Source organism: Pseudomonas sp. HN11, assembly GCF_021390155.1.
In the GTDB taxonomy this organism is placed as follows: Bacteria; Pseudomonadota; Gammaproteobacteria; order Pseudomonadales; family Pseudomonadaceae; genus Aquipseudomonas.
Genome location: NZ_CP089985.1, coordinates 1558778 through 2481523, shown reverse-complemented (window position 1 = coordinate 2481523; position 922746 = coordinate 1558778). Strand labels below are relative to the sequence as shown.

Annotated in this window: 809 protein-coding genes, 14 tRNA genes, 3 rRNA genes and 29 pseudogenes (1 of these 855 running past the window's edge); 405 read left to right on the top strand and 450 right to left on the bottom strand. The window is 60.0% G+C overall.

Going from position 1 to position 922746, the window contains the following annotated elements; translation table 11 throughout:
- On the bottom strand, positions 1–10292 hold the 5' portion of the coding sequence (locus LVW35_RS11345; protein ID WP_233895548.1) for a non-ribosomal peptide synthetase. Its footprint begins 2569 nt before the window's first position; only the first 10292 of its 12861 coding nucleotides appear in the window; its start codon is at positions 10290–10292; the stop codon falls past the left edge of the window.
- A 235-nt stretch (positions 10293–10527) separates the two neighbouring features.
- On the bottom strand, positions 10528–12153 hold the full coding sequence (gene pvdP / locus LVW35_RS11340; protein ID WP_233895546.1) for a pyoverdine maturation tyrosinase PvdP: 1626 nt from the start codon (positions 12151–12153) through the stop codon (positions 10528–10530).
- A gap of 142 nt (positions 12154–12295) precedes the next feature.
- Between pvdP and pvdM the strand changes: the two genes are divergently transcribed.
- The 3 genes and pseudogenes from pvdM (at position 12296) to LVW35_RS11325 (ending at position 16087) form a co-directional block, all read left to right on the top strand.
- Positions 12296–13645: a pyoverdine-tailoring dipeptidase-like protein PvdM gene (pvdM, locus tag LVW35_RS11335; protein WP_233895544.1), complete on the top strand. Its 1350-nt coding sequence runs from the start codon at positions 12296–12298 to the stop codon at positions 13643–13645.
- A gap of 139 nt (positions 13646–13784) precedes the next feature.
- Positions 13785–14645, top strand: a complete 861-nt coding sequence (gene pvdO, locus LVW35_RS11330; protein WP_233895542.1) for a dihydropyoverdine dehydrogenase — start codon at positions 13785–13787, stop codon at positions 14643–14645.
- Positions 14646–14711: 66 nt separating this feature from the next.
- Positions 14712–16087 (top strand): annotated as a pseudogene (locus LVW35_RS11325) (IS3 family transposase).
- An 82-nt stretch (positions 16088–16169) separates the two neighbouring features.
- Here LVW35_RS11325 and LVW35_RS11320 read toward each other — a convergent pair.
- A complete protein-coding gene (locus LVW35_RS11320) occupies positions 16170–17000 on the bottom strand; it encodes a N(5)-hydroxyornithine transformylase PvdF (RefSeq protein ID WP_233895540.1) in 831 nt (276 codons plus the stop codon).
- 199 nt (positions 17001–17199) lie between these two features.
- On the opposite strand from LVW35_RS11320, the gene LVW35_RS11315 reads away from it, so the two are divergent.
- Entirely contained in the window at positions 17200–18852 is a 1653-nt protein-coding gene (locus LVW35_RS11315) for a cyclic peptide export ABC transporter (protein WP_233895539.1), read from the top strand.
- Positions 18853–18962: 110 nt separating this feature from the next.
- Entirely contained in the window at positions 18963–21404 is a 2442-nt protein-coding gene (locus LVW35_RS11310; RefSeq protein ID WP_233895538.1) for a TonB-dependent siderophore receptor, read from the top strand.
- Positions 21405–21547: 143 nt separating this feature from the next.
- On the opposite strand, the gene LVW35_RS11305 is transcribed toward LVW35_RS11310, so the two are convergent.
- A complete protein-coding gene (locus LVW35_RS11305; RefSeq protein ID WP_233895537.1) occupies positions 21548–33397 on the bottom strand; it encodes a non-ribosomal peptide synthase/polyketide synthase in 11850 nt (3949 codons plus the stop codon).
- A gap of 3 nt (positions 33398–33400) precedes the next feature.
- The gene (locus LVW35_RS11300; protein ID WP_233895536.1) at positions 33401–47437 is read right to left on the bottom strand and encodes a non-ribosomal peptide synthase/polyketide synthase; all 14037 of its coding nucleotides are present in this window, start codon (positions 47435–47437) and stop codon (positions 33401–33403) included.
- A 254-nt stretch (positions 47438–47691) separates the two neighbouring features.
- Here LVW35_RS11300 and LVW35_RS11295 point away from each other — a divergent pair, with 254 nt between their 5' ends.
- On the top strand, positions 47692–47898 hold the full coding sequence (locus LVW35_RS11295) for a type II toxin-antitoxin system HicA family toxin (RefSeq protein ID WP_233895535.1): 207 nt from the start codon (positions 47692–47694) through the stop codon (positions 47896–47898).
- Positions 47895–48260 (top strand): type II toxin-antitoxin system HicB family antitoxin, encoded by a 366-nt coding sequence (locus LVW35_RS11290; RefSeq protein WP_233895534.1) that lies wholly within the window; start codon positions 47895–47897, stop codon positions 48258–48260. The genes LVW35_RS11295 and LVW35_RS11290 overlap by 4 nt, the downstream gene beginning before the upstream one ends.
- Here LVW35_RS11290 and LVW35_RS11285 read toward each other — a convergent pair.
- The gene (locus tag LVW35_RS11285) at positions 48227–49432 is read right to left on the bottom strand and encodes an MFS transporter (protein ID WP_233895533.1); all 1206 of its coding nucleotides are present in this window, start codon (positions 49430–49432) and stop codon (positions 48227–48229) included. The two genes, LVW35_RS11290 and LVW35_RS11285, sit on opposite strands and share 34 nt — an antisense overlap.
- 40 nt (positions 49433–49472) lie before the next feature.
- Positions 49473–50828: an MATE family efflux transporter gene (locus LVW35_RS11280; RefSeq protein ID WP_233895532.1), complete on the bottom strand. Its 1356-nt coding sequence runs from the start codon at positions 50826–50828 to the stop codon at positions 49473–49475.
- A 276-nt stretch (positions 50829–51104) separates the two neighbouring features.
- Between LVW35_RS11280 and LVW35_RS29130 the strand changes: the two are divergent.
- Together LVW35_RS29130 and LVW35_RS29125 are read left to right on the top strand one after the other, a co-directional pair.
- Positions 51105–51620: pseudogene (locus LVW35_RS29130) on the top strand (MCP four helix bundle domain-containing protein); the annotation flags it as partial.
- A 66-nt stretch (positions 51621–51686) separates the two neighbouring features.
- Complete coding sequence (locus LVW35_RS29125; protein ID WP_442799672.1) at positions 51687–52745, top strand: methyl-accepting chemotaxis protein; 1059 nt, start codon at positions 51687–51689, stop codon at positions 52743–52745.
- A gap of 103 nt (positions 52746–52848) precedes the next feature.
- Here LVW35_RS29125 and LVW35_RS11270 read toward each other — a convergent pair whose 3' ends face one another.
- Positions 52849–53679, bottom strand: coding sequence for an IclR family transcriptional regulator (locus tag LVW35_RS11270; protein WP_233895528.1), 831 nt, complete (start codon positions 53677–53679; stop codon positions 52849–52851).
- Positions 53680–53920: 241 nt separating this feature from the next.
- Between LVW35_RS11270 and LVW35_RS11265 the strand changes: the two genes are divergently transcribed.
- The 7 genes from LVW35_RS11265 to LVW35_RS11235 are packed head-to-tail and all read left to right on the top strand — an operon-like array spanning position 53921 to position 60360.
- On the top strand, positions 53921–54949 hold the full coding sequence (locus LVW35_RS11265; RefSeq protein WP_233895526.1) for an ABC transporter ATP-binding protein: 1029 nt from the start codon (positions 53921–53923) through the stop codon (positions 54947–54949).
- Positions 54946–55791, top strand: coding sequence for an ABC transporter permease (locus LVW35_RS11260; protein ID WP_233895524.1), 846 nt, complete (start codon positions 54946–54948; stop codon positions 55789–55791). Before LVW35_RS11265 ends, LVW35_RS11260 begins: the two co-directional genes overlap by 4 nt.
- A 4-nt stretch (positions 55792–55795) precedes the next feature.
- Complete coding sequence (locus LVW35_RS11255; protein WP_016974527.1) at positions 55796–56590, top strand: ABC transporter permease; 795 nt, start codon at positions 55796–55798, stop codon at positions 56588–56590.
- Positions 56590–56880, top strand: coding sequence for a (2Fe-2S)-binding protein (locus LVW35_RS11250; RefSeq protein ID WP_233895522.1), 291 nt, complete (start codon positions 56590–56592; stop codon positions 56878–56880). Before LVW35_RS11255 ends, LVW35_RS11250 begins: the two co-directional genes overlap by 1 nt.
- Positions 56877–58220: an FAD/NAD(P)-dependent oxidoreductase gene (locus tag LVW35_RS11245; RefSeq protein WP_233895520.1), complete on the top strand. Its 1344-nt coding sequence runs from the start codon at positions 56877–56879 to the stop codon at positions 58218–58220. Before LVW35_RS11250 ends, LVW35_RS11245 begins: the two co-directional genes overlap by 4 nt.
- Positions 58217–59314, top strand: coding sequence for an NAD(P)/FAD-dependent oxidoreductase (locus tag LVW35_RS11240; protein WP_233895518.1), 1098 nt, complete (start codon positions 58217–58219; stop codon positions 59312–59314). Before LVW35_RS11245 ends, LVW35_RS11240 begins: the two co-directional genes overlap by 4 nt.
- Positions 59315–59328: 14 nt before the next feature.
- On the top strand, positions 59329–60360 hold the full coding sequence (locus LVW35_RS11235) for an ABC transporter substrate-binding protein (protein ID WP_233895517.1): 1032 nt from the start codon (positions 59329–59331) through the stop codon (positions 60358–60360).
- Here LVW35_RS11235 and nadE read toward each other — a convergent pair whose 3' ends face one another.
- From nadE to LVW35_RS11220, 3 genes are read right to left on the bottom strand one after another with little or no spacing between them, the layout of a single operon-like run.
- On the bottom strand, positions 60361–61170 hold the full coding sequence (gene nadE / locus LVW35_RS11230; protein ID WP_233895516.1) for an ammonia-dependent NAD(+) synthetase: 810 nt from the start codon (positions 61168–61170) through the stop codon (positions 60361–60363). It lies immediately after the preceding gene.
- Between the two features lies 1 nt (position 61171).
- A complete protein-coding gene (pncB, locus tag LVW35_RS11225) occupies positions 61172–62389 on the bottom strand; it encodes a nicotinate phosphoribosyltransferase (RefSeq protein WP_233895515.1) in 1218 nt (405 codons plus the stop codon).
- An 11-nt stretch (positions 62390–62400) separates the two neighbouring features.
- Complete coding sequence (locus LVW35_RS11220; protein ID WP_233895514.1) at positions 62401–63048, bottom strand: nicotinamidase; 648 nt, start codon at positions 63046–63048, stop codon at positions 62401–62403.
- A gap of 147 nt (positions 63049–63195) precedes the next feature.
- On the opposite strand from LVW35_RS11220, the gene LVW35_RS11215 reads away from it, so the two are divergent.
- Positions 63196–63888, top strand: a complete 693-nt coding sequence (locus LVW35_RS11215) for an NUDIX hydrolase (RefSeq protein WP_233895513.1) — start codon at positions 63196–63198, stop codon at positions 63886–63888.
- A 51-nt stretch (positions 63889–63939) separates the two neighbouring features.
- Here the strand turns inward: LVW35_RS11215 and LVW35_RS11210 are convergent, their stop codons facing one another.
- Both LVW35_RS11210 and LVW35_RS11205 read right to left on the bottom strand, forming a co-directional pair.
- A complete protein-coding gene (locus LVW35_RS11210; RefSeq protein WP_233895512.1) occupies positions 63940–64713 on the bottom strand; it encodes an L-iditol 2-dehydrogenase in 774 nt (257 codons plus the stop codon).
- A gap of 18 nt (positions 64714–64731) precedes the next feature.
- The gene (locus tag LVW35_RS11205) at positions 64732–65991 is read right to left on the bottom strand and encodes an ABC transporter substrate-binding protein (RefSeq protein ID WP_442799671.1); all 1260 of its coding nucleotides are present in this window, start codon (positions 65989–65991) and stop codon (positions 64732–64734) included.
- Between the two features lie 262 nt (positions 65992–66253).
- Between LVW35_RS11205 and LVW35_RS11200 the strand changes: the two genes are divergently transcribed.
- The 3 genes from LVW35_RS11200 (at position 66254) to LVW35_RS11190 (ending at position 69335) form a co-directional block, all read left to right on the top strand.
- Positions 66254–67192 carry an AraC family transcriptional regulator gene (locus LVW35_RS11200; protein ID WP_233895509.1) on the top strand — a complete coding sequence of 313 codons (939 nt, stop codon included), beginning with the start codon at positions 66254–66256 and terminating at the stop codon, positions 67190–67192.
- Positions 67193–67347: 155 nt separating this feature from the next.
- A complete protein-coding gene (locus LVW35_RS11195) occupies positions 67348–68295 on the top strand; it encodes a nucleoside-specific channel-forming protein Tsx (protein WP_233895507.1) in 948 nt (315 codons plus the stop codon).
- 14 nt (positions 68296–68309) lie between these two features.
- Positions 68310–69335: a purine-nucleoside phosphorylase gene (locus LVW35_RS11190; protein WP_233895506.1), complete on the top strand. Its 1026-nt coding sequence runs from the start codon at positions 68310–68312 to the stop codon at positions 69333–69335.
- A gap of 9 nt (positions 69336–69344) precedes the next feature.
- On the opposite strand, the gene LVW35_RS11185 is transcribed toward LVW35_RS11190, so the two are convergent.
- From LVW35_RS11185 to LVW35_RS11175, 3 genes are all read right to left on the bottom strand, one after another.
- Entirely contained in the window at positions 69345–70304 is a 960-nt protein-coding gene (locus LVW35_RS11185; protein ID WP_233895505.1) for a quinone oxidoreductase family protein, read from the bottom strand.
- Between the two features lie 29 nt (positions 70305–70333).
- Entirely contained in the window at positions 70334–70507 is a 174-nt protein-coding gene (locus LVW35_RS11180) for a DUF1427 family protein (protein ID WP_233895504.1), read from the bottom strand.
- Positions 70508–70595: 88 nt separating this feature from the next.
- Positions 70596–71360, bottom strand: coding sequence for an AraC family transcriptional regulator (locus tag LVW35_RS11175; protein WP_233895503.1), 765 nt, complete (start codon positions 71358–71360; stop codon positions 70596–70598).
- A gap of 115 nt (positions 71361–71475) precedes the next feature.
- On the opposite strand from LVW35_RS11175, the gene LVW35_RS11170 reads away from it, so the two are divergent.
- Together LVW35_RS11170 and LVW35_RS11165 are read left to right on the top strand one after the other, a co-directional pair.
- A complete protein-coding gene (locus tag LVW35_RS11170; RefSeq protein ID WP_233895502.1) occupies positions 71476–71718 on the top strand; it encodes a DUF6555 family protein in 243 nt (80 codons plus the stop codon).
- Positions 71719–71734: 16 nt separating this feature from the next.
- Positions 71735–72007: a hypothetical protein gene (locus LVW35_RS11165; protein WP_233895501.1), complete on the top strand. Its 273-nt coding sequence runs from the start codon at positions 71735–71737 to the stop codon at positions 72005–72007.
- Between the two features lie 49 nt (positions 72008–72056).
- Here LVW35_RS11165 and LVW35_RS11160 read toward each other — a convergent pair whose 3' ends face one another.
- The 3 genes from LVW35_RS11160 to LVW35_RS11150 all read right to left on the bottom strand — a co-directional run bounded on the left by LVW35_RS11160 (position 72057) and on the right by LVW35_RS11150 (position 73262).
- Positions 72057–72227, bottom strand: a complete 171-nt coding sequence (locus tag LVW35_RS11160; RefSeq protein WP_233895499.1) for a metallothionein — start codon at positions 72225–72227, stop codon at positions 72057–72059.
- Between the two features lie 89 nt (positions 72228–72316).
- Positions 72317–72769 carry a DMT family transporter gene (locus LVW35_RS11155; RefSeq protein ID WP_233895497.1) on the bottom strand — a complete coding sequence of 151 codons (453 nt, stop codon included), beginning with the start codon at positions 72767–72769 and terminating at the stop codon, positions 72317–72319.
- A gap of 4 nt (positions 72770–72773) precedes the next feature.
- On the bottom strand, positions 72774–73262 hold the full coding sequence (locus LVW35_RS11150) for a DMT family transporter (RefSeq protein ID WP_233895495.1): 489 nt from the start codon (positions 73260–73262) through the stop codon (positions 72774–72776).
- Positions 73263–73380: 118 nt separating this feature from the next.
- Here LVW35_RS11150 and LVW35_RS11145 point away from each other — a divergent pair, with 118 nt between their 5' ends.
- Complete coding sequence (locus LVW35_RS11145; RefSeq protein WP_233895493.1) at positions 73381–74313, top strand: LysR family transcriptional regulator; 933 nt, start codon at positions 73381–73383, stop codon at positions 74311–74313.
- A 217-nt stretch (positions 74314–74530) separates the two neighbouring features.
- Positions 74531–74671, top strand: a pseudogene (locus LVW35_RS11140) (type II toxin-antitoxin system VapC family toxin); the annotation flags it as partial.
- Positions 74672–74698: 27 nt separating this feature from the next.
- Here LVW35_RS11140 and LVW35_RS11135 read toward each other — a convergent pair.
- The 4 genes and pseudogenes from LVW35_RS11135 to LVW35_RS11120 all read right to left on the bottom strand — a co-directional run.
- Complete coding sequence (locus LVW35_RS11135) at positions 74699–76018, bottom strand: Nramp family divalent metal transporter (protein WP_233895491.1); 1320 nt, start codon at positions 76016–76018, stop codon at positions 74699–74701.
- Positions 76019–76058: 40 nt separating this feature from the next.
- Positions 76059–77612, bottom strand: coding sequence for a DUF726 domain-containing protein (locus LVW35_RS11130; RefSeq protein ID WP_233895489.1), 1554 nt, complete (start codon positions 77610–77612; stop codon positions 76059–76061).
- A gap of 88 nt (positions 77613–77700) precedes the next feature.
- A pseudogene (locus tag LVW35_RS11125) lies at positions 77701–78005 on the bottom strand (XRE family transcriptional regulator).
- Positions 78006–78018: 13 nt separating this feature from the next.
- Positions 78019–78276, bottom strand: a pseudogene (locus tag LVW35_RS11120) (type II toxin-antitoxin system RelE/ParE family toxin); the annotation flags it as partial.
- Between the two features lie 242 nt (positions 78277–78518).
- Between LVW35_RS11120 and LVW35_RS11115 the strand changes: the two are divergent.
- Positions 78519–80327, top strand: coding sequence for a monovalent cation:proton antiporter-2 (CPA2) family protein (locus tag LVW35_RS11115; RefSeq protein ID WP_233895487.1), 1809 nt, complete (start codon positions 78519–78521; stop codon positions 80325–80327).
- A gap of 72 nt (positions 80328–80399) precedes the next feature.
- Complete coding sequence (locus LVW35_RS11110) at positions 80400–80954, top strand: hypothetical protein (RefSeq protein WP_233895486.1); 555 nt, start codon at positions 80400–80402, stop codon at positions 80952–80954.
- 11 nt (positions 80955–80965) lie between these two features.
- On the opposite strand, the gene LVW35_RS11105 is transcribed toward LVW35_RS11110, so the two are convergent.
- From LVW35_RS11105 to LVW35_RS11090, 4 genes are read right to left on the bottom strand one after another with little or no spacing between them, the layout of a single operon-like run.
- Positions 80966–81685, bottom strand: coding sequence for an alpha/beta hydrolase (locus LVW35_RS11105; protein WP_233895484.1), 720 nt, complete (start codon positions 81683–81685; stop codon positions 80966–80968).
- A gap of 11 nt (positions 81686–81696) precedes the next feature.
- Complete coding sequence (gene cobF / locus LVW35_RS11100) at positions 81697–82452, bottom strand: precorrin-6A synthase (deacetylating) (RefSeq protein ID WP_233895483.1); 756 nt, start codon at positions 82450–82452, stop codon at positions 81697–81699.
- Positions 82453–82461: 9 nt separating this feature from the next.
- Positions 82462–83052: a histidine phosphatase family protein gene (locus LVW35_RS11095; RefSeq protein WP_233895481.1), complete on the bottom strand. Its 591-nt coding sequence runs from the start codon at positions 83050–83052 to the stop codon at positions 82462–82464.
- Between the two features lie 45 nt (positions 83053–83097).
- The gene (locus LVW35_RS11090; protein WP_233895480.1) at positions 83098–83646 is read right to left on the bottom strand and encodes a DUF4865 family protein; all 549 of its coding nucleotides are present in this window, start codon (positions 83644–83646) and stop codon (positions 83098–83100) included.
- 93 nt (positions 83647–83739) lie between these two features.
- Here LVW35_RS11090 and LVW35_RS11085 point away from each other — a divergent pair, with 93 nt between their 5' ends.
- Entirely contained in the window at positions 83740–84606 is an 867-nt protein-coding gene (locus tag LVW35_RS11085) for a LysR family transcriptional regulator (protein ID WP_233895478.1), read from the top strand.
- Here the strand turns inward: LVW35_RS11085 and LVW35_RS11080 are convergent.
- From LVW35_RS11080 to LVW35_RS11030, 11 genes are all read right to left on the bottom strand, one after another.
- Positions 84603–85580 carry a LysR family transcriptional regulator gene (locus LVW35_RS11080; protein WP_233895477.1) on the bottom strand — a complete coding sequence of 326 codons (978 nt, stop codon included), beginning with the start codon at positions 85578–85580 and terminating at the stop codon, positions 84603–84605. The two genes, LVW35_RS11085 and LVW35_RS11080, sit on opposite strands and share 4 nt — an antisense overlap.
- A 51-nt stretch (positions 85581–85631) precedes the next feature.
- The gene (locus tag LVW35_RS11075; protein ID WP_233895475.1) at positions 85632–86573 is read right to left on the bottom strand and encodes a peptidylprolyl isomerase; all 942 of its coding nucleotides are present in this window, start codon (positions 86571–86573) and stop codon (positions 85632–85634) included.
- A complete protein-coding gene (locus LVW35_RS11070; protein ID WP_177409460.1) occupies positions 86570–87022 on the bottom strand; it encodes a YbjN domain-containing protein in 453 nt (150 codons plus the stop codon). The genes LVW35_RS11075 and LVW35_RS11070 overlap by 4 nt, the downstream gene beginning before the upstream one ends.
- Positions 87023–87042: 20 nt before the next feature.
- Positions 87043–87669, bottom strand: coding sequence for a DNA repair protein (locus LVW35_RS11065; RefSeq protein WP_233895473.1), 627 nt, complete (start codon positions 87667–87669; stop codon positions 87043–87045).
- An 18-nt stretch (positions 87670–87687) separates the two neighbouring features.
- Entirely contained in the window at positions 87688–89388 is a 1701-nt protein-coding gene (locus LVW35_RS11060) for a putative porin (protein ID WP_233895472.1), read from the bottom strand.
- Between the two features lie 43 nt (positions 89389–89431).
- The gene (locus tag LVW35_RS11055) at positions 89432–90136 is read right to left on the bottom strand and encodes an energy transducer TonB family protein (protein ID WP_233895470.1); all 705 of its coding nucleotides are present in this window, start codon (positions 90134–90136) and stop codon (positions 89432–89434) included.
- 3 nt (positions 90137–90139) lie between these two features.
- Positions 90140–90565, bottom strand: a complete 426-nt coding sequence (locus LVW35_RS11050) for an ExbD/TolR family protein (protein ID WP_010211136.1) — start codon at positions 90563–90565, stop codon at positions 90140–90142.
- Between the two features lie 11 nt (positions 90566–90576).
- Positions 90577–92376, bottom strand: coding sequence for a DUF2341 domain-containing protein (locus tag LVW35_RS11045; RefSeq protein ID WP_233895469.1), 1800 nt, complete (start codon positions 92374–92376; stop codon positions 90577–90579).
- Between the two features lie 24 nt (positions 92377–92400).
- Positions 92401–93984: a ShlB/FhaC/HecB family hemolysin secretion/activation protein gene (locus LVW35_RS11040; RefSeq protein WP_233895468.1), complete on the bottom strand. Its 1584-nt coding sequence runs from the start codon at positions 93982–93984 to the stop codon at positions 92401–92403.
- 59 nt (positions 93985–94043) lie between these two features.
- The gene (locus LVW35_RS11035; protein WP_233896448.1) at positions 94044–94637 is read right to left on the bottom strand and encodes a transposase; all 594 of its coding nucleotides are present in this window, start codon (positions 94635–94637) and stop codon (positions 94044–94046) included.
- 928 nt (positions 94638–95565) lie between these two features.
- Positions 95566–96030, bottom strand: coding sequence for an Lrp/AsnC family transcriptional regulator (locus LVW35_RS11030; RefSeq protein WP_178955843.1), 465 nt, complete (start codon positions 96028–96030; stop codon positions 95566–95568).
- A 158-nt stretch (positions 96031–96188) separates the two neighbouring features.
- On the opposite strand from LVW35_RS11030, the gene LVW35_RS11025 reads away from it, so the two are divergent.
- The 3 genes from LVW35_RS11025 to LVW35_RS11015 all read left to right on the top strand — a co-directional run bounded on the left by LVW35_RS11025 (position 96189) and on the right by LVW35_RS11015 (position 101360).
- Entirely contained in the window at positions 96189–97976 is a 1788-nt protein-coding gene (locus LVW35_RS11025) for a tyrosinase family protein (RefSeq protein WP_233895467.1), read from the top strand.
- Positions 97973–99706 carry a hypothetical protein gene (locus LVW35_RS11020; protein WP_233895466.1) on the top strand — a complete coding sequence of 578 codons (1734 nt, stop codon included), beginning with the start codon at positions 97973–97975 and terminating at the stop codon, positions 99704–99706. Before LVW35_RS11025 ends, LVW35_RS11020 begins: the two co-directional genes overlap by 4 nt.
- Positions 99707–99773: 67 nt before the next feature.
- Complete coding sequence (locus LVW35_RS11015) at positions 99774–101360, top strand: hypothetical protein (RefSeq protein ID WP_233895465.1); 1587 nt, start codon at positions 99774–99776, stop codon at positions 101358–101360.
- A gap of 69 nt (positions 101361–101429) precedes the next feature.
- Here LVW35_RS11015 and LVW35_RS11010 read toward each other — a convergent pair whose 3' ends face one another.
- From LVW35_RS11010 to gspG, 9 genes are all read right to left on the bottom strand, one after another.
- The gene (locus LVW35_RS11010; protein WP_233895464.1) at positions 101430–114002 is read right to left on the bottom strand and encodes a filamentous haemagglutinin family protein; all 12573 of its coding nucleotides are present in this window, start codon (positions 114000–114002) and stop codon (positions 101430–101432) included.
- A gap of 184 nt (positions 114003–114186) precedes the next feature.
- Complete coding sequence (locus LVW35_RS11005) at positions 114187–115368, bottom strand: substrate-binding domain-containing protein (protein WP_233895463.1); 1182 nt, start codon at positions 115366–115368, stop codon at positions 114187–114189.
- A gap of 313 nt (positions 115369–115681) precedes the next feature.
- Positions 115682–116893, bottom strand: a complete 1212-nt coding sequence (gspF, locus tag LVW35_RS11000) for a type II secretion system inner membrane protein GspF (protein WP_233895462.1) — start codon at positions 116891–116893, stop codon at positions 115682–115684.
- Entirely contained in the window at positions 116893–118311 is a 1419-nt protein-coding gene (gspE, locus tag LVW35_RS10995) for a type II secretion system ATPase GspE (RefSeq protein ID WP_233895461.1), read from the bottom strand. The genes gspF and gspE overlap by 1 nt, the downstream gene beginning before the upstream one ends.
- Positions 118312–119164: 853 nt before the next feature.
- Positions 119165–121465, bottom strand: a complete 2301-nt coding sequence (gene gspD, locus LVW35_RS10990) for a type II secretion system secretin GspD (RefSeq protein ID WP_233895460.1) — start codon at positions 121463–121465, stop codon at positions 119165–119167.
- Positions 121462–121974 carry a type II secretion system protein GspM gene (gene gspM, locus LVW35_RS10985; RefSeq protein ID WP_233895459.1) on the bottom strand — a complete coding sequence of 171 codons (513 nt, stop codon included), beginning with the start codon at positions 121972–121974 and terminating at the stop codon, positions 121462–121464. Before gspM ends, gspD begins: the two co-directional genes overlap by 4 nt.
- Positions 121967–123025 carry a type II secretion system protein GspL gene (gene gspL, locus LVW35_RS10980; protein WP_233895458.1) on the bottom strand — a complete coding sequence of 353 codons (1059 nt, stop codon included), beginning with the start codon at positions 123023–123025 and terminating at the stop codon, positions 121967–121969. Before gspL ends, gspM begins: the two co-directional genes overlap by 8 nt.
- On the bottom strand, positions 123022–123891 hold the full coding sequence (gspK, locus tag LVW35_RS10975) for a type II secretion system minor pseudopilin GspK (protein WP_233895457.1): 870 nt from the start codon (positions 123889–123891) through the stop codon (positions 123022–123024). The genes gspL and gspK overlap by 4 nt, the downstream gene beginning before the upstream one ends.
- Positions 123892–123899: 8 nt before the next feature.
- Complete coding sequence (gene gspG / locus LVW35_RS10970) at positions 123900–124349, bottom strand: type II secretion system major pseudopilin GspG (protein WP_233895456.1); 450 nt, start codon at positions 124347–124349, stop codon at positions 123900–123902.
- A 148-nt stretch (positions 124350–124497) separates the two neighbouring features.
- Between gspG and gspI the strand changes: the two genes are divergently transcribed.
- Positions 124498–124863, top strand: a complete 366-nt coding sequence (gene gspI, locus LVW35_RS10965; RefSeq protein WP_233895455.1) for a type II secretion system minor pseudopilin GspI — start codon at positions 124498–124500, stop codon at positions 124861–124863.
- On the opposite strand, the gene LVW35_RS10960 is transcribed toward gspI, so the two are convergent.
- A complete protein-coding gene (locus tag LVW35_RS10960; RefSeq protein WP_233895454.1) occupies positions 124850–125281 on the bottom strand; it encodes a type II secretion system protein N in 432 nt (143 codons plus the stop codon). The genes gspI and LVW35_RS10960 overlap by 14 nt on opposite strands.
- A gap of 93 nt (positions 125282–125374) precedes the next feature.
- Here LVW35_RS10960 and gspH point away from each other — a divergent pair, with 93 nt between their 5' ends.
- Together gspH and LVW35_RS10950 are read left to right on the top strand one after the other, a co-directional pair.
- A complete protein-coding gene (gene gspH, locus LVW35_RS10955) occupies positions 125375–125827 on the top strand; it encodes a type II secretion system minor pseudopilin GspH (RefSeq protein WP_233895453.1) in 453 nt (150 codons plus the stop codon).
- A complete protein-coding gene (locus tag LVW35_RS10950; RefSeq protein ID WP_233895452.1) occupies positions 125824–126444 on the top strand; it encodes a type II secretion system protein GspJ in 621 nt (206 codons plus the stop codon). Before gspH ends, LVW35_RS10950 begins: the two co-directional genes overlap by 4 nt.
- Here the strand turns inward: LVW35_RS10950 and LVW35_RS10945 are convergent.
- Genes LVW35_RS10945 through LVW35_RS10935 form a run of 3 tightly spaced genes read right to left on the bottom strand, consistent with a single transcriptional unit; the run spans position 126441 to position 128606 of the window.
- Positions 126441–127367, bottom strand: a complete 927-nt coding sequence (locus LVW35_RS10945) for a FecR family protein (protein WP_233895451.1) — start codon at positions 127365–127367, stop codon at positions 126441–126443. The two genes, LVW35_RS10950 and LVW35_RS10945, sit on opposite strands and share 4 nt — an antisense overlap.
- Positions 127368–127404: 37 nt before the next feature.
- On the bottom strand, positions 127405–127950 hold the full coding sequence (locus LVW35_RS10940; RefSeq protein WP_233895450.1) for an RNA polymerase sigma factor: 546 nt from the start codon (positions 127948–127950) through the stop codon (positions 127405–127407).
- A complete protein-coding gene (locus tag LVW35_RS10935) occupies positions 127947–128606 on the bottom strand; it encodes a secretin and TonB N-terminal domain-containing protein (RefSeq protein WP_233895449.1) in 660 nt (219 codons plus the stop codon). The genes LVW35_RS10940 and LVW35_RS10935 overlap by 4 nt, the downstream gene beginning before the upstream one ends.
- 202 nt (positions 128607–128808) lie before the next feature.
- Here LVW35_RS10935 and LVW35_RS10930 point away from each other — a divergent pair, with 202 nt between their 5' ends.
- From LVW35_RS10930 to LVW35_RS10915, 4 genes are all read left to right on the top strand, one after another.
- Positions 128809–129108, top strand: a complete 300-nt coding sequence (locus LVW35_RS10930) for a hypothetical protein (RefSeq protein WP_233895448.1) — start codon at positions 128809–128811, stop codon at positions 129106–129108.
- A 94-nt stretch (positions 129109–129202) separates the two neighbouring features.
- The gene (locus LVW35_RS10925; RefSeq protein ID WP_233895447.1) at positions 129203–130096 is read left to right on the top strand and encodes a glyoxalase; all 894 of its coding nucleotides are present in this window, start codon (positions 129203–129205) and stop codon (positions 130094–130096) included.
- Positions 130093–131484, top strand: a complete 1392-nt coding sequence (locus LVW35_RS10920; protein ID WP_233895446.1) for an alginate export family protein — start codon at positions 130093–130095, stop codon at positions 131482–131484. Before LVW35_RS10925 ends, LVW35_RS10920 begins: the two co-directional genes overlap by 4 nt.
- A 91-nt stretch (positions 131485–131575) precedes the next feature.
- Positions 131576–132394: an alpha/beta fold hydrolase gene (locus LVW35_RS10915; RefSeq protein WP_233895445.1), complete on the top strand. Its 819-nt coding sequence runs from the start codon at positions 131576–131578 to the stop codon at positions 132392–132394.
- A 54-nt stretch (positions 132395–132448) separates the two neighbouring features.
- Here LVW35_RS10915 and LVW35_RS10910 read toward each other — a convergent pair whose 3' ends face one another.
- Both LVW35_RS10910 and LVW35_RS10905 read right to left on the bottom strand, forming a co-directional pair.
- Entirely contained in the window at positions 132449–132835 is a 387-nt protein-coding gene (locus LVW35_RS10910) for a DoxX family protein (RefSeq protein WP_233895444.1), read from the bottom strand.
- 77 nt (positions 132836–132912) lie between these two features.
- The gene (locus LVW35_RS10905) at positions 132913–133788 is read right to left on the bottom strand and encodes a LysR family transcriptional regulator (RefSeq protein WP_233895443.1); all 876 of its coding nucleotides are present in this window, start codon (positions 133786–133788) and stop codon (positions 132913–132915) included.
- A gap of 112 nt (positions 133789–133900) precedes the next feature.
- On the opposite strand from LVW35_RS10905, the gene LVW35_RS10900 reads away from it, so the two are divergent.
- Positions 133901–135133 (top strand): YbfB/YjiJ family MFS transporter, encoded by a 1233-nt coding sequence (locus tag LVW35_RS10900; RefSeq protein ID WP_233895442.1) that lies wholly within the window; start codon positions 133901–133903, stop codon positions 135131–135133.
- Positions 135130–136128 (top strand): NAD(P)H-quinone oxidoreductase, encoded by a 999-nt coding sequence (locus tag LVW35_RS10895; protein WP_233895441.1) that lies wholly within the window; start codon positions 135130–135132, stop codon positions 136126–136128. The genes LVW35_RS10900 and LVW35_RS10895 overlap by 4 nt, the downstream gene beginning before the upstream one ends.
- Before the next feature lie 32 nt (positions 136129–136160).
- Here the strand turns inward: LVW35_RS10895 and LVW35_RS10890 are convergent, their stop codons facing one another.
- Both LVW35_RS10890 and LVW35_RS10885 read right to left on the bottom strand, forming a co-directional pair.
- Positions 136161–137285, bottom strand: a complete 1125-nt coding sequence (locus tag LVW35_RS10890) for an alkene reductase (RefSeq protein ID WP_233895440.1) — start codon at positions 137283–137285, stop codon at positions 136161–136163.
- A gap of 79 nt (positions 137286–137364) precedes the next feature.
- The gene (locus LVW35_RS10885; RefSeq protein WP_233895439.1) at positions 137365–138042 is read right to left on the bottom strand and encodes a type 1 glutamine amidotransferase domain-containing protein; all 678 of its coding nucleotides are present in this window, start codon (positions 138040–138042) and stop codon (positions 137365–137367) included.
- 160 nt (positions 138043–138202) lie between these two features.
- On the opposite strand from LVW35_RS10885, the gene LVW35_RS10880 reads away from it, so the two are divergent.
- Positions 138203–139147: a GlxA family transcriptional regulator gene (locus LVW35_RS10880; RefSeq protein ID WP_233895438.1), complete on the top strand. Its 945-nt coding sequence runs from the start codon at positions 138203–138205 to the stop codon at positions 139145–139147.
- Here LVW35_RS10880 and LVW35_RS10875 read toward each other — a convergent pair.
- Positions 139125–139631, bottom strand: coding sequence for a GNAT family N-acetyltransferase (locus LVW35_RS10875; RefSeq protein ID WP_233895437.1), 507 nt, complete (start codon positions 139629–139631; stop codon positions 139125–139127). The two genes, LVW35_RS10880 and LVW35_RS10875, sit on opposite strands and share 23 nt — an antisense overlap.
- 179 nt (positions 139632–139810) lie before the next feature.
- On the opposite strand from LVW35_RS10875, the gene LVW35_RS10870 reads away from it, so the two are divergent.
- Positions 139811–140683 (top strand): undecaprenyl-diphosphate phosphatase, encoded by an 873-nt coding sequence (locus tag LVW35_RS10870; RefSeq protein ID WP_233895436.1) that lies wholly within the window; start codon positions 139811–139813, stop codon positions 140681–140683.
- Here the strand turns inward: LVW35_RS10870 and LVW35_RS10865 are convergent.
- The 5 genes from LVW35_RS10865 to LVW35_RS10845 are packed head-to-tail and all read right to left on the bottom strand — an operon-like array spanning position 140680 to position 145157.
- Complete coding sequence (locus LVW35_RS10865; protein WP_233895435.1) at positions 140680–141642, bottom strand: Dyp-type peroxidase; 963 nt, start codon at positions 141640–141642, stop codon at positions 140680–140682. The two genes, LVW35_RS10870 and LVW35_RS10865, sit on opposite strands and share 4 nt — an antisense overlap.
- Before the next feature lie 50 nt (positions 141643–141692).
- Positions 141693–142511, bottom strand: coding sequence for a sugar phosphate isomerase/epimerase family protein (locus tag LVW35_RS10860; RefSeq protein ID WP_233895433.1), 819 nt, complete (start codon positions 142509–142511; stop codon positions 141693–141695).
- A 1-nt stretch (position 142512) separates the two neighbouring features.
- Positions 142513–143712, bottom strand: coding sequence for an NAD(P)/FAD-dependent oxidoreductase (locus tag LVW35_RS10855; RefSeq protein WP_233895431.1), 1200 nt, complete (start codon positions 143710–143712; stop codon positions 142513–142515).
- A 2-nt stretch (positions 143713–143714) separates the two neighbouring features.
- On the bottom strand, positions 143715–144035 hold the full coding sequence (locus tag LVW35_RS10850) for a MocE family 2Fe-2S type ferredoxin (RefSeq protein WP_233895429.1): 321 nt from the start codon (positions 144033–144035) through the stop codon (positions 143715–143717).
- A 27-nt stretch (positions 144036–144062) separates the two neighbouring features.
- Positions 144063–145157, bottom strand: a complete 1095-nt coding sequence (locus tag LVW35_RS10845) for a fatty acid desaturase family protein (protein ID WP_233895427.1) — start codon at positions 145155–145157, stop codon at positions 144063–144065.
- A gap of 162 nt (positions 145158–145319) precedes the next feature.
- Between LVW35_RS10845 and LVW35_RS10840 the strand changes: the two genes are divergently transcribed.
- Complete coding sequence (locus tag LVW35_RS10840) at positions 145320–146369, top strand: LacI family DNA-binding transcriptional regulator (protein ID WP_233895425.1); 1050 nt, start codon at positions 145320–145322, stop codon at positions 146367–146369.
- A 10-nt stretch (positions 146370–146379) separates the two neighbouring features.
- Here the strand turns inward: LVW35_RS10840 and LVW35_RS10835 are convergent, their stop codons facing one another.
- Complete coding sequence (locus LVW35_RS10835; protein WP_233895423.1) at positions 146380–148344, bottom strand: sigma-54 interaction domain-containing protein; 1965 nt, start codon at positions 148342–148344, stop codon at positions 146380–146382.
- Positions 148345–148528: 184 nt separating this feature from the next.
- Here LVW35_RS10835 and LVW35_RS10830 point away from each other — a divergent pair, with 184 nt between their 5' ends.
- Genes LVW35_RS10830 through LVW35_RS10820 form a run of 3 tightly spaced genes read left to right on the top strand, consistent with a single transcriptional unit; the run spans position 148529 to position 151254 of the window.
- A complete protein-coding gene (locus LVW35_RS10830; protein WP_233895421.1) occupies positions 148529–149533 on the top strand; it encodes a Gfo/Idh/MocA family oxidoreductase in 1005 nt (334 codons plus the stop codon).
- On the top strand, positions 149530–150309 hold the full coding sequence (locus tag LVW35_RS10825) for a TIM barrel protein (protein WP_233895419.1): 780 nt from the start codon (positions 149530–149532) through the stop codon (positions 150307–150309). Before LVW35_RS10830 ends, LVW35_RS10825 begins: the two co-directional genes overlap by 4 nt.
- 18 nt (positions 150310–150327) lie before the next feature.
- Positions 150328–151254 carry a sugar ABC transporter substrate-binding protein gene (locus LVW35_RS10820; protein WP_233895417.1) on the top strand — a complete coding sequence of 309 codons (927 nt, stop codon included), beginning with the start codon at positions 150328–150330 and terminating at the stop codon, positions 151252–151254.
- Between the two features lie 53 nt (positions 151255–151307).
- On the opposite strand, the gene yghU is transcribed toward LVW35_RS10820, so the two are convergent.
- A complete protein-coding gene (gene yghU / locus LVW35_RS10815) occupies positions 151308–152141 on the bottom strand; it encodes a glutathione-dependent disulfide-bond oxidoreductase (RefSeq protein WP_233895415.1) in 834 nt (277 codons plus the stop codon).
- Positions 152142–152244: 103 nt separating this feature from the next.
- Positions 152245–153468, bottom strand: a complete 1224-nt coding sequence (locus LVW35_RS10810; RefSeq protein ID WP_233895413.1) for an MFS transporter — start codon at positions 153466–153468, stop codon at positions 152245–152247.
- 64 nt (positions 153469–153532) lie between these two features.
- On the opposite strand from LVW35_RS10810, the gene LVW35_RS10805 reads away from it, so the two are divergent.
- Together LVW35_RS10805 and LVW35_RS10800 are read left to right on the top strand one after the other, a co-directional pair.
- On the top strand, positions 153533–154531 hold the full coding sequence (locus LVW35_RS10805; protein WP_233896446.1) for an AraC family transcriptional regulator: 999 nt from the start codon (positions 153533–153535) through the stop codon (positions 154529–154531).
- Positions 154532–154611: 80 nt separating this feature from the next.
- Positions 154612–155208, top strand: a complete 597-nt coding sequence (locus LVW35_RS10800) for a glutathione S-transferase (protein WP_233895411.1) — start codon at positions 154612–154614, stop codon at positions 155206–155208.
- A 6-nt stretch (positions 155209–155214) separates the two neighbouring features.
- On the opposite strand, the gene LVW35_RS10795 is transcribed toward LVW35_RS10800, so the two are convergent.
- A complete protein-coding gene (locus LVW35_RS10795; RefSeq protein ID WP_233895409.1) occupies positions 155215–155982 on the bottom strand; it encodes an SDR family NAD(P)-dependent oxidoreductase in 768 nt (255 codons plus the stop codon).
- Positions 155983–156119: 137 nt separating this feature from the next.
- On the opposite strand from LVW35_RS10795, the gene LVW35_RS10790 reads away from it, so the two are divergent.
- On the top strand, positions 156120–157268 hold the full coding sequence (locus tag LVW35_RS10790) for an aldose epimerase family protein (RefSeq protein WP_233895407.1): 1149 nt from the start codon (positions 156120–156122) through the stop codon (positions 157266–157268).
- 113 nt (positions 157269–157381) lie between these two features.
- On the opposite strand, the gene araH is transcribed toward LVW35_RS10790, so the two are convergent.
- Genes araH through LVW35_RS10755 form a run of 7 tightly spaced genes read right to left on the bottom strand, consistent with a single transcriptional unit; the run spans position 157382 to position 165718 of the window.
- Entirely contained in the window at positions 157382–158350 is a 969-nt protein-coding gene (gene araH / locus LVW35_RS10785; protein ID WP_233895406.1) for an L-arabinose ABC transporter permease AraH, read from the bottom strand.
- A 9-nt stretch (positions 158351–158359) separates the two neighbouring features.
- Positions 158360–159862 carry an L-arabinose ABC transporter ATP-binding protein AraG gene (gene araG, locus LVW35_RS10780; RefSeq protein WP_233895405.1) on the bottom strand — a complete coding sequence of 501 codons (1503 nt, stop codon included), beginning with the start codon at positions 159860–159862 and terminating at the stop codon, positions 158360–158362.
- Complete coding sequence (locus LVW35_RS10775) at positions 159859–160863, bottom strand: substrate-binding domain-containing protein (RefSeq protein WP_233895404.1); 1005 nt, start codon at positions 160861–160863, stop codon at positions 159859–159861. Before LVW35_RS10775 ends, araG begins: the two co-directional genes overlap by 4 nt.
- 35 nt (positions 160864–160898) lie before the next feature.
- On the bottom strand, positions 160899–161762 hold the full coding sequence (locus LVW35_RS10770) for an SMP-30/gluconolactonase/LRE family protein (RefSeq protein WP_233895403.1): 864 nt from the start codon (positions 161760–161762) through the stop codon (positions 160899–160901).
- Between the two features lie 36 nt (positions 161763–161798).
- Positions 161799–163379, bottom strand: a complete 1581-nt coding sequence (locus LVW35_RS10765) for an aldehyde dehydrogenase (NADP(+)) (RefSeq protein ID WP_233895402.1) — start codon at positions 163377–163379, stop codon at positions 161799–161801.
- Between the two features lie 11 nt (positions 163380–163390).
- Positions 163391–164380, bottom strand: a complete 990-nt coding sequence (gene araD1, locus LVW35_RS10760; RefSeq protein ID WP_233895401.1) for an AraD1 family protein — start codon at positions 164378–164380, stop codon at positions 163391–163393.
- A 15-nt stretch (positions 164381–164395) separates the two neighbouring features.
- Entirely contained in the window at positions 164396–165718 is a 1323-nt protein-coding gene (locus tag LVW35_RS10755) for an MFS transporter (RefSeq protein WP_233895400.1), read from the bottom strand.
- Between the two features lie 192 nt (positions 165719–165910).
- On the opposite strand from LVW35_RS10755, the gene LVW35_RS10750 reads away from it, so the two are divergent.
- Together LVW35_RS10750 and LVW35_RS10745 are read left to right on the top strand one after the other, a co-directional pair.
- A complete protein-coding gene (locus tag LVW35_RS10750; protein ID WP_032885424.1) occupies positions 165911–167647 on the top strand; it encodes an IlvD/Edd family dehydratase in 1737 nt (578 codons plus the stop codon).
- Positions 167648–167695: 48 nt separating this feature from the next.
- Positions 167696–168418: a FadR/GntR family transcriptional regulator gene (locus LVW35_RS10745; protein ID WP_233895398.1), complete on the top strand. Its 723-nt coding sequence runs from the start codon at positions 167696–167698 to the stop codon at positions 168416–168418.
- Between the two features lie 110 nt (positions 168419–168528).
- Here the strand turns inward: LVW35_RS10745 and LVW35_RS10740 are convergent, their stop codons facing one another.
- Complete coding sequence (locus LVW35_RS10740) at positions 168529–170652, bottom strand: TonB-dependent siderophore receptor (protein ID WP_233895396.1); 2124 nt, start codon at positions 170650–170652, stop codon at positions 168529–168531.
- A gap of 199 nt (positions 170653–170851) precedes the next feature.
- Positions 170852–171943, bottom strand: a complete 1092-nt coding sequence (locus tag LVW35_RS10735) for an NADH:flavin oxidoreductase/NADH oxidase (protein ID WP_233895394.1) — start codon at positions 171941–171943, stop codon at positions 170852–170854.
- Positions 171944–172035: 92 nt separating this feature from the next.
- Between LVW35_RS10735 and LVW35_RS10730 the strand changes: the two genes are divergently transcribed.
- Positions 172036–172335 (top strand): ArsR/SmtB family transcription factor, encoded by a 300-nt coding sequence (locus tag LVW35_RS10730; RefSeq protein WP_233895392.1) that lies wholly within the window; start codon positions 172036–172038, stop codon positions 172333–172335.
- Here LVW35_RS10730 and LVW35_RS10725 read toward each other — a convergent pair.
- A complete protein-coding gene (locus tag LVW35_RS10725; RefSeq protein ID WP_233895390.1) occupies positions 172310–172537 on the bottom strand; it encodes a hypothetical protein in 228 nt (75 codons plus the stop codon). The genes LVW35_RS10730 and LVW35_RS10725 overlap by 26 nt on opposite strands.
- A gap of 294 nt (positions 172538–172831) precedes the next feature.
- On the opposite strand from LVW35_RS10725, the gene LVW35_RS10720 reads away from it, so the two are divergent.
- The 6 genes and pseudogenes from LVW35_RS10720 (at position 172832) to LVW35_RS10700 (ending at position 180020) form a co-directional block, all read left to right on the top strand.
- Positions 172832–173017, top strand: coding sequence for a hypothetical protein (locus LVW35_RS10720; RefSeq protein WP_233895388.1), 186 nt, complete (start codon positions 172832–172834; stop codon positions 173015–173017).
- A gap of 86 nt (positions 173018–173103) precedes the next feature.
- Entirely contained in the window at positions 173104–173994 is an 891-nt protein-coding gene (locus LVW35_RS10715) for a bestrophin family protein (RefSeq protein WP_233895387.1), read from the top strand.
- A gap of 142 nt (positions 173995–174136) precedes the next feature.
- Positions 174137–175216, top strand: a pseudogene (locus tag LVW35_RS29120) (cache domain-containing protein); the annotation flags it as partial.
- Positions 175217–175537: 321 nt separating this feature from the next.
- Positions 175538–176080 (top strand): annotated as a pseudogene (locus LVW35_RS29115) (methyl-accepting chemotaxis protein); the annotation flags it as partial.
- Between the two features lie 209 nt (positions 176081–176289).
- Positions 176290–178698 (top strand): glucose/quinate/shikimate family membrane-bound PQQ-dependent dehydrogenase, encoded by a 2409-nt coding sequence (locus LVW35_RS10705; RefSeq protein WP_233895383.1) that lies wholly within the window; start codon positions 176290–176292, stop codon positions 178696–178698.
- 56 nt (positions 178699–178754) lie between these two features.
- Complete coding sequence (locus LVW35_RS10700; protein WP_233895381.1) at positions 178755–180020, top strand: carbohydrate porin; 1266 nt, start codon at positions 178755–178757, stop codon at positions 180018–180020.
- A 6-nt stretch (positions 180021–180026) separates the two neighbouring features.
- On the opposite strand, the gene rpiB is transcribed toward LVW35_RS10700, so the two are convergent.
- On the bottom strand, positions 180027–180509 hold the full coding sequence (gene rpiB / locus LVW35_RS10695; RefSeq protein ID WP_233895380.1) for a ribose 5-phosphate isomerase B: 483 nt from the start codon (positions 180507–180509) through the stop codon (positions 180027–180029).
- Positions 180510–180765: 256 nt separating this feature from the next.
- Between rpiB and LVW35_RS10690 the strand changes: the two genes are divergently transcribed.
- The 5 genes from LVW35_RS10690 to dhaL are packed head-to-tail and all read left to right on the top strand — an operon-like array spanning position 180766 to position 185686.
- Positions 180766–182253, top strand: a complete 1488-nt coding sequence (locus LVW35_RS10690) for a sugar ABC transporter ATP-binding protein (RefSeq protein ID WP_233895379.1) — start codon at positions 180766–180768, stop codon at positions 182251–182253.
- Positions 182250–183227, top strand: a complete 978-nt coding sequence (locus tag LVW35_RS10685) for an ABC transporter permease (RefSeq protein ID WP_233895378.1) — start codon at positions 182250–182252, stop codon at positions 183225–183227. The genes LVW35_RS10690 and LVW35_RS10685 overlap by 4 nt, the downstream gene beginning before the upstream one ends.
- Positions 183228–183241: 14 nt before the next feature.
- On the top strand, positions 183242–184000 hold the full coding sequence (locus LVW35_RS10680; protein WP_233895377.1) for an SDR family oxidoreductase: 759 nt from the start codon (positions 183242–183244) through the stop codon (positions 183998–184000).
- Positions 184001–184036: 36 nt separating this feature from the next.
- The gene (locus tag LVW35_RS10675) at positions 184037–185035 is read left to right on the top strand and encodes a dihydroxyacetone kinase subunit DhaK (RefSeq protein WP_233895375.1); all 999 of its coding nucleotides are present in this window, start codon (positions 184037–184039) and stop codon (positions 185033–185035) included.
- Positions 185036–185038: 3 nt separating this feature from the next.
- On the top strand, positions 185039–185686 hold the full coding sequence (dhaL, locus tag LVW35_RS10670) for a dihydroxyacetone kinase subunit DhaL (protein WP_233895373.1): 648 nt from the start codon (positions 185039–185041) through the stop codon (positions 185684–185686).
- 23 nt (positions 185687–185709) lie between these two features.
- On the opposite strand, the gene LVW35_RS10665 is transcribed toward dhaL, so the two are convergent.
- Both LVW35_RS10665 and LVW35_RS10660 read right to left on the bottom strand, forming a co-directional pair.
- On the bottom strand, positions 185710–186687 hold the full coding sequence (locus tag LVW35_RS10665) for a sugar-binding transcriptional regulator (protein WP_033903113.1): 978 nt from the start codon (positions 186685–186687) through the stop codon (positions 185710–185712).
- 88 nt (positions 186688–186775) lie between these two features.
- Positions 186776–187948, bottom strand: a complete 1173-nt coding sequence (locus tag LVW35_RS10660) for a XylR family transcriptional regulator (RefSeq protein WP_233895371.1) — start codon at positions 187946–187948, stop codon at positions 186776–186778.
- Positions 187949–188087: 139 nt separating this feature from the next.
- Here LVW35_RS10660 and xylA point away from each other — a divergent pair, with 139 nt between their 5' ends.
- The 4 genes from xylA (at position 188088) to LVW35_RS10640 (ending at position 193216) form a co-directional block, all read left to right on the top strand.
- The gene (xylA, locus tag LVW35_RS10655; RefSeq protein ID WP_233895369.1) at positions 188088–189404 is read left to right on the top strand and encodes a xylose isomerase; all 1317 of its coding nucleotides are present in this window, start codon (positions 188088–188090) and stop codon (positions 189402–189404) included.
- A gap of 120 nt (positions 189405–189524) precedes the next feature.
- Positions 189525–190526 (top strand): D-xylose ABC transporter substrate-binding protein, encoded by a 1002-nt coding sequence (gene xylF / locus LVW35_RS10650; protein WP_233895367.1) that lies wholly within the window; start codon positions 189525–189527, stop codon positions 190524–190526.
- Between the two features lie 5 nt (positions 190527–190531).
- Positions 190532–192079 (top strand): D-xylose ABC transporter ATP-binding protein, encoded by a 1548-nt coding sequence (gene xylG, locus LVW35_RS10645; RefSeq protein ID WP_233895365.1) that lies wholly within the window; start codon positions 190532–190534, stop codon positions 192077–192079.
- Positions 192080–193216 carry a sugar ABC transporter permease gene (locus LVW35_RS10640; protein ID WP_233895363.1) on the top strand — a complete coding sequence of 379 codons (1137 nt, stop codon included), beginning with the start codon at positions 192080–192082 and terminating at the stop codon, positions 193214–193216.
- 164 nt (positions 193217–193380) lie between these two features.
- Here the strand turns inward: LVW35_RS10640 and LVW35_RS10635 are convergent, their stop codons facing one another.
- Together LVW35_RS10635 and LVW35_RS10630 are read right to left on the bottom strand one after the other, a co-directional pair.
- Positions 193381–193713 carry a hypothetical protein gene (locus LVW35_RS10635; protein ID WP_233895361.1) on the bottom strand — a complete coding sequence of 111 codons (333 nt, stop codon included), beginning with the start codon at positions 193711–193713 and terminating at the stop codon, positions 193381–193383.
- A 52-nt stretch (positions 193714–193765) separates the two neighbouring features.
- Positions 193766–193903 (bottom strand): hypothetical protein, encoded by a 138-nt coding sequence (locus LVW35_RS10630; RefSeq protein ID WP_233895360.1) that lies wholly within the window; start codon positions 193901–193903, stop codon positions 193766–193768.
- A 209-nt stretch (positions 193904–194112) separates the two neighbouring features.
- Here LVW35_RS10630 and LVW35_RS10625 point away from each other — a divergent pair.
- Positions 194113–195488, top strand: a protein-coding gene (locus LVW35_RS10625; RefSeq protein WP_442799565.1) for an IS3 family transposase whose coding sequence is annotated in 2 segments (ribosomal slippage) — positions 194113–194592 and positions 194595–195488 — 1374 coding nt in all. Because the reading frame shifts where the segments join, the coding sequence is not laid out codon by codon here.
- A 116-nt stretch (positions 195489–195604) separates the two neighbouring features.
- Here the strand turns inward: LVW35_RS10625 and LVW35_RS10620 are convergent.
- Positions 195605–197104 (bottom strand): CoA-acylating methylmalonate-semialdehyde dehydrogenase, encoded by a 1500-nt coding sequence (locus LVW35_RS10620; RefSeq protein ID WP_233895359.1) that lies wholly within the window; start codon positions 197102–197104, stop codon positions 195605–195607.
- Between the two features lie 109 nt (positions 197105–197213).
- Between LVW35_RS10620 and LVW35_RS10615 the strand changes: the two genes are divergently transcribed.
- A complete protein-coding gene (locus LVW35_RS10615; RefSeq protein WP_233895358.1) occupies positions 197214–198152 on the top strand; it encodes a LysR family transcriptional regulator in 939 nt (312 codons plus the stop codon).
- A 140-nt stretch (positions 198153–198292) separates the two neighbouring features.
- Positions 198293–199975 (top strand): AMP-binding protein, encoded by a 1683-nt coding sequence (locus LVW35_RS10610; protein ID WP_233895357.1) that lies wholly within the window; start codon positions 198293–198295, stop codon positions 199973–199975.
- A 54-nt stretch (positions 199976–200029) separates the two neighbouring features.
- On the opposite strand, the gene LVW35_RS10605 is transcribed toward LVW35_RS10610, so the two are convergent.
- Together LVW35_RS10605 and LVW35_RS10600 are read right to left on the bottom strand one after the other, a co-directional pair.
- Positions 200030–201304 (bottom strand): glucarate dehydratase family protein, encoded by a 1275-nt coding sequence (locus tag LVW35_RS10605; RefSeq protein WP_233895356.1) that lies wholly within the window; start codon positions 201302–201304, stop codon positions 200030–200032.
- Entirely contained in the window at positions 201301–202662 is a 1362-nt protein-coding gene (locus LVW35_RS10600; RefSeq protein WP_233895355.1) for an MFS transporter, read from the bottom strand. The genes LVW35_RS10605 and LVW35_RS10600 overlap by 4 nt, the downstream gene beginning before the upstream one ends.
- Positions 202663–202768: 106 nt before the next feature.
- Between LVW35_RS10600 and LVW35_RS10595 the strand changes: the two genes are divergently transcribed.
- From LVW35_RS10595 to LVW35_RS10580, 4 genes are all read left to right on the top strand, one after another.
- Positions 202769–203677 (top strand): LysR substrate-binding domain-containing protein, encoded by a 909-nt coding sequence (locus LVW35_RS10595; RefSeq protein WP_233895354.1) that lies wholly within the window; start codon positions 202769–202771, stop codon positions 203675–203677.
- Positions 203678–203824: 147 nt separating this feature from the next.
- Positions 203825–204280, top strand: a complete 456-nt coding sequence (locus LVW35_RS10590; protein WP_233895353.1) for a (2Fe-2S)-binding protein — start codon at positions 203825–203827, stop codon at positions 204278–204280.
- Positions 204280–206499: a xanthine dehydrogenase family protein molybdopterin-binding subunit gene (locus LVW35_RS10585; protein ID WP_233895351.1), complete on the top strand. Its 2220-nt coding sequence runs from the start codon at positions 204280–204282 to the stop codon at positions 206497–206499. The genes LVW35_RS10590 and LVW35_RS10585 overlap by 1 nt, the downstream gene beginning before the upstream one ends.
- Positions 206500–206515: 16 nt before the next feature.
- Complete coding sequence (locus LVW35_RS10580; protein ID WP_233895350.1) at positions 206516–207859, top strand: c-type cytochrome; 1344 nt, start codon at positions 206516–206518, stop codon at positions 207857–207859.
- Positions 207860–207861: 2 nt separating this feature from the next.
- Here the strand turns inward: LVW35_RS10580 and LVW35_RS10575 are convergent, their stop codons facing one another.
- Complete coding sequence (locus LVW35_RS10575; RefSeq protein WP_233895348.1) at positions 207862–208938, bottom strand: GlxA family transcriptional regulator; 1077 nt, start codon at positions 208936–208938, stop codon at positions 207862–207864.
- Positions 208935–210344: a GABA permease gene (gabP, locus tag LVW35_RS10570; protein WP_233895347.1), complete on the bottom strand. Its 1410-nt coding sequence runs from the start codon at positions 210342–210344 to the stop codon at positions 208935–208937. The genes LVW35_RS10575 and gabP overlap by 4 nt, the downstream gene beginning before the upstream one ends.
- A 259-nt stretch (positions 210345–210603) precedes the next feature.
- Here gabP and LVW35_RS10565 point away from each other — a divergent pair, with 259 nt between their 5' ends.
- Complete coding sequence (locus LVW35_RS10565; RefSeq protein WP_233895345.1) at positions 210604–211065, top strand: GNAT family N-acetyltransferase; 462 nt, start codon at positions 210604–210606, stop codon at positions 211063–211065.
- On the opposite strand, the gene LVW35_RS10560 is transcribed toward LVW35_RS10565, so the two are convergent.
- Together LVW35_RS10560 and LVW35_RS10555 are read right to left on the bottom strand one after the other, a co-directional pair.
- Positions 211032–211814 carry a creatininase family protein gene (locus LVW35_RS10560; RefSeq protein ID WP_233895344.1) on the bottom strand — a complete coding sequence of 261 codons (783 nt, stop codon included), beginning with the start codon at positions 211812–211814 and terminating at the stop codon, positions 211032–211034. The two genes, LVW35_RS10565 and LVW35_RS10560, sit on opposite strands and share 34 nt — an antisense overlap.
- 37 nt (positions 211815–211851) lie before the next feature.
- Positions 211852–213165: an MFS transporter gene (locus tag LVW35_RS10555; protein ID WP_233895342.1), complete on the bottom strand. Its 1314-nt coding sequence runs from the start codon at positions 213163–213165 to the stop codon at positions 211852–211854.
- Positions 213166–213301: 136 nt separating this feature from the next.
- Between LVW35_RS10555 and LVW35_RS10550 the strand changes: the two genes are divergently transcribed.
- Both LVW35_RS10550 and LVW35_RS10545 read left to right on the top strand, forming a co-directional pair.
- A complete protein-coding gene (locus LVW35_RS10550) occupies positions 213302–214219 on the top strand; it encodes a LysR family transcriptional regulator (protein WP_233895340.1) in 918 nt (305 codons plus the stop codon).
- 285 nt (positions 214220–214504) lie between these two features.
- Positions 214505–216541 (top strand): NADH:flavin oxidoreductase, encoded by a 2037-nt coding sequence (locus LVW35_RS10545; protein ID WP_233895338.1) that lies wholly within the window; start codon positions 214505–214507, stop codon positions 216539–216541.
- On the opposite strand, the gene LVW35_RS10540 is transcribed toward LVW35_RS10545, so the two are convergent.
- The gene (locus tag LVW35_RS10540) at positions 216538–217209 is read right to left on the bottom strand and encodes a TetR/AcrR family transcriptional regulator (RefSeq protein ID WP_233895336.1); all 672 of its coding nucleotides are present in this window, start codon (positions 217207–217209) and stop codon (positions 216538–216540) included. The two genes, LVW35_RS10545 and LVW35_RS10540, sit on opposite strands and share 4 nt — an antisense overlap.
- A gap of 141 nt (positions 217210–217350) precedes the next feature.
- On the opposite strand from LVW35_RS10540, the gene LVW35_RS10535 reads away from it, so the two are divergent.
- Positions 217351–218127 (top strand): hypothetical protein, encoded by a 777-nt coding sequence (locus tag LVW35_RS10535; protein ID WP_233895334.1) that lies wholly within the window; start codon positions 217351–217353, stop codon positions 218125–218127.
- A 213-nt stretch (positions 218128–218340) separates the two neighbouring features.
- Here LVW35_RS10535 and LVW35_RS10530 read toward each other — a convergent pair whose 3' ends face one another.
- On the bottom strand, positions 218341–219246 hold the full coding sequence (locus LVW35_RS10530; protein WP_233895333.1) for a LysR family transcriptional regulator: 906 nt from the start codon (positions 219244–219246) through the stop codon (positions 218341–218343).
- A gap of 122 nt (positions 219247–219368) precedes the next feature.
- Between LVW35_RS10530 and LVW35_RS10525 the strand changes: the two genes are divergently transcribed.
- Positions 219369–219809, top strand: a complete 441-nt coding sequence (locus LVW35_RS10525) for a GFA family protein (RefSeq protein ID WP_233895332.1) — start codon at positions 219369–219371, stop codon at positions 219807–219809.
- A gap of 59 nt (positions 219810–219868) precedes the next feature.
- On the opposite strand, the gene LVW35_RS10520 is transcribed toward LVW35_RS10525, so the two are convergent.
- The 3 genes from LVW35_RS10520 to LVW35_RS10510 form a co-directional block, all read right to left on the bottom strand.
- Entirely contained in the window at positions 219869–220276 is a 408-nt protein-coding gene (locus LVW35_RS10520; protein ID WP_233895331.1) for a DUF2000 domain-containing protein, read from the bottom strand.
- Positions 220277–220309: 33 nt separating this feature from the next.
- A complete protein-coding gene (locus tag LVW35_RS10515) occupies positions 220310–221065 on the bottom strand; it encodes an SDR family oxidoreductase (RefSeq protein WP_233895330.1) in 756 nt (251 codons plus the stop codon).
- Positions 221066–221128: 63 nt separating this feature from the next.
- Positions 221129–221998 (bottom strand): SDR family oxidoreductase, encoded by an 870-nt coding sequence (locus LVW35_RS10510; protein WP_233895329.1) that lies wholly within the window; start codon positions 221996–221998, stop codon positions 221129–221131.
- 201 nt (positions 221999–222199) lie between these two features.
- On the opposite strand from LVW35_RS10510, the gene LVW35_RS10505 reads away from it, so the two are divergent.
- Positions 222200–223093, top strand: coding sequence for a LysR family transcriptional regulator (locus LVW35_RS10505; RefSeq protein WP_233895328.1), 894 nt, complete (start codon positions 222200–222202; stop codon positions 223091–223093).
- Positions 223094–223425: 332 nt separating this feature from the next.
- On the opposite strand, the gene LVW35_RS10500 is transcribed toward LVW35_RS10505, so the two are convergent.
- Positions 223426–224649, bottom strand: a complete 1224-nt coding sequence (locus tag LVW35_RS10500; RefSeq protein WP_233895327.1) for an MFS transporter — start codon at positions 224647–224649, stop codon at positions 223426–223428.
- Positions 224650–224708: 59 nt separating this feature from the next.
- Positions 224709–225383 (bottom strand): RraA family protein, encoded by a 675-nt coding sequence (locus LVW35_RS10495; protein ID WP_233895325.1) that lies wholly within the window; start codon positions 225381–225383, stop codon positions 224709–224711.
- A 243-nt stretch (positions 225384–225626) separates the two neighbouring features.
- Here LVW35_RS10495 and LVW35_RS10490 point away from each other — a divergent pair, with 243 nt between their 5' ends.
- The 3 genes from LVW35_RS10490 to LVW35_RS10480 all read left to right on the top strand — a co-directional run bounded on the left by LVW35_RS10490 (position 225627) and on the right by LVW35_RS10480 (position 229032).
- Positions 225627–226619, top strand: coding sequence for a hydroxyacid dehydrogenase (locus LVW35_RS10490; protein WP_233895323.1), 993 nt, complete (start codon positions 225627–225629; stop codon positions 226617–226619).
- Between the two features lie 79 nt (positions 226620–226698).
- Positions 226699–228027, top strand: a complete 1329-nt coding sequence (locus LVW35_RS10485) for an MFS transporter (RefSeq protein WP_233895321.1) — start codon at positions 226699–226701, stop codon at positions 228025–228027.
- An 87-nt stretch (positions 228028–228114) separates the two neighbouring features.
- Positions 228115–229032, top strand: coding sequence for an amidohydrolase family protein (locus tag LVW35_RS10480; protein ID WP_233895319.1), 918 nt, complete (start codon positions 228115–228117; stop codon positions 229030–229032).
- On the opposite strand, the gene LVW35_RS10475 is transcribed toward LVW35_RS10480, so the two are convergent.
- Positions 229015–229746: an IclR family transcriptional regulator gene (locus tag LVW35_RS10475; RefSeq protein ID WP_233895318.1), complete on the bottom strand. Its 732-nt coding sequence runs from the start codon at positions 229744–229746 to the stop codon at positions 229015–229017. The two genes, LVW35_RS10480 and LVW35_RS10475, sit on opposite strands and share 18 nt — an antisense overlap.
- Before the next feature lie 601 nt (positions 229747–230347).
- Here LVW35_RS10475 and LVW35_RS10470 point away from each other — a divergent pair.
- From LVW35_RS10470 to LVW35_RS10460, 3 genes are all read left to right on the top strand, one after another.
- A complete protein-coding gene (locus LVW35_RS10470) occupies positions 230348–231268 on the top strand; it encodes an SMP-30/gluconolactonase/LRE family protein (RefSeq protein ID WP_233895316.1) in 921 nt (306 codons plus the stop codon).
- 44 nt (positions 231269–231312) lie between these two features.
- The gene (locus LVW35_RS10465) at positions 231313–232662 is read left to right on the top strand and encodes an MFS transporter (protein ID WP_233895315.1); all 1350 of its coding nucleotides are present in this window, start codon (positions 231313–231315) and stop codon (positions 232660–232662) included.
- A gap of 332 nt (positions 232663–232994) precedes the next feature.
- Positions 232995–233651 (top strand): peroxiredoxin-like family protein, encoded by a 657-nt coding sequence (locus LVW35_RS10460; RefSeq protein WP_233895313.1) that lies wholly within the window; start codon positions 232995–232997, stop codon positions 233649–233651.
- 150 nt (positions 233652–233801) lie between these two features.
- On the opposite strand, the pseudogene LVW35_RS10455 reads toward LVW35_RS10460, so the two are convergent.
- The 3 genes and pseudogenes from LVW35_RS10455 to LVW35_RS10445 all read right to left on the bottom strand — a co-directional run.
- Positions 233802–234020: pseudogene (locus LVW35_RS10455) on the bottom strand (LysR family transcriptional regulator); the annotation flags it as partial.
- 106 nt (positions 234021–234126) lie between these two features.
- Positions 234127–234849: an SDR family oxidoreductase gene (locus LVW35_RS10450; protein WP_233895311.1), complete on the bottom strand. Its 723-nt coding sequence runs from the start codon at positions 234847–234849 to the stop codon at positions 234127–234129.
- A gap of 58 nt (positions 234850–234907) precedes the next feature.
- Positions 234908–235462: a carboxymuconolactone decarboxylase family protein gene (locus tag LVW35_RS10445; RefSeq protein WP_233895309.1), complete on the bottom strand. Its 555-nt coding sequence runs from the start codon at positions 235460–235462 to the stop codon at positions 234908–234910.
- Between the two features lie 133 nt (positions 235463–235595).
- On the opposite strand from LVW35_RS10445, the pseudogene LVW35_RS29110 reads away from it, so the two are divergent.
- Positions 235596–235688, top strand: a pseudogene (locus LVW35_RS29110) (transposase domain-containing protein); the annotation flags it as partial.
- Positions 235689–236065: 377 nt separating this feature from the next.
- Here LVW35_RS29110 and LVW35_RS10435 read toward each other — a convergent pair.
- The 8 genes from LVW35_RS10435 to vasI all read right to left on the bottom strand — a co-directional run bounded on the left by LVW35_RS10435 (position 236066) and on the right by vasI (position 249843).
- A complete protein-coding gene (locus LVW35_RS10435; RefSeq protein ID WP_233895307.1) occupies positions 236066–237388 on the bottom strand; it encodes a hypothetical protein in 1323 nt (440 codons plus the stop codon).
- A 109-nt stretch (positions 237389–237497) separates the two neighbouring features.
- The gene (locus tag LVW35_RS10430; protein WP_233895305.1) at positions 237498–238526 is read right to left on the bottom strand and encodes a hypothetical protein; all 1029 of its coding nucleotides are present in this window, start codon (positions 238524–238526) and stop codon (positions 237498–237500) included.
- A 10-nt stretch (positions 238527–238536) separates the two neighbouring features.
- Positions 238537–242145, bottom strand: a complete 3609-nt coding sequence (gene tssM, locus LVW35_RS10425) for a type VI secretion system membrane subunit TssM (RefSeq protein WP_233895303.1) — start codon at positions 242143–242145, stop codon at positions 238537–238539.
- Positions 242146–242233: 88 nt separating this feature from the next.
- Entirely contained in the window at positions 242234–243466 is a 1233-nt protein-coding gene (locus LVW35_RS10420) for a T6SS immunity protein Tli4 family protein (RefSeq protein ID WP_233895301.1), read from the bottom strand.
- Complete coding sequence (locus LVW35_RS10415; RefSeq protein ID WP_233895299.1) at positions 243454–245250, bottom strand: esterase/lipase family protein; 1797 nt, start codon at positions 245248–245250, stop codon at positions 243454–243456. The genes LVW35_RS10420 and LVW35_RS10415 overlap by 13 nt, the downstream gene beginning before the upstream one ends.
- Positions 245247–247769, bottom strand: coding sequence for a type VI secretion system Vgr family protein (locus LVW35_RS10410; protein ID WP_233895297.1), 2523 nt, complete (start codon positions 247767–247769; stop codon positions 245247–245249). The genes LVW35_RS10415 and LVW35_RS10410 overlap by 4 nt, the downstream gene beginning before the upstream one ends.
- Positions 247770–247774: 5 nt before the next feature.
- Positions 247775–249193, bottom strand: a complete 1419-nt coding sequence (gene tssA, locus LVW35_RS10405) for a type VI secretion system protein TssA (RefSeq protein ID WP_233895295.1) — start codon at positions 249191–249193, stop codon at positions 247775–247777.
- Positions 249181–249843, bottom strand: coding sequence for a type VI secretion system-associated protein VasI (gene vasI / locus LVW35_RS10400; protein ID WP_233895294.1), 663 nt, complete (start codon positions 249841–249843; stop codon positions 249181–249183). The genes tssA and vasI overlap by 13 nt, the downstream gene beginning before the upstream one ends.
- 335 nt (positions 249844–250178) lie before the next feature.
- On the opposite strand from vasI, the gene tssB reads away from it, so the two are divergent.
- The 22 genes and pseudogenes from tssB (at position 250179) to LVW35_RS10290 (ending at position 269455) form a co-directional block, all read left to right on the top strand.
- A complete protein-coding gene (tssB, locus tag LVW35_RS10395; protein WP_233895292.1) occupies positions 250179–250682 on the top strand; it encodes a type VI secretion system contractile sheath small subunit in 504 nt (167 codons plus the stop codon).
- 37 nt (positions 250683–250719) lie between these two features.
- Complete coding sequence (tssC, locus tag LVW35_RS10390) at positions 250720–252192, top strand: type VI secretion system contractile sheath large subunit (RefSeq protein ID WP_233896445.1); 1473 nt, start codon at positions 250720–250722, stop codon at positions 252190–252192.
- On the top strand, positions 252193–252606 hold the full coding sequence (gene tssE / locus LVW35_RS10385) for a type VI secretion system baseplate subunit TssE (protein WP_233895290.1): 414 nt from the start codon (positions 252193–252195) through the stop codon (positions 252604–252606).
- Between the two features lie 7 nt (positions 252607–252613).
- Positions 252614–254380: a type VI secretion system baseplate subunit TssF gene (gene tssF / locus LVW35_RS10380; protein ID WP_233895288.1), complete on the top strand. Its 1767-nt coding sequence runs from the start codon at positions 252614–252616 to the stop codon at positions 254378–254380.
- A complete protein-coding gene (gene tssG / locus LVW35_RS10375; protein WP_233895286.1) occupies positions 254344–255366 on the top strand; it encodes a type VI secretion system baseplate subunit TssG in 1023 nt (340 codons plus the stop codon). Before tssF ends, tssG begins: the two co-directional genes overlap by 37 nt.
- Complete coding sequence (gene tssJ / locus LVW35_RS10370; protein WP_233895284.1) at positions 255363–256712, top strand: type VI secretion system lipoprotein TssJ; 1350 nt, start codon at positions 255363–255365, stop codon at positions 256710–256712. The genes tssG and tssJ overlap by 4 nt, the downstream gene beginning before the upstream one ends.
- A gap of 37 nt (positions 256713–256749) precedes the next feature.
- Positions 256750–258096 carry a type VI secretion system baseplate subunit TssK gene (tssK, locus tag LVW35_RS10365; protein WP_233895282.1) on the top strand — a complete coding sequence of 449 codons (1347 nt, stop codon included), beginning with the start codon at positions 256750–256752 and terminating at the stop codon, positions 258094–258096.
- Positions 258089–258937 carry a type IVB secretion system protein IcmH/DotU gene (gene icmH, locus LVW35_RS10360; protein ID WP_233895280.1) on the top strand — a complete coding sequence of 283 codons (849 nt, stop codon included), beginning with the start codon at positions 258089–258091 and terminating at the stop codon, positions 258935–258937. The genes tssK and icmH (LVW35_RS10360) overlap by 8 nt, the downstream gene beginning before the upstream one ends.
- Positions 258938–259040: 103 nt before the next feature.
- On the top strand, positions 259041–259553 hold the full coding sequence (locus tag LVW35_RS10355) for an Hcp family type VI secretion system effector (RefSeq protein WP_039768332.1): 513 nt from the start codon (positions 259041–259043) through the stop codon (positions 259551–259553).
- A 69-nt stretch (positions 259554–259622) separates the two neighbouring features.
- The gene (locus tag LVW35_RS10350) at positions 259623–259880 is read left to right on the top strand and encodes a PAAR domain-containing protein (protein WP_233895278.1); all 258 of its coding nucleotides are present in this window, start codon (positions 259623–259625) and stop codon (positions 259878–259880) included.
- 25 nt (positions 259881–259905) lie between these two features.
- Positions 259906–261918 (top strand): type VI secretion system Vgr family protein, encoded by a 2013-nt coding sequence (locus LVW35_RS10345; RefSeq protein WP_233895276.1) that lies wholly within the window; start codon positions 259906–259908, stop codon positions 261916–261918.
- Positions 261919–261927: 9 nt separating this feature from the next.
- On the top strand, positions 261928–263277 hold the full coding sequence (locus LVW35_RS10340; protein WP_233895274.1) for a DUF2169 family type VI secretion system accessory protein: 1350 nt from the start codon (positions 261928–261930) through the stop codon (positions 263275–263277).
- Position 263278: 1 nt separating this feature from the next.
- On the top strand, positions 263279–263635 hold the full coding sequence (locus LVW35_RS10335; protein WP_233895272.1) for a DUF4150 domain-containing protein: 357 nt from the start codon (positions 263279–263281) through the stop codon (positions 263633–263635).
- A 3-nt stretch (positions 263636–263638) separates the two neighbouring features.
- Positions 263639–264787 carry a DNA/RNA non-specific endonuclease gene (locus LVW35_RS10330; RefSeq protein ID WP_233895271.1) on the top strand — a complete coding sequence of 383 codons (1149 nt, stop codon included), beginning with the start codon at positions 263639–263641 and terminating at the stop codon, positions 264785–264787.
- 11 nt (positions 264788–264798) lie between these two features.
- Positions 264799–265257: a hypothetical protein gene (locus LVW35_RS10325; protein ID WP_233895270.1), complete on the top strand. Its 459-nt coding sequence runs from the start codon at positions 264799–264801 to the stop codon at positions 265255–265257.
- A gap of 105 nt (positions 265258–265362) precedes the next feature.
- Positions 265363–266041 (top strand): annotated as a pseudogene (gene vgrG, locus LVW35_RS10320) (type VI secretion system tip protein VgrG); the annotation flags it as partial.
- 228 nt (positions 266042–266269) lie between these two features.
- A complete protein-coding gene (locus tag LVW35_RS10315) occupies positions 266270–266461 on the top strand; it encodes a hypothetical protein (RefSeq protein WP_233895269.1) in 192 nt (63 codons plus the stop codon).
- A gap of 235 nt (positions 266462–266696) precedes the next feature.
- Positions 266697–266990 (top strand): hypothetical protein, encoded by a 294-nt coding sequence (locus tag LVW35_RS10310; RefSeq protein ID WP_233895268.1) that lies wholly within the window; start codon positions 266697–266699, stop codon positions 266988–266990.
- 233 nt (positions 266991–267223) lie between these two features.
- Positions 267224–267574: a DUF3085 domain-containing protein gene (locus LVW35_RS10305; RefSeq protein WP_233895267.1), complete on the top strand. Its 351-nt coding sequence runs from the start codon at positions 267224–267226 to the stop codon at positions 267572–267574.
- A gap of 172 nt (positions 267575–267746) precedes the next feature.
- Entirely contained in the window at positions 267747–268181 is a 435-nt protein-coding gene (locus tag LVW35_RS10300; RefSeq protein WP_233895266.1) for a DUF7256 domain-containing protein, read from the top strand.
- Between the two features lie 451 nt (positions 268182–268632).
- A pseudogene (locus LVW35_RS10295) lies at positions 268633–268791 on the top strand (DUF4917 family protein); the annotation flags it as partial.
- A gap of 364 nt (positions 268792–269155) precedes the next feature.
- A complete protein-coding gene (locus tag LVW35_RS10290; protein ID WP_233895264.1) occupies positions 269156–269455 on the top strand; it encodes a hypothetical protein in 300 nt (99 codons plus the stop codon).
- Positions 269456–269517: 62 nt separating this feature from the next.
- Here the strand turns inward: LVW35_RS10290 and LVW35_RS10285 are convergent, their stop codons facing one another.
- A complete protein-coding gene (locus LVW35_RS10285) occupies positions 269518–270012 on the bottom strand; it encodes a DUF2165 family protein (protein WP_233895263.1) in 495 nt (164 codons plus the stop codon).
- A gap of 119 nt (positions 270013–270131) precedes the next feature.
- Here LVW35_RS10285 and LVW35_RS10280 point away from each other — a divergent pair.
- Together LVW35_RS10280 and LVW35_RS10275 are read left to right on the top strand one after the other, a co-directional pair.
- Positions 270132–270380: pseudogene (locus LVW35_RS10280) on the top strand (TraU family protein); the annotation flags it as partial.
- 3 nt (positions 270381–270383) lie between these two features.
- A pseudogene (locus tag LVW35_RS10275) lies at positions 270384–270995 on the top strand (integrating conjugative element protein); the annotation flags it as partial.
- Here LVW35_RS10275 and LVW35_RS10270 read toward each other — a convergent pair.
- The 6 genes and pseudogenes from LVW35_RS10270 to LVW35_RS10245 form a co-directional block, all read right to left on the bottom strand.
- Positions 270989–271577, bottom strand: a pseudogene (locus LVW35_RS10270) (tyrosine-type recombinase/integrase); the annotation flags it as partial. The pseudogenes LVW35_RS10275 and LVW35_RS10270 sit on opposite strands and share 7 nt — an antisense overlap.
- A 229-nt stretch (positions 271578–271806) precedes the next feature.
- A tRNA-Gly gene (locus LVW35_RS10265) sits at positions 271807–271882 on the bottom strand.
- A gap of 62 nt (positions 271883–271944) precedes the next feature.
- On the bottom strand, positions 271945–272505 hold the full coding sequence (gene pgsA, locus LVW35_RS10260) for a CDP-diacylglycerol--glycerol-3-phosphate 3-phosphatidyltransferase (RefSeq protein ID WP_012723427.1): 561 nt from the start codon (positions 272503–272505) through the stop codon (positions 271945–271947).
- Between the two features lie 32 nt (positions 272506–272537).
- Entirely contained in the window at positions 272538–274361 is a 1824-nt protein-coding gene (gene uvrC, locus LVW35_RS10255; RefSeq protein ID WP_233895261.1) for an excinuclease ABC subunit UvrC, read from the bottom strand.
- 1 nt (position 274362) lies between these two features.
- A complete protein-coding gene (gene gacA / locus LVW35_RS10250) occupies positions 274363–275004 on the bottom strand; it encodes a response regulator transcription factor GacA (RefSeq protein WP_032886613.1) in 642 nt (213 codons plus the stop codon).
- 151 nt (positions 275005–275155) lie between these two features.
- The gene (locus LVW35_RS10245; RefSeq protein ID WP_233895259.1) at positions 275156–275521 is read right to left on the bottom strand and encodes a helix-turn-helix domain-containing protein; all 366 of its coding nucleotides are present in this window, start codon (positions 275519–275521) and stop codon (positions 275156–275158) included.
- Between the two features lie 82 nt (positions 275522–275603).
- Here LVW35_RS10245 and LVW35_RS10240 point away from each other — a divergent pair, with 82 nt between their 5' ends.
- Positions 275604–275831 (top strand): DNA-binding protein, encoded by a 228-nt coding sequence (locus LVW35_RS10240; protein ID WP_233895257.1) that lies wholly within the window; start codon positions 275604–275606, stop codon positions 275829–275831.
- A gap of 47 nt (positions 275832–275878) precedes the next feature.
- Here LVW35_RS10240 and LVW35_RS10235 read toward each other — a convergent pair whose 3' ends face one another.
- Both LVW35_RS10235 and LVW35_RS10230 read right to left on the bottom strand, forming a co-directional pair.
- Positions 275879–276310 carry a GNAT family N-acetyltransferase gene (locus LVW35_RS10235; protein ID WP_233895255.1) on the bottom strand — a complete coding sequence of 144 codons (432 nt, stop codon included), beginning with the start codon at positions 276308–276310 and terminating at the stop codon, positions 275879–275881.
- On the bottom strand, positions 276311–277060 hold the full coding sequence (locus tag LVW35_RS10230) for a carbon-nitrogen hydrolase family protein (RefSeq protein WP_233895253.1): 750 nt from the start codon (positions 277058–277060) through the stop codon (positions 276311–276313).
- A gap of 610 nt (positions 277061–277670) precedes the next feature.
- Here LVW35_RS10230 and LVW35_RS10225 point away from each other — a divergent pair.
- On the top strand, positions 277671–278741 hold the full coding sequence (locus LVW35_RS10225) for a 3-deoxy-7-phosphoheptulonate synthase (protein WP_233895251.1): 1071 nt from the start codon (positions 277671–277673) through the stop codon (positions 278739–278741).
- Between the two features lie 15 nt (positions 278742–278756).
- Here the strand turns inward: LVW35_RS10225 and LVW35_RS10220 are convergent, their stop codons facing one another.
- The 11 genes from LVW35_RS10220 to LVW35_RS10170 form a co-directional block, all read right to left on the bottom strand.
- Complete coding sequence (locus LVW35_RS10220) at positions 278757–279455, bottom strand: NAD(P)H-dependent oxidoreductase (protein ID WP_233895250.1); 699 nt, start codon at positions 279453–279455, stop codon at positions 278757–278759.
- A gap of 9 nt (positions 279456–279464) precedes the next feature.
- The gene (locus tag LVW35_RS10215) at positions 279465–281084 is read right to left on the bottom strand and encodes an ABC transporter ATP-binding protein (RefSeq protein WP_233895248.1); all 1620 of its coding nucleotides are present in this window, start codon (positions 281082–281084) and stop codon (positions 279465–279467) included.
- A gap of 2 nt (positions 281085–281086) precedes the next feature.
- Positions 281087–281914 (bottom strand): ABC transporter permease, encoded by an 828-nt coding sequence (locus LVW35_RS10210; RefSeq protein ID WP_233895246.1) that lies wholly within the window; start codon positions 281912–281914, stop codon positions 281087–281089.
- A gap of 2 nt (positions 281915–281916) precedes the next feature.
- On the bottom strand, positions 281917–282876 hold the full coding sequence (locus LVW35_RS10205; protein ID WP_233895244.1) for an ABC transporter permease: 960 nt from the start codon (positions 282874–282876) through the stop codon (positions 281917–281919).
- A gap of 11 nt (positions 282877–282887) precedes the next feature.
- Positions 282888–284474, bottom strand: a complete 1587-nt coding sequence (locus LVW35_RS10200; RefSeq protein ID WP_233895242.1) for an ABC transporter substrate-binding protein — start codon at positions 284472–284474, stop codon at positions 282888–282890.
- Positions 284475–284493: 19 nt separating this feature from the next.
- Positions 284494–286101, bottom strand: coding sequence for a 5-guanidino-2-oxopentanoate decarboxylase (locus LVW35_RS10195; RefSeq protein ID WP_233895240.1), 1608 nt, complete (start codon positions 286099–286101; stop codon positions 284494–284496).
- A complete protein-coding gene (locus LVW35_RS10190) occupies positions 286091–288199 on the bottom strand; it encodes an acetate--CoA ligase family protein (protein ID WP_233895238.1) in 2109 nt (702 codons plus the stop codon). The genes LVW35_RS10195 and LVW35_RS10190 overlap by 11 nt, the downstream gene beginning before the upstream one ends.
- 22 nt (positions 288200–288221) lie before the next feature.
- A complete protein-coding gene (locus LVW35_RS10185; RefSeq protein ID WP_233895236.1) occupies positions 288222–289376 on the bottom strand; it encodes an acyl-CoA dehydrogenase family protein in 1155 nt (384 codons plus the stop codon).
- A 19-nt stretch (positions 289377–289395) separates the two neighbouring features.
- The gene (locus tag LVW35_RS10180) at positions 289396–290187 is read right to left on the bottom strand and encodes an enoyl-CoA hydratase/isomerase family protein (RefSeq protein WP_233895234.1); all 792 of its coding nucleotides are present in this window, start codon (positions 290185–290187) and stop codon (positions 289396–289398) included.
- A 146-nt stretch (positions 290188–290333) separates the two neighbouring features.
- Positions 290334–290972, bottom strand: coding sequence for a TetR family transcriptional regulator C-terminal domain-containing protein (locus tag LVW35_RS10175; protein ID WP_233895232.1), 639 nt, complete (start codon positions 290970–290972; stop codon positions 290334–290336).
- A gap of 41 nt (positions 290973–291013) precedes the next feature.
- On the bottom strand, positions 291014–291772 hold the full coding sequence (locus LVW35_RS10170; protein WP_233895230.1) for a class II aldolase/adducin family protein: 759 nt from the start codon (positions 291770–291772) through the stop codon (positions 291014–291016).
- Between the two features lie 132 nt (positions 291773–291904).
- On the opposite strand from LVW35_RS10170, the gene LVW35_RS10165 reads away from it, so the two are divergent.
- Entirely contained in the window at positions 291905–293860 is a 1956-nt protein-coding gene (locus LVW35_RS10165; RefSeq protein WP_233895229.1) for an oxidoreductase, read from the top strand.
- A complete protein-coding gene (locus LVW35_RS10160; protein ID WP_233895227.1) occupies positions 293848–294426 on the top strand; it encodes a cupin domain-containing protein in 579 nt (192 codons plus the stop codon). The genes LVW35_RS10165 and LVW35_RS10160 overlap by 13 nt, the downstream gene beginning before the upstream one ends.
- A 322-nt stretch (positions 294427–294748) precedes the next feature.
- Here the strand turns inward: LVW35_RS10160 and LVW35_RS10155 are convergent, their stop codons facing one another.
- The gene (locus LVW35_RS10155; protein ID WP_233895225.1) at positions 294749–295300 is read right to left on the bottom strand and encodes a DUF3455 domain-containing protein; all 552 of its coding nucleotides are present in this window, start codon (positions 295298–295300) and stop codon (positions 294749–294751) included.
- A gap of 149 nt (positions 295301–295449) precedes the next feature.
- Positions 295450–296148, bottom strand: a complete 699-nt coding sequence (locus tag LVW35_RS10150) for a hypothetical protein (protein WP_233895223.1) — start codon at positions 296146–296148, stop codon at positions 295450–295452.
- A 274-nt stretch (positions 296149–296422) separates the two neighbouring features.
- Between LVW35_RS10150 and LVW35_RS10145 the strand changes: the two genes are divergently transcribed.
- Genes LVW35_RS10145 through LVW35_RS10130 form a run of 4 tightly spaced genes read left to right on the top strand, consistent with a single transcriptional unit; the run spans position 296423 to position 300406 of the window.
- Positions 296423–297271 (top strand): hypothetical protein, encoded by an 849-nt coding sequence (locus tag LVW35_RS10145; RefSeq protein WP_233895221.1) that lies wholly within the window; start codon positions 296423–296425, stop codon positions 297269–297271.
- 30 nt (positions 297272–297301) lie between these two features.
- On the top strand, positions 297302–298180 hold the full coding sequence (locus tag LVW35_RS10140) for a c-type heme family protein (RefSeq protein ID WP_233895219.1): 879 nt from the start codon (positions 297302–297304) through the stop codon (positions 298178–298180).
- Positions 298181–298190: 10 nt separating this feature from the next.
- Positions 298191–299594 carry a serine/threonine-protein kinase gene (locus LVW35_RS10135; RefSeq protein WP_233895217.1) on the top strand — a complete coding sequence of 468 codons (1404 nt, stop codon included), beginning with the start codon at positions 298191–298193 and terminating at the stop codon, positions 299592–299594.
- Complete coding sequence (locus LVW35_RS10130; protein WP_233895215.1) at positions 299591–300406, top strand: PP2C family protein-serine/threonine phosphatase; 816 nt, start codon at positions 299591–299593, stop codon at positions 300404–300406. The genes LVW35_RS10135 and LVW35_RS10130 overlap by 4 nt, the downstream gene beginning before the upstream one ends.
- Positions 300407–300412: 6 nt before the next feature.
- Here the strand turns inward: LVW35_RS10130 and LVW35_RS10125 are convergent, their stop codons facing one another.
- The gene (locus tag LVW35_RS10125) at positions 300413–300808 is read right to left on the bottom strand and encodes a carboxymuconolactone decarboxylase family protein (protein WP_233895214.1); all 396 of its coding nucleotides are present in this window, start codon (positions 300806–300808) and stop codon (positions 300413–300415) included.
- Between the two features lie 296 nt (positions 300809–301104).
- On the opposite strand from LVW35_RS10125, the gene dkgB reads away from it, so the two are divergent.
- Positions 301105–301923, top strand: a complete 819-nt coding sequence (gene dkgB, locus LVW35_RS10120) for a 2,5-didehydrogluconate reductase DkgB (protein ID WP_233895213.1) — start codon at positions 301105–301107, stop codon at positions 301921–301923.
- Here the strand turns inward: dkgB and LVW35_RS10115 are convergent.
- The 7 genes from LVW35_RS10115 to LVW35_RS10085 all read right to left on the bottom strand — a co-directional run bounded on the left by LVW35_RS10115 (position 301920) and on the right by LVW35_RS10085 (position 311832).
- Complete coding sequence (locus LVW35_RS10115; protein WP_233895212.1) at positions 301920–302342, bottom strand: chemotaxis protein CheY; 423 nt, start codon at positions 302340–302342, stop codon at positions 301920–301922. The two genes, dkgB and LVW35_RS10115, sit on opposite strands and share 4 nt — an antisense overlap.
- A gap of 134 nt (positions 302343–302476) precedes the next feature.
- Positions 302477–306088, bottom strand: coding sequence for a transporter substrate-binding domain-containing protein (locus tag LVW35_RS10110; RefSeq protein WP_233895211.1), 3612 nt, complete (start codon positions 306086–306088; stop codon positions 302477–302479).
- 1 nt (position 306089) lies between these two features.
- Positions 306090–306716: a response regulator transcription factor gene (locus LVW35_RS10105; RefSeq protein ID WP_233895210.1), complete on the bottom strand. Its 627-nt coding sequence runs from the start codon at positions 306714–306716 to the stop codon at positions 306090–306092.
- Between the two features lie 298 nt (positions 306717–307014).
- Entirely contained in the window at positions 307015–307731 is a 717-nt protein-coding gene (locus LVW35_RS10100; RefSeq protein ID WP_233895209.1) for an MgtC/SapB family protein, read from the bottom strand.
- Between the two features lie 16 nt (positions 307732–307747).
- The gene (gene mgtA, locus LVW35_RS10095) at positions 307748–310453 is read right to left on the bottom strand and encodes a magnesium-translocating P-type ATPase (RefSeq protein ID WP_233895207.1); all 2706 of its coding nucleotides are present in this window, start codon (positions 310451–310453) and stop codon (positions 307748–307750) included.
- Positions 310454–310873: 420 nt separating this feature from the next.
- Positions 310874–311476 (bottom strand): GNAT family N-acetyltransferase, encoded by a 603-nt coding sequence (locus LVW35_RS10090; RefSeq protein WP_233895206.1) that lies wholly within the window; start codon positions 311474–311476, stop codon positions 310874–310876.
- 11 nt (positions 311477–311487) lie between these two features.
- Positions 311488–311832 carry an FKBP-type peptidyl-prolyl cis-trans isomerase gene (locus LVW35_RS10085; protein ID WP_233895205.1) on the bottom strand — a complete coding sequence of 115 codons (345 nt, stop codon included), beginning with the start codon at positions 311830–311832 and terminating at the stop codon, positions 311488–311490.
- A gap of 278 nt (positions 311833–312110) precedes the next feature.
- On the opposite strand from LVW35_RS10085, the pseudogene LVW35_RS10080 reads away from it, so the two are divergent.
- From LVW35_RS10080 to LVW35_RS10070, 3 genes and pseudogenes are all read left to right on the top strand, one after another.
- A pseudogene (locus tag LVW35_RS10080) lies at positions 312111–314060 on the top strand (FAD-dependent oxidoreductase).
- 112 nt (positions 314061–314172) lie between these two features.
- Positions 314173–315060 (top strand): nitrilase family protein, encoded by an 888-nt coding sequence (locus LVW35_RS10075; RefSeq protein WP_233895204.1) that lies wholly within the window; start codon positions 314173–314175, stop codon positions 315058–315060.
- Positions 315061–315074: 14 nt separating this feature from the next.
- Entirely contained in the window at positions 315075–316247 is a 1173-nt protein-coding gene (locus tag LVW35_RS10070; protein ID WP_233895203.1) for a hypothetical protein, read from the top strand.
- Between the two features lie 51 nt (positions 316248–316298).
- Here the strand turns inward: LVW35_RS10070 and LVW35_RS10065 are convergent, their stop codons facing one another.
- The gene (locus LVW35_RS10065; RefSeq protein WP_233895202.1) at positions 316299–316919 is read right to left on the bottom strand and encodes a transglycosylase SLT domain-containing protein; all 621 of its coding nucleotides are present in this window, start codon (positions 316917–316919) and stop codon (positions 316299–316301) included.
- 119 nt (positions 316920–317038) lie between these two features.
- Between LVW35_RS10065 and LVW35_RS10060 the strand changes: the two genes are divergently transcribed.
- Positions 317039–318529, top strand: coding sequence for a PAS domain S-box protein (locus LVW35_RS10060; RefSeq protein WP_233895201.1), 1491 nt, complete (start codon positions 317039–317041; stop codon positions 318527–318529).
- Positions 318530–318638: 109 nt separating this feature from the next.
- Positions 318639–318911, top strand: a complete 273-nt coding sequence (locus LVW35_RS10055) for a DUF1652 domain-containing protein (protein ID WP_233895200.1) — start codon at positions 318639–318641, stop codon at positions 318909–318911.
- Here the strand turns inward: LVW35_RS10055 and LVW35_RS10050 are convergent.
- Both LVW35_RS10050 and LVW35_RS10045 read right to left on the bottom strand, forming a co-directional pair.
- On the bottom strand, positions 318874–320067 hold the full coding sequence (locus LVW35_RS10050) for an MFS transporter (RefSeq protein WP_233895199.1): 1194 nt from the start codon (positions 320065–320067) through the stop codon (positions 318874–318876). The two genes, LVW35_RS10055 and LVW35_RS10050, sit on opposite strands and share 38 nt — an antisense overlap.
- 76 nt (positions 320068–320143) lie before the next feature.
- Positions 320144–320452, bottom strand: coding sequence for an RcnB family protein (locus LVW35_RS10045; RefSeq protein WP_233895187.1), 309 nt, complete (start codon positions 320450–320452; stop codon positions 320144–320146).
- Between the two features lie 156 nt (positions 320453–320608).
- Between LVW35_RS10045 and LVW35_RS10040 the strand changes: the two genes are divergently transcribed.
- The 4 genes from LVW35_RS10040 to LVW35_RS10025 all read left to right on the top strand — a co-directional run bounded on the left by LVW35_RS10040 (position 320609) and on the right by LVW35_RS10025 (position 325650).
- Entirely contained in the window at positions 320609–321166 is a 558-nt protein-coding gene (locus LVW35_RS10040; RefSeq protein ID WP_233895186.1) for a helix-turn-helix domain-containing protein, read from the top strand.
- Between the two features lie 11 nt (positions 321167–321177).
- Complete coding sequence (locus LVW35_RS10035) at positions 321178–322524, top strand: glutamine synthetase family protein (RefSeq protein ID WP_233895185.1); 1347 nt, start codon at positions 321178–321180, stop codon at positions 322522–322524.
- A gap of 18 nt (positions 322525–322542) precedes the next feature.
- The gene (locus LVW35_RS10030; RefSeq protein ID WP_233895184.1) at positions 322543–323643 is read left to right on the top strand and encodes a DNA alkylation repair protein; all 1101 of its coding nucleotides are present in this window, start codon (positions 322543–322545) and stop codon (positions 323641–323643) included.
- Between the two features lie 147 nt (positions 323644–323790).
- Positions 323791–325650, top strand: coding sequence for a DUF3857 domain-containing transglutaminase family protein (locus LVW35_RS10025; RefSeq protein WP_233895183.1), 1860 nt, complete (start codon positions 323791–323793; stop codon positions 325648–325650).
- A gap of 24 nt (positions 325651–325674) precedes the next feature.
- On the opposite strand, the gene LVW35_RS10020 is transcribed toward LVW35_RS10025, so the two are convergent.
- Positions 325675–326565: a LysR family transcriptional regulator gene (locus tag LVW35_RS10020; protein WP_233895182.1), complete on the bottom strand. Its 891-nt coding sequence runs from the start codon at positions 326563–326565 to the stop codon at positions 325675–325677.
- Positions 326566–326695: 130 nt separating this feature from the next.
- Here LVW35_RS10020 and LVW35_RS10015 point away from each other — a divergent pair, with 130 nt between their 5' ends.
- The 6 genes from LVW35_RS10015 to LVW35_RS09990 all read left to right on the top strand — a co-directional run bounded on the left by LVW35_RS10015 (position 326696) and on the right by LVW35_RS09990 (position 334323).
- Positions 326696–328342, top strand: a complete 1647-nt coding sequence (locus LVW35_RS10015) for a GMC family oxidoreductase (RefSeq protein ID WP_233895181.1) — start codon at positions 326696–326698, stop codon at positions 328340–328342.
- 65 nt (positions 328343–328407) lie between these two features.
- Entirely contained in the window at positions 328408–330033 is a 1626-nt protein-coding gene (locus LVW35_RS10010; RefSeq protein WP_233895180.1) for an MFS transporter, read from the top strand.
- A 113-nt stretch (positions 330034–330146) separates the two neighbouring features.
- Entirely contained in the window at positions 330147–332096 is a 1950-nt protein-coding gene (locus tag LVW35_RS10005) for a DNA topoisomerase III (RefSeq protein ID WP_233895179.1), read from the top strand.
- Between the two features lie 131 nt (positions 332097–332227).
- Positions 332228–332668 carry a CBS domain-containing protein gene (locus LVW35_RS10000; protein ID WP_233895177.1) on the top strand — a complete coding sequence of 147 codons (441 nt, stop codon included), beginning with the start codon at positions 332228–332230 and terminating at the stop codon, positions 332666–332668.
- 8 nt (positions 332669–332676) lie between these two features.
- On the top strand, positions 332677–333522 hold the full coding sequence (locus LVW35_RS09995; protein ID WP_233895176.1) for an NAD-dependent protein deacetylase: 846 nt from the start codon (positions 332677–332679) through the stop codon (positions 333520–333522).
- Positions 333523–333993: 471 nt separating this feature from the next.
- A complete protein-coding gene (locus LVW35_RS09990; protein WP_233895174.1) occupies positions 333994–334323 on the top strand; it encodes a hypothetical protein in 330 nt (109 codons plus the stop codon).
- A 61-nt stretch (positions 334324–334384) separates the two neighbouring features.
- On the opposite strand, the gene LVW35_RS09985 is transcribed toward LVW35_RS09990, so the two are convergent.
- The gene (locus LVW35_RS09985) at positions 334385–335290 is read right to left on the bottom strand and encodes a LysR family transcriptional regulator (RefSeq protein WP_233895172.1); all 906 of its coding nucleotides are present in this window, start codon (positions 335288–335290) and stop codon (positions 334385–334387) included.
- Between the two features lie 189 nt (positions 335291–335479).
- On the opposite strand from LVW35_RS09985, the gene LVW35_RS09980 reads away from it, so the two are divergent.
- The 3 genes from LVW35_RS09980 to LVW35_RS09970 are packed head-to-tail and all read left to right on the top strand — an operon-like array spanning position 335480 to position 338066.
- The gene (locus LVW35_RS09980; RefSeq protein ID WP_010211319.1) at positions 335480–336178 is read left to right on the top strand and encodes a CoA transferase subunit A; all 699 of its coding nucleotides are present in this window, start codon (positions 335480–335482) and stop codon (positions 336176–336178) included.
- 35 nt (positions 336179–336213) lie between these two features.
- The gene (locus LVW35_RS09975) at positions 336214–336873 is read left to right on the top strand and encodes a CoA transferase subunit B (RefSeq protein WP_233895170.1); all 660 of its coding nucleotides are present in this window, start codon (positions 336214–336216) and stop codon (positions 336871–336873) included.
- A gap of 11 nt (positions 336874–336884) precedes the next feature.
- Positions 336885–338066 carry an acetyl-CoA C-acetyltransferase gene (locus LVW35_RS09970; RefSeq protein ID WP_233895168.1) on the top strand — a complete coding sequence of 394 codons (1182 nt, stop codon included), beginning with the start codon at positions 336885–336887 and terminating at the stop codon, positions 338064–338066.
- A gap of 156 nt (positions 338067–338222) precedes the next feature.
- Here the strand turns inward: LVW35_RS09970 and LVW35_RS09965 are convergent, their stop codons facing one another.
- The 4 genes and pseudogenes from LVW35_RS09965 to LVW35_RS09950 all read right to left on the bottom strand — a co-directional run bounded on the left by LVW35_RS09965 (position 338223) and on the right by LVW35_RS09950 (position 342011).
- Entirely contained in the window at positions 338223–339308 is a 1086-nt protein-coding gene (locus LVW35_RS09965) for a DUF1615 domain-containing protein (protein WP_233895167.1), read from the bottom strand.
- Between the two features lie 67 nt (positions 339309–339375).
- Positions 339376–340350 carry a porphobilinogen synthase gene (gene hemB, locus LVW35_RS09960; RefSeq protein WP_233895165.1) on the bottom strand — a complete coding sequence of 325 codons (975 nt, stop codon included), beginning with the start codon at positions 340348–340350 and terminating at the stop codon, positions 339376–339378.
- A gap of 116 nt (positions 340351–340466) precedes the next feature.
- Positions 340467–341309 (bottom strand): annotated as a pseudogene (locus LVW35_RS09955) (PhzF family phenazine biosynthesis protein).
- A 3-nt stretch (positions 341310–341312) separates the two neighbouring features.
- The gene (locus LVW35_RS09950; protein ID WP_233895163.1) at positions 341313–342011 is read right to left on the bottom strand and encodes a glutathione S-transferase N-terminal domain-containing protein; all 699 of its coding nucleotides are present in this window, start codon (positions 342009–342011) and stop codon (positions 341313–341315) included.
- A 250-nt stretch (positions 342012–342261) separates the two neighbouring features.
- On the opposite strand from LVW35_RS09950, the gene LVW35_RS09945 reads away from it, so the two are divergent.
- Positions 342262–342963: a histidine phosphatase family protein gene (locus LVW35_RS09945; protein WP_233895161.1), complete on the top strand. Its 702-nt coding sequence runs from the start codon at positions 342262–342264 to the stop codon at positions 342961–342963.
- Between the two features lie 44 nt (positions 342964–343007).
- A complete protein-coding gene (locus tag LVW35_RS09940) occupies positions 343008–344063 on the top strand; it encodes a permease (protein WP_233895159.1) in 1056 nt (351 codons plus the stop codon).
- Here LVW35_RS09940 and mnmH read toward each other — a convergent pair.
- The 4 genes from mnmH to LVW35_RS09920 form a co-directional block, all read right to left on the bottom strand.
- Entirely contained in the window at positions 344053–345156 is a 1104-nt protein-coding gene (gene mnmH / locus LVW35_RS09935) for a tRNA 2-selenouridine(34) synthase MnmH (RefSeq protein WP_233895156.1), read from the bottom strand. The genes LVW35_RS09940 and mnmH overlap by 11 nt on opposite strands.
- Positions 345156–346190: a selenide, water dikinase SelD gene (selD, locus tag LVW35_RS09930; RefSeq protein ID WP_233895154.1), complete on the bottom strand. Its 1035-nt coding sequence runs from the start codon at positions 346188–346190 to the stop codon at positions 345156–345158. The genes mnmH and selD overlap by 1 nt, the downstream gene beginning before the upstream one ends.
- Before the next feature lie 94 nt (positions 346191–346284).
- Positions 346285–347034, bottom strand: a complete 750-nt coding sequence (locus LVW35_RS09925) for a TerC family protein (RefSeq protein ID WP_233895152.1) — start codon at positions 347032–347034, stop codon at positions 346285–346287.
- Between the two features lie 28 nt (positions 347035–347062).
- On the bottom strand, positions 347063–347314 hold the full coding sequence (locus tag LVW35_RS09920) for a hypothetical protein (protein ID WP_233895150.1): 252 nt from the start codon (positions 347312–347314) through the stop codon (positions 347063–347065).
- A 134-nt stretch (positions 347315–347448) separates the two neighbouring features.
- Here LVW35_RS09920 and nhaR point away from each other — a divergent pair, with 134 nt between their 5' ends.
- On the top strand, positions 347449–348351 hold the full coding sequence (gene nhaR, locus LVW35_RS09915) for a transcriptional activator NhaR (RefSeq protein WP_233895148.1): 903 nt from the start codon (positions 347449–347451) through the stop codon (positions 348349–348351).
- A gap of 4 nt (positions 348352–348355) precedes the next feature.
- On the opposite strand, the gene LVW35_RS09910 is transcribed toward nhaR, so the two are convergent.
- Complete coding sequence (locus LVW35_RS09910; RefSeq protein ID WP_233895146.1) at positions 348356–349513, bottom strand: MFS transporter; 1158 nt, start codon at positions 349511–349513, stop codon at positions 348356–348358.
- Positions 349514–349741: 228 nt separating this feature from the next.
- On the opposite strand from LVW35_RS09910, the gene sstT reads away from it, so the two are divergent.
- Positions 349742–350962 (top strand): serine/threonine transporter SstT, encoded by a 1221-nt coding sequence (gene sstT / locus LVW35_RS09905; protein WP_233895145.1) that lies wholly within the window; start codon positions 349742–349744, stop codon positions 350960–350962.
- Positions 350963–351028: 66 nt separating this feature from the next.
- On the opposite strand, the gene LVW35_RS09900 is transcribed toward sstT, so the two are convergent.
- On the bottom strand, positions 351029–351538 hold the full coding sequence (locus tag LVW35_RS09900) for a DUF1993 domain-containing protein (RefSeq protein ID WP_233895143.1): 510 nt from the start codon (positions 351536–351538) through the stop codon (positions 351029–351031).
- A 124-nt stretch (positions 351539–351662) separates the two neighbouring features.
- Between LVW35_RS09900 and LVW35_RS09895 the strand changes: the two genes are divergently transcribed.
- Positions 351663–352310 (top strand): YceH family protein, encoded by a 648-nt coding sequence (locus LVW35_RS09895; RefSeq protein WP_233895142.1) that lies wholly within the window; start codon positions 351663–351665, stop codon positions 352308–352310.
- A 52-nt stretch (positions 352311–352362) separates the two neighbouring features.
- Here the strand turns inward: LVW35_RS09895 and LVW35_RS09890 are convergent, their stop codons facing one another.
- Positions 352363–353181, bottom strand: coding sequence for a shikimate 5-dehydrogenase (locus LVW35_RS09890; protein ID WP_233895141.1), 819 nt, complete (start codon positions 353179–353181; stop codon positions 352363–352365).
- Positions 353182–353336: 155 nt separating this feature from the next.
- Here LVW35_RS09890 and LVW35_RS09885 point away from each other — a divergent pair, with 155 nt between their 5' ends.
- The 3 genes from LVW35_RS09885 (at position 353337) to LVW35_RS09875 (ending at position 354393) form a co-directional block, all read left to right on the top strand.
- Complete coding sequence (locus LVW35_RS09885; RefSeq protein WP_016980060.1) at positions 353337–353711, top strand: hypothetical protein; 375 nt, start codon at positions 353337–353339, stop codon at positions 353709–353711.
- A 225-nt stretch (positions 353712–353936) separates the two neighbouring features.
- The gene (locus LVW35_RS09880) at positions 353937–354131 is read left to right on the top strand and encodes a hypothetical protein (protein WP_010211349.1); all 195 of its coding nucleotides are present in this window, start codon (positions 353937–353939) and stop codon (positions 354129–354131) included.
- Between the two features lie 91 nt (positions 354132–354222).
- Complete coding sequence (locus LVW35_RS09875; protein ID WP_233895140.1) at positions 354223–354393, top strand: hypothetical protein; 171 nt, start codon at positions 354223–354225, stop codon at positions 354391–354393.
- Here the strand turns inward: LVW35_RS09875 and LVW35_RS09870 are convergent.
- Positions 354390–355457, bottom strand: a complete 1068-nt coding sequence (locus LVW35_RS09870; protein ID WP_233895139.1) for an AI-2E family transporter — start codon at positions 355455–355457, stop codon at positions 354390–354392. The two genes, LVW35_RS09875 and LVW35_RS09870, sit on opposite strands and share 4 nt — an antisense overlap.
- Positions 355458–355682: 225 nt before the next feature.
- Between LVW35_RS09870 and LVW35_RS09865 the strand changes: the two genes are divergently transcribed.
- The 6 genes from LVW35_RS09865 to LVW35_RS09840 all read left to right on the top strand — a co-directional run bounded on the left by LVW35_RS09865 (position 355683) and on the right by LVW35_RS09840 (position 360982).
- The gene (locus tag LVW35_RS09865) at positions 355683–356462 is read left to right on the top strand and encodes a creatininase family protein (protein ID WP_233895138.1); all 780 of its coding nucleotides are present in this window, start codon (positions 355683–355685) and stop codon (positions 356460–356462) included.
- A 79-nt stretch (positions 356463–356541) separates the two neighbouring features.
- Complete coding sequence (locus LVW35_RS09860; RefSeq protein WP_233895137.1) at positions 356542–356913, top strand: sigma factor; 372 nt, start codon at positions 356542–356544, stop codon at positions 356911–356913.
- 34 nt (positions 356914–356947) lie between these two features.
- Entirely contained in the window at positions 356948–357364 is a 417-nt protein-coding gene (locus tag LVW35_RS09855) for an Ohr family peroxiredoxin (protein WP_233895135.1), read from the top strand.
- 95 nt (positions 357365–357459) lie between these two features.
- A complete protein-coding gene (locus LVW35_RS09850; RefSeq protein WP_233895134.1) occupies positions 357460–358893 on the top strand; it encodes a catalase in 1434 nt (477 codons plus the stop codon).
- A 5-nt stretch (positions 358894–358898) separates the two neighbouring features.
- A complete protein-coding gene (locus tag LVW35_RS09845) occupies positions 358899–359639 on the top strand; it encodes a response regulator (RefSeq protein ID WP_233895132.1) in 741 nt (246 codons plus the stop codon).
- A complete protein-coding gene (locus LVW35_RS09840) occupies positions 359636–360982 on the top strand; it encodes a sensor histidine kinase (protein WP_233895131.1) in 1347 nt (448 codons plus the stop codon). The genes LVW35_RS09845 and LVW35_RS09840 overlap by 4 nt, the downstream gene beginning before the upstream one ends.
- On the opposite strand, the gene LVW35_RS09835 is transcribed toward LVW35_RS09840, so the two are convergent.
- Entirely contained in the window at positions 360953–361768 is an 816-nt protein-coding gene (locus tag LVW35_RS09835) for an AraC family transcriptional regulator (protein WP_233895130.1), read from the bottom strand. The genes LVW35_RS09840 and LVW35_RS09835 overlap by 30 nt on opposite strands.
- Positions 361769–361873: 105 nt before the next feature.
- On the opposite strand from LVW35_RS09835, the gene LVW35_RS09830 reads away from it, so the two are divergent.
- Entirely contained in the window at positions 361874–363088 is a 1215-nt protein-coding gene (locus tag LVW35_RS09830) for an MFS transporter (RefSeq protein ID WP_233895129.1), read from the top strand.
- A 93-nt stretch (positions 363089–363181) separates the two neighbouring features.
- The gene (locus LVW35_RS09825) at positions 363182–366052 is read left to right on the top strand and encodes an ATP-binding protein (RefSeq protein WP_233895128.1); all 2871 of its coding nucleotides are present in this window, start codon (positions 363182–363184) and stop codon (positions 366050–366052) included.
- Between the two features lie 7 nt (positions 366053–366059).
- Here the strand turns inward: LVW35_RS09825 and LVW35_RS09820 are convergent, their stop codons facing one another.
- Positions 366060–367352 (bottom strand): epoxide hydrolase family protein, encoded by a 1293-nt coding sequence (locus tag LVW35_RS09820; RefSeq protein WP_233895127.1) that lies wholly within the window; start codon positions 367350–367352, stop codon positions 366060–366062.
- Between the two features lie 172 nt (positions 367353–367524).
- Here LVW35_RS09820 and LVW35_RS09815 point away from each other — a divergent pair, with 172 nt between their 5' ends.
- Complete coding sequence (locus LVW35_RS09815) at positions 367525–368745, top strand: MFS transporter (protein WP_233895126.1); 1221 nt, start codon at positions 367525–367527, stop codon at positions 368743–368745.
- Here LVW35_RS09815 and LVW35_RS09810 read toward each other — a convergent pair.
- Both LVW35_RS09810 and LVW35_RS09805 read right to left on the bottom strand, forming a co-directional pair.
- Positions 368726–369709, bottom strand: coding sequence for a quinone oxidoreductase family protein (locus LVW35_RS09810; protein WP_233895125.1), 984 nt, complete (start codon positions 369707–369709; stop codon positions 368726–368728). The genes LVW35_RS09815 and LVW35_RS09810 overlap by 20 nt on opposite strands.
- A gap of 139 nt (positions 369710–369848) precedes the next feature.
- Positions 369849–370265 carry an organic hydroperoxide resistance protein gene (locus LVW35_RS09805; RefSeq protein WP_233895123.1) on the bottom strand — a complete coding sequence of 139 codons (417 nt, stop codon included), beginning with the start codon at positions 370263–370265 and terminating at the stop codon, positions 369849–369851.
- 197 nt (positions 370266–370462) lie between these two features.
- Here LVW35_RS09805 and LVW35_RS09800 point away from each other — a divergent pair, with 197 nt between their 5' ends.
- The 3 genes from LVW35_RS09800 to LVW35_RS09790 are packed head-to-tail and all read left to right on the top strand — an operon-like array spanning position 370463 to position 373101.
- On the top strand, positions 370463–372025 hold the full coding sequence (locus tag LVW35_RS09800) for a PAS domain-containing sensor histidine kinase (protein WP_233895121.1): 1563 nt from the start codon (positions 370463–370465) through the stop codon (positions 372023–372025).
- A complete protein-coding gene (locus LVW35_RS09795) occupies positions 372025–372396 on the top strand; it encodes a response regulator transcription factor (protein ID WP_233895119.1) in 372 nt (123 codons plus the stop codon). The genes LVW35_RS09800 and LVW35_RS09795 overlap by 1 nt, the downstream gene beginning before the upstream one ends.
- 39 nt (positions 372397–372435) lie before the next feature.
- On the top strand, positions 372436–373101 hold the full coding sequence (locus LVW35_RS09790) for a response regulator transcription factor (RefSeq protein WP_233895117.1): 666 nt from the start codon (positions 372436–372438) through the stop codon (positions 373099–373101).
- Between the two features lies 1 nt (position 373102).
- Here LVW35_RS09790 and LVW35_RS09785 read toward each other — a convergent pair whose 3' ends face one another.
- Genes LVW35_RS09785 through LVW35_RS09775 form a run of 3 tightly spaced genes read right to left on the bottom strand, consistent with a single transcriptional unit; the run spans position 373103 to position 374861 of the window.
- A complete protein-coding gene (locus LVW35_RS09785) occupies positions 373103–374311 on the bottom strand; it encodes a cytochrome c biogenesis protein DipZ (RefSeq protein ID WP_233895115.1) in 1209 nt (402 codons plus the stop codon).
- 31 nt (positions 374312–374342) lie between these two features.
- On the bottom strand, positions 374343–374555 hold the full coding sequence (locus tag LVW35_RS09780) for a hypothetical protein (protein WP_233895113.1): 213 nt from the start codon (positions 374553–374555) through the stop codon (positions 374343–374345).
- A gap of 42 nt (positions 374556–374597) precedes the next feature.
- On the bottom strand, positions 374598–374861 hold the full coding sequence (locus LVW35_RS09775) for a DUF2790 domain-containing protein (RefSeq protein WP_233895112.1): 264 nt from the start codon (positions 374859–374861) through the stop codon (positions 374598–374600).
- A gap of 226 nt (positions 374862–375087) precedes the next feature.
- On the opposite strand from LVW35_RS09775, the gene trhP reads away from it, so the two are divergent.
- The gene (gene trhP / locus LVW35_RS09770) at positions 375088–376401 is read left to right on the top strand and encodes a prephenate-dependent tRNA uridine(34) hydroxylase TrhP (protein ID WP_233895110.1); all 1314 of its coding nucleotides are present in this window, start codon (positions 375088–375090) and stop codon (positions 376399–376401) included.
- On the opposite strand, the gene LVW35_RS29105 is transcribed toward trhP, so the two are convergent.
- The 3 genes and pseudogenes from LVW35_RS29105 to LVW35_RS09760 all read right to left on the bottom strand — a co-directional run bounded on the left by LVW35_RS29105 (position 376398) and on the right by LVW35_RS09760 (position 379471).
- Positions 376398–377153 (bottom strand): methyl-accepting chemotaxis protein, encoded by a 756-nt coding sequence (locus tag LVW35_RS29105; RefSeq protein ID WP_442799670.1) that lies wholly within the window; start codon positions 377151–377153, stop codon positions 376398–376400. The two genes, trhP and LVW35_RS29105, sit on opposite strands and share 4 nt — an antisense overlap.
- A 102-nt stretch (positions 377154–377255) precedes the next feature.
- Positions 377256–378077 (bottom strand): annotated as a pseudogene (locus LVW35_RS29100) (cache domain-containing protein); the annotation flags it as partial.
- Positions 378078–378151: 74 nt separating this feature from the next.
- Positions 378152–379471 carry a Na+/H+ antiporter family protein gene (locus LVW35_RS09760; protein ID WP_233896441.1) on the bottom strand — a complete coding sequence of 440 codons (1320 nt, stop codon included), beginning with the start codon at positions 379469–379471 and terminating at the stop codon, positions 378152–378154.
- A gap of 261 nt (positions 379472–379732) precedes the next feature.
- On the opposite strand from LVW35_RS09760, the pseudogene LVW35_RS29095 reads away from it, so the two are divergent.
- Positions 379733–381022 (top strand): annotated as a pseudogene (locus tag LVW35_RS29095) (HAMP domain-containing protein); the annotation flags it as partial.
- Positions 381023–381370: 348 nt separating this feature from the next.
- A pseudogene (locus LVW35_RS29090) lies at positions 381371–381880 on the top strand (methyl-accepting chemotaxis protein); the annotation flags it as partial.
- A 24-nt stretch (positions 381881–381904) separates the two neighbouring features.
- Here the strand turns inward: LVW35_RS29090 and LVW35_RS09750 are convergent.
- Genes LVW35_RS09750 through LVW35_RS09735 form a run of 4 tightly spaced genes read right to left on the bottom strand, consistent with a single transcriptional unit; the run spans position 381905 to position 384502 of the window.
- Positions 381905–383224, bottom strand: coding sequence for a sensor histidine kinase (locus LVW35_RS09750; protein WP_233895104.1), 1320 nt, complete (start codon positions 383222–383224; stop codon positions 381905–381907).
- Positions 383221–383889, bottom strand: a complete 669-nt coding sequence (locus LVW35_RS09745; RefSeq protein ID WP_233895102.1) for a response regulator transcription factor — start codon at positions 383887–383889, stop codon at positions 383221–383223. The genes LVW35_RS09750 and LVW35_RS09745 overlap by 4 nt, the downstream gene beginning before the upstream one ends.
- Positions 383889–384200 (bottom strand): PepSY domain-containing protein, encoded by a 312-nt coding sequence (locus tag LVW35_RS09740; RefSeq protein WP_233895101.1) that lies wholly within the window; start codon positions 384198–384200, stop codon positions 383889–383891. Before LVW35_RS09740 ends, LVW35_RS09745 begins: the two co-directional genes overlap by 1 nt.
- Entirely contained in the window at positions 384200–384502 is a 303-nt protein-coding gene (locus LVW35_RS09735; protein WP_233895100.1) for a PepSY domain-containing protein, read from the bottom strand. The genes LVW35_RS09740 and LVW35_RS09735 overlap by 1 nt, the downstream gene beginning before the upstream one ends.
- A gap of 157 nt (positions 384503–384659) precedes the next feature.
- On the opposite strand from LVW35_RS09735, the gene LVW35_RS09730 reads away from it, so the two are divergent.
- Complete coding sequence (locus LVW35_RS09730; RefSeq protein WP_233895099.1) at positions 384660–385739, top strand: patatin-like phospholipase family protein; 1080 nt, start codon at positions 384660–384662, stop codon at positions 385737–385739.
- A gap of 58 nt (positions 385740–385797) precedes the next feature.
- Here the strand turns inward: LVW35_RS09730 and LVW35_RS09725 are convergent, their stop codons facing one another.
- Positions 385798–386259: an anti-virulence regulator CigR family protein gene (locus LVW35_RS09725; protein WP_233895098.1), complete on the bottom strand. Its 462-nt coding sequence runs from the start codon at positions 386257–386259 to the stop codon at positions 385798–385800.
- Between the two features lie 307 nt (positions 386260–386566).
- On the opposite strand from LVW35_RS09725, the gene queD reads away from it, so the two are divergent.
- The 7 genes and pseudogenes from queD to codA all read left to right on the top strand — a co-directional run bounded on the left by queD (position 386567) and on the right by codA (position 391366).
- Positions 386567–386923 (top strand): 6-carboxytetrahydropterin synthase QueD, encoded by a 357-nt coding sequence (queD, locus tag LVW35_RS09720; protein ID WP_233895097.1) that lies wholly within the window; start codon positions 386567–386569, stop codon positions 386921–386923.
- A gap of 128 nt (positions 386924–387051) precedes the next feature.
- Complete coding sequence (locus tag LVW35_RS09715) at positions 387052–387426, top strand: hypothetical protein (protein WP_233895096.1); 375 nt, start codon at positions 387052–387054, stop codon at positions 387424–387426.
- Positions 387423–387620, top strand: a complete 198-nt coding sequence (locus LVW35_RS09710; RefSeq protein WP_016980040.1) for a helix-turn-helix transcriptional regulator — start codon at positions 387423–387425, stop codon at positions 387618–387620. Before LVW35_RS09715 ends, LVW35_RS09710 begins: the two co-directional genes overlap by 4 nt.
- A 128-nt stretch (positions 387621–387748) precedes the next feature.
- Positions 387749–388372: an NUDIX hydrolase gene (locus LVW35_RS09705; RefSeq protein WP_233895095.1), complete on the top strand. Its 624-nt coding sequence runs from the start codon at positions 387749–387751 to the stop codon at positions 388370–388372.
- 186 nt (positions 388373–388558) lie between these two features.
- A complete protein-coding gene (gene codB / locus LVW35_RS09700; protein ID WP_233895094.1) occupies positions 388559–389827 on the top strand; it encodes a cytosine permease in 1269 nt (422 codons plus the stop codon).
- Positions 389828–389851: 24 nt separating this feature from the next.
- A pseudogene (locus LVW35_RS09695) lies at positions 389852–390103 on the top strand (PucR family transcriptional regulator); the annotation flags it as partial.
- A gap of 27 nt (positions 390104–390130) precedes the next feature.
- Complete coding sequence (gene codA, locus LVW35_RS09690) at positions 390131–391366, top strand: cytosine deaminase (protein ID WP_233895090.1); 1236 nt, start codon at positions 390131–390133, stop codon at positions 391364–391366.
- 9 nt (positions 391367–391375) lie between these two features.
- On the opposite strand, the gene LVW35_RS09685 is transcribed toward codA, so the two are convergent.
- The 5 genes from LVW35_RS09685 to LVW35_RS09665 form a co-directional block, all read right to left on the bottom strand.
- Positions 391376–393526, bottom strand: a complete 2151-nt coding sequence (locus LVW35_RS09685) for a lipase family protein (RefSeq protein WP_233895089.1) — start codon at positions 393524–393526, stop codon at positions 391376–391378.
- 14 nt (positions 393527–393540) lie between these two features.
- On the bottom strand, positions 393541–394305 hold the full coding sequence (locus LVW35_RS09680) for a hypothetical protein (protein ID WP_233895088.1): 765 nt from the start codon (positions 394303–394305) through the stop codon (positions 393541–393543).
- Complete coding sequence (locus LVW35_RS09675; RefSeq protein ID WP_233895087.1) at positions 394298–395134, bottom strand: DUF4123 domain-containing protein; 837 nt, start codon at positions 395132–395134, stop codon at positions 394298–394300. Before LVW35_RS09675 ends, LVW35_RS09680 begins: the two co-directional genes overlap by 8 nt.
- Positions 395134–397149 carry a type VI secretion system Vgr family protein gene (locus LVW35_RS09670; protein WP_233895086.1) on the bottom strand — a complete coding sequence of 672 codons (2016 nt, stop codon included), beginning with the start codon at positions 397147–397149 and terminating at the stop codon, positions 395134–395136. The genes LVW35_RS09675 and LVW35_RS09670 overlap by 1 nt, the downstream gene beginning before the upstream one ends.
- 303 nt (positions 397150–397452) lie before the next feature.
- Positions 397453–398439, bottom strand: coding sequence for a diaminopimelate epimerase (locus LVW35_RS09665; RefSeq protein WP_233895085.1), 987 nt, complete (start codon positions 398437–398439; stop codon positions 397453–397455).
- A 357-nt stretch (positions 398440–398796) separates the two neighbouring features.
- Between LVW35_RS09665 and LVW35_RS09660 the strand changes: the two genes are divergently transcribed.
- On the top strand, positions 398797–399948 hold the full coding sequence (locus tag LVW35_RS09660; protein ID WP_233895084.1) for an MFS transporter: 1152 nt from the start codon (positions 398797–398799) through the stop codon (positions 399946–399948).
- Positions 399949–399951: 3 nt separating this feature from the next.
- Here the strand turns inward: LVW35_RS09660 and LVW35_RS09655 are convergent, their stop codons facing one another.
- The 15 genes from LVW35_RS09655 to LVW35_RS09585 form a co-directional block, all read right to left on the bottom strand.
- Positions 399952–400665 carry a type III secretion effector protein gene (locus LVW35_RS09655; RefSeq protein ID WP_233895083.1) on the bottom strand — a complete coding sequence of 238 codons (714 nt, stop codon included), beginning with the start codon at positions 400663–400665 and terminating at the stop codon, positions 399952–399954.
- Positions 400666–401046: 381 nt separating this feature from the next.
- Positions 401047–401364 (bottom strand): type III secretion protein, encoded by a 318-nt coding sequence (locus LVW35_RS09650; protein ID WP_233895082.1) that lies wholly within the window; start codon positions 401362–401364, stop codon positions 401047–401049.
- A 142-nt stretch (positions 401365–401506) separates the two neighbouring features.
- Positions 401507–402469 carry a type III secretion effector protein gene (locus LVW35_RS09645; RefSeq protein WP_233895080.1) on the bottom strand — a complete coding sequence of 321 codons (963 nt, stop codon included), beginning with the start codon at positions 402467–402469 and terminating at the stop codon, positions 401507–401509.
- A gap of 180 nt (positions 402470–402649) precedes the next feature.
- Complete coding sequence (locus LVW35_RS09640; RefSeq protein ID WP_233895078.1) at positions 402650–405055, bottom strand: TonB-dependent siderophore receptor; 2406 nt, start codon at positions 405053–405055, stop codon at positions 402650–402652.
- 97 nt (positions 405056–405152) lie between these two features.
- Positions 405153–406106 (bottom strand): FecR family protein, encoded by a 954-nt coding sequence (locus tag LVW35_RS09635; RefSeq protein WP_233895076.1) that lies wholly within the window; start codon positions 406104–406106, stop codon positions 405153–405155.
- Between the two features lie 26 nt (positions 406107–406132).
- Positions 406133–406633, bottom strand: a complete 501-nt coding sequence (locus LVW35_RS09630; protein ID WP_233895074.1) for a sigma-70 family RNA polymerase sigma factor — start codon at positions 406631–406633, stop codon at positions 406133–406135.
- A gap of 84 nt (positions 406634–406717) precedes the next feature.
- On the bottom strand, positions 406718–407362 hold the full coding sequence (locus LVW35_RS09625; RefSeq protein WP_233895072.1) for a CGNR zinc finger domain-containing protein: 645 nt from the start codon (positions 407360–407362) through the stop codon (positions 406718–406720).
- A 96-nt stretch (positions 407363–407458) separates the two neighbouring features.
- Positions 407459–408073 carry an adenylyl-sulfate kinase gene (cysC, locus tag LVW35_RS09620; RefSeq protein WP_233895070.1) on the bottom strand — a complete coding sequence of 205 codons (615 nt, stop codon included), beginning with the start codon at positions 408071–408073 and terminating at the stop codon, positions 407459–407461.
- Positions 408070–409299, bottom strand: a complete 1230-nt coding sequence (locus tag LVW35_RS09615) for an MFS transporter (RefSeq protein ID WP_233895068.1) — start codon at positions 409297–409299, stop codon at positions 408070–408072. The genes cysC and LVW35_RS09615 overlap by 4 nt, the downstream gene beginning before the upstream one ends.
- A 10-nt stretch (positions 409300–409309) precedes the next feature.
- Positions 409310–410080, bottom strand: a complete 771-nt coding sequence (locus LVW35_RS09610) for a class I SAM-dependent methyltransferase (protein WP_233895066.1) — start codon at positions 410078–410080, stop codon at positions 409310–409312.
- 7 nt (positions 410081–410087) lie between these two features.
- A complete protein-coding gene (locus LVW35_RS09605) occupies positions 410088–411224 on the bottom strand; it encodes a hypothetical protein (protein ID WP_233895064.1) in 1137 nt (378 codons plus the stop codon).
- Complete coding sequence (locus LVW35_RS09600) at positions 411221–411946, bottom strand: SDR family NAD(P)-dependent oxidoreductase (RefSeq protein ID WP_233895063.1); 726 nt, start codon at positions 411944–411946, stop codon at positions 411221–411223. Before LVW35_RS09600 ends, LVW35_RS09605 begins: the two co-directional genes overlap by 4 nt.
- Positions 411947–411956: 10 nt before the next feature.
- Complete coding sequence (locus LVW35_RS09595) at positions 411957–412685, bottom strand: sulfotransferase family protein (protein ID WP_233895061.1); 729 nt, start codon at positions 412683–412685, stop codon at positions 411957–411959.
- Positions 412682–413905 (bottom strand): transaldolase family protein, encoded by a 1224-nt coding sequence (locus LVW35_RS09590; protein WP_233895059.1) that lies wholly within the window; start codon positions 413903–413905, stop codon positions 412682–412684. Before LVW35_RS09590 ends, LVW35_RS09595 begins: the two co-directional genes overlap by 4 nt.
- A gap of 17 nt (positions 413906–413922) precedes the next feature.
- Positions 413923–414627 carry an HAD family hydrolase gene (locus LVW35_RS09585; RefSeq protein WP_233895058.1) on the bottom strand — a complete coding sequence of 235 codons (705 nt, stop codon included), beginning with the start codon at positions 414625–414627 and terminating at the stop codon, positions 413923–413925.
- A gap of 253 nt (positions 414628–414880) precedes the next feature.
- On the opposite strand from LVW35_RS09585, the gene LVW35_RS09580 reads away from it, so the two are divergent.
- The 5 genes from LVW35_RS09580 (at position 414881) to LVW35_RS09560 (ending at position 419577) form a co-directional block, all read left to right on the top strand.
- Positions 414881–415681, top strand: a complete 801-nt coding sequence (locus LVW35_RS09580; protein ID WP_233895056.1) for an SDR family oxidoreductase — start codon at positions 414881–414883, stop codon at positions 415679–415681.
- Positions 415674–417500, top strand: a complete 1827-nt coding sequence (locus LVW35_RS09575; protein ID WP_233895054.1) for a glycoside hydrolase family 15 protein — start codon at positions 415674–415676, stop codon at positions 417498–417500. The genes LVW35_RS09580 and LVW35_RS09575 overlap by 8 nt, the downstream gene beginning before the upstream one ends.
- A gap of 48 nt (positions 417501–417548) precedes the next feature.
- The gene (locus LVW35_RS09570) at positions 417549–418022 is read left to right on the top strand and encodes a cysteine hydrolase family protein (protein WP_233895052.1); all 474 of its coding nucleotides are present in this window, start codon (positions 417549–417551) and stop codon (positions 418020–418022) included.
- Positions 418019–418570, top strand: coding sequence for a GNAT family N-acetyltransferase (locus tag LVW35_RS09565; protein ID WP_233895050.1), 552 nt, complete (start codon positions 418019–418021; stop codon positions 418568–418570). Before LVW35_RS09570 ends, LVW35_RS09565 begins: the two co-directional genes overlap by 4 nt.
- A gap of 92 nt (positions 418571–418662) precedes the next feature.
- Positions 418663–419577 carry an alpha/beta fold hydrolase gene (locus LVW35_RS09560; protein WP_233895048.1) on the top strand — a complete coding sequence of 305 codons (915 nt, stop codon included), beginning with the start codon at positions 418663–418665 and terminating at the stop codon, positions 419575–419577.
- Here the strand turns inward: LVW35_RS09560 and LVW35_RS09555 are convergent.
- Positions 419511–420515 carry a GlxA family transcriptional regulator gene (locus LVW35_RS09555; RefSeq protein ID WP_233895046.1) on the bottom strand — a complete coding sequence of 335 codons (1005 nt, stop codon included), beginning with the start codon at positions 420513–420515 and terminating at the stop codon, positions 419511–419513. The genes LVW35_RS09560 and LVW35_RS09555 overlap by 67 nt on opposite strands.
- Positions 420516–420605: 90 nt before the next feature.
- On the opposite strand from LVW35_RS09555, the gene inhA reads away from it, so the two are divergent.
- Positions 420606–421286: an isonitrile hydratase gene (gene inhA, locus LVW35_RS09550; protein ID WP_233895044.1), complete on the top strand. Its 681-nt coding sequence runs from the start codon at positions 420606–420608 to the stop codon at positions 421284–421286.
- 127 nt (positions 421287–421413) lie between these two features.
- On the opposite strand, the gene LVW35_RS09545 is transcribed toward inhA, so the two are convergent.
- The gene (locus LVW35_RS09545; RefSeq protein WP_233891656.1) at positions 421414–422673 is read right to left on the bottom strand and encodes an IS256 family transposase; all 1260 of its coding nucleotides are present in this window, start codon (positions 422671–422673) and stop codon (positions 421414–421416) included.
- A 97-nt stretch (positions 422674–422770) separates the two neighbouring features.
- A complete protein-coding gene (locus tag LVW35_RS09540; RefSeq protein WP_233895042.1) occupies positions 422771–423400 on the bottom strand; it encodes a LysE family translocator in 630 nt (209 codons plus the stop codon).
- A gap of 160 nt (positions 423401–423560) precedes the next feature.
- On the opposite strand from LVW35_RS09540, the gene LVW35_RS09535 reads away from it, so the two are divergent.
- From LVW35_RS09535 to LVW35_RS09465, 15 genes are all read left to right on the top strand, one after another.
- Complete coding sequence (locus LVW35_RS09535; protein WP_028619534.1) at positions 423561–424076, top strand: sigma-70 family RNA polymerase sigma factor; 516 nt, start codon at positions 423561–423563, stop codon at positions 424074–424076.
- Positions 424063–425013, top strand: coding sequence for a FecR domain-containing protein (locus LVW35_RS09530; protein ID WP_233895040.1), 951 nt, complete (start codon positions 424063–424065; stop codon positions 425011–425013). The genes LVW35_RS09535 and LVW35_RS09530 overlap by 14 nt, the downstream gene beginning before the upstream one ends.
- A gap of 105 nt (positions 425014–425118) precedes the next feature.
- Positions 425119–427602 carry a TonB-dependent siderophore receptor gene (locus tag LVW35_RS09525; protein WP_233895038.1) on the top strand — a complete coding sequence of 828 codons (2484 nt, stop codon included), beginning with the start codon at positions 425119–425121 and terminating at the stop codon, positions 427600–427602.
- Positions 427603–428035: 433 nt separating this feature from the next.
- Entirely contained in the window at positions 428036–429475 is a 1440-nt protein-coding gene (locus LVW35_RS09520) for an undecaprenyl-phosphate glucose phosphotransferase (RefSeq protein WP_233895036.1), read from the top strand.
- A complete protein-coding gene (locus LVW35_RS09515) occupies positions 429475–430935 on the top strand; it encodes a mannose-1-phosphate guanylyltransferase/mannose-6-phosphate isomerase (protein WP_233895034.1) in 1461 nt (486 codons plus the stop codon). Before LVW35_RS09520 ends, LVW35_RS09515 begins: the two co-directional genes overlap by 1 nt.
- Position 430936: 1 nt before the next feature.
- Entirely contained in the window at positions 430937–431848 is a 912-nt protein-coding gene (locus LVW35_RS09510; protein WP_233895032.1) for a glycosyltransferase family 2 protein, read from the top strand.
- A gap of 29 nt (positions 431849–431877) precedes the next feature.
- Entirely contained in the window at positions 431878–432654 is a 777-nt protein-coding gene (locus LVW35_RS09505; protein ID WP_233895030.1) for a polysaccharide biosynthesis/export family protein, read from the top strand.
- Positions 432655–432667: 13 nt separating this feature from the next.
- Positions 432668–434659, top strand: coding sequence for a GumC family protein (locus LVW35_RS09500; protein WP_233895028.1), 1992 nt, complete (start codon positions 432668–432670; stop codon positions 434657–434659).
- Positions 434659–435849, top strand: coding sequence for a glycosyltransferase (locus LVW35_RS09495; RefSeq protein ID WP_233895027.1), 1191 nt, complete (start codon positions 434659–434661; stop codon positions 435847–435849). Before LVW35_RS09500 ends, LVW35_RS09495 begins: the two co-directional genes overlap by 1 nt.
- Positions 435839–437167: a GH39 family glycosyl hydrolase gene (locus LVW35_RS09490; RefSeq protein WP_233895026.1), complete on the top strand. Its 1329-nt coding sequence runs from the start codon at positions 435839–435841 to the stop codon at positions 437165–437167. Before LVW35_RS09495 ends, LVW35_RS09490 begins: the two co-directional genes overlap by 11 nt.
- A gap of 8 nt (positions 437168–437175) precedes the next feature.
- Positions 437176–438393: a glycosyltransferase family 4 protein gene (locus tag LVW35_RS09485; protein ID WP_233895025.1), complete on the top strand. Its 1218-nt coding sequence runs from the start codon at positions 437176–437178 to the stop codon at positions 438391–438393.
- A complete protein-coding gene (locus LVW35_RS09480; protein WP_233895024.1) occupies positions 438384–439487 on the top strand; it encodes a glycosyltransferase family 4 protein in 1104 nt (367 codons plus the stop codon). Before LVW35_RS09485 ends, LVW35_RS09480 begins: the two co-directional genes overlap by 10 nt.
- 2 nt (positions 439488–439489) lie before the next feature.
- Positions 439490–440917 carry an O-antigen ligase family protein gene (locus tag LVW35_RS09475; RefSeq protein WP_233895023.1) on the top strand — a complete coding sequence of 476 codons (1428 nt, stop codon included), beginning with the start codon at positions 439490–439492 and terminating at the stop codon, positions 440915–440917.
- Positions 440917–442326 carry a murein biosynthesis integral membrane protein MurJ gene (gene murJ, locus LVW35_RS09470; RefSeq protein ID WP_233895022.1) on the top strand — a complete coding sequence of 470 codons (1410 nt, stop codon included), beginning with the start codon at positions 440917–440919 and terminating at the stop codon, positions 442324–442326. The genes LVW35_RS09475 and murJ overlap by 1 nt, the downstream gene beginning before the upstream one ends.
- A gap of 22 nt (positions 442327–442348) precedes the next feature.
- Positions 442349–443404, top strand: a complete 1056-nt coding sequence (locus LVW35_RS09465) for an acyltransferase family protein (RefSeq protein ID WP_233895020.1) — start codon at positions 442349–442351, stop codon at positions 443402–443404.
- 60 nt (positions 443405–443464) lie between these two features.
- On the opposite strand, the gene LVW35_RS09460 is transcribed toward LVW35_RS09465, so the two are convergent.
- The 7 genes from LVW35_RS09460 to LVW35_RS09430 all read right to left on the bottom strand — a co-directional run bounded on the left by LVW35_RS09460 (position 443465) and on the right by LVW35_RS09430 (position 452005).
- Complete coding sequence (locus LVW35_RS09460; protein ID WP_233895018.1) at positions 443465–444040, bottom strand: DUF4174 domain-containing protein; 576 nt, start codon at positions 444038–444040, stop codon at positions 443465–443467.
- A gap of 164 nt (positions 444041–444204) precedes the next feature.
- The gene (locus tag LVW35_RS09455) at positions 444205–444837 is read right to left on the bottom strand and encodes a glutathione S-transferase N-terminal domain-containing protein (RefSeq protein WP_233895016.1); all 633 of its coding nucleotides are present in this window, start codon (positions 444835–444837) and stop codon (positions 444205–444207) included.
- A gap of 12 nt (positions 444838–444849) precedes the next feature.
- Positions 444850–445428, bottom strand: coding sequence for a GNAT family N-acetyltransferase (locus LVW35_RS09450; RefSeq protein WP_233895014.1), 579 nt, complete (start codon positions 445426–445428; stop codon positions 444850–444852).
- 70 nt (positions 445429–445498) lie between these two features.
- Complete coding sequence (locus tag LVW35_RS09445) at positions 445499–447856, bottom strand: DNA polymerase II (protein ID WP_233895012.1); 2358 nt, start codon at positions 447854–447856, stop codon at positions 445499–445501.
- Between the two features lie 72 nt (positions 447857–447928).
- Positions 447929–448387: an SRPBCC family protein gene (locus LVW35_RS09440; protein ID WP_233895010.1), complete on the bottom strand. Its 459-nt coding sequence runs from the start codon at positions 448385–448387 to the stop codon at positions 447929–447931.
- 162 nt (positions 448388–448549) lie between these two features.
- Positions 448550–450442, bottom strand: coding sequence for a penicillin-binding protein 2 (mrdA, locus tag LVW35_RS09435; RefSeq protein ID WP_233895009.1), 1893 nt, complete (start codon positions 450440–450442; stop codon positions 448550–448552).
- Positions 450443–450589: 147 nt separating this feature from the next.
- Positions 450590–452005: an aldehyde dehydrogenase family protein gene (locus LVW35_RS09430; RefSeq protein ID WP_233895008.1), complete on the bottom strand. Its 1416-nt coding sequence runs from the start codon at positions 452003–452005 to the stop codon at positions 450590–450592.
- A 102-nt stretch (positions 452006–452107) separates the two neighbouring features.
- On the opposite strand from LVW35_RS09430, the gene LVW35_RS09425 reads away from it, so the two are divergent.
- A complete protein-coding gene (locus tag LVW35_RS09425; protein WP_233895007.1) occupies positions 452108–452998 on the top strand; it encodes a LysR family transcriptional regulator in 891 nt (296 codons plus the stop codon).
- Positions 452999–453086: 88 nt separating this feature from the next.
- Here LVW35_RS09425 and rrf read toward each other — a convergent pair.
- The 5 genes from rrf to LVW35_RS09400 form a co-directional block, all read right to left on the bottom strand.
- Positions 453087–453202: ribosomal RNA gene (gene rrf / locus LVW35_RS09420) — 5S ribosomal RNA — on the bottom strand.
- Positions 453203–453359: 157 nt separating this feature from the next.
- Positions 453360–456251: ribosomal RNA gene (locus LVW35_RS09415) — 23S ribosomal RNA — on the bottom strand.
- A gap of 243 nt (positions 456252–456494) precedes the next feature.
- Positions 456495–456570: transfer RNA gene (locus LVW35_RS09410), tRNA-Ala, on the bottom strand.
- 10 nt (positions 456571–456580) lie between these two features.
- Positions 456581–456657: transfer RNA gene (locus tag LVW35_RS09405), tRNA-Ile, on the bottom strand.
- A gap of 123 nt (positions 456658–456780) precedes the next feature.
- Positions 456781–458317, bottom strand: a 16S ribosomal RNA gene (locus LVW35_RS09400).
- Together the 16S, 23S and 5S rRNA genes with 2 tRNA genes alongside form the textbook arrangement of a ribosomal RNA operon.
- A gap of 640 nt (positions 458318–458957) precedes the next feature.
- Between LVW35_RS09400 and rhtA the strand changes: the two genes are divergently transcribed.
- The 4 genes from rhtA (at position 458958) to LVW35_RS09380 (ending at position 461761) form a co-directional block, all read left to right on the top strand.
- The gene (gene rhtA, locus LVW35_RS09395) at positions 458958–459845 is read left to right on the top strand and encodes a threonine/homoserine exporter RhtA (protein WP_233895006.1); all 888 of its coding nucleotides are present in this window, start codon (positions 458958–458960) and stop codon (positions 459843–459845) included.
- A gap of 164 nt (positions 459846–460009) precedes the next feature.
- Positions 460010–460291 carry a hypothetical protein gene (locus LVW35_RS09390; protein WP_233895005.1) on the top strand — a complete coding sequence of 94 codons (282 nt, stop codon included), beginning with the start codon at positions 460010–460012 and terminating at the stop codon, positions 460289–460291.
- A 111-nt stretch (positions 460292–460402) separates the two neighbouring features.
- A complete protein-coding gene (locus LVW35_RS09385; RefSeq protein ID WP_233895004.1) occupies positions 460403–461134 on the top strand; it encodes an SDR family oxidoreductase in 732 nt (243 codons plus the stop codon).
- Positions 461135–461170: 36 nt separating this feature from the next.
- Positions 461171–461761 (top strand): 2-hydroxychromene-2-carboxylate isomerase, encoded by a 591-nt coding sequence (locus LVW35_RS09380; protein ID WP_233895003.1) that lies wholly within the window; start codon positions 461171–461173, stop codon positions 461759–461761.
- Between the two features lie 48 nt (positions 461762–461809).
- Here LVW35_RS09380 and LVW35_RS09375 read toward each other — a convergent pair whose 3' ends face one another.
- From LVW35_RS09375 to LVW35_RS09365, 3 genes are all read right to left on the bottom strand, one after another.
- Positions 461810–463618 (bottom strand): aminopeptidase P family protein, encoded by a 1809-nt coding sequence (locus tag LVW35_RS09375; RefSeq protein ID WP_233895001.1) that lies wholly within the window; start codon positions 463616–463618, stop codon positions 461810–461812.
- A gap of 49 nt (positions 463619–463667) precedes the next feature.
- Positions 463668–464828: a cysteine desulfurase family protein gene (locus LVW35_RS09370; protein ID WP_233895000.1), complete on the bottom strand. Its 1161-nt coding sequence runs from the start codon at positions 464826–464828 to the stop codon at positions 463668–463670.
- A gap of 233 nt (positions 464829–465061) precedes the next feature.
- On the bottom strand, positions 465062–465331 hold the full coding sequence (locus LVW35_RS09365; protein ID WP_233894998.1) for a hypothetical protein: 270 nt from the start codon (positions 465329–465331) through the stop codon (positions 465062–465064).
- Positions 465332–465731: 400 nt separating this feature from the next.
- Here LVW35_RS09365 and msuE point away from each other — a divergent pair, with 400 nt between their 5' ends.
- Genes msuE through LVW35_RS09345 form a run of 4 tightly spaced genes read left to right on the top strand, consistent with a single transcriptional unit; the run spans position 465732 to position 469802 of the window.
- Positions 465732–466295: an FMN reductase gene (msuE, locus tag LVW35_RS09360; RefSeq protein ID WP_233894996.1), complete on the top strand. Its 564-nt coding sequence runs from the start codon at positions 465732–465734 to the stop codon at positions 466293–466295.
- Positions 466296–466304: 9 nt separating this feature from the next.
- Entirely contained in the window at positions 466305–467444 is a 1140-nt protein-coding gene (gene ssuD, locus LVW35_RS09355) for an FMNH2-dependent alkanesulfonate monooxygenase (protein WP_233894995.1), read from the top strand.
- Between the two features lie 55 nt (positions 467445–467499).
- Positions 467500–468687, top strand: a complete 1188-nt coding sequence (locus LVW35_RS09350) for an acyl-CoA dehydrogenase family protein (protein ID WP_233894993.1) — start codon at positions 467500–467502, stop codon at positions 468685–468687.
- 11 nt (positions 468688–468698) lie between these two features.
- Positions 468699–469802, top strand: a complete 1104-nt coding sequence (locus LVW35_RS09345; RefSeq protein WP_233894992.1) for a sigma-54 interaction domain-containing protein — start codon at positions 468699–468701, stop codon at positions 469800–469802.
- Here LVW35_RS09345 and LVW35_RS09340 read toward each other — a convergent pair.
- On the bottom strand, positions 469791–470156 hold the full coding sequence (locus tag LVW35_RS09340; protein WP_233894991.1) for an antibiotic biosynthesis monooxygenase: 366 nt from the start codon (positions 470154–470156) through the stop codon (positions 469791–469793). The genes LVW35_RS09345 and LVW35_RS09340 overlap by 12 nt on opposite strands.
- A gap of 100 nt (positions 470157–470256) precedes the next feature.
- Between LVW35_RS09340 and soxR the strand changes: the two genes are divergently transcribed.
- The 4 genes from soxR (at position 470257) to LVW35_RS09320 (ending at position 473362) form a co-directional block, all read left to right on the top strand.
- On the top strand, positions 470257–470706 hold the full coding sequence (gene soxR / locus LVW35_RS09335) for a redox-sensitive transcriptional activator SoxR (protein WP_233894990.1): 450 nt from the start codon (positions 470257–470259) through the stop codon (positions 470704–470706).
- Between the two features lie 99 nt (positions 470707–470805).
- Positions 470806–471264, top strand: a complete 459-nt coding sequence (locus LVW35_RS09330; protein WP_233894989.1) for a VOC family protein — start codon at positions 470806–470808, stop codon at positions 471262–471264.
- Between the two features lie 253 nt (positions 471265–471517).
- Entirely contained in the window at positions 471518–472393 is an 876-nt protein-coding gene (locus tag LVW35_RS09325) for an alpha/beta fold hydrolase (RefSeq protein WP_233894988.1), read from the top strand.
- A 54-nt stretch (positions 472394–472447) separates the two neighbouring features.
- On the top strand, positions 472448–473362 hold the full coding sequence (locus tag LVW35_RS09320; RefSeq protein WP_233894987.1) for a LysR substrate-binding domain-containing protein: 915 nt from the start codon (positions 472448–472450) through the stop codon (positions 473360–473362).
- On the opposite strand, the gene leuD is transcribed toward LVW35_RS09320, so the two are convergent.
- Together leuD and leuC are read right to left on the bottom strand one after the other, a co-directional pair.
- The gene (gene leuD / locus LVW35_RS09315; protein ID WP_233894986.1) at positions 473359–473973 is read right to left on the bottom strand and encodes a 3-isopropylmalate dehydratase small subunit; all 615 of its coding nucleotides are present in this window, start codon (positions 473971–473973) and stop codon (positions 473359–473361) included. The two genes, LVW35_RS09320 and leuD, sit on opposite strands and share 4 nt — an antisense overlap.
- Positions 473970–475388 (bottom strand): 3-isopropylmalate dehydratase large subunit, encoded by a 1419-nt coding sequence (gene leuC, locus LVW35_RS09310; protein ID WP_233894984.1) that lies wholly within the window; start codon positions 475386–475388, stop codon positions 473970–473972. The genes leuD and leuC overlap by 4 nt, the downstream gene beginning before the upstream one ends.
- A gap of 270 nt (positions 475389–475658) precedes the next feature.
- On the opposite strand from leuC, the gene LVW35_RS09305 reads away from it, so the two are divergent.
- The 8 genes from LVW35_RS09305 to LVW35_RS09270 are packed head-to-tail and all read left to right on the top strand — an operon-like array spanning position 475659 to position 481770.
- On the top strand, positions 475659–476861 hold the full coding sequence (locus LVW35_RS09305) for a PepSY-associated TM helix domain-containing protein (RefSeq protein ID WP_233894983.1): 1203 nt from the start codon (positions 475659–475661) through the stop codon (positions 476859–476861).
- Positions 476858–477394, top strand: a complete 537-nt coding sequence (locus LVW35_RS09300; RefSeq protein ID WP_233894981.1) for a thiamine pyrophosphate-binding protein — start codon at positions 476858–476860, stop codon at positions 477392–477394. Before LVW35_RS09305 ends, LVW35_RS09300 begins: the two co-directional genes overlap by 4 nt.
- Positions 477391–477720 carry a hypothetical protein gene (locus LVW35_RS09295; protein WP_442799631.1) on the top strand — a complete coding sequence of 110 codons (330 nt, stop codon included), beginning with the start codon at positions 477391–477393 and terminating at the stop codon, positions 477718–477720. The genes LVW35_RS09300 and LVW35_RS09295 overlap by 4 nt, the downstream gene beginning before the upstream one ends.
- On the top strand, positions 477717–478277 hold the full coding sequence (locus LVW35_RS09290) for a DUF6162 family protein (protein ID WP_233894979.1): 561 nt from the start codon (positions 477717–477719) through the stop codon (positions 478275–478277). The genes LVW35_RS09295 and LVW35_RS09290 overlap by 4 nt, the downstream gene beginning before the upstream one ends.
- 19 nt (positions 478278–478296) lie before the next feature.
- Positions 478297–479217 carry a metal ABC transporter substrate-binding protein gene (locus tag LVW35_RS09285; protein ID WP_233894977.1) on the top strand — a complete coding sequence of 307 codons (921 nt, stop codon included), beginning with the start codon at positions 478297–478299 and terminating at the stop codon, positions 479215–479217.
- A complete protein-coding gene (locus LVW35_RS09280; protein ID WP_233894975.1) occupies positions 479214–479960 on the top strand; it encodes a metal ABC transporter ATP-binding protein in 747 nt (248 codons plus the stop codon). Before LVW35_RS09285 ends, LVW35_RS09280 begins: the two co-directional genes overlap by 4 nt.
- On the top strand, positions 479957–480856 hold the full coding sequence (locus LVW35_RS09275; protein WP_010211603.1) for a metal ABC transporter permease: 900 nt from the start codon (positions 479957–479959) through the stop codon (positions 480854–480856). Before LVW35_RS09280 ends, LVW35_RS09275 begins: the two co-directional genes overlap by 4 nt.
- On the top strand, positions 480856–481770 hold the full coding sequence (locus LVW35_RS09270; RefSeq protein WP_233894973.1) for a metal ABC transporter solute-binding protein, Zn/Mn family: 915 nt from the start codon (positions 480856–480858) through the stop codon (positions 481768–481770). Before LVW35_RS09275 ends, LVW35_RS09270 begins: the two co-directional genes overlap by 1 nt.
- Here the strand turns inward: LVW35_RS09270 and LVW35_RS09265 are convergent.
- Positions 481751–482476 (bottom strand): UTRA domain-containing protein, encoded by a 726-nt coding sequence (locus tag LVW35_RS09265; protein WP_233894971.1) that lies wholly within the window; start codon positions 482474–482476, stop codon positions 481751–481753. The two genes, LVW35_RS09270 and LVW35_RS09265, sit on opposite strands and share 20 nt — an antisense overlap.
- Before the next feature lie 346 nt (positions 482477–482822).
- Between LVW35_RS09265 and LVW35_RS09260 the strand changes: the two genes are divergently transcribed.
- The 6 genes from LVW35_RS09260 (at position 482823) to LVW35_RS09235 (ending at position 488184) form a co-directional block, all read left to right on the top strand.
- A complete protein-coding gene (locus LVW35_RS09260) occupies positions 482823–483899 on the top strand; it encodes an ABC transporter substrate-binding protein (RefSeq protein ID WP_233894969.1) in 1077 nt (358 codons plus the stop codon).
- Positions 483900–484088: 189 nt separating this feature from the next.
- Positions 484089–484895, top strand: a complete 807-nt coding sequence (locus LVW35_RS09255) for an alkaline phosphatase family protein (RefSeq protein WP_233894967.1) — start codon at positions 484089–484091, stop codon at positions 484893–484895.
- Positions 484892–485728 (top strand): ABC transporter permease, encoded by an 837-nt coding sequence (locus tag LVW35_RS09250; protein ID WP_442799630.1) that lies wholly within the window; start codon positions 484892–484894, stop codon positions 485726–485728. The genes LVW35_RS09255 and LVW35_RS09250 overlap by 4 nt, the downstream gene beginning before the upstream one ends.
- Positions 485715–486515: an ABC transporter permease gene (locus tag LVW35_RS09245; RefSeq protein WP_010211611.1), complete on the top strand. Its 801-nt coding sequence runs from the start codon at positions 485715–485717 to the stop codon at positions 486513–486515. Before LVW35_RS09250 ends, LVW35_RS09245 begins: the two co-directional genes overlap by 14 nt.
- Positions 486512–487501 (top strand): ABC transporter ATP-binding protein, encoded by a 990-nt coding sequence (locus LVW35_RS09240; protein WP_233894966.1) that lies wholly within the window; start codon positions 486512–486514, stop codon positions 487499–487501. Before LVW35_RS09245 ends, LVW35_RS09240 begins: the two co-directional genes overlap by 4 nt.
- A gap of 29 nt (positions 487502–487530) precedes the next feature.
- Positions 487531–488184: an HAD family hydrolase gene (locus LVW35_RS09235; protein WP_233894965.1), complete on the top strand. Its 654-nt coding sequence runs from the start codon at positions 487531–487533 to the stop codon at positions 488182–488184.
- Between the two features lie 67 nt (positions 488185–488251).
- Here LVW35_RS09235 and LVW35_RS09230 read toward each other — a convergent pair whose 3' ends face one another.
- Positions 488252–489214 carry a zinc-binding dehydrogenase gene (locus tag LVW35_RS09230; RefSeq protein ID WP_233894964.1) on the bottom strand — a complete coding sequence of 321 codons (963 nt, stop codon included), beginning with the start codon at positions 489212–489214 and terminating at the stop codon, positions 488252–488254.
- Positions 489215–489352: 138 nt separating this feature from the next.
- Here LVW35_RS09230 and LVW35_RS09225 point away from each other — a divergent pair, with 138 nt between their 5' ends.
- A complete protein-coding gene (locus LVW35_RS09225; RefSeq protein ID WP_233894963.1) occupies positions 489353–491434 on the top strand; it encodes a carboxy terminal-processing peptidase in 2082 nt (693 codons plus the stop codon).
- Positions 491435–491552: 118 nt separating this feature from the next.
- Complete coding sequence (locus LVW35_RS09220) at positions 491553–493322, top strand: bifunctional diguanylate cyclase/phosphodiesterase (protein WP_233894962.1); 1770 nt, start codon at positions 491553–491555, stop codon at positions 493320–493322.
- Here the strand turns inward: LVW35_RS09220 and LVW35_RS09215 are convergent.
- The 4 genes from LVW35_RS09215 to LVW35_RS09200 form a co-directional block, all read right to left on the bottom strand.
- Positions 493319–493690 (bottom strand): hypothetical protein, encoded by a 372-nt coding sequence (locus LVW35_RS09215; protein WP_233894961.1) that lies wholly within the window; start codon positions 493688–493690, stop codon positions 493319–493321. The genes LVW35_RS09220 and LVW35_RS09215 overlap by 4 nt on opposite strands.
- Entirely contained in the window at positions 493687–494025 is a 339-nt protein-coding gene (locus LVW35_RS09210; protein WP_233894959.1) for a helix-turn-helix domain-containing protein, read from the bottom strand. The genes LVW35_RS09215 and LVW35_RS09210 overlap by 4 nt, the downstream gene beginning before the upstream one ends.
- Before the next feature lie 93 nt (positions 494026–494118).
- Entirely contained in the window at positions 494119–494577 is a 459-nt protein-coding gene (locus LVW35_RS09205) for a YkvA family protein (protein ID WP_233894957.1), read from the bottom strand.
- 313 nt (positions 494578–494890) lie between these two features.
- Positions 494891–495622, bottom strand: a complete 732-nt coding sequence (locus LVW35_RS09200) for an FKBP-type peptidyl-prolyl cis-trans isomerase (protein ID WP_010211620.1) — start codon at positions 495620–495622, stop codon at positions 494891–494893.
- A gap of 257 nt (positions 495623–495879) precedes the next feature.
- Between LVW35_RS09200 and LVW35_RS09195 the strand changes: the two genes are divergently transcribed.
- Entirely contained in the window at positions 495880–497688 is a 1809-nt protein-coding gene (locus LVW35_RS09195; protein ID WP_233894956.1) for a di-heme-cytochrome C peroxidase, read from the top strand.
- Positions 497685–498851, top strand: coding sequence for a catalase family protein (locus tag LVW35_RS09190; RefSeq protein ID WP_233894954.1), 1167 nt, complete (start codon positions 497685–497687; stop codon positions 498849–498851). Before LVW35_RS09195 ends, LVW35_RS09190 begins: the two co-directional genes overlap by 4 nt.
- Positions 498852–498895: 44 nt before the next feature.
- Here the strand turns inward: LVW35_RS09190 and LVW35_RS09185 are convergent, their stop codons facing one another.
- From LVW35_RS09185 to LVW35_RS09155, 7 genes are all read right to left on the bottom strand, one after another.
- Positions 498896–499831, bottom strand: a complete 936-nt coding sequence (locus LVW35_RS09185) for a LysR substrate-binding domain-containing protein (protein ID WP_233894952.1) — start codon at positions 499829–499831, stop codon at positions 498896–498898.
- Between the two features lie 83 nt (positions 499832–499914).
- The gene (locus LVW35_RS09180; protein WP_233894950.1) at positions 499915–501924 is read right to left on the bottom strand and encodes a CocE/NonD family hydrolase; all 2010 of its coding nucleotides are present in this window, start codon (positions 501922–501924) and stop codon (positions 499915–499917) included.
- A 27-nt stretch (positions 501925–501951) separates the two neighbouring features.
- Positions 501952–503535 carry a BCCT family transporter gene (locus LVW35_RS09175; RefSeq protein ID WP_233894948.1) on the bottom strand — a complete coding sequence of 528 codons (1584 nt, stop codon included), beginning with the start codon at positions 503533–503535 and terminating at the stop codon, positions 501952–501954.
- 304 nt (positions 503536–503839) lie between these two features.
- A tRNA-Asp gene (locus LVW35_RS09170) sits at positions 503840–503916 on the bottom strand.
- Positions 503917–503935: 19 nt separating this feature from the next.
- Positions 503936–504011: transfer RNA gene (locus LVW35_RS09165), tRNA-Val, on the bottom strand.
- A 176-nt stretch (positions 504012–504187) separates the two neighbouring features.
- Positions 504188–504264 (bottom strand) — tRNA-Asp (locus tag LVW35_RS09160).
- 19 nt (positions 504265–504283) lie between these two features.
- A tRNA-Val gene (locus LVW35_RS09155) sits at positions 504284–504359 on the bottom strand.
- 159 nt (positions 504360–504518) lie between these two features.
- On the opposite strand from LVW35_RS09155, the gene rdgC reads away from it, so the two are divergent.
- From rdgC to sugE, 3 genes are all read left to right on the top strand, one after another.
- Positions 504519–505439 (top strand): recombination-associated protein RdgC, encoded by a 921-nt coding sequence (gene rdgC, locus LVW35_RS09150; protein WP_233894946.1) that lies wholly within the window; start codon positions 504519–504521, stop codon positions 505437–505439.
- Between the two features lie 94 nt (positions 505440–505533).
- A complete protein-coding gene (locus LVW35_RS09145) occupies positions 505534–506499 on the top strand; it encodes a bile acid:sodium symporter family protein (RefSeq protein WP_233894944.1) in 966 nt (321 codons plus the stop codon).
- Between the two features lie 109 nt (positions 506500–506608).
- Positions 506609–506923, top strand: coding sequence for a quaternary ammonium compound efflux SMR transporter SugE (gene sugE, locus LVW35_RS09140; protein WP_116666484.1), 315 nt, complete (start codon positions 506609–506611; stop codon positions 506921–506923).
- Between the two features lie 88 nt (positions 506924–507011).
- Here the strand turns inward: sugE and LVW35_RS09135 are convergent, their stop codons facing one another.
- From LVW35_RS09135 to LVW35_RS09110, 6 genes are all read right to left on the bottom strand, one after another.
- The gene (locus LVW35_RS09135) at positions 507012–508490 is read right to left on the bottom strand and encodes a type III secretion system effector protein (protein WP_233896437.1); all 1479 of its coding nucleotides are present in this window, start codon (positions 508488–508490) and stop codon (positions 507012–507014) included.
- 149 nt (positions 508491–508639) lie between these two features.
- Positions 508640–510358 carry a M91 family zinc metallopeptidase gene (locus tag LVW35_RS09130; RefSeq protein WP_233894942.1) on the bottom strand — a complete coding sequence of 573 codons (1719 nt, stop codon included), beginning with the start codon at positions 510356–510358 and terminating at the stop codon, positions 508640–508642.
- A 171-nt stretch (positions 510359–510529) separates the two neighbouring features.
- Positions 510530–512404: an MFS transporter gene (locus tag LVW35_RS09125; RefSeq protein WP_233894940.1), complete on the bottom strand. Its 1875-nt coding sequence runs from the start codon at positions 512402–512404 to the stop codon at positions 510530–510532.
- A gap of 66 nt (positions 512405–512470) precedes the next feature.
- Positions 512471–513619, bottom strand: coding sequence for a TDT family transporter (locus LVW35_RS09120; protein ID WP_233894938.1), 1149 nt, complete (start codon positions 513617–513619; stop codon positions 512471–512473).
- Between the two features lie 107 nt (positions 513620–513726).
- Positions 513727–514038 carry a cupin domain-containing protein gene (locus LVW35_RS09115; RefSeq protein WP_233894936.1) on the bottom strand — a complete coding sequence of 104 codons (312 nt, stop codon included), beginning with the start codon at positions 514036–514038 and terminating at the stop codon, positions 513727–513729.
- Positions 514039–514083: 45 nt separating this feature from the next.
- On the bottom strand, positions 514084–515277 hold the full coding sequence (locus LVW35_RS09110; protein WP_233894935.1) for an MFS transporter: 1194 nt from the start codon (positions 515275–515277) through the stop codon (positions 514084–514086).
- A 91-nt stretch (positions 515278–515368) separates the two neighbouring features.
- On the opposite strand from LVW35_RS09110, the gene LVW35_RS09105 reads away from it, so the two are divergent.
- Positions 515369–515914: a TetR/AcrR family transcriptional regulator gene (locus LVW35_RS09105; protein WP_233894934.1), complete on the top strand. Its 546-nt coding sequence runs from the start codon at positions 515369–515371 to the stop codon at positions 515912–515914.
- Positions 515915–516047: 133 nt separating this feature from the next.
- Here LVW35_RS09105 and LVW35_RS09100 read toward each other — a convergent pair whose 3' ends face one another.
- From LVW35_RS09100 to LVW35_RS09085, 4 genes are all read right to left on the bottom strand, one after another.
- Complete coding sequence (locus tag LVW35_RS09100; RefSeq protein WP_010211648.1) at positions 516048–516827, bottom strand: ABC transporter permease; 780 nt, start codon at positions 516825–516827, stop codon at positions 516048–516050.
- Positions 516824–517756: an ABC transporter ATP-binding protein gene (locus tag LVW35_RS09095; protein ID WP_010211649.1), complete on the bottom strand. Its 933-nt coding sequence runs from the start codon at positions 517754–517756 to the stop codon at positions 516824–516826. The genes LVW35_RS09100 and LVW35_RS09095 overlap by 4 nt, the downstream gene beginning before the upstream one ends.
- 134 nt (positions 517757–517890) lie before the next feature.
- Positions 517891–518508 carry a glutathione S-transferase family protein gene (locus LVW35_RS09090; protein ID WP_233894933.1) on the bottom strand — a complete coding sequence of 206 codons (618 nt, stop codon included), beginning with the start codon at positions 518506–518508 and terminating at the stop codon, positions 517891–517893.
- Between the two features lie 57 nt (positions 518509–518565).
- The gene (locus LVW35_RS09085) at positions 518566–519225 is read right to left on the bottom strand and encodes a transglutaminase-like domain-containing protein (RefSeq protein WP_233894932.1); all 660 of its coding nucleotides are present in this window, start codon (positions 519223–519225) and stop codon (positions 518566–518568) included.
- Positions 519226–519383: 158 nt separating this feature from the next.
- On the opposite strand from LVW35_RS09085, the gene LVW35_RS09080 reads away from it, so the two are divergent.
- Both LVW35_RS09080 and LVW35_RS09075 read left to right on the top strand, forming a co-directional pair.
- Entirely contained in the window at positions 519384–521831 is a 2448-nt protein-coding gene (locus LVW35_RS09080) for an acyl-CoA dehydrogenase (RefSeq protein WP_233894931.1), read from the top strand.
- Positions 521832–521906: 75 nt separating this feature from the next.
- Entirely contained in the window at positions 521907–522314 is a 408-nt protein-coding gene (locus LVW35_RS09075) for a PA2817 family protein (protein WP_233894930.1), read from the top strand.
- A gap of 37 nt (positions 522315–522351) precedes the next feature.
- Here the strand turns inward: LVW35_RS09075 and LVW35_RS09070 are convergent, their stop codons facing one another.
- The gene (locus tag LVW35_RS09070) at positions 522352–523284 is read right to left on the bottom strand and encodes a LysR family transcriptional regulator (protein ID WP_233894929.1); all 933 of its coding nucleotides are present in this window, start codon (positions 523282–523284) and stop codon (positions 522352–522354) included.
- Between the two features lie 89 nt (positions 523285–523373).
- On the opposite strand from LVW35_RS09070, the gene LVW35_RS09065 reads away from it, so the two are divergent.
- The gene (locus tag LVW35_RS09065) at positions 523374–524000 is read left to right on the top strand and encodes an alanyl-tRNA editing protein (protein ID WP_233894927.1); all 627 of its coding nucleotides are present in this window, start codon (positions 523374–523376) and stop codon (positions 523998–524000) included.
- Here LVW35_RS09065 and LVW35_RS09060 read toward each other — a convergent pair.
- A complete protein-coding gene (locus tag LVW35_RS09060; RefSeq protein WP_233894925.1) occupies positions 523997–525571 on the bottom strand; it encodes an alkaline phosphatase D family protein in 1575 nt (524 codons plus the stop codon). The two genes, LVW35_RS09065 and LVW35_RS09060, sit on opposite strands and share 4 nt — an antisense overlap.
- Positions 525568–526122, bottom strand: a complete 555-nt coding sequence (locus LVW35_RS09055) for a GNAT family N-acetyltransferase (protein ID WP_233894923.1) — start codon at positions 526120–526122, stop codon at positions 525568–525570. Before LVW35_RS09055 ends, LVW35_RS09060 begins: the two co-directional genes overlap by 4 nt.
- Positions 526123–526312: 190 nt before the next feature.
- Between LVW35_RS09055 and LVW35_RS09050 the strand changes: the two genes are divergently transcribed.
- The 7 genes from LVW35_RS09050 to LVW35_RS09020 all read left to right on the top strand — a co-directional run bounded on the left by LVW35_RS09050 (position 526313) and on the right by LVW35_RS09020 (position 534175).
- A complete protein-coding gene (locus tag LVW35_RS09050; RefSeq protein ID WP_061435935.1) occupies positions 526313–526720 on the top strand; it encodes an ExbD/TolR family protein in 408 nt (135 codons plus the stop codon).
- Positions 526721–526722: 2 nt separating this feature from the next.
- The gene (locus LVW35_RS09045; RefSeq protein WP_233894921.1) at positions 526723–527442 is read left to right on the top strand and encodes an energy transducer TonB family protein; all 720 of its coding nucleotides are present in this window, start codon (positions 526723–526725) and stop codon (positions 527440–527442) included.
- A 24-nt stretch (positions 527443–527466) separates the two neighbouring features.
- Positions 527467–529749: a TonB-dependent receptor gene (locus tag LVW35_RS09040; RefSeq protein WP_233894919.1), complete on the top strand. Its 2283-nt coding sequence runs from the start codon at positions 527467–527469 to the stop codon at positions 529747–529749.
- Positions 529750–529766: 17 nt separating this feature from the next.
- Positions 529767–530414 carry a MotA/TolQ/ExbB proton channel family protein gene (locus LVW35_RS09035; RefSeq protein ID WP_233894917.1) on the top strand — a complete coding sequence of 216 codons (648 nt, stop codon included), beginning with the start codon at positions 529767–529769 and terminating at the stop codon, positions 530412–530414.
- 52 nt (positions 530415–530466) lie between these two features.
- On the top strand, positions 530467–531684 hold the full coding sequence (locus tag LVW35_RS09030; RefSeq protein WP_233894915.1) for a phospholipase D-like domain-containing protein: 1218 nt from the start codon (positions 530467–530469) through the stop codon (positions 531682–531684).
- 115 nt (positions 531685–531799) lie between these two features.
- Positions 531800–532267 carry a hypothetical protein gene (locus LVW35_RS09025; protein ID WP_233894913.1) on the top strand — a complete coding sequence of 156 codons (468 nt, stop codon included), beginning with the start codon at positions 531800–531802 and terminating at the stop codon, positions 532265–532267.
- Positions 532268–532435: 168 nt separating this feature from the next.
- Positions 532436–534175, top strand: coding sequence for a dipeptidase (locus LVW35_RS09020; RefSeq protein ID WP_233894911.1), 1740 nt, complete (start codon positions 532436–532438; stop codon positions 534173–534175).
- A 31-nt stretch (positions 534176–534206) separates the two neighbouring features.
- Here LVW35_RS09020 and LVW35_RS09015 read toward each other — a convergent pair whose 3' ends face one another.
- Positions 534207–535868 (bottom strand): M24 family metallopeptidase, encoded by a 1662-nt coding sequence (locus LVW35_RS09015; RefSeq protein WP_233894910.1) that lies wholly within the window; start codon positions 535866–535868, stop codon positions 534207–534209.
- Positions 535869–535945: 77 nt separating this feature from the next.
- On the opposite strand from LVW35_RS09015, the gene pdxR reads away from it, so the two are divergent.
- Positions 535946–537451 (top strand): MocR-like pyridoxine biosynthesis transcription factor PdxR, encoded by a 1506-nt coding sequence (pdxR, locus tag LVW35_RS09010; protein WP_233894908.1) that lies wholly within the window; start codon positions 535946–535948, stop codon positions 537449–537451.
- Between the two features lie 194 nt (positions 537452–537645).
- Here the strand turns inward: pdxR and LVW35_RS09005 are convergent.
- Positions 537646–538115: pseudogene (locus tag LVW35_RS09005) on the bottom strand (extracellular solute-binding protein); the annotation flags it as partial.
- Positions 538116–538127: 12 nt separating this feature from the next.
- Here LVW35_RS09005 and LVW35_RS09000 point away from each other — a divergent pair.
- The 6 genes and pseudogenes from LVW35_RS09000 to LVW35_RS08975 all read left to right on the top strand — a co-directional run.
- A pseudogene (locus LVW35_RS09000) lies at positions 538128–538627 on the top strand (response regulator transcription factor); the annotation flags it as partial.
- A gap of 469 nt (positions 538628–539096) precedes the next feature.
- Positions 539097–539777, top strand: a complete 681-nt coding sequence (gene icmH / locus LVW35_RS08995; RefSeq protein WP_233894906.1) for a type IVB secretion system protein IcmH/DotU — start codon at positions 539097–539099, stop codon at positions 539775–539777.
- A pseudogene (locus tag LVW35_RS08990) lies at positions 539660–541549 on the top strand (type VI secretion system Vgr family protein); the annotation flags it as partial. The gene icmH (LVW35_RS08995) and the pseudogene LVW35_RS08990, both read left to right, overlap by 118 nt.
- Positions 541549–542427: a VRR-NUC domain-containing protein gene (locus LVW35_RS08985; RefSeq protein WP_233894904.1), complete on the top strand. Its 879-nt coding sequence runs from the start codon at positions 541549–541551 to the stop codon at positions 542425–542427. The pseudogene LVW35_RS08990 and the gene LVW35_RS08985, both read left to right, overlap by 1 nt.
- Before the next feature lie 2 nt (positions 542428–542429).
- Complete coding sequence (locus tag LVW35_RS08980; protein WP_233894902.1) at positions 542430–543995, top strand: type VI immunity family protein; 1566 nt, start codon at positions 542430–542432, stop codon at positions 543993–543995.
- Between the two features lie 590 nt (positions 543996–544585).
- Positions 544586–545449, top strand: coding sequence for a phage integrase N-terminal domain-containing protein (locus LVW35_RS08975; protein ID WP_233894900.1), 864 nt, complete (start codon positions 544586–544588; stop codon positions 545447–545449).
- A 145-nt stretch (positions 545450–545594) separates the two neighbouring features.
- Here LVW35_RS08975 and LVW35_RS08970 read toward each other — a convergent pair.
- From LVW35_RS08970 to LVW35_RS08940, 7 genes and pseudogenes are all read right to left on the bottom strand, one after another.
- A pseudogene (locus LVW35_RS08970) lies at positions 545595–546823 on the bottom strand (tyrosine-type recombinase/integrase); the annotation flags it as partial.
- A 223-nt stretch (positions 546824–547046) separates the two neighbouring features.
- Positions 547047–547122 (bottom strand) — tRNA-Gly (locus LVW35_RS08965).
- A gap of 3 nt (positions 547123–547125) precedes the next feature.
- A tRNA-Glu gene (locus tag LVW35_RS08960) sits at positions 547126–547201 on the bottom strand.
- A 103-nt stretch (positions 547202–547304) separates the two neighbouring features.
- Positions 547305–547380: transfer RNA gene (locus tag LVW35_RS08955), tRNA-Gly, on the bottom strand.
- A gap of 3 nt (positions 547381–547383) precedes the next feature.
- Positions 547384–547459: transfer RNA gene (locus LVW35_RS08950), tRNA-Glu, on the bottom strand.
- Between the two features lie 104 nt (positions 547460–547563).
- Positions 547564–547639: transfer RNA gene (locus tag LVW35_RS08945), tRNA-Gly, on the bottom strand.
- A gap of 4 nt (positions 547640–547643) precedes the next feature.
- A tRNA-Glu gene (locus LVW35_RS08940) sits at positions 547644–547719 on the bottom strand.
- 360 nt (positions 547720–548079) lie between these two features.
- Here LVW35_RS08940 and LVW35_RS08935 point away from each other — a divergent pair.
- Entirely contained in the window at positions 548080–548850 is a 771-nt protein-coding gene (locus LVW35_RS08935) for a hypothetical protein (protein WP_442799629.1), read from the top strand.
- 117 nt (positions 548851–548967) lie between these two features.
- Entirely contained in the window at positions 548968–549780 is an 813-nt protein-coding gene (locus tag LVW35_RS08930; RefSeq protein ID WP_233894896.1) for an alpha/beta fold hydrolase, read from the top strand.
- A 36-nt stretch (positions 549781–549816) separates the two neighbouring features.
- On the opposite strand, the gene LVW35_RS29085 is transcribed toward LVW35_RS08930, so the two are convergent.
- The 4 genes and pseudogenes from LVW35_RS29085 to LVW35_RS08915 form a co-directional block, all read right to left on the bottom strand.
- Positions 549817–550659, bottom strand: coding sequence for a methyl-accepting chemotaxis protein (locus LVW35_RS29085; RefSeq protein ID WP_442799669.1), 843 nt, complete (start codon positions 550657–550659; stop codon positions 549817–549819).
- A 15-nt stretch (positions 550660–550674) separates the two neighbouring features.
- Positions 550675–550830: pseudogene (locus LVW35_RS29080) on the bottom strand (HAMP domain-containing protein); the annotation flags it as partial.
- 1067 nt (positions 550831–551897) lie between these two features.
- On the bottom strand, positions 551898–553310 hold the full coding sequence (locus LVW35_RS08920) for an aminotransferase-like domain-containing protein (RefSeq protein WP_233894892.1): 1413 nt from the start codon (positions 553308–553310) through the stop codon (positions 551898–551900).
- Positions 553311–553514: 204 nt separating this feature from the next.
- Entirely contained in the window at positions 553515–554276 is a 762-nt protein-coding gene (locus LVW35_RS08915) for an SDR family oxidoreductase (RefSeq protein WP_233894890.1), read from the bottom strand.
- Between the two features lie 229 nt (positions 554277–554505).
- Here LVW35_RS08915 and LVW35_RS08910 point away from each other — a divergent pair, with 229 nt between their 5' ends.
- Both LVW35_RS08910 and LVW35_RS08905 read left to right on the top strand, forming a co-directional pair.
- Entirely contained in the window at positions 554506–555513 is a 1008-nt protein-coding gene (locus tag LVW35_RS08910) for an NADP-dependent oxidoreductase (RefSeq protein ID WP_233896436.1), read from the top strand.
- A 308-nt stretch (positions 555514–555821) separates the two neighbouring features.
- Positions 555822–556748 carry an IS110 family transposase gene (locus LVW35_RS08905; RefSeq protein WP_233891738.1) on the top strand — a complete coding sequence of 309 codons (927 nt, stop codon included), beginning with the start codon at positions 555822–555824 and terminating at the stop codon, positions 556746–556748.
- Between the two features lie 131 nt (positions 556749–556879).
- Here the strand turns inward: LVW35_RS08905 and pyrF are convergent, their stop codons facing one another.
- Entirely contained in the window at positions 556880–557578 is a 699-nt protein-coding gene (gene pyrF, locus LVW35_RS08900) for an orotidine-5'-phosphate decarboxylase (RefSeq protein WP_233894888.1), read from the bottom strand.
- 259 nt (positions 557579–557837) lie between these two features.
- On the opposite strand from pyrF, the gene LVW35_RS08895 reads away from it, so the two are divergent.
- Together LVW35_RS08895 and LVW35_RS08890 are read left to right on the top strand one after the other, a co-directional pair.
- Positions 557838–558602: a response regulator gene (locus LVW35_RS08895; RefSeq protein ID WP_233894887.1), complete on the top strand. Its 765-nt coding sequence runs from the start codon at positions 557838–557840 to the stop codon at positions 558600–558602.
- The gene (locus LVW35_RS08890) at positions 558602–559636 is read left to right on the top strand and encodes a sensor histidine kinase (protein ID WP_233894885.1); all 1035 of its coding nucleotides are present in this window, start codon (positions 558602–558604) and stop codon (positions 559634–559636) included. The genes LVW35_RS08895 and LVW35_RS08890 overlap by 1 nt, the downstream gene beginning before the upstream one ends.
- On the opposite strand, the gene LVW35_RS08885 is transcribed toward LVW35_RS08890, so the two are convergent.
- From LVW35_RS08885 to LVW35_RS08845, 9 genes and pseudogenes are all read right to left on the bottom strand, one after another.
- Positions 559633–560694 carry an AI-2E family transporter gene (locus tag LVW35_RS08885; protein WP_233894883.1) on the bottom strand — a complete coding sequence of 354 codons (1062 nt, stop codon included), beginning with the start codon at positions 560692–560694 and terminating at the stop codon, positions 559633–559635. The genes LVW35_RS08890 and LVW35_RS08885 overlap by 4 nt on opposite strands.
- Before the next feature lie 72 nt (positions 560695–560766).
- A complete protein-coding gene (locus LVW35_RS08880) occupies positions 560767–561585 on the bottom strand; it encodes a DUF4892 domain-containing protein (protein ID WP_233894881.1) in 819 nt (272 codons plus the stop codon).
- 102 nt (positions 561586–561687) lie between these two features.
- On the bottom strand, positions 561688–562542 hold the full coding sequence (locus LVW35_RS08875) for an alpha/beta hydrolase (RefSeq protein WP_233894879.1): 855 nt from the start codon (positions 562540–562542) through the stop codon (positions 561688–561690).
- Complete coding sequence (locus LVW35_RS08870; RefSeq protein WP_233894877.1) at positions 562539–563342, bottom strand: alpha/beta fold hydrolase; 804 nt, start codon at positions 563340–563342, stop codon at positions 562539–562541. Before LVW35_RS08870 ends, LVW35_RS08875 begins: the two co-directional genes overlap by 4 nt.
- Positions 563343–563439: 97 nt before the next feature.
- Entirely contained in the window at positions 563440–563883 is a 444-nt protein-coding gene (locus LVW35_RS08865; RefSeq protein ID WP_233894875.1) for a hotdog fold thioesterase, read from the bottom strand.
- 31 nt (positions 563884–563914) lie between these two features.
- A pseudogene (locus LVW35_RS08860) lies at positions 563915–564397 on the bottom strand (AMP-binding protein); the annotation flags it as partial.
- Positions 564398–564415: 18 nt separating this feature from the next.
- A complete protein-coding gene (gene sixA / locus LVW35_RS08855; protein ID WP_233894873.1) occupies positions 564416–564865 on the bottom strand; it encodes a phosphohistidine phosphatase SixA in 450 nt (149 codons plus the stop codon).
- Positions 564862–565209 carry a DUF4389 domain-containing protein gene (locus tag LVW35_RS08850; RefSeq protein ID WP_010211694.1) on the bottom strand — a complete coding sequence of 116 codons (348 nt, stop codon included), beginning with the start codon at positions 565207–565209 and terminating at the stop codon, positions 564862–564864. Before LVW35_RS08850 ends, sixA begins: the two co-directional genes overlap by 4 nt.
- A 10-nt stretch (positions 565210–565219) precedes the next feature.
- Entirely contained in the window at positions 565220–566245 is a 1026-nt protein-coding gene (locus tag LVW35_RS08845; RefSeq protein ID WP_233894871.1) for an NAD(P)H-dependent glycerol-3-phosphate dehydrogenase, read from the bottom strand.
- Positions 566246–566440: 195 nt separating this feature from the next.
- Here LVW35_RS08845 and LVW35_RS08840 point away from each other — a divergent pair, with 195 nt between their 5' ends.
- The 6 genes from LVW35_RS08840 (at position 566441) to LVW35_RS08815 (ending at position 574841) form a co-directional block, all read left to right on the top strand.
- Positions 566441–568561, top strand: coding sequence for a TonB-dependent receptor plug domain-containing protein (locus LVW35_RS08840; protein WP_233894869.1), 2121 nt, complete (start codon positions 566441–566443; stop codon positions 568559–568561).
- A 1-nt stretch (position 568562) separates the two neighbouring features.
- The gene (locus tag LVW35_RS08835) at positions 568563–569492 is read left to right on the top strand and encodes an ABC transporter substrate-binding protein (protein ID WP_233894867.1); all 930 of its coding nucleotides are present in this window, start codon (positions 568563–568565) and stop codon (positions 569490–569492) included.
- Positions 569489–571390 (top strand): ATP-binding protein, encoded by a 1902-nt coding sequence (locus LVW35_RS08830; protein WP_233894865.1) that lies wholly within the window; start codon positions 569489–569491, stop codon positions 571388–571390. The genes LVW35_RS08835 and LVW35_RS08830 overlap by 4 nt, the downstream gene beginning before the upstream one ends.
- 249 nt (positions 571391–571639) lie before the next feature.
- A complete protein-coding gene (gene fabA, locus LVW35_RS08825; protein ID WP_010211704.1) occupies positions 571640–572155 on the top strand; it encodes a 3-hydroxyacyl-[acyl-carrier-protein] dehydratase FabA in 516 nt (171 codons plus the stop codon).
- Positions 572156–572166: 11 nt separating this feature from the next.
- Complete coding sequence (gene fabB / locus LVW35_RS08820; protein ID WP_010211706.1) at positions 572167–573387, top strand: beta-ketoacyl-ACP synthase I; 1221 nt, start codon at positions 572167–572169, stop codon at positions 573385–573387.
- Between the two features lie 122 nt (positions 573388–573509).
- On the top strand, positions 573510–574841 hold the full coding sequence (locus LVW35_RS08815; protein ID WP_233893811.1) for an IS4 family transposase: 1332 nt from the start codon (positions 573510–573512) through the stop codon (positions 574839–574841).
- Positions 574842–574965: 124 nt separating this feature from the next.
- Here LVW35_RS08815 and LVW35_RS08810 read toward each other — a convergent pair whose 3' ends face one another.
- Complete coding sequence (locus tag LVW35_RS08810; protein WP_233894864.1) at positions 574966–576591, bottom strand: methyl-accepting chemotaxis protein; 1626 nt, start codon at positions 576589–576591, stop codon at positions 574966–574968.
- 95 nt (positions 576592–576686) lie between these two features.
- The gene (locus LVW35_RS08805; protein WP_233894862.1) at positions 576687–577709 is read right to left on the bottom strand and encodes an amidohydrolase family protein; all 1023 of its coding nucleotides are present in this window, start codon (positions 577707–577709) and stop codon (positions 576687–576689) included.
- 140 nt (positions 577710–577849) lie between these two features.
- Between LVW35_RS08805 and LVW35_RS08800 the strand changes: the two genes are divergently transcribed.
- Positions 577850–578266 carry an OsmC family protein gene (locus LVW35_RS08800; protein ID WP_233894860.1) on the top strand — a complete coding sequence of 139 codons (417 nt, stop codon included), beginning with the start codon at positions 577850–577852 and terminating at the stop codon, positions 578264–578266.
- A gap of 64 nt (positions 578267–578330) precedes the next feature.
- The gene (locus LVW35_RS08795) at positions 578331–579197 is read left to right on the top strand and encodes a pirin family protein (RefSeq protein ID WP_233894859.1); all 867 of its coding nucleotides are present in this window, start codon (positions 578331–578333) and stop codon (positions 579195–579197) included.
- A 99-nt stretch (positions 579198–579296) separates the two neighbouring features.
- Here LVW35_RS08795 and LVW35_RS08790 read toward each other — a convergent pair whose 3' ends face one another.
- The 4 genes from LVW35_RS08790 to LVW35_RS08775 all read right to left on the bottom strand — a co-directional run bounded on the left by LVW35_RS08790 (position 579297) and on the right by LVW35_RS08775 (position 583011).
- Entirely contained in the window at positions 579297–580025 is a 729-nt protein-coding gene (locus LVW35_RS08790) for a dienelactone hydrolase family protein (RefSeq protein WP_233894858.1), read from the bottom strand.
- Positions 580026–580091: 66 nt separating this feature from the next.
- A complete protein-coding gene (htpG, locus tag LVW35_RS08785; protein ID WP_233894857.1) occupies positions 580092–581996 on the bottom strand; it encodes a molecular chaperone HtpG in 1905 nt (634 codons plus the stop codon).
- An 89-nt stretch (positions 581997–582085) separates the two neighbouring features.
- Entirely contained in the window at positions 582086–582538 is a 453-nt protein-coding gene (locus LVW35_RS08780) for a PaaI family thioesterase (RefSeq protein ID WP_233894856.1), read from the bottom strand.
- Positions 582535–583011, bottom strand: a complete 477-nt coding sequence (locus LVW35_RS08775; protein ID WP_233894855.1) for a PaaI family thioesterase — start codon at positions 583009–583011, stop codon at positions 582535–582537. The genes LVW35_RS08780 and LVW35_RS08775 overlap by 4 nt, the downstream gene beginning before the upstream one ends.
- A 157-nt stretch (positions 583012–583168) precedes the next feature.
- On the opposite strand from LVW35_RS08775, the gene LVW35_RS08770 reads away from it, so the two are divergent.
- Positions 583169–583420, top strand: coding sequence for a hypothetical protein (locus tag LVW35_RS08770; RefSeq protein ID WP_010211724.1), 252 nt, complete (start codon positions 583169–583171; stop codon positions 583418–583420).
- An 89-nt stretch (positions 583421–583509) separates the two neighbouring features.
- Here LVW35_RS08770 and LVW35_RS08765 read toward each other — a convergent pair whose 3' ends face one another.
- The 11 genes from LVW35_RS08765 to sdhC all read right to left on the bottom strand — a co-directional run bounded on the left by LVW35_RS08765 (position 583510) and on the right by sdhC (position 597473).
- Positions 583510–584247: a DUF599 domain-containing protein gene (locus tag LVW35_RS08765; protein WP_233894854.1), complete on the bottom strand. Its 738-nt coding sequence runs from the start codon at positions 584245–584247 to the stop codon at positions 583510–583512.
- Positions 584248–584388: 141 nt separating this feature from the next.
- Complete coding sequence (brnQ, locus tag LVW35_RS08760) at positions 584389–585702, bottom strand: branched-chain amino acid transport system II carrier protein (protein ID WP_233894853.1); 1314 nt, start codon at positions 585700–585702, stop codon at positions 584389–584391.
- A gap of 370 nt (positions 585703–586072) precedes the next feature.
- Positions 586073–586954 (bottom strand): succinate--CoA ligase subunit alpha, encoded by an 882-nt coding sequence (gene sucD, locus LVW35_RS08755; protein WP_003233233.1) that lies wholly within the window; start codon positions 586952–586954, stop codon positions 586073–586075.
- On the bottom strand, positions 586954–588120 hold the full coding sequence (gene sucC / locus LVW35_RS08750; RefSeq protein WP_016979559.1) for an ADP-forming succinate--CoA ligase subunit beta: 1167 nt from the start codon (positions 588118–588120) through the stop codon (positions 586954–586956). The genes sucD and sucC overlap by 1 nt, the downstream gene beginning before the upstream one ends.
- A 205-nt stretch (positions 588121–588325) precedes the next feature.
- On the bottom strand, positions 588326–589762 hold the full coding sequence (gene lpdA / locus LVW35_RS08745) for a dihydrolipoyl dehydrogenase (protein WP_233894851.1): 1437 nt from the start codon (positions 589760–589762) through the stop codon (positions 588326–588328).
- A gap of 108 nt (positions 589763–589870) precedes the next feature.
- Positions 589871–591094, bottom strand: coding sequence for a 2-oxoglutarate dehydrogenase complex dihydrolipoyllysine-residue succinyltransferase (gene odhB, locus LVW35_RS08740; RefSeq protein WP_233894850.1), 1224 nt, complete (start codon positions 591092–591094; stop codon positions 589871–589873).
- 44 nt (positions 591095–591138) lie between these two features.
- Complete coding sequence (locus LVW35_RS08735; protein ID WP_233894848.1) at positions 591139–593970, bottom strand: 2-oxoglutarate dehydrogenase E1 component; 2832 nt, start codon at positions 593968–593970, stop codon at positions 591139–591141.
- A gap of 262 nt (positions 593971–594232) precedes the next feature.
- Positions 594233–594937 carry a succinate dehydrogenase iron-sulfur subunit gene (locus LVW35_RS08730; protein ID WP_003172807.1) on the bottom strand — a complete coding sequence of 235 codons (705 nt, stop codon included), beginning with the start codon at positions 594935–594937 and terminating at the stop codon, positions 594233–594235.
- A gap of 11 nt (positions 594938–594948) precedes the next feature.
- Positions 594949–596721, bottom strand: coding sequence for a succinate dehydrogenase flavoprotein subunit (gene sdhA, locus LVW35_RS08725; RefSeq protein ID WP_010211741.1), 1773 nt, complete (start codon positions 596719–596721; stop codon positions 594949–594951).
- Positions 596722–596724: 3 nt separating this feature from the next.
- Positions 596725–597093, bottom strand: coding sequence for a succinate dehydrogenase, hydrophobic membrane anchor protein (sdhD, locus tag LVW35_RS08720; protein ID WP_003172805.1), 369 nt, complete (start codon positions 597091–597093; stop codon positions 596725–596727).
- Entirely contained in the window at positions 597087–597473 is a 387-nt protein-coding gene (gene sdhC, locus LVW35_RS08715; RefSeq protein WP_233894847.1) for a succinate dehydrogenase, cytochrome b556 subunit, read from the bottom strand. Before sdhC ends, sdhD begins: the two co-directional genes overlap by 7 nt.
- 351 nt (positions 597474–597824) lie before the next feature.
- Between sdhC and gltA the strand changes: the two genes are divergently transcribed.
- Positions 597825–599114 (top strand): citrate synthase, encoded by a 1290-nt coding sequence (gene gltA, locus LVW35_RS08710; RefSeq protein WP_233894845.1) that lies wholly within the window; start codon positions 597825–597827, stop codon positions 599112–599114.
- Positions 599115–599293: 179 nt separating this feature from the next.
- Here the strand turns inward: gltA and LVW35_RS08705 are convergent, their stop codons facing one another.
- The 3 genes from LVW35_RS08705 to LVW35_RS08695 all read right to left on the bottom strand — a co-directional run bounded on the left by LVW35_RS08705 (position 599294) and on the right by LVW35_RS08695 (position 602395).
- A complete protein-coding gene (locus tag LVW35_RS08705) occupies positions 599294–600952 on the bottom strand; it encodes a cation acetate symporter (protein ID WP_233894844.1) in 1659 nt (552 codons plus the stop codon).
- Entirely contained in the window at positions 600949–601260 is a 312-nt protein-coding gene (locus LVW35_RS08700; RefSeq protein WP_016972153.1) for a DUF485 domain-containing protein, read from the bottom strand. The genes LVW35_RS08705 and LVW35_RS08700 overlap by 4 nt, the downstream gene beginning before the upstream one ends.
- Before the next feature lie 283 nt (positions 601261–601543).
- Positions 601544–602395 (bottom strand): glycine betaine ABC transporter substrate-binding protein, encoded by an 852-nt coding sequence (locus tag LVW35_RS08695; RefSeq protein ID WP_233894842.1) that lies wholly within the window; start codon positions 602393–602395, stop codon positions 601544–601546.
- Positions 602396–602726: 331 nt separating this feature from the next.
- Between LVW35_RS08695 and LVW35_RS08690 the strand changes: the two genes are divergently transcribed.
- Entirely contained in the window at positions 602727–604280 is a 1554-nt protein-coding gene (locus LVW35_RS08690; RefSeq protein WP_233894840.1) for a glycoside hydrolase family 17 protein, read from the top strand.
- Positions 604281–604367: 87 nt separating this feature from the next.
- Here the strand turns inward: LVW35_RS08690 and LVW35_RS08685 are convergent, their stop codons facing one another.
- Positions 604368–604736 (bottom strand): hypothetical protein, encoded by a 369-nt coding sequence (locus LVW35_RS08685; protein ID WP_233894838.1) that lies wholly within the window; start codon positions 604734–604736, stop codon positions 604368–604370.
- Between the two features lie 236 nt (positions 604737–604972).
- Here LVW35_RS08685 and LVW35_RS08680 point away from each other — a divergent pair, with 236 nt between their 5' ends.
- The 3 genes from LVW35_RS08680 (at position 604973) to LVW35_RS08670 (ending at position 607846) form a co-directional block, all read left to right on the top strand.
- Positions 604973–606271, top strand: coding sequence for a serine/threonine protein kinase (locus tag LVW35_RS08680; RefSeq protein ID WP_233894836.1), 1299 nt, complete (start codon positions 604973–604975; stop codon positions 606269–606271).
- Positions 606264–607052, top strand: a complete 789-nt coding sequence (locus tag LVW35_RS08675) for an MlaA family lipoprotein (RefSeq protein ID WP_233894834.1) — start codon at positions 606264–606266, stop codon at positions 607050–607052. The genes LVW35_RS08680 and LVW35_RS08675 overlap by 8 nt, the downstream gene beginning before the upstream one ends.
- Positions 607053–607354: 302 nt before the next feature.
- The gene (locus tag LVW35_RS08670) at positions 607355–607846 is read left to right on the top strand and encodes a hypothetical protein (protein ID WP_233894832.1); all 492 of its coding nucleotides are present in this window, start codon (positions 607355–607357) and stop codon (positions 607844–607846) included.
- Between the two features lie 138 nt (positions 607847–607984).
- Here the strand turns inward: LVW35_RS08670 and LVW35_RS08665 are convergent, their stop codons facing one another.
- Positions 607985–608902, bottom strand: a complete 918-nt coding sequence (locus tag LVW35_RS08665; protein ID WP_233894830.1) for a DUF808 domain-containing protein — start codon at positions 608900–608902, stop codon at positions 607985–607987.
- Between the two features lie 134 nt (positions 608903–609036).
- On the opposite strand from LVW35_RS08665, the gene LVW35_RS08660 reads away from it, so the two are divergent.
- Together LVW35_RS08660 and LVW35_RS08655 are read left to right on the top strand one after the other, a co-directional pair.
- Complete coding sequence (locus LVW35_RS08660) at positions 609037–609642, top strand: TetR/AcrR family transcriptional regulator (protein ID WP_233894828.1); 606 nt, start codon at positions 609037–609039, stop codon at positions 609640–609642.
- Between the two features lie 91 nt (positions 609643–609733).
- A pseudogene (locus LVW35_RS08655) lies at positions 609734–610191 on the top strand (REP-associated tyrosine transposase).
- A gap of 127 nt (positions 610192–610318) precedes the next feature.
- Here LVW35_RS08655 and LVW35_RS08650 read toward each other — a convergent pair.
- Positions 610319–610759, bottom strand: a complete 441-nt coding sequence (locus LVW35_RS08650; RefSeq protein WP_078047618.1) for a GlcG/HbpS family heme-binding protein — start codon at positions 610757–610759, stop codon at positions 610319–610321.
- 256 nt (positions 610760–611015) lie between these two features.
- Between LVW35_RS08650 and gcl the strand changes: the two genes are divergently transcribed.
- The 8 genes from gcl (at position 611016) to LVW35_RS08610 (ending at position 620264) form a co-directional block, all read left to right on the top strand.
- Positions 611016–612791 carry a glyoxylate carboligase gene (gene gcl / locus LVW35_RS08645; protein WP_233894826.1) on the top strand — a complete coding sequence of 592 codons (1776 nt, stop codon included), beginning with the start codon at positions 611016–611018 and terminating at the stop codon, positions 612789–612791.
- 10 nt (positions 612792–612801) lie between these two features.
- Entirely contained in the window at positions 612802–613584 is a 783-nt protein-coding gene (gene hyi / locus LVW35_RS08640; RefSeq protein ID WP_233894824.1) for a hydroxypyruvate isomerase, read from the top strand.
- Positions 613585–613596: 12 nt separating this feature from the next.
- Positions 613597–614487: a 2-hydroxy-3-oxopropionate reductase gene (locus tag LVW35_RS08635; RefSeq protein ID WP_233894823.1), complete on the top strand. Its 891-nt coding sequence runs from the start codon at positions 613597–613599 to the stop codon at positions 614485–614487.
- A gap of 130 nt (positions 614488–614617) precedes the next feature.
- Positions 614618–615898: a glycerate kinase type-2 family protein gene (locus tag LVW35_RS08630; RefSeq protein ID WP_233894822.1), complete on the top strand. Its 1281-nt coding sequence runs from the start codon at positions 614618–614620 to the stop codon at positions 615896–615898.
- Positions 615888–617303 (top strand): pyruvate kinase, encoded by a 1416-nt coding sequence (gene pyk / locus LVW35_RS08625; RefSeq protein ID WP_233894820.1) that lies wholly within the window; start codon positions 615888–615890, stop codon positions 617301–617303. The genes LVW35_RS08630 and pyk overlap by 11 nt, the downstream gene beginning before the upstream one ends.
- Before the next feature lie 119 nt (positions 617304–617422).
- Positions 617423–618298, top strand: coding sequence for an urea transporter (locus tag LVW35_RS08620; protein ID WP_233894819.1), 876 nt, complete (start codon positions 617423–617425; stop codon positions 618296–618298).
- A gap of 31 nt (positions 618299–618329) precedes the next feature.
- The gene (locus LVW35_RS08615; protein WP_233894817.1) at positions 618330–619154 is read left to right on the top strand and encodes an ion transporter; all 825 of its coding nucleotides are present in this window, start codon (positions 618330–618332) and stop codon (positions 619152–619154) included.
- 105 nt (positions 619155–619259) lie between these two features.
- Positions 619260–620264 (top strand): sulfate ABC transporter substrate-binding protein, encoded by a 1005-nt coding sequence (locus tag LVW35_RS08610; protein ID WP_233894816.1) that lies wholly within the window; start codon positions 619260–619262, stop codon positions 620262–620264.
- 37 nt (positions 620265–620301) lie between these two features.
- On the opposite strand, the gene LVW35_RS08605 is transcribed toward LVW35_RS08610, so the two are convergent.
- Together LVW35_RS08605 and LVW35_RS08600 are read right to left on the bottom strand one after the other, a co-directional pair.
- Positions 620302–621654 carry a hypothetical protein gene (locus LVW35_RS08605; protein WP_233894815.1) on the bottom strand — a complete coding sequence of 451 codons (1353 nt, stop codon included), beginning with the start codon at positions 621652–621654 and terminating at the stop codon, positions 620302–620304.
- 172 nt (positions 621655–621826) lie between these two features.
- Entirely contained in the window at positions 621827–622441 is a 615-nt protein-coding gene (locus tag LVW35_RS08600) for a DUF5666 domain-containing protein (protein WP_233894814.1), read from the bottom strand.
- Positions 622442–622612: 171 nt separating this feature from the next.
- Here LVW35_RS08600 and LVW35_RS08595 point away from each other — a divergent pair, with 171 nt between their 5' ends.
- Positions 622613–623809: an MFS transporter gene (locus LVW35_RS08595; protein ID WP_233894813.1), complete on the top strand. Its 1197-nt coding sequence runs from the start codon at positions 622613–622615 to the stop codon at positions 623807–623809.
- A 25-nt stretch (positions 623810–623834) separates the two neighbouring features.
- Here LVW35_RS08595 and LVW35_RS08590 read toward each other — a convergent pair whose 3' ends face one another.
- From LVW35_RS08590 to LVW35_RS08580, 3 genes are all read right to left on the bottom strand, one after another.
- Positions 623835–625355: a M10 family metallopeptidase C-terminal domain-containing protein gene (locus LVW35_RS08590; RefSeq protein WP_233894812.1), complete on the bottom strand. Its 1521-nt coding sequence runs from the start codon at positions 625353–625355 to the stop codon at positions 623835–623837.
- A 305-nt stretch (positions 625356–625660) separates the two neighbouring features.
- Positions 625661–626065 (bottom strand): type II toxin-antitoxin system HicB family antitoxin, encoded by a 405-nt coding sequence (locus LVW35_RS08585; protein ID WP_233894811.1) that lies wholly within the window; start codon positions 626063–626065, stop codon positions 625661–625663.
- An 11-nt stretch (positions 626066–626076) separates the two neighbouring features.
- Positions 626077–626265 (bottom strand): type II toxin-antitoxin system HicA family toxin, encoded by a 189-nt coding sequence (locus tag LVW35_RS08580; RefSeq protein ID WP_065901605.1) that lies wholly within the window; start codon positions 626263–626265, stop codon positions 626077–626079.
- A 191-nt stretch (positions 626266–626456) separates the two neighbouring features.
- On the opposite strand from LVW35_RS08580, the gene LVW35_RS08575 reads away from it, so the two are divergent.
- The gene (locus LVW35_RS08575) at positions 626457–627338 is read left to right on the top strand and encodes a LysR family transcriptional regulator (protein ID WP_233894810.1); all 882 of its coding nucleotides are present in this window, start codon (positions 626457–626459) and stop codon (positions 627336–627338) included.
- On the opposite strand, the gene phnP is transcribed toward LVW35_RS08575, so the two are convergent.
- The 12 genes from phnP to ccmA form a co-directional block, all read right to left on the bottom strand.
- A complete protein-coding gene (gene phnP, locus LVW35_RS08570) occupies positions 627335–628084 on the bottom strand; it encodes a phosphonate metabolism protein PhnP (RefSeq protein WP_233894809.1) in 750 nt (249 codons plus the stop codon). The two genes, LVW35_RS08575 and phnP, sit on opposite strands and share 4 nt — an antisense overlap.
- Complete coding sequence (gene phnN / locus LVW35_RS08565; RefSeq protein WP_233894807.1) at positions 628075–628647, bottom strand: phosphonate metabolism protein/1,5-bisphosphokinase (PRPP-forming) PhnN; 573 nt, start codon at positions 628645–628647, stop codon at positions 628075–628077. The genes phnP and phnN overlap by 10 nt, the downstream gene beginning before the upstream one ends.
- 192 nt (positions 628648–628839) lie before the next feature.
- The gene (locus LVW35_RS08560; RefSeq protein WP_126571034.1) at positions 628840–629235 is read right to left on the bottom strand and encodes a hypothetical protein; all 396 of its coding nucleotides are present in this window, start codon (positions 629233–629235) and stop codon (positions 628840–628842) included.
- 15 nt (positions 629236–629250) lie between these two features.
- Positions 629251–630435, bottom strand: coding sequence for a c-type cytochrome biogenesis protein CcmI (ccmI, locus tag LVW35_RS08555; protein ID WP_233894806.1), 1185 nt, complete (start codon positions 630433–630435; stop codon positions 629251–629253).
- On the bottom strand, positions 630428–630901 hold the full coding sequence (locus LVW35_RS08550) for a cytochrome c-type biogenesis protein (RefSeq protein ID WP_233894805.1): 474 nt from the start codon (positions 630899–630901) through the stop codon (positions 630428–630430). Before LVW35_RS08550 ends, ccmI begins: the two co-directional genes overlap by 8 nt.
- Positions 630898–631434 carry a DsbE family thiol:disulfide interchange protein gene (locus tag LVW35_RS08545; protein WP_233894804.1) on the bottom strand — a complete coding sequence of 179 codons (537 nt, stop codon included), beginning with the start codon at positions 631432–631434 and terminating at the stop codon, positions 630898–630900. The genes LVW35_RS08550 and LVW35_RS08545 overlap by 4 nt, the downstream gene beginning before the upstream one ends.
- A complete protein-coding gene (locus tag LVW35_RS08540; protein ID WP_233894803.1) occupies positions 631431–633419 on the bottom strand; it encodes a heme lyase CcmF/NrfE family subunit in 1989 nt (662 codons plus the stop codon). Before LVW35_RS08540 ends, LVW35_RS08545 begins: the two co-directional genes overlap by 4 nt.
- 3 nt (positions 633420–633422) lie before the next feature.
- Complete coding sequence (gene ccmE / locus LVW35_RS08535) at positions 633423–633878, bottom strand: cytochrome c maturation protein CcmE (RefSeq protein WP_233894802.1); 456 nt, start codon at positions 633876–633878, stop codon at positions 633423–633425.
- Positions 633875–634051: a heme exporter protein CcmD gene (gene ccmD / locus LVW35_RS08530; RefSeq protein WP_003172771.1), complete on the bottom strand. Its 177-nt coding sequence runs from the start codon at positions 634049–634051 to the stop codon at positions 633875–633877. Before ccmD ends, ccmE begins: the two co-directional genes overlap by 4 nt.
- The gene (locus LVW35_RS08525) at positions 634048–634803 is read right to left on the bottom strand and encodes a heme ABC transporter permease (protein WP_233894801.1); all 756 of its coding nucleotides are present in this window, start codon (positions 634801–634803) and stop codon (positions 634048–634050) included. The genes ccmD and LVW35_RS08525 overlap by 4 nt, the downstream gene beginning before the upstream one ends.
- Before the next feature lie 83 nt (positions 634804–634886).
- Positions 634887–635555 (bottom strand): heme exporter protein CcmB, encoded by a 669-nt coding sequence (gene ccmB, locus LVW35_RS08520; protein WP_003189951.1) that lies wholly within the window; start codon positions 635553–635555, stop codon positions 634887–634889.
- Positions 635552–636187: a cytochrome c biogenesis heme-transporting ATPase CcmA gene (ccmA, locus tag LVW35_RS08515; protein WP_233894799.1), complete on the bottom strand. Its 636-nt coding sequence runs from the start codon at positions 636185–636187 to the stop codon at positions 635552–635554. The genes ccmB and ccmA overlap by 4 nt, the downstream gene beginning before the upstream one ends.
- Positions 636188–636387: 200 nt before the next feature.
- Here ccmA and fliK point away from each other — a divergent pair, with 200 nt between their 5' ends.
- Together fliK and LVW35_RS08505 are read left to right on the top strand one after the other, a co-directional pair.
- Entirely contained in the window at positions 636388–637965 is a 1578-nt protein-coding gene (gene fliK / locus LVW35_RS08510) for a flagellar hook-length control protein FliK (RefSeq protein WP_233894798.1), read from the top strand.
- Positions 637962–638291, top strand: coding sequence for an EscU/YscU/HrcU family type III secretion system export apparatus switch protein (locus tag LVW35_RS08505; RefSeq protein WP_233894797.1), 330 nt, complete (start codon positions 637962–637964; stop codon positions 638289–638291). Before fliK ends, LVW35_RS08505 begins: the two co-directional genes overlap by 4 nt.
- Before the next feature lie 107 nt (positions 638292–638398).
- On the opposite strand, the gene LVW35_RS08500 is transcribed toward LVW35_RS08505, so the two are convergent.
- Complete coding sequence (locus LVW35_RS08500; RefSeq protein ID WP_233894796.1) at positions 638399–639625, bottom strand: molybdopterin molybdotransferase MoeA; 1227 nt, start codon at positions 639623–639625, stop codon at positions 638399–638401.
- Positions 639609–640148, bottom strand: coding sequence for a molybdenum cofactor biosynthesis protein B (moaB, locus tag LVW35_RS08495; RefSeq protein WP_233894795.1), 540 nt, complete (start codon positions 640146–640148; stop codon positions 639609–639611). Before moaB ends, LVW35_RS08500 begins: the two co-directional genes overlap by 17 nt.
- A gap of 76 nt (positions 640149–640224) precedes the next feature.
- Here moaB and mobA point away from each other — a divergent pair, with 76 nt between their 5' ends.
- Together mobA and LVW35_RS08485 are read left to right on the top strand one after the other, a co-directional pair.
- On the top strand, positions 640225–640827 hold the full coding sequence (mobA, locus tag LVW35_RS08490) for a molybdenum cofactor guanylyltransferase MobA (RefSeq protein ID WP_233894794.1): 603 nt from the start codon (positions 640225–640227) through the stop codon (positions 640825–640827).
- Positions 640828–640906: 79 nt separating this feature from the next.
- A complete protein-coding gene (locus LVW35_RS08485; RefSeq protein ID WP_010211805.1) occupies positions 640907–641128 on the top strand; it encodes a YgdI/YgdR family lipoprotein in 222 nt (73 codons plus the stop codon).
- A gap of 55 nt (positions 641129–641183) precedes the next feature.
- Here LVW35_RS08485 and LVW35_RS08480 read toward each other — a convergent pair whose 3' ends face one another.
- From LVW35_RS08480 to LVW35_RS08470, 3 genes are all read right to left on the bottom strand, one after another.
- Positions 641184–642074, bottom strand: a complete 891-nt coding sequence (locus LVW35_RS08480; protein ID WP_233894793.1) for a pseudouridine synthase — start codon at positions 642072–642074, stop codon at positions 641184–641186.
- Positions 642075–642146: 72 nt separating this feature from the next.
- Entirely contained in the window at positions 642147–642482 is a 336-nt protein-coding gene (locus LVW35_RS08475; RefSeq protein WP_090407222.1) for a transcriptional regulator, read from the bottom strand.
- A gap of 74 nt (positions 642483–642556) precedes the next feature.
- On the bottom strand, positions 642557–642793 hold the full coding sequence (locus tag LVW35_RS08470; protein WP_233894791.1) for a glutaredoxin family protein: 237 nt from the start codon (positions 642791–642793) through the stop codon (positions 642557–642559).
- A gap of 120 nt (positions 642794–642913) precedes the next feature.
- Between LVW35_RS08470 and LVW35_RS08465 the strand changes: the two genes are divergently transcribed.
- On the top strand, positions 642914–643054 hold the full coding sequence (locus tag LVW35_RS08465) for a hypothetical protein (RefSeq protein WP_233896568.1): 141 nt from the start codon (positions 642914–642916) through the stop codon (positions 643052–643054).
- Here LVW35_RS08465 and LVW35_RS08460 read toward each other — a convergent pair.
- Positions 643041–644249: an ammonium transporter gene (locus LVW35_RS08460; protein WP_233894790.1), complete on the bottom strand. Its 1209-nt coding sequence runs from the start codon at positions 644247–644249 to the stop codon at positions 643041–643043. The genes LVW35_RS08465 and LVW35_RS08460 overlap by 14 nt on opposite strands.
- 341 nt (positions 644250–644590) lie before the next feature.
- Between LVW35_RS08460 and LVW35_RS08455 the strand changes: the two genes are divergently transcribed.
- From LVW35_RS08455 to LVW35_RS08420, 8 genes are all read left to right on the top strand, one after another.
- Complete coding sequence (locus LVW35_RS08455; protein WP_233894789.1) at positions 644591–644905, top strand: DUF883 family protein; 315 nt, start codon at positions 644591–644593, stop codon at positions 644903–644905.
- Between the two features lie 2 nt (positions 644906–644907).
- Positions 644908–645291, top strand: coding sequence for a phage holin family protein (locus tag LVW35_RS08450; protein WP_033901397.1), 384 nt, complete (start codon positions 644908–644910; stop codon positions 645289–645291).
- A complete protein-coding gene (locus tag LVW35_RS08445) occupies positions 645288–645629 on the top strand; it encodes a hypothetical protein (protein ID WP_233894788.1) in 342 nt (113 codons plus the stop codon). Before LVW35_RS08450 ends, LVW35_RS08445 begins: the two co-directional genes overlap by 4 nt.
- 91 nt (positions 645630–645720) lie before the next feature.
- Positions 645721–646884, top strand: a complete 1164-nt coding sequence (locus LVW35_RS08440; protein WP_233894787.1) for an EAL domain-containing protein — start codon at positions 645721–645723, stop codon at positions 646882–646884.
- 71 nt (positions 646885–646955) lie between these two features.
- Positions 646956–648287 (top strand): deoxyguanosinetriphosphate triphosphohydrolase, encoded by a 1332-nt coding sequence (locus LVW35_RS08435; RefSeq protein WP_099492409.1) that lies wholly within the window; start codon positions 646956–646958, stop codon positions 648285–648287.
- Positions 648288–648458: 171 nt separating this feature from the next.
- The gene (locus LVW35_RS08430; protein ID WP_233894786.1) at positions 648459–648860 is read left to right on the top strand and encodes a response regulator; all 402 of its coding nucleotides are present in this window, start codon (positions 648459–648461) and stop codon (positions 648858–648860) included.
- Positions 648861–649109: 249 nt separating this feature from the next.
- Positions 649110–649736 (top strand): response regulator transcription factor, encoded by a 627-nt coding sequence (locus tag LVW35_RS08425; protein WP_233894785.1) that lies wholly within the window; start codon positions 649110–649112, stop codon positions 649734–649736.
- Between the two features lie 8 nt (positions 649737–649744).
- Positions 649745–653380: a transporter substrate-binding domain-containing protein gene (locus tag LVW35_RS08420; protein WP_233894784.1), complete on the top strand. Its 3636-nt coding sequence runs from the start codon at positions 649745–649747 to the stop codon at positions 653378–653380.
- A 25-nt stretch (positions 653381–653405) separates the two neighbouring features.
- Here LVW35_RS08420 and LVW35_RS08415 read toward each other — a convergent pair whose 3' ends face one another.
- Together LVW35_RS08415 and LVW35_RS08410 are read right to left on the bottom strand one after the other, a co-directional pair.
- A complete protein-coding gene (locus LVW35_RS08415; RefSeq protein WP_233894783.1) occupies positions 653406–653888 on the bottom strand; it encodes a GAF domain-containing protein in 483 nt (160 codons plus the stop codon).
- The gene (locus LVW35_RS08410) at positions 653885–654775 is read right to left on the bottom strand and encodes an ATP-binding protein (RefSeq protein WP_233894782.1); all 891 of its coding nucleotides are present in this window, start codon (positions 654773–654775) and stop codon (positions 653885–653887) included. Before LVW35_RS08410 ends, LVW35_RS08415 begins: the two co-directional genes overlap by 4 nt.
- A gap of 164 nt (positions 654776–654939) precedes the next feature.
- On the opposite strand from LVW35_RS08410, the gene LVW35_RS08405 reads away from it, so the two are divergent.
- Complete coding sequence (locus LVW35_RS08405) at positions 654940–657249, top strand: hybrid sensor histidine kinase/response regulator (protein ID WP_233894780.1); 2310 nt, start codon at positions 654940–654942, stop codon at positions 657247–657249.
- On the opposite strand, the gene LVW35_RS08400 is transcribed toward LVW35_RS08405, so the two are convergent.
- The 3 genes from LVW35_RS08400 to msrB all read right to left on the bottom strand — a co-directional run bounded on the left by LVW35_RS08400 (position 657203) and on the right by msrB (position 658685).
- Complete coding sequence (locus LVW35_RS08400) at positions 657203–657682, bottom strand: MarR family winged helix-turn-helix transcriptional regulator (RefSeq protein ID WP_233894778.1); 480 nt, start codon at positions 657680–657682, stop codon at positions 657203–657205. The two genes, LVW35_RS08405 and LVW35_RS08400, sit on opposite strands and share 47 nt — an antisense overlap.
- Positions 657679–658164 carry a glutathione peroxidase gene (locus tag LVW35_RS08395; RefSeq protein ID WP_038841948.1) on the bottom strand — a complete coding sequence of 162 codons (486 nt, stop codon included), beginning with the start codon at positions 658162–658164 and terminating at the stop codon, positions 657679–657681. Before LVW35_RS08395 ends, LVW35_RS08400 begins: the two co-directional genes overlap by 4 nt.
- 128 nt (positions 658165–658292) lie before the next feature.
- A complete protein-coding gene (gene msrB, locus LVW35_RS08390) occupies positions 658293–658685 on the bottom strand; it encodes a peptide-methionine (R)-S-oxide reductase MsrB (protein ID WP_233894776.1) in 393 nt (130 codons plus the stop codon).
- Positions 658686–658887: 202 nt separating this feature from the next.
- On the opposite strand from msrB, the gene LVW35_RS08385 reads away from it, so the two are divergent.
- Both LVW35_RS08385 and htpX read left to right on the top strand, forming a co-directional pair.
- Positions 658888–660099, top strand: coding sequence for a pyridoxal phosphate-dependent aminotransferase (locus LVW35_RS08385; RefSeq protein WP_016978462.1), 1212 nt, complete (start codon positions 658888–658890; stop codon positions 660097–660099).
- Positions 660100–660402: 303 nt separating this feature from the next.
- Positions 660403–661290, top strand: coding sequence for a protease HtpX (htpX, locus tag LVW35_RS08380; protein WP_233894774.1), 888 nt, complete (start codon positions 660403–660405; stop codon positions 661288–661290).
- A gap of 52 nt (positions 661291–661342) precedes the next feature.
- Here the strand turns inward: htpX and LVW35_RS08375 are convergent, their stop codons facing one another.
- Positions 661343–661999 carry a thiopurine S-methyltransferase gene (locus LVW35_RS08375; protein WP_233894772.1) on the bottom strand — a complete coding sequence of 219 codons (657 nt, stop codon included), beginning with the start codon at positions 661997–661999 and terminating at the stop codon, positions 661343–661345.
- Positions 662000–662101: 102 nt separating this feature from the next.
- On the opposite strand from LVW35_RS08375, the gene LVW35_RS08370 reads away from it, so the two are divergent.
- On the top strand, positions 662102–662869 hold the full coding sequence (locus tag LVW35_RS08370; protein WP_233894770.1) for a DODA-type extradiol aromatic ring-opening family dioxygenase: 768 nt from the start codon (positions 662102–662104) through the stop codon (positions 662867–662869).
- Positions 662870–662953: 84 nt separating this feature from the next.
- Here LVW35_RS08370 and LVW35_RS08365 read toward each other — a convergent pair whose 3' ends face one another.
- The gene (locus tag LVW35_RS08365; RefSeq protein ID WP_233894768.1) at positions 662954–664627 is read right to left on the bottom strand and encodes a DEAD/DEAH box helicase; all 1674 of its coding nucleotides are present in this window, start codon (positions 664625–664627) and stop codon (positions 662954–662956) included.
- A 422-nt stretch (positions 664628–665049) separates the two neighbouring features.
- On the opposite strand from LVW35_RS08365, the gene LVW35_RS08360 reads away from it, so the two are divergent.
- Positions 665050–665841 (top strand): crotonase/enoyl-CoA hydratase family protein, encoded by a 792-nt coding sequence (locus LVW35_RS08360; protein ID WP_233894766.1) that lies wholly within the window; start codon positions 665050–665052, stop codon positions 665839–665841.
- 118 nt (positions 665842–665959) lie between these two features.
- Here the strand turns inward: LVW35_RS08360 and LVW35_RS08355 are convergent, their stop codons facing one another.
- Complete coding sequence (locus LVW35_RS08355) at positions 665960–666715, bottom strand: spermidine synthase (RefSeq protein ID WP_233894764.1); 756 nt, start codon at positions 666713–666715, stop codon at positions 665960–665962.
- Between the two features lie 124 nt (positions 666716–666839).
- On the opposite strand from LVW35_RS08355, the gene LVW35_RS08350 reads away from it, so the two are divergent.
- Complete coding sequence (locus tag LVW35_RS08350) at positions 666840–668186, top strand: class II 3-deoxy-7-phosphoheptulonate synthase (RefSeq protein ID WP_233894762.1); 1347 nt, start codon at positions 666840–666842, stop codon at positions 668184–668186.
- On the opposite strand, the gene LVW35_RS08345 is transcribed toward LVW35_RS08350, so the two are convergent.
- Entirely contained in the window at positions 668176–669396 is a 1221-nt protein-coding gene (locus tag LVW35_RS08345) for a winged helix-turn-helix domain-containing protein (protein WP_233894760.1), read from the bottom strand. The genes LVW35_RS08350 and LVW35_RS08345 overlap by 11 nt on opposite strands.
- A gap of 45 nt (positions 669397–669441) precedes the next feature.
- Positions 669442–669648, bottom strand: coding sequence for a DUF1127 domain-containing protein (locus LVW35_RS08340; protein ID WP_233894758.1), 207 nt, complete (start codon positions 669646–669648; stop codon positions 669442–669444).
- Between the two features lie 96 nt (positions 669649–669744).
- On the opposite strand from LVW35_RS08340, the gene LVW35_RS08335 reads away from it, so the two are divergent.
- On the top strand, positions 669745–670599 hold the full coding sequence (locus LVW35_RS08335) for a LysR family transcriptional regulator (protein WP_233894756.1): 855 nt from the start codon (positions 669745–669747) through the stop codon (positions 670597–670599).
- On the opposite strand, the gene LVW35_RS08330 is transcribed toward LVW35_RS08335, so the two are convergent.
- On the bottom strand, positions 670589–671338 hold the full coding sequence (locus tag LVW35_RS08330; RefSeq protein ID WP_233894755.1) for a sulfite exporter TauE/SafE family protein: 750 nt from the start codon (positions 671336–671338) through the stop codon (positions 670589–670591). The two genes, LVW35_RS08335 and LVW35_RS08330, sit on opposite strands and share 11 nt — an antisense overlap.
- Before the next feature lie 109 nt (positions 671339–671447).
- Here LVW35_RS08330 and LVW35_RS08325 point away from each other — a divergent pair, with 109 nt between their 5' ends.
- The 4 genes from LVW35_RS08325 (at position 671448) to LVW35_RS08310 (ending at position 674633) form a co-directional block, all read left to right on the top strand.
- Entirely contained in the window at positions 671448–672398 is a 951-nt protein-coding gene (locus LVW35_RS08325) for a LysR family transcriptional regulator (RefSeq protein ID WP_233894753.1), read from the top strand.
- An 80-nt stretch (positions 672399–672478) separates the two neighbouring features.
- A complete protein-coding gene (locus LVW35_RS08320; protein WP_233894751.1) occupies positions 672479–672931 on the top strand; it encodes a MarR family winged helix-turn-helix transcriptional regulator in 453 nt (150 codons plus the stop codon).
- Positions 672932–673168: 237 nt separating this feature from the next.
- Positions 673169–673588 carry an organic hydroperoxide resistance protein gene (locus tag LVW35_RS08315; RefSeq protein ID WP_010211852.1) on the top strand — a complete coding sequence of 140 codons (420 nt, stop codon included), beginning with the start codon at positions 673169–673171 and terminating at the stop codon, positions 673586–673588.
- 28 nt (positions 673589–673616) lie between these two features.
- Entirely contained in the window at positions 673617–674633 is a 1017-nt protein-coding gene (locus tag LVW35_RS08310) for an alpha/beta hydrolase (protein WP_233894749.1), read from the top strand.
- Positions 674634–674697: 64 nt separating this feature from the next.
- Here the strand turns inward: LVW35_RS08310 and LVW35_RS08305 are convergent, their stop codons facing one another.
- Both LVW35_RS08305 and earP read right to left on the bottom strand, forming a co-directional pair.
- Positions 674698–675270: an elongation factor P gene (locus LVW35_RS08305; RefSeq protein WP_029298017.1), complete on the bottom strand. Its 573-nt coding sequence runs from the start codon at positions 675268–675270 to the stop codon at positions 674698–674700.
- A 49-nt stretch (positions 675271–675319) separates the two neighbouring features.
- On the bottom strand, positions 675320–676453 hold the full coding sequence (earP, locus tag LVW35_RS08300) for an elongation factor P maturation arginine rhamnosyltransferase EarP (RefSeq protein WP_233894747.1): 1134 nt from the start codon (positions 676451–676453) through the stop codon (positions 675320–675322).
- 132 nt (positions 676454–676585) lie between these two features.
- Between earP and LVW35_RS08295 the strand changes: the two genes are divergently transcribed.
- Together LVW35_RS08295 and LVW35_RS08290 are read left to right on the top strand one after the other, a co-directional pair.
- Positions 676586–676954, top strand: a complete 369-nt coding sequence (locus LVW35_RS08295) for a hypothetical protein (RefSeq protein WP_233894746.1) — start codon at positions 676586–676588, stop codon at positions 676952–676954.
- Between the two features lie 5 nt (positions 676955–676959).
- Complete coding sequence (locus tag LVW35_RS08290) at positions 676960–677442, top strand: GreA/GreB family elongation factor (protein WP_233894744.1); 483 nt, start codon at positions 676960–676962, stop codon at positions 677440–677442.
- Between the two features lie 5 nt (positions 677443–677447).
- Here the strand turns inward: LVW35_RS08290 and cysB are convergent, their stop codons facing one another.
- The 5 genes from cysB to LVW35_RS08265 form a co-directional block, all read right to left on the bottom strand.
- Positions 677448–678422 (bottom strand): HTH-type transcriptional regulator CysB, encoded by a 975-nt coding sequence (gene cysB / locus LVW35_RS08285; protein WP_010211864.1) that lies wholly within the window; start codon positions 678420–678422, stop codon positions 677448–677450.
- 103 nt (positions 678423–678525) lie between these two features.
- Positions 678526–679026, bottom strand: a complete 501-nt coding sequence (locus tag LVW35_RS08280) for a universal stress protein (protein ID WP_233894742.1) — start codon at positions 679024–679026, stop codon at positions 678526–678528.
- A gap of 71 nt (positions 679027–679097) precedes the next feature.
- Positions 679098–680003, bottom strand: a complete 906-nt coding sequence (locus LVW35_RS08275; RefSeq protein WP_233894741.1) for a 5'-nucleotidase — start codon at positions 680001–680003, stop codon at positions 679098–679100.
- A gap of 15 nt (positions 680004–680018) precedes the next feature.
- The gene (locus LVW35_RS08270; protein ID WP_233894739.1) at positions 680019–680972 is read right to left on the bottom strand and encodes a putative 2-dehydropantoate 2-reductase; all 954 of its coding nucleotides are present in this window, start codon (positions 680970–680972) and stop codon (positions 680019–680021) included.
- The gene (locus tag LVW35_RS08265) at positions 680969–681355 is read right to left on the bottom strand and encodes a thioredoxin (protein WP_233894738.1); all 387 of its coding nucleotides are present in this window, start codon (positions 681353–681355) and stop codon (positions 680969–680971) included. Before LVW35_RS08265 ends, LVW35_RS08270 begins: the two co-directional genes overlap by 4 nt.
- Here LVW35_RS08265 and LVW35_RS08260 point away from each other — a divergent pair.
- Together LVW35_RS08260 and LVW35_RS08255 are read left to right on the top strand one after the other, a co-directional pair.
- A complete protein-coding gene (locus tag LVW35_RS08260; RefSeq protein WP_233894736.1) occupies positions 681354–681788 on the top strand; it encodes a PilZ domain-containing protein in 435 nt (144 codons plus the stop codon). The genes LVW35_RS08265 and LVW35_RS08260 overlap by 2 nt on opposite strands.
- A 131-nt stretch (positions 681789–681919) precedes the next feature.
- On the top strand, positions 681920–682996 hold the full coding sequence (locus LVW35_RS08255) for a 3-deoxy-7-phosphoheptulonate synthase (protein WP_233894734.1): 1077 nt from the start codon (positions 681920–681922) through the stop codon (positions 682994–682996).
- 66 nt (positions 682997–683062) lie between these two features.
- On the opposite strand, the gene LVW35_RS08250 is transcribed toward LVW35_RS08255, so the two are convergent.
- Positions 683063–683344: a GNAT family N-acetyltransferase gene (locus LVW35_RS08250; protein ID WP_003189869.1), complete on the bottom strand. Its 282-nt coding sequence runs from the start codon at positions 683342–683344 to the stop codon at positions 683063–683065.
- Positions 683345–683958: 614 nt separating this feature from the next.
- Here LVW35_RS08250 and oprI point away from each other — a divergent pair.
- Complete coding sequence (gene oprI, locus LVW35_RS08245; RefSeq protein ID WP_003172710.1) at positions 683959–684210, top strand: outer membrane lipoprotei OprI; 252 nt, start codon at positions 683959–683961, stop codon at positions 684208–684210.
- A 122-nt stretch (positions 684211–684332) separates the two neighbouring features.
- Here the strand turns inward: oprI and LVW35_RS08240 are convergent, their stop codons facing one another.
- The 3 genes from LVW35_RS08240 to LVW35_RS08230 form a co-directional block, all read right to left on the bottom strand.
- Positions 684333–685301 (bottom strand): L,D-transpeptidase family protein, encoded by a 969-nt coding sequence (locus tag LVW35_RS08240; protein WP_078047546.1) that lies wholly within the window; start codon positions 685299–685301, stop codon positions 684333–684335.
- Between the two features lie 104 nt (positions 685302–685405).
- Positions 685406–685699 (bottom strand): hypothetical protein, encoded by a 294-nt coding sequence (locus LVW35_RS08235; protein WP_010211879.1) that lies wholly within the window; start codon positions 685697–685699, stop codon positions 685406–685408.
- A 58-nt stretch (positions 685700–685757) separates the two neighbouring features.
- Positions 685758–686363 carry an arylesterase gene (locus LVW35_RS08230; RefSeq protein WP_233894732.1) on the bottom strand — a complete coding sequence of 202 codons (606 nt, stop codon included), beginning with the start codon at positions 686361–686363 and terminating at the stop codon, positions 685758–685760.
- Between the two features lie 10 nt (positions 686364–686373).
- Between LVW35_RS08230 and LVW35_RS08225 the strand changes: the two genes are divergently transcribed.
- A complete protein-coding gene (locus LVW35_RS08225) occupies positions 686374–687057 on the top strand; it encodes an ABC transporter ATP-binding protein (RefSeq protein WP_005786391.1) in 684 nt (227 codons plus the stop codon).
- Entirely contained in the window at positions 687057–689567 is a 2511-nt protein-coding gene (locus tag LVW35_RS08220) for an ABC transporter permease (RefSeq protein WP_233894731.1), read from the top strand. The genes LVW35_RS08225 and LVW35_RS08220 overlap by 1 nt, the downstream gene beginning before the upstream one ends.
- 45 nt (positions 689568–689612) lie before the next feature.
- Here LVW35_RS08220 and greB read toward each other — a convergent pair whose 3' ends face one another.
- Both greB and LVW35_RS08210 read right to left on the bottom strand, forming a co-directional pair.
- Complete coding sequence (gene greB, locus LVW35_RS08215) at positions 689613–690086, bottom strand: transcription elongation factor GreB (protein ID WP_233896433.1); 474 nt, start codon at positions 690084–690086, stop codon at positions 689613–689615.
- Positions 690087–690197: 111 nt separating this feature from the next.
- On the bottom strand, positions 690198–691136 hold the full coding sequence (locus LVW35_RS08210) for a hypothetical protein (protein WP_233894729.1): 939 nt from the start codon (positions 691134–691136) through the stop codon (positions 690198–690200).
- 204 nt (positions 691137–691340) lie between these two features.
- On the opposite strand from LVW35_RS08210, the gene LVW35_RS08205 reads away from it, so the two are divergent.
- From LVW35_RS08205 to LVW35_RS08195, 3 genes are read left to right on the top strand one after another with little or no spacing between them, the layout of a single operon-like run.
- Complete coding sequence (locus tag LVW35_RS08205; protein ID WP_233894727.1) at positions 691341–692267, top strand: ABC transporter ATP-binding protein; 927 nt, start codon at positions 691341–691343, stop codon at positions 692265–692267.
- Positions 692264–692989 carry an ABC transporter permease gene (locus LVW35_RS08200; RefSeq protein WP_233894725.1) on the top strand — a complete coding sequence of 242 codons (726 nt, stop codon included), beginning with the start codon at positions 692264–692266 and terminating at the stop codon, positions 692987–692989. Before LVW35_RS08205 ends, LVW35_RS08200 begins: the two co-directional genes overlap by 4 nt.
- Positions 692990–693005: 16 nt before the next feature.
- Positions 693006–694736, top strand: a complete 1731-nt coding sequence (locus LVW35_RS08195; RefSeq protein WP_233894723.1) for a Gldg family protein — start codon at positions 693006–693008, stop codon at positions 694734–694736.
- A gap of 4 nt (positions 694737–694740) precedes the next feature.
- Here the strand turns inward: LVW35_RS08195 and LVW35_RS08190 are convergent, their stop codons facing one another.
- From LVW35_RS08190 to LVW35_RS08180, 3 genes are all read right to left on the bottom strand, one after another.
- The gene (locus LVW35_RS08190) at positions 694741–695049 is read right to left on the bottom strand and encodes a class I SAM-dependent methyltransferase (protein WP_233894721.1); all 309 of its coding nucleotides are present in this window, start codon (positions 695047–695049) and stop codon (positions 694741–694743) included.
- Positions 695050–695298: 249 nt separating this feature from the next.
- Positions 695299–695733, bottom strand: coding sequence for a DoxX family protein (locus LVW35_RS08185; RefSeq protein ID WP_233894719.1), 435 nt, complete (start codon positions 695731–695733; stop codon positions 695299–695301).
- Positions 695734–695836: 103 nt separating this feature from the next.
- Entirely contained in the window at positions 695837–697258 is a 1422-nt protein-coding gene (locus tag LVW35_RS08180; protein WP_233894717.1) for a transglycosylase SLT domain-containing protein, read from the bottom strand.
- 236 nt (positions 697259–697494) lie between these two features.
- Between LVW35_RS08180 and LVW35_RS08175 the strand changes: the two genes are divergently transcribed.
- The 6 genes from LVW35_RS08175 (at position 697495) to LVW35_RS08135 (ending at position 706120) form a co-directional block, all read left to right on the top strand.
- The gene (locus LVW35_RS08175; RefSeq protein WP_233894715.1) at positions 697495–698301 is read left to right on the top strand and encodes a TatD family hydrolase; all 807 of its coding nucleotides are present in this window, start codon (positions 697495–697497) and stop codon (positions 698299–698301) included.
- Positions 698302–698397: 96 nt separating this feature from the next.
- Positions 698398–699879, top strand: a complete 1482-nt coding sequence (locus LVW35_RS08170; protein ID WP_233894713.1) for a methyl-accepting chemotaxis protein — start codon at positions 698398–698400, stop codon at positions 699877–699879.
- Between the two features lie 198 nt (positions 699880–700077).
- Complete coding sequence (locus tag LVW35_RS29075) at positions 700078–704790, top strand: RHS repeat-associated core domain-containing protein (protein WP_442799625.1); 4713 nt, start codon at positions 700078–700080, stop codon at positions 704788–704790.
- A 2-nt stretch (positions 704791–704792) separates the two neighbouring features.
- On the top strand, positions 704793–705197 hold the full coding sequence (locus LVW35_RS08145; RefSeq protein WP_233894711.1) for an Imm50 family immunity protein: 405 nt from the start codon (positions 704793–704795) through the stop codon (positions 705195–705197).
- A 54-nt stretch (positions 705198–705251) separates the two neighbouring features.
- Positions 705252–705641 (top strand): hypothetical protein, encoded by a 390-nt coding sequence (locus LVW35_RS08140; protein WP_233894709.1) that lies wholly within the window; start codon positions 705252–705254, stop codon positions 705639–705641.
- A gap of 116 nt (positions 705642–705757) precedes the next feature.
- On the top strand, positions 705758–706120 hold the full coding sequence (locus LVW35_RS08135; protein ID WP_233894707.1) for an Mpo1-like protein: 363 nt from the start codon (positions 705758–705760) through the stop codon (positions 706118–706120).
- A gap of 2 nt (positions 706121–706122) precedes the next feature.
- On the opposite strand, the gene LVW35_RS08130 is transcribed toward LVW35_RS08135, so the two are convergent.
- The 3 genes from LVW35_RS08130 to LVW35_RS08120 all read right to left on the bottom strand — a co-directional run bounded on the left by LVW35_RS08130 (position 706123) and on the right by LVW35_RS08120 (position 708095).
- Complete coding sequence (locus LVW35_RS08130) at positions 706123–706920, bottom strand: acyl-CoA thioesterase (RefSeq protein WP_233894706.1); 798 nt, start codon at positions 706918–706920, stop codon at positions 706123–706125.
- Between the two features lie 90 nt (positions 706921–707010).
- A complete protein-coding gene (locus tag LVW35_RS08125; RefSeq protein WP_233894704.1) occupies positions 707011–707772 on the bottom strand; it encodes a CHAD domain-containing protein in 762 nt (253 codons plus the stop codon).
- A gap of 44 nt (positions 707773–707816) precedes the next feature.
- The gene (locus tag LVW35_RS08120; protein ID WP_003172685.1) at positions 707817–708095 is read right to left on the bottom strand and encodes a hypothetical protein; all 279 of its coding nucleotides are present in this window, start codon (positions 708093–708095) and stop codon (positions 707817–707819) included.
- A gap of 216 nt (positions 708096–708311) precedes the next feature.
- Here LVW35_RS08120 and LVW35_RS08115 point away from each other — a divergent pair, with 216 nt between their 5' ends.
- On the top strand, positions 708312–709349 hold the full coding sequence (locus tag LVW35_RS08115; RefSeq protein WP_038844524.1) for a patatin-like phospholipase family protein: 1038 nt from the start codon (positions 708312–708314) through the stop codon (positions 709347–709349).
- Between the two features lie 69 nt (positions 709350–709418).
- Here LVW35_RS08115 and LVW35_RS08110 read toward each other — a convergent pair whose 3' ends face one another.
- The 6 genes from LVW35_RS08110 to kdpF all read right to left on the bottom strand — a co-directional run bounded on the left by LVW35_RS08110 (position 709419) and on the right by kdpF (position 717304).
- On the bottom strand, positions 709419–710108 hold the full coding sequence (locus tag LVW35_RS08110) for a response regulator (protein ID WP_233894702.1): 690 nt from the start codon (positions 710106–710108) through the stop codon (positions 709419–709421).
- A 37-nt stretch (positions 710109–710145) separates the two neighbouring features.
- Positions 710146–712797 (bottom strand): sensor histidine kinase, encoded by a 2652-nt coding sequence (locus LVW35_RS08105; protein WP_233894700.1) that lies wholly within the window; start codon positions 712795–712797, stop codon positions 710146–710148.
- Between the two features lie 30 nt (positions 712798–712827).
- Entirely contained in the window at positions 712828–713373 is a 546-nt protein-coding gene (gene kdpC / locus LVW35_RS08100) for a potassium-transporting ATPase subunit KdpC (protein ID WP_233894699.1), read from the bottom strand.
- A 64-nt stretch (positions 713374–713437) separates the two neighbouring features.
- On the bottom strand, positions 713438–715495 hold the full coding sequence (gene kdpB / locus LVW35_RS08095; RefSeq protein ID WP_442799624.1) for a potassium-transporting ATPase subunit KdpB: 2058 nt from the start codon (positions 715493–715495) through the stop codon (positions 713438–713440).
- A gap of 15 nt (positions 715496–715510) precedes the next feature.
- Complete coding sequence (gene kdpA, locus LVW35_RS08090) at positions 715511–717205, bottom strand: potassium-transporting ATPase subunit KdpA (RefSeq protein WP_233894695.1); 1695 nt, start codon at positions 717203–717205, stop codon at positions 715511–715513.
- Between the two features lie 9 nt (positions 717206–717214).
- Positions 717215–717304: a K(+)-transporting ATPase subunit F gene (kdpF, locus tag LVW35_RS08085; protein WP_003218754.1), complete on the bottom strand. Its 90-nt coding sequence runs from the start codon at positions 717302–717304 to the stop codon at positions 717215–717217.
- A gap of 310 nt (positions 717305–717614) precedes the next feature.
- Between kdpF and eat the strand changes: the two genes are divergently transcribed.
- Both eat and LVW35_RS08075 read left to right on the top strand, forming a co-directional pair.
- The gene (eat, locus tag LVW35_RS08080) at positions 717615–718979 is read left to right on the top strand and encodes an ethanolamine permease (RefSeq protein WP_233894692.1); all 1365 of its coding nucleotides are present in this window, start codon (positions 717615–717617) and stop codon (positions 718977–718979) included.
- A gap of 112 nt (positions 718980–719091) precedes the next feature.
- Complete coding sequence (locus tag LVW35_RS08075) at positions 719092–719259, top strand: DUF2897 family protein (RefSeq protein ID WP_003172675.1); 168 nt, start codon at positions 719092–719094, stop codon at positions 719257–719259.
- Between the two features lie 8 nt (positions 719260–719267).
- Here the strand turns inward: LVW35_RS08075 and LVW35_RS08070 are convergent, their stop codons facing one another.
- Positions 719268–720116: an urea carboxylase-associated family protein gene (locus LVW35_RS08070; protein WP_233894690.1), complete on the bottom strand. Its 849-nt coding sequence runs from the start codon at positions 720114–720116 to the stop codon at positions 719268–719270.
- 15 nt (positions 720117–720131) lie between these two features.
- A complete protein-coding gene (locus tag LVW35_RS08065; RefSeq protein WP_233896430.1) occupies positions 720132–720776 on the bottom strand; it encodes a GntR family transcriptional regulator in 645 nt (214 codons plus the stop codon).
- A gap of 121 nt (positions 720777–720897) precedes the next feature.
- Between LVW35_RS08065 and LVW35_RS08060 the strand changes: the two genes are divergently transcribed.
- Positions 720898–721476: a TetR/AcrR family transcriptional regulator gene (locus LVW35_RS08060; RefSeq protein ID WP_233894688.1), complete on the top strand. Its 579-nt coding sequence runs from the start codon at positions 720898–720900 to the stop codon at positions 721474–721476.
- An 18-nt stretch (positions 721477–721494) separates the two neighbouring features.
- Here LVW35_RS08060 and LVW35_RS08055 read toward each other — a convergent pair whose 3' ends face one another.
- The 5 genes from LVW35_RS08055 to LVW35_RS08035 form a co-directional block, all read right to left on the bottom strand.
- Positions 721495–721827, bottom strand: coding sequence for a ComEA family DNA-binding protein (locus LVW35_RS08055; RefSeq protein WP_233894686.1), 333 nt, complete (start codon positions 721825–721827; stop codon positions 721495–721497).
- Positions 721828–721937: 110 nt separating this feature from the next.
- The gene (locus LVW35_RS08050) at positions 721938–723932 is read right to left on the bottom strand and encodes a polysaccharide biosynthesis protein (RefSeq protein ID WP_442799667.1); all 1995 of its coding nucleotides are present in this window, start codon (positions 723930–723932) and stop codon (positions 721938–721940) included.
- Positions 723933–724008: 76 nt separating this feature from the next.
- A complete protein-coding gene (locus LVW35_RS08045) occupies positions 724009–725049 on the bottom strand; it encodes an MraY family glycosyltransferase (RefSeq protein WP_233894684.1) in 1041 nt (346 codons plus the stop codon).
- Positions 725050–725481: 432 nt separating this feature from the next.
- Positions 725482–726660 (bottom strand): DegT/DnrJ/EryC1/StrS family aminotransferase, encoded by a 1179-nt coding sequence (locus LVW35_RS08040; protein WP_233894682.1) that lies wholly within the window; start codon positions 726658–726660, stop codon positions 725482–725484.
- Positions 726661–726843: 183 nt separating this feature from the next.
- A complete protein-coding gene (locus tag LVW35_RS08035) occupies positions 726844–727440 on the bottom strand; it encodes a sugar transferase (protein ID WP_233894680.1) in 597 nt (198 codons plus the stop codon).
- Between the two features lie 669 nt (positions 727441–728109).
- Between LVW35_RS08035 and LVW35_RS08030 the strand changes: the two genes are divergently transcribed.
- From LVW35_RS08030 to LVW35_RS08005, 6 genes are read left to right on the top strand one after another with little or no spacing between them, the layout of a single operon-like run.
- A complete protein-coding gene (locus LVW35_RS08030; protein ID WP_233894678.1) occupies positions 728110–729525 on the top strand; it encodes an oligosaccharide flippase family protein in 1416 nt (471 codons plus the stop codon).
- 2 nt (positions 729526–729527) lie between these two features.
- Positions 729528–730757: an O-antigen ligase family protein gene (locus LVW35_RS08025; protein ID WP_233894676.1), complete on the top strand. Its 1230-nt coding sequence runs from the start codon at positions 729528–729530 to the stop codon at positions 730755–730757.
- Between the two features lie 18 nt (positions 730758–730775).
- The gene (gene asnB, locus LVW35_RS08020) at positions 730776–732722 is read left to right on the top strand and encodes an asparagine synthase (glutamine-hydrolyzing) (protein WP_233894674.1); all 1947 of its coding nucleotides are present in this window, start codon (positions 730776–730778) and stop codon (positions 732720–732722) included.
- 30 nt (positions 732723–732752) lie between these two features.
- Positions 732753–734036, top strand: a complete 1284-nt coding sequence (locus tag LVW35_RS08015) for a nucleotide sugar dehydrogenase (RefSeq protein ID WP_233894672.1) — start codon at positions 732753–732755, stop codon at positions 734034–734036.
- An 11-nt stretch (positions 734037–734047) separates the two neighbouring features.
- The gene (locus tag LVW35_RS08010) at positions 734048–735088 is read left to right on the top strand and encodes an NAD-dependent epimerase/dehydratase family protein (RefSeq protein ID WP_233894670.1); all 1041 of its coding nucleotides are present in this window, start codon (positions 734048–734050) and stop codon (positions 735086–735088) included.
- Entirely contained in the window at positions 735081–736205 is a 1125-nt protein-coding gene (locus tag LVW35_RS08005) for a glycosyltransferase family 4 protein (RefSeq protein ID WP_233894668.1), read from the top strand. The genes LVW35_RS08010 and LVW35_RS08005 overlap by 8 nt, the downstream gene beginning before the upstream one ends.
- A gap of 40 nt (positions 736206–736245) precedes the next feature.
- Here the strand turns inward: LVW35_RS08005 and LVW35_RS08000 are convergent, their stop codons facing one another.
- The 12 genes from LVW35_RS08000 to mtnA form a co-directional block, all read right to left on the bottom strand.
- Positions 736246–736494 (bottom strand): lipopolysaccharide assembly protein LapA domain-containing protein, encoded by a 249-nt coding sequence (locus LVW35_RS08000; protein ID WP_233894666.1) that lies wholly within the window; start codon positions 736492–736494, stop codon positions 736246–736248.
- A gap of 9 nt (positions 736495–736503) precedes the next feature.
- Entirely contained in the window at positions 736504–736797 is a 294-nt protein-coding gene (gene ihfB, locus LVW35_RS07995; RefSeq protein ID WP_115486009.1) for an integration host factor subunit beta, read from the bottom strand.
- A 148-nt stretch (positions 736798–736945) separates the two neighbouring features.
- The gene (locus LVW35_RS07990; protein ID WP_233894665.1) at positions 736946–737608 is read right to left on the bottom strand and encodes an acetyltransferase; all 663 of its coding nucleotides are present in this window, start codon (positions 737606–737608) and stop codon (positions 736946–736948) included.
- 128 nt (positions 737609–737736) lie between these two features.
- Positions 737737–738018, bottom strand: a complete 282-nt coding sequence (locus LVW35_RS07985; RefSeq protein WP_233894664.1) for a hypothetical protein — start codon at positions 738016–738018, stop codon at positions 737737–737739.
- A 152-nt stretch (positions 738019–738170) separates the two neighbouring features.
- On the bottom strand, positions 738171–739856 hold the full coding sequence (gene rpsA / locus LVW35_RS07980) for a 30S ribosomal protein S1 (protein ID WP_233894663.1): 1686 nt from the start codon (positions 739854–739856) through the stop codon (positions 738171–738173).
- A 120-nt stretch (positions 739857–739976) separates the two neighbouring features.
- The gene (cmk, locus tag LVW35_RS07975) at positions 739977–740666 is read right to left on the bottom strand and encodes a (d)CMP kinase (RefSeq protein ID WP_233894662.1); all 690 of its coding nucleotides are present in this window, start codon (positions 740664–740666) and stop codon (positions 739977–739979) included.
- On the bottom strand, positions 740663–742873 hold the full coding sequence (locus LVW35_RS07970; protein ID WP_233896428.1) for a bifunctional prephenate dehydrogenase/3-phosphoshikimate 1-carboxyvinyltransferase: 2211 nt from the start codon (positions 742871–742873) through the stop codon (positions 740663–740665). Before LVW35_RS07970 ends, cmk begins: the two co-directional genes overlap by 4 nt.
- 28 nt (positions 742874–742901) lie before the next feature.
- Positions 742902–744014 carry a histidinol-phosphate transaminase gene (gene hisC / locus LVW35_RS07965; RefSeq protein ID WP_233894661.1) on the bottom strand — a complete coding sequence of 371 codons (1113 nt, stop codon included), beginning with the start codon at positions 744012–744014 and terminating at the stop codon, positions 742902–742904.
- Between the two features lie 9 nt (positions 744015–744023).
- Positions 744024–745118: a prephenate dehydratase gene (gene pheA, locus LVW35_RS07960; protein WP_003172650.1), complete on the bottom strand. Its 1095-nt coding sequence runs from the start codon at positions 745116–745118 to the stop codon at positions 744024–744026.
- Positions 745118–746203: a 3-phosphoserine/phosphohydroxythreonine transaminase gene (gene serC / locus LVW35_RS07955; RefSeq protein ID WP_233894659.1), complete on the bottom strand. Its 1086-nt coding sequence runs from the start codon at positions 746201–746203 to the stop codon at positions 745118–745120. The genes pheA and serC overlap by 1 nt, the downstream gene beginning before the upstream one ends.
- Positions 746204–746314: 111 nt before the next feature.
- Positions 746315–748969, bottom strand: coding sequence for a DNA gyrase subunit A (gyrA, locus tag LVW35_RS07950; RefSeq protein ID WP_028619469.1), 2655 nt, complete (start codon positions 748967–748969; stop codon positions 746315–746317).
- Between the two features lie 303 nt (positions 748970–749272).
- Positions 749273–750349 carry an S-methyl-5-thioribose-1-phosphate isomerase gene (gene mtnA, locus LVW35_RS07945; protein ID WP_233894657.1) on the bottom strand — a complete coding sequence of 359 codons (1077 nt, stop codon included), beginning with the start codon at positions 750347–750349 and terminating at the stop codon, positions 749273–749275.
- 109 nt (positions 750350–750458) lie between these two features.
- Here mtnA and LVW35_RS07940 point away from each other — a divergent pair, with 109 nt between their 5' ends.
- The 4 genes from LVW35_RS07940 (at position 750459) to LVW35_RS07925 (ending at position 754061) form a co-directional block, all read left to right on the top strand.
- A complete protein-coding gene (locus tag LVW35_RS07940) occupies positions 750459–751790 on the top strand; it encodes a TRZ/ATZ family hydrolase (RefSeq protein ID WP_233894655.1) in 1332 nt (443 codons plus the stop codon).
- Positions 751791–751854: 64 nt separating this feature from the next.
- A complete protein-coding gene (ubiG, locus tag LVW35_RS07935; protein WP_003189760.1) occupies positions 751855–752553 on the top strand; it encodes a bifunctional 2-polyprenyl-6-hydroxyphenol methylase/3-demethylubiquinol 3-O-methyltransferase UbiG in 699 nt (232 codons plus the stop codon).
- A 4-nt stretch (positions 752554–752557) separates the two neighbouring features.
- Positions 752558–753229 carry an N-acetylmuramic acid 6-phosphate phosphatase MupP gene (gene mupP, locus LVW35_RS07930; RefSeq protein ID WP_233894653.1) on the top strand — a complete coding sequence of 224 codons (672 nt, stop codon included), beginning with the start codon at positions 752558–752560 and terminating at the stop codon, positions 753227–753229.
- A gap of 91 nt (positions 753230–753320) precedes the next feature.
- On the top strand, positions 753321–754061 hold the full coding sequence (locus LVW35_RS07925) for a YciK family oxidoreductase (RefSeq protein ID WP_233894652.1): 741 nt from the start codon (positions 753321–753323) through the stop codon (positions 754059–754061).
- Positions 754062–754133: 72 nt separating this feature from the next.
- On the opposite strand, the gene LVW35_RS07920 is transcribed toward LVW35_RS07925, so the two are convergent.
- From LVW35_RS07920 to LVW35_RS07895, 6 genes are read right to left on the bottom strand one after another with little or no spacing between them, the layout of a single operon-like run.
- Positions 754134–755648, bottom strand: coding sequence for an ABC transporter substrate-binding protein (locus tag LVW35_RS07920; protein ID WP_233894651.1), 1515 nt, complete (start codon positions 755646–755648; stop codon positions 754134–754136).
- Positions 755649–755683: 35 nt separating this feature from the next.
- Positions 755684–756655 (bottom strand): ABC transporter ATP-binding protein, encoded by a 972-nt coding sequence (locus tag LVW35_RS07915; RefSeq protein ID WP_233894650.1) that lies wholly within the window; start codon positions 756653–756655, stop codon positions 755684–755686.
- The gene (locus LVW35_RS07910) at positions 756652–757608 is read right to left on the bottom strand and encodes an ABC transporter ATP-binding protein (RefSeq protein ID WP_233894649.1); all 957 of its coding nucleotides are present in this window, start codon (positions 757606–757608) and stop codon (positions 756652–756654) included. Before LVW35_RS07910 ends, LVW35_RS07915 begins: the two co-directional genes overlap by 4 nt.
- On the bottom strand, positions 757605–758462 hold the full coding sequence (locus LVW35_RS07905) for an ABC transporter permease (protein ID WP_233894648.1): 858 nt from the start codon (positions 758460–758462) through the stop codon (positions 757605–757607). The genes LVW35_RS07910 and LVW35_RS07905 overlap by 4 nt, the downstream gene beginning before the upstream one ends.
- Positions 758459–759406 carry an ABC transporter permease gene (locus LVW35_RS07900; protein WP_233894647.1) on the bottom strand — a complete coding sequence of 316 codons (948 nt, stop codon included), beginning with the start codon at positions 759404–759406 and terminating at the stop codon, positions 758459–758461. Before LVW35_RS07900 ends, LVW35_RS07905 begins: the two co-directional genes overlap by 4 nt.
- Positions 759407–759409: 3 nt before the next feature.
- Positions 759410–760297 carry a proline iminopeptidase-family hydrolase gene (locus LVW35_RS07895; protein ID WP_233894645.1) on the bottom strand — a complete coding sequence of 296 codons (888 nt, stop codon included), beginning with the start codon at positions 760295–760297 and terminating at the stop codon, positions 759410–759412.
- Between the two features lie 183 nt (positions 760298–760480).
- On the opposite strand from LVW35_RS07895, the gene LVW35_RS07890 reads away from it, so the two are divergent.
- Positions 760481–761245 (top strand): LuxR family transcriptional regulator, encoded by a 765-nt coding sequence (locus LVW35_RS07890; RefSeq protein WP_233896427.1) that lies wholly within the window; start codon positions 760481–760483, stop codon positions 761243–761245.
- 93 nt (positions 761246–761338) lie between these two features.
- Complete coding sequence (locus tag LVW35_RS07885; RefSeq protein WP_233894644.1) at positions 761339–762271, top strand: proline iminopeptidase-family hydrolase; 933 nt, start codon at positions 761339–761341, stop codon at positions 762269–762271.
- A 35-nt stretch (positions 762272–762306) separates the two neighbouring features.
- Here the strand turns inward: LVW35_RS07885 and LVW35_RS07880 are convergent, their stop codons facing one another.
- Positions 762307–763809, bottom strand: coding sequence for a nucleobase:cation symporter-2 family protein (locus LVW35_RS07880; RefSeq protein WP_233894643.1), 1503 nt, complete (start codon positions 763807–763809; stop codon positions 762307–762309).
- Positions 763810–763967: 158 nt separating this feature from the next.
- Here LVW35_RS07880 and LVW35_RS07875 point away from each other — a divergent pair, with 158 nt between their 5' ends.
- Entirely contained in the window at positions 763968–764801 is an 834-nt protein-coding gene (locus tag LVW35_RS07875) for a nucleoside-binding protein (RefSeq protein WP_233894642.1), read from the top strand.
- Here LVW35_RS07875 and punC read toward each other — a convergent pair.
- Positions 764798–765982: a purine nucleoside transporter PunC gene (gene punC / locus LVW35_RS07870; RefSeq protein WP_233894641.1), complete on the bottom strand. Its 1185-nt coding sequence runs from the start codon at positions 765980–765982 to the stop codon at positions 764798–764800. The two genes, LVW35_RS07875 and punC, sit on opposite strands and share 4 nt — an antisense overlap.
- A gap of 122 nt (positions 765983–766104) precedes the next feature.
- Between punC and punR the strand changes: the two genes are divergently transcribed.
- Positions 766105–767028, top strand: a complete 924-nt coding sequence (punR, locus tag LVW35_RS07865; protein WP_233894640.1) for a DNA-binding transcriptional activator PunR — start codon at positions 766105–766107, stop codon at positions 767026–767028.
- Here punR and LVW35_RS07860 read toward each other — a convergent pair.
- Positions 767009–768178: an aspartate aminotransferase family protein gene (locus LVW35_RS07860; RefSeq protein WP_233894639.1), complete on the bottom strand. Its 1170-nt coding sequence runs from the start codon at positions 768176–768178 to the stop codon at positions 767009–767011. The two genes, punR and LVW35_RS07860, sit on opposite strands and share 20 nt — an antisense overlap.
- 101 nt (positions 768179–768279) lie before the next feature.
- Between LVW35_RS07860 and LVW35_RS07855 the strand changes: the two genes are divergently transcribed.
- Entirely contained in the window at positions 768280–769185 is a 906-nt protein-coding gene (locus LVW35_RS07855; RefSeq protein WP_233894638.1) for a LysR family transcriptional regulator, read from the top strand.
- Here the strand turns inward: LVW35_RS07855 and LVW35_RS07850 are convergent.
- Both LVW35_RS07850 and fabV read right to left on the bottom strand, forming a co-directional pair.
- Complete coding sequence (locus tag LVW35_RS07850; protein ID WP_233894637.1) at positions 769182–769805, bottom strand: HAD family hydrolase; 624 nt, start codon at positions 769803–769805, stop codon at positions 769182–769184. The genes LVW35_RS07855 and LVW35_RS07850 overlap by 4 nt on opposite strands.
- 156 nt (positions 769806–769961) lie before the next feature.
- Positions 769962–771155 (bottom strand): enoyl-ACP reductase FabV, encoded by a 1194-nt coding sequence (gene fabV / locus LVW35_RS07845; RefSeq protein WP_233894635.1) that lies wholly within the window; start codon positions 771153–771155, stop codon positions 769962–769964.
- A gap of 311 nt (positions 771156–771466) precedes the next feature.
- Between fabV and LVW35_RS07840 the strand changes: the two genes are divergently transcribed.
- Complete coding sequence (locus LVW35_RS07840) at positions 771467–772291, top strand: aspartyl/asparaginyl beta-hydroxylase domain-containing protein (protein WP_233894634.1); 825 nt, start codon at positions 771467–771469, stop codon at positions 772289–772291.
- A 149-nt stretch (positions 772292–772440) separates the two neighbouring features.
- Positions 772441–773814, top strand: coding sequence for a nucleotide 5'-monophosphate nucleosidase PpnN (gene ppnN, locus LVW35_RS07835; protein WP_233894632.1), 1374 nt, complete (start codon positions 772441–772443; stop codon positions 773812–773814).
- Position 773815: 1 nt separating this feature from the next.
- Here the strand turns inward: ppnN and LVW35_RS07830 are convergent, their stop codons facing one another.
- Positions 773816–774208: a RidA family protein gene (locus LVW35_RS07830; protein ID WP_233894631.1), complete on the bottom strand. Its 393-nt coding sequence runs from the start codon at positions 774206–774208 to the stop codon at positions 773816–773818.
- A 145-nt stretch (positions 774209–774353) separates the two neighbouring features.
- Between LVW35_RS07830 and LVW35_RS07825 the strand changes: the two genes are divergently transcribed.
- From LVW35_RS07825 to LVW35_RS07815, 3 genes are all read left to right on the top strand, one after another.
- Positions 774354–774611 (top strand): AbrB/MazE/SpoVT family DNA-binding domain-containing protein, encoded by a 258-nt coding sequence (locus tag LVW35_RS07825; RefSeq protein WP_233894630.1) that lies wholly within the window; start codon positions 774354–774356, stop codon positions 774609–774611.
- Positions 774608–775003 carry a PIN domain-containing protein gene (locus LVW35_RS07820; protein ID WP_233894629.1) on the top strand — a complete coding sequence of 132 codons (396 nt, stop codon included), beginning with the start codon at positions 774608–774610 and terminating at the stop codon, positions 775001–775003. The genes LVW35_RS07825 and LVW35_RS07820 overlap by 4 nt, the downstream gene beginning before the upstream one ends.
- 100 nt (positions 775004–775103) lie before the next feature.
- On the top strand, positions 775104–775448 hold the full coding sequence (locus tag LVW35_RS07815) for a hypothetical protein (protein WP_233896426.1): 345 nt from the start codon (positions 775104–775106) through the stop codon (positions 775446–775448).
- Positions 775449–775455: 7 nt separating this feature from the next.
- Here LVW35_RS07815 and LVW35_RS07810 read toward each other — a convergent pair whose 3' ends face one another.
- On the bottom strand, positions 775456–775785 hold the full coding sequence (locus LVW35_RS07810) for a hypothetical protein (protein WP_233894628.1): 330 nt from the start codon (positions 775783–775785) through the stop codon (positions 775456–775458).
- Positions 775786–775915: 130 nt separating this feature from the next.
- Positions 775916–776815, bottom strand: a complete 900-nt coding sequence (locus LVW35_RS07805) for a DMT family transporter (RefSeq protein WP_233894627.1) — start codon at positions 776813–776815, stop codon at positions 775916–775918.
- Positions 776816–776913: 98 nt separating this feature from the next.
- On the opposite strand from LVW35_RS07805, the gene LVW35_RS07800 reads away from it, so the two are divergent.
- On the top strand, positions 776914–777750 hold the full coding sequence (locus LVW35_RS07800; RefSeq protein ID WP_233894625.1) for a LysR family transcriptional regulator: 837 nt from the start codon (positions 776914–776916) through the stop codon (positions 777748–777750).
- Positions 777751–777821: 71 nt separating this feature from the next.
- Here LVW35_RS07800 and mqo read toward each other — a convergent pair whose 3' ends face one another.
- Positions 777822–779468 (bottom strand): malate dehydrogenase (quinone), encoded by a 1647-nt coding sequence (gene mqo / locus LVW35_RS07795; protein WP_233894624.1) that lies wholly within the window; start codon positions 779466–779468, stop codon positions 777822–777824.
- 424 nt (positions 779469–779892) lie between these two features.
- Between mqo and LVW35_RS07790 the strand changes: the two genes are divergently transcribed.
- On the top strand, positions 779893–781080 hold the full coding sequence (locus LVW35_RS07790) for an MFS transporter (protein ID WP_233894623.1): 1188 nt from the start codon (positions 779893–779895) through the stop codon (positions 781078–781080).
- Between the two features lie 82 nt (positions 781081–781162).
- On the opposite strand, the gene LVW35_RS07785 is transcribed toward LVW35_RS07790, so the two are convergent.
- Complete coding sequence (locus LVW35_RS07785) at positions 781163–781381, bottom strand: hypothetical protein (RefSeq protein ID WP_233894622.1); 219 nt, start codon at positions 781379–781381, stop codon at positions 781163–781165.
- A gap of 149 nt (positions 781382–781530) precedes the next feature.
- On the bottom strand, positions 781531–781896 hold the full coding sequence (locus tag LVW35_RS07780; protein WP_233894621.1) for a DUF6124 family protein: 366 nt from the start codon (positions 781894–781896) through the stop codon (positions 781531–781533).
- Positions 781897–782088: 192 nt separating this feature from the next.
- Between LVW35_RS07780 and LVW35_RS07775 the strand changes: the two genes are divergently transcribed.
- The 6 genes from LVW35_RS07775 (at position 782089) to tal (ending at position 786884) form a co-directional block, all read left to right on the top strand.
- On the top strand, positions 782089–782754 hold the full coding sequence (locus LVW35_RS07775; RefSeq protein WP_233894620.1) for a hypothetical protein: 666 nt from the start codon (positions 782089–782091) through the stop codon (positions 782752–782754).
- Positions 782755–782843: 89 nt separating this feature from the next.
- On the top strand, positions 782844–783929 hold the full coding sequence (locus tag LVW35_RS07770) for a hypothetical protein (RefSeq protein ID WP_233894619.1): 1086 nt from the start codon (positions 782844–782846) through the stop codon (positions 783927–783929).
- Positions 783930–784112: 183 nt separating this feature from the next.
- On the top strand, positions 784113–784355 hold the full coding sequence (locus LVW35_RS07765; RefSeq protein ID WP_233894617.1) for a CopG family ribbon-helix-helix protein: 243 nt from the start codon (positions 784113–784115) through the stop codon (positions 784353–784355).
- Entirely contained in the window at positions 784345–784629 is a 285-nt protein-coding gene (locus LVW35_RS07760; protein ID WP_043047475.1) for a type II toxin-antitoxin system RelE/ParE family toxin, read from the top strand. The genes LVW35_RS07765 and LVW35_RS07760 overlap by 11 nt, the downstream gene beginning before the upstream one ends.
- Before the next feature lie 82 nt (positions 784630–784711).
- Positions 784712–785698, top strand: coding sequence for a tRNA dihydrouridine(20/20a) synthase DusA (gene dusA / locus LVW35_RS07755; protein WP_233894616.1), 987 nt, complete (start codon positions 784712–784714; stop codon positions 785696–785698).
- A gap of 259 nt (positions 785699–785957) precedes the next feature.
- Entirely contained in the window at positions 785958–786884 is a 927-nt protein-coding gene (gene tal / locus LVW35_RS07750) for a transaldolase (protein WP_233894615.1), read from the top strand.
- Positions 786885–787073: 189 nt separating this feature from the next.
- Here the strand turns inward: tal and rssC are convergent, their stop codons facing one another.
- Together rssC and rssB are read right to left on the bottom strand one after the other, a co-directional pair.
- Positions 787074–787556: an anti-sigma factor antagonist RssC gene (gene rssC, locus LVW35_RS07745; RefSeq protein ID WP_003172602.1), complete on the bottom strand. Its 483-nt coding sequence runs from the start codon at positions 787554–787556 to the stop codon at positions 787074–787076.
- Positions 787556–788737, bottom strand: a complete 1182-nt coding sequence (rssB, locus tag LVW35_RS07740; protein ID WP_233894614.1) for a two-component system response regulator RssB — start codon at positions 788735–788737, stop codon at positions 787556–787558. Before rssB ends, rssC begins: the two co-directional genes overlap by 1 nt.
- Positions 788738–789012: 275 nt before the next feature.
- On the opposite strand from rssB, the gene LVW35_RS07735 reads away from it, so the two are divergent.
- Entirely contained in the window at positions 789013–789309 is a 297-nt protein-coding gene (locus LVW35_RS07735) for a PilZ domain-containing protein (protein WP_233894613.1), read from the top strand.
- A gap of 65 nt (positions 789310–789374) precedes the next feature.
- Here the strand turns inward: LVW35_RS07735 and LVW35_RS07730 are convergent, their stop codons facing one another.
- The gene (locus LVW35_RS07730; RefSeq protein ID WP_233894612.1) at positions 789375–790064 is read right to left on the bottom strand and encodes an MlaA family lipoprotein; all 690 of its coding nucleotides are present in this window, start codon (positions 790062–790064) and stop codon (positions 789375–789377) included.
- Positions 790065–790259: 195 nt separating this feature from the next.
- On the opposite strand from LVW35_RS07730, the gene LVW35_RS07725 reads away from it, so the two are divergent.
- The 3 genes from LVW35_RS07725 to LVW35_RS07715 all read left to right on the top strand — a co-directional run bounded on the left by LVW35_RS07725 (position 790260) and on the right by LVW35_RS07715 (position 791704).
- Complete coding sequence (locus LVW35_RS07725; RefSeq protein ID WP_233894611.1) at positions 790260–790868, top strand: HAD family phosphatase; 609 nt, start codon at positions 790260–790262, stop codon at positions 790866–790868.
- Between the two features lie 110 nt (positions 790869–790978).
- Entirely contained in the window at positions 790979–791245 is a 267-nt protein-coding gene (locus LVW35_RS07720; RefSeq protein ID WP_233894610.1) for a DUF4404 family protein, read from the top strand.
- Positions 791246–791494: 249 nt separating this feature from the next.
- The gene (locus tag LVW35_RS07715; protein WP_233894608.1) at positions 791495–791704 is read left to right on the top strand and encodes a hypothetical protein; all 210 of its coding nucleotides are present in this window, start codon (positions 791495–791497) and stop codon (positions 791702–791704) included.
- Between the two features lie 99 nt (positions 791705–791803).
- Here LVW35_RS07715 and queF read toward each other — a convergent pair whose 3' ends face one another.
- Positions 791804–792634 carry an NADPH-dependent 7-cyano-7-deazaguanine reductase QueF gene (gene queF / locus LVW35_RS07710; protein ID WP_233894606.1) on the bottom strand — a complete coding sequence of 277 codons (831 nt, stop codon included), beginning with the start codon at positions 792632–792634 and terminating at the stop codon, positions 791804–791806.
- A 69-nt stretch (positions 792635–792703) separates the two neighbouring features.
- A complete protein-coding gene (copI, locus tag LVW35_RS07705) occupies positions 792704–793216 on the bottom strand; it encodes a copper-resistant cuproprotein CopI (RefSeq protein WP_233894604.1) in 513 nt (170 codons plus the stop codon).
- A 155-nt stretch (positions 793217–793371) separates the two neighbouring features.
- Between copI and LVW35_RS07700 the strand changes: the two genes are divergently transcribed.
- Together LVW35_RS07700 and LVW35_RS07695 are read left to right on the top strand one after the other, a co-directional pair.
- Entirely contained in the window at positions 793372–794052 is a 681-nt protein-coding gene (locus LVW35_RS07700; RefSeq protein WP_233894603.1) for a heavy metal response regulator transcription factor, read from the top strand.
- Positions 794049–795395 carry a heavy metal sensor histidine kinase gene (locus LVW35_RS07695; protein ID WP_233894602.1) on the top strand — a complete coding sequence of 449 codons (1347 nt, stop codon included), beginning with the start codon at positions 794049–794051 and terminating at the stop codon, positions 795393–795395. The genes LVW35_RS07700 and LVW35_RS07695 overlap by 4 nt, the downstream gene beginning before the upstream one ends.
- Positions 795396–795500: 105 nt before the next feature.
- Here the strand turns inward: LVW35_RS07695 and LVW35_RS07690 are convergent, their stop codons facing one another.
- From LVW35_RS07690 to LVW35_RS07680, 3 genes are all read right to left on the bottom strand, one after another.
- The gene (locus tag LVW35_RS07690) at positions 795501–796745 is read right to left on the bottom strand and encodes a lipoprotein-releasing ABC transporter permease subunit (protein WP_233894601.1); all 1245 of its coding nucleotides are present in this window, start codon (positions 796743–796745) and stop codon (positions 795501–795503) included.
- 62 nt (positions 796746–796807) lie between these two features.
- Positions 796808–797491, bottom strand: a complete 684-nt coding sequence (gene lolD / locus LVW35_RS07685; protein WP_233894600.1) for a lipoprotein-releasing ABC transporter ATP-binding protein LolD — start codon at positions 797489–797491, stop codon at positions 796808–796810.
- A 7-nt stretch (positions 797492–797498) separates the two neighbouring features.
- Entirely contained in the window at positions 797499–798749 is a 1251-nt protein-coding gene (locus tag LVW35_RS07680) for a lipoprotein-releasing ABC transporter permease subunit (protein WP_233894599.1), read from the bottom strand.
- Positions 798750–798843: 94 nt separating this feature from the next.
- On the opposite strand from LVW35_RS07680, the gene LVW35_RS07675 reads away from it, so the two are divergent.
- Positions 798844–799422: a PilZ domain-containing protein gene (locus LVW35_RS07675; RefSeq protein ID WP_233894598.1), complete on the top strand. Its 579-nt coding sequence runs from the start codon at positions 798844–798846 to the stop codon at positions 799420–799422.
- A 44-nt stretch (positions 799423–799466) separates the two neighbouring features.
- Positions 799467–800189 (top strand): glycerophosphodiester phosphodiesterase, encoded by a 723-nt coding sequence (locus LVW35_RS07670; protein ID WP_233894596.1) that lies wholly within the window; start codon positions 799467–799469, stop codon positions 800187–800189.
- Between the two features lie 42 nt (positions 800190–800231).
- Here the strand turns inward: LVW35_RS07670 and sthA are convergent, their stop codons facing one another.
- Positions 800232–801626, bottom strand: a complete 1395-nt coding sequence (sthA, locus tag LVW35_RS07665) for a Si-specific NAD(P)(+) transhydrogenase (RefSeq protein WP_233894594.1) — start codon at positions 801624–801626, stop codon at positions 800232–800234.
- A gap of 234 nt (positions 801627–801860) precedes the next feature.
- Between sthA and LVW35_RS07660 the strand changes: the two genes are divergently transcribed.
- Entirely contained in the window at positions 801861–802394 is a 534-nt protein-coding gene (locus tag LVW35_RS07660; RefSeq protein WP_233894592.1) for a chalcone isomerase family protein, read from the top strand.
- Positions 802395–802566: 172 nt separating this feature from the next.
- Here LVW35_RS07660 and LVW35_RS07655 read toward each other — a convergent pair whose 3' ends face one another.
- On the bottom strand, positions 802567–804030 hold the full coding sequence (locus tag LVW35_RS07655; protein ID WP_233894590.1) for a glyceraldehyde-3-phosphate dehydrogenase: 1464 nt from the start codon (positions 804028–804030) through the stop codon (positions 802567–802569).
- Between the two features lie 340 nt (positions 804031–804370).
- On the opposite strand from LVW35_RS07655, the gene mfd reads away from it, so the two are divergent.
- Genes mfd through LVW35_RS07640 form a run of 3 tightly spaced genes read left to right on the top strand, consistent with a single transcriptional unit; the run spans position 804371 to position 811098 of the window.
- Complete coding sequence (gene mfd / locus LVW35_RS07650; RefSeq protein ID WP_233894588.1) at positions 804371–807820, top strand: transcription-repair coupling factor; 3450 nt, start codon at positions 804371–804373, stop codon at positions 807818–807820.
- Positions 807821–807831: 11 nt separating this feature from the next.
- Positions 807832–808398, top strand: a complete 567-nt coding sequence (locus LVW35_RS07645; RefSeq protein WP_233894586.1) for a CsiV family protein — start codon at positions 807832–807834, stop codon at positions 808396–808398.
- Positions 808399–808407: 9 nt separating this feature from the next.
- The gene (locus LVW35_RS07640; protein ID WP_233894584.1) at positions 808408–811098 is read left to right on the top strand and encodes a DEAD/DEAH box helicase; all 2691 of its coding nucleotides are present in this window, start codon (positions 808408–808410) and stop codon (positions 811096–811098) included.
- A 49-nt stretch (positions 811099–811147) separates the two neighbouring features.
- On the opposite strand, the gene nagZ is transcribed toward LVW35_RS07640, so the two are convergent.
- A complete protein-coding gene (gene nagZ / locus LVW35_RS07635; protein ID WP_233894582.1) occupies positions 811148–812158 on the bottom strand; it encodes a beta-N-acetylhexosaminidase in 1011 nt (336 codons plus the stop codon).
- 136 nt (positions 812159–812294) lie between these two features.
- Positions 812295–813002, bottom strand: coding sequence for a TetR/AcrR family transcriptional regulator (locus LVW35_RS07630; RefSeq protein WP_233894580.1), 708 nt, complete (start codon positions 813000–813002; stop codon positions 812295–812297).
- Positions 813003–813264: 262 nt separating this feature from the next.
- Here LVW35_RS07630 and lexA point away from each other — a divergent pair, with 262 nt between their 5' ends.
- Both lexA and sulA read left to right on the top strand, forming a co-directional pair.
- Complete coding sequence (lexA, locus tag LVW35_RS07625; RefSeq protein ID WP_003172575.1) at positions 813265–813873, top strand: transcriptional repressor LexA; 609 nt, start codon at positions 813265–813267, stop codon at positions 813871–813873.
- A gap of 10 nt (positions 813874–813883) precedes the next feature.
- Complete coding sequence (gene sulA / locus LVW35_RS07620) at positions 813884–814357, top strand: SOS-induced cell division inhibitor SulA (protein WP_233894578.1); 474 nt, start codon at positions 813884–813886, stop codon at positions 814355–814357.
- Positions 814358–814552: 195 nt separating this feature from the next.
- Here sulA and LVW35_RS07615 read toward each other — a convergent pair whose 3' ends face one another.
- The 8 genes from LVW35_RS07615 to LVW35_RS07580 form a co-directional block, all read right to left on the bottom strand.
- The gene (locus tag LVW35_RS07615; RefSeq protein ID WP_233891656.1) at positions 814553–815812 is read right to left on the bottom strand and encodes an IS256 family transposase; all 1260 of its coding nucleotides are present in this window, start codon (positions 815810–815812) and stop codon (positions 814553–814555) included.
- Between the two features lie 148 nt (positions 815813–815960).
- Positions 815961–816194 carry a hypothetical protein gene (locus tag LVW35_RS07610; RefSeq protein ID WP_014717511.1) on the bottom strand — a complete coding sequence of 78 codons (234 nt, stop codon included), beginning with the start codon at positions 816192–816194 and terminating at the stop codon, positions 815961–815963.
- A gap of 110 nt (positions 816195–816304) precedes the next feature.
- On the bottom strand, positions 816305–816826 hold the full coding sequence (locus LVW35_RS07605; protein ID WP_233894576.1) for a DUF6586 family protein: 522 nt from the start codon (positions 816824–816826) through the stop codon (positions 816305–816307).
- A gap of 126 nt (positions 816827–816952) precedes the next feature.
- Positions 816953–819574: a type I DNA topoisomerase gene (topA, locus tag LVW35_RS07600; RefSeq protein ID WP_233894574.1), complete on the bottom strand. Its 2622-nt coding sequence runs from the start codon at positions 819572–819574 to the stop codon at positions 816953–816955.
- Between the two features lie 114 nt (positions 819575–819688).
- A complete protein-coding gene (locus LVW35_RS07595) occupies positions 819689–819925 on the bottom strand; it encodes a DUF1653 domain-containing protein (RefSeq protein ID WP_233894572.1) in 237 nt (78 codons plus the stop codon).
- 96 nt (positions 819926–820021) lie between these two features.
- Positions 820022–821197: an acetyl-CoA C-acyltransferase FadA gene (fadA, locus tag LVW35_RS07590; RefSeq protein WP_016975260.1), complete on the bottom strand. Its 1176-nt coding sequence runs from the start codon at positions 821195–821197 to the stop codon at positions 820022–820024.
- Between the two features lie 29 nt (positions 821198–821226).
- Complete coding sequence (gene fadB, locus LVW35_RS07585) at positions 821227–823374, bottom strand: fatty acid oxidation complex subunit alpha FadB (protein WP_233894570.1); 2148 nt, start codon at positions 823372–823374, stop codon at positions 821227–821229.
- 481 nt (positions 823375–823855) lie between these two features.
- Positions 823856–824293: a hypothetical protein gene (locus LVW35_RS07580; RefSeq protein ID WP_233894568.1), complete on the bottom strand. Its 438-nt coding sequence runs from the start codon at positions 824291–824293 to the stop codon at positions 823856–823858.
- A 106-nt stretch (positions 824294–824399) separates the two neighbouring features.
- On the opposite strand from LVW35_RS07580, the gene LVW35_RS07575 reads away from it, so the two are divergent.
- The gene (locus LVW35_RS07575; protein ID WP_233894566.1) at positions 824400–824840 is read left to right on the top strand and encodes a universal stress protein; all 441 of its coding nucleotides are present in this window, start codon (positions 824400–824402) and stop codon (positions 824838–824840) included.
- A 121-nt stretch (positions 824841–824961) separates the two neighbouring features.
- Here the strand turns inward: LVW35_RS07575 and LVW35_RS07570 are convergent, their stop codons facing one another.
- Entirely contained in the window at positions 824962–826881 is a 1920-nt protein-coding gene (locus LVW35_RS07570; protein ID WP_233894564.1) for an ATP-binding cassette domain-containing protein, read from the bottom strand.
- Positions 826882–827094: 213 nt separating this feature from the next.
- Between LVW35_RS07570 and LVW35_RS07565 the strand changes: the two genes are divergently transcribed.
- The gene (locus tag LVW35_RS07565) at positions 827095–829023 is read left to right on the top strand and encodes a transglycosylase SLT domain-containing protein (protein ID WP_233894562.1); all 1929 of its coding nucleotides are present in this window, start codon (positions 827095–827097) and stop codon (positions 829021–829023) included.
- An 81-nt stretch (positions 829024–829104) separates the two neighbouring features.
- Here LVW35_RS07565 and LVW35_RS07560 read toward each other — a convergent pair.
- Both LVW35_RS07560 and LVW35_RS07555 read right to left on the bottom strand, forming a co-directional pair.
- A pseudogene (locus LVW35_RS07560) lies at positions 829105–829872 on the bottom strand (Fic family protein); the annotation flags it as partial.
- Positions 829873–829935: 63 nt separating this feature from the next.
- Positions 829936–831711, bottom strand: a complete 1776-nt coding sequence (locus LVW35_RS07555) for an ABC transporter transmembrane domain-containing protein (RefSeq protein ID WP_233894559.1) — start codon at positions 831709–831711, stop codon at positions 829936–829938.
- A 248-nt stretch (positions 831712–831959) separates the two neighbouring features.
- On the opposite strand from LVW35_RS07555, the gene LVW35_RS07550 reads away from it, so the two are divergent.
- Complete coding sequence (locus LVW35_RS07550) at positions 831960–832133, top strand: PA1571 family protein (protein ID WP_014717504.1); 174 nt, start codon at positions 831960–831962, stop codon at positions 832131–832133.
- Positions 832134–832185: 52 nt separating this feature from the next.
- Here LVW35_RS07550 and pdxB read toward each other — a convergent pair whose 3' ends face one another.
- Entirely contained in the window at positions 832186–833328 is a 1143-nt protein-coding gene (pdxB, locus tag LVW35_RS07545; protein ID WP_233894558.1) for a 4-phosphoerythronate dehydrogenase PdxB, read from the bottom strand.
- 140 nt (positions 833329–833468) lie between these two features.
- On the opposite strand from pdxB, the gene LVW35_RS07540 reads away from it, so the two are divergent.
- Positions 833469–834863 carry an MATE family efflux transporter gene (locus LVW35_RS07540; protein WP_233894557.1) on the top strand — a complete coding sequence of 465 codons (1395 nt, stop codon included), beginning with the start codon at positions 833469–833471 and terminating at the stop codon, positions 834861–834863.
- Here LVW35_RS07540 and tusA read toward each other — a convergent pair.
- Both tusA and rlmM read right to left on the bottom strand, forming a co-directional pair.
- Entirely contained in the window at positions 834860–835111 is a 252-nt protein-coding gene (gene tusA, locus LVW35_RS07535) for a sulfurtransferase TusA (protein ID WP_071483636.1), read from the bottom strand. The genes LVW35_RS07540 and tusA overlap by 4 nt on opposite strands.
- Positions 835112–835138: 27 nt before the next feature.
- Positions 835139–836215, bottom strand: coding sequence for a 23S rRNA (cytidine(2498)-2'-O)-methyltransferase RlmM (gene rlmM / locus LVW35_RS07530; protein WP_078047417.1), 1077 nt, complete (start codon positions 836213–836215; stop codon positions 835139–835141).
- A 191-nt stretch (positions 836216–836406) separates the two neighbouring features.
- Here rlmM and acnA point away from each other — a divergent pair, with 191 nt between their 5' ends.
- Positions 836407–839148, top strand: coding sequence for an aconitate hydratase AcnA (gene acnA / locus LVW35_RS07525; RefSeq protein WP_233894556.1), 2742 nt, complete (start codon positions 836407–836409; stop codon positions 839146–839148).
- Between the two features lie 63 nt (positions 839149–839211).
- On the opposite strand, the gene LVW35_RS07520 is transcribed toward acnA, so the two are convergent.
- Together LVW35_RS07520 and cysK are read right to left on the bottom strand one after the other, a co-directional pair.
- On the bottom strand, positions 839212–840147 hold the full coding sequence (locus tag LVW35_RS07520; RefSeq protein ID WP_233894555.1) for an aspartyl/asparaginyl beta-hydroxylase domain-containing protein: 936 nt from the start codon (positions 840145–840147) through the stop codon (positions 839212–839214).
- Between the two features lie 109 nt (positions 840148–840256).
- The gene (cysK, locus tag LVW35_RS07515) at positions 840257–841231 is read right to left on the bottom strand and encodes a cysteine synthase A (protein WP_233894554.1); all 975 of its coding nucleotides are present in this window, start codon (positions 841229–841231) and stop codon (positions 840257–840259) included.
- A 126-nt stretch (positions 841232–841357) separates the two neighbouring features.
- Here cysK and LVW35_RS07510 point away from each other — a divergent pair, with 126 nt between their 5' ends.
- The 3 genes from LVW35_RS07510 to LVW35_RS07500 all read left to right on the top strand — a co-directional run bounded on the left by LVW35_RS07510 (position 841358) and on the right by LVW35_RS07500 (position 844557).
- The gene (locus LVW35_RS07510) at positions 841358–842434 is read left to right on the top strand and encodes a DUF748 domain-containing protein (RefSeq protein WP_233894553.1); all 1077 of its coding nucleotides are present in this window, start codon (positions 841358–841360) and stop codon (positions 842432–842434) included.
- 99 nt (positions 842435–842533) lie between these two features.
- Entirely contained in the window at positions 842534–843379 is an 846-nt protein-coding gene (locus tag LVW35_RS07505; protein ID WP_233894552.1) for an AAA family ATPase, read from the top strand.
- The gene (locus LVW35_RS07500) at positions 843379–844557 is read left to right on the top strand and encodes a vWA domain-containing protein (protein WP_233894550.1); all 1179 of its coding nucleotides are present in this window, start codon (positions 843379–843381) and stop codon (positions 844555–844557) included. Before LVW35_RS07505 ends, LVW35_RS07500 begins: the two co-directional genes overlap by 1 nt.
- A gap of 23 nt (positions 844558–844580) precedes the next feature.
- On the opposite strand, the gene LVW35_RS07495 is transcribed toward LVW35_RS07500, so the two are convergent.
- The 3 genes from LVW35_RS07495 to LVW35_RS07485 are packed head-to-tail and all read right to left on the bottom strand — an operon-like array spanning position 844581 to position 846927.
- Positions 844581–845489 (bottom strand): biotin-dependent carboxyltransferase family protein, encoded by a 909-nt coding sequence (locus LVW35_RS07495; RefSeq protein ID WP_233894548.1) that lies wholly within the window; start codon positions 845487–845489, stop codon positions 844581–844583.
- A complete protein-coding gene (locus tag LVW35_RS07490) occupies positions 845486–846190 on the bottom strand; it encodes a 5-oxoprolinase subunit B family protein (protein WP_233894546.1) in 705 nt (234 codons plus the stop codon). Before LVW35_RS07490 ends, LVW35_RS07495 begins: the two co-directional genes overlap by 4 nt.
- A complete protein-coding gene (locus tag LVW35_RS07485; protein ID WP_233894544.1) occupies positions 846187–846927 on the bottom strand; it encodes a 5-oxoprolinase subunit PxpA in 741 nt (246 codons plus the stop codon). The genes LVW35_RS07490 and LVW35_RS07485 overlap by 4 nt, the downstream gene beginning before the upstream one ends.
- Before the next feature lie 175 nt (positions 846928–847102).
- On the opposite strand from LVW35_RS07485, the gene LVW35_RS07480 reads away from it, so the two are divergent.
- Positions 847103–848014: a LysR family transcriptional regulator gene (locus tag LVW35_RS07480; protein WP_233894542.1), complete on the top strand. Its 912-nt coding sequence runs from the start codon at positions 847103–847105 to the stop codon at positions 848012–848014.
- 120 nt (positions 848015–848134) lie between these two features.
- Here the strand turns inward: LVW35_RS07480 and LVW35_RS07475 are convergent, their stop codons facing one another.
- The 3 genes from LVW35_RS07475 to LVW35_RS07465 are packed head-to-tail and all read right to left on the bottom strand — an operon-like array spanning position 848135 to position 850032.
- Positions 848135–848677, bottom strand: coding sequence for a DUF2937 family protein (locus tag LVW35_RS07475; protein WP_032888750.1), 543 nt, complete (start codon positions 848675–848677; stop codon positions 848135–848137).
- An 11-nt stretch (positions 848678–848688) separates the two neighbouring features.
- On the bottom strand, positions 848689–849465 hold the full coding sequence (locus LVW35_RS07470; RefSeq protein WP_233894541.1) for a class II glutamine amidotransferase: 777 nt from the start codon (positions 849463–849465) through the stop codon (positions 848689–848691).
- Between the two features lie 30 nt (positions 849466–849495).
- Positions 849496–850032, bottom strand: coding sequence for an MFS transporter (locus tag LVW35_RS07465; RefSeq protein WP_233896425.1), 537 nt, complete (start codon positions 850030–850032; stop codon positions 849496–849498).
- Positions 850033–850057: 25 nt separating this feature from the next.
- Between LVW35_RS07465 and LVW35_RS07460 the strand changes: the two genes are divergently transcribed.
- Together LVW35_RS07460 and LVW35_RS07455 are read left to right on the top strand one after the other, a co-directional pair.
- Complete coding sequence (locus LVW35_RS07460; protein WP_233894540.1) at positions 850058–852100, top strand: S9 family peptidase; 2043 nt, start codon at positions 850058–850060, stop codon at positions 852098–852100.
- A 68-nt stretch (positions 852101–852168) separates the two neighbouring features.
- Positions 852169–852642, top strand: a complete 474-nt coding sequence (locus tag LVW35_RS07455; RefSeq protein ID WP_233894539.1) for a cyclic nucleotide-binding domain-containing protein — start codon at positions 852169–852171, stop codon at positions 852640–852642.
- On the opposite strand, the gene LVW35_RS07450 is transcribed toward LVW35_RS07455, so the two are convergent.
- Positions 852639–852917 (bottom strand): hypothetical protein, encoded by a 279-nt coding sequence (locus LVW35_RS07450; RefSeq protein WP_233894538.1) that lies wholly within the window; start codon positions 852915–852917, stop codon positions 852639–852641. The two genes, LVW35_RS07455 and LVW35_RS07450, sit on opposite strands and share 4 nt — an antisense overlap.
- A gap of 78 nt (positions 852918–852995) precedes the next feature.
- On the opposite strand from LVW35_RS07450, the gene LVW35_RS07445 reads away from it, so the two are divergent.
- Complete coding sequence (locus tag LVW35_RS07445; RefSeq protein WP_233894537.1) at positions 852996–853676, top strand: spermidine synthase; 681 nt, start codon at positions 852996–852998, stop codon at positions 853674–853676.
- A gap of 4 nt (positions 853677–853680) precedes the next feature.
- Here LVW35_RS07445 and LVW35_RS07440 read toward each other — a convergent pair whose 3' ends face one another.
- Complete coding sequence (locus LVW35_RS07440; protein ID WP_233894536.1) at positions 853681–854601, bottom strand: ParB/Srx family N-terminal domain-containing protein; 921 nt, start codon at positions 854599–854601, stop codon at positions 853681–853683.
- 98 nt (positions 854602–854699) lie between these two features.
- Between LVW35_RS07440 and LVW35_RS07435 the strand changes: the two genes are divergently transcribed.
- The 3 genes from LVW35_RS07435 (at position 854700) to LVW35_RS07425 (ending at position 856056) form a co-directional block, all read left to right on the top strand.
- Positions 854700–855074, top strand: coding sequence for a YajD family HNH nuclease (locus LVW35_RS07435; RefSeq protein WP_078732012.1), 375 nt, complete (start codon positions 854700–854702; stop codon positions 855072–855074).
- Between the two features lie 95 nt (positions 855075–855169).
- Entirely contained in the window at positions 855170–855637 is a 468-nt protein-coding gene (locus tag LVW35_RS07430) for an RNA methyltransferase (RefSeq protein ID WP_233894535.1), read from the top strand.
- Positions 855638–855705: 68 nt separating this feature from the next.
- Entirely contained in the window at positions 855706–856056 is a 351-nt protein-coding gene (locus tag LVW35_RS07425; RefSeq protein ID WP_233894534.1) for a YgaP family membrane protein, read from the top strand.
- Here LVW35_RS07425 and LVW35_RS07420 read toward each other — a convergent pair.
- Complete coding sequence (locus LVW35_RS07420) at positions 856053–857273, bottom strand: hypothetical protein (protein ID WP_233894532.1); 1221 nt, start codon at positions 857271–857273, stop codon at positions 856053–856055. The genes LVW35_RS07425 and LVW35_RS07420 overlap by 4 nt on opposite strands.
- Before the next feature lie 12 nt (positions 857274–857285).
- Positions 857286–857735 (bottom strand): YcgN family cysteine cluster protein, encoded by a 450-nt coding sequence (locus LVW35_RS07415; protein ID WP_233894531.1) that lies wholly within the window; start codon positions 857733–857735, stop codon positions 857286–857288.
- A gap of 154 nt (positions 857736–857889) precedes the next feature.
- Between LVW35_RS07415 and LVW35_RS07410 the strand changes: the two genes are divergently transcribed.
- Entirely contained in the window at positions 857890–858474 is a 585-nt protein-coding gene (locus tag LVW35_RS07410; RefSeq protein WP_233894529.1) for a nitroreductase family protein, read from the top strand.
- Between the two features lie 217 nt (positions 858475–858691).
- Here the strand turns inward: LVW35_RS07410 and LVW35_RS07405 are convergent, their stop codons facing one another.
- The 6 genes from LVW35_RS07405 to LVW35_RS07380 form a co-directional block, all read right to left on the bottom strand.
- Positions 858692–862147, bottom strand: a complete 3456-nt coding sequence (locus tag LVW35_RS07405) for an OspG family effector kinase (RefSeq protein ID WP_233894527.1) — start codon at positions 862145–862147, stop codon at positions 858692–858694.
- A gap of 111 nt (positions 862148–862258) precedes the next feature.
- On the bottom strand, positions 862259–863191 hold the full coding sequence (locus LVW35_RS07400) for a D-2-hydroxyacid dehydrogenase (RefSeq protein ID WP_233894525.1): 933 nt from the start codon (positions 863189–863191) through the stop codon (positions 862259–862261).
- Between the two features lie 107 nt (positions 863192–863298).
- Positions 863299–863592, bottom strand: coding sequence for a YcgL domain-containing protein (locus LVW35_RS07395; protein WP_233894523.1), 294 nt, complete (start codon positions 863590–863592; stop codon positions 863299–863301).
- Positions 863589–864722 (bottom strand): ribonuclease D, encoded by a 1134-nt coding sequence (gene rnd / locus LVW35_RS07390; protein WP_233894522.1) that lies wholly within the window; start codon positions 864720–864722, stop codon positions 863589–863591. Before rnd ends, LVW35_RS07395 begins: the two co-directional genes overlap by 4 nt.
- Before the next feature lie 122 nt (positions 864723–864844).
- Positions 864845–865444, bottom strand: a complete 600-nt coding sequence (locus LVW35_RS07385; RefSeq protein WP_233894520.1) for a class I SAM-dependent methyltransferase — start codon at positions 865442–865444, stop codon at positions 864845–864847.
- Positions 865445–865545: 101 nt separating this feature from the next.
- Positions 865546–866916, bottom strand: coding sequence for a glutamine synthetase family protein (locus LVW35_RS07380; protein ID WP_233894518.1), 1371 nt, complete (start codon positions 866914–866916; stop codon positions 865546–865548).
- Positions 866917–867258: 342 nt separating this feature from the next.
- On the opposite strand from LVW35_RS07380, the gene LVW35_RS07375 reads away from it, so the two are divergent.
- Positions 867259–868032 carry a transporter substrate-binding domain-containing protein gene (locus tag LVW35_RS07375; protein ID WP_233894517.1) on the top strand — a complete coding sequence of 258 codons (774 nt, stop codon included), beginning with the start codon at positions 867259–867261 and terminating at the stop codon, positions 868030–868032.
- 51 nt (positions 868033–868083) lie between these two features.
- Positions 868084–868920: a cache domain-containing protein gene (locus LVW35_RS07370; protein WP_233894515.1), complete on the top strand. Its 837-nt coding sequence runs from the start codon at positions 868084–868086 to the stop codon at positions 868918–868920.
- A gap of 35 nt (positions 868921–868955) precedes the next feature.
- Here the strand turns inward: LVW35_RS07370 and LVW35_RS07365 are convergent, their stop codons facing one another.
- Together LVW35_RS07365 and pobA are read right to left on the bottom strand one after the other, a co-directional pair.
- Positions 868956–870473 (bottom strand): MDR family MFS transporter, encoded by a 1518-nt coding sequence (locus LVW35_RS07365; protein WP_233896424.1) that lies wholly within the window; start codon positions 870471–870473, stop codon positions 868956–868958.
- A gap of 66 nt (positions 870474–870539) precedes the next feature.
- Positions 870540–871733, bottom strand: coding sequence for a 4-hydroxybenzoate 3-monooxygenase (pobA, locus tag LVW35_RS07360; RefSeq protein ID WP_233894513.1), 1194 nt, complete (start codon positions 871731–871733; stop codon positions 870540–870542).
- A gap of 180 nt (positions 871734–871913) precedes the next feature.
- Here pobA and LVW35_RS07355 point away from each other — a divergent pair, with 180 nt between their 5' ends.
- Entirely contained in the window at positions 871914–872792 is an 879-nt protein-coding gene (locus tag LVW35_RS07355) for a helix-turn-helix domain-containing protein (RefSeq protein ID WP_233894512.1), read from the top strand.
- A gap of 53 nt (positions 872793–872845) precedes the next feature.
- On the opposite strand, the gene LVW35_RS07350 is transcribed toward LVW35_RS07355, so the two are convergent.
- Entirely contained in the window at positions 872846–873022 is a 177-nt protein-coding gene (locus LVW35_RS07350; protein ID WP_012722801.1) for a hypothetical protein, read from the bottom strand.
- A gap of 65 nt (positions 873023–873087) precedes the next feature.
- Complete coding sequence (locus LVW35_RS07345; RefSeq protein WP_233894510.1) at positions 873088–874026, bottom strand: LysR family transcriptional regulator; 939 nt, start codon at positions 874024–874026, stop codon at positions 873088–873090.
- A gap of 104 nt (positions 874027–874130) precedes the next feature.
- Here LVW35_RS07345 and LVW35_RS07340 point away from each other — a divergent pair, with 104 nt between their 5' ends.
- Both LVW35_RS07340 and LVW35_RS07335 read left to right on the top strand, forming a co-directional pair.
- Positions 874131–874997: an MBL fold metallo-hydrolase gene (locus LVW35_RS07340; protein ID WP_233894508.1), complete on the top strand. Its 867-nt coding sequence runs from the start codon at positions 874131–874133 to the stop codon at positions 874995–874997.
- 26 nt (positions 874998–875023) lie between these two features.
- Complete coding sequence (locus tag LVW35_RS07335; RefSeq protein ID WP_233894506.1) at positions 875024–875638, top strand: NAD(P)-dependent oxidoreductase; 615 nt, start codon at positions 875024–875026, stop codon at positions 875636–875638.
- Positions 875639–875684: 46 nt separating this feature from the next.
- On the opposite strand, the gene LVW35_RS07330 is transcribed toward LVW35_RS07335, so the two are convergent.
- Positions 875685–876560 (bottom strand): LysR substrate-binding domain-containing protein, encoded by an 876-nt coding sequence (locus tag LVW35_RS07330; RefSeq protein ID WP_233894505.1) that lies wholly within the window; start codon positions 876558–876560, stop codon positions 875685–875687.
- A 111-nt stretch (positions 876561–876671) separates the two neighbouring features.
- Here LVW35_RS07330 and LVW35_RS07325 point away from each other — a divergent pair, with 111 nt between their 5' ends.
- The 4 genes from LVW35_RS07325 to LVW35_RS07310 all read left to right on the top strand — a co-directional run bounded on the left by LVW35_RS07325 (position 876672) and on the right by LVW35_RS07310 (position 882129).
- Positions 876672–878297, top strand: a complete 1626-nt coding sequence (locus LVW35_RS07325; protein WP_233894504.1) for a 5-guanidino-2-oxopentanoate decarboxylase — start codon at positions 876672–876674, stop codon at positions 878295–878297.
- Complete coding sequence (locus tag LVW35_RS07320; RefSeq protein ID WP_233894503.1) at positions 878294–879736, top strand: aldehyde dehydrogenase family protein; 1443 nt, start codon at positions 878294–878296, stop codon at positions 879734–879736. The genes LVW35_RS07325 and LVW35_RS07320 overlap by 4 nt, the downstream gene beginning before the upstream one ends.
- Positions 879737–879862: 126 nt before the next feature.
- The gene (locus tag LVW35_RS07315; RefSeq protein ID WP_233894502.1) at positions 879863–881050 is read left to right on the top strand and encodes a cyanate transporter; all 1188 of its coding nucleotides are present in this window, start codon (positions 879863–879865) and stop codon (positions 881048–881050) included.
- Between the two features lie 137 nt (positions 881051–881187).
- Positions 881188–882129 (top strand): LysR family transcriptional regulator, encoded by a 942-nt coding sequence (locus LVW35_RS07310; protein ID WP_233894501.1) that lies wholly within the window; start codon positions 881188–881190, stop codon positions 882127–882129.
- 23 nt (positions 882130–882152) lie between these two features.
- On the opposite strand, the gene LVW35_RS07305 is transcribed toward LVW35_RS07310, so the two are convergent.
- The 9 genes from LVW35_RS07305 to LVW35_RS07265 form a co-directional block, all read right to left on the bottom strand.
- Positions 882153–882539 carry a 5-carboxymethyl-2-hydroxymuconate Delta-isomerase gene (locus LVW35_RS07305; RefSeq protein ID WP_233894500.1) on the bottom strand — a complete coding sequence of 129 codons (387 nt, stop codon included), beginning with the start codon at positions 882537–882539 and terminating at the stop codon, positions 882153–882155.
- A 55-nt stretch (positions 882540–882594) separates the two neighbouring features.
- The gene (locus LVW35_RS07300) at positions 882595–883518 is read right to left on the bottom strand and encodes a LysR substrate-binding domain-containing protein (protein WP_233894498.1); all 924 of its coding nucleotides are present in this window, start codon (positions 883516–883518) and stop codon (positions 882595–882597) included.
- A gap of 58 nt (positions 883519–883576) precedes the next feature.
- The gene (locus LVW35_RS07295; RefSeq protein ID WP_233894496.1) at positions 883577–884893 is read right to left on the bottom strand and encodes an MFS transporter; all 1317 of its coding nucleotides are present in this window, start codon (positions 884891–884893) and stop codon (positions 883577–883579) included.
- A 55-nt stretch (positions 884894–884948) separates the two neighbouring features.
- Entirely contained in the window at positions 884949–886271 is a 1323-nt protein-coding gene (locus LVW35_RS07290) for an MFS transporter (RefSeq protein ID WP_233894494.1), read from the bottom strand.
- A 73-nt stretch (positions 886272–886344) separates the two neighbouring features.
- The gene (locus LVW35_RS07285) at positions 886345–887223 is read right to left on the bottom strand and encodes an SMP-30/gluconolactonase/LRE family protein (protein WP_233894492.1); all 879 of its coding nucleotides are present in this window, start codon (positions 887221–887223) and stop codon (positions 886345–886347) included.
- A gap of 63 nt (positions 887224–887286) precedes the next feature.
- Complete coding sequence (locus LVW35_RS07280) at positions 887287–888219, bottom strand: 3-keto-5-aminohexanoate cleavage protein (protein ID WP_016975200.1); 933 nt, start codon at positions 888217–888219, stop codon at positions 887287–887289.
- A gap of 67 nt (positions 888220–888286) precedes the next feature.
- Positions 888287–889075: an SDR family oxidoreductase gene (locus LVW35_RS07275; RefSeq protein ID WP_233894491.1), complete on the bottom strand. Its 789-nt coding sequence runs from the start codon at positions 889073–889075 to the stop codon at positions 888287–888289.
- Positions 889072–889794 carry a GntR family transcriptional regulator gene (locus LVW35_RS07270; protein WP_233894490.1) on the bottom strand — a complete coding sequence of 241 codons (723 nt, stop codon included), beginning with the start codon at positions 889792–889794 and terminating at the stop codon, positions 889072–889074. The genes LVW35_RS07275 and LVW35_RS07270 overlap by 4 nt, the downstream gene beginning before the upstream one ends.
- Positions 889795–889943: 149 nt before the next feature.
- Positions 889944–890144, bottom strand: coding sequence for a hypothetical protein (locus LVW35_RS07265; protein WP_233896567.1), 201 nt, complete (start codon positions 890142–890144; stop codon positions 889944–889946).
- A gap of 140 nt (positions 890145–890284) precedes the next feature.
- Here LVW35_RS07265 and LVW35_RS07260 point away from each other — a divergent pair, with 140 nt between their 5' ends.
- Complete coding sequence (locus tag LVW35_RS07260; RefSeq protein WP_233894489.1) at positions 890285–891592, top strand: MFS transporter; 1308 nt, start codon at positions 890285–890287, stop codon at positions 891590–891592.
- Positions 891589–892347, top strand: coding sequence for a substrate-binding domain-containing protein (locus LVW35_RS07255; RefSeq protein WP_233894488.1), 759 nt, complete (start codon positions 891589–891591; stop codon positions 892345–892347). The genes LVW35_RS07260 and LVW35_RS07255 overlap by 4 nt, the downstream gene beginning before the upstream one ends.
- Here the strand turns inward: LVW35_RS07255 and LVW35_RS07250 are convergent.
- On the bottom strand, positions 892339–893241 hold the full coding sequence (locus LVW35_RS07250; RefSeq protein ID WP_233896423.1) for a LysR family transcriptional regulator: 903 nt from the start codon (positions 893239–893241) through the stop codon (positions 892339–892341). The genes LVW35_RS07255 and LVW35_RS07250 overlap by 9 nt on opposite strands.
- Before the next feature lie 172 nt (positions 893242–893413).
- Between LVW35_RS07250 and LVW35_RS28915 the strand changes: the two genes are divergently transcribed.
- The 7 genes from LVW35_RS28915 (at position 893414) to LVW35_RS07220 (ending at position 899071) form a co-directional block, all read left to right on the top strand.
- Positions 893414–893548: a hypothetical protein gene (locus LVW35_RS28915; RefSeq protein ID WP_267924883.1), complete on the top strand. Its 135-nt coding sequence runs from the start codon at positions 893414–893416 to the stop codon at positions 893546–893548.
- 136 nt (positions 893549–893684) lie between these two features.
- Positions 893685–894536, top strand: coding sequence for an STAS domain-containing protein (locus LVW35_RS07245; RefSeq protein ID WP_233894487.1), 852 nt, complete (start codon positions 893685–893687; stop codon positions 894534–894536).
- Between the two features lie 2 nt (positions 894537–894538).
- A complete protein-coding gene (locus LVW35_RS07240; RefSeq protein WP_233894486.1) occupies positions 894539–894901 on the top strand; it encodes an STAS domain-containing protein in 363 nt (120 codons plus the stop codon).
- Positions 894898–895302, top strand: a complete 405-nt coding sequence (locus LVW35_RS07235) for an ATP-binding protein (RefSeq protein WP_233894485.1) — start codon at positions 894898–894900, stop codon at positions 895300–895302. Before LVW35_RS07240 ends, LVW35_RS07235 begins: the two co-directional genes overlap by 4 nt.
- The gene (locus LVW35_RS07230) at positions 895293–896300 is read left to right on the top strand and encodes an ATP-binding protein (RefSeq protein WP_233894484.1); all 1008 of its coding nucleotides are present in this window, start codon (positions 895293–895295) and stop codon (positions 896298–896300) included. The genes LVW35_RS07235 and LVW35_RS07230 overlap by 10 nt, the downstream gene beginning before the upstream one ends.
- Positions 896293–897156: a sensor histidine kinase gene (locus tag LVW35_RS07225; protein WP_233894482.1), complete on the top strand. Its 864-nt coding sequence runs from the start codon at positions 896293–896295 to the stop codon at positions 897154–897156. Before LVW35_RS07230 ends, LVW35_RS07225 begins: the two co-directional genes overlap by 8 nt.
- Positions 897146–899071, top strand: coding sequence for a response regulator (locus tag LVW35_RS07220; RefSeq protein ID WP_233894480.1), 1926 nt, complete (start codon positions 897146–897148; stop codon positions 899069–899071). Before LVW35_RS07225 ends, LVW35_RS07220 begins: the two co-directional genes overlap by 11 nt.
- A 167-nt stretch (positions 899072–899238) precedes the next feature.
- Here LVW35_RS07220 and LVW35_RS07215 read toward each other — a convergent pair whose 3' ends face one another.
- The 3 genes from LVW35_RS07215 to LVW35_RS07205 are packed head-to-tail and all read right to left on the bottom strand — an operon-like array spanning position 899239 to position 902841.
- Positions 899239–900267, bottom strand: coding sequence for a histone deacetylase family protein (locus LVW35_RS07215; RefSeq protein WP_233894478.1), 1029 nt, complete (start codon positions 900265–900267; stop codon positions 899239–899241).
- An 11-nt stretch (positions 900268–900278) separates the two neighbouring features.
- Complete coding sequence (locus LVW35_RS07210; RefSeq protein ID WP_233894477.1) at positions 900279–901508, bottom strand: Zn-dependent hydrolase; 1230 nt, start codon at positions 901506–901508, stop codon at positions 900279–900281.
- Between the two features lie 13 nt (positions 901509–901521).
- Positions 901522–902841, bottom strand: coding sequence for an MFS transporter (locus LVW35_RS07205; RefSeq protein WP_233894475.1), 1320 nt, complete (start codon positions 902839–902841; stop codon positions 901522–901524).
- Between the two features lie 158 nt (positions 902842–902999).
- Here LVW35_RS07205 and LVW35_RS07200 point away from each other — a divergent pair, with 158 nt between their 5' ends.
- Positions 903000–903962 carry a LysR family transcriptional regulator gene (locus tag LVW35_RS07200; RefSeq protein WP_233894474.1) on the top strand — a complete coding sequence of 321 codons (963 nt, stop codon included), beginning with the start codon at positions 903000–903002 and terminating at the stop codon, positions 903960–903962.
- A 53-nt stretch (positions 903963–904015) separates the two neighbouring features.
- Here LVW35_RS07200 and LVW35_RS07195 read toward each other — a convergent pair whose 3' ends face one another.
- Positions 904016–904270: a hypothetical protein gene (locus LVW35_RS07195; RefSeq protein ID WP_233894472.1), complete on the bottom strand. Its 255-nt coding sequence runs from the start codon at positions 904268–904270 to the stop codon at positions 904016–904018.
- Between the two features lie 282 nt (positions 904271–904552).
- On the opposite strand from LVW35_RS07195, the gene LVW35_RS07190 reads away from it, so the two are divergent.
- Positions 904553–905779 (top strand): MFS transporter, encoded by a 1227-nt coding sequence (locus LVW35_RS07190; RefSeq protein ID WP_233894471.1) that lies wholly within the window; start codon positions 904553–904555, stop codon positions 905777–905779.
- Positions 905780–905836: 57 nt separating this feature from the next.
- Here the strand turns inward: LVW35_RS07190 and LVW35_RS07185 are convergent.
- Both LVW35_RS07185 and mntA read right to left on the bottom strand, forming a co-directional pair.
- Positions 905837–906016: pseudogene (locus LVW35_RS07185) on the bottom strand (DUF86 domain-containing protein); the annotation flags it as partial.
- The gene (gene mntA / locus LVW35_RS07180; protein ID WP_233894470.1) at positions 906010–906405 is read right to left on the bottom strand and encodes a type VII toxin-antitoxin system MntA family adenylyltransferase antitoxin; all 396 of its coding nucleotides are present in this window, start codon (positions 906403–906405) and stop codon (positions 906010–906012) included. The pseudogene LVW35_RS07185 and the gene mntA, both read right to left, overlap by 7 nt.
- Positions 906406–906658: 253 nt before the next feature.
- Between mntA and LVW35_RS07175 the strand changes: the two genes are divergently transcribed.
- The 5 genes from LVW35_RS07175 (at position 906659) to LVW35_RS07155 (ending at position 912466) form a co-directional block, all read left to right on the top strand.
- Positions 906659–908191, top strand: a complete 1533-nt coding sequence (locus LVW35_RS07175; protein WP_233894469.1) for a tyrosine-type recombinase/integrase — start codon at positions 906659–906661, stop codon at positions 908189–908191.
- A 1670-nt stretch (positions 908192–909861) separates the two neighbouring features.
- Positions 909862–910032 carry a hypothetical protein gene (locus LVW35_RS07170; protein ID WP_233894468.1) on the top strand — a complete coding sequence of 57 codons (171 nt, stop codon included), beginning with the start codon at positions 909862–909864 and terminating at the stop codon, positions 910030–910032.
- A 166-nt stretch (positions 910033–910198) separates the two neighbouring features.
- A complete protein-coding gene (locus tag LVW35_RS07165) occupies positions 910199–911446 on the top strand; it encodes a primase-helicase family protein (protein ID WP_233894467.1) in 1248 nt (415 codons plus the stop codon).
- A 322-nt stretch (positions 911447–911768) separates the two neighbouring features.
- A complete protein-coding gene (locus LVW35_RS07160) occupies positions 911769–912245 on the top strand; it encodes a hypothetical protein (protein WP_233894466.1) in 477 nt (158 codons plus the stop codon).
- Positions 912245–912466: a hypothetical protein gene (locus LVW35_RS07155; protein WP_060549881.1), complete on the top strand. Its 222-nt coding sequence runs from the start codon at positions 912245–912247 to the stop codon at positions 912464–912466. Before LVW35_RS07160 ends, LVW35_RS07155 begins: the two co-directional genes overlap by 1 nt.
- Before the next feature lie 789 nt (positions 912467–913255).
- Here LVW35_RS07155 and LVW35_RS07150 read toward each other — a convergent pair.
- Both LVW35_RS07150 and LVW35_RS07145 read right to left on the bottom strand, forming a co-directional pair.
- The gene (locus tag LVW35_RS07150) at positions 913256–913873 is read right to left on the bottom strand and encodes an SPOR domain-containing protein (RefSeq protein WP_233894464.1); all 618 of its coding nucleotides are present in this window, start codon (positions 913871–913873) and stop codon (positions 913256–913258) included.
- A 49-nt stretch (positions 913874–913922) separates the two neighbouring features.
- A complete protein-coding gene (locus tag LVW35_RS07145) occupies positions 913923–914309 on the bottom strand; it encodes a hypothetical protein (protein WP_233894462.1) in 387 nt (128 codons plus the stop codon).
- 82 nt (positions 914310–914391) lie between these two features.
- On the opposite strand from LVW35_RS07145, the gene LVW35_RS07140 reads away from it, so the two are divergent.
- Positions 914392–915195, top strand: coding sequence for a hypothetical protein (locus LVW35_RS07140; RefSeq protein WP_233894461.1), 804 nt, complete (start codon positions 914392–914394; stop codon positions 915193–915195).
- A gap of 176 nt (positions 915196–915371) precedes the next feature.
- On the top strand, positions 915372–915938 hold the full coding sequence (locus tag LVW35_RS07135; protein ID WP_057978389.1) for a recombinase family protein: 567 nt from the start codon (positions 915372–915374) through the stop codon (positions 915936–915938).
- Between the two features lie 312 nt (positions 915939–916250).
- Here the strand turns inward: LVW35_RS07135 and LVW35_RS07130 are convergent, their stop codons facing one another.
- The 6 genes from LVW35_RS07130 to dapA all read right to left on the bottom strand — a co-directional run bounded on the left by LVW35_RS07130 (position 916251) and on the right by dapA (position 920285).
- Complete coding sequence (locus LVW35_RS07130; protein ID WP_233894460.1) at positions 916251–916436, bottom strand: YegP family protein; 186 nt, start codon at positions 916434–916436, stop codon at positions 916251–916253.
- Between the two features lie 160 nt (positions 916437–916596).
- A tRNA-Ser gene (locus tag LVW35_RS07125) sits at positions 916597–916686 on the bottom strand.
- Positions 916687–916769: 83 nt separating this feature from the next.
- Positions 916770–917483, bottom strand: coding sequence for a phosphoribosylaminoimidazolesuccinocarboxamide synthase (gene purC / locus LVW35_RS07120; protein ID WP_010212191.1), 714 nt, complete (start codon positions 917481–917483; stop codon positions 916770–916772).
- A gap of 27 nt (positions 917484–917510) precedes the next feature.
- Entirely contained in the window at positions 917511–918269 is a 759-nt protein-coding gene (locus LVW35_RS07115; protein WP_233894459.1) for an MBL fold metallo-hydrolase, read from the bottom strand.
- A gap of 4 nt (positions 918270–918273) precedes the next feature.
- The gene (bamC, locus tag LVW35_RS07110; RefSeq protein ID WP_233894458.1) at positions 918274–919389 is read right to left on the bottom strand and encodes an outer membrane protein assembly factor BamC; all 1116 of its coding nucleotides are present in this window, start codon (positions 919387–919389) and stop codon (positions 918274–918276) included.
- A gap of 17 nt (positions 919390–919406) precedes the next feature.
- On the bottom strand, positions 919407–920285 hold the full coding sequence (dapA, locus tag LVW35_RS07105; protein ID WP_233894457.1) for a 4-hydroxy-tetrahydrodipicolinate synthase: 879 nt from the start codon (positions 920283–920285) through the stop codon (positions 919407–919409).
- Between the two features lie 273 nt (positions 920286–920558).
- Between dapA and LVW35_RS07100 the strand changes: the two genes are divergently transcribed.
- The gene (locus LVW35_RS07100; RefSeq protein WP_003172487.1) at positions 920559–921119 is read left to right on the top strand and encodes a glycine cleavage system protein R; all 561 of its coding nucleotides are present in this window, start codon (positions 920559–920561) and stop codon (positions 921117–921119) included.
- Between the two features lie 10 nt (positions 921120–921129).
- Entirely contained in the window at positions 921130–921603 is a 474-nt protein-coding gene (locus LVW35_RS07095; RefSeq protein ID WP_071488941.1) for a peroxiredoxin, read from the top strand.
- Between the two features lie 47 nt (positions 921604–921650).
- Here the strand turns inward: LVW35_RS07095 and LVW35_RS07090 are convergent, their stop codons facing one another.
- Positions 921651–922721, bottom strand: coding sequence for an AI-2E family transporter (locus LVW35_RS07090; RefSeq protein WP_233894455.1), 1071 nt, complete (start codon positions 922719–922721; stop codon positions 921651–921653).
- Positions 922722–922746 lie beyond the last annotated feature (25 nt).

The window sequence follows — 922746 nt, the reverse complement described above, 5'->3', positions numbered from 1 at the left end:
CGGTACGGCATCGGCGCCGCAGCCGGGGCCGCATGGCCCAGCAGGTAGCCCTGCATTTCGCGCAGCACGACGTCGAACGCGGTGTGGTCGAGGACGATATGGTGATAGAGCAACACCACCACCACGCGTGCGTTGGCCGGGTCCTTCGCGTAGGCCAGGCGGATCAGCGGCGCCTGGCTGATATCGAGACGAAAGCGCCGCGCATCGAAGCGTTCATGCAGCCCGGCCAGGACATCGCCGTGTACATGCAGCTCATCCATCGACAGCTCGGCCTTGCGCTGCACCACCTGCAACGGTTGTGCGAGACCTTCCCAGACGATGCCGGTGCGCAGGATGTCATGGCGGTTGATGACCTGTTGCAGGGCCTCGGCAAACGCGTGCAGGCGCTCGACACTGTCAAACGCCAGGTGCGACTGCAGCAGGTACGGATCGCCCTGCTCGGCGGTGATGTAGTGATAGAGAATGCCTTCCTGCAACGGTGCCAGCGGATAAATGTCTTGCACATTGGCGGCGCCGCCGGGCACGCGGGCGACCACTAGATCGAGCGTCGATTGGTCGAGCGTCACCAGGGACAGCAAGTCCGGGGTAATACGTTGGCAAGCGGCGGGAATGCGATTGGCCGGCACCTGCACTTCGCGCCCACTGCCCACGGCAGCCGCCAGCGCAGCCAGGGTCGGCTGGCTGAACAGCACGCGCACATCGGCACTCATGCCGACCTGACGCATGCGCTCGATCAAGCTGACAGCCAGCAACGAATGGCCGCCCAGTTCGAAGAAGTGGTCATGGCGGCCAACCTGCTCCACCTGCAGCACTTCGGCCCAGATCCGCGCCAGGGTGGTTTCGACTTCGCCTTGGGGGGCTTCATATTCGCGAGTCAGCAACGCCGCCTGATCCGGTTGCGGCAGCGCCTTGCGGTCCAGCTTGCCGTTGGCGGTCAGGGGCAATGCATGCAGCTTCACATAGGCGACCGGCACCAGGGCATCCGGCAACTGGGCGTGCAGTTGCGCGCGCAGGGTGTCGATATCCACCGGTTGCCGTTCGGTAAACCAGGCAATCAAACGCCCTTCGCGCACCAGCACCACCGCCTCAACGACGCCATCCAGTGCGGCCAGGCGGCTTTCGATTTCACCCAGTTCAACCCGCACGCCACGCACTTTGACCTGATCATCGTTACGTCCCAGGTACTCGATATTGCCATCGGGCAACCAACGGGCCAGGTCGCCGGTGCGGTACATGCGGCCCTTGTTGAACGGGTCTTGCAGGAAGCGCTCGGCACTCAGGTCCGGGCGGTTCAAGTAGCCACGCGCCACGCCGCTGCCGCCCACATACAGCTCCCCCGCTACGCCCACCGGCACCGGACGCAAGTGCGCATCCAGCAGGTAAACGCTGGCATTGGCGATGGGCCGGCCGATATGCAACGCCTGCCCGGCGCGCACGCGGCCGGAGGTGGCAACCACCGTGGCTTCGGTGGGGCCGTAGTTGTTGATCACCGCAAAGCGTCGCTCCTGGGTGAACTGGCGCAGGCGGTCACCGCCGACCAGCAGGATGCGCAAGCTGGGGTGTTGCAGGTTCTGGCTGAAGGCGTATTCGGCCACGGGCGTGGGCAGGAAGCTGACGTCCAGCGGTTGCGCCAGCCACCAGGCGAGCAATTCATCAATGTTTTCATTGCCGACATGGGCTGGCGGCAGGTGCAGGGTGGCGCCCACGCACAGCGCCGGCCAGACCTCCCAGGCCATCGCATCAAAACCGAAACCGGCGACGCTACTGGTGTGGCCCGTCGCATCCAGGCCAAAGGCCTCGCAGTGCCAATGCACCAGGTTTTCCACGGTGCGGTGTTCCACCATCACGCCCTTGGGCTGGCCGGTAGAGCCGGAGGTGTAGATCACGTAGGCCAGGTGGGCCGGGTTCAACGCGTTGAGTTGCGGGTTGCTGGCGGCGAACTGCTGCAGGCGCGGATCGTGCAAGTCGAGGCTGGCAACCGCGCCGAGTAGATCGCGGGTACTGGCCTCAGCCAACACCGCCACGGGGGCGCTGTCTTGCAGCAGATAGGCAATACGCTCGGCGGGATAAGCCGGGTCAATCGGCACATAGCCGGCGCCGGTCTTGAGAATGCCCAGCAAGCCCACCAGCATCTGGGGGCCGCGACGGCAGCAGAGGGCAATGCGATCGTCGGGCTGTACGCCCTGTTGCAGTAGATGGTGGGCCAATTGGTTAGCGCGGGTGTTGAGTTGCTGGTAAGTCAGCGATTCGCCGTCTTGCACCACGGCGATGGCGTGAGGCTGGCGCTCGGCCTGGACCTCGAACGCCCCATGAACCGTGTGGCCCCTGGGGAAATCGCTGGCGGTGACATTGAACTCACGCAGTAAGGTTTCGCGCTCCGCCGTTGGTAGAATCGGTAGCTGGTTGAGCGCAGTCTTCGGTGCGTTTTCCAGCGTCTCGACCAACTGGTCGACGGCGTTATGCATGTAGGTGCACATCCGCTGGGCACCGATCTGCGGCAGCGCCAAGACGGTCAGGCCGAAGCCTTCACCCAGGTCATCCACACTCAAGGTCAGCGGATAGTTGCTGCGTTCCTCACCACCGAGCAACTGCACACCTTCCCAGATACCCTGCCCGTCGCGGGCCATTTCGCCGGGAGTACTGTGACGGTAGTTGAGCAAGGCACTGAACAGCGGCGAAGCATTCGCCACACCACTGCAACGCTGGGCCAGCGCCAGGGATGCATGTTCGTGACCGAGCAAGGCGCTCAAGCGCCCATGGGTCGCCTTGACCGCGAGCGCAGCTGGCGCCGCCACATCGACGCGCAGCGGCAAGGTGTTGATGAACATGCCCAGCGCGCGGTCTGCGCCGTCACCAGCTTGCATGCGGCCCATCAATACGGTGCCGAACACCACGTCGTCACGCCCGGACACCAGCCCCAGCACCTGCGCCCAGGCCAGATGCATCAGGCTCGCCGCGCTCACGCCGAGCTGCCGCGCCTGTTCGCGCACCCGATGGGCCAGCGCTGCCTCCACCGGCAGTTCGGCTTCTTCGATATCACGCCCATCACCCTGCACGTCCTGCACGCCGAACGGCAAAGTCGGCTCATCCACGTCGGCGAGCATGTCGCGGAAGAACGCTTCGTGCTCCTCCACGCTGACACCCAGGCGCGCCTGGGCCACGTAGTTGCGGAACGGCGCCGCTTCGGGCAAGTCCTGCGCCTGGTTGAACAGGAATGCACGCATCTCCTGGCCCACCACTTCCATGGCGGTGTGGTCCAGCGCCAGATGGTGGAACAGCAGGATCGCCGCGACGCGGTTGTGTTGCGGATCCTGAGCGAAAACCATGCGCAGCAGCGGCGCCTGGGTGATGTCCAGGCGGTAATGGCGGGCGTCGAAGCGTGCATGCAGTTGTTCGATGACGCCGCCGTCCGCCGGGTCCAAGGCAACCTCCTGGACAACCAGCTGCGCCTCGCGCCACACCACTTGCACCGGGCTGTCCAGCCCTTCCCAGACCACACCGGTACGCAGTATGTCATGGCGGGCCACCACCTGTTGCAGCGCATCCATGAACGCATGCAGGCGCTGGATACTGTCGAACGCCATGCGCGATTGCAGCAGGTACGGATCGCCCTGCTCGGCACTGATGTGGTGGTAAAGAATGCCTTCCTGCAACGGCGCCAACGGGTAGATATCCTGCACGTTCGCAGCACCGCCAGGCACGCCCGCGACGATTCGCTCGATGGCCGTTTGGTCGAGCTGCACCAGGGTCAGCATCGACGGCATGATCTGCGTGCAATCCGTTGGAATGCCATTGGCCGGCACTACAATTTCCCGGCCACTGCCCACCGCAGCGGCCAGCGCCGCAAGGCTTGGCTGGTTGAACAATACCCGCACGTCACAGCTCAGGCCGACCTGGCGCATGCGCTCGATCAGGCTGACCGCAAGCAATGAATGCCCGCCCAATTCAAAGAAGTGATCGTGACGGCCAACGCGTTCCAGCTTGAGCACGTCCTGCCAGATCTGCGCCAGCTGGGTTTCCACTTCGCCTTCCGGCGCTTCGAAACCACGACTGAGCAGCGCGCTCTGGTCCGGCACCGGCAGACCTTTGCGGTCAAGTTTGCCGTTGGCGGTCAATGGCAACAGCTCCAGCCATACATAAGCCGAGGGCACCATGTAGTCCGGCAACAGGCCTTGCAGGTGGGCACGCAGCGCTTCGATCTCCAGCGGCTCACTGGCGGTGTAGTAGGCCACCAGACGCTTGTCGCCGGGCTCATCTTCGCGGGCCAGCACCACGGCGTCCTTTACGCCAGGCAAGCCGGCCAGGCAGGTTTCGATCTCACCGGGCTCGATACGGAACCCCCGGATCTTCACCTGCAGGTCATTGCGTCCCTGGTACAGCAAGGTGCCGTCGGCCTGCCAGCAGGCCAGGTCACCGGTGCGGTACAGCACCCCTTCACCAAACGGGTTCGGGATAAATTTTTCGGCGGTCAGTTGTGGCTGGTTCAAATAGCCCTTGGCCACACCCGCGCCGCCGATGTACAGCTCGCCCACCACGCCCAGCGGCACGGGTTGCTGGCGTGGGTCCAGTACGTAGGCCTGGGCATTGGCAATCGGCCGGCCGATGGGAATGCCACCCTCGCCCACCGAGGTGATCTCGAAGGTGGTGGAAAACGTGGTGGCTTCGGTAGGCCCGTAGCCGTTGAGCAGGTGCTGGGGTTTGCCCTGTTCAAGCACCCGGCCGATCACCTGCGGGTCAAGCACGTCGCCACCGACGATCAAGTAGCGTAACTGGCGGAGCACCGGCATCAGCGCGTCGGCGTACTGGTGGAACAGCCCGGCGGTCATCCATAGCACGCTGACGGATTGCTCCTGCAACAACGACGCAAAGGCCGCCTGGGACAACAGTACCTCGTGCTCGACCACCACCACACAGCCGCCATTGAGCAACGGCGCCCACACGTCGAGGGTGCTGGCATCGAAGGCCGGGTTGGAGGCGAACGCCACGCGGTCGTGTTCGTTGAAGTCGGCATAACCGTTGTTGAGCACCAGGCGCGAGATGGCGCGGTGCGGCACTTGCACCCCTTTGGGCGCCCCGGTGGAACCAGAGGTGTAGAGGATGTAGGCGACGCTTTCGGCGGACTGCGGCAGTTCAGGATTACGTGGCGACTGGTCATTCAGGTTCAGGTCGGCCAGGTTATTGAGCACCCGGTGCGCGCCACTGTCCTGCACGATAAACGCCTGGCGCTCGACGGGCGCATTGACGTCCAGCGGCACATACACCGCGCCGCACTTGAGGATCGCCAGCTGGCAGATCAGCAAATCAAGGGAGCGCGGCAGCGCAATCGCCAAGCTTTCGCCCGGCTGCACACCCTGGTTGAGCAAGTGGTGGGCCAGGCGGTTGGCGCGACGGTTGAGGTCGCGATAACTCAACGAAAGCTGGCCATGCACGGCCGCGACTGCTTCTGGACGAGCCAGCGCCTGGGCTTCGAACAACTGGTGCACGGTGAGTTGCGACGGGTAGTCTCGGGCAGTGGCGTTGAACTCCACCAGCAGTTGATGCCGTTCGGCCGCCGGCAGGATCGACACGGCCTGCAACGGCGTGGTGGGCGCCTGCTGCAACGCGGTCACCAGGTGGCGCAATGCGGTGAGCATGTAGTCGCCCACGCGTTGCACCTCCAGGGTCGCCACGCCTTGCACGGTGAGCGCAAAGCCTGTGCCCAGGTCATCGACGTTGAGCACCAGCGGGTAGTTGCTGCGCTCTTCGGAACTGAGAATCTGAATACCGCAGGCTGCGAACGGGCTGTCCCCCGGTGATTCCCCCGGTGCACTGTGGCGATAGTTGAGCAAGGTACTGAACAGCGGCAACGAACCCGGCACGCCGCTGCAACGCTGGGCCAGGGACAGCGAGGCGTGCTCATGCCCGAGCAATTGCGCCAGGCGTGCATGGGTGGCGCGCACGCCGGCTTGTACACCGACGGTGCCGAGGCTGACCCGCAGCGGCAAGGTGTTGATGAACATGCCCAACGCGCGGTCGGCGCCCTCACCGCCCTGCATGCGCCCCAGCAACACGGTGCCGAACACTACCTCCTGCTGGCCGGAGACCTGCCCCAGCACCTGGGCCCAGGCCAAATGCACCAGGCTTGCAGTGCTCACCCCCAGTTGCCGCGCCTGTTCGCGCAGGCCCAGGCTCAGTGAAGGTTCCAGCGGCAGATGGGCTTCGAGGATGCCACTGCCGTCGCCATTCACATCCTGCAGGCCGAAGGCCAAGGTCGGCTCATCGATATCGCTGAGCATCTCGCTGAAGAACGCTTCGTGCTGGGCCTGGCTGACCCCAAGTCGCGCCTGGGCCACGTAGTTGCGGTACTGCACGGCATCGGGCAATTGCGCACTGTTGCCGGACAGGCTGGCACTCATTTCATCCACCAGCACCTGCAAAGCAGTGTGATCCAGCAGGATGTGGTGCAACAGCAGAATGCCGACAAAACGGCCTTGATCTTCTGAGTAGGCAAAGCGCATCAGTGAAGCGCGACTCAGGTCGAGGCGAAAGTGACGAGGGTCGAAGCGTTGTTGCAGTTGGGCAAGTGTCTCCTCGCTGCGCTCGACGGCCAGCACTGCCTGGCGCAAGACCACCTGCACCGGCTCGTTGAGGCCTTCCCAGAGAATCGCGGTGCGCAGGATATCGTTGCGCTCGATCACGCTGTGCAGCGCGCGGACAAATGCATCCACCGCCGTTTGGTCGTTGAAGCTGAACTGCACCTGCAACACGTAGGGGTCGCCCTCGGTGGTTGCCAGGTGGTGATAAAGAATGCCGGCCTGCAATGGCGCCAGGCCGTAGATGTCCTGCACGTTGTTGATGCCCCCGGGCATGCTCTGGATGATGTGGTCGAGGGCCGCCTGGTCCAATTCCACCAACGGCACCATGTCCGGGGTAATCTGCTGGATGCCGTCGGTAATCAGGTTGGCCGGGACCTGCACCTCCTGTTGCCCGCCCACCGCAGCGGCCAGTGCCGCCAGGGTCGGTTGGCCGAACAGTACGCGTACGTCGGCGCTGAGGTCGACCTGACGCATGCGTTCAATCAGCTTGACCGCCAACAAGGAATGCCCGCCCAGCTCGAAGAAGTTGTCGTCGCGGCCCACCTGATCGAGCTTGAGCAGGTCTTGCCAGATCGAGGCAATGGCGGTTTCCACCGCGCCTTGCGGGGCTTCGTAACCGCGACGGGCCAGCGCGTCTGCGTCCGGCGCGGGCAGTGCCTTGCGGTCGAGCTTGCCGTTGGTGGTCAGCGGGAATTTATCCAGCAACACAAAGGCGCTGGGCACCATGTGTTCGGCCAGGCTCAGCAGCAGATAATCACGCAGGTCGGCGGCACGCAATTGCCCTTCGGCAATCACGTAAGCCACCAGGCGCCTGTCACCCGGTTCGTCTTCACGAGCGATGACCACTGCGTCACGCACCCCGGAAGCAGTGGCCAGGCGCGCTTCGATCTCGCCCAGTTCGATGCGGAAACCGCGGATCTTCACCTGGTCATCGTTGCGCCCCAGGTATTCGACGCTACCGTCAGCCAGCAGGCGGCCAAGGTCGCCCGTCTTGTACATGCGCTGGCCGGTGATTGGGTCGGCCAGGAAACGTTCGGCGGTCAGCACATCACGGTTGAGGTAACCACGGGCCACACCGGCACCGCCGACGTACAACTCGCCAACCACCCCAAACGGCAGTGGCTCACGGCGCGCATCCAGCACATACAGCTGCAGGTCAGGAATGCGCACACCAATCGGACTGACGCCGACCAACTGTGCATCCGCCGCTTCCAGGGCGCGATAAGTCACGTGCACGGTGGTTTCGGTGATGCCGTACATGTTCACCAGTTGCGTCCCCGCGTTGATCGCACGGGCGTACCACGGCTTGAGCATGCCCGGCTCCAGCGCCTCGCCGCCGAAAATCACCTGGCGCAAGGAATGGGATTGCGGGTTCTGGCTTTGTGCGGCAATCAACTGGCGAAAAGCGCTCGGCGTCTGATTGAGGATGCTCACGCCGGCTTCGCAGAGCAGCGAATAACACTCATCCGGTGAGCGGCTGACCAGTTGCGGCACGATCAGCAACTGGCCGCCATGCATCAGCGCGCCCCAGATTTCCCATACCGAAAAGTCGAAGGCGAAGGAGTGGAACAACGCCCACACGTCGTTGCGGTTGAAGCCGAACCAGTGCTCGGTGGCGGTGAACAAGCGTGCCACCTGGCGGTGTTCGATCATCACGCCTTTGGGCTGGCCGGTGGAGCCTGAGGTGTAGATCACGTAGGCCAGGTTGGCCGGACTGACAGTGACCCGTGGATTGACGATGGATTCGCCGCGCACGTCATTGAGGTCGATCGCCGGCAGGTCGCCGACCAAGTGACGGGTATTGGCTTGCACCAGGACGGCCAAAGGCGTGCTGTCCGCCAGGGTGTGGGCGATCCGCTCCAGCGGGTAGGCCGGATCGATCGGCACATAGCCGGCGCCGGCCTTGAGGATGCCGAGCAGGCCGATGATCATCTCAGGGCCACGTTCTACGCAGATCGCCACCCGGTCATCAGGGCGGATGCCTTGGGCCAGCAGGCGATGAGCGACCTGGTTGGCACGCTCGTTGAGTTGGCGGTAGCTCACGCGTTGGTTGTCAAAGCGCAAGGCTATGGCTTCGGGCTGCGCGGCGGCGTGGGTTTCGACGTGTTGATGGATCAGGGCGGTGTCGGCGTAGTGCGCGGGGGTTTCATTGAGGTGGTGCAACAGGGTGTGGCGTTCGGCGTCGGGCAGGATGTTCAGGCCGCTGAGCGGCATATCCGGTCGCTGTTCCAGGGCATCGGCCAGGCTTGCCAGGGCGGTGTGCAGGTAAGTGGCGACACGTGCGGCACCAATCGACGCGTCGACCATCACGGTCAGGGCGAAATCTTCACCCAGGTCATCGACATTGACCGTCAGCGGGTAGTTGGTGCGCTCCTCAGCGCTGAGCACGCGGATGCCCTCGGCCACCTCGATCACCTCGGCCATGTCCGTGGCGGCGCTGTGGCGGTAGTTGAGCATAGCGCTGAACAGCGGCGTCGGTGCGGCGACACCACTGCAACGCTGGGCCAGCGCCAGGGACGCATGTTCGTGGTTGAGCAAGGTGGTCAGGCGTTCGTGGGTGGCCTTGACCCCGGCATGCACGCCCTGCCCGCCCACGTCCACGCGCAAGGGCAAGGTGTTGATGAACATGCCCAAGGCCCGTTCACCCCCCTCGCCCGCCCCCATGCGCCCAAGCATCACGGTGCCGAACACCACGGCGTCACGGCCGGAAACCACGCCCAGTACGCGGGCCAGCGCCAGGTGCATCATGCTTGCCACACTCACGCCAAGGGGGCGCGCCAGGATGCGCAAACGACGGCTTAGCGCGCTGTCGACCGGGATGCGCGCTTCGTCGATGCCGAGACCATTGCCTTGTACGTCCTGCAAACCGAAGGGTAGCGTCGGCTCGTCAATATCCGCCAGCATCTCGCGGAAAAAGGCCTCATGGGCCTGCTCGCTGACGCCATGGCGCACCTGGGCGATATAGCTGCGAAACGACACGGGCTCTCCCGCCTGAGCCTGCTCGCCCGCCAGGTACAATTGGATTTCATGGCGAACCACATCAAGCGCGGTGTGATCAAGGATGGTGTGGTGAAACAGCAGCGTTGCCGCCACGCGGCCGTTGGACGGGTCTTCGGCAAACACCAGCCGCAGCAGCGGCGCCTGGCCCAGGTCCATGCGGTAGTTGCGGGTATCGACATCCGCGGCCTCGCACACCAGGCTCGCCTTGCGCCACACCACCTGCAACGGCTCGTCGAGACGCTCCCAGACCATGGAGGTGCGCAGGATATCGTGGCGATCGATCACCCATTGCAACGCTTCGGCAAACGCATGCAAACGCGCGCGGCTGTCGAACTCGAACTGTGCATGCAGCACGTAAGGGTCGCCCTGCTCCGCCGACAGATGGTGGTAAAGCATGCCTTCCTGCAGCGGCGCCAGCGGGTAGACATCCTGCACATTCGCCGCGCCCCCAGGGATGGCGGCGACGATACGGTCAATGGCCGACTGGTCGAGACTGACCAGGGGCAGCATGTCCGGGGTGATGCGGTAGGCCGGGCTCAGCCAGTCGCCGCCATGTTCGGCTACCAGTTCGAGCAGCCGGGGCTTGTGCGCGATCAATTGATCCCACAGCGCATCGTCCAGTGCTTCGTCGTCACCGAGGATGATCAGGTCGCCTTCTTCCAGTTGCAGACGGATCGCATGGGTGGAAATCGCTGCCAATAATTCGCTGAACTGCATGGGTAACCTGCCTGATAAGTCACGGTGGAGAAGAAAGTCCGTTTTCAGCTGCCGCTTGAATCGGGTGCTGTGCGCCCCGCATCCAAAAAAAGCGGGCGCAGCCGGAGACCTGGAGAGGCTTCCGACAGGCTTGGAAAATTAAGGGATTTGGCTGGCGGGGGGTGACATGGGAAGCGGGGACAAGCGTGAACCGAGTTGGTTCAATCGGTGGCGGGAGCGCTCACCGCAGCGCCTTTCAAGGGGTTTTCAGCTTCAGGTGACGTGCATACCACGGCCGCTTCGGCACCCGTTTGAACAAGTCCTGCAACACACCCTCGTCTTCGCCAAAGGTAATGCGCAGCGCCAGTTTCATGGTCTCCGGGTCCATCTCCATCGACCGACCCATCTGCAACCCCGGCGTGGTGCTGCAGCCATGGGTGTCCGGACCCAGCCACGGGTCGCCGACTTCAACCCAGCGGCCCGGCGCGAACCAGGCTACGCCGTTGACCTCCATGCGGCTCACTTCCCCTGGGTTGAAGCGCTCATGGGCGCGAAACCAGTCTTCGATACGGTCATCGATCCAGCCGTGGAAGTGCCAGAACACGGGGTTCACATGCGAGGAAAACGGATCGCCGAGGAAGTCGTTTTCCGCCGCGTACCAGCGTGGGGCGAAATCCGAGGGGTCGCGGGCGAAAGGCACTGGCGCACCATTGGACGGGTCACGCGGCACCGAGGCCCAGCGCATGTGCAGCCAATCGTGAAGCCCCAGCTCCATCTCGGAACCCAACTGCCCCAGGGTGAATTGGGCCAGGTAACGTGGGTCGCGGTATTGAGATTCCCACACCTGGAAATTGCTGTGATACGTTTCGGCCGCCTTGATGTCGCTGACCCATTGGGTGTAGTCGCTGTCGTCCGGGGCCGACCACGTGGGCGGCAGAGCGAAACCATCGTGGTTATCGAAGTAGCGCAGGAAGCCCAGGCGATCACGTTCCAATGCCGGCTGAGGCTCAGGAAATTGCCGCCACGAAGCAATCGCCTGCATGGAACGCGCGGTTCCCAGCATATGCCGGTGCATAAAGAAAAAGTCGATGCCCGAGCCGTTGCGGTCCTTGCGCTTGCCCCGGGCGTCACGCTCCTGGCCACGCGGGCCGGGTTGCCAGCCAATGCCGCGCAGGGCGTCGCGTTTTTCTTCGGAGAGTTTGTGCCACTGGTCACGGGTGGCGTGCCACAGTTGATGAAACAGGCGGTGCTCGGGTGAAATCAGCCAGGCCAGCAGGGTTGGATTCAGGCCGATGCGTTCGCGGGCTTCGGGAAACCACTGCTTATGGGCGATAAAGCGATTATCGCGCTCAACAGACGCCAGCGGCCGGTCGAGGTCAAAGATCTGCCCGCTCAGGGTGCTGCTGCCGGCGTTGGCAAAATCCGCCCAGACCTGATCGAGGGTCATCTTGAATTCGTAGGCCGGCGTGCCATCGACCGAGTCGCGATCGATCAGCCGCCAGTAGAGCACGGCGCTCTCCCCTGTCAGTAGATCGCCCAGCACGCGGTATCGCGGTTCACCTTCGGCGCGCAGGTTGGCGGCGGTGTCCAGGTAGCCGCGTAGACCACGCCCGCGAGGGGCGATGTCGAGCAGCAGTTCTAAACCTTGCAGCGGCAGGCCCTTGAGGCCGGCGTCGCGGCCCTCCAGGCGCAGGTTCCAGACCCCGCGCAGGGTGTTCGCCAGGTGCTGGCCGGCGGTGTCGGCCAGGTCCACCGTGGCTTCGCCTGGGGTGATGGGGAATTCTTCTTCGCGCGTCAACTCGCGATGGGCATAGAAAGCTGCCGGCACCGCGGCACCTGTCAGTGCCAGGCCTGCGATGAACCCACGTCGAGAGATGGTCATTGTCTACCTTAGGAAACGGCTTTATCAGAGCTAGAACGTTTGCACGCCGAGGAAATTTACCGACGCGCCCTCGCCGCCTAAATTTTCCCACCCATCACTCGTTCTTCCCTGATAGCGAAGGCCTCAACTGACTGAGACGGCAATGACAAAACCACGTTCGAAAAAGGCGCTGTACATCGGCTTGCCGCTGGCACTGGCCATCGGTGCCGGAGCCGGCTTCCTGGTCTGGGATCACTGGTTCAAGGGCAATGCCGGCTACCCGCTGGAAGTGATCAAGCAGGCCAATGAAATGCAGGATCGGCTGCTGTCTTTCGACAGCCACATCACCGTGCCGGTGGATTTCGGCACCGCCGATAACGAGGCGGACAAGGACGGTGAAGGCCAGTTCGACCTGGCCAAGGCAGCACGTGGGCGACTGTCCGGTGCGGCCCTGACGATTTTTGGCTGGCCGGAAATCTGGAACGGCCCCAACGCGCCGCACAAACCCACCGACGGCTTTGTCGAAGCGGCCCGCCATGAACAGGAAGTGCGCTACAAGATCATCAGCGCGATGGTGCGCGACTACCCCAATCAGGTCGCCATCGCCTATACCCCGGATGATTTCCGGCGTTTGCATGGCGAGGGCAAGTTCGCGATCTTTATCAGCATGCTCAACGCCTACCCGCTGGGCAACGATTTGAACCAGTTGGACCTGTGGGCGGCGCGCGGCATGCGCATGTTCGGTTTCAGCTATGTGGGCAACAATGCCTGGTCGGACTCGTCTCGGCCGCTGCCGTTTTTCAATGACTCCACCGATGCCCTCGACGGTTTGTCGGACATCGGCAAGCAAGCGGTGCACCGCCTCAACGACCTGGGGGTGATCATCGACGTATCACAAATGTCGACCAAGGCCCTGGAGCAAGTGGCCCAATTGAGCCGCACGCCGATGGTGGCGTCCCACTCTGCGCCGCGTGCGTCGGTGGATATCCCGCGCAACCTGAGCGACAAAGAACTGCAACTGATCAAAAACAGCGGCGGCGTGGTGCAGATCGTGGGCTTCTCCGCCTACCTTCGCCCACTGAGCCAACCGACCCAGGACAAGCTCAACACCCTGCGCGCACGCTTCGACCTGCCGCCCCTTCCCAACTTGGCGGTGGCCTTGATGCCGGGCGATGCGATCATTGCCGCCTGGCCTGAACAGAAGTTCGGCGAGTACGCCAGCGCGCTGTACGCCATCCTTGATGAAGAACCCAAGGCCACCCTCAAGGACTTGGGGGACGCCATCGACTACACCGTGCGCAAGATCGGCATCGACCATGTCGGCCTCGCTTCGGACTTCAACGATGGCGGCGGCGTCCAGGGCTGGAACAACGTCGGCGAAATACGCAACGTCACCGCCGAACTGATCCAGCGCGGCTATTCCGAAGCGGACATCGCCAAGCTGTGGGGCGGCAACTTCCTACGGGTGTGGGACCAGGTACAAAAAGCCGCCAACCCCTTGGCCAACCGCTAATCATCCAGAAGCCAGTCCATGACCGACCGCCGTACCTTCTCCGGCCTGCTTAATTCCTCCGATGAGATCCAGCGCCTCATGACTTTGCTGAACCCACGGGTGTGAAGCCCACTTTTTCCCCCTTGAATGAGAGGCCCACATGAACAACCCCCTCACGGCCCTGGCACTCACCGCCCTGTGCAGTGCCTTGCTGCCCAACCTGGCCCAGGCTGCCGCGCCGCAACCCGGCAAAGTGTTCAAGGACTGCAAGGACTGCCCGGAAATGGTGGTGTTGCCCGCCGGCACCTTCACCATGGGCACGCCGGACGACGAGGTCGGCCGCGAGCCGGACGAAGGCCCGATGCACGACGTGACCTTCGCCAAGCCGTTCGCCATGAGCCGCTTTCATATCACCGCCGGTGAATGGGACAGTTATGTGCGCCAGACCGGCGTGAAGATCGCCGACGGCGACACCCGCCCCGGCCGTGAATGCATCGCCAGCAAACCGCGCTACCCCCAGGGCCCGCGCCAACCGGCGGTGTGCATGGACATGGACGACATCAAAAACTATGTGGCCTGGCTGTCGAAAAAGACCGGCCAGCAGTACCACATGGTCAGCGAAGCCCAGCGCGAGTACGCCGCGCGCGCCGGCTCCACCGGGCCATTCCCCTTCCCGTTCGATGAGGGCAAGGACTACAGCATTGCCAGGCACGCCAACACCTATGGCCCTGCCGACGGGTACAGTTACTCGTCACCGGTCGGCAGTTACCCGGCAAATGCCTTTGGCATGTACGACATGCATGGCAACGTCTACGAGCGGGTCGCCGACTGCGAGCACCCCAACTACATTGGCGCGCCTACCGACGGCAGCGCCTGGATGGAGCCTAACTGCGAGGGCTACATGATCCGGGGCAATGACTGGGGTGAAGCACCGGTGTTTTCGCGCTCGGGCAACCGCAATAACATCTACCCGCAGACGCGGGGGGATTGGATTGGGTTCAGGGTAGTGCGCGACCTGTAGTAGCGCAGGAGATTGAAGTGCGCCCCAGAAGTTGGACACCCATCCAATTCTTGGGGCGTATTTTTCATGAGTAAGTACACGACGCAGTTCAAGCTATCCGCTATTACCACTTTCCTTGAGAAAGGCCGAGGCTTTCGCCGTATCGCCGCTCAATTTCAAATGGACCCTACATTGCTTCGTCGCTGGGTCGAGGCGTATCGATTGCACGGTGAGGCCAGTTTGAGCACCACCGGCCAACGTTACTCCGCCTTGTTCAAGTTCTCCGTCCTACAACGCATGTGGCGTGACTCCCTTTCCTTACGCCGCGCAGCGGCGCTTTTCAATTTGGGTAACTCCACTCAGGTGGGCAGATGGCAGCAGCAGTATTACAGTGGCGGCATTGAAGCCCTGGAGTCAGGGAAAAAAGGACTGTGTACCGTTATGTCTAAGCCACCCATTAAACCACGTAAATCTTCTGCCCCAATCACTGCCCCTGAGCCCGAACACAAGACGTTGCTCGATGAGCTCAAGTATCTGCGCATGGAGAACGCCTACCTAAAAAAGCTTGGGGAGTTAGGCGAGGCAGTGATGAGGCGGGAGAAAGAACAGAAGAAAAAGCCCGATTAGTCAGTGAGCTTAAGCAAGAGTTTTCCTTGAGTGAGTTGCTCAAGCTGGTGAGCCTTGCGCGAAGCACGTACTACTACCAACTCAAAGCGATGGGCGTTGCAGACCGGTTTGCCTCGGTCAAAGCAGCTATCCAGAACCTCCAGAATGAGCATATGGGCTGTCTTGGTTATCGTCGTATGACTTTAGAGCTTCGTAAAGAACGACCACAGATCAACGGGAAAACGGTACGTCGGCTGATGGGGGAGCTGGGTCTGAAATGCACCGTGCGACCAAAGAAATACCGGTCGTATAACGGACCGATGGGAGATGTATCGCCCAATACACTGGCTCGTCAATTCGAGGCTGAGAAACCGAATCAGAAATGGGTAACTGATGTCACCGAGTTCAAAGTGGCTGGCAAGAAGATGTACTTATCTCCAGTTTTAGATTTGTACAACGGCGAGATTGTGGCCTATCAGATGGCCATGCGCCCCCAATATGCTTTGGTGGGCGAGATGTTGGAAAAAGCTCTTCAACGCTTACCTGAGGGGGCTAAGCCTATGCTGCACTCGGATCAGGGCTGGCATTACCGACACTCAAAATACCGAGAGCGACTGGAAAAGGCGGGGCTGGAGCAAAGCATGTCACGCAGAGGAAACTGTTATGACAACGCCACAATGGAGAGTTTTTTCGGCACACTGAAGTCAGAATTTTACTACCGAAAAAACTTCGACAACGTGGAACAGTTGCAAGCTGGGTTGGATGAGTACATCCATTACTACAACTATAAACGAATCAAAGTGAAGCTTGGCGGACTGAGCCCTGTAGCCTATAGGGTCAAGTCCGCTGTAGCCTAACCAACAACTGTCCAACTTTTGGGGCGCACTTCAGATCCCGTGTGGGAGCGGGCCTGCTCCCACATTTTTAACCGTGGCTGCTTTAGATTCCCTTTTGTGCCAATAACGCCAACCCTTCATGCAGCGCCGGGAACAGGCTGTTGTTGAAGTTGTTCCAGCGCAACTCGAGGATGGTGTCCTCAGGCGAGATCTCGGTCTTGAGCACGTCGTGGAACACTTCGCCCGAATCGATGCCGTTGTCCACGTAGTGGAAAGACGCGCCAGTGAGGTACAGCGGCTCCGACGGCGTCGTGGCCTTGGTCGCCCAGTCCGTGATCGTCAGCCCACGCGCGCCGTACAAGGCGCTCCAGGTCGCGTAGGCGCCACGGCGCTCGTAGGGCGATTCGATACGGGTAATGCCTGGGTGAATGTTCATGATGCGACGGGCAAATGGCGCGCCCGGACGCACCAGTTCATCCAGGATCACCAGCAAGCCGTCGAGCACCACGATGTCGGCCTTCAACTCCACCAGCGTGTCGTGCAGTCGGCGTTCGAAATCCTGCTTGCCGGCGATGTGTTCCGCGCTGCCCCGCGGCAGCCGCCGATAGGTCGACGGCACGCTCAGCAGCAGATCATTGACAAGGCGACCCTGCACCCGCAGGTCGGCCGGATACAACCATTGACGGCCAGGTTTGTAGGCAAAGCCGTAGTCGCTGACCAGTTGCTGGTCCCGCGGATTCTGCTCATCGTCGTCATACACCACGCCCACCAGGTTGTAGGCCTCGCCCAGCGGCGTGTCGTTGAGTGCCCCCGCCAAAGATTCCAGCACCGACATCATGTAACGCTCGTGGTCCTTGTAGGCCACCGGCTGCCCGGCCTTATCGGCCGCAGCATTGCGCAGGGACCACACGTACACCAGATTCTTTTTCGTCATTGTTTCGCTCTCGCTGGATAGATCAGGCACGCGCCGATACGCGTGCGCCTACACCACAAGAACGAACCAGCCACCGCGCAATTTATCCGCCACCAACACCGTCGGGCACGTCGAGCTAAATAGTCGCGCCAATCCTTCGTTTGTCATGGGTAAGGGTCTGTGTGCCCAGCCCCTCTTTTTCACTTTCCGGGAAGTATTTATGACCGACCCCAAGCGCGGCGCCTTCAACGGTCTGCTCGCATTGCTCAGGCCCTTTCGCACCATCGTGACCGTCTCCGTCGCCCTGGGCATGGCCGGCGGCCTGGCCATCACATTGCTGTTGGCGACGATCAATAACGCCCTGCATTCGCCCCAAGGCATGACCCAGGGTGTAATCCTGACGTTTGCAGCCTTGTGCGTGCTGGCGCTGGTCAGCTCGATCATTTCCGACATCGGCACCAATTACGTCGGCCAACGGATCATCGCGGCGCTGCGCAAAGACCTGGGCGAAAAAGTGCTGTCGGCGCCGATCGGCCAAATCGAACGTTACCGCTCCCACCGCCTCATCCCGGTGCTGACCCATGACGTCGACACCATCAGCGACTTCTCTTTCGCGTTCACGCCATTGGCCATTGCCGCCACGGTGACGCTGGGCTGCCTCGGCTACCTGGCCTACCTGTCAGTGCCGATGTTCCTGATGATGGTGGTGGCCATCGTGATCGGCAGCGCCGTGCAGTTTATCGCCGGCGGCAAAGGCATCCAGGGTTTCGACCTGGCACGCAGCCATGAAGATGAGTTGCAGCGTTACTACAATGCCATCGCTTCCGGGGCCAAGGAGCTGCGCATGCACCGGCCGCGACGCTTTCGCATGAACACCCACCGCATCCAGGAAACGGCCGACCGCATCAGTGATATTCAGGTGCGCTCCGTGAACATCTACATCCTCGCCAAGACCTTTGGTTCGATGCTGTTCTTCGTGGTCATCGGCCTGGCCCTGGCGATGCAGGCGTACAACCCGAACCCCGACCCGACGGTGATCACCGGCTTCGTGCTGGTGCTGCTGTACATGAAAGGCCCGTTGGAACATCTGCTGGGTTACCTGCCGGTGGTGGGCAAGGCGAAAATTGCCTTTGGCCGTATCAGCGAGTTGTCGGAGCGTTTCTCCTCCCCTGAGCCGCACCTGCTGATGGATGACAGCGAGGCGCCCACCCCGATCGTCAACAGCCTGGAATTGCGCAACGTCAGCTACAGCCCAGCGGCGGTAGAAGGCAGCGAGCCATTCCATCTCGGACCGATCAACCTGAACATCGCCCAGGGCGACATCGTGTTCATCGTCGGTGAAAACGGCAGCGGCAAGACCACCTTGATCAAGCTGTTGCTGGGCCTGTACCCGCCGCAGTCCGGTGAGATCCTGCTCAATGGCAAGGCGGTGACGGACCCCGAGCGCGATGACTATCGCCAGCTGTTCACGACGGTGTTTGCCGATTACTACCTGTTCGACGATCTGGTCCAGGGCAGCGCCACCCAGTCATTGGACAGTGCCACCAAATACCTGGAACGCCTGGAGATCGCGCACAAGGTCAGCGTCAAGGACGGCGTGTTCAGCACCACCGACCTGTCCACCGGCCAACGCAAGCGCCTGGCACTGGTCAACGCATGGCTGGAGGAACGCCCGGTGCTGGTGTTCGACGAATGGGCCGCCGATCAGGACCCGGCCTTCCGCCGGATTTTCTATACCGAGCTGCTGCCGGACCTCAAGCGCCTGGGCAAGACCATCATCGTAATCAGCCATGACGACCGTTATTTCGACATCGCCGATCAGCGGGTACGCCTGCGCGCGGGCCAGGTGGTGCACGAAATGGAACCCGCATGAAACTTTCTTTTCCGGTTTTCCAAAGTAGGAACGTCTCACTAGTGGTAATGAGAACTAACCTCAATAAACACTAAAAATTGCCCACTTAAAATATAGAAGAGAAAACATCCATGTCAGCACGACTCGGTCTCAGCCCACTGAGCAAAGCGCTAACCATGCGTCGGGCCCTGAACATCAACCTCCTTCCGAGCGCGCTTGCCCTTGCGGTATCGCTTCCGGTCGCCGGCTATGTGCAGGCGCAGGAGATCGAGTTGGATATTCCAGCACAGGCACTGGGGAGTGCACTGCAGGAATTCGGCCGTCAGGCCAATATGCAAGTGCTGTACAGCCCGACCGACGTGGCAGGTAAGAACAGCAAGGCGGTCAAAGGCAAACTGGATCCACAGCAGGCCATCAACACGCTGCTGGCAGGCACGTCAACCACCCACAGCCTCAGCGGTAACGCCCTGACCGTCACCGCCGCCGGTGCTACCGCCGGCCTGGAACTGAGCCCGACCCAAGTGACCGGCAACGTGCTGGGCAATATCACCGAGGGCTCCGGCTCCTACACGCCGGGCACCATCGCCACGGCCACGCGGCTGACCCTGACACCGCGGGAAACCCCGCAGTCGATCACGGTGATTACCCGTCAACACATCGAGGACTTCGGCCTCAACAGCGTTGATGACGTAATGCGCCACACACCTGGCATCACCGTCTCGGCCTATGACACTGACCGTACCAACTACTATTCCCGTGGTTTCTCGGTCAACAGTTTCCAATACGATGGTATTCCGTCCACCGTGCGCAACGTCGGCTATTCGGCCGGTAATACCCTGAGCGACATGGCGATCTATGACCGCGTCGAAGTGCTCAAAGGCGCCACCGGTCTGCTCAACGGCGCAGGCTCACTGGGCGCGACGATCAACCTGATCCGCAAGAAGCCGACGTCGGAGTTCAAGGGCCACGTGCAGTTGGGCGCCGGTTCCTGGGACAACTATCGCAGCGAAGTGGATGTGAGCGGCCCGCTGACCGAAAGCGGCAATGTCCGGGGCCGTGCGGTAGCGGCGTACCAGGACAAGAACTCGTTCATGGACCACTACTCGCGCAAAACCGAAACCTACTACGGAATTACCGAATTCGACCTGTCGCCCGACACCATGCTGACGGTCGGCTTCGACTACCAGGACAACACGCCCAAAGGCTCCAGCTGGTCCGGTTCCTTCCCGTTGGTGAACTCCAACGGCAGCATCAACAAGATGTCCCGCTCCTACAACAACGGCACTACCTGGAGTTCCTGGCAGCAAAACACCCGTACCGCCTTTGCCATGCTCGAACATGACCTGGGTGACGGTTGGGTGACCAAGTTCCAGCTTGACCACAAGATCAACAGCTACCATGCCGACCTCGGCTCGATTCAGTTCGTTGAGCCGCAGGCCGATGGCAGTGCGGTGATCAACGGACAGAAATACACCGGCGACACCAAAAGCACTTCTGCAGACCTCTACGCCACCGGGCCCTTCAGCCTGTTCGGCCGCGAGCATGAACTGGTCATCGGTGGCTCGATCGGTACTTCGCACTGGAAAGGCAAGGGTTACTGGTCGCCAACCTGGCCACAGGGCAACACCGTCGACTTCTACAACTGGAACGGCAAGATCGACCGGCCGATCTATGGCCCTGCGCAGCAACACACCGACGACACCATCCGTCAGTCCGGCACCTACATGACCGCGCGCTTCAACGTGATGGATGACCTGAACGTGATCCTCGGTGGTCGTATCGCCAACTACCACGTCACTGGCCTGAACCCGTCCTACAAGGAAACCGGGCGGTTCGTGCCGTATGCCGGTGTGATCTACGACCTGAACGAGAATTTCTCGGTGTACACCAGCTACACCGACATCTTCCAGCCCCAGGAAAGCACCTACAAGGACCGCAACCAGACGTTGCTGGAACCGGACGAGGGGCAGAACTACGAGATCGGCCTGAAGGGCGAATTCTTCGACGGCCGTTTGAACAGCAGCCTTGCCTACTTCGAGGTGCATGAAGACAACCGCGCCATCCCGGACGATGCCTACAATAACCAGACTCCTTCCCCGCAGAACTATGCGTTCAAGAGCTCCAAGGCGGTCACCAAGGGTTACGAGGCTGAAATTTCCGGCGAATTGGCCCCGGGCTGGCAGCTGCAGGGTGGTTACACCCACAAGATCGTGCGGGACGCAGATGACAAGAAGATCTCCACCTTCGAACCAGAGCATCAGGTCAACCTGAACACCACCTACAAGCTCAAGGGCGACCTCGACAAGTTCACCATCGGCGGCGGCCTGCGCTGGCAGAGCAAGGGTTGGTACGAAATCTACAACTCCCCGCTCAACCGCAACCAGGACATCACTCAGGAAGCCTACTGGCTGGTTGATCTGATGACCCGCTACCAGATCACCAAGAGCCTGTCGGCGACCGTCAACGTCAATAACATCTTCGACAAGTCTTACTACACCAACGTGGGTTTCTATAACTCGGCGGCCTATGGTGAGCCGCGCAACGTGATGTTCAGCACCCGTTGGGACTTCTGATGTAACCCCTGATCTCCCCAGGCCGATCAATCAGACGCCCGATGAAAGTCACGCTTCATCGGGCTTTTTCATGCCTTGCTCCCACCGAAACCAGGCGCAAAAAAACCGGATCCATGATCCGGTTTTTTTCGTTAACTGGCGCGTTATGCCATGGCGGCCACCAGGCTACTGATGAACTCGGCGCTGTCGATGATCCCGTCATGATCGGTCCCGATCATCACTGAACGCTCGATGCGCCCCTGGACAAGGATGTCTGCCATGCTCTGCTCGATCAGGTCCTTGAACTGCCCGGCGCGACTCATCGAGGCCCACCAGCAACTGACGGGGGCTTTGATCGGTTTGAAGTCCGCCGCAGACAGACGCTCACTGAGCGCGCGGTCGATTTCCCAGGAGATCTGCGCCTCGTTACCACGCAGCAACTCCTCCTTGATACCGATAAAGGCATCGCCCAAGGTCCGCTCGGCCCAGCCGACGAAGCCTTGCCACTGCCCGGCCTCATCGTCGCCATCCCGCTGGCACTGCTGCCAGGCGGCCTGAATCTGCTCAGCGAATGCCGGGAACATCACCCCCAGCAAAGCTGCACGCCGCTCATTGGCCGAGACCTCACGGTCTTCCTCGATAACGACTGCCTCCCAATAAGGTTTGAGCCATTGCGGCGGCGCGGAGTCGATCCAGCCGACAAACTCGACGTCGCGCCCCGCTTGCTCCAGCACGTAGGCAACTTCCATCGCCAGGTTGCCACCCAGTGACCAGCCTGCCAGGCGGAAGGCACCTTGAGGTTGAGCCGACAGCAGTTGCCCGGCGTAATCCTCGACCATGGCTTGCCATTCGGGCACCTCTACCCCCTCCTCTGCCAATGCACGACAGATCACCCCGAACACCGGACGCTGCTCCCGGAGTGCGAGGGCAATCGCGGTGTAGCAGTGCACCGAGCCGAAGCTTGGGTGGAACATGAATAACGGCGTACCTTCGGTCTGGCTATTGAGCTTGACGATCGACGAGCTGCGCGCTTCGCCCTGCAGGCAATTGACCTGCCCGCGTATCGTTGGGTTAAGCATCAACTGGCTGACGGACAAACCGACACCGCTGACTTTACGGATTCGCTCCTTGAGCATCAGCACCCGCAAGGAGTGACCGCCCAATTCGAAGAAGTTGTCGTTCAGTCCTATGCGCTCAACACCCAGGACGTCACTCCAGATCGCCGCCACCTGCTGCTCGATTACACTTTGCGGGGGCTGATACGCCTCTGAAACCTGCGCCTCAGGCTTGGGCAACGCCTTGCGATCGAGCTTGCCGTTGGGGCTCAGCGGCATTTGCGTCAATACCACCCATTGGGCCGGCACCATGTAGTCAGGCAACTGCGCCGCCAGGTGCGAGGCCACTTGCGCTTTCCAATCGTCGCTCGCCGCCTGCAGGACCAGGTACCCCACCAGGTGCGTGCCGTCCACCGCGAGCACTGCTGCTTCACGCACGCATTCGTGCTCCAGCAAGCGCGCTTCGATTTCACCCAACTCGATGCGCAAGCCACGCAGCTTGACCTGGTGGTCGATGCGCCCGGCGTACTCGATGACCCCATCGTCGCGATAGCGCGCCAAGTCTCCCGTGCGATACAGACGGCCGCCACTGCCGAATGGGTCGGTCACGAAACGTTCGGCGGTCAGCGCTGGCCGACGGTGGTAGCCCCGCGCCAGACCGACGCCGCCCAGATACAGTTCGCCCAACACACCCACCGGTGCCGGCTCGAGGTTGCTGTCCAACACGTAGCAGGCCAGGTTGGCGATTGGCTTGCCTATCGGCACCGCATCCGCACCTTCCTCGATACAGGTCCAGTGGGTCACGTCGATCGCGGCCTCGGTTGGCCCATACAAGTTATACAGGCCCGCCTGTGGCAACTTGGCAAACACCTGTTGCTGCGCATCCACGGGCAATGCCTCACCGCTGCACACAATCCGTTGCAGGCTGTGACATGACCCAACAGTGGCCTCCTGCAAGAAGGCCTGGAGCATGGCTGGCACAAAGTGCAACGTCGTGACCTGCTCGGCCTCTATCAGGCTCACGAGCCTGGCCGGGTCACGATGGTCGCCCGGCGCGGCCACCACCAGGCGCGCCCCGGTCATCAGCGGCCAGAAGAATTCCCACACCGACACGTCAAAACTGAACGGCGTCTTCTGCAAAACGGTATCCGTGCCATCCAGGCCATACGCCTGCTGCATCCAGCACAGACGGTTGGTAAGGGCCGAGTGACGGTTGCCCGCCCCTTTGGGTTGGCCGGTGGAACCCGAGGTGTAGATCACATAGGCGAGGTTTTCACTGTCGACGACGACCTGCGGGTTCTGCCCGGAGTAGGCCTGCAACCAGCCATCGCCCTCCTCCAGTACGAGGCTGTGCACGCCCTGCGGGGTCGGCAGTTGCTCCAGCAGGTGCGCCTGGGTCAACAGCAACTTCACGTCACTGTCTTGCAGCATGTACGCCAACCGATCCCGAGGGTATTCCGGATCCAGCGGCACATACGCGCCCCCCGCCTTGAGCACTGCCAGCAGACCGACGACCATTTCGATGGAACGCTCAACGGCAAGCCCGACGAGCACGTCCGGCCCGACCCCGGCGGCCATCAGACGATGCGCCAAACGGTTGGCCCGATGGTTCAGTTCGGTGTAGCTCAGTACCTGCCCGGCAAATACCAGCGCCGGTGCGTGCGGTGTGCGCAACACTTGGGCCTCGATCATCTGATGCACGGCGAGGTGCACAGGGTAGTCTTCAGCCGTGGCGTTCCAGGTGTGCAATACCGTTTCGCGCTCGGCAGTGCCCAGCGAAGGCAGGGTTGCCAGGCGCTGGGTGCCATCCACCGCCATTGCCTGCAACAACTGCTGGAAGTGCTCGGCCAGTTGTTCGATATGCGCCGCGCTGAACGCCTGTCGGTCGTAATTGAACTCCAGGCCCAGGGTTTCACCGATACCCAGCAAGACGGTCAATGGGTAATGGGTCTGCTCCAGGCTGTGAACGGCGCCAAACGTCAGCCCCGATGGTGCACTTTGCTCCAGCGCTTCGGAAACCGGGTAGTTCTCGAACACCAGGATGCTGTCGAACAGTGCCTCGCCCCCCTGCCCGGCCCAGCGCTGGATCTCGAACAGCGGCGTATGCTCCTGCTCTCGCAAGCGTACGTTCTGCGCCTGGATCTGCTGCAGCCATTGGCTGACCGACATTTGAGCATCCGGCGTGGCAACCACGGGCAAGGTGTTGATGAACAGGCCCACCTGTTGTTCGATGCCGCGCAACTGCGCCGGGCGGCCTGCCACGGTGGCACCAAATGCCACGGTCGCCTGCCCGGTGTGGTGCTGCAGCAGCAGCAACCAGGCACTTTGCACCAGCGTATTGAGGGTGACTTTGTTGCGTTGGGCGAAAGCCTTGAGCTGAGTGGTCCGGTCTGCGTTCAGGCTTAAACGGTGCTCGCCGTTGATCGCAAGCGCCTCGATTGGCTGGGTCTGGAGGCCACGGGCCAAACGTGTCGGCTCCTGCAGGTTCACCAGTTGCGCTTTCCAGAAGGCTTCGCTGACCGATTTATCCTGCGCCTGCAGCCAGGCAATGTAATCGCGGTAACGACCAATGGGCGCGCGCAGCGGCTCGCCGGCGTAATGCTGCAAGACCTCGCCAAACAACTGCGAGCCACTCCATCCGTCCATCAGGATGTGGTGGTTGGTGTAGATCAGGTGATAACTGGACGACCCTGTACGCACCACCGTCAAGCTCATCAACGGCGCTTGCTCCAACTCGAAGCCTTGGGCCCGTGCCGACTCGGCCAGGCAGCCGAGTGCCGTGCTGCTGTCGGTATGGCCTTGCCAATCCAGCTCGGTAAACGGCATGCGCATCTGCTTGTAGACCACCTGCAAGGGCTGCTCAAGCTCGGTCTGCCAGAGAAAGCCGCTGCGCAGGATCTCGTGGCTGTCGACCGCCGCCTGCCAGGCCTGGCGGAAGCGCGGCACATCCAAGCCTTCGACATCAATGCGCATTTGGTTGATGTAGTCACCCGAGCCCTCGCCATACAGCGACTGGAAGAGCATGCCTTGCTGCATGGGCGACAACGGGTACAGGTCTTCGACGTCGGCCACCGCCACCGGCAAGGTGTCCAGTTGCGCCTGGGACAAGCGTGCCAGGGGGAAGTCCGACGGCGTCACCCCGTGGTTGTCACAGCAGTGCTCGATCAACGCCCTGAGCTGCGCCGCGTAATCATCGGCCAGACGTTGCACGGTTGCTTCATCGAACATCTGCTGGCTGAAGCTCCAGTTCAACTTCAATTCGCCACCGTAGACCTGACCGTTGATTTCCAGCCAGTTGCCCAACGGCGCTTCGGCGCTTTGCTCGGCACCACTGCCGTCGCCGGAGGGTGTAAACAACCCTGCTTGCTCGGCACCGTCAAAACTGCCGTCGAACTGGCCCAGGTAATTGAAGGTGATACGTGGGCGCGGCAACTCGCTCAAGGCCTGTTGAGCCTCGGCAGTGCCCAGGTAACGCAAGGCGCCAAAACCCAGGCCCTTGTCGGGAATTGCCCGCAGTTGCTCCTTGATCTGCTTGAGGGAGCCGGCCAGTGAGTCGGTCGGTACCAACTTCAGGGGATAGAGGCTGGTGAACCAACCGACGGTACGGGTCAGGTCGATTTCGTCGAACAGGTCTTCGCGGCCATGACCTTCCAGACGGATCAACATCGACTCTTCACCGGTCCAGCGCACAATGACGCGAGCCAGTGCCGTCAGCAGCAGGTCGTTGATCTGGGTGCGGTAGGCGCTGGGGGCGTCCTGCAGCAGGCGCCGGGTGAATGCCTGGTCCAGATGGGTGGTCACGCTCAACGCATGCCGGTTGCTCAAGCTGGCCTGCGGATCGGCTCCCGGCAGGCCGGTGGGGCTGCCTTGCAACTGCGTCTGCCACCAGGTCAGTTCCTGTTCCAGTGCAGCGCTGCGGGCATAGGTTTGCAAACGCTCGGCCCAGGCGCGAGTCGCACTGGTCTTGGCGGGCAGCGCCAACGGAGCGCCTTGGGCAATCTGGCGATAAGCTGTTTGCAGGTCTTCCAGCAGAATGCGCCAGGAGACGCCATCCACTACCAGGTGATGAATCACCAGCAGCAAGCGCTGGGAACCATCGGCCAGGTCCACGAGCACCGCCCGCAGCAGCGGCCCTTCGCTCAGGTCGAGACTGCGCTGGGCTTCCTCGCCCAAGGCGTCCAGCTCTTGGACGGTATTCAACGTGGTCTGCCACAGAACCTGTTCAGCCTGATGCTGCTGCGGCCCGCGATACGCCGCGCTCCAGCCCGAAGCGTCCTGTACGAAACCGATACGCAATGCATCGTGATGCACGATCAACGCCTGTAGCGCAGCGACCAGCAACGGTGCCTGCAACGCCTGATGCGGCTGGAGCACCACGGACTGGTTCCAGTGATGGCGCTGGGGGATGTCATCGGCAAAAAACGCTTGCTGAATAGGCAGCAGCAACAATTCGCCCGACAGCGGCGATTGATCCAGCACGACCGCGCCCTCACCTTCACGGGCCACGGCCGCGAGGCTCTGGACCGTCTGGTGCTGGAACAAGTCCTTGGGCGTGAAACGCAGACCAGCCTGGCGGGCACGGCTGACCACTTGGATCGAGATGATCGAATCCCCGCCCAATTCGAAGAAGTTATCGTGCAAGCCGACTTGGGGCACGCGCAATACGTCAGACCAGATGGCGGCGATTTTCTGCTCCAGCTCGCTCTGCGGCGCCACGTATACTTGCTGCATCTGGCTGACATCAGGGCGCGGCAGGCCCTTGCGATCAAGCTTGCCATTCGGCGTCAGCGGCATGCGTTCAAGGAACATCAGGTGCGTGGGCACCATGTAGTCCGGCAGGCGGGTTTTCAAAGCACGGCGCAGGGCTTCGCGATAGGTTGACTGCGCCACGGCGTCCTTGATCAGCATCGGGTCCAGCGGCACCACATAGGCGACAAGCTGCTTGCCGCTCGGCCCTTCCTGGGCCACCACCACGGTCTCGCCGACGCTGTCCTGCTCGCGCAGCCGCGCTTCGATCTCGCCCAATTCGATACGGAAACCACGGATCTTCACCTGATGGTCGACGCGACCCAGGTAATCCACCACGCCATCCGGGCGGCCACGGGTCAGGTCGCCGCTGCGGTACACACGGCTGCCGGGTTTGCCGAACGGGTCCGGTACGAAACGCTCGGCGGTGAGTGCCGGACGCTCCAGATAACCCCGCGCAACGCCCTCGCCGCCCAGGTACAACTCACCGGCCACGCCGATGGGTTGCAGGTTGAGTTGCGCGTCCAGCACGTAACCGCTGCGATTGCCCAACAGGGTGCCAATGGGTGCATAAACGGCACCGCAGGGATCACCACGACGGGCCTTCCATAGCAGTGGTGTGACCACGGTTTCGGTCGGGCCGTAGCCGTTGAACAGGTAGGTTGGCTTCAGCGCACGCCAGGCCAGGTCGTAGCTGGCTTGCGCCACCGCATCACCGCCGAAACAGTACACCCGCACAGCCGGCGGGTTGCCGTCACGCTCGGCATGCTCGGCCAATTGCTGCAAGTAAACCGGCGGGAACACCGCCATGGTCACGTTATGGCGATGCATCTGCGCGTAGGTGTATTCCGGCAACCACAGGCTGTCATCGCGAATCAGCACGCTGGCGCCATTGATCAGCGGGTGCATCCAGCCTTCGTGGGAGCCGTCGAAGGCGAACGACATGAAGTGCAGTTCGCAATCGGCTGGCGAGGTTTCATAACGCTCGCCGGTGGCGATGATATGCGCCACCAAGGGGCCGTGGGACACCGCCACGCCTTTGGGCAAACCGGTGGAGCCAGAGGTGTAGATCACGTACGCGAGGTTGTCGCCGTCCAGTGTCACGTTGGGTGCAGCGTCGCTGTAACCCATCCAGTCATCGACACGATCCATCGCCAGGCTATCCAGGCCGTCGGGAATCGGCAGTTGCTGTAACGCACTGCTGTGGGTCAGCAGCAGTCGGGCGCGACTGTTTTGCATCATGTACAGCAGGCGATCACGCGGGTATTCGATATCCAGCGGCACGTAGACGCCCCCGGCCTTCATCACCGCCAGGAACGCCACCATGATCTCGGCACTGCGCGGCATGGCAATCGCCACACGCACTTCCGGGCCGACGCCACGAGCGATCAGCGCATGGGCCAGGCGGTTGGCCTGGCTGTCCAGCTCACCGTATGTCAGGTGTTGCTCGCCAAATTTCACCGCCACCGCGTCCGGGTTTCCCCTCGCGCGGTCGCCCACTAATTCATGCACCAGGCGCTGGGCCGGGAAGCCTGAATCGGTGCGGTCCCAGAGCTGGAGAATCTGTTGCCGTTCGACATCATCCAGCAGGTTCAACTGGCTGAGGGGCTGCCGTGGGTCGGTCACCATGCCCTGCAACAGGTTCTGCCAATGGCGCGCCATGCGTTGCACGGTGCTGGCGTCAAACAGATCCTGGGCATAGCCGAGGGTGGCCCAGATCCCTTCAGTGGACTCCTGAATATCCAGGTCCAGGTCGAAATGCGCGGTCTTGCTGTCCCACGCCAGCCCTTGCACCGAAAGCTTCGGCAACTGATGCTGGACCTGCGCCTGGCCGACGTCGGTCTGGTGGTTGAACATTACTTGGAATAACGGGTTGTGGCTCAGGCTCCGCTCGGGCTGCAACGCCTCCACCAGTTGCTCGAAGGGCAGGTCCTGATGGGCCTGGGCCTCGAGTGCGCGTTGGCGGGTCTGCTGCAACAGGTGTTCGACGCTCATCTGGCCATGGATATCCGCCTTGAGCACCTGGGTATTGACGAAGAAGCCGATCAGGCGTTCGGTCTCACTGCGATTGCGGTTGGCGACCGGCACTCCGACCCGGATCTCTTCCTGGCCGCTGTAGCGATGCAACAACGTCTGGAACGAGGCCAGCAGCAGCATGAACAGGGTCACTTCCTGCTGCTTGGCCAGGGCCTTGAGGCCTTGAGTCAACGCGCTGGGCAACTCGAATGCCAGGCGTGCGCCCCGGTGGCTTTGTACCGCCGGGCGTTGACGGTCGAATGGCAACTCCAACACGCTTTGTTCGCCACCCAGCATGCCGCGCCAGTAGGCCAGTTGGCGCTCTTTCTCGCCCGCATCCATCCACGTGCGCTGCCACACCGCGTAGTCGGCGTACTGAATCGGCAACGCCGGTAGTTGCAGGGCCTGACCCTGGCTGTAAGCGGCATAGAGCTGCACCAGCTCTTCGACCATCAATTGCATCGACCAGCCATCGGAGACGATGTGATGCTGCACCAGCACCAGCACATGCTCATCAACGGCCACGCGCAGCAACGAAACCCGCAGTAAAGGTCCTGATTCCAGATTGAAAGGCTGGGCGATCTCGCCTTCTACCCGTGCCTTGAGCTCGGTTTCATTCACATCAGCACGCACAATCTGTAACGACACGTGCGGCTCGATGACTTGAACCGTGCGGTCGTGGTCCTGGTGCAAATGGGTGCGCAGGCTTTCATGCCGGGCCAGCAGCGCATCGAAGCTGTGTTGCAGCGCATCCAGGTCAAGCTGTCCTTTCAAACGCAAGGCGCTGGGGATGTGGTACGCGGCACTTTGCGGCTCCAGTTGCCACAAGAACCATTGGCGTTCCTGGGCGTACGACAGCGGCAAGGGCTGGTCGCGCCCGACCGGCACCAGGGCTGGCGCCTTCGGTGCCGCGATATCCTGGACGGTCAATGCAGCGACAAACCCATCCAGGCGGGGTTGCTCGAAAAGCAACTTGAGCGGCACTTCGAGGTGCAGCGCCTGGCGAATGCGCGAAACCACTTGCATGGCCAGCAGGGAATGCCCGCCCAGTTCAAAGAAGTGATGCGTCAGGCCCACGCGTTCGACACCGAGGATATCGGCCCAGATCGCCGCCACCTGCTGTTGCAGCGCCGTCACCGGTGCCTGCCACGCCTGTTGCACTGAGCTGGCATCGGGTTTGGGCAGCGCCTGGCGGTCGAGCTTGCCGTTGGGGTTCAGCGGCATGCGGTCGAGGAAGATCAGGTGCGCGGGCACCATGTAATCGGGCAACTGGTCGCGCAAGGTGGCCTTGAGCGTTTCAGCGGCGCCAGCGTGTTCCTCTGGGGACAACGGTTGCGCCAGTACCAGATAAGCCACCAGTTGGTTGTCGGTTGCCAGCAGGAAGGCTTCGCGAACCGTTTCCTGGCCCGACAGCAATGCCTCGATCTCGCCCAACTCAATACGGAAACCACGGATTTTCACTTGGTGGTCGACGCGACCGGCGTATTCGATCACCCCGTCCGCGCGATAACGCGCCAGGTCGCCGGTGCGATAAAGACGCTCGCCTGCGCTGCTGAACGGGTCAGCGACAAAACGTTCGGCGGTCAGGCTCGGACGTTGCAGGTAGACACGGGCCAAACCACTGGCGCTGGCAATGTACAGCTCGCCCACAGCACCGACCGGCAACAGGTTGAGGTCACCGTCCAACACATACAGGGCCCGGCCTGGCAACGCATGACCAATCGGGCTGGCCGCCGCGCCGATCACGGTGTTGTCATCGCTGCAATCGAGCACGCTGGACACCACGGTCGCCTCGGTCGGCCCGTAGGTGTTGAGCAGGCGAACATGCCCCAGGCCGGCGCGACGCCACTGCTCGGGGCCGTCCAGTGGCATGGCTTCGCCGCCGATATGAATTTGACGCAACGCGCCATATGACCGTGGTCCCGCCGCCAGGCAATCCTGCAGGAACAGCTTCCAATACGCGGTCGGCAAGTCGGCCAGGGTGATGCCTTGGCCGATGATCTGCCGGTACAGACCAGCGCCATCCCACAAATGCGGGCCGCGCAGCACCACCGTGGCACCGAGGGTAAGGGCCGGGTACAACTGCTCGACAAAACCGTCGAAATTCAAGGTTGCGAACTGCAACACGCGGTCGTTCGCCACCAGACGCGAATACTTGGCCGCGATGCCGGCAAATTCACTCAGCGCTGCATGGCTGATGGCGACGCCTTTTGGCTTGCCGGTGGAGCCGGAGGTGTAGATGACATACGCCAGGCTGCGCGGTTCGAATGCTGTGCGAGGGTCGTCTTCGGCACACTGCGCCAACTGCGCGTCGGCCTGGTCAATATCGAGCACCGCCAGATGTGCCGGCAATGGCAAGCGATCACGCAAGTGGGATTGGGTCAACACCAGACGCACGCCGCTGTCGTCAAGCATATGCACCAGGCGTTCGCGAGGGTATTGAGGGTCAAGCGGAACGTAGGCGCCACCCGCCTTGAGCACCGCCAGCAAGCTGACCACCATGGCCAAGGAGCGCTCGACCGCAATCCCCACCAGTACTTCCGGGCCGACGCCCTCGGCGATCAGGTAGTGCGCCAGTCGATTGGCCTGCCGGTTCAGTTCACTGTAGCTGAGCGCCTGGTCATCCAGGACCAGTGCCTGGCGTGTCGGATGGTTGCGCGCTTGGGCCTCGAACAACCGGTGCACCGCTTGGGCGGGCGCGACAGTGGCAGGCGCATTCCACTCATTGAGCATCCGCCATTGTTCTGGCGCCGCGAGCATCGACAGCTCACAAAGGCGACTGCGCGATGCACTGACCACAGCCTGAAGCAGGTTCTGCCAATGTTGCGCGAAACGCTCGATGGTGGCGGTGTCGAACAGGTCGGTGGCATAGGTCAATGCCGCCCAGATACCTTCGACAGACTCATGGGTGTCCAGGCTCAGGTCGAAATGCGTGGTTCGGCTCTCCCAGTCCAACTCCGCTACCCGCAGGCCGGGCAATTGCTGGCCGCCGCGCCCGCCCTGAGCGTCGGTCTGGTGATTGAACATCACTTGGAACAGCGGGTTATGGCTCAAGCTGCGTTCGGGTTGCAACGCCACCACCAGCTGTTCAAACGGCAGGTCTTGATGCGCCTGGGCTTCCAGGGAGCGACGTTTGGCCTGTTGCAGCAGGTCGGCAAAAGTCATCTGCCCATCAAGATCGGCCTTGAGCACCTGGGTGTTGACGAAAAAGCCGATCAGTCGCTCGGTTTCCACGCGGTTGCGGTTGGCGTTCGGCACGCCGATGCGGATATCCGACTGGCCGCTGTAGCGAAACAGCAGGGTCTGGAACGAGGCCAGCAACAGCATGAACAGGGTCACGCCCTCTTGTTGGGCCAGGCGTTTGATACCGGCCACCAGCTCCGCCGGCAAATGCACCTGCAGGCTGGCACCGCGATGGCTTTGCTGCGCCGGACGTGGATGGTCGATGGGCAATTCCAGTACCGGCTGTTCACCGCCCAGCAGGTCCTGCCAGTAGGCCAATTGACGGGCCCTCTCCCCGGCCTCCATCCAGCTGCGCTGCCATAAGGCGTAGTCGGCATACTGAATCGGCAAGCCCGGCAGTTGCACAGCCTGGCCCTGACTGTGCGCGGCATAGAACTGCACCAACTCCTCGACCATGACCTGCATCGACCAGCCATCAGAGACGATATGGTGTTGCACCATCACCAATACATGTTCATCTTCGGCCAGTTGCAGCAAGGTCACGCGCAACAACGGCCCCGCCTGCAAATCGAAAGGCCGTGCGACTTCGGCTTCGACGTGCGCCATCAATTGCTGTTCGTCGACACCGGCTTGGTGTATTTCGATACGCGCCTCGGGCACTACGTTTTGCAGCAGACGCTCGCCGTCCTGTACCAGGCAGGTGCGCAGGCTTTCGTGGCGAGCCAGAAGGCTGTCAAAACTGCGTTGCAGCGCCGCCAAGTCGAGGCGGCCGTGTAAACGCAGGGCACCGGGGATATGGTAAGTGGCACTGTCCGGGTCCAACTGCCAGAGGAACCACTGGCGCTCCTGGGCGTAGGACAACGGCAGGTGCTGGCCGTCCTCGCGGATTGAGGCAATCGGCAGTTGGGCGAAGCTCATGCCGCGGCTCTGCAGGCGTTGGTAAAACTGCTGGCGCTGTTCCAGAGGCAAGCGAAGAAAGCGCGAAACCAGATCGATGTTAGGGTTGGAAAGCATGGGTCAAATCGCCTCTAGTTCGCTCAAAAAGTCACGAAGGTCATCAAAATCTTCCGCGCTGCCGGCGCAGAAAGTGGCAGCGGCCTGCACATAAGCACGCAGCGTTTCGGTCTGGAACACTTCCAGCAACGGCACTTCCAGGCCCAGTTCGGCCTGCACCCGCGAGGTGATCTGGATCGCCAGCAGAGAATGCCCGCCCACCTCGAAGAAGTTGTCGTTCATGCCCACTTGCGGCAGGCGCAGCACGTCGGCCCAGATGGCGGCGATCTGCTGTTCCAGCTCGGTTTCAGGGGCCACATAGGCCTGTTGCAGCAGGCTCGCATCCGGCTCGGGCAGGCCCTTGCGGTCGAGCTTGCCGTTGGGGGTCAATGGCATCTGCGCCAGGAACATGAAGTGCGTCGGCACCATGTAGTCCGGCAGCCCGGCTTTCAGGGCACGGCGCAGGTTGTCGCGGAACACGGCCTGGTCGGCCAGGTTGGCATCTGCCGGAACCACATAGGCCACCAACTGTTTGCCCGTCGGTCCGTCCTGGGCGACCACGACGGTTTCGCCCACATTGCTGTGTTCGCGCAGGCGCGCTTCGATCTCGCCCAATTCGATACGGAAACCACGGATCTTCACCTGATGGTCGACGCGACCCAGGTAATCCACCACGCCATCCGGGCGGCCACGGGTCAGGTCGCCGCTGCGGTACACACGGCTGCCGGGTTTGCCGAACGGGTCCGGTACGAAACGCTCGGCGGTGAGTGCCGGACGCTCCAGATAACCCCGCGCAACGCCCTCGCCGCCCAGGTACAACTCACCGGCCACGCCGATGGGTTGCAGGTTGAGTTGCGCGTCCAGCACGTAGCCGCTGCGATTGCCCAACAGGGTGCCAATGGGGGCATAGACGGCACCGCAAGGATCACCACGACGGGCCTTCCACAGCAATGGCGTGACCACGGTTTCGGTCGGGCCGTAGCCGTTGAACAGGTAGGTTGGCTTCAGCGCACGCCAGGCCAGGTCGTAGCTGGCTTGCGCCACCGCGTCACCACCAAAGCAGTACACACGCACAGCCGGCGGGTTGCCGTCACGCTCGGCATGCTCGGCCAATTGCTGCAAGTAAACCGGCGGGAACACCGCCATGGTCACGTTATGACGATGCATCTGCGCGTAGGTGTATTCCGGCAACCACAGGCTGTCATCGCGAATCAGCACGCTGGCGCCGTTGATCAGCGGGTGCATCCAGCCTTCGTGGGAGCCGTCGAAGGCGAACGACATGAAGTGCAGTTCGCAATCGGCTGGTGAGGTTTCATAACGCTCGCCGGTGGCGATGATATGCGCCACCAAGGGGCCGTGGGACACCGCCACGCCTTTGGGCAAACCGGTGGAGCCAGAGGTGTAGATCACGTACGCGAGGTTGTCGCCGTCCAGTGTCACGTTGGGTGCAGCGTCGCTGTAACCCATCCAGTCCTCGACACGATCCATCGCCAGGCTATCCAGGCCGTCGGGAATCGGCAGTTGCTGTAACGCACTGCTGTGGGTCAGCAGCAGTCGGGCGCGACTGTCTTGCATCATGTACAGCAGGCGATCACGCGGGTATTCGATATCCAGCGGCACGTAGACGCCACCGGCCTTCATCACCGCCAGGAACGCCACCATGATTTCGGCGCTGCGCGGCATGGCAATCGCCACACGCACTTCGGGGCCGACGCCACGGGCGATCAGCGCATGGGCCAGGCGGTTGGCCTGGCTGTCCAGTTCGCCGTAGGTCAGCGTCTGCGCATCGAATTTCACGGCCACCGCCGTCGGGGTTTCCCGGGCGCGATCGGCCACCAACTCGTGCACCAGGCGCGTAGCAGAGAAACCGGCGTCGCGCTGATTCCACAGCTGCAGGATGTGTTGTTGCTCATCCTGGCCCAACAGGTTCAGTTGGCTAATGGGTTGCTGTTGGTCGGCAACCATCGCCTGCAACAGGTTTTGCCAGTGGCCGGCCATGCGTTCGATAGTCGCCGGGGCAAACAGGTCGGTGGCGTAACTCAGGGACGCACGCAGCGTCGCCTGGCTTTCCTCCACGTCCAGTGCCAGGTCGAACTGGGCCACGCCTTCATCCCAGCTCAACACCTCAACGTCCAGTTCGGTGAGGCGCTGCAAGTGGTTGTCGGCCGAGGTCATGCGGTGGTTGAACAGCACCTGGAACAGCGGGCTCAGGCTCATGCTGCGCTCCGGTTGCAGGGCCTCGACCAGTTGCTCGAACGGCAGGTCCTGGTGAGCCTGGGCCTCAAGGGAACGTTGGCGAGCCTGTTGCAACAGTTGCACCACGCTCATCTGCCCATGGATATCGGCCTTGAGTACCTGAGTGTTGACGAAGAAGCCGATCAGCCCCTCGGTTTCCAGGCGATTGCGGTTGGCAACCGGCACGCCGACGCGCACGTCTTCCTGCCCGCTGTAACGGTGCAGCAATGCCTGGTAGGACGCCAGCAGCACCATCGGCAACGTGACCCCAACGTTCTGCGCGAGCCTGCGTAAACCGGCCAGGAGCTGCGGTTGCAGCTCGATGCCCAGCCGTGCGCCGCGATGGCTTTGCACGGCCGGACGCAGGTAGTCGAAGGGCAACTCCAACACCGGCTGCACCCCACCCAACTGGGCCTGCCAATAGGCCAGTTGACGGGCTTTTTCACCGGCCTCCATCCAGTTCCGTTGCCACAGGGCGTAGTCGGCGTACTGGAGCGTCAATGTCGGCAGTTCTGGCACCTGGCCTTGGCTGAACGCCGCGTAAAGCTGCACCAGCTCTTCGACCATCAATTGCATCGACCAGCCATCCGAGACGATGTGGTGCTGAACCAGCACCAGCACATGATCATTGGCGTCCATGCGCAGCAGTTTCACTCGTAGCAGCGGCCCGCGCAGCAGGTCGAACGGCTGCGCAACCACTTCAGCGACCCGGGCCTTGAGGTCGGTTTCATCGGTGTCGAGCAGGTCGACCTCAATCAGGCCCGAGTCTTCAATGACCTGTACCGCACCCGCAGCCTCTTGGCGTAAATGGGTGCGCAGACTTTCATGGCGCGCCAGCAATGTGTCGAAACTGCGTTGCAGCGCAGCCAGGTCCAGTGGCCCCTGCAAACGTAATGCGTTGGGGATATGGTACGCAGTGCTTTGCGGGTCCAGCTGCCAAAGGAACCATTGGCGCTCCTGGGCATAAGACAGCGGCAGCGGTTGGCTGCGGTCGGCCTTGAGCATCACCGGGGCAACGACGCCCTCCTCGCCCAAAGCCTGCACGAAGTCACCCAGCAGCGGGTGCTCGAACAAGGTCTTGAGCGCCACTTCCAACGCCAGCACCTGGCGAACCCGCGACACCACCCGCGTAGCCAACAACGAATGCCCGCCCAGTTCGAAGAAATGGTCGTCGAGGCCGACTTGCGGCAGGTCCAGCACTGCGGCCCAGATGGCCGCGACCTGCTGCTCACGCAGGGTCACTGGCGCCACATGACCCTTGCGCCAAAGCGAAGCATCCAACGCCGGCAACGCCTTGCGATCGAGCTTGCCGTTGGGGGTCAGGGGCAGGCTGTCGAGGAACATCAGATGCGCTGGCACCATGTAGTCCGGCAGGCGCTGGCGCAGGGCGGCCTTATAGACGTCCGGCGCGTCGGGCGCGGTGCTGACCAGGTAGGCGATCAGGCGATCGTTGTCGGCCAGGACTACGGCTTCGCGTACGCCGGCATGTTCGCGCAGGCAGGCTTCGATTTCACCCAGCTCGATTCGGAACCCACGCACCTTCACCTGATGATCGACCCGGCCGATGTACTCCACCACACCGTCAGCACGGTAACGAGCCAGGTCACCGGTGCGGTACAGGCGCTCACCGGGCGCGCCAAAGGGGTTGGGTACAAAGCGCTCGGCAGTCAGCGCAGGGCACTCGTGGTAACCGCGCGCCAGGCCGACACCGCCGATCAGCAGCTCACCGGCAGCGCCCACCGGGGTGGGTGCCAGCCCGGCATTGAGGATGAACAACGCAGTGTTGGCGACGGGCCGTCCAACAAAAGGCTGTGCTTCGTACAGGCGATGGGCCGTCGACCAGATGGTGGTTTCCGTAGGACCATAGAGGTTCCACAGCGGGCCTTGCAGGTCGAGCATACGTTGCGCCAGGTCGACCGGCAGCGCTTCGCCGCCGCAGAGGCTCTTGATACCGTGCAGCAGGCGGGCACGCGGGCTTTCCAACAGCATGCGCCAGGTCGACGGCGTGGCTTGCAGCACAGTGGCGCACTGGCTGTGCACCAGGTCGATGATGGCTTCCGGGTCGAGGGCCAGTGCCTGACCACTCAGCAATACGGTGGCGCCGACCGTCAATGGCACGTACAGCTCCAGGGCGAAAATGTCGAACGAGAAAGTCGTCAGCGACAGCATCCGCGCGTCCGCGCCGATGTCCAGGGTGGCGGCCATGCCACAGGTAAAACTGTTAAGTGCCTGGTGGCGCACCATCACACCTTTGGGTCTGCCGGTGGAGCCGGAGGTGTAAATCACGTAGGCCAGGTGTTCCGGTGTGACGTTGACGTGCGGATTGTGCTCGGCAGCGTCGGCATCACAGACCATCAACACCCGCACATCTTGTGGTTGCGCCAGGCGGTCCACCAGATGCGGTTGGGTCAGCAGCACCCGGGCGCGGCTGTCTTCGAGCATGAAGGCCAGGCGGTCCGCCGGAAATTGAGGGTCGAGCGGCACATAGGCGCCACCCGCCTTGAGGGTCGCCAGCAGGCCGACCACCATGTCCAGTGAACGCTCGACATGCAGTGCCACCAGCACGTCCGGCCCCACACCCGCCGCGATCAGGCGGTGGGCCATGCGGTTGGCGCGACGGTTGAGTTCAGCGTAGCTCAGGGCTTGACCACAGAAGTGCAGCGCCAGTGCGTCCGGCTGTGCCAGGGCCTGGGCCTCGAACAGTTGGTGCACGCACTGCTCACGCGGATAGTCGAACGCGGTGGCATTCCAGGCTTGGACCATCTGGTGCGATTGCGGCGCACTGAGCATCGCCAGTTCATCCACGGCCTGGGACGCGTCGCGTACCACGGCATGCAACAGGTTTTGCCAGTGTTCCGCCAGACGCTCCAGGGTGGCCGCGTCGAACAGGTCGGTGGCGTAGGTCAAGGACGCCCACAGGCCTTCAGCGGATTCTTCGGTCTCCAGGTTAAGATCGAATTGGGTGCTGTGCCCTGTCCAATCCACCGGTTGCAGGTCCAGGCCAGGCAATTGCACCGGGGCTGCGCGCAGGTTGTCCTGATGGTTGAACATCACCTGGAACAGCGGGTTATGACTGAGGCTGCGCTCCGGCTGCAAGGCTTCCACCAATTGCTCGAACGGCAAGTCCTGGTGAGCCTGGGCTTCCTGCGTGCGCTGCTTGACCTGGGCGAGTAATTGGTCGAACGCCATCTGCCCGTGGACGTCGGCCTGCAGCACTTGGGTGTTGACGAAGAAGCCGACCAGACGCTCGGTTTCCAGGCGGTTGCGGTTGGCGATCGGCACGCCGACACGGATCTTGGACTGCCCACTGTAGCGATGCAGCAAGGTCTGGAACGACGCCAGCAACAACACGAACAAGGTCACCTCCTGGCGCTGGGCCAGGGCCTTGAGCTGGGTCACCAGCGCGTTGTCCAACTGGATCTGATTGCGCGCACCGCGACGGCTTTGTTCCGCCGGGCGCGGATGGTCCAGAGGCAATTCGAGCACCGGATGCTCGGCACCCAGCCGTGTGCGCCAGTAATCGAGTTGACGCTGTTTTTCACCCGCCGCCATCCAATCGCGTTGCCACAGGGCATAGTCGACGTACTGGATCGGCAGCGCGGGTAATTGGGCCTGGCCCAGATACAGCGCGATCAGTTCGTCGACCATCACCTGCATCGACCAACCGTCGGAGATGATGTGGTGCTGGGTGATCACCAGCACATGGTGCTCGGCCTCGACCTCCAGCAACTTGACGCGCATCAGCGGGCCATTGACCAGGTCGAACGGGCGCCGGATTTCCTGCGCCACCGCGTGCTCGATCGACGAGGCGTCCACCCGCTGCTGTTCGATCGGCATCGCCAGGCTTGGGTGAATCACCTGCCAGGTGTGCTCACCCTCTTCCACAAAGGTGGTGCGCAGCGGCTCATGGCGTTGCACCAGGGCCTGGAATGCCTGCTCCAGCGCCGCGATGTCCAATCGGCCGCGCAGGTGCAACGCACTGGGCACATGGTAGGCGGCGCTGGTGGGGTCCAGTTGCCAGAGGAACCACTGGCGCTCCTGGGCGAAAGACAGTGCCAGTGGCTGATCACGCGTCACCGCCACCAAGGGCAGCGCGGTGACGGATTGCACCCCTGTGCAAGCGGCCGCGAACGCCTCCAGCGTTGGCTGTTCGAACAGGGCCCGCAACGGCACTTCCAGCCTGAGATCATGGCGTACGCGGGAGATCACCTGAGTCGCCAGCAACGAATGGCCACCACGCTCGAAGAAGTGATCATTGAGCCCCACCTGCTCTACCTGCAACACTGCTTGCCAGATAGCGGCCAGTCGCGCCTGCAGAAGATTTTGCGGCGCCAGGTAGGCCTGGCGCGCCAGGTTCAGGTCCGGTGCCGGCAGTGCGCGGCGGTCGAGCTTGCCGTTGTTGGTCAACGGCAAGGCATCGAGGATGACCCAGTGCCCCGGCACCATGTAGTCCGGCAGGGATTGGCGCAATGTGGCCGCCAATGCTTGCGAGTCCAAAGTTTGCCCGGTAACGGGCACCACATAGGCCACCAATTGCGTACCTATCGCGCTCGACTGCGCGACGACGGCGACTTCACGCAGCTGCGGCAAAGCTTGCAGGCTGGCTTCGATCTCGCCCATTTCCACGCGGAAACCGCGGATTTTCACTTGATGGTCGATACGCCCGACGTACTCCAGCGCCCCCGCTTCGTTGTAACGGGCCAAGTCGCCACTGCGGTAGAGACGCGCACCCGGCACGGCAGAGAACGGGTCCGGCAGGAAGCGTTCGGCAGTCAGTGCCGGGCGGTCGAAATAGCGTTGAGCCAGGCCTTGCTGGGCGCCGATGCACAACTCACCGACGCCATCGGTAGCAAGCAGCTCGAAACCGCTGTCCAGCACATACAATGAACGACCTTCGGTCGCCCGGCCAATCGGCACACCGAGCGCATCACTGGCATCCGCCAACTGGCAGTCATGCACGCTGGACACCACGGTCGCCTCGGTAGGCCCGTAAGTGTTGACCAGGCGCACATCGCCCAGACCAGCGGCGTGCCAGGCGCGCAAGCCTTCCACCGACATCGCCTCGCCGCCCACATGCACCTGGCGCAGGTTGCCCAGGGTGCGCTGGTCGACGGCACACTCTTTGGCCAGCAAATACCAGTAAGCGGCCGGCAAGTCCGCGAGGGTCACGCCCTGCTCGACGATTTCCCGCGCCAGTTGCCCGGCGTCCCACAACTCATCGCCACGCATGATCAATGCGGCGCCCACACACAGGGGTGGGTAGCATTGCTCGACGAAGCCGTCGAAGCTGAAGGTGGCGAATTGCAGCACACGGTCCGTCGCGCTCAGGCGGCTGTAAGCCTCGGCGCTGTCGCAGAACTGCCCAAGGGCCGCATGATCGATGGCCACACCCTTGGGCAGCCCGGTGGAGCCGGAGGTGTAGATCACATAGGCAAGGTCAGCGGCCGCTGCAGGGTTGGGTGGATTGGTTGACGGGTAGCCTGCCAGCTCCGTGCCGGAGGCTGTGAAGTCCAGGCGCTCCAACCCCTGAGGCAACGTCAGGAGGGCCAGCAGCCCGGTTTCGCTGAGCAGCAGATCCAGGCGGCTGTCCGTCAGCATGTAGGCCAGGCGTTCGTCGGGATAGTTCGGGTCCAGCGGCACATAGGCGGCGCCGCTTTTGAGCACCGCCAGCAGGCTGACGATCAACTGCGGACCACGTCGCGCCGCCAGGCCCACACGCTGGCCCGGCCCAACGCCAAGTTCCAGCAGGCGATGGGCAAGACGGTTGGCGCGCGCATTGAGCTGGGCGTAGCTCAAGCGCTCGTCGCCTGCCTGCACCGCCAGCGCGTCTGGCGTGGCGGCGGCCTGGGCCGCGATGCGTTCGTGCACGCGCAGGTCGCGCTGGGCGGCGCTCGGTGACTGGCTGAGGGCAAGCACATCACCTTGATCGGCCTGGTCGAGCAGGCGCAGATTGCCCAGGGGCGCCTGGGCATCCGCAAGCATCTGCACCAGCAGCTGTTGCAGGTTGCCACTGAGTCGAGCGACCTGTTGTGCGCTGAAACGCGCACGGTCGTAACCGAACGCCAGGCGCAGGCTGGTGCCCAACTCAATGCCCAGGGTCAGTGGGTAGTGGGTTTGCTCATGATTATGCATCCGGCCAAACGTCAACCCGGCGGGCGCGCCTTGCTTCAAAGCTTCGGCCACCGGGAAGTTTTCGAACACCAGCAAGGTGTCGAACAGCGCCGCCCCCTGCTGCCCCGCCCAACCCTGGATCTCATAGAGCGGCACATGCTCGTGGTCACGCAGGCTCAGGTTGAGGGCCTGCAGCTCACCCAGCCAGTCGGCAACCGACAGGGCTGGCGAGGCGCAGCTGACGATGGGCAGCGTATTGATGAACAGCCCCAGTTGCTGTTCGATCCCCGGCAACGGTGCCGAGCGCCCCGCGACCGTGGCACCAAAGGCCACGCAGTCCTGGCCGGTATAGCGTTGCAGCAACAGGCTCCAGGCACCTTGAAGCACGGTATTGAGGGTGACTTTCTGGCGACCGGCAAACTCACCGAGGGCACGCGTGAAGTCGCCCTCAAGCACCGTCTGATGGTCAGCCATGCCTTGCCCTTCGGCGGGTACACGCAGCGCCTGCGCCAGCAAAGTAGGCGCCTGCAACGGTGTCAGGGTGGCTTTCCAGAACGCCTCGCCTGACGCTTGCTGCTGCAACCAGCCCAGGTAATCGCGGAACTGCCCCAGCGGCGCAGGCACGACGTGCCCGGCATAGTGAGCGATGACTTCGCCCAGCAACTGGGCATTACTCCAGCCGTCCATAAGGATGTGGTGGCTGGTGAAAATCAAGTGCCAGGCCGTGCCCGCACCGCGCACCAGCATCAGGCGGAACAGCGGCGCCGCATTCAGCGCGAAACCTTGCTCGCGCTCAGCGGTAGCGAGCGCATCGAAATCGGCGTCGATATCTTCGATCACGTGCAACTGCACATCGACCTGACGCTGGATCACCTGATGCGCGCTATCCAGGCCGAGCCAATGAAAGCTGCTGCGCAGGATGTCATGGCGGTCCAGCGCGGCTTGCCAGGCACGGCCGAACAGCAGCAAATCCAGGCCTTCGATATCCAGGCGCATCTGGTTGATATAGGCCTCGGCCTCAGGCTCGTACAGGGTGTGGAACAACATGCCCTGCTGCATCGGGGACAGCGGGTAGAGATCGGCAATGGCCGGCCCCGCGATGGGCAACGCGTCCAGTTGCTGCTGGGTCAGGCGGGCCAGTGGGAAGTCCGAAGGGGTGATTTGCCCGGCTGGGGTGGCGCAACAATGTTCGATCAGAGCCGTGAGTTCCGCCGCGTAGTCATCCGCCAGGCGCTGGACCGTCGACACCTCGAACATGTCGCGGCTAAAGCCCCACTGCAAAGCCAATTCACCGCCGTATACCTGCCCTTCCACCGTCAGCCAGTTGGCCAGCGGCGCTTCGGGGTCCTGGGCCTGGCCGCTGCCCTGGGTCGACGGAATGAACAACGCCGACTCGTCGAACTGGCGGTCGAACTGACCCAGGTAGTTGAAGGTGATGCGCGGCGCGGCCAGGTTCGACAGGATTTCGCGGGCCTCAGGCGTGCCGAGGTAGCGCAGCAGACCATAGCCGATACCTTTTTGCGGCACGGCGCGCAGTTGCTCTTTCACCGATTTGATTGCACTCGACAGTTCGCCACCGGCTTGCAGGCGCACCGGGAACAGGCTGGTGAACCAGCCGACGGTGCGGCTCAGGTCCACCGTGTCGAACAGGTCTTCGCGCCCATGGCCTTCCAGCTGGATCAGCGCGGCAGGCTGCTCGCTCCAGCGGCTGATGACCCGCGCCAACGCGGTCAGCAGCAAGTCGTTGACCTGGGTGCGATAGGCTGCCGGGGCGTCTTGCAACAGTTGGCGGGTGAGCTCGGCGCTGAGGCGAATCTCGAGCTTGCTGCCCAGGCGGTTTTGCAGGCCGCCCTGGGGGTTGTCGCACGGCAGGTCGACGCTCACCGCCTGCGCCTGCCAATACGGCAGTTGATCATTCAGCATCTGCGCATGGGCGTGCAAGTGCTCTGCCCACAGCTGGTAGGCGCTGGTCTTGGCCGGCAACGCGGCGTTACGGTAGGCCTGTTGCAGGTCTTCGAGCAGGATGCGCCACGACACGCCGTCCACCGCCAGGTGATGCACCACCAGCAACAGGCGCTGACTGCCATCGGCCAGGGTTGCCAGCGCAGCGCGCAGCAGGGGGCCCTGTTCAAGGTTGAGGCTACGCTGGGCCTCATCGCACAGCGCGGCCAACGCCGCATCGTCACAGATGTGGGACTGCCACAGCGAAGCGGTTGCCACCGGCTCGGCGTGAGCCTGCTGCCAACCGCTGGCCTGCTGCACAAAACGCAGTCGCAGCGCGTCATGGTGGTTGATCAACCGAGTCAAGGCTGCTTCAAGGCGCGCTGGTTCCAGAGCTTCGCGCGGGGTCAGCAGCAACGATTGGTTCCAATGCTGCCGCGCCGGGATCGACTGCTCAAAAAAGCTGTGCTGCACAGGTGTGAGGATAACCTCTCCGGTGATCGGCTCCTGATCAATAACCGTCGCTTGTTCAAAGGTCGCTGCCCGCGCCAGGCTGCGAACGCTCTGGTACTGGAACAAGTCGCGAGGGCTGAGGCGAATGCCCACCTGGCGCGCACGGCTGACCACCTGGATCGAGATGATCGAGTCGCCGCCCAGCTCGAAAAAGTTGTCTTCCAGGCCGACTTGCTTCACTCCAAGCACATCGCTCCAGATCGTAGCCAGGGCTTTTTGCAGTTCGTTTTCCGGTGCCACATACACCTGCTGTGGTGCGGCGTCCGGCAACGGCAGTGCCTTGCGATCGAGCTTGCCATTGGCAGTCACCGGCAGCTTGGCCAGTTGCACCATATGGGTCGGGACCATGTATTCCGGCAGGCTGTTGAGCAGCCAGGCCTTGAGGTCTCCTGGCGCGTGGTTTTCCAGCACCAGGTAAGCCACCAGTTGCTTGCCTCCCTGCACCAGCACCACGGCTTCACGCACCGAGGGGTGCTGCATCAGGCGCGTCTCGATTTCACCCAACTCGATACGCAGACCGCGCAGCTTGACCTGATGATCGAGACGCCCCAGGTATTCGATCACCCCATCCGCCCGCTGGCGCACACGGTCGCCAGTACGGTACAGACGCGCGCCGTCACCAAAGGGGCTGGGCACAAAACGCTCGGCGGTCAGGGCCGGGCGCCGGTGGTAGCTGCGGGCCAGGCCGGCACCGCCCAGGTACAGCTCGCCGCTGACACCTGCCGGCACCGGGTTGAGCTGGGCATCGAGCACGTAGGTGCCAAGGTTGGCGATGGGCCGGCCGATGGGCACACTGTCGGCGCCTTCGTCGACGCAAGTCCAGTGGGTGACGTCGATGGCCGCTTCGGTCGGGCCGTAGAGGTTGAACAGGCCGGCTTTTGGCAACTTGGCGAACACCTGCCACTGCGCATCCAGCGGCAAGGCTTCGCCGCTGCAGACGATGCGCAGCAGACTGCTGCAGGCCTGCACACCCGGCTCATGGATAAACGCCTGGAGCATCGACGGCACGAAGTGCAAGGTGGTGATGCCGTGCTGCCCAATGGTCTCGATCAAACGTGCCGGTTCACGGTGCTCACCTGGCGCTGCGATCACCAGGCGAGCACCGGTCATCAACGGCCAGAAGAACTCCCATACCGAAACGTCGAAGCTGAACGGAGTTTTCTGCAGGACCGCATCGCTGGCGTCAAGACCATAGGCCTGTTGCATCCAGCACAAGCGGTTGACCAGCGCGCGATGGCTGTTGCCGGCCCCCTTGGGCTTACCAGTGGAGCCGGAGGTGTAGATCACATAAGCCAGGTTCAGCGCATGCAGGGTGACGCTTGGCGACTCAGTAGGGTAGCCATCGAGCCAGTCAGTCGGCTGATCCAGGGCAATCACCTGGATGCCATCGGTGGGCAGCAACGGCAACAGGCTACGCTGGCTGAGCAACAACTGGATGCCGCTGTCCTCGATCATGTAGGCCAGGCGTTCCTGGGGGTATTCCGGGTCCAGTGGGACATAGGCACCACCCGCCTTGAGAATCGCCAGCAAGCCGACCACCATGTCGATAGAGCGTTCGACGCAGATCCCCACCAAGGCGTCAGGGCCAACGCCCTTCTCGCGCAACGCATGGGCCAGTTGGTTGGCGCGGGCATCGAGTTGGGCGTAGGTCAGTGTGACAGTGCCGAACACCAGCGCCGGCGCATCGGGCGTGGCCCGTACCTGGTCCTCGATCAGATGATGAATGCCGCGCTCGGTCGGATATGCCTCAGCGGTCTGGTTCCACGTTTGAACCAACACCTGCTGTTCATCCGCAGCCAGCATCGGCAACTCACCGATACGCTGCTCACCGTCGGCGACCATGGCCTGCAACAGTCGGATCCAGTGCCCGGCCATGCGTTTGATGGACGGCGCGTCGAACAGGTCATTGGCGTAAGTCAGCGCGGCATGCAGGGTGCCGGATTTTTCATAGGTATCAAGGGTCAAGTCGAACTGGGTGGTGCGGCCTTGCCACTCCACAAGTGCCAGCTCCAGGCCGGAAGCGGTGCTGACGCTGGCAATATCGGCCACGACCGGCTGGTGGTTGTACATGACCTGGAACAGCGGCGTGTGACTGAGGCTGCGCTCGACCTTGAGGGCTTCCACCAAACGCTCGAATGGCAACTCCTGATGGGCCTGGGCTCCCAGCGCGTGCTCCTTGATGCCTTGCAGCAGCTCAATGATTCGGGTCTGCCCGGTCAGTTCGGTACGCAGAACCTGGGTGTTGACGAAAAAACCGATCAGGCCTTCGACTTCAGCGCGGTTGCGGTTGGCAATCGGCACGCCGATACGAATATCGCCCTGCCCCGTATAGCGATGCAGCAGCACGTTGAACGCGCCGAGCAACAGCATGAACAGGGTGACGTTGTGCTTTTGCGCGCAGGTGCGCAACTGTGCGGCCAACGCCGGCTCGATCGCGAAGTTGTGGCGCGCGCCCTGATAGCTCGGCATGGCCGGGCGTGGGCGGTCCGTCGGCAGTTCCAGTACCGGGTGCTCGTCGCCCAGACGGGCTTTCCAATAGTCCAACTGGCGGGCCTGCTCCCCTGCCTCCAGCCAACGGCGCTGCCACAGGGCGTAGTCGCTGTACTGGATTGGCAACGCCGGCAACTGCGGGGCTTGCTTGCGCTCATGGGCGTCGTAGCAGCGGATGAACTCGTCGATCAGCACATTCATCGACCAACCATCGGAGACGATGTGGTGCAGGGTCAGCAGCAGCACGTGCTCCTGGGGGTCAAGCTTGAGCAGTTGCACACGCAGCAGCGGGCCGCTTTCCAGGTCAAATGGCAGCAGCGATTGATGGGTCGCGGCTTCGTTGACGGCCTGTTCACGCTCAGCAGGGGCCAGATGGCTCAGGTCGAGTTGCTCGACGGTCAGCGACGCTTCGGTCGCGACCTGCACCAGGCGCTCATCGGCCTGGCGCTGGAACACCGTGCGCAGGGTTTCGTGGCGCGCAACCAGGCTGGCAAACGCCCGTTCCAGCGCGTCGAGGCTCAACGTCCCCTTGAGCCGCACCGCACCGGGCAAGTTGTAGGCGCCACTGGCCGGGTCCAGTTGCCAAAGAAACCACATGCGTTGCTGCGCATAGGACAGCGTCTGGCGATCCTCCGCCTCCACCCCTGCCGGAATCGGAAACCGGGAAAAATCCACACCTTCTTTCTGCAAGGCCTGCAGGAACAATTGGCGTTTTTCCAGGGGCAACCCGATAAACCGGCGAGCAAGTTTCAAGGAGTCTTCAGCATTCATTTCTTGGAGTCCGGAGCAATAGGCGGGAAGCACAAAGGCACGTCGTCCCTATAAAACGAACCGGAGAGGGAAAAATTAGCGGGGAGTGGGAGGCGTGGAGAGAGGTGTCATCAAGGGTTACATCAATTTCAGCAGAGGCACCCGAACCCGAGCTAGCATTGACGAACACCACTTTTTGCAACTACATTTAGTTACACGCAGGGATCGCCGCGTCCAAAAATGAAAAGCTGCTCGCCAAACGGCTCAATGAGCACATGGCATTTACCTGGCCTGAGCTCGTAACGCTGCTGCGTCGGCTGGGCTACACAGAGATTGAAGGGGCTGGAAGCCGGGTCAAGTTCGACATCGGTGACCCCAGTACAATGATCACCTTGCACAAGCCTCACCCTGGCCATGAACTGAAACACTACATTCGGCACCAGATCACCGAGCAATTGAAATCAGGAGAACTGATTCAGTGAACAACCAACTGAAACACAAAGGCTACATCGGCTCCATCGAAGCCAGCCTCGAGGACAACTGCCTGTTCGGCAAGATCCTGTTCATCAAGGCACTGGTGAGCTACGAAGGCAAAACCGTCGCTGAGCTGGACGCTGCGTTCCGTGAGGCGGTGGATGACTACCTCGCCACTTGCCAGACCCTCGGGCATCACCCGGAGAAACCCTGTAAAGGCTCCTTCAATGTCCGGGTTGGCCATGACCTGCACTTGGCGGCAGCCCTGGCGGCGACCCGCAAAAAAGTGACGCTCAATGACCTGACGCGCCAGGCCTTGAATGAGTTTTTACAACATCATGGCGATGACGCGTGTCCTGCGGTGATCTGATTACCCAACCGCCGATAACCCAATACTGCCGCACCCGACACCACCGCCCCCGCCGCCAAGGCCACGTAGAACCCGCTGGTGGCGCCAAAGTGGTCGATCATCCAACCCGAGCTGGCGGCGCCGATGGCCACGCCGATGCTCAGGCCGGTGATCAGCCAGGTCATGCCTTCGGTCAGGCGACTGGCAGGCACGATCTGTTCCACCAGGGCCATGGACACGATGAGCGTTGGGGCGAAGAACAGCCCGGAGATAAAGACCGCCACCGCCAGCCCCGGAATGTTGGTCACCAGCAGCAACGGCAAGGTGGTCAACGCCGTGGCCACGCCGCAGAACAGGAATTGCCGGGGCAGCGGCGCCTTGAGTTTCAGGGTGCCGAACGCCAGCCCCGCCAGGCAGGAGCCGATGGCGTACACCGACAGCACGATGCTCGCCGCCGCCGGCTGGCCCTGATGCTGGGCGAAGGCGACGCTGACCACATCCACCACGCCGACGATTACGCCCATGGCCAGCAGCAGGATCATCAGGATCAACACCGAGGGTGATGCAATCAGCCAGCGGCCGTGATGGTCCTGATGCTCATGCACAGGGGGTTCGGTCTCGCGTTGCAATACAAACGTGGTGACGCCCACCGCCAGCAGCAGCGCCGCGACCAAGGGCCCGGCTTCCGGGAACAGCACCACGCTCAACCCCACCGAAATCGGCGGCCCGATGATGAAACACACTTCATCCAGCACTGATTCCAGGGCAAACGCGGTTTGCAACCTGGACTGTCCCCGGTACAACTCGGTCCAGCGCGCCCGCACCATGGCCGACATATTGGGCATGCAGCCCGCCAATGCGGCGAACACGAACAGCAGCCAGCTTGGCGCCTGCAAACGGGTACTCAGCAACAGCATCAACAACGCCCCGCCGCCGATCAATGCGGCAATCGGCAGCACCTTGCCCTGGCCGCAGCGATCCACCAGCCGCGACACCTGTGGCGCGCAGAACGCCGTGGCCAAGGCAAACACCGCCGCCACCGAGCCCGCTAGGCCGTAGCCGCCGTGCACCTGGGAGAGCATGGTGATCAGACCGATACCCGTCATCGATACCGGCATGCGCGCCAGCATGCCAGCCAGCACAAAAGCACGGGCGCCGGGAACTTCGAACAACGCGGCGTAAGGGTTTGCCATGACTCAGATGTCTTCTGTCCTTAAGGTGCGCAACCTTTTATCACACCAACCGTTTGATCTGCCTGTGCCGCCACACCAACCGGTAATACGCGGTCTGCAGGGCAAGCATTGCCAGGTAGGTCACCGGAAACGCCATCCACACGCCTTCCAGGCCAAAGTGCGCGTTGAACAGGTAAGCCATCGGCAATTCAACACAGAGCACACAGAAGATCGAGATCACCACCGGCATCAGCACCACGCCGCTGGCACGCATGATCCCGCCGATCACGGCCTGGAAGCCGAACACCAGGATGCTCCACAGCATGATGTGCAGCAGGTGCTCAGCGTTGACCCGTGCGGCGTCGTCGGTAATGAACAGCCCCAGCAACCAGTGAGACAACACATAACCCAGCACAATCAGGCCACCGGTGAGGCAGGTGTTAATCATCAACCCGGTGCGCAGAATTGGCCCAATGCGCTCCAGGCGCCCGGCGCCAATGGCCTGAGCACCGAGGATCGATGCGGTGATGGCAATCGACAGCGCCGGGAACTGCACGTAATTGACGATCTGTGTCACCGCACCATACGCCGCCGTGGCTTGAGAGCCGTGGCTGTTGACCAGGGCAAGGATGACCAATTCCGACAGCGACAACACCACCATCTGCAGGCCGGTGGGCAAACCTATACGCAGGACTTTTGCGAGAATGGCACGGTCCAGGCGCAAGGCCCTGAGCAGTTCGCGATCGGGCGCCATCACATGGTTTTTGTGGCGCAGGCGCAAGATCAAAAACAGCATCGCCAAGGCATTACCCACCAACCCGGCATATACCGCGCTCTGGATGCCCATGGGCGGCAGGCCGATCCAGCCGCGAATCAGTGCCGGAGTCAGCAGCAGCCCGACCAGGGTCGAGACCATCAGTGCCAGCAACGGTGAGATCGTGTCGCTGACGCCGCGCAGCAACTGGGTGTAGAGGATGAACACCAGCAACAACGGCATGATCACCATCATCTTCTGGGCATAAGCGACCGCATCGTCCAGTACATCGACGGGTGTGCCCAACGCCTGTAAGGCCGCACGCGCAAACAGACTGCCGAGCACCGCCGCAATCACACCCACCAGCGCGCCCAGGGTCAGGGTCGCACCGGTGATCACCTTGACCATCCCCGTTTCCTGGGCCCCCCAGGCCTGGCCGATCAACACGGAAGCGCCCGCCCCCAGGCCAATCACCAGGGCAATAAAGAAAAACACGATGGGGAACATCCCCGACACCGCCGCCAACGCCTGGGTGCCGAGCATTTGCCCAACGTAGATACCATTGAGGGTGCCGGAAAAACTTTGCAGGAAGTTGGACAGCACCATCGGTGCCAGAAAGATCAGGTAGATCTGCCACAGCGGGCGTTGCAAAGGGCTTTGCATTAAAAACGGTGCCTCGGATCACAAAAACGTCCGAAGGTTATACCGCAAGTGGATCCCATCTACCTGTGCTTTCGGGTTCCACCACCAAGTCCGTGCCCGACGCCGGTGAAACAGGACAGACATCGGGTGACGTTTGTCCCAAGGTTTTATTCCATCAATTTGCTCGATGTCAGGTTCAGTGTTTACTGATTGGACGCTCGACAGAAGGGACGTTAGATTTCACGGCATAGATAGCTTTTAGCCATCACCCCTAACCCCTTGAATATCGAGCTTTCCATGAAAAAACCTGTCTCGCTGGCGATGCGCATCGGACTGGGCTTTGCGTCTACCCTGTCGTTACTGGTGCTGATCACCGCCGTCGGTATTCAACGCGTGGGTTTTATCGACAACACCCTCAAGGACGTGGCCGAAAAAGCCGCCGTGGTCCAGCGCTACGCGATCAACTTCCGCGGCAGCGTGCACAACCGTGCCATCGCCATTCGCGACGCGGTGCTGGTCAAGGATGAACCGGCGCTCAACCGCCACCTGGCCGAGATCGACCAACTCAAGCGCGACTACCAGGATTCCGCCGTGATGATGGATCGCCTGTTCGCCAGCAACGCCGCCAGCGCAGAAGAAACCCGCCTGCTGGCTGATATCAAGGCTATCGAAACCCAGGCCCTTGCCTCCACCGAACGAGTGATCACACTGCGTCGCAGCAATGACATTACCGGCGCCCAGGACCTGCTGCTCGCCCAGGCATCGCCGCACTACACTGAATGGCTCAAACGCGTGAATGCCCTGATCGACTTAGAGGAAGCCCAGATCAAGCAACGCCTGGACACGGTGCAATCCGCAGCCAGCAACTTTGCGGTGCTTATGCTGCTGGCCAGTGCCGCCGCAATCATCTTGAGTGTGCTGGTGTCGCTGTTGATCATCCGCAAGGTCAAGGCCACCCTGGGTGCCGAGCCGGAAGAAGTCGCCGAGGCGATCCGCCGCCTGGCCAATGGCGAGTTGGACCAGTCCATCGAAACCCGCTACCCCGACAGCGTGATGGGCATTCTGAAAAACGCCCTGGCACGCCTGGGCGACACCATCACAGAGGTACGCTCGGCGGCCCAGGCCTTGCGTCACGCCTCGGTCACCCTGCTGGCGGTGGCCAGCGACAATCGTCAGCAGATCACCTTGCAGACCAGCGAGGCCCAGCACGTGGCGGCCGCTATCACGCAAATGGCCGCCTCGGTCAGCGAGGTCTCGGGTTACGCTTCTGCTGCGTCCAAGGCAACCATCCTGGCAGACGCGGAAGTCGACAGCGGCCACCGTCTGGTAGGTGAAGTGAGCGTGGCGATCGAAGAGCTGGCAACCATCCTCGACCAGGCCACCAACCGAGTGAACCAGGTGTCCAGCGACAGTGAAAGCATCGAAACCGTGATTGAAGTAATCAACGCCATCGCCGCCCAAACCAACCTGCTGGCCCTCAACGCCGCGATTGAAGCGGCGCGGGCCGGTGAACACGGACGTGGTTTTGCGGTGGTGGCCGATGAAGTGCGTTCGCTGGCGACGCGTACCCAGGAATCCACCCAGGAAATCCGCGACATGATCGGCAAGCTGCAAAGCGGCACCCAGGACGCCGCCGATATCATGCAGCGCAGCCGCAGCCTGGCCCAGGTCACCGTGGCGCAGACCCGCGACTCCCAGGTGGCACTGGGCAAGATCAGCCAGGAGGTCGGCGCGATCAATGCAATGAACGCGCAGATTGCCAGTGCTTCGGTGCAACAAAGCGCCGCCGCTGAGGAAGTCGCGCAAAACGTCACACGCATCCACAGCTCCACTGTGCAATCGGCGGCCGGGTCCGAGCAGGTGGAGAACGCCAATCAAGAACTGGCGGAATTGGCGGACCGCTTGAGCACCAAAGTGGCGTTTTTCAACGTAACCTAAACCTTGAGGCTGGCGACCCATTCGGCCGACAACTGCACGGGGCGCACCTGCTGGTCCACCACGTCGATCAGTTCATCCGGGGGCTTGCGGGCTTTGATAGAGATTATCCACCAAACGTCTGCGAGGGTCGGCGCAGCGTCGGATCAAACGGATTGAGCCTTGGCCCAATCGCCGCCGCTTCCCGTTTGAGCAACTCCACCACCATCGGCAACCGGCTCGGCCCCAGCCGGTCGCTGATGGTCGCCACACTCAACGCCGCCACCGCATGCCCATCCCGATTAAGGATTGGTACCGCCAACCCGGCCATGCCTTCCAGCACCCCGGTATTGCGCGCCGCATACCCCAGGTTGCGCACGTTCTCAACTTCCGAGCGCAGCAGCACTTCGTCGTACAGGTGGAAGTCCTTGAGCCGTGGCAGGTTATAGCGGATTACCGTCTCGCGCTCTTCCTCTGGCAAGAATGCCAGGATTGCCAGACTGCCCTGCCCCACGCCCAACGCCACGCGCCCGCCAATATCGCCGGTGAAGGTGCGGATCGGGTACGGACCTTCGCTGCGGTCCAGGCAGATCGCGTCGAAACCGGAGCGCGCGAGCAGGAACAGCGAATCTCCCAATGACGCACTCAGGCGCAACATGCTCGGCCGCACCAGGTCACGCAGGTTGGCGGTCTTGCCCGCGTTCGCCGCCAGGGCGAAGAACTCCAGGCTCAGGCGATAGCGCTTGCTGCGCGCGTCCTGCTCGACCATGCCTTCGTCCATCAGGCTGCGCAGCAGGCGGTGAGTGGTCGGTTGGGACAAGCCCACCTGTTGCGCGAGTTGGGTCACGCGTTCGCCGCCTTCCGGCACTTCACCCAGCGTTCGCAGCAAGGCGAACAGTCGAGACACTGCACCCGCGCCGACTTCTTTATCATCTTCATTTCGACCAATGGAATTCATAGCAATAAATCCCTGAAAAAATTCCGGTGAGTGAATAAATTTGAAAATAGTAGTCCGTTCAATGAAATTTCATCTTCCGCCCATCCTAGTCTTCGTCCTAATCTGCGTCCACAGGGGCGAAATGAACAACTAACGGCAGCCGACTCAAGATCAAGCGCCAACGCACCGGCACCCTCTCATTCGCATCTGCCCAAAACAAAAAAGCGCGTTTCGACGCGACTCAAAAAGGTGGAACGCAGACATGGCATTTCTCCAACTCAACGCCTTGAGCAAACGCTACGGCGCCGTCGATGCGGTGGTCGCCACCGACCTTGCGGTGGAAAAAGGCGAGTTCGTTTCCCTGCTCGGCCCTTCGGGCTGCGGCAAGACCACTACTCTGCAAATGATCGCCGGCTTCGTTGATGTAAGCGGTGGGCAGATCCTGCTCGACGGTCGCGACATCACCCACGCCAAGCCCGCCAGCCGTGGCCTGGGCGTGGTGTTCCAGAGCTACGCACTGTTCCCGCACATGAGCGTGCGCGACAACGTCGCCTTCGGCCTGAAGATGCGCAAAGTGCCGGCCGCCGAGATCGCCAGCAAGGTCAAGACCGTATTGGAACTGGTACGCCTGGCGCCCCACGCTGACCGCTACCCACGTGAACTGTCCGGCGGCCAACGCCAGCGCGTGGCCCTGGCCCGTGCCCTGGTGATCGAACCACCGGTGTTGCTGTTGGATGAGCCGCTGTCCAACCTCGACGCCAACCTGCGCGAAGAAATGCAGTTCGAAATCCGCCGCATCCAGTGCGCCGTGGGCATCACCACCTTGATGGTCACCCACGACCAGGCCGAGGCGCTGTCCATCAGCGACCGCGTGGTGGTAATGCAGGCCGGGCGCGTGACCCAGATCGACGCGCCGTACAAGCTTTACGAACACCCGCGCACCCGCTTCATCTCGGACTTCGTCGGCAAGGCCAACCTGTTGCCGGGCGACTATGACCCGCTTGGGAGCCCGCAAGTGCGTCACGAAAGCGGTGACGGCGAGCTGACTCTGAGCCTGCGTCCGGAAAAGATCCAGCTGGTGGACGCCGGCAGCGGCCGACTGCAAGGCACGGTCCTCGACAGCTACTTTTTCGGCAGCCAATGGCTGTATCGCATCCACACCCAGCTGGGCGAAATCACCGTGGTGCGCAGCAATGATGGCAGCGCGCCGCTCGGTTGCGGTGCGGCGGTGGGCCTGGACTGGCAAGCCAGCCTGCTACGAGTGTTGGCCGCGGATGAGGTGCGCGCATGAGCCGGGGCTATCTATTGTCATTGCCCGCCTTGGTGCTGTTTATGGGGCTGCTGATTCTGCCGTTGGGCCTGACACTGGTGTTATCGTTCAACGTGTTCGATTACCAGGTGGGCGTGAAGGCGGATGAGTGGACCTTCGCGCATTACCTGTCGTTGTTCAGCGATTCGTACTTTTATGAAATCTTCTGGCGCACCTTCTGGATCAGCGCCTTGGTCACCTTGCTGTGCGTGGTGATCGGCGTGCCCGAGGCCTACATCCTCAGCCGCATGGGCACTCCATGGCGCTCGATTTTCCTGATCCTGATCCTCACGCCGCTGCTGATTTCAGTGGTGGTGCGCGCCTTTGGCTGGAGCCTGCTGCTCGGCGCGGACGGGTTGGTGAACCAAGTCATCCAATGCCTCGGTGGGCGCCCGGCAAAGCTTTTGTATACGCCCTTCGCGGTGGTTATCGCCCTGGTGCACGTGATGCTGCCGTTCATGATCATTCCGGTGTGGACCTCCCTGCAAAAGCTCGACCCATCGGCTGAGCAAGCGGCGCTATCGCTGGGTGCCAGCCAGGCCACGGTGATGCGCAAGATCGTCTTGCCGCAGGTCATGCCGGGCGTGCTGTCCGGCACGTTGATCGTGTTCGGCCTGGCCGCCAGTTCCTTTGCGATTCCCGGCCTGCTCGGCGGACGCCGCCTGAAAATGGTCGCCACCGTGGTGTACGACCAATACCTTTCGGAACTCAACTGGCCCATGGGCGCGACCATCGCGGTGGTGCTGCTGTCTGTCAATCTGCTGATCATGCTGAGCTGGAACCGCATGGTCGAAGGCCGCTACAAAAAGTCCCTGGGGGTTTAAGCGCATGTCCAGAAACGGTCCTTTGGCCCTAGGTTTCCACGGTTTGGTGGTGTTGTTCATGATGGCGCCGTTGGTGGTGGTGTGCCTGGTGGCGTTCACCCCGGAAAACACCTTGAGCCTGCCCACGTCGGGCTTCTCCCTGCGCTGGTTCCGTGCAGTGTTCGAGCGCGCGGATTTCATCCAGGCGTTCTACAACAGCCTGATCCTGGCCTTTACCGCCGCGAGCCTGGCCACGTTGATTGCGGTGCCAGCCGCCTTGGCGATCAGTCGTTATCAGTTTCCGGGGCGCAATTTTTTCAGTGCGTTGTTCCTGTCACCGATCATCATTCCCCACCTGGTGCTGGGCGTGGCGATGTTGCGCCTGTTCGCACTGATGGGCGTGAATGGCAGCTTCACCTGGCTGATGCTGGCCCACGTCGTGATCATCACCCCGTATGTGCTACGCCTGGTGTTGGCCGCCGCGATCGGCATCGATCGCAGCGCCGAGCAGGCCGCCGAGTCCCTGGGCGCCAGCCGCTTTACGCTGTTTCGCCAGATCACCCTGCCGATGATCCTGCCCGGTGTGGCGGGCGGATGGTTGCTGGCCTTCATCAACAGTTTCGATGAGGTGACGTTGTCGATCTTCGTCAGTTCGCCGGCGACCCAGACCCTGCCGGTACGCATGTATGTGTATGCCACCGAGTCCATCGATCCGATGATGGCGGCGGTGTCGGCGCTGGTGATTGCGTTGACAGCGGCCACCATGATCCTGCTGGACCGGGTCTACGGTCTGGACCGCGTGCTGGTGGGGAAACATTAATGCCACTGTTCAAACGTTTGGCCGAGACCCAGCGCCCGGCCCTGGCCTTCACCCTGGACGGTCAACCGGCCAGCGGTTTGCTCGGTGACACCCTGCTGACCGCCGTGCTCACCTGCGCCGAACACCTGCGCGGCAGTGACTTCAGTGCTGAACGACGAGCGGGCTTCTGCCTGATGGGGGCGTGCCAGGATTGCTGGGTGCGGCTTGAGGACGGGCGACGCGTGCGCGCCTGTTCGACGCTATTGGAAGAAGGCCAGGCCATCCGCCGCGATCCGGGGCGCCAGCCATGAAGCCCGTGGTGATTGTGGGCGCAGGCCCGGCCGGGATCAGCGCGGCGCGCACCCTGTTCGAGCATGGCATCAAAGCCTGTTTGCTGGATGAAAGCCTGCGCGGTGGCGGGCAGATTTATCGGCGTCAGCCATTGGGCTTTCAACGCACCGCCAGGCAGCTTTACGGATTTGAAGCACGCAAGGCTGAAGCCGTGCACCGCACAATGGATGAGCTCGCCCCCTTGATCGACTACCGCCCGCAAACCCTGGTGTGGAATGCAGAGGACGGGCGCCTGGATATGCTCAACAACGGTCGCGCCGAAAGCATCGAGTACGCGCAACTCATCGTCGCCACCGGCGCAACCGACCGCATCCTGCCCGTGCCAGGCTGGACCTTGCCGGGCGTGTACAGCCTGGGCGCGGCGCAGATCGCCTTGAAGTACCAAGGCTGCGCCATCGGTGAGCGCGTGGCGTTTTGTGGCAGCGGGCCGTTGCTCTACTTGGTCGCCTATCAATACGCCAAAGCTGGGGCCAAGGTGGTGGCGGTACTTGACAGCGCACCGTTCAGTGCCCAATGCCGTGCATTGCCAGCGCTGCTCGGGCAACCGGCGACCCTGGCCAAAGGCTTGTATTACCGCGCCTGGCTGAAGGTCCATGGAATTCCCGTGCATCAGGGTGCCATGCTTAAAAAAATCGACGGAGAGCAACGGGTCAGTGGCATTCAATGGGGTGACCAGACCTTGGCGTGCGACGCCGTGGCCTTCGCCCATGCGCTGCGCAGCGAGACGCAACTGGCGGATTTGCTTGGCTGTGAGTTCGCCTGGAATGCCTTGAACCGTGCGTGGTTGCCACAGCGCGACAACGCCGGACGCAGCAGTGTCAGGGGCGTGTACCTGGCCGGCGACGGCGCCGGGATCATGGGCGCGGACGCCGCGCAAATGGCCGGTGAACGTGCAGCGCTGGCTGCGCTGGAGGATTCGGGCGCTGCCATCGATCACCGCCGCGCCGCGGTGCTTGAGCAGCAATTGGCGAGCATCCAATGCTTTCGCCATGGCCTGGAAACCGCGTTCCCGTTTCCGCAGAAATGGGCAGCCAAAGCCCCCGATGAGTTGATCCTCTGTCGCTGCGAAGAAGTCAGCGTCGGCGATGTGCGCGCGGTGGTGGATGAAGGTCACTGGGAGATCAATCGCGTCAAGGCCCACTGCCGCGTTGGCATGGGCCGTTGCCAGGGCCGGATGTGCGGGTTGGCGGCGGCAGAGATTGTGGCCGAGCGCAGTGGCATGGGCATTGAAAACGTGGGGCGGTTGCGTGGCCAGGCACCGATCAAGCCGCTGCCGTTTGGCGTGGAGGTGCAGCCGTGATCGACGTCATCGTACTGGGCGGAGGGATTGTTGGCGCATCGGCGGCGTTGATACTGGCGCAGAAAGGCCAGCGCGTGGCGCTGGTGGAGCGGGACTTCTGCGGGTCTCACTCCAGTGGCGTCAACTATGGCGGCGTGCGGCGCCAGGGTCGGCCATTGCACCAGTTGCCACTGTCGCAACGTGCCCACCAGCTGTGGGCGGACTTGCCGGGGTTGATCGGCATTGACGGTGAATACGTACGCTCCGGGCATTTGAAGCTGGCGCGCAGTCATGCCGATTTCGCTGCGTTGCAGGCGTATGCCGAGCAGACACGGGGATTTGACCTGGGTCTGCAGCTGCTGGATTACGCCGAGCTGCGGGCGCGATTCCCCTGGGTCGGCGACATCGCCGTCGGTGCCTCGTTGTGTCCGGAAGACGGTCATGCCAATCCGCGCTTGGTGTCCCCCGCCTTTGCCCGCGCGGCGAAACAACGCGGCGCGCATATTTATGAACAGTCGCCTGTCACGCGGATTGAACATGACGGCCAGCACTTCCAGGTGCACTGCGCCAACGGCCTGCAGCTGCACGCGCCGTGGTTGCTCAATTGCGCCGGGGCGTGGGCAGGTACAGTCGCCGAACAGTTTGGCGAAGCGGTGCCTATGACCCCGGCACACCCGGCGATGCTGGTCACTGAGCCCTTGCCGCTGGTGATGGACGTGAGCACGGGCGTCGAAGGTGGTGGGATCTATGCACGGCAGGTTGCCCGCGGCAATTGCATCCTCGGCGGCGGTCGCGGCTTTGCCATCGGCCCGCAACAGGCGCGACCGGGGCAAGCTGCGGTGCTGGAGATCCTGCGCAATGCGGGCGAGCTATATCCGTTTCTCAAGGGTGCCCAGGCGATACGCACCTGGAGCGGCACCGAAGGTTATCTACCCGATCACGAACCGGTGATCGGCCCCAGCAGCACCCAACCTGGCCTGCTCCACGGTTTCGGCTTTGCCGGCGCCGGGTTCCAGCTCGGTCCCGCGGTCGGTGAAGCCCTGGCAGAGATTGTCTGCACCGGGGCCAGCCGCCAACCCATCGAAGCGTTTTCCATCCGTCGTTTCCAAGCCTGAGAGGAAAAACATCCATGAACCCACGTATCGCGCTGTCCTGCTTGTCCCTCACTCTGCTTGCCTCCACTGCCCATGCGGCGCCGACGCTGTACCTGGGCATGAACGGCGGCACCATGGAACGGGTGTACGCCGACAAGGTGCTGCCCGCGTTCGAAAAGGCTAATAACGTCAAGGTGGTGATCGTGCCTGGCACGTCGTCGGACATTCTCGCCAAGGTCCAGGCCAACAAAGACAACCCGCAGATGCACGTGATGTTCCTCGACGACGGCATCATGTACCGCGCGATTTCCATGGGCCTGTGTGACAAGTTGGCGCCCAGCCCGACCTTGGAGCAAATCCCCGCCAAGGCGAAGATCAAGGAAGAAGCCGTGGCCGTGACCCTCGGCGTCACCGGCCTGGGCTACAACGCCAAGATGTTCAAGGAAAAAGGCTGGGCCGCGCCCACCTCGTGGATGGACCTGGCCGACCCGCGCTTCAAGGACAAAGTGGTGTTTCAGTCCCTGGCCTCCTCCACCTTCGGCCTGCATGGCTTCCTGATGTTCAACCGTATGCAGGGCGGCGACGAGACCAACGTCGACCCCGGCTTCAAGGCCTGGCCAAAAACTGTCGGCCCCAATGTACTGGAATACATCGCCAGCTCGGCGAAGATCTCCGAAATGGTCCAGACCGACGAAGCCGCGATCTTCCCGCTCACCCCGACCCAGGTCGCCACCCAGAAACTGCTCGGCGTGCCCATGGAATATGCCCAACCCAAGGAAGGCGCGGTGGTGCTGAACGTGGCTGAGTGTGTGATTGCCCGTAACGACCAGCCGGAACTGGCGCAGAAACTGGCGGCCTTCCTGCTCACCGCCCAAGCCCAGGCCCCGGCGTTGGAAGAAGGCGACCAGATCCCGTCGAACCCGACCACACCGACCACCGACAAGACCCGTGCGCGGGTAGAAGCGATGCAGGGTTACTTGCAGACGGCGATTTCAATTGATTGGGACCAGGTCAACCAGGCGCGTCCGGAGTGGAATGCGCGGTGGAGTCGGTCGATCGAGCGTTGATCAAAGGGGAGCAATGGGCAGCGCGCGTTTGTGCGCTGTCTTGCTGTACGCACGCTCGACAATCGCACTCACCCGCTCGCTCACCGGTTCGCCCATCAGGTACGCATCGATCTCTGCATAAGTGCAACCGTAGGCATGTTCATCCGGCTTGCCCGGAACCAGCTCTTCCAGGTCGGCGGTGGGGTGTTTGTGCACCAGGTTGTCGGGGGCACCGAGGGCCGTGGCGATCAAGCGCACCTGGGTTTTGGTCAGGCCGGACAGTGGCGCAAGATCGCAGGCGCCGTCGCCGAACTTGGTGAAAAAACCCATCAGCGCTTCAGCGCCGTGATCGGTGCCGACCACCAGCCCATTGTGCAGATTGGCCACGGCGTACTGGGCGATCATCCGCGTGCGTGCCTTGACGTTGCCCTTGATGAAATCCACATGGGCGGCGCTGGCTTCAGTGGCGTTCAGGTTGCCCATGAGGCCGTCGACGCTGGCGGCGATGTTCAGGGTGTCGGTGTGGTCCGGCGTGATGAAATCCAGGGAGGCCTGGGCGTCGTGCTCGTCGGCCTGGGTCTTGTAGGGCAGGCGCATGGCGATGAAGCGCGCGGCGTAGTTTTCGCTGCGCAGTTGCTCAACGGCCAACTGGCACAAACGGCCGGCCGTGAGGGAGTCAACACCACCGCTGATGCCCAGTACCAAGGCCTTGCAGCCGGCGCCGCGCAAGGTGGTCTTGATGAAGTCGATACGCCGCTGGATCTCCTTGGCCTCACAGCCCTTGACCAGTTGCCGATTGATGTTCAGTTCCTGCGCGATACGTTCTTGCATGTCACACCTCCACGCTGCCGACATTGAACACTTGTGCCGCGTACTGCAAAAACGAGGCGTCTTCGCAGACATTCTTGATCGGGTCATCCGAGAACTTCACCACCGGCTCGCCGTGCACCCGCACCAGTTTCATGACGATGCTCAGCGGTTCGACGCCTTCCACATCGCAGGCCAGGCTGGTGCCCATGCCGAACCCGAACCTGGCCTTGCCGCGTACGTGGCGCAGGATCGGCAGGCATTTTTCGAAGTTCAGGCCGTCGGAGAACATCAGGTCCTTGGTCATCGGGTCGATGCCCAGTTGCTTGTAGCGGGCCAGGACTTTGTCGGCCCAGGCGATGGGGTCACCCGAGTCCTGGCGCAGGCCGTCATACAGCTTGGCGAAGTAAAGGTCGAAATCCTTGAGGAAAAAGTCGGTGCTGATACAGTCGGTCAGGGCGATACCGAGACGGCCACGGTATTCGCGCACCCAGTTTTCCAGGGCGGCGTTCTGGCTTTCGCGCAGGCGGCCCAGTTGCTGGTGCACCATCAGCCATTGGTGCGCCATGGTACCGATCAGCGGCAGGTCGAATTCGTAGGCCAGGTGCGCGTTGCTGGTGCCGACGAACTGGCCGGGGAAGTCGCGGCGCATGATGTCGACCACTTCGCGCTGGGCTTTGAACGACAGGCGCCGGCGGGTGGAAAAGTCGGAAACGCGCAGGTCGGCCAATTCTTCGCGGCTGAGGTTTTTCTTCAGCCAGTCGAACTTCTGGTAGAGCTTGCGGGTGACGTCTTCCAGGGTCACGTCGGGGTATTTGTCGCGGTTGCGCAGTTCGCTGACCAGGGCCAGGACCGGCTGTTCGAACATGATGCAGTGCAGCATCGGGCCGACCACGCGGATGTTGAGTTGACCGTCGATTTCGCTGACGTGGATGTAGCGCAGGTTGAAGCGAAACAGGCCGAGGAAACGCTCGTAGTCCGGAGTGAGGTATTCGCGAAAGCGCGGGTTGAACAGAAAGCGCAGTTCACCTTCGCGCATGTGCAGGCCGGCCATTTTTTCCAGCTCGGCGCGCAGTTCGGGAATCAGGTGGCCGAGTTTTTCCTTCGAACGGACGATGAAGTTGTACTCGACGTCGACATTCGGGTGCTGGTGCAACACAGCCTGCATCATGGTGAAGGTGTAGTAGTCGGTGTCGAGCAAACCCTGGATAACGGGCGTTTCGTAGTCGTAGGCACTTTCCATGGTGTGTCTCCTTAACGCGTGGCCTGTGCTGCCAGTTCTTCGCGGGTGCTGCTGATGACGGCACCGGCCTTGAGCAATTCGTTGACCGCCTGTAAACCGCCCGCCTCTGTAATGCCTCGGCACGCCGGCAGATGCAGGATCACTTCCAGGCCGGCCTTGAGTAGTTGCAATGCGGTGGTCTTGACACAGTAGTCCAGCGCCAGGCCGCCGACGATCACGCGGGTCACGCCTTGGGCCTTCAGGAACTCGATCACGCCGGTGGACAGTTTGTCGTGCAGGTCGTGGTAGCAGGCGCCGTAAGGGTGCAGGTCGGGTTCGACACCTTTCCAGATGAAGTAATCGTAGTCATAAGGTGTAGGCAACTCATCGAGCAAAGTGAAACCCTCGGTGCCCGGTACGCAATGGCTCACCCAGGTCACATCGGCATGGGCCAGGCCGGTGGGCTGCAGCATTTCGCTGTGCTGCGAGACCACCCAAGGGGCGTGCGGGGTGTGGGCGTCTTTGCTGCCAACGCGATGGCCGGCGAGGCTGGCCATGTAGTTGAGCTCGGCACCGATCTGGTCACCGCCGGCCACAGGCAATTCATGGGGGCACAGTGGCGTGAAGCTCTTTTGTGCATCGACGTCGAATGAAGCGATGGCGGATTTCGAGAGGGTCATGGTGGTTCTCCTGTGGCCTGGAAACAAAAGTACACGTCATGTACTTTCATTGCAAGAAACATTTGGTTATCTATCCTGAAGCAAGTCCATGACATATCTGCTCGATTGGTTAGACTGTGCGCCATCGCTGTTTAGAAGGACGTCAACATGCCCCTGAGCCCCTACCTCCACACCGTCGACCTGTGCGTATTATTTTATTGCCGCGCCTCCGGGGAACTGAAATTGCTGCTGAACAAACGCGACGCCGAGCCCTTCGCCGGGCACTGGGCGCTACCGGGGATGGTGGTGAATGGCGGAGTGCAAGATCTGAGCCTCAAGGATGCGGTGGAGCGCTTGCGCGCGAGTGACAAGGTGGGTGTTGAGCTGGTCTGGTGCGAACAAGTGGGCACAGTGGGGGATGCGTTTCGTGATCCGCGTTGCTGGTCGTCGTCCACGTACTACCTGGCGATCGTGGCGGATGAGGTAGAGCTGGGTGAGCATCAAGCCTGGTTTTCACTGGCGGGGGTCGCGGATGGCAGCATCAAGCTGCCGTTCGATCACAACAGCATCGTGGCCGCCGTGCAGGAACGCTTGTTCTCCAAGTCGCTGTACAGCAGCTTGCCGCTGATGTTCCTGGGCGATGAGTTCAGCGCGCCGGAGGCAACCACGATCTTTTCCCTGGTGCTGGCGCGGCCGGTGTTGAAGACCAGTATCCGTCAGCGCTTGCTGAAGCTGACGGAGGCGGGGTATTTGCGTGAAACGGGGCGCAAGAAGAATGGTGAGGGTGGCAGGCCCCAGGCGACGGTGGCGGTTCTCAGACCTGGAGAAATCTACTTCTTCGACCGCAGTTTTGCCGAGTAACGCGATTTGAAGAGCGCCGAAGCTCACACATTTTGTGATTGATGTAGGGCTCTAGTTCATCCAGTTGCCGCCATCGACGTTGTAGGTCTGGGCCACCACATAATCGGCGTCCTTTGAGGCGAGGAATATAGCCATCCCGGTCAAATCCTCCGCCGTACCCATTCGCCCAAACGGCACCTCGTCCCCTACCCGCTTTTTCTTCTCGCCAGGCGCCAATCCTTCATGTTTGGCAAACAACGCATCCACCCCATCCCAATGCTCGCCATCCACCACACCCGGTGCGATGGCGTTGACGTTGATCCCTTGCTTGATCAGGTTCAACCCAGCCGATTGCGTCAGGCTGATCACCGCCGCCTTGGTCGCGCAGTAGATCGCCACCAACGGCTCGCCACGGCGCCCGGCCTGGCTGGCCATGTTGATGATCTTGCCGCCGTGGCCCTGGCTGATCATCTGCCGCGCGGCGGCCTGCAGGGTGAACAGCGTGCCGGCGACGTTGATCGAGAACAGCCGTTCATAGCTGTCGCGGGTGATATCGACGATGGGTGCCAGATCGAACAGCGCGGCATTGTTGATGAGGATATCCAGCTTGCCCGCCTGGGCCACTACGGCGGCAATCGCGCCGTCGATGGAGGCCTGGTCGGTGACATCCATGGCGACGGCATAGGCCTGTGGGCCCAGTTCAGCGGCCGTGACCTGGGCGCGTTGCAGGTTGATGTCGGCGATGGCCACGGTGGCGCCTTCGGCAATGTAGGCCTGGGCAAAGGCGCGGCCGATGCCACGCGCCGATCCGGTGATCAGCGCGCTCTTGCCTTCAAGTCGTTTCATGAAAAGGTCCTGTCGAAGTTATTTCGGGTAGCCGGCGCGTTTCATTTCGCGCTCGGTGGTGGACTGGGCTTGCAGCAAGGCCTGGTCAACCGACATGCCACCGGTCAGCGCCGCCGAAAACAGCTTGCCAACCGAGGTGCCAATGGCCTGGAACTCGGGAATGGTCACGTACTGGATCCCCACGTATGGCACTGGCTTGGCTGAAGGGTGCGCGGGGTCGGCGTGCTTCATCATTTCCAGGGTCACCTGGGCGAACGGGGCAGCCTTCAAGTACGCCTCGCTGTAGGTAGATTGTCGGGTTCCCGGCGGTACGTTGGTGATGCCTTCTTTATCAGCGACCAACTGGATGTACTCCTTGGACGTCGCCCAACTAATGAAGGCCTTGGCAGCGTCCTTGTGCTTGGACGTAGCCGGGATCGCCAGGGACCAGGCATACAGCCACGAAGAACCTTTATCGGTGACTTCGGTAGGCGCGGCGGCGAAACCAACGCTGTCGGCGACCTTGCTCTGGCTCTTGTCGGTGGTGAAGGAGCCGGCGACGCTGGCATCGACCCAGATCGCGCATTTGCCACTGTTGAACAGCGCCAGGGTCTCGTTGAAGCCGTTGCTGGACACACCCGGCGGGCCGTATTGCTTGAGGGTGTTGACGTAGAAGTTGGCGGCCGCCGTCCACTCGGGGCTGGTCAGTTCAGGTTTCCACTGTTCGTCGAACCAGCGTGCACCAAAGGCGTTGGCCATGGTGCTCAGCAAGGCGATGTTCTCGCCCCAACCGGCCTTGCCGCGCAGGCACATGCCGTATTGGCCCTTATCCTTGTCGGTGAGCTTGGCGGCGAACTCGCCGAGTTGGCTCCAGGTAGGATGGGCGGGCATGCTCAACCCGGCCTGCTTGAACAAGTCAGTGCGATAGTAGGTGACGGTGCTTTCGCCGTAGAACGGCAAAGCATACAGGGTGTTGTTGACCGACAGGCCCTGGCGCACCGAAGGGAAGATATCGTCGGCGTCATAATCGGCCGACAGCTGGGTCAAGGGTTCCAGCCAGTGCTTGGCGCCCCAGAGTGGGGTTTCATAGGTGCCGATGGTCAGCACATCGAACTGCCCGCCCTGAGTGGCGATATCGGTGGTGAGGCGCTGGCGCAGCACGTTTTCTTCCAGCACCACCCAGTTGAGCTTGATGTCCGGGTGCTGCTCTTCGAATACCTTGGACAGGCGTTGCATGCGGATCATGTCGCTGTTGTTGACCGTGGCGATGGTCACGATGTCGGCGGCGTGGCTGGGCATGGCCAGCGCCAGGCCGGAAAGCAGGAACAACGCTTGCGGGAGCTTGGACATAGCGGTTTCTACCTGTTGTTTTTTTTGTTGAGGGCCGATTACAGCAGCTTGGCAAAGCCCCCACAAACGCATGGAGGATGGGGGACTGGTACTTTTTTAACCTTGGAGTGAACGTTAAAAAAGTACCAGTGCCAGGCGAAACCAGGGGTAGCGCGCCCATGACCGGGGCGCGTATTTTGGAGCGATTCCAAGCATTATAAGACTCCCCGCCATGCCCATCAGCCGCGCCAAGCTGTTCGAGCACCGCCCCGCCGAACTCGAAGTGATCCTGCCCGAGCCGGACCACTGCTTCCGCTGGTTCGAACACGACTACCCCTACGACCTGGCCCGCTGGAACTACCATCCCGAATTTGAAATCCACCTGATCCGCCAAGGCAGCGGCAAACTGGTGGCGGGCGACTACATCGGTGCGTTCAGTGCCGGGCATGTGGCCCTCATCGGCCCCGACTTGCCCCACGACTGGATCGGCGAGCTGGCGCCCGGCGACTACCTGACCGGCCGCGACGTGGTACTGCAATTCGACGGTGCCGCCCTTCTCGCCCTGCGCAAGACCCTGCCGGAACTCGGCGACCTGCAACCGCTGTTCGAACATGCCCGGCGCGGGTTGGAATTCACCGGCGACATCGCGTTTCAGGCTGCGCGCTTGATGGAGGCCATCGGCACCGCCCACGGCTTGCAACGCCTTATCCTGTTCCTGCAACTGCTCGACACCCTGAAAAACGCCCCGACGCAACAGGTCAAGGCCCTGGCCAGCCCCTGCTATGCGCCGACGCTGGACGCACGCAGCGCCGAACGCATCAACAAGGCGTTCGACTATCTGATGCGCGAGCTGACTGGCGATGTGCGCCTGTCGGTAATCGCGCAGCAATTGGAGATGAGCGAACCGGGCTTCTCGCGTTTCTTCAAGCGCAACACCGGCCATGGTTTTATCGACCTGGTACGCAAGTTCCGCGTGCAGCGCGCCTGCCGGCTATTGTTGCAAAGCGAGATGTCAGTGGCGGACATCTGTTTTGAAGTGGGCTACGCCAACCTGTCCAATTTCAATCGACACTTTCGTATCGAAATGCACCAGACGCCAAGTGACTATCGGCGGGAAACTGCAATGAATCTGTTCCAACGCATTGAAAAAATGACACCCAGTCAATTCTGACCAAAAGGTCGACTAAATCCAGTTTTTCTCAAATTGATCAACCTATTGAGCAAACTTGGTACAGCCTGTGCAAACGTTTGCGGTATGAACTTGGCAACCCAGTTCACCTCTACCCGAAGAATCGGGTCCAAACCGCGTACGAATAGGGATTTTCAATGCACCCCACCTCAAGGCGTCCAGCCTCCTTTGGTGTTTCCTTGCTACTGGCCGCCGTTACGGGAGTACTCAGCGCCCCCATTTTGGCGCAGGAAAAACCACTCGATGACTCAGCACAGGGCGAAACCCTCAGCCCGGAAGCCAGCCCGGCAAAAAAAGGCGCGTACCTGTCGGAATGGTTCAACCAGGACCTGACATTGATCGGCAGCAAAGACATCAGCTTCGGCCCCAAGCCACAGGATGATGTCTACCTGGAATACGAGTACTTCGGGCGCAAGGGGCCTTTTGAGTTATACGGCTACATTGACGTGCCGAAGATCCTCACCATCGGTAACAGTAATGACAAAGGCGTTTGGGACCATGGCTCGCCGGTGTTCATGGAACATGAGCCACGTATCTCCATCGACTACCTGGCGGGCCGCAGCCTGGCCATCGGGCCGTTCAAGGAATGGTACGTGGCGTTCGACTGGATCTACGACCATGGCAGCCGCAAGGAAAACCGCGCCAACACCCTGTACAGCGGTCTCGGCACCGACATCGACACCCATTCGCGGGTGAACCTGTCGGCCAATTTCTACGGGCGCTACCAATGGGAAAACTACGGCGCCAGCAATGAATACTCATGGGACGGCTACCGCGCGCAAATGAAGTACATCGTGCCCATCGGCAAGTTTGATAACGGCGCCTCACTGACCTACATCGGCTTTACCAACTACGATTTCGGCTCCGACCTGCACAAGGACAACCCGGCGCGTACTGCCAACTCCCTGGTCGCAACCAATGTGCTGTTGTATTCGTTTACCCATCTGCGCTTCACCCTGGTCGGTCGTTACTTCCATAACGGCGGCAACTGGGAGGACGGCAGCGAGTTGAACTTCGGCGAAGGCAACTTCCGTGCCCGCTCCGACGGCTGGGGTTACTACGCCGGCGTGGGTTACCAATTCTGATAGAGGAGCTTTAGATGAATGCATTTACCCGTCTCTCCATGGCTGTCAGCCTGGCGCTGTTGCCCCACACGGTGCTGGCTGATACCGCACCGATCAAACCCAAAGTGATGCTGATCACCATGTTTGCCCCCGAGGCGCAAACCTGGGTCGATCGCCTGCAGCTCAAGCAGGAAGTGCGCGTACCGGGGCTGTCCGCCGAATACCCGGTGATCCGCTGCAACACCCAGGACGTGTGCCTGTTGGTCACCGGCATGGGCCAGACCAACGCTGCCGCATCCACCCTCGCCTTGGCATTGTCGCCCAAATTCGACTTGCGTCAGAGCTACTTCCTGATCGCCGGCATCGCGGGTATCAGCCCCAAACACGGCACTATCGGCACCGCCGCCTGGGCGCACTATCTGGTGGAATTCGGCACCCAGTGGGAGCTGGACTCGCGGGACGCCCCCAAGGATTGGCCGACGGGTTATATCGGCATCAACACCAAGGGTCCCAACGAAAAACCTCCGCTGGACTACAAAACAGAGGTGTTTGAGCTGAACCCCAAGTTACAGGCCAAGGCGTTTGCCTTGTCGCAGAAAGTGGAGCTGACAGAAAGCAAGGAATCCGCGGCCTGGCGTAAACACTACCCCGCCGCCCCGGCCAATCAACCGCCGCGAGTCACCCGCTGCGACACCTTGGCGGGCAACACCTGGTTCTCCGGCACACGCCTGAGCGAACGCGCCGAGGTCTGGACCAAATTGCTCACCGATAACAAAGGTGAATACTGCACCACCCAGCAGGAAGACAACTCCACCTACGAAGCGTTGCTGCGCGCCAGCCGCGAAGGTCTCGTGGATATCCAGCGCTTGGCGGTAGTGCGTGCAGGCTCGGACTTCGACCGTCCGTACCCTGGCTACAGCGAAGTGGACAACCTGTTGAAATACGCCGATCAAGGCGGCTTCGTGCCGGCACTGGAAAACCTGTACCGCACGGGCAACCCGCTGGTACAGGCGATTCTCAAGAACTGGTCGGCCTGGGAGAAAGGTGTTCCAGAAGCCTGACCGCCGGGATCAAGGCAGGAAGACGATTTTGTCTGCGCTGCCTTGATTCACCTCTTCATAGCACTGCACCCCATCGACCAGCGCTACTTCACGCAGGCCGGTGGGCAACGGCAGCAAGCCTTCATCAAAGAAACGTCCGAACTGCTCCAGCATCGCCGCGCACTGCTCGCAGTTATAGAGCAACGAATTGATCCCCACCACCGAGCCGCCCTTGCGGTATAAAGCCAGGGCCGGTAGCTGCACATGGCCGTCTACCGGTGCCGCAATGATCGCGATACGACCGAATGGCGCCAGACCCGCGACAGCAGCTGGTAGCCAAAAGCCGGTGGTGTCGAAGATCACATCCGCACCGCCCTTGAACACCGCATTCACCTGCACACCGAGTTCTTCCGACTTGCCCAAGGCAATCGCCTCGAAACCTTGCTTCTGCAATACGTCGACCTGCTCCGGGCGACGTACGGCGGCCAGCACCTGGGCGCCACGGATTTTCGCCAGGGCCAAGGCCGCGCTGCCCACGGCGCCGTTGGCACCCACCACCACCAAGCGCGTGCCTTTGGTCACGCCGCTGCGCTCTAGGGCATCCCAGGCGGTGGTATACGGCACTCCGAGGCTGGCGGCCTGGGCAAAGTCCAGATAGCAGGGCTTACGCGCTACGCCCTTGGCGGACACGGTGAGGTACTGGGCGTGGGCGCCATCGGCAAAAAAGCCCAGGTCGCGGCCAGTACCCCAGACGTCCTGGCCCACCAGTTCCGGTGGGCCTTCCACCACCACCCCGGCAAAATCACGGCCGGGGATGCGGGGCAAGGTGGTGTAGGGGAAACGACCAAGCACGTTTTTGACATCGCTGGGGTTAAGACCGGCCGCCTTGATCCGTACCAGTACTTCACCGGTGGCCGGCACTGGGGCGGCAACGTCAACAATGCTAAGGGCGGCAAGGTCGCCGGTGGCGGAAAATTGCAGTGCTTTCATGGCCAATATCCATCAAGTTGAAAAAGAGATCAGGAGAACCAGGCAATCACCAGTTGCCGCCCCATGGGCCAGAGCTTTTCGCCCAGCAGCATGCCCATCAGGCCTATCAGCGCAATCGCCGGCGGCGCGGGCGAGCGGAAGTCCAAGGCACCATAGATCACACCGACAAACAGGCCGATAGCGAGGGAAATCAGGTAGTTCATAGGGCGGCGCCTTGTGGGTGGATGCGCTCAGTGTAGGGAGTGCACTCCTGAAGCATCGGCCAAGTGCTTCAGGATTTCGGCCAAACACTCAACCGATGTAGTGCGAAGGCGCCACGCCGAGTTCGCGGCGGAACATGTCGCTGAAACTGCTCGGGGAGTAGCCGAGCGAACGCGCGATGCTGCTGACCGACTGCCCCTGAATCAACTCCGCCACCGCTGTAGCCAACTGCACCTGCCGCCGCCATTGGGCGAAGCCCATGCCCAGGTTGTTCTGGAACAGCCGCGACAAGGTGCGCACACTGGCACCGGCTGTTTCGGCATGGTGCTCGAAAGAGATCTCCAGCGATGGCGCAGCCATGACCGCCTGGCATGCGCTGATCAGCCGACGGTCCGCCTCCACCGGCATGGCGATGCGAATCTGCGAGCGACGTGCCCTTTGCAGCTCCAGCAAGGCCAGGTTGACGACCGCGTCGTAGTACGCCGCCTCACCACTATCGCCTTCCTCCACCAACGTGACGATCAGCTCACGCAGCAAACCACCGACTTCGATGACCTGCACTTGGCTGTCCAGCGTGGCCGCCAGCGCCGGGCGCAAGTAGATGTTGCGCATCTGCAAATCCGACACCACGCGAATCCCATGCTCCACTCCCGGCGGCAGCCACACCGCACGCTGAGGCGGCACCACCAGGGCTTCGCGCGGGGTCTCGACCCACATCACGCCGCTCATGGCATAGAGCAGCTGGCCCCACTCGTGGCTATGAGGCTCAACGTACAGTCCGCGCGGATAGGTGCGCGCCAGGGGTTGCACGGGGACGGCGTGATTACTGAGGTCGGGGGGCGCGGCCAGGGCCATGGGCACACATCAATCAAGGGTGAGCCGCCATGGTAATGACCACCGCTCGACAATCCGAGTGAATTTTTACCGCCAGGGAGGATCACTTGCTTATACAGGGAGGTTTAATGGGCCAATGAATAACGCAAAACTGTTTGTGATCGACTACATCCTGCACGGTGAACCCAAGTCGTTCATCATCCGCCTGGAAAAACTCGACACCGTTGAGGCCTGGCACTGGGCGAGCTGTGACGCAGGCATCGGTCGCATTGGCCGTTTCTCACGCGAGCAGGTGAAGAAGACCAGCCAGGCGCAAGCCGAAAAGTCCGGTCTCACCAACGTGCAATGGCGCCGCTCGGATGCACGCGCCCAGGCTTGATCGAGGAGAGATGAGCATGGACTTACCCGAATCGGTCAATGGCAGGGCACGCATTGACTACACCCAGGACACTCTGTTCGGACCGCTGGCCAAGCATGTCGAGTGCAACGTGAGCTTGCAACAACAACCCGGCTGGATGGTACTGAAGGTGTTTCAGCCACTACCGGACGACCTGCATGAGGCGCAAACAGTGGTGTTTGCACTCGAGGGGCGGCGCACCAGCGCGGTTGTAAAAGACAGCCAACGTCTGTCCGACCACAGCCTGCGGCTCGAACTGGAAACCCAGTAGGCCATACCCATGGGAACTGGCTTGCCAGTTCCCATATTTTTGCACACGTTCAGCCGTTGGCCGACTTGGCGCACTCGCACCCCGTGGCCGCCGCGCACGGCTCACCATGCGCGTGGTGCTCGGCGCAGCCCTGACAGCAATAGCCCTTGCCGTCCTTCATTACCGCATCAGCTCCCAGCACACACTTGCAGTGTGGGCAGGCACAGGTTTTATCTGGCATGGTCAGACTCCTTTTTCATGGTCGTCCCGGTGCGGCGGGCGCCGGCACCTTAAGCAGTGACTGCGGCCCGCCAGCAATGGTTCAAACGATCAGTCGGTGCAGGTATTGCTGCGGTACATGAACACCAGGGCCAGTGCCAGGCAGGCCATCGCCACGATTCGGGCACCCGACAGTTCGATGGCCGGGTTGCCCAGCCAGCCGAAGTTGTCGATCAGCATGCCCATGCCCAATTGGCCGACGATGACTGCGACGGTCGCGACGGCTGTGCCGACCACTGGCACCGCGCCGACCATCACCATCATGTACACCACACCGAACAACGCGCCGGTGAGCTGCCATTTCGGCACGTCCAGCAAGCTCACGGACTGGGCGGGCTCAAAGAACAAGATCAACAACGCGGTGACAATCGCGCCCACCACAAAAGTCACCAGGCTGCCGCGCAGCACACCCACGGCCTGGCCCAAGCGACCATTGATCGCCGCCTGCACACTCAACACCGCTCCCGCGGCCACCACCACTACCAGTAACAGAATCAGATTCATCGTCTTACCCTCGTGCAATCAGAACCAGTGCCACCACAATCAATGCCAAGGCAATCCAGCGCTCGCCATTGATCCGCTTACGCTGCGCGCCGAACCAACCAAAATGGTCGATCAGCACACTCTTGCCAACCTGCCCGGACAAAATCGCGATCATGGTCATGGCAATACCGATATGCGGCGTGGCGAGGGTCAGCACCACCACATAAATCGGCCCCAGGAAACCGCCAATCAACTGCCAGCGCGGCAACTCGGACAGCGCGGGGCCCTTTTGCGGGCCGCTGAATAACAGCAGCAGATACAGAATGGCCGAGCCCACGCCAAAGATGCTCAACGTTGCCCACAAGTGCCCCACTTGCACGCCCAGCGGCCCGAGCAACCCGGCCTCTACCGACAGGCCCATGCCGGCCAGGATCACCAGCGGCAACAACAGCAGCCGCAGGCCGTTTTTTTTCGGCTTGGCCCGCGCCACGCCCTCAACAGAGCTTGCTTGCATACATCACCTGCACATCAATAAAGGATTGGATGACGCGCATTATCCGGTGGCCGTCCTGTGCGATAAATGGGAGCATGCCAACAACACCTTTGCGCAAATCGCACAGAAGGAAAACCTAATGCAAGGCTTGAACGAATTGAGTTTCAAGGCGTTACGCCTGTTCGTCGCAGTGCTGGACCTCGGCAGCTTTTCTGAAGTGGCGCGACGTGAGGGCCTGGCGCCCTCCTCTATTTCCCGGCAGATTCAGCTCATGGAACAGTCTCTTGGCCAGCAGTTGCTCTACCGTCACACCCGTGCGGTCAGCCCCACCGAGGCCGGGCGCCTGCTCGGACGGCATGCGCGCTTGATGCTCGAGCAGCTGGAAGCCGCCGGCCAAGCCCTGCAGGAGCAGGAAAGCGAGCCCAGCGGCCTGGTGCGCATCAATGCACCCATGGTGTTTGGCCAGCGCCATCTTTCCCCGTGGCTTGGCGAGTTGTGCCGGCGTTATCCGAAGTTGCAACTGGATATCCAGCAAACCGACACCTACGTCGACCCCCTGCAAGATGGCACCGACCTGCTCTTTCGCATCGGCGTGCTAAACGACTCCAGCATGCAGGCACGCATCTTCGCGCCCCAACGTTTTCGCATCGCCGCCAGCCCCGCGTACCTGGCGCGGCATGGCACGCCACAACACCCTGACCAACTGATCAGCCACCAGTGCCTGGCCTACAAGGGCATCACCGGCCAGCAGCGCTGGTTTTTCCGCAAGGGCAAGGGCGACTGGACACCTTATAGCGTCAAGGGTCCGATCACCGGCAACCATGCCGACACCCTCACTTACGCCGCCGAACAAGGCCTTGGGCTGGTGGTGTTTCCTTCCTGGTTGATCGGGGAAAGCTTACGTGCAGGCACCTTGCAGGCAGTGCTGACGGAGTACGAAGTGGCGACCACCCTGGAGCCGCAACAAATTGCCGCGCTATGGCCGGGGAGCCGGCGGTTGTCGCTGAAGGTGCGAACGGTGATTGATTATTTTGTGGAGTGTTTTGGCGTGGTGCCTTATTGGGATCGCTGAGTGAGGGGAGTCATTGAGGATATTTCCTACTTCAAGAAGTAGTTCCATTCTGAATTTCCTGGCCAGTATTTCAAAGCCTCATGCCCTGGAGCAGACTCTGTCAAAACCTATTTGGGAGGGATTTCATGGACCTCGTCTACTACAAACCGTCACGCGATGAGCGAACCGCTGCCGCCAGCCGTCGGGCCGTCTTGGATAGCGCTTCGACTTTTGGCTAATTGCGGTAAAAGACCTTGAGCCCCTTCATAAAGACTCGTTTGATCGACTCATCGTGGCAACCGCCATGAGCGAGCCGATGCGGCTATTAACCGCCGACCCACAGGTTGCCCAATACACATCCTTGGCGATCCAGGTGTGAAGCCCACCAGACAAATGCGCCCTCACATCAGAACACCCACTGCCCAATCAGCCACGCATTCGCCCCACTGATCACCGCAAACAGGAACCACGCCAGCAAGCGAGTCGGCAGCCGATTCACAAACGGCCCCATCAACTGTTTATCACCGGTCATGCGTATCAGCGGGTACAGCGCAAATGGCAACTGCAGGCTGAGCACCACCTGACTGAGGATCAGCAGTTTGCCGATGGCATCGTCGCCCATCAGCCAAACCCCCAGGAACGCCGGGATCAGTGCCAGCCCGCGAGTGATCAGGCGCCGCTGCCAGCAGGGAATGCGCAGGTTGAGGTAGCCTTCCATGATCACCTGCCCGGCGATGGTGCCGGTGAACGTTGAGCTTTGCCCGGAGGCCAGCAACGCAATGCCGAACAGGATGCTGGCGAAGGCACCACCGACCAGTGGGTCAAGCAGGTGGTAGGCGTCCTGGATCTCGACGACGTCGGTATGGCCCGTCTTGTGGAAGGCCGCGGCGGCGAGCACCAGGATTGCAGCGTTGACCAACAGGGCCAGGGCCAGTGAGCCGATGGTGTCAATGCGCGCCAACTTGACCGCGTCCTGTTTGCTGGCGAGGTCCTTGCCGATCAGTCGGGTTTGCACGATGGAACTGTGCAGGTAGAGGTTATGGGGCATCACCGTAGCACCGAGGATACCGATGGCCAGGTACAGCGGCGCAGCATCGCTGATGGCCGACAGTGACGGAGTGAAACCGCTGAACACGTCCGGCCAGTAAGGCTTGATCAATACCAGTTCGATGAAGAAGCACACGCCGATAGTCGCCACCAGCGCCAGCATGATCGCTTCCAACCGGCGGAAACCCCGGTTTTGCAGGGCCAGGATCAGCAATGTATCAAAAGCGGTGATCACGATACCGGTGGTCAGCGACACCCCCAGCAGCAAGTGAAATGCCAGGGCACAGCCCAGCACTTCGGCAAGGTCGGTGGCGATGATGGAGATTTCCGCCAACGCCCACTGGGTGCGTGAGGAACGCTTGCTGTAGCGTTCACGGCACAGTTGCGCCAGGTCCTTGCCAGTAGCGATGCCCAGCCGCGAGCACAGGCACTGCACCGCCATCCCCGCCAAGCTGGCCAACAGCACCACGAACAATAGGCTGTAACCGTAGCGCGAACCGGCCTCGATGGCCGTGGCCCAGTTGCCCGGGTCCATGTAGCCGATGGAGATCAGCAGGCCGGGCCCCGCAAACATGAGGATGCGTTTGAAGAAAGAAGCCTTGGGGTCAACGGCGACAGAGCCGGCCACCTCCGGCGGGCAAAACGGGGCAGTAGCGATTTTTGGCAGGCTGAATTTCACGCGGTATCCCAGGCAACACACTCGATGGAGGCACAGCTTATCAGTCGGACGCAACCGTGCGCATCACCGTCTCCCGCGGCAGGTCGAACGCTTCCACCACCTGCACCACCAGGGCCATCTCCTGGTTCAGCGCTTCACGCTCCGAGCGCTGGCGAATCACACCGATCACCAACACTGCCAGCGTCGTGATCGAGTATGCCGGGCCGGAAAACGCGCGCACACCGCTCACTAAAAGCATTACCGCCGCCAACGCCTGGCCCATCATCGGGATTGCGGTCGCCGCGCCCCGACGCAGGATAAACCCCGTCAGCCCGGCCAACGCCGTGCCGCTCAACGCGGTGGTGGCCGACCGGCCAACATCGAAACGGCTGAACAACCCCTGTTCCTTTTGTGCAGCCGCCTTGAGTTGTGCATCGAACACTTGTCGATCCGCATGGCTGAGTTTGTCTTTGTACTGCTCGATGAGCTTTTCTGCGACCTGGGTTTCGAGCGCTGCCAACTCGACCTTATCCAGAGGCTCGTCGAACTTGATCCCCAATCGCTGCACCACATCTTCGGCGATCTGGCGGTAACTCACACCGTGGCCACGGGCCAGATTCATAAAGGTATCGCCCCCCATGCGCTGCAACTCGATGGCCAGCCTGAGCGGCTCGCGCACGCTGGCATCTATGGATGCACTGCGCTTTTTCGCCATCAATTCGGCGAGGAACTTCAACTCTTCAGGCCGCGCCTGCACCAACGCAGGGAACAGCTCCACATCTTCTTCGGCAAAACGCACTTCAGCGCTGCGCAGATCCGAGCGGATCATGCCGCGTCGCTCGTGCAACAGGTCGGTGTACTGGACCACCGTCTGCAATTGCGGCCAATAAGCCGCGTGATCGAAGGTCGCCAAGTGCACGTTGGTGACCTTGCCCTTGAGTGCCGGCGTCACGGGGATCGCGTAACGGCCGATACAACGCTCGGTGTCCGGCTTCATGGCCAGGGCCCAGTCCTTGCTGGAATGGCAATTGATCACACGCCCCCTGAGCGGCGCCGAGACCTCATTCCACGGGCTCGACGTGCAAATCGCCCCCCCCATCAGCAGCAGGTTGTCCAAAGGCAGCTCGCTGGCGGTTGCCGGGTTGGCCAACACGCTCTTGACCAGGATGCGCGCCCCCAGGGAGTGGCCGATCAGGTTGATACGCCGTACTTCAAGGGATTCTCCCTGCAGGAAACTGGCGAGTTCCGGCAGTAGGCTCCGTGCGACTTCGTCCACCCGCGCCTCGACGCTTTTGTAGTGGTCGAGAAAATAGGCAATCGCCTTGCCCACGCCCACGGTGGCCGCGCCAAGGCTGCCGCCACCGAGCATCGCGCCGATCACGTCCTTGAACGGCGCAAACAGGTTTTCCAGGAAATGCCCCGCCGGCCAGAACAGCATCAGGTTGGTCGAGCCTTCGATGCCCGCCAGTTGCGCCTTGAAGTTGCCCAGTTGTTGCCGGTTGAAGAACGCCGAATAACCGTGGACATAGAGATTAAGCACATCGCCCTGGGGCTCACCGCACATCAGGAACGTGGGCTTGCGAGTGCGGTGCATTTCATCCCACTGGTGCTGCATGGGGCGGTAACTCCTGATGACGAGGGACGGCGATGGTAAATAGCCCGATAGAACAAAGCCCGACACGCGCCAGGCTTCTGCAAGGTTTTCAATAAGCGAAATTGTCGATCTTGACCTGGCCATCGGGGAAGGTCGCGATGATTTCTAGCTCCCCCCCATCGCACGGATGTAGTCACGCAGCGTGCTGATGTACATGTCTGTACGGCGTTCCATCTTGGAGACGGCCGCCTGGTTGATGTTCAGTGCTTTCGCCAGGCTCGCCTGGCTTAACTGCTGAGCTTTGCGCAGCTCGTGCAGCGGCATTTCCTGCAGGTGTTGCTGGAACAACAGCTTGGCTTCGGCACGGGATTCCAGCGTCATGCGCGCTTGTAGTTCATCGAATTTCTTAGCCATGGTTACTGCCTTGTCCCCCAATCAGCAACACCGCGCATCGTCGTGGATCAAAGGCATACACCACTCGAAATGGCCGCCCTGCGTGCTGTATGCGCAGCTCTCGCAAGTTGCCATGCCGGGAGCCCTTGATATCGCTGCTATGGGGAAAGCCCAGGCCGGGCCCGAAAAGCCCAAGCAAATCAACGCTGGCGGAAACGGAAATTTGTTCCTTTGTTCCCAGGTCATCCCACCAGTCTCCGAATTCATCCGTGTATTCAACTTCCCAGCTCATGAAACATGCCATCCAAGGAATATAAACTCAAGAGCCTGAAGCTAGGAGATGAAGTGGGCAGGCTTGCACTTGATGGCGCTGGGAATTGTTTGTACATCCTTCCAATAGGATGCCAGGACATTCAGTACCTGATTAATACGGCGCCTTATCGCACTCATATGCAGCAAAAACACAATTTTCGAAATGTAAAAAGCGCTCTAATACACCCTTGTTGATTGGTTTTAGAGATCCTGGAGTTCGTAATGCCCCATGAAGGCAACCTGTTACAAGCAGCCGTGGTGTTCCTGCTCGCCGCTGTGCTGACGGTACCCCTGGCCAAGCGCCTGCAACTGGGCGCGGTGCTGGGCTATCTGTTCGCCGGTGTGATCATCGGCCCCTCGGTATTGGGTTTGGTGGGCAACCCGCAAAGCGTCGCGCAATTTTCCGAACTGGGCGTGGTGTTGCTGTTGTTCATCATCGGCCTGGAATTGTCGCCCAAGCGGTTATGGGTGATGCGCAAGGCCGTATTCGGCGTCGGTCTGGCGCAGGTCCTGCTCACGGGCCTGGTGATGGGCGTGGTGGCGTTGTGGCTGTTTGGCCAGTCGTGGAACAGTGCGATCGTGCTCGGTCTGGGCCTGGCGCTGTCGTCCACCGCGTTTGGCCTGCAAAGCCTGGCCGAGCGCAAGGAGCTGAACCAGCCCCACGGCCGCCTGGCCTTTGCGATTCTGCTGTTCCAAGACATCGCCGCGATCCCGCTGATCGCCATGGTGCCGCTGCTGGCCGGCAGCGATCACCCGACCACCGAAGCACAGGGCCTGCAGCATGTGTTGCAGATTCTCGGCAGCATTGCGGTGGTGATCATCGGCGGACGCTACCTGTTGCGGCCGGTGTTTCGCATCGTCGCCAAGACCGGCCTGCGCGAAGTGTCCACCGCCACCGCGCTGTTGGTGGTGATTGGCACGGCCTGGTTGATGGAACTGGTGGGCGTGTCCATGGCCCTCGGCGCGTTCCTCGCCGGCCTGCTGCTGGCGGACTCGGAATACCGCCACGAACTGGAATCCCAGATCGAACCGTTCAAGGGCCTGCTGCTGGGCCTGTTCTTTATCAGCGTGGGCATGGGTGCCAACCTCAGCCTGTTGCTCAGCTCGCCGCTGGTGGTGATCGGCTTGACGCTGCTGCTGATCGGCCTGAAACTCCCCCTGCTGTACGCCGTGGGCCGTATGGTCGGTGATCTCAATCGCGAAAGCGCCCTGCGTCTGGGTGTGGTGCTGGCGGCCGGTGGTGAGTTCGCCTTCGTGGTGTTCAAGATCGGTCGCGATCAGGGCCTGTTCGAGCCGCATCTGTACGACATCCTGGTACTGACCATCACCCTCTCCATGGCTGTTACGCCGCTGCTGTTGCTGGTGTGCCCAAAGCTGTTCAAGCCCAAGGTCAAGCCGATGGAAGTGCCCGAGGAATACCGCACCATCGAAAGCGACGCGCCCCGCGTGGTCATCGCCGGCATGGGCCGTATGGGCCAGATCGTCGCGCGGATCCTGCGCGCGCAAAACATCTCGTTCATTGCCCTGGACACCTCAGTGGAAACCATCGAGCTGACCCGCAGCTTCGGCGGCATGCCGGTGTTCTACGGCGACCCGCAACGCCCCGAGATCCTGCACGCAGCCAAAGTCGACCAGGCGGAGTTCTTCGTGATCGCCATGGACGACCCGGAAATCAACATCAAGACCGCCGAACTGGTGCGCAACCTCTACCCACACATGAAGATCATCGCCCGCGCACGTAACCGCCAACACGTGCACCGCCTGGTGGACCTGGACGCGTCACCGATTCGCGAGACCTTCTACTCCAGCCTGGAAATGAGCCGCCGCACGTTGGTCGGCCTCGGTTTGAGCCAGGCCCAGGCCGATGCGCGCATCACCCGCTTCAAGAACCACGACCTGCAGGTGCTGGCCGCGCAACACGCGGTGTACGACGACGCCGCCAAAGTGATGCAAACCGCCCAGGAAGCCCGGGCAGAACTGGCGCGGCTGTTTGAGATGGACCGACTTGAGGAAGAGTCCGACAAGGTGTGAGGCTACGGATGAACGATTTTGCGAAAATTCTGACAGAATACGGCGCAATTTCGTTCACCCCCGGAGCGCTTCATGGCCACTTTCACCAAGACCGCCGTCATTCTAACCCTCGCGTTGGCCGCTGGTAGTGCATTTGCCGCGTCCAAGCCGACCACGCAAACCATCTCCACCTTGGGTGGCAAGTTCACCTTCAACCTGCCCAAAGCCTACGCCGCCGACACCCTGCCAGATGGCAAGGCCGAGGATGGCACCGCTGACACCCAGGGTACGATGTATGCCAACCAGACCACGAAAAGTGTAGTGATCGTCGCCGAAACCGTACGTAACGACGGAGTAACCATCGGCGACAACGACGCGCAATTCCTGGACGGCGCCGTGGCCGGGTTCGTCAAGGACCAGAACGCCGCACTGCCTGACTTCAAGAAACAGAGCGAGAAGAAACTGACGTTCAAAGGCCTCGGCCTGCGCCAGGTGGACAGCACCGCCACCCAAGGCGGCGGCAAAACGCTGAACTCCACGTTCCTCGGTGGTTCGGGTAATCACCTGCTGGTGATCCAGGCGATTTCGCGGGCGGATGATGCCAAGGGGCATGCGGCGTTGGTGAAGCAGATTACCGGCGGCAAATAACCCTACGGCGGTCAGTTCAGGCTCTTTTCCAACCAGGCTTTCAGGTCCTGCACTTCCGCCTCGCTGATGGTATGCGGCATGCCGGGATACCCATGAAACTCCGGCTTCAACCCCAACCCCGTCAACACTTCATTCGCCCGCGTCCCCGACACATAGGGCAGCGCCTGGTCCAAGGTGCCATGGCCGATAAAAATCGCCAATTTGCCCAATGACGCATCCGGCTTCAGTTCAGCCTTGAGCACCGGCAGCACGCTGCCGCTCAACGCCGCAATGCCGCGCAGCAGTTCCGGCCGGCGCAGGCCCACCTCGTAGGACATGATCGCCCCCTGGCTGAAACCCACCAGGAACACCCGATCCGGCTGGGTGTGGTACTTGGCGGTGGCTTTGCCGACAAAGTCTTCGATCAACTGGGAGCTGCGTTGCAGATCCGCCGTCTCACCATCGTAATCGCCGTTGCCGGGAATCTTGGTAAACCAGCGATAGCCGTGGGAGTCCACTGGCATCGGCGCACGGGCCGACAAGTAAGTCCAAGTGGAGGGCAGCGCATCCTTGATGCCGAACAGATCTTCCTCGTTGCTGCCAAACCCGTGCAGGAAAATCACCAGCGGCTGGTTGCGCGCATCGCCCTGGGTTTGTTCCAGGTACGACAACGGCAAATCGGTGTGCAGCGTATCGTCGGCATGAGCAGTGCCGACGACAAGCGTCAGTGCCAGGGCAAACAGTTTGAACATGGGACGTGGCCTCAAGGTTTGCGTAACAGATAAGTGTCCATGATCCAGCCATTTTCCAGGCGCGCCGCCTTGCGCACCCGTTCGATTTCTTCTGCGACTTCACCGACCTTGCCGCTGATCAGGATCTCATCCGGCGTGCCCAGGTAGGCGCCCCAATAGATATCCATGTCCTGATCGGCCAGGGTGCGGTAGGAGTCTTCGGCGTCGAGCATCACGACCAAAGTGTCGGCATCACTCGCCTGCCCCGCCGCCAAGCGGCGCCCGGTAGTGATCTCAACAGACTTGCCAATGCGGTTCAACGCCACTTTGTGCTGGGCTGCCAGGGCCTGCACACTGGTGATGCCGGGGATCACTTCAAATTCAAATACACTGCGACCACTGGCCAGGATCGCCTGCAAGATACGAATGGTGCTGTCGTACAACGCAGGGTCACCCCAGGCGAGGAAAGCGCCGACTTCACCGTCAGCCATTTCTTCGTTGATCATGCGTTCGAAGGTCTGCTGCTTGTCGCGGTTGAGGTCCTGCACGGCGGTGGTGTAGTCGATATCGCCACGCACCCGCTCGGGGCAACTGGCCTCGACGAAACGGTAGCCGGGCTCGGTGATGTAGGTCTCGCAGATCTCGCGGCGCAGGTCGATCAACTTGTCTTTGCTCTGGCCCTTGTCCATCAGGAAAAACACGTCGGTGCGGTTGAGCGCCTTCACAGCCTGCATCGTGATGTAGTCAGGGTTGCCGGCGCCAATGCCGATGATCAGGATGCGTTTCATGGGTTGCTCTCATTGCGGGGCGTGGATTTTGCCATGTTCAGGTGGCCAGGCGTGAGTTTCCAGGCGCAGGCGCCAGACGTTGTTGAAACGCAGCTCGGTGGCGGACAAGGGGTCGACATCGACCCGGTAAAAAATCGACAGCGGAAACTGCATGACGTGCCACATAGCGGCACGGATCACAAAAGGATGGGTGACGGCCACGACATGACCGGGCTGGGATTCTAGGGTTTTCATCCACCCACCCACCCGCAGGCAGATCTGCTCCACCGATTCGCCACCATGGGGCGCGCACGTGGTGTCGGTGAGCCAAGTGTCCAGCTCGCCACTCGCCAGCTGGCTGATGTCCTGGCCCGTCCACTGCCCAAAATCAGCATCGCGCAGCGCGGGGTCGACCGCCCCGTCATCGCCGAACAATCCCGCCGTCTGCCGTGCCCTGGCCTCAGGCCCACATAACAGTCGCCGGGTTTTCTTGTAGCGATCAGCCAGTGACAACGCCTTGCCTTGCCAATCCATCGCCACCGCCTCGTCATCGGGAAAACGCCCCTGCTTTTGCAGAGGCGTGACGGCGTGGCAGATGAGCGTCAAACGAGTGGTGCGCATGGATGATTGCTTGAGACCAAAAATAAGGCCTCAAGACTGGCGCAGTTATCGCTGGGGTGCAACGCCTTGTGCCAGATACAGCACCTGATAACCCGTGCCTTGATGCCCCGCGTCCAACGCTGCGGCCGACAACGTAAACCGAACCAACCGCCAGGCCTGTACATCCAGCACCAGGAACACTGCAAACGTGTCACTGCGACCCGCCACCTGCTGATTGCGCCGTTTCTCCTCGGCCAATATTGCGATGCGGTCCGCCCCGGGCTCCAGTGCCCACTCCTCGCGATACAAGCTTAGCGCGTCCCGCGCCGGGCCACGCTGTACATCCAACGGCAACCAGCTCTCGATATGCGGCCGTCCAAAGCTGTCGAGCACCTTCTGAAAGCGCTCACCCAGCAGGAAATCAGCAGCCTGCGGCGGGTCGGTCCACAGGTACACCGACGAATACACATTGCCGCCATGCTCCTGGGCGATAAACGCCTTGAACAGCAAGCCCTCGGTGTTATCCCACAACGGCCCCAATTGCGCGGCACGCCGGCGGATCACGCCCATGTCGTAATCGGCAGGCAAGCGATGTGAGTATTGTTTGGCAAACATGGACGAACTCCTGTGCAAGTTGAACGTTCAGCTTGCGCAGCGGCGATGATTTCAACAAGATATCAGCCGATATATGTGCGATAAGGATCCAATATGACTGACGCACCCAAACCGCTGGATATCGACACCGTCCAAGCCTTTGTGCTGGTGGCCGACTTCACCAGTTTCACCCGCGCCGCCGAGGCCCTCGACACATCCCAGGCAGCGATCAGCCTCAAGCTCAAACGCCTGGAAGAACGCCTCGGTTATCGCCTGCTCGAACGCACGCCGCGTCATGTGCGGCTGTCCCCCCACGGCGAGCAATTCATCGTTGCCGCCCGCGCCCTCCTCAATGCCCATGAACGCGCCTTGGGCGACATGAGCAGCCACACGCTGCGACGCCTGGTAATCGGCATCAGCGACCACGTGGCCGGCCCCGACTTGCCGACCTGGCTCAGCCGCCTGGCCGCTTACGACCCACTGGTGATCCTCGAAGTGCGCATCGCTTCTTCCCGCGACTTGGTCGCCGCCTTCGACCGCAATGAGCTGGACGCCGTGATCGTGCGCAACGAGGGCGACCGCCAGGACGGCGAAGTGCTGGCGGTGGAACGCTTTGGCTGGTTCGCCGCCCCCACCTGGCAACACAGCCCCGGCACGCCCCTGCGCATGGCGACGATGGCCGCCCCCTGCGGCGTTCGACACTTGGCCACACGCGCACTGGATGAGGCACGTATCGACTGGACCGAAGTGTTCGTCGGCGGTGGCGTCATGGCCGTGGGTGCCGCCGTCAGCGCCGGGCTCGGCGTGGCGGCCCTCGCCCACCGCGTGGCACCGGCGGGTGCGGTGGAAGTGAGCGAGCAATACGGATTGCCCGCCTTGCCCGTGAGTGAGGTGGTACTTCACAGCCGCATCGCCGATGTGCGCTCACGGGAAACACTGCGTGCCTTGAGCGCGACTTTTCGCGGCGTGCTGCAACGCTAATCAAACCACTCGCGTCGGCCTTCAAAGGTGCCGATGATCAACTCCACCATCATCCGCACCGCCTCCACATCTCCCACCTGCGCATTCACCGCCAGCCACACCTGCCGCTGCATGCTCTCGGTCAACAACCCCGGCAACGCCACCAAGCCCCGGTCAAAACTGCTCATGTAATGCGGCAGCAAGCCAATGCATGCGCCACAACGAATCATCTCCAGCATCAACGAATACGCATGCACCTGCACCACCGCCGCCAGGCGCTGTTGCACCACCTGGTTCCAGGCCTGCAGCGCACCTACCTGCGCGTCGGGCTGCCATTGCACCAGCATATAGTCGTCGAGGTCTTCCACACTGTCCGGCCGTGTCGTCAACCGCGAATAACGCTTGGCGATATGCGGCAAATACTGCAAGCGCGCCAAGGCCCGCGGCGGCTCGGTAGCAAAGCTCGGTCCGGGCACAGGCCCCTCGGTATCCGACAACCACAGCACCACATCCACATCCACCGCCTGCAGCGACAACTGGCTGTCGATGGAGATGATCTCCAGGCGCACGCTGGCATTGCGCCGCAACAAAGCGATCAGGTCGCGACCAAGGATGTCGTGCAGGATCGGTTCGGCCACTGCCAGACGAATCAACGGCTGCTCCGTGACCGGCAAGCGCCGTTCATGGGCCAGGGCAATCAATTGGGCCTGCAACTGCTGGCCATCGCGACTGAGCACCAGGCCATTGCTCTGGTAGGTGAACAGCGAATGCCGTAAATGTTCTTCCAACTGCGCCAGGCGCTTGCGCAACAGCGTCGCCTTGATATTCAGGCTGCGCGCCGCCTGCATGAAGCAGCCGCAGCGCGCGCTCACCAGAAAGTAGCGCGCCACCTCCGGGTCGATCTCATGGGCCAGGGCCAGCCAGTTGCTGCGCCCTTCGCCTGTAGCGCGATAAGAGGACGGCCCCTGGGGGGCAGACGGTTCTAGAAATGCCATGGGAGACTCCCTGTCTTGTCGGTCTGTGCATCCAATGCGGGTTGACGCGGGTTACTCCAGCGCCTTGTTCAGCTCGGCGCCGTCGATACTCAGGGTGGCGGTGTTGAGCATGCCTTCGAGGTAGGCCTTGGCGATCTGCTCCTGACGCTGGACACGCAGGGCCTGGGTCAAGCGCTCGCGCAGTTCGTCGAGGGTCGCGGTACGCGCCGGTTGCTGGCCGGTGAGCTTGAGCACATGAAACCCGGCCGCGCTCTGCACCACGTCCGACACCGCGCCGACCTTGAGGCGCGACACGGCATTGCGCACTTCCGGCACCAGCTGTTGCAAGGGTTGCATGCCCGAGTCACCGCCGCGCGCGGCGGAGTCGGTGTCCTGGGAAAACTGCGTGGCCAGGGCGGCGAAATCACCCGGTGCAGCCTGGGCACGACGGCTCAGTTCCTGGGCCTGGCGGCGCACGCTGTCGACGGTTTGCGGGTCATTTGCCGCGAGGAAGATCTGGCTCACCCGATACAGCGGCGGCGTCACCCATTGCGCCTTGCCACTGTCATAGGCCTGCTGCAACTCCGCCGCGCTGGGGTAATCGGCCGGCACCTGGCTGACCGAGAGCATGTAGTCGCGAAACACGATCTGCTCGGCGGCGGCGCGGGTCTGCTGCTCCACGTCCGGGCGCTGGCGCCAGCCCTGGGCGTCGGCCTGTTCGAGCACGGCCTTTTGCGCCAGACGTGAACGGATCCAGGTTTCCAACGCACCACGGTTGCCGCGCAATTGCTCGCGGGACTCGGCAGGCAGGCTGGCCAGCACGGTTTTCAGCTCCGTCAGGTCGATCTGCTGATTGCCCAGGCGGGCCACCGCCGGCCCAGCCGATACAGGGTTGATCACCGGTGCCGGTTGCTGCGCCGCCACCGGGTCGCTGCCCGGTCGCAGGCTCAAGCCCACCGCCACCACCAGCAAAGCCAGCGCACCCGCGCCGACCATCAGGGTTGGTTTCTTCACAATACCGGGGCCTCGGTTTCAGCCTGCAACTGCGCGGCCTGCTGGCTGTATTCACGCAGGTAAACGATGAATTCCTGCAACAGACGGTCCCACAATTCCAATTGGCTGCGCAGGTGTGTGGCACCGACACCGGCCACCACCACGTCCATTTCCATCAACAGGAATTCGCCCTGCACCGACAACCGCGCAAAACGTCGGGATGCGTTCCACACCTGGGCCAGACCTTCGGGCAATTCACCCTGGACCCGCAGCGCGCAACTGTAAGTGAAATCCACATAGTTGCCCTGCTCCGCTGCCGGGTTGCCGAAGCGCACGGCAAAGCCGATGCCCTGGCTGGCGCTGAGCAATTGCACGATGCCATTTTGTTCAGTCTGGTTGACCCGGTAGCCGGCTTCCTGCAGCAGTTCGGTGAGGCTCTGGGTGGTGACGCTGGTGATCAATTCGCTCATGGTGATTTCTTCCCTGTCGATCAATGATTGGCGGTTGCCTGGGGCGCATCGAAACGGCTCTTGTACAGATCGTCGCCAAAGCCCTGGGCCAGTTCCTCGAACTTGACCCGCGCGCTGCTGGCGAAGGGCTGGCGAATGCTCATCACCTCGGCCACATCGATTTTTTCGTAGGCCGCGAGCAACTGCTGGGCCACGCCGTACATCTGTTGATTCTTGACTGAACATTGCTGCACTTGTGTGTCACGTTCGCTCAGTTGTGCCTGCAAGCGCGCCCGCTCGGCCTCTTTGCCTTTGGCCAGCACCAGCAATTCGTCATAGGCCTTCTTGAACTTGCCAATCTGCTCGTTGCTGGCCGCCACCTGGGCCTGTGCCTGGCTGTGCAGGCTTTGTTGCTGGCCAGCCAGTTGTTCGGCCACGCCACGCGCCTGGGCGAGTTCGGTCGTCAGCTGCTTGATTTGCGCCTGGGCCTGCTTGGTCTGGTTTTCAGCGGCAATCCGCGCCGCACTGGCCTGGGCCTGCTCGCTTTGCAGGGCCTGCAATTGCTGGGTAGTGCTGCGCAGTTGCGTACGCAGGCGTTCCTCCATGCCTTCGGCCGACGCGCCGGTGGTGGCCAGCAGCAGCAACAGCCCGCAGATTCGCGTGTTCATGTGGCATCTCCGTGCGCATCAAAAGCGCGTGTTGAGTTCCAGTTGCATCACATCGACTTCGAACGGCGCGCCATACACTTCGGACGCGCTCAACCAACGCGCACTCGCGTAGATGTTCTTTTCGATGCCGTAGTTGGCGCCAATGAAATACCCCTTGGCGTTAGTGCCGCCCAGGTGGAACGACGAATCGTTGAAGCCGTCGGGCAAGGCATCGGGCTGGATGTACTTGTAGCCGGCCAGCACGTTCCAATCGCCGCGCTTGCGCATTTCCAGCGCGCTGCCGAGGGTGAACGAGACCATCAACGCATTGCCGCCGCTTTCAAACTGGCCGTTGCTGTTGATGTTGTTGACGATCTGGCCTTCGCTGCGCTTGAGCATCTCGCCCTTGTCGTAAGCCAGGTTGTGGATGAAGTTGCCCTGGGTGCGCAGCTTGAAGTCGCTGGGCAGTTCGGCATCCCAGGCCAGGTTCAGGTCGAGCACGTCGAACTTGGACGCCAGGCCGACGAACTGCGGCTGCGGGGTCAGGCCAGGCGTGGCCGGGTTGGGCGTGATGTCGCGTAGCAGGAACACGCTGTTGCCCTTTTGCATGAAGGCCAGGCGCGAGCCGTCACTGTCACACGCCGGCTGGCCGGACCACGGCTGGCAGGCGCCGGAGCGTTTACCTTCGATATCGTCAAAGTGGTAGTAGGCCAATGCGCCCTTGAGGCTGTTTTCGCGGTTGATCTTCCAGTTGGCGCCGATCTGCCCACCAAACAGCCACTTGGTATCGCTGTCTTCCTTGTCGAAACCGTTGCTGCTGGCCGAGTCGGAGGTGTACTCCACCGGGAACGCGCCCAGGGTGCCGAACAGGCCCCACTGGCTGTTCAGGGCATGGTTGAAATTGGCGGCGATACCGTCGAAGTTCAGGTCGCCCGAATACATCATGTCGGTGGAATAGAACGGGTTGGCGAAGCGCCCGGCGGTGAGGGTCACATCCGGGGTGGCCTTCCAGCTCAGGTAGCCCTGATCGAGCCAGATGTCTTTCTTGCCAAAGCCACCGCCCAGGGTCTGGGTGGTGGACACCGGATTGTTGTCTGAGCCGGTGCCGACGCGAATACCGGCGCTCCAGTCCGGCGACAACACCGCTTTCATGCCCAGGCGGGCACGCAGGCGGAACAGGTTTTCGCGATCCTTGGTGGTGTTGAGCAGCGGCGGCAGCTTGGTGTTGGTGTCCTTGTTGGTGTCGTACGGGCCACTTTCATTGAGCTTGGCGTAGTCGACGATCTCGTTGCTGTTGTTGTCCGAGAAGTAACGCGACTCGTCGCGCAGGCGGATATCGCCATCAAAGGTGATGCGCGAGACCCAGTCCGGGAAAGTGTTGGGCTGGGCCCAGTTTTCCTGCTTGGCGGTGGCCATGACCTCAGCCTTGACCTGGTCACGAATCTGATCCTTCACCGCCTGCGGCACGTACTGCACACGCACATCACCCGGCTTGGCGACCGGCCCTGCAGCCACCACTGGCGCAGCATTCGCCTGGCGTGCCTGCTGGGCTTCTTTCTCGGCCTGGGCGATCAGCCCGTTGGCGGTGTCCTGGGTCAGCACGCCTTGCTGCACCAACAGGCGTATCAGGTTGATGGTGACGTTTTCCGAGGGCGCGACCGGGGCTGCAGCCGCTTGGCCGACCAGGGTCGCGATGACCATGCCGACCGCCAGGGTCAGGCGATTCACGGGGGAAATCATGTGTACGCAACTCCTGTAAAAAACCGTAGATAAGAGGTTTCGATCAATCCGGGCGCCGGCCCTTGAGGGACAGGCGCATAGGCAGCGTCAACGACGCTGGCGGCTTCTGGGTGGCACGCGGTGCCTGTATCAAGGCGAGCATCTGCGCATCGGTCTCGGCATCGCCGCTGGACTTGGCTACCAGCGCCTTGGTGACTTGGCCATCAGCGCCCAACCACAGGTCTATCTGTATCGAGAAGGCCTTCTTGCGCAACTCAGGGTCTTCGCGCATCAGCCGTTGATAAGTGCCGGCCAGGTACTGCTTGTAAGTGCCAGTCCCCAGTCCGCCGCCGCCACTGCCGGCCATGCCGCCGCCTTTACCGGCGCCGATGTTGAAGCCGTCATTGCCAGACTGGGCGTCGCCGTCGATCTGCATCGGGTTGGCCAGGTCTTCGTTAGGCGAAGGCGGCGCTTCCTCGGTTGGCTTGACCTCCTCGGGTTCGGGGCTAGGCACCGGTTCCGGGATTTTTTCTTCGACCTGGGGCTCAGGCTCCTTGGGCTTTTCCGGCGGTGGTGGCGGTGGCGGCGGCAGCGGGATAATGGTCGGCACCTTCGGTGCTTCGCGGCGCACGCCACTCATGTCATTGGCCCACTGCCACAAAAACCAGGCCGCCACAGCGCCCAGCAACAGGCCAGCGCCCCATTTCAATGGGCGCAGCGGCGGCTTGTTTTTCATGGGCAAGGGCGTGATCGGGATCTGTGCAGTCATGGTTCAGCCCTGGCTCGGCTTGCCGGTGACCAACCCGACTTGGGACAGCTCCAGCCGACGCAGCAGGTCGAGCACTTCGATCACCTTCTGGTACTGCACCATCGCATCGCCACGCACGATCACCGGGAAATCCGGGTTCAATGCTTTCTCGATACGCAGGCGTTCTTCCAACTCACCGAGGGTCACCGGGTAGGCATCGAGGAACACCTGGCCACCGTCGTTCACGGAGATGGCCTTGGTCTTGGCCTCCGACAACGACACCGAGGCGCTGGCCTTGGGCAGGTGAATCTGGATGCCCGAGACCTGGGCGGTGGCAGTGAGGATAAACATCACCAGCACCACCATCAGCACGTCCACCAGGGGCGTGATGTTGATGCTGTCGACGGCTGCGTCATCGTCATCGTCGTGGGAGGCATTTACGGAAGCCATGGCGATTCTCCTCAGGCCGGAACAGGCGCGTGATGGTCACGACGGTGCGCCGCTTCGCTGGATTGGCTCTCGCCGTGCATCTCCGCCAGGCGGGTAATGAACTCATCGACAAACACGCGCATGTCCGCACTGACTTCCTTGTTGCGCGTGATCAGGCGGTTGTAGCCAAACAACGCCGGAATCGCGACAAACAGGCCCATGGCCGTGGCCAGCAACGCCGCCGCCATACCAGGGGCAATCGCATTGATGTTCACGTCACCGGCCATGGCCGTGCCGAGGAACACCACCATGATCCCCAGCACCGTGCCGAGCAGGCCGATATACGGGCCGCCGGCGATGGCGTTGGACAGGGTCGAAAGCTTGGAACTGAGCGCCTGGTTTTCGCGGGTGCGCACGCCGTCCATCGAGCAGCGGATAGCCTCGATGGTGGCGGCCGAGACCGATGAAGTGTCCGCGCCCTGGGCACGGCGGGTGCGGATTTCCTTGACCGCCACCTGGTACAGGCGCCACAGCGAAGAATGGGCCAAACGTTCACCCAGCTGGGCATCGTCGGCATACATCTCCAGGCGGGTGCCGATCTGCGAGAAATGTTCGCGGAACACCTCGTTGGCGCTGCTGAGGCGACTGACCTGACGGTTCTTGCGCAGCATGATCACCCACGACTGGAACATCATCGCCACCAGCACCAGGATGATCACCCAGGCGTCCACCGGTACAGCGTTGAGCAGGAAACCCAAGCTGCCGAAACCAAAGCCGGACTGTTCTTCATCCACGCCATAGGCCACCAGTTTCGATTCGGCGCCCTGGGCACTGGCATCGGCCAGTAACAGTGCAGCCGGACGCGCCACTTTGGATAGGCGCAACTCATCGATGGCCCCGGCGAATGGCTGGAGCGTGCTGCCCGCCTCCGGCAGATCAGCACCGATAGCGTATTGAGAATTGAAGGCTGGTAAGGCGACTGCAAGGGCGGCGGCTTCGCGGCCATTCACATACAGCGTGACCTTGTCGCCCTCGGCGGTGAACGCCAGGTGCTGCCATTGGCCGGGGTTCAGCGGTTGGCTCGACACAGCGCGTTGGCCGTCGATGTCCACGAACGGCATGCCCTGGTTCAGACCCAACAAGAGGCTATGGGGGCCATCACGTCGGGCCAGCACGACTTGCGCGCCGCTGGCCTGATCCAGACGCAGCCAGACGCTGAAAGTGAACGCGCCACCTGCGGCGTGTTGCAGCGAGGGGCTGGCCGGCAACATCAAGGCTTGGCCGCTGAACTGCAAAGCGCGACCGATCACACCATCGATGCTCGCACCGGTGGCGTTCAACGCGGTGTTGGCGTAGGCCGTGGTGTCCCGGGCCGGCGTACCATTGGCACCGTCAAAGTGGTAAAGCGCGGTGTAGTTCGGGTCGAACGTCAGCTGGCCGTTGGCGGTGGCCGGGGCCTTTTGGTTGCCGTAGTACATCCACAGATCCTGGCGCTGGCCGCCTTCGACCTTGGGCACATCGACCCAGATCAGTGCCATGCCCATCAGCGGGTCGAAGCTTTCGATCTGGTGGTTGAACACGGTCTTGTCATCGGCACTCACAAAGCGCAGATCGGCGCCGTCATCCTTGACCCCATCAAAGGTGAAATTGCCGGTGTGCAGGCGCACCAGCAGCGCGGTGCGGCCCAGGGACTGATTGATCGCGGCGCCTTGGGCGGTGGTGTCTACCGAGATCTGTTTGCGGTAGTGCCAGTCGTCCTGCCACCAGGCATGGGCGGTGGCCGGGAGCGTGAAGCCCAGGCAGATCAACAGGCTCAGGAATAGGCGTTGCATGGGTGAAGTCTCCGGAAGAAAAAGTCAGAAAGTCGCCTGCACACTGAAGTGCAGTCGCGAGTCCTGTTTCTGGGTGTTCGGTCCATCAAGCAGCGGGTAGCCCCAATCCAGACTGCCGGACAACCATTTGCTCAAACTGGCGCGGGTGCCCAGGCCGACACTGGCCAGGCTGTATTCGTCTTCTTGCTCGGGCAGTGGATCGTGCAGGCGCATGCGCGCGCCTTCGGCGAACGCGTAGAAGCGCCATTCCTGCACATAACTGCCGAGAAACTTGGCCAGCGATGGCGTGCGCAGTTCCTGGGAGAGCAAGTACCCTTCATCCCCGGTGCGCTCCGCCGCCAGGTAGCCGCGCACCGACGTGGCACCGCCGGCGGAATACTGCTCGTTGGATACCAGCGGCCCCGACGCCAGCTGGAAGCCGCCCTTGGTCGCCGACTGCCAATCGTTGGCGAAGGTGTAGGTGTAATTCAGGTCGCCCTTGAGCACGGCAAAACTGGCGCTGGCCTTGTAGCGTTTGTATTCGAATTCTTCGGCGTCGCTGCCGTAGCCGAAAAACGCGCGAGTGCCGACCACTAGATTCAGGCCCAGGCCCAATTGCGATTGTTCGGTGTAGCGAAAGCCGTTGTAGCCGAAGGTGAACGGCGCGTATTTGAGGGGCACCTGGTCGCTGCTTGCACCGAACTTCATCTGTTCGTCGAAGTCTTTGAAGTCCACGCCGAACGAGAATGAATTGGCCCAGTTACCCGCGGCCGGCAGGTTGTAGATGGCCGACACGCCGTAGGAATGCCCCTTGCCCAACACGTTGCTGCCGCCGATGGTGGCGATGTTGCTGTCGGACTGGTAACCGGAGAACTGCAGGGTCCAGCGCTCGGTGAGCGGGGCGCTGTAGGAGCCCGACCAGACCTTGGCATTCTCGGTGTCCTGGGGCGCAGTGAAGTAGGTCAGGGAAATGCTATGGCCCAATTGCCAGAGGTTGTCGTAGCCCAAAGTGGCGACCGAGCGGAGTTTCTCGGTGTCGGCGCTGTAATCGTTGTTCAGGCCGAGGCTGGCGTGCCAGGGGTTCTGGTCCTCCACCTGCAAATCCACATCCATGGTGCCGGGGCGTTGGCCCTCGCGTACCAGCGGTGTGACCTGACGCCCAGCACCACGATTGAGGCCGGCCAACTGGGTTTGCACCGTGGCGAAATCCGGCACCGCGCCCTCCTCCAGGGCCGGCACCTGTTCGCGGATTTCCACTGGCGAATAGTGCTTGGCACCGACCACGCGCACCCGGCCGACCTTGGTCTCGCTGACCTGCAGATAGACGATACCGTCATCGACCTTCTGCTCCGGCAACTCGACAAACACCGACTGGTAGCCACGCGACTGGTAGATCTTCTGCAACGCATCGCGCGCGCCTTCGATATCGCCCAAGGTCTTCTGCGGCCCCAGGAACGGATACACCGCCTCCTCGATCGTCGCCGCATCGAGCACCGTATTGCCGCGCACGAAGTACTCGTTGACGTCGACCTTGCGCGCGCCCTCTTCCTCCTCGGCCAACACCGGTTGCGCCAGGCTGCCCAGCGTTACGCAACACAGCGCCAACGTTAATTTGAACAGATGCTCCACACCGCCCCCTGACTGTCTGATTTTGTGCGCCATCGCCGGATACCCGGCGTGCGGCTGGCTCAATTGCTGGTGATCGAGGTGCTGTCGTGGCGTGCCAGCCAGGTGTGCAACAGGGCGAAGTTCAACGAGAACTCCGGCATGTGCAGCAAGGCGCCACAAAACACGTCACCAATGATTTTCTGGATGAGTTGCACCGCTCGCGGGTTGTTCAGGAGCGTGGCGATGTCGCGAGTGAGCAGGTGAATGCTCCAGACCTTTTGGTTGAGGTCCAGACCGACGAACCAGCGGAACAGCAGGTTGTAGTTCAGCTGTTCATGCAGCTGCTGTTCGCTGGGCACCGAATACAGCAGTTGCAGCAGGAGGATCTGCAGCACGGTATGCGGGGCGATCGACATGGGGACTTGCGCCACGAGCCAGTCGCGATGCTGGTCGAGCACTTCGTCGATCTGTGGCCGCAGCAGCACCAGGGAATGGCCTGCGGGGATGTAGCTGGACACTTCTTTGCGCGCGCCTTGCCAGTCTTCCTGAGAGACGATCCAGACCCAGGGTGCGCCGTAGCGATAGACCGACACCGGCTTCTTGCGCGCAGCTTCGACGATCTTTGACAGGCGCTGGTCGAGCTCCTGCATGCCCACTTTCGAGTAACGTTCCATAGTTCCCATCGCCCCACTCCTGGCATCCTGCTTGCGGCTGAAAAGCCCAACGTTCTGGTGGGCTCAAGCGCGTTACACAGAGGAGACGGGAGTGGCCGGGGACTACCGAACTTTTGTCATGAAAGCTTCATTTTGGATTGGGTGGGGGGCAATTTTCTGAGCGGGTACATATCCGTTATTTAGGTAACGGCTACTTACGGTTCCGCTCTTACAGCGGCTCACTTTTGAAGAGCGCAAAAGTAAGCAAAACGCTCTTGCCCCAACACTCGGTACCTCGCCTAGGCTCGGTATGCCCGTAATCCGACAGTGATTTGGGGGGCCGCCGCCACGCGCCATCCATGGCGCGGGGCGGCTAAACCGGCATCCCTGCCGGTTTACCCCCCAAATCCCTGCCGAATTCCGGCCAGCGTGTTTGACGGGGCGCCTAAGATCAAAATCAAAAGCAAAAGCACAGCGGCCTGACAGCCGGCTTGAGTGGTGTGAAGCAAAGGCAAAATCAAACGCGGTCCTGTAGGAGCCGGCTTGCCGGCGATGGTCTTCAACGATGACGGAAGTACATCTGGATAAACGCGGCGGTCTCACGTTTTTCGCCGGCAAGCCGGCTCCTACAAGACCGCGTATCCACGATGCGAAGCGAGTCGCTCTTGATCTTGATTTTGATCTGAGGCGCCCCGTCAAACACGCTGGCCGAACGCAGGTTTGAATCCGTGGGTAACCCGGCAGGACGCCGGGTTAGCCGCGCTGGGCCAAGGATGGCCCATCGCGGCGGCCCACGGATTCAAGCCTGCGTTCGGGCACACCGAGCCTAGGCGAGGTGCCGAGTGTTGGGGCGAGGACCTTTTGGTTACTTTTGGGTCCTTCCAAAAGTGACCCGCTGTAAGAGCGGAACCGTAAGTAGCCGTTACCTAAAGAACGGATATGTACTCAATCAAAACCCCACCCCCTGCAACGGCAACTCATAAGACTTCTTAACCGTGCGAACCACCAACGTAGAAGAATAAGTCCGAATCGGAATATCCCGATAAGTCTCCAAAAACCGATAGATATACTCGGTATATTCAGCAGCATCCCGAAACTTCGCCACCATCACAAAATCAAACTCCCCCGTCATCAAATAACAATCCTGAATCTCCGGATGACTAGCGAGTATGTGCTGCATCCTGCGATCAATATCATTGCTGTCCCTATCCAGCTTGATCAGGAAAAACGCCGTCACCTGAATCCCCAGCTTGCGCTCGTCCAAGACCGCCACTTTCGCCTTGATAATCCCTACGCTCTCCATCCGGCGAATCCGCCGGTAACAACTGGTGGACGACAGCCCCACGCTGTCGCTCAACAACTCCAGGCTCTGGTCGCAATCCTTTTGCAACTTGCCCAGGATTTTCAAATCCATGGCGTCTGTCATCGGTTCCACATCGTCCTTGAAAATTGCAATGAATCCGTCGCAATGACGGGCCAATTTGCACAAATCCTGCACAGTGGCTAGTTAACATCGATTCAGCTTAGCAGCCCGGCCAACAACTGGCCTCAAGGCGGCATGAGAGGGATCTTATGATAGTCGCGAAACCGACATGGACCGCTGATATCCAAGGACTTTTCAGCGCACCCTACTGGATACCCGCCAGCCAGCGTGCCGCCGTCGCGGCCACTTGGATCGGCTGCATGAATGCCTACGATGTGTTCCTGGAAGACCCGGCCTCGGTCAAGACCTGGTCGCAAACCATCTATCAGCACCTCGCCTCGCGCAACATGCCGCTGACCACCGACCAGCAGCAATTCTGGCCCATCGATGCCCTGGAAACCTTCCGCCTATGGGTCAACCAGGGTTGGCGGCTGGACAGCATCTCGCCCTTCGACCTGGCCGAACGCATCCCGCCACCGGCGCTACCGCACCCGGTCAAACGCGTGCGCCAGGACATCCGCTCGCTGAGCACCGACGAACTGAACCTGTACCGCGCCAAGCTGGATGACGTGATGCACATCGGCGACCCCGACAGCGGCTCGCCCTGGCAGCGTTACGCCTACATCCATACCAACTGGTGCCTGCATTACCAGGAAGCCTTCGCCCTGTGGCATCGCGCCTATCTGCTGTACCTGGAAGCGTTGATAGACTGCGCGATCCCTTACTGGGACTGGATGGCCGTCGACGCCAGCATCGATGGCAGCCCCCAGGCTGGCCTGCCCCAGGCATTTCTCGATGAAACCTACGTCCACCCGCACACCGGCGAGGTGCGAAGTAACCCGCTGCGTTATGCGGCGGCCAAGGATGGCTGTTCCAAGGTCTGCGCCACCGCGCCGGTCGGGGACGTGGATTGCCTGTATGTGCAGCGCAACCCGCTGTTTTACACCCAGGGCGAGACGTTTCTCTTTGAGCGCACCCAACTGTATGGCATGAGTCGGATCTTCCAGCAGCAGGTGGTCGATGCGCTCGCGTTCACCACCTTCAGCCAGCCACAGGGCGTACCGGGTTATCCATGGGCCAACATCACCCGTTTTGACCCGCCGCAACCGAACAACCTGTACCCCAACCGCGCGCTGAATTTCGACGGGCTCTATGAGCAACCCCACGACAACTATCACGGCTGGATCGGCGGTGACATGGCCGACAACGCCTACACCGCGTTCGACCCGGTGTTCTGCTCCTATCACGCCAATATCGACCGCATGCTGGAAGTCTGGATCCGCGCCAACCCGGCGGCGCAGTACACCACTCAGTGCCTGCTGCAACCCTTCGCCGGGCACCAGGCCGACGACGTGACCTTCACCAGCGCCGATGCCTGGCGCTACACCACCCTTGGCGATATGGCCCAGGACAGCCGGCATATCGGCTACGACTACGGCACCCCGGTGGCCCCGCAATTCGGCGCGACCAAGGCTGCGTGCTGCCATCAGCAACAGTCAGCCATTACCGGCCCCTGGGTGGTATTCGACCACGTGCGCTGCACCCACGACACCTACCTGATCGACGTCTTCCTCAACCAGCCCGACGCGACGGCGCAACACGCAAGTGCCGATAACCCGCACTACGTGGGGCGTTTCAGCCGCATCGGCATGGGCCTGGTGGACGACAAGGGCCGCTGCATCACCCAGGGCGTCTCACGCGCATTGAATGCCACACGCAACGCCCAGGCGCTGAACCTTACACCGACCGCTGCAACGCAGTTATCGCTGATCGTGACCCATCCCGATACTGGCCAGGTGTTGACGCCCGATGCGTACGCGCCCCTGCCTGGCTTTATCGCGCAACTGGTGTGGGACGACCCACGCCAAACCCCCGCCGGCCCCGCTCCGGGCGCCGGTTGCTGCTCCACCAACACCAATGCTGGAGAACCAACATGAGCACGCCCTTCACCCAATTCACCTCCCCTGCCGAACAAGCCCCCAAGGACTACAACAAGCTAGGCCTGGAGAACGAGCTGACCACCTTCGAAACCAACTGGAACAACAACGTCACCGGCTGGACCCAGATGTCGGTGATCGGCAACCCCTGGTCCAACCTCAACGACGCACCGCGTTCGGGTTACTACAACCCACTGGAAAGCGGCTACGGCACGCAGACGCCAGTGACCATCACCTGGCAGCCCTTCCCCAATCGGCTGTGGACCTTTTTCTACAACGATGGTGCCGCCGTGGTCCCACAATTGGGCGGCAAGGCCATGACCCTGGACCAGGTGATGCAGTTGACCGACCACGGTCAGATCACCCTCAACAACACCCTGTATTCGCTGTACCCGGACCCGAAGGCGACCCAGCTGCAGATTCCCAAGGTGCTGTGCAAGTCCATCAACTGGAACGGGCCCTACGCCGACTTTTCACCCTCGGGCCCACGGGGCTGGCTGGATGAATATTGCGAGTGGTCGATCACTCGCGATCCCGACGGCAACATGCGCAGCATCATGTTTACCAGCGAGAACCCGGCCTATTTCCTGACCATGTGGAACATCGACCCGCAGGCCGTGCTCGGGCTGTACAAAGCCTATGTCGACCCGCAAGTGAAGATCGAAGACCTGTACCTGCGCTACACCGCCAACGGCCCGACCGGCAAGGCCGGCGACCCGGTGCTTGACCCGACCACCGGCCAGCCCGCCTACGACACCGTGAACAAATGGAACAGCGGCACCGTGCGCATACCCGGCGTGTCAGGCGGCGCGATGCACCTGACTTCCGGCCCCAACACCCTGAGTGCCGAGATCTACCTGGCGGCGGCGGCCACCATCCTGCGGCCGATCAAAAGCAGCGGCAACCAACAGAACCTGATCTGCTGCGCGCAATACGGGCAGAACTATCGCAACTCCGATCCGCATATCGGTTTCTCCGCCAACCAGGAAGCCGTCAAAGCCCTGATTTCACTGACCAACCCCATCGGCCTGTACCTGCAACAGCCCAAGTCCTTCAGCACCTGGAAAGGCCCGCAGGGCCAGGATGTGAGCAGCTACTGGCGCATCACCCGCGGCACTGCCGGCACCGGGCCGAACAACTCCGACCAGATCCTGCAGGCCGTCTTCGAGGTGCCAGAAAGCGCGGGGTTCTCGATCAATGACATCACCATCGATGGCACGCCGATCGACTACGTGTGGGTGATCGCCAATGAGCTGAGTGTGGCCCTGAGCGTCACCCCGGCACCGCTCACCGCCACGCCCCAGGAATGTGATTGCGTGGCGGCGAACAACACTGATGCGCAGCCCTGGCCGGTGCAATTGCTGCCGATCGACCTGTTCTACGGCCAATCCCCCAGCGACTTGCCCGCCAGTTTTGCGCCCGGCAGCTCAGGCCAGTTCGTGTTGGTGGTGCAAGGCGCTGACTTGAACACCACGGCGGCGGATGCACGGGTGCAGTTTTCCAATCCAGGGATCACGGCCCAGGTCACGAAATTCCTGCCGGATGCCTCGGCGATTCCAGGGCAGACCGACAGCGGCGGCACCCAGGGCTACATCATGACCGTCACCGTCAGCAGCGACGCGGCGCCAGGGCTGGTCAGCGTGCGCGCGCTGAACCCCAGCGAAGCCGCCAACCCCAGCGCCACCCAGCACCCGTGGGAAAGCGGCCTGGCGCTGGTGCCTGTCGCCTGAGTACCGCTTGGCCGCCCATGCCTGGCGTGGGCGGCCACCTCCTGAATCTTGAGCAAGGAATGCGACCATGAACGGATGGCTTCGCCCGCTGCGTCGGGCACGCTTGAGTGTGTTGTGCTGGATGACCTGCGCCCTTCTCCCCTTGGTACCCACACCGGCCAGTGCGGCGTCAGATGCCCAGAGCTGTGTCAGTCAACTGGTGTTCGACCCCACCAGCGGCGGCTTCCTGCCGGTGAACAACTTCGGCACCGAGCAGGACTTTCTCAATTGTTTCGGCTGGCAGTTGTTCATCGCCATGAACTGGCCAGTCAACCCCGGCTGGCCAGCCAACCCGAGCCTGGCCGGTGAGCCGGACACGCAAAGCACGGTCGCTCAGTTCGGCGTGCCACCCACGTCTGGCCAACCGATGAGCGTCGCCCCTGTGTGGGCGAGCTACAAGGATGCCAGCGAGATTTTCCTGCCCGGCGCGCCCAAGCCCTCCGGTTGGGGCGTGGAAACCCTGGTGCCGTCCAATTGCACCGCCACCGGCAACCTCAAGGCGTTTTCCACGGGCGCGCGTAAATTCATTACGGCTACCTCAGAAAGCGCGATCAACCGCAAGCACCGCTTCCACCTGTCCAGCGGCACCCAGGTGACGCTGCCGGATTCGATCATGGAAGCCTCCGGTGGCTGGCTCACGGACCAGTCGGGCAACCTGGTGTTTTTCGAGCGCAAGGTGGGCAAGGCCGAGTTTGACTACATCGTCGATAACGGGCTGTACGACGCCGCCAACCAACTGATCGTGGCGCAGAACAGCGACAACCGGCACCCGGCCGGCCTGTCGTTGCCCGCAGGCAAGCTGGTACGCGAGCTGCCCACCAAGCCGCTGCCCCAGGAGGAACTCGGCGCCCTGGAACTCAAGGCAGCCTGGCGCGTGCTCACCAACAAACCCCAGCTGTACGGGCGTTACCTGACCACCATCGCCTGGCTGCAGCGCCCGGACACGCTGCAGTGCACCCAGGAAGTGGTGGGCCTGGTGGGCCTGCACATCATCAACAAGACCCAGACCCAGCCGAACTTTATCTGGACCACCTTCGAGCAGGTCGACAACGTGCCGGACAACGGCACAGCATCGCCCCAGGGCTACAGTTTCAACAACCCGGCCTGCACCGGTGATGCCTGCACGCCCAATGTCGCACGGGTGCAGTGCGATGCCACCCACACGCCGCCCAACTGCACGCCCCTGGATCAGCCGGTGCAGGCCACGCGGCTCAATGCCACGCCCCAGGACCTGCTGGGGCTGAACACGGTGGTGCAACAGACCTTCGCCCAGAAAACACAGGGCCAATCCGTATTCCAGTACTACAAACTGGTGAATGTGCTGTGGTCCAAGACGCCCAACTCGCCCAACGATCCGGGCCCTGGACCCAACGTGAAGGTGCCGCTGTCCTATGGGCCGTTTGTCAGCGACCAGAGTGTCGTTGTCGCTAACACTACCCTTGAAACCTACGTGCAGAACAAAAACTGCAACGACTGCCACCAGTACGCGGCGATTGCCGGCACGTCCAACCTGGCGTCGGACTTCTCCTTTCTGTTTGGCAATGCCGACTCGGCGAAGAACACGCGCCTGATCAAACGCGTCGAAGCGTTCAAGACCCTCAAGGACAATCCGTAGCCGAAGCAAAAAAAAAGGGGCGATCAGTGATCGCCCCGAACAGTACAACGAGAGGTCCTTGGCAACGCCTTATAGGCTGATCTGCTTGCGCTCCTCATCCGTCAGCCGCGCCCGCGCCTGTTCACTCAGCGGCCCCGCGCCCAGTACCTGCACCGGGCTGTCGGGGTTGTAGCCGGAGGTTTTCTGCGCCGGTGCAGGTTCCTGCGGCAAGGGCTCACTGCCCAGGCTCAACACTTCAACCGTCATGATCGACGGCCGGCCCTGCTTGGCCGCCGCCTGCTGGCTGCGCGCCGCGTCTTCCGCGGCCTGGGACGCCGCCGCCCCGGCCGCGCTGGCCGACGTCATGGCGTTGGTGTTGACCGCGGCAGACACCGGCACCCCGGACGACTTGCCTTGGCTCTGGATATTCGCCGCGTTCACTACATGCAAGGCGGCAATGTTGACGTTGCCCGACACACGTATGCCCGCCTCGCCCGCATCGATGGTGCCCAACGGCGCGATCAGGTCGATGTCCCCGGCCGGCACTTCCGGGATCGGGTTGAGCGTGGCGATCCCCGCACCGGTACTCGGCACCGACGGCGACAGGCCCACATTGCCCCAGTTGTCATAGACACGCTTGGGCGGCGTGTACACCACGGTGGTCTTGGAGCCACGCCCGGCGTTGATGTCGCCCTCGCTGGTCCAGCCCAGGATCGAACCGCCGAAGGTGGTCATGATGCGACTCTGACCCAGCAGGATACTGCCCATGGAATACAGCTGGATATCTCCCGCACCTTGAGTGATCACACCCGCCGTCGACGGTGGCGCCTCGCCTTCGATACCGAAGGTCTGGCTGCCGCCTGGGGTAAGCATCTGGATCGAGCCACCGAAGTTGGTGTGCACGCCCGAGCCGCCGAACAGTGTGATGTCGCCTTTGTAGATGATCGGGTTGCCGGCCACGTCCTTGTCCGGGAACAACGCCGCAATGGCGGCACGGCCACGCAGGTAGCTGCCCTGGCGCACGCTGCCGTCGGTGTTGTACTCGCGGCCTGCGGCCTTGAGTTCGGCGAAGTACAGGTCGCGGGCAAATACCCGTTGCTGCTCGGCGGGCAGCGCCGCGTAGTAGGCGCGTGCCTGCTCGGTGTTGCCGACAAAACCGAAGCGTTCGGCGAGCCAGGTGACCAGCTCGTTTTCGTACGTCTTGGCAACCTTACTGCCTTGAATCGACTCGCCAGGTTGCGCCAGGTTGACAGGGTTCAGGTACGCCTCGACAAAGCGCAGGTAATCCGGCCCATGGGGGCCGACGCCCGCCTGCATGACGATGCTCGCCCCAGGACGGTTGTCCCCGGCCAACAGGGGCCCGAGGCTGGTCACGCTGGATTCGCCCAACGCCCCGGAACCGGTCAGGAGGATATTGCGCCCCGCCGACAGCTCCAGCAGGCCGGGGCCGGCGACCTGGAAGTTGCTGTAGAGAATGTCGCGTCCGGCTGACACCACGGAGATGTCGTTGGGGTTGTTGTGAATGATCAAGTTGTCCTGGGTGCGAATGTCCGCGACAGCCGTCGATTCCTGACCGAAGCGCCGACCGCTGCTGACGATATCCCGTCCCGCCATCATCCATACCGGTCCATTGCCCTCATACCAGGTCTGGCCTTCATGCAAGCTGCCCGCCGCTGTACTGAAGACAACCGTGCGGCCACTGCTGACGCCGACCAGATCCCCGTCTATTGCGTAAAAACGCGCGGGTTCAGTATTGCCATCGGGTGACAGCCCAGCCGTACCCGGCCCGAACACAAACAACGGCTGACTGCCCGAGTTGCCGTTGACCGACAGGTTGCTGGCCTTCACCGCATTACCGATGCGGCCCTGGTACGCCGGATGCCAAGGGGTCGCCATGGTGCTTTGGGCCGTTCCGGATTGGCTGACGGTCATGCCACCGGCGTAGATCGAATCCTGGGCCAGGAACTGCAACTGGCCATTTTCGCCGGGCGCCAACAGCAGTGGGTAAGTGTAGTTGTCGTCGCCATTGGCCTGCGTCTCTGCCGCCTTACCGTAATAAAGACTGCCGCCGGCTGCCGTGGCCCTGACGATCGATGGATAGACCACCGCCAGGTCAGCCGTCGCATCGGATCGGCTGAAGGGCGTGAGGTTGCCGCCCAAGGAAAACAGGTCGATCGACGTGCCCTTGGTCCACAGTGTGAACCAACTGGTACCGGTGCCCTGCTCCCCCCCCTGAACGAAGGGTGACAGATGGGAAAGCACGACCCGTCCAGGGTCTTCGACGTTCTGCACCACCAGGTCACCCAGGGTCTGCAGATTGAACGTAGCATCACCCGGCACCAGGGTCATTCCGCCGCGAGCCGCGCCACGGGTCGCGACCAGTGGATCGTAGGCACGGGTTTCGCCGGGGCTCTGGAACCTGGCGATACTGCCATACATCATGTCGACACTGCCCACGGTGGCGCTGCGAAATTGCACGTCCCCTCGTAGGTTGACCAGTACACCATCACGATGGTCAGCGGTGTCGGCAACGCTGGCCGGGTTCAGCGCCCCATCGATGCGCACGCGCAGATCGCCGCCACCGGTCAACTGCAGGCTGCCATCGCTGGCGACCCGGCCCGTACTGCCCACGGCCAGTACCAGGCCCTGGCTATGCGGGTTCGCCTCGACATGGCTGGTGCTGTAGCCCAGCGTGTTCAATACACCGGCATCGCCGCCGACGTTGACATCCACGTTGCCGCCGCCAAGGGCACCGAAGCCGGTAAAGCCGAGCATCTTGTCCGCCGCCGTCGTCGCGGTGTAGCTGCCGAAATTGATCCACCAGGCCGTCGGCTGAGATTGCCCGCCCGTCGCCACGTCGCTGCTGCCCTGGCGCCACAGCCAATTGCCGACGGCAGCGGAGTCCACCCCGGCATCCTTGGGGTTGGGTCGCGCGGGGCTCAACGCGGTGAGGCTGGTGATATGACCGCTCAGGTCCCCTCCGACATTCAGCGTCAGGTTGCCCCCTGCCTCCGGGTACCAGGCCCGATACAGGCTGGTGGGCGAGCCATTGACGAACTTTTCAAAGAAGCTGCCTGTATCGCTCAGCACCGTTTTACTGGAGGGGTCAGCGCCTGTCGGCGTCGCCTTGGGCAGGTTGTAAGGGTCGCCGGCAAAGGTGCCGGTCGACGAGGTGCCGGCCGTGTAGACGCCGTACAACGAATCCATGCTCAGGTTGCCCGCACTCAACAATTCCAGGTCGCCGGTGCCGGTGCGGATGACGCTGAATCGCGTGCTGGAAGGTGTGGCAGCGTATTCCTTATCCGCCTTCAGCAGGCAATAGTCCGGAGCAGTAGCACACACCTCATCCACCGAGGGGTAACCGATACTCTGGAAAAAAGCATCGGTCATTTCAGTGCCGACTACGACATTGATCCCACTGTTCGCCAGATCATCCGCCGCATATTGAGTAAATACATACGTCACCTTGGGCTTGCAGTACTCCGGCGTTGCGGCACAGAAGTCCTCGATTGAACCCAGCCCGAAGCCATCGAGGACCGCCTGATCAATCGGATCGCCTTCCTTGACGACCACACCGGCAAAGCCCATATCAATCACTGCCTGGGCGGTCCAGGTTTGCACGCCTTTGGCCGGTATTTCCTTGGCAAACATGCCGTAGTGGTTATCCGCCAAGTGAATGTCACCACTGCGCGGGTGGGCTTGCAGGATACGGCTGTCAGCCGCCTCGGTGTCGGCGCCCGCCACCAGGCGCAACGACCACGATTGAGTGCCTTCGGCCAGCATCGGCGAGATCGCCCACACCTGGCCGGCGGCGCCGGACACCCCGACGCGCAACTGCACCGACGTGGCCCCGTTGGGCAGTTTCACATCGGTGCCGGCGGGGATCAGTCCGCCCTTCGGCAAGGCCTTGGTGCCGCTGAGCAAGACGATGTTATTGCTCAGCGTTGCGCCGTGCACGGTGGGCAGCGGCACGCCTTTGGGCCAGATCATGGCTTGCAGGCGCGTGCCCTCGGTCAACAACGTGCCAGCGCCCAGTTGCGTGCCCGCCACCAGGGATTGCGCCTGGCTGAGCAAGGTGCCGGCGGCAAACAGCAGGTTACCGCCCGCATCGCGCACATCCGCCGCCAACACGCTGCCGGCGGGCAGCACCAGGTCCTGGTCCAAGGTCGCGGCTACCGGCAAGCGCGTGCCGGCAGCCACCGTCAAGCCTTTGATCGGCAAGTCGTAGTTAAGCGTGGCGCCCGCCGGGAAGGCAGTACCGTCGGCCAAGGTCACGCCATTACCCGGCACCACGATATTCCCACCACTGAAATCGACACCCGGCAACAGCACCCAGCCTTTGTCATCCTCGGACACCGGCGGCTTGGCGAAACCGTCGTTGATGCTGCCGTAGATATTCAGGTCGCCGCCGGCGCGCAGGGTCAGGCTGCCGGACTCGCCGCTGCCATACACCGCGTTGTTCTTCTGGCTGTTGGGGTTGAGGCTGGCGTAGCGATAGCCGGACAGGTCCAGATCGCCTTGCACCACCAGGTCGCCGTCCGGGGTCTTGCTGACGATTTCCACGCCTGGGCGCAGGTGGAAGGCATCGGCATACGTGGCGTTGTTCAAGCCGGCGAGTTTGTTTTGCAATAAATCGTTATTGAGCAGCGCGGCATTGATAAAGGCCTCGCTCAAGGCGTGCTTGCCATCCAGGTAGCCCTGGGTGATCTCCTGATACGGCCTGCCGCTGGCGGTCGTGTCGGTTTTTTCCGGGGCATCGTCGTAGGTGGCCATGCCGTTGAGGGTAATCGAGCGCGCGCCCTGGATCGTCAGGCGCCCGCTGGCGTCGATATTGATGTCATTGCTGCTGCCGTCCGGGTTGAACAACCGTGGCGCATTCAGCTCCAGGGTGCCGCGATTGCGCCCATCGTTGCCGGCCGCGCCGTCGGTGCCATGACGCAGGTCGATGCGCACGCCATCGGCCAAGGTCAGTTGGCCGGTGCCCGACCCCAATACCACCATGGCGCGGTTCGGCGCGTCGATGATCTTACCGTAGCTGTCCACGCGCAGCTTGCTGCCATGGGCGTCGAGTACCGCCGCGCTATCCAGGGTCAGACCATTTTTGCCGGCCAGGTTGATGCTGCCGACTCGCTCGCCGCTGGCATCCACCAGGCCATTGACGCGCAGGCTGCCATTGTCCACCGACACACTGATGGTGCCGGCCTTGAGCCCGTTGCCGATGGTCAGGTTACCCTGTTTGAGCTGGAAGCTGCGCGCGCCGAACACTTCGCCCTGGTTAAGGCGCTGGTTGAGGTCGGCGAACTGTTGGTCGAGGACGCCGCTGCTGCCCAGGCGTTGCGCCTGGATTTCCACGGTGCCGGCCTGGTACGGCATTGAGGTGCCGCCGGCCAGGTAGTGGCCGCTGCTGCTGCCGAGGATCTTGCCTTGCAGGTCGACGATGCCCCCGGCCGCGTCCGTTGCCACGGCGCGCAGCCTGCCGGCCTGGTTGTTCTTCGCGGACAGGTCAATGGTCGAACCCGCCGCCTGCAGGATATTACCGCTGCGGCTGTCCAGCCGCACATCGCCGCCCCAACCGTATTGGGTCACGTCGTTGAAGGGGATGGAGCGACCGGCCACGTCGATCGATGCGTCATCGGTCAACACCACATCGCCACGGGCGCTGAGGCTGACTTTGCCGCTGGGCAACACCACCGCAGTGGCCAGCCGAATGCTGTCGCCTTGCAGGGACAGTTCGGCACCCTGGCCACTGGCCGCGCCACGCGGGCCGGCGGACGCGCCGATGTCGATCGCACCCCCCGCCTTGATCACGTTCACCGAGCCGGCTTCACCGGTCATCAGTGGCGTGCGGATAGTCAGGTTGCCGCCGCTGTACTGAAAGCCGCTGACCGGGTCATAGGTGCCCTGGCTCTGGTACACCGACAGGCTGCCCTTATGGTTGGCCGTGATGCGCTCGCTGGCGTTCAGATTGACGTTGGTAAAGCCCAGGGCGAGGCGGTCGAAACTTTTCACGTTGCTTGGCTGGCCAAAGGCGCCATAACCGAACTCGATTCGCTCGGCGTTGATATCCAGGCGCCCGCTGCCGGTGCCCGCGCCACCTGCCACCACCGCGCCCGGCGCCGTGATCGCGCCCAGCCAGATCAGGTTGGCAGTGTGGATCGCCGCCACGTCGTTGGCACCACCGGCGCCGTACAGGGCCGGGGTGGAGAGCATCAGGTTACTCAGCAGCGATTTGCCGGTGAGCGGGTCATAGGTGTCCAGCAGCGCATTGCCGTAGAAGTTGAACCCGTCGCGGGCCGAAAGCTGCAGGGTTTCAAGGGCCGGTGCGCCGAACTGCGTATCGCCGCGCAGCAATCGATCAAGCAGCGCCTGGCTGAGCGTCAGCCCGGCCGGCAAGCGATTCGTCGCGGCCGCTGCGGCCAAGGCGTCGGCGCTGCCCAGGTTGATGGTGCTCACGCCCAGGTTCAGGTGACGGGTGCCGTAACGCACCTGGTCGCCGAGCTGGAAGGTGCTGTCGGTCAGGGCCACGATGCTGCCGTTGGAGTACAGCCCGGTCTGGCCACTGCACGCACCACTGCTGCAGGCTCCGATGTTGATTCCCTGGCTGATCACGCCGCCCACCTTGGGCGCACTGATCACATTGAGCAGCCCATTGGACACCGCCAGCATGTTGGCCACTTGGTAGATATAGCCGTCGCGGGCATCGTAGCTGGCATTACCGCGCCCCAGGGTATTGATCGAAGCACCCTGCTCCACGACGATCGAGCCGGTATCACTGACCAGGAACACTTCCGGCGCGGCAAGGGTTGCGCCATTGCGCAAGGTCACGTTGCTTTGGGCGCGATTGACCCCGCCCGCCAGGTAAATGAAGTTCCCGGACTGGCCGTACTCCACCGCCGTCATCCCACCCACCATCAGCCGTGAGGCACCCAATGCATTCAGGCTATCGGCGTTGAAGGTGATGCCGGCGAACCCGGCTGTCGCCGCCTGCCCTGCGCCAACCACTTCGATCCCTTGCTGACTGCGGTCGATGACTGCAACCGTGCCACCATATCCTCCCGTTGCAGCGCCAAAGCGCCCGATACCCTGGAACGAGAAGGCCTCGGCGCCGTCTCCCGGACGCAGCGCCAGCTTCAAGGTTTTCGCGTCGGCCTCCAGCATCGGCCGTGGCACGCCCAACCTGGCCGCATCAGCCCTGGCGAACTGGGCGTAACGGGTTTCGTTGTACTGGGAATAGCGCCGCAAGGTGTCGGCAGAGGTCAGGATCAATTGGCTGGCCACGCTGTTGCTGATCCCGGTATGGGCAATCGACAGGTGCCCGGAAGTGGCCCACGAACCGTTGCGCATCAAGGTGGTCGCGGTACCGCTGCCCAGCCCGGCCAGGCCGTTGATTTCGACACGGAAGGCGCCCGGCAGCAACGCGTAGGTCGACGGCATCAGCGTGTAGGTACCCGCCGGCAATCCCGGTACACCGGCGCCGAGGGTGACCTGCTGGCCGACCAACGGCGTCACGGCCCCTCCCTCTGCCGCGACCGGCGCGGCGCCCGGCTGTATCCCCGGCACAATGGCATAGATCGGGTTGGTGGAGAGTCCCGGCAGGACAAACCCGCCATTGGCGCCAAATTGCACCAACGGGTTGTAGCGCGCATCCGTGGAACCACCGCGCCCCGAAACAAAGCCGGCGCCCAGCAAATCGCCTCCGCCGGACAGGTCCAACGTAGCATCCGGCAGCACGCGGATGGTCTGGCCGCCCAGCACGACGCCGACATTCAGGTCAACTTCACGGGAGGGCACCCCTCCCTGACCGATAAATTTCACCGTTTTACCGTTGTACTTGTAGACCTGGCCATCCAGCGTCCCGCCATAAGGCAGCATCAACCCCTTGCCGCTCACCGACGTCAGGCTGCCGGGCAGCAGTTGCACCACGCTGCTGCCCATACTGCCGATATCGATCAACCCCAGGGGGGCGCGTACCACGCCCCCTTGGCGCACCGTGGCAGCGCCCAGTTGCAGGCGGCCAAACGCCGAATACGGGATAGGCGCATCGGCACTGCCCACGCGGCCGATGGTCAGCGTACGCAAGGGATCGAAATCCAGGTCAAGGGACGTGGTGGTCGACTGCCCACGGTAACCGGCGATGACGCGGGCACTGACTTCAGTGGCCGGGTACAGCTGCGCGGCGCGCAAGGTCATATCGCCTTGGGTCAGCAACTGCGTGCTGACACCGGTAATGATGTCGTTTTCGGCTGCACCGGCGAGAAAGCGCAGGTCGCCCTGGCTGGTCAGGTTGACCTGATCGAATCCTCGACGCTCAAGGCTCGCCTGGCTGTTGTCCGCCCGCAACAGGTGGCTACGGTTGCCGAAGATGACATTGCCCCGCACGTCGATCAGGCTGCCCGAGGCGTTGAATTGCGCCTCGGTTGCCCGCTGGGACGGGGCCGGCAGCACCGGCACCGGTCGCACATACAAGTCCTTGCCCGTCTCTTCAGGCGCGAGGAAACCCGCCAACAGAAGATGCGGCGCCGACAGGTTGATGCGCGAGTTGCCTGCCGCGTTGTCGCTGAGGCCGTAGCCACGGCTATACAGGCGCAGGCTCTGGCCCATGTTCAAGGTCACGTCGCCATCAAAACTCAACAGGCCGTTGCTCAACAGCGCCAGGTTATCGAAACCGCCCGCGCCGACTTTGTCCACACCCAACCGACCATGGCCGTACTCCAGGCTGGCGGCGGCGTCTTCGGCGGTGCCGGCCAGCGTCGTCGGCTGACGTGTCTGACCCAGCACCAGTTCACGCGCGTTGAGGACGCGGTCGGTGACGGACGCCTTCTGGTAATACGGGGTGTCTAACGCCACATTGAGGCCGCCGCCCGCCGCCCCGGCGCCACCGGCCCTGGCAACAAAACTGCCGTCCAGGTACAGCCCATTATTCGACGCCAGCGTGATACTGCCGCCATTGCTGGCCGCTTGCACGGCGCCCTGCCCCGCCACGTTTATCAGGGCCTGGGTGCCGGACGCCTCCAGGCGCGCGCCGTTACGCACCACTACAAACAAGTCACTGGCCTTGGCCAGGCCGGTGTTCAGGTCGAACGTACCGCCAATGTTGATGCTGCCGCCGTCGCGCACCAGGCCATAGCTGCGTCCACGGTTGTCCACCGCCGTCGCCGCCCGTGCCGCGACGTCGATCACCGCCTGTTCGCCGATCCAGATCGAACGGCCATGGCCGATGGCGTTCACCGCTTCTGAAGCGCCCGTATTCAAGCCACCCAGGCTGACACTGCCGCCCCAGGCATTGAGCGTGCCGTCCAGCGTCAATTGGCCGACGCTGCGCAGGTTGATCGCCTGGCCAGGGTCCACATTGATGACCGCGCCTTGGCCGACGGTGAGCGCCGTGGTCGCCAGTTGCGCGGCGGTGAAATTGACATGGCCGGCGGTAAGGCTCAAGCCGGCGCCGCGGTGTTGGGTCAGCACACCTTTGGCGGCGTCTTCCTGATACAGCGGCGGTGTCCAGCGCTCCAGTGCGGCGGCTGGATCGCTACCGGTTGGCATACCTGAAGCTTGAGCACCTAACCGGTAGACCGGCAGGCTGACATCGACCTGAGTACCGTCCGTGACGATCAGTCCTTCATTGCCGGTGATGTCGTAGGCCGAGAAGCCCTTGTTGAAGAAGTCACCGGCCAGTTTCAGGGTGTCGCTGCCCACCGCAGTGGCACTGTCGCCGATCTGCACTTTATGCGCCTGCAACGCCAGGGTGCCGCCGCCGTTGACGCCGTAGCCGCGCACGTCACCCTCCAGAACCAAGGCACCGAGGGCGCCCAGGGTCACATTGCCGCCCTTGCCGCCGATGAGCTTGCCATCCACGCCAAGGGTGGCCCCGGAAGACGCATCCACCACACTGCCGGCGGCCAGGTTCACGTTGCTGGCGCTGCGCAGGGAAACCTTGCCACCGTTCACATAGGCCACTCCCGCGCTGGCGGCCGGGTCCAGCGCCAGGTTGTTCCAGCGGCCACTGGCGTCCAGCTTGACGCCAGCAGCGACGTTCACACTCGAACCACCAGCCAGGATCGAATCCGCCACCGCACCGGCCTTGAGCGGATCGACCTGGCTGAGAATGTTGCCGGCGTTGATACTGCCGCCGTGAGCGGTGAGGTTGGCATTGATCTGCACACCCGGCCCGAACAAGGTGATATCGCCACCGTCCGCCACACTGAGCGCGCCATTGACGGTCACCTGCTGCTTGGCAGCGACCTTGACCGCGCCCAGTTGGTAGCCATTGAGCTGATCGCTGTCGAGCAGGATCTTGCCCTGGCGATCGAGCGGCAGCACGGTGTTGAGGTCCAGGCCACTGGCGATTTTCCGGGTGTTGCTGTCGATCAGCACCTGGTCGGAGCTACCACTGAGGGCGTAGCGTAGCGTGCCGGTGGTTTTGTTATAGATCGGAATGTATTGGCCAATGATCAGTTGCGCTCGCTGGGCCCTGGCTTTCTGGGATTGCTGGTAGCCGTCGAGGTTGATGTTGGGTGCCTGGGTCTGGCGGTCACCCTGGAACACGTCACTGATCACCTGGCCTTCCAGCACTGCGCTGGCGGAGGCGACGACCAGCTTGCCGGCATCGCGGCCCACGGTGTAACCGGCTTCGTAGCGACGCTGGGGAGCGATCAGCGGGTTGTAGTAATACTCGGTCTGGCCCCAGCGCGCGCTATTGTCTTCATAGCCCTTGTAGAAACCGGAATAGAGAATGTCCCCCGGCGCTTTCGACAACTCATACAAGCGGCCATCCGGGCCCTTGAGCCAGGTCTGCTGGATGTAACCGGCCTGCACATCCACGGTGCCGCCCGACAGGTTGATCTGCGCGCCCTTTTGGGTCACCACCTCCTTGCCGGTAAAGGTCACGGTGCCGCCCTGGGCCATCCACTCGCCCACCGAGTGGCCCTGGGTGCCGAGGTAGCCGCCCACTTCCAGCAAGCCGCCGGCGGTGTACCAGCGGTCGGTGGCGTAGCCGTTGGTGCCGGCCGGAACAAACACCAGCTCGCGCAGGTCGACCCACACGTCATTGTTGATCAGTTGCCCGCCGTCACGGTTGACCGGCGCATCGCGCTGCTCGTTGCCCTGCACGTTGATCTTGATGTTGTTGGCTTGCATCGCCACCTTGACGCCGATGGCACCCGACACATCGATCATCGCGCCATCACGCACCAGGCTGCGCTGGCCGGCGCTGACCGCTACCTGGCCGCCGGTGGCCAACGTGATCGAGCCCTTTTGGAAGTCCACGGTGCCGCCGCTGACAATCTCGATGCGCGACTGGTCGGTACGGTCAACCACCGCACTGAGGTTGTTGAACTGCCCGGTGATCAGGTTGGCGGGCGTGCCGTCAAGCTTGATCAGACCGTTGTCTTTCTGGCTGTTGAGGGCCGTGCTGCCGCTGGCATCGAGCAGGATCGCGGTGGTGCTGCCCTCACCCAGGGTCACGCTACCGCTGGTGTCGCTGGCGGCATTGAGCAAGTGAATCGTGCCGCGCGTGTCCACCGAAGTGCTGGCCAGGGCCACGCCGTTTTGTTGCACCTGGTGACCGGTCAGGGTGATGTCGCCAGTGGAGGCCATGATCAGGCCGCTGTTGGTGACTTTACCGGCGGTGCTGCCAGCCTTGAGGCGGGTCGCCACTTCATTGCCACGGGTGGTGGAGCGGTCGTTGCCCGCCGTGCCGACCCCTTTGCGAATGTAAAAGCTGTCGCCGGCCGCCAGGGTGGTCTGACCCTTGGCGGTGATGAGGGTCCCGGCGTTTTCCACCTCGCTGCCCAGCAGCAAGGCATAGCCGCCTGAGTCCGTGGAGGTGGCGGCAGTGTGTGTCTGGATCAGCGCGCCGCGCTGTACTTCCACCTTGCCCGCCGCATCGGTGAACGTGGGTTGGGTGCCATTGGTGTCGACATACAGGCCGCGCTGGGTGAACTGGTCATCGGTCATGGTCGCGGCCGCCGCCACCAGGTTACGCACGTTGACCTGGCTGGTGCCGCTGAAGACCACACCGTTACGGTTCATGATCATCACCGTGCCCGCGCCGTTTATCTGGCCCTGAATTTCGCTGGGGCGGGCATTGGGGTCATTGACGCGGTTGAGCACGGCCCAAGTGGACTGCTGCTGGAAGTCGACAGTGGTATTGCGCCCGACGTTGAAGGTTTCCCAGTTGAGGATCGCCTTGTCGGCGGTCTGCTCGATGGTCACCGTGGTCTTGCCGCCGGATTGGCTCTGGGTTGGGCCTTTGGCGTTGGTCCAGCCCTGGGTCAGGCTGTTATCGACCTGCAGGCCGCCCTTGCCCAAGCCATCGGGGATGTTCGAGACCTGGCCGAACGCCGCCTGCCGCCCCGCCGCTTGCGCCGCCTGCTGGGCCGCAATCGCCGCGACGCTGGTGTTCAATGTGCTGATGGAACGCGCCAACTGCTGCTTGACCTGTGCCTGCTGGTTCAGCGAAGGAATACCGGGAACCTGGCCGGCACCGGTGCGCGCTGCCGTGCTCGCCTGGGAAGCACCCTTGTCGGCAAACCAGCCAGAACTGAACGCCGTGGCCGCCTGGGCATTACCGGCCACCATCAACAAGGCAATGGCCTGGGCCAAGGGCTTGAGGCGCAGGACTGTCACTGGGGCTTTGAGGTTAACCGGTGATTTGCAGCGAACCATCTGGAATCTTCCTTCTTTGTTATCGCGCTGGGGCCGAGACAGGCTCACGTATGAGGGTTAGGCGGTTGCCGAGGCGCGGGACTGAACTTCTGTCACGCAAAGTTCATGCAGGGCTGTTAACGCAAAAAAATCAGCAACGGCACAGGCCGTTGCTGATCGGTGTTGCAGGTCGTTGAAGCGTGGGTTACAGCGGACGACCGATGGCGTTGCAGACGCTGGTGTTGCCGATACCTTGAGCGTTGGAAGCGGTGGCGAAGGTGTCACGCACGGCTTTTTTCCAGTTGGCTGGCAGCGGTACGAAGCGGTTGTTGCTGATGGCGGTGTCGTTGTTACCGAAAGCACCGTAGTGACGGGCGAAGAACGCACGCACTTGGGTGGTCTGGGTAGCGTCGGCGTAGCACTGGCTGAAGATCAGGTTAGTGAAGCCCAGGATCGGGTAGCCGCTGGATGGGTAAGCGAAGGTGGCTGGGCCGCTTGCGGTAGCAGCGAATACCGGTACCCAGTTGTCCGGGTTGGTAGCGTCGATGAACGAGCCATCCGCACGGGCTTCGGTTGGCGCTGGAACCAGGCCGATCGCAGCCGACACGTTGGCAGGCGCAGGGGAAACGCCGCCGACCTTGGCCACTTTGGTAGCGTCATCCAGACCGGCCAGGGTGGTCGCCGCGTAATCCGGGCTCATGTAGGTGATACGGCCTTCTACCGCGTTCAGTGCATCCATCACGCCCTGGCTGCCAGTGGCGGCCACAGCCGTCGATGGCAGACCACCGCCGTAGCTGGAAGAGAAAGTGGTGGTCACTGCGAAAGGCTGGGCTTCGGTGCATTTGGCGTTCAGGAAGCGCGTGAACAGCTCAGTGGTGCCGCTGGACTCGCTGCGATACACCAGAGCGATCGGGCCAGTGCGGCCGGAGTTGGTGATCTGGTTCCAGTTAGTCAAACGACCGGAGAACACGCCGCACAGTTGGTTAACGCTCAGGTCAACGGCGTTGGTGCCGGCCTTGTTGAACGGAATGGCAACCGAAGTGGCTACCGAAGGCACCTGGATCAGCTTGCCCCAGGCCGGTTGCTTGGCGGAAGCATAGGTCGACAGCTCAGTGGCGGTCAGCTTGGAATCGCTACCGGCCCAGTGCACGTTCTTGTTAGTCACGCCAGCCACGAACTTGGTGTAGTCGTTATTCAGGAAAGCCGACTTGCCGTTGCCGCTGCCCACGCCGATGTACGGCGCGAAGCCAGTGGTGAGTACGCCAGCGGTTTGATACAGCGGCTGTGGCAGGGTCGCGCCGCCGCCGTTGATGTCTGCCATTGCAGCCTGGGCCGAGCACAGTGCGGCGAGGGTCACGGATACCGCGAGAACGTTGCGCTTAAACATGAAGAATCTCCTTTCGTCGTGTTTGTACGTTTGGGTAGAGGGCTCTTGCATGACGCCATGGCTTCGGTCCCAAGCCCTTTTGCGGGGGCGGCCAGGGGTTAAACCATGGGAGAGAAAGTCGCAGTTTCCGATGACGGTTATGGGAAAAAACCTCGGGAGGAACGCCTTGATTTTTAAAAAGATTCTCGGGTGTTTTGGTCACGGTTCCGAGCGGTTTCGGCGTAGGTGACAGCGAGGTTTCAGCAGGCGTGGCTGGAGGCCACGCGGGTGCGCAAATGTGACGCAATGAGGAACCCGAGGTCGGTCGGGTGAGCTAAGTGACCAGTTGATTTATTTCAATGATCGGCAACAGCACCGCCATGACGATTACCAGCACCACGGCGCCCATCACCACGATCATCAGCGGCTCCAGCAGCGCGGTCATGCCCATGGCGCGGCGTTCGATATCCCGCGACAGGGTCTGCGCCGCGCGCTCCAGCATCGGCGGCAACGAGCCGGTTTTCTCGCCGCTGGCGATCAGGTGGATTAGCACCGGCGGGAAGACCTTTTCCACCGCCAGCGCCGGGGCCAGGTTGACGCCTTCGCGCACCTTGGCGGTGGCGTCGTTGACGCACTGGCTCAGACGGTCATTGGACAGGGTCTGCCGCGCCGCTTCCAGGGCGCGCAACAGCGGCACCCCGGCACCGCCGAGAATCGCCAGGGTCGAGGCAAATCGCGCGGTGTTCAGGCCCAGCACAAAACGCCCGATCAGCGGCAGGCGCAACACCCGGCTATGCCAATTCAGACGCGCCACCGGGTTACGCAAATACAGGCGCCAGCCCCAGAAACCACCGACGATTGCGGCAAAACACAGCCAACCCCAGGCACGGATGAAGTCGCTGGCGTTCAGCATCGCCAGAGTCAGCCCCGGCAGGTCCTGGCGCGCCTGGGAAAACGCACTGACTACCTGCGGCACCACGTAGCTCAGCAGGAAAATCACAATGCCGATGGACACCAGCCCCACCACGCCGGGGTAGATAAACGCAGTGAGGATCTTGCCACGCAGGTTGTTGCGTTCCTCGATGTAGTCGGCCAGACGCTCCATCACCTGGGCCAGGTCGCCGGACTCCTCTCCCGCCGCAATCAACGCGCGGTAGATCGACGGAAAGTCCCTTGGCCGCGCTGCCAGCGCATCCGCCAGGCGCATGCCACCACGCACGTCGGCGCGCACCGCGCTCAAGGTCTGGGCGATGTGTTTTTTCTCGGCCTGCTCCACCGTGGCACTCAACGCGGCTTCCAACGGCAGGCTCGCGCCCAGCAGGCTCGCCAGTTGCCGCGTGGCCCAGGCGAGGTCGTTGTCCGACAGCTTGGCACTGAAAAGGCTGCTGCCAGCCGCTGCCTGCTGATTGCTCTCGTTCTGCACCAGCAACGCGGTCAAACCCCGGCCACGCAGGCTGGCAAATGCCGCGCTCTGGCTGTCGGCGTCCACATGCCCGGCCTCGATTTTGCCGTTGGCATCGGCGGCCTCATAGCGATAGCGATTCATCAGGCGTCCCGCGTCACACGCAGGATTTCTTCCGGCGCGGTGGCGCCGCTGCGCACCCAGCGCTCGCCGTCTTCACGCATGCTGAACATCCCGGCACGGCGCGCGGCCAGGCGCAAGTCCTGCTCGTTGGCGCCCTGGTGAATCAGGCTGCGCACATCGTCATCGACGCAAAACAACTCATGGATACCGGTTCGGCCGCTGTAACCGATCTGGTTGCACTGCGCGCAGCCCACCGGCCGCCAGGTGCCAGGCGCGGCCGGGTCTTCCTGCTTGCAGTGCGGGCACAGGCGACGCACCAGGCGTTGGGCCAGCACCCCGAGTAACGATGAGGCCAGCAGGAACGGTTCGACGCCCATATCGATCAGCCGATTGACCGCCGACACCGCGTCGTTGGTGTGCAAGGTCGCCAATACCAAGTGACCGGTGAGCGATGCCTGCACGGCGATTTGTGCGGTTTCCAGGTCACGGATTTCACCGATCATGATGATATCCGGGTCCTGGCGCAGGATCGCACGCAGGGCCAGGCCGAAGGTCATGTCGATCTTGGCGTTGACCTGGATCTGGCTGATGCCCGGCAGGTCGTATTCCACCGGGTCTTCCACGGTGAGGATATTGCTGGTGCTCGCATCCAGCCGCGCCAAGGCCGCGTACAGGCTGGTGGTCTTGCCGCTGCCGGTGGGGCCGGTGACCAGCACGATGCCGTGGGGTTGGCGGATCAACGTATCCAGGCGTGCCAGCAGCTGCGGCTCCATACCCAGGGTTTCCAGTTGCAGGCGCCCGGCCTGTTTGTCCAGCAGGCGCATGACGACTCTTTCGCCATGCCCGGTAGGCACCGTAGACACACGAATGTCGATGGGCCGCCCGGCTACGCGCAGGGCAATACGACCGTCTTGGGGCAGGCGTTTTTCAGCGATATCGAGTTGGGCCATGATCTTGATGCGCGACACCAGTGCGCCATGCAGTGCCTTGCGTGGCGTGACCACGTCACGCAGGGTGCCGTCAACGCGGTAGCGCACCACGGAATGGGTTTCGTAGGGTTCGATGTGGATGTCGCTGGCTTCGTCGCGGGCGGCCTGGGTGAGCAAGGCGTTGATCATGCGGATCACCGGCGCGCCGTCCTGGGTGTCGAGCAGGTCGGTGATTTCGGGCATGTCTTGCATGAGGCGGTCGAGGTCGACCTCGTTTTCGGCGGCGCCCACTACGGCCGCGGCGCTGCCGGTGTCGGCGTAGGCGCTGGCGAGCAGTCCGTCGAGTTCGTCGTCACGGACGTGTTCGAGGTGGGTCTGGCCGAATTGGCGGTGGACTTCGCTGATGGACCAGCCGGGGGTGGAGGGGCACACGGTTAGTAGCATGCCTTCGGCGCTGGGGCGCAGGAGGATGCGTTGGGATTTGGCCCAGGCGTACGGCAATAGGCTCATTGGGTTTGCCCTTTGGAGGGGTGTACATATCCGTTGCTGCGGTAACGGCGGCTTATGGTTCCGCTCTTACAGCGGCTCACTTTTGAAGAGCGCAAAAGTAAGCAAAACGCTCTTGCCCCAACACTCGGCACCTCGCTCACGCTCGGTGTGCCCGGAATCCGACAGGCATTTGGGGGGCCGCCGCCACGCGCCATCCATGGCGCGGGGCGGCTAAACCGGCATCCCTGCCGGTTTACCCCCCAAATCCCTGTCGAATTCCGGCCAGCGTGTTTGACGGGGCGCCTAAGATCAAAATCAAGATCAAGATCAAGATCAAAAGCAAAAGCAAAAGCACAGCGGCCTGACAGCCGGCTTGAGTGGTGTGGAGCAAAGGCATACGCGGTCTTGTAGGATCTGGCTTGTCGGATTGCCGCATCGCTGCGATGCAGGCACCTCGGTGAGTCAGCTACACCCAGGTGATACTTTCGCAGGCAAGCCAGCTCCCACATTTGACCGAGTTCGACAGTCAGATACCGGTCGGCTCTAAGGCCGCCGCGCTCTGCTTTTGCTTTGGCTCTGGCTTTTGCTTTTGATCTTAGGCGCCCCGTAAAACCACGCTGGCCGAACGCAGGCTTTGGAGCGTCGGTAACCCGGCAGGACGCCGGGTTAGCCGCGCTGGGCCAAGGATGGCCCATCGCGGCGGCCCACGCTCCAAAGCCGGAGTGAGGGCACACCGAGCCTAGGCGAGGTGCCGAGTGGTGGGGCGAAGACCTTTTGGTTACTTTTGGGGCGTTTGCCAAAAGTGACCCGCTGTAAGAGCGGAACCCTAAGTGGCCGTTACCGCAGCAACGGATATGTACTCGGTGAAAGATACTCATCGCGCGGGCACCGCCCTGATCACCGCCCGCGGCCCCTGCTGCCCAGGAATCGCCTTCTCCACCGAAGGCAACTGCGGCGCCTGCACATCCGGCATCGCCCAACTATGCTCCGGCTGCAACCCCCCCTGCGCACGGCGCATAAACTCATACCGATTCAACGTAATACTGCGCCCCGCCCCACTGTCCCGAATAATGTAAGGCCGCAAAAACACCATCAGATTGGTCTTGTTCACACTGCGCTTTTCATTCCTGAACAACGCCCCCAACCCCGGAATATCCGACAACCACGGCACCGCATCATTACTCTGGCTATACCCATCCTGCAGCAACCCGCCGAGCACCATGATCTGCCCGTCATCCAGCAAAATACTGGTATCGATCGCCCGCTTGTTGGTCACCGTCCCCGCCTCCACCGACGCCCGCGTATCCACCGTACTGACCTCCTGGTAGATATCCAGCTTCACCGTGCCTCCCTCGGAAATCTGCGGCCGCACATTCAGCTTCAACCCCACCTCCTCACGCTGCACCGTCTGGAACGGGTTGTTGCTGGTGCCCCCGCCGCCAGTCACATAACTGCCGGTGACAAACGGAATCGTCTGCCCCACAAAAATACTCGCCGCTTCGTTGTCCAGCGTCAGCAGGTTCGGCGTCGACAGCACGTTGGTGCCGCCTTTGCTTTTCAACGCCCGAGCCAACACCTTGAGGTCGAGCACCTTGCCGATACCGGGAATATCCACCGTACCGTTGACCAAGCCCACGTTCAGCCCCTTGGGCAACACGTCGATACTGGTCTTGCTGGTGGGCGCACTGTTCACACCGCTACCGCCCAAGTTGACCCCACCAAACCCACCCTTGCCACCGAGATTACCGGCCTGCCACTGCACGCCGAATTCAGTGGCATCGTCTTCGCCGACTTCTACGATCAGGCTTTCGATCACCACCTGGGCGCGGCGCTGGTCGAGCATGTCGATGACTTCGCGCAGGTTGCGGTACAGCGGGTCCGGCGCGGAGATCAGCAAGGTGTTGGTGGTGGCGTCGGCCTGGATGGTCACGCCCCCGGCGCTGAACGCGGTTTCTTGATCTTTGGAGGTACCACTGGAGATGTCGGTTGAACCCGTGGATTGACCGTAACCGGATTGCACACCACTGCCGGTGGGGGTACCGCTGCTGTTTTGCGCGTTGCTCGCGCCTTGGGTGTTCTTGCCATTGCCGCCCATGACGCTGAGCTTGCTACGGGCATCGTCGCTGACGCCGGAGTCACTCTCGCCAGTGAGCAACCCACGCAGCGACTGGGCCAGTTTGCCCGCCTGGGCGTTGCGAAGGTACACCACATGCATGTTGCTGGGATTGCTCTGGGCATTGTCGAGTTTGTAGATCAGGTTGCGCGCCAGCTCGGTGCGTTCCGGGCTGCCGGAACGGATGATGATCGAGTTGGAACGTGGGTCGCCGATCACGTTGATCTTCTGGGTCTGGTCGGCGCCCTGGGTTTCCAGCAGTTCGGAGACCATGGCCGCGATGTCCACAGCGATGCCGTTCTGCACCATCACCACATCGGTGTCGATGGCGCTGGGGGTGTCGATGCCGTTGATGATCTGCGCCACCCGCGCCAGGTTTTCCGCGTAGTCAGTGATGACGATGCTGTTGTTGCCGGGGTAGGCGTTGATCGGGTTGTTCGGCGACACGATGGGACGCAGCACCGGGATAAGGTTCACCGCGTTTTCATACTGCAGGCGGAAGGTACGCGTCTGCATGCCGCTGCTGCCGGCGCTGTAGATCGGCCCGCCGAGCAATTTGGCATCGGCTTCGGGCACCACCTGGGCCACGCCGCCCACGTCGACCACGCTGAAGCCATGCATGCGCAGCGCCGCCAGCAGCATGTCGTAGGCCTGGTGCGCCGGCACCTGGCCCTCGCTGACCAGGGTAAGGTTGCCCTTCACACGCGGGTCCACCAGGAATTGCTGGCCGGTGGCGCGGGACAATGCGCGCACCACCGCCTGGATATCGGCGTCGACGAAATTAAGCTGCACTGGCTGGTCGCCCAACGGGTTGCGTGCCTTGATCGGTGCCGGAGCGTGTCCGCGGGCGCTGCTGGTCACTCGGTGTTGCACGGGCGGTTTGGGGGCCGGTTCGCGAAGACGATCCTGCAAGCCCTCGCCGCTGCCACGCGTGTCGGCAAGCGGCTGGCCGAGTTCGCTGTCCACCAGCAACGGCTTGGCAGCCTCCTGGCTGCTGCATGCGCCGAGGGCCAGCACCAGCAACGGCGCGACCAGACGAAACGGGGGAACTGACCACTTCATGAAGCTTCCTTAGCGCCAAGCGCCTGATCCATGCGAACGGTCCCGGACACAGTGCCGGCCGAGTTGTCGACGGTGTCGAGGGCGCGCTGCAATCGCGCCTCGGACACCTCCAGGGAAAACGAACGGGCAGTGCCCAGCAGCCACCCCACCACGACATCGGCCGGGGCGTTGTCGAAGGTCAGCCACCAACCCGTGGGCTCCAGCGCCCGCAACTGGTAATGGCCTTGCAGTCCTGCGCCATCCAAGGCCTGGCGCAGCGTGATTTCATCGCCTTGACGGGGTGCGGCGACATCCTGCAACAACACCTGCAAGGCTTCTGCCTGGGCGCGCAGCTTGGGGGTTTCGGCCTGCCAGTAATCAATCTTCTTCAACGCGGGCTGCACCAGCATCAACCAGGTCAGCAGGCTCACCAGCACCAGTCCGGCACCGCCGAGCAGGCGTTTTTCGCGCAGGGCAAGGCCGTTCCAGAACACCTGGGCCTGGCTGCGCAGTCGCGGCACTTTATTCATCGCCGGCTCCAGGCTTTTCTGCAGCCTGTGCAGGGGCAATTGTCCAGGCATGCTCATCGCGGCTGGCGGTAATTCCGGCCTGGGCCAACGCCGTCTGCCACTCACCCTCGGCGGTCGGGTTACGGCTGTCGGCGAGCAATTCCACGTGCAGACGCCCCTGTTCAAAAGTCAGGCTGTCGACGCTGCCGACCATGAACGGCAGGTTGCTGCCGGCCAATTGCAGCAGGCTGGTAAAGCGTTGGCTGGGGGCGGCGGCGGCGCCGGTCTGGCGTGCGGCCAATTGCTGACGGGCTTGCTGCAAGGGGTTGAGCACCACCGGCAACTCGGGAAACGCCTGTCGCACCTGTTGGTTCATCAACGCTTTAAGGCGTTGGCCTTCCTCCACCTGACGTGCGGCGTACAGGTTGAGGCCGAGGGTCCAGATGGCGATGGCGAGCGCGACGCAAGCCAGCGCCCTGCCCCATCCTACAGTCGAAGGTTGGCTGAGACGGCCGTGCAAGCCCCAAGTGGGTACAACTCCACTCCAACGCTGCGACGCTTCAACCAGTGGCATATCCAGCGCCTGCAAGCCTAGCGGGTGCACCGCGCCTTGTTGCAGGCTTTCACGTGTTAGCAGATAGCCGTCATCCAACGCCGCAGCGCCCACCGGCAAGGCGAAGGGTGCCGGGTACAGGCCGTGCAGCTTGAGTGGCAACTGGGCAATCCGCTCCAACCCGGCCTTGGGCACCCAAGCGACTTGCACACGCCCATCGCTTTCGCGCGGGCCGTGGGCCACCTGCACTTGTTCCACCGGGCCGAGGATCAGTGCCTGCGCGGCACAGGCTACGGCCGCCGCCGTTTTTGCGGCGGGCAGCGGTGGCAGCTCCAGGCTGGTGAGCAGGCTGTCGCGCGGGTGCAGGAAACAGTCCACGGCCTGGCGGGACTTGCCCAGCTGCGCCAGGCTTGAATAACCCTCTTCAACGACCACGCCACGCTCCAGCCAGGCAAACGTGACCTGGCTTTCAGCGGTCAACTGATCCAGCGGCGGCAAGCGGATGCGCAAGCGCTTCATACGCCCACCCGCGACCAGATCACGCGCGGCTGGCGGTCTTCGGGACGATGCAACAGCGCATCGATCACCACTCGCCGCTGTTCACGGCGCGCCTGGCCCTTCACGCGGAACCACTCACTGGTAATGCCCACCTGTACCGTGTCCACAGCCACTTGGGGCAGGCGCAGACGGTTGACGAAATCCCCACGGTTGATGAACCACTGCCCACTGTCACGCTCGGCCACCAGCCCATGGGCCTGGGACAGGCTGAGCTGTGGCACCACCGCGCTGAGCACTTCGGCGCTGGCAGTGTTGCCATTGACCCAGGTAGGGCTGGGCAACACGCTGATGTAGGCCTGCATGCGTTGCAGCACGACGGGGTCGAGACCTTTGATGCCGCTCAGGTCATCCAGGCTGCGCAGCATCGGGTATTTGGCGGGCGGTTCATAAGAAGCGATCACTCGCTGGCTGATACGCCGGCTCACCGCCGGGTCGACTCCGATCAATCGGCACAGCCGCTCAAAGCTCTGCAACTGCTCGGTATCCACCTGTTGGCGATTGACCAGGTTGCGCAGGTTGAACTTGCCCTGCTCGTCCTCGATGCGCCCCTCAAAATCACCCCGTTGGGCACGGGCCCAGGGTTGATCGAGGCGGGTCAACACGTCCTTCTGGCGCGCGTCCCAGAGCATCTGCCGACTGCGTTCAAGGCCACCCTGCAACAGCCATTGGCCCTGGATGCGCAGTTGCTCGGCTTCCAGGCTGCGGGTGAACACGGTCTGGCGCGTGAGCATGGCGCCGGCCAGGACCGCCACCACCGCCGCGATCAGCAAAGCGCTGATAATCGCCATGCCACGCTGCTTCGCCGCTGGGGGCGAATACTGTTTCATGATGGGCCTTACAGCTGCCAGGAGCCGATATCGGCATTCACACCCTCGCCATCCGGCTGGCCATCGGCGCCGAGCGAAAACACATCCACTTCCCCGTTGGCACCTGGGTTGAGGTAGTGATAAGGGTTGCCCCACGGATCATTGGGCAAACGCTCCAGGTAGGCGCGCCAGTTGCTGTTCTTCGCATCCGCCGGGCGCTCCACCAGCACTTTCAACCCCTGGTTCATGCTTGGGTAGGCGCCGTGGTCGAGGCGATAGAGCTTCAGCGCTTGCATCAACCCGCCGATGTCCTGCTTGGCCGCCGTGGCCCGTGCCTGGTCCGGCCGATCCAGCACCTTGGGCACCACCATGGCGGCCAGGATCCCGAGGATGACCACCACCACCATGATCTCGATCAAGGTGAAGCCACGCTGGCCGCGAGAGCCTGGCAATGGGGACGTTAGGCGCGCGATATCCATCTCGACATTCCTTGGCTTGAGTGCAATTCGTGGCGCAGTGTTGCAAGAACACATGTCAGTCGTATTGAAAATCCTCGGGAGTTTCAGTCGCCAATCGGTCAACTGCCGGCGCTAGTCTGCGGGCCTGTTTCCCGGCTTTGAGAGCGCCATGTACGGCCGTCGCAAGGAGCAAGGTTTTACCCTGATCGAGGTGCTGGTGGCGCTGGCGATCATTGCCGTGGCCATGGCTGCCGCCGTGCGCGTGGCCGGGTTGATGACCCAGAGCAACGGCTTGCTGCGCGACAAATCCATCGCGTTGCTGGCGGCGCAGAGTCGCCTGGCGGAACTGCGCCTGGAGGGCCACTTGCGCACCGGCAAGCGAACCTTCGAATGCGATCAAGGCCGCCTGAAACTGCGTTGCGAGCAGACCATCAATGCCGATGGCCGCCTGTTTCAGGTCAACCTGCAGGTGCTCGACGCCAGCCGCGAAGCGCCACCCCTGGCGCGACTGGAGACCCAGGTCATGGCCGAGTGAGCAGCGGCAGCGCAGGGCCATCCGGCAACTTGTCGAGGTTGACGCGCAGCTTCTCGCCCCCGCGCTCGATCTCTACCCCATCACCCTGGATGGCCGTCAGCCGCACGCCGGGGCTGAGCCGTTCGCCCAATAGAAAGCTGCGCGGCGGGCCGTCGTTGAGACTGAGGATCGCCACCGCGCCACGGGCGCCCGCCAGCACGCCCGTCACCTTGACGTGCAACGCCATCGGTACAGTGGAAAACCATTGCAGCGCCGGGTTATCGCTGCGCGCCGCCAGTGCCTGGGCCGTGGCTTGGGGCGTGTGGGATTCGGCGCGGGTGAGCAGCAGCGGTGTCCATACCGCTACGCCAGCCAGTGCAGCCAGCATGCCCAGCGCCTGCACGCCGTGGGCCAGGGTGAAACGATGGGCAAATGCCATGGGAGGGACCTCCTGTTTGTCCGTCGCATCAGCCTACAGGTCAATTCGCACGCTTTTATTTCACAGACTCCCCAGTTCTTCAGGAAGCCCGCGATGAGACAGCAAGGTTTCACCCTGATCGAACTGATGGTGGTGCTGGTGATCATCGGCATCGCCAGCGCCGCCATCAGCCTCACGATCAAACCCGACCCGCTGCACCTGCTGCGCAAGGACGCCGAGCGCCTGAGCCAACTGCTGCAAGTCGCCCAGGCGGAAGCCCACGCCGACGGCCGCCCCATCACCTGGCGTGCGGATGCCAAGGGTTTCCGCTTCATCCGCCGTAATGATGATGGGACAGGCGTCGAAGCGTTCAAGAATGACGACGCGCTACGCCCGCGCTTCTGGGAAAGCACGCCCATGCAGATCAACATCGAACCCCGGCAAACCCTGATATTGAATGCCGAATGGATCAACCCGCCACTGCGGGTGGTGCTGTCCGATGGACAACACAGCCTCAGCCTGCAACGCGACGCCGCCGGCTTGATGCGCGTAGTGAGTCAACCATGAACACATCCCAGCAAGGTTTCACACTGATCGAAGTGATGGTGGCGATCATGCTCATGGCGGTGGTCAGCCTGATCGCCTGGCGTGGGCTGGACAGCGTCACCCGCGCCGATCAGCACTTGCAGGCGAGCAGCGAGCAGACTGAAGTGTTGCTGCGAGCACTGAACCAGATGCAGCGCGACATCAGCTTGCGGGCGAGTGTTGAACTGGTTGCAACCGAAGTTGCGCAAGATGAAGCACCCAACACCGAAGGGCTAGCCGCCGTGACGGTGCGCAGTTCCGACAGCAAAGGTTTTCGTCTGGACGTGATCCGTAGCGCCCCGGTTGCCGGAGACGGGCTGCAACGGGTGCGCTGGTGGCTCAAGGGTGACTCACTGTATCGGGCTGCCGCGCCAGCTCGGGACCGGTACCCGCTGCCAGCGGCGAAGGATGGCGTGGTGGTGTTGACGGGCGTCAGTGATTTTCAGGTGCGGGTCTGGGAGACGGATAAGGGCTGGCGTCAACTGAGCGGCAATCGCCGGGAGGATCCGCCAGGGCTGGAAATCAGTCTGGTGCGGCAGACGCCTCAGGGCGTGGAAAAGTATCGGCAAGTGGTAGGGCCGTTGGGGTCGTTGAATTAACTCAACAACACCACCCCACCCGGCAACTCCGTGCACTTGGCCCCATACGCATCGCGAATCAGCAGCGCCACCCGCGCCAACTGCCGCAAATTGAATCGCGCCTGCACGCGGCGCTGGCCCAGTTGTTTGTTGAGCAGCACCAGCATGCCCGGCCGATAGCGGTTGATCTCATCCACCACCGTCGCCAGCGTGGCGTTGTTGAACACCAGCACCTGTTCACGCCAGGCCACGACTGCCTGGGTGTCGACGGTCGTCACCTCACTGAAACCGGCAGTGCTGTAGGTCAATTGCCGGCCACTGCCCAGGCTCATGCTATTGCCCGCAGCGTCCACCGACAGCGAGCCTTCGATACAGGTGACACACACGGTGTGATCGGTATGCCGCACATTGAACCGCGCCTGCGCCGCGCTCACCCAGCCGTCACCGGCCTGCACCTTGAGCGGTTGGGCAACGTGGGCGACCACTTCGACTTCGCCTTCGAGCAGCTCAATGCCCTGCCCCACCCGACTGATGCGGGTCTGGGTATTGAGTTCCAGGCTGATGCCTTCGCTCAACAGCACCTGGCGTTGCTCGCCGACTTCGGTGCGATAGTCCGCGGTGAGCCCGGCAAAGCCGCCCGGCACGCCGACGCGCACCATCACCACGGCGGCCGAGGCCGCAATCGCACCGCCCAGAAACGCCCGCCGACCAAAGCTGCGCGGTTGCGCCACTTGATCGAGCGCCGGGACCAGTTGCTGCCAGAGCCCCTTGGCCTGCTCGAATGCCTGGGCATGTTCCGGGCTCTGCGCGCACCAGGCTTTGAGCGCCTTGGCATCGGCCACGGTGGCGCGGCCCGAGGTCAGCAGGAGCAGCCAGTCGCGGGCTTCATCGTGCAGGGGGCTGGCGGCGGATGACCGAGCGGTGGAGAGGCTAAAAATATTCAAGCGCGCACGTACTCACGGATTTATCAGGGACTCGACACTAAGACGGTTTTCCGGCGCCGGGACCGAACCGCTGAATCACTTTTCTTTCCAGGCGCTTGGCGCAGTAGCCCAGGGCGGCCTTGATTTCTTTTTCGACCATGCGCGTGGAAATGCCGAAACGCTGGGAGATCTCCAAGTGTGGAGCCTCTTCCAGACGGGCGGCGATAAGGATTTTGCGCCGGCGTGCCGGCAGTTCGTAAAGCGCCTTGACCAGGGATTGGATTTCTTTCTGGCCGCCCACCACCCGTGACGGGTCCTGGGCTTCGTCGGCGCTTTGCAGCAGCTCTTCCACTTCGCTGCCGGTGAGCAGGCGCGCGTCGGCCTGGCGGCGGTCGGCGGCGATGTTCAGAGCCATGCGGTACAAGTAGGCGTTGGGCTGTTGCAGGTTGGGCGGCACGTCCATGCGGTCGACCCGCAGGTAGGTTTCGTGCAGCACGTCGTTGGCCAGGTCTTCCGAGCCCAGGCGCTTGCGCAAACGCACCTTGAAGTCTTCGTAGGAGGCCAGGAACAGGCTGACCATCGTACTGTGCCCGGTATTTTTCATCCGCCCCAGGCTCCTTTCGCTGCTGTGCATTCCATGCGTGTTCCTGTTGTGTCAGGCATCAAAAGTAAAGTCACCGGTTGGCGCAGTGAACTTGGCGCCGGGCGTTGGACCCGGGCCGCGCTCAGGCTGCGCACCAGTGCTTCATCGCGTTGTTCATCGCCGGTGGAGCTGACCAGCCGGCTGTGCTCTATCACCCCTTCCGGGTTGACCCACACCTGCACCAAGGCCCGAAAACTGCCGGGCCGGGTCAGCGGCGAACGGCACAGGCTGGTCTCGATGGCTTGCTGTAACGCCGTCGCGTAACTGTTGTTGATCCGCGTGGCGGGGCGTGCTGCCGCACCACGAATAGCAGGCGGCTGACTGACCTGCGGGGTCTGCAAGGTAAACGCATCGCTGCGTGCATAACGTGCCATCAGGCCACTCCCTGTCAGCAACATCGCCAGTGCTTCTTGTGCCGTAAAGCGCCCGCGTACCCCAATGGAACGCCGGCCCCGCGTCAACTCGCGGTCCACCAGCACCGCCATCCCGGTGGCGCGGCTATAGGCTTGCAGTGCGTGTTCCAGGTCTTGCGCCGGCAAATTCAGCGACAGCAGCGGTGACTCTGCCTGCGCCGTGCGACCGCCGGCCAGCAGCAATAGCAAGACCAGGGCGCACATGACGCGCCTCCAGACTCGCTGCTCACCCCCTGCTCTGCATCGCTGCACGGCCGACGCGCCCTAGAAAACCGTCATCCTGAGGCCAGTTTATGAACCTGATGTTACGGTGATAGCAAAAAAAACATCACGGTGATGAGACGCACGCTGCACTAGACTTGCACGCCATGACGGGCCGCTCCAGGGCCCCGCCAGGAGGCCACTGATGAAACGTTTACCGACCCTCACCGCGTTGTTGCTCAGTGCTACCTTGCCCTGGCTGGCCCACGCCAGCGGCTGCCCCGAAGTCACGGTGGATGGCTACAAGGCACCCGACTATGGCTGCCTGAGCCAACAGATGGGCAATGACACGAACGCGGCCAAGGCGGCGAAGAAGAACCGTGAGGCGCAGAACATTTCCATCGAGAAAAGGCTGCCCAATACCCTGGGTCTGTCGACGCCCGCGGCGACCGGCGTGCGCATGGGCAATACCTTCGGTACATCGGTAAAACCGCAGCGACCTTGAAACGCTCAACCAAGCACGTGCATACAATCGGCCCCACGGCCCTGCCCCTAAGATCGTGACTTTCGATCACGCTTAAAAGTGCTGGAGAGTGGGCATGTGTAAACGAGTGAAGGTTTCCCTGGCACTGACATTGCTGGCCGCGCAGATAATGGGCAGTGCCTTTGCGGCAACACCTGCGGTGGCCGTGGCGCCACAGTACGACACCAGCCACGTGTATGTGGCACCGGCAGATGTCGACCGGTTTGCCCAGAGTTTCCTGGCTACCTTCGGCGGCAAAAGCACAGACCAAGTGGTGGTGAATGTACTGCCGGTGCCAAGCAGCACCACCTCGCAATTGCTGCAGACTCCGGCGGGCACGGTGTCATTGTTTGGTTTCACCACGCCGATCCCGTACCCCTTCGGCCTGGAGCGCAACGGCTACCTGGTCAAGGACATGGACGCCGCCCTCAAGGCCGCCCGCGAAAACGGCGCGGCGGTGATCGTCAGCGACTTTCCCGACCCGATCGGACGTGACGCGGTGGTGCAATGGCCAGGCGGCGTGAACATGCAGCTCTACTGGCACACCAAGACCCCGGAGTACGCAGCGTTCCAGACCGTACCGGAAAACCGCGTGTACCTCAGCCCCGACCGGGCCGAGGCTTTCATCAAAGCGTTCCTCGGTTTCTCCCACGGCAAAGTCCTGGTCGATGACAAACAGGCCCATGGTGTAGATATCGGTCAACCCAACGGTCACTATCGTCGTGTCGAAATCGAGTCGCCGTTCGGACGCATGGCGGTGTTGGTCACCAACGGCCAACTGCCCTACCCGTTCGGCCATGAGACCACCGGCTATCAAGTGGAGGACCTGAAGGCCACTCTGGGCAAGGCCACCGGCTCTGGCGCCACAGTGCTGGTGCCCGCGTTCGACAGCAAAGGCCGTCGCAGTGCGTTGGTCGAATTCCCAGGCGGCTACGTCGCGGAGATCCATCAACTCATCGCAGTAAAATGACCCGTCGCACAGGCTGGGGCCTGGCCGTGCTGTGGCCGCTGCTCGCCGGCAGCGTCCACGCCGACGAGCAAGCAACGCGTCCGGCCATCAAGGCCAACCGCTGGCAGGAAGATTGGTCGGTGCTGCAGGACCCGGCGCTGCGCACGCAGCCGCTGGACAGCTTGAAGTACATCCCGTTGTCGAGTGCCGACCCGTTGACCTATCTGTCCCTGGGCGCAACGCTGCGCGAACGTTTCGAAATGAACGACGCCAGCGGCTTCGGTGTACGCAACGTGAAACGTGACCGCTACCTGATCCAGCGCTTTCAGGTGCATGCCGACCTGCACCTGAACGAAAACTGGCGGGTATTCACCCAACTCGAAGATGTGCGTGCCTACGATAAAACCACGATTGGCGGCGCCGACCAGAACCGCGTTGACCTGCGACTGGCCTTTGCCGAATACGTGAATACCTTCAGCAGCGGTACACTCAAGACCCGTGTCGGACGTCAGGATTTCGCCTTCGACCTGCAACGCTTCATCTCATCGCGGGACGGGCCGAATGTGCGGCAATCCTTCGATGCGCTGTGGGCCGACTGGGAGACATCCAACTGGCGTTTCATCGGGATTGCCAGCCAGCCGGTGCAGTATCAGGACGGTCGGCACTTCGACGACAAATCCAACAGCGACGCGCGTTTCCATATGGTCCGCGTGGAGCGGCTGGTGGGCGGCAAAAACGAGTTGTCGGCCTACTACGGCGTGTATGAGCGCAGCGCGGCGCATTACCTGGACGCGGACGGCGACGAAACCCGACACTTGTTCGACGCACGCCTGGGCGGCGCGGCCATGGGCTTTGACTGGGACATCGAAGCGATGCTGCAAAGCGGTTCGGTCGGCAGCAAGGACATCCGCGCCTGGGCCGGGGGCAGCCGCACCGGCTACACCTTCGACAGCCTGGCCTGGAAACCGCGCGTGGGCCTGCAACTGGACATCGCCTCCGGCGACCGTAAAACCGGGGATGGTACCGTCGGTACGTTCAACCCGCTGTTCCCCAACGGGTACTACTTTTCCCTGGCGGGCTATACCGGCTACAGCAACCTGATTCACGTCAAGCCGTCAATCACAGTCAAACCGATCGACAAGCTCAGCGTGCAAACCGCCATCGGCCTGCTCTGGCGTCAAACCACCAGTGACGCGGTGTACACCCAGCCTAATCTGCCGGTCGCCGGCACCGCCGGCAGGGGTGATCGCTGGACCGGCGCCTATGCGCAACTGCGCACCGATTATGTGTTCAGCCCCAACCTCACCGGCGCCGTCGAAGCTGTCCATTACGATGTAGGTCAGACCCTGCGTGATGCTGGCGGCGATGACAGTAACTACCTGGGCGTCGAGCTTAAATTCAGCTGGTAGAGCGAACCCAGCACACCCGTACAAGCCCGGCGTACGCCTTACACCAAATAGTGAAGGTACGCCTTTTTTCACCTGACCCAAGGAGTTTTCCATGAGCACATTCGTTGCCAAAGACGGTACCCAGATCTACTTCAAGGACTGGGGCAGCGGTAAACCTGTGTTGTTCAGCCATGGCTGGCCGCTGGATGCCGACATGTGGGAATACCAGATGGAATACCTGAGCAGCCGTGGCTTTCGCACCATCGCGTTCGACCGCCGTGGCTTCGGACGTTCGGACCAGCCGTGGACAGGCAACGACTACGACACCTTCGCCGATGATATCGCCCAGTTGATCGAGCACCTGGACCTCAAGGACGTGACCCTGGTGGGCTTTTCCATGGGCGGCGGCGACGTCGCGCGCTACATCGCACGCCATGGCAGCGCGCGCGTGGCCGGCCTGGTGTTGCTGGGCGCGGTGACGCCGCTGTTCGGCCAGAAACCGGACTACCCGCAAGGTGTGCCCACCGAAGTTTTCGATGGCATCAAGGCAGGCCTGCTGAAAGACCGCGCGCAATTCATCAGCGATTTCAACGCCCCGTTCTACGGCACCAACAAAGGCCAGGTAGTCTCCGAAGGCGTGCTGACCCAGACCTTGCAAGTGGCGCTGCTGGCCTCGCTCAAGTCGACAGTGGATTGCGTCACTGTGTTCTCCGAAACCGACTTCCGCCCAGACATGACCAAGATCGATGTGCCGACCCTGGTCATCCATGGTGACGGCGACCAGATCGTTCCGTTCGAGACCACCGGCAAAGTGGCCGCCGCCTCGATCAAGGGTGCCGAGTTGAAAGTCTACAAGGACGCCCCCCACGGGTTTGCCGTGACCCATGCGCAGCAGTTGAATGAAGACCTGCTGGCGTTCCTGAACCGCTGAAACACCTGAACCACCCTCTCCTTATTTGGCCGGGCTTGCCCGGCCTTTTTTTGCTCAAGGAAAACGCTGGCTCAGGACCAGTCGCCCCGGCCCGGCGATCAACACGCTGGTGAAAATAATCAGCAGTAACCAGCCGAACTGCCCTTCGAGCAGCGTCCATTCCGGGTGCACCACCAGCATCGCGATCAACAGTACCGCCAGGATCGGCAAGCACGCCAAGCGCACGAACACCCCGGTGATGATCAGCAGCGGGCACAGCACTTCGGCGAAGATTGCCAGCAGCAGCGTGATCGACGCGCCCAGATGGAAGGGGTCTTCGATCAGCTTCAATTGTTCGCTGTAGTTGAGCAATTTGGGCAAGCCATGTACCCACAGCAGGAACAATGCCCCACTGACCCGCAGAAACAACAGTCCCAGGTCCTGACGTTTTGATTCGTTCATACGTGCTCTCGGTTGGTTGACACAAAGGCCCATTGTGTCGATCAAGGCACACCCACGCTTGCAAGCCTGTGCTGAACTCAGTCCCCAGTGCCGGCAAAGGCCGCGACGATCTCATCGATCACCACCCGCACCCGTGCGGTATGGCGCAGGTCGGCGTGGGTCACCAGCCACACGTCGTACGGCAGCGGCCGGGTGCGCTCGGGCCAGAGGCGCACCAGGCCGTCACGTTCGCCGGTGTACACCGGAATCTCGCCGATGCCGATGCCGGCGGCAATGGAGCGACGCACCAGCAGGCTGGAACTCAAGGCCGCGACAATGCGCCCGCGTCCCAGGGGTTCAGAAACCAGGGTCAGGTCTTTCTGGGTTTGCAGGTAGGGCTGGTACACCACCAGGTCGTGGCCTTCGAACAGGCTACCCGGCGCAGGCAAGCCGTGGCGGTCGATGTAGCCTTGCGATGCGAACAGCCCGACCGGCCAACGGGCAATGCGCCGGGCGATCAGGTCGGGGTTGTCGGGGCGGGTATTGCGCACGGCAATGTCAGCCTCGCGCTTGGCCAGGCTGAGGATCTGGGTGGAGGCATCCAGTTGCACGCGTACGTCGGCGTGTTTGCGATGTAGGCAAGCGATGGCCGGGATCAAAAAGTCGATGGCCAGAGAGTCGGTGGTACTGACGCGCACGGTGCCGGTCAGGCGGGCATCCAGGCCCTGGATCTGACGCTCCAGGTCGAGGGCCGAACGCTCCATTTTTTCCACCGAAAGCAAGGCAGCCTCGCCCACTGCCGTCAGCGCATAGCCCTCGGACGTGCGCAGGAACAAGGTGGCGCTCAAGGACTTCTCCAGGGCGTTGATCCGTCGACCCACCGTGGCCTGATCCACACCCAGTATCCGTGCGGCGCCGCGCAGCGTTGATTCGCGGCAGACTGCCAGAAAGACCCGGGCATCATCCCAATTCATGCCTGCCCCCATTGCTGCATATATGCATCAGTGCGCCGTGTAATCGCAGCATTATTGCATCAATAAACCTGGATATGCTGGGCGCCAGAGAAAAATACCCAGGACTGCCATCATGCTCGACACTCACGCATCACTGCGCCGCTCAATCTGGCTTCCCATCTTCGCCGGCCTGTGCGCCAGCCTGGTCAGCATCGGCCTGGCACGCTTCGCCTATACACCGCTGATTCCAACGCTGATCCAGGCTCAGTGGTTTTCGGCGAATGACGTGGTCTACCTCGGTGCCGCGAACCTGGTGGGCTACCTGATCGGTGCGCTGATCGGCCGACCCATCGCCCAGCGCACCTCCAACAAAACCGCCCTGCGCATCATGATGGTGGCGGTGACACTGGCGTTCTTTGCCTGCGGGTTCCCGCTGTCGGTGGTGTGGTTCTTCGCCTGGCGCCTGCTGTCCGGAATTGCCGGTGGCGCAATCATGGTGCTGGTGGCCGCCACCGTACTGCCGCATGTTCCGGCGGCACGACGCGGCCTGGCCAGTGGTGCAATATTCCTGGGGATTGGCCTGGGCATTGCCGGCTCCGGCACGCTCGTACCCCCGCTGTTGAGCCTGGGTCTGCAACAGACCTGGTTTGGCCTCGGCCTGTTGGCGCTGGTCCTGACGGCGGCCAGTTGGTTCGCCTGGCCCGCTGGCACGCAGCATGAAGCATTGGCACCCTCGGACACCTCGGCACGGATGCCTTCCGGCGTTTACCTGTTGTTCGCTCAATACGCCTTCATGGCCGCGGGCCTGGTGCCGGCGATGGTGTTCCTGGTGGATTACGTGGCCCGCGGGCTGGGCGACGGTGCGCATATCGGTGCAATGATCTGGGTGATGTACGGCCTGGGGGCGATTGTGGGCCCGGTCACCTATGGTTTCCTCGCCGACAAACTCGGAGCACGCTGGAGCATCCGCGTGGTGCTGGCGGTGCAGGCGCTTGCAATCGGCCTGTTGCCGTTTTCCGGTTCATTTACCGCCCTGGCGGTGCTTGCCGTGATCCTCGGCTCCTTCCCACCGGGCATCGTGCCGCTGGCACTGGCGCGGGTGCATGAACTGCTGCCCAACCATCATCAGCAACAGGTGGCATGGAGCCGCGCCACCGTGTCCTTTGCGACGTTCCAGGCACTGTCCGGATTTGCCTACTCGGCGCTGTTCAACAGCAGCGGCGGCCAGCACGCGCTGCTGTTCATGATCGCCGCAGGCGCCATCGTGGTCGCACTGGCCCTGGAACTGGGCATGATTATGCTGAACCGTCGACCGCTCGACACGGTCCCAACCCATACGCTCATCGCTGCAGGTAATCTGAAATGACGCTTCCTCAAGAAATGACCCTGATCGAAATCACCACCCCAGGCGGGCCTGAAGTGCTGCAACCACGCCGGGCCGATGTGCCGGTCGCAGGTCCCGGCGAGATCCTGATCCGCGTGCATGCCGCCGGGGTCAACCGCCCTGACGCCCTGCAGCGCGCCGGCAAGTACCCGATGAAACCCGGCATGAGCCCGATTCCAGGATTGGAAGTGGCCGGTGAAGTCGTCGCCCTGGGCGATGGCGTGAGCGAGTACGCGGTCGGCGACAAGGTCTGCGCGCTGACCAATGGCGGCGGCTACGCGCAATTTTGCGCCGTACCGGCCACCCAGGCCCTGCCGGTCCCGGAGGGCATGGACTGGATTCAAGCGGCGGCCGTGCCAGAGACTTTCTTTACCGTGTGGGCCAACCTGTTCGGCCTCGGTGGCGCGCACAAAGGTCAGCGCGTGCTGATCCACGGCGGCACCAGTGGCATCGGCACCACCGCCTTGATGCTATGTCGCGAGTTCGGCATCCAGGCTTTCGCCACCGCCGGCAGCGCCTACAAATGTGCTGCGATTGCCAAGCTGGGCGCCGAGCCGATCAATTATCGCGAGCAGGACTTTGCCGAGGTCATTGCCAAGAGGACCGGTGATGAAGGCATGAACGTGATCCTCGACATCATGGGCGCCTCCTACCTGAACCACAACATCAAGTCCCTGGCCATGGACGGTCACTTGGTGATGCTGGGCTTCCTCGGGGGCGGCAAGGCGAACGATGTCGATCTGCTGAGCATCCTTGCTAAACGCGCGGTGGTCACCGGCTCACTGTTGCGCGCACGCACCAAGGATGAAAAGGCCGCGATTGCCGAACAGCTACGCGAATACGTGTGGCCGGTGCTGGCCGCCGGGCGGTGCCTGCCGATGATCGACAAAGTGTACGAATACACCGACGCCGCCCAGGCCCATGCGCGGATGGAGGGTGGTGATCATATTGGCAAGATCGTATTGCGAGTCGAATAGACAGGCCCGCCGGCGCCTACAGGCGGTGGGGCTCAGTCTGAGTAGGCGGGGTAGTCGATATAGCCCGCTGCACCACCGCCGTACATCCCGTCCACCCGCAACGGATTCAACGGCCAGCCATTGAAAATGCGCTGCGGCAGGTCCGGGTTGGCAATGAACGGCCGCCCGAACGCAATCAAATCCGCCAGTCCCGCGTTGACCAGAGCAGCACCGCGCTCAGCGGTGTAGCGGCCCGCATAGATGATCCGTCCACTGAAGGTGTCGCGCGCCGCGCGACGGAATGATTCGGGCAACACCGGGGCGTTGTCCCAGTCGGCTTCGGCGATGGAGACGTAGGCGATGCCCGACGCTTCCAGCACCTTGATCGCTTCGAGGTAGGTGTGGTGCGGGTCGTCTTCCACCAGGCCGATGTACACGCGGTCCTGATCGGTGCCGCTGAACAACGGCGAGAAGCGCACCCCCAGGCGTTCCGGCCCGACCACGGCACTCACCGCCTCAACAATCTCGCGCAGGAAACGCAAGCGGTTTTCCAACGAGCCACCGTATTCATCGTCGCGCTGATTGGCATGCGCCGAGATGAACTGGTTCACCAGGTAGCCATTGGCCGAATGGATTTCCACCCCATCAAACCCCGCATCCAGCGCATTGCGTGCCGCTTGGGCGTATCGCCCGACCAATTCCTTGACCTCCTGCGTGGCCAACGCACGTGGCACCGGCGGCTGCTTCAACTCACCCTCCCCCGGCGCCGTTTCGATGAAGGCTTTGGCTTGCAGAGCCGGCAGCGCAGACGGTGCAACCGGTGCCGCGCCGTCGGGCTGCAATGCGTTATGGGACACCCGGCCCACATGCCACAACTGGGCGAAGATCACCCCACCCTCGGCATGCACCGCGTCGGTGACCTTGCGCCAGCCATCGATCTGCGCCGGGGTGTAAATACCCGGCGTCCAGGCATAGCCCTGGCCACGCGGCTCAATCTGCGTGCCCTCGCTGACCATGAAACCGGCACTGGCACGCTGGCGGTAATACTCGGCCATCAACTCGGTCGCGATATCACCCGGTTGGGCGCTGCGCTGACGCGTCAACGGCGGCAAGACAATACGGTTGTTCAGTGTATGGTGGCCCAGCTTTACGGGGGTACTTAAAACATCGTGAGTCATTTAAAGATTTCCAAATTCTGGACACGCTAAAGCATTGGCGACTTCTACAAGTCGCCAATGCACGAAGCGGTTTATTGAATTAAGCGGTGAGTTTCAGCAAGGCTTTAGCGACGTCACTGGAACTGCCAGGGTTTTGCCCGGTGATCAACAGGCCATCTGTGATGACAAAGGATTGCCAGTCAGCGCCTTTCTCATAAAGACCGCCCAACTTCTTGAATTCATCTTCCACCAGGAACGGCACCACATCAGTCAACTCCACCGCCGCCTCTTCCGAGTTGGAGAACCCGGTGACGCGACGACCCTTGACCAACGGGTCGCCATTGACCGCCTTGACATGACGCAAGGCGCCCGGTGCGTGGCAGACAAACCCGATCGGCTTGCCAGCTCGCTCAAAGGACTCGATCAGGGCAATCGACACCGGCGACTCCGCCAGGTCCCACAGCGGGCCGTGGCCGCCCGGGTAGAACACGGTATCGAAATCGTCGGCGTTGACCGAGTCCAGTTTCAGCGTGGTGGCCAGGGCCAGCTGGGCAGCCGGGTCGGCAGCGAAGCGATGGGTCTGCTCGGTCTGGAAGTCCGGCTGGTCGCTCACCGGGTCCAGCGGCGGCTGGCCACCGGCCGGTGAAGCCAGCACGATCTCGGCGCCGGCGTCCTTGAACGCGTAATAGGGTGCGGCAAACTCTTCGAGCCAGAAGCCGGTCTTGCGGCCGGTGTTGCCCAACTGATCGTGAGAGGTCAATACCATCAAAACTTTCATTGTCGAGTGCCTCGGGATGACTGTGGGTTGAAGCTTAGAAGCCTGGACCTCGCCTCACAACGTCATATCCGCAAGGATTTCGGACATGACCCGATGGCAGTTGCCGTTTCCCCACCAGCCGCCGACAATCCCCGCTCCCCTGCCACCCTGGAGAAACACGATGCACAGCGTTGCGCTACTGGTTTACCCGAATTTCGAATGCCTGAGCCTCAGCGTGGGCTCGGTGTTTGAATGTGCGAACCTGTTGCGGGGCGAGCCGGCCTATGAATTTCACCTGGTGTCGGAAAGCGGCGGCGCAGTGATGGCCTCGCAAGGGTTCTCGGTGAACACCACCCCTATTCGGGCCGAAGGCTACGACACGCTAATCGTCAGCGGCTATATGGAATTCCGCCTGCCGGAGGCCAACCTGCTGGAACGGGTCAAGGCCGCCTCCGCTCAGTCGCGGCGCGTCGCCTCGTTGTGCATGGGCATCTTTGTGCTGGCCGAAGCGGGTTTGCTGGAGGGCAAGCGCACCACCACCCACTGGATTCACGCGCCCGCCTTTCGCAAGCGCTACCCGGCTATCCGCCTGGAAGAAGACAAGCTGTTCGTGGTGGACGGCCAGGTGTGGACCGGCGCCGGCATGAGTGCCGGGGTGGACCTGGCACTGGCAATGGTTGAAAACGACCTGGGCAGCGATCTGGCCCGGCGCATTGCACGCAAGCTGGTGATTGCCCAGCGCCGGGGCAGTGAGCAATCACAGCTGTCGGCGCTGTTGGAGCTGGACCCGAAATCGGACCGCGTGCAACTGGCCCTGGCCTACGCCCGCGAGAACCTGACCCACGACTTGTCGGTGGAAGCCCTGGCCGATGTCGCCCGGCTGAGCCCGCGCCAGTTCAGTCGGGTGTTCCGTGAGGAAACCGGCCAGACGCCGGCCAAGGCCGTCGAGTCCCTGCGGGTAGAAGCCGCCCGGGCGCTGATGGAAACCAGTCGCCATCCGGTCGAAGTGGTCGCCCGCGAAACCGGGTTTGGTGATCGCGAGCGCATGCGCCAGGCGTTTTTAAGGGCGTTCGGGCAGCCGCCGCAGGTGATGCAGCAGGCGTTCAATGCAGCGCCGCCCGCGTAATCAGGTAACTCACCAACTGCGGGTCATCGTCGAGCTCAATCGTCTGCACCGGGCGCGGCAGGTTATCCAGCACCGTGCGCCAGAACGCCTGGGACACTTCGTCCTGATCGTAGAAGCGCACCAGCCAATCCGCCTCGCCGCTGCACAGTACCTGGCTGGCGATGGCGCGCCCGATACCTTTGCGGCGGTAACGCTTGAGGACAAATAAATCGGCCAGCTCCAGGGCGTCGATGCCCGGTAGCTCGCTGCCTTCGATCAACAGGAAACCCGCGATATAGCCATCGACCAACAGCAGGTTGGCGCTCCATTGCGGGTCCTGCCAGTAACGGGTCAAGTGTTCGTCATGGATATAGAAACGGCCATCAGCCTCGACATCTTCCTGTTCCCAGTCCGATGATTCATAGGCGTAGTACTGGTAAAGATTGCGGATCAGCTCGGCGTGCTCCGGGCCGGTCTGGATCAATTCGACGGTGACTTCGGGCATGAGACTCTCGGTGAAAAAAAACAGGGCGCCATTGTTCACAAAACCGGTGGACAGGCCAAGAGTGCGGCCAACCTTTCTACTTGCTGAACCGATTGCAAATAGGTGTTGCCTCTGCCGAAACCCTGAAACATTTCGAATAAACTCCGCGAAATTGCCGCTCTCTTTCAAGGACACGTATTTTGACAAACGCCTGTACCGCCGGCCTGGACGTGGGTTTTGCCTCCCTGGATTACCTGCAGATTTTCATCCTGGGCGTGATCCAGGGCATTACCGAGCTGCTACCGGTGTCGTCCACCGCCCATATGCGCGTGGTGCCCGCCCTGCTCGGCTGGCAGGACCCCGGCTCGGCGTTTTCCGCGGCCATGCAATTGGCGGCGCTGGCGGCGGTGGTCAGTTACTTCTGGCGGGATGTGCGCCAGGTGACGACCGGCAGCATCGGTGCGGTGCGCCGGGGTGACTACAACGATCGCTGGTTCAAGCTGGCGGTGGCGATTGTGCTGGCGACCCTCCCCATCGGCATCGCCGGCCTGGCGCTGTCTTCAACCCTGAACGCTTGCAACTCGCCGTTGCGTGGGCTGATGGTGATTGGCATATCCTGCGTGGTCATGGCCGTGCTGCTGGCGGTGGCCGAACTGCGCGCACGCCACACCCGCGAGATGAGTGAGATGCGCCTGCGGGATGCGTTGATCGTGGGTATTGCGCAGATTGGCGCGCTGATTCCGGGGGTTTCGCGTTCCGGCTCCACCCTCACCGCCGCGCTGTTCCTCAACTTCAAGCGTGAGGAAGCCGCGCGATTCTCCTTCCTGCTCGGCTTGCCCGCCATCGCCCTCGCCGGCCTGAAGGAACTGTGGGTACTGCTGCACGCCGATATGCCCGCGCATGCCTGGCCGCATTTGCTGTTCGGCCTGGTGGTCGCGAGCATCTCGGCGTTTTTTGCGATCTGGGGCCTGATGAAGTTTTTGGAGCGGTTCTCCACCTGGCCATTTGTGATCTATCGCGCGTTGCTGGGAATCTTCCTGATTGTGGCGGTCAGCGGCGGGTTGCTGGCTTAAGCCTGTGGCTCACGCTCGGCCAGCTCTTCCAGCAGGTCGGCCGAAGGCACGAAAAACAGGCCACCGGTGACCGCTGTGCTGAAATCGAGCAGGCGGTCATAGTTACCGACCGGACGGCCGACGAACATGTTTTCCAGCATCAACTCCAGAGGCTCCGGCGAGCGCGCATAGCCGATGAAGTAAGTGCCGAACTCGCCGGCACCGGGGCGGCCGAAAGGCATGTTGTCGCGCAGGATCTTCACTTCTTCGCCGTTCCTGTCGGTGATAACCGTCAGCGCACTGTGGGAATTGCTCGGTTTGGTCGCTTCGTCCAATTCGATATCCGACAGCTTGGTACGTCCGATCACCTTTTCCTGGGCCTCCACCGTCAGGCCGTTCCAGGCCGTCATGTTGTGCAGGTACTTTTGCACCAGCACATAGCTTCCACCGCGAAATTCGTTGTCTTCATCACCGACAATGGTGAACCCTTCGGCCTTGCGCCCCACCGGGTTCTCGGTGCCGTCGACAAAGCCGATGATGCTGCGCATGTCGAAATAGCGGAAACCCTGGACCTCATCCACCACCTTCACGCTGTCGCCCAGGGCCGCCATCACGTGGGTGGCCAGTTCGAAGCACAGGTCCATCTGTTCGGCGCGGATATGCAACAGGATATCCCCCGGTGTCGACACGGCCATGCGCCCTTCCACGCCGAATTCGCGAAACGGATGCAGCGCCGCCGGGCGCGGTGCGCCGAACAGCCGGTCCCACGCGTCCGAGCCAAACCCGCAGACGCAGGTCAGATTGCCCGCCGGCACGCGCTTGCCCACCGAACGCACCAGGCCGGCGATGTCCGCGCACCAGCCACGCACCGTGTCTTCACTGCCGGGGGCGACCGTGGCAACCATGAAAATCGCGCTGCGGGTGATGGGATGGCAGACGGACTGCGGCTCAAGAGGTGGCTGAACGGAGGATGGGGTCATGGTGAAAGTCCAGGCTAAAGGGCGAGATTGAACCCGCGCAGATTAGCAGATCATGTTTGACAGCTCTGCCACACCTCACGAATCAGCGCCTGCATCTTCAGCGCTTCGACCCAGCGGTCACTGATCTCACGCCCGTCCGCGCCAGTAATCGCATAGGGCGGCGGGCCCAGTTCGCAGGTGAACGACAGGCTTTGTGGCGTATCTGGCCGGGCCAGCCAGTCTTCGATACCGTAGCGCCACCACTGGGTAAAACGCTCGACCCAGGCTTGATGTTGGGGAAAGTCCAGGGAAACCTGCACCTGTTCACTACTGGCGACGCGGCCGTGCAAGCCCCAGCTGTGACGCAGGATAGTGCGAATCTGTTCGTCATCTTCAGCGGTACCGGGCTCAGGCAGTTCTCGCCCGACGACGTAGTGGGACAGGTCGGCCAACAGTTTCAGATCGGGCATCTGTGCCAGCAGGTCGAGGGTGAACAGCAGGTCGTTGGTAAGCCGATAACGATGAGTTTCCAGCAACACCGGAAAGTCCACTTGCTCGGCCAGGCGTTGCCAACCTTCGACCAATCGACCCGCTTCGCCTTGAGTACGCGGACGCATGTCGGCTTGCAGGGTGAGGTGGTGGCAGCCATAGCGGCTGATCACATCCAGCGCAGCGGCCAGGTCATCCACGGTTTGCGGAAACAACTGGCCCTCGATCTGTAAGCCTCGGGCGGTAGCGGCGGCATGCAGGCGCTCGACGGCGACGGGTTTGAAATAATGATCGGTAATGCCATCAAAACCGGCGGCCTTGATGCGGTCGAGTTGGGCTTCCAGAGGGCCGGGTTCGGTTTGCATCGCCCACAGTGATTGGAACACTAGAAATTGGCGCATATCAGCCTCGCAGCAGGTGTTTGAGAGACAGCTCGGGGTCGGCCAGGCTGGCGGTGTCGAGGGGTATTCGTGCGCTGATCAGACGCTCGCAGAGCTTCATGTCCTTGGCCACGCTGTTGCCCGGCGCCCAACCGCAGGCGCCTTGCAAACGCTGCTCGGCATCGAGGTAGAACAGCAGCAGGCCATCGCCCGGTAATGTACGGCGAGTCACTAAAGGCGTGATTACGCCAACAGTCTGCAAGCCCCAATCGAACTGATCGGACCAGAAACCGGGAAGCGCTTCGAACGCCACTTCACGCCCCAGCAGGTTCAATGCTGCATGCCGCCCCTGGGCCTCGGCATTGCGCCAGGTCTCTTGACGCTGATAGAGACCGTCGAGGCGAAACTCACACACATCACCAGCGGCATAAATGTTCGGCGTGCTGGTGCGCAGGTACGCATCGACACGAACGCCCTGCCCTACCTCCAGCCCTGCTGCCGCCGCCAGTTCGATATTGGGTTGCATACCGATGCCGACCACGATCAGGTCGCAGGACAGTCGCTGCCCATCCAACAACAGCACGGTGTCGGCCTGGATGGATTCCAAGGCAACATTCAAACGAACGTCGACCCCGTTGCGGTGATGCAAATCCAGCAACGCCTGAGAGATAACCGCCGGTAGCACACGGCCCGCCAGGCGCGGCCCGGCTTCCAGCACCGTCACCGCACAGCCCAGGCCGCGCGCAGTCGCCGCTACCTCCAGGCCGATAAAACCACCGCCAACCACCACCAGCCGTGTGCCGGGACGTAAAGCACTGCGCAACGCCAGCGCTTCGTCATGGGTACGCAGGTAAAGCACATTGGGGTGCTCCTGGGGCAATCGCCGCGCCCTGCCACCAGTGGCCAACAGCAGACCGGCGTAGGGCAACCATTGGCCGTCGGCAAGTTGCAGGCGATGTTGCCGCGGCTCCAACCGAGTCACCGGGTTGCCCGCAATGTGCTCAATGCCCAGTTCGACCAGCCTCGCGTTGTCACACAAGCTGTATCCGGCCAAATCCACCGCGCCCTGCAACAGGCCTTTGGACAGGGGCGGCCGTTCGTAGGGCAAGTGCGGTTCGTCGCCGATCAGAATCAGCCGGCCGGTATAACCTTCTTCGCGCAAGGTCAGCGCCGCCCGGCCACCGGCATGACCGGCGCCGACGATAATCAACGGAGCGTTCATCATCAGGCCGTGACGGCGAGCAACACCCGCCCCGCTTCGACCCGCACCGGATAGGTCTTGAGGTTGACGCACACCGGTGCGCCGAGGGCCTTGCCGGTGCGGTAATCGAAGCGCCCGTTGTGCTTGGGGCACTCGATCACGTGGTCCATCACCAGGCCGTCGGCCAGGTGGATTTTCTCGTGGGTGCACAGGCCGGCGGTGGCGAAGAATTCATTCTCGGCCGAGCGGTACAGCGCGTAGGTGTGCGGGCCGTGGTCGAAGCGCAGCACGTCTTCTTCGTCGATGTCGCCCACGGCGCAGACGTCGATCCATTGATCGCTCATGGTGTTTTCTCTTGTTCTAGGGGGAATTCAGCCAGCAGCCGTTTCTGCATGCACCGGGGCATGGGGAGCCGGTTCGGCTTTAGTGTGGATCGGGCGCTGGATGAAGTAGGTCGGATCGCTGCGCTGCCTCCAGATCGTCGGCAGGATTTCCTTGTACGCCTCAAAGAGGTTGGCGTACGGCGGCGGGCAGTCGCTGCGGATTTCTTCGTGCAATTGCGCAAGGGCGTGATACGGCACCATCGGGTACATGTGGTGTTCGAGGTGGTAGTTCATGTCCATGTAGATAAAGCGCAGCACGCGGTTCATGTAAATGGTACGGCAGTTGCTGCGATGGTCCAGCACGTCTTCGGCCAGGCCCACATGCTGGGTGAGGCCAAAGAGGTAGCCGAGCCATGCACCGTAGATGCTCGGCAGGCCCACCAACATCAGCGGCAACCAGCTGTGCAGGTACAACGCGGTGCCAATCACCACGGCATAAATGCCGACCCAGATGCGCGCCGCGCGGAACACCTTGGGCCATTCGGATTCGGGAATGAAATCCGCCTCCTGGGCGCTCATCTTGCCGATGGCATGCCGCGCCACGCCGCTGAAGGTTTTCCAGGCCAGGGGCAGGTTGAACAGGCTCAGGAACATCATCAGAAAGCTCGGCGGGCGCGGTTCGACGATCTCCGGATCGCGCCCCACCACAATGGTGTCGGTGTGGTGACGGGCATGGCTCCAGCGCCACACGTGGGGTTCGAAGATGCACATGAAGCTCGCGACCTGATACAGCCCGTCGTTCATCCAGCGGGTCTTGAACGCGGTGCCGTGGCCGGTTTCGTGCCAGCGCGGGTTGGACGCGGTGCCGTAAAGCACACCGTAGGCGAGGAAAAACGGCACACAGGCCCAGGTGCCCCAGAACCAGTAGCCACCAAAACCGGTGGCAAACAGCGCGCTCACCCAGAGGGCGGTGTCGAGCAGGGCTGGGCCGTCGCGGCGCTGCATCAGTTCTTTCATGCGTTTACGCGAGATGGGCGACTGGTACCAACTTGCCGAGACCAGGCCTTTTTCTGCGGCGCGGGCGGCTTCGGGGCCGGTGAGGCTGTAGTCGCGGCGGGTGAGATTAGCGGTGTGTTCAGGCATTGTTATTGTTCTCCGCAAGCAGGTCGTTTCAGGTGCTCTGTGAAACCCACGATAGAGAACGCCTAAATCACCCTCAAGGCCTTGAATCCATTCCCTATCAAGCTATCATCCAGGCCCAGCGGGGCTTGATAGTTTTCTATCAAGACGCTCAAGGGGGCAGTCATGAACAACCATAAACGCCCAACCATTGCCACCGTTGCCGCCCAGGCGGGGCTGAGTGTGGCCACCGTCGACCGGGTATTGAATGCGCGGGCGCCGGTCAATCCCGAGACCGCGGAGCAAGTGTTCCAGGCCGCCGAAGCCGTGGGTTATTTTGCGGCGCGCCTGATCGGCCAGCGCATTCGCGAACGCCGACCGACGTATCGCTTCGGCATCCTGTTGCTGGCCACCGCCCAGGCGTTCTATGCCAGCCTGGCGCAGGCCATCAGCGTCGCCGCCGAGCAACATGCCGGTGCCAACCTGACGTGCCAGTTCGACTACATTGTCGATCGCACGCCCAGCGCCATCGTCGCGCAGATCGAGCAACTGGCCGTGCAATGCGATGGTCTCGCGGTGGTCAGCTTTGCCCATCCGCTGATCAACGCCTGCCTCAAGCAGATCCGCGAAGCCGGCGTGCCGGTGGTCGCCCTGCTTTCGGACATCCACGAACAGGCCGAAGAACCCTACGTCGGCCAGGATAACCACGTGGTCGGCCGCACGATGGGCTGGCTGCTCGCCCGCACCTGCGGCGCACGCAAAGGCAGCGTGGGGATCCTGCTCGGCGGCCACCGTTTCCTCGGGCACCAGGCACGGGTCGAAGGCCTGCACAGCTACCTCACCGAACACGCGCCAGGGCTCAAACCGCTGGAGCCGCTGATCAACCTGGACAACTGCGACATCACCGAAGAAGCCACCCTCGACCTGATCAGCCGCCACAGCGACCTGCGCGGCCTGTGTGTGGTGGGCGGCGGCGGCGACGGCATCATCAGTGCCTTGGCGCAGCTGCCCGAGCGGCCGTCGCTGTGTTGCATCCTGCAGGAGTCGACCGAGCTTTCACGCCAGGCGCTGGGCCAGGGCTTGATCGATGTGGTGATGGACTCGCAGCCGGGGCAGACGGCGACGGCGTTGGTGCGGCTGATGGTGGAGTTGCAGGCTGCAGAGGGGCTCGATCCGGTGCGGCATCGGGTGTATATACCGCCACAGATTGTGACGTCGGAAAATAGGGGTAACTGAGACCCGGTATCTACAAAGGCCTTCGAAAATCCCCGGCAGTCAGCCCAAACCGACTCATCTTGTTGTACAGCCCACCCCGCGACACGTTGAGTTGCCGTGCAGCCAGGCGGATGTTGCCACCGGTACTGTTGAGCGCGGCGATGATGGCGTGCATTTCGTGGCTGCTCAGGTCCTGCGCAAGCGGCGCTTCGTGGGTGCGCAGAGGCGCGCGCTGCCGGCTTTCCAAAGGCAGGTCCACCGGTTCGATCAGTTCTCCCATTGCCAGGTTGGTCGCGCGTTCGATGCTGTTTTCCAACTCGCGCACATTGCCCGGCCAGCCGTAAGCCGTGAGTAGCGCCATCGCCTCCGGCGAAAAGCCCTGTATCGATTTACGCAACGAGTGCGCGCAGCGGGCCAGGAAGTGCCGTGCCAGTAGCGGAATGTCTTCACGGCGCATGCGCAGTGGCGGCACGGTGAGGTTCAGCACGTTGAGGCGGTAGTAGAGGTCTTCGCGAAACGCACCCTCCGCCACCGCTTGGCTGAGGTTGCGGTGGGTGGCGGCGATGATGCGTACGTTCACTTGCCGCGAGTTCTTCGCGCCTACCCGAGTGATTTCGCCTTCCTGCAACACCCGCAGCAGACTGACCTGAGCATCGAAGGACATGTCGCCAATCTCATCGAGAAAGATGGTGCCGCCATCCGCCAGTTCGAATTTGCCCGCCGAGCCGCCACGGGTGGCGCCTGTGAACGCGCCTTCGACGTGGCCGAACAGCTCGCTTTGCACCAGGTCCCGTGGAATCGCGCCGCAGTTGACCGCCACAAACGGGCCGCTACAGCGGTCGCTGCCGTTGTGGATCGCCTGGGCGAACAGCTCCTTGCCGGTGCCGCTCTCGCCAAGAATCAGGGTGGTGGAATCACTGCGACTGGCGATGCGCCCCAGGTGCAGTGCGTCTTGGATCGCCCGCGAATTGCCCTGGATGGTGTCGAAGGTGTAGCTGGCCTGGGTGCCGATGATGCGCCGGGTGATTTCGCGAATGCGCCGGTTCTCCCGCAGTGACACGATCACCCCGCCCTGCTCCAGCGGGCACACCGAGACCAGGCAGGCGAGCTGACTGCGGTCGTGCAGGTGGAAGGTGCAGTCGAGGTCGCGCACGGGTTCGCCAAGGGCGTCACTCAATTCGCTACGACCCAACTGCTGGAACGGCTTCCCGATCAGCTCCAGCCCGACACCAAACAACTGCCGGGCGTAGCGGTTGAGCGCCTTGATGCAGCCGCGTTCGTCCAGCACCACCAGGCCTTCGTTGAGCACTTCGAGGACGGTCTGCTGTTCTTCCAACAGCCCTTGCAGAGCCATCTGCCGCGATACGGCGTCGGCCGCAGCCTGCACCGTGCCGAGAGTATGGAAGTGAAACCAGCCAGGTTCGGCGGTAAGCGTCAGCATGGCCACCGTCTGGCCCTGGGCATTCTTGATCGGCGCGGCGGCGCAGTGCATGCGGCGCTGGCGCAGGCCGATGCCGAAGTTCTCCTCGGCCAGCACGTACACCAGGTGATCCTCGGCCAGCGCCAGGCCGGTGCAGTTGGTGCCTTGCACCGACTCCAGCAGGCGACTGCCCACGGGGGTGATGTCCAGCCCGCAAAAATACAGGGTGGTGCCGTCGGCATCGGTGAGGTTGATATGACCGCGCGGGTTGTAGGCCAGCAAGCCATGCATGACTTGCGCGGCCGCCTCGATCAGTACGCGGTGGGTGGCCTGGGTGGCGGCGAGCGTATCAGCGGCAACGAAGCGGTACGCGTTGTCGGCCGGGTCGATACCGGCCTCGACGCTGCGCCGCCACGAATCCCAGATCACTTGGCGCACGCCTTCCGGGCGTTCGACCTGGCCGGCCAGGCAGTCGCGCCATGCCTGCTCCAGTGTGGCAACCGGGCCCTCATTCAACGCGGCAGGTCCCAGGGCCGTCAGGTAGTCGAGGTCTTGCACGCTGAATGCCATGTTCATTGGGAGTATCCATGTTCATATTTTTGACATGTCAGTATAGGCATGTCATCAGAATGAACACTTTTCGTTTATCAATATTTTTTAAACCTTGTTTATCAATAGCTTATGAGTTGGCACAGCCCTTGCTCCTGTCCCGTTGCCCGCCAGGTCCGTCCTGGGGCCAATAACAACAAGGGGTCATTTCATGAGTACACAGAACATCCGCCTGGGTTTGATCGGTGCTGGTCGCATGGGCAGCTTTCACGGCGTGAGCGCCGCACGGCATATCCCCGGCGCCAGCCTGGCCGCGATTGCCGACCCGACACCAGGCCAGGCCGCTCGCCTCGCCGCTGAGTTGGGCGTGAGCAAGGTCTATACCGACCCGCAGCAATTGCTCGACGACCCGGATATCGACGGCGTACTCATCGCCGCCCCCGCCCGCAGCCACGCCGAGCTGGTGATCAGCGCCGCCCGCGCCGGCAAAGGCATCTTCTGCGAAAAACCCATGGCCATCACCCTCGATGAAGCCGACCGCGCCATCGCTGCTGCGGCCGATGCACGGGTGCCGCTGCAGGTCGGTTTCAACCGGCGGTTCGCCAAGAGCTTTCGCACCGCGCACCTTGACGTTGCCGCAGGCCACATCGGCACCCTGCAGTTGCTGCGCTCGCTGACCCGAGACCCGGCGCTTAACCACCCGGCCAATTCGCCACAATGGGTCATCTTCCTGGAAACCCTGATCCACGACTTCGACACCCTGCGCTATCTCAACCCCGGTGCCGAGGCCGTGCAGGTCCATGTGATGGCTGACGCTTTGATCGCTCCGGAATACAAAAGCAAAGGTTTCCTCGACACCGCCGTGGCCACCATCCGCTTCGACAACGGCGCCATCGCCACCGCCGAGGCCAATTTCCAGGCCGTGTATGGCTACGACGTGCGCGGCGAAGTGTTCGGCAGCGCCGGCATGCTGAGCATGGGCAGCCTCAACGATTCCGATCTGGTGCGCTACCTGGCCCAGGGCATTCAGGCGGACACCCAGCGCATGGACACCGACCTGTTGCGCGACGCCTACATCGCCGAGCTCAACCATTTTGTCGACTGCCTGCGCAGCGGCGCCAAGCCCCTGGCCAGTGGCGAAGATGCACGTGCGGCGCTGGCGATTGCGCGCGCCTGTATCGAGTCGTTCGAAACCGGCAAGGTGGTGGCCGTATGAGCCCGTTCAAGCTGGCCATCAGCGCAGAGATGGTATTTCTCGAACTACCCTTCATCGAGCGCGTGAAGCGTATTCACGCGCTGGGGTTCAGCGCCGAAATCTGGAACTGGACAGACAAGGACATCGCTGCGCTGACCGCCACCGGCGCCGACTTCACCTCCATGACCGGCTACATCAGCGGCACCCTCACCGACCCCGACGGCATCCGTCAGTTACTCGACAGCGCCCGCGAATCCTTGGGGGTAGCCGAACAACTGAATTGCCCCAGCCTCAACTTGCACGGCACCGGCCTGGGTGAAGGCGGCCTGCCCGTGCACCCCGTGAGCCAGACCACCGGCCGCATGTGGCTGAGCGCGTGCAAGACCCTGGAAAAAATCGCCCGTTTGGGTGAAGACGCCGGCCGTGTGTTCCTGCTGGAAAACCTCAATACGGACGTTGATCATCCCGGTACGCCGTTCGCCCGCGCCGACGACACCCTGGCGCTGATCGAGGCCGTGGGCAGCCCGCACCTGAAGATGAATCTGGACCTGTACCACGCGCAGATCGGTGAAGGGAATTTGATCGAACTGATCCAGCGCGCCGGCAGCGCCATCGGTGAGATCCAAGTGGCCGATGTGCCAGGTCGCAAGGAGCCCGGCACCGGTGAAATCCACTACCCGGCCATCGCCAGGGCCTTGCACGCCATGGGCTACAGCGGCGTGGTCGGTCTGGAAGGCTGGGCCAGCGGCGACAGCGAGCTGGCCCTGGAGCGTTTCCGCCAGGCATTCACCCTATAACAATAAAAGGATCCCCTTATGAATCGCTACTCAGTGGTTGCTGCCACGGTGTTGCTGTTGTTCAGCCAATGGACCTTCGCCGCCTATCGCATCGGCGTGAGCATTGCCCGGGTCGACGATAACTTCATGACCTACGTACGCACCGGCCTGGAAGCCGCCGCCAAACAGCAGGACGTGCAGATCCAGTTCGAAGACGCCCAAGGCGACGTGGTGCGCCAACTCAATCAGGTCGAAGGCTTTCTCAACCAGAAAGTCGACGCGGTGATCGTGCTGCCGGTGGACACCGCCGCCACCGCCAACATGACCCGCGCCGCAGTGGCAGCCAAGACACCACTGGTCTACGTCAACCGTCACCCGGACGAACGCACTCTGCCCAAGGGCGTGGTCACCGTGGCCTCCAACGACATCGAAGCCGGGCAATTGCAGATGCGCTACCTGGCGGAAAAACTCGGGGGCAAGGGCAATGTGGCGATCATCATGGGCGACCTCGCGCAGAACGCCACCCATGACCGCACCGAAGGCGTCAAACAGGTGCTCAAGGACTTTCCCGGTATCAAAGTCGTCGAGCAGCAAAGCGCCGAATGGCAACGCAGCAAAGGCATGGACCTGACCAGCAACTGGCTGCTGGCGGGCACGCAGTTCGATGCCATCGTGGCCAATAACGATGAAATGGCGATAGGTGCTGCTATGGCGTTGCAGCAAGCGGGTAAAGCCAAAGGCGATGTGGCAATTGTGGGTATCGATGGCTTGCCCGATGGGTTGGCGGCGATCAAACGGGGGTTGCTGACGGCGTCAGTGTTCCAGGACCCGAAGGCCCAGGCGACCCAGGCGATGCAGGCGGCGGTGCGGATGATCAAGGGTGAGGCGATTGAACCGGAGGTGTGGGTGCCGTTTGAAATGATCAAGCCGGAACAGGTGGCGGTGTTCGAGCAGCGCTACAAATAAACTGGGTGCACAAATCCAAAAATGTGGGCGCGGGCTTGCTCGCGCCCACACCTTTAGTCCAGGTCGCTGGCGCTATGCCGCTCGGCCAACTGCTCATGGGGCTCACCGGACACCCGGTTCACCCGCCGCCCCCGTTGCACCGCCGGCCGCGCTTCAATCGCCTCAGCCCAACGCAACACGTGCTTGTACTCATGCACCGACAAGAACTCCGCCGCGCCATACAAACGGCCTTTGACCAACCCGCCATACCACGGCCAGATGGCGATATCGGCGATGGTGTATTCATCACCCGCAATGTACTCGCTCACCGCCAAGCGCTGGTCGAGAACGTCGAGCTGTCGCTTGGTCTCCATGGCAAAGCGGTTGATCGCGTACTCCATCTTGTTCGGCGCATAGGCATAAAAATGCCCGAAACCACCGCCCAGGTACGGCGCGCTGCCCATCTGCCAGAACAGCCACGACAGGCACTCCGCGCGGGCCGCAGGCTCAGTGGGAAAGAACGCACCGAACTTCTCGGCCAGGTACTGCAGAATCGCCCCCGACTCGAACACTCGAATCGGCGTGGCGCCGCTGCGGTCCAGCAGAGCCGGGATCTTCGAGTTGGGGTTGACCCCAACAAACCCGCTGCCGAACTGGTCGCCGTCACCGATCTTGATCAGCCAGGCGTCGTATTCCGCACCGCGGTGCCCCAGGGCCAGCAGCTCTTCGAGCAGGATGGTGACCTTCTGACCGTTAGGCGTGGCCAGGGAATACAGCTGCAGCGGGTGATTGCCCACCGGCAACTCTTTTTCGTGGGTCGCGCCGGCAATCGGTCGGTTGATGCTAGCGAAGGTGCCGCCATTTTCAGTGTCCCAGGTCCACACTTTCGGGGGTACGTAATCGGTCATGCTGACTGCTCCAGAGGCGTTTGCGATCTGCGAAGCGCTCCAGACTAAACCAAAGGTTGGTGGCCCGTCACACAGTGAATGCCGGCCACTATCCAACGCCGGTTCAAAGATGCAGCGGTATGCCAACGGCGCCATTGCGCGGCACATGTACCCGCAGCGCAATCAACAGCGCCGCCAGCAACATCAACACACCCGCGCCTATAAACACTCCGCCGATGCCACTGAGACTGAACATCGCGCCCCCACCGGCCGCCCCCGCCGCAATGGCCGATTGCACGGACGCCACCACCATGCCACCGGCACTTTCAGCTTGATCCGGCACGGCGCGGGCCACCCAGTTCGACCACGCCACGGGTACCCCGCCAAACGCCATGCCCCATAGCGCCAACAGCAAAGCCTGGCCTGGCAGCGAGGCCGGCAGCAACACCAGGGCCAGTGCCGCGACGCCCACCAATACCGGCATCAGCACCAAGGTGCCGCGCGGATAACGCACCAGCATCCAACCGGCCAGCAGCGTGCCGACGAAGTTGGCTGCACCGAACCCCAGCAGCATCAAGGCCAGCCCTTCGGTACCCACGCCCGTGGTGCTTTCCAGAAAAGGCCGGATGTAGGTGAACAGCGCGAAGTGCCCGGTGTGGACCAGCACACAGCCAAACATACCGATCGCGATGCCAGGGCGCAGCAGCACATCCAATATCGTGCGCAAGCGTGCGGTGCCCGTAGGGGCCAGGCGAGGCAGCGTGAACAGCTGGAACGCCAGCGTGACCCCACCGACAGCGGCAGCAGCCACAAACGCACTACGCCAGCCGTACATACCGCCGAGGTAGCTGCCCAGCGGCACGGCAACCACCGTGCCCACCGCAATGCCACTGAAAATGATCGACAGCGCACGGGGCAGCAGCGCCGCTGGCACCAGGCGCATCGCCACCGCCGCCGCCATGCTCCAGAAACCACCCAGGGCGACCCCCAGCAGGATGCGCATCAACAGCAGCACCGCCAGGCTGGAAGAAAACGCCACCAACAGGTTGGACGCAATCATCAGCAGGGAGAATCCCAGCAACACCACGCGCCGGTCGACTCCACGCGTCAGGCCAGGCACCAGCAGCCCGGCGAACAGCGCCACCACTGCCGTGACGGTCACGGCCTGACCTGCCAAGGCCTCGGACACCCCCAGGTCCATCGCCATTGGCGTCAACAAGCTGGCCGGCAGGTACTCCGCCGTCAACAACCCGAACACCCCCATGGCCAGGGAGAACACCGCCATCCAGGCGGGCGCATCGGGCTCCACTTGGGCAGGGTGAGCGGCTTGGGCTACACAATCATTCATCACACGACATCCTCGGTAATTAACGCGACGGTCAGTCTAGGTTCGCCAATCCGGATGATCTATGATGCAAACCCTTGAGTTTTTGACCGAAACCCCGAACATGATCGCAGCCGCCCCGCTCAACCTGTCCTCCGACCTCATCGACGAGCTGCTGCGTGGCATGCGCCTGCGCGGGGTGCAGTACCGGCGCATCCAGGCCGGACCGAGCTTCGGCATGGGCTTTGATGCCAAACCCGGGCATGCCTACTTTCACTTCCTCGCCGCCGGGACGGCCACCTTGCGTACCGACGACGGCAGCCTGTTCGCGTTGTCGGCGGGCAATGCCGTATTCATCTCCCACGGCGGCGCCCATGCGCTGTCATCCACTGCGGACAGGCCCGTGCAGGACATCAACGGCTTTGATGCCACCCCGCTGGGCGACACCGTATGCGCCGTGGATGCCTCGCCCGACACGCCGCCCAGAACCTTGTTGTTCAGCGCCTGTATGGCGTTCGAACTTGGCAGTATCCAGGGGCTCGGCAGCCTGATGCCGGCCTTGATGCTGATCGATGCCCAGGGCCAGCGTTACCCCGGCCTGATGCCGATCCTGGCGGTGATGGAACGCGAAGTCAGCGCCGCTCGCGTCGGCTACTCCGGCATCCTCGCGCGCCTGGCCGATGTGGTGGCCGCCATGATCGTGCGGGGCTGGGTGGAATGCGCCTGCGGCAACGCGTCGGGGTTGGTGGCGGCGTTGCGCGACGCACGGCTGGCCGGTGCCCTGCTCGCCCTGCACCAGCAACCTGGACGCAATTGGAGCGTGGCCGAATTGGCCGCGCACTGCCATACCTCCCGCTCGGTGTTCGCCGAACGCTTCCAGGCCACCCTGGGCATCCCGCCACTGCGCTACGTGACCGAACTGCGCATGCGCCTGGCCAGCCAATGGCTGACCCTGGAGCGGTTGCCCATTGAAGAAGTCGCGCTGCGCCTGGGCTATACCTCCCAGGCGGCATTCAGCCGCGCGTTCAAGCGCATTACCGGCCAGCCACCTGGCGCCAGCCGGCATGGCAACCGAAGCCCGGCATAAACTATGCGACAGGCCATTGCACACGCCGATCCTGTGCCCTTACTCTCTTGAGCCATCACCTTGAAAGCAATGGAGGCTTCATGAAACTGATCGGCATGCTGGACTCGCCTTACGTACGCCGCGTGGCGATTTGCCTGGACCTGTACGAGGTGAATTTTGTGCATGAACCCCTGTCGGTATTCCGCACCTTCAACGAGTTCGCCCAGATCAACCCCGTGGTCAAGGCCCCGACCCTGGTGCTGGATGATGGCACCGTGCTGATGGACTCCAGCCTTATCCTGGACTACCTGGAAACCCTGGCCCCGGCTGATAAAAAGTTGCTCGCGCAGCAACCCGCTGCAAGGGCCCAAGACCTGCACATCCTTGGCCTGGCCTTGGCAGCCTGCGAGAAAAGTGTGCAGATTGTCTACGAACACAACCTACGCCCGGCCGAAAAGCTGCATGCACCCTGGCTGGATCGCGTCAGCGGTCAATTGCTCGCAGCCTACTCGCTGCTGGAGAAGCAACTGCCTGAGAGTGAGGTGCTGACCCAGGCGTCGATTACGGCAGCGGTGGCCTGGTCGTTCAGCCAATTCACCGTGGCGTCAGTGGTCAAGGCGGATGCGTTTCCCAACCTGAGACGCCACGCCGAGCGGCTGGAACAGCATCCTGCCTTCAAGAAATACCCGATCGAGTAAGCGGACCTACACCCAGCCGCCATCCACAATAAAGTTCTGTGCCGAACACATCGCCGATGCATCGGAAGCGAGAAACAACGCCATATTGGCGATGTGTTCCGGCAGCACACTGCCTGGCAGGCACTGGCTGCGGCTGATCAGCTCCTTGGCCGCATCGTCGACCCACATTGTCAGTTGTTTTTCCGTCATCACCCAGCCCGGCACCAGCGTATTCACACGGATCTGGCTCGGCCCCAACTCCCGTGCCAGGGCGCGGGTCATGCCGTGGGCGGCGGCTTTGCTGGCGGCGTACACCGGGTAGCCGGCGGACGCCATCATCCAGCCGACGGACCCGAGGTTGATAATCGCCCCGCCGCCCGCGCTTTTCATCATCGGTACCACCGCCTTGGCGGCGAAGAAGGCGTGCTTGAGGTTGACGGAAATGAGCCGATCGAACATTGCCGAGTCGACCTCTTCCAAGCTGTGGCGCACGTCATTGGCGGCATTGTTCACCAGCACAGTGATCGGCCCCAGTGAGTGCTCGAAGCGCCCGATGGCGGCCTTGTAGGCGATTTCATCGGTGATATCGCAATTCACGAATTCCACGGTGTGCCCCCGCGAACTCAGCAGCGCGGCCAGGCGTTCGCCCTGACTTTGCGCGCGGTCGACAAAACCGACCTTGGCGCCCTGGGCGGCGAAGGCACGCACCATGAATTCACCAATGCCTGAAGCGCCTCCAGAGATCAGGACCGTCTTGCCTTCAAGGTCGGGGTACACGGCATGCTGGGTAGTCATAAAAGTTTGCCTCGCTTAATTAGTCTTATTTTATTTTGCAAAAATGGCGTTAAAGGCTATAAATTCGCTGTTCAATTGACAAAATATCGCACATTAGTAGAACTATTCCACTCAAAACAACAAAAGGAAGTTCGACCATGAAGCACCCTCGATACCTGCTGTCCGGCCTCGCTATGTCTATGTTGATCGCCAGCGGAGGCGCCCACGCCGCCGGCCTCACCAGCGAGCACAAACCCTTTGGTAAAACCAATGACGGCACCGCCGTCGAACAGTACATCCTGCGTAACAGCCACGGCATGCAAGCCACGGTGATCACCTACGGCGGCGTGTTGCAGTCGCTCAAAGTGCCGGACAAACACGGCAAGGCCGAAGACGTGGTGCTGGGCTTCGACGACGTACAGGGTTATCAAAGCGGCACCGCATTCTTCGGCGCGACCATCGGGCGCTTCGGCAATCGCCTGGCCGGCGGCGCCTTTGAAATCGACGGCAAGCGCTACCAAGTCCCGCTCAACGACGGCCCCAACTCGCTGCATGGCGGCGCCCAGGGCTTCGACAAGCACGTGTGGAAGGCCACGCCGGTCAAGGCCAAGGACTCGGTGGGCGTGACCCTCACCTACCTGTCCAACGACGGTGAAATGGGCTTCCCCGGCAACCTGAAGACCGAGGTCACCTATCGCCTAAACGACAACAATGAATTGCACATCGACTACAAGGCCACCACCGACAAACCCACGGTGCTCAACCTCACCAACCACAGCTACTTCAACCTGGCCGGTGCGGGCAATGGCGACATCCTCAAGCAAGTCGCTACCTTGCACGCCAGCCATTACACGCCGGTGAATGCCACGTTGATCCCTACCGGCGAACTGGCCCCCGTCAAAGGCACGCCGATGGACTTCCTCAAGCCCACGCCGATCGGCCAGCACATCAAGGACGATCACCCACAACTCAAGTTTGCCGAGCCGAAACAGGGTGGGTTTGACTTCAACTGGGCACTGGATACCAAGGGTGATGTGAAGCAGCTGGCCGCCGAAGTGCATGATCCTGACTCGGGGCGGCGCTTGCAGCTGTTTACCACGGAACCTGGGGTGCAGTTTTATACCAGCAACTTCCTGGATGGGTCGGTTAAGGGCAAGGCTGGGAAGACCTATCAGCACTGGAGCGGGTTCACGCTGGAGACCCAGCATTTTCCGGATGCGCCCAATCAGCCGAAGTTTGCCTCGACCCGTTTGAATCCAGGGCAGACCTACACCCAGAACACAATCTTCAAATTCACCACCGATTAAACTGTGGGAGCGGGCTTGCTCGCGAATGCGGCACGTCAGGCAACTCATTCGGGTCTGACACGCTGTATTCGCGAGCAAGCCCGCTTCCACATTTAGTCTTCACATGGCAAGGCTCAGCGCTGTTTCATGCGGTCGATGACCACGGCCAGCAGCAAAATCGAGCCTCGGATCACGTACTGGTAGAAGGTGTCGATGTTCTTCAGGTTCATCGCGTTTTCAATGATTGCCAGGATCAACACCCCGGCGATCACGTGCCGAATCATCCCTACCCCGCCGCTCAACGACACCCCGCCCAGCACGCAGGCCGAAATCACCGTCAGCTCAAACCCCTGGCCAATCATCGGCTGGCCCGAGGTCATGCGCGACGCCAATATCACCCCGGCCAAGGCCCCGATCACCCCATGCACGGCGAAGATCAGGATCTTGGTGCGGTCCACGTTCACGCCGGCCAGCAACGCCGCCTCCGGGTTGCCGCCGATGGCCATGGTGTTGCGCCCGTAGGTGGTGTAGTTGAGCAACCAGCCAAAGAACAGGAAGCACAGGATGGTGATCAGGATCGGCACCGGCACGCCAAACAACTGGCCGTTGCCGAAGATAAAGAACTGGTCCTGGGACACCCCCACCGCCTTGCCGTTGGCAAAGATGTACGCCAGGCCACGCACGATCTGCATGGTCGCCAATGTCGTAATCAGCGCATTGACCCGCAGCTTGGCGATGACGATGCCGTTGATCAGCCCCACCATCAGGCCCATCAGCAGCGCGGCGCCGATGCCGAGCATGACGCTGTCGGTGTCGCGCATCACAATCGCCGCCACCACACCGGCGCAGGCGATGACTGAGCCCACCGACAGGTCAAAGTGCCCCGACGCCAGGCAGAACAGCATGGTGCAGGCGGCGATGCCCACAGTGGAAATCGCCAGGCCCAGGCCGCGCATGTTCAGCGGTGAGAGGAAGTTGTCGATCAGCAAGGCGCACAGCAAAAAGATGCTCACGGCGGCCAGCAGCATCGCCCAGTTGTCCAGCAGTGCGCGCAGGTCAAGCGGCTTGCGCGCGTTGGGCAGCACATTGTGTTGAGTGGTCATAATCGTCTCTCAGTTCGCCACGCTGCGCGGCAAGGCCAATTGCAGCAGGTTGGATTCAGTCGCGTGCGCGCGGGTTTGTTCGCCGCGCAGCGCGCCTTCGCACAGCACCAGGATGCGATCGGAGATGCCCATCACTTCCATCAGGTCGCTGGACACCACGATCACCGCAATGCCTTGGGCGGCGAGGTTATGGATGATCTGATAGATCTCGGCCTTGGCGCCGATATCGATGCCACGGGTGGGTTCGTCCAACAGCAACACTTTCATCGGCATCGACAGCCAGCGGCCAAGAATGGCTTTTTGCTGGTTGCCGCCGGAGAGGTACATGATCTTTTGCGCCGCGTTGGGCGTCTTGACCTTCATGGCCTTGATCTGCTGGTCGGCGTTGCCCTTTTCCCAGCCATCGCGCAGCAGCCAGCCAAACGTGGAATGGGCGCCGCGTGCGCTGATATTGATGTTCTCGGCGACGCTGGAGAGCGGGATGATGCCCTCCTTCTTGCGGTCTTCCGGGCACAACAACACGCCAGCGGCGATGGCATCTCGTGGTGACTGCAAACGCAGGGGTTCACCACAGAGTTCCAGGTGCCCGGCACTGGCACGCTCCAGGCCGCTGAGCAGACGGAACAACTCCGTTCGCCCCGCCCCTACCAGCCCGAACAAGCCGAGAATCTCGCCCTTGCGCACGTTGAAGCTGATCGGCTCGCGCAGGCCGGGACCCAACAGGCCATCGACCTTGAGCGCCACCTCGCCGTGCTCACGCGGGCGGTAGTCGTAGATGTCCTGGATATCACGGCCGACCATGCACGTCACCAACTGGTCATGGGTCAGCGCGCTCATGTCATCGAAGGTGCGCACATAGCGACCGTCCTTGAAGACGGTCACCGCGTTGCAGATGCGGAATACTTCTTCCATGCGGTGCGACACATAGAGCACCACTTTGCCCTCGTCGCGCAGGCGCGCGATGATCGCCATCAAGCGGTCAATCTCCCGCGCCGACAAGCTGCTGGTGGGTTCATCGAAGGCAATCACATGGGCGCCACGGGACAACGCCTTGGCGATTTCCACCAGTTGGCGCTGACCCAGTGACAGGCGCCCGAGCTTCTCGGCAGGATCGATCTCATCCGCCAGGCCCTTGAGGCACGCAAGGGCCTGCTTGCGCAGGAGCCCCCGATTGACCACGCCGAACCGCGACGGCAAATGCCCGAGGAACAGGTTCTCGGCCACGCTCATTTCCGGCACCAGGTGCAGTTCCTGGTGGATCACCGCCACGCCGCTGGCAATGCTGTCGGCGGCATTCTTGAAGGCCATGACCTGCTCGCCGATCTGCAGCGTGCCGCTGTTGGGGATATAGGCGCCGCCGAGGATCTTCAGCAGCGTCGACTTGCCCGCACCGTTCTCGCCCATCAACGCGTGCACCTGCCCTGGGTGGGCGCTGAAGCTGATGCCATCCAGCGCTTTGACCCCAGGAAAGGTTTTGCCGATGCCGTCAAAACGCAAGGCGGCAGCGGTCATTGCCACAGCCCGATCTTGGTCAGCTCGGCCTGGAAGTTCTCACGGGTGATCAGGGTCACTTCGTCCATGGCGGTGTACTTCGGCGGCTCGGTGCCTTTGGTGACCCAGTCGAACATCATCTTCGCAGTGTTGTAGCCTTCGATATGCGGGCTCGGCAGCATCGAGCCGAAGAAGCCGCTGCTCGGCTTTTTCAGTTCGCCGATGGCGTCGGTGCCATTGATGCCGATGCCGATCACGTTGGCCGCCTTGAAGCCGGCGCTTTCAGTAGCGCGTACGCCGCCGAGCACGGTGTTGTCGTTCATGCCGCCGATGATCAGGTTTTTCGCGCCGCTGGGCAGCTTGACCAGGGCGGAGTTGGTGGCGTCCATACTGCCGGGTACGTCGAGGGTCTTGGCAGCGGTGAACAGGATGTGGTCCTTGGGAATACCGGCTTCTTCCAGGGATTTGACCGAGCCATCGGTGCGCTTTTTACCGGTGTCCAGCTCGTTGAAAGTGTTGATCACCGCATAGGTGTCCTTCCAGTCCCAGCCGCGTTTTTTCGCTTCGGCCGCCATGGCGGCGCCCTGCTTCTGGCCCACTTCAAAGGCGGCCATGCCCAGGTACGGCACGTCCTCCATGAAACTGCCCTTGGCGTCGACGAAACGGTCATCCACCGCGATGACTTTCAAGCCGTTGGCCTTGGCCTTGGCGACGATGGCCGGGCCGAGGGACACATCCGGCGGGCAGATCACAAAGCCCTTGGCGCCGTTGGCGGCCAGGCTGTCGATGGCCGACAGGGTTTTCTCGCCGTCGGGCACGGCGATCTTGATCACAGTGAAGCCATGGTCCTTGCCGGCTTTCTCGGCAAAGGCCCATTCGGTCTGGAACCATGGCTCTTCAGCCTGCTTGACCAAAAAACCGATCTTCACTTCTTCAGCGGCCAGCAACAGCCCGCTCAAGCTCATGGCCGAGACCGCCACAGCGGCGCAGCACAGGGAACGCAAACCACGACGACGATTCATACGGGTGACTCCTTGTTGTTGTTTTAAATAGGGACTTATCCGGCAAAGCGATGACAGGGTTTTCCAGGTACATCTACCTCGATGGCCAAAACCGCACCATCCAAGGGGTGATCCAAAGGGCTGGCGGCACTGGTGATATAGAGGGTGGTGAGATTCGCTCCACCAAACACGCAACTGGTCGGGCGGCTGACGGGCAGTTCGATGATGCGGTCGACTTCACCCTCGGGCGTCAGGCGCAGCAGGCAGCTGCCGTCCCAGCGGGCGTTCCAGATATAGCCCTCGACGTCCATCGCCGAGCCATCCGGCCCGCCGCGTTCGTGTGGGCCAAACCAGACTTTCGCGGGATCGAGCTGGCCGTTCGCTTGAACTTCATGCCGGTACAGCGTGCCATCCAGGCTGTCGCCAAAATGCACGTGGCGGCCGTCATCACTCCACAGCAAGGTGTTGGGAATACCCAAGCCACTGAGCAACGGCGTGACCTGCGCATCGGCATCGATGCGAAACAGGCCGCCGGAACGCCGGGTGATGGGCAGGTCTTCACCCTGCTCGCCAATGTTGTTCTGCATGGTGCCCAGCCACAGGCGGCCCTGGGCATCGCAGCGCGCCTCATTGCCTCGGTTGCCCGTTTGCGGGTCGGCCACGCACAGCAGGGTCAGGGCTTCGGTGACAAGGTCGAGGCGATACACGCCGCTGCTCAAGGTCACCAGGGCATCGCCGCTTTCACACGGGATGAACGCCGAGACATGCTCCGGCAACTGCCACACCTGCACCCGCCCGTCCATCAGGCGCAGCGCTTGTTTGCCGGCGATATTGACCCAGTACAGCGCCTGGGTGGGGGCGTCCCAGAACGGACCTTCGCCCAACTGCGCACGGTGCGGGGTAACGGCGTGAAACGACATGATGCCTCCTGGATTTTTGTTGTTCTCAGGTGCGCGTTACAGCGGGTCGCGGGATGGCGTGCCATCCACCAGCCGCTGGATACGCAACGGGTTGGCGTTTTTCAACGCGTCGGGCAGCAGGCTATCAGGGTAATTCTGGAAGCACACGGGGCGTAGGAAACGGTCGATGGCCAAGGTGCCGACCGACGTGCCACGGGCATCCGACGTGGCTGGGTACGGTCCGCCGTGCACCATCGAATCGCAGACTTCCACGCCAGTCGGGTAACCGTTGAGCAGGATGCGGCCGACTTTCTGCTCCAGCAGTGGCGTGAGTTCGGCGAACTGTTGCAGGTCAGCCGGTTCGCCAATGATCGTTGCGGTGAGCTGGCCGTGCAGGCCGTGCAAGGCGGCGCTGAGTTGGGCCTGGTCGGCGACTTCGACGAACACCGTGGTGGGGCCGAAGACTTCTTCTTGCAGCACTTCATCGCCGTCGATCAACAGGCGTGCGTCGGCTTTGAACAACTGGGGTTGCGCTTGGCCGCCGGACTGTTGGTTGCCCGCCAGGTGCTGGATGCCCGGATGCGCCAGGAGTTTTTCCAGCCCCTTGCCATAGCTGTCCAGGGTGCCGGCGTTGAGCATGGTCTGTGCCGGTTGGTCGCCGATCAGTTGCGAGACTTGTTGGGTGAACGCAGTGAATTCAGGCGAGGCGATGCCAATCACCAGGCCAGGGTTGGTGCAGAACTGGCCGCACCCCTGAACCACCGAAGCGGTCAGGTCACGCGCCACGGTTTCAGCACGCGCGGTTAACGCCTGGGGCAGCACGATCACCGGATTGATGCTCGACATCTCGGCGAACACCGGGATCGGCTGCGGGCGCGCCGCTGCCATGTCGCACAACGCACGGCCGCCTTTGAGCGAGCCGGTGAAGCCCACGGCCTGGATCGCCGGGTGCTTGACCAGCGCTTCACCGACCCCACCGCCAAAGATCATATTGAACACACCGGCAGGCATCTCGGTGGTCTCGGCCGCACGCATGATTGCATCGGCAACGCACTCGGCGGTTGCCATATGCCCGCTGTGAGCCTTGAACACCACCGGGCAGCCTGCTGCCAGCGCGGCGGCGGTGTCACCGCCTGCCGTGGAGAACGCCAAGGGAAAGTTGCTAGCGCCGAACACGGCCACCGGCCCCAGGCCGATGCGGTATTGACGCAAATCCGGACGCGGCAAGGGTTGGCGATCAGGCAATGCCTTGTCGATGCGCGCGCCGTAGAAATCCCCGCGACGCAGCACCGTGGCGAACAGGCGCATCTGCCCGCTGGTACGCCCGCGCTCGCCTTTGATACGCGCGGCGGGCAATGCGGTTTCGCGGCAGACCAAGTCAATGAAGTTATCGCTCAGGGCGTCCAGTTCGTCAGCGATCGCGTCCAGGAACTGCGCGCGCCGCGCCGCACTCAACGCGCGGTAGGCGGTATAGGCCTGCGCGGCAGCCTTGGCGGCGGCGTCGACTTCCTGCGGGGTGGCCTGGTAAAAATCCTGGGGCAAGGTTTCGCCGGTCGCTGCGTCGACGCTCTGCAGCTTCACGCTGCCGTTGGCGCTGCGCTGGCCGCCGATGTAGTTGTGGCCGAGGAACTGGGTCATGGGGGTCTCCTTTAAAGGGTGATGACGTTACCGGGTTCAAATGCCGCATCGGCACTGCCGACACGGTTGACCAGCGGCGCGCCGAACTCGGCTTGGCTGATCTCGAACACATCGCCCGGTTGAGTACGTATACCGTCGGCGAATGACAGCGTGGCGGTGCCGAAGAAATGAATATGCACATCGCCGGGCTTGAGGAACTGGCGGTATTTAAAGTGGTGGTATTCGAGGTTTTCCAGGCTGTGGCACATATTGGCCTCGCCGCTGAGGAATTCGTTCCGCCAGATTTCCTTGCCGTCACGCAGGATGCGGCTGGTGCCTGCCAGATGCTGGGGCAACTCGCCCACGCGCAACTCAGGGCCATAGCTGCAACTGCGCAGTTTGGAATGGGCCAGGTACAGGTAGTTTTTGCGTTCCATCACGTGATCAGAGAATTCGTTGCCCACCGCGAACCCTACTCGATAGGGCTTGCTGTCCGGGCCGATCACGTACAGGCCACCGATCTCCGGCTCTTCTCCGGCATCCTCGGCAAACGGCGGCACGGGAAACGCGGCGCCTGGGCGAACGACGATGCTGCCGTCGCCTTTGTAGAACCACTCCGGTTGCACGCCCGCCTGGCCGGCAGCTGGCTTGCCGCCCTCCACGCCCCATTTGAAGATGCGCATGGTGTCGGTCAATGCGCTGTCGTCACCGGCCTGGTGCATCTTGTCCCGCGCCGAGGCGCTGCCCAGGTGGGTCAGGCCGGTGCCGCTGATCAGCATATGGGCCGGGTCTGGATGGTCCAGCGGCGGCAGGATCTTCAGGTCGGCCAGCAAAGTGGCGTAATCGTGGCTGTCACCCAGGCCCAGGCTGTCCACCTGCCGCGCCAGGCCGACACCTGCTTCGATGGCTGCAAGGGCCAACTCGCGCACGCTACGAGCGGTCTGTACTTCGCGAAGCTTGGTGCCTTCTACCACGCCGACACGACGCTCACCGTTACGCAATTCGAACTGAACTAAACGCATGCAACTTCTCCCAGATTAAGTACGAGTAGCGCCACGGGCACTGGCGGCAAATTGGTCGGCAGGCAGCACATGCTTGCGCTCCAGCAGACGGTAGACCACGCCCGTCAGTAGCAAGCCAAACACCATCACGGCGGACAAAAAGTACAGACCCGAGGCCAGGTTGCCGGTGTATTCCTTGAGTGCGCCGATCACGAACGGGCCGATATAGCCGCCGAGGTTGCCCACCGAGTTGATCAACGCAATGCCCGCCGCCGCACTGGCACCGGCAAAGAACCGACCCGGCAAAGTCCAGAACACCGCCGTGCAGGAAAACATCGCAAAAGCCGCCAGGCACAGCGCGGCCATTTGCAGCACCGGCACACTGAGCCAGGCGCTGAAGAACAAGCCGATGGCGCCCAGTACGTAGAGCACGGCGAGGTGGCCGTAACGGTCATTCAAACGGTCGGAGCTGCGTGGGATGATCAGCAGGCCGATGATCCCGAAGATGTACGGCACGGCGGAAATGAAACCGGTGGTGAGGTCGCTGCCGCCAAATTGCTTGATCAGGGTCGGCAACCACAGGCCGAGGCCGTAGATGCTCAAGGTTACCGGCAGATAGAACAGTGCCAGCAGCAATACGCGCTGGTCTTTCAGGGCATGCAGCGGGTTGCCGTGGCGGGTCTGGCCGTAGGCTTGCAGGTCTTTGGCGAGTTCGCCGGTGAGCCAGGTTTTCTCCTCCTCGCTCATCCAACTGACGTGCTTGGGGCCATCCGGCAGGTAGCGCAGGACCGGCCAGGTCAACAGGATCGCCGGGGTCCCGATGATGATGAACAGCCACTGCCAGCCATGCAGGCCAAGGATGCCGTCCATGCCCAGCAAACCACCGGACACAGGCCCGGTGATCATCATCGCGATGGGCTGGGAAAGAATGAACAACCCGAGGATCTTGCCGCGATGGCGTACCGGGAACCATTGGGTGATGTAGTACAGGACACCCGGAAAGAACCCCGCCTCTGCCGCGCCGAGCAGAAAGCGCATCACATAGAAGCTGTGCGGCCCCTGCACGAAGGCCATGCCGATGGTGATGGCGCCCCAGGTGATCATGATCCGCGCAAACCAGCGCCGCGCGCCGAAGCGGTCGAGCATCAGGTTGCTGGGGATCTCGAACAGGAAGTAGCCAATAAAGAACAACCCCGCACCCAAACCATAGGCGGCGTCGCCGATGCCGACGTCGGCGCCCATGTGCAATTTGGCAAAGCCCACGGCGGAACGGTCCACGTAGGCGATCAGGTACAGCAGGATCAGGAAGGGAATCAGTTTCAGCGTGATGCGCCGAATAAGCCGCAGTTCCTGGCTCATGGGGTCGATCTCCGATTGTTGTTTTTATAGAAGCTCGGGGGGCGCCTCTCGCGAAAATCCGCCAGGGCGATACCTCAGTTGAGTCCGACTATATAGTATGACTATTTGCAAAACAACTCTTCCAAAGCAGCGTTTTTGCGCTTATGTTTAAGCACGCATAGAACATATAGTCATACAATAAGAGAATCGATCATGTCTGATAAAAAGCCCGGCCTACGCTCCGCCCAGTGGTTTGGTACTGCCGACAAGAACGGCTTCATGTACCGCAGCTGGATGAAGAACCAGGGCATTGCCGACCATCAGTTCCATGGCAAACCGATCATCGGCATCTGCAACACCTGGTCGGAGCTGACGCCGTGCAACGCGCATTTCCGCCAGATCGCCGAGCACGTCAAACGCGGCGTGATCGAGGCCGGCGGCTTCCCGGTGGAATTCCCGGTGTTCTCCAATGGCGAATCGAACCTGCGCCCTACCGCCATGCTGACGCGCAACCTGGCGAGCATGGACGTGGAAGAAGCGATTCGCGGCAACCCGATCGACGGCGTGGTGCTGCTGACCGGCTGCGACAAGACCACCCCGGCCCTGCTGATGGGCGCCGCCAGCTGCGACGTACCGGCGATCGTGGTCACCGGCGGGCCAATGCTCAACGGCAAGCACAAGGGCCAGGACATCGGTTCGGGCACCGTGGTGTGGCAGCTCAGCGAGCAGGTCAAGGCCGGCACCATTACCCTGGATGATTTCCTTGCGGCCGAGGGTGGCATGTCGCGTTCGGCGGGCACCTGCAACACCATGGGCACCGCGTCTACGATGGCCTGCATGGCCGAGGCGCTGGGCACTTCCCTGCCCCACAACGCGGCGATTCCGGCGGTGGATGCACGGCGTTATGTGCTGGCGCATATGTCCGGCATGCGCGCGGTGGAAATGGTGCGCGAAGACTTGAAGCTGTCGAAAATCCTGACTAAAGAGGCGTTTGAAAACGCGATCCGCGTGAATGCCGCCATCGGTGGGTCAACCAACGCCGTCATCCACCTCAAAGCCATCGCCGGACGCATCGGCGTCGAACTCGACCTGGATGACTGGACCCGCATGGGTCGTGGCATGCCGACCATCGTGGATTTGCAGCCGTCGGGGCGCTTCCTGATGGAAGAGTTCTACTACGCCGGCGGCCTGCCCGCCGTGTTGCGCCGCCTCGGTGAAGCCAACCTGATTCCCCATCCGAATGCTTTGACCGTGAATGGCAAATCCCTCGGCGAGAACACCAAGGACTCGCCGATCTACGGCCAGGACGAAGTGATCCGCACCCTCGACAACCCGATCCGCGCCGACGGTGGCATCTGCGTGCTGCGCGGCAATCTGGCGCCGCTGGGGGCGGTGCTCAAGCCGTCCGCCGCGAGCCCTGAACTGATGCAACACCGTGGCCGCGCGGTGGTGTTCGAGAACTTCGACATGTACAAGGCGCGCATCAACGATCCGGAACTGGACGTCGACGCGAACTCGATCCTGGTCATGAAAAACTGCGGCCCGAAGGGTTACCCAGGCATGGCCGAAGTCGGCAACATGGGCTTGCCCGCCAAGCTGCTGGCCCAAGGTGTGACGGACATGGTGCGGATTTCCGACGCACGCATGAGTGGCACGGCGTACGGCACGGTGGTGTTGCACGTGGCCCCGGAAGCCGCTGCCGGCGGTCCGTTGGCCACGGTCAAGGAAGGTGACTGGATTGAACTGGACTGCGCCAACGGCCGCCTGCACCTGGACATCCCCGACGCAGAGCTGGCCGCGCGCATGGCCGACCTTGCACCCCCCGAGAAACTGATCGTCGGCGGCTATCGCCAGTTGTACATCGACCATGTGTTGCAGGCTGACCAAGGGTGCGACTTTGACTTCCTGGTGGGTTGCCGAGGGGCGGAAGTCCCACGGCATTCCCACTAATTGGGATGCTATGATGCGGCGTCTTTAAGCCAGAGCCTCCCCGTCGTTATGGATCACCAGCCGCCCAAGCCGCGCAAGAGCCAGCATGCCCAGATCGTTCAGGACTTGGGCATGCACATCGTTTCCGGTCGCTTCAAGCCAGAAGAACGGCTGCCCATGGAGGCCACGCTTTGCGAGGAGTACAAGGTCAGCCGCTCGGTGTTGCGTGAGGCTACCCGGGTGCTCAGCGCAAAGGGCCTGGTGTATTCCAAGCCACGGGTGGGCGCGGTAGTGCGGCCACGTTTGAAATGGCACCTGCTCGACCCGGACGTGCTGTCCTGGTTGATGCAGTCCACGCCCCACAGCGAATTTTTTAACACCCTGGCTGGTGTGCGGCGCATTCTCGAACCGGAAATTGCAGCCATGGCCGCGACCACTGCCACCGACGAAGACATCGCCACCATCGAACAAGCCTACCAAGGCATGGAAACCGCGAAGACCCACGAAGACCTGTTGCAGGCCGACCTGGACTTTCATCGCGCGATTGCCGACGCCACCCGCAACGACCTGCTCGCCTACATGTGCAACATGCTATCGCTGCCGTTGCGCGAGTCGATCAACATCACTAACCGCCGCCCGGACATCCAGGGCCTGAGCCTGCCCCGGCACAAGGCGATTCTTACTGCTATCCAGAATCGTGATGCACTGGGAGCGCGGCATGCATCGCTGGTGCAACTGGATGACACGCGGGTGGCGTTGGATACGGTGATGAATGTGTTGACGCCGCTGTAACGGGCGAGCCATCAACCCCGCTCTATCAGGTTTAAATCAATCCAAATGTGGGAGCGGGCTTGCCCGCTCCCACAGGGATATGCGGTGTGAAAGGCCATCGTGTTATTGATTCACAGGGTGTAAGCGATGCCAACCTGCACTGTACGTGGCGCGCCTGGGTAGGCGTAGAAGTTACCGAACGCGCCCTCTTCAAAGTCACGATTGAACAGGTTCTTCACATCCAGGTTGAGCCGCACTTTGTCGTTGACCTTGTAGTAGCCAAGCAGGTCGACCACGGTGTAGGCGTCCATAGTAAACGGGGTGTTGGAGGTCTGGCCGACACGCTCATCAACATATTTCGCCCCCGCGCCCAGCCCAAGCCCTTTGAGGCTGCCGTCCTGGAATTCGTAGACGTTCAGCAGACTGAAGCTGTTGCGCGGGATGTTGGCCAGGTGCGTACCGACACGGAGTGTGTTGTCCTTGGTCACTTCGGCGTCCACGTAGGCGTAACCACCGATCACGCGCCACTCTGGCGTAAGGTTGCCGGCAACGTTCAAGTCAAAACCACGGCTGCGCACCTGGCCCGCTGCGACCTTGAAGGTGGCGGTGGGGTCCGCAGGATCAGTGGTCAGCACATTCTTTTTGTCGATCTGATAAATCGCAGCGTCGACACTCAACTGGTGATCCAGCGCTTCCCACTTGATGCCCATTTCATAGGACTTGCCTTTCTCCGGTTCAAAGCCTTCACCCGTGCGGGCGGCGCCCGTATTGGGCTTGAATGAACGCGCAGCATCGGCGTACACGGCCAGTGAGTCGGTAAGGTCGTAGATCACACCCACCCGTGGTGTTACAGCATTATCGCTGGCTTCCCAGTTTTTTGTGCCCGGCACGTAGCTCTCGTACTGGTGCTCAAAACGCTCGAAACGAGCGCCAGCCAGGACTTTTAGACGTTCAGTCAGGGCAACCTGATCCTGAACGAAGGCTGCGTAGGTCTTGAGGTTTTCCTTGTCATGAGTAGGCGTGCTGGTGAGTGCAGGCCGTGGCTTGCCATAGACCGGGTTGAAAATATCACTGGTGTAGGCAGCGGACGAACGCTGGATAATTGACTTGTAGTCGTAATCCTCAAACTCGACGCCTGTGAGCAAGGTGTGATCGAACCCACCCGTGGAAAAATGCCCGGTGAGGTTGAGCTGGGTGTCCTTGTCGGTCCACTCCAGCTTGCGGTAGTTGAAGTTGCGGTTGAGCGTGTGCCCGTCGGCAGCCAGGCTGTTGGCTTCAATCGCGTTGCCCTGCAACGTACCGTCGAGCCATTGGAAACCTCCGCCCAGGGTCCAGTTGTCATTGAGTACATGCTCGAAACGCAACTGGGCCATGCTGTTGTCGTTGTGCAATTTGCCAACGTCTTTATCACCCCAGAAGGTATCGCGAGACGCCGTGCCTTTCTGCGTGGCGAAGCGCGTCAGGCCACGGTCCAACGGGTGATTGTTGCGCATGAAGTCACCTTCGAAAATCACCTTGGTGTCGTCGGTGGCCTGCCAGGTGATTACCGGGGTCACGCCGTAGCGCTCGGTTTCCACATGATCGCGGAAGGTGTCGCCGCCCTCGCCCACCACGTTCAGGCGATAGGCTAGGCGCCCCTCCTCATCCAACGGGCCGGAAGCGTCCAGGGTGCCGCGTTTCATGCCTTGGTCATTCAATTGGCTGCCGAGGGTGACCGTGGGTTCGGCCAACGGTTGCTTGGTCACCACGTTGAAGGTGCCGCCGGGATCGCCACGGCCGTAGAGCATGGTCGCCGGGCCGCGCAAAACTTCCAGGCGCTCGATGGTGTTGGCGTCGGGCATGTTCGGGTAGCCGCGGTTGATCGGGAAACCATTGCGGTAGAACTCGCCAGTGGTAAAGCCACGCACGGTGAAGGTGGTAAGCCCCTGCCCACCGAAGTTGTTGGCACGGCCAACGCCGCCGGCGTAGTCCAGCGCGTCCTGCAGGCGAGTGGCGCCAATGTCCTCGACCACCGCCTTGGACACCACGCTGATGGATTGCGGGGTTTCATGGATCGAGGTATCGGTACGCGTCGCACTCGCCGAGCGCGTGGCGTGATAGCCCTGCACCGGTCCCTGGGCCGTTTCATAGTCGGCGGCGCCGGTGATGCTGGTGGTTTGCAGCTCGATCGCGGCTTTTTCAACCGGTTCGACCTCCGCCCAGCTCAAGGGAGAAAACGCCTGAAGCACACACACGGAAAGCAGGGTACGACGCATGAAGGATAAACCTAGTGTAAGAGCCAGATGGGGCGGCATATCTGCCAATTATTGTGGCGCGTATGATATGTCAAATCATTACCCATTGACATCCATTCTCATTAGCGATTTTTCGGGTAACAGCTTTGTATCCACGCATGGCAAAAACCGAACAAAAAAAACCACTCTTACGAGTGGTTTTTGTCACGCGATTACCGCCTCAGCGATAACGTTCCAACCAATGCGCGTAAGGCGCAGGCAAGGTCCAGGAGGACTTTTCGACGCCCAGCTCCTTGGCTGCAAAGTACGCCCAATGCGGGTCAGCCAAGTGTGCACGCCCCACTGAAACCAGGTCCAGATGCCCAGCTTGTAGCGCACCCTCCGCCAGTTGCGGCGTGCCGAAGCCCCAGGCCGAAGTGACCGGAATACCGGCTTCACGGCGCACACGTTCGGCGATCGGGCCCATGAACGCCGGCCCCCACGGGATATTGGTCTCGGGGATGGTGAAGCCGACGCTGACGCTCAGCAGGTCCAAACCACCGGCCTTAAAACGACGGGCCAGTTCGATGGATTCGGCGAGCGTCTGCTCGTCGCGGCCGTCATACTCGATCACACCGAAACGCGCAGTGAGCGGCAGTTTTTCCGGCCAGACTTCACGCACGGCGGCCAAGGTTTCCAGGAGGAAACGGCTGCGGTTGTCGAAGCTGCCGCCATAGGCGTCGGTGCGCTGGTTGGAATGCTCAGAAAAGAAACTCTGACCCAGATAACCGTGAGCGAAGTGCAGTTCGATCCACTCGAAACCGGCGTCACGCGCGCGGCGGGCGGCGTCGACGAAATCCTGGCGTACACGGGCGATATCGTCCAGGGTCATGGCGCGCGGCACTTGCGGTAGGTTGGCGCCGAACGCGATGGCCGACGGCGCGATGGTTTCCCAACTGCGCGCATCGGAGGCAGCCATATGGTCATCCCCTTCCCACGGGCGGTTAGCGCTGGCTTTACGGCCGGCGTGGCCGATCTGGATGCCCGGCACCGAACCGGCGGCCTTGATCGCCTTGACCATTGGCACGAAGGCCTCGGCGTGGGCATCGCTCCAAAGACCCGCGCAACCTGGGGTGATGCGGCCTTCCGGTGCGACGGCAGTGGCTTCGACCACTACCAGACCGGCACCACCACGGGCCATGCTGGCCAAGTGCACCAGGTGCCAATCGTTGACGAGGCCGTCATCGGCCATGTACTGACACATTGGCGGGATGGCGATGCGGTTGCGCAGGGTGACGTCTTTGAGCTTGAACGGTTCGAACAATGCGGGCATGAGGCAACTCCAGAGAGCAGGTGGTTGATTCGATAGTTCGATGGTAATCGAACTATGGTATTCCGCGATAGCCCCCTGCTATGATTCGCTTCATGCGAGCTTTCAAGCACCCACCTCTTGAAGACCTGACCCTCGAGCGCCTGCTGTATGCGCTGAGTGATCCGGTGCGCCTGGAAATCGTGCGCTGCCTGGCCGCAGTGCCAGAGGCCACCTGTGGCGAATTGGACGGCGGGCGGCCCAAGTCGAGTATGTCTCACCATTTTCGCGTGTTGCGTGATGCCGGGCTGGTGCACACCCGCAGTGTGGGGACCACGCACATGAATTCGTTGCGCGCCGATGTGCTTGAGCAACGGTTTCCGGGTTTGCTCAAGTGCATCCTCGCCCAGCACTGAACCCGCGTTCAGGTTGAAGGTTGCTCCTCCCCTGCTCGTTCTTCTGGCCTGGCACGCCGCCAAATTTCATGGCACCGATACGCCCTTGCAACTGGTCGACAAATTGTTGCGCCTCCAACCGAGTATTGAACATCATGCTCAGGTCACCCAGGCGCAGCAGGCAGCCCTTGGGTGAATCCACGTCTTCCAACTCGATTTTCATACGTCCTCGCTTATTTCGTTGCAACAGACAGACGCGGCCACACAGGCTCTCTATCCAGGTACACGCAGTCCTTGCCGTTTCGCTTGGCTGCGTACAGGTTCCGGTCAGCATTCTTGAGCGCCCAAAAATGGACCAGGAAGTTATTGAACAAACACGTTACGGTCTCTCCCACTCGAACAACTGATACCTAAAAGTGAATGAACAGTTCCGCCACTTCAAACTAGCGACAGGCCCACACACTTAATATCGAACGCATCAAACACACTGCCGCGCCTGTGCCAACGAGAAGCCGTCATGAATGCCCCCCTCCTGTTTGCCGCCACTATCGAAACCAACATCAACACCATCATTGATAACGCCCGGTTCCCGCAGCGGCACGGCCATGAAGTCCTGGCCGGCAACGTCATCGAACAGGCCCATGTCGTGCTGGCGGCCATTGAGCTACTGGGTCAAGAGACCATCGACGCGAGAACCACTTAAACGATTCAGGCGGCAGCCGAACCTTTGCCGTAAACCCGCGTCCGAGCTTAAGCACTGTTGCTTACCGCTTGCCGCGAGGTTCTCGTTTGAAAGCTGCCATCCTCAAAAAGTACCGCCTGATCGTCAAGACCATGGGCTATGTAGGCTGGGCGCTGTTCTGGCTGTTGCTGTGGGACGTCGCCGTCACCGTGGACTTCATGCTGTTCCTCACCGCCAAGATCAATTTGCCGCTGATGCCTCTGACACTGCTGGGTTCGGCGCTGGTGGTGTTGATCAGTTTCCGTAACAGCAGCGCCTACAACCGGTGGTGGGAAGCCCGCACGCTGTGGGGCGCGATGGTGAACAACTCGCGCAGTTTTGCCCGCCAGGTATTGACCTTGCTGGACGACTCTGACGGCGAGGTCAACCCGGTCAAGGCCACCCTGCTACGTCGCCATGTGGCTTACGTGAACTGCCTGGCCGCTCACCTTAAGGGTGAGCCTTGCCCAGAAGAAGTCCGCGCCTTCATTCCGGGCGAAGAGTTCGCGCGCAATGGCGCGACCAACAATTTCGCCAACGACATCCTCACCGGGTCGGCGGCATTGTTGGCCAAGGAATACAAGGCCGGCCACCTCGACAGCATCCGCCTGGCGCGGCTGGAGTCGACCCTGGTGGACTTGTCCAACGCCCAGGGTGGGATGGAGCGGATCGCCAACACGCCACTGCCCTACCCCTACGTGTATTTCCCGCGCCTGTTCATCTCGCTGTTCTGCCTGATCGTGCCGGTGGGCCTGGTGGAGTCCCTGGGCTGGTTCACCCCGCTGGCATCGACCGTAGTGGGCTTTATGCTGCTGGCCATCGAACGCATCGGCACCGACCTGCAAAGCCCGTTCAACTCCAGCGAGCACCAGATCCAGATGGAAGCCATCTGCGAAACCATCGAGAAAAACCTGCAGTCGATGCAGCGTGATGCATTGGGTGGCGAGCGCATCGGTTAAACCCTCCTTCCGGCCTCAAGCGCGTACTCCCTCAGTCGATATACAAGGAGTACGCATGGCCTCCCCCCTAAAAACAATACATGCGACGCTCGACGCTACTGTTTTCTCCTTGCCAAAATTATAAATACCCGCGGGTGAAGTCATGAATATCAAGCAAAAGCTGACCTGGGCGTTTGCCGCCATCGCGTGCGTGCCGGTTATCCTGGTGGCCGTGCTGGTCGTATTGAATCTGCGCGAGGGGGCCCAGGCCAATTTCCTCGACAGCAGCGGCCGCGAGATCCGTCAGATCGACAATGGCATGAAGCAGTTCTTCGACGGCATCAGTCAGAATGTCGACTATGTGGCCAATGACCCGCGCGTTGTCGCGGCCAAGGACCTCAAGAGCTACGCCGGCGCCGACGCCGCACAAATTCCCCTCACCCCCACCAATAAAGAACTGCTGGAGATTTTCGACCAGTTCGCCAAGAGCCATCCGAGTACCGCCTACCTGTCCCTGGGCTTGAAAGACGGCGGCTACGCCAGTTGGCCAGACGACACCAAACTGAACAACTACGACCCACGCGTACGCCCCTGGTATCAGGCGGCCATCGCCGCGCCGGGCAAGACCGTGCGCACCGGTGCCTACTATTGGGCACCGGACGATGTGACGCTGATCGGCACCGTGCACACCGTTGCCGACGCCACCGGCAGTATCCTTGGCGTGGTGGGTCTGGACGTGTCGCTCAAGCAGCTCACCGAACTGGTGCGCAATATCAAGCTCGGTGACAGCGGCTACCTGATGCTGGTGGAAGGCAACGGTAACGTGCTGGTGGACCCCAGCGACGCCAAGCACAACTTCAAGCCCCTGGCCGACCTGGGCCCTAATTACGCCGATCTGGCCAAACGCGGCGACGGCGTGAGCCAGATCGACATTGATGGCGTGGCCTACATGGCCAACATGGTCAGTTCCAAAGACCTGGGATGGCGCTTTATCGGCCTGATCAAGCGCGACGAAGTCATGGCCGGCGCCACCCGCCTGACCTGGTTGATCGCCGCCATTGCAGCGGTATTGGCGTTGGTATTCGCGGTGGTCGGCGCCAGTTTCGCCAGCGTCATTGTGCGGCCGATTCGCGGCGTGGCCGACGGCCTGCAAGAGATCGCCGAGGGTGAGGGCGACCTGACGCGCCAGCTAAAAGTGCAAGGCAAGGACGAAACCGCCAGCCTGGCCGGCTGGTTCAACCAGTTCCTGAGCATGATCGCCCAGTTGGTGCAACGTATCGGCAACGCCTCGTCCGACCTGCAGACCGCCGCCGCCGACACCAGCGAGGTGGCGCACAACATGAACCAGGCCGCCGGCCGACAACGTGAAGCGGTGGAGTTGGTGAGCACCGCGTTCAACGAAATGGTCGCCACCGCCAACGAAGTCGCGCGCTCCTGCAGCGCTGCCGCCACCAGTGCCGACGAAGGCTACCGCGATGTGCACGACGGCCAGCATCACATCGGCGAAGCCACCGGCAGTGTGCTCAAGCTCAGCGAAGACCTGCAGCGCTCGACCCAGACCATGCAGCAACTGGAGCAGGACAGCAAGAACATCAACACCATCCTCGACACCATCCGCTCGATTGCCGAGCAGACCAACCTGCTGGCGCTCAACGCAGCCATTGAGGCCGCGCGCGCCGGGGATCAGGGTCGAGGTTTTGCGGTAGTCGCCGACGAAGTCCGCGCCCTCGCCCGCCGTACCGCAGACTCCACCGGCGAGATCGACAGCCTGCTCGGCAACCTCGCCCGTCGCACCCAGGAAGTGACGCAGCAGATGCAAGGCAGCCTGCTGGTGTCCCACACCAGTGTGGAACGCATCCAACAGGCCCGCGACAGCTTCGACAAGATCCGGGGTTCGGTGGATTCGATCCGCGACCAGAACACCCAGATCGCCACCGCCGCCGAAGAACAGCACCAAGTGGCCGAGGAGATCAACCGGCACATTGCGCAGATCCATGCCGATGCGCAACTGGTCGAAGGCTTCGCTCACTCGGCGCAGACCGGTTCAGGTCGGTTGACGGATATTTCGGGTCAGCTCAAGGGGTTGGTGGGACGGTTCAAGTTCTAACAGGACAGCAAGCGCGGCGAGCAACAACCTGTGGTGAGCCGGCTCACTACAGGTTTCTCTTCCCTATGGCTTCGGATCCTGGGCGACATTTAGCCACACGCCATCATCGCAGCACCTGTAATAGTCTATTGCAGGACTCTAATGTACTAACCAGTTACTTATCTTGCTAAAATCGCGTCTTTGCCCTCTCACATTCGAGTCCTGTCGACATGAAACGAGCATCGCGCGCCGCTGGCGTCTCTAGATTCTTACTGCTGGGCCTGGGCGTGATCATCGCCCTGCTCGGTCTCGCGTTGGCCATAGGCGGCGTCAAACTGGTCAGCCTGGGCGGTTCCTGGTACTTCCTGAGCGGCGGCGCAGCCATGGCAATCGCCGGGCTGTTGATTGCCTGCCGCAAGCCGGCCGGTGCGTGGTTGTTCGCAGCCTTTCTGATGGGTACGGCCATTTGGGCGGTGGCGGATGTAGGCCTGGTGTTCTGGCCGTTGTTCTCCCGCGTATTCATGTTCGCGGTCATCGGCACGGTGGTGGCGCTGGTTTACCCGATGCTCGTCAACCGGCCAGCACGCGGCGCCTATGGCGTAGCAGCCGTACTGGCGGTAGGCGTAGCCGTGGCGGCAGGCAATATGTTCGTTGCCCACCCAAGCGTGGCGCCGACCGGTGCCGGCCCCGGCATCACCCCGGTGGCTGCGGCCGATGCACAGAAAGACTGGGCGCACTACGGCAACACTGAAGGCGGCAGCCGCTTCGCCGCGCTGGACCAGATCAACCGCGACTCGGTCAACAAGCTGAAAGTGGCCTGGACCTATCGCACCGGCGACGTGGCCATCAGTGACGGCAACGGTGCCGAAGACCAGCTGACGCCCCTGCAGATCGGCAACAAGGTGTTCATCTGCACCCCGCACAACAACCTGATCGCCCTCGACGCCGACACCGGCAAAGAGCTGTGGAAGAACGAAGTCAACGCCAAATCGGCGGTGTGGCAGCGTTGCCGTGGCATGGCCTACTTCGACGCCACCGCGCCGATCGCCCAGCCGACCCAGCCCAACAGCTCGCCAATCATTGCCGTCAGCGTGCCAGCCGATGCGCAGTGCCAGCGTCGCCTGATGACCAACACCATCGATGCACGCCTGATCGCCGTGGACGCCGACACCGGAAAATTCTGCGAAGACTTCGGCACCCATGGCCAGGTGGATCTGAAAGCCGGCCTGGGTAACGTGCCAGATAGCTACTACCAGTTGTCCTCTGCCCCGTTGATCGCCGGCACCACCGTGGTAGTGGGTGGCCGTGTGGCCGACAACGTGCAAACCGACATGCCGGGCGGCGTGATCCGTGGCTTCGACGTGATCAGCGGCCAGATGCGCTGGGCCTTCGACCCGGGCAACCCGGAAGACAAAAAAACCCCGGCTGACGGCAGCACTTATGTGCGCAGCACGCCGAACAGTTGGGCGCCGATGTCCTACGACCCACTGATGAACACCGTATTCTTGCCGATGGGCAGCTCGTCCACCGACATCTACGGCGTGGAACGCACCCAGCTCAACCACAAATACGGCGCTTCGGTGCTGGCACTGGACGCCTCCACCGGTGCGCAAAAGTGGGTGTACCAGACCGTCCACAATGACCTGTGGGACTTCGATCTGCCGATGCAGCCAAGCCTGATCGACTTCACGCCACCGGGCAGCGACAAAGCCGTGCCTGCGGTAGTGATCGGCACCAAGGCCGGGCAGATCTACGTGCTCGATCGCGCCACCGGCAAACCGCTGACCGAGGTGCAGGAAGTCCCGGTCAAGGCCGCCAACATCCCCAACGAACCCTACTCGCCGACTCAGCCCAAATCGGTGGGCATGCCACAGATAGGCGCGCAAACCCTGACCGAATCGGACATGTGGGGCGCCACTCCATACGATCAGCTGCTGTGCCGTATCGACTTCAAAAGCATGCGCTACGACGGCCTGTACACCGCGCCGGGCACCGACAAATCCCTGAGCTTCCCAGGCTCCCTGGGCGGCATGAATTGGGGCAGTATTTCCACCGACCCGGTACACGGCTTTATCTTCGTCAATGACATGCGCCTGGGCCTGTGGATCCAAATGATACCGTCGCAGAACAAGGCCCAGGCCTCGTCCGGTGGCGAAGCACTGAATACCGGCATGGGTGCCGTGCCGCTCAAGGGCACACCGTATGCCGTGAACAAAAACCGCTTCCTGTCGGTAGCTGGTATTCCGTGCCAGGCGCCGCCATTCGGCACCCTGACCGCGATCGACATGAAGACGCAACAGGTCGCCTGGCAAGTGCCGGTCGGCACCGTTGAGGACACCGGCCCGCTGGGTATCCGCATGCACCTGCCGATCAAGATCGGCCTGCCGACCCTTGGCGGCACGCTGTCCACACAGGGCGGCCTGATTTTTATCGCCGGCACTCAAGACTTTTACCTGCGCGCCTTCAACAGCGGCAACGGTGATGAGGTCTGGAAGGCCCGCCTGCCCGTGGGCAGCCAGGGTGGCCCGATGACCTATGTGTCGCCGAAAACCGGCAAGCAATACATCGTGATCACCGCCGGTGGTGCGCGCCAGTCCACCGACCGTGGCGACTACGTGATCGCCTACGCCCTGCCATGACTCCCGTTTGCGCGGTGCCTCCCCCGGCACCGCGCCTTCTGCCTGGAAGACCCCGCATGACCCCCACTTATCCTATTCCCCTTGGGCGCCTGTTGCTGGGCCTGGCCCTGGGTGCCGCCCTGCCTGTGCAAGCCGATGACACCACCCTGACGGGCGACTGGGGCGGCCTGCGCCGTGAATTCGACGCCCAAGGCATCCGCTTTACCGGCGACTACAGCGGCGAAACCGCCTATAACGCCCACGGCGGACAGCACCGCTCGGCGCGTTACTCACAGAACCTCAAGCTGGGCGTGCAGTTTGATTTGGGCAAGCTGTATGGCTTCAACAATGGCGACCGCATCCAAGTCACCATCAACGACCGTCGCGGCAACAGCGCTTCCGAGGACCTGGTGGGCAACCGCCTGCCGATCCAGGAAAACTACGGCGGCCTTTACACCCGCCTGACCGAGCTGAGTTACGAGCGCACGCTGTTTACTCCGGCACTCAACGTCAAGCTCGGCTACATGGCCATGGGCAACGACCTCGGCGGCCTGGACAGCGGAATTCTGTGCAACTTCATGAACGCCGGCTTCTGCGGGCATCCGCTGAACATGTCCGGCGGCAGCGGCTGGACCAACTACCCGAATGCGCATCTGGGTGCGCGGGTGAAATATGACTTTACCCCCAATTGGCAACTACGCGTCGCCGCGTTCAACGTGGACCCGCAGAGCAACGGCGACGCCAGCCGCGCCTGGCATCTGAGCCCCAAACACACCACCGGAACCGTGGTGCCGATCGAGCTGGTGTACAAACACGCGGGCAGTCTGCCAAGTGAATACAAGCTGGGCTATTACTACGACAGCTCCGATGTGAAACGCATCGGCAGCAACAAAGAAGTGAGCGGACGCAGCGGCCACTACCTGCTGATCGACCAGGCCGTTTGGGCTTGCGACTCATCCGCTGGCCGTGTGCTGCACGCCTTCGGCCAGTACTCCGCTGCCAGCGAAGCGGCCTCGCCGTTCAGCAAGTGGTATGGCGCGGGCGTGGTGTTGTACAAACCGTTCGAAGGCCGGCCGCGTGACACCCTGGCCCTCGGCTATGGTCGCGCCGTGCCCAACCCACGCAGCCGCGAGGCGCAGGAACTGGTCGCGCTCAACGCCGGGGACGATTATCCCAACCTGAACAATGCCGAACAGTTGATCGAACTCAGCTACGGCTATCAGGCCATGCCCTGGCTGACTCTGCGTCCGGATGTGCAGTACATCATCGAGCCGGGTGCGTTTTCCGGTGACAACATCGACAACGCCTTGGTACTGGGCCTACAGGTCAAGGCGGTGTTCTGAGGCGGCTCAATCGTCTGACGGCAATGCCCTGTTCGCCTGTTCGAGCGCAGTGATGCGCTCGACTTTCTTCCCGGAGCGCTCCGCTTCGAATTCCGATTCCAGAAACACTTTGACGATACTCTTGGCCAGCTCGGGCCCGATCACCCGCGCACCGATGGACAGGATCTGCGCATCGTTGCTCTTGCGCGCGCGCTCGGCGGAATAGGTGTCATGGGCCTGGGCCGCCCGCACACCTTTGATCTTGTTGGCGGAAATCGCCATGCCTATGCCCGTGCCACAAATCAACACACCCAAGCGCTGCTGGCCGGCGCCCACTGCCACAGCCACCGCCGCCGCGATATCTGGATAGAGCACCGGGCTGGACGAGTGACAGCCAAAATCCTCGACCCCGTACCCCAGGCTTTCAATGAAGCGCTTGAGCAATTCCTTGAGTTCGAAGCCCGCCTCGTCGCATCCGATGGCCACCGAAAACGTCGTTTGTGCACCCATTACTGTTTCTCCATCAGATCGATCAAATGATCACCAACTGAAATTATGCACAATCATTAGCCGATGATGGGCAGGGAGCTGTCAAGGCTTATTTAAAGACCCTAATACGTAAAAAACGCAAAACCACCGTAAGCCCCCAGCCTAAGCCATTGACAAAACCGACTCAGGCGGTTTAAACATATGATCACTATACGATCATATGATCAGGCTGCTGGCTAAGCCTACCTAATAAGAAAATCAGCAAGAGGACACACCGATGGCCACGCCATTACTGCTCCAGGCTGAACATGTTTCCAAGGCCTACGCCGGGGTCCCTGCCCTGCGCGACGGTCGCCTCGCCCTACGGGCCGGCAGCGTGCACGCACTGTGCGGCGGCAATGGCGCCGGTAAATCGACCTTCCTCAGCATCCTCATGGGTATCACCCAGCGTGACGCCGGCAGCATCCTGCTCAACGGCCAGCCGGTGCAGTTCGACCGCCCCAGTGCGGCACTGGCTGCCGGGGTGGCGATGATCACCCAGGAACTGGAACCCATCCCCTACATGACCGTGGCCGAAAATATCTGGCTGGGCCGCGAACCGCGCCGCGCCGGCTGCATCGTCGACAGCAAGGAACTGAACCGCCGCACCCGCGAGCTGCTGCAAAGCCTCGAATTTGATGTGGACGCCACCAGTCCCATGCACCGCCTGAGCGTGGCCCAGATTCAACTGGTGGAAATCGCCAAAGCCTTCAGCCATGACTGCCAGGTGATGATCATGGACGAACCCACCTCGGCCATCGGCGAGCGCGAAGCCGAAACCCTGTTCAAGGCCATCCGCCGCCTCACCGCACGTGGCGCCGGCATCATCTATGTGTCCCACCGCCTCAGCGAACTGGCGCAGATCGCCGACGACTACAGCATCTTCCGCGACGGCGCCTTTGTAGAGAGCGGGCGCATGGCCGATATCGACCGTGCCCATTTGGTGCGCGGCATCGTCGGCCAGGAGCTGCAACGCATCGACCACAAGGTCGGCCGCGAATGCGCCGCCACCACCTGCCTGGACGTCACCGGCCTGAGCCGCGACGGCGAGTTCCAGGACATCAGCCTGCAACTGCGCCAGGGCGAGATTCTCGGCATCTACGGCCTGATGGGCTCGGGCCGCAGCGAATTCCTCAACTGCCTGTACGGCCTGACCCTGCCGGACGCCGGCAGCGCTACCCTGCAAGGCCAGCCGTTGCCCACGGGCACCCCGGCGGCAACCATTCGCGCCGGCATGTCCCTGGTCACCGAAGACCGCAAAGACAGCGGCCTGGTGCTCAGCGCCAGCATCCTCGCCAACATTGCGCTGTCGGCCTACAAGCAACTGTCGAGCTGGTCGGTGATCAATGCGCGCAAGGAACAGGCACTGGCACACAGCATGGTCAAGCGCCTGCAGATCAAGGTCTCGTCACTGGACCTGCCGGTGGAGTCGATGAGCGGCGGCAACCAACAGAAAGTGGTGCTCGCCAAATGCCTGTCGACCCAGCCGATCTGCCTGCTTTGCGACGAACCCACGCGCGGCATCGACGAAGGCGCCAAGCAGGAGATCTATCACCTGCTGGATGAATTTGTGCGTGCCGGTGGCGCGGCCATCGTGGTCTCGTCCGAAGCGCCGGAGTTGCTGCACCTGAGTGATCGCATCGCCGTGTTCAAGGGCGGTCGACTGGTGACCGTCAGCACCGACACCGCCCTTTCCCAGGAAGCCTTGTTGAGTCTTGCCTCATGAATAGCAAAGTCCTCGCCACACCCGTTACCGCCACGCCGCGCAACCGCCTGCGCTTGTCCCTCGACCGCTTCGGCCTGCCGCTGGTGTTTATCGTGCTGTGCCTGGTGATGGCGTTTTCCAGCGAATACTTCATGACCTGGCGCAACTGGATGGACATCCTGCGCCAGACCTCCATCAACGGCATCCTGGCCGTGGGCATGACCTACGTGATCCTGACCAAGGGCATCGACCTGTCGGTGGGTTCGATCCTGGCCTTCGCCGGTTTGTGCAGCGCCCTGGTCGCGACCCAGGGCTATGGCCTGCTGGCAGCCGTGAGCGCGGGGATGTTCGCCGGGGCCATGCTCGGCGTAGTCAATGGCTTCATGGTTGCCAACCTGAGCATCCCGCCCTTCGTCGCCACCCTCGGCATGCTCAGCGTGGCCCGCGGCATGACCTTCATCCTCAATGACGGCAGCCCGGTCACCGACCTGCCGGACAGCTTCCTGACCCTGGGCATCGGCAAGCTCGGCCCCATCGGCGTGCCGATCATTATTTTTGCGGTGGTCGCGCTGATCTTCTGGATGGTGCTGCGCTACACCACTTACGGGCGCTACGTGTACGCCGTGGGCGGCAATGAAAAGAGCGCGCGCACCTCGGGGATCGGCGTGCGCAAAGTGACGTTTTCGGTTTATGTAATCTCTGGTCTGCTGGCAGGGCTGGCAGGCGTGGTGTTGGCGGCACGGACCACGTCGGCCCTGCCCCAGGCTGGCGTGTCTTATGAGCTGGACGCGATTGCCGCCGTGGTGATCGGCGGCACCAGCCTGTCGGGCGGCATCGGCAGCATTGTCGGCACGCTGTTTGGTGCGCTGCTGATCGGCGTGATCAACAACGGCCTGAACCTGCTCGGGGTGTCGTCGTATTACCAACAAGTGGCCAAGGGGTTGATCATCGTGCTTGCGGTGCTGATCGATGTCTGGCGCAAGAAAAAACGCTAAGTGGAGTGTGTGCAATGTCCAATTTCTGGAACCAGGCGTTCGACCTCACCGGCCGTTGTGCCGTGATCACCGGAGGCGCCGCCGGGATCGGCCTGGCCTGCGCGAATTTGTTGGTGGACCGCGGCGCCAAGGTGGCTTTGCTGGATCGTGACCCGGCGGTGGTCGAAGTGGCTGCCAGCCTCGGCACGGGTCATTTGGGTGTGGTGGCTGATTTGCGCCTGCTTGAGTCGGTACAGGCTGCGATTGATGAGGCGCACAGCGGACTCGGGCGCATCGATTACCTGGTCAACAGCGCGGGTGTCGCGCTGTTGGACAAGGCCCTGGACGTCAGTGAAAACGCCTGGGACACCACCCTGGACATCAACCTCAAGGCCAGCTTTTTCGTGGCCCAGGCCTGTGCCCGGCATATGATCGAGCAAGGCGGCGGGCGCATCGTCAACCTGGCCTCTCAAGCCGCCGTGATTGGCCTTGATCGCCACGTGGCCTACTGCGCCAGCAAAGCCGCTGTGGTAGGCATGACCAAGGTGCTGGCCATGGAATGGGCGCCCCACGGCATCAACGTCAACGCCATATCGCCGACCATCGTCGAGACCGCCCTGGGCAAGAAGGCCTGGGCCGGTGAACTGGGCGAGAAGGCCAAATTGCAGATCCCGGTGGGGCGTTTCGCCCAGCCGGAAGAGATCGCCGGCCTGGTGCTTTACCTGGTCAGCGACGCGGCCAAGATGATCACCGGCGAAAACGTGGTCATCGACGGCGGCTACAGCATTCAGTAATCCGATTCCATACAGATAAGAACAAGGAAACACCCTATGAATCGAGTCATCAACGATCCCGACCTGGTGGTCGAGGACATGCTCGCGGGCATTCTCCTGGCGCACCCGGAACTGGTGCAGTACGAGAGCAACCCACGGGTCATCAGGCGTAAGACCTCACCGGCTGGCCAGGTGGGCATCGTTACCGGCGGCGGTTCGGGGCATGAGCCAGCGTTTCTGGGTTATGTCGGCCCAGGGCTGGTGGATGCGGTGGCAATCGGCGAGATATTTTCTTCGCCCACCGCCAAGAGCTTCTTCGATGCATTCCGCGCCGCTGACCAGGGCGCGGGCGTGGCGTGCCTGTACGGCAACTATGCCGGCGACAACATGAACGTGAAGCTGGCAATGAAAATGGCCGCCAGCAAAGACATGACCATTCGCACCGTGGTCGCCAATGACGACGTGGCCTCTGCCCCGCCAGCGGACATCGCCAAGCGACGCGGCGTGGCCGGTGAGATTTTTATGTGGAAAATCGGCGGTGCCGCCGCCGCCCAGGGCTACGATCTCGACGGCGTGATCCGTGTAGCGCAGAAAGCCGTGGATCATTGTCGCTCCATCGGCGTGGGCCTGACGCCCTGCACCATCCCGGCCGTGGGCAAACCCAACTTCCAGATCGCCGACGGCCTGATGGAACTGGGCATCGGCCACCATGGCGAACCCGGTATCGAAGTGGTGCCGGTGGAATCCGCCGCGGCGATGGCCGAACGCATGCTTGCGCCGATCCTGGCCGACCGCGACTTCACCCGGGACCAGAGTGTGGTGGTGCTGGTGTCGGGACTGGGTGCCACGCCAGTGATGGAACTGTATATCTTCTACGCCGAGGTCGAGCGCCAACTGCGCGCCAAGGGCCTGCGCATTCACCGCTGTTATGTGGGCAACTACTTCACGTCGCTGGAAATGATGGGCGTGACCCTGACCCTGCTCGGGCTCGACGCCGAACTGAGCAGCCTGATAGACCAACCCTGCCGCTCCATCGGCATGACCCAGTCGGAGTAGAGCATGAGCGAGCATTTCCCCAGCAACACCGGTTGCGCCATCGTCGCCAGCCTGGTGTCGATCATTGTCGCCAACCGCGAATACCTCAGCGAAGTGGACGGCGCCATCGGCGACGGCGACCACGGTATCAACATGGCCAAGGGGTTTTCACGCTGCGGCAAGACCCTGGAAGGTCGCGAGCTGTCCCTGGCCGAGGCACTCGACGAACTGACCCTGGCACTGATGGAAGGCATCGGCGGCTCAATGGGCCCGCTTTACGGCAGCCTGTTCATCGGCATGGCAGATGAAGTGCGCGGCCGTGACAGCATCGACGCAGCGACCTTCGCCAAGCTGCTGCGCGGCGGCCTGACGTCCCTGCAGGACATCAGCGATGCAGGCGTGGGAGACAAATGCCTGATGGATACGCTGATCCCCGCCGTCGAGGCATTTGAACAGGCCCAGGCCAGCGGCGCGTCATTCAGCGAGGCCTTGCGCCAGATGAAAAGCGCGGCGTCCCAGGGCCGCGATTCCACCCGTGACCTGGTGGCGAAAATCGGCCGCGCCAGCCGCCTCGGGGAGCGTTCCCTCGGCGTGCTGGATGCCGGCGCGGTGTCGTGTTGCCTGATCCTCACCGACCTCGCCGAATCGGTCGAGGCTCGGCTGATCGCCTAGCCCGCTCACTACAAGAATGTTACTTAACGGCGCGTCGCATCATCCAGGGCGAGGATCGTGTAGGCGTTCGACACGGTCGTCGCCAGGGTGTTGATCACCCCGGAGCGCAACGCGCCGAGGGTCGCCGCCGCCTTGGTGTTCTCGCTGGCAATCGCTACCACGTCGGGAATGCGCACCAATTCCTGCACCGTCAAGCCGATCACCCTGCCCTGCATGGCGTTGACCGCCGGCTGGCCGTGGATGTCAATGAAGTCGTAGCCCATCATGTCGCCCACCGTACCGGACACACGGGCCTGGGCGATTTCCTGGGGCGAGAACCAACCCATGCGCACCATGTTGCTGTTCTCGCTCATGTCGCCGATGCCGATCAGCGCGATATCGGCGCGGCGTGCGCGGTCGAGGGTGGAGCGCACGGTGTCGTTGTTGATCAACACGCTGCGCAGTTCCGGGTTGGCCACCAGGGCCGGGGCATACAGGGTTTCGCTCTCGGCGCCGAAACGCAGGGCCAGGCGCCGGCAGATATGGTCGGGGTTCATGTACTCACCGGCCTTGAGCGAACCGCCAATCGCACACACAAAGGTGCAGTTGCGCGTCACCGGCAGGAACACATTCTCGGCGACGGCGCCCACGTTGCGGCCCATGCCGACAGCGATGATCATGCCGTCGCTGAGGGTCTTGTTCAGGTAGTTGGCGACCAGGCTGGCCACGGCCGAGCGCTGGGTGTCGGGGTCGCCGTGGTCGACCGCAATCAAGGCGCGGTCCAACTGGAAACGCTCGACCAGCGCCTGCTCCAGTTCAGTGTTCAGGGCTGGATGCTGCAACACCCGCACCTCGACCACCCCTTCATCCCGGGCGCGCTTGAGCAGCCGGCTGACCTTGACCCGCGACAGGTCGAAGCGCTTGGCGATGGCTTCCTGGGTGATGTTGTCGAGGTAATAAAGCATGGCCACTTCGGTCATCAGGTCGATGTCGCTGGCGGCACGCTGGGCACTGTCGGTCATGGGAGCTTCCATTTACGCCACAAAAAACCATTCTCCCTAGTCTGTGCGGTGCAAGTCCAGCGGCGAATGGGCCAAGCCTGTAAAGTTTCTAATGGCTCTGCTGGTATTCCCGTGGCGTGCAGCCGAACTCGCGGCGGAACACCGTGTGCAGGTACTGCGCGGACTTGAAGCCACACTGCTGGGCGATATCGGCAATCGCCAGGTGATCGTCCTCCAGGCCCTTGGCGGCGCTGGCGAGTTTGAAACGCAGGATCTCGTCATGCACGCTGCAACCGCGCGCCTTGCGAAAGTGCGCCTCCAGCGAGGAGCGCGACACGCCGACATAGGCCGCCACCTGGGCGGTCTTGATCCCCTGGCAGGCGTACTGACGGATAAACAGCAGCGCTTGCATCACGTAAGGGTTACCCAAAGGTTGATGCAGGCTTGAGGCCTGCACGTTAATCGCATCCGGCGGGATCAGTACCTGCGTGCCGGTGCAAGGCTTGCCGTGCAACATCTGATGCAGCAACGCGGCGGCGGTGCGGCCCATGGTTTCGGTGCCCTGGATCACCGAACTCAGCGGCACACGCGTGAGGGTACGGGTCAGTGGGTCGTTGTCGATGCCGATCAGCGCCACTTCTTCCGGCACAGCAATTCCAGCAGTGAGACACGCTTGCAGCAGCTGCCGGGCGCGGGCGTCGGTGACGGCGATGATGCCGATGGGTTTGGGCAGGCTTTTCAGCCAGGCGATTTGTTGCTCGACAGCGCTGTCCCAGAGCGGCGCGCTGGTGCCAAGGCCGCGATAGATCTGCACGGACAAGCCATCCCGTTGCTGCAAGCGCTTGAAAGCCTTTTCGCGCTCCTGGGCCCAGCGATTGGCCTGGGCTTCGGGCAGGCTGAAACAGGCAAAGCGCGTCAGGCCTGCCTCGATCAGATGTTCGTAGGCCAACTTGATCAAGGCGTAATTGTCCGTCGCCACATAAGGCATACCCTTCGGGTAGGCGCGTGCATCCTCGTAGGAGCCACCCACTGCCACCACCGGCACTTTGCTGCCGACCAGCGCCTCGCCGATCAGCGGGTCGTCGAAGTCGGCAATGATGCCGTCGCCCTGCCAACGCTCAATGCCTTTGAGGCGGCACAGAAAGTCCTCTTCGAGGAACAAGTCCCAGGACGCGCGGGTGCTGCTCAGGTAGTTGCCGATGCCGGCGATGATGCCGCGGTCGTAGATTTTGCTGCCGTTGAACAGCAAGGCAATGCGGTGCACGGGCGGTAGGGTCTTCATTGTTTTTATCCTGAGGCCGGTCGAAACAGACTAGCCCCTGTCACGCAAAATCGCACCATCCTTTGGTGATTTTCATAATCGGGAAGCTCGACGCCGTTGCTAGTATCGAGCCACCGCCAAGAACAATAAGGAAAACGCCATGCCGTACTTCCCCGGTATCGAGAAGGTTCGCTTCGAAGGCCCCGATAGCGATGCCCCCCTCGCCTTTCGCCATTACGACGCCAACAAGCTCATCCTTGGCAAACCCATGCGCGAACACCTGCGCATGGCGGCCTGTTATTGGCACACCTTCGTCTGGCCGGGGGCTGACATGTTTGGCGTCGGCACCTTCAAGCGGCCATGGCAGCGCAGTGGCGACCCGATGGAATTGGCCATCGGCAAGGCGGACGCCGCCTTCGAATTTTTCTCCAAGCTAGGCATCGACTACTACAGCTTTCACGACACGGATGTCGCCCCTGAAGGCAGTTCGCTCAAGGAGTACCGCCACCACTTCGCGCAGATGGTCGATCACCTGGAGCGCCATCAGGAACAGACCGGCATCAAGCTGCTATGGGGCACCGCCAACTGCTTCAGCAACCCACGCTTTGCCGCTGGCGCCGCGAGCAACCCGGACCCGGAGGTGTTTGCCTACGCCGCCGCCCAGGTGTTCAGCGCGATGAACGCCACCCTGCGCCTCAAGGGTTCCAACTATGTACTGTGGGGCGGCCGCGAGGGGTATGAAACCCTGCTCAACACCGACCTCAAGCGCGAGCGCGAACAACTCGGGCGCTTTATGCGCATGGTGGTGGAGCACAAGCACAAGATCGGCTTCAAGGGCGACCTGCTGATCGAACCCAAGCCCCAGGAGCCAACCAAGCACCAATACGATTACGACAGCGCCACGGTGTTCGGCTTCCTGCATGAGTACGGGCTGGAACATGAGATCAAGGTGAACATCGAGGCCAACCACGCGACCCTGGCCGGGCACAGTTTTCATCATGAGATTGCCACCGCCGTGTCCCTGGGAATCTTCGGCAGCATCGACGCCAACCGAGGCGACCCGCAGAACGGCTGGGACACCGACCAGTTTCCCAACAGCGTCGAGGAAATGACGCTCGCCACTTATGAAATCCTCAAAGCTGGCGGTTTTAAAAATGGCGGCTATAACTTCGACTCCAAGGTGCGCCGCCAGAGCCTGGACGATGTGGACCTGTTCCATGGGCATGTAGCTGCCATGGATGTATTGGCCCTGGCCCTGGAACGCGCAGCGGCGATGGTACAGAACGATCGGTTGCAGCAGTTCAAGGACCAGCGCTACGCCGGTTGGCAGCAACCGTTGGGCCAGGCCGTGCTGGCGGGTGAATTCAGCCTGGAGTCGCTGGCGGAGCATGCGTTCGCCCATGAGCTGAACCCACAGGCGGTGAGTGGTCGCCAGGAGATGCTTGAGGGTGTGGTGAATCGCTTTATCTACCGGTGACACTGTGGCTGGCGGCTATCTGTGGTGAGCGGGCTTGCCCCGCTCACCACAACAAGCTCCCTCGCCACAGGTACAGTGTTTGTCTAGAGTCTTCCAACAACAATAAAAGGACGCACCACCATGAAGTCATTCAAACGTACCCTGCTCGCCACTGCCCTGGCCCTGCTCGCCCTGCCGGCGATGGCCGATTCCGCCCACCCGAAAATCGGCTTCTCCATCGACGACCTGCGTCTGGAACGCTGGTCCCGCGACCGTGACTACTTCGTCGCCGCCGCAGAGAAGCTCGACGCCAAGGTCTTCGTGCAATCGGCCGATGCCAACGAGCAAAAGCAGATTTCCCAGATCGAAAACCTGATCTCCCGTGGCGTCGACGTGATCGTCATCGTGCCGTTCAACGCCACCGTGCTTACCAATGCCGTCGCCGAAGCCAAGAACGCCGGAATCAAGGTGGTGTCCTATGACCGCCTGATTCTCAACGCGGACATCGACGCCTACATCTCCTTCGATAACGAAAAAGTCGGCGAAATGCAGGCCAGCGGCGTGTTGCAAGCGGCGCCCAAGGGCAACTACTTTCTGCTAGGCGGCGCGCCCACCGACAACAACGCCAAGGTGTTGCGCGAAGGCCAGATGAAGGTGCTGCAACCGGCCATCGACAAGGGCGACATCAAGGTGGTCGGCCAACAGTGGGTGAAGGAATGGAACCCCACCGAGGCCCTGAGCATCGTCGAAAACGCCCTGACGCGGAACAACAACAAGATCGACGCCATCGTCGCCTCCAACGACGCCACTGCCGGCGGTGCGATCCAGGCCCTGGCCGCGCAGAAACTGGCGGGCAAGGTGCCGATCTCCGGACAAGACGCCGACCTGGCCGCGATCAAGCGCGTGGTCGACGGCACCCAGACCATGACCGTGTACAAGCCGCTCAAGCTGATCGCAACGGAAGCAGCCAAGCTCTCGGTGCAACTGGCGCGCAATGAGAAACCCACCTACAGCTCGCAATATGACAACGGCAGCAAAAAGGTCGACACCATCCTGCTGACTCCGACGCCGTTGACCAAGGCGAATATCGACCTGTTGGAGAAAGACGGGTTCTATACCAAAGAGCAGATTACCGGGCAGTGACCGTCATGGCCGACTACCTGCTGCAAATGAACGGCATCGTCAAAAGCTTTGGCGGTGTCAACGCGCTGAACGGCATCGATATCCAGGTGCGGCCGGGGGAATGCGTCGGCCTGTGCGGCGAGAACGGTGCCGGCAAATCCACCTTGATGAAGGTGCTGTCGGCGGTGTATCCCCACGGCACCTGGGAGGGCGAAATACTCTGGGAGGGGCAGCCACTCAAGGCCCACTCCATCAGCGAAACCGAAGCCGCCGGTATCGTGATCATCCACCAGGAACTGACCCTGGTGCCCGACCTGTCGGTGGCCGAAAACATCTTCATGGGCCACGAACTGACCTTGCCGGGTGGGCGCATGAACTACCCGGCCATGCTCCACCGCGCCGAAGCGTTGATGCGCGAGCTCAAGGTCCCGGACATGAACGTGGCGCTGCCGGTGTCGCAATACGGCGGCGGCTACCAGCAACTGGTGGAAATCGCCAAGGCGCTGAACAAGAGAGCGCGACTGCTGATTCTCGACGAGCCCTCCTCGGCCCTGACCCGCTCGGAAATCGAGGTACTGCTGGACATCATCCGCGGCCTCAAGGCCAAGGGCGTGGCCTGCGTGTACATCTCCCACAAGCTCGATGAAGTGGCGGCGGTGTGCGACACCATTGCGGTGATCCGCGACGGCAAGCACATCGCGACCACCGCCATGGCTGACATGGACATCGCGAAGATCATCACTCAGATGGTCGGCCGCGAGATGAGCAACCTCTACCCCACCGAGCCGCATGCCGTCGGCGAGGTGATTTTCGAGGCACGCAACGTCACCTGTCATGACGTCGACAACCCCAAGCGCAAGCGCGTGGACGATGTGTCCTTTGTGCTCAAGCGCGGGGAAATCCTCGGCATCGCTGGGCTGGTCGGCGCCGGGCGTACCGAACTGGTGTCAGCATTGTTCGGCGCCTACCCCGGCCGCTACAGCTGCGAGGTGTGGCTGGACGGCGAGGTGATCGATACGCGCACGCCACTCAAATCCATCCGCGCCGGGCTCTGCATGGTGCCCGAAGACCGCAAGCGCCAAGGCATCATCCCCGACTTGGGCGTGGGCCAGAACATCACCCTGGCGGTGCTCGACACTTATGCGCACATGACCCGCATCGACGCCGAAGCCGAACTGGGCAGCATCGACCAGCAAATCGCGCGCATGCACCTCAAGACCGCCAGCCCGTTCCTGCCGATCACCAGCCTGTCCGGCGGCAACCAGCAAAAGGCCGTGCTGGCAAAAATGCTGATGGCCAAGCCCAAGGTGCTGATCCTCGATGAGCCCACACGGGGTGTGGACGTGGGCGCCAAGTATGAGATCTACAAGCTGATGGGCGCGCTGGCTGCCGAGGGGGTGTCGATCATCATGGTCTCGTCGGAATTGGCAGAAGTGCTCGGGGTGTCCGACCGCGTGCTGGTGATCGGCGACGGTCAGTTGCGCGGCGACTTCATCAACGAGGGGCTCACCCAGGAACAGGTACTCGCCGCCGCGCTCAGCCAACACAACAATAATGATCGGAAGACCGCGTAGATGAATCAGGTCAAACACCTTTTCACCCGCTACAAAATGCTCGCCCTGGTCATCGCCGTGGCGGTGATCTGGGTGTTTTTCAGCTGGCAGACCGAGGGTGGGTTCCTCACGCCGCGCAACCTGTCCAACCTCCTGCGGCAGATGTCGATCACCGGAATATTGGCGTGCGGCATGGTATTGGTGATCATCAGCGGCGAGATCGATTTGTCGGTGGGGTCGTTGCTGGGGTTGCTGGGTGGGCTGGCGGCGATCCTGGATGTGGTTTATCACATTCCGCTGCTGGCCAACCTGAGCTTGGTAGCGTTGTGCGGGTTGATGATTGGCTTGGCCAACGGCTACATGACGGCCTATCTGCGCATCCCGTCGTTCATTGTCGGCTTGGGTGGGATGCTGGCGTTTCGCGGGATCCTGCTGGGGATTACCGGCGGCACCACCATTGCACCGGTTTCGCCGTCGCTGGTGTATGTGGGCCAGGGGTATCTGCCGCATTCGGTGGGTATCGGGCTGGGCGTGCTGTTGTTTGCGCTGACGGTTTTTCTGACCTGGAAGCAGCGGCGCAACCGGGCGTTGCATGGTCTGGCGGCGCACTCGTTCGCACGAGACCTGGTGCGCGTGGCGGTGATCGGAGCCGTACTGGCCGGGTTTGTCACGACCCTCAACAGCTACGACGGAATTCCCGTCCCCGTCTTGCTGCTGCTGGTTTTATTGGGCGTATTCAGCTACGTCACCAGCCAGACCGTATTTGGGCGTCGTGTGTACGCGGTCGGCAGCAACATGGAAGCCACACGCCTGTCGGGCATCAATGTGCAGGCGGTGAAACTGTGGATCTTCGGCATCATGGGCGTGATGTGCGCCCTCGCCGGTTTGGTCAACACGGCTCGCCTGGCGGCCGGCTCGCCGTCAGCGGGGAACATGGGCGAGTTGGATGCCATCGCCGCGTGTTTTATCGGCGGCACATCAATGCGCGGTGGTTCGGGCACGGTGTATGGCGCGTTGCTCGGGGCATTGGTGATCACCAGCCTGGACAATGGGATGTCGATGCTGGATGTGGACAGCTACTGGCAGATGATCGTGAAGGGCAGCATCCTGGTGCTGGCAGTGTGGGTGGATGTGAGTACGCGCACAGGCAGACGCTGACAACCTCACTTGCCCAACAACACGCCCCCTCCTCCATCTACCCCAAGGGGGGGTGCACATCGATTTTCGGTTCCATCGGCGGCCTGACCTCATCTATACATGAGGTCTTGTAAAAAGTGCCGGCCTGCCCGGGCAGGCGGCGTGGTGACGAGGAAGACAGCCGACTAAAAAACGTAACAGCTGCTACGGTCTTCATTCTCATAGCGCCACGACTGGATAATGCCCTCACCCGAGACGAGCACGGAGTATCGACAGTCGCGGATCCAGGTCATGAAGTAGCGCAGGCTGTCGCCCTCCTTCACAACCTGGTCATAGACCTCTTTCTTGTTGACCGGAGACCAATACGAATCGCCACAGCCGCGGGTGCAATCGTCATAGAGGTGGGCATCGAAGCGCGTGCCGACAAACGCATTCATACCGTCCGTCCATGCCGAATAAGACGGCGCACAACCGGCCAGCAACGTGCACAACAAGGCGATACCCATGATTGCTTTCAAAGCGTTCTCCAAGGGACGGGGGCAGGGATCCATTCCATGCATGGAAAGTCATTTATCGTGACGCAGGGCGGGTTTCATCTACTTTATAAGCCGAAATCAGCATGTAGATGGCGACCAGCAACAAGTACACCAGCGTCAGGACAGTCAACCAGAACACGCCGTATCGGGCCAAATACACGTCAAGGCTCAACGTAGCATTTCCCTATTGTTGACTTGACTGTGTTCGCTCGCTGGGTGAGCGTGCCAAGTTCCTCTAAGTAGAGCAAGCACCCCGCGCCTGGCGCTGGGGCATCTGCTGGAGACGGATTAAAAAAATGTGGGAGCTGGCTTGCCTGCGATAGCGGTGTGAAGTGCGCCCCAGAAGTTGGACACCCATCCAATTCTTGGGGCGTATTTTTCATGAGTAAGTACACGACGCAGTTCAAGCTATCCGCTATTACCACTTTCCTTGAGAAAGGCCGAGGCTTTCGCCGTATCGCCGCTCAATTTCAAATGGACCCTACATTGCTTCGTCGCTGGGTCGAGGCGTATCGATTGCACGGTGAGGCCAGTTTGAGCACCACCGGCCAACGTTACTCCGCCTTGTTCAAGTTCTCCGTCCTACAACGCATGTGGCGTGACTCCCTTTCCTTACGCCGCGCAGCGGCGCTTTTCAATTTGGGTAACTCCACTCAGGTGGGCAGATGGCAGCAGCAGTATTACAGTGGCGGCATTGAAGCCCTGGAGTCAGGGAAAAAAGGACTGTGTACCGTTATGTCTAAGCCACCCATTAAACCACGTAAATCTTCTGCCCCAATCACTGCCCCTGAGCCCGAACACAAGACGTTGCTCGATGAGCTCAAGTATCTGCGCATGGAGAACGCCTACCTAAAAAAGCTTGGGGAGTTAGGCGAGGCAGTGATGAGGCGGGAGAAAGAACAGAAGAAAAAGCCCGATTAGTCAGTGAGCTTAAGCAAGAGTTTTCCTTGAGTGAGTTGCTCAAGCTGGTGAGCCTTGCGCGAAGCACGTACTACTACCAACTCAAAGCGATGGGCGTTGCAGACCGGTTTGCCTCGGTCAAAGCAGCTATCCAGAACCTCCAGAATGAGCATATGGGCTGTCTTGGTTATCGTCGTATGACTTTAGAGCTTCGTAAAGAACGACCACAGATCAACGGGAAAACGGTACGTCGGCTGATGGGGGAGCTGGGTCTGAAATGCACCGTGCGACCAAAGAAATACCGGTCGTATAACGGACCGATGGGAGATGTATCGCCCAATACACTGGCTCGTCAATTCGAGGCTGAGAAACCGAATCAGAAATGGGTAACTGATGTCACCGAGTTCAAAGTGGCTGGCAAGAAGATGTACTTATCTCCAGTTTTAGATTTGTACAACGGCGAGATTGTGGCCTATCAGATGGCCATGCGCCCCCAATATGCTTTGGTGGGCGAGATGTTGGAAAAAGCTCTTCAACGCTTACCTGAGGGGGCTAAGCCTATGCTGCACTCGGATCAGGGCTGGCATTACCGACACTCAAAATACCGAGAGCGACTGGAAAAGGCGGGGCTGGAGCAAAGCATGTCACGCAGAGGAAACTGTTATGACAACGCCACAATGGAGAGTTTTTTCGGCACACTGAAGTCAGAATTTTACTACCGAAAAAACTTCGACAACGTGGAACAGTTGCAAGCTGGGTTGGATGAGTACATCCATTACTACAACTATAAACGAATCAAAGTGAAGCTTGGCGGACTGAGCCCTGTAGCCTATAGGGTCAAGTCCGCTGTAGCCTAACCAACAACTGTCCAACTTTTGGGGCGCACTTCAGTGTATCAGTACTAGATGTGCTGACTGACACCACGCTATCGCGAGCAAGCCCGCTCCCACAGTTGACCGCGTACTGGCTTTAGTTATTTGGAGACCGGCATCGCAAACTCCGCACCCTGCTCAATACTCTCCGACCAGCGCTGCATGATTGACTTCTGTTTGGTGTAGAAGCGCACACCTTCAGTGCCATACGCGTGCATATCGCCAAACAAACTCTTCTTCCAGCCACCAAACCCGTGCCACGCCATCGGCACCGGAATCGGCACGTTGATGCCAACCATGCCCACCTCGATCCGTCGCGCAAATTCACGGGCGATGTTGCCGTCGCGGGTGAAGCAGCTCACGCCGTTGCCGAACTCGTGGTCGTTGACCAGTTTGATCGCTTCGCCAAAGTCATTCACGCGCACACAGGCCAATACCGGGCCGAAGATTTCTTCGCGGTAGATGCTCATCTCTTGGGTCACGTGGTCGAACAGGGTCGCGCCAAGCCAGAAGCCGTTTTCCAGGCCCGCTTCAGAGGGCACATAGTCGCGCCCGTCCAGCAGCAGTTGCGCACCAGCCTGTACGCCTTGCTCGATGTAGCCGCTGATGCGTTCCAGCGCCGCACGGGACACGATCGGGCCCATTTCGGCCTTGAGGTCGCGGCCGTCGGTGATGCGCAGTTGCTTGGCCCGTTCGGTCAAGGCAGCGATGACTTTGTCACCCACATCGCCCACCAGCACTGCCACGGAGATGGCCATGCAGCGTTCGCCGGCACTGCCGTAGGCGGCGCCCATCAGAGCATCGACGGTTTTTTCAATATCGGCGTCGGGCATCACCACCATGTGGTTTTTCGCGCCGCCCAGACCTTGCACGCGCTTGCCGTTGCGGGCACCGGTTTCGTAGATGTATTGGGCAATCGGCGTGGAGCCGACAAAGCTCACGGCCTTGACGTCCGGGTGTTCGATCAGCGCGTCCACTGACTCCTTGTCGCCCTGCACCACGTTGAACACGCCTTTGGGCAAGCCGGCTTCACGCAGCAGTTCGGCCATGAACAACGAGGCGCTTGGGTCGGTCGGGCTTGGCTTGAGGATAAAAGTGTTGCCCGCCGCGATGGCGATCGGGTACATCCACATCGGCACCATCACCGGGAAGTTGAACGGTGTGACACCGGCCACAACGCCCAGGGGCTGGCGCATCGTCCAGTTGTCCATGCCACGGGAAACCTGGTCGGAGTGTTCGCCCTTGAGCAGGTTGGGAATGCCGCAGGCGAATTCGAGGATGTCGATGCCACGATCGACTTCGCCCTGGGCGTCAGTGAAAACCTTACCGTGCTCGGCGACGATGATGCGTGCCAGGTCGTCCTTGCGTTCACGCAACAGGTGCAGGTATTCGAACAGCACGCGGGCGCGGCGGATCGGCGGCGTGTCGGCCCAACCGGCGAACGCAGCCTGGGCAGCGGCAACGGCTTCGCCGACGGTCTGGCGGCTGGCCAGGGCGACGCGGCCGGTCTTTTCGCCGGTGGCCGGGTTGTAGACGTCCTGATAGCGATCATCGCGGGACACGCGCTGGTCGTTGATGTAGTGCTCGATGGTGGTGGTCATGGCAGCAGATCCCAGGTGAGTAGCGTTGGAGCACACGATAGGCTTTCGATTTGTTCCAAACCAGAGCAGAATCCAGAACTTATTGTCCACAATGGCGAACAATAAAATCATGGAAAAGGCTGAGATCGAGGGGCTGTGGACCCATATCCATTGGCTCGCAGTGCTGGAGGAACACGGCACCTACACCGCCGCTGCCGCGCGCCTGGGCGTAAGCAAGTCCGCCGTGAGCCAGCGTATTTCCGACCTGGAAAAAGCCACCGGCACGCAGTTGGTCACCCGCACCACGCGCAGCGTGAGGCTGACCGACGCGGGGCTGTCGTTGACCCGTGAAGTGCGCAGCGCCTATGAGCAGATCGCCCGCAGTTTTTCGTCGGTGCGCGACTCGGTCGGCGAGATTCGCGGGCTGGTACGGCTGACCGCGCCAGTGGCGTTCGCCCGTCAGCAATTGGTGCCGCACCTGTCGGAATTCCTGCAACAGTACCCGCAGGTGCGCATTCAACTGGACGTGTCCGACGCCCTGAGTTCACTGGCCGCCGAAGGCTACGACCTGGCCGTGCGTCACGGCTTCCGGGTGCCGGAAACCCATGTGGCCTGGAAACTGTGCGACACCGGCTCGGTGCTGGTCGCCACCCGCGAATACCTGCAACGCCACGGCGAACCGCGCGACCCCGGCGACTTGTCCACGCACAACTGCCTGTTCTACCCACGCGGCACCGACCAACCCGCCTGGACTTTCGAGCGCGGCGCTAAAAATCTCGAACGCCTCACCGTGCCCATCGCCGGCAGCTTCGCTACCAACAACAGCGAAGCCTTGCGCGACTCGGCGCTCAACCACTTGGGTATCGCCCTGCTTCCGGATTTCAGCGCCCACGCCGCCCTGTCCAGCGGCAAGTTGGTGCAGGTGCTCAAGGGGTGGACGCTCAAAGGCGCATTTGCCGATGACATTTATCTGATTCGGCCGTACTCGCCTCATGTGCCGAAGTCGGTGAGTGCGCTGGTGGGGTTTCTGAAGGAAAAATTGTCGGGAGGGTTTCGCTACATGGGGTGAGGCGCGACACCCATGACTTTTTTGCATAACGCTCCGGTGTTTTTGGCCGTTCTGCTTCGATTTATGCGTGCCTATACTCGGTCCAATCTCTCGGTTCGACCGAGGGCCAGTCCCCACAACAATAATTAAGGACAGCCACCATGACCCAGCCCTTCCTGGCCGCTCGGGATTTTCTGCTCGCTCATCGCACCGACTACGCCACCGCCGTACGGGATTTCCGTTGGCCGCAGCTGGGCGAATTCAACTGGGCCCTGGACTATTTCGACGCCATGGCCGAGGGCAATGCAGCGGATGCGCTGCGGATCGTCGAGGAAGATGGCAGCGAGCAGCGCTACAGCTTCCAGCAGTTGTCCGCGCGCTCCAACCAAGTGGCCAACCACCTGCGCGCCCTCGGCGTGCGTCGGGGGGACCGTGTGCTGTTGATGCTCGGTAACGATGTGGCGCTGTGGGACACCATGCTTGCCGCGTTCAAGCTTGGCGCCGTGGTCATCCCCGCCACAGCCTTGTTGAACCCCGACGACCTGCGCGACCGCATTGAACGCGGACAGGTTCGTCACTTGGTGGTCGGTGAGGCGCATGTGCACAAATTCGCCGGGCTTGCGCAGGGTTGCAGCCGCATCTGCGTGGGTTCGGCACCTGCCGGCTGGGTCGCGCACAACGCCGCGTTTGAGCACGCCGAGCAGTTCGAGGCCGAAGGCCGCACCCTGGCCACCGACCCGATGCTGCTGTATTTCACCTCTGGCACCACCTCCAAGCCGAAGATGGTGCTGCACAGTCACCAGAGCTATCCGGTCGGGCACTTGTCGACCATGTACTGGATCGGCCTGCAACCGGGTGACCTGCACCTGAATATCTCGTCACCGGGTTGGGCCAAGCATGCCTGGAGCTGCCTGTTCGCACCGTGGAATGCCGGCGCCTGCATCTTTATCCATAACGTCGCGCGCTTCAGCGCGCCGGCCTTGCTCAGTGCCTTGGAACGCTACGGTGTGACCAGCCTGTGCGCGCCGCCCACGGTGTGGCGCATGCTGATCCAGGAGGATCTCGCCAGCTACAAATCGCGCTTGAGCCTGCGCGAACTGGTCGGGGCCGGTGAGCCGCTGAACCCGGAAATCATCGAACAGATTCAACATGCCTGGGGCTTGCCGCTGCGTGATGGCTTCGGACAATCGGAAACCACCGCGCTGGTGGGCAACACCCCCGGCCAGTTGCTCAAGCCTGGCTCCATGGGCCGCCCGTTGCCAGGTTACCGGGTGGCCTTGCTCGATCCCGATGGCAACCCCGGCACTGAAGGCGAAGTCGCCCTGCCTCTGGACGTGCGCCCGCTCGGCCTGATGCTGTGCTATGAAGACAGCCCGGAAAAAACCGCCGAGGTCATGCGTGACGGCTACTACCGCACCGGCGACACCGCACAGGTCGACACCGACGGCTACATCACCTTCGTCGGTCGCGCCGACGATGTGTTCAAGGCTTCCGACTACCGCATCAGCCCGTTCGAGCTGGAAAGCGCCTTGATCGAACACCCGGCCGTCATGGAAGTGGCCGTGGTGCCGAGCCCCGATCCGCTGCGCCTGGCAGTGCCCAAGGCTTTCCTGATCCTGGCCCATGACGCCTGCGGCGACGCCGAGCTGGCCCGGCACATCCTGGCGTTCGCTCGCGAACATCTGGCGCCCTACAAGCGGGTGCGGCGTATTGAGTTCGTCAGCGAACTGCCCAAGACCATTTCGGGAAAAATCCGTCGGGTGGAACTGCGCCAGATGGAAGTACTGCGTCGCCAGAGCGAAACGCGGGGCGAACAGGAACACTTCGAAGAAGATTTTGGCTGAAAAAAAGCCCGGCGACACACAGGTGTGTTGCCGGGCAAAGCGAAGCGACCCGCTTCAGAAACGCGGTTTCACAGTCTTCCAATCCGGTTGGTAACGCTGCATCTGTTTCACATCATCGCGCTGGCGTATGCCGCAGTTGAGGTACTGGTCATGCAGCTTGCCCAGTTGGTCGTGATCAAGCTCCAGGCCTAACCCCGGCGCGCGAGTGATCGTCACGCAACCATCGACAATGGGCACCTTGCCGCCCTTGATGACCTCTTCGTCCGGCTCCTGCCAGGGGTAATGAGTGTCGCAGGCGTAATCGAGATTGGGCACCGACGCCGCCACATGGGCCATCGCCATCAGGCTGATGCCCAGGTGTGAGTTGGAGTGCATCGATACGCCCAGGCCGAAGATCTGGCACATTTTCGCCAGCACTTGGGTGTCGCGCAGGCCGCCCCAGTAGTGATGGTCGGCGAGTACGATCTGCACGCTGTTCAACGCCACGCTGCGGCGGAACTCGTCAAAATCGGTGACCACCATATTGGTCGCCAGGGGCAAGCCGGTGCGTTTATGCAACTCGGCCATGCCTGACAGGCCAGGGGTCGGGTCTTCGTAATACTGCAGGTCGTCGCCCAGCAGCTCAGCCATGCGAACCGAGGTTTCCAGGGACCAGTTGCCATTCGGGTCGATGCGCAGCGGCAGGCCGGGGAAAGCCGTTTTCAGCGCCTTGATGCAACGCACCTCATGTTCCGGTTCCAGGGCGCCGGCCTTGAGCTTGATGCTTTTGAAACCATAGGTTTCGATCATCCGGCGGGCCTGTGCGACGATCTGCTGTTCGTTGAGCGCTTCTCCCCAACTGTCGGGCCTGTAGGGCGAGTCGATGTGTTCGGCGTACTTGAAAAACAGGTAGGCACTGAACGGAATCCGGTCGCGGATCGCCCCACCGAGCAAGTCCACCAGCGGCACATTCAAGGCGTGGGCCTGCAGGTCGAGCAAGGCCACTTCGAACGCCGAATAGGCATTGCTCACCGCCTTGCTGGCGTGGGAACCCGGCGCCAGTTCGGCGCCGCTGAGGCTCGCGGGTTTATGCGCGGCCACCGTGGCCTGGACGATCGCACGCAGCCCGTTCAGGTTGAAAGGGTCCAGGCCGATCAGTTGTGGCTGCACCTGTTGCTGGATCGCCAACGCCGGGGCATCACCATAACTTTCGCCCAGGCCGATATAGCCGGTGTCACTCTCGATCTCAATGATCGAGCGCAGTGCGAAGGCTTCATGGATACCGCTGGCGTTGAGCAGCGGTGGGTCGCGAAAGGCAATCGGTGTGACGGTCACGCGGATGATTTTCAAGAGGTTGCTCCCTGTGGGCGTGGACGAGAAGCGTGCTGATGTGTAGTGGGTGTGGGGGGCACGGTGCCGCGTGGTGTGGTGCGCGCAAAAAACACCACCACCGCCGCCAACAGCGAGGTAGCGGCCAGTCCATACAGCCCGCCTTCGATGGAGCCGGTGGTCTGCTCCAGCAAACCAAAGGTGGTAGGGGCAACAAAGCCTCCCAGGTTGCCGACTGAATTGATCAAGGCAATCACCGCCGCGGCGATCCGCGCATCCAGATAACCCTGGGGGATCGGCCAGAACAAGGCCGAGGCGGCCTTGAAGCCGATCGCGGCAAAACAGATGGCGACAAAGGCAAACACCGGCCCGCCGGTGGTGGACATGAACATGCCGAACGCGGCGATCACCAGCATCAATGCAACCCATGCCTGCTGGTGCTTCCACTTGGCGGCCAGGGCAGCAAAACCGTACATGGCGACGATGGAAATCAACCAGGGAATCGAGTTGAACAGCCCCACTTGGAAGTCGCCCAGGTCGCCCATTTTCTTGATCATGCTGGGCAGCCAGAAAGTGGCGCCGTAAATGGTCAGGGCGATGGAAAAGTAAATAAAGCAGAACAGCGCGATTTGTCTGTCGGCGAGCAACTTGAACATCGAGGGCCGGACAGTCCGGACGGCTTCACGCGCCAGCTGTTCCGCCTCGATGGCACTCACCAACGCGTGTTTTTCCTCTGCGCTGAGCCACGTCGCCTGATCGGGACGGGACTGCAACCAGAACCATACAAAGCCACAGAGCACGATCGAGGCAAACCCCTCAATCAGAAACATCCACTGCCAGCCATGCAGGCTAAAACCATTGATGTGCAGCAAGGCCCCCGACACCGGGCCGGAAATCACTGAGGCAATCGCAGAACCGCTGAGGAAAATCGCCATGGCCTTGCCGCGCTCGGAGGCCGGCAGCCATTGGGTGAAGTAGTAGATGACACCGGGGAAAAACCCCGCTTCGGCAGCGCCAAGGACAAAGCGCAGGATATAAAAACTGGTTTCACCTTTGACGAAAGCCATGGCCATCGCGGCCGCGCCCCAGGTGAACATGATGCGCGTCAGCCAGGCCCGTGCGCCGTAGCGCTGCAGCAGCAGGTTGGACGGCACTTCAAAGATCGCGTAGCCAATGAAGAACAAACCGGCACCGAGGCCGTAGGCGGCCGCGCCAATGCCCAGGTCGATCTCCAAATGGCTGCGCACAAAGCCAATGTTGACCCGGTCGATGTAGTTGACGATGAACATCACCACAAATAACGGCAGTACATGACGCTTGACCTTGGCGGCCGCACGAACGAGCACGGTCGGGTCTGGCGGATTCTGAACAGTGTCCAAGGGCTACTCCCAATCATTGTTTTTTTAGGGACGCGTTGATCATGGACGCCGGGCATTGATCCCGTCTAATCTAACTTGGCATCCGATTGATACCTGGATTAGATCAATGTTTGAGCTCACCCAACTGCGTTGCTTCACCACTGTGGCCACCGAGCTGAATTTCCGGCGGGCGGCCGAACGGTTGAACATGACCCAGCCGCCCCTCAGCCGGCAGATCCAATTGCTGGAACATCACTTGGGGGTCGAACTGTTTGCCCGCACCACCCGCAGCGTTGCACTGACCGCCGCCGGTCGTGCGTTTTTTATCGAAGCGCAGAACCTGCTGGAGCGTGCCCAGCAGGCGGCCGTTACCGCGCGCCGCTTTGCCGAGGGCGATATCGGCACGGTCAATATCAGCTTTGTCGGCAGTGCGGTGTATGAATTTTTGCCTCGTGTGATCGCCGAGGCGCGGCTCAAACAACCTCACGTCAAGATCGACCTGGCGGAGATGAACACCTACCAGCAATACGAAGCCCTGCGCGCGCGCCGCATCGATCTGGGGATCGTCCGCGCGCCGTTGATTGAGCCCGGCTATGCCACCGAATGCCTGGTACGCGAACCCTTTGTACTGGCGGTGCCAAGCGGCCACCGGCTGGCCAATGCCGCGACGGTCAGCGTGCACGACCTGGACGCCCAGCCCTTCCTGATGTACGCCCACTCGGCCTACCCGCCGTTCAACGAACTGCTCACCGGCCTGCTGCGTTCGGCCCGCGTTGCACCGCAGTTCGTGCAGTGGCTGGGGTCCTCCCTGACCATACTGGCGCTGGTCAATGCCGGTATGGGCCTGGCCTTGGTGCCGCGTTGCGCCAGCAGTGTCGTGTTCAAGAACGTGGTGTTCCGCGATATCGACCTGGGCGAAGGGGCACAGAGCGAGCTGCATTTGATCTGGCGCGAGAACAACGACAACCCGGCGTTCGCGATGTTGCTGGATGGGATTCGCAGCGCGGTAAGCCAAGGATGGGATCAGACACGCTAGCTCAATCCTCTTGAATACTTGCCTGATCCTCCGACTTCTCGGATTTCAGATAGATAGCCCTTGCACACTGGTCTAGAGTTCGTCGATAAGCGGCCAGTGCATTGACGACTAAAAAGGCCGCACCTCCCGTTGATCAGCAGGTGAGCCATGGAATTACGAATCAACCAAAAGGCCTATCAGGTCGATGCCGATGCGGACACGCCCTTGCTGTGGGTGATCCGCGACGACTTGGGCCTCACGGGCACCAAGTATGGCTGCGGTCTGGCCCAGTGCGGCGCATGTTCGGTACTGGTAGATGGCAATGTGGTGCGCTCCTGCGTCACCCCGGTGGCCGGGGTGGTCGGGCGTGAAATCACCACCATCGAAGCGATTGAAACCGATGAGGTGGGCAAGCGCGTGGTCGCGACCTGGGTCGAGCATCAGGTGGCGCAATGCGGGTATTGCCAGTCCGGGCAGGTCATGGCGGCCACTGCGCTGCTCAAGCACACCCCGGCGCCCAGCAAGGCGCAGATCGATGCGGCCATGATCAACCTGTGCCGCTGCGGCACCTATAACGCTATCCATGCGGCCGTCGACGCCCTGGCCAAACAGGAGGGCGCTTGATGAGTACTCTCAACGAACTGCTTGATGCACCGGTCAACCTGTCGCGCCGCCGCTTTCTGGCGAGCACGGCGGTGGGCGCGCTGGTGATTGGTTTTGGCCTGCCACTGGGCTCGGGCCGGGTGCAAGCCGCCACCGCTGCTGAACGCGGCACCCAGGTGCCGGCTTTCCTGGAGATTCGCCCGGACGGCACAGTGCGCCTGCTCAGCCCGTTCATGGAAGGCGGACAAGGCACCCACACCGCCATGGCGCAGATCGTCGGCGAAGAACTGGATGCCGATCCCGCGACGTTCATCGTCGAAGCCGCTCCGCCCGGCGAAGCCTATGTGGTGATGGAGAACGGTATGCGCATCACCGGCGGCAGCATGTCGGTGCGCATGAGCTACCCGACCATGCGTCGCCTTGGTGCCCTGGCCCGCGCGATGCTGCTGCAGGCCGGTGCCAAACAATTGGGCGTGCCGGTTGGCGAATTGACCACCCAGCCTGGCCGAGTCGTACACGCAGCTTCCGGCCGTTCGCTGGGTTATGGCGAACTGGCCAGCAGCGCCCTCGACATGCCCGTACCCGATCCCGCCAGTATCACCCTGCGCGACCCGAGCCAGTTCCGCTGGATCGGCAAGCCGGTCAAGCGCCTGGACGCCTACGACAAATCCACCGGCAAGGCGCTCTACAGCATCGACCTGAAAGTCGACAACATGCTCCACGCGGCGGTACAACATGCGCCACGCCTGGGTATGACCGTGGGCAGCCTGCGCAACCAGCCTCAGGTCGAAGGCATGAAAGGCGTGCATTCGGTGCACGTGCTGCCCGGCGCGGTGGCGGTGGTGGCTGAGCGTTGGTGGCACGCCAAGCGTGCGGTGGAAGCCATCCAGGTCGATTGGCAGGAGGCGGCGGCTGATTCGGCACTGCGCGTGATGCCGGCGGACTTCTCCAGCGACAAGCACTTCGAGTTCCTCGCTGCCCAGCAAGGCCCGGCCCGTGACGACGAAAACGAAGGTGACGTCGCCGCCGCGCTCAAAGGTGGCAAGACTCAGCTTGAGGCGACGTATCACAACCAATACCTCAACCACGGCCAACTGGAGCCGCCGTCAGCCCTGGCACGCTTCAACCCTGATGGCACCCTGGAAATCTGGCTGCCCAACCAGGCGCCGGACATGTTCCGCACCGACATCGCCAAGCGCACCGGCCTCGATCCCGCACAAATCACCCTGCACTCGCCGTTACTGGGTGGTTTTTTCGGCCGGCACTTCTTGTACGACTCGGCCAACCCTTACCCTCAGGCTATTGCATTGGCCAAAGCCGTGGGCCGTCCGATCAAGTTGATCTGGAGTCGCGAAGAAGAGTTTCTACGTGATGTGCTGCGCCCGGTGGCCGTGGTCAAGTTCCGCGCCGCACTGGATGACAAAGGCTTCCCGCATGCCATCGAAGCCGTCAGCGCGACCGAAGGCCCGACCGAAGCCCTCGCCGGCAAACAGGGCGATAAAATCGACCCCACGGCCCTTGAAGGGTTGTCGGGCAAGTCCTACGCCATCCCCAACAAACGCATCGCGCAGATCTACGTCAAAGGCGCGCCCATGCTCGGTTACTGGCGCTCGGTGGGCAATTCGCTCAACGACTTTTTCTACGAGTCGTTCCTCGACGAGCTGGCGGACAAGGGCGGGCATGATCCGTACGAATTACGCCTGCACCTGTTGCGCGACAACGCCCGGCTGACCACCTTGCTGCAAGCAGCAGGTGAGCTTTCCGGTGGCTGGAAACGCGGCCCCTTCACCGCCGAAGACGGCACCCGACGCGCGCGCGGCGTGGCCATGGCCTCGCCGTTCGGTTCCCACACGGCAGCGATCGCTGAAGTGTCCATCGAGCATGGCAAGGTCAAGGTGCACGATATCTGGCAAGCCATTGACCCCGGCAGCATCGTCAACCCGGCGATTGTCGAGGCCCAGGTCAATGGCGCGGTGGCGTTGGGCTTGTCCCAGACCTTGCTGGAGGAAGCGGTGTACGTAGATGGCAAGCCACGGGCGCGTAACTACGACCTGTATCCAATCCTGACGCCAGCGCAGATGGCGCGGGTGCATGTGCGGATAGTTGAAAGTGGCGAAAAGATGGGCGGTATCGGCGAGCCGCCGCTGCCCGCCGTGGCTCCGGCCGTGGCCAATGCGGTGGCGCAGTTGACAGGCCAGCGCGTGCGCAGCCTACCCTTGAGCCGACACACTTTCAGCTGACCTTCAGGAAACGCCCATGAACAACCGTCGATTCGTAAGAACCGCAGGCTGGCTGGCGCTGCCCTGCCTGGTCGCCGCAGGCCTGCTGGCCTGGTACGTCACCCGTGAACCGGCTACGCCGTTCGAACAGCAACAGGCGGGTGTCACCTTCGAACCCGCCTTGGTCAGCCGCGGCGAGTATGTCGCCCGCCTCAGCGATTGCGTGGCCTGCCACAGCCTGGCCGGCAAGGCGCCGTTTGCCGGAGGCCTGGAAATGGCCACGCCGTTGGGGGCGATTCACGCCACCAACATTACGCCGGATAAGCAGACGGGGATCGGCACTTACAGCCTGGCCGACTTCGACCGTGCGGTGCGCCATGGCGTGGCACCGGGCGGCCGTCGGTTGTACCCGGCCATGCCCTATCCGTCCTATGTAAAACTCAGCGATGACGACATAAAAGCGCTGTACGCGTTTTTCATGCAGGGCGTAAAACCGGCCAACCAACCGAATATCCCCAGTGATATTCCATGGCCGCTGAATATGCGCTGGCCCATCGCACTATGGAACGGCGTGTTCGCACCGACGGCCACCTACGCGGCCAAAACCAACCAGGATGCACTGTGGAACCGCGGCGCCTACATCGTCCAAGGCCCCGGTCACTGCGGCAGTTGCCATACGCCACGCGGCCTGGCCTTCAACGAAAAAGCCCTGGATGAATCCGGCGCGCCGTTCCTCGCTGGCGCCCTGCTCGACGGCTGGTACGCACCCAGCCTGCGCCAGGACCCCAACACCGGGTTGGGCCGCTGGAGCGAGCCGCAGATCGTGCAGTTCCTCAAGACCGGGCGCAACGCCCATGCGGTGGTCTACGGTTCGATGACCGAGGCCTTCAACAATTCCACGCAGTTCATGCAGGACGACGACCTGGCGGCCATCGCCCGTTATCTCAAGTCATTGCCCGGCGACCCGCAGCGCGACGGCGCGCCCTGGCAATATCAGGCGGTGGCGGCGGTTCAAGACGCTCCCGGCGCCCACACCTACGCCACCCGCTGCGCCTCCTGCCATGGCCTCGACGGCAAGGGCCAGCCTGAGTGGATGCCGCCCCTGGCCGGTGCCACCTCGGCACTGGCGAAGGAAAGCGCCTCGGCGATCAACATCACCCTCAACGGCTCGCAACGCGTGGTAGCCGCCGGCGTGCCGGATGCCTACCGCATGCCGGCGTTCCGCGAGCAACTGTCCGACCCGGAAATCGCCGAAGTACTCAGTTACGTGCGCAGCACCTGGGGCAACAACGGCGGCGCGGTTGACGCCAAGGCGGTGGGCAAGCTGCGCGGGCATACCGACCCGGCGAGCAGCAGCCCGATCATCCTGCATATGCGCTGAGTTCAAGACTTAAGGTTCTTCACGCTGGCAAACGTTGCCTCGCCCCGCGCCTGTTCCAACACATTCATGGGCGCGGGGGTAGGCAACACGTGCAGCACCGGCTTGAACACGGTAGTTCGTTCGCTGTCGTTGACTGAACGCTCATCGCTGGGCGGCACGCCGAAGTATTCGCGGTAGCACTTGGAGAAGTGCGGCGTGGATACAAAACCGCAAAGCACGGCCAATTCCACGATGGAAATGGGCGTTTGCTTGAGCAATTGCCGCGCCCGGATCAAACGCAGTCTGAGGTAGTAGCGCGACGGCGAACAGTGCAGGTATTTCTGGAACATGCGCTCAAGCTGGCGACGCGACAACGCGACATATGCGGCCAGCTCATCCAGGTTGATCGGCTCTTCCAGGTTGGCCTCCATCAATGCCACGATTTCCTGCAACTTGGGTTGCTGGGTGCCGAGCATGTGCTTGAGGGGGACGCGCTGATGGTCCTGCTCGTTGCGGATCCGTTCGTAGACAAACATATCGGAAATCGCCGCCGACAGCTCATGCCCGTGATCACGGCCGATCAGGTGCAGCATCATGTCCAGGGGCGCCGTCCCGCCCGAGCTGGTGAGACGGTCGCGGTCGAGAGTAAACAGGCTGGAACTGACGGTCACCCGTGGAAAGGCCTCCTGCATGGCCGCCAACCATTCCCAATGCACGCTGCACTCATAGCCGTCCAGCAAGCCGGCCCGCGCCAACACAAAGCTACCGGTACAGATACCGCCCAGTCGCTTGGAATAACGCGCCTGGCCGCGTAGCCACTTGACCAGTTCGCCGGTCACAGTGCCCTGGATGCCGATGCCGCCACACACAATCACAATGTCGGCGGGCGGCACGCCGAATATCGAAGCGTCCGGCGTGATGGGCACGCCGTCACTGGCCCACACGGGGTTGCCATCCGGGCTCGCAGTGTGCCATTTGTAAAGCTCCTGGCCCGACAACTGGTTGGCCATGCGCAAGGGCTCGACCGCCGAGGCCAGTGACATCAGCGTGAACTGGTCCAGCAGCACGAACACGATGCTGCTAACGGGGCGGCCACTCATGGCGGTGAGACTGCGGCCATTGATTTTTGCGTGCGTTCGGGCTGCCGCGCGGTGAGCAACCCGATCAGAGAAATCATCAGGGCCAGGCCGATGGTCGATGACACTTCAAAACGATGCTCAGGCGTGACCAACATCACCGTCAAGGCAGCACAGATGAACACAATCACCAGCCAAGTCAGCCAGGGAAACAGCCACATCTGGAAGGTCAGCGTGACGTTGCGCTGACGCAGGATCTTGCGCATGCGCAGCTGGGACACGGCGATCACCAGATACACCAGCAAGGCGATGGCGCCCGAACTGGCGAGCAGGAATTGGAACAACCCGGCCGGCGCAAAGTAGCTGAACAGGGTCACCCCTGCGCCCAAGATCGTGCTGGCGATCACCGCCGCCCGCGGCACACTGGCCGCCGAGGTCTTCTTCATCAGTTTGGGTGCGTCCCCGCGCTTGCCCAAGGAAAACAGCATGCGCGAGGCAATGTAGATCGAGGAATTCATGCAACTGGCCACCGCGATCAGCACCACTACATCCACCAGCAGCTTGGCGTGGGGAATGTTCATCAGTTCCAGTGCGCGCTGATAAGAGCCTACCGAGGCCAACAACGGGTCATTCCACGGCACCACGGAAATCACCACGAAGATCGACAACAGGTAGAACACACCGATGCGCCACATCACCGAGCGCGTGGCCCGGGCAATGTTCTGCGCCGGGTTGCTGGACTCGGCCGCCGCGATGGTGACCGCCTCAGTGCCGATAAAACTGAACATGATGGTGATGAAAGCGCCGACCACCGCCGATAGCCCGTTGGGCGCGAAGCCACCATGCTCCTCCATCAGCCGGCTTAACCCGCTCACCTCGCGCTCGGGAATCCAGCCCATCAGCACCGCGAACCCCAGGCCGATGAAACCAATGATCGCGATCACCTTGGCCATGGCGAACCAGAACTCGAACTCGCCGTACTTGGACACGCTGAACAGATTGGTGACCACCAACAAGAAAATCGACAACAAGGCAAACAGCCAAGCGTCGATCTGCGGGAACCATTGGTTGAGGATATGCCCGGCGGCCAGGGCCTCGATGGGGATCACCAGCACCCAGAACCACCAGTACAACCAACCAATGGTGAAGCCGGCCCAGCGGCCGATGGCCTGGTCGGCGTAGGTCGAAAAAGACCCGGTATCGGGGTTGGCGACCGCCATCTCCCCCAGCATGCGCATGACCAGCACCACCAGCGTGCCGGAGAACAAATAGGCCAGCAGCACTGCCGGCCCCGCCGCCGCAATCGCATGCCCGGAACCGACAAATAACCCCGCGCCGATAATGCCCGCGATGGAAAGCATGGTCACATGACGCGGCTTGAAGCCTTGCGCCAACTGGCCGTTCGAATCGTTGGAACTCAGGCTATTCATTGTTTTTGTTGTTCTCGGTGATCGACGTTAGGGCGTACTGACTGAAGAGTCAGGCGATCATCATTTCTTAATGATGGGTCACCTTACGCGGCCTGACTTCATCAAAAATAGCCTGGGAGCGGCGTGGATTGGTCTGATATCGACATTGGGTTGGGCAAATGCCAGAGGGCAACCCTGGAAAGGTAGGGTCTTTCCAGGCCAGTCACCCATGGAGTAGTCTCGGCCTAAGCCGTACTCCCACACCGGCAGGACGCTCCCTATGCCCCATGACAGCAGCAACGCGACAGGCCCCATCCGCCAAGCCACACCCGAAGACGTGCGCGCCCTGATCGAACTGGACATCTACGCAACGGCCCACACCCATCGTCGCGTGTTCATCCACGATGCCGTGATTCGCCAACAATGCCTGGTCGCCCTCGACACCGCCGGATATTGCACAGGGTACCTGGTGCTGACCCATGACTTTTTCGATCATGGTTTTGTAGCGCTGGTGGTCGTGTCGCCGACACATCAACGTCAAGGGGTGGCGCTGCGGTTGCTGGCGGCGGCAGAGGCCGCGTGCAAGACGCCCAAGCTGTTCACTTCGACCAATGCGTCGAACACCGCTTCTCAGGCGCTGTTTGCAAAGGCCGGGTTCGTGCCGAGCGGGCAGATCGAGAACCTTGACGACCACGATCCTGAGCGGATCTATGTGAAATTCATCAATCCACCCGCGCGGTAACCTGCTGGCCACGGCTCGCGACTGAACGCCTCGACCTCCTGAATCAAGCCTTGCGCGGCCATCATCACCAACTCGCGACCCTTGTCCGGGCTGGCCTGCGCCGGGTCTGAACCCATGCGTCCGTCCACATGGCGTGCGCGAAAATCGAAGGCTTCGCGAATCGGTCCCCAAGGTGCGACCTGCGGCGAGTACTCGGCGGTTTTGATCGACTCCGGGTAGGCCCACTGGGTCACCGCAATCTCGGACGGCGTGGCATGAATACCGTGCCCGGTGGGGAACTGTTCCTTGGCCAGCTCGCCGACGCCTTCCAGATCCCACCAGTTGCATAACTTCAGTGCAAACCCAGCCGGGCGCCGGGCGAAACTGGCCTCGGCGTACAGCTCGGAGAACGCGGCCTCAATGGAGGCGACGTTGCCGCCATGGCCATTGAGAAACAGGATTTTTTCAAAGCCGTGGGCCGCCAGCGAGTGCACCCAGTCGCCGATGGCAGCAATGAAGGTCGACGGGCGCAGCGAGATGGTGCCGGGAAAGCCGATGTGGTGCTGGGCCATGCCGATGTTGAAGGTCGGCCCGATCAGGATATCGGCGCTCTTTTGTGCCTGGCACGCAATGATCTCTGGGCACATCCAATCGGTGCCCAACAAACCGGTGGGACCGTGCTGCTCGTTGGAGCCGATCGGAATCACGATGGTGCGGCTGCGCTCAAGGAATTGGCCGATCTCGACCCAGGTCGACAGGTATAAAAGCATGATGAGTTCCTCGTATTTTTCAATGACTGCGGGCTGCTCAGCCCGCGCTGTACTCGCCTGCCGAGCCGGTGCGTATACGCGGTTTGGTCGCGATGATCACGAAGGCTGCGCACAGGAACACGCAGCCCACCGCAACGAGCCCCGTGTCGAGACTGCCGGTGGCGGTTTTGGCCCAACCGATCATGGCCGGGCCCCAGAAGCCACCGGACAACCCGATGGTGTTGATCAGTGCGATGCCGCCTGCGGCCGCATCACCCTTGATGTGCTCGGAGGGCATCGCCCATAACACGGTGTAAGCCATGAACATCATGCTGATCGACAGGATCAGCAGTGCCATCGACACCAGCAGGTTGCCGCCTGCCAAGGGATAGAAGATCAGCAGGACCGCACCGGTGGCGGCGGGAATGGCACAGTGCAAACGTCGTTCCCCCAGGCGATCCGAACGCCGCCCGATCCAGTACATCCCCAGCGCCGCGCCAACATAAGGCAGCGCGGCGTACCAGCCCAACTGCTGGGTGTCGTTGACGCCCAGGGCTCTGATGACGGCGGGCAGCCAGAAGCTCATGGCGTAGATCGAGAAGATGATGCAGAAGTACGCCGACGCCAGGACATATAGCTTGGGGTCGCGCAATACGGAACGAAACGAATGGCTGCGGGCGCTCGCCGTACCCAGTTCGGTTTCCAGCAAGTGCTTTTCGGCGGCGTTCAGCCACGGCGCATCCGCGGGCCGATCACACAGCACGAAATACATGAGCACGCCGAGAAACACACAGGGCAAACCTTCGATCAGGAACATCCATTGCCACCCGGCCAGGCCACCCACGCCGGCAAAGGTGGTGATCAGCCACGCGGATATCGGGCCACCCAGGATGCCGCCCATGGGCCCGGCGATAAACACGATGGCAATCGCCCGCGCCATGCGATTCGGGCCGTACCAGCGGGACAGGTAATAGATCATGCCCGGTGCAAAACCGGCTTCGAACACGCCCAGCAAAAAGCGCATGGCATAAAACGTCGGCACGTCGCGCACAAACAGCATGCAAGCGGAGGTGATGCCCCACAGCACGAGAATGCGGCTGAAGGTTTTGCGCGCGCCGATGCGCGGCAGCATCAGGGTGCTGGGCAGTTCGAACAGCACGTAGCCGATGAAGAAAATCCCGGCACCGGCACCGTAGGCCGCATCGGACAGCCCCAGGTCGCTTTGCATCTGCAGCTTGGCGAAACCGACGTTGATACGGTCCAGGTAGGCGAAGACGTAACCGATAAACAACAGGGGCAGCAGCCGCCAGTTGAGCTTGTGATAGAGGGCAGAAATGGCCTCGTTGGATGTCGGCGCCAGTGCGTTTGGCATACGTATCTCCCGTTATTCTTGTGGGTGCTGCGGGCTTGCCAATCCATGGTGCGCCGGCCCATCATCACCAGCAAGAGCAACTAAGTTCGCGCAGTGTTGCCCTACAGGCAACGCAACCTTTACGACGGTAACCCTTATGCGAGAGATCAATCAGCAACGCCTGCGCTACTTTCATGAAGTGCTGATGCACGGTTCCATTCGAGGTGCGGCGGACAGCATCAACACCTCGCCCTCGGTGATTACCCGCCAGATCAAACTGCTGGAGGAAGAGTTGGGCGCCAAGCTATTCGAACGCCAGGCCCGTGGTGTGCAACCGACCGAGGCGGCGGCGCATTTGCTCGAGTTCTGGCGCGGCTATCGTTCACACCAGGAGAAACTCGAAGACCAGTTGCAAGCGATCAAGGGCTTGCAGCAAGGCCATGTGCGCGTGGTGATCAGTGAAGGGTATGTGGATGTGCTGGTGGACAATGTGCTCGCGCCCTTCTGCAAGCAGTACCCCAAGCTTGAAGTCACGTTGGATATCTTGCCGGTGGTGGATGTGCTCGACGAGGTTGCCGAAAACCGTGCGCACATCGGCCTGGCGTACAACCCGCCTGCACACCCGCACATCGATTTTCGCGCCGCCTCCTTGCAGCCGGTGATGTTGCTGGTGCGTCCCGATCACCCGTTGGCCGTGCGCGGCAGCATGGCAACCGTGCAGGATGTGCTCGAATGCCCGCTGGTACTCACGCCGACTACCTTCGGCATCGGGCATGCCATCACCCTGCTTGAGTATGCCGAGAAGATCCAGGTGCGCCCGATTCTGGTCAGCAATTCGTTGGCGGCGCTCAAGCGTCTGGTTGCCAATGGCGACTTTGCCTCACTGGCCGGGGAGTTCGCGGCCTCCCGGGAAATCGAAAATGGCGAGTTGGCGTCGGTGCTGATTGATCACCCCCTGCTGCTGGGGGTGGAAGCCAAATTGCTGGTGAAGGCCGCCCGCCCCTTGGCCGCCCCTGCGCAGGAGCTGTTGAACTGGATGCTGGCGCGATTGCCGATGTTCAAGCCGCAGGAATAAGCAGGCTTACCGGGTGTTGGAAACCAGCGCCGGATTGGACATCCCCTCAAAGCGTGCCTTGTTCGCCGTGCTTTCCCGCGCCTGCCAATGACCACTTGTCGCGCTTGAGGTGTTCCTGCAAGGCATTCATCAGGCGTCCTCCCAGGGGTTAAGGCGATCTCAGCGACGCCTTCAGAGCGTCGCGATCAAAATGTACATGCATGTCGTCAATTATTGACACATATGTACATTTACCCTAATTTCAAATCGCCGAGCCTGATGATGCCCACTACGGAGCACACAATAATGTCCAGCGATCCCCTGCTGCAGCCGTACAAAATCAAACACCTGACCCTGCGCAACCGGATCATGACCACGGCCCACGAACCGGCCTACCCGGTGGACGGCATGCCGCAGGCGTTGTACCGCGCCTATCACGTCGAACGCGCCAAGGCCGGTGTGGCCTTGACCATGACCGCAGGCTCCGCGGCGGTATCGCGGGACAGCCCGCCGGTGTTCAACAACGTGCTGGCGTACAAAGATGAAGTAGTCGGTTGGTTGAAGGACCTGACCGAAGAGTGTCACGAACACGGCGCGGCGGTGATGATCCAGCTGACACACCTGGGTCGCCGCACACGCTGGGACAAAGCCGACTGGCTACCGGTGGTCTCGCCGTCGCACCGTCGCGAAGCGTCACACCGCTCCTTCCCGAAGCAGATGGAAGACTGGGACATCGAGCGGATCATCAAAGACTACGTCGACGCCGCCGACCGCATGAAAGCAGCCGGGCTGGACGGCCTGGAGCTACAAGCCTACGGCCATTTGATGGACCAGTTCTGGTCACCACTGACCAACGACCTCGATGGCCCTTACGGTGGCTCCCTGGAGAACCGCATGCGGTTTACCTTCGATGTCTTGCGCGGGATTCGCCAGCGCGTCGGTGAAGACTTCCTGCTGGGCGTGCGCTACACCGGCGACGAAGCGCTGCCGGGCGGGTTCACCGCCAGCGAAGGCCTGCAGGTGTCGCACATGCTCAAGGACAGCGGGCTGGTGGACTTCCTCAACGTGGTGCGCGGGCATATCGATACCGACGCGGGCCTGACGGATGTGATTCCGATCCAGGGCATGCGCAACTCGCCGCACCTGGATTTTGCCGGCGAGATTCGCGCCTCCACCGGTTTTCCCACCTTCCATGCGGCGAAAATCCCGGACGTCGCCACCGCGCGCTACGCCATCGCGTCGGGCAAGGTGGACATGGTCGGCATGACCCGCGCCCACATGACCGACCCGCATATTGTGCGCAAGATCATCGAGCGGCGTGAAGAAGACATCCGGCCTTGCGTCGGCGCCAACTACTGCCTGGACCGCATCTACCAGGGGGGCGCCGCCTACTGCATCCACAACGCGGCGACCGGCCGTGAAACCAGCATGCCCCATGACATCCCCAAGGCTGCGCGCAAGCGCAAGGTGCTGATCATCGGCACGGGCCCGGCCGGTCTGGAAGCCGCAAGGGTTGCCGGCGAGCGCGGGCATGATGTGACGGTGCTGGAGGCGGCAGACCAACCCGGCGGGCAAATCCGCCTGACCGCCTTGAGCGAGCGACGCCGCGAGATGATCGGCATCATCGACTGGCGCATGGCCCAATGCGAACGCCTTGGCGTGAAATTCCACTTCAACACCTGGGCCGAAGCCGAGACCGTGCTGGCCCATGAGCCGGACGTAGTGATCGTCGCCACCGGCGGCATGCCCCATACCGATGTGCTGGCCGAGGGCAATGAACTGGTGGTGTCGACCTGGGACATCATTTCAGGCGACGTCAAACCGGGGCGCCATGTGTTGATCTTCGACGACGCCGGCGACCATGCCGCGCTGCAAGCCGCCGAGGTGATTGCGCAAAGTGGTGCCAGCGTCGAAATCGTCACCCCGGACCGCGCGTTCGCCCCGGAAGTCATGGCCATGAACCTGGTGCCTTACATGCGCAGCTTGCAGGACCTGGATGTGACGTTCACAGTGACGTACCGGGTCGAGACGGTGGAGAAACGCGACGGTCGGCTAGTTGCCACTTTCAGCAGTGACTATGGCACGGTGCACAAGCAGCGGGTGGTCGACCAGGTGGTGGTGAACCACGGCACGCTTCCCCTGGATGACCTGTATTTCGACCTGCGCGCGCATTCCAGCAATGGCGGCGCGGTCGAGCAGCACGACTTGATCGCCGGGAACGCGCAGAACATCGTGACCAACCGAGAGGGTCGATTCCAGCTGTTCAGAATCGGTGATGCGGTGGCGGCGCGCAATACTCATGCGGCGATTTACGATGCGTTGCGCCTGGTCAAAGACCTCTAAAAAGCCTCAAACACCCCCGGCGTGGTTTCAGCGTAGCCAAACGCCCCATAGAAGCGGTCCAGTTCGCGCCGCTTCAAGGCCTTGCCGGTGAACACGCTGACGTATTGGGGAATACGCCGGAACCGTACCACCACGTCCTCGTCTGTGTTCATCGAGATATAGCCGATCTGCGTCAAGTAGATGGTGCGGGCCCGCACATCGGCGGCCTCTTCATCGTAGCCAAAACGTCGAAACATCCCGGTCAAGACGTTGATACGGGTCTCATCGGCCAACGCGATTTCTGCCGCGACCTCTGCCGACTGCATCGCCCAACTGCGCACGGCAAATTCGAATTGCGAGTCGAACAGCTCCGGGTTCAACCAGCACTCGAAGACGTTGAGAATGGCTTCGCAAATACTCTCGGCATAGCGCTCGCACTGGTACACCAGGTTGCCGGTGTTCTTGTCGCGCCAACGGCTCAGCAAGGCCGATAGCAATTGCTCCCGGTCCTCGAAAAACCAATAGAAACTGGTGCGCGACAGACCAAGCTGCTTGGCCAGGGGCATCACGCGCACGGCATCGATGCCGGATTCTTTCAGGGCCGCGTAAGCGGCATCCAGCCACACATCGACCGAGCCACGCCAGCCTGTGTCCTGGCTCTTGCCTTGCGGTTTTGCGGGTTTCGACATCCTTGGGTCACCTTTGCCGGGGAATTGCCGGTCACTCTACACGCCCCCATGCATGAGTGCAGTTCGTCGGCAAAACCGCACGAAGAAAAAAATCCTGACTACTGTATTTATGTACAGCTAAACAACTTAAGGATGAGCATCATGAGCGACGATTTGAAGCAGTCAAGTTCTACCGCCACCTCGCAACCTACCATCTCATTCGAGCAAGCTAAAACCGGCCGAGCCCTGGATTTCACTTGGGCGCCTGACAGCAATACGACGACCACCATCGTCTCGGCGGATTGCGTCGACTACCGCGTTAACACCTCCCAGGGCAGCCCGACAGGTGACAGCCACTCCATTGCACGATTGACCTATGCCCAAGGCAACGGCGGGCGCCAGGTCGGTACGCTGTTTCTCGAAGAAGTCCGTGCAGGTGTACGTGACAATACCCAGATCGGACTCTTGGTAGGCCGCAAATGGGCGCTGGACGTCGACGCAGCGGATACCGGCAGCATTGGCACCTACGTGGTGGAACAGTTCGATGACATGCGCGCCAGCGTCAACTATGTCGGGGCATTCGCCCGCGTCTTTGCCGATCCCCGGATGGTCAGTTATCACGCCGGGGGCCATGTGCATACCAATATCTCGATCACGGGCAGCAGAGCCCTGACCATGGCGGACTCAGGCAAGTCGATTCTGGTCATCAGCAATACGGATGTCACGCTGACAATCGGCGATGATGTGACCGAAGGCTTCAGGGCGACGTTGATCCAGGCGGCAGCCGGCAAGATCAGCATCGCCGCATCGAGCGGCCACACGCTTTACAGCAATGCGGGAAACCGCACACGTACTCTCAACCCACTGGATGAACTGGAGGTCAGCACGTTTCCAGGGGGGCCGGTTTTCCTGGCTTTCCGGGTCAGGCCTGCGGCTTGATCCAAACGTTCGGATCTGATGTCGCAGTTACCGGCTGGGTGCCGGTGACTGCCACGTCACTTAGTCAGGCAGCGCGGTACCTTAAAGGCGAACGACAGCCCCGAGGCAAAACGCACTGACGCTTATCAGGGCCTTATGCGTATTCGACGGGGTATGTCTGAAACAGATGCCCAGTCTGATCTCACTCACTTTCAGTTCGGGCTTGGCGGGCACTCAACTATCCAGCCAGGCATCGGTTAAGAACTCTGACAGCGATTGCGAAAGTGCATCAAATACCAGCGAGACACGTCGCACCCGCTTCAAGTCTTGGTGCATCGCGACCCAGACGTCCACCGGGAAGTCCACCTGCTCGGGCAGCACGCGCACCAGGTCATGACGGCGCGCCAGTTGGCTCGAGCACACGCCGATGCCCAGCCCTGCGCGCAGTGCTGCGAACTGGGCCAGGTGATCGTCGCTGCGAAACACTGCGTGCTCCCCTGTACAGGCAAAACCTTGTTGTGCCAGGAACGCCTGCTCCGCCAGGTTGCGGTCCGGACCGATGACCGGATATTCGCTTAATTCATTTGCGCATCGCGGCCGGCCTCGGTACTCGAGCAACCCCGCCGTCGCATACAGACCCACGCGCAAATCACCCACATGCCGAGTGACAACGGAGGCCTCGACCGGCCGACGAATGCGTACGGCCACATCTGCCTCCTGCAATGCCAGGTCTTCCAGGCGATTCGACACGCTCAGTTCGAGCGCCAACTGGGGCTGGGCGGCGCGGATCTCGCGCAGCATTGAAGGGAGCACTTCCACGCCCAGCAACTGGTTGCTAGTGACCCTCACTGTACCGCCAGGCACATTGGCCTGCGCGGACGCCGCACGAGCGAACGCTTCGGCGGCCAATGCCATCGATTGCGCATGGCCAATCAACTCTCGGGCGGTGTCCGTGGGCATCAATCCCGCTGGCGAACGCACGAACAAACTCGTTCCCACGCTGCCCTCCAGTGCGTCGATACGTCGTCTGGCGGTGGCTTGGGCAATGCCCAGCGCTCGTGCCGCCGCGGACAGGCTTCCGGTTCGAAGAACAGCCAGGAAGACCCGCTGGGTTTCCCATTGAAGTGGCGGGAGGTTCATACATTTCCTGCGAGCGGGTAGAAAGGTTTGATCAATTTTAATCAGGCGCAAACTTGTGCATGCTTTACCCGTATTGGTGCGCTGCATCAATCATTCAGTCGCCCAAACACGAGATTTCACGCATGAAAATTGCCGGTGGTTGCCGTTGCGGCGCCGTTTCCTATCGTTCTATCAGCGACGTACAGGTCGCCATCTATGCATGTCATTGCCAGTTTTGCCAAATCTGGAGCGGCAGCAGCTTTGCGCTGCATGCGATGCTGCCCAAGGACGCTTTTGTCCTGGAGGGGGCGACTGTCGAATATAGCTATCAGGACCAAAGGCAGGTCGCGCATCACCATCTGTGCGCGAGCTGTCATACGCGCATCTACAACACCACTTCGGCAGCGCCTGGACTTTGGATTCTTCGTGCGGGCACGCTCGACGACCGCGCCGCCTTGAGCCCTGTCGCGCACATTTGGGTCAAGCACAAACAGCCGTGGCTGAGCTTGCCTGCCACTCTCGCAACCTGGCCGGAAAGCCCCACTCCCGAGGCATTCGCGGCAGCGTTGGGCGCAGGCGATTGAAGAATCATCGGCGGTTGGATCGGTTTAAGTTTCAACTGCGCGACTGGGTCTCAACCCTGTCACGCATGAAGCAATAAGCCCTTGGTCGCTTTTTCCACAGCCTTCTTTGGTCCTCGAATACCTATCCCCACCAGGTTCAGATGTTGGGGGTCTTCTGCGAGAAATGCCTCACGGTTCGCTTCATCATGGCCGGTTGAAAACATGGCAAACACATACGGCACAACCGTGATATCACGCGCCAATGCGATGCGATGGGCAGCCTGGATCCCCACCAGATCGGCTTCGAATATGAGCATCGGCTGCCCCAGCATCTTTCCATAGACGTGGCCATTGGCATCGACATAAGTGTCGCCAATGGCCTCGGGAGCCGCCGAAGCAATGCCGCTTGCAAGAAACGCGACGACGTTCAAGCGCTGCCAGATCTGCAAGTCATTGCGGACGATAATTGCGACTTTGGTATCGAACATTGGCTGCTCCTTTCTGTTTTTTCTGAGCCCTATCTAAGCGACTGATGATTGCTCTTTCATCAACTCGACGGCGTCTTCGCCGGCTGCGATGCGCATCGGCGCGCTTGGATCAACGGCTGCACGCCATACTGCCTCGGCGACGTCCTGGGCGTGCGTCACTACGGTGGAGGTTGACCATTGGGCAAATACTTGCTGCGCCAGGCCCTCATAGGCGGGTGGAATACTGTGCTGCATGCGAGGCTGCGCCTTTTTAGCGAAGTCAGTCCCAGGCGCACGTCCCGGCAAGACCAGCCTGGCCCGTATACCGAACGGCTCGAGCTCCAGCGCCAGGGATTCGGTGAACGCATTCACGGCCGCCTTGGTTGCGGTGTAAACGCTGAGCAGGGGTAACGACATCAGCGTCACAGTGGACGTTACGTTGACGATCACCCCGGCTTTGCGCTCGCGAAACTGCGGCAGCACGGCCTGGATCATGGCGATGGTGCCCAATGTATTGGTTTCGAAAAGCTCGCGGGCCGTGTGCATCGGGGTACCTTCGACGGCGCCCAACAGGCCGATCCCGGCATTGTTAACCAGCACATCGATCGGCCCTGCGGCGTCTATCGCCTGCTCAATGCTGGCCGGGTCGGTCACATCCAGCACCAGCACACGCAGGTGCTCGGAAGCCGTCAAAACGCGCTCGTCGAGGCTGCGCATGGTTGCGATAACTTTCCAGCCTTGTTCGAGGAAATAGTTGGCGGTGGTCAGGCCGAAGCCCGAAGAGCAGCCGGTAATCAATACAGTTTTCATGTAAGTGGTCCCATAGGTTGCCTGGGGTGCAGGGCAATGTATGACCGCCCTGCCCGTTCTTATTCAGATCGCGCCTGCCAGTCGGGTAGCAAAGTCACGATAGCTATGCAGGTCGCGTCCAAGGATCCTGGTCAGGCGCTCGACATCGCCAGCCTCGGGGATCATTCCGTCGCTGACATAACGCTCGGCCATCAGGCGCATTTCGTAGGCCATCCACTTGGGCATGAAATTGGCCACGGTCTGCTCAAAGCCGCTCGGGTCGTCACCGCCGTAATTGACCGGGCGTCCCAGCACCTCGGTCCAGATCGCGGCGATATCGGAACCGGTCAGCGTATCGGGGCCTACCAGGTTGATGGTTTCGAGCGCCAGCTTGCCCGGCGCCCGGTCGCGGCGTACCAGCTCGATGGCCGCCACTTCGGCGATGTCACGGGCGTCGACCATGGCGATGCCCTTGCCGCCGATTGGCATCGGGTAGACGCCGTAGTCGAACATGGCATCCTTGACCATCACTTCGTTGTCGATGAAGTAGGCCGGGCGCAGGATCGTGGCACTGAAGCCCATCTGCTCGATCATTCGCTCGGCGCCCGACTTGACCGCGAAGTGCGGCACATTCACGAAACGGTCGGCATGCAGCACCGAGAGGTACACAACCCGTTCCACGCCCGACTCTCGAGCGATGTTCAGCGCCAACAGCGCCTGGGTAAATTCGTCTGCGGCCACTGCATTGAGTAGGAAGAAGCTGGAAACACCTTTGAACGCGCGGCGCAGCGAGTCGATGTCCAGCATTTCACCCTGTACAACCTCCACTTGCTCAGGAAAATCAGCCTTCGAGGGATCCCGAACGAGGACGCGTACGTCCGCATGGCGTTTGAGGAGTTGCTCAACAACTTGACTGCCAACTCGGCCGGTTGCGCCAGTAACGAGGATGGTCATGGTAGTTCTCCGTAGTGATTTGAATGACAGCCTCACTATCTCTGTTTACAAAACACCGCGATAGTCGTCAGATTTGGACAGCGCGTTCCACTTGTGGAACAGTCCGAAACACGTCTTTATCATTCTGGACAGCGGGATAAACGGCTAGAACGTTTGTGCAATGCCCGCAGCCATGCACGCCACCACCTCATAGGTGAAACCATGGATCTACTTGCGCTTGCCGATTTCAATCTTGTTGCCCGCCATGGGGGGATTGGCCGTGCCGCACGTGCCAGCGGACGCCCGAAGGCGACATTGTCACGCCGCGTGGCGGAGTTGGAGCGCAGCCTTGAACTGCGCCTGTTCGAACGCGGCACGCGAACACTCAAGCTCACCGAGGAAGGGCGAGTACTGTTCGACAGAACTGCGGCGCTGTTGACTGAACTGGACGAGAGCGTGGCCGCCATTGCTTCAGGTGGGGAGCGCCCACGGGGCACGCTTCGAATCAGTGCGCCACTCTTTTTCGCCCAGGCGGCAATGGGCAAGCTCGCTGCGGGGTTTGCCCTCAAATATCCAGAGGTGCGCCTGGAGGTCACCACCGAGGACCGAATCGTAGACATGATTGAGGAGGGTTATGACTTGATCATTCGGGTTAATCCGGCGCCCGATGAGCATTTGATTGGCCGTGTTTTCCTGCGTGACAGACTGGTGGTGGTGGCGAGCCCGGCGCTTGTTCGTCCAGGGGCTGATGCGGCTGTACCGGCTGTGGTTCGAGGCCGCGGCGACCAGGGCCCGGTGTGGGCTATCACCACACCGAGTGGCAAGTCTCAGATAAACGTCGAACCGGTTCTGCGTCTCTCTTCGCTATTCATGGTCCGCGATGCGGTGCGGACAGGGGTTGGGATCGCACGCCTGCCTGTTTCACTGGTAAACCAGGATATTCTCGACGGAAAGTTGGTGCATTGGGGAGATATGGACGCACCGGAAGTTGCGCTGTGGACACTCTATCCATCAAGGCGATTATTGAGCTCACGTGTTTCGGTATTTCTCGACCATTTGAGAGAAGCGTTTCCCACGGGCCGCCCCGAGGAACTGACTGACTTCATCACCCTGTGATTTGTATTGACGTCCCTGCCCGGGCGCTCATCGCCCCTCGGGAGAGGCCAATACATGGGCATAAAACCAGGCGTTGCCACCAGCGCGGTTGTGATTTGGTTCAACGCCTGGGCAATGGACTCATCCGGCCGGCGCCTACGTCATTGCCACGGCTTACGCGCTCAACATTGAACGGGTGAAAGGCCTGGGCGCGGACGAGATGATCGATTACCGCAATCAGGACTTCACAACGCTGCGTGAATCCCGCGACGGCCACGCCGGGGAAAGCCGTACTCTGACGGCTTTTAGGTCGGAAAATGTCCTTCTATTTCAGACCGTCCATAGGGCGCACTTTACCCACGATTGGAAATTTCACGAGCAATAACGATCATTAACAACAATCCACCCGCTAACCCAAGCATCAAAGGCGCCCCCAGTTGAGCCGCAATCAGCCCTGCAAACAGCCCCCCAATGGCCTCGAAGCCGAAGCGCAATGCGATGTAGAACGCGATAACGCGTCCGCGAAGCGCGCTGGGCGCCCCACTTTGCAGTTGCATATTACTGCTCACATTACTCACGGTGATACCAAACCCGAGGACTGCCAAACACAGTAACGCCAACATCAGGTGGATAGGCATAGCCAGCCCAAGCAAGCCTATTGCGCATAACACCGCTCCAGCCAAAATGAAACGCTGCAAGCTCGATGCTGAACCGCTTACGGCCAGCACAATGGTTGCCAGGAAAGCCCCGCCGCCCGCTGCGCCCCACAGCCACCCAAGCGTGCGAGCATCCCCCGCATAAACTGTCTTGGCCAAAATGGGCAGCAATGCGGTGTAGCACGACGCGAGAAGGTTGATGATCACGACACTGACCATCAACCGCCGGACTTCAAGCGTTCTCCAGAGATAACGTACGCCCTCTCGAAACACTTCTCCTGTTGAGCCAGTGGCTCTTGGGCTTGGCGTCACGCGCACTTTCATAAGCCCTATCAACAGACACAGAAACGCCACGGCGGTCAGTAAAAAACAGCCCGCCTCCCCCGCCAAGGCAATCAGGGCACCGGCCAGCGGTGGTCCGATAAAGCGAGCCGCATTGATTAACATGGCGTTAAGTACGAGGGCGTTGGGCAGGTCGGCGGGATCAGGGACAAAGCTTGCGATCAACGCCTGACGAAGCGGAGTCTCTACGGCATTGAGCAACCCGAGCAGCAACGCCATGAGCGCAATGGTCAAGCCGTTCATCCACTGCCCATAGGCGAGAATCGCTAATGCCAGGGACTGCAGAGCGAGGACGGTCTGAACAATAATCAGCAGGCGACGCTTGTCGTGCCTATCCGTCCAGGCTCCTGCCAAAGGGCCAATCAGCAACTGAGGCGCCAGGCTGAGGAAGGTAATGGCGCCGAGCAGCACCGCCGAGCCTGTCAGGTGATAGGTCAACCACGACAACGCGACTTGTTGAACCCACTTGCCCAGGGTGGAAACGGCTTGCCCTGCAAAATAGATTTGAAAATTGCGATGTGCCAGCGCCCTCACGGATGCGGGCCACTGACTACGATGCGTCGTGAGGGGCTCAGGCAAGTCATTGCTCCTGATTGACAATTAACAGTAATGCTCGCCCCGCCCGCATCAATGGCACATTACGGCAGCAGGCAACCTTTTTTCTTCAGCGATTCCAGCACCCAGGTACGGTCGTTGGTGCCCAGAGCAATCTGCTCCATCTGCTTGCTCTCGGCGGCATGCTTGGCGGCCGCACGCCCATAGACTTCGCCGACTTGATCGAATGGCACACACAAGAGGCCGTCATCATCGCCAATAATCAGATCACCGGGCTCAATCACCATACCATCGATCGCAATGGGCACGTTGATCTCACCCGGGCCATCCTTGTAAGGGCCGCGATGTGAAATGCCGGCCGCGAACAAGGGAAAATCATCCGCGCCGATGACTGCCGAATCTCGAATCGCGCCATTGATAACGATACCCGCGACACCGCGCTTGATGGCGTAGGCAACCATCATTTCGCCGATCAAGGCATTGGACAGATCGCCCCCCGCATCGACGACCACCACATCTCCCGGCTCCGCAATATCCAGTGCGTAATGCAGCATGAGGTTGTCGCCCGGACGGGCCTTGACCGTGAGCGCCGGGCCAGCCAGCACACCGGCATGATGCATCGGACGCAGCTTGGCGCCACCGGCGGTCATGCGGTTCATTGAGTCACTGACATTCGCCACTGGAACTTCCCGGTAACGGGCGACCCACTCGGCATCGACCTTGCGCGCACGCTCCAAAACCCTGAATCCGATGCTCATGCGACCCACCTCTATTGACGTTGTTTTATTGAATTTATTCACAATCGTTGGCCAAGCAGCCAACCCTAATTTCAGAATTACATTTCATTTATTTAAAATCAACACTGAATCAATGCTACCAATCAGCACATCGACGCATTTTACTAATCAATATTGCAACGCCATTTCAATATGGTAGTGTTAACCCACCGCAGTGCATCCTCTTGGATCGTCAGCCACAACCATAAAAACAAGGTACCTGTCATGTCCCGAACCATCCTGCTTACCGGGCCCGAACTCGCCGCTGACGCCATGAACCTGGCCGCGAGCCAAGGCGTCAGAGTAATCCCCACAATTCCCTACCTTTCTTCTGAAGAGCTGGAAGCGATAATCCGCGCGGAGCAACCCGATGCAATCATTGTCCGCCAAGGGCAATTGACCCGTGACATGATTGAGGCGTCCTCCAACCTCAAATCCATTGCCAAGCACGGCGTGGGTTACAACACCATTGATATTCAGGCGGCCGCAGACCATGGCATTCCGGTCAGCATCGCCGCCGGCGCCAACGCGCAGTCCGTGGCCGAACTCGCCTTCGCGCTGATGTTCAGCGTGGCGCGCCAGACCGCCTTGCTGGACGCACGCATGCGCGACGGTCACTGGGACAAGTCCTCGGCGAACGGCATTGAATTGTTTGGAAAGACGCTCGGACTGGTTGGCTTGGGCTCGATCGGCAGCATCCTGATGGACCTGGTTGCCCCCTTGAACATGAAGGTAAAGGTCTACGACCCCTACCTGAAGCAGCTACCGCAACGCGCTCACGTGGAGCGCGAGGACGATTTCGATCGACTCCTGGCCGAGAGCGATATCATCAGCCTGCATTGCCCGCTGACCGACTCCAACCACAATCTGATCGGGGCTGCACAGCTGGCGCGCATGCGCCCGGGCAGCATCCTGATCAACACCGCCCGGGGCGAGTTGATCGATACCGGGGCACTGGTCGAGGCATTGAGCGAACGCAAGATAGCCGGCGCCGGCCTGGACACCTTCAATCCGGAGCCGCCCCCTGCCGACAGCCCACTCTGGGGCCTGCCGACACTCGTGGCCACACCCCACATCGGCGCAAATACCTCCGAGGCGCGGGACCGTGTAGGCCTCGTTGCGCTTCAACAGATTTTCGATGTGTGGGCGGGCAAGGCTCTGGATCCTCGCTGCGTTGTCAACCGACACCTATTCGATCTCTGTTCAGCCGTGGAGTGATACCCACTGCCTTCCCTGAAAAACGGGAAGCTCAAAATGAAACGCGACACTCCAGAAAAAATAACAATCGGAGAGCCTCATGACTACAGCAACTTCCCCCATAAGCGAGCTAGAGCGCAGTACGATGCACAGGGTCGCCTGGCGCATCCTGCCCTTTCTGATCATCTGCTATTTGATCGCGATCATTGACCGCGGCAATATCGGCATGGCTTCGCTGCAGATGAACGGAGACCTGGGCCTGACGGCGAAAGTCTTTGGTTTCGCGAGCAGCTTGTTCTTCGTTGCTTATTTTCTCCTCGAAGTACCCAGTAACCTGGCCATGCAAAAATATGGCGCGCGTATCTGGATCGCCAGAATCATGATCACGTGGGGGCTCATCTCCGCGGGCACAGCGTTCGTGCAGGGCGCCCATTCACTTTATGTGATGCGCTTTCTGCTCGGCGCCGCCGAGGCGGGCTTCTTCCCCGGCGTACTCCTTTACCTCACCTACTGGCTGCCCGCCGCTTATCGTGCACGGATGGTCGCGATCTTCATGGTGGCTATTCCCGCCGCCAACTTCATTGGCTCGCCACTGTCCGGCCTGTTGCTCAGCCTGGATGGCTGGATGGGGATGCGCGGGTGGCATTGGTTATTCATTCTGGAAGGCATACCCGCTGTATTGCTGGGGCTTGCCTGCCTGTTCGTGCTGACGGATCGCCCCGAGCAAGCCAAGTGGCTCACTGATGAACAACGCAACTGGCTGGCTAAACGCCTGACTGAAGAAGCCTCGAAAAAAACGGCAATCGGGCATATCTCCTTGTGGAAGCTGCTGCGCCATAAAGACATCTGGGTGCTCGCACTGATTTACTCGGGCGCGTCCGCCGCTGGCAGCACCATGAGTGTATGGGCCCCTCAGTTGCTCAAGACCTTCGGGTTGAGTTCCCTGGAGATTGGCCTGGTGAACGCCATTCCCTATGGTATCGCCTCGGTACTCATGATCGTTTGGGGACGCAGTTCCGATCGCACCGGGGAGCGTCGCTGGCACACGGCAGCGACCATGTTGCTGATCGCAGCCGGGTTGCTCATGACGCTGTTCACCTCCTCGCTGATCGCGACCGTCATTATGCTCACCATGGTTCTGGTCGGCGCATACTCGATGAAAGGCCCATTCTGGGCACTGGTTTCCGGCTGGCTGTCATCCTCCACCGCCGCCGCAGGGCTCGCGGCAGTCGGCGCGATGGCCAACCTGATCGGTGGCGGTCTGATGGTGAATGCCTACGGTGCGATCCATGATGCAACCGGCAGTTATGCCCTGGCGCTCATGCCACTGGCAGCCCTCTGCACATTGGCCGGCGTCATGGTTTTGGTGGTCGGGCGCAAGCGTCAGCGCGAAAAAGCCGAGCTGGGCGCGTCCATGATCGCCAAGTAGTCACTTCTTAATCAAGGCTACGATGCCAGCGCTCCCCTATCGGAGTGCTGGTCTCGCGATGTAAAAATAATAACAAGAGGTTTTGCGATGCTTCTATCTCGTCGCCGCTTTCTGCAAGCAGGCAGTGCACTGGGCGCTGCCGCGTCCATGGGCGCTTTTGCAAACGTTCCTTTCAGCCAAGGGGATGAAAGGCCGAAGCTTACGCCACCGGCCGGCAGCGTGGATTGCCACATGCACCTGTATGACGGCCACTATCCCACTGCACCCAATGCAACCTTGTTCCCGCCCGATGCTTCACTGGAAGATTATCGTCAACTGCAAAAACGCCTTGGCATGAAAAGGATGGTTATCGTAACGCCATCCACGTATGGCACCGACAACCGCATTTTGCTCGATGGATTGCTTCGCAGCCGCGGCGATGCACGTGGGGTCGCGGTTGTCGATGGCTCAATCACCGACAAGGAGTTGGCGAGCCTGCACAGCGCCGGCGTGCGCGGCATACGCTTTAATCTTAGTGTTGGCGGTGCGGCACTTAATGATCTGGAATCGCTTGCCTTGCGCGTGAATGAACTGGGCTGGAACGTTCAGATTGCACCCGGCCCGCTTCTGGTCGATCTGGAGCCAAGGTTGGCAAAGCTTGCGGCAAAGGTGGTCATCGATCACATGGGACATGTGCCACAACCGGAGGGATTGAACTCTGCCGCCTTCGCCTCGATCACCCGGCTGCTGGATAATGAAAAAACCTGGGTCAAACTGTCCGCCCCTTACTTACGCTCAAAGACAGGGGCGCCGATGTATGAAGACGTCGGCAAGGTAGCCAGCGCGCTGATCAAGCATAACGCCGAGCGTATGCTGTGGGGGAGCGACTGGCCCCACCCGACACTTGCAACAGAGCAGAAACCTGATGACGCTAATATCCTGGATCTGCTGGCGTTCTGGGCTCCGGACGCAGGTACACGCGAATTGATTCTGCGCGACAATCCCACCTCACTTTACGGCTTCTGACTCCGCTCCGGCGGTTTGGCCGTCCGCCGGCTTGAGCCCCAGGCTACGCATCAGGTCGCGCGCAGCCTCGAAAAAAACGTCCTTCAGGTTATCGGCGCACTCCTCTGTCAGTCGGCTGGCAGGCCCTGAAATGACAAGCGCGCCCATCAGCTCTTGCTGCCCCCCATAGATCGGCAGCGCGATGGAGGACGCATGCGGATCCGTCGCACCGCGAGAGTAGTAAGGTTTTTCCAGCGCAATACCAACATGAAAAGGCGCTCGCAACGCCTGGGCTCCAGCCGCCTCGTCCATGGGGCGCATATCGCCAGGCTGCATATTCAGGCGCAGGCGATGTGAGGAATTTACCCGGTACTGGCACATCCGATAGGCGCCATGGCGAACATAGAAAGAAACGGTCTCGCCCGTTTGCTCGGAGAGGTACTGCAGACGCGGCATCACATGGCGCTCAAGATCAAGCGACTCCTGATACACAGCGTTGAGTCTCATGACCTCGCTGGCCAATTGATAACGTCCGTCGGTCATCCGCGTGATGTAACCTTGGTTTTCAAGCGAAACCATCAAACGCATGATCGTGCTTTTGATGAGCCCTGTTCGCGCCACCAACTCAACCAGACTCAACGCAGAATCACCGATTCGAAATGCAGACAGAACGGTCAAGACTCGGTCAGCCGAAGCCACACCGTTTACCGCTGGACGCGGCCGCGCCTTTACCATCGAATATTCCTCTATTACTGGGCCCGTTGAAAAACTGTCAGGGCAGGAAAATCCATTATCTTACAACGATAGTCTCCTAGCCATCCCCGTGGCTATTCGGACTGCCACTGCCGGAAGCCGGCGCGAACATTGCCTGCTGGCTTCGCCTCAAGGGCGTGCGCGATATCGTGTGGGGTTGGTCTGGCACTCGTCCTTACGGCGAAAGTTTCCACGAGAACAGCCTTGGGGGTGCATGGCCTCACAGCTGCGTTGATGATCCTGGCAGCCATCCCGCTCGCTGGGTGGCGAAGCCGCGCCGCCAGCTAAAAGCCCGCAAGCGATCGCGGCGCAGCAAACCGACAGCGCAAGGCGATACTGCTTCTTCCGCCAGGAACCGAGCACACGAAAAATTGTATTTTTAAAATGACATTTCTTTTTATAACAAGCCAAAAACAATCCCACGCCAGACACCTATATGAAAATGCACATATAAAACCCTTTTTATGCGGCACATGGATCATCCCCATCATCAAAATTTGCTTTATTTTGAAACGCCATTGCATTATAAAAAACAAATAACAATGTTTGGGCGACCACGCCTATGCCGCCGCCAGGAGCGAAAATGAGCTTTTTTGCCGCCCCACCGACCCTCCAGACCAGCGTATTCACGCGTCTACCGGACCACTTTCGCAACGCGCGGCCAACGGCCTGGGCGAATGCCAACCGCCAAGGTCGAGCGATAGATTCGTTTCTGGAAGGGCCTTCGTTTGATCGAGAGGGTCGCCTGTATGTGACCGACATCCCCAACGGGCGGATCTTCAGGGTTTCCCCTCTCGGTGAATGGGAACTGGTATGCACCTATGACGGCTGGCCGAACGGCCTGAAGATCCATCAGGACGGGCGCATCTTCATCACCGATTACAAGCGCGGGATCATGGTGCTCGATCCGGTCACCGGCGATATTCAGCCATTTCTGGCGTCGGCGGGTTCCGAAGGATTCAAGGGCGTGAATGACCTCGTCTTCGCGCCCAATGGTGACCTGTACTTCACCGATCAGGGCCAGACCGGCCTGCAGGATGCGAGCGGCCGGGTTTACAAACTCGACGTCAATGACAACCTGACTTGCCTGCTCAATACCGTCCCGAGCCCCAACGGCATTGTCTACGACCCTAACCTGAATCACCTGCTGATTGCGGTCACCCGCGCCCAACAGATTTGGCGTATCCCGCTGGGCAACGGCTCGATCATTGGCAAGGTCGGGGTCTTCGCCCAACTGCACGGAGGCCTTGGCGGTCCCGATGGGCTGGCACTTGATGCAGACAGCAATCTCTACATTGCACACACGGGCTTCGGTTCCGTCTGGAAAATGTCAAAAGTGGCAGAACCGCTGCAACGCATCGTTTCCTGCGCGGGCATCAGCAATACCAACCTGGCTTTCGGTGGCGAGGACGGTCGAACGCTGTTCATTGTCGAGTCCGAAACCGGGAGCATTCTGCAAGTCCAAACCGCCACACCCGGGATGCCGATGTACTCCCACACCTGAATCCGCAGTGCAGTTCACACAACAACTATAAGAGATGTGACAACATGACTTACGACAATCCGACCCATTCTGCGCCGCTTGACGACGCCGAGGGTGAGCGCCTGATGCGCCGCATCCTGTGGCGCGTCGTTCCGTTCATTTTCATCTGCTATGTCATCAGCTACCTCGACCGCACAAACGTAGGGTTCGCGGCGATCAGCATGAACAAGGATTTAGGGCTGACCGCAACCATGTTTGGATGGGCCGCCGGCCTGTTCTTCTTTGGCTATTTCATCTTTGAAATCCCCAGCAACCTCCTGATGCAACGCTTTGGCGCGCGGATCTGGATTGCTCGCATCATGATTACCTGGGGTCTCATTTCCATGGCCACGGCGTTCGCTACCGGCCCAATCAGCTTCAGCATTGCACGCTTCCTGCTGGGGGTTGCCGAGGCCGGATTCACGCCGGGGGTTTATCTGTACTTCACCTACTGGTTCCCGGGTAAGTGGCGCGCCAAGGCGACTGCCGCATTCCTGCTCGGCATCCCGGTGGCGAACATCGTCGGTTCGCCACTGTCGGGTTGGTTGCTCGAACAGCACGGCGTTCTTGGGCTGCAGAACTGGCAGCTACTGCTCATTACCGAAGCGTTGCCCGCTGTACTCCTGGGCATCGCGTGCCTGTTTTTGCTGGTAGACACCCCCTTGAAGGCTCGGTGGTTATCGGATCGCGAAAAAACCTGGCTCAACAATCGCCTGTCTGAAGAGCAGAAATCAATTGGCGCCTCCCATGGCAACACGTTGCGGGCAGCCCTGACCAATCCGAAAGTATTCACGCTGGCGGCCATTAACTTCTGCTGCATCGTGGGTTCGGTCGGTATCGGTATCTGGTTGCCGCAAATCGTCAAAAGCCTGGGCATCCCCAGTGGGACCCTGGGGTTTGTCGTCGCCCTGCCCTACATAGTAGGCGCAATCGCTATGACACTCTGGGCGCGACTGGCCAACCAAAGCAGCCACCGGCTGCCCTATGTCGTGAGTGCGTTGGCCATGGCTGCCACAGCCCTCGTGGCAGCGGCGGTGACAGACCACCCCGTACTGAAAATTGCCGCTCTTTGCATTGCGGTGGCCAGTATCCTCTCCTTCCAGGCGACGTTCTGGGCGATCCCGTCCACTTTTCTAACCGGTCGCGCTGCCGCGGGCGGCCTGGCCATGATCGTCTCGATCGGCAACCTGGGTGGTTTTACCGGCCCGTTCATGATCGGCTTGATCAAGGACTCTACCCATAGTTACTCCATGCCATTCTTTGCGGTAGCAGCCATCCTCCTGACAGGCATGTGCCTGATGGTGTGGTTGGGAGACCCTGCTCGCAAAAAGCAAATCGACGCCAGCAGGCTAGCGGGTGACCGGAGATTAGGGTAACGCTCCCTCTATTTGGCCACTCAGGGTTGGCCCTTTGAGGTCTTTCACAGCAGGACTTAAGTGGGCGGCGCCTGGAGTACCGCGTGACCTGCGGCGCAACGCTTCGTGCCAAGTGGCTACGATGGAGGTCATTCTGCTAAGGACGGCCGGAATAGAGCAGACAGCTCGTAGCGATATGAATAATTGCCCGCGGGAATAGAAGTCGAATGCGGGAGATGTCAACCGAGGGGCATTCCCGCAGGGCATACTTCCTATGCTGGCCAGCTCTCTACTGGTGGGATTTCGATACCGCGATCATGAGCCTCGACAGATCAACCACCGAGGAAATATTCATGACCCTTCAAGCCAAACTGGATGCATTCAAGGCTGATTTCGTTGCCGGCAAGCCTCCATACAATGCCCCTGCGCCAGTACATGCTGTTATGCACCGCACCACCGCCGAACTGATCGCCAGTGGTCAAGCTGAGCGAGCGCTGAAGGCCGGCGACCTGGCGCCGGCGTTCAAACTGCCTGACGCTGAGGGGAACCTGGTGTCTTCAACAGAGTTGCTGTCACGCGGCCCGCTGGTGATCAGCTTCTATCGCGGGGTGTGGTGCCCGTACTGCAATATGGAGTTGCAAGCCTTGGAGCAAGCACTGCCGGTCTTTCAGGAAAGAGGTGCCAGCCTGGTCGCGATCTCGCCGCAGAGCCAGGCCAACAGCCGCAAATCGCAGCGCCAAAATGACCTGAACTTCCCCATCCTGAGTGATAGCGGTAATGAAGTGGCGGCCGCATTCGGCCTACGTTTCAAGCTGCCAGACTACCTAGCGGCACTCTATCTTAGCTTGGGCAACAACTTGCCGGTCATCAACGGTGATCAGAGCTGGACGTTGCCGATGCCAGGTCGTTTTGTCATCGGTCAAGACGGCATCATTCTGTATGCGGAGGTCAATCCGGACTACACGCTGCGTCCAGAGCCCACCGAGTTGCTGCCTGCATTGCGCGGTTGATATTGAACCTCTCAAGGCCTCCTTCGGGCGGCCTTGCTTATTGCTGACTCATCAATCCCTCGACGAAGTCGACAAATGCCCGCGCCTTGGCGCTCGCCAGGCGTCCTGTAGGAAATACCGCCCAAAGATCCAACGGCGGCAATTGCCATTGATGGCACGTTTGGCGCGCTCGTAGTAGGCCGTACCGGCCTCAGTCGGCGTGAGCCCGCGAGTGGAACGCAAAAGCAGGCAAACGCCAAGACGCTCTTCCAGTTGTGCAATGGATTTCGACACGGCGGGCTGGCCCAGGTTAAGACGCCGAGCCGCTGCTGAAAACGAACCTGCGTCGAGCACGCTGACGAAGGTTTCCATTGCAGCCAATCGATTCATCGTTGTTCCCTCTGAAACGGTTAGAAAAGACAAAAAGCGAGCGAAGCAGAGGCTTCGCTCGCAGCGAATGGCTTATCTCAACGCGGCGTGTACAAAGCAAGCCTGTCTAGAACGCAGCCTTGCCGATCGAAGCACCGCCATCGACAAACAATGTCTGGCCAGTAATGAAACCACTGCTCTCGGACAGCAGGAAAGTGATGGCTGCAGCGATCTCCTCTGGCTGGCCAAAGCGGCCAATAGGTACGCCAGAAAGGTAGCGGGCTTCTCCCTCGCTGCCAGGAGGGTTGTTCGCGCGGAACAATTCTGTTTCGGTCGGCCCTGGGGCAACGGCATTGACAGTGATGCCGGTCGTGGCCAATTCCAATGCCCAGGACCGGGTAAAACTGATCAGCGCAGCCTTGGCAGCGGCATAGGCCGTGCGATGAGTGATCCCGAGCACAGTAAGGCTGGAGATGTTGACGATTCGGCCCCACTGCCGCTCACGCATTCCCGGTAGAACGGCTTGAGTGGCCAGAATCGCTGAATGCAGATTCACGCGCATCACCGCATCGAAGTCGTCCAGATCCACCTCGCCCAGTAACTGCGGGTGAACCACGCCGACGTTATTCACAAGACCGTCGAAAGCATATTGCTCGGTTAGCCTTGTCAGGGTTTGCTCCGTCGCTGAGCGGTTCCCTAGGTCAACCGAGACCAACGTACCGGGGAAATCGATGTTCTCCACTTGGCGGGCAATGCCCACAACGCGGTGCCCCGCGTCCGCCAGCGTCCTGGCTAGCGCAAGGCCAATTCCTTTGCTCGCGCCCGTGATCAAAAAAGTCCGCATGTTCATGAGTGCTCCTGGCACCAGCCCGTATCAGGGCTGGCTGAATGTAGGTCGATAATAGCGTTTAGACCGGCTTAATCCATTCGTTACCGTTCATGAACGAGTCAAGCTGAGTGTGCACCAAGTGGTTGGTGTAGTTGCTCATGACCTTGGTGGCGACGCCCAATACCACTTCCAGCACGTTGCGGCGAGTAAAGCCGGCAGCGAGGAATGCTTCGATACGCGCATCACCGACGAAACCGCGATCACGCACGACCGCTGTTGTGAACACATGCAAAGCTTCCAGGCGGGCATCTGGAATAACACCACCGGCACGTAATGCCGCAATCACCTCAGGCGCCATTTCGATCATCTTGGCCAGAGCGGTATGCCCTGCCATGCAGTAGTGGCAATTGTTCTCGAAGTTGGAGGTGAGGTAGACAACCTGCTGTTCGTGCACAGTCAGAGTGCTCTTGCCAAACAGGTCCCAGAGTTGACTATAGCCGGCCAGCAACTCTGGCGATTCAGCCATATTGCCTTGCAGGTTGGGTACGAAGCTGAAGGCTTTCTGCACCGCTTCCAGAACAGGCTTGGAGGCAGCAGGGGCGGTATCGATGGTGTAACGAGTGAAAGTGGTCATCGCAGTTTTCCTTGAGTGGGTCGGCAAGAGCGCTGGAGCTATCTTGCGGTTCTCGGGAGGGTCGCGGAACGCAGGGGGCGGGCATATGACTCATGCTCGACTGGAATAAAGCGGATGCTGGAGCCAGCGAGTGCGTGCGGCGGCGCTGATGAGTTTGATCCTGTCGGCCAAGCTCAACGGGCACGATACGTATGCCTATCTGAAGGACGTTTTTACTCGCCTGCCCGGACGCTTACGTCGCTCACGCACTTGCTTTAGTGCTAACTTCAGGATAGGCACCGAAAGACATGCGCTGCTGACACCCTTCCCAGTAATAGCAAAACAGCCACAGCTTACTGCCCGCTCTGGCGACTCAAAGGGATAAGCCATCAACGTCGCAGAGGGTGTAGTTTTAGCGGTGATTAGGGCATGCCGAATGGTGAATTCCGAGAGTGGCAGGGTGAGCTCCTGTAAGAGAATCAGCACCTGATGCTCGCCTGGAGACCCGAGGGGAGCCAGTCATAATACGGACTCAAACGGGCCCGTAGATCTCAACTTCGCGAACTTCTTCCGATGATTGATCAAGCCACTACCCACAATGGCTCACCTGATGCCCTGCTACGCTCACGACCGCAGAGCACTACCAATTTCCTTAACCGCAAAGCCGACGTCATGCCCCGCACGAATCAGCTCCGCGAACCGAAACAATACTGATGGCCCGACGTCGTGCGCCAATGCGTTGGTCATTAATTCCCGTACCGGTTCGCAAAGCTCGGCTTCGACATTCGATGAACACTCCCTCCCGGTCAACCTGGCAAACAGGGACGAAACGGTTAATCCACTGGAGTCTTCATCAATTCCAAATACCTCGCCCAACACCATTCCCAATGTGCCAGCGGGCTGTAGCTCCGGGCGACTCCATGACTTGAGTTCTATTGACTCCCGTCGAGCTTTTTCCAAGTACCGTCGGATCTTCCCCGGGATGGTCGCTGCCGCCTTCTGGCGATTGTAATATTCGCGATTAGCCAAGCTGGCGGCGTCTCTGACGACCTTCCAGGCCACCGACCAAAGTTGCGAAACACTGTAGATTTCCAATGCTGAGCGCAGGCTGCTTTTGATTTCTTCAAATTCATGTTCAGACAGTGCATGGTTGTACAGATCGCATTGATCGGCCAAATAGCACATGACATCAGCAACTGAGTAATCAAGCCACAGGTTGAACAGTCCTTCGTTATCTGTGTATACCCTGTCCAATAGGCTGCGGATTACCTCTTCACCACTCCCTAATTTCGTATCCGGCGCCAAACGATAAGCTACCTGCGTATTCACCACCCATATCTCGTCCTGCTGCCAATAGTACGTGCCAGGCTTGGCTTTGTTCGGGTCTTCGAGGATCAGACCTGCCTCACGTAATTGACTCAAAAAGTCGCTAATGTATCTAGGTGCCAGCCCCCGGCAATCCCCTATCGTGAAACCACCATTGGTCAGCCTGGGCGTAATCGCCCTGTCCAGCGCCAACAAAAGTAAGACTTGACCATCCGCAATCCCAGCGTAATCCACGGTTCTAGACAGTTGATTCCTGAAATACTCTGCGAGTCGTCTTTCAAGCTCCTCCGCTTTCGCTTTTTTAACTTCCAACTCAATCGCATTGCGCTTGTCTTGGCAAAAAGTACAAAGTTTGGCCGAACGCTGAGGAACCTTTTTGGCCTCGGAGCGATTTCGGATTTCGATCAATTCTGCGCACTGCGGACAAACCTGGTTTTCATCAAATGCAGTGCATCGTTGCCGGATGAAGCTGGCGAGCGTAACGCCCTGAGGCATTTGAATAACATCAGCCAGAACGCTCACTTTTTCGAGGAATTGCCCTGACTCATCGACAGCCCAGTAACGCTCAATTAACGCTATTTCGTTCGGATGTTCAGTCAGCATTTGTAGCTTGATTGCCATGTATAGGGTCCTATTTCATCTGCGGGTAATTCAACTTCAGCTCTGGCTGATTCCTTTCTCGCTCATCCGGTGAACACAACTGCAGCGGTGTGTCTCACCTTCTCTTCTTTCAGAGTGTTGGTAGCCGTATTGCGTAATCCTTATCAACCTTCCCCACTGTCGCACCCGCCCCAGGGTTGACCATCGCAGGTCGCACCCAAATGGTCCGTTCCTCCAACCGCCGTATATGCCCGCGCCGCAGATGCGCGCGAGGCGAAGCATGTTGTCCGCCGCTACTTGAAGCGCCAGGCGCGCGTGGGGCGCTGACTTGGAGAACGCGATAGCTGAACAACGGCGGCTTGCCCTTGGCCTTGCGTTTGTGATTGATCAGTTTTGGCGCGGCGATTTCCGAGGTGGTGACATTAGCGCAGTTGAGCACCACCCCGGTTTGCAACAGCATGGACACTTCATCGCTCGTATCGGCCAAAATTCTCGCAGACACTTCGCTCTCCGAGGCTTGGGCCAGTGCATCGGCCGCCATTTCAGGGAGGACAAAGAATGGAGCCACTCGAAACTGCCGAAGCTGGCTTAGAGGAACTCCTGCGGCCAAATAGCGTTCGCACAGCAGTTGCACGGAGAGTTCTGCCTCGCCAGGGACGTAGTCACTGACTTCATTGTCATAGGGCACGAAAACACCGCCCAGGGGCAGATTCCATTTCCCCGTGTAATCGTCCCAGCACAGTGCAATCACCACTACCCCGCCGAGCGGCTCTTTCAAGAAGCAACGGGTATCCGGCAGCCAGATCGCGACTTCCGGTGTCATGACCAGGCACAGAGCAATGCGCCTGGATGAACGGATACCATCGTACTTGTCGCCGCCCGCACCGTCCGGCAATACCCACGGTGCTTCCAGGGCTACCACCGGATACGGCAACCGAGCCATGTCGACATGAGCCTGGCGCAGTTCGCGCATGTCAACCAGTTCCGCGCAGTTGGGGAGCAGAAACTTCACGCTCTCTCGCAGTTGCTTCACCACATACTTGAAGGCCATCCGTATACCGGGCATGTTCTTGAAGATATGTGGCAATGTCGCCTCCAACTGCTCCAATGCCTGGGTGGAATGGTTCAAGCTGCGGACATGATCGGGTCTCTCTGTCATGTCGACTTCCTCATCTTTGGCTGACCGTGTCGACAGTCTTTTTGCGACGTTCCTCCAGCAACGTCCTCGGCAACACAAACCCTTCAAAACTGCGCTGGGTAATCGGGTTGTTGGCCTTCTCCGCCCCAATCCGATAACGCATCAGTCCATCGGCAACGGCAAAGGTCAGGTCCACGCTGGTGTCGGTCCTTCCATTGAGGTGCCCGCGACTAAGCAGCCGGAACAACGACCATGGCCCGCGATAGCTCATGCTGGCGGTGTTGCCGGTGCTGTGTACCAGGGTCAGTTGGCTGCCATTGGTATTGCCCAGGCTGTTGGGCCACACCAGTCCCGTGCGTTGCGGTGCGCCGTGCTGGTAGGGGATCAATTGGCCGTCGACGCTGAGCATGCTGCTCAGGCGGGTGGCGCTGAGGGCCAGGGGTTCGATGGTGAGTTGTACGGCCAGGTGGCCGCGCTGGTTGAAGAAGGTGTCACGGATGCGCTCGACTTTCTTGAGTTGTTCCAGCACGTCGCTGCGCACTAGGTAGCCGCCGAGGCTGTCGGAGTACAGGGCGTCGAGGTTGTCCTTGAGGAACACGTTCAGGTATTGATCGTGGAACTGCTGCAGGCGCCCTTGCGGGCCGAAGAAGGCTTCGAAGTCTTCCAGCGAGGCGTCTTCGCCGCTGGCCTTGAACGGGTAGCGGCCTGCCAGGCGGTCGCGGTAGAAGCTGTAGATTTCACTGTCCCAGCGTTTTTCCAGTTCGCGCAGGGCGGCAATCACCAGTACCTGCGAGGTCTGGTCAGCGAGTTTTTTGACCTGCTGGTTCAGTGGCTCGGGCAGGCCCACGGCGACGCGTTGCAGGTTGGCGATGGGGTCGGCACCGCCCAGGGAGAAGCGGTTGAGTACGGTTTTCAGCGCCGCCTTGCCGGGGTCGGGATTGTCGTGCACGGCTTTGGCGTAGTCGTAGACGGCGCTGACCGAATGCAGGGTTTCTTCGTAATAGGACGGCTGCTCGCCTCGCGCGGTGATCAGTTCCGCCAGGCTGGAGAACGCGCGCCGGATGCCAGCGGCTTGTTGCTGGCCGTCCGATACCTTGTCCAGCGAGAGCGGCGCCTGCCCTTCGGCCAGGGGCACCGACGGGTAGATCACGCTGTTGTCGCGCAGGGTCTCCAGCAGGCGCCGCAGGGGGGCGGCCGGGCCGGTGACTTGTTCCAGGACAGCCACACCGTGGCTGAGGTCATCGAAATCGGTGACCGCAAACTGATTCAGTGCGCGTCGCCAGCTGTCGACGTAGTCGGCGCTGTACAGGGCGCGGATACGTTGGGTCAGCAATTTGCGGTCTTCGTCGGAGTAGTCCAGGCGTTGGCGTTCGCCGAGCACCCACTGGTCGATCATGGCCAGTTCGATGATGCCCTCGGTGCCGGGCTCGAAGTAGTCTTTGAAGCCCTTGGCGGTGAGCAGCGGCGGCAATTGCAGGCCGCTGCCCTCTTGGTCGGTGCTCAGTGGACGGTAGACGATATCGAACGCCGGACCTACTTCGTTGCGCAGGTCGAGAGGACGATGCAAACGTTCCAGAGCATCCTGTTTCAGGCTCATGTAGACCCGTTCAGCCATGGGCAACTGGCGCAATTGCTGTTGCACCTGGGTGATGCGTTCCCGGTAGTGCGGCAGGTCGGCGTCGGCGTATTTCAGCGCGTAGCCCAGATGCCCCATCAAATCAGCCTGCAGTTGGCCCTGGCCCGGATAGGCACGCTGCCACTGTTTGGCGACCCACTCTTCGACGATGGCCGGGCGGCGGTTTTGGCGTTCTTCGAGCATGCGGTAGACGCGCAAGGCCGCCAGTTGCTGATTGCTGCCGACGGGCGCGGTGTTGATGGCATCCAACACACCGCTGGCAATCGCCGGCAGGAAGCGTTTGGACAGCAGATTCAGATAGGCTTCATCCACCGTCGGGCCAATAGCCCTCCCCTGGTACAGGCCCATATCCGACAGCAACGGCCACGCCTCGCGGTAGTCGCCGTACACCAGCACCGCATCACGAATCTGGTCCAGCGGCACCAGCAGGTTGCGACCGGTGGTGTCGACCCTGGCGTCGATGTCCCGCCCACTGAAGTCCTGGCTCTTGGCCAAGACGCTGGCTGCCTTGTCGCGGTTGATGTTGAAGTAGAACTGCCAGGTTCCGATGACCACCAGAACGCCCAAGGACGCGACACTGAACCCGGCGATCAGCATCCGCCTCTTGTTGCGGGCCACCTTGATGTTATCGCCCGCCAGGCCCGCTTCGGGGTAGATCACCCGCTGGAACAATTGCTGGGCAAAGTAGATCGCCGTGCCTCCGGCCGGTTTGACCTCGGGTGGCGGTGGCGGCAGTTGATAGGCTTGCCCCGCTTCTTTCACGAAGGCGTTGCTCAAGGTGCCTTGCTGCAAGACCGAAGAGAAATACAGCCCGCGCACCAGCGCCGGAGTGGTGAAACGATCACTGCCGAGCATTTCGCTCAGGAAGCCGAACAGCGCCGGGCGTAGGCCCGCCATCTGATGCACCAGCGCCTGCAAGCGATCGCGTTCGGTCAATGTACGCGACTCACCGGCGCCGTCGAAAATCTGTTCGCTCAGGCAGACGACAAAGGTTTGGTATTGGCGGGTCAGCTCCGCCAGCCAGGCATCGAAGTCATCCACCGCGTCCAGACTGAAGGTGAAGCCCAGCAGGTCTTCACGCCCACTGCGCGACAACCGGGCGAAGAACTCTTCGAAGCCTTCCAGCAGGTCAAACTTGCTCAGCGTCACGTACACCGGCAGGCGCGTGCCCAATTGCCGCGTCAGCTCAAACAGCCGGGTGCGCAGCAGGTTGGCGTGGGCCTTGCGTTGTTCGGGACGTTGCGCCAATAACGCCTGCACATCGATCACCAGCACCACACCGTTCAATGCCCGACGGCTGCGGTTGCGTGCCAGCCAATCGAGCAGGTGTCGCCATAGACGCGGGTGGGTGCCGGCGGGCAGTATCGGTTTGACCTTGCCCTGCTGCTCGACGCTATCAGCCGTTGGCTCCGGATGACTGAGAAACTCACCCGGCGGATCGATCAATACCGCCTCGTCACCAATCCACCAGTCCACCGGATAGGCCAGTTGCTCTTCCTGATGCGTCCTGACCCCAGCCTTGGTCACATGGGACAAGGCAAAACTCTGGTTGGAGCGGGTGATCAGGCTGGTCTTGCCGGCATTTTCCTCACCCAGCACCAGGTACCACGGCAGCTGATAGAGCGAGCGGCGGCGCTCCATATTGTTGAGCAAATTGCCCAGGCTGCGGTCCAGTGCTCGCTCCTGCGCCTCGATATAAGACAGGCACGGGTCGGCCTGCATCGCGGCCTCATGTTGGCGTTCAAGCTGCAGCCGCTGGTAGCGATTACGCACCCGCCATGCCCAGATCAGCAACGGCACCACCAGCACCACGACACTGGCCGAGACGCGCATCGCCAATTCACCCAGCGGGTGATGCTCGCGCCAGGTCCACTGCGGGCCCAGCCACCAGATGGCGATCAGCAAAAACACCACGCCCAGCAGCACCAGTATGGGCACCGCCTGGTTGAACTGACGCAGCACCGGCAGGCCCCAGCGTTTGAGGTAACTCCAGACCGTTTTCATGAATCGCTCCTAGCGTATTTGTTGTGTTCGTTGCCCATGGACAGGATGAACATGCCCCCCTTCGCTCTCGCTAAAGCCCCTTCCGTTGTCATGGCTTGCGCGCCTCAAGGCTGGCAATGAACTCATCAAGGATGCGTTTGCTTTCGGCGGCGTCTTCGGGCGTAGGTCCACGGGGGTTGAACCACGGGTCTGGCTTGGGTGCGACCGCGCCGTAGCGGATACGCACGGACTTGAGGATCGCGTCCCAGACGGCCATGGCTTCGTAGTCGGTTAGAGACGGGTTGACGGGGTCCGGTGTAGCGGGTTGTTGCCAGAGTGGCAGTTCATAACCTTTGTTGGCGAACTCGGGGAGGGTCCAGCGCACGAGGTCTTCTGGTTCGTTAGGGTCAATGGTGCCTGCTTTCATGCCACCAGCCGAAAGACGGACACTCATTGCTGGACGGCTTAGGGAAGGATTGTCGCGATAGTTCTCGCTGACAAAGAGTATTTGACGGTGAGTATCGTCACTGAAGCTGATCAGGGACTCTTCGGCCTGCATGTCAGCCAGAGTGATTTTCCCAGCGCGCAAATTTTCATAGTCGCCAGCGAGGAAAATCTTCGTATCTTTTTGCGTGCGGACGTGCAAACGCTCTTCATCATCCGGTGATAACGCATTGATGTAGACCTCCAGCGATACGTCAGACGCAGGGGGACTAAAATCGAAGCTGGCGATTTCCTGATCGTGATGACTTCGGATCACAATGGGGCCCAAGGCGAAGCCCACTCCTGCGTTCTCCGGTGCAACTTTGAAGATTTCCCTGGATAGCTTTAGCAGGCGTACCTCAACTGGGGCGGTATTGCCTTTGAAGGAATCGGCACGGAGCATGACGTAGGCATCATCGACAAGAAGATGGAGTTCGTGGACGAAGGTTTGGCGCTGAGTCATGCGCATGTAGTACTGCAACATGACACTTTTCGGTGTCTCTACCTGGGCCGAAACCAACATCGGTATATCGTCCATTTCATCGTTCTTGACCGCCGCGATCCGACTGGCCCGCTCGCGTATAGCTGCGTCAAACCGCTCTTGTGTCACGCCCTCCCCCAATACACGCACCTCTACCGATGTGTGATCGGCGCCAAGCCCGTAATACAGCTTCACATCCCCGCCGCCCGTCCAGTTGGCGGGCAGATCAATCAGGCCACGGCCCAGCGCCCAGGTACGCATGTTACTGGTCATTTCGCTCACGTTGTGTTTCTCCTGTTCGCTGGGTTGTTTGAAGGCGGCACAGCCGGTGAGAGAGCCCAGTACCAGGCATGCAAAAAAAAGAATCAGCTGACGCATAGGGGCCTCTTGGCTTTTGCCGCTATTTTGATAAGCGAATAAAGGGTGAAATGTTGCGCTACCGGGCTGGCATAGGAGGTTTCATGATCGAAGCCAGGCGCCTTGATTTGCTGGCGAACCTCGCCATTGCGCGCATGTTTGATCGGCGCGCTGCCCGAACTTACCGGGACGGTGCCGTCGCCGGAGCCGTCCTGCATTTGACAGTGCAATTCCCAGTAACTGGTCTGCACGGTTTTGATCGGCGCATCAGGATCACCACGCATTGGCGGCACGGCTTCGGCTTGCCCGCCCACATACACAGGGCTGCGGCCGTCGTCGCGCACCTCATTCATCTGCAGGCTGGACACCGCGAAGGCATCTGGCCGTGAGGCGTGGGGGCCACTAAGGCGAGAACCACGCTGCATTTTCCATGTGATGGATTCGAAGCTGCGGTGTTTATCGTCGTTGCCGTAGTAGACATAGGTTTGAGGGTGATAGAAGCCCGCGATTGCTAGGTGGAACTGCTTCGCTTCCGATATGTTTTCCTCAAAAATCTCCCACGTGATCGCACCCCCATCCTTCGGTGCCAACCATTCTTCGCGCAATAACCCCCACCACCGGTCGCGGCGTAAATAGATCTCGTCGTAAGGATCTTTCACGGGCTGGCGCGGCATCGCCGAAACGCCTTGGTCGTCAATCAGCCGCAGCCAACCTGGGGCGTAATTTTGGGTGGGCAGCAATTGCAGGGCACCGGGAGCCTGCGCAAACACGGCGGTCACTTCCTGGCCAGTCGGGCCAATCACCGCACCGGCAATGGGATCTTCGTCGCTCATGCCGACCTTGCAACGGCGATAAGCAACCGGTGCCCCAGTGGCGGGCATTACCCCATGCACGACACCGGCAATTTTGTCGGTCATACCGGGCAACTGGGCACACCGACGCGCCACCAATCCGCCCATGGAACGAGTGACGAGTATCACCTGCTGACAGTTGCGACCGTATTGGTGCATCAGTTCGTCAATGCGTTCGGCCAGACGCTGTGCTGCGACCTTGTTGGAGTCCAGCCAGTTATAACCACAAGCATGCACCGGCATTCGGTAACCAGCTCGCGCCACCAGCTCATCCGAGAGAATCGATTGCAACTGAGTCGCCAAGGTCACGCCCAACCCTGGCATGGCGATGGGTATTCCGGGTTTTAACCGGGTGATGTGAGTCGGCCCAGGCTCGACCGCGACGGTATGCAGATGCTCCGGCCGAATGTCGAATTGTGGCCATCGATGGGGCAGGAATTCGCTATTGAGCGCCTCCTCCAACGAGAGCAGGAAAGCGTGATAGCTGGTTTCACTGACCTCTCCCCAACCGCGCTCTTGATAGCGTTTGCTCAGGGCAAGAATGGTCTTTTTCCTGTCCAACCCTGGCGACGCCAATACCGTGCCGGCAGCTCGTTCAGGCACCGCGCCTTGGTTGTCGACTTCCACCCTACCCGGGTGCAACAGCTTTTGCCGGATACCGGCTTTTTTATTGATCCAATTCAAGGCAAGCCACATATTCTTGCCCATGAATCCCGCGTCCAGGCGCCAGACGGGAACGGCCTTTTCCTTTTTATTGCGCTTGTCCGGCTTACTCTTCAAATTCGACCCCATAATCCCCGGCACAAATATCACCGGCAAAATCCCATCCGGCGGCAATATGCACTGCACCGGGTCGGTGATATGGCTGGGTGTCAGGGTCCAGGTATGCACCGGGTTGCCCCGGGCGTTGTAGGTCATGGGCGCAATACGCGGCGCCGATGGGCTTTCGGTCATGCGGGTTCTCCGTTATCAAGCCATTCCAGTACCAGCCCTTCGAGCGTCATGCCCTGTTGCAAGGTGACGTAGCCTTCCCCGTCGGTTCGGCCCTCGAAACGTGCACCGTCTTTGCGAATCAAGGCGTAGGCACGGTCGCGGATGGGATCACCGTTGGTGAAGCGGGTTTGAAAGCGTTCGTTGAAAGAGGTGACAGGCCAACTATTGAGCTCGGCTGCGGCAGTGCTTGGATCAATGAAGTATTTGTTCGCGGCCTTCACCGTAAAATCACCGGGCATGCCCAGCTCGATATTGCCGCCCTGCATCTTGATATAGGCCCCGCCGCACAACAGGGTGATGTGCTTGTCCGCCGCTACCAGCACGTGCTGTTGGCTGGCGCTGATTTCGACGCTTTGGTCGGCTTGCACCTGGATGCTGTTGTGTTGGGCTTGCAGCAAAAGCTGACCGTTATGTGCGATGTGCCGCATGTCGCCGCCTTGGGCGAACAGCCCAATTTCTTCACCCGCATTGATCACCACTTTTTTGCCAGCGGTGAGTTGCTGGTTTTGTTGGGCCACGCTGTCAATATGCTCACCTGCGCCCAGGGCGATACTGCGGGAAGTCGCGGCGGCGATGCCGGCTGGTCCACTTAGCGCGATGATGGGGTGCGTGCCATTACCGGTGCCATTGGGTTGATCATTAGCACCATGACCCAGTCCATTCACTGCCTGAGTCAGAGCCTGTTGCGGTTGTGAGTCCTGGGCAATTCCCTGGGCATTTTCGGCAGAGGCTCCCAACTGCCTGGCCAACGTCAGGGCAGCTTGCAACACATCAATCACCTGCTGGCGCTCCAACTGTCCCGCCCCGGCCTTGAATTGAGCTTCAGCGGTCAGCAATAAACCTTTTGCTGCGCGCAACGCACCGTGACCATCGGTGCGCAACTCAAACCCCTCGCCCCTAGGTTTGCCGCCACCATGGTGGCGTGGATGGGTGAGGTAACCGAGGTGCAGCGCGCTATGCTCATGGTCACTCATCAACGCCGCGCTGATCTGCGCGGTGGTGTCGTCGATACGCAACTCGTTGGCCCGCGTCCCCCCGAACTCGCGGCTTTTGGTGGTTGCTATAGCCTTCAGCTTGGGTAGCTCATAGGGCGGCAAATTGGTTTGCCGGTACGCTCGCCCGGTGGCAATCGGCTGGTCTGGATCACCGTCCAGGTAGCTGATAATCAGCTCCTGGCCGACTCGGGGGATCGCCACTGCCCCCCAAGTCGCGCCTGCCCAACCTTGAGCTACACGGATCCAGCACGAACTCTGGTCGTTGTTTTTGTCCGAGCGGTCCCACGGGAACTGTACCTTGACCCGACCCCATTCATCGCAATAGATCTCTTCCCCAGGCGGGCCGACCACCGTGGCGATCTGCGGGCCGTCGATGCAGGGTTTGTCATGCAGCGGAGCTTTCCAATCCGAGGTCCAGCGGATGGCGCTGGCTTCCAGCGTGTAAGAGGTGCCGAGGCCGCTACCGAACGATTCTTCCTGCAAACTGGTGTGCTGTTTGCCTTCGTGCTTGATGGCGATGGTGCGCCAGCGATCATTGAAGTCCTCACGTGGATGATCGTTGAGGTCGAATGCCAACCCAGGTTGCAGACGTTCATCATCACCTTCCAGATGCGCCAGCTTGGCGTCATTGCGAAGGGCCGCAAGCCGGGTCTTGGTAAAGGGCTTACCGGCGATATCGCGCTTGTAGCGGCCGGGGTAGTCGTAGCGTTCGTAACCCTTGTGTTGGTTGTTCAGGTCCTGATCGCCGGTGGCAGTGTGCTGCTGGTTGTAGCGCGGGTGGGTGAAGGTGTAGTCGCGTTGCACCTGCACGGCAGTGCGCACTTGTTCGGTGTAGTGGAAGCGGTTCAGTGCCGGTTCCAGGGCGTCGCCGCCACCCATGGGCTGGTAGATCACCGGGCAATCGGTGTGCGTGCCGATGGTGCCCAGGCCGCCGACGCGGTCGGTGAGGACGAGGGTGTGGCCGTCGGCGCGGTGTTCGAAGGTGTAAAGCAGACCCTCTTCGGCGGCGAGGCGGGCGATGAAATCGAGGTCGGTTTCACCGGCTTGTACGCAGTATTCGCGGGGCTGGTGGTCGAAGCAGATTTCAGTGCGGATGTCGGTCAGCTTTTGCTCGACCAGGACACTGGTGATGATGTCGGGTACGGTCTGGCCCTGGAAGATGCGCCAGTTGGAGCGCAGGTCGAAGCGTTTTAGAGTCGGTTCGACCACGGCGGTGTAGCGGGTGCGGCGGAAGCCGGTGTCGCCCTGTTGGAACAGGCTGACCAGGCCGTGAACGTAACGTACCGGAGCCTCTCCACGCCAGAGGGTGAATAGCCCCGCCAGATCGAGCACCCGATTGAAGTCGACAGCGGCGTTGTGGCTGACCAGCTCCAGTTCAAGTTTGAAGGGGCAGGACAGGCCTTCCACAAGGGAGAATGAAACCACATCGAAAGGATCGCCCTTCAAGGGCTCAAAGGTGAAGCGCAGGTCGCTTTGGCGGGGCATTGTGGCTAGTCCTTACGTTCACTATCAATAATTGCGACCCTTTGATACAACTCCGGCTCCCAGCCCTGCGCCGTGGTATCGCGCATCAGCCGCGCAACGCTGGCGTACAGGTCGTCCGCCAGCCACGACAGCCCACGCGAGGCCAGCAGGTCGGCGGCAATCACCGTGGCGTAGCTGCGCTGGCGCGGGGCGTCATGGGTGGCATGCAGATCCTGCAGGCGCAGCAGCACCACTTCGACGCCTTCGGTGTTGAGTTGGGTGGTGAGTTCGTCGCGCAGGCCGGCGTATTCCTGCATCAGGCTGCCGGTGGTTTGCGCCTGATCGGCGCCGGTGATCCAGGCCTGGGTTTGCGTATCAACGAACGGCGTGCCATCGCTGAAACACAGCTCCAGCAGGGCCGGCAGGCGGCAGACGAACCGCTCGCAGGTCTGGCGAATGGCGCCGGCCACTTCTTCCATCGCCAGGCGCGAGGCGACCTGGGCGGCCAGGTAACTGCCGCGCAGCCAGTACGGCGAGGCGCAGACACTTTTTTCGATGCGCAGCAGCAGGTTCGGCTCAATGGCGTTGTGGTTCAGCGCGTCCTGGTAGCCGTCGACGATGTCCTTGGGCACGGCGGTCAATTCGGTGCGGCGGTCGCGAGTGATGAGCGGCGCGGTACGCAGATGCGACCACAGGCCGAAGCGTCGCAGTTGGTAGCCGGTGGGGTCGTAGGGGTCTTGCTGGTTGATCTGCTCGGCCATGTTCAACACGGCGCGGCGTTGTTCGCGCTCATTGCTCGGCGCTTGCGGTTTGGGGCTGGGGAAAAAGGCTGACTCCAGCGCGTTGCCGGAGGTGGCCGCACGGGTCGGCTCAGTGGCGACGACCGGCTCGCTGTATTTGTCCAGTTGGCGTTGCAACGCGTCCAACGGTGCGGGGTCGAGCTTGGCGCTTTCGGCACAGCGTTGCAGATTGGCCAGGGCCAGTTCCGCTGCGGCTTGATAGGCCGGTTCAAAACTGCTGCGTTCCAGAGTTGGCAACACCTGCCCCAGGTCGCCCAACAGGCGCTGTACCTGCTTGCGTTTGTTCAGGTAGCCGGTGGGGCCGGGCTTGGGGTAGGCACTGTCCCAATACAGTTCGACCATGCCGGCTATCAGGCCCAGGGCATCGGCCCAGCGCGCCCATTGACGAGTGCGCAGCCATACCACTTGCAAGTGGCCGAGGATACGCCAGTGCTTGCACTGGATCGCCAGGTATTGACGGGAGGCTTCGTCAATATACAGCCAGTCGATGTCGCCTTCGCGCAGGCCGCCGAGCTTGACCATTTCCTGGTCGATGGCCTGGTAGGTTTCGTCCTCGACATCGAAATGGCCAGCGGGTTGCTCGGGCTCGATGGGGGTCAGCAGCAGCTTGACGCTGTCCGCCGGCACGTCGATCACCAGCGACATACTTGGCGCTCCTGCTCAATCAGTTCGCCCAGCCCTTCAGCGTCGAAGACCAAGCCGTGCAACCGGGGATAGTCACTCTCCAGCCGCAGGCGCTGGCCGCCGCCCATGTTGCGCAACAAGGCAATGGCCTGCAGCCCGCGCCCGGCATCCACCACCAGACCGGCGTCGTCCAACACCTGCCACTGGTAGGCCTCGGAGACCGGGCGCTCATCCTTGAACAGCTGTATGCGTATCTTGTTGGGCTTGGCCGGTTCATCCAGCACCAGTTGCAGGCGCGAGATTTTCGATTCGCAGCTGATGGCCAGATAAGGCCGGGGCGGCAACGCGCCCAAGGCTGGGGCGGAGATCACCAGGCGGTGTTGCTGGTCGTTGTCCGGCTCTGGGAATGATGACAACAGAAAACGCTGATCCTCGGGCGGACGCTTGGCCTCATTGCGTTGCACCAGATCGACAATCGGCAATACCCGGCCAAGTGCACGCGGCGGCGCCGGTGTGTGATGGATAGGTGTACCGGCGGCTAAATCAAAACATTCCAGGCGCTTCAAGGGCGAGACGATGGCAGGGCAATCCTGAGTTGCTGCCTGCGCGTCCATTACCGCCACAACCGTCAAGCAGAACGCCCATTTCCATCCTCGCCATCCGTCGCGCATCAACGCCTCCTGATATGCCTCACCGAAATCCGAACCGGATATTTTTCAACTTTCGAACTAACGTTGCTTAGCCAGAAAGTTGCTTTCACAACTTCACGAGCGTCACCTGAGTTCAATGAGCCAGGCAAGTAAAAAATGAACAACCCACCGCCAAAACATGAATAAAAAGAAGCCTCTCTCAGACACATCCATAAAACCCGTAGGAAAAATAGAAACACCCTTTTAGGCATAATTTCCTACATCCAACACCCACGAATCGCGTCCATTTCGTCCTACAAGACAAACCTTGCAACAGCTGGTTCTAATACGCCGACCTTCCGAAAAGGATTTTTCCCATGTCGAAAACTCAGGGTTCTGTCGCCCCCAAAGAACGCGTCAACATCAAGTACGTCCCGGCCACGGGCGATCAACAGGCCGAAGTTGAGCTGCCCCTGAAGTTGTTGATAACGGGCGACTTCAAAGGCCACGGTGAACTAACCGCCCTGGAAGACAGACAATCCGTTCGAATAGATAAAGACACCTTCAATGAAGTTCTGACCAAAGCCGAAGTTGCTCTGGATATGGCGGTCCCGTCTGTCTTGAACAACGATCACGACACCGACTTGAACGTGCAACTTCAATTCAAAAACATCAATGACTTCGGCCCCGACGCCGTCGCCCGCCAAGTGCCCGAATTGAATAAGTTGCTGGAGTTACGCGAAGCCTTAGTTGCACTAAAAGGCCCCATGGGCAACGTCCCGGCCTTTCGCAAACACCTGCAAAACCTGCTGACCGATGAAACCGCCCGCCAACGCCTGGCCAGCGAACTCAACTTGGTGCTCGACGCGCCAAGCAACTGATTTGAACGCCCTTCTCAACGGAGTATTCCCCATGCCTATGGAAAGCGCCGCCGCCCAAGTATTGGTGGCTGACGAACCCACGTCGTTGCTTGACCAACTGCTGGCCAACACCACCATTCGCCCGTCCCAGGAAGGCTATGCCGTTGCCCGCCAAGGCGTGGCTGCGTTCATCAGCGAGATCCTGCAAAGCGGCGATCACCAGCAGCCGGTGAACAAGCACCGGGTCGACCAGATGATTGCCGAAATCGACCGGGCGCTGAGCAAGCAGATGGACGTGATTCTGCATCAGCCGCAGTTCCAGCAACTGGAGTCGGCGTGGCGCGGCCTGAAGCTGCTGGTGGATCGCACGGATTTTCGCGAGAACATCAAGCTGGAAATGCTGCACGTCACCAAAGAAGAACTGCTGGACGACTTCGACAATGCCGGCGACATCACCCGCAGCGGCTTGTACAAGCACGTCTACACCGCCGGTTACGGGCAGTTTGGCGGTGAGCCGGTGGGCGCCATCGTCGGCAATTACACCTTTGGCCCCAGCTCGCCGGACATCAAGCTGCTCAGCTATGTGGCCTCCGTCGGTGCGATGTCCCACGCGCCGTTTGTTTCGGCAGCCGGGCCTGAGCTGTTCAACCTCGAAGGGTTCCAGGGCCTGCCCGACCTCAAGGAAGTCAGCGACATTTTCGAAGGCCCACGCCACACCAAATGGCGCAGCCTGCGCGAGTCCGAAGACGCCCGCCACCTGGCTCTGACCCTGCCACGCTTCTTGCTGCGCACGCCGTACAGCACCGAAGACAATTCAACGCGCAGCTTCGGCTATGACGAAACCGTCGACGGCAACCACGACAACTACCTATGGGGCAATACCGCGTTTCTGCTGGCTTCGCGCATCACCGACAGCTTCGCCCGCTACCGCTGGTGTCCGAACATCATCGGCCCGCAATCCGGCGGTGCGGTGGATGACCTGCCGGTGCACCTGTACGAATCCCTCGGCCAATTGCAGGCCAAGATCCCTACCGAAGTGCTGATCTCCGACCGCAAGGAATTCGAGCTGGCCGAGGCTGGTTTCATCCCGCTGACCATGCGTAAGGACAGCGACAATGCGGCGTTCTTCTCCGCCAATTCGGTGCAGAAACCCAAGAACTTCCCCAAGACCCGCGAAGGCCAGGAAGCCCAGACCAACTACAAGCTCGGCACCCAGTTGCCGTACCTGTTTATCGTCAATCGCCTGGCCCATTACATCAAGGTGCTGCAACGCGAGCAGATCGGCAGTTGGAAAGAACGTCAGGATCTGGAGCGCGAGCTGAACACCTGGCTCAAGCAGTACATCGCCGACCAGGAAAATCCTTCCTCCGATGTACGCAGCCGTCGCCCCTTGCGCGCCGCGCAAATTGTCGTGCAGGACGTGGCCGGCGATCCGGGCTGGTACCAGGTGTCGTTGGCAGTACGCCCGCACTTCAAGTACATGGGCGCCAACTTCGAGATCTCGCTGGTCGGTCGGCTGGACACCCAATAAGTGGGCCGCAGCCTGTTCGAACGCCTGGAGCCCGATGCACCGCGCTACTACCCCGGCAGCGCGGATGAACAGGCGCGCCAGCGTGTCGAGGCGATCAAACGTCACCTGGAACACGTACTCAACTCACGCCAGGGCTGCTCACAAAGCAGCCCTGAACTGGGCCTGCGCGACTTCAACGGGGTCACCCAGGCCAGCAGTGATTTGGTAGTGGCCATCAGCGCCGATATCCGGCGCTCGGTGGAAGCGTTTGAACCGCGCATCAAGGTCACGGGCGTGCGTTATCAGCCCGACTCGGACCTGCCGCTGGAGCTGAACTTTCGCCTGGATTGCCAGGTGCGAGTCAATCACAAGGAAGAACAGGTGCAGATCGAGGTGGCCATGCATGGCCGCGACGGCTACACCCGCGTGAGATGAGGATGCGATGGACCTGAAACAACGCTTTGCCGAAGAGCTGCGCTACCTGCGCGAACTCGGCCGCGAGTTTGCCGAGGACAACCCGCAACTGGCGCAATTTCTCGGCGATCAAGCCGGCGACCCGGACGTGGAACGGCTGCTGGAGGGCTTTGCCTTCCTCACCGCCAAGCTGGGGATGAAGATCGACGACGACTTGCCGGAGCTGACTCACCCGCTATTGCAGATGCTCTGGCCCAACTACCTGCGGCCCCTGCCCAGCGCGACCATCATCCGCTTTACGCCGTTGCCCGATGCGATCAGCCAGCGACAGGTGATTCCCAAAGGCACGCCGTTGTTTGCCAAACCGGTGGATGGCATCTCCTGCCAGTTCCGCACCTGCACCGACGTCAACCTATACCCGTTGGCCTTGCAGGCAGTCAGCGACGCCCACAGCCGCGAGGCCTCGGTGATGTGCATCGACCTCAAGGTGTTGACGGAGCAACCGCTGACCAGCATGGCCTGTGACCAGCTGGATTTTCATCTGGGCGGCGATAACGCCACCGCGCTGACCTTGTACCTGTGGCTGGCCCATTATCTGGACAGCGTCACGCTGCACGTTGATAAGCAAAGCTTTCGCCTGTCGGCCAAGGATATCGGCTTCCCCGGGTTCACCGCCGACGAGGCACTGCTGCCCTACCCGCGCAATGTCTTCGACGGCTACCGGATCCTGCAGGAGTACTTTGTGTTCCCGCAGCGTTTCGACTTTTTCAGCCTGACGCGGTTGGCTCAGGTGTGGCCGGATGTCAGCGCCACCAGCCTGCGTTTCGAGTTTCAGTTCAGTCGGCCCATGCCGCCCGATATTCGCCTGCGTACCAGTGACCTGCATTTGTACTGCGCACCGGCGGTCAATCTGTTCCGCCACGATGCCAACCCGATTGCGCTGGACGGTCGCAGCCTGGAAAGACGCATCAGCCCCAGCGGCAACCGTCCCGAAGCCTTTGAGATTTTCAGCGTCGACCAAGTGGCCGGCTGGGACGCAGCCGACAAGGAGCGCAAGGGTGATCCACTGCGCAGGTTTACCCCTTTCGAATCGTTCCAGCATGAGATCGAGCACGCACGGGGCCGCACCGCACTGTACTTTCGCACGCATATCGAAGAGTCCCATGGCCGCGAGGGCTTGCGCCATCGCATCGCCTTTGTGCGTGGCGATGAGAGCTTGTACATCGGCGAGCATGAAGCAGCGTCCATCGAACTGACCTGCAGCAATCGTGACCTGCCGCAGTTGCTTGGCGTAGGCGATGTGTCGCTGTCTACCGAAATCACGCCGTCGTTTGCCACCTACACCAACCTGATTGCCCCGACCCGCAGCTATCGGCCCGTACTGGACAGCAGCCTGCACTGGACCCTGATTTCCAACCTGTCACTTAACTACCTGTCGCTGCTCTCGGCCGAGCCGCTCAAGGCGGTAATCCGCGCCTACGACTTCGCCGCCTTGCACGACCTGCAACAGGCCCGCGCCACCCGCAAGCGCCTCAATGGCATCCACGACGCGGTGACCACGCCCATCGACTGGCTGATGAAGGGCCTGCCGGTACGCGGCCTGCACACCCGCCTGCAACTGGACCAGAACGCCTTCCTTTGCGAGGGCGAGTTGTACCTGTTTGCCAGCGTGCTTTCGCACTTCTTTGCGCTGTACGCGAGCATCAATTCCTTCCATCGCCTGGAAGTGATCAATACCACTAACAACGAGTGCTACGAATGGCCACTGTTGACCGGCAGACAACCCGTGATCTAGCCGACCTGCTGCTGGCCGACGCGCGGAACTACTCGTTTCACCGTCTGCTGGAGCATCTGCACGCCCTGCATGGCGATGACCTGGAAGCGCAACCCTTGAGTGCGGCGGCGCGCCGTCGTGTGCGCCTGCAAAGCCATGCGGGATTGGGCTTTCCAGCCTCGGACGTGGTCGAGGCGGCACGCATTGAGGAGGACCGCGAAGAGGTGCGCTATCGCTCGCAGACCAGTTTCTTTGGCCTGCACGGCACCGACTCGCCGCTGCCCGGTTATTACCTGGATCGCCTGGCCTACGAACAGGCCCAGGAACGCGGGATTCGCCCGGCGTTCATGGATTTTTTCAATCATCGCTTGCTGACCCTGCTGCACACCAGCTGGCGCAAGTACCGCTACTACATCCGCTTTCAGGCCGAGGCCAGCGACCGCTTTTCGCGCTACGTGTTTTCCCTGATCGGGCTGAACGACAACGACCTGCGCGGTGCGACGCCACTGCCATGGGGCCGATTGCTGAGCTTTGCCGGCTTGATCGCCAGCCGCAGCCGTTCGCCTTCGATAGTGTCCGGCATTGTCGAGCATTGCTTTGATCTGCACGGCGTGTACATCCGCGAGTTCGAGGTGCGCTCGGTAAATTTGCCGCAGCGTCAGCGCCTGGCACTGGGCAAGGGCAACGGCACCCTGGGCAGCGATTTTGTGGTGGGTGACCGCAGTAAGACCCGCGCCAGCAAGTTCACCCTCGTCATTCCCAACCTGACCCAGGCGCGCTTTCGGCAGTTTTTACCCAGCGGCGATCAGTTCGGGCGCTTGCGCCAATTGATGGATTTTCTGCTGCGCGATGCCACCGCCTACGACCTGGAACTGGGGCTGCGCGAAGAAGATGTACCGCCGTTCAACCTGCAACGCGCCAGCGGCACCCACCTGGGCTGGACCAGCTTTATCGAACATCAAGAACAACGTCATCCCGCCGTGGTGCGGATTCGGGGGCGCGCATGAAACTGACGCTGGTTATCAACAATCCTGCGCAGTTGCTGCACGGGTATTTGCCCCTTCACCGGTTTGGCCCACAGGGCGGCAGCATCGGCAGTGCGGCGGCGGACTGGCGCCTGGAGGATCGCCACAACAGCGTACAGCCCAACCACTGCGAAATCCGCGTTGTCGAAGGGCGCTTCTGCGTGATCGACCGCAGTGGCAGCACCTACGCCAATGGCCATGATTTGCCGTTGGGTCGCAATGTGGCGGTGAGCCTCAACGATGGCGACCTGTTGCAGATTGGGGCGTATCGGGTCGCGGTGCAGTTGGGCGAGCACGCCCCAGGTCAGCGGTCACTCGATGAGCTATTCGCCGGTCACCCGGAAGGCATGCAAGCCTGGCATTTGGAGGAGTTACCGAGCCTGCCCCTGCCCGATCCGCGACCTGCCACTTGCCCGGAGTTCGAGCGCCTTTGCCAACCCGTGGATTTGACGGGCCAAGGTGATCCACTGCGAGCGATGATTGCGGCAGAGCCACCAAAACCGCTGGCTGACATTGGCGCGCCTGCACCCAAGAAGCCCGTCAGCCTGTTCAGCAATCTGCGCCTGGGCACGTTGCTGCTGGCCTGCCTAACCCTCGGCGGCTGCACCATGCTCGGCAAAGTCGGCCAGGTGATCTGGACCCCGTCGATTCCGGTCGGCGGCCCCGACGATCAGCCCAGCCGTTACTCCCTGAGCCTGCACGCCAGCGACCACGTTAACCCACGCCTGATCAGCACCGGCACCGCCCCGGATGCAGACGCGAGCCGCGCGCCCTACACCCTCAACGTTCAGGCGAGCAGCCCGCAGGCACTGACCGACAAAGTGCAAACCCTGCTCACCCGCCTTTACGAAAGCGTGCCGGCCCAGTCGCCGCTGACCTTGGACCCTGAGCCTATGGTGCAGATGTCGCCCCTCGAAGACACGCTGTTGGGCCAATACGACGCCCAAGGCGTCAGCCTGACCACGCCCTGGGGCAACCCGACGCTGCAGCACGTCGCCACGCCGATCGCCTTCAAGGTCTTGCAGCTGACCGACGACTCGCTGCTGGTCAACGCCAGCCCCCAGGCCCTGGCCGAGGACCTGAAAAAGACCCTGGGCAGCACCTATATTCGCGCCGACGACTACCTGCTCCAGCCCGGCCAATTCAAGTTCGTCGACCTGCGCCCCCTGGATGAAGACACCCGCTTTATCGCGGTCATCGCCAACTACCACAACGACGAAGTCGGCCAGTGGAAACAGCGTATGCGGGTCGAGCCCAAAGGCCGGCAATACGCCGTGCTGGTGCAGTTGGACGCCACCCAGATCAGCCTCAAGGGAGAAACCCGATGACGCCCTTTTCAGCCGCTATTGCCCTGAGTAATCACCGATGAGTTCACGCAACCCCGTCATCTGGCATGAAGGTTTGTTCGTCAAACCCCAGCACTTTCAGCAACAGGCCCGCGCCGCCGAAGCCGCCGTGCATCAGCGTATGCACAGCCTGAACGACGCCCTTTACGGCTTCAGCGAGCTGGAGCTGAACAGCGAATATTTGAGCTTCGGCAAAGTTGCCCTTACCAAGGCGTGTGGAATCATGCCCGACGGCAGTGTCTTTGATATCCCCCGCGACCTGGCGCCACCCGCGCCGCTGGAAATTGCCGACAGCAGCGCAGTCAACCAGATCGTCTATCTGACCCTGCCGCTGCGGTCCAACGGCGCCCTCGAAGTGCGTTGGCCCGACCGCTACGGCAACAGCCGCTACATCGCCCGCCGCGAAGAAATCCGCGATACCCACAGCGATGACGGCGATCAGGTCGGCATGGACCTGGCCGTGCCCAACCTGCAACTGATGCTCGAACGCAGCGACCGCAGTGCCTTTACCGGCATCGCCCTGGGCAAAATCAAAGACAAGCGCCCGGATGGCAGCCTGGTGATGGACGAGCATTTCTATCCCACCAGCCTGTCCGTGCAAGCCGTGCCGGCGCTGCACCGCTACCTGGGTGAAGTGGCCGGGCTGATGCGCGAGCGCGCCAAGAACCTGGCACAGCGCATCGGTTCACCGGGGCAATCGGGTGTGGCCGATGTCACCGACTTCAACCTGCTGCAAACCCTCAACCGCTTGTTCCCATTGTTCCAGCACCTGGCTCGCCAGCGCCAGGTCCACCCGGAACGGCTGTACATCGCACTGGCCCAGGCCTGCGGCGAACTGGTCACCTTTACCGACGAGGGCCACCTGCCCCAGGAATACCCGGCCTACCAGCACGACAACCTGCGCGAGTCCTTCCAGCTCCTGGAGCACACCTTGCGCCGCGCTTTGGGCACCGTGCTGCAACCGCGTGCAGTGTCGCTGCCGATTGTCGTGCAGCAATACGGCGTACGCACCGCTGCCTTGAACGACAAACGCCTGCTGGACAACGCCGAATTCATCCTCGCCGTGCGCGCCGAACTGCCAGCGGAGACCCTGCGCCAGCAACTGCCCAAGCAGATCAAGATCAGCTCCACCGAAGGTTTGGAACAACTGGTCAGCCTGCAACTGCCGGGCATTCCGCTGCTGCCGTTGCCGGTGGCGCCACGGCACCTGCCGTTCCATGCCGGCTTCAGCTACTTCGAACTCGACCGCCATCACCCTGCGTGGCAAGGCTTGAGCAGCGGCAGCGGATTTGGTTTCCACATTGCCGGCGAATTCCCGGAGCTGGAATTGCAGTTCTGGGCGATCAGGAGTGAGAAAGATGAGTGAGACCATGCCCACCGAACCCACGCTGCCAACGGACGATAGCAACCGAATCTTAAGCTATTTGCAGCAGGCCACCAGCAGCACGGGTTCGGACCTCGCGGAGGAACAGGCCAAGCCAAACGCCCCAGTTCTGCTCGCAGACCCTGAATTCGACATGCGCGGCCTGGCCTGGAACCCACTGTGCGATGCCGCCACGCCCCTGATCGGCCTGGTGATCCGCCTGCGCCGCCTGGACCATCACGATGACGTGCCCGCGCTGTACAAAAGCGTCAGCAACCAGATCACCACGATCATGGAAGAAGTCAGCCAGCTCGACTACGACGCCGGCATGCTCAAGGCCTACTCCTACAGCCTGTGCCTGCTGATCGACGAGGTGGTCATGCGCACCACCTGGGGCAGGCTCTCCACTTGGAGTGAACGCTCATTGCTCAGCCAGTTCCATGGGGAAACCCGAGGCGGTGAGCGGTTCTTCACCATCATGAACAACATGATCCCCGAAGCGGCCCGGTACCAGCATGTGCTGGAGTTCATGTACCAGTGCCTGATCTCCGGCCTCAAGGGCAAATACGGCGCCCATAGCAAGGGCGATGACGAAATACAGAAGATCATCAACCAATTGCATGGACTGTTGCGCCCGCTGCGCGGCGAGACGCCCAAACGGCTGACCGACCCGCTGAAAAACGTCGCGCCGCGCAATTACCGGATCAAACGCGCCTGGCCATTGTGGACGCCATGGGCATTGGCCGCTGTCGTGCTGACCTGCGCCTACACGATCTACTCCATGCGCCTGAACAGCATCACCCAGGAAGTGCTCGCCTCCCTGGAACGAATTCTCAACCTGTAACCGATTTTCAGCGTGCTCATTCCGAGCGCCTGCAAAGCCATGGCCTCTTGGGCCAGAACCCACGACCTCAGGGTCGTTTAATCATCGCGACAAGGAGCTTGTCATGCCAACACCCGCGTACATCAGCATCCACGGCCAAAACCAAGGCCATATCACCAAGGGCGCGTTCACCGCTGATTCGGTGGGCAACGTTTATGTCGAAGGCCATGAGGATGAAATTCTTGCACAGGCCATCGACCATCAGATCACCACGCCTACCGACCCGCAAAGCGGTCAGCCCGCCGGCCAGCGCGTGCACAAGCCGCTGATCTTCACCAGCGCCCTGAGCAAAGCCTCGCCCATGCTCTACCAGGCGCTGGCCACCGGCGAAATGCTGCCGACCGTCGAGGTCAAGTGGTTCCGCACCTCTGGAGACGGCAAACAGGAGCACTTCTTCACCACCAAATTGGAAGACGCCACCGTCGTCGAGATCGACACCGTGCTGCCCCACGCACAGGACAGCGGCAACGCCAACTACACCCAACTGATCAAGACCAGCCTGGCTTATCGCAAAGTCAGTTGGAGCCATGTGGTGGCCGGTACCGAAGCGTCGGATGACTGGCGCAAGCCGGCTTAACCGCCAACCGGCACGTTCCGCCGCACAGGCGGCGGAATGTTCACAGACTCGATGCTCTCTGGAGGTTTTATGCCCGCCGTCGTTCTGGTCGGACACGACCATGATTGCCCTTTGTGCGGCCCCACCACCGTCAAAAGCGGCACGCGCAACGTCACCGTCAACGGCCGCGCCATCGCCCGTGTCGGCGACACCCTCGGCTGCGGTGCTGTGATCATCAGCGGCTCGCCCTCAATGATCATCAACGGCAAAGCCGTAGCCCGCGTCGGCGACAGCACCGACCACGAAGGCATCCTGGAAAACGGCGATGCCAGCTGGATGATCAACTGATCCGGACTCACCACAAGGAGGTTTCATGCCCCGTCAAAGCGACCTGCGTTACACCTTCGAACCGCTGCGGGGCGATCCCTTCGAAGTGGTTTCGTTCACCCTTGAAGAAGGCCTGTCCCAACCTTTCAAACTTGAACTGGAGCTGGTCAGTCACCACCAGGCCATCGATTTCTACCGCATGCTCGATCTGGCTGCGGTGTTCACCATTTGGCGCAACGACACCCCGGTGCGCTACGTCCATGGGCTGGTCAGCCTGTTCCAACAGGGAGACACCGGCTTTCGCCGCACCCGCTACACCGCTGTGGTTGAGCCGACCCTGAAGCGTTTCGATCTGCGCTCCAACTGGCGCATCTTCCAGGCCCAAACCGTGCCCGACATCATCACCAGCATGCTCGCCAAGCAGAAGCTGACCGACATCCGCAGCGAAATCTGCTTCGAGCACCAACCCCGCGAATACTGCGTGCAGGCTGGTGAAACCGACCTCGACTTCATCGCACGCCTAGCTGCCGAAGAAGGCCTGCTCTACACCTTCGAACACCGCGCCGACGGCCACACCCTGGTCCTCACCGACCGCGTCGGCGGCCTCGGCACCATCGGCACCCATACCGATTGCCCGGTGATCTACCAGGCCATGGGTGGCGGCGATTCCAAGGAACCGGCGTTGACCCGCTTCCACTACACCGAACAAGTGCGCACCGCCGTGCAGGTGCAACGCGACTACACCTTCACCCACCCGCGCTACAACCAGCAGCACACGGCGACTGGCGACCAGGACCTGAACAACCAGCACAAGGATTACGAACGCTACGACTACCCCGGCCGCTACAAGCGCGATATCGCTGGGAAACCCTTCACCAAAACCCGACTGACCGCCCTGCGCAACGACGCCAAGCTGGCCCATGTGGAAGGCGACGATGAACGCCTACAACCGGGGTTGGCCTTCGACCTCAACGATCATCCACGTGAGGACTTCAACGACCGCTGGCGCACCATCGCCATCAAGCACGAAGGCAAGCAGCACACCAGCTTGCAGGAAGAATCGTTTGGTAGCGGCCTCGGTACGTCCTACACGTTGAAGGCCAGCGCCATCCGCTGGACCTCGGATTGGAAAGCCCCACTGTGCAACAAACCCTGCATCGACGGCCCGCAGATCGCCACGGTGGTCGGCCCTCCCGGTGAGGAGATCTATTGCGATGAATGGGGCCGAGTCAAGGTGCAGTTCCCATGGGACCGCTCGGACAAAAACAATGACCAGAGCTCGTGCTGGATCCGTGTCGCTCAAGGCTGGGCAGGCGCGACTTGGGGTGCCATGGCCGTGCCACGCGTGAATCAGGAACTGATCATCAGCTTCCTGGATGGCGATCCTGACCAGCCGATCGCCACGGGCCGCACCTACCGCCAAACCAATCTGCCGCCGTATGAGCTGCCCAAACACAAGACGCGGATGACCATCAAAAGCCGCACTCATAAGGGACCTGGCTTCAACGAGTTGCGCTTTGAGGATGAACTTGGGCACCAGGAAGTGTTTATCCATGCCGAAAAAGACAAGAACGTCCACATCAAAAACAACAACGGCATCTTCGTCGGCAATGACCGCAAGGAGCGGGTCGAGCACAACGAAACCGTGTCCATTGGCGACCACCGCACCGAAGACGTCGGCCAGAACGAAACCATCAGCATCGGTGCCAATCGCAGCGTGACCATCGGCGGTAACAAAGCCGAGACCATTGCCCTCGCCAAAGCGGAAACCATCGGCCTGGCCAAGGCGCTGACCATTGGTGCGGCGTATCAGACCAGTGTTGGCGCGACGATGAATACCACCGTGGGGCTGAGTCAGAGCGAGCAGATCGGTATTCACAAGTCGGTGGTGGTGGGAAAGAAATTCACCATCACCGCCGGGGATGAACTGAGCATCAAAGTCGGTAAATCGACTTTAGTGATGAAGTCCGACGGCACCGTGCTGATCAATGGCCGCACCTTCGATTTCACCGCCACTGGCGCAGTGCAGATCAACGGCAAAGACGTCGATATCAACTGAGGGGCGGACATGGAATTTCGCAATCTGACGCCCTTCGATGCGTTGTGTTTCAGCGCGCTGGGTATGGACGATCAAGAGTACCCGGTGCTGGTCATGAAAGTGGGTTATCGGTTGCTGCCGATTGACGGGCAGCCGGGGCAGTTTCGCGCTGAAGTGCTGGACGACAACCCACCGGCGCTGTGCACCGCTGATCGCTATTACGGCGAGGAAGGGGCAAGCAGCGTCTGCGAGGAAAGTGACCTGGCACCGTTCAAACCGCGTTGTGATGTGATCGTGGTGGGTAATGCTTACGCACCACAAGGTCAACCAGCAACGCAGTGGACGGCAGGACTGCGCATCAGTGCGCCGCTGACGCCGCCGCCCAGAATCGAGGTGCCGCTGCCGACGCCGTTGAGCCCCGGCGAACGGCTGACCGAGTATCAGCTAACGGTATGGCAAGCCGCCCGGCAAGAAGCTTTTAAGCGTCGGGCCGATGCGCCGACGCGCCATTACTTGTTGGACAAGCACCTGAAATTCACTGGCCCTCGCCAATTCCGCCACAGCCTGTTCGGTGGCTGGCAACTGACCGAGCCGCAACCGGTCGCCTCAGTGCCATTGCGCTGGGAATATGCCTTCGGTGGCAGCAGCGTGGTGCCCAATCCCGAACACGCGGTTGATACAAATACTCCGCCCTATCTGCTCAACGAAGTCTGTTACAGCAACCCGCTGGGCCGGGGCTGGATTGAAAAACGCCAGGAAGACCTCGGCTATCACTTGGACAAGCCGCTGCGCGAGCTGCCCGCGCCGCAGATCGAACCCATCCACAACCCCGTGTGGCGCCTGGAGCGGGTCAAACATCCCGAGGGTGAACTCGACGCCCACGGCATGGCGCAGGTCGCGGCCAGCTACAAAAACCAACCGACCGGGTTTGGAATAGTGGGACGTGCTTGGGCACCGCGCCTACCATTGGCCGGGAGCTACGACGAAGTCTGGCAGCGAGAGCGCTGGCCGGGATTGCCGCGGGATTTCGACTTTGCCTACTGGAACGGCGCACCGGTTGATCAGCAGATTGATTTTCCACCGCCTGCGTTTCGTCTTGAGCTGTTCAACCTGACCAATCCCGACCTCACCCCCGACGGCACGTTGTGCGTCGAACTGCCCGGCCATCGCCCCTTTGTGCTGATGCGCCTGCACAACGGCGCCATGCTGCCACTGCCCATGCTCACCGACACCCTGCGCATCGACACCGAGACCATGACCCTGGCCTTGACCCATCGCATCAGCCTGCCCAATCACCTGGGCATTCGCGTGCTGGAAGCGCGCTTCGAGACCGATCCGAGCGCAGCGCTAATCAAGCGCATGAACAAGGAGGTGCTCTGACATGGCCGATAACGTCATCGCTCGCAAGCAGGGCAAATGGAAAGTGGTCAGCATCGTCCCCGATGTGTGCAAGACGCCGATGGGCAGCGCCATCCCGCCGGTGCCCTACCCCGTCACGGCTGAACTGAATACCGCTACCGGCGTGGCCAAATCGGTACGTGCCAACGGCAAGCCAATGGTGGTGTTCGATAAGAGCCTGGTGCCGACCACCAAGGGTGATGGGGCTGGCGCCGCCAAAGGCATCAAGAGCAACACCGTCGGCGGAAAATGCTACCCGTTGGAGAAGAGCAGCACGGTGCGGGCTGAAGGGAAGTTGGTGGTGCGCCATGACGACATGTTCTGGATGAATGGGGTCTAGACCATGACCGAGCCGTTAAATATCAACATCAACAAATCCTTCGTGCCATATGGTGGCAAGGTCTTCGCTAGTTTTGAGAATGGCTGGGGCGTGACTGTTCAGGTCTATGAAGGAAAGACGCTGCTGACCCAACAGGAAATGACCTATGCCGAGTATGTAGCACTGCAAAAAGAAGCACTGCCTGTTCCGCTGCCCGACTATCCTGATCCACGCTTGAACCGAAGCCCAGGTGGAACGAACGCAAACGGCAACACCATAGGTCGAGTAGTGGGAGAAACCGCACCCGCTGCCGTCCCCGCCACACAGGCGAATCCGCCGACAGAGGCAGAAACAGACGCAGAAAAAGGCTGGTGGGGAAGCGCGAGCCCGTGGGTTCATGGCGGCTTGGATGCGTTGGGCTTCGTGCCTGGACTGGGTGCTATCCCAGACCTGATCAACGCGGGGATCTACGCTGCTGAGGGCGATGCGGTCAATGCTAGTCTGTCAGCAGTAGCGGCTATACCCTTTGTTGGCGATGCGATAAAAGGAGGCGTACTGGTTGGCAAGGGCGTGCACCGCCTCGGGTCAGAGGCAGCGCAACAAGTGGCGCAAAAAGCGGCTAAGGAAGCATCAGAACGGACAGAAAAAGAAACTCTGGAAAGACTTGCACAACAGCCAGAGCTTCCAAAAGCGAAAGATGGCGCCAAAATAAAAAGCGACATCATTACAGATGGCTCGCACCTCCAGAAAGGCGGGAAATTAAAGCCTGACATAAAATATCGAACAGGCGAGCATCAATACCTTTACGAAACGGACGATCTGGGGCGCATAACAAAATTCACTGCCGAGGAGCTGAAGTTAACAACACGAACTACGAGACTACCTCACTCCAGCAACACGCCCGGGAAACAACCAGGAGACCATGCTGGGCATTTAGCTGGGGACAGATTTGGAGGTTCCGCCAAGCTTGACAATTTAGTCTCCCAATCACGGAAAGCTAATCTCAGCGACTTCGCAAAACTTGAAAACAAATGGGCACAAGCAATTAAGGATGGAAAAAAGGTTTCCACTGAAATCAAGCCAAACTATACTGACAAGGACGTTAGACCAAGCAGTTTCACTGTGAAATATTCCATAGACGGAAAAATTGTCATTAAAGATTTCCCAAACTAGGCCGCCAACTAATGAAAGATAACTTCGAAGATATTTTCTCTCAATCACAAGCAGATATTATTTCACTCTGCCTGGAGTACGCAGACGGAAAAGTAAACGACATATATGCGTACTGCTCCATTGAAGAGGGCATTTATACATTTGATGTTTTCTATAGTATAAACGGAGTTCTCTATCACAAACACCGACTGAACGATTCCACCCCTTCCTCCGCCCAGAATTATTACGATACATCATCCGAAAGACAAAGTGCGCTTTTAGAAACCGGAATCCAAGACCTTAAGAGCCTTCAGGTCATGTTAGACAAATACGAAAAACCGACCCCTACTGAAATCAAGCTACACTACAACGTTGATACTGGTCGATTAAACGCTGAGTACAAATACGAACCAACATATACAAATCACAGGACATTGACCTCCGAAGATATTTTCGACCAGTGGTTCGACCAAGTTAACGAAAAAATGTGACTTTAATTTTAAAAGGCCAAAAACACGCTGCCATGAAAGGCGCATGAGTGTAGGCCAAGGAGAGTATCGCCGCCAACACTTAGCGAACGCCAAAATTGTTCCACAGTGCGGCGGCTCTCCTTAATAACCCCACTGCAATGCTACGTGCACGGCCTGGTCAGCCTATTCCTTTCGCCGCACCCGCTATACCGCCGTGGTCGAGCCGACCCTGAAGCGTTTCGATCTGCGCTCCAACTGGCGCATCTTCCAGGCCCAAACCGTGCCCGACATCATCACCAGCATGCTCGCCAAGCAGAAGCTGACCGACATCCGCAGCGAAATCTGCTTCGAGCACCAACCCCGCGAATACTGCGTACAAGCCGGTGAAACCGACCTCGATTTCATCGCCCGCCTCGCCGCCGAAGAGGGTCTGCTTTACACCTTCGAACACCGCGCCGACGGCCACACCCTCGTCCTCACCGACCGCGTCGGCGGCCTCGGCACCATCGGCACGCACACCGATTGCCCGGTGATCTACCAGCCGATGGGTGGCGGCGATGCCCTGGAACCGGCACTGAACCGCTTCCACTACACCGAGCAAGTGCGCACCGCCGTGCAGGTGCAGCGCGACTACACCTTCACCCACCCGCGCTACAACCAGCAGCACACCGCCACCGGCGATCAGGATCTGAACAACCAAAAAAAAGACTACGAACGCTACGACTACCCCGGCCGCTACAAGCGCGACATCGCCGGCAAGCCCTTTACCAAAACGCGTCTGGCCGCCCTGCGCAATGACGCCAAGCCGTAAGCTCCCCCGGCAGCCAGACACCCGATAAGTAGAACTTTCTGGCAGATTCAGTCGCCCTTGAAAGACCACTCTTACACCTCGGCCAACCACTTCCGACAGCCGTCTCCGAAAAACCTAACAGTCACGAAAAATGGCGAGCCAAGCTTCCCGATAAACGTTATGTATTTAGCTGTTCTGGGCACGACGCCCATGCCTCCATTCGCGTCATGAAGGACTAGAATCATGCTAAATACCTCGTTTATGTCCTCACTGCGTACCCCGGCCGGCACATCCCTGCGCCCCCGCCAACTCAACCGAGAGGAAGAGCGACTGATCCGCTACTACCGCTTATTGTCGGAACAGGATCGTGAAGCGGTGCGTTGTCTGATGTTTGCGGTCAAGGAAACCGGCCGGTCCGAACACCCTCGCCAATAAAAAAGTGACGCAGTTATCTGTCAGCGAACAATGAAGCACCGATGGGGTTGGACACGTTGCCAAGCGCCTGCCAACACCGCCTGACCGATGGAACTTTCCTACCCAGCCGAAGCATGTCTGCCGCCCCCACAATCGGCTCCATTGCGAGCGTGATTGTGACCGCCGCCTCGTCACCGAAACAATTTCCCCTGCTAGAGTACCAAGCCCCATCGCCGTGGAGGATCTGCGCATCCCCATGCCCGCCTTCGTCACCCTCCAGCCCCGGTTCCCCTTCGGCGGCCTGACCTTTTCCCGCTGTCTGGACGCACTTATCCGACGGGATCTGCTCGATCCGCTGCCCTATGTGCGCCGGCACATCTGCGGCGATTGGGGCGATGTGCGTGCAGAGCACCAACGCTACAACGATGCAGCTCTGGAACTCGGCGGCTACCTGCTGTCGTCCTACACCACCAGTGACGGTTTTGGCCTTTGTATCTTCACCGAAGCAGACCGGAGCCTAACTGCGGTGTTCCTGCTGGATGAGTACTGACGGCCATAAAACCGGCACGTCCCTGATGCGGTTTAACTGACACCAGCTACCACTCAGCCGACCACGCTGCCCCCATGTTCGCTGGCGTCGCCGGCAACATCCCAGGCGGTCAAAGCCTTCAGGACCGCGGTGCGCCAACGGCGCATTGGCCGCGTCATACCTTCATCCTTCCGTCATCCCAAGGGACGCCCACCCTTGCGGTTGGAGAGTCCCGCTGTTGCTAGGAGACCACCATGTCATTGCTCTTCAAAGGCAGCGATCTGAAGCCGGTGCTGGCAGAGGCTATCGCCCATCAATGTTCCATCATTCTGGTCAAGGACCAGGGCGTCTACTGGCTCGCCGAGCGCGGTGAACGCCAAGCCAATGGCCGCCAAAAGTTGCTTGCCTATGCGGTCGGCTGCAACCCCGATGTCGATGCGTTCGACGACTGGTGGGCGTTAGCCCGCAATGAGCTGGGCGGCGACGATTTCGGTGAGCATTTCGACCCGCATTCGGAGGCCTTCACGCGCATCCTCAACGGCGAGGACGATCTGGAACTCGCCGCCACGGCGACCCACCTGATGCTGCGGACCGTCTCGCCGTAACCCAATCCACCACCAGACCTTGAGCCCCCGCCTGCCGGGGGCTCTCTGTTGTGCGCTCCATGCCACCGGACAGACACAGTCCCCGTTTTAGTCCAATTCCTATTGCCCCGAATCGAGCGGTCAAAATATCCTCTGGCCCCCGCTTACGCGCCTGCGTGCTCACCGTCACACAATGTCGCATCCTGCTACCCGCCTCGATTGCGCCCGCCTGGCGCTGCTGCGTCCCGGCGATTCCCTGGAACAGCTGCAGGCGGCGCTTGGCGCAAGCTGGTGCCCGCCACGCGCGCAGGATGACGGCTGGTGGCGACCTGCCCGGCGTCTGGACGGGTTCATGGCACGCATTGGGGCGGATTCGCGGCTGGTGTCGGTGTGGTTCTACGGCAACTTTTCCAGGCGCTGTGCGGTGGAAGGCCTGCGCATCCACATGCCTTTGGCGTCCGCGCTGGCACAGCAGCCATCGCTGCGCAAACTGGAATCCATATCAGGCCCGCGTCGTGATGTGCGTCACGTGCACTGCCATCAGGGTTATCACCTCTTCGTGCATTTCTACCAAACGCGTATTTGGCGTCTATGCCTTGAAGCGCCCGGCGCGCTGCATCAATCCTGACGAAGCGGCATAAGCCCGAGCAGCATGCTGGTCACGACGCACGCCGCGAAAAAACTGTAACCACTGATGTACACCGATTGAGCGGCAGGCTACCTGTGCCCTTGTCGCTTACGGCGCGAATGCTCACCGCTGGCATCCATACGCCCTCACATTGATCATTACGTTGCCGACCCAAGTGCCTCCGTTTCGTTGGATGATAGCCACGACGGCTGCTGGCGCATGCCTCGTGCATTCCCTCACCAGCACAGCCGCCCACCCAAAAATTCCATCGATGAGTCCACTCTTTATGCAAGGTATCGATCATGCGAGAACTACCGACTGCGTTGATAAAAGCCTATTACCACCCGATTGAAGCGGCGATCCGTTGGAGCAACCTGCACCGTTTCGAACCGTCAATCCTGGCCCATCTTGAGTCACCGGAGTACCGCTACTTCGACGTCACACAGAGGTCAGAGATGCGCTTATTTCCACTGTCCGGGATGCTCACGTGTCCTACGAGGACGCACTGCCGCACCTGCGTTTGATCTATCCATTCATGGCCAGATTCGATACCGTCAGATCACTGAATTACGACCGTGCTCAACGCCGAACAAGCCCGGACCTTCGTTGAGCTGCTTGACCGGCCCGCGCTAGACAATCCCGGTTTAAAAGACCTGCTGAACCGCTCCGTTCCATGGGGCAACTGATGCTTCACGAGTATCACATTGGCTGTTGGCCCGATGAACCTCAAGGCGCCCGACTCGGGCGCCTTTTTTGTCCTATCGGTCAACATACATTCTCACTTTGTAGCCGATTTCCGTCATCCTGCAAACACTCTGTCGTGGGCTCCGTCTCGATTTCGCTCGACTGATTGTTGGTGCATGTGTGTGCCCATAGACTCCGCCGCCGTAGGGCAACGCCCTGTCCCTCGACGATTCCCACAGGCGGCACGCAGCACAGTTCCCTGCCGCCTAGACCCGCAAGGAGCCACACCCATGACCAGAACTTCAACTGCCGCCCTGCTCATCGCCCTGACCAGTCTGCTGGCAGGCTGCGCCACCAACCCAAACGTCCTGCAGATACACAAGGTCACTGCCGAAACAATCGGGCTGGCCTCTACCGATGAACTGACCATGGGCCCGGTGACCAAGGGCAAGGAAGACTTTCTGGGTGGCGCTGAACTGACCTTCCAGGCCACCACCGCCAAGGGCCGGGTGTTCAACTGCTCGACGTTCATGACTCCAGGCATTCTGCTCGAACCACCGAAGTACTCACGACTGACCTGCACCAAGTAAGCCCGACATCCGGTGCGGGCGTTGCGCGCACCGGCTATCCACACGGGTGCAACTACGCCCCGTCAGTCGCAATCCGCATCTGGCTGATTGAGAAATACCAGCACTCCAAGCATCGCCGCATAAAATTTGAATGCCGCGTTCTGGCCGTTCCATTCCTGAGATTGCCACATCAAAAACCACTCGCCACCGATCACCATGAAGCCAAAGAACCACACCAACAGGCCCATGGTGAGGCCCGCGACCGCGCAGGCCTTGGCACGATTAAACTGCTGTGCACTGCCCCGCCGAGCGCGCCATAGCATCATCGCGCCACTGACCAGCAACATGGCAGTCAACGCCTCACCCGCAATGATCAGCCAGTAGGCGCCATGCCATAGCCACGGTGCATTGATCGCACGATTCATGGCCGCATTGCCGGGAAAGGTGGTGTCCATGCTCAACACATGTTGGACGAAGAAGAAATTGGAGTTGTAGTCGGTGAGGTTGTTGAACGCCGCCAGCGCCGCGAAGGCCGCCAGCATCCCGACCAAGACGATTTTTGCGTAACGAGTGACCATGCCTTTTTCCTGAGAAGGTTTGAAACGCTTAGTACGCTACACCTGCGCCGACTCGCGAAATCCGCGACAGGTCTACTTGTGACGTAGGAATCTACTGAATAGATTAAAGACAGATCCAATACCAGTCCTTGCTGGCCCAGGCGCAGCCGGGTTATTGGCCAGCCGGCGCATTGCGCGAGAACGATGCCGACAGCAGCAAATGGCAACGGCTGCAACCGGACCTGTCGATGATCTGCGCGGTGTTCCCCAATAGCGAGGCGTTGCCGCAGTCCGAGGACGGCGAGTATGCCTGGGGTTTGTGGCGCCCGTATAGCTGCTGCAAGCGCGAGGGCCAGTTGTTTCTCGGCAGCACCGACACAGGGAGTTGAACGATGAAGACCCACTACCCCGCCGCTCTGGTGATCTTCGGGTTGCTGTGCTACCCGGTCTACGCCGACGATCCCAACTTCGGCGCCAGCGGCAGCGTGATCGGTGACGATGTGCTCTACAGCATCGGTGGCGGCCGCGCCGTGCCGATGGGATCAGGGGCAAACATGCGCAGCCTCGGCATCGGCGTGGGCTGGAGCAGCAATATGATCTGCGGCGACATGAGCCTGGAGACCACCTTGCAGAACCAGTTGAACGGCATCACCAACGGCTTCCAGTCGATCATGAGCAGCGTGATCCAGAACGCCACCAGCGCCGTCGCGTCCCCTCCCGCCCTGATCATCCAGCGGGCCAACCCCGGGCTGTACAACCTGCTGACCAATGGGATTTTGCAGGCGCGGCTGGATTTCGATCGTTCCAAGACCACCTGTCGCGCCATGGCCAACTGCATGGCCGATATCGCCGGCAACCAGTCGGGCTGGGAGCAGTTGGCCGAGGGCATGGCCCTGAAAGAAAGCACCAGCAAGGCCGACGCCGTGGCGGCGATTGAGGAGACCGAAGCCAAGCGCGGCAACCGTGGCGTGCCCTGGGTCGGCGGCCGGCAAGCCGGCGGCACTCTATAAGGAGGGATGTCCTGTGCACGCTTGCTCTTCTTGCGCATCTTCAGTTGCAACTGCTTGACCACCTCGGACGGAATGGTCCACAGCCCTCGCTCAAGATCAAATTGAGCCGGCGTCGCCCAGCGCAGCTCCCCCGTGCGCACCCCGGTCAACAGCAGCAGACATATTCCCAACCGCGTTTGCACCATCCCACCGTAGTCACGCAAGGTGCGCAACAAGGCCGGAAGCTCGGCCATACGCAGAAAGGGTTGATGGACCACCGGCGGCTTGGGCATCGCCACCACATCCAGGTCCGAGGCAGGGTTCTGCTCCAGAGCCGGAACCTTGACCATGGCAAACGAAACAACTGATTGAACCAGGTCCGGCACTTCTCGGCAGTAGTGAACGCGCGTCACGCAAACTGACTTGCGGATAGGTGCCCAGCGGCATGCGCTTTTGTTTGCCGCTCCAGCAGTAACGGAAGTGCCACGGGCGCCCGCCCGAAGCCGTCACCGCCAGGGACAGGCCGTCAATATCGCCGAGGGTGTAGTCTTTGCCGGTGGGCTTGGCCTGCCGGACGGCAGCATCTGAAAGAGCCATGCTTCTAGCCTCCTGAAGGTTGGATTCAGGGCTAGATGTTCAGCAAATGACTCGTCGGGCTCCTACAACAATCCGATCTCGAAGCCCGCCATTTTTCTGGACTAGTTTCTGGACTAAAAACGTCCGAATACCCGAGGCTTTCGGTGGATGCTGATTGAACGAAAAAAGACGCCTAAGCGTCTATTTTCAATGACTTACAGACTTCCATGGAACTCTGCAGCACAATATTTGGAGCGGGAAACGAGACTCGAACTCGCGACCCCGACCTTGGCAAGGTCGTGCTCTACCAACTGAGCTATTCCCGCGTCTTGGTGATGCGCATTCTATAGAATTATCAGGACCGGTCAACCCTTTGATTCAAAAAGTTTTATTTCTTTTCAACCGTGGTGCGCAGATGCGGCCAGGCGGCGCGTAGGTACTGGAGCATGGACCACAAGGTCAGGCCGGCGGCGATCAGCAGCAAGGCGTAGCCCAGCAGGACCCAGAAGGTGAAGTCCGAAGGATTGGCCAGCAGGATGACCAGCGCAAGCATTTGCGCGGCGGTTTTCCATTTGCCCATGTTCGAGACGGCAACATGAGCACGTGCGCCGATTTCGGCCATCCATTCGCGCAGGGCCGAGACGACGATCTCGCGGCCGATGATCACGGCGGCCGGTAGGGTCAGCCACAGGTTGCCGTGCTCCTGCACCAGCAGGACCAGGGCGACGGCCACCATGAGTTTATCGGCCACGGGGTCCAGGAACGCACCGAACGGCGTGCTCTGTTCCAGGCGGCGAGCCAGGTAGCCGTCGAGCCAGTCGGTGGCGGCGGCAAAGGCAAACACCGAGCTGGAGGCCATATAGCTCCATTCATACGGCAAATAGAACAACAGGATGAAAATCGGGATAAGCAGGACGCGTAGAACGGTGATCAGATTAGGGATATTCATCGGCACAACTGGCTACGAGGTGGAAAGGCATTCTATTCGCTATGCAGATTCGCATAAATCAACTCAGCGAGCTTTTTACTGATACCGGGTGCTTTGGCTATTTCGTCAATGCTGGCACGGGATAGCTCTTGCAAGCCACCAAAATGTTTAAGCAAGTCGCGTCGCCGCGTCGGCCCGACCCCCGCCACCCCTTCCAAGGTGGAGGTTCGCCGGGTTTTGCCACGCCGGGCGCGGTGACCGGTAATGGCGAATCGGTGGGCCTCGTCACGGATCTGTTGGATCAGGTGCAGCGCAGGTGAGTCGCCCTTCAAAGTGAACTCATGGGCGGCATCATTCAAGTACAACGTCTCGAAACCGGCCTTGCGCGTAGCGCCCTTGGCCACGCCGAGCAGGATCAGATCGGGCACCGCCAGTTCGTTGAGCACGTCGCGGGCCATGGACAGCTGGCCTTTGCCGCCGTCCACCAGCAGGATGTCCGGCAGTTTGCCCTCGCCGTCCTTCAGCTTGCTGAAGCGTCGCGTCAGGGCCTGGTGCATAGCGGCATAGTCATCGCCGGCAGTGACGCCTTCGATGTTATAGCGCCGGTAATCGGACTTGATCGGCCCTTCCGGCCCGAACACCACACAAGACGCCACGGTGGCTTCGCCGCTGGAGTGGCTGATGTCATAGCACTCCAGGCGCTGCGGCGGCTCGTCCAGGTTGAGGACTTCGGCCAGGGCGTCGAAGCGAGCGGCGACGTGCTGTCGATTGGCCAGGCGTGCGCTCAGGGCCTGTTCGGCATTGGTCACGGCCAGTTGCTGCCAGCGAGCGCGAGTGCCCCGCACGCGATGGCTGATGTCCAGCTCGCGGCCGCGCAGCTCGTGGATCGCCTCGATCAGCGTGGGGAAGTCTTCGTGCACCACGTTGACGATCAGTTCCGACGGCAGGTCGCGCTCTGGGCTGCTGACGTAATACTGGCCCAAGAAGGCCGCCATGACTTCCGCCACGTCCTCGTCGATACCGGTCTGCGGGAAGAAGTTCTTGCTGCCCAGCACACGGCCACCACGCACGCTGATCAGGTGCACACAGGCGCCGCCAGGGTTAACAAAGGCTGCAATCACGTCTACGTCGCCGGTGCCGCCTTCCATACTCTGCTGATCCTGGACTCGGCGCAGCAAGGATATCTGGTCGCGCAATTCGGCGGCCTTCTCGAAATCCAGGGTGCTGGCGGCCTGCTCCATGGCGCCGGAGAGTTCGTCGGTGAGTGCATTGCTGCGCCCTTCGAGGAACATCACCGAGTGGCGCACGTCCTCGGCGTATTCCGCCGGCTCAACAAGGCCGACACAAGGCGCCTTGCAACGCTTGATCTGGTATTGCAGGCACGGCCGAGTGCGGTTCTTGTAGAAGCTGTCTTCGCACTGGCGCACAAAAAAAGTCTTTTGCAGCAGGCTCAGGCTTTCACGAATCGCACCGGCGCTGGGATAAGGACCGAAATACTTGCCCTTCTGCTTCTTCGCGCCCCGGTGAATGCTCAGGCGTGGGAAGTTGCCGTCGGATAAAAACACGTAGGGGTAGGACTTATCGTCACGCAGCAGAATGTTATAGGGCGGTCGCCACTCCTTGATCAGCGTCTGCTCAAGCAGCAGCGCTTCGGTTTCATTGGCGGTGATGGTGGTTTCGACCTGGGCGATACGCGCCACCAGGGCAGCGGTTTTCGGCGCGAGACCGGTCTTGCGAAAGTAGCTCGCCAGGCGGTTTTTCAGGTTTTTGGCTTTGCCGACATACAGCAGGCGCGCCTCACTGTCGAACATGCGGTACACGCCGGGGCGGCCGCTGCAGGTCGAGAGGAAGGCACTTGGATCAAACGATGTGGTCATGTCAGGCGCTGGCGTCCACCATGCCGTGGCGCACCGCGAGCAGGGTCAATTCAACATCACTGCTGATGGCGAGCTTCTCGAAAATGCGATAGCGGTAGGTGTTGACGGTCTTGGGCGACAGGCACAGCTTGTCGGAGATCGTCTGCACCTTCTGGCAACCGACGATCATCAAGGCGATCTGGATTTCCCGCTCCGACAGCGCATCGAACGGTGAGTCGCTGACGGGCTGGAAGGATTTGATCGCCAATTGCTGGGCAATCTGTGGGCTGATGTAGCGCTGGCCGGCAAATACCAGGCGAATGGCTTGCACCATCTCCGCCAGGCCTGCGCCCTTGGTCAGGTAGCCGGCTGCCCCCGCCTGCAACAGGCGCGTCGGGAACGGGTCTTCTTCACACACAGTAACCACCACGACTTTGATGTCCGGATGGCTGCGCAACAATTTGGTCGTGGCGCCAAGCCCGCCGATACCGGGCATCTTGACGTCCATCAGCACCACATCGGGTTTCAACTCTCGGGCCTTGATCAGGGATTCTTCCCCGGACTCGGCCTGGCCGACTACTTGCAGGCCGTCGATGTCAGCCAGCATTCGTGTAATGCCTGTACGAACGAGATCATGATCATCGACTACTAGCACCCTAATCAAGCAGACACCTCGCGATATGGTCTTATAGGTTGCTGAACACCTTAGCAAAAAACCAAGGCGCAGACCTAGCTGCAAGCGTCATATATATAGCGTTTGGGCAGAGAGTGGCCGCCCACCGAGAGATGGACGGCTCTATTTGCTGGGCAGCAGGTCAGGAATCCTGGGGCTGCGGCTTGATTTTTCCATTCAGCGAAACGGAATGCTCGGCCAAGGTCGACGTCAGGCGGCGGATCGCGTCCTGGTCCTCCTTGAACATGGAGCGGTAATCACCCAACACTTTCTCTTCGATCTGGCTCAGGTTCTCCAATTGGATCGGTGTTGCCGTACCAGTCAGCACGTACAACACATCCACACCCTTTTCAGCGACACGCGACAAATAGTCCGCTTTAGGCGCTCGCCCTCCGCTTTCGTATTTACCTTGTGCATTGGCTTCAACGCCTCCTATTTCACCAAAGACTTTTTGCGACAGACCTAGCCGCTCTCTTTCTTGCCTCAAGCGCGAACCGATTCCACTCATTTGGATGTATGATCCTAGTTGGCACACCCCAAGAGGTGACACACTCATCTCTTTGTTAAACGAACTTGAACGGTTTTGAACTATGCCCGGAATCCGTACCGCTGCACAAGCCAAGGCCTGGCTGGAACATCAAGGAAAGTCAGTCCAAGCGTTCGCCCGTGAACATGGCGTTGACCCGGCAACCACCTATCAAGTGCTCGCTGGGCGCAAAAAGGGACGGCGTGGCGAAGCCCACAAGGTCGCGGTCCTCTTGGGCATGAAAGAAGGGATCATCCTTGCTGAGGCTGATAGCCAGCACCCGCTTCGGTAAGTCGTTTCCTGGGGGCAGTATGCGCTTATTAGGATTAAGCGCATGGTTTAGCTTGATTGGCAGACACGCTCCATGCGCCAGAAGCAGTCTTCTTCACCAACGATGATCAAGCCGCACCGTTGATAGAGCCTCCTGGCAGGGTTGGTCTTGAACACGGTCAAACGCAATAGCCCCAACGCCTGCGCCTTGAGCGCCATCTGCTCCAATACCCAACTGCCCGCACCCAGGCCGCGACACGTCTGGAGCATATGCAACTCGCGAATATAGAGTGCACGACTGTCGCGACTAAGGCTGACAAACCCCATCACCGCGTCATCGCTGCAGATCAGCCAGTTTTCGCGGCCCGCCCAGGCAACATCGAAGCCCTCGTTGGACCATAGCAGGCCGTATTGCAGGTAGTAGCGGCTCATGGCCTCGAAGGTCAGGCTTCGGGCGAATGACAGGTCCTGGTCCGTTGCGCCGCGCAGGTGGAACGCCATTTAGACAACCACCACTTCGCCAACCCAACGCCCATCATCGCGACGGGCAATCACCAGGGCATCGCCGACACCGGGAGCGGCGGCCAGTAAATCGCCGTTATCTGCCCAGATGGCGCTTCGACCAGCGCAAATATAGCCACCGGATGGGCCACCATGATTGGCCATCAGCACCAGCAGACCCAGCTCGGCGGCGTAGCCTTGAAGCAAAGCGCTGTCCTTGGCATAGCCGCCTTCGCTGATCAAAACACTGGCGGCATACACAGTCGCGCCCGCCTCAGCGGCCTCACGCGGGTGGCTGGCGTGGGAGAAGTCCGCGCACACCGCCAGCGCAATCCGGTCATTCCCGAGCTCAAGCGCCGCACCGCCCTGCCCTGGGACAAACACCACCTCTTCGCCAGGGTGCAGGTGCTGTTTGGTGTACACCGCCAGGGAGCCGTCAGCCCCGAACACCAACGCGCCGATCAACACACCGCCTTCAGGTGTCATGCGAATAGGCATACCGACTACCGCCGTCAACCTCAACTCACGGGCCATCTCACGCAGCGGCGCCAGGATCGCGTCCCCTGGCGCAATCGCCAGACCAGCCGCTAATGACGGCTCATACCCGGTCAATGACAGCTCCGGAAACACCATTAACTGCACACCTCGCCCGGCTGCAGCACACATAAACGCCAGGTGCCGTTCGATGTTGGCAGGCACATCGCCCGCGATGGATAGGGTTTGAGCAGCAGCAAGGGTCAGGGCAGTCATGGTCGCGTCCAAGCAATCATCATCAGGTGCTTACAAGCATATCTCGCCCCATAGCGGTTGGGACCCGTGCGCGATAGAAATTACTGATTGAATCCTCCTGCGTGCCTCTAGTAAGCTCCCCCCATCATTTGGAGACCTACCATGTTGCAACTCACCCACACTCAGGTTTGCCCTGCTGCCAGCGCCCCGCGCTCGGTGTCGGCTACCCGTGTGAACGGTTCGAGCGCAGCGGTAAGCTTTTATTTTGGGTATTGGTTTAGCCACTGGCGCGCCTGATACCTGAAGTCGGCGCCCACTACTCAAGGGGTCGCCTTCCAGAGAAATCTAAACCCCCGGTCGGCTCCCCGACCGGGGGTTTTGTTTTTTCAGGCCTCTATCCATTTTGCAGAACACTTAAAGGACACACGACATGAACTACGCCACCTATTACCGCTACGACACTTCCACCGCATGGCGATTTAGCCAGCTCCGCTCGGGACAGCCTGCCGCCTCCGATCGGTCACCTCTTGGTGGCAAGCCAACACACGTAGCCAATACGGCCAATTGTCGAACACCCCAGTAGGGCCAAGCGCGCGGGAACAGCCCGCCGCTTGCCCAGGAAGCCTTGAATATGAACTCCGCCACCGCCGTTCTGCCGATCTCTGCACTGACCAGTGCCAATGAAACCCTGACCCAGCGCCTGCCCAGCTCCCTTGATTTAAAGCTCAAGCTGCCCCTCAGCCCGTTCCTCAACGAACAAGTCCACGCCCACCGCCAAGCCGTGCGCGCCATCCTCAATGGCGAAGACTCCCGTTTGCTGGTGATTGTCGGCCCGTGCTCGATCCACGACCCCGAATCGGCCATGGAATACGCGCGCAACCTGAAGAAACTCGCCCTTGAGGTCAGCGACCAGATGCTGCTGGTGATCCGCGCCTACGTCGAAAAACCGCGCACCACCATCGGTTGGAAAGGCCTGGCCTACGACCCCCATCTGGATGGCAGCGATGACATGGCGGCCGGCCTCACCCTGTCCCGCGAACTGATGCGCGAAATGCTGCGCCTGGGCCTGCCGGTGGCGACCGAACTGCTGCAACCCATGGCGGCCGGCTACTTCGATGACCTGCTCAGTTGGGTCGCGATTGGCGCACGTACCACCGAATCGCAGATCCACCGCGAGATGGCCAGCGGCCTGGGCATGCCCGTGGGCTTCAAGAACGGCACCGATGGCGGCGTCGCGATTGCCTGTGACGCGATGCGCTCGGCGTCCCACCCGCACCGTCACTTCGGCGTCGACAGCCAGGGCCACCCGGCGATCATCCAGACCCCAGGCAACCCCGATACTCACCTGGTGCTACGCGGCGGTCACCGTGGGCCGAACTACGATGCGCAGAGCGTGGCGCAGGTGAAGCACGACCTGGCCAAGTCCAAGGTGGCAGCACGCATCATGGTCGATTGCAGCCACGCCAACAGCGGCAAGGACCCGTTGCGCCAACCGGCGGTGTTCAACGAGGTGCTGGAACAGCGCCTGCAGGGCGACACTTCGCTGATTGGCATGATGCTCGAAAGCCATCTGTTCGAAGGCTGCCAGCCGCTGAGCGCGTCGATGAAGTACGGCGTGTCAGTGACCGATGGTTGCCTGGGCTGGAATGGCACCGAGCAACTGCTGCGCAGTGCGGCGCAGCGGTTGCGCACCCAAGGCTAAACGATCAAGGCGCTGCTACAGCGGGTACAGCGCCTCATCAAACTGCTCAAGCTTCGGAAATACCAGGGGCTGCTCATCCGCCAGCCCTTTTAGCCGTTGCTCATAGCCCATCAGGAAATCCTGGCGTGCCTCGGCGCTGATGTACGGCACATGCCACGCCACAAACGGCGCCAGCACGTCATAACCCACATACGCCAACGTACCGCGCAGAATCGGTCGCAACATATCCTCCAACGGCCCGTGAATCGCGCTCTCGCCGAACATATGCTCACGCCCGCCCAGGGTCACCGTGACCATTGCCTGCTTACCCGCCAGCCCGCCTTTATCGTAAAAGCGCTTGCCGCCGTAGCACACACCCGACACCAGTACCCGGTCGATCCAGCCCTTGAGCATCGCAGGCGCCGAAAACCAGAAAATCGGGAAGTTGAGGATCAACAGATCAGCCCACATCAGCTTGTCCAACTCACCTTGGATATCCGCGGCAATCGACTGCTTCTTCACCCCCAGGCGCTGCTCCAGGGCATACACCAGATAGTCCGGATTTTCCCGCGACGAAAAGTCCGCCGCCGACGCCACCGGGTTCCACTGCATGGCGTACAAATCGCTGATCTTTACCTCATGCCCCTGCCCCTCCAGCGTGGCGACCGCCTGGTCGCGCAAGGCGGCGGTAAACGACTGCGGCTCAGGATGGGCGTGAACAATCAAAACCTTCATGGGATTTCCTCAAACGGTGTGCGCCGCCCGTTGGGCCAGCAGATGATCGAGCCAGTCCGGATCCATTTCCGGTTCCGATGAAAACAACAGGCCGGTGTAGTCCTGGTACGGCGGGGTGAAAATCGCACTGCGGCTGCCCTGGTCCACCACCCTGCCCCGCTGCATCACCACCACCTCGTCGGCAATGGCACGCACGGTGGCGACGTCATGCGTGATAAACAGGTAGGCCACGCCCAGTTGTTGCTGGAGGCGGTCGAGCAATTTCAGCACGCCTTCGGCCACCCGTTGATCGAGGGCCGAGGTGACTTCATCGCAGATGATCAGCTGCGGGTCGGCCGCCAGGGCGCGGGCGATGCAGATTCGCTGCTTCTGGCCACCGGACAATTCCCTCGGCTGACGCTCCATGAACACCGCCGGGTCCAGTTCGATCATCTCCAGCAACTCGGCCACACGGGCGCGCATCGCCTTGCTCTTGAGCCCGAGATAAAACGTGAGCGGGCGGCCGATGATATCGACGATGCGCTGGCGCGGGTTCAGCGCGGTATCTGGGATCTGGTAGATCATCTGGATACGCCGCAGTTGCTCCTTGCCGCGTCGCCGAAAATCCACCGGCAACGCCTCGCCGTCATACAGCACCTGCCCCGCCGTGGCCGGCAATAGTCCGGTGATCAATCGCGCCGTGGAGCTCTTGCCGCTGCCGGATTCGCCGATCACCGCCAGGGTCTGGCCGCGGTAGAGCTTCATGGATACGTCATGCAGCACCGGTTGATGCCCATAACTGGCGCTCACTTGACGCACCTCCAGCAGCGGCCGTTCTTGCGTCGGACAAACCTTGGGCTCGGTGCGAAAACTGCGCACCGCCCACAGGGATTTGGTGTAGTCCTGCTGCGGCTGACTGAGCATGCTGCGGGTGTCCGCCTCTTCCACCAACTTGCCGTGGCGCAGCACCATGATGCGGTCGGCCATCTGCGCCACCACCGCAAGGTCATGGCTGATATACAACGCGGCGCTGCCGTAGGTCTTTACCGCATCGCGGATCGCCGCCAGCACTTCGATCTGGGTGGTGACATCGAGGGCAGTGGTGGGTTCGTCGAAGATGATCAGGTCCGGGTGGCAGGCCATAGCCATCGCCGTCATCACCCGCTGCAATTGCCCGCCGGAGACTTGATGGGGGTAACGCTGGCCGATGGTTTGCGGGTTGGGCAGGCCCAGTACGCGGTACAGTTCGACCGCTTCGCGTTCTGCCTGAGCGCGGTCAATACCGCCGTTGATTACCGCCGTTTCCACGTGTTGGTCAATCAGGCGATGTGCTGGGTTGAACGCCGCCGCCGCGCTCTGTGCCACATAGGCAACGCGCAGGCCGCGCAGCTTGCGCAACGCCTCGGGCTTGGCCTGCAGCAACTGGATGCCGTCAAAACATACCGAGCCGCCGATGATGCGGCAACCATCCCGCGCATAGCCCATTGCCGCCAGTCCCAAGGTGGATTTGCCCGCCCCCGACTCGCCGATCAAACCCAGTACCTCACCCCGCTGCAAGGTCAGGTCGATGCCCTTGATCAGCGGGTGCCAGGCGTCATCGTAATGCCCTTCGATCTGCAGGTTGCGGATTTCCAGCAATGGCTTGTCCATCCTCAACACTCCTTCAGGCCGCTGGATTTGTGCAGCATCCAATCGACGACAAAATTCACGCTGACAGTGATCAACGCCACCGCCAGGGCCGGCAGCAACGGGCTGATGTCGCCGAACGTAATCAACACCGCGTTATCGCGCACCATGCTGCCCCAGTCCGCAGTGGGCGGTTGAATACCCAGGCCGAGGAACGACAACGCACTGATGAACAGGAACACAAAGCACAAGCGCAGGCCGAACTCGGCAATCAGCGGCGCGGCTGCGTTGGGCAACACCTCGCGGGTGATCAACCACCACAGGTCTTCGCCGCGCAGGCGGGCGGCTTCGACAAAGTCCTGCACCACCACGGTCATCGCTACCGCGCGGGACAAGCGAAACACCCGTGTCGAATCCAGCAGCGCAATCACCAACACCAGCGATGTGGCGTTGGTGCCCACCACACTCAGAATCAGCAAGGCGAAGATCAGTTGCGGGATCGCCATCAGCACATCCACCACCCGCGACAAGCCCTGATCGATCCAGCCACCCTTGATTGCCGCCACCAAGCCGCTCAAGCCACCCAATAAAAACGCCAATGCAGTGGTCAGGAAAGCAATACCCAGCGTATTGCGCGCGCCATAGACAAGGCGACTGAACATATCGCGCCCCAGGTTATCGGTGCCCAGCAGGAACTGCCCGCTCCAGGGCGCAAAACCCTCGCCCACCACCTGGGTTTCGCCATAGGGCGCCAGCAACGGCGCAAACACGGCCACGGCGATGTACAGCAGAATAATCAGTAGGCCGAACTTGGCGCTCAACGGGGCCCGGACCACTTGGCTCAACAGGTTCATGGCTACCCCTTGGGATGCATCAGGCGTGGGTTGCTGGCGATGGACAACACGTCCGCCCCGGTATTGAGCAAGATGTAAGTGGCGGCAAAAATCAGGCTGCACGCCTGCACCACCGGGATATCGCGCTTGGACACCGAGTCCACCAGCAATTGGCCGAGGCCCGGATAGACGAAGACCACTTCAACCACCACCACCCCCACCACCAGATAGGCCAGGTTCAATGCGACCACGTTGACGATGGGCGCAAGCGCGTTGGGCAATGCATGCCGCCAGATAATCCGCGATTGGCGGATACCCTTGAGGCGGGCCATTTCGATATACGGGCTGGCGAGCAGGTTGATCAGGGACGCGCGTGTCATGCGCATCATCTGTGCGATCACCACCAGGCTCAGGGTGGCCACCGGCAACACCGAGCGTTCCAGAATCGTGCCGAACGTAGCATCCGGCGCCAGGTTGGACAGGCTGGGGAACCAGCCGAGTTTCACCGAGAACACCAGGATCAGCAGGTAGGCGACGAAGAACTCCGGGAACGACACGGCGCTCAACGCCGAGGTATTGAGCAGCCGGTCGAACCAGCTGTTGCGGTACAGCGCCGCCAGCATGCCAAGCACCAGCGCGGTAGGCACCGAGACCAATGCCGCCAGTGCGGCCAGGCTCAGGGTGTTGCCCAGTCGCGCACCGATCAGCTCGGCGATAGGTCTTTGATTGGCCAGCGACGCACCCAGATCGCCGTGTAGCAAACGCAGCAGCCACTGCGCAAACCGCGTGAATGGCGGTAGATCCAGGCCTAGCTGCGCGCGAAACGCCGCCACGGTTTCCGGCGTGGCGGACTGGCCGAGCATGGCCTGGGCAATATCTCCCGGCAGCATGCTCACGGCGAGAAAGATGCTCACCGACACGGCGAACAACGACAGCACACCCAGGGCCAGGCGTTGCAGGACCAGCTTCAACAGGCTATTCATGGTGCCACTCCTCAGGCCTGCCACCACCGCTCGATCAACCGCAACCCATCCAACTCACCATAGGGCGCGGTCAGCGGCCCGTGGTTGACCTTGTTCGAGCGCGCCGCCACGGAGCTGGCAAACAACGGCACAATCGCCCCGCCTTCGTCCCGGCAGAGGGCCTGCATTTCGTTGTACATTTCCTGGCGCAACGGCGCGTTCATCTCGCCACGGGCGGCGTTGAGCAGTTGGTTGAAGCGCGGGTTGTCCCAGTGGGTTTCATTCCACGCCGCGCCTTTGGCGTAGCCGATGCTGAACATGCGGTCGGCGGTCAGGCTGCTGTACCAGAACGACGTGGTGAATGGCTGTTTCATCCAGACGTTGGAGAAGTAGCCATCGGCCGGTTCACGCACCACATCAATGTCGATACCCGCTTGGCGTGCCTGCTCCTTGAACAATACCGAGGCGTCCACCGCACCGGTGTAAGCCGCGTCGGAAGCTTGCAGGCGCACCTTGAGCGACTCCACACCGGCCTTGCGCAGGTAAAAGCGTGACTTGTCCGGATCGTAGGTGCGCTGCTCCAGTGCCGCATTGATAAAGCGGCTGCCGGGCTGGATTGGGTGGTCGTTGCCCACCAGGCCGTAGCCGTGCAGCACCGAGGCCAACAGCGTCTCGCGGTTGATCGCGTGCTTCATGGCCATGCGGATGTCGTTGTTCTTGAACTCGTTGCTGCCGCACAGCATCGGGAAGGTGTAGTGCTGGGCGCCTTTGGTTTCTTCGATCACCAGACCGGGGTTGCGCTTGAGCAGCGCCACGGTTTTAAGGTCGACCTTGTTGATCACATCCACCTGGCCGGTGACCAACGCGTTGACCCGCGCGGCGCCGTCGGCGATGGCGAGCAACTCGGCGCTGGCGAAGTGCGCGCGGCCGGGCTTCCAGTAATCAGGGTTGCGCTCCAGGTCCATGCGCACGCCGGGTTCGAAGCTTTTCAAGCGATAGCCACTGGTGCCCACGCCACCTTGCCAGTCAGCCACGCCGTCCTTGGAGGGCATGATCACCAGGTGGTAATCGGCGACGACGTAGGCGAAGTCAGCGTTGCCCGAATGCAGCTCGAACAACACCGCATCGCTGCCCTTGGTACTGACGCTGGCGACATCACCCAGCACGGTCTTGGCCGCCGAAGTGGACTTGGCATCCAGGTGGTGATTGATCGAGGCCACCACGTCCTCGGCTGTCAGGCTCTTGCCGTTATGGAAGGTCACGCCGGGGCGTAAGTGGAAGGTCCAGACCCGCGCATCCGGCGTGGACTCAAAGCGCTCGGCCAACTCAGGAATCGCGCTGCCGTCCACCGCGATTTCCGTGAGGGTGTTGTACACCGCCGAGAAACCGACAAAGGTGAAGGTATCGACCCAGGAACCCGGATCGCGAGAATCGGTGGTGCTGCCACCGGCCAGGCCCAGGCGCAGCACGCCGCCCGGTTTGGGCGTGGCGTCTGCGGCAAACACCTGCAACGGCAAGCCCATGGAAAACGCCGCAGCCACCGCGCCAGCCACGGCGCTGTGTTTGAGGAAGTCGCGGCGGTGCATCGCTTGAGTCATTTTGTTGTTGTTTTCGCTCATGGTCTTGTCTCTCTAAAGGTCAACAGGCACAGGCATGTTTCAACTCGATCAAGGTCACGCCATTGCGTTGGAAAGCGTTGCGCAGGTCCGTCTGCAATTCATCCAGGTTGCGGGGCTGGTTCACGGCGCAGCCGAACGCCTGGGCGAACAGTGCAAAATCCGGGTTACGAGGCAACACGCCGATGGGTTCAATGTCCAGGTTGAGCATGTCATCGCGGATCTGGCCGAGGGCGTCGTTGTTCCACAACAGCACCACCAACGGACTGTCCAGCTCCTCGACGGCGGTGGCCAGTTCCTGGGCGGTATAGAGAAAACCGCCGTCGCCCACCAGCACCAGGCCCGGCCGCTGTGGCGCACCGAACTTGGCGCCGATGCCTGCGGGCAGGCCGTAGCCCAAGGTGCCGTAACCGGTGGGATGCAACCAACTGCGCGGCGCACGGCTGCGGTAGGCGTAATTGCCGGTATAGGCCAGCTGGGTCATGTCGCTGCTGATGAAGGCATTGGCCGGCAATTCGGCTTCGATTCGGTCGAGAATGGCTTGGTGGATTGACTGCAAGGGGCCGTGGCCCAGCGCTATCGCCTGACGCAAATTCGCAACCTTTGAAATAGCTGTTTCAGCATTGCGCGACGCGAGTGGCAGGCGTTCCAGCAAGGCCAGCACTGTTGGTTGGGCATCACCTTGCAGCGCCACGGCACAGGGGTAGAAATCATTGAACTTGCGCGGGTCGATATCCACCCGCAGCAGCTCGCCGTTGAGCGGCAGACGCTCGCGCCAATAGTCGGTGTCAGCCATTTCAGTGCCCACCGCCAGCACGACGTCCGCCTCGCTGATCAGTTGCCAGCCGGGGTCGACACACAGGGTAGCGCCGGCATTCAGCGGGTCATTGATCGGCAGTAACCCTTTGCCGGCCACGCTGGTGAAAAACGGCGCGGCCAACTGTGTGCTCAAACGCTGCAATGCCGGGCCGGCCGCCAACGCACCACCGCCGGCAATGATCATTGGTTGTTTGGCTGCCGAGAGTTTGGCCACGGCCTGATCCAAGGCTTCAACCGCAGGCAAGCCTCGACCTGGGCGTCGCACCACCTCATTGCTCCAATCCCGTTTGATCGGCGCGGCCAGCACATCCAGTGGCACCGAAATGTGTACCGGGCGTGGTCGTTCGCTGTCGAACACCGCATAGGCGCGTGCGACCAGCTCGGGCAAGTCTTCGGCACTCAGGGCCACCGCCGAAAACGCGGTGATCGGCGCGGTGATCGCACGCTGGTCCTGGGTCTCGTGCAGGATGCCCCAGCCTTTGCCGAGGCTGGCGGTGTGGTTAACACTGGATATCACCAGCATCGGAATCGAATCGGCGTACGCCTGGCCTATGGCCGTTGCTGCATTGGTCACGCCGGGGCCGGTGATCACAAAGCACACCCCCGGCTTGCCGCTGACTCGCGCGTATCCATCAGCCATAAAGCCCGCGCCTTGTTCGTGGCGCGTAAGCACATGGCGAATGCCACTGCCGGGCAGGCCGCGATACAGCTCCAAGGTGTGTACGCCGGGAATGCCAAACACAGTGTCGACACCATAATTGGCCAGCAACCGCACCAAGGCTTGGCCACCGGTCATCGCTTTATCTTGCATGTTCATCTCCTAGACGAATCAATGCATCGACCGCCATGGCGCCCTGGGCACTGACCAACAATGGGTTCACATCCAGCTCCAGCAATTGCCCGGCGTTGGCACAGGCGTAGTCGGCCACGGCACGGATCGCCGCCACCAATGCGTCCATATCCGCCACTTCACGCCCGCGAAAACCTTGCAGCAACGCGGCGCTGCGCAGGCTGAGCAAGGCATTGCGAATGGCACTGTCGGTCGTCGGCAACAACAGGCTGCGGCTGTCCTTGAGCAGTTCTACCAGGATGCCACCGGCACCGATGACCAGGGCCAGGCCGAAGTCGTTTTCGCGCTTGATGCCCACGATCAACTCCGCCAACGGCGGGGTCGCCATGGATTCCAGCAGTAACTGATCGAAGATGACATGCGGCGCATGAGCCGAGACCTGCTCGCGCATTTGCTCAAGTGCGGTGGTGAGGGCCATGCCATCTTGCAGGTTCAGCACCACGGCACCGGCCTCGGTCTTATGCGGCAACTGCGCGCTGACCGCCTTGAGCACCAGGGGATAGCCCAGCAACTCTGCATCGCTGACCGCCCTTCCCGGCGTACTCAGTACGCCGGCCGGTGTAGCCAGGCCGAACGCACGCAAGGCTTGCTTGGAGGCCCACTCGTCCAAGGCCCCGCCGCTGTCATCCAGGGCTTTTGGGCACAAGGGCTCGAGGGTCGACTCCCCTCGTTCCAGCAACACGCAGCGGGTGTTCTGGTAGTCGGCAATCCGTCCCCAGGCCGCCAGGGCATCCTCTACGCCTTGCAGCGCGGCAATGCCCTGAGCATGCAGGCGCTCGCGGGCATGGACTGGCAACAATTCGGGAAAGGCGGAGGTGACAAATCCGGTCTTGCCATGCCGATCGAGCGCGGCGCAAAACAGCTCCAGCAGCAGGTCGCATTCCTTGCGCTCGCCGGTAAATTCAGCCGGGTAGTCCAGCACCAACATGGCGGCATCCGCCTCGGTACGCAGCGCAGTGTCGAGCATCGCGTTGAGGGCATCACGGTCGCCCCAGATGGCGGTGGTGAAATCCAGCGGGTTGACCAGGTTGGCGTAGCTGGGCAACACCTGCGCCAGCTCACTGCGCTGGCCTTCATCGAGCTTGGGCAGGACCAGATGATTGCGTTCGGCATAGTCGGCAATCAGCCCCGCATCGCCACCGGAACAGGCCAGTGCAATCAGGCGGTTGCCCGCCGGAAGGTTGCCGCACGCGGCGGCCTTGAGGGTTTCGACAAAACTCACCGGCCCGCTGACACGGATCACGCCCAGGCGCGCAAACAGGCTGTCGTACAGCGTATCGGAGCCGGACAGCGAGCTGGTGTGACTCAAGGCCAGCTCGGCACCGATCTGCGAAACGCCGGTTTTCAACGCGATAATCGGAATACCTTTCTCCAGCGCCTTGTGCGCTGCTCGGGCAAACCCCGGCACATTCTTCAAGCCTTCCAGGTGCAGGCCAATGGCGGTGACGCGTGGCTCATCGAGCAACACATCCATCAACTCGGCAACGCCCAGCTGCGCCTGGTTACCCACCGAAGCCATATAGGCCACGGGTAGCGAACGGTCGCTCATCGACAGGTTGTAGGCGAAGTTGCCGCTCTGGGTCAGCACCGCCACGCCCTTCTCCACGGGCTTGCCGCCATGGGCGACCGGCCACAGCGCTGAGCTGTGCAGGTAGTCGAGCAGGCCGTAGCAATTGGGGCCGAGCAAGGCCATATCGCCTGCCGCCTTTAATAGCTGCTGCTGAATGGCCGCACCGCTGGCACCGGTTTCGGCAAAACCCGAGGCATAGCAAATGGCGCCCCCGGTGCCGATGGCGGCCAGCTCTGCCACGCAGGTCAGCGTCAACTCACGGTTGGTGGCGATAAACACCGCATCCGGCCCGCAGGGTAAATCCGCCACGCGGCGTACACAGGGGATGCCATCGAGGCTGTCATGCTGCGGATTGACCAGCCACATCGGCCCGGTAAAACCACCCTCGGCGCAGCGCTTGAGCGCCCGCGCCATGCTGCGTCCGCCCACGAACGCCAGATGCCGGGGCGCCAACAGGCGCCTGAGGTTGTCGCGAATAACCTGGGACATAAGCGTTCTCCGCCATTCAGCGCTACAGGGGCCGCAACAGTTCACGGGCGATGATATGGCGCTGGATTTCCGACGTGCCTTCCCATATCCGCTCGATCCGCGCGTTGCGCCAAATACGTTCTACCGGACCTTCATCCATCAAGCCCATGCCGCCAAAAATCTGCACCGCCTCGTCAGCCACCTTGCCAAGGGTTTCACTGGCAAACAGCTTGGCCATGCCCGCCTCGCCGTCGGTCATGCTGCCCTGATCCATTTTCCAGGCGGTGTGCAGGGTCAGCAGTTCAGCGGCGCGGATCTGCGTGGCCATGTCGGCCAGCTTGAAGCTCACGCCTTGGTAGGTGCCGATCGGCTGGCCGAACTGCTTGCGGTCCGCCGCCCATTGCAATGACACATCCAGCGCACGCTGGGCCTGACCGACGCAATTCGCGGCGACCATCACACGGCCGGCCGTCAGCCAAGCGTTGGCCACGTCCCAGCCCTTGCCGACTTCGCCCAGCACCTTGGACGCCGGGACGCGGCAATCATCGAAGAATATTTCATAGGTGTGATAACCCCGGTTGCTCACGCACTTGGGGCCACGGCGGATGGTCATGCCAGGCGTACCGCGATCCACCAGGAACGAAGTGACCGCATTGCGTTGCCGACCGTTGTGTTCGTAAGTGTCGGTGACCGCAAACACGATGGCGAAATCGGCGTGCCCGGCATGGCTGATAAAGTGCTTGCTGCCGTTGATCACGAAGTCATCGCCACTGCACACGGCGCGGGTCTTGATGGCATTGGCGTCGGAACCGGCGCCGGGTTCGGTCAAGGCAAAACAGTCGATTTTCTTGCCTTGCACACAGGGCAACAGGTAGTCGCCAATCTGTGAGCCAGTGCACGCCATGAGGATCTTGGACGGCCGCGCGACAAACACATGCAACGCCCAGGAAACTTTGGACAACTCCCGCTCGATCAGGGCCTGGGACAGGTAATCCAGGCCACCGCCACCCACTTCTTCCGGCATGTTGAAGGCATAGAAACCGGCGGCAAGCGCCTTGTCGCGGATCTGCGCAGCCAATTCGGGCGAGACCTCATCGGCACGGTCCACGGCTTCTTCATGGGGCAACAATTCCTTGGCAACAAAACTGCGTACCGCGTCCACCAGCATGTCTTGTTCTTGGCTGAGTTGGAAATTCATGGCGCTACCTGTGCTGTTCTTATTGGCCGGAGAAGTTCGGAAGGCGTTTTTCCATGGAGGCACGCAAGGCTTCGGCGCCGTCGGCACTGCGTCCACACAACAGGCCAGCGGCCAGTTCGGCCTGCAGTTGCTCGGGCAGGCTGCGCTCGGCGCCTTCACGGATCAGGGTCTTGGTCTGGGTGAAGGCAAAGGTCGGGCCGCTGGCCAGGCGCGTGGCGAGTTCGGTGGCATGGGCGTGCAGTTGATCATCCGCGACCACTTCCCCCACCAGGCCGGCGGCCAGGGCTCGGTCGGCGCTCCACAGTTCGTCAAGGAACAGCAGGCGCTTGGCTTGTTCGCTGCCGATCAGGCGCGGCAAGTGCCAGCTGGCACCGGCGTCCGGCGAGTACGCCATGCTGGTGTAGCCGGCCTTGAAGCGCGCCGATTGGGCAGCGATGCGTAGATCGCAGCACAGGGTCAGGTCCATGCCCGCGCCGACGGCGGTGCCGTTGATGGCGGCAATCGTGGGTTTGTCGAGGGCATGCAAACGAGTCATCAAGGCGTGGGCGGTTTGCGTCCAGCCATAGGTCTCAAGGGCGCCCCGGGCTTCGGCGTCGGCCCATTCGGCCAGGTCGGCACCCGCGCAGAAGCTACGACCGTTGCCGGTCAACACCACCACGCGCACAGCGGCGTCAGTGTCGAAGGCATCGAGCAAGGCGTGCAGGTGCTTGAGAGTGGGAATGTCCAAGGCATTGCGCTGCGGGCCACGGTTGAGGGTGATCCAGGCAACGCCGGCTTGTACATGACTGAGCACGGGCGAATCGATCGTCATGGCTTCCTCGAATTATTGTATTTGGCTTGAGGGGTGCGACATGAAGCGATACTAAACAAGTGTTCAGTAAGAAGGCAATCAGCAAACTGCAAATATTTTCAAAGAGGGAAATGCCGGCCCGAACTTGGCGTTCGAACGAGATGGGCTCAGGATTCGAGCTGGTAACGCTGGCGACCGCCAGCCTGCAGGCCGTCCACCCAGGCTTCACAGATTTGAATGCCCTGCTCGGGTGTGAAGGTGCCGGGGTTGAGCCCCGATTCCAGCCACAACCCGTCGAGCAGTGCGCTCAGGCCGATGGCCGCAAGATCGGCATCGAAGTGCTTCCAGCCCTCCTCCCTGGCCATATCGGTCAGGGCCGAACGCATGATGGTGCGGTACTCGCCATAGGAGTGTTCGTGCGCCAGGTTGATCGCCGGCGCGGTCTTGACCGCGCCCCAGAACACCAGCCAGGCGTCCAGCAGGTGCGGGTCAAGCAATTCGGCGGAAAACGAACCACGGAACAACGCCGACAGACGCTCCCGAGGGTTCGGTGGTGCCTTGGCCATGGTCTCGCGCAACAGGCTCATGACCTGATCGGTGATGGTGCGATAGGCCTCGGCCACCAGTTCGTCCTTGCCCGAATAGTGATGGCTGATCAGCCCCACCGACACCCCGGCCTCGGCACTGATCTTGCGGATCGATGCGCCCTGAAAACCATCGCGCTTGAGGCAAGTAAGCGTGGCCTGGACCAGGTTGGCCTTGCGCACTTGCGGTTCCATCCGGGAAAAACGGGATTCCTGGGTCATGCGGCGAATTCCTACGGTTGAGTCGGCAGCACGACTCTACCTCAGTCGCGATAACCCGGCGACACCCGATCCAGCATCCGCAGCAACGCCGCCCAGGCCAGTTGCATGGCATCCAGGTCGACCAACTCACCTTCTTGCAGCGGTCGCCCAGGGTTGTTGAATTGCTGTTCGGTGTAGGCGCAAACCTCGTCAGACGGCAGCACCAGCTTGCCGCACGCCTGGGCGGCGATCTGGATATCGCAGGCCTTTTCCAAGTAATACATGCGCAGGAATGCCTGGCTGACCGTCTCGCCGACGGTGAGCAGGCCATGGTTGCGCAACATCAGCACCGGTTTGTCGCCCAAGTCCCGCACCAGCCGCTGTTGCTCATCCATGTCCAGGGCCACGCCTTCGTAGTCGTGGTAGGCGACCTTGCCATAGAACTCCATGGATATCTGGTTGACCGGCAACAACCCACACTCCAACGCAGCCACTGCGCAACCTGCACGGGTGTGAGTGTGCAGCACGCAGTGGGCGTCTTCGCGCGCACCGTGAATCGCGCTGTGGATCACAAAACCCGCCGGGTTGACCGCGTAAGCCGATGGCTCCACGGCACGACCGTCCAGGCCGATTTTCACCAGGCTTGATGCCGTGATTTCATCGAACATCAGCCCGTAAGGGTTGATCAGGAAGTGATGCTCGGGCCCGGGAATACGTACCGAAATATGCGTAAAAATCAGATCACTCATGCGGTAGTGCGCGATCAATCGGTAGCACGCCGCGAGCTGTTCACGGAGCTGCTGTTCGGCGCAATGAGTCATTTTTATTCTCCAGGCACGGGGATTGGTGAGGGCGACGCTATTCCAGTCGCCAGTAAAAAAACAAGTTGATTTTTTACTGGGGCTCGCCTCCTATAGAAAAATAACAATAACAGCGCCTGGAGTATCCGTACCATGTCGCACCCGACGTTCCCCCACCTGTTTGAGCCGCTGGAGCTACGTGGAAAACGCCTGAAAAACCGCATCATGTCCAGCGGACACGACACCTCGATGCCCACCGATAACCGCGTCAATGCGCAATTGATCGCTTACCACCGCGTACGCGCCGAGGGCGGTGTGGGGTTGATCGTGTTACAGGTGGCCGGGGTACATGACAGCGCGCGCTATACCGCCCACGTGTTGATGGCGACTGACGACAGCTGCATCGACGGCTACCGCGAACTGGCCAAAACCTGCCATGCCCAAGGCACTGTGGTGTTGTCACAGATCTTCCATCCGGGACGGGAAATCATGGAGTCGGCCGATGGTTTGCTGGCCGTGGCGTACTCGGCGTCAGGGGTGCCGAATGAACGCTTTCGCGTGATGCCACGGGCGCTGGATCAGGCGATGATCGACGAGATCATCGCGGGTTATGCATCCGCTGCCCGGCGCCTGCATGAGGCCGGGATCGATGGGGTGGAAGTGGTCGCCAGCCATGGGTACCTGCCGGCGCAGTTTCTCAATCCTCGGGTAAACCGACGCACCGATGACTACAACGGTTCGTTGGAACATCGGTTGAAGTTTTTGAAGGAAATCATCGAAGCGGTCAGGGCCGCCACCGACGAACAGTTCATCATCGGGCTGCGTATTTCTGCCGATGAACGCGATGCCGAAGGCCTCACTGAAAACGAAACCCTTGAAGCCGTTCAACACCTGCAAACCCGGCTGGATTACGTGCATATCGTCGCGGGCACATCGGCGTCACTAGGCGGTGCGATCCATATCGTGCCACCCATGGCGATTGCCTCTGCGTACCTGGCCAGCGAGGCGGCGACGTTCAAGGCCAGCCTGTCGATTCCGCTATTCGTCACTGGGCGGATCAACCAGCCTCAGGAGGCTGAGCTGATATTGGCGCGGGGCCAGGCCGATGTCTGCGGCATGACGCGCGCGCTGATCTGCGATCCACTGATGCCGGCCAAGGCCCTTGAGGGCCGTGCCGAAGATGTGCGGGCGTGCATCGCTTGCAATCAAGCCTGTATCGGTCACTTTCACAAGGGGCTACCGATCTCCTGTATCCAGCATCCCGAAACTGGCCGTGAGCTGATGTTTAGTAACGAGCAAGGGGCGTTGAAGCGCAAACGTATCATGGTGGTGGGCGGTGGCCCGGCAGGTATGAAAGCCGCTGCGGTTGCCGCACAACGCGGGCATTCAGTGACGCTGTATGAAGCCAGCGGCCAACTCGGCGGGCAAGTGTTGCTGGCCCAATTGCTGCCACGGCGCAGCGAGTTCGGTGGGGCCAGTACCAACCTGCAACGTGAAATGGAACTGGCCGGTGTACAGGTGGTGCGCAATACCCGGGTCGACCGGACGTTGGTGGAACAGGAACAGCCCGATCACGTCATCATCGCCACCGGTGCCGAGCCGTATTGGCCGAACTTCGAACAAGCCGGCGAGCTGCAAGTGGTGGATGCATGGCAGGTGCTGCGCGACCAAGTCCCCCTCGGGCGTTCGGTGGTGGTGGTCGACTGGCGTTGCGACTGGATCGGCCCCGGCATTGCCGAACGACTGGTGCGCGCCGGCCACCAGGTGCAACTGGCGGTCAACGGCACCCACTGCGGGGAAAACCTGCCGCTGTATGTGCGCGATCAATTGGCGGGCGAACTGCATCGGCTGGGGATCCCGATCATCCCTTACGCCCGCCTCTACGGCTGCGATGACACCACGGTCTACCTGCAACACACCGCCAGCGGCGAGCCGATGCTGCTGGAGAATATCGATACCCTGGTGTTGTGCCAGGGCCACCAGCCGGTAGACACTCTTGGCACGGAGCTGCAAGGCCTGGTTGCCTTTAATCGGATCGGCGACTGCCTGGCGCCGCGCACCGCCGAAGAAGCGATTTACGAAGGACTCAAGGTAGCGTGGAACCTGTGACAGACGAGCCCCAGCAACTGTTTCTCGGCACGCGCATTCGCGGTCTGCGCAAAGCGCGTGGCCTGACCCTCACCGCCCTGGCGCAGGCCAGTGAATTGACCGCCGGTTACCTCAGCCAGTTGGAGCGTAACCTGGCCTATCCATCGATCCCGGCACTGTTCAACATCGCTCGCAGCCTGGGCGTGACCACCCAGTGGTTCTTCGCCAGCGAAACCGTGCCCGCTGTCGAGGACGAAGGCTACGTGGTCCGCAGAGGCAACCGCCAAAGCATTCGTTACGAGGACGGCATTGTCGACCAACTGCTGACACCGCTGCCCAACCACCAGCTGGAAATGCTGCAGTCGAGCTTTCCGCCCGGCACCTACAGCCAGCAGAGTTATAGCCATGAAGGCGAAGAAGCGGGATACGTGCTGAGCGGCCGGTTCGAGTTGTGGGTGGGCGAGCGATACTTCCTGCTGGAAGCCGGTGACAGCTTCAGCTTCGCCAGCCATGAACCCCATCGGTACGGCAACCCTGGCAAGGTGGAAACCGTCGTGATCTGGGTGATTACACCGCCGACGTTTTAGGCCACCAATACGAATGGAGGCGTGTCCTGCGGACTGGCGACAGTGGCAAGACGCGACAGGGCCAGTTCCATCGACACCGCCCCGCGCGCCCGAGGCAAACTGAAAGCCTCCGCGCCTGAGGCGCCAACGTCAGTCAAACTTCCAGTTCAACCCAACGCGCAACATCTGCCCATCGTTCTTGAACTTGGAGTCATACCCAGTCCCTGCTCCACCACTGCCCTGAATCACAGCTACCGCCCCCCACCGTGTAACCCATCTTGAAATGGCTCTGATCGCCGCTGAACTGAGTGTTGCCGGTACGACCGAACGGCTCGGGATGACACTATTGGACGAGGAAGCGGTAATCGGCGCTGTAGGGTGCCAGATGCAATTCACCGACCTGGGCGCAACCGCCATTGAACACACCGCCCAAGGTATGCAGGCGTTCCACCGCGACCACCTGTGCCAGCCCGCCCTCGCCCTGATGGCTCACCACATCGAGGCGCAACAGCGCAATATCCTGGGCACTCGCCCCAGGTGCCTGGGCGATGACCTTGCCTACCACTGCACTGCGATCATCCAGTTGCCAGGTGGGTCCGGCGAAGTGTCGGCCAACGGTCTTGCCGTTGACCATCAGCGTCGCGAGCGGCTCGCGAAATTGCCAGGTGAGTTGGCCGCTGCTGTCCTGGGCACAGGTGTAGATCTGCACGCCGGCAGCCCGCACGGTCATGAGCACTCTTTTGGCTGCCCCAGTGGCAGCTTCCGGCAGATCCTGCGCCTGTGCCCGTTGTGCATCGATCGCGCAGATCACCAGCACAATCAGGCCGATCACTTGCACGACCAACAGCACCAGCCGATTGCGACGAGTGATAACATCAGGGTCGGTGTCACTCATTTTGCGCCTGCCAGAAGAAGAGTCGAGGTGCGGCTGGTCAATCATCTTGAAGTCCGTCAGTAGCGGCTGGTTATCAGCGTCTGCAGGATGAACAATCGGCCCGAACCGTTTATTCCCGACTATTTTCCAAGCCGACTAAAAAACCTCGCCTACCAGACTTCGATCTCCAGTTCAGCGCGCTGACTGGCCGGCGTCGGCACAACCTTGCCGCTGTGCACCACCCCCTGACGTGGAGGCTCGCGCTTGAGGTTCGGCACCGGTATGCGCCCGCCTCCGCGTACCGTTTGAGCGCCGACCATGGCGAACTTGCCATTGGTGAAGTTCAGCCCCACGCCGTTCTGGCGCTGGAAGTAAATCCACCAGCGCTCTTCCTCAAATTTCATGAACGCGAACCCTCGTGGATACGCCGCTTCGCCGTAGTCGGCAAAGGTCATCGCGGTGGCGAAACCCAGGCCATGGCCGTCAGAGCGACTGAGGTATTCCTTGTTCAAGTAATCGCTGCCGCCCTGAACGTGAAACACCCGGTAAGTGAGTTCATCAAGCTGGTCGATCAGGATCGAGCACCCACTGAAGTCCGGCGTGAACACATACCCGGTCGCGCCAGGATTGACCGGGATATCACAGAAATCGCCCTGGGGCACCCAATGCCCCATCAGCGGCCGTTCGATCTTGCCGAAATCACCCGGTTTATCCAGGGTAGCCAGTCGGTATCCACCGGCTTTATGGCTGTTGACGTCAAACACGTTGATCCCCTTCACCAGGCTGGGTGGAATGCGTTTGGCAGTCATAAAGTTCTGTTGCAGGAAGGTCTTGGTAAACGACAGCTCGGCCATGCACGTAGTGGTCATAGGCGCTCCGGATAAAAGGAAAATGCAGACGTCTGGCCAATCCTTGCAAACGCCGTTCGAATCACGGGAAATCATCAGAAGAACACCCTCCCCAGACGCTTTATTCCATGATTTCGCTTAATCGAAATACGCCTTTTCCATGCAGATAATTGTCTTCTTCCTACGCCCTATCAGCCGGTAGCCTTCGGCCCTGCGATGCCTTGCGCACGCACGAACACCGGCTGTAGCTACAGCATCGGTGCCTGACCCCCAGTGCTCGATAGATGGCGCCCACGTGAAAAAACTTTCGATAGTCCTCTTGCTCGCCGGCCTGCTCCAGTTGCCGCAAACCCTGGCGGCTACGGCCAACATTGGCGTGATCGCCTATGCGGAAAAGCCGCTGAAGCTGATACGCGCCACCACCCTCTACACCGTGGGCGCCGGCACACGCCTGCAAGGGGGCGATATCCTGCAGACCGGTGCCGCCGGTATTCAGATCGAAGGCCTGGCGTCGGCCACCCTGGCATTGGGCCCAGATACGCGCATCCTGATTGCCACCAATCGTACCGCCGCCCAAATCAACCTGCTCGATGGCTGGCTCAAATTGCAACCGGTTCCAGGTAGCAATCACACCAACCTGGCGGTGACCACCGGTACCCTGGCGTTCACCGTCACCCAGAGCGCCAGCGTGATTCACGTGACGCCACGCCAAACCGAAGTGTTCGTCGAGGATGGCAACCAAGTGGTCAAGGAACTCGGCGCCCATGGAAAAGGCGACCATAGCGTCAACTTGGGCCACGAGGATTTTGCACAACGCAGCGCCGGCGGCGCCCTCACCATTGTGGCGCGCCCCGAGCAGGCATTCATCGACGCCCTGCCCCGCCAGTTCCTCGACCCACTGGTGCCCCTCGGCAAAAAAACCCCTGCCGCAACCGAGCCGAAAAAGGAGCGTGACGTCACCTACGATGACATCGAGCCCTGGGTTATCAGCCCGCTGAATCTCAGCCAACAGATGCTCGCCAACCGCTTCGCCCCACGCCTCAACGACCCGACGTTCCGCCAGGCGGTGAAGATCAATCGCGGCGGCGTGCTGGAGTGGGAATTGGAACTGCTGCGCCTGGAACGTCGCAAGAATGCCCACTGATACCCATCACGTCGTTCTCCAAAGGTCCTTATGAAACTGTCGCTCGCGGTCAAATTCAACGTGGTGTTCCTGGCGGTGTTTATCGTCGGTTTTATCGCCACCAGCCTTTCAACCCATTACATGTTGCAGCAGAGTGCACGCCGGGAAACCCTGGACACCGCGCGCATGTTGATGCGTTCAGCTTCTGCCGCCAGCACCTACACGGCCGAACAGATTGTGCCGCTGCTGGAGAACCGCCTGAAGTTTCAGTTCCTGCCACAATCGGTGCCGGACTTCGCCGCCATTTCGCACTTGCAGCAACTGCTCAAGTCGTACCCGGACTATGCCTACAAGGAAGCCACGCTCAATCCCACCAACCCGCGTGACTTGGCCAATGACTGGGAAAAAACCCTGATCAGCACCCTGCGCAGCCAGCCACAAACCGAGGAGATCGTGGGTGAGCGTACCGATGAAAAAGGCGCGTCGCTGTACATCGCCCAGCCGATCCAGATCAAGGACGGCGCCTGCCTGGCCTGCCATAGCACACCCGACGCGGCACCGAAAACCATGGTCGACATCTATGGGCCGGTCAATGGTTTCGGCTGGAAGCTCAACGACATCATCGGCGCGCAACTGGTCTCGGTGCCGCTGGACCTACCACTGCAACGCGCCAGGAGCCTGCTGCACAGCTACATGCTGTCGATGCTGGGGATTTTCGCCGTGTTGTTCGTGGCCCTGAATGTGGCGGTACACCTGTTTGTCACGCGGCGCCTGCGACATATGTCGGCGCTGGCCGACCGCGTCAGCCTGGGCGAAACCGACGTGCCGCCAATGGACGTCAGCGGCAACGACGAGCTGGCGCGCCTGGGTCAGTCCTTCGGGCGCATGCGCACCAGCCTGGTCAGTGCCATGAAGATGCTTGAGGAATAGGGTCGCGATCATGCTTGAACAACTCGGCAAATACCGCATTGACAGCGTGCTCGGCAAAGGCGCCATGGGCACGGTGTACAAAGCGTTCGACCCGAATATCGCACGTACCGTGGCGCTAAAGACCATCCGCAAGGAGCTGTTCGGCGACAGCCAGCACGCCGAGCTGGTCAGCCGTTTCAAGAACGAGGCCCAGGCCGCCGGCCGGCTGATGCACCCCAATATCGTTGCGGTGTACGACTATGGCGAGGACGAAGGCTCGGCGTATATCGCCATGGAATTCGTCGAAGGCACGCCGCTCAACACCTTGCTGGCCGCGCAGACGGCCCGCGACCTCAGCCACAGCCTCGGCTGGATGCGCCAGTTACTGCAGGCCCTGGAGTACGCGCACTCCAAGGGCGTAGTGCACCGCGATATCAAGCCGGCCAACCTGCTGATCACCGCCGACAACCACGTCAAGGTCACCGACTTCGGCGTGGCGCGCCTGGACTCCTCGACGCTGACACAGACCGGCTCGATGATCGGCACCCCCAGCTACATGTCGCCGGAGCAATTCTGTGGTGAATTGATCGACGGGCGTTCCGACGTGTTTTCCGCCGGCATCGTGCTGTACCAACTGCTCACCGGCGAGCGACCGTTTTCCGGCTCGGCCACCATGGTCATGCAGCAGATTCTCAACCAGACACCGGTCGCACCGTCGAGCTTGAACCTGGCCCTCGACCCGGCGCTGGACAGTGTGATAGTCCGCGCCCTGGCCAAACGTCCGGCCGATCGCTACCCCTCGGCGCACGCCTTTCTGAATGACCTCGAGGCCCTTCTCGGCACCCCCACCGGCAGCTGGACCACCGCCCAGATCGACGACGACCGTACCGTTCTGATGCGCCCCAACCAACCGCTGAGCAGTGGCGTGACGCCATTGGCGACCGAAGCGGTGGAGACCCTCACACCCTGGAAGCTGGCAGTGATGCCTGAGCTTGAGTCGCTGCTGTCACATCAGATCGGTCCGCTTGCGCGCTTTCTGGTACGCAAGAGCCTCAATGGCGCCGATGACTTCGACGGTATCTGCGCCGCGTTGTTGCCGCATATTCCGTCGGAGCGTGGCCGTGAGCAGTTCGCCAGCGCCAGCCAGTTGCTGTTCCGGCGCCTCAACCCACCAACAGCCATGCCAGAGGTTATTACCGAGCCCACCACGATTGCCCCAACCACCGAGGTGACCAACGAGCAGATCGACCCCGACTTCGCCCACATGGCCGAATGCCGTCTGGCCGTACTGATCGGCCCAATCGCGCGCATCATAGTCAGCCGTGCCCTGCGCGCCACTTCCTCGCGCCCGCTCTTCGTGCAACGGTTGGCCGAATCAATCGAGAGCGAAGCCCGGCGCCAGGCCTTCCTCACCAGCTTTGAGCCCCAGCCATGACCGACTCTCCCCTCAGCGCCTGCGGGCCCCATCGCCTGGCCTGCGCCGTCGCCTATGGGGCCAGCGATGTCGGCACGGTGCGCCAGAGTAATGAAGACAATTTCCTGGTGGAGCCCGCCCTTGGTTTGTTTGCCGTGGCCGATGGCATGGGCGGCCACGAAGCGGGGGCCTTGGCCAGCGCCGAAGCCTTGATCAGCTTGCGTCAGGCGCTCAACGCCCACGGCGTTGATCCGCTTGACGACAAAAGCGACCCGGACGCCACCTGGTCGGACCCGGACATGCAAGCTGCCAGTCGCTTGCACAACGCCATCGACCATGTGAACCAGTGCGTCTACCAGCAAAACGTGGCGCGCCAGATGAGCGAGGGCAACGGTATGGGCACCACCCTCACCGGCGCCTGGCGCCCGCATGCCGATGGGCCGCTGCTGCTGTTCCATGTCGGCGACAGTCGCTTGTACCGTTACCGCAACGGCGAGTTGAGCCTGTTGACCCGCGACCAGACCTGGTATCAACAGGCCCTGGAAGCCGGCAAAGTGGATCGCTTGCCGGCGCGCAACCTGCTGTTGCAAGCCATTGGTCCGGGACCGCGGGTGGAACCGCAAGTGCGCGTGCAACCGGTCCAGCCTAACGACCTGCTGATGCTCTGCAGTGACGGTCTGCACGGTTGCGTACCGCATCTGGAAATGGCCCAGGTGCTGGCCGTTGCCAGCCGCGACACACTGGACACCGCCTGCCAACGGCTGATCCACCTCACCCGCGAGTACGCCGGACGCGACAATGTCACGGTGCTGCTCGCCTGGTTTGACGCCTGAACTGCCCTAAGGCAGCTTGAACGGCTCGTCCAACGGCACACGGTAACCCGTGGCCAGGCGGTTGGTTTCATTGGCCATGCCGACAACGGCCTGCAACTCGCCAAACATCTCATCGGTCATCCCCGCCTTGCGGGCCGCGGCGGTGTGGGACGCAATGCAATACGGGCAATTGTTGGTCACACTGACAGCCACGTAGAGCAGTTCTTTGGTCAGCGGGTCGAGTGCGCCCGGCGCCATGATTTCCTTGAGGCTTTCCCAGGTGCGGCGCAGCGTCGGCGGGTGGGCGGCCAGGCATTTCCAGAAGTTGTTGACCTGATCAACCTTGCGCGTCTGCATGATGTCGTCATAGACCACGCGCACTTCAGGGCTGGCATCGGCGTATTCGGTGAGGTGTTGAGTCATGGAATTTCCCAGGCAAATGGACAGCGCTCTGGAATACCCCGCCGCACCGGCTGCTGGCAAGTGACACCGATAAATCCTTGATGACAAACTGGAGCGCGAAGCAGTCCCACCCCAGACTGAGCGCTGAACCGAGTGGGGGGCGCTTCGCAGCCCCGCGCAGGACAAGCCTGCGCCCCACACACTGCGGCGCCATTCGTGATCTGCGGTAAAGAGTCCTTTTCGGAACCGGCGGTTTTTCCCAAGGAACGACGGGCGGATACTCGACTCCATTGTTCACACATCTTCAGGAGTTACTGATGTCTATCCCAATGCAAAACGTTCCGGCCTTCGGCCTTGGCACCTTCCGCCTGCAAGGCGAGGTGGTGATTGATTCGGTCAGCACCGGCCTGGAACTGGGCTACCGCGTGATCGACACTGCACAGATCTACGAGAACGAAGCCGACGTCGGCCAGGCGATTGCCGACAGCGGCATCCCGCGCGATGAACTGTTTATCACCAGCAAGATCTGGATCGCGAATTTTGCTGAAGGCCAATTGATTCCAAGCCTGAAAGAAAGCCTGCGCAAACTGAAAACCGACTATCTGGACTTGACGCTGATCCATTGGCCCTCGCCAGAAGGCGAGGTACCTGTCGCCGAATTCATGGGCCAGTTGCTGGAGGCCAAGCGCCTGGGCCTGACGCGCCAGATCGGCATTTCCAACTTCACCATCGACTTGATGAAACAAGCGATTGCAGCCGTTGGGGCCGAGAACATCGCCACCAACCAAATCGAGCTACACCCCTACCTGCAAAACCGCAAGGTCGTGGATTTCGCCACCGCCAACGGTATTCAGATCACGTCCTACATGACCCTGGCCTACGGCGAAGTGCTCAAGGACCCGGTGATCCAGCAGATCGCCGAACGCCATCAGGCTACCGCAGCGCAAGTAACATTGGCCTGGGCCATGCAATTGGGCTACGCCGTTATCCCCTCGTCGACCAAACGCACCAACCTGGAAAGCAATCTCAAGGCTCTGCAACTGACCTTGACCGCTGACGACATGGCGCAAATCAACGAACTGGAACGTGGCCATCGCCTGACCAGCCCCAAGGGGATCGCACCGAAGTGGGATTAAACCCCAGCCACAGGCACGCGGGATAATTCCCGCAGCCACGGCAACACCCGCAGGCCGGTGGTGGCTGCGGGCGGGTCGATGATGTCCATGAAATGTTCAAGGTTGACGGTGTCCGGCATACCGGGCAGCCGTACCAGCACCGCCGGCGTTGCGTCGGCGAGCGTGCCCAGGTCCAGGTGATCGTAGACCAGCACATGGTGGGCCTGAGGTTGCGGCCCACAGGTGTGAATCGCCAGCCCCGCGTTGATGATCAGCACGTCAAAGGGCTGAGCCGGGATGGCGGTGAGCAATTGAACCTCTTCGAAGGTTTGCACCGGTACGATTCGGTGGTACCCCAACTGGTTGAGCATTTTTTCGATGTACAGGCATTGCAGGTGTTGTTCATCGGCAATCAGGATGGTAAGTGCTTTGTTTGGCATGGCGAACCCCTGGGCAGGCAGTGCTCGTCAGTGAGCGAGGCCATTTTCCAGACATACCCCGAAGACAAAATCAGGCTTGTTCCCGTTCCATGTAGGAGTTCTCCCAAACTCATCGAATGACTATCTACCCCTAGTCAAACCTGCTTGATATGCAAGTTCAGGCTGTGGTTCAAGTTATCAATGGCTGTACCGACTGCCTCGACTGCCGCCGCCAAGGCGTCGTGATCGCGCCTTTCACAGACCCCCTCCAAGGTTTCGCAACAGGCAACCAGCCCATGGGCCTTGACCATGCGAGCCCCGCCTTTGACGCGATGCGCCAGGTCATACAACTTGGCTAAATCAGCCTTTTTCCACAATGCCGGAAGCAACACCTGATCCTCGGCCAAGCTGCTGAGCAATGGCATCATCAACTCGTTGAGTGCGGCCTTGTCGCCGCCTGTCAGCGTGATCAGCGCGCTCAAATCAAACACCGGTTCGGCTTTATCCGCTGCGACGCTGGCCGTACGCGATGCCAACGCCTTACGCAAATCATCAAGTCCCGTGGGTTTGAACAGACAACCATCCATGCCCGCCAGCCGGCAGCGCTCGACCTCGGCCGTCTGGGCGTTGGCCGTAAACCCCAGCAACAGGCACGGCTCCAGGCCACGCATGCGCTCTTGCGCACGAATATTACGCGCCAAGGTGTAGCCGTCCATCACAGGCATATTGCTATCGGTGATGACGCCGTCAAATTGCCCGGCCTGCCACAGTGCAAAGCCCTGGGCACCGTCTTCGGCGGTGACGATGCGATGCCCGAGGAAGTTAAGCTGTCGAGCCAGCAGCAGGCGGTTGGCAGGGTAGTCATCGACTATCAAGATATCCAACGTACGCGCCGGTGAAACACTGGGAACAGGTAAGGCAACTGGCGCAACGGTGGCCAGCGTCAGTGCCAGCGTCACATCCACCCGCGTACCTTTGCCCAACACACTGCTCAAATGCAGCTGCCCGCCCATCATTTCGCACAGGTTACGGCTGATCACCAGCCCCAGGCCCGACCCGCTGCGCGCCGATTGCTCGTTATTGCTGCCCTGGATAAACGGGTTGAACAGACGCTGCTGATCTTCGGCGCTGATGCCGATCCCCGTATCCACCACATACAACCGCAAGTCCAAGCGGTCGTCAGCCGATGCCTGCTTGCACTGGGCTCCAAGGCGTACCCCGCCGGTGACGGTAAACTTGATTGCATTGCCGAGCAGGTTGGAGACCACTTGCTTGAAACGCATTGGGTCGATCAACACTGATCGGTCAGTCATCGGGTCCAACTCCACTTGCAGCAACAAGCCTTTGTCCCGCGCCAGCCCTTCGAACACCCTTGCCACAGAGGCCAACACGTCATGCAGGTTGGCCGGCTCCAGCGTCAGGGACAGGTGGCCGGTTTCTATCCGCGCGATATCCAGGATATCGGCGATCAACTCCTGCAGGCTGCGGGACGCCATCGTCGCCACTTCCAGCGCATCACGATCGGCGATGCCCTGCTCGGCATTCCTCAGCGCCAGCTCAGTCATGCCGATCATCGCGTTCATGGGCGTTCGGATCTCATGGCTCATGGTCGCCAGGAACGTGGTCTTGGCACGGTTCGCGGCGTCAGCCTCCTCCTTGGCTTCCTGCAACTGTCCCAACAGGCGCTGGCGCTCGCTCACATCCACCCAGCCGGCGATCATACCGACGACGCTCCCGTTGCTATCACGGTACGGCAGCATCCACTGGTAGATAGTCAGCACACCACCGCCGGGTACCTTGAGTACACGGTCATGGATCTGCGGCTCTCCGCGCTCCATCAAGCTCAGGTAGTCGGAATGGAATGAGCGGGCCTGGGGCGGGTTACCGGTGTCGGTTTCCACTACCGTCTTGCCAATCACCTCTTCCAGCTTGAAACCGAACACATCGAGGTAGGCTTGGTTACAGGCCATTAATCGTCCATGACGGTCCCGCACATAAATCGGGTGCGGCGTGCCGTCGATCAACACGCTCATAAAGCGCATCTGGTCGCTCAAGGCACGTTCGGCCTGGACGCGTTTGCGAATCAGGTTGCGCAGGTAAAACACCCAACCCAGGGTGATCAGCAGCAGCGCGGCCAGGCCGAACCCTTGGATAATCACGTTACGATGACTGGCCCAGTAGCTGTCATCGATGATGATCTCACTGCGCCAACGGTTGGTCAGTTCATCCATTTCTTCAGGGGTGATACTCAACAACGCCTTCTCGAGGATCGAATACAGCTCCAGCTGGCTGCGGTTGACGCCGAAGGCAATGCGCGCCGGCTCCGTGCCGACCGTACTGGTGATACGCAGGCGGTTTCGATAGTTGCGCGCAATCATGTAGCGTGCGCTGATCAATGAAACAATGGTCGCATCGACATCGCCCCTGGCGACCAGGTCCATGGCGACCTCAGGGTTCTCGACGTTAACAAACTGGATACCTGGATAATCCCTGGCTATCTGCGCACCGAGGCTGTTGCCACCAATGAACGCCAGGCGTTTTCCGGGCATGTCTTCCAGGGTGAACAGCCGCTCATCGCTGGCACGCGCCACCAACACATAGGGATTGGACAGATAGGGCCGGGTAAACCGAACCTTCTCGGAGCGCTGGGCGCTCGGCGTGATGACCGCCATCATGTCCACTTGGCCGGTACTGACCTCATCAATTTGCTGAGGCAGAGAACTGCCCTGCACCACCTCGAACTTCAAGCCCGTACGCAAGCTGATCCGCGACAACAGCTCTTCACTCAAGCCCACGAACTGCCCTTGCTCATTCACGAATGACAGCGGCACGTACTTGTCGAGCATGGCGACTTTTATCCGTGGATGCTTCTCCAGCCAGTGCTGCTCACTGTCACTCAAGCGCAACCGGTCGGCCTCCAGGAAACCGCTGTCTCCGGCACTCCAGCGCCGCAGAATGCTCATTTGCTCGCTGGGTGGAATGACGTTCAGCGCTGCGTTGACGATGTTCAGCAGGCGGATGTTGTCGGCAGTGAAAGCGAACCCGAACGGGTTGACCTCCAGTCCGGAAAAATCGGCCATGCGCACATTATTAAGGTGATTCTTGTTGATCAGATAGCGAGTACTGATGACGTCGCCCAGGTATACATCCGCCTGGCCAAACGCCACGGAGCCGATGGCTTGGAGCGTCGAGCCATACAACAGCAGTTGCGCCTCTGGATAATATCTTTGGACAGCGTCAGGTTGCATGTAGTGGTAGAGCATCGCCACGCGTTTTCCAGCCAGGTCGGCGCTCAGTAGATGACTGTCACTGTTGGGTGTCACCAGCACGGGCTGATCATTGGCGTAGGAACGGGACAACACCAACTGCTTGTCGGCCGCTTCATAACCATTGGCCGATCCCACTAAATCCACCTCACCCAACTTGAGCGCCTCGATCACCTCATCGCGGGTGTCATAACGTCGAACCTCGATAGGCACACTCAATATCAGGCTGATCAACCACGCATAATCAGCGGTGATACCTTCAAAGTCGTTGTTATTGCTGAGGTCGAAAGGTGCGTAGTCCGGTGCCGACACACCCATCACCAACACGCGTCGCTCGCGCAACCAGCGCCAGTCGCTTTCATCAAGCTCCAGGCCTGGGTTTTCAAGGGTGGCGTGGCCGAGGAGCCGCAGGGTATGCGGCTCATCCAGGGCCATCACCGCCTGGGACAACAACCCGATCAGCAGGATGGCCGTGAATCTCAAAAGCCGGGAGGTGGGCATTTCAGATCAAATGATTGCGCTGAGCGAACTTGGACAGGTGCACCACTGAAGACATGCGCAGCTTCTCCTTGAGTCGCGTCTTGTAGGTGCTGATGGTTTTGTGGCTCAACAGCATGTCCTCGGCGATCTCCTTATTGCCCAGGCCCAGAGCCAGTTTTTGCAGCACGGTCAATTCGCGGTCTGACAGTGCCTCGACCAGTTCCTGCTCGGTGGTCTGCAAATCGTCACGGCGTACCGAACTGGTGGCCACGCTGGGAAAGCAGCTGTAGCCGGACCGGATCGCCCTGATCGCTTTTTGCAATTCGTCCAGTTCGCCCGTCTTGGCCACAAAACCCATGGCCCCGGCGCGCATGCAGCGGGTGGAGAAAAACACCGCCAGATACGAGGTCAGTACCAGGATCTTGCAAGGCAATTCCAGCGCCTTGATCCGGCTGATCACCTCCAGCCCGCCGAGTTTGGGCATGGCCAGGTCAAGGATGATCAGATCCGGGCGCTCCTCACGCGCAATCTGCATGGCGTCAGCACCGTTACCTGCTTCAAAGATTGTAGTGAAGCCTTCTTGCTTCAACAGGTATTTCACGGTGGCACGGATAAAAGGGTGATCATCCACAATTAAAGCTTTGCTCATAAGACTCCCCGAGGGATCAGTACGCTTACATATCACACGGGATCTATCTACCTGTGAAAAGTAACAGTTCCGACAAACGGTACTGATTACTCTGCATGACACTTCAGGCAGTACAGACCCCTCCTTTTGATAAAACACTGTCAATACGTTGAGCTGTGTCTTGGTTCCTGAGGCGCAAGGGCGCAACCTTAACAACGGTGCGGCTTATCAAATGAAGGGATAGTCTCAATTGCTTGTAGGACTTTTCCTTGCAATAGCATAGTCAGCTTTGCGCGGGATAACGCCTGACAGCCGGGGACTACTCGGTGGTACTTGGGCTCCAGAATGCCTGCACCACCAGAGTTGACATCGAGATTCGCGCCACCAGCGCGTCCAGTTCGTCACCGTCCACCGACGTCACGGCCAGGGTGGCTTCGATCTCCACTTCTTCCGTGCCGAAGGGGCGCACGTCCACATCGCTGGCCGGGTAGTTGCAACATGCAAGCTCCGCTTCCAGCAAGGCGAGTACGGCTTTCTGCTGGGTACGCCGCGCAATCACATACAGGATGTTGGTGACTTCCGCCGACACCACGTCCAACGGCTGGCGGTTGATGTTGTTGACGATCGGTCGCAGCAAGGTGTTGGCCGCCAGCACAAACAGCGTGCCAAGCAGCGCTTCGAGTACCAGGTCGGCCCCCGCGCAGGCGCCGACCGCCGCTGACGCCCAGAGGGTGGCCGCCGTGTTGAGCCCACGCACATTGCCCTCTTCACGCATGATCACGCCGGCACCGAGAAAACCGATGCCCGAGACCACATAGGCCACCACCCGTACCGCGCCTTCCGCGCCGCCGAGCCGGCTAGCCATATCGACGAAAATCGCCGCGCCCACTGCCACCAGCACGTTGGTGCGCAGGCCCGCCGTGCGCTGGCGGTATTGACGTTCGAAACCGATCAGGCCGCCGAGGACAAAGGCCGCAGTGAGGCTGACCAGCGTGTCGACCAGGGATTCGAGGTTGATGTTGTTGATTGCTTGCATAGGACATCCTCCCTGTTCATTGCCAGCCAAACTTACGGATGTAGTAGCCCTTCACCGCCTGGGTCAGCGCCATGTACGCCAGCAGGATCACCGGCAGGAATACGAAGTACAGCGACGGCAGCGCCTGCAACTTGAAGTAGTGCGCCAGCGGCCCCATCGGCAGGAAGATCCCCACCGCCATGACCACGCCGGTCATCACCATCAAAGGCATTGCCGCACGGCTTTGCAGGAACGGGATTTTCGGAGTGCGGATCATGTGCACGATCAGCGTCTGGGTCAGCAGCCCCACCACGAACCAGCCGGACTGGAACAGGGTCTGGTGGTCGGGAGTGTTGGCATCGAAGACGTACCACATGAGTGCGAACGTGGTGATGTCAAAGATCGAACTGATCGGCCCGAAAAACAGCATGAAACGGCCGACATCTCCCGGCTGCCAGCGTTGAGGTTTGCTGAGCATTTCTGCGTCGACGTTATCGAATGGAATCGCAATCTGCGAAATGTCATACAGCAGGTTCTGCACCAGCAAATGCATCGGCAGCATCGGCAGGAACGGGATAAACGCACTGGCCACCAGCACCGAGAACACGTTGCCGAAGTTGGAGCTGGCGGTCATCTTGATGTACTTGAGCATGTTGGCGAAGGTACGCCGGCCTTCCAGCAAGCCCTCCTCCAGGATCATCAGGCTCTTTTCCAGCAGGATGATGTCGGCGGCCTCCTTGGCGATATCCACCGCGCTGTCCACCGAAATGCCGATATCGGCGGTCCGTAGCGCCGGCGCATCGTTGATGCCGTCGCCCATGAAACCGACCACATGCCCGTTGGCCTTGAGCAGGCGCACGATGCGTTCCTTGTGGGAGGGCGTCAGCTTGGCGAACACATTAGTGGTTTCCACGGCCTTGGCCAGCTCGGCATCGGTCATGTCCTCGATGTCGTTGCCCATCAGCAGGCCCTGTTGCTCCAGGCCCACTTCGCGGCAGATCTTGGCGGTGACCAGTTCGTTGTCCCCGGTCAGCACTTTCACGGCGACGCCGTGGGCTTTGAGCGCCTTTAGTGCAGGCGCGGTGCTTTCCTTCGGTGGATCGAGGAAGGCGACGTAGCCGATCAGCGTGAGGTTGTTCTCATCCGCCAGGCTGTAGGTATCGCGCCCCGGCGCCATCGGCTGCGCGGCCACGGCGACCACGCGCAGCCCCTCTTCATTGAACGCAGCAGTCACCTGACGAATACGTGCCAGCAGGTCTTCGCTCAGCGCTTCGTTGACGTCGCCATGGCGCACGTTGTTGCACACCGACAGAATCTCTTCCACGGCGCCCTTGCAGATCAACAGGTGCGGCTGGCCTTGCTCGGCAACTACAACGGACATGCGGCGGCGGTTGAAGTCGAACGGGATCTCATCGACCTTCTGGAACGCCGTGCCGACTTTCAGCTCGCGATGCACCTCCACATGCTCCAGCACCGCCACGTCCAGCAGGTTTTTCAGGCCGGTCTGGTAGTAGCTGTTGAGGTAGGCCATTTCCAGCACGTCATCGGACTCTTCACCCCACACGTCCACATGGCGTGCCAGGAAAATTTTGTCCTGGGTCAGGGTGCCGGTCTTGTCGGTGCACAGCACGTCCATGGCACCGAAGTTCTGGATCGCGTCCAGACGCTTGACGATGACTTTTTTACGCGACAGAAACACCGCGCCTTTGGCCAGGGTGGAAGTGACGATCATCGGCAGCATTTCCGGGGTCAGGCCCACGGCAATCGACAGCGCGAACAACAGTGCTTCGGTCCAGTCACCCTTGGTGAAGCCGTTGATGAACAGCACCAGCGGCGCCATCACGAACATGAAGCGGATCAGCAACCAACTGACCTTGTTGACGCCATGCTGGAACGAGGTGGTCGCACGATCAGTCGCGGTCACACGCTGGGCCAGCGCGCCGAAATAGGTGCTGTTACCGGTGGTCAGGATCACCGCCGTCGCCGCGCCGGACACCACGTTGGTGCCCATGAACAGGATGTTCTCCAGATCCAGCGGGTTGCGGGTCCTGGCGTCCTGCTGCTGGGCGAACTTCTCCACCGGCATCGATTCACCGGTCATCGCCGCCTGGCTGACAAACAGGTCCTTGGCGCTGAGCACACGGCAATCGGCAGGGATCATGTCACCGGCGGACAGCACGATCAGGTCGCCCGGCACCAATTGCTTGATCGGCAGTTCGATACGCTTGGCCTCATCCCGGCGCAGCACCGTGGCGGTGTTGCTCACCATGGCTTTCAGCGCATCGGCTGCCTTGTTGGACTTGGCCTCTTGCCAAAAACGCAGCAACGTCGACAACACCACCATGGAGAAAATCACCGTGGCGGCCTTCATGTCCTCGGTCAGCCAGGAGATCACCGCCAGCAACGTCAGCAGCAGGTTGAACGGGTTTTTGTAGCAGTGCCACTGGTGCACCCACCATGGCAGCGGCTGCTCATGCTCGACTTCGTTGAGGCCGTATTGCACGCGCAGGGCATCGGCTTCCTGAGTGGTCAACCCCTCGGAATGGCTGCCCAGGGTGCCGAGCAACTGTAGCGCACTGCTGTTGGCCGAGATCACCAGGGTTTGCGCCAGGGTCGGCGGCACTTCGCGGCTGACGCTGGCGTCGGTCACGGTATCGAGCATCGCCAGGCGGCGGAAATGCCGGGCGATGTGCCGGGTCCGCAGGAAGCCGGCAAAGAACTCTTTCAACAGAGTCAAGTTCATGGTGTTACTCCTGCGCCAGGAAAAACCGTCGTGCAGGTACCGCCGTCTGCACCGCGCCCGTTTTATAGGCACAGCCAGCTTGGCCCGCCCGCCGCAAAAGGCAGGCGCGTCCGTAGCATCCCGAGATGAACCGGGTGCTGATCAGCGTCGATGAGAGGGATTCGGGCAGGTGCCAGGACTGGCCACTGCCGGGATGCCGCTTCTCGCGATTAGTGGCGAGACAACGGCATCGGAAAAATGCGCGTTACCTTGCCAAGCCTGTGCCGGTTATCAGAACCGGCCGACTACTGTCACTCGAACAAGTACCCACTGAGGGTCTCCGCTATTGATGAAAACGCGCGAAGCTTACGCCCCGATTTAACGAGAGTAAACCGTAGGAAAGTTTCCGTATGGTGAATAAGAAGATTCTTCAGGATGGGTTCAGGAAGGTGCATCCACTTGATCTCGCGGCACCAACGTCAGGTAATCACCCACCTGTCCACCTGTCAGGGCCTTGACCTGAATCGATACGCTGTTCACCTGACGCCCCATCGTGATCCCTTCGCGGGTGCGTACCTGCACATAGCCAAGCTTAGGCCAGAAACGTTCGGCCTTGGCATTGCTGATGACTACCGTCAAACGCAGCCATTGAGCGCCGTTGCCCGCAGCCCAAGCCTCAAGATCCGCGTGCAGCCGCTGCGCCAACCCGGTGCCATGCAAGCGTGCATCCACCAGCAACAGCCCGATATGCCAAACACCAACAGCCAGCAAGTCCGCCGCAATGTTCACCACCGCCACCAGCTGGTTTTCCAGATCGCGGTAACCCAGCCAGTACATCCGACTGCACGCCCACCCTGCGGGCAACTGTCCCTGCAATTCCTCATACGCTTCGGTCGCAGTGGCCGGTTCGCCGTTGACCGCGATGAAGTAATCCGGCGCCCGCTCAAAAAACCGCTGCAACTCGACCTCATCGCGATCACCCAGCTCAACGAGCTGAATGCCCACGACGGAACACGCCGGCAACCCGTGTGAATCAACCTCCATGTCCATCGCCCTCAATCGTCCCGCGTCAGCACTTCCAGCAACTCAATCTCAAAACGCAGGTTGCTGTTGGGCTTGATATGCGCGCCCATCGACCGCTCACCATAGGCCAGATGCGCCGGCACGAACAGGGTGCGCACACCGCCCACCTGCATGCCCATCAACCCCTGGTCCCAGCCCTTGATCACACGCCCGGTGCCGATCACACATTGGAACGGTTTGCCACGCTCCCAGGAGGAATCGAACACCGTGCCGTCTTCCAGGGTACCGGTGTATTGGGTGGTGATCAGCGCGCCCTTGACCACGGCTTTGCCGGTGCCGGGGCGGATGTCGGTGATTTGGAGTTCTTCGGTGCTCATAGCGATTCCGTTGGATACATAGTGTTTGTTTGCGCTGCCTGATGCAGAAAGTTCGCGCAACGCAGCAGTTGCCAAGAACCCTGACCGCGATGCATAGGATGGTCCTTTTGCACACGCTCATCAATGCGTTGCAACAGGTGTTCCTTTAATCGCTTGCACTGCCCCTACGAAAAAATACGAATTTACCGTGCCAAAATCCAACGCTAGCCTATTTTTGGCTAGCAACACTCACGGCCATCCTGTTCCGAGTCCATTAACTCTGAACAGGGAATATCAGAATGACCATCGGTTCCACCTTTAATTACCCCGCAGATACCGCCCAACATCCTCATCGAAAAAAGCGCTCCAGCAAGAGCAAATGGGCAGCCAGGTTTCCTAACCCACCCGACTTGTGTTTCGACTATCGCGCTTTAGTAGAGCACGTGAATGGAATTGCCAAAGCCACAGAACCGAATCATAAAATATGCATTATTGGCGCTGGGATTACAGGATTAACAACTGCACGTGAACTTTACAGGTGTGGCTTCACAAACATTACGTTAATTGAAAAATCAAAGCGTATTGGCGGCAGGCACCTCACCGCTCTTGGGAATAACAATACCAACACCGTTGGCAGACCGCCTTTCGAAATGGGCGCAATGAGAATGCCGTTCTTCAACACATCAGACGAACCGCCTAAAGATGGACGTTCGCTTATGGCGTATTACGCCAACGAGTTCGAATTGCGCCATTCAGACTTTCCCAACCCAGGCAGCCCTGCGGTCCGATCCACAGGTATATTTCTACGCGAAGGCAGCATAGATAACAGCACCGAGCCCACCCTGCTTATCTGGGAGAACGCTGATGGAAAAACACCGCCTCCAGGTCAAACACTGGGCAACGTTTTCGCAAAATGGAAAACCTTCGCTGAGCGCATGACGTTGATCGTCTCCGAACATTACGGCTCTGAAGACTGGGAGGCCATGTGGCATTCAATAGTCAAAAAATATGAAGGTATTTCCTTCCGCGACTTGGTGAAAATGCCAAGCATCGATAGCTGGCGACCCAGTGACCCTGGAAACTTCGGTGGCATGGGCATGACTGCATAGGAATCCGCTGTTTTCTACTCCATCGGTATTGGTGATGGCAGTTGGGGAGCATTCTATGACGTATGTTCGCTTTATCCCCTGCGCACGGCATTATTTGGGTTCAGCAGTCATCTGCAATTAATTCACGGGCGCGTAAACGCGGACGGCGCACCGATGGAATCGCCTTACTTGGATCATCCCGAGACCTTTGATTCGAGAGGCCTGTCATTCAACAAACCAAACTACATCGGCCTTGGATCGCTGGCCGAATCCCTACTCTTCATCAAACCCGAAGACACACATGATTCTCTATATGAGCACCTCATAAAAACTCATTCAGGCTTCATGACCAACTGTGCAGTGACCAGGATCAAAAAACTAAAAAGCGGGAAACTGCGGGTCTATTTCGACTGGAACGTCACACAAAAAGAAAAGACCAAAAAAGAATTCATCGATTACGATTCTGTGGTAATGACACTGCCCTCATGGCTGATCGAAACACAAATATCAATTGAAAATTTCAGCCAGGAGATCCTTCCATTTGACGTCACAGAAGCCTATAAAACGGCCCACTGGGAAACCAGCTGTAAAGTCTACGCCCCACTCAAAAAATCGTTTCTCTCTCACAATAAAAAAATCCTTCAAGCCATCGTGACGGATAGCTTGGTTCATGATGTATATACCTACCGCTACCACCCTGCCAATACCTACGACTGCATCCTTCTCAGCTACACATGGGAAGACGACGCTACCAAACTATCGGTGTTCACCGATGAAGAACTCGTTGACAGATGCATCGAAGACCTCGACAGAATTCTTTTGAAATCCACCAACATAAAAGAAAAAATATCACCGTATATCGGTCGTAACCACGCGGTGGTTCAACGATGGATGAATGATAAAAATTCCCTTGGCTGCGCAAAGCTTTATCGTGCAGGTACTTATTACGACGCCATGAAGCTACTGAAATACAATCGAGACTTTTCTCACAAGTCAGGCTTGTACCTCTGCGGTGAATCCTTTTCCGTAGATGCGGGCTGGACGGAGCCCTGCTTCAGGGGAGCAATCGATACCGCGATAAACATTTGTAATAGAACGCAAGCCGATTTCAACGGGGGTTTTACTATGGACGACTACCCAACCTATAAAGCCGAACCATAAAAGAAAGAGACTACAACGCAACGGGAATCACCTGACTTTCAATTAAACATTTACTCGCCTCTTATAAACGCCCAACCGATTCCCGGTTGTATAACAATAAGAGGTCACCGACATGAGCGAACCAGCAAGCCCCGCACGCGTAGCAGTCGTCCAACTGGACCCGCAGGTTGGCATGAACAACCGAGCCAACAATCTGCGTCAAAGTCTTGCACTGGCGACCGAAGCCGCAAACGGTGGAGCAAACCTGATCGTACTGCCCGAGCTTACCAATTGCGGGTATTTCTTCAGCAGTCGCCAGGACGCTTTTGATCATGCCGAGCTGGTTCCAGGCGGCGAAAGTGTGAAGGCGTGGATGGATTTTGCCTGCACGCATCAGGTGTACCTGGTGGCAGGCGTGTGTGAAATAGACGGTATGCAGTTGTTCAATACGGCTGTGCTGCTAGGCCCCAATGGGTTCATCGGCAAATACCGCAAGGCGCACCTATGGAACCTGGAAAAACTCTGGTTCACGCCTGGTGATACCGGGTTTCCAGTGTTTGAAACACCGATAGGCCGTATTGGCTTGCTGATTTGTTGGGATATCTGGTTCCCGGAGGTGCCACGTATTCTCGGCCAGCAGGGCGCCGATATTATTTGCAGCCTGAACAATTGGGTGTGGACGCCACCGCCGCTGTTCGATGAGGCAGGCAAATGCATGGCGTCGTACCTGACGATGACCGCCGCCCACGTCAATAACGTGTTTATCGCTGCCGCCAGCCGCATCGGCGAAGAGCGTGAAGCGCGTTACCTCGGATGTTCGTTGATTGCCGGAACCAACGGCTGGCCGATTGGCGCCGTAGCTTCAGCCAATCGTCAGGAAATCCTGTTCGCCGACATTGATATCACCAGCGCCCGCAGCGCTCCAATCTGGAACAGCCTCAATGACCTGCAGCGTGATCGACGCAATGATCTCTACGATCAAATGCTCGGCTACTGCCAACACCCTGCCCTTCCGCGCTGATCGGAGGGCAGGATATGAAAACATTCATTACCGAAACGAGGTCCAGCCGGTCCAGGGCTGATCTCACCGTCCTGATGCTGGGGTTAGTCAGCGTGGTACTGGTGCTCTGGGTGGCACTCAGCAACCAATGGTCCTGGCCGGGCTACACGGAGATGGTCGCAAGCTTGCCCCATCCTGTTGCCTGGCTACGGTGGATAGTCGGGGATATCAGTGAAGTCGCCTTCTACAAGCACGAACTGGCATCACTCGGTTTGTTAGGCGGCGCCTACCTGGCATGGTGGGCGAGCAAACACGGCAAAGCCTGGCAAGGATTTTCTATTTCCTATGGAACGGGACTTTGGCCTTGGCTGGTCACGAGTTCACTGCTGGGGTTAATGCTGAGCAATTTACTGTGGGGCTGGACCGTCACCGCACAGACGTGGCAACCGACGTTTGCAGCGTTCGTCTCGTTACCGGCAGCCATGGTGCTGATGTTCGGCGGCGGCTGGAAAGTTGCCGTAAACGGTGCGGTGTTAGGCGCATTGCTGGTGACGCCTATGTGCCTGCTGATCGTGAACTTCGTATGCGCTCCACTGGGTCTTCCCGTAGTGATCGGCAACGTGGTGGGCATGGCAATCGGCAGCGTCATTGCGTTTGTACTGTGCCGCCGAGTACCAGCGCTGGTCAGTTCTGATTACATAGCCCCCGCCAAGCCGGCATCCGCGAAACCGCCCACTTACGGGATGGCCTGGAGTCTGCGTCGGGTGTTGGCGGATTTTTCCGAAGCGCCATTTTTCGGAAACGAACTCGCGAGCCTGGGATTGCTGGCAGGTGTGTTGGTGGCCTATGCGCTGAACCCCAGCAGCCCGGCGTATGGATCAGGCCTGGTCTTGCACCTGCTCGCCGCCCAGGCGCTGACATCGGCTCTGGGTGTCGTGATCTGGCGAAAACAGTGGATGACACGAGGATGGTTTCCGACCTACGTTCCACTGGTTTCTGTAGTGCCGGCAGCTGTGTTGACCCATGGTGGTAGTTGGACAGTCATCGGTTCAAGTGCACTGCTTGGGGCTCTGATCGCGCCGCCGCTGGCCTGTGCGATTGCCGGTCGCTTGCCCGCACATTTTCACCCGTATATTGGCAATGTAATCTCAATGGCGTTGAGTACGTTGATGATAGTGCCTTTGGTGGGTTGGCTGATCCAGCTGTAGTTCTTCCCCCACGCTGCGCTTTTCGTGCAGCGTGGGAACTGGTTTTGCCCCTCACAACCCATGCCAAAACCGACTCCAAAACCCCCGCCCCAAGTCATCCTTGCACCGCGCATACTGCGCCGCATACAGCTGTGAACGCGCCTGCACCTTACTGGCCACCGGCGGCAACCAGGCCTTGGCGGCGTAGGTGCGTTGGCGGTAGCCGCCCCAGCCTTCGTGGTAGTTCAGGTACTGGCCGTACGCGTCGTATTTGTAGACGCCATTGATGGTGTAGGTCTTGTCCATGTACCAGCCGACAAAGTCGATGGCGTCATCGAAGTCCTGGCGGCTGGCGCCGGTGCGGCCGGTGCTCTTGCGGTAGTCGTTCCACACCTCGTCCTTGGCCTGAGCGTAGCCGGCGGCGGTGGAGACGCGGCCCCAGGGGATGATCCACAGCAGGTATTTGCGGGGGGCCAGGGCGTCCTGGCGGAAGCCGGACTCCTGATACATGATGGCGAACGGCACCTGGATCGGCACGCCCCAGCGTTTTTGCGTGACTTTGGCGGCGTCGTACCAGTCGTCCTTTTCGCGGAAGATGCCGCAGAGGTCATCTGGCGTGCGTGGCGGCGAGGTGCCGCACGCCGCCAGCAAGGAAGTAAGTAACAACAGTCCGACGGTTTTGCCTGCGCTCAATATGCACCTGTGCCTGATACGTGTAAAACGGGCATTTTACCCAGGTCTGCGCCTCGTGCATCTGCACTATCCTGAGCCCCAGGTGTCGTACTCCCATGCGCCCAACCCCAGGAGAACCTATGACCCAGGATGTGTTAGCCAAGGAAACCAACCGCCGCCAGCTGCAGCAGATCATTTCCGGACTGTCTGACGGCGTGATTCTGGCCGAGGTCGACCAGACCATCCTATGGGCCAACGAGGCGGCACTCACCATGCATGGCGTGGGTGACGTGATGGGGCTGGGCGCCAATGGGCAGCAATACGCCGAGCGTTTCGCCCTACGCTACCGTAACAACCACCCGGTACAGCCGGAAAACTACCCCCTGGCCCGAGCGGCGGCAGGCGATGAATTCAGCGACGTGGTGGTGGAAGTCACACCCACCGCCGATGAAGAAAAAACCTGGGTCCACCGCCTGCGCAGCCTGGTGATCACCGACTCCCGTGGCGAACCTGAGCTGCTGGTGCTGATCCTCAGCGACGCCACCGAATGGGCCAGCGCCGAACAGCGTTTCGAAAAAACCTTCAATGCCAACCCGGCACCGGCGGTGATCTGCCGCCTGAGCGACTTGCGCTACATCAAGGTCAACCAGGGTTTCCTGGAGATGACCGGCTACAACCGCGACCAGGTCATCGGTAAATCCGTCTATGAGCTGGACGTGCTGGAGCAGGCCGAGCGCAAGGATCTGGCCATCGAGCGTTTGGGGGAAGGGGCCACTATCCCGCAGATGCAAGCTGAGCTGCGGTTGCCTGAGGGGGGCAGCAAGCTGGTGATCGTTGCCGGCCAGCCGTTGGACATGAATGAAGAGGACTGCATGCTGTTCTCCTTCATGGACTTGGAGCCACGGCGCAAGGCAGAAATTGCTCTGCGCCAGAGCGAGGAGCGCTTTGCCAAATCTTTCCGCCTGACGCCCGTGCCGACCCTGGTGTGCAGCGCCGACAACCGTCAGGTGGTGGACATCAACGAAGCGTTCATGAGCATTACTGGCTATATCAGCGAAGAACTGATTGGCAAGTCCATCGAGGACATCGACTTTATCGACAGCCCCCAGGCGGGCGCGCAGTTGTTTGCCACCCTGGAAAAATCCGGCAACCTCGAAGGCCAGGACCTCAAGGTGCGCAAGAAAGGCAATGAGGTGATCGACTGCGTGGTGTCTGCCGACACCGTGATCATCCAGGACGTGCCCTGCTACTTGCTGGTGATGATGAACATCACCGAACGTAAACGTTCCGAGCTGGAACTGGTGGCGGCTATCGAGGAAGTGATGCAGGACGCTTCGTGGTTCAGCCAGACGCTGATCGAAAAACTCGCCAACGCCAAAAGCGTCAACAGCCCCAACCAGCCGAATATCGCCTACACCGACCTCACCGCCCGTGAGCGCGATGTGCTGGGCTTGATCTGTGAGGGCCTGGCCGACAAAGAGATCGCCTCACGCCTGAAACTGGCGCCCAATACCGTGCGTAACCATGTGGCCACGGTTTACTCGAAATTGGGGGTGCACAGCCGCAGTGCGGCCATCGTTTGGGCCCGTGAACGCGGGCTGTTTGCCGGGGAATTGCGTCTTAAGAAATAGGCCTTGCAAGTGCAAATGCACTAGTGCACCTAGTGCGAATTCGCCTTATTACAGCGAGGGGCAAGCCATAACCTTCAGGGGTCCAACATTTTGTCCTGAAGGAACCCCCATGTTTACCCTCGCCCAACTGCGAAACTGCATCGAAGAAGGCCTGTCGCCGCTGACGTGTGAGTTCACCCTGTGCCGCGACGCGTCCCTGACCCTCAAAGTCTACGACGCTGAAACCGGCCGGGTCGACCTGGTGGTCACCGGGATCAGTACCAACCGGCTGCAGACGCCGCAAGAAGTCGCAAAGATGGTGGAAGAGCTGCGCTACGAACTGCAGAGCAACACCATGGGCAATCTCACTCTGGATGACTTGCCTTCAACGACGCCCCAATGAAATAGAACACCCCGCCCCCCACAATGAACGCCCCCAACATGAAGAACATGTAGTGGGCCGGCAGGCTGGCCAGCACCAGCCCACACAACACCGGCCCCAATGCGGCGCCCAGGTTGGACAGGTTTTGTGCCCCGTAGTACATGCCGCGCAGGTGATCCGGGGCGATCCGGTCGATGAACATGTACTCGGCCGGGAACACAATGATCTCCCCAACAGTGAACACCGCCATCGCCAACACCCACCACAGCACACTGGTGGACAGCGCGAAACCAATGACCCCCAGCAAGAACATGCCCAGCCCCGCGATCAGCCATTGACCCAGATAGCGGTGCGAAATACGCCGCCCGATCACGTATTGCAGGGCAATCACCAACACCGCGTTGGTGGTCAGTACGGCGCTGACCACGGTGTAGGTGTAATCGGCGGTGGTAGTGGTCACCAGGTATTGCGAAAGCCACGCGGTGAAATGGCCGAATACCACGGCACTGAGCACGCCGCCGAGGGTGAAGCACACGAGGCGCCTATCCCTTAACAGCACCCGGCCAACAGCAAAGAACGGCACGGCTTTTTGCGTGGCATCGACAGTCGACAGCGTACGGTCGCCCCAACGCCAGTACAGCAGGAAAAAACCTCCCCCCAATAGCGCCGACAGGATAAACGGCAGGCTGATATCCAACTGGGCGATCATCGCCCCGAAAAAAGGCCCTACGGCATAACCGATGTTGGTCAGCGTGTACTTGATGGAAAACACTTCGCTGCGCGCGTCGATGGGCAACAGGCTGGCAAACCCGGCTTTGACGGCGATATCGATTACCGCGTACGCCAGGTTGATCAGGATCAGGCAGCTGTAGAACGCCCAGATATTCTGCGCGAGCACCGTGCCGATGAAACCCAGCACAAACAGCATGCTCAAGGCGAGCAATAGCCGGTAGCTGTTGATGCGGTCTACGAGAAAGCCGCCATACACACTGAGTAACGAGCCGACGATCAGCGAACTGCCGATCACCAGGCCGACTTGCGTGATATCGAGAGCGAAGTGGCTGGTGAGATAAATCACCAGGTACGGAAACGTAATTGCCTTGGCCAGCGTGAGCAGCAACGTGGCTGACAGCAACAGGTTAACAGCGCGGGGGTAGCCTCTTATCGTGGCAAGCATCCTGCTCTCATTCTGCGAAGGTAACGCGGCGTCTATAGCCGGTTACCTTAACCCAGAACGAACACTACAAGCACCGTCACTTCTTGACAGGGGTGATCTCAAGTATGGTGCCGTTGGTGGTCTTGAGCAGCACAAATTTATCGCCCACCCGCGCCCACTGGCTGTCTTCTTCAGGCTGCTTGAGACCGCGTTTTTTCCAATCGCCGACAGCCGATTCCTTGCGCATCAGCATATCCGGGGCGCGGTCGCCTTCTTTCAGGTCGCGGGTGTTGATGTTGGAAGGTTGCACGGTTTCCTGAGGGGTATCACCGGCCTGCACGATGAAGCTGGCGGTGGAAAGACTGGTGGCGACCAGCAGGCAGGCAAGTAGGGATCTGGACTTCATGGGTGCTCCTTCAATGAATGATGCGTACTCAGGTTCGGACCGCTACCGCGCATGATCATTCAATCAGGCCACAGGTAATCCAGCACTGGCAGATACCTCGTTGCCCTCGTGAAATAAATGCTGTATTTTTTCATGAAATTTATAGAAATAATTTTCATGACTCCACAAGAAGAACTCGCCACCCTGGCCGCGCTGATCCATGACCTGCGCAAGCACAAGAAGCTCACCCTCGCTCAGCTCGCGCAAAAAATCGAGCGCTCCGTGGGTTTCCTGTCCCAGGTCGAACGCGGCCTGTCGCGCCCGACCGTGGCGGATCTCACCGCCATCAGCCACGCCCTCGACGTACCTACCACCTATTTCTACAGCCAACCCAAACCCAAGGCGGTGGACTGGATTACCCGTCCCAATGAACGGCGCACGGTGTATTACGCCAATGGCATCACCGACATCCTCGTCTCGCCGAGCATGAACGGCGCTTTTTCGATGCTCGACAGCCTGCTGGCCCCCGGTGCCAACAGCGGTGAACAAACCATGCGCGACCGCGCCGAGCAGGCCGGTTTTGTGCTGGAAGGCGAGTTGACGCTATGGGTTGAAGGTGAAGCCGACTCGGTGACCCTCGGCCCCGGCGATAGCTTTCACCTGGCCAGCTTCGCCCATTGCCGCTACGCCAACCTGACCGCCCTGCCCGCCCGCGTGTTGTGGGTTTACAACTAGGAGCTGCACCCGTGAAAAGCCATGCCTGCACGTTACTGGCCGAAGTACGGACCTTTCGCCAGAACCACCCCGACGTGCGTTATGTCGACCTGATCGCCCTGGACATTCCCGGGCACTTCTACGGCAAGCGTTATCCCATCGAGATGCTGGAAAAAGTCGCCGCCGGCAGCCCGCTGAAGCTGCCGCAGAACGCCGTGCTGCTCGGGGTCCAGGGCGGGCTGTTCAAGATTGGTGACTACTGCTTCAACGACGGCGACCCGGATGCCAACCGCCGCCTGGTGCCGGGCACGCTCAAGCCGGTGAGCTGGGAGTCGCAGCCGCTGGGCCAGATGCTGATCACCTCCGACGGCACTGAGGCCCCCATCGAATTCGAGCCCCGCGAAGTGCTGGCAAAGGTGCTGGAGCGCCTGCACCACAAGGGCATCCACCCAGTGGTGGCGTTCGAGCTGGAGTTCTACCTGTTCGATAAAAAACTCGATAACGGCCTGCCGCAATTCGCCCGCGACCCGCTGAGCGGCGACGCCGACGACCAGCCCAACCTGCATATCGAACGGCTGTCGCGCTTCGGCGAAGTGCTGGATGACATGGCGCAAACCGCCAAGGATCAGGGCATCGACATCACGGTGATCACCGCCGAGATCGGCCCAGGCCAGTTCGAAATCAACTTCGGTCACCTCGACGATGGAATGCGCGCCGCCGACTGGGCCGCCCTGTTCTGCCGCAGCACCCGTGGCGTGGCCCTCAAGCACGGTTACCGCGCCAGCTTCATGGCCAAGCCATACCTGCAATATCCCGGCAGCGGCATGCACGTGCATGTCAGCCTGTATGACGGCGCAGGCAATAATTTGCTGGCAGCACACCAGCAGCAATCGTTGCGGCATGCCGTGGCCGGCTGCCTGGAATTGCTGCCGCACTGCATGCCGATCTTTTCCCCCAACCACAACGCCTTCCGCCGCCTGGGCGGTACGGTGAATGCGGCGACCCGAGCCAGTTGGGGCTTTGAAGACCGTGATGCGTGTGTGCGCATTCCTGAGTCAGATCCGCGCAATCTACGCATCGAGCATCGCCTGGCCAGTGCCGACGCCAACCCGTACCTGGTGCTGGCGGCGATTCTGGTCGGCCTGGAGCACGGCCTGCAAGCCAAGCGCGAACCCATCGCACCGCTGAACGAGGACCGCAGCAGCGGCACCGACTTCCCCCTGGAAATGCTCGACGCCGTGCGCGCCATGCAACATCAGCCGGTATTACGCGATAAGCTGGGCGCCGAATTTGTCGACGTGTACTGCGAAAACAAACGCCAGGACCACCTGGCCTTCCAACAAGAGATCAACGCGCGGGAATATCGCTGGTTTCTCTAAACGCCTCTGGAATCACCGATGACCGACCAAAACGCCCCGGCCCTCAAGGAAATCTTCAACGTCGAACGCCTGCAACACATCGCCGCCGAAATGACGGCGGTGTACCCGGCGTTCGACGCCAAGGGTTTCCTCAAGCACGCCAAGGCCGGCTTGGCCGAGTTGTCGGTGATGCAGCGCATGGCGCGGGTCAGTGAGAGCCTGCATGCGGTGATCGCGCTGGATTACCCGCAGACCCTCAAGGTGCTTTACGCGCTGGCCCCGCGCCTGAACAGTGCGTTTGTCAGCCTGTTCCTGCCGCACTTCGTGGCGAGTTACGGGCAGCACGACTTCAAGCGTTCCATGGCTGCTCTTAAATACTTCACCACCTTTGGTTCCGCCGAATTCGCCATCCGCCACTTTTTGCTGCACGACTTCCAGCGCACGTTGGCGGTCATGCAGGAATGGTCTCTGGATGGCAACGAACACGTGCGCCGTCTGGCCAGTGAAGGTTCACGACCGCGCCTGCCCTGGTCATTCCGCCTCGCCGAAGTCCAGGCTGACCCCGAGCTCTGCGCGTCGATCCTCGACAACCTCAAGGCCGATAGCAGTCTCTATGTGCGCAAGTCCGTGGCCAACCATCTCAACGACATCACCAAGGACCACCCGGACTGGGTGCTCAGCCTGATCGAGGGCTGGAACCTGAATACCCCGCACACCGCGTGGATCGCCCGCCATGCCTTGCGCAGCCTGATCAAGCAAGGCAACACCCGCGCGCTGACAATCATGGGCGCTGGCGCCAAGGCCGAGGTAAAGATCCACCAGTTGCAGGTCACGCCGGCGGTGATCAACCTGGGCGAACGCATCAACCTGTCCTTTAACCTGGAGTCCACCGCCAACGCGCCGCAGAAACTGGTGGTGGACTACGCCATCGACTACGTGAAAAGCGCGGGCCACAGTGCCGCGAAAGTGTTCAAGCTCAAGGCGTTTACCCTCGGCGCGGGCGAGCAGCAGAGCCTCCGACGTGAGCAACATATCCGCGAGTTGACCACGCGCAAGCATTACCCCGGCAAGCACGTCGTCCATGTGCTGATCAACGGCGAGAAGCTTGCCAGCGCCGAATTCGAACTGCGAAACGACTGACGCAAATCAAAGAAAAGGCTCTGGAACGGGCCTTTCAGCCCTATAAATTGTCGAACAATCCTGGCATAGTCAGTTGCGATCCATTATCATCCAGCGCCTTCTCGCTACCCGTCGGGTAGCTGTTTCAATGTGTCACCCGAGGCGCCCATGTACCTTTTTTCGTTTCACCGCCCCCTGATTGCCATCAGCCTGGGGTTTGCTGCTCCTGGCGTGTTTGCCGCACTACAACCCCAGGCCGAAGCGCCGCTGGCCAGCGACACCGAGCTGCACTGCCACTTCAACCGCGACGCCAGTACCGACTGCACCACCACCTACCGCTATACGATCCTCAAGCCAAGCGGCCGCGAAATGCTCTCGCGCATCGACTTCGATTATTCCGAAGGCGACACCTTTGAAGTGATCAGCGCGCAGTCCACCCAGCCCGGCGCGAAGCCGATGGCGCTGGATGCGACGCAGATCGACACCCGTACCGCGCCCAATCCGGACCAGGGCTTCAGCCGGGACAAACAGACATCCCTGGCCTTCCCCAACCTGCGTGTCGGCACGCAGATTCGCTACACGGTGCGCGAGCACCATGCCGCCAAACCTTTGATGACCCAGTTTCACTACGTGCTCAAATTCGGCCCTAGCCCGGCGCGGCGCGATCAGTTCAAGGCGCGGTTTACGGCAGAACGACCGATCCAGTGGCGCAGTGAACTGTTCGAGGGTTTCAGCGTAACGTTGTCGCAGAACGGCAAGACCCTGGACGTGGTGCAAAAGGCCCCGACCTACCTCAACTACATCAACGAAGCGTCCAACGCCGCGTTGCTACGCATCCCGCGTATCGAGGTGGGCAGCGCCCTGGAGCGCCAGGCGTACTTCGGTGGTTTCGCCCAGCGCTACAACCAGATCCTCGGCGCCAGCCTGCCGCCGCAAAGTGCTGCTGCCGTGGTTGCCGTGCGCGGTTTGACACCCGCTGAACAGGTCGCCGCATTGTTGCAGCACATCAACGACCATTACCGTTACCTGGGCGATTGGCGTGCGACGGAGCGCGGCTATGTGCCCTTTAACCTGGCTGAAATCGAACAACACGGTTATGGCGACTGCAAGGACCTGGCAATCCTGCTGACCGCCTTGCTCAAGACCAGTGGCATCAAGGCCGAAACCGCCTGGGTCAGCCGTGGTGATGTGGTCGAGTCGCTATTGATTCCGGGCACCCAGGCGCCGAACCACGCCATCGTGCGCGCCGAAGTGGACGGCCAGGTGTGGTGGCTCGACCCGACCAACCCGGTGTATGCCCCCGGCCAGGTCATGCCCGACATCCAGGACCGCTGGGTGCTGGTCAACGATGCCCAGGGCCACGTGCGCGAAGAACATATTCCATTGGAACGCCCCGAAACCACCCTGCGCCTGGACAAGCAGGTGCACTACGACAGACAAGGCAACGGCGCGATCCAGGCCACGATTACCTTCAGTCGTCTGCCGCTGATGCAACTGAGCGTCGCCGACCGCCAGCAAGGCAGCACCGCTACCGACCAGGACATCTGCGCCAACTTCGGCAACGAGATCAGCGACTGCCACATCACCCGCCCGGCTACCGGCTTTGTGGTGCACGACGGGTATACCGTCACGGCCACAATGAATGACCAGCGTGCACTGGAAAAACTGGCGAATGATTACGTGTACAGCGATGAATCGCTCAAGGGGCGCTGGGATGGCTTTATCAACTACCGCCGACAAGGGCAGCAGGCCGAGCTTGATCTGGGCAACCCGCAAACTCATGACTACACCATCACCCTGAGCGGTGGGCAAATGGAAAAAGCCATCCCTGGTTGCCAGGTGCGCTCGCCATGGTACGACTTGGATCTGGGGGGGACGCGGGAAGATGGCGGGTTGCGTTATCACTATCGTCTGAGCCAGAAGGTGCGCTGGTTGGGCCATGACGAGATTATCAGCAAGGCGTTCGGGAAGATGATTGAGGATTCACGGGCTTGCGCGGAGCAGGTGCATCAGGTGGTGAAGCTCTAACCCGACCGTTGGGCGAGCCTGTGGTCAGGCTACGCCCAACAGCAACCCCTGCTCCCGCGCGCACAACTCCACCACGTAATCCCACAACACCCGTAGCCGCACCGACTTGTGCAATTCCCGACGCGAGCTGATCCAGTAGCTGCGCTGGATCCCCTCCCCCGGCAACAATGGCACCAATTGCGGGTCGCCTGAGGCCATGAAGCACGGCAACACCGCAATCCCCAACCCCGAGCGCGCGGCCTGGTGCTGGGCGATCACACTGGTGCTGTGGAACACCACCTTGGGGTTGCGGCAGAAGCTGCTGAGGAACTTCAGTTCCTGACTGAACAGCAGGTCGTCCACGTAATCGATCCACGCATGCGTCGCGAGGTCTTCGCGCTTTTCAATTGGCGGATGGCGGTCAAGGTACGCGCGGCTGGCGTAGAGGGCCAGGCGGTAGTCGGTGAGTTTGCGCGTGACCAGTTGATCGACGCTGGGGCGTTCGAGGTGGATGCTGATTTCCGCCTCGCGGTTGAGGATGCTGACAAAGCGCGGCACCGCCACCAGTTCCACTTCCAGCCCGGGGTAGCGGTCGAACAGCCCGCCCATGCGGCTGGCCAGGAACATCACGCCCAACCCTTCGGCAACACCGAGGCGGATCTTGCCCAGGGGCGCGGCGGAGTGGGTCAGTTCGTCTTCGGCCAGCAGTGCGACGTTTTCCATGGCTTCGGCGTGCTTGAGCAGGGCTTCGCCGGCGGGCGTCAGTTCGTAGCCCTGGGCATGCTGCACGAACAGCGCGGTGCCGAGGCTTTTCTCGATGGCTTCGATATGCCGGGCAACGGTGGCGTGGGTGGTTTTCAGGCGTTGCGCGGCGGTGAGCAAGCGGCCGCTGCGCTGTAGCTCCAGAAAGTACCGCAGGTCGTTCCAGTCGAACATGACGCCTCCATTGCGTGAGCCTGGGCTACGCTGTTTAAAAACGCACAGCAGCTGGGTAAAAACTAACATTTTTAAGACGAAAACTAACAACTAGGATGGCCGCAATAAGAAAAACAAGCGAGACCTTCAGATGCCCATTGCAACTGCTGAATACGATTACATCGTCGTAGGTGCCGGCCCCGCGGGCTGCCTGCTGGCTAATCGGCTGTCCGCCAACCCTGTGCACCGCGTGCTGCTGCTCGAAGCCGGCGGCCGCGACAACTACCCCTGGATCCACATTCCCGTCGGCTACCTGTTCTGCATCGGCAACCCACGCACCGACTGGTGCTTCAAGACCGAAGCCCAAGAAGGCCTGCAGGGCCGTGCACTGAGTTACCCACGGGGCAAGGTGCTGGGCGGCTGCTCCTCCATCAACGGCATGATCTACATGCGCGGTCAGGCCCAGGATTACGATGGCTGGGCGGCGGAAGGCAATGTGGGCTGGGCCTGGAAAGACGTGCTGCCGCTGTTCAAGCAAAGCGAAAACCATTTTGCCGGGGGCTCGGAATTCCACAGCGACGGCGGTGAATGGCGGGTCGAACAACAGCGTCTGCACTGGCCGATCCTCGATGCGTTCCGTGATGCAGCGGCTCAAAGCGGCATTGCCAACATCAACGACTTCAATCAAGGCGACAACGAGGGTTGCGGCTACTTCCAGGTTAACCAGAAGGCTGGCGTGCGCTGGAACGCAGCCAAAGCGTTTCTAAAGCCGGTCCGCCAACGCCCCAACCTCACGGTTTTAACCGGAGTGGACGTGGACCGCGTGCTGCTGGAAAACGGCCGCGCCTCCCAGGTTATCGGGCGTCAGCAGGGCCAACAGCTGAGCTGGAAGGCGCGCAAGGAAATCGTGCTGTGCGCCGGCTCCGTGGGCTCGCCGGGGATTTTGCAACGCTCGGGGATTGGCCCCTCCAGCGTCCTCAAACCCTTGGGCATCGAGGTGCTGCATGAACTGCCTGGCGTCGGCGGCAACTTGCAGGACCACCTGCAGCTGCGGCTGATCTACAAGCTGGAAAACGCTCGCACCCTCAACCAGATCGCCGGCACCGTATGGGGCAAGATGGGCATGGGCCTGCGCTATTTGTATGACCGAAGCGGCCCACTGTCGATGGCGCCCAGCCAGCTCGGCGCGTTTGCCCGCTCGGGTCCGGAACAGACGTCGGCCAACCTCGAATACCACGTGCAGCCGCTGTCGCTTGAGCGTTTTGGCGAGCCCCTGCACGCGTTCCCGGCGTTTACTGCATCGGTCTGCGACTTGCGTCCACGAAGTCGCGGGCGTATTGATATTCGCTCGGCCAACGCGGCGGATGCACCGCTGATCCGCCCCAATTACCTGAGCCATCCGGAGGACTTGCGCGTAGCCGCCGACGCGATCCGCCTGACGCGCCGCATTGTTGCCGCACCCGCCCTGAGCCAGTTCAAACCGGTGGAGTATCTGCCAGGCGATTCGCTGCAGACTGAAGAGCAGCTGCACGAAGCCGCCGCACGCATCGGCACGACGATCTTCCATCCGGTCGGCACCTGCCGCATGGGCAGCGATAAAGACGCGGTGGTCGATGCGCAACTGCGAGTGCATGGCGTGCCGGGTTTGCGCATTGCCGATGCGTCGATCATGCCGCGCATCACCTCCGGCAACACCTGTTCACCTACGCTGATGATCGCGGAGAAGGCCGCGCAGCTGATCCTTTCGCCGAATACAAGGAGTCTCGCCCCGGAGAAAGAACTGATTCATGCAATCTGAATAGCGGCGCCAGACCTGGCGCCGACAGTGGAACAACAATAAATAATCACTGTGAGGGCTACCCGATGTCAGAACATGCTCAACCCCTGGGCTCGGCGGTCAACACCGCCATCACCCGCAACGATTCAAAGAAGGTCATCTTCGCCTCGTCCCTGGGGACGGTGTTCGAGTGGTATGACTTTTTCCTATACGGCGCCCTGGCGGCGGTGATCAGCAAGCAGTTCTTTGCCGGGGTCAACGACACCACGGCGTTTATCTTTGCGTTGATGGCCTTTGCGGCCGGCTTTGTGGTACGGCCGTTCGGCGCGCTGGTATTCGGCCGATTGGGCGACATGATCGGACGCAAGTACACCTTCCTGGTTACCATCATTCTGATGGGGGTAGCGACCTTCTGTGTCGGGCTGTTGCCGACCTACGCGAGTATTGGCATCGCGGCGCCGATCATCCTGATTGTGCTGCGCATGCTGCAAGGCCTGGCGCTGGGTGGTGAATACGGCGGCGCGGCAACTTATGTAGCCGAGCATGCGCCTGCCGGCAAACGCGGCTTCCACACCAGTTGGATTCAATCCACCGCAACCCTCGGCCTGCTATTGTCGCTGCTGGTAGTGCTGGCCTGCCGTTACTTCACCGGTGACCAGTTCGAAGTGTGGGGCTGGCGCATCCCGTTCCTGTTTTCCATCGTGCTGCTGGGTATCTCCACCTGGATCCGCATGAGCCTGCATGAGTCGCCGGCGTTCCTGAAAATGAAAGAGGAAGGCAAGGCCAGCAAGTCGCCGATCCGCGATTCTTTCGGCAAATGGGAAAACCTCAAGATCGTGCTGATCGCCCTGTTCAGCATCAACGGCGGGCAAGCGGTCACTTTCTACGCGGCGCAGTTCTATGTGCTGTTCTTCCTCACCCAGTTCCTGAAAATGGACCCGGCACTGGCCAACATGCTGTTGATCATCAGCGTGGTGATCGGCGCGCCGTTTTTTATCTTCTTCGGCTGGCTGTCGGACAAGGTGGGCCGCAAGCCGGTGCTGCTGCTCGGCCTGTTGCTGGCGACCGTACTGTACTTCCCGATCTTCAAGAGCCTGGCGCACTACACCAACCCGGCGATGGACCAGGCCAGCAACCAGGCCCCCATCACAGTGCTGGCCGACCCGGCCACCTGCACCTTCCAGTTCGACCCGGTGGGCAAGGCGAAATTTGACAGCCCGTGCGACAAGGTCAAGACCTTCCTGGTCAAGCAGGGCCTGCCCTACAGCAGCGCCGCCGCCCCGGCCGGCAGCCCGGTGCAGGTGAACGTAGGCGACGTGCGTATCGATGGCTTTGACGAAAAAGCCCTGCGCGGCGCGGTGACCCTGGCTGGCTACCCGTCTTCGGCGGATGTGGCCCAGGTCAACAAGACCATGGTGGTGGTGCTGATCGTGGCGCTGATCCTGATCGCCGCCATGTGCTACGGCCCGCTGGCGGCGCTGATGGTGGAGCTGTTCCCGACGCGCATCCGCTACACTTCGATGTCCCTGCCCTACCACATCGGCAACGGCTGGTTTGGCGGGTTCCTGCCGACCGTGTCGTTCGCGCTGGTGGTGTATACCGGCGATATCTTTTACGGCCTGTGGTATCCCGTCGTGGTGACCGGGGTGAGCCTGATCGTGGGGATGTTCTGCCTCAAAGAAACGCGGCATGTGGATATTGATAACAACTGAATCAGCTTGCAGCTTGAAACTTATAGCTGTACATCCATCCAGATAAAGGTTGATCAAACCTCTTCTTTTGCCCATGCTTCAGCCCATTCAACAGCGTAACGAATGGGCTGAGCATGCGGCTGTACCTCTGTGAAAAACCCTCCCAGGCCAAGGATATTGCGGCCGTACTCGGCGCCAGTCGCCGGGGCGATGGCTGTTGGCTGGGCAATGGCGTCACAGTCACCTGGTGCATCGGCCACCTGCTGGAAACCGCCCCGCCCGACGCCTACGACGAGAAGTACAAACGCTGGGTGCTGGCCGACCTGCCCATCGTCCCGGAAAAATGGAAGATGCGCGTCAAGCCCAAGACCGCCAGCCAGTTCAAGGCGGTCAAGCGTTTGCTGGGGGAAGCCCAGGAACTGGTGATTGCCACCGACGCCGACCGCGAAGGCGAGATGATCGCGCGCGAGCTGGTGGAACATTGTCGCTATCGCGGTCCGATCCAGCGGCTGTGGCTGTCGGCGCTGGACGACGCCTCCATCCGTAAAGCCCTGGCAGCCCTCAAGCCCGGTATCGAGACCTTCAGTTTGTATCACTCGGCCCTGGGTCGTTCCCGCGCCGACTGGCTGATCGGCATGAACATGAGTCGCCTGTTTACCTTGCTTGGGCGCCAATCCGGCTACCAGGGCGTATTGCCTGTAGGACGGGTGCAAACGCCGACCTTGCGCCTGGTGGTGGACCGCGATCGCAGCATTGCTGACTTTGTACCCGTGGCCTACTGGGCTATCGATGTAGACCTGCGCCATGTTCGCATGACCTTCACTGCCCAATGGCGCGCGGCCGAAGATGCCTGTGATGACCAGGGCCGTTGCCTCAACCCACAACTGGCGCGAGATGCCGCCGATGCCATGCGCAACGCCGCCTGCGCGCGACTGGTGAAACTGCGCACCGAACGCATGCGTGAAGTGGCACCCCTGCCCTTCGACTTGGGCACCCTGCAGGAAATCTGCTCCAAGAAGCTCGGCCTTGGCGCCCAGGAAACCCTGGATATCGCCCAATCACTGTATGAAACCCACAAAGTCATCACTTACCCGCGCAGCGATTGCGGTTACTTGCCACTGAGCCAGCACAGCGACGCGCCGAACATTCTTGCTGCGTTGGGACGTGCTGATACGGCGGTGAATGAGCTGATGCCCTATATCGACCCCCAGCGCCGCTCGCGAGCGTGGAACGACGCCAAGGTCAGCGCCCACCATGGCATCATCCCGACCGGCGCCGGCAAGGATGTGGGGCAACTCACCGGCAAGCACCGCGCGGTGTACACCTTGATTCGCGCACGCTACCTGGCGCAGTTCCTGCCCAACCATGAGTACGATCGCACCCAGGCGGATTTCGACTGTGCAGGGCAAGCGCTCCGTGCGGTGGGAAAAGTGGTGATAGAACCCGGTTGGAAGCGCGCCTTACCCGAAGCCCTCGCGCCGGCCAAAGGCCGTGAAGCGCCAGCTCCACAAGCGCTTCCGGCATTGGTGCAGGGCCAGGAATACGCTGTTGCCAAGGTCAACCTCAAGGACCTGTGGACCCAACCGCCCAAACCCTTTACCGAAGGCGACCTGATCAAGGCAATGAAAAACGTCGCTAAACTGGTGGAAGACCCACTGCTCAAGCAAAAGCTCAAGGACACCACCGGCATCGGCACCGAAGCCACTCGGGCCGGCATCATCCAGGGGCTGCTGGACCGTGGTTACTTGGTAAAGAACGGCAAGGCGCTGTCGGCCACGCCGGCAGCGTTCAGTCTGATCGACGCCGTGCCCCGCGCCATCGCGGACCCCGGCACCACCGCAATCTGGGAGCAGGCCCTGGACATGGTGCAAAGCGGCGAAATGAGCCTGGAAGAATTCGTGGCCAAACAGGCGGCCTGGATGAGCAAACAGGTGGCGCGCTGCAATGGCATGCGTATGACCATCACCGGCCCGGCCAGCCCGGCAGGCCGAGGCGCCGCGCCGTGGAAAAAGAAGCGCAAGGGCGCACCACGCAAGACCGCAGCCAGCCCCAAACGGACGAAAAAGCCGGCAAATGCGGGGTAAACCACGAAAAAAACCGGCGAATGACGTTTTTCGACGGGTTTAGCGCCGCTTTGGACCTTGCCGTAGCGTGAGCCGTCTAGGATTCTGTAAGGGGACCCTGACTACCCAACAACAACACCGGAGTGGCCGCCATGAAAACCGTTGCACAAGTGCTCAAAGCCAAGGACCAGAAAAACCAGGAAGTCCATGTCATCAAACACGACCACACTGTGTTTGAAGCACTGGTCCGGATGTCGGAGAAAAACGTCGGAGCCTTGCCGGTCGTTCAGGATGGCGTGGTGGTAGGCATCATCAGCGAACGTGATTACGCACGTAAAATCATGCTCAAGGGGTTATCGTCGGTTACTACAAAAGTCCATGAGGTGATGAGTTCTCCGGTGATCACCGTCGACACCCATAAAAAGGTCGATGAGTGCATGAATATCATGACCGACAGTCACCTGCGCCATTTGCCCGTGGTCGAAGACGGCACACTGCTGGGCCTGCTCTCTATCGGTGACTTGGTAAAAGAAGCCATTGCCGAGCAGGCAGAGCTGATCAAACAGCTGGAGCAGTACATCCGCGGCGAATAGGGGATCCCATGCTCGACACGCTGGAACATCAAGAGGATCACCTCGACACCCTGTACCGGGCCATGGCCGAACGGCGTTTCTTGGTATTGACCGGTGCCGGGATCAGCACGTCGTCGGGCATTCCCGATTACCGCGACAACGAAGGCGTGCGTCGGGGCAAGGCGCCGATGATGTATCAGGAATTCCTCGCCACCCCGCAGGCGCGGCGCCGGTACTGGGCCCGGGCGATGCTGGGGTGGCCGAGGGTTCGCATTGCGCAGCCGAACAAGGCGCACCTGGCATTGGCAGCACTGCAGCAACGCGAGCACATCAGCGGGCTGATCACCCAGAACGTCGACACCTTGCATGATCAAGCCGGCAGCCACGACGTGATCGAACTGCACGGCAGCCTGCACCGGGTGCTGTGCCTGGATTGCCAGTTGCGCAGCCAGCGTGATGCGATCCAGCGGCAGATGGAAATCGACAACCCCTACCTGGCACAAGTCCATGCGGTGCAGGCGCCGGATGGCGACACGTTGCTCGATCCCGCCTTTGAAGAACACTTCCAGGTGCCCCGCTGCCCTCATTGCGATGGCGGGCGCTTGAAGCCGGATGTAGTGTTTTTTGGCGAAAACGTAGCGCCGACAACAGCAGCCCGGGCGATGACTGCGGTAGAGCATGCCGAAGGGTTGTTGGTGGTGGGCTCGTCGCTGATGGCCTATTCAGCGTTTCGTCTATGTAAAGCCATGGTCGAACAGGGCAAACCCGTCATTGCCATCAACTTGGGCAAGACCCGAGGGGATGAGTTGTTACAGGTGAAGATCGAAGCCGAGTGCGAGCGATTGCTGCCCTTGCTGGCGGAGCGATTAACCTGATATCAGCCTGACCCGCACCTCCAGAAAATGACGCCCAAGTCACGTTTTCCCGCATCCTCCCGTCCCCGCGGCGATTTATGTAGTGATAAAAAATAATCACTACATAATCGTTGACGTAACCTTTTTGTCCTTGCATTATCAAGTCGTCTCTCGGATCGGGAGCGTTGGCAACAAGCGTTTTGAAAGAGCTCGTCTGACCGCCGAGCTGTTTTTTCCGGATGTGCACTGCCCACAAGGCAGATTGATGAAGCTGATCGGCCCGAAGGGCTCGGTACAAGACGCTCAAATGCGGCTTGTCTTCGTTATGAATGCATTGCGTAGCAGTTCATCAGCAAGACTACATGCATCAGGTTCAAGACCCTGCCCGTATTCGGCAGACCGTCGCTGACGCCCGGTTTTCGCAACCGGAGACAACTAACCAAGTGTTAACGAACCAACTGATAGATCGCCAACTGGTCAAGGGGCTTACACATGAATCTGAACAACCAACCAACTATCGATGAATTGGCTGAGATGTTCGCAGCGCAGAAAGACACACTCGACGACCATATCCTGTGGATTGGCAAATCGGGCGAAGTCCAAATTGACTGCCTGGCGCCCCACACCGAAGAAGCCGAGTTCGACCGCAATCACCGGGAACTGGCGGCGCGCCTGAAGATGTACCGTCGCGGCCAAGGTTATGTCGGCAAGAAAGCGGCCGCCGATCGCAACTTTATCGAGCAGGTCTTTCAAACACTTAATACCGAATGGCAGAACCTCAAGGGTCAGTCGCAAGTTAAAGTGATTGATAGATACTGCTGATAACACAGCATTAAACATTCAAGCCCGTTTGTTAGTTCAAGCGGGCTTTTTAGTGCCTGACTTATAACAATGCCGGAAACCGCCCCTTTGCCGCTTCATCGCGAAAAATATCAAACAACACCTGCGCCGCCGCCGAGAGTTCATGTCCTGGTTTGGTCAGTACGCCAATCGGCCGTTCGATCACCGGATCAGTCAAGGTGATGCAATGGGCGCCCGCCTCCTGCATTTGCCGTGCACACAACGCCGGCACTGCGCTGACGCCCAAACCACTCGCGACCATCTTGCCCACCGTCGCCAGTTGATGGCTTTCCAGGGCTACCGGCAACTTCATCTGTAGGGCGCCCAGGTGTTCCTCCAGCATCACCCGCACCGTGGATGGTCTTTGCAACGTGATGAAAGGCTGTTCCAGCAAGGTTTTCCAATCGATCCCGGCACAATCTGCTAAAGGCGAATCACCCGGCACCACGGCGATGAAGCGGTCGAGATACAACGGCGTAAACGCCAGTGATGAGCCCTCAGCCGGCTCAAACGCCACGCCCAACTCCACTTGCCGGTCGCGCACCATCTCCAGCACTTGCTCATTGATCAAGTCATGCACGGTCACATTCACCTGAGGGTAACGCGCACGGAACATCTTCAGGATCGGTGGCAGCAAGTTGCCCGCAAACGATGGCATCGCCGCGACGGTGACTCGCCCGCGTTGCAGGGTGAAACGCTGACGCAGTTCGTCTTCGGCGTTGTCCCAGTCAGCAATCAGCCGGCGCGCCAGGGGCAGCAGGGATTCGCCTTCGGGCGTCAGGGCAACGTTGCGTGTATTACGGCTGAACAGGCGCCCGCCCAGGCCTTCTTCCAGGCCCTTGATGGTCAGGCTCAGCGCCGATTGGGAGAGGTGCAGGCGCTCGCAGGCGGCGGCAAAACTCAGGCTTTGGGCCACGGCGAGAAACGCGCGCATTTGTTTAACGGTCATAGGGAAACTCCAAGCGACGAGTTGAAAGCCGCAAGTGAACGCGGCCGTTGACTAGGCTTGAAGCTTGCGGCTTAAAACTGATTATGCTGTTTTTCAAACCAATCAACCTAAAAAAACAACTTAACAAATCAATCCATCAGAGCAACACTCGGTTCATTGGCTGGCCCACAAACAATAAAAGAGGTGCATATGGCAGGTTTCGATAAACGCGTGGCGTCCTACGAGGAAGCACTGGCGGGCCTGGAAGACGGCATGACCGTACTCTCCGGCGGTTTTGGCCTGTGCGGCATTCCGGAAAACCTCATCGCCGAGATCAAGCGCAAAGGCACCCGCGACCTGACCGTGGTTTCCAATAACTGTGGCGTCGACGGTTTCGGCCTGGGCGTATTGCTGGAAGAAAAACAGATCAGCAAAGTAATCGCTTCCTACGTCGGTGAAAACGCGCTGTTCGAGAAGCAATTGCTCAGCGGCGAAATCGAAGTGGTGCTGACGCCCCAAGGCACCCTGGCCGAGAAAATGCGCGCGGGCGGTGCCGGCATCCCGGCCTTCTTCACCGCGACAGGCGTCGGCACTCCAGTGGCCGAAGGCAAGGAAACCCGCGAATTCAACGGTCGCCCCTACCTGATGGAAGAATCCATCACCGGTGACTTCGCCATCGTCAAAGGCTGGAAAGCCGACCATTTCGGCAACGTGATCTACCGCCACACCGCCCAGAACTTCAACCCGCTGGCCGCCACGGCCGGCAAGATCACCGTGGTCGAAGTAGAAGAAATCGTCGAACCGGGCGAGCTGGACCCGGCGCAGATCCACACCCCTGGCATCTACGTCGACCGGATCATCTGCGGCACGTTCGAGAAGCGCATCGAACAGCGCACCGTGCGCAAATAATCCGCCCCCAGCCCGAACAATAAGGACACATAAAAATGGCTCTTACCCGCGAACAAATGGCTCAACGCGTCGCCCGCGAAATGCAGGACGGTTTCTACGTCAACCTTGGTATCGGCATCCCGACCCTGGTGGCCAACTACATCCCCGAAGGCATGGAAGTGATGCTGCAATCGGAAAACGGCCTGCTCGGCATGGGACCGTTTCCTACTGAAGCAACCATCGATGCCGACATGATCAACGCCGGCAAGCAGACCGTGACCGCACGCATCGGTGCCTCAATCTTCTCCTCCGCCGAGTCCTTCGCGATGATCCGTGGCGGCCACGTCGACCTCACCGTGCTCGGTGCGTTTGAAGTGGACGTACAAGGCAACATCGCCTCGTGGATGATCCCCGGCAAGCTGGTCAAAGGCATGGGCGGCGCCATGGACCTGGTGGCCGGTGCGGAAAACATCATCGTGATCATGACCCACGCGTCCAAGGACGGTGAGTCCAAGTTGCTCAGCCAGTGCAGCCTGCCGCTGACCGGCGCCAACTGCATCAAGCGTGTATTGACCGACCTTGCGTACCTGGAAATCGAAAATGGCGCTTTTGTCCTCAAGGAACGCGCACCTGGCGTCAGCGTTGAAGAGATTGTGAGCAAGACCGCCGGTAAACTGATCGTCCCGGACCACGTTCCAGAAATGCACTTCCAATGAGGACAGATCTCATGCAAGACGTCGTGATTGTTGCTGCCACCCGCACCGCCGTGGGCAGCTTCCAGGGTTCGCTGGCGAACATTCCGGCACCGGAACTGGGCGCCGCCGTGATCCGTCGCCTGTTGGAACAGACTGGCCTGGACCCTGCGCAAGTGGATGAAGTGATCCTCGGCCAAGTGCTCACCGCCGGCAGCGGCCAGAACCCGGCGCGCCAGGCCTCGATCCTCGCTGGTTTGCCCCACGCGGTGCCCAGCCTGACCCTGAACAAGGTCTGCGGCTCGGGCCTCAAGGCCCTGCACTTGGGTGCCCAGGCCATCCGTTGCGGTGACGCCGAGGTGATCATCGCTGGCGGCATGGAAAACATGAGCCTGGCTCCGTACGTACTGCCCGCCGCGCGCACCGGTTTGCGCATGGGCCACGCCAAGATGGTCGACAGCATGATCACCGACGGCCTGTGGGATGCGTTCAACGACTACCACATGGGCATCACTGCCGAGAACCTGGTGGACAAGTACGGCATCAGCCGTGAAGCCCAGGACGCGTTCGCCGCGGCGTCCCAGCAAAAAGCCGCCGCTGCTATCGAAGCAGGCCGCTTTGTCGATGAAATCACCCCGATCCTGATTCCCCAGCGCAAAGGCGACCCGGTGGCCTTCGCGGTGGATGAGCAGCCACGCGCCGGCACCACTGCCGAGTCCCTGGCCACACTGAAACCTGCGTTCAAGAAAGACGGCAGCGTCACCGCCGGTAACGCCTCCAGCCTCAATGACGGCGCCGCCGCCGTGCTGTTGATGAGCGTCGACAAAGCCAAGGCCCTCGGTTTGCCAGTATTGGCGCGCATCGCCAGTTACGCTAACGCAGGTGTCGACCCCGCCATCATGGGCATCGGCCCGGTCTCGGCCACCCGTCGCTGCCTGGACAAAGCCGGCTGGAGCCTGGGCGACCTGGACCTGATCGAAGCCAACGAAGCCTTCGCCGCGCAGTCCCTGGCGGTGGGCAAAGAGCTGGAATGGGATGCGGACAAGGTCAACGTCAACGGCGGCGCCATCGCGATCGGCCACCCTATCGGCGCGTCAGGCTGCCGTGTGCTGGTGACCCTGTTGCATGAAATGATCAAGCGCGATGCCAAGAAAGGCTTGGCAACGTTGTGCATCGGTGGCGGCCAGGGTGTAGCACTGGCGCTCGAACGCAACTGATACAAAGGGCAACATGGAAAAGGCCTGGTTCCACGAAAATCAGGCCTTTTCTTTACCCTCCACGCCCGTCCCATCGGCACCCTAAACACCGCGTTGTATTGATTGAGGGCGCTACGCACCCCAAGCGCGGGACAACCCCGCTCACCACAAAGCTGATCAGCGCTTCATACACCGCTGATAACGTTCATCCACTCGCTTGGCGAACCAGGCGGTGGTGAGGTTGCGGGTGATCTTGGGACTCTTGAGCACGATGCCCGGCAGGATCGCCCGTGGCATCGGCTTGCCCGCTGCCTTGTCGGCCAGGGCAAACACGCGCTTGTAGAGCGTGGTGTCCTCGAAATCCAGTTGCTCGCCCTGCTCCAACTGGCTGCGGATACTTGGGTTACGCATATCCAACTTCGCCCCCAAGGAACGCACTGCCAGCTCCGTGGTGCCGGGTAGCAATGAGCCGTAGCGAATTAAATCCCCATCCAATGCCAACTCTTTGCCCGAGGCACGACTGACGGCGGCCTGGAACGCGGCATTGCGGCTGGCGTACCAACCGGCATTGAAGTCGGCAAAGCGATACAGCGGCTGGTCGTAGTTCACCGGGTAACCCAGCAAATGCGCGATGCCGAAGTACATCCCACCCCGGCGGGTAAAGACTTCGCGGCGAATGCTGCCGTCCACCGTGTAGGGATAACCCCGCGCCTGTTTCTGCGCAAAGTCGATACTCACCTGCATCGGGCCTGCGGTATGCACCGGGTTGAAACCACCAAACAGCGTGTTGCCCAGGGGCACCATGCTGATGAAGTCATCGAAGATGCCGCTCAGGTCCTTCTCCGTGCGCGCGGCACTCAGGCGGTCGGCATAGGACTTGCCGGTAGGCGAGCGCAATTGCAGCGCGCTGCGTACAACAAAAGCTGGCACGTGGACTTTTCCGGCACGCCGCAACATTTCATCCTGGGCAATCTTGCCCATATTCGGCACGGGTGGGTCCACCTGATAAGTGGACTCCTGCTCGGTCACCGCCAGCACGGCGCAGATGTTTTCTGTGCTGGGGTAGATTTCCTGGGTGTCGAAGGCCGTGTAGATGTCCTGGGCCCAACCGTTGCGGTCGGGCACCCTGGCCGGCAGCAGCCGCACGATCTGCGCCTTCACTTCGGCTTCGCTGCGCTCCGGCTGTTGTGGGTTGCGTGTGGTGGAGCAACCGGCCAGCACCAGCAACGTGGCAAGGCAGAGAATCAGGCGGCTTGAATACATGGGACATCCTTGAGCGACGATCAACTATCGACGCCCAAGGATAGCGGCAGTTCCGCAGGCGCGTGTGTCAGATCCCGGCCAACGCCAGGTCCATCGCGAAGTAGGTGAAGATCAAATCCGCCCCCGCCCGCTTGATCGATCCCAATGTCTCACGCACCACACGATCCTCATCGATAGCACCAGCCTGGGCGCCGAACTTGATCATCGCGTACTCGCCGCTGACCTGATACGCCGCCACCGGCAAGCGCGAGGCTTCGCGGATGTCGCGAATGATGTCGAGATAGGCACCCGCCGGCTTGACCATCAGCGCATCCGCACCTTCCTGTTCGTCAAGTAGCGATTCGCGCACGGCTTCACGGCGGTTCATCGGGTTCATCTGGTAGCTCTTGCGGTCGCCCTTGAGCGCGCTGCCGCCAGCTTCGCGGAACGGGCCATAGAGGGCCGAGGCAAATTTGGTCGAGTAAGCCATGATCGGGATATGGGTGAAACCGGCGTCATCCAGCGCGCAGCGAATTGCCTGGACCTGGCCGTCCATCGCCGCCGAAGGGGCGATGACATCAGCACCGGCACGGGCAGCGGCAACGGCTTGCTTGCCGAGGTTGACCAAGGTTGCGTCGTTGTCGACATGGGCACCGTGCATCACGCCGCAGTGGCCATGGTCGGTGTATTCGCAAAAGCAGGTGTCGGACATTACGATCATTTCCGGCACGGCGTCCTTGATGATCGAGGACATGCGCGAGACCAGGCCGCGTTCTTTCCAGGTGTCGCTGCCGTTTGCGTCCAAGTGATGAGAGACGCCAAAGGTCATCACGGATTTGATACCGGCATGTGCATAGCGCTCGATCTCACCCGCCAGTTTCTTCTCAGGGATGCGCAGCACGCCGGGCATACTGGTAATGGGCACGAAGTCGTCGATTTCTTCTTCGACGAAAATCGGCAACACCAAGTCGTTGAGCGTGAATTCGCTTTCCTGGAACAAGCCACGCAGCTCCGGAGAGCGGCGCAGGCGGCGTGGGCGGGCTTGGGGGAACTGGCTGGTCATGGCTTTCCTATACAGAAGGCAGAAATCTTTGGGGCGAAAGCTTATGCCCCTGGCCCCGGCAGCACAAATGCCGAGGGGCCAATAGTGTATTGCGCCGCGCGTAACAATTCATTGATCTAGAGCTGCAGGCGCCCCTCGATACACACCGCCACAGCGCCGCCCACCCATATTTCCTCGCCCAGGCGTTCAACGCGAATCCGCCCTGCCCGTCCCAGGACCGTACCCTGGCTCACCACGTAGCGCTCAGGCGCCAGGCCTTCGGCCAATAGCCATTGAGCGATACCGGCATTCAGGCTACCAGTGGCCGGGTCCTCTTGGGCGCCGTCACCCGCGAGGAAGGCACGCACTTCAAATTGCGCGTCCACATCGTCCCTTGAGGGGTCGCAGGGGGCGATCACACCCACCGCCAAGCCAAGCAGTTGCGCGTAATCCGGTTGCAAATCCAGCACCTGGTTACGTTCGGCCAACATCACTGCCAGCCAACCCGCACCGTTGTCGACCCACTGGCTGCGCACGATGGCTTCGGGCGTCAAGCCCAGCGCCAAGCGCACACGCTCGATCAACGAAACCTCAATAGGCCCTGAACGCAACAATGGCGGCGCGATAAACGCCAACTCATCGCCCTGGCGACGGATTCGCACCAAGCCGATTTCGCACTCTTGAATGATCTCCTCGCCTTTGGGCATGCCGCCCGCCTGCAGCCACGCGTGGCAACTGCCCAGCGTCGGGTGGCCAGCGAAGGGAAGCTCTTTCAAGGTGGTGAAAATTCGCACCCGGTAGTCAGCCCTGGGATCACGCGGTGTCAGCAAAAACGTGGTTTCGCTGAGATTGGTCTAGTTGGCAAAACCCGCCATCTGCTGATCGGTCAGGCTGTCGGCGCCGAACACCACCGCCAACGGGTTGCCTTTGAGGGACACGCTGCTGAAAACGTCCAGCTGTTTGAAATCGAAAGTCGGCATGCTTCAACTCGGATTATTAAGGCCACGGATCACCGCCGGCCGTGCGACGAAACCGTCCAGCGCGCGCAGGACATTAGGGAAGTCGGCGATACCTACAAGATCGCCCGATTCGTAGAAACCGATCAGGTTGCGGATCCACGGGAAGGTCGCGATGTCGGCAATGCTGTACGCGTCGCCCATGATCCATGTGCGACCCAGCAGGCGTTTTTCCAGCACCGCCAGCAAGCGCCGGGATTCAGCGGCGTAACGGTCGCGGGGGCGCTTGTCTTCGTAGGCCTTGCCGGCGAATTTGTTGAAGAAGCCCAACTGGCCAAACATCGGGCCGATACCGCCCATCTGGAACATCAGCCACTGGATCGTTTCATAGCGCGAGGCAGGGTCTTCGCAGAGCAGCCGGCTGGTCTTTTCCGCCAGGTAGATCAGGATCGCACCAGACTCGAACAACGCCAGCGGCTGACCGCCAGGACCATTTGGGTCGATGATCGCCGGGATTTTGTTGTTAGGGTTCAGGGACAAGAACTCGGTAGACAACTGCTCTTGAGCCTCCAGGCTGACTTTATGTGCCTCGTATGGCAAGCCCAGCTCTTCGAGCATGATCGACACTTTTACCCCGTTGGGCGTCGGCAGCGAGTACAGTTGCAAGCGCTCGGGATGCCGGGCAGGCCATTTGCTGTTGATCGGGAAAGCAGCGAGTGGGTTCATCACAAGTACCTGGGCAGAAAGCAACCATGATAGTCATCTGCCAAGCGTCCTGCAGGGGTCATCAATACGCAACAACCGCGGGCTATTATCCCACGAGGGCGAACCAATAGGCCCGGGCGCACTCTTAAGTGCGCTCGAACGCTGAATGGAGGCAACGCGCTACATCGACAGGGAACACCGCAGGACGCCGGAAGCGTCACTGGGGCCGGGCTTGTCCGCCTTAATCCGATGCACTGAAGACTCGACACTAATGACCATCAAGCCTTTGTGCCTTGCGCTGCGCCTGAAACGATATTCATACATCATGTTGCCGCTGCTGCTCGTAGGCGGCGCCATCGGCCTGACCCTGGAATCGCGCACCAGCAACGCCGAACAGGCTGACGGCGTGCAAACCCTGGTGTTTCTGCGTCATGGCGAAAAACCTGCCGGCGGCCTTGGCCAGCTCAATTGCCAGGGGCTCAATCGAGCGATGAACCTGGCCACCCTGCTCCCGGAAAAGTTCGGCAAGGCCGACTTCGTTTTCGCCGCCAACCCGACACGTAATGTGGAAGAAGGCGAGCTGGACAACTCCTACAGCTACATTCGCCCGCTGATGACCATCAGCCCCAGCGCCATCAAGTTGGGCCTGCCGGTGAACATCAAGTTTTCCGCGAATGACACCAGCGATCTTGCTGACGAACTGGTTGAAGACAAGTATCACAACGCCACGATCTACACCGCCTGGTCACACGGTTACTTGCCGGAGCTGATCAACAAGGTGGCGAGCGAAGCGTCGGGCGAAAAGCACACCATCACTGACGACTGGTCGGGCAGTGACTACGACACGCTCTACGTGCTGACCCTGACCTGGCACAACGGCAAGGCCTCGCTGTTGAGCCGCAACTACAAGCAAGGGTTGAACGACGGCGACGAAAGCTGCCCGGAACCCACGCAGGTGAGTGCCGATAGCTGACAGCGTATGATGCGCCGCAACTGACTCAATTGCGGAACATCACCATGCCTGACCTCACGTCCTCCCAACCCAATCGGGGTTGGTCCTTCTGGTGGAAACCTGCGCTGTTCCTGCTGGTTGCCTGCGTCGGCCTCTACTACGTGAAGTGGTCGCCCTACTACTTCAAGGCTTTCTTGGCCGCCGACAACCACAGCATTGGCGGGTCGATCCTCAATGATCAGCAAAGCGCACCGCTGGCAGCCGCCCTGGCCTACGCCCAGGTATATTTCCTGGCGATCTGGAAAGCCGCCGTATTGGCGGTGATCCTCGGCTCGCTCCTGCAAGTGCTCATACCGCGGGACTGGCTATTGCGCCTTTTTGGCCGTGCGGGGCTGGGCTCTACGCTGCGCGGTGGGTTGTTCGCCCTGCCGGGCATGATGTGCAGCTGCTGCGCGGCACCGGTTGCGGCGGGCATGCGCCGCCAGCAGGTATCGGTGGGCGCGGCGCTGGCGTTCTGGATCGCCAACCCCGTGCTGAACCCGGCCACCCTGGTGTTCATGGGGTTTGTGCTGGGTTGGGGCTTCACCGCTCTGCGATTGGTGGCGGGTATTGTGCTGGTGGTGGGGGTGTCCCTGGTGGCACAACGCATTGCCCGTCCGGACCATGTGCCGGAAGCAGCGCTGGAAGCCGTGAGCGAAGCCGCCGTGGTCGAGTCGCAACCGTTCCTGAATCGCTGGCTGCGGACCCTGTGGCAGCTGTTCTGGAGCACGATCCCCATCTACATCCTGGCGGTACTGATATTGGGCGCGGCACGGGTCTGGCTGTTTCCCCACGTGGATGGCGCCATGGCCGACAGCCTGGTGTGGCTGGTACCGCTGGCGATTGTCGGCACGCTGTTCGTGATTCCCACCGCCGCAGAGATCCCTATCGTACAAACCATGATGGCCCTGGGCATGGGCACTGGCCCGGCCGTGGCCCTGCTGATGACCCTGCCCAGCGTGAGCCTGCCGTCACTGCTGATGCTGCGCAAGGATTTCGATGCACGGGTGCTGGTGACGGTGGCCGGGCTGACGATGCTGGTGGGGGTGGCCTGCGGCTTGATCGGCGCCGCTATTCTTTAGCCTTGGCGCGCTCGCGCAGATAGGCCACCACGGCGCCCTGCTCTCCCGCAAACTCGATACGCGCGCCTTTGCTTTCACGTTGGAAGGCGTACATCGGGTCGTAATATTCCCGCAAAAGTCTTTCGATCCAGGCCCGGTGCAAGTCCACGGCACCACTACGGGCCTGTTCCGCCAGGGCATCCTGCAGGATCGCCCGCAAACGCTGGAAACGCTCACCGCCCAAACGCTTATGGATGTTACCCAGGCTCTGGGTCAGACGCTCGGCGAACAGCGTCTGGCCGCGTTCGCCAAACACCTTGACGAACTCCGCACACAAGTCCACGACATAATCGCGCAGGATCCGCTCGACCCGACCTTCCACACTGTCTTCCAACCACACCATCAGAAACGTCTGCATGCCCTTGTGCAGCGGCAGTGGCAACGCACAACTGCCGATCATGCGGCTTTCGTCCTCGACCACGAACTGCTCGATCCCGGCGGCAGATTTTTTCAGGAGGTCCACGGCCAGACGGTTTTCGAAGTCGATGTTGGACGGCTGCCCCGTGGCGCGCTTGCCGAAGCTGGAACCGCGATGATTGGCGTGGCCTTCCAGGTCCAGAGCGTTATGCAATTGGCCAAGCACCTCGGTCTTGCCGGTGCCGGTCATGCCACCCAGCAGCACGAAATCACAACGGGTTGTTACCTGCTCGAGGGTTTCCAGCAAAAAGGTGCGCATTGCTTTGTAGCCACCGCCGACCCTTGGGTACTCGATACCCGCCTCGGTCTTGAGCCATTGCTGCACGATCTGCGAACGCAAGCCGCCGCGAAAGCAATACAGGTAACCCTCGGGATTGGCCCGGGCGAACTGTGCCCACTGCTCGATGCGCTGCGCCTTGATCGCCCCCGACACCAATTCATGCCCCAGCACGATTGCCGCTTGCTGGCCTTGCTGCTTGTAGCAGGTGCCGACCCGCTGGCGCTCGTCATCGGTCATCAGCGGCAGATTGACCACGCCTGGAAAGGCGCCTTTGATGAATTCAACCGGCGCACGGGTATCCATCATCGGCCGGTCATTGAGGAAGATATCGCGGTAGTCGGTGATGTCGGTAGCCATCAAACCACCTCTACCGCGTGGGTCTGTCGCTCCACCAGTTCGCCGATGGGCTCAAGGGCCAAGCCCAACTTGGCGGCCACGGCATGGAACTCGGCATCAGCTTCAGGGGTGACGGCGATCAGCAGGCCACCGCTGGTCTGCGGGTCGCACAGCACACGCTTATGCAACTCCTGCAGACGCCCGAGTTTGCTGGAATAGCTGTCAAAATTACGCAGGGTGCCACCGGGCATGCAGCCCTGCTCCAAATAATCTTCGATCCCCGCCAGGCGTGGGACCTTGGCATATTCGATGCGTGCCGACACACCACTGCCGTCAGCCATTTCCACCAAATGCCCCAAGAGACCGAAACCGGTGACATCGGTCATGGCCATAACACCTGCCAGCTTGCCGAAACGGCTGCCCGGCTTGTTAAGAGTGCACATCCAGTCGCGCGCGAGGCCGATGTCCGCCTCGCGCAATTTGCCCTTCTTTTCAGCGGTGGTCAGGATGCCGATACCGATGGGCTTGGTCAGGTACAACCGACAGCCAACGGTGGCGGTGTCATTGCGCTTCATATGGCGTTTTTGCACGATACCGGTCACGGCCAGTCCGAAGATCGGCTCCGGCGCGTCGATGGAGTGACCACCCGCCAGAGGAATACCGGCTTCGTCGCACACCGAGCGGCCGCCGCGGATCACTTCTCGGGCAATCTCCGGCGCCAGCACATTCACTGGCCAACCCAGGATGGCGATGGCCATCAACGGATCGCCGCCCATGGCGTAGATATCACTGATGGCATTGGTGGCGGCAATCCGGCCGAAATCGAAGGGGTCATCGACAATCGGCATGAAAAAATCGGTGGTGGAGACCACGCCGCGCTCGTCATCAATGGCGTACACCGCCGCATCATCGCGTGATGCATTGCCCACCCATAGCTTGGGGTCGAGGTTCTGCGCGCCGCTGCCGGCAAGGATCACCTCCAATACCTGGGGGGATATCTTGCAGCCACACCCTGCGCCGTGACTGTACTGGGTAAGACGAATCGGCTCGTTCATGTAGGACCTCACGCTATCAAGTGCGCGAATTCTAACAGACAGCAAAAAGCCGGCTGGGCTCTTGTGAGCGCAGCCGGCCTTTTGGGTTCAGCCGTTATTGCCGGGCAGCGAGCAGACGCTTGTGACGATTACGGCGAGCAATGTTCAGGCACTCGATCGCCGCCGAGAACGCCATGGCCGCGTACACGTAGCCTTTAGGCACATGAGCACCGAAGCCTTCGGCGATCAACGTCATACCGATCATGATCAGGAAGCCCAGGGCCAACATCACCACAGTCGGGTTATCGTTGATGAACTTGGCCAACGGCTCGGCCGCCACCAGCATCACGATCACCGAGGTCACCACGGCAATGATCATGATCGGCAAGTGCTCGGTCATGCCCACGGCGGTGATGATACTGTCGATGGAGAACACCAGGTCAAGCAACAGGATCTGCCCGATGGCCGCGGCAAAACCGATGGCGACCGTATTGCCGACGCTGGCCTTCTCTTCCGGCTCCGGGTCCATGCTGTGATGGATCTCGGTGGTCGCCTTCCACACCAGGAACAGGCCACCGGCGATCAGGATCATGTCCTTCCACGAAAACGCCTGACCAAACACTTCGAACACCGGCGCTGTCAACTGCACGATGAACGCGATAGTACTCAACAGGCCCAGACGCAACACCAACGCCATGCTGATACCGATGCGTCGCGCCTTGGCCCGATGCTTCTCCGGCAGTTTGTTGGTGAGGATCGAGATGAAGATCAGGTTATCGATGCCCAGCACGATCTCCATGACGATCAAGGTTGCCAGGGCAACCCAGGCGGTGGGGCTGGCGGCCAGCTGTAAAAGGTAATCCATAGGTCAGTCCTGACGTTGTGCGGAGAAATTAAGCTTCTTTGCTGTGCGATTCGGTTTCTTTGCCTTCCTGATCATCCTTCTTCTGTGGGTTGATCAGGCCGTTGGTCGCTTCACTCAATGCCTGTTCGGCGGCTTTGTGGGTATCGTCGATCGCTTGCTTGGCCGATTCGGTGGCTTTGCCCAATACCTGCTGTGCGCTTTTTTCGACCTGATCGCAGCCGCTGATCACTACCAATGAAAGCGCAAGCAACGACGCCGCGCCCAGGGAATTGAGTTTCATGATGTATTCCTCGTTAGAACCATTGGGTCCAAATAGTGGCCCCGCGATAGCGAGGCATTCTATGCACGCAAACAATTCAGGAAAATTCGTATTTTTCCCGCGTATACTTCGATTTTTACGAAGCGATAGCGCCCATGCTCAATTACCGACAACTGCACTACTTCTGGGTGGTAGCCAAGACCGGCAGCATCGTTCGCGCCTGTGAGCAGCTCAACCTCACCCCCCAGACCATCAGCGGGCAGATCAGCCTGTTGGAGGAAACGTTCGGTATTGCGCTGTTTCAGCACGTCGGCCGTCAGTTGGAACTGACCGAAGCCGGACGCCAGGCCTTGCCCTACGCCGAGCACATGTTCCAGACCGGTAACGAATTGGAGGCGATGCTGCGGGCGCAGCCCGATGAACAGCAGATCCTGTTCCGCGTCGGCGTGGCGGATGTGGTGCCCAAATCCATCGTCTACCGGTTGATCGCGCCCACCATGGAGTTGAGTGAGCCGATCCGCATCACCTGTCGCGAGGACAAACTTGAACGCTTGTTGGCCGACCTGGCGATCCAGCGGCTGGACCTGGTGATTTCCGACAGCCCCATGCCCTCACACTTGGACATCAAGGGCTACAGCCAGAAGTTGGGGGAATGTGGCATCAGCTTTTTCGCCACCCAGGCATTGGCTGACGCTTACGGCGGGGATTTCCCACAGCGCCTGCACGGCGCGCCACTATTGATTCCAGGGGCGGAAACTGTGGTCCGCAGCCGGTTGCAGCGCTGGTTTGCCGAGCAGCAGATCCAGCCGAAAATCATCGGCGAATTCGACGACAGTGCCTTGATGCAGGCATTCGGCCAGTCCGGCAGCGGGGTTTTTATCGCCCCCAGCGTGATTGCCGATGAGGTGGTGCGCCAGTATGGCGTGGCGCTGATTGGCCAGACGGTGGCGGTGACCGAGTCGTTCTACGCGATCTCGGTGGAACGCAAGGTCAAGCACCCCGGCATTGTGGCAATTACCGAAGGTGCTCGACGGGAGTTGTTCACTACCCTGCCCTGACGGCTCAGGCCCTGGAGGCGACCGGTTGCTTGGCGGTCATCAGCCACAACGCCAGCAGGATCGACACCAGGATAAACCCGGACGCCGCGAAGCCCAGGCTGCCCAGGCCCAGGGTGTCGATCACATGGCCTCCGACCAGGGCGCCCAGGCCGATGCCCAGGTTGGCCCCGGCAATGTTAAGCGACGCAGCAAACGCCGGCGCATGGGGCGCGGCCTTCATCAACCGTACATGGCTGACCAGGAACATCGCCGCCTGGGTCACGCCCCATACGGCCATCGCTGCCGCCAGGCCAATGGTGGAATGAATCGCCGGTACCAGCGCCACCATACCGGCGATCATGAAGCCGCAGAACACCATGGACGCGATCAACGGATGGCGGTCCACCGCACGTCCGCCCAACGAGTTGCCAATCAAGCCCACCGCACCGAAGCCCATCAGGCACCAGCCCACCAGCGTACCGTCGAAACCGGCCAGGCGCTCCAGGATGTCCGCCAAATAGGTGTATGCCGTGAACATGCCGCTGAACACCAGGATCGACAGCAGGATATGCCCCTGCATCAGCGGGTTGCGCAGGATCTTGAACTGCGAGCGCAGCGTCACTTGATCGTTCTTCGGCTTTGTCACCGGCAGGTAGATAAACAGCAGCAAGGCCTTTGCGGACGCCACCACCGCGAGCATGGCAAACGCGGTGCGCCAGCCGAACATATCGGAAATCAAGGTGCCCACCGGAATGCCGAACACCGTGGCACAGACGATACCGAAGCCGATCTTCTCAATAGCGCGCCCGGCGAATTCGGGGCCAACGATGTCCACCGCCGTTTCACTGGCCAGCGCCCAGAACACCGGCAAGCCCAGCGCCGGGATCAACCGCGCCACGGCCATCACCCAGATATTCGGTGCCAGCGCCGCCACGGTATTGGCCACGCCGAACATGATCAAAATGCTGATGAACAGACGCTTGCGTGGGAAACGCGCGCAGTAGGCTGTCAGAAACGGCCCAAAGGCCGCCACGGTAAACGCGAACAAGGTCACCAGCAGCCCGGCCTGGGACACACTCACATCCAGGTCCCGGGCGATGGACGGCAGCAGGCCGACAATGACGAATTCCGTGGTCAGCACGGTAAAACCGGCGGCTGACAGCAGCAGGATGGGAAACAACATGAAAACTCCAGAAACGACGACATCAACGACAGCCCAAAGGGCTCGCTGAAGGATAGGAAAAATGAGAGGACGCAATCTTAACAGGATTTTGCAAAGACTTGGGCGGGCAGGTGACGCAATGCCGCACCGGCGGGGACATTTCCTACAGCATGCTAGACTTCGCGATCCGCGTCCTACAGCCCTTTCTGCCTGTGCCGCCGTGCCTCCAATACCTAGAGACAAGTGTTTATGACTGCTGCTCCTTTCCTTCTGCAACGCCTGGCCCGTGTCAGCCTGGTCACGCAAATCGTCATCGGCCTGATCGCCGGCATCCTGCTGGCCTTGCTATTGCCCGAGGCGGCCAAGGCCACTGGATTTATCGGTAAGGTCTTCGTCGCGGCGCTCAAGGCCGTGGCACCGATCCTGGTGTTTGTGCTGGTGATGGCGTCGATCGCCAACCATAAGCACGGTCAGGAAACCCATATCAAGCCGATCCTGTTTCTGTACCTGCTGGGCACCTTTGCCGCTGCCGTGGTCGCGGTGGTCGCCAGCATGTGGTTCCCCTCCTCGCTGGTATTGGCGACCCATGACGCGACGGTCAGCGCACCGGGCGGCATTGGTGAAGTGTTGCAAAGCCTGCTGTTGAGCGTGGTGGATAACCCGGTCAGCGCACTGATGAATGCCAATTTCATCGGCATCCTGGCGTGGGCCATCGGCATGGGCGTTGCCATTCGTCATGCTGGCGAGACCACCCGCACTGTACTCGACGACCTGTCCAACGGTGTCACGCTGATCGTGCGTGTAGTGATCCGCTTTGCGCCGCTGGGCATTTTCGGCCTGGTGGCCTCGACCCTGGCCACTTCCGGCTTCGGCGCCCTGCTCGGTTACGCCCACCTGCTGGTGGTGCTGATCGGCTGCATGCTGTTCGTGGCGCTGGTGGTCAACCCGGCCATCGTGTTCTGGAAACTGCGTCGCAACCCATATCCACTGGTGCTGATGTGCCTGCGCGAAAGCGGGATCACTGCATTCTTCACCCGCAGTTCGGCGGCGAACATCCCGGTCAACTTGGCGTTGAGCAAACGCCTGGGCCTGCATGAAGACACCTATTCGGTGTCGATCCCACTCGGTGCCACCATCAACATGGCCGGCGCCGCGATCACCATCACGGTGCTGACCCTGGCCGCCGTGCACACGTTGGGCATCGCCGTCGACCTGCCTACCGCCGTGCTGCTCAGTGTGGTCGCGGCCATCTGCGCGTGCGGTGCCTCCGGTGTGGCGGGCGGTTCGCTGCTGCTGATCCCGCTGGCGTGCAGCTTGTTTGGCATTCCCAGCGAAATTGCCATGCAGGTGGTGGCGGTAGGTTTCATTATCGGCGTGCTGCAGGACTCGGCGGAGACGGCGCTCAATTCGTCCACCGATGTGCTGTTTACCGCAGCCGCTTGCCTGGGCAAGGAAGAACAAACAGCTTGAACGGGCCCAAAAAAGCCCGGGGCCGTTCACTGAAAAACGACCCCGGGCTTTTTTGTGACTGGATGCTTAGAAAGCGCCCATGTAGTCGCGCTTGCCCACTTCAACACCGTTGTGACGCAGCAAAGCGTAAGCGGTGGTGACGTGAAAGAAGAACTGCGGCAGGCCGTAGGTCAGCAGGTAAGACTGGCCACTGAAGCGCTTCTCTTTCGGCGTGCCTGGACGGGTGACGATCTCGATGCCTTCCTTGCCGTCGACCTGCTCAGGCTGGATGGTGTCGACAAAGGCCAGCACCTTGGCGATCAGCGCTTGCAGGTCGGCGAAGGTGACTTCGGTATCTTCATATTTCGGCACTTCGATTTCAGCCAGCCGTGCGGAAACTCCCTTGGCGAAATCGACGGCGATTTGCACCTGGCGCACCAGCTGGAACATATCCGGGAACAGCCGCGCCTGCAGCAAGGCGTTCGGCTCGATGTTCCTGGCGGTGGCGTGGGCTTCGGCCTTGGTCAACACACCGCTGAGGGCGGTGAGCATTTGCTTGAAGACGGGGATGGAAGCGGCGTACAGGGAAATAGTCATGGCAGTCTCTGGGTAATGTCACGGTTTGAACCAGCGGCGATTATAGACTCGCCAGCCATGCACGCAGCTTGTCTTTTATTTTTTCCGGCTTACGCTAGGCACTTCACTGCATAGGGAACGCGCGATGACCGCCGAGCACGACACCGACACCCCTGAGCCGCGCCTGAACAGCACGGAAATCCGCGTCCTGGGCTGCCTGATCGAAAAACAGGCGACCAACCCGGAAACCTATCCCCTGACCCTTAATGCCCTGGTACTGGCCTGCAACCAGAAGACCAGCCGCGAGCCAGTGATGAACCTCGGTCAAGGCCAGGTCGGGCAGAGCCTGCGCGCACTGGAAGGCCAGGGTTTCACCCGCCTGGTGATGGGCAGCCGCGCCGACCGCTGGGAGCATCGCGTGGACAAGGCACTGGAATTGGTGCCGGCCCAGGTGATCCTGACCGGGCTCCTGTTTCTGCGCGGGCCGCAGACTGTCAATGAACTGCTGACCCGCAGCGGGCGCATGCATGATTTTGAAGATGCCGAACAAGTCGTGCACCAGCTCGAGCGTTTGATTGCACGCGGGCTGGCGTTGTTGGTGCCGCGTCAGGCGGGGCAGCGGGAAGATCGCTACACCCACGCGCTGGGGGATCCGGCGGATATCGAGGCGATTATAGCGGCGCGCGGCAGTCCGGTGGAGCGCGGCACAGGGGTTTGCGTGGAACGTATTGAAGAGCTGGAAGCGCGGATTGCGGCGCTGGAGGCGCGCCTGGCTCAGTTGGAACAGGCCTGACACACTCTAAATGTGGGAGCGAGCCGGCTCCCACATTGGTCTTCACAAGGTTTCAGCTTCGGGCAAACGCTACAGCCTTTTCAAACTGCTCCTGCGTCGGTCGCACACCGGTATACAGCACAAACTGCTCCAACGCCTGGATCGCGATGACTTCCAACCCGGTGATCACCCGCTTGCCTTTAGCCCGGCCTCGCACGATCAATGGCGTTTCGGCGGGGATTGCCACCACATCGAACACAGTCTCGGCAGCATCCACCGTCTCTGCGTCAAACGCCAACGCATCCGCCTCGGCCCCACCGGTCATGCCGATGGGCGTGACGTTGATCAGCATCTGCGGGCGCAAGTCACTCAGTTCTGCCAACCATTCATATCCCAGGTTCTGCGCCAGCGCCCGGCCCGCCACCTCGTTGCGCGCCACGATTACGCCATTGGTGTAACCCCCATCACGCAAGGCGCTGGCCACGGCTTTGGCCATGCCACCACTGCCACGCAGGGCAAAGGTCGAGTCCTTCGGCACAGCGTGCTTTTTTAGCAGTTGTTCGATGGCGATGTAGTCGGTGTTGTAGGCCTTGAGGTGCCCATCGGTATTGACGATGGTGTTCAGCGAGTCGATGGCTTGAACCGAATCGTCCAGTTCGTCCACCAAGGCAATGGCGGCTTCCTTGAACGGCATGGAAACCCCGCAACCCCGCACGCCCAGCGCCCGGATACCACTGATCGCGCCGGGCAAATCCCGGCTGCTGAAGGCTTTATAGTAGAAATTCAAACCCAGCTGTTCGTATAGGTGGTTATGAAAACGCAGGCCAAAATTCCCGGGGCGCGCCGACAGAGACATGCACAGTTGGGTGTCCTTGTTGGGGTGCATCTGCATGGGTAACTCCTTTGAGTAAGCAAATCTGTACAGACCTTACACAACCTTTACCTAGCGGCTGTGCTGTTTTTAGAAATACGTTGTCTTAAAAGTATCCCCGCGACATTACTTGAGTCTATTGATTGCAGACCACAAGCGCTGGGGCTAACCGAGGAATGACCATGATTCGTACAATCCCCAAGATCGCCTTGCTGGTTGGCGCACTCGCGATGGCAGGCCAAGCCTCCGCCCACGGTGGTGGTTGGGGTGGCCCGGCCGTATTGGGTGCTTTAGTCGGTGCAGCTGTCGTGGGCTCCGTGGTTGCCAGCCAGCCGCGTGAGGTCTATGTGCAGCAGCCGGTGTATGTGCAACCGCAGCCGGTGTATGCCGCGCCGCCACCGGTCTATTACGCACCGCCACCACCGGTGTATGTGCAACAACAGGTTTATTACCGGCCAGCGCCGGTGTATTACGGCCCACCCCGTGGCTATTACGGTCCTCCGCGTGGCTACTACGGTCCTCCTCACGGCTACTACGGCCGCGGCTGGTAATCTGATCGTCTAAAACAGGCCTCGCCTCATTGCGAGGCCTTTTTTTATCTGAAAAGTCCGGATTCATGGGGTCAAGGTCGCTTTGAGGACAATGCCCGAAGCGCAATCGCACATCATCAACACCAATGTCTACTTGCCCGAACAGGCCTCGCGCTGTCATGTTTGTGTCACGAAACACTCCCACTATCGAGACTGTCCACCCAATAACAACAAGGACGACTGATCATGCCCACGCAAAACCCGCACCGCACAGCCGGCCTCTGTACGTCCAGCAAGGTCTACAGCGCCCTCACCGAGCTCAAGCACCTGGAAGGCCACCGCAGCGCCAAATTTCTCGCGCTGCTGGCAGAAAACCTGGTGCGCAAGGGTTTGCTCAGCGAGCAGGAAGTAGTGAACATGCTTGATCAAGTGGTGGACTGACGCCTCACGTCGATGTCGACTATCGAGACGGTTGATTTTTGCTACGCCAGCCTGCCCCGTAAAGTGACCCCCATAGCGATTGGAGGTCCTTATGCCCACTATTCAGATCATGTCCGTCATCGGCAGCGCCGTCCCCGCCCCGCTTCGCAAGCTGGGTTTGCTTGCCTGCTGGTACCTGGTACGCGACGGCGAAGCCATCAGCGGTCCTTTTAAAAGCAGCGTGGAAGCAGCTGCAAGCTTGAAGCTTGAAGCTGCTTTTTAGGGCAATGGCAACTTGACCCGCGGTTTGCTTTCCACAAACAACGCCCAGCTGGACATAAACAACGCCGCCACCAGCGGTCCGATCACAAAACCGTTCAGGCCAAACACCGACAGGCCGCCCAGGGTCGAGATCAGAATAAGATAGTCCGGCATCTTGGTGTCCTTGCCCACCAGGATCGGGCGCAGCACATTGTCCACCAGGCCGATCACAAACACGCCAAACAGCGCCAGCACCACGCCCTGCCAGATCGAACCGCTCAACAGGAAGTAAACGGCCACCGGCCCCCATACAATCCCCGCGCCCACCGCCGGCAACAATGACAGAAACGCCATCAGTACCGCCCAGAGCAACGCACTGGGAATATCCAGAAACCAGAAGATCAAACCGCCCAGCGCACCTTGGGTCACGGCTACCAGCACGTTGCCTTTGACCGTGGCACGTACCACCCGATTGAATTTGAGTTGCAGGCGGCGCTTCTGCGGCTCGGCCAACGGCACTGCGGTACGTACCTTGCGCACCAGCTCCGGCCCATCGCGCAGCAGGAAATACAGCAGATACAGCATGATGAAAAAGCTCACCAGAAAATCAAATGTACCCTGGCCGAAGCTGAATGCCTGGGTGGCAAAGAACTGACTGCCCTGCATCGCGCTTTTGACGATCTTCTCGCGCAAACCTTCCAGGTTACCCATGCCAAAACGGTCCAGCAGATGCTGGAAGTAAGGCGGCAACACATTCTTGAACTGCTCGATATACCCGGCCACGTCCAGCTTGCCGCTCTCGATGTTCTTGTAGAGCGTCGCGCCCTCTTGCACCAGCAAGGCACTGGTGATGATCACCGGCAGGATCGCAATGATCAGGCAGGCACTCAAGGTGGTCAGGGAAGTGAGGTTGCGGTTCCAGCCAAAGCGCTGCTGCAGGCGACGCTGCATCGGGGCAAAGATGATGCCGAGGATCACCGCCCAGAACACCGCGCCGTAGAACGGCAGCAATATCCAGATAAAGGCGATGGTCACCAGGCCCAGCAATAACAGCAGGGTCTTGAATTGCAAGTTGGTTTGATTCATGTCCGGTCCATGTCAGAAAGCAGAGGTCCCTTGTAGGCCCAGTTGCTTAGTCCGCAGCGAAACCTGGGAGTGCCCTCGTTTATTGAACAAGCATAGACCGGCCCGCAACGCAGCGATCGACACCATCGTGCAATGTCCGCTGCCCCTGCCCCGTGATGAGATGGGTGCGCACTCCCGATACTCCATCACGCTCCTGGCGGAGCCCTGTCGAACAGAGAGGCCATCATGCTTTTACACATGTCTACCTGGGCTGAAATCGAGCAGTTCCTTGAGCGCAGCCGCACCATCGTGATTCCCATCGGCTCCAACGAGCAGCACGGGCCAATCGGCCTGCTGGGCACCGACTGGATGTGTCCGCAGATCATTGCCCATCAGGCGCAGGAATCCGCCGATATCCTGATCGCTCCCACTTTCAATATCGGCATGGCACAACATCACCTGGGCTTTGCCGGCACCATCACGCTGCGCCCGTCGACGTTTATCGCGGCCATCGAGGACTGGGTCCTTTCCCTGGTTGCCCACGGCTTCGAGAAGATCCTCTTTCTCAATGGCCATGGCGGCAACATCGCCTCGATCGAAGCGGCGTTTTCGCAACTGTATGCACAGGCCAGTTTCGCCAGACAGCCTGCCGGGTTCGCCTTGAAATTGAGCAACTGGTGGGACCTGGAAGGCGTTGGCGCACTGGCCAATCGACAGTTCCCCACCGGCCATGGCATACACGCCACGCCGTCGGAGATTGCAGTGACCCAATGGGCCTACCCGGAATCGATCAAGTCGGCGACCTATTCGCCGAAAATCGCCAACTCCGGGCCGATTCGCGAGGCTCATGATTTTCGTTCACGCTTCCCCGACGGCCGCATGGGCTCCGACCCAGGCCAGGCAAGCGTGGAAAAAGGCGGGGAACTGGTCAAGCTGGCCGCCGAGAGTCTGGTGCGCGAGCTGGAGGCGTTCAGCCGCGAATCGGCACCGCTCGGGCCGGTGAGCGCTTCGACTAACAACTGCTAACACCGGCTAACTGGTGGTCAACGCGGCCAGGCATCACTCTTGAATCTCACCACCGTCAGCATTCAAGAGGGATGCAACCATGACCGAAGGGTATCGCGGTAACTGTCTGTGCAAGGTGGGCCGCCTCGAAAATGAAGGGCTGTGCACCTTGCTGGCGCATGTGCTCAACGGTGACCGCGGCGCCGTGCGGCGGCTCTCGAGCAAGGTCACGCCGTTGTTGGTGGCCTTTTATGAAGGCCAGGCGCAGGTCGGGCGCATCCGCCATGAAAACGTCGAATACCTGACACACGAGGCGTTCCTGGCGGTGCTGGAAAACGCTGCAGGCTACGACGCCGCCACGCCCTTTCGCGCCTGGTTGCTCCAGATCGCCCGCACTACGCTGTTGGGCTATCTGCCGGCCAATGACGCTACCTCTCTGCTGAGTTCGCCACACATCCAGTGGGCAATATAACCCCGACTGCCGTCGATCCTTCCAGGAAATGCCCATGCTGAACATCGAAAAAACTCTGTATTCCGGCAACACCCTGACCACAGGCGGTCGAGAGGGCGCCGGCCACAGCGAGGATGGTCGACTTGATATCAAGCTCTCCCCGCCCGGTGCGCCCGGCAGTGGCACCAACCCCGAACAATTGTTTGCCGTGTGCTGGTCGGCGTCCTTCCTGGCTGCACTGCGCCATGCCTGTAACGCCCGGAAGGTCGTGTTTCCGGCGGCAGCGGCGATCGCTGCCCAGGTTGACTTGCTGCACGGTGAACAGGGCTTTTTCCTGCAGGCGCGTATCAGCGTTTCGTTACCCGAGATCGAACCCGAGATTGCCCACCAACTGATTGAAGCGGCCCATCAGAACTGCCCTTACTCAAAAGCCACACGCCGGAACATCGACGTCAGCTTCACCCTGAACTGAGGTTCAGTGACTCGATACCTACGTGCAATCGCCGCGCATTGAGCGGTCTGGTTTGATGCCCCTGACACAACAATCAGAAACAAGGGGATTTGAGCATGAAAAAACTGACGACAGCCGCTGGCGCACCCGTGGTCGACAACAACCATTCGCAAACCGCCGGCCCCCGCGGCCCCGTGTTGTTGCAAGACGTCTGGTTGCTGGAAAAACTGGCGCACTTCGACCGTGAAGTCATCCCCGAGCGACGCATGCATGCCAAAGGTTCCGGCGCATTCGGCCGTTTTACCGTCACCCATGACATCAGCCGTTTCACCAAGGCCGACCTGTTTTCCCACGTCGGCAAGACCACTGATATTTTCGTGCGGTTCTCCACCGTGGCCGGCGAACGCGGTGCTGCCGATGCCGAGCGGGATATCCGTGGCTTCGCCATCAAGTTCTATACCGAGCAAGGCAACTGGGACCTGGTGGGCAACAACACCCCAGTGTTTTTCCTGCGCGACCCGTTGAAATTCCCCGACCTCAACCACGCCGTCAAGCGCGACCCGCGCACCAACATGCGCAGCGCGCGCAACAACTGGGATTTCTGGACCCTACTGCCCGAGGCCCTGCATCAAGTCACGATTGTGATGAGCGACCGCGGGTTGCCACAGTCCTATCGGCACATGCATGGTTTTGGCAGCCACACCTTCAGTTTTATCAGCCCTGCCAACGAACGCTTCTGGGTGAAATTCACCTGGAAAACCGCGCAAGGCATCCACAATCTCACCGATGAGCAGGCCAGCCGAGTGGTCGGCCACGACCGTGAAAGCGCCCAGCGCGACCTGTACACCAGCATCGAAGAAGGCCGCTTTCCGCAATGGAAGCTCTACGTGCAAATCATGCCGGAGACAGACGCCGCTACCTATGCGATCAACCCTTTCGACCTGACCAAAGTCTGGCCGCATCAGGATTATCCACTGATCGAAGTGGGCGTTCTGGAGCTCAATCGCAACCCCGACAACTACTTCGTCGACGTCGAACAAGCCGCCTTCAACCCTGCCAACGTGGTGCCGGGCATCAGCTTCTCGCCGGATAAAATGCTGCAGGCGCGCCTGTTTGCCTATGGCGATGCACAACGCTACCGCGTCGGCGTGAACCACCATCAGATCCCGGTGAATGCCCCGCGTTGCCCGGTCAACAGCTATCACCGCGACGGGCAGATGCGCACTGACCGCAATGCCGGGAGCACCCTCGGCTACGAACCCAACAGCCACGCGCAATGGGTGGAACAACCCGACTTTCGCGAGCCACCGCTGGCCCTGCAAGGCAGCGCTGCGCACTGGAACCATCGGGAAGACACTGACTATTTTTCCCAACCCGGCGCGCTGTTCCGCTTGATGAGCGCACCCCAACAACAAGCCCTGTTCGACAACACCGCGCGTTCGATCCAGGGTGCGAGCCCGCAGGCCAAAGAACGCCACATCCAGCACTGCACACACGCCGATCCTGCCTATGGCGCGGGTGTTGCCCGCGCCATTGAACTCTTGGGGTGAGCCAGATGGACCATATCGATCACATTATGATTGTCGACGACGATCGTGAGATCCGGGAACTCGTCGGCAACTACCTGAAGAAAAATGGCTTGCGCACCACGGTGGCCTCGGATGGTCGGCAAATGCGCACCTTGCTCGATTCCACGACGGTGGACCTGATTGTGCTCGACATCATGATGCCGGGCGACGACGGGCTGGTGCTGTGCCGCGAATTGCGCGCGGGCAAACACAAGGCCACTCCGATCCTGATGCTGACCGCACGCAATGACGAAACCGACCGCATCATCGGCCTGGAAATGGGCGCCGATGATTACCTGGTCAAACCCTTCGCCGCTCGCGAGTTGCTGGCGCGCATCAATGCCGTGTTGCGCCGCACTCGGTCGCTGCCGCCCAACTTGGTCGTCAGCGAGGCCAGCCGTCTGCTGGCTTTCGGCAAATGGCGGCTGGACACCACCGCACGTCACCTGATGGACGCCCAGGGCACCATCGTCAACCTGAGCGGCGGCGAATACCGTTTGTTGCGGGTATTTGTCGACCACCCTCAACGTGTGCTGAGTCGTGATCAATTGCTCAACCTCACCCAGGGCCGCGATGCCGACCTGTTCGACCGTTCCATCGACTTGCTGGTCAGCCGTTTGCGCCAGCGCCTGCTGGATGATGCGCGCGACCCGGCCTACGTCAAGACGGTGCGCAGCGAAGGCTATGTATTCACCTACCCGGTGGAAATCCTGGGAGAAGCGTCATGAAACGGCTGCGCTGGCCGCGCTCCCTGGCCTCACGCCTGACGCTGATCTTTCTGACCAGCCTGGTGATCGCCCACGGGCTGTCCTTCGGGCTGCAGTTTTATGAGCGTTACCAGAGCGCGATGTCGCTGATGCTGGGCAACTTCGAACAGGACATCAGCACCTCGGTGGCCATGCTCGAACGCCTGCCCGCCGAGGAGCGCCATGCCTGGCTGCCGCGCTTCGAACATGCCACCTATCGCTATCAACTGGATGAAGGCCAGCCCGGCCAGCCGATGGACATGGCCACTGCGCCCGCCTCCGTGCATTCGATGGAGGCCACCCTGGGTCAGGACTACAGCCTGACCTTCAATACCATCCCCGACAAACGCCCGCATTACCAGGCGCATCTGCGCCTGCGCGATGGCACGCCGCTGACCCTTGATGTGCGCCCGCAAGTCTCACCGCTGTCGCCTTGGCTGCCGCTGTTACTGGGTGTGCAACTGTTGCTGTTGCTCGGCTGCACTCTGCTGGCCGTGCGCACCGCCATTGAGCCGCTGACCCGCCTGACCAATGCGGTCTACCGCCTGGAGCCCAACGGCGGCGGCGCGCGCCTGGATGAAAACGGCCCCACCGAAGTGGCCTACGCGGCCGTGGCCTTCAATACCTTGCAGGAACGGGTCGCCACCCATATCAAGGAACGCATGCAACTGCTCGCAGCCATTTCCCACGACCTGCAAACTCCGATCACGCGCATGAAGCTGCGCGCCGAGCTGATGGAAGAGTCGGTGGAACGGGAAAAACTCTGGAACGACCTCAATGAAATGCAGCACTTGGTCCAGGAAGGCGTGGCCTATGCACGCAGCATGGACGGCACCGTCGAGGACAGCCGCCGGCTCGACCTGCATTCGTTTCTCGACAGCCTGGTGTTTGACTATCAGGACGTCGGCAAACAGGTGGTGCTCACCGCGCCCACCGGCACCGTAATCGACACCCGCCCCCACGCATTGCGTCGGGTGCTGGTGAACCTGGTGGACAACGCGCTGAAGTTTGGCAGCGAGGTCACGGTCAACGTCGAGCGCCACGCCGACGAGCAGCTGTCGATCCAGATCCTTGACCGTGGCCCCGGCATTCCCGAGGCGCAGTTGCCCGACGTGATCAAACCGTTCTATCGCGTCGAAAGCTCACGCAACCGCACCACCGGCGGCACCGGGCTGGGCCTGGCCATCGCGCAGCAACTGGCCCACACCCTGCAAGGCGCCTTGACGCTGTACAACCGCGAGGGCGGTGGATTGTGTGCTCAGCTGCGGCTGCCTCACCGCCAGTCGCACATGCCGTCAGTCGCGGACCAGAAAGTCGCGCGGTGAAACGCCGATCGCCCGGCGAAACATCGCACTGAAGGCACTGGCACTCACATAGCCCAGGTCCTGAGCGATCCGGCCGATGGGCTCGCCATTCTCCAGTCGCTCCAGGGCACAGGCCAGGCGTACCTGCTGGAGCCACTGGCGGTAGGTCAGGCCGGTTTCCTTGAGGAACAAGCGGATCAGCGTGCGTGAACTGGCGCCGACCTGGTCGGCCCAATACTCCACCGTATGATTTTGCCCAGGTGCTTCAAGAATCGCGCGGCATACCACCAGCAAGCGACGGTCGACAGGCCACGGGATCTGCAACGGCAAGGTGCGCGCGGCAGCCAGTTCGCTGAGGATCAGCGCTACCACATGGCTATTGCGACCTTCGAGTTCATACTCGATCGGCTCATTGGCCAGCACCAGAATCAGCTCGCGCAGCAGCAGCGAAACATCGACGATACGGCACCTGTCGCCAAAACCGGCGGCTGCGTCGGCCTGGATGTAGATCGAGCGCATCTGCACCGGCGTCAGCATCAGTTGATCGTGTTCTTCTTCGGCGGGAATCCACAGCGCCCGTTTGGGCGGCAAGAACCACAGGCTACCCTGGGCAACCGCACGCATCACACCACTGACTGCATACAGCAACTGGCCGTGCCGATGGGTGTGCGGTGCGTTATAGGCGCCGGCCGCCTGGTTACGGACGAGGGCCATGAGCACGCGTGGTACGTCCTGGTAATCCAGGTAATCCTCGCTGCGTCCGTTCAGAGCGACGGGCTTACCGACGGTGCGGGCATCTTGCTTCATCGTAGGCTCTTCGTTTTGTCACTTTGTCGATATAAGCTGGCATTTGTCGATTCTTGCACATTGCTACGATCGGTTCGACTTCAACGACCCGAAGAGCCCGCCGACATGACCTCCACCGACAAGCACAGCCTGGCAGCCGTCATCGGCCTTTTGGTGCTGTCCATCGCCCTGCGCCCCGCCATTGTGTCCATCGGGCCGATCCTGTTGTTGATCCAGGACCAGTATGGCCTGAGCTTTACCCAGGCGGCGCTGCTGACGTCGATTCCGGACGTCTGCATGGGCATGCTCGCCTTGCTGGCACCTGGCTTGAGCCGACGCTTTGGCTCGGACCGCTGCATGATCGCGGCCCTGGTGCTGATCGGTGCCGCGTGCCTGTTGCGGGCGGTCTCACCGAATGCTGCGTTCCTGCTGCTCAACACCTTTGTGATCAGTGTGGGCATTGCCATCGCCGGCGCGTTGATGGGGGGCTGGATCAAAACCCACTTTGCCCAGCGGCCCGCGTTTTTCATGGGCATTTATGCCGCAGGCTTGAGTGTCGGGGCCACCCTTTCTGCGCTGTTCACGGCACCCATTACCGAACTCGCCCACAGCTGGCGTGTGGGTGCCGGTATATGGAGCCTGCTGAGCGTCACGGCGGTGATCAGTTGGGTGTGGATGGCCAGGCGTTTCGCGGCCGGTGCGCCCCGGCTGGCAACTGCACCGGCCCAGTCGATCCGGCTGCCGTGGCGCAACCCTCAAGCATGGCGGGTGGCGCTGTACTTCGGTGCCAGCCAATTTGTGGTCTACGCCCTGTTCGCCTGGCTGGCACCGGCATCCACGGAAACGGCTGTCACCCACCTGCCCGCCGGCACTTTGTTGGGACTGTTTACTGCTGTGTTCGCGGTCGCCAGTGTGGGCGCCGGCCTGATCCCAGGCAAAGCCCATGACCGTCGTGGCCTGCTGGCCGTCTGCACGCTGATCGCGCTGCTGGGCACCGCCGGCATGGCATTCGCACCGACAGCCTGGCCAACCCTGTACGTGTTGCTGGTGGCAATCGGTCTGGGCATGTCGTTTACCGTGGGCATGACGCTGCCGCTGGACAATGCCGCCACCCCTGCACAGGCCGGTGCATGGACGGTATTCATGCTGTTTATCGGCTACCTGGTGGCCGCGTTGGGCCCGCTGTGCTTTGGCGCATTACGCGATCACACCGGCAACTATAACCTGGCCTACGCCATGCTATTTGCCGTGCTGGTCTTCATGCTGTGCCTGACGCCGATGCTCAAACCGGCCCCGACCAACGCCCCCGCGCCACACGCGGCTGAGGCTGTACGGACTTGAACGAACGCCGGGACCTCCTATCATGCTCAGACCGATACAGGGTTCCAACCCCCTTGAATACACCCTCCCCTTTTCTTCGAGAGCACGATAACCGTGGAGTCCGCTTCTGACGACCTGCATGAGGCCGCGAGCCCGGATTTCGCCTTCGGCCCCTTTCGCGTGGTTCCGGGTAAACGCTTGCTCACGAAAGATGGCGCGGCGCTCGACATCGGCGGTCGCGCGTTCGACCTGCTGATCGCCTTGCTCGAACGCCCAGGGCGCGTGGTGTCCAAACGTGAATTGATCAACCTGGTATGGCCCGACATCATCGTCGAAGAAGGCAGCCTGCGGTTTCACATGACCGGGCTGCGTCGCATTCTGGGCGATGGCGATGACGGTGCACGCTATATCAACACTCAAGTAGGCGTGGGCTACGCATTCGTCGCGCCGATTGAGCGCGCGGCCCCCACCAAGCCTGCCCCGTATACCCCCCAACGTGCGGCCACCGGCGTCGGTCGCCTGCCGAAACGCCCCAGCCTGATCGGTCGCAACGCAGATGTGGCACTGGTGATGGAGCGCCTGTTGCAGACCCCATTGTTTACCATCGTTGGCCCCGGTGGCGTGGGCAAAACCAGTCTGGCCATTGAAACCGGCCACCGCCGTGTTGAGGACGCCGCCGTGCACTTCGTTGACCTGGCCCAGGTCGAGGATGCGCACTTGGTGCCCATCGCCCTCGCCAGTTCACTGGGCATTGCGGTGCAGGCCGAAGAACCGATGCGGGTGTTGCTCGCCCATCTGCATTCGCATCGGTTGCTGCTGATCCTCGACAACTGCGAACACCTGATCGATGCGGTCTGCACCATCGTTGAACAGATCCAGGACGCGGCTCCGGGCGTGACCCTTCTCGCCACCAGTCGCGAACCTTTGCGGGCGCGCGGCGAGCACGTGTATCGGCTCAACCCGCTGGCCTTTCCCACCGAGTCGCAGGGCTTGAGCGTTGAACAACTGCTGGGGTTTCCCGCCGTGCAACTGTTTGTCGAGCGCGTGTCCGCCAGCAACGCCGCGCTGGCCCTCGGACCCGGCGATGCACGCCTGATTGCCGACATGTGCCAACGCCTGGAAGGCATGGCGCTGCCCATCGAGTTGGCGGCCGTGCGCGTCGCGGTGCACGGTGTACATGCCACCCACGCCCTGCTCGGCGAGCGGTTTTCCCTGGGATGGGCCGGTCGCCGGACCGCGCTGCCACGGCATCAGACGCTGCGCGCGATGCTGGATTGGAGTTATGACCTGCTCTCGGCCAATGAACGCCTGGTGTTCGATCGGCTGGCCGTATTTGTCGGCCCGTTTTCCCTGGAGGCGGCCTCGCAGATCGCCGCCGACGACTGGATCGACCCCATCAGCGTAGCCGCCACCCTGGATGAACTGGCCGCCAAGGGCCTGGTGACCGTGAACCGCAGCAGTGCCACGGCTTCTTACCGTTTGCTGGAAATGACCCGCGCCTATGCGCGGGAAAAACTGCAGGGGCGCGGCCCCTCAGAGGTGCACGCCCTGGCTTTCAGGCACGCGGCGTACCATATGGAGCAGCTCAAGCACCTGGGCGACACCCCTCATGCCATCTTCGCCAGCGCCACGCGACTGGGCTGCCAATTGGGCAATATCCGCAGCGCGCTGGAATGGAGTTTCGGCCCCCAGGGCGACCCCGGCCTGGCACTGCCGCTGGCGGCGGCGAGTGCGCAACTGTTCCTGCATTTTTCCCTGTTGGTGGAATGCCGCATCTGGTGTACCCGCGCCACCGAGTTGCTGGAACTTGGCTATTTCGGCACGCCCACCGAAATGGAATTGCAAGCCGCGTTGGGCCTGGTGCTGATGTTCACCAAAGGCAATAGCACCGCCGCAGAAAAAGCCCTGTTACGCGCCCTGGATATTGCGGTCAGCCTCGGAGAGCACCGCTCGCAACTGCGCCTGCTGGGACGCTTGCAGATCTTCTACGAACGCATCGGTGACTTTAAGGCGTCCCTGGCCTGGGCCGAACGTGCCGTGGAGATCGGTGCTGTGATCGATAAACCGGAAGCCATCGCCGTGGCCAACTCACTAGCAGGCATCTGTTATCACTTGCTGGGTAACCAGGCGTTGGCGCGCCAGGCGCTGGAACACTCCCTGCGCAATAGCTTGCCGTCGCAACGCAGCCTCACCGTTCACTATGGTTTCGACCATCGCAACCGCACCGGCCTGGCCCTGGCACGCACACTCTGGCTGATGGGCTTTCCCGACCAGGCCAGGCGCGGCGCCCTGCAGGTCGAAACCGAAGCCGCCGCGCTGGACCATGCAACCACCTATTGCATCGCGCTGGTCTGGACCCTGCAGATCTACATCTGGACCGGTGACCTGGACACCGCCGCCGAGCGCCTCCACACTTTCAAGTCCATTGCCGAGGCCAACGCCTTCGGCCCCTATATCGCTGCAGCCATGGGCTTCGGCGCAGCGGTCGCGATCCGGGCAGGCCAGCCCGAAAATGCGGTCGCCATCCTTGAAGAAACCCTGGCCCGCCTGCACGGCATGCGCTACGAATTGCTGACCACCTCCTTTGAGATGGCACTGGTCGAGGGCTTGATGCTGGCCGGGCAATTTGAAAAAGCCCTGGCACAAGTGGCGGCGACCATCGAACACTGCCGACACAGCGGCGATGCCTTCCCTCTGCCGGAACTGCTACGCCTCCAGGCCAGCATTCATAAGGCGCAAGTACCTGGCGACCACCGGCGGCCAGAGGCATTGCTGGAAGAGTCGTTGAGTCTGAGCCAGCAGCAAGGCTCACGCAGTTGGGCGTTGCGCAGCGCCATCGACCTGGCCGCGCTGTGGCAGGCGCAAGGTCGCGGCAGTGAGGCCCAGCGCTTGCTGGGCCAGCACCGCGAGCAGTTTTCGGAAGGCTTCGACACCCAGGACCTGCGCCTGCTACAGGCGCGCCTGGACGATGCTCAACACAGCTGAAAAAGCCTCAGCGCTTGGCCGCCGAACGCAACGGCCGGAAGGCTTCGCGCAGTTCCTCGCTGAACAGTTGCGGCTGTTCCCAGGCAGCGAAATGCCCGCCTTTGCTGACCTGGCTGTAGTAGGACAACGAGGGATAAGCGCGCTGAGCCCAGGTTTTCGGGGCCTGATAGATCTCGTGGGGGAACACGGTAATGCCGACCGGAACCTTGATAGTGTCGGTCTTCTGAGCCGCGGCGCTGAAGTTATTGTTGTTGTTTTCCCAGTAGAAACGCGAGGACGCCGCGCCGCTGTTGGTCAACCAATACAGGCTGATGTCATCGAGCATTTCATCGCGACTGAGCACACGCTCGGGCTTGCCATCACTGTCGGTCCAGGCGGCGAATTTCTCGTACATCCAGGCCGCCGTACCGGCCGGAGAGTCGGCCAGCAGATAACCGATGGTTTGTGGACGAGTGACCATCATTGCGCCATAGGCCGCGTTGCGCCCGAAGAAGGTGCTCAGCGCGTTGTAGGCCGTGCGCTCAGGTTCGGTCAGGGTGGCGGGCGCCGGCTCACCGCTATTGATCGGTTTGACCAGTTCAGGTGGCACGGTGGCCGGCATGTTCAGGTGGATGCCGAGCAAACCAGGGGGCGACAGGCGGCCCAATGCGTCAGAGATCACCGAACCATGGTCGCCGCCCTGTGACACGTAATGGCTGTAGCCCAGTCGTTTCATCAGCACGTCCCAGGCCTTGGCGACCCGGTCCGGGCCCCAGCCCAGTTCGGTGGGCTTGCCGGAAAAACCATGGCCGGGGATCGAAGGGATCACTACGTCGAATGAGTCTTCGATGCGGCCACCGTAGGCGACCGGGTCGGTCAACGGGCCGATGGTCTTGAGAAACTCAAATTGAGAGCCCGGCCATCCGTGAGTAAGAATCAACGGCAGCGCGTTGGGGTTGCGCGAGCGCACATGAATGAACTGGATGTCGACACCGTCGATGGTGGTGATGAACTCAGGCAGTGCATTGAGCCTGGCCTCCGCCTTGCGCCAGTCGTAGCCACTGCCCCAGTACTTGACCAACGCCTGGACCTGCGCCAATTGCACACCCTGGGAGCTGTCGTTGACGGTTTCCTTGTCGGGCCAGCGGGTGGCGGCGATGCGTTTATGCAGGTCGGTCAGTTGTGCTTCTTCAACATGAATACGGTACGGGCGGATGGCGTCGGAGGCCGCCCACGCGGCCTGGCTACCGGCGAGCAGCGCCAGGCCGAGCAACGAGGCCCGGCAGCGAAACCGCAGGTAAAGGGACGAAGCTGCAAACATGATGAATCTCCTGTCGTGGCACCGTGCCTGGTGGCCGGTGCAAGACTGATCAGACCATCGGCGTTTGCAGCGCACGATTGCACGTAGGTGTCGGTCGATACCTTTGTATGACTTGCCAGCAGGGCCGCCCGCTGCTGCCATCCATCCCCGATAAACAAGAGACCCGAAGCCAATGAGTGGGCAAGCAATCAATGCGACAACACCGAGCATTTCGACACGGCGCGCGGCGTGGACCGTTGTGGGGCTGTGCTTGCTGTTCAATGTGATCGATGGCCTGGATGCAATGGCCATGGCGTTCACGGCCAGTCGCGTGGCGGCACAGTGGTCATTGAGCGCGGCGCAAATCGGGCTGCTGCTCAGCGCCAGCCTGGTGGGCATGACCTGCGGCTCGCTGGGGGCTGCGCCGCTGGCCAACCGGCATGGACGCCGCCGTGTGTTGCTGGCGAGCCTTATGCTCAGCGGCGTGACCATGGTGCTGTGTTTCTGGAGCCAGGGGTATTGCACGTTGCTGTGCCTGCGCTTGCTCACGGGTATCGGCGTGGGCGCAGTGCTGGTCGGCGCCAATGTACTGACCCACGACCACGCACCGCCCACACGTCGCAGCCTGGCGATTGCCTTGCAATCGGTGGCCTTTGCGCTGGGCGCCACCTTGGGCGGCGTACTGGCCCATCAACTCAACGACAGCCTCGGCTGGCGCTACGTGTTCCTGACGGGGGGCAGCCTGACGCTGTTGGTGGGTGCCGTCGGTGCGCTGTGGTTGCGCGAGTCTGCGTCGCAGTTGGCGGCCGAGCAGCCGGGTCAAGGCTATTGCGGCCTGTTCAGCCACGGCCGCTGGCCATCGACCTGCGCTTTGGCCGGCGTATGTTTCTTGCTGATGTTCGGGTTTTATTTTGTGATGAGCTGGACCCCCATGCTGCTGACTCACAGCGGTTTTTCCGCACGCCATGGCATCACCGGCGGCATGTTGCTCACGGTCGGTGGCATGTTTGGCGCCTTACTGTTGGGCTTGGGTGCAAATCGCTGGGGCTGCCACCGCTTGTTGTGCATGTGCCTGCTGTTCAATGCCGTGCTGATGCTACTGATGGTAACGGCCACGCGCGTACCGATGCTGGCCATTGCCACGGGGTTCACGGCCGGGCTATTGCTCTACGCCGCCATTGCCGCGCTGTTTGTGCTGGCGCCCCAGGCATTCGACACTCCCGAGCGTACTCGCGGTGTGGGCCTGGTGCTGGCCACGGGAAGGCTGGGTGCAATTGTGTCGCCCACGTTCGCCGGTGTACTGCTCGACGCCCAGTGGCGCCCCCAGGATCTGTTCACCGTCTACGCGGGCAGCCAACTGCTGGCTGCCCTGCTGATCTGGCGTAGCCGCCGGCCTACTCTTGAGGCAGGATAATCAGCTTGCCCGTGCTCCTGCGTGACTCGATATCCCGATGAGCCTGGTGCGCCTGCGCCAGCGAATAACGCTGGCCGATGTTCACGTTGAGCCTTCCGGTGCGCACCCAGGTGAACAACTGCTGTGTACGCGCCAGCAAGGTTTCGCGGCTGCGCACATGGTGCATTACGACCGGATAGGTCAGCTTGATGCTGCGCGGGATGGAAAAGATATCGATCGGCGCGATCGGGTCCATGAACGGACCGAACAAGGCCAAGGTGCCGAAGTAATCCAGCAGATTGAGTGATTCGCTGAAACCTTCACTGCCGGTGCCGTCATACACCACATTCACCGCGTGTTCGCCCACCAGGCGTTCGACCTGGCCGGCGATATGCCCGGCGCGCCCGATCACCACATAATCGGCGCCGGCCGCCAATACGCTGTCGACTTTGTCGGCATGGGAAACCCGACCAATCGCCTGACCGCCGAGCAGCTTGACCATCTGCGTCAGCATCAGCCCAACACCGCCCGCCGCAGCATGGATGAACGCCACGTCGCCCTTCTGGAGGGCGTGCACGTCAAACACCAGATTGCTCGCGGTGAGGCCTTGCATCATCAGGCCGGCGGCGGTTTCGAAGCCGATGTCATCGGGCAACGGCACCAACTGGCTGACCGGGGCGATCACCTGTTGCGCGTAACTGCCTGGCACGTAATACCAGGCCACCCGGTCACCAGGCACCACGTCGGTCACATCGGGACCGATGGCCAAAACCACTCCCGCGCCCTCTGCGCCCAGCGTCAGCGGCAACGGGCTCGCGGCGGCGCCTAGGCCTCGGCGCGCGCCGGTATCCATGAAATTCACGCCGGCGGCCATGACCTGGACCAGTGCCTGCCCGGGCCCCGGTCGGGCCAGTGAAACCTCTTGCACGGCCAAGACCTCGGGGCCGCCAAATGCGTTGATCATCACAGCTTTCATCGTGTTCATAGCCTTCAAGATCCGTCAGCGTCGGGTGACGCCGAACCTGCCGCAATGCTGCGCGGCGCGTGTATCTACGGCATGTCGGCAAAGCGGCAGGTTTGAATGGCTGTGTAACGTCAGTCGTGCTGGATACAGTGGCTTACATTCAAGCCAGGTTCAGCACCACGTCGATGTTGCCACGCACCGCTTTGGAGTACGGGCACGTCTGGTGAGCAGTTTCGATCAGCGCCAACGCCACATGGCGCTCCAGCCCCGGCAGGCTGATGTTCAGGCGCGCACGCAGGAAGTACGCATCGCCCTCAAGGCACAAGTCGACTTCAGCATCGATGGCTACATCAGCCGGCAGGTCGACCTTCAATGCGCGCGCCGCCAACCCCAGCGCGCCGTCAAAACAAGCCGACCAGCCGGCAGCGAACAGTTGCTCGGGGTTGGTGCCGCTGCCTTTGGAACCCGGCAGGGAGTGAAGGATGTCCAGGCGCCCGTCGTCACTGCGCGAAGTGCCCCCGTCGCGCGCACCGGTGGTATGGACTTTGGCGGTGTAGAGTACTTTTTTGGCGGTCATGGCAGAGCTCCGGGAAATTGAGGAATGCGCACTCGGGGTGCGTGGCTCAATCAGAACAGAACCCGTGCCCGCCATCGATAACACGATGGTATCGTTCGCCTGCCCGCCTGCGCGGACAGGCGACACCTAAGTATGATGGGCGAACAGCCGCCCACAGGGCATTCTCTGCGCACGGCGCCTGTCACTAGAGAACCGGTATGTCGAATGAATTCGATCGCGTCGTCGATGCACTGCCCGGGGTGGCCTTCACCGCTTTGGTGGATGGCAGCGTCGACTACGTCAACCAAGGCTGGTGCACCTACACCGGACGCAGTGCCAGCGCGGCCGTCGGGTGTGGCTGGCAGTCGGCCGTGCACCCGGATGACCTGCAAAGCACAGCCAACGCATGGCGCGAAGCGGTGCGCAGTGGCGCGCCCTATCGCAAGGAACTGCGCCTGCAGCAGGCGGACGGCGCATACCGCTGGTTCGTCAGTGACGGCAAGCCGATGCGTGACAGCCAGGGCCGGATCATCCGCTGGTGGGTGATCAGCGTTGATATTGATGAGCAGAAGCGCGACAAAGCCTTGATCGCCCACGCACTGGCCGAAGTCAGCGCCTCGCAGGACCGCCTCAGCAACATCATCAATGCCATCCCCGGATTTGTCTGGAGCGCGGAACCGGATGGCAGTGTCGGTTTCGTCAACCAGCGTTGGTGCGACTACACCGGCATGAGCCTGGACGAAGCGCGCGGCAACGGCTGGGCGCGTTCGGTCCACCCCGACGACGCCGGGCAACTGGCCGAGTACTGGGGCGCCCTGTTGCAGTCGGGCGAAGCCGGAGAGTACGAGGCACGTTTGCGTCGTTTCGACGGCGACTATCGCTGGTTCCTGGTGCGCGCGGTGCCGCAACGGGACCAATGGGGCACGGTCGTGCGCTGGTACGGAGAAAACACGGATATCGAAGACCGCAAACGCGCTGAAATGCTGGCGGCCAGCATCGCTATCGAACGCCAGTTATCGGAAGAAACCCTGAGCAAGGTCCGTTCGGAGCTGGCGCACTTGGCACGCGTGGCGAGCCTGAGCACCGTCACCGCCTCGATTGCCCACGAAGTCAATCAGCCGCTGGCCGGCATCATCACCAATGCCAGCACCTGCCTGCGCATGCTGGGCGCCGACCCGCCAAATGTCGCCGGTGCCCTGGAGACCGCCCGGCGTACCATCCGCGATGGCAATCGCGCCGCCGAGGTGATCAACCGCCTGCGTGCGCTGTTTTCGAAGAAGTGCCTCACCCTCGAACCGGTCGACTTGAATGAAGCGGCGCGAGAGGTCATCGCCATGCTGTTGGATGAACTGCAGCGCAATGACGCGAAACTGCACCTGGAATTTGCCGACGCCCTGCCCGCCGTCAAGGCCGACCGCGTGCAGTTGCAACAAGTGATCCTCAACTTGATCCTCAATGCCACCGAGGCGATGAACACCATGACGGGTCGCACGCGGCACCTGCACGTCACCACTGGCCTGGACGAACACCAACGCGTCTACCTTGCCGTGAAGGACAACGGCAACGGTTTCGATCCGCTGGACGCCGAGCGCCTGTTTCAGGCGTTCTACACCACTAAAACCAGCGGCATGGGCATAGGGTTGTCCATCAGCCGCTCCATTATCGAGCGGCATGACGGGGTACTGTGGGCCTGCGCCCATAGCGGACCTGGCGCCACGTTCCGGTTTACCCTGCCACGGGTGACCGACCAGGACGCCGATTCGACCAAGGAGGGTCACTGATGAAAAAGCCACTACTCATCGCGGTCGTCGATGATGACGAATCGGTGCGAGAATCCCTGCCGGACCTGCTCCGGGAATTCGGTTTCGCCGTCGAAGCGTTTCCGTCGGCCCAAGTGTTTCTATCATCACCTAATGTGGCGAGTACGCGCTGCCTGATCCTTGATGTGGCGATGCCAGGCATGTCCGGCCCGGAACTGCACACCACCCTAAAACTGGGTGGCCATGCCATACCGGTGATCTTCATCACCGCCCATGGCGATGCCGGCGACCGGCAGAAATTGATGCGCACCGGCGTGGTGGACTGCCTGATGAAGCCGTTCAGCGAAGCGCAACTGCTCAAAGCGCTGAGTGCGGCCTTCCCGGTCGACTGAACCGCTCCATCAGGGAGCTATCTTGAAGGAGCTATCATGATGCATTCGACTCCCCCCATCGCCCATGCACGCAGAGCCGCGCCGATGACCGACACCCAGCCGATCGTATTCGTTGTCGATGACGATGTTTCCGTGCGTGAATCCCTGGAGCTGTTGATCCGGTTTGCCCAGTGGCAACCCCGGCTGTTCGAATCGGCCCAGGCGTTTCTGAGCCAACCGCGTACAGACGTACCCACCTGCCTGGTGCTGGACATCAACCTGCCCGACCTCAACGGCCTGGATCTGCAAGCCGCCATCGCCAACGAACGCCCGGACACGCCGATCATCTTCATCACCGGCTACGGCGACATCCCGCTTACCGTGCGCGCCATGAAGGCCGGCGCGATGGAGTTCCTGACCAAGCCGTTCAATGATGACGTGCTGTTGACCGCGATTGCCGGTGCCCTCGAAAAGAGCCGCATCCTGCTCGATCAGCAGGATCAATTGCGCGTCCTGCGGGCGGCCTACGCCACCCTGACGCCACGGGAGCAGGAAGTGATGACAAGGGTCGTCGCGGGGCATATGAACAAAGTCATCGCTGCCGACCTGGCGATCAGTGAGATCACGGTCAAGGCCCATCGGGGCAAAGCGATGCGCAAAATGAAGGCCCGCTCGTTGGCGGACCTGGTCAAGATGGCGGCTTTGCTGGCAAAGCCGCTGCATTGAGTCACTGAGCGGCCTTGGCTTCGCTCAACAGCGTCTGGATCATCTGCTCCTGAGCCTCATAACGACCTTCGCCGAAGTGGGTGTAACGCACTTGTCCCTTGGCGTCGATCAGGTAATGGGCGGGCCAGTACTGGTTGTCGAAGTTGCGCCAGATCGCGTAGTTGTTGTCGATGGCCACCGGGTAGGTGATGCCCAGCTTGCGTACCTGGTCCTTGACGTTGCCGATGATGCGCTCATAACCGTACTCCGGGGTATGCACGCCGATCACCACCAGGCCGTCCTTCTCGTACGTCTTCGCCCATTGCTTCACATACGGCAGCGTGTGCTGGCAGTTAATGCAGTCGTAGGTCCAGAAGTCCACCAGCACCACTTTGCCTTTCAAGGATTCGCGGGTGAGTTCCGGTGAGTTCAGCCACTCGACCGCGCCGGCCAGCGAGGGCATGGCGCCCTCGGCATTGTCCTGCGCCGCGTCGGCCTTGACCTTGCTCACCACGTAATCCACCACTTTGGGTACGTTTTCCAGTACGCCTTTTTCCAGGCTGCTGACCCCTTCGGACGAAGTGCCGGCGAGTAAGGTCTTGTCGGCACCGGTGGAGATCACTACCGCTGCCGCCAATACCGCCACCCCTGCCCCACGGCGCAGCCAACCAGTCACCGGAATCGAGGTCTTGAGTCGATTGACCAAACCGCGTCCGGCAAAGATCAGCGTGCCCAGGGACAGGGCGCTGCCCAGGCCATAGGCCAACAGCAACAGGCTGGTCTGCGCATTCGCGCCTTGCAACATCGCGCTCGTCAGGATCACCCCCAGGATCGGTCCGGCGCACGGCGCCCACAGCAGGCCTGTCGCGACTCCGATCATGACCGACTTCAACGGGCCGGACAGCGTGCGGCCGTCAGGGTCGATACGGTTGCCCAACAACACGAAGGGGCGCGCCAGCCAGCCACCGACCCGCGCCGAGATCAGCGACAGCGCAAACAGCGCCATCACGATCAGCGCCACATGGCGGCCAGTGTTATTGGCCTGTATCACCCACTCCGTGCTGACCACGGCTAGGCTGGAGATCAGCGCGAAGGTCAGGACCATGCCGCCGAGGGTCAGCAGGATCGAACGGCGGGTGCGGTCGACGCCGGCGAACAGAAACGGTACCACCGGCAGGATACACGGGCTGAGGACGGTCAGGATGCCGCCCAGGAATGCGATGAGTAGCATGAGGTTCACCTTATCGAGTGGGGAGACGGCTTCACGCCGTCTGGTGGTCCAACGCCTGGCCGAGCGGTGTGCGGCGGCTGCCGTCCTCCACCAGCAGGTCATGGCCGGCGGCGTGTTGCACCGGGGTCAGCTGGAAGCAGGTGCTGGCGGCGCAGCTGCTCTTCTCCAGGGCGGCGTTGGCGTGCACGGCAGTGCCGGCGAGGGCAAAAGCGCTGGCGGTCAAAAAGCGGGTCAGGTGGTTCATGGCGGTCTTCCTGTGTCAGAAAAGGGGATGGGTAAGTGGCACTCAGTTGTCGCCGATGCAGCCGTCGCCAAACTTGAGGTAGTCCAACACCTGGGTCTTGTCGTGGGAATCCAGGTAGGTCATGCGCGCATTCACCACGCCGCAGGCGGGCTTGGCGTCCTGGCTCATCGAGACCACTTGCTTGATGTCCAGGTGGGTGCCGTAGTTGTAGGTTTGCACGGTAGTCGCGGCTTCGGCGCGGGCCGACAAGGTGCAGATGTTCAGGGCGGCAAACAGGCAGGCGGCGTAGATGGCTTTGGTGTTCATGGCGATTGACTCCAGGTTCTCAGGGTTGGAGGCGGTGTGTGCCTCGTTGGAATCAATTAAAAGCCCCTGAGGTATCGCGCCTGTGTCGGAAAACCGCGCGGATAAATCGATACGTATCCACAGCCCCCGCCGATACACAGCGATACAAAAAGCCCAAAGGACGATCTGGATCAATAAACCGCCCTCGCCGCTCGGCTACTTTCGTGATCTTTTGCGATCCGACCCCATGCCTTCCCTCCTCGCCCCCGAACTGCTCGCCCCTGCCGGCACCCTGAAAAACATGCGCTATGCGTTCGCCTACGGCGCCGACGCGGTCTACGCCGGCCAGCCGCGCTACAGCCTGCGGGTGCGCAACAACGAGTTCGACCACGCCACCCTGGCCCTCGGTATCCAGGAGGCCCACGCCCTGGGCAAACGTTTCTACGTGGTGGTGAACATCGCGCCGCACAACGCCAAGTTGAAGACCTTCCTCAAGGACCTGGCCCCGGTGATCGCCATGGACCCGGACGCGCTGATCATGTCCGACCCAGGCCTGATCATGCTGGTGCGCCGGCACTTCCCCCAGATGCCGATCCACTTGTCGGTGCAGGCCAATACGGTGAACTGGGCCAGTGTGGAGTTCTGGCAGCAGCAAGGGATCGGCCGGGTGATTCTGTCGCGGGAATTGTCCTTGGAAGAAATCGATGAGATCCGCCGGCAGGTGCCGGCCGTGGAGCTGGAAGTGTTTGTGCACGGTGCGTTGTGCATGGCCTATTCCGGGCGCTGCCTGCTCTCGGGCTATATGAACAAGCGCGATGCCAACCAGGGCAGTTGTACCAATGCCTGCCGCTGGAAATACCAGGCGACCCCGGCAGTGGAAAACGCCACGGGGGATATCGTTCAGCAATGCCAGCCCACCCTTGGCATTGGCGCGCCCACCGATCGGGTGTTCCTGCTCCAGGAAGCCAACCGCCCCGATGAGCAGATGCCCGCCTTCGAAGACGAGCACGGCACTTACATCATGAACGCCAAGGACCTGCGCGCCGTACAGCATGTGGAGCGCCTGACCCGGATGGGCGTGCACTCATTGAAGATCGAAGGTCGCACCAAGTCGCATTTCTACTGCGCGCGCACCACCCAAGTGTATCGCCGGGCCATCGATGATGCGGTGGCGGGTCGCGCCTTCGACCGCACCCTGATGACCGACCTCGAATCCCTGGCCCAGCGTGGCTACACCGAAGGTTTTCTACGCCGCCATGTGCATGATGAATACCAGAACTACCAGAACGGCAGCTCAGTGTCGGAACGCCAGCAGTTCATCGGCGAGCTGACTGGCGAGCGCCGGGGCGAGTGGGCCGAGGTCAAGGTGAAAAACCGCTTCGCCGTGGGCAATCACCTGGAATTGATGACCCCTGCCGGCAACTTCCACTTTGACCTGGAGAGGCTGCACAACAACCTGAACGAGGCAGTCGAGGTCGCGCCGGGGGACGGGCACACGGTGTATGTGCCGGTCCCGGCGGAGATGGATGTGCGCTTCGGCTTGCTGATGCGTGATGTCTAAATTCTGAACTGACCGACCAACTGCCCCAGGCGCTGGCCCAGGTCCGCCAGGCTGCGGGAGGTCTGTGCGCCCAATTGGGTTTCGTCGGCGACGCTGTCCACCGCCACGGCGATCTGATGCACGCTGCGGTTGATCTCTTCGGCCACGGCAGTCTGCTCCTCGGCGGCGCTGGCAATCTGGGCGTTCATCGAATTGATGGTGCCGATCAACTGGGCCATGGTGTCCAGGGAGGCCCCGGCTTCGTTGGCCTGGGCCGAAGTGCCGTCGCCGGCATCGCTGGAACGGCGCATGGCCTCCACGGCGGCCTCGGTGCCTTTTTGCAGGCGGTCGATCATGCCCTGGATTTCCTGGGTGCTGGTCTGGGTGCGGCTGGCCAGGGCGCGCACTTCGTCGGCCACCACCGCGAATCCACGTCCGGCCTCGCCTGCCCTTGCGGCTTCGATGGCGGCGTTGAGCGCCAGCAGGTTGGTCTGTTCGGCAATGGAACGGATCACACTGAGCACACTGACGATGGAAGACACATCCTGCTGCAGGCTGTCGAGGGACACGCCGCTGCTGCGGATGTCGTTCACCAGCGCATGGATCTGCGCAATGCTGCCGTCCACTACACGCTTGGCGGCCTGGCCTTCGGCATCGGTCTGCTGCGCGGCGACCGAGGCGCCCTGGGCACTGCGCGCTACTTCTTGCGCAGCAGACGACATCTGGTTGATTGCGGTGGCGACCTGATCGGTTTCGTGGCGCTGGCGTTCCATGGCCTGCTCGGAGCGCTGGGCCTGATCGGAAACCTGGCTGACCAGGCCGGTGAGTTGGGTGGTCATTTCGGTGATCTGGCGCACCAGACCGTGGATCTTGTCGACAAAACGGTTGAACGCCCCCGCCAAATCGCCCAGCTCGTCCTGGCTGGTGATGGCCAGGCGGCGGGTCAAGTCACCTTCGCCGGCGGCAATGTCGTCGAGGTTGGCTTTCATCAAGTGCAGCGGACGCAGGATGGTATTGGCCAGCAGCATACCGACGGCAGCGATCACCAACAGCACCACCACGGCCACGCCGAGGATGCTCAGCAGCACGCCTTCCATGCGTTTTTGCACCTTGGCCTCGACCACCGCCACCTGGGCTTCGATGCCGTCCAGGTTCACCGAGGTTCCGATGACCATGTCCCACTTCGGCAGGTATTCGGTGTAGCCCATCTTGGGCACCAGTTCGGTCTGGCCCGGCTGGGTCGAGCTGTATTGCAGGTAGTGGGTGCCGTCCTTGCCGACCTTGACCAGGTCACGGTTGACGTACACGCCGTTGGGGTCGCGATTGTCCTTGAAGCTCTTGCCGACGCCATCGGGGCTGTTGCCCTTGAACAGGCGGATGGTCTCGGAGTCGTAGCCGAAGAAGTAACCGTCCTTGCCGTAGCTGGTGTTGGAGAGCAGCTTGACCACCTCGGCACGCGCGGCGGTATCGCCAGGCGCCGCCGCGTCGTAGAGCGGCTTGATGGTGCTCATGGCCACTTCGACATAACTTTGCAGGGTGGCCTTGGCGTCGTTGAGCAGGCGCTGGCGGGTTTCATCCACCTCGTTGCGCGCCTGCCCCTGCAGGATCCACACCGTGGTCAGGCTGATGACCACGGCAAACAACAATACCGGCACTACAGCGAGGGACAGGACTTTGGCCTTGAGGCTCAGACGCATGACTTTTTTCTCTCTTATAAGTGGCGACTTGAGAGGTTAACGGCCAATTGCGCAGATTCTGTAGGACAACCCTGTCAGAGGGTCATGGCGGCCAGCCAGCCGAATGCCAGCAACGGAAGGTTGTAGTGCAGGAACGTCGGCACCACGGTGTCCCAGATATGGTGGTGCTGACCGTCGACATTCAGGCCGGAGGTCGGGCCGAGGGTGGAGTCCGAGGCCGGCGAGCCGGCATCTCCCAGCGCACCGGCCGTGCCGACGATGCATACGATGGCCATCGGGCTGAAGCCCAGTTGCACGCACAGCGGTACAAAAATCGCGGCCAGGATCGGCACCGTGGAAAACGACGAACCGATACCCATGGTCACCAAAAGCCCCACCAGCAACATCAACAGCGCCCCCACCCCACGGTTATGGCCGATGAAGGCCGCCGAGGTTTCCACCAGCGAGCGCACGTCGCCGGTGGCCTTGAGCACTTCGGCAAAGCCCGACGAGGCGATCATGATGAAGCCGATCATGGCCATCATCTTCATGCCTTCGGTGAACAGGTCGTCTGTGTCGCGCCAGCGCACGATGCCCGACACCGAGAAAATCAGGAACCCGGCCAAGGCGCCGATGATCATCGAGTCCAGCCACAACTGGATGATGAACGCCGAGGCAATCGCCAGGCCGGCCACCAGCAGAGTCAACGGGTTGTACTGCACCGCCACCTGCTCGACCCGCTCGATTTTCTCCAGGTCGTACACGCGCTTCTTGCGGTAGCTGATAAACACCGCCACCAGCAGGCCCACTACCATGCCCAGCGCCGGCAAGCTCATGGCGTGGGTGACGTTGACCTGACTGATGTCCACACCGCTCTTGGCCACATTGGCCAGCAGGATCTGGTTGAGGAAGATATTGCCAAAGCCCACCGGCAGGAACATGTAGGGCGTGATCAGGCCGAAGGTCATCACACAGGCGATCAGTCGGCGGTCCAGTTGCAGCTTGGTCAACACGTAGAGCAGCGGCGGTACCAGCAATGGAATGAACGCGATGTGGATCGGCAGGATGTTCTGCGACGCAATCGCCACCACCCACAGCAGGCCGATCAACAGCCATTTGACGTGACTGCCGCCGGTAGATTCCTGGCGATCCACCAGCAGCAGCGCCTTGTCGGCCAGGGCGTGGGCCAGGCCGGATTTGGCAATCGCCACGGCGAAAGCGCCGAGCAAGGCGTAGGACAACGCCACAGTCGCCCCCCCGCCCAAGCCACCGTTGAAGGCTTTGAGCGTGGCGTCTATACCCAGGCCACCGGTGAGTCCGCCCACCAGCGCGCCGACGATAATGGCGATGACCACATGCACGCGGGACAGGCTGAGCACCAGCATGGTGCCGACCGCGGCAATGACTGCGTTAATCATGGTTACCTCAAGCAGAACAACATAAAAAACAGGCACGCCCGCGCCCAGGCGGCCATCGGGTGGCAGCCAACGTGCAGGCTTGAAGGAGGTCTTATTAGAGGGCGCGCACTTTGCCGGACGCAGGTTCACATGTCAAAAAACGAACCTTGTAGCAAGCTCGCTCACCACAAAAGCAGGTTTAAATTGATCGTTTGAATAAAGAAAAACCGGCGTCGGCCGATAACACAGGCCTATGTGTTTTCAGGTAAGGATGTACCGATGTCGCTTAGGCCGCTCTCCATTCAATGGAAAATCACCCTGCTCGCTGGCCTCTGCCTGCTGGGAATCGTGACCCTGCTGGTGGGTCTGTCGCTGTATCGCATGGAGCAGAGTTCGCAGCAGGTCAAGGCGTCCAGCATGCAGATGCTGGATGAAGCCGCCCAGGCGCGCATCGAGGCCCAAGGCGAGGTGCAGGCGCTGGGCATCCGCCGCCAATTCATGGACGCCTATCAGTACGGCCATGGTTTCTCCCGCCAGGTATTGTTCCTGCGTGAGCAGGCCGAGAAGCGCTTTCTCGACGCCTTTGACACCCGCGAAGACCTGACCCGCCAGGTCAAGGCCGCGTTGCAGGCCAACCCGGATTTGCTCGGCCTGTCCCTGGTATTCGAAGCCAACGCCCTGGATGGCAAGGATGAATTGTTCGCCGGCCAAGCCGAACTGGGCAGTAACGACAAGGGCCGCTTCGCCCTGTATTGGTCGCAGCCCACCTCCGGCAAGTTGGAGTCGATGGCGTTGCCGGAAAGCGACATGTCCGACACCCGCGTCGGCCCCAGCGGTGAAAAAGCCAACGCCTGGTTCACCTGCCCACGCACCACGCTCAAGCCGTGCGTGATCGAACCGTACTTCTACAAAATCAACGGGCAAAACGTGCTGATGACCAGCATCGTCTTCCCGTTGATGGTCAACGGCAAAGTCATCGCCTCGCTGTCGGTGGACATCAACCTCAACAGCCTGCAGGCCGTGAGCCAACAAGCGAGCCACAAGCTATACGACGGCCAGACGCAGGTCAGCATTCTCAGCCCCACCGGTCTGCTGGCGGGCTACAGCCCCGATGCCGGCAAGCTCAGCCAGCGGCTGGACCAAGTCGACACCGCTAATGGCGCACAGTTGATCAGCGCCCTGGCAGGCAGCACGCACATTCGTAGCCTGCGCACTGACCATCAACTGAAGGTGCTGGCGCCGTTCGCGCCGATCCCCGACGGAAAGTCGTGGGGCGTGTTGCTGGATGTGCCGGAGAAAGTCCTGGTCGCCCCCGCCGAAGCACTGAAGGCACAGCTGGATGCCGACAACGCCAAGGGCACCCTGCTGGAACTGAGCCTGGGCTTGATTGCCGCCGTGATCGGCTTGATCCTGGTATGGCTGATGGCACGCAGCGTGACCCGGCCGATCCTCGGCGTGGCGCACATGCTCGAAGATATCGCCAGCGGCGAAGGCGACCTGACCCTTCGCCTGGCCTACGACAAGCAGGACGAGCTGGGCCAGCTGGCCGGCTGGTTCAATCGCTTCCTCGACAAGCTGCAACCGATCATCGCCGAGGTGAAGCGCTCGGTGCAGGACGCCCGTGGCACCGCCGACCAATCTGCTGCCATTGCGACTGAAACCAGCGCCGGCATGGAGCAGCAGTACCGCCAGGTCGATCAGGTGGCCACCGCCTCCCATGAAATGAGCGCCACCGCCCAAGACGTAGCCCGCAGCGCTGCCCAGGCCGCGCAAGCCGCACGCGATGCCGACCAGGCCACCCGCGACGGCCTGACGGTGATCGACCGCACCACCCGCAATATCGGCGAATTGGCGGCGGATATGAGCACGGCCATGAGCCAGGTCGAAGGCCTGGCGGCCAATAGCGAGAAAATCGGCTCGGTGCTGGAAGTGATTCGCGGCATCGCCGAGCAAACCAACCTGCTGGCCCTTAATGCCGCCATCGAGGCCGCCCGCGCGGGTGAAGCCGGGCGTGGGTTTGCGGTGGTGGCCGATGAAGTGCGCAACCTGGCGCAGCGTACCCAGGAATCGGTGGAAGAAACCCGCGTGGTCATCGAGCACCTGCAAAGCGGCACGCAAGAGGTCGTCGGCTCCATGGGCAACAGCTATCGCCAGGCCCAGGGCAGTGTCGAACAGGTGGGGCAAGCCGTGACGGCCCTGCGCCAGATAGGTGATGCCGTGACGGTGATCAGTGACATGAACTTGCAGATCGCCAGTGCCGCAGAAGAGCAAAGCGCGGTGGCCGAGGAGATCAACAGCAACGTGGCGACCATTCGCGATGTGACCGAGTCGCTGTCCGAACAAGCGAATGAATCGGCGCGGGTGAGCCAGGCGTTGAACAGCCTGGCGAATCAACAGCAGGGGTTGATGGATCAGTTCAGGGTGTAACAGCCGATTGTCGGAGCGACAGGCTTATCCCTGGCGCTTCGGCAATTCGACCAGCACTTTCAGCCCGCCCGACTCGCTTTCCTGCAACTGCAGCACCCCGCCCCACACCTCGACGATGTCCCGCACGATGCCCAACCCCAGGCCATGTCCTTGGGTCTGTTCATCCAGGCGCGTGCCACGGCTGAACACCTGGTCACGCTGGGTTTCGGGAATACCGGGACCATCATCTTCTACCGCCAACAAGTAGCTGTGCTCGGCTTCGGTGACGGTCAAGCGCACCTCGGCATCTGCCCACTTGCAGGCGTTATCCAAGAGGTTGCCGAGCAGCTCCAACAGGTCTTCACGATCCCAGGGCAGTTGCAGGCCGGGCGCGGCGTGGTAGCTCAGATCCAGGTGTTCGCCATGGATCATATTGAGGGTGGCGAGCAGGCCGGGCAGTTCTTTTTCGCAATCAAACAGCGCGCCTGGCAGGGTTTCCCCGGCCAGGCGTGCTCGGTTGAGTTCGCGATTGAGGCGTTGTTGCACATGCTCCAACTGATCACGCAACAGCCTGCTCAGCTCGGGATGCTCCTTCAGCGCGTCGTTCGACGCAGCACTCAGCAACACGGCCAACGGGGTCTTGAGGGCATGGCCGAGGTTGCCCAAGGCATTGCGCGAACGCTTGAGACTGTCTTCGGTGTGGGCCAGCAGGTGGTTGATCTGCGCCACCAGCGGTTCCAGCTCCAAGGGCACCTGGGTGTCGAGTTGCGAACGCTGGCCCTGTTGCAGTTGAGCAATCTGGTTGCGCGCGGTTTCCAGCGGACGCAAGGCGCGGCGCACGGTGAGCCTTTGCAGGACCAGCACCAGCAGCAGCGCCGCCAGCCCCAGCACCAAACCGATCTGACGCATGAGCTGGAAGCTCTCCCGCACCGGGGTGTAGTCCTGGGCGACGCTGATGGAGATCGACTGGCCAAAGCGTTTGTAGTCCGAACGCAGCACCAGCAGTTGCTGGCCTTCCGGCCCCAGTTGCAGATTGCCCTTGATCCCGGCTTCGGGCAGGCGCGGCAGCTCCTGGTCCCACAGCGAGCGGGACCGCCAGTGGGTATCGGCAAAGTCGATGCGGAAGTAATGCCCGGAAAACGGACGCTGATAGGCTGGCGAAAGACGATGTTCATCCAACTGAACGCCACTGGGTCCACGCACCAGCGCCACCAGCAGGTTCTCGGCGTCGTTGCGCAAACCGGCTTCCAGATAACGCTGCAAACCGGCTTCGAACAACCACAAGCTGATTTGCGCCAGCACCACGCCGACGATCACCATGACACTGACCAGGCCGAGGCTCAGGCGTCGCTGGATCGACTTCATGCAGGGCTGGCGCCAAACCGGTAACCCTGGCCGCGCCGGGTCTCGATCACGCTGCGGCCCAATTTGCGGCGCAGATGGTTGACGTGGACTTCCAGCACATTGGAGTCGCGCTCGGTTTCACCGTCGTACAAGTGTTCGGCCAGGTGGTTTTTCGACAGGATCTGTTCGGGATGCAGCATGAAGTAACGCAACAGACGGAATTCGGCGGCGGTCAGCTGGATCTCTGCGCCATCGCGCAGCACGCACTGGCGGCCTTCATCCAGGTGCAGGCCGGCGGCGTGCAAGGTGGGCTGGTTGACCTGGCCGTGGGAGCGACGCACCAGTGCTTGAATGCGCAGGTACAATTCCTCGGGGTGAAACGGCTTGCTCAGGTAATCATCGGCGCCGGCCTTGAGCCCTTCGATGCGCTCAGCCCAGGAATCGCGGGCTGTGAGGATCAGCACCGGAGTGGCCAGCGCGGCGGCACGCCATCGTGCCAATACCTCGAGCCCAGGCAAACCGGGCAGACCGAGGTCGAGGATGATCAGGTCATAGGGTTCACTACGCCCCTGGTACGCGGCATCGCGACCATCGGCGAGCCAATCGACGGCATAGCCCTGGCGTTGCAGCCCGGCCAGCAGTTCATCGGCCAGGGGGACGTTGTCTTCCACCAAGAGCAGGCGCATCAGTCTTCCTCGTCTTTGATCAACACACCGGTGCGGGCGTCCAGCTTGATCTCGCGCACCACGCCTTCAGTGGTCACCAGTTCCACTTCATAGGCATATTGGCCGTGCTTCTTTTCCAGTTCGGCTTCCAGCAGGCGGGAACCCGGATGACGCGCCATGGCCTGATGCAACAGATGCTCCAGGGGCAGAATCACCCCCTGCTGGCGCAGCGACAAGGCTTCATCCTGGTTGAGGTCGCGGGCCGCCAGGCTGGAGCAAAATGCCATGAGCACCAACGCCACGCGACTGCCAGCGCGTAAATTTACCTTCATTACGTATCCTGATGATTCTTGAGAACCTGCCCGGAGAGCGCGTCCAATTCAACGTCCCATTCGATGCCGTGGGCATCCTCCAACTCGACCTCGTAGACGTACCTGCCATAGGACTCGTCCAGGTCGGTGTCCAGTAATGTCGAACCGGGATGCAGGGCCAGGGCCGTGGCTTCCAGTTGATCGAAGGCGACAATAGTAACAGTGGCCGGCACTTTCAGTGGCTTGTCGGGGTCCACGGCTTGGGCCTGGGTCGCCGTGAAAGCGATGATACCGGTGGCAACCAGCGCGGTGAGGCGCTTCATGATAAGTCTCCATTACAGGATGTTTTCCTACGCCGATCACCGTACGCGTTGCAACTTAACTGAAACTGAATTGCCACCATGGCAATTCCAGCCAAGGCCTTTTCCAACATCCCACGAGATTTTCTATACTGCCCCGCTCGCTCCCACTGAGACCGGTATGACAGCCATCCACATCAAGTTTTCCGCCCTGACGCTCAAGGCCGGCAAACGCGCCTTCACCCGTATTCGTGAGCAAGGCCTCGAACCTGCCGACGTCGGCATCCTGCCGGGTGCGGCCGGTGGCCCCAAAGCGCTGGGCATCCAGGGCCTGGACCTGGCGCTGTTCGGTGGCTGGCTGCCTCGTGCCCAACGGGAACGGGCACTGATCGGGGCGTCCATCGGTTCCTGGCGCTTTGCCAGTGCCTGCCTGCCCGACCCAGTGCAAGGTCTACTGGACCTCGGGCGTCTGTACAACGAACAGCGCTTTGCCAAAGGCGTGACCATGGCCGAAGTCAGCCAAAGCTGTCAGCGCATGCTCGACGACCTGCTGGCCGGCCGCGACGCCAGGGTGCTGGACAATCCGCACTATCGCCTCAACATCATGGTGGTCAAAAGCCACGGCCTGCTTGCCGATGACCATCGTGGCCGCCTCGGGTTGGGCTTGTCGTCGGTGATCGCCGATAACCTGCGCGGCCGCGCGCGACTGTCGCGGCACTTCGAACGACTGATCATCCATGACCCTCGCCAGGCGCCACCGGTGCATCCCTTGAAGGATTTCCCCTCGCGGTTCCTCAGCCTGGAACTGGGCAACCTGCGCCAGGCGCTGCTGGCGTCGGGCTCGATCCCCATGGTGATGCAGGGCGTGCGCGATCTACCGGGCGCGGGCGCCGGCACCTACCGTGACGGCGGCCTGTTGGACTACCACCTCGACCTGCCCTACCACGGCGATGACATTGTGCTGTACCCGCACTTTACCGACCGGGTCATCCCCGGCTGGTTCGACAAAGGCCTGCCATGGCGGCGCAGCAACCAACAGGGGTTGCGGGATGTGTTGTTGCTGGCACCGTCCAAGGAATATCTGGCCCGCCTGCCTCACGGCAAACTCCCGGACCGCAGCGACTTCAAGCGCTTCATGGGTGACGATCCGAGCCGCAACAAGTATTGGCAGACCGCAATGAGCGAGAGCCAAAGGCTGGGCGACGAATTCCTGGAACTGGCGGATAACGGGCAGCTGGGCGAGCGCTTACAGCCCCTTTGATCCAGCGGCATGCGCACCGGCGGATCAAACTGTCATTCTTGAATGAGCGGATACCGCTTCAATCGAATGCTCCATTGAGCACCTCGTAAATTAAGCCGGAAGCAATTGCCACAAGAATCAGGTCAGTGCCCGCCTGCTGCCATTCATAGCCGTCGTAATGGGGCAGCCTGCCCAGCAACCGGCCATCCAGCTTCTTGGCGATGCCTGGAGGAAGAGGCTTTCCTCGGGCGAGGTTCTTTTGTATCCCTGGTGGCAGTGATGGACCTGGCCGCCAATAGTCACGATAGCCACCAAGCACTCCCAACACACCGGCTCGGTCAATACTGGGACCATGACTCCAATCGCCGCCGCTGGAACCTTTCCCCTTGTTACTCTGGTTGCCATGCCCTTGGCCGCCCTGGGAGTTACCTTTTCCATTGCCCTGCCCCTTGCCATTGCCTGGGTCGGCCAGCGCTGTCACTGAGCCTATGGCCAACGCAAGACAGGTAACGGCGACTACAAGTGGGCGAGTTTTTAACATGACCGTGTTCTCCGAAAGGGAATACTCCTTTAAAGATAGACGGTATTTTCCACCTACTCTCTACCTTCGGAGAGCGGCGCCTCAGGGCAGATCAAGAAGGAAAAAGCCTGCGGCCACTGTGACACCCACATTCTCTGGCCGGAAACAGGTTAGAATAGGCCCCAATTCGGTCGCCTGGCGCCATTCGGCGATTGCTGAAGGGATGACCTCACTCACGCCCGGTAACGACCAATCAGTCCATTGATCAGTACACTGGCGACTGACAATTATCCCAAAGCAACGCAACACAAGCCCTACAGGTCACACCGTGGAAATCTTCAAAGAGTTTACCTTCGAATCCGCCCACCGCCTGCCCCACGTACCGGAAGGCCACAAATGCGGGCGCCTGCACGGGCATTCGTTCAAAGTCGCGATCCACCTGAGCGGCGACCTGGATCCCCGTACCGGCTGGATTCGCGATTTCTCGGAGATCAAGGCGATTTTCAAGCCGCTCTATGAACGCCTCGACCACAACTACCTCAATGACATCCCAGGCCTGGAAAACCCGACCAGCGAAGTGCTGGCCAAGTGGATCTGGAATGAATTGAAACCCCTGCTGCCTGAGCTCAGTGCGATTCGCATCCACGAGACCTGCACCAGCGGCTGCATCTATCGCGGCGAGTAAGCGACTGCGTCCATAAAAACCACCTTTCGGGTGGTTTTTTTGCGCCTGGCATTCCCCCATGTAAAGCAGCCTTGACACCTCAATGACCTGTGCTTAATGTAAAGTACCCTTTACTTACGGAGATGGCTATGTCGGTCAAACGCTTCTTGATGGAATTCGCGGTGACAATGCTGGCGTATATGGTGTGCGTCGTGGTTTCCAGCGCATACATGTCGTCCATGCCCAACGGCGCCGGCAGAATTGCCCTGGCTTTGCTGCCAGTCATTCCGATGATCGCGATGGCGATTGCGATCATCCGTCGGCTGAACGCCATGGATGAAATGGGCCGCAAAATCCAGTTGGACGCACTGGCCGTGGCCTTTGTGTGCACGGCACTGACAACCTTCAGTTACGGCTTCCTGGAAACCGCTGGCTTCCCACGGCTGTCGGCCTTTATGGTGTGGCCGATCATGGGCGGCGTCTGGTGCGTCGCCACGATCATCGGCACAAGGCGCTATCAATGAACAACCTGATGCGCCAGTTGCGCTCGGAACTGGGTTGGTCCCAGGCCGACCTCGCCGAGCGCCTGGGGGTGTCGCGCCAAACCGTCAACGCTATCGAGACCGGCCGCTACGATCCAAGCTTGCCCTTGGCGTTCAAGATCGCCAAGGTGTTCGAACGGCCTATCGAAGGCATCTTCGAAGCGCCGGCAGACTGATCGAATGTCCAGAGGAGCCCGCTGCAATGATGCGCCCCGCGACTGCTGCTGATTATGTTGAGCCCCACCGGGCCGAAGAACATGGCCCGCGGCGTGTGTACATGACCAAGCAACTCCAGGAGTAACCCATGGAAAACACCTGGCTGGCCCAGGCCAAACGCTTGCAGGCGTTGGCGTCCACAGGGCTGCACTTTTGTACCGATGATTTCGAGCGCGAACGCCTGGAAGAGATTGCCGAGATTGCCCACAGCATGCTCGCGCAATTGGGTAATGTGCCGTTGGAGCGTATAACCGGGTTGGTCCCCGATTTTGCCAAACGTTATTCGACGCCGATGATCGACGTGCGCGGGGCGATCATCGAAGGCGACCGGATTCTGCTGGTACGTGAATTGACCGATGGCTGCTGGGCGTTGCCGGGCGGTTATGCCGATATCGGTTTGTCGGCGGCGGAAAACATCGTCAAGGAGATTCGCGAGGAAGCCGGACTGACGGTGACGGCACGGGCCCTGTACAGCGTGACGCACAAGGCCAAGGGCTTGTACCGGCCGGATGTGCGCGATTTCTATAAGCTGTACTTCCTGTGTGAACCGGTAGATCAGTCGGCACCGATGGCGGGGTTCGAGACCACCGAAGTGGGCTTTTTTCGCATGGATGAGCTGCCGCCGCTGTCCCGGGGACGCACCATCGAGAGTGATCTGGAGGCCGCATTCGCCTACCACCGTGGCGAGACCACCCAGACGCTGTTCGACTGATCCAATTTGTATCACTGCTGCACCGCTTTCGTGCCCGATTGGGCACAGTGACATGCCTTCGACGTTTCTCCGCGGTTTGGCTATAAATACTGTGCACGGTGCAGCGCTCGTTGTGCGCTCCTCACTGCCGCCGGTTTGGCACGCGCGGTGCAATAGGCCTGCGTCACTCATTCAGGAGCAAGGCACATGACGCAGCAAGAACCGGGCAATGATTACCCCCTCAGCGAAGTCCCGATGCATGCGCGCAAAGGCCTGGCGTCCACCGCCATGGTGCTGCTGGGCTTTACCTTTTTTACCGCAACCATGTTTGCCGGCGGCAAGCTGGGGGTGGCGTTCAGTTTTACCGACATGCTCGGCGTCGTGGCCCTGGGAAACCTGCTGTTGGGTATCTACGCCGCCGGCCTGGGCTACATCGCCTTCAAGAGCGGGCTGAATTCGGTGTTGATGGGGCGCTTTTGCTTTGGTGAAGTGGGCAGCAAGCTCAGTGACTTGATCCTCGGCTTTACCCAGATCGGCTGGTACGCCTGGGGCACCGCCACTGCCGCGGTGGTGCTGGGCAAATATTTCGGACTGGGCCAGGGCAGCGTATTGGCATTGATGGTGCTGTTCGGCTTGGTGTTCTGCGCCACGGCCTACATTGGTTACCGAGGGTTGGAAATTCTGTCCTACCTCGCGGTGCCGGCGATGGGCATCCTGTTGTTTCTGTCGATGTGGGTGGCCACAGTGAAAGTCGGCGGGCTGGATGGATTGCTGTCGGTAGTGCCGAGCGGTGAGCTGGACCTGTCCACCGCGATCACCCTGGTGTTCGGCACCTTTGTCAGCGGTGCGACCCAGGCCACCAACTGGACGCGTTTTTCGCGCTCAGCCAAAGTGGCGGTACTGGCGAGCCTGATCGGCTTCTTCATCGGCAATGGATTGATGGTGCTGATCGGCGCCTACGGTGCCATCGTCTATCAGCAGCCGGACGTGGTTGAAGTGTTGCTGCTGCAAGGCTTTGCCATGGCGGCGATGGCCATGTTGCTGCTCAATATCTGGAGCACCCAGGACAACACGATCTACAACTTCGCCGTGGCCGGCTGCAACCTGTTGCGCACCAAACGTCGCAAAACAGTCACCCTGGCCGGCGCCGTGATCGGCACCTTGCTGGCGCTGCTCGGTATGTACGACCTGCTGGTGCCCTACCTGATTCTGCTGGGTACGGTGATCCCACCGATTGGCGGCGTGATCATGGCGGACTTCTTTTATCGCTATCGCGGCCACTACCCGCGCTTGGCGGACGCACGCCTGCCGGCGTTCAACTGGCCGGGGTTGGTAGCCTATGCCGTAGGTACTGTGCTGGCGTTCAACTCGCCTTGGGTCGCGCCGTTGGTGGGTATCGTCGCCGCCTCGCTGACCTACATCGTGCTCAGCGCCGTACTACGCGGGCGTGCGCCTTTGGCTGATGCCCAGGCATGAGCTTGACCAGGCGGAAAACAGTGGAATTGCCGAGTGGGTGTTCGGCCCCTGCTGCGCCACGACCTGCATCATGGCCCCAGCCTGATGCCCACCTTGGAAGCCTGGTTTCACGAGAATGGTAACCTTGTGGCCGCCGTCCAGCGGCTGGCCGTGCACCGTAATACATTAATGCACCGTGTCCAGCGCATCGAAGCCCTGTGGGGGCTGACCCTGGATAACGCTTATGATCGCCTGGACATCGGCATCGCGCTGATGATCTGGCGGCTGTCTGCCTGATTGTTTTTAGCCAAGAGGAACTTGCCCATGCACATCATCAACGCCCGCCTGCGCAACCGTGAAGGCCTGCATGATCTGCACCTGGAACATGGCCGGATCGCCAGCATTACTGCACAAACGACAGCACCGGTACTGGCCTCTGGCGACCTGGACGCTGAGAGCAACCTGGTGATCCCGCCGTTTGTCGAACCGCATATCCACCTGGACGCCACCCTGACCGCCGGCGAACCCCGCTGGAACATGAGCGGTACGCTGTTCGAAGGCATTGAATGCTGGGGAGAACGCAAAGCCACCATCACCCGGGAAGACACCAAGACCCGCGCCAAAAAGACTATCCAGGCTCTCGCCGCGCACGGCATTCAACATGTGCGCACCCACGTCGACGTCACCGACCCGGACCTCACCGCGCTCAAGGCGATGCTGCAAGTACGCGAAGAGAGCGCGCACCTGATCGACCTGCAAATCGTCGCGTTCCCCCAGGAAGGTATCGAGTCGTACCGCAACGGCCGCGAACTGATGGAAGAAGCCATCCGACTGGGCGCCGACGTAATCGGCGGCATTCCCCACTTTGAATACACCCGCGACCAAGGCGTGAGTTCAGTGAAGTTCCTGATGGACCTGGCCGAACGCACCGGCTGCCTGGTGGACGTGCACTGCGACGAAACCGACGACCCGCATTCGCGCTTTCTCGAAGTGCTGGCCGAAGAAGCCCGCAGCCGCGACATGGGCGCCCGCGTCACCGCCAGCCACACCACAGCCATGGGCTCCTACGACAACGCCTACTGCGCCAAACTTTTCCGCCTGCTGGGGCACTCGGGGATCAGCTTTGTCTCCTGCCCCACCGAGAGCATCCATCTGCAAGGTCGCTTCGACAGTTTCCCGAAACGCCGAGGCGTCACCCGGGTCAATGAACTGCTGGAGGCCGGTATGAACGTGTGTTTCGGCCAGGATTCCATCGTCGACCCTTGGTACCCCTTGGGCAACGGCAACATCCTGCGGGTGCTGGAAGCCGGTTTGCACATCTGTCATATGCTCGGCTATCGCAACCTGCAAAGCGCCCTTGACCTCGTCACCGACAACAGCGCCAAGGCCATGGCCCTGGGTGAACGTTACGGCCTGGAACCTGGACGACCGGCCAACCTGTTGATCCTCTCGGCAGACAGCGACTACGAGGTCATTCGCAGTCAAGGCCTGCCGCTGTACTCGATCCGCAACGGCAAAGTGTTGATGAAGCGTCAACCGGCACAAGTGGAATTTGTGTAAAGACGTTGGTCACACGATGGAGTCGACATCCAGCGAATGCACCCTCCCCCATTCAGTTGGCGTGGAGGGAGGGATGCCGGCGACCTGGGGCACCTCACGGTTTTCGCGGTGGCTGAACCAGCGCTTGAGGCTGGGTTGCAAATGGGTGCTGTGGGCTTGACTGCCGTAGACGTCACGGGCTTCCAGGCGACGCCACCGCAGGCTCGCCAGGCGTTCGCGACTGGTGTGCAGGCGGTCGATCTCGGCGTTCAAGGCTTCGTTGTGTTCGTAGCCACGGTCGTTGGCGGGCCTTAGACGGGCCAGTTCTCGACGCTTGTTTCGCAGTTGCTGGCGCATGGTTTCGAGTGCGTTATCGAGTAACTCAAATTCCCTTGGCGTCACCAATGGGCCGTTGCTTTCCTGGGTTTGTTGCCAGCGACGCAGCGTCGCCCAGGCAGCCGGGATGTAGCTGGCGGTCATGAAGTGTTGGTTGGCCTGGAACAGCTGTTTGAGCAGGTTGTCACGGTCAGGCATGTCGCCGTGCAGCTGCAGGGCGCGATTGCAGCCGGCCTCCTGGATGGATTCACAACCGGGTTTCCACAACACTGAAGAGTGCGTGCCGTCCGCGAGCATGATCGGCATGAAGTGCTGTTGTTCACCATGATGTTGATAAGGGTTTCCACCAAAACGCACCAACCCGGCCGCGAACAGCAGCCCTCCCGGAGCGGGGGCACTGAACAGTGTGACGACGCCAGGGATCCAGAGTTTGGCGGTGGTGTTCATCCATGGGGCAGGGACGCTGGGGACCGGGTCGTTGTGGTTGACGATGCGGTGGTGGACCAGGGGTGAGGCCGCTCTGGTGAATTCGGAGTCGGCGGCGCGGGGGGCGCCGTAGGTGTAGAGGAGGATGCTGTAAGGGCCCTCGGGTGCTCGGCGCAGCCCCTCCGCCAAGAGCAAAGCGATTGCGCCACCCAGGCTGTGGCCGCAGATGATTATTCGTTGGCCGATGTGGAACTGGTCAAGGTAGCGCATCACAAATTCGCGCATCGCCCGATAAGCTTGATAAAAACCTTCGTGTGCCTTGCCGACGCCATCGGCAAAGGTCACCTGATGGGCGTTTGCATCCCGCAGCCCGTCTGCGCCGCTGGCGGTACCACGAACCGCAATCAGGATCACGTCATCGTGATGCGTAATGAACGCCTGGGTATCCGTACCGAATGCCTCATCATCGAAGAAGTGCAATCGCGCCGGATGCTCTTGCTTCTCCCCCCGCTCCGGTTGATTTTGTGGGTACAGCGCAGGATCGAAGGGCAGAATCTCGAAGCGCTGGGAATAGGGGACCTCTTCGTAAAGGGGGTAGAAACGCTGCACTTGTTGCGCATCAAATTGCCAAGCCTCCCGATAAGCCGAAAGCTGTGCGGCAAATAGATTTCCGACGCTGGGATCGCAAGGGTAGCGCACTTGGTCCAGAGGCTGTTTAGGGGGCTCCTGGCCGAAATTGCAATAACTCAAGGTGGCCATCAATGCCAGTTGATAGAGATTCAAGGCGCAGAAACTGTCTTCGGTTGAAAGCATCGGGCGCAAGGCTCGCAACGGCCGAACCTCCAACGCGGTGTGGTTGTTGGGAAACAATACAATTCCCGCCAAGGTCGACTGGGGCGGACCAAACCCGAGGTCGGCCATCATTTTTAGTGCGTGCCTTTGAGGTTGATGGGAGCGCTGGCCACTCGGTGGCAAATGAGCCCCATGGCGCACTAAATCGCGCACTTCAACCTGATAGAACTGGTCAGCACCGTGTTGAGCAGGATTGCTGACGGGGCGACGACCATCAACCGCGGCGAACCGAGTCTGTTCTGCCCGAACCTGGAGCTCGGTGATAGGTAGCGGGTAGTGCCGGCGCAACATCAGCCGTTGATAAGGCTGCTCCATGCCTGAATACAGATCGTCAAAAACAAGCACCGCTGGCCCACAGTAAATATCTTGTAGCTTCGCAAAACCTTCTCCATTCAGCCTGCCTTTGTACTGCTGCCCTGCACTATCGTGGACGGTGTAAGGCAGGCCACCGTATGCCACTCCGACACCCTGTTCATCGACCAGGCAAAAACTCACCCAATGCCCGCGCAATGAACAGGCTGGTCTGCTATCACTGAAAAAAGACTGCTTCCTTGCATCCATGTTCATGAACCTGCTCCTAGTTACTTACATGTTGGATAAACATCACAGACGCGACCATCCGGCATTTTTATGGGCTTGAAGTCGGTCGTATTGCCGTTGCAAAACGCATCCAAATCTTCAAAACTTTTACCTTTGCATCGCTTCCAGCCGCCCGGAACGGCAACCCAACTATCGCCAAACGCTGGTTCTTCCCGATCAGTGACAGTCAGCACCATCCTGAGGGTTTTCCCTGCTAACTGTTCTCGTTGCATGAGCCGAGGCAAAGGACTCACTGCCCCCAGTGAACGGCACTCGAGAATCTTTCTGATCGCATGCTGAGGGCCCACTGTCCGGAAAAACCACTGACATTGCTTATGGAGTTCCTGAACACCTGTTTCTGGCATCTCAGGTCTATCGGCGTTAGAAGGGTCCGAAATTGAGAAACCTGCAATGTCCCCCCCAACGTCTGTATCTCTCTTTCCCCACTTCGCATAAATATCAAAGTCCACACTCCACAAAACCGTAGGGCAACCTTCAATCACCTCCGTCAGCGGCAGTTCAAAACTCACCCGTTCAGCCACCGGTTTGTAGCGCGCAATGAAAATCTTCCGCTCCGGCCTCTTGCCTCGACGATTCGGCAACGTGCAGGTTTCCCCGGTCGCAGGCCCGTAGTTGGCGCCACCGATGAAGCGAAACTCCGCCGGTAAATCCACCTCCAACGTAAAGCTATCGACCGACTTCCCCGCACACCCAGTTAGCCCTGACAACGCCACCGCAATGAACAGAACCAACCTTGGCTTATTCATCCTTTGCCTCCGCCAATCTCCACTGTTCAACCACCCGGTCAAAGTGCTCCCGCGGGGTTTCACCAATTACCGGCTGCCACCGAATAACACTGCTTCGCGTAACCTCTTCCAACTGGCGCACCACCAGAAATTCCAGCTGGTCCGGCGCCTGCCATTGCCAGCCCCGAGCTTTTTTCAATACGTGGTCCAGCCAGATTCTTGGGTCCTGGAATTCCACTAATGCGATCAGATCCTCACTGTGTTCGGCCAACAGATAACGCAGGATATTGGCGTGCAGGATGGCTTCGCCATTTGGGTTGGGCGTACTCAGCCAGGGAGCCGGGTCAGGCAACGGATACTCACCGGGGGCCGGGTTGTCACCCGTGTGCCAGCGGTCTTCATGCCAGTAGCACACGCTGATCAACGGCCCGAGGTATACCGGCCAGTGGTCCGGGCATAGATAGGCCAGCGCACGCGCCAGGGTACGGTTGTCGTGAAAACGGTACATCGATTGCGCGCCTTGTGGGCCCACCAGCAGCCGCTCGCGCCAGTGTCGTGTCACGGCGGCCAGGTCTTCACTTGGCAAACTGCCCAGCCACCCCCAGTTCGCCTCGGGAAGTTGCAGTAGGCCGAGCAATGCGGGTTCGCTCAACTGCTCCAGCAGCAGAATCACCGGGCCTTGCGCCGCCAACTCCGCTAGCGCGGTCTCGGCGTAAAGGCTGCGATATTCCGCCAAATCCCGTATTGCCAATAGCGGCTGGCATGCGTCGTTCTGGCCCTCAAGGATCAAACACAGTCGCCGCCCTGCGTGCTGTTGTTGAGCCATCCATTGCTCTGGCATGTTCGGCATCAAGCAGCCCTCCCCGGCAGGTCACACAGGCCTTCACGACAGCGCTCGCATACCGGGCAATAATCCGCGCCCAATTGCCTGGCCAAGTTTCCGATGCTGCCTTGCACCGTAGCGATCTTTGGCCGATCGGACGACGCCGCGACACCCGTCAACCGGGTGACGGACGGCAAACCGCCAAGGCTAATGGGGCGACTGCTGAAGATGCCGCCCGCCTGGATGACCAGATGCTCCCCACCGGCCTTGAGGCTCAATTGCACACCGGCATCAATTACCAGGCTGGAACCGGACTTGAGGTGAAGCTGCTGCCCGGCTTCAACGATCAAGGTCTGACCTATATGGGTCCGGCTATCGCCTTGTACATCAAGGTGGTCGCTTGCCTTGAGCACGACGTTGCGATCGCCGGTGACATGACGATGCTCTTCGCTTCCCAGATGAACCGTACTCATGCCATGGATGACTTCCTGCCGCTCCCCCATCACCTCCAACCGACTGTCATGGCCGACCTGCTGCTCCAGGTCCCGCTGCGCGCGAAGATAAACGAGCTCTTCGCCACGGCGGTCTTCCAGGTATAACTCGTTCGAACCTGCACCGCCGAGGGAGCTGCTGCGCAAGACACTGCGGGTCTTGTGCTGCGGCAAAAGATAGGCCGGACGGTGCAACGCGTTCGGCAGGCAACCGTTGATCAACGGCCGGTCCGGATCGCCTTCCAGAAAGGTCACCAGCACTTCCATACCGACCCTTGGGATCATGGTTGCACCGAACCCGTCACCCGCCCACCCGGACGCGACGCGTACCCAGCAACTGCTTTTCTCATTCGTCATGTCCAGGCGATCCCAGTGAAAACGAATCTTTACCCGACCATGGGCGTCGCAATGCACCTCTTCACCGGCAGGCCCGGTCACCGTTGCCGTCTGGCTGCCATGGAGGGTCGGCTTGGGATGCTTGAGAGGCGGTCGATGCACCGCCTGCCAGGGTGTCGCGGTAAAGCGATTGCGATACCCCCGGAACCCATCAGCCGGGGGTGTCGCCTCCTCCAGCACCTGCGGTTGATAGCCTTCGTGACGAACCGACGTAATGAGCCACAAATCATTGCAGGACGGATCGGGGTGATCGCTCAATTGGAGGAAATGCCCGCTGCGCAGCGTGGGTTGATCACTCTTGCCCAATGCGCGACGACGGTCGCGTTGGTGGCGCTCCAGACCCCGGCGCGCCAATCGCTTACCCCGAGCGCGGTCGATGAATCCTGCGGGGTAGTGATAATCCTCAAGCGGTTGCGTCGGAACAGACCCTGCAGAGTCCTGCAGGTGCAACGAAGGATGTTCGAAATCATGATCGCGGCGCACCGTCTTCTGGCTGCGGGTGGCGAGGCGAACATCGAACCGTTGAACAACCTGCGTATCAGCGTGCGGCCCGCCACCCGGGCAATAGCGCTGCACGGGCAAGCGGCGAAATACCGTCTGGTCATCACCAAACACCAACAGATGAGCATCCGCGCTGTGGCGGAAATGGTAGTGAATACCCTCTTCTTCGCAAAGCCGCTGAATGAAGTGCAGATCGCTTTCCGCATACTGCACACAGAACGTGCGCGGCGGATAAACTACCGGACCCAGCTCAAAGGTATAGGCGTCCGCCAGAATACCGTGCTGTTCAAGAACCGTTGCAATGATCTGCGGCACACTGCGCTGCTGGAAAATCCGCTGGTCGCGCCGGTGCGCAAGGTAGGCCAGACGGGGGACCAGGGTCAGGTGATAGCGAGTGATCCGTCGCCCCGGGTCGTCCCGGCCAACGGCGTAAACCTGCCCATGCAGGCCTTCGCTCATGTCGCCGAAGTCCAGGTAAGCGGGTTGATGAAGCAATGCCTCCAGATCAAGGCATGGGTTTTCACTCACTACCTGTACCTGAATGGAAAACGGCTGATCAAGGGCCTCGCTGCCTTTGAATGCCAACACCTGGAAGTCATTACTTATGCCTGGAAGAACCAGTTTGAAACGTGACAAAACAAACGTGTCAACCATCCGTTGTTACCCGTCGTTAATACATGATCACCCTGAAAAACCTTCTCTCGCCACACGCAGAATGAGTGACCGAAAAAGCACCTGAACGTGCCAAAGCTTAGCGATTACAGGCGAAAAACGGCCGTTGAAAAATAAAAAAGAAGTTTCGTACAACCAAACTAGAAAGGTCTTTTACAAAAAAATAAAACGAGTCAAATCGCCACTTCTTATCAACAAGAAATGCCCTACACATAACTTCATATACGCAACTAACTATTAAAGAAACAGCCGACACCGAATTACAGCATCAGCGGTTTCCACACACTACACCTGTAGGCTTGCAGCCCCGAATAGACTGACACCCAGCAACCTCTCATCCTGAGTGCGCAGACGCACTGGCGCAACGCCACCCGGCATTACCACGGCGACCTCCCCATCCTCGACCCAACCCGCACGCCACCCTGCGCAAGCCACGGCGGTGGCACTGGTACCCGAAGACGCGGTAGGCCCCTCTCCCCGCTCGAACACCCGTGCGATGATTCGATTACCCGGCTGTCGCGCCGCCCATTGCAAGTTGACCCCGGCAAGGCAGGGCCGACCTTCACCCATCGGCGGTGCGAAGGCAATCGCCTGCAAGGGTTTGAACAGCGCCGGCTGCTGCATCTGTGCGTTATCCGGCAGTGCCGATACCTGCTCGACCAACGTCACGCAATGGGGATTACCCACCCGCACAAATTGACTGTTTGCCCATTCAGGATTGAGCGCCGCCAGCGCTCTGATATGACTCATCTCAGTGGCGCCCAGAAACGCCTGATCAATGCTCTTTGCGCACACCGCTACTGGCCCGAACTCGGGCGAACCCAGTTCGAGCCAGAACCCTGCAACCCGCTCACGCACGGCCGGCTCGACGCGAGTGATGACTGGCGATATCGCGTCCGGTTGGTCGTGATGGACCCGCAACTCACAGGCCTCTGCCATCAAGCCCTGGTCAGTAAGCGCCTGGGCGAAAATCGTCAGACCATTACCACTGCGTTCGGCCAGGGAACCGTCGGTGTTGATGATCAGCAGATCGAACGGCGGTGTGGCCTGGAACGGCCCGACCAGCAGACCATCGCAACGGTGGGCCTTGGCGCCGTTCGGGCGTGGCATCGAACCCCAACTGCATTCGGATGCGATAGCTGACGTCGTCCAACGGGCGCGAGTCTGCGCGGCCAGGGCAGCGTTTTCGGGTAGATCAATGCCCTTGCTTCTTAATACGGTCGGGCTGACCACGCCATAAATATTGCCGCGGGCGTCGTAGAACCGGGTCATAAGGTCGTCCACTTGAACATGCATTGATGATCGAAACAGCAAAGTGTGTTCGATTGTGTGCGATCTATGCTTTCAAGTCATGGTCTACCTGACGTTTCAGAGGCGGCCTGGAAGGTGGTAATCCACCGCGAGAAACCTGGGGTTCATCAGTTCCCACAGGGATTACGCACCTTCCAGACCGCCTCCTACGCACTCGATGACTCTTGGGTGGCAATCAACCGCCACGAGGTTCCAGCTTGTAAAAATAAAATTCACGATCATCAAAGACCCAGAGACACCCGGCTCGCTCCAAAGGACCTGATGTGCAAGGATGTCACGCCGGACACCGTTCGTTGAATGCAAAACCAAGGATTTTTCATGACTGCCATCTCCACCTCAGCACCCGTGGTTCCCGGCCGGCTGGAACAAATGTCGACCCGCATCGCTTTTTTCATCGCCGGCTTCGGCATCGCCGCCTGGGCACCGCTGGTGCCTTACGCCAAGGCGCGTGCAAACCTGAATGAAGGTACGCTTGGCCTGTTGCTGCTGTGCCTGGGCGTGGGGTCGATCATCGCGATGCCGGTGGCAGGCGCACTGGCGTCACGCTATGGCTGCCGACGCGTGTTGAGCGCCGGCACGATCATGATCTGCCTGGCCTTGCCGATGCTGGCAACCGTCAGCTCAATTCCACTGCTGATAGCAGGATTGTTCCTGTTTGGCGCTGGCCTGGGTACGGTGGATTCAACGGTCAACCTGCAGGCGGTGATCGTCGAGCGCGCCAGCGGCAAAACCATGATGTCGGGCTTCCACGGTCTGTTCAGCCTGGGGGGCATCGTCGGCGCGGCGGGGGTTGCCGGGTTGCTGGGGCTGGGCTTATCGCCACTGCAGGCAACCTTGGTGGTGATCGTCATCATGGCCGTGGCGTTGCTCAAGGCAGGGCCGCACCTGCTGCCTTACGGCAGTGAGAGCTCCGGCCCCGCGTTTGCAGTACCCCACGGCGTGGTGCTGTTTATCGGTTGCCTGTGTTTCATTGTGTTTTTGGCCGAGGGTGCCGTACTCGACTGGAGCGCTGTATTCCTCAGCGCAGAACGAGGTCTGGACGAAGCCTATGCGGGCCTTGGTTATGCAGCGTTCGCCCTGACCATGACTGCCGGGCGCCTGACGGGTGACGCCATTGTGCGACGACTGGGCGCCACCCGAGTCATCATGATCGGCGGTGCACTGGCCACTGCTGGCATGTTGCTGGCGACCTTGTTCCCGGCGTGGGAAACCGCGCTGCTCGGGTATGCCTTGGTGGGTGCCGGTTGCTCGAATATCGTGCCGGTGCTCTACACCGCAGTCGGCAAGCAAAAGGCCATGCCAGAACATATCGCGGTGCCTGCCATTACCACTCTGGGTTATGCCGGCATTCTTGCCGGCCCCGCTGTGATCGGCTTTATCGCCCATGGCAGCAGCCTGAGCACCGCCTTTGTGCTGATCGCGGTGTTGCTGGCGGCCGTGGCTATCAGTGGCAGGATCCTCAAGGTGTAAGCGTCAGCGCGCCTTGCGCGCGTGATCCTGCTCCAGCCAGCGGTCGAGGCTTTTATTGCTGAGACAACCTTCATGATGAGGTGGACCAAACAGTCGCGCGCCATTGGCTTGCACCAGCGAGGGCAACAACCCTGGACGCTCGAGGATGTTCCTGGCGGTATAGACGCAAAGCTCGCTGTACTTGGACTTGGGCATACCCGTAAACGGCTCCAGTACAGGTGCACCATGTTGATCGACGTCGTATGGGTCCTGCATCACCGCTTTGAGTGTGTCAATTTTGACATACTGGTGCTGTTCGAATAGAAACGTCCGATCCTTGGTTTTGTCTCTCAATTGCTCGAACTGACCTTGCAGGGCTTGAACCACCCTGGCATTGCCTTGAGCATGGAACGGATCCTGGCTGAATTCGCTTGACGAGCTGTTGCCCAGCAACGCCGAAGCAGCCGCTTTGAGACTGTCTCTCGTAATATCGCCATAGCGGCTTATGATCGCGTCCCTCAACGGGGGACGCCCGATAATTTCGCTGACGATTTTAATTGTTTTATCAAACTCTTCGTTTTGCCCTGTAGGTTCTGCAGCAACCCGCAGCAATGCTGACCACGTCAGCCGACCTTCCTTGAGGAACGGATGCAGTAACCCGAAATTTTTCTCCAGGGCTGTCGCCAATTGGCTGTCAGAGGACTTCGCACCCGGCTCATGGGGCTTCGTGCGTGCCACAGGGGCATTCTGCAGCTCCCTGTGATGCAGTACCGATGGTGTCTCACTCAATAGCAGTGGTCTGCGAAATACCCCGCCAGTCGGCAAAGGACGGGCCTCATTCCAGGGTTCTGGCTGGAGGGCCAATGGTGGCGTAGCTGTACGTACAGTCGACTCGTCCGGGGCCGACGGCCGTACAGGGATTGATGCACCCTCAAGTCTCATGGGTCTCTCCAACTTTTTCAGTTACATGCCTGCCAGGTAATCGCCACCGAGATGGCCGAAATCATCAAATGGATTTCAGTCAGACAGGCACTCGATGTGTGGTCGGAGGGGCGTAACAGTTCCGGTTGATCGATGTAGACCAATGACAGCATGTAAAAACACGTGCGCCACGCAGGATCAACTCAGCGTTTGCCGACGCAACCAGGCCGTCAAGCCGTTGATCACTCCAGCGCGCCGCAGCACCTTGTCATCATCACTGGAAGACCCGCTAGGTTCGGCCAGGCCGCGGGAAAAGTCATCGGCGACCGGCGCCTGAAATTTGCTCTGGCCGGTGAAAGCCTTCATTCGCCGGGTTTCGGCGGCATGGGCAAACGACGGAGCCAAGGGATGTTGCACAATCGCGCCGCGATCTGCTGACGGATGATCCGTTTCATGGTGTTTGCAAAACAATATCTGACAGCCGGATGAAGGGGGTTGAAGGGAGGTTGACGTCATTGGCTAGCCCTCATGCGGAATCGAAAAGCGACCGTATTGATTAAATCCGTTGGACATGATCTGTGTGGCAAAGGGACGTAAACAGTTCCTGACATAATTGGGGCAAACACCGTAACCCTGTGTTACGGCGCCGTAGGGATAATCAGAGAGAAGCCGAGTTCAACGTTTTCCAGCGGATTCGGCCAAACCAGTCGGCCATCTCCTCCACTAAATCGCTACGTTTGAGGAATTCCTGCGCCAACTGGGTTAGATGGTCCCTTGCAGAATCACCCGTCAGTGGGCGTGCAGCCAACCTTTCCAGATCCTTGACCCGCAGGTATGGCCCCCACTGCCCGCCCTTCAATTCCTTGAAATGATCAAGCATCTCTTGGACCAATTGCTTGTCACTGGCGTACTTGAAGTAGTTATCTCCCCTGATAATCATACCCAGCTTTTGCCGGTCGATCAGGCCATCCAGCGCGCCTGTGGTGCTGTGCCGGTCGGCGGCATCGATCAGCTTCGGACGCCGCAACAACTCCTTGGCCAGACGAATGTTCTCGTTCATGACAGGATCACTCGACCACCCTCTGTTCGCCATCGCATGAATACTGTCAACGCTGACATAACCTGGGTTCTTGGGATCCCTGAAAGCATCGAAGTTGTCGAGTAACTGCTGAGCCAATTGTTCATTATTCTTCAGTGAGTAGTGTGGGTCGGGCCTGCCTGGCTGGGTCGGATGCGGCCTGCCAAGGGTGGGCATGGGGCGCGGCGGTGGGTTACTCCACCCAGGATTCGGTCTTGGTGGCGGATTATTACACCCAGAATGCATGGGAGGCCGGTGCCCACCAAACCAATTGCCCATCCAGTGCTTGAGCTTATCCATGACACCAGGCAACACAGCAGCGTGCTGAAGGCTGCTACGGTCGGTCTGCGCCTGAGCATCGCCGAACACAGGGCCGGCCTGGCTTTCGCGGGAGCTGAAACTGACGCGCGCAGGACTCTGGCCACTGAAGGAAGGCGCAGCAAGCGCCGAATCGCTGGCCTTGGCCTGAGGCTTGGGAGAGGTGGGCGCAAACTCACGCGTGGATGAAGCGGAGGGGGATGAATCGAGGGTGGATACCGACATAAGTTTCTCCAATACGTTAGGCGTCACCTTCAGCCTGTTGCTCCTCAGGTGTATCCATATGTGGGGATCATGTCGGAATCAGTTCCAGAACAACCATACAGATGTGCCGTGTAGGCGTAGGAAACAGGCAAAAAAAATCGCAGCCCTGAAAGGGACTGCGATTTTTTGAATCGCGGTGGGTCAGAAACCGACGCTGGCCTGTACGAAGAACGTACGGGGTTCGCCGAGATACAACCCAGCGTTGTTGTCACTGGAGCGGGTGTAGTGTTGCTGGTCGAAGACGTTTTTCACGCCGACACCCAGCTTCAGGTTGGACAATTGCTCGCCAAAGTCGTAACCGCTGCGCACGTTGACCGAGACATAACCAGGGATATCACCAAATTGACCATCGGCGGTGCCTTGGGTGATATAGGTACTCGTGGTCCCCGGCGCACGCTGGCCGGACTGGGCGTACACATCCAGGTTGTGGGTCCAGCGGTTGACATCATAACGCAGGCCCAACGTGGCCACTTCACGGGAGTACAGTGGCAGGTCACGGCCCTTGAACGGTACATCGCCCTCCGAGGTGGCCTTGGTATAGGTGAAGCCGGCATTGGCGGTCAGGCCGTCAAGGCGCGGGTCCAGATTCGACAGGTCGTAGTGGGCCGAGGCCTCGATACCGGTGTGCTTGGTAGCGCCGAGGTTAGTCCAGCCCACGTCGTTGCTGACGTATTGCAGCTCATCCGAGAAGTCGATGTAGAAGAACGTCAGCTCACCGCCCCAGACATTGTCGTTGTAGCGCGTACCCACCTCGTAGGTCTTGGCCTTTTCCGGGTTCAGGCCATTGGCGGTCTGGTCGCCTGTGCCGCCCTGGCCCAGTTGGAAGTATTGCAGGCTGCCAAACGACGTCTCGTAGTTGGCGAACAGTTTCCAGGCGTCGGAGACGTGGTACATCACGCTCAAGGCCGGCAGCGGTTCGTTGTTGTGGACTTCACGGCGTTTTTCCTGGGTACGCGTGCCGTTCAAGGCAACCACCGGGCGGTCGTGCCATTCGGTACGGATGTCCTCGAAGCGGATCCCCGGCGTGATGGTCCACTTGCCGATATCTACTTTGTTGTCGATATAGAACGCGTTGGCCTCGGTGCCCCCGGTGCGGTCCTGATAGACGTGACCATCGCTCTGCCCACCCGGCGTAGGCACATTGTTGACCAGGTTCAGGCTGGTGGCCTGCTCATGCATGCCCTCCTTGAGGTAGCGATAACCCAGGCTGACTTCCTGGGTACTCGGACCCACGTCGAACACATGGGACACCCGCGGCTCGATGCCAAAGGTGTAGTAGGTGCGCGGGTAAGAGCCGATCGTCTTGAGGTCGCGGTTGGCGATGTTGCTGCCGCGGAAACTGTCGGAATAGTAAGTCAGCACTTCGGCCTGAGTGCGGTCGTCGATCTGGCGGATGTACTTGAAGGACACGTCCTTGCGGCGACCGCTGAAGTTGTCCCAGTCACGCACCGATTGGTACGGGTTGGCGTCGAATTGTTTCTGGGTCAGGCCGCCGGGCATGTCGGCGCTGGCGTCGTAGTAGTGAAAGTTCAGCGAGAAATCATCTTGATCGGTCGGCGCCCAGTGGGTCTTGAGGATCACGTCGTCGATGTCGTTGGAATTGTTGCTGTTGCGGTAACCGTTGCCATTGACCCCGGAATACAGCAAAGCGACGCCGATGCCGTTGTCGGCGGTGCCGCCGATAAAGGCGTTGTCCACATGCTTCCAGCCGCCATGGGCGGAGGTTTGCAGGGTGGTGCCGACTTCGCCGGAGAATTTCTCGGGAATGGCACGGGTCACGAAGTTGATCACGCCGCCGACGTTTTGTGGCCCGTAACGCACGGAACCGGCGCCGCGCACCACGTCGATGCTGTCCAGGTTACCCGCTGAAATCGGCGCCATCGACAATTGCGGCTGGCCATAAGGCGCAAACGCGGCGGGCACGCCGTCGATCAGCACGGTAGAACGTGGCGACAGCCGCGATGTCAGGCCACGTACGCCGACGTTGAGGGAGATGTCGCTGCCGCCGGTGCCGTTGGATTCCTGCACCTGCACGCCAGGCACACGACGCAGCACGTCGCCGACGTTCATTGCGCCCTGCTCCACCATGGCTTCACGGCGGATCACCGTGCGTGCGCCGGGGTGGTTCTGCACCACTTCAGCATTGGCATCACCCAGCCAGTCACCCACCACTTTAATATCGGTGGCACCCAGCTCCAGGGGCGAACCGGCTTCACCGGTGCCACTGTTCAGTGGGCGCAGGGTCACGGAGCCGGCATCCATCTGGTAGTCCAGGCCGCTGCCTTGCAGCAGTTGGCGCAAGGCTTGTTCAGAGGAAAGGTTGCCGTCTACCGCCGGCGCCTGCTTGCCTGCGACCAAGTCAGGGCTGAAGAACACTTGCAGGGAAGTCTGCTGGCCCAGTTGACTCAGTGCCGCGCCCAGGGGCTGGGCCTGGATGTGAATAGCATCGGCTGCGTAGGCCGCAGGGAGCGCGGCACTGACTGCAAGCGCCAGGGCCAGCGGCGCCCAGCGGGAGATTTTATTGTTGTTAACGGCGAGTTTTTTCACGTCGAACCCAGTCCTGTGATCGCAAGAGTGTGCGGCTGTTAATGCAAACCAGTTGCAGTTGCAGGAGAAGACGAAGAACTCGGAAAAAACCTGAATGTCAGCGTGAAATAATTTCCTGGCTGCCATCCGGCAAGGTGCGCAAGGCCACCGGCAGTATGTGCGGCAGGGCTTTGAGCAAAGCGTCGGTATCATTGGCCTTGAGCACGCTGGTCAGGCGCAGGTTGCCGACGGCAGGTGTACTGACACGCAGCGGTTGCTCACGATAACGTGAAACCTCCCGCGCCACTTCGCCCAGCAAAGCATTGTTGAAGACCAGCTTGCCCGTGCGCCAGGCGGTCAACTCTTCGGTGTTTACGCCGTAGGCGGCTGCCACCAGCCCTTTATTGTCGACATGCGTGCCCAAGCCCGCCGTCAACGTCACTCCTTTGTCTGGCGAATGCCCTTGTACCTTCACGGTTCCGGCCTCGACCATCACGCGGGTCTGGTCCTCATCGCGGCGCACATCGAACCGGGTGCCCGTCACCGTCACCTGCCCTGCCCCGGCAACCACGACGAAGGGTCGGCTGGTGTCATGCTCGACGCTGAACATCGCCTCCCCCTGCTTGAGCTCCACGCCACGTCGGCCTTTTTCATAGTGCACCGCGACGATACTGCGGCTGTTGAGGTCCATCACCGAGCCATCGGGTAAGGCCACCTGGCGATGCTCGCCCAAGCGTGTGCTGAATTCGGCACTGTAGGGTTTGGGATGATCCAGCCCGCTGAACAAGCCCAATCCCAGGGCCACGGCGACTACACTGGCAGCCACTGCGTAACGCAACACGGCGCGGCGGTTGGGGCGTTCCACCGGGGCTTCGCACAGCGCTTGCAGGCGCGCCTTGGGCAGCAAGTCGGTGGCGCGCCACAAGCCTTGCAGCACATCGAGTTCGTATTGATGGTCAGGGTGTTCGTTACGCCACGCATCGAAGCGCTGGCGCTCGGCAACGCTCAACTCGGCGTCTTGCAGGCGCACGAACCATTGCGCGGCTTCGTCTCGGGCACGGTTATCCATCATGGAAGATCCTGTTTCAAAGCGGGCAGTCATGGCGCCATCGCGTCCAGGCGGTCGCGCAGATGCCGCAGGGTGCGGATCATATACTTTTCCACCATGTTTTTAGACAACCCCAGGCGTTCGGCAATTTCCTGCTGGGTCAGGCCTTCGATTTTCTGCCAGATGAAAATCTTGCGGCAGTTGAGCGGCAACTCAGCCAAGGCCCGCTCGATGGAGTCCGCCAACTGGATCGCGTGCATGAAATGCTCCGGGTCGCCACTGTGGGGCGAACGCTGATCAAAGGCTTCCAGCGTGATGGCCTCGCGACGGTCTTCGCGTCGATAGGCGTCCACTGCAATATTACGCGCGGTTTGATGCAGATACGCGCGCGGTTGCTCCACCTCGCAGGATTTTGACTCCAACACCCGCACGAAGGTGTCATGAGCCAGGTCTTCGGCCTGTTGACGGTTTCTCAGGCGGCGCGTCCAGGTCCCGATCAACTCTTCGTAGTGTTCGAAAAAGCCTGTTCTGCGGGGCGGCTGAGGGATCATCGCGGGAACACTGGGAAGGCGGGGCGTGAATAGTAATGCTTCCTATTAAGTGGAGCAATTGCTACCCGCCGTGTGACATCGAAACTAACGCGCGCTGCCGACCTGCTTGAGCCGGTTGAGTTTTTCGCGGCTGCCACACACGCTCATCTGGCACCATTTACGTTGTTTGTTCTTGGAGATGTCCAGGAACACCCAATCGCAGTCAGCGGCGCCGCAAATGCGCAATGCGTGCAGATCACCGGATACCAGCAGTTGCGTGGCCTCTATAGCCAGGCGCCCAAGCACCATGGCCGTCAGCTCCTGCGCCGTGGTACAGGGCTTCCACGCCCAGGCAGGCCGCCCCTCGACAGAGCGCAGCACCCGCCACGCAACACCTTGCAGGAACGTTTCGTTAAGCTGTCGCAACGCCTCATCAGGCGCGGCTTGGTGCAGCGACAGCGGGTAAAACACCGCGTACAGGCACTCCCTGAACGCAATGATCGCATCCAGGTTCGGTTGGTAGGCTATCGATGACTCAAACACCATGGGTTTGTAGTCATCAAACTCACGGGCCGAGATCACCGTCGCATGCAATGCCCATTCAAAGAAGAACTGAAAACTGGTGAGCCGTTCTTCTATGACCTTCAGAGCGGTGCCGGGACGACGGCCATTGGTGGTATTGATAAAGTCCAATACCCGGGCCCCGCCAATCAGACGGATCGATTTTGCAGTGCCCGTAAAATGTGTCATGCCTGCTCCTGAAAAAACGCATTCTCCCTGCGATGGCGCAGATTACCTTGTTTTTTCAAATGGCAGACAGTGTGATCCCGGCGCAAAGACAGACGGCTAAGTGCAATCCTCGTTGTGCGCCATCCAATCAAGAATCGTCGCAACCGACTGTTCCACTGAAAGCGCCTGGGTATCCAAGTGCACTTCCGGGAACACCGGCACGTCGTAGTTGGAGTCGATACCCGTAAAGTTTTTGATCAACCCGGCGCGGGCTTTTTTATACAGCCCCTTGGGATCACGTTGTTCAGCGGTTTCCAACGGCGCATCCACATGCACTTCGACGAAAAACTCATTGCCGATGATCGAGCGCGCATAGTGTCGGCTGGCCGACGAAGGTGAAATCAGCGCCACGATCACGATCAGCCCCGCCTCCAGCATCAACCGCGCCACTTCGGCAACCCGACGGATGTTCTCGTCGCGATCGCTGTCGGTAAATCCCAAGTCTCGGCACAGCCCGCCACGCACCGAATCGCCGTCGATAATGGCAGTGATCCGTCCCTGCTCCTGTAGAGCGCGATCCAATGCATCCGCAATGGTCGACTTGCCGGACGCGGAGAGCCCGGTCATCCAGATGACCACGGGTTTGTGTTTCATGCCCGCATGTCCGGCGCGCCGGTGGCTGAACGCAAAGGCGTGCAGATTCTGGTTTGAAGTGTCTGGAAAATAACTCATGATTGCTCGCCCTCCTTGCCCGAAATGGGACGTTTACCCAACAGGAACACCATTACGCATTGCACAAACAGTAACAGCGCCACCACCCAGTAGACCGTTGAGAACGACCCCGTCAGGTCCTTGGAGAACCCACCCAGGAAGTTGCCGCACACGCCACCCAAGCCGATCAACACGTTGGCGATGCCGAAAGCCTGGGTCAGCCGACTGATCGGTACGATTTGCCCGATGTAACTGGGGACCAGTCCAAAGATGGGGTAAAACGCCAGCGCAAACAAAAACGCAGCCAGGTAGAACAACGGCAGGCTGTTGAAACTGAACACCAGGGTGGCGGCCAGCCCTGCGCTCAGGAAACACATGGCCAGCGATGTCCGCACGCCCACCTTGTCGGCAATCCACCCCACCAGGAAACCCGACGCCATGCCCACTGCACCGAGGGTGGTCCAGATAAAACCGGTGTCTTGCACCGACACACCCAACTCATCACGCAAGAACGGCGCCAGGTAAGTCTGGAACGGCAATAGCGCCATGCCATTGAGGAAGGCGATGGCCCAGGTCAGGTACAACGAGCGGCTGAGCCAGGGTTGGTGACTGTCGAACGCTGCAGCGCGCGCCCCGGAAAACCCGGTGTCCTGGCTCGCGGCCAGGTTGCGCAACAGCCACCACGCCACCACGCACAAGGCGACCGATATCAGTCCGGCGGTGAGCCAGATCGAGCGCCAGCCGCCATTGAATGTCAGGAACGACACCAGCAAGCCGTTGATAAACACGCCATAGCTGGTGCCGCTGGAGATCAGCCCCATGACCCGGGAGCGATTGCCCGGGCTGAAGCCCTTGGTGACGATCTCCGCCAATGGGATGTAGACCGAGGCGGAACACCCCCCAAGCAGGATCAATAGCGCTCCCGACAACCAAATGTTGTTACTGACACTCAGCCCCAGCAGCGCCAGGGACGTCATTACTGTGGACACCAGGCTGATTTTCCAGCCTTCGAAAAAACGGCTGATATAACTGGTCACCGATGAAAACAGCAAGAAGCCAATCTGTGCGCCGCCGGTGATCAAGCCTACCGTGGTGTAGTCAAAACCGATGTCGCGGCGCATGTCCACCACCAGGTTGGCGAACAGGTAAACGCCAAAACCATAGGTGCTCGCCACAAACCCTGTGAGGACCACCGCCAGCACGATGCTGTCCAACGGGCGGACATTGCTCTGTACGAGTGTGCTCATCAAGCCCTCCTTATTGAGCCTGCGCGGTGTGAATGATGAAATCACTGTCCATCATGTCGTAGTCACGTTCGAAGTCACCGTAACTCTCATGCTGGGTGAACCCGGACTTGAGCATCTCCCCCTTCAATTCACCCGGCAACAGCGGATACACCTGCAGCCGGTACTGTTCCGCGTTCTCAAAGGAATAGATGAACTCACACAGGTGCTCATTGACCTCTCCCAGGCTGACTGACGCATTCGTACCGCAGTAATAGTAATTGCCGCTGGCCTTGTAGTTACCGGCGCGAATGGCGAAGAAATTGCGCTGATCCACAATCAGCAAGCCACCCGGTTTGAGCAAGGAGCGGAATTTTGCCAGCACCCGCAAGCGATCGTGGGCGGCGAAGACATGGCACAGCGAACTGCCCAGGCACACGACGGCATCAAATTGGCCAAGCTCCTGGGAGTCCAGTGAGTGCCAGTCGCGGTAATGTGACTGGATGTCCAGGCCCTGTTTACGAAAGTTCGCCCGCGCCTTGGTCAACATGGTGCTGCTGCCATCCGTGGCGACCACATCAAAGCCCGCCTGCTTGAGCTGGACGGCATGAAAACCACTGCCCGTCGACACGTCGATCACCGACTTCACGCCATGACTGCGCAACAGCTTTTCAAAGAACCCGTCCTCCCCCGCCTTGCGTTTTTCCCAATCGATCAACTCATCCCAACGCTCGACGAAATCCGCCGTGTACTGCGTGGAATAACTGGCGACTTCGTTGTGCTTGCGCCCCGATATCTGATTCATCACACACCTACCAGGTTGAATTCTTGAAGGACAGGTACTTGCTTGCCAGCTCATGGGCAAACTCGGCGGACTGTTCGATCGACATGCTGCTTTTGGAATACCCCAGCATCGCTTGCATGACGGCCATGCACTGCGGGTTGTAGGTGACCGAACCATCACAGTGGATCTCATCGATGCCGTCCTGGCTCTGGCAGATGCTATTGATGCGCACCGCCTCATCCTGTGGGCACGCCTCGGAGAACTGCACCTGGATCCGCCCATCATGCAGCCACACCGGATAGCCGCCCGGCAGCCCGAGAGGCCCCGGCGCATGCACCAGGACCGGCACGGGCGAGAACAATCCTTCGATGACCGTGACCGCAGAACATGCGGTAAGGAACTGCCCATCTACCCCGCCCAGGCGACGGAACTCGGACTTCACCGTAGAGAAAATCGACTCGGCCGGCAGGCGCGCCACCTCTGGCCGGTCACCTACCTCGTACAACAGGCGGTAACTGGCACGCGGCGGCAAACCACCGCGCGGCACGTAGTGGCTGAAGTAGTGCTGGGCATACAGCTGCACGTGCACATCAGCGGGTGCGCATTCGAGCAAGCGTGCGATGGAAAGACTCACGGCGGGGATCAGGTTGGCCACATTACCCACACCGATATCCGGCGCCAGGCCGATGCGCGCCAGGATCGGATTGACCGCATCCGGAAACGCCGCATTCACGGTTTTGGTGACGATGCCGGAAGCCTTCACCGCCTGCATCAGGCAATGCATCAGCGTCAGGTGCATGGGTAGCCAGGGGCCGAACTGGGCCTGGTCGAGCTTTTCGAACGACAGCTTGGGCAACCCGGTGATCACCCGCCATGACTGCAACGACGCGCAGTTCACCAGCATGTCCGGGGCCTCTTCACGTAGCAGTCGCGTGACCTTGCCGATATCCGTCAAGTCGGCAATCACCGGCTTGATCTCGATAAACCGGCCCAGTTGCGCACAGGACAGCGCCACCAGGTTGCACAACCGGATCGTGGCCTCTTCATCGCGACCCAGCACCACAAAGTCGAACGCATTTTTCGGCCCCAGAATCTTGAGGATCTGCAGGCACAAGTTGCCAGCGCCCACCAGCAACAGTTTTTTCTTGCGCATTGAATGGCTCATCGTGGATAAGCTCCGTTGTCGACCGGGATCACCCTGCCGGTGATATGACGCATCGCATCACCCACCAGCAGCATGATGATCTCTGCTACGCCGCTGGGCAGGATGGGGTCCTTGAGGACCTCCTGGCGGGCGTACTCGGCGCGTCGGTATTCGGGGATGGTGCCGTAGATGGCGGTTTCATGGATCAGCGCCGGGGACACCACGTTCACGCGCACGAACGGCGCAAAGTTCCAGGCGTTGGCCTTGCTCAGACCGATCACGGCCGCCTTGGTCGCACCATAGAGTGCGTCGCAGCTGCCCACTTCACCGGCCACCGAAGCGATGTTGACGATGCTGCGCGCGGCTTCGTGTTGCATTTCCCGTTCGGCGAAGTCTTTGGAGAGATACACCAGTGCCTTGAGGTTGACGGTGAGAATCTCGTCTATTTGCTCATCGGAGTAGGCGTAGACACTTTTGCCGTGGTAGATACCGGCGTTATTGACCAAACCATAAATACTTGAATGCCGTTCATAGAGTGTGGGAATAAAACCCTTGATAACGGCCATGTCCGAAAAATCGACACGGTGCGCTTCGAATACATCAGGGCCATACCTACCTTGTAGAACGTTCAGACCCTCGGCATCCTTGTCAGCGCCAATAACAAAGTATCCCTGTTGAATCGCCAACTCTACGGTGGCCCGACCAATGCCGTTGGCAGCACCGGTAACAATCAACTTTTTCATACAACAATCCCTATTGGCAAAATTCATTCATGCGCGCGTAAAACGTTCGGTGATATTCGTACATCACCTTTAAGTTCGGATATTGATCAAAAGCCTCGATATCGACGTGCGGCTTATCCGGATAAACAATGCGTTCACTGTTTTCCGCGTCGACATGCCAACTACGCCACGTCTTCCATTGTTGCGGGCACTCTCGTTTCCACGTCATGGCGTGTGGCAGAAAGTCTATATTCAAGTGATCACACAGTTTACGGATCACCCGTTCTGGTTCTGCGGCCAGATCATCGGCATTGATCACATAAGGCACTTTGCCTGTTAGTTTAGTGACGACACAAAATATGTCATAAAGCGCTTTATGCCCAATGGCGTGTAATGGCATATCGGGATGCACCCGATGATGGGAAATAATGCTGCTGGCGGGCTCACGAATGAGAAAAATATTGTCCTGTTGCGCCAGAAAACCCATATCAACTTTTAAATCGTCCAGACAGTGGTAGCACATGTCTTTATGAAAAACGTTTGTACGTTGTCGGGCATTGAGAAGATGCGCTTTTATACCCTGATATGTCGTGGGCAGACTGTGATCCCACTCATCCGAAGGAATCGCCGAATCCTCTGAAAACGCCATATGCGCAAAGGGCTCGTGGAACACCTCGAAGTCCCCCCGCTCGATGAATACGCGCTCCAGTACGGTGGAACGCGAGCGTGGGTGTGCCCACAACCCGATCATCCGGTTCATGCGATCACCCCAAATTCGGCGGCCAGCAGCGCGTTGAGCGCGCGTTTGAACGGCTTGTCCACCGGGCAGAGTCGCACGCAGTAATCCGCCAGGCGCCGATGCGCGCTGTTGGCTTCATTGCAGGCATTGATAAAAGCCTCGTGGTTGCCAAAGTCGTAAGGCTCGATACTGTCGATGAAGTAGGCTTCGTAGAAATACGGGATGCGGACCAGCTTCGCGAAGGTCGACGCAGGCGGTTTCTGAGGTTCCAACGCTGGGGCGACGGGTTTGCCGTGGCTTTCGCGCTCGATCAAAAACTCCACTACATCCGGTGTCAACGTGTAGCAGGTCGCCGTGTACCCGGTCTTTTCCAGGTGCCAGCAATGCTTGTTGCCTCGCTCGTCCACATCGACCTTTATGCTGGAAAGCAGAGTCTTGACCGGCACAGTCGAGGCCGCCACCAGCGCCTGGATCTGTTCGTAGATCATCAACTCGGCCCAGCGCAACTCCTCGGCGCTCAAGACCAGACCGCGCTCGGCCGCCTGCAGCGTGAACTCGGGCTGGCAGGCAAAACGCCCGATCATGAAGGTGATGACGTATTTGCAACGGCCGGTGTCGATACCGTTGCTGCGCGCGGTCGCCATACCGCGCTCGATTGCCTGGATACCGGCCTGAAACTGGGCAACCGTGAAGCAGAAGGTGATATTGACCGAACCGCCCTGAGCCACCAGGTGTTCGACCGTTGCCAACCCTTCCAGGCTGCCCGGCACCTTGACCATCACATTCGGCGCCAGGCGCTGCAGTTCCAACCCCCGGGTAGTCATGCGTTCAGAGCAGCGCACGTCCACCGGGTCGACCTGGGCGGAAATCCAACCTTCGGCCTGTGCCGATTGAACCCACCGTGGCTTGAGCGTCGCGGCGCCTTCAACGATGACTTCGTTGTACAGTTGCTTGCGCAACTCGCCGGGAGAAAGCTTGGCCAGGTTGAAACGTGAAGACCAATACTCGCGCTTTTCGAGGATGACGGCCGTCACCAACCGGGGATTCGTAGTCGCACTGCACAAACCCCAAGGCTGGGAAAAACCGTCCGGCATCAACGTTTCTATATAAGTCGCGGCCGCCGGGTACTTCTCCAGCAAGTGCTGTTTGTAGGGCAGGTACACGGTAGGCGATGAGTCCCACCAAACTTGCGAAGAGTGATCGTTGCGTTTGAGCCGTTCCAGGTAACCAAGTGTGTTCACGACGCCTCCTCCCTGAGTCAATTAAAAATGGTCAATACTTCATGCATGTCGGCAATCGGCAATGCCCCCGCCGCGGCCAATCGCGCATGCCGATGCGGTGGGCCAAAGCCCAGCACTTTTATATTGGCCGCCACAGCAGCCTGGATACCCGTCACACTGTCTTCCACCACCAGCGCATCACTTACATCAACGCTGTAAGTTCGGCAGGCCGTCAGGAATACCAGGGGGTCAGGTTTCCAACTGCCCAACTCATAACAACTGAATATCCGCCCTTCGAAATAAGAAAACAGTCCAGCCAGGCGCAAGCAGTGCTCTATCTTGTTGCGTGGAGCACTCGAGGCAACGCAATAAGGCACTTCCAACTTTTGCAATACTTCCAACACGCCATCCGTGGCTTTTAAATTGAGTGTCAGTGCGTGCAGCGCCCGCTCGCGAAAGCGTTGTTCAAACTCATTATCCAAACTGACATTCAATATCTGCTGAGCCTCGCGCAAACACTCGGCAATCTTACGACCACGGAAGTGTTCGGTAAAACGCGTGACATCCAGCAGCGTATCGCCCTGAGCAAGGGCATTAAGCATGGAGAGCAATACAGACAGGGTTATTTCTTCACTTTGGACGAGAACGCCATCGCAATCGAAGATAACTAACTTGGGCACGCCAACTAATGCCGCTGCTTTTACCTGAACCGGTAGTTCCCCTATATCGGCCGAAAGGCACATAGAAATCTCTTATAGGTGGCCCCGCGATGAATCCCGAACTACCAACGGAGCGGGTTGATGTGTGCCTATAAGACACGCGACGAAAAAGCCTGTCAAACGCTTTTGAGCGGTTTTTTAGTATCTTATGGTTATTTTTTATAGTTCTGTTATTCCATTTTTCACCATGGTTGTAGTCGCTAATTTCACACGGGTGAACTTCCCTTGCGCGCGATCAGTCAGCTACTTGAACTCACGAATTCAAGGTCGCGGAGCAATGCGTATTTCGTTGGAGCAACAAGTGGCGCTGGTGACCGGTGCCAGTTCCGGAATCGGTGCCGGGGCGGCCAAAGCGCTGGCGCAGGCCGGAGCAGCCGTGGTGCTGAATTACAACGCCCAGGCGGCGCCTGCCGAAGCGCTCGCCGCGCAGATCAATGCCGAGGGTGGCCGGGCGATTGCCATCGGCGCCAACGTCTCAAAAGAAGAAGAGGTGGAAAGGCTTTTTGCCCAGACCCTGAATGCCTTCGGCCACCTGGACATTCTGGTAGCCAACTCCGGCATGCAGAAGGATGCCAACTTGGTGGACATGAGCCTGGACGACTGGAACGCCGTGATCGGCGTCAACCTCACCGGCCAGTTTCTGTGTGCCCGCGCGGCCGTGCGCATCTTCAACCGCCAGGGCGTGCGTGAAGGTGTATCGCGGGCAGCCGGCAAAATCATCCACATGAGTTCGGTGCACCAACTGATCCCCTGGGCCGGGCATGTGAATTACGCAGCGTCCAAGGGTGGCGTAGAGATGCTGATGCGCACCCTCGCTCAGGAAGTCAGCGAACAACGCATCCGCATCAACGGTATTGCACCGGGGGCGATACGCACCGCGATCAACCGCGCGGCCACCGAAGGTGCAGCGCAAAAGGAACTGTTGAAGCTGATTCCATACGGCCGAGTAGGTGATGTGGAAGATGTGGCCAACGCCGTGGTGTGGTTGGCCAGCGATGCCTCCGACTACGTGGTGGGCAGCACGCTCTTTATCGATGGCGGCATGAGCCTTTATCCGGAGTTCCGTGGCAATGGTTGATTTGAAGAATGAACAACAAAGCGCCATCGATGCCCACGGCATCATCGGCGATATGCGCAGTGCGGCACTGGTTAACGACAAAGGCAGCATCGACTTCTTCTGCTGGCCGGAATTCGACAGCCCGTCGATTTTCTGCGCGCTGCTGGATAGCCCGCAAGCCGGTATTTTCCAACTCACCCCGGACCTGCCTGACGCGCGCCGTGAGCAGATCTACCTGCCCGACACCAACGTGCTGCAAACCCGCTGGCTCAGCGACGAAGCGGTGGTGGAGATCACTGACCTGCTGGCGATCAGCGAAGAAATCGATGATTTGCCGCTGCTGATCCGTCGAGTGCGGGTGGTCAGTGGCAAGGCCGATATTCATTTGCGTTGCGCGGTGCGCCATGACTATGCGCGCACGCCGACCCAGGCCACCCTCGACAACGGCACGGTACGCTTCAACGCCGATGGCCAGCCGGGCATGCGCTTGGCCAGCAGTCACCCGTTGCAGATTGAGGACGGTGCCGCCGTGGCCAGTTTTTCTCTCAACCAGGAAGAAGGTGCCGAATTCGTCCTCGGCGGCCAAGAAGATGAACGCGTGGACAGCCACTGCACCGACCTGACGCTGGCCCATACCTTGAAGTTCTGGCGCGGCTGGATCGCCCAATCGAACTACCGTGGTCGCTGGCGCGAAATGGTCAACCGCTCGGCCCTGGCCCTCAAGCTTCTAACCTCGCGCAAGCACGGCGCGATCATCGCCGCCGCCACCTTCGGCCTGCCCGAAACACCCGGCGGCGAACGCAACTGGGACTATCGCTACACCTGGATCCGCGACGCGTCGTTCACCGTCTACGCCTTTATGCGCCTGGGCTTTGTCGAGGAAGCCAACGCTTATATGCGTTGGCTCAAGGGCCGTGTGAGTGACTGCTGCGACCAGCCGACCAAGATCAATATTCTCTATGGCATTGACGGTCGCCAGGAACTGCCGGAAACCGAGCTTGAACACTTCAAAGGCCACCGTGGCGCCAAACCGGTGCGCATCGGCAACGAAGCGTTCGACCAGATCCAGCTGGACATCTACGGCGAACTGATGGACGCGGTGTATCTGGTCAACAAGTACGGCGAAGCCATCTCCCACGACGGCTGGAAACACACCGTGGAGGTTGCCGACCAAGTCTGCGAGATCTGGAACACCAAAGACGTGGGCATCTGGGAAATGCGCGGCGAACAGCACCACTTCCTGCACTCACGGCTGATGTGCTGGGTGGCGCTGGACCGCGCCATCCGCCTGGCCTCCAAGCGTTCGCTGCCAGCGCCGTTCGCACGCTGGGACCAGACCCGTCAAGCGATCTACGCCGACATCTGGAGCAACTTCTGGAACGAAGAACGCGGGCATTTCGTGCAGCATACCGGCACCACGGCGCTCGACGGTTCGATGTTATTGATGCCGCTGGTGAGGTTTGTCGCGGCCACCGATCCACGTTGGCTCTCGACCCTGGAAGCCATTCAGAAAAGCCTGGTGCGCGACGGCATGGTCTACCGCTACCGCAACGACGACAGTCAGATAGATGGGCTGCAAGGCACCGAAGGCGCCTTTGCCGCCTGCTCATTCTGGTACGTCGAATGCCTGGCGCGCGCCGGGCAAGTGGAAAAGGCCCACCTGGAGTTCGAACAATTGCTGCGCTACGCCAATCCCTTGGGTCTGTACGCCGAAGAGTTCGACAACCAGGCACGCCACCTGGGCAATACGCCCCAGGCCTTGAGCCATCTGGCATTGATCAGCGCCGCGACCTTCCTGGACCGCAAACTCAGTGGGGCGAAAACCACCTGGCAACCCTGAGGTGGCCTGTGCACAATGGGCAGCCCCTCGACCACGGACAGGAACGCCATGCGCCAGGTACTGCTGATCATCGACGTGCAACCTTCCTTCAACCCGCCCATGTGGCTGGTGGACGGCATCAGCGCCCTGCTGGGCCGCATGCCGTCAGTCGCCACAGTGGAGCGCCACGACGAGAGCATCACGCCCTTCACCCGGCAACTCGGCTGGCAACCGGCGCCCCATGACCAGAGTCTGATTGCCGCCGACCGCATCTTTATCAAACACGGCTATGCGCCAACACCCGAGACTGTCGCCTACCTCAAAAGCCTCGCGCCACATCGCGTGTTGGTGTGTGGTATCCAGACCGACACCTGCGTGCTGGCGGCAGGGTTTGCGCTGTTCGATGCAGGGTTGCAACCGACCTTGATCAGCGACCTCACGCTGGGTTCGTCGCTGGATCGGTCGGGTCAGTTGGGGGTGGATTTGTGGCGACACCATTTTGGACAAGTGATTGATCGGGACCAGGTCGCCGCACGCTTATGAACCCTTTCCCTACCCTTCACACTCCACGCCTGCACCTGCGGGAGTTGGTGGCGCAAGATGCCCAGGTACTGTTCGCCCTCTACCGCGATAGCGACAGCATGCGCTGGTTCGGCGCCGACCCAATGACCGATATTGCCCAGGCAAAGAGCCTGATTGTGACCTTTGCCCAGTGGCGCACCCACCCGAATCCGGGGACTCGCTGGGGGCTTGAGTTCGAGGGCCGATTGATCGGCAGTTGTGGTTTGTTCAAGTGGAACCGGGGGTGGAGCAGTTGCTCACTGGCCTGTGAGCTTGCGCCCGAGTTCCGACGGCAAGGGCTGATGAGCGAAGCCCTGCGCGCGACGCTTGAATGGGGCTTCGTGCAAATGCACTTACAGCGAGTCGAAGCGCTGGTTCATCCACTCAATCACGCGTCCCGTGCATTGCTGGAGCGTCTGGGTTTCAAATCCGAAGGAACACTGCGAGAGGCCGGTTTCTGGAACGGCCAGCGGCATGATCTTGAAGTGCTGGGGCTGCTGGCGTGGGAATGGCCGGACCGATCGGTCTAGACAAGTAAGCCCACTGCCGCGAATCCTACCCCACCCCGTCACGGCTTTCGGCTAGAGTTCCAGTACCTCTGGCCAGCTGATGAACGTTCAACATGACCACGACCGCCCTACTGCTCTACGTGCGCACGTCCATGCTCGATATCGCCTATGAAGCCCACGGTCCCGTCGACGGTGAGCCGGTGATCCTGCTGCATGGCTTCCCCTATGACCCGCGCGGCTATGACGCCATTGCGCCGGTACTGGCCGAACAGGGTTACCGGGTGCTGGTGCCCTACCTGCGCGGTTACGGCCCGACGCGGTTTGTCAACGCGCAGGTGATGCGTTCCGGACAGCAGGCTGCATTGGCCAAGGACTTGCTGGATTTCATGGATGCGCTGGCGATCCCGCAAGCGACCCTCGCCGGATACGACTGGGGTGGGCGTGCCGCGTGTATCGTCGCGGCGTTGTGGCCGGAGCGGGTGCGCGGGCTGGTGACCGGGGATGGCTACAACATCCAGGACATCGTCAAATCCCTCAAGCCACGGGCGCCGGTCACGGAGCATCGTTTGTGGTACCAGTTCTACTTTCATACCCAGCGCGGCGTGGACGGTTTGACGGCCAACCGTGGCGAACTCTGCAAGTTGCTGTGGGCTCTGTGGTCACCGTCTTGGGCCCAGGGGCCGGAGCTGTATGCGCAGACGGCGCCGTCGTTCGATAACCCGGACTTCGTCGAGGTGGTGATTCACTCCTATCGCCACCGTTTCATGTACGCGTCCGGCGACCCGGCGCTGGAAGCCATCGAACAGGCCCTGGCCTTGCAGCCGGTGATTTCGGTACCAAGCATTGCGCTGTGCGGGGCCGATGATGGCGTGGGCCCGCCGCCTGAAGTGGATGATGATGTCGAGCATTTCAGCGGGTTTTACCGACGCCAGGTGCTGCCCGGCGTGGGCCACAATATTCCTCAGGAAGCACCGCAGGCCACACTGGATGCACTGCTGGAGTTGCTCGGCGAAAAGCGTTCGCGGTAAGCCTGAGGCGTCACCGACAAGGCCCGTAGAAAGCTGCGACGCAAGGTTTCTTCACTGCCAAAACCGCACTGCACGGCAATGCGTTTGATCGACGCATTGCTGTCAGCCAATTGCCGGCGCGCGGTTTCGACACGGATCAACTCCACTGCACGCGCCGGGGTCTGACCCGTTTCAGCACGGTAGTGGCGCACAAAGCTGCGTTCGCTCATGCCGGCCTGGGCGGCCAGGGTCGAAATATTCAAATCCAGCGTCAGGTTTTCGGCCATCCAGGCGTGGAGTTCGGCGAAGCGGCTGTCGTCTTTTTGCAAGGACAAGGTCACGCTGAATTGCGACTGACCACCGGGCCGCTTGAGGAACACCACCAAATGCCGCGCCACTTCCAGGGCCACGGCGCGGCCCAGGTCTTCTTCCACCAACGCCAGGCACAGGTCAATGCCGGCCGTGACGCCGGCGGAGGTCCAGACGGCGCCTTGCTGAATGAAGATCGGGTTGGACTCCACCGTCAACGCCGGGAATTTGCGCGCCAGTTCTTCACAGCGTGTCCAGTGGGTGGCCACGCGACAGCCGTCGAGCAGGCCACTGGCGGCCAGCAGGAACGCCCCGGTACACACTGAGGTCATGCGTCGGGTGTGCCGGGCTTTATCGCGTACCCACTCCACCAGCGCCGGGTCTTCGGCGGCGCCGTAGACGCCCCAGCCGCCGGCGATTACCAGGGTGTCGCAGGGTGCATTGACGGCGGGCAGCGGTTCAGCCACCAAGGCCAGGCCAGCGGACGTCATCACCGGTTCCACCTGGGCGGCGACCACCGACACGGTGTAAGGCAAGGGTTCGCCGCGTTGGCGCGCCAAGTCGTTAGTGGAGGCGAAGACCTGCAACGGCCCGGTGACATCAAGCACCTGGGCGTTATCGAAAGCGAGGATGTGGACGATTCTGGGCATGATTGGCGTGATTCGTGGGCTCAATGGCGTATTCGCCAAAGCCTAGGCCTCTAGAGTGAAGCCGTCCACTTCTTTGACGGAGCGCTATTCATGACCCTGCAGATCGGCTTTGTGTTGTTTCCCGGTATCCAGCAACTGGACCTTACCGGCCCCTACGACGTACTGGGTTCGTTGCCGGACGTGAAGTTGCACCTGGTGTGGAAAGACCTGGAACCGGTCACTTCCAGCACCGGCCTGGTGTTCACCCCGACCATGACCTACGCCAGCTGCCCGCGCCTGGATGTGATCTGTGTGCCTGGCGGTTCGGGTGTTGGCGCGTTGATGGAAGACCCGCAGACTTTGGATTTCCTCAAGGCCCAGGCACAAACCGCGCGCTACGTGACCTCGGTGTGCACCGGCTCGCTGGTGCTCGGTGCCGCCGGTTTGTTGCGTGGGCGCAAGGCGACCACCCACTGGGCCTACCACGACCTGCTCGCCCCGCTCGGTGCGATCCCAGTGCAAGAACGTGTGGTGCGTGACGGCAACCTGCTGACCGGTGGAGGCATCACCGCTGGCATCGATTTCGCCCTGACGTTGGCTGCCGAGTTGTACAGCGAAGCGGCTGCGCAGTTGGTGCAGTTGCAGATTGAATACGCGCCGGCCCCGCCGTTCGATGCCGGCCGCCCGGACACCGCGCCCAGGCATGTGTTGGAGGAAGCCAATAAGCGCACGGCGGAATCGCGCAGGGTGCGTGGGGAGATCGTTGCGCGGGCTGCGGCTCGGTTGGGGTGACTCTGCATAGCACCTGTAGATACCGTCTTGACCTTCATAGGGCAAAAGCGATGTTTGGGTCTGGCCGAGAGTGTCAGATTTTTTGTGTGCGGGCCGGTAACGGCCTGCCGTCAGGCAGGCCCTAGCTTTACCAGGTCGGCCTGATAAATCGATCTGCGTACAGGATCGCAAATTGATTCATCGCGCTCTTCCAGTCATGGGCTGCACTGCCCCAGTTCGCGGTGATATTGCGTAAACCCAGCCAAATCAGCTTCGTCGCGGCATCGTCCGTTGGGAAGTGGCCTCGCGTCTTGATGATCTTGCGCAACTGAGCATTGATGCTCTCGATGGCGTTGGTTGTGTAGATCACTTTGCGTATCGCCGGGGGAAACACGAAGAACGGGATAACCCGATCCCAAGCGCGCTTCCAAGCCGCCACAACCGTGGGATATTGCTTGCCCCAAGGCCCGGCTTCGAAGGCCAGCAGCGCTTGCTCGGCGAGGTCAGCATTGAGCGCTTGATAGATCGGCTTCAATGCCTTGGCCAGCTCACGGCGCTTGTCCCAGCCTGCGTAATCGAGGCTGTTGCGGATCAGATGGACGATGCAGGTCTGCAACGTCGTCTCAGGAAACACAGCACTCAGCGCTTCGGGCATGCCTTTGAGACCGTCAGTTACGGCGATCAAGACGTCCTCGACGCCTCGCGTTTTCAGGTCGTTGAAGACCTTCATCCAAAACTTGGCGCCTTCGGTTGTTTCAATCCAAATGCCCAGGATATCTCGGGTTCCGTCCGGCAATACGCCCAGTGCCAGGTAAATCGCTTTGTTGCGCACCAGGCCTTCGTCACGAATTTTGACTCGCAATGCATCGAAGAAAATTACCGGGTACATCGGTTCAAGCGGTCGCTGTTGCCAGGCGGCAACCTCCTCCAAAACGGCGTCAGTGACGGAACTGATAAAGTCGTGGGAGACTTCTGTTCCGTACTGTTCCGAGAGAAACGCCCTGATTTCGCGAACCGTCATACCTCGGGCATACATCGCGATGATCTTGTCATCAAAGCCTGTAAAACGGCGCTCATGCTTAGGGATCAAGATCGGGGCAAAACTTCCATCGCGATCTCTGGGAATATCCAGACGCAAAGGGCCGTCATCGGTCAGCACCGTTTTGCCACTCTTGCCATTGCGTTGGTTGCTCGAATCCTCAGGGCGCTCCGCGCCCTGAGGATAGCCAAGATGGTGGCCCAACTCGGCACCAAGAGCTCGCTCGATCAGCGCCTTTTTGAACGCCATCGAGGCGTCCTGAATGGCTTCGGCACTCATCGGACCGCTGACGAACTGGTCGATCAGCTCTTTGGGAATGGATGGAAGGTCTCGCGTGGCCTCACGGGCCGGTTTCTTTTTTGTCGGCATACATGCACCTCTAGCAACATGTTATGCCCGAACACAAAATTTATGACAGTCCCGTCTGGCCGGGTACTTATCCATTATTTGGGTAACGGATATGCACTCAGGCCGGCCGAGACATCACCGCCAAACGCACCGCCAGCACCGTCAGCACCGTCGCCAACCCCCACTTCTGCAACCAGACACCTTTCGAGCGCCTGGCAAAAAACCGGCTGAGCGCTCCACCAAACACCCCCAACAGCACATGAAAAACCGCTGCAATCAAGGTCAGCACGCCCCCCAGCACCATCAACTGCACCGCCATAGACCCCGCCTCCGGCCGTACAAACTGCGGCAGGAACACCAGGAAAAACAGCAACGCCTTGGGGTTTAGCAAGCTGTTGAGCATCGCTTGCAGAAACACCCGCACCAAGGGCACGCGACTGACAAGGGCAACATCGGCCCCAGAGTTTTTCTGCAACGTCTTGAACACCAGCCACAGCAGGTAAACCACCCCCGCATACCGGATCAGGTCGAAAGAGGGCGGCCAACCGGCAACCAACGCCGTCACCCCGGTGGCGGTCAAGGCCGTAAGCAGCAGGTCCGCCACACCAATGCCCAAGGCCGATGCCATCCCACCCCGCCAACCGTGGGTCACGCCATGGCTGATCACAAAGGCCATGTTCGGCCCCGGCGATAACAGCAGCAACAACACAGCACCGGAAAAGATCGCCAGGGTCGCAAGGTCGATCATGCTCAAGCCCTCCACCGGGAAAAGCTTGCAGATTAGTGCGCGCACCTGACGCCGACAAAAAATTGTGCTGGATACATTGCGCCGCGGCAATTGCGAATCGCTACGATCAGCGTCTAGAATGCGAAACATTATCAATTAAGACAGCTGCGCCAGGATGCCCATGTCGAGCGACCACCCACTGGACCATGCCGCCATCGGCCAGCTTTACCATGCCCATCATGCCTGGCTGCGGGGCTGGTTGAGCCGTCGCACCGGCTGCCGCGAACACGCTGCCGACCTGGCCCAAGAGACTTTCGTGCGCCTGCTCAATGCGCGTAGGCAGCAAACCCTGCAGCAGCCGCGCGCGTACTTGAGCAGCATTGCCCGCAGCCTGATGATCGACCAATACCGCCGCCGTGAACTGGAACGTGCCTACCTGGAAAGCCTTGCGCATTTCCCGCAAGTCGAGGTGCCGTCGGAGGAAACCCGCTTGCTGATCCTCGATAGCCTGGAGCGCATCGACCGCCTGCTGGACCAACTCAAGCCACGCGTACGCGAAGCGTTCTTGCTGGCGCAACTGGACGGACTGACCTGCGCGCAGATTGCCCTGCGCCTCGGCGTGTCCAAGGCCACGGTGGAACGCGACCTGTCCAAGGCCCTGCACGCGTGCTACCGGTTGCGTTATGTCGAAGGCTGACGCGCAACTGGTCGACCAGGCCATCCAGTGGATGGTCACGCTGCGTTTCAATGTCGCCGACGACGCCAGCACCGCCGCGTTTGAACGCTGGCTGCACACCAGCGCCGAACACCAGCAGGTGTGGCAGCGGGTGGCGACGATGAATGACGATTTCAGCCAACTACCGGCCCAGATCGGCCGCCATGCCCTGCGTGGGGCGCGCCAACGCATCAGCCGCCGTGAGGGCTTGAAACTGCTGGGCCTGGTGGTCGGCGCCGCCGGCTTGACCTGGCTCGGTCGCGACTACACGCCCCTGCCCGCCTTGATGGCCGACTACCGCACCGCCACCGGCGAACGACGCTGGGTGGCGTTGAACGACGGCAGCCGGATCCAGCTCAACAGCGCCAGCGCAATCGATGCGTCGCTCAACGCAGAACGACGTCTGGTGCAGTTGCGCCAGGGCGAAATCGTGGTGAACACCGGGGTCGACAACCGTCCTTTCTGGGTCCAGACCCGCGACGGTTACCTGCGCGCCCTCGGCACGCGATTCCTGGTGCGCGAAGAAGCACAGGGCACTTTGCTCGCCGTGCAGCAAGGCACCGTGGCGGTGTTTGCCCAGAGCCAAGCGGCCAGCGCACGCCAGGTCCTCAAGCCCGGCGAACAGGTGGTGTTCGACCGCAGCGGCATTCGCCCGGCGGTCGCCAACGGCCTGGATCCCTGGGCCTGGAGCGACGGCGTGATCAGCGCCCACAACATGCGCCTGGACGACTTTCTCAGCGAATTGGGCCGTTATCGCAACGGCTTGTTGCGCTGCAGCGAAGCAGTGGCCGGGCTTCGAGTGTCGGGGACTTATCAGTTGGACGATACCGATCAAGTGCTGGGCCTGGTGGCGCAATCGCTCAAGCTCGATGTCACTTACCGCAGCCGCTATTGGGTGACCGTTTCATCGCGCGTGTAATTGTTCAAAAATAAATGAGGTGAATTCTCATTGCCGCTCGACCTGTAAGGAAAGGCCGATCAACAGGCCGGTTCTGTCCACTTCCTTCAGGAGCATCCCGCGGTCATGCAAGCGTTCCCTTCCCAACGTTTCCCCTTCAAGCGCGCGGTACAGGCCGCCCTGCTCGGCGCCTGCCTGAGCAGCGCCCTGCCCGTGGCCGTGATGGCCGAAACCCCGGCCAGCGACACCCAGGCTCGCGAGTGGAACATCGCCGCCGGCGCCTTGGCCAACGCGCTGGACCAATTCGCACGCCAGTCCGGCGTCAGCCTGTCGTACGACGCCACCAGCGTCGCCGGCAAGACCAGCCAGGGTGTGAATGGCCGCTTTGACCCTCAGCAGGCGCTCGAACAACTGCTGCGCGGCCAGGGACTGCAAGCCCAGCGCCAGGGCGACAGCGCCTGGATGCTGCTACCGCAAGCGCCCGACTCCGGTTCGCTGAACCTGGGCGCTACCCTGATCAACGGCGAACGCCTGGGCGCCACCACCGATGGCACTGGCTCCTACACCACCGGCGCGGTCACCATCGGCAAGGGCGAACACAGCCTGCGGGAAACCCCGCAATCGGTGAGTGTGATGACCCGCCAGTTCATGGACAACCAGAACGTCACCACCATCGACGACGTGATGGAGCGCACGCCCGGCATCACCACCTACGAATCGCCCATGGGCGGCAAGTATTTCTACTCCCGAGGCTTCAAGATGCTCGGCCAGTACCAATACGACGGCGTGCCCCTGGACATGGGCAAGGACTACGTCCAGGCCGACAGTTTCACTGCGAACATGGCGATCTATGACCGTGTGGAAGTGCTCAAGGGCGCCGCCGGCATGCTCAAGGGGGCAGGCACCGCCAGCGGAGCGGTGAACTTCGTGCGCAAGCGGCCACAGGCCAAGCCCACTACCAGCCTGTCGCTATCGGCCGGCACCTGGGACAACTACCGCGCCGATGTCGACACCGGCGGCCCGCTGAATGACAGCGGCACCTTGCGTGGACGCGCAGCGGTGAGCCAGCAGACTCGCGGGTCCTACATGGACATCGCCAAGCGCCAGGACCAGGCATTCTACGGCGCGCTGGATTTCGACCTCACGCCAGACACCACCCTGGGCGTCGGCGCCAGCTACGAAGATGTCGACGCCACGCCGTGCTGGGGCGGCCTGCCGCGCTATGCCGACGGCAAAAGCGCCAACCTCAGCCGCTCGACCTGCCTGGGCCAATCCTGGAACGACTGGCAAAGCCGGCGCGCCACGTTCTTCGCTGATATGACCCATCACTTCAACGATGATTGGAAGCTCAAGGTCGCGGCGGTTCACAGTCGCAACCTGCAAGACATCAAGTACGCCGCCAGCGAAGGCACCCTCAACTATGGCGACCCGACGCCCACGGCCAACTCTTACGCCGCATTGATGGACTACGACCACAAGGACTTCGGCCTCGACGCCTACATAGACGGCAAGTTCGAAGCCTTCGGCCTGGAACACGAATTGATCCTCGGCGCCAATGGCAGCCGTGGCACCCAGGACGACGTGTACGCGATCCAGAACCTGCCCAAGCGCCAGAGCATCTACCAACCCGACCACCACTTCCCGGAACCAGACAACAGCACCTTCTGGCCGAACATGTACCGTGGTGGCACAGTCAAGGAAACCGCCACCCAGTACGGCACCTATGCCACCTTGCGCCTGCGCCTGGCCGAGCCGTTGATGTTCATCGTGGGCAGCCGCGTGAGCTGGTACGAAAACCGCCGCGAGTCCAACAACCTGGCCTGGGGCGAATGGGCCGTGCAGGACGCGCGCACCAAGGAGACCGGTGAAGTCACACCCTTTGCCGCGCTGATCTACGACCTCAACGAACACTGGTCGGTATACGCCAGCTATGCGGATATCTTCCAACCGCAAAGCTCCTACGCCACCGTCGATGGTGCGGCGCTCAAACCGAAGATTGGGGACAACTACGAGTTGGGTATCAAGGGCGAATGGTTCGACGGGCGCCTCAACAGCTCCTTGGCGCTGTTTCGCGCCATCGAGAAAAACGGCGCCGAATCCGACTACACCACGATGTGCCCGACCTCCGCCGATGGCTATTGCTACACCGACACCGGCAAGGTGCGCGCCCAGGGTGTAGAAACTGAAATCAGCGGTGAATTGCTCGAGCGCCTGCAGCTTTTCGGCGGCTACACTTACACCCAGACCAAGTCCCTGAAAAATATCGACAGCAAGGTCGAAGGCGGCTCATCCAATACGTACGTGCCTCGGCACATGCTGCGCTTGTGGGGTGACTACCAGCTCGATGGCGCGCTGTCGAAATGGAGCGTGGGCGCCGGGGTCAACGCCCAAAGCAGCAACTACCGCGTGCAGACCATCAAGCTGGAACAGGCCGGTTACGCGACGTGGAGCACTCGCCTGGCGTACCGTATCGATGACAGCTGGACCGTGGCGCTCAATGGCAACAATTTGTTCGACAAAAGCTACTACAACACCGTCGGTACAGCGTCCTGGGGCAACTTCTACGGTGAACCGCGTAATTTCACGGTGAGCTTGAAAGGTAACTTCTGATACCGAGAAAGTCCCACAGGCAGGGCACTCAGTGCGCCCTGCCATGCCTTCTTTGTCCCCCTTTCCCACCTCCCTCCAAAAAAGGTTTTTCCTTTATGCAGGAAAAATCTTACATTTGTTCCTACACTCAAAAACACACCTGATGACCGAGTGTCCAGACAAGGAACGTCAATAAAATGCCCAAAAAAAGACTAATTAGCCTGTCTAGCATGCCACCTCCGCACCACGGTCAATTCATTGACTAAATAAATATTAAGGAACACTCCTTAGTCACTACCCCCGCAAGATCCCTTCAAATGGATAGCTGCATTTGGAATGGAAAGTTGCGTATTACCCAGAGCAGCCAGTTTGACCTGCGCTCTAAAAAGCAGCCCGCTGCTTTATTGAGTAAACCTTCAAACGGCGAAGCTGGAGTGCAATGAGGGATGTTTGTATGCGAGAGAAGTCGTCCGTCGACAGTTTGTTTTTAACGCGCGCCGGTTTTGTTGAGTTCTTTGTTGTTTTCGTCAAGTTGATCCATGGCCTGACGGCCATGTTGCCCCCACTGGTCCTGGTGCTCTTCCTGGACCCGATGGACCCTGAGCTGCGCGCCCACTTCCTGGGCCTGCTGGTGTTTTTCGCGGTCCTGACCATTATTCTGTTCCAGGCCCTGGGCATCTATTCCGAAGAATTGTTCAGCAACCGGCTGCGCCTGAAAACCAAGATCAAGGCCTGGACGGCGGCTTTTTGCATCCTGCTGTTCATGTACCAGATCCTGCAGTTCTTTCCGCAGTTGACCCCACGCAACCTGGTGACGTGGTACATCGTCAGCCTGGGGCTGTTTTGCCTTGAGCGCCTGATAATGCTTCGCCTGTACCGCCGGCTGATGCATGCAGGCAAATACTTGCAACGCACGGTGATCCTGGGCTTTACCGACACTGCAGTGCACGTCGCCGATCATTTGCAGCGCAACGGGGATATCCGCTCAGGTCTGATCGGCTTCATCGACGACCGTACCGAGCGCATCCCCAAGGAGCTGAGCAACTTGCCCCTGCTGGGCAACACCCGCGACCTGGAAAAACTGATCCGCGCCGAGCAGGTCAACCAGGTGATGATCTGCCTGCCCTGGGCCGCCGAGCAGCGTATCCACGGTTTGGTCAACCGCTTGCGGCAGCTGTCGGTGAACGTGATGCTCGTGCCGGACATGGCCGCCCTGCGCTACGGCCACAGCAAGATGACTGATGTGGGTGGCATCCTGATGTTCAACACCTCGCAGTTGCCGTTGCGCGGCTGGTCGCCGGTGATCAAGCGCTGTGAGGATTTGCTGCTGGCCAGCCTGGCCTTGGTGGTGCTGTCGCCGGTGATGCTGCTGACGGCGATTGCCATCAAGCTCGACTCCAAGGGCCCGGTGCTGTTTCGCCAGAACCGCTACGGCTACAACGACAATGAAATCCGCGTGTTCAAGTTCCGCTCGATGTACACCGACCAGAGCGACTTCACCGCCGAACGCCAGACCACTCGCGAAGACCCGCGCATCACCCGTGTGGGCCGCATCATCCGCAAGACCAGCATCGACGAGCTGCCGCAACTGTTCAACGTGCTGCTGGGCAACATGTCCATGGTCGGCCCGCGCCCGCATGCCACCGCCACCAAGGCGGCCGGTGTTCCCTTCGAGGTGGCGGTGAGCGAGTACAGCTCGCGGCACCGGGTCAAGCCGGGCATTACCGGATGGGCGCAGATCAACGGTTACCGGGGTGAGACCGACACCCTGTTCAAAATCCAGAAACGTGTCGAATACGACCTGGAGTACATCTCCAAATGGTCGGTGTGGTTTGACTTGTACATCGTCTTCATGACGGTCCCGGCCGTCCTTTCCACCAAGGAAGTCTACTGATGAATACACTCAACGGATTGATTCCCTGCATCATTTCCGGTGGTTCGGGCACGCGGCTGTGGCCGGTGTCCCGGCAGAACATGCCCAAGCCTTTCATGCGCATGCGCGATGGCCAGAGCCTGCTGCAGAAAACCTTCCAGCGCGCCGCCAAACTGCCCGGCGTGGAAAGCGTGCTCACGGTGACCAACCGCGAGCTGTTGTTCCGTACCCTGGATGACTACCGCCCGGTCAACAAGGCCCATCTGCCCCTGGACCTGCTGCTGGAGCCGTTCGGTCGCAACACGGCGGCGGCGATTGCCGTAGCGGCGCTGCATGTGCAGGAACACTTCGGCGGCGACGCCCAGTTGCTGGTGATGCCCGCCGACCATTTGATCCTCAATGAGGTGGCGTTCGCCGAAGCCGTGAGCCAGGCCCGCGACCTGGCCGAAGCCGGCTACCTGGTGACCTTCGGCATCCAGCCGGACCATCCGGAAACCGGCTTCGGCTACATCGAACAAGGTGAGCCATTGAGCACGGGCAACCGGGTCAAACGCTTCGTCGAAAAACCTGACCTGTCCACCGCCCAAGGCTACCTCGACGGCGGCAAACACCTGTGGAACGCCGGCATGTTCTGCTTCAAGGCCAGCACTTTGGTGGACGAACTCACCACCCACGCACCGGACGTGCTGGAGGCCGCCCGCGCTGCGCTGGAACACAGCCAGAGCCTGCAGAACAAAACCTCGCGCCAGCGTGAACTGGACTCGGAGGCCTTTGGCAGCGCGCCCGACATTTCCATCGACGTAGCGCTGATGGAGAAGTCCAAGCAAGTCGCCGTGGTGCCCTGCGACATCGGCTGGAGCGATATCGGTTCCTGGGAAGCCCTGCGCCAGCTCACCCCGAGCGACGCTCATGGCAACCAGGTCAATGGCGAGGCGATTCTGCATGACGTGCACAACTGCTACATCGACTCGCCCAAGCGCGTCCTTGGCGCCGTGGGTGTGCGTGACCTGATCATCGTCGACACCCCGGATGCCCTGCTGATCGCCGACGCCCACCGCAGCCAGGATGTGCGCTACATCGTCGCCGAGCTCAAGCGCCAGAACCATCCGGCGTACAGCCTTCATCGCACCGTCACCCGGCCTTGGGGCACCTACACCGTGCTGGAAGAAAGCAGCCGCTTCAAGATCAAGCGCATCGTGGTCAAACCCCAGGCGTCGCTGTCGTTGCAGATGCATCACCATCGCAGCGAGCACTGGGTGGTGGTCAGCGGCGCGGCGCAGATCACCAACGGCGAGCGTGAATTCCTGATCAATGCCAACGAGTCCACCTACATCCCGGCCGGGCACAAACACCGCCTGACCAATCCCGGCATCATCGACCTGGTGATGATCGAGGTACAGAGCGGCGAGTACCTGGGCGAGGACGACATCGTGCGTTTCGACGACATCTACGGGCGTGCCCCGGCTGAAGTGAAAAAATGATATGCGTACGTCTCTGATCATCCCGACCCGTAACGCCTCCAGCCACCTGGCGCGCCTATTGCCGGCGCTGCGCATGCAAACCCTGCAACCTGACGAGATGCTGGTGGTGGACAGCGCTTCCAGCGATGACACCGTGGCGCGCTTTCGCGAGTTCGGCGCACGGGTCGAGGTGATCGACGCGCGCGACTTCAACCACGGCGGCACGCGGCGCTGGGCCAGCGAACAAGTGGCCGGCGACGCACTGTTCGTAATGACCCAGGACGCGATTCCCGCCACCCCCGAAACCTTCGCCAACCTGCTCGCCGAATTGCAGCAGGATCCGCTCAACGGCGTGGCCTACGGTCGCCAGTTGCCCCACCCCGATGCCGGTGTGCTGGGTGCGCAATCGCGGCACTTCAACTATCCGGAACAGAGCCGCAGCAAGAGCCTGGCCGATGCGCCGGAGCTGGGGATCAAGACCTGCTTCAGCTCCGACTCGTTCTCCGTGTACCGGCGCACTGTGCTGGAAGCGGTGGGCGGTTTTCCGGCAGATGTGATCGGCAGCGAAGACGCCTATGTGGCGGCACGTATGCTGCTCGAAGGCTACAAGGTGCGCTACGCCGCCACGGCGCAGGTGCATCACTCCCACGATTACAAGCTCTTGGATGAGTTTCACCGCTACTTCGATATCGGCGTGTTCTACGGGCGCGAACCGTGGATCAAACAGGCCTTTGGCGATGCGGGGGGCGAAGGCAAGCGCTATGTGCTGGCCGAACTCGCGGCCTTGCGCAAAGCCGGTGCCTTGCACCGCGTCCCCGAAGTGCTGGTACGCAGTGCGTTCAAACTGCTCGGCTACCGGCTGGGCCATCTGGAGCGTCGCCTCCCCCTCGCCCTCAAGCGGCGCATCAGCATGTTTCCCGGTTATTGGAGGTGAGCATCATGACCCACAGGAAGTCCCCCTTGATGAAACGAACCCTGCTCATCGTGGCCATGATGGCCCTGGCCGCCTGCAATACGCCGGCACGCATCGTCCCGCCCGACGACAAGACCGTCGAGGAAGGCAAACGCGCCCTCGACCAACTTGCCCAACTGCCGCCGGCGGTGGAGCGCATCCGCATCGGCGACCAGTTGCGCATCGTGCGCGATGCCGGCGAGATGCCAACGCTGTCGGCGTTCAACGTCAGCACTATTTATGAGCTGACGCTGTACACGGTGCAGACCGACGGCAAGATCAACTATCCATTCCTGGGGCCGGTCCAGGTCGCCGGACGCCAGCCTTCGGAACTGGCCACGGAGTTGACCAGCAAACTCGCGCCCATCTACCGCGAACCCCGCGTGACGGTGAACATCAACCAGGCACCCGCCAGTTCGATCATCGTCGGTGGCGCGGTGAACAACCCGACGGCGGTGCAGCTCGGCACGGCCAACACCCTGGAACAGGCCATCATCGGTGCCGGCGGGGTCAGCCCCGCGGGCAACGCCAGCATGGTCGCCCTGCTGCGCGAAGACGCCCAGGGCGCGTATCGCGCGTACTTCCTGGACTTCAGCCAGTTACTCAAGACCGGCCCCAACGGCCGCAAACCCGTGCACCTGCAACGCGGCGATGTGGTGTTCGTGCCCAAGTCCAACGTGGGCGAGCGCATCCAAGGGGTGGATACCTACATGAACCAACTGATCCCGTTCACCAAGTCCATCGGGGTTGGCTACAACTACACCCGAACCAGCGGCGGCAATAACTAAAGGAGCGACATCCATGATCGAGATCCGTTCTTTTCGTGATCTTCTGCGCTTGTTCTTCATCTTCCGGCATGAGTTCAAACTGGCGGCCATTGCCGCGCTGGTGATCATCCTGCTGGGGGCGTTCCTGCTGCCGGCCAAGTACGAGTCCACCGCGCGGCTGTTGGTGAAACCGGGTCGGGATTCGACGTTGCCTATCGAGATCAGCAATCGCCAGGCGCTGGTGATGCCCAGCACCCAGCGCGACCCGATTGTCGACGAAGAGCGCTTGCTCACCGGCCGCCCCATCGTGCGCGCGGTGGCCGAGCATTACCTGGAAGTAATCGAAAACGCACCGCCGCCGGAGGGTTTCTGGAAGCGCACCAAGTACTACGTCAAGAGCGGCGTGGGTGCGGTGTTCGACGGTCTGCGCGTGGTCATGGAAACCGTAGGCATCGTCGAAAAAACCACCGCGGTCGAACGCCTGGCCGCCAGCCTGGAGAAGAACTTCGAGGTGAGCCACGCCGCCGGTTCCACGGTGATGGACATCAGCTTCAAGTGGGGCGACCCGGAAATCGCCCAGGCGGTGGTCAAGGATTGGGTCGAGACCTACAACAACGAGCGCACCGAGGCCTTGGGGCGCAAGAGCCTGTATGCCTTCTATGAAGGCCAGGTGGCCAACAGCGCCACCGAGATCAAGAGCTACAAGGAACAGATCCTCACCCACCTGAACGAGATCGGCGCGGCGAGCATCACCGATCGCCTGGAAGACTTGTCCGAACGCATCAACGTGTTGCGTGGCGAGACCTTCAACACCACGCGGCTGATCGCCTCCTCCGACAGCGCCATCGCGAGCACGCGCACCCAGCTCAAGGGCCAGCCCAAGGAAGTCACCACAGTGCGTCAGATTGCACTGAACCCGCAGCAGCAGGATTTGCGTCGCCTGCTCAACCAGAAGCTGCTGGAAAAGGCCGACATGATGCGCACCTACACCGACAATGCGCCGCCGGTCAAAGCCCTGGACGCGTCGATTCGTGCCATGCAGGCCCAGGTCAACAACGAGAGCAACACGGTGCAAGCCTCGGAAAACCGTGCGCCGAACACTCTGGAAATCCACTTGCAGCGTGTATTGCTGGATGAAACCAGCAACAACCTGGCGCTGCGCACCCAGCTGGTTCAACAGCAGAAACAACTGGTGAACCTGGAAGCCCAACGCAAGCAGGCCCTGGAGATTGAACCGGAGCTGGCCCGCCTCTCCCGCGAGCTGAACACCACCGAGCGCAATTACGCGCTGTACGTGGATAACCTGGAAAAATCCCGCATCGACCGCGAGCTGGACAACAGCCAGATCAGCAACATTGCCGTGATCGAAGAAGCCACCCTGAACCCAGGTCGCATCTTCCCGAAAACCCTGGTGATGCTGATCTTGGCGATTCCGTTTGCCATCGTCGTCGGCTTGCTGGTGATCTACCTGTGCTACCTGCTCGACCAGCGTATTCACGACGGTGGCCTGGTGGAACGCAAGTTCGGCCTGCCACTGTGGACCACCCTGCCGGAGCTGGACACTTCCACCGCGCAAAGCACCAACGCCTTCAATGCGAGCATCTACCGCTTGTATAGCCTGCTGCAGCCCGACCGCATTGCAGAACAGGGCCTGACCCTGGGCCTGACCTCGGCGCGCCATGGCGAAGGGGTGACCTTTGTAGTAGAGCAACTGCGCCAGTTGCTGCATGAAAACGGCATCAATGTACGGGTCGGTGGTCTGGAAGCCGCCGCGCCGGGTGAAGTGGTGCTGCTCGACGCCTCGGCCCTGCTGGACAACCGCGAGGCATTCATCAACCTGCGCCGCGCCGATCTGATCGGCCTGGTGGTGGAAGCGCGCAAAAGTACCGTGCCGGTGGTGGAGCATGCGCTGTCGATCCTCAACACCGCGTTTGGCAAGGTGGACGGCATCATCATCAACCGTCGCAAGTTCGAAGTGCCAGGCAAAGTGCTGCAGACCATCGGTAAATACCGGGGAGCGTTCTGATGCGTATCGCCCTGCTCGCGCCCTTGCCGCCGGAAAAAAACGGGATCGCCGACTACGCGAACCATTTCCGCACGGCACTGGAACAACTCGGCGTGACGGTGCTGACACCGTTGGCCGGGGTGGCGGGCAACTCCGAGGCGATCAAGCAAGCCATTGCCGCTTTCGACTGGCAATCCATCGACCTGGTGCACGCCGAACTGGGTGGCGGGCGGCTCGGAGAGTTCCTGGCCTTGCGTGAATTGCGCAAGGCTTACCCGCAGCTGCCGTTGACGGCCACCGTGCATGATCCGGAGCGCATCGTGTGGCGGCGTGAACAGTTGCCGTTTCCGCTGAATCTGCTGGAACGATTGCCCAGCCCATTGCCCCAGGCGGCGGTGGTGCTGGCCGACCCGCTGACCCTGTGCGAAGAACGCCAGGTGGCCAAAGGGCTGACCCGGCTGGTGACCCTCACCCGCCTGGGCGCCGACTGCCTGACCCAACGCATGCAACTGTCGGCCGGCAAAGTCGCAGTGATCAACCATGCCAACCTGGCGATTGCAGCGGCTGCATTGCCGTCGCTGGACACTCTGCGCCTGCTCTACTTCGGCTTTATCTACCGTGGCAAAGGCATCGAAGATCTGGTGCAAGCCCTGGCGGATGTATTCAAGCAAGCCCCCGAATTGCGCGGCCGCATGCGCCTGACCCTGGCCGGCGGCACCGCTGCGGAAATGGCGTTTGGCGCGGGCGGTAACTACCTGGAGCAGTTGAATGCCCAGATTGCCGCACTGGGTCTGACCGACGCCATCGACTGGCGGCTGAACCTGCCGGCCGATGACATCGCCCAGACCATCCAGGCCCACCATGTGATGGTGCTGCCTTATCGCGAATCGAAAAAACTCGGCCTGCTGGGGCGCCAGCGCGGCACCAGTGGCGCGTTGTCCTGGGCCACCGCCTGTGGGCGCGGTGCGATCACCTCCGACGCTCGCGCGTTTGCCGAGGAGGTCGCCAGCGGCAATGGCGCGATCTACCCCGAAGGTGATGTGACCGCACTGGGCGAACAACTGCTACGCCTGGCACGCACGCCACTGCTGGCGCGGGACTGGGCTGAACGCGCCGGGGAAATCGGCCGCGAACGCCTGTGGCCGTTGACCGCGCAGAAGTTCAAGCAGCTCTTTGAGCAGGCCATCACCGGAGCCCCTTATGGCGCGTAAACGCACCTACCTCGCCACCTTCGCAGTGGTGGCCGCCCTGGGCTTGAGCGCATTTTTGTGGGGACGCCAGGCAGATGCCGAAAGCCACGTGCTCAAGGGCAACAAGGAGCTGGTATGGAAGGATTTCCTGGGGGTGAATGCGCAGTTCCTGTGGTTCAGCCCCGAGCGTTATCAAAAGCAGATCGACCGTCTCAAGGCCCTGGGCCTGGAGTGGGTGCGCCTGGATCTGCATTGGGATCAACTGGAAACCGCGCAGAACCAATACAAGCTCGCCACCCTCGATGAACTGGTGGGCAAGTTGCAACAGAACCAGATCAAGTCGCTGCTTTACCTGGTGGGTTCAGCACGCTTTATCACCAGCGCGCCACCGCTGTCGATGTACCCGGACCAGTACCCGCCAAAAGATCCCAACGTCTTCGCCAACCGCATGGCATTGCTCTCCCAGCGTTACCCCAGCGTCGATGCCTGGCAAGTCTGGAACGAGCCGAACCTGATCGGCTTCTGGCGCCCGGTGGCGGATCCTGCCGGCTATGCGAACCTGCTGACCGTCACCACCAACGCCTTGCGCGCAATAAACCCGAACAAACCAGTGGTCGCCGCCGGCATGGCGTTCTTCAGCGAAATGCCCAACGGCCAGACCATGTTCGACGCCTTGGGCGCGCTGGGCGTGACCAGCCTGAACACCATCATCTCCTACCACCCCTACACCCAATTGCCCGAAGGCAACGACCCGGCCAACCTGGATTTCATCGCCAAGACCACTCAGCTCAACCAGGCCCTGCGCAACGGCGGCGTACAGACGTTGTGGAGCACCGAGTGGGGTTGGTCGACCTACAAGGGGCCCAAAGACGCTCAGGACATCATCACCCCCCAGGCACAGGCCGACTACGTGGTGCGCCGCCTGGCGCTGATGAGCGCGATGGATTACGACAAAATATTCCTGTTCACCTTGAGCGACCTCGACCAACGCGCCAGCGTGCGTGACCGCTCCTATGGCTTGCTGGATATCGACTCCAACCCCAAGCCGGTCTACACCGCGCTGAAAAACTTCCTCGATGTCAGCGGGCCGAGGCTCACGCCGGGCGATCCGCCGGCTGCCGACACGCTGCCCGACGGCCTGTTCAGCATCGGCTGGACCCGCACCGACGGGCGCAAGCTGTGGTTCTTCTGGTCGGCCCAGGGCGGCAACGCGCACCTGCCGGGTTTGGCCAGCGCGACCCTGTACGACCCGCTGCGCGGCACACAAACCCCGGTGAGCGGCACCAATGGCCTGACCGTTCCGGTCAAGTCGAACCTGCAAATTCTGTTATGGGAGTGAGGCCCGCCATGCGCATTTTATGGATCCTGCCCTACTCGCCCTGGCCCGCCACCAGCGGCGGCAAGACGCGCCAGTTCCACCTGCTGCGCAGCCTGGCCGCGCGTGGGCATCGGATCACCTTGCTGCTGCATGACAAACATCCGGTGTCGCTCACCGACCGCCAGGTGCTGGAGGCGTTTCTCGAACAACTGATCATCCTGCCGCGTCGCCCACTGCGCAGCGTCACGACACTGCTCGCCGGGCTGTTCGCCCCTTACCCGTTGCTCGCCAGTGTGAATGGACTGTCGGGTGGGTTGCAGGACACCTTCAACTGGTTAATGGGTGAACAGTGGGATGTGGTGCAGATCGAACACAGCTACAGTTTTCAACCCTATGAAGATGCACTGGCGCGTAAATCCCAGCCGTTCGTGCTGACCGAACACAACGTCGAATCGGCCCTCGGCGCGGCCACTTATGACCGTTTGCCGGGTTGGTCGTTGCCATTCATTCGCTATGACCAATGGCGCTACACCCGCTGGGAACGCCGGGTAATGCGCCAGGCTGCCCAGGTGGTGGCGGTGACCGACAGCGATGCTCAGACCCTGGAAAAAATCGCCGGCAAACCGGTGTCGGTAGTGGTCAATGGCGTGGATTGCGACCACTTCGCCGCCGCCCGCCCTGACCCCTCGACCCGCCGCGTGTTGTTCCTCGGCAACTACGAATACGCCCCCAACGTGGACGCCATCGAGTGGGCCCTGGACGAAATCCTGCCCAAGGTCTGGGAACATTGCCCGGACGCGCGCATGAGTGTGTGCGGCTTCGGCATGCCCGACAGCTGGCGTGAACGCTGGCCGGACCCGCGCATTGAGTGGCAGGGTTTTGTGCCCAACCTGCTGAAACTGCAGTCGAGCTGTTCGGTGTTCCTGGCGCCGTTGCGCCATGGCGGTGGTTCCAAGCTCAAAGTGCTGGAAGCGCTGGCTGCTGGCTTGCCCTTGGCGAGTACCGAGCAAGGCGTGTCGGGGTTGGACCTGGTGGAAGGCCTGGACTACCTTGGCGGGCAAACCGCCGCGAGCCTGGCCGACGCCGTGGTGCGTTTGCTGCAATTCCCCGACGCCGCCGCCCCCATGGGCGAAGCCGGTCGCGCCTATGTGCGTCGCGCCCATGACTGGAGCGTCGCCGCCAGCCAGCTGGAAAAGGTGTACGCGAGCCTTTCGCCGCTGAATCAAAAGGAGCCCGCATGCGTGTAGGCCTGGATTACCGCACCGTCGGCACCTCGCCGCAATCGGGCATCAGCCGCCAGGTGTACGCGCTGGAAAGCGCCCTGCAGGGTATGCCGGGCATCGAGCTTGAGCGGTTCACCGTCGCCCCCCTGGGCGATGAAACCCGCTTGCAGGCCCATTGCCCAGCCTGGGGCTGCGCCAAGACCGCGATGCACCAGCCGCAGAATCGCCTGCGTTTCGAGGCTGGTTTTCTGCCCCGTGCGTTGCGTGAACAGCAGATCGACCTGTACATCAGCACGTTCAACATGGGCCTGCCATTGCCGCCCAAGCCGAAGAGACTGCGCACCGTGGTGCTGTTGCATGACCTGTTTCAGATCACCCTGAACAACTACCACGCCAACCGATTGAAGGCGCTGATCTACAAGACCAGCGATCACCTTTCGATTGCCTATGCGGTGCACAGCGCCGACCGGGTGTGGACGCCTTCGCAGTACAGCGCTGATGAAACCGCGCGGTTGTTCCCCAAGGCCGCAGGCAAGATTCGTGTGTTGCCCAATCAGGTCGATGGCTTTTCCGAACTGGCGGCAGACCTCGGTGCGCGTCAGTTGCCCGAGCATTATTGGTTGCTGGTGGGCACCCGCGAGTTGCGCAAGAATGTGCCGTTCCTGGTAGACGCCTGGCAACAGGCACGACGGCTATCCCCCGCCGTGCCGGAGTTGGTGCTGGTGGGCAGCCTGGACCATTTGCCCGAAGGCCAGCGCGGTCTGCCGGGGATTCGCGCACTCAGCGGCGTGTCGGATGCCGAATTGCATGCGCTGTACCGCAAGGCCTCGCGTCTGTGGCAGCCGTCCTATGCCGAAGGCTTCGGCCTGCCGGTGATCGAAGCCCTGAGCGTCGGCACCCCGGTGGCGGTGGCCAGCGGCACCTCGCTGGATGAAATCACCCCGCCCTCGGCGCCGCGTTTTTCGCCCACCGACGGCCCGGCGTTGACGCAATTGATGCTCAGCCTCGGCGAACGTGTTGAAGACGAATCACCCGAGCAAAACCGACAATGGGCGCAACGCTTCAACCATCACGCCTATCGTCGGCGCCTGGCCGAACTGATCGAGGAACTGAAGTGAGAGTGAACCTGCCCAGTCTCGTCGCCATTCTCTTCGGCCTGCTGTTTGGCGCCGTCGCCCTGCTGCTGTCGCCCGCCAAGGCGTTTCTCGCCGTGATCGGCCTGGCCGGGGCCGTGACCATCCTGCGCTTTCCATTCTGGGGTCTGTTGCTCTTCGCGCTGGTCGCCACGTTCATGCCGTATTCCACGGTCAACCTGGGCATTCGCAGTACCGTCAGCGAAGCCATCCTGGCGATGACCTGGGGCGCGGTCCTTTGGAACAGCTTCCTGGCACGCTGGTCGGATACGCCGAGCCTCGCCCGACGCCCTACCGACCAGATGCTGTTGTGGCTGATGGTGTTCAGCGTGTTTCCCTTCATTGTCGGCCAGGTCACCATTCACGCCGACAGCAGCGGTGTGGCCAACTGGCTGCGTTGGCTCCTGAACTTGTCGGGGGTGTTTCTCTGCGCCAAGTTGCTGGTGGACCACAAACACCGTGAGTCCCTGGTGATCGCCCTGCTGCTGGGCAGCCTGGCCATGCTGGTGCTGTCGATTGCGGTGTTCGTGCGCACGCGCTCCGGGGCCGGCATCGCGCCGGTGCTGGCGCTGTTCAACTACGGTAACTTCGACACGCTGAAATTCGGCCTGGAAGCTATGTCGTCACGCATGGGCTCGCCGTGGATGCACCCCAATGCCATCGGCGGGATCATGGCGCTGCTGCTGCCGTTGGCCTTCTGTTTTGGCATGACCGAGCAAGGGTGGAAGCGCGCGCTGGGCTTGGGCGTGGCATGCCTGGGGGCGGCGGCCTTGCTGTTGGCAAGTAGCCGTGGGGCGATGGTCAGCCTGGCGTTGGTGCTGCTGTGGATGGCCACGCGTCGGGTGGCGTACACCGGGCGTCTGCTGATGATCGGCGCGGCGCTGACCGTGGCGCTGGTGATTGCATATCCCCCGTTGCAGGAACGCCTGGCGACAATCTTTTCTTCGAGCAACGCCAGTACCGAAGTGCGCTTCGACGAATACCGCATGTTCCCGCAGGCAGTGGTGTCGTATCCGTTCGGCATCGGCTTCAAGGTCGACCCGCCGGTGCCGGGCACCGATTTGTTGGGCATCTCCAACCTGTGGCTGAACTACATCTACAAAACCGGCATCGTCGGCATGCTGTTCTTTATCGCAGTCACCGTGCGCTGGTGGCGTGAAGCGCGCCCGGAACGCGGCCCGATCCGCCTGACCAAGGACAATGCGCTGTGGCTGGGCACCACCGCCGGGATTCTCTCGGCGCTGGTCAGCGGCCTGTTCGACCACTACTTCAGCTTTGCGGTGGTGATGGTCGCGTTGTTCTGGCTGATGGTCGGCATCAACGTGCTGGAGGCACGTCGACTGTTTCCGGCACGCCTGCCGCAGGTGAAACGTGTGGTCTCTCGCAACGCCATGCTTGATGGCGCACGGCCCTGATGCTGGGCTCCGCCGCTTGGCTGACGCTGGCGACGCTGCTGGGGCTGTGCCTGGGTTTTGCCCGTGAATGGCTGCTGGTGGCGGCGTGGGGCGCGGGCGAGCGCAGTGATGCATTCCTGATCGCGTTATTTTTGCCGGAAGCGCTGCGCATGTCATTGGCCGGCGGCGTGCTGAGTGCCGCGGCGCTGCCGCTGTACCTGACGCGCAAGGATAACGAGCGATTGGGCTGGTTGGCCGCGTTGTTCCCCGCACTGTTGCTGATCGCCCTGGTCACCAGCCTGTTGCTGACACTATTGGCGCCGTGGCTGGTGCAACTGCTCGGTCCCGGCTTGGCGGCCAGCGCCACGGCGCTCGCCAGCAGCAACTTGCAGATCGTCGCCTGGTGCGTGCCGGGGTTGATGCTGCATGCACTGTTCAGCATCCCTTTGCAGGCCAGCGAACGTTTTGTGCTGGCCGGCCTGGGTTCGTTGTTGTTCAACTTGCCGCCGGTGACCTACCTCGCCCTCGCCGGCACCGCCACCCAACCGCACTCGTTGGCCCTGGCCTGCCTGGCAGGCAGCCTGTTGATGCCGTTGGCGTTGCTGCCATCCATGTGGCGCCAGGGCTGGCGGCCGTGGCGCTGGCAACTGTCGTGGGCGCCGCTACGGGAGTTGGGCCAACGCGCCGGCCCGTTGTTGCTGAGCAACGGCGCCAGCCAGGGCCTGGCGCTGATCGAACGACTGGTGGCGTCGCTGCTGGGTGAAGGCGCGGTGACTTGGGTCAACCTGGCGCGCAAGCTGATGAACCTGCCGCTGATTGCGCTGATGAGCCTCAACCAGGTGCTGCTGGGCATGATGAGCCGCCGCCAGGGCGACGAGCGCCTGGCCCTGCTCAAGCGTGGCCTGGAAACCGCCAGCGTATTGACCCTGCCCGCCGGTGTCGGCCTGGTGGCAGCAGCCCCGAGCCTGGTGGCGTTGCTGCTGCCTAAGCAATCGCTGGACTCGCCGTTGCCGCTGCTGCTGGCCTGGTTTGCCGTGCCGCTGGTATTCGGTGCCTGGAACGCCTTGCTTGCGCGTTATGCCTACGCGGCCGGGGATACGCGCCAGCCGCTGCGCTGCGAACTGCTCGGCAGTCTGGTCAACGTGCTGCTGCTCGGCGTGTTGCCCTTTGTGTTTGGCCTGGCGGGTATTGCGTTGTCGGCGCTGGCTGGGGTGATCTGCACCGCGCTGTTGCTGATGCAACGCCAGGCCTTGCTCGGCGCCCTGTCCTGGACACGCAGCTGGCTGCTCAGTGCCGTGCTGATGGGCGTGGCAGGGTTGACGCTGTTTCGGATTGAAGACGTGTGGCTGCAACTGGGGCTGAGCACCCTGGCCGGCGCCGTGGTGTTGCTAGGCATGGGGCTGTGGCTCAAACCGTGGCGCAAGGCATGAATGATCGATCGGGGATAGGTGGATGAAACATCGTTGGATTCAAATGGACATCGCCAAAGGCATCGGCATCCTGGTGATCGTGTTCGCCCACAGTTGGTTTGTCGCCACCTCGCCGGACTTGCTGTACCCGGTATTGGCGTCGTTCATCTTGCCGTTGTTCTTCTTTTTGTCGGGGGTGTTCTTCAAGCCGGAACAGCCGTTCGTTGAGATGGCAGTGCGCAAGGCCGATGGTCTGCTAAAGCCGTTTTTCTTCACCATGCTGACCTACGTGATCGCGCGCAGCATTCTGCGTGACCAGCCGCTGCTGCCGGATATCGGCGGCGTGTTGTACGCCTCGGTGGACACCATCCCGTGGCAGGCGTTGTGGTTCCTGCCGCACTTCTGGGTGGCGATTCTGTTCAGCTGGGTGATGCTGCGTTTGATCCAGCGCCTGAAGCTATCGTTGTTGTTCAGCCTCGCGTTGATGGCGCTGCAACTGATAGTGGGTGTCTGGATGCTGCCTTGGTTCTGGCAACTGCCGGTCACATTCGGCGAGCATACCTGGGTGCTGCCGGGCCTGCCGTTCAGCGTGGATATCACCTTGATCAGCAGCACTTATTTCATTGTCGGCTACCTGCTGCGTGATTGGCTGCGCACCCACGCGGGCTCCTGGCTGACACTGTTGATTTCGATTGCGTTGTTTGTCGCGGTGTTCACCTTCACCTGGGACACCATGGACCTGGCGCAGCGACGCTACGACCACTGGTTCTGGACCACGTTGCCGGCCGTGATCGGCGTGTACGCCTGCTGGGCGCTGGCGCGCGTGCTGATGGTGTCGACCTGGGTCACGCGGGCCATGACCTACATCGGTCAGAACACCTTGATCCTGTTGATCTTCCATGGCGAGATCCAGCACAAGACCTTCGACCTGCTGGAGCGCTTGGGGCTGCACGCGTTTGTCGCGGCCTGCGTGGGTTTTGTGGTGGCCGTGGTGGTGCCTTTGTTGATCGGGGAAGTGATCAAGCGGGTGGCATTTTTGCGGTTCTTCTACTTTCCGTTTCCGGTGCGTAAACCCGCTAGGGAGAAGGCCCCTACTTGAGAACGCAAAAGCTCCAAATGTGGGAGCGGGCCTGCTCGCTCCCACAAGGGGTTGTTTATTTCAGTCGTCGAGTTGTTGCGCGGCTGGCTTACTGCCGTGCTTGGCAGGCTTGGCGCCCTTGGCTGGGGCCGGTGCAGTGGGCTCCGGCTCGGCCGGTGCGGCGGTTTCTTTCTCGGCCATCGGCATCTGGTCGATGGCGCTGAAGAACTCCTTCAGGTCGAGAGTATCCGGCGGCACGGTCTTCTCGAGTTTCTTCTCGCCGTCCTTACCCACCAGAATCACTTTGGTACCACTGCCGGCACCCAGCTTAAGGGCGCGGATCAGCGCGTTGGTTTCCGGCGGCGTGAGCTTTTTGTTGTCCTTGGGATCCTTGGCGAACTTCTCGCCTTCGGCACCGATGCTGCCGAACTTCACGGTGTAGAACACCATGCTGCGTTCGTCAAAGGACTGCCTGGTCGCAGGCTCGTCCAACTGTTTCTTGAGGGTCGCCAAGGTGTCGTTGCCCGAATCGAGCTCTACCACCACCAGCGGCCGGGCCTTGCCCAAGTCCTGCTTGAGCGGGTTGATATCATCAGCAGCCAACAGCGGCCCCGTAAAAGCCATCAAGGTAGCCAGGGTCAGCGACCGGATGAGCATGCGCACCTCCTTTGTATTCCATGCAGGGTTCTTGAGTTTCATGTCTGCGACAGTCAAATTCAAGGATGATTCCTACACCACTTCAAGAAAGCGTAGGACAGGACGCCCGCTACGCAAGGGTTTGGTGGCTGCGACTGTCATTGTTTCCACTGATTTCGGAAACATCATGAGACCTTCCATTCCGGCCAATGACGAGCAAATACGGGGGCGACGAGTGGGTCGGCATCCACTTGCGCCAGGCTCTGGGCAAAGCTCGGCGCCAAGCCGTTCAATGCCTCTCGTGCTTCATCCCAGCGCGACACTGCCGCCGCCATAAGGCCCAGTGCATTCGGCACACCGTTTGGCGCAAACAACTGCTCGGCAAACTGATCGGCGAACACCACCCAGGCCTGATGCAGGTAACGCCGGGTGCCCGACACCAACTGCGCCTGCACTGTTTCGTTGACGTTGCCGAGCCAGCGTTGCGGGTAGTCGATGATGCCGATCGCCGAATAACAGTTGGCCGCGATGTACACCAGGCCGCGGATGATCTGTGCGCGGTCGCCAGCCAGCAGGCCCGAGGCGGGATATTCCAAGCCCAGGTGGATCAGGATCGCGGCGCTTTCCGTCAATACCTGGCCATCGGGGGTGACCAGGGTGGGCACTTGCTTGAGCGGGTTGATCCGGGCCAGTTCATCGCTGCCTTCACCTTCCGCCCAAGAGGCCGCGTCCACTCTTCGCCACGGCACCGCACAGCGTTGCAGGGCGATTTCGATCATGCAGGAACCGGATTCGTCGATGCCATAAAGCGTGTACATGGACTTTTCCTCCTAGCGTTGCAATTTGGCGTGCAAATGCGCCTTCACCTGCGGCCATTCCGAATCGATGATACTGAAGCGCACCGAGTTACGCTTGCGGCCGTCTGGCATGATGCGTTCGTGACGCACGATGCCTTCCTGCACGGCGCCGAGACGCTGGATCGCGGCGCGGGACTTTTCATTGAGTTCGTCGGTGGTGAATTGCACACGCACGCAGTCAAGCACTTCGAAAGCGTAGGTCAGCAACAGCAGTTTGGCTTCGGTGTTGATGCCGCTTTTTTGCGTGGACAGTGCCAGCCAGGTGTGACCGATTTCCAGTTTGCGATTAACCCGGTCGACCTTCCAGAACCGCGTGCTGCCCACCACCTTGCCGTCATCACGACGCACCAGGGTGAACGGGATCACGCTACCGGCGTCACGCCCCGCCAGGGCGGTGTCGATATATTTATCGACAGTATCCGGACCGGGCACGTTGGTGACCTTGAGGTTCCACAATTCGCCATCGGCGGCGGCGTCGAGCAACGCGGCCCGGTGTTCCCTCTGCAGGGGCAGGAGTTCGACCGTGGTGCCGCTCAGTGTGATCAGGGTCATGGTGGCAGCGCCGTCTGGGTGGTCATCAGTGACAGAGAGTGCAGGCTCCCACCCGGACGAATCAAGCGTTTTAAAACAGGCCCATCTGACCGCCGACCAAGGTGCTGAAATCGTCATTCACGAACGGCAGGATCGCATCCGCCACCGGCTGCAATTGACGGGTGACGTAGTGGTCGTAGTCGATGGGTGCTTGCCGCACTTCCAGGGGTTCCGGGCCGTTGACGCTGATCACGTAACTGATCCAGCCGCCGCGCTGGTACTGGCGCGGGCGTTTCAGGCGGTCGTTGTATTCATCGGCCAGGCGCGCGGCACGCACATGGGGCGGCACGTTGCGCTCGTAGTCGTCCAGTCGGCGACGCAGGCGTTTGCGGTAGATCAGCAACTCATCGAATTCGCCGCCGAGGGTACGGCGCACGTAGTCGCGGATGTAGTCCTGATGAGGCTGGCGATGAAAGATGCGCTGGTAGAGTTCCTGCTGGAAGCGGCGCGCCAGGGGCGACCAATCGCTGCGCACGGTTTCCAGGCCTTTGTAGACCATTTCTTCGCTGCCATCGCTGCGCACCACCAGGCCGGCGTAGCGTTTTTTGCTGCCCTCTTCCGCACCACGGATAGTCGGCATGAGAAAGCGCGCGAAATGGGTTTCGTACTGCAACTCGAGGGCGCTTTGCAGGCCGAACGCGGTGCGCAAGTGCGCGCGCCACCAATCATTGACGTGCTGCACCAGCGACCGGCCGATGCGGCTGGCATCCTCCTGGGAATGCGCACTACCGAGCCAGACAAAGGTGGAGTCTGTGTCGCCGTAGATCACCTCATAGCCCTGTGCTTCGACCAGTTCGCGGGTCTGGCGCATGATCTGGTGGCCGCGCATCGTGATCGACGAGGCCAGGCGTGTATCGAAGAAGCGGCAGCCGCTGGAACCGAGTACGCCGTAGAAGGCGTTCATGATGATTTTCAGGGCCTGGGACAGTGGCGCGTTGTGTTCGCGCTTGGCGTCTTCGCGGCCTTCTGAGACCCGTGCAACGATGGACGGCAAACAATGCCGGGTGCGGGAAAAACGGGCGCCGCGAAAGCCTTCCACCGAATCACTATCGTCAGGATGTTTGAGGCCTTCGATCAAGCCAACCGGGTCGATCAGGAAGCTGCGGATGATCGACGGGTAAAGGCTTTTGTAGTCGAGCACCAACACCGATTCGTAAAGGCCGGGGCGTGAGTCCATGACAAAACCGCCGGGGCTGGCCTGGGGTGGCTTGTCGCCCAGGTTCGGCGCGACGAAACCCTGGCGGTGCATCAACGGCATGTACAAATGAGTGAAGGCGGCGACGGAGCCACCGTTGCGGTCAGCCGGCAACCCGGTGACGCTGGCCCGCTCCAGCAGGAACTTGAGCAGTTCGGTCTTCTCGAAAATCCGCGTGACCAACTCGCAGTCCTTGAGGTTGTAGCGTGCCAGGGCGGGCTTGTCCTCGGCAAACATGCGGTTGATTTCGTCCATGCGCTGGTACGGCGTGGAGATGTCCTTGCCCTCGCCCAGCAGGGTTTGCGCGACGTTTTCCAAGCTGAAGGATTCGAAGCTCCAGGTGGCCGAACGCAGGGCTTCGATGCCATCGATGATCAAGCGACCCGCCGCCGCGGCGAAGTAATGGTTGCGGCTGCCGTGTTCGCGCCAAGCCATAGGCTCTTCACCACGCCCGAGCATGAGCGGCACATTGAGGCGCTGGGCATGCTCGTGGAGCACGCGCAGGTCGAACTGCACCACATTCCAGCCGATGATCGCGTCGGGGTCATGCAGGACCAGCCATTGGTTGAGGCGTTCGAGCAGTTGGGCGCGGGTGTCGCAGTAGTCGAGCTTGAAGTCCACGGCGGTGGTTTTGTTTGGCGGGCCGAGCATATACACCTGGCGCTCGCCGCAGCCTTCGAGGGCGATGGAGTAGAGATCGCCTTGGGCGGTTGTCTCGATGTCGAGGGACACCAGTTTCAGCGACGGCCGGTAGTCGGGCGCAGGTTTCATCTGCGCGTCGCAAAGCACGCCGGTGGCGTCGGGCGTGCCGCCAAACCACACCGGGGCGGTGATGAAGCGCTCCATCATGTAGCGCTCGGGTGGGCGTACATCGCCTTCGTAGACGTCGACGCCCGCCGCGCGCAGGCGTTTTTCCACTTCCATCGCCTGACGGTGCTGCCGGGTGTACAGGCCGAGGACGGGGCGGTGATGGAAATCGCACAGCTGCAACGGGCGCAACTCGATATCACGCTCGCCCTTGAGCAGCCAGTCCAACGGCTTGCGATGGGCCTCGGGAATGAACATCACCGAGGTCTGCACGGGTAGGCGGATAAACCTTGGACCCTGGTCAGTGGCCAGCCAGAAGCTGACCTCCGTGCCCGCCGGGGTATCGCGCCAATGCCGGGTCAGGACAAAACCCTGCTGTAAATCCACCGTACCGCACCTCAGGAATCGCTTTCAGGGCGTGATTCTACTCGGCATCACGCACATGCGGCAGGTTAACGCTCACGAACGCTGGAGGTAGTCTTCGATATTGCCCATTTGCTCGTCCCAACCGCGCGAGTTCATCTTGAACGCCTTTTGCCGGCGGGCTTCGGGCACGTTATCAAATCCGGACTCGACCACCCGCAGCAGAATACCCGGTGCACGGTCCTCAATGGTGAACTCCACCAGTGTCGGGGTTTCCTGGTCGTAGTCCACGCCCTCTTCTACCGCAAAGGGATGCCACCAGAATGAGAACAGCGTTTGCGGCAGGATACGTTCGATCCTGGCCTTCCAGATCACATGTTCGTAACCCGGATAAGTGATCGGCGCTTCGATGCTTTGCCCGGCAGCGAAGGTTTTACCGTCGAGTGCGATACCAAACCACCGACCGAATTGCTCGGCATCGGTGAGGGCTTCCCATACTTGTTTACGTGTAGCGTTGAGCAGGACTTTTCGTTCGATTCGATCCAGTACGTGCATAAGTCACCTCCTCCATTGACAGTAGGCGACATCGAACAATGCGCAACCTTTCAGTCACGCATTGGTGTTGCGACTTACTTCAGGACTTCCACTTGGCATTGACCATCGCGTTACGCGGCTCGCCGTAGGAACCCGAGTTGAATGTTCGCGTGCAGGCTTGAATCAAACCTTGGGATCGCCGGGCGCTTTGGCCGGTGTCGCATATTGAGGTTTCAGGTGTCCTTCCTGGTCGAGCAGCCAAGCGTCCATGATCTGGCGCACCACCGGGCCCGCCACGCGGCCGCCAGCCTCACCGTTTTCGATCATCACCGAAATCACGATTTTCGGGTGTTCGGCCGGCGCGAAGCCGACGAACAGGGCGTTGTCGCGATGGCGCTCCAGGGTTTTCTCTCGGTTGTAACGCTCGCCCTGCTTGATCGCCACCACTTGCGCCGTACCACTCTTACCGGCAATGCGGTACTGCGCGCCTTGTGCGGCAGCGCGAGCGATGCCGCGTGGATCGTGCATCACCAGTTGCATGCCGTGATTGACCTGCTCCCAATCACGCGGATCCTTCAGGACAACGTTAGGCATGGGATTTTCATCCACCGGCGGCACGCCGTTGATGGTCTTGGCCAGGTGCGGTCGGTTCCACACGCCTTTATTGGCAATCAGCGCTGTGGCCTGGGCCAGCTGCAACGGTGTGACCTGCATGTAGCCCTGGCCGATGCCGAGAATCACGGTTTCGCCCGGAAACCAGGGTTGGCGGCGCGTGGCGCGCTTCCAGGCCTGGGAAGGCATCAGGCCGGCTGACTCTTCGAACATGTCCAGCGAGACTTTCTGGCCCAGGCCGAACTCAGCCAGGTAGTCATGCAGACGGTCAATGCCCAGCTTGTGGGCCAGGTCGTAAAAATAGGTGTCATTGGAGCGCATGATGGCCGCGTCCATGTCTACCCAGCCGTCACCGCTGTGGTTCCAGTTGCGGTATTTATGGTCAAAATCCGGCAGTTGGTAGTAACCGGGGTCGAACACGCGGGTTTGTGCAGTGACGACGCCGCTGTCGAGGCCGGCGATAGCGACCTCCGGCTTGATGGTCGAGCCCGGTGCGTAGAGCCCACGTAGCACACGATTGAACAGAGGCCGGTCGATGGAATCGTGCAGTGCGGCATACTCCTTGAAGCTGATACCGGTGACGAACAGGTTCGGGTCGAAACTCGGCTTGCTGACCATGGCCAGCACTTCGCCGGTTTGCGGGTCGAGAGCAACTACCGAGCCACGGCGATCGCCCAAGGCCTGTTCTGCTGCTTCCTGGAGATGCACGTCGAGGCTCAACACGATGTTTTTGCCAGGGATCGGATCCGTATGCTTGAGCACGCGAAGTACGCGGCCCTGAGCGTTGGTCTCGACTTCTTCATAGCCGACGTGGCCGTGTAGCTCGGATTCGTAGAAGCGCTCAATACCAGTCTTGCCGATGGATTGCGTGCCGCGATACTCCACGGAGTCGAGGGCTTTGGATTCTTTCTCGTTGATCCGGCCTACATAACCGATGGAATGAGCGAAGTGAGCGCCCAATGGGTAATGGCGGACGAATTGCGGTTCTACGTCTACGCCTGGGAGGCGGAACTCGTTCACGGCCAGCAGCGCGATCTGCTCTTCGGTCAGTTCATAAAACAAGGTCACAGGGACAAAGGGATGGCGCGCCTGTTTCAGCGCCTTGTCGAAGACAGCGCGGTCTTCGGCAGGCAGATGCAGCAAGCTGACGATAGCGTCCAGCTCGCCCTTGAGGTCAGTGGTGCGCTCGCGGGTGATGGTCAGGTTGTAGCTGGGGCGGTTGTCGGCCAGTACCACACCGTTACGGTCATAGATCAACCCGCGTGTCGGGGTAATCGGCAACACGTGGACACGGTTGTTCTCGGAGATCGTGGAGTGATAGTCAAATTGTACGACCTGCAGGAAGTACATGCGCCCCACCAGGGCACAGGTGATGCCAATCACCAACAATGCGCAGGCGAGCAGACGCTTGTTGACCAGGCGGTTCTCTTTTTCGTGATCCTTGATCGGTATCGGTTCAGGCATTTCTACAGCATCTCGTTGAAGAAAGTCGACGCCGCGTCCTGCGGATGAAAGATCAATCCCTGTGAAAATGTGCTGCACCATACCAAAAATGCAGAAACACTTTGCATCGATTTCCCCAACGGCATGCTGGCTTATCGCTTTTTAAGGTCAAGAGAGGATGGATTTGGGTTCCAGAAAGGCCTCCAGACCGAAAGTACCGTATTCGCGACCGATGCCGGATTGTTTGAAACCGCCAAAGGGTGCACGGGGTTCGTGGGCCAGGGTGTTGATCAGCACGCGGCCGGCATCGATTTGCTCGGCCAGGGTGTGGGCCTTCGGTAGATCGGATGAGAGGATATAGGCCTGGAGGCCGTAGGACGTGTCGTTGGCGATGGCCAGGGCTTCTGCTTCATCCTTGTAGGTGATGACCGAAAGCACGGGGCCGAAGATTTCTTCGCGGGCGATGGTCATTTGGTTCGTCACGCGGCTGAATACGGTGGGTTTGACGAACCATCCGGCTTTGCATTCGTGGGGCAGGCCGAGGCCACCCGTCAGTAGGTGGGCGCCTTCCTCGATACCGAGCTGGATGTATTTCTGGACCCTCTGCCATTGCTTGAGGCTGACCATGGGACCGACGCTGGTGTTCGGGTCCTGAGGATCGCCTGCGCGAACGTTGGCAACTTCCTTGATGATCAACTGTTCTACCTCAGCCAAACGGTGAGCCGGTACGAGGATGCGGGTGCCCGCTATACAGGCCTGCCCGCTGTTCATGAAACCCGCTTGAAGTGCCATGGGGATGGCTTTTGTCAGGTCGGCATCGTCGAGCACCAATACCGGCGACTTGCCGCCTAGCTCGAGGGTGATCCGTTTCAGGGTCTCAGCGCCCGCACGCAGGATGTGTTTACCCACCGCCGTGGAACCGGTGAATGAGACCTTGGCAATGTCAGGGTGCGTGCTAAGAACCGCACCGACGGTTTCGCCCCGCCCAGTCACGATGTTAAAGACGCCGGCGGGTAATCCCGCTTGATGAAGAGCGCGGGTGACGACGTCGGTTTGCAGGGCGCTCATTTCGCTGGGCTTGACCACAGCAGTGCAACCGGCGGCGAGAGCGGCCGCGAGTTTGCCGCAGATGAAGCCGGCGTTGCTATTCCAGGGCGTGATAAGTCCGGCGACGCCCAAGGGTTGCATGATCACTTCTGCAATGCCGATGCGCCGGGTGAAGTCATAGTCCTGCAGTATGTTCGCAGCATCCAGTAGGACGCTGGCTGCATGCTTGGCCATCCAGACTGCACGGGAAACAGGGGCGCCGTATTCTTCGATGATGGCTTGGGTCAGTTCGGCTTGTACGGACGCTACGGCAGCATGCATGCGTTTGAGATGAGCAACCCGCGTGGATTGAGTCGTGCGTGAGAACTCAGGAAAAGCCTGCTTTGCGGCCTCGATGGCGGCGTAGGCATCTTGCTCATCAGCCAACCTGACGTGCCCGATGGGCTGGGCGGTCGTTGGGTTGAACAGGTCGAACAGCTCCTCTCCGTGGGGTGTGACAAATTTGCCATTGATGTAGATGTGATTGATCGTGTGCATAGGTTCTCCGAAGACACTCAGTTGGTATGCCTTAAAGTAAGTCACTATGATTAGCCTGATAATCCGTATAAAACGGCATGAGCTAATGAGCGATCCAGGACAATGAACACATCCGGGCTGAATGAGCTGGAAGCAGTACTGGCGGTGGCACGTCATCGCAGTTTCCGTGCGGCGGCGACTGAACTGGAGGTGTCGACATCCGCCCTGAGCCACTCGATTGCTGCGCTTGAAGCGCGAATGGGGGTGCGGTTGTTCAATCGGACGACACGTAGCGTGTCGTTGTCGGAGGTAGGGGCTGAATTTGTCAGCACTATCACCCCCGCGCTTTCGACGATCCGGGAGGCGTTGGAGCACGCTGGCAATCGCCAGACAGCCCCGAGCGGTACGTTGCGGCTTAACACCTCGGCAGGCGCGGCCAAACAGGTGATGTCGCTGTTGCTCGAATACTTGCGGCGCTATCCAAAGATGAAGCTGGATATCGTCACCGAGGGCCGCCTGGTTGATATTGTCGCTCAAGGGTTTGATGCGGGTATTCGCCTGGGCGATAGCATTCCCCAAGACATGATCGCCGTGGATATCAGCCCTCGGCAGCGCTTTGCCGTACTGGGAAGTCCGGCCTATTTTGCTGAAAATCCTGCCCCGCTGACCCCGTTGGATTTAAGCGCACACCCTTGCATTCGCAGCCGCATGCCGAGTGGTGCCATTTATCGGTGGGAGTTTGAACGGCACGGTGAAACTATTGCTGTGGATGTGCAAGGCGCGCTGACGCTTGATAATCCTACACTGATGCTTGAGGCGGCCCGAGCAGGGTTAGGTCTGGTTTATTTAACTGAATGGAATGCAGCGGCGGATCTTGCAGCAGGAAGCTTGGTTCGTGCGCTTGAAGACTGGACGCCGTCGTTTGATAAGTTGCGGCTTTATTATCCAGGAAGGCGGCATGTGCCGGCGGGGTTGAGGGCGTTGATAGAGCTGATCAAGGAGAAAGATTTTTAAGTGACGTAACCTGTATCGTTTCAATTGACTTTTCGCCCGCCCAAAACAAAACCCCATCTGCTTTCGCAAATGGGGTTTCGGAATTTAATCTTGACGATGACCTACTCTCACATGGGGAAACCCCACACTACCATCGGCGATGCATCGTTTCACTGCTGAGTTCGGGATGGGATCAGGTGGTTCCAATGCTCTATGGTCGTCAAGAAATTCGGGTACTGAGTCGCGACCTGTTGGCCTCGCTTCAGCAAATTGGGTATGTGACAGCGTTCGGTGTTTTGTGAGATTCGAACTTTCGGTTCATTTCGTCTTCACACACCGCAATCTGATGCTCGTTAGAGTAATCAAATTGCTTGGGTGTTATATGGTCAAGCCTCACGGGCAATTAGTATTGGTTAGCTCAACGCCTCACAGCGCTTACACACCCAACCTATCAACGTCGTAGTCTTCGACGGCCCTTCAGGGAACTCAAGGTTCCAGTGAGATCTCATCTTGAGGCTAGTTTCCCGCTTAGATGCTTTCAGCGGTTATCTATTCCGAACATAGCTACCCGGCAATGCCACTGGCGTGACAACCGGAACACCAGAGGTTCGTCCACTCCGGTCCTCTCGTACTAGGAGCAGCCCCTCTCAAATCTCAAACGTCCACGGCAGATAGGGACCGAACTGTCTCACGACGTTCTAAACCCAGCTCGCGTACCACTTTAAATGGCGAACAGCCATACCCTTGGGACCGGCTTCAGCCCCAGGATGTGATGAGCCGACATCGAGGTGCCAAACACCGCCGTCGATATGAACTCTTGGGCGGTATCAGCCTGTTATCCCCGGAGTACCTTTTATCCGTTGAGCGATGGCCCTTCCATACAGAACCACCGGATCACTAAGACCTACTTTCGTACCTGCTCGACGTGTCTGTCTCGCAGTCAAGCGCGCTTTTGCCTTTATACTCTACGACCGATTTCCGACCGGTCTGAGCGCACCTTCGTACTCCTCCGTTACTCTTTAGGAGGAGACCGCCCCAGTCAAACTACCCACCATACACTGTCCTCGATCCGGATAACGGACCTGAGTTAGAACCTCAAAGTTGCCAGGGTGGTATTTCAAGGATGGCTCCACGCAGACTGGCGTCCACGCTTCAAAGCCTCCCACCTATCCTACACAAGCAAATTCAAAGTCCAGTGCAAAGCTATAGTAAAGGTTCACGGGGTCTTTCCGTCTAGCCGCGGATACACTGCATCTTCACAGCGATTTCAATTTCACTGAGTCTCGGGTGGAGACAGCGCCGCCATCGTTACGCCATTCGTGCAGGTCGGAACTTACCCGACAAGGAATTTCGCTACCTTAGGACCGTTATAGTTACGGCCGCCGTTTACCGGGGCTTCGATCAAGAGCTTCGCGTTAGCTAACCCCATCAATTAACCTTCCGGCACCGGGCAGGCGTCACACCCTATACGTCCACTTTCGTGTTTGCAGAGTGCTGTGTTTTTAATAAACAGTCGCAGCGGCCTGGTATCTTCGACCGGCATGAGCTTACGGAGCAAGTCCTTCACCCTCACCGGCGCACCTTCTCCCGAAGTTACGGTGCCATTTTGCCTAGTTCCTTCACCCGAGTTCTCTCAAGCGCCTTGGTATTCTCTACCCAACCACCTGTGTCGGTTTGGGGTACGGTTCCTGGTTACCTGAAGCTTAGAAGCTTTTCTTGGAAGCATGGCATCAACCACTTCGTTAACTAAAAGTTAACTCGTCATCAGCTCTCGGCCTTAAGATCCCGGATTTACCTAAGATCTCAGCCTACCACCTTAAACTTGGACAACCAACGCCAAGCTGGCCTAGCCTTCTCCGTCCCTCCATCGCAATAACCAGAAGTACAGGAATATTAACCTGTTTTCCATCGACTACGCTTTTCAGCCTCGCCTTAGGGACCGACTAACCCTGCGTCGATTAACGTTGCGCAGGAAACCTTGGTCTTTCGGCGTGGGTGTTTTTCACACCCATTGTCGTTACTCATGTCAGCATTCGCACTTCTGATACCTCCAGCAAGCTTCTCAACTCACCTTCACAGGCTTACAGAACGCTCCTCTACCGCATCACTTACGTGATACCCGTAGCTTCGGTGTATGGTTTGAGCCCCGTTACATCTTCCGCGCAGGCCGACTCGACTAGTGAGCTATTACGCTTTCTTTAAAGGGTGGCTGCTTCTAAGCCAACCTCCTAGCTGTCTAAGCCTTCCCACATCGTTTCCCACTTAACCATAACTTTGGGACCTTAGCTGACGGTCTGGGTTGTTTCCCTTTTCACGACGGACGTTAGCACCCGCCGTGTGTCTCCCATGCTCGGCACTTGTAGGTATTCGGAGTTTGCATCGGTTTGGTAAGTCGGGATGACCCCCTAGCCGAAACAGTGCTCTACCCCCTACAGTGATACATGAGGCGCTACCTAAATAGCTTTCGAGGAGAACCAGCTATCTCCGAGCTTGATTAGCCTTTCACTCCGATCCACAGGTCATCCGCTAACTTTTCAACGGTAGTCGGTTCGGTCCTCCAGTTAGTGTTACCCAACCTTCAACCTGCCCATGGATAGATCGCCCGGTTTCGGGTCTATTCCCAGCGACTAGACGCCCTATTAAGACTCGCTTTCGCTACGCCTCCCCTATTCGGTTAAGCTCGCCACTGAAAATAAGTCGCTGACCCATTATACAAAAGGTACGCAGTCACCCAACAAAGTGGGCTCCCACTGCTTGTACGCATACGGTTTCAGGATCTATTTCACTCCCCTCTCCGGGGTTCTTTTCGCCTTTCCCTCACGGTACTAGTTCACTATCGGTCAGTCAGTAGTATTTAGCCTTGGAGGATGGTCCCCCCATATTCAGACAAAGTTTCTCGTGCTCCGTCCTACTCGATTTCATGACTAAGAGATTTTCGCGTACAGGGCTATCACCCACTATGGCCGCACTTTCCAGAGCGTTCCGCTAATCTCAAAGCCACTTAAGGGCTAGTCCCCGTTCGCTCGCCACTACTAAGGGAATCTCGGTTGATTTCTTTTCCTCAGGGTACTTAGATGTTTCAGTTCCCCTGGTTCGCCTCTTGCACCTATGTATTCAGTACAAGATAACCATCTTATGATGGCTGGGTTCCCCCATTCAGACATCTCCGGATCAAAGTCTGTTTGCCGACTCCCCGAAGCTTTTCGCAGGCTACCACGTCTTTCATCGCCTCTGACTGCCAAGGCATCCACCGTATGCGCTTCTTCACTTGACCATATAACCCCAAGCAATCTGGTTATACTGTGAAGACGACATTCGCCGAAAATTCGATAATACTCAAAACTGAGTAACTCACAAATTTTACCTTAGCCTGATCCGTTACCAGTGAAAGTAACGTTCAGTCTATCTTTCTATCACATACCCAAATTTTTAAAGAACGATCTAGTCAAAGACTAGAAATCAATATTCTCAACGGAATACTCATTTCTAAGCTTTCAAACCTTCAGAAGCAGTTATATGGTGGAGCCAAGCGGGATCGAACCGCTGACCTCCTGCGTGCAAGGCAGGCGCTCTCCCAGCTGAGCTATGGCCCCATAACAAAATTGGTGGGTCTGGGCAGATTCGAACTGCCGACCTCACCCTTATCAGGGGTGCGCTCTAACCAACTGAGCTACAGACCCAATTTCGAGCGCGCAACTGTTAGCTTGGAGCTATCAGCTTGGAGCTTAAAGCTGCTTCTATCGTCTTCTTCAATGAATCAAGCAATTCGTGTGGGAGCTTATGGAGCAGCTGATGTCGTCGATTAAGGAGGTGATCCAGCCGCAGGTTCCCCTACGGCTACCTTGTTACGACTTCACCCCAGTCATGAATCACACCGTGGTAACCGTCCTCCCGAAGGTTAGACTAGCTACTTCTGGTGCAACCCACTCCCATGGTGTGACGGGCGGTGTGTACAAGGCCCGGGAACGTATTCACCGCGACATTCTGATTCGCGATTACTAGCGATTCCGACTTCACGCAGTCGAGTTGCAGACTGCGATCCGGACTACGATCGGTTTTATGGGATTAGCTCCACCTCGCGGCTTGGCAACCCTCTGTACCGACCATTGTAGCACGTGTGTAGCCCAGGCCGTAAGGGCCATGATGACTTGACGTCATCCCCACCTTCCTCCGGTTTGTCACCGGCAGTCTCCTTAGAGTGCCCACCATCACGTGCTGGTAACTAAGGACAAGGGTTGCGCTCGTTACGGGACTTAACCCAACATCTCACGACACGAGCTGACGACAGCCATGCAGCACCTGTCTCAATGTTCCCGAAGGCACCGATCTATCTCTAGAAAGTTCATTGGATGTCAAGGCCTGGTAAGGTTCTTCGCGTTGCTTCGAATTAAACCACATGCTCCACCGCTTGTGCGGGCCCCCGTCAATTCATTTGAGTTTTAACCTTGCGGCCGTACTCCCCAGGCGGTCAACTTAATGCGTTAGCTGCGCCACTAAAAGCTCAAGGCTTCCAACGGCTAGTTGACATCGTTTACGGCGTGGACTACCAGGGTATCTAATCCTGTTTGCTCCCCACGCTTTCGCACCTCAGTGTCAGTATCAGTCCAGGTGGTCGCCTTCGCCACTGGTGTTCCTTCCTATATCTACGCATTTCACCGCTACACAGGAAATTCCACCACCCTCTACCATACTCTAGTCAGTCAGTTTTGAATGCAGTTCCCAGGTTGAGCCCGGGGATTTCACATCCAACTTAACAAACCACCTACGCGCGCTTTACGCCCAGTAATTCCGATTAACGCTTGCACCCTCTGTATTACCGCGGCTGCTGGCACAGAGTTAGCCGGTGCTTATTCTGTCGGTAACGTCAAAATTGCAGAGTATTAATCTACAACCCTTCCTCCCAACTTAAAGTGCTTTACAATCCGAAGACCTTCTTCACACACGCGGCATGGCTGGATCAGGCTTTCGCCCATTGTCCAATATTCCCCACTGCTGCCTCCCGTAGGAGTCTGGACCGTGTCTCAGTTCCAGTGTGACTGATCATCCTCTCAGACCAGTTACGGATCGTCGCCTTGGTGAGCCATTACCTCACCAACTAGCTAATCCGACCTAGGCTCATCTGATAGCGCAAGGCCCGAAGGTCCCCTGCTTTCTCCCGTAGGACGTATGCGGTATTAGCGTCCGTTTCCGAACGTTATCCCCCACTACCAGGCAGATTCCTAGGCATTACTCACCCGTCCGCCGCTCTCAAGAGAAGCAAGCTTCTCTCTACCGCTCGACTTGCATGTGTTAGGCCTGCCGCCAGCGTTCAATCTGAGCCATGATCAAACTCTTCAGTTCAAACATCTTTGGGTTTTTAAGAAACCCTAAACTTGGCTCAGCAATCGTTGGTTACATCTTTGATTTCTCGCGGAGTAACTTGTGATGCTGATAATCTTGTTGACTATCAGTCTGACCCCACAAGCACCCACACGAATTGCTTGATTCAGTTGTTAAAGAGCGGTTGGTTAAGATCTTTCGTCTCAACCGAGGCGCGCATTCTACAGCAGCCTCATTTGCTGTCAAGTGATTATTTTCAGAAGTTTTCGAAGATTTCTTCAACAACTTCAACCACTTGCGCTTGCGATCTCTCGTTAGCGGGAGGCGAATTCTACAGCGTTACACGCTGCTGTCAACACCTCTTTTTCAACTTCCTTTTGACTTCGATAACCTGAAGCAACTTACCGCCGAAACCTACGTAACCCGTTGTTTACCAAGGAGTTTTCCGTTTCGACTGCGCCGGAAGTGGGGCGAATTATAGACTTCCAGAATCTGCCGTCAAGTCTTAATTTGGTTTTTCTATCAAAGACTCTGCAAACCTAAAAATCTTCGCTATATACGGAGACGACCAGGATAATTGAGCAATATATTGCTCAACACCAAACAGTTAAGCATCATAGCGGCCACGCTTTTCTTAATATGACATCGGACGCTATCCCTAATGAACACCTCCTCGCGTAGCCTGGCCTCGACATTATTCCCGGTCGGTCTGCTGTTGATCGCCATGGCCTCCATTCAGTCCGGCGCCTCGCTGGCCAAGAGCATGTTCCCCATCGTCGGCGCGCAAGGCACCACGACGCTGCGGCTGATTTTCGCCAGCGTGATCATGCTGCTTCTATTACGACCATGGCGTGCCAAACTGACAGCCAAGTCCCTGCGCACTGTGATCGTCTACGGAATGGCGCTGGGCGGCATGAACTTCCTCTTCTATATGTCCTTGCGTAGCGTGCCCCTCGGTATTGCGGTTGCCCTTGAATTCACCGGGCCGCTTGCAGTAGCCATCTATGCCTCTCGGCGCGCAGTCGATTTCCTGTGGATAGCCCTCGCGATTGTCGGCCTGCTCTTGTTAATTCCCATGGGTGAAACCAGCAGCGGAATCGACTTGGTTGGGGCAGGGTACGCGCTAGGGGCCGGGATCTGTTGGGCGCTTTACATTCTGTACGGCCAGAAGGCGGGCAATGATAACGGTGTGCAAACCGCCGCCCTTGGCGTAATGATCGCCGCGTTGTTTGTTGCCCCTATCGGCATCGTTCATGCGGGCAGCGCCCTGTTGACCCCCGCATTGATACCCGTAGCGATCGGCGTCGCCATTCTGTCCACCGCCCTGCCCTATACCCTAGAAATGGTCGCACTCACGCGCCTTCCCGCCCGCACCTTCGGTACCCTCATGAGCATCGAACCGGCGTTCGGCGCCCTCTCCGGCCTGTTCTTCCTGCACGAGCACTTGTCCCTCGCACAGTGGTTGGCCATTACTTGCATCATCTTGGCCTCCGTAGGCGCTACCGTAACGATGCGCGGCGAGACAAAGCCGCTGGTTCCAGCCGATTGAAGCCTGTTTGAATGTAGCTCTGGCATTTGGCGCTCATTTAGGCCATGTTTAAGCCGTGAACGAATGTCATTCATGGAGAACTTTGACAAGGACTGCGTTAACGCTACACCCGAGAGCGAGTAGAGCCAGCCTCTAGTATTGCGGGGCGGCTATTAAGGATAGGAATGAAGCGAATTTTGATACTGTCGATGGTCATGGCGATTGCCGGTTGTGCCGCGACCACCAAGACAGAAGTGAAACGTGGCAAAAAAGGGCTGCATATCAACTGTTCCGGCCTGTCTTCCTCCTGGGACCAGTGCTACACCAGTGCATCCAACTCCTGCGGTGCCAAGGGCTACCGGGTAATTGCAAAGTCCGGTGATAATTCCGAGGAACCAGGAGACTACCCCTTCGGCCTCAACCCTGCCGGCTACACCAGCCGCAGCATGATCGTCATCTGCAAGTAATCGCTCGAGCAGTTATTCCCTGACTGCTCTCATTAAATTCCAACGACAAACCCAGCCCTTTGCGGCGCTGCGACTAAACTCCTGCTCGACCATCGAGCCAAGGGAGTTCCCATGACGCACCACAAGAAAATCGTATTGGTAGTGGGTGCTGGCGACGCAACGGGCGGTGCCATTGCCAAACGCTTTGCCCGCGAAGGTTACGTGGCGTGTGTCACCCGCCGCAGCGCCGATAAATTGCAGCCGCTGGTAGACAGCATCCATGCGACAGGTGGTGAAGCCCATGGCTTTGCCTGCGATGCACGTAAAGAAGAAGACGTCATCGCGCTGATCGAACAGATCGAAACCGAGCTGGGTCCCATTGAAGCCTTAGTGTTCAACATCGGCGCCAACGTGCCGTGCAGCATCCTGGAAGAAACCGCGCGCAAGTATTTCAAGATATGGGAGATGGCTTGTTTCTCCGGTTTCCTGAATGCACGTGAAGTGGCCAAGCGCATGGTCACGCGTAATCGAGGCACCATTCTGTTCACAGGGGCCACCGCAGGGTTGCGCGGCGCGGCGGGTTTTGCCGCCTTCGCCGGCGCCAAGCACGGTATCCGCGCACTCGCGCAAAGCATGGCGCGGGAACTTGGGCCCAGGAACATCCACGTCGCCCACGTGGTGGTCGACGGCGCCATCGACACCGACTTCATTCGTGACAATTTCCCGCAGAAATACGCGCTCAAGGACCAGGACGGCATTCTCAACCCCGAGCATATCGCCGATAACTATTGGTACCTGCACAGCCAGCCACGTGACGCGTGGACGTTTGAACTGGACCTGCGTCCCTGGAATGAACCTTGGTAAGCACGTTCCCACAATAACCAGCAGCGAGCATTGACCATGAGTAAAACCCTGGAATTCTTCTTTGACCTCGGCAGCCCCGCTACCTACCTGGCCTACACCCAGCTCCCCGCATTGTGCGCATCAACCGGTACGCAGCTGATTTACAAACCCATGCTATTGGGCGGGGTATTCAAGGCTACGGGTAACGCCTCTCCCATCACCGTTCCCGCCAAAGGTCGCTACATGTTTGATGACCTGGCGCGCTATGCTCGCCGCTACAACGTATCGCTCCAATTCAACCCGAACTTTCCCATCAACACCCTACTGTTGATGCGGGCCGTCACCGGCATTCAATTGCGCCAACCCGAGCGCTTCGATGACCTTGTGGATTGTCTGTTCCGCGCCCTCTGGGTAGAGGGTCGTGATTTGGGAGATCCCGCCGTTGTGGCTGCCGTATTTGTCGAGCACGGCTTCAATCCCGAAGAAGTCCTGGCCCTGGCCAACGACGAAGCGGTAAAAGCCGCCCTCAAGGACAACACCGAACAGGCCGTTCAACGCGGCGTGTTCGGTGCGCCCAGTATGTTTGTAGGCAACCAGCTGTTCTTCGGTCAGGACCGTCTGGATTTTGTGCGCGAAGCTCTCAGTTAAATCTTAATCGCCGGAAACGCCCTGGCACAGGCGCTCGAATTGAGGCGATCAAATAGCGGCGGTACGCACCTGCAACCACTCAAGCGCAGCACCGTCAAGCAACGGGCTCAAACGCTCTCGCACCTCGGCGTGGTAGGCGTTGAACCACTCACGCTCCTCTGTCGTGAGCAGCGACGGCTCCAGGCAGCGTGTGTCGATAGGGCACAAGGTCAGGGTTTCGAACTTGAGGAACTCGCCGAACTCAGTCTTGCCGGCTTCGCGGTTCAGCACCAGGTTCTCGATACGTACACCCCAGCGTCCCGGACGGTAAGTGCCCGGTTCGATGGAGGTGATCATCCCAGGCTGCATCGCCGTTTGCGGCGCAGTCGCCGCTTGATAGGCAATTACCTGCGGACCTTCATGCACATTTAGGAAATAGCCTACGCCGTGCCCGGTACCATGGCCGTAGTCCACACCCTCGGACCAGATCGGTGCGCGAGCGATGGCGTCCAGCAGCGGTGACAGGATTCCTTTCGGGAAATGCGCACGGGACAAGGCAATCACGCCCTTGAGCACACGGGTGCAGTCGCGTTTCTGTTCCTCACTCGGCGTACCGATCGGCACCATCCGCGTGATATCTGTGGTGCCGCCGAGGTACTGGCCGCCCGAATCGATCAGCAGCAGGCCATCGCCTTCGATCACTGCGTGCTCTTCTTCGGTGGCATGGTAGTGCGGCATCGCACCGTTGGCGTTGTACGCCGCAATGGTATTGAAACTCAACGACACATAACCTGGGCGACGGGTGCGCGCAGCCGTCAGGTGCTCATCGATGGTCAGTTCGGTGATACGTTCGCGACCCAGCGCACTCTCCAGCCACGCGAAAAACTCGCACAAAGCCGCACCGTCCTGCTCCATGGCTTGGCGGATGTGCTCCGCGTCGGCCAGGCTCTTGCGTGACTTGGCCAGGGTGGTCGGGTTGAGCCCTTCGACCAGCTTGACGCCGACATCCAGGTTTTCCAGCAAACCGGCAGTGACGCGAGCCGGGTCGACCTGCAAAGTGTCGCCCGACGGTACCGCGCGCAATGCATCCGCCACTTCGCTGTAGTCGCGCAGCGTTACACCCTCCTGTTGCAGCACAGCCCGCAGCTCGGCATCGACTTTGCTCAGCGCCACGAACAACGTGGCCTGTTGTTGATTGATCAATGCAAAGGACACAAACACCGGGTTGAACGAAACATCGCCGCCGCGAAGGTTGAACAGCCAGGCGATGTCGTCCAGGGTTGCGATGAAGTGCCAGTCGGCGCCCTTCTCTTTCAAGGCGGCACGCAGCGAGGCGAGTTTCTCACCACGACTGACGGTGGCCTGCGGTGGCAGGTGTTGATAGATCGGCTGGTTCGGCAGCGTCGGACGGTCTTTCCAGACCTCATTCAACAGATCAATATCAGTACGCAGTTGGGCACCGCGCTCTGCCAATTTGCCGCCCAAGGTACGCGCCGAAGCCACGGCCATGACCGCACCGTCCACCGCGACCACGCCACCTTCCGGCGTTTGCTCGGCCAGCCACTCCAACGGCCCAGGCTGGCCCGGCTGCAACTTCACCAATTCGATGCCGCTGCCTTTGAGTTCCTTGGTCGCCTGTTCCCAATAACGGCTATCGGCCCACACACCGGCGAAATCCGCAGTGACAATCAGCGTCCCCACCGACCCATGAAACCCCGACAACCATTGGCGCCCCTGCCAGTAACCCGGCAGATACTCGGACAAGTGCGGGTCGGCGGACGGCACCAGCAGGGCGTGAATGCCCTCGCGGCTCATCAGTTCACGGGTGCGCGCCAGGCGCTGGGGAACCGTTCCATGGGTCAAAGGCTGCGTACTCATTGTGTCTCCTGCTAACCACGAATAATTATTATGTGTTGCGATAGATGAATCAGACCGCCCAGAACGCGGGTGCACTGGTCAAGGCCGCCTTGATCAAATGCACCGCTTGGTCGATATCCTGCTCGGTGGTAAACCGGCCCAGGCTCAAGCGAATGGTGCGACCGGCGCTGCGTGCATCATGGCCCAAAGCGAGCAGCACATGGGACGGCGCATTGCTCGCCGAGTTGCAAGCCGAGGTCGCGGAAAATGCGATGCCCGCACTTAACGCAGCGGCGTTGAATTCGCCTTCGCCAAACGTCAGGCTCAGGGTATGTGGAATCCGTTGTGTCGCGCTGCCATTGAGGCGCACGCCCGCCACCGACTCCAATTGATCCAGCAGACGCTGACGCAAGGCGACGATCACCGCCTTTTCTTCAGCAAAAGACGCCGCCGCCAGGGCAAATGCGGTGCCCATACCTGCAATCTGATGGGTCGCCAGGGTGCCGGAGCGCAGGCCGCCTTCGTGGCCGCCACCGTGAATCTGGGCCGACACCTTCTGCTTTGCCCGTGGCCCGACATACAACGCGCCGATCCCTTTGGGGCCATACAGCTTGTGGGCCGAAAACGACATCAAGTCCACCGGCCACTGCGCCAGGTCGATCACCACCTTGCCCGCGCCCTGCGCGGCATCCACATGCAACAACGCGCCGTGTTCACGCACCCGCGCGCCAATGGCCGGGATGTCATTGAGGGTGCCCAGTTCATTGTTCACCAGCATCAGCGAGACCAAGAACGTGTCTTCGCGCAAAGCGTCGCTGACCGCCTCGGCACTGATCAACCCATCGGCATCCGGCACCAGGTAGGTGACGGCCACGCCGGCTTCCTGCAGTTGCCGCGCGGTATCCAGCGTGGCCTTGTGTTCGATCTGGCTGGTGATGATATGCCCACCCGCCACACCCCGCGCCTGGGCCACGCCCTTGATTGCAAGGTTATTGGATTCGGTGGCGCCGGAGGTCCAGACGATTTGCTCGGGGTCGGCACCGACCAGCTCGGCCACCTGGCGACGCGCCTGCTCGACCGTGTGCCGGGCCGCCTGGCCGAACGCATGGGAGCTGGACGCTGGGTTACCGAAATTGGCATTGAAGCCCAGACACTCGACCATCACCTGGATGACCCGCTCATCCACCGGTGTGGTGGCGGCGTAGTCGAAATACAGCGGACGTTTATTCATGACGTTAAAAACTCGCAGAGCAGGTTCCCGAGAGCAGCGTCTCAGGGGGCACGGACCGGGACAAAGGTCGTCAGGTTTAACCGATCGAATGCCATTAAAGAAAGACCACTTTATGTAAATGTGCGTAGGAACGCTCCTGAAATTCAGCTTAACAGGCTGAAGTCGCACCATGGAAAACAAAAAGCCCGAGGTTCCTAGGGAAAACCTCGGGCTTTTTGCCGCCATTCGCAGGCTCAACTGGGACGACCATGTAGGGTTACGCTGCGTTCGGCGTTCATTTCGCCCTGGCGATCAAAGCCGAAAGGCTTCTGTGGCTGGCCGGTCAGTGCGGCGCGCTGCTGTTGGTATTCATCAAACGACAAACCACGACGGCTCAATGCTTCCAGGGCCAACTGTTTGGTTTCTTCCGCCGTGTAGGGACGCAATTCAGGTGAAGGATGGTTCGCACATCCGGCGAGGACTGAGCTGACAATCAATAAGGAAACAGCGAAAAATCGGTTCATGGCGGTGGCCCTGCAAAGGAGGTTTAGAGTCAATGAACACAGGCTACTCCCGGCCCCACACGGTGAAAAATCACCTGCCGTGATAGTCGCTATCAACCGCCAATGCTCCTGCGATAGCGCCACCCGTATATTCCATTAAGATCTATAAATATTTAAATACGTTTATTTACGGAATAAATACAACCCTCTATAACGGGTGCTACACCGCATCGACACTGTTGCCCACGCAACTGTTGCCGACGCAACAGCCATTCAACAATTCTTCAGTCAAACAACCGCGACATTATTCGGCAGTAAGCCTGCAACCCACGCCAATCAAGGCTTGCGCCCGTTGGTATGGCTCTTGCTCAACAGGCTGCACTCCACTCGCCCTGCACCCCTGTTGAAAAAGGAACTGTTTATGACCCGTCCCCTGAATGTCGTTGCCGTCTCCGGCGGAACCTGGCGCCCGTCACGTACCTTGGTGCTGACCCAAGCGGTGCTCACCGAACTGGCCACATTGCTGCCGATCCAGACCAGCCTGATTGAACTGGGCGACATTGCCAGGCCTCTGGGAGGTGCGCTGTCCCGTGACGAACTGCCGGCTGACGTCGAATCCCAACTGATTGCCATCGAACAGGCGGACCTGCTGATTGTCGCCGCGCCGGTCTATCGCGGTTCCTACCCTGGCCTGCTCAAACATCTGTTCGACCTGATCGGCCTCAACGCCCTGATCAACACGCCGGTACTGCTCGCCGCCACCGGCGGCAGCGAACGTCACGCACTGGTACTCGATCACCAACTGCGTCCGTTGTTCAGCTTTTTCCAGGCATTGACCTTGCCGATTGGTGTGTACGCCACCGAAGCCGACTTCACCGACTACAAAATCACCAGTGAATTATTAAAAGCCCGTATTCAACTGGCGGCAGAACGTGCAGCGCCTTTGTTTGCAGCGCACTCCCCCTCTCTGCTGAAAATCGCTTAAGGATTAGCCATGGATGTTTTCTGGTTTTTGCCAACACATGGCGACGGTCATTACCTGGGCACTACCCAAGGTGCACGGCCGGTCACCCTCAATTATCTGAAACAAGTCGCCCAGGCGGCCGACAGCCTGGGTTACCACGGCGTACTGATTCCTACCGGGCGTTCGTGCGAAGACTCCTGGGTCATCGCCTCGGCACTGGTGCCGCTGACCGAACGCCTGCGTTACCTGGTGGCGATTCGTCCGGGCATCATTTCGCCGACTGTCTCGGCACGCATGGCGGCAACCCTGGATCGTCTGTCCAACGGCCGCTTGCTGATCAACGTGGTGACCGGCGGCGACCCCGATGAAAACCGTGGCGACGGCAGCTTCCTTGATCACAGTGAACGTTACGAAGTCTCCGATGAATTCCTACAGATCTGGCGCCGCGTATTGCAGGGCGAATCGGTAGATTTAGAAGGCAAACACCTACGTGTGCAGAACGCCAAGGCGCTTTACCCACCAGTGCAGAAGCCTTATCCACCGTTGTATTTCGGCGGATCGTCCGACGCCGCCCACGACCTCGCCGCCGAGCAGGTCGATGTATACCTGACCTGGGGCGAGCCGCCCGCCGCCGTCGCGGAAAAACTTGCGGATGTGCGCGCGCGCGCGGCACGCCACGGCCGCACGGTGAAATTCGGCATTCGTCTGCATGTGATCGTGCGCGAAACCGACGAGGACGCCTGGAAAGCCGCCGACAAACTGATCGAACACATCAGCGACGAAACCATCGCCGCCGCGCAAAAATCCTTCTCGCGTTTTGACTCCGAAGGCCAGCGCCGCATGGCCGCCCTGCACGACGGGCGCCGCGACAACCTGGAAATCGCCCCCAACCTGTGGGCTGGCGTCGGTCTGGTGCGCGGCGGTGCAGGCACTGCATTGGTAGGCAACCCCCAGCAAGTCGCCGAGCGCATCAAGGAATACGCCGACTTGGGAATCGAGAGTTTCATCTTCTCCGGCTATCCGCACCTGGAAGAAGCCTATCGTTTCGCCGAGCTGGTGTTCCCGTTGCTGCCGGAACCCTACGCCAGCCTGGCCGGGCGCGGCATCACCAACCTCACTGGCCCGTTTGGCGAAATGATTGCGAACGATGTACTGCCAGCCAAGGCCTGATTGGCTGAGCAGCGGGAACGGCCCTGGCCGTTCCCGCCTATAAAGAGGAAACCCCGTGACAGCCAAACCCCACAGCGTCCTGCCCTCCCCCTTGCAGACCGCCAGACTGCTGGCCGCCGACTTCGCCCTCACCGCCGTCGAGCGCGACGAACGCGGCGGCACGCCCAAAACCGAACGCGACGCCTTGCGCCACAGCGGCCTGCTGGCCCTGAGCATCCCCAGCCAATACGGCGGCCTCGGCGCACGTTGGAGCGATACCCTGGGGATCGTGCGCGAATTCGCCAAGGTCGACAGCTCCATCGCCCACGTCTTCGGCTTTCACCACCTGATGCTCGCCACCGTGCGCCTGTTTGCGCGCCCGGACCAATGGCAGCCCTGGTTCGAACAGACCGCGCGTAAAAACTGGTTCTGGGGCAACGCCCTCAACCCGCTGGACACTCGCACCGTGGTCAAGGATTTCGGCGGCTGGCGCGAGTTCTCCGGCAAAAAGAGCTTCTGCTCCGGCGCCAGCGACTCGGAGATGCTGATCGCCTCGGCAGTGGATGAAACCGCCGGCGGCAAGTTGCTGATCGCTGCGATCCCCAGCGGGCGCAGCGGCATCACCTTGCACAATGACTGGAACAATATCGGCCAGCGCCAGACCGACAGCGGCAGCGCCAGCTTCGAACGGGTGCGCGTCGAAGAATCCGAATTGCTGCTCGATCCCGGCCCGCTGAGTACGCCCTTTGCCTGCCTGCGTCCGCTCATCGCGCAGTTGACCTTCACTCACATGTTTCTTGGCATTGCCGAAGGCGCCTTTGAGGAGGCGCGCAATTACACCCTGACCGAAACCCGTGTCTGGCATAAGTCCTCGGCTGAAGACGTGCGCCAAGACCCCTACGTGCTGCATCACTACGGTGAGTTCTGGGTCGCCCTGGAAGGGATTCGCCTGCTGGTGGAGCGCGCCACCGGGCTGCTCGACCAAGCCTGGGCCAAGGGCCCGAACCTCAGCGAAACCGAGCGCGGCCAACTCGCCATTGCCATTGCTACCGCCAAGGTGGCCGCCACCCGCCAGGGCCTGGACCTGTGCAGCCGGTTGTTCGAAGTCACCGGCGCGCGCTCCACCCACGCCTCGCTACGCCTGGACCGCCACTGGCGCAACCTGCGCACGCAGACCCTGCACGATCCGGTGGACTACAAACTCCACGAACTGGGGGATTGGGCGTTGAACCAATCCCTGCCGCTTCCAACGTTCTATTCCTAAGAGAGGTGCCCATGCAGCTGTTGACCCTACCGCCCTCGCCCGCTCTCGCGACGTCGATCCGCGCCACGGCCCAGGTCTTCGAGGACCCGAAATCCCAGGCACTGCTCGACCACATCCAGCAAGTGGCGCCCAGCGAAGCCAGTGTGCTGATCATCGGCGAGACCGGCACTGGCAAAGAGCTGGTAGCGCGCCATATCCATAACCTCAGTGCGCGGCGCAACCGGCCGTTTGTGGCGGTAAACTGCGGGGCATTCTCCGAATCCCTGGTGGAAGCCGAGCTGTTCGGCCATGAAAAAGGCGCCTTCACCGGCGCTCTCAGTGCCAAGGCCGGTTGGTTCGAGGAAGCCGACGGCGGCACTCTGTTCCTGGATGAGATCGGCGATTTGCCGATGGCGATCCAGGTCAAGTTGCTGCGCGTCCTACAGGAGCGTGAAGTCGTACGCCTGGGTTCGCGTAAGAGCATTCCGATTGATGTGCGCGTATTGGCTGCAACCAACGTGCAACTGGAAAAGGCTATCAACGCCGGGCACTTCCGTGAAGACCTCTACTACCGCCTCGACGTGGTCAGCCTGGAACTCAGCCCGTTGCGCGATCGCCCCGGCGATATCCTGCCGCTGACCCGACACTTCATCGAAGCCTACAGCCAGCGCCTGGGCTACGGTCCTATCACCATCAGCCGCGAGGCCGAGCAAAAGCTCAAGAGCTACAGCTGGCCGGGCAATATCCGCGAGCTGGAGAACGTGATTCATCACACGCTGTTGATCTGCCGTAACGGTGTGATCGAACGGGACGATTTGCGCCTGTCGAACATGCGCATCGAGCGCCAGGACGACAGCCAGCGTGGCCTCGACAACAGTGCCGAGGCCTTGCTCGCGCGCGCCTTCCAAAAGCTGTTCGAGGAACAGGCCGGCGCCCTGCACGAAAAGGTCGAAGACACCCTGCTACGCGCCGCCTATCGTTTCAGTCATTACAACCAGGTGCACACCGCCAACCTGCTGGGCTTGAGCCGCAACGTCACGCGTACGCGCCTGATCAAGATCGGCGAACTGGCAGTGAACAAGCGCCGCCCCGGTGAAAACGTGCAAGGCGAGCGCATGCTGCATTTATCCATTTAGGCGGCAGTGCAACGCATTGTCATGGCTGCGCTCGAAACTGCGCAGCACCTGGAACGAACCGAAGGTCACCGCCGTGGCCTGGTGGGCGCGGATCAGCGTCCAGAAATCTTCCTCGCCATGCTCAAAGCACTGGAACGCCGCCTCGCCGTCTTCACGCGAGCGCCATTGCAGGTAATTAAGTACCCGCCGTCCGTCATCGCTGACCTGCACACTTGCATTGATGAAACCGCCGTGGCCTTGGGCCAGGCGTTCACTCTGGGTGGTCAAGGCCGCCACCAGGGCGACTTGTTGCCGGGGCTCGATCTGAAATTCGATCAATTGAGTGAAGCTGCGATTTTTCTCTGATACCTGCATGAACACTCCCCTTTCTCTGTAGGCAGAATCTTGCGATTCGATGCCGCGCAGGGTAAAACCTCTAGTTAAGTCAAGGTCAAGTGCTTATCTGGAGTTTTTCATGCTCAACAAGGAACTCACTGTCGGCCAATTGGCCGCACGCAGTGGCGTGGCGGTCACGGCGCTGCACTTCTACGAGACGAAGGGGCTGATCAAGAGCAATCGCAATGCCGGTAACCAGCGACGTTACCCACGGGATGTGCTGCGGCGTGTGGTGGTGATCAAGATCGCTCAACGCCTGGGCATTCCGCTGGCGACGATTGGCGAGACGTTGCAGACATTGCCGGAGGGGCGCACGCCCAACGCCCAGGATTGGGAGCGTTTGTCGGCGTTGTGGCGGGAAGACCTGGATGAGCGCATCAACAAGCTGATGCTGCTGCGCGACAAGCTCAGTGGCTGTATTGGGTGCGGATGCTTGTCGCTGGAGGCGTGCCCATTGCGCAATCAGGATGATCAGCTCGGTGAACGCGGGCCCGGTGCACAGTTGTTAGAACCGACACCCCATGCATGACATACGAACCCAACACCTCGTCGGCTGCCCACAGGCCACACGGAACGTGGCCTATAGTGAAAAGGCCGTGTCTCTGCAACCCTAATCAAGGAGAGCGATATGAGCGTTAAACCTATTCCCGAGGGCTACGCCAGCATCACGCCTTATATGGGCATCAACAAAGCCAGTGAAGCCATCGAGTTCTACAAAAAAGCCTTCGGCGCCATCCAGGTCATGCGCCTGGACATGCCCGATGGCAAAGTCGGCCATGCCGAACTGCGCATTGGCGACTCGGCGATCATGCTGGGCACCCCCTGCGATGAAATGGCTCTGCGCAATCCGGATGAACACACCAGTGTCGGTTTGCACCTGTATGTGAACGATGTCGACGCGCAATTCAAACAAGCCGTTGCCGCAGGCGCCAGCGTAGTGTCCGAGCCCAAGGACCAGTTCTACGGCGACCGCTCCGCCAGCGTGAAAGATCCATTCGGGCATATGTGGTTCCTGGCGACCCACAAGGAAGACCTCACCGAAGCGCAGATCCGCGAACGCGCCGAAGCGATGTTCAAACAAAGCTGAGATCGCCAGAACAGTACATATTAACTGTGGGAGCGGGCTTGCTCGCGAAGGCGGCCTCTCAGACATGAATCCGGTGACTGACACTCCGCATTCGCGAGCAAGCCCGCTCCCACAGTTGATCTCCACTGCTTGAAGGATCGTGCAGTAACTGACGGCTCCTACACACTTCATGAACAGCCCCTCCACGTTTTCGGCCTTGCCCCGAACGCCGCGTGATTCCACGATGCAAGTACTCATCACAAGGAGTCATTCCATGTTCGCCGGATTCAAAAAAGACAAATGCCACGTCAACGGCGTGGATATCAGCTACCGCAAAGGCGGTACAGGTCCCGGCCTGCTCTTGCTGCACGGGCACCCGCAAACCCACGTCATCTGGCACAAAATCGCCGAGCAACTGGCCGAACACTTCACCGTCGTGGCGGCCGATCTGCGCGGTTATGGCGACAGCAGCAAGCCACCGGCCAATGACCATCACACACATTATTCGAAACGGGAAATGGCCCAGGATGGCTTCGAGCTCATGAAGGCCCTGGGATTCGAGCAGTTCTCGGTCCTGGCCCACGATCGTGGCGCCCGTGTGGCCCATCGCCTGGCGCTGGATCACCCCGGCGCCGTGCAACGCATGGTGCTGCTGGACATCGCCCCCACCCTGTCGATGTACGCGCAGACCGACGAAGCCTTCGCCCGCGCCTACTGGCACTGGTTCTTCCTGATCCGCCCAGCGCCATTGCCGGAAGCCTTGATCGAAAGCAACCCGGAGCTGTACCTGCGCAGTGTGATGGGCAGCCGCAGTGCCGGGCTCCAGCCGTTCACCGACGAGGCCTTCGCCGAATACCTGCGCTGCCTGAAACTGCCGGGCGCCGCCACCGGCATCTGCGAAGACTACCGTGCCGCTGCCGGTATCGACCTTGAGCACGACCAGGCGGACATCGACACCGGTCGTCACCTGAACCTGCCGCTGCTGGTGATGTGGGGCGCCGAAGGCACCGTCGGCCGCTGTTTCGAGCCGCTCAAGGAATGGCAGAAAGTCGCCACTGATGTGCGCGGCAAGGCCCTGCCAGCCGGCCATTACATCGCAGAAGAAACCCCTGAATTGTTGCTGGGCGAAGTCCTGAGCTTCCTGCGCTGAGCCGCGATCAGCGCAATGCTATTCTGGCGGCTCATACCGCCAGCCCTGTTTCTGATGACGAATAAGAACGATACCGTGCCCCTACCCGAAGACCTGCGGGTGTTCCTGACCGTGATCCGCAAGGCCGGCTTCGCGGCGGCAGCCGATGAGCTGGGCTTGTCGCCGGCCTATGTCAGCAAGCGCATCCAGATCCTCGAAACCACCCTGGCCACCCGCCTGCTGCACCGCACCAGCCGGCGCATCGCCCTCACCGAAGACGGCGAACGAGTGCAGCGCTGGGCCGTGCGCATCCTGGAAGACTTCCAGCAACTCACCGATGAACTCTCCGACGCCCGTGACAGCCCCCGTGGCCGCCTGCACCTGTGCAGCAGCTTCGGCTTCGGTCGCAACCATGTGGCGCCTGCCCTGTCGTTGCTGGCGGAACAGTACCCGGATCTGGAGATCCGCCTGGACCTGTTCGACCGCGTGGTGGACATCGTCAGCGAAGGCTTCGATCTGGAGATCCGCGTGGGCGACGACATCCCCGGCCAGCACATCGGCCGCCGGCTGGTGAGCAACCGCCGCGTGCTGTGCGCCGCTCCGGCTTACCTGCAGCGCCGCGGCACGCCGCAGCAATTGAGCGACCTGGAACAGCACGACTGCCTGGTGATCAAGGAGCGCGATAACGCGTTTGGCATCTGGAACCTGGAACACGACGGCGCCCAGGAGAGCGTGCGCGTACGCGGGCCGCTGTCGTCGAACAACGGCGAGATCGTATTGCAGTGGGCATTGGATGGGCGCGGGATGTTGCTGCGCTCGATGTGGGATGTGAAGCCGTTATTGGAACAAGGCAAGCTGGTGCAGGTGCTGCACGGCTATACCCAGAGCGCCAACGTGTGGGCAGTGTATCCGACACGGTTGGCGTATTCCGGGAAGCTGCGCGCCTGCGTGGAATTTTTACAGGAGCATTTCAAAGGGTTATCGATTTAGCTCAGCCAGGGATTGGCTGCCAGGTGCTGTTGCTCGAAAGCCTTGATCTGTTCACTGCGTTGCAAGGTACTGCCGATGGCGTCCAGGCCCAGCAGCAACGCAGTCTTGCGCAACGTATCAATCTGGAACGGGATCACCTCGCCGCCCGCCAAGCGAATCGCCTGGGCTTCAAGGTCCACGCTGATCTGCGCCTGATTCGCCTGGCTGACCGTCTTGCCCAGCCCCTGCGACACCCCCTCGTCCAAGGTGATCAACAACACCCCGTTGCGCTGGCAGTTGTCATAGAAAATCCCGGCAAAGCTGCTGCCGATCAACGCGCGGATGCCCATTTGCTTCAAGCCCCACACCGCATGTTCACGGCTGGAACCGCACCCGAAGTTCGGCCCCACCACCATGAAGCTCGCACCCTGCCAGGCCGGCTGGTTCAGCACGAACTCGGGGTTGGGCTCGCCGGACGGCAAGAAGCGCAGGTCGAAGAACAGCCCACGGTCCAGGCCGCTGCGGTCGATGCCCTTGAGGAATTGCTTGGGCATGATCACGTCGGTGTCGATGTTGGCCGCCAGCATCGGCGCGGCCTTGCCGGTGACCAGGGTGAAGGGTTGCAGGCTCATGGGCGCGCTCCAAAATGGCGGATATCAGTGAGGCGGCCAGTAATGGCAGCAGCGGCGACCATCGCCGGGCTCATCAGGTGGGTGCGTGCGCCCGCGCCCTGGCGGCCTTCGAAGTTGCGGTTGGTGCTGGAGGCGCAGCGGTCGCCGGGGGTCAGCACGTCGTCGTTCATCGCCAGGCACATCGAGCAGCCGGACTGGCGCCACTCAAAGCCGGCGTCGATAAAAATCGCCGCCAGCCCTTCGGCTTCGGCCTGGTCGCGGACCTCGGTGGAGCCGGGCACGATCATGGCGCGCACATGGTCGGCCACGTGTTTGCCGCGCACCACGCTGGCGGCGTCGCGCAGGTCTTCGATGCGGGCGTTGGTGCAGGAACCGATGAAGGCGTGGCTGATGACGATCTCGCTCAGCGGCATGCCGGCTTCCAGGCCCATGTAGTTGAGGGCGCGGCGCATATCCTGGCGCAGGATCAGGTCGCTGACGTCCAGCGGGTCGGGCACGCGGGCGCCGATGGGGGCGGCCTGGTCGGGGCTGGTGCCCCAGGTGACCATGGGTTCCAAGGTGGTGGCGTCGAGTTGCACCTCCCGGTCGAACACCGCGTCGTTATCGGTGTGGAGTTTTCGCCACTCCAACAGTGCTTTTTCCCACAGCTCGCCTTGCGGTGCGCGTGGTTTTCCCTTGAGGTAGGCGAAGACTTTTTCGTCCGGCGCCATGAACGCCCCCCGCGCACCGGCTTCCACCGCCATGTTGCAGATGGTCATGCGCGCCTCGACGCTCAGCGCGTCGATGGTGGAGCCGCGAAATTCAATGGCATAGCCCGTTGCGCCGGACGCGCCGATCTTGCCGATCAGCGCCATGATCACGTCTTTTGAGGTCAAACCCGGGGCCAGGTCACCGTCTACCGTCACCCGCATAGTTTTCAGACGTTTGTAGACCAGCGTCTGGGAAGCCAGCAGGTGTTCGATTTCCGAGGTGCCGATGCCAAAACCGAAGGCACCGAGGGCGCCGTAGGTAGTGGTGTGGCTGTCACCGGCAGCAATCACCATGCCCGGCAGGATGAAACCCTGTTCCGGCGCAATCACGTGTTCGATGCCCTGGCGCTTGTCGAGGATGTCCAGCAGCTCGATACCGAAGTCCCGGCAGTTTTCCGCCAGGTACGACACTTGCCGCGCACCGCCTGCATCGGGCATCGCCGCAATGCGCTGGGGTGTGGTGGGGTTTACATGGTCGACCACGGCCAACGCTGTGCCGGGGCGCCACACCGTGCGCCCGGCTTCGCGCAAACCACTGAAGGCTTGAGGGCTGGTGTATTCGTTGATCACCTGGCGGTCTATATAAAGCAGGACATGCCCCTGATCATCCAGGGGGCACACTGTGTGGGAGTCGATGTGTTTGTCGTAGAGGGTTCTGGCAGTCATTTTTAAGGCTCGCTCAACGGTATGAGCCCATCCTACGCAGCGCCCGAGCCCCATCAATGCCGCTTGAGTGATGGCTTTGAACATGTTTCGTGTTCGATCGAGGCGTTTAAGCGGCCTGAATGTGAGCCTGAAACATTTTCTTTCATATCCGGCTTAGGGATTTCTCATTCTCATCCGTCTTAACTTAGATACAGCCTGTCGCGTCAGCAAAAGCTACGACTGGCCTTTTCCGGGCCTTCACTGCCCCCTCCGATCAAGACCCTCATTCACATGTCGAAGAAGTCACGCTCCAAACTCTGGTTTCTCGTGCATAGCTGGTTGGCCTTGCCCATCTGGTTCTTTGTACTGATCGTCTGCGTCACCGGCACCCTGGCGGTGGTCAGCCAGGAGATCGTCTGGCTGGCCAACCCGGATATCCGTGCAAGCAAGCCGACGGATGACGCTCAACCGCTGAGCTTTGACCAGGTGATCGCCGCCATCAAGCGCGACGAACCCCAGGTGATCGTCCGCTCGATCATCCGTCCCGACGAGTCACACTTTGCACTGAGTGTCGGCCTGAGCTACCCCGACGGGCGCTCGGTCGAGGCCTATGCCAACCCCTACACCGGCGCGATCCAGGGCATCAGCCCGTCGTTCAACTTCCAGCAATTCACGCGTGCACTTCACGGGTGGTGGCTAGTGCCGTTTACCAATGGCTACAGTTGGGGCTGGTACCTGGTGTCGCTCCTCGGTTTGCCACTGTTGGCATCACTCGTCACCGGGTTGGTGGTGTACAAGCGCTTCTGGAAAGGGTTTTTCCGACCAACCCTGCGTATCCGCCACGGCGCGCGGATCTTCTGGGGCGACTTCCACCGCCTGAGCGGCATCTGGTCGATCTGGTTTATCGCGGTCATCTCGATCACCGGCACCTGGTTCCTGATCCAGGCAATCCTGGGGGACAACCAGATTTCCATCTCCAGCGAACCGATTGTCCCGGTGATTGCCCGTGAGAAAGTGCCTACCTCCGCCCCTGGCGTACCGGCCCCCATGATCCCTCTGGACGAAGCCATCAAGATCGCGACCCAACGCATTCCCGGCCTGGATGCCACCTTTGCCTTCCTGCCGCTCAACGCCTATAGCCATCTACAGATTGGCGGTCGGGGCTGGTACCCACTGATGTTCCAGACCGCGCAACTCAACCCCTATAGCGGCGAAATCGCTGTCTCGCACCTGCTCTCCGACCGCACCACCCTGGAGTTCGTCACCGAGTCCATGCGCCCGCTGCATACCGGCGACTTCGGCGGCCTGTGGATCAAGCTGATCTGGGCATTTTTCGGCCTGGTGCTGAGCATGATGGTGTTGAGCGGCCTGTTGATCTGGACCAAGCGTACCGCCCTGGCCACTCTCAATGCCCTGAAGCGTGAGGCCAAGACCCAACAAAAACCCGTTTCCATCCCGGCCAGACAGGCTGAAACCTCGGAGGCCAACCCATGAGCAAGGTCGCTGCTGCCAAGCCTTCACCGTTGCGGGCCTTCTGGTTGAAATGGCGTTTCCACATCAACGTGCTGTTGCTGCTGGTGCCCCTGGGCTTCATGCCTAAATACTTCGCCGATGCTGCGCTGTTTCGCGGTGACGCCGGCATCGGCGAGCGGGTCGCGGGCGAGGTGCAGGTCGGGCCCTGGAGCCTGACCCTCGCGGAATTTCGCAATGAAGGACCGACCCCCGACCCGGCCGGCCCGATGAAGTTTTTCAACGCCGCCCTGTGCGACATCTGCGCCGACCAGGTCAAGGCCACCTACCTGCGTATCGGCAAGCCGCGCAGCCTGCGCGCTGCCGGGGTGATCTTCTTCGGCACGCCTTATCGTATGGGCGCCGCCCTGCCGATTCCTGAACGCACCCCGGCCGACGCCGAAGTGTGGATTACCATGGAAGGCTGGGACGGCAGCATGCACCAGGGTTCCATCCCGTTGAGCCAGGCCTCGCCTGCCACTATTGCCTGGCTGAACAAGCAAGGAGTTAAACCATGACTTTGATGCGCATGACCCGCACCTGTGTCGTCCTGTTGGCCTGCGCCGGTTTCAGTACCGTCGCCCTGGCCCACAACCCGATGTGCGAGTGCAAGGAAATCCCCGGCGAGCAGATCCAGTGCAAAGGCGGCTTTTCGGACGGCAGCGGCGCACCCGGTGTGACCCTGGACGTGATCGGCTACGACGAAACCATCCTGATGCCCGGCAAGCTGGGTGAGGATTCGACCTTGACCTTCAAGAAGCCATCCGCCGAGTTCTACGTGCTGTTCGATGCGGGTCCCGGCCATGTGGTGGAAATCGACCAAGCGGATATCCAGCCGCAATGACGACCACACAGGTTGTACGCCCGGCCGGTGCCGGTCACGAAACCCTCTACGTGCTGCTGTTGTGCCTGATCATCCTCGCGGTGGCCGGCTCGGTGATAGCGCTGCACGGAGAATCACAGGAAGTCGCGGCGGTGCCCAGCCACCAATTGGACGCGCGCCGCGACCTGAGCGCCGCCGAGCAAGGCATCTACGCCGACCTGCGAGTGACCCTGGATGAAATCCAGCTGTTGCAGCAGGAGCAAAGCGCGCTACCCAGCCCGGCGCAACTGGCCGAAGAAGGCTTCGCACCGTTTGCCCAGGACGCCAGTTCGGTCAGCCGTGGCGATCATCGCTGGCAGTTGCTGGAACCCTCGGCCTATCTGGGCTTGAGCCAGGCACCCGGCACCAGCGGCTCGCTGCTGATGCGCGTGCACGGTCCCGAGCCGGATATCTGGCTCAATCGCCAGGCCAACCTCGCCGCCCCCTCCGACCTCTCTGACCAGGCGTTGATCGCAGCCGGCTGGCAGCAGGTGGTCGCGCAATTCGATGCCGGCGTCACCCGCCAGCACCGTCACTGAACGAGAAGACCGATTGCTCATGTCTATTTCATCTCCCCTGTTGCGCCTGTTGCTGGTCAGCCTGTTCAGCCTGATGCTCGCTCCATTGGCCAATGCCGAAGCGGCCAAGCGCTTGCGTATCGGCATCACCCTGCACCCTTATTACAGCTATGTAGCCAATATCGTCGGCGACAAGGCCGAGGTGGTGCCACTGATTCCGGCCGGCTTCAACCCGCATGCCTATGAGCCACGCGCCGAAGACATCAAGCGCATCGGCACCCTGGACGTGATCGTGCTCAACGGCGTCGGCCACGATGATTTCGCCGACCGCATGATCGCCACCAGCGAACGTCCGGACATCCCGGTGATCGAGGCCAACGCCAATGTGCCGCTGCTGGCCGCCACCGGGAACGCCGCGCGCGGTGCGGGCAAGGTGGTCAACCCGCATACCTTCCTGTCGATCAGTGCGTCGATTGCCCAGGTCAACAACATCGCCCGCGAGCTGGGCAAGCTCGACCCGGACAACGCCAAGACCTACACACAGAACGCCCGCGCCTACGGCAAACGCCTGCGCCAGATGCGCGCCGATGCCTTGGCCAAGTTGACCAGTGCACCCAACCCGGACTTGCGCGTAGCCACTGTGCACGCGGCCTATGATTACCTGCTGCGCGAATTCGGTCTGGAAGTCACCGCCGTGGTCGAACCGGCCCATGGCATCGAGCCTAGCCCGAGCCAGTTGAAGAAAACCATCGATGAACTGCGCGCCCTGGACGTGAAGGTGATCTTCTCGGAGATGGACTTCCCGTCCACCTACGTCGACACCATCCAGCGCGAGTCGGGCGTCAAGCTGTACCCGCTGTCGCATATTTCCTACGGTGAATACAGCGCCGAGAAGTACGAAGTAGAGATGACCGGCAATCTCGACACGGTGGTGCGAGCGATTCAGGAGTCGGAGGCATGACGGCGGCGGAACAACTGAATGCGGTCAGCCTCGGCCCGCTGCTTGAGTTCGACAAGGTGGCGCTGACCCTGGGCCGTACCGTGATCCTCGATGACGTGAGTTTCCAGGTCCAACCGGGCAGCATCCATGCCCTGGTCGGCCCCAACGGCGGCGGCAAAAGCTCGCTGATCAAGACCCTGCTTGGGCAAACCCCTCACCAGGGGCGCTTGAGCCTGCACTGGCCAGCAGCGCCCGGCACCATCGGTTATGTGCCCCAGGCGCTGGAGTTCGACCGTGGCTTGCCGATGACCGTGGATGATTTCATGGCCGCCATGTGCCAACGACGTCCGGCGTTTCTGGGCCTGTCCAAGCATTACGCCGGCGCAATTGGCGATGCGCTGGAGCGCGTGGGCATGCAGCACAAACGCAAGCGGCGCATGGGCGCGCTGTCCGGCGGTGAACGCCAGCGCGTGCTACTGGCCCAGGGGCTGATTCCGGCGCCACAGCTGCTGGTGCTGGACGAACCGATGTCGGCGCTTGATGAAGCCGGAATCCAGGTGTTCGAGCGCCTGCTCAATGACTGGCGCCTGGCCGGGATGACTGTGCTGTGGATCGAGCACGATCTGGAGGCCGTAGGCCGCCTGGCCGACCGCGTCACCGGCCTGAACCGCCGCGTGCTGTTCGACGCCACGCCCAAGGAAGCGCTGACCCCGGATCGTCTGCTGACCCTGTTCTCCACCCACCCTCGGAGCCCAGCGCAATGAGTTATGAAGCCTTTCGCTTGATGGTCCAGGGCTGGGCCTCTTCCGGTTATCTGCCGGAGGCGCTGGCCTACGGTTTTGTGGTCAATGCCCTGCTCGCCGGCCTGTTGATCGGCCCGGTGCTGGGCGGCCTGGGCACGCTGGTGGTGGTCAAGCGCTTCGCGTTTTTCTCCGAAGCGGTCGGCCACGCCGCGCTGACCGGCGTGGCGGTGGGCATTCTGTTGGGTGAACCCTACACCGGTCCGTATGGCGCGTTGTTCGGCTACTGCCTGCTGTTCGGTATCCTGCTCAACTACCTGCGCAACCGCACCGGCCTCGCGCCGGATACCTTGATCGGCGTGTTCCTGTCGGTGTCCCTGGCGTTGGGGGCTAGCCTGCTGCTGATCCTGGCGGGCAAGATCAACGTGCACATCCTCGAGAACGTGCTGTTCGGCTCGGTGTTGACGGTCAACGGCAACGACCTGCTGGTGCTGGCGGTTGTCGGCTCGCTGGTGATGGCCCTGGCGCTACCGCTGTACAACCGCATCATGCTGGCCAGTTTCAATCCGCAATTGGCGGCGGTGCGCGGTGTGGCGGTGAAGACCCTGGACTATCTGTTCGTGATCCTGGTGACGCTGATCACCGTCGCGGCGGTCAAGGTCATCGGCGCCATCCTGGTCGGCGCGCTGCTGGTGATTCCGGCGGCGGCGGCGCGTCTGCTGAGCCAGTCGCTCAAGGGCTTCTTCTGGGTTTCTGTCGCGATTGCCACCGTCAGCACCCTCTGCGGGATCCTGCTGCCGATCATTTTTGACCTGCCGGTGCCGTCCGGCGCCGCAATCATACTGGTCGCCGGTATCGCCTTCGCCCTGGCCGCCATCGCGCGCGGCACGGTGCCCAGCCTTAAAGGGAATCTTGGATAATGCGCTTCGTTCTTCGTCCTCTGGCGCTGGCCATCGCCTGTCTGTTCACCACGCCATTGATGGCGGCTGAAGCGACCAAACCGGCCGCCCATGCGGCAAAACCGGTCAAAGTGCTGGCCTCGTTGCCGATCACCTATGGTCTGGCTGACGTGCTGCTCAAAGGCACCGACGTACAGCTTGAGCGCGCCGCGCCGGCCAACTTGCCGGGTTCGCGGCAAGTGTCCTACTTCACCGGCCGTGGCGCCCCCGCGCTGAATAAGTTGGCGCTGGACGCCGACGCCGCCATCGGCCTGCGCTCGCTGTGGGCCGACGACCCGCTGTACCCGGTGGCGCGGCGCAGCAATATCCGCATCGTCGAAGTCGATGCCGCACGCCCGGTGGACGGCGGTCTGCCCGGCATCGCGGTGCAGCCGGGCGTCGCCGATGGTTTGAACAGCCAGCCATGGCAGTCGAGCAACAACATGGGACGCATGGCCGATGTGCTGGCCGCCGACCTGAGCCGCCTCGCCCCCACCGCCAAGCCGAGGGTCGACGCCAACCTCGCCGCCCTCAAACAGCGCCTGCTCAAGCTCACCGCCGACAGCGAAACACGATTGGCCAAGGCGGATAACCTGAGCGTGGTCAGCTTGAGTGACCACTTCGCGTACCTGGTCAGCAGTTTGAACCTGGAAGTGCTCAGCACCGACGCACGGCCCGACGCGGATTGGACGCCTGAGGCGTTGCAGAAACTGACTGCCGAATTGAAGGACAACGAGGTCGCGGTGGTGCTGCACCATCGCCGGCCGAGTGACGCGGTGAAGGCGGCTATCACTGCCGGAAGTTCAACGCTGTTGGTGTTGAATGTGGACGGTGCCGAACCGGTGACAGAACTGGAGACCAATGTGGATCAGGTGATCAAGGCGCTGACCCCGTAACATCCACACCGACATGAATGGCATCATGCCGCCAGAACTCCAGGTCGCAGTCGATCAACCGCTGGTGCTGGTCATAATTGACCCGGGCGATCCGCAAACCCGGGCTGCCCACCGACACGCGCAGCGCGGCGGCGGCTTCCACCGGCAGTGAGGTCGGCACGATTTCAAAGCGCACCCGCCCGTAGTGCAGGTCGTACTTGCGCGCATACAACTCAGTCATCGACTGATTCAAATCACACGCCAGAATCCCCGGGAAATACTGCGGGTTCAGGTAGTGCTCCACATACAGCACCAAGCGCCCGTCAATCCGCCGGCCCCGGCAGATCTGGATCACGCTGGACAGTGCCGGCAGCTGCAACCACGCACACACCGCCGCCGAGGCCGGTTGCAGCCGCGCGGAAATCACTTCTGTGGAAGCCACCCGCCCCTGATCGCTGACCATCGCGTGAAAATGGCTGCGTTGCATCAGGTTGTAGGCCAGTCGTGGCGGCGAGACAAACCAGCCACGCCGCTCCTCGCGATAGATCTGGCCCTGGGCCTCCAGTTGTAACAAGGCTTCCCGCACCGTAATCCGAGTGGTACCAAACAACTCGCTGAGTTTGCGCTCGGCGGGAAGTTTGCTGGCAGGCCGCAACAAACCGTGGTCAATCTGCTCTTGCAGCGCCAGGCCAATGGATGTCACCGCCTTGATTGCCTCATCACGCATCAACGTTACCTATCTGGACTAGACCAGCACCGACAAGGTGCATAAACCGCTGCGCAATCGGGCTGTACGACTAAATGCCAGCCTAGGCATTGCAGATGACCGACAGATGACAGTCCATGTCGATCCCTCGCAGCACACCCTGCAATACATCGGCCAAGTCCAATCAATGCGGGCACTTGGACATGGTCTACGCTCATTCTGAACTTAGCGACATCTGCGCTTTGAAAACGACATCGACATGAAACTGTCATCCATCGTGTCTAGATTGGCTCAGGTATTGCTCTGACCTAGACCAACAACACCGTAGAAAAAACCGCCGCGTTGAAAACGCCCAAAGGAGCTTCGGATGAAACAGCTTTTCCTGGCATCACTGTTAGGCTCGACCATTGCCATGTGCACCGCCGCCATGGCCGCTGATACCGATCTAAAAACTCTTGAAGCCGCCGCGAAAGCGGAAGGCGCCGTCAACAGCGTCGGCATGCCCGATGACTGGGCCAACTGGAAAGGCACCTGGGAAGACCTCGCCAAGACCTACGGCCTCAAGCACATCGACACCGACATGAGCTCTGCCCAGGAAATCGCCAAATTCAAGGCTGAGAAAGACAACGCCAGCGCCGATATTGGCGACGTGGGTGCAGCCTTCGGTCCGATTGCGGTGAAGCAGGAAGTAACCCAGCCGTACAAACCGTCCACTTGGGCCCAGGTTCCGGATTGGGCTAAAGACAAAGACGGTCACTGGGCCCTGGCCTACACCGGCACCATCGCGTTTATCGTCAACAAGAAGCTGCTGCACGGCTCTGAGGTGCCGACCAGCTGGGCTGATCTGCAGAACGGCAAGTACAAGGTCTCCATCGGTGACGTGAGCACCGCAGCGCAAGCGGCCAACGGTGTACTGGCAGCGGCCATCGCCAATAAAGGTGACGAAAAGAACATCGCCCCTGGCTTGCAATTCTTCACCAAGATCGCCCAGCAAGGCCGTCTATCACTGTCCAACCCGACCATCGCCACCATGGAAAAAGGCGAAGTCGAAGTGGGCGTGGTCTGGGACTTCAACGGCTTGAGCTACAAGGCCAAGATGGCCAACCCGGATGACTACGTGGTGCTGATCCCATCGGACGGCTCGGTGAAATCCGGCTACACCACCCTCATCAACAAATACGCCAAGCACCCGTACGCCGCCAAGCTGACTCGCGAATACATTTTCAGCGACGCCGGCCAACTGAATCTGGCGAAAGGCAATGCGCGTCCGATCCGCGCGGAAACCGACCTGAAACTGCCGGCCGACATCGCCAAGAACCTGATCCCGGGCGAGCAGTACACCAAGGCCAACCCGCAGCCGATCAAGGATGCCGATGCCTGGGAAGCCACGTCCAAGAAACTGCCTCAGTTGTGGAACGAGCAGGTCATCGTAGAGATGAAGTGATCGGGTTACCCACATTGGAGCTCTACTGGAGATCCAATGTGGGAGCGGGCTTGCTCGCGAAGGTGGTGTACCAGATGAAATATTCTTCACCGACACCCTGAATTCGCGAGCAAGCCCGCTCCCACGTTTTTTGCCCTTGCTCCTCCTGAGACATTGAGTCAAACCTACTGTTGCGGAGCCCCAGCCCCCATGAAGCACAATGTCATCCTTGTCGTGCTCGACGGCCTGAACTTCGAGGTTGCGAGGCACGCCATGGGACACTTGCAGGCCTATGTCGGCGCAGGACGCGCAGCGCTCTACAAATTGGAATGTGAACTGCCTGCCCTGTCCCGCCCGCTGTATGAATGCATCCTGACCGGCGTGCCGCCGATCCAGAGCGGCATTGTGCACAACAACGTCTCGCGCCTGTCCAACCAGCGCAGCATTTTCCATTACGCCACCGACGCCGGCCTTACCACGGCGGCGGCGGCTTACCATTGGGTCAGCGAGTTGTATAACCGCACGCCCTTTCTCGCCGCCCGCGACCGTTATACCGACGACAAGGCGCTGGCGATCCAGCACGGGCATTTCTATTGGAATGATCACTACCCGGATTCCCACCTGTTTGCCGACGCCGAGAGCCTGCGCCTCAAACACGCGCCAAACTTCCTGGTGGTGCACCCGATGAACATCGACGACGCCGGCCACAAGCACGGCCTCGACACCCCGCAGTATCGCAACAGCGCACGCTCGGCCGACATCATCCTGGCCGACTACCTGCAAGGCTGGCTCGACGCCGGCTACCAAGTGCTGGTGACCGCCGACCACGGCATGAACAACGACCGTTCCCATAACGGCCTTTTGCCGGAGGAACGCGAAGTGCCGCTGTTCGTCCTCGGCGACGCATTCAGCCTGGACCCCAACGCCACGCCGAAACAGACCGAGCTGTGCGGCACGGTCTGTGAACTGCTCGGCGTGCCTCATGACAAACCTGTGTGCCGGGAGCTATTGAAATGATCCGTGGCAAATGGCTGGCGCTGCTGTGCCTGGTACCTTTCGCACTGTTTTTTATCGTGTTCGAAATCGCCCCGCTGGTGTGGGTACTGATCAACAGTCTGCAAACCGAAGAGTCCGGCTGGGGCCTGGAAAACTTCATGCGCATCTTCAGCTCGAAGTTCTACCTGCAAGCCATCCAATTCAGCTTGGAGATCAGCTTCTACTCCAGCATTTTCGGCATCATCATCGCCACGCTGGGCAGCTACTCATTGCGCCGTGTGGATTCGCCGCTGCGCAATTTCGTCACCGCCTTTGCCAACATGACCAGCAACTTCGCCGGCGTGCCCCTGGCGTTCGCGTTTATCATTTTGCTGGGCTTCAACGGCAGCATCACGATAATGCTGAAGCAGGCGGGGATCATTCAGGACTTCAACCTGTACTCCAAAACCGGCTTGATCATCCTCTATACCTACTTCCAGATTCCCCTGGGCGTGTTGCTGTTGTACCCGGCCTTCGATGCACTGCGCGAAGACTGGCGTGAGTCGGCTGCACTGCTCGGCGCGAATGGCTGGCAGTTCTGGCGCCACATTGGCCTGCCAGTGCTGACCCCGGCCCTGCTCGGTACATTCGTCATTCTGTTGGCCAACGCCTTGGGCGCCTACGCCACGGTGTATGCGCTGACCACCGGCAACTTCAACGTGCTGCCGATCCGCATCGCGGGCCTGGTGTCCGGAGATGTGTCCCTCGACCCGAACATGGCCAGCGCTCTGGCCGTGGTGCTAGTGGCGCTGATGACCGTGGTCACCGTGGTTCATCAACTGTTGCTCAAGAGGAGCTACCATGTCTCGCGCTGAAGCCGGCCCGGCCTCCCTCTACCATCGGGTGGTGGTGTGGCTGTTGTTTGCAATCCTGGTGCTGCCGCTGGTTGGCACCTTTGTCTACTCCATCGCCAGCAGTTGGTCGGCAACCATTCTGCCCGCCGGCTTCACGGTCAAATGGTACGTGCAGCTGTGGAGCGATCCGCGCTTTCTGATGGCCTTCGGGCAGTCGTTGCTGGTGTGCGTCGGCGCGCTGATCCTGTCGGTGGTACTGATTTTGCCATTGCTGTTCGTGGTGCATTACCACTTCCCCAAGCTCGATGCGCTGATGAACATCCTGATCCTGCTGCCCTTCGCAGTGCCTCCCGTGGTGTCGTCGGTGGGCCTGCTGCAACTGTATGGCTCCGGACCAATGGCCATGGTCGGCACGCCGTGGATCCTGATCGGTTGCTACTTCACCGTGGCGCTGCCGTTCATGTACCGGGCGATCACCAACAACCTGCAAGCGATCAACCTGCGCGACCTGATGGACGCCTCTCAGTTGCTCGGCGCCAGCACCTGGCAGGCGGCGATCCTGGTGGTGCTGCCCAACTTGCGTAAAGGCCTGATGGTAGCGCTGTTGCTGTCGTTCTCGTTCCTGTTCGGTGAGTTCGTGTTCGCCAACATTCTGGTGGGCACCCGCTACGAAACTCTGCAGGTGTACCTCAACAACATGCGCAACAGCAGCGGCCACTTCACCAGTGCCGTCGTGATTTCCTATTTCTTTTTTGTGCTGGTGCTGACCTGGGCCGCCAACATCTTGAACAAGGACAAAAGCCAATGAGCTTCGTCAGCGTCCAACACCTGCAAAAAGGCTACGCCGGCACCCCGGTGTTCAGTGATATCAACTGCGAGATCGCCAAGGGTGAGTTCGTCACCCTGCTCGGCCCGTCCGGTTGCGGCAAATCCACGCTGCTGCGCTGCATCGCCGGCCTGACGTCGGTGGACAGTGGGAAAATCCTGCTGGATGGCCAGGACATCGTCCCGCTGAGCCCGCAGAAACGTCACATCGGCATGGTGTTCCAGAGCTATGCACTGTTTCCCAACATGACCGTGGAACAGAACGTTGCCTTCGGTCTGCGCATGCAAAAGGTCAACGCCGACGACAGCCACAAGCGCGTGCAGGAAGTGCTGCAACTGGTCGAGCTCAAGGACCTGGCCGGCCGGTACCCGCACCAGATGTCCGGCGGCCAGTGCCAACGCGTGGCCCTCGCCCGCTCACTGGTCACTCGCCCGCGCCTGTTGTTGCTGGATGAGCCACTGTCGGCACTGGATGCACGCATTCGCAAACACTTGCGCGAACAGATTCGCCAGATCCAGCGCGAACTGGGCCTGACTACGATCTTCGTGACCCATGATCAAGAAGAAGCCCTGACCATGTCGGACCGCATCTTCCTGATGAACCAGGGCAAGATCGTGCAGAGCGGCGATGCCGAGACCCTCTACACCGCGCCGGTCGACGTGTTCGCCGCCGGTTTCATCGGCAACTACAACCTGCTGGACGCTGACAAGGCCAGCCAATTGCTGCAACGCCCGATCAACAGCCGTATCGCCATTCGCCCGGAGGCCATCGAGCTGAGCCGCGATGGCGAACTGGACGCCCTGGTGCGTAGCCACAGCCTGTTGGGCAACGTGATTCGCTACCGCATCGAAGCACGCGGCGTGGAGCTGGTGGTGGACGTACTCAACCGTTCGGCCGACGACCTGCACCCGGACGGACAACGCCTGGCACTTTCCATCGACCCCAGCGCCCTGTGTGAAGTAGCCTGATGCAACGATTGATTGAGAGAGCGTGACCGATGGCATTGGTAATTTTTGATCTGGACGATACCCTGATCCACGGCGACTGCGCCACGCTATGGAGCGAGCAAATGGGCCGCCTGGGCTGGGTCGACCCCGAGTCGTTCATGCGCAAGAACAACGAACTGATGGCCGCCTACAGCCAGGGCAAGCTGCGCATGGAAGACTTCATGGACTTCAGCCTGGAGCCGATGATCGGCCGCACGCCGGAGGAAATCGAGCATCTGGTGGAGCCGTGGGTCGAGGACGTGATCGAGCCGCTGATCTACAGTGACGCCACCAAGACCATCGCCCGTCATCGAGCGAATGGCGATCGGATTCTGGTGATCTCTGCGTCGGGCACGCACCTGGTCACGCCGATTGCGGCGCGGATCGGTATTGATGAAGTGCTTGGGATCAACCTTGAAGTCAGCCATGGCGTGTACAGCGGGCGTACGATCGGTGTGCTGACCTATCGCGAGGGCAAGATCACGCGGCTGATGGAATGGTTGGAGCAGGAAGGCGAAACGCTGGAGGGCGCGTACTTCTATTCGGATTCGCGCAATGATTTGCCGTTGTTGTTGAAGGTCGAACATCCGCAGGTAGTGAACCCGGATCCGGTGTTGCGCGAGCATGCAGAGCAAACCGGCTGGCCGATCCATCACTGGATCTGATTCAACCTCGATCTAAATGTGGGAGCGGGCTTGCTCGCTCCCACATTGACTGCATTTCACGTTGGAATCAGATGAGGCTTTCGTCAATCACCAACACCAACTTCCCGGAAATCTGGTTGCTCGCCAATTCGGCAAACGCCGCCTCAGCATCCTTGATCGGATACGTCTTGGCCAGTTGCGGACTCAGTCGCCCCTCAACAAACAACGGCCAGACATGCTGGCTCAAGTCGCTGAACAGGTCCGCCTTGAACTGATCATTGCGGCTGCGCAAGGTCGAACCCAATAGCTGAATACGCTTGCCCAACACCTGCGCCAAGTCCAACTGCGCCTCACGGCCACCCATCAAGCCGATCAATACCCAGCGCCCATCCAGCGCCAGCAGTTTCAGGTCCAGCGCCGCATAGTTGCCACCGACCGGGTCGAGGATCACATCGAACGGTCCGAAATCCCGCAGCCCTTCGATGCCATCGGTGCGCACCACGCCGCCCTGGGCGCCCAGCTCCTCGCAGTATGTGAGGCGCTCAGCCGAGCCGACACTGACCCAGCACGGGCTGCCAAATGCCTTGCATAGCTGGATCGCCGCCGAGCCCACGCCACTGGCGCCGGCGTGCAACAAGACCTTCTCACCGGGTTTAAGGCCGGCCAGTTGGAACAGATTGAGCCACGCGGTGCTGTACACCTCAGGCAGTGCCGCCGCGTCGGTCAGCGACAACCCTTCCGGCACCGGCAGTACGTGACGCGCATCCACCACCACTTCTTCGGCCATGCCACCGCCGGCCAGCAACGCGCAGACACGGTCGCCGACTTGCCAGGACGAGCCCGCACCCACTTCGCTGATCACCCCGGAACACTCCAGGCCCAGCACCTGGCTGGCACCCAGCGGCGGCGGATAAAGCCCGGCACGCTGTAACAAATCGGCGCGATTGAGGCCCGCTGCCGCCACGCGAATGCGAACTTGCCCTACATCGCAGGTAGGACTGGGTTCTTCCAACCACTCCACATGACCGTCAACGCCTTGCAATGCTTTCACAGTGCCTCCATAGTGAGTCTGGACTGAGCCCGTAGCTGTATCGCCGGGCTTTTTGCATTATGCGACCGGACCATATGGAACCGGCTCCCTCAAAGACGGCCTAATATGCGTTATCAATTGCCCCCGCGTCGAATCAGCATGAAGCATTTGTTCCCCAGCACCGCCCTCGCTCTTTTCATTGGTCTCGGCTTCGCGTCGATGTCGACCAATACGTTCGCAGCCAACAGCTGGGACAACCTTCAGCCGGATCGCGATGAGGTGATTGCCAGCCTTAACGTTGTCGAGTTGCTCAAGCGTCATCACTACAGCAAGCCGCCGCTGGACGACGCTCGCTCAGTGATCATCTATGACAGCTACCTCAAGCTGCTGGATCCGTCGCGCAGCTACTTCCTGGCCAGCGATATCGCCGAGTTCGACAAGTGGAAGACCCAGTTCGACGACTTCCTCAAAAGCGGCGACCTGCAGCCCGGTTTCACCATCTACAAGCGTTACCTGGACCGCGTCAAAGCGCGTCTGGACTTTGCTTTGGGTGAGTTGAACAAGGGCGTCGACAAGCTCGACTTCACCCAGAAGGAAACCCTTCTGGTGGACCGCAAGGACGCCCCTTGGCTGACCAGCACCGCTGCCCTCGACGACCTGTGGCGCAAACGCGTCAAGGACGAAGTGCTGCGCTTGAAGATCGCTGGCAAAGAACCGAAGGCCATCCAGGAACTGTTGACCAAGCGCTACAAGAATCAATTGGCGCGTCTGGACCAGACCCGTGCCGAAGATATCTTCCAGGCCTACATCAACACCTTCGCAATGTCCTACGACCCGCACACCAATTATCTGTCGCCAGATAACGCGGAAAATTTCGATATCAACATGAGTCTGTCGCTGGAAGGTATCGGTGCCGTCCTGCAAAGCGACAATGACCAGGTCAAGATCGTGCGCCTGGTGCCAGCAGGTCCGGCAGACAAGACCAAGCAGGTCGCCCCGGCTGACAAGATCATCGGTGTGGCCCAGGCCGACAAAGAGATGGTCGATGTGGTCGGCTGGCGCCTGGACGAAGTGGTCAAGCTGATCCGTGGGCCGAAAGGCAGCGTGGTGCGCCTCGAAGTGATTCCGCACACCAATGCACCGAACGACCAGACCAGCAAGATCGTGTCCATCACCCGTGAAGCGGTGAAGCTCGAAGACCAGGCCGTGCAGAAGAAAGTCCTCAACCTCAAGCAGGATGGCAAGGACTACAAGCTGGGCGTGATTGAAATCCCGGCCTTCTACCTGGACTTCAAGGCCTTCCGTGCTGGCGATCCGGATTACAAGTCCACCACCCGCGACGTTAAGAAAATCCTGACTGAGCTGCAGAAGGAAAAAGTCGACGGCGTGGTCATCGACCTGCGCAACAACGGCGGCGGTTCCCTGCAGGAAGCCACCGAGCTGACCAGCCTGTTCATCGACAAGGGCCCGACCGTTCTGGTACGCAACGCTGACGGCCGTGTCGACGTGCTGGAAGACGAGAACCCAGGCGCCTTCTACAAAGGCCCGATGGCACTGCTGGTCAACCGCCTCTCGGCCTCGGCGTCGGAAATTTTTGCCGGCGCCATGCAGGACTATCACCGCGCGTTGATCATCGGCGGCCAGACCTTCGGCAAAGGCACCGTGCAGACCATCCAGCCGCTGAACCATGGCGAGCTGAAACTGACCTTGGCGAAGTTCTACCGGGTTTCCGGGCAGAGCACCCAGCATCAGGGCGTACTGCCGGACATCGATTTCCCGTCGATCATCGACACCAAGGAAATCGGCGAAAGCGCGCTGCCGGAAGCTATGCCGTGGGACACCATCCGTCCAGCGATCAAGCCCGCTTCGGATCCGTTCAAGCCGTTCCTGGCGCAGTTGAAGGCTGACCACGACACCCGCTCCGCCAAGGATGCCGAGTTCGTGTTCATCCGCGACAAGCTGGCTTTGGCCAAGAAGCTGATGGAAGAAAAAACCGTCAGCCTCAACGAAGTGGACCGCCGTGCGCAGCACACCGACATTGAAAACAAGCAACTTGCATTGGAAAACATCCGCCGCAAGGCCAAGGGGGAAGATCCACTCAAGGAGCTGAAGAAAGAAGATGAAGATGCACTGCCGGTCGAGGCCGACAAAACCAAGCCGGAAGATGACGCCTACCTGGCTGAGACTGGCCGGATTCTGCTGGATTATCTGAAGATCACTAAGCAGGTAGCCAAGCAGTAAGTGATGGCAATTTAATGTGATCGCACCGCAGAGTGTCATCATATAGACATCATTCTGTCGTGAAATGAAGGACCGCAGGCTTCCAGCCTGAGGTCCTTTTTTTTCGATCGAGATCGCCATGACCATGACCGAACAGCTGAATGCATTGGGCTCTATCCTGGCTCAAGGCAGTTTGCACAGCCTGTTCCAACCGATCATCAGCCTGTCTGCACGGCGTATTCTCGGCTATGAAGCCCTCAGTCGTGGCCCGTCCAACAGCCCCCTGCACTCCCCCGTCGCCCTGTTCTCCATAGCCAGCCAGGCCGGACGGCTGAGTGAACTGGAGATCGCCTGCCGCGAGAGCGCATGCCGCCGCTTCAGCGAGCAGAAGCTTCCGGGCAAGCTGTTTCTGAATGTCTCGCCACAATCCCTGATGGAAACCGCGCACCAGCCGGGCCGTACCCTGCAATTGCTGCATGACTTTGGCATTCCACCGAGCCAGGTGGTGATCGAACTCACCGAGCAAACGCCCACCAACGATATCGACCTGCTGCAAACCGCCCTGCACCACTATCGCAACATGGGTTTTTCGATTGCCCTGGATGACCTGGGCGCCGGCTATTCCAGCCTGCGTTTGTGGTCGGAGTTGCGCCCGGATTACGTGAAGATCGACCGACACTTCATCGACGGCATCCATCAGGATGCGCTCAAGCGGGAATTTGTCGGCTCCATCCTGCAAATCGCCAAGGCATCGCGTGCCCAAGTGATTGCGGAGGGAATCGAATTGCCCGAAGAATTGGCGGTGTTGACAGAGATGGGCGTGGACCTGGTCCAAGGCTACCTGCTCTGCCGTCCGCAGGAGCAGCCGCCGCAGGAAGCACGCCTGATGTTACCCAAGCCCGACAGCGCGAACGTGGCGCTGAACGACGAAGGCAGCGACCTCAGCGCCTTGCTCAGCGAACAGCCGGCGGTGGATCAGGACACTGCCACTGCTCAAGTGCTGGAAGCGTTCCGACGCCAGGCCAACCTCAATTCCCTGGCGGTGCTGGATGGGCGCGGGCACCCGATCGGCATCGTGCACCGGCATTCGCTGTCGGATGCGCTGCTCAAACCCTTCGCCACCGACCTGTTTGCGCGCAAGCCCATCAGCCGCTTGATGAGCACCGACTTTCTGGCGGTGGAGCTGAGCCAGTCCCTGCAACAGGTCAGTCGGTTGCTGACCAGCCGCGCGCGGCAACGTATCGAAGAAGATTTCATTATCACGCTCAATGGCGATTATCTGGGCCTGGGACGGGTGATCGATGTGCTCAAACTGATCACCGAGTTGAAGATCCAACAAGCGCGCTACGCCAACCCACTCACCCTGCTACCGGGCAACGTGCCGATCCAGCAATGCCTCACGCGCTTGCTGCAACAACAGCGCGAATCGGTGATCTGCTACGTGGATATCGACAGCTTCAAGCCATTCAATGATATCTACGGCTACGGGCGTGGGGATGAAGTGTTGCTGTGCCTGGCGCAGTGCCTGAACGACCGCGTCGACCCCAGCCGCGACTTTGTCGGGCATATCGGCGGCGATGATTTTTTGCTGGTGCTGGGCCCGCAGGATTGGCGCAAACGCCTCAATCAGCTGTTGGATGACTTCCACACTCAATGCCGGCGTTTCTACCGCGCCGAACACTTGGAGACCGGTTGTTTCGTGGCGTTGAACCGCCAGGGCGTGCGTCAGGAGTTTGCACTGCTGTCACTGTCCATCGGCGTGGTGCATTTATATCCACAGGCCTGTGGACAGCTCGATGCCAGCCAGTTGGCAGAGCTGGCCTCGCAAGCCAAGCACCATGCCAAGGATATGGCCGGATACAGCATTCACGTGATCGACAGCATGGACGCGCTGCCCCAGGCGCTTTAAGCCTCGGCGGACTCCGGATACTCGTATTCGAACACCCGAACCACTTCCGATGCATGCCAGGCGGCAGCGGCCACACCATCGGACGGCCCGCTGAAGCGGCCCAGGCGCTCTACACATTCAAAGAAGCCGGTACGTGGCAGACGACTGGCACCCTGACTGATGACCAGCGAGCTGCGCAACGGCTGCTCGGCCTTGGCGTCCAGCGCCGCCAGGTGTTCCAGGGCGGCGGCCAGGGTTTGCATGGCCGGCGTGGGGAACTGCAAGCGCTCCAGCAGCGCACGGTAAGTCAGCAGATGGCGCTGGCGGCGCGCCTGGTCCAGTTCGTTGAGCAACCCATCCCAATGTTGACGGCTGATACGTAGGCTCAAGATTCATCCCTCCAACCTGCAACGCCCAATTCCCAGGCCAGGCTGCGGCGGATCGCGGCATCCGGCTGGCGCTCACCACTTTCAATCAATCCAAGATATGAGGGGCTGATACCCACAGTGCGAGCCAGGGTCTCGATCGCCAGGCCCTTTGCTTCACGCAAGCCGCGCAGGTCTGCAAGTAGGCGCAGGTCCGGTTCAGAGGCGGCTTGGGCAGCAGGAGAAGGGGGTGACGTCGGTTGTTGCTGACCGGCAGCTTTTAGCAGCGCCTGGTACTGATCCCATGGCAACACCGCATATTCGGGTTCGCCATTGCGTGAAATTATCTGAATATCCATGACTGCCCCGTAGGATAACTGCACTTACTGAGTAAGCTCTTTCCTTAGGAGTGTAATCCTAACAGCCATAAAGGTCGCAGGGGGATAGCCACGTCATCCGTTTTTTTGCCGATTCTCCTTGGCCAGTAGCGCGGGCGTCGCAGGCAGGCGCTCCACCACGGCGAGCTTTTCCGGACGCTGGGCGTCACGCCAGGCGCGAAAGGCGCTCAGTTCACCGTCCAGGGTCTTCATGACCCACGCCAGTACGGCAATGTCGTCTAGCATGCCGAACATGGGAATAAAGTCCGGGATTGCATCGATCGGGCTCAGGAAATACATCAACCCCGCCACTACCGAAATCAGCGCCTTGGGGCTGATGGTTCGGTATTCGCCACGCCAGTAAGCCAGGCACAGTGCCTGAAGCAGCTTGAAGTCATCCTTGAGTTTGCCCAGGCGATTGCCCTGGCTCGAACCCTTGGCGGCTACGGCGAACAGCAGCGTCGGCAAACGCCCACGGCCCAGAAGGCGTGCGGCCATGGGCAGGAAACGGGTGAAATTGAAGGGTGGTTTCATTTGTCACTCCAGTTCCAGGCGACATAAAAGGTTATCCACACAAATTGTGGATAACCTTGTGAACAGAGCCTGATTTCCGCGCTGGAAGCCACGGAATACAAGGCCTACAGTCAGATCGGGCGTTTTTTGCGCACTGAAAAAAAACCCAAGATTTCATTGACTTGGCGTTGATGTGCGGCTACCCGTACTCGAGTCTTATATCAGACTGCTACAGATTGCAGCCGTTCGGTCGGATGTTTGTGGGTGCGGGTTTTGCAACCCTCAGAAACAACAACGCCCCGTCGAGACGGGGCGTTGTGGGTTCAGGCGACTGTTACTTCTTGGCAGCCGGTGCAGCAGGAGCTTCAGCCTTGGCTGGGTCCTTGATGGCCAGCAGCTCCAGGTCGAATACCAGCACGGAGTTGGCTGGGATCGCTGGGCTTGGGCTTTGTGCGCCGTAGGCCAGGTCGGAAGGAATGTACAGCTCGACCTTCTCGCCGACATGCATCAATTGCAGGCCTTCGACCCAACCCGGGATCACGCCGCTGACAGGCAGGTCAATCGGGCTACCGCGATCCACGGAGCTGTCAAAGGTGGTGCCGTTGGTGAGTTTGCCGGTGTAGTGCACAGTCACCACGTCAGTCGGCTTAGGCTGGGCGCCGTCGGCTTTCTTGATGATCTTGTACTGCAGACCGGAAGCGGTGGTGACGACGCCGTCTTTCTTGGCGTTGTCCTCGAGGAATTTCTTGCCGGCGGCTGCCGACTCTTCGCTCATCTTGGTCATGCGTTCTTCAGCACGCTTTTGCAGTGCGGCAAACGCTTCAACCAGTTCGTCGTCTTTGAGCTTCTGCTCTTTTTTGCCGACAGCATCTTCGATGCCTTGGGCTACTGCCTTGGAATCCAGGTCATCCATGCCTTCTTGGGCAAGGCTCTTGCCCATGTTCAGGCCGATGCCGTAGGAAGCTTTCTGCGCCGGGGTTTTCAGCTCTACGCTGGTCTGCGAATCACAACCCGCAAGTACCAGGCTAACCAGGGCCACCGCCGCCGCCAACCGATGCTGTTTCATGCTATTTCCTTGTTCATGCGCCAATAGGGCATTCGAATAAAGTCGCGAGCTTATCAGGCGGCCACGACCAATGGCTACCGGCATGTGAGCAGGAAACTTCTGATAAGTTCACGTGTTTAAAAGCATTTTCATTCATGATGGAGGCCCGCGACGGATCGCGGGACCGCCCACTATGGGCTCATGGCCACTTGCCGCACTTGTGGCGTAGTGGCATAACAACGCGACCACTCGACAAGACCGAGACAAGGATAGCCATCTTGCGCATTTTTTTCCGTGTTTTACTCCTGATATTGATAGCACTGGGCCTGATCCTGGCCGTGCTGCTCTATTACACCGTCAACCCCAAACTCCCGGACTACGTGCCCGTGGAGCAAGTGCACTACCAGGACCAATGGAGTGCCGCCGACCGCCAGACCTATTACTTCACGCCCCAGGGCACCCAGGTAAAAGGCCTGCACTACGATTGGTTCACCGCCCTGGAATTGCCGTTTTCCGAACAGCGTTTCGCCACGCCGGAGTATCTGGCGCGCTTCGGCTTCCTGGTCGACCCCAAGCAGGTGCCCACCGCGCAAAACCCTGGCAACCTGCCGGTGGGTTTCGCCCGGCATAAAAACGCCGGCAGCAACGTCGAGTACCTGGATATAACCTGCGCCGCCTGCCACACCGGCGAACTGCATTACAAAAACCAGGCCCTGCGTATCGATGGCGGTTCTGCCCAGCACGTGCTGCCCTCCAGCGTGCCCACCTTGCGCGGCGGCAGTTTCGGTCAGGCGCTGGTCGCGAGCCTGGCGGCCACCTATTACAACCCGTGGAAGTTCGAGCGCTTTGCCCACCAAGTGCTGGGGGATCGCTACGACGCCGAGCACAAGCAACTGCGCCAGGACTTCAAGGAGTCGCTGAACAGGTTCCTCAAGGTCGCCTGGAACGATACCCACCGCGACCTCTACCCCACCGAAGAAGGCCCCGGCCGCACGGACGCCTTTGGCCGTATCGCCAATGCCAGCTTTGGCGATGCCATTTCTGCGGACAACTATCGCGTCGCCAACGCGCCGGTGGACTACCCGCAACTGTGGGACATCTGGACGTTTGACTGGGTGCAATGGAACGGCTCGGCCCAGCAACCCATGGCACGCAATATCGGCGAAGCCCTGGGTGTCGGCGCGACCCTGACCTTTTTCGACGCCGCCGGCCAGCCGCTCCAGGGCGATGCGCGCTACCCGTCCAGCGTACGGGTACGCGACCTCAACCTGATCGAAGAAACCCTGCAACACCTCAAGCCACCGACCTGGCCCGAAGATTTGTTCGGCAGCATCGACAAAACCCTCGCCGCCCAAGGCCGTGCACTGTTCACCGAAAACTGCGCCGGCTGCCATGTGCCCAGCATCACCCAGGAAGGCGGCCGCCCGGTGCAACAACTGAAAATGCTGCCGGTTGACTACATCGGCACCGACCCTGGCACCGCCAGCAACATCGCCGACCAGCGCTACGACCTCAGCGCGTTGCAATGGGACCTGGCGGAACTGGCCAAGCTCAACGTCGAGCTGCACTCGACGCCGACCGAGCCGCTGGACCTGAAAAAGATGTCCGTGGCCAAGGGCCTCGCCTACGTCACCGCCTTCGTCGAAGAACATGCCTACCGCGCCGCCGGCGTGACCCCGGCCGAGCGCCCGCGCCTGGACGGTTACGGCCTGCCCATCGGCGTGCGCGAGTTGCGTGCTTACAAGGCGCGGCCACTGGCGGGCGTCTGGGCGACGCCACCGTTCCTGCACAACGGTTCGGTGCCGACGATCTACCAGTTGCTCTCGCCCCAGGACGAGCGCAGCACCACCTTCTATAAAGGCACGTTCAATTACGACCCGCGCCACCTCGGCTTCGAGACGGGTGCGTTCAAGAATGCCTTTCTGTTCGATACCAAAATCACCGGCAACCACAACAGCGGTCACGAATTCCGTGCCGGCAGTCGTGGCAATGGCGTGATCGGCCGTGGCCTGCTGCCGCAGGAACGCTGGGCGCTGCTGGAATACCTCAAAGTGCTGGGCGGACCGCTGGAGCAACAACTGCCATGATGATTCGATCTCCCTACGACCGACCTTCCCTGCTCGCCCGCCTGTGGCTGCGCGTCGGCGCGTTTCTCGGCAAGACCCTGCTGTGGCTGGTAGGCCTCGGCCTATTCGGTTGGCTGGCGGCTACCGCCTGGTACGCCTGGCAACACAGCGGCCCGGTGTCGCCGAATGAACAGATTGCGCCCGACGAAGCGGCGATGACCCAAGGCATTATCCAGACTGCCGTGCGCATCGTTGACCAGCACCGTGAGGGCACGCGCTACCTGCGCGATGCCCACGCCAAGGCCCATGGTTGCGTAAAAGCCGAAGTCAGCGTGCTGGCCGACCTCGACCCGGTACTGCGCCAGGGCGTGTTCGCCGAGCCGGGCAAGACCTGGCAAGCGCTGATACGCCTGTCCAACGGTAACGCCTATCCGCAGTTCGACAGCATCCGTGATGCGCGCGGTATGGCCCTCAAGTTGCTGGATGTGCCGGGCAAGCAACTGCTGGCCGACCAGCAGGCGCGCACGGAACAGGACTTTGTGATGTTCAGCCACCCGAACTTCTTTGTCAGCGATGTAGCGGAATACGCGCAGAACATCGGCGCGCAAGCGGACGGCAAGAAAGTCTTGGCGTTCTTCCCCAAGGTCGACCCGCGCACCTGGCAGATCCGTCACTTGTTTATTGCCCTGGCGACCCTGGCCCCCGCACCGGCCAGCCCGACGCAGACTACTTATTTTTCGGTCTCGCCCTACAAGTTCGGTACGGCCAATGCAAAGTTTCGTGTCGCGCCTGACCCGCAAAGTTGTCCGGGGTATGTGTTGCCCAAGCAGAACCAGGACCTGCCGAATTTTCTGCGCAGTGCGTTGAACCAGCAGTTATCGACCGACCGTGTGCCGGCGTGTTTTGTAGTGCAGATTCAGCGGCAGAACCCGCAGAAATTCATGCCCATCGAAGACACCAGCATCGAGTGGAAGGAAAGCGATGCGCCATTTGAAACCGTGGCCAAGGTACGTGTCCCGGCGCAGGATTTCGATACGCCCGAGCAGAACCTGGCGTGCGACAACCAGTCGTTCAACCCCTGGTTCGGCGTAGCGGAACACCGGCCTATCGGCGGTATCAACCGCTTGCGCAAGGCGGTATATGAGGCGGTCAGCGATTACCGCCACAGCCGCAACGCTCCGTAAAGAATGCATCACAATGGACTCAATGGCGCAGCGAACACTGACACTCAGCCAGCGAGTCCGGCCTCTGCGGTACGGGCCTGCAGCCATTGACGAAAACTGCGCACCGCCGCGGGCGGGTTGCGGTGATGGGGTTGCATCAGGTGCAGGCGACCACGGCTGTGCATGATTTGGGGCAAAGCCATTTGCAGGCGCCCGGATTCAAGGTCGCTTTCCAGCAAGCGCTTCCAGCCCAGAGCAACGCCGTGCCCCATCACCGCCGATTGCATCAACAGTTGATAGCTGTTGGTGCGCAACGCATGGCGTGGCGAGTAGTAATCGGCGCCAGCGTCGGCAAACCAGTCGGTCCAGGTCAGCCAGTCGTGATGGTGATCCTCGACAATCAACAAGGTGTGCGCGTGCAACAGGTGTTGCAGGTCATGAATCGGCCCGTGGCGCTCAATGTAGCCAGGGCTGCACACGGTGATGACCTGTTCGCTGTCAAACACCGGCGACAGTTCAAGGCCGTGGGGCGCGGCCAGTTCATCAAGGTGATAGAACAGGCCCAGGTCATATTCGCTGACATCCAAGTGGCTGGGACTTTCGCTGCACAGGATGCGGATATCCAGGTCCGGGTGTTCGCGCTGGAACTGGGGCAACAGGCCGGCGAGCCAGATGGAGCTGATGGTAGGCGTGCTGGCCAGGGTCAACTGGCGTTCGGCACCGCGCCTGCGCAACTCGGCGGACTCGCGGTCGAGTTCGCGCAACAGGCGTTGGATAGTGCGGAAGTAGCGCACTCCGGCGGGGGTCAAGCTCAAGCCCTGAGCCAACCGATAAAACAGTGGGCGGGCCAGGTCTTCCTCCAGACGTTTGACTTGGCGGCTGACCGCGCTTTGGGTCAGGTTCAGTTCATGGGCCGCCTGGGTAAAGCTCAGGTGGCGGGCAGCCGCTTCGAAGGTCTGCAGGCAGTTGAGGGGCGGAAGATCGACGTTTCGGCGCGACATGAGCAAGTCCATTGGCAATGACGGGCCCAGGTTACCCCAGGCCCGCAGAGATCATGTTGGTGAGCATCCTGCCAGTTGCCTGCTTACAGTGCGACCCTCGCCACACGTTTACTCCATTGCCGGCGATGTTCCAGCTGGCCATTTTCCCAGGCTGTCTGCTCCGCTTCGATGTAGAACCACTCGGCATCGGCCTGCACGCTCAAGTGACTGTCCACCTCCACGGCCCACTGGTCGCGGCCGACACGGTAGTGCCATTCGATATCGGCCCGCGTCGACAGCGGATCCCAGGGCAAGGTGCGGTATTGCTCGGTGCAACGCTGGTCCACCGCCAGGCCGTGGTCGGTAAAAAGCACCGAACCCAAGTCGTCTTCGATTTTCACGCAGACTTCTCCACTGCCTACGTCTTCGATCAACGTACGTTTCGGCGCGGCGGCGCGCAGGACCTCCATCGCCACCGGCGTCGCCGATTGTGGCGCTTCGAATGGGCTGTCAACCGCCTCGCCTTTGAATACCGGCAGTTGCAGGCTGTGCAGGGTGGGCAACAACGTCAGGGTGGTCAGCTCACGGCTCGGCCACAGCAGCGGAAAACTCGCGGTGCTGAGCGCCAGGCGCAAACGGTAGCCGACGGGCAAGCGTATGCCGATGTGATCAAGGTTTAACTGCACGTCCATCGGTTCGCCTGGGATTACAGGTGTTATGCGGGAAAAGTCATCGCGAAGCGTGAGATTCAGCACTCCGTAACTGATCTGTGTGACTTGGCCGTCTGGCGCCACGGCATTCAGGCGGGCAACCAATTGACCGCAGGAGGTGTCACTGGCCAGGCGTAGCTTGAGACGCGCATCGCCCAACAGCGCCAGGGGCTCAGTGAGCGGCTGGGTGTCGAAACACAGCGAGTTGGCGTCATCACGGCGCTGGTCCGTTGGGCCATCAGGGCCGAACCAGATGGCGCAGTATTCGCCCTGATGCAACCCCGTCGTCAACGGCGAGCAAATGCTGCGCGGCGTCGCCAAGGACTGTGTGCCGGCGTTCAGGCCGTTGTCGCCCAGGCTGAAATCGGTCCATTGCACCTGCGGATCCGGCCACCCCGCAGTCTGTACCCAGATGCCGGGACGCTCGGAATAACTGCCTTTGGGCGGCAGAACATCCTGTAGGTAAAAAGTGCAGGCTGCGTCATCCATCACCCCGTTATCGACGCCCTTGAGCCAGTGATCCCACCAGCGTTTGGCTTCCTGCAGAAAGCCGATGGCCGGGTTGGGCACGGCAAAATGCGGGTACTTATGGATCCACGGGCCGATCATGGCCTTTTTCGGTCCCGGCAGGTTTTCCATCAGGCGCGAGACAGTATTGCGGTAGGCATCGCCCCACCCGCCCACTGCATACACCGCCGCCTTGATCTGCGAGTAGTCCTCGCACACTGACCCATGACGCCAGTAGTCATCGCGGGTCTGGTGCTGCAGCCAGGTCTCGGCGAGCAATGGCATCGCGTCCAGACGTTGATGCCAGAGGGTCTTCCAGTCGTCACCGACCAACAAAGGGTCAGGCACCGCCGCGCTGAAGTTGAGCATGGTGGCCGCCCAACCGAAGTTTTCCATCAGCAGGTTGCCGCCCTTGTAGTGGATGTCGTCGGCGAAACGGTCATCGGTGGAGCACAGGGTGATGATTGCCTTCAATGCCTCAGGCTGGCGTGCCGCGACTTGCAGCCCGTTGAAGCCGCCCCAGGAGATGCCCATCATGCCGACATTCCCGTCACACCAGGGTTGCTGGCACAGCCAGTCGATTACTTCGAGCGCGTCCTCCTGCTCCTGCAACAGGTATTCATCGGCCATCAAACCCTGGGATTCACCGTTCCCACGCATGTCCACCCGCACACACACATAGCCCTGCCCCGCCATCCACGGGTGGGTCAGCGCGTCGCGCACGGCGGTGCCGTCGCGCTTGCGGTACGGCAGGTATTCCAGGATCGCAGGGAAGCGCTGCAACCCGGCGACTTCTGGCAGCCAGATACGCGCGGCCAGTTGAGTGCCGTCTTTCAAGGGGATCAGGCAGTGCTCGATTTCGCGCACGGTGTAAGCAAACTCAGTGACGATTTCCATCAGTAGCTCCAGCAGCGGTTCAATCGATCAGCGGGCAAAATCCGGCACCGGGCTGGCGCCGCGCAGTTCCGTCTCGGGGGTCCGCCGAAGGCGTTTCACATCCAGCAAGGCAGGGTTTTTCAACCAGAAGATCAATGAAGTACTGGCCAGCAACACCAGAATCATTCCCGGCAATCCGCCGAGGTTGGAGAGCATCTTCACCCCGTCGACGCCGACAAACGCGACCATCACCCACGACACTGAACCGATGATCAAGCCCCAGACAATCTTCAGCAGCGGGTTACCGTCCAGGTCGGAATCGGCGGTTACATCTTTGCTGCATAGGTTGGCGATCACATCGGTGCTGGAGTCCGCAGCGGTAACAAAGGAGATGAATGCCACGAACAGCAGGAACGCGATCATCAGGCCGCTCGCCGGCAGTTGCTGGAACATCTGGTACAGCACGTGCTCCACGCCTTGCTCATTCAGCACACGGTTGAGGCTGCCGTCGCCCAGCGCATCGAAGTACAGGCTGGTGCCGGAGAAGATGCAGATCCACACCGCCGTGAACAGCGCCGGGTAGAGCATGTTGATATGAATGAATTCACGCACGGTGTAGCCACGGCCGATCTTGCCGAGAAACAGTGCACTGACCGGTGCCCAGGCAAACCAAACCGACCAGTAGAACACCGTCCAACTGTGGGGCCAGGTGTCGCCACTGGCAGCGCCGGTAAAGAGGCTACGGCTGAAGAAGGTGTCGAGGTACACGCCGAGTGACTCGACGCCGAGGCTGAACATGTACAGGGTCGGTCCGCACAGCAGCACGAACAGCCCCAGGGCCAACATGATCCAAGTGTTGAACGAGGACAGCATCACAATGCCTTTCTGCAAACCACTGGCGGCCGAGGCAACAAAGGTGATGACGATGATCGCAATGATGATGGCCAGACGGAACGGCGTGGTTTCACCGCCAATGTATTGGGCAAGGCCACCGGCCAACGTCAGTGCGCCAGTCCCCAGCGACGAGGCCATGCCAGCCACCAGGGCGAACATCGCCAGGGTATCGATCAACCCGGCGTAACGCTTGACCCGCGCTGCGCCCAGCAACGGCTCGAGCATAGCGCCAATAGAGAAATTGCTGCGGCGGTTGTAGAACACCAGCGCAAACACCAACGAAGGCACCAGGTAGATGGCGTAGGGAGTGATGGTCCAGTGCAGGAACATCGTCGACATGGCAAAGCTCTTCGCCGCCGAGCTGCCCGCTTCGATCGGCAGGCTGGTGGGCGGGCCGTACAGGTGGTAGAGCGGTTCGGCGGTGGTCCAGAACAGCACGCCCACCGCCAGCGTGGTACACAGCGCCACCATGAACCAGCGCCATTTGCTCAACAACGGCTGAGCGTCTTCACCGCCGATGCGCACCTTGCCCAGCGCGGAGAAGTAGACGACAGCGGTCAACACCACCATGGCAAACGAGCCGGCGCTGAACAGCCATGAGAAATTTTTCAGGATCAGGTTATTGAGCTGCTTGCTGACCGCAAGGAATGCATTCAGGTCAATGTAGCTGGCGATCACAGCCGACAGCAGGATCAGGAAAGTTGGCCAGAAGACCAACGGACGCAGTGGATATTTCATGTAGAGCCATTCCCCTTGCAGACCATTTTTATGTTGGAGAGCGAGCCCCGCAGCATCCTGCTGCCGGTCACTCGCCTTGAAGTCTTTGCGTGGCTATAGATAAACGTTTAAGCGGCCGACGGCGCAATCAACCAATGAGCATAGGGGTATTCCGCCACGTCATGACGCACCAGCACAGTTCAGGGCGAACATGCAGTGCACACTGGCAGCGCGTGTTAAGGATAAATCGCAGACGAAAAAAAGCCCGCTCAATGAGCGGGCTTCCTAGGGGGACCTGGCGTTCAGTGTTCCAGGTGACCGAATATGGCGCAGCGGACGGGACTCGAACCCGCGACCCCCGGCGTGACAGGCCGGTATTCTAACCGACTGAACTACCGCTGCGCGTAACACTTGAAGCGAATGGTGGGTGATGACGGGATCGAACCGCCGACATTCTGCTTGTAAGGCAGACGCTCTCCCAGCTGAGCTAATCACCCTTCGTTTCGGTGTGGGCGCATCATACACCAAAAAATCGTAATGTCTTGATTTAAATGAAATTTATTTAAAAAAAGTTTAAACCGCGATTTTTTAACATATTCCAGACAAAGAAAAGCCCGCGATTAAGCGGGCTTTCTGTGGTCGCCTGGCGTTCAGTGTTCCAGGTGACCGAATATGGCGCAGCGGACGGGACTCGAACCCGCGACCCCCGGCGTGACAGGCCGGTATTCTAACCGACTGAACTACCGCTGCGCGTAACACATGAAACGAATGGTGGGTGATGACGGGATCGAACCGCCGACATTCTGCTTGTAAGGCAGACGCTCTCCCAGCTGAGCTAATCACCCTTCGTTTCGGTGTGGCGCGCATTCTACGGAGCGACCTTAAGTCTGGCAAGCACTTTCTTAAATCTTTTTTTTGATAGCTTCCAATGGCTTAGGCAGGGTTGGCCTGAGACGTTATCAAGAGAATAATGCCCCCCTTTGTATAAAGGAGAGACTCACCCCATGTGGTTCAAGAACCTGCTTATCTATCGCCTGACCCAAGATCTGCCTGTTGATGCCGAGGCGTTGGAAGCGGCCATGGCCACCAAACTGGCGCGCCCTTGCGCAAGCCAGGAATTGACCACTTACGGTTTCGTCGCACCTTTTGGTAAAGGTGAAGACGCTCCCCTGGTTCACGTCAGCGGTGACTTCCTGCTGATCGCCGCGCGCAAGGAAGAACGCATCCTGCCGGGTAGCGTGGTGCGTGACGCACTTAAAGAGAAAGTCGAAGAGATCGAAGCCGAGCAGATGCGCAAGGTCTATAAGAAGGAGCGCGACCAGATCAAGGATGAAATCATCCAGGCCTTCCTGCCCCGCGCCTTTATCCGTCGCTCGTCGACCTTCGCTGCCATCGCGCCGAAACAGGGCCTGATCCTGGTCAACTCGGCCAGCCCCAAGCGCGCCGAAGACTTGCTGTCGACCCTGCGTGAAGTGATTGGCACCCTGCCGGTACGTCCGCTGACGGTGAAGACTGCACCGACGGCGATCATGACCGACTGGGTCACCACCCAGAAGCCCGCCGCTGACTTCTTCGTGCTCGACGAATGCGAGCTGCGCGACACCCACGAAGACGGCGGCATCGTGCGCTGCAAACGCCAGGACCTGACCGGCGAAGAAATCCAGCTGCACCTGACCACCGGCAAAGTCGTGACCCAGCTGTCCCTGGCGTGGCAGGACAAATTGTCCTTCATGCTCGACGACAAAATGACCGTCAAGCGCCTGAAGTTCGAAGACCTGCTGCAAGACCAGGCGGAACAGGACGGCGGTGAAGAGGCCCTAGGCCAACTGGATGCGAGCTTTACCCTGATGATGCTGACGTTTGGCGACTTTATCCCCGCGTTGGTTGAAGCACTGGGCGGTGAAGAGACCCCGCAGGGTATCTAAACCGTGTGAAGATCAAAAATGTGGGAGCGGGCTTGCTCGCTCCCACATTTGGACCGCGCTTACACTTCAAAATCTAACAGTTAGGGCCATCCCCATGCGCGCACTCGCCGCCTTGAGCCGCTTCGTCGGCAATACCTTCGCCTACTGGGTGCTGATCTTCGCGGTGCTTGCGTTCCTTGAACCTGGCTGGTTCATCGGCCTGAAAAGCGCCATCGTCCCGTTGCTGGGTCTGGTGATGTTCGGCATGGGGTTGACCCTCAAGATTGATGACTTCGCCGAAGTCGCCCGCCATCCGTGGCGCGTGGCCCTGGGCGTGGTCGCGCACTTTGTGATCATGCCGGGCGTGGCCTGGTTGCTGTGCCAGGCCTTCCACCTGCCACCGGAAATCGCCGTCGGCGTGATCCTGGTCGGTTGCTGCCCAAGCGGCACCTCGTCCAACGTGATGACCTGGCTGGCACGGGGCGATTTGGCGTTGTCGGTGGCCATCGCCGCCGTCACCACCCTCCTCGCTCCGCTGCTTACGCCGGCGTTGATCTGGCTGCTGGCTTCGGCCTGGCTGCCGGTGTCGTTCATGGAGCTGTTCTGGTCGATCCTGCAAGTGGTGCTGTTGCCGATTGTGCTCGGCGTACTGGCGCAACGTGTGCTCGGTGAGCGGGTTCGTCATGTGGTGGATGTGTTGCCGCTGGTGTCGGTGGTGAGCATCGTGATCATCGTCGCGGCGGTGGTGGCGGCGAGTCAGGCGAAAATCGCCGAGTCGGGCTTGTTGATCATGGCGGTGGTGATGCTGCACAACAGCTTCGGTTACCTGCTGGGTTACTTCACCGGCCGCGTGTTCAAGTTGCCGTTGGCACAACGCAAGTCGCTGGCCCTCGAAGTGGGCATGCAGAACTCCGGGCTGGGTGCCGCCTTGGCCAGTGCTCACTTTTCGCCATTGGCGGCGGTGCCGAGTGCGCTGTTCAGCGTGTGGCACAATATTTCCGGAGCATTGCTGTCGACCTACTTCCGTCGCATGAGCGAAAAGGAAGATCGCCGGGTAATGGAAAATACGCCGCAATCTTGATCCCCCGATCACTTTTCGGCACTCTACCAACAAGCTTCGCGGGGACGACCCCGCGACGCTCTCAAGCGCCTAATCCGGGGACGACCCCACCTAGCATTAGGAGGTCATCATGTCCTGGATCATTCTGTTTTTTGCGGGTTTGTTTGAAGTCGGCTGGGCCGTCGGCCTGAAGTACACCGACGGTTTCAGCAAGCCGCTGCCCACTGCCCTGACGATTGCCGCCATGGCCGTAAGCCTTGGCCTGCTGGGGCTGGCGATGAAGGAACTGCCCCTGGGCACGGCCTACGCTATCTGGACCGGCGTGGGGGCCGTGGGCACCGTGATTGCCGGGATCATCCTGTTTGGGGAGTCCATGGCATTGTTCCGGTTGGCCAGTGTGGCGTTGATCATCTGCGGGTTGATCGGGCTCAAGGTCAGCACCTAGCGCCCGACCCAGCGGCGCGGGGAAGGTCAATTGAAATGCAACCGACCTTCCCGGCGAGCATCGGTATCAACTCGATGTCGTACCTCTTTCAGCGCTTGTCCAAGTCGAAATACCGCGTACGAAGCGGCTTGCCCATCTCTTTGTACAACGCGTTTTCGTTGAACGGCGAAGGGTTGGTGCTGGTCGGCGGGGTAGTCGGGTCACCGTCGAAATCATAAGGCTCGCCATCGGTGGGCAGGCCGACTGCCTGGCGCTCAGAATTATCTTCGTAGTGGGGGCGGTCAGGATCGCTGGGGTGCGGACCAACGTAGGTCTCGCCTGGAATAGACGTACCGTTGGCCCCGTTGTAGGCATGCGCCATCTCATGGAACAGCGAGTTGATCGGTGGTCGCTTGTAGTCCTCTTGGGTAAAGGCGCGATCGTAAGTCAACACCGAGTTTTCAGCCGGCAGCCCAGGCTTTTTATTCGTCAGATAGCCATGGGCAGCGTCCTGACGATCGCGAGATTCAGGGCTCTCAAATGCCAATTCCGGGCGCCGGTACTGATAAAAATCACCTTTGTCGCCTTCTACGATTGTGACCGGCGCGGCGGCCTTATCCATTTGCTCCAACATCTGCTGCCCAACCGGGGAGCCTCTGAGCATTTCCAACTCGGCTTCGACACGCGCCTTGAACTGCGGCGTACCTTCAATGACAAACCCCTTGCGCCCCGCATCACTGGGCTTTACCTCAACATACTTGGATTTTTCGGTACGGGTTATGTGATCTTCCTTTTTCCCATACGTGATATCCACATCGTTTTTGGAGGTAACGGTAGCCTGGCTCTTGCCTGTGTAAAACACATTCTGCCCACTCCCCCCCTCCAAGACACTCTCCCCACGCAAGGCAACCATCGTGTTATGGCCGCTCCCCCCGCGAAACCGGTTTCGGTCACCCGCCCCTAGCATATAACTACCGCCATCGCCCGCCTGGAAATCATTGTTCCCTTGGCCTAATCCGTACATGACGCTGTAGCCGCTGCCGGCCTTGAATTGGTTATTGCCGCCATGATCTTCCACGTAACCGACGCCGGATCCCAGCTGGATATTATCATCGCCTGTGCCGGACAAGACTTGGGTGCTGCCACTCCCGGCACAGAAAGTATTATTACCATTCCCCAAATCGACACGTGTTTGAAGCTTGACGTTATGCGCGACAACAACTGTATCGGCACCTTCCTGGGTCTGGATCAGTATCTTCTTCCCTGGCCCGCCATCACTGGAGATCGGAATGTCATAGGTTTTGCCGTTGATGTTGACACTGACCCCTCCGTCGGCTGACCGCCTCACATCGACCTTGTCCGCACCGTCGCCGGTCTTGATAAAGAGCACTTCCTCCCGCGGCCGCTGTGACTTCGAGCCTCCACCTGTGACCTGAAGTTCAATTTCAACGCCTCCATCTTTGAAGGGCTGATTGGCGGAAATCTTGATGGGGCCCGCGTCATTTATTGGCGACGTTCCGGGTGCATTGGACGAAAGCACCAATGGTGTTGATGAGGACGCCTGAGGTTGGCGATTTGACACTGGCATATTCACCGGAGAAATCCTTAAAAATAGATAACTGCGATGACTATGTGGGAGCTGCAAGAATTTCGTTCCGCACGCTGAATGAAAAAGTACCGGAAGTGAGTACTAGTGGGAACTCTCCCACGACACGTAGCATGAGTTGCATTGATACGTTATTCGAAATACCTGAGCCGTAACGGTAAACCTAACTCCTCCAGCAGCGCGTTTTCGGTGAAGGGCCATGGGTTGTAGGGGGAGGCTGGATTCCTAGGTCCGTTGAAGTGATAAGGCGGATGGTTGGAAGGGAGTCCGACAGCTTGGCGCTCGAGATTGTTCTCGTGGGCAAACCTTGGATTAGAGTGACCGATATAAGTTCTCCCCGAGAAAAAGGTGCCTTCGCCACCGTTGGCCGCGTGAGCGAACTCATGATAAAGAACAACAACCGGAGGTCGCCCGGCTCCAGGAGTAATGAAATTACGCTGATGAGTCACCACAGGGTTTGTCGCTGGCGTACCCGCAACGCCGTCTCTTATATAACCATCTGCAAGACCTATACGGCGATTCTCATCATCGCGCGCATTTCTTACTCCAGGATCACTGTAATGATAGAAACTGCCATCGTATCCTTCGCGAAGGATAAGAGGGGCCTCAAGCGAATCGATTTTTGCAAGCATGCGTTGCCCTACCGGTGAGCTCCTATAAAACTCTAAAGTGTCTTCCATGGTTTGCTTGAATTCCTTGGACCCCTCGATTCTGATCGTACGGCCAACATTCTGAGGCACCGAGTGGTAAACCTTCGCGCCTGAACGCACACCGCTCAGGTCGTCAATCCCGTATTGCCCGTACACCGTATCGGTTGGGTTATATGTCTGGACGGTATCCCGCCCTCTCCCCGTGTAGATAACATTTCGCTCACCGCCGTAGATAAAATCATCGTCTGGCCCTCCATGCAGAGTATTGTTCCCCCTCCCACCAAAAATGAGGTCGTTGCCGTTCCCGCCATCCACATAGCTGACTTTCGTATCCGGGCCGCCGCCCGCACGCAACTCATCGCTACCGTTGCCCCCGTAAATCGTCGTATTGCCCATACCGCCCGTAATAAAGTCATTTCCATCATTACCCTCTGCGTAGCTGTCACCACTCCCCAAGTTAATAATGTCAGAGCCATCGCCCCCAAATACGCTCGTTCGGCCTGACCCGCCATAAAAGGTATCGTTACCCGCTCCGAGATCGACAATGGTTTCCTGGTTCCCCCCATAATCGATATTGACGGCATCCTTTCCATCGCCGGTCCTGATGATAACGCGCTGTTGATTAGCGGAATTTTCAATGAAAGGTATTTGGTACGGCTGTCCATTGATGTGCATCAGTAGTCCGCCACCGCGGTCCCTTTCAACACTGACATTATTGTCACCACCAGCAGTAGATATTTGCAGAACCTCATTACGCGCCTGAGGGTCCGAGGGGTCCTTGGCTGGGACAGAGGCAAAATCAATGCGAACATTGCTGTCCTGATATTGAGTGGCGGTTATGCGAATCGGCGGCGGCCCGCCAAAATATATTGAGTTTTGCTTGCCTCGGGCAGCGGCTCTAACCTGGTCTCGACTGGGGGCATTCTGGTTGTATGGTTCGTCCTGTGATGTATCAGATTGCCTTGCGTGCCTCTGATGCTCGTTATCGCCACCAAAGGTCACCGGCCCCGCACGGGTAGAACTGATCTCTACCCGGGAAGCATCATGGTGATTGCTATACATAAATGGCACATTGGCCGTGTTCGGGGCAGCGTTCGCACCCTGCGCTGCCGGATCAGCGGCCTGTCGATAGCCTGCGTCGTTTATTTCCTCTTCCCTGGAACGTGAAGCAGTCGATGGTGAAACCGGAGAAGTTTCCATCATTACCTCCAATCACGCATTTTGGATTACGAAGGTTATGTGGTGAGATTGATCGATTACGTTCCTGAACATCGAGTGAAAGCTTACCAACGCCTATGCGCAAGAGACTCATTGAGCTCCAGACCAGCGCACACTCGTTATCTCAGGTAAGCCCGCATTACCAGCAAAAAACTACCTGACACTCCCGCGCAATTCTCCAACCAATGCGTGCAAAGCATGCGGCGTCGCCGCCTCACTTTCCACCGACGGCCCCGCAACCAAGACCACTCGCGACCAGATCCGATGAAAGAAGCCCTTATGCGGATCGCGACTGAAGAAACTCCCCCACAACCCCTGCAACGCCATTGGGATCACCGGCACCGGTGTCTCTTCCAGAATGCGCGTCACCCCACCCCGGAATTCATTCATCTCGCCGTCGGCTGTCAGCTTGCCTTCCGGGAAGATGCACACCAACTCGCCATCCTTGAGGTACTGGGCAATGCGCGAGAACGCCTTTTCGTAGATCTGGATATCTTCATGGCGCCCGGCAATCGGAATAGCCCCGGCGGTGCGGAAGATAAAGCTCAGCACCGGCAAACGGTAGATCTTGTAGTACATGACAAAGCGAATCGGCCGACGCACCGCGCCGCCAATCAACAAGGCATCCACAAATGACACGTGATTACACACCAGCAACGCCGCGCCCTCATCCGGAATCGCCTCGAGATTTCGGTGCTCGACGCGGTACATGGAATGGCTGAGCAGCCAGATCATGAAACGCATGGTGAACTCGGGGACGATCTTGAAGATGTAGGTGTTGACCGCGATGTTGAACAGCGACACCACCAGGAACAATTCGGGGATCGACAACTTGGCCACGCTCAGCAGCAGGATCGACACGATGGCCGAGACCACCATGAACAATGCGTTGAGAATGTTGTTGGCCGCGATTACCCGCGCGCGCTCGTTCTCGGCGGTACGCGACTGGATCAATGCGTACAGCGGCACGATGTAAAAGCCACCAAATACGCCCAGACCAAGGATATCGAACAACACCCACCACGCCTGGCCGTAGCTGAGCACGGCGAGCCAGTCGTTGGCCTGCACGTTCTGCGGGAAGCCGCCGGAGTGCCACCACAGCAGCAGGCCAAACACCGTCAGGCCGAATGAACCGAACGGCACCAGGCCGATTTCTACCTTACGCCCGGAAAGTTTTTCGCAGAGCATCGAGCCGAGCGCGATGCCCACCGAGAACACGGTGAGGATCAGCGTCACCACGGTCTCGTCGCCGTACAACCACTCCTTGGCGTAGGCCGGGATCTGTGTCAGGTAGATCGCGCCGACAAACCAGAACCACGAGTTGCCGACGATGGAACGCGAAACGGCCGGCGTCTGCCCCAGGCCCAAACGCAAGGTGGCCCAGGATTCGCTGAAGATATTCCAGTTCAAACGCAACCCAGGGGTCGACGCAGCCGCCCGTGGAATGCTGCGGCTAGCCAGGTAACCCAGCACCGCCACGCCGACAATGGCCACTGACACCACCGGCGCGTAATGGGTGGTCGACATCATGATCCCGGCGCCAATGGTACCGGCCAGGATCGCCAGGAACGTGCCCATTTCCACCAGGCCGTTGCCACCGACCAGCTCATCGTCGTGCAAGGCCTGGGGCATGATCGAGTACTTCACCGGGCCGAACAGCGCCGAATGGGTGCCCATGGCAAACAGCGCCAGCAGCATCAATTCCAGGTGATTGAACAGGAAGCCGGTGGCGCCCACGGCCATGATCACGATCTCGCCGATCTTGATCGCGCGGATCAAAGCGTCCTTGTTGAATTTCTCGCCAAACTGCCCGGCCAGCGCCGAGAACAGGAAGAACGGCAGGATGAACAGCAAGGCGCAGAGGTTGACCCAGATGGAACGGTCACCGTCGATGGTGAGCTTGTAGAGAATCGCGAGGATCAACGACTGCTTGAAGATGTTGTCGTTAAACGCACCCAACAACTGGGTGATGAAAAACGGCAGGAAACGCCGTGTGCGCAGCAAAGTGAATTGCGAGGGGTGGCTCATCGTCCGTGTTCCTGCGTGGCCTGTTTTTTGTAAAAGCATTCAGGCCACGACTTTACCTAATCCGACTTACTTATTCGCTAGTCCTGCAATGCACGGTGAAACAAAAAGCTCACCTTTATAGGCGCCTTGCACGGTACGCTTGGCGACGACCAGCCACATCAGCGCCAGCGCCACCACCAGCACGCTGCCGAAAACCCTGAAGAAACCCAGGTGCCACAAGCTCGCCAGCTTCAACGTGGCCAAGGCATAGACACCCAGTGGAAAGGTGAACCCCCACCATCCGAGATTGAACGGAATACCGGCGCGCAGGTAACACAGGGTGATCAACACCGCGATCAACATCCACCACAGGCCGAATCCCCACAGGGTAATGCCCGCCACCAGACCGAGACCGTTGGCCATTTCGCCGACACCCGGCAAACCATTGGCCGCGAAGATCGTCGGCGCATCACCACCGAGCAATAACATGCCCAACGCACCGGTGCCGATCGGGCCCAGCGCCAGCCAGCTCGACGCGGCCATGTTGGCGTGAGGCAGTTTATGCAGGGCCATGCGCAACATCAGGATGGTCAGGATACTGAACGCCACCGGCAGGGAAAACGCCCACAGCACGTAGCTGGTCACCAGCATCACCAGTTGCGAATGAGCGTCCGCCAGGTGCGGCGCGAGCAGGCCACCGCTGGCGGCAGCGACTTCGGCCGCGACCACGGGCAGCAGCCAGACGGCGGTCATCTGGTCGATGCTGTGTTCCTGGCGGGTGAACATCATGAACGGGATCAGCACACCGCAGGCCATGGCCAGCGTTACATCCAGCCACCACAGCGCTTCAGCCACAGAGATCACGTCGCTGCCCCAACGCGGCAGGCCAAACAACAGCAGGCCGTTGAGAATCGTCGCGAGTCCCATGGGAATTGTGCCGAAGAACATCGACACCGTGGAGTGTCCGAAAATCCGCCGCGCTTCATGGAAAAACATCACCCAACGGGCTGTGTACAACACGCTGAACAGCACAAACAAGCCGATAGTGAACAACCACAGCGCTTCGGCAATCGCATGCATGCCTGGCAAATTGACCGGCAGTTGCGCCAGGGCCAGCGCCAGCACGCCAGTACCCATGGTGGCGGCAAACCAGTTGGGGGTGAACTGGCGGATCACTTCCCGTGGACGGGTCAAGTGACTAAAAGGTTTGTAGCTGATGGTATTCGAGCAGGTCATGATGGCAATCCTCTTCCTCGTATGAGGTTGAGACCATGGTAGAACCTGATCGAATATCTATATAACGGGTAATATCTCTATCTGTTATCTACTTTGCCAATATAGCGTCACACGCTGCCTTCGCTTTCGATCACCAGGATGCGCGAAGGGCCTTGGGGGTGAGCCACATGTTCGGTGCCGACGCTGGCGTAGAAGATATCGCCGACACCCAGCTCCGCCACCTGTTCGAAGCCATTATCGCGATAGTGCATCAGCACCCGGCCATCCAGCACCACGAACACCTCTTCACCGTCGTTGATGTGCCAGCGATACGGCTGGTCGGTCCAGTGCAGGCGTGTGGTGATACCGTTCATATTGGCGATATCCAACGCCTCCCAGGCACGGCTGCCGGTGAAGTCCTTGCTGCGGATGATCTTCATGCTCGCATCTCGATCAGGCGAATTCGGGGTATCGATTATTACCCATCAACCGCCCGTCGTCGCCCTTAAGCGTGCCGAATCCTGCAAGAGCAACGCAACCAGCGCGCCGAGGGCCAGCAGGATGAGGGTCGCGCCATAGCCGTCGGTGGTGGATATCAGGCCAAAGCTGCGAATGAGATTGCCCGCCAGCAATGAAGGCAAGCAGAACGCCAGGTAGCTCAGCACATAGAACGCTGACATCAGCCCCGCGCGCTCATGGGGCAAGGCCAGCGGTACCACACTGCGCAAGGCGCCGAGAAAGCCCGCGCCGAAGCCGCTGCCGGCGACCAGGGTGGCGATGAAAAACAGCGGTAGGCTGGCGCTGTGTACCGCCGTGAGAATCAGCGTCACACCGATTGCCAGCAACCCGGCGCCAAGCCGCAGCACCTTGTCGGCTGGGCGATTGCGCAGGGTAAAGATCATCAGCGCACCGCTTAAAGTCAACACAGCCACCAGGCCGCCACCGATCAGGTTGGAGGTAGAGCCGGTGGCTGCCCGCACCAGCGACGGCGCCAGGGACAGGTAAAATCCGCCCATCGCCCACACTGCCACATCCACCGGCAATGACAGCCACAACGCCCGGCGTGCCTGGGGTGGTACATGCAAAGTGGGACGCAGCGACGCCAGTGCGCCGGGAATACGGCCCACGGTCTCCGGCAAGCGCCATACGTAGAGGGCCTGCACCAACATCAGGGCCAGCAACGTCCAATAGATCAACTGGGTCGGCAATGGCGCGAACTCCACCAGCAAACTGCTGCCCATCGCCCCGCAGGCCATGCCCAGCAAAGGCGCCACGCTGTTGACCAGTGGGCCCTGTTGACGGTCGGTATCGAGCAATGCCGCGCCCAGCACAGCAGTAGCCATGCCGGTGGCAAACCCTTGCAAGGTCCGCGCGGCAATCAGCCAGGCCACGCTGCCTTCATTGATAAACAGCAGCATCGCCAGCATATCCAGGACCAATGCGGCAAAAATCACCGGCTTACGCCCCAGATGGTCCGACAGTGAACCGACGGTCAGCAACGCGGCCAGCAGGCTCAACGCGTAGACACCGAAGATCAGCGTGAGCATGCCCGCCGAAAAATGCAGGCCTTCCTGATAGAGGTGGTACAACGGCGTCGGCGCACTGGAAGCCGCGAGAAACGTCAGCAAGGTAATCGCGAGAAACACCAGACTGGAACGATGAGAAATGTGACTGGACATGGGCACGCTCCGCTAAAGCTAATATTTTGCTTTTGCAGAGTGTGCTACCGGAAAGCGCTTAAAGCAAATTCTTTGTGTTAAGGTTTTATGCATGGCGATTAAAGAAGGCCTTCGCCCGGGGGGCCGCAGTGCCCGGGTCCAAGAATCAGTGCATAACGCCGCGCGCGAATTGCTGGAAGCCCATGAGCGCTCCAGCGTCACCGTGCCGATGATTGCCGCGCGCGCGGGTGTCACGCCCTCTACCATCTACCGGCGCTGGGGCGACCTCGCCGCGCTGCTCGCCGATGTGGCGCTTGAGCGCCTGCGCCCGGACAGTGAGCCGGCCAACACGGGTAGCCTGCGTGGAGACTTGCGCGCCTGGGGCGAGCAGTACCTGGATGAGATGAGTTCTGACCTGGGCCGCAACATGATGCGCGATGTGCAATGCAGCCATCCCCGGGACTATTGCAGCCACATTCTGATGGGCCAGTTGCAGGTCATCCTCGACCGCTATCAGGGCACGGTCGCCAGGCTGCCAAACCTGGATCGCTTACTGAACCTGATCGCGGCGCCCACGGTGTATCGCAGCCTGTTTTCCAGCGCACCGTTGCCGGTTGAAGAGCTGCATGAACTGATTGATCTGGCGCTGAAAATCTAAAACCCTGTACAAAACCAACTGTGGGAGCGGGCTTGCTCGCGAATGCGGTGGTTCAGTCAATATTTCCGGTGACTGACACTCAGCATTCGCGAGCAAGCCCGCTCCCACATTTTTACAGCGTGCATCCAATGCGTTAGGTACGCATCCCGCGCCCGCTCACCAGCAACTTCGCGCAACCGATATACAGCACCACGGTCGCTACCAGCATGAAGGTGATCGCCACGCTGATCTTGATGTCCGACACGCCCAAAATGCCGTAGCGGAAGGCGTTGACCATATGCAAGACCGGATTGGCCAGCGAGACGGTCTGCCAGAACGGCGGCAGCAAGCTGATGGAGTAGAACACCCCGCCCAGGTAAGTCAGCGGCGTCAGCACGAAGGTCGGGATGATCGAAATATCATCGAAGTTGCGTGCAAAAACGGCGTTGATGAAACCCAGCAGCGAGAAGATCGTCGCCGTCAGTACCACCACCAGAATGGTGACCCCAAGGTGATGCACCTGCAGGTGCGTGAAGAACAGCGACAACAGGGTCACGATCACGCCCACCATCAAGCCTCGCAGCACACCGCCCAGGGTGTAGCCGATCAGGATGGTGTGGGGCGACACCGGCGACACCATCAATTCTTCGATGGAGCGCTGGAACTTGCTGCCGAAGAAACTGGAGACCACGTTGCCGTAGGAGTTGGTGATCACCGACATCATGATCAGGCCCGGCACGATGTACTCCATGTAGGTGAAGCCACCCATGTCGCCAATCTGCCGACCGATCAGGTTACCGAAGATCACAAAGTACAGGACCATGGTGATCGCCGGCGGCAGCAGGGTCTGCGGCCAGATCCGGGTAAAGCGCTTCACTTCGCGATAGACGATGGTTTGCAGCGCGACGAGGTTGGGTTGCAGTTCGGAACTCATACCGCCACCTTCGCCAGATTTTTCTCCACCAGGGACACGAACAACTCCTCAAGGCGATTGGTTTTGTTACGCAGGCTCAGCACTTCGATGTTCTGGGTCGCCAACTGCGTGAACAACGCGGTGATGCCCATGGCCTTGTCCACCTGCACTTCCAGGGTATGGCTGTCCACCAGGCGGCTCGGGTAGCCGAGCAGTTGCGGCGGCGCCGACAGGTTGTTTTTCAGGTCGAGCAAAAAGGTTTCCACATGCAACTGACCCAGCAGGTTACGCATGCTGGTGTTCTCGACGATGGTGCCGTGGTCGATGATGCCGATGTTGCGGCACAGCTGCTCAGCCTCTTCCAGGTAGTGGGTGGTGAGGATAATGGTGATGCCCTTCTCGTTCAGCTCGGTGAGAAAGGTCCACATCGAGCGACGCAGTTCGATGTCCACGCCGGCAGTGGGCTCGTCGAGGATCAACAGACGCGGCTCATGCACCAGTGCGCGGGCGATCATCAGGCGGCGTTTCATGCCGCCGGACAACGAACGGGAAGGCACGTCGCGCTTATCCCACAGGCCCAGTTGGGTCAGGTACTGCTCGGCGCGTTCCTTGGCGACTTTCGCCGGGATGCCGTAGTAGCCGGCCTGGGTCACGACGATGTCGAAGGTCTTTTCGAACTGGTTGAAGTTGAATTCCTGGGGCACCACACCGATGGAACGCTTGAGCGCCGCCGGGGATTTGTCCAGGTCATGGCCGAAGATATTCACCGTGCCGCTGGTCTTGTTGACCAGGGTCGAGAGAATGCCGATGGTGGTGGATTTGCCGGCGCCGTTAGGGCCGAGCAAGGCGAAGAAGTCACCTTCGGCAACGTCCAGATCGATACCACTCAGGGCCTGGAAACCGTTGCCGTAGGTTTTGGTTAGCTGCCGGATGGACAGAGCGGAACTCATATCGGAATACGCACCAAAGAAGGGAATAGAAATAGTAGATGAGGGCGCAGCCCAGGTAGTTCAACGGCGGCGCATGACAAGCATGGTGCTTGCCCGCGCCGCACAAGTACAGTCACCCGTATTAATAGTGGGTATTAAGTCAACGCAGTCATGACCGCTTTGCGGTAGGCAGGACGTTGTTGCAGGCGCGCGTACCAGGCCTCTAGGTTGAGCATTGCAGGCCGTTCGATGGGCATTTCGAACCAGGCGTAGATAAAGCTGCCCAGGGGGATATCGCCCATGCCGATCTCGTCGCCCGACAGATACGGCTGTGTGGCAAGCGCTTCATCAACGGTTTTGAGCACGTCGATACACGCCTGGCGACCGGCGTGGATGGTGTCCCAGTTCTGTTTTTCCGCCGGGGTGCGCAGCACGCCCCAGAACACAATCTTGAACGGTTCGGCGAAGGTGGAGGTGGTCCAGTCCATCCACTTTTCCGCGTTGGCGCGTGCCTTCAGGTCGGTCGGGTACCAGTTGGAGGCCTGCTTGGCGCAAAGGTAACGCACGATGGTGTTGGACTCCCACAGCACAAAGTCGCCGTCTTCGATCATCGGCACCCGACCGTTGGGATTCAACGCCCGGTATTGCGGCGTGTCGACCACACCAAAAGCCCCGCCCGCATCAATTGCTTCATAGTCCAGACCGAGTTCCTCGGCGCACCACAGTGCCTTCCTGACGTTTGATGAATTTTTACGACCCCAGATCTTCAGCATGACCGCGCCTTTATTGTTGATGAACATGGCTTGATGAAGGCAGCAGCATACGCCGGTTCACGTGCGGCTTGAATCACTCTGCATGTCGCCAAGTAACGGCGGCCTGTCCTCGGCAAACAGATGGGGGTAACACTGCTGGATATGGGCGAAGAAAAAGGCCTCGGGCACGTCAGGAAATTGCCCGTGGTCGACCACGTACTCCATCGACCGCTGGCCTTGGCGATTGAACGCGTGGAAGACGCTGTCGTGAAGGCCGTCAAAATCCAGGGGCGGCACATCGAACACCACGCACAGTTGCGAATTGAATGCGGGCGTGGCCTTGACCCAGCGATCGTTGAGGTAAAGCTCGGTATAGCCGTGCATGGCGAACACATCGCTTTTGAGCAGAGCGATCAGGCGCGGCGTCGAAAGATGATTGCGCACATCCGCCAGGCCGATGCGCGCCGGGATGCCGCAGTGGCGAGCGCAGGCGGCAAGCAAGGTGGCCTTGGGCACGCAATAGCTTTCGCCGGTGGCCAGGGCGAAGCTTGCGCTCAATGTGTCTGGGTCGCGGCTGAAGGTGTAGGGGTTGTAGCGAATCGCCTCACGCACGGCGTAGTAAAGGCTGACCGCTTGGTCACTAAAATCCCTACGGGTTCCACGGTGTTTTTCGGCGAACTCCACCACCGCAGGGTGGTCACTATCGATGAAGCGGCTGGGACTCAGGTAGATATCCATGAGCTTTATCTCCGAAGGAAGCCTGGAGTCTAACCACAGGCCTGCCGGGGAGATAACGACGAATCGGCCAAATCTCGTTACACCCTGATCACCCCGCTTGTTCGGATGCCGACTAAGCTCCCTGGTGGTTTCGCCCCTGGTTTCACGGAGGATTGAATATGCTGTTGTTGTGGATACTGGTGCTGGTGGTCGGCATCGCCTACCTCGCACACCGCCGCGTCGCGCCCCTGCCCGCCTTGGGTGTGGTCGCCGTTTATCTGCTGGCGATGGGCGCCTGGAGCCATGCACCGGGTTGGCTGCTGCTGATCTTCTGGGTGTTGATCGCCGTGATCGCCGCGCCCCTGCTCCTGCCCGACCTGCGCCGCCAATACTTCACCAAGCCGCTGTTCAGCTGGTTTCAGAAAGTCCTGCCGCCGATGTCCGAGACTGAGCGCGATGCCATCGACGCCGGCACCGTGTGGTGGGACGGCGAACTGTTCAGCGGTCGTCCGGACTGGGACAAATTGCTGGCCTACCCCAAGGTGCAACTGACCGAGGAAGAACAGGCGTTTATCGACGGCCCGACCGAAGAACTCTGCGCCATGGTCAGCGACTGGGAAATCGGCCAGGCCATGGACCTTCCGCCCGCCGCCTGGGAGCATATCAAGACCCACGGTTTCTTCGCCCTGATCATTCCCAAGGAATATGGCGGCAAGGGTTTCTCTGCCTATGCCCACTCCCAGGTCGCAATGAAACTCGCCACCCGCAGCGGCGACCTGGCCTCCACCGTAATGGTGCCAAACTCCCTCGGCCCCGCCGAGTTGCTGTTGCACTACGGCACCGAAGAACAACGCAACCACTACCTGCCGCGCCTGGCGCGCGGCGATGACATTCCGTGCTTTGCCTTGACCGGTCCGCTGGCCGGCTCCGACGCGGGCGCCATGCCCGACACCGGCGTGATCTGCAAAGGTGAATGGGAAGGCAAGGAAACCCTCGGCCTGCGCCTGAATTGGGAAAAACGCTACATCACCCTCGGCCCGGTCGCGACTCTGCTTGGCCTGGCGTTCAAGGCACACGACCCGGATCATCTGCTGGGTGAAGAGGAAGACCTGGGCATCAGCCTGGCGTTGATTCCCATCGACACCCCCGGCGTGGAAATCGGCCGTCGCCACCTACCTCTGGGCGCCGCCTTCATGAACGGCCCCAACTCCGGCAAGGATGTGTTCATCCCGCTGGAGTTCCTCATCGGCGGCCAGGAAATGCTCGGCAAGGGCTGGATGATGTTGATGAACTGCCTCTCCGTGGGCCGTTCGATCTCCCTGCCCGCCGTGGGCACTGGCGCGGCCAAGTTCACCAGCCTGGTGACCGGCCAATATGCCCAGGTGCGCGAGCAATTCAATGTGCCGCTGTCGGCCTTCGAAGGTATCCAGGAGGCGCTTGCGCGTATCGGCGGCAACGCCTGGCTGATGGACAGCGCGCGCATGCTTACCGCCAACGCCGTGGACCTGGGGGAAAAACCCTCGGTGCTGTCGGCGATCCTCAAGTACCACCTGACCGAGCGCGGCCGTGAGTGCATCAGCCACGCCATGGACGTGCACGGCGGCAAGGGCATCATCATGGGCCCGAACAACTACCTGGGCCGCAACTGGCAAGGGGCGCCTATCTTCATCACTGTAGAGGGCGCGAACATCCTGTCGCGCAACCTGATGATCTTCGGCCAGGGCGCGATCCGCTGCCACCCGTTCGTGCTCAAGGAAATGGCCCTGGCTGGTCGCGAAGACCATGACCAGGCGCTAAAGGAGTTCGACGGCCTGCTGATGCAACACATCGGTTTCGCCGTGAGCAACGCCGCCAGTACCTTGGTGCTGAACCTCGGCGTGGGGCATTTCGAGAAGGCTCCGGGCAACCGCTTGAGCCAGGGTTACTTCCGTGCACTCAACCGCCAGGCGGCCGCGTTCGCGCTGCTGGCTGACCTGAGCATGATGCTGCTGGGTGGCGAGTTGAAGCGTCGCGAACGCCTGTCGGCTCGTCTGGGTGATGTGCTGAGCCATATGTACCTGGCGTCGGCCGCCCTCAAGCGTTACCACGACCTGGATTCGCCGGACCACTTGGAACCGCTGTTCGCCTGGGCCATGGAAGAAAGCCTTGGCGAATCGGAACGTGCGCTGGATGAATTGCTCAGCAACTTCCCCAACAAGGTACTGGGCTGCCTGCTGCGGGTGATCGTATTCCCGTTCGGCCGTCGCCATACCGGGCCGTCGGATGCGCTGGATGCCAAAGTGGCCGCGGTGATCGGCCGTGCCAAGGGCGATCCGACCCTGGAAGAATTGCTGGCCGGCTGCTACCGCCCGCAATCGGCGCAAGATCCGGTGGGCGCCTTGCAACATGCCTACGATCTGCTGGGTGCGAGCCATCCATTGCAGAAGAAACTGCACAGCGCGCTCAAAAGCGGCCAGGTCAAACCGACTGCCGGGGAACACGCCATTGATGCAGCGCTGCACGCAGGGGTGTTGCAACCGGCCGAGGCGCAAACCCTGCGTAACGCCGAAGCGGCACGGCGCAAGGTGATCGACGTGGATGATTTCAGCAAGGAAGAGCTGACCCAGGCCGAGGGTAAAGTCCGCTGATTCCAGCGGTCATATAATTACGGGCGCGAGAGCTATATACTCTCGCGCCCGTTTTTGCTTTAGAGGACTTATCTCGTGTCCAACGTCGTTGCCGATCATCTCGTCTTGCTCGACCACCTGCGCAGCATCCTGGTTGCCGTCGGCGAAGCCGAACAGGTGCCCGAGGAAAGCCATGCCCTGTTCCTGGAGCGCTTCGACGAATTGCGCGCCCTGCTGCCGATCGACCCAATCGAAAGCCAGTACCTGGGCCAGGACCTGATGAGCCAGGTCATCCTGCGCTACCCGCAAATCGCCCACCTGGTGCCGCGCGACCTGCTGTGGTTCTTTGGCGGAGACTGCCTGCACTTTATGCCCGACGAAGAACTGGACCTGTACCAGGCCCTGGAAGAGCGTCGCTTCGAAGCCGAACAGAATGACGAGCCCTTCGACTGGAACCAGGAAAAGCAGCTGCTGGCCATGCCAGATGACCAGAGCAAGCACTGACTTTTTCATGCCCGTTCCCACAGTTTTGACCGCATGTCTACCGACGGCGCAGTGTCGGCTCCGTCGCCATGCACTCCACCAGATAATCAATAAACACCCGCAACTTCGGCGGCAGATAGCGCGTGGGCGAATGCAGCAACCACGCCTCGCCATGATAGGACGCAATAAAGTCCCACGTCGGCAACACCTGCACCAAACGCCCAGCCTCCAACGCATGGCGCGCCGTGAAATACGGCAAGCTGCCAATTCCCACATGTTGTAACACCGCATCCAGCCGAACCCCGGTGTGGTTTGCCGCATAACGCCCGCGCACCGCGACCGTCACGGCCTTGCCGGCCTGGCGAAATTTCCAGCGTGAATCGCCGGGTGTCTCCCCGAGGTAGATGCAGCTGTGCGCCAGCAGATCATGGGGATGCCCCGGTGTGCCGTGCTCAGCCAAATACTGCGGCGTCGCGCACAGCAAATGCTCGATGGGCAACAACTGCCGGCCGACCAACCCCGGCGGAGGGCTGTCGGTGATGCGGATGCTCAGGTCGACATTGTCATCGATCATGTCCACCTGCCGATCCTCCAGGATCAACTGCACATCCATCTTGGGGTAACGCCGCAGGAATTCCGGCATATGCGGGTGCACCACGAACCGCCCCACCGCCTTGGGCACGCTGATCCGCACCAGCCCTTCGGCTTCATGGGTGAACTGGCCGCTGATCTCCATCACCGAACGCGCCGCGTTGACCATTTCCTGGCAGCGCTTGAACACTTCTTCACCGCCTTCGCTTAAACGTAACTTGCGCGTGGTGCGTTGCAGCAATCGCGTCGCCAGGGCTTTTTCCAGGCGCGAAATGCTGCGGCTCACCGAGGAAGGCGAAGCACCCAGTTGCCGGGCGGCCTCGGAAAAGCTGCCGGCTTCCACCACTTTGACGAAAATCGCCATTTCGCCGAGCAGCGGCAGAGGAAGATTGATGCTCATGGTGCACAGGTCCATTGATAATTGAGCGGATTATCACCCATCTACGCACTATTTATACTGCCCACAGAACCCTGATGCGGATGTAGATCATGACCGAGCGCTTGTTTTTTACCCACGACCACCTGACTGCCGAGCTGGAAGTATTGAGCTGCACACCCCACGAGGAGCAATTTGCAGTGATTCTGCAGTCGACGATTTTTCACCCACAGGGTGGTGGGCAACCTTTCGATACCGGTTGGCTCGGTGAAAGCACTGTGCTGCGCGTCACTCAGGAAGCCGACCGCGTGGTGCACTACATCGACCGGCCATTGGAACCCGGTCCGGTCACCGCCCGGGTCAATGAACAGCGTCGCGCGTTGCACACCCGACTGCATTCCGCCGGACACTTGATCGGCAACGTAGGCGAGACCCTGGGCTGGATGCCGATCAAGGCCCATCACTGGCCCGGCGAAGGCAAGATCACCTTCATTCGTGGCGAAGCGGCGCAAGCCATGGACGCCGAGGCGATCCAGCAGCAGGTCAACCAATGGATTGCCGCGGATTACCCGCGCCACATGAACCTGGAAGACGGCACCCGTGAGGTCGGCTTTGGCGAATTGCCGGCGTATGCCTGCGGCGGCACCCATGTGCAGACACTGAGCGAATTGGGTCAGGTGACCATCCTGGCCTTGACAGAGAAAAAGGGCGCGCTGTCGGTGCGCTACGAACTCGATTAAACCTCAATCGCCCCCGCACGCCCCGGTTCCACCACAAACGACTTGAGGGTCGACACCAAGGCCATCGGGTCGCGGGGATCGGTAATCACACGCAGGTTCGTAAGCATCCTGCCTTCCTCCACTTCCACCGACACATACCCCCGTTGGCGGCTGTCAAAAAACTGCACATGGGGATTGAGCGGCAGCAGCTTGCTGAACGCGTCAAAGGGCGGCCCGTCAGACGTCACCGAAGTACCGACGAATTCGGTGGCCACCACCGGCGAATCCGGGTTGTTGCCATCGGCATGCAAGTCTGTGACCCAGAACGAATGGATATCACCGCCCCAGAACACCGGGTTGTTGACCCGGTTGCGCTCAATGGACGCCAGCATCCTTGAGCGATTAGCCATGTAGCCATCCCATCCATCGGTCCAACGCCCCGGCTTGTGGTTGGTCAAGTCGCGCTGGGTCAGCGGCGCGACCAGCAGGTCTTGGGCGATGATGTTCCACTGCGCCTTCGACTGAGCAAACCCCTGGTCCAGCCAGGCCTCTTGCTGCCAACCGAGCATCGTGCGGCCAGGGTCGCGCAAATCGTGACACAGGTTTTCGGCGATATGCCCCTGGTGACTGCCATTGGCCAAAATGCACGGTTGTTCGGAGCGATATTGCCGGCCGTCCAACACATGGAAACGGGCCAGCCGTCCGTAGTCCAGGCGTCGATAAATGCGCATGTCCGCTCCTTTCGGCAAGCTGCTGACACGCAACGGCATATGTTCGTAGTAAGCCTGGTAGGCCGCCGCACGCTGCTGCAGGAATTGCCCGACCGGAATCTTCGGGTCCTGGGACCAGCGGCTCGCGTAGTCGTTCTGCACTTCGTGATCATCCCAGGTCGCTATGCTCGGTGCGGCGGCGTGCAAGGCCTGCAGATCCGGATCGGTTTTGTACAAGGCATAGCGGTTGCGGTAGTCACTCAAGCTCACCGCATTGCCGCTGCCATGGGGGCGGATGATCTTGCCCGAATCTGCCGCGTAGGAACTGTCGTAGATGTAGTCGCCGAGAAAGAACACCAGGTCAGGCTGCTCCTCTGCAAGGTGGCGATAGGCACTGAAATAGCCGCGTTCCCAGTGGGAACACGAGACAAACCCCAGGCGCGCCGACGCCATGGCATTCACGGCCGGCGCCGTGCGCGACTGCCCTACCGGGCTTTGCGCACCCAGCCCTTCGAACTGATACCAATACGGCCGGCCCGCCTCCAGCCCCGCAACTTCCACATGCACCGAATGCCCCCAGCGCTCGCTGGCCGTGACTTCGCCCTGGCGCACCACGTGGGTCATCGCTGCATCGCTGGCGACCCGCCAACGCACCGGCACAGAACGGCTCAAGCCACCTCGGCCATCCACGGCATTGAACAACGGCGCCAGGCGCGTCCAGATCACAAAGCCATCGGGCAACGGGTCACCCGACGCCACGCCAAGGGTGAACGGATAGTCCACGCCGGCACTGCGCGCAAACGGACTGAGGATCGCAAACGTGGTGGCGACGGCCAGCCCGGCAAGCACTCGGCGTCGACCATGATCAACCTCGCCACTCACAACCGGAACTCCCAGTCCTCGCGCAAGGTGGCGAACACCAGCATGTCTTCATGCACACCGTTCTTGAGAAATGCTCCACGCATGCAGCCTTCGTACTGCAGGCCGATTTTCTCCATGACCCGCGCCGACTCTTTGTTGCGACTGAAGCACTGGCTGCCCACGCGATGCAGGCCGAGTTCCGCAAAGCCGTAGTCCATCAGCGCACGCGCCGCTTCTGCCGCATAGCCCTGGTTGCGGGCATCTGCTGCGACCCAGCCGCCCAGGTGTCCGTAGAGGTGATCCTGTTTGATGCGCAGGCTGACGATGCCGATCAGCTCACCCCTATCACGCCGATGCATGCCCAGGCTCAGCAGGTTGGCTGAGCGAAATTTCTCCTGCATGCCATCGATGAAATCCTGCGCGACTTCAAGGGTGTAAGGCGAAGGGATGCTCGCCGTGTTATCGGCGATTTTCGGCCCGTTGGCGAGGGCACGCAACTTTTCGGCCTGATGCTTTTCCAGCGCGCGCATTAACAGTCGCGGCGTGGATATTTGCGGCAGTTCATGACTCATTCCCAGGGGCCCTCGATGTAAAGTTTTTGAGAATGCCCCCGCTGCGTGTCAGTTCTGTTACGTCACAAAAATATCTTTAGAATCACCTGTAATACGCGCCCTAGAGCCCTCAAAACGTCAATTAAAGTTAACCAATCGGTCATTTTTGGTTGTTAGCGTGTCGCCCCTAATTCAATAACGGGGTAACGGAATGAGAACCTGGGACGAACCGAAAAAACGCAAGGCGCACATCGAACTGATCCCGATGATCGATGTGATGATGTTCCTCCTGGTGTTTTTCGTACTCGTGAGCCTGAACGTGATTCCGGCCCTCGGCATGAAGACGCAACTGCCCAGCGCCAGCAGTTCACAGCAGCTCAAACCACAGAATAAATTCATCCTGACGTTGGGCCTCGAGGGCCAGCTGCAACTGGATGGCAAAGACCTCACGGTCGACGCGCTGGTGCCAGCATTGAAGGCAGCGCAAAAGCCCGACACCAAGTCGACCATCATCGTGAACAGCGACAAAGGCGTGGAGGTTTCGCGCTTGGTGGAGGTAATGGACACCCTGCGTTTGGGTGGCTTTACCTCCGTGTCCATTGCCACGCGTAAGTCCTGATCATGTACGTCTTGTTTCGTGCGCGTCAGCTGCTGGGCAGTGTTCCGGCCCTGATCGCCCTGGTGCTGATTGCACTGGTTATCCAGTCCCAGACATTGAAAGTCGAGCCGGTGTATGACGAGTCGGCGGTCGAGTTGGCGCTGGTCGAGCCAGAGCCGGAAGTGATCCCGGAGCCCGTGGTGGAACAAGAGCCGCCACCGGTAATCGAGGATGAAGAGGCCGAACCGGCCCCACCGCCACCGCCGCCAAAACCGCTGCCAAAACCCAAGCATGAGCCCAAGCCGAAACCGATGCCCAAGCCAGTGGTCGCCAAGCCAACGCCCACCCCGACACCACCACCGGTCGCAGCCAAACCGGCACCTGTGGCTCAGGCCGCGCCAACACCTGCGCCTCCCGCCCCCCCCAAGGTCGACGGCCAAGCCCTGGAAGGTGGCTACCTCAAGGGTTTGCGCAACGAGTTGGACACCTACAAGCAGTACCCCACTGGACGCCAGGCCTCTCTCGAACGCCCCACCGGTGAAGTGGTGGTCTGGTTGCTGGTCGATCGCCAGGGTCGGGTACTCGACTCCGGCTTGCAGACCCAGGCCTCGAGCATGTTGCTCAATCGGGCCGCCACCAACAGCTTGCGTCGCATCAAGCAAGTCAAGCCGTTCCCCGAGCAAGCCTTCGGGGGACGCAACGAGCAGCGCTTCACCGCCACCTTCAACTACAGCGTGCAATAAGCACCCGACACCAGGACGACAGTGATGAGGTTCACACGGATTCATCTGGCACTCGTTGCCGCAAGCATGGGCCATGGAATGGTCATGGCCGACACCCGCGACAGCGACGTCGGCACGATTGGGGTTCAGGGCAAGGCCACCGCGGGTGGTGGCTACATGGTGCAGGAAGAAAGCATCAAGGGCCGCTCCACCGTGACCAAGGAAGCGCTGGATAAACAGACCGCCACCGGCAACGCCGTGGACAAGCTCAAGTACACCCCGGGTTTGAACATCTCCAGCGAAGACGCTACCGGCCTGTCGGGCTTTCGCTTCACCATGCGCGGGCTCAACTCCGACCAGGTGGGGATGTCGGTAGATGGCATGCCGATCAACGACTCGGGTAACTACGCGCTGTACTCCAACCTGTTGGGCGACCCGGAAAACATCGATCAGATCTTCGTCACCCAGGGTTCCTCCGAAGCCGACGGCCCGCACATCGGCTCCAGCGGTGGCAATATCGGCATCGTGACCATTCGCCCGACCAAGGAAACCGGGGCGTTCGTCAAACAGATCATGGGCAGCAACGCTACGCGCAAGACCTTTGCCCGCCTTAACACGGGTGAGATCAACGGACTGAGCAACTGGTTGTCGGCGTCCCACACCGAAGGCCAGATGTGGCGTGGTTCGGGCGCCGTGCGCGCGGACAAGGTGGAGTGGAACAGCTTCTTCGACGCCGGCGACGGCAACACCGCCAACCTGATCCTCAAGTATCACGAGCAGGACAACAACAGCTACAGCCAGTTGACCAAGGCCCAATACCAGCAAAACGGCCGCAAGTACGACCCCTACCCGGCCACGCCGACCGTGGGCAGCAACGGCAAGTACAACAGCTACTACGCCCTGGCGCAAAACCCGTTCCAGACGTTCACCGCCGTGCTCAACACCCAGTTCAAGCTGGCGGACAACCTCGCGCTGTCGGTGATCCCGTATTACTACTGGGGTAACGGCAGCGGCGTCGGCGCGTCCAGCTATGCGCTGAACCGCGGCTCGAACCAAGGCGGCGTATTCGACCTGGGCAATCTGCCGACCGGCGCCCAATACAACGCCGACGGCACCCCGAACAACGGCGTGTACTACCGCCCTTCGCGCACCCAGACCTGGCGTCCGGGCATCACCACCAAACTGAACTGGGACCTGGGCGATCACAGCCTGCAAGTCGGCTACTGGTACGAGCGCGCACGCCAAAGCCAGACCCAGCCGTTCATCCCGCTCAAGGCCAGTGGTAAGCCAGTCGACACCTGGCCGGACTCCAACGACGCCGTGGTCGATGCCAATGGCAACACCATCCAGGGTCGCGACCGCTTCACCATCACCCCGGCGCAGAAGGTCTGGGCCCAGGACACCTGGTACATCAACTCGGACTGGACCCTGATCGCGGGCCTGGCCTACATGAACGTCAAGCGTGATGGCACCAACCACGGCAGCCTGACCGAGCAGTCGGAAAAACGTAACCAGACCTACAACAAACTGCTGCCCAACGCCGGCCTGAAATACCAGCTGGATGAACGCGACCAGTTGTTCTACAGCCTGTCGCGCAACATGCGCATCCCGCAGAACTACGTGCTGTACGACAAGGGCGTCGGCTCCATCGACGCCAAGCCGGAAACCAGCTGGAACCACGAGTTGGGCTGGCGCTACACCGATGAAGACATGACCGTGGCCGCCACCTTGTTCTACATGCAGTTCAAGGATCGCCAGGTGTCGTCGCGCGACATCAACGGCGACTTCGCCGACATCAACGCCGGCTCCGTCAACAACAGCGGCCTGGAGCTGGAGTGGAGCGGCTTGCTGCCCAATCACTTCAACTACTACACCTCCTACACCTACACCAAGGCCGAGCAGCAAGACGACCTGACCGTGTACAACGCCGGCCAAGCCATCCTCTTGCCCACCAGCGGCAAGCAGTTCGCCAACGTGCCGAAAAACATGCTGGCCGCCAACATCGGCTACGACGACGGCCGCTTCTATGGCACCTTCGGCGGCAAGTACACCAGCAAGCTCTACGGCGACCTGACCAACGACGAAGCCATCTCCGGCCGTACCGTGTTCAACGCCGGTGCGGGCATCTACCTGCCGGTGGACAAGAAGGTGGTCAAGGACGCAACCCTGCGCCTGAACGTCGACAACCTGTTCGACAAAAAGTACCTGGACGGCGTGTACACCACCAAGACCAACGCGGCCAGCTATAGCGGTTTCCGCGACGGCGACCCGGCCTACATCGTGGGCCTGGAACGCACCGTGACGGTTTCCCTGGAAGCCAACTTCTAATTGCGAGGTAAGTGAACATGGACATGAATCTGCTCCACGACATCACCTTTTATGTGATGTATGCCGCGATGGCCATCGCGATCTTTATCGCCATCGAGCGCGGGATTTACTTCGCCTACGTACGCCGCCAAGCCCGCGCGCTGACCGAAGTGCTGGGCGCCAATGTGCACAGCGAACGCGACTTGCCGCAAAGCCTGACCCGCCGTGACAGCCTGCCACTGAGCATGGTGTTGCCGGTGCTGGCACAGAAAGCCTCGCAGGGGTCGCGCAAGGATCTGGATGACGTGATCGAAACCCAGTACCTGACCACCCGTGCACCCTTGGCCCGTAGCCTCTGGATCATCGAAACCATCACCACCGCCGCACCGCTGTTGGGTTTGCTGGGCACCATCCTCGGCATCATCGACACCTTCAAGGCGCTGGCCACGGCGGGTGTGTCCGACCCAGGGCAGATTTCCGGTGGTATCGGCACGGCCTTGTTCGCCACGGGACTGGGGATCGCCATCGCGCTGTTCTGTGTGGTGTTCCACAACTTTTTCCAGGACAGCCTGGAGCGCATCAACGACCAGCTGAAAATCCTGCTGATCCGCGCTGCCACCGGTGCCCGCGTGCAGAGTGAAGTGCCGCACCTGGTGCCAACGCCGCTGCACAGCCGCACGGCGTAAACACAACAGCGGGCGCGCAATGCGCCCGCTTTCTTTTCTGATGGGAATCCCTATGTCCGTTTCCTTGAAATTGCGCATCGCAGGCCTGGCAGGCTTGTTCCTCAGTCCGCTGGCCCAGGCGGACTTTTCGATTCCGGGGTTTGAATTGGTGCACACCGTGCCAGTGGACACCGCCCTCGGCACCGACGACTTGCGCCAGCCCGGCCCAGTGTGGAGCGAGCTGTTTGACGGCGCAAAAAGCCGTATCGATATCGGCCAGTTCTACGCTGCCGATCACCCAGGCTCGGTGATGGACGGCGTGATCGAACGCCTGGAAGCCGCCGGTAAGCGCGGTGTGAAAATTCGCTTTTTGCTAGAAGAAAAAGGCATCAAGTTGTCGGAAGCCTCCACCCTTGAACGCCTGCGGGCGATCCCCAACCTGACCTTTCGCGCATTGCCTTACGCGCGGGTGAGCGGCGGAATCATCCACGCCAAATACCTGGTGGTGGATGGCAAGCAAGCCTTTGTCGGCAGCCAGAATTTCGACTGGCGCTCCCTGGAACACATCCACGAAACCGGGCTGCTCATCACCAACTCGACCGTGGTGAGCCAGGTGCAGGCGATCTTCGAGCAGGATTGGAAAGCCCAGCAGGCTTTGACCGACAACCAACCGGTGCCGCAGCCTGCCACGAGCAACGAACCACCGCGCACCGGCAACTACCTGGTCGCCAGCCCGCAACGCTACAACCCACCGGGCGTAGGCGATTCACAGCTGGAACTGCCGCGTTTGCTGAGCGAAGCCAAACATGAAGTGCGCGTGCAATTGCTGGACTATGCGCCACTGTCCTACGGACCGGACAAGACCCGTCCGTACTACGCGGTGATCGACAACGCTGTGCGCGCGGCAGCGGCGCGTGGCGTGTCGATCAAGCTGATGGTGTCCAACTGGAACACCGACACGCTGGAACTGCCCTATCTCAAAAGCCTGGCCGTGCTACCCAACGTCCAAATCAAGATCGTCACCCTGCCAGAAGCCAGGCAAGGCTTTATCCCGTATGCACGGGTGATCCACAGCAAGACCATGGAAATCGACGGCCAGATTGCGTGGATCGGCACCAGCAACTGGCTGGGTGGGTATCTGGATAATTCGCGCAATCTGGAAGTGGTAATGCGCAGCGAAGCGATGGCCAAACGTGTCGGGGCATTGCATGAGCAGTTGTGGGATGGGCCGTATGCCAAGGCGTTGGGTGTGACGGCTGAGTACGCGGCTCCGCACCCTGGAACCTTGTGATACAAAATCGGCTTGCGGACATTTGAATTCTGGCAATTGGCAGCTAGCCTTTTCAGTCTCCGGACGCAGCTTTAGCGGTGCTGCGCCCGGAGCCCACCCACACGAGAGCACAGCCATGAAAACCGCTACCCTTCGCACCTTGTGCGCACTGCTTCTGCTTATCTCCCTCAGCGCCTGCGTCAACAACTCGCCAACAGTCACTCTGGTCACCTATGCCGATGGTACTCGGGGCCTCAAGACGCCTGTGGATACAGGTACACCGGGGCCCTCCCAAGGCGACCTGTTTGTCTATGACCAACCGTTGCAGGATCAGGGCGGACAGGACATCGGCAGCAACAGCGGCTACTGCGTCACCACACTGCCTGGTGCTCACAGCCAGTGTCAGTGGACATTGATATTCATGGATGCCACCGGCAACATCGTAGGTACCATTGTCGTAGGCGGACAAGAGCATGAATCAGGCCTTTCCACCGTAGCCATTCTGGGCAGCACCGGGAAGTATGGAGGTTTTACAGGACACATGAATTCCGAACCCATGCCCGACGGCAGATTCAAGCAAACCTTGTATCTGGTTCCTCGCTGACCCTGCAAAAACGCCGCTCATGAAGACGCGGCGTTTTTTATTGAAGTACGATATTTCCTTCATTCGCATCTCCCCTCCCACGCCTTCGCAGTGGTAGTGTGTGGAAATGTTTCTGACAGTTTGATCAGAAACTTCCCACTTACTACCTGCAAAGGAATGCGTCTCTCCATGCACTTTCCACTCAAGCAATTGGCGGCTGCCACCCTGTTCGCAGCGAGCCTTTCGGCCATCACCAGCCCCGCTTTCGCCAACATCACTCCAGACCAAAGCACAGCGATTCTGAAGCGTTTCAACGAAACCTCCGTCACCGACTTCCGTGGTTTTCTCGGCACCCTGGCCAAGGGCGACCTGGGCAAGACCAGTGAGGTGGGCCCGGCGATCAGTGCGTTTCTTGATAACAAAACCTTGAGCGCGGATCAGCAGAACGAGATCAATCGCCTGCTGGGTATCTACACCCGAGTGAAGTACGGCAAGGCCGCCACCGAAACCCTGCGCGAGCTGGTGGAAATCCCGACGTTCAACGTCGACGGTCTGCCGCAGTACAAAAACCCGGAATTCATCAAGATCGCCGGCAAGATCGAGGCACTGGCCAAGGCCTTCAACCTGACCTTTCGCAATATCGACAACCGTGTGTACGAAATTTCCCTGGAAGGCAGCGGTGACGAAGTGGTCGGCATCCACGCCCACGCCGACGTAGTGCCGGTGACGCCGGAAAACTGGGTGCTCAAAGACGGCACCAAGCTCGACCCGTTCAAGGTCACGCTGATCGGCGACCGCATGTACGGCCGTGGCACCGAGGATGACAAAAACGGCATCGTAGTGGCGATGTACGCCATGAAGGTGATCAAGGAAGAGAAGCTGCCGCTGGCGCGCAACTTCAAGCTGCTGGTGGACACCACCGAAGAAACCTCCGGCGACGCGATTCCGTATTATTTCGAAAAAAATCCGACACCGCAGTACAACCTGGCGCTGGATGGCGGCTACCCGGTGGTGATTGCCGAGAAAGGCTACGGCACGGTGATGGCAACCTTCCCGCGTCGCAAGGGTGAAGGCAAAGGCGCGGAAATCATTTCGATGACCGGCGGCATGGCCACCAACCAGATTCCGTCGGCCTCGGTGGCGACGTTCGTCAGCGACAAGCCTGCCGAATTGGCTGCCAGCCTGCAAAAGGCCGGTACTGCATACGCCAAGAACAACGGTGGCGATTTTGAAGTGGCCGCCAAGGTCGACGGCAAAGACGTCAAGCTGACCGTCACCGGTGTGTCCGCTCACTCCTCCGAGCCGGAATCCGGGGTCAACCCGGTGGCGCGCATGCTGGAGCTGATCCACAGCGTCGACGGCAAGATCGCCCTCAAGCACAACCACATCACCGACGCCGCACGGTATGCGTCCGACAACTGGAGCCTGGACTACCTGGGTGGCAAGCTGGGCGTGGGCTTCTCCGACGAGTTCATGGGGCCGCTGACCACTTCGTTGACCTTTGTTGGCCTGGATGACAAAGCCTTCAAGCTGGCCGTGAACCTGCGCGTGCCGAAGGGCAAGTCACCGGAAAAACTCAAAGCCGAGATCGCCGACAAGCTGAGCGCCTGGGACAAGCAATCCAAGGTCAAGGTGGGCTTCACCTACTCGGTCGCGGAGCCGATGTACCGTAACCCTGAAGGCGAATGGGTCAAGGCCCTGCTGGCAGTGTCCACCGAAAACCTGGGCATGAAACACAAGTTCGGCACCTCGGCCGGCGCGACGTCCGTGCATGAACTGCCCAACGGCGTGCAGTTCGGCCTGGCGCGCCCGGAAGTGAAGTACACCGGGCACACCGACAACGAGTTCAAGACCGTCGACCAGTTCCTGCTGGACCTGCAGATCGTCACCGAAATGATGGGCCGTATCGGCCAACTGCCGAAGCTCTGATAAAAAGCAGCCCGCCGCAACGGCGGGCTCTTCAGGCTCGCAGCATCAACATGTCCTCGAAAAAACCACCCACCGGTTCCTTAGGATGGCACAGCTGGATTTCCAGGACCCAGGCCATTTCACTCGGTGGGATTTCCAAGTCCGCCAACACCTTGCTCTCGAACAACGCGTGGGGGAAATCCGCGAGACGGTGCCCTGCGAGGTTGCGCGCCAGCCTCCAGCCTTTTGCCACGGCGCTCTGCTCGGCGAAGTCATAGAGTTCCCGACCGGTGAGCCCCTGTAGCCAGGCTTCGCGGGTTTCGTCGAACACTTGGTGCACAGCGGTCCTGCACGCCAGGTGCAGCGGCGCGTCACCGAATACAAAGGTATCGCCGTAGTCACCCTCGTAACCGTCCCACACCGGGCCCAGGTCGACCACGACAATGTCGGTGGCGCGCAGTCTGCGCTGGCGGTCAATGCCTTCGCGAGGTGGGCGCACCGTATCGTCGCCGAAACGGATGTAGGTCGGATGCCACGTGTGGGACGCGCCCATGGCCAGCAATTGTTCGGCGGCCATATCAAGGGCTTCGCCGGTGGTCATGCCCACCTGCAGCCGGCTGGCAATCGCCGCCAGGGCGCGGATGGATTGGTCACGGGCCGCCAGCATGCCGTCGAGTGAGTAACGTGGGCCGACTTTCTCCCAGATCGGGTGCAGCGCCTTGGGCGTCGTGTTGGCACTGGAACGACCACTGGGCACAAAGGCTTCCGCGACAAATCGATGGCCAGGTAAACCCGCGTCCAGGCACTCCGTACGCACCTGACTGATCATTGCGCCGTTCCCGCAGGCATACACCTGGGCAGTTTCCCAGTCGTGCCCGTGATTCAATGCAACTTCCTGCACACGTCCTTGGGACGCCAACACCGGGTGCCAGTGAAAGCGCGGGTGGTCAATGACCGATTGGTCCAGGAACACGCGGTCATAGAAATCTGTCGGCTGCCCGCCGCCCCAGTAAAAGGTCACGTCCACATCACGCGCGAAGGCCGTCAGCAGAATCGGCTTGATGCCCGCGTAGCCGGTGCCCGTGGCGAACAGGACCACGGAAGCATCGTCGTTGTCCTGCCAGGTACAGGCACCAAAAGGCCCTTCCAGTTGCACTAGATCGCTGGCCTCCAGGTCGCCCAGGAGCGTCTCGGAAAACAACCCGCCGCTCACCCGGCGAATCTGAAAAACCAGTCGGCCATCATCTTCGGCCGGCAGGTTGGCGATCGAGAAACACCGCGAGTCGCCGTCGACCAGGCGGAACTTGAGGTACTGGCCCGCCCGCACCGCCAGCGGCCTGTCCGGCATCACCACCAGTTCAATGATGTCGGGGCTCAGTGCGCGTTTGCTCATGACCTGCGCCTCGACCACCAGCGCAGGCGTATCCAGCGACCAACCGGGGATTTCCAGGCGCATGTCGCTGCAGGCGTGGCTTTGGCACAACAGCATTTCATTGACTGCCAACGGATAACACGGCGCGGGGGCATCCGGCACCAAGTGCTTGGCCCGGTACTCCCCTTCTGCAACCACCACCTTGCATGAGCCACAGGCGCCTCGTCGGCAGGAAAACGGCACCGACAGACCGTTGGCCAGCATCGCATCCAGCAACAACTCGTCACCGGCTTCAAAGGTTTTCCCCGAGGGGGACAGTTCGATGACATGACGTGTGTTCATAACAACCTCGGGGTGAGTGAGGCTTGATTGTTGCGCTAGACTAGGTCCATTAAAACCTCCAGTTTTGGATACTTCAGATGGTCCAGATGCGCAAATGGCGCCCGCTGCTCAAGCTGGACGACAGCGCGCGCCAGGCGTCCTATCGCAAGATTGCCGAAGGCCTGGTGACCGCAATCGTTGAAGGGCGATTGCCGCCCGGCACCTTGCTACCGGGCACACGGGAGATGGCGCAGTTGCTCGACGTCAACCGCAAGACCGTGATCCTGGCCTACGAAGAGGCTATGACCAAAGGCTGGCTGGTCAGCGAGCCGCGACGCGGAACCTTCGTCAATGCGCAATTGACGGCCAAGCAACTGCCAAGCCGCGCGCAAGCGTCCTTCGCTCCGCCCATCCTGACGCGGGCAGCCGCGCCCTATTTCGCCCAAAACGCCCAGGTGACGGCGCTGAACCATCGGCATGACGCGCTGTTTTTCGATAACGGCACCAGCGACCACCGCCTGTTGCCCCAAGCTGTGCTGCATCGCTACTACCGCAACGCCTTGCGCAACAGCTTCGCATCCAATACCCTGCGCTACGGCAGCGAAGGCACCGGCTACCATTTGCGCTGCGCCCTGGCCGAAATGCTGCGCAACAACCGTGGGTTGACGGTCAGCGCCGAAAACATCTGCCTGACCCAAGGCACCCAGATGTCGCTGTACCTGACCGCCAGCCTGTTGCTCAAACCCGGCGACGTGGTGCTGGTGGAACGGCTGAGCTACCCACCGGCGTGGGAAATTTTCCGTAAGCTGGGTGCGCAACTGGTCACGGTGGACATCGACGAAGAAGGCTGTCGCACGGACCAGATCGGTCGCCTGTGTCGCGAGCATAAGGTGCGGATGATCTATCTCACGCCGCACCATCAGTTCCCCACCACCGTAAGCCTGCACGCGGCACGGCGGCAACAGTTGCTGGCGCTGGCGGCGCTGCATGAGTTCTGCATCATCGAAGAAGATTACGACCACGAATATCACTTCAACGGGCGGCCCTACCTGCCCCTGGCCAGTGATCGTGCGCAGCGCCATGTGATTTATGTCGGCTCGCTATCCAAGGCTCTCGGCTCGACGTTTCGCTGCAGTTATGTGGTGGCGCCCACGCAGGTGGTAGAAGCCCTGCACAGCAACGCCGCATCGATGCTGGGTGATGCCGATGCAGTCGCACAAAAGATGCTCGCCGACCTGATCAACGACGGCGAACTGAAGAAACATCTGCGCCGGGTGTCGAAGGAATACCGCGCCCGCCGTGAAACCTTGCAGGGCTGCCTGCATGAAGCGTTTGGTGATCGGATCCGGGTGCGCGAGCCGGAAGGCGGCCTGGCGCTATGGGTACGCTTCGACGATGCAATCGATGTTGACCAGATGGTAGGCGCGGCCCTTGACCACGGTCTGGTCGTACGCAGCGGCCGGCAGTTTTCGCCGATGGACCAAGCAGAAAATGCGTTGCGCCTGGGTTTCGCCTCGCTGAACCAGGAAGAGATCCGCGAGGCTACGTTGCGCCTGGCCAAAGCGGCGAACCGGCGCGCGCACAAAAATGCCGATCATCACTGACTGGCATTCGGTTAGAGCGGCAGCAAGAAGCGGGAGCTCTTCTCGGTCCGGGCAAGCTCCGGAAACTCCAGCAGCAACGCGCGGTTGCGTCGGCCGATATGCTCCATCACCGTCCGCGTAATGTACTCACGTACCATGCCCGTCGAGACGTAATACATGACCCAGGCTTGTTCGGGCGTACAGTGGCCGATCTCAATCACTTGCGGGTCCAGCATGTAGTTGATGAATGCCAGCCCCTGCTTGGCATGCGGCGCATCCTTGAGCAGCACAAAGTTTTCCGACCCCACCAACCCGCCCTCACGCGGTAGGCTGTAGGCAATCTTGCGGTCGGTGTTGTTTTTCTCATTGATGGCGCCGTCAGCGCCCCGCTCTTCCAGCCCACCACCACGCAAATATTGCCGTCGGCCAAGTCAGCGTCAGTCCTGGACGAGTCGAAGTAGAGGACGTAAGGGCGGACCTTCAGCAGCAGTGCCAGAGCTTTCTGATAATCCTCAGGGTTCTGGCTGTTGCTCGGCAGCCCGAGGTAAAGCAGGGCGATCGAAATGATTTCACTCGGCGAGTCGAGCATCGCCACGCCACATGACTTGAGCTGGCTGATGTTCTCTTCCTTGAAGATCAGGTCCCAACTGCCCACCGGGGCGCCCTCACCCAGGGCGGCCTTGACCTAGAATGGCTTTTCCATCTGTCCGACATCACGCCGGAGCACTTTCTGACCACCGAGTATTACCACCAGTATTTCGCCCAGTACGTCAGCGTGGATGAGGTGCAGTACAACGTGCAGCTCGACGCCGACAGAACGCTGTGCATTTCACTGGGCAGCAACGTGCGATACAGCCCGCGGCAAATCACGACGCTGGAGATGATCAAGCCCTGGGTGATGGCGTTGATGCATCAATGCATGTGCTTTGAGAGTGATGCGCAAAAAAGCCAGGCCGAACCGCCACCATGGTCTGAGGCGATCACGCAACTCGGCGCATCACTGCGCGCGAAAAAGATGTGCTCCGGTTACTGTTGAGTGGTTTTCCCAACAAAGAGATTGCCGGCAAGCTGAGCCTGTCGGCAGAGACCATCAAAGTTCACCGTCGCAACCTCTACAACAAGCTGAGCATCAAGTCTCAAGCCGAGTTATTTGCACGGTTTTTCACGCCTGGGCAGGAGGCGTTGCCGGTGCATTGAACGCCAGCGTGACTTCACATATTACGCACAAACAAAAACACCGATCATTACTGATCGGCGTTTTTGTTGAATATGGAGCGGGAAACGAGACACTCGTTTCCCGCGCAATTCCTTGATTCCCAAGAGGTTTTAGGTACGCCTCGTTGGTTGACGGGCTACATTGTGTACTACTTCGACAAAGCTGACAATCCCACGTGAAAGGCCGATAGTCAGCAGTCCAGGTGTGTCCGTGGAGCGCCATGCGGAGTATGCCCAACCCACTCACATCAACCGCTGAAAGACGCCCGCAAAGGACAGTCAAAACTGACAGCCTATTGCACCAGCAATTGTAGGACGGCTCTTGATCGTCCGCGCCCTATTGAAGTGCCAAATCTTGTCTGCCTAGAGTCGCGTCAGCAGCGAACTTCCATGCAGGACTGGCGTTGCAACTCTCAACCAAAGAGATAGATAGATAGATAGAGTGCACGCGATGAGTGACGCCATATCGAACAGAGCCACCCACACAGAACCAACACCTGCCACCTCGCCCGAAAATACCCTTGAGCCGACGTCTACTGGCACCAAACCTGAACCTCTGCTCGCAGATCCCGAATTCGATATGCGTGGCCTGGCCTGGAACCCGCTGTGCGATGCCGCCACGCCCCTGATCGGGTTGGTCATCCGCCTGCGTCGTTTGGACCGACACGACGACGTGCCCGCTCTGTACCAAAGCGTCAGCAACCAGATCACCACAATCATGGAAGAAGTCAACCAGCTCGACTACGACGCCGGCATGCTCAAGGCCTACTCCTACAGCCTGTGCCTGTTGTTGGATGAGGTAGTCATGAGCACTACCTGGGGCAAGTCCTCCACTTGGAGTGCACGCTCACTGCTCAGTCAGTTTCATGAGGAGACATGGGGCGGCGAAAAATTCTTTACCGTTATGAACAACATGATCCCCGAAGCGGCCAGGTACCAGCATGTGCTGGAGTTCATCCCCGCGAATACTGCGTACAGGCAGGCGAAACCGACCTCGATTTCATCGCCCGCCTCGCCGCCGAAGAAGGCCTGCTCTACACCTTCGAACACCGCGCCGACGGCCACACCCTGGTCCTCACCGACCGCGTCGGCGGCCTGGGCACCATCGGCACGCACACCAATTGCCCGGTGATCTACCAGCCCATGAGCGGCGGCGACGCCCTGGAACCGGCATTGACCCGCTTCCACTACACCGAACAAGTGCGTACTGCGCGCCAGGTGCAGCGCGACTACACCTTCACCCACCCACGCTACAACCAGCAACACACCGCCACCGGCGACCAGGACCTGAACAACCAGCACAAGGACTACGAACGCTACGACTATCCCGGGCGCTACAAACGCGACATCGCTGGCAAGCCCTTTACCAAGACCCGCCTGACCGCCCTGCGCAACGACGCCAAGCTGGCTCATTTGGAGGGCGACGATGAACGCCTGCAACCGGGGTTGGCGTTCGACCTCAACGACCATCCGCGTGAGGACTTCAATGATCGCTGGCGCACCATCGCCATCGAGCACGAAGGCACGCAACACACCAGCTTGCAGGAAGAATCGTTTGGTAGCGGCCTCGGTACGTCTTACACGTTGAGGGCCAGCGCCATCCGCTGGACCTCCGACTGGAAGGCGCCGCTATGCGACAAACCCTGCATCGACGGCCCACAGATCGCCACGGTAGTCGGCCCACCGGGTGAGGAGATCTATTGCGATGAATGGGGCCGGGTCAAGGTGCAGTTTCCGTGGGATCGCTCGGACAAAAACAACGACCACAGCTCGTGCTGGATTCGAGTGACCCAAGGCTGGGCCGGGGCGACTTGGGGCTCGATGGCCATCCCACGTGTGGGTCAGGAGTTAGTGATCAGCCACCTGGATGGAGATCCTGATCAGCCGATCGCCACTGGAACCGCGTACAGGCAGACCAACCTGCCGCCTTACGCGCTGCCCAAACACAAGACTCGAATGACCATCAAGAGCCGAACCCATAAAGGCGAAGGTTTCAATGAGCTGCGCTTTGAGGATGAGCTGGGGAAGGAAGAAGTTTATATCCATGCCGAAAAAGACAAGAACGTCCACATCAAGCACAACAACACCACCTACGTGGGTAACGACCGAAGCGAGAAGGTCGAACACGACGAGCAGGTTGAAATTGGTCGTAACCGCAGCGAGCGAGTAGGTAACGATGAGCGCATAGCTATTGTTCAGGACCAGCATCTGGAGGTGGGCCGTGATCGAATTCAAATGCTGGGGCGCAATCATCACACCAGCGTCGGCGGGGACCGAGTCGAGGAAATTGCCAACAACCGGCATGATAAAATTGCCGCTGACCATAACATCCAGATCGGCGGCAGTGCTGAGCAATCAGTCCGGAACCACTACTGCCTGTCCGCTGGGCAACGCATTGAGCAAAAAACGACAGTGTTCGATGTCACATCGGGCGAACGCATTGTTCTGAGAGCCCCCGGTGGCAGCATCACGATTGATAGCGATGGCATTACCCTTGATGGGCTGACCATCAAGATCAAAGGCCCCGTCACCACAGATGCAATCGGTACGGGCAATCCGCTTGGCAGTCCACAATCGCCTCCCGCACCGCTTGGAGCATTCCTGGGACGTTACACGTTGCTGAAGAACGATCAACGTGCTTTCGCGGGCTATCGATATCGCATCACTGATGGCGCCACCCTACTCACCGAAGGCCTCACCTGCCCCCAAGGGGGAACTGACTGGACTGTTACCGAGGCATCCAAATCCGTGCAGGCCCATAAGGCAATCATGCGCGACGATCAGCGAATCACCGAAACCTGGCAACCCTATCTGATGGCTTTCGATGATGAAGCCCCACCCGTAGAGACCAAGGCCATTTTTCCTGATGACTTTCTTGCTCAGCACAGTGGAGACCTCGACTGATGCCAGTAGCCCCCATTGCCCGTACTCTCGCTCACGTTATCGACAGAGCCTATAAGGCCTACCGAGCAAACCAGGCTTATGAAAACGCCAAAACTGCCACCGAGCTGGCCCAGCTCGCCGTAGAGATTAACGAGCGGAGAAAACAGATTAAAAAAATGCTTCGAGCAACTATCGAAGCAATGACGCGTGAAATCGACGTCAAAAGCTCCACGTTTGCCGCGGTGGACCGGGGCGGCAATAGCACGGCTTCTCGCAGAGGTAAGGAGAACTTGAATTTCAAGGAATACATCGAACGTAAAGTGCCTTTTCGCCCAGCCATTAGCCAAGTGTGCACAGTTGCCCTACAGATGCCGATCAAGGTGCCACGCCGCATTCGCAAGAAGATCGCTGGCGACAGAGTGGAAACCACGATTGAGGTTGCACTCAAGCAGTTCACGGCCTCGCTGTTCTTTGAATCCGTGGACGAGGCGCTGGAGTGGCGAAGCCCACTCAAGGCCGAGCCGAATTACAACCAAAGCAGCCAAAAAGCGTTGCTGGGCGATCCAGCAACTCGCCCCAAACGGTTTGGTAGCGCGATACAGCCATTCTGGCCTCGCCCACGCTCTCTGGCACCTGATCTGGTGATAGTGGAATACCGCCAGGAACCGTTTGAGATCGAAAATGTATTTGCGGCGGTCGAGATCAAGTTTCCAGGGGATTGGGTAAAACAAACACAAATAAACGATTACGCGCGACTGATGAGACCCAAAACTGGCGTCAACCGAGAAAGGATTGGGCGGGAGAAAGTGGCCTTGCTGCGCGTTCCGGAAGATTGCACTGGCTCTGAAACGGAGAACAGACAGCCCCCTACATCCAAGGGCGCCAAAAACAGGAGGTGAACGTGAGTACTACCCATAAATTGTTTGATGAAGATGAGCGTAATGAATTTATTGCAGAGCTCAAGGAGTGGCCAAACACTGATTGGGGTACGGACGAAGCTCGACACAGCGTCACCCCTTTTATCAGTTTCTACTTCCCCCCTGGTCCAGATAACCACCAAGAAGCAGCGCTGATGATGGTGGATATCCACGAAGCCTTCGAACAACTCCTTGGCAAACCTTACACCGTTGGCACCCATCCAATTTCGGAGCGTCCACACCCATATGGCTCTACACGTCTGCCAGATCTTCGTGAACAGGCGAGGAAAATTTCTAGCTATAAAACTTTTGTCTTTAACTTCACTGATGAAAAAAACCATGCCACGTCACCCACAACGGCAGGTTACTTCTGGCGAACATCATTTTTAGAATACGAAGGTAGTTATAATCCTTATTCCTCAATCACGTTCTATTACCGCTGGCAATGGTGGCTGGACAACCGCGAAGTGTGGCGCCGCTTTGTGCTCAAGACCATTGACCTGCTCAAGGCGCATCAGGTCTACAGTGGCTTCGCCATGGCCAACCCGCTTGAATTTGGTACGCGATCAGCCATCACCACTTGGGAGCGGGCATTAACCCCGAGTTTCTTCGGCCTGGATATCGACTACGCCTTCAGTATGAACAGTGAACTGGTCCACGGCATCCGCCCCCCCACCTGGGCCTTCCTGCTCGCCGACCACTGGCGCGAAAAACTTGACTTGACCCGCGAGCAAGTACGTACGGCGCTGTCTCACCCACGCATCAGCATCACCGAATTACAGAGCGGCCAATGGATCGAACTGGGCGAACAACCAGAATTGTATCCGGTGGAACAGGGTGTACCCGAACTGCCCATGCTCTTGAACAAAATGCTCAAGCCTATCCGCTGCGATGAGTTGGGATTGCTGGGCTTCGGCCAATGGGACGGCGATCCCAACGAGCGTTTCACTGACGCTGACAGCCGTCGCTGGATGGCCCGCTTTGACGCTGACAGCGATTGGCCTACGCCAACAATGCGCTTCATTGCTCCATCGCCCATACCTTCCGTCCAAGCCTCTACGCCAATACCTCTTCGTATGGTAGCGGGCACAGCTTGCATTCAAGCCGGATGGTGGCTGGTTCCAGGGCAGGCGGAAACCCGGCGAGCCTTCAAACAGGGCGAGATCATGCCAGGCCTCAATGCGGCGCCCACAGACGATTTGGTGACATGGCAGCGTGACCTTGATCAGACACCACCAGAGCCTGCCCGCTATGCCAATACCCATGATCCGGCTCCTCGCGCAGGACGCTGGGAAGTTGAAAGCGACCGCTTCATCGCACACGATGTTCAGTTGAACGAGCCGCTACCCGCCCACGAAGGCCGGGTCGTGCGCTGGCACTGGACCGTCAGCGGCATGCGTGCGAACAGCGGGCAACCCTGTCCATATCCGGGTGCCTGGGTGTGTGAATATAAGCCGGGGAGTAAGCAAGTCATCGAGCATGGCGTTCCGATGCCGACCGTGGATGGTGAGAGAGTCGTCTGGCGCTGGATGGGGCTGGAGCCATCGTGATAGCGACGGATAGAAGCCCAATACGACAATCCTCCAGCATCTAAGCCCCCCCTTCACCAGCCACTGGCAAGTGAACCGCAACGCGGTTCGCGCGCATGGCCGTCACTGCCACCGCAGTGACGGCCCCCAGCAGCCCCGCAACAATGCGGCATCGCGCAGTTCCTATTTACTTGGCACTGCATGACGATGCCCTGCACACTGAGCCTGCAACGACCTGCCGGTGGGTCTCATCACCGGAACCCCTGGCGCGGGCAGTAAGCGTCACACCGTGCGATTGACTCGCCGATGCCGTACCCATCCGGTTGCCCAGAGCACAGGTTCCTGAAAGTGCTATCCCGCCTCGGGAGGAACCATCCCAGATGCGCCCGGTTCCACGCTGCGCATCGCCCCTACCCATGGGGTGGAACCCTGTTCATCCACGGCAAGCACCTTGCCTTCAACCCTCTTCCGTGCCCTGGGCACGCGTTCGTCTGCGGCAACGTATTCAGGCGCAATGTCTGTCGCCTGCCTTCCACTCTCTCACTCCACTGGAGGTGTTTATCACCACAACCAAACGTGTTGTTTCTTGGCAGCACCCCATGGAGCGCACTATGGACGATCTCACCTATACCTTGCGTCAACTGTGCCAGCGCAACCGCGATGGCAGCCACACGACACAAGCCGACCGCCAACGCAGCCTCACATTGATCGCTCACCAATTGCGCGAGGCCGGTTTTCGGCAGATGCGCGCCACTTCGCTCAAGGGCAAGCATATCGAAACGCTGATTGAACGCTGGCAGGCCGAAGGGTTGTCTTCAGGCACCTTGAAGAACCGTTTGGCCCAGCTGCGCTGGTGGGCCGAGAAGATCGGCAAAGCAGGACTGATTCCCGCCGACAATACCCGATTGGGCATTTCTGAGCGCCGCGCAGCGCCCCATGCCAACAAAGCACGGGGGCTGGGTGACGGCCTGGATCGCGTGAGCGATCCCCATGTGCGCATGAGCCTGGCCTTGCAAGCCGCATTTGGTTTGCGACGCGAGGAGTCCATCAAGTTCCAGCCACGCTACGCTGATCACGGCGATCACATCACCCTCAAGGGGTCATGGACCAAGGGCGGACGTGAGCGCGTCGTACCAGTCACGACAGCGGAGCAACGCGCACTGCTTGACCAAGTTCAACTATTCGCCGGAGTCGGCTCTCTGATTCCGGCGCACAAGACCTACATCCAGCAACGCCATGTCTACGATGGGCAGTGCAAAGCGGCAGGATTGAGCCATATGCACGGTCTGCGCCATCGCCACGCGCAAGAACGTTACGAAGCGTTGACAGGGTGGAAGGCGCCCGCCGCTGGCGGGCCAGCATCACGCACCCTTTCCGTCACCCAGCAGGCCCAGGACAAAGCGGCCCGCCAGAGCATCAGCCGCGAGCTGGGCCATGAGCGGATACAGATCACGGCGGTCTATCTGGGACGATGACAGATCATCCTGATCGAAAGTCCTGGAGACCGCTCACGAACGATTGCTCGCCGACCTCTATAACCTGCCCATCGGCCAACGCCTTGAGGTAGGCGCCGATAAACGCCAGGCTGTCGGGCTGCACCGGCGCCTTTTCCTCGTTCACCACGCCACCGGCCTCCCAGCGGTCCAAACGATCCGCCCACGCCTGCATCATTGTCCGCCGCTGCTCGACGTAGGCCGCATGATTGTAGGCCGCACGGATCTGGTTAGGGTCGGCGTGGGACAGCTGCACCTCGATCCACTCTTTGCGGTAACCCAACTCATTGAGCGCCGTCGACAAGGTGGCACGAATGCCGTGCCCAGTCAGCTGGGACTCGTAGCCCATGCGCCGCAACGCCGAGTTCAGGGTGTTTTCGCTGGTGCGTTGCTTGATATCGTCGCGGTGCGGCAGCAGGTAGTGTTGTCCTGGGCGCCTGGCCTCCAACAACTGACGCACGATCACCACCGCCTGTCGGGACAGGGGCACGATGTACGGAGGGATGGTCTTTTTTTCCTTGCGCAGGCGAACCTGCAGCTGCTTGACCAGAATCGGCGGAATGATCCACAGCCCGCGCTCCAAGTCGAATTGCTCCGGCACCGCCGAGCGCAGTTCGCCTGTTCGCACACCGGTCAACAGCAACAGGTACAAGCCCAGCCGGGTGGCGGAGCGCCCTCCGTACTGGCGCAAGGTGCGCAGGAATGCGGGCAACTCGTCCATGCGCAGGAAAGGATTGTGAGTCACTGGCGGCTTGGGGATCGCCACGATGTCCAGGTCGCTCGCCGGGTTGCTGGTCAGGCCTTTTTCCACCATGGCATAGCGCAACAACTGGTTGAACCAGGCGCGGCATTTTTCGGCCGTGGTCAGGGCGTTGCGGCGTTCAATCTTGCGCAGCACTTCCACCAAGTGCTGGCGCGAAACCTCGAAGATCGACAGTTCGCCAATCCACGGCAACACGTCCATGGCAAAAATACGATCAATCTGCGACAGCGTGCTTTGTCGTCCCGTCTTCAGGCTCAGGGCCTTGAAGCTGCGCCACGACGTGAAGACAGCCTGAAAGGTGTTGGTGGCTGCCGCGCTTGCCGCCTCCTGCGCCTGACGGCGATAGGCACGCGGATCGACGCCTTTGGCCAACTGCACGCGCAGCTCATCGCCAGGGCACGGGCTTCTTTCAGGGAGATTTCAGGGTAGGCCCCGAGGGCAACGCGAAATTGCTTGCTCATCCACGAAAAGCGGAAATGCCACTTCTTCGCGCCCTTGATGCCCACGAAGAGCAGCAGGCCATCCAAGTCGTTGAGGGTATAGTCTTTGCCCGTGGCTTTTGCCTTGCGGACGGCGGTATCAGTGAGTGCCATGACACATCTCCATCATGCAATGAGGAGAGGTGTACCGTTCTCGGTGAAGGCATCACAGGAAGAAACCGAAACGCCCAGCGACCACTTTTCATGTACTACTTCGTGTACTAAAAAGTCGTGGCTAGGCGTGGATTTCAGCAGCTTTCGCTGGATGACCCACAGAGTAAAACCTCTGTGGAATCAAGACTCTACAGACCTTGGTGGGCATCTGTAGATTAAGAATTGGAGCGGGAAACGAGACTCGAACTCGCGACCCCGACCTTGGCAAGGTCGTGCTCTACCAACTGAGCTATTCCCGCAAATGGCGTCCCCTAGGGGACTCGAACCCCTGTTACCGCCGTGAAAGGGCGGTGTCCTAGGCCACTAGACGAAGGGGACACGCTACTGAAACACAGAGTGTGTGTTTCAGTGCCCAGAGGTTAGATCCGAAGATCATGCCCTGGTTTCACTCAGTGCCGCCCGAAGGCCACACTGTTTAAATTGGAGCGGGAAACGAGACTCGAACTCGCGACCCCGACCTTGGCAAGGTCGTGCTCTACCAACTGAGCTATTCCCGCAAATGGCGTCCCCTAGGGGACTCGAACCCCTGTTACCGCCGTGAAAGGGCGGTGTCCTAGGCCACTAGACGAAGGGGACACACAACTGAAACACAGGATGTGTATTTCAGTGTCCAGAGGTTAGATCCGAAGATCATGCCCTGGTTTCACTCAGTGCCGCCCGAGAGCCACACTGCTTAAACTTGGAGCGGGAAACGAGACTCGAACTCGCGACCCCGACCTTGGCAAGGTCGTGCTCTACCAACTGAGCTATTCCCGCATATTGGCGTCCCCTAGGGGACTCGAACCCCTGTTACCGCCGTGAAAGGGCGGTGTCCTAGGCCACTAGACGAAGGGGACACACGTACAACATTCACTACTTAACCGCGTTTCGCTGTGTGCTTTACGCGTTAAGTGGCGCGCATTCTATGGATGGATTGAAAGGTCGTCAACCCCCAAGGATTAATTTATTAAAATCAATGACTTCGATCTGCTTTTTGGGCTTGCGGGCGGATTGCGCGCGTTCGGGCTTTGACGCCTATATTCTGGCGCCCGACAAGGCGCTATAGTTCGCTCCGGCAAATGATGGCAATGTGCATCCATGCAGGGAGCGCCTATCTCCATAGAAGCAAACTACCCGGGCAACTGGTCGATCAGTCCTATCCGCCGGATGCCCCAGTCACTACACTCCACTGTAAACCCTATAAAGAGGTCACACCGGTGACACCACTCATGATCACCCTGCTGGTAATAGCCGGGATTGCAATACTGATCGCCATTGGCTATATGAACCACGTGGTGGAAAACAACAAGCTGGAAAAGAAGCGCACCGAGATCGAGCTTAATGATCGCCTGCGCCGTTGCGGTGAAATCACCGAGACCTTCCCCGGCCAGTTGATGACCCCGGCGCTCAAACTATTGCTGACCCGATTGGAACTCAACGTCAACCAGCGCCTGTTGAACCTCAACAAAGGCAGCGCACCGCTGAAAGCCCGCATCGGCGAGCTGAATACACGGGTGGCCCAGGGCGAATCGATCCCGGTGAACAATCCACCCGCGCCGATCCAGACCGAAGCCAAGGCCAAGGACGTGCGTTTCCTGCTCGAAGCCCTGCACGGCCAGGTCACTCGCGCCGCCCAGGACGGCTTCCTGCCGGCCAACGAGGCCAAGCACTGGATTCGGGAGATCCGCCATATCCTGGTGTTGCTGCACATCGAATTCTTCAACAACCTCGGCCAGCACGCCCTTCAGCAAGGCCAGCCGGGCCAGGCACGCCTGGCGTTCGAGCGCGGCGTGCAGTACCTGCGTAAACAGCCTGAGCCGGTGATCTACAGCGCACAGTTGCAACAGCTGGAAGCCCAGCTGGCCCGTGCCAACTCCACGGTGCTGACCAACAGCAAGCCCGCCGAGGATGAGGTCAACGAACTGACCGAAGGCCTCAAAGTGGTGGATGCCGACGCCGAGTGGAAGAAGAAAGTCATCTACGACTGATTTACCCCTCCCTCTGTGGCGAACCCGGTTCGCCACATGCCATCACTTTGCATCTATCCCCCCGCGCCCGACTAGCGTAAAAAAGTGCCCCTTACTCCCTGAAGTCAGAGGCCCGCTATGCCTGTCGCCGTCATTGATGGACAACCGCTGCACTACCTGGACCAGGGTACCGGCCCGGTCGCCCTGCTGGGTTCTAGCTACCTGTGGGACGCCGACATGTGGGCGCCGCAGATCGAAGCACTGTCGCAACAGTACCGGGTGATCGTGCCCGAGCTGTGGGGCCATGGTGAATCCGGCTCGTTGCCTGCGCAAACCCGCTCCCTCGACGACCTTGCACGCCAGGCCCTGGCCCTGCTCGACCAGCTGGATATTCCACAGGTCAACCTGGTGGGGCTTTCGGTCGGTGGCATGTGGGGCGCACGCCTGGCGCTGCTGGCGCCCGAGCGGATCAACAGCCTGGTGCTGATGGACACCTATTTGGGCGCCGAGCCGGAGGCCACGCGCCAGTACTATTTCTCGCTATTCAAGATGATCGAAGATGCCGGTGCCATCCCCGAGCCGTTGCTGGATGTGGTTGCGCCGATTTTCTTCCGCCCGGGCATCGACCGTGAATCAGCGCTGTACCAGGATTTCCGCCAGCAATTGCAGGGCTACTCCAAGGAACGCCTGTTGCAGAGCATCGTGCCTCTGGGTCGGTTGATCTTCAGTCGTGAGGACATGCTGGATCAGTTGCCGCGCCTGGACGCCGACACCACGCTGGTGATGTGCGGCGAACAAGACAAGCCGCGCCCTCCCGCCGAGTCCGAGGAGATGGCCGGCCTGATCGGCTGCAGCCTGATCCTGATTCCGGAAGCGGGTCATATCAGCGCCAGGGAAAACCCGGACTTCGTCAACGAAGCCCTGCTGACCTTCCTCGCCAACAACGCCTGACCGCCCTCCCCTGTGATCGCTGCAAGCGCGCGGCGATCACAGGCGGAAGTGCCCCACCATACCCTTGAGTTCCGCGCCCAACTGCGCCAGTTGAATGCTCGACGCGGCGTTGCCCTGCATGCTCAGTGCCGACTGATCGGCACTGGCGCGAATGCTGGTGACGCTGCGGTTGATCTCTTCGGCCACCGAGCTTTGCTCCTCGGCTGCCGCGGCAATCTGCTGGTTCATCTGCTGGATCAGCGACACCGCCACCGCGATGCTACCCAGGGCACTTTCAGTTTCCAGCGCATCGCTGACCGCCAGTTTCACCAACTCGCCGCTTTGCTGGATCTGCTGCACCGAAGATTGCGCAGCACTGCGCAACGTACTGACCAGGCGTTCGATTTCTTCGGTGGATTGCTGGGTGCGCTTGGCTAACGCGCGCACTTCATCAGCCACCACTGCAAAGCCGCGCCCCTGCTCGCCGGCTCGGGCGGCTTCGATGGCGGCGTTGAGGGCCAGCAGGTTAGTCTGTTCGGCCACGCTTTTGATCACACTCAACACGGTGCCGATATGCTGAATCTCGGCGCTCAGGCTTTCGATACTGGCGCTGGCACTGGTGCTGGAGGTCGCCAGCAATTCAATGCGCTGCAAACTCTGGCGCACCACCTGCTGGCCGCTCTCGACTTTGTCGTCTGCCGTCTGTGCGGCTTGCGCGGCCTCTTCGGCGTTGCGCGCCACGTCGTGCACGGTGGCGGTCATCTGGTTCATCGCCGTGGCGACCTGTTCGGTTTCTTCTTTCTGGCTGCTGACTTCGACATTGGTTTGCTCGGTGACGCTGGACAATGAATGCGCCGAGCTGGCCAGTTGCTCGATACCGGCTTGCAGGCCGCTGACCATTTGGCTCAGGCCGTTGCCCATCTGTTGCATTGCCTGCATCAACTGGCCGATTTCATCACGACGGCTGACCTCCATGCGCCCGCTCAAATCGCCGGCGGCAATCCGCTGCGCCACAGCAATCACGCTGCGCAGTGGCGCGACGATCAAGCGGGTGATCACCCACGCTGCCATCAACCCCACCAGCAAGGCCAGCGCCGAAGAACCGAGAATCAGCATTGAGCTTTTCTTCAATTGCGCCTGCATCGACTGGTCTTCGGCGTCGTACGCCTGGTTGACCCGGCTGACCACTTGGTCCGCCCGATCATGCAATTGCTTGTAGACCACCTTTTCCTGGGCCAGCAAACCAGTGTACTCACCGAGCTTTTCACTGAACGCGGCGATATGCCCGGCCACTTCGTTGAGCACGGTCTGGTAGCCGGAATCCTTGACCGACGTTTTTAGTTGCTCAACCTGCGCCAGGGCCTGGTCGGCCTGCTCGATCTTGCCCTGCTCAGTGTCTTCCTCGCTCACCTTGCGGCTCTGGTTCAGACGTACATGGGCTTCGTTCATGGCTTGCAGCATCAAACGTGAGACTTGGCTGACCTGCCCCGCCTGCTCGATAAATTCGGCACCCTCCTTGCCCTGGCTTTCCTTGAGGCCATAGGCGCCGTCGTCCGCCAGCCCGGCCTGCAACACGTCGAGATTGTTAGCGACGCTGGACACCGACCAACTGGCCATTTCCAACGCCAGGTCCTTGGTCTGGGTCAATTCGACAAACTCATCGAACGCCTTGCGGTAGGCCGCCAAGGCCTGTTCCACATCAGTCATGACCGGTACGTTGGCCGCCGACCGGGCCTTGAGACTGGCCGCAAGAGCCGCCAAGGCATCGACGCTCTCATGCAAAGCTTCGACAGCCTTGGGGTCGGCGTGCAGCGCGTAGTCCTGCTCGATCAGGCGCACCTTCAGCAAGCCGCTGTTCAGCGACGACATGGCCTTGAGCCCTTCGAAGCGCTGGCCAACGGTCTGCAGGGACCACACCCCGATCGCCGCGACCAAGGCTGTCAGCAGCAGTACCAGGGTGAAACCCAAGCCCAGTTTCTTTGCCATACCGAGGTTGGCGAATTGTCGTTGCACGGCCGAAATCATTGCACTTGAATCCTCTTGCAATGGCGGTTGCCATCGAGCCCGGTTACACAGGCGAGATTCGCAACCACAAGGCACTGAGCACAAGTCGTTGGCGCCACAATAATGGCAAAAAGCTACACGCTCGTCGTTTTCAGAATGGTCGAGGTCGATCTGGCGGGTCCCATGGCGCGGAATAACGCCAGGGCCCGTTGATCACCAGCATAGGCAACATTGATGCGCAACCACTCACTGGGTTCGCTGGTGGGACTGAACAGTGCCCCCGGCGACAACAAAACACCGAGCTGTCGGGCACAGGCTTGCAGCCGCGACGGATCAACAATCCCCGGCCGCGCCCACAGGAACATACCGCCAGCGGGCGCGGCGAACACCTCCCACTCCTCGTCCTCCAGTACCTGCAACGTGGCCGCCATCTCCGTACTCAGTCGCTTGCGCAAACGCTGCACCCATTTACGGTAGGTGCCATTAGCCAGCAGCGTTGCCACTACTGCCTCGGCAAAGCGCGACGTACCGAAACCGGTCAAGGTCTTGAGGTTGGCCAACTGCGCGATGATCGCTGTGCTGGCACTCAGATACCCCACACGCAGCGCACTGCTCAGGGTTTTGGAAAAACTCGAAACGTAGATCACCCGATCATCATGGGGTAATGCCGAAAGTCGCGTGCAGCTGGCATGTTGCAGGTCACCGAAAACATCTTCTTCGATGATCAGGAAATTTTCGCGCCGCGCCAGCTCCAACAACCGCTCCGCCACCGTGCGGCACAGGCTGGAACCGGTAGGGTTGTGATACAGGCTATTAATGAACAGGCACTTGGGCTGATGCCCCCGCAGCAGGGCCTCCAGCGCCGGAATGTCCGGGCCACTGCGGGTGCGCGGCACTTGCAACAGTTTTACACCGTGAAATGCCAGTTGCCGATAGAGATTGCCGTAGCCAGGCGTTTCGACCACCACGCAGTCGCCAGCCTTGAGCAGTGTACGTATCAGCAAATCCTGGGCATGGCTGGCGCCGGCAGTAGTGACGATACGGTCAAGGTGGGTGGCGATCTGGATTCGGGTCAGGCGCTTGAGCAATTGCTCACGTAGCGCCGGTAACCCCAGGGGCGTGCTGTAATTGAAGAGCCCGGCAGTGTCGGTACGCGTCACTTCGCGGATCGCGTAACTGATGTCATCGCTTTCGCGCCAGGCATCCGGCAACCAGCCGCAGCCCAGTTTCAGCTCGCCTAATGGATTATCCGCGAAGGCGCCCCATTGTCGCTCTGCGCCTTCGTACCACTGCCCCTCATGCAAAGCCGGCGGCTGGGCCACCACAAAACCAGACCCCGGCTTCGACACCAGCAAGCCCTGTGCGACCATCCGCTCGAATGCCTCGATCACGCTGGATTGGCTGAGCAGGTTATCGAGGGCCACCTGTCGAATGGACGGCAAGCGTGTGCCAGGGCCCGCCCCGCTCGTGCGAATCCATTGCGCCACCGCACTGATGATTTGCTGCACCACCGGTACAAGGGCTTGTCGATCGATCCCTAAATCCATGCGCCACTCACTTCAACTGTCTGTTATTCAACCCGGAACAGTTAAGCACAGAAGCCCATGTCGGCCGTCCATGGATATTTATTAAAGTATTGATTTTATTGAATTATTTACCTGCTGATACACAATCTGACAGGGCACTCTGCCAGCTGTGGAAACGCCCCACAGTCTCCCCAAACCTTTTCGAATGGGCGGCGGCGCGAGGTCTTAGATAGCGGTCGCGCCGCCGTCCACCGCCAAGGCTTGACCCGTGGTAAATGCGGCGCCATCGCTGCACAGGTAGAGCACCGCGCTGGCGATTTCCTCCACCTTGCCAATTCGCCCGACCGGGTGCATGGCAGCGGCAAACTCGGCTTTGCGTGGGTCGGCTTCATAGGCACGGCGGAACATATCGGTATCGATCACGGCTGGGCACACCGCATTGACGCGGACTTTCTTCTTCGCATACTCAATGGCCGCTGACTTGGTCAGACCGATCACCGCATGTTTGGAGGCGGCATAAATACTCATCTTCGGCGCCGCGCCCAACCCCGCGACTGACGCGGTGTTGACGATCGCCCCGCCGCCCTGGGCCAGCAGCAGTGGCAACTGATGCTTCATGCATAACCACACGCCCTTGACGTTGACGCCCATGATCGCGTCGAACTCATCCAGGCTGCCGTCGGCCAGCTTGCCCTTTTCGATCTCGATCCCGGCATTATTGAAGGCGTAGTCCAGGCGACCATAGGCGGCGATGGTCTGCGCCATCAATTGCTGCACATCCGCCTCCAGCGTGACATTGCAGCGCACAAACAGCGCTTCGCCCCCCGCCTGATGGATCAGGGCAACGGTACCTTCACCACCCGCCGCATCCAGGTCGGCAACCACGACCTTCAAGCCTTCGGCGGCGAATGCCAGCGCGGTGGCGCGGCCAATACCGGCGGCGGCGCCGGTTACCAGTGCGACCTGGCCGGAAAACGTCATGCTCATAGGAGATGTCCTGTGGGAGAAAATAACGGTGCGTCGAGTCTAGCCAACACCGCGCCGCAGGCGTCAGCATTATCAAACGGCCGGTTGGCGCTGCATGGATCGCATTGATAAGAGCTACCGGGCAATTATCAGCAACGCCTATCGACCGGCATTCGCGCCTTCGGTGAACCTTGCCCGCGGCCCGTTGAAGGTCTATCACTTCAGGCTCATTTCCAGAAGAGTCGCTGCCATGACCGCCCAGACCAACCGCCAATTCCTGCTCGCCAAACGCCCGGTCGGCGCAGCCACCCGGGACACCTTCACTTATCAGGAGGTCCCGCTGGGCGCGCCCCAGGACGGCCAAGTGCTGGTGCATAACGAATACCTGTCCCTCGACCCGGCCATGCGTGGCTGGATGAATGAAGGCAAATCCTACATTGCGCCCGTCGCCATCGGCGAAGTCATGCGTGCGCTGGGCGTGGGCAAGGTGATCGCGTCGAACAACCCGCAGTTCGCCATCGGCGACTACGTCAACGGTGCGTTGGGTGTGCAGGACTACTTCCTCGGCGAGCCGCGTGGCTTCTACAAGGTTGATCCGAAACTGGCCCCTTTGCCGCGCTACCTGTCTGCCCTGGGCATGACCGGCATGACCGCCTACTTTGCGCTGCTGGACACCGGCGCGCCCAAAGCCGGCGAAACCGTGGTGATCTCTGGCGCGGCGGGTGCCGTGGGCAGCATTGCCGGGCAGATCGCCAAGCTCAAGGGTTGCCGGGTAGTGGGGATTGCCGGTGGTGCGGACAAGTGCAAGTTCCTGGTGGATGAACTGGGCTTCGACGCCGCCATCGACTACAAAAGCGAAGACGTGCCCGCTGCACTCAAGCGCGAGTGCCCCAAGGGCGTCGATGTGTATTTTGATAACGTCGGCGGCGATATTCTCGACGCCGTCCTCAGCCGCCTGGCACTGAAAGCCCGCGTGGTCATCTGCGGCGCCATCAGCCAATACAACAACAAGGAAGCCGTGAAAGGTCCAGCCAACTACTTGTCACTGCTGGTCAACCGCGCACGCATGGAAGGCTTTGTGGTGATGGACCACGCCGCAGGTTTTGCTGCTGCCGGGCAGGAAATGGCCGGCTGGATGGCCCAGGGCAAGCTCAAGAGCAAGGAAGATATCGTGGAGGGGCTGGAGACGTTCCCGGAGACGCTGATGAAGCTGTTCAACGGCGAGAACTTCGGCAAGTTGGTGCTGAAGGTCAACTGACACACTTTGGATCTGATGGTGGAGCGGGCTTGCTCGCGAATACGGTGTGTCAGTCGACAGATGTACTGGCTGATCCATCGCATTCGCGAGCAAGCCCGCTTGTGTCTTGAGACAGGATTAAGCTGAAGGTGAGAGGGTGAGTGGCAAGCTGAATGCCCGAAGTGCTTAAAGCACGTGTGGGAGCCCATGCTGCCACTCACTTCTCCGCTCTGGACATGAGCCCGAACAGTTGAACGAGCCCACCTCGAACAGTTACAAGCGTGGGCCAAGCCAGAGCGCTCTCACTTTGAGTGTAAGAGGGTTTGGCTATGTTTTCCTATCCAGCAGGCATTGATGTTTCCAAGGACAGCCTTGAGGCTCGAGTTAATCTGATTGACGTTGGGGTAAGTTGCGCTAACGCCGAAGATGATTTCCCTGGGTTGATTGGGTGGCTATTGCTTCACCAGGTCGGTCGCGTGCTGTTGGAGGCCACTGGCGGTTACGAGCGCAAAGTCATGAAGGCGCTCCAGGCTGCGGGCCTCAACTGCATCAATCCCCGTCGAGCCAAGAGTTTTTCCACGGCGATGGGCCAACAAGCCAAAACCGACCCGATAGATGCAAAGTCCCTTGCGCAGTTCGCAGCGGTACTCGACTCGCCTAACAGCCGAATCACCAGCCCGAAACATGACGAGTTGCGCGCGTTAGTCCAACAGCGAGAAAACTTTATTCAGCAGAGAGACGATGACAAAAGGCGCCTGAAAACGGCCTCATGTGACGTAGTAAAGCCAGCGTTGCAGAGTCATATCGACTACCTGATCAAAGCTGTGAACGCGATAGACCAGTTGATTCGTCAAAGCGCCAACGTGCTAGACCACGAAAAAGTCGAACGCCTGTGTTCAGTTAAGGGCATCGGGCTCATTACGGCGGCTAGCCTTATGGCATACCTGCCGGAGTTGGGTGAGGTTGGCAAGCGTCCGATCGCGGCCCTAGCGGGCCTCGCGCCGTATAACAACGACAGTGGGAAGCACATAGGCGCGCGTCACATTCGTGGCGGAAGGTTTTCCGCACGTCGCTCGCTATACATGGCCTGCTGGGTAGTCATTCGGGACCAGCCTGAATTCCAGGCCCGCTATAAAGCACTGCGTGGCAAAGGAAAATGCGCAAAAGTTGCGCTAATCGCATGCATGCGTGTTTTGTTAATCCGGCTGAACGCAATGCTGCGCGATAGGACTGAATGGAAAGAACACGCTGCCTAGATCGGCAGCGATGTGTCGTTGAAGGTCACACGGCTTGAAGCTGTGGGAGTTTGGCTGTCTTTGAAATCGATGGCCAAGTTATGGTCATCAAGACAGTTGCTCCCACATTGGTTACCCGGTCAGACCTGATATCAAGCGATCTCGGCCACTACTGCCGCCAACGCCTTGGCCGGATCCGCCGCCTGGCTGATCGGGCGGCCGATCACCAGGTAATCGGAACCCGCGTCCAGCGCCTGGCGCGGCGTCAGGATGCGACGCTGGTCATCTTGTGCGCTGCCCGCCGGACGAATCCCCGGGGTCACCAATTGCAGCGAAGGGTGCGCGGTCTTCAGCGCCCGGGCTTCCAGTGCCGAGCACACCAGACCGTCAAGGCCAGCTTTCTGCGCAAGAGCGGCCAGGCGCAACACCTGCTCCTGGGGCTCGATGTCCAGCCCGATGCCAGCCAGGTCTTCACGCTCCATGCTGGTAAGCACAGTCACGCCGATCAACAAAGGCTTGGGACCGCTGCGCTGCTCCAGCACCTCACGGCAAGCACTCATCATGCGCAGGCCACCGGAGCAGTGCACATTGACCATCCACACGCCCATTTCAGCGGCGGCCTTGACCGCCATGGCGGTGGTATTCGGGATATCGTGGAATTTGAGGTCGAGGAACACCTCGAAGCCTTTGTCACGCAGGGTGCCGACGATTTCCGCCGCGCAGCTGGTGAACAGCTCCTTGCCGACCTTGACCCGGCAGAGCTTCGGGTCCAACTGGTCAGCCAGCTTCAGTGCGGCGTCACGAGTGGGGTAATCCAGGGCGACGATGATAGGAGTCTGGCAGACGGGCATTGGAATGAGCTCTCAGGCAAGTCGAAATCGGCGCGGATTGTAGCGCAAGCGGCGCCGTTGCGGGATCCGATGATCGGTAAATACTGACCAACCGCCATCGGGCGGGCATTTTCTTCAATTATTTCAAAGCTGATACATTCACGACATGCCCCCAACACGCCTCACCGCTAGCCTCGCTCGCACGCCCCACCGACCAGCACTTCCAGCCATGGGGCTGGACGCCTATGCTGACCGCAACGACCAGGCAGATGATCGTATTATGCAGACCCCTTCCGTCTCTTTGAACGACGAGCAAAAAGGCGCGGTGATCGTCGATGACAAGCGCTGGAACACCCGCGCGCTGATCGTTGACGACGATGTGCCGATCCGCGAACTGTTGATCGACTACCTCGCCCGCTTCGGCATCCTCGCCACCGGCGTCACCGACGGCACCGCGACGCGCCAGGCCATGCAGGCTGAAACCTTCGACGTGGTGGTGCTCGACCTGATGCTGCCGGGCGAAGACGGCCTGTCGCTATGCCGCTGGCTGCGCGCGGAGTCGGACATCCCGATCCTGATGCTCACCGCCCGCTGCGAACCCACCGACCGTATCATCGGCCTGGAACTGGGCGCCGACGACTATATGTCCAAGCCGTTCGAACCGCGTGAGCTGGTAGCGCGCATCCAGACCATCCTGCGCCGTGTGCGCGATGACCGCACCGAACAGCGCGCCAACATCCGCTTCGACAACTGGCGCCTCAACAGCGTGTTGCGCCAACTGGTGGCCGACGATGGCTTGGTGGTACCGCTGTCCAACGCGGAATTCCGCCTGCTGTGGGTGTTCATCGAGCGTCCGCGCCGGGTATTGAGCCGCGAGCAATTGCTGGATGCCGCCCGTGGCCGCTCCATCGAAGCCTTTGATCGCAGCATCGATTTGCTGGTGTCGCGCCTGCGGCAAAAACTCGGGGATGATCCCAAGGCACCACAATTGATCAAGACCGTGCGCGGCGAAGGCTACCTGTTCGATGCGCGGGATATCGGTTGATGCGCAACGCCTTCAACACGCTGTTCGGTCGACTGTTTGGCGTGTTGCTGGTGGCAATCGTGCTGGCCCACGTGCTGGCGATCTCCTGGTTTCGCTATTACGGCCCGCCTCCGCCGCCGCCCCAGGAAACCTTTGTCGAACAGCCCGACGGCACGATGAAGCTCCTGCCCAAGCATAAGCGTGGGTGGTTTGGCGGCCCGGTGGTGCCGCTGACGTTCCAGTTCATCTCGTTGATCATTGCCGCCTGGTACGGCGCCAAGTTGCTGAGCCGGCCGATCCAGCGCCTGAGCGAAGCCGCCGAGCGCTTGAGCCTGGACCTCGACAGCCCACCTCTCGACGAGTCGGGGCCGCGTGAGGCGCGGCAGGCCGCGTCGACCTTCAACCTGATGCAGCGGCGGATCCGCGAACAGGTCAGCCAACGTGCGCGCATGCTCGGCGCGGTCTCCCATGACCTGCGCACGCCGCTGTCACGTCTCAAGTTGCGCCTGGAACAGATCGAGGACACCCGGTTGCAAGGCCAGATGCGCCAGGACCTGGATGACATGATCAGCATGCTCGACGCGACCCTGAGCTATCTGCACGAGCAACGCACCAGCGAAACCCGGCATTGGCTGGACGTGCAAGCGCTGGTGGAGTCGATGAGTGAAAATGCGCAGGATCAGGGCGCCGACGTGCAATTCGCCGGCACCTGCGCACCGCTGCAGGTGCAGCCGATGGCCTTGCGTTCGTGCCTCAACAACCTGATCGACAATGCGCTGCGTTATGCCGGTACGGCGCGCATCGAACTGACGGACAGTCGCGAGGCCTTGGTGATCCGCGTCATCGACCATGGTCCCGGCATTGCCGCCGACAAGCGTGAGGCGGTGTTCGAGCCCTTCTACCGGTTGGAAGGCTCACGCAATCGCAACTCCGGAGGGGTCGGCCTGGGCATGACGATTTCCAAGGAAGCGGCCGAGCGCCTCGGCGGTCGGCTGCACCTGGAAGAAACCCCCGGCGGTGGCTTGACCGCCGTGATGTGGTTGCCCAGAGCTTAAAGCGGTTTGTCTTCCCGCCGTCCCTGGGCCTGGGTCGCGCTCCAATCCATCAACAGGCTGTAGGCCACCGCCAGCAAGGTCGGGCCGATGAACAGGCCGATGAATCCAAAGGCGATCAAGCCGCCGAACACCCCCAGCAGCACGATCACCAGCGGCAGGTTGCCGCCACGGCTGATCAAGTAGGGCTTGAGCACGTTGTCCACGCCACTGATGATGAAGGTGCCCCACACGCCGAGGAACACCGCGTAGGTGTAGTCACCCTTCCAGGCCAGCCAGGCCGTGGCAGGGATCCACACCAGCGGCGGGCCCATGGGGATCAGGCTGAGCAGGAAGGTAACGATGCCTAGCACCAACGCACCCGGTACGCCGGCAATCCAGAAGCCGATCAGGGCCAACAGGGCTTGGGCGGCAGCGGTGCCGATCACGCCGTTGACCACCCGTTGCACCGTGCCGGCCACCAATTCGATGTAGTAGCCGGCACGATCGCCGATCAAGCGTTCCAGCAGGCGGTGCACGAACATCGCCAGACGCGGCCCATCACGGTAGAAAAAGAATACGAATACCAGGCTCAGGGTCAGCTCAAGGATACCGCCGCCGATTTGCGCACTGCGCGCCAGCAGCCAATTTCCGACCTGCCCCAGGTACGGCTTGATGCTGACCATCAAGGCTGCGCCTTGCTGGTCGATGCTGTCCCACATGGCCACCAGCCGCTCGCCGACAATGGGGATCGAGCCGAGCCAGGTTGGCGCCTCCGGCAAGCCGTCGACCTGGATATCCTTGATCAACGCCGTTGCATCGCGCACGTGGTCCGCGAGGTTGAAGCCCAGCCACACCAGCGGCAGTGCCACCAGCAACATCCAGCACAACGTGAGAATGCCGGCAGCCAAGGATTCCCGGCCACCCAGCCAGCGAGTGAGCAGGACCATCAACGGCCAACTGGCAAACGCCAGCACCGCGCCCCAGAACAGCGCCGACCAGAACGGCGCCATCACCCAGAAACTGGCACCGAAAAGCACCAGCAGCAGGATTTGCACCAGTAGGCGATCGTTATTGAGCATGTAGGATCTCGAAAGGAAGACTGTAGGAAGACAGCTTAGGCGAACGGCACGGGTCCGTTCGCCCTGTTACGCCTAGCGTATCAGATGCAGGTGCAGACCCTTGGCGTCACCCGTGCCGGTTTCCATGCGTGCAGCGCGCACGCCCTTGTCGACCAACGCCTGGCGCCAGGCTTCGGCGGTCGGTCCGGTCAGGCTGACGCGCAAGGTGGTGTCGAGGTTCAACCCACGGGAAATCAGGGTCAGCCAGGTGTCGTCAGGCTCGCTGCCCAACGCGGGGAAATCCAGCTCGCCGGTGCTTTTCAATTCACGCAGCAGGGTCGCCGAGGTGGGTAGCAGGTCGGCCAGCGGCGCGTTGGCATCCAGTTGCTCCACATGCAGGTAGGCGCGGCGATTGCCGCGGGTGATGCCGTACAGCGCCACCAGGGCATTTTCCTGCGGGGCGGCCAGGCGCAGCAGCAGGTATTCCTGCTGGCCATCGGCACCGACCAGCTTGGCATTGCCGAACACTTCATTGGCCCACAGGCTGCTTTCACCGCAATCGCGGGCCTGGCACCAGAACAACAACTGCGCGCCCTGCTCCTGCAAGGCTTCGCGCGTCGCCTTGAACGCGGCGCTGGAGCTGTGCTCGGCGGGTAATTCATAGGTGATGGCGGTGGTTTGGCCACGGGCGGTGGCCTGGCCTTCATAGCGCAACTGGCCGCTGATCTTGCGGATCGCGCCCATGGGGTAAGTACGTTCTTTTTCTTCGGCGGGACGGTAATCGACGATTTGCGAATCGACCTGACGAGCCACGGTGGGCAGGTCCTGGCTGCCCGGTATGTCGGCGGCGAAAACCAGTGGGCTCAAAAGGCTCAAGCCCAGGATACGGATACATCCGTTACGCACGCTCATAAGATCAACGAGCCCTGGCCATCGGAGGTCGCAGCGGTGTTGAGTTTGTTCATGGTTGACTCCCTTTCAATCCGCCCAGCCTCGGCAGTTGACCGCCCCAAGTCAAGACGCGGAGAAGAACCGATTGAAACAGTCTGCAACAAGGACCGCGCCGGACTCATCATTCAGATGTAAATGATGGCCGCCCGGCAGCGTGCTGACCGTAAAGGGTAGCTGGGAAAGCAATTCGGAATGTTTCGCCAGCATGCCGTCGGCGGCGACCACCAGCTGCGTAGGGCAACTGACGCGTCGCACGAAAGCCATGGCCTGCTCATCGGTCAGGCGCACCGGCGAAGCCAGGGTCAGACGGCTGTCAGTGCGCCAGGTGTAACCGCCCGGCACCGGCATCAAACCGCGCTGGGCCAGCAGTTCGGCGGCTTCGCGGCTGACCGCCACCACGCCTTTCATGCGCGCCTCGACCGCTCGATCCAGGGTGTTGTACACCGGCTTGCGCTTATCTTGCAGGTTCAATTGCGCCTGCAAGGCCATGCCCAGCCGCTCGGCGGCATTCTCACCGCTGGCGGTCGGCGGGATCACACCGTCGATCAACCCCAGGTGCGTCACACGCTCCGGCAACGCACCCGCCAACACCAGAGACACGATGGCGCCAAGAGAATGGCCAAGTAATGCAAAACGTTTCCATCCCAGTTGCTCCGCGACGTGCAGCACGTCAAAGACGTAATCCCACAAGGCATAACCGGCACCGGTAGGACGATGCGCAGAATGCCCGTGCCCGGCCATATCCAGGGCAACGATACGCAAGCCCTGAAGCTTCGGCGCCAGTCGCGCAAAGCTGTTGGCGTTGTCGAGCCAGCCATGCAGGGCGATCACCGGCAAACCGTCCTCGGGACCGAACAGATGAGCCGCCAATTCAATATGCGGCAGGCTCAGGCGCACTTCTTCGACGGGTGTACTCATGCGCAGTTGCGCTCACGGGCTTCCCAGCGGGAGAACAGGTTCTTGATCAAGGTCGCGGTGTCTTGGGGGCGTTCAAGGGGGAACATGTGGCCGCCGGGCATGGTGAGCATTTCGCCCATGGGCAGGCGCCCGACCCCGCTGGCGTGATGCCGCATCACCACGCGGCTCTGCCGGCCCCGTACCACCGCCAGCGGTACTTTCAACTGGCGCACCTGACCGGGGCTGGTATGAGGTACACCACGGTAGATACTGATTTCGGTGGCCGGGTCGAAGCGCAGGCGCAGGCGATCGCCCACTTGCAGCAGGCCGTGTTGCAGGTAGGCGTCGAAGCATTCGGGGTCAAAACCACGGAACAGGGTCTTGCCGGCGAAGTAATTGCGCGCGGCCTCCAGGTCACTGAATTCTTCACGACGGCCCAAGGTGCGCCCGGCCGGGGTCAGGCGGTCGATAAAACCGAAGCGCTTGGCCGCGCGAATCACCCAGCGGTCGGCGCGGGTCAGTACCGGCGAATCCAGCATCACCACCCCGCGATACAACTGCGGGCAACGCATGGCCGCGTGCAGGTGCAACACGCCGCCGAGAGAATGGCCCACGCCCCACACCGGCTCCGGTTGCTGCTCCAGGTGGTGGATCAGTTCGTCCACCAGGTTCTGCCAGTTATCGTCCACCGGAAACCTGGGGTCGTGGCCGTGCTGCGGCAGATGAGCCACTGCGTATTCCGGAGCCAGGGCGGCAAACAACTTGCCGTAGGTGGCCGAAGGGAAGCCATTGGCGTGGGCGAAAAACACATGCTGCGACATACCGGATCCGTCTACAAAAACAGAGATTGATTGTCACCATGCCCGGCCCGCACAGCAATGACTGTAACTGCCAGGAATGATGACACTCACGCCACGCCTATCGCGCCGGCGGGTTCTCGCCCAGTGGCACCACGGCCATGGTCAGACGCGAGACACAACTGGCCTTGCCCTCATCGCTGGTCAGACGGATATCCCACACCTGGGTGGTGCGGCCGATATGGATCGCCTTGGCCACCGCTGTCACTCGCCCGCTGCGCACACCACGCAGGTGGTTGGCGTTGACCTCCAGCCCCACGCAATAGAACTTGCTGGGGTCAATGCACAAGTAGGCCGCCATGGAGCCGACGCTCTCGGCCAACACCACCGAAGCACCGCCATGCAACAGGCCATAGGGCTGATGGGTACGATGGTCGACCACCATGCTCGCGGTCAGGGATTCGTCGTCGAAGCTTTCAAAACGGATGTCCAGCAGTTCACCGATGGTGTTTTTCTGGATCGCGTTGAGTTGATCGATATTCGGTTGGGTGCGCCATAGGCTCATGGAAATAGTCCTTATTGATTTTATTACGACCCTAATCCTGCCACAGAACGGTTTCGGAACGCTCGCTCCACGGCTGGAAATATTCACCGTAAGTCGATTCGATTACGTTGCGTTTGATCTTCAAGGTGGGTGTCAGAAAGCCGTTTTTCACCGCCCAATTGTCCTTGACGACAACCAGTTGACGTAGACGCTCATGCTTATCCAGCGCCTGGTTGACCTGCTCCAACCAGCGCTCAAGGCTGATACGCAGGGTTTGTGAGTCTTCCCCCCCAGCCGATAAAACGCATAAGCCAATGGGCACAGTCAGGCCATCGCCCACCACGCACACCTGCTCGATCCGCGCATGTTCAGCCAGGCGGTTTTCAATCGGCGCCGGCGCCACATATTTACCTTTGCTGGTCTTGAAAATTTCCTTGAGCCGCCCGGTCAGGCGCAGGCAGCCATCGGCGGTGATGGTCTCGGCGGTTTTCTGCGGGTCTTTGTAATAGCCGAGCATCGTCGCACCGCTGCACACACAAAGCCGCGATAAAGCCTACGGATTCTTCACACTGACCAGGTTCATGAGCCCCGCCAGTGGAAAATCCCCTTCCAGTTCCGCCAGGCTGGCGGTGTGCATCGGCTGCGGCTGACGCTGGTGTCCATGCTGCAGAACGCTGATCAGGCTGCCCACCAACGGCTGATGGCTGACCAGCAGTACATTGTCATCGGTGTCGAGCTTTTCCAACACCTGCAGCGGATTGCCCTCGGGTGTCAGCCACGGCACCGTGCAAATTTCCGGTTCAAAGCCCAGCGCTTCACGCACCAGCTGCGCAGTCTGCTGCGCCCGTACATAAGGGCTGGCAATGATTGCGCTGAGGGGCTGACCGATCAGGTGCGCAGCACTGCGCAACACTTCGCCACGGCCATGCTCGGTGAGGTTGCGTTCGGCATCGGTGCGCGCATGCCCTTCGGCTTCACCGTGGCGCAGTATCCACAGTTTCACAGCTTCGGCTCTTCATCACGCACCGGGTGCGGCGCCGGCGGCACGCTGTGGGCAGCCTCACCCTCGGGTGCGCGCGGGGTCGGCCAGTCGGCGAACGGCCAAGGCTTCTGTTCGGTGTGGAAGCTGCCGAAACGGCCGATCTGTGCGAGGAACTGGCTGAGGCTGTCGCCGAAGTTCATCAGGCCCAGGTTAGGAGCGCTGTACACCAGCCGGTAGATCAACTGCACCACCACCAGTGCGCCGAGCAGGAATTGCGCCACCTGCCACACCAGGGCAAACACCAGCATCCACAGGATGCGCAGGGCAATGGATTCGTATTTGGGGGCTGCTTTCGGATCGTTCATGACGCGTTCCTCAGTTGAAACCACTGGTGGAAATAAAGTCGACATCGGTTTTGGGTTCAGCGCGCATCAACAACTCGATGACCTGGTTCAAGGTGCGCCCTTCAAACAGGATCGCGTGCAACCCGGCGACCAGCGGCATGTACACACCGACTTCCTGGGCCTTGGCCTTGAGCACCTTGAGGGTGTTGACCCCTTCGGCCACTTCGCCCAGGCGCGTGACCGCATCTTCCAGGCTCAGGCCCTGGCCGAGCGCGAACCCGACTTGATAGTTGCGACTTTTCGGCGAGGAGCAGGTGACGATCAAATCGCCCACGCCTGCCAGCCCAAGGAAAGTCATGGGGTTGGCGCCCTGGTTCACTGCAAAGCGGGTCATCTCGGCCAACGCGCGGGTGATCAGCATGCTCTTGGTGTTTTCACCCATGCCCAGCGCCACGGCCATGCCGGCAATAATCGCGTAGACGTTTTTCAGCGCACCGCCCAGTTCGACACCAAAACGGTCGTTGCTGGCATAGACCCGAAAGGTGCGGCCATGCAGCACGGCCTGGACGCGTTCGCAGAGGGCTTCATCTTCACTGGCCACCACGGTGGCGGTCAGCGCGTGCTCGGCGACTTCCCGTGCAAGGTTCGGCCCGGACAGCACACCAATACGCGCTTGCGGGGCGATCTCTTCAAGGATTTCGCTCATCAGCTTGAAGGTCTGCCCCTCGATGCCCTTGGTCAGGCTGACCAGCAGCTTGCCCGCCAGGCGCTCGGCATGGGGCGCCAGCACCGAGCGCAAGGCGCTGGACGGCAGCGCGACAAAGCACAGGTCGCAGGCGGTGAGGGTTTCCAGCAGGTCGGTAACAGGCTCGACCGCCGGATGAATCTTGATGCCTTTGAGGTAACGCGGATTTTCCCGTTGCACCCGGATAGCCTCGGCTTGTTCGGGATCACGCATCCACTGGCGCACAGCGTGACCGTTCTCGGCCAGCAGGTTTGCCACGGCGGTACCAAAACTTCCGCCTCCCAGGACCGCGATAGGGCGCTGTTCAGTCATATGCAATCCGTTAATCCATACCAGTGGCGATGGCGGCATTATACGGGCCGACCCGCTTGCGACCAGCCCCCGCATCAATTCGTGCGTTTGTCGGAAAATGCCACATTTACATGAAGTAATTGCAAGTCCGGCGACTGGCAAAAGGCCCCACCTCAGTTAACATGGGCGGCTATCCGCAATTATCAAGGCCGTGCCGTGTATTTGGGCCCTCCTCCTCGTTCATCCCTCTGGCTGGTGTTGTTGTGCAGTGCACCGACGCTGGCCGACGACCTGTTCCTCGACAGCCAGCCGCTGCCACAGGTGTTGACGGCCACGCGCCTCAAGCAATCGGCCGCCGCCGTGCCCGGCAGCATGACCGTGATCGACAGCGAACTGATCAAGGCCAGTGGTGCGCGAGACATCAGTGAGTTGCTGCGCCTGGTGCCAGGGATGATGGTCGGCTACACCACCGGAAACCAGGCGGCGGTGAACTATCACGGCACCAGTGCCAGCGATGCGCGGCGCATGCAGGTGTTGATCGACGGCCGCTCGGTGTACCGCGCGGGCCTGGCCACCGTGGACTGGAGCGACATTCCGGTGGCCATGGAGGATATCGAGCGCATCGAAGTGTTCCGTGGCCCGAATACGGTCAGCTACGGTGCCAATGCCTTGATGGCGGTGGTCAATATCCTTACGCGCTCGCCGGCCCACAGCCACGGCACGCGGATAAAAGTGGTGCGTGGCGAACGTGGTATCAACGACTTTTACGCCAGCCAGGGTGCGGGCTGGGAAACCGGCGACTTGCGCCTGTCCCTCTCCGGACAACAGGACGATGGCTTCGACAGCGATGCCGCCGGTGCCGACCGTCGCGATAGCCGTCGCCTCAACCGCTTCAGCCTGGCCATCAGCCAAACGCTGAATACGCAGCAGAGCATCGACCTGCAGCTGGATGCAAAGGAAGGCACCAACCAGCGGCCCTATACCTACAGCCCGGTCTTCGCTGGAATTACCGAAGGCGGTAACAATTCCGACGTCACCGCCAAGGATTATGCGGGCTCCCTGCGCTGGAATTTCGACTTCAACCCTGATCACAGCCTGTATATCCAAGGCTCCGCCCAACAGTGGGACCGCCGCCAGATCTGGAAGGCCTGTGATGCCAAAGTCTCATTCAGCCCCGAACTGACCCAGTTGTGGCAGATGAACCCCAATTACGCCGAACTACTGGCCCGCCACATGGACAGCTACAGCCAGGGCACCGCGCCACCGGGCAACGCCGCCGAGCAAGCGCTGGCCAACGAGGTACTCAAGCAATGGCGTGAGGGCGGCAGCAAGGGCGTGTGCGGCGACATCGACCAGAGCACCCGCGAAAGCCGCTACGACCTGGAGATCCAAGACACCCTCAGCCTGTCCGACAGCCTGCGCCTCGTCAGCGGCATGAACTACCGCTACGACCGCGCCGACTCCGACACCTATTTCAACGGCACCTTGGACGACACCACCTGGCGCCTGTTCGGCCAGTTGGAATGGCGCGCAAGCGAACATTGGCTGCTCCAAGGCGGGGCCATGTATGAAGACACCCGCCTGAGCGGCAATTCGCTGACGCCACGGGTAGCGGTCAACTACCTGATCAACCCGCGCCATGGCCTGCGCGCGGTGTACTCCGAGGCGATTCGCTCGCCGGACATGTTCGAAAACAACGTCAACTGGAGCTACCGCGTCACCAACCTCAGCTCCCCGGCTTACGGGCAGACCACCGGGCAATACTTCGTAAAGACCCGAGGCCCGGGCAACCTCGATAAAGAGATGATGAAATCGCGGGAACTGGGGTACAACGGCTTCTTTGCCGACATCGGGCTGAACATGGACGTGAAACTGTTTTACGACGAGATCACCGACATGATCAGCTCGCCGCTGCGTAACAACCAATACATCGCCAGCAATGCCAACAGTTCACGGTTTACCGGCGCCGAGTCGCAGTTCGACTGGCGCGTGAGCAACGCCGACCGCCTGCGGCTGACTTATGCTTACGTCGATGCCAGCAGCAGCAACCCGCTCGACAAGGCGCAGACCGCACGTAACAGCGGCTCTGCCGGCTGGCTGCGTGAATGGGGCCAGGGCTGGTCAAGCGCGCTGTTCTACTATGGCGATGACGCACTCAACCAATACCGCTTCGAACGGGTCGACCTGCGGGTGGCCAAGCGCATTGCCCTGGGCAAAGCCAACGTGGAGCTGGCCGGCATGTTGCAGGAACGCCTCGACAACCAGCCCACCACATGGGCCGACAACAATTATGACCATCGCCACGTGCTCTACTTCAGCGCGGAGTTAGAGTTCTGACATGGGCGACTCGTCACGGATGACCTGCTTCTTTATCACCGCGCTCTGGCGACGCACGCTGCTGCTCGTGTGCCTGTTATTGACCGCGCCGGCCTGGAGCGCCGACATCCTGCTGACGGCCGCCGAAGACAGTGCCGGCGTCCAGTCCTTCGCCCAGGCCCTGGCCCAGCAACGCCCCGAAGACCGCGTCACCTTCACGCTCCTCAAGGACTTGCCGACACCCGGCCGGTTGCCGGCCAACACCCGTCTGATCTTGCTGGACCTGCCCGGCCTCGACTGGCGCCTGCAAGAGCCTCAGGGTCCGCCGACCCTGGTGCTGCGCATCAGCCGCCTCCAAGCCCATCAACGCCTGGGCAGCATGCCGCACCCACGCATCAGCCTGCTGTGGAGCGACCCACCGCTGGGGCGTCAATTGCGCCTGATCGCCAGCATCCTGCCCCAGGCGCGGCGCATCGGCGTGCTCTACGGCACCGACAGTGAATTCCTCCTGCCCGAGCTGCGCCAGCACGCCACGCCGCTGGGCCTGGAGATCGTGCCCCAGCTCTGGGACAACATTAATGACAGTCGGCCATTGCAAAACCTGTTCAGGAACAGTGATGTACTACTCGGCCTCGACGACCCGCAGCTGTACAACCCGAAAACCGCGAAGAACCTGCTGCTGAGCAGTTATGCCCAGCAATTGCCGCTGATTGGCCCGAATGCAGGATTTGTAAAGGCCGGCAGCCTGGCCAGCACCTACAGCGACCAGGCCGACTGGCTGGCGGTGCTCGACGGCCTGCTCGACCATTCGCCGGCCAACTGGCCACGCACGCTCTACCCGGAACACTTCAAAGTCGTGGGCAACGCGCAAGTCGCGCGCTCACTGGGGATCGAACAGGTGGACGAAGCCAGTGTCGCCACCCGATTGGCCGAAGGAGAAAAACGCCCATGACCTTGCGTCGTCGTTGGGACATCAACACCCGCACCCAGCTCATCACCCTGGGCCCGGCGCTGTTGCTGACGTTGCTGTTGATCAGCTTCTTCACCTTCGTCCGAATCCAGGACCTGCGTCAGGAACTGGATCACACCGGCCAACTGATCGCCAACCAGCTGGCGCCCGCCACCGAATACGGGGTGATTTCCGGCAACAATGATGTGCTCGAAAGCCTGTTGCGCGCCACACTGGCCACGCCCCATGTGCGTTTCCTGGAAATCCAGGACAGCAGCGAGAACATCCTGGTGTATGTCGAGCAACCGTCGGAGAAGCACGACCGCTCACTGTCGGTGAAAGTGTTCCAGGCACCGATTCGCCTGCAACATATCCAGCTGGGGAATGATTTCTTCCAGGACAACCTCAACGAACCCAAGGCCCCGCGGGCGGACTACCTGGGCCGGGTGATCGTCGGCATGTCCAACGACGCGTTCAGCCAACGCCAGCAGGAGATCCTGTTCAAGGCCGGCATTCTCGCGCTGTTCGCCCTGCTGTTTACCTTCCTGCTCGCACGGCGTCTGGCCGCCAGCCTGTCCCAGCCGATCAGCGCCATGGGCCACGCAGTGAAGGCGATCCAGCAAGGCGACTACAAGACGCCGCTGCCGATTGTGGATGACTCGGAGCTGGGCGACCTGTCGCGGCACATCAACAACCTCGCCGAGGGCCTCAACCAGGCCAGTCGCGAGCAGCAGCAGGCCATGGCCCAGTTGATCCAGACCCGCGAAGAAGCCGAGCGCGCCAACAACGCCAAGTCGGATTTCCTGGCGATGATGAGCCATGAGCTACGCACGCCCATGAACGGCGTGCTGGGCATGTTGCAGTTGCTGGAAACCACCGAGATGACCGAGGAGCAGAGCGAATACGCGGCGCTGGCCTCCGAATCCACCGAGCACTTGCTCAAGGTCATCAACGACATTCTCGACTTCTCGCGTATCGAACGCGCCGCCCTGGAACTGGAGCATATTCCGTTCAACCTGGTGGACCTGATCAACAACTGCGCCCAGGCCTTCCAGCACAGTGCGCAACAGCGTGGTTTGGCGCTGAAGCTGTCGATTCCGCAAGGGATGGACGCGGTGCGGGTGCAGGGTGACCCCACGCGGATCCGCCAGATCCTGGTGAACCTGATCGGCAATGCACTGAAGTTTACCGAGCACGGCAGCGTCAGCGTCGAGCCCCATTGGCAGACCCTCGACCATCAATTGGTGTGGTTCACCTGCACCGTGCGCGACAGTGGCATCGGGATTTCCGCCGAACGCCTGGAGGCGATGTTCGATGCTTTCCAGCAGGCGGACAGTTCCATTTCAAGACGTTACGGCGGCACCGGCCTGGGCCTGCCCATCGCCCGCACCCTGGCCGAACGCATGGGTGGCACCTTGCGTGCCCAGAGCGAAGAAGGCCGCGGTTCGGTGTTCACCCTGGAAATCCCGCTGGCCATCGACCAGCACAACGTGCCCGCCACTGCCAGTGACGCCGACGGCAAAACCAACGCGGGCAATGGCCGCCATGTGCTGCTGGTGGAAGACAACCCGGTCAACCGCACGGTGGTCGAGGCCATGCTGCGCAGCCTGGGGTTTGAAGTGAGCCTGGCCACCGACGGTGCCGAAGCGATCCGCAGCGCTGAAAGCCTGATTTTCACCGCAATCCTGATGGATTGCCGACTGCCGCTGATCGACGGTTATGAAGCCACCCGGCAGATTCGCCAGTTGCCGGGCTGCGCCGACCTGCCGATCATCGCCCTCACCGCCAACGCCTTGCAGGGTGACCGAGAAGCCTGTTTGGCAGCGGGAATGAACGATTACCTGGCCAAGCCGTTCAAACGCACGGATTTGCAGCAAATCCTGCAGCGCTGGGTGCAATAGCGCCGCGCCATCAGCCAACTCCGACTGGCGTGAAAGGCGAAAGTGCGGCAGTCTTAGGCACCCGAACGGGCCGATAAACAGGCTCGGTTTAAATTTTCAGTGAACAAGTGTACATTCAATGCCTTGCCGCTGTGACTTTCACTACAACGCAATAGTCTATGTGTAGGCTGCCGACATGAGGCATGAACGCTTCATTCGGTTCGGGAAGATTTACCCTACCCTGCCGCATGGGATTATTGAGGAGCTCGCATGACCAAACAAAACGCCTTTACTCGGGAAGACCTGCTGCGCTGCAGTCGCGGTGAGCTGTTCGGCCCAGGTAACGCGCAACTGCCCGCCCCGAACATGCTGATGGTGGATCGCATCACCCATATCAGCGAAGAGGGTGGCAAGTACGGCAAAGGTGAATTGGTCGCCGAGCTGGATATCACCCCGGACCTGTGGTTCTTCGCCTGCCATTTCGAAGGCGACCCAGTGATGCCAGGCTGCCTGGGCCTTGACGCCATGTGGCAGCTGGTCGGTTTCTTCCTTGGCTGGCAAGGTCTGCCGGGCCGCGGTCGCGCCCTGGGTTCGGGCGAAGTGAAGTTCTTTGGTCAGGTCCTGCCGACCGCCAAGAAAGTCACCTACAACATTCAAATCAAACGCGTCCTCAAGGGCAAGCTGAACCTGGCCATCGCCGATGGTTCGGTGAGCGTCGACGGTCGCGAGATCTATACTGCCGAAGGCCTTCGGGTCGGCGTATTCACATCCACTGACAACTTTTAAGGGTTATCCGCATGCGCCGCGTCGTTATCACTGGTCTGGGCATTGTTTCTTGCCTGGGCAATGACAAAGAGACCGTCACCGCTAACCTGCGTGCAAGTCGCCCTGGCATCCGCTTCAACCCGGAATATGCCGAAATGGGTCTGCGTAGCCAGGTTTCCGGCTCCATCGACCTGCCTCTCGAAGAACTGATCGATCGCAAGATCTATCGCTTCGTCGGCCACGCTGCCGCCTACGCCTACCTGGCGATGAAAGACGCGATCGCCGACTCCGGCCTGAGCGACGACCAGGTCTCGAACGTACGCACCGGCCTCATCGCCGGCTCGGGCGGCGCATCGACCCTCAACCAGATGGAAGCGCTGGACATCCTGCGCGAAAAAGGCGTGAAGCGTGTTGGCCCGTACCGTGTCACCCGAACCATGGGCAGCACTGTATCGGCCTGCCTGGCCACGCCGTTCCAGATCAAGGGCGTGAACTACTCGATCTCTTCCGCCTGCGCCACCAGTGCTCACTGCATCGGTACTGCCGTTGAGCAGATCCAGCTGGGCAAGCAGGACATCGTGTTCGCCGGCGGCGGTGAAGAAGAGCACTGGAGCCAGTCGTTCCTGTTCGACGCCATGGGCGCACTGTCCACCCAATACAACGAAACCCCGGAAAAGGCCTCCCGCGCCTACGACGCCAAGCGTGACGGTTTCGTCATCGCCGGCGGTGGCGGCATGGTGGTGGTCGAGGAGCTGGAACACGCTCTGGCCCGTGGTGCCAAGATCTACGCGGAAATCGTCGGCTACGGCGCCACTTCCGACGGCTATGACATGGTTGCGCCAAGCGGTGAAGGCGCCATCCGTTGCATGCAGATGGCCATGTCCACCGTAGATACCCCGATCGACTACCTGAACACCCACGGCACCTCGACCCCGGTCGGCGACGCCAAGGAAATGGAAGGCGTGCGTGCGGTATTCGGCGACAAGGCTCCGGCCATCAGCTCCACCAAGAGCCTGTCCGGTCACTCCCTGGGCGCCGCCGGCGTTCACGAAGCGATCTACTGCCTGCTGATGATGGAAGGCAACTTCATGGCCGGTTCGGCCAACATCGACGAGATTGATCCGGTGGTGGCTGACATGCCGATCCTGACCAAAACCGTTGAAAACGCAAAAATCGACACCGTGATGAGCAACAGCTTCGGCTTTGGTGGCACTAACGCCACCCTGGTGCTGAAACGCTGGCAGGGTAAATAAACCCCGCAGGCCGATCACATGAAAAAGCCCTGACTGGTTCGTAATGCTGTTCACTTAAGCATTTGAGCTAAAGCGAGGCTTCCTGGAAAATCCGATGCCAGACCTCTGGCATCGGATTTTTTATGTCTGTTCAACAGGACCTGCTCGACCTCGGCGACCTTTTCAACTTCTGCGACCTAAGCACTTTCACCCAGAACATCCCCATAGAATGGGTTGCGTCTGCGCTGGATCTATCCAGTCAGGCCACTATTCGTCGGCGTCGCTTGCCCGCCGATCAGGTACTTTGGTTGGTGCTTGGCATGGCGTCGTTTCGTAATGAGCCTGTTCATGAGGTCGCTAGACGGTTGAACATTTGCGCTCAAGGCCTCGCTTGCGACCACTTGTTGGCCCGAAGCGGTGTCACTGAAGCCCGCAAGCGACTAGGGGCCGATCCAGTTGAGTGGTTATTCCGTAAAACCGGCACTCAATGGGGCTCGGAGCGCTACAACGAGGACGACTGGCACGGTTTGCAGGTCTTCGCGGTGGACGGTGTGCTCTTGCGCACACCGGACACACCCGAGCTTCGAGATCATTTCGGGTCAGGAAATACGCCCAGTGATCGTCAGACTCCCTTCCCCATGATGCGCTTGGTAGCGCTAATGAATGTGCGTTCGCACTTAATCCTGGATGCACAATTAGGGCCTTACCGGCGCAGTGAAATGCGCTTGGCCGACGAGTTTTTGCAGCAAGTCCCCGATCACTCCGTGACGCTATTCGATAAAGGATTTTGGGGCGCAGAAATGCTGTTGAGCCTGAGTAACACCGGAACCCATCGTCATTGGTTGATTCCCGCCAAAAAAGGCATGGTCTGTGAAGAAGTGATCCGTTACGGCGAGCACGACCGCTTGGTGCGCATGAAGGTCTCACCGCAAGCCAGAAAGAGAAATCCGGCTCTTGGTACCCATTGGGAAGCCCGTGAAGTCAGCTATGAAATCCAAGGCAGAGTAAAAACGGTCATGACATCGTTGCCAGCCAACACCTACAGCACCAAGGTCGTTGCCAAACTCTATCAGGAGCGCTGGGAAATCGAGTTGGGCTTCAGGGATATCAAAAGCTCCATGCAGCAGAATGCTGTGACCTTGCGTAGTAAGAGAGTCGACTTGGTCTATCAGGAAGTGTGGGGGCTTTTGCTGGCTTACAACGTGATTCGGCGGGAGGCTGGTCAAGCAGCAGTAGCGTTTGGTCGTGCACCGTCGGATATACGCTTTAAGCCGGTCTGCCAATACATTGCCGTGCAGTTGATCGTGATGGCAGCAGCCAATCCGGTTTCAGCTACAGGAAGACGCTTGGCGGAATTGAGGAAAGGTATTGGCGGATTGTTTCTGGATCACCGCCCCAGACCTGCGAGGCCAAGGACGGTGAAGATCTCAAAGACCCGGTTTCCAGTGGACCGTAAGGCTGCTCCGCTTAAGTGAACAGCATTATGACTGGTTCGGGGCTTTTTACTTTCAGAGCTATCAGTTTTAAGCCTCAAGCCGCAGGAAAAAGGCAATCCGACCACTTGCAGCTTGTCACTTGAAGCTTGCAACTGCTTCTGTACTACACCGAAAACCGCGCCACCAGGGTGTTCAGGTCTACCGCCAACCGCGACAACTCCTGGCTCGCTGCACTGGTCTGATTCGCCCCCGTCGACGTCTGGTGCGCCAAATCGCGAATGTTCATCAAATTGCGATCCACCTCCCGTGCCACCGCCGCCTGTTGCTCCGATGCGCTGGCGATCACCAGGTTGCGTTCATTGATCAAGGTGAATGCCGAGGCAATTTCCTCCAGCGCCGTGCCCGCCGACTTGGCGATATCCAAGGTCGAGCGCGCCCGCGTATTGCTCTGCTGCATCGAGCTGACCGCCTGATCAGTGCCATGCTGGATCCCACCGATCATTTGCTCGATTTCCTGGGTCGACTGCTGGGTGCGATGAGCCAGGGCCCGCACTTCATCGGCCACCACCGCAAACCCACGCCCGGCATCCCCAGCCCGCGCCGCTTCAATCGCCGCGTTCAGCGCCAGCAGGTTGGTCTGCTCGGCAATCGAGCGGATCACGTCCAGCACCTTGCTGATGCCATAGACCTTCTGTGCCAAGTCTTCGACCTGCGTCACATTGTCGGTCACGTCAGTGGCCAGCGCCTCGATCGACACCACCGTCTGGTGCACCTGTTCGCGCCCATGCTGGGCAATGCGGTCGGACTCGCGGGATGCCTGGGACGTGGCCACCGCGTTGCTCGCCACCTCCTCCACCGCCACGGTCATCTGGTTCACCGCCGTGGCGGCCTGCTCGATTTCTTGATTCTGTTGATACAAGCCACGCGTGGCATCTTCGGTCACGCAACTGAGTTCTTCCGAGGCGGATGCCAATTGGTTGGAAGACTCGGAGATACGCCGGATAGTGTCACGCAAGTTCTCCTGCATGCCCTTGAGGGCCTGCTGCAGGCGCGCCGGCTCGTCGTTGCCACTGATGCTGATTTCTCCCGTCAGATCGCCACTGGCTACACCTTGGGCCACTTTCAACGACTGCGCCAGTGGCAGCACGATGCTACGCGTCAGCCATACCGCCAGGCCAATGGTGATCAGCGCCGTGAGCACGATCATGCCGACCACCCAGCTGCGCGACTGGCTGAACACGCTCTGCGCCAGACTGGCCGCCTGGTTGGCACTGGCTTTGTTGAGGCTGACCAGTTCGTGCAGGGTCGTGGCCATTTCATCGGCGAGCTGATTCATCTCACCGTTGACCACTTTGATCGCGTCTTCCAACCGGTTGGCCTTGGAAAAACCCATGACCTGCTCCTGGAGTTGCAGGTATTGCTGCTCTTGGGCCTTGAAGCGATCAAACAGCGCGCGCTCCTCTGGTAGCACAACCAGCGCCTCGTAGAGAGTCTGCGCATGATGCAGGCCGCTTTTCAGGTCGCTCAGCTTCTGCTCGTTCTGCGCCAGCGCCTGGGGATCGCGGTTGACCAGCAGGCGCAAGGTCAGCGCACGAATGCGCAGCAGGTCCTGGCTCATCTGCCCCACCGCCATCACGCTGGGCAGCCAGTTGTTCTCCACCTGATCCGACTGCTGGCGCATATTGGCCATCTGCAACAGGGCGAAGCCGCCCAGGGCAAACACCATCAACGCCAATACGCCAAACCCCAAGCCTGCACGCGGGGCGATATTCAGACTTCTGATACTCATGCCTTGGCTCCTTCCAAATGCGCTGCATCCATTTGCAGCTGGCTCTTGAAAGGTATCGGCACGTTACTGCCTTTGCGTAAGACGAAAACGCGATATCAACGCACCGCACTATCGCGGGTAGCTTTAGGCAGGATCGCCAGGAAGTTGTCCCGCGCCACCTTGTGCGCAACGTCCTCTGGCAGGGCATCAAGGAACGGGTCGAAGCGGCGCATTTCCTTACCGAGTTTGTTGAACCGTCCTACGACGTCCGAACCCAGCATAAAACGCTCTGGGAAGCGCTCCACCAGTTTTAACCACTCCGGGCGGGGCTGACCTGCGTCATCCAGCATATACGGCGTAAGCATGCTCCAGGACAGGTCGATGTACAGGTTGGGATAGGCCTCCAGCAGGCGGCTCAACGTGGGCAGCAAAAAGTCCATCTGCACCTGGTGACGATGGATTTCCTTGCTGGTGCCGGCGTGGGCCCAGATAAAGCGGGTGTGCGGATGGTTGCGCAGTGGCTCCTCGACTTCAGCCAGGTAAAGCGGGTTGCGCTCGCGTTTGGAGGTGATGTTGGAGTGCAGCATCACCGGCAGGTCGTTTTCCGCCGCCAAATGATAGATGCGCGTCATGGCTTCGTTATTGGCGCGCGGGGTGTCGCCGGCGGTGATGGCCGTGAGGTCGTCATGGCGGGTGAAGACTTCGCCGATGCCCTGCCACAACCCGGGATTGAGGTCGAGCATGCGCTGGATATGGGCATCCGAGTTCTTATCGTTGGGGTTGAAGCCCGATAGAAACGGATGAAAGTGCTGGCGCTGCTCAGGGGACAGTTTGTTGACCGCTGCGGCGACAATCACATCGGTGGCGCTGTACCAATAGGCATCGGCGTCGTCACCGGCGTAATAGCGTGGACGCTTGGGTTCGTCTTCGTGCCATTTCTTCGCGACCGGAATGCCGGAAATCATCACGTGCTCAATGCCGTTGTCAGCCATGGCCTTGAGCAGCTTGTCCATGCCCGCAGTTTCCTGGAAGAAATCCACGTAATGCAGATGCGCATCGCTGTAGGCATACTCGCGGGCCTGCGCAGCAAGGCTGCTGGCGGCGAGCAACAGGGCGAGCGTCAGACGGGTCCAGGACACGGTAAAACCTCGATAAGGGCTGATACGGGTAGACCTTGCGCGCCGTGCGAGGGTTCATCCGGCAAAAAACGCGGAACACCGAAGTGCCAGCATGCTCTATAACTGCATGACCTTCATCCTGCCACCCTGTGAGGTTTACCATGCCTGTTACCGTCAACACCCTGAACCAGGATAACTTTCGCCATAGCGTCAACATCAACCACCATGAGTTGTTCACCGACCTGCCCAAAAGCCTGGGCGGCGACGACTCGGCGCCCTCCCCCCATGACTACTTCGACGCTGCGCTGGCCTCGTGCAAAGCCCTGACCCTTAAACTGTATGCGCAAAAAAAAGACATTCCGCTGACCGGCGTGACCGTGGAAGTCACCCATGACGCTGCCGAGGAGCAAAAGGGCAAATACACACTCAACGTCAAGCTGACGCTCAAGGGCGTGCTCACCGACGAGCAACGCGACGAACTGCACCGCGTGGCGGATCGCTGCCCGGTGCACAAGCTGATGACCACCGCCGACGTCACCATTGAGACAAAACTATCGGAAGGCGCCTTCAGCCAATAGCGGCAACATCCTACCGAGCGGGTTATGCTCAGCAGCATCTAACCCGCTCAGACTGGGACGCACCATGACTACCCTCACCGTGATCCGCCCTCGCCCCGAAGATGTCGAAGGTCAACCGATCCTGCGCCCACTGCCGTCGCGGGAATGCCGCAGCGTCGGGCCGTTTGTGTTCTTCGACCATATGCTACTCACCCGCTATGAACCGGGCGATGGCATGAACATCCGCCAGCATCCGCATATCGGGCTGTCGACCCTTACCTATTTGTTTGAAGGTGCGTTGCAGCACAAGGACAGCCTGGGGTCGGACCAAGTGGTGCAGGCCGGCGACGTCAGCTGGATGACTGCCGGCAGCGCGATTGCCCACGTCGAACGTACACCCGAGGCGCTCAAGGCCAGCAGTTTCAGCTTGCATGGGTTGCAAGTGTGGCTGGCATCGCCCAAGGACCATGAGACGGGGCCCGGACACTACAGCCATCACCCCGCGGCGAGCCTGCCGGTAAGTGACAACCTGGGCGTGCAGATCCGCTTGATCGCGGGCAATGGGTTCTGCCTCAAGTCGCCGGTGCCAGTGCTGTCGCCCACGCTGTATGCCGAGGTGCGCATGCAAACGGCCACGACGCTGCTGATTCCGGATGAACATGAGGAACGCGCAGTGTATGTGCTGGAGGGTGAGGCGCAATTGGATGGCGAAACACTGGAAGTACACAGCCTGGTGGTATTGCCCGCCGGACAGGAGATGACGCTGTTCGCCGAGAGCAATTGCCACTTGGTGGTGTTTGGCGGCGCGACGCTGGAGGGGCCACGGCGGATCAACTGGAATTTTGTCGCGAGTGATCCAGCGGTAATTGAACAAGCCAGGCAACGCTGGGCGGCTGGGGATTGGCCGACGGTGCCGGGTGAGTCTGAAAGAATTGAGTTGCCGGTGAGATAGCATTCGCGAGCAAGCCCGCTCTCACACTTTGATTTGTGAACGCCATCAAATGTGGAAGCGGGCTTACTCGCGAAAAGGCCAGCACAAACGCTGAAGCCATCAGCCCTGGAACACTTCATCCAACAAATCATGCATCGACTTGAACGCACGCTTGGCCGTTTTCGCGTCATACATCATCTTGCCCGGCACATTCGCATGCGGGTCGGTGAAGGAATGCACCGCGCCGCCGTAGCTCAGCAGTTGCCAATCCACACCGGCCGCGTTCATTTCATCTTCGAACGCCGGCAGTTGCTCTTTAGGGACCAACGGGTCAGAAGCGCCATGCAGCACCAGCACTGAGCCCTTGATGTTCTTCGCGTCCGCCGGGTTTGGCGTGTCGAGGGTGCCGTGGAACGAGACGGCAGCCTTGACCGGCGCACCGGTACGCGCGAGTTCCAGGGAGCAGCAACCGCCGAAGCAGAAACCAAAGGTCGCCAGTTTCGAGGTATCAACCGCTGCCTCAGTTTGGCCCTGCAGCTGCTCGAAGGCCGCCTGCATGCGCTTGTTCAACAACGCACGGTCGTTCTTCAACGGCATCATCGCCGCACCGGCTTCATCGCCATTCGACGGACGGACGGTCTGCCCGTACAGGTCGGCGATCAGCACCACGTAGCCTTTGCTGGCGACGCTCTTGGCGATCTCTTCGGCACCCGCACTCACTCCCATCCAGTTCGGCGCCATCAGCAGGCCCGGCAGCGGGCCCTTGTGGCTGGCATCGAACGCGAGACGGCTTTCGTAAGACTGGCCATCAATCTGATAGCCCACGGAACGTACTGTGACTTGGCTCATCATTTACTCCAGTTGAGGTGCACTAGAACGAAAAAACCCGCCGAAGCGGGTTTTTCTACGTCAGGGTCAAACCGACAGTTCAACCAACAGCTTGTTCAGGCGGCGCACATAGGCGGCCGGGTCTTTCAAGCTGTCGCCAGCGGCCAGGGCCGCCTGGTCGAAGAGGATGTGCGACAGGTCGCCAAACCGCTCTTCGCTTTGCTCGCCGTCGAGTTTCTCGATCAGCGGGTGAGCCGGGTTGAATTCGAAGATCGGCTTGGAATCCGGCACTTTCTGGCCGCTGGCCTCGAGGATCTGGCGCATTTGCATGCCCAAGTCCGCTTCGCCGATGGCCAGGATCGCCGGGGAGTCGGTCAGACGGTGGGAAACCCGCACTTCGCTGACAGCCTCGCCCAGGGACGCCTTGATCCGTTCAACCAGACCCTCTTTGGCCTTGGCGACTTCTTCGGCTTCTTTCTTCTCTTCTTCGGAGTCCAGGTTACCCAGGTCCAGGTCACCACGGGCCACGTCGACGAAGGATTTGCCGTCGAACTCGTTGAGGTAGCTCATCAGCCACTCATCGATACGGTCGGTCAGCAGCAGCACTTCGATGCCTTTTTTGCGGAAGACTTCCAGGTGCGGGCTATCTTTGACAGCGTCGTACTTCTCGCCGGTCAGGTAGTAGATCTTGTCCTGACCTTCCTTGGCGCGCGCCAGGTACTCGGCCAGCGATACATTTTGCTCGCCGTCGTCACCCTGAGTGGAGGCAAAACGCAGCAAGCCAGCGATTTTTTCTTTGTTGGCAAAATCTTCCGCCGGGCCTTCTTTCATGACCTGGCCGAAGTTTTTCCAGAAGCCTTTGTATTGCTCAGGCTCGTTCTTCGCCAGTTTTTCCAGCATGTCGAGTACACGCTTGGTCAGCGCCGACTTCATGGAGTCGATGATCGGGTCTTTCTGCAGGATTTCCCGCGACACGTTCAGCGACAGGTCGTTGGAATCGACCACACCCTTGATGAAGCGCAGGTACAGCGGCAGGAACGATTCCGCCTGGTCCATCACGAACACGCGCTGTACGTAGAGCTTCAGGCCTTTTGGCGCTTCACGCTGGTACAGGTCGAACGGAGCACGGGCCGGTACGTAGAGCAGCGAGCTGTATTCCAGCTTGCCTTCGACCTTGTTGTGGCTCCAGCTCAGCGGGTTTTCGTAGTCGTGACCGATGTGCTTGTAGAACTCCTGGTATTCCTCGTCCTTGATCTCGGTACGCGGACGGGTCCACAGCGCGCTGGCGCGGTTGACCACTTCCCATTCCTGGGCCGGGGCCTCTTCACCTTCGGCAGCGGTCTGTTCTTTCGGCAGCTCGATCGGCAGAGCGATATGGTCGGAGTACTTCTTGACGATATTGCGCAGGCGCCAGCCATCGGCGAATTCGTCTTCACCGGATTTCAGGTGCAGCACGATACGGGTGCCACGGTCAGCCTTGTCGACGGTGGCGATTTCGAATTCGCCCTCGCCTTTGGACGACCAGTGCACGCCGTCGCTGGCGTCAAGGCCTGCACGGCGGCTGAACACTTCCACTTTGTCGGCCACGATAAAGGCGGAGTAAAAACCCACGCCGAACTGACCGATCAAGTGCGAATCTTTCTTCTGGTCGCCCGAGAGGTTCTTCATGAAATCGGCGGTGCCGGATTTGGCGATGGTACCCAAATGGGTAATCGCGTCTTCGCGGCTCATGCCAATACCGTTGTCTTGGATCGTGACGGTCTTGGCGTCCTTGTCGAAGCTCACACGGATTTTCAGTTCGGCGCCACCTTCCAGCAACTCAGGCTTGGACAGGGCTTCGAAACGTAATTTGTCGACAGCGTCAGAGGCGTTCGAGATCAATTCGCGAAGGAAGATTTCCTTGTTGGAATACAGCGAATGGATCATGAGGTGCAGCAGTTGCTTCACCTCGGTCTGGAAGCCCAGGGTTTCCTTTTGAGTTTCCACACTCATGGTCATCAAACTCCAATTGGATGGCAGTGGCCGCGCCCTTGAGGGTTGGCGGCGGGTTGTCATCAGAGTTGGGGACTAAGACCAGGATTTCAAGGGCGGTCCGGTTCCTCGATCTTGAAATGCGCTCGGGCGGTGGCGATGGGCTCTGCGGCCGTGCTTTGCCAGGCAGTGATCGCCACATTGGCTACTCGTCGGCCTTGGCGCCACACCTGGCATTTGGCGTAGGTGTCGCGGAACTGGCCGGCGCGCAGGTAATCCAGGGAAAAATCGATGATTTTCGGGGTACCCGGCGCGCCGGTGAACACCAGCAGATGCAGCGCCGCCGACAGCTCCATAAAGCCCGCAATCACCCCACCGTGCAGCGCCGGCAATATGGGGTTACCAATATTGTCCCTGTTGGCCGGCAGCCGAAACAACAACTCATCCCCAAGCCGGGTGCATTCGATGCCTATCAGCTTGGCGTAAGGGATCAGGTTGAGCAGCGCCTCGTAATCACCGCGCTCATGGGCCTGTTCAAGGCGGGTCTTGAATCGGTGCGTCATGCGTGCTCTCCCTTTATCGCGCTACCCAATCCTTGCGTGCCCTTGAGGCGTTTACCCATGCGCATGAACGTGCCCACCACATGGGCGATGGGTTGCTGGGGGTCATCCTGGTAGGCAAAGCCGCGGGTGAAGATCACGTCGGTGGTCACCCGGTAGCATTGGGCGAAGCCATACACGGGTTTGTGCGGCGCGGCGGGATGCATGTAGTCAACGCGCAGGTCAAGGGTCGGGCACACTTCAAATTCCGGCAGCACACACAGAGTGGCCATGCCACAGGCAGTATCCATCAGGGAGGTCAGCGCGCCGCCGTGGATCACGCCTGACTGGGGATCGCCGACCAAATGCGGGGCGTAGGGCATGATCAAGGTGATGCCTTCTTCACTGGCCTGATGAGCGGTAATGCCCAGCACCTGACAATGGCGCAAGGCCGAAACAAAGCGCGCCGCGCGCTCTAACAGGGGATTTTCGGTCATTCGTTCCAGACTCTTATTAGTGTTGATTCGCAAAAGTGGTGGGGCGGGCAAAAGTTCCGGTTAGTCAGGGATTTATATATCTATGGAATAAAAGGAACTAATGCCGAACCGCCATGCTCGAAAGGCCAGTAGATATCTTCAATAAGGAGAAACACCCATGCGCAAGACTTTAGCTATTTCCATGATGCTCGCCGCTGCCCTCGGTCTCGCTGCCTGCGACAAAAAATCCGAAGACAAAGCCCAAGACGCCGCCGCGCACTCTGAGCAAGCTCAGAAAGATATGGCGAAGGCTCAGGATAAAGTGAACGACGCTGCGAAAGAAAACGCCGATGCTGCCAAAGCTCAGGCTGAATCGAACGAAGCCGCAGCAAAAGAAGCAGCACCTGCTACCCCTGCCACCGGTTCTTGAGACCGCGGCTTGAAATAGCCTGGCTGCAAAAAGAAAGCCCGCTTAGATAGCGGGCTTTACTTTGTCTGGTTTTTTATTTGACGGCTTAGTTAACCCAATTCTTTAGCCGGTTCCGGCGGCGGTGTGTCCGTCTGCGTATACACCATCACCTGCAGCACGTCGGAATGAAACTCCCGCCGATACAGCACCAACACCACCCCACTGCTCATCAACATGAACAACCAGGGGCTGACAAACCACGCCAGCATGGTCATGCCGAAGTAATAAGAGCGCAGGCCGAAGTTGAACTGGTTGGCGGCCATGGAGATCACCCGCGCCGCGCGCAGCGCAAATGCATTGCGCTCCTGCTCCGACACATGCCGCTCACCAATCATCGGCGCCGAACCCACCAGCACCGCCGCAAAGTTGTACTGGCGCATGCACCAGCTGAATGTGAAGAACGCATAGACGAACACCAGCGCCAGGCACAGTAGTTTAATCTCCGACATGCCCTGGGAGGCCTGTTGCACCATCGGGATATCGGCCAGCAACGACACCGCACGCTCCGAAGCGCCGAGCACGGTGAGAATGCCGGCGAGGATGATCAGAGTGCTGGAGGCGAAGAATGAGGCGTTGCGCTCCAGGTTGCCGATCACACTGGCATCGGCGATGCGGTTGTCGCGCAGCAGCATGCGGCGCATCCAATCTTCGCGATACAGATGCAGCACGCTGGCCAGGCAGGCGGTGTCGCGGGCTTTCCAGGTGGCATAACGGGTGTAGCCACCCCAACACAACACGAACCAAAGGGCGGCGAGCAGGTGGATCTGATTGGTTTCGACGAACGACATGCGGGTCCTTTGCAGAAAGAGGGCTAAAAAGCTTTTGCGTCAGTTCGACGTTAGCGCACAGAAAAAGACACTGCCCTTTACCCATAAAAAATGCCCCGTATCGATTGATACGAGGCATTTCAGTACAGCGGGAAACGTGGGTTAAGCGATGGCTTCGCTGCGCTTACCGAGCATACGGTCAACCACAAACGCCACGGCCAGCGTCATCACCGATGGCACCAGCCATGCCAGGCCCTGCTCACTCAGCGGCAGGTTCGTTAACTGCGCAGGCATCCAATCCGCCAGGCCCGCGCCCTTGAGTGCGTCAATGCTGCCGAAGATGAACGACACCAGCATTACCGGGCCGACAATGCGGCCCTGTTCCAGCCAGAAGTCTTTGCAGAAGCTCAACGCCACCAGCACGATACACGGCGGGTAGATCGCAGTCAGGACTGGGATCGAGAAGGCAATCAGCTTGGTCAAGCCCAGGTTGGACACGAACAACGAGAACAGCGCGAGGATCACCACCAGGGTCTTGTAGGACAGCGGCAGGATTTTGCTGAAGTACTCGGCGCAGGCGCAGGTCAGGCCCACGGCGGTGACCAGGCACGCCAGGGAGATCAGCACCGCCAGGAAGCCACTGCCCAAGGAGCCGAAGGTGTGTTGCACATAGGCGTGCAGCACCGCAGCACCGTTACTGGCACCGGCCGCCACAGCATGGCTGCCCGAGCCCAGACGAAACAGGCTGATATACACCAGGGCCAGGCCCACGCCGGCGATCAGCCCGGCAATGATGGCGTAGCGGGTAATCAGCTTCGGCGACTCGACGCCACGGGAGCGAATGGCATTGACGATCACGATGCCAAATACCAGGGCACCCAGGGTATCCATGGTCAGGTAACCATTGATGAAGCCCTGGGAGAACGGCGCAGCCACGTATTCCGGGGTGGCGACGCCCACTTCACCGGCCGGCAAGGCAAATGCGGCGATACCCAGAATGGCCAACGCAATGATCTTCAGCGGCGCCAGGAAGCGCCCTACGGTGTCCAGCAGTCGCCCTGGGTACAGGGAAACAAAGAACACCACCAGGAAATACACCGAACTGTAGAGGAACAGCGCCAGCGGGCTCTCGCCGGTCAGCGGCGCCAGGCCCACTTCAAAGGACACGGTCGCCGTACGCGGGGTGGCGAACAGCGGCCCTACCGCCAGATACGCCGCCGCCGCCAGCAGGCCACCGGCGATCTTGCCGATCGGGCTGCTCAACGCGTCCATCCCGCCACCAACCTTGGCCAGGGCGATCACAGTCACCACCGGCAAACCCACGGCGGTGATCAGAAAGCCCAGCGCTGCCATCCAGACGTGAGGCCCGGACTGCAATCCAACGATAGGCGGGAAGATGATGTTGCCGGCGCCCACGAACAGGGCAAACGTCATAAAGCCCAACGCCAGGATGTCCTGGCTTTTCAACACTTTCATTTGAGGAAATACCACACTACTGAATCGGAATTTAGAGAGGGATTCCCTATGGATGAGGGAAATGCTGCCGACCCTTATGGGAGCCGACCGGTCTAGCGCGGGGCTTCCTTTTGGGATGCGCACGCATAAAGAGGCGGCTAGGTTACAGAATCGGGCTGACAAACGCACTGTTGCGGGGCGCACTGTCCGATAAGCGACATCTTAATGTCGTGTTTTTGTAAGAGCAGCGACAAGTGGTGAGCTGCAAATGCCAAGAAATCGCATGCTCTCTTCTTGCAACTTGAAGCTTGCCGCTTATAGCTGTCCTTAAACGCACAAAGGCCACCCGAAGGTGGCCTTTGTGTGGTGAAGCGTCAGCTAAGCGCGAAGCTTACTTGACAGCCCAACCGGTCAGCTCGGCCAGGGCCTTGCCGATGTCTGCCAGCGAACGCACGGTTTTTACGCCTGCATCTTGCAGTGCAGCGAATTTCTCGTCTGCAGTGCCTTTGCCGCCAGAGATGATTGCGCCAGCATGGCCCATGCGCTTGCCAGCAGGGGCAGTCACACCAGCGATGTAGGAAACAACCGGCTTGGTCACGTGTGCCTTGATGTAGGCAGCCGCTTCTTCTTCAGCCGAACCGCCGATTTCACCGATCATCACGATCGCTTCGGTCTTCGGGTCTTCCTGGAACAGCTTCAGGATGTCGATGAAGTTCGAGCCTGGGATCGGGTCACCGCCGATGCCGACGCAAGTCGACTGACCGAAACCGGCGTCAGTGGTCTGCTTCACAGCTTCGTAGGTCAGGGTACCGGAACGGGAAACGATACCGACTTTACCTGGCAAGTGAATGTGACCTGGCATGATGCCGATCTTGCATTCGCCTGGGGTGATCACGCCTGGGCAGTTAGGGCCGATCAGGACTACGCCCAGCTCGTCGCACTTAACTTTAGCGTCCAGCATATCCAGGGTAGGAATGCCTTCGGTGATGCAGACGATCAGCTTGATACCGCCGAATGCCGCTTCCAGGATAGAGTCTTTGCAGAAAGGCGCTGGAACGTAGATCACGCTGGCGGTAGCGCCAGTTTTCTCTACAGCATCCTTGACGGTGTTGAACACTGGCAGACCCAGGTGCTCGGTGCCGCCTTTGCCTGGAGTTACGCCGCCAACCATCTTGGTGCCGTATTCGATGGCTTGCTGGGTGTGGAAACTACCTTGCGAACCGGTAATACCCTGGCAGATAACTTTGGTGTCTTTATTGATCAGGACGCTCATTATTTGCCCTCCGCAGCTTTGACAACTTGTTGAGCAGCGTCGGTCAGGCTGGTAGCCGCGATGATGTTCAAACCGCTTTCCGCCAGTACTTTAGCGCCCAGTTCAGCGTTGTTACCTTCAAGGCGAACAACAACCGGGATTTTAACGCCAACTTCTTTCACTGCACCGATGATGCCTTCGGCAATCATGTCGCAACGAACGATGCCGCCGAAGATGTTGACCAGTACTGCAGCGACGTTGGAGTCGGACAGGATGATCTTGAAAGCTTCGGTTACGCGTTCTTTGGTAGCACCACCGCCCACGTCGAGGAAGTTGGCTGGTTTGCCGCCATGCAGGTTGACGATGTCCATGGTACCCATGGCCAGGCCAGCACCGTTGACCATGCAACCGATGTTACCTTCCAGGGCTACGTAGTTCAGTTCGAACTTCGCAGCGTGCGCTTCGCGCGGATCGTCTTGCGACGGATCGTGGAAAGTCTTCAGCTTAGGCTGACGGTACATGGCGTTGGCGTCGATGTTGATCTTGGCATCGAGGCAGTGCAGATCGCCGTCAGCCTTGATCACCAGCGGGTTCACTTCCAGCAGGGCCAGATCGTGATCCTGGAACAGTTTGGCCAGACCTACGAAGATCTTGGCGAACTGGGCAACTTGCTTGCCTTCCAGACCCAGCTGGAAAGCCAGCTCGCGACCCTGGAATGGCTGAGCGCCAACCAGTGGATCGATAGTGGCTTTCAGAATTTTTTCTGGGGTTTCTTCGGCGATCTTCTCAATGTCCACGCCACCTTCGGTGGAAGCCATGAACACAATGCGACGGCTCGAACGGTCAACGACAGCGCCCAGGTACAGCTCTTTAGCGATATCAGTGCACGATTCAACCAGGATCTTGGTGACTGGCTGGCCATTGGCATCAGTCTGGTAAGTCACCAGACGCTTGCCCAGCCACTGCTGTGCGAAGGCCTTGGCGTCTTCTTTGCTGCGAACCAGCTTAACGCCGCCCGCTTTACCGCGACCACCGGCGTGGACCTGGGCTTTGACAACCCACTCGCTGCCGCCGATTTTGTCGCAAGCTTCTGCTGCTGCTTCCGGGGTGTCTACTGCGTAGCCCTTGGAAACTGGCAGGCCGTATTCAGCGAACAGCTGCTTACCCTGATACTCGTGAAGATTCATGCTTTTTACCGTCTTCGTTAGGTACTGCGCATTCGGCGCTGCGCTCATTATGAGTGCCGCGCCACCTGTGACTGCTGCTTGCGCAACTTGCGGGGCTCAAAGGCCCGTAAAGCTGCGCAAGGCTGCGTCCAGCGGATATTCCGCGGTGAGTCTTGCGCGCAAGGCTCACGACGGGCAACTCCGCCGTGGTTTCTTATTATCTCGCTTAGCGCTTCTTGCGGTTGGCGACGTGGATGGCACCGCCATTCACGGCCAACGCTGCTTCGTGCAACGCTTCGGACAGGGTCGGATGGGAGAAGACCATCATGCCCAGGTCTTCGGCACTGGTGCCGAATTCCATACCGATTGCGCCTTGCTGTACCAGCTCTGCAGCGCTTGGGCCAATCACGTGGACGCCCAATACGCGGTCAGTCTTGGCATCAGCGATGACTTTGACAAAACCACCGGTGTCGTTGGCTGCCATGGCACGGCCAGAAGCGGCGAACGGGAAGGTGCCGACGTTAACTTCAACGCCTTCAGCTTTCAACTGCTGTTCGTTCTTGCCGACCCATGCGATTTCCGGGTGGGTGTAGATAACCGATGGGATCAGGTCGTAGTTCATCTGGGTTTTGTGGCCCTTGATGCGCTCGACAACCATGATGCCTTCTTCGGAAGCCTTGTGCGCGAGCATCATGCCACGAACCACGTCACCGATGGCGTAGACACCCGGCACGGTGGTCGCGCAGTGATCGTCAACGTGGATGAAACCACGCTCGTCGATGTTCACGCCGCTGTCGGAAGCCAGCAGGTCGGTGGTCACTGGACGGCGCCCCACGGCTACGATCAGCTTGTCGAAAGTGATGGTTTTTTCACCATCCTTGTCGGTGTAGTTAACCACGACTTCTTCGCCGTTGACTTTCGAGCCGGTCACGCGAGCGCCCAGCTTGATGTCCAGACCTTGTTTGGTCAGGGTTTTCAGCGCTTCTTTCGAAACAGCGGTGTCGGCAGCCAGCAAGAACGTGTCCAGGGCTTCCAGCACGGTGACTTCGGAACCCAGGCGGGACCATACCGAACCCAGTTCCAGGCCGATCACGCCAGCACCGATCACGCCCAGGCGCTTAGGCACCGCTTGGAATTCCAAGGCCCCGGTCGAGTCAACGATCACATTCTGGTCCACTGGAGCAGGCGGGATGTCGATTGGACGCGAGCCCGGCGCCAGGATCACGTTCTCGGCTTCGATGATTTCGGTCGAGCCGTCTGGCTTGGTGATTTCAACTTTCTTGCCGGCCAGCAGCTTGCCGTGGCCTTGCAGGGAAGTCACGCCGTTGGCCTTGAACAAGGTAGCAACGCCGGAAGTCAGCCCCTTAACAATGTTGGCTTTACGGCTGACCATTGCTGGCACGTCCATGGTCACGCCAGCATGGTTGATGCCGTGGATCGCGAAGCCGTCCTGGGCTTCGTGGAATTTCCAGGAGCTGTCCAGCAGCGCCTTGGAAGGAATGCAACCGACGTTCAGGCAAGTACCGCCCAGCGCCAGTTTGCCTTCCTTGTCGGTGTATTTTTCGATGCAAGCAGTCGAGAGGCCCAGTTGTGCGGCCTTGATCGCGGCAACGTAGCCGCCAGGACCTGCACCAATCACTACAACGTCAAATTTCTGTGTCATAAAAAGGTTCCCTTTTTAGCTGCAAGCTAGAAGCTGCAAGCTACAAGTTGAAGCACCGATCGCTCGCTTTGAGCTTGGAGCTTGCAGCTTGAAACTTGCAACTGCTTTTTAGATATCCAGAAGAAGACGAGCCGGGTCTTCCAGCAGGTTCTTGATGGTCACCAGGAAAGTCACGGCTTCTTTACCGTCGATCAGGCGGTGATCGTACGACAGCGCCAGGTACATCATCGGGCGGATCACAACTTGGCCGTTGATGGCCATCGGACGCTGGATGATGTTGTGCATGCCCAGGATCGCGGCTTGTGGCGGGTTGACGATCGGGGTCGACATCATCGAACCGAAGGTACCACCGTTGGTGATGGTGAAGGTACCGCCGGTCATCTCGTCGATGGTCAGCTTGCCGTCACGGGCTTTCTTGCCGAAGCCGGCGATGCCGCCTTCGATTTCAGCCAGACTCATCAGCTCGGCATTACGCAGTACCGGAACCACCAGGCCACGGTCGCTGGACACGGCGACGCCGATGTCTGCGTAGCCGTGGTAAACAATGTCGCCGCCGTCGATGGAAGCGTTGACCGCAGGGAAGCGTTTCAGCGCTTCGGTGGCCGCTTTCACGAAGAACGACATGAAGCCCAGGCGCACGCCGTTATGGCTCTTCTCGAAGAGATCCTTGTACTTCGAACGCAGGGCCATGACTTCGGTCATGTCCACTTCGTTGAAGGTGGTCAGCATCGCCATATTCGACTGTGCTTCAACCAGACGCTTGGCCACGGTGGCACGTACGCGGGTCATCGGCACGCGCTTCTCGGTGCGGTCGCCAGCGGCGAACACCGGCGCAGCGGCAGCCGGGGCAGCAGCCTTGGCGGGTGCGGCAGCCGGAGCATTTTTCTTGGCCTCAACAGCAGCAACCACGTCTTCCTTGGTGATGCGACCGTCTTTGCCGGTGCCTTTTACGGACGCCAGGTTGATGCCGTTCTCTTCAGCCAGCTGACGAGCAGCCGGTGCAGCGATCGGGTCTTCAGCGCCAGCAGCCGGTGCGGCAGCAGGAGCGGCAGCGGCGGTTGGTGCAGCAGCGGCCGGAGCAGCGGCAGCAGCACTGCCCTCTTCGATCGAGCCCAGCACTTGGTTCGACAGGACGGTAGCGCCCTCTTCAGCCACGATAGCGCCGAGCACGCCGTCCGCTTCGGCCAACACTTCCAGCACGACTTTGTCGGTTTCGATGTCAACGATCAGGTCGTCACGCTTTACAGCATCGCCTGGTTTCTTGTGCCAGGTGGCAACGGTGCCATCGGCAACCGATTCCGGGAATGACGGGGCTTTGATTTCGATAGCCATTATCTGTGGGTCCTTAAAATTCGGTTTCAGTCAGCGCGAAGGCGTTAAACAGTGAAAGCATCTTGCAGCAGTTTTTCCTGCTGCTCGGCGTGCATCGACGCATAACCACATGCAGGTGCAGCAGAAGCGTCACGACCGGCGTACTCCAGGCCCAGGGCCTTGTTGTGGTTGCCGATGCTGCGACGCAGGTGATGCTGGCTGCTGTACCACGCGCCCTGGTTCATCGGTTCTTCCTGGCACCAAACCACATTCTTGAGGTTGGTATAAGGCGCGATGGCCTCCATCAGGTCGTCTTCCGGGAACGGGTAAAGCTGCTCGATACGCACGATGGCGATGTCTTCGCGGCCTTCGGCACGACGTTTTTCCAGCAGGTCGTAGTAGACCTTGCCGCTGCACAGGACCAGGCGAGTCACTTTTGCCGCGTCCAGCGCGTCAATTTCCGGGATCACGGTCTGGAACGAACCATCCGCCAGATCTTCCAGGGTCGAGATGGCCAATTTATGACGCAGCAACGACTTCGGTGTCAGCACTACCAGCGGCTTGCGCAGCGGACGGATCACCTGGCGACGCAGCAAGTGGTAGATCTGGGCCGGGGTAGTCGGCACGCACACCTGGATGTTGTGCTCGGCGCACAGCTGCAGGTAACGCTCCAGACGGGCCGACGAGTGCTCTGGGCCCTGACCTTCGTAACCGTGCGGCAGCAGCATGGTCAGGCCACACAGGCGACCCCACTTGTGCTCGCCGCTGGTGATGAACTGGTCGATAACCACTTGGGCACCGTTGGCGAAGTCGCCGAACTGGGCTTCCCAGATCACCAGCGCGTTTGGCGTGGTGGTCGAGTAACCGTATTCGAACGCCAGCACGGCCTCTTCGGACAGGAACGAGTCGTACAGGTCGAAACGTGGCTGGCCTTCGTACAGGTGCTTCAACGGAACGTAGGTGCTTGCGTCTTTCTGATTGTGCAGAACCGCGTGACGGTGCGAGAACGTACCACGGCCGATGTCCTGGCCGGTCATGCGGATCGGGTGACCTTCGAACGCCAGGGTCGCGTATGCCATGGTTTCAGCATAACCCCAGTTGATAGGCAGGCCACCGGCTTGCATCTTCTGACGGTCTTCGTAGATCTTCGCCACCTGGCGCTGCACCACGAAACCTTCAGGAATTTCCAGCAGCTTGGCGGACAATTCCTGCAAGGTCTTCAGATCGAACGACGTATCGTGACGCGCAGTCCAGGCGTGGCCCAGATACGGACGCCAGTCAACGAACAGCTCTTTGTTTGGTTCTTTAACCAGGCTTTTAACGACATGCAGCCCATTGTCCAGCGCGTTGCGGTATTCATCGACTTTTGCCTGAACACGCGCATCGTCAACCACACCGGCCTTGATCAGGCTTTCGGCGTACAGCTCACGGGTGGTGCGCTGCTTGGTGATCTGCTGGTACATCAACGGCTGGGTGCCGCTTGGTTCGTCGGCTTCGTTGTGACCACGACGGCGGTAGCAAACCAGGTCGATGACCACGTCACGCTTGAACTGCATGCGGTAGTCGACAGCAAGTTGGGTCACGAACAGTACGGCTTCCGGGTCATCGCCATTCACATGGAGGATCGGCGCCTGGATCATCTTGGCAACGTCGGTCGCGTATTCGGTGGAGCGCGCGTCCAGCGGATTGCTGATGGTGAAACCGACTTGGTTGTTGATGACGATGTGAACGGTACCGCCGGTCTTGAAGCCGCGAGTCTGCGACATCTGGAAGGTTTCCAGGACCACGCCTTGACCGGCGAATGCCGCGTCACCGTGGATGGAAATCGGCAGGACCTTCTCACCGGTGGTGTCGTTACGACGATCCTGGCGAGCACGCACCGAACCCTCGACCACTGGAGAAACGATTTCCAGGTGGGATGGGTTGAACGCCATGGCCAGGTGAACTTCACCACCGGTGGTCATTACGTTGGACGAAAAGCCCTGGTGGTATTTAACGTCACCGGAACCCAACTCGACCTTCTTCTTGCCTTCGAACTCGTCGAACAGCTCACGCGGGTTCTTGCCGAAGGTGTTGACCAACACGTTCAGGCGACCACGGTGGGCCATGCCGATGACGATTTCCTTGGTGCCGTAGGAACCGGAACGCTGGATCAGCTCGTCGAGCATCGGGATCAGGCTTTCGCCGCCTTCCAGGCCAAAACGCTTGGTGCCCGGGTATTTGGTACCCAGGTATTTTTCCAGGCCTTCGGCAGCGGTGACGCGCTCGAGCAGGTGGCTGCGTACGTCGGCGGACAGCACCGGACGACCACGCACACCTTCCAGGCGATGCTGGAACCAGTGGCGTTGCTCGGAATCGGTGATGTGCGTGAACTCAGCGCCGATGGTGCGGCAATATGTCTGCTGCAACGCTTCGTGAATTTCGCGTAGGCTCGCTTCCTCTTTGCCGATGAACAGGTCGCCGGCACGGAAGGTCGTATCAAGATCGGCATTGGTCAAGCCGTAATGATTGATCGACAGGTCAGCAGGTGCAGGACGCTGCCAGAGCCCCAGCGGGTCAAGCTGGGCCGCCTGGTGGCCGCGCATCCGGTAGGCCTGGATCAATCGCAATACTTCAACTTGCTTCTTCTCGTGCTCACTGCTCACGCTGCCGGCGGAAACCGGTTGGGCGCGGCGCTGGTTCTTTGCCAGCAGCACAAACTGATCGCGAATTGTTGCGTGCGATACATCGGTGGCAGCGTTGCCGTCTGAAGACAACGTCTGAAATTTGGTGCGCCATTCTTCTGGCACAGCGTTAGGGTCGTGCAGGTAGAGCTCATAAAGCTCTTCCACATAGGCAGCGTTACCACCTGAAAGATAGCCGCTGTTCCACATGCGCTGCATCACGCTTTCTTGCATGCTTGGTCACCCTCGATTTGGGGACACCACCGGCGAAAACACCGAGTCTGCTTGCAAAAGGCCAAGTGCAGCGACCAAAACAAGCCACTTAGGATCACGCTGATAGTTCGGGTACCAACCCGAATGCCCCTGCTTGTCTCATTTCTTCAAAATAAGAGCCGCGGCTTTGTAAGTCGCTGCTCAAGTTAAAACTACGGCGCCGGTTGAAGCCTGCGCCGTAGCATTTACGGGCACAACGGTCCTGCTTTTACTACAACGTCGGTTACACGCCGCTCTGCAGCAGCATGTTACGGATGTGACCAATGGCCTTAGTCGGGTTCAGGCCTTTGGGACATACGTTGACGCAGTTCATGATCCCGCGGCAGCGGAAAACGCTGAACGGGTCATCCAGCGAAGCCAGACGCTCGGACGTCTTGGTGTCACGGCTGTCTGCCAGGAAGCGGTACGCTTGCAGCAGGGCAGCTGGACCCAGGAACTTGTCCGGGTTCCACCAGAAGGACGGGCACGAAGTCGAGCAGCAAGCGCACAGGATGCACTCGTACAGACCGTCGAGCTTCTCGCGCTCTTCCGGGGACTGCAGACGCTCGATGGCCGGAGCCGGCGTGTCGTTCTGCAGGAACGGCTTCACTTTCTCGTATTGCTTGTAGAAGATGCTCATATCGACGACCAGGTCACGGATAACCGGCAAACCTGGCAGAGGACGAACGATCAGCTTGTTGCCTTTGACCACGGCGGACAGCGGCGTGATGCACGCCAGGCCGTTTTTGCCGTTGATGTTCATGCCGTCGGAACCGCACACACCTTCACGGCAAGAGCGACGATAGGAGAAACCTTCGTCCTGCTCTTTGATCAGTGCCAGTACATCCAGCACCATCAGGTCTTTACCACCGGTATCGACCTGGAATTCCTGCATGAACGGCGCAGCGTCCTGATCAGGGTTGTAGCGATAAACACTGACTTTCAACATGGCAGCCACCCTTAGTAAGTCCGAATCTTCGGTTCAAACGTCGGAACCGTCTTCGGCGAGAAGTTCACGGCACGCTTGGTTACGCGCTTGTCACCCGGGAAGTACAGGGTGTGGCACAACCAGTTTTCGTCGTCGCGATCTTCAAAGTCTTCACGGGCGTGAGCACCACGGGATTCTTTACGAACCTCGGCAGCGATTGCAGTCGCTTCGGCCACTTCCAGCAGGTTTTGCAGCTCAAGGGCTTCGATACGAGCGGTGTTGAACGCCTGGCTCTTATCGTTGATCTTGACGTTGGCGATGCGCTTGCGCAGATCGGCCAGTTGGGCAATACCCTTCTGCATGTATTCGCCGGTACGGAACACACCGAAGTAGTTCTGCATGCAGCTTTGCAGCTCGCGACGCAGGGTAGCCACGTCTTCGCCATCGGTGCGCTCGTTCAGAGCGTTCAGGCGCGCCAGTGCAGCCTCGATGTTGGCGTCGGTCGCGTCATCGTATTCGATGCCGTCGGTCAGTGCCTTTTCCAGGTGCAGGCCGGCAGCGCGGCCGAATACCACCAGGTCGAGCAGCGAGTTGCCGCCCAGACGGTTGGCACCGTGAACCGATACGCAGGCCACTTCGCCTACGGCGAACAGACCGTGGATTATTTCATCCTCGCCTTCAGCGTTCTGGGTGATCGCCTGGCCATGAATGTTGGTCGGCACGCCGCCCATCATATAGTGGCAAGTCGGAACAACCGGAACCGGAGCAACTACCGGGTCAACGTGAGCGAAGGTCTTGGACAGCTCGCAGATACCAGGCAGTCGGCTGTGCAGCACTTCTTCGCCCAGGTGATCGAGTTTGAGCAGTACATGGTCGCCATTCGGGCCACAGCCGTTACCGGCGATGATCTCTTTAACCATCGAGCGGGCCACGACGTCACGACCAGCAAGGTCTTTAGCGTTCGGAGCATAACGCTCCATGAAACGCTCACCGTGCTTGTTGATCAGGTAGCCACCTTCACCACGGCAACCTTCTGTAACCAGTACACCAGCGCCGGCGATACCGGTCGGGTGGAACTGCCACATTTCGATGTCTTGTACCGGTACGCCAGCACGCAGTGCCATGCCGACGCCGTCGCCGGTGTTGATCAGGGCATTGGTGGTCGACGCGTAGATACGACCGGCACCGCCCGTCGCCAGCACGGTAGCCTTGGCGCGGATGTAGGTGGTTTCACCGGTTTCGATGCAGATGGCGATCACACCGACGAACTCGCCTTGTGCGTTCTTCACCAGATCGACAGCGTAGTACTCGTTCAGGAACGTGGTACCGGCTTTCAGGTTGCCCTGATAAAGGGTGTGCAGCAGCGCGTGACCGGTACGGTCCGACGCAGCGCAGGTACGGGCAGCCTGGCCGCCTTTGCCGTAATCCTTCGACTGGCCGCCGAATGGACGCTGGTAGATACGACCTTGTTCGGTACGGGAGAACGGCAGACCCATGTGGTCCAGCTCGAATACTGCGGCCGGACCTTCCTGACACATGTATTCGATAGCGTCCTGGTCACCGATATAGTCGGACCCCTTGACGGTGTCGTACATGTGCCAGCGCCAGTCATCGTTCGGGTCGGCGGAGGCGATGGCGCAGGTGATGCCACCCTGGGCCGATACGGTGTGCGAACGGGTCGGGAACACTTTGGTGATCACGGCAGTCTTGTGACCGCCTTGGGCCAGCTGCAGCGCGGCGCGCATGCCAGCACCGCCGCCACCAATAATGATGGCGTCGAATGAAATAGTTGGAATGTTAGCCATGAATCAGATACCCCAAAGAATCTGCACACCCCAGACGAAGTAAGCGAACATCGCGACGCCGCAGACTGCCTGGAAGAGGAAACGGACTGCTGTCGCGGACTTGCCCAGCGCCATCGGCGTCAGGTAGTCGGTCGCGATGGTCCACATGCCAACCCAGGCGTGTGCGCCCAGGGCAACAAGGGCCAGCAGACTGAAGATTCGCATCGCATTGTGGGAAAACAGGCCGTGCCATTGCTCATAGCCGATGCCCGGGTTTGCGACGAGGTATCCGATCAGGAAAATGAAATAAGCCGCGAGAACGACCGCAGACACACGCTGCGCCATCCAGTCATAGAGGCCCGAACGCGAAAGGTTCGTAACGCTGGTTACCATATCCAAACTCCTGCCAGAACGATCAGCACCACGGAAATGGCGATGATGAGTTTCGAGCCCAGGCGGCCGCCTTCCAGCGTCTCACCGATACCCGCATCCATGATCAAGTGGCGCACACCGGCTACCAGGTGATACAGCAGAGCGGACAGGAGGCCCCATGCTACGAACTTGGCCAGCGGGCTGGTCAAGCATGCCTTCACCTCGGCGTATCCTTCCTCGGAACCCAGGGATTTGCTCAATGCATAAAGCATGATGCCCAAGCCCAGGAACAGGATGATGCCGGAAACACGGTGCAGGAACGACGTAACGCCGGTGATGGGGAGTTTGATGGTCCTTAGGTCTAGGTTTACAGGTCGTTGGCTATTCACGGCTTTTTTCACACTTAAGAGCCCCTAACAATCAGGGCAAAGTTGTCGGGGAGTGCACTGGTCAGGTAAGCACCACCCAGGGAGTGCGACCCCCAATGAAAGCAAGCCCAAAAGCCCTTGGCGGTCGGTGGCCGAGTATAGACAGTTAGGTTACTAATGACAACGCGCGCTCCTCACCCTAATAGCGGATTGCGCTGACGGGATAAAAGGCGTAAATGGCAGGCAATTTCGAGGAAAAAGTACGGTTAAAGCCTTCTGGCGCAAGACTTTAGGCAAATTGACATCTGGATTTATATCAATATAGTGGTGCGGGCCCTGCGTGGGGGGTCTGTCTGATGATTTGAAGCATAAATAGGAGGCCACATGGCTGACAAAAAAGCGCAGTTGATCATCGAGGGCGCAGCCCCCGTCGAGCTGCCCATTTTAACCGGCACCGTTGGTCCCGATGTTATCGACGTACGGGGCCTGACGGCCACGGGCCGTTTCACATTCGATCCAGGCTTCATGTCGACCGCCTCTTGCGAGTCGCAGATCACCTATATCGATGGTGATAATGGGATTTTGCTGCATCGCGGCTACCCGATCGAACAACTGGCCGAGAAATCGGATTACCTGGAAACCTGCTACCTGCTGCTAAATGGCGAATTGCCAACAGCCGAGCAGAAAGCCCAGTTCGTCAGCACCGTTAAGAACCACACCATGGTTCATGAGCAGTTGAAGACCTTCTTCAACGGCTTCCGTCGCGACGCCCACCCGATGGCCGTCATGTGCGGCGTGGTCGGCGCCCTGTCGGCCTTCTATCACGACTCCCTCGACATCAATAACCCGCAGCATCGTGAAATTTCCGCGATCCGCCTGGTTGCCAAGATGCCGACCCTGGCCGCGATGGTTTACAAGTACTCCATGGGCCAACCCATGATGTACCCGCGCAACGACCTGACGTACGCGGAAAACTTCCTGCACATGATGTTCAACACGCCGTGCGAGATCAAACCGATCAGCCCGGTGCTCGCCAAGGCCATGGATCGGATCTTCATCCTCCATGCCGACCACGAACAGAACGCCTCCACCTCCACCGTGCGCCTGGCAGGCTCTTCGGGTGCCAACCCGTTCGCCTGTATCGCCGCCGGTATCGCCGCACTGTGGGGCCCCGCTCACGGCGGTGCGAACGAAGCCGTATTGACCATGCTCGATGAAATCGGCGATGTCTCCAACATCGACAAGTTCATCGCCAAGGCCAAGGACAAGAACGATCCGTTCAAGTTGATGGGCTTCGGTCATCGGGTCTACAAGAACCGCGACCCGCGCGCCACCGTCATGAAGCAGACCTGCGACGAAGTGTTGAAGGAATTGGGCATCAAGAACGATCCGCAACTCGAACTGGCCATGCGCCTGGAAGAGATCGCCCTGACCGACCCCTACTTCATCGAACGCTCGCTGTACCCGAACGTCGACTTCTACTCGGGGATCATCCTCAAGGCGATCGGCATTCCAACCAGCATGTTCACCGTGATCTTCGCCCTGGCGCGGACCGTTGGCTGGATCTCCCACTGGAAAGAAATGCTCTCCAGCCCGTACAAGATTGGCCGTCCGCGCCAGCTGTACACCGGCTACGAGTCGCGTGACATCACCCAGCTGGAAGATCGGCACTAAATCCCAGCCAGAAAAAACGGCCTCTTGATGAGGCCGTTTTTTTTGGCTGGGATTTAGTGAGTTGCAAGCTTCCAGCTATAAGCCACAAGCAAAAAAATACCCCTGCATCTCTACAGGGGTATCTCTCTACACAGCACTGTTTCTAACTTGTAGCTTGTAGCTTAACGCTTGCAACTACCTCAATGATTCACTGCCCCACTCGACCCCAGGCCAGTCTGCGAACGCACAAACTGCGGGAAGTACAGCGCACGCTCTTTCTCTGCTGCCGCCGACTTGTCGGTGATGGAGAAGAACCAGATGCCGACGAACGCAATAATCATCGAGAACAGCGCCGGATACTCATAAGGGAAGATGGCTTTTTCATGGTGCAGGATCGATACCCAGATGGTCGGGCCCAGCACCATCAAACCAACAGCACTGACCAGACCCAGCCAGCCACCAATCATCGCGCCCCGGGTGGTGAGGTTTTTCCAGTACATGGAAAGCAGCAGCACCGGGAAGTTACAGCTGGCAGCAATGGAGAACGCCAGGCCGACCATGAACGCAATGTTCTGGCTTTCGAACAGGATACCCAGGCCGATAGCCAGGACGCCCAAGGCAACGGTGGTGATCTTCGATACACGAATTTCATCCTTGTCGTTGGCCTTGCCTTTCTTGATCACGCTGGCGTACAGGTCATGGGACACCGCCGAAGCGCCGGCCAGGGTCAAGCCGGCAACCACCGCGAGGATGGTGGCGAAGGCCACGGCCGAAATAAAGCCCAGGAAGATACTGCCACCCACCGCATTGGCCAGGTGCACCGCGGCCATGTTATTGCCGCCCAGCAAGGCGCCTGCTGCATCCTTGAATGCCGGGTTGGTGCTGACCAGCAGGATCGCGCCGAAGCCGATGATGAAGGTCAGGATATAGAAGTAACCGATGAAACCAGTGGCGTAGAACACGCTCTTGCGCGCTTCTTTCGCGTCGCTGACGGTGAAGAAGCGCATCAGGATGTGTGGCAGGCCAGCGGTACCGAACATCAACGCAAGACCGAGGGAGAATGCTGAAATCGGGTCTTTCACCAAGCCGCCGGGGCTCATGATCGCTTCACCTTTAGGGTGAACCTTGATCGCCTCGGAGAACAGGGCATTAAAGTCGAAGTTGACGTGCTTCATCACCATCAGCGCCATGAACGAGGCACCGGACAGCAGCAGCACGGCCTTGATGATCTGTACCCAGGTGGTCGCCAGCATGCCGCCGAACAGCACATAAAGCACCATCAGGATACCTACCAGGATCACCGCTACATGGTAGTCCAGGCCGAACAGCAACTGAATCAGCTTGCCGGCGCCGACCATCTGCGCAATAAGGTAGAACGCCACCACCACCAGCGAACCACATGCCGACAGGCTGCGGATCTGGGTCTGGCCCAGGCGATAGGACGCCACGTCGGCAAAGGTGTACTTGCCCAGGTTACGCAGGCGCTCGGCGATCAGGAACAGAATGATCGGCCAGCCCACCAGGAAGCCGATCGAGTAGATCAGGCCGTCATAACCGGAGGTGTAGACCAGCGCGGAAATCCCCAGGAAGGACGCCGCCGACATGTAGTCACCGGCAATCGCCAGGCCGTTCTGGAAACCGGTGATCTTGCCGCCGGCCGCATAGTAGTCGGCCGCCGACTTGTTGCGCTTGGAGGCCCAGTAGGTGATGCACAGGGTGGCGCCGACAAACGCGACGAACATCACGATGGCCGAAACGTTCAGGGGTTGCTTGTGCACTTCACCGGTCAATGCATCCGCCGCCCAAACGGCTGGAGCAAAGAGCGAAGCGCCGAATATTGCCAGTAGACGCCGGATCATTGCGCAGCCTCCTTGAGAATCGCATTGTTCAGGTCGTCAAACTCGCCATTGGCCCGGCGCACGTAGATGCCGGTCAGGATGAAGGCGGACACAATCAACCCGACGCCCAGGGGAATGCCCCAGGTAATCGACGAACCGGGGCTGAGCTTGGCGCCCAGCACTTGTGGCCCGTAGGCGATCAACAGGATGAAAGCGGAGTAAAGCCCTAGCATGATCGCCGAGAGAATCCAGGCGAACCTTTCCCTTTTTCTCACCAGCTCCTTGAAACGCGGGCTGTTTTGAATCGAGAGGTAAATGCTGTCGTTCATTGTTTTTATCCTCGCAGCACAGCTTTTTTATTATTTTGGAACGTATCCACTGTATGCGGCTGACGTAGAGGTTCCAGACGACCTTAGTAGTAGAAGGAGATAGCAACTTCGCAAGTTTTGCAGCCAACAAATAAACACCAGCTTGAATACAGACAAAAAATGTGGGAGTGGGCTTGCTCGCGAAAGCGGTGGTTCAGTCAACTTATGCATTGACTGACACACTGCTTTCGCGAGCAAGCCCGCTCCCACATTAGGTCTGCGGCGTATTTTCTACCGGTGCTGGTTACTTACCGGTCCACTCGGCGACGCGCTCAGGGTGCTTGGCGACCCAATCCTTGGCGGCGGCATCAGGCTTGGCGCCCTCTTGAATCGCCAGCATGACTTCGCCGATTTCGTCCTTGGAGGCCCACTGGAATTTCTTCAGGAAGGCCGCAACTTCCGGCGCTTTCTTCTCCAGGCCCTTGCTGCCGATGCTGTTGACGGTTTCAGCAGCACCATAAATCCCTTTTGGATCGTCCAGGAAACGCAGTTTCCACTTGGCGAACATCCAGTGTGGCACCCAACCGGTGACCGCAATGGATTCCTGTTTGTCTTCGGCACGGGTCAACTCGGCGATCATTGCCGCGCCCGAACTGGCTTGCAGTTTGTAATCGAGGCCGTACTGTTTGATGGCCGCGTCGGTCTTGAGCATCACGCCTGAACCGGCGTCGATGCCGACGATCTTGTTCTTGAAGGTGGTGTCGGTCTTGAGGTCTTCGATGGACTTGGCCTTGACGTACTCCGGCACGATCAGACCGATCTTCGCATCCTTGAAGTTGGGACCGTAGTCGACCACCTTGTCCTTGTTCTTGGCCCAGTACTCTCCGTGGGTGACCGGCAGCCAGGCAGAGAGCATGGCGTCGAGCTTGCCGGTGGCCACGCCCTGCCACATGATCCCGGTGGCGACGGCTTGCAGTTTCACGTCATAACCGAGCTTGGCCTTGATCACTTCTGCCGCCACGTGGGTGGTGGCCACGCTGTCGGACCAGCCATCCACATAGCCGATGCTCAGGGTCTTGCTGTCGGCGCTGGCCAGTGTGGAGCTCATCGCAACTACCAGAGTGGCAGCTGCGCCCAAGAGTCGTCGCATCTTCATAGTACTTCCCCGAAAGTGCTGCGCCCGGCGGATGCCGAGCGACGTCAACCTGTTGTTATGTGGTGCACCGCGCCCCCTTCACGCGCATCGATCCGGTTGCAGTGACATCAGTGGAGTGCTGACACTTGGATCATCAACCTGCCGGGACCTTCGACCTGCTCTGTCAGCGACCTCATGCAAGCAAGAAACGACATCACATAGCCAGTAGGAAGCTTTGTAGGACTTGACGTCAAAATCCCGCCCGAACTTTGCATGTCAAAATTATGCTGCCCCACTGGGACAGGCCAAATCCGGGTAAGATGCGCGCCTTTGCTCTCCAGATAAGCCGACCATGCCTGCGACTGCCCGCTTCCCTGCCCTGCCCTATTTCTGCGCCTTGCTCCTCGGCCTGCTGGCCCTGATCGGCTACTGGTATGGCCTCGGCCGCCCCGTAGTGCTGCCCGATGTCGCCAGTGCCACGCACAAGATGCAGTGCGCGTCCTACACGCCGTTCGATAAAGACCAATCTCCGTTTGACCAGCCATTCACACTGCGCCCGGAACGCATGGACACCGACCTGGCCCTGCTGGCCACCCGCTTTGAGTGCGTGCGCACCTACACCATGGTTGGCCTGGAAGCATTGCCAAGCATGGCACGCAAACATGGGCTGAAGGTGATGGCCGGCGCGTGGGTCAGCAGTGACGCGGTGGCGACCGAGAAAGAAATCGAAACATTGATCACTGCAGCAAACGCCAACCCTGACGTAGTGACCTCGGTGATCGTCGGCAACGAAGCGCTGCTGCGTAAAGAAGTCACCGCCGCACAACTGGTGAAGCTGATCCAGACCGTCAAAAGCCGGATCAAGCAGCCGGTGACCTATGCAGATGTGTGGGAGTTCTGGCTGCAACACCCGGAAATCGCTCCGGCGGTGGATTTCCTCACCATCCACTTGCTGCCGTACTGGGAAGATGATCCGTCGGGCATTGACCAGGCCCTCAAGCATGTGGGCGATGTGCGCCAGACTTTTGGCAACAAGTTTGCCCCCAAGGACATCCTTATAGGCGAAACCGGTTGGCCCAGCGAAGGTCGCCAACGTGAAACCGCTGTACCAAGCAGGGTCAACGAAGCGAAGTTCATGCGTGGTTTTGTGGCTATGGCCGAGGCCAATGGCTGGCACTACAACCTGATCGAAGCGTTTGACCAACCCTGGAAACGCGCCAGCGAAGGCGCCGTGGGCGGCTACTGGGGCCTTTTTGATGCCGATCGCCAGGACAAGAGCATCCTCGCCGGGCCAGTGAGCAACGTGCCGTACTGGCCGCTGTGGCTGGGCGTCGGCGGGATTATCCTGCTGGGCACTCTGGTGCTGGGTGGTCGTGTACGCAGCACCCGTGCCGCCATTACCCTTCCGCTGTTGGGCGCGTTGGCGGCTTGCTCCATCGGCACCTGGGCCGAGCTGACGCGCGTGACTGCGCGTTTCAATGATGAATGGGTGTGGGCTGGGTTGCTGTTGGTGTTGAACCTGCTGGTGCTGGCTCATGCGGCCTTGGCCTTGAGTGCACAGGAAGGTTGGCGTGAGCGGGCGTTCAACTGGCTGGAGCGGCGCGCAGGCTGGCTGGTGGCGATTACCGGATTTGCGGGTGCGGTGATGATGCTGGCGTTGGTGTTTGATCCGCGTTACCGCAGCTTCCCGAGTGCGGCGCTGGTATTGCCGGCCCTGGTTTATCTGATACGTCCGGTGACCGGACCGCGTCGGGAGATTGCGCTGTTGGCGTTTATCATCGGTGCGGGCATTGCGCCACAATTGTACCGTGAAGGGTTGTTGAACCAGCAGGCGTGGGGTTGGGCGATGGCTAGCCTGCTCATGGTCGTGGCTTTGTGGCGTTGCTTGCGGGTGCGCAGGACTTAAAACCGCTTTCGCGAGCAGGCCCGCTCCCACATTTTGACAGTGTTCACAATTCAATGTGGGAGCGGGCCTGCTCGCGAAGGGACCCTATCAGGCCATGCGAGGCTTCCTGACCAACCGCAACCCCGCGACCACCACCGCAAACACCGCAAACGTGGTGTTGTACAACGCCAGCGCTGGCAGACCGAATACCATCCCCAGCACCGCCAACCCCCACCCCACCCGACCCGGTACGAAAAACGCCAGTACCGAGGTAATCAATGCCGCCCAGCCCAGCACCTTGAAGTGAATCATCAAGCCCAGGTTCGAACGCAGCTGGCATTCCCAGCGGCTGGCCTCATCCGCGCAGATGCCTACCCACCGACCATCTTCCATAAAGCCGTAGCGCGCAGCGTAACTGGCGGCCAGCCACAGCGGCAGTGCAATAAGCAACAAAATCAGTGGCAAACGACGGGTCATGGGGTACTCCGATAGGCAAAAACGGCGCTCAGCTTAATGCTCCGGCGGCCGTTAGCAAGACGCATATACACAATTAGTGTTCACCGAAGCGTGGCAAAGTGTATCTTCTCGCTACTATTACCCCGATTCCGGCGTTATTTTCCGACTTTTCGTGCCGAGTACTGGCACTTCGGCGACTGGGCGGTGGTCATAGCCTGCGACCTTCATCAAGCACGTTTCCTCCTAGGGATTAAGTCATGCTCCGTTCCTTGCGCTGTGCTGCCTTACTGGGCAGCCTTTTTCTGAGTGCGTCAGCACTGGCCGTCGATATTGACCAAGCCAGCTATGGCTACCCTTTGACCAACCCGTTTGAAGCCACCATCGCCACCACCCCGCCTGACCTTCGGCCAAAATTGCCGAGCGATGACGAGATCAACCAGTCCGACTACACCCTGAACATGCGTCCCGAGCGCGAATTCAGCCTGCCGGACAACTTCTGGGCGGTGAAGAAACTCACCTACCGCATCGCCAAGCAGGATCGCGCCGCGCCGCTGATCTTCCTGATCGCGGGTACCGGTGCGCGCTTCGACAGCAGCATCAACGAATACCTGAAAAAACTGTATTACCAGGCCGGCTACCACGTGGTGCAACTGTCGTCGCCCACCAGCTTCGACTTTATCAGCGCCGCTTCGCGCTTCGCCACCCCAGGTATCACCCAGGAAGACGCCGAAGACATGTACCGCGTGATGCAAGCCGTGCGCGCGCAGAACGCCTCCCTGCCGGTGACCGACTTCTACCTCACCGGCTACAGCCTTGGCGCCTTGGATGCGGCGTTCATCAGCAAGCTCGACGAGACCCGCCGCAGTTTCAACTTCAAGAAAGTCTTGCTGCTGAACCCGCCAGTCAACCTCTACACCTCGATCACCAACCTCGACAAGCTGGTGCAGACCGAGGTCAAGGGCATCAACAACACCACTACTTTTTATGAGCTGGTGTTGAACAAACTGACCCGCTATTTCCAGCAAAAGGGCTACATCGACCTGAACGACGCCCTGCTTTACGACTTCCAGCAATCCAAGCAGCACCTGACCAACGAACAGATGGCCATGTTGATCGGCACTTCGTTCCGCTTCTCGGCGGCCGACATTGCCTTTACTTCGGACCTGATCAACCGGCGCGGCTTGATCATCCCGCCGAAATACCCGATCACTGAAAGCACCAGCCTCACGCCGTTCCTCAAGCGTGCGCTGCAGTGCGACTTCGATTGCTACCTCACCGAGCAAGTGATCCCGATGTGGCGCGCCCGCTCCGATGGCGGCAGCCTGTTGCAACTGGTCGACCAGGTCAGCCTGTACGCCCTTAAGGATTACCTGCACACCAGCCCGAAAATCGCCGTCATGCACAACGCCGACGACGTGATCCTCGGCCCGGGCGACCTTGGCTTCCTGCGTAAAACCTTCGGCGATCGCTTGACCGTCTACCCCCTGGGCGGCCATTGCGGCAACCTCAATTACCGCGTCAACGCCGACGCCATGCTGGAGTTCTTCCGTGGCTAAATATCTTCTGCTGCTTGCTGCCTTGATGTGCGCAGGCGTGGCCAATGCCGACAACAGCAAGGCCCACGAGCCGGTCAAGGTCGACGCCGATGGCTTCAAAGAGCCACTGACCAAGCTCAAGTTCAACCCGGGCCTGGACCAGCGCGAGTTTGAGCGTTCGACACTCACCGCGCTCAATGTGTACGACCCGCTGGAAGCGTGGAACCGTCGCGTGTACCACTTCAACTACCGCTTCGACCAATGGGTGTTCCTGCCGGTGGTCGACGGTTATCGCTACGTCACGCCGAGCTTCCTGCGCACCGGCGTGAGCAACTTCTTCAACAACCTGGGCGACGTGCCCAACTTGTTGAACAGCCTGCTACAGCTCAAGGGCCACCGCTCCCTGGAAACCACTGGCCGCCTGCTGGTCAACACCACCATTGGCATCGCCGGCCTCTGGGACCCTGCCACCGCCATGGGCCTGCCGCGCCAGAGCGAAGACTTCGGCCAGACCCTTGGCTTCTACGGTGTACCGGGCGGCGCCTATCTGGTGCTGCCGATCTTTGGTCCGTCGAACTTGCGCGACACCACCGGCCTGCTGGTGGACTACAGCGCCGAGTCACAGATCAACTTCCTCAACGTCTCCGAGGTCAGCTCCAACCACCCGGAAATCTGGGCCTTGCGCGCAGTGGACAAACGCTACCAGACCAGCTTCCGCTATGGTCAGATGAACTCGCCATTCGAATATGAGAAGGTGCGGTATATCTATACGGAGTCGCGTAAGTTGCAGATTGCCGAGTAAACAAATAAGCCCTTCAAAGCCGCCCTGAAATGTCAGGGCGGCTTTTTTTTGGGCGTGGCAAATGTGCGCTTGCACCGCCAGTGAGAGGAGGTCAGAAGTAAATCCGTCCCCTGCGCGATCCCCGCGCTGTGTCTGGCATTCCTTGGGCGCTAAAACAGAAATATAAAAAAACAATTGGATGCTGTGTAGCCAAAATCACCTTGGAACTGTTCTGGCTGCCTACAACACATATAGAAAAGCCCACATCAGCTTATGAAAGAATCCGATAACTCACGCGCACTAAAACCCACACAGGAAAAAACATGTCAACTATTCTTCAAAACAGTCCGTGGTCCCATGGAGCTTCCCAATTTGGACATGCAACAGCGCTCAGCACGCCACCGGAAACCTCATCGGCCCATCCAACGCCCTTGGAGAAGCCAACTCACAATGAAGGAAGGGCTCCAGGAGATCATCGCTCAGTCATGCAAATCACGGACAATCCGATTTTTGGAAACTTAAATAAAAAGACGGACATGTATAAACGCTTTCAACAGCAGGTGGGGGGTGATTGGAACGATCCAAACCTACCACCGCAGCAGAGGGCCGATATAGCAGCCAATGCAGAGCGTGTACTTAAGTATATCGACCAACACAACTCATCCGCTGCGGATTCTAACAACAATAGAATAGATGGCTTCAGCCCTATCAGAAACTTTAGTAGTGCCGGATTCAGGACCGTGCATACGATTGAGGGCAGCGAAGCGCGACTATTAGACAACTTCAGTAAAAACGGCTATAGCGCTCTGCCTTAAGATAGTCGTACCCGCCCTCCTCTATTGACCAGCGCTTAACAACGTTCAAGCGCTCGGTCGCTCATAAAGAGGGTCGCGCGCACTTCATTCACGGCAAGCGTTGGCCAATTTATTCAAGAAGCATTCCTTGCATGATCATTACCCAGGGTTAACCGCTCGCCAAACCTTGCCGCCAGCCAACACCAGCGTCAACGCCAGCGCACCGGCAATAATCCCAGCCACCGCGTTGAACAACGTCGGCATCAACCACGCCAGTCCCCCGGTGTTCTGGCTGACCGTCTCGATCCAATGATGCACCACCGGCACGCCATGGGTGAGAATCCCGCCGCCGACCATGAACATCGCCGCCGTGCCGATCACCGACAGGCTTTTCATCATGTACGGCGCGGCGCGCAAAATTGCACCGCCGATACGGCGTGCCATCTGGCCCGGCTTCTGGGTCAACCACAGCCCCAGGTCGTCAAGTTTGACGATACCCGCCACCAGCCCGTACACGCCCACGGTCATGACGATCGCAATGCCCGACAGCACCACCACCTGCTGCATCAACGGCGCGTCGGCCACGGTGCCAAGGGTGATGGCGATGATTTCCGCCGAGAGGATAAAGTCGGTGCGGATTGCGCCTTTGATCTTGTCCTTTTCAAAGGCCACCAGATCGGTGGCCGGGTCGGCCACGGCTTCGACCAATTGCGCGTGTTCGGCCTGGTCCTCGGTCTTACTGCGCAGGAACTTATGCGCGAGTTTCTCGAATCCTTCGAAACACAGGTAGGCACCGCCCAGCATCAACAGTGGCGTCACTGCCCACGGGGCGAAGGCGCTGATCAACAGCGCGGTAGGCACCAGGATCAACTTATTGATAAACGAGCCCTTGGCCACCGCCCACACCACCGGGATTTCCCGCTCGGCGCGCACACCGGAGACCTGCTGGGCATTGAGCGCAAGATCGTCACCCAGCACACCGGCGGTCTTCTTGGCCGCCATTTTTGTCATCAGGGCGACGTCATCGAGTACCGCGGCGATATCGTCGATCAACACCAACAAGCTGCTTCCTGCCATGAATCAAGTATCCGTAAGGGGGAGATCGAGCGAGCATAGCGCGGCGCAGGGCGTTATGGGCAGATTGTTGAGGCACGCGGATGGCCGGTGCTACCATGCGCAACCGCCTGTCATGGCAAGGAAACCTCTGGTTTATGAGCAGTATTCGCGAGCGCAACAAAGAAAAAATCCTGCGGGCGGCGAGCGAGGAGTTTGCCGACAAGGGCTTCGCCGCGACCAAAACCAGTGACATCGCCGCCAAGGCAGGGCTGCCCAAGCCCAACGTCTACTATTACTTCAAGTCCAAGGACAACCTCTACCGCGAGGTGCTCGAAAGCATTATCGAGCCGATCCTGGCGGCCTCCACGCCGTTCAATCCGGATGGCGAACCCTTGGTCGTACTGAGCAACTACATCCGCTCGAAAATCCGCATCTCCCGCGACCTGCCATTTGCCTCCAAGGTCTTTGCCAGCGAAATCATGCACGGCGCCCCGCACCTCAGTGCGGATCAGGTTGAACAGCTGAACGCCCAGGCCAAGCACAACATCGCCTGTATCCAGGACTGGGTAGATCGCGGCCTGATCGCGGCGATTGACCCCAACCACTTGATGTTCAGCATCTGGGCGGCCACACAGACCTATGCGGATTTTGACTGGCAGATCTCGGCGGTGACCGGGAAGGCCAAGCTGGATGAAGCGGATTATGAGGCCGCGGCGCAGACGATCATTCGGCTGGTGTTGAAGGGGTGTGAGCCGGACTGATACACCGCGGTGCCTGTGCCATTCGCGAGCAAGTCAGCATCAGCCATCGAGATCTAGCCTCTCAGGACACCATCTGAAGAGAGGCCAAGGAATGCCTGATCTAGCCAACTCACACCGCCTGCGTATAGGGCGGTTCAGCGAACCCAATCGCATCTATCTGATCACCACCAATACTCACGAACGTGCGCCGATATTCAGTGACTTTTACCTAGGCCGATTAGTGGTCTGGCAACTCAGACTCGCTCAGTCTCAAGGGCTGGCAAACTCTTTGGCCTGGGTAGTGATGCCAGACCATTTCCACTGGTTGGTCGACTACAAAAAGGCTCACTAGGCGATTTGATGTGCCAGGTAAAATCCAAAAGCACCCGAAGCGTGAACGGTGCTTCTGGTCGCAGAGGCAGGCTTTGGCAAACCAGCTTTCATGACCGCGCGCTGCGCAAGGAAGATGATCTGGTGAAGATGGCCCGGTATGTGGTGGCCAATCCTCTGCGGGCGGGGCTGGTGAAGCGGATTGGCGACTATCCGCTGTGGGATGCAGTTTGGTTGTAGGGGCGAGACCGAGTTGCCCCCTTCGCGAGCAAGCCCGCTCCCACACTTGATCGAGTTCCAGCATGAGAATGCGGTCCAATGTGGGAGCGGGCTTGCTCGCGAAGGGGCCAGAAAAATCAGCAAAAAACTAGGCAGACACCCCCGCATCCGCCATCAACCCCACCCCCTCGATCGCCGTGATCGCACACTGCTCATCAATGTCCGACGTATCCCCGCTGATCCCGATCGCCCCCAGCACCGCACCTTCCGGATTTCGAATCAATACCCCACCCGGCGCAGGCACCACGCTGCCCTGCCCCAGGCTGTTCAGCGCAGCGATAAACGCCGGGCGTTGCTGTGCGTCCAGTGCCAACAGACGCGAGCCCTTGCCAAGGGCAATTGCGCCCCAGGCCTTGCCGATGGCGATCTGCGGTCGCAGCAGGCTGGCGCCGTCTTCGCGTTGGAGGGTGATCAAGTGGCCGCCGCTGTCGAGCACGGCGATGGTCAGCGGCGCCGCCGAAATAGTGCGTCCTGCGGTGAGGGCCTGGCTGGCCAGCTGGGTAGCGAGTTTCAAGGTTAAAGCGCTCATGGTGCCGTCCTTCTTTTGTTATTGGGAAAGCCGTGGAGGTCTGAATGATCAGATGCTCGATCAAACAAATAGAACACAATGATTTTTGATTTTGTATACAATATTTTCGCACAAAGGCTCCACACGTCGAAAAAAGTGCTTCCGACGAACGCAAAGGCCAGATTAGAAAATGCATTGACCTGCGCCGCCCGCCGTGAATACACTTTGGCCAGACACCACTTGTATACAATTACAAAACGCAAGAGGCACCAAAATTATGAGCAAAATGAGAGCAATCGAAGCCGCAGTCCTGGTGATGCGCCGTGAAGGCGTAGACACCGCCTTCGGTATCCCAGGCGCCGCGATCAACCCGCTGTACTCGGCCTTGCAGAAAGTGGGTGGCATCGATCACGTCCTTGCTCGCCACGTTGAAGGCGCCTCCCATATGGCCGAGGGCTACACTCGCACCAAGGCCGGCAATATCGGCGTGTGCATCGGCACCTCGGGCCCAGCGGGCACCGACATGGTCACCGGCCTGTACAGTGCCTCGGCCGACTCGATCCCGATCCTGTGCATTACCGGGCAGGCCCCCCGCGCCCGGATGCACAAGGAAGACTTCCAGGCCGTGGACATCACCAGCATCGTCAAGCCGGTGACCAAGTGGGCAACCACCGTCCTGGAGCCGGGCCAGGTGCCCTACGCCTTCCAGAAAGCCTTCTACGAAATGCGCTCCGGCCGCCCAGGCCCGGTGCTGATCGACCTGCCGTTCGACGTGCAGATGGCCGAGATCGAATTCGACATCGACGCCTACCAGCCGCTGCCCCTGGCCAAGCCATTGGCAACCCGCATCCAGATCGAGAAAGCCCTGGCCTTGCTGGACCAGGCCGAGCGCCCACTGCTGGTGAGCGGTGGCGGCGTGATCAATGCCGACGCCAGCGAGCTGCTGGTCGAGTTCGCTGAACTCACCGGCATTCCGGTGATTCCGACCCTGATGGGCTGGGGTACTATTGCGGACGATCACCCACAGATGGTCGGTATGGTCGGCCTGCAGACCTCCCATCGTTATGGCAACGCGACGATGTTGAAGTCGGACGTGGTGCTGGGCATCGGCAACCGCTGGGCCAACCGCCACACCGGTTCGGTCGAGGTGTACACCGAGGGTCGCAAGTTCATCCATGTCGACATCGAACCGACGCAGATCGGCCGCGTGTTCACGCCGGACCTGGGCATCGTCTCCGACGCCGGCTCGGCGCTGACGATGTTCATTGAAGTGGCCCGCGAGTGGAAAGCCGCCGGCAAGTTGAAGGACCGCAGCACCTGGCTCAATGAGTGCCAGCAACGCAAAGCCACCCTGCACCGCAAGACCCATTTCGACAACGTGCCGGTCAAGCCACAGCGCGTATATGAAGAAATGAACCAGGTGTTCGGCAAAGACACCTGCTACGTCAGCACCATCGGACTGTCGCAGATTGCCGGCGCGCAATTCCTGCACGTGTACAAGCCACGCCACTGGATCAACTGCGGCCAGGCCGGCCCGTTGGGTTGGACCATCCCCGCCGCCCTCGGCGTGGTCAAGGCCGACCCGAGCCGCAAAGTGGTGGCGCTGTCCGGCGACTATGACTTCCAGTTCATGATCGAAGAACTGGCGGTGGGCGCGCAGTTCAAACTGCCGTACATCCATGTGGTGGTGAACAACTCCTACCTAGGCCTGATCCGCCAGGCCCAGCGCGGGTTTGAAATGGACTACTGCGTGCAGCTGTCCTTCGACAACCTCAATGCGCCAGAACTCAACGGCTACGGCGTAGACCACGTCGCCGTCGCCGAAGGCCTGGGTTGCAAGGCCCTGCGTGTGTTCGAGCCAAGCCAGATCGCGCCGGCCCTGCGCCGTGCCGAGGCAATGATCGAAGAATTCAAGGTTCCGGTGATTGTTGAGATTATTCTGGAGCGCGTGACCAACATTTCCATGGGCACCGAGATCAACGCCTTCAACGAATTCGAAGATCTGGCACTGGTCGGCAACGATGCGCCGACTGCCATTGCCCTGCTCGATTAAGGAGAACCCTATGCCGCGTTTCGCCGCCAACCTGTCCATGCTGTTTACCGAACAGGACTTTCTTGCCCGTTTCAAAGCGGCCGCCGATGCGGGCTTCGAAGGGGTCGAGTACCTGTTTCCTTATGAATTCAGCTCTGCCGAAATCAAGGCGCAACTTGACGCCCACGGCCTGACCCAGGTGCTGTTCAACCTGCCGGCCGGTGACTGGGCCAAGGGCGAACGCGGACTGGCGTGCCATCCGGACCGGGTCGAGGAATTCCGTGCCGGGGTCAAGCTGGCGATTGCCTACGCGCAAGTACTGGGCAACACCCAGATCAACTGCCTGGCAGGCATCCGGCCACAAGGCGTTGACGACGAGGTCCTGGAAAAAACCTTCGTCGCCAACCTCAAGTACGCCGCTGAAAAACTGCAAGCGGTAGGCATCAAGCTGGTGATGGAAGCGATCAACACCCGCGACATCCCAGGCTTTTACCTGAACAACACGGCGCAGGCCCTGTCGATTCGCGAACAGGTGGGCAGCGACAACCTGTTCCTGCAATACGACATCTACCACATGCAAATCATGGAAGGCGACCTCGCCCGCACCATGGCTGCGCACCTGGGTGAGATCAACCACATCCAGCTGGCGGACAACCCAGGGCGCAACGAGCCGGGCACCGGCGAAATCAACTACCGCTTCCTGTTCGAACATTTAGACCGCATCGGCTACACGGGTTGGGTTGGCTGTGAGTACAAGCCGTTGACCACTACCGAAGCGGGCTTGGGTTGGTTGAAGACCCACAACGCCATCTAAGAGGATTGCTTCATGGCTAAAATCGGATTTATAGGCACCGGCATCATGGGTCAACCCATGGCCGCCAACCTGCAGAAAGCAGGTCACCAACTGTTCCTGTCCGAACACCACGGCAAGGCTCCGCAAGCCCTGATCGACGCAGGCGCCGTGGCTCTGGCCAGTCCGCAGCAGGTGGCGCAGGAAGCCGAGTTCATCATTGTGATGGTCCCAGACACCCCGCAGGTCGACGACGTGCTGTTCCGCAAAGACGGCGTCGCGGCCGGCCTGTCGCCGAACAAAGTGGTGATCGACATGAGTTCGATCTCTCCCACTTCCACCAAAGCATTTGCCGCCAAGATCAACGAGACCGGCGCGCAGTATCTGGATGCGCCCGTGTCCGGTGGTGAAGTCGGCGCCAAGGCCGGCACCCTGAGCATCATGATCGGCGGCGAGCCGCAGACCTTCGAACGCGTCCTGCCGCTGTTCCAGGCCATGGGCAAGAACATCACCCTGGTGGGCGGTAATGGCGACGGCCAGACCGCCAAGGTGGCTAACCAGATCATCGTCGCCCTGAACATCCAGGCAGTGGCGGAAGCGTTGCTGTTCGCCTCCAAGAACGGTGCCGACCCGGCCAAGGTGCGTGAAGCGCTGATGGGTGGTTTTGCCTCGTCGAAGATCCTCGAAGTGCATGGCGAACGCATGATCAAGGGCACCTTCGATCCTGGCTTTCGCATCAACCTGCACCAGAAGGACCTCAACCTGGCGCTGGCCGGCGCCAAGGAACTGGGGATCAACCTGCCGAACACTGCCGGTACGCAGCAAGTGTTCAGTACTTGCACCGCGATTGGCGGCGGCAACTGGGACCATTCGGCGCTGATCAAGGGCCTGGAGCATATGGCGAATTTCTCGATTCGCGAGAAGTAATCCATGCCGCTCCTACCTTTGAAATGCGGTCGAATGTGGGAGCGGGCTTGCTCGCTCCCATATTTTTGATCGCATCCAATGCTCGAATTTGCTGAACCTCTAATAACAAGAATCCCCCGGGAGCCCGCTTATGTCGGTCGATCCGCAACACCTGCTTCGCGAGCTGTTTGCCACAGCCATCGACGCCGCCCACCCCCGGCAAGTCCTTGAACCCTACCTGCCCGCCAACCGCAGCGGCCGTGTGATCGTGATCGGCGCCGGCAAAGCGGCCGCCGCCATGGCGCTGGTCGTGGAAAACGTCTGGCAGGGCGAAGTCACCGGCCTGGTCGTCACCCGCTACGGGCACGGCGCACCCTGCAAGAAAATCGAAGTGGTCGAAGCCGCCCATCCGGTGCCCGATGCCGCAGGCCTGGCCGTGGCCCAGCGCGTGCTGGCGCTGATCAGCAACCTGACAGAAGACGACCGCGTGATCTTCCTGCTGTCCGGCGGTGGCTCTGCGCTGCTGGCGCTGCCCGCCGAGGGCATCACCCTGGCCGACAAGCAAACCATCAACAAAGCCCTGCTCAAATCCGGCGCGACCATCGGCGAGATGAATTGCGTGCGCAAGCACCTCTCGGCGATCAAGGGCGGGCGACTGGCGAAAGCGGCCTGGCCGGCCACGGTCTACACGTATGCGATTTCCGATGTGCCGGGCGACCAGGCCACAGTGATTGCCTCCGGCCCCACGGTCGGTGATCCGAGTACCTCGCAACAGGCCCTGGCGATCCTCAAGCGCTACAACATCGACGCCTCCGCCTCGGTGCGCACTTGGTTGCAGAACCCGGCCTCGGAAACCGTCAAGCCTGGCGACCCGATACTTTCCCGCAGCCACTTTCAATTGATCGCCCGCCCCCAGCAATCCCTGGAAGCGGTGGCGGTAAAAGTCCGCCAAGCCGGGTTCAGTCCCTTGATCCTCGGCGACCTGGAAGGCGAAGCACGGGACGTGGCCAAGGTGCACGCCGGCATCGCGCGGCAGATCGTGCAACACGGTCAGCCGCTGGCGGCGCCGTGCGTGATCCTTTCCGGTGGCGAAACCACCGTGACCGTGCGCGGCAATGGCCGTGGCGGGCGCAACGCGGAATTCCTGTTGAGCCTCACCGACAGCCTCAAAGGCCTGCCCGGCGTGTACGCCCTGGCCGGTGACACCGACGGCATCGACGGTTCGGAAGACAACGCCGGCGCCATTATGACGCCATGCAGCTATTCGCGCGCCGAAGCCCTCGGGCTGTCGGCCAGCGACGAGCTGGACGACAACAACGGCTACGGCTATTTCGCCGCCCTCGACGGTTTGCTCATCACCGAGCCCACGCGCACCAACGTCAACGACTTCCGCGCCATCCTGATCCTTGAGACTGCCAAACATGACGCCTGACAAGAAGGTCAAAATCCTCGCCACCCTGGGCCCGGCCACCGACGGTATCGATGACATCCGCGAGCTGGTGGAAGCCGGCGTGAACATCTTTCGGCTCAATTTCAGCCATGGCGACCATACCGACCATGCGCAGCGCTACCAGTGGATTCGCCAAGTCGAGCGCCAGCTGAATTACCCGCTGGGTATCCTCATGGACCTGCAAGGGCCGAAGCTGCGCGTCGGACGCTTTGCAGAAGGCAAGGTGCAACTGGTGCGCGGCCAGGCATTGCGCCTGGACCTGGACGAAACGCCCGGCGACCAGCGTCGGGTCAACCTGCCCCACCCGGAAATCATCGCGGCGCTGGAGCCCGGCATGGACCTGCTGCTGGACGACGGCAAGCTGCGTTTGCGGGTCATCACCAAGCATGCCGACGCCATCGACACCACCGTGCTGAATGGCGGCGAATTATCTGATCGCAAAGGCGTGAACGTCCCACAAGCTTTGTTGGAACTCAGCCCATTGACCGCCAAGGATCGGCGTGACCTGAGCTTCGGCCTGGAACTGGGCGTGGACTGGGTGGCGCTGTCGTTCGTGCAGCGTCCGGAAGATATCCGCGAGGCCCGCGAGTTGATCGGCGACAAGGCATTTTTGATGGCCAAGATCGAGAAGCCCTCGGCCGTGCAGCGCTTGCAGGAAATCGCCGAACTGAGCGACGCGATCATGGTGGCCAGAGGCGACCTGGGCGTGGAAGTGCCCGCCGAGAGCGTGCCGCAGATCCAGAAGGACATCATCAGCACGTGCCGCCAGTTGGGTAAGCCCGTGGTGGTGGCGACACAGATGCTTGAATCCATGCGCTTCTCCCCGGCACCGACCCGTGCCGAAGTCACTGATGTCGCCAATGCCGTGGCGGAAGGCGCGGATGCGGTGATGCTGTCGGCGGAAACCGCGTCCGGCGAATACCCGTTGGAAGCCGTGCAGATGATGAGCAAGATCATCCGCCAGGTGGAAAACGGCCCGGATTACCAGGCCCAGCTCGACGTCAGCCGCCCGAAAGCCGATGCCACTGTGTCGGACGCCATCAGCTGCGCGATCCGCCGCATCAGCAGCATCCTGCCGGTGTCGGTGCTGGTGAACTACAGCGAGTCAGGCAGCTCCAGCCTGCGCGCGGCGCGGGAACGGCCGGTGGCGCCGATCCTCAACCTCACGCCGAACCTGTCTACGGCGCGGCGTTTGAGCGTGGCGTGGGGGGTGCATTCGGTGGTCAATGACCGGCTGCGCCAGGTGGATGAGGTGTGTTCCACGGCGCTGGAAATTGCCCAGGCACAGGGGATGGCGGAGCGTGGGGATACGTTGGTGATCACGGCGGGGGTGCCGTTCGGGCAACCGGGGTCGACCAACTCTTTGCGTATAGAGACATTGATCTAGCGCCTTTTATGGCCTCTTCGCGAACAAGCCCGCTCCCACATTTCGACATGACGACGCAGTCAAATGTGAGAGCGGGCTTGCTCGTGAAGGGGGCAACTCGGTCTCACTGACTAACCACCATGCACAACCCCACCTGCCCCGACTGGGCCGAAGCCCTGCTCAACGGCTTCAGCCAGATCTTCCTGCAGCGCCAGCCGCTGTGTGGCCTGCTGTGCCTGCTGGCGATCCTGATCGGCGCGCCGACCTTGCTGGGCGGCGCGCTGCTGGGCGGCGTGGCGGGGTTGCTCACGGCCCAGCGTCGTGACTATCCCAAGGCCGAACGGCAGGCCGGGCTGTATAGCTATAACGGGGTGTTGCTGGGTTTGTTGATCAGCCAACACTTCGCCTGGTCCGCCTTGTTGCCGCCGCTGATCCTGGCGTGCGGTGGCTTGAGTGCGATCCTGACCCGACAATGGTTGAAGCACGCGGGTCAACCCAATGACTTGCCCGCCTATACCGCGCCCTTCGTCTGCCTGGGTTGGTTGTTGCTGGGCACGGTCCCCGAGAGCACGTTTGTCCTGAGCGAACCCGACACCGTTTCCCTTATCACGGCGCCTTTGACCGGGCTCGCGCAAATCATGCTGTTGGATCAGCCCCTGGCTGGCGCCCTCATAGTCCTCGGCCTGTGGCTGGCCAACCGTCGAGCTGCCTTGTGGGCCTTGATCGGCGCCAGTGTCGGTGTGCTGATCGCGGTGTGGCTGGACGAACCCGCCAGCGCCCTCCTCGGTCTGCACAGCTACAACCCGGCATTGGCTGGCGTGGCGTTGAGCCAGGTACGTCGCCAGCCCTGGCCGCCGCTACTGGGCATCCTGTTGGCGATCATTCTCACACCCGGCTTTGCCGCCGTGCACCTGCCCGCGTTGACCGCGCCGTTCATCCTCGCCTGCTGGCTGGTACGCGCAGGCGGCCGGACGCTTCAGAAACCTCGCATGGACAGCCCCGTCGAATCCCCCTAGGCTTGCTCGATATCAGTTTCAGGCGGGATGTATGGACAGCAACAACGACTGGCGCCAGCGGCTCTACGTCATGATTTTCCAGAGTGACACCACCGCTGGGCGGCGCTTTGACGGCATCCTGTTGCTCATCATCCTCGCCAGCCTGGTGATCGTGATGCTCGACAGCATCGACGAGATCCACCAGAACTATGCCGATGTGCTGGCCTACATCGAGTGGGGATTCACCCTCGTCTTCCTGATCGAATACGGGCTAAGGCTGTATTGTTCGCCCAAACCGTTGCGCTACGCGTTCAGTTTTTATGGACTGGTGGATTTACTCGCCATCGTGCCCGGCATCCTCGCGCTGTATTACAGTGATGCGCAGTACCTGCTGATCATCCGCATCATCCGCATGCTGCGGATCTTCCGCGTGCTCAAGCTCAGCCCGTACCTCAAGCAGGCCAACTACCTGATGGCGGCGCTGCGAGGCAGCAAGCAGAAGATCGTGGTGTTCCTGGTCAGCGTGTGCACCCTGGTGACCGTGTTCGGCACCTTGATGTATGTGATCGAGGGTCCGGAGCACGGTTTTACCAGCATCCCCAAAGGCATCTACTGGGCCATCGTGACGCTGACCACCGTGGGCTTCGGCGATATCGTGCCGAAGACGCCGCTGGGCCAGGTGATTTCGTCGCTGGTGATGATTACCGGTTATTCGATCATTGCCGTGCCCACCGGTATTTTTACGGCTGAACTGGCGAGCGCCATGCGTGGTGAACAGCTGCAAACCGAGTGCCCGGTGTGCAAGAAAAACAGCCACGAGCCGAATGCCGCGTTCTGCTCGCGTTGCGGGAGTAATCTTTTCCGTAAAGTGGAATAAGCACAGTACGTTTTAATCTTTAAACGTCTATGCGGCGCCAGCTATAGTCGCTGGCAAATTGCCCCTACTCAATCGACCACCTTCTCGAACAACAAGGAATGAGCAGTGAAAAAACTCGTTAGCGCCTCTCTCCTGGCCGCCGGCCTTGCCCTGGCGGGCGCTGTCCAGGCCGCCCCCGTCACACTGCTCAACGTCTCCTACGACGTGATGCGCGATTTCTACAAGGACTACAACGCCGCTTTCCAGAAGCACTGGGAAGCCGAGCACCCAGACGACAAGCTGACCCTGCAAATGTCCTTCGGTGGTTCCAGCAAACAAGCGCGCTCGGTGATCGACGGCCTGCCGGCTGACGTGATCACCATGAACATGGCCACCGATATCAACGCCCTGGCCGACAACGGCAAACTGGTGCCGGACAACTGGGTCACCCGCCTGCCGAACAACAGCGCGCCGTTCACCTCCGCCACCGTGTTCATCGTGCGCAAAGGCAACCCGAAAGCCCTGAAAGACTGGCCGGACTTGCTCAAGGATGGTGTGCAGGTGATCGTGCCCAACCCGAAAACTTCGGGTAACGGCCGCTACACCTACCTGTCGGCCTGGGGTTATGTGCTGAAGAACGGCGGCGACGAAAACAAGGCCAAGGCCTTTGTCGGCAAGCTGTTCAAACAGGCCCCTGTACTGGATACCGGTGGCCGTGCGGCGACCACCACCTTCATGACCAACCAGATCGGCGACGTGCTGGTGACCTTCGAGAACGAAGCGGAAATGATCGCCCGTGAATTCGGCCGCGATCAGTTCGAAGTGATCTACCCAAGCGTCTCCGCCGAAGCCGAACCGCCAGTGTCGGTGGTCGACAAAGTAGTCGAGAAGAAAGGCACCCGTGTAGCTGCCGAAGATTACCTGAAGTACCTGTGGTCGCCGGAAGGCCAGGAAATCGCGGCCAACAACTACCTGCGTCCACGCGACCCGAAAGTGCTGGCCAAGTACACCGACCGCTTCCCGAAAGTCGACTTCCTGTCGGTAGAGAAGACTTTTGGGGACTTGCGCACCGTGCAGAAGACCCACTTCAATGATGGTGGGGTGTTTGACCAGATCTACAGCGGACAGTAACTGAGCAGCGAAAAAGCCCCTGAACCCAGGGGCTTTTTCATGAGCGAACACACCACACATTCTCACCGCCCGCGCCCTTCACGGGAAAAGGCACATCAAGCGTTTTGCCCTCGGTATTTATCTGCAAGCGCGCGGGCGCGGCCCCTTGGAATACCTCGACAGGCAGAGGCACCACCACAAAGGCGTCCTCCTCACCGCACGCTTTGCTGATCAAGACTCCTACCGTAGCGGAGTCAAAAGCAATCCGGCCGACCGTAGGCGAAAATCGCGCCGAAAACCGGTAATACACTTCTTCAGCCAGACCTTGCGATTGATAATGCCCCTCCACCCCAATCGCCCCCCTGACAAACGCCATCGGCACGAGCAAACGAACCGTGTCCGGATGCTTTAACTGGCTGATCACCTTGCCCACTGTGGTTTCCAGCGCCAGGTTTTTCTCGTTGATTTGTTGAGCGATCCGATCGTTCATCGCCGTGTCCGGCTCATCGACAACCGCCGCTACCGACGCCAACAGCCGACTTACCGGCGTCGCCCCGCGGACGATGTTTTTCCACTCATCATCCGTTTGCCGGTAGAGCAAATAAATCGCCAAGGCACCCAGGGCGTAGCTTTCGCTATCAATCGACAACGTTGAGGCGCACGGGAAGCGTGACGTTACGGCAGCCGACCATGCACGAGGCTCGGCGGGGTCCCCGACAGCGAGTCTCTCGGCCAGTACCTCAATATAATCGGCCGTGCCTTCCATGATGTCGAAAGGCTCAATGTTGCGAACCTCATCGGGAAACACAGCGTTCCATCGGTCATACCAGTACCGTGCCTTCCCCAAAGCCTGGGGCTCACCCTGGATGGCCGCATGCAAAGAACGGATCAAATGCTGTCGATACTGCCTGGGTGCAATGCGCGAGGGGTAATGCTCAGCGCGGGACCCCACCCCCAATGACCATCCTACCTGCCCATAAAAATGAAAGGCCTCATGGGTGGCCAACAAAAACATTTGCGGGACCGCCCCGGGGTTCGCGACCATCCGTATGGCTTCCTCTTCGGGCAGTTCCGAGCCCAACCCTATGTAGACGGTGGGACGCCCCTCCCACGACAACTTGTCGAATTGGCTATAGCTCGACGGCAGGCCCAAGGCCCGCACCGGCTGTGGGTCTATCGCCCGAGAACCCTGTGCATCGATCAGCCAGGCATTGACCCCGTCGTAGACAAGAATTTGCGCATCGGCATAGAACCGGGTTTCGTTCTTCAGGCGCGCGGTGGCTGCCAACAGGGGCCAGGCAGTGGCGGTGGCGGCAGCCATCCTGGCGACATAATCGCTGTTGCTGATGGTCTTCATGCTGGCGACGACGGCGTCCGAAAGCGCGGAGACCATCAGTACCAGGACCCACATGCAAATCATCCTCATGCCGGAGTTCCTGTCTTGATTCAAGCCGGAAGGAATCAACCCACGAGGCGGCGCTCACGGGCTGATACAGGCGTAAAATCTAAAACAGAGGGGCGTGAGCGATATTGCCGGGCGATTCCGAAAAACACGTAGGAACTTGCTCATGCGGACAATCGGCCTACATCGGCGGTGTCACCCCGTCCTTGCCCGCCGAGATGGCCTGCGCCGTGATAATTCCATCCGTTCCCTGCGCGGCAAACAGCACCACCTTCACCCCCGGCTTGAGCAAGCTGCGATCGCCTGGCTCCAGGTTGACGATCGGCACATCCCCCGGCACCACGATCTTCTGTTCGCCACCCTTGTACTTCACGGTCAAGGTGCGCCCATTGCTCACCACCAGGTCACCGACGGTGCCGTTGGTCATGCTGCTGCCTTCTTTCAGATCGAAGGCGCGATGACCATCACCCGTGCCGGCCATGGCCGGCGGGAATACGTGCACCTCAAGCGCGGTCAAGGTGCCATCGGCATTGGGCATGGCGGCCGAACCGATGTAGCTGCCCGGCTTGATCTCGTCGATCCTGGCCAGGGTGACCGCACGCACCTGGGTGTCTTTGGTCAGGTGCACGATGACGTCCTCGCCGCTGTTGACCTTGACATGCATCGCATCGCCCTCCACTGCCGTGATGGCGCCGCGCACGCCCACACGCGGGGCCTCGGCAGCCTGGGCCAGGCCCACGGCCATGGCGGCGGCCAGGGAGGAAGCCAGGAGCATCTTATTCAGGGTAATTTTCATGGGATTTCCTGTTTTGGCAGTTGTTTCTGAATGTATCATTACCCTTCGCGCAGAAAGTTAACGATTCACTCATCATTACCGGGCATGAGTGTTATCACTGCCAGCGGCCTACCCGGGCTACGGTGTTGTCTTTAGGCTCGCCCCACTTTCCTTCGCTTTTATGAGAACACCATGAACGCTACCTCCCACGCTACAACCACCATGACCCGGAGCATGGTGATGCTGTTTGCGTTTTGCTGCGGCGCAATCGTTGCCAACATCTACTATGCACAGCCGATCATCGAGCTGATCGCACCGGATATCGGCCTCACGCCCGCCATGGCCAGCCTGATCGTCTCGCTGACGCAAATCGGCTATGCCCTGGGCCTGTTTTTCCTGGTGCCCCTGGGTGACCTGCTGGAAAACCGCAAGCTGATGATCACCACCACCGTGGTTGCCATCGTCAGTCTGTTGGGTGCGGCGTTTACCGAACAGCCGAACCTTTTCCTGCTGGTGTCGCTGCTGATCGGTTTCAGTTCGGTGTCGGTGCAGATCCTGATCCCGCTGGCCGCGCACCTGGCACCTGCCGAGTCCCGTGGCCGTGTGGTCGGCAGCATCATGGGCGGCCTGTTGCTGGGTATCCTGCTCGCCCGGCCAGTGTCCAGCGTGGTGGCGGATCACTTCGGCTGGCGCGCGATGTTCATGGCCGCTGCGGCGTTGATGGCGTTTATCAGCGTGGTGTTGCTGATCACCATCCCCAAGCGCCAACCTGACCACAGTGCCACCTATGGCCAGTTGCTGCGCTCCCTCGGCACCTTGCTGCGTGAGCAACCGGTGTTGCGCCAACGGGCGTTTTATCAGGGTTGCATGTTCGCCACCTTCAGCCTGTTCTGGACCGCCGCCCCGCTGGAACTGGCGCGAAACCACGGCCTGAGCCAAAGCGAGATCGCACTGTTTGCCCTGGTCGGTGCATTGGGAGCCATCGCAGCGCCCATCGCCGGTCGCCTGGCCGATGCCGGCCATACCCATCGCGCGTCGTTGCTGGCCATGTTGTTTGCGGCGCTGAGTTTCCTGCCGGCCTTCGTACACCCGTTGTACAGCGTGATCGGCCTGGCGGTGACCGGCGTGGTCCTGGACTTCTGCGTGCAGATGAACATGGTGCTGGGCCAACGCGCCATCTACGCCCTCGACCCCAACAGTCGCAGCCGTCTGAACGCGTTGTACATGACCAGCATCTTCATCGGCGGCGCCTTCGGGTCGGCGATCGCCAGCAGCGTGTATGAACATGGCGGATGGCTGGGCGTGATGCTGGTGGGCAGCGCGTTCCCCTTGATCGCGCTGCTGCGGTTCCTGGCTGCATCGCGTCAGGCGGCAATTGCCACCGCTTGAGTCATGGGCTTGAGGCTAATGCCAGTCAGTTAAGGGCATTAGGCTTAAGGCCGGTTTTTTCCGCGGATATCTGGTTGGACGACGCTGTCAGCAGGTTCAGCAACTGTGAGAAAAACCCCAACAGGATGGTGACCATTCGTTGGATCAAGCCGGCGGTATGTTCCTGTGTGTTATCCGGCGACGGGGCGGGCGCAGGGGTTGGGACGGGAACAGGCGCGGGCTGGACCTTCTGCGCCTGGCCACCCCACTGCACGTCGGCAGGCTTGATCTCTCCTTTGCTCTTGACCAGCAGATCCACGCTGCCTGTTCCCTTGAGGTCGATGGCCAGGCTTGAACGGCCCGTGTTGGCATCATGCTTGAGCACTGCTTCTCCGGCTCGCCCGGTAAACCGATCAGTAAATACCAGGGTGCGCACACCAGCGCCCTTCAAGGCACCCGTCACATCTATCTTATCGGTACCGCTGGTGAAATCCTCAATCAGGTCGGGATCGGACGGGGTGGAATCGCTGGCCTTGTCGTAGACAAAGGTATCCGTGCCGCCACCGCCTCTCAGGGTATCGCCCCGTGTACCGCCCTTGATCCGGTTTGCCGCCTCATTCCCCGATATGTTGTCTCGCCCAGAGCCGCCAATCGCGTTTTCAATCGTGCAGCCCTTGGCGATGGACACATTGCCCTTCATCCCGCCCACATCAGAAAACGATTCGGCGTTCAGGTTGATGTTCTGGTCCTGGGAAAACCCGGAGAAATCCATGGTGTCGACGCCACCACCGTCCCAGACACAGAAGACTGGTTTGTCCGCAGCGCTTTTTAGGCTCATCGCCTCCCGCTCGGTGTTGGAGTTGAAGCCATAGATGGTGTCGGTGCTACGGGTTTGGTGATTGGCCCCGTACAGGCGTTGCGCCGCAGCGATATCATCCATCATCGGCGCAGACGGATTCTGCCCCTTGAAGTCGTGCCCCTTCTGGTTTTTCTCCGACCAATAACTCATCACCGTACGCGCCTTGGTATCCTCCGCGTAGATCGCGCCGTTCTGGTAATTGAAACCGCCCCCGTTGTAGTTCCCCGGATGATGCAGGCCAATGGCGTGGCCGACCTCATGGATGGCCGTCAACGAAAAGTGACTGCCCAATGCCGGCGACCCACTTTCTCCCCGCGTGCCAATCGTGGCCGAAGTCTGGGTAGTGAACCGGCCAGGAAAGGTGGCAACCCCACGATCACCATTTGGGTTGTTGCGAATGTTGAGCGTGCCGTCCGCCCTGCCCGTCTGCTCGCGAAAGTTGACATTGACCACATCCTGCCAGGACTGCACGGCCTGGCGAACACGCCGCTTCTGCTGGTGGGTGAAGCTGCTATCCACCGTGTAATTCACATCGACTTTCGAATCACCATTACGGTCATGAAAACGCAGATTTTCCCGCGTGAGTTGTCTAGCGGCCTGTTCCGTTGTGTAAGACGGCTTATTACCAGCCCCCACACCAAACGGACCGGGGTCCGATACCGGCAAATTATTCAGAGGACTTCTACCCAGCAGCTTATGATTATTCATTGTGCGACACCTTTGGTTTCTATCAAGAGGGCCGGCCAACCGATCGTTGACCAACCATTCCAGAGGTAAATTCGCACGCTGAAAAATCCGATACCAACGCAGATTTGGTTCTAATCACAACACCTGCGCGCCCCGAAACAGGCGGCGATACAATCAGGAATTCCTTTGCAAATTAAACACTCGACAACACAAAGGCACGGGTGGCATCGAGTTGTTTTGGCAAGAGAAAAACAAAATCTAAAAAAGCACTTTTCGCTCAAGTACGTTGTTTTGCCGATAATCAGGACACATCCCTTAAACCTTACTCAGGACCTTACCAGCTTCTCCAGCGCGGCATCCGCCAAAAAGGAGGAGCGGCTCTTGACCTTGTGCTCACGTACATAACGGTCGATGCGCTGGATGACATAACCGGGTAACGTCACATTGACTTTCTCGGTCTTGCCAAGATAGGGCGAGATGTCCAGCTCCAACATCCCCCAGCCCATACCGGCGTAGTCTTCGTGCGCGTGATGGTTGGTCACCGACGTTGGCATGGGAATCGGCCCACCCTCAGCAGCGATCTCTTGCAGCAGGATATGCGCCACTTCCACCGCGGCGTTGTAGGCCTCTTCAAAACTGTCCCCAGCGGTGACTGCGCCTGGGATATCGGGGATCTGAATACCGGTGGCGGTGAAGTCATCGCCCCATTCGATACAGATTGGGTATTGCATGAATGTTCTCCTTAAAACTGAAACAAGCCGGCGCGTTTCCTGATGCTTCTGACGGTGCCCAGGGGCAGGTCCTTTTTGGGATGAGGCACTGGAATGGTGTACGGGTTATAGCGATGGGTAAAAATATGATGACTGCCCGTGACCCGATCCAGCACCCAACCTGCCTCTTGCAGTTCCTTGATCAATAGCCTGCTTTGCACCCGAGCCTCCTTGGCTTGGCCTGAATAAAAATAACCCTAGAGTTACCTTTACTCAAGCACAAAATATGCGGACCTGACTGGCGGCTGTTTTACTGGATATTGAAAACTCACTCGCTCGACACTGCAAACGCATGACACCGCCACTGCATCGCCTTAGGCTTGAACGCCGTCAAGCCCCACAGGAACCATCGATGGACCGCCTCACTGCCATGGAAACCTTCGTCCACGTCATCGAAACCGGCTCGTTCTCGGCAGCCGCCAAGCGCTTGGGCATCGGCCAGCCCGCAGTCTCCAAGAGCATTGCGCAATTGGAGGCGCGCCTGGCGGTGAGGTTGGTGATGCGCTCAACGCGCGGGCTGAGCCCGACTGAAGCCGGCCAGGCCTTTTTCGAGAGGGCCAAGCGTGCCATCGACGAAGCCAATGAAGCGGACGATGCGGCCCGTGGCGCGGGCGCGGGTTTGTCCGGCAACTTGCGCATCAGTGCGGCGGTCACCTTCGCCCGCATGCATATCATTCCTCATCTGGGGCCGTTCCTTGCGCAATACCCCGGATTGAATGTGGACGTGGTGCTCGACGACCGCAACCTCAATCTGGTGGAAGAAGGCATCGACGTGGCCCTGCGCATGGGCAACATGAATGATTCGAGCCTTACAGCGCGCAAAATCGGCGAATCCCGCTGCATCATCCTGGGCACCCCCACCTATTTCGAACGCTTCGGCGAACCCGCCACCCCGATGCAATTGTTGCAACACGAGGCGATCATCTACACCCGCGGCGAAGGCTCGCACTGGACCTTCACCCAAGGCGATACCGAATACTCCCTCGTCGCCCACGGCCGCGTGCGTGTGACGGCGGCCGAGGGCGTCCGTGCAGCGGTGTTGAGTCATCTGGGGCTGACACTCTCGTCCACTTGGATGTTTGCGCCGGAACTGGCCAGCGGCGAAGTGAAGCCGGTGCTCACGGACTGGAAGTTGCCGGCGCGGGACTTATGGGCAGTGTTCCCCACCGGCAGGATGGCGAGCGCCAAGGCGCGGGCGTTTGTGGAGTATGTGGAACAGTTGTTGATCCGCTAGAGCACTCGGTCGTCCCATGCGACGGTGACATGACGCGGCAGTTCACGCCGATGCTCCAGCAACCACGCATCCAGCGTATGCCCTACATGGGTCAACACCCCAAGCTGCGCGCCAGTCTCCTCAATGCTCTGTAACGCCAGCGTCAGGTCGTTGTGATTACGCGGCGCTTGCGGCTGCGGCGGCATGGAGCAATCCAGCACCAGTACGTCCAGCGGTTCGCGCTGCAGCCAGGCCAGGGTCGCCGGTGGCAGGCCGACCGTGTCGGTAAGGTAGGCGATGCGCCGCCCCTCGCCTTCCAACAGGTAACCCAGGGTCAACTTCGAATGCTGCAACGGCAACGCCGTGACACTCAGCTCGCCAAACTGCCGCGTTTCAAACTCGGTAAAAGGCTGGCTGAAATCCAGGATGCCCGGATGCTTGTAAAGGTCGGACAAACCTTCGGGATCCGCCGGCCCGTGCACCGGAATCACCAGCCCTTGCCCCCAGCGCAAGTGCAGCAAACCCTGGGCATGGTCGGCGTGATAGTGGGTCTGGAGAATGCCGTTGAAGCTGCGCGGCGGGAAACGCTCGGTGAGATCGGGCAAGCCGCTGTCGATCAACCAGCGCTGGTCGCCGCATTCGATCAGCGCACTGCACGGGCGGCGGCGCAGGCTTTCGTCGCTGCGCGCCAAAGTGCACGCAGGGCATTCGCAGCCGTACACCGGGACCTGCCGCGCGTCACCGGTGCCAAGCAGGGTCAAGCGCATGCCGAGTGCCCGTGGTCGAGGCAGCACAGCAGGCGTTCGACCGTATGTTCCAGCGGCCCGGAATTGTCCAGCACAAACAACCCCGCCCCATGCCCCGCGATCAACTCGGCGGTGAATAGTGCATTGCGTGCCAGCCGCTCCTCTATATCCGCCAGGGCCTCACGCCCGCGTGCGATCAAGCGTTCGCGCAGTACCGCCTGATCCACCGTCAACAGCAACACCAGCGACGTCGGATAACGTGCGCGGGTCTGTGCCAGGTGCGCGCGGGAGCCGTTGACCAGCACGTCGTCACCTGCCGCCAGCCAGTCGTCGATCTCCTTGGGAATGCCATAGGACAAGCCATTCGCCTGCCAACTGAGGGTAAACGCGCCTTCGGTCTGCATCGTGGCGAACTGTTCCGGGCTCACGCCTCGCGCGGCCTCGCCCGCCGACTCCGCCGAACGAGTGATCACGCGGCGCACGATTCGGCAACCGCGCTCGGCCAAACTCGGGCGCGCGGCATCCAACAGGCTGTCCTTGCCCGAGCCGGACGGCCCGATGAGATAGATCAACCTGCCTGCCATCAGAACCCCCTCTTTACTTGTCGCCGGTCACCCGGCCGGCAGCGCACACATTACCCGAGTAAGGCCGGTTCGCTACCGGGTATTTCGTTATGTTTACAGTAGCGTACCGTAGGCTGATGGCCGAGGAGATCTCCTGTGGTAGGGGAAGGCATTTCACAGGCCTGAAAAAGGCGACCCGGAGGTCGCCTTTTGTCATTGCGCGTATTGCTTGCTCAAGCCAGGTGGCACGCCCTGCACGTCGGTTTCTTCCCACGGGCCGTTCGGGCTGATGGAACGGCTCCAGCCGTTGCTCCAACGGTAATAGGTGCGCTGGCGGTAGAAGGTGTCAGGCTGCTCGTCCAGCACATACACCTGCATCTTGCCGTCCCAGTGGCTTACGGCGCCCGGGGGTGGTGCGAAGGTGGCTGATTTGGTGGGCACCGGTTTCGGCGCTGGGGTCACCGGGCCGGAGGGTTTGGTGCTCGGCTGGGTCGACGGGCCCGCCGGTGGGATGGTCGGGCCAGTGGGCGCCGGAGGTGGCCGGTGGACCGCACAAGCGCTCAGGCCGAGTACCAGGCTGAGCAGGGTGATGCGTGCAAATGCGGTCATAGGCGTTTCCTCGATTTACTTATCCGGACTGTCGATGGTCAGCAGTTGCAAGGCAGTCGTGGTGCTGGCCAAGGGGTGGCTGCGGCCGATCCACTCGCCAGCGGTTGGAACACCTGCCCGGGATATGCGCGCAACCAGTTGGACTTCGGGGAAGTTCGACAGTTTCAACTGCGGCATCATCGCGTCGGCATCGCCCAGTTCGACGGTAATCGGCAGCTCGGCGACGGTGACGCGTTTGGCCGCCAAGGGCGCCGGCGGGCCGGAGACCGCACGGGCAAAGATGAATACGCTGTCGGTGGGCAAGGCTTTGGCTTTCGCCGCGGCAGACAGGTCCACGCGGACTTTCATCACGGCCTTCTGCGCGACGGTGCCGCCGCTTTCCTTGAGCTTCTCGGCGGCACGGTCGATACCGCCTTGCAGGGCGGCGCGGGAGTTGTCTTCCGGGGGCAACTGGGCCAACAGGCGATTCCAGTAGTCGATTGCCTCTTGATAACGCTGGCCTTCAAACGCTGCGATACCCAGCAGGCCAAGGCTGGTGACTTCCTTCGGATCCAGCTTCAAGGCTTCATCGGTCAGCGCCTGAATCTTGGGCGACCACTGTTTGTTGTCGGCGAAATACTGGGCTTGCGCCCACTGGCCGAGCAGCTCCGGCTGGCGCCCGGCCAGGGCCACGGTGCGTTCGAACACTTTGGCGGCATCGGCGGAGCGATCCTGGGCCATGTAGGCACGGCCAAGGAAGTACAGGCCTTCCGGCGAATCCGGCTGGGCGGCGGCAGCGCGTTCCAGGCGGTGGGTCATGTCTTCCATGGACACTGGCGGCTGGGAGAATTCGCGGGTCAGTTCCACCTTGTCGCTGGCCCCGTAATGCAGGTACAGCGCCACCCCCAGGACAGGCACCAGAAACGCCGCCAGGAATGGCAACGGCTTGCCCAGGCGCGATTCGCGGGGTTTTTCCACGCCTTCCGTGTCAGCCAGCAATTCACGCGCCGCCTCGGCGCGGCCAGTGTCGAGTTGTGCTGCGTTGAGCACGCCTTCGTCCTGCTGCACTTGCAGCTCGGCGACACGCTCTTGGTAGAGCGCCACGTTCAGCGCGGTGCGGTCCTCTTCGCGCTGGGCACGGCGCCCGCGCAGTACAGGGATCAGCAGGAAACTCAGGGCAATCAGAAGCAGCAAGCCGGCTGCGAGCCAGAAATCAATCATCAGTCTTGGTGTCCAGCAATTGGTCGAGGCGTTTACGCTCCTCAGGGGACAGCGCGTCGGAACCATCGGTCGGCGCAGCGCGACGGCGGCGCACGATCACGGCCATCACCACCACACCCGCCAGCAACAGCCCCGCAGGACCGAACCAGAGCAGCGCGGTCTTGCCGTTGAGGGCCGGCCTGTAGCGCACGAAATCACCGTAGCGGTCGACCATGAAGTCGATGATCTGCTGGTTGTCCTTGCCCTCCCCCAGCATGCGGAAGATCTCTTTGCGCAGGTCGGCGGCGATGGGCGCGTTGGAGTCGGCGATGTCCTGGTTCTGGCACTTGGGGCAGCGCAGTTCCTTGGTCAATTCGCGAAAGCGCTCGCGGTCACCGTCCTTGGCGAATTCGTAGGTGTCGATGGCGGCGTGGGCGACGCCGGCCAACCCCAGCGCCAGCACCACAGCGGCTATCAGACGCTTCATGGCTTGGCCTCATCGACCAGCGCCTGGTACTTGGCGGCCAGTTGCTCGCGCCACACCACCTCGTCGATCACGCCGACGTACTTGTCGCGGATCACGCCTTTGGCATCGATGAAGAAGGTTTCCGGGGCGCCGTACACGCCGAGGTTCAAACCGAGGTTGCCGTCTTCATCGCGGATATCCAGCTGGTACGGGTTGTGGAACTCAGCCAGCCACTTCAAGGCCGCTGGGTTGTCATCCTTGTAGTTGATGCCGTAGATCACCACGCCCTGCTCGGCCAGCTTGTTCAGCACCGGGTGTTCGACACGGCAGGAAATGCACCAGGTGCCCCACACATTGACCAGCGCCGGTTTGCCCAGCAGGTCGGCCTGAGTCAGGGTTTTGTCACCCTGCACGGTCGGCAGCGAAAACGCCGGGAACGGTTTGCCGATCATCGCAGAGGGCAGCTCGGCCGGGTCCAGATACAGCCCGCGATACAGGAACACGGCGACCACCAAAAACAACGCCAGCGGCACAACCATCAACCAACGTTTCATACCGCCGCTCCTTGCAGGCCGAGGGCTTCACGCACCCGGCTCTTGACCTTGACCCGATAACGCCGGTCCAGCGCGGCCAGCAAACCACCGAAACCGGTGAGCAAGCCGCCGAACCAGATCCAGCGCACGAACGGTTTCACATGCACACGTACCGCCCAGGCGCCGTCGCCCAAGGGTTCACCCAGCGCCACATACAGGTCGCGAGTGAAACCGGCGTCGATACCCGCTTCGGTCATCATTGAACTCTGCACGGTGTACAGGCGTTTTTCCGGGTGCAGCACGGCGATTTCCTTGCCGTTGCGCACGACACGAACGGTGCCTTTATCTGACGTGAAGTTCGGCCCTTCGAAGTGCCTGGCGCCTTCAAAGATGAAGTGATAACCGGCCAGGTCCATGGACTCGTCCGGCGCCAGGCGCAGGTCGCGCTCGGCGCTGTTCTGGCTGGACAGCACCACGCCCAGAGCGCACACGGCGATGCCGATGTGGGCGATCTGCATGCCCCAATAGCTGCGAGTCAGGCTTGGCAGCCCTTTGATCAGGCCTTTGTGACGAGTCTTGTCGAAAATGTCGCGCACGCCGGCCAGCAATACCCAGGCAGCGAGCAGAAAGGTCGCGAGCACCGCCCAGTTGAAGTCGCCGTAGGCAAATCCGGCGATCACCGCCAAGGCCACGCTGCCCAGCAGCACCGGCATCAGCATGCCCACGAGCCATTTTACCGGGGTGTCTTTCCAGCGCACCAGCACGCCCACGGCCATCACCACCATCAACAGGCCCATCAATGGAATGAACAACGCGTTGAAATACGGCGGGCCGACGGACAGCTTGGCGCCGCTCAGGGCATCCAACACCAATGGGTAGAGCGTGCCGAGCAGGATCATCGACGCCGCCACCACCAGCACCAGGTTATTGCCCAGCAACAGGGTTTCCCGCGACCACAGGTTGAAACCGACCTGGCTCTTGACCACTGGCGCGCGCAACGCAAACAACGTCAGGGAGCCGCCGACCACAAACAGCAGGAAGATCAGGATGAACACGCCGCGCTCCGGGTCGGAGGCAAACGCATGCACCGACGTCAACACGCCTGAACGCACCAGGAAGGTGCCGAGCAGGCTGAGGGAAAACGCCGCGATGGCCAGCAACACGGTCCAGCTCTTGAATACGCCGCGCTTTTCAGTGACGGCCAACGAGTGAATCAGCGCCGTGCCCACCAGCCAAGGCATGAAGGAGGCGTTTTCCACCGGGTCCCAGAACCACCAGCCGCCCCAGCCAAGTTCGTAATAAGCCCACCAGGAGCCAAGCGTGATACCAATCCCGAGGAACGCCCAGGCGACGATGGTCCACGGCCGCGACCAGCGCGCCCAGGCCGCATCGAGGCGCCCGCCGAGCAAGGCGGCGATGGCAAAGGCGAAGGCCACCGAGAACCCCACGTAACCCATGTAGAGCATCGGCGGGTGCACGATCAGGCCGATGTCCTGCAACAGCGGATTGAGGTCATGCCCATCCACCGGAATCTGCGGCAGAATACGACTGAACGGGTTGGAGGTCATGATCAGGAACAGCAGGAAGCCGATGCTGATCATGCCCATCACCGCCAGCACCCGCGCCAGCATCACTTGCGGCAGTTGGCGCGAGAACACCGACACGGCAAACGTCCAACCGCCGAGGATCAATGCCCATAGCAGCAGCGAACCTTCGTGGGCGCCCCACACGGCGCTGAACTTGTAGTACCAGGGCAGCGCGCTATTGGAGTTATTGGCTACGTAGGCGACGGAAAAGTCGTCGGTCATAAAGGCGTAGGTCAGGCAGCCAAATGCAAACAGCAGAAACGCAAATTGCCCCCAGGCTGCCGGCTGCGCCAGGCTCATCCACAGGCGGTCGCCGCGCCAGGCGCCGAGCAACGGCACCACGGCCTGCACGACGGCAAAACACAGGGCGAGAATCATCGCCAATTGGCCCAGCTCCGGAATAAACAGTGTGGACGTCATGGCTTAGCCCTCCTTGGCAGGTGTTGGGGCTGACTGGCCGCTGTCTTTCAGGGCCTTGGTCACTTCGGGCGGCATGTATTTCTCATCGTGCTTGGCCAGCACTTCATCGGCCACCACCACGCCGTCGGCATTGAGCTTGCCCAGGGCGACGATGCCCTGGCCTTCGCGGAACAGGTCCGGGAGGATGCCGCGGTAAGTGATGGTCACGGCCTTGTTGAAGTCGGTGACCACGAAAGTAACGTCGAGGGAATCACCGGAACGCTTCAAGGAGCCCTTCTCCACCATGCCGCCAGCACGAATGCGCGTGTCCACCGGCGCTTCGCCATTGGCGATCTGGGTCGGGGTATAGAACAGGTTGATGTTCTGCTGCAGGGCACTCAAGGCCAGGGCCACGGCAATGCCGACGCCAGCCAGGATGGCAAAGATGATCAACAGACGTTTTCTACGCAGCGGATTCACTTTTCGGTCTCCCGGCGCAGACGACGCGCCTCTTGTTGCAGGTAACGCTTGCGGGCCAGGATCGGCGCGGCGACGTTAAGGGCCAGCACCGCCAGGCAGATGCCATAGGCCGTCCAGACGTAAAGGCCGTGATGGCCCATGGCGAGAAAATCGCTGAAAGAAGCAAAACTCATGCGCGCGCTCCCAGGCTGTTTTGCACTTCGGCCTTGACCCAGCTCGCGCGGGCTTCACGCTTGAGCACTTCGAGGCGCATGCGCATCAGCAGCACGGCGCCGAAGAAGCAGTAGAACCCCAGCACCATCAACAGCAGCGGCGCCCACATTTCCACAGGCATCGCCGGTTTTTCGGTGAGGGTAAACGTCGCTCCCTGGTGCAGGGTGCTCCACCACTCCACCGAGTATTTGATGATTGGAATGTTGATCACGCCAACAATCGCCAGCACCGCGCAGGCCTTGGCGGCGCTGTCACGATTGCTGATCGCGTTGCCCAGGGCAATCAGACCGAAGTACAAGAACAGCAGGATCAACATGGACGTTAGTCGCGCATCCCACACCCACCACGAACCCCAGGTCGGTTTGCCCCAGATCGCGCCGGTGACCAGCGCGACGGCGGTCATCCACGCACCGATGGGCGCGGCGCATTGCAGGGCCACGTCCGCGAGTTTCATCTTCCACACCAGGCCGACGATGCCGCACACCGCCAGCATTACATAGCAGGACTGGGCCAGCATCGCGGCGGGAACGTGGATATAGATGATGCGAAAGCTGTTGCCTTGCTGGTAGTCCGGCGGCGCGAAGGCCAGGCCCCAGACCAGGCCGATGCCGATCAGCAACACGGCGGCGACGCTCAACCACGGCAACAGCTTGCCGCTGATGCCATAGAACCATTTGGGCGAGCCGAGCTTGTGAAACCAGGTCCAGTTCATTGCTGTTTCCATCACGGTAGCTTTTCGTCGTTGCGAAAAGCTTAGGGTCTTTACTGGTTAAGACAACGCTTAACCAGACCTCATTATTCGCCGACGCTGATCTTCAGGCCGGCCGCTATAGCAAAGGGTGTCAGGGTTACCGCCAGGGCGGTCAGGCTACCAAGCCACAGGAGGTAACCAGTCGCCGGCATGCCCATGAGCGCGGCTTGCAAAGCGCCACTGCCCAGGATCAACACCGGGATATACAAAGGCAGAATCAACAGGGCCAGCAACAGGCCACCTCGTTTCAAACCCACGGTCAACGCTGCGCCCACCGCCCCCAACAGGCTGAGCACCGGCGTACCGAGCAACAAGGACAGGAGCAATACCGGCAGGCATTCGACGGGCAGCCCCAGCATCATCGCCAGCAGTGGCGAGAGCAAGACTAGCGCCAAGCCGGAAAAAGCCCAGTGTGCCAGTACCTTGGCCAGTACCAGAAGTGGCAGGGGGTGCGACGAAAGGACCCACTGTTCCAGGGAACCGTCTTCGAAATCGCTGCGAAACAGCCCGTCCAGCGAGAGCAGGACCGACAAAAGCGCAGCCACCCACACCAGTCCCGGCGACAAGGTTTGCAACAGTTTAGTCTCCGGGCCGACCGCCAGCGGGAACAGCGCGATGACGATCGCAAAAAATACCAGCGGGTTGGCCAGCTCGGCCGGGCGACGGCACAGCAGCCGCGCTTCGCGGGCGACAAGCAGGGCGAAGACGCTCATAGCGACCACCGGCCAAGGTCAAGGTCGCGGTAGCCAGCTGGCGTGCGCGTCAAGGTGTGGTGAGTCGTGAGTACCACCAGCCCGCCCTGCTCGCAGTGCTGGGCCAGATGCTCTTCCAATTGGGCCACGCCTTGTTTGTCGAGGGCTGTGAACGGCTCGTCGAGAATCCACAGCGGCGGGCCCGGCAGGTACAAACGCGCCAGGGCCACGCGGCGCTGTTGCCCGGCGGACAGGGTGTGGCAGGGCACGTCTTCGAAGCCCTTGAGCCCGACAGCCGCCAGGGCCTGCCAGATGGCATCACGGGACGCGGGATGATGCAGGGCGCCGAGCCAGCTGAGGTTTTCTTCAGCGGTGAGCACATCCTTGATGCCGGCGGCGTGGCCGATCCATACAAGGTTGCGTGCAAGTTCGGTGCGCTGTTCGTTGAGGGGCTTGCCGTTGAGGCGGACTTCGCCTGCCGTCGGCTGCATCAGCCCGGCCAGCAGGCGCAGCAAACTGGTCTTGCCGCTGCCGTTGGGGCCGCTGACCTGCACCATGTCGCCGCCCGCCAACCGCAGTTCGAGGTGCTCGAACAGCAGGCGCAGGTCGCGTTCACAGGAGAGCGCTACGGCTTCAAGAAGAGGGCTGGTCAAAAGATCGCGGGCCTTTACGGTTCAAGTCGGCGGTGCAGCGGCCGTTAAAGAGAAATGCACAATAACGGCTTTGGCGACCGATTTTAGAGAGCTGGATCAAATAGTTGTGAGGTTTTTAGCGCTCTCTTTGCAGACGGGCGGCATTATACATGTGATGCCCTACTCTAAAGAGGGCAATTTCCCCAGAGACGACGCGCGCGATGACCGGTGAGATCAACCTTCCTACGCTTCCACCCACCCCGGCTGCCGGGCCCGGAGCGGCGCCTGTGGCCGGCGAGTTGCTGAAACTGCTGGAGCCGCAGATCGGCCTGATCGCCCCCGGGAAAACCGCGAATGCGGAAGTGATCGCCCTGAAACAAGGCGGTGAAGCCTTTCAGTTGCTGCTGAAGTTGACTCTTGAAGGCGGCCGTCAGACATTGGTGCAGGCCACCAGCCCGCAACCGCTGCCGTTGGGCAGCAACGTGGCGGTGAGCCAGACGCAAACGGGCAATCTGACGCTCAGCCTGCAACAAGCCTTGAGTGCCAATGTCGCCGCCCTCACCCGCATCGACACCAACCAGATACCAGTGGGCACCCTGTTGCAGGCCAAGGTGCTGACCACCCAGATGCTGCCCCAAGGCGCGGCGCAACCGGCCATCTACCGCTCGCTGGTGACCGTGCTCAACAGCGCACTGACCGGCGCGACCCTGAGCGTAGAAAGCCCCCAGCCGCTGCGTGTCGGCAGCCTGCTCAGCGCCGTGGTGCAAAACACGCAGACCTTGAGTTTTGTGCCGCTGAGCGGGCTCAAGGATCAGTTGGCGGTCACACAGCAACTGTCGACCCAGCAAAGCCGCCAGGGCTCGCTGGATGCGGTCTTCACTGCGCTGCAGAACCTGCCGCGCGGCGACAGCACCTCCGCCGAGCTGCGCGACGCTGCCGAGCGTTTACTCGCCGCCCTGCCCGACCTGGCCCAGGTCAGCAACCCCAAGGTACTGGCGCAAGTCATCCAGAACAGCGGCGCGTTTCTTGAAGCCAAGCTGCTGGCCGGACAAAACCCGCAAATTCCACCGCTGGACATGAAAGGTGCACTGCTGCGTCTGGTCGCCGATCTGCTGCCGGCCCTGCCCGCCAGCACGAATATGACTGCCATTCTCGCCGCCAACACCCTGGTTCAGGTGCTACCCAACTTTGTACGTAGCCCATTGAACACGCTCGGCCAAGTCAGCGCCCGACAGATACCCGCCGGTTTCCCATTGCCCGAACGGCTGATGGCGAAACTGGAAGGCGAAAGCGACCTGGAAAACCTGCTGCGCCTGGCCGCTGGGGCCATCTCGCGTTTGCAGAGCCACCAGCTGTCGAGCCTGGAACAGACCGGCACCACCGCCGATGGCCGCCTGCAGACCACCTGGCAGCTGGAAATTCCGATGCGTACGTTGCAGGACATCGTGCCGCTGCAGGTCAAATTCCAACGCGAAGAACCCGCACCAGACAAGGACCAGCCCGAGCGCAAGGACAAGAAGGACGCCAAGCAGATGCTCTGGCGCGTCGAGCTGGCCTTCGACATGGAGCCGTTGGGCCCGCTGCAGGTCCAGGCGCAATTGAGCCAGGGCAAACTGTCCAGCCAACTGTGGGCCTCCCGGCCGTTCACCGCCAGCCTGATCGAAAGTCACTTGGGTAACTTGCGCGAACGCTTGCTGACATCGGGCATCAACGTCGGCGACCTCGATTGTCACCTCGGTACCCCACCGCGCGGGCCGAAAACCGGACTGGAACAACGCTGGGTGGATGAAACCGCATGAAAAACCCTACGCCACCGCGCCAGGCAATTGCCCTCAAGTACGATGGCCAGCAGGCCCCCACCCTGACCGCCAAGGGTGACGACGCCCTGGCCGAAGCCATCCTGAAGCTGGCGCGGGAAAACGAAGTGCCCATCTATGAAAACGCCGAGCTGGTGAAGCTGCTGGCGCGAATGGAACTGGGGGACAGTATTCCGGAGGAGTTGTACCGCACGATTGCCGAGATCATTGCGTTTGCGTGGACGTTGAAGGGCAAGTTTCCGGTGGGGTATGACCCGGACGCGGGGCCGGTGGAGCGGGATGTGACCGATAGAGGGGATGATTATTAGCGTCACACAGCCCAACTATTGTGGTGAGCGGGCTTTCCCCGCGCGAGCGATTCGGCGACCCGACAAGCTCGCTCACCACAAAATTTAAAACTTGTCAGGAGTCGGGATCAGTTCAGGACTTCACTCAGCGGGATGAAGTTGACCCGGTCGCCGATAGCCAGGGTCGTCCCTTCCACTACCTCCACAAACCCTTCCGCCCACGCTGCGCTGCGCAGCACGCCGGAGCTCTGGTTGCGGTAGATGATCGCTTTGCCCTGCTCAAGGCGACCGCGCAGGTATTCGCGGCGGTTGCCCGGCTTGGGCCAGGTAAACCCAACTGGTACTTCAAAACGTAATGGTTCGACATCCAGCACACCTTGGCGGCGTAGCAGATAGGGGCGTGCCAGCAGCGCGAACGTCACCAGCGTCGACGCCGGGTTGCCGGGCAGGCCGATCACCGGCACGCCCCGGAAGTGGCCGAAGGTCAGCGGCTTGCCCGGTTTGATCGCGAGTTTCCACAACGCCAGCTCCCCCTCTTCACGCAGGGCAATGCCGAGGAAGTCCGCCTCGCCCACCGACACACCGCCCGTGGACAGGATCAAGTCGACACTGCCCAAACCGCCCAGGCGCGCGCGGGTTTGCTCCAAATCGTCCGGCAGAATGCCGGCGTCGATCACTTCGCAGCCCATGCGCGCAAGCCACGAGCACAGCACGCGCCGATTGCTGTTGTAGATCTGCCCCGGGCCGAGCGGCAAGCCCGGTTCAATCAGCTCATCGCCGGTGGACAAGACCGCCACACGCGGGCGGCGTATCACCGCCAGGCGATCATGGCCGAGGGACGCCGCCAGCCCCAGTTCAATCGGGCCCAGGCGCGTGCCGGCGGTTAAAACCAGCTCACCGACAGTGGTTTCCTGACCTTGGGGGCGGATGTTCTGGTTGATATGCAGGGGTTCGGCGAAACTCACGCGCCCATCCGCGTGAACCACAGCGTTTTCCTGCATCTCGACACAGTCAGCACCTTCGGGTACCGGAGCGCCAGTGAAGATGCGCGCGCAGGTGCCGACGGCCAGGGTTTCTGACGCCTGGCCGGCGAAGATGCGCTGACTGACCACCAAGGGTTCGCCGGTCCAATCCGCCAGCCGCACGGCGTAACCGTCCATGGCACTGTTCGGCCATGGCGGCAGGTCAAGGGTGGAAATCAAGTCTTGCGCCAGTACACGACCGTCGCAGTCCGCCAGGGTCAAGGTTTCCTGCTCGCGGATCGGCACGGCTTCGGCCATGGCCAGCAATTGTTCCAACGCGTCTTCAACCGGTAGCAAGGCGCCGACCTTGCCGGGCTTACCCACGGGATTCACAAGGCTCAGCCTGTTTCAGGTGCGGCACGAAGTTGCACGGGCGGTGACGGTTGTCCAACTGCTCGGCGAGGATGCCGTCCCAGCCGGTGCGCACGGCATTGGTGGAACCCGGCAGGCAGCAGACCAGGGTGCCATTGGCCAGGCCGGCCAGGGCGCGAGACTGCACAGTGGAGGTGCCGATATCGGCCACGGAAATCTGGCGGAACAGTTCGCCAAAGCCGTCAACCTGTTTGTCCAGCAGACAGCTGACGGCCTCGGGGGTGCTGTCGCGGCCGGTGAAGCCGGTGCCGCCGGTGATCAGCACGACTTGCACCACATCTTCGGCGATCCAGTGGGCGACCTGGGCGCGGATTTTGTAGAGGTCGTCCTTGAGCAGCACGCGCTCGGCCAGGTTATGGCCGGCAGCGGTGAGGCGGTCGACGAAGACCTGGCCGGAGGTATCGGTTTGAAGGGTGCGAGTGTCGCTGACGGTCAGTACAGCAATATTCAGAGGTACGAAGGGCGCATCTGCCTTGGCTTTCATGGCACGGTCCGGTTGTCGAAGGAACAGCCCGATGTTATATCACAGGCCTCCATTTACCTGCCGCAGCGGAACCGCCATGTCGATTGATTCTTCACCCCTGCCCTGCTCGATCCTGCTGCTGTCCGGTGGGCGCGGCCAGCGCATGGGCGGGCAGGACAAAGGCTTGCTGGAGTGGCGCGGCCAGCCCTTGATAGCGCACTTGCAGCGCCTGGTGCGCCCGCTGACAGACGATCTGATTATTTCGTGCAACCGCAACCATGATAGGTACGCGCCGTATGCCGACCAACTGGTGAGCGACGACAGCCCGGACTTTCCCGGCCCGCTCGCGGGTATCCGTGCGGGGCTCGCCGCCGCAGGTCATGGGCACTTGCTGATATTGCCGTGCGACGTGCCGCAGATCGACGCCCGACTGCTCGCCGAACTGCGCGAGACCGCAGGACGCAACCCTCGGTTGCCGGTGATGGTGCGCCATGGTGAGTTCTGGGAACCGCTGATCTGCATCGTCCCGACCGGCCTGCGTAACGCGGTTGAGAGCGCCTGGCACGCCGGTGAGCGCAGCCCGCGCAAGCTCTTCCTGCAACTGGGCGGCCTGGGCCTGGAGTGCCCGGCGGATGACCCGCGTCTGGCCAATCTTAATACGCCTGCGCTGTTACAGACGTCGTCGGGCGTGTCAGAATGAACCTCGTACAAGGAACTTTGTCGGCGCCGTACGCGTCACAAGGTCAGCTATTTAAAAGTATTCTCTCGGAGACAGACTCATGACTCAACGGACCATCGCCGCTCTCATGCTTGCACTGGGCCTCGCCACCCTCGCCGGTTGCGCCTCGCCGACAGTGATCACCCTGAATGACGGTCGCGAAATCCAGGCCGTCGACACCCCGAAATACAACGAAGATTCGGGTTTCTACGAATTCGAACAACTTGACGGCAAGCGTACCCGCATCAACAAAGATCAGGTTCGCACCGTTAAAGACCTGTAAGTCTTAGCGTTTGCCGACAAGGCCCGCCTCGCGCGGGCCTTGTTGTTTCCGGGGGTTACCAGTCGAGGGTGATCTGGCTGCGGAAGTTGCGCTCGACACCTGTGACCGGGTCGATAAACCGCACGCCCTGTGCAAGCAGTTTGAGAGGGTTGGCATAGTCGTCCACGGCATCCTTGAGCACGTCGGGGTAGAACGGATCGTTGCAGATGCTCGCACCGAGTGCAGTCATGTGCACGCGCAACTGGTGCTTCTTGCCGGTCACCGGGAACAGGCCATAGCGCCACAGATCGCCATTTTTTTCCCGCACTTCCACCGCCGTTTCGGTATTGCTCGCGCCAGGGCCTTCCTGCATACGAAAGAACGGTTCGCCGTCTACCAGGCGGCTTTTATGCACCCTGGGGAAGGTCAGGTTCGGTAAGGCCGGTGCGATGGCTTCGTAGAATTTATCGATCTGGCGCGTGGGAAACAGTTGCTGGTAAGCCGAGCGACTGGCCGGATTGGCCGAGAACAGTACCAGCCCCGCCGTGTGTCGATCGATGCGGTGCAACGGCACCAGCGACGGGTTGTCGAGGCGGCGAATCAGACGGCGCAGCAGGGTTTGCTCGACGTATTCACCGGCTGGGGTCACGGGCAGGAAGTGCGGTTTGTCGGCGACCACCAGGTGCTCGTCGGCATACAGGATGGTTTCCTGCACCGGGATGACTTTCTCGTTCGGCACTTCCCGGAAGTAGTAGATGCACAGACCTTCCTTGTAGGCCAGGTCCAGGCTGATCGGGTTGCCGTTAATGTCCAGCACACGGCCTCGGGCAATGCGATCCAGCCAGTGCTCGCGGCTGATGGCCGGGAAGTGCTCGCACAGACAATCCAGCACCGTCGCCCATGAACCGGGCGGCAAATACAAGGTGCTGGCTTGGTGCTGGGACGCGGAAAAACCGGAGGTGGACATGAAATGCTCAAAGCCTGTGACAAAACAGACGGGCATTATCCCGCATGGAGCGGGATTGGGCCTAGGGCGGATTCAGGCCTTGACCAACTCCGCCCGCAGGATCGGCGAAGCACTGGCGGCTTCGGTGAACTCCTTGAGCCAGCGCAGCACGTCCACCGCTTCCCAGCGGCCTGGATCGTACAACGCGTACAACAGGCCCTGATAACCCACCACATCCAGCTGCTTGTGGTAACCGGCACGCTGAAACAGCGCCTCGATCTCGGCAAAGCAGGTATTGAAATGCACTTTGTTAAATGGCGTCTTGCCTTCCGTGACCAGGCCATCGAGGCGCAGCTCGTTCACCGCGTCGCGCACGACGTCGGCGGACATGCGATTGACGCTGCTTTTCAGTTGTTCGACATTCACCACGGGCGTTCCCTCTATTCAATCGCTGTACAAACATACAGTAACGTAATATTCAGAAGCCCGCCATCGGTTCACACTCATCGAAGGAAGGCTACCACCTGTTGTGTGTCAAAAGGCCAATCCAGTTCCGCCCCGGTATCTACCCGGCGAAGTACCGGAATCCGTAGCCCGTAAGCTTCGGTCAGGTCTTCGGGCTCAGTGATATCCACCAGTTCCACCAGCAACCCGTGTTCGACGAGCGGCATGATTTCGGCTTCGGCAATCTCACACAAATGGCAACCCAGGGTGCCGAGCAACTGGCATTCAGGAAGCATGACGAAAGCACCCGATCAGAAAGTAGGTGAACATTCTAAGCCTGACGAAAACCTGTGGCGAGCGGGCTTGCCCCCCCACTCCACAGCTTGCAGGTGCTGGGCTGCGGAGTGCCGATCCTGATGCTCGCCGTCCACGCCTTGATCCTGCAGGGCCTGCCAGACCCGAAGGTCCAGGCGCGGGTCGATGAAGTGCGACAAAACCGCTGCCGCTTGCTGCATGGGTTTTATCGACCGGCAGACAAGCCGGTCAATCCTGACTGACCGCGCCGATCTTGTGAATCGACAGGTCGGCGCCGTAATACTCCTGCTCCTGGCTCAGACGCAGCCCGGTAACACGCTTGATCACGCCATACACCAGCAGACCGCCAGCCAGCGCCACCAGCACACCGAGGGCGGTGCCGATCAACTGGCTGATCAGGCTGACCCCGCCCAGGCCACCCAGCACGGTCTGGCCGAAGATGCCGCAGGCGATGCCGCCCCAGACCCCACACAGGCCGTGCAAGGGCCACACGCCCAGCACATCGTCGATCCTCCAGCGATCCTGAGCCGCGATAAAGAACCACACAAACAAGCCGCCGGCGACGGCACCGGTGACCAGCGCGCCCACCGGGTGCATCAGGTCGGAACCGGCGCAGATCGCCACCAACCCGGCCAACGGCCCGTTATGCAGGAAGCCCGGGTCATTGCGCCCAATGATCAAGGCCGCAACCGTGCCGCCGACCATGGCCATCAGCGAATTGACCGCTACCAGGCCGCTGACGCCGCTCAGGGTTTGCGCGCTCATCACGTTGAAGCCAAACCAGCCGACAATCAGAATCCACGAGCCCAGCGCCAGGAAAGGAATACTCGACGGTGCAAACGCCACCAGACGTCCTTCGCGGTAGCGTCCGTTGCGCGGGCCAAGCAGCAATACCGCCGCCAACGCCAGCCAGCCGCCCATGGCATGCACCACCACCGAGCCGGCGAAGTCATGGAAGCTGGCGCCAAAGGTCGCGAGGAGCCAAGCTTGCAGGCCGAAGTTGCCGTTCCACACCATGCCTTCGAAAAACGGGTAGATAAATGCCACGATCAACGCCGTCGCACAGAGCTGCGGAGCAAACCGCGCACGCTCGGCAATGCCCCCGGAAATGATCGCCGGGATCGCGGCCGCGAAGGTCAGCAGGAAGAAGAACTTCACCAGGCCATAGCCGTGATCGGCACTGATCACCCCCGCCGGTTGCATGAAGCTCACACCATAGGAGATCCAATAGCCTATAAAGAAATAGGCCAGGGTAGAGATGGCGAAGTCACTGAGGATCTTCGACAAGGCATTGACCTGGTTCTTCTGGCGTACTGTACCGACTTCCAGGAACGCGAAGCCGGCGTGCATGGCCAGGACCATGACCGCGCCGATCAGGATAAACAGGGTGTTGGAGCTATGGATGAGTGTGTCCACTGCACTTTGCAAATTTTCCATGGAAGTTGGCAGGCCTGCAATAAAGGCAAAAAGCACCAAAACGGTTCAAGCGCAGGTTGCGCGCACTAAGTTGGCACCACCGATCCTCCCTCTCCAGAGGGCGTGAACCGCTTTAGCGCAGCGATCAACACAAACAAGCCGTTGCCGATAGGGTTTTTCCGCGAATTTCAGTTATTTAGGGTAAGGTTTTTCAAGGCTTCCTGCCCGACCGCCCAGATTCAGCGCAAGCCTCGAGGCCTGCGCACCAAGGCAAAGCAAAAGCTGTACCACTCAATTGCACTGAACCTTCACCGGAGCCGGTGACTCGAAAACGTACAGATCAGCCAATCACGGAGATAACCATGGCCAGAAGAACTGCAAAGACTGCTCAAGAAATATTGATGGCGGATTTTCAAACCCTGGTGACTGACACCGAACGGTTGCTGGACGACACCAAAGTTCTGGCGGGCGACCAGGCTGACGAGTTGCGAGCGAAAATTCATGACTCGTTGTTACAGGCGCGCGAAACCCTGAAGCAAACCGAAGATTCCCTGCGCGAGCGCGGCCAGGCGGCCGTCATCGCGACCGAAGATTACGTGCAAGCTAACCCGTGGCAGTCGGTGGGCATTGCCGCCGGCGTGGGCTTTTTGATCGGCCTGCTGGCCACAAGGCGCTAATCATGTCTATCGGCGAAACTGGCTCGTCCACGGGCACTACTTCAAGGCGTCTGGGCGCGGCCGTATTGGGCTTGCTGCACAGCCACGTCGAGTTGTTTGGCATCGAACTGCAGGAACAGAAGGCCCGCACCGTCAGCCTGCTGCTGTTTGCCGGCCTGGCGTTGGTATTTGCGTTGCTGTTGCTGGTGGGGCTGTCGACGTTGGTGATGATCCTGGTATGGGACACCGGCTACCGTCTGACCGGGATCATTTGCCTCTGTGTGTTCTACACCTTGGCCGCCGCGTTCTGCGGGGTGCGTTTGAAAGCGGCGGTGTTCGATGAGTCCACGCCGTTCCACGCGACCCTCGAAGAGTTGGCCAATGACCGGGAGCGCCTGTTGCCATGAGCATGACTGAAATGCCTCAAAACACGTCGCGGCGGGAAATGCGCAAGGCGTTGATACGCCTGCGCATGGAAATGCACCGCCAGGAGATCCGCCACGAGTCCCAGCAATTGATGCTGCCTTTGAACAAGGTGCGCAACCTGGGTACCCACTGGCAAGACAGCCTGGGCATCAAGCACGCGCCGCTGTGGGGCGTGGCTGCCGTGACGCTGATGGGCTTCTTGACCGGCAAAGGCGCCAAGGGCGGCGGTATCAGTAGCCTGACGCGCTTGGTACGCCTCGGCGCGGGTTTGATTCCGCTGATCAAACTGGCCATGCAGGGCTCGTCGCGTAAAAGTTGAAGCCGGCTGGCTGCATTCTTGCTAACAGAATCGGCCCGGCCCTCGTTTTCGAGGGCCGGGCCTTTTTTGTCAATGATGTTAAGGAGGCCCCGTGATCGACGGGCAACCGCTCGCCTGCTTCCAGCCGTTTATCGACACCGCTACCGGCCGCATTGCTGGCGTCGAGGCCCTTGGCCGACTGCGCCAGGCTGACGGTCACCTGCAGTCCGTGGGCCTACTGTTCGCCGACCCGCGTACGCCGGGCGCGACCTTGCGTCGCCTGGACCGGCAGATTCGCGACAATGCGTTAAGCCGCTTGCACGAAGCCCCTGAAGATTGGTTCCTGAGCCTGAACATTTCGCCGCGCTGGATCAGCCGTCTGCGACCGGGCCAAGCCCTGCCGAGCCTGAAGCAGATCCACCACCATGACGTCGACCCACGGCGCATCGTGTTCGAGATCACCGAGCTGGGCGGCGACATCCAGCGCCTGGCCGACGTAGTGGCGCGTTATCGCGAAGCCGGCGCGCGCATCGCCATCGATGACTTTGGCGCCGGGTACTCCCAGCTCGACCGGGTATTGGCGTTGCAGCCGGATATTCTCAAACTGGACATGCGCCTGTTCCAGGACGCCGCCCGAGGTGGGCCGAGCAGCGAAGTGGTGCGTGCGCTGGCACAAATGGCCGAGAAGACCGGGTGCTGGATCATTGCCGAAGGCGTGGAGACCGACGCGCAGTTGAGTTTCGCCCTGGAATGCGGTTCGCGCTATGTGCAGGGCTATCTGTTTGCCCAGGCGCAACTGGACTGGTTCGCCACCGACGCCTTCGTGCCACGTTTTGCCCAACTGCGCACGGCGTACGTTCAACAAAAGCTGGCCGAGCGCGACCGCTTCATGCAACTACGTCACCAATTGGCTGAACTGATGAACATCCTGCAAACCTGGGCCCAGGTACAGGCGCCGCTGAGCCAACTGCCGCAACTGCCGGCTTTCCCGTGGCTGCTGCGCTTCTACCAGTGCGACCGGCATGGCACACAGCTGACACCCAACTTCGAATGGCGCCAGGACGCCTGGCAGGCCGACAGCCGCTACCTGGGCCATAACTGGTCCTGGCGTCCGTATTTCTATCACCTGTTGGCCGAGGGTTGGGAGGAGCGGCGCCTGACCCTGTCCTCGACCTACCGCGACGCGACCACTAATCAGTATTGCCTTACCGCCGGACAGTTCTTCGATAACGGTCAGCGTTTGCTGTTAATCGATATCGAAGCGGCCAGGCTATAGATTTTCGCTTGCCCAGGCCGCGCTGAACCGGGAAGCTGGGCGGGTCATTCACCGCACGGAGAGTACCCGCCTTGGATTGGCCCACCCTGCTGACTCGCGAACGTCTTGGCAAACCGCTGCACAGCCCGGAAGAACTGGGGCGCAGCCCGTTTCACAAAGACCACGACCGTATTATCTTCTCTGGCGCCTTTCGTCGCCTTGGCCGCAAGACCCAAGTGCACCCGGTCTCCAGCAACGACCACATCCATACACGCCTGACGCACTCCCTGGAAGTGAGCTGCGTGGGCCGCTCCCTCGGCATGCGCGTCGGCGAAACCCTGCGCAGCGCCCTCCCCGACTGGTGCGACCCGAGCGACCTGGGCATGGTGGTGCAATCGGCCTGCCTGGCCCACGACATCGGCAACCCGCCGTTCGGGCACTCCGGCGAAGACGCCATCCGCCACTGGTTCCAACAGGCTGCGGGGCGCGGCTGGCTGGACGACATGAGCAGCGCCGAGCGCAATGACTTCCTCAACTTCGAAGGCAACGCTCAAGGCTTCCGCGTACTGACCCAACTGGAATACCACCAATTCGACGGCGGTACGCGCCTGACCTACGCGACCCTGGGCACTTACCTGAAATACCCGTGGACCGCCCGCCATGCCGATTCCCTGGGCTACAAGAAACACAAGTTCGGCTGCTACCAGAGCGAACTGCCGATCCTCGAACAGATCGCCCACAAGCTAGGCCTGCCGCAACTCGAAGAACAACGCTGGGCCCGGCACCCGTTGGTGTACCTGATGGAAGCGGCGGACGACATCTGCTACGCGCTGATCGACCTGGAAGACGGCCTGGAAATGGAGTTGCTGGAATACGCCGAAGTCGAGTCACTGCTGCTCAATCTTGTGGGCGACGACCTGCCACAGACCTATCGTCAACTCGGCGCGCAGGACTCCCGCCGACGCAAACTGGCGATCCTGCGGGGCAAGGCCATCGAGCATTTGACTAACGCTGCGGCGAGCGCCTTCGTCGAACAGCAGGATGCCTTGCTTGCCGGCACCCTGCCCGGCGACCTGGTGGAACACATGCACGGCCCGGCCAAACGCTGCGTACTGGACGCCAAGGACATGGCACGCAAGAAGATCTTCCAGGATAAACGCAAGACACTGCATGAAATTGGTGCCTATACCACACTGGAAATTCTCTTGAACGCCTTTTGCGGCGCAGCGCTGGAGCAGCATGGTGGGCGCACGCCGTCATTCAAGAACCGGCGCATTCTCGACCTGCTGGGCAACAATGCCCCCAATCCTCAGTGGCCGCTGCACGCTTCATTCCTGCGCATGATCGATTTTATCGCTGGAATGACCGACAGCTATGCCACTGAAATGGCGCGGGAAATGACGGGGCGTTCCAGCCCTCAATAGCGGCTACGATCAAGCTGCCTGTTCCCTGAAAGGAATCTACCTACGAAGGGAACAGAGTGGCCTGATCGAATTCGCACAAACACCCGATGAATAATCACGCAAGCGCTGGGCGCCACAAGCGAACTGTTCCTACGCGCTTTTCATAGACGCTTGACTCACCGTGTGCCCCCAATGCCCAGTTACCTTCTTCGTATCCTGCTGGTGGAGGATCATCCGTTCCAACTGCTGGCCACCCAATGCCTGCTCAGAAGCTTCGGCTTCACACAGTTGACCCCGGCCGAAAACGCAGAGCAGGCAATCTGCTTGATGTCTCGGGCCGAGAAACCTTTCGATATCATCTTGTGCGACCAATGCCTGCCAGACCTGCCTGGACTCGAGTTGATTGAAATCGCCAGCCGCCGACGTTTTACTACGAACGCCATCTTGCTGAGCGGATTACCCGTGGCGGAACTCGCCAACCTTATGACCCAAGCCGAGGCTCGTGGCCTGCCCTTACTGGGCTATTTATCAAAGCCACTGAACAAAGACGAACTTGCACGTTTGATCTGTCCCTTACTTGAGTTAAAAATGTAGGACTTTAAACATAATGGACCGACGAAAAATATCTGCGCTATATCCGTCAAACCCATAGCAGTAGCATTTATCTCATTCAGCCAAAATTACTGACACATCACTTCACAAAGCCTTAGCAACCCGTAGGAACTAACCTTTTTCAAGGTAGGATTTTTCCTGTTTTATACTTGCTCCCTCTTGAGCTCATGCTCCTCCCTCCTCTTCTGAGCTAATGTGCCCGCTTTATTTGCACTTGCACGGAACGTGATTATGAACTCAGTTTTTATCATCGACGACCATCCGGTTATACGGCTTGCCATCCGAATGTTGTTGGAACACGAAGGTTACAAAGTGGTCGGCGAAACGGATAACGGGTGCGACGCCATTCAAATGGTCCGCGAGTGCCTGCCCGATCTGATTATCCTCGACATCAGTATTCCCAAACTGGATGGACTCGAGGTGCTCTGTCGATTCAACGCAATGAATACATCGATGAAAACGCTGATCCTGACAGCCCAGTCTCCGACCTTGTTTGCCACACGCTGCATGCGCTCGGGCGCCGATGGCTACGTGTGCAAGGAAGGCGACCTGAGTGAGTTGTTAAGCGCTATCCGCGCGGTGTTGTCCGGCTACAACTATTTTCCCAGCCAGGCGTTGAATACCAGCGGTGCAGACGGCATCGAATCCCAGGAACTTGAACTCTTCAAGACCGTCAACGACCGGGAACTAATGGTATTGCAACTTTTTGCACAGGGCCGCACCAACAAGGAAATTGCAAAAGGTATGTTTCTGAGTAACAAAACAGTAAGCACTTATAAGAAACGGCTGATGCAAAAACTTCAAGCCAAATCCTTGGTAGAACTTATCGAGATGGCAAAACGAAACGCGCTAGTGTGAGAAAGCGGATGCCCAGGCGTATAAAGGACTATCTGATTATATTGAGTGTCGGCTTGTGCTTCGGCACCTCCGTACTCGCGAACCATCAAACGGGCCCGGAGCATTTCACCCTATTGAGCCGTGCAGGCTCGGTCCAACTGGACGTCCAGCTGAACAAGGCCCAACGCCAATGGCTGCAAAACAAGCGAGAATTGATACTAGGCACTGCTGCACCTGACTACCCGCCCTTCGACCTTACGTCCAGTGGTCGCGACTATGAAGGGCTCACCGCCGATTACGCCGGCCTGCTGGCCAAGGCGCTGGCCTTGCCGGTGAAAGTAGTGCGTTATCCCTCCCGAGAGGCCGCCATTCGTGCCGTTGAAGCGGGGGAAGTCGATTTGCTGGGCTCCTCCAACGGCTTCGAGGCAGCAAACCCTAACCTCACACTGTCCGAACCCTATGCAGTAGACCAGCCGGTACTGGTCACCCGCGAAGGTGAGACCCTCAGCCTGAATGATGGCCTGGCCGGAATGCGTCTGGCGCTGGTCTACCACTACCTGCCTCTGGACGAGGTAGAAAAGCTGTACCCCGAAGCGATAATCCGCGCCTACCCTTCGTACCAAAATGCCCTGAATGCGGTGGCATTCGACCAGGCGGATGTGTTTCTCGGCGATACCATTTCCACCCACTACATGATCAACAAGGGCTACCTGAAAAACATCCGCATGGCCAACTTTGGCAAACACGAAGCCTATGGGTTCAGCTTCGCCATGCCCCAGCATCAACGCACCCTCTTGAGTATCGTCGACGCGGTACTGACCGCAGTACCGATGAATGAACGGGAAACGATCAGCAAGCGCTGGAGCGCGGGCAGCGATATCTTGCTGACCGACCAAAAGCTGCAATTGACCCAACGCGAGGAGCGCTGGTTGAAAGACCACCCCGTGGTCAAAGTGATCGTGAACGAAACCTTCGCCCCTTTGACGTTCTTCGACGCCGAAGGCAATTTTCGCGGGATCACCGCCGACCTGCTGGAATTGGTTCGCCTGCGCACCGGGCTGCGTTTCGAGATCCAGCGCGAGCGTGACGTGAACACGATGATCGAACAGGTTGGCGCCGGCAAGGTCGACATCATCGGCGCAATCGTGCCCAGCGCCGAGCGGGAAGCGCAGCTGAATTTCAGCCGACCTTACCTGGAAAACTCCTACGTGCTGCTGACACGCAAAGCGCCCGATGCACCCGCGAACCTGGAGCAGATGGCTGGCATGCGGCTGGCAATCACACCGGGCAACCCTCTGGAACCCATCCTGCGCCGCGACTTTCCAGCGGTCCAACTGGTAAACGCCAGCGATACCTTCAAGGCCTCGGAACTGCTAGCCCAAGGGCATGTGGAAGGCGCGGTGAACTCACTGGTCGTCGCCAATTACTTCCTGTCATCCCAGGTGTTCCAGGACAAGCTGCAAATCAGCACCAGCATCGGCACCTTTCCCGCCCTGTTCACCCTGGCGACATCACGCAGCGCCACCGAACTCAGCTCGATTCTCGACAAGGCCCTGCTGAGCATCGCGCCGGATGAACTGGGCGTCATCAACAGCCGCTGGCGAGGCTACACCGCCGCCTCCGACAGCTACTGGCGCAACTATCACCAGTTGATCGCCCGCATCGTCATCGGTACCGGGCTTTTGCTGCTGATCTCCCTGACCTGGAATGCTTACATGCGCCGCCAGATCAGACATCGCAAGATGGCCGAGCGCGCACTCAATGATCAGTTCGAATTCATGCGCGCACTGGTCAACGAAACTCCACACCCCATCTACGTACGCGATCGTAAAGGTCTACTGCAGACGTGCAATGACAGCTACCTGCAGGTGTTCGACGTCAAGCGTGAAGACGTGATCGGCAGAAGCGCCATTCAGATGAGCACGGCGCTTGAAACAGAGGCGACGCAATACCATACCGACTACCAGCGGGTGATGGCCGAAGGCAATCCGATGATTCTGGATCGCACCCTGCATATTCGCGGGAAGAAACTGACGATCTACCACTGGATCCTGCCGTACCGCGACTCCACTGGCGAGGTACAGGGAATCATCGGGGGCTGGATCGACATCAGCGAACGGCGCCAACTGTTCGATGAAATTCGCGCCGCCAAAGAGCGCGCCGACGAAGCCAACCGGGCCAAGAGCACGTTCCTCGCCACCATGAGCCATGAAATCCGCACACCGATGAACGCGGTGATCGGCATGCTGGAACTGACCCTCAAGCGAGCCGACCAGGGCCATCTTGATCGCCCGGCCATCGAAGTCGCGTACAACTCAGCCAAGGACCTGCTTGAACTGATCGGCGATATCCTGGACATAGCGCGCATAGAGTCCGGCCGCCTGAGCCTGGCGCCGGAGCGCGTCAACCTGCGCGAGGTGATTGAGTCGGTGGTACGTGTCTTCGACGGTCTGGCACGCCAGAAAACCCTCAGCCTGTCTCTTGAGTTCAACCCCAGCCTCCATGACATCGAAGTGCTGATCGATCCGCTGCGTTTCAAGCAGGTACTCTCCAACATCGTCAGCAACGCCATCAAGTTTACCGAGCGTGGCCAGGTAAAAATCAAGGTAGAGGTATTGCCTACAGACATGGCCCAACAGGTAGCGGTGAAGCTGGTGGTCGAGGACACCGGAATAGGTATCAGCAGGGATGATCAATTGCGCTTGTTTGAACCCTTCGCCCAGGCCGACAACTCTGGGCAACTGGCCAGGAGCGGCGCCGGACTGGGGCTGGTGATCTGCCGCAGCCTGTGCGCAATGATGGGTGGGCAACTGAGCTTGCACAGCGTGCCCATGGTAGGTACCCAGGTACATGTCAGCCTCAACATGACGCGCCTGCCGCCGGAACAGGCAACGGATGAGCTGAAACCCGAGGCGCCGGCAACCACATCGGTACTCAATGTATTGGTGGTGGATGATCATCCTGCAAACCGCTTGCTGATGTGCCAACAGCTGGGTTACCTGGGCCACCAGTTCACCGCCGCCCAGAACGGCGCAGCCGGTTTTCAGGCCTGGCGCCAGGAGCGCTTCGACCTGGTCATCGCCGATTGCAATATGCCCATCATGAACGGCTATGAGCTGAGTCGTTCGATCCGCGAATACGAAGCACGTGAGCAACTGGCACCGTGCGTGGTGCTGGGCTTTACCGCCAATGCCCAGCCTGAAGAGAAACAACGTTGTGCCGAAGCGGGCATGAACGATTGTCTGTTCAAACCCATCAGCCTCACGGCGCTGGAGCGGCAACTGGCGCAGATCACCTCTCATTCTGCCGACCTGCACCTGGACCTCGGCAACTTCGAGGCGCTGACCGGTGGCGATCCACAGCTGAGCTTGCGTTTACTGGAGGAACTGTTGAGCAGCAGTCAGCATGATCGCCAGGAACTGGTCGCGTTGATAGCCGCGTGCGCCTCGCCTCAGGACATCATCGAGCAGGCCCACAAGATCAAGGGCGCCGCCCGTATCGTACAGGCAACGTCACTGGCCGAGCAGTGTGAAATCATTGAACAGGCCTGTGCACGCGGCGAAGACCGGGCGCTGATCGAAACAGGAATGAAGTCCCTGGAAAAGCTCATGCTGGAGTTGGAAAGGATGCTGCAGACGCAGCTTCAAAAGCTGCGTAGCCAATAAGGGGCGCGAGAGGCCCCTTACATGATCAGCAGTGGGTCAAGCGCAGGAAAATCGCCGCCAGTTGTTCAATACCCTCCTGGTCCTGGAGGGTAAAGCGTGCGAGCGAAGGGCTGTCGAGGTCAAGGACGCCAATCAGCTTGCCGTCCTTGACCAGGGGCACCACCAGCTCGCTGTTCGATGCGCTGTCACAGGCAATATGCCCTGGAAACTCGTGCACATCCTCCACCCGCTGAGTTTGCCGCGTCGCCGCTGCCGCGCCGCACACCCCACGACCGAACGGTATACGCACGCAGGCGATCTGGCCCTGAAACGGGCCGAGCACCAACTCTTCGTTACGGTTGAGGTAAAAGCCTGCCCAGTTCAGGTCGTCCAACTGATTGAACAGGAAAGCCGAAAACTGCGCACTGTTGGCGATGAAATCCCGCTCATCGGCCAGCAACGACTCCAGTTGCGCGCAGAGCATGGCATAGCCATCAAGGCCAGTACCGGCGCTGTTTAGATCGATCATGATTGACGCTCCAGCAATTTGAGGCCCACCCAGTAACGGGCAAATTGGTACGCGCACCGGCCGTTGCGGTTGCCGCGCCCGGTTGCCCAGCGTACCGCAAGGATGTCGAGGGCTTCATCGCGTTGCCACTGCAAACCCGCCTTGGTCGCCAGCTCGCCGATCCAGTGTTCCACCACGTCCAGGAAATGCTCTTGGGTAAACGGATAAAACGACAACCACAAACCGAAACGGTCGGACAAGGCAATCTTGTCCTCCACCGCTTCGCTTGGGTGCAACTCGCCATCCACGCGCTTCCAGTTGTCATTGTCACTCTGGTTCTCCGGCACCAGGTGACGGCGGTTGGAGGTGGCATACAGCAGCACGTTTTCCGGGGCCTGTTCGAGGGAGCCGTCGAGCACGCTTTTAAGCACGCGGTAATCACCCTCACCGGCTTCGAACGACAAGTCATCGCAGAACAGGATAAACCGCTGCGGCAGCTTGACCAGTTGCTCGACCACTCGCGGCAGGTCCGCCAGGTGGTCGCGCTCGATTTCGATCAAGCGCAAGCCGGCCTTGGCGTGCTGGGCGAGCAAGGCGCGCACCATCGACGATTTACCGGTACCACGGGACCCCCACAGCAGTGCATGGTTGGCGGGCAGGCCGTCGATGAATTGCTGGGTGTTGCGCGCCAGTGTTTCACGTTGCTTGTCAACGCCGATCAGGTCGGACAGGCGCATGTCGAGGCTTACGTCCAGCGGCAACAAGAAACCACTGCGGCCTTCACGCTGCCAGCGGGCAGCCAGGCATTGGTTCCAGTCGATGGCTTGGCGGGGCGCGGGCAACAGGGGTTCCAGGCGGGCGAGCACTGCATCGGCCCGCTCAAGAAAGGCACTCAATCGAGAATCCACAATTATTCCTCTGGCAAGTTCCTGCAAAAGATGGCGTATTGGCAACCCTGCGGCAGACCGCACGAGGCTGCGTAAAAAAACGATTCATGCCGGGTAAGCCAGAGCCTGTGGATGTTCAGCTATGCTTGCCGGGCGAAGGGAAACGTGAAGTGGTTCAACACTCGATGGATATCAAGTTCGCCCACCGCTTGTCTTATAAACAAGCCAGATTGACTGTGCTGGTCGGTTTCGTCTTGGGAACCTTGCTCAGCCTGATCCAAATCGGCATTGATTATGCCAGCGAAGACGCATCCATCAACCGTGAAATTCGCTCGCTGATCGAAATCAGCCACAACCCCGCTTCACGCATCGCCTACAACATCGACGCCGAACTGGCCCAGGAACTGACCCTGGGCCTGTTGCACTCCCCCGCTATCATTCATGCGCAGTTGGTCGACAACAACGGCGTGGTATTGGCCGATGTCGACCGCCCGCGCAAAGAAAGCACCTATCGGCCCCTCAGTGACTTCCTGTTTGGGGCCAACCGCCAGTTCGAAGACCGGCTGTTTCTCAGCCACATGCCCAACGAATCCCTCGGCGTGCTGCGCCTGGATGTGGACACCTATGCCTTTGGCGGTCGCTTCCTGCGCCGTGCCGAAATCACCCTGCTCAATGGCTTCGTTCGCAGCCTGTTGCTCACCGGCATCCTGTTGGGCTTGTTCTATGTGATGTTGACTCAACCGCTGGTGCGCATCATCCGCGAGCTGAGCAACCGCAGACAGGCCCGCCTGGATTGCCCGCCCGGCCACGAAAACGACGAAATCGGCGTCTTGGTGAACGTGGCCAACCAGCAATTCGAAAACATGGAAACGGAAATCCAGCAACGCCGTCACGCCGAGGATCGGCTGACCGAGTACCTGGGGCAACTGGAAGACATCGTTTCGGCCCGCACCCTGGAGCTCAAGGCCAGCAACCAGCGGCTGAGCCAGTCCAACGATGAACTGGAAGCGGCGAAGATGCATGCACTGGGCATGGCCCAGGCACGGGCGGCGTTCCTGGCCAACATGAGCCACGAAATCCGTACGCCGCTGAACGGCCTGCTGGGGATGATCGCCCTGTCGCTGGACAGCCCGCTCAATCCCGAACAGCGTCAGCAACTGTCGATCGCCCATGACTCGGGCAAGGTGCTGGTGGAGTTGCTCAACGATATTCTCGACCTGTCCAAGTTCGACGCTGGCCAGTTGGAGTTGGAGCGCATCCCGTTCGACCTGGGCTCGCTGGTGGAAGACACGGCCAACCTGTTGTCGCAGAACGCGGCGCCGAGCGTGGAGCTGAGCTGCCTGATCGACCCGAAGTTTCCGGCCCAAGTCCTGGGCGACCCGACTCGCGTGCGGCAAATCGTCAGCAACTTACTGTCTAACGCCCTCAAATTTACGCGATTCGGCCGGGTGGATGTGCGCCTCATTGCGTTGGAGGGCCGGGTGCGCATCGAGGTCTGTGATACCGGCATCGGCATTGCACAGGAAGCCCAGGTGAAGATATTCCAACCGTTCACCCAGGCCGGTGCCGGTATCACACGGCAGTTCGGCGGCACGGGCCTGGGCCTCGCGCTGACGCACAACCTGTGTGAAGCCATGAAAGGCCGGTTGAGTATCAGTTCGGAAGTGGGCTTTGGTAGCCAGTTCTGCGCAGACCTGCCACTGCCCATCCATTTGCCCGCCGTGCAACCTGCACCGCTCAAGGGTGAAGTGATCGCCATTACCAGTGCCGGCAGTGGCCTGACAGAACTGCTCAGCACCCTGCTGCCCTACTGGGGGCTGACACTCCGCTGCTATTCGCAAGACGATGACTTGAGCGGGCAAACCCCGGACCTGCTGATCACTGACTGCCCGGAATGCCTGTTTCGCCTACGCCCCCCCATCACCGCGCCGATCCTGCTGGTGACTGCCTATGGCAACTTCATGCCCAGCGAAGAAGTCGCCGCACTCGCACCGCTGCAACAACAGGCACGCCCGCTGAGCCGCAATGCGCTGTATCAGATCCTGCAACGCAACTTGCGCAGCGACGCACAACTAATGCTCGACCCGGTTCAGATGGAAGCCGCGCCCCTGGCGCACAGGGCGCGCATCCTGCTGGTGGAGGACAACCCGGTCAACCAACTGGTAGCCAAGGGCATGCTCAGCAAACTGGGGTGTGAGGTGATCGTCGCAGCCCATGGGGGTGAGGCGCTCAAGTTTCTCGAGGAACAACGCTTCGACCTGGTGTTGATGGACTGCAACATGCCGGTGATGGACGGCTACGAGGCCAGCCGGCAGATCCGTCGCAGCGGGCGCTGGCCGGACCTGCCCATCGTCGCATTGACCGCCAACGCGCTGTCCGAAGAACGCGAGCGTTGCCGGGCGGCAGGTATGAATGACTACCTGGCCAAACCGTTTCGTCGTGAGGAACTCAGCGGCCTGCTGGAGCTGTGGGTGCCGAAGACGACACCGCTCTGATCTGCCCCAGCAACTGGTCCAGACCATCGCGCAGGGCGTCAGCCTGGTTAAGATCGATGCCGCTGTCGCACAACAGTTGCGTCTTGAGGGTGTGGGTCTGATCGCGCAATTGCACACCGGCTTCGCTCAGGCTCAGATGCACTTCACGCTCATCCTTGGTGCTGCGCTGGCGCTTGACCCATTTGAGTTGCTCAAGACGCTTGAGCAGCGGCGTCAGCGTGCCCGAGTCGAGCATCAGCCGCTCGCCCAAGGCCTTGACCGTGGGTTGCGCCTGGGCTGTGGCGTGCCATTCCCACAACACCAGCATCACCAGGTATTGCGGGTAGGTAAGGCCAAGTTCATCGAGCATCGGCTTGTAGGCACGGGTCACGGCCCGAGAGGCCGCGTAGAGCTTGAAGCACAACTGATTGTCGAGCGCCAGGGAAACGGTCATTTGAGCAGAGCTTCGATCTCTTGGGTCAGGTCCTGCGGCTTGGTCGTCGGGGCAAAACGTTTGACCATCTGGCCGTCACGGCCAATAAGGAACTTGGTGAAGTTCCACTTGATGCCTTTGGAGCCGAGCAGGCCCGGGGCCTGTTTTTTAAGCTGCACGAACAGTGGGTGCGCATCGCTGCCATTCACGTCGATCTTCTTGAACAACGGGAAGCTGACGCCGAAGTTCAGCTCGCAGAACTCGGAAATCGCGCCTTCGTTACCGGGTTCCTGCTTGCCGAACTGGTTGCAAGGGAAGCCCAATACCACCAATCCCTGATCTTTGTACTGCTGCCAGAGCTGTTCCAGGCCCTTGTATTGCGGGGTGAAGCCACATTTGCTGGCGGTGTTGACCACCAGGATGGCCTTACCGGCGAAATCGGCCAAGGTCTTTTGCTCACCCTTGATGGTGGTGCAAGGGATGCTCAGCAGGTTGTTGCTCATGGCAGTGCCTCAACAAGGTGGAAAGAGAGATAAACATAGTAGGCAATTAAATTGCTCACAATTCAATTGATCGGAATGATATCCCGCTATAGGGCGCTCCCGCACTGCGTGCAGGAGCGCTGGCAGACCTAGCGAGGCACCAGGTCCAGGCACACCGAGTTGATGCAGTAACGCAGACCGGTCGGCGGCGGGCCATCCGGGAATACGTGCCCCAGGTGGGCATCGCATTTGGCGCAGGTGACTTCGGTGCGGATCATGCCGTGGCTGACGTCACGGATCTCGATCATCGCGCTGTTGACGATCGGCGCGTAGAAGCTCGGCCAGCCACAACCGGAGTCGAACTTGGTCTTGGCGTCAAACAGCGGCTCATGGCAGCAAATGCAATGGTACACACCGTCCGTCTTGGTGCAGTTGTACTTGCCGCTGAAAGGTCGCTCGGTGCCCTTGAGACGGCACACGTTATATTGCTCCGGATCGAGCATCGCCTTCCATTCTTCAACGGTTTTCTGCAACTTTTCCATCGGTACACCTCGGCAACTGAAAAAGCCTGATCTGTGTCTTTTCCATGGATCAGGCGGCACGTATGATTGCGCCTCTTCAAAACGCCAGTCTGGCACCCGCGCTACCGGCATTCAAACGTATTTATGGGTGCGGGCCCCGCAGGATTCGCAGTACGGTAGTGTCCCCACCGTCTGGATCGTTCATTTTCAGGATCACATCGCCATGCAGGTCAGCAAATCGAACAAGCTCGCCAACGTCTGCTACGACATTCGCGGCCCAGTGCTCAAGCACGCCAAACGCCTGGAAGAGGAAGGCCATCGCATCCTCAAGCTGAACATCGGCAACCCGGCGCCCTTTGGTTTCGAAGCGCCGGACGAAATTCTCCAGGATGTGATCCGCAACCTACCCACCGCCCAAGGCTACAGTGACTCCAAAGGTCTGTTCAGCGCACGCAAGGCGGTGATGCAGTACTACCAGCAGAAGCAGGTCGAAGGTGTCGGCATCGAAGACATCTACCTGGGCAATGGCGTGTCCGAGCTGATCGTGATGTCCATGCAGGCCCTGCTCAACAATGGCGACGAAGTGCTGGTGCCGGCGCCGGACTACCCACTGTGGACCGCTGCCGTGACCCTGGCCGGCGGCCACCCGGTGCACTACCTGTGTGACGAAGGCGCCGACTGGTTCCCGGACCTGGCCGACATCAAGGCCAAGATCACCCCGAACACCAAGGCCCTGGTGATCATCAACCCGAACAACCCGACCGGCGCCGTCTATTCCAAAGAAGTGTTGCTGGGCATGCTCGAACTTGCGCGCCAGCACAACCTGGTGGTGTTCTCCGACGAGATCTACGACAAGATCCTCTACGATGACGCCGTGCACGTGTGCACCGCCTCCCTGGCGCCGGACCTGCTGTGCCTGACGTTCAACGGCCTGTCCAAGTCCTACCGCGTGGCGGGGTTCCGCTCCGGTTGGATCGCCATTTCCGGACCCAAGCACAATGCCCAGAGTTACATCGAAGGCATCGACATGCTGGCCAATATGCGCCTGTGTGCCAACGTGCCCAGCCAACACGCGATCCAGACTGCCTTGGGCGGCTACCAGAGCATCAATGACCTGGTCCTGCCCCAGGGTCGCCTGCTGGAACAGCGCAACCGCACCTGGGAGTTGCTCAATGCGATTCCGGGCGTGAGCTGCGTGAAACCCATGGGTGCGCTGTACGCTTTCCCGCGGATCGACCCGAAGGTGTGCCCGATCCTCAATGATGAGAAGTTCGTGCTCGACCTGCTGCTGTCGGAAAAGCTGCTGGTGGTGCAAGGCACTGCGTTCAACTGGCCGTGGCCGGATCACTTCCGGGTAGTGACGCTACCGCGCGTGGATGACCTGGATATGGCCATTGGTCGCATCGGAAACTTCCTCAAGTCCTATCGCCAGTAACGAATAGGGCGCTGTACGACCGACAATCGGTCGTACAGCGAGTATCTGGCAACACTTCTCTGTCCATCCCCCTGTCAGCACTTCACGGGTCGGATAAAAGCCACCTACCCCCCATAATTACAGGGCTGCAAGGCAACGACGAACCGATCAAGCCACCTTTTGCGCGTCGGATAATCCCTTCAAGGCTCTACATTCAGGCTGTAGGACACAGTTTGAAATAGTCGCTCGGTTGAATCACCCCATGCAGCACCTTATATACCCCGCAGTACGCGACATATTAAGCATGAGGAGAACTCTACAACCATGATGCGCATCCTGCTGTTCTTGGCCACTAACCTTGCGGTCGTGCTGATTGCCAGCATCACCCTGAGCCTTTTCGGCTTCAACGGGTTCATGGCGGCCAACGGGGTTGACCTGAACCTCAATCAGCTGCTGGTTTTCTGTGCGGTCTTTGGTTTTGCCGGCTCGCTATTCTCGCTGTTCATCTCCAAGTGGATGGCGAAGATGAGCACCAGCACCCAAGTCATCACCCAGCCACGCACCCGGCATGAGCAATGGTTGCTGCAGACCGTCGAGCAATTGTCCCGCGAGGCGGGTATCAAGATGCCTGAGGTCGGGATCTTCCCGGCTTATGAAGCCAACGCCTTTGCCACCGGCTGGAACAAGAACGACGCACTCGTTGCGGTCAGCCAGGGTATGCTGGAACGCTTCTCGTACGATGAAGTGAAGGCGGTGCTGGCCCACGAGATCGGACACGTGGCCAACGGTGACATGGTCACCCTGGCGCTGGTCCAGGGCGTGGTGAACACTTTCGTGATGTTCTTCGCGCGGATCATCGGCAACTTCGTCGACAGGGTAATCTTCAAAAACGAAGGCGGCCGTGGCATTGCCTACTTCGTCGCGACCATCTTCGCCGAGTTGGTACTGGGCTTCCTGGCCAGCGCGATCACCATGTGGTTCTCGCGCAAACGGGAATTCCGTGCAGACGAAGCCGGTGCCCGCCTGGCCGGTACAGGGGCAATGATCGCGGCGCTGCAACACCTGCGCTCAGAACAGGGCCTGCCGGTACATATGCCGGACAGCCTGACCGCCTTCGGCATCAACGGTGGCATCAAGCAGGGCATGGCTCGCCTGTTCATGAGCCACCCGCCGCTGGAAGAGCGTATCGACGCACTGCGTCGTCGGGGCTGATAGCCAGTCGTCAGACAAAAAGGGGCGATTTGATCGCCCCTTTTTGTGCAATTTATGCCCTGACCAGCCGATAGGCGCGCTCTTCAAGCCGTGTCACGCCGGCCTGCACAAACTTCCGGCTGTCTACCAGGATGTCTTGCTCCTCCAGTATCTCCAAGGTCCAGCGGGATCCGAACAGCACGTTCACTTCATCATCCGTCACCGCAAACGGTGGCCCGGCTTTTTGCGTCTGGTCGTAATCGAGGGTGATCAGCAGCCCCTCGCAACCTGAACGCAACAGACTGTTCAGATGCTCGGCATACCGCACACGCATCAGCGACGGCAAGGCGATGAGGGCGGCGCGGTCATAAAGCGCAGCGCAATCGGCCAGCGCCTCAGCATCAAGGGCGAAAAAGTCGCCACACCACACCTCGATCAGGCCCGCCTGGTACACCGCAAAGGTGCCCCGTTGCGTGATACGGGGCACAAGGTCCTGCTCGTTGAAAAACGCCTCGACCGCCTGCTCCGACAGCTCCACACCCAATACTCGCAGCCCCTGGCTGGCCAGCCACATCAAGTCCAGGCTTTTGCCACACAAGGGCACCAGCACCTGCGTGCCCTCGGCCAGGGCCAGTTGCGGCCAATGTCGTTGTAGATACGGATTGACCTTGGGTTGGTGAAAGCCGATCTGGTTGCTTGCCCAGCGGTCCTGCCAAAATTTAGGCTCCATACATCACCCTGAAAATTCGATCAAAAGGCACTAAAACTTATATTAGATTTAGATCAATGATCTGATTGAAGATGGGCCATATTAACGCTCAGGACCCCTTTTATGTTCCCCAGCCTGTTTATCTCCCACGGTTCGCCCATGCTTGCCCTGCAACCCGGTGCCAGCGGCCCGGCCCTCCAGCGACTCGCTGCCGAGATGCCACGCCCGAAGGCAATCGTGGTGGTGTCGGCACACTGGGAAAATCACGAACTCCTGGTCAGCGGCAGCGCCGCGCCCGAAACCTGGCACGACTTCGGCGGCTTCCCCCGCGAATTGTTTGCCGTGCAGTACCCGGCGCCGGGCGACCCGCAACTGGCTGGCGAAATTGTTGACCTGCTACAGGCCGACGGCCTGAATGCGCGCATCGATGATCGTCGGCCCTTCGACCACGGCACCTGGGTGCCGCTGTCATTGATGTACCCGGCGGCGGATATTCCGGTGGTGCAGGTATCCCTCCCCACTCGCATGGGTCCAACCCTGCAGACTCGGGTCGGACACGCACTTGCCAGCCTGCGCGAACAAGGCGTGCTGTTGATCGGCTCGGGCAGCATCACCCACAACCTCGGTGAGCTTGACTGGCATGCGGGGCCTGAGAGCATCGAGCCTTGGGCGCGAGTCTTCCGGGACTGGATGGTCGAGAAGCTGGCCGCTGACGATGAAGAGGCGCTGCACAACTATCGCCGCCAGGCGCCAAATGCCGTGCGCAGCCATCCCAGTGATGAGCACCTGTTGCCGCTGTACTTCGCGCGAGGTGCCGGCGGTGATTTCAGCATCGCGCACCAGGGCTTCACCCTGGGCGCGCTGGGCATGGACATCTACCGCTTCGGCTAACCCAGATACCTCAAACAGCAGCCAAAAAAAATCCCCGAACCAGTCGGGGATTTTTTATGTGCGATCAGTCAGCCCGGGGGCGGATCAATCTTCGCGGTAGCGACGCAGCTTCAGCTGCTTACCCGCAACGCGAGTGTCTTTGAGCTTGGTCAGCAGTTTTTCCAGACCGTCTTCCGGCAGTTCCACCAGGGAGAAGCTGTCACGCACCTGGATGCGACCGATGGCTTCACGTGCCAGGCCACCCTCGTTGAGGATAGCGCCCAGCAGGTTTTTGGCAGCGATACCGTCACGCGCGCCCAGCGCGGTACGGCAACGAGCACGGCCTTCAGCCAGTGGAATCGGAGCGCGACGCTCACGATCACCACGATCTGGACGGTCACCGGAACGCTCTGGACGATCACCGCGTGGCGCGTTGTTCGGAACCAGCGGGCGTTCTTTCTCGATGGCCGCCAGAGTCAGTGCTTGACCGTTGGTGGCTTTGCGCAGCAGGGCTGCAGCCAGGGCACGCGGCGTGCAACCGATATCGGCGGTCAGGCGGTCCAGCAGGTCGCCGTGGGTCGATTCAGCGTCAGCCACCAGCGGCGACAGGCTGTTGGTCAGTTTCTTGATGCGCGCATCCAGAACGGCCTGGGCATCCGGCAGACGGACTTCGGCGACTTTCTGACCGGTAACACGCTCGATCACTTGCAGCATGCGGCGCTCACGCGGAGTCACCAACAGCAGTGCACGACCTTCGCGACCGGCACGGCCGGTACGACCGATACGGTGAACGTAGGACTCTGGATCGTAAGGCATGTCAACGTTGAACACGTGAGTGATACGTGGAACGTCGAGACCACGAGCGGCTACGTCGGTCGCTACAACGATGTCCAGACGGCCATCCTTGAGGGAGTCAATCACACGCTCGCGCTGGTTCTGGGCAATGTCGCCGTTCAGCGCAGCGGCTTTGTAGCCTTTGGCTTCCAGGGCACTGGCCAGGTCCAGGGTCGCTTGCTTGGTGCGCACGAACATGATCAGGGCGTCGAAATCTTCGACTTCCAACAGGCTCAATACAGCCGAGGTCTTCTGGTCAGCGTGAACCAACAGGTGAGCCTGTTCGATCGCGGTAACGGTCTGAGTCTTGGTCTGGATCTTCACGTGCTCTGGATCGCGCAGGTGACGCTCGGCGATGGCACGGATCGACTGTGGCAGGGTGGCCGAGAACAGCACGGTCTGACGGGTCGGTGGCAGTGCCTTGAAGATGACTTCCAGGTCATCCATGAAGCCCAGCTTCAACATTTCGTCAGCTTCGTCGAGAACCAGGTGGTTCACGGTCGACAGGACTTTCTCGTCACGACGCAGGTGGTCGCACAGACGGCCCGGCGTGGCGACAACGATCTGTGCGCCATTACGGATTGCTTTCAGTTGCGGGCCCATAGGCGCGCCGCCGTAAACGGCCACAACGGTGACGCCTGGCATTTGCTTGGCGTAGGTTTCGAAAGCGGTTGCTACTTGCAGCGCCAACTCACGGGTTGGCGCCAGGATCAGGGCTTGCGGTTCGCGCTTGGCAGGATCGATGCAGTGCAGGATAGGCAGGGCGAACGCGGCGGTTTTACCAGTACCGGTTTGCGCCTGGCCAATCATGTCCTTGCCGGCCATGATGATCGGGATCGATTGCTGCTGAATCGCCGAAGGTTCTTCGTAGCCGGTCGCGATGACGGCAGCGAGAATGTTCGGGTTAAGATTAAAAGCGACGAAGCCGCCGGTTTCCTGGGTCATGGGTCTGCCTCTAAGTGCATCCGCAAAGACCCATGCTCCAAAGCTGCGCATGCCGTGTTGAGACTCAAGAGTCGCCCTGGCTGCTTTGTCGGCGGGGATTTGCGAAAACGAATGAATGAAAAAGATTCGTCAAGGGAGAGTCCGCTGTGCGAACGTGCAGCCGAAGCTGACTTCGGGGAATTGCACTACCTAAACGCGGCCCGGTTAAAGGCCGGCGCGCACTATACCGGAAATAGCTGAAAAAGGGAGCTTTTTTTATCGGAAAGCATCGATAAACCGCGCCGTGTCACAGTCTTTGCAGATAATTGCGGCAAGGTCTATTTTTCAAAGGCCCGGCCCTGCTGGTCATAACGCTTAAACGTTTCATCTGACTTTCGCGACCCATTGGTCCGAAACCCTTCCCCGCGCCCGAGGCACACCCGATGAATCAAGCCAGCAGCAGCCGCGTCAGCCGTGAACTCCAGGGCCATGTCTTGATGCTGGGCCTGGATCGCGTCGCCAAGCGTAACGCTTTCGACCTGGATCTGCTCAATGACCTGAGCCTGGCGTATGGCGAATTTGATCGAAATGCCGATGCGCGAGTGGCGGTGGTGTTTGCCCATGGCGACCACTTCACCGCCGGCCTGGATTTGGCCAATGTCAGCGGTGTGATGGCCGGCGGCTGGCAACCTCCCCTCGGCGGTTGCGATCCCTGGGGCGTGTTTGCCGGTCCACGCGTGAGCAAACCGGTGATCGTCGCGGCCCAGGGTTACTGCCTGACGATCGGGATAGAGTTGATGCTCGCAGCGGATATCAACCTTTGCGCGAGCAACACACGTTTTGCGCAAATGGAAGTACAACGTGGGATCTTTCCGTTTGGCGGCGCGACGTTGCGCTTTCATCAGATTGCCGGCTGGGGCAATGCGATGCGCTGGCTGCTGACCGGCGACGAATTCGATGCCCATGATGCTCTGCGATTGGGCTTGGTGCAGGAAGTGATGGCCAGCGAAGACCTGCTGCCCCGTGCTGTCGAATTGGCCAACCGCATCGCGCGGCAAGCGCCGCTGGGTGTGCAGGCCACGTTGATGTCGGCACGCCTGGCGCGGATAGAAGGCGAAACCGTGGCGGCGGCCGCATTGCCGCCGATGGTGGATAAGCTGCTCAACAGCGAAGATGCCAAGGAAGGCGTGCGGGCGATGATCGAGAAGCGGCCAGGGGTGTTCAAAGGTATTTAGTCGTCGGCAGTGATGGCCTCTTCGCGGGCAAGCCCGCTCCTACAGTTTGAACTGCATTTCCCTGTGGGAGCGGCGGTGCGACGACTCGACTTGCCCGCGAAGGCGTCGGTACAGACAACTAAGTTGCCGGCCGGATCGCCTTGATCAACGCCTGCAACGAATACCCCAGGCGCGGCGCCAAATCCTCGGCACGGGCCGACAGTGCAGCAAGGTCCAGCGCCTGATCCAGCTCCGACGGCACCAGCAAAATCACATTGCCCTCCTTCACCGGCAGTTCCCAGTAATGCCGGTGGTACAAGCCACGCAGCAAAGCCGCTCCCAGTGGTTTGCCATCGTCGGTGGCCCACTGGTTGATCACCAGCCAACCGCCGGGGTTGAGCTTTTTCTGGCAGTTTTCCAGGAAGGTCCAGGCCAGGTGCCCAACGCCCGGGCCGACGTCCGTATAAAGGTCAACGAAGATCAGGTCAGCCGCCTCGGCAGTCTCCAGCAATTGCAGCGCGTCACCAATGCGGATGTACAGCCGCGGGTCGTCGTCCAGCCCCAGGTATTCGATGGCCAGGCGCGGGACATCGGGGCGTAGTTCGATGGCTTCTACGTCTTCCAGCGGCAGGAATTTCAGGCATGCCTGGGTCAGCGTGCCGGCGCCCAGGCCAAGGAACAACGCACTTTCCGGCTGCTCATGGCATAACGCGCCAATCAGCATCGCGCGAGTGTAGTCGTACTCCAGCCAGCTCGGGTCAGCAGTGAACACACAGCTTTGCTCGATGGCATCGCCGAACTCGAGAAAACGGTAGTCGGCTACTTCGAGCACACGGATCATGCCGAAATCATCATGGACTTCGGCCAGCAGGCGCTCGACACGCTCCTCGGTCATCACTACTCCTAAAGGGTTTACCGCACGGCAAAGGCGCGATTGTCGGCCAACCGGCGGCAACAGGTCACGCACTAATTGCTGATAACATTGGCGCCCGACCGTCAATCAGCCAATCGAGTTCATGATGAGCCAACCCTGGAACCCCGACAGCTGGCGCGCCCTGCCGATCCAGCAACAACCCCAGTACCCGGACGCTGCGCACTTGTTGCAAGTGGAGCAGAACCTGGCCAGCTACCCGCCACTGGTGTTTGCCGGGGAAGCCCGTGAGTTGCGCCGCCAGTTTGCCGAAGTGACCCAGGGCCGCGCGTTCCTGCTGCAAGGTGGCGATTGCGCCGAGAGTTTTGCCGAGTTCTCCGCCGCCAAAATCCGCGACACCTTCAAGGTGCTGCTGCAGATGGCCATTGTGATGACCTTTGCCGCCGGCTGCCCGGTGGTGAAAGTCGGGCGCATGGCTGGCCAGTTCGCCAAGCCGCGCTCGGCCAATGATGAAACCATCGACGGCATCACCCTGCCCGCCTACCGTGGCGATATCGTCAATGGCATCGGCTTCGATGAGAAAAGCCGCGTGCCCGACCCGGACCGCCTGCTGCAGTCCTATCACCAGTCCACCGCCACCCTGAACCTGCTGCGCGCCTTCGCCCAGGGTGGTTTCGCCGACTTGCACCAGGTGCACAAGTGGAACCTGGACTTCATCGCCAACTCCGCGCTGGCCGAGAAGTACAGCCAACTGGCCGACCGTATCGATGAAACTCTGGCCTTCATGCGTGCCTGCGGCATGGACAGCTCGCCACAACTGCGCGAAACCAGTTTCTTCACGGCCCACGAAGCGCTGCTGCTCAACTACGAACAAGCCTTCGTGCGTCGCGACAGCCTGACCAACGACTACTACGACTGCTCGGCCCACATGCTGTGGATCGGCGACCGCACCCGCCAGCTGGACGGCGCCCACGTCGAGTTCCTGCGTGGCGTGAACAATCCGATCGGGGTCAAGGTCGGCCCAAGCATGAACCCGGATGACCTGATCCGCCTGATCGACATCCTCAACCCGGACAACGACCCCGGCCGCCTCAACCTGATCGCACGTATGGGGGCGGGCAAGGTCGGTGATCATCTGCCGGGGCTGATACGCGCCGTGCAGCGTGAAGGCAAGCAGGTGCTGTGGAGCTGCGACCCGATGCACGGCAACACCATCAAGGCCAGCAGCGGCTACAAGACCCGCGACTTTGCGCAGATCCTGGGCGAAGTGAAAGACTTCTTCCAGGTGCACCAGGCCGAGGGCACTTATGCCGGCGGGATTCATATCGAGATGACCGGGCAGAACGTCACCGAATGCATCGGCGGCGCGCGGCCGATCACCGAAGATGGGTTGTCGGATCGGTATCACACCCACTGCGATCCTCGGATGAATGCCGATCAGTCGCTGGAATTGGCGTTTCTGATTGCCGAGACCCTGAAACAGGTCAAGCGCTGAACAACATAGCCGCCCTCAACCGGTCGGCACTTGGCCGCTGGCAATTGAGCCGGACCTGTTCCAGTCCAAGCCAGTCGGCCATTTGCAGCAGGTTCGACGCCAGCGCCGCCATCCCCTCATCATCCAAGCCCGGTTCCTCCTCATGCACGGCGTGCACCGCGAGGCGCCCATTGGCGCGTTCGGCGCGCAAGTCCACACGCGCAGCAATCCGCTCGTTGTGCAGAAACGGCAGCACGTAGTAGCCGTACACCCGCTTGTCTTGTGGGGTGTAGATCTCCAGGCGGTAGCGGAAATCGAACAGTCGCTCAGTACGGCTGCGCTCCCAGACCAACGAATCGAACGGCGACAGCAACGCACTGGCCGGCACTTTGCGTGGCACTTTAGGATCGGGCAGGCAGTAAGCCAGCTGTTTCCAGCCTTGCACTTGGCAAACCCGCAGTTGACCGTCCTCCACCAGTTCGGCAAGACGAATGCGGCTGTCGGCCGGATCGAGGCGGAAGTAGTCGCGCAGGTCTTTTTCAGTCCCCACGCCCAACGCGGTGGCGCTGTGCAGCAACAAACCAAGCTGGGCTTGGGCTTCAGTCACAGCGGTTTGAAGGATATCGCTGGGGATGACCCGCTCCGGCAAATCATAGAGCCGCTCAAAACCGCGTCGGCCGGCAACCGTGACCAAGCCGGCGGCAAACAACCATTCCAGTGCATGTTTTTCATCGCTCCAATCCCACCACGGACCGGCACGCTCCTCACGGGTCGACAAACTGCCAGCCCCCAATGCGCCTTGCTGCTCGACCGTCTGCAACACCCGCTGAATGGTGGCTTGCTGCTCACGGCCAAAACGCGCCATCTGCGAATAAATCCCCTGCCCCTGCTGCGCCCGCGCCATGCGCCAGCGCATCAACGGGTAAAGCGTCATCGGCAGTAAAGAGGCCTCATGCCCCCAATATTCGAACAGCGAACGCCGCCGCCCCTGGCTCCAGGCGGCCTGCTCAAGCAGCAACGGAGAGTAGTTGCCCAGGCGGGAAAACAGCGGCAGGTAATGGGAGCGCACCACCGCATTGACCGAATCGATCTGCAATACGCCCAGACGCTCGATCATGCGATTGAGGTGCGCAGCCTTGATCAGCGCAGGCGCCTGGCGCCCGGAAAAACCCTGGGCTGCCAGCGCCATGCGGCGTGCTTGCTTGAGAGAGAATGACAGGTCGGCGTGCATGGGGTTTTCCGTGTGGGCTCGCCGACTACCCTACTGCATTAGTGATTATTTGCGCAGCGGATCCTGCCAGAAATGCAGGTGGCTTTCGTGCTCGACGTCGCCGCGACTGATGCCGATATCCTTGAGCGCATCATCACTCAAGGTCGCCAGCATGTGGCGCTCCTCATGCAACGTCTGCCAGCGGGTAATCTTGTGAAACAGCCCGGCAAACGGACGCTTCGCCATCAACACAAAACCTCTTTGACCTTTCATCTTCTCGCCCTCCAGTGGGGATGGCGCAAGTGTGTGCCTGGGCTTAAGATCAATCCAACGAATGTTTCTTATGCAATACATCTCAGAGATTGATCAATGTCCAGCTTCCCGAGCATCGACACCGAAGTGCTGCGCACCTTCGTCGCCATTGCCGACCAGGGCGGTTTTACCCGTGCGGGCGAATTGGTCAACCGCACCCAATCGGCGGTGAGCATGCAGATGAAGCGCCTGGAAGAAGACGTGTTGCAGCGCAAGCTGTTTGAGCGCGACGGTCGCCAGGTGCGGCTGACGCCCGAAGGCCAGGTGCTACTGGGCTATGCGCGGCGCATCCTGAAGCTGCACAGTGAGGTATTCAATACCCTGCGCGAGCCGCATATGGTGGGTCTAGTGCGCATCGGCACGCCGGATGACTACGTGATGCGTTTCCTGCCGGGCATTCTCAAGCAGTTCTCCAAAGCGTACCCGTTGATTCAGATTGAGATGCACTGCGAGGCGTCGACAGTATTGATGCAGCGTCGGGATCTGGCACTGACCGTCGTCAGCCGCGAGCCTGGCAATGAAATCGGCGAGCTGTTACGCACGGAACGCATGGTGTGGGCGGCAGCGCCGTGCTTCTGCATCGACGAGCACGACTCTCTGCCCCTGGCGATGTCCGGCGCGGACTGCCTTTATACCCAGTGGGCCCGTTCGGCGCTGGACGCGGCCGGACGCGACTATCGCCTGGCCTACCACAGCTCCAACGTGTCGGCGATCCAGGCTGTGGTCAACGCCGGGCTGGCGGTGATGGTCAGCATGGAGAGCCTGGTGACCGATGACCTGCGCATACTCGGCCGCGACGAGGGTTTCCCGCCACTGCCGTCGATGAATCTGCACTTGCTGCGTAACGCGCGGATGAATTCGCCCATCACCGATTGTCTGGCGCAATACATCATCGAAGGTTTCAGACTTTAAACGTCAGCATCACCGCGCACAGCACCAGGAAGCCGCAGAACAGCCCGCGCAGAACGCGCTCCGGCAGGGCATGGGCGACTTTCACGCCCCAACTGATGCTGAGCAGACCGCCGACGGCCAAGGGCACGCCGATCATCCAGTCGACCTCCTGATGCCAGGCGTAGGTCGCCAGCGTCACCCCAGTACTCGGCAATGCCAAGGCCAGTGACAGGCCTTGGGCAACCACCTGGGTAGTGCCGAACACACTCGTCAGCACGGGCGTGGCGACCACTGCGCCCCCCACACCGAACAAACCGCCCATGGAACCGGAGGCCGCACCCAGCACCCCGAGCCATGGCCAGGAGTAACGCATCTGCGCGGTCGGCGGCGCGTTGCGAGTGAACATACGCAGCAGGTTGTAGGCCGAAAGCGTCAGCAGGAAGGCAATAAAACCGATGCGCATCGCGCCCGCATCCAGGCCCACGGCCCAGATCGAACCGAGCCAGGCGAAGCTGAAACCCATGATTCCCAGAGGCAGCGCATGGCGCAGTTCGATGCGGTTGCGTTGGTGATAGCGCCAAAGCGCCAGCATCACGTTAGGCACCACCATTACCAGCGCCGTGCCCTGGGCCAGTTGCTGATCCAGGCCGAACAATACGCCCAGCACCGGGATCGCGATCAACCCGCCACCAATGCCAAACAGACCGCCCACCGTGCCGAGGGCCACACCCAACACCAGGTACATCACTAAATCCAACACCGCGTGCTACTCCACAATCCCAGGCCTTGCATGCTACGCAGTCCGCTATGGCACGGAAACGCACAGCAACGCACAATGGCTGTGCCAATCTCGCATAAGCGTCTTTTTAATGAACCCGAATACCCTGACCGATCAACTAAGCCTGTTTCTCGATGTACTGGAAACCGGCAGTTTTTCCGCTGCGGCGCGCCGCCATCCACTGACCCCCTCGGCAGTGGCGAGGCGCATCGACAGCCTGGAAAGTTCGGTGGGCAGCCGCTTGTTCCAGCGCAGCACCCACGCAGTGGTGGCAACTCCGGCAGGATTGGCCTTTGCCGAGCGGGCGCGACGCATCGTCAGTGAGCTGCAACTGGCGCGGGCCGAAGCCGTGTCGTTGAGCCATGCGCCGGAGGGTCTGATTCGGGTGGATGCGCCGGCAGCATTTGGTCGACGGCACCTGGCGCCGGTGATTGCGGACTTCCTGAATGTCTACCCAGGGCTGGATGTGCACCTGCATCTGATCGACAGCTTTGTGGACATGCAGGGTGCACATCTTGGCAAGGTCGATCTAGTGTTACGTGCCGGGCATATCGTCGATACCCGGTTGATTGCCACGCCGCTGGCGAGCATCGTGCGGGTTGCCTGCGCCAGCCCGACCTATCTGAAAAACCGAGGCATGCCGAGCCACCCCAGGGAGCTGAGCGAACACGACGGGCTGGACTGGGATGGCCTGGCGCCAACATTCGCGTGGCGCTTCGATCTGGATGGGCGCCGCGCCACCTACCGCCCGCGTCGTATCCGCATGAGCGCCAATAACGCCGAAGCCTTGCTATCCGGCGCCCTGGCCGGACTGGGCATTGCTCACCTGCCTACTTGGCTGGCCAGTGAGTACCTGGTGCGCGGCGAACTGCTGCCGCTATTTTGCGAAAATGGCCTGCCCAGTCCAGAAACCACCGGGATCTATGCACTCCGCCTGGAACAGCAACCCAACGCGCGCAGCCGCTTGTTGCTGGAATATCTTAAAACCCGGTTCAGCCCGGTGCCGCCCTGGGACCTGACATTGCAAAGTGGCTTTGTCTGACCGCTCGGACAGAATTATCTGGCGCATTAAAGATTTGCCCGCTAGATTCCAGCCCAGAAACGTTTTCCGGAGGCACCACCATGAGTAAAAATTCCGACCTGTGCGAATCCCTGATGCTGGACAACCAGCTGTGCTTCGCGCTGCACTCCACCTCGCTGCTGATGACCAAGGTCTACAAACCACTGCTGCAGGCCTTGGGCCTGACCTACCCGCAATACCTGGCCATGATGGTGCTGTGGGAAGAGGACGGTTTGACCGTCGGAGAAATCAGCAACCGTCTGCTGACCGATCCAGGTTCGCTGACACCGCTGCTCAAGCGCCTGGAAGTCGAAGGCCTGCTCAGCCGTACCCGCAGCCGCGAAGATGAACGCGTGGTGGTCGTGGAATTGACCGACGCCGGTCGCGCTTTGCAGGAAAAAGCCATGGGTATTCCCCAGTGCATCCTAGGCGCCAGCGGCCTTGAGCTTGGCCAATTGCGAGAGCTGCAAAGCGATTTGCTAGCACTTCGGGCAAATTTGCAAGCCAGTCAGTAACTGCACTTCACCTGCGCAAAACCACATCCCCTCGAAGTACCAGCTCAGATTAATCCTATAGTCTGAGCCCTTTTTCCCGTTCATAAAGCTTTACCTTCCTACGAGGTGATTGCACCGAAAGGAAAAAATCACACATTTGGAAATTTATGTTGCGCACTAAATAATTGCGCGGTACATTTATCTCGCAAACAATTTAGCGCGCAAATATTTAGCGCTAACAAACGAGAGGAAAACACCATGCAAACGCTCTATACCGCAGTAGCTACCGCCACCGGCGGCCGTGATGGTCGTGCTGTTTCCAACGACAACATCCTCGACGTCAAACTCTCCACTCCCAAAGAACTGGGCGGTGCCGGTGGCCAGGCCACCAACCCTGAACAATTGTTCGCAGCCGGCTATTCGGCTTGCTTCATTGGCGCCCTGAAATTCGTCGCCAGCCAGACCAAACGCAAAATCCCGGATGACGCTTCGATCACCGCCCACGTCGGCATCGGCCAGATTCCTGGTGGTTTCGGCCTTGATATCGACCTGCACATCAGCCTGCCCGGCTTGGCTCAGGACGACGCGCAAAGCCTGGTCGACGCCGCTCACCAAGTCTGCCCGTACTCTAACGCCACCCGTGGCAACGTGGATGTACGTCTGCACGTAACTGTCTAAATGACCTCAGCCGCACCTGGAGAAAACAATGAACACAATTGGTAAAGCACTCACCGGCACCTTGCTCGCCTTGTCCATCACCCATGCCTTTGCGGCAACCGGTGAAGTCGAACACAACACCCAGGCCTTTCTGGATGTGTTGAACGCCGGCACCGGCAAACCGATGGAACAACTGACGCCCAAGGACGCCCGTGCCGTACTGACCGGCGCCCAGGCCGGTGTGAAGCTGACCTTGCCAGCAGCGGATGTAAGCCAGAAGACCATCCAGGTCGATGGCAAGCCGCTGGACCTGACCATCGTGCGCCCAGCCGGAGTCAAGGGCACATTGCCCGTGTTCATGTTCTTCCACGGCGGCGGCTGGGTGTTGGGGGATTACCCGACCCATGAACGCCTGGTGCGGGACTTGGTAGTGGGTTCGGGGGCGGTGGCGGTGTTCGTCAACTACACGCCTTCGCCGGAAGCGCATTACCCGGTAGCGATCAACCAGGCCTATGCCGCTACAAAATGGGTGGCCGAACATGGCCAGGAGATCAACGTCGACGGCAAGCGCCTGGCAGTAGCGGGCAACAGTGTCGGCGGCAATATGGCGGCGGTCGTGAGTCTGATGGCCAAGGACAAGGGCACGCCGGCCATCAAGTTCCAAGTGCTGTTATGGCCGGTGACCGACGCCAATTTCGACACCGGGTCCTACAACCAATATGCCGAAGGGCACTTCCTCACCCGCAACATGATGAAGTGGTTTTGGGACAACTACACCACCGACGCCAAGCAGCGCGCCGAGATCTACGCCTCACCGCTGCGGGCTACCACTGATCAGTTGAAGGGCTTGCCGCCTGCGCTGATCCAGACTGCCAGCGCCGATGTGCTGCGCGATGAGGGCGAAGCCTATGCCCGCAAGCTGGACGCCGCCGGTGTACCGGTGACCGCCGTGCGCTACAACGGCATGATCCACGACTACGGTTTGCTCAACGTAGTCAGCCAGGTCCCGGCAGTTCGTTCGGCATTGCTCCAGGCTTCGGATGAGCTGAAGCAACACTTGAAGTAAAACTCAACGTGCATAAAAAAGCCCGACGCATGGTCGGGCTTTTTTCGTATCGGCAGGGCCGGAATTACTTCTTGGCGCGACCTTTATACGAACCGCCTTCGCGGGTATCGATCTCGATCAGGTCGTCGATTTCGATGAAATCAGCCACTTGCAGCTCGGTGCCGTTAGCCAGCTTGGCAGGCTTCATGACCTTACCCGACGTGTCGCCGCGAGCGGAACCCTCGGTGTAGGCCACTTTACGTACGATAGTGGTCGGCAGCTCTACGGAAACCAGGCGCTCTTCGAAGAAGATCGCTTCGCAAACGTCGGTCATGCCTTCTTCGATGAACGGCAGAACGGCTTCGATGTCTTCAGCGTTCAGTTCGTACATGGTGTAGTCGGTGGTGTCCATGAACGTGTAGGTGTCGCCGCTGATGAAGGACAGGGTCGCTTCTTTGCGGTCGAGGATCACGTCGTCCAGCTTGTCGTCGGCGCTGTATACGGTTTCGGTCTTGTAACCGGTCAGCAGGTTCTTCAGCTTGGTCTTCATGATTGCGCTGTTACGACCAGACTTGGTGAACTCAGCTTTCTGAACCAACCAAGGGTCGTTGTCGATACGGATCACGGTACCGGGTTTCAGTTCTTTACCAGTTTTCATTACGAATATCCGAAATTTGGATGGGATTTACAAAATTCAAGGTCGCGTATCATATCCAACTTTCATAAAACTGTACCAGCGCCGTCGCAAGATCGGCCTGCAAGCCCTGTTCCAGACACCATGTTTCGGCGTGCTGGCTGACCTCCGGCCAATGTTCCAGCAGCATTTTCCATGGCTGGGCCATATCGCCCCCCGTGTTCCAGGTTTGCCAGAGCCCGATCAGAGCTGCCCTTGCCGACGGTGACAAACCGGCGGTATACAGCTCCAGGAAGGCATCGAGCTTATCGAGGTGAATGTCTTCGTCCTGTCGATAGATATGCCACAGCAGCGGTCGCCCGGCCCACTGGGCGCGCACGAAGGAGTCTTCGCCGCGTACGGCATTGAAATCGCAGCACCACAGCAGGCGGTCATATTGTTCCTGGCGCACGAAAGCAATCACCTGCACGGTAAGCGATCCATGCTGCTGGATATCACCCGCCGACAGCCGCTCCAGGCCGAGCCAGCGCTGCACATCACCCAGAATGCGCCCCTCCGGCACCAACAGATGAGTGGCACGCCCGTCCGTCGATAACACGTCCAACCAACTGGCGAGCCCGGCATTTTCGTAGGCAAACAATGAGATCAGCCGCGCACCGGCTGTGGGAAACACACCCAAGGTTTGCAGGAAGTCTTGCTGCCCGCTCGCATCCTGCTGAAAAGTCCGACGCTGTTCCAGCAACCCGCCCTCACGCAAAAGGCCACCGGTGCCGGGGCGGAATCCGGGGAAGAAGAAGTACTTCTGCACACCCTTGAATTTCACCGACGGCAGCCGATGACAGCCCACCACCCACTCTTCGGCACTCAGGTAATCCAGGTTCATCCACACCGGCGTGCATTCCCGCTCGGCCATGGCCTCCATATAGTCAGGCGGCAACTGACAGGCAAACGCGGCGATCACCACATCCGCCGCTGGCGCGCCTACCCAGTCGGCCGGCCAATGGCGCACTTCGACGCCTTCCTGCCATTGTTGATCGAGCTGTACGTCAATCTCGGGACACATGCGTTCGAATGCGCGCAGGTCATCGACCCACAAGCGCACATCGCAGGCATGTTCCGCCACCAATTGCCGGGCCAGGCGCCAGGTCACGCCAATGTCGCCATAGTTGTCGACGACGCTACAAAAAATATCCCAGCGGGCTTTCATTCCTGGCTCCAACGCTCAAAGCCTCGATTGTCCGCATAAATGCGCGGATGCAGAAGGCTTGATCGCGATTATTCTGCACAGTGGCTGTGCGACAATCGCCGCCACGCCGTCAATGCCTGCCAGGAGGGCATCATGTCTGATCGTCCGTTGTCGTTGTTCAAACTCAGTGCCGCTATCGCCTTTGGCGTATGGCTGGGGTTTATCGCCATCGTGCTGACCACCTGGCTGGCGTCGCGCTACCTGTTCCCACAGAGCCTGGCGCCGGTCGCCCAGGCCGTGCAGCAATTGGGTAAGCCTGCGGTGGTGGCACCTGAACCGCCGAACCGCATGTTCGAGCAATACCAACAAAACCTGCAGAAGCAGGAACAGCAACAAATCCTCGACCAGGCCCGCACCAACGCACGCAACCTGTCCAACCCCAAATGCCAGTTCTGGCTGCAACAGGACCAGAACGCTCCCAACGAAAAGACCCGGGCCAATGTCCTGCAATTCTGCGATTGATGACCATGAATAAACACGCTGTCCACCAGCTCGTACTGGAAAAGCTCACCCTCGACCTCGACATTGCCCAACGCGCTGCGCAGACCGCCTACGAAACCTCGACCCACGAAGAAAACATCGCGGAAAACAAATACGACACCCTGGGGCTGGAAGCTTCCTACCTGGCGGCGGGGCAAGCCAAGCGCGTGGAGGAGATCAAGCAGGCGTTGGTGCTGTGCCAGAACATGCAACTGCGCGCTTATGATGATCAACGAGGTATTGAGGTGGGTGCGCTACTGGGTCTGGAAGACGAGAACGCTCGCCAGCAATGGCTGTTCCTCGCGCCTGACGCAGCGGGCTTGAAAGTTGATGTGGTCGGCCAACCGGTGACCGTCATCACCTCACGCTCGCCGCTGGGCAAAAGCCTGCTGGGCAAGTTCGAAGGCGATGAGGTGGAGATTCTGGTAGCGGGCGCTCGGCAACATTTTACCGTTACCGAGGCCAAATAGCCGATTTAGTGAACCGGCAGTTCAACGCCGTCGAACAACGCTTCCAGTTCCTGCTTGTTGTGGCACTGGATCGCCTTGGCCATGACTTCACGGGTCAGGTGCGGTGCGAATTTCTCGATGAAGTCGCACATGAAGCCACGCAGGAAGGTGCCACGGCGGAAACCGATCTTGGTCACGCTGGACTCGAACAACTCGCTGGCATCGAGCACCACCAGGTCTTTGTCGAGCGCCGTGTCGACCGCCATCTTGGCGACGATACCCACGCCCAGGCCCAGGCGCACGTAAGTCTTGATCACGTCAGCGTCGGCCGCAGTGAACACCACCTTCGGCGTGAGGCCGCGATGGCTGAAGGCTTCGTCAAGCTTGGAACGGCCGGTGAAACCGAATACGTAAGTCACGATCGGGTATTCGGCCAGAGCTTCCAGGGTCAGCTTCGGCAGCTTGGCCAACGGGTGTCCTTGGGGTACAACGACGCAACGGTTCCAGCGGTAGCACGGCATCATCACCAAGTCGCCGAACAGCTCCAGAGCCTCGGTGGCAATCGCGAAATCGACGGTGCCGTCAGCGGCCATCTCGGCGATCTGCATCGGCGAACCCTGATGCATGTGTAACGCCACGTCCGGGTATTGCTTGATGAAGTCGCGGATCACCGGCGGCAATGCATAGCGCGCCTGGGTGTGGGTGGTGGCGATGGACAGGGTGCCCTTCTTCTCGTTGGAGAATTCCTGGGCGATCTGCTTGATGCTTTCGACTTTGCGTAGAATTTCGCCAGCGGTGGTGATGATGCGCTCACCGGCCGGGGTGACGCGGGTCAGGTGCTTGCCGCTGCGCGCGAACACTTCCACGCCCAACTCATCTTCGAGCAGGCGGATCTGCTTGCTGATACCGGGTTGCGAAGTGTAGAGGCTTTGAGCGGTAGCGGAAACGTTGAGGTCGTGGTGCGCCACTTCCCAGATGTAGCGCAGTTGTTGAAGCTTCATATGTGTCCCTCAAAGCAGATAGACGCCACGGGTATCAGCGACGGTATATAACTATATTAAAGGTTCGATGGATAAATCTAGAACTTTTTATCGCTTCTACCCATCACACGTCATCACTGCGTCGACGTTGCAACGAAGGCACCAGGTAAACCGGCACCGTAGACAACTGCAGCACACGTGCAGCGGTGCGCCCCAACGGAGTAGCGGCCACGGTCGCATGGCTATGACTGCCTACGATCAACAGGTCCACGGATAGTTTGCGCAGTTGGTGGAGAATCACCTCACACGGGTCACCCTGGATCACCCGTACCGAGCGAATCAACTTCAGGTCTTGCTCCCCCTCCCCCAACTCCTCGCGAAAACTCTCCAGCACCCGTTGCTCGATGGTCGCCATTACCGTGGTCAACCCCTGGCTCTGCCATTCATTCAGCGCCTTCTCATCAAGGTAGCTCTGTAGCACCGATTCGGCGAACAGCCCGATGGGCTCGACCACGTGAATCACATACAGGTCCGCCTTGAACGTTCGGGCCAGCGCCAGCGCATGTTGCATTACATAAGGCGCGTACAGACCGAGGTCTGTGGCGTACAGCATCGAACGAATCATATAACCCCCTGGAACTGCCAGGATGGCGGAGATGAAATCAGCTTAGCAGTGCCCGGGCGACTTGGATCGACTTAGCGCTTCACCTCATTACTGATGCCATGGGGCACATGCCCGGTGGCCACGAACTCCATGGCTTTCTCGCAATGCCCGGCCTGATCATCGAAAAACACATCGGCGGCAAACGCCTCCAGAAACGCGGATTTTTCCAGGCCGCCGAGGAACAACGACTCGTCCAGGCGTATATCCCATTCACGCAAGGTGCGAATCACCCGTTCATGGGACGGCGCCGATCGAGCGGTAACCAACGCGGTGCGGATCGGGCAAGCCTCATCTGCGAACTCGCGCTGCAACAGATTGAGTGCCGCCAAAAAACCTTTGAATGGACCACCGTGCAACGGCTGGCGCGCCGACTCTCGCTCATTGGCCTGGAACGCTTCCAACCCGCCCGCCTGGTACACCCGCTCCGACTCATCGGAAAACAGTACGGCGTCACCGTCGAAGGCGATGCGCAGTTCGTCACTGGAGGCGCGGTTTGGCCCCCCAGACAAAATTGTCGCCGCCGCAAAGCCGGCGTCGAGGGCGCTGCGCACGTCCTCAGCATGGGTCGAAAGAAACAGATGGCAACCAAACGCCGCCAGATAAGGATAAGGACTACGCCCGCCTACGAAAGCAGCGCGGGAAATATCCAGGCCGTAATGTTGAATCGAGTTGAACACGCGCAGGCCGGTGTCAGCGCTGTTGCGCGATACCAGCACCACTTCGACCCGGGCACGGCCCAGGCTGGCGTTCAGGCTGAGCAGCTTCTTGACCAGCGGGAAGGCGTCACCGGGCTCGAGGATTTCCTCCTCGTGTTCAATCTGGTATTGACGGTACGTCTCGACCCCTTCGGCCAGATAGATCTTGTGGCTATCGCTCAAGTCGAACAGGGCTCGCGAAGAAATCGCCAGCACCAGTTTGTCGCCCAATCCTTTTGCCATTGCGTGTCTCCCGACTCAGCGGTTATGCCGATCAATAAAACTCAAGGCCTGGTACAGCGCCTGCATCCGCGGCAGTTCGCAACCGGCGGCTTTGGCGGCGGCGAGTGGCCGAGCGTAGATCGCGGCCAGCTCCAGCGGGCGTTTGTGCACGTGGTCGTGGTACATGCTCGGCAGGTAGTCGTCCATGGTTTCAGTCATGGTGAACATCTGCTCGGCGTAGCTTTGGGGGATTTCATGACCGCAGGCATGGGCGCCCTGCACCACTTCGGCCATCAGTGCCTGGATCAGCTCGCGACTGGCTTCGTCCGCCATCATGGCTGTGGTGCCGGTGCCCAATAAGACGGAGAGGCCGTTGTATGGCACGTTCCACACCAACTTGTGCCAGCGGGCCTGATGCACGCTGGCCATGGCCTGGGACTCAATGCCGGCCTTGTGAAACAGCGCAGCGCCGGCTTCGACAATCGCCTGTTGGGCCGCATCATCATTGGCCGCCGTACCACTGTGATAACCCAGATTGACCCGGCCTAACGCCTGATGCTCGATCACGCCAGGGGCTGAGCGGTGCACGCCGATGTAGCACAGGCCGCCGAGCAGATGCAGCGACGCTGGCAGGTGTTCACGCAGGCTGTCTTCAACATCGAGGCCGTTTTGCAGCAACACCACCTTGGCGTCCAGGGCAGCAACTTGGGCGATGGTCGGGGCCAGGTCGACGTTGCCGGTCGACTTGGTGCCCACCAGCAGCCAATCGCACGGCGGCATATCAGCGGCGCGGGCATACGCCTGCACCGGGTGCAAGTGCAAGGGGCCATGCACTGTGCTGTTCAGGCGCAGACCGTGCTCGCTGACCGCCGCGTATTCACTTCGCAACAGGAAGTGCACATCGAAACCGGCGCGGGCCAGCATCAAACCGTAAAAACCACCAATGGCACCGGTGCCAATAATGCCGATGCGGGGTGATTGTGTGGTCATGGCAGATCCTCTGGAGTGCGGGTAAGCGCTTGTTGAATGGCGTCGTTCAGGTCAGTACATGTAAGACGCGTCTGTAATTGCCCGAGGAATTGACCCTCGCACACCATGAACAACGCCGGCAAATGAAAGATCTGGTAGCGTTCGACCGCACCCCCGTTGTGCCCGGCATCTACCCAGCACACGCGGTCCACCGGCAACGGCCAGCCGGGCAGTTGCTGGCGTGCCCAGCGGCAACTGGAGCAGCCTACGCTGGTAAACACCACGAGCGAAATACCTGGCAATCCCAGCAATTGCTGGTCAATATCCAGGTCGGTCAATTCCAGTTCCTTCACTATACTGCTGCCACCGCCGTCAATTGGACGGTGCTCGGAGTCCGTGTACATGGGTCGTTTTTTACCTCACCCTGATGATGTCGCCGTCGAGTTAATCCAACGCCCCTCCCCTGCTATTCCCCGTCAACGCCTGCACACTGCCGGCATGGGCGGCGTCGCCTGCCATTGGCCGCGCGCCTGGCGCGAAGGCACGGCGGTTGATCTGCATATCCCTTCCCTGGGTGCCAGTGCGCGGTATCCGGGCTACGTGGCATGGTGCCGCAAGGTGGATAACGGCTACCGCATCGGCGTCTCGTTTACCGATGAACATGCGCTGTTCGGTGCGCGAATGGGTGAGCAAGCATGCAGGATAGAGCGCTACTGCCGCCAGCACGAAGACGCCGAACCTACTCCCCAGCAACTCGAGGAACTGGCCCGTGAATGGGTATCGCGCCATGCCAGCGAGTTCTCCCATGAGGCCTTTGTGGCGCCGGCACCGGATTAAAGCGGGCTTTGCCCATTGTCGCGGGCCCGTGTTACGCGCTAAGGTTCTTCCCCCCTGCATTCAAATCATGCTGTGCTCCGCCGCACGGGGATGGCTGGCGGCCGGCACCCGTGACCCTGACGAGTAACACGATGGCTGATTTACCGATCAATGACCTAAACGTCGAATCCAACGAGACCCTGATCACACCCGATCAGCTCAAGCGCGAAATCCCTTTGAGCGACGCTGCCCTGCAGACAGTCACCAAGGGCCGCGAAGTCATCCGTAATATTCTCGACGGCACCGACCACCGCCTGTTCGTCGTCATCGGGCCTTGCTCGATCCACGACCTCAAGGCTGCCCACGAGTACGCCGAGCGCCTCAAAGTGCTGGCGGCGGAAGTGTCCGACACGCTCTACCTGGTGATGCGCGTCTATTTCGAAAAACCGCGTACCACCGTCGGCTGGAAAGGCTTGATCAACGACCCGTACCTGGACGACTCGTTCAAGATCCAGGACGGCTTGCACATCGGTCGTCAGTTGCTGCTGGACCTGGCCGAGATGGGCCTGCCCACCGCCACCGAAGCGCTCGACCCGATCTCTCCGCAGTACCTGCAGGACCTTATCAGCTGGTCGGCCATCGGCGCACGTACCACCGAATCCCAGACTCACCGCGAAATGGCGTCCGGCCTCTCCTCGGCCGTGGGCTTCAAGAACGGCACCGACGGCGGCCTGACCGTGGCGATCAACGCGCTGCAGTCGGTCTCCAGCCCGCACCGTTTCCTGGGTATCAACCAGGAAGGTGGCGTGTCCATCGTCACCACCAAGGGCAACGCCTACGGTCACGTGGTATTGCGCGGCGGTAACGGCAAGCCCAACTATGATTCGGTCAGCGTTGCCCTGTGCGAGCAGGCGCTGAGCAAGGCCAAGATCAAGCCGAACATCATGGTCGACTGCAGCCACGCCAACTCCAACAAGGACCCGGCCCTGCAGCCGCTGGTGATGGAAAACGTCGCCAACCAGATCCTGGAAGGCAACCAATCGATCATCGGCCTGATGGTCGAGAGCCACCTGAACTGGGGTTGCCAGGCGATTCCAAAAGATCTGGCCGACTTGCAGTATGGCGTGTCGATCACCGATGCCTGCATCGACTGGTCCGCCACCGAAAACACCCTGCGCAGCATGCATGCCAAGCTCAAGGACGTATTGCCTAAGCGCAAACGCACCTGAATCTGTATCGAGCGCACACAAAAACGCCGGGCTAAGCCCGGCGTTTTTCATACTGCTGTTTACGGTTTACAGCTTCGCGGCATGGCGCTGGTGGCGCTCCATGTAGCGTTCGACATAGGAGCAGGACGGGATCACCGTGTAGCCTGCCTCTTCGGCGAACTTCAAGGCTTCCTCGGTCAATGCCGCCGCAATACCACGGCCCCGCAGTGCATTGGGCACGAAGGTGCGATAGATATCCAGGGTCTGTTTGCCGAGGTCCATATAGGTCAGATAGGCACGATGACCGTCCACATTGGTCTCGAACTGATGACCAGCCTGGTCATGGTGGATGGACAACGCCTCGCTCATCACTACTCCTCGCGGGTCTTGGTTTCTGACCCCTACCTTACCGATGTTTTTCCGGCGAAGGAACCTCTGCGCCACCCCGTGCCGGTTTCGACATCGAGAAAACCCTGAGCGCTTACAACCAGCCGTAGGGAATAATAGTAGGCACCAATCCTGAAATTGCTCAAGGCGCACTCGTCATCCCCGCCGCTGGCGGATATAGAAAGGGCTCCGATCAACCAGGGATCGAAAGCCTGAACATTGCCGGCAGTTGAACCTTAAGACGAACAGGGGCTCTTAAAGTCACCTCTACATGCATAAAAGATGCAAGACAAAGCAAAGCCAGGCTGAACGTAAGTGTCAGCGTGGATATATAAATTTTCATCTGTTTACAAGGCTTAACATATGCGGGCCGGCCCTTTCAGCCTGGATCCAATTTTCGCCTGATTGAAAAAAACTGGACGGTTTTTATACAAACCTCCAAAAGATTAGCCAAAATAGATGCGGCACGAGAATTTTTTTTGCTTCTTGCGCTACGTCAGTTTACTTACTACAAGTAATGGGTAGTATGTACGCCGGCTCTTAGCTCACTCTGGGCGAACTAGCCATCTAATAGAAAGTCCTTGAAGGGGAACACGATGAACAACGTTCTGAAATTCTCTGCACTGGCTCTGGCCGCAGTTCTGGCTACCGGTTGCAGCAGCGTCTCCAAAGAAACCGAAGCACGTCTGACTGCAACTGAAGACGCAGCAGCTCGCTCCCAGGCTCGTGCAGACGAAGCCTACCGTAAAGCTGATGAAGCTCTGGCTGCTGCTCAAAAAGCACAACAGACTGCTGACGAAGCTAACGAGCGCGCACTGCGTATGCTTGAAAAAGCTAGCCGCAAGTAATAATCCCTCGGGGTTGTTATCAAGCCGATCCATTTATGGGTCGGCTTTTTTATTGCCTGGGGTTTGTGCGCGAATCGCGGGCAATGAAAAGCCCGCCGTAGCGGGCTGTTGATCGAACCGTGTTACTGCTGCAGGTCGATCGGTGCGCTCGCGGCTACCGAGGCTGCGCCAGGCACGCCGATTTCCGTCGGCAAGCCGTCTTCCGCCGCGACGACGTCGCGCACCTGGTCCCAGTTCACGCGCAATTGGTTGGCCAAGTCTTCACGCTTCAGCAAGGCGTTGATCACTGCAGTGTGCTTGTCGACCACCGACGGCGTTCCGTCATCATTGAGCGGCGTATGTGCTTCAAGATAAACCTTGCCACCACTGCGACCGAACTTGTAGGCATCGTTGATGATGCGCACTGATGTCCCCACCGGCACCATGCCCGCCATCTCCAGCACGTTGTTGTTGAACATGCGGAAGCAGCCGTGGCTTGTACGCGTTCCGATACCAAATTTCATGTTGGAGCCATGGATCAAGTAACCCGGCGTGCCCAGGGTGAACTTGAACGGACCCAGCGGGTTGTCCGGCCCGGCCGGTACCACGTTGGGCAGCGGATCACCGTTGGCGGCGTGCTCGGCCTTGATCGACGCGGGAGGAGTCCAGGTCGGGTTGGGTGTCTTGGCAATGATGCTGGTGTGGGCGATTGGCGACCCCCAGCCTTCACGACCGATCCCCAGCGGGAACGTGTAGACCACGTTCTGGCCCTTGGGGAAGTAATAAAGCCGGTATTCCGCCAGGTTGATCACAATGCCTTCGCGCGGGCCCGGCGGCAGGATGAAACGCGTCGGCAGCACGATCTCGGTGCCAGCGCCCGGCAACCAAGCATCCACGCCGGGGTTGGCGGCGACCATCTCCGAGTAACCCAGGTCATAGGTGGTGCCCAGGTCGGCAAAGGTGTCTTCGTACTTGGCCTTGATCACCTGGACCTGACCGACAATGTCCTCACCCGGTGGCGGCAAGGGCAACTGCAGGGCTGAAGCAGAACCGGCGGCACAAAGTGCAGCAAGGGACAGGCAGCAGGTGACGACGGAAAGGCGCGACAACATCCGGAAAATCCTTCGCAGAACGACGGGTAGGTTAAAGGCGAGCGACAAGCCGCAGGCTTTCAGCCGCTAGCTTACAGCTTATAGCTTGAAGCTTGCAGCTGCATCTAAAGCTCGAAACGCAGCTCCGGCCAGATCGGCGGCGTGCCACGCTTCTGGGACTCTAGTATCGCACGACACAAAGGGCACAGGCGCTGGTCCTGAAAGATCGAACGGTCGACCCGCGACCAACGCGGTTGCGCAGGCAATAATGTACCGCACAGCGTGCGATCAATGGAGCCGCCCAATTCCAATTGACGCGCCACCAGATGCACCCGCACTTCCTGACAGGCGAACAGATCCAGCTGCTCGTCCGGCTCGATCAGTTGGTAGTTAAACAGGGACCAGGCAGGACGCGACATCAGGGGCTCCAAATCGGGGGGGCGCCACCTTAGCCGAAAGCCTGCCGGTAGAAAAGCGTCATAGCAGCGGTTTTAACGTCGGCCAGACATTTTCCAGCAACTTGCCTTGGGCGCCGACCGCCGGATGCAGTTGATCGGCCTGCATCAGTTCCGGATGCCCGCCCACGCCATCGAGGAAAAACGGCACCAGCGGGACGTTTTTCTGCTTGGCCAACACACCATAGACCTCGGCAAACGCAGTGGTGTATCGCGGGCCATAATTGGGGGGTAACTGCATCCCCAACAGCAACACCTTGGCCCCGCCCGCCTTGGACTGATCGATCATCGACGCAAGATTTTGTTGCAATTGCGCGGGTGGCTGTCCACGCAAGCCGTCGTTGCCGCCCAACTCGATCACCACCACGTCCGGCTTATGCTCTGCAAGCGCCGCCGGCAGCCGCGCCAGGCCTCCGGCACTGGTATCGCCGCTGATGGAAGCATTGACCACTTTATCGTCGAAACCTTCCCTCTTGAGCCGTTGCTGCAACAGGGCAACCCACCCTTTGCTGGTATCCAGGCCGAAACCGGCACTGATACTATCGCCAACGATCAGGACTGTACCCGCCGCTGCGTTCTGGGCCATGCACATCAAGGCCAGGGCAGCACTCACAAACCACATTCGCATCGGATTCTCCATGGGCGCAAGCATTCTCACCGCGCGGAACCTTAGCAAAGTGGTTCCCAGCGCGGAAGGTGAACTGACTATCCTGCACGAACTGAGCCTGGAACTGAACAAGGGCGATAGCCTGGCTATCGTCGGCAGCTCCGGTTCCGGTAAATCCACCCTCCTCGGCTTGCTGGCTGGCCTCGACCTGCCCAGCAGCGGCGAAGTCACCCTCGCCGGGCAAGCCCTCAGCACCCTCGACGAAGACCAGCGAGCACGCATCCGTGCCGAGCACGTGGGCTTCGTGTTCCAGTCGTTCCAACTGCTCGACAGCCTTAACGCGCTGGAAAACGTCATGCTCCCGCTAGAACTGGACGGCCGCAAAGACGCCCGCGAACGCGCCCGGCACCTGCTGGAACGCGTAGGCCTGGGCCAGCGCCTCACCCACTCGCCGCGCCAACTCTCCGGTGGCGAGCAGCAACGGGTGGCGATTGCCCGCGCCTTTGCCGCGGAGCCTGACGTGCTGTTTGCCGATGAACCCACTGGCAACCTCGACAGCCACACCGGCGAGCGCATCAGCGACCTGCTGTTCGAACTCAACAAAGAAAGCGGCACGACTTTGGTGTTGGTCACCCACGACGAGCGCCTGGCCCACCGTTGCCGACGCCTGATCCGCCTTGAAGCCGGCCTGATGGTCGCCCCCCTGGAGCCTTGATGGCACGTTTGCCGCTGTTGCGTCTGTTCAGCCTTGCCATGCGCCAATTACTGCGCGATGCCCGCGCCGGCGAATTGCGCGTGTTGTTCTTCGCCCTGCTGGTAGCCGTGGCCGCCAGCACCGCTATCGGTTACTTCGGTGCACGCCTCAATGGCGCGATGCTGTTGCGCGCCACCGAGTTCCTCGGCGCTGACCTCGTGCTCGAAGGCAGCTCACCGGCGCGTCCCGAGCAAATCCAGTCCGGCACCGAGCTGGGCCTGGATCACGCCCGCGTCGTGGAGTTCTCCAGTGTCATAGCCACCGATAACGGCATCCAGCTTTCCAGCATCAAGGCGGTCAACGAACAATACCCACTGCGCGGTGAACTGAAAAGCGCGGCTGCGCCCTTTGGCGATGAAACCCCAGGCGGCGGGCCGAAACCCGGTGAAGCCTGGGTGGAAGCGCGGCTGCTGACGGCACTGGATCTCAAGGTCGGCGACAGCATCGATGTGGGCATGAAGACCCTGCGCCTGGCGCGCGTGCTCACGTATGAGCCAGACCGTGCCGGCAACTTCTACAGCCTCACGCCAAGGGTGATGATCAACCTCGCGGACCTGGACGCCACCGGTGTGGTGCAGCCCGGCAGCCGCGTAAGTTATCGCGAGTTGTGGCGCGGGCCGCAGGGCAGCACCGTGCTGCAAACCTACCGAGACTTGGTCAAGCCGGGGCTCGCCGCCAACCAACGCTTGCAGGACTCACGAGACGGCAACCAACAAATCGGTGGCGCCCTGGGTAAGGCCGAGCGGTACCTGAACATGGCGAGCCTGGTCGCGGTGTTGCTGGCGGGTGTGGCCGTGGCGCTGTCGGCCAATCGTTTCGCCACCCGGCGTTTCGACGCCAGTGCACTGCTACGCTGCCTGGGGTTGTCGCGACGCGAAGCCATGTGGTTGTTCAGCCTGCAACTGAGCGCGCTCGGGTTGTTGGCAAGCCTTGCGGGCGCCTTACTTGGCTGGTTGGCGCAGTTTGGCCTGTTCTATTTCCTCCACGACCTGCTGCCGTCGGACGTTCCCCCCGGCGGGCTGCTACCGGCCATTGCCGGGATCGGCACCGGGTTGGTCGCCCTCGCCGGTTTCGCCCTGCCGCCGCTGGCCGCACTGGGCCGTGTGCCACCGCTGCGGGTCTTGCGTCGCGACCTGCTGCCGATCCCTTCCAGTACCTGGATGGTCTACGGCGCGGCGCTGTTTGCCTTGGGCCTGATCATGTGGCGCCTGAGCCTCGACCTGGTGCTGACGTTCGCCTTACTCGGCGGCGGCGTGGTGGCTGCACTGGTCCTTGGTGGCCTGCTCCTGCTGCTGTTGCAAAGCCTGCGCCGCCTGCTGGCGCGCGCCTCCCTGCCTTGGCGCCTGGGCTTAGGCCAACTGCTGCGCCATCCGCTGGCGGCGGCGGGTCAGTCCCTGGCATTTGGCTTGATCCTGTTGTCCATGGGCTTGATTGCCCTGCTGCGTGGCGAGCTGCTCGACACCTGGCAAAACCAGCTGCCCAAGGACGCGCCCAACTACTTCGCCTTGAATATCCTGCCGGCCGACAAGGACGCCTTTGGCGCGCGGCTGCTGGAACTGCAGGCGCAGTCGGCGCCGCTGTACCCGGTGGTGCCAGGTCGCCTGATCAGCATCAACGGCGAACCGGTGCAGGAGATAGTGAGCAAAGACTCCAGCGGTGACCGCGCAGTACAACGCGACCTGAGTCTGACGTGGGCCGCCGACCTGCCGCCGGGCAATGCCCTGACCGCGGGTTCTTGGTGGTCACAGCAACCCACCGATGAAATTCCTGGCGTGTCTGTTGAAGCCAAGGTAGCGGAAAGCCTCAAGCTCAAGCTCGATGACCACTTGGTGTTCACGGTGGGCGGGGAAAATCGTGAAGCGCGGGTGACCAGCCTGCGGACCATCAATTGGGATAACTTCCAGCCTAACTTCTTCATGATTTTCCAGCCCGGCACTTTGAAGGACCTGCCAGCGACCTACCTGACCAGCTTTTACCTGGCAGCTGGACATGACCAACAAATCGTCGACTTGTCACGGGCCTTCCCGGCGGTGACCATCCTGCAGGTCGAGGCGCTGCTGGAGCAGTTGCGTAGCATCCTCGCCCAAGTGACCCTGGCGGTGGAGTATGTGCTGTTGTTTGTATTGGCGGCAGGCATGGCAGTGCTGTTCTCCGGCCTGCAAGCCACCCTGGACGAGCGCATCCGTCAAGGGGCGCTGCTGCGCGCACTGGGCGCCGAACGCAAGCTGCTGGTCAAGGCCAGGCGTATCGAGTTCGGTTTGCTGGGGGCCGTCAGTGGGCTGCTGGCGGCACTGGGGACGGAGTTGGTGACCTTTGTGTTGTACCGCTATGCGTTCGACCTGGCATGGCACCCTCACCCTTGGCTGTTACTACTGCCGGTGATCGGTGCCGTACTGATCGGCGGTGCCGGTGTGTTCGGCACCCGCCGCGCGCTGAATGCCAGCCCGCTGACCGTGCTGCGCGAGGGTTGAAACGCCATTGGCCCGTGCTCTTCACAGAACGCGGGCCAACTTCGCTCACTTCAAATATTCAATGCCGGTGATCCACCAGCACACTTCTCCATTTGGCGTCTGGACGATGGCTTCATCGTCCACTTCCTTACGCAGCAACGCACGGGCCATGGGTGAATCGATGGAGATGTAGTCCATCCGATCATAAATTTCGTCATAGCCGACGATGCGAAAACGCTTGGTCTCACCCTGCTCGTTTTCGATGTCCACCCAGGCGCCGAAGAACACCTTGCCTTCTTGCTCGGGCATGTACTCCACCACGCGCATGTCTTCGAGGCGCTTACGTAGATAACGCACGCGCCGGTCGATCTCGCGCAACAGCTTCTTGTTGTACTGGTAGTCGGCGTTTTCGCTACGGTCACCCAAAGAGGCGGCCCACGTCACCTTGCGCGTAGTGTCCGGGCGCTTTTCGCGCCACAGGTAATCCAGCTCCTTCTTGAGCGCTTCATGACCTTCTTTGGTAATCAGCTTGGTACTCAACGCGCGCATCCCCAGGCAATGTCCATAAGTGCCGATACGTCTGGATTCAAACCCTGACCTCGACTGGCTGGCGTTGATGATAAATGAACCCGTGAAAGTAGCCAGGCCAGTCTAGCTATCCAGTGTCTGATCCAGCTCGAGCAGCATACCCCGCAGGTTCTGCCGCAAAGCCGACACCTTTGATATCGTCACTTTCAGGGCTTCGCTCCTCTGGCTGACCGAAAGCGACTGATCATGCAGTTGAGTGGTGCGCTGCTCCAGCTCTCTGACCCTCTCATCCAGCTGACTTTGCTCCAGTTGCAACCGCAACTGCCATTGCTCAAGTGCGTTCTCCCTCTCAACGGCCGCGAGCTTTTGCTGTGTCAGCTCTTGGGCGACTCGGGCAAGGTTGGTCAACGTACTGTCCACTTCGAACAACGTACTGTCGTCGCCTGATGTCGGAAGTAGTTTCGATTGCACAGTTGTCTCGACAGGTGTTGGCCGAACGTCCTCAACGGGCTGCTCACGCACAGGCACGTGGGGAGCCGGGGAAGTGCTTTCCAATCTGGGAGCGCTCGTCATCTGCGATGAGAAACGAATCGAGGGCACGATCACCGCAGTGCTTTCGATCGCCGGCAGCGTCGGCGCAGTCATACCCAAGGTAATCACTTTCATCACGAGCGCTTTCTTGATGATGACCGAGTGATGATCCTCTGGCCTGGCAGGCGGCAGTTTGCAACCTTTCAAATCGATAAAATGAAAGGGCACTTGGGTTTCGGTCATTGCGCCCGCCTTGGATCCCGAAGCGGCCAACGTCAGTATTTGCTTGAAAACATTCAACGCCACCTGCAAGCCTTCCTGGGACTCAACCCCGCCCAGGAAATACCGATCCATTTTCATACGCAAGGCCGCGATGTACACCCTGGAACTTCCCGGCTCGACTTCTTCGTCCAGACTGTAAACAAGAAAGTTGGAAGCCATCTGCCCCACAGCAAACCCACAGAGCAAGGCACCGTTGACCGGAGCATCCTGACCGTTGCGTTCAAGAACAAGGGTACGTAGCAGCATCATGGTAATCAGGCCTCATTAGGCAGAACAAAAGAATTAAAAGCTCGGCAATTGAACATCCCAAACCACCACACATTGTTTCAGCGCCTCGCCCGAGTCAGACGTAGGACTTATCTTATTAAAGCCAATCGACATTCCCAAATAGGGCGGTTACCCGTACCCTTTTTCACCTTTCCAAACGTCATGCCACACTTATTCGGTAAAAAAATGATCGAAATAAGCAATCTGACAAAACACGTGAGCGACAACCCTCTACTCAGCGACATTTCATTCAGTGCGACACAACAAGAATGTTTGGGATTATTCGGACAAGATCATGCCGCTAAAACAGCATTACTCAACGTCATGGCATGTTCGACAATGCCGTCCAGCGGTTACATAAAAATTCAAGGTTTCAACACTCATACACACGCACTTAAAGCAAAACAGCTCGTTGGCTATCAGCCTTCAAAAGATCTCGGTCATCCGACGATGTCCGTTAAAGCATTTCTCGACTTCATCGCTGCCGTTCGCGGTTTCCACGGTGCCGAAAAACGTTCCCGGGTGGAAAAAGCTGTTACACGGCTGGAGTTGTTTGCGGTGCTCAATGTCCCCCTCGACGCACTCTCTACGGGTTGGAAACGCAAAGTTGCGATTGCCCAGGCCATCTTGCATAGCCCTGCCCTGTTACTGCTCGATGAGCCAACCGAAGGGCTTGCGCCTGATCAGAAACCTACATTCAAAGCGCTTATCCACTCATTGACGCAAGAAATGACAGTCGTCATTGCCTCTCGCCACTGTGACGAGTTGTCCGAATTATGTACGCGCGCGTTAGTCATTGCAGGCAGTCACTTGGTCGCCGATACACCACTGCCCGATCTACAACGCAGTTCCCGGCATTTCCAGGCTGTCACGCTCACCGCGGAGGGCCCGCTGGATCTGCTGGCATTGGCCGTACTGCCAGGCGTGGCAGGCATCGAAGAGCATCGGCATGCCCCCTGCACGGTGACCGTTCTCGCCATGCCGGGGCACACCATCTATCCGCATATCAATGCACTCATAGCTAGCCGCCGCTGGAAAATCAACTCGCTGAACCTTGAGCCAGGTCGCCTCAATGATGTGGTTCACCATTTGAGTTCGGAGGCGTCCCCTTGAAACTGTTGCCCATCATATTAAAGGGTCAGCTTGCCAGTTATGCACGCGCACCGGCTACCTACCTGAGTATTGCCATTTTCCTCACATTGTCAGCGACATTGGGGCTGCACACGAACTCGTGGCTCGAGCAGGACGACAGTGACCTGCAGGTGTTCTTTCAGTTTCACCCCTGGCTTTACTTACTGCTGGTTCCCGCGTTGGCAACGCAACTTTGGTCGGATGAGGCTAATGCAGGTTTTTTCAGCCTGATGAAAACCATGCCCATCACGGCATTCGAATGGGTTATCGGGAAATTCCTCGCCGCCTGGCTCGTAGCAGGCACAGCCCTGCTACTGATGTTTCCTATCGTTATCATGGCCAACTACTTGGGCAGGGCCGACAACAACGTTATCGCCTCGCAATTTATGGTGAGTTGGTTACTGGCGGGTAGCTACCTGTCTGCAGGATGTTTTATTTGTGCGCTTGTACGCCAGCGCATTGTCATTTTTTTACTTACATTTGGATTGCTGCTGGCGGCCAGCGGACTGTCTTCTCTATTGGATGCGCTTGAGCATCAAGCACCTATAGGGCTGATCGACAGCCTGACTTCCCTCAGCCCTACTGAACGATTCAGCAGTATCGATCAGGGAAAAATCACACTTCACGATACACTTTACTTCATTAGCCTGATCCTCGCCTTTCTCACAGCAACGACAGTCACACTTAACTACAAACACAGCTGAGAAAGGGAAACCCTTAATGCGCGCCACTCTGCGTACCGGGATGACACTCATTGTCACCCTGCTTTTGTTCCTGGCTTTCAACTTGGTGTGGATAAACTACACGCCTGATATACGCTGGGACTTTTCTCAACGAAAAATCCACACCCTGTCGCCGCCAGTGCAACAACAGCTCGCCACATTGGAAAGCCCTGTGGACTTATATTATTTCAACTCGAACAACCACCCGAAAAGAAATGGCGTAGTGAAGCGCTACGGCAAACGTATTGGGGATCTGCTCAAGGAATATGAAAAAAAGGGTAAAGGTATGATCAACCTGCACCTTATTGCACCTGCGCCTTTTTCGGAGGACGCCTTTAAGGCCCGGCTATCGGGTCTCGACGACAATGCAGGGTTCATCGGCCTCATCGGCACCCGCGCAGGGCATGGTGTGCGACGGATCGGGGCATTCAGCCCTGACCGCGAACCCTTGCTCGAGTATGAAATCAGCCATCTGCTCCATAAGTTGCAGCACCCCGAGCCCCCGGTCATCGGGATGCTGTCGGGGCTGGCGATAGACAAATCGGCAGGTCGAATGCTGCATGAGCTACGGCAAGCATTCAACCTGATTAGCCTGGACCCGACCGTCGCGCAAGTCCCGGAACACATCAAAACACTGATGGTTGTACACCCACGCACCTTGTCTGAGCGAACCTTGTATGGCGTTGAACAATTTGTATTGGGGGGCGGCAGATTGATGATGTTCATCGACCCCTTGAGCGAACAAAGCGCAAACGCGAACCCGCCCAACAACCGCCTGGACGAGTTGCTCGCGGCCTGGGGCATACAGATGTCGGCGGACAAGCTGGTGGTCGACGATCTCTACATGCCTTGGGAGACGCCAGGCACGCCCAATCAGATCAGATTAAACCTGCCCCGGCAGGCGATGAACACGAACGACATCAGCACATGGAACCTCAACAGAGTCACGGTATCGAGCAGCGGCGCCCTCTCCCGCCTGAACAAAAGTCGCACGACCTTCACCCCTCTCCTGCACAGTTCCGAGCAATCCGTACTGCTGGATGCCAGCCGCGTTACAGGCGCAGCCACGTTCGACACAGTACTTGAAGATACCTCCAGCCAAGAACAACGCCACGTCATAGCCGCGCGTATCGAAGGACCGGGATACTCGATTTTTCAAAGTGGCCTCACGGGGCAGCCGCCCAGTTTGAAGAAAGCTGCCCATATCCATGTTGTGGTCGTTGCCGACACCGACATGCTCACGGATAAGGTAAGCAACCTGGCACCTGACAGCAATGCACTGTTTGTCTTGAATACATTGGATAACCTGTCCTCTCCCGCCTCGCTTGCCGCTATTCGCCCTCGCGTGGCGCAGGAAATGGGGTCTACATTGCTGGAGGCCATGCGCGAAAACGCGAAACAAGCCTATCGCGTGAAGGCCAGCGAACTGGAACGACGCCTGAAGCGCACGGAGCAGGAGTGGCAACGGTTGCGTCCGTGGACCACCCCCCTCGGCACCCAGGCAGTGGACACCACCACCCAGCTGCAAGCCCTTAACAAGGAACGCCTGCGCTTGCCCATGGAGTTGCATGCATTGGAGCGCGAAGCTTATGCCCAGGTGCGTCACCTGGAATTGGCTATAACGATGGTGGTGATTTTTGCGATGCCACTGGTGCTATGCCTGATCGCCTGGATCGTCTTTCTAAGCCATCGCCGGCGGCAATTGCGAGCCGGCAGCGTGATTGACTGAACACTCAACGACGGGCTATCAACCCTTGTCGGGCAATGCGGGTCAATTGACGAATGACCTCATCGGCTTCACTCACGCTAGGGGCTTGAATAACCGCGAGGTCAAAACTGTTGCTGGCAAACCGTGCAAGGGAATCGCCGTCCTCAACAAACTGAATCAGAAATGCCGAAGGCCGCCCGGTACGGCGTGGCCAGCCATCCAGATAGCGCAACAGCGTCGGCTGGTGCTTGCCGCCCAAGAGGATTTTCGGATTGCGTTGAGTGAGGTCCGCGGTGATCGGGGCCAAACGTATCAGGGGGCGTAGTGCATTCATCGTGTCGTGTCTCTGCCTCAAAAGTCTGCGGGCAGGTGAGAGGCAACACCGAACCAGCGCTTTAGCGGAATTTCGAAGCATGGAGCATGCTTCTGTCGGGACCGATAACGATCACCCATGGCGCCCCGCAATTAGCTGTTTAAATCGGCGCATGAGCGGCATCCTAGAGAAGCCGGTGGGGAGGTGTCAAGAATCCTGAGCAGCAAAAAGCCCGCACATGGCGGGCCGTTTGAAGGTTGTGAAGGGAAATCAGTTGGCGATGGAACGGTCGGCAGACAGTTTGCCAGCACCTTCCAGCAGCACCGCCAGGGAACCGCCGAGCAGGGCCAGTGCGAACTCATAGCCGTTGTTAGCCATAAACAGACCGTTATGGATATGCACCGAGAAGATCGCCACCAGCGACAGGATAGTCAGGCCCAGCGCAGCAGGGCGAGCCAGCAAGCCGATGATCAATGCCAGGCCAGCGAAGAACTCGGTACCACCCGACAGCAGCGCCATCAGAGTACCCGGCGCCAGGCCGATGCTTTCCATCCACTGGGCAGTACCCGCCAGACCGTAGCCGCCAAACCAGCCGAAGAGTTTTTGCGAACCGTGGGCAGCAAAGATGATGCCGACAACGATGCGCAGGATAGTCAGACCGTAACCGGCGCGGGTGGACAGGATGCTTTTGATCAGTGGGCTCATGGTGATAGTCCTTTTCTAAGTAGGGGTTGGTTGGCCGCCATATTAATCAGTTTTAGCAATGATAAAAGCCGAAAAAATGCCTAATTAATATCGATAAAATCGATTACTTCTGTGAGGCGATTTTCGGCGCTGGCGGCTCCAGAGACTTGCGCTCCCGATCGAACGCCAAATAGTACTTGTTGACGCTATTGACATAGCTGACGCCGCCCATCCCTACTTGCTCCATGGCAATGCGTTCAACCTGGAAAAACCACTGATTGGGGTTCAACCCCCGGCGTTTGGCTTCAGTGCGCATGCCCTGCACACGCTCCGGCCCCATATTGTAGGCCGCCAGCACAAACGCCATGCGCTCGCGCTCATTGAGCTTGGGGCTGGCGAAAAATTTGCGACGGATCATCGCCAAATAACGCGCACCCGCCTGCACATTACTGTCGAGATTCTCGATATTGCTCACACCCACTCGCTGCGCAGCAGAAGGCGTGATTTGCATCAGGCCAGTGGGACCGCCACTGTTACGGGCGCCAGGGTCGAGCGCTGACTCCTTGAACGCCAGCGCGGCCAGGTTCAGCCAATCCATGCCCTGCTCACGGGCATGCTTTTGCAATACCGGACGCAGCTTTTCCAGGCGCTGACGATCGGCACGGGCCAACGGGTTACGTACTTGATAGAGGCGACGATAGATACGTTGGAACGCTACATCCTGGTCGGAGGGGCTCCGATAGGTCTTGAGGAATCGATCAATGCTGGCCCGCAGCATCGAGGCATCCTGACGCACAAACCAGTACTCGTCAGCCGGCTCACTGATTGCCACCTGCTTATCGAAACGTAATTTGGGCAAAATTTTTGACCAGCGTTCGGCAATCGGCTTTTCTACAATGGTCAGATGGAAAATACCGGCCTGGACCATCTCCAGCACATCCTCCACGGCCAATGTCGGATCCACCCATTCCACTTTCACCGGCGGTTGCTTGTGCAACGCCAACTTCTGGTTGACCTGGCTGACGGCATCCGCAGCCGCGCTGCCGGTCGTCAGCGCCAGGGTGCGGCCGGAAAGTTGTTCCAATTTGGTGAACCGCCGCTCCCCCTTCACCCCCACCAGCCACAATGGCACATCGCTGACAATCGGGTCGCTGGTGCTGATCTTGTGCGCAGCCTTTACGTCGAGCAACTCACCCGGCGCCACCAAGTCGCCCTCGCCACGGGCCAACGCGCCGAGCAACTGATCCTTGGCCTTGGGGATGATCTTGAAGTTGATTTCCTGCCCATCACGGGCATGGCCATTGAGGTATTGCTCAAAAGCGCGCAGGCGATGGTATTCGACACCAATGGCCTGGCCCTGGACCTCGCCGGAGCTATTACGGCTCTGGTTGACCAATACACGCAGAGTACGGCTGGAACGAATGTCCGCCAGATCGCGCACCTTGCCGGGCTTGGTCACTTCCAGCGGCCCGTCCAGACGCGCAACCGCCGCCATGGGCAGCAGCAACGTCAGGCACAACATAAGCAACGCCGAGGGTCGGATCATCCGCTCTCCGCAAAAGAATACTGGCCAACGCCCTCGCGAAAAACGAGGCGGTGGGGGTCAGAAACAGAGCGCTTTATGCGCAGGCTTCGCGCGCAACGGTGGCACAGGGTCAGGCGCTCGGCCAACCACATGTCACTTGCGACGTTCAAAGACAGCTATAACCCGTTGTAGTTCTTCGTTTTTCTTATAAATCTACAGCTCTGATATGCTTTCCGGCCGCAGGCGGAGATAGCACCATGCAACTCATTGATATCGGCGTCAACCTGACCAACCCCAGTTTCGACGAGAAGCACCAGGCTGTACTCGACCGCGCCTATGCTGCTGGCGTACGGCAACTGGTGCTTACCGGCACCAGTATCGAGGGCAGCGAACAGGCCATGGAACTCTGCGTAAAACTAGACGAAAGCGGCCAACGCCTGTTCAGTACCGCTGGCATCCACCCCCACTCCGCCAGCGAGTGGAACGGCGACAGCGCCCAGCGTCTGCGCAGCTTGCTCAGCGAAAGCCGCGTGCGTGCGGTGGGTGAATGCGGGCTGGATTTCAACCGGGATTTTTCCCCGCGCCCGCAGCAGGAAAAAGTCTTGGAAGAACACCTGGCCCTGGCCGTCGAGCTGAAGTTGCCGGTGTTCCTCCACGAACGTGACGCCAACCAGCGTCTGCTGGAAATCCTCAAGGACTACCGCGACCACCTCACCGCCGCCGTGGTGCATTGCTTCACCGGCGAACAGCAAGCGCTCTTCAGCTACCTCGACCTCGACTTGCATATCGGCATCACCGGCTGGATATGCGACGAACGCCGTGGGACACACCTACACCCACTTGTCAGGGAAATTCCCCGTGACCGTCTGATGCTGGAAAGCGACGCACCTTATCTGCTGCCGCGCACCCTGCGCCCCAAGCCGAAAAATGGCCGGAATGAGCCAGCGTACCTGCCGGAAGTCTTGCACGAAGTCGCCCTGCACCGCCACGAAAGCATGGAAGACCTCGCCCGTAACAGCACAGCGTGCGCCCGTCGCTTTTTTGGGCTGCCCGAAGTGGATTGATGCAGCGCATTGACCCACGTCAAAACCGGTTCCCTCGATAGCAGCACAATAATGGCACCTTGCCAATGCTGTTTCCGCTATCAGAGAAAACCTTCCATGGGTGCCTGGCTTAGCAATATCTCGCTGAAGTACAAATTCTGGGCCGTCAACGCGGTCGCCTTCATCACTACCTTACTGCTGGTGCTGTATGCCGTGCAGCTTGAACAACAGGCGCGCAGCACGGCCTCTCACACCTCGGCCCAGGCACAAGCGCGGCTGCTTGGCGCCTGGCCGGCTGGGGAAGCACTGCCCAAGGATGAGCACTGGTTGACGTTCGCGCCAGGCCAAATCCCACACATGGCCGACCGGGATCTGTCAGCTCTGGGCAGCGCCACGGGTTGGGTCGAGCTGAACCACATGCCGGTGTTCGGCGAGAACCCGCTGATGGGCGCCGAAGTCGTCGCCCGCCCTGATGGTCAATACGTTGCCGTCCTCGCCTACGCGCCCAGCCTGACTCAGGTGTTCGGCGAGCGTTTCGCCAACTATGCAGCGGCAGTCTTGATCCTGATGCTGGCGATGCTCGGCGCCTCTCAGTTGCTGATCCGTTTCCTGCTCAGCCAACTCAACACACTGAAAGATGTGATGCTGCACGTGGAAAAAACCGGCGATCTGTCGGCCCGCGTGCCCTTGGCGTGCAAGGATGAAGTCGGCCAGATGGCCAGCGCTTTCAACGCCATGCAGGCTGGCTACCAACGCGTGGTCAAAACCGTGGCACGCACCGCCAAGCAACTTGATGAAGGCGCCACGCGGTTGGCCAACAGCATGAACGAGGTGCAGCACGGCATGCTCGGCCAGCAGAGCGAGACCGACCAGGCCGCCACCGCCATCAACGAGATGACCGCCACCGTCTACCACATTGCCCAACACGCAGGCGCCACAAGGGATCTGTCCCAGACCGCCGACACCCTCGCTGGCAGCGGTCAGGAAGTGGTCACCCGGGTGCAGCGCTCGATTTCCGGCCTGTCCACAGGCGTGCAGCAGACCGCCGAGATGATCCAGAAGCTCGCCGAGGACAGCCAAAAAATCAACGGCGTGGTCAGCGTGATCCACAGCATCGCCGAGCAGACCAACCTGCTTGCCCTCAACGCCGCCATCGAAGCCGCCCGCGCCGGGGAAATGGGCCGTGGCTTTGCCGTGGTCGCCGACGAAGTGCGTAACCTGGCCAAACGCGTGCAAAGCTCCACCGATGAAATCACCCGCATGGTCTCGGCCCTGCAAGTCGGCACCCGCGACGCGGTGGACTTCATGCAGGAAAGCTCATTCAAGGCTGACGACTGCGTGCAGCAGGCCCAGGAAGCCGGCGCCGCCCTCGCTGAAATCACCGGCGCCGTGGCGCAGATGCGCGAAAGCAACACCCAGATTGCCGTCGCCGCCGAACAGCAAAGCCACGTCGCCGAAGAAATGAACCGTGCGGTCGTCAGCATTCGTGACGTGACCGAGAACACGGTGCAGCAAACCGTAGACTCGGCGACCACCAGCAATGAACTGGCCACCCTGGCCGGGGAACTGAGCAAGGCGATTGGGCAGTTGAAGCTGTAGGACTGTTCACCCTGTAATCCCCCACCTACAACAAAGCCTCGGTTTGCCCGAGGGTTTGGCGAAACTTCCTAGCCTTCTCGGCGATTAACGCCGACTTCTTTTCCCAGCCAACCTCTCCAAAGTCTCTCGCCTGACCAATCAGCGCGAGGGACCGCCGATGCACGTTTCTATCAGTGCCCCACTTAATGGGGCCGTTTCATGATTCCGGTTATTGCGCAGTTCGTCCTCTACCCCATGGATACCAATACGCCAGACGTGGAATCCGTCCTGAGCGATTTCCGCACGTGCCTGAACGCATTTGACGAGTGGGCCGAAAGCTTCTGGAGCGGTTCGGTACTGGACGTGGAGCAGGTGTTCAAGGTCGGGGACGAGGTTTCCCTCGTCGCTCCCGTGTCTTCCAAACAACCGAATCGCGCAGTTGCCACCTGCAAGGCCCAGGGTGCGTTGACCCTGGTGCATATGTTCGAGAGCACGCAGTTTGTGCCCATCGGCAACACGCCGGTGATGCTGCAGGCCATCGGCTCAGACGGCGAGCCGTTCGGTGACCCCATTCATCGAACCATCGACGCCAGCGGCATTCTAGAAGTCAACGATTGCATCCGCGACCAACGTTATCAGATCACCTTTTATCCCAACGTTTCCAAGGATCACATCAAGACGCTGTACGCGTCTTATCAGTCGGTGATTGCCGGACTGGAAGATCGCCTGCGTGATGAATGGACGAAGACCTTCAGGCCGCAATGGAACGACTTTGCCAAGGCCACACCGTTCGAGCGCAGCGCCATGCAAGGCATGGCGCTCTCAAACGGGATTGCCAAGGCGCTCTACAACCTGTGGGACAACTTCACCCAACTGTACGAGCTGTTGGCGGATATCAAGGCTAATAGCCAGAAGTTGTTGCATTACCTCTCGCAGGCCGAACTCAACGAACTGCTGAAACTGGGCAAAGACACCATCGCCCAGGGTCTGCTTGTGCTCAGCGATGAGCCGCTGCTGTTTATCTATCTGTCGGCCATGGTCGCCTGGATACGCATGCTGCCGCCGCCGCAGATGTATGAATTGCTGGGCGAGATGACCGGCGAGGTGCTGATCAACTTATTCCTGGTCTGGGCGACGCGGGGCATGGGGGTTCAGGTTCGCCTGGGTATGCAGGTGTTGGGGACCATCAAGTCTGGCCAAGCACGCAAATGGCTGGAGAGGCTGGCCGATCAGTTGGTCGGGCCTCGGTTGGACGCCCATGTCGAAACGGCCAGGCCGCTGTTGCTGGGTAGCCCGGCGACACCGATTCGGACGGTTCCGGATGTGCCGTTGAAGGCTGGCGATCAGTTGGTTTCCAACCCGGTGCCGGTGGTGCGGCACAAGGCCAGGCAGCGGACGGTGTTGGTGCGGCAAGAGCCTGTGGATGACGTGCCGGCTGTTGCGAAGAATCCGGCTGGGGATGCGGCGGCGCCTTCGGACAAGACAGCCACTAACGGTTGCCCGGTGTCGATGGTCACGGGCGAAGAACTGCTGACCCTCACCGATGGCGCGCTGGACGGAGTTTTGGCGTTTGAGTGGACCCGCTTGTATCGCACCAGTGCGGTGGAAGTGGATTGTGGGTTGGGGTTTGGCTGGAGTCACTCGCTGGCGCATCGCTTGAGTGTTTCCGGGGATTCGGTGGTGTGGACCGATCATGAGAATCGCTCGACCACCCTGCCCTTGCCTACGGCTGCTCGACCTGCGATCACCAACAGCCTGGCCGAAGCGGCGATCTATCTGGGTTCATTGCCTGATGAGTTGGTGCTGGCTCAGGCCTCACGGTTCTACCACTTTCGCGACGGTGTGCTGACAGCGATCAGCGATGCGTATGACAACCGGCTGCGCATTTCCCGGGATTTTCTGGGGCGCATTGAGCGGGTGGATAACGGTGTCGGGCGCTCGCTGTGTTTGCGCTATGCCTCGGGGCGGATCGTGGCGGTGGACTATCAGATTCATCGCGTCGTGGATGAGGGGCCGTTTGTTTGGGTGACGGAGCAGACGGTTGTTTCCTACGCCTATGACGACCTTGGGCGACTCGTTTCAGCGACCAATGCTGTCGGCGAAAGCGAGGTTTATCGGTACGACGAGCAGCACGTCATTCTTGAACGTGGCTTGGCCGGTGGGGCGAGTTTCTTCTGGGAGTGGGAAAAGTCTGGCAAGACGGCGCGGTGTGTCCGGCATTGGGCCAGTTTCTCGCAGATGGACACACGCTACGCCTGGGATGACAACGGCCAGGTCACGGTGTTTAACGCCGATGGCAGCCGGGAAGTCTACGTGCATGACCAGCGGGCGCGGCTGGTGCAGCGGGTGGATCCGGATGGGGCCGAGCACTTCAAGTCCTACGATGACAAAGGTCGGCTGACGGTTGAGCAGGATCCGCTGGGGGCGATCACGGCCTACCAGTACGACGAAGCCGGGCGTTTGGTGGCGGTGTTTCCGGGGGATGACGAGCCAACGTCCTACGAGCATGACAACGGGTTCGTACGGGTTGTGCGACGTGGGGAAGCGGTTTGGAAGTATGAGCGCAATGATCAGGGCGATGTTATTCGCAAGATCGATCCAGACGGCAATGCTACTGACTACAGCTACAACAAATGCGGCCAGCTGGTTGGGGTGTGGTACCCGGATCACAGCTGTCATCGGCTGGTGTGGAATGAGCGTGGGCAGTTGCTTGAGGAGCAGTTGCCGAATGGCGGGGTCAAGCGTTATCGCTATGACGACCTCGGGCGAAAAATCACCCAGGAAGACGAGCACGGTTCGCTCACACAATTTGAGTGGAACGGCGTTGGGCGGTTAGTTCAAATCGTCTTGCCGAGCGGCGACACGCGTAAATATACCTACAACGCTTACGGAAAAATCACCTCCGAGCGCGATGAACTGGGCCACGTCACCCGCTACGAATACGCCGACGGATTGCACCTGATCAGCCGCCGCATCAATGCTGATGGCACTCAGGTCAAATACCGCTACGACAACGTACGTTTGTTGCTGACCGAAATCGAAAACGAGGTGGGCGAAACCTACCGGCTCCAGTACCACAGCAACGGCCTGATCCAGCAGGAAATCGGTTTTGACGGCCAGCGTACGGCTTACCTCTACGACCTCAACGGCAACCTTCGGGAAAAGACCGAACACGGTGATGATGGCAGTCAGCTGGTTACCCGCTACGAGCGCGATTACGCCGGACGCCTCATCAGAAAAACCCTGCCCGACAGCAACACCGTCGATTACACCTACGACCGCCAGGGCAACCTCGTAAGCGTCGAAGACGGCCACTGGTCCCTGGCCTACGAGTACGACAGCCAAAACCGCCTCACCGCCGAACACCAGGGCTGGGGCACCCTGCGCTACGGCTACGACGCCTGCGGTCAGCTGCAAAACCTACGCCTGCCGGACAACAACCGCCTCACCTTCAAACACGACAAAGGCGGCCACCTCGCCACCGTCGACCTGAACGGCACCGTTCTCACCTCGCACCTGTTCCACGCCGGACGCGAACAGCAACGCGCGCAAGGAACACTGCTCAGCCACTACCAACACGACCACCAGGGCCGCCTGTTCAACCAGAGCATCCACGACGCCGAAGGTCCGCTATACAGCCGCCACTACGACTACGACGAAGCCGGCAACCTCACCCGCCTGCTCGACACCCGCAAAGGCGAGCACCACTACCACTACGACCCATTAAACCGCCTCACCCGCGCCGACCACTCCCAAGGCGAGCAGGAACGCTTCGCCCACGACCCGGCCGGCAACCTGCTGATGCAAGACCGCCCCGGCCCCGACATCGTCGCCGGCAACCGCCTGATGATCCAGGGCGACCACCATTACGACTACGACGCCTTCGGCAACCTGATCCGCGAACGGCGTGGCAAAGGCCATCAACTCGTTACTGAATACCGCTATGACTGCCAGCACCGTCTGACCGGCATCACCCGCCCCAATGGCAAAAAAGCTAGTTACCGCTACGACCCATTTGGACGGCGCATAAGCAAAACCGTCGACGGTGTAACCACCGAGTTCTTCTGGCAAGGCGACAAGCTCATCGCCGAGCACCACGCGGACCGTCACCGCAGCTATCTCTACGAACCGGACAGCTTCCGTCCGCTAGCCTTGCTCGAAGGCTTTGGTCCAAAGGAAGCCAAGCCCTACCACTACCAACTCGACCACCTTGGTACGCCGCAGGAACTCACCGCTGCCGATGGCGAAATCGTCTGGTCCGCCCATTACCGCGCCTATGGAGAAATCAGCCGTCTCGACATCGGAAAAATCGACAACCCGCTGCGCTTCCAGGGCCAATACTTCGATCAAGAAAGCGAGCTGCACTACAACCGCCATCGCTACTACAATCCGGATATCGGTCGCTATCTGACGCCTGACCCGGTGAAGTTGGCGGGTGGGATCAATGCGTACCAGTACGTGCCGAACCCTACCGGATGGGTGGATCCGACAGGGCTGAGCGCCAACTGTCCGCCGAAAGGGATACAACAGCCAGCCTGTAAAACACCGAATGAACCGGAAACACCTGATATTTCTCGCAGAGGTGCCTTCAGGCAGGCGAAAAGAGATGCCGGGATACCGATGGTTCAGACTCCAGACATGGTAGTAGACCCAGACACAGGAAAGACGAAACAATACACTACTGAAAAAATGACAGACAAGAACAGGAAAACAATTCTGGATGAAAACGGTAAACCCATAGACACAAAAGTCTATCAATTTACAAGATCAAACGGCTCGAAAATCCTCATTCAAGACCACTCAGCAGGCCATAAATTCGGTAGCGAAGATGGTATTGGAGACCATACATCACACTTCAATTTGCGACCCATCGAAAAGCCTCGAAAAGGTTATCTTGAAGGCGCAAAAAAACACTATCCATTCAGGAAGTAAAAATGAAACACTGGAACGAGTTAGACGGAAGTATATTTCTCAGCAAAATCTTCAGCCTTCCTGTTGAAATTGGAAAAATAGCTCTTTTCTCATTACGGGTAGAAAATGATCAACCTTGTATTGGAATAGGTTTCGACATACCCGAATTTCCAGACAACCTACCAGAAAAATGGAAAAACAAAGGATATAACATGTGCAGACTTGGGATAACCTGCAATGACATTAAAAACCTGAAGATCCTTAACATCCCCGCGCATGAGGTATTTACAGTAAAAATCAATAAAAAAACGGATTACTTTACTTTTAAAGCTACCAGCGACAATGCATCTATAGAATTCAATGCAAAATTCATTTCACTTAGCGGGCCAAATGTTTACATTAACGGTTCGGACGACTATTACTTTTAAACAACCCAAAACCAATATAATACTCCCCAAGGATACCCTAGGCGGTGCTAGCTGATGCATCAGCTCGAAAAAGAGATAGACCATGCCCTAAAAGCTCTGGATATCCGCTCTAAGAAACTGGAGTTTAGCGAAATTGCGAGCTTGATACAGTCACTGACTAAGAAGTTCTTCAAGTCAGAAAGAAACGTACTCGACCCAGTCCAACTGAACGAAAAAAGCACAGAACAAAACCCTAACTTTTGGCAGGAAATACAGCATCGAATTAGTCAAGAAAACCTGGTTCTATTAGTGTTCGACTCGGCATACCGGGCGTGGAAAATCCCTGATGCTCAAGACATTGCAGTAGTTCTGGGTGAAACGACCGGATACCCATTCTGGGTAACCGATCAGGACCTCACGTTTCTAATGCATCTGGACGATCATGACTGCGTTATTTGGGCATGAGCGTGGCTGCCACAAATTGCCTTCTATGACCCCAATAGCCAGCCCCAATTCGCCCCGCCACCCAACCCCACCTAAACTCTCTCCATGCTATTTCAACGGACAGAGGATTCACCATCATGGGCAAACGTCATCCCAATCTCCCCGCCTGGCAATGGCGTAACTACCCGCAGAACCACCAGCACCCGACCAATCTGGCATTGCACCTGATTGCCGTGCCGCTGTTCATCATCGGGTTTCTGTTGATCGTATCCGGGGTTTTCAGTCTGAGCCTGGCCAGTTTTGCCGTGGGTGTGGTCGGGATTCTGGCCGGCTTGGCATTGCAGCGTCATGGCCATAGCCTGGAAGCCCGGGCCAGTGAGCCGTTCAGTGACCGTAAAGATGCGGTGCAGCGCCTGGTGGTCGAGCAGTTCGTGACCTTTCCACGTTTTGTATTAAGTGGCGGCTGGTGGCGTGCCTGGCGGCAGCGCCACAGGCACTAAGGTCAGGCGAAGACCACCACAGTCTGGCGGCTGATGGCGATCAGTTCGCCGGTCGGGCTCCAGAGGGCAGCGGCGGCATGACCGTAACCGTCGCGGGCGTGTTCGATGTTGACATAATACTGGCACCAGTCGAGGGTCGTCAGATCCTGCAAGGGCTGGATGAATTCGATGGTCCAGGTCAGGGTGCTGCCGGGTGCCGGCTTTTTCAGGTGCGGCAGCAAGGCCGGAGGCCAGGCGTCGACGAGGGCGAGGATGTGCGCCTCGGTCAACGGCTCTTCTTTCACATCCCCACGCAACCGCACCCAACCGCCCATGTCTCGGGATTTATTACCGGTAAACGGCAAGCCACCGACACTCCAGCGCATCGCCAGGTGGCGCATGAATTCCGGGGTCACGCCCTTGATATAGGCCAGTTCCTGGCATTCATCCCAATGTTTGAACACCGGCGGCGCTTCGCTCTCGACAGCGATTTCCGACTCACGGGACGCACCGAAACTGGCCTGTACCAATGTCGCCACTTCACCGTTCTGCACCACACGGCCCAGCAATTGGCTAACGGCCTTGCCTTCGCGCAAGACTTCGACCTGGTAACTGGCTGAAACATCCGGCGCTACAGGCCCGACAAAGGTAATGGCGAGCGAGCGTAGCGGACGCTCGGCCGGCACTTGGGCACGCAGGGCTTCGTATTGCAAGGCAGCCACCAGGCCACCAAAAGTCGCGCGCCCCTGGGCCCACTCGGCGGGGATGGTGACGTCCAGCGGGTTGCTACGGGCGGCGTCGAGCAAATCACTAAAGCGCATGGCGGTCTCACATCAAAAGAAACAGATGAGCGATCTTAACCATCGGGTCGGCCAGGTACAGCGCCTATTCCGGCCAAAAGCCGGACCGGCTCAGAAACAATCTGCGCTGAGTTTGTCCAGCACGCGGTCCGCCTGCCCTTCAGCCTTGGCCATGGTGCGATGCCACACCGCAACACAAGGTTGCAGATCTGCCTGATGCTCAGCCTGGGCCAGCCATTGCCAGCAATCGTGCCAATCGCCTAAAGCGCCCTGGGCTTTTTTCAGGCGCGACATCGCGTTGGCCGGTAACTTATCCAATTCGGGATAGGCTTCGGCGGCATAGCGCACCCGCTTGATCAACAACCGCAGGCGGTGGCGGTCATGATCGGGATCTTTCAAGGCGTCATCGAGTTTCTGCCATTGCTTGGCCAGACGTTTTTCAATACGCGGGCGCAGGCCTTTGAGCAATTTCTGATGTTCGCAAGCCCGGATGAAACGCGGAAACGCATCCAGGATCAACAACAAATGCGCAAGCTCAGCGCTTTGCGCCACCTGGCGATAGGCCTCAGGTTGCAGACACAGGCGCCGGTCGGCCGCCTCGCGATGTCCATGCTGATGCAAATACGCCGCCAGCACTTCGCGATCGCGTAGCGGCGTGGTCAGTTGGCCGACAGTGCTAGCGGCCAATTCAAGCTGTTCCACCCCAGGCAGCCCGCGCAAGGGGCGCAACAGGCTGCGCAGACGGCGCACGGTGGTGCGCAGGTCATGCAGGGCTTCATCGTCGGTGACGGCGGCGAGGCGAGCCTGGCAGCTCAGTAACCCTACTTCCAGGCCAATAACCTGAGCGACTAACTGATCGACCAAAGCTGACATCTTGCCCTCACTGCCTGATGAATAGCCCTACTCGCTGCTGCAGGTCAACGCCCGGCGCGAGACTCACGAATATAGAACCGCGCTTTCTCGGCCTTGTTGGAACAGCCTTCAAACGCTTCAAATTGTTGCTGGGTCTTGGCGCCCGTCAACAACGACAGCGCTTTAGAGTAGCTCACGGTGCCAGCAAATCCTTCAGCCTTGGCAAGATCCAGCTCTTTCCAGGCAGCATCCAATTGGCTGCCGCAGCTGTCGCGGTACGCGGTCTTCCCGGCACAACCGGCCAGGGCCAGCATGATCACAGGTACACACATCCAGGCTTTCATTGATGACACCTCAAAAAGAAAAAACAGTCGTACGTTGTAGACGTTGCCTACATGGAAAAGTGCCTGTCCTTAGCCTGAAATCGATAGTACCTACAGATCAGAGCATACCCGAGCACCGGGGCTATTCTGGAAAAATATCGTAGGCCCCCCGCGAAGATTGAAGCGGCCCCCTCAATGGGTGCATTGTGGGACCCTGCCTTGGGGAGGACATGGACCATGAAAAAACGTGTTGCCTTGGTGCTGGGCTCCGGCGGGGCTCGGGGGTACGCCCACATCGGAGTGATCGAAGAGATCGAACGGCGCGGGTATGACATCGCTTGTATTGCCGGGTGTTCCATGGGGGCTGTGGTGGGCGGGATCTATGCCGCCGGCAAGCTGGATGACTATCGAAACTGGATTGAAAGCCTCGATTATCTCGACGTGCTGCGCCTAGTGGACGTGAGTTTCCGCCTGGGCGCGATTCGCGGTGAGAAAGTCTTCGGCCAGATCCGCAAGATCGTTGGCGAGATCAATATCGAAGAGCTGCGCATCCCCTATACCGCCGTCGCCACCGACCTGACCAACCAGCAGGAAATCTGGTTCCAGGAAGGCTGTCTGCACCAGGCCATGCGTGCCTCAGCCGCGATTCCCAGCCTGTTCACCCCGGTAATGCAAGGTAACCGCATGCTGGTGGACGGCGGCCTGCTCAACCCGCTGCCCATCGTGCCGGTGGTGTCGAGCCATTGTGACTTGATCATCGCGGTCAACCTCAACGCCACCAACCAGAAGCACTATCAGTTGCCGGTGATCCAGCGCCCACCGGCTTTCAAGAGCCGCTTCAACAACCTGGCCAAATCACTCGGCTCGCACCTGCCGTTTCGCCGCAAGCAGGCCGAGCAATTAATGAAGTTGGAGCAGGAAGCCTTGGAGGCTCAGGCAGCGGAGATCAATCCGTGGCTGGAGTCGGCCGAGCCGGAATCCCAGCAACCCGCCGCTGCGCCGGAAAAGCCCGGCGCACCGAAGTCCGCGACCGGCTCATTCATCATCGATAACGTCGGCCCGGCGTCGCTGTTGGACCTGATCAACCAGAGCTTCGAGGTGATGCAGACATCGCTGGCGCAGTACAAGATTGCCGGCTACCCACCCGATGTGCTGATCAACGTACCGAAGCGGGTGTGCCGGTTTTTCGAGTTCTACAAGGCGCCGGAGTTGATCGCGCTTGGGCGGGAAATCGCCAGTGATACGTTGGATCGATATGAAAGTGAGCAGAGCTGAATCCTAGAGCGCTGCTGATGGCCCTTTCGCGAGCAAGCCCGCGAAGAGGCCCGACCAGACGCCTACACTCTAAGCACTCAACAACCGATACCCCACCCCCGCCTCGGTCACGATAAACCGTGGCTGGGTCGGATCATCCGCCAACTTCTGTCGCAGATGCCCCACCACAATACGCAGGTAATGGCTGTCCTGGGTATGGGTGGGCCCCCAGATGTCCTTGAGCAATTGCTGCTGGGTAATCACCCGCCCCGGATGCCGTGCCAATTGCGCCAGCACCGCGTATTCCTTGCGCGTCAGCGCCACTTCAGCACCATCCAGCAACACCCGGCGATAGGCCAGGTCCACCGTCAAGGGGCCAAAACGCAGTGCGGCTTCCTGGGCTTCGCCCGCCGGCGCCTGACGCAACAACGCGCGAACCCTGGCGAGAAACTCCTGGATGCCGAAGGGTTTGGTCACATAGTCATTGGCCCCCCCATCAAGGGCTTCAACTTTCTGCACCTCGCTGGCCCGCACCGACAACACCAGCACCGGCACTGTCGACCACTCACGAAACTCACGCAGCACCTGCTGGCCGTCCATGTCCGGCAGGCCAAGATCGAGCACCAGCAGGTCCGGCTTGCTCAGCGCCGCCTGGGCCAGGCCTTCGTTGCCGGTGCCGGCCTCGATCACTTTATAGCCCTGGGAAGCCAGGCTGATGCGCAGGAATTTGCGGATCTGCGGTTCGTCATCAATGACCAAAATCGTCGAGGTCTGGCTCATGGTGTCCAATCAAAATCCGTGAAGAAAACAGGGTAGCTCATGCCTCGCGCTCCAGGCCAGGCTGTGTCGGCAAGGGCAGGAACAAGGAGATACAGGTGCCTCGACCTTCAATACCGTCGGCCACGCTGATGTGCCCACCGTGGGCACCGACCATGCCCTGGCAGATCGCCAGGCCCAGGCCCGTGCCCTGCCCACCTCGGTCACCCCGTGCGGCGGTGTAGAACATATCGAAAATTTTTGCCCGCTCGTCTTCGGGAATGCCCGGCCCCTCATCGGCCACCGCGAAAAACAGCTGACCCTCTGAAACGCTGGCGCTCAATTGCAATCGGCCTTGCGGCGGCGAAAAGCGCGCGGCGTTTTCCAGCACATTGACCAGTGCTTGCTCGATCAACGCGGCATGCACATACAACAAAGGCAACTCAGGCGGCACATCGGTACTCACTTGCAACGGCGCCAGCACCGCACGCAGACGTCCAATCGCACTGCCGACGATATCGCCCGGCGACACCCAATCCCGCGCCAGTTTCAACGCGCCATGGCCGAGACGCGTCATGTCCAGCAAGTTCTGGATATACCGATCGAGACGCTCGGCCTCATCGCGGGTGCCCTCCAGCAATTCGCGACGATCCTCCAGCGGTATCGCCTCACCGAGCGCCAGCAGGCTGTCGATGCTGCCGCGCATGGCGGTCAGCGGCGTGCGTAAATCGTGGGACACCGAGGCCAGTAACGCGCTGCGCAGTTGCTCAGTCTCACCGTGCAACCTAGCGGACTCCAGCTCCTGAGCCAGTTGCGCACGCGCCAGCGCCTGGGCCAGCGGCTGGCTCAAGGCAGTGAGTAAACGACGACGTTGGCCGCTCAATTCCAGGCCGGGTTTGGGGCTGACACCGAGCAATCCCAGCGGGCCCTCCTCGCCCGACAACGGCCACCACCACCAACGCCCGAACGGCAAGGTGCCGGTGCCCATGCCCGCTGGCTGATCATGCTGCCAGGCCCAATCCGCAGCGGCGCGCTCGGCTTCAGTAAGGTTCAGCGGGCCGCCGGTCTCGATCGCCCACCCCCCCTGGCCATCACGATTGACCAGGCACAGATCCAGGTCGCTCCAACCTTCCAAATGATGCGCCGCAGCGCTGACCACCGCCTGGCGGTCGGTGGCGGCAGTGAGTTTGCGTGAGAGGTCCAGCAACTCGCTGGTTTCTTCCTGGGTATCGCGCAACGCCTGCAATTGGCGACGTTGACGCGCCGCCAGGTTGCCGGTCAGCGCCGCCATCAACAAGAAGAACAATAGGGTCAGCACATCTTCTTCGCGCTGAATGGCGAAGGAGAAATTCGGCGGGATAAACAGGAAGTCGTAGGTCATGAACGACAACGCCGCACACACCAGTGACGGCCCCAGGCTGCTGCGTACCGCCACCAGCAACACAGCGGCCAGGAACACCAGCGAGATGTTCGGCAGCGGCAAGACGCTGGACACCGCCCAGGCCACCGCCGCCGCAACCACTGTCGCCACGACCGCCAGTGCATAGTCGAACCACACCAGCCCGCGCACATCCGGCAAACGTGACGGTACGGGGATGTCGTCGCTGTCAAGGACGTTGATTTCCAGGCCACGCGCATTACGCAACAACCGCGCGGCCAGGCCGCCGCCAAACAATCGACGCCGCCAACGCATCCGCGATTGCCCCACCAGCAACAGGCTGGCACGACGCTCGGCAGCATGCTGGATCAGTGTCTTGGCCACCTCCCCCGCCCGCAGCAGCACCACCTCGCCCCCCAGGCGCTCGGCCAGTTGCTGGGCATTCTGCAGGCGCAGTCGCGACTGCTCATCCCGCGCACCGCCGTTATCGATATGCACCAGGCTCCACGGCAAATGCCGACGCTGGGCGACGCGGCTGGCATGGCGTACCAGACGTTCGGCCTGCGCATCGCCATCCACGCCCACCAGCAAACGACCGCGCACCGCGGGCGCGGCCTGACCGAGTTGGCGATAGCCTTGGGCCAAATCGTCATCGACATGGGCGGCGGCGGTTTGCATGGCCAACTCGCGCAAGGCCATCAGGTTGGTCTGGGTGAAAAATGCGTCGATGGCCGCGCGGGCCTGCTCCGGCACATAAACCTTGCCGTCACGCAGGCGCTCCAGCAACTCGCGGGACGGCAGGTCGATCAGCAGCAGTTCGTCGGCCTCTTGCAACACCCAGTCCGGCAAGGTTTCACGCACCTGCACCCCGGTGATGCCGCGCACCTGATCATTGAGGCTTTCCAGGTGCTGAACGTTGACCGTGGTAAACACGTTGATGCCCGCCGCGAGCAATTCCTGGATGTCTTGCCAGCGCTTTTCATGGCGACTGCCGGGGGCGTTGCTGTGGGCCAGTTCATCCACCAATACCAGCTTGGGCTTGGCGACGAGCAGGCCGTCGAGGTCCATCTCTTCGAGCATCACGCCACGGTATTCGCTGCGCAGCAAAGGTTGCTGCGGCAGGCCGCTGAGCAAGGCTTCGGTCTCGGCGCGGCCATGGGTCTCGACCACGCCGGCAATCAAGCGCACGCCTTGACGTAGCTGGGTGTGAGCGGCCTGAAGCATGGCGTAGGTCTTGCCCACCCCCGGTGCGGCCCCGAGGAAGACTTTGAGCCGGCCACGGCCGTCCCGTGGCAGATCGGCTAACAAGGCATCGGCGCGGCCGGAGTCGCTCATGCGGGCAGTGTCCTTCAGGTATTGATCGGGTTACAGCTTTTCCAGGGCCATGTTCAGCGCCAGCACATTCACCACCGGCGGGCCCACCAGTGGGCTTTCGATGTGCTCATCGAGCAAGCGCTGCAAGGTCGACACCGGCACATTCCGCGCCGCCGCCACCCGCGCCAGTTGATAGGCAATCGCCTGTGGTGGCAAGTGTGGATCAAGACCGCTGCCAGAGGTAGTCAGCGACGCCAAAGGCACCGGGCCCTGGCCGGGGACCAACTGCTTGTTGGCGTCATCAAAGATGCGCGCGGCCAGCGCCGGGTTGCTAGGGCCAAGGTTGCTGGCACTGCTGGAAACTGTCGCAAAAGCGCCGGCCGAGGGGCGCGGGTGGAACCAGCTGTCGCCGGTAAAATCCTGGGCGATCAGGCTGGAACCACGCACCTTGCCGCTGTCGTCGCGCACCAGGCTGCCATTGGCCTGGTCCGGGAAGGCGACTTGGGCGACGCCAGTTACCACCAATGGGTAGGCGACGCCGGTGATCAGAGTCATGAGCACCAGCAGGCTTAGGGCCGGGCGGATCATGTTGGACATTTCGGATTCCTCAATTCGGTCATTGCAACCTGTGGGCACCCATCTGGCACCCACAGGATTCGGGTCAAACCAGGTGCAACGCAGTCAACAGCATGTCGATCGCCTTGATACCCACGAACGGCACCAGTATCCCGCCCAGCCCGTAGATCAGCAGGTTACGTCGCAGCAATGCCGCCGCACTCGCCGCCTGCACACGCACACCGCGCAGCGCCAGCGGAATCAGCACCACGATAATCAGCGCGTTGAACACGATGGCCGACAGGATCGCGCTCTGCGGGCTCTGCAAGTGCATCACGTTGAGCACGCCCAGTTGCGGGTAGATCGAGGCAAAGAGCGCCGGCAGGATCGCGAAGTACTTGGCCACGTCGTTGGCGATGGAGAACGTGGTCAGTGCGCCACGGGTCACCAGCAACTCTTTGCCGATCTGCACCACGTCCAGCAGCTTGGTCGGATCGCTGTCGAGGTCGACCATGTTGGCGGCTTCACGAGCGGCCTGGGTGCCGTCATTCATTGCCATGCCGACGTCAGCCTGGGCCAGCGCAGGGGCATCGTTGGCCCCGTCCCCGCACATCGCCACCAGCCGGCCGTCATTTTGCTCATGACGAATGCGTGCGAGTTTTTTCTCCGGCGTGGCTTCGGCCAGTACATCGTCCACGCCCGCTTCTGCGGCAATCGCGGCGGCGGTCAGCGGGTTATCGCCGGTCACCATTACGGTGCGGATCCCCAGTTTGCGCAGTTCGGCGAAACGCTCACGAATACCGGGCTTGACCACGTCTTTCAGGTGGATCGCCCCGAGCAGCTTGCCATCGGCACACACCAGCAATGGGGTGCCACCGCTTTGGGCAATTTTGTCGATTTCCCGCGACAGTGCCGGTTGCAAATCGCGGCGTTGCTGACCAATAAACGCCAGCAGCGAATCCACCGCGCCTTTGCGGAAAACACGGCCCTGGTAGTCGACGCCGGACAACCGGGTTTCCGCACTGAACGGCACGGCGGTCAACTCATCCGCAGTCGGCTCGGCCTGAGGGTGCAAGGCGCGCAGGTATTCGACGATGGATTTGCCTTCCGCCGTGTCATCCGCCAGCGAGGCAAACAGCGCACCTTCGGCCACTTCCTTGCCGCTGACGCCTGGCGCCGCGACCACTGCCGCACAACGGCGGTTACCAAAGGTGATGGTGCCGGTCTTGTCCAGCAGCAACACGTGTACGTCGCCCGCCGCTTCCACGGCACGGCCAGACTTGGCGATCACATTGAGACGCACCAGGCGATCCATCCCGGCGATACCGATGGCCGACAACAAGCCGCCGATGGTCGTAGGAATCAGCGTCACCAGCAGTGCGACCAGGAACACAAGGGGCAAACTGCCGCTGGCGAAGTGCGCGAACGGCTGCAGGGTCACCACCACCAACAGGAAAATCAGGGTCAGGCCAATCAGCAGGATATCCAGCGCGACTTCGTTGGGGGTTTTCTGGCGTTTGGCGCCTTCTACCAGGGCGATCATGCGGTCGAGGGTGGACTCACCGGGGTTGGTGGTGATGCGGATCAGCAGCCAGTCCGACACCAGGCGGGTGTTGCCGGTGACGGCCGAACGGTCGCCACCGGACTCGCGGATCACCGGTGCGGATTCGCCGGTGATCGCCGCTTCGTTGACCGCCGCGATCCCTTCGATGACTTCGCCGTCACCAGGGATCATTTCCCCAGCGGCCACGCGCACCACATCGCCTTTGCGCAGACTGGTGGCCGGCACGACCTTGAAGCTGCCATCGGCCTCCTTGCGGCGAGCACTCAGGCCTTCGCTGCCGGCCTTGAGGCTGTCGGCACGCGCCTTGCCACGCCCTTCGGCCAAGGCTTCGGCGAAGTTGGCAAACAGCACGGTGAACCACAGCCACACCGCGATTTGCACCGCGACATAGGTGGGCACAGCGGTGTCAGGCACGAAGCACAGCACGGTGGTGAGGATGGCGGTCAACTCGACCACCAGCATCACCGGCGAGCGTTGCAGTTGACGTGGATCCAGCTTGACGAACGCCTGGACCAGCGCCGGACGCCACAGGGCGGAGATGGCGGTTTTGGCGGGCTCCTGGATTTTGGCCGGAGCTGCATTTTTTGCAGGCATATTCATTTTCATATCCCTTAATTAGAAGCCCATGCTCATATGTTCAGCGATGGGACCTAACGCCAGCGTCGGCAGGAAGGTCAGGCCGCCTACCAGCAAAATGGTCACGGTCAACAGGGTCACGAACAGCGGGCCATGGGTCGGGAAGCTGTTCTGGCCGATCGGCGCGGTCTTCTTCATCGCCAGGCTGCCAGCCAGGGCCAATACCGGGAGGATGTAGCCGAAGCGGCCGATCAACATGCCCAGGCCCAGCATCAAGTTATGGAACGGGGTGTTGGCGCTGAAGCCGCCGAACGCCGAGCCGTTGTTGGCACTGGCCGAGGTGTAGGCATAAAGCAATTGGCTGAAACCGTGAGGGCCAGGGTTACTGATGGCACCGGCCGGACCAGGCAGGCTCGCGGCGATGGCACCCAGTACCAACACACCCACCGGCATTACCAGCAAGGTCACCACCAGCAATTGCACTTCCTTGGCCTGCAGCTTTTTACCCAGGTACTCCGGAGTGCGGCCGATCATCAGGCCGGCGAGGAACACCGCGATCAACACGTTGAGTAACATGCCGTACATACCGGCGCCGACGCCGCCAAAGATCACTTCGCCGACCATCATGTTGACCAGCGCGACCATGCCGCTGAGCGGGCTGAGGCTGTCCTGCATGCCGTTGACCGAACCGTTGGACGCCGCCGTTGTGGTCACCGACCACAGCACCGTACCGGTGGTACCGAAGCGTGCCTCCTTGCCTTCCAGCGGTGCGGTTTGCTCCACAGCCGGATTGTTCAACGTCGGGTTGGGCTGGTATTCAGCCCACAGCGAGGTCGCGCCGCCAATCAGGAACAGCGCCAGCATGCAGCCGAGGATCGCGCGACTTTGGCGCAGGTCCTTCACGTAGTGACCGAAGGTAAAAACCAGCGCCACCGGGATCAGGATGATCGCCGCCACTTCAAACAGGTTTGCCCAGGCCGTTGGGTCCTCGAACGGATGCGCCGAGTTGACACCAAAAAAGCCACCGCCGTTGGTGCCCAATTGCTTGATCGCAATCTGGCTGGCCGCCGGGCCCAGGGGGATCACTTGATCCACACCTTGCATCGTCACGGCATCCACGTAATGGGCGAAGGTCTGCGGTACGCCCTGCCACACCAGGAACAACGCCAGCACCAGGCACAACGGCAGCAAGCCGTAGAGGGTGGCGCGGGTCATATCGACCCAGAAGTTGCCCAACGTCTTGGTGGATTTGCGACCAATCCCACGGCACAAAGCGACCAGCACTGCCAGACCGGTCGCCGCGCTGACGAAATTCTGCACGGTCAGGCCCGCCATCTGGCTGAGGTAACTCAGGGACGCCTCACCGCTGTAGGACTGCCAGTTGGTGTTGGTCATGAAACTGACCGCTGTGTTGAAGGCCAGGGTCCATTCCTGACCCGGCAATTTCTGCGGGTTCAGGGGGAGGTAGTCCTGGAACAGCAGGATCGCGAACAACAGCACAAAGCCTGCAAGGTTGAAGGCAAGCAAGGCCAACATGTACTTCTGCCAGCTTTGTTCTTGATGCTCGTCTACGCCCGACAAGCGATAACAGGCGCGCTCCACCGGGCCGAACACCGGCGTGAGCCAGGTGCGCTGCCCTTCCATCACCTTGTAATAGAACCGCCCCAGGAACGGGGCCGGCACCAGCACCACCGCAAAGAAGGCAATGATCAGCCAATAGTCATAACTGTGCATGGCCCGCTCCTAGTTCCGATCCGCGCGTAGCAGCGCAACCAGCAGATAAATGAACAGCGCCACGGCCAATAGCAGTGACACCCCGTCCAGAACGCTCATGGAAGTCTCTCCGTTTAGCGGCGAGTGCCGCGTGTGGGCCAATTGTCGGCAGGAGTGGTGTAAAGGAACGAGAGCGAGGGGACAGGCAGGGCGTAAAGACGGCGTAAAGAGTGGGTTTATGCGGGGTTTACAGAGGGATGTATGCGCGCTTGTGGTAGGACCCGCCCTGATCTGGTGCAGGGAGATGCGGATTTCAACGCCAAACCGTTCCCGTGGCGACAGTTGCGCAGCTTTACGACAATGATTCCCATCCTGGCATATCCGCTGCAACACCTTGAATCATTCCAACCGGTTCAGGGAGAGCAACACCATGAACACACAACTCAAACCCACCTTGGGCACCCTGCACTTATGGGGTATCGCTGTCGGCCTGGTCATTTCCGGCGAATACTTCGGCTGGAGTTATGGCTGGGGCGTCGCCGGGACGCTGGGCTTTCTGGTGACCTCACTGATGGTCGCCGCGATGTACACCTGCTTCATCTTCAGTTTCACTGAGCTGACTACCGCCATTCCTCACGCGGGCGGGCCGTTTGCCTACAGCCGTCGCGCCTTTGGTGAGAAAGGTGGCTTGATCGCCGGTCTCGCGACCTTGATCGAATTCGTCTTCGCTCCGCCTGCAATCGCCTTGGCCATCGGCGCCTATCTGAATGTGCAGTTTCCAGCGCTGGACCCGAAGCACGCCGCCGTCGGCGCGTACATCGTGTTCATGGGCCTGAACATTCTCGGCGTGAAACTCGCCGCGACCTTCGAATTGGTCGTGTGCGTGCTCGCCGTCGCCGAGCTGCTGGTGTTCATGGGCGTCGTCGCACCCGCGTTCAGCTTCAGCAACTTCGCCCTGAACGGCTGGGCCGGCTCAGACACCTTTGATGCACCCGCGATTGCAGGCATGTTTGCCGCGATTCCTTTCGCCATCTGGTTTTTCCTCGCCATCGAAGGCGCAGCCATGGCCGCCGAAGAAGCGAAAGATCCGAAGCGCACCATTCCAAAGGCCTACATCAGCGGCATCCTGACCCTGGTGATCCTGGCGATGGGCGTGATGTTCTTTGCTGGCGGCGTGGGCGACTGGCGTACCCTGTCCAACATCAACGATCCCTTGCCACAAGCCATGAAAGCCGTGGTGGGTGACAGCTCCGGCTGGCTGCACATGCTGGTGTGGATCGGCCTGTTTGGCCTGGTGGCCAGCTTCCACGGCATCATCCTGGGCTACTCGCGCCAGTTCTTTGCCTTGGCCCGCGCAGGTTACCTGCCGTCTTTCCTCGCCAAACTGTCGCGTTTTCAGACACCGCACCGGGCAATCATCGCCGGCGGTGTGGTAGGTATTGCCGCCATCTACAGCGACGGTCTGATCAATCTGGGCGGCATGACACTGACCGCCGCGATGATCACCATGGCCGTATTCGGCGCGATTGTGATGTACATCATGAGCATGCTCAGCCTGTTTAAACTACGTAAGACCGAACCGCTGCTGGAGCGTACCTTTCGCGCCCCCGGTTATCCCATCGTGCCGGGCATTGCGCTGGTACTGGCGGTGGCGTGCCTGGTGGCCATGGCCTGGTTCAACGCGCTGATCGGGCTGATCTTCCTGGGCTTCATGGGGGCGGGTTTCGCTTACTTCCAAATGACCGCGCAGGACCGTGCCGACGCACCGCCGGATGCGATGTTGACCGGGCTCTGATCTACTAAGGGGCGGAATGGGCCTACACTGAACTAGTAAGAAAGCCCGTTACTCAAAGCAGTTATTGCCGTGGGAAAGTTCTCCCACGGCAATCTGCCTCAAGGAGAGCCTTATGCCGTGGTACGCGTGGTTGATTATGGTAGTTGCGATCGGGTCGATCGTCGGTGGGTTGATGATGCTGCGTGACAGTGCCAACAAAGTGGAACTCACCGACGAACAACGCAAGCGTGTGGCCGAGCGCAACGCCCAGGCGGATGCCAAGGACGCTCAGGATCGCTGAGCCTTGGGTTACTCCCAAGCCGCCTTGGCAATATGCAACCCGTGCTGTCCCTTATAGGCAGCACGCTCCGGCTGGCTCCAGCCATTCAGCAGCTCATCCTCCAACTTGTAGATCTCAACCCCCAGCGGACGGCATACCGTCAGCGGATCCTGTGCCTCGGGCCCCCACATCGGCAACGACAAATCCCCACCAGGGCACGTCGACAACGCACACAACAAATCAATCTCGGCAAAGAATTCCAGGTAGTCGCCCTTCTGCGCCGGACAGGCTTTCATGAAATACATGTCGTCATGATTCAGGCCCGTGCACTGGAAAATATTCAGCACGTCGTGCACATCGAATTCCGTCAGACCGTGGGGTAAAACCGCGCGAGTCAGGTTCGAGTGGCAATGGTGGTGGAAGTCTTCACCCGTGAGCATCCGATTCACATACGGATCGCAACGCGTACCGAGCAAATCATGCAGGCGCCCACCGTGCTCATCGATGCCGTAACTGGCCAGGCTGTCGTCTGTGATTGTCACCAAAGGTCTCAAAAATGGCAGGTTCGACCACAGACGGTCATGGGTGCTGACATGGGCGCCCTGCAATTGGCGAGTGCGCGCCGCCCATAAGCGCTCGCGCGGGTCGTTGGCGTTCCACACGTTGAAGTCGCCTACCTGCGGGCCGACCGGCGTGGTCACCCGGAACACATGCCCGGCCGGCACCTTCCATGCCCGGCCCGTGCGGATCGGCACCTCGAACTGCTCAACCAACGTGCGCTGGTCAGCCCGATCACGAATACGCTCATAGAACGCCGTGTCGACCTGCAACGCCGAGCCTTTACTGACCTGATAAGCGGCCGGATAGTCTTTGTACATGGTGCAGATCCTCGATCAGGGGTGATTAAACAAGGCCAACGACAGGCGCTCCGAATCATCCAGGTACAAGCTCATCGCCTCCCCTGCCGCCGGTTTATCCTGCTGGACCAATAACGTGTAAATCTCACGATCACGCTCCAACCATGGAGACTGGAAGCGTTGCTCATCGGGCGCGGCGTAAAATACCAAACGCAACTGGGCGATGACCTGGGCAAAAAACTCATCGAACAGGGGGCTGCACATTAACCCGACAATCTGCTGGTGAAACACCAGGCTATGGGTAGCAACTGCTCGCCAGTCTTCACGCTCACGCGCCAGGGTGGTTGCCTCGATTGCATTCTGCATGCGCTCGGATTGCTCAAGGGTGAGTGCAGCGCACTGGGCAATGGCCTGCAACTCCAGGGTGCGACGGACTACAAACAAATCTCGCACTTCCTCGCGCGCCAACCGCCGGACCATGACCCCCTTATTGCGCACATAACGCGTCAGCCCTTCTTGCCCTAAACGGTGCAACGCTTCGCGGATCGTATTGCGCGACGCGCTGTAGGCTTTCACCAGTTCTACTTCTACCAGCGGCATTCCTGGTAGCAGCCGCCCGCCAATGATGTCGGCGCGAAGCTCCAGGGCAATTTGATCGGCTAAAGACAAGCGCAGTGTCATGGCTACCTTCACGATTGTTGAACAATCTTTCAGGTATGGGTAATCACTTTTCATGCCAATGTACATGCATGTAAAAGGATTCAAGTTGGTTAGAATGCCAACCTGTCACCGAGGCCGTGCCATGCGTTATTCACCCGACCACAAAACCCAGACCCACCAACGCATCATCAAGGAAGCTTCCGTGCGCTTTCGCCGCGACGGTATCGGTGCAACCGGCTTGCAGCCGCTGATGAAAGCCCTGAGCCTGACCCATGGTGGGTTCTATGCGCACTTCAAGTCCAAGGATGAGCTGGTGGAAAAGGCCTTGCAGGTCGCGGCTGCAGAGTTGGATGCCCACTGCGATATGCTGTTCAGCCAGGAGCGGCCGCTGGAAGCGTTCATTGATAGTTACCTCTCGGAATGGCATCTGACGTCTCCGGACCAAGGTTGCCCGCTGCCGACCATGTCCTCCGAACTGGGCCTGAGAGGCCAACACAGTGCAACGACGGACGCAGTGCTCGGCGCACGACTCAAGCAGATTGAAACCGCTTTATCGAATGGACGGGGGGATGCACAAAGTCTGGTGATGATGTCGACGCTGGTGGGAGCGTTGGTACTGGCCAGGAGTGTCGCAGATCCGGCATTGGCCGGGCGGATAATGGACGTGGTACGGGAGAGCTTGAAAACCCAGGTTTCAGAGGATGAAAAAGCCGGTCAGTGACCGGCTTTCCCGGCTGATTTAATTGATCGTCAGCCTTTCGCGGTTCTTCTCCAGCAATGCCTTGCCAACCCCCTTCACTTCCAATAACTCATCCACCGCCGTGAACGGCCCATTGCTTTCGCGGTAGGCAACGATCGCCTTGGCCTTGGCGGCACCGATGCCGAAGAGATCACGGCGCAGGGTTTCGGCATCGGCGGCATTCAGGTTGACCTTGGCGGATTGCTCGACCTTGGACATCTGGGCGGCGACAGGGGCCGGTGCTTCGGGCTTGATGGAAGGGGCTGCGGTGGTGGTGACAGAGAGGGTGGTGAGGAAGGCGAAGATCAGGGAAGAAAGGTAGGTATTTTGCATTGTGACGCTCCATGACGTTGCTAAGGGAAAAGCAGCTTTTCCGAAGCTGCTTTTCAAACTTAGGTGATGCTAGAGATTCGTCAAAAATGCTTGAGTAACAGAGTGTTAAATCATGGCTCCAGACGACGCTGCTGGTAGATCCAGTCGACGATTTCGCCGTCAGGGCAATAACCGCTGACGGTGTCGCGCAGGAGTTGGCGGACGCGGGTGTAATCGTCTTGGTCCACGGCGGCCAGCAGTTCTTTCAGCTTAGCCTTGAGAGGATCCCAAGCGAGGTGATCTTCATTGGCGCTCATGATCATCGGGTGTTGGGTTCCGACCACGTTGTCACCAATCAGTAACTCCTCGTAAAGCTTTTCACCGGGGCGCAGGCCAGAGAACTCTATTGCGATGTCACCCTGAGGGTTACTGTCCGAACGAAGGCTCAAACCCGAGAGATGAATCATCTTTTCCGCGAGCTCGACAATCCTCACTGGCTCGCCCATGTCCAGGACGAAAACTTCCCCCCCAAGGCCCATTGAGCCAGCCTGGATGACCAACTGAGCCGCTTCCGGGATTGTCATGAAATAGCGAGTGATCTTAGGGTGTGTAACCGTCAGCGGACCGCCAGATTTGATCTGTTTGTGAAACAGAGGAATGACTGACCCGGAGGATCCCAGCACATTACCGAAGCGGACCATAGTGAAGCGTGTTTTATTGACGTGCGAAACATTGGACCTGTCGCCAAACAGTACCGGAGCCACTTCACGACTGAGTGCCTGCAGAGTCAACTCTGCCAGGCGCTTGGTACTCCCCATCACATTGGTCGGCCGCACCGCTTTGTCGGTGGAGATCAGCACAAAATTTGCTACACCGGACTGAAGCGCTGCCTGGGCAGTATTCAACGTGCCTAAGACGTTGTTCAGGACACCCTCGGCGATGTTGTGTTCGACCATGGGCACATGTTTGTAAGCCGCAGCGTGATAGACCGTATGGATTTTCCAAGTCTTCATTACATCCAGCAGCTTTCCGGGGTCACGTACCGATCCCAGGATTGGCAACAGCTTTATTGGCAGGGACTCCCGAGTAACGCGTTGCTCCAGCTCCGAGAGAATACTGTAAAGGTTGAATTCACTGTGATCGAACAGGATCAGCGAGGTTGGACGCAGCAATAATATCTGCCGGCACAACTCGGAGCCGATGGAGCCACCCGCCCCCGTGACAAGAACGCTGTGGCCCTTGATACAGCGCTCCAGCAATTCCTCCTGAGCCGGAACCGCGTCACGTCCAAGCAAGTCTGCAATATCCACCTCTTGAATATCGTCCACCTTGACTCGCCCGCTGGCCAAGTCCATGAACCCGGGAACGCTACGCACATGAAGTGGAAAACCCTCCAGGAAGCTGAGGATTTCGCGCCGACGCCCACGGTTGGAAGAGGGGATTGCCAGAAGTATCTCTTGGGCTCCCGTGGCCTTGATCATCCGTTGGATATTTCTGGGCTTATAGACCTGCAGTCCTGAAATGACACGGTCAGTAATACTTGAATCGTCATCGATAAACGCAACCGGGCGCATGACACGGCCCATGCGCAGCGCGGCGACCAATTGATTACCTGCGGAGCCTGCTCCATAGATGGCAACACGCAGCAAACCATCGTCACGGTTGGCAAATGGCATGTGCTGAGAGGCTGAAAACCAGTCTCCCAGAAAAAATTGACGCATGGCCAAGCGCAAGCCGCCGACCATGATCATGCTGAGCCACCAGTAGTTAAAGATAATTGAACGCGGCACTACATGCTGATGATTGCTGTACCAATACACCAGGATTCCCAAAACCAGAGACGAGAGGCTGGCTGCCTTAATAATGGCTATCAATGCGTCGTTACCAAAATAACGCATTACTGCCCGGTACATGCCGAAGCGGATGAACAAAGGAATGGCAACCACAGGCGCCGCCAGGAACAGCCAGAAGTGATAGATCAACGGATTGATCATGTCTTCCGTTCCCAATCTCACGATGAAAGCCAGCCAAAGCGCAGCCCAAAGAACTACGACGTCAGCAGCTACCTGAATCAGTCGTTTCTTTCGTCTCGGCAACCCCAGCAGCATTGCCCGAAACTTGTCCATCACCCCTTCGTCCACTCAAACAGCTCCTGATGTCGTCATGCCAACTGTCATTCTAAGTCCCTAAGTCGATCCTGGCTCAAAAATCTTCCTGGGTCGCCTTGATTTCCCTTTCAGGTTTCCCAGCACCCAGCTTGATGGCCAACAGCACGAGTGGCGCATAGGCGAGCGCAACACAAGAAAAACCGTCCAGCTGAAACAGTACGATTGACAACGCAATGGGCAGCAGCCAAAACACATTGATAGCGACTACCGCCAGTGTCACGGGAAGATGTTTACCAAAATGCCGGGATGCATACTGATAGCCATGGGTTCTATGCGCCACATAGAACTTCTCGCCCAGCGAAACTCGCCGAATCAGCGTGAAGGTCGCATCGACCACAAATACACCCAACAATACCAACCATGCCCATAACAGATTGGAGGACGCCCAACCTGCCTGAACGGAAAGCGCCCCCAGCGTCATGCCGAGAAAGCCACTACCTGCGTCTCCCATGAAAATCCGGGCAGGCGGGAAATTCCAGAATAAAAACCCTGAAACAGCCATTGACAATACTAGCGGCAACCAAATCAGTTGCTCAAACCCCGCTACCCAATACAGCAGAATTGCGCCAAGACAGGCGCAAATCGCTTCGACGCTCGCAATTCCATCAATACCGTCCATGAAATTGTATAAGTTGAGCATCCATACCAGATATACGGCGCCCACTACATACCCGACCCACTCACTGCCAACGGGTATCCCAAAGATATGAAGCGGTGGTAAACCACCGAGCCAGAACAATGCCCAGGCAGCGGCGGAAAAATGCCCGGCCAGGCGGCAACGTACCGAAACCGGATGGTGGTCATCAAAAAAACCAACGATGGCCACCAGGATACCGGCCCCCCCTATTCCCAGGAGGTCCGCAGTCGGTATCAACTGCGCATAGGCCAAACCGGACAAAGCCAGGAGGAAGGCAAGCACAATGGCAACACCGCCAGCCCTGGGAGTCGGAATGATGTGTGAGCTTCTGGCACCAGGCACATCAATGAGCGACCGCGAGACAGCATAGCGGCGCATTATTCCTGTAAACATGAATGAGATCACTGCAACGACGAGAGTAAGACACCAGAACATCATCTGTTTCCATATAAAAATAGAGAAGTATTACCATCGCTTGTTATTGAGCCAACTCACCAATAGTTGAAAGACACTCCAATATCACCTCCAGTTCCCCCGAATGTCCTATAGAAGGTATTACGGTGGTGAAATAAAAAACCACCATAGAGATATTTAGCCACTGCACCATCCAGAAGTTCGTGTTTCATCAGGCGTTTCGAGAAAAAATGAGCATTAAACGCAAATTTTTCATGGCACTGACCAGTAGCGGCCATATGAATTCACTTGAGTTACTCTCAGGTTTAGATGAAACGCCGGGGGAATTCGTATTATCCAAGAGTTGATCCGCTTTGAGGGGGCTCAGCAAACTACATAGCCCCAGAGTACATACATGCCGGGCAGACCATTCAAGAAACGGACTGACCAGCGATCTCCCGCACGGTCTTCAACAAATCAAACACCTTGTGCCTCAAGCATGACTTCGGTCAATACGTGGCAGGTCTTGTCGATCTCCTGGGCTGTGAGCGTCGGATGCACCATGAACATCAAACTCGTATCTCCCAACTGTTTTGCCATCGGCAGACGCTCCGAAGGGCGCCATGGCGTACCATCGAAAGCCTTTTCCAGATAGACCTCGGAACAGGAACCTGAAAAACAAGGAACTCCACGAGCAACAATCTCGTTAAGAATACGATCACGCGTCCAATCGGGCTTGAGCAATTGAGGCTCGACAAATACGTAGCATTTATAAGCCGCATGCACGTATGCCTGCGTGATCCCTGGAACTCTCAACCCCCTGATCCGCTCAGCCGCAGACCAGATTCTATGAGCATTGCTCAATCGAGCTTCATGCCAGCCCGGCATACGCCGTAATTGGATACGGCCCAGTACGCCTTGGACTTCCAACATGCGCCAGTTTGTCCCGAAGCTATCGTGCACCCAGCGAAAACCGGGGGCATGCTGGCGTTCATAGACGGCCTCCCAGCTTTTGCCATGATCTTTATAGGCCCACATATCCAACCACAAATTGCGGTCATTGGTCGTTATCATTCCACCTTCGCCCCCGGTGGTCATGATCTTGTCCTGACAAAAGGACCATGCTCCTATATGACCAATGGAACCGACCGAGCGGCCCTTGTACTGCGCACCATGGGCCTGGGCACAATCTTCGATCACCTTGAGATCATGCTCCTGCGCCAAAGCCATGATTGGATCCATATCACAGGCCAGTCCTGCAAGATGGACACAGACAATCGCTCGGGTGCGCGGCGTTAATACTGCGGCAATCGTTTGAGCTGAGATGTTCTGCGAATCGGGGTCTACGTCTGCAAACACGGGGACAGCACCGGCATTGATAATACTGGACACCGAGGCAAGGAACGTGCGAGGAGTCACGATGACTTCATCCCCCGCGCCGATCCTCAATGCCTTGAAAGCCAGGTCCAGAGCTACGGTTCCGTTCGCCACCGCGATAGCGTGTTGAGTGCCGATCCAGGCAGCAAACTCTTTCTCGAATTCGCGACACTCTTGCCCGGTCCAATAATTGACTTTGTTGGACAAAATGACGTCGCGTACCGCGTCGGCCTCTTCTTCGGAAAAAGAAGGCCAAGGAGAAAAAGGGGAGTTCAACACAGTCCAGACCCTACCAGTTTAAAAATTTTATAAAAATAAATGTGTGCAGAGATGTCACTGCTTCCCGGCAGCTCACCTGCGAACACGCTACAGATACAGCTAATCGCAGCTACCCCGCGACGAGACCGAAGTCAGTGCTGAAATCAATCTCTTCAGTGAATACACCCGCTGATAACGCTCTCCTCAGCTGTTATTTCCGGTAAATTTAGACATTGTGGCCTCCCCCTCCGCGCTGATGCCCTCTTTGACGACCACTTTCTTTATCGTCATGAGAATAATCTTCAGGTCCAGACGAAAAGAACGGTTGTCGACATACCAGACGTCCAGCTTGAATTTCTCATCCCAACTGAGCGCATTTCGCCCATTAACCTGCGCCCAGCCAGTCACCCCTGGGCGAGTATGATGGCGACGGTTTTGTTCTGCGCTGTAAAGTGGGAGATATTCCATCAGTAATGGCCGCGGCCCTACCAGACTCATATCCCCCTTAAGCACATTCCATAGCTCCGGAAGCTCATCCAGGCTGCTCGCCCGAAGGAAGCTGCCGAACGCTGTCATTCGCTCCGAGTCAGCCAAAGGATTCCCCTCACCATCGAGCGCGTCACGCATCGTTCGAAATTTGATCATCTCAAAAGGCTTGCCGGCCAGGCCCGGGCGGATTTGTCTAAACAGAACCGGCGAGCCAAGTTTTTTCCGAATGTTCCAAGCGACTACGGCAATGACCGGGGCGAGGAGAATGAGAGCGCACAAAGAAGCCATGATGTCGAAGAATCGTTTAAACATTTGCTGACCTAAATGTTGACTATAAAACGCGTGAACTCATTGCCGCTTTGGGACCTGCGCCAGGGACGACTGCTAGGTATCAAGGCCTGCGCATTAATGAACTACTGACGACTGTAGACGGCGACACCGCGTGCTAAAGGCACAGAGTCCCCGGAAGACAACATCATCCCGAAGAAAAAGTCCAGCTCATGGGGCCTGCAAGGATAAAATTAGATTCGATCCCGAAATTTTCATTTTACCAATGCGACCTCAAGCAGAGCGTTTGCCAAGTACGGACGTAGTTATACCACCCCTCCAGGCGCCGCTCAGACAGAAGAATCTGAAAATAGACTCACAAAGGAGACGAAACCTTGACAATCATAATTTTTCCAACCAGGCAATGAATGGAGTTCCTAAACATACATACTATGCCTGTAAGTATGCAATCAACTCGTTTTACTTGCCAGAAACGCTCCATCCAGTATCATTCTCCCCTCTGCGGATCAGTCTGATTTAACAGCACGTCCATCCAAGTGCGCCGTAGCCTAGGCCTGCATTCGGTACGGGCAGGTAACTGAGAAAAAGATTTTTCGGTGCACCACAGACCAAGACACGCTTCTCGATCCAGACCATTGCCCTATGCAAACCGGTACGTTGAGAACATTCCGTATACGGTACAGGGGGTCCGAATTGAATAGCTTGCTAAAGAAATCCCTCGCACTGTACTCAGCCAATGGCCTGAACTTTTTACTTAATATCCTGATCATTCCGATCCTTGTTCATTATATTGGCTTTCAAGGCTACGGTTTTTATTCGGTTTACATCATCCTCTCCAGCACACTGCTGTTTCTAGATTCAGCACTCTCTAAATCCGCTGTTGCCGCTATCTATTCTGGCGGGCAAGATCAACGTGCCCAGTTCGTCAGCGCTTGCAGGGTCGGCTATATTGCGGCAGGTGCCCTACTATTGCTGGCACTACCTTTGATAGCCAAGGGCACCTCCATCCTGTTTCCGCTGCAGACCGATCACCTCAACTTAGCGTACTGGATTGGTGTCGCGGCAGTCGCTGAATACGTACTTGCCCTGCCTGGCCAGTACTTCCAAATGCTGAATGTGTTGCAAGCCCGGCATTTTGCTTACGCACAATACCAACTGTGCATCCAACTGAGTCGCTTTGTCACAGTAGCTGCTGTCGCTGCAACCACCCAACAGATCGAATGGGTGCTTGCCGCCGTTGTTTTGAGGAAAATGCCTGACTACTTGATCCTATGGTTGTTCTGGCGCAATCAAATGTCGGAGCAACGCACGCCAGTCGAATGGCCCCTTGTGGCTATGCTTTATCGTCACGCAGCACCCATCATCGGAGTGGCGCTTTTGCAGGTGCTCGCGACCGAGTTCATTTCTATCTATATCAGCCACGCCTATGGAGCCGAAACGCTGGGCAAGTACAGGTCCGTTTACGATGTACTGAACAAGATCTGGTTCGTTGCCACACTCTATCCCGTGTTGGTATACCCGAAAATTTGCGAATGGCTGGCCGATAACGAAAAAAGAGCATGGCTCAGCAAAAAGATTTCCAGCCTGAACCTGACAAGTGCACTGATTTACGGTGCCCTCACGGCCGCCGGGCTTGCCCTCTACCCGCTGCTGAGCCAGTGGTTACCGGCCTTGAATGCGACTGCACCGTTTGCTGCAGGGCTGCTTGCCGGAATTTGCATGTCCGGCCATGTCCGGCTCGGTTATGAGTTTCTACAAGCACAGAAGGATGCAGGCACGGCATTACTCATTAACCTGGTTTCGCTAGGCGCTGGTGCCGCTACACTGCTCGCGCTTGATACAAATAACGCGAGAGAAATAGGGTGGGCATGGTTCACATCTCAACTGCTAGCCGTGTTTTTTGTCGACATTCGCAACGGGATACTATTGTCGTCCCCACTTCGAAAATCACTTATCGGATTATTGCCATGGTCAGGAGTAGGCGCGGCAGTTTTAATCACCACCTCCACCGATAGCATGGCAGGCGTAACCACCTCACTAGTCCTACTGGCTATTTTCATGAGCAGCCTCGCTTTTTTGGCAAGGCGTTTGCGTGACCCGAGGCAGTAAAAATGCTCAAGTTGAATCTCATATCCGTCGGCGCAGCACTTATAGTCTTTGCCTCTGTGGCTACGGCGCTGCGCTTCGCAAACCTACCCTTTGGCGTTGGCGAGATCGCCGTAGCGCTGTTATTTTTGTGGGCGCTGCGTTACAGACAAGCACTGCAGTATCTCACGCACCCAATTATGCTCTTCTGGATTGCCTTCATCCTGATCGCTGGGTTAGCGGCATGGATTAGCCCCCTTAAAGGCGGTAGCTCTATCCATACAGCCATCGCGTATGTGTATGCGGCTTGCTGCTCACTCGTTGCGCTGGCCTGTATCGGACAAGCTTCGCAGTCGGACCTCAACCGGTTCATCAAGGCCCTGATCATAGTACCGATCGCATTACTCGCTTTTCCGTTCTTTTGTTTTGTAACTCAAGCTGGCAACCTCGCAGAAACCCTCGAGATCGTCTTCTACTCCGTACCACGTCTTTCCGGATGGTCCGTAAACCCCAATCAACTCGCAATGTTTCTGCTGCCGCTTCCTATCTGGCTCATGGCGATCAACCGTGAGGCTGACTGGAGAGGCGCAAGCCTGCTTGGTAACTTCCTGCTTCTGTGGGTCATTTTTCTCTTTGGAATAAGCGTACGCAGCGACGCACTGTTAATCTCCTGGTGCGTGGGCTTGCTTACCCTCACACTCATCGCTTACGCCTGGCAGAAACCCTTCAAGTGGAAGATGTTCGCAGCGCTGGTTGCAGCTTTTTTCCTGGCATTCGGTACATTCAAATTCATGGCCGATGGACCCGGCCGGGAATACTTGTCGGGCACCGCGAAGTCGGACTCCGTATTGGGTGTCGGCTTTGACAAAAACAAGGCCGATGTACGCAAGACCTTACGCAGCAATGCCACAGTCGCTTGGCTCGAATCACCCATTATAGGGAACGGCCCAGGTGCTTACTCTTATCTGGATGACTCGCAAGTCAAGCAAGAGGCACACAACCTGGCTCTCGACATACTGACCCAGACCGGACTTGTGGGTGCACTGCTGTTCGGCGCGCTGTACCTGTGGCTGATTATCAGGGCGTACCAAGCCAGGGATCCTTACTCGCTCGTCATACTGATTGTTTTAATGATTTTTTCGGGGGCCCACTTCATGCTCCGGCAACCGACATTCAGCCTCTACATGATCATTTGCGCGATGGCTGTCAAGAACGGCTGCTTCACGACGCTGCGCGAGAAAAATCAACCCATTTGATTACAACGAGATTGCTCCATGTGCGGTATCGCAGGGTTCTGGCACCCTAATAGCCAAGGCAGGTATGACGGCTCATCAGCCCTGACCCGCATGACCAACGCCATTCTTCGCCGCGGCCCCGATGACGCCGGAGCTTGGGACAATAACGCCGGCTTGTTCTTGGGGCATCGCCGCCTTGCGATTGTCGACCCCACATCGGCCGGGCATCAGCCAATGGAGTCGCCACAAGGGCGCTACGTTATTATTTTCAACGGTGAGATCTACAACTTCGAGGCACTGCGTCGAGAAATTGATACCGCACGCTCGACACCTGTGTCTTGGCGTGGCCACTCAGACACCGAAGTCATATTGGCGGCATTCGAGCAATGGGGCATTCAGGCCTCCCTGCGCAAACTGGTTGGCATGTTCTCGATAGCAGTATGGGACCAGACCCAAGAAACCCTCACACTGGCGCGCGATCGCATCGGTGAAAAACCTCTCTATTACGGGCTGAGCCAAGGCGCGCTGCTCTTCGGCTCGGAACTACAGGCGCTTGAAGCGCATCCGAACTTTAGCGCGGTTGTTTCACGCGACAGCCTCGCGCTACTCCTTAAATATGCATATGTGCCTGCACCACACTCCATTTACGAAGGGATTTTCAAACTACCCGCCGGGACTTACCTGGAGCTCAAGTCAATTGACCTTGAAAATGGCAACGTCGGCACACCACAAGCCTATTGGGAACTCCCGAGCGCGCAAACCCAAGGCGGTTTTTCTCTTTCCGATACAGAAGCAGTGGACCAACTTCAAGAATTGATGGGTGCAACAATACGTGACCAGATGGTTGCCGATGTCCCGCTGGGGGCGTTCTTGTCTGGCGGCATCGATTCAACCCTGATTGTCAGCCTGATGCAGTCGCTGTCCTCCCAGCAGATCAAGACCTACACGATCGGTTTCGATAACCCGGGATACAACGAAGCTGAGCACGCGAAAGCAGTCGCTCGCCACCTGGGCACCGACCACACTGAACTCTACGTGTCCGGAGCAGACGCACTGGCCGTCATATCAAAGCTGCCTGAGATTTACAGCGAACCTTTTGCCGATTCGTCGCAGATTCCGACTTACCTGGTTTCTCAATTGGCACGCAACCATGTCACGGTCAGCCTGTCCGGCGATGCGGGCGACGAATTGTTCGGCGGGTACAATCGCTACCAATACTTACCTGGCGTGTGGAAAAAACTGGGCCGCGTCCCGGGCCCCGCACGCAGGCTGGCAGCCCGAATGATAGAGTCCACTTCTCCGGATCGCTGGAACTCCATTGCCACCGCATTAAGCCCATTCACTCCGGCCCGCCTGCGTGTAAGGCTACCCGGAGACAAGCTTCACAAGCTGGCCAGTGTCATGCGGCATGACTCGCCCAGCCAAATGTATGACCGAGTCGTATCGCAATGGCAAAATGCATCTGAAGCCGTGATAGGCGCCTCCCAGCTTCGCGGCCCGGCGCCTGTCGGAGACAGCGACTTTGCATCCTGGATGATGCGCCAGGACACGATGACTTATCTGCCAGATGACATTCTTACCAAGGTGGACCGAGCCGCGATGGCGGTAAGTCTGGAAACGCGCGTGCCCTTTCTGGATCATCGGATCGTCGAATTTGCTTCGTCGCTGCCGCTGTCACTGAAAATCCGTAATGGCAGCACCAAATGGATATTGCGCCAGTTACTTTATCGCTATGTGCCGCGAGAAATGATTGAACGTCCGAAAATGGGCTTTGGTATTCCACTGCACGAATGGCTTCGAGGCCCCTTGCGCGAATGGGCTGACGCTTTGCTGGATCCGCAAAGGCTGGCCAGTGAAGGCTATTTTGTACCGGGAATGATCCAAGCCGTGTGGGAAAAACACTTACGAGGCCAAGGAAACTACCAGCACCAGCTGTGGCCGGTGCTCATGTTCCAGGCGTGGCTCGATCAAAAACGAGCTATCTGAAAACAGATTTCATCTATTAAAGGAAACCCCATGTATCCGAGAAAGGTATCAGTGGTCGGACTGGGCTATGTAGGCCTGCCTGTGGCCGTAGCGTTCGGCAAACACGGCCCGGTAATCGGTTTCGATATCAACGAAAGTCGGCTGGAAGAGCTTCGCGCCGGAAATGATCGTACCAATGAAGTGAGCCACAACGAATTGGGTGAGGCGCAAATCGAATTCACCAGCAAGCCAGGTGTTCTCGCCAAAGCGGATTTCCATATCGTTGCCGTACCCACACCGATAGACGACGCTCATCAGCCGGACTTGACGCCGGTAGTGAAAGCCTCGGAAAGCGTAGGCAAAGCACTTAAGCAGGGTGACATCGTCGTCTATGAATCTACCGTCTACCCAGGTGTGACCGAAGATATCTGCGTGCCAATTCTTGAGCGCATATCAGGCTTGAAGTGCGGTACCGATTTCACCGTGGGCTACAGCCCAGAACGAATCAATCCGGGCGATAAAGAGCACACATTCACCAAGATTAAAAAAGTGGTATCCGGACAAGACGCTGCCACCCTCGAAATTGTCGCTGACGTATACAGCTCTGTAGTGACCGCCGGCGTTTACAAAGCGGCCTCTATCAAAGTGGCCGAAGCAGCCAAAGTGATCGAAAACACTCAGCGCGACCTTAATATCGCACTGATGAACGAGCTGGCATTGATTTTCGACCGCATGGGTATCGATACTCTGGACGTCCTGGAAGCCGCCGGTACCAAGTGGAACTTCCTGAAATTCAAGCCAGGCCTGGTCGGCGGTCACTGCATCGGCGTCGACCCTTACTACTTGACGCACAAGGCTGAAAAACTTGGCTACATTCCACAAGTTATTCTAGCGGGCCGTCGTATCAACGATAGTATGGGCGCCTTTATTGCACAACAAGCCATCAAGCAGATGATTCATGCTGGTCATCCAATTGCAGGCGCCGTCGTCACAGTACTTGGCCTGACCTTCAAAGAAAATTGCCCTGATCTACGTAACTCTCGGGTCATCGACATCATTCGTGAACTGGAAGAGTTCGACGTCAAGGTACAAGTCTTCGATCCTCAGGCCGACTCAGTAGAAGCGCTGCATGAATATGGTGTCACGCTGCTTCCCCTCAACGAACTCAAGCCAGCCGCGGCCGTCGTGGTTGCTGTTGCGCATGACGCATATGCCAAATGGGCATCTGAAGACTACTTGAAGCTGATGCACAACGCGCCTGTCGTCATTGATGTGAAAGGCGTTTGCGACGGCCCCGCCCTGGAGAGCGCCGGTGCACGCTTCTGGCGCCTGTAATGGAGAATGACATGAATGCATACGAGACACTGCGCCAGGAATTGGCAGCTTCGCCACGCAGTTGGCTTATCACCGGCGTCGCGGGCTTCATCGGCTCAAACTTGCTGGAAACCCTCCTCAAACTGAATCAGCGCGTAATCGGCCTGGACAACTTCGAAACGGGCCATCAACGTAATCTCGATTTGGTTCAAGGCGCGGTTTCCGACTCTGCATGGGCGAGATTTACGTTTGTAGAAGGCGATATACGCAAGCTGGAAGACTGCCAGCAAGCCCTGGAACACGGTGCCGACTTCGTCCTTCACCAAGCGGCATTAGGCAGCGTGCCTCGCTCACTTGAAGACCCCATTCGAACCAATGGCACCAACGTTGACGGGTTCCTGAACATGCTGGTAGCAAGCCGAGACGCCAAGGTAAAGCGTTTCGTATATGCCGCATCGAGCTCAACTTATGGCGACCACCCTGCCCTGCCCAAGGTCGAGGAGCATATTGGTCGTCCACTCTCTCCTTACGCTGTCACCAAATACGTCAACGAGCTGTATGCGGATGTATTTGCACGCTGCTATGGACTGCAAACTATAGGTCTACGGTACTTCAACGTATTTGGCCCTAGACAGGACCCTGACGGCGCATACGCAGCCGTGATCCCGAAATGGTTTGGAGCGTTACTGCGCGGTGAGTCTATTCACATCAATGGTGACGGCGAAACCAGCCGTGACTTTTGCTACATCGCCAATACCGTCCAGGCCAATTTGCTCGCGGCTACGACGCAAAATACCGACGCTGTTAATCAGGTTTTCAACGTTGCCGTGGGCGACCGGACAACACTGAATGACCTGTTCGTCCATATCCGGGGACTCGCTGGCGCTGTCCAACCAGCACTCAGCAGTGCGACACCTGTCTACTGTGATTTCAGAGCGGCCGACGTACGCCATTCCCAGGCAGACATCAGCAAAGCCCAAAACCTGTTAGGTTATGCGCCGACTCATCGTATTGCCGCTGGCCTACAGGACTCTGCCACCTATTACACGGCGCACGTAGGTAAGCATGTCTAAAATTGTCGTAATCGCCGGGTTTGCCGAATCACTGATCCGGTTTCGCGGTGATCTTCTGAGCGCGATGCGAGCGAACGGTCATGAAGTTGCCGCCATCGCACCGGAAAACGATGACTCCGTACGCAAACGGCTTGCCGACAAAGGGGTGGAGTACCACGTCGTACCGATGGCCCGTGCGGGTCTGAATCCCTTTGCCGACTTGCGCTACTTGCTGCAACTCAGCCAATGCCTGCGCAAGATAAAGCCTGATGTGGTGCTGGCCTATACAATCAAACCAGTGGTTTACGGCCTGCCTGCGGCTCGCTTGGCAGGCATAAAGCGCCGTTATGCACTGATTACAGGTCTGGGATACGCATTCACCGATGCCGAAGCAAGCTTCAGTCGCAACCTTGTCAAACGGGTCGCCTCTGGCCTGTATAAATTTGGATTGCGCTTTGCGACAGGTTTGTTCTTCCAAAATCCGGATGACCAAAAACTGTTCAAGGACCGAGGACTATCCCGCGAAAATGTTCCGACTTTGGTTGTTAATGGTTCGGGAGTGGATACTGACAGCTTTCCGGTAGCACCACTGCCGGAGCAACCAAGCTTTCTGTTTGTAGGCCGGGTACTACGGGATAAGGGGGTGGTCGAGTACGCAGAAGCAGCACGGTTGCTCAAACCTATCTATCCACATGCTACTTTTCATTTGGTCGGGCCGATGGACTCAAATCCATCCGGTATAAGCGAAAAGATGATTTCATCTTGGGAGAAAGAGGGCCTTATTCAATACCACGGCGCTGTCAGTGACGTGAAGCCCCATATTGCCGCCTGCAGCGTGTTTGTACTGCCATCCTACCGTGAGGGGACACCACGCTCGGTATTGGAGGCTATGTCCTGTGCTCGAGCGATTGTCACTACTGATGCACCTGGATGCCGTGAAACTGTAATAGAGGGTGAAAACGGCTATCTCGTTAAACCTCGCGACTCAGCCGATCTTGCCAAAGCAATGGGACGGCTGGCAAGCTCAAGAGAATTGCGCGAACGAATGGGTAGAGCGAGCCGTGAATTGGCGGAACAGAAGTATGATGTCCATCGCGTAAACGCAATCATGATTGCAGCAATGGAACTGCGCGGTTAGACAACGTCAATTCTAAAGTCAGCCTGTGCAAGTAGGCGAACTACTTGCGCGGGCGTTTATTATTACGACGAACAATCATAACACCCCACAAAGGCCCTAACAGCAGCCCCAGTAAGAAGGCCGCCATAACATAAAATGATACGGGCAATGAAGGCGCAGACCACCCTGTAAACGTTAAAGAAACAGGCTGCTGATTCTCAAGTGAGAATAACAGGGTAACCACCAGCACTGCCAAAACGACCAGTAGCAGAGATAAGTTCCTAACTAAACGCACACGATTACTCCTCATCCAGCTCTATTAAATCGGCTCCTCATCCTCATTGACTCGATCCCGCAGCTCCTTGCCAGGCTTGAAGTGAGGCACAAACTTGCCATCGAGACTAACGGACTGACCTGTCTTGGGATTACGCCCCACACGGGGTGCCCGATAATGCAGCGAAAAGCTACCAAACCCGCGAATCTCAATCCGATCCCCAGTAGCCAAACACTGAGACATTTGTTCAAGCATAGTCTTGATAGCCAGCTCTACATCCTTGGATGAAAGCAGCCCTTGATGGGTGACAATTCGTTCGATCAACTCCGACTTCGTCATATTTTTCCCTTCTTTTTCAAGCAGCTAGGAAAAGCGCTTTGAAGGTTTTAGCATGACCCGCAGATTTTGAACAGCCCAAAAACTCACTAATCTTTCACAAGCCTGCCTTCAAGCCCCACGACGCGCGAGCAGTTGAATCAAAACCTCTTCAAAGATACTTGTCGGCCTTCTGCCTTGACCTGATTTTTTTTGCCGGTACCCCATAGGCAACCGCAAAAGGGTCAATGTCGCTCAAAACCATCGAGTTACCGCCGACCACTGCGTGCTCACCCACAGTGATCCCGTGGCGCAAATTCGCACCGATGCCAATAGCTGAGTGACTTCCTATTCGGCAGTTCCCCCCTGTTGTTACGGCTGGAGCCAAGCTGGAAAAATCCTCCATCACCGAGTCGTGATCCAGTGAGGCCTTGGTGTTAATAATACAAAACCGTCCCACCTCACAGCAGGGATTCACCACCGCACCCGCCATAACGACGGTTCCAGCCCCAATGATCACGCCTTTGCCAATACTGGCGTTTGGATGAATAGCACAAACAAAGGGTAATTTCGGGCACAACTCCGAGAGAGATTTATATACCTTTTCACGAACGTTATTGTCACCAATAGCAATAATGGCTCCCTCAACGGAGTGCTCAACCAGAAGCCTTGGAAGGTCTGATTCACACCCGATAACAGGATAGCCAAGACTCTCTTCACCCACGCCCTTGAAGGAATCAATCAGCCCCACCACCAAATACAGCGCCTGCTTTTCAACTATGTCCAAAATGACCTTGGCATGGCCCGAAGAACCTATTATCACAATCTTTTGCATACCAGCTCACCTAACACTCAACCCCGCTACCCAGTACACCTTATCACTAAGTCTGGTGCCTCCCGAGAGCGATTAGTATTCCTTTCCACTCTCCAATCACCGCCATTGACTAAGCATTAAAGTCTCACTTAATTACAAATTACCAACATCGTCCTGGTCACCGCACCCGCCGGATTCCAACCAAACAGGTAGCCACCCTCCTCTTCGTTGGCATCACTGGACTTTGTCACCACTTTGTAGCCTTGCATCCTGCACTCACGATCCGCACGCTTCTCGCACTTCTCCCAGCTCGAGCCTAGCCCCGAGCAGTCTATTTGGACGCCACTGACGCCATGCCGCGCGTGCGTTTTGGCGCTGGCAGCGCACCCTGCAAGTATCGCCAATGCGAGCATTAGAAAAAGCTTGTTCATTCAAATCCTTACTAAATCAGCAACGTGGGAACGATCTCCCAAAGACTATAGTCAGTTCTGACCTTGAGCTATACGCCTTGGTTCTTAGCTACTGATTCAACAAGCACAAAAAAGGGCGACCGAGGTCGCCCTTTTTTACAGCTTTACAGAACTTAGTTCTGCTTAGCCATTGCTTCGCGCAGCAGGGAGGCCATGGTGGTCTCGCCAGTTGCAGCTTCCGGAGCCGATTTCAGGCTCTGGATTGCTTCTTTCTCTTCAACTTCGTCTTTCGACTTGATGGAGAGTTGGATTACGCGGCTCTTGCGGTCAACACTGATGATCTTGGCTTCTACTTCCTGGCCTTCTTTCAGAACGTTGCGCGCGTCTTCAACGCGGTCACGGCTGATTTCGGAGGCTTTCAGCGTTGCTTCGATATCGTCGGCCAGAGTGATGATGGCGCCTTTAGCGTCAACTTCTTTCACAGTGCCTTTGACGATTGCGCCTTTGTCGTTGTCCTGAACGTATTCAGAGAACGGGTCGCTTTCCAGCTGCTTGATACCCAGGGAGATGCGCTCGCGCTCTGGGTCAACCGACAGGATAACGGTGTCCAGCTCGTCGCCCTTCTTGAAACGACGAACAGCTTCTTCGCCCACTTCGTTCCAGGAGATGTCGGACAGGTGAACCAGGCCGTCGATGCCGCCGTCCAGACCAATGAAGATACCGAAATCGGTGATCGACTTGATGGTGCCGGAGATTTTATCGCCCTTGTTGAACTGGCCAGAGAAATCTTCCCACGGGTTAGATTTGCACTGCTTGATGCCCAGGGAGATACGACGACGCTCTTCGTCGATGTCCAGAACCATAACTTCCACTTCGTCGCCGACTTGTACGACTTTCGAAGGGTGGATGTTCTTGTTGGTCCAGTCCATTTCGGAAACGTGTACCAGGCCTTCCACGCCTTCTTCCAGCTCAGCGAAGCAGCCGTAGTCGGTCAGGTTGGTAACACGCGCGGTTACACGAGTGCTTTCTGGGTAACGGGCTTTGATAGCAACCCATGGATCTTCACCCAGTTGCTTCAGGCCCAGAGAAACACGGTTGCGCTCGCGATCGTATTTCAGAACCTTGACATCGATCTCGTCGCCAACGTTGACGATCTCGGAAGGATGCTTGATACGCTTCCAAGCCATGTCGGTAATGTGCAGCAGGCCATCCACGCCACCCAGATCGACGAATGCGCCGTAGTCGGTGAGGTTTTTGACGATACCTTTGACTTGTTGGCCTTCCTGCAGGGATTCCAGCAGAGCTTCACGCTCGGCGGAGTTCTCTGCTTCCAGAACGCTGCGACGGGAAACGACAACGTTGTTGCGTTTCTGATCGAGTTTGATGACCTTGAATTCGAGTTCTTTGCCTTCCAGGTGCGTGGTGTCGCGCACAGGACGAACGTCGACCAAAGAACCTGGCAGGAACGCACGGATGCCGTTAACGTCGACAGTGAAGCCGCCTTTAACCTTACCGTTGATAACGCCCTTGACCACTTCTTCAGCTGCGAAGGCTGCTTCGAGAACAATCCAGCATTCAGCGCGCTTGGCTTTTTCACGGGACAGCTTGGTTTCACCGAAACCGTCTTCAACCGAGTCCAGAGCAACGTGAACTTCGTCACCGACATTGATTGTCAGATCACCAGCATCGTTGTAGAACTGTTCCAGCGGGATCAGAGCTTCAGACTTCAGACCAGCGTGAACGGTTACCCAGCGAGCCTGGTAATCGATATCAACGATAACACCGGTGATGATGGAGCCTGCCTGAAGGTTCAGGGTTTTTAGGCTTTCTTCAAAGAGTTCCGCAAAGCTTTCGCTCATTTTAATTCCTGTTGATAAGGGCGAAGAATACGCCCATCTCCACACCCCAGACGGTGTGGGTCAGTTTCAGTTAAAAGAAGCCACCGCAGGACTATGACTGGTCCCCTGCGGCCTTCTTGATCACCCGGCGATATCGCGAATGGCGATTTCACTCAAGATGCGTTCCAGCACCTGGTCGATGGACAGCTCCGTGGAATCCAGCTGTATGGCATCAGCCGCCGGCTTGAGCGGGGCTACTGCGCGCTGGGTATCACGCTCATCGCGTGCACGGATCTCATCTAGCAGACTCGACAGACTAACACCATCGACTTTGCCCTTCAACTGCAAGTAGCGGCGGCGAGCCCGCTCCTCGGCGCTGGCGGTCAGGAAAATCTTCAGCGGCGCTTCGGGAAACACCACGGTGCCCATATCGCGGCCATCAGCCACCAGGCCTGGCGGCTCCTGAAATGCGCGCTGACGCTGCAGCAGCGCATCACGCACGGCCGGCAGCGCGGCAACCTGGGAAGCCCAGGAGCCGACTTGTTCGTTGCGCAGGTCATCCGTTACATCGTCCCCTTCGAGGATGATGCGCTGGGGATGACCTTCCGTCGCGCCGACGAACTGCACATCAAGGTGCGCAGCCAGCAGCTTCAGGGATTCTTCATTGGTCAGGTCGACGCCATGGTTGCGTGCGGCGAATGCCAGCAGGCGGTACAGCGCGCCTGAATCCAGCAGGCACCAGCCCAGGCGCTTGGCCAGGATGCCGGCGATCGTGCCTTTGCCCGAGCCGCTTGGCCCGTCGATGGTAATCACCGGTGCTTTGATATTCACAATTGAGCCTCTTGGGCAACACGGATGCCGACGTGGGCACACAGTGTTAGAAAATTCGGAAAAGACGTAGCTACATTGGCGCAGTCACGGATACGAATCGGTGCCGCCGCCCGCAGGGAAGCCACGCTGAATGCCATGGCAATTCGGTGATCGCCATGGGCATGCACTTCGCCACCGCCCATCAGGCCACCGTCAATGATAATCCCATCGGCGGTCGGTTCGCACTTCACGCCCAGTGCCAGCAGACCATCGGCCATGACCTGGATACGGTCAGACTCCTTCACACGCAGCTCTTGAGCCCCACGCAACACGGTTCGCCCTTCGGCACAGGCCGCTGCGACAAACAACACCGGAAACTCATCAATTGCCAACGGCACCAGCGCCTCGGGAATATCGATCCCCTTCAACGACGCCGCACGCACTCGCAAGTCTGCAACAGGTTCGCCGCCGACTTCGCGCTGGTTTTCCAGGGTGATATCCGCCCCCATCAACCGCAGGATATCGATCACCCCGGTGCGCGTCGGGTTAACGCCAACATGCTCAAGCAACAGTTCGGACCCCTCGGCAATCGAAGCCGCCACCAGGAAGAACGCCGAAGAAGAAATATCCCCCGGCACTTCTATATGGGTAGCCGTCAATGCATGGCCCGACGCAAGCGAAGCCGTCGCGCCCTCCACCATCACCGGGTAACCGAAGCCGCGCAACATCCGCTCGGTATGGTCACGGGTCGGCGCAGGCTCGGTCACCGCAGTTTCACCTTCAGCGTACAACCCAGCCAACAATAGGCAGGATTTAACCTGGGCACTGGCCATCGGCATGGCGTAATTCAGGCCCTTCAACGCTTGACCGCCACGGATCGTCAGCGGCGGACACCCTTGCGGCCCCGTCTCGATCACCGCGCCCATTTCCCGCAGCGGCTTGGCCACGCGACTCATCGGACGCTTGGACAGGGACGCATCGCCAGTCAACACACTGTCAAAGCTCTGCGCCGCCAGTAAACCGGACAGCAGGCGCATGGAGGTGCCAGAGTTACCGAGATAAATCGGCCCCGGCGCTGGCTTCAAGCCCTGCAACCCCACGCCATGAATGGTGACGCGCCCATGGTGCGGCCCTTCGATCACCACGCCCATATCGCGAAACGCCTGCAAGGTCGCCAGGGCGTCTTCGCCTTCCAGGAAACCCTCGACCTCGGTCACACCCTCAGCCAACGAACCCAGCATGATCGAGCGATGGGAGATCGACTTGTCGCCCGGCACCCGAATGCGCCCGCTCAGGCGGCCACCCGGTTCGGCGAGGAAGGTCAGCTCATCAGCGTTCACAGCGGTTTCCATGTAGGCCCGGCGCGCCAGGATCTTGCTGAAATGCTCACGCGCCACCCGCGCCCGGGTGAACACGCCCAATAATTGATGGCCATCTCCAGCATCAACCGCGTCGCGCAAAGCGTCGAGGTCACTGCGAAAAGTGTCCAGGGTGCGCAACACCGCTTCGCGATTGGCGAGGAAGATGTCGTGCCACATCACCGGGTCGCTGCCGGCAATCCGCGTGAAGTCACGGAAGCCACCGGCGGCGTAACGGAAAATATCGAGGTTTTCGTTGCGTTTGGCCAGGGAATCCACCAGGCCAAATGCCAGTAAATGCGGCAGATGACTGGTCGCGGCCAGCACTTCATCGTGACGCTCGACCTGCATATGCTCGACATCCGCACCCAGCTCACGCCACAGACGATCCACCACCGCCAGTGCAGCCGAATCGGTTTGCTCCAGCGGGGTCAGGATGACTTTGTGGCGACGAAATAGCTGCGCGTTGGACGCCTCCACCCCGCTCTGCTCGGAACCGGCAATCGGATGCCCCGGCACGAAGCGGGCCGGCATACCACCAAAGGCCAGTTGCGCAGCGCGCACCACATTGCCTTTGGCACTGCCAACATCCGTCAGGATCGCCTGGCCCAGGTCCATGCCCGCCAACACGGCCAGCAACTTCTCCATGGCCAGGATCGGCACGGCCAGTTGGATCACGTCAGCGTCCTGGCACGCGAGCGCCAGGTCCGCCTCACAGCGATCCACCACCCCCAACTCAACCGCTAATTTGCGCGATTGCGGGTCCAGGTCCACACCGACCACTTCGCCACACAGCCCGCTTTCACGCAGGCCTTTGGCGAAGGAGCCACCGATCAACCCCAGACCGACCACCACCAGGCGACCGATCATAGGCACAGCAGGTTGCAATGCAGTGACATCAACCACGGGCCAGAACCTTGGCCAGCGCCTCCAGGAAGCGTGCGTTTTCAGCCGGCAGACCGATGGTGATGCGCAGGTGATTCGGCATGCCGTAGTTGGCGGTCGGACGCACGATTACGCCTTCGCGCAACAGGCCCTGGAATACCGGCGCAGCCACTTGGCCGAGGTCAACACAGATGAAATTGCCCTTGGACGGAATCCAGCCCAGGCCCAACTCACGGAAGCCGTCCTGCAACTGCAGCATGCCGCTTTCGTTGATGCGACGGCCTTCTTCCAGGTACTCGGCATCTTTCACCGCCGCACAAGCAGCCGCCAGGGCGAGGCTGTTGACGTTGAACGGCTGACGCACACGGTTCAGCACATCGGCCACTACGGCGGTGGACAGGCCATAGCCGACCCGCAGCGACGCCAGGCCATAGGCCTTGGAAAAAGTGCGTGAAACCAGCAGATTCGGGTACGCCGCCAGGAAATCCAGGCCGTCGGGCAGGTCGTCACCCTCTGCGTATTCGATGTACGCCTCGTCCAACACTACCAGCACACTTTCCGGCACATCCTGCAGGAAGTCATTCAGTGCCTGCGCATCGAACCATGTGCCGGTCGGGTTGTTCGGGTTGGCGATAAAGACCACGCGGGTTTGTGCATCGATGGCCGCCAGCATGGCCGGCAGGTCGTGGCCCCAGTCTTTCGCCGGGACCACTTTCGCATCAGCACCGACCGCCTGGGTCACGATTGGATAGACCGCAAACGCGTGCTCGCTGAACACCGCGTTCAAGCCAGGCGCCAGGTACGCACGGCCAACCAGCTCGAGAATGTCGTTGGAGCCGTTGCCCAGGGTAACCTGATTCAGCTCGACCCGGCACTTTTCCGCCAACAGGGACTTCAGGGCAAAACCGTTGCCGTCGGGGTAGCGGGTCAGTTCAGCCAGTTCTTCACGGATCGCCGCCAACACCTTCGGGCTCGGGCCCAGCGGGTTTTCGTTACTGGCCAGCTTGACGATATTCGCCGGATCCAGGTTCAACTCACGCGCCAGCTCGTCTACAGGCTTGCCCGGAACGTAAGGCGACAGTTGTTGCACGCCCGGCTGAGCCAGGGCGAGGAAGTTGCCACTCATGTTAAAGCCTCACAAAACCGCTTTCGGGTAAGAGCCCAGCACCTTGAGTGCCACGGCTTCCTGACTGATTTTCTCCAGCACACCTTTGACCAGCGGGTCGCGGTGGTGGCCGATGAAGTCGATAAAGAACACGTAGGTCCATTTACCGCTGCGCGAAGGACGCGTCTCGATGCGCGTCAGGTCAATCCCGTTGTCATGGAACGGCACCAGCAGCTCATGCAGCGCGCCGGGCTTGTTGCTCATGGAGACGATGATGGAGGTCTTGTCGTCGCCGGTCGGCGGCACTTCCTGGCTACCGATCATCAGGAAGCGCGTGGAGTTGTCCGGGCGGTCCTCGATTTTCTCGGCCAGGCGCGTCAGGCCGTACAGGCCCGCCGCCATATCACCGGCGATCGCCGCCGAGTTCCACTCACCCTTGACCCGCTTGGCTGCCTCGGCGTTGCTGGAGACCGCCACGCGCTCGACGTTCGGGTAATGCGCGTCCAGCCACTTGCGGCACTGGGCCAGGGACTGGGCGTGAGAGTAGATGCGGCTGATGCTGTCGGTCTTGGTGTTTTCACCCACCAGCAGGTGGTGGTGGATGCGCAGTTCGACTTCGCCGCAGATCACCATGTCATGTTCGAGGAAGCTATCCAACGTGTGGTTGACCGCACCCTCGGTGGAGTTTTCCACCGGCACAACGCCAAAATTCACCGCACCGGCCGCCACTTCGCGAAATACTTCATCGATTGCCGCCATTGGCTTGCTGATCACCGCGTGACCGAAGTGCTTCATGGCCGCCGCTTGAGTGAAGGTGCCCTCCGGACCGAGGTAGGCCACTTTCAGCGGCTGCTCCAGCGCCAGGCACGAGGACATGATTTCGCGGAACAACCGCGCCATCTCTTCGTTGCCCAGCGGGCCCTTGTTACGCTCCATCACGCGCTTGAGCACCTGGGCCTCACGCTCGGGACGGTAGAACACCGGCACTTCGCCTTCCGCCAGGGACGCCATCTTCACACGCGCCACTTCCTGCGCGCACCGCGCGCGCTCACTGATCAGCTCGAGGACTTTCTCGTCCAGGCTGTCAATGCGCACGCGCAGAGCCTTGAGTTCTTGCTCAGACATCAGCCATGCTCCTTTTCGAACTCTGCCATGTAGGCAACCAGCGCGTTGATCGCGTGGATGTCGACAGCGTTGTAGATGGAGGCGCGCATGCCACCGACCGAACGGTGACCCTTGAGGTTCAGCAGGCCGCGCTCGTCGGCACCGGCCAGGAACGGCTTGTCCAGGCGGTCGTCCGCCAGACGGAACGGCACGTTCATCCACGAGCGGTCGGCCAGGTTGATCGGGTTGCTGTACAGGCCGCTGGCGTCGATGAAGTCGTACAGGGTGCGCTTCTTCACTTCGTTGAGCTGGCCCATGGCGGCGACACCGCCCTGCTCTTTCAGCCACTCGAAGACCAGGCCGGACAGGTACCAGGCAAACGCCGGCGGGGTGTTGTACATCGAGCCGTTATCGGCCGCGACCTTGTAGTTGAGCATGGTCGGGCACAGCGAACGGGCACGCCCCAGCAGGTCTTCGCGGATGATGTTGACCAGGATGCCGCTCGGGCCGATGTTCTTCTGCGCGCCGGCGTAGATCATGCCGTACTTGGACACATCGACAGGACGCGAGAGGATGTCCGAGGACATGTCGCACACCAGCGGAACGTCGCCGACTTCCGGCACCCAGTCAAACTCCAGGCCGCCGATGGTTTCGTTCGCGACGTAGTGCACGTAGGCAGCGTCTTTCGACAGCTTCCACTCGTTCTGACCGGGAATGGCGAAGTAGTCGTACGGCTTGGCGGTACCCGCGACATTGACGTGACCGTAACGGGAAGCCTCTTCAATGGCCTTCTGGCCCCAAATACCCGTGTCGATATAGTCGGCCGTCCCGTCTTCCGGCAGCAAGTTCAGCGGGAGCTGGGCGAACTGCTGGCTGGCGCCGCCTTGCAGGAACAGCACTTTGTAGTTGGAGGGGATGTCCAGCAAGTCGCGCAGATCCTGCTCGGCCTTGGTGGCGATGGACACGAACTCATCGCTGCGATGGCTCATTTCCATCACGGAGAGGCCCTTTCCATGCCAGTCGAGGAGTTCACCCTGCGCACGCTGCAGGACTGCTTCAGGAAGCGCCGCGGGACCGGCACAGAAGTTATAGGCTCTCTTGCTCACATCCAATCTCACTCTGATCTGGTGGGGTGGTGCAATAAACGGGTGTTTCAATATTTTCAGAAGGGACAAACAACAAGGGGGCGAATCTTCATCCGCCCCCTGTGTGTCCGCTTATTCCTGCGGCTCTTCTTCGTCTGCGGCAGCGTCGAGGGTTGGCTCGTCGACGTTGTCATCGCCTGCTGCGATCACCTCGCCGTCAAACTCCTCGCCTTCCAGCTCTTCGCCTTCGACTTCCGATGGCTCCTGGACACGCTCCAGACCAACCAGTTTTTCGTCCTTGGCCAGCTTGATCAGGGTCACGCCCTGGGTGTTACGGCCCAGGCTCGACACTTCAGCCACTCGGGTACGTACCAGGGTGCCCTGGTCGGAAATCAACATGATTTCCTCGCCATCGAGTACCTGCACCGCGCCGACCAGACGGCCGTTGCGATCGTTGCTGACCATGGCGATCACGCCCTGGCCGCCACGCTTGTACTCCGGGAACTCGCTGATGGCCGTACGCTTGCCATACCCACGCTCGGAAGCGGTGAGGATCTGGCTGCCTTCTTCCGGGATCAGCATCGAAATCAGCTTCTGGCCTTCCGGCAGGCGCATGCCGCGTACACCGCGAGCCGTACGGCCCATGGCGCGAACGTCGGATTCCTTGAAGCGCGTGACCTTGCCGCCGTCGGAGAACAGCATGACCTCGCGCTCGCCATCGGTGATGGCCGCGGAGATCAGCACGTCGCCTTCGTCCAGTTCCAGGGCGATCAGGCCCACACTGCGCTGACGGCTGAAGGATTCCAGCGGGGTCTTCTTCACGGTGCCTTTGGCGGTGGCCATGAAGATGAAGTGACCTTCGGTGTATTCCTCGACCGGCAGCATGGTGGTGATGTATTCATCACTGTCCAACGGCAGCAGGTTGACCAGCGGACGACCACGGGCAGCGCGGGAGGCTTCCGGGATTTCGTAGGTCTTGAGCCAGTACACCTTGCCCTTGCTGGAGAACAGCAACAGCGTGGTGTGGCTGTTGGCGACCAGTAGGTGAGCGATGTAGTCCTCATCCTTCACACCGGTAGCCGATTTACCCTTACCGCCACGACGCTGGGCCTGGTACGCAGCCAATGGCTGGGTCTTGGCATAGCCACCGTGGGAGATGGTCACCACGCGTTCTTCTTCCGGGATCATGTCACCCAGGGTCAGATCGAGGCGCGCATCGAGTATCTCGGTGCGGCGCACATCGCCGTATTCGGCGCGGATCACTTCCAGTTCTTCGCGGATCACTTCCATCAGGCGCACGGCGCTGCTGAGGATGCGGATCAACTCGCCGATCTGGTTGAGGATCTCCTGGTACTCGGCCAGCAGCTTCTCGTGCTCCAGGCCGGTCAGACGGTGCAGGCGCAGTTCCAGGATGGCCTGGGCCTGTTCCGGCGACAGGAAATACTTGCCTTCGCGCAGGCCGTATTGCGGATCCAGGGTCTCTGGACGGCACGAATCGGCGCCGGCACGTTCAACCATGGCCACCACGGCGCTGGATTCCCAAGGCGTGCTGATCAGCGCTTCCTTGGCTTCCGACGGCGTTGGCGAGGCCTTGATCAGGGCGATTACCGGGTCGATATTCGACAACGCAACGGCCTGGCCTTCCAGGATGTGGCCGCGCTCGCGGGCCTTGCGCAGTTCGAACACGGTACGGCGGGTGACCACTTCGCGACGGTGACGGACGAAGGCTTCCAGCAGATCCTTGAGGTTCAGGATGCGCGGGCGACCGTCGATCAGCGCAACCACGTTGATACCAAACACGCTTTGCAGCTGGGTCTGGGCGTAGAGGTTGTTGAGGATCACCTCGGGCACTTCGCCACGACGCAGCTCGATCACCACGCGCATACCGTCTTTGTCGGACTCGTCGCGCAGCTCGGTGATGCCTTCAAGCTTCTTCTCTTTGACCAGCTCGGCGATCTTCTCGATCAGACGCGCCTTGTTCAGCTGGTACGGCAGCTCGGTGATGACGATCTGCTGACGGCCACCGACCTTGTCGATGTCTTCAATGATCGAGCGGGCGCGCATGTAAATGCGGCCGCGACCGGTGCGGTAGGCTTCGATGATGCCGGCGCGACCGTTGATGATCGCGGCGGTCGGGAAGTCCGGACCCGGGATGTATTGCATCAGCTCATCGACGGTCAGCTCGGGGTTGTCGATGAGGGCCAGGCAACCGTCGATGACTTCACCGAGGTTGTGCGGCGGGATGTTGGTCGCCATGCCCACGGCGATACCGCTGGAACCGTTGACCAGCAGGTTGGGGATCTTGGTCGGCATGACCGCCGGGATCATTTCGGTGCCGTCGTAGTTCGGCACCCAGTCCACGGTTTCTTTATGCAGGTCGGCCAGCAGCTCGTGCGCCAGCTTGGTCATACGTACTTCGGTGTATCGCATGGCCGCGGCGTTGTCGCCGTCCACCGAACCGAAGTTGCCCTGGCCGTCTACCAGCAGGTAGCGCAGGGAAAACGGCTGGGCCATCCGAACGATGGTGTCGTACACCGCAGTGTCGCCGTGGGGGTGATACTTACCGATCACGTCACCGACAACACGGGCAGATTTCTTGTACGGCTTGTTCCAGTCGTTACCCAGCTCGCTCATCGCGAACAGCACACGCCGGTGCACGGGCTTCAAGCCATCGCGCGCATCAGGCAGTGCCCGACCGACAATTACGCTCATCGCGTAGTCGAGGTAGGACTGTTTCAGCTCGTCTTCGATATTGACCGGGAGGATTTCTTTGGCCAGTTCGCCCATGAGAAGCCTGATTCCTTTTTCGGGTGAAACCTCGTCACATCCATATGGGACGAACGAAGCTCGCCGTCGCCGACGAAGTGCCTGACAACGACTTACGACAAATCAACGAGTTATGACACGGATCTGCACGTTATAGGCCACCCCTCGGGGCAGCCCTGGAAACCGCCGGATGTTATCACAATCGCCGCCACGCACCTATCCCCCTGATGCGCATGGAGGCTAGTAATTTGACGGATGACAGGCTTGAAGGGGACGAGAGGGGCTCAGAGCCGGATCCAAGCCCGATCTCGAAGGCAAATTGGCTTAGTGCAGACGCTTTCGGCACATCAACTTGGCCAGCTTGGCAGTGTCCGGCCGTTCGACCACGCCTTTTTCGGTCACGATCACGTCGATCAGGTCGGCAGGAGTCACGTCAAACACCGGGTTGTAGGCGCTTACATCGGCGGCGAAACGCTGGCCGGCGACTTCCAGCAACTCACCCGTGTCGCGCTCTTCCAAGGCAACATCATCGCCAGTGGCCATCATCAGGTCCAGGGTCGAACTCGGCGCCACCACCATGAAACGCACCCCGTGGTGCATCGCGCACACCGCCAATTGGTAAGTGCCGATCTTGCTGATCACGTCACCATTGGCGGCAATGCAATCGGCGCCAACGATCACCCAGGTCACACCCTTGGTCTTGAGGATATGCGCGCCGGCCGAATCGGCATTCACCGTCACCGGGATGCCCTCACCCGCCAGCTCCCAGGCGGTCAGCCGCGAACCTTGCAGCCATGGCCGGGTTTCATTGGCGTAGACCTGCTCGACCATGCCTTCCAGATAGGCCGCACGAATCACCCCGAGCGCCGTACCGACACCGCCGGTCGCCAGGGCGCCAGCGTTGCCGTGGGTGAGGATCGCCTGGGCATTGCCCTGGTGCCTGCGGATCAGTTCGACACCCAGTTGGGCCATGGTGAGGTTGGCTTCGCGGTCACTTTCATGGATGGCGATGGCTTCGGCCTCCAGCACCGCCAAAGGATCGGCGTGCTTTTTGACGCGATCCAGGCGGTCGCGCATGCGCTTGAGCGCCCAGAACAGGTTCGACGCAGTCGGTCGGGCATCGGCCAACAGTGCGTAGTCTTCTTCCCATGCGGCCTGCCAGTCACCGCCCTCGGCGATCCGCTCACGGGCGGCCAGCACCAGGCCATACGCTGCGCTGATGCCAATGGCCGGGGCGCCGCGTACCACCATCGAACGAATGGCGGCTGCCACCTCATCGACCGTAGAGCAGGCCACCCAGCTTTCCCGGGACGGCAAGGCACGCTGATCGAGCAGGTACAGCGCGCCATCACGCCAATCGATGGCCTTCACTTTCTCCGCTGCCAACAGTCGATCGCGCATCCCTTACTCCGCACTCATAAACAAAGCCGCCGATTATAGCGATCCGCCAGCCAGGACGCTCGGGTATACTTCGCCCTTCTTTATATAGCTGCCTGGGAAGAAGCCTGCGATGACCGCCACTGCCGCCCCACTCGACTTATTGTTGCTGCCAACCTGGCTGGTACCTGTCGAACCCGCTGGCGTGGTGCTCAAGGAGCACGGCCTGGGCATCCGCGACGGGCGCATTGCCTTCATCGGGCCAAGGGCCGCAGCCTTGAAGCTGGCGGCCCACGAAGTGCGCGAACTGCCCGGCATACTGCTCAGCCCCGGCCTGATCAACGCCCACGGACACGCGGCGATGAGCCTGTTTCGCGGCCTGGCCGACGACCTGCCACTGATGACCTGGCTGGAAAAACACATCTGGCCCGCCGAGGCCAAGTGGGTCGATGAAGCCTTCGTTCGCGACGGCACCGACCTGGCCATCGCCGAGCAGCTCAAAGGCGGCATCACCTGCTTCTCCGACATGTACTTCTACCCCAAGGTCGCCAGTGACTGCGTGCACAACAGCGGCATGCGCGCGCAGATCGCGATCCCGATCCTGGACTTCCCGATTCCCGGCGCCGGCACGCCCGATGAGGCGATCCGCCAGGGTGTCGAGCTTTTTAGCGACCTCAAGCACCACCCGCGCATCAAAATCACCTTCGGCCCGCACGCGCCCTATACCGTGTGTGACGACAACCTGGAGAAAATCCGGGTGATCGCCGAAGAGCTGGACGCTGCGATCCATATGCATGTTCACGAAACCGCCTTTGAAGTGCAGCAAGCTGTCGAGCAGACTGGCGAACGGCCATTAGCACGCCTGGGTCGCCTCGGGCTGCTGGGGCCGCGCTTCCAGGCCGTTCATATGACCCAAATCAGCGAGGATGACCTGGCTTTGCTGGTAGAAAGCAACACCAACATTGTCCATTGCCCGGAATCCAACCTGAAACTGGCCAGTGGCTTTTGCCCGGTGGAGCGTCTGTGGCAGGCTGGTGTGAACGTGGCGATCGGCACGGATGGCGCCGCCAGCAACAACGACCTCGACTTGCTGGGTGAAACCCGCACAGCAGCGATGCTGGCCAAGGCAGTCGCCGGTTCGGCCACCGCACTGGATGCCCATCGTGCCCTGCGCATGGCCACCCTCAACGGCGCGCGAGCCATGGGCCTGGACAGCGAGATTGGCTCGCTGGAGGTCGGCAAGGCGGCGGATATCGTCGCCTTCGATCTGTCGGGGCTGGCGCAACAACCGATTTACGATCCGGTCTCACAGCTTATATATGCCACCGGACGCGATTGCGTGAAACACCTTTGGGTCGCCGGCAAGCAGCTGCTCGACGATCGGCGATTGGCCCGCATGGATGAACAACAGTTGACCGCCACGGCCATCGCCTGGGGCCAACGCATCAGCGGGCACAGCGAATAACGAAGGTTTTGAACCCCTGGGCTCAGGACCGACCCAACGATTTATCAGGTTTAGAGGATTCACCATGAGCAACGTCGACCACGCTGAAATTGCCAAATTCGAAGCCTTGGCTCACCGCTGGTGGGACCGGGAAAGCGAATTCAAGCCGCTGCACGACATCAACCCGCTGCGGGTCAACTGGATTGACGAACGCGTCAACCTCGCCGGCAAGAAGGTACTGGACGTGGGTTGCGGCGGTGGCATCCTCAGCGAAGCCATGGCCCAGCGCGGCGCGACCGTCATGGGCATCGACATGGGTGAAGCGCCGTTGGCCGTGGCCCAACTGCACCAGCTGGAATCCGGCGTGAGCGTGGAATATCGCCAGATCACCGCCGAAGCCCTGGCCGAAGAAATGCCCGAGCAGTTCGACGTGGTCACCTGCCTGGAGATGCTGGAACACGTACCGGACCCGTCCTCGGTGATCCGCGCCTGCTTCCGCATGGTCAAGCCCGGTGGCCAGGTGTTCTTCTCCACCATCAACCGTAACCCCAAGGCCTACCTGTTCGCGATCATCGGCGCTGAATACATCATGAAGCTGCTACCGCGCGGCACCCACGACTTCAAGAAATTCATCCGTCCGTCCGAGCTGGGTGCGTGGAGCCGCCAGGCCGGGCTGACCGTCAAGGACATCATCGGCCTGACCTACAACCCGCTGACCAAGCACTACAAGCTGGCCAACGACGTCGACGTCAACTACATGATCCAAACCCTGCGCGAGGAGTGAGCCTGTGAAGTTGCGAGCGGTTCTCTTCGATATGGACGGTACCCTGCTGGACACCGCGCCGGACTTTATCGCGATCTGCCAGGCCATGCGCGCCGACCGCGGCCTGGGGCCGATCAACCCCCAGCACATCCGCGATGAAATCTCCGGCGGTGCGAAGGCGATGGTGGCCGTGACTTTTTCCATGGACCCGGAATCCCCAGGCTTTGAAGAGTTGCGCCAGGAATTCCTCGAGCGCTACCTCAAAGGCTGCGCGGTCCACAGCAAACTGTTCGACGGCATGGCCGAACTGCTCGAAGACATCGAGAAGGCCAACCTGATCTGGGGTGTAGTCACCAATAAACCAGTGCGTTTTGCCGAGCCGATCATGCAGCAACTGGGCCTGGCCGAACGCTCGGCGCTGCTGATCTGCCCCGATCACGTGAAGAACAGCAAGCCGGACCCGGAGCCGATGATCCTGGCGTGCAAGATGCTCGACCTGGACCCGGCCAGCGTGCTCTTCGTGGGCGATGACCTGCGCGATATCGAGTCCGGCCGCGACGCCGGCACGCGCACTGCAGCGGTCACCTACGGCTACATCCACCCGGACGACAACCCGCGCCATTGGGGCGCCGATGTGGTGGTGGATCACCCGCTGGAATTGCGCAAGGTGCTGGATAACGCTCTGTGCAGTTGCTAAGGACAATGGGGATCTAAATGTGGGAGCGGCGGTTCTTCACTGTTCTCAAGCCTGGTGTTGGCAATCTGTTGAATTTCTGTCGAGGCTGTTTATGTTTGATTACTCCGCACGTCCAGACCTGCTCAAGGGCCGCATCATCCTGGTGACCGGCGCCGGCCGCGGGATTGGCGCGGCCGCGGCGAAAACCTACGCCGCCCATGGCGCCACCGTGCTGTTGCTGGGCAAGACCGAAGCCAATCTGGCCCAGGTGTATGACGAAATCGAAGCGGCGGGCCAACCGCAGCCGGTGGTGATCCCGTTCAACCTGGAGACCGCCCTGCCCCATCAATACGATGAGCTGGCCGCGATGATCGAAAAAGAATTCGGCCACCTCGACGGCCTGCTGCACAACGCGTCGATCATCGGCCCACGCACGCCGCTCGAGCAGTTGTCCGGTGAGAATTTCATGCGGGTGATGCACGTGAACGTCAATGCGATGTTCATGTTGACCAGCACGCTGTTGCCGCTGCTCAAATTGTCCCAGGATGCGTCGGTGGTGTTCACCTCCAGCAGCGTCGGGCGTAAAGGCCGGGCCTATTGGGGCGCCTATGGTGTGTCGAAGTTTGCAACCGAAGGTTTGATGCAGACCCTGGCCGATGAGCTTGAAGATGTGGCTGCGGTCCGCGCCAACAGCATCAACCCTGGCGGCACGCGCACCAGCATGCGCGCCCAGGCGTATCCGGGGGAAAACCCGATGGAGCGGCCTGCTCCGGAAGAGATCATGCCGGTGTACCTGTACCTGATGGGGCCGGACAGTGCCGGCATCAATGGCCAGGCGTTCGATGCGCAATAATATCTGACACAACACCGAGCCAATTGTGGGAGCGGGCTTGCTCGCTCCCACATTGGTATTGCGGCGCTCTTTTTAGTTTTTCACGACGTCCTCAAGCGTGAAACGGCCGAGCGGGTTTTGCAGGAAGTTGCTCACGTTCTTGCGTGAGATGTTGATGTATGGGCTGTAGTACAGGTCGATCCAGTTCACATCCTGTTTTGCCAGTTTCTGCAATTCCACATACATCTGCTCACGCTTGACCGGGTCAGCCTCGATGCGCGCCTGCGCCACCAGTGCCTTGACCTTGTCGTTCTTGTAACGGGTCATGTAGTTCTGGTTGGTGTCGTGGCCCAGCACGAAGGTGGTCTTTTGGTCCGGGTCGAGGATGTCGTTGGTCCAGTACATCACCGAAATGTCGTACTCACCGTCCACCAGCATCTGCCAGCTCTGGGTCGGGTCGACCTTTTGCAGGTTGGCGGTCACGCCGACCTTGGCCAGTTGATCCTTGATGATCACCGCAATCTGCTCGTCGGCTTCGTTGCCGGCGTTGACCACGTAGTTGAGCTTCAAGTCCTTGGCACCGGCCTGTTCCAGCAGCTTCTTCGCAGCGGTCGGGTCATACGGGCGTTGCAGGTTGTTGGCGTAGTGGTACAACGACCCCTTGGGAATGTAGGAATAAGCCACGGTGCCTTGACCGTAAGTGGCGGTCTTCACCAGCGACTGTTTATCGATGGCCATGTCCAGCGCCTGACGTACTTCCGGCTTGGCCAGGAGGCCATGCTCGTGGTTGATCAGCAGGTGATCTTCACGGGTGGAGGGGTCGGCGTGAATCACCACGTTCTTGTCTTTCTTCAGCTCTTCAACCCGCGAGAACGGTACGAAGATCGCCGTGTCCAGCTCATTGTTCTGCACCATGCGCATGCGGGTGTTGTCGTCGGTCACCGAGACCCACTCCACACCATCCAGGCTTACGTTCTTGGCCTGCCAGAAGTTCGGGTTTTTCTTGAGGATCACCCGATCACCCTTGCGCCACTCATCCACGGTAAACGCGCCGGAGGTCACCGGGTTTTCCGAGTAGGCGTCTTCGCCCATTTTGGTCATGGCTTTTTCCGACAGGATCGACACCGTCGGCGACGCCAATTGCGAGAGAAAGGCCACAGCCGGAGTCTTCAACGTGACCACCAGGGTTTTCGGGTCTGACGCCTTGGCCGTGTCGATCAAGTTGAACGGATCAGCCCACAGCGAGGCCTTGTTGTCGCGAATGCGCAACAGACTGAACGCCGCGTCGTCAGCGGTGATCGCCGAGCCGTCAGAGAACTTCGCATCACGCAGTTTGAAGGTGTAGGTCAGGCCGTCCTTGGAGATGTCCCAGCTTTCGGCCAGGCCCGGTTCCATCTTGGTGCCCAGGTTGTCGACGCGCACCAGGGTGTCGTAGACGTTGGCGAAAACCCAGGTGTCGCGGTTTTGTGCGCTTTTGATCGGGTCGAACGTGGTGCTGTCTTCACGGCAGCCGATGGTCAGCACACCGGCGGCGTGCGCCAGCCCGGCGGTGAGGGACCATGCGGTCAATGTAGCGGCGGCGAGCAACTTCAAGTGGCGCGATTGCATGTCATAACTCCTTGTTCATGAATGGCAGGGGAAGGTCAAAGCAAAGGTTCTTCAAGCACGCAACTGTACCGATGCTCGTGCAGGAAATGCGTCGGCGGCAATACCACGGAACACATGGCTCGAGCATGTCGGCAACGCGGGTGAAAGGCACAGCCTGTAGGCAAATTCAGTGGACTCGGTGGTTCACCCGGCAAGGGTTCGGTAGACAATGGCCGATGGGGATCGATCTCGGGAATCGCCTGAATCAACGCCGCCGTGTACGGATGGCGTGGCGCCGTGAAGATCGCCTCCACCGGCCCTTCCTCGACGATCTTGCCCAAATACATCACCGCCACGCGGTCACACAGTCGGCGCACGATGGCCAGGTCATGGGCGATGAACAGGATCGCCAGGTTCATGCGTTGTTGCAGCTCCAGCAACAGATTGATGATCTGGCCCTGGATCGACACATCCAGCGCCGCCACGCATTCGTCGGCGATGATCAGGCGCGGCTCCACCGCCAGCGCCCGGGCGATGCCGACGCGCTGGGATTGGCCGCCGCTGAGGGAGCCGGGTTTGCGGCTGGCCAACTCGGGGCGCAGGCCGACCAGGTCCAGCAGCTCATTCACGCGAGCCGGAACCCGCTCCGGCGCAACCTTGCGCTGCACGCGCAACACTTCGGCAATTATTTCGCCGATGGTATGGCGTGGGTTCAGCGCGGCATACGGGTCCTGGAAGATCATTGCGGTTTCATGGCGCAGGCGAGTGATGTCGATGGCGCTGCCGTGGGCCATGTCGATGCCATCAAACAATACCTGCCCGGCGCTGATCGGGTTGAGGTGCAAAATAGCCCGACCCAGGGTGCTTTTACCGCTGCCGGACTCGCCGACCAACCCCAGGGTTTCGCCTGCCGCCAGGTCTAGCGACACACCGTTCACCGCCCTCACCCATTGCTTGTTCAATCCCAACAAGCCACTGCCCGACGCGGCAAACTTCACCTCAAGGTCCTTGATCTGCAACAGGCTCATGGTTGCGCTCCCAACGGATAATGACAGGCCACTCGCGCGCCTTCCGGCAGCACCTCGGTGCACAACGCGCCGACCTGCGGGCAACGCGGATTGAAGCGGCAGCCAGCGGGCAATGCGTCCAGCAAAGGGGGCTGTCCAGGAATCGTGCGCAGCAAGGCGTGGCCACTGCTGTGGGCGGGTTGGCAGTCGATCAAGCCTGCGGTGTAAGGATGTTGCGGATGGGCCAGCAGCTCGTATTTGCTGCCGTGCTCGCACAGGCGCCCGGCGTACATCACGGCAATGGCGTCGCAGGTCTGCGCGACCACGCCGAGGTCGTGGGTAATCATGATGATCGACAGACCGCGCTGGTCGCGCAGCTCCAGCAACAGCCGCAGGATTTGCGCCTGCACTGTCACATCCAGGGCGGTGGTCGGTTCGTCGGCGATCAGCACTTTCGGGTTGCAGCCCAGGGCGACTGCGATCATCGCGCGTTGGCGCATGCCGCCGGAAAACTCATGGGGGTAGTTGTCGACCCGCGTCTGAGGATCGGGGATGCCCACTTGGCGCAACACGTCGATGGCTTGCCGTCGCGCGTCTTTTTTCGAAGCGCCTTGATGCAGGCGAATGCCCTCGGCAATTTGCTCACCGATGCGCATCAACGGGTCGAGGTGGCTGCTGGGGTTCTGGAAAATCATGCCCAACTGACCGCCGCGCACGGCACGCATGCCGGCGTCATCCAGCGACAATAGATCCCGGCCGGCCAGCCTTACAGCACCGCCTTGCACCCGCAGATTGGCGGACGGCAATAAACGCATCAGGCCGCGACAGGCCATGGTCTTGCCCGAACCGCTTTCCCCTACCAGACCGAGGATTTCGCCCTCGGCCAAATCGAAGGACACACGATCGACCAGGGTCACATCACGCCCGGCGTTGTTGGCGATCACACTGAGGTCGCGCACTTGCAACAGGCTCATGAGCGATCCCCCAACACTTGCGCCACGCCATCGGCGAGCAGGCTGAAGCCCATGGCCAAGGTCACGATGGCCAGTCCCGGAAAGGTGCAGATCCACCACGCGGTAGTGATGAAGGCTTGCCCCTCGGCGACCATGGTGCCCCACTCGGCGGTCGGCGGTTGCACGCCCAGGCCCAGGAAGCTCACGGCGGCGCCATTGAGCAGCACCAACACCGCGTCCGACATGGAAAACACGATGGAGCCGAACATCGCATTGGGCAGCAAGTGCCGGAACAGAATCCGTCCATGGCCAAACCCCAGGCTTTTGGCAGCCAGGGCAAAATCGCTTTCCTTGAGCACCAGGATCTGCGAGCGAATGAGCCGCGCGTAGGACACCCAGCCCACCAGCGCCATGGCGATGTAGAAGCTTTTCAAGCCTGGGCCGAGAATGGCCATGATCGCCAGCATCAGCACCAGAAACGGAAATGCCAGGATCACATCGATCACACGCATGCAGACACTGTCGAAACGCCCGCCGATATAACCGGAGACCGCGCCGATGAAGGTGCCGATCATGAACGGGAAGATCACCCCGACGATGGCGAGTTGAAGGTCAATCCGCGCGCCCCAGATCACCCTCGAAAGGATGTCCCTTCCGTAGTTATCCGTGCCAAAGGGATGAGCAAGGCTGGGACCGAGCAAACTGTAATCCGTGTTCTGCGCAATCGGGTCGTGAGGCGCGATCCACGGCGCGCACAGCGCAAGCACCAACCACGCCAGCAGAATCAACAAGCCCCACGCAGCCGTCAGCCGGCCATTGCGAAAGCCGAAGCGCAGACGCAAGCGCCAAGGGGCAAGCAACGGACGGCCGCTCATTGCATCTTCACTCGCGGATCGAGGGCGACGGTTACTACGTCAGCGATAAAGTTGACGACCACCGTCGCGCAGGCCAGCACCATGGCCACGCCCTGCACCACCATGTAATCGCGGGTAAAAATCCCGCGCACCAACAATTGGCCAATGCCGGGGATGGCGAACAGGCTTTCAATGACTACCGTGCCGCTGATCAGCCAGCCGATGTTCACCGCCAGCAGATTGACCGCCGGCACCAGGGAGTTGGGCAACACGTGTCGGCGAAACACTGCGGCTTGCGACAACCCACGCGCTCGGGCGGCGGTCACGTGGTCGGCCTGCAATTCCATCAACATGCTCGCCCGCAAGTTACGCACCAGCACCGCTGACAGTGCCAAGGCAATCGTCAGGCACGGCAGCACCATGTGATGCGCTTTGTCCAACCAGGTCCGGCCGTAGCCGGACACCGGGAACAGGCCCCACTGCACACTCAGCAACAGGATCAACATCAACCCCAGCCAGAACGCCGGCATGCCCAGGCCGACCGTGGTGAACACACGGATCAGGTTATCCGCCCAGCCCCCCTTGTTGCGCGCGGCCAAGGTCGCCAACGGCACCGCAATCACCAGCGCCAGCACCACGCTGCCAAGCACCAGCACCAGCGTAGGTTCGATGCGCGTGACGATCAGCTTGAGCGCGTCGACCTTGTACAGCAGCGACTGGCCAAGGTCGCCCTTGAGCAGATTTTTCAAAAAGTAGAAATATTGCAGCCACAACGGCTGGTCGAGCCCGTACTGGGCGCGGATTTTCAGCAAGGCGTCGGGCGTGCTGCGCGAGCCCAGCAGCGCGCGCGCCGGGTCGCCGGGAATCGAGCGCACCAGCACAAAGGTGATCAGGCTGATGCCAAGCAGCACCGGCAGCAATTGCAGTGGTCGGGACAGTACAAAGCGGTAACGCGCCAGGTTCATCCGTCAGCCTCGGTGACGAGCTAGGAAGTCCAGCAGCACCGGGAAATACGCCTGGGGCTCTTCATAAAAAGGCATATGGCTGCTGTTGGGGAAGACGTGCAATTCGGCGTGTTTTGCGGCCAGTTTCATGCGCATGGCGCAGGCTGGAGTGAGTTCATCGTGCTGGCCGGTGGTAATCAGGATCGGCATCTTGAACGCGGCCATCTCGGGGATACGGTTCCAGTCCTTGAGATTGCCGATATAGAGGAATTCGTTGGGGCCCTGCATGGTTTCGTAGGGGCCCATGTTCCAGTCGCCGAGCGAGCGTTTGACCGGCTCAGGCCATTCGTCGAGACGGCATACGTGGCGATAATTGAGCAATGTGATCGCGGCCTGGTACTGCGGATGGTCCAGGGTGCCCAGAGCTTCGTGGCGCTGCATCATGGCCACGGTTTCGCTGCCGAGGGCGCCGCGCAGACGCTCCAGTTCCTGGGACAGGTGCGGAATATCGCCGACGGTGTTTTCGAGGATCAGGCTTTTCAGTGCGTCGGGGTAGTAGATGGCGTATTCGATCCCGAGCCAACCGCCCCAGGAATGCCCGAGCAGGTGCACGCGGCCGAGGTTCAGTGCCTGGCGCACGGTTTCGACTTCTTCGACATAACGGCGGATTTCCCACAGCGAAACGTCGGTGGGTCTGGCTGATGCGCCCGTGCCAAGCTGGTCGAATGCAACCACTCGCAGGTTATGCTCTTTGAGCCAGCCATGGGCGTCGCGCAAGTAGTCACACGGCAAGCCGGGCCCGCCGTTGAGACACAACAGCACCTCATCGCCTTCGCCAAAGCTGTAGACCACGAGGTTATGGCCGTCGACTTGCACGTTGTACTGCTGGTCGGGGGCAATTTCACGCCACATGCATACATTCCTTGTGTTGTATCGGCCTGGCAGGTAGCGGCCGTTTATCAGGCCAACACTACCGAGGATGCCGTGCGTCCATAACCTAGTAGTTCTTATAGGTTTGGCCTGGCAGTCCTTCGCCGGGGCGTGGCATTCTACTTGCCGCAAGTCGAGATTCAAATGAATTCGGGAGCAGAACGGATGCTGGCCAAGCTGACTGCGTTAAATCACCGTCTGATGCCGGGCAGGAGCCTGGATGAGCAGATGGACAACACATTTATCCTCGCCCAGCAGCTGGGCTTCGATGCATTGGTGTATGACTACACCCCGGTGCCGATCGACCAGGATGGCACATTGATCACCCCCTCGGTGCTCGCACTGCGCAATACCCCGTCCGACTGGCATGCCTTGTGGTGCGGCGAAGGGTTCTATCAGATAGACCCGGTGCAACATCTGGCCCTGAGTACGGTGTCACCGTTCGTATGGTCCTACGACGTCAAGGTCGATACCCCACTGCAAAAGATCATTGATCCCTGCCATGCCCCGGTTTCATCCTACTTGCACGACCAGCAATTGACTTGCGGCGTCAGCGTGCCGATCCACCTGCCCCGTGGCGGCTTCGCTTCGCTGACCGGCCTGCGCACCGGCAACGCCCGCACCGTGTTGAAGGATGCTCAGCAGACCTTGTCGGATTTCAGCCTGATTTCCCATGCCTTGCAGGAAGCGGCCTACCCACTGTTCAGCAAGGAACTGCGCACTTATCCGCATATCCACCTGACCAAACGCGAACGCGAGTGCCTCAAATGGGCCGCCGATGGCCTGACCGCCGCCGAAATCGCCACGCAATTGAGCCGTTCCCTGGCGGTGGTCACCCTGCACCTGGCCTCGGCAATGCACAAGCTGGGGGCCAAGAACCGCGTACAGGCGGTGGTGCGCGCCACTCATTACCGCCTGCTCGAAGACTGACCGCCCGGCAAAACCTAGCTGTTTTGCTAGTTACTTAAATTTCGCCCACGCATTATCGTGTCCCTGATCCTTTTTTTCAGAGCAGGGTACGAAATGGAATTCATCGAAAAAATCCGCGAGGGGTATGCGGCGTTTGGCGCCTACCAAACCTGGTACCGCGTCACCGGTGACTTGTCGAGCGGCCGCACTCCCCTGGTGGTTATCCACGGCGGCCCCGGATGCACCCATGATTATGTTGATGCGTTCAAGGACGTCGCCGCCAGCGGTCACGCCGTGATCCACTATGACCAGCTGGGCAACGGCCGCTCTACGCATCTGCCTGAAAAAGACCCGTATTTCTGGACCGTGGGCCTGTTCCTCGAAGAACTCAACAACCTGCTGGACCACCTGCAGATCAGCGATAACTACGCACTCCTCGGCCAATCCTGGGGCGGCATGCTCGGCAGTGAACACGCGATTCTGCAACCCAAGGGCCTGCGCGCGTTCATCCCGGCCAACTCGCCCACCTGCATGCGTACCTGGGTCAGCGAAGCCAACCGACTGCGCAAATTGTTGCCCGAAGGTGTGCATGAAACCCTGCTCAAGCACGAAGCTGCCGGCACTTACCAGGACCCGGAATACCTCGCCGCGTCGCGGGTGTTCTATGACCATCACGTGTGCCGAGTCATCCCGTGGCCCGAGGAAGTGGCGCGCACGTTCGCTGCGGTCGATGCAGACCCGACGGTGTACCACGCCATGAGTGGCCCGACCGAATTCCATGTGATCGGCAGCTTGAAGGACTGGAAATCCACAGGCCGTCTGTCGGCGATCAACGTACCGACCCTGGTGATCTCTGGCCGACACGACGAAGCCACACCGCTGGTGGTCAAGCCGTTCCTGGATGAAATTGCCGACGTGCGCTGGGCGCTGTTCGAAGACTCCAGCCACATGCCCCATGTAGAAGAACGCCAGGCGTGCATGGGGACTGTGGTGAAATTTCTGGATGAGGTGTGTTCAGCGAAGTACAAGGTACTCAAGGCTGGCTGAATCAGTGGGGGAGCTGGCGGACCAGCTCCCCTATTTCAGACCTCGGTAGCCTCCGCTTTGGTCGCCCTTTTCGGGGCATCCGCCACCAACGGAATCTCCCTCCCCTCGGCATCAAACAGCTTGCCGCCGCTGAAGTAATCTCCATCGCGCAGTTCCGACACATCCCGGAAGCACAGGCTGCGCTCGGTCCCCGCTACAAACACCGATTGTTGGTCAGAGTTACCCGCAGTGAAGTGGTTGAACGCCAGGTTCAGCAGGATTGCCATGATTGCCGACGAGCTGATCCCCGAATGGAAAATAGTCGCGAACCAGGTTGGGAAGTGATCATAGAAGCTTGGTGCCGCAATCGGGATCATGCCAAAACCGATGGAAGTGGCGACGATGATCAGGTTCATGTTGTTGCGGTAATCCACCTTGGACAGCGTGCGAATACCACTGGCCGCCACAGTGCCGAACAGCACAATCCCGGCCCCGCCCAACACGGAGGTCGGCACTGCCGCAATCACTCGGCCCATGAAAGGCAGCAGGCCAAGAATCACCAGGAACAGCCCGCCGGTGGCCACCACAAAGCGGCTCTTCACCCCGGTCACCGCTACCAGGCCGACGTTCTGGGCGAAGGCGCTCTGGGTGAACGAACCGAAGATAGGCGCGAACATGCTCGACAGCATGTCGGCACGCAGGCCGTTGCCCAGGCGTTTGGAGTCGACTTTGGTGTCGATGATTTCACCCACGGCCAAAATGTCTGCGGAGGTCTCGACCAGCGTCACCATCACTACGATGCACATGGAAATGATCGCGGCAACATGGAAGGTCGGCATGCCGAAATGGAATGGCGTGGGGAAACCGAACATCGGTCCTTGGGTCACGCCGGAAAAGTCCGCCATTCCAAGGAACACCGCAATCAGCGTGCCGATCACCATCGCCAGCAGGATCGACAGGCGCGAGATAGTCGCGCTGCCAATTTTGCTCAGCAACAACACCAGCACCAGGGTCAGCGCCGCCAGGCCAATGTTGGACATGCTGCCGAAATCTGCACTGCGGCTGTTGCCCCCCATGGCCCAGCGCGCCGCAACCGGCATCAGGGTCAGGCCGATGGTGGTGATTACAATGCCCGTCACCAACGGCGGGAAGAACTTGGTGATCCGTGAAAATACCGGGGTGATCAGTAACCCGATAAACGACGCGGCCATCACCGACCCGAGAATCGCCGGCACACCGCCGGCGCCATCACTCCCGACAATTGCCACCATGGTTGCCACACCGGCAAACGACACGCCCTGCACCAGCGGCAATTGACAGCCAAAAAATGGTAGACCCAAGGTCTGCAACAGTGTGGCCAGGCCACCGGCAAACAGCGACGCAGCGATCAGCAGGCCGATATCCGCCGGGGACAACCCGGCTGCCTGGCCGACAATCAGGGGGACCGCAACAATCCCGCCGTACATCGTGAGTACATGTTGCAGACCGTAAGCCATGTTGGCGGCGACGCCGAGATTCTCATCTTCTGGCCGCTGCGGTAACGCCTTCGGGATAGTCATGGTGAGGGGTTCTCTGTTTTTGTTGTACAGCCACTGTATGCAATGTTAGGACTAGATGTCCATAGAGTTGTATACAATCAATAGGGCAAGTTACTCTCCATCGGCGTTACAAAAACAATTCGGCCGTGATGAGCCAGAACGCCAAAGGACCCAGAACAATGAAAAAAGCATTACAGGGCGCAACTGTTGCATTCACCCTGCTCGGCGGCGGGGAGGCCGTCGCGGTGGAATGGATGAACAACAGCGTAGGATTTCGCTACGGTCAGCAGTTCACCAATCCGAACAACCCCGACGAATTCAGCAAGCGCATCTACAGCTTCACCCACGCCAGCGGCTACCGATACGGCAGCAATTTCGTCAACCTCGATGTGTTCCTGTCCGACAGCCGCGACCCGCGCAAGGGCACCGATCATGGTGGGAGTGAGGTGTACGCGGTGTACCGCCACCAGTTGTATGTTTCGCGGGTATTCGATGTGCCGCTCAGCACCGGCCTGGTCAAGGATTACGCGCTGACCCTGGGCTTCGATGCCAACCGCAATAACAACTTCGCCTCAGCCAAAAAACGCGCACTGGTGATCGGCCCGACGCTGAAATTCGACACGGTCGGCGTGCTGGACCTGAGCCTGATGTACTACAAGGAAAGGAACCACACTGGGATCCCCGGCGCGCAGGAGTCGAACCACACGTTTGACGACACCTACATGCTCAACCTGACCTGGATGCGTCCGTTCGAGATCGCCAACCATGCGGCGAAATTCCAGGGGTTTATCAATTACGTCGGGGAAAAAGGCGAGGACTACCACGGCCGAGACACTGCGCCGGAAGCCCTGATGCGCACCGCGTTGATGGTGGCGGTGCGACCAGGCAAAAGCGTCAAGCCAAACCTGTACCTTGGGGTGGGTTACGAGTATTGGCATAACAAGTTCGGCGTGGATGTCGGCCGGGGTAGCCGCACATCGACGCCGACGGTGAATATGGAAGTGACGTTCTAGGCGACCGCCAGTTCCGAATCGCCGGTTTTCGGCCGCGCCAGCCAGTAACCCAGCACCGCCACCGGCGCTGTCGCCAACATCACAATCACGGTGATCAGCAGCGGTTGTTCGATCATCGACGACACCAGCAGGCTGCTGAGGAAGCACAGACCCAGTTGCAGGGTGTTTTGCAATGCCGCCGCCTTGCCGGAGTTTTCCGCAAACGGCATCAGTGCATTCGCCACGACGATGGGGTAACTGGCACCGTTGACCAGCGCCATCAGGCAGAACGGAATCAATAAGGTGGTCAGCGTCGGCACGGTCAGCGTGGCCACCAGGTACAACGCCACCATGCTGATGCAATACGCCAGCAGCAGCCACGGCAACAGCGTCTTGCCCTGACAGTGCTGCAAGGCACTTCGGCAACTGTAGCCGCCGACCAGAAACGCCAATGTGGGCAGTACATAGCTCAGGCCGATGTCATTCGGGCTGTAGCCCATGTCGCCAAGTATGAAGGGAGAAGCCGTCAGCCAGGCGAAAAAGCTGGCCGAGCACGCGGCAAAAATCATGACGTTGCCGGTGAACACGCGAGACTTCAGCAATTGCCCATAGCCCAGGCGCAAAGGCTCACCCTGCCCCGCCCGACATTTCGCCGCAGTACGCAGGAACAACGTCGGCAGCAGCAACAACAACGACACGCCCAGCAATACGCCGAAAATCGCCTGCCAGCCAAAGTGGTTCAGCACCATCGCACCCAACAGCGGCGCCAACGCAGGCGACAACGACATCAACGGCATGATGCTGGCGAACACCCGATGGGCTTTGTCGGCCGGGTAGCGATCGATCACCAGCGCCTGCCAACTCACGGCGGCGGAGCACACGCCAATCGCCTGCATAAAACGCAGCGCCAGCAATTGCGGCGCGGTCTCGACCCAGAACATCCCCGCGCAGCCCAGCACAAACAGGCTCAGGCCGGCGAGCAGGATGGGCTTGCGTCCCAGGCGATCGGATAACGGCCCCCACAACAACTGCCCTACTGCAAAGCCGGCGAGGAAAATACTCAAGCTGGCACCCACCGCGCCCGCGCCAATCTGCAACTGCTCGCCCATGGCACCGAATGCCGGCAGATACATGTCCATGGCGAGGTAACCGAGCATGCTCAGCCCCGCCAGATACCAAGTGAAACCAAAAGAATTTTTCATTGAAGCCTTGTTAATCCTGCCATCAAACTATTTGCTGACTGGCGCCCATTATGAAGCTGACAATTTTTGTGTGAAGCGATAATAATTGGACACTCTTATCAATAAATCTGAAGGCAAGCATCATGTGGTCCGAATATTCCTTGGATGTGGTCGATGCCGTCTCGCGTCATGGCAGTTTCAGCGCCGCCGCTCAGGAACTGCACCGCGTGCCATCAGCCATTAGCTACACGGTGCGTCAGCTTGAAGAATGGCTGGCAGTTCCACTGTTTGTAAGACGCCACCGGGATGTGGAACTGACCCCCGCCGGCCGCCTGTTTATCGACGAAGCCCGTGGCGTGATGAAAAAAATGCTCGGCACCCGACGCCTGTGTCAGCAGGTCGCCAATGGCTGGAGCGGCCAGTTGAAGGTGGCGGTGGATTCCATCGTCAAACCCCAACGCTGTCGGCAGTTGGTGTGGGACTTCTACCGACAGTTTCCCGAAGTTGAGCTGTTGCTGGAGTACGAGGTGTACAACGGCGTGTGGGATGCCTTGGCGGATGAGCGCACTGACATTGTGATCGGCGCGACCAGCGCGGTGCCGGTGGCCAGTCGCTTCACGTTCCGCGATATGGGCTTGTTGAACTGGCTCTGCGTGGTCAGCACGCGGCATCCGCTGGCGAGCATCGACGGGCTGCTGAACGACGATCAACTGCGTCCTTTCGCCTCCCTGTGCATGACCGACACCTCGCGCAACCTGCCCAAGCGCGACACTTGGACCCTGGATAACCAACGACGCCTGGTGGTCCCGAATTGGGCATCCGCGATCGATTGCCTGCGCGACGGCCTGTGCGTCGGCATGGCGCCGGCGCATCAGGTGTTGCCGTGGATCGAACGCGGTGAACTGGTAGCGCTGCAATTGAGCCGGCCATTTCCGGCCAGCCCGTCGTGTGTGGCCTGGGCCCAGAACAAGCTGTCGCCGGCCATGGCGTGGTTGTTGGAATACCTGGGAGACACCGAAACCCTGAATCAGGAATGGCTCAACGGCCCTACGCCAGTAACCGGGTAATGGCCCGCACGATCATCTCGACCTCCTTGGCACCCAGGGTCAGCGGCGGCAGCAGGCGAATGACCTTGCCGCGCGTGACGTTGATCAGAAGGCCGTGTTCCTGGGCGGCACGTTGGGCCAGGTCTCGATAGGGGCTGGCCAGCTCGACGCCGATCATCAACCCCTGGCCACGAACCGCCAGGACCTGCGGATGCTCACTTAACTCCACGCGCAACCGCGCCAGCAGGCGCTCGCCCTGCACTGCCGCATTCTGCAGCAAGCTTTGTTCTTCGATGATGTCCAGCACGGTACAACCGACCCGACATGCCAGCGGATTGCCACCGAAGGTACTGCCGTGACTGCCCGGTGTGAACAGCTGGGCCACGGCAGACAGTGCCAGGCAGGCGCCGATCGGTACGCCATTGCCGAGGCCTTTGGCCAGGGTCATCACGTCCGGGACGATGCCTTCATGCTGGAAGGCGAACCAGGTGCCGGTTCGACCGATACCCGTCTGGATTTCATCGAGCATCATCAGCCAGCCATGGCGTGTGCAGTGATCACGCAGGGCTTGCAGATAGCCCGGCGGGGCCGGCAGTACGCCACTTTCACCCTGGATTGGCTCCAGCAGAACCGCTGCAATGCGCGCGCCGAATGTTGTGGTGATGGCTTCTATCGCGGCGATATCGCCAAAGCCCACCTTGAGAAAGTCACCCGGCAAGCGCTGGAAGCCCAAGCGCACCGACGGCCCATCGCTGGCTGCCATAGTGCCGAGAGTGCGGCCATGAAAGGCGTTTTCCATCACCACCACCAACGGTTCTTCAATGCCCTTTTTCCAGCCATGCAGGCGCGCCAGTTTGAGGGCTGTTTCGTTCGCTTCGGCACCGGAATTGTTGAAGAAGGCCTGGTCCAGCCCGGACAGCTGGGTCAGGCGCTGGGCCAGCCGTTGTTGCCAGTCGATGCTGTAGAGGTTGGAGGTATGCAGCAGCAGGCCAGCCTGCTCGCTGATCGCCGTCACCAGCCTGGGGTGCGAGTGGCCGACATTGGTCACCGCCACACCGGCCACCGCGTCCAGGTATTCGCGACCTTGCTGGTCCCATAGGCGCGTACCCAAACCGCGGGTGAAGCTCAGGGCCAGGGGCTGGTAAGTGGTCATCAGGCAGGCGGCGGTCATGGTACGGCTCCAGTGCATCGTAATGATGGCTGCAGTATCGTTAGCCACCTGAGCTGGATAAACTGCGCATCTGTGCAATGACTTTAAACCAAGGCTTGATAATGGATCTGTTCCAGGCAATGTCGGTGTACGTGAAAGTGGTAGAGACCGGCAGCATGACGGCGGCGGCCCAAGCCTGTGGAATGTCTACCACCATGGTCGGTAATCATCTGCGTGCCTTGGAACAGCGGTTGGGCGTCAGTCTGCTCAAACGCACTACGCGCAAACAAAGCCTCACTGAATTCGGCGGACAGTATTACCAGCGCTGCCTGGAAGTGTTGGGATTGGTGGCCGACTCTGAGCAGCTCGCCGAACAAGCCCACAGCGATGTCCCCAAAGGCACACTGCGCATCACCGCACCTCCCGTGTTCGGCACCGAACGCCTTACCCCGGCCTTGAGCGAGTTTTCCCGGCGCTACCCGCTGATCAACTTGTACGTGGTGCTGAGCAATGAGCGCATGGACTTGGTCGACAGCGGCTTCGACGCGGCGATCCGTCTGGGTGAACTGGAAACTTCCAGCCTGATCGCCCGGCCAATGCAGGCCTACACCCTCACCCTCTGCGCCTCACCGGAGTACCTGGCGCGACGTGGCACGCCTCAGACACCCGATGATCTGCAGCAGCACGACTGCCTGGCGTTCGCCTACCCAGCGAGTGACAACTGGCGCGACGCCGACAAACTGTGGCGCATGACCGGCGAGGGAGGCGAGGTGGAGGTTCCAGTGTCCGGTTCATTGACCATCAACAGCTCCCAAGGCTTGCGCCAGGCGGCCATAAACGGCATGGGCATCATCATGCTGGCCGATGCCCTGGTGCAACCGGACCTGGAGAGCGGCAAGCTGGTGGCCTTGTTAACTACCTATCGACTGCCCAGTCGCCCCATGCACCTGCTCTACGGCCAGGACCGCTATCGCCTGCCCAAACTGCGCGCCTTCGTGGATTTCGCCATGGAAAAGTGGGCGCGCTAGAAACCCACGCCCAATTCACGCAAGCGCGCGGCAGTGCGCTCGGCAGACACATGGTGAATCCCCTGCCAGCCGAGGGCGATGGCCGCTTCGATGTTGCCGGCAACATCATCAATAAATACCACTTCAGCTGGCTGGATGTCGGGAAGATGGGCCCGGACCTGACGGAGACTGGCGTTGTAGATCGCGGCGTCAGGCTTGATCAATTTCAGCTCGCCGGACACGACGATATCGCGAAAACATTCGAGGAAGGGATAGTTGGCCCGCGCGTAAGGGAAGGTCTCAGCGGACCAGTTGGTGAGCCCGAACAACGGCATATCGGCCTGGTGCAGCGCCTTGAGGATCGCCACACCCTCCGGTAGTGGGCCCTTCAGCATTTCGTGCCAACGGTCGTAATAGGCTTGGATCAGACGTTCGTGATGCGGGTACTGCTCGATCAGGCTCCGGGTACCTTCGGCCAGGGAGCGACCGGCATCCTGTTCGGTGTTCCAGGCCTGGGTGCAGATGGTGTCGAGGAACGATTGCCGCTCGTGATCGTCGGCAATCAGCTTGCGATACAGGTGGTGCGGGCTCCAATCGAACAGGACACCGCCGAAATCAAAAACGACTGCACGAATCGTCATCAGATCCTCCGTTAGCGTGAGTGTGATAGCGGTTGGAGTCTGGCATATCGAAGGGATCAGGCGCTGCTCATAATCGTGTAGGAGGGTTCTGAACCCGGTTTTTTCACAGACCATAAAAAACGGCCCCGAGGGGCCGTTTTTCTCACACCGAAGCGCTTAGGCCTGAACCAGACCATTGATCTTCACGGTCGGGTTGACGTCAGCGTCGTAATCCACGCCATCGACTTCAAAGCCGAACAAGCGCAGGAATTCCGCCTTGTAGCCGGCGAAATCGCTGATCTCGTTGACGTTGTCGTCAGTGACCTGATTCCACAACGCCGCCACGGCGTCCTGGACTTTCGGCTCCAGCTCGGCCAGGTCGGCACGCAGGCGGCCGTCGGCGTCGAGTTTTGGCTGGCTGCCGTACAGGCTGTCCTTGAACAGTCCATAAACCTGCTCGATGCAACCTTCGTGGGTGCCCTGCTCTTTCATCACTTTGAACAGCAGCGACAGGTACAGCGGCATGATCGGGATGGCCGAGCTGGCCTGGGTGACCACAGCCTTGAGCACCGACACACGGGCGTCGCCCTTCAGTGCTGCGAGGTTGTCGCGCAGGGTCAGGACTTTTTTGTCCAAGTCTTTCTTGGCTTCACCGATGGAGCCGTTCCAGTAGATGTCCTGGGTCAGCTTTTCGCCGAGGTAGGTGAACGCGGTGGTCTTGGCGCCTTCGGCCAGCACGTCGGCGTCACGCAGGGCGTCGATCCACAGCTGCCAGTCTTCGCCGCCCATCACTTTGACGGTGCCGTCGATTTCTTCCTGGGTGGCTGGCTCAAGCGTGGTATCGACCACGACGCCCTTGTCGGTGTTGATGCCGCGCAAGGTGACGGCCTTGCCGATCGGTTTGAGGGTGGAGTTGTGCACCACGCCTTGCGGGTCGGTGCGGCGTGGCGCGGCCAGGCTGTAGACAACCAGGTCGATCTTGCCCAGGTCTTTCTTGATGGTTTCGATGGTCAGGCGCTTGATCTCGTCGGAGAACGCGTCGCCGTTGATGCTCTTGGCGTACAGGCCTTTCTCGACAGCAAACTTTTCGAACGCGGCGCTGTTGTACCAGCCGGCGGAACTCAGCTTGCCTTCTTCACCTTCTTTCTCAAAAAACACGCCCAGGGTGTCGGCGCCGCAGCCAAAGGCAGCACTGATGCGCGCGGCCAGGCCGTAGCCGGTGGAAGCGCCGAGAACCAGGACCTTTTTCGGGCCGCCTTCGATGGCGCCGTGTTGGGTCACGTAGTCGATCTGTTCTTTGACGTTCGCTTCACAGCCAACAGGGTGAGCGGTCACACAGATGAAGCCACGAACCCGCGGTTTGATGATCATAAAATTTCTGCCTCTTCCAAGGTGCCGAAGGCCAATGGTGGCCATTCAACTTCAATCGTACCGGTCTATGACGTCCAAAAAACCGAAGCGTCACGATAGTCGCAAATCTTCCGTTTACAAAATCCAATCCACTCACCGCAGCCAAGGGTTGAAAACCGTGTAAAGCCTTCACAATTTCGCAATATTTAAAACGCCTATCCAGCGCCGAACGCCTTATCATGACGCAGTTGTTTCAATATGTTTCAAAACCCTCACCACTCGCAGCCAGGGATCCGGACCTGTCGAATGGCGCCCTGCTGGAGCTGAGTTACATGAATAAGCCTGCTTTGCGTAAAAAAGCGGTATCGATCGCCTGGGTACTCGGTGTGCTGCTGATCATTGATGTGTTCCCCGAGACCACGCTGGTGTTTCTCGGTCTGGTCGTGGTCTGCGGTGTCTACGACTTCCTGCGTAATGGCCTGTATGACGCGCCCACCATCAAGAAATACTTCATCGGCAGTGGCCGCAACACCTGGCTGCTGGCGCCGTTCAATACCCTGTTCGATCTGTTGAGTTCGCCTAACCGTCACGTCTACACCATGGCCAACCTGCCGTCGGCCTGGCGCGAAGACCTGCAACAGGTAATCGATGACGCCATGACCCACAAGGACGAAATCATCGGCTACCTGGACGAGCGCATGGCCGAGAAAAAGCGCGGCATGTTGTTTTTCCAGTGGTACGGCCAACCCATCGAAACCACTCTTGATATACCGCAACTGCGCGAAAAACTGCCGTTCGTGAAGACCATTGGCGTGTCGGTGTTCAACGAAAATCGCTCGACGTCCTTTCACTTCGGCCCGCTGCGCATGATGTTCCGCGTGCTCTACAACATGGCCCCGGCGCCCCATCACGAGGGCGTCTACATCCAGGTGGGCAAGCACAAGCATTACTGGCACGACGACCCGTTGTTTATCTTTGATGACACCTTGATGCATGCGTCTTTCAACAAGAACGATGCAAAGCGTTACTGCCTGTTTATCGACATCGTGCGGCCGACCCCTGTGCCCCTGGTTCTCAACACCGTGATCGCGGGGTTTGCCGGCATGGCCTTTACCCTGCGTCGGGTTTTCTACAAAAACTGGAAGCTGATTCAGTAAGTTCTGCGGCATGATGGTGCTGGACGGTGTTTGCGCTCGACCTTGTGCCTGAGGTAAATAACCGTCTCGTGCGACCGAATTCGGCGCCCATCATTCTTAAGCCATCGCGGCCCCCTGGGGTGCGGTGGCTGCGCTTTCAAGGAATCAGAATGCCCCAACGTCATGTCATCAATGCCTCCGTCAGCCCCAAGGGCAGCCTCGAAACCCTGTCCCAACGTGAAGTCCAGCAACTGAGCGAAGCCGGTACCGGCAGCATTTACACCCTGTTCCGCCAGTGCGCCCTGGCGATCCTCAACACCGGCGCGCACATCGACAACGCCAAGACCATCCTCGACGCCTACAAAGACTTTGAAGTGCGTATCCACCAGCAAGACCGCGGCGTGCGCCTGGAACTGCTGAATGCCCCGGCCGACGCCTTCGTCGATGGCGAAATGATCGCCAGCACCCGTGAAATGCTGTTCAGCGCCCTGCGCGACATCGTCTACACCGAAAACGAACTGGACAGCCAGCGCATCGACCTGAGCAACTCCCAGGGCATCACCGACTACGTGTTCCACCTGCTGCGCAACGCCCGGACGCTGCGCCCGGGTGTCGAGCCGAAGATCGTGGTGTGCTGGGGTGGGCACTCGATCAATACCGAAGAATACAAGTACACCAAGAAGGTCGGCCATGAACTGGGCCTGCGCAGCCTCGACGTGTGCACGGGCTGCGGTCCTGGTGTGATGAAAGGTCCGATGAAAGGCGCGACCATTTCCCACGCCAAACAACGCATTACCGGCGGGCGCTACCTGGGCCTGACCGAGCCGGGCATCATCGCCGCCGAGGCGCCGAACCCGATCGTCAACGAACTGGTGATCCTGCCGGACATCGAAAAACGCCTGGAGGCCTTCGTGCGCGTTGGTCACGGCATCATCATTTTCCCGGGCGGTGCCGGCACGGCCGAAGAGTTCCTGTACCTGCTGGGCATCCTGATGCACCCGGACAACCGCGACCTGCCGTTCCCGGTCATCCTCACCGGGCCGAAACACGCCGCGCCGTACCTGCAACAGTTGCACGCATTCGTTGGCGCCACCCTGGGCGAAGCCGCGCAGGCGCACTACCAAATCATCATTGATGACCCGGCCGAAGTGGCGCGTCAGATGACTGTCGGCCTGAAGGCGGTGAAACAATTCCGCCGCGAGCGCAACGACGCCTTTCACTTCAACTGGCTACTGAAGATCGACGAAGGCTTCCAGCGCCCGTTCGATCCGACCCACGAGAACATGGCCAGCCTGCAACTGAGCCACGCGCTGCCGCCTCATGAACTGGCGGCCAACTTGCGCCGTGCGTTTTCGGGGATCGTGGCGGGTAACGTGAAGGACAAGGGCATCCGGCTGATTGAACAGAACGGGCCGTACGAAATCCACGGTGACCCGGCCATCATGAAACCGCTGGACGAACTGCTACAGGCCTTTGTCGCCCAACACCGCATGAAGTTGCCGGGCGGCGCGGCGTATGTGCCGTGCTACCGCGTGGTGCAATAAGCTAGCGCTGCACCGCCACGCATTTGATTTCCACCAGAAGACCGGGGCGTGCCAGTTCGGACACCCCGACTGTGGTCCAGGCGCAATGCCCGCGTGGGAACAGGCGGTTTTTCACGTCACGGAAAACCGCCATGTGTTGGCTCATGTTGACGTGGTAGATGGTCATGTCCACCACGTCGTCGAAGGTGCAGCCGCCCTCCTTCAGAACCTCCCGCAGATTTTCCCAGGCCGCGACGAATTGCGCCTCGGGGTCCTCGATCACCGCCAATGCAGCCGTCCGCCCGACCTGGCCTGCGCAGTACAACGTCTTGCCGACTTTGACCGCGGGCACGTAGCCGGCGCGCTCGACGATGGGGTGCATGGAAGGGGGAATGATGAGGCGGCGGTCGGTCATGGTTTGTATCTCTTTAAACCCTGTGGGCGGGGATAGTTCGGACTAGTGTTTTACCTGTTCCGACTAACCCACACCAGATGAGCGACCTATGGACCAACGGATATTGTCCTCTGCCACTCCTTACCCTAAGGTAAGGAATATAACGATGGAGATCTTCACTATGGCGACCGCCACACTGACCTCGAAAGGTCAAATCACCATTCCTGTCCAAGTCAGGACAGCTCTTGGCCTGGAAACAGGCGACCGGGTCGAGTTTGTTGAAATGGAAAACGGGCAGTTTTCCATCATTGCCGCGAGCCACAGGGTTCAGGACCTCAAGGGATTGATCCGCAAACCCGCCAGGGCCGTCTCTATTGATGAGATGAACCAAGCCATCGCTGCACAGGGGGCAAAAGCCGGATGATCGGACTGGATACCAATGTGCTGGTGCGCTACGTCACCCAGGATGATCCCGTCCAATCTGCCAAGGCATCCGAGCTGATCGAATCACTGACCACCGCCTCGCCCGGCTTTGTCAGCATGGTGTCGATCGTGGAATTGGTGTGGGTGCTGCAAAGCTGCTACCAGTCGGCCAAGAGCGATGTGGTGACGGTACTGGAAACCCTGCTACGGACCCGCGAATTGAGCGTGGAGCATGGAGAGATCATCTGGCAGGCACTGCGCAAGTTTGTGGCGAACAAGGCCGACTTTGCAGACTGCCTGATCGAACGCTGCGCCCATGCCGCCGGTTGCAAGTACACAGCCACCTTCGACCTCAACGCGATCAAGACAACGGGCATGAAACGTCTGGCCTGAACCGCAGCGTTGCGACTGCGGGCGGGCTTTGGTACAAACCGCTTTCACCTTGATCGAGAGAAAGACTGACGTGCGCACGTTTCTACTCGCAGCCCTTGCCATGGCCTCCACCACCGCCCTGGCCGACGCCATCACCTGGCCCGACCAGCCAAAAACCTGCTTCGTCAGCGGCCGTTCGGCCACCGGTGCTGATCTCGATACCGGTTGCGCCGCCTTCCTGATCAATGTGAAAGGCCAGGCGGCGGGTACGCCGATCAAGCTGGATATTCCCCAGTACGCCATGCACATCGACGAGGCCACCGGCAAGGAAACCCCGGTGATCCTCATACAGGCGGAGGAGAATGGCGAGGTCAAGGCGGTGGGTTACAGGGAACTGGGCTCCGATCAACTCGGTGCCGCGCTGCTGCGGGAAGTTCGGCTCCTGGGCACCCAAAAGCCGATTTAGCCGGGGCTCAGCGGACCCAGCCCCCCCCCTGCCAGTGGTACCCGTCATTACGCTGCACCCAATGCGGATGCACGTAGCGATACCCTTCGCGCACCGGCTCCCAGTGGCCGTGTACCGCAACATAGCGCCCGCCTTCCCAACGCCAGTAACCGCGTGACCAAATGTAGCCGTAGCGCACCGGCGGCTCGACTTCGATCACCTGCACCGGCGGCGGTTGCGGCGCGATGACTTCTACATACTCTCGTTGTACCGGCCTGCGCTCGTGTACGACGCGCTCTTGCACACACCCGGATGCTGCGACGACCATGGCCGCCAATGCCGCATAACGTAGCAACATACAAAACCCTCGGGCGCTGACGCCCAACACTTGCACCGCTAAAAATCCCCCCGTTGTGACAGCCACGCTCCTGCTTGGCTGTGGGTATTTTTAACAGGTGGTGTCTGTCAGCTTGCTGAACCCACAGGCCTCAAGAGGCACACGCGACAGTCGGTCGTTTCAGGCGCACCAACAGCAGCCCGGCGACTACCACGGCAATGCCGGCGTAGGTCGAGGCGTTGATCACATCGCCAAACATCAGCGCCGCCCACACCAGCGTCACCGGCGGCTCCAGATAGACCAGCGCCGCCACGTGGGTTGCGGTCATCACACGCAGCAGCATCCATAGGCTCAAATACGCGACAAAGGTTGAGAACAGGGTCAGCCAGACAATCGAGATCAACACGTCATGATCGTGGGGAATACTCAGCGTGCCGGTATAGAGCACAGCGCCGGTAAAGCCGATCAAGGTCAGCAGCGATTGGATGAACAGCGGCAGCACCAAACCTGCGTCCTGGTGTTGCACCGTGCGACGTTCATACAGGGTTGCCAGCGTCAGCCCCAGCGCCGCAGCCAGAGGCAATAGGTACATAACCAAGCCAACGCTCCCACCGCCACTGCCGTACTGCCCGGCAATCACGATGGAAACGCCAATGAAACTGATCATCAGGCCACTCCATTGCCAACCCCCGCTGCGCTCGGTCGCACTGCCGGTCGACAACGCTGCCGTCATCAACGGCTGCAGCGCCGCGATGATCGCGGCGATCCCGGGAGGCAAGCCATTCTGGATCGCGACGTAGAGGCAACTCAGGTACAGGAACTGCGAGAGAAACCCGATGACGGCGTAATGGCGAACCTGTACCCAAGAGACCTTCAACAGCCTCACGTTCAAGAACAATCCCAGGCACACCGAGACCAACAGGAATCGCCAGAACAGCAGATTGAACGCCCCGCCGCCCTGCGTGCCCAATTTGGCGCCGATATAGCCCGAACTCCATGACAGCACGAACGCCACCTGCAACAGCAGCCGCTTTAAGGTTGATCGCGTCATGAAGCCCTCCATCAGTGCACGTTGACTGAAAGGCTAAGGGCCCTGCATGATTCTGTAAATTTTAATAATCCTCATCATCAATCCATAAAAGTGGAATCATGGCCAAACAGCTGAATATCGACCTGCTGCGTACCTTTCACGCCGTGGCGCGTTTTGGACGTTTCAACGAAGCGGCCGAGCATGTGCATCGCAGTGCGTCGACCGTGACCACACACATACAAAAACTGGAAGATCAGGTCGGCCAACGCTTGTTCAGTCGCAGCAACCAAGGCGTGGAATTGACGCTCTACGGCAAGAAACTACTGGGCGAAACCACCGAATTCCTCAAGAGCCATGATCGCCTGCTGATCTCGCTGATGCCCCAGCGCATGCAAGGCAAGATCCGCCTGGGCGTGCCGGACACTTATGCACCTTCGTTCATCCAGGCATTTCTGCCACGGCTGATCGCCGATAACCCGCTGCTGGAGTTGGAAGTCGAAGCGCGCACCAGCGGTGAGCTGCTCGACCTGTTCATGGCCAACCATTTGGACCTGACCATCACCGTCAGCGCACACCCTATGGCCCAGGGAGAACGCCTGGGGCCCGTACAGCCGCTGTGGGTCGCCGCCGAGCACTTCAGTTGCCCGTCGAATGCAGCACTGCCCATCACCGTGCCCGTTGCCGGTTGCCCGTATCGCGCCGCCGCCTTGCAGGTATTGAAGGATCACGGGATTTATCACCGCATGCTGCTGGAAAGCCCCAATTCATCCGCCGTTGAAGCCTGTATCCGCAGTGGCGTGGCGGTAGGCCTGATGGAAGAAAGCCGCATGGGTGAAGGGCTCAGGCAAATGACAGATCTGCCGTCGTTGCCGGCGCAACATCTGTACCTGTTGTGCGATACCGGCAATGCACTGGCGTTGCATCTGCATGAACAAGTCAGGCACTTCAAGGTGTGAACGCCAGGGACAAAAAAGCCCGCTGACCGTTACCGGTTCAGCGGGCTTTTTACATCGGCTCGATACTTGGCTTACAGCGCCAGGTCAGACGCCGGCTTGCTTGGCTCAGCCGCTGGCTTGGCAGCCTCGGTGGCCTGTGGAGCAGTGGCCTGCGGAATTACAGGCGGTGTAGGCAGTTGCAGGATATTGGCGGTGTAGGCCCATTCCTTGGCAACGGCTTCAGGGCTATTGTTCAGCTTGGTGCCGTAGCTCGGTACGATCTGATGCAGTTTGGTCTGCCACTCAGGGGTCGCCACTTTGTCCTTGAACACTTTCTCCAGCACGGTCAGCATGATCGGAGCCGCGGTGGACGCGCCTGGCGATGCACCCAACAGGCCAGCGATGGTGTTGTCGGCGGAGCTGACCACTTCGGTACCGAGTTTCAGGACGCCGCCCTGCTCTTCGTCACGCTTGATGATCTGCACGCGCTGACCGGCTTGCCACAGGCGCCAGTCGGATTGCTTGGCGTTCGGGAAGTATTCCTGCAGTGCCTTGAAGCGGTCGTCATCCGACAGCATCAGTTGGCCGGCGAGGTACTCGACCAGTGGGTATTCACGAATACCGACTTTGGTCATGGGCCAGATGTTGTGGGTAGTGGTGCTGGTCAGCAGGTCCAGGTACGAGCCTTCTTTCAGGAACTTGGTCGAGAAGGTGGCAAATGGGCCAAACAGGATCACGCGCTTGCCATCCAGCACGCGGGTGTCCAGGTGCGGAACCGACATTGGCGGTGCGCCAACCGACGCTTTACCGTAGGCCTTGGCCAGGTGCTGCTCGGCCACTGTTGGGTTATCGGTTACCAGGAACGAACCGCCCACTGGGAAGCCCGCGTATTCCTTGGCTTCAGGAATGCCCGACTTTTGCAGCAGATGCAGTGCACCGCCGCCGGCGCCGATGAACACGAACTTGGCGTCGGTTTCGGTCTTGGTGCCGTCTTTCAGGTTTTTGTAGCTCACACGCCACGAGCCGTCGGCGTTCTTGGTGATGTCCTGCACTTCGCTCGACAGTTTCAGGTCGAACTTAGGCGTGGTCTGCAGGTGAGCGACGAACTGGCGGGTGATCTCGCCGAAGTTCATGTCGGTACCCAGCGGGCTCCAGGTGGCCGCGATTTTCTGGTTCGGGTCACGCCCTTCCATCATCAACGGAACCCACTTGGCGATCTGCGCCGGGTCTTCGGAGTACTGCATGCCGGCGAACAGCGGGCTGGCCTTCAGGGCTTCGTAGCGCTTTTTCAGGAACTTGATGTTGTCATCGCCCCACACAAAGCTCATGTGCGGTGTGGTGTTGATGAACGAACGCGGGTTCTTCAGCACGCCCTGCTGGACCTGCCAGGCCCAGAACTGACGGGAGATCTGGAACGCTTCGTTGATCTCGACCGCTTTCGGGATCTCAACGTTGCCGTTCTTGTCTTCCGGGGTGTAGTTCAACTCAGCCAGGGCCGAGTGACCGGTACCGGCGTTGTTCCAGCCGTTGGAGCTTTCTTCGGCCACGCCGTCAAGGCGCTCGACCATTTCCATCGACCAACCCGGCTCCAGCTCATTGAGCCATACACCCAGGGTCGCACTCATGATGCCGCCGCCGATCAGCAGCACATCGACTTTCTTTGCCTCTTCCGCCTGAGCGGAGCTGATCCCCAGCGACAAAGCCAGCCCCAGCAGGGCAGTGTTTACTTTTTTAAACATCAGTAGCACCTATGATAAAACGCCATCCGCCCTACTGCCCCGACTCACAGGACGGCAGGGTGGGCACACAAGGCCAACGTATCGACCTCACTGTTTATGTCCCTTCTGCGCTGACTTCTTATCATTATTGGCTTCAGCTACCTGGGCGACAGCCAACTGCCGGGACGTATACAGATGTACGTACCAGAGAGAGACTAGACCAAGATGGCGCGCAGAATATCACGGCAAACGGCGTTTATGCGCCGTTTGGCCAATTGACAGCTCTAAATCGCGGCTTTTAACCCGTCGATGTCAACCGTGGCAGGCGCGACCTGGGGTCACAGGCCGGGAACTCTCACGCAAACGGCGGTTCTAGACACCTTTGCCGCTGCTTGCGTAGCATCGGCGGTTCTCCTTTGTGCGCTCCACCCAACCAGAGTTACCCATGACTATCCAGCAAACACCCGGGCACGTACTGCCCGCGCGCCGCGCCGCCAAAATGGAAGCGGCCATGGCCGTGGGCGCCTTCGCGATCGGTACCGGCGAATTCGCCATCATGGGCCTGATGCCCGACATCGCCCAGAACCTCGGTTTGAGCGAACCCCAGGTCGGCCACGCCATCAGCGCCTACGCCCTCGGCGTGATGGTCGGCGCACCGCTACTGGCCATTCTTGGCGCCAAACTGCTGCGCAAACATATGCTGCTGTTGCTGATGGGCCTGTATGCGCTGGGCAACTTCGCCACCGCCTTCACCCCCACCTTCGGCTCCCTGGTGGCCTTCCGCTTTATCAGCGGCCTGCCGCACGGCGCCTACTTCGGCATCGCCGCGGTGGTCGCCTCCAGCATGGTGCCTACCGACAAACGCGCCGGTGCCGTAGCCCGCGTGATGATGGGCCTGACCCTGGCCATGCTGCTCGGCAACCCCATCGCCACCTTCCTCGGCCAACACCTGGGCTGGCGCTCGGCGTTTGCACTGGTCAGCGTGATTGCCCTGTGCACAATCGCACTGGTCTGGCAATTCGTGCCCCATCGCCACGACGAACAACGCAGCGACCCGCGCAAGGAACTGCGCGCCTTCACCAAACCCCAGGTGTGGATGGCGCTGTCCATTGGTGCTATTGGCTTTGCCGGGATGTTCTGCGTATTCAGCTATTTGGCGCCGACCATGCTGGAAGTGACCAAAGTGTCGCCGCAGTGGATTCCGTTTGGTTTGGCAGCATTTGGCGTGGGCGGCATCATCGGCAACATCGCCGGCGGCAAGCTGTTTGATCGCCTGCAGTTTCGGGCCGTGGGCTTGATCCTGGTGTGGTCGATGGCCGTGCTGCTGTTCTTCCCCTTCGCCACCTCGTCGCTGTGGGGCGTGCTGCTGAGCATGGGATTGGTTGGCACTATGGTTGCGCTGGCAGCACCGTTGCAGATTCGCCTGATGGACATTGCCCACGAGGCCCCGAGCCTGGCGGCAGCGTCCAACCATGCGGCGTTTAACTTGGCGAATGCGCTGGGGCCGTGGTTTGGTGGGATGGCTATTACGGCGGGGTTGGGCTGGACCAGCACCGGCTACATCGGCGCCGCAACAGCCCTGGTCGGCCTGGGCCTCTACCTGATCGCCCGCCGCATGAAGGGCGGGCACTGACGCCACTCTTCCCGATCCAATTGAGGGAGGGGCTTGCCCCCGATAGCAGTGGGTCAGTCAACACACCTCTGACTGCCCCCCTTCAATCATCATGCAACAACCCCGACCCATACTCTCCATAACTACTCCCCAACCCACTTCCGCCAAAATTCATCTTGGCGGCTTTGCCGGAGCTGTGGTCGCCAAACGCCTGGCATCCACCAGAAAAGCACGGGTCACTATTCACGGCTGGTGAAGATGAACAAGCACTCAACATCAACGTGCCGGTGATCATCACGACTTTGACGAGATTCGAGATCATGGTTTTTTCAACTCCCTGTGGGCTGGAGGCGCTGGGGTCCTCTCTTGCAGGGAATCGTAGACCTCAACGGCACAGGGAATTATGAAACTTTGCAGGGGGGACAGCATGAGTTCAGGTTGCCGCCTTGGGTAAGGCGGCAGGGTTGGTTGTCAGGCTTTAACTGAGGCGGTCAAAGGCGCAACTTGCTCCTGGGCTCGGTCAACGAGCAGCAAACTCAACTCGATCAACTGCTGAATGCCCAAGGCGATGGCCCGCTGGGAGTCGTCGAGGTCGAACGCCAAGGTGGCGGCCATTTCGTTGGCGGATGCCAGGTTTTCAGCGGCGTTGGCCAGGAGGGTCTCGGGATCGATGGTTGGGTTTACGAGGAATAGGTTGTTGCTTGGGTGTTCTGCGGGCGCAGCGTCGTCGGATGGGGGCAAGTGATGATGGTTTGCTCGCTGGGCTGCGGCTTGAAGCTTGGGATCGACGGACGATGCGATTTGATCAAGTGAAGAACTGCGTGTGTTGTTGTGCATGGGCGAAGCTCCAAATGTTCACGGGAGTTAAAAACGCCTTAGCAATACGGACTTCCACCTCCGGCCACTGAGTTAGCAGCGACTTGAGGAGATTAGCGGGGTGGATGAAGCAACGCAATCCCGATAGCATGTAGGACTATTCAGAGAAGCTTGCTTTCATCTCAACGATGTCAATTAAAGGAAAACATGCATATGGACTATGAAGGATGGTGTAGAAGAATAGATCTCAACCTACGAACAATGTACCCCACGCTCACAACTTCCTTATACAAGATAAAAACAAATAGTTTCCTAATAGAAATCCATCAACACATTGAAAACAAAGAAGAAATTGAGGAAAATTTCGAGAACAAGATTCGCTTTATCACCACCCCAGTAAAACTGATTTGGGATACTCCAGAACACTTTGAAAAAAAGCTCGCCCCGATTGATGACAAAACAATCCCGTCAAATTTTGAAGGATTACCGTTCACAACAGATCAATTCCACAACCATCTCCTATGCACATTCCCAAAACTAAAAATCAGTTACTTCGAGACAGACTTCCCTAAAAACAAAATAACAATCACATTAATGGGCAACCCACAAGAAGAACAGATAACACAATTCAAAAACAAACTTAATCTTTTAAAAACCGTAATGCAGTATGAAATAAAAACTGGTGGAACTAATGAATCAAGGCGGGGTTATGCAGACGAGGTTTTCATTATCGGCCCCTCATCGGCAGCTGCGGGAATAAACTGCGAATTTCTGGAAAGGGATGAAAAGCTGTGGTTTGAAAACATTGAAAAATCTACAGCGGTTCCTTCACAAAAGATGACTTATATTTCACTGACAGCAAAAAAACCTCATGCCTAGTAAACTATACACTTTTCAAAAACTGCAACCTGAGAAGTTTAATATTACTCTATGACATTGTGTACTGCGTACTTCCATTAAAAGAAAATATGAGCGCATTTCTAAGAGATCAAAAAATCTCAAAAAATGAAATTTTATTTTTAGTCTCTCAAGACAGAATAAAAATTCTAAACATCCAACCTGAGCATCGACTGGACTACGGCTTTTTAAACGAAGCCTATCAGGAAAAGCGGAATGCCGTTATAAGTAGACGGGCTTTAGCTGCTTTATGTGCGATTGATATTGTCTCCATCAACAACTCGTACATATTAAGCGACCCCACACTAGGTGATTTACACCCTCTCATAACAGAGCTTTCCACAGCGACAGGGCAAAATCCAAAACTAATTGCTGACTATTTACTTTGGCCCAAATATGCTTTACGAGCTAGCTTTTCAGAGTTAAATGAAGCAGGCCCAATGGGCATAGCACGATATGGCGTAAACAAAACCATAACTCATCAACTCCCTAGTAGTTTGAAGGAGAAATTAGAGTTTGAATTCCTTGTGCACAGTGACAAAATTCATGTAGCACATGCGCTTGATGCCACCTACTTCCCCTTTTACCTCGAAGACAACAGCTACACAGACCACCCTTATTCCCTTCTTATGGGAAACACGCTAAACCTATACAAAAATAGCACTTACGAAACTTTGAAAGACTTTAATGATATTACAACACTCAAGTCCCAAGGAAACCCAACACTCGACTTAATATCAATATTCCAAACTAATGACTACATCTCTATCGAAGAGTACGAAAAAGAAATATCCCATGCTGGAATTCGAAAAGGGATGAACTCTCTATTTTCAGAGCTAGCGCAACTAAACACTGAAAATAGAGCACTCAGAATCAATCAATACAATTCAGAAATGGAAGCTTTTTTCTCAAGAAAAAACAAGATAAAACATGCCTTAGACTTAGGCATCGACACCGCAGGTTGTGCAATACCATTTCTGTCAACGATTTTAAAACTAGGAGACCTAGCAAAAGACGAAATACTAAAAAAAGTACCTGCCATAGAAAAAGTCATTGAACAAATAAGCTCAAAAACTTTAAAAAATAGCCCATCCGAAAAAAATATCTCCATCCTATCAAAAGTCAATAGAGTCGCAAAATTACGGAGGAGCCAATAGCAGCCACGCAGGCGGGATGAACACAAAAGGGGCAGATTTATTTATCCGCCACGATATAAGGTTTTGAGTTGGCAAAGGAAAAGCAAACGACTCACTCCCAGACACACCTCGCGACGGCCTGCTGCTTCAACCCGACGCTTCATGGTGTAAGATGCCCCACAACCATCCATCATCGAGGCTGCCATGACTGGAATATCCCTAAACCTGCCGGAAGACCTCTCCAACTCTCTCGCCGACCTGGCCAAAACCAACGGCCAGACAGCGAGCTACCTAGCGATGGACGTTCTTCGCGATTACATCGAGCATGAGAAAACGCTGACCGCCCAAATCGAGCTGGCAGTAAAGGAAGCCGACACAGGCAAATTCGCCACCGATGATCAAGTGGCGGCCATGCGCGCTAGGCGCTGGAGCAGTAATGCGGGTTGAGTGGCTTGAAAAAGCGCTCAAAAATCTGGAAGACGAAGCGAACTATATCGCTCTTGAAAATCCAAAAGCCGCTGATGACTTCTCGGATGCCATTTTCGCCAGCGTCGACAGGCTGGCTCAGTTTCCTTCCATGGGGCGCGAAGGTCGGGTGAAACATACCCGCGAATGGGCAGTTCCCAACTGGTCCTATCTGATCCCGTATAGAGTGCGGGGTGATCGACTGCAGATCCTTGGCGTATTCCATACACGGCAACGTCCTCGCTCGAAGTGGTAATGCGCGCAAAACTTGCCTCTCGGCACCCAAGATCCGTTCCTGATAAACTGCGCGCCATTCGCCTCGTTGACTCAAATCCCCCATGTCCCTACAAACCGCCCCACTCTCCCGCCGCTTCTCCGTCGCCCCGATGATGGATTGGACCGACCGCCACTGCCGGTACTTCCTACGTCTGCTCTCCAAGCACGCCCTGCTCTACACCGAAATGGTCACCACCGGTGCCATCCTCCACGGCGACCACGACCGTTTCCTGCGTCACAACGAAGCCGAGCATCCGCTTGCACTGCAACTGGGCGGCAGTGTTCCCGCCGACCTGGCCGCGTGCGCACGCATGGCCGAAGCCGCCGGTTACGACGAAGTGAACCTGAACGTCGGCTGCCCCAGCGACCGTGTGCAAAACAACATGATTGGCGCGATCCTGATGGCGCACCCTGCGTTGGTGGCCGATTGCGTAAAGGCCATGCGTGACGCCGTGTCGATTCCGGTAACGGTGAAGCATCGCATCGGGATCAACGGCCGCGACAGCTATGCCGAGTTGTGTGATTTCGTCGGGACGGTGAAGGACGCGGGCTGCACCAGTTTTACCGTGCATGCGCGGATTGCGATTCTGGAGGGGTTGTCGCCGAAGGAGAACCGCGACATTCCGCCGTTGCGCTATGACGTGGCGGCGCAGTTGAAGCGGGATTTCCCTGGATTGGAGTTTATTCTCAACGGCGGGATCAAGACGCTGGAGCAGTGCCATGAGCATTTGCAGAGGTTTGATGGGGTGATGTTGGGGCGAGAGGCTTATCACAATCCGTATTTGCTGGCGGAGGTGGATCAGCAGTTGTTTGGCAGTGAGGCGCCGGTGATCAGTCGCGCGCAGGCGTTGGTGCAGTTGCGGCCTTATATTGCAGAGCATTTGGCGACCGGTGGTTCGATGCACCATGTCACGCGGCATATTTTGGGGTTGGGCACGGGGTTCCCGGGGGCGCGCAAGTTCAGGCAGTTGTTGTCGGTGGATATTCATAAGGCGAGTGATCCGTTGGCTTTATTGGATCAGGCTGGGGAGTTGTTGGAGGGGCGGTAATCAGGATGTGTCAGTGGGGCATGAGATGACTGGACCATTGCTTTCGCAAGCAAGCCAGCTCACACAGGGGACCGAGTTGACCGCATGGCAATCGGGTTGAACCTGCCGGCCGTTTTGCCCTCCTATTTAGCAGCCAGACCCGCCATTCAAACGGCTTTTTTCACGTTATTGCCCTCGCAAACGATCGAACGCATTTGCGCCCTTGAGCGCCCACCGGCGCTCGGGTAATGTCATCAGACCCACAGGACAGAGCACGCCCATGACTTCCAAGCTGGAACAACTCAAGCAATTCACCACCGTCGTAGCCGATACCGGCGATTTTTCCACCCTCGCCAAGCTCAAGCCGCAAGACGCCACTACCAACCCTTCCCTGCTGCTCAAGGCCGCTTCGATCTCAGGCTATGCCAAGCTGCTGGATGAGTGCGTACAGGACTGCAACGGTGATGTGGGCCTGGCCAGCGACCGTTTTGCGGTGGCGGTAGGTCAAGAGATTCTTAAAGTGGTGCCGGGCCGTATTTCCACTGAGGTGGATGCCCGTCTGTCGTTTGACGAAGACGCGATACTCAAGCGTGCGCATCGTCTGATCGATCTGTACGACAAAGCCGGCGTTAGCCGTGACCGTGTGCTGATCAAGATCGCCTCCACCTGGGAAGGTATCCGCGCGGCGGAGAAGCTCGAAAAAGAAGGCATCCAGACCAACCTGACGCTGCTGTTCTCGTTTGCCCAGGCCGTGGCTTGTGCCGAAGCGGGTGTGTTCTTGATTTCGCCGTTCGTGGGCCGTATCTACGACTGGTACAAGAAGGCCAACGGCAACGACTACACCGGTTCGGATGATCCGGGCGTGCAGTCGGTGACACGCATCTACAACTACTACAAGGCCAATGGCTACAAGACTGTGGTGATGGGAGCGAGTTTCCGCAACCTGAGCCAGATCGAAGAGCTGGCCGGGTGTGATCGCTTGACCATCAGCCCCGACCTGCTGGAGAAGCTGGCGGCCGATGAAGGCAAGCTGGAGCGCAAACTGTCGCCAGGCCATGCCGGTGAAGCCCGTGTGCACCTGACTGAAGCGCAATTTCGTTGGGAGTCCAACGAGGATGCGATGGCGACTGAGAAGTTGGCGGAGGGGATTCGTCAGTTCGCTCGGGATCAGGAGAAGCTGGAGGCGCTGTTGTCGGCCAAGTTGTAAGGCGGGCAGCTGCAAAAAGGGCGGTACCCTCGCGGGTATCGCCCTTTTTTGTGTTTAGCCGATCTCTGTTCAACTGTGGGAGAGGGCTTGCTCGCGAATACGGAGTGTCAGTCACCAGATATATTGACTGATTCATCGCATTCGCGAGCAAGCCCGCTTCCACAGTTTGAATGTATGCCAACAAGACTATCAGTGGCGCTCTAGAGCATTTACCAGGTCGTGGAACGCTTCGCGATTGGACTCGTTCAACCCCATCAGGATCTTGTGCGCTTCTAACACCTTCACACGCACCACTTCCTCAGACTGGTCCTGCGAAGGCAGGTCGGTCAGGCATTCCGGGCACGGGATCGGGCGATCAACGATGTTGAACACTTGATCAAAGCCCATGGACTGCAACAGACGGGTGATGTCTTCGTGGGTGGTGACCACAGTCGGCAACAGACCGACCTTCTGCCGAGACAGAATGGACAACTTGGCCAATAGACCAAGGGTGGTGCTATCGATGCTGCGGGTTTCGGTCAGATCGATCACGATCGCCGAGAAGTTCAGCGCTGTGAAGATCCGCTCAATCGTCGCATCCAGCGCCGAACACAAGGTCAGGCGCACTTCACCGACAAACTTCAGGACGAAGGTCCCGTCTTGCTCGGCGAATTGGATTCTTCCGGTACTCATCAAAGATTCCTGCTCAACACCAATAGGGCGATATCATCCGGCATCTCCCCTAGCGTGGCCAATCCAAAAACCTGCCGCAGGCCATCCAGGCTGCCGCCCGCCGACCTGACCTTTTGGGGCAAGGCGGCTTCTTTCTCTTTGAGTGTAGGCTCTGGAAGAAGGTCCAGGATACCGTCGGACATCAGCGTGAGACTGAAGGTCGGCGGCAGTTCCAGGATGTGGTCTTCGTAGGTGGCTTCATTGAACAAGCCCACCGGCAGACCACGCCCTTCCAGGTAACGCACACTGTCTGGAGTGTATAAAACCGGCATCGGCAGGTGACCGCCGATGCTGTAGGTCAAAAGACCGGTTTCTTCATCAATCACGCCGCCGACCATCGTCACGTGCTTGCCTAGCTTGCAGCTGATCAGGCCCCGGTTGATGTGGCCCAGCACCTCGGAGGGGGTGAACTCCGGCAAGGTGCCATTGCGCTTGGATTCGAACAGCAGCCGTGTGGTCATGAACTTCAACAACACGGTGACAAAAGCAGAGGAAGCACCGTGGCCGGACACATCGGCCAGGTAGAACGCGACACGCCGCTCGTCAACACGGAAGTAGTCGACAAAATCACCCGACAGGTACAGCGACGGGATGATCTGGTGAGCAAACTGGAAGTCATCGATGGTCCAGGGGCTGACCGGCAGCATGTTCATCTGCACCTGGCGACCGGCGTTCTGGTCTTCCTGGAGCAGGTTGAGGCTGGCTTCGAGTTCGCGGTTGGCGGTTTCGAGCTTTTCGCGGTAGCGCTGGTTCTCCACCAACAGGCGTGCCCGGTCCAGGGCACGGCGCACCGAGTGCTCCAGCACCGCCAGGTCTTCCAGGGGCTTGATCAGGTAGTCGGCGGCGCCCAGGCGCAGCGCTTCGACAGCATCGTTCATCACCCCGGCGCCCGACACGACAATCACCGGGGTCTGCGGGGCGAGCTCAGTCACCTGGCGAATCAGCTCCAGGCCGCCCATCTGGGGCATGCGCAGGTCGCAGATCACAAGGTCGGGCTGGTCGCGCTCGAATACCTGGAGACCCTGTTGGCCATTACTGGCCTGCAGGACGCTGAAGCCACTGTCTTCCAAATAGGCCGCGAGGCTCGCGCGCACTACTTCGTCGTCATCGATTATCAGCAGCGTGGCACTGGTTTTTTGCATGTGGGCAAACGGCGCCAGAATTAGGTTGGCGTAGGTGGCGCGACAATGGCCGGGCTCACGTACTGGATTCGCTTTCTAGCCTCTCTGTCCTACAAAGCGCAGGGATTTCCCCATGCACAACGATAAAGCAGAGGTGCCCTTCTAAGGCGCAGACGGTACTCCCATCCGTCAGGGGTTTCAAGCTCATGCCGATGGTCGCCGGGCGTCTTTACACCGCAAATCACCGGGAGTTATAAGAACAGCCACGACCACAACACAAAGTAAGGATGAAACCGATGAGCGAACACGAGCGCGACTACGCCGAAAAACGCGATTTCATCCGCATGCGTGTGGATGCCGATGTATCGCTGATCCACGCAGGGCAAGAGATTGCGGGGGTTTGCGTGGACCTTTCCAGTTCTGGCATGCAGGTGCAGGCGCCTCGACAGTTCAGCGTGGGCGACCTGCTGACGGTGCGCATCGATTCGGAGCATGCCGCGCTGAAAGGCCTTGAGGCCGATACCGAGGTGGTATGGGCCAAGGCTACCGGTGAAGACCAGCACCTGGGCCTCAGAATCCTGAAAATGCGCTGAAAACCGCGCACAAAAAAAGGTGACCGCTTGGGTCACCTTCTTCTTCATTTCAATAAAGTCACGGATTAAAAGTCGTCGACGACCTTGCCGTCCTTGACCTTGAACTCGCGGTTCTGCAGGTAGGCGTTACGGATGAAGGTGTACTTGTCGCCGGTGATCAGCTTCTCGCTGTCGAGCAAGCTGGCACGGGTATCAACGATATTCAGGCCGAAGGTGCTGTTGCGCCAGCCGATGTCATTCATGTAGCGGTACGGTTGGGTATAGCTGTCCACGTACTTGGACGGCGCATCACGCAAGGTGCTTGGGCCCAACAATGGCAGCATCACGTAAGGACCGCTGCCCACGCCCCAGTAGCCGAGGGTCTGGCCGAAATCTTCATCGCTGCGCTGCAGTCCCATTTTGGTGCCGACATCGATAAAGCCCAGGACGCCGAAAGTGGTGTTGACCAGCAAACGGGCCGTGTCGACACCTGCATTATGCGGCTTGAGCTGCAGCACATTGTTGGCCAGGTTGCCGACATCGCCGATATTGCGGAAGAAGTTGTGAATACCGTCCTGCATGAATTGCGGCGTCACGAACTGATAGCCTTGGGCCAAAGGCTTGAGGGCATAGGTATCAACAGTGTCGTTGAAGGTGAAGATCGGGCGGTTGACGCTTTCCCATGGATCATCTTCCGATGCAGCTTGTACGGCAAAAGGCGCCAGCAAGACAGTGGCACACACCGACAGCTGAGCGAAATAGTGGCTCCAGCGCATAGCTTTTGCTCCTTGAATGGTCTGTCATGGGCGCTATGCCCTGAATAAGGCCGTCAGTATATGACGGAAGTCGCCAATTAGGCAGTAACTCGGACACGTCAGACCAAAAATGGACAAAATTCCTACAATTAACAATCCTGTCACCAACGTGTCATCCTGGCTCGATAGCGTTGACGCTATTTCAGGGATGTCGACATGCCTCACGCCGAGATAGCCATCGCCAGCGCTCCTGCCTTGACTGCCGTTCTGTTTGGCCTGAGTGGCTGCCTGGTGGACTTCGGTTCCCAGGCGCGCACCGATTCACCTTCGCCTGATTCCCAAGCCACGCCCGGCGCGCTGAAAATCCTGCGTAGCCTCAAGGAACAAGGCGTTCCCTGCGCCTGGCTGGATGAACTTCCCCCCTCCGTCACCACGCCCCTGGCCGCCACGCTGCCCGATTGGGTCAAGGCGACATCACCCTCGTCGATCCGCTGGCCCGCGCCCCACGCCTGCTGGCAAGCCTTGATGGAGCTGAACATCGAACGCCTTGAAGGCTGCGTGCTGGTCAGCGGCGAACCGCGCCTGCTGCAATCAGGCCTTAACGCCGGGTTGTGGACCATCGGCCTGGCTTCCTGCGGCTCACTCTGTGGCATGGCGCCCGAACAATGGCAGGCGCTGAGCGAACAGGAGCGCGAGCATAAGCGCGGCAAGGCCACCGTTGCCCTGTACGGGCTGGGCGTGCACTCGGTAATCGATCACCTGGGCGAACTCGGCACCTGCCTGGCCGACATCAGCCTGCGCCAGCTCAAAGGCGAGAAGCCCTGACACGGATCATGCACGGTTGGCGCCAGTGGATTAATCTACAGCTCAGCCCGTAGACCTTTCGCGGCGTGCCGTGGTCTATGCCAGTGCCTATCGATAAAAGGAAACACGTCATGCCTGATCGCAAAAAACTGGAAGAACAGGTCGAAATCCTGCGCGGGCAGTTGGAACAGGAACCGCCGCTGTCGGAAGAAAAGCGTGAAGCACTGGAAGCCTTGATCGCCAAGTTTGAGTTACAACTTGAGCTGGAACCGGCCACTCAGACACCGAGTATTTCCGACGATGTGAATCAAGCGGCCATTGAGTTCGATGCTGAGCACCCGGTGATTTCCGGGACCTTGCGTAATATCTTGATCACCTTGGGTAATATCGGAATCTGAGGGCATAGCACCTGAAAATCAGGATCTATCAGTGCTGCATTTGCGCGGATCCCTCCCGGCAAACAATTGAAAACCGATGCCTAAGCGGGCGTCGGTTTTTTCTTGCGCAGAAATACGCCTTCCCTTTGTAGCTTTATAGCGTCGCTTTTGCGGGAAATTTCGTCATCGATTGGAACCCGAGCCGTGGAGTTGCCACTCAGGTTGTGAGAGGAATCGTCCTTTCAATTAACTTTGGAGTATTTACCTACTATGGCTTCCGTATCGAGCACTTCGGCCTTTCCTCAATCAACGGAACAGTTTAATAGCATGGACGAGGCTAGAAAATGGGGAGAAGAGAACGTGAAAAACACTGACGGATCAAAAAAAGACTTCGCAGTGGCGCAAAGCGGCTCTGGGTCGGTATACGAGAATGGCAAACAAGCGGGAGCTATTATCAACCCACCGCAAATCATTTTCTGATACCCGCGAAACGCAGTCTATCCACGCACACTAGGCATGGATAAGAGAGTGGCGGGAAGAACCGCTCCCGCCACTCCTGAAGCGTGACGTTTTCCGGCTTTACTGACGGGCCAGGCGCACGTTCTGGAACGCCACATCCTCAGTACTGCGGTACGGGTTGATATCCAACCCGCCGCGCCGCACATATCGCGCATACACCGTCAACTTCTCTGGCTTCAGCAAGCGCTGCAAGTCCAGGAAGATGCGCTCCACACACTGCTCATGGAAGTCCGAGTGCTGGCGAAAGCTCACGATGTATTCCAGCAGGCTCGCGTGATCCAGCGCCGAACCCCGATATTCCACCACCACACTGCCCCAGTCCGGCTGGCTGGTCACCGGACAGTTGGATTTGAGCAGGTGGCTGTGCACGCTTTCCTCGACAACGCGCGAGGCATCGCAACGCAGCAGTTCCGGGCGCGGATGCTCGTAGTTGCTGACGCTGATATCCAGATCATCAATGCACACACCCGGCAAAGCCATCACCCCTTCTGCTTCGATCTCGGCCAGGGTGCGTATACGCACGCTCACCGGCTTGCCGGCAGCGGCACTGAGGTCGGTGCGCAGGGTGGCTTCCAGGCTGGCCGTATCGGCAAACGCGGTCTGGTTCAGCGAATTGAGATACAGCTTGAACGACTTGGACTCGATGATGTTCGGCGAGTCGGCCGGAATACTGAATTCACCGATGGCCACCACCGGCTTGCCCGACGGCAGCAGCCAGGACAGTTCGAAGCAGTTCCAGAAATCCACGCCCTTGTAAGGCAGGGTCTCGGCGCTCAAGCCCAGCTCAGCCCATTTTGCGGCACGCGGGATCGGGAACAGCAACGAAGGTGTGTAGGTGGAGATGTATTCACTGGACTTGCCCAGCGGCGAATGTTCGGCTGCGGGATGCATGGCGGAAACCTGGCTGAATAAACCGCGCCAGTCTACCAGCCTTTGCCCCCGCGCCTAAGCGCCAGCGGATCAATCGACGTTGAGCGTGCCGACCATGCCCGCCTGGTAATGCCCCGGAAGGTTGCAGGCAAACTCCAGGCCCGTGGCGTTGGTGAACGTCCAGGTCAGCTCGGCGGTTTTACCGGGCTCGACCAATACGCTATTGGGATCGTCATGTTTCATCGCACCATGGCCCATTGCAGTGTGGTCCATATTGCCCATACCGGTGGCGGTGAGCATGCCACTGGCCTGCATCTGTAACATTTCTTTCTGGTGCTCGGCATGCATCGCCGCGTCGCCCAGGTTGAATTCGTGCAGTAACCGGCCTTTGTTGACGAGCACAAAGCGCACTGTCTCACCGGCTTTCACGTCAATGGACTTGGGCGAAAAGGAAATATCCTGCAGCGTCACTTCTACGGTCCGCGTGGCCTGGCTGGCGGGCGCAGCTTCGCCGAACGCGTAGGCATGGGTGGCATCGGCCATCGCATCAACACTCAACGCCAGCAGGCAACACGCCAATAACAGGGGTGAACGCAATGCCATCTCTTCTCTCCAAAAATATCTGACTGACCTGGGGCACACTCTAAGATTGCGCCGCTGCCAGCCAGCTGACTGCTAGATTACAACTTTGTCAGGTTGTCCCCCTGCCCTGGCACCCAAGGTATAAAGCCGTCGTCCACCGTTGCCAAGAGCCGCCCATGAAACTGCTGATCGTCGAAGACCAACCCAAAACCGGCCACTACCTGCGCCAGGGCCTGACGGAGGCAGGTTTTACCACCGAGCTGGTGGCCGACGGCACCAGCGGCCAGCACCTGGCACTGACCGGCGACTATGACCTGTTGATCCTCGATGTGATGCTGCCGGGCCGTGATGGCTGGCAGATCCTCCAAGCCGTACGCACTGCGGGCCTGGACCTCCCGGTGCTGTTCCTCACCGCCCGCGACGCCGTGGAAGACCGTGTGCACGGCCTGGAGCTGGGCGCCGACGACTACCTGGTCAAGCCCTTCGCCTTTTCCGAACTGCTAGCCCGCGTGCGCAGCCTGTTGCGCCGTGGCAGCAACACGTCCCAGGAAACCGCGCTGCAACTGGCCGATCTGCGCCTGGACCTGATCCGCCGTCGCGTTGACCGGGGCGGCCAGCGCATCGACCTGACGGCCAAGGAATTCTCCCTGCTCGAATTGCTGCTGCGCCGCCAGGGTGAAGTGCTGCCAAAATCGCTGATCGCTTCCCAAGTGTGGGACATGAACTTCGACAGTGACACCAACATCATCGAAGTGGCGATCCGCCGGCTGCGCCTGAAAATCGACGACGACTTCCCGAATAAGTTGATCCATACCGTACGCGGCATGGGTTATGTGCTGGAGGAGCGCGTCAATTGATCAAGCGTCTGTCCCTGGTCAGCCGCCTGGCTCTGCTGTTTGCGGCCTGCACGGCGGTGGTCTCGCTGATCGCGGGCGTACTGTTCAATCGCGCCAGCGAGGTCCACTTCATTGAGTTGGACCAGCAACAGCTCGACAGCAAGCTGGTGAACCTGCGTACCACCTTGCAGGGTGTCGACTCGCCACAATTGTTCGCGCAGCGTGAAGCCCAACTGCGCGCCGAGCTCAATCGCCAACCCGACCTGGCGTTGCGCATCACCGCCCAAGGCCAGCGTTGGTTCGACGGTGCGCCCGGCGTCAATCTGCCCACCGCCCCCGGCCTGCACAGCCTGCAAAACGCCGGCACCGACTACCGGGTCTACAACGCGCCGTTGAGGGCAGGCCAACCGGACTCGCCACAGCTGACGCTGGTACTGGATATCACCCATCACCAGCACTTCCTTCAGCGCATGCAACATTTGATCTGGTTCACCGTCAGCCTGTCAGCCCTGGCGACCGCCCTGCTCGGCGCCTGGGCCGCACGCAGTGGCTTGCGGCCGTTACGACGCATGGGGGAAGTGGCCGCGAGTGTGTCGGCCCACTCCCTGACCCAGCGCCTGCCCCAGCAACACATGCCGGTGGAACTGGCCGAACTGGCTCAAACCTTCAACGCCATGCTTGGCCGCCTGGACGATGCGTTCCAACGCCTCTCGGCCTTCTCCGCCGACATCGCCCACGAACTGCGCACGCCGTTGTCGAACCTGCTGACCCAGACTCAGGTCATCCTCACCCAGCCGCGGCCGCTGGAGGATTACCGCGAGGCGCTGCACAGCAACCTGGAAGAGCTGCAATGGATGGCGCAACTGGTCAATGACATGCTGTACCTGGCCAAGGCAGATCACGGCCTGTTGATGCCCAAGCGCGAGACTTTGGCGCTGGCGGATGAAGTGGACGCGCTACTGGAGTTTTTTGCACTGCTGGCGGAAGACGGGCAGGTCAGCCTGGTTCGCGAGGGCGCGGCCATTACAGCGGGTGATCGCGGGATGCTGCGCCGGGCCTTGTCAAACTTGCTGGATAACGCGTTGCGGTTTACTCCGCCGGGTGGCGAAGTGCGTGTGCGGATAGAGGATGGGGTGAGGCTTTCAGTGGAGAACACCGGCGATGGTATTGCAGCGGAGTTGCTGCCCAGGTTGTTTGACCGATTCTACCGGGCGGACCCGGCGCGCCATGAAGGCAGCAGTGAACATGCGGGATTGGGACTGGCAATTACCCAGTCGATTGTGCGGGCGCATGGGGGGAGGATTTATGGTGAATCTGAGGCGGGGTGGACAAGATTTGTAATTGAGTTGCCTACCGGAGATTGATGCAAGCCGGGCCGGCCTCTTCGCGAGCAAGCCCGCTCCCACATTTTGATTTGTGAATACATTCAAATGTGGGAGCGGGCTTGCTCGCGAAAGCGGTGTTGAAGTCTACGAATATCTCAGGGCATGCGCCGGCTCAATCTTCGCCGCCCGATACGCCGGGTAAATCGTCGCCAAAAAGCTCAACACAAACCCGGCCGTGCAGATCAGCAGCACATCCCCACCTTGCAGCTCCGAGGGTAGGTTGCTGACGAAGTACACGTCCGAACTGAAAATATGCTGCCCGGTGACCCGCTCCACCCAGCCCACCAGCTCACTCACGTTCAGCGCCGCAATCACGCCCAATACACCGCCAATCAAGGTACCGACGACACCGATCACCGTACCCTGCACCATGAAGATGGCCATGATTTGCCGTGGCGTCGCACCGATGGTGCGCAGGATCGCGATATCCGCGCCCTTGTCGTTCACCACCATGATCAAGGTGGCAATGATATTGAACGCGGCCACGGCGACAATCATCAGCAACAGCAGGCCGATCATGGTTTTTTCCATCTTCATCGCGCTGAACAGGCTGCCCTGGGTGTGGGTCCAGTCGTCAGGCTTGTAGCCCGTGCCCAGGCTGGCGGCAATGTCCGCCGAGACCTTGGGCGCCGCGTACAGGTCTTTCACCGCCAGGCGCACGCTTTGCACCTGGTTCGGCTGCCAATGCTGGATCTCTGCGGCGTCGGCCATGTGGATCATGGCCATGGAGCCATCCAGCTCGGCGCCGACCTTGAAGATGCCGACTACGTTCAAGCGTTGCATGCGCGGGGTGATGCCACCCGGCGCAGTACTGATTTCCGGCACGATCAGGGTCAGCTTGTCGCCCACATTCAGGCGAAAGCGCCGGGCGGTGATTTCGCCGACCACCACGCCAAACTCGCCCGGTTTCAGATCATCCAGTTTGCCGCGCACGATGTGCTGAGCCACGATCGACACCTTGCCTTCCTGCGCCGGGTCGATGCCGCTGATCTCGATCGGCTGCATGGCGCCCTTGTAGGAGAACATGCCATCCATCTGTGTGAACGGTACGGCGGCCGTCACCTGCGGATTCTTCATCGCGGCGGCGGCCACGGGCTGCCAGTCGTCGATCGGGTTCACGCCGACAATGGTCGCGTGCGGCACCATGCCGAGAATGCGCGAGCTCATTTCGCGCTGGAAGCCGTTCATCACCGACAGCACCACGATCATCGCCAACACGCCCAGGGCGAGGCCGATCATCGAGGTCATCGAGATAAACGAGACAAAACGGTTGCGGCGCTTGGCGCGGGTATAGCGCGTGCCGATGAAAATAGATAACGGTCTGAACATTCGCTTGCACCGCCTGAAAAAATGAAAAAACCCGGCACTTGAAGCGCCGGGCTTGATACGGGTCAGATGGCGACCAGATGACCTTCCTGCAGGTGCAACACGCGGTCCATCTGGCGGGCCATGCTCATGTCATGGGTCACGACGAGGAATGCGGTGCGCATCTGGGTGCTCAGTTCCAGCATCAAGTCCTTGATGCCTTGGGCAGTATGGGAATCGAGGTTGCCGGTTGGCTCGTCGAGCATCACCAGCCCTGGGTTGTTGACCAGGGCACGGGCGATGGCCACACGCTGGCGCTCGCCGCCGGACAGCTCGGCCGGTTTGTGCTCCAGGCGATGGCCGAGGCCCACGCGCTCCAGCAAGGCCTTGGCGCGCCGGCGGGCTTCCGGGATCGCGGTCTTGCCGATCAGCAGCGGCATGCACACGTTTTCCAGGGCGGTGAACTCCGGCAACAGGTGGTGGAACTGGTACACAAAACCCAGCGAACGATTGCGCAACTGCCCACGGGCTTTTTCACCGAGGGCCGACAGTTCTTCACCGGCCAGCCAAACACTGCCCTGAGACGGCGTATCAAGGCCGCCCAGCAGGTTCAGCAAGGTACTTTTGCCGGAACCGGAACTGCCGACGATCGCTACGCGCTCACCCGGGTGCAGCTCAAGTTGCAGGTTGGACAGCACCACCACCGATTCCGGGCCTTCCTCGTAGGATTTGCCCAGGTCGCGGCAGCTCAGAATTGCTTTTTCACTCATGCCCGATTCACTCATAACGTAAGGCCTGCGCTGGCTGGGTACGCGCCGCGCGCCAGGCTGGATACAGGGTGGCAAGGAAACTCAGGACCAACGCAGCGCCGCCCACCATCAACACATCCTGGGTCTGTACCTGAGACGGCAAGTAGTCGATGAAGTAGACGTCTGCATTGAGAAACTTGTGGCCGATCAGGGTTTCGAGGCCGGCAATAGCGGCGCTGACGTTTAACGCGGCGAGAATGCCCACCGCCGTACCGATCAAGGTACCGACCACGCCGATCACGGTGCCCTGCACCATGAAGATCGCCATGATCTGCCCCGGCGTGGCGCCCAGGGTACGCAGGATGGCGATATCGCCCTTCTTGTCGTTCACCACCATTACCAGCGTGGAGATGATGTTGAACGCCGCCACGGCGACGATCAGCAGCAACAGCAGGCCGATCATGGCTTTTTCCATGCGGATAGCCTGGTAGAGATTGCCGTGGGTACGGGTCCAATCGCGGGCGTAGTACTGGCTTTCACCCAGATGCTGGGCGATTTCCCAGGCGCCGCGCGGCGCGTCGAACAGGTCCGCGAACTTGAGACGCAGGCCCTGCACCTGGTCCGGCTGCCAGCGATGCAGGCGCGCCAGATCGGTGAGGTTGGTCAGGCCGAGGTAGCCGTCGATCTCGCCGGCGCCGACGTGGAAGGTGCCGACCACGGTGAAGCGCTTCATGCGCGGGAACATGCCCGCCGGGGTCACGGTGACTTCCGGCGCGACGAAGGTCAGCTTGTCGCCGAGGCCCACACCGAGCTTGGCCGCGGCCTTGTCGCCGATGATGATGCCGAAGCTGCCGGGTGCCAGGTCGTCGAGTTTGCCCTGCTGCATGAACTTGTCGATGATCGAGACATTGCGTTCCTGGACCGGGTCGATGGCATTGAGCAGGATCTTCTGCACTTTGCCGTCGTTGGTCAGCAAACCCTGCATCTGGGTGAATGGCGCGACGGCCAGCACCTTGGGGTTCTGCTTGACCTTATCGGCCAGGCTTTGCCAGTCGCTGATGGGCGCATCGCCCTCAATGGTCGCGTGGGGCACCATGCCCAGTACGCGGGTGCGCATCTCATGGTCGAAGCCATTCATCACCGAGAGCACCACGATCATCACGACGACGCCCAGGGCGAGCCCGATCATCGAGGTCAAGGAAATGAACGACACAAAATGATTGCGGCGCTTTGCACGGGTATAACGCGTGCCGATAAATACGAAGAGAGGTCTGAACATGTCGGGGCTTGTTCGGAGGAAAAGAAGACGTCCCGGTGGCGGGGTCTGGTAAGCAGCTTTACACTCTGACCATTACCGCTAGCTGGGGTTCGCCATGTCGACATTAGATGAAGAAGAGCGCCGCGAATACTACCGTATCGACGACATGATCGCACTTCAAATCAAAAGCCTGTCTGCCCCCGAGGCGGCGAGCAAGGAAGTGTTGCTGGATGATTCTCCGTTGTTCAATTTACTCAGTGAATTGCACCTGAGTGAATTTGAAGCCCAGCACCTGCTGCGCCAGCTTAGCGAGAAGGATCGCACCCTCGCAGCCTTCCTGCGCGTGCAGAACAAACGCCTGGACTTGCTCAGCCAGATCATGGCGCGCGGCCTGCTGGATGAGATCGGCGCACCGCAGTCGGTGATCATTTCCGAAGGCGGCATCGACTTCCAGCACCCCACGCCCCTGCCGGCCGGCGCGCACCTGGCGGTCAAGCTGGTGCTGATGCCCCAGGCGCTCGGCCTATTGCTGCGCGCGCGGGTCACCCATTGCGACCCCAAAGGCGCGGGCTTTGACGTAGGCACGGAATTCGAAGCCATGACCGACGCCCAACGCCAACTGCTGGCGCGCTATATCCTGCAGAAACAGGCCCAGGAACGCCGCCTGGCGCGAGAGCAAAACGACGACATCTGAATTCGTATTCACTACGCCAGCCATCCTGGCGCGAAGGAGCAACTGTGACCCTGATCTACGGCCACCGCGGTGCCAAAGGCGAAGCACCGGAAAACACCCTGACCAGCTTTCAGGCATGCCTCAAGCACGGTGTACGCCGTTGCGAACTGGATTTGCACCTGTCCATGGACGGCGAGCTGATGGTCATCCACGACCCGACCCTCAAGCGCACCGCCGACCGACGTGGCAAAGTCGTCGAGTATTCGGCCGCCGATCTGGTGAAGATGGACGCACGCAAGGGCGGCCCAGGCTGGGTCAAGCCATGCCCGATCCCCCGCCTGGAAGAACTGTTCGAAAAATGCGATTTCGATCACTGGCAACTGGAAGTCAAAAGCGCTTCGCGTACCCGCGCCGCGACGACTGTTCTGGCAATCCGCGAGATGGCCGTGCGTTTTGGCCTGATGGACAAGGTCACCGTCACCTCAAGTTCGCGGGAAGTGTTGAAAGCGGCGGTTGAACTCACCCCCGACCTGTCACGTGGGCTGGTGGCGGAATATGCCTGGCTCGACCCGCTGAAGGTCGCGCAGAACTATGGCTGTGAGATTCTGGCGTTGAACTGGACGTTGTGCACCCCTGAGCGCCTGGAAAAAGCCCAGCGCCAGGGATTGCACGTGTCCGTGTGGACCGTCAACGAACCCGCGCTGATGCGCAGGCTCGCCGACTTCGGCGTAGATAGCCTGATTACAGACTTTCCCGGTTTGGCCACTGCCACTCTCGGGAATTACTGAAATCGGTCTCCCCGGCCGGCTCAGGCCACCGGCCGGAGCCGCTCAAAAAAGCCGGTTGAGGCCGTCGTAGGCGGCGACCCGATAGGCTTCCGCCATGGTCGGGTAGTTGAACGTGGTGTTGACGAAATACTTCAGGGTATTGAGTTCGCCCGGCTGGTTCATGATCGCCTGGCCGATATGCACGATCTCCGAGGCCTGATAGCCGAAGCAATGCACGCCGAGGACTTCCAGGGTTTCACGGTGGAACAGGATCTTCAGCATGCCTTGCGGCTCACCGGCGATCTGCGCACGTGCCATGCTCTTGAAGAACGCCTTGCCCACTTCATAAGGCACTTTGGCCTTGGTCAGTTCGTGTTCATTTTTACCGATCGAGCTGATCTCCGGAATGGTGTAGATCCCGGTCGGCACGTCGTTCACATAGCGCCAGCTGCCGTTGTCGACAATGCTGCCCGCTGCCGAACGGCCTTGGTCATGCGCCGCACTGGCCAGGCTCGGCCAGCCGATCACGTCACCGGCACCGTAGATGTTGGTCACGCAGGTGCGGTAGTTCTCGTCCACCTCGATCTGGCCACGGCTGTTGACCTTGACCCCGATATTTTCCATGCCCAGCTTGTCGGTGTTGCCGGTACGGCCGTTGCACCACAGCAAAGCATCAGCCTTGATCTTCTTGCCGGACTTGAGATGCAGGATCACACCGTTGTCCAGGCCTTCGACGCGCTCGTACTCTTCGTTGTGGCGCACGGTGATGTTGTTGTTGCTGAAGTGGTAGCTCAAAGCCTGGGAGATTTCCGAGTCGAGGAAGCTCAGCAACTGGTCGCGGTTATCCACCAGTTCCACCAGTACACCCAGGCCGCTGAAAATCGAGGCGTATTCACAGCCGATCACGCCGGCGCCGTAGATAATCAGTTTGCGCGGGGTGTGGCCCAGGCTCAGGATGGTGTCGCTATCGTAGATACGCGGGTGGTGGAAATCGATGTCCGCCGGGCGATACGGGCGCGAACCGGTGGCGATGATGATGTGCTTGGCCACCAGCTTCTCGACCACGCCGTTGGCGCAGACCACTTCGACGGTTTGCTCGTCGGCGAAGCTGCCGGTGCCGAAGAACAGGTCGACACGGTTACGGGCGTAGTAGCCGGTGCGCGAGGCGACTTGCTTGGAGATGACTTTCTCGGCACTTTTGAGCACGTCCGGGAACGAGAACCAGCGCGGCTCACCAATGGCCCGGAACATCGGGTTGGTGTTGAACTGCATGATCTGGCGCACCGAGTGACGCAAGGCCTTGGACGGGATGGTGCCCAGGTGGGTGCAGTTACCGCCGACTTGGCGACGGCTATCGACCATCGCCACCTTGCGCCCAGCTTTGGCAGCGTTCATCGCCGCACCTTCTCCAGCCGGGCCGGAACCCAGTACCACCACGTCGTAGTTGTAGACAGCCATGCGTACTCCTCAGAACAGGCCAGGCGTGCGGTTGGACGCCGGGCTAAATCATGCCGCGGCCAGCGGTCATGAAGGACAATTTGGCTCAAGTGTGTGAACCGGGGCACAGTCTATATAAGGCTCAACGCCGCGAACATTAACCCTTGGTCGCGTCATAGGCCAGTCTTGCCTTTACTACACCATCAGGAAATTGCAATTACACTGCCGGCAAGCCCCTTTGCAGGACTGGCCATTATGCGACATGTCGTCTGCTGTTTATTACTGATGCTGTCCATAAAGGCACAGGCCAATGAGGTGGATCGGCTGAAACAGGCCGATTTTCCGGCACAGTCCCAGCAACTGACCCTGAAAAACCAGGCGCTGCTCACCTACCTATGGGCGGATGTCTACGCGGCTGTGTTATATGCCTCGTCCGACTTGAGCGCCAAGCAGGCCTGGGCGCAACAAAAAGCGCTGCGCCTGACGCTGTATTACTTTCGCGACATCGACCGCTCTGACGTGATCAAGGCCGCCACCACCACGCTGGAGCGCCAGCAGGCCAGTGCCCGCCTGAAGCCCGAGATAGACAAACTGCACGCCAGCTTTCGGGATATCCACAGCGGCGATCGGTATGCCCTGGATTTTCGTCCGGGCCGTGGTTTGAACCTGGAGATCAATGGGCAGGTGGTGTTCAGCAGTCGTGATGGTGAGCTTGCCAGGACCTACCTGAGCCTCTGGCTGGCGCCAAATGGGCTGTCCGAACGTTTGCGTATCCAGTTGCTCAATTGAAGATTTGCGCTGGCTGAACGACCGCCTTCGCGAGCAAGCCCGCTCCCACATTTAACCGCGCTTGCCCTGAAGAAACCGGTCGAATGTGGGCTTGCTCGCGAAGAGGCCCTCAACCACAAAAAAGCCCCGAACCAGTCGAACCAGTCGGGGCTTTTTCATTCAGCACAAAAGCTTAGCGCGGGAATGCAGGCGGGTTGACCCCGGCCATGTCTTCCATCACGCGAACCACCTGGCAGCTGTAGCCGAACTCGTTGTCGTACCAAACGTAAAGTACAACGCGGTTGTCCTGGGTAATGGTCGCTTCCGCGTCCACCACACCGGCGTGGCGCGAGCCAACGAAGTCGGTGGAAACCACTTCCTGGGAGTTGACGAAGTCGATTTGCTTATGCAGATCGGAGTGCAGCGCCATGTAGCGCAGGTACTCGTTCATCTCTTCACGGGTGGCGGCTTTTTCAAGGTTCAGGTTGAGAATGGCCATCGACACGTTTGGCGTCGGCACGCGGATCGCGTTGCCGGTCAGCTTGCCGGCCAGCTCAGGCAGGGCCTTGGCAGCAGCGGTGGCTGCACCGGTCTCGGTGATCACCATGTTCAACGCGGCGCTACGGCCACGGCGATCGCCCTTGTGGAAGTTGTCGATCAGGTTCTGGTCGTTGGTGTACGAGTGAACGGTTTCAACGTGGCCGTTGACGATGCCGAACTTGTCATTCACCGCCTTCAGCACCGGCACGATGGCGTTGGTGGTGCAGGAAGCGGCGGACACGATCTTGTCGTCAGCAGTGATTTCAGCATGGTTGATACCGTGAACGATGTTCTTCAGCTTGCCTTTGCCAGGCGCGGTCAGGACAACGCGGTCAACACCCGGGCAGGCCAGGTGCTGGCCCAGGCCTTCGGCGTCACGCCATACGCCGGTGTTATCCACCAGCAGGGCGTCCTTGATGCCGTACTGGGTGTAATCCACCTCGGACGGATTCTTCGCGTAGATCACCTGGATCAGGTTACCGTTGGCGGTGATGGTATTGTTTTCTTCGTCGATGACGATGGTGCCGTTGAACGGACCGTGTACCGAATCGCGGCGCAGCAGGCTGGCGCGTTTGGTCAGGTCGTTCTCGGCGCCTTTGCGTACAACGATGGCACGCAGGCGCAGGCCGTCGCCGCCACCGGTTTTTTCGATCAGGATGCGTGCCAGCAGGCGGCCGATACGACCGAAGCCGTACAGTACAACGTCGGTGCCTTTGCGGGCAGCGGCGTTTTGCTGGCCAACCACATCGGCCATTTCTTCACGCACGAACTGCTCGGCGCTGCGGCCGGCGCCTTCCTTGCGGAATTTATAGGCCAGTTTGCCCAGGTCTACCGAAGCCGCGCCGAGCTTGAGCTCGCTCATGGCCTTGAGCAGTGGGAATGTTTCGTGGACGGAGAGTTCGCTGTCGTCGGCAGAACGGTGACGCGCAAAGCGGTGGGCTTTGAGAATCGCGATGACGGACTGGTTGATCAGGCTGCGGCCATAGATCGAGCTCACCACATTGTTATTGCGGTACAGCTGACCGATAAGCGGGATCATCGCTTCTGCGAGTGCTTCACGGTCGATCCATTCACCAAGACACTGGTCGGGCTTCTGAGTCACGGGAACCTTCCACATGTAGGGGCTGAAAAAAGGGGCTACATTATGCCGCCCGCCCGCCCTCGGAGCAATGCGCGTCCGGCAACAAAAAGTCCTTGCGAAAAATTGACACCCCGCTACAGCCCAGTAAATACGCGGGTTCCAGAAGGCCACCAATGGCACCCGCAGGACAACTTGTCCGTAACCCTCCGAAAAACGCGTACATTTTGGCACTACATATTGAGTCAAAACACACCATTGTTTGTCTTAGCCACTACATTTCCCACAAACCGTTATAGGCTCAGTCATAAACTGACAGGCGGCACCTTGGCCCGTTACAATTACCGACTTTGTCGCAACGCTTGGAGCTCAACCTTCCGTGCCCGTCCTGCGTCTACCGCTTCTCCCTGCCGCGGCAGGTAAACAGCATTGGGGCAACCTGCCCGGTGCCGCCCTGAGCCTGGCCATCGCCGAGGCTGCCAGCGCAGCCAAGCGCTTTACCCTGCTGCTCACCGCCGACAGCCAAAGCGCCGAACGGTTGGAGCAGGAGCTGAGCTTCTTCGCCCCCGATTTGCCGGTGCTGCACTTTCCCGACTGGGAAACCCTGCCCTACGACCTGTTCTCGCCGCACCAGGACATCATCTCCCAGCGCATCGCCAGCCTGTACCGCTTGCCGGAACTGGCCCACGGCGTACTGGTGGTGCCGATTACTACGGCGCTGCATCGCCTGGCGCCAACCAAGTTCCTGCTGGGCAGCAGCCTGGTGCTGGATATCGGCCAGAAGCTTGATGTCGAGCAAATGCGCACACGCCTGGAAGCCAGCGGTTATCGCTGCGTCGACACGGTGTACGAGCACGGTGAATTCGCGGTGCGTGGTGCACTGATCGACCTGTTCCCGATGGGCAGCAAGCTGCCCTACCGCATCGACCTGTTCGACGACGAAATCGAGACGCTGCGCACCTTCGACCCGGAAAACCAGCGCTCTGTCGATAAAGTCGACTCGGTCAAGCTGCTGCCCGCACGGGAATTCCCGCTGCAAAAAGACGCGGTTACCCGCTTCAAGGCGCGCTTCCGTGAACGTTTCGACGTAGATTTCCGCCGCTGCCCGATCTTTCAGGACTTGAGCAGCGGGATTACCCCGGCCGGTATCGAGTACTACCTGCCGCTGTTCTTCGACGAAACCTCCACCCTGTTCGATTACCTGCCCCAGGACACTCAAGTGTTCTCGCTGCCAGGTATCGAACAAGCTGCGGAAAACTTCTGGAACGACGTGCGCAATCGCTATGAAGAGCGCCGCGTCGACCCGTCCCGTCCTCTATTGCCGCCCGCTGAGCTGTTCCTGCCGGTGGAAGACTGCTTCGCGCGCCTGAAAAGCTGGCCGCGCGTGGTTGCCAGCCAGCAGGATGTGGAAACCGGCGTCGGCCGCGAGCGTTTCCCTGCGGGAACGCTGCCGGATCTGGCGATCCAGGCCAAAGCCACGCAACCACTGGAAGCTCTGTCCAACTTCCTCGGCGACTTCCCCGGCCGCGTGCTGTTTACCGCCGAGTCCGCCGGCCGCCGCGAAGTGCTGCTGGAGTTGCTTGAGCGCCTGAAGCTGCGACCGAAAACCGTCGACAGCTGGCCGGATTTCGTCAAAAGCAAAGAACGCCTGGCGATCACCATCGCACCGCTCGACGAAGGCCTGTTGCTGGATGATCCGGCCCTGGCGCTGATCGCCGAAAGCCCGCTGTTCGGCCAGCGCGTGATGCAGCGCCGTCGCCGCGAAAAACGCGCCGATGCCAACAACGATGCGGTGATCAAAAACCTCACCGAGCTGCGTGAAGGCGCGCCGGTGGTGCACATCGATCACGGCGTCGGCCGCTACCTGGGCCTGCAGACTCTGGAGATCGATAATCAGGCCGCCGAATTCCTCACCATGGAATATGCCGAGGGCGCCAAACTCTATGTGCCGGTGGCCAACCTGCATTTGATTGCGCGCTACACCGGCAGCGACGACGCCCTGGCGCCGTTGCACCGCCTGGGTTCGGAGACCTGGCAGAAAGCCAAGCGCAAGGCCGCCGAACAAGTGCGCGACGTCGCTGCCGAACTGCTCGACATCTATGCACGCCGCGCGGCGCGCGAGGGTTACGCGTTTGCCGACCCGAAAGCCGACTACGCCACCTTCAGCGCCGGCTTCGCCTTCGAAGAAACCCCGGACCAGCAAACCACCATCGAAGCCGTGCGCGCCGACATGCTTGCGCCCAAGCCGATGGACCGCCTGGTCTGCGGCGACGTGGGTTTCGGCAAGACCGAAGTGGCCATGCGCGCCGCCTTCATCGCCGTGCACGGCGGCAAGCAAGTCGCGATCCTGGTGCCGACCACCCTGCTCGCCCAGCAACACTACAACAGCTTCCGCGACCGCTTTGCCGACTGGCCAGTGACCGTGGAAGTCATGAGCCGCTTCAAATCGGCCAAGGAAGTGAACGCCGCCATCGCCGATTTGGCCGAAGGCAAGATCGACATCGTCATCGGCACCCACAAGCTGCTGTCGGACGATGTGAAGATCAAAAACCTCGGCCTGGTGATCATCGACGAAGAACACCGCTTTGGTGTACGTCAGAAAGAACAGCTCAAGGCCCTGCGCAGCGAAGTCGACATTCTTACCCTCACCGCCACGCCGATTCCGCGCACGCTGAACATGGCGGTGTCGGGCATGCGCGACCTGTCAATCATCGCCACGCCACCGGCGCGCCGTTTGTCGGTGCGCACCTTCGTGATGGAACAGAACAAGAGCACAGTCAAGGAAGCGCTGCTGCGTGAACTGCTGCGCGGCGGGCAGGTTTATTACCTGCACAACGACGTGAAGACCATCGAAAAATGCGCCGCCGACCTCGCCGAGCTGGTGCCGGAGGCGCGTATCGCCATCGGCCACGGGCAGATGCGCGAGCGCGAACTCGAACAGGTGATGAGCGACTTCTACCACAAGCGCTTCAACGTGCTGATCGCCTCGACCATCATCGAGACCGGCATCGACGTGCCGAGCGCCAACACCATCATCATCGAGCGCGCCGACAAGTTTGGCCTGGCACAGCTTCACCAATTACGCGGCCGCGTTGGGCGCAGCCACCACCAGGCCTATGCCTATCTGCTGACGCCACCGCGCCAGCAAATCACCGGTGATGCGGAAAAACGCCTGGAGGCCATTGCCAACACCCAGGACCTGGGCGCCGGCTTTGTACTGGCCACCAACGATCTGGAAATCCGTGGCGCCGGCGAACTGCTGGGCGACGGCCAGAGCGGGCAGATCCAGGCGGTGGGTTTCACGCTGTATATGGAGATGCTTGAGCGCGCGGTGAAAGCCATCCGCAAGGGCGAGCAACCGAACCTCGATCAACCGCTGGGCGGCGGGCCGGAAATCAACCTGCGCTTGCCGGCGTTGATTCCCGAGGATTACCTGCCGGACGTGCACGCACGACTGATTCTGTACAAGCGCATCGCCTCGGCCACCGATGAAGAAGGTCTTAAAGACCTGCAGGTGGAGATGATCGACCGTTTCGGCTTGCTGCCGGAACCGACCAAGAACCTGGTGCGCCTGACCCTGCTGAAATTGCAGGCCGAACAGCTGGGCATCAAGAAGGTCGACGCCGGGCCGCAGGGTGGACGCATCGAATTCGAAGCGCAGACCCCGGTGGACCCGTTGGTGCTGATCAAACTGATCCAGGGTCAGCCCAACCGTTACAAGTTCGAAGGGGCTACGCTGTTCAAATTCATGGTGCCGATGGAACGTGCCGAAGAACGCTTTAATACCTTGGAGGCGTTGTTCGAGCGCCTCATCCCGAAATCTGCTTGAAGGACGCCCCAATGCGCCTGTTCCGCATTTTGAGCTTGTTGTTGGTAGTAATGGCACCTGCGGCGTTCGCCGACAGCCCGTACCAGGTGGAAATGATCCTGGTGCGCCAGAACGCCGAGCCGATGATCAACAGCCGTGCCGCGCCGGAAAACTGGGATGCGGGGGCAGCGCGCCTGGGCGATAGGCTGAGCCCGCCGCGCCTTTCCAATATTGTCGATAAGCTGCGTGCCGATTCCACTTACACGGTGCTGTTACATAAGGCGTGGGAACAGAACCTTGGCGAGCAGCCGGTCAAGGTCGCGATCACCGACGGCCAGGAGCAGTTCGGCCAGTTTCCCATCGAGGGCGTATTGAGCCTGCAATTGGGGCGCTTTACCGATATCGATGCGAACTTCTGGATCAACCAGTTCGACGCCAACGGCAACGTGATTGCCAGCGAGCACCTGAGCCAGACCGACGTGCGTACCAAGAACAACCAGCTCAACTACCTGGACGGTGGCCACCTGGCGCTGCTGATCAAGATCACCTCGCTGACCGCCAAGCCACCCAGCGCGCCACCGCCCGATATTCAGGACTGATCCAGCACCATGTCCCTGACGTCGCCCTTGACCAAACCCCTGGCTCCTTCGTGGGCCAATCGCTTTAAAGAGCAAAGCCTGGAGCGCGGGCGACGTTATGCCCTGGAAAACCGAGTACGCATCGTCGAGTGCGGCGACAGCACCATCGTCGCCAGTTGCGAGGGTTCGGGTGGCAATGTGTATCGGCAGACCATTTCGCTGCGCGAATCGGCAAAGGGCACATTGATCCTGGTGGACAGCCGCTGTACCTGTCCGGTGCACACCAACTGCAAACACATCGCCGCGGTATTGCTCAAGGTCCAGGAAACCCTGGCCTACCCCGCCGCCGCACAGGATGCCGAACTGCTGGGAAAACTCCAGGCTGTGCTGGAAAACCGTGCGGTGCTGCCGCAAGTGGTGATGGAGGATGTGCTGCCGGTGCCGCGCCTGTGGATGGCCAGTGTCGAGTTCAGCGCCTTTGAACCGCGCAATGGCAAGATGCAGCGCTATATCCAGCACCGGGCGGCGCTGTCGTTCAACTACCTGGGCAACTACGTCAGCGGGCAGAAAAACGCCGACATCATCGTGCGTCAGGACACCCAAAGCCTGCGGATCAAGCGACATCCCGAACTGGAACAACCGTATCGCGAACAACTGCGCCTGTTGGGTTTCAAGATCGCCACGCGCCAGAGCAAGGCGCTGCCGGAAAGCGCCGGCGAGTTGTTCGAGATGGTCAATGACAGTGCCTGGCTGAACTTCACCCTCAATGCTTCGCCGACGTTGAGGGCCGAGGGCTGGGAGCTGCAGATCGATGAGGATTTCGGCTTCGACCTGAGCGCCGTCGATGACTGGTACGCCACGGTTGACGAAGGCCCGGAGCGTGATTGGTTCGACCTGGAGCTGGGTATCATCGTCAACGGTGAGCGGCTGAGCCTGTTGCCGATCCTGCTGAACCTGATGCGCTCCCACACCGAGATCCTCAACCCGGAGAAACTTGCGCGGCGCCGCGATGATGAGCTGATCCTGGTGAACATCCCAGGCCTGCCCAATGGCCACGGCCCGATACAAGTCGCGCTGCCCTACGGCCGATTGAAACCGGTGCTGGCGACCCTCGGCGAGTTCTACCTACAGGACGCCGGCACCACCACGCTGCGCCTGGCCAAGGCCGATGCAATTCGGCTGAACCCACTGGAAGACCTGCCGCTGCAATGGGAAGGTGGCGAGAAGATCCGTAACTTTGCCCAGCGTCTGCGGGATATCAAGGATTTCACCTGCGTGGCGCCCAAGGGGCTGAACGCGACCTTGCGTCCTTACCAACTGGAAGGCTTGAGCTGGATGCAGTCACTGCGCCAACTGGAGGTTGGCGGGATACTTGCGGATGACATGGGACTGGGCAAAACCCTGCAGACCCTGGCGCATATTCTCAGTGAAAAAGTCGCCGGTCGCCTGGATCGGCCATGCATGGTAGTGATGCCCACCAGCCTGATTCCCAACTGGCTCGATGAGGCGGCGCACTTCACTCCCCAACTCAAGGTGTTGGCGCTGTATGGCGCAGCACGTAAGAAACATTTTGCCAATCTAAACGACTACGATCTGCTGCTGACCACCTACGCGCTGCTGCCCAAGGACATCGAACAGCTAGCCGCCCAGCCCTTGCACGTGTTGATCCTCGACGAAGCCCAGTACATCAAGAACCCCTCCAGCAAGGCGGCCCAGGCGGCTCGCGAGCTGAACGCACGCCAGCGCCTGTGCCTGAGTGGTACGCCGCTGGAAAACCACTTGGGCGAACTGTGGTCGTTGTTCCATTTCCTGCTGCCGGGCTGGCTCGGTGATGTAAAAAGCTTCAACCGCGATTACCGCGTGCCCATCGAAAAGCGCGCCAGCGATGTGCGATTGCAGCACCTCAATGGTCGGATAAAACCCTTCCTGCTGCGCCGCACCAAGGAACAAGTGGCCACCGAGCTGCCCCCCAAGACCGAGATCATCCACTGGGTCGAGCTCAATGAGGCCCAGCGCGATGTGTACGAAACCATGCGCTTGGCCATGGACAAGAAAGTCCGCGACGAAATCACCCGCAAAGGCGTGGCGCGCAGCCAGATCATCATTCTTGAGGCGCTGCTGAAGTTGCGCCAGGTGTGTTGCGACTTAAGGCTGGTCAACGACGCATCCCTACCCGCCCGTGGCAGCAGCTCGGGCAAACTCGATAGCTTGATGGAAATGCTTGAGGAGCTGTTTGAGGAAGGCCGGCGGATCCTGCTGTTTTCCCAGTTCACCTCAATGTTGAGCCTGATCGAAGTCGAGCTGAAAAAAAGGGGCGTGGCTTACGCACTGCTCACCGGCCAGACCCGGGATCGACGTACGCCGGTGAAGGACTTCCAGAGCGGCAAGCTACAGATTTTTCTGATCAGCCTGAAAGCCGGTGGCGTAGGCCTGAACCTGACCGAAGCCGATACGGTGATCCATTACGATCCCTGGTGGAACCCGGCCACGGAAAACCAGGCGACTGACCGTGCGTATCGCATCGGTCAGGAGAAGCCGGTGTTCGTCTACAAGATGATCGCCCGGGGCACGGTGGAGGAGAAAATCCAGCATCTGCAGAAGGAAAAGTCCGACTTGGCGGCGGGCGTGCTGGATGGGCGGACCACTGGGGATTGGCAACTGGGCAACGAGGATATCGAAGCGTTGTTTGCGCCATTACCGAATAAGCAAGAGAAGCGCTGAATGTTAGATCGCCTTCGCGAGCAAGCCCGCGAAGGACGCGCTGCGGTTTTCATTCGATCAATTGAGCATCCCGCAACGCAGTCAAGACCACCAACCAACGTGGATCCTGCTTGTAGTCCGTCGACGCAATCGCCTGGCCACGCATGCGTGCAATTCGAGCCGATGGCTTGACTTTCATACGCTGGGCGGCAGTCAGCGCCAGTTCGGCAGCTGCGCGATCATTGCATACCAACCCCATGTCGCAACCGGCCGCCAGAGCCGCTTCGATGCGGCTGGCTGCATCACCGACCACATGGGCGCCGGCCATGGACAGGTCATCACTGAAAATCACCCCATCGAATTGCAGCTCGCCGCGCAGGATGTCCTGCAACCAGCGGCGCGAAAAGCCGGCAGGCTGGGCGTCGACTTGCGGGTAGATTACGTGCGCGGGCATCACTGCCGCGAGTTGCTTGCTCAAGCGTGCGAAAGGCACCAGATCATTCGCGCGAATCTGCTCAAGGCTGCGTTCATCATTGGGAATCGCGACGTGGGAATCGGCCTCAGCCCAACCGTGACCAGGGAAGTGCTTGCCAGTGGCAGCCATGCCAGCGCTGTTCATGCCACGGATGAAGGCACCGGCCAGTACGGCGGCGCGCTCGGGGTCGCCTTCGAAGGAACGGGTGCCGACCACGGCGCTGCGTTGGTAGTCCAGGTCCAGCACCGGGGCGAAGCTCAGGTCCAGGCCCACAGCCAGCACTTCAGTCGCCATGATCCAGCCGCACTGTTCGGCCAGGTATTCGGCATTCGGGTTATCCGCCAACGCACGCATGGCCGGCAGGCGCACAAAACCCTGGCGCAGGCGCTGTACGCGGCCGCCTTCCTGATCGACGGCCAGCAGCAGGTCCGGGCGCACCGCACGAATCGCTGCGCTCAACTCCCGCACCTGGCGCGGGTGCTCGATGTTGCGCGCGAAAATGATCAGGCCGCCCACTTCAGGCTGGCGCAGCAGATGGCGGTCCTCGGCCGTCAGCCAGGTGCCGGCAACGTCGACCATCAAAGAACCTTGCAGGGCAGCAGTCATAAACCTTCCTTAAATAACGCACACAACCCGTTGCCCTCACCAGGCACAGTGAGTACAACGGGTTGCGAGTAAATAGCTGAATTCGGCATGGGCCGCTAGCTTAGCGGATGCAGGCGGTCGCGCACACCCGGTAGGGTCAAACCTTGGCGGGCGTGGGCGCAGACTTGCTGCGTGGGCGCAATTGGGCAGCGGCCATGGCGGCGTCGGTCACACCGGTCTCGGCGCGCATGCCGGCGGCCAGGAACGGCACCATCAGGCGCATGACCTGCTCAATGGAAGTGTTGACGCCAAAATCCGTCTCGGCAATGGCCCGCAATGCCTTGATCCCGGACATGCTGAATGCGGCAGCGCCGAGCATGAAGTGCACGCGCCAGAACAGCTCGATCGGCGGAATACGCGGAGCGGCCTCGTTGACCAGCAACATATAGCGACGAAATACCTTGCCGTACATATCTTCCAGATAACGGCGCAGGTGACCCTGGCTTTGGCTGAACGCCAGGCCCAGCAGGCGCATGAAGATCGACAAATCGTTGCCGCTGCGGGGCTGAACCACCAGGGCTTGCTCGACGAGGATTTCCAGCAGCTCTTCCAGGGTGGGCTTGTGGTCGGCCTTGGCTTGGCGACGCTCCAGCTCACGGTCGAGGCTGGCGCAGAACGGCCCTAGGAAGCGCGAAAACACCGCCTGGATCAAAGCCTTTTTCGAGCCGAAATGGTAGTTCACCGCAGCGAGGTTGACGCCAGCCTTGCTGGTGATCAGCCGCAATGAAGTTTCAGCAAATCCTTTTTCCGCGAACAATTGCTCGGCAGCATCGAGAATGCGTTCAACGGTTTCCGACTGGGCCATGGCTACTCCGCCTGACAAACACTTGTTTGAAACATACGTTTCAGGGCGTGTCTTGTCAAGCCTGCGGGTTCGCTTTCCGGCCGGGCAGTCATGTATTTCATCGCTATTTAATCACATCCCTACCGGTCTGTAGGCAGCGCTATCCCTGGTTTGTAGGAAGCGTGCCGATGACCGTCCAGCGGAGTGGCAGAAAAGGATGATTGCCAAGCGCAATTCACTGTATATAATCCCAGTCACTGTATAAAAAGACAGAGCGATCAACATGCTAAAACTGACGCCACGCCAAGCTGAGATTCTGGCTTTTATCAAGCGCTGCCTCGATGACAACGGCTACCCGCCGACACGAGCGGAAATTGCGCTGGAACTGGGGTTCAAGTCCCCCAACGCCGCCGAAGAACACCTCAAGGCCCTCGCTCGCAAAGGCGCGATCGAGATGACTCCCGGTGCTTCACGCGGTATTCGTATCCCTGGGTTCGAAGCCAAGGCCGACGAATCGACCCTGCCGATCATCGGCCGTGTTGCCGCCGGTGCGCCGATCCTGGCACAGCAGCACGTCGAAGAGTCCTGCAACATCAATCCTACCTTCTTCCATCCTCGCGCCGATTACCTGTTGCGAGTCCATGGCATGAGCATGAAGGACGTGGGCATTTTTGATGGCGACCTGCTGGCCGTCCATACAACTCGCGAAGCCCGTAATGGCCAGATCGTCGTCGCCCGTATCGGTGATGAAGTCACCGTCAAACGCTTCAAGCGCGAAGGCAGCAAGGTCTGGCTCCTGGCCGAGAACCCTGAGTTCGCCCCGATTGAAGTGAACCTGAAAGATCAGGACCTGGTGATTGAAGGCTTGAGCGTCGGCGTCATTCGCCGCTAAAGGAGGCATCATGCAACTCGTCCATACCCCACAACACACACAACTGTCGCTGTTCGAGGCCTTCATGGCCCAACCCCTTGCGCCCATCCTCAAGGAAACGATCGAAGCGCCCTGGAGCGCCGAGCCTGAGGCGTTCAGTGAATTGTCGTTGCGCGGTGCGGCCGGGAGCTGCCTGAGCCTGCTGGCGCCGATCCTGCGTGAACTGAGCGAAGAGCAGGACGCACGCTGGCTGACACTGATCGCCCCGCCCGCCAGCCTGACCCAGGCCTGGCTGCGGGACGCCGGCCTCAACCGCGAGCGCATCCTGCTGCTGCAACCACGTGGCGCACAAAGTGCCCAGCAGTTGACCTGCGAGGCGCTGCGCCTGGGCCGTAGCCACACGGTCGTGAGCTGGTTGAATCCATTGAGTCTCAGCGCCAAGCAACAGCTGATCAGTGCCGCACGCACGGGTGATGCGCAGAGTTTGAATATTCGATTGGGATAACATCACAGGCCTAGCCTGAACTGAGCAGGCTTTCTGTGGTGAGCGGGCTTGCGCTGGGCTGCGAAGCGGCCCCAAAACCAAGCACCGTGGAATACCTGATTTACTGCGTCAATCTATTTAGGGCCGCTACGTAGGAGAGTGTCAGATTTTTTGTGTGCGGGCCGGTAACGGCCTGCCGTCAGGCAGGCCCTAGCTTTACCAGGTCGGCCTGATAAATCGATCTGCGTACAGGATCGCAAATTGATTCATCGCGCTCTTCCAGTCATGGGCTGCACTGCCCCAGTTCGCGGTGATATTGCGTAAACCCAGCCAAATCAGCTTCGTCGCGGCATCGTCCGTTGGGAAGTGGCCTCGCGTCTTGATGATCTTGCGCAACTGAGCATTGATGCTCTCGATGGCGTTGGTTGTGTAGATCACTTTGCGTATCGCCGGGGGAAACACGAAGAACGGGATAACCCGATCCCAAGCGCGCTTCCAAGCCGCCACAACCGTGGGATATTGCTTGCCCCAAGGCCCGGCTTCGAAGGCCAGCAGCGCTTGCTCGGCGAGGTCAGCATTGAGCGCTTGATAGATCGGCTTCAATGCCTTGGCCAGCTCACGGCGCTTGTCCCAGCCTGCGTAATCGAGGCTGTTGCGGATCAGATGGACGATGCAGGTCTGCAACGTCGTCTCAGGAAACACAGCACTCAGCGCTTCGGGCATGCCTTTGAGACCGTCAGTTACGGCGATCAAGACGTCCTCGACGCCTCGCGTTTTCAGGTCGTTGAAGACCTTCATCCAAAACTTGGCGCCTTCGGTTGTTTCAATCCAAATGCCCAGGATATCTCGGGTTCCGTCCGGCAATACGCCCAGTGCCAGGTAAATCGCTTTGTTGCGCACCAGGCCTTCGTCACGAATTTTGACTCGCAATGCATCGAAGAAAATTACCGGGTACATCGGTTCAAGCGGTCGCTGTTGCCAGGCGGCAACCTCCTCCAAAACGGCGTCAGTGACGGAACTGATAAAGTCGTGGGAGACTTCTGTTCCGTACTGTTCCGAGAGAAACGCCCTGATTTCGCGAACCGTCATACCTCGGGCATACATCGCGATGATCTTGTCATCAAAGCCTGTAAAACGGCGCTCATGCTTAGGGATCAAGATCGGGGCAAAACTTCCATCGCGATCTCTGGGAATATCCAGACGCAAAGGGCCGTCATCGGTCAGCACCGTTTTGCCACTCTTGCCATTGCGTTGGTTGCTCGAATCCTCAGGGCGCTCCGCGCCCTGAGGATAGCCAAGATGGTGGCCCAACTCGGCACCAAGAGCTCGCTCGATCAGCGCCTTTTTGAACGCCATCGAGGCGTCCTGAATGGCTTCGGCACTCATCGGACCGCTGACGAACTGGTCGATCAGCTCTTTGGGAATGGATGGAAGGTCTCGCGTGGCCTCACGGGCCGGTTTCTTTTTTGTCGGCATACATGCACCTCTAGCAACATGTTATGCCCGAACACAAAATTTATGACAGTCCCCTACGTAGCGCAGCGCGGGGCAAGCCCGCTTACCACAACAAGCCCACTCACTATAGAGGCTTGCCTGACCACAATGGGTTCCTTCACCAAAGGCCTCAGTGAAGAACCCGCGGCCCCTCGTCTTTCTCCGGTTCGCCTTCAGCCAGGCGACCGGCCATCTGCACCCCCACGCTCAACATGGCTTTAGCCACTTCCACGTGCTGCCCCTGCAGAAACACCTTGGCGTCTTCGGAAAAATCCAAAATAACCAGAGAACCCTCGTCCTCAGCCCGGCGCAGCTCGATTCGGCCGTCAGGCAACTCAACAATTTCCAGAAAGGACGTCGGCATAAAAATCTGTTCTCCACGAAAGGCCGGGATTATATCAGTCATCCACCCAGCCCCGCAGCGGATCTGAACAGGTTTCTTGACAGCTTGATGAATGGTCGCCTACAGGATATTCAGCACTCGTTGAGGCCTTCGCGAAAGCGCAGCGCCATCTTTTTCAGCTCCTGGCGCCAGCCCTCCAGCTCTTCCCGGCTCAACGGCTTGGGCTCTTCCTCTTCCACCGCAACCGCCACGATCAACGGCTGGGTCACGTCACCCTTAGGCACATGAGGAACACGCGGCGGTTGGAACATGTCCGCATGCGCCTTGAGCAAGCGTGCGATCCAGCTGTCAGGGCTTTGAGCCATTTCAACCAGTTCGGTCAGCTCAGGAATGGCCATTGCGTCCAGCACTTCGCGATTCATGATCATTTCTGCACGAGGCGAACCGGCCTGTGGCAGGCGGTAAAACCCGGCGATTTCATGGCACAGGCCCAGCAAGGCGCCGTAAAGATGGAACAACGCCGCTTCACGCCCCGCCTGGACCAGCGCAATGGCATTCATCTCTTTCCCTTCCTCGGCACGACCAAGGGCCTCCAGGGACAAACCCGCGAAATAAATTTTCTGATTGGTACGGGTATAGAGTTCGTTGGCCATGACGGCAATCTCCACAACGAATAAGCGTGATGCTGGCTGAACAGTGTCACGGATCAGTCCAGCGCACTGCAAGGGCGAAAAAAGGCCGCCTATGCAGGCGGCCTTTGTATTTCGCAGATTAGTCGATCAAGCGCCCTGGCGCTTGTCCTCGACCTTCCACTTGCCGCCGTCGTAGAACGCTTTCCAGCCGGTAGGCTTGCCGTCCACTTCGGTTTGCACGTACTGCTCCTTGGTCTTGCGGCTGTAGCGGATCACGGCTGGACGACCGTCCGGGTCCTTCTTCGGCGCTTCACACAGGAAGTGGTACTTCGGATCGATCTCATCCTTGTGCGGCACGATCTCCAGCACCAGCGGTGCACGGGTCTCACGGTTTTTCGGGAACTGGCTGGCAGCCAGGAACAGCCCCGAAGCACCATCACGCAGGATGTAAGTGTCGTTGACCTTCTCGCACTTGAGCTCCGGCATCTTCACCGGGTCCATTTTCGGCGGCGCCGCATCACCGCTTTTCAGCAGTTTGCGGGTGTTCTTGCACGTCGGGTTGGTGCAGCCGAAGAACTTGCCGAACCGGCCGGTCTTGAGCTGCATCTCGCTGCCGCACTTGTCGCATTCCAGGCTCGGGCCTTCATAGCCCTTGATGCGGTAGCTGCCTTCTTCGATCTCGTAGCCGTCGCAATCCGGGTTGTTACCACAGATGTGCAGCTTGTGCTTTTCATCCAGCAAGTAGGCATCCATCGCCGTACTGCAGATCGGGCAGCGGTGCTTGCCACGCAGCACCAGCGACTCGGATTCACCCTCGTCGTCAGCCGCGATTTCATCGCCCGGCACCAGGTTGACGGTCGCCTTGCAGCGCTCTTTGGGCGGCAGGCTATAGCCCGAGCAACCGAGGAACACGCCCGTGGAGGCGGTACGAATTTGCATCGGTCGACCGCAGGTGGTGCACGGAATATCCGTCATCACCGGCTGGTTGGCGCGCATACCGCTCTCAGGGTTCTCGGCCACTTCGAGTTTTTTCTTGAAGTCGCCGTAGAACTCGTCCAGCACGTTTTTCCAGTCGCGCTCGCCCTGGGCCACGTCATCGAGGTTCTCTTCCATGCCGGCGGTGAAGCCGTAATCCATCAGGTTGGAGAAACTCTCGGACAGTCGCTCGGTGACGATGTCACCCATCTTTTCCGAATAGAAACGACGGTTGTGCAGCGCGACATAGCCACGGTCCTGGATGGTGGAGATGATCGCCGCGTAGGTCGAAGGACGACCGATACCGCGTTTTTCCATCTCTTTGACCAGGCTGGCTTCCGAATAACGCGCCGGCGGCTTGGTGAAGTGCTGGGACGGGTCAAGCTTGATCAGCTTCAACGTATCGCCCTGCGCCATGTCCGGCAGTACATCGTCATCGCCTGGCTTGGCGATTTGCGGCATCACGCGGGTGTAGCCGTCGAACTTGAGGATACGGCCCTTGGCACGCAGTTCGAAGTCGCCAGCGCCCACGCTGACGGTGGTAGACAGGTATTGCGCCGGCAGCATCTGGCAAGCGAGGAACTGGCGCCAGATCAGCTCATAGAGGCGCTCAGCGTCGCGTTCCATGCCGCTCAGCTTGGCGGGCGTGGTGTTGGCGTCGGACGGACGAATCGCTTCGTGAGCTTCTTGTGCGCCTTCCTTGCTGCTGTAGACATTCGGCTTCTCCGGCAGGTACTTCTTGCCGAACTCGCTTTCAATATAAGTACGCGCCATCGCGACCGCGTCCACCGACAGGTTGGTGGAGTCGGTACGCATGTACGTGATGTAGCCGGCTTCGTACAAGCGCTGGGCCATCATCATGGTTTTCTTCACACCAAAGCCCAGGCGGTTACTCGCGGCCTGTTGCAGGGTGGACGTGATGAACGGCGCCGATGGCTTGCTGCTGGTCGGTTTGTCTTCACGCTTGACGATGCTGTAGCTGGAAGACTTGAGCTTCTCCAGCGCGGCCATGGCCTGGGCTTCGTTCAGCGGCTTGAAGGCCTCGCCTTTTTCGCGAGCCACTTCAAAGCGCACGTTGGCGCCCTTGGCGGTGCCGAGGTCGGCGTGGACTTCCCAGTACTCTTCGGGGATGAACGCACGAATCTCGCGCTCACGCTCCACCACCAGCTTCACCGCAACCGATTGCACACGGCCGGCGGACAGGCCACGGGCGATCTTGGCCCACAGCAGTGGCGAAACCATGTAGCCCACGACGCGGTCGAGGAACCGCCGGGCCTGCTGGGCGTTGACGCGATCGATGTCCAGTTCGCCCGGCTTGGAGAAGGCCTCCTGGATGGCTTTCTTGGTGATTTCGTTGAACACCACACGCTTGTAGCGGCTGTCGTCACCGCCGATGGCTTCCCGCAGGTGCCAGGCAATGGCTTCCCCTTCGCGGTCCAAGTCCGTTGCGAGATAGATGGTGTCGGCATCTTTGGCGAGCCGGCGCAGCTCTTCGATGACCTTTTCCTTGCCTGGAAGGATTTCGTACTTGGCCTTCCAACCATGATCCGGGTCCACCCCCATGCGCGAGACCAGCTGCTTGCGCGCTTTCTCTTTAGGGGTGAGTACCGGACCTTCGCCCGCAGCCGCCTTGCCGCGCTTGGCGGCTGGCTCCTTGCTGGCACTAGCCGAACCGCTGGTGGGCAGGTCTCGGATATGGCCGATACTCGACTTCACCACGTACTCGTTGCCCAAGTACTTGTTGATGGTCTTGGCCTTAGCCGGGGATTCCACAATGACCAGCGATTTGCCCATGGATCGGAAAATTCCTGAATTCGAGAAGTGAAAGGCAGTTGGCGCCTGTCGCGGCAACGCTATATATAGTGGCAACAAGGTGAGGTCAAGCGCAGCATTCTGCGCGACCCGCCGTTATTGCCCTGAAAAAAGACTGGGTTCGGCCTGGACCAAAGCAAAGCGCGGGACCTGCTCGCCGTCAACTTCGACGGTCTCCAGGAACATGCTCAACGGGCGTACCCAAAAGCCGCAATCGCCATACAGAGCTTGATAGAACACCACTTCCTCTTCGGTCTCGGAGTGCCGCGCCACACTGAAAACACGGTACTGCGGACCTTTATAATGTTGATAGAGCCCTGGTTCGACTTTCATGCTCTGGCCCTCTTACAAAATTTGTTGAAAAAAATATTAAAAATTCCAAAAAACAAAAACCGGGGCACTGGGCCCCGGCTTCCGTCAACCCAACGCTTAAACGCGTTCGAAGACGGTGGAAATGCCTTGGCCGAGACCAATGCACATGGTTGCAACCCCAAGGTTGCCGCCATTTTGCTTCATCACGTTAAGCAAAGTGCCGGAGATACGCGCACCGGAGCAACCGAATGGGTGGCCCAGGGCAATCGCGCCGCCGTGCAGGTTAACCTTCTCATTCATCTTGTCGAGCACTTTCAAATCTTTCAGCACCGGCAGGGCCTGTGCGGCGAAAGCTTCGTTGAGCTCGAAGAAGTCGATGTCGTTGATGGTCAGGCCCGCGCGCTTCAAGGCTTTTTGTGTGGCCGGTACTGGACCATAGCCCATGATCGCCGGGTCTACACCCGCCACGGCCATCGAACGGATCACAGCCAGCGGCTGGATACCCAGGTCCTGGGCACGCTGCGCCGACATCACGATCATGCACGAAGCGCCGTCGGTGATTTGCGACGAAGTACCGGCTGTCACGGTGCCGCCCTTTGGATTGAACGCCGGCTTCAGCGCCGCCAGGCTTTCCAGGGTAGTGTCCGGACGAATGGTTTCGTCGTAATCGAACAATTTCAGGAAACCGTTCTCGTCATAACCGTTCATCGGGATGATTTCATCCTTGAACTTGCCTTCCACGGTCGCCTTGTGGGCGAGTTGGTGGGAACGCAAGCCGAAGGCGTCCTGGGCTTCGCGGGTAATGCCGTGCATTTTGCCGAGCATTTCCGCGGTCAGGCCCATCATGCCCGAGGCTTTTGCCGCATACAGCGACATGTGCGGGTTAGGATCGACGCCGTGCATCATGCTGACGTGGCCCATGTGCTCCACGCCACCGACCACGAACACATCACCGTTGCCGGTCATGATCGCCTGGGCGGCGGTGTGCAGCGCGCTCATCGACGAACCGCACAGGCGACTCACGGTCTGGCCGGCCGCGGTGTGCGGGATCTGGGTCATCAACGACGCCATGCGCGCGATGTTCCAGCCCTGCTCCAGGGTCTGGTTGACGCAGCCCCAGATCACGTCCTCGACTTCGTTCGGGTCGACCTTGACGTTGCGTTCCAGCAATTTGCTGATCAGGTGCGCCGACATGTCTTCGGCACGGGTGTTGCGGTGCATGCCGCCCTTGGAGCGGCCCATCGGCGTACGACCGAAGTCGACGATCACGACGTCTCTTGGATTCAAGCTCATCAATATTCTCGCTCTAGTCGTCTGGGCACTTAACCGAAGAAGCGTTGGCCGTTTTTGGCCATTTCACGCAGCTTCGCGGTCGGGTGGTACAGCGGGCCCAAATCAGCGTATTTGTCAGCCAGGGCAACGAACTCAGCCACACCGATCGAGTCGATGTAACGCAGCGCACCACCACGGAATGGAGGGAAACCAATACCGTACACCAGGCCCATATCGGCTTCGGCGGCGGTCTCGACGATGCCGTCTTCCAGGCAACGCACGGTTTCCAGGCACAGGGCGATCATCATCCAGTTGATGATGTCCTCGTCGGACACCTCACGCTGTTCGTAGATGACCGGCGCCAGCACTTCGTGCACCGACGGGTCGGCCACTTTCTTCTGCTTGCCCTTCTTGTCCGCCTCATAGGCGTAGAAGCCCTTGCCGTTCTTCTGGCCCAGGCGCTTGGCCTCGTACAACGCGTCGATTGCCGAGCGGCGGTCGTCTTTCATGCGGTCCGGGAAGCCCTCAGCCATCACGTCGCGACCATGGTGGCCAGTGTCGATGCCGACCACGTCCATCAGGTACGCCGGACCCATCGGCCAGCCGAATTTTTCCATGACCTTGTCGATGCGCACGAAGTCCACACCGGCGCTGACCAGCTTGGCGAAACCGCCGAAGTACGGGAACAGCACGCGGTTGACCAGGAAGCCCGGGCAGTCATTGACCACGATCGGGTTCTTGCCCATTTTCTTGGCGTAGGCAACGGTGGTGGCAACGGCCTGCTCGCTGGACTTCTCGCCACGGATCACTTCCACCAGCGGCATCATGTGCACCGGGTTGAAGAAGTGCATGCCGACGAAGTTTTCCGGGCGCTTGAGGGCCTTGGCCAGCAGCGAGATGGAAATGGTCGAAGTGTTGGACGCCAGGATGGTGTCGTCTTTGACCTGGGCTTCCACTTCAGCCAGCACGGCTTGCTTGACCTTCGGGTTCTCGACAACCGCCTCGACCACCAGGTCGACGTGGCCGAAATCGCCGTAGGACAGCGTAGGACGGATGCCGTTGAGCACCTCAGCCATTTTCGCGGCAGTCATGCGACCTTTGTCCACGCGACCGACCAGCAGCTTGGCGGCTTCTGCCAGGCCTTGCTCGATGCCGTGCTCGTTGATGTCCTTCATCAGGATCGGCGTGCCTTTGGACGCCGACTGATAGGCGATACCGCCGCCCATGATACCGGCGCCGAGTACGGCAGCCTGTTTCACGTCCTTGGCGATTTCGTCGTAGGCCTTGGCTTTTTTCTTCAGTTCCTGATCGTTCAGGAACAGGCCGATCAAGCTCTGGGCTGCGGAGGTTTTCGCCAGTTTGACGAAGCCGGCCGCTTCCACTTCCAGGGCTTTGTCGCGACCGAAGTTCGCGGCTTTCTGGATAGTCTTGATCGCTTCAACCGGCGCCGGGTAGTTCGGGCCGGCCTGGCCAGCCACGAAACCCTTGGCGGTTTCGAACGACATCATTTGTTCGATAGCGTTGAGCTTGAGTTTTTCCAGCTTCGGCTGACGCTTGGCCTTGTAGTCAAATTCGCCACTGATGGCGCCCTTGATCAGGTTCAGTGCAGCTTCCGCCAGTTTTTCCGGGGCAACTACTGCGTCGACGGCACCGACTTTCAGGGCGTCTTCAGCCTTGTTTTCCTTACCGGCGGCAATCCATTCGATGGCGTTGTCGGCACCGATCAGGCGTGGCAGGCGAACGGTGCCGCCGAAACCTGGGTAGATGCCCAGTTTGACTTCAGGCAGGCCGATCTTGGCCGTGGCCGACATGACGCGGAAGTCCGCCGCCAGGCACATTTCCAGGCCACCGCCCAACGCGATGCCGTTGATCGCGGCGACGGTCGGTACATTGAGGTCTTCGAAATCGCTGAAAATCTTGTTGGCTTCGAGGTTGCCAGCCACCAGCTCGGCATCGGGCAGCTTGAAGTTGTCGACGAATTCGGTGATGTCAGCGCCGACGATGAACACGTCCTTGCCGCTGGAGACGATCACGCCCTTGACCGAAGCATCTGCTTTGATGGTGTCTACGGCCTGACGCAATTCATTCAGGGTTAGACGGTTGAACTTGTTGACGGACTCACCCTTGAGGTCGAATTTCAGTTCGACGATGCCACTTTCAAGAGCCTTAACCGTGATGGCTTTACCTTCGTAAATCATCAACTGATCTCCACGATATGGAAGCTAAACAGTACACACTGGACGCTGGCCTCTGGTTGGACATTGGTGAATTCGCCAATGTTCACGCCAATCCGCCAGGCACACCCGCCAATGCGATAGTCGGGATTCTGTATGAGTCGTCTGACAGACAAACGCTCAATTCATACGCCCGTTTGATTTGGGTACGCCACCTTCATCCAATTCCGGGCAATTGTCAATCGCTCGAAAGGCCAGGAAAAACGCGACTTTCCAGTCATTTCAGAACCCCGACCATAAGCCCACGACTCGTCAATATTCAAATATTCACGAAATCAATAGTGGGAAAGATGTGGGAAAAGGCTGTACAGAACGGGATATACCGCTAGGCTAGCGACAACCCTGACGCGCCTGGATGAATATCTGACGCGGGAAACACGAAATTACCGGCCTGCCTGGCCAGCTCCAGCCCGATGATGATGTCGGGCTTTTTATTGTCTGCGATTCAGGCCAGGGCCTTGAGCAGTGCATCGATATCCTTCAATACGCTCGCCTCGCCCTTCTCGCCCCAATACAAAGCGATCATCTGCTTATCGGCTTCGACCTTGTAGACGTTGGCCGGCAGCGTCGCAAAATACGGCAACAACTTTTCATCGACACATACTTCGCGCCACTGATTCACCCAGACCCCAGGTTGCAACTGCCAGTAACTCCAGATCGCCGGCGTACCGCCACGCCGTGGCCGGCAGTACTGCGCGCACGGGCTCGGTGGTTCCTGCTTGAGCCAATGCGGCCACTCCTGGGGCGACAACTGCATGGCCAGGCCGATGCGGCGCGCCTCCATGCGCAAGGCCATGCGCCCGCTTTGATGGCGCGAAGGGCGCAGCCATGCCAAAGGGCTCAGAACCACAACAAGGATTGACACCACTATCCAGACCGTCATATCTGTACTCCCGAATTTCTAGATGAGCGGATTTGACCTGTCGCAACCCCATCCGCTTAAAAGCAGCCATACTGAACTTATTGCAGTCCCCCTGGAGGAACGCCTCATGCCCTACCAACATATTCTGGTCGCTGTCGATCTGACCGAAGAGTGCGATCCAGTGATCAAGCGCGCGCAGGAATCTGCAATTGCCAATGGCGCCAAACTGTCTCTGGTGCATATCGTAGAGCCTATGGCCATGGCCTTTGGCGGTGACGTGCCAATGGACCTTTCCCAGTTGCAGCAACAACAATTTGACCAGGCCAAGGAGCGCCTGGACCGTTTGATTCTCAAATACCCGCACTTGAAAAAGGAAGACTGCCACCTGACATACGGCCAACCGCGCCAGGAAATCCACCACTTGGCCAAGGAAAAGGCTTGCGACTTGATCGTGGTGGGCAGCCATGGTCGTCACGGTTTGGCGTTGCTGCTGGGTTCTACTGCCAATGATGTGCTGCACGGCGCGCCGTGCGACGTACTGGCAGTGAGACTGGTGAAATCCTCTTAAGTACAACGCAGTTCAAAATGTGGGAGAAGGCTTGCTCGCTCCACATTTTTAGCGCATTTCATATAAAAAGCCCGGCGTTCCTACGAATGAAAGCCGGGCTTTTTTATTGCTGACGAATCACTCAAGCATCCAGCTCAGCCCAACGCTCAACCAACACTTCCAGCTCCTGGTTCAACTTCTCCAGGGAAGCAATCACCTTGGCGGTTTCCGCCGCCGGACGCAGGTAGAAACCCGCGTCCGCCATCTCCGCTTCAACGGCGGCAATCTGTTGTTCTTTGGCCTCGATATCTCCCGGCAAGGCTTCCAGTTCACGCTGCAGCTTGTAGCTGAGCTTCTTCTTACCCACCGGCGCAGCCTCTGCAACCGGCGCAGCAGCCGCCACCGGGGCCACCACCGCTGAGTTCAAGTCGGCCTTGCCGGACTTGCTCTCGGTCACGCCCAGCAAACGCGGCGAACCACCCTGGCGCAGCCAGTCCTGGTAACCACCGACGTATTCACGCACCTTGCCTTCACCTTCGAAGACCAGGGTGCTGGTGACCACGTTGTCAAGGAAAGCCCGGTCGTGGCTTACCATAAGTACGGTGCCGTTGAAGGTCAGCAGCACTTCCTCCAACAGTTCGAGGGTTTCCACGTCGAGGTCGTTGGTCGGTTCGTCGAGCACCAGCAGGTTGGCCGGTTTACTGAACAGCTTGGCCAGCAGCAGGCGCGCACGCTCACCACCGGACAAGGCTTTCACTGGTGTACGTGCACGCTGCGGGCTGAACAGGAAGTCACCCAGGTAGCTGAGCACGTGGCGGCTCTGGCCGTCGATATCGATAAAGTCGCGACCTTCGGCGACGTTGTCGATCACGGTTTTTTCCAGGTCCAACTGGTGGCGCAACTGGTCGAAGTAGGCCACGTCGATGCGGGTGCCCTCTTCCACGGTACCGCTGGTCGGCTGCAGACCGCTGAGCATGAGCTTGAGCAAGGTGGTCTTGCCGGTGCCGTTGGCGCCCAGCAGGCCGATACGGTCGCCGCGCTGCAGAACCATGGAGAAGTCCTTGATCAGGAACGGGCCATCCGGGTGATGGAAGCTGACATTCTCCAGCACCATCACCTGCTTGCCCGACTTATCGGCGGTGTCCAGCTGGATATTGGCCTTGCCGGTGCGCTCGCGGCGTTCGCTGCGCTCGACGCGCAGGGCTTTCAAAGCACGTACACGGCCTTCGTTACGGGTACGACGGGCCTTGATACCCTGGCGGATCCAGACTTCTTCCTGGGCCAGCTTCTTGTCGAACAGCGCGTTGGCGGTTTCTTCTGCGGCCAGCGCGGCTTCCTTGTGTACCAGGAAGCTGGCGTAGTCGCCGTTCCAGTCGATCAAGCCGCCACGGTCCAGTTCAAGGATGCGCGTCGCCAGGTTTTGCAGGAAGGAACGGTCGTGCGTGATGAACAGTACGGCGCCCTGGAACTCCTTGAGGGCCTCTTCCAGCCAGGCGATCGCGCCGATGTCCAGGTGGTTGGTCGGTTCGTCGAGCAGCAGCAGGTCGGGTTCGGACACCAGGGCCTGGGCCAGCAGCACGCGACGACGCCAGCCGCCGGACAGCTCGGCGAGGGTCTTGTCGGCCGGCAGTTGCAGGCGGCTCAAGGTGCTGTCGACCAGTTGCTGCAAGCGCCAGCCATCACGGGCTTCGAGGTCTTGCTGAACGTGCATCAACTTGTTCAGGTCGTCTTCGGTGACGCAGTTCTGCGCCAGGTGATGGTATTCGGCGAGCAGTGCACCGACGCCGTCGAGGCCTTCGGCAACCACGTCGAACACTGTCCGTCCGTCGGCCACCGGCAATTCTTGCGGCAATTCGCCGATCTTGAGACCTGGCGCGCGCCATACGGAGCCGTCATCGGGCTTCTGGTCGCCTTTGACCAGCTTCATCATGCTGGATTTGCCGGTGCCGTTGCGGCCGATGATGCACACCCGCTCACCACGGGCGATCTGCCAGGACACCTTGTCCAACAACGGCATAGCGCCGAAAGCAAGGGACACATCGCTGAATTTGAGCAGGGTCATACGCTTCTCCAAAAACTGGGCGCGCATTCTACCTGAGTTAGGGGTGGGATGCGGCTGGCATTTTCGCTGCGGACACGTTCTGTAGGACATTTCCGGCGAACTTGAACGAACCGGCCAGCAAAGCTTTCACCGGCCGCCGGCAAAAGGCTAAGCTAGGGGCAATCAGTGTCGGCGGTGCCGGTGCTAGTCGTGATTTCTCTGCACGGACGTCTCATGCGCAGTCGCCTTTTCAGCTTTTTATCTTGTCTGCTTCTTTCCACCACTGCCGTTCAATCCGCCCAGGCCGTGGACCTCACCACCCAACGTCAATATTACGATGAAGCCAAACGCGCCCTGGCCAAGGGTGATACCGGGCCGTACATGCAATACAGCCAGGCCCTGGCCGACTACCCGCTGACACCGTACCTGGCTTATGACGAACTGACGGCGCGCCTGAAAACCGCGAGCAACCAGGAAATCGAGCAGTTCCTCGCCAAAAACGGCGACCTGCCCCAGGCCAACTGGATGAAACTGCGCTGGTTACGCTGGCTGGCCGAGCGTGGTGATTGGCAGACCTTTGAAAAGTATTACGACACCAAGCTCAATTTCGTCGAGCTGGACTGCCTGCATGGCCAATACCAGCTCACTCATAATCTGAAAGCCGAAGGCTACAAGACCGCCGAAAAACTCTGGATGACCGGCAAGTCGCAACCGGCCGCCTGCGATGTCACCTTCGGGCAGTGGGCGGCTGACGGCCAGCTCACCGAACAGAAGATCTGGGACCGCGCCAAGCTCGCCGCCGAAGCACGCAACTACGCGCTGGCCAACAGCCTGGTGAAAACCCTCCCCACCCTCGGCGCTCAAGGCCGCCTGATGGTGGATGTGGCGCAAAAGCCAGACATGCTCAGCGACCCGTCACGCTTCCTGCCTGCCACCGAGGCCATGTCTGACGCCGTGGGCCTGGGCTTGCGTCGCCTGGCACGCCAGGATCCGGACAAGGCCATGGCCCTGCTCGACGGCTACGCCAGCAGCATGCACTTCTCTCGTGACGAAAAAGTGTCGATCGCCCGGGAAATCGGCCTCACCCTGGCCAAGCGTTATGACCCACGCGCCCTTGAGGTGATGACCAAGTACGATCCCGAGTTGCGCGACAACACCGTCTCCGAATGGCGCCTGCGCCTGCTGTTGCGCCTGGCGCGCTGGGAAGATGCCTACCAGTTGACCCGCAAACTCCCACAAGACCTGGCGACCACCAACCGCTGGCGTTACTGGCAGGCCCGTAGCCTGGAACTGGCTGAACCCAAGAATCCGCAAGCATTGGTGCTGTACAAGAACCTGGCGCAGGAGCGCGACTTCTACGGTTTCCTCGCGGCGGATCGCTCCAAGGCCCCGTACCAGTTGAAGAACAAGCCGCTGCTGATGAGCCAGGCGCTGGTCAACAAGGTGCGTAACACCCCCGGCGTGCGCCGTGCACTGGAATTCTATGCCCGTGGCCAAGTGGTGGATGGCCGCCGTGAGTGGTACCACGTCAGCCGTCACTTCAACCGTGACGAGATGGTCGCCCAGGCCAAGCTGGCCTACGACATGAAATGGTACTTTCCGGCGATCCGCACCATCAGCCAGGCGCAATACTGGGACGACCTGGACATCCGCTTCCCGATGGCGCACCGCGACACCCTGGTGCGTGAAGCCAAGGTGCGCGGCTTGCATTCCAGCTGGGTGTTCGCCATCACCCGTCAGGAAAGCGCCTTCATGGACGACGCCCGCTCCGGCGTCGGCGCCAGCGGCCTGATGCAACTGATGCCCGGCACCGCCAAGGAAACCGCGCGCAAGTTCAGCATCCCCCTGGCCTCCCCGGCACAGGTGCTGGACCCGGACAAAAACATCCAACTCGGCGCCGCCTACCTGAGCCAGGTGCACAGCCAGTTCAATGGCAACCGCGTGCTCGCTTCCGCCGCCTACAATGCCGGCCCAGGTCGCGTGCGCCAATGGCTGCGCGGTGCCGATCACCTGAGTTTCGATGTGTGGGTGGAAAGCATCCCGTTCGACGAAACCCGCCAGTATGTGCAGAACGTGCTGTCCTATTCGGTGATCTACGGCCAGAAGCTCAATTCGCCACAGCCGTTGGTGGATTGGCATGAGCGGTATTTTGATGATCAGTAACAAGAGCAACTTCAAGCGGTAAGTTTGAAGTTTCAAGATGCCCGTATTGAGAGATGCGGGCATTTTTTATGGGGCGACCGGTCGCTCACTTTGCACAGCTTCGGCCAAAGCCAAGCTCAAAGCCTGCAGCATAAATTCAACGAAAGGGGTCGCCTCCGCTTGCTGATCGGCTGCCGACAGTGCGGCGTAGTAGTCATCCTGCTGTTCCCGGATCACCGCTTCCACTGGCAGGTAAGCCAAGACAGGGCGCCACTGACTGAGAATCAGCGTTTGCCATAAACGACCCATCCGCCCATTCCCGTCCGCGAATGGATGAATAAACTCAAACTCATAATGGAATACACAACTGGCGATCAAAGGGTGCCAATCCGAAACCGCCAGCCATTGCAGCAGGTCATCGACCAGATGCGTAACACGGCTCGCAGGCGGAGCCATGTGTACCAACTGCTCACCACGATAAATACCGACGCCTGACTGTCGAAACTGGCCCGCATCGTCGATGAGTCCACACATCAGCAGCTCGTGTGCCTTGAGCAAGTCAATACAATCACCGGGAACCCAGTGCGGCATGGCCTCGTAAGCAGCAAATGCATTACGTACCTCTTGGATTTCCCGAGGTAAGCCCAGCACTCGCTTACCTTCCAGGACGGCGGTTACTTGCTCGACACTAAGGGTGTTGTTCTCAATGGCCAGCGAAGCCTGGATCGTGCGAATTCGATTGTCGCGCCTGAGCTGAGGTGCCTGACGATTATCAACACCGACGGATAGTTGACCTATCTGCTCACTGATATCGGCTACCAGGCCGAGCATCTTTGTAGTCAGTGTCAACGGAGGTTGATAACGGCTCATGTCCTCATCCAGTTCAATAACGAAAGACTACATGATGCCCTAAGGGCTCGGTTTTGCGCAGCTTCAATCAACCTCTACCCCATCACTGAACTGCAACGCCGCCAACCGCGCATACAACGCATTGCTCGCGATCAACTGCTGATGCGTGCCCACCGCGACCAACTTGCCCCGGTCCATCACCGCGATCCTGTCGGCGTTTTTCACCGTCGCCAGCCGATGGGCGATTACCAGCGTGGTGCGCCCTTGCATCAATTGCGGCAGCGCTTGCTGGATCAGGTGTTCACTCTGGGCATCGAGGGCGCTGGTGGCCTCGTCCAGCAGCAGGATCGGCGCGTCCACCAACAAGGCGCGAGCGATGGCCAGGCGTTGGCGTTGACCACCGGAGAGGCCCATGCCGCCGTCGCCCAAGTGGGTCTGGTAGCCGTCGGGCATTTGCAGGATGAAGTCATGGGCGTGGGCAATGCGCGCGGCGGCCTCGACCTGTTCGGTGGTGGCCGTCGGGTTGCCGTAGCGGATATTTTCTTCGACGCTGCCATAGAACAGCACCGGGCTCTGGGACACCAGGGCGAAGTGGCGGCGCAGGTCCAGGGGGTCGAGTTCGGTGAGCGGGTGGCCTTCGAGCAGGATGCGGCCTTGCCGGGGATCGTAGAAGCGCAGCAACAGATCGAAAATCGTCGATTTACCCGCGCCGGACGGACCCACCAAGGCCAGGGTTTCACCGGGGTTGATGGTCAGGTTCAGGCCGTCGATGGCATAGCTGTCGGGACGTGAAGGATAGGAAAACCGCAGGTCTTGCAGCTCCATGCGGCCGTTGACGCGCGCTGGCAATTGGACGGTGCCTTCGGCTGGGGCCTGGATCTCGTTGCTCGACTGCAACAACTCACCAATGCGCTCAGCGGCCCCGGCGGCGCGCTGCAACTCACCGAGCACTTCGCTCAGGGTGCCGACGGCGCTGCCGACGATCAGGCTGTAGAACACAAACGCCGCCAGTTCGCCGCCGGAAATGCGCCCGCTGATCACGTCCATGCCGCCCACCCACAGCATCACGCCCACGGCGCCCAGTACCAGCATGATCACCAGGGTAATCAGCCAGGCACGCTGGGTGATGCGTTTGCGCGCGGTGGTAAATGCTTCCTCCACCGTTACGGCAAAGCGTTTTTCGTCTTGCACCTGGTGGTTGTAGGCCTGCACGGTCTTGATCTGGCCGAGTGTCTCGGACACATAACTGCCGACGTCGGCAATGCGGTCCTGGCTTTGCCGCGACAAGCTGCGCACGCGTCGGCCGAAGATCAGGATCGGCGCCAGCACCAGCGGCAATGCCACCACCACGATGCTGGTGAGCTTGGGGTTGGTGACAAACAACAGCACGATGCCACCGATGACCATCAGCGCATTGCGCAAGAACAGTGACAGCGACGAACCGATCACCGATTGCAGCAAAGTCGTGTCAGTGGTCAGCCGCGACTGAATCTCTGAACTGCGGTTGTTCTCATAAAAGCCCGGATGCAGGTAGATCAAGTGGTTGAACACCTGCCGACGGATATCCGCCACCACCCGTTCCCCAATCCACGACACCAGGTAAAACCGCACGAAAGTGCCCACCGCCAAGCCCAGCACCAGCACCATGAACAGGCCGATGGACTGGTTGAGCAGGTGCGGAGACTGAGTCATGAAACCCTGGTCCACCAGCAGGCGGATGCCCTGCCCCATGGACAAGGTAATGCCGGCCGTGACGATCAGCGCCAACAGGGCACCGAGTGCGTGCCAGCGGTAGGGCGCAATGAAGCGACTGGCCAGGCGGATCGCACGGCGTTGACGGACTGAGAACATGGAGGGCATCACCAATGAGGAACCTGTAGACCTACATTGGGGGAACTTGAGTAAATAACAATGAGTCAGGTTAATTATGCCCACCGATGCTATTCGCTAGAGGCTATCGGTCTAACCCCCGGCTGGAAATCCGTGTCGGTTTCTGTTGGACTGGGTGTTCGAACCGGTGACCTTGAAGGGAGTTGTAACAGCCTGGTCACGCAGGCGGCTTAGAGTAAGAAGCAGAGTAGGTACACAACCTGATGAGGAGACAGGCCATGACCTTGCAAAACAGCAGCGATGCCAAGATTGAAGTGATCCGCCAGCCGCAGCAGTTGCCTTGCTCGTATATCGACGCCAAGGGCCGCGAAGTGCAGATTACCGAAGAGATGATCCAGCAAGCGTGCAGCGAACTGGAACAGCGACTGGTCAAGCCTGCCCAGCAAGGCTGAAGCGCCGACGCTCTTTCAAACCCGGCCCAGGTGGCCGGGTTTTTTATTGGGTCTAAACGCTTACGGCGCCCAATGCGGTGATGATGTTCGACAACACTGCCGACTCCCCATTGATGCGCACCTTCAAGCCATCAATTTCACGGCGCTCAGGGTAGTTTTTGCGCAACAGGTCAAACGCCTTGCGCTGCTCTTGCACCGTTCCCACGAGGCTACGCCGGAAATCCGCATCGTCACGGCGCGGGTCGTACACACTGCGGCACAGGGTCGCCAGCGCCCAGGCCGGATCGGTCGAGGCGTTCAACTGCACCTCGGCCAGCCACGGTGGCGGCAGCAAATCACTCAACTGAATGCTCGGCGCCTGACCCAGGTGGGCGCAGAACGCCTGATAGATCTGCGCCGTGCCGCGCTGCTTGCCATCCAGGCTGTAGCCGGCGATGTGTGGTGTGGCCAGCACGCACAAGTCAGCCAGGTCCACGTCCACTTCAGGTTCGCCCTCCCACACATCCAGCACCGCCTGTAAATCTTCGCGCGCAAGCAACACCTCGCGCAGGGCCGCGTTGTCCACCACTGGACCACGGCTGGCGTTGATCAGCCAGGTACCGGGCTTGAGCTGCGCAAGGCGCTGACGGTCGAACAAGTGCCAAGTGGAGCCGTTACCGGATTTGGTCAGCGGTGTGTGCAAGCTGATGACATCGCATTGCTCGATAATCTGCGCCAGGCTGACGTAATCGCCGTCTTCGGCGATCTGCCGCGGCGGGTCACAGACCAGCACATTCCAGCCCAGCCCCTTGAGCACCTTGACCAGCCGCCCGCCGACTTCACCCGCGCCCACGACGCCATAGGTGCGCTGATTGAGATCAGCGCCTTCGATTTCGGCCAGGGTCATCAGGCTGCCCAGCACATAATCCACCACGCCACGCGCATTGCAGCCAGGGGCGCTGGACCATTGGATGCCGGCCTGCTTGAAGTAATCGAGGTCCAGGTGGTCGGTGCCGATGGTGCAGGTGCCCACGAAGCGCACCTTCGTGCCCTCCAGCAACGCACGGTTGACGTTGGTCACCGAACGCACCAGCAACACATCGGCCTGCTCGACTGTGGCGCGGTCAATGGAACGGCCGGGCACGCGGCGAATCTCGCCAAATCCCTGGAAAAATGCATCGAGCAGCGGAATATTTTCGTCGGCAACAATCAGCATGGCAGGCTCCTTTGGCGGACCCGCAGTGTACAGGGATCACAGCCCGCGCTTACAAATCCCTAACATAGGTTTTTTCCTGACCGATGCGTCAAGGCGTAGAATCCGCGGTCCTTGCGCTTCCCTTTTTTGGACACCTGTACGTGAACACTGTCTCTGCCACCCTCAGCCGCCCCGCCCGCATCAGCCGGGAAGTCGGCGGCCTGCTGACGCTCGCCCTGCCGATCATGGTCGGCCAACTGGCCACCACCGCGATGAGCTTTGTCGATGCGGTAATGGCCGGCCGCGTCAGCCCCCAGGACCTGGCAGCAGTGGGCCTGGGCAACTCGATCTGGATTCCGGTCTACCTGCTGATGAGCGGTACGCTGCTGGCCACCACGCCGAAAGTCGCCCAACGCTACGGGGCGGGCCAGTACAGCGAAATCGGGCCGTTGGTGCGCCAGTCACTGTGGCTGGCCTTGGTGGTCGGCATCATCGGCTCACTGCTACTGCTCTGCGCCGAGCCGATCCTGCATGCAATGAAGGTTGAACCGGACCTGATCGTACCCACCATGGGTTACCTGCATGGCATCGCCGCCGGTATGCCGGCCATTGCGTTCTATTACGTGCTGCGCTGTTTCAGCGATGGCCTGGGCCGCACGCTGCCGAGTATGGTCATGGGCCTCTTCGGCCTGGCGCTGAATGTTCCGCTGAACTACATTTTCATCTATGGTCATCTCGGTCTGCCGGCCATGGGCGGCGTAGGCTGCGGCTGGGCCACGGCCATCTCGATGTGGGCAATGATGCTCGGCCTGGCCGGCTGGAATCGCTGGGGGCCGGCCTACCAGAGCAGCGAGCTGTTCAAGCGCTTCGACTGGCCGCAATGGGCAGCGATCAAACGTATATTGAGCATAGGCCTGCCGATTGGTGTGGCGATCTTTGCCGAGTCGAGCATCTTTGCGGTGATTGCCCTGCTACTGGGCAGCCTGGGGGCCACTGTGGTATCTGGTCATCAGATCGCACTGAACGTCAGCTCCCTGGTGTTCATGATCCCCTACTCCTTGAGCATGGCCGTCACCGTGCGAGTCGGCCAGGCCCTTGGGCGTGACGAACCGCGTGAAGCCCGCTTCGCCGCAGGTGTTGGCATGGGCACGGCGCTGGCCTATGCCTGTCTGTCCTGCAGCCTGATGCTGCTGTTTCGCGAGCAGATCGCGGCGATCTACACCCCGGACCCAATCGTCATTCACTTGGCTTCGATGCTGATCGTGTTCTCGGCGCTGTTCCAGTTCTCCGACTCGATCCAGGTCACGGCGGCCGGCGCACTGCGTGGCTACCAGGACACCCGGGTGACCATGGTGCTGACCTTGTTCGCGTACTGGGGCGTGGGATTGCCGGTGGGTTATGCCCTGGGGCTGACGAATTGGCTGGGCGAGCCGAGCGGCCCAAGCGGCTTGTGGCAAGGGCTGATCGTCGGCCTGAGCTGTGCGGCGGGGATGTTGCTGGTGCGCCTGGCGCGCAGTTCACGCCGGCGTATCCGCGCCGACAAGGCGCGGGTTTAAGCGGATTTCTTGCGGATCCAGTACAGATACGTACCGGCCTGCTCCTGCTGATCCACCAGCTCATGGTCAAGGAACACGCAGAACTTGGGGATATCGCGGCGCGTGGACGGGTCGGTCGCGATCACCTTGAGCAAACCGCCGGGCGGCAGGTCACGGATGTGCTGGTGCAGCATCATCACGGGCTCTGGGCAATTCAAGCCTGTTGCATCTAGGGTGCCGTCGACGGCGGTGTCGAAAATATCGCTCATGGTCTACTCCTGATACTGGCCGCCAGTCTACCGGGCCTTGGTTTTCTTCACATCCACCAACCGACGCAAGTGGCAGGTCACTTCTTCACGATCGTGGTACAGCTGCTTACAGCCGATCTCCACGCGTATGCCGCGTGCCTTGAAGCCGTCTTCGATGCGCTCCAGCAGACGCTTCACTTCGGCGTAGCGCTGTTTCATCGGCAGTTTCAAGTTGACCACCGCCTCGCGGCAATGCCCCTCGCCGATCCAGGTTTCCAGCAGTGCGGCGTTCCGCGCCGGCTTTTCGACGATATCGCAGACCATCCAGTCCACCGGCTGCTTGGGCACGAAGGTAAAACCGTCAGCCATCAAGTGCTGCACCAGGCCGGTGTCCATCAGGCTTTCAGCCATCGGCCCGTTATCGATGGCCGTCACCAGCATGCCACGGTTGACCAGTTGCCAGGTCCAACCGCCGGGCGCCGCGCCGAGGTCGACGCCGGTCATATCGCCGTGCAGGCGCTCGTCCCACTGGTCGCGGGGGATGAAGTGGTGCCAGGCCTCTTCCAGCTTGAGGGTCGAACGGCTCGGCGCTTCGCGGGGGAATTTGAGGCGCGGGATGCCCATCGGCCACATCGCAGAGTTGTTCGACTCGGCCAGGCCCATGAACACTTCACGGCCGCTTTTGAAGGTCAGCAGCAGGCGCGGCTTGCTCGGGTCGTCCACCAGCTTGCCGGCGTTCAGCAGGGCTTTGCGCAGGTGCACTTCGAATTTCTTGCAGAAGTTGGACAGTTCCTTGCCATCGTTGGTGTCGACCATCTCCAGCCACAGGCTGCCGCACACAGGGAATTCACGCAGGTGGGCGAGGATTACGCTGATGCGATCGGTTTCCGGCAGGTCGATGAACACCCCGCGCGCCCACTGCCGTGGAAAAATCAGCTCGGCAAAGCGCTGGCCGTGCATCAGGCGCTGGGCGCCATCTTCTTCAGTGCAGACAAATTCGGCGCAGGCGCTGCCGGTCTTGGCCTTGGCGTAGCCGGAAACGTTCAGGCGCGCGGCGTGTTCCGCGATCTCGGAACAGACTTCGCCTTCAAAACCCGGACGGCAGTGCATAAAAAGGGTGTTCATTGAATCTCCTGGCAACTGGGCTTGCTGTAGCGCAAGTCCTGTCATGAAAACGCGCGCATGATAGCCGAGTTCGGAACCTTGGACTTAACGATAGAGTCCAGTTATTAGCCTGCTAATGAAAACAGGGCTAAGTTGATAGCTCTGTTCGTCCCGTCAGGTCCGTAGCCGTGCGGACCATAAGGAGTCGTGTCATGTCATCGCTTGATAGCCTGAGAACCCTTAAGACCCTTGAAATAGACAGTAAAACCTACCACTACTTCAGCCTGCCCGAAGCCGCCAAGAGCCTGGGTGACCTGGATAAGTTGCCCATGTCGCTCAAGGTGCTGCTGGAAAACCTGCTGCGTTGGGAGGACAACAAGACCGTCACCGATGCCGACCTCAAGGCCATTGCCGCCTGGCTCAAAGAGCGCCAATCCGACCGTGAGATCCAATACCGCCCGGCGCGGGTATTGATGCAAGACTTTACCGGCGTACCGGCCGTGGTAGACCTGGCCGCCATGCGCGCCGCCGTGGCCAAGGCCGGGGGCGATCCGCAGCGCATCAACCCGCTGTCCCCCGTGGACCTTGTGATTGACCATTCGGTGATGGTCGACAAGTTCGGCACCACCAGTGCCTTTGAGCAGAACGTCGACATCGAGATGCAGCGCAACGGCGAACGCTACGCTTTCCTGCGCTGGGGCCAGAGCGCCTTTGACAACTTCAGCGTGGTGCCACCGGGCACCGGCATCTGCCACCAGGTCAACCTCGAATACCTCGGCCGCACCGTGTGGACCAAGGACGAGGACGGCCGCACCTATGCGTTCCCGGACACCTTGGTCGGCACCGACTCCCACACCACCATGATCAACGGCCTCGGTGTACTCGGCTGGGGCGTGGGCGGGATCGAAGCGGAAGCGGCGATGCTCGGCCAGCCGGTGTCGATGCTGATCCCGGAAGTGATCGGCTTCAAGCTCACCGGCAAATTGAAGGAAGGCATCACCGCCACCGACCTGGTGCTGACCGTGACGCAGATGCTGCGCAAGAAAGGCGTGGTGGGTAAATTCGTCGAGTTCTACGGCGACGGCTTGGCGGACCTGCCGTTGGCCGACCGCGCTACCATTGCCAACATGGCCCCGGAATATGGCGCCACCTGTGGCTTTTTCCCGGTGGACGAGGTGACGCTGGACTACTTGCGTCTCTCCGGACGTCCTACCGAAACTGTGAAACTGGTCGAGGCCTATACCAAGGCCCAGGGCCTATGGCGCAACGCCGGCCAGGAGCCGGTATTTACCGACAGCCTGTCCTTGGACATGGGCAGCGTCGAAGCCAGCCTGGCCGGGCCAAAACGCCCGCAGGACCGCGTTGCCCTGCCGAATGTGGGCCAGGCCTTCAGCGACTTCCTCGACCTGCAATTCAAACCGACCAACAAAGAAGAAGGCCGCTTGGAAAGCGAAGGCGGCGGCGGCGTTGCCGTGGGCAATGCCGATCTGGTCGGCGAAACCGACTATGAGTACGACGGCCAGACCTATCGCCTGAAAAACGGCGCCGTGGTGATCGCCGCGATTACTTCCTGCACCAATACCTCCAACCCCAGCGTGATGATGGCAGCCGGGCTGGTGGCGAAAAAAGCCGTGGAAAAGGGCCTGACGCGCAAACCCTGGGTTAAAACCTCCCTGGCGCCAGGCTCCAAAGTGGTTACGGACTATTACAAGGCGGCGGGCCTCACCCAGTACCTGGACAAGCTCGGTTTTGATTTGGTCGGTTATGGCTGCACCACTTGCATCGGCAACTCCGGACCATTGCCCGAGCCGATCGAGAAAGCCATCCAGAAGGCTGACCTTGCGGTGGCGTCGGTGTTGTCCGGCAACCGCAACTTCGAAGGCCGCGTGCACCCGCTGGTGAAAACCAACTGGCTGGCTTCGCCGCCCCTCGTCGTGGCTTATGCCCTGGCGGGCACTGTGCGCATCGATATCAGCAGCGAACCGCTGGGTAACGATCAACACGGCAACCCAGTTTACTTGAAGGATATCTGGCCAAGCAGTAAAGAGATCGCCGACGCCGTGGCACAAGTCAGCACGGGCATGTTCCACAAGGAATACGCCGAAGTATTTGCCGGTGACGAGCAATGGCAGGCCATTGAAGTGCCGCAAGCCGCCACCTATGTGTGGCAGAAAGACTCCACCTACATCCAGCACCCGCCGTTCTTCGACGACATTTCCGGGCCTCTGCCGGTGATCAAGGACGTCAGAGACGCGAACGTGCTGGCGTTGCTGGGGGATTCAGTCACCACCGACCACATCTCCCCCGCCGGCAACATCAAGATCGATAGCCCGGCCGGCCGCTACCTGCGTGAACAGGGCGTGGAACCGCGCGACTTCAACTCCTACGGCTCTCGCCGGGGCAACCACGAAGTGATGATGCGTGGCACCTTTGCCAACATCCGCATCCGCAATGAAATGCTCGGTGGCGAGGAAGGCGGCAATACGCTGTATGTCCCGACGGGCGAGAAAATGCCGATCTATGACGCGTCGATGAAGTACCAGGCGTCGGGTACACCACTGGTGGTGATCGCGGGCCAGGAATATGGCACCGGCTCCAGCCGTGACTGGGCGGCCAAGGGTACGAACCTGCTGGGGGTCAAGGCGGTGATCGCCGAGAGTTTTGAGCGGATTCACCGCTCCAACCTGGTGGGCATGGGCGTGTTGCCGTTGCAGTTCAAGCTGGATCAGAACCGCAAGACGCTCAAGCTGACCGGCAAGGAGAAGGTCGACATTCTTGGGCTGACAGACGCAGAGATTGTGCCGCGGATGAACCTGACGCTGGTGATTACACGGGAGGATGGCAGCACGGAGAAGGTTGATGTCTTGTGCCGGATCGACACCCTCAATGAAGTGGAATACTTCAAATCCGGAGGCATCTTGCACTACGTGCTGCGTCAGTTGATCGCGTCATAAGCGACACTACAAAACCAATGTGGGAGCGGGCTTGCCGCTCCCACATTTTTAACCGTGTTCTGATCAGAACAACCAGCGCCACAGCAGCAGCAAAACCACTACCGCCAACACCGGCCGCGCAATCCGGTATGCCTTCGGATGCTTGCGCTTCCACTGCTTGACCACACCGCTGAACTTGTCGCTGAAGGTTTTGCTCCAGGCATACGCCTGGTTGATCCCACCTACGCGCTCGTCATCCAGGTTCTGCGGCGCAGTGGCGCGCCCCAATTGCTTGCTGACCCAGCGGTTGATGCGGGTCATCACGCGGTTGCTGAGCGGTCGCTCGATGTCGCAGAACAGGATCACGCGGGTTTGTTCGGTTTCGTTCTTGACCCAGTGCACGTAGGTTTCGTCGAACATCACGTCTTCACCGTCGCGCCAGGCGTACACCTGACCGTCAACGAAGATGCGGCACTCGTCGGAGTTCGGCGTGGACAGACCCAAGTGATAACGCAGCGAACCGGCAAACGGATCGCGGTGCGGGTTGAGGTGGCTGCCGCCCGGCAACAGCGCGAACATTGCACCTTTCACGTTAGGAATACTGCTCACCAGCGCTACGGTCTTGGGGCACAAAGCTTCGGCCGATGGCAGTGGCTTGTCATACCACTTGAGGTAGAAACGCTTCCAACCCTTCTTGAAGAATGAACCGAAACCGGCGTCGTTGTTCTTTTCGGCCGCGCGAATGTAACCCTCGTCGAACAGGTGCATGGCCTCTTCGCGGATCACTTCCCAGTTGTCCTTGAGCACATCCAGTTCCGGGAACTTGCTGCGGTCCAGGTACGGCTTGGACGGCACGGCCGAAAACAGGTACATCAAGGCGTTATACGGCGCAAACAACGCCGAATGGTTGACGAACTGGCGCAACATCGGCAAACGCGCCTTGCCGCGCAAGTGCACATACAGCGTGCTGCCAATAAACAACGCCAGCACCGACAGCTTGGCGGCCAAAGAAAAGGTCATGCAGCAACTCCTGAAAATAAGCGCCTGGCCAACAGCAGACGTAGCAGCCGGCCATGATAAACAGTTGGGCCATTATGCAGAAGGCCCCGGTTATCGGCGCTGACTCAAATCAAGCCTGGTTTTCTTGCTCGGTAAACAAATCGCTGAACAGCATGCTCGACAGGTAGCGCTCACCGGAGTCCGGCAGGATCACCACGATGGTCTTGCCCTGCATCTCCGGTTTCTCGGCCAGTCGCACGGCTACGGCCATCGCGGCGCCGCAAGAGATGCCACACAAAATCCCTTCTTCCTGCATCAGGCGCAGGGCCATGGCCTTGGACTCGTCGTCGGTCACCAGCTCCACACGATCGACCATCGACAAGTCCAGGTTCTTGGGGACGAAACCCGCGCCAATGCCCTGGATCTTGTGCGGGCTAGGCTTGATCTCTTCACCCGCCAGCGCCTGGGTAATCACCGGCGAGACCATTGGCTCGACGGCCACCGACAGGATCGGCTTGCCCGCGATGTTCTTGATGTAGCGCGACACGCCAGTGATGGTACCGCCGGTGCCCACGCCCGCGACCAGTACGTCCACGGCGCCATCGGTGTCGTTCCAGATTTCCGGACCGGTGGTTTTCTCGTGGATGGCCGGGTTGGCCGGGTTTTCGAACTGGGCTGGCATAAAGTAGGTGGTCGGGTCGCTGGCAACGATTTCGCCGGCTTTTTCGATGGCGCCCTTCATGCCTTTGGCCGGCTCGGTCAACACCAGCTCGGCGCCAAGGGCCTTGAGTACCTTGCGCCGCTCGATGCTCATGGACGCCGGCATGGTCAACAGCAGCTTGTAGCCACGAGCGGCAGCGACAAATGCCAGGCCGATGCCGGTGTTGCCGGAGGTCGGTTCAACAATGGTCATGCCCGGCTTGAGCTTGCCGGTGCTTTCGGCGTCCCAGATCATGTTTGCGCCAATGCGGCACTTCACCGAGTAGCCAGGGTTACGCCCTTCGATCTTGGCCAGGATAGTCACGCCACGCGGGGCAATCCGGTTGATCTGAACCAGGGGAGTATTACCGATGGAGTGCGCGTTGTCTGCAAAGATACGGCTCATGACGGGTCCTATTGGGCGGTCTTCAGGAAGGCCCCAAGGGTATGCCTCGTGCCGCGAGGCGTCCAGTCGGAGGAACGTTGCGCGCATTAGAACAGTCAATCTCCTACAAGCAAGGAGAACTGCCCCATGAAACGTCGCTACAGTTGGCCGCTATGGACCGTCGCCGGACTCATCGTCGTACTGGTCGCCTTGGCCATCGCCCTGCCCTACCTGGTGCGTAACTACCTCAATGACAAGCTCGCCGACATGGGTGACTACCGCGGCCACATCACCGATGTCGACTTGGCCTTGTGGCGTGGCGCCTACAAAATCAATGGTCTGGAGATCATTAAAGTTGATGGCAAAGTGCCGGTTCCGTTCGTCAAGGCGCCGTTGATCGATCTGGCTGTGAGCTGGCATTCGCTGTGGTACGACCATGCGGTAGTGGCCAAGGTCCGGTTTATCAACCCCGAGGTGAACTTCGTCGATGGCGGTGCCAACAAACAAGCGTCCCAAACCGGTAAAGGCACCGACTGGCGCGAGCAGTTGAGCAAGTTGGCCCCGATCACCCTCGACGAAGTGCGCATCGAGGACGGCAAGATCGCCTTTCACAACTTCAACTCCAAACCACCGGTCAACATCAACGCCACCGAAGTCAACGCCAGCTTCTATAACCTGACCAACGTGGTCGACGTCAAAGGCAAGCGCGACGCCCGCTTCGAGGGCAAAGCGCTGCTGCAAGGCCAGGCGCCGCTGGAAGCCACTGCCACCTTCGACCCGCTGAGCAATTTCGAAAACTTCGAATTCCGTTTCCGCGCCAAAGATTTGCAGCTCAAGCGCATGAATGACTTCGCCTCGGCCTACGGTAAATTCGACTTCAAGGCCGGCACCGGCGACGTGGTGATCGAAGCCCAAGCGGACAAAGGTCAGCTGACCGGCTACATCAAGCCCCTGCTACGCGATGTTGAAGTGTTCGACTGGCGACAGGACGTGGAAAACAAAGACAAGAACATCTTCCGTTCGATCTGGGAAGCCGTGGTCGGCGCCAGCGAAACCGTATTGAAAAACCAGAGCAAAAACCAGTTCGCCACCCGCGTGGAGCTCAGTGGCAGCGTGCATCAGCAAAATGTCAGCGCGTTCTCGGCGTTTTTGGCGATATTGCGCAACGGTTTCATCCAGGCGTTCAATGCGCGGTATGAACAACCCAAGCCTTCGGCGGATTGAACGTGACTGGTCATTCAGAGACTGAATAAGCCGCCTGCGTTCACAGTCGCCGGGGCTGCGCGGTATAGTCCGGGCATTGATGAATGCGAGGAAACACCGATGAAGTTCGAAGGCACCCAGGCCTATGTGGCTACCGATGACCTGAAACTGGCCGTCAACGCCGCCATCACCCTGGAGCGGCCGTTGCTGGTCAAGGGCGAGCCCGGCACCGGCAAGACCATGCTTGCCGAGCAGTTGGCCGAATCCTTCGGCGCCAAGTTGATCACCTGGCACATCAAGTCCACCACCAAGGCCCACCAAGGCCTGTACGAGTATGACGCGGTCAGCCGCCTGCGCGATTCGCAACTGGGCGTGGACAAGGTGCACGACGTACGCAACTACCTGAAGAAGGGCAAGCTCTGGGAAGCCTTCGAGTCCGAGGAGCGGGTGATCCTGCTGATCGATGAAATTGACAAGGCCGACATCGAGTTCCCCAATGACCTGTTGCAAGAACTCGACAAGATGGAGTTCTACGTCTACGAAATCGACGAGACCATCAAAGCCAAGAAACGCCCGATCATCATCATTACCTCCAACAACGAAAAAGAGCTGCCTGACGCCTTCCTGCGCCGCTGCTTCTTCCACTACATCGCCTTCCCCGACCGCACCACCCTGCAAAAAATCGTGGATGTTCACTACCCCGATATCAAGAAAGACCTGGTCAGCGAAGCGCTGGATGTGTTCTTCGACGTGCGCAAGGTGCCGGGCCTGAAGAAAAAACCTTCCACCTCCGAGTTGGTCGACTGGCTCAAGTTGCTGATGGCCGACGACATCGGCGAAGCGGTGCTGCGCGAACGCGACCCGACCAAGGCCATCCCGCCGCTGGCCGGTGCGTTGGTGAAGAACGAGCAAGACGTGCAGTTGCTGGAGCGGCTGGCGTTCATGAGCCGTCGCGGTAATCGCTGATGCTGCTCAATCTGTTCAACGAGATGCGTGCCGCCAAGGTGCCGGTGTCGGTGCGCGAGCTGCTCGACCTGATCAACGCGCTGAAACAGCGCGTGACCTTCGCCGACATGGACGAGTTCTACTACTTGGCCCGGGCGATCCTGGTCAAGGATGAGCGGCACTTCGACAAGTTCGACCGGGCGTTCGGGGCTTACTTCAACGGTCTGGAAAAACTCGACGACCACCTGCAGGCGTTGATCCCTGAAGACTGGCTGCGCAAGGAATTCGAACGTTCGCTGACCGACGAAGAACGTGCGCAGATCCAATCCCTTGGCGGCCTCGACAAGCTGATCGAAGCATTCAAAAAGCGTCTGGAAGAACAGAAAGAACGCCACGCCGGCGGCAACAAGTGGATTGGCACCGGCGGCACCAGCCCGTTCGGCTCCGGCGGCTTCAACCCGGAAGGCATTCGTGTGGGTGACGCAGGCAAACGCCAGGGCAAGGCCGTGAAGGTGTGGGACCAGCGCGAGTACAAGAACCTCGACGATCAGGTCGAACTCGGTACCCGCAATATCAAGATCGCTCTGCGGCGCCTGCGCAAGTTTGCGCGCCAAGGCGCGGCGGAAGAGCTGGATATCGACGGCACCATCGACCACACCGCACGCGATGCCGGGCTGCTGAATATCCAGATGCGCCCGGAGCGGCGCAACACCATCAAACTGTTGCTGCTGTTCGATATCGGCGGCTCGATGGATGCCCACGTGAAGATCTGCGAAGAGCTGTTCTCGGCGTGCAAGACCGAGTTCAAGCACTTGGAGTATTTCTACTTTCACAACTTCGTCTACGAGTCGGTGTGGAAGAACAACCAGCGCCGCACGTCGGAGCGCACGTCGACCCAGGATTTGTTGCACAAGTACGGAGCCGATTACAAAGTGATCTTTATCGGCGATGCGGCGATGGCACCGTATGAAATCACCCAGGCGGGCGGCAGCGTCGAGCACTGGAACGAAGAACCGGGGTACGTGTGGATGCAGCGCTTCATGGCCAAGTACAAGAAGCTGATCTGGATTAACCCGTACCCGAAAGACACCTGGGGATACACGGCGTCCACGGGGATTGTGCGGGAGTTGGTGGAGGATCAAATGTATCCGCTGACGCTGCGCGGCTTGGAAGAAGGCATGCGCTTTCTCTCCAAATAAATGGAGATCTGAGTGTGGGAGCGTTATTTAAATCGCTGCAAGACGTCGATGTGCTGCCGATGCGCAGTCTCCTGCACCACCGGCACCAACCGCACCTTCTCCCCCGGCAGGCACTGCGCCAGCCGCGCCAGCGACAATGGCGTCAACGCGCCTAACCGTGGGTACCCCCCAATGGTCTGCCGGTCGTTGAGCAACACAATCGGCTGTCCATCCGGCGGCACCTGGATGGCTCCCAACGGAATCCCCTCAGAGATAAGCGACGGCCCTTGATACTGCAACGGCGTGCCCAGCAAACGCATGCCCATGCGGTCGGCGCGGCTGTCGAGCGTCCATTCGGTGTTGAACGCATCGAACAGGCTTTGCCCGCTGAACTGGCCGATCTGGGCGCCGACGATCACCTCCAGCGCGGCCTTGGCCGGCAGGCCTGGATCACTCAACACTTTCATTGCGCCGCCCACGCCGGAATACGCCAAGCGCCCGCCTTCGGCCAGTGCCTTGCCGAAACCGTCTACTCCGCCCAATTCCTCCCGCACAACCGTGGCGCAACTGCCCAGCACCTGCGGCGCATCAAACCCGCCTGGCGCGGCCAGGTAAGCCCGTGCCCCCTTGAATGGCTGGGTGAACCGCAAACGCTGGCCCTTTTGCAGGATAAAACTGCGGCCTGGGCTAATGGCGCGCTCGTCGATATACGCGCCCAGGTCCGCACCGGCCAGGGCCAGCAGGCAATACTCCTCAGCCTGCACCGTAAAGCCGCCCAGAGTGATTTCCACCACCGGCGCGTCCAGCGTATTGCCCAACAACCAGTTGGCCCAGGACATCGACACCCAATCCAGCGCGCCGCCCTGGGTCACGCCCAAGTGACGCACGCCAAAGCGACCGGCGTCCTGCAACAGGCACAGCGGCGTGCTGGCCTCGATGATCAAGCGGCTCATGCCTGCGCCTCCAACGGCGTGTCATCGCCACCCAGTGTGATGAATTCGGCGTGATCGACAGGCTCGAAACGCACCGTGTCGCCCGGCTGCATCAGGCTGTAGCCGTCGCGCTCACGGTCGAAGAGTTTGGCCGGCGTGCGACCGATCAGGTTCCAACCACCCGGGGACACCACCGGGTAAGCGGCGGTTTGCCGCTCAGCGATGCCGACACTGCCGGCTGCTACGCGTTTGCGTGGGGTGCTGAGGCGCGGGGTGGCGAGGATTTGATCCACCAGCCCCATAAAAGCAAAACCGGGGGCGAAGCCCAGCGCGAACACCTGATATTCGTGGGCACTGTGGCGGCGGATCACCTCGTCCACGGCCAAACCGCTGCGCTGGCTCAACAGCGTCAGCTCGGGGCCGACGCTCAGGTCGTACCACACCGGCAGCACGTGGCACTGACCGCCGCCCTGGGCTTGCGGTTGCAGGTCGGTCAGGGCCAGGTCGATCAACTCCCGCGCCTGGGCCGGGCTCAAGGCGCTGAGGTCGTAATGCACCATCAAGGTGGTGTAAGACGGCACCAAGTCCACCAATGCGGCGCCAAAACCGCTGCGCAAGCGCTGGGTCGCGGCGAGCATCCACGGCATATTGGCTTCGGCGATTGCATCAAACAGACGCACCATCAGGCAGTCGATGGCCACCACTTCAATCCGTGGCTTCATGCTGGCTTCAATGCCTCGCGGATACGCTGCACAGCGGCAACCGAACTGGCGTTATCGCCGTGCACGCACAGAGTGTTGGCCTGCAATACCAAGGGGCTGCCATCGCTGGCGATCAGTGCTTCACCACGGGAAATGGTCAGGGCTTGTTGCACGATAGTGTCGGCGTCATGGTGCACGGCGCCAGGCAGCTGGCGTGATACAAGGTGGCCCTTGCTGTCGTAGGCGCGGTCGGCAAAGGCTTCGAACCACAGGGTGACCCCATATTCATCACCCAAAGCCTGGGCTGCGCTGTTGTCGCGGGTGGCGAGCAACATCAGCGGCAGTTCGCCGTAAGCCGCCACCGCCTGGATCACCGCACGCAACTGCGCTGGGTTGGCCATCATGTCGTTGTACATCGCACCGTGAGGTTTGACGTAGCTGACCCGCCCGCCTTGCGCCCGGCAAATGCCGTCAAGGGCACCGATCTGGTAGTGCAACAAGTCTTGGATTTCCTGAGGGGTATAGGCCATCGAACGACGGCCAAAGCCTTGCAGATCCTGATACGCCGGGTGCGCACCGACTTGCACGCCGTGCTTGAGCGCCAGGCTGACGGTCTTGCGCATAATGCTCGGGTCGCCGGCATGGAAGCCGCAGGCGACGTTGGCGCAATCGATGAACGGCATGACCTCGGCGTCCAGACCCATGGTCCAGTTGCCAAAGCTTTCGCCGATGTCGCAATTCAGAAGAAGGCGGCTCACGCGGGTTGCTCCTGTAGGCATTGTTATTTTGTAGTGTGGGATTTTTTACGCAGAACTCGCAACTTGTCCTGACACCCAATCGGCGCTTATCGTGGAATGACCCGATTTTTGGCGCTGGCACGGTGCGGCGTCCAACTAATAAAAACCGATCCATGCATAAGAAAAAGTTGATTCCATGAATTTGAAGTTTCTCGAAACCTTCGTCTGGGTGGCCAAGCTCAAGAGTTTCCGCCTGACCGCCGAGAAGTTGTTCACCACCCAGGCGTCGATCTCCAGCCGCATCGCCGTGCTGGAAAGCGAGTTGGGCGTGAAGTTGTTTCTGCGCGACTCACGCGGCGTGAGCCTGACCCCGGAGGGCTTGAAGGTACTCGATTACGCCGAGCAGATGATGGTGACCATGCAGGGCCTGAAGCAGTCCCTGGAAACCACCAGCAGCCAGGTCGGGCGCATTCGGATCGGCGCAATGGACACGGTGATTCATACCTGGCTGAGCCCCCTTGTCGCGGAATTGATGGACCACTTCCCCTTGGTAGAAATCGAATTGGTCGCCGATACTGCACTTAACCTCAGCGATCAGCTGCAAAAAGGTTTTCTCGACCTGATCCTGCAAACCGACCTGCTGCGCCTCGAAACCGTACGCAGCCTGGAACTGGCCAGCCACCCCATGGCTTGGATCGTCGCCAGCCAGTCGATCTACAACCGTGACTACGCCTCCCTCGCCGAGCTGGCCCAGGAGCGCATCATCACCTACTCGAAAAACTCCCACCCCCACCAGGACGTGATCAGCCTGATGCAGGCCAACGGCATCGCCGCGCCACGGATGAACTGCGTGAATTCGGTGTCGGCGATTACCCGGCTATTGCGCGATGGCTTCGGCATTGGCGCACTGCCGCCGGTGCTGGTCAGTGAGGAGCTGGCGCGGGGGGAATTGGTGATGTTGCCGATGGCGCAGACACTACCGAACTTGCAGGTGGTGGTGTCGTGGCGCGTGGGGGTGGAATTGGTGGAGGACATTGTGGGGCTGTGCCAGAAGGTGGTGGCGCGGTATGCCGAAGAGGTTGGTGCAGAGCGCATGATCCTGGCCTGACTCGGTCAAAACTGTGGGAGCAGGCTTGCTCGCGAAGGCGGTGGATCATTTAGAACATCGTTGACTGACACTGCGCATTCGTGAGCAAGCCCGCTCCCACATTCAGACTTGCGGTGACCATTACAAGCCCTTCAGGTCACGCTCTTCGATCGGCCGGCTCTGGCGCAGGCGCTTGCCACCCAACACCACCCAGTCGATCAGGCGGAACAGACACTCCAGGCCAAACGACAACAGCATTGCCCCGCCCAAGCCCCAGCCCATGGCTTCGGGGGTCAGCAGGATCTGGTAGCTGTAGCCGTTCCAGGTTTCCTGGCGGATATCCGGGTCCGCCGCCACCGCCACTTGGAGGGCGCGGATGTACCAGGGGCCTTGCATGGCCTGGAATTGCTTGTCCAGCGCCACCTGACGGTCAAGCATGGCGCCCAGGCTGTTGGCGTCGCTCTGGAACACCGGGTCATCACTGGCGCGGTAATGCGCGACCAACGCCTTCAAATCACCGTTAAAGAATTGCCGTGCGGTGGTTTCAAACCCGCTGAGGCCGGTCTGGGCCTCGATCAGGTGGGCTTCGACGCGCTTGGCGTAGTCGTTGATGAAGCCCGGCACTTGCACGCCGACCAACAGGCCAATGGCAAACAGCACCAACCGCAGATAACTGAGCAACATGGTCGATATCCTTACTCGGTGATGCCCTGGCTGACGCATTCACCGCGTCGCCACAGGCTCCATTGGCCCGGTTCGTAGCGGGTCCAGTTTTCGTTGTCGGTCAAAGGCTCGGTGGCGATCACCGTCACTACATCATTGGGCGTGGTTTCGGCCTGAAAATCGACGATCACGTCGACGTCTTTCAAGCGTGCCGGGCCAAACGGGGCGCGACGGGTGATCTGCGCCAACTTGGTCGAGCAGTAGCAAAACAGCCAGTCGCCATCGCTGAGCAGGCAGTTGAACACGCCTTTGCTGCGGTATTCGGAGCAGGCGGCGATCAGGTCCGGCAGGACTTTTTCGATGTCCACCGGCTCCGGGAAGGCTTCACGCACGCGGTTGAGCAGATCGCAAAAGGCCGCTTCGCTATCGGTATCACCCACCGGGCGGTAGAACGTAGCGCGCGGGTTGAAGTCGGACAGCTGGCCATTGTGGGCGAAGCACCAGTTACGGCCCCACAGTTCGCGTACGAACGGGTGGGTATTGGCCAGGCTGACCTTGCCGACGTTGGCCTGGCGGATATGGCCAATCACCACTTCGCTTTTGATCGGATAACGCTGCACCAGCAGCGCGACTTCCGATTCGCTGCTGGCGGCCGGGTCCTGGAACAGGCGCAGGCCACGGCCTTCATAGAAGGCGATGCCCCAACCGTCACGGTGGGGGCCGGTGCGCCCACCGCGCTGCATCAGCCCGGTAAAGCTGAACACGATATCGGTGGGGACGTTGGCACTCATGCCCAATAATTCACACATGCCAGGGCTCTCGCTGCAGGGCGGACGACGTTAAAGGCGCGGTTCGACGCGCAGACCACTCACGGGCGCAGGACGGCGAAAAGGCACGTCGTCTTCATCTTGATCCGGTTCGGCGGCCAAGGCGGCATCAGCGGCGGCCTTGCGCTCACGGCGGGCGTTGGCGGCACGCTCGATGGGCCAGCGGATCAACACAAACACGATGTACACGCCAAGGGCAATCATGGTGTACATGAACAGATCGGAAATGGCCCGCCAGGCGTTATTGCCGACCTTGAGCACCAGGTCCAGGGCGGTGATGGCCACGGCCGGCGCGAACTGAGTCTTGACCGGGTCAACGATGGTCGGGCTGAACAGCAACACCGCCATCAGCAATTGCAGCGGCTCGCGCAGCCAGCGCCAGATCCAGCGGGTCATGCGCCACCACACCAACAGGCAGCCCAAAGCGGCGAAGGCGTAAAGGCCCCAAGCGGTCAGATAATCGTTCTCGGTCATGGTGTCCATGGCAAGGTTGGCAAACAGGCGGCTATGATAACGGCTTTTGCGTGTCGCGGCTGCAATGCCTGCCACCGTCCGCCCGATAGAGAATAATCCCATGCCTACATCGACCGCTCCGATTGCCCGCAAGGCCCAAGGCCAGGATCCGTACGCCTGGCTGCAAGAGCGTGACAGCGCTGAGGTGCTCGACTACCTCAAGGCCGAAAACGCTTGGCAGGAAGCCCAGCTCGCCGACCAGGCAGCGCTGCGCGAAACCCTGTTCGAAGAGATCAAGGGGCGTATTCTCGAAACCGATCTGTCCCTGCCTTCGCCGTGGGGCCCGTATCTTTACTACACCCGCACCACCGCTGGAGACGAATACGCTCGCCACTACCGCTGCCGCCGCCCGGTTGACGACAGCAGCCTTGTGGACGAAAGCAGCGAAGAGTTATTGCTCGACCCAAATGTGCTGGCCAACGGTGGCTTCTTCTCCCTCGGCGCGTTCAGCATCAGTCCCGACCACCAGCGCCTGGCCTACAGCCTTGATACCAGCGGCGAAGAGATCTACACCCTGTACGTGAAGGAATTGGCCACCGGTAAAGTCAGCGAACTGGAGTTTGAAAACTGCGACGGCAGCATGACCTGGGCCAACGACAGCCTGACCCTGTTCTTTGGCGAGTTGGACGACACCCACCGACCGCACAAACTGTATCGCTATCGCCTGGATGGGACTGCCGCGCAGGAAGTGTTCCATGAGCCCGACGGACGCTTCTTCCTGCATTGCTACCGTTCCAGCTCCGAGCGCCAGTTGCTGCTATCGCTGGGCAGCAAGACCACCAGCGAAGTCTGGGCCCTGGACGCAGACCAGCCGCAGCTGGACTTTACCTGCCTGGCGCCGCGGGTCGAGGACCATGAATACGATGTCGACCACGGCCAACTGAATGGCGCGTGGACCTGGTTTATCCGCAGCAACCGCGATGGCATCAACTACGCCCTGTTCGTGGCGACCGATATTGGTGACGTGCCGACCGAGGCGGAGTGGCAGAACCTGATCCCTCACAGCGATGAGGTGATGCTCGACGGCGTGAGCCTGAACACCCATGCCATGACCCTGAGCCTGCGCATCGGTGGCTTGCCGGTGATCGAAGTGCACCCGCAGGGCTTGCCGGCCTATCGCGTGGAATTGCCTGACGCCGCCTACAGCCTTTACGTACAGAACAGCCTGGAGTTTGTCAGCGACAAGATCCGCCTGCGCTACGAAGCCTTGAACCGCCCGGCCCAGGTTCGCCAGTTGGAACTGGCCAGCGGCGCGCAGCAGGTGCTCAAGGAAACCCCGGTACTCGGCGTGTTCAACGCCGACGATTACGTGAGCCAACGCCTGTGGGCCACCTCGGCGGATGGCACCCAAGTGCCGATCAGCCTGGTGGTCAAACGCGACCAGCTTGGTAAACCGACACCACTGTACCTTTACGGCTACGGCGCTTACGGTTCGAGCCTGGACCCATGGTTCTCCCACGCACGCCTGAGCCTGCTGGACCGTGGCGTGGCGTTTGCCATTGCTCACGTGCGTGGCGGCGGTGAACTGGGTGAGGCCTGGTATCGCAACGGCAAGCAGGAACACAAACAGAACACCTTCAGTGACTTTATCGCCTGCGCCGAACACCTGATCGCCGAGGGCCTGACCACCTCCAAACAGCTGGCCATCAGCGGCGGCAGTGCCGGCGGCCTGTTGATCGGCGCGGTGCTCAACCAACGCCCTGAGTTGTTCCAGGCGGCGATTGCCGAAGTGCCGTTCGTCGATGTGCTCAACACCATGCTCGACCCGGAACTGCCGCTGACCATCACCGAGTACGACGAATGGGGCAACCCTGAAGAACCGGACGTCTATGCACGCATCAAGGCCTACGCGCCGTACGAAAACGTTCGCGCCCAGGCCTACCCGCACCTGCTGGTGATCGCCGGCTACAACGACAGCCGCGTGCAATATTGGGAAGCCGCCAAGTGGGTCGCCAAGTTGCGCGACACCAAGACCGACGACAACCTGCTGCTGCTCAAAACCGAACTGGGCGCCGGCCATGGTGGCATGAGCGGTCGTTACCAGGGATTACGTGACGTAGCGCTCGAATATGGCTTTGTATTCAAGGCGCTGGGGCTGGTTTAAGGAACTTAGCCGGGCGGTTTTGTCTGAACACAGGACCGCCTACTGATTGATGGACCAAGATTGCAGCCATGGCACTCCCCACATTAATGAATACCGAAATCCGCGACATGCTCATGGACTGCGGCCTGTTCGACCCGCTGTTGCCGGAAGATTTTCACGTCGCCGCAGGCTATTTCAATATCAGCAGCATTGCCCGCGATGAGGTGATCTTCCTCGAGGGCGATGCCGGCACCTTCATGTGCATCATCCACAGCGGCCAGGTGGCCGTGCAGAAAACCAATCACGAAGGCCAGCGCCTGACCATCGCCACCCTGCGCAGCGGCCGGGCCTTTGGTGAAATGGCCGTACTCGACGGCGAGCGGCGCTCGGCCAGTTGCATGGCGGCCAGTGACTGCGTGCTGCTGAACCTGGGCAAGGATTCCCTGGAAAAGATGCTCAACGAAGCACCCAGGGTCGCCGCCAAGATCATCCGCGCGATTGCCATCGCCCTGTCCAAGCGCCTGCGCATGGCCGACGGGCAATTACTCTCGCAACAGTTCTAACCGCCTGGCGCCTTCGGCTTGCTGTCGTTTTGCAGCAGGCCCGGCACCGTCTGGTCCTTGGGTGGCGTGGGCAGCACGATGGGCACCAAGGGTGGCGAGCCGTTGGTCTTGGGCACGGCCGGTGGGGTGACTTGCGGGTACAACGTCGGCGTCGGAGTGCCCGGCGCGCCTGGCGTTGGAGCGGGCGCGACCGGTACGGTTTGCAACTCCTGAGCCTGCGCCGCACCGGATGCGAGCGCGCTCAACACAATGACCGTTAGAATGCTGCACTTCATCGATGGCTCCATGGCCTGACCGGAATGTCACAAGGCTACTCCCAACCGCGCAAGAATGCCCTTCCCAATGAGATTTCCATGAAACGTTTCGTTCTGCTGGACACCACCCCGATCCCCGATAACGGCGGTGCCTTGTGCCTGTTCGAATACGGTGAAGACTTTGTCATCAAGATCCAGGGCGGTGACGGCGGCCAGTTGATGAACACGCGCATGCACGGCTCCGAAGACGCCCTGGCGCAAATCCCCTGCCGCAGAGTCGCCGGGCGTCCAGGGTCGCGGGTGTTGATTGGTGGCTTGGGCATGGGCTTTACCCTGGCCTCGGCGCTCAAGCACCTGGGCAAGACAGCCGAAGTGATCGTCGCAGAATTGGTGCCCGGTGTAGTGGAGTGGAACCGTGGGCCGCTGGGCGAGAAATCCGGCCGCCCGCTGCTGGACCCGCGCACGGTGATCCGCATGGAAGATGTGGCCAAGGTGTTGCAAGCCGAGCCCCAGGGTTTTGACGCGATCATGCTGGACGTGGACAACGGCCCCGAAGGCCTTACGCAAAAGGCCAATAGCTGGCTCTATTCCGCCGGTGGCCTGGCCGCCTGCGCCAAGGCCCTGCGCCCTAAAGGCGTGCTGGCCGTGTGGTCGGCCAGCGCGGACAAGCTGTTCAGCGACAAACTGCGCAAGGCCGGTTTCAAGGCCGAGGAAGTGCAGGTGTTTGCCCACGGCAACAAAGGCACCCGGCACACCATCTGGATTGCGCAGAAGCTGTAATCGGCTAGCGCAGGGAATTGCGGTAGTCGATCACGTACGGCACTTTTTTGTCGAAGGTCTTTTCCAGCTCGTTACGGTCGAGTTTGGTCATGCCGCCCAATTGATGGGCGGTAAAACCGCTATCCCCGACCTGTGAGCCCGGCGCCACGCTGACCATGCGCTTGGCGACGGCTTCAATGGCGTCCTTGTAGCCGCCCTTCTTGTTCAGGTTGTACTTGCCCACGTCAATTTGAGTGCGCAGCCAATTGCCCCAGTAGAACTCCAGGAACTCCGGCGCGATCTCGCCAGCCTCAGGCTTGCCATACGCGGCCTTGCGGGTGAAATACACCAGGCTGCGGAAGATGTCGTCCTGCAGGTTCTTGAAGCCCAAGTGCGCCGGCAGTTGCTCGGGTGGCAGGGTCTGGCCTTGATTGTCCTTGAGCCAGACCTTGCGCGCCGCCTCCATGCGCTGCCAGAAATTCGCCATCGTCGGGCTGTTGCTGAAGTCGTCGGTAACCTTGACCCACATGCTCAAGCGAGGCCCGCCGCCGGGCGCTTCCCACAAGGTGGTGAAGCTGTGGTGACCGTCGGTCAGGTACAGCTGGCCGCCGGGGCCGACCACCACGGTTTTCATGTCGTCGGGATGGGTGCCCACCGGGTCCTTGCAGGTGAAGCTGGACGGTTTGTGCAGGTCCGCGCCCTTGGGTACTTTGTCGGCCTGGCCCTGGCCGTTGGTTTCGCAGTATTCATCGAAGACCTTGGCGGGTTTGTCGGTGAACAGGCCGAGGCTGTAGTAAATCTGGTCAAAACCCACCACGGCCTGGGTCGGGTGCAATTGGTCGAGGGTTACCTCGATCACCTGGCCGGGCTCGGGTGTAGAGAACGCTTGGGCTTGGGCCGTGAGCCCACACAGCAACAGTGCAACAGTCCATGAATGCAGACGCATGAGTTTCAGATCCTTATCGATAAAGTGAAGCGGTTATTTGCAACGTGAGCGGCTAGAATCAACCCTATCCGTGAACCCCCAAATAGCCAGGAGCCATGATGAGCTCGACCAATCCGCCCTCCCACACCGCCAAGCTGGATCGCATCCTTGCCGATGCCCAGCGCGACCGGGAAATGGGCTACCGCGACAAAGCCTTGAAAATGTATCCCCACGTGTGCGGCCGCTGCGCCCGTGAGTTCGCAGGCAAACGCCTGAGTGAGCTGACCGTACACCACCGTAACCACAATCATGATGACAATCCCCAGGACGGTTCGAACTGGGAGTTGCTGTGTTTGTATTGCCACGACAACGAACACTCGCGCTACACCGACCAACAGTACTTCGGCGAAGGTTCCACCAGCAGCCCGACGATTGCCAAGGCCACGCATAACCCGTTTGCGGCGTTGGCGGGGTTGATGAAGAAGGACAACTGAAAGCTGCAAGCTGCAAGCTGCAAGAAAAAGCCGCTCTGCTTTTAACTTGCAGCTTGAAGCTTGCCGCTATACTGCTGCCTTTTTAAGGCACTTCCGTGGGCAATAAACGCTACAGCTGCATCGGTCTGTATAACCCCAAATCCCCTGAAAACGTCGGCTCGGTCATGCGTGCCGCCGGCTGCTACGGCGTGGCCTCGGTGTTTTACACCGGCGTGCGTTACGAGCGCGCTCGGGACTTCATCACCGACACCAAGAAAGTCCACCACGACATTCCGCTGATCGGCATCGACGATCTTAAAAAGATCCTGCCCCTGGGCTGCATCCCCGTCGCGGTAGAACTGGTAGAAGGCGCTCGCCCGCTGCCGGAATACACCCACCCAGACCGCGCGCTGTATATTTTCGGCCCGGAAGACGGCTCCCTCGACAAAGAGATCCGTGACTGGTGCGAAGACGTGGTCTACATCCCGACCACCGGTTGCATGAACCTCGCCGCCACCGTCAATGTGGTGCTCTACGACCGCTTGGCCAAGGGCAACAACACCCGTTCGGGCTCCAAATACTGAAATTTTCGGAACATCCAGCGCCTGTGGGCAGTCTGCTGGTTATCACTTGCCCTTGTTGGAGACAGATCATGAGCGACAGCAAAACCTTGCGCCCTATCATCGAACACACGCCCTTCGAGACCCAGCCCACGCAAAACGTGCACGGTTGGGAGCGCATCGGCTCGGTCGCCGGTGGCGTGATGATGGTCGGCAAAGGCCTGCGCCGTGGCGGGATTTTCGGCCTGATCCAGGTGGCGATCGGCGGTGTGGCGCTGGCCCGAGGTTTTACCGGGCATAGCTCGCTCAAGGACAAGCTGGAACAGGGTCGCCAGGAAATGAACACGGTGCGCACGAAGATCGAACGCGCCGGGGCGGAGCTGAGGAATTTGAAGACCAAGGCTGAAGTGGCAGCCGAGAAGACCACCAGAACCACCCGCTAACGCAGCAGCTTGTTGTCCAGCACCACCGACGCCTCGCCGATGATGCTCTCAGCCAGTTGCACGAACTGCGCAGTGGTGATGCTGTTGGCGCGCATCACCGCTTGCGCGAGGTCATCCAGCGAGCGTTTGTTATGGGTTTTTACGCGGATCTCACGGTCCAGCTCCTGTAACACCACCACCGCCCGTGACACCGTGGCGCCGCTGACCTGCTCGCCGCGCAGGCTGATGACGTCCTTACCTGCCTTCGCCAACCGCGCCTGTATCGCTTGATAGCGCTCATCGGTTATACCACCGGCCCGGCGCACCAGTTCAATGGCGTAGTACTCGGTCATGCCCTCGCTGATCCAGTCACTGGTATCGTGATCTTTGAAGCGCCCGATCGCCTGCACCACCTCACGGACCAACGGGCTGCTGCCGTTTTCGCTGACCAGTGGCGTGCGACTGTTGAGGTAGATCGAGTCGCGCGCCGAGAACGCACCACGGCGCATCGGGTCACTGGCGCCCACCACCAGCAGCTTGGCTGGGTGACGCGGGAAAGCGGCTTCTACCTGGGGCCAGACAAACGTGAGCAATGTCAGCACATCCATGCGGCGCATGGCCTGGCCTTTGGGCGACACCACGGTGACTTCCGTCTCGCCCAGTCGTACGCGGCGACTGCCGAGGTTGCCGGCGAGCATCCAGCCGGTAGGCCGGTCGAACAGGCGCGAAACGTTGTCGATGCGGAACTTGTTCTTGCCGATGCGCGGCCAGGCGGTTTCGACGCTTTTCCAGCCCGCCGGCAGTTCGAACACTAAACGCGAGACCAGCTCGACGCCGTCCTGCTGGTCAAGGCGTGCGGTAGGCACCAGGTCTTCGCCGCGAAACAGCGCCCAGCTCGGCGTTACCCGCGCTTCATAGATCCCGGCCTTGCGCGCATGGGTAAGGCGCACGCGGTAGGTCAGGCTGGCCTTGTTGGCGCTGGGTTGCCAGAGGCCACGGTGCTCGGTGATGCGCCACTGTCCATCGGCCTTGAAGTCGCTGTAGTCACCGTCATGGCCGAGGTCGAAGTTCAGGCTGCGCACCGCCGAGCCCTGGGAAAGGCTCACACGGACCTCGGCCTGGTCGCTCTGGGGTAACAGTTTGACGTGATAATCCAGGTCGACTTTCTTCGCGCACCACCCAGCCGTGCTCAGCGTCAGCAACACCACAGATGCCGCCAGCTTGATTGCCCCCCTCATACCCACTCCTTGTCAGCCCGCGCGGAAAATCAGGTAATCCTCCCAGTCTTCTTCGGCCACGCTGCCTTCGCTGAGCATGCGCCCGGACTGGGAAATGCGTTCATGGTGCACGGCATCACGGTCGCCGCAGACCAGGTGATGCCACAACGGCAGGTCCTTGCGTTCGCTGACCAAGCGATAGCCGCAGGTCGGCGGAAGCCATTTGAATTGGTCGGCCTGGCCTGGGGTGAGCTGGATGCAATCCGGTACCGACGCACGGCGGTTGGGGTAGTCGGTGCACTGGCAGGTTTTCAGGTCGAGCAGTTTGCAGGCGATCCGTGTGTAATAGACGCTGTTGTCGTCTTCATCCTCAAGCTTTTGCAGGCAGCACAGGCCACAGCCGTCGCACAACGACTCCCACTCCTCCTGATCGAGGTGTTCAAGGGTTTTGCGTATCCAGAAAGGTTCGACTTTGGCGGCCATGGCTCTACATCAGTATCGGTAGGTGAAAAGGCCGCCAGTCTAGTGCCCACGGCCCTTGGGGCCAAGCGCTTACGACTGGCGGTGTGACAACACTTGTCAGTCTGGTGACCGCGCAGTAGCTTTGAACGCCGAATTGACGATCAGGAACTGCTCCATGACACGTGTTGCCGACTATCCGATCCACACCCAGTTCACCAACCGCTGGTCGCCTCGCGCCTTTACCGGCGAAACCATCTCCCAGGAAACCCTGCTGAGTTTCTTCGAAGCCGCGCGCTGGGCGCCGTCCGCCTACAACTCGCAGCCGTGGCGGTTTCTCTACGCGCGCCGCGATACGCCGGACTGGGAGCGTTTTCTGGGCCTGTTGAATGAATTCAACCGTGGCTGGGCGCAACACGCGTCGGCCCTGGTGATCATCGCGTCGAAAACCGACTTCACCGCCCCCGGCGCCAGCGAAGAAACCCCAGCCCTGTGGCACACCTTCGACACGGGTTCCGCCTGGGGCCACCTGGCGCTGCAAGCCAGTCTCAGCGGCTGGCACACCCACGGCATGGCCGGGTTCGATCAGGAACTGACCCGTAAAGAGCTGAAAATCCCGGAAGGTTATGCACTGCATGCCGCCGTGGCGATCGGCAAGCTGGGGGACAAATCGAGCTTGCCGGAATACCTGCAGGGTCGTGAAGCACCAAGCCCGCGCCGTCCGTTGAGCGAGTTGGTGTCGGAAGGCGATTTCAGCCTGTAGCGTTCAGCGGTGAAGCTGCCTGCGGCTTCACCGCACTTCCCCGAAGGACGGGAGTCTGGCTTCGGCACGGGTTGATAAAACGGCCCATAGTCCACCAGCAACTCATCAGCTTTCTTGATGTCCTTGAGCGCTACATAGAAAGTCGGGTGTTCCCCAAATTTGTAACAGTCCCTAGCTCATCACCGCAACACAGCGACAATATCCAACTGGGTGAAGATCAAACCGCCTTTGCAATAAGTTCGGCGAACTCGCTGCGCACCTTTTGTTTTTTCCGGTCGTACACATCCTTGACGCCCGGCACCATAAACTCGGCAGGCAAGCCGTCCATATCTACGGGGTAGACCTTGTTGTCCTTTGCGCTGTAAATGAAGTTCTTCAGCTGCGGGTCGTTGTGAAAAATATCCTTAGCCTCCATTTCGGCGAACGCATCATCCAGTAACGACCTAGCCCGCGCAGGCAAGCTGCCCTGGTCAATCCGGCTGAGATCTACGCCATCGATCCGGCCCATCTTTATATATTTACGCCCTCCATCGATCACCACCACGGCAAAGCCTTCGCCGTAGTATTTATTCAGGTTGACCACTTCCATACTGGTGTAACCCTCGGCGGTCGTTAAACGCGTCGGACCGAGATCTTTATAGACGCTTTTCCCATCTAGGCTGGCATAGACAATGCCCTCCTCCCCCCGACCAATCTCAGGCCCGAGATCCGCCACTACCGACGGTCGATTCCCCCCACGTACGCCCACACGCTGCCATTGGTCACCCTCGATATGCTGGATCAACAACTCGGTTTGCCGGTTGTTGTGATAGATCCGTGCCTGTACCACACCGTCCTCCGTGCGCGCGACCTGTCGCACTTCATACACGGCCGTCTGACCGCGACTGTCAGCGTGGCGGATAAAGGACTGATGGCCATTAGCAGCCATGTACACGCCCTGGCTGTTACGCGAAAGCCCGACAATGTTCGATTCGGCTACCTGGATAGCAGTATTGAGCGAATTGTTGAGTTCATTCGCGGCAGGCACCTGTACGGTGGCTATCACGCCGTTCACGGCTCGATTATTGGCAATGAAGCCTTCCAGTGGGCCGCCGAATGGCTGCATCCTATCGGCGTCAAACGCGTACCAATGACCGTTTTTCAACACCGCAGCCCCGTCCACTGCCTGACCGGATACTTTCAACGTACCTGTAGCCGCCGCATCGTATTGCTTGCTCACAGCCTTCAACAAATCGTAGCTGCCGCTCGCCCCTCGGAGTCGATTCACAACCTTCGCACCTTTGGCGGCCAGGAAACCGACACCGCCCACGGTCAAATCCCCCAGGCCACCCAAGGGGTTAAAGGTAGCCATGACGCTCGTACCGATGACCTTGGCAGCACGCAATGCCTTGGTCGTAGCGGAAGCCGCCGTCGCACTGATCTTGGCGACTTTGCCAGCGGTCGCCAGGCCAGCGGTGAGAAACCCGAAGATATCCAGTGCCAGGTCCGTCACCCCCTCGCCGTACTGGCCATTCTGGAAATTGACGATGGCCGAGCGAAACGGGATCAGGTTCAAGATAAAGGTTTCGACAGGCCTGGCCCTGTCGGTTTGCAGGTCTTGCGTAGTCTTGCCCAAGGCTTGTTGCTTGATGGCCGGGTTATCGAAATCCAGGTGTTTGACGAACACTTCGGCGATGTCGCTGCTGCGTGCACTGCTGAAACTGTCCCAGGTTTTTTCACCAGCCGTGCGCTCGGTACTCAGGCTGGTGGCGCTATCTTTGGGCAGGAACGCCTTGGTTTGCTCAACGTTGTTAGCGTCACGATCGCGTCGCTCCTGTACGAGATAATTCGGGGCGGGGGCAATCGTGCCTTTGTTCAAGTTGATTTCGTACGCGGTCGTGACACCGTCGCGCTCAGTTTTCACCCATAGCCCAGGCGAGGTCGGGCCCGGTGTTGTCGAGGTGAAATCTAGCCCAAGCGTGAAGGATGTCTGTTGGTAAAAGGTCACCTTGCCAAACTCAAGGTTCTTGCGGTCTTCAACAGGCAATTGTGAAATCAGGTGTTTCACGGTGGTGGCGACGGCGCTTTTTTTTGTATGGATAGCCTTCTCGAACGACTGGTTGAACGCCTCCGTTACGCCGAACCGAGGGTTGGCATTGAGTGCGCCCAAAGGAATACGCGGGTCCTGAGAAAAAAAAGGTGCCGGGCTGCGCAGGTCCATCATCGCGATGTCCAGTAACGAGTGACGGCCGACCAGCGAAGTCCTATGGCCTGGACCAGCATAATCATGGGTGCTGATCAGTTTTTCTTCGAACAGATCACCCAGGTCGCCAAACCGGGCGATCAGCCTGCCCAGCGCAATCTCCCTGCGGGTAGGCATCTCCTGGTCCAACCCTTGGGAGGCCTCCAGCAACCCCGCCAACCGCTGGTTGAACGCAGCACCCAGTGCATTAAGCGTCTCGACGGGGTATTGATCATCTCCCCGCTTGGCCAGCACGCCATTGGCCACGGCCCAGTCCACTAATGCAGCCTTCTGCGCCAGCTCGGCGACCATCGGGTGGTTCATGCTGGCTGACTTGGCCTGGCTCATGACGTCGGCGAAAGTCATGCCTGGCACGCTACCGGGCGCTCCGGCCTCGATCACCGCGGCGGCAATCGACAGGCTGACCCAGGCAGGGCTGCCATAGGTCACGTTAGGGGGAATGTCCTTGATTAAAAATTCCGGTGCCTTGCGGGCCAGCAACAAATGCGCCGCGGCCCTGGCCAACGGCGCGCTGGTTTTACCCGTGCTCTGCAGGTGCTGGGCCAGGCCCTCCACCACGGTCGCTGCGGGCTTGCCCCAATGCGGTTGTTGCGCCAGGTCAAACCCGGCAACTTTATGCCGGTGCGGCGCATCGATGGATTCGTGATCCATTTGCAGTGCGATGGCCGCGAGCATGTAGTCATCCACGCTGCTGTCGCTGGCAATGCCGCCCATGCGGGTTTGCAGAGCCTGACCCAAATAGCGCGCTTCGGGAGAACCCAGCAGAGCATTCAGCGTCTTCACCGGGTCGGCCAATTCAGCGGCAGAAAGAGGGTTTTGGTAAGTCAAAAAATCCAGCACGCCTTTGGTTTGCATCACCAGGGGCTGATCGCCGAGGTGATGACCGTGACGCTGGGCAATGCTGCGTAACTGACGTTGTTGATCGGTGTTCAACGGGATCGGCCAGCCTAACGCACCGGCCAGATTCTCAAGCGGATGCTGCAGGGCGCGCTGGTGCACAGCGCTGGCCAGGGCCGTCAGGTGAAAATGAGTCGTCGGCAGGCCCAGGTTTTTGCTTGTGATAAAGGCCTCAAGTGTAGCGGTGGTGCCCTGCGCCGATAACTCTGACAAATCGTGCCGCAGCTCCATTGATGTGGCTTGCAGTGCGGACCTCACCGCCTGCGAGCTGGCGTCCGGTCCCAACTGTTTGGCAAGCGCGTAGAGGTTTTCGCTGAGCGTCTGCAGATTGGCTTTGTTATTTAACGCCGCCGTCAATGTCGAGGGTGCCTGTTTAACGGCCAGTGCCTGGGCGTTATTCGGCGTGACCGCACGGCTGTCAACCGTCGCACTGGAATCGTCGGGCAAGTTCGATAGGTGAGTATGAGTGGTGATGAGTTGAGGCGTGGAGGACCTGATGCCCGTCATGAATATACCTGTCGGTTGCTGAAACAATCATCCCGCCCAAAGCGCCTGTTAGCGCCTCGCGGCATTTACTGGGTGTAAAAACCCAGTGGGGACGTTCCAGAGCGGTTGTCAGGTTTCGTGTCCAGGACGGGGGTAGATTCAGTATCCGCGTTCGAAGCTGACTTCGCCCCTGAGTGCTGTTTTTGCCTCATACGCCTGCAGGTTTTCAACAAACAACGCCACCATCAATTCAGGTGAAGTCGGCGCCGAACTGTGGCCGGTCAGCAGAAGTCCCCAGGCGGTCCAGAACGGGTGACGCTGCGGCAACGGTTCCTGACGGCACACATCAATTACCGCACCGGCCAGATGCCCTTCTTTCAACGCTTCGACCAGGTCGGCATCCACCACCGCCACACCGCGCCCTACGTTGATAAACAAACCGGTCGGCTTGAATTGCTTGAACAAGGCCGCATCGTACAGGTCATGAGTGCTCGGCGTGTTGGGCAGCAGGTTGATCACGTAATCCACATCGCCCACCAGGCGACCCAATTCTTCGAGCCCGGCCACTTCGATAAACGGCGCCTGTTCCCGAGCGGAACTGGCGATGCCATACAGCTTGACGCCGAACGGCACCAGGAACTCGGCAACGCTCTGACCGATATCGCCGGTGCCCACGATCAACACCTTGCGCCCCGCCAGGCTCTGGCCCATGCGGTTGTCCCACTTGCGCTCGACCTGGCTGACCAGGCGCGCCAGCACCTCGCGCTCGTGGCCGAGCATGTAAGTGAGCACAAATTCGGCCATGACCTGGCCATAAATGCCGACCGCACGGGTCAGGCGATAGTCGCGGGGCAGGCCTTCGGCCAGCAGCGGCGTGATACCGGCCCAGGTCGATTGCAGCCATTGCGGGTGATGCCCTTGACGCAGCAACGTCGCCAGCAGATCCGGCTGGCCCAGCCAGATCGGACAATCGGCGGCCAGGCGCGACAGCTCGGCCGAGTCGCCGCTGGTCAGCACCTCCAGTTCCGGTGCCGCCTCGCCCAGCAGTTGGGCGTAGAGCGGGTGATCCTGTTCAGCAATCAGAACACGCATGCTTAAAACCTTTCAAAAACAGTACGGACGGCCGCCCGCATCCTTACGGCCACCGCCCACTTATACGATTCCATTGAAGCAAGTGCCCCGGACGGAGCACCGGTCGATCACATCGGGTCGTTGCGGCGCAGCAGCTCTTCGGGCAAGTGTTCGATGTACTCGTCCTCGGGCGGCGGCATTTGCAGGTGGTAACCCTGTTTGTCGAGGTTTTCCAGCACCTGCACGATGTCTTCCTGTTGCAGCTTACGCTCAGGCGTCAGCACCAGGTTGAATGCGAGTACCGGCTGGCCGAACACCGTGAGCAGACCCTCGGGCACACGCTCAAGGGCATCGCTTTTCAGTACGTAAAGGTACATGCCGGCACGTTTGGTGCTGCGGTAGATGGAGCAGATACGTTTCAAGGCTGTTCTCCGGCGCAGGCAAGGCTGTCGAGCAGCGCTTGGCCCATCAACTCGCGGCGCCAGCCACGCAGCGAGTCTGGCAATTTATAAGGCCCATCGGGGTAGCCGCTTTTGACCAAGGCTTCGAGGGTTTTCTTGCGCAGCATCAGTTCAGGGGCCATCTCCAGGCGTTCGGCTTCAGCCTGGCCAACGGCGCGCAATTGCTTGATCAGTGCGGCGGCATCCACCGGCAAAGGTTCGGCAACGGCGGGCGGCCATTGGTCCATCGGTACGCTGCCGGCACGTTTGATCAGGTCCAGCAGGAACTGGCCGTCCTGACGCACGGTGCGCGGGTGCATGTCTTCGATCTTGCCCAGCGCGACGAGGTTGTCCGGCTGGGATTTGGCCAGGGGCCACAGCGAGTGTTCACGAATGATGCGGTTGCGCGGCAGATCACGGGCGCGGGCCTGCTGCTCGCGCCAGGCGCACAGCTCACGCAGCACGGCGAGTTGGGCGCGTGACAGTTTCCACGCCAGCTTGGCGTCGCGGTACACCTCGTAGGGGTCGACTTCGCGTCGCAGGTTGGCAACCAACTCCGCGCCGTCTTCCAGCACCCAGGTGTATTTGTCGTCCGACAGCCGCGGGCGCAGGCGCGTGTAGACCTCGGCCAGGTGCACCGCATCTTCGGCTGCGTAGCTGATCTGCGTCTCGGACAAGGGCCGCTGCAGCCAGTCCGAGCGGGTTTCGCCCTTGGGCAGTTCGATATCCAGTACGGCTTGCACCAGGCGCGAATAGCCCATGGAAAAACCGAGATTCAGATAAGCGGCGGCCAATTGAGTGTCGAATAACGGCACCGGCAGGCTGCCAGTCAGGCGCAGCAGCACTTCCAGGTCTTCGCTGCAGGCGTGCACCACCTTGATCACCGCCGGGTTTTCCAGCAAGTCGGCCAAGGGTTGCCAGTTGTCGATGGTCAGGGGATCGATCAGGTAAGCGCGCACGCCATCACCGATCTGGATCAGCCCGGCAATGGGATAAAAGGTGTCGACCCGCATGAATTCGGTGTCGAGGGCGACGAATGGCAACTGCTGCCATTCGGCGCAATGCTGGCCGAGGCTATCGTTGTCGCAGATCCAGTGAATATCGATGGCCACACGGCTCTCCCTTGAAGAATGGCGCGCAGTATATATCGCGAAAGGGACTTGCGAGCATCCGCAGTGCACAGGCAACCATGAAAACTCAGACAGAATATGAAGAATAGTCCGACAGCCGGGACTTATCCTCTCTTACGCAGCACGTAGACCCGCCACAGGCTCGAGCCTGGCATGAACTCCTGATGATTCAAGACTTTGAAGCCAGCTTCGCGAAACTCGTCCTCTACGGCGGTACGAGAATTGACGGAAACAATCACCGTGTCGCGGCTAACCCGGTGAAACTCACGAAGCAATGCCCGTCGCCCTTCGCTGCTGGGTACATGGCGAAACAATTCCAGGCAGAAAATGCAGTCCACCGCGTTGGCCGACAGGCCGATGGAAAAAGCCGAGCCTTGAAACGTCTTGACCCGCTTAAGCAGGGACGCCGGATGATGGATGCGAGCGTGGTCAAGCATGTCCTGGGAATTATCCGACGCCAGGATGACCCGGTTGACGTGTTCGGCCAGCACCGGCCAGAAGCGCCCCGAGCCACAGGCCAGGTCCAGCACCAACCCAGGTTCGCCGGCGACTTTCAGCGCCTGGCGCACCAGCCATTCGTCGCGCCACGACGCCAGTCGCTGCCGCAGCCCTGGCGGACGTGTATCGCCGCAAACCCTGGCGTGCTCGCGGTCACAGCGCTGGGCGTATTCGATCTCGATGGAGGATGGTGGTTGTGGCGACATCGCGGGCTCATGTGGGTGGAGCGGGAGTAAACGACCTTGATTTGCAGCTTAACCACTGCGATGTCAAAAAAAGGTCGAAGCGCTTACCCGCGTAAACTCAATCACGCTTGATGCAAATACCAGCGCCAATCCTGCTCGCCTACTTCGCCCATGAACTGGCGGTATTCGGCGCGTTTCACCGCCAGGTACACACCGAGGAATTCATTGCCGAATGCTTCCCGCGCCCAGCTCGAACCTTCCAGCGCGCGCAGGGTGGTGAGCCAATCGGTGGGTAGCAGTTCCTTGGCCTGGGCATAACCATTACCTTCCACTGGGGCACCGGGGTCACGTTGCTCACGGATGCCGCGATGAATACCGGCCAGGATCGCGGCGGCGGCCAGGTACGGGTTGGCATCGGCGCCGCAGATACGGTGTTCGATATGCCGCGAATGGGCCGGCCCGCCAGGCACACGCAGGCTGACGGTACGGTTGTCCACGCCCCAGGTGGCGGCCAGCGGGGCGTAGCTGTTGGTCTGGAAGCGGCGGTAGGAGTTGGCATTGGGGCAGAACATCAGCAGCGAGTCGAGCAAGGTGCTGAGCATGCCGCCCACCGCCTGGCGCAGTAACGGTGTGCCATCGGTGGCTTCGCTGGCGAACAGGTTATTGCCCTCGGCGTCCGCCAGGCTCACGTGCATGTGCATGCCGGTGCCGGCCAGGTCGTCGAACGGCTTGGCCATGAAGCACGCGGTCATGCCGTGTTTATGCGCCACGCCCTTGACCAGGCGCTTGTAGCGCACCGCTTCATCCATCGCTTGCAGAGCGTCGTTGCGGTGCTCCAGGGTGATTTCCACCTGGCCCGGCGCGTATTCGGAAATCGCCGTGCGCGCAGGAATGCCCTGCAGTTTGCAGGCGCTGTAGAGGTCGGCGAGGAAAGGTTCGATCTGCTCCAGCTCACGCAGGCCGTAGACCTGCGTCGAACGCGGGCGCCCGCCATCTACATCCCGCGCCGGTTGCGGGCGGCCGTTGCTGTCGGGTTTCTGGTCGAGCAGGTAAAACTCCAACTCCGCCGCCATCACCGGGTAATAACCGTCGGCCTTGAGGCCGTCGATGACCTTGGCGAGCAAATGCCGGGGGTCGGCCACGGTGGCGGGCAGGCCTTCGGTGGGGTGCATGCTGACTTGCACCACCGCCGTTGGGATCAAACGCCATGGCATACGCTGCAAGCTGCCACTGATCGGATAGGCGCGGCAGTCGATATCACCCACCTCCCACACCAGTCCGGAGTTTTCCACGTCGTCGCCGTTGAGGGTCAGGCCAAGAATGGTACTGGGCAGTGGCCGTCCACTTTCATACACCGCCAGCAGTTCGTCGCGGTGCAGCAACTTGCCGCGCGGCACGCCATTGTTGTCGAGGATAAACAACTCGAACATCTCGATGTCCGGGTGTTGTTCAAGGAAGGATTGGGCTTCGTGCGGGCAGGCAAAAACACTCATGGGCATTCTCATACGTGTGTATCGGGCAGGCACGCAGGTGCGCGCCATCCTGGGGATGGATCAACGTAGGAATGACGTATCTGGTGGGCGTGCGTGACGGCAGTGGAACAAGGCCCAGAAGGCGAGATCGGACGGCAGTGTCGCGGGATGGGTGTCGGAGGAGCCGTCCATGCGAGGGTCACAGTGCTAAAGATGGTCGCCAGCGTCACACGCCTGCATAGGTCGATAAATTCAGGATTGACGGAGTATGGTTGCGACCAGGCTAAACATTTGCCACGCCTTGCCACCGTGCCCAACGCTGGAAATAATGAGCCCCCGCCCATGCCCCAAGGACTCGACCGCATGAAAGCTCCTTTCGCCCTTTGTGTACTGGCAAGTTTGGCAACCAGCGCCCTGGCCGACACCGCGCCCTCGCGCCTTGACCACGTGTTGCAGCGCGGCACACTGACGGTCTGCACCACCGGCGACTACAAGCCCTACACCTCGCTGCGCGCCGATGGCCGCTATGAAGGCATTGACATCGCGATGGCCGAGTCCCTGGCCAAGAGCCTCAACGCAAACATCCAATGGGTGCCCACCACCTGGAAAACCCTGATGCCGGACTTCATGGCTCAGCGTTGTGACATTGCTGTGGGTGGGATTTCGGTATCGCTGGAGCGTCAGAAAAAAGCCTTCTTCAGCCAATCGCTGGGCGTCGATGGCAAGATCCCGTTGGTGCGCTGCGCTGACGTGCAGCGCTATCAGACCGTTCAACAGATTAACCAACCCCAGGTGCGCGTCATCGAACCCGCCGGTGGCACCAACGAAATCTTCGCCCGGGCCCACTTGGGCCAGGCGCAAATCCGTCTGCACGACAACGTGACCATCTTTGACGAACTGCTGGCGGGCAAGGCCGATGTAATGATCACCGACGCCAGCGAGGCGCGTTACCAGCAAAAACTCAAGCCGGGGCTGTGCGCGGTGAACCCCGAGCGGCAGATGCAGTACAGCGAAAAGGCCTTTTTGCTGCCGCGCGATGATGTGGCGTGGAAGAGCTATGTCGACCAGTGGTTGCACCTGAGCGTGGCCACCGGAGTGTATGACGGCATCGTCAACCAGTGGTTGGCGGCGCCTTGAGTCACAGGCGTCTACGCTCTTGTCACACCAACAATAATGAGGGACGGGTAAATGAAGGGACTGCTCCGACTCACCTGCCTGCTGCTGTGTTTCAGCCAGGTGCACGCCGCGACGACTCAGGACGAGGATGCGCAGGCGGCCAAGGCATTGCTGGAAAAGGCCTTGGCTTACTACCAAAGCAACGGCGATAAAGCCTTTGCCGCCTTCAGCCGGCAGGGCGAATTCGTCGACCAGGACCGCTATGTGTTCGTGGTCGACACCAAGGGCGTGTTGCTGGCCAGCGGTGGCCCCTCCTCCGCCTTGATCGGCCGTGATGTGTCCGAAGTGCTCGGGCCGGATTTGCGCCAGTCCTTCAAGGATGCGCTCAAGGTGCCGGAAGGCCAGGGCATCCAGCAGGCCGACTATCGCTGGCAGAACTGGAACGACGGCAAGGTCGAACACAAGCATGTGTTTTATCAGCGCGTGGGCGAACGCATCCTCGCGGTGGGTTATTACTTACCCCGAGCCACGCCGGAACAGGCCCGAGCCCTGCGCAACAAGGCAGTGAACGCACTGCTCAAGGATGAAACCGGCACGCTCAAGGCCATCAATTCATTGCAGGGCGGTTTCCTGCAGGATGACCTCTATGTGTTCGTGGTGGACCTCGATACCCAGCGCTATGTAGCGCATGGCACCAACTTGCGACTGGTCAATACCGACTTCAGCAAGATCAAGGACCCGGACGGCAAGCCAGTGGGCGAACCGATCCTCAAGCTGATGGCCGAGCAGGACCAGGGCGAATACAAATACCGCTGGAAAAACCCGGTGACCGACAAGGTCGAGGACAAGCATGCGTATGTGCGTAAGGCGGGGCACTTCATGGTGGCGGTCGGGTACTACAGCCCCTGAAGTTGAAAAGTGATCAAACTGTGGGAGCGTGTCAGTTATTTTGCCTTGTCTTCTCGACCGCGCAGTACCCGATTGGGCATCGCAATCGCTGCCGCCAACCCCAGCAGCGACACCGTCGCACTGACCATCAGCAAATGCCTGAACGTCACCGCCAGTTCCCCGCGCAGGGCATCCTGTGCCGGGCCGGGGGCCGCGTTGAGGCCGTCGAGCAGCACGTTGCCGGAACCGCCTTCGGCCACCAGTGCGCCGCTGGCCAGGTGGGCGAAGCTGGAGTCCTGCAGCAGCGCCAGCAGCAGCGCCGACATGCACGCGACCCCTACTGCTCCGCCGAGAGAGCGGAACAGGTTGGTGGTGCTGGTGGCGACACCGATATCGCGCTGTTCCACCGAGTTCTGCGTACCCACCAGGGAAGTCGGGAATTGCATGCCGGCCGCGATCCCGCACAACAACATGAACAGTGCCGTCAGGCCCACGGCCTGGGGCGCGCTCAGGGCCATGCCGAGAATGGCAAAGGGGCTCAATAGCGCGCCGCTGAGAATCATCGGTTTATAGCGCCCGGTCACCGAGGTCATGCGCCCGGCAAAATAGGCGCCCATCGGCAACCCCATGGCCAATGGCAGCAAGTGCAGGGCCGCGCTGTCAGCGCCGGAACCGGTCACCGTCTGATAACGCAGCGGCATCAGCACCGTCAGGGAGATCGCCTGGAAGCTGGTGAAAAAGATCGTGCACCAGCACAACACCGCGCTGCGGTTGGCGAACAAATGCATCGGCAACAACGGCTCCCGCGCCCGGCGCTCGTGCCAGACAAACACCGTCAACGCCACCAGCGCACACACCAGCAGGCCCAGGACCTGATCGTCACGCCAATGATGGCCCTGACCGATTTCGGTGATACCCAACAACAAGGCAGTCAAGCCGATGATCATCAGAACAGTGCCGAGGTAATCGATGATCGGCTTGCGCTGCGGCACCGGCAGCCCCACCAGCGTGCGGTGGGCCACGTACCAGGCCCCGGCGCCCAAGGGCAGGTTGATCAGGAACACCCAACGCCACGACAGGTACTCGGTCATGTAGCCGCCGAGCACCGGCCCGGCCACGCTGGCCACCGCGTACATGCTGCTGAAATAGCCCTGGTAACGGCCGCGCTCGCGGGGCGCAATGATGTCGCCGATGATCGCCTGGCTCACCGAGATCATGCCGCCGGCGCCGATGCCCTGTAGGATCCGCGCCAGCACCAGTTGCTCCATGCTTTGCGCCATGCCGCAGAACAGCGAGGCCAGGGTGAACAGGCCCATGCCGATCAGCATCATCGGCCGCCGCCCATACAGGTCACCGAGCTTGCCATAGATCGGCACCGCCACGGTCATCGCGACCATATAGCCGGAAATGACCCAGGCCAGCAGGTTGACGTCGTGGAACTGCGCCGAGATGGCCGGCATGGACACAGCGACAATGGTCTGGTCCAGGGCACCCAGGAAGATCGCCATCATCAGTGAGGCGAGAATACTGCGCACAGCAGGCAGTGGCGGAGCGGGCTGATTGAGGTGCGTCACGGCAAGACCTTCGAGCAGGGCCCGTGGGAAAAGGCGGCCCACGGGAATGCTCGATACGATAGCAGGCTATTCGATAGCCTCGTAAGGAAGTCCGACGTAATTTTCTGCGATGGTCTTGCGCCCCGCCTCGGAGTGGATGAAATACTCAAGCTCACTCTCGGCGATGCGCTGGCTGAAACCGTCCGCCTCGGGAAACTGATGCAACATCGAGGTCATCCACCAGGAAAACCGCTCGGCCTTCCACACCCGCCGCAGGCAGATGGCGGAATAACGCTCCAGCAGATCCACCCTCCCTTCGCCGTAGACCTTGAGCAGAATCCGATACAGGGTGCTCACATCACTCGCCGCCAGGTTCAAGCCCTTGGCGCCGGTGGGTGGCACGATGTGCGCGGCGTCCCCCAGCAGGAACAGGCGCCCGTACTGCATCGGTTCCACCACGAAACTGCGCAGCGGCGCGATGCTTTTTTCGATCGATGGCCCAGTCACCAGATGTTCGGCAAGGTGACTGGGCAGGCGGGTTTTCAGTTCCTCCCAAAAGCGCGCGTCGGGCCATTCATCAATCGGCTCCTCCACCGGCACTTGCAGGTAATAGCGGCTGCGTGTCGGCGAACGCATGCTGCACAACGCGAAGCCACGTGGATGCTTGGCGTATACCAGTTCAGCGTGCACCGGCGGCGTGTCGACGAGGATACCCAGCCAGCCGAAGGGGTAGATACGCTCGAAGACCTTGAGCGAGTCGGCGGGGATCGATTGGCGCGCAATGCCGTGGTAACCGTCGCAACCAGCAATGTAGTCGCACTCCAGGCGGAAGGTCTCGCCTTGATGTTCGAAGGTCAGCCAGGGTCGATCACTTTTAAGCCCATGCGGCTGCACGTGCCGGGCTTCATACAAGGTAGCTGCACCTGCGGCGGCACGAGCCGCCATCAGGTCGCGGGTGACTTCGGTCTGGCCGTAGATCATCACCGATTGACCGCCGGTCAGGCCTTTGAGGTCGATGTGGGTAAGTTGACCATTCAACGCCAACTCAAACCCATCGTGCACCCGCCCTTCGCTGTCCATGCGCTGATTGACGCCGGCGTGCCTGAGCAGGTCGACCATGCCTTGTTCCAGCACCCCGGCACGGATGCGCCCCTGCACATAATCAGCGCTCTGGCGCTCTAGGATAAGGGTCTCGATACCTGCATTGTGCAGCAATTGGCCGAGCAGCAGTCCGGAGGGACCGGCGCCGATAATGGCGACTTGGGTTTTCAGCGTTTTCATTATTTTTATGGCCCGCAAGTTCCACTCGAACAGATTGAGTGAAAGAGTTGTCATTGGTCTTGTTGCTGACATTTTTCACTTGAGTGAACGGCCTTAGAAGGTGAAAACTGAGCCAAAGCCTGCGCTTTTTGCCAATCGGGGCGATTACCGCACCACTCTCCTGAGTATCGGGTTGAAACCATGACCAAAACCGCAATTCCGGTCTTCAAGCTTTACGGGGAACACCAGCAATGGCCCACCCCCGATTTGTTGCACTGTGAAACCATTTCCCGGCGCAGTCGGGAATACCAGTGGGAAATCCAACCCCACCGGCACGCGGATCTGTGCCAGTTGTTGTACGTGCACAAAGGCCAGGCACAGTTGGAGATCGAAGGCCAGCGCACCACCCTGAACGAAGCGACCCTACAGGTACTGCCGCCCTTGTGCGTGCACGGCTTCCGTTTTCCCGAGGACGTCGAAGGCTACGTGGTGACGCTTTCGGCGCCGTTGGTCAGCCATCTGCAAACCCAGCTGGGCACAACCGTGGACGGTTTGCAGACACTCGGCAGTTACCCGGCGGGCAAAGACAGTGATTACCTCAATAGCCAGTTCGCGCGCTTGCAGGATGAATACGCCGATGAACAACCGGCACGGGACCTGATGATGCACGCATTGGTCAGCGTATTGCTGGTGTGGATCAGTCGCCAGGCTATCCAACGTCGTCATCCACGGGCACCGAGGGGGCGCGAATACTTCCGGCGCTTTACCCAATTGGTCGAGCAGCATTACCGCGAACATCCGAAGATCGAAGACCTGGCCCACAAGCTGGGAATCTCGGTCTCACACCTGAACGGGATATGTCGGGAGTTGGGCGGGCAGCCTGCACTGCAGATCATGCATGACCGCCAGTTGCTGGAAGCCAAGCGCCTGCTGACTTACACCAGCATGACGATCAATGAAATGTCGGAGGTATTGGGTTTTTCCGACCCGACCAACTTCTCTCGGCTATTTCGCCGACGGGTTGGGTTCTCACCCAAAGCGTTTCGCGAGCAGTTGAAGGCCAATACAACACAGGATTAATTGTGGGAGCGGGCTTTGCTCGCTCCCACATTTGCACCTCCTGCAGCCAGCTTCTAACGCAAGGCGCTAAAGCTGCCAGTATGGGGAACGCATTGATCCTGATGGCAGCTGATCGCGAAGGTTGGCTGCATACGGGTCTGCTCCACGCGATAGGCGGCAGTCCCGTACAACGCGCTGGCGATGGCGCACAGGCTGAAAATCATCAGATACTTTCTGGTTTTTATGCTCATGGCACAGACCTCTGCGGATCTACCGGGTGCTGTCTAAAGCATAGGTCAACCAGCACGAGTTGCCATTATCGGGCGACATTCAACACCTTTATGTCGGCCTGGAGACCGACATCCCATGCAGGCTCCTCCGGGAACCGCAGCACCAGGAAATCCAACAGGCTGCGCAGTGCCGACGGCATGTGCTTGCGCGAGGCGTACACCGCGTAGATGTTCATCTGTCGGGGCTCGGCCTCAGGCAGCAGGCGCACCAGTTCGCCGCGACGGATGTAATCGCCCGCCTGGTAAGTGGGCAGCATCGACACCCCGGCCCCGGCCAACGTCACGCGCAACAAGGTGCTAGCCTCGTTGGAGGTGATGTTGCCGTTGATCGGCACCGAAACCTGCTCGCCCCGCTCTTCGAAATGCCACAGGCTTTTGCCGAAATAGGAGTGGGTGAGGCAGTTGTGCCCGGCCAGATCTTCGACGCTCTGTGGGGCCGGATGCGCCAGCAGGTACGCCGGCGAAGCACACACCACGGAGCGGCACACCGTCAGGCGCCGGGCGATGAGGTTGGGGTCCAGGTCGCTGCTGGTGCGGATGGCCAGGTCGATGCGCTCATCCACCAGGTTTACCGTGCGGTCGAGCATTTGCAGATCGACCGTCACCAACGGGTAGTGCTTGACGTATTCGGCGATGGCATCGGCCAGTTGCGCCTGGCCGAACGAGGTGCTGACACTCAGGCGCAACAGGCCACGGGGCGCGTCCTGCGGCTCGCTGACGGCGGCTTGCATATCGCAACACAACTCCAGCAACTGACGACAGCGTGGCAGGGTTTCACTCCCCGCCGCCGTCAGGCTGAGCTTGCGTGTGGTGCGGTGCAGCAAACGCGCGCCGACCCAGTCTTCCAACTCGGCCAAATAGCGCGACACCACCGGGCGCGACAGGTCCAGGTGATCGGCCGCGGCGGACTGACTGCCCTGGTCCACCACGGTAACAAATACACGCATTGCTTGAAGACGATCCATGATCTGCCCGATTTCAGAAACAAACTATGTCCCAGCATCGCATTTTTAGTCTGGTTTTGTGCAACTAAGCTCTGTGCATCCTTTACCAATGCTGGAGCTGCCCGATGTTCTCAACCTTCAAGCGCCTGACCCTGGCCACCGTGGCCTTGGCCTTCGCCGCTCATGCGGCAGCGGCCGACCTGAAGCTGGACGTGTACAACCCAGGCGAAGCGGCAATCTTCCCGGTCAGCTCGGTGCTGGTCAGCGGCGCCAAGGACGCGATCCTGGTGGACGCTCAATTCGGCAAGGCCCAGGCCGAGCAATTGGTGCAGAAAATCCGCGCCAGTGGCAAGCACCTCACCACCATCTACATCAGTCATGGCGACCCGGACTACTACTTCGGCCTTGACACCCTAACCGCCGCCTTCCCCGATGCCAAGGTAGTGGCCCCGCAACCGGTGGTCGACCACATCAAGGCCACCGTGGCGGGCAAGCTTGAGTTTTGGGGCCCGAAAATGGGCGCCGACAAGCCCACCAAAACCATCGTGCCGCAGGTACTCGAAGGCCACAGTCTGAACCTGGAAGGCCAACCGCTTGAGGTGATCGGCCTGGATGGCCCGCAGCCGGATCGCAGCTTTGTGTGGATCCCGTCGATCAAGGCCGTGGTCGGTGGCGTGGTTGTCTCCGAAAACATCCATCTGTGGATGGCCGATACCCAGAGCGCGCAGTCTCACAAGGATTGGCTGACTACCCTGCAACGCATCGAACAGCTGAAACCGCGTACCGTGGTGCCGGGCCACTACCTGGGCACGTCGACACTGGCCTGCGTGGCCTTTACCGCCGACTACATCAAAGCCTTCGACGCCGAGACCGCCAAGGCCAAGGACTCCGCCGCCCTGATCGCGGCCATGAAAAAGCGTTACCCCACCCTCGCCGACGAAAGCTCGCTGGAACTGAGCGCCAAGGTCGCCAAGGGCGAAATGAAGTGGTGAATGACCCTAACGTACTGGAGAACGTCATGAGCAAGATTGCAATCATCGGTGCCACCGGCCGTGCCGGTAGCCAACTGCTGGAAGAAGCGCTGCGTCGTGGGCATAGCGTCACGGCCATCGCACGCAATACCGACAAGCTGGCCGTGCGCCCTGGCGTCACCGTCAAGCAAGTCGATGCACTGAATGCCGCCGCCCTGCAACACGCCATCAGCGGCAGCGACGTGGTGATCAGTGCCGCGCATTTCGCCACCCTGCCCGCCAGTGCCGTTATCGGGCCGGTGAAGAAAGCTGGGGTGAAACGTCTGCTGGTGGTGGGCGGTGCTGGTTCGCTGTTGCTGCCGGACGGTGGGCGGGTGATCGACAGCGAAGGTTTCCCGGCAGAGTACAAAGCCGAGGCCAGTGCGGGGGCTGTGTTTCTCGATACGCTGCGTCAGGAGAATGACCTGGATTGGACCTTTTTGTCGCCGTCGGCGGAGTTTGTTGAGACCGAACGCACCGGTAAATTCCGTGTGGGCCAGGATGATTTATTGGTGAGCAGTGAAGGTCGCAGTTGGATCAGCTTCGCCGACTACGCGATTGCCCTTATCGACGAAGTGGAATCGCCCAAGCACTCGCGCCGGCGTTTCACCGTAGGCTACTGACATACTCCCTTCCTGTAGGAGCCCGGCGATTCGACAAGCCGGGCGCCTACATGGGGGATTTGGCGTTCATGACCAACCAGTTCATCAAGGCTTCCAGCCCCGCCGAAGGGACCGTACCCGGTGGATACACCAAGTAATACCCCATCCCCGTCGGCACCCTTAATTCAAACGGCATCACCAACCGCCCCGCCTTTAAATCCTCGCCAATCAACGCACTGTCACCAATCGCCACGCCGGAACCTTGCGACGCCACCGTCATCGCCAAATCCAGCGTTTCAAAATGATGCCCCTGGCCCACATTGCCCAGCCGCGTATTCGCCGCCTTGAGCCACAACGCCCAATCCCGCTCATCCCGCGTGGGATGCAGCAAGATCTGTTGCTGCAAATCTGCCGGAGTGTGCAAGCCATCGAGCAGTGCCGGTGCACAGACCGGCGTGAGCTGTTCATCGAACAGATGCCGCGCCTCGGCGAGTTGCTCGGCAATGGGCGCATAGATCACCGCCGCATCGAATTGCTCACGGCGAAAGTCCACGGTGTAGGCCACGGTGGTGGTGAGTTCCACCGGCACCTCCGGGCGTTCCTTTTGCCATTGCATCAGGCGCGGTAGCAGCCAGCGCATCACGCAAGTGGAAGCCTTGAGTTGCAGGGTCTGGCGGCGACAGCCAATCTGCTCCACCGCTTCACCGAGCAGGTCAAACACCTGCTGTGCGCGCAGTGACCATTCGCGGCCCTCTTCGGTCAGGCTCAAGCCGCGCGCCTGGCGTTGGAACAGCGCGTAGCCCAGATGGCTTTCCAGCCCGGCAATCTGTCGGCTCACCGCGCCTTGGGTGATGTGCAACTGCTCGGCGGCGCGGGTGAAGTTGCAGCATTGGGCCGTGACCCAGAAGGTATGCAGCGCAGGCAGCGGCGGGAGACGTTTCATAGGGGCGCAGCCATGACGTGAGGACATGGCTAGTATGACTTTTTATCGATTGTTGCCGCTATGGGCCAGCCGGTCCAATAACGCCTTATCTCAACAATAAGAGCGACCTTTATGGCGACCTGCGGCGTAGTATTGGTCAACCTCCTGGAAGGCTACGGCGTGGACCAGGTGTTTGGCATCCCCGGCGTGCACACCGTGGAGCTGTATCGCGGCCTGGCCCGTTCCAGTATCCGCCACGTCACCCCGCGTCACGAACAAGGCGCCGGCTTCATGGCCGACGGTTATGCGCGCACCAGCGGCAAACCCGGTGTGTGCTTCATCATCACCGGCCCCGGCATGACCAATATCACCACCGCCATGGGCCAAGCCTATGCTGACTCGATCCCGATGCTGGTGATCTCCAGCGTGCAGTCACGCAGCCAATTGGGCGGCGGGCGCGGCAAGCTGCATGAGTTGCCGAACCAGGGCGCGATGATGGCCGGTGTGGCGGCGTTCTCCCACACCCTGATGTCGGCGGCGGAGCTGCCCGGCGTGTTGGCGCGCGCGTTTGCGTTGTTCCAGGCCGGACGGCCGCGCCCGGTGCATATCGAGATTCCGTTGGATGTACTGGTGGAAAATGCCGACGCACTGCTGGGCAGTGAACCGGTCAGCGTGGCCCGTGCCGGTGCGGCGCCGTCGGCGGTCAAGCAGATGAGCCAATTGCTCGCTGCGGCCAAGAAACCCTTGATCCTGGCCGGTGGTGGTGCCATCGACGCGGCGCCGGAACTGACCCGACTGGCCGAAATGCTCGGCTCGCCGGTGGCCCTGACCATCAACGCCAAAGGCATGCTGCCCGCCCGCCACCCGCTGCTGATCGGCTCAACCCAGACCCTGGTCGCCACCCGCGCACTGGTGGCCGAAGCGGACGTGGTGCTGGCCATTGGCACGGAGCTGGCGGAAACCGACTACGACGTGACCTTCGCCGGCGGCTTCGAGATTCCCGGCGCGCTGCTGCGCATCGATATCGACCCCGACCAGACCGTGCGCAACTACTCGCCGCAAGTGGCGCTGGTGGCTGATGCACAAATCGCCTCAGGGGCCTTGCTGGCCGAGCTGAGCAGTAAATCATTACCACCGCGTAACAGCGCGTGGGGCGCTGAACGTGTAGCGCGCCTGTGGGCGGAACTGACCCCGACCTGGGACGCGGCCACCCACGCGCAAACCCTGTTCCTCAACACCGTGTTGGAAGAATTGCCCAACGCCGTGCTGGTGGGCGACTCCACCCAGCCGGTGTACACCGGCAATCTGACTCTGAACCTCGACCATCCGCGCCGCTGGTTCAATTCGTCAACCGGCTACGGCACCTTGGGCTACGCCCTGCCCGCCGCGATCGGCGCCTGGCTGGGGCGTGGCAATGGGCAGCCGGTGGTGTGCCTGATCGGCGACGGCGGCCTGCAATTCACTCTGCCGGAACTGGCTAGCGCGGTGGAAGCGCGCTCGCCGGTGATCGTACTGCTGTGGAATAACCAGGGTTATGAGGAGATCAAGAAATACATGGTCAACCGTGCCATCGAGCCGGTCGGCGTAGACATCTATACGCCGGACTTTATCGGCGTAGCCAAGGCACTGGGTTGCGCCGCCGAAAGCGTTCAAGGGGTTGAGCCGTTACGCGTGGCACTCCGCGCTGCTGCTGATCGTCCTGGGCCAACGCTGATTGAAATCGACCAGGGGCTGTGGATGAAGGAGGTAGCGGTATGAGCGCGGTATTGAACGGTGTGTATATCGATGGAGCATGGCGTGCCGGGCATGCCGTGCTGGAGGTGATCAACCCGTCGACCGAGGCGATTCTGGCCAGCGTCAGCGTCGGCGATGCGAGTACTGTGACCCAGGCGGTCGACGCCGCCAGCGCCGCCTTCATCGACTGGTCGAAAAGCACCGGTCGTGATCGCGCTGCCCTGCTGCGCAAGATCGCCCGAGGCGTGAGCGAGCAACGCGAGCAACTGATGCACCTGCAGTCGAGCAACAACGGCAAACCGCTGTTTGAAGCCGCGATGGATGTGGACGATGTGATCGCCACTTTCGACTATTACGCCAACGTGGCCGAAGCGATGGATGCTGGTCAGGATCATCCGGTGGAACTGCCCGGCACTGACTTCAACGCACGCCTGCGCCGGGAGCCGTGCGGCGTAGTCGGACTGATCGTGCCATGGAATTTCCCGATGGTGACCACCGCGTGGAAACTCGCCCCGGCCCTGGCGGCCGGTTGCTGCGTGGTGATCAAACCATCGGAAGTCACGCCATTGGCGGAGCTGCAATTGGCACGGATTATCGCCGAGGCCGGCTTGCCTGCCGGGGTATTCAACCTGATATGCGGCACAGGCCTGGACGTCGGCGCGCCGCTGGCGGCGGATCGCCGCGTCGCGAAGATTTCCTTCACCGGCAGTAATGCGGTCGGCGTACAGGTGATGCAGCGCGCGGCCGAAACCATCAAGGGCGTGAGCCTGGAGCTGGGCGGCAAATCTTCCCTGCTGGTGTTGGCCGATGCCGACCTGGACCTGGCGGTGGAACTGGCCTGTGGCGGTGGTTTTTTCAACGCCGGGCAGATGTGTTCGGCCACCAGCCGTGTGTTGGTAGCTGACAGCCTGGCGGATGAATTCCTGCAGCGTATGCAGGCACGGGCTGAAGGCATCCGCGTCGCTGACCCGTTTGCCGATGACGTGGAAATGGGTGCGCTGATCAACCGTACGCAATATCAGCGGGTGCTGGGGCATATCCAGCGTGGTGTTGAAGATGGCGCACGTTTGCTATGCGGCGGTAAGCGCCCGGCGGATTTGCAGAAGGGCTTTTTCATTCGCCCGACCGTGTTCACCGACGTGCCGCTGAACAGCGCATTGTGGAACGAAGAGATCTTCGGCCCGGTGCTTTGTGTACGACGTTTTACCTCTGAGGCCGAGGCAATCACTCTGGCCAATGACAGCGATTTCGGCCTGGTGGCGAGTGTAATCAGCGCCAATACTGAGACCGCCGAGCGCGTGGCGAATGCCTTGCAGGCCGGGCTGGTGTGGATCAATGCGCCGCAAGTGATCTTCCCACAGACCGCGTGGGGCGGTTACAAGCAGAGCAGCATCGGCCGCGAGTTGGGACCGTGGGGGTTGGCGGCGTTTCAGGAGATCAAACATGTGATCAGTTCTGTCTGACACTGAAGATCCCCCTGTGGGTTGTGTCAGTTGGCTGCAATTTTTAGATAGCACCTGCGACTTTCTCATTTGCCCCCCTCCTCCCGCCCATGGCCTGATTCGGCCTTGTTCACTCAAGGCCGTCCCATGGAAACCGTTCAAACAAAACCGACCACCGCCGTCTGGCTGATGATCAGCGTCGTACTGGTCGCCCTCAACCTGCGCCCGTCCATGGCCGCTGTAGGGCCGCTGTTGTCCTCGATTCGTGGCGACGTGCCATTAAGTTTCAGCAGCGCGGCCCTGCTGACCATGTTGCCGGTGATGGCCATGGGCTTGGCGATGTTGTTTGGCATGGGCCTGGCCAAGCGCTTTGGCGAGCACCGCAGCATCGTAATATCGCTGGTGGTGATTGGCATGGCGACGCTGTCGCGGTTGTTCCTCGATTCGGCGTTGGAGTTGATTGTCAGCGCCATCGCCGCCGGCGCGGGGATTGCGATGATCCAGGCGCTGATGCCGGCGCTGATCAAGTCGCGGTTCAGTGACAATGTCTCGCTGTTCATGGGCCTGTACGTCACCGCGATCATGGGCGGCGCGGCGCTGGCGGCGTCATTTGCACCATTCGTGCAGGTGCAGACCGGCAGTTGGCGCATCGGCCTGGCGATCTGGGCCGTTCTGGCGCTGGTGGCGTTGGTGTTCTGGTACGCCCAGCGCTCGGTGTTGCCGCCACTGCCCCAAACCGGTGCTGGCCCTCAAGAATCATTTTTCGGTAACGGTCGCGCCTGGTTGCTCGCGGTGTTTTTCGGCCTCGGCACCGCGTCCTACACCTGCGTACTCGCCTGGCTGGCGCCGTACTACGTGGAGCAAGGGTGGAGCGAGCAGAACGCCGGTCTGCTGCTGGGTTTCCTGACGGCCTTGGAAGTCGTGTCCGGCCTGATCACCCCCGCCATCGCCAACCGTCACCAGGATAAGCGCGGCGTGGTCGCAGTGTTACTGGTACTTATCATCCTTGGTTTCTGCGGCCTGATCCTGAGCCCGCAACACCTGAGCCTGCTATGGCCTTGCCTGCTGGGCCTGGGCATCGGCGGTTTGTTTCCGATGAGCCTGATCCTGTCCCTCGACCACCTGGACAACCCGCGCCGCGCCGGTGGCCTCACCGCATTTGTGCAAGGCATCGGCTACCTGATTGCCGGGCTGTCGCCGCTGATCGCCGGGATGATCCGTGACAGACTGGGCAGCTTCGAATGGGCCTGGTGGTCGCTCACGGCGGTGATCGGAGTGATGCTGTTGATCGTTACGCGCTTCAACCCAAAGCATTACGCACGACATATCCGCTGAGGTCGTGTTGCAAACATTATTTGTCTCACACCAAACATAGAAACGCCCTACAGAGCATTCTATTGGCACGCTCGTTCCGTTAAGCTTTTGTGCTGTCTTGTACTGAGTTCGGTACAACGGGTTTACGGACGAAACCGATGCTAAACAGTAACTTGCTCAGAAAGCTCGATATGCAGGACTTGATGGTGTTTATCGCCGTCTATGACCAGAGCAGCGTTACCGAGGTGTCTGAAACGCTGTTTGTCAGCCAGTCCACCGTGAGCTATAGCCTGAAGAAGCTGCGCACCAGTTTTGAAGACGAGCTGTTTATCAACACGCGGGCCGGCATGCGGCCGACGTACAAGGCCACCACCATGTACGGGCACGTGCGGAAAATCCTCGAAAGCATCAACCTATGCCACGCCGGTGGCCAGGCCTTCGATCCGACGCAGAAGGCCGTGACATTCAACGTATGCGCGCCGGAATATTTCGAACAACTGATCCTGCCGCGCCTGCTCAAGCACTTCGACCGCGCAGACCTGCCGGTGATCGTCAACGTGCAGAAGCTGGAAACCGATATCCCCGCCGATGACCTGCGTGAAGGTCGCCTCGACCTGGTGATCGGCTTCGGTCCCAACTTCCACCGCGCCCATAAAGACTTTCGCACCCAGATGTTGCTCGAAGACGACCTGGTGTGTGTGTTCGACAAACGCTCTGCGCCCCGCGAGCCCGCTTTCAGCCTGCAATCCTTCGTCGAACGGCGCCACGTGTTCCCTACGCCGTGGACCTCCGACACCAACATGATCGATGGCTGGCTTGCACGCCAAGCCCATAAGCGCCAGGTAATCGCCCGCGCCAACAGCTACAGCGCAGCCTTGAAGATGATCACCGACACTGACTTCGTCGTCACCCTGCCCCGGCGCGTACAAAAACTGCTGGCGCCAGCCCCGGTATTCGGCCATTGCGAAGCACCGAACGGTTTGCCGGGATTTACGCTGGAGATGCAGTGGAACGAAACCAGCGAACTGGACAGTGCCAATACCTGGTTTCGTGAGCAGGTGGTGAAGGTGTGTGAGGAGCAGCTACAAGCTACAAGCTGAAAGCGGCAAGGGGCGCCACGTTTTTAACTTGAAGCTTGCAGCTTGTCGCTCGCGACTGCTCCTTTGCTATAGGAATCGCGATCCATGTCTACCAACAAGACACTCAGTTGAACCTGTACGCCCTCCGGCCAGTCGCCTAGATCCTGCAAGGCCGCCAGCAGGCTTTCCGACAACTGCTTCTTGACCTGCGGCGACCGCCCGCTGAGCAGCGATAGTTTCACTGCTATAAAACCCCGTGGGTCGAGGGAGGTGCCCACTTGGAACGTCTCGACCTTGACGGCACGGCTTTTGATATCGAACTCGGAGCCGAACTGGCCAGACACCATCAACACGTTGTTGAGCCGCAACAGGGTTTTCTCGACCGCGAGTCCTGTCAGGTTGGCGGTGTATTCCAGATGCAGGTGTGGCATGGATAGCTCCGAGTCTTTCGTAGGAAGATTCGTAGATATACCACGGATAAAGGCTTCAGGCTTTGGTCGCCAACCCTCGATCACTCATAAAGGCTTCCAGCCGCGAACGCACCCAGCGCTCGGCGGGGTCGGTGTCCACATGGCTGAGCCAGACCATGGACAAATCCAGGGTCGGCGTCTCGAACGGGAACGGCTCACAGAACAGGTTGCCCGACACGGCCATGGCCTCGGCGGTGTAATCCGGCAAGCTGGCAATCAGGTCAGTGCCGGCCAGCAAGGCCGGCAGTGCGCTGTATTGCGGCACCGACAGCACCACATGGCGCTTGCGGCCTATTTCCGCCAGCCACTCATCGGCAAACCCGGACACGTTGGCGGTGTGGGACACCAGCACATGGGGGCGTGCGCAATATTCATCGAGGGTCAGCGGTGTGTCAGAAGCGTCGGCGCGCAATAAACGCGGGCGGATATGCCGCAGCAGCTTGCGCTTGGCATTCGCCGGCAGGCCACGGGTCTGGGTGATGCCGACGGTGATGTCGCCGGACGCCAAGAGGTCGGGAATACGCCAGTAGTCCACGTGCTGCACCACGAACACCACCTGCGGCGCCTCCTGGCGCAGGGCGCGCAGCAACGGTGGCAACAGGCCGAACTCGACGTCATCGGACAGGCCGATGCGAAAGGTCATGGTGCTGATGGACGGGTCGAAATCGTGGGTCAGGCTCAGGGCCGAGGACAACGAGTCCAGGGCCGGCGACAAATGCTGGATGATTTCCTCGGCCCGCGCCGTAGGCTCCATGCGATGGCCGACGCGAATGAACAGCGGGTCGTTGAACAGGGTACGCAAACGATTGAGGGCCGAACTGATGGTCGGCTGGCCGAGAAACAGCTTCTCCGCCACCCGCGTCACGTTGCGCTCCAGCATCAGCGCTTCGAACACTACCATCAGGTTGATGTCGGCCTTGCGTAATTCATTGCGATTCATCGACGCCTGCCCCTTTCCCCAAGACAAGCCGCAGTGTAGAAAGCCGCGTAGCTGGCGTCTACGTGTAGGACGCTTCGCTGGCCTGCGCGCCACGCTCGGGCTCATGCCCCATGCGCAATCGCAGCGCTGCCACGGCCGCCACCACCAATACCAGCGCAATCACCTTCAAGCCGTTCATTGCATTGCCGGTGCTTTGCTCGATCACGCCCATCACCGACGGCCCGACAAACCCGCCGAGTAGCCCGCAGGCGTTGACGAAGCCCAGCCCGCCCGCCAGCGCAACGCCTTTGAGGCGCGAAGCCGGGTACAGAAAAATGATCGACTGCACCACAAAGAACATCACCGCCGACAGGCAAAAACCGAGCAGGCTGAACACCGGCCCCGATATCGACGCGATGCCCAGGCCCATCGCCATGGTCAACAAGCCCGTGATCAACAATCGTCGGCAACGTCCAGGCGTGGTGGCAAAACGTGGGATCAGCACCGCACCCAGTGCCGCCGCGATCCAAGGCAATGAGGTCAGCAGGCCGACGCTCATGGTGCTCAGTTCGCCGTACTTGCTGATGATGCTCGGCAGGAAAAAGATCACGGTATAGATAGTGATCTGGTGACAGAAGTACACAAAGATCGCCAGCAGGATTTGCGGGGTCAACCAGTTTTTCAACGAGTGACCGCCCTCGCCCGCGCCCTCTTCGGCTTCCTGGGCGATGCGCTGTTCGATGCCGCGCGCTTCTTCGGCCGACAGCCATGGCGCCTTGCTCGGACGGTCCGGCAATTTGCGCCAGACCACCCAGGCAAACGCCACCGCCGGCAAGCCCTCAAGCATGAACATCCACTGCCAGCCGTGCCAGCCGAACAGGCCGTCCATGCGCATCAAGGCCGCGCCCACCGGGCCGCCGATGATGTTGGCGAAGCACACGCCGAGCAGGAAGTAACCGGTAGCCCGCGCCCGCTGTTCACGGTTGAACCAGTAGGTCAGGTAGAGCATGACCCCAGGAAACAGACCAGCCTCGGCAATGCCCAGCAACAGGCGCAGCACGTAGAATGAGGTCTCACCCTGTACAAACGCCATGGCCGCCGAAATCAGGCCCCAGGTCACCATGATCCGCGCGATCCAGAACCGCGCGCCGACCTTGTGCATGATCAGGTTGCTGGGGATTTCCGACAGCGCATAGGTCAGGAAAAACAGCCCCGCGCCCAACCCGTACGCCGCGGCGGAAATGCCCAGGTCGACGTCCAGGTGATGCTTGGCCAGGGCGATGTTGGTGCGGTCCAGGAAGCTCAGGATGTAGGCGATGATCAGCAAGGGCATCAACTTGACGAACATCAGTTTATTCAACGCCTGCGGTGTGCGGGCGGAGGTGGCGGTAGTCATCGGCAATTCCTCTTGGCGCCCCGCCAGCCGGGCTGGGAGGCGCATCGGTGTTGTTCTAGGAGTCGAGTTGCACAACCAACGCCGGCGGGCGATGGGAAAACAGTTGCAGCAGTGCGCCACCCAAGGCGCAGCCGGCCATCACGAAGAAACACACGGTGTAGCCGTGCAGCGTGGTCCAGCCGCCCCCCATGGCGATCAGGCTGCCCATCAACACCGGCGCCAGGCCGCCACCGATGAACATCGCGGTGGTGATGATGCCGTTGGCGGTAGAGGTCGCCGACGGCTCGGCCGAGTCGCAGGCCACGGCGTAATAGATCGGCCACACCGCGTTGGCCACCAGGCCGAACAGCAGTTGCACGACAATGATCAACGTCAGCGTGTTGGCGAAGTAGAACGCGCCCACACTCGCCGCCATCCACAGCCCGCAGATGATCAGGGTGGTGCGCCGGCCGATAATGTCCGACAGCGACGGCCACACCAGTTGCCCGAGAATGCCGGTGAGGGTGAACACCACGCTCATCCCTGCCGACTCGGCCAGCGACAGCCCGGCGATGTTGTAGAGGTAGGCCGGCAGCACGATGTTCACGCCCATGTACACCACTTGGGTGAGCATCGTGTTGCCCGCTGTGAGGGCGATATTGCGGTTGCATAAGGTGGCGAGGAATGTGCGCCAGGCTTCGCCTTTGACCTGGCTGGCCGGAGCGTTGTCCGGCGGGGTCATGCCTTTGGCGGCGATGTCGACGTACAGCGCGGTGATGCGCTCGGCGGTGGAATATCGCGCCCAGAAGATCATTAGCGGCAACGCCACCACAAAGGCGAAGAAGAACACGTAGCGCCAGTTTTCTTCGCCGAACACCGTAATGACAAAACTCGCGACAATCCCACTGAGCATCGCGCCGATCGGGTAGCCGGTATGGTGCGCGCCCAGGGCAAACCCGCGACGTTCCACCGGCCACCATTCGGCGGTATTGCTCACCCCTACCGGCTCGCCCCAGCCGGCGCCGAGGTTGACGCCGACACGCAGGGCGATGAAGGTGGCGAGGTTGCCGCTCAAGGCCTTGAAGCCGGACAGAAACGAAATCGCGGTGTAACCCAAAACCAGCGGCACCTGAAAGCGTGCACGTTTCCAGCCGCCGCCGTAACGGTCGCTCCACATCGAGCCTGGGATATCCAGCAGCGCCAGGGCCAGCATCACCACCGTGGCCACGGTGCCCCATTGGTCGGCGGACAAATCGAAATGCTTGGAGATGGTCGGCCCCAGGCGTAATACGATCTCACGATCGTAGGCGTTGAGGATCCAGATCATCCAGCAGACCAGCAGCGACACCCAGGAATGCCGGTGAATGCTGCGCAGTGACGCTTTTTTTATAGTTGTCATGGGCCTCTCCAGGCGCGCGAGGGCGCGCACTGACATAAGGTTGCGAAGGAATATGCCTTGTCACACACACGCGCTAGCTGGCGAACCGTCGCTCGGCTATTCCTTGCACGCCCAACCCGGTAATGGCGAACAGCGCTCCGCGCTGCTGACCGTCCGCCGGGAAACGCGGCAGCGGCGGCTTGGCCATGGAGGTCACAAACAGGGTGTCCAGGTTCGGTCCGCCAAAGGTCAGGCTGGTGACCTTTTTCACCGGCATCTGGAGGATGCGGTCGACGCGCCCGTCGGGGGTGTAGCGCACCAGTTTTCCGGCGTAGACCAGCGCCTGCCACAGACAGCCTTCGGCATCCACGGTGCAGCCATCGGCGGCACCACCGCCGGAGGTGTCGACCTTGGCGAAGGTGCGACGATTGCTGACATTGCCGGTGGCCAGGTCGTAGTCGTAGGCCCAGATCTCGCCGGACCAGGTGTCGCAGAAGTAGAAAGTTTCACCCGTCGGGCTCCAACACGGGCCGTTGGACACGATGATGCCTTCGTCCAGGGTGTGCAGGCTCAGGTCGGCGTCCAGGCGGTAAAGCTTGGCGCTGGCGTTGTCTTCCTGGGTGTCCATGGAGCCGAAGATGAAACGGCCTTGGCGATCGACCTTGCCGTCGTTGAGGCGGTTGTCCGGCAGGTTCGGTTCCGGATCAGCGACCAGGTTGAGTTCGCCACTGTTGAGGTCGAGAGTGTGCACGCCGTTTTGCAGGGCGACGATGGCCGACTCGCCGTCACGGCGCAGGGCCATGGAGCCGATCTTCTGGCCCACCTCCCAGGCGCGCAGTTCGCGGCCATCGTCGGTGCAGCGCAGGATGCGGCCGTCGGCGCTGTCGATCCAATACAAGCGTTGTTGCAGGGCGTCCCACACCGGGCCTTCGCCCAGGGTGGTCTTGACGTCGACAAGCACTTCGATACGCATGGTGATCCCCTTATTGTTGTTGTGCGGGATGCAAGCCGCGCCTGGACGCGGCGGTTTGTAGGGTTAGAAGTTGACCTGGTCGCGCCCCTTGAGCCCGAGGATTTCCCGCGCCTCATCCGGCGTGGCGACGCGATGGCCGAGCGCTTCAATCACCGTGCGAATCCGCCGCACCTGATCGGCATTCGATGCCGCCAGTTTGCCCGGCCCATCCCACAACGAATCCTCAAGCCCCACCCGCGCATTGCTGCCCATGGACAGGCCCATGGTCGCCAGCGGAATCTGCCCACGCCCGGCACCGAGAATCGACCACACATAATCGTCGCCAAACAGGCGGTCGGCGGTGCGGCGCATGTGCGCCAGGTCTTCCGGGTGCCCGCCGATACCACCGCGCAAACCAAACACCGACTGGATGAACAGCGGCGGCTTGAGCAGGCCGCGTTCCAGGAAATGCGCGGCAGTGTAGAGGTGGCCGATGTCGTAGCACTCGATCTCAAAACGGGTGCGGTTTTCGGCGCAGGAATTGAGGATGTGGGTAATGTCGCGGAAGGTATTGCGGAAGATCCGGTCGTCGCTTTCTTCCAGGTAGGGCCGCTCCCAGTCGTGCTTGAAATCGGTAAAACGGTTGAGCATTTCGTACAGGCCGAAGTTCATCGACCCCATGTTCAGCGAGGCCAATTCCGGCTTGAACTGCATCACCGGCTGTAGGCGTTCTTCCACGCCCATGGTCGGTGCGCCGCCGGTGGTGATGTTGATCACCACATCGCTGGCGGCCTTGATCTGCGGCAGGAATTCGGCGAACAGGGCCGGGTCCTGGCTGGGGCGGCCATCATTGGGGTCACGGGCATGCAGGTGGACAATCGCGGCACCGGCCTCGGCGGCACCGATGGCGGCGTCGGCAATTTCCTGCGCGGTGATCGGCAGATGTGGCGACATCGACGGCGTATGAATCGCACCGGTAACGGCGCAGGTAATGATGACAGGACGATTTTTGGACATGACAGATCTCCGACTTTTATTCTTATGAAAAAAATCCTGGGTGCAGCGCGCTGTGTTCTTCCGTGGCTTACAAGTACTCGACGTTACCGTCGACGCTGATCGCCTGGCCGGTCACGTTGCGTGCGGCGGGCGAACAGAGGAACAAGGCCATGGCGGCCACGTCTTCGGCGGTGACCATGCGCTTGAGGGAAATCTTGTTGAGGTATTCCTGGCGCATCTCGGCTTCGGGCACGCCGACCTGTTCGGCACGGGCGCGGATCACGCCGTCCATGCGCGGGCCTTCGACAATGCCGGGCAGCAAGGCGTTGACGCGGATATCACTCTCACCCAGCTCCGAGGCCAGGGATTTCATCAGGCCGACAATCGCCCATTTGGTCGCCGCGTACGGTGTGCGCCACGCGTAGCCCAAGCGCCCTGCTACCGAGGCGATATGCAGCAGATGGCCGTGGGACGATTCCTTGAGCATCGGCACGGCGTGGTGGGCAAACCGGTATTGCGCGGTGAGATTGATGTTGATGGTGGCTTGCCACTCAGCGTCACTGATCGCATCGATCCCGCCAGTAGGCCCGGCAATCCCGGCATTATTGACCAACACATCGAGGCCGCCGAAATGTTCGCGCTGGACCTTGAACACCGCCTCGATCTGCGCGGCATCGCTGACGTCGGCGCGGGTGGCGACGGTGCCTGGGTATTTGTCGCGAAACACGGCCAGGGCTGGCTCGCTCACATCACACACATGCACCTGGGCGCCGGCTTCCAGATACGCCGCCGCCAACACTTCACCAATGCCGGCAGCCCCGCCGGAAATCAACACGCGTAACCCAGGATAAGGCTGCAGCCGCTGTAGGACACTCATGCACGTTTACCTCCTGAAGCAGACGACCGCGAACGGTCGTTCTTGACGAGCAGGCGCGCCAGGGAGTCGGCGGCCTGCATGATGTCATCGGTCACCGCTGCGCGTGCACCGGCGCCATCGCGGGCAGCCAGGGCTTCGACGATGCGCGTGTGCGCTTCCATCGAGCGTTGCAGGTGAGCTTTATCCGGGGCGACCAGCGCAAAGCACGGGCCCATGTGCAGCCAGAAGTTTTCCACGGCAGCCATGGTCAACTCGGCCTGGGCCACGGCGTAGATGCGCCGGTGAAACGCAAAGTTGGTCCACAGGTAGCGGGACACGTCGACTTCGTCGGCGGCGTGCTGCATCTGCTGACAAAGGTCGGTGATTTCGTCGAGGTCGTTTTTTTGCAGGAGCAGCACCGCCTTCTCCGCCAGCAAGCCTTCGAGGGCGACCCGTGCATCACGAATTTCGCGCAGGCGTTCGACCGTCATCAGGCGCACACGCAGACGTGAGGTTTCAGTGACTTCGAAGGCGTTTTCGGCGCTGAGCCGTTGCAGCGCTTCGCGCACCGGCATCGGGCTGGAACCGAGGGCCTCGGCGAGGCCGCGGATGGTGAGTTTCTGGCCAGGCTGGAAACGGCCACTCATCAAAGCTTCGCGAATCTGCCGGTAGACCTGGTCTTGCAAAGTATCGCGGGACACCTGGCGCAGGGTGGGCAGGAGGAGCGGACCATCTGTCATGAGGCAAAACCTGTGTTGTCGTTCTTATGGCCTCAATATGTGATCACAAATCAAATATGTCAAATAGTTTCCCATCTCGGATAGCGCAACAACACAACGATGGGAGCGGGCTTGCCCGTTCCCACATTTTGACCGTATTTAACCTGGGACTACGGCTTCAGCGGACGCTCCTGATCTCGCTCGGAAAGCTCCGTGCCATCATCGGGATGCTTCCAGGTCTGTGGTTTTTCTTCCTCCCGCCGCCGGGGTTGCTCACGCTCCGGCGCCTCCCGCCGTTTATGTTGATCAGTCATCGCCACCTCCCATCCGTAAGAATTGGTCACATCTTCAGCATAGAACAGCAAATGCATTTCTGACCGCCTCGCCGACTGATAACCAACGCACATCAATCCATCCAAATTTGTCACTTATCATTTCTAAATGTGTCAGCCACTATTCTCGGTCTTAGGCGAAACAAGCACTTTAAAAAGAACGCTGGAGACAACAAACCATGACAAGCCCTACCCGACCCGACTCTGCTCGCTCGAAAGTGGGCGCGGTATTCCGCGTGACTTCGGGCAACTTCCTCGAACAGTTCGACTTCTTTCTGTTCGGTTTCTACGCCACCTATATCGCTGCCGCGTTCTTCCCTGCCGCTAATGAGTTTGCGTCATTAATGATGACCTTCGCCGTGTTCGGCGCGGGCTTCCTGATGCGTCCGTTGGGCGCGATCATCCTGGGTGCCTACATCGATGATGTGGGTCGCCGCAAAGGCTTGATCGTGACGCTTTCGATCATGGCCAGCGGCACGCTGCTGATCGTGCTCGTCCCCAGCTATCACACCATTGGTTTATGGGCGCCGTTGCTGGTGCTGCTCGGTCGCCTGTTGCAAGGCTTCTCGGCCGGCGCTGAACTGGGCGGTGTGTCGGTTTACCTGTCCGAAATGGCCACACCCGGCCGCAAAGGCTTTTACACCAGCTGGCAATCGGGCAGCCAACAGATCTCCATCGTGGTCGCCGCCGCGCTGGGTTATGGCCTGAACGTATGGATGGAACCCGCCGTGGTGGCCGATTGGGGCTGGCGCATTCCGTTCGCCATCGGTTGTGTGATTATCCCGTTCATCTTCTTCCTGCGTCGCAACCTCCAGGAAACCGAAGAGTTTGCCAACCGCAAGCATCGCCCGACCATGCGTGAAGTGCTGGCGACCCTGGTGAAAAACTGGACCGTGGTCATCGGCGGCATGCTGATGGTGGCCATGACCACCACCGCGTTCTACCTGATCACTGTGTACGCGCCGACCTTCGGCAAGACTGTGCTGCAATTGAGCACCTCCGATGCACTGCTGGTGACCCTGCTGGTGGCGGTGTCGAACTTTATCTGGCTGCCGATCGGCGGCACCCTGAGCGACCGTTTCGGCCGCAAGCCGGTGCTGATCGCCATGACCGTGCTGACGGTTGTGACCGCTTATCCAGCGCTGTCCTACGTGGTGAATGCCCCGAGCTTTGCCCACATGCTGGAAACCCTGCTGTGGTTCTCTTTCCTCTACGGCATGTACAACGGCGCAATGATCCCGGCCCTCACCGAAATCATGCCGGTGGAAGTGCGCGTGGCGGGTTTCTCCCTGGCCTACAGCCTGGCGACCGCGATTTTCGGTGGTTTTACCCCGGCGATCTCCACCTGGTTCATCCACATCACCGAAGACAAGGCCTCGCCGGCCTACTGGATGATGTTCGCCGCAGCGTGCGCGCTGTGTTCGACCCTGGCGTTGTATCGCCGTGCCAATGCCCGTGGGCAAGTGATGCAGGGGGCCGCGCAATGAAAACTATGCTCAAGACCCTGACAGCCTTGGTCCTCGGCGCCCTGGCGCTGTCAGCCCAGGCCGAACAGCTCAAAGTAATGACCTCCGGAGGCTTCACTGCCGCGTATAAATTGCTCGGCCCGCAATACGCCAAGCAAAGCGGCGACACCCTCGACACCATCCTCGGCCCCTCCATGGGCAAGGCGCCGGAAGCGATTCCCAACCGCCTGGCCCGTGGCGAACACGCCGACGTGGTGATCATGGTCGGCTACGCTCTGGATGAGCTGATCAAACAAGGCAAGGTCGACCCGGCTTCCCGTGTGGAACTGGCGGACTCGCGCATTGGTCTGGTGGTGAAGGCCGGCGCGGTCAAACCTGCAATCGGTACTGACGCCGAACTGAAAGCCGTGCTGAGCAAGGCCAAATCCGTCGCTTATTCGGACAGCGCCAGCGGTGTGTATGTCGAGAAAGAATTGTTCAAAAAGCTCGGCATGCCCGCCAAAGGCACTATGATCGAACGCCTGCCGGTGGCCGAACAGGTCGCCAAGGGTGACTACGAAGTGGGCTTGCAGCAGGTCGCGGAATTGTTGCCGGTGCCGGGTGTGACTTATGTCGGCAAGATCCCGGAAGATGTGCAATCGGTGACGCGATTTGCCGCCGGGATCCCGGTGAATGCCCAACACCCTGAGCAGGCCAAGGCGTTGTTGCAGTACCTGGCGTCGCCCGAGGCGCAACCGGTGGTGCAAGCCACCGGCCTGGACTCGGTGTCACGCTGACCGAAACGGCATCTCCCGCACCAATCGCTCCAACTCCAGCGCCGCTGGCGGCAAGGTCCGCCCGCGGCGTTTTATCAAGCCCACATTGCGCATCACCTGCGGTTCCACCAACGGCACACTCACCAGAATCGGGTGTTCCAGGGCCGGCATGGCAATCGAAGGCACCATCGCCACCCCCAACCCCGCCTCCACTAGCCCGATCATGGTGGTCACGTGGTGCGTCTCGCAGATGCTCGCCTTTTTCACCCGTACGCCGCGCAAGGCCTGGTCGAGCAGGAAGCGGTTGCCGGAGGTTTTGTCCACGGTGATGTAGTCGTGCTCATAAGCCTCGGTCCAGGTCACGCTGTCACGCTGGGCCAGTGGATGATCGCGGCGACAGGCCAGCACATAGCGCTCTTGCAGCAACAGCTCGAACTCCACTTCATCGGCCAGGCTGCCGCTGAAACTCACGCCGAAATCCGCCTCGCCACTTTCTACGGCATTGCACACTTCACCGGCACTGGCATCCAGCACCCGCAGGCGAATTTTCGGATACAGCTTGTGGAATTCGGAGATCACGTGGGGCATGAAGTAGTAGGCAGTTGACGGCACGCAGGCAATGGTGACATTGCCCATGCGCGTGGACGCGACATTGCTGATCCCCATGAGCGCAACATCGAGATCGTCGAGCATGCGCTCGACCTGAGGCAGGAAAGCCCGACCGACCATGGTCAGGCTGACGCGCCGCGTGGTGCGTTCGAACAGCTTCACATCCAGCGCAGTCTCGAGCTTTTCGATACGCCGGCTGAGGGCCGGCTGCGAGATCCGGATGGCTTCGGCGGCACCGCGAAAACTGCCCTTGTCTACCACGGCGCGAAAGGCTTGGAGGTCGTTGAGGTCGAAGTTGATGATCACGGGAGGGCCAATGTGGTCGAGGTAGCGGGCATTATCGTACGAGAGCCGATGGGGCGCCATGTATGCCGTGACCGGCCTGCCGCCATAATCCTGCTACAACCTCATCCGCAGCTGCGATAGCCTTTGCCTGTTTCCATTGTGCGGCACCTGACGTGACGACCTGCTGAAAGACTTGCACGCCACTCACTGTCGGCGCGCCACCGTCATCGCATTCGTGCTGAACGCTGCCAACGAAACGGTGTCGATCCTGGGTGTGTTCTATGGTGGGCAGGATTACCCGGCATCGGTGGAATGCGGCGAATGCTGATCGACATCAACTGCTATATTCGCCATGGATGTGAACCTGTCCGATTACGACAGGAAAATCCCCCGAAACACTTCAAAACGGTTCAATTTAGTATAGATTGCGTGCAGTTCATCCAAGGCATTCAAGGAGGTTACCCGTGGCAACTTTGCAAACGAGCACAATTCAGGCGCTTCAGGATAATCGAAGCACCCTCCTTAATGAATGGAATGCCAGCCTCGAGACTTCGGGCGCTACGCGTAACATCAAAGGCGACGATGTCAAACAGCAGACCCATGAGTTCCTCAACCTGCTGACAGCGGCCCTGCCATCGGGCGGCTCCCAGCATATCGACCATGAAAACTGGGCGCAAACCCGTGTATTCCTGGAAAAGCTGTCTCACAGTCGCGCCCTCGTCGGTCAGGACTCGCAGCAGACCGCCAGTTTTATCTTCGCCCTTAAAGGCCCCCTGTTCGCCCTGCTCCAACAGGTGTATGCCGATCAACCTGCACAATTGGCCGAACAACTGTTGAAAATCTCGGAGCTGCTCGACGCACTGGGCATGCACACCATCCGTACCTTCCAGAAGTCCCGCGAATCGGTGATCAAACGTCAACAGGAAGAACTGCTGGAACTCTCCACCCCGGTAGTCAAACTGTGGGACGGCGTGCTGGCCCTGCCGATGATTGGCACCCTGGACTCGCAACGCACCCAAGTCGTGATGGAGTCACTGCTGCAACGCATCGTCGACACCGGTGCAGAAATTGCCATCATCGACATCACCGGTGTGCCGACCGTCGACACCCTGGTGGCCCAACATCTGCTGAAAACCGTGACCGCCATCCGCTTGATGGGCGCTGACTGCATCATCAGCGGCGTACGCCCACAGATTGCCCAGACCATCGTGCACCTGGGCCTGGATCTGCAAGGGGTGGTCACCAAGGCCAACCTGGCCGACGCCCTGGCACTCTCCCTCAAACGCCTAGGCGTCACCGTCACCAAGGCCGGTTAAGCATGGAACGCATCCCTATTTTACAGATGGGCGAGTTTTTGCTCGTGACCATCCAGGTGGACATGCACGACCAACTTGCACTGACCTTGCAGGACGACTTGTCCGAGCGCATCAGCAAGACCTCGGCCAAAGGTGTACTGATCGATATCTCTGCGCTGGACATGGTCGACTCATTCATTGGCCGCATGATCGGCACTATCTCCGGGCTGTCGGGGATCATGGATGCGAAAACCGTATTGGTGGGTATGCAGCCGGCCGTTGCAATCACCCTGGTGGAATTGGGCATGACCTTGCCCGGGGTAGCGACCGCGCTCAATGTCGAGCGCGGCATGAAACTGTTACGCGACCGGGTAGAACACTCATGACCCAAGCCAGCAGCGGCACACACCCCGTGCTGATTGAACAGGACGTTGTGCTGGCTCGACAATTGGTACGCAAACTGGCCCAGGACTGCGGCATGCGCCTGATCGACCTGACCAAACTGGTAACAGCCGTCAGCGAGCTGGCACGTAATACCGTGGTCTATGGCGGCGGAGGTCATATGGATTGGGCCGTTATCGAGAAAGATCACCGGGCCGGTGTACGCCTGACGTTTCGCGACGAGGGGCCGGGCATTCCCGACCTCAAGCTGGCGATGACCGACGGGTGGACCTCCGGCAGCGGTCTTGGCCTTGGGCTCACCGGCGCCAAACGCCTGGTGGACGAGTTTGAACTGGATACCGCGCCAGGCAAGGGTACTCGCGTGACGATCACCCGATGGGCCTGAATATTCCCAGCGCGCTCACGCAAGTCCTGTTGATCGAAGACACCAGCCAGATCGGTTACGCTCGTCGCACCGCGCAACAGTTCTCTGAGCGTCTGGGGTTTGATGAGACGGATGCGGGACGCGTGGCGTTAGTTGCTACCGAGCTTGCAAGCAATATTCTCAAGCACGCCACCCATGGTGAATTGCACTTGCGTGCTATCGGCAACGGCGGCGTCGAGCTGATCGCCATCGACCGTGGGCAAGGCTTTGATATCAACCGGGGGCTAGTGGACGGTCACTCCACCACGGGCACCCAGGGAATCGGGCTGGGAGCGATATCGCGCCTTGCGCAGGTGTTCGATGTACACGCCGATCAACGAGGCACAGCGGTACTGGCCAGGTTGACACCACGCTCCGCAACGGCAACAGATATCCGCTATGGGGTCAGTCAGCATTCGTTGCATGACGACCCACATTGCGGCGATGCCTGGCACCTGGCAATCGAACCCGACCGCTTCAGCGTGATGATGGCTGACGGCCTTGGCCATGGCGAGCATGCCGAACGCGCAGCCCGTGCCGGGGAAGCCGTGTTCGCGGAAAACGCCTTTATCGACGCGACGGTATTGATGAGCGACATGCACGCCGGTATGAACGGAACCCGTGGCGGTGCGATGGCGGTGGCCCAGTACGACGTCCTGGCCGACAACCTGCGATTCACGGGCGTGGGCAATATCGGCGCCAGCTTGATCGGCCCCGGAACTTCGCGTGGGCTGGCCTCCCATCCAGGCATCGTCGGCGTGCAGTTTCGCAAGGTGCATCCCTTCGACTACGCTCAAGTGGCCGGCCAGTTGCTGATTTTGTTCAGCGATGGCCTGCAATCACGCTGGAATCTGTCGGACTACCCAGGGCTCGTCCACCGCCACCCTGCCCTGATCGCCGCTATCCTGCACCGTGACTTTTGTCGCGGACGGGATGACGTTACCGTCTTCGTGATTGCCCTGGAGGCCATTGATGGCTGAAACCATTGCCTCGCTCGCCGCTGAAGTCCAACGCCTGCGCCTGGAAGCGGACGCCCTGCGCGCTGAATTGGATGAAACCAACCAAGGCGTGCTGGCGCTGTATGCCGAGCTGGACACCCAGGCCGATCAACTGCGCCAGGCGTCGGACTTGAAAAGCCGCTTCCTGTCGTACATGAGCCATGAGTTCCGCACACCCCTGGGCTCGATCCTGAGTATCACCAGCCTGCTCGCCGACGAGCTTGATGGCCCGTTGAGTCCGGAGCAACACACCCAGGTCGGGTTTATCCGCAGCTCGGCGCGCGAACTGCGCGAAATGGTTGACGATCTGCTGGATCTGGCCAAGATTGAGGCCGGGCGTATCACCATCTCGCCGGCCTGGTTCGATATGTTCGACCTGTTCTCGGCACTGCGCGGGATGTTCCGTCCAATTGTGGACGCATCGTCGGTAGACCTGATTTTCGAAGAGCCTTCCGGCTTACCCAAGCTCTATACCGATGACAAGAAGCTGGCTCAGATCCTGCGCAACTTTATATCCAACGCGTTGAAGTTCACCGTACAGGGCGAAGTGCGCGTATCGGCGCGCATGGAAAGCGAGCATGAGATCCGTTTTGCCGTGCAGGACACGGGCTTGGGTATTCCTGCCGAACTGCACAACAACCTGTTCGAAGACTTTTCGCAGATAGACTCACCGCTGCAAAAACGCCTGCGCGGCACAGGCCTGGGCCTTTCATTGTGCAAACGTTTTGCCGAGCTGCTGGGCGGCAGGGTAGGCGTTGAGAGCACGCCCGGCGTGGGCTCGCTGTTTTTTGTGATCATTCCTTTCTCCATAGCCACTGAGAACGTCGATGAAACGTGACATTCAACTGCTGATCGTCGACGACAATGCCGCTACGCGTTATGCCCTGCGTCGGCGCCTGGAGCGCCATGAATATGCAGTGCTCGAAGCCGGCACTGGCCAGGAAGGACTGGACTTGATTGCGGCGGGGAAAATCGATGCGCTGATCCTGGATGTGAACCTGCCGGACATGAGCGGCTTCGATATCGTGCGGCGCTTGCGCAGCGACCCGGCGACCGCCTTGCTACCCGTGGTGCACGTATCGGCTGCCTCCATCGAAACCGGTGACATCATCACTGGTTTAAACGCTGGGGCTGATGCCTACCTTATCCACCCGGTCGACCCTGATGTGCTGTTGGCGACCCTGCGCACCCTGCTGCGTGTGCGCGACACCGAATACGCGCTACGCGAAAGCGAGGCACGCTTTCGGGAGATCTTCTTCAACATCAGCGCTCCCATTGCAGTGATGGATGCACAGTTGAAGGTCCACGAATGCAATCATGCATTTGCCCAACTGATTAATGACAACCTCAACCCCGACGCTCTACTTGAATGCTTCGCCGACGGCCAGCACACGGTCATCCGTGAACTCTGCCTGCGCCTGACAGCCGGTGAGCGCTGGAAAGGCACGTTGCGAATGAACGTCGACGGCCAACTGCGTGAAACCGAATGGCAAATTTCCCCCTACAACCGTGCCGAGTTGAGCCTGGTATTTGTCGAGGATGTCACCGAGCACCGTCACCGTGAACGTCACCAACAGGCCGAACTGGCCAACGCAGCGAATCAATTGGCTCGCACTGAAGCGCAGCTGTTGCAGGCGCAGAAAATGGATGCCTTGGGCAAACTCACCGGCGGTATCGCCCACGACTTCAACAATTTGCTCACCGGGATCATCACCAGCCTGGAGCTGATCAAGAAGCGCATCGAGAGCCAACGCACCGAAAAGGTCCTGGGTTATGCCGATGCCGCGCTCAGTTCAGCCCTGAGCGCCGCCGGCCTGACCAACCGCTTGCTCGCGTTTGCCCGCCAGCAACCCCTGGACACGCGACCGATCGATATCAATGCGCATATCCGCTCACTGGAAGAGTTGCTGGTGCGCACCATCGGCGAACACATCGCCTTGAAACTGGAGCTGACCAATAACCCCGCAGTGGCGATGGTCGATCCGATTCAACTGGAGAGCGCGGTACTGAACCTTGTGATCAACGCCCGGGATGCGTTGCCCCAGGGTGGCATTGTGTGGGTCACCACCTATCAAGCGTTTTCCAACGGCAATCTCAAACTGGAAAATGGTCCCTACATCGCCCTCTCGGTTCGGGACAATGGCGTAGGCATTGAGCACAGCGTTATCGACAAGGTGTTCGACCCGTTTTTCACCACCAAACCCGTGGGCCAGGGCACCGGCCTCGGCTTGTCGACCATCTATGGGTTCGCTCGCCAATCCGGCGGTGATGCGCAGATCCGCAGTGTCACCCGACAAGGCACCGAGGTCACCATCATGCTGCCCGCCGCAGAAGGCCCCGCCAACCCGGTTATCAAAACCTTGGCGGCGCCGGGCACAAACAATGGCGAACATATCCTGATCGTCGAAGACATGCCCTCGGTTCGCAGCTTCGTCGCCGAAGTGCTGGTAGACGCGGGTTATCGGTGCAGTCTCGCCGCGGATGGTGACGAAGCAATCACCCTCTTGAATGATGACCCGACCATCAATCTGCTGCTCACTGATGTCGGCATGCCCTACATGACCGGCCGAGAACTGGCTGATATTGCCCGGGGGCTGCGCAACGATTTGCCGATCCTGTTCATGACTGGCTACGCCGAAAATGCGGCAAACCGACAAAACTTTCTCGGCGAACGCATGGATCTGATCACCAAGCCGTTTCACATCAATGAGTTGTTGGAGAAGATTCGGCAGGGTTTGGGCGTACAGTTCTAGGCCCTATTCAACCTGACTCCGCGTGAAGTTCAGCATCAGGCTTAGCAGGGGCACCAACAGACAATCCTGTGGCACCTGACGGCGCCGCAATTGATTGTACTAACCGGTCAGGGACCTCTACTGGCCGACGGTGAGCGGGACCGGGTGGTGTAAACACTGCAAACCGGTTAAGGCCGCTCCCACACGTGCGGACCATTAAAAAACGCCCGCGCATTGCTATCCAGCGTCTCCAGGTGATACCCCCCCTCCTGCACGATCACACAAGGCAATCCCAACCTGCGAATGCACTCACCCAACCGTGCGAACCCTTCGCGCGTTACCGCGACTTTACTCTGCGGGTCCAACTCGTAGATATCGAAACCCAGTGACAGCACCAGCACATCTGCCGAGAAGTTCTTCACCGCCGCCAAAGCCAGTGTCAGCTCTTCGAAGAACACCGCCTCACTGGCCCCGTGAGGCATGGGCAGGTTGAGGTTGAAGCCTTCACCCACTGCGCTACCGCGCTCTTCGGCGAAACCGGCAACACCGGGGTAGAAGTTGGTAGGGTCACCGTGAATCGAGACGTAAAGCACGTCGTCGCGCTCGTAGAAAATCTCCTGGATGCCCTGGCCGTGGTGCATATCAGTGTCGAGCACGGCGACGCGCTGGAAACCTTGGCGCAATGCCTGCGCTGCTACCGCAGCATTGTTGATGTAACAGAATCCCCCCGCTGCATCGTAACGAGCATGATGGCCCGGCGGACGACAGAGGGCGTAGGCAGCCGGGGCGCCATCAAGAATGTCTCTGGCGGCAGCAACGGCGCTTTGGGCTGACCAATAGGCCGAGCGCCAGGTCAGCTCGCCGATCGGGCAACTGCCATCGGCCAGGTAGCGCGCAGCCTGAGCAAGGATGCCGCGCAAGGCGTTGGGCTCGCGCACGAAGATGTTGGACATGACTTCGTCGCCCCAGTCTTCGGGGATTTCTTTCCAGCGTTGGTGGGCCTCCTGCAGGAAAGCCAGATAGGGTGCACCGTGGACGGCCAGCAATGGATCGAGGCCGTAGTCCGGCGGCTGCTGAATGTCGAAACCCAAGGTGTGCGCGGCCAACAACAGATTCCGGGCACGCTCGGGGACTTCCTGCGGCTTTCGCATCTGGCCACGGGAGTAGTAGCTGCGCGGATGATGCAGAAGCTGTTCGGGATGAAAAAACGTACGCATGAAAATGCTCCTTAGTGAACCTGGCCGGCGCGCTTCAACACAGCGTTGAGCAATACGTCAGCGCCCTGGCGCACATCCTCGGGCAACACGTCTTCGGCTTCGTTGTGACTGAGGCCATCGACGCAAGGGATGAAGATCATCGCCGTCGGGCAATAGCGTGCCAGGTGAATGGCGTCGTGACCGGCGCCGCTGACGATGCGTTGCTGGCTGTAACCCAGGGCATCTACAGCGGTTTGCACGCAGGCGACGCAGTCGGCGTCGAAGGGGGTGGCCGGGCTGATCCAGTGCGGGCTGACAGTCACAGACAGTCCGCGTTGCTCGGCGACGGCCTGCAATTGTTGGCGCATCTGTTGCTCCATCGCGTCAATGTCGTCGTCGCGGTGATGACGCAAATCGACGGTGAAACTCAGCAGCCCAGGAATGGTGTTGCGTGACGATTTGGCGATGCTCAATTCACCCACGGTGGTCAGGCCTTCCGGGGCAAAATCCGCCGCCAGCTTTTCCAGCATCTGGATCATTTGCGCAGCGCCATACAACGCGTCTTTACGCAGCGGCATCGGCGTCGTGCCGGCGTGTGCGGCCATGCCCTCGACACGCACATCCAGCCAGCGAATCGCCTGACCGCCGGTGACCACACCGATGCTCTTGGCATTGTCTTCAAGAATCGGGCCTTGCTCGATATGCGCTTCGAAATACGCATCCACCGCGCCGCCCAGTGGGCGTGAACCGCTGTAGCCAGTAGCACGCAAGGCATCGGCTACGCTGATGCCATCGACATCGGTAGTGGCCAGAGCCTTGTCCAGCGCCAGGGTGCCGGTGAATACCGCCGAGCCGAGCATGGCCGGGGTAAAGCGGGCGCCTTCCTCGTTGGTCCACACCGCGATTTCCAGCGGTTTACGCGTCTGGATACCCTGGTCGTCGAGACTGCGGATCACCTCCAGACCCGCCAGTACACCATAGACACCGTCGAAGCGTCCGCCTTCGGGTTGCGTGTCCAGGTGACTACCCATCATCACCGGCGCCGCGTCCTTGTCCGTACCGTCACGACGGGCGAACAGGTTGCCGATGGCATCCACACTCAGAGTCAATCCGGCGGCTGTGCACCAGTGGCTGAACAGTTCGCGCCCGGCTTTATCTTCGTCGCTCAAGGCCAGGCGGCAGCTACCACCGCGCGCCGTAGCGCCAATTTCGGCCATGGCCATCAGGCTGGCCCACAGGCGCTCACCGTTGATCTTCAACATGACACACACTCCATCAAACGCTATGGGCCATTTCATGACGGTGGGCGGTGGCATGCCGGCGCGACAACGCCAGCACACATACCAACGAAACAGCCGCGATCAAGCTGTAGAACACTGCCATCGGCCACCATTGGCCTTGGTATTCATGGGCCAGCCAGGTGCCGATCAGCGGCGTCAGGCCGCCCGCCAGCGCACCGCACACCTGATAGGCCAGAGAGATCGCGGTGTAGCGCACACGGGTTTCAAACAGGCCACTGACGAAGCCGGCGATGACAGCATAAAACGACGCCATGCACACCACCGCCAGGGCGATGCCGAGGATGATCAAGGGCGCCTGACCGCTGCTGACCAGTACGAACATCGGGTAAGGCGAAGCCATAGCCAGTACCGTCATCGCGCACAGGAAACGCGTGGCACCGACCTTCTCCGCCACCCATGCGGCCAGCGGTTGGACACAGAACTGGATGATGGCGACGAAGAACAGGCACTCCAGAATCAGCGAACGAGGTAGGCCCAATTGCTGAGTGCTGTAGGCAATCATGAAGGTGTTGGTGAAATACACACCGGCAATGCCCAGGGTATTGGCACCGATGCACAGCAGCAGCGGGCGCCAGGCGGTACGCAGCACTTCAATGACAGGCGCCTGGTCTTTCTTGATCGCCCGCGCTTTTTCCGCCAAGGCTTTGTCTTCAAGAAATTCCGGCGACTCATTCACGCCCAGGCGAATCGCCAGACCGACCACCAACAGCAGCGCACTGGCCAGAAACGGCACGCGCCAGCCCCAGCTCAATAACGCGTCCTCCGGCAGACGGGTTACCGCACTGAACGCCAGCAGCGATAGGATCAATCCCGCCGGGCTGCCCAATTGCGCGAAGGAGGCAAAGAAGTTGCGCCGACCTTTCGGCGCATGCTCGCCCGCCATCAATACCGCACCGCCCCACTCGCCACCAACGGCAATACCCTGCACCACACGCAGCAGGATCAGCAACACCGGCGCAGCGGCACCGATCTGCGCGTAGGTCGGCAACAGACCGATACACACAGTGACCACGCCCATCATCACCAGGGTGAACACCAAAGATTTCTTGCGACCGATCCGGTCACCGATGTGCCCGAACACAATGCCGCCCAACGGCCGCGCAAAGAAACCCACGGCGAAGGTGCCAAACGCCGCCATGGTGCTGAAGAGTTTGTCTTCGGAAGGGAAAAACAATTGGCCAAATACCAGCGCCGCGGCGGTGGCGTAGATGTAAAAGTCGTACCACTCGATCATGGTGCCGATAAAAGCGGCGGCCGCAGCACGGCGAGGCTGGGGCGAAGCGGAAGGCTTCATGGGGCTGGCTCCTTTGGTTATTTTTTTGGCAGGAGAAGGGTCGAACGCATGCGCTCTGGTGGCGCTTGTTGAGGGTGATTTATCGTCTCGGGGTTATGATTAGTCAATTTTCTATTTATTATTCCAATTATAAATCCTGCTTATTATCGAACTGCACAATGCCCGAAGCCCGCCGCGACATTCACCCCTTGCTCAACGACCGCCTGGACTGGAACCTGCTGCGCACGTTCCGGGTGATCGGCCAGGAACTGAGCATCAGCCGCGCCGCCGCCCGTCTGCACCTGACTCAGCCGGCGATCAGCCAGGCGCTCAAGCGTCTGGAAGAACAACTCGATTGCCAACTGATCGTCCGCCGGGGTCCACGCTTTGTATTGACGGAGGCCGGTGAGCAGATCTTCGCCATCGCCGGCGAGATGTATGGCCAGGTGTCGCAGATGAGCAATGCCCTGCAAAAACCGGGCGATGAGGTGATAGGCAAAGTGCGATTGCTAATGATCAGCCGGATCAACTCGGACACCTTCGATGAATTCCTGGCAGACTTTCATCGTGAACATCCTCGGGTAGATGTGGACGTTGAGGTGATGCGCAGTTCGGACATTGTCGCCGCACTCTTGGAAAAAACCGCGACCCTGGGCCTGAGCCTCAACCGTCGACCGCAGCCACGCCTGGAACAACACCTGTTCCTGCGTCAGCGCTATGCGTTTTTTTGTGGGCGACACCATCCACTGTTCGGGCGCAGTGGTTTGGCGGAGGGGGATCTGCAATCGGAGAACTTCGTCAGTTTTACCAGCGACCAGATTGGTGGGATGCTTTCGCCATTGACGATTTTCCGGGACCAGCAAGGGTTCAGCGGGCGGATTGTGGCGTCGTCTTCAAGCCTGGAAGAAGTGCGGCGATTGGTGATCGCCGGCTTCGGCTTGGGCTGCCTGCCGATTCATGTGGTCGCGGATGATGTGAAAAACGGGCTGCTCTGGCGGTTACCGCCGGATGAGGGAATTACGGACGTGGACATTCATCTACTGTGGAATCGGGAGCAGAAGATGAGTCGGGCTGAAACCATGTTTATTCACAGCCTGACAGCGCGCCTGGCTGACCACGGCGCGCAGGTTTCCAGAAGTTGATGAACGCCTCTCTGATGTGCATGGTCAAGCCAGAACTACAGGGAACCTTTTACTCAGCTTCCCCGCTCTTTATTGGCTTGGGAGAGAACCGAGGCCGCCAGGGACTTTGTTTTTTCACTGTACTTGTCGCTTTGAAGCACTTTCCCCGCCTTTTCCTCCAGCTCGGCGCTTGTCTGCTTTTCGGTACTACGCTGAGCCAACGCTGAAGCGGCAAGGCTTTTGGCAATGACCGAAGCGTCTGGATCATTGAGGGTTTCGGCCGCCAGGGCAGCTATCTTGCCGGAGGTTTTTTTTGTGTTCTTGCTCATGATGCATTTCCTTTGCAGTGGGAAGCGCCGGATCGAGTGCGCTACCACAAAGTAATAAGTTGCCGGAGCCACTGCAATGCGCTGCCTGTAGGCAGCCTTGGAGAAGGCTGTATGAAAGGTGTATGGCTTACGTAGTGCGCGCTAGAGCGTCGCATCGATAGCACTGATGATTACTATCGAACCGAGCGCCTGCCCGATTTTCAAAACTGATTCCTATAATCGCCTCCAAATTCCTTCCCCATCGCCTGGCTTCAGGCGACGCTCACCCTGGAACCCAACACCATGCCAAGTGCCAGCCAGGCCCCTCGCGGCCTTCCGGAACATAATCAACAAAGTGTCAAACAGCAGTGGCTGGCGATTCTCTCGGTCGCCGTGGGCGCCTTTGCCCTGGTGACCAGTGAGTTTCTGCCGGTGGGCGTACTCAACGATGTCGCTGCGGACCTCGGTATCAGCGCCGGCCATGCCGGCCTGATGGTCACCCTGCCCGGCATCATGGCCGCGCTCGCGGCACCTTTGCTGTCAGTGATCATTGGTGCCATGGACCGCCGTTACCTACTGATCGGCCTGACGCTGATCATGATCATCGCCAACATGGTCGTGGCCTTCGCCAGTGATTTCAGCCTTCTGCTATTCGGTCGCGTATTGCTGGGTATCAGCATCGGCGGTTTCTGGGCGACAGCCATCGCCCTCAGCGGCCGCCTGGCCCCCAGGGGTGTGGACGTGGCGAAAGCCACTTCGATCATCATGATGGGTGTGACACTGGCCACCGTATTGGGCGTGCCGGTCGGCACTTGGCTCAGTGGCCTGATGGGCTGGCGCATGACGTTCCTGGTCACCGCGCTGGTGGGCCTGCCGGTGCTGCTGGCACAGGTCCTCCTGCTACCCATCCTCAAGCCGGAAAAAGCCATTCTCGTCAGTGACCTGCCAGCGTTGTTCATCAACCCACGGGCGCGGGTCGGTTTGATCGCGGTATTGCTGATCGGCCTGGCGCACTTTGCCGCGTACACCTACGTCGCACCGTTCTTCAAGAACAGCTCCGGCTTCGATGGCCCGACCATCGGCTCGCTGCTGCTGATGTTTGGCATAGCGGGTGTGGCAGGTAACATTTTCGCCGGCTTCGCCGCCAACCGCAGCGTGCGTTACACCCTGCTGCTGGTCGCGCTGATGATTGGCACCAGCACTGCCCTCTTCCCTTATTTCGCCACGGGCCTGACCGGCGCAGCCATGCTGATCGCACTCTGGGGCTTCGCCTTCGGCGCCTTCCCGGCTTGTGCCAGTATCTGGATGTTTGTGGTAGCGCCCAAGGACGTGGAACGTGGCATGCCGCTGTTTGTCGCGTTGTTCCAGGTGATTATTGCCCTGGGTTCGTTCTTTGGCGGACGGATCGTTGACCAGATGGGCAGCGCGGTGCTGTTGAGCCTGGCGACTGCGCTGGTAGGCGTGGGTTTCGTAACCGTGCTGGTGCTGGGGCGCAATGTCAGTAACAGCTTGGCGGCGCAGCCTGCCTGACCAAACAAGTACTTACTAAAAAGCCTGCTGAGTGTTGAGTTCAGCAGGCTTTTTCGTTTAATCGGGATAAGTGTCTGTAGTGGCGCCTGACTGACTAGCATCTTTGGTCAGGATAAACGCACTGAACGCCAGAAAGTCACCGAGGTGCTTTGTGATGATTGCAACCGTGATCGGCAATTGAAGGGTTTGGTATTCATGCACCGCAATATTGCGAAACCCGACCATGTTCATCATCGACCATGCACTTTTCCCTCCTTCTGAATATCGTCTAACAGCGCTGCCCTTGCAGTGTCCAGGGCGGTTTTTTCACTGAGGATATAGCTTTCGAAAATACCCGCCTGACTGTCCTTGTTCCAGAGCCGACGCCCGGTTGTTATTACCTGATATTGCATAACCGTGGACGCCGCCCGCAGGTCGAGTAAATCGACGGGCACCGCCACGATATCGGCGAGCTCCCCAGCTGCATGCCATAGCAGTAGCGGGTCCACCGGGCCAGCAGCAAGTACCGCCAGGTCCAGGTCACTGTCGGCATTCGCCTCACCCGACGCTTGACTGCCGAAAATATAGACAGCCATCAGATCAGGGACACTCGCCAATAAATGCGCCAACACTGCTTCCACGTTCATTTTGCGACCCATGGTGCCATTCGATGAATGACCCTAGCAGAATTCATCTTGAAATTTTCGCCCAAACAAAAAAACCCCGACAACCTTTAGGTTATCGGGGTTTTTCGTTATTCAATAATGGCGGAGAGATAGGGACTCTCTGAAAACGGGCATAACCCCCAATAAAACCAAGCATAACAACGTTACCATAGACATTTGGGTAGAATATTTGGGTAGAATACCCTCCAAAATCCGCTCCCCGTATGGTGAAACTATGGCTGACAATTTGGTGTTGAAATCTGGAATGTGGCACGTCCGGTTCGACCTACCCGCTGATGTCAGACCATATTTTGGCAACCGAAAAATCCTTAGCCAATCTTTGAAGACAGGTTCTCGAACTGAGGCGATGCGGTTTCGGCACCCTATCCTCTCAGACTGGAAAAATCAGGTAGTGAACGCAAGGCGCACCAAGGCAGAAGCCGGGGATCGCTGGAAAGAACAACTCTTTGAAGACGCTGCGAGGCACCATGCCCAAGCGGACACCGTACTCTTATCTGCTGCGAAAGGGACGTTTATACCGAGCAATCGTCCTAAGCCCACCGTTGATAGCGTCCGTGAGGGCCTGAAGAAGCTAGAGACCGACTTGTACGATTTCTACCGCGATGTTCTGAAGGTAGAGGCTGAATATTCCATTCCTAATCTATTCGATGACATCACTAGCACGATGGCTAACGATGACATCCCCCTGACTGAACGCTTGCTCAAGTTTTCTGAGTTTCAGCAGCGGATACTTGTGCACACCGCCAAGAAAGAGAATTACCTATCTGACACCGAGCTACGTGAAGCGGAAGAGATTGCAGCGTCCCCTACGACTTACAAACCCAAGAGCCCAATCACTAAGGCAATGCTGGATCAGTGGCACAAACAGCTTGAACATCAAGTTAAGTCCGAGAAGACACGAGACAGTCACCTAAGCAGAGTCCAGCGCTTGTCTGACTATCTGACATCTGAAGGCAAGCCGCTTTCCTTTGACTCTGTACACGACTTTCTTGAATCAGTATCTGAAGCCAGGAAAACGCGACAGCAGTACCTATGGAGCGGGAGAGATTTCTGGCAGTGGGCGTGTAAATATCACAAAGGCTTCAGGGGGCAGTTCGCGAACGCGGTATCACCGTTTGATGGTCACTCACTCCCGAAGGTGGGTGCTGCTGCTGGTGAAAGCTACGTCCCCTTCACAAAAGAAGAGGTTGAGGCACTGCACGCCAAAGCTCTGGCTAAAGAAGATATTCCGCTTGCTAATCTGATCGCATTCGGCGCTTTCACTGGATGCAGGCTAGAAGAGATGGGACGTATCAAGCCTGAAGACACTATTTTGGAAAAAGGGAAGCCTGTGGGATTCCGAATCACTGAGGCCAAAACCGCAGCTGGTATACGCGAGATACCAATACACCCTGACCTCCTGCCATTGTACGAATACCTCACAAAGCAGGCTCCCTCAAATGATGGGTTTCTGTTTCCTGGTGGAAAAAACAAATACGGCAACCGGCTAGACGGCCTTTCCAAAAGATTTGGACGTTTGAAAAGCTCTTCTTTTTCTGAGCTACATACATTTCACTCAATCCGAAAAACTATGGTTACTGAATTACATCAACGAGGCGTGACGCTAGAGATTTTACCGTACCTAGTAGGCCATGAGTCCAAAGCGTTCACCCTCGATATTTACAGCTCAGGTCCGAGCTTCAAGCAAAAGAAAGCAGCTATAGGAAAACTGAAATTCTCTTTCACCGGGATTTACAGCACTCAGTAAGCCACGGGTGACGTATCAAACGTCTGTATTCCCTTATTTCGGCGGAGTTTATAAGGGTTATAGGCGATTCCGCGTCAAACCCGTGTCCGTGCTTGGTATTGAGACTAACGGTGTTTTGAAGACTAGTTTTCCGCCGAAACTTTATTGCAGCGTACACATTCCCACAACTTGTTTTATGCTGTAGAATGGATACCTCTGTTAATTTTGTTTGTTCGTAACAGGGCTTTCTTGTCGTTTGGCTGAATACTTGTCTTCAAGAAAGGGCTTTATAGTCGCCGCTACAAAGCATGGCGGTGCATGCATGAAGTTGCCGATTTATAGTCGGTTCCGGCGAGGCTGCGGGTGATTGAGCTTGTTATGTCAGTCAGGGAGCCGGACTACCGCCTAACCTTCCGTTAGGTACAGCCTACAAGCTGTGATCATTCTCGTCTCAAGTGCAGAGCAGGTATAGCCTGTAGCATTGGGTCAGGAGGTTGTGTAGACCTTGGGGATAAGGCTCTGCTCTTTTGAGTACTCCTATCCCCTTGGGGAAGTTCTACCAATTTTCTGAACTCAGTGCAGAGTATCTATAACAATAGATTAATAACTTAATATCTCTACAACACCCAACATACATAATAATTTAAATACAACACTAAGTTGTCGTACATATACAACTAGCTGTCGCACTTAGATAAGCAATTAGGCCTTAAGTTTGATATTCTTTATGGACTGGCAGCTTTTACCAAATCAAAGCTTCCGTCAAAACAATTTAGACACTCAAGCCAAACTGTACTGGTAATATAAATTAAACCTTGTTTAACTGTATCTGTACAATATCGAGTTTTATTTAGTATAATAAGATGAGAAGGGAAGAAAACAGAGATGAAAAAATCTGTCTCTCTCTGATAGCTAATTTGTTTCACCCTCTCGCATCCCCCTCGACCTGATGGTGCTTATTAGAGTTTGCTCCCGCAGGTCAATGTGAGTTGATATTGTTCCTTCTTGCAATGTCACCTCATTAAAAAACTCCTTGAGTTTCAAACCACTGTGGTGGTTTGTTTTATATTTGGATCTTTTATCCACCCACAACTTAAGGTGCTCATTCGCCTTGTTGTGGGTTTTTTGTGCATTAAACCCCTTACTCTTGAATATTCCAAAACAATAATGGACGGCACCGTAACACCTATGAAGTTGATAAAACAATGCAAATGGTGTGGCAGCGAAATGCTCACCACACGAAGTTCCAAGATCCTTTGTTCACAGAAATGCCATAACCAGTTGCATTACTGGAGACAGAAGCATTACCCCGATGAAGGTCCAAAGCTAGCCTTTGAAGTAATTAACAATCTGCTAAATGAAGGAGAACATCCTAACCCCGACCACCCTGTAAACGCCAATGATCAAACCGAACAAATTGCTGAACCACTGAGACATACCAACCATAAACGCATCATCACCCAAGAGCATCAAACAGAGGAAAATCTATGAACTGTGTAATCTGCAACACCCCTTTTGAACCAACCAACAAAAAACATCAGCACTGCGGAAACAACTGCTCTGTGCAGCCTATATGCAGCACGGAAGAAAGTTCGTCAAAGCATCAAAGCCGCATTGAAAGCACTCAAGACCCCAGAGAAAGTAAACCAATTTAACCTGTCACTCACCACACTACTAGAAGAAACATCCCAATGAAACTAGAAACTCGGCTGATCAAAGTAGCTATGCCCTTGGACTTGATTGCTCTACTGGAAGCAGAGGCTGTGAATTACGAAAGCTTCTCCAAGATGATGAATGCAGTAGCAAGGCGTTATTTTTTACATAAATCCCTCCGTGAAGAATTCGCGAAACTGGAGAAATAACTTATGCGGCCACATCTCAATGAAAGAGCTTCAAATGAGCTTTTAGAAATCATGCGACATTACGACCACGGCTCTCCCAATCACACACTTAACATTTTGATTTCGTCTCTTCACGACTCTTTATTCAAAACCAAACGTCCTAGCCCATCAGATGAGGTAAATTTCAATGAGTACAGCAGCACCGAAAAACAATAACAATGCGATTGATGCGGTAAAATCGCGATTTGTACGAATCCCTTCAGATAGCTCTTACCCTAGGTTCCGTGACTTAGTGACGGGCATTGACCAAGGGGATGCAGGCATTATCTCTCACTACTATTCACAACAAGGCGGTATTGAGCACAATGCATCCTATCTACTTGCGTGCTTACCTTGGGCTTATGGTGAGGGTTTTAAACCTAATGCGGGCACGGTGCTTGAAGGCGGACTGATTAATCTGTGGAAGGCTCCTGACATTCAACCTACAGGTCAAAAGGTCACTAAACAGCAGGTATCTTTGTTCATTGAGTTTCTAGAACGATGGTTTCCGGACGATATCGAACGCCGGTACTTCGGATGGTGGCTTTCCCATGTAGTTCGCAAGCCTGAGCAACGAATCATTGCGACACCTGTGCTACGCAGCCAACACGGCGTCGGCAAAGGCTTTCTAGTAGAAACCCTTCTATCAGGATTGCTGGGGCGTTCATCAGTGTGTGTATGCGCTCTCAAGGACGTCGTAGGCGATTTTAACGATGTGATATCAGGTAAGACTCTCGCCTTGATTGATGAAGTTTACAAGAGCAAGAAAAGCACCACAGACGCCCTCAAGAGCTTCCAGGGTAACGCTACGATTCCCCTTCACCGCAAGCACAAGCCAACAGTGACGATTGATAACTATCTGAATTTCATCATTACCAGTAATGACCACCTCCCTCTTGTTTTGGAAAAAGGAGATCGCCGTTTCTGGATACCAGAATTCATTCGTCACAAAGAATCGATCCAAGAGACCTCAGAATTCATCAATACAAAGCTCAAGCCTTGGCTGATGCATGACCGTGGGATGCAACTCGTTAGAAACTATCTTGAGCAAGTGGACCTTGGTAGCTATCACCCAACTGATGCGCCACCGATGACCGTCCCGAAGCAAGAACTGATGGGGTTTAGTAGTGCGGACAAGCTGGAAGATCTCCTAGGCGAAGTGGTTGAAAAGAATAAGGTGCTCACTGTGAAAGCTATCAAAGACGCCTTTCTAAGCGAATTCGATCATGGCCTGAGCGACATGGCAGTTGCAAACGTACTTTTGGCCGTGGGTTGCAAACAACGCAGAACAAAAGCACAACGGTACTACATTACCCCTTTCGGCTTTGAAAATGGGCTGACAGTAGAATCCACTCCGAAAGAACTTGAGACTCATATGCCCTGCAATGGTTTTTGAGTGACGGGATTGGTGACAGGGTGACAGGTAGGGTGACACCTACCCATATAAGCCGTCATCACTGTAAGCCCCGCAGCCTATAAGGTTCAGTCAATAGATGACAGGGTGACAGCTTTAGTTAACCTTTTTTAAATAAGATGTTAGTAAGTCAAAGAGCGAAGCGATTTGACGTAAGGCAAGCGATAGCGCAGCCGTAAGATGTTCTTCCCGCCTATGTAAAGGCATTCCCAGCAACAATAGAATCTGCTCCTTAACAAGAGCAATCAACGGGGCAGTCTTGCCCAAAAACCGCCGACGATGGTAACTTCAAAGGAAATAAAAAATGGAAAATGCAAAACAACACGTCACCTTGAGCGCATTCACTTTTCAACAAGACGTACTGGATAAACGAATCGAACATGCAAAATTTCAATTTCTCCGATCTTATGCAGCGGTAGACCGGTATAGCGAACCCGCCGCTATTCTCATGCCAAAGCTACAAAAGCTATTTGTAGAAGGCCGTGTACTTTCCGAGCATCACCCTATTAGCACAGCCGCTGGCTTAACTATCTTCCTAGTTAAAGAAAACATTGATGACTTGCTAAAGGACGTCGCAACTGAGACGGAGAATGCATACCTTGCTGAGCTGGAACTTGAGAAAACTAAACAACAGCAAATTCTTGAACAACAGCTCTATCAGGCACAAAAGGATCGGGAAGCTAAGAAAGAACACGATAAAGACGCCAAGCTTCGCGCTGATGCGGCTAAAGAGGCTCAAGACTTCTTCGCCAATCTTTCATCTGAAAAAGGTGCTGTGTGATGACCGTCTCCAACACCATATTCAATAAACAGCTAGAGCGTGCTATGGCCCGCAATGCCGCCAAGAAGGCTCCTGAACTAAAGACGGAACCTGCCAAGGCGAAGCTGTCAGACGAGGAACTACAGAGCTACATTGACCTGCTTTTGGAGGCAAGCAAGCCCGTTGAAAGCGTAGACCTTACTAAGCAAATTCTTTTGAAGAGATTCCCTAAACAAGATTAAGCAAGCAGGAATTGATAAAACCGAAGTATGGGAGGCATGAGTCTCCCTTCTTCATTACACCCTGCATGTTTGCTGGATTATTGACGCCAACTGTTTAGCACGATGCATTTCTCCGCCAATAATGTAATATTATTACATTTGGTTTAATAATAAGCTAAAACTATTAAGAATAAGAAGGTTTAGAAGATTGAATAATATTGCAACTGCCGTCCTAGGCCTGTTCGCACTCATAGGTGTTATCTGTATTTCATTGCTGACATTTGCATTGATCACAGGGAAGGCTGACCATAGTAGTGATGATGCGATCCGGCAGAGACTGGACTCACTGGTTAACTACACCGAGAGAAAAATTAATAATAACGCTGAAAGGCAAGACAGGATAAATAACGATATGGAAGGACAAATTAGAATTTTAGATGCAAGACTCAAATTGCTACAGGGAAGTAACCAATGACGTATTTCTATTGGTTTATATTGAAGGCTTCGGCAGACAACCTAGACAGCAACACCAAACCTTCTATCGGCTCGTTCTCGCCACTAAGAGAGCGCTGGCAGTATCTTGAGAGGTCTGGACGCTGGTCTGTGCAGATAGAATCGGAAGTCCCCCCTAGCGAAGCCGTAGGCTTGTTTAAGCTTCTTACCACAATGTCCCGCAGTTGGATAAATGGTGCTGTATTCGTTAATGGTGAGGCGGTTGGTGGGCCTTGGGATGCAGGGGCGTTTCCTGCATTCGTAGAAGGTTATGCTCTAACATATGCGAACGCAAAGCTGATCCCGTTGCTTCTATGACTATTTGTTCTCTTCAATGGCGGTAGCTGGCTCAGGAAGATATCGAACCACAAAACCTTTTAGGTTATGATCCCGATCCAATTTTTGCCGTACCCGGTCTGCCTCTCCCCGGTCCGATATAGGTCCAACAAAAATACGATTTTTGTTGTCTCTCTGGGTTCGGTAGACAACATATCCAGCCCGTTTTAGGTGATCCATTATCTGTAAGGCTGTTGACTCAGATGAAAGAGACGCGACTTGCACGCTCCAAATTATGTTTTTATTCTGAAACGATGCAAGGGGGCCAGTCTCAAGTGGTTTGGGTTTTAGGCGGAGAACAAAAGCAAATGCCATAGGCTTCGCTTCCCAAAAGATGTTTTTCCCATCCGCGATGATATCTATTGTGACTTGATAGCGCTCAGTGCCACTTTCAATTTCAGCCAAACCTTTGTATTTATTGCCCGCCTCATGTATCGCGGTGACTTCGCGGACGTTTAGCTCATACTTATTAAAATTCTCATCTGTATTTAGCTTTTCCTGCATGGACAGTTTCGTTTGTTCGCCAACCTCTTCAGGCGAAGGGCCGCAGCCGGTAGTCAACGCCACCATGGCTAAAAGCAGAAACGTTGTACTTTTCATGCCGTGCGTCCTTGCCTGTGGTTTGTGCAGAAGAGCTGCCAATCGAAGATCAGATACGTGTTACGTTTTTCTCGTGTTCTTCCAGGTCGTGTTCACCTGCCTCAGCAGTGTCTAGATACAACCTAACGGGAGGTAACTCGCTATGTTCATAGACGCCGTATTTAACCGTTTCCCAAGTATACGTATTGGTCCGCTTGTATCCCTTCGCAACCAAATCTTCGTGCGCTGCTACAAGGGCGTGCGTACCTACCTTGTACTCCACCTTGTAGCAACCCATGTCGCCGTCCATAGCCGCACCGACTGATTCCCCCTCGAATCTGTGCCACGTATCCTCCCGGAGCTTATCCAAATCAAACAGGGCTAACTCCAACAGCTTTCGAAGGTGTTCATCCGACTTGCCTTCAACGGTAATGGTTAAGGCTCGGGGCTTGTTCATAGATCACACGCTCGATTGCTTGATGATTTCCCATCGTAGCAGCCGCACAATGGCATTACACCATCACAAAGGAAGCAATCGTATGTCGAAGAAACGCAAAGGTGTCCCTGAGATACCTCGTGACGACTATGTGTATGGCCACACAGCCGACCTTGTGTCGCAACTCACAATGATGGTTGATCCAAAAGGCGGCCTGACCGTAGCCGAAGTTGACCCCAGCTCCATTCACCGCAAGCTATCGCACCCAAAGACCAAGGGTGACAAAATCATTCTCTCCACCCCTACAAATGACTTCAGCTTGCAAGAGACCTATACGCAGGAATTGCAGACTCGCTTTGATTACCTAGCAGCTGTAGACACGAACACAATTGCGGACAAACAAGGACCAATACGGTTCGATGGTTACGTGGTGAGCGCAGCTACTGTCAGCGTCATCGCTGAGCCGTTGCAATCCCTTCACGAGAAATCAATCTTTCAACCGCTCGTGACTTATCTGATCCTAGACCCTGACTTCATAGCTTCCCACGAGCCATTGGGCTGGCACCTGGCTTTGACTCGGCACATGGACACGCCACACCTACGTTCAAGCCGTCTAGGTGTCGTCGTAGACCATGATTTGCGGGCGCATCCTGCGATCAATGCTCGCGAGCTTCCCTACTATGGCGACCATCTACTACCTAGCCATGCCGCCCTCATCTACGCCTCGGCAGATAAGAGAGACACGATTGGGAACCTCATGATCCATTATTGCGACAACATTGCCGGACAGATTCTTACGCAGTTCAAAAAGCATGGAATAGCAGCAGTGCTGAAACAGGAAAGCTTTCGAGTGGGTTCGGCAGTGTGCGTCGCCATTCCGCATCCGGAACAGAAAGCGCCCGCATAGCTTTGTCTCTAGCCTTCATGCCTACCCGCATGCACCATGTAAAGCTTGGCATCATCAAACGACCGTTAAACGATACCTTCCTGACAGACGGTATTTAGGATCATCAAAATAGGCTTTGTGTCTTGTTGATACCTTGGTACACTGATACCACGTTAAACGATACCGGAGCCAACATCATGTCACGTACATTCCTCTACTGCCGAGTCAGCACCTCCAACCAGTTCACTGAAAACCAAGTGCAGGAAGTGAAAGCTGCTGGCTTCGATGTACAGGCTAGTCGTGTAGTGGAAGAAACGGTGTCGGGTAGCGTCGCTGCAAAGGAGCGTGCAGGTTTCCAGAAGCTCCTAGAACGTATGGAATCGGGTGACGTACTGATCGTTACTAAGCTTGACCGTCTGGGGCGCAACGCGATGGATGTACGCCAGACAGTCGAGCATCTGGCAGAGAATGGTATCCGTGTTCACTGCCTCGCTCTTGGCGGTGTAGACCTGACCAGTGCAGCAGGCAAGATGACCATGCAAGTGCTGGGGGCGGTAGCTGAGTTTGAACGTGACTTGCTTATCGAGCGTACACAGCAAGGTTTGCTGCGGGCCAAAGCAGAAGGCAAGAAGCTTGGCCGTCCTGAAGCCACAGACACCACAGCAGATGTTCAGCGCCTGAAAGCACAAGACAAAACTCAGGCACAGGTAGCTACCGAGTTGAAGATTGGCATAGCAACAGTGAAGCGTCACTGGAACAAGTGATAATAAGCCGCGAACGAAGGCTGAAGCATTTCCTCCCTCAAGAACCGTCTTTTCTAGGCGGTTTCAGCCCCTCTGAGACGCGATAGCTCCTCTTCCCACTCCATGTCAGGGGTAGCCAGTGAGCCGCCCCAAACCTCTCATATTTTCACATTTGCCGAACGGGAGTGATTCTCATTTGTAGGCTGGTCTTAACCGGTCGGCTCTCGCGACGATATTTTGGACTATCCGTAAATGTCGTTCGTGTGAGTCAGTGAAGACGAAAAATTGAGTTAAAAACAGCGCGTAGCTGAAAGGTTCCAACTACGCGTTTGGTCAGCCCTGCCTAACCGGCGTGGTGCGGTTGGTGTCCATAACCAAACCAATCGCAGCCAGACAATCCTGCTGGTTATGGTAGGACTCTCCTTGAGCAATTATTTGATGATTCGCCGCTTTCAGACGCCACCTCCACTGACCGCCTAGGAGGGATTGGCCCGCCTGCTGATAAACCTCAAAATACATGCCGTATGCTCCATATTGAAGGAAAGGAACGGCAAGCATAGGCGAGAGAAAACCTAGCGCCAGAATAGCCGCGCTATAGTTTTAAAGTGGATAGAAATACTGGGTAGAATCCAAAAAAAAAATCCCCGTAACTCATTGAATTACAGGGATTTTATATATATGGCGGAGAGATAGGGATTCGAACCCTAGGTACCGGTGAAGGTACAACGGATTTCGAATCCGTCCCATTCGGCCACTCTGGCATCTCTCCAACGGCGCGCATCATAACAGCGTGAATCAGGAAAGCAAAGCGCTGGCGCGATTTTTTTCCGTGCTATCAGATGCTTGCGTCGATTAAAGCGGTACGCCCAAACGGTTGGCGACTTCTTCGTAGGCTTCGATGACGTCACCAAGACCCTGGCGGAAGCGGTCTTTGTCCATCTTCTTCTTGGTGTCCTTGTCCCACAGGCGGCAGCCGTCCGGGCTGAATTCGTCGCCCAGGACGATGGAGCCGTCGTGGAATACGCCAAATTCGAGCTTGAAGTCCACCAGCAGCAGGCCAGCGTCGTCGAACAGCTTGCTCAGCACGTCGTTGACCTTGAGAGACAACTCCTTCATGCGTGCCAGTTGCTCAGCGGTGCCCCAGCCGAATGCCACGACGTGGGATTCGTTGATGAACGGGTCGCCCTTGGCGTCGTCCTTCAGGAACAGTTCGAAGGTATAGGGGTTGAGCTTGAGGCCCTCTTCCACGCCCAAACGTTTGACCAGGCTGCCAGCGGCGTAGTTACGCACGACGCATTCCACCGGGATCATGTCGAGCTTCTTGACCAGGCACTCGTTGTCGCCCAGCAGTTTGTCGAATTGGGTCGGAATGCCGGCCGCTTCGAGTTTCTGCATGATGAAGGCGTTGAACTTGTTGTTCACCATGCCTTTGCGATCAAGTTGTTCGATGCGCTTGCCGTCGAACGCCGAGGTGTCGTTGCGAAACAGCAGGATCAGGCGGTTGGCGTCGTCGGTCTTGTACACCGACTTGGCTTTGCCGCGGTAGAGTTCTTCACGTTTTTCCATGATGGGCTCCGCTTGCTAAATGGTGGGCTAGGCGATATGTCGCCAGTCGAGCCCTGAATCTTGATCGGCCAGTTGCAGCCAGTCCGGGTCGCACCCGAGGGTGTCGACAAAACATTGCCGGGCCAGCTGCGGCAGGTTGTTCTTGCTGCTCAGGTGGGCCAGGACCAGGTGTTGCAAGTCTTGCCAGCCCAACTCATACACCAGGTACGCCGCCTGGTGGTTGTTCAAATGTCCCAGTTCGCCACCCACCCGCTGCTTGAGAAAGTAGGGGTAATGACCGCGAGCCAACAGGTCTCGGCAGTGGTTGGACTCGATCATCAAGGCATCGAGGTTCCGGTAACCGTCCAACACCTTGGCGCAGTAGGAGCCCAGGTCGGTGAGCACGCCGAAGCGTCGCTCACCGTCACTGAATACATACTGAGTCGGTTCCTGGGCGTCGTGCGCGACGGCAATCACGTCGATGCTCAAGGCTCCGATTTGCAGTTGCTCGCCACCGGCCAGGAAACCTGCGGGTTCGATGGGTTTGCGCATCCCGCGCAAGGTACCGCGACTGAGGTACACCGGGAGATTGTAGCGCCGAGACAGTAAACCCACGCCATGCACGTGGTCGGCATGTTCGTGGGTCACCAGAATCGCGCTCAGCTGCGCGGGGTGAACCCCCAGGCGCAGCAGGCGCCGCTCGGTTTCCCGCAACGAGAAGCCACAATCCACCAGCACATACGTGTCGTCGTGGGCGACCAGCGTACCGTTCCCTTGGCTTCCGCTGCCGAGAACGGCAAAACGCACCGGATCAGCCCAGGTTGTCTTGAATCACGCCCAACACTTTGCGCGCTGTTTCAGCAGGCGCAACAGTATTGATGTTCTTCTCGACGGTGACCTGCACGCTTTCGCCCACCTTGCTCAAACGAACCTGGTAACGCTCGGCGCGGGTCTCGATCTCTTCCTTGGTCGGCTGGCTGCCGAACAACTTGCCGAAGAAGCCAGGCTCGTCATCTTTACGCTCGGCCTTTTCGGCCACGTTGATGTAGTACAGGCCCAGGCTGCGGTTGATGTCTTCTACACGCCAGGGGCCCTGCTCCAATGCGCGGCCAACACTGGCCCAGGCACGGTCAAGGTCTTCCCCCAGGTTCAGCACCACGTTACCACTGCCGTCTTCGGTGAGGCTGACGCGGCTCGGGGTGTCGTAATCACGTGCGGCGAGCAGGGAAACGGAACCGCCCTTCTCGGAGATACGGCTCATGCTGGCCAGCATCTCGTCGACCAATGCCGAGTCGACGCCGGTGTTGACCGAGCGGTTGGTGAAGTCAACGTTTGCGGTGCTGCCGGCAGGACGCTCGGCGCTGACCACATAGACTTCACTGGTATTACGCTGCACGCCTGGCTCGATGCGTACACGCACACGGGCTTCGCTGTCGGCGGCTACACCACCAGCTTGAAGGCGCTTGGCCATGGTAGCGGACAGTTCGCTGCCCTGCTGCCATGCAGTGGTGAATTCACCCGTCTGTGGGCGCTGCTCGTCGATGCGAAAGCCATTGTCCTGGAAGAACTGCACGGCCACTGGCCAGACTTCGGCAGGTGGGCGCTGAGCCACGATCCAGCGGGAGTCGCCGCTCTTCTGCAGGCTGTAGTCGCTGGCATCCGCCACGGCCGAGATCGGCTGTGGACGTGGCACTACGTACTCGCCCTTGGTGGTGTCGTCGGCGACATTGCGCGGAATCGGCAGCAACGGGTCAAGACGCTTGGCGACGTTGACGCCCGGCGGCAATTCCATCGGTTTGGTAGGTTGGGCTTCCAGGTAATCGCTACCGCGGTCACGGAAGTAGCCTTCCGGGCCCCAGATCCAACCGCAGCCACTGGTGCTGGAGATAATCAAGGCAAGTGCGGAAAGTCCGGCCAATCGCTTCATGCGTAGTGCTTCCTCAATTAAACCAGGACGCCGGACTGGCGCAGGGCCTGTCGCAGCGGTTCGTGACAGGCTTCGCTGAGACGGGTGAGCGGCAGACGGATACCGTCCGGCATCATGCCCATTTCAGTCAGCGCCCACTTCACGGGAATAGGGTTGGATTCGATAAACAGTGTCTTGTTGAGCGGCATCAGCTTCTCGTGGATCGCGCGGGCGGTCACGGCGTCGCCGGCGATGGCGGCGGCGCACATTTCACTCATGGCACGCGGGGCTACGTTGGCAGTCACGGAAATGTTGCCCTTGCCGCCCAACAGGATGAGCTCTACGGCGGTGGCGTCGTCACCGGAATACAGCAGGAAATCGCTGCTCACGCCGGCCAGGATGTCCTTGGCGCGCTGCAGGTCTCCGGTGGCTTCCTTGATACCGATGATATTCGGCACGGTGGACAGGCGGATCACGGTCTCGGCCTTCATATCGCACGCGGTGCGACCGGGCACGTTATAGAGGATCTGCGGGATGTCGACCGCTTCGGCAATGGCGCGGAAGTGCTGGTACAGGCCTTCCTGGGTCGGCTTGTTGTAGTACGGAGTTACCAGCAGGCACGCATCGGCGCCGGCTTTCTTGGCGTTGTTGGTCAACTCGATCGCTTCACGCGTCGAGTTGGCGCCCGTACCGGCGATCACGGCAATACGGCCCGCGACGCGCTTGACCACGAATTCGATGACCTGGATGTGTTCTTCCACATCAAGGGTGGCCGATTCACCGGTGGTGCCGACCGCCACGATGGCATTGGTGCCTTCTTGCAGGTGGAAGTCCACCAGTTTGCCCAGGCTGTCCCAGTCGAGATGACCCTGTGCATCCATGGGTGTGACCAGTGCCACCATACTGCCCGCAATCATGCAACCGCTCCTGCCGGAAAAAGAGAGCCGTAATGGTACTGGCGCCAAGATGCTTGCACAAGCAAAGTACCGCCTGAGGACGCGTTATGGCGCAACTAAACGACGGGCAATGCCATCATTGGGCCAAAGCCCGCCCTGAAGCCCGATGAAAACGAGTCGATCTCGCAATGAAAACACCACCTCCTATCCCTTGGCGACGGTTTTCGCTACCCTTCATCCTTTGATCGATACAGCCTGCACAGTATCGACCGCTCATCGTTTTAGGAAGGCTGCATGTCCACCCCCACAGTTCGCGAACAATTCCTTGTTATCAGTGCCCTCGGCGCCAACCCCATGGAGCTGACCAACGTCCTGTGCCGCGCCAGCCATGAAAACCGCTGCGCCGTCGTGACCTCACGACTCACCCGCCACGGCGAGTGCAGCGCGCTGGTCCTGCAGATCTCCGGCACCTGGGATGCCCTGGCGCGCCTGGAAACCGGCCTGCCGGGCCTGGCCAAGAAGCATGACTTCACCGTCAATGTGGTGCGCAGCGCTGCCCTGGAGAATCGTCCACAGGCCCTGCCTTATGTGGCGTATGTCAGTTCGGCCTATCGTTCGGACATCGTCAACGAGCTGTGCCAGTTCTTCATCGACCACAACGTCGAGCTGGAGAACCTGACCTGCGACACCTACCAGGCCCCGCAAACCGGCGGCACCATGCTGAACGCCACGTTTACCGTGACCTTGCCGGCCGGCGTGCAGATCAGTTGGCTGCGCGATCAATTCCTGGACTTCGCCGATGCCCTGAACCTCGACGCGCTGATCGAGCCATGGCGCCCACAGAACCCAATGTAAGGAAGTTTTCATGGCGGTAGTCATCGACAAACCCGTAGCCGATTTCGAAGCCCAGGCCACCAGCGGCCAGACCTTCAGCCTTGCAGCCCTCAAGGGCAGGCAAGTGGTAATCTATTTCTACCCGAAGGACAGCACACCGGGTTGCACCACCGAAGGCCAGGGTTTCCGTGACCAGTACGCAGCGTTCAAAGCGGCCAATACCGAAGTATTCGGCGTGTCGCGGGACAGCGTGAAGTCCCACGAGAACTTCAAGGGCAAGCAGGAATTCCCCTTCGAGCTGATCAGCGACAAGGATGAAGCGGTCTGCCAGCTGTTTGATGTGATCAAGTTGAAGAAGCTGTATGGCAAGGAATACCTGGGTGTGGATCGCAGCACCTTCCTGATCGACAAGGATGGCGTGTTGCGTCAGGAATGGCGTGGCGTGAAGGTGCCGGGGCATGTGGATGCTGTTCTGGCGGCGGCGCAAGCGTTGAACAAAGCCTGAATTCACCCTGTGGCGAGCAAGCTCCCTCGCCACAGGAAGCCTCACCGTTACAACAGCGGTGCGACGACAGGCTCCTGCCGTGGCCACGCATCCAGCACCGCCTTGAACAGCGTGGCCAGCGGGATTGCAAAGAACACGCCCCAGAACCCCCACAGCCCACCAAACAACAGCACCGCGCAGATGATTGCGACCGGGTGCAGGTTGACGGCCTCCGAGAACAGCAGCGGCACCAGCACGTTGCCATCCAGGGTCTGAATGATTCCGTACACTGCCATCAAATAGATGAACTGGTCGCTCCAGCCCCACTGGAACAGCGCGATCAAGGCCACCGGCACGGTCACTACCACGGCGCCGACATAGGGCACCACCACCGAAATACCCACCAGTAACGCCAGCAAAGCGGCATAGTTCAGGTCCAGTGCAATAAAGGCGATGTAGGTCACGCCCCCGCAGATAATGATCTCTATGACCTTGCCGCGAATGTAGTTGGCGATCTGCCGGTTCATTTCCTCGGCCACCCGGGTAATCAGCGCCCGTTCGCGCGGCAGGTAGCCACGCACCCAGCGGCCGATCATGGCGCGATCCTTGAGGAAGAAAAACACCAGGATCGGCACCAGCACCAGATAGATCATGATGTTGACCAGCAGCGGCAGGCTGGACAGGGAAAAAGTCAGCGCCCATTGCCCGAACTTTCCGATCTCGCCGCGCGCCGCTTCGATGGCCTGCAACACCTGCTCGTCCGACACCAGGTGCGGATAGCGTTCCGGCAACAGCAGCAACAGTGACTGCCATTTGGCGAGCATGCCGGGCAGCTCGTTGAACAGCGTGATCAGTTGATGCCAAAGCAACGGCAATACCACCACGACAAACAGCACCAGCAGGCCCATGAACAAGGCGAATACCAGCCCCACGGCGGCCGCGCCTGGCAAGCGCAGACGTTCCAGCGTTGTGACCAGTCCCTGCATCAGGTACGCCAGCACCATCCCCGCCAATACCGGCGCCAGCATGCCGCCCAAGGTGAGCACAGCCGTAAAGGCCAGAAACAGCAGGACCGCCAGCACCACGGCCTCCTCATCGGAGAAGTAGCGCTGAATCCAGTCTCGTAACACTTTGAACATCAATCAACCTCGGAGGGTGGGTGCA

What these genes read in the sequence shown, in the direction of transcription:
- LVW35_RS09260 (WP_233894969.1), top strand. Translation starts at nt 482,823, where the DNA reads ATGAAACAGCTTTTCCTGGCATCACTGTTAGGCTCGACCATTGCCATG.
- LVW35_RS09965 (WP_233895167.1), bottom strand. Translation starts at nt 339,308, where the DNA reads ATGTATTCAAGCCGCCTGATTCTCTGCCTTGCCACGTTGCTGGTGCTG.
- cysC (WP_233895070.1), bottom strand. Translation starts at nt 408,073, where the DNA reads ATGAGTTATTTTCCAGACACTTCAAACCAGAATCTGCACGCCTTTGCG.
- yghU (WP_233895415.1), bottom strand. Translation starts at nt 152,141, where the DNA reads ATGACCGATTACGTACCCCCGAAAGTGTGGACCTGGGACACTGAAAAT.
- LVW35_RS09270 (WP_233894973.1), top strand. Translation starts at nt 480,856, where the DNA reads ATGCGCTTCGTTCTTCGTCCTCTGGCGCTGGCCATCGCCTGTCTGTTC.
- LVW35_RS08250 (WP_003189869.1), bottom strand. Translation starts at nt 683,344, where the DNA reads ATGAGCGAGGCGTTGTCCATCCACCATGACCAGGCTGGTCATCAGTTC.
- LVW35_RS08210 (WP_233894729.1), bottom strand. Translation starts at nt 691,136, where the DNA reads ATGATGCTGCTACGTACCCTTGTTCTTGAACGCAACGGTCAGGATGCT.
- LVW35_RS10555 (WP_233895342.1), bottom strand. Translation starts at nt 213,165, where the DNA reads ATGCCAAACGCACTGGCGCCGACATCCAACGAGGCCATTTCTGCCCTC.
- purC (WP_010212191.1), bottom strand. Translation starts at nt 917,483, where the DNA reads ATGGAAAAACGTGAAGAACTCTACCGCGGCAAAGCCAAGTCGGTGTAC.
- LVW35_RS09120 (WP_233894938.1), bottom strand. Translation starts at nt 513,619, where the DNA reads ATGACCTGCTCGAATACCATCAGCTACAAACCTTTTAGTCACTTGACC.
- LVW35_RS10000 (WP_233895177.1), top strand. Translation starts at nt 332,228, where the DNA reads ATGAAAACCGTTGCACAAGTGCTCAAAGCCAAGGACCAGAAAAACCAG.
- pvdM (WP_233895544.1), top strand. Translation starts at nt 12,296, where the DNA reads ATGACAAAACCACGTTCGAAAAAGGCGCTGTACATCGGCTTGCCGCTG.
- LVW35_RS10315 (WP_233895269.1), top strand. Translation starts at nt 266,270, where the DNA reads ATGCTAAATACCTCGTTTATGTCCTCACTGCGTACCCCGGCCGGCACA.
- LVW35_RS08395 (WP_038841948.1), bottom strand. Translation starts at nt 658,164, where the DNA reads ATGAGCAACAACCTGCTGAGCATCCCTTGCACCACCATCAAGGGTGAG.
- nadE (WP_233895516.1), bottom strand. Translation starts at nt 61,170, where the DNA reads ATGCAAGAACGTATCGCGCAGGAACTGAACATCAATCGGCAACTGGTC.
- LVW35_RS07280 (WP_016975200.1), bottom strand. Translation starts at nt 888,219, where the DNA reads ATGTCCAAAAATCGTCCTGTCATCATTACCTGCGCCGTTACCGGTGCG.
- LVW35_RS11200 (WP_233895509.1), top strand. Translation starts at nt 66,254, where the DNA reads ATGCCCATCAGCCGCGCCAAGCTGTTCGAGCACCGCCCCGCCGAACTC.
- LVW35_RS09775 (WP_233895112.1), bottom strand. Translation starts at nt 374,861, where the DNA reads ATGAACACCAAAGCCATCTACGCCGCCTGCCTGTTTGCCGCCCTGAAC.
- LVW35_RS10690 (WP_233895379.1), top strand. Translation starts at nt 180,766, where the DNA reads ATGGCCACGCCATTACTGCTCCAGGCTGAACATGTTTCCAAGGCCTAC.
- LVW35_RS11160 (WP_233895499.1), bottom strand. Translation starts at nt 72,227, where the DNA reads ATGCCAGATAAAACCTGTGCCTGCCCACACTGCAAGTGTGTGCTGGGA.
- LVW35_RS08590 (WP_233894812.1), bottom strand. Translation starts at nt 625,355, where the DNA reads ATGAATAATCATAAGCTGCTGGGTAGAAGTCCTCTGAATAATTTGCCG.
- LVW35_RS09975 (WP_233895170.1), top strand. Translation starts at nt 336,214, where the DNA reads ATGGCTCTTACCCGCGAACAAATGGCTCAACGCGTCGCCCGCGAAATG.
- LVW35_RS11320 (WP_233895540.1), bottom strand. Translation starts at nt 17,000, where the DNA reads ATGACGAAAAAGAATCTGGTGTACGTGTGGTCCCTGCGCAATGCTGCG.
- LVW35_RS09585 (WP_233895058.1), bottom strand. Translation starts at nt 414,627, where the DNA reads ATGTGCCTTTCGGCCGATATAGGGGAACTACCGGTTCAGGTAAAAGCA.
- dhaL (WP_233895373.1), top strand. Translation starts at nt 185,039, where the DNA reads ATGAGCGAGCATTTCCCCAGCAACACCGGTTGCGCCATCGTCGCCAGC.
- LVW35_RS07195 (WP_233894472.1), bottom strand. Translation starts at nt 904,270, where the DNA reads ATGAGCAAGAACACAAAAAAAACCTCCGGCAAGATAGCTGCCCTGGCG.
- LVW35_RS10855 (WP_233895431.1), bottom strand. Translation starts at nt 143,712, where the DNA reads ATGAACGCTCCGTTGATTATCGTCGGCGCCGGTCATGCCGGTGGCCGG.
- LVW35_RS08055 (WP_233894686.1), bottom strand. Translation starts at nt 721,827, where the DNA reads ATGCAAAATACCTACCTTTCTTCCCTGATCTTCGCCTTCCTCACCACC.
- LVW35_RS09530 (WP_233895040.1), top strand. Translation starts at nt 424,063, where the DNA reads ATGTCGAAGGCTGACGCGCAACTGGTCGACCAGGCCATCCAGTGGATG.
- LVW35_RS10230 (WP_233895253.1), bottom strand. Translation starts at nt 277,060, where the DNA reads ATGACTGCCCTGACCCTTGCTGCTGCTCAAACCCTATCCATCGCGGGC.
- lpdA (WP_233894851.1), bottom strand. Translation starts at nt 589,762, where the DNA reads ATGACACAGAAATTTGACGTTGTAGTGATTGGTGCAGGTCCTGGCGGC.
- LVW35_RS10775 (WP_233895404.1), bottom strand. Translation starts at nt 160,863, where the DNA reads ATGAATCGTCGTCGTGGTTTGCGTTCCCTGTGCTGCGCCGCTGTGGCG.
- LVW35_RS08175 (WP_233894715.1), top strand. Translation starts at nt 697,495, where the DNA reads ATGCAACTCATTGATATCGGCGTCAACCTGACCAACCCCAGTTTCGAC.
- LVW35_RS08910 (WP_233896436.1), top strand. Translation starts at nt 554,506, where the DNA reads ATGACCGCCCAGACCAACCGCCAATTCCTGCTCGCCAAACGCCCGGTC.
- LVW35_RS11130 (WP_233895489.1), bottom strand. Translation starts at nt 77,612, where the DNA reads ATGCAGCACCAGTGGGATGAAATGCACCGCACTCGCAAGCCCACGTTC.
- hemB (WP_233895165.1), bottom strand. Translation starts at nt 340,350, where the DNA reads ATGACCAGCCAGTTCCCCCAAGCCCGCCCACGCCGCCTGCGCCGCTCT.
- LVW35_RS09365 (WP_233894998.1), bottom strand. Translation starts at nt 465,331, where the DNA reads ATGAACCGATTTTTCGCTGTTTCCTTATTGATTGTCAGCTCAGTCCTC.
- LVW35_RS07860 (WP_233894639.1), bottom strand. Translation starts at nt 768,178, where the DNA reads ATGACCGCCGCCTGCCTGATGACCACTTACCAGCCCCTGGCCCTGAGC.
- LVW35_RS09840 (WP_233895131.1), top strand. Translation starts at nt 359,636, where the DNA reads ATGAAACGGCTGCGCTGGCCGCGCTCCCTGGCCTCACGCCTGACGCTG.
- LVW35_RS09190 (WP_233894954.1), top strand. Translation starts at nt 497,685, where the DNA reads ATGATGATTCGATCTCCCTACGACCGACCTTCCCTGCTCGCCCGCCTG.
- LVW35_RS10110 (WP_233895211.1), bottom strand. Translation starts at nt 306,088, where the DNA reads ATGCCCACCTCCCGGCTTTTGAGATTCACGGCCATCCTGCTGATCGGG.
- pgsA (WP_012723427.1), bottom strand. Translation starts at nt 272,505, where the DNA reads ATGAATATCCCTAATCTGATCACCGTTCTACGCGTCCTGCTTATCCCG.
- tssF (WP_233895288.1), top strand. Translation starts at nt 252,614, where the DNA reads ATGGACCTGAAACAACGCTTTGCCGAAGAGCTGCGCTACCTGCGCGAA.
- LVW35_RS07300 (WP_233894498.1), bottom strand. Translation starts at nt 883,518, where the DNA reads ATGAATCGCAATGAATTACGCAAGGCCGACATCAACCTGATGGTAGTG.
- LVW35_RS07920 (WP_233894651.1), bottom strand. Translation starts at nt 755,648, where the DNA reads ATGCAATCGCGCCACTTGAAGTTGCTCGCCGCCGCTACATTGACCGCA.
- LVW35_RS07435 (WP_078732012.1), top strand. Translation starts at nt 854,700, where the DNA reads ATGAGCTCGACCAATCCGCCCTCCCACACCGCCAAGCTGGATCGCATC.
- LVW35_RS08735 (WP_233894848.1), bottom strand. Translation starts at nt 593,970, where the DNA reads ATGCAAGAAAGCGTGATGCAGCGCATGTGGAACAGCGGCTATCTTTCA.
- moaB (WP_233894795.1), bottom strand. Translation starts at nt 640,148, where the DNA reads ATGAAAGCCAAGGCAGATGCGCCCTTCGTACCTCTGAATATTGCTGTA.
- LVW35_RS08865 (WP_233894875.1), bottom strand. Translation starts at nt 563,883, where the DNA reads ATGAGCCTATGGCGCACCCAACCGAATATCGATCAACTCAACGCGATC.
- LVW35_RS07380 (WP_233894518.1), bottom strand. Translation starts at nt 866,916, where the DNA reads ATGAGTGTTTTTGCCTGCCCGCACGAAGCCCAATCCTTCCTTGAACAA.
- LVW35_RS08705 (WP_233894844.1), bottom strand. Translation starts at nt 600,952, where the DNA reads ATGATCCGGCGTCTACTGGCAATATTCGGCGCTTCGCTCTTTGCTCCA.
- rssC (WP_003172602.1), bottom strand. Translation starts at nt 787,556, where the DNA reads ATGAGTACCGGAAGAATCCAATTCGCCGAGCAAGACGGGACCTTCGTC.
- LVW35_RS07275 (WP_233894491.1), bottom strand. Translation starts at nt 889,075, where the DNA reads ATGAGTGTCCTACAGCGGCTGCAGCCTTATCCTGGGTTACGCGTGTTG.
- tssC (WP_233896445.1), top strand. Translation starts at nt 250,720, where the DNA reads ATGGAAAGCGCCGCCGCCCAAGTATTGGTGGCTGACGAACCCACGTCG.
- LVW35_RS10220 (WP_233895250.1), bottom strand. Translation starts at nt 279,455, where the DNA reads ATGAAGGTTTTGATTGTTCACGCCCATCCTGAGCCGCAGTCGTTTACC.
- LVW35_RS08325 (WP_233894753.1), top strand. Translation starts at nt 671,448, where the DNA reads ATGAACCCGAATACCCTGACCGATCAACTAAGCCTGTTTCTCGATGTA.
- LVW35_RS08205 (WP_233894727.1), top strand. Translation starts at nt 691,341, where the DNA reads ATGATCGAAATAAGCAATCTGACAAAACACGTGAGCGACAACCCTCTA.
- LVW35_RS10415 (WP_233895299.1), bottom strand. Translation starts at nt 245,250, where the DNA reads ATGACCGAAAGCCCATCGGCGCCGCGTATTGCGCCCATGACCTACAAC.
- LVW35_RS09890 (WP_233895141.1), bottom strand. Translation starts at nt 353,181, where the DNA reads ATGCAGATGCACCCCAACAAGGACACCCAACTGTGCATGTCTCTGTCG.
- LVW35_RS10730 (WP_233895392.1), top strand. Translation starts at nt 172,036, where the DNA reads ATGCGAGCTTTCAAGCACCCACCTCTTGAAGACCTGACCCTCGAGCGC.
- uvrC (WP_233895261.1), bottom strand. Translation starts at nt 274,361, where the DNA reads ATGACCACATCGTTTGATCCAAGTGCCTTCCTCTCGACCTGCAGCGGC.
- LVW35_RS09430 (WP_233895008.1), bottom strand. Translation starts at nt 452,005, where the DNA reads ATGCACACGATCAATCACATCTACATCAATGGCAAATTTGTCACACCC.
- LVW35_RS09025 (WP_233894913.1), top strand. Translation starts at nt 531,800, where the DNA reads ATGAAAACCGCTACCCTTCGCACCTTGTGCGCACTGCTTCTGCTTATC.
- LVW35_RS09560 (WP_233895048.1), top strand. Translation starts at nt 418,663, where the DNA reads ATGACCACGACCGCCCTACTGCTCTACGTGCGCACGTCCATGCTCGAT.
- LVW35_RS10105 (WP_233895210.1), bottom strand. Translation starts at nt 306,716, where the DNA reads ATGAGCAAAGCTTTAATTGTGGATGATCACCCTTTTATCCGTGCCACC.
- LVW35_RS10580 (WP_233895350.1), top strand. Translation starts at nt 206,516, where the DNA reads ATGAACAACCGTCGATTCGTAAGAACCGCAGGCTGGCTGGCGCTGCCC.
- LVW35_RS10900 (WP_233895442.1), top strand. Translation starts at nt 133,901, where the DNA reads ATGCTCGACACTCACGCATCACTGCGCCGCTCAATCTGGCTTCCCATC.
- LVW35_RS10790 (WP_233895407.1), top strand. Translation starts at nt 156,120, where the DNA reads ATGAAGCACCCTCGATACCTGCTGTCCGGCCTCGCTATGTCTATGTTG.
- oprI (WP_003172710.1), top strand. Translation starts at nt 683,959, where the DNA reads ATGAACAACGTTCTGAAATTCTCTGCACTGGCTCTGGCCGCAGTTCTG.
- LVW35_RS09280 (WP_233894975.1), top strand. Translation starts at nt 479,214, where the DNA reads ATGACGGCGGCGGAACAACTGAATGCGGTCAGCCTCGGCCCGCTGCTT.
- LVW35_RS08135 (WP_233894707.1), top strand. Translation starts at nt 705,758, where the DNA reads ATGGGCAAACGTCATCCCAATCTCCCCGCCTGGCAATGGCGTAACTAC.
- LVW35_RS07820 (WP_233894629.1), top strand. Translation starts at nt 774,608, where the DNA reads ATGATCGGACTGGATACCAATGTGCTGGTGCGCTACGTCACCCAGGAT.
- LVW35_RS10155 (WP_233895225.1), bottom strand. Translation starts at nt 295,300, where the DNA reads ATGAGTGACACCGACCCTGATGTTATCACTCGTCGCAATCGGCTGGTG.
- LVW35_RS07460 (WP_233894540.1), top strand. Translation starts at nt 850,058, where the DNA reads ATGCCTACATCGACCGCTCCGATTGCCCGCAAGGCCCAAGGCCAGGAT.
- LVW35_RS08025 (WP_233894676.1), top strand. Translation starts at nt 729,528, where the DNA reads ATGCTCAAGTTGAATCTCATATCCGTCGGCGCAGCACTTATAGTCTTT.
- LVW35_RS09555 (WP_233895046.1), bottom strand. Translation starts at nt 420,515, where the DNA reads ATGCCCAGAATCGTCCACATCCTCGCTTTCGATAACGCCCAGGTGCTT.
- mrdA (WP_233895009.1), bottom strand. Translation starts at nt 450,442, where the DNA reads ATGCCTGAACCGATACCGATCAAGGATCACGAAAAAGAGAACCGCCTG.
- LVW35_RS09970 (WP_233895168.1), top strand. Translation starts at nt 336,885, where the DNA reads ATGCAAGACGTCGTGATTGTTGCTGCCACCCGCACCGCCGTGGGCAGC.
- LVW35_RS09535 (WP_028619534.1), top strand. Translation starts at nt 423,561, where the DNA reads ATGTCGAGCGACCACCCACTGGACCATGCCGCCATCGGCCAGCTTTAC.
- LVW35_RS07210 (WP_233894477.1), bottom strand. Translation starts at nt 901,508, where the DNA reads ATGTTGAAGATCAACGGTGAGCGCCTGTGGGCCAGCCTGATGGCCATG.
- fabB (WP_010211706.1), top strand. Translation starts at nt 572,167, where the DNA reads ATGCGCCGCGTCGTTATCACTGGTCTGGGCATTGTTTCTTGCCTGGGC.
- LVW35_RS08890 (WP_233894885.1), top strand. Translation starts at nt 558,602, where the DNA reads ATGCGCAACGCCTTCAACACGCTGTTCGGTCGACTGTTTGGCGTGTTG.
- LVW35_RS07895 (WP_233894645.1), bottom strand. Translation starts at nt 760,297, where the DNA reads ATGTGGCGTGAAATTGCCCCCGACCAGCAGTACAACGTGCAAGTCGAC.
- LVW35_RS09900 (WP_233895143.1), bottom strand. Translation starts at nt 351,538, where the DNA reads ATGACTATTTCCCTGTACGCCGCTTCCATCCCCGTCTTCAAGCAAATG.
- LVW35_RS08140 (WP_233894709.1), top strand. Translation starts at nt 705,252, where the DNA reads ATGCATCAGCTCGAAAAAGAGATAGACCATGCCCTAAAAGCTCTGGAT.
- LVW35_RS08480 (WP_233894793.1), bottom strand. Translation starts at nt 642,074, where the DNA reads ATGTCCACCTCCGGTTTTTCCGCGTCCCAGCACCAAGCCAGCACCTTG.
- LVW35_RS07160 (WP_233894466.1), top strand. Translation starts at nt 911,769, where the DNA reads ATGGAAAATGCAAAACAACACGTCACCTTGAGCGCATTCACTTTTCAA.
- LVW35_RS09080 (WP_233894931.1), top strand. Translation starts at nt 519,384, where the DNA reads ATGCTGTTGTTGTGGATACTGGTGCTGGTGGTCGGCATCGCCTACCTC.
- LVW35_RS08905 (WP_233891738.1), top strand. Translation starts at nt 555,822, where the DNA reads ATGTTTTCCTATCCAGCAGGCATTGATGTTTCCAAGGACAGCCTTGAG.
- LVW35_RS09940 (WP_233895159.1), top strand. Translation starts at nt 343,008, where the DNA reads ATGCCTGACCTCACGTCCTCCCAACCCAATCGGGGTTGGTCCTTCTGG.
- LVW35_RS09300 (WP_233894981.1), top strand. Translation starts at nt 476,858, where the DNA reads ATGAGCAAGGTCGCTGCTGCCAAGCCTTCACCGTTGCGGGCCTTCTGG.
- LVW35_RS07520 (WP_233894555.1), bottom strand. Translation starts at nt 840,147, where the DNA reads ATGACCTTTTCTTTGGCCGCCAAGCTGTCGGTGCTGGCGTTGTTTATT.
- LVW35_RS09290 (WP_233894979.1), top strand. Translation starts at nt 477,717, where the DNA reads ATGACGACCACACAGGTTGTACGCCCGGCCGGTGCCGGTCACGAAACC.
- LVW35_RS08315 (WP_010211852.1), top strand. Translation starts at nt 673,169, where the DNA reads ATGCAAACGCTCTATACCGCAGTAGCTACCGCCACCGGCGGCCGTGAT.
- LVW35_RS09635 (WP_233895076.1), bottom strand. Translation starts at nt 406,106, where the DNA reads ATGATGGATAACCGTGCCCGAGACGAAGCCGCGCAATGGTTCGTGCGC.
- LVW35_RS10150 (WP_233895223.1), bottom strand. Translation starts at nt 296,148, where the DNA reads ATGACCACTACGTGCATGGCCGAGCTGTCGTTTACCAAGACCTTCCTG.
- punR (WP_233894640.1), top strand. Translation starts at nt 766,105, where the DNA reads ATGTGGTCCGAATATTCCTTGGATGTGGTCGATGCCGTCTCGCGTCAT.
- LVW35_RS11245 (WP_233895520.1), top strand. Translation starts at nt 56,877, where the DNA reads ATGAAGCCCGTGGTGATTGTGGGCGCAGGCCCGGCCGGGATCAGCGCG.
- LVW35_RS10840 (WP_233895425.1), top strand. Translation starts at nt 145,320, where the DNA reads ATGAACAACCATAAACGCCCAACCATTGCCACCGTTGCCGCCCAGGCG.
- LVW35_RS09735 (WP_233895100.1), bottom strand. Translation starts at nt 384,502, where the DNA reads ATGAAGCGCCTCACCGCGCTGGTTGCCACCGGTATCATCGCTTTCACG.
- LVW35_RS09495 (WP_233895027.1), top strand. Translation starts at nt 434,659, where the DNA reads ATGCGTATCGCCCTGCTCGCGCCCTTGCCGCCGGAAAAAAACGGGATC.
- LVW35_RS11265 (WP_233895526.1), top strand. Translation starts at nt 53,921, where the DNA reads ATGGCATTTCTCCAACTCAACGCCTTGAGCAAACGCTACGGCGCCGTC.
- LVW35_RS09110 (WP_233894935.1), bottom strand. Translation starts at nt 515,277, where the DNA reads ATGTCCAGTCACATTTCTCATCGTTCCAGTCTGGTGTTTCTCGCGATT.
- LVW35_RS10830 (WP_233895421.1), top strand. Translation starts at nt 148,529, where the DNA reads ATGAGTACACAGAACATCCGCCTGGGTTTGATCGGTGCTGGTCGCATG.
- LVW35_RS11220 (WP_233895514.1), bottom strand. Translation starts at nt 63,048, where the DNA reads ATGACCCTCTCGAAATCCGCCATCGCTTCATTCGACGTCGATGCACAA.
- LVW35_RS10755 (WP_233895400.1), bottom strand. Translation starts at nt 165,718, where the DNA reads ATGAGCCAGGAACTGCGGCTTATTCGGCGCATCACGCTGAAACTGATT.
- LVW35_RS09615 (WP_233895068.1), bottom strand. Translation starts at nt 409,299, where the DNA reads ATGAGCACACTCGTACAGAGCAATGTCCGCCCGTTGGACAGCATCGTG.
- LVW35_RS07490 (WP_233894546.1), bottom strand. Translation starts at nt 846,190, where the DNA reads ATGAAGCCACGGATTGAAGTGGTGGCCATCGACTGCCTGATGGTGCGT.
- sucC (WP_016979559.1), bottom strand. Translation starts at nt 588,120, where the DNA reads ATGAATCTTCACGAGTATCAGGGTAAGCAGCTGTTCGCTGAATACGGC.
- LVW35_RS07725 (WP_233894611.1), top strand. Translation starts at nt 790,260, where the DNA reads ATGCCTCACGCCGAGATAGCCATCGCCAGCGCTCCTGCCTTGACTGCC.
- LVW35_RS09875 (WP_233895140.1), top strand. Translation starts at nt 354,223, where the DNA reads ATGCCCACTATTCAGATCATGTCCGTCATCGGCAGCGCCGTCCCCGCC.
- LVW35_RS10350 (WP_233895278.1), top strand. Translation starts at nt 259,623, where the DNA reads ATGCCCGCCGTCGTTCTGGTCGGACACGACCATGATTGCCCTTTGTGC.
- LVW35_RS07905 (WP_233894648.1), bottom strand. Translation starts at nt 758,462, where the DNA reads ATGAGCGGCCGTCCGTTGCTTGCCCCTTGGCGCTTGCGTCTGCGCTTC.
- LVW35_RS09240 (WP_233894966.1), top strand. Translation starts at nt 486,512, where the DNA reads ATGAGCTTCGTCAGCGTCCAACACCTGCAAAAAGGCTACGCCGGCACC.
- LVW35_RS09945 (WP_233895161.1), top strand. Translation starts at nt 342,262, where the DNA reads ATGACCATCAAGCCTTTGTGCCTTGCGCTGCGCCTGAAACGATATTCA.
- pyk (WP_233894820.1), top strand. Translation starts at nt 615,888, where the DNA reads ATGACGCCTGACAAGAAGGTCAAAATCCTCGCCACCCTGGGCCCGGCC.
- LVW35_RS09570 (WP_233895052.1), top strand. Translation starts at nt 417,549, where the DNA reads ATGCGCCAGGTACTGCTGATCATCGACGTGCAACCTTCCTTCAACCCG.
- LVW35_RS10735 (WP_233895394.1), bottom strand. Translation starts at nt 171,943, where the DNA reads ATGCCCGCATTGTTCGAACCGTTCAAGCTCAAAGACGTCACCCTGCGC.
- LVW35_RS11060 (WP_233895472.1), bottom strand. Translation starts at nt 89,388, where the DNA reads ATGATTTCCCCCGTGAATCGCCTGACCCTGGCGGTCGGCATGGTCATC.
- LVW35_RS09070 (WP_233894929.1), bottom strand. Translation starts at nt 523,284, where the DNA reads ATGAGCATCAATCTTCCTCTGCCGCTGCTCGGCGAAATGGCGATTTTC.
- LVW35_RS07270 (WP_233894490.1), bottom strand. Translation starts at nt 889,794, where the DNA reads ATGACAGATGGTCCGCTCCTCCTGCCCACCCTGCGCCAGGTGTCCCGC.
- LVW35_RS08240 (WP_078047546.1), bottom strand. Translation starts at nt 685,301, where the DNA reads ATGTTGTCGCGCCTTTCCGTCGTCACCTGCTGCCTGTCCCTTGCTGCA.
- LVW35_RS07375 (WP_233894517.1), top strand. Translation starts at nt 867,259, where the DNA reads ATGAAAGCTCCTTTCGCCCTTTGTGTACTGGCAAGTTTGGCAACCAGC.
- araG (WP_233895405.1), bottom strand. Translation starts at nt 159,862, where the DNA reads ATGACCGCTGCCGCCTTGCGTTTTGACGGCATCGGCAAAACCTTTCCT.
- LVW35_RS07555 (WP_233894559.1), bottom strand. Translation starts at nt 831,711, where the DNA reads ATGCCCTCCATGTTCTCAGTCCGTCAACGCCGTGCGATCCGCCTGGCC.
- gspK (WP_233895457.1), bottom strand. Translation starts at nt 123,891, where the DNA reads ATGAAACAGTATTCGCCCCCAGCGGCGAAGCAGCGTGGCATGGCGATT.
- LVW35_RS08360 (WP_233894766.1), top strand. Translation starts at nt 665,050, where the DNA reads ATGAATCAAGCCAGCAGCAGCCGCGTCAGCCGTGAACTCCAGGGCCAT.
- LVW35_RS07255 (WP_233894488.1), top strand. Translation starts at nt 891,589, where the DNA reads ATGAAAACTATGCTCAAGACCCTGACAGCCTTGGTCCTCGGCGCCCTG.
- LVW35_RS09225 (WP_233894963.1), top strand. Translation starts at nt 489,353, where the DNA reads ATGAAGCATTTGTTCCCCAGCACCGCCCTCGCTCTTTTCATTGGTCTC.
- LVW35_RS11020 (WP_233895466.1), top strand. Translation starts at nt 97,973, where the DNA reads ATGAGCACGCCCTTCACCCAATTCACCTCCCCTGCCGAACAAGCCCCC.
- hyi (WP_233894824.1), top strand. Translation starts at nt 612,802, where the DNA reads ATGCCGCGTTTCGCCGCCAACCTGTCCATGCTGTTTACCGAACAGGAC.
- LVW35_RS10560 (WP_233895344.1), bottom strand. Translation starts at nt 211,814, where the DNA reads ATGCTTTTATACCTGTCGACCTGGGTCGAGATCGGCCAATTCCTTGAG.
- LVW35_RS11215 (WP_233895513.1), top strand. Translation starts at nt 63,196, where the DNA reads ATGCCCCTGAGCCCCTACCTCCACACCGTCGACCTGTGCGTATTATTT.
- LVW35_RS07815 (WP_233896426.1), top strand. Translation starts at nt 775,104, where the DNA reads ATGGCCTCCACCACCGCCCTGGCCGACGCCATCACCTGGCCCGACCAG.
- LVW35_RS08190 (WP_233894721.1), bottom strand. Translation starts at nt 695,049, where the DNA reads ATGAATGCACTACGCCCCCTGATACGTTTGGCCCCGATCACCGCGGAC.
- LVW35_RS11155 (WP_233895497.1), bottom strand. Translation starts at nt 72,769, where the DNA reads ATGAATCTGATTCTGTTACTGGTAGTGGTGGTGGCCGCGGGAGCGGTG.
- LVW35_RS09860 (WP_233895137.1), top strand. Translation starts at nt 356,542, where the DNA reads ATGACCGAAGGGTATCGCGGTAACTGTCTGTGCAAGGTGGGCCGCCTC.
- LVW35_RS07355 (WP_233894512.1), top strand. Translation starts at nt 871,914, where the DNA reads ATGACCAAAACCGCAATTCCGGTCTTCAAGCTTTACGGGGAACACCAG.
- bamC (WP_233894458.1), bottom strand. Translation starts at nt 919,389, where the DNA reads ATGAAGCGATTGGCCGGACTTTCCGCACTTGCCTTGATTATCTCCAGC.
- LVW35_RS08615 (WP_233894817.1), top strand. Translation starts at nt 618,330, where the DNA reads ATGGACAGCAACAACGACTGGCGCCAGCGGCTCTACGTCATGATTTTC.
- LVW35_RS09425 (WP_233895007.1), top strand. Translation starts at nt 452,108, where the DNA reads ATGAACACATCCGGGCTGAATGAGCTGGAAGCAGTACTGGCGGTGGCA.
- gspM (WP_233895459.1), bottom strand. Translation starts at nt 121,974, where the DNA reads ATGAATAAAGTGCCGCGACTGCGCAGCCAGGCCCAGGTGTTCTGGAAC.
- codB (WP_233895094.1), top strand. Translation starts at nt 388,559, where the DNA reads ATGACGCAGCAAGAACCGGGCAATGATTACCCCCTCAGCGAAGTCCCG.
- LVW35_RS09710 (WP_016980040.1), top strand. Translation starts at nt 387,423, where the DNA reads ATGAACAACCTGATGCGCCAGTTGCGCTCGGAACTGGGTTGGTCCCAG.
- LVW35_RS10930 (WP_233895448.1), top strand. Translation starts at nt 128,809, where the DNA reads ATGAAACGTTTACCGACCCTCACCGCGTTGTTGCTCAGTGCTACCTTG.
- LVW35_RS09320 (WP_233894987.1), top strand. Translation starts at nt 472,448, where the DNA reads ATGACGAATAAGAACGATACCGTGCCCCTACCCGAAGACCTGCGGGTG.
- LVW35_RS09305 (WP_233894983.1), top strand. Translation starts at nt 475,659, where the DNA reads ATGTCGAAGAAGTCACGCTCCAAACTCTGGTTTCTCGTGCATAGCTGG.
- LVW35_RS10125 (WP_233895214.1), bottom strand. Translation starts at nt 300,808, where the DNA reads ATGACTCAACACCTCACCGAATACGCCGATGCCAGCCCTGAAGTGCGC.
- LVW35_RS09910 (WP_233895146.1), bottom strand. Translation starts at nt 349,513, where the DNA reads ATGTTGTTTCCCATCCTGCTGCTGTCAGCCGCCGGTTTTACCGTGCTG.
- leuC (WP_233894984.1), bottom strand. Translation starts at nt 475,388, where the DNA reads ATGACTGCCAGAACCCTCTACGACAAACACATCGACTCCCACACAGTG.
- LVW35_RS10310 (WP_233895268.1), top strand. Translation starts at nt 266,697, where the DNA reads ATGCCCGCCTTCGTCACCCTCCAGCCCCGGTTCCCCTTCGGCGGCCTG.
- LVW35_RS11180 (WP_233895504.1), bottom strand. Translation starts at nt 70,507, where the DNA reads ATGAACTACCTGATTTCCCTCGCTATCGGCCTGTTTGTCGGTGTGATC.
- LVW35_RS07205 (WP_233894475.1), bottom strand. Translation starts at nt 902,841, where the DNA reads ATGAAGCCTTCCGCTTCGCCCCAGCCTCGCCGTGCTGCGGCCGCCGCT.
- LVW35_RS10215 (WP_233895248.1), bottom strand. Translation starts at nt 281,084, where the DNA reads ATGGACAAGCCATTGCTGGAAATCCGCAACCTGCAGATCGAAGGGCAT.
- LVW35_RS08670 (WP_233894832.1), top strand. Translation starts at nt 607,355, where the DNA reads ATGTCAACTATTCTTCAAAACAGTCCGTGGTCCCATGGAGCTTCCCAA.
- LVW35_RS07285 (WP_233894492.1), bottom strand. Translation starts at nt 887,223, where the DNA reads ATGCGTATCGAAGTGCTTGTCGACGTCAAGACCACCCTGGGCGAAGGC.
- ihfB (WP_115486009.1), bottom strand. Translation starts at nt 736,797, where the DNA reads ATGACGAAGTCGGAGTTGATCGAACGAATTGTCACCCATCAAGGGCTG.
- LVW35_RS11235 (WP_233895517.1), top strand. Translation starts at nt 59,329, where the DNA reads ATGAACCCACGTATCGCGCTGTCCTGCTTGTCCCTCACTCTGCTTGCC.
- LVW35_RS08335 (WP_233894756.1), top strand. Translation starts at nt 669,745, where the DNA reads ATGTCCAGCTTCCCGAGCATCGACACCGAAGTGCTGCGCACCTTCGTC.
- LVW35_RS08790 (WP_233894858.1), bottom strand. Translation starts at nt 580,025, where the DNA reads ATGAGCCAAGTCACAGTACGTTCCGTGGGCTATCAGATTGATGGCCAG.
- LVW35_RS08105 (WP_233894700.1), bottom strand. Translation starts at nt 712,797, where the DNA reads ATGAGCGACTCCGGCCGCGCCGATGCCTTGTTAGCCGATCTGCCACGG.
- LVW35_RS08765 (WP_233894854.1), bottom strand. Translation starts at nt 584,247, where the DNA reads ATGTCGTTCGTCGAAACCAATCAGATCCACCTGCTCGCCGCCCTTTGG.
- LVW35_RS08460 (WP_233894790.1), bottom strand. Translation starts at nt 644,249, where the DNA reads ATGGAAAATTTGCAAAGTGCAGTGGACACACTCATCCATAGCTCCAAC.
- LVW35_RS09325 (WP_233894988.1), top strand. Translation starts at nt 471,518, where the DNA reads ATGTTCGCCGGATTCAAAAAAGACAAATGCCACGTCAACGGCGTGGAT.
- LVW35_RS09865 (WP_233895138.1), top strand. Translation starts at nt 355,683, where the DNA reads ATGCTTTTACACATGTCTACCTGGGCTGAAATCGAGCAGTTCCTTGAG.
- LVW35_RS07325 (WP_233894504.1), top strand. Translation starts at nt 876,672, where the DNA reads ATGGCGACCTGCGGCGTAGTATTGGTCAACCTCCTGGAAGGCTACGGC.
- LVW35_RS11030 (WP_178955843.1), bottom strand. Translation starts at nt 96,030, where the DNA reads ATGGATTTGAAAATCCTGGGCAAGTTGCAAAAGGATTGCGACCAGAGC.
- LVW35_RS07315 (WP_233894502.1), top strand. Translation starts at nt 879,863, where the DNA reads ATGGAAACCGTTCAAACAAAACCGACCACCGCCGTCTGGCTGATGATC.
- LVW35_RS09245 (WP_010211611.1), top strand. Translation starts at nt 485,715, where the DNA reads ATGTCTCGCGCTGAAGCCGGCCCGGCCTCCCTCTACCATCGGGTGGTG.
- LVW35_RS09790 (WP_233895117.1), top strand. Translation starts at nt 372,436, where the DNA reads ATGCATTCGACTCCCCCCATCGCCCATGCACGCAGAGCCGCGCCGATG.
- LVW35_RS07150 (WP_233894464.1), bottom strand. Translation starts at nt 913,873, where the DNA reads ATGAAAAGTACAACGTTTCTGCTTTTAGCCATGGTGGCGTTGACTACC.
- LVW35_RS08120 (WP_003172685.1), bottom strand. Translation starts at nt 708,095, where the DNA reads ATGAAAGCCTGGATGTGTGTACCTGTGATCATGCTGGCCCTGGCCGGT.
- LVW35_RS09390 (WP_233895005.1), top strand. Translation starts at nt 460,010, where the DNA reads ATGAAGCGAATTTTGATACTGTCGATGGTCATGGCGATTGCCGGTTGT.
- LVW35_RS10925 (WP_233895447.1), top strand. Translation starts at nt 129,203, where the DNA reads ATGTGTAAACGAGTGAAGGTTTCCCTGGCACTGACATTGCTGGCCGCG.
- LVW35_RS11210 (WP_233895512.1), bottom strand. Translation starts at nt 64,713, where the DNA reads ATGAAACGACTTGAAGGCAAGAGCGCGCTGATCACCGGATCGGCGCGT.
- LVW35_RS07700 (WP_233894603.1), top strand. Translation starts at nt 793,372, where the DNA reads ATGAAACTGCTGATCGTCGAAGACCAACCCAAAACCGGCCACTACCTG.
- LVW35_RS10765 (WP_233895402.1), bottom strand. Translation starts at nt 163,379, where the DNA reads ATGACCCAGTTCCTCGGCCACAACTACATCGGCGGCCAGCGCAGCGCC.
- ccmD (WP_003172771.1), bottom strand. Translation starts at nt 634,051, where the DNA reads ATGAGTTTTGCTTCTTTCAGCGATTTTCTCGCCATGGGCCATCACGGC.
- LVW35_RS10090 (WP_233895206.1), bottom strand. Translation starts at nt 311,476, where the DNA reads ATGGAGGTTGATTCACACGGGTTGCCGGCGTGTTCCGTCGTGGGCATT.
- LVW35_RS10960 (WP_233895454.1), bottom strand. Translation starts at nt 125,281, where the DNA reads ATGGCATTTGCCCATCGTTTCACCCTGGCCCACGGCGTGCAGGCGCTG.
- LVW35_RS07145 (WP_233894462.1), bottom strand. Translation starts at nt 914,309, where the DNA reads ATGAACAAGCCCCGAGCCTTAACCATTACCGTTGAAGGCAAGTCGGAT.
- LVW35_RS08270 (WP_233894739.1), bottom strand. Translation starts at nt 680,972, where the DNA reads ATGACCACACAATCACCCCGCATCGGCATTATTGGCACCGGTGCCATT.
- LVW35_RS10475 (WP_233895318.1), bottom strand. Translation starts at nt 229,746, where the DNA reads ATGGTAAAGGCGCGGCCGCGTCCAGCGGTAAACGGTGTGGCTTCGGCT.
- LVW35_RS09820 (WP_233895127.1), bottom strand. Translation starts at nt 367,352, where the DNA reads ATGTTTGCAGCTTCGTCCCTTTACCTGCGGTTTCGCTGCCGGGCCTCG.
- LVW35_RS11065 (WP_233895473.1), bottom strand. Translation starts at nt 87,669, where the DNA reads ATGAACACGCGAATCTGCGGGCTGTTGCTGCTGCTGGCCACCACCGGC.
- LVW35_RS07170 (WP_233894468.1), top strand. Translation starts at nt 909,862, where the DNA reads ATGAAACTAGAAACTCGGCTGATCAAAGTAGCTATGCCCTTGGACTTG.
- LVW35_RS10565 (WP_233895345.1), top strand. Translation starts at nt 210,604, where the DNA reads ATGCCCCATGACAGCAGCAACGCGACAGGCCCCATCCGCCAAGCCACA.
- LVW35_RS08075 (WP_003172675.1), top strand. Translation starts at nt 719,092, where the DNA reads ATGCCGTGGTACGCGTGGTTGATTATGGTAGTTGCGATCGGGTCGATC.
- LVW35_RS07095 (WP_071488941.1), top strand. Translation starts at nt 921,130, where the DNA reads ATGGCGGTAGTCATCGACAAACCCGTAGCCGATTTCGAAGCCCAGGCC.
- LVW35_RS08370 (WP_233894770.1), top strand. Translation starts at nt 662,102, where the DNA reads ATGTTCCCCAGCCTGTTTATCTCCCACGGTTCGCCCATGCTTGCCCTG.
- LVW35_RS07295 (WP_233894496.1), bottom strand. Translation starts at nt 884,893, where the DNA reads ATGACTACCGCCACCTCCGCCCGCACACCGCAGGCGTTGAATAAACTG.
- LVW35_RS08035 (WP_233894680.1), bottom strand. Translation starts at nt 727,440, where the DNA reads ATGTTTAAACGATTCTTCGACATCATGGCTTCTTTGTGCGCTCTCATT.
- LVW35_RS11025 (WP_233895467.1), top strand. Translation starts at nt 96,189, where the DNA reads ATGATAGTCGCGAAACCGACATGGACCGCTGATATCCAAGGACTTTTC.
- LVW35_RS10890 (WP_233895440.1), bottom strand. Translation starts at nt 137,285, where the DNA reads ATGACTCACGATGTTTTAAGTACCCCCGTAAAGCTGGGCCACCATACA.
- LVW35_RS11110 (WP_233895486.1), top strand. Translation starts at nt 80,400, where the DNA reads ATGGCCACTTTCACCAAGACCGCCGTCATTCTAACCCTCGCGTTGGCC.
- selD (WP_233895154.1), bottom strand. Translation starts at nt 346,190, where the DNA reads ATGAACGAGCCGATTCGTCTTACCCAGTACAGTCACGGCGCAGGGTGT.
- pvdO (WP_233895542.1), top strand. Translation starts at nt 13,785, where the DNA reads ATGAACAACCCCCTCACGGCCCTGGCACTCACCGCCCTGTGCAGTGCC.
- LVW35_RS07840 (WP_233894634.1), top strand. Translation starts at nt 771,467, where the DNA reads ATGAATAAGCCTGCTTTGCGTAAAAAAGCGGTATCGATCGCCTGGGTA.
- LVW35_RS09845 (WP_233895132.1), top strand. Translation starts at nt 358,899, where the DNA reads ATGGACCATATCGATCACATTATGATTGTCGACGACGATCGTGAGATC.
- LVW35_RS09605 (WP_233895064.1), bottom strand. Translation starts at nt 411,224, where the DNA reads ATGAGCCATTCAATGCGCAAGAAAAAACTGTTGCTGGTGGGCGCTGGC.
- LVW35_RS10585 (WP_233895351.1), top strand. Translation starts at nt 204,280, where the DNA reads ATGAGTACTCTCAACGAACTGCTTGATGCACCGGTCAACCTGTCGCGC.
- eat (WP_233894692.1), top strand. Translation starts at nt 717,615, where the DNA reads ATGAACACACAACTCAAACCCACCTTGGGCACCCTGCACTTATGGGGT.
- LVW35_RS08650 (WP_078047618.1), bottom strand. Translation starts at nt 610,759, where the DNA reads ATGAGCGCTTTAACCTTGAAACTCGCTACCCAGCTGGCCAGCCAGGCC.
- fliK (WP_233894798.1), top strand. Translation starts at nt 636,388, where the DNA reads ATGACCGGTGAGATCAACCTTCCTACGCTTCCACCCACCCCGGCTGCC.
- LVW35_RS09375 (WP_233895001.1), bottom strand. Translation starts at nt 463,618, where the DNA reads ATGAGTACGCAGCCTTTGACCCATGGAACGGTTCCCCAGCGCCTGGCG.
- gspL (WP_233895458.1), bottom strand. Translation starts at nt 123,025, where the DNA reads ATGAAGCGCTTGCGCATCCGCTTGCCGCCGCTGGATCAGTTGACCGCT.
- LVW35_RS09830 (WP_233895129.1), top strand. Translation starts at nt 361,874, where the DNA reads ATGACCTCCACCGACAAGCACAGCCTGGCAGCCGTCATCGGCCTTTTG.
- LVW35_RS09460 (WP_233895018.1), bottom strand. Translation starts at nt 444,040, where the DNA reads ATGCTCATCCGGTCGCTGACCCTGGCTACCTTGATGGCTTTTACGGGG.
- LVW35_RS08830 (WP_233894865.1), top strand. Translation starts at nt 569,489, where the DNA reads ATGACCTTGCGTCGTCGTTGGGACATCAACACCCGCACCCAGCTCATC.
- LVW35_RS10060 (WP_233895201.1), top strand. Translation starts at nt 317,039, where the DNA reads ATGACCCAGGATGTGTTAGCCAAGGAAACCAACCGCCGCCAGCTGCAG.
- LVW35_RS11050 (WP_010211136.1), bottom strand. Translation starts at nt 90,565, where the DNA reads ATGGCTTCCGTAAATGCCTCCCACGACGATGACGATGACGCAGCCGTC.
- LVW35_RS08560 (WP_126571034.1), bottom strand. Translation starts at nt 629,235, where the DNA reads ATGACCGCATTTGCACGCATCACCCTGCTCAGCCTGGTACTCGGCCTG.
- LVW35_RS07190 (WP_233894471.1), top strand. Translation starts at nt 904,553, where the DNA reads ATGCCAAGTGCCAGCCAGGCCCCTCGCGGCCTTCCGGAACATAATCAA.
- cysB (WP_010211864.1), bottom strand. Translation starts at nt 678,422, where the DNA reads ATGAAGCTTCAACAACTGCGCTACATCTGGGAAGTGGCGCACCACGAC.
- LVW35_RS10175 (WP_233895232.1), bottom strand. Translation starts at nt 290,972, where the DNA reads ATGACCCAGGAATCCCGTTTTTCCCGGATGGAACCGCAAGTGCGCAAG.
- LVW35_RS10300 (WP_233895266.1), top strand. Translation starts at nt 267,747, where the DNA reads ATGTCGCATCCTGCTACCCGCCTCGATTGCGCCCGCCTGGCGCTGCTG.
- LVW35_RS09855 (WP_233895135.1), top strand. Translation starts at nt 356,948, where the DNA reads ATGCTGAACATCGAAAAAACTCTGTATTCCGGCAACACCCTGACCACA.
- LVW35_RS07775 (WP_233894620.1), top strand. Translation starts at nt 782,089, where the DNA reads ATGGACTATGAAGGATGGTGTAGAAGAATAGATCTCAACCTACGAACA.
- kdpC (WP_233894699.1), bottom strand. Translation starts at nt 713,373, where the DNA reads ATGTCCAACATGATCCGCCCGGCCCTAAGCCTGCTGGTGCTCATGACT.
- LVW35_RS07770 (WP_233894619.1), top strand. Translation starts at nt 782,844, where the DNA reads ATGAGCGCATTTCTAAGAGATCAAAAAATCTCAAAAAATGAAATTTTA.
- LVW35_RS07915 (WP_233894650.1), bottom strand. Translation starts at nt 756,655, where the DNA reads ATGAGCCTGTTGCAGATCAAGGACCTTGAGGTGAAGTTTGCCGCGTCG.
- LVW35_RS08450 (WP_033901397.1), top strand. Translation starts at nt 644,908, where the DNA reads ATGTCTATCGGCGAAACTGGCTCGTCCACGGGCACTACTTCAAGGCGT.
- LVW35_RS07805 (WP_233894627.1), bottom strand. Translation starts at nt 776,815, where the DNA reads ATGACGCGATCAACCTTAAAGCGGCTGCTGTTGCAGGTGGCGTTCGTG.
- LVW35_RS09255 (WP_233894967.1), top strand. Translation starts at nt 484,089, where the DNA reads ATGAAGCACAATGTCATCCTTGTCGTGCTCGACGGCCTGAACTTCGAG.
- LVW35_RS07925 (WP_233894652.1), top strand. Translation starts at nt 753,321, where the DNA reads ATGTTTGATTACTCCGCACGTCCAGACCTGCTCAAGGGCCGCATCATC.
- LVW35_RS07940 (WP_233894655.1), top strand. Translation starts at nt 750,459, where the DNA reads ATGACCGCCACTGCCGCCCCACTCGACTTATTGTTGCTGCCAACCTGG.
- LVW35_RS07785 (WP_233894622.1), bottom strand. Translation starts at nt 781,381, where the DNA reads ATGATCTCGAATCTCGTCAAAGTCGTGATGATCACCGGCACGTTGATG.
- LVW35_RS08305 (WP_029298017.1), bottom strand. Translation starts at nt 675,270, where the DNA reads ATGAAAACTGGTAAAGAACTGAAACCCGGTACCGTGATCCGTATCGAC.
- LVW35_RS08290 (WP_233894744.1), top strand. Translation starts at nt 676,960, where the DNA reads ATGAATAAACACGCTGTCCACCAGCTCGTACTGGAAAAGCTCACCCTC.
- kdpF (WP_003218754.1), bottom strand. Translation starts at nt 717,304, where the DNA reads ATGAGCGTTCTGGACGGGGTGTCACTGCTATTGGCCGTGGCGCTGTTC.
- LVW35_RS10920 (WP_233895446.1), top strand. Translation starts at nt 130,093, where the DNA reads ATGACCCGTCGCACAGGCTGGGGCCTGGCCGTGCTGTGGCCGCTGCTC.
- LVW35_RS10170 (WP_233895230.1), bottom strand. Translation starts at nt 291,772, where the DNA reads ATGACTCATTGCGCCGAACAGCAGCTCCGTGAACAGCTCGCGGCGTGC.
- LVW35_RS07155 (WP_060549881.1), top strand. Translation starts at nt 912,245, where the DNA reads ATGACCGTCTCCAACACCATATTCAATAAACAGCTAGAGCGTGCTATG.
- LVW35_RS09675 (WP_233895087.1), bottom strand. Translation starts at nt 395,134, where the DNA reads ATGCCGAACATGCCAGAGCAATGGATGGCTCAACAACAGCACGCAGGG.
- LVW35_RS07640 (WP_233894584.1), top strand. Translation starts at nt 808,408, where the DNA reads ATGTCCCTGACGTCGCCCTTGACCAAACCCCTGGCTCCTTCGTGGGCC.
- LVW35_RS07855 (WP_233894638.1), top strand. Translation starts at nt 768,280, where the DNA reads ATGGATCTGTTCCAGGCAATGTCGGTGTACGTGAAAGTGGTAGAGACC.
- htpG (WP_233894857.1), bottom strand. Translation starts at nt 581,996, where the DNA reads ATGAGTGTGGAAACTCAAAAGGAAACCCTGGGCTTCCAGACCGAGGTG.
- LVW35_RS08130 (WP_233894706.1), bottom strand. Translation starts at nt 706,920, where the DNA reads ATGCGCTTTAGTGATTTGCTCGACGCCGCCCGTAGCAACCCGCTGGAC.
- LVW35_RS07510 (WP_233894553.1), top strand. Translation starts at nt 841,358, where the DNA reads ATGAAACGTCGCTACAGTTGGCCGCTATGGACCGTCGCCGGACTCATC.
- LVW35_RS10895 (WP_233895441.1), top strand. Translation starts at nt 135,130, where the DNA reads ATGACGCTTCCTCAAGAAATGACCCTGATCGAAATCACCACCCCAGGC.
- LVW35_RS10545 (WP_233895338.1), top strand. Translation starts at nt 214,505, where the DNA reads ATGTCCAGCGATCCCCTGCTGCAGCCGTACAAAATCAAACACCTGACC.
- LVW35_RS09685 (WP_233895089.1), bottom strand. Translation starts at nt 393,526, where the DNA reads ATGAACATGGATGCAAGGAAGCAGTCTTTTTTCAGTGATAGCAGACCA.
- LVW35_RS08585 (WP_233894811.1), bottom strand. Translation starts at nt 626,065, where the DNA reads ATGCAATACCCAATCTGTATCGAATGGGGCGATGACTTCACCGCCACC.
- LVW35_RS07135 (WP_057978389.1), top strand. Translation starts at nt 915,372, where the DNA reads ATGTCACGTACATTCCTCTACTGCCGAGTCAGCACCTCCAACCAGTTC.
- LVW35_RS08420 (WP_233894784.1), top strand. Translation starts at nt 649,745, where the DNA reads ATGCCCAGGCGTATAAAGGACTATCTGATTATATTGAGTGTCGGCTTG.
- sugE (WP_116666484.1), top strand. Translation starts at nt 506,609, where the DNA reads ATGTCCTGGATCATTCTGTTTTTTGCGGGTTTGTTTGAAGTCGGCTGG.
- LVW35_RS09740 (WP_233895101.1), bottom strand. Translation starts at nt 384,200, where the DNA reads ATGAAGGTAAATTTACGCGCTGGCAGTCGCGTGGCGTTGGTGCTCATG.
- LVW35_RS07850 (WP_233894637.1), bottom strand. Translation starts at nt 769,805, where the DNA reads ATGACGATTCGTGCAGTCGTTTTTGATTTCGGCGGTGTCCTGTTCGAT.
- LVW35_RS09465 (WP_233895020.1), top strand. Translation starts at nt 442,349, where the DNA reads ATGAAACATCGTTGGATTCAAATGGACATCGCCAAAGGCATCGGCATC.
- LVW35_RS10850 (WP_233895429.1), bottom strand. Translation starts at nt 144,035, where the DNA reads ATGAGCGATCAATGGATCGACGTCTGCGCCGTGGGCGACATCGACGAA.
- gspE (WP_233895461.1), bottom strand. Translation starts at nt 118,311, where the DNA reads ATGAGCCTATTGCCGTACGCCTGGGCCAAATCCCAACGCATCCTCCTG.
- mtnA (WP_233894657.1), bottom strand. Translation starts at nt 750,349, where the DNA reads ATGCGCGATCGACTGTTGGCAGCGGAGAAAGTGAAGGCCATCGATTGG.
- LVW35_RS09370 (WP_233895000.1), bottom strand. Translation starts at nt 464,828, where the DNA reads ATGAATAAACGTCCGCTGTATTTCGACTACGCCGCCACCACACCGGTG.
- LVW35_RS07660 (WP_233894592.1), top strand. Translation starts at nt 801,861, where the DNA reads ATGCGACATGTCGTCTGCTGTTTATTACTGATGCTGTCCATAAAGGCA.
- LVW35_RS09090 (WP_233894933.1), bottom strand. Translation starts at nt 518,508, where the DNA reads ATGCTGAAGATCTGGGGTCGTAAAAATTCATCAAACGTCAGGAAGGCA.
- pheA (WP_003172650.1), bottom strand. Translation starts at nt 745,118, where the DNA reads ATGTCTGAGCAAGAACTCAAGGCTCTGCGCGTGCGCATTGACAGCCTG.
- dapA (WP_233894457.1), bottom strand. Translation starts at nt 920,285, where the DNA reads ATGATTGCGGGCAGTATGGTGGCACTGGTCACACCCATGGATGCACAG.
- LVW35_RS09130 (WP_233894942.1), bottom strand. Translation starts at nt 510,358, where the DNA reads ATGGAAACTTCTCCGGTTTCACCATCGACTGCTTCACGTTCCAGGGAA.
- LVW35_RS10200 (WP_233895242.1), bottom strand. Translation starts at nt 284,474, where the DNA reads ATGAGCGAAAACAACAACAAAATGACTCAAGCGATGCACCGCCGCGAC.
- msuE (WP_233894996.1), top strand. Translation starts at nt 465,732, where the DNA reads ATGACCCGTCCCCTGAATGTCGTTGCCGTCTCCGGCGGAACCTGGCGC.
- LVW35_RS08195 (WP_233894723.1), top strand. Translation starts at nt 693,006, where the DNA reads ATGCGCGCCACTCTGCGTACCGGGATGACACTCATTGTCACCCTGCTT.
- LVW35_RS07875 (WP_233894642.1), top strand. Translation starts at nt 763,968, where the DNA reads ATGAAAAAAGCATTACAGGGCGCAACTGTTGCATTCACCCTGCTCGGC.
- LVW35_RS08310 (WP_233894749.1), top strand. Translation starts at nt 673,617, where the DNA reads ATGAACACAATTGGTAAAGCACTCACCGGCACCTTGCTCGCCTTGTCC.
- LVW35_RS09850 (WP_233895134.1), top strand. Translation starts at nt 357,460, where the DNA reads ATGAAAAAACTGACGACAGCCGCTGGCGCACCCGTGGTCGACAACAAC.
- LVW35_RS08340 (WP_233894758.1), bottom strand. Translation starts at nt 669,648, where the DNA reads ATGAAAGGTCAAAGAGGTTTTGTGTTGATGGCGAAGCGTCCGTTTGCC.
- LVW35_RS07720 (WP_233894610.1), top strand. Translation starts at nt 790,979, where the DNA reads ATGCCTGATCGCAAAAAACTGGAAGAACAGGTCGAAATCCTGCGCGGG.
- mqo (WP_233894624.1), bottom strand. Translation starts at nt 779,468, where the DNA reads ATGTTTAAAAAAGTAAACACTGCCCTGCTGGGGCTGGCTTTGTCGCTG.
- LVW35_RS07455 (WP_233894539.1), top strand. Translation starts at nt 852,169, where the DNA reads ATGGCACTCCCCACATTAATGAATACCGAAATCCGCGACATGCTCATG.
- mgtA (WP_233895207.1), bottom strand. Translation starts at nt 310,453, where the DNA reads ATGAACTTGACTCTGTTGAAAGAGTTCTTTGCCGGCTTCCTGCGGACC.
- punC (WP_233894641.1), bottom strand. Translation starts at nt 765,982, where the DNA reads ATGAAAAATTCTTTTGGTTTCACTTGGTATCTGGCGGGGCTGAGCATG.
- LVW35_RS10050 (WP_233895199.1), bottom strand. Translation starts at nt 320,067, where the DNA reads ATGCTTGCCACGATAAGAGGCTACCCCCGCGCTGTTAACCTGTTGCTG.
- LVW35_RS29085 (WP_442799669.1), bottom strand. Translation starts at nt 550,659, where the DNA reads ATGGTCAGCGGCCTGCAAGCCGGTATCGAGCAACTGGCCAGCTCGGCG.
- LVW35_RS10725 (WP_233895390.1), bottom strand. Translation starts at nt 172,537, where the DNA reads ATGAAAATCGAGTTGGAAGACGTGGATTCACCCAAGGGCTGCCTGCTG.
- LVW35_RS09895 (WP_233895142.1), top strand. Translation starts at nt 351,663, where the DNA reads ATGACCGCCGAGCACGACACCGACACCCCTGAGCCGCGCCTGAACAGC.
- tssG (WP_233895286.1), top strand. Translation starts at nt 254,344, where the DNA reads ATGGCCACTGTTGACCGGCAGACAACCCGTGATCTAGCCGACCTGCTG.
- LVW35_RS09330 (WP_233894989.1), top strand. Translation starts at nt 470,806, where the DNA reads ATGAGCGTTAAACCTATTCCCGAGGGCTACGCCAGCATCACGCCTTAT.
- LVW35_RS10620 (WP_233895359.1), bottom strand. Translation starts at nt 197,104, where the DNA reads ATGACCACCACCATCGAGCACTACATCAACGACCAGCGCGTGTCCCGC.
- LVW35_RS09455 (WP_233895016.1), bottom strand. Translation starts at nt 444,837, where the DNA reads ATGTACACGCTTTATGGCATCGACGAATCCGGTTCCTGCATGATCGAA.
- LVW35_RS11205 (WP_442799671.1), bottom strand. Translation starts at nt 65,991, where the DNA reads ATGCCCAGCCACGCCGCCGACATCGTGACCATCGCCACGGTCAACAAC.
- LVW35_RS08005 (WP_233894668.1), top strand. Translation starts at nt 735,081, where the DNA reads ATGTCTAAAATTGTCGTAATCGCCGGGTTTGCCGAATCACTGATCCGG.
- LVW35_RS07595 (WP_233894572.1), bottom strand. Translation starts at nt 819,925, where the DNA reads ATGAAAGTCGAACCAGGGCTCTATCAACATTATAAAGGTCCGCAGTAC.
- LVW35_RS11005 (WP_233895463.1), bottom strand. Translation starts at nt 115,368, where the DNA reads ATGTTTAAGCGCAACGTTCTCGCGGTATCCGTGACCCTCGCCGCACTG.
- LVW35_RS08795 (WP_233894859.1), top strand. Translation starts at nt 578,331, where the DNA reads ATGACTACCCTCACCGTGATCCGCCCTCGCCCCGAAGATGTCGAAGGT.
- LVW35_RS10340 (WP_233895274.1), top strand. Translation starts at nt 261,928, where the DNA reads ATGGAATTTCGCAATCTGACGCCCTTCGATGCGTTGTGTTTCAGCGCG.
- LVW35_RS11185 (WP_233895505.1), bottom strand. Translation starts at nt 70,304, where the DNA reads ATGAAAGCACTGCAATTTTCCGCCACCGGCGACCTTGCCGCCCTTAGC.
- LVW35_RS07605 (WP_233894576.1), bottom strand. Translation starts at nt 816,826, where the DNA reads ATGGCCAACGAACTCTATACCCGTACCAATCAGAAAATTTATTTCGCG.
- LVW35_RS11190 (WP_233895506.1), top strand. Translation starts at nt 68,310, where the DNA reads ATGAATGCATTTACCCGTCTCTCCATGGCTGTCAGCCTGGCGCTGTTG.
- LVW35_RS07880 (WP_233894643.1), bottom strand. Translation starts at nt 763,809, where the DNA reads ATGACTATCCCGAAGGCGTTACCGCAGCGGCCAGAAGATGAGAATCTC.
- LVW35_RS08275 (WP_233894741.1), bottom strand. Translation starts at nt 680,003, where the DNA reads ATGGCAAAAGGATTGGGCGACAAACTGGTGCTGGCGATTTCTTCGCGA.
- LVW35_RS09210 (WP_233894959.1), bottom strand. Translation starts at nt 494,025, where the DNA reads ATGGATATTCAGATAATTTCACGCAATGGCGAACCCGAATATGCGGTG.
- LVW35_RS08800 (WP_233894860.1), top strand. Translation starts at nt 577,850, where the DNA reads ATGCCTGTTACCGTCAACACCCTGAACCAGGATAACTTTCGCCATAGC.
- LVW35_RS08815 (WP_233893811.1), top strand. Translation starts at nt 573,510, where the DNA reads ATGTCTGTTCAACAGGACCTGCTCGACCTCGGCGACCTTTTCAACTTC.
- LVW35_RS09750 (WP_233895104.1), bottom strand. Translation starts at nt 383,224, where the DNA reads ATGAAGTCGATCCAGCGACGCCTGAGCCTCGGCCTGGTCAGTGTCATG.
- phnN (WP_233894807.1), bottom strand. Translation starts at nt 628,647, where the DNA reads ATGGCAGGCAGGTTGATCTATCTCATCGGGCCGTCCGGCTCGGGCAAG.
- gspG (WP_233895456.1), bottom strand. Translation starts at nt 124,349, where the DNA reads ATGGATATCGCGCGCCTAACGTCCCCATTGCCAGGCTCTCGCGGCCAG.
- LVW35_RS08985 (WP_233894904.1), top strand. Translation starts at nt 541,549, where the DNA reads ATGCCAGTAGCCCCCATTGCCCGTACTCTCGCTCACGTTATCGACAGA.
- LVW35_RS10575 (WP_233895348.1), bottom strand. Translation starts at nt 208,938, where the DNA reads ATGAGTGGCCGCCCCGTTAGCAGCATCGTGTTCGTGCTGCTGGACCAG.
- LVW35_RS11315 (WP_233895539.1), top strand. Translation starts at nt 17,200, where the DNA reads ATGACCGACCCCAAGCGCGGCGCCTTCAACGGTCTGCTCGCATTGCTC.
- LVW35_RS08425 (WP_233894785.1), top strand. Translation starts at nt 649,110, where the DNA reads ATGAACTCAGTTTTTATCATCGACGACCATCCGGTTATACGGCTTGCC.
- LVW35_RS08770 (WP_010211724.1), top strand. Translation starts at nt 583,169, where the DNA reads ATGCGCAAGACTTTAGCTATTTCCATGATGCTCGCCGCTGCCCTCGGT.
- LVW35_RS09085 (WP_233894932.1), bottom strand. Translation starts at nt 519,225, where the DNA reads ATGGATATCTACCTGAGTCCCAGCCGCTTCATCGATAGTGACCACCCT.
- LVW35_RS10485 (WP_233895321.1), top strand. Translation starts at nt 226,699, where the DNA reads ATGACTACAGCAACTTCCCCCATAAGCGAGCTAGAGCGCAGTACGATG.
- LVW35_RS09520 (WP_233895036.1), top strand. Translation starts at nt 428,036, where the DNA reads ATGCGAGAGAAGTCGTCCGTCGACAGTTTGTTTTTAACGCGCGCCGGT.
- LVW35_RS09595 (WP_233895061.1), bottom strand. Translation starts at nt 412,685, where the DNA reads ATGAACCGGATGATCGGGTTGTGGGCACACCCACGCTCGCGTTCCACC.
- LVW35_RS29075 (WP_442799625.1), top strand. Translation starts at nt 700,078, where the DNA reads ATGATTCCGGTTATTGCGCAGTTCGTCCTCTACCCCATGGATACCAAT.
- LVW35_RS08225 (WP_005786391.1), top strand. Translation starts at nt 686,374, where the DNA reads ATGGGCGCAAGCATTCTCACCGCGCGGAACCTTAGCAAAGTGGTTCCC.
- LVW35_RS08895 (WP_233894887.1), top strand. Translation starts at nt 557,838, where the DNA reads ATGCAGACCCCTTCCGTCTCTTTGAACGACGAGCAAAAAGGCGCGGTG.
- LVW35_RS08680 (WP_233894836.1), top strand. Translation starts at nt 604,973, where the DNA reads ATGCTCCGTTCCTTGCGCTGTGCTGCCTTACTGGGCAGCCTTTTTCTG.
- LVW35_RS29125 (WP_442799672.1), top strand. Translation starts at nt 51,687, where the DNA reads ATGCTGCTGGCCAGTGCCGCCGCAATCATCTTGAGTGTGCTGGTGTCG.
- LVW35_RS10510 (WP_233895329.1), bottom strand. Translation starts at nt 221,998, where the DNA reads ATGACCATCCTCGTTACTGGCGCAACCGGCCGAGTTGGCAGTCAAGTT.
- LVW35_RS07410 (WP_233894529.1), top strand. Translation starts at nt 857,890, where the DNA reads ATGACACGTGTTGCCGACTATCCGATCCACACCCAGTTCACCAACCGC.
- asnB (WP_233894674.1), top strand. Translation starts at nt 730,776, where the DNA reads ATGTGCGGTATCGCAGGGTTCTGGCACCCTAATAGCCAAGGCAGGTAT.
- LVW35_RS09645 (WP_233895080.1), bottom strand. Translation starts at nt 402,469, where the DNA reads ATGTCGGTATCCACCCTCGATTCATCCCCCTCCGCTTCATCCACGCGT.
- LVW35_RS09490 (WP_233895026.1), top strand. Translation starts at nt 435,839, where the DNA reads ATGGCGCGTAAACGCACCTACCTCGCCACCTTCGCAGTGGTGGCCGCC.
- rpsA (WP_233894663.1), bottom strand. Translation starts at nt 739,856, where the DNA reads ATGAGCGAAAGCTTTGCGGAACTCTTTGAAGAAAGCCTAAAAACCCTG.
- LVW35_RS10675 (WP_233895375.1), top strand. Translation starts at nt 184,037, where the DNA reads ATGAATCGAGTCATCAACGATCCCGACCTGGTGGTCGAGGACATGCTC.
- pvdP (WP_233895546.1), bottom strand. Translation starts at nt 12,153, where the DNA reads ATGACCATCTCTCGACGTGGGTTCATCGCAGGCCTGGCACTGACAGGT.
- LVW35_RS10020 (WP_233895182.1), bottom strand. Translation starts at nt 326,565, where the DNA reads ATGTTCGACTGGAACGACCTGCGGTACTTTCTGGAGCTACAGCGCAGC.
- LVW35_RS07175 (WP_233894469.1), top strand. Translation starts at nt 906,659, where the DNA reads ATGGCTGACAATTTGGTGTTGAAATCTGGAATGTGGCACGTCCGGTTC.
- LVW35_RS10245 (WP_233895259.1), bottom strand. Translation starts at nt 275,521, where the DNA reads ATGAGTGGAATCGGTTCGCGCTTGAGGCAAGAAAGAGAGCGGCTAGGT.
- LVW35_RS07655 (WP_233894590.1), bottom strand. Translation starts at nt 804,030, where the DNA reads ATGTGGAAGGTTCCCGTGACTCAGAAGCCCGACCAGTGTCTTGGTGAA.
- LVW35_RS11115 (WP_233895487.1), top strand. Translation starts at nt 78,519, where the DNA reads ATGCCCCATGAAGGCAACCTGTTACAAGCAGCCGTGGTGTTCCTGCTC.
- LVW35_RS08455 (WP_233894789.1), top strand. Translation starts at nt 644,591, where the DNA reads ATGGCCAGAAGAACTGCAAAGACTGCTCAAGAAATATTGATGGCGGAT.
- tssA (WP_233895295.1), bottom strand. Translation starts at nt 249,193, where the DNA reads ATGTCGCTGGTGATCGACGTGCCGGCGGACAGCGTCAAGCTGCTGCTG.
- LVW35_RS10540 (WP_233895336.1), bottom strand. Translation starts at nt 217,209, where the DNA reads ATGTCGAAACCCGCAAAACCGCAAGGCAAGAGCCAGGACACAGGCTGG.
- LVW35_RS10045 (WP_233895187.1), bottom strand. Translation starts at nt 320,452, where the DNA reads ATGAAGTCCAGATCCCTACTTGCCTGCCTGCTGGTCGCCACCAGTCTT.
- LVW35_RS10115 (WP_233895212.1), bottom strand. Translation starts at nt 302,342, where the DNA reads ATGCCAAACAAAGCACTTACCATCCTGATTGCCGATGAACAACACCTG.
- LVW35_RS10285 (WP_233895263.1), bottom strand. Translation starts at nt 270,012, where the DNA reads ATGGTCACTCGTTACGCAAAAATCGTCTTGGTCGGGATGCTGGCGGCC.
- LVW35_RS08355 (WP_233894764.1), bottom strand. Translation starts at nt 666,715, where the DNA reads ATGACCGAGGAGCGTGTCGAGCGCCTGCTGGCCGAAGTCCATGATGAT.
- LVW35_RS10595 (WP_233895354.1), top strand. Translation starts at nt 202,769, where the DNA reads ATGTTTGAGCTCACCCAACTGCGTTGCTTCACCACTGTGGCCACCGAG.
- LVW35_RS09050 (WP_061435935.1), top strand. Translation starts at nt 526,313, where the DNA reads ATGAGAACCTGGGACGAACCGAAAAAACGCAAGGCGCACATCGAACTG.
- LVW35_RS08930 (WP_233894896.1), top strand. Translation starts at nt 548,968, where the DNA reads ATGCCTGTCGCCGTCATTGATGGACAACCGCTGCACTACCTGGACCAG.
- LVW35_RS07615 (WP_233891656.1), bottom strand. Translation starts at nt 815,812, where the DNA reads ATGCCGACAAAAAAGAAACCGGCCCGTGAGGCCACGCGAGACCTTCCA.
- LVW35_RS08170 (WP_233894713.1), top strand. Translation starts at nt 698,398, where the DNA reads ATGGGTGCCTGGCTTAGCAATATCTCGCTGAAGTACAAATTCTGGGCC.
- LVW35_RS07220 (WP_233894480.1), top strand. Translation starts at nt 897,146, where the DNA reads ATGAAACGTGACATTCAACTGCTGATCGTCGACGACAATGCCGCTACG.
- LVW35_RS08695 (WP_233894842.1), bottom strand. Translation starts at nt 602,395, where the DNA reads ATGAAGATGCGACGACTCTTGGGCGCAGCTGCCACTCTGGTAGTTGCG.
- LVW35_RS08600 (WP_233894814.1), bottom strand. Translation starts at nt 622,441, where the DNA reads ATGAAAATTACCCTGAATAAGATGCTCCTGGCTTCCTCCCTGGCCGCC.
- LVW35_RS07570 (WP_233894564.1), bottom strand. Translation starts at nt 826,881, where the DNA reads ATGACCCTGCTCAAATTCAGCGATGTGTCCCTTGCTTTCGGCGCTATG.
- LVW35_RS10880 (WP_233895438.1), top strand. Translation starts at nt 138,203, where the DNA reads ATGCACAGCGTTGCGCTACTGGTTTACCCGAATTTCGAATGCCTGAGC.
- brnQ (WP_233894853.1), bottom strand. Translation starts at nt 585,702, where the DNA reads ATGAAAGTGTTGAAAAGCCAGGACATCCTGGCGTTGGGCTTTATGACG.
- LVW35_RS11105 (WP_233895484.1), bottom strand. Translation starts at nt 81,685, where the DNA reads ATGTTCAAACTGTTTGCCCTGGCACTGACGCTTGTCGTCGGCACTGCT.
- LVW35_RS08115 (WP_038844524.1), top strand. Translation starts at nt 708,312, where the DNA reads ATGAAAAAACGTGTTGCCTTGGTGCTGGGCTCCGGCGGGGCTCGGGGG.
- LVW35_RS09730 (WP_233895099.1), top strand. Translation starts at nt 384,660, where the DNA reads ATGACAGCCATCCACATCAAGTTTTCCGCCCTGACGCTCAAGGCCGGC.
- LVW35_RS09095 (WP_010211649.1), bottom strand. Translation starts at nt 517,756, where the DNA reads ATGAGTTCCGCTCTGTCCATCCGGCAGCTAACCAAAACCTACGGCAAC.
- LVW35_RS10860 (WP_233895433.1), bottom strand. Translation starts at nt 142,511, where the DNA reads ATGCGCCAATTTCTAGTGTTCCAATCACTGTGGGCGATGCAAACCGAA.
- LVW35_RS09780 (WP_233895113.1), bottom strand. Translation starts at nt 374,555, where the DNA reads ATGAACCACCTGACCCGCTTTTTGACCGCCAGCGCTTTTGCCCTCGCC.
- LVW35_RS10290 (WP_233895264.1), top strand. Translation starts at nt 269,156, where the DNA reads ATGACCAGAACTTCAACTGCCGCCCTGCTCATCGCCCTGACCAGTCTG.
- LVW35_RS08810 (WP_233894864.1), bottom strand. Translation starts at nt 576,591, where the DNA reads ATGAGTATCAGAAGTCTGAATATCGCCCCGCGTGCAGGCTTGGGGTTT.
- LVW35_RS09810 (WP_233895125.1), bottom strand. Translation starts at nt 369,709, where the DNA reads ATGAACACGATGAAAGCTGTGATGATCAACGCATTTGGCGGCCCCGAG.
- LVW35_RS08010 (WP_233894670.1), top strand. Translation starts at nt 734,048, where the DNA reads ATGAATGCATACGAGACACTGCGCCAGGAATTGGCAGCTTCGCCACGC.
- LVW35_RS08280 (WP_233894742.1), bottom strand. Translation starts at nt 679,026, where the DNA reads ATGATTCGTTCGATGCTGTACGCCACAGACCTCGGTCTGTACGCGCCT.
- LVW35_RS10070 (WP_233895203.1), top strand. Translation starts at nt 315,075, where the DNA reads ATGAAAACATTCATTACCGAAACGAGGTCCAGCCGGTCCAGGGCTGAT.
- LVW35_RS08235 (WP_010211879.1), bottom strand. Translation starts at nt 685,699, where the DNA reads ATGTCGCGTCCTGCCTGGTCCCTGTTTAACTACCAACTGATCGAGCCG.
- LVW35_RS08375 (WP_233894772.1), bottom strand. Translation starts at nt 661,999, where the DNA reads ATGGAGCCTAAATTTTGGCAGGACCGCTGGGCAAGCAACCAGATCGGC.
- LVW35_RS09115 (WP_233894936.1), bottom strand. Translation starts at nt 514,038, where the DNA reads ATGAAGATCATCCGCAGCAAGGACTTCACCGGCAGCCGTGCCTGGGAG.
- LVW35_RS08635 (WP_233894823.1), top strand. Translation starts at nt 613,597, where the DNA reads ATGGCTAAAATCGGATTTATAGGCACCGGCATCATGGGTCAACCCATG.
- LVW35_RS09745 (WP_233895102.1), bottom strand. Translation starts at nt 383,889, where the DNA reads ATGCGCCTGCTCTTGGTGGAAGACAACGTCCCCCTGGCCGATGAACTG.
- sdhD (WP_003172805.1), bottom strand. Translation starts at nt 597,093, where the DNA reads ATGGTAACCAGCGTTACGAACCTTTCGCGTTCGGGCCTCTATGACTGG.
- LVW35_RS07580 (WP_233894568.1), bottom strand. Translation starts at nt 824,293, where the DNA reads ATGACGGTCTGGATAGTGGTGTCAATCCTTGTTGTGGTTCTGAGCCCT.
- LVW35_RS07505 (WP_233894552.1), top strand. Translation starts at nt 842,534, where the DNA reads ATGAAGTTCGAAGGCACCCAGGCCTATGTGGCTACCGATGACCTGAAA.
- LVW35_RS09235 (WP_233894965.1), top strand. Translation starts at nt 487,531, where the DNA reads ATGGCATTGGTAATTTTTGATCTGGACGATACCCTGATCCACGGCGAC.
- LVW35_RS07215 (WP_233894478.1), bottom strand. Translation starts at nt 900,267, where the DNA reads ATGCGTACGTTTTTTCATCCCGAACAGCTTCTGCATCATCCGCGCAGC.
- LVW35_RS08265 (WP_233894738.1), bottom strand. Translation starts at nt 681,355, where the DNA reads ATGTACACGGACTCCGAGCACCGTCCAATTGACGGCGGTGGCAGCAGT.
- LVW35_RS07970 (WP_233896428.1), bottom strand. Translation starts at nt 742,873, where the DNA reads ATGATCGGTCGCCTGGTGGTGGTCGGTCTGGGGTTGATCGGTGGCTCC.
- LVW35_RS07480 (WP_233894542.1), top strand. Translation starts at nt 847,103, where the DNA reads ATGAATTTGAAGTTTCTCGAAACCTTCGTCTGGGTGGCCAAGCTCAAG.
- LVW35_RS09175 (WP_233894948.1), bottom strand. Translation starts at nt 503,535, where the DNA reads ATGAAATATCCACTGCGTCCGTTGGTCTTCTGGCCAACTTTCCTGATC.
- LVW35_RS08780 (WP_233894856.1), bottom strand. Translation starts at nt 582,538, where the DNA reads ATGACGCACCGATTCAAGACCCGCCTTGAACAGGCCCATGAGCGCGGT.
- LVW35_RS09485 (WP_233895025.1), top strand. Translation starts at nt 437,176, where the DNA reads ATGCGCATTTTATGGATCCTGCCCTACTCGCCCTGGCCCGCCACCAGC.
- LVW35_RS10820 (WP_233895417.1), top strand. Translation starts at nt 150,328, where the DNA reads ATGAATCGCTACTCAGTGGTTGCTGCCACGGTGTTGCTGTTGTTCAGC.
- LVW35_RS09835 (WP_233895130.1), bottom strand. Translation starts at nt 361,768, where the DNA reads ATGAAGCAAGATGCCCGCACCGTCGGTAAGCCCGTCGCTCTGAACGGA.
- LVW35_RS09565 (WP_233895050.1), top strand. Translation starts at nt 418,019, where the DNA reads ATGAACCCTTTCCCTACCCTTCACACTCCACGCCTGCACCTGCGGGAG.
- LVW35_RS07495 (WP_233894548.1), bottom strand. Translation starts at nt 845,489, where the DNA reads ATGAGCCGCTTGATCATCGAGGCCAGCACGCCGCTGTGCCTGTTGCAG.
- LVW35_RS09920 (WP_233895150.1), bottom strand. Translation starts at nt 347,314, where the DNA reads ATGAAACTCAATTCCCTGGGCGCGGCGTCGTTGCTTGCGCTTTCATTG.
- LVW35_RS07830 (WP_233894631.1), bottom strand. Translation starts at nt 774,208, where the DNA reads ATGACCGACCGCCGCCTCATCATTCCCCCTTCCATGCACCCCATCGTC.
- ssuD (WP_233894995.1), top strand. Translation starts at nt 466,305, where the DNA reads ATGGATGTTTTCTGGTTTTTGCCAACACATGGCGACGGTCATTACCTG.
- LVW35_RS07385 (WP_233894520.1), bottom strand. Translation starts at nt 865,444, where the DNA reads ATGTCGCCACAACCACCATCCTCCATCGAGATCGAATACGCCCAGCGC.
- LVW35_RS08885 (WP_233894883.1), bottom strand. Translation starts at nt 560,694, where the DNA reads ATGCTCAATAACGATCGCCTACTGGTGCAAATCCTGCTGCTGGTGCTT.
- LVW35_RS07235 (WP_233894485.1), top strand. Translation starts at nt 894,898, where the DNA reads ATGACCCAAGCCAGCAGCGGCACACACCCCGTGCTGATTGAACAGGAC.
- pobA (WP_233894513.1), bottom strand. Translation starts at nt 871,733, where the DNA reads ATGAAAACGCTGAAAACCCAAGTCGCCATTATCGGCGCCGGTCCCTCC.
- rpiB (WP_233895380.1), bottom strand. Translation starts at nt 180,509, where the DNA reads ATGGGTGCACAAACGACGTTTTCGGTGGCCATCGGATGCGACGAGGCG.
- LVW35_RS09885 (WP_016980060.1), top strand. Translation starts at nt 353,337, where the DNA reads ATGACCATGATTCGTACAATCCCCAAGATCGCCTTGCTGGTTGGCGCA.
- LVW35_RS10165 (WP_233895229.1), top strand. Translation starts at nt 291,905, where the DNA reads ATGTCGCACCCGACGTTCCCCCACCTGTTTGAGCCGCTGGAGCTACGT.
- LVW35_RS09045 (WP_233894921.1), top strand. Translation starts at nt 526,723, where the DNA reads ATGTACGTCTTGTTTCGTGCGCGTCAGCTGCTGGGCAGTGTTCCGGCC.
- LVW35_RS09665 (WP_233895085.1), bottom strand. Translation starts at nt 398,439, where the DNA reads ATGACCCGGTTCTACGACGCCCGCGGCAATATTTATGGCGTGGTCAGC.
- LVW35_RS09185 (WP_233894952.1), bottom strand. Translation starts at nt 499,831, where the DNA reads ATGTCGCGCCGAAACGTCGATCTTCCGCCCCTCAACTGCCTGCAGACC.
- LVW35_RS29105 (WP_442799670.1), bottom strand. Translation starts at nt 377,153, where the DNA reads ATGGAACGCCAGCGCCACGAAACCGATCAGGTCGCCACCGCAATCAAC.
- LVW35_RS09295 (WP_442799631.1), top strand. Translation starts at nt 477,391, where the DNA reads ATGACTTTGATGCGCATGACCCGCACCTGTGTCGTCCTGTTGGCCTGC.
- icmH (WP_233895280.1), top strand. Translation starts at nt 258,089, where the DNA reads ATGAGTGAGACCATGCCCACCGAACCCACGCTGCCAACGGACGATAGC.
- LVW35_RS07630 (WP_233894580.1), bottom strand. Translation starts at nt 813,002, where the DNA reads ATGGCCCAGTCGGAAACCGTTGAACGCATTCTCGATGCTGCCGAGCAA.
- LVW35_RS07885 (WP_233894644.1), top strand. Translation starts at nt 761,339, where the DNA reads ATGGAATTCATCGAAAAAATCCGCGAGGGGTATGCGGCGTTTGGCGCC.
- LVW35_RS10610 (WP_233895357.1), top strand. Translation starts at nt 198,293, where the DNA reads ATGACCCAGCCCTTCCTGGCCGCTCGGGATTTTCTGCTCGCTCATCGC.
- LVW35_RS09510 (WP_233895032.1), top strand. Translation starts at nt 430,937, where the DNA reads ATGCGTACGTCTCTGATCATCCCGACCCGTAACGCCTCCAGCCACCTG.
- nagZ (WP_233894582.1), bottom strand. Translation starts at nt 812,158, where the DNA reads ATGACTGCTGCCCTGCAAGGTTCTTTGATGGTCGACGTTGCCGGCACC.
- LVW35_RS10740 (WP_233895396.1), bottom strand. Translation starts at nt 170,652, where the DNA reads ATGCGTCGTACCCTGCTTTCCGTGTGTGTGCTTCAGGCGTTTTCTCCC.
- sdhA (WP_010211741.1), bottom strand. Translation starts at nt 596,721, where the DNA reads ATGGCTAACATTCCAACTATTTCATTCGACGCCATCATTATTGGTGGC.
- LVW35_RS11045 (WP_233895469.1), bottom strand. Translation starts at nt 92,376, where the DNA reads ATGCAACGCCTATTCCTGAGCCTGTTGATCTGCCTGGGCTTCACGCTC.
- rdgC (WP_233894946.1), top strand. Translation starts at nt 504,519, where the DNA reads ATGTGGTTCAAGAACCTGCTTATCTATCGCCTGACCCAAGATCTGCCT.
- LVW35_RS11285 (WP_233895533.1), bottom strand. Translation starts at nt 49,432, where the DNA reads ATGGCAAACCCTTACGCCGCGTTGTTCGAAGTTCCCGGCGCCCGTGCT.
- LVW35_RS08915 (WP_233894890.1), bottom strand. Translation starts at nt 554,276, where the DNA reads ATGAGCATGACGTTTTCCGGCCAGGTCGCACTGGTAACCGGCGCCGCC.
- LVW35_RS09145 (WP_233894944.1), top strand. Translation starts at nt 505,534, where the DNA reads ATGCGCGCACTCGCCGCCTTGAGCCGCTTCGTCGGCAATACCTTCGCC.
- LVW35_RS07760 (WP_043047475.1), top strand. Translation starts at nt 784,345, where the DNA reads ATGCGGGTTGAGTGGCTTGAAAAAGCGCTCAAAAATCTGGAAGACGAA.
- rhtA (WP_233895006.1), top strand. Translation starts at nt 458,958, where the DNA reads ATGAACACCTCCTCGCGTAGCCTGGCCTCGACATTATTCCCGGTCGGT.
- LVW35_RS07780 (WP_233894621.1), bottom strand. Translation starts at nt 781,896, where the DNA reads ATGCACAACAACACACGCAGTTCTTCACTTGATCAAATCGCATCGTCC.
- LVW35_RS07290 (WP_233894494.1), bottom strand. Translation starts at nt 886,271, where the DNA reads ATGACAACTATAAAAAAAGCGTCACTGCGCAGCATTCACCGGCATTCC.
- LVW35_RS09285 (WP_233894977.1), top strand. Translation starts at nt 478,297, where the DNA reads ATGTCTATTTCATCTCCCCTGTTGCGCCTGTTGCTGGTCAGCCTGTTC.
- LVW35_RS07500 (WP_233894550.1), top strand. Translation starts at nt 843,379, where the DNA reads ATGCTGCTCAATCTGTTCAACGAGATGCGTGCCGCCAAGGTGCCGGTG.
- LVW35_RS11055 (WP_233895470.1), bottom strand. Translation starts at nt 90,136, where the DNA reads ATGACTGCACAGATCCCGATCACGCCCTTGCCCATGAAAAACAAGCCG.
- inhA (WP_233895044.1), top strand. Translation starts at nt 420,606, where the DNA reads ATGACCCTGCAGATCGGCTTTGTGTTGTTTCCCGGTATCCAGCAACTG.
- LVW35_RS08880 (WP_233894881.1), bottom strand. Translation starts at nt 561,585, where the DNA reads ATGAGCGTGCGTAACGGATGTATCCGTATCCTGGGCTTGAGCCTTTTG.
- LVW35_RS08350 (WP_233894762.1), top strand. Translation starts at nt 666,840, where the DNA reads ATGAGCCAACCCTGGAACCCCGACAGCTGGCGCGCCCTGCCGATCCAG.
- LVW35_RS08060 (WP_233894688.1), top strand. Translation starts at nt 720,898, where the DNA reads ATGCGTTATTCACCCGACCACAAAACCCAGACCCACCAACGCATCATC.
- LVW35_RS09670 (WP_233895086.1), bottom strand. Translation starts at nt 397,149, where the DNA reads ATGGTTGACACGTTTGTTTTGTCACGTTTCAAACTGGTTCTTCCAGGC.
- ubiG (WP_003189760.1), top strand. Translation starts at nt 751,855, where the DNA reads ATGAGCAACGTCGACCACGCTGAAATTGCCAAATTCGAAGCCTTGGCT.
- ppnN (WP_233894632.1), top strand. Translation starts at nt 772,441, where the DNA reads ATGCCCCAACGTCATGTCATCAATGCCTCCGTCAGCCCCAAGGGCAGC.
- gspI (WP_233895455.1), top strand. Translation starts at nt 124,498, where the DNA reads ATGTACGGCCGTCGCAAGGAGCAAGGTTTTACCCTGATCGAGGTGCTG.
- queF (WP_233894606.1), bottom strand. Translation starts at nt 792,634, where the DNA reads ATGCATCCCGCAGCCGAACATTCGCCGCTGGGCAAGTCCAGTGAATAC.
- LVW35_RS07350 (WP_012722801.1), bottom strand. Translation starts at nt 873,022, where the DNA reads ATGAGCATAAAAACCAGAAAGTATCTGATGATTTTCAGCCTGTGCGCC.
- LVW35_RS11015 (WP_233895465.1), top strand. Translation starts at nt 99,774, where the DNA reads ATGAACGGATGGCTTCGCCCGCTGCGTCGGGCACGCTTGAGTGTGTTG.
- LVW35_RS09515 (WP_233895034.1), top strand. Translation starts at nt 429,475, where the DNA reads ATGAATACACTCAACGGATTGATTCCCTGCATCATTTCCGGTGGTTCG.
- LVW35_RS07400 (WP_233894525.1), bottom strand. Translation starts at nt 863,191, where the DNA reads ATGCGTGTTCTGATTGCTGAACAGGATCACCCGCTCTACGCCCAACTG.
- LVW35_RS10465 (WP_233895315.1), top strand. Translation starts at nt 231,313, where the DNA reads ATGACTTACGACAATCCGACCCATTCTGCGCCGCTTGACGACGCCGAG.
- LVW35_RS10355 (WP_039768332.1), top strand. Translation starts at nt 259,041, where the DNA reads ATGCCAACACCCGCGTACATCAGCATCCACGGCCAAAACCAAGGCCAT.
- LVW35_RS10745 (WP_233895398.1), top strand. Translation starts at nt 167,696, where the DNA reads ATGGATCACCAGCCGCCCAAGCCGCGCAAGAGCCAGCATGCCCAGATC.
- LVW35_RS10100 (WP_233895209.1), bottom strand. Translation starts at nt 307,731, where the DNA reads ATGCAAGCAATCAACAACATCAACCTCGAATCCCTGGTCGACACGCTG.
- LVW35_RS10665 (WP_033903113.1), bottom strand. Translation starts at nt 186,687, where the DNA reads ATGACCGACAGTGCCCAGCGTGCCGCCAGCGACATCGACCTGATGACC.
- LVW35_RS10515 (WP_233895330.1), bottom strand. Translation starts at nt 221,065, where the DNA reads ATGAAAACTGTATTGATTACCGGCTGCTCTTCGGGCTTCGGCCTGACC.
- LVW35_RS10885 (WP_233895439.1), bottom strand. Translation starts at nt 138,042, where the DNA reads ATGAAAGTTTTGATGGTATTGACCTCTCACGATCAGTTGGGCAACACC.
- LVW35_RS07320 (WP_233894503.1), top strand. Translation starts at nt 878,294, where the DNA reads ATGAGCGCGGTATTGAACGGTGTGTATATCGATGGAGCATGGCGTGCC.
- tssJ (WP_233895284.1), top strand. Translation starts at nt 255,363, where the DNA reads ATGAAACTGACGCTGGTTATCAACAATCCTGCGCAGTTGCTGCACGGG.
- LVW35_RS07675 (WP_233894598.1), top strand. Translation starts at nt 798,844, where the DNA reads ATGTCGACATTAGATGAAGAAGAGCGCCGCGAATACTACCGTATCGAC.
- kdpA (WP_233894695.1), bottom strand. Translation starts at nt 717,205, where the DNA reads ATGCACAGTTATGACTATTGGCTGATCATTGCCTTCTTTGCGGTGGTG.
- LVW35_RS09055 (WP_233894923.1), bottom strand. Translation starts at nt 526,122, where the DNA reads ATGAGTCATGAACTGCCGCAAATATCCACGCCGCGACTGTTAATGCGC.
- LVW35_RS07475 (WP_032888750.1), bottom strand. Translation starts at nt 848,677, where the DNA reads ATGTTGCTCAGTTATCTGCGGTTGGTGCTGTTTGCCATTGGCCTGTTG.
- LVW35_RS09870 (WP_233895139.1), bottom strand. Translation starts at nt 355,457, where the DNA reads ATGAATCAAACCAACTTGCAATTCAAGACCCTGCTGTTATTGCTGGGC.
- LVW35_RS08845 (WP_233894871.1), bottom strand. Translation starts at nt 566,245, where the DNA reads ATGACTGAACAGCGCCCTATCGCGGTCCTGGGAGGCGGAAGTTTTGGT.
- LVW35_RS07090 (WP_233894455.1), bottom strand. Translation starts at nt 922,721, where the DNA reads ATGTTCAAAGTGTTACGAGACTGGATTCAGCGCTACTTCTCCGATGAG.
- LVW35_RS08525 (WP_233894801.1), bottom strand. Translation starts at nt 634,803, where the DNA reads ATGAACTGGACCTGGTTTCACAAGCTCGGCTCGCCCAAATGGTTCTAT.
- LVW35_RS08595 (WP_233894813.1), top strand. Translation starts at nt 622,613, where the DNA reads ATGAACGCTACCTCCCACGCTACAACCACCATGACCCGGAGCATGGTG.
- fadB (WP_233894570.1), bottom strand. Translation starts at nt 823,374, where the DNA reads ATGATTTACGAAGGTAAAGCCATCACGGTTAAGGCTCTTGAAAGTGGC.
- LVW35_RS11175 (WP_233895503.1), bottom strand. Translation starts at nt 71,360, where the DNA reads ATGGCCCTGGCCGCGCCCCCCGACCTCAGTAATCACGCCGTCCCCGTG.
- LVW35_RS10615 (WP_233895358.1), top strand. Translation starts at nt 197,214, where the DNA reads ATGGAAAAGGCTGAGATCGAGGGGCTGTGGACCCATATCCATTGGCTC.
- earP (WP_233894747.1), bottom strand. Translation starts at nt 676,453, where the DNA reads ATGAAAGCCCGCTGGGATATTTTTTGTAGCGTCGTCGACAACTATGGC.
- LVW35_RS08430 (WP_233894786.1), top strand. Translation starts at nt 648,459, where the DNA reads ATGCCCAGTTACCTTCTTCGTATCCTGCTGGTGGAGGATCATCCGTTC.
- LVW35_RS08050 (WP_442799667.1), bottom strand. Translation starts at nt 723,932, where the DNA reads ATGGACAAGTTTCGGGCAATGCTGCTGGGGTTGCCGAGACGAAAGAAA.
- LVW35_RS09650 (WP_233895082.1), bottom strand. Translation starts at nt 401,364, where the DNA reads ATGACGTCAACCTCCCTTCAACCCCCTTCATCCGGCTGTCAGATATTG.
- LVW35_RS07415 (WP_233894531.1), bottom strand. Translation starts at nt 857,735, where the DNA reads ATGGCCGCCAAAGTCGAACCTTTCTGGATACGCAAAACCCTTGAACAC.
- LVW35_RS09205 (WP_233894957.1), bottom strand. Translation starts at nt 494,577, where the DNA reads ATGAAACCACCCTTCAATTTCACCCGTTTCCTGCCCATGGCCGCACGC.
- odhB (WP_233894850.1), bottom strand. Translation starts at nt 591,094, where the DNA reads ATGGCTATCGAAATCAAAGCCCCGTCATTCCCGGAATCGGTTGCCGAT.
- LVW35_RS10345 (WP_233895276.1), top strand. Translation starts at nt 259,906, where the DNA reads ATGCCCCGTCAAAGCGACCTGCGTTACACCTTCGAACCGCTGCGGGGC.
- LVW35_RS08465 (WP_233896568.1), top strand. Translation starts at nt 642,914, where the DNA reads ATGCTCGCCGTCCACGCCTTGATCCTGCAGGGCCTGCCAGACCCGAAG.
- LVW35_RS09540 (WP_233895042.1), bottom strand. Translation starts at nt 423,400, where the DNA reads ATGATCGACCTTGCGACCCTGGCGATCTTTTCCGGTGCTGTGTTGTTG.
- LVW35_RS09030 (WP_233894915.1), top strand. Translation starts at nt 530,467, where the DNA reads ATGTCCGTTTCCTTGAAATTGCGCATCGCAGGCCTGGCAGGCTTGTTC.
- LVW35_RS08835 (WP_233894867.1), top strand. Translation starts at nt 568,563, where the DNA reads ATGGGCGACTCGTCACGGATGACCTGCTTCTTTATCACCGCGCTCTGG.
- LVW35_RS09345 (WP_233894992.1), top strand. Translation starts at nt 468,699, where the DNA reads ATGCAGCTGTTGACCCTACCGCCCTCGCCCGCTCTCGCGACGTCGATC.
- LVW35_RS09480 (WP_233895024.1), top strand. Translation starts at nt 438,384, where the DNA reads ATGCGTGTAGGCCTGGATTACCGCACCGTCGGCACCTCGCCGCAATCG.
- icmH (WP_233894906.1), top strand. Translation starts at nt 539,097, where the DNA reads ATGAGTGACGCCATATCGAACAGAGCCACCCACACAGAACCAACACCT.
- LVW35_RS10750 (WP_032885424.1), top strand. Translation starts at nt 165,911, where the DNA reads ATGTCTGATAAAAAGCCCGGCCTACGCTCCGCCCAGTGGTTTGGTACT.
- LVW35_RS07800 (WP_233894625.1), top strand. Translation starts at nt 776,914, where the DNA reads ATGGCCAAACAGCTGAATATCGACCTGCTGCGTACCTTTCACGCCGTG.
- LVW35_RS07345 (WP_233894510.1), bottom strand. Translation starts at nt 874,026, where the DNA reads ATGGATCGTCTTCAAGCAATGCGTGTATTTGTTACCGTGGTGGACCAG.
- LVW35_RS11145 (WP_233895493.1), top strand. Translation starts at nt 73,381, where the DNA reads ATGCAAGGCTTGAACGAATTGAGTTTCAAGGCGTTACGCCTGTTCGTC.
- LVW35_RS08605 (WP_233894815.1), bottom strand. Translation starts at nt 621,654, where the DNA reads ATGTGGGTCCTGGTACTGATGGTCTCCGCGCTTTCGGACGCCGTCGTC.
- LVW35_RS07450 (WP_233894538.1), bottom strand. Translation starts at nt 852,917, where the DNA reads ATGAAGTGCAGCATTCTAACGGTCATTGTGTTGAGCGCGCTCGCATCC.
- LVW35_RS08400 (WP_233894778.1), bottom strand. Translation starts at nt 657,682, where the DNA reads ATGACCGTTTCCCTGGCGCTCGACAATCAGTTGTGCTTCAAGCTCTAC.
- soxR (WP_233894990.1), top strand. Translation starts at nt 470,257, where the DNA reads ATGCTCAACAAGGAACTCACTGTCGGCCAATTGGCCGCACGCAGTGGC.
- LVW35_RS07425 (WP_233894534.1), top strand. Translation starts at nt 855,706, where the DNA reads ATGAGCGACAGCAAAACCTTGCGCCCTATCATCGAACACACGCCCTTC.
- LVW35_RS07715 (WP_233894608.1), top strand. Translation starts at nt 791,495, where the DNA reads ATGGCTTCCGTATCGAGCACTTCGGCCTTTCCTCAATCAACGGAACAG.
- LVW35_RS08730 (WP_003172807.1), bottom strand. Translation starts at nt 594,937, where the DNA reads ATGTTGAAAGTCAGTGTTTATCGCTACAACCCTGATCAGGACGCTGCG.
- LVW35_RS10325 (WP_233895270.1), top strand. Translation starts at nt 264,799, where the DNA reads ATGAAAGATAACTTCGAAGATATTTTCTCTCAATCACAAGCAGATATT.
- LVW35_RS09980 (WP_010211319.1), top strand. Translation starts at nt 335,480, where the DNA reads ATGGCAGGTTTCGATAAACGCGTGGCGTCCTACGAGGAAGCACTGGCG.
- cobF (WP_233895483.1), bottom strand. Translation starts at nt 82,452, where the DNA reads ATGAAACGCATCCTGATCATCGGCATTGGCGCCGGCAACCCTGACTAC.
- xylF (WP_233895367.1), top strand. Translation starts at nt 189,525, where the DNA reads ATGAAGTCATTCAAACGTACCCTGCTCGCCACTGCCCTGGCCCTGCTC.
- LVW35_RS10535 (WP_233895334.1), top strand. Translation starts at nt 217,351, where the DNA reads ATGAGCGACGATTTGAAGCAGTCAAGTTCTACCGCCACCTCGCAACCT.
- ccmI (WP_233894806.1), bottom strand. Translation starts at nt 630,435, where the DNA reads ATGATTGATTTCTGGCTCGCAGCCGGCTTGCTGCTTCTGATTGCCCTG.
- LVW35_RS10040 (WP_233895186.1), top strand. Translation starts at nt 320,609, where the DNA reads ATGACTCCACAAGAAGAACTCGCCACCCTGGCCGCGCTGATCCATGAC.
- LVW35_RS10795 (WP_233895409.1), bottom strand. Translation starts at nt 155,982, where the DNA reads ATGACTACCCAGCATGCCGTGTACCCCGACCTTGAAGGCAAGACGGTC.
- LVW35_RS11280 (WP_233895532.1), bottom strand. Translation starts at nt 50,828, where the DNA reads ATGCAAAGCCCTTTGCAACGCCCGCTGTGGCAGATCTACCTGATCTTT.
- mobA (WP_233894794.1), top strand. Translation starts at nt 640,225, where the DNA reads ATGTCGATTGATTCTTCACCCCTGCCCTGCTCGATCCTGCTGCTGTCC.
- kdpB (WP_442799624.1), bottom strand. Translation starts at nt 715,495, where the DNA reads ATGAATATGCCTGCAAAAAATGCAGCTCCGGCCAAAATCCAGGAGCCC.
- LVW35_RS11095 (WP_233895481.1), bottom strand. Translation starts at nt 83,052, where the DNA reads ATGCGCACCACTCGTTTGACGCTCATCTGCCACGCCGTCACGCCTCTG.
- LVW35_RS10680 (WP_233895377.1), top strand. Translation starts at nt 183,242, where the DNA reads ATGTCCAATTTCTGGAACCAGGCGTTCGACCTCACCGGCCGTTGTGCC.
- LVW35_RS07265 (WP_233896567.1), bottom strand. Translation starts at nt 890,144, where the DNA reads ATGCATTTGCTGTTCTATGCTGAAGATGTGACCAATTCTTACGGATGG.
- LVW35_RS10140 (WP_233895219.1), top strand. Translation starts at nt 297,302, where the DNA reads ATGAAACTGTCGCTCGCGGTCAAATTCAACGTGGTGTTCCTGGCGGTG.
- LVW35_RS11080 (WP_233895477.1), bottom strand. Translation starts at nt 85,580, where the DNA reads ATGGCATTTCTAGAACCGTCTGCCCCCCAGGGGCCGTCCTCTTATCGC.
- LVW35_RS07100 (WP_003172487.1), top strand. Translation starts at nt 920,559, where the DNA reads ATGTCCACCCCCACAGTTCGCGAACAATTCCTTGTTATCAGTGCCCTC.
- gltA (WP_233894845.1), top strand. Translation starts at nt 597,825, where the DNA reads ATGGCTGACAAAAAAGCGCAGTTGATCATCGAGGGCGCAGCCCCCGTC.
- LVW35_RS10810 (WP_233895413.1), bottom strand. Translation starts at nt 153,468, where the DNA reads ATGAATGATTGTGTAGCCCAAGCCGCTCACCCTGCCCAAGTGGAGCCC.
- gspF (WP_233895462.1), bottom strand. Translation starts at nt 116,893, where the DNA reads ATGAATCGCTATCGCTATGAGGCCGCCGATGCCAACGGCAAAATCGAG.
- LVW35_RS10470 (WP_233895316.1), top strand. Translation starts at nt 230,348, where the DNA reads ATGAGCTTTTTTGCCGCCCCACCGACCCTCCAGACCAGCGTATTCACG.
- LVW35_RS10435 (WP_233895307.1), bottom strand. Translation starts at nt 237,388, where the DNA reads ATGGCAATCAAGCTACAAATGCTGACTGAACATCCGAACGAAATAGCG.
- LVW35_RS09985 (WP_233895172.1), bottom strand. Translation starts at nt 335,290, where the DNA reads ATGACCGTTAAACAAATGCGCGCGTTTCTCGCCGTGGCCCAAAGCCTG.
- LVW35_RS10460 (WP_233895313.1), top strand. Translation starts at nt 232,995, where the DNA reads ATGACCCTTCAAGCCAAACTGGATGCATTCAAGGCTGATTTCGTTGCC.
- rssB (WP_233894614.1), bottom strand. Translation starts at nt 788,737, where the DNA reads ATGCAAAAAACCAGTGCCACGCTGCTGATAATCGATGACGACGAAGTA.
- gspD (WP_233895460.1), bottom strand. Translation starts at nt 121,465, where the DNA reads ATGAAGTGGTCAGTTCCCCCGTTTCGTCTGGTCGCGCCGTTGCTGGTG.
- LVW35_RS09275 (WP_010211603.1), top strand. Translation starts at nt 479,957, where the DNA reads ATGAGTTATGAAGCCTTTCGCTTGATGGTCCAGGGCTGGGCCTCTTCC.
- LVW35_RS09575 (WP_233895054.1), top strand. Translation starts at nt 415,674, where the DNA reads ATGGTTGATTTGAAGAATGAACAACAAAGCGCCATCGATGCCCACGGC.
- LVW35_RS10530 (WP_233895333.1), bottom strand. Translation starts at nt 219,246, where the DNA reads ATGAACCTCCCGCCACTTCAATGGGAAACCCAGCGGGTCTTCCTGGCT.
- LVW35_RS11170 (WP_233895502.1), top strand. Translation starts at nt 71,476, where the DNA reads ATGAATAACGCAAAACTGTTTGTGATCGACTACATCCTGCACGGTGAA.
- sthA (WP_233894594.1), bottom strand. Translation starts at nt 801,626, where the DNA reads ATGGCTGTCTACAACTACGACGTGGTGGTACTGGGTTCCGGCCCGGCT.
- LVW35_RS10825 (WP_233895419.1), top strand. Translation starts at nt 149,530, where the DNA reads ATGAGCCCGTTCAAGCTGGCCATCAGCGCAGAGATGGTATTTCTCGAA.
- mntA (WP_233894470.1), bottom strand. Translation starts at nt 906,405, where the DNA reads ATGAACGTGGAAGCAGTGTTGGCGCATTTATTGGCGAGTGTCCCTGAT.
- LVW35_RS07825 (WP_233894630.1), top strand. Translation starts at nt 774,354, where the DNA reads ATGGAGATCTTCACTATGGCGACCGCCACACTGACCTCGAAAGGTCAA.
- LVW35_RS09725 (WP_233895098.1), bottom strand. Translation starts at nt 386,259, where the DNA reads ATGTTAAAAACTCGCCCACTTGTAGTCGCCGTTACCTGTCTTGCGTTG.
- LVW35_RS10505 (WP_233895328.1), top strand. Translation starts at nt 222,200, where the DNA reads ATGGATCTACTTGCGCTTGCCGATTTCAATCTTGTTGCCCGCCATGGG.
- LVW35_RS07330 (WP_233894505.1), bottom strand. Translation starts at nt 876,560, where the DNA reads ATGAAACGTCTCCCGCCGCTGCCTGCGCTGCATACCTTCTGGGTCACG.
- LVW35_RS09580 (WP_233895056.1), top strand. Translation starts at nt 414,881, where the DNA reads ATGCGTATTTCGTTGGAGCAACAAGTGGCGCTGGTGACCGGTGCCAGT.
- LVW35_RS10180 (WP_233895234.1), bottom strand. Translation starts at nt 290,187, where the DNA reads ATGACGATCGATTCGCCCGTGCTCAGTCATGTACAAGCCGGCGTTGCC.
- htpX (WP_233894774.1), top strand. Translation starts at nt 660,403, where the DNA reads ATGATGCGCATCCTGCTGTTCTTGGCCACTAACCTTGCGGTCGTGCTG.
- LVW35_RS08775 (WP_233894855.1), bottom strand. Translation starts at nt 583,011, where the DNA reads ATGACCGAAAATCCCCTGTTAGAGCGCGCGGCGCGCTTTGTTTCGGCC.
- LVW35_RS09525 (WP_233895038.1), top strand. Translation starts at nt 425,119, where the DNA reads ATGCAAGCGTTCCCTTCCCAACGTTTCCCCTTCAAGCGCGCGGTACAG.
- LVW35_RS07575 (WP_233894566.1), top strand. Translation starts at nt 824,400, where the DNA reads ATGCCCTACCAACATATTCTGGTCGCTGTCGATCTGACCGAAGAGTGC.
- LVW35_RS07420 (WP_233894532.1), bottom strand. Translation starts at nt 857,273, where the DNA reads ATGAGGGGGGCAATCAAGCTGGCGGCATCTGTGGTGTTGCTGACGCTG.
- murJ (WP_233895022.1), top strand. Translation starts at nt 440,917, where the DNA reads ATGCTGGGCTCCGCCGCTTGGCTGACGCTGGCGACGCTGCTGGGGCTG.
- LVW35_RS10010 (WP_233895180.1), top strand. Translation starts at nt 328,408, where the DNA reads ATGTCAGAACATGCTCAACCCCTGGGCTCGGCGGTCAACACCGCCATC.
- LVW35_RS11070 (WP_177409460.1), bottom strand. Translation starts at nt 87,022, where the DNA reads ATGAGCGAATTGATCACCAGCGTCACCACCCAGAGCCTCACCGAACTG.
- LVW35_RS11165 (WP_233895501.1), top strand. Translation starts at nt 71,735, where the DNA reads ATGGACTTACCCGAATCGGTCAATGGCAGGGCACGCATTGACTACACC.
- cysK (WP_233894554.1), bottom strand. Translation starts at nt 841,231, where the DNA reads ATGAGCCGTATCTTTGCAGACAACGCGCACTCCATCGGTAATACTCCC.
- msrB (WP_233894776.1), bottom strand. Translation starts at nt 658,685, where the DNA reads ATGGAAAAGTTGCAGAAAACCGTTGAAGAATGGAAGGCGATGCTCGAT.
- LVW35_RS08700 (WP_016972153.1), bottom strand. Translation starts at nt 601,260, where the DNA reads ATGAACGACAGCATTTACCTCTCGATTCAAAACAGCCCGCGTTTCAAG.
- tusA (WP_071483636.1), bottom strand. Translation starts at nt 835,111, where the DNA reads ATGAGCGATATTTTCGACACCGCCGTCGACGGCACCCTAGATGCAACA.
- LVW35_RS08065 (WP_233896430.1), bottom strand. Translation starts at nt 720,776, where the DNA reads ATGACACTGCGCTTGTCTTTAGCCGATCAAATTGCCCTGGAGCTTCGC.
- LVW35_RS10305 (WP_233895267.1), top strand. Translation starts at nt 267,224, where the DNA reads ATGTCATTGCTCTTCAAAGGCAGCGATCTGAAGCCGGTGCTGGCAGAG.
- phnP (WP_233894809.1), bottom strand. Translation starts at nt 628,084, where the DNA reads ATGCGCTTGACCCTGCTTGGCACCGGTGACGCGCGGCAGGTCCCGGTG.
- LVW35_RS09800 (WP_233895121.1), top strand. Translation starts at nt 370,463, where the DNA reads ATGTCGAATGAATTCGATCGCGTCGTCGATGCACTGCCCGGGGTGGCC.
- LVW35_RS07130 (WP_233894460.1), bottom strand. Translation starts at nt 916,436, where the DNA reads ATGTATTTTGAGGTTTATCAGCAGGCGGGCCAATCCCTCCTAGGCGGT.
- LVW35_RS10135 (WP_233895217.1), top strand. Translation starts at nt 298,191, where the DNA reads ATGCTTGAACAACTCGGCAAATACCGCATTGACAGCGTGCTCGGCAAA.
- LVW35_RS11305 (WP_233895537.1), bottom strand. Translation starts at nt 33,397, where the DNA reads ATGCTTTCCAACCCTAACATCGATCTGGTTTCGCGCTTTCTTCGCTTG.
- LVW35_RS09500 (WP_233895028.1), top strand. Translation starts at nt 432,668, where the DNA reads ATGATCGAGATCCGTTCTTTTCGTGATCTTCTGCGCTTGTTCTTCATC.
- LVW35_RS07910 (WP_233894649.1), bottom strand. Translation starts at nt 757,608, where the DNA reads ATGAGCCTGTTGCAAGTGCGCGACCTCAGTGTGATCGCCAACAACGCC.
- LVW35_RS10240 (WP_233895257.1), top strand. Translation starts at nt 275,604, where the DNA reads ATGCCCGGAATCCGTACCGCTGCACAAGCCAAGGCCTGGCTGGAACAT.
- LVW35_RS07610 (WP_014717511.1), bottom strand. Translation starts at nt 816,194, where the DNA reads ATGCCGACGTCCTTTCTGGAAATTGTTGAGTTGCCTGACGGCCGAATC.
- lolD (WP_233894600.1), bottom strand. Translation starts at nt 797,491, where the DNA reads ATGAGTGAAAAAGCAATTCTGAGCTGCCGCGACCTGGGCAAATCCTAC.
- araD1 (WP_233895401.1), bottom strand. Translation starts at nt 164,380, where the DNA reads ATGCGTTTAGTTCAGTTCGAATTGCGTAACGGTGAGCGTCGTGTCGGC.
- LVW35_RS11085 (WP_233895478.1), top strand. Translation starts at nt 83,740, where the DNA reads ATGACTGACGCACCCAAACCGCTGGATATCGACACCGTCCAAGCCTTT.
- LVW35_RS08365 (WP_233894768.1), bottom strand. Translation starts at nt 664,627, where the DNA reads ATGACCCAGGAAACCGGCGGCTTCGTCGCTTTTAATCTTAACCCGAAC.
- LVW35_RS09020 (WP_233894911.1), top strand. Translation starts at nt 532,436, where the DNA reads ATGCACTTTCCACTCAAGCAATTGGCGGCTGCCACCCTGTTCGCAGCG.
- hisC (WP_233894661.1), bottom strand. Translation starts at nt 744,014, where the DNA reads ATGAGTGGCAACTTCCTCGCCCTGGCTCAGCCGGGCGTGCAACAACTG.
- LVW35_RS08045 (WP_233894684.1), bottom strand. Translation starts at nt 725,049, where the DNA reads ATGATGTTCTGGTGTCTTACTCTCGTCGTTGCAGTGATCTCATTCATG.
- LVW35_RS07230 (WP_233894484.1), top strand. Translation starts at nt 895,293, where the DNA reads ATGGGCCTGAATATTCCCAGCGCGCTCACGCAAGTCCTGTTGATCGAA.
- LVW35_RS08485 (WP_010211805.1), top strand. Translation starts at nt 640,907, where the DNA reads ATGACTCAACGGACCATCGCCGCTCTCATGCTTGCACTGGGCCTCGCC.
- LVW35_RS09805 (WP_233895123.1), bottom strand. Translation starts at nt 370,265, where the DNA reads ATGACCGCCAAAAAAGTACTCTACACCGCCAAAGTCCATACCACCGGT.
- LVW35_RS11260 (WP_233895524.1), top strand. Translation starts at nt 54,946, where the DNA reads ATGAGCCGGGGCTATCTATTGTCATTGCCCGCCTTGGTGCTGTTTATG.
- LVW35_RS10005 (WP_233895179.1), top strand. Translation starts at nt 330,147, where the DNA reads ATGCGGCTGTACCTCTGTGAAAAACCCTCCCAGGCCAAGGATATTGCG.
- LVW35_RS10950 (WP_233895452.1), top strand. Translation starts at nt 125,824, where the DNA reads ATGAACACATCCCAGCAAGGTTTCACACTGATCGAAGTGATGGTGGCG.
- LVW35_RS07140 (WP_233894461.1), top strand. Translation starts at nt 914,392, where the DNA reads ATGTCGAAGAAACGCAAAGGTGTCCCTGAGATACCTCGTGACGACTAT.
- pdxR (WP_233894908.1), top strand. Translation starts at nt 535,946, where the DNA reads ATGGTCCAGATGCGCAAATGGCGCCCGCTGCTCAAGCTGGACGACAGC.
- LVW35_RS07790 (WP_233894623.1), top strand. Translation starts at nt 779,893, where the DNA reads ATGACTATCCAGCAAACACCCGGGCACGTACTGCCCGCGCGCCGCGCC.
- LVW35_RS07990 (WP_233894665.1), bottom strand. Translation starts at nt 737,608, where the DNA reads ATGCAAAAGATTGTGATAATAGGTTCTTCGGGCCATGCCAAGGTCATT.
- LVW35_RS09950 (WP_233895163.1), bottom strand. Translation starts at nt 342,011, where the DNA reads ATGAACCCACTCGCTGCTTTCCCGATCAACAGCAAATGGCCTGCCCGG.
- LVW35_RS09925 (WP_233895152.1), bottom strand. Translation starts at nt 347,034, where the DNA reads ATGGATTACCTTTTACAGCTGGCCGCCAGCCCCACCGCCTGGGTTGCC.
- LVW35_RS11195 (WP_233895507.1), top strand. Translation starts at nt 67,348, where the DNA reads ATGCACCCCACCTCAAGGCGTCCAGCCTCCTTTGGTGTTTCCTTGCTA.
- LVW35_RS07900 (WP_233894647.1), bottom strand. Translation starts at nt 759,406, where the DNA reads ATGAACCTGGCGCGTTACCGCTTTGTACTGTCCCGACCACTGCAATTG.
- LVW35_RS09990 (WP_233895174.1), top strand. Translation starts at nt 333,994, where the DNA reads ATGAATCTGAACAACCAACCAACTATCGATGAATTGGCTGAGATGTTC.
- LVW35_RS10770 (WP_233895403.1), bottom strand. Translation starts at nt 161,762, where the DNA reads ATGTCGTTTCACGCCGTTACCCCGCACCGTGCGCAGTTGGGCGAAGGT.
- LVW35_RS09630 (WP_233895074.1), bottom strand. Translation starts at nt 406,633, where the DNA reads ATGATCCCTCAGCCGCCCCGCAGAACAGGCTTTTTCGAACACTACGAA.
- LVW35_RS09380 (WP_233895003.1), top strand. Translation starts at nt 461,171, where the DNA reads ATGAGTAAAACCCTGGAATTCTTCTTTGACCTCGGCAGCCCCGCTACC.
- LVW35_RS10660 (WP_233895371.1), bottom strand. Translation starts at nt 187,948, where the DNA reads ATGAAGACCCTACCGCCCGTGCACCGCATTGCCTTGCTGTTCAACGGC.
- LVW35_RS09705 (WP_233895095.1), top strand. Translation starts at nt 387,749, where the DNA reads ATGGAAAACACCTGGCTGGCCCAGGCCAAACGCTTGCAGGCGTTGGCG.
- LVW35_RS08690 (WP_233894840.1), top strand. Translation starts at nt 602,727, where the DNA reads ATGCCTGCGACTGCCCGCTTCCCTGCCCTGCCCTATTTCTGCGCCTTG.
- LVW35_RS07335 (WP_233894506.1), top strand. Translation starts at nt 875,024, where the DNA reads ATGAGCAAGATTGCAATCATCGGTGCCACCGGCCGTGCCGGTAGCCAA.
- LVW35_RS07305 (WP_233894500.1), bottom strand. Translation starts at nt 882,539, where the DNA reads ATGCCACACCTGCATCTGGAATACACCGCCAACCTGACAGGACTCGCG.
- LVW35_RS11300 (WP_233895536.1), bottom strand. Translation starts at nt 47,437, where the DNA reads ATGAATGCTGAAGACTCCTTGAAACTTGCTCGCCGGTTTATCGGGTTG.
- LVW35_RS08550 (WP_233894805.1), bottom strand. Translation starts at nt 630,901, where the DNA reads ATGAAGCGTCTGATAGCCGCTGTGGTGCTGGCGCTGGGGTTGGCCGGC.
- LVW35_RS10705 (WP_233895383.1), top strand. Translation starts at nt 176,290, where the DNA reads ATGAAACGAGCATCGCGCGCCGCTGGCGTCTCTAGATTCTTACTGCTG.
- LVW35_RS09440 (WP_233895010.1), bottom strand. Translation starts at nt 448,387, where the DNA reads ATGCACGTACTGGATCGAATCGAACGAAAAGTCCTGCTCAACGCTACA.
- gcl (WP_233894826.1), top strand. Translation starts at nt 611,016, where the DNA reads ATGAGCAAAATGAGAGCAATCGAAGCCGCAGTCCTGGTGATGCGCCGT.
- LVW35_RS09180 (WP_233894950.1), bottom strand. Translation starts at nt 501,924, where the DNA reads ATGGAAATCGTCACTGAGTTTGCTTACACCGTGCGCGAAATCGAGCAC.
- LVW35_RS09015 (WP_233894910.1), bottom strand. Translation starts at nt 535,868, where the DNA reads ATGAACACACGTCATGTCATCGAACTGTCCCCCTCGGGGAAAACCTTT.
- LVW35_RS10210 (WP_233895246.1), bottom strand. Translation starts at nt 281,914, where the DNA reads ATGAACCTGTTGAGCCAAGTGGTCCGGGCCCCGTTGAGCGCCAAGTTC.
- LVW35_RS07165 (WP_233894467.1), top strand. Translation starts at nt 910,199, where the DNA reads ATGAGTACAGCAGCACCGAAAAACAATAACAATGCGATTGATGCGGTA.
- LVW35_RS08220 (WP_233894731.1), top strand. Translation starts at nt 687,057, where the DNA reads ATGGCACGTTTGCCGCTGTTGCGTCTGTTCAGCCTTGCCATGCGCCAA.
- LVW35_RS09680 (WP_233895088.1), bottom strand. Translation starts at nt 394,305, where the DNA reads ATGAATAAGCCAAGGTTGGTTCTGTTCATTGCGGTGGCGTTGTCAGGG.
- gabP (WP_233895347.1), bottom strand. Translation starts at nt 210,344, where the DNA reads ATGAATAGCCTGAGTTCCAACGATTCGAACGGCCAGTTGGCGCAAGGC.
- LVW35_RS10905 (WP_233895443.1), bottom strand. Translation starts at nt 133,788, where the DNA reads ATGAATTGGGATGATGCCCGGGTCTTTCTGGCAGTCTGCCGCGAATCA.
- LVW35_RS08870 (WP_233894877.1), bottom strand. Translation starts at nt 563,342, where the DNA reads ATGTCGCAGCATGTGTTTTTCGCCCACGCCAATGGCTTCCCTTCGGCC.
- trhP (WP_233895110.1), top strand. Translation starts at nt 375,088, where the DNA reads ATGCCTTCCCTCCTCGCCCCCGAACTGCTCGCCCCTGCCGGCACCCTG.
- gyrA (WP_028619469.1), bottom strand. Translation starts at nt 748,969, where the DNA reads ATGGGCGAACTGGCCAAAGAAATCCTCCCGGTCAATATCGAAGACGAG.
- LVW35_RS09660 (WP_233895084.1), top strand. Translation starts at nt 398,797, where the DNA reads ATGACTGCCATCTCCACCTCAGCACCCGTGGTTCCCGGCCGGCTGGAA.
- LVW35_RS07240 (WP_233894486.1), top strand. Translation starts at nt 894,539, where the DNA reads ATGGAACGCATCCCTATTTTACAGATGGGCGAGTTTTTGCTCGTGACC.
- LVW35_RS08415 (WP_233894783.1), bottom strand. Translation starts at nt 653,888, where the DNA reads ATGATCGATCTAAACAGCGCCGGTACTGGCCTTGATGGCTATGCCATG.
- LVW35_RS09250 (WP_442799630.1), top strand. Translation starts at nt 484,892, where the DNA reads ATGATCCGTGGCAAATGGCTGGCGCTGCTGTGCCTGGTACCTTTCGCA.
- LVW35_RS08505 (WP_233894797.1), top strand. Translation starts at nt 637,962, where the DNA reads ATGAAAAACCCTACGCCACCGCGCCAGGCAATTGCCCTCAAGTACGAT.
- LVW35_RS10845 (WP_233895427.1), bottom strand. Translation starts at nt 145,157, where the DNA reads ATGCCTGAACACACCGCTAATCTCACCCGCCGCGACTACAGCCTCACC.
- LVW35_RS10030 (WP_233895184.1), top strand. Translation starts at nt 322,543, where the DNA reads ATGACCGACCAAAACGCCCCGGCCCTCAAGGAAATCTTCAACGTCGAA.
- dusA (WP_233894616.1), top strand. Translation starts at nt 784,712, where the DNA reads ATGTCCCTACAAACCGCCCCACTCTCCCGCCGCTTCTCCGTCGCCCCG.
- LVW35_RS08320 (WP_233894751.1), top strand. Translation starts at nt 672,479, where the DNA reads ATGAGTAAAAATTCCGACCTGTGCGAATCCCTGATGCTGGACAACCAG.
- LVW35_RS09880 (WP_010211349.1), top strand. Translation starts at nt 353,937, where the DNA reads ATGCCCACGCAAAACCCGCACCGCACAGCCGGCCTCTGTACGTCCAGC.
- LVW35_RS11250 (WP_233895522.1), top strand. Translation starts at nt 56,590, where the DNA reads ATGCCACTGTTCAAACGTTTGGCCGAGACCCAGCGCCCGGCCCTGGCC.
- LVW35_RS09600 (WP_233895063.1), bottom strand. Translation starts at nt 411,946, where the DNA reads ATGAAAAAGTTGATTGTTACCGGTGCTGCCAACGGCATTGGTCGGGCC.
- LVW35_RS07445 (WP_233894537.1), top strand. Translation starts at nt 852,996, where the DNA reads ATGAAACGTTTCGTTCTGCTGGACACCACCCCGATCCCCGATAACGGC.
- LVW35_RS10420 (WP_233895301.1), bottom strand. Translation starts at nt 243,466, where the DNA reads ATGCGTCAGCTGATTCTTTTTTTTGCATGCCTGGTACTGGGCTCTCTC.
- fabV (WP_233894635.1), bottom strand. Translation starts at nt 771,155, where the DNA reads ATGATCATCAAACCGCGGGTTCGTGGCTTCATCTGTGTGACCGCTCAC.
- LVW35_RS10075 (WP_233895204.1), top strand. Translation starts at nt 314,173, where the DNA reads ATGAGCGAACCAGCAAGCCCCGCACGCGTAGCAGTCGTCCAACTGGAC.
- LVW35_RS10330 (WP_233895271.1), top strand. Translation starts at nt 263,639, where the DNA reads ATGACCGAGCCGTTAAATATCAACATCAACAAATCCTTCGTGCCATAT.
- araH (WP_233895406.1), bottom strand. Translation starts at nt 158,350, where the DNA reads ATGACCACTCAACACAATGTGCTGCCCAACGCGCGCAAGCCGCTTGAC.
- LVW35_RS08125 (WP_233894704.1), bottom strand. Translation starts at nt 707,772, where the DNA reads ATGTCAGCTTTGGTCGATCAGTTAGTCGCTCAGGTTATTGGCCTGGAA.
- LVW35_RS10525 (WP_233895332.1), top strand. Translation starts at nt 219,369, where the DNA reads ATGAAAATTGCCGGTGGTTGCCGTTGCGGCGCCGTTTCCTATCGTTCT.
- LVW35_RS08110 (WP_233894702.1), bottom strand. Translation starts at nt 710,108, where the DNA reads ATGAGCCAGACCTCGACGATTTTGGTCATTGATGACGAACCGCAGATC.
- LVW35_RS08185 (WP_233894719.1), bottom strand. Translation starts at nt 695,733, where the DNA reads ATGAGCCCACTGATCAAAAGCATCCTGTCCACCCGCGCCGGTTACGGT.
- LVW35_RS10130 (WP_233895215.1), top strand. Translation starts at nt 299,591, where the DNA reads ATGACCGACTCTCCCCTCAGCGCCTGCGGGCCCCATCGCCTGGCCTGC.
- fabA (WP_010211704.1), top strand. Translation starts at nt 571,640, where the DNA reads ATGACCAAACAAAACGCCTTTACTCGGGAAGACCTGCTGCGCTGCAGT.
- LVW35_RS09135 (WP_233896437.1), bottom strand. Translation starts at nt 508,490, where the DNA reads ATGCCAGTGTCAAATCGCCAACCTCAGGCGTCCTCATCAACACCATTG.
- LVW35_RS08445 (WP_233894788.1), top strand. Translation starts at nt 645,288, where the DNA reads ATGAGCATGACTGAAATGCCTCAAAACACGTCGCGGCGGGAAATGCGC.
- pdxB (WP_233894558.1), bottom strand. Translation starts at nt 833,328, where the DNA reads ATGCTGATTGTTGCCGACGAAAATATTCCGCTGCTCGATGCATTTTTC.
- LVW35_RS11270 (WP_233895528.1), bottom strand. Translation starts at nt 53,679, where the DNA reads ATGAATTCCATTGGTCGAAATGAAGATGATAAAGAAGTCGGCGCGGGT.
- LVW35_RS08230 (WP_233894732.1), bottom strand. Translation starts at nt 686,363, where the DNA reads ATGCGAATGTGGTTTGTGAGTGCTGCCCTGGCCTTGATGTGCATGGCC.
- LVW35_RS09105 (WP_233894934.1), top strand. Translation starts at nt 515,369, where the DNA reads ATGGCGATTAAAGAAGGCCTTCGCCCGGGGGGCCGCAGTGCCCGGGTC.
- LVW35_RS10865 (WP_233895435.1), bottom strand. Translation starts at nt 141,642, where the DNA reads ATGACCCCATCCTCCGTTCAGCCACCTCTTGAGCCGCAGTCCGTCTGC.
- LVW35_RS10490 (WP_233895323.1), top strand. Translation starts at nt 225,627, where the DNA reads ATGTCCCGAACCATCCTGCTTACCGGGCCCGAACTCGCCGCTGACGCC.
- LVW35_RS08405 (WP_233894780.1), top strand. Translation starts at nt 654,940, where the DNA reads ATGGATATCAAGTTCGCCCACCGCTTGTCTTATAAACAAGCCAGATTG.
- LVW35_RS10550 (WP_233895340.1), top strand. Translation starts at nt 213,302, where the DNA reads ATGCGAGAGATCAATCAGCAACGCCTGCGCTACTTTCATGAAGTGCTG.
- LVW35_RS07890 (WP_233896427.1), top strand. Translation starts at nt 760,481, where the DNA reads ATGCTGGCCAAGCTGACTGCGTTAAATCACCGTCTGATGCCGGGCAGG.
- LVW35_RS08070 (WP_233894690.1), bottom strand. Translation starts at nt 720,116, where the DNA reads ATGTACAAAGACTATCCGGCCGCTTATCAGGTCAGTAAAGGCTCGGCG.
- LVW35_RS09785 (WP_233895115.1), bottom strand. Translation starts at nt 374,311, where the DNA reads ATGCTACTCATCGCATTCCTGGGCGGCATCCTGACCGTCCTCAGCCCG.
- sstT (WP_233895145.1), top strand. Translation starts at nt 349,742, where the DNA reads ATGACTGCTGCTCCTTTCCTTCTGCAACGCCTGGCCCGTGTCAGCCTG.
- LVW35_RS08180 (WP_233894717.1), bottom strand. Translation starts at nt 697,258, where the DNA reads ATGATCCGACCCTCGGCGTTGCTTATGTTGTGCCTGACGTTGCTGCTG.
- LVW35_RS09040 (WP_233894919.1), top strand. Translation starts at nt 527,467, where the DNA reads ATGAGGTTCACACGGATTCATCTGGCACTCGTTGCCGCAAGCATGGGC.
- LVW35_RS09995 (WP_233895176.1), top strand. Translation starts at nt 332,677, where the DNA reads ATGCTCGACACGCTGGAACATCAAGAGGATCACCTCGACACCCTGTAC.
- LVW35_RS10800 (WP_233895411.1), top strand. Translation starts at nt 154,612, where the DNA reads ATGAAACTGATCGGCATGCTGGACTCGCCTTACGTACGCCGCGTGGCG.
- LVW35_RS09625 (WP_233895072.1), bottom strand. Translation starts at nt 407,362, where the DNA reads ATGACACATTTTACGGGCACTGCAAAATCGATCCGTCTGATTGGCGGG.
- LVW35_RS10685 (WP_233895378.1), top strand. Translation starts at nt 182,250, where the DNA reads ATGAATAGCAAAGTCCTCGCCACACCCGTTACCGCCACGCCGCGCAAC.
- LVW35_RS09385 (WP_233895004.1), top strand. Translation starts at nt 460,403, where the DNA reads ATGACGCACCACAAGAAAATCGTATTGGTAGTGGGTGCTGGCGACGCA.
- LVW35_RS11150 (WP_233895495.1), bottom strand. Translation starts at nt 73,262, where the DNA reads ATGCAAGCAAGCTCTGTTGAGGGCGTGGCGCGGGCCAAGCCGAAAAAA.
- sucD (WP_003233233.1), bottom strand. Translation starts at nt 586,954, where the DNA reads ATGAGCGTCCTGATCAATAAAGACACCAAAGTTATCTGCCAGGGTATT.
- mnmH (WP_233895156.1), bottom strand. Translation starts at nt 345,156, where the DNA reads ATGGCTACCGACATCACCGACTACCGCGATATCTTCCTCAATGACCGG.
- LVW35_RS07985 (WP_233894664.1), bottom strand. Translation starts at nt 738,018, where the DNA reads ATGAACAAGCTTTTTCTAATGCTCGCATTGGCGATACTTGCAGGGTGC.
- LVW35_RS11090 (WP_233895480.1), bottom strand. Translation starts at nt 83,646, where the DNA reads ATGTTTGCCAAACAATACTCACATCGCTTGCCTGCCGATTACGACATG.
- LVW35_RS08545 (WP_233894804.1), bottom strand. Translation starts at nt 631,434, where the DNA reads ATGAAACGTTGGTTGATGGTTGTGCCGCTGGCGTTGTTTTTGGTGGTC.
- LVW35_RS10410 (WP_233895297.1), bottom strand. Translation starts at nt 247,769, where the DNA reads ATGCCCCGCCAAAGCGACCTGCGCTTCACCTTTGAGCCCTTGAAGGGC.
- vasI (WP_233895294.1), bottom strand. Translation starts at nt 249,843, where the DNA reads ATGCGCGACGGATGGCGAGGATGGAAATGGGCGTTCTGCTTGACGGTT.
- LVW35_RS09505 (WP_233895030.1), top strand. Translation starts at nt 431,878, where the DNA reads ATGAAACGAACCCTGCTCATCGTGGCCATGATGGCCCTGGCCGCCTGC.
- LVW35_RS10190 (WP_233895238.1), bottom strand. Translation starts at nt 288,199, where the DNA reads ATGTCCCAGGTTATTCGCGACAACCTCAGGCGCCTGTTGGCGCCCCGG.
- tssK (WP_233895282.1), top strand. Translation starts at nt 256,750, where the DNA reads ATGAGTTCACGCAACCCCGTCATCTGGCATGAAGGTTTGTTCGTCAAA.
- xylA (WP_233895369.1), top strand. Translation starts at nt 188,088, where the DNA reads ATGCCGTACTTCCCCGGTATCGAGAAGGTTCGCTTCGAAGGCCCCGAT.
- LVW35_RS10445 (WP_233895309.1), bottom strand. Translation starts at nt 235,462, where the DNA reads ATGACCACTTTCACTCGTTACACCATCGATACCGCCCCTGCTGCCTCC.
- LVW35_RS09795 (WP_233895119.1), top strand. Translation starts at nt 372,025, where the DNA reads ATGAAAAAGCCACTACTCATCGCGGTCGTCGATGATGACGAATCGGTG.
- LVW35_RS09065 (WP_233894927.1), top strand. Translation starts at nt 523,374, where the DNA reads ATGACCGAGCGCTTGTTTTTTACCCACGACCACCTGACTGCCGAGCTG.
- LVW35_RS07225 (WP_233894482.1), top strand. Translation starts at nt 896,293, where the DNA reads ATGGCTGAAACCATTGCCTCGCTCGCCGCTGAAGTCCAACGCCTGCGC.
- LVW35_RS10480 (WP_233895319.1), top strand. Translation starts at nt 228,115, where the DNA reads ATGCTTCTATCTCGTCGCCGCTTTCTGCAAGCAGGCAGTGCACTGGGC.
- LVW35_RS10085 (WP_233895205.1), bottom strand. Translation starts at nt 311,832, where the DNA reads ATGAGCACCGAAGAACTCCAAATCACCGACATCCGCCCCGGCACCGGC.
- nhaR (WP_233895148.1), top strand. Translation starts at nt 347,449, where the DNA reads ATGCTCAATTACCGACAACTGCACTACTTCTGGGTGGTAGCCAAGACC.
- LVW35_RS08575 (WP_233894810.1), top strand. Translation starts at nt 626,457, where the DNA reads ATGGACCGCCTCACTGCCATGGAAACCTTCGTCCACGTCATCGAAACC.
- LVW35_RS09340 (WP_233894991.1), bottom strand. Translation starts at nt 470,156, where the DNA reads ATGCAGGTATCAGAGAAAAATCGCAGCTTCACTCAATTGATCGAATTT.
- LVW35_RS08685 (WP_233894838.1), bottom strand. Translation starts at nt 604,736, where the DNA reads ATGACCCGTCGTTTGCCACTGATTTTGTTGCTTATTGCACTGCCGCTG.
- LVW35_RS07680 (WP_233894599.1), bottom strand. Translation starts at nt 798,749, where the DNA reads ATGTTCAGACCTCTCTTCGTATTTATCGGCACGCGTTATACCCGTGCA.
- LVW35_RS10590 (WP_233895353.1), top strand. Translation starts at nt 203,825, where the DNA reads ATGGAATTACGAATCAACCAAAAGGCCTATCAGGTCGATGCCGATGCG.
- LVW35_RS08145 (WP_233894711.1), top strand. Translation starts at nt 704,793, where the DNA reads ATGAAACACTGGAACGAGTTAGACGGAAGTATATTTCTCAGCAAAATC.
- LVW35_RS07440 (WP_233894536.1), bottom strand. Translation starts at nt 854,601, where the DNA reads ATGCGTCTGCATTCATGGACTGTTGCACTGTTGCTGTGTGGGCTCACG.
- LVW35_RS11295 (WP_233895535.1), top strand. Translation starts at nt 47,692, where the DNA reads ATGGCATTTACCTGGCCTGAGCTCGTAACGCTGCTGCGTCGGCTGGGC.
- LVW35_RS08540 (WP_233894803.1), bottom strand. Translation starts at nt 633,419, where the DNA reads ATGACGTCCACACTGTTTATTCCGGAGCTGGGCCAATTGGCGATGATT.
- ccmB (WP_003189951.1), bottom strand. Translation starts at nt 635,555, where the DNA reads ATGAGCGTCTTCGCCCTGCTTGTCGCCCGCGAAGCGCGGCTGCTGTGC.
- LVW35_RS11255 (WP_016974527.1), top strand. Translation starts at nt 55,796, where the DNA reads ATGTCCAGAAACGGTCCTTTGGCCCTAGGTTTCCACGGTTTGGTGGTG.
- LVW35_RS07340 (WP_233894508.1), top strand. Translation starts at nt 874,131, where the DNA reads ATGTTCTCAACCTTCAAGCGCCTGACCCTGGCCACCGTGGCCTTGGCC.
- LVW35_RS10875 (WP_233895437.1), bottom strand. Translation starts at nt 139,631, where the DNA reads ATGCCCGAAGTCACCGTCGAATTGATCCAGACCGGCCCGGAGCACGCC.
- pncB (WP_233895515.1), bottom strand. Translation starts at nt 62,389, where the DNA reads ATGGAAAGTGCCTACGACTACGAAACGCCCGTTATCCAGGGTTTGCTC.
- LVW35_RS08000 (WP_233894666.1), bottom strand. Translation starts at nt 736,494, where the DNA reads ATGAGGAGTAATCGTGTGCGTTTAGTTAGGAACTTATCTCTGCTACTG.
- acnA (WP_233894556.1), top strand. Translation starts at nt 836,407, where the DNA reads ATGTCATCGCTTGATAGCCTGAGAACCCTTAAGACCCTTGAAATAGAC.
- topA (WP_233894574.1), bottom strand. Translation starts at nt 819,574, where the DNA reads ATGGGCAAATCGCTGGTCATTGTGGAATCCCCGGCTAAGGCCAAGACC.
- LVW35_RS10495 (WP_233895325.1), bottom strand. Translation starts at nt 225,383, where the DNA reads ATGAGCATCGGATTCAGGGTTTTGGAGCGTGCGCGCAAGGTCGATGCC.
- LVW35_RS10700 (WP_233895381.1), top strand. Translation starts at nt 178,755, where the DNA reads ATGACCCCCACTTATCCTATTCCCCTTGGGCGCCTGTTGCTGGGCCTG.
- LVW35_RS09610 (WP_233895066.1), bottom strand. Translation starts at nt 410,080, where the DNA reads ATGAATCAGATATCGGGGCGCAAGCACAACGAAGTCGCCAGTTATTCC.
- LVW35_RS11010 (WP_233895464.1), bottom strand. Translation starts at nt 114,002, where the DNA reads ATGGTTCGCTGCAAATCACCGGTTAACCTCAAAGCCCCAGTGACAGTC.
- LVW35_RS11310 (WP_233895538.1), top strand. Translation starts at nt 18,963, where the DNA reads ATGTCAGCACGACTCGGTCTCAGCCCACTGAGCAAAGCGCTAACCATG.
- LVW35_RS07260 (WP_233894489.1), top strand. Translation starts at nt 890,285, where the DNA reads ATGACAAGCCCTACCCGACCCGACTCTGCTCGCTCGAAAGTGGGCGCG.
- rlmM (WP_078047417.1), bottom strand. Translation starts at nt 836,215, where the DNA reads ATGAACACCCTTTTTATGCACTGCCGTCCGGGTTTTGAAGGCGAAGTC.
- dkgB (WP_233895213.1), top strand. Translation starts at nt 301,105, where the DNA reads ATGTCTATCCCAATGCAAAACGTTCCGGCCTTCGGCCTTGGCACCTTC.
- LVW35_RS07565 (WP_233894562.1), top strand. Translation starts at nt 827,095, where the DNA reads ATGCGCAGTCGCCTTTTCAGCTTTTTATCTTGTCTGCTTCTTTCCACC.
- LVW35_RS07730 (WP_233894612.1), bottom strand. Translation starts at nt 790,064, where the DNA reads ATGCGCTGGAGCCACTATTTCGCTCAGCTGTCGGTGTGTGCCACTGTC.
- LVW35_RS10055 (WP_233895200.1), top strand. Translation starts at nt 318,639, where the DNA reads ATGTTTACCCTCGCCCAACTGCGAAACTGCATCGAAGAAGGCCTGTCG.
- LVW35_RS07690 (WP_233894601.1), bottom strand. Translation starts at nt 796,745, where the DNA reads ATGTTCAGACCGTTATCTATTTTCATCGGCACGCGCTATACCCGCGCC.
- LVW35_RS07200 (WP_233894474.1), top strand. Translation starts at nt 903,000, where the DNA reads ATGCCCGAAGCCCGCCGCGACATTCACCCCTTGCTCAACGACCGCCTG.
- LVW35_RS07370 (WP_233894515.1), top strand. Translation starts at nt 868,084, where the DNA reads ATGAAGGGACTGCTCCGACTCACCTGCCTGCTGCTGTGTTTCAGCCAG.
- LVW35_RS07735 (WP_233894613.1), top strand. Translation starts at nt 789,013, where the DNA reads ATGAGCGAACACGAGCGCGACTACGCCGAAAAACGCGATTTCATCCGC.
- LVW35_RS09220 (WP_233894962.1), top strand. Translation starts at nt 491,553, where the DNA reads ATGACCATGACCGAACAGCTGAATGCATTGGGCTCTATCCTGGCTCAA.
- LVW35_RS08920 (WP_233894892.1), bottom strand. Translation starts at nt 553,310, where the DNA reads ATGGATTTAGGGATCGATCGACAAGCCCTTGTACCGGTGGTGCAGCAA.
- tal (WP_233894615.1), top strand. Translation starts at nt 785,958, where the DNA reads ATGACTTCCAAGCTGGAACAACTCAAGCAATTCACCACCGTCGTAGCC.
- LVW35_RS08345 (WP_233894760.1), bottom strand. Translation starts at nt 669,396, where the DNA reads ATGCACGCCGACCTGTCATTCTCTCTCAAGCAAGCACGCCGCATGGCG.
- LVW35_RS10025 (WP_233895183.1), top strand. Translation starts at nt 323,791, where the DNA reads ATGTACCTTTTTTCGTTTCACCGCCCCCTGATTGCCATCAGCCTGGGG.
- LVW35_RS10235 (WP_233895255.1), bottom strand. Translation starts at nt 276,310, where the DNA reads ATGGCGTTCCACCTGCGCGGCGCAACGGACCAGGACCTGTCATTCGCC.
- LVW35_RS07765 (WP_233894617.1), top strand. Translation starts at nt 784,113, where the DNA reads ATGACTGGAATATCCCTAAACCTGCCGGAAGACCTCTCCAACTCTCTC.
- copI (WP_233894604.1), bottom strand. Translation starts at nt 793,216, where the DNA reads ATGGCATTGCGTTCACCCCTGTTATTGGCGTGTTGCCTGCTGGCGTTG.
- xylG (WP_233895365.1), top strand. Translation starts at nt 190,532, where the DNA reads ATGGCCGACTACCTGCTGCAAATGAACGGCATCGTCAAAAGCTTTGGC.
- LVW35_RS07645 (WP_233894586.1), top strand. Translation starts at nt 807,832, where the DNA reads ATGCGCCTGTTCCGCATTTTGAGCTTGTTGTTGGTAGTAATGGCACCT.
- lexA (WP_003172575.1), top strand. Translation starts at nt 813,265, where the DNA reads ATGCTAAAACTGACGCCACGCCAAGCTGAGATTCTGGCTTTTATCAAG.
- pyrF (WP_233894888.1), bottom strand. Translation starts at nt 557,578, where the DNA reads ATGCCCGTCTGCCAGACTCCTATCATCGTCGCCCTGGATTACCCCACT.
- LVW35_RS10205 (WP_233895244.1), bottom strand. Translation starts at nt 282,876, where the DNA reads ATGAATAGCCTGTTGAAGCTGGTCCTGCAACGCCTGGCCCTGGGTGTG.
- LVW35_RS07310 (WP_233894501.1), top strand. Translation starts at nt 881,188, where the DNA reads ATGCTAAACAGTAACTTGCTCAGAAAGCTCGATATGCAGGACTTGATG.
- LVW35_RS10640 (WP_233895363.1), top strand. Translation starts at nt 192,080, where the DNA reads ATGAATCAGGTCAAACACCTTTTCACCCGCTACAAAATGCTCGCCCTG.
- LVW35_RS08470 (WP_233894791.1), bottom strand. Translation starts at nt 642,793, where the DNA reads ATGCTTCCTGAATGCCAGTTGCTCGGCACCCTGGGTTGCCATTTGTGT.
- LVW35_RS09450 (WP_233895014.1), bottom strand. Translation starts at nt 445,428, where the DNA reads ATGACCCTGATCACACTGAGCGGCACCACGGTCGAACTCCTGCCCCTG.
- gspH (WP_233895453.1), top strand. Translation starts at nt 125,375, where the DNA reads ATGAGACAGCAAGGTTTCACCCTGATCGAACTGATGGTGGTGCTGGTG.
- LVW35_RS10450 (WP_233895311.1), bottom strand. Translation starts at nt 234,849, where the DNA reads ATGAACATGCGGACTTTTTTGATCACGGGCGCGAGCAAAGGAATTGGC.
- LVW35_RS08975 (WP_233894900.1), top strand. Translation starts at nt 544,586, where the DNA reads ATGGACGATCTCACCTATACCTTGCGTCAACTGTGCCAGCGCAACCGC.
- LVW35_RS09125 (WP_233894940.1), bottom strand. Translation starts at nt 512,404, where the DNA reads ATGAGCCACCCCTCGCAATTCACTTTGCTGCGCACACGGCGTTTCCTG.
- tssB (WP_233895292.1), top strand. Translation starts at nt 250,179, where the DNA reads ATGTCGAAAACTCAGGGTTCTGTCGCCCCCAAAGAACGCGTCAACATC.
- LVW35_RS10935 (WP_233895449.1), bottom strand. Translation starts at nt 128,606, where the DNA reads ATGTGCGCCCTGGTCTTGCTATTGCTGCTGGCCGGCGGTCGCACGGCG.
- LVW35_RS08875 (WP_233894879.1), bottom strand. Translation starts at nt 562,542, where the DNA reads ATGAGTACACCCGTCGAAGAAGTGCGCCTGAGCCTGCCGCATATTGAA.
- LVW35_RS08665 (WP_233894830.1), bottom strand. Translation starts at nt 608,902, where the DNA reads ATGGCAGGAAGCAGCTTGTTGGTGTTGATCGACGATATCGCCGCGGTA.
- LVW35_RS08660 (WP_233894828.1), top strand. Translation starts at nt 609,037, where the DNA reads ATGAGCAGTATTCGCGAGCGCAACAAAGAAAAAATCCTGCGGGCGGCG.
- codA (WP_233895090.1), top strand. Translation starts at nt 390,131, where the DNA reads ATGCACATCATCAACGCCCGCCTGCGCAACCGTGAAGGCCTGCATGAT.
- LVW35_RS10185 (WP_233895236.1), bottom strand. Translation starts at nt 289,376, where the DNA reads ATGAATTTCCAACTCAGCCAAGAACAAGACATGCTGGTGGACGCGGTA.
- LVW35_RS09545 (WP_233891656.1), bottom strand. Translation starts at nt 422,673, where the DNA reads ATGCCGACAAAAAAGAAACCGGCCCGTGAGGCCACGCGAGACCTTCCA.
- LVW35_RS09715 (WP_233895096.1), top strand. Translation starts at nt 387,052, where the DNA reads ATGTCGGTCAAACGCTTCTTGATGGAATTCGCGGTGACAATGCTGGCG.
- LVW35_RS10195 (WP_233895240.1), bottom strand. Translation starts at nt 286,101, where the DNA reads ATGCAAGATAAAGCGATGACCGGTGGCCAAGCCTTGGTGCGGTTGCTG.
- LVW35_RS10915 (WP_233895445.1), top strand. Translation starts at nt 131,576, where the DNA reads ATGAGCACATTCGTTGCCAAAGACGGTACCCAGATCTACTTCAAGGAC.
- tssM (WP_233895303.1), bottom strand. Translation starts at nt 242,145, where the DNA reads ATGAAAACGGTCTGGAGTTACCTCAAACGCTGGGGCCTGCCGGTGCTG.
- LVW35_RS08255 (WP_233894734.1), top strand. Translation starts at nt 681,920, where the DNA reads ATGGCTGATTTACCGATCAATGACCTAAACGTCGAATCCAACGAGACC.
- LVW35_RS10805 (WP_233896446.1), top strand. Translation starts at nt 153,533, where the DNA reads ATGCAAACCCTTGAGTTTTTGACCGAAACCCCGAACATGATCGCAGCC.
- LVW35_RS08385 (WP_016978462.1), top strand. Translation starts at nt 658,888, where the DNA reads ATGCAGGTCAGCAAATCGAACAAGCTCGCCAACGTCTGCTACGACATT.
- sulA (WP_233894578.1), top strand. Translation starts at nt 813,884, where the DNA reads ATGCAACTCGTCCATACCCCACAACACACACAACTGTCGCTGTTCGAG.
- LVW35_RS10910 (WP_233895444.1), bottom strand. Translation starts at nt 132,835, where the DNA reads ATGAACGAATCAAAACGTCAGGACCTGGGACTGTTGTTTCTGCGGGTC.
- LVW35_RS10430 (WP_233895305.1), bottom strand. Translation starts at nt 238,526, where the DNA reads ATGACAGAGAGACCCGATCATGTCCGCAGCTTGAACCATTCCACCCAG.
- LVW35_RS07810 (WP_233894628.1), bottom strand. Translation starts at nt 775,785, where the DNA reads ATGTTGCTACGTTATGCGGCATTGGCGGCCATGGTCGTCGCAGCATCC.
- leuD (WP_233894986.1), bottom strand. Translation starts at nt 473,973, where the DNA reads ATGAGCCTGCAACCCTTCACCCTGGTCACCGGCAAGGCCGCGCCGATG.
- LVW35_RS09035 (WP_233894917.1), top strand. Translation starts at nt 529,767, where the DNA reads ATGGACATGAATCTGCTCCACGACATCACCTTTTATGTGATGTATGCC.
- LVW35_RS10015 (WP_233895181.1), top strand. Translation starts at nt 326,696, where the DNA reads ATGCCCATTGCAACTGCTGAATACGATTACATCGTCGTAGGTGCCGGC.
- LVW35_RS09815 (WP_233895126.1), top strand. Translation starts at nt 367,525, where the DNA reads ATGAGTGGGCAAGCAATCAATGCGACAACACCGAGCATTTCGACACGG.
- fadA (WP_016975260.1), bottom strand. Translation starts at nt 821,197, where the DNA reads ATGAGCTTGAATCCAAGAGACGTCGTGATCGTCGACTTCGGTCGTACG.
- LVW35_RS10720 (WP_233895388.1), top strand. Translation starts at nt 172,832, where the DNA reads ATGAATGCCCCCCTCCTGTTTGCCGCCACTATCGAAACCAACATCAAC.
- LVW35_RS11035 (WP_233896448.1), bottom strand. Translation starts at nt 94,637, where the DNA reads ATGGAACGTTACTCGAAAGTGGGCATGCAGGAGCTCGACCAGCGCCTG.
- LVW35_RS08295 (WP_233894746.1), top strand. Translation starts at nt 676,586, where the DNA reads ATGTCTGATCGTCCGTTGTCGTTGTTCAAACTCAGTGCCGCTATCGCC.
- LVW35_RS07550 (WP_014717504.1), top strand. Translation starts at nt 831,960, where the DNA reads ATGACCTTGCAAAACAGCAGCGATGCCAAGATTGAAGTGATCCGCCAG.
- LVW35_RS08015 (WP_233894672.1), top strand. Translation starts at nt 732,753, where the DNA reads ATGTATCCGAGAAAGGTATCAGTGGTCGGACTGGGCTATGTAGGCCTG.
- LVW35_RS08620 (WP_233894819.1), top strand. Translation starts at nt 617,423, where the DNA reads ATGCACAACCCCACCTGCCCCGACTGGGCCGAAGCCCTGCTCAACGGC.
- LVW35_RS10520 (WP_233895331.1), bottom strand. Translation starts at nt 220,276, where the DNA reads ATGTTCGATACCAAAGTCGCAATTATCGTCCGCAATGACTTGCAGATC.
- LVW35_RS10835 (WP_233895423.1), bottom strand. Translation starts at nt 148,344, where the DNA reads ATGAACATGGCATTCAGCGTGCAAGACCTCGACTACCTGACGGCCCTG.
- LVW35_RS10940 (WP_233895450.1), bottom strand. Translation starts at nt 127,950, where the DNA reads ATGAAAAATACCGGGCACAGTACGATGGTCAGCCTGTTCCTGGCCTCC.
- LVW35_RS09100 (WP_010211648.1), bottom strand. Translation starts at nt 516,827, where the DNA reads ATGAGTTCCGAACTGCAACCCAACCTCGTCGCGCTGCAAACCATCGTC.
- LVW35_RS08630 (WP_233894822.1), top strand. Translation starts at nt 614,618, where the DNA reads ATGTCGGTCGATCCGCAACACCTGCTTCGCGAGCTGTTTGCCACAGCC.
- LVW35_RS10335 (WP_233895272.1), top strand. Translation starts at nt 263,279, where the DNA reads ATGGCCGATAACGTCATCGCTCGCAAGCAGGGCAAATGGAAAGTGGTC.
- LVW35_RS09265 (WP_233894971.1), bottom strand. Translation starts at nt 482,476, where the DNA reads ATGCGTGATGAGGCAATCAAGGCGGTGACATCCATTGGCCTGGCGCTG.
- LVW35_RS09200 (WP_010211620.1), bottom strand. Translation starts at nt 495,622, where the DNA reads ATGAAACAGCATCGGTTGGCGGCGGCGGTGGCCCTGGTTAGCCTGGTA.
- LVW35_RS08260 (WP_233894736.1), top strand. Translation starts at nt 681,354, where the DNA reads ATGGGTCGTTTTTTACCTCACCCTGATGATGTCGCCGTCGAGTTAATC.
- LVW35_RS10225 (WP_233895251.1), top strand. Translation starts at nt 277,671, where the DNA reads ATGAACTCCGCCACCGCCGTTCTGCCGATCTCTGCACTGACCAGTGCC.
- LVW35_RS08850 (WP_010211694.1), bottom strand. Translation starts at nt 565,209, where the DNA reads ATGAACGATCCGAAAGCAGCCCCCAAATACGAATCCATTGCCCTGCGC.
- LVW35_RS07470 (WP_233894541.1), bottom strand. Translation starts at nt 849,465, where the DNA reads ATGTGTGAATTATTGGGCATGAGTGCCAACGTCCCCACCGATATCGTG.